The organism is Hyphomicrobium sp. ghe19 (assembly GCF_902712875.1).
Lineage (GTDB): Bacteria > Pseudomonadota > Alphaproteobacteria > Rhizobiales > Hyphomicrobiaceae > Hyphomicrobium_B.
In genome coordinates this window covers 1,750,001-2,663,040 of the sequence record NZ_LR743509.1, presented here as the reverse complement: position 1 = coordinate 2,663,040, position 913,040 = coordinate 1,750,001, and the positions used below count along the sequence as shown (strand labels likewise).

The 913,040-nt window shown below is 59.4% G+C and carries 917 protein-coding genes, 10 tRNA genes, 2 rRNA genes, 4 pseudogenes and 1 riboswitch (1 of these 934 cut by a window edge); of the genes and pseudogenes, 591 read left to right on the top strand and 342 right to left on the bottom strand.

From position 1 onward, the window contains the following. The first annotated feature begins 576 nt into the window (after positions 1-576). The 5 genes from AACL53_RS12980 to AACL53_RS12960 all read left to right on the top strand — a co-directional run bounded on the left by AACL53_RS12980 (position 577) and on the right by AACL53_RS12960 (position 4,052). Positions 577-1,146: a type 1 glutamine amidotransferase domain-containing protein gene (locus AACL53_RS12980; RefSeq protein ID WP_339084937.1), complete on the top strand. Its 570-nt coding sequence runs from the start codon at positions 577-579 to the stop codon at positions 1,144-1,146. 73 nt (positions 1,147-1,219) lie between these two features. Further along, complete coding sequence (locus tag AACL53_RS12975) at positions 1,220-1,375, top strand: hypothetical protein (protein WP_339084935.1); 156 nt, start codon at positions 1,220-1,222, stop codon at positions 1,373-1,375. Further along, positions 1,372-2,388 (top strand): NADP-dependent oxidoreductase, encoded by a 1,017-nt coding sequence (locus AACL53_RS12970; RefSeq protein ID WP_339084934.1) that lies wholly within the window; start codon positions 1,372-1,374, stop codon positions 2,386-2,388. Before AACL53_RS12975 ends, AACL53_RS12970 begins: the two co-directional genes overlap by 4 nt. Before the next feature lie 66 nt (positions 2,389-2,454). Further along, entirely contained in the window at positions 2,455-3,162 is a 708-nt protein-coding gene (locus tag AACL53_RS12965; protein WP_339084933.1) for a TMEM175 family protein, read from the top strand. A gap of 56 nt (positions 3,163-3,218) precedes the next feature. Beyond that, entirely contained in the window at positions 3,219-4,052 is an 834-nt protein-coding gene (locus tag AACL53_RS12960) for an aldo/keto reductase (protein WP_339084932.1), read from the top strand. A 70-nt stretch (positions 4,053-4,122) separates the two neighbouring features. Here AACL53_RS12960 and AACL53_RS12955 read toward each other — a convergent pair whose 3' ends face one another. The 6 genes from AACL53_RS12955 to AACL53_RS12930 all read right to left on the bottom strand — a co-directional run bounded on the left by AACL53_RS12955 (position 4,123) and on the right by AACL53_RS12930 (position 8,031). After that, complete coding sequence (locus AACL53_RS12955) at positions 4,123-4,389, bottom strand: hypothetical protein (protein WP_339084931.1); 267 nt, start codon at positions 4,387-4,389, stop codon at positions 4,123-4,125. A gap of 272 nt (positions 4,390-4,661) precedes the next feature. Further along, the gene (locus AACL53_RS12950) at positions 4,662-4,916 is read right to left on the bottom strand and encodes a hypothetical protein (protein WP_339084930.1); all 255 of its coding nucleotides are present in this window, start codon (positions 4,914-4,916) and stop codon (positions 4,662-4,664) included. 299 nt (positions 4,917-5,215) lie between these two features. Continuing rightward, positions 5,216-6,394, bottom strand: a complete 1,179-nt coding sequence (locus AACL53_RS12945) for a hypothetical protein (RefSeq protein ID WP_339084929.1) — start codon at positions 6,392-6,394, stop codon at positions 5,216-5,218. Between the two features lie 90 nt (positions 6,395-6,484). Continuing rightward, complete coding sequence (locus tag AACL53_RS12940; RefSeq protein WP_339084928.1) at positions 6,485-6,868, bottom strand: PRC-barrel domain-containing protein; 384 nt, start codon at positions 6,866-6,868, stop codon at positions 6,485-6,487. 68 nt (positions 6,869-6,936) lie between these two features. Beyond that, entirely contained in the window at positions 6,937-7,548 is a 612-nt protein-coding gene (locus tag AACL53_RS12935; RefSeq protein ID WP_339084927.1) for a PRC-barrel domain-containing protein, read from the bottom strand. A 156-nt stretch (positions 7,549-7,704) separates the two neighbouring features. Then, the gene (locus AACL53_RS12930; RefSeq protein WP_339084926.1) at positions 7,705-8,031 is read right to left on the bottom strand and encodes a DUF1476 domain-containing protein; all 327 of its coding nucleotides are present in this window, start codon (positions 8,029-8,031) and stop codon (positions 7,705-7,707) included. 733 nt (positions 8,032-8,764) lie between these two features. Here AACL53_RS12930 and dnaK point away from each other — a divergent pair. Both dnaK and AACL53_RS12920 read left to right on the top strand, forming a co-directional pair. Further along, the gene (gene dnaK, locus AACL53_RS12925) at positions 8,765-10,678 is read left to right on the top strand and encodes a molecular chaperone DnaK (protein ID WP_339084925.1); all 1,914 of its coding nucleotides are present in this window, start codon (positions 8,765-8,767) and stop codon (positions 10,676-10,678) included. A 3-nt stretch (positions 10,679-10,681) separates the two neighbouring features. Next, positions 10,682-11,209, top strand: coding sequence for a nucleotide exchange factor GrpE (locus tag AACL53_RS12920; RefSeq protein WP_339084924.1), 528 nt, complete (start codon positions 10,682-10,684; stop codon positions 11,207-11,209). 154 nt (positions 11,210-11,363) lie between these two features. Here the strand turns inward: AACL53_RS12920 and AACL53_RS12915 are convergent, their stop codons facing one another. Both AACL53_RS12915 and AACL53_RS12910 read right to left on the bottom strand, forming a co-directional pair. Next, positions 11,364-11,720, bottom strand: coding sequence for a chaperone modulator CbpM (locus AACL53_RS12915; protein WP_339084923.1), 357 nt, complete (start codon positions 11,718-11,720; stop codon positions 11,364-11,366). Then, a complete protein-coding gene (locus tag AACL53_RS12910) occupies positions 11,720-12,634 on the bottom strand; it encodes a J domain-containing protein (protein ID WP_339084922.1) in 915 nt (304 codons plus the stop codon). Before AACL53_RS12910 ends, AACL53_RS12915 begins: the two co-directional genes overlap by 1 nt. A gap of 345 nt (positions 12,635-12,979) precedes the next feature. Between AACL53_RS12910 and AACL53_RS12905 the strand changes: the two genes are divergently transcribed. Beyond that, complete coding sequence (locus AACL53_RS12905) at positions 12,980-13,492, top strand: redoxin domain-containing protein (RefSeq protein ID WP_339084921.1); 513 nt, start codon at positions 12,980-12,982, stop codon at positions 13,490-13,492. Continuing rightward, positions 13,458-13,994 (top strand): thioredoxin domain-containing protein, encoded by a 537-nt coding sequence (locus tag AACL53_RS12900; protein ID WP_339084920.1) that lies wholly within the window; start codon positions 13,458-13,460, stop codon positions 13,992-13,994. Before AACL53_RS12905 ends, AACL53_RS12900 begins: the two co-directional genes overlap by 35 nt. Before the next feature lie 199 nt (positions 13,995-14,193). Here AACL53_RS12900 and AACL53_RS12895 read toward each other — a convergent pair whose 3' ends face one another. The 3 genes from AACL53_RS12895 to AACL53_RS12885 form a co-directional block, all read right to left on the bottom strand. After that, positions 14,194-14,508, bottom strand: a complete 315-nt coding sequence (locus AACL53_RS12895) for a putative quinol monooxygenase (protein ID WP_339084919.1) — start codon at positions 14,506-14,508, stop codon at positions 14,194-14,196. Between the two features lie 182 nt (positions 14,509-14,690). Next, positions 14,691-14,999, bottom strand: coding sequence for a UBP-type zinc finger domain-containing protein (locus tag AACL53_RS12890; protein ID WP_339084918.1), 309 nt, complete (start codon positions 14,997-14,999; stop codon positions 14,691-14,693). Positions 15,000-15,359: 360 nt separating this feature from the next. Beyond that, a complete protein-coding gene (locus AACL53_RS12885; protein WP_339084917.1) occupies positions 15,360-17,090 on the bottom strand; it encodes an FAD-dependent oxidoreductase in 1,731 nt (576 codons plus the stop codon). Between the two features lie 38 nt (positions 17,091-17,128). On the opposite strand from AACL53_RS12885, the gene AACL53_RS12880 reads away from it, so the two are divergent. After that, a complete protein-coding gene (locus AACL53_RS12880; RefSeq protein ID WP_339084916.1) occupies positions 17,129-17,293 on the top strand; it encodes a hypothetical protein in 165 nt (54 codons plus the stop codon). On the opposite strand, the gene AACL53_RS12875 is transcribed toward AACL53_RS12880, so the two are convergent. Next, positions 17,277-17,843 (bottom strand): DUF308 domain-containing protein, encoded by a 567-nt coding sequence (locus tag AACL53_RS12875; RefSeq protein ID WP_339084915.1) that lies wholly within the window; start codon positions 17,841-17,843, stop codon positions 17,277-17,279. The two genes, AACL53_RS12880 and AACL53_RS12875, sit on opposite strands and share 17 nt — an antisense overlap. Before the next feature lie 629 nt (positions 17,844-18,472). Here AACL53_RS12875 and AACL53_RS12870 point away from each other — a divergent pair. Then, complete coding sequence (locus AACL53_RS12870) at positions 18,473-19,300, top strand: universal stress protein (RefSeq protein WP_339084914.1); 828 nt, start codon at positions 18,473-18,475, stop codon at positions 19,298-19,300. A gap of 353 nt (positions 19,301-19,653) precedes the next feature. Here AACL53_RS12870 and AACL53_RS12865 read toward each other — a convergent pair whose 3' ends face one another. Beyond that, positions 19,654-20,136 (bottom strand): phosphate-starvation-inducible PsiE family protein, encoded by a 483-nt coding sequence (locus AACL53_RS12865; protein WP_339084913.1) that lies wholly within the window; start codon positions 20,134-20,136, stop codon positions 19,654-19,656. A 434-nt stretch (positions 20,137-20,570) separates the two neighbouring features. Between AACL53_RS12865 and AACL53_RS12860 the strand changes: the two genes are divergently transcribed. From AACL53_RS12860 to AACL53_RS12850, 3 genes and pseudogenes are all read left to right on the top strand, one after another. Continuing rightward, a complete protein-coding gene (locus AACL53_RS12860; RefSeq protein ID WP_339086936.1) occupies positions 20,571-23,240 on the top strand; it encodes an excinuclease ABC subunit UvrA in 2,670 nt (889 codons plus the stop codon). A gap of 200 nt (positions 23,241-23,440) precedes the next feature. Then, positions 23,441-23,782, top strand: coding sequence for a tyrosine-type recombinase/integrase (locus AACL53_RS12855; RefSeq protein WP_339084912.1), 342 nt, complete (start codon positions 23,441-23,443; stop codon positions 23,780-23,782). Between the two features lie 139 nt (positions 23,783-23,921). Beyond that, positions 23,922-25,127 (top strand): annotated as a pseudogene (locus tag AACL53_RS12850) (IS1182 family transposase); the annotation flags it as partial. Between the two features lie 60 nt (positions 25,128-25,187). Here the strand turns inward: AACL53_RS12850 and AACL53_RS12845 are convergent. After that, positions 25,188-25,262: transfer RNA gene (locus tag AACL53_RS12845), tRNA-Asn, on the bottom strand. A gap of 377 nt (positions 25,263-25,639) precedes the next feature. On the opposite strand from AACL53_RS12845, the gene AACL53_RS12840 reads away from it, so the two are divergent. Then, positions 25,640-26,389 (top strand): COG4280 domain-containing protein, encoded by a 750-nt coding sequence (locus tag AACL53_RS12840; protein WP_339084911.1) that lies wholly within the window; start codon positions 25,640-25,642, stop codon positions 26,387-26,389. Further along, positions 26,386-26,607, top strand: a complete 222-nt coding sequence (locus AACL53_RS12835; RefSeq protein ID WP_339084909.1) for a phage holin family protein — start codon at positions 26,386-26,388, stop codon at positions 26,605-26,607. Before AACL53_RS12840 ends, AACL53_RS12835 begins: the two co-directional genes overlap by 4 nt. Before the next feature lie 98 nt (positions 26,608-26,705). Here AACL53_RS12835 and AACL53_RS12830 read toward each other — a convergent pair. From AACL53_RS12830 to AACL53_RS12620, 43 genes are all read right to left on the bottom strand, one after another. Next, positions 26,706-26,779: transfer RNA gene (locus AACL53_RS12830), tRNA-Cys, on the bottom strand. Between the two features lie 88 nt (positions 26,780-26,867). After that, the gene (locus AACL53_RS12825) at positions 26,868-27,008 is read right to left on the bottom strand and encodes a hypothetical protein (RefSeq protein ID WP_339084908.1); all 141 of its coding nucleotides are present in this window, start codon (positions 27,006-27,008) and stop codon (positions 26,868-26,870) included. After that, the gene (locus AACL53_RS12820; protein WP_339084907.1) at positions 27,008-28,108 is read right to left on the bottom strand and encodes a site-specific integrase; all 1,101 of its coding nucleotides are present in this window, start codon (positions 28,106-28,108) and stop codon (positions 27,008-27,010) included. Before AACL53_RS12820 ends, AACL53_RS12825 begins: the two co-directional genes overlap by 1 nt. Before the next feature lie 3 nt (positions 28,109-28,111). Continuing rightward, positions 28,112-28,477 (bottom strand): hypothetical protein, encoded by a 366-nt coding sequence (locus AACL53_RS12815; RefSeq protein ID WP_339084906.1) that lies wholly within the window; start codon positions 28,475-28,477, stop codon positions 28,112-28,114. Positions 28,478-28,568: 91 nt separating this feature from the next. Beyond that, positions 28,569-28,856 carry a hypothetical protein gene (locus AACL53_RS12810; protein ID WP_339084905.1) on the bottom strand — a complete coding sequence of 96 codons (288 nt, stop codon included), beginning with the start codon at positions 28,854-28,856 and terminating at the stop codon, positions 28,569-28,571. A 289-nt stretch (positions 28,857-29,145) separates the two neighbouring features. Further along, complete coding sequence (locus AACL53_RS12805; RefSeq protein ID WP_339084904.1) at positions 29,146-29,499, bottom strand: hypothetical protein; 354 nt, start codon at positions 29,497-29,499, stop codon at positions 29,146-29,148. Between the two features lie 347 nt (positions 29,500-29,846). Continuing rightward, positions 29,847-30,044 (bottom strand): hypothetical protein, encoded by a 198-nt coding sequence (locus AACL53_RS12800; protein ID WP_339084903.1) that lies wholly within the window; start codon positions 30,042-30,044, stop codon positions 29,847-29,849. A gap of 140 nt (positions 30,045-30,184) precedes the next feature. Continuing rightward, on the bottom strand, positions 30,185-30,412 hold the full coding sequence (locus tag AACL53_RS12795) for a hypothetical protein (protein WP_339084902.1): 228 nt from the start codon (positions 30,410-30,412) through the stop codon (positions 30,185-30,187). A 1,074-nt stretch (positions 30,413-31,486) separates the two neighbouring features. Next, complete coding sequence (locus AACL53_RS12790) at positions 31,487-31,684, bottom strand: hypothetical protein (protein ID WP_339084901.1); 198 nt, start codon at positions 31,682-31,684, stop codon at positions 31,487-31,489. Positions 31,685-31,992: 308 nt separating this feature from the next. After that, positions 31,993-32,169: a hypothetical protein gene (locus AACL53_RS12785; protein WP_339084900.1), complete on the bottom strand. Its 177-nt coding sequence runs from the start codon at positions 32,167-32,169 to the stop codon at positions 31,993-31,995. Positions 32,170-34,142: 1,973 nt separating this feature from the next. Continuing rightward, complete coding sequence (gene terL, locus AACL53_RS12780; RefSeq protein WP_339084899.1) at positions 34,143-36,017, bottom strand: phage terminase large subunit; 1,875 nt, start codon at positions 36,015-36,017, stop codon at positions 34,143-34,145. Positions 36,018-36,459: 442 nt separating this feature from the next. After that, entirely contained in the window at positions 36,460-36,741 is a 282-nt protein-coding gene (locus AACL53_RS12775) for a hypothetical protein (RefSeq protein ID WP_339084898.1), read from the bottom strand. A gap of 3 nt (positions 36,742-36,744) precedes the next feature. Then, the gene (locus AACL53_RS12770; protein WP_339084897.1) at positions 36,745-36,972 is read right to left on the bottom strand and encodes a hypothetical protein; all 228 of its coding nucleotides are present in this window, start codon (positions 36,970-36,972) and stop codon (positions 36,745-36,747) included. Beyond that, a complete protein-coding gene (locus AACL53_RS12765) occupies positions 36,972-37,379 on the bottom strand; it encodes a hypothetical protein (protein ID WP_339084896.1) in 408 nt (135 codons plus the stop codon). The genes AACL53_RS12770 and AACL53_RS12765 overlap by 1 nt, the downstream gene beginning before the upstream one ends. Then, positions 37,380-39,566, bottom strand: coding sequence for a phage tail fiber protein (locus AACL53_RS12760; protein ID WP_339084895.1), 2,187 nt, complete (start codon positions 39,564-39,566; stop codon positions 37,380-37,382). 67 nt (positions 39,567-39,633) lie between these two features. Further along, a complete protein-coding gene (locus tag AACL53_RS12755; RefSeq protein ID WP_339084894.1) occupies positions 39,634-44,601 on the bottom strand; it encodes a D-alanyl-D-alanine carboxypeptidase family protein in 4,968 nt (1,655 codons plus the stop codon). Positions 44,602-44,675: 74 nt separating this feature from the next. Further along, positions 44,676-46,760, bottom strand: coding sequence for a hypothetical protein (locus AACL53_RS12750; protein WP_339084893.1), 2,085 nt, complete (start codon positions 46,758-46,760; stop codon positions 44,676-44,678). A gap of 144 nt (positions 46,761-46,904) precedes the next feature. Further along, on the bottom strand, positions 46,905-47,426 hold the full coding sequence (locus tag AACL53_RS12745) for a hypothetical protein (protein WP_339084892.1): 522 nt from the start codon (positions 47,424-47,426) through the stop codon (positions 46,905-46,907). Positions 47,427-47,889: 463 nt separating this feature from the next. Beyond that, entirely contained in the window at positions 47,890-50,334 is a 2,445-nt protein-coding gene (locus tag AACL53_RS12740; protein ID WP_339084891.1) for a hypothetical protein, read from the bottom strand. Beyond that, a complete protein-coding gene (locus AACL53_RS12735; protein ID WP_339084890.1) occupies positions 50,322-50,921 on the bottom strand; it encodes a hypothetical protein in 600 nt (199 codons plus the stop codon). The genes AACL53_RS12740 and AACL53_RS12735 overlap by 13 nt, the downstream gene beginning before the upstream one ends. A gap of 103 nt (positions 50,922-51,024) precedes the next feature. Next, a complete protein-coding gene (locus AACL53_RS12730; RefSeq protein WP_339084889.1) occupies positions 51,025-52,020 on the bottom strand; it encodes a phage capsid protein in 996 nt (331 codons plus the stop codon). A gap of 428 nt (positions 52,021-52,448) precedes the next feature. After that, complete coding sequence (locus AACL53_RS12725; protein WP_339084888.1) at positions 52,449-52,712, bottom strand: hypothetical protein; 264 nt, start codon at positions 52,710-52,712, stop codon at positions 52,449-52,451. A 197-nt stretch (positions 52,713-52,909) separates the two neighbouring features. Then, positions 52,910-53,302, bottom strand: coding sequence for a hypothetical protein (locus AACL53_RS12720; protein ID WP_339084887.1), 393 nt, complete (start codon positions 53,300-53,302; stop codon positions 52,910-52,912). Beyond that, positions 53,299-54,072, bottom strand: a complete 774-nt coding sequence (locus AACL53_RS12715) for a lysozyme (protein ID WP_339084886.1) — start codon at positions 54,070-54,072, stop codon at positions 53,299-53,301. Before AACL53_RS12715 ends, AACL53_RS12720 begins: the two co-directional genes overlap by 4 nt. Before the next feature lie 58 nt (positions 54,073-54,130). After that, on the bottom strand, positions 54,131-54,835 hold the full coding sequence (locus tag AACL53_RS12710; RefSeq protein WP_339084885.1) for a capsid assembly protein: 705 nt from the start codon (positions 54,833-54,835) through the stop codon (positions 54,131-54,133). 114 nt (positions 54,836-54,949) lie between these two features. Then, positions 54,950-56,509 carry a portal protein gene (locus tag AACL53_RS12705; RefSeq protein ID WP_339084884.1) on the bottom strand — a complete coding sequence of 520 codons (1,560 nt, stop codon included), beginning with the start codon at positions 56,507-56,509 and terminating at the stop codon, positions 54,950-54,952. 522 nt (positions 56,510-57,031) lie between these two features. Beyond that, a complete protein-coding gene (locus AACL53_RS12700; RefSeq protein WP_339084883.1) occupies positions 57,032-57,496 on the bottom strand; it encodes a hypothetical protein in 465 nt (154 codons plus the stop codon). Next, on the bottom strand, positions 57,484-58,272 hold the full coding sequence (locus tag AACL53_RS12695) for a hypothetical protein (protein ID WP_339084882.1): 789 nt from the start codon (positions 58,270-58,272) through the stop codon (positions 57,484-57,486). The genes AACL53_RS12700 and AACL53_RS12695 overlap by 13 nt, the downstream gene beginning before the upstream one ends. 229 nt (positions 58,273-58,501) lie before the next feature. Then, entirely contained in the window at positions 58,502-60,328 is a 1,827-nt protein-coding gene (locus AACL53_RS12690; protein ID WP_339084881.1) for a DNA polymerase, read from the bottom strand. A 259-nt stretch (positions 60,329-60,587) separates the two neighbouring features. Next, positions 60,588-60,827, bottom strand: coding sequence for a hypothetical protein (locus tag AACL53_RS12685; protein ID WP_339084880.1), 240 nt, complete (start codon positions 60,825-60,827; stop codon positions 60,588-60,590). After that, a complete protein-coding gene (locus AACL53_RS12680; RefSeq protein WP_339084879.1) occupies positions 60,811-62,502 on the bottom strand; it encodes a DnaB-like helicase C-terminal domain-containing protein in 1,692 nt (563 codons plus the stop codon). Before AACL53_RS12680 ends, AACL53_RS12685 begins: the two co-directional genes overlap by 17 nt. Continuing rightward, complete coding sequence (locus AACL53_RS12675; RefSeq protein ID WP_339084878.1) at positions 62,499-62,651, bottom strand: hypothetical protein; 153 nt, start codon at positions 62,649-62,651, stop codon at positions 62,499-62,501. The genes AACL53_RS12680 and AACL53_RS12675 overlap by 4 nt, the downstream gene beginning before the upstream one ends. 231 nt (positions 62,652-62,882) lie before the next feature. Continuing rightward, positions 62,883-63,350, bottom strand: coding sequence for a hypothetical protein (locus AACL53_RS12670; RefSeq protein WP_339084877.1), 468 nt, complete (start codon positions 63,348-63,350; stop codon positions 62,883-62,885). Between the two features lie 298 nt (positions 63,351-63,648). Further along, positions 63,649-65,631, bottom strand: a complete 1,983-nt coding sequence (gene nrdJ, locus AACL53_RS12665) for a ribonucleoside-triphosphate reductase, adenosylcobalamin-dependent (protein WP_339084876.1) — start codon at positions 65,629-65,631, stop codon at positions 63,649-63,651. After that, complete coding sequence (locus AACL53_RS12660) at positions 65,628-66,044, bottom strand: hypothetical protein (protein WP_339084875.1); 417 nt, start codon at positions 66,042-66,044, stop codon at positions 65,628-65,630. Before AACL53_RS12660 ends, nrdJ begins: the two co-directional genes overlap by 4 nt. Then, positions 66,041-66,322 (bottom strand): hypothetical protein, encoded by a 282-nt coding sequence (locus AACL53_RS12655; RefSeq protein WP_339084874.1) that lies wholly within the window; start codon positions 66,320-66,322, stop codon positions 66,041-66,043. Before AACL53_RS12655 ends, AACL53_RS12660 begins: the two co-directional genes overlap by 4 nt. A 108-nt stretch (positions 66,323-66,430) precedes the next feature. Continuing rightward, the gene (locus AACL53_RS12650; protein ID WP_339084873.1) at positions 66,431-66,880 is read right to left on the bottom strand and encodes a hypothetical protein; all 450 of its coding nucleotides are present in this window, start codon (positions 66,878-66,880) and stop codon (positions 66,431-66,433) included. A gap of 138 nt (positions 66,881-67,018) precedes the next feature. After that, a complete protein-coding gene (locus tag AACL53_RS12645) occupies positions 67,019-67,192 on the bottom strand; it encodes a hypothetical protein (RefSeq protein WP_339084872.1) in 174 nt (57 codons plus the stop codon). Then, positions 67,193-67,360 (bottom strand): hypothetical protein, encoded by a 168-nt coding sequence (locus AACL53_RS12640; protein WP_339084871.1) that lies wholly within the window; start codon positions 67,358-67,360, stop codon positions 67,193-67,195. Between the two features lie 71 nt (positions 67,361-67,431). Continuing rightward, entirely contained in the window at positions 67,432-67,764 is a 333-nt protein-coding gene (locus tag AACL53_RS12635; protein WP_339084870.1) for a Gp49 family protein, read from the bottom strand. A 1-nt stretch (position 67,765) separates the two neighbouring features. Further along, positions 67,766-68,254, bottom strand: coding sequence for a hypothetical protein (locus tag AACL53_RS12630; protein WP_339084869.1), 489 nt, complete (start codon positions 68,252-68,254; stop codon positions 67,766-67,768). After that, on the bottom strand, positions 68,223-68,900 hold the full coding sequence (locus tag AACL53_RS12625) for a hypothetical protein (protein WP_339084868.1): 678 nt from the start codon (positions 68,898-68,900) through the stop codon (positions 68,223-68,225). Before AACL53_RS12625 ends, AACL53_RS12630 begins: the two co-directional genes overlap by 32 nt. A 341-nt stretch (positions 68,901-69,241) precedes the next feature. Beyond that, on the bottom strand, positions 69,242-71,755 hold the full coding sequence (locus tag AACL53_RS12620) for a DNA-directed RNA polymerase (RefSeq protein WP_339084867.1): 2,514 nt from the start codon (positions 71,753-71,755) through the stop codon (positions 69,242-69,244). 450 nt (positions 71,756-72,205) lie between these two features. Here AACL53_RS12620 and AACL53_RS12615 point away from each other — a divergent pair, with 450 nt between their 5' ends. The 5 genes from AACL53_RS12615 (at position 72,206) to AACL53_RS12595 (ending at position 80,497) form a co-directional block, all read left to right on the top strand. Then, entirely contained in the window at positions 72,206-72,859 is a 654-nt protein-coding gene (locus tag AACL53_RS12615; protein WP_339084866.1) for a protein-L-isoaspartate O-methyltransferase, read from the top strand. Positions 72,860-73,148: 289 nt separating this feature from the next. After that, positions 73,149-74,612 carry a TolC family outer membrane protein gene (locus AACL53_RS12610; RefSeq protein WP_339084865.1) on the top strand — a complete coding sequence of 488 codons (1,464 nt, stop codon included), beginning with the start codon at positions 73,149-73,151 and terminating at the stop codon, positions 74,610-74,612. A 253-nt stretch (positions 74,613-74,865) separates the two neighbouring features. Then, positions 74,866-76,530: a DUF2497 domain-containing protein gene (locus AACL53_RS12605; protein ID WP_339084864.1), complete on the top strand. Its 1,665-nt coding sequence runs from the start codon at positions 74,866-74,868 to the stop codon at positions 76,528-76,530. Positions 76,531-76,862: 332 nt separating this feature from the next. Next, complete coding sequence (locus AACL53_RS12600) at positions 76,863-77,603, top strand: DUF2497 domain-containing protein (RefSeq protein ID WP_339084863.1); 741 nt, start codon at positions 76,863-76,865, stop codon at positions 77,601-77,603. A gap of 128 nt (positions 77,604-77,731) precedes the next feature. Next, the gene (locus AACL53_RS12595) at positions 77,732-80,497 is read left to right on the top strand and encodes a valine--tRNA ligase (RefSeq protein WP_339084862.1); all 2,766 of its coding nucleotides are present in this window, start codon (positions 77,732-77,734) and stop codon (positions 80,495-80,497) included. A gap of 22 nt (positions 80,498-80,519) precedes the next feature. Here the strand turns inward: AACL53_RS12595 and AACL53_RS12590 are convergent, their stop codons facing one another. Next, a complete protein-coding gene (locus tag AACL53_RS12590) occupies positions 80,520-81,293 on the bottom strand; it encodes a helix-turn-helix transcriptional regulator (RefSeq protein WP_339084861.1) in 774 nt (257 codons plus the stop codon). Positions 81,294-81,386: 93 nt separating this feature from the next. On the opposite strand from AACL53_RS12590, the gene AACL53_RS12585 reads away from it, so the two are divergent. Then, positions 81,387-82,310, top strand: a complete 924-nt coding sequence (locus AACL53_RS12585) for a DMT family transporter (protein ID WP_339084860.1) — start codon at positions 81,387-81,389, stop codon at positions 82,308-82,310. A gap of 31 nt (positions 82,311-82,341) precedes the next feature. On the opposite strand, the gene AACL53_RS12580 is transcribed toward AACL53_RS12585, so the two are convergent. Next, positions 82,342-82,947 carry a DUF2939 domain-containing protein gene (locus tag AACL53_RS12580; RefSeq protein WP_339084859.1) on the bottom strand — a complete coding sequence of 202 codons (606 nt, stop codon included), beginning with the start codon at positions 82,945-82,947 and terminating at the stop codon, positions 82,342-82,344. A 109-nt stretch (positions 82,948-83,056) separates the two neighbouring features. Next, positions 83,057-84,178, bottom strand: coding sequence for a M48 family metallopeptidase (locus AACL53_RS12575; RefSeq protein WP_339084858.1), 1,122 nt, complete (start codon positions 84,176-84,178; stop codon positions 83,057-83,059). A 417-nt stretch (positions 84,179-84,595) separates the two neighbouring features. Between AACL53_RS12575 and ilvD the strand changes: the two genes are divergently transcribed. Together ilvD and AACL53_RS12565 are read left to right on the top strand one after the other, a co-directional pair. Then, positions 84,596-86,320, top strand: a complete 1,725-nt coding sequence (gene ilvD / locus AACL53_RS12570; RefSeq protein ID WP_339084857.1) for a dihydroxy-acid dehydratase — start codon at positions 84,596-84,598, stop codon at positions 86,318-86,320. Further along, positions 86,307-87,401, top strand: coding sequence for a sel1 repeat family protein (locus tag AACL53_RS12565; RefSeq protein ID WP_339084855.1), 1,095 nt, complete (start codon positions 86,307-86,309; stop codon positions 87,399-87,401). Before ilvD ends, AACL53_RS12565 begins: the two co-directional genes overlap by 14 nt. An 84-nt stretch (positions 87,402-87,485) precedes the next feature. Here the strand turns inward: AACL53_RS12565 and xth are convergent, their stop codons facing one another. Then, entirely contained in the window at positions 87,486-88,268 is a 783-nt protein-coding gene (xth, locus tag AACL53_RS12560) for an exodeoxyribonuclease III (RefSeq protein ID WP_339084854.1), read from the bottom strand. 109 nt (positions 88,269-88,377) lie between these two features. After that, on the bottom strand, positions 88,378-88,701 hold the full coding sequence (gene erpA, locus AACL53_RS12555; protein WP_339084853.1) for an iron-sulfur cluster insertion protein ErpA: 324 nt from the start codon (positions 88,699-88,701) through the stop codon (positions 88,378-88,380). 106 nt (positions 88,702-88,807) lie between these two features. Here erpA and AACL53_RS12550 point away from each other — a divergent pair, with 106 nt between their 5' ends. From AACL53_RS12550 to AACL53_RS12490, 13 genes are all read left to right on the top strand, one after another. After that, complete coding sequence (locus AACL53_RS12550; protein ID WP_339084852.1) at positions 88,808-90,034, top strand: deoxyguanosinetriphosphate triphosphohydrolase; 1,227 nt, start codon at positions 88,808-88,810, stop codon at positions 90,032-90,034. Between the two features lie 76 nt (positions 90,035-90,110). Further along, positions 90,111-91,868 (top strand): arginine--tRNA ligase, encoded by a 1,758-nt coding sequence (argS, locus tag AACL53_RS12545; protein ID WP_339084851.1) that lies wholly within the window; start codon positions 90,111-90,113, stop codon positions 91,866-91,868. A gap of 62 nt (positions 91,869-91,930) precedes the next feature. Then, positions 91,931-93,730: an SPOR domain-containing protein gene (locus AACL53_RS12540; RefSeq protein WP_339084849.1), complete on the top strand. Its 1,800-nt coding sequence runs from the start codon at positions 91,931-91,933 to the stop codon at positions 93,728-93,730. Between the two features lie 108 nt (positions 93,731-93,838). Further along, a complete protein-coding gene (gene nagZ / locus AACL53_RS12535; protein WP_339084847.1) occupies positions 93,839-94,861 on the top strand; it encodes a beta-N-acetylhexosaminidase in 1,023 nt (340 codons plus the stop codon). Between the two features lie 69 nt (positions 94,862-94,930). Beyond that, a complete protein-coding gene (locus AACL53_RS12530; protein ID WP_339084846.1) occupies positions 94,931-95,767 on the top strand; it encodes a ScpA family protein in 837 nt (278 codons plus the stop codon). 39 nt (positions 95,768-95,806) lie between these two features. After that, on the top strand, positions 95,807-96,685 hold the full coding sequence (scpB, locus tag AACL53_RS12525; protein ID WP_339084845.1) for an SMC-Scp complex subunit ScpB: 879 nt from the start codon (positions 95,807-95,809) through the stop codon (positions 96,683-96,685). A gap of 248 nt (positions 96,686-96,933) precedes the next feature. After that, positions 96,934-97,143: a twin-arginine translocase TatA/TatE family subunit gene (locus AACL53_RS12520; RefSeq protein WP_092868136.1), complete on the top strand. Its 210-nt coding sequence runs from the start codon at positions 96,934-96,936 to the stop codon at positions 97,141-97,143. Between the two features lie 47 nt (positions 97,144-97,190). Continuing rightward, complete coding sequence (tatB, locus tag AACL53_RS12515; protein ID WP_339084844.1) at positions 97,191-97,649, top strand: Sec-independent protein translocase protein TatB; 459 nt, start codon at positions 97,191-97,193, stop codon at positions 97,647-97,649. 4 nt (positions 97,650-97,653) lie between these two features. Next, positions 97,654-98,484: a twin-arginine translocase subunit TatC gene (gene tatC / locus AACL53_RS12510; RefSeq protein ID WP_339084843.1), complete on the top strand. Its 831-nt coding sequence runs from the start codon at positions 97,654-97,656 to the stop codon at positions 98,482-98,484. A gap of 148 nt (positions 98,485-98,632) precedes the next feature. Then, positions 98,633-98,782 (top strand): hypothetical protein, encoded by a 150-nt coding sequence (locus AACL53_RS12505; RefSeq protein WP_339084842.1) that lies wholly within the window; start codon positions 98,633-98,635, stop codon positions 98,780-98,782. Positions 98,783-98,902: 120 nt separating this feature from the next. Next, on the top strand, positions 98,903-100,183 hold the full coding sequence (gene serS / locus AACL53_RS12500) for a serine--tRNA ligase (RefSeq protein WP_339084841.1): 1,281 nt from the start codon (positions 98,903-98,905) through the stop codon (positions 100,181-100,183). A 151-nt stretch (positions 100,184-100,334) separates the two neighbouring features. Next, positions 100,335-101,099, top strand: coding sequence for a 5'/3'-nucleotidase SurE (gene surE / locus AACL53_RS12495; RefSeq protein WP_339084840.1), 765 nt, complete (start codon positions 100,335-100,337; stop codon positions 101,097-101,099). Between the two features lie 287 nt (positions 101,100-101,386). After that, positions 101,387-103,045, top strand: a complete 1,659-nt coding sequence (locus AACL53_RS12490; RefSeq protein WP_339084839.1) for a LysM peptidoglycan-binding domain-containing protein — start codon at positions 101,387-101,389, stop codon at positions 103,043-103,045. A gap of 265 nt (positions 103,046-103,310) precedes the next feature. Here AACL53_RS12490 and AACL53_RS12485 read toward each other — a convergent pair whose 3' ends face one another. Further along, complete coding sequence (locus AACL53_RS12485) at positions 103,311-104,174, bottom strand: ATP-binding protein (RefSeq protein WP_339084838.1); 864 nt, start codon at positions 104,172-104,174, stop codon at positions 103,311-103,313. 227 nt (positions 104,175-104,401) lie between these two features. On the opposite strand from AACL53_RS12485, the gene yajC reads away from it, so the two are divergent. From yajC to AACL53_RS12455, 6 genes are all read left to right on the top strand, one after another. After that, entirely contained in the window at positions 104,402-104,740 is a 339-nt protein-coding gene (gene yajC, locus AACL53_RS12480; protein ID WP_339084837.1) for a preprotein translocase subunit YajC, read from the top strand. 88 nt (positions 104,741-104,828) lie between these two features. Beyond that, positions 104,829-106,448: a protein translocase subunit SecD gene (gene secD / locus AACL53_RS12475; protein WP_339084836.1), complete on the top strand. Its 1,620-nt coding sequence runs from the start codon at positions 104,829-104,831 to the stop codon at positions 106,446-106,448. 18 nt (positions 106,449-106,466) lie between these two features. Continuing rightward, on the top strand, positions 106,467-107,438 hold the full coding sequence (gene secF, locus AACL53_RS12470) for a protein translocase subunit SecF (RefSeq protein WP_339086934.1): 972 nt from the start codon (positions 106,467-106,469) through the stop codon (positions 107,436-107,438). 30 nt (positions 107,439-107,468) lie between these two features. After that, positions 107,469-107,846 (top strand): Mth938-like domain-containing protein, encoded by a 378-nt coding sequence (locus AACL53_RS12465; protein WP_339084835.1) that lies wholly within the window; start codon positions 107,469-107,471, stop codon positions 107,844-107,846. Between the two features lie 38 nt (positions 107,847-107,884). Next, entirely contained in the window at positions 107,885-108,718 is an 834-nt protein-coding gene (locus tag AACL53_RS12460; protein WP_339084834.1) for a squalene/phytoene synthase family protein, read from the top strand. Positions 108,719-108,738: 20 nt separating this feature from the next. After that, positions 108,739-111,207: a hypothetical protein gene (locus tag AACL53_RS12455; protein WP_339084833.1), complete on the top strand. Its 2,469-nt coding sequence runs from the start codon at positions 108,739-108,741 to the stop codon at positions 111,205-111,207. A gap of 9 nt (positions 111,208-111,216) precedes the next feature. Here the strand turns inward: AACL53_RS12455 and trmFO are convergent, their stop codons facing one another. Beyond that, on the bottom strand, positions 111,217-112,644 hold the full coding sequence (gene trmFO, locus AACL53_RS12450) for a methylenetetrahydrofolate--tRNA-(uracil(54)-C(5))-methyltransferase (FADH(2)-oxidizing) TrmFO (protein WP_339086933.1): 1,428 nt from the start codon (positions 112,642-112,644) through the stop codon (positions 111,217-111,219). A gap of 129 nt (positions 112,645-112,773) precedes the next feature. Here trmFO and AACL53_RS12445 point away from each other — a divergent pair, with 129 nt between their 5' ends. Beyond that, a complete protein-coding gene (locus AACL53_RS12445) occupies positions 112,774-113,424 on the top strand; it encodes a hypothetical protein (protein WP_339084832.1) in 651 nt (216 codons plus the stop codon). Between the two features lie 22 nt (positions 113,425-113,446). Here AACL53_RS12445 and AACL53_RS12440 read toward each other — a convergent pair whose 3' ends face one another. Beyond that, positions 113,447-114,817 carry an Nramp family divalent metal transporter gene (locus AACL53_RS12440; protein ID WP_339084830.1) on the bottom strand — a complete coding sequence of 457 codons (1,371 nt, stop codon included), beginning with the start codon at positions 114,815-114,817 and terminating at the stop codon, positions 113,447-113,449. Between the two features lie 241 nt (positions 114,818-115,058). Here AACL53_RS12440 and AACL53_RS12435 point away from each other — a divergent pair, with 241 nt between their 5' ends. From AACL53_RS12435 to AACL53_RS12420, 4 genes are all read left to right on the top strand, one after another. Further along, complete coding sequence (locus AACL53_RS12435; RefSeq protein ID WP_339084829.1) at positions 115,059-116,168, top strand: DUF2157 domain-containing protein; 1,110 nt, start codon at positions 115,059-115,061, stop codon at positions 116,166-116,168. Then, entirely contained in the window at positions 116,165-116,752 is a 588-nt protein-coding gene (locus AACL53_RS12430) for a GDYXXLXY domain-containing protein (protein WP_339084828.1), read from the top strand. Before AACL53_RS12435 ends, AACL53_RS12430 begins: the two co-directional genes overlap by 4 nt. 78 nt (positions 116,753-116,830) lie before the next feature. Next, positions 116,831-117,178, top strand: coding sequence for a RidA family protein (locus AACL53_RS12425; RefSeq protein WP_339084827.1), 348 nt, complete (start codon positions 116,831-116,833; stop codon positions 117,176-117,178). Between the two features lie 204 nt (positions 117,179-117,382). Further along, entirely contained in the window at positions 117,383-117,730 is a 348-nt protein-coding gene (locus AACL53_RS12420; RefSeq protein ID WP_339084826.1) for a hypothetical protein, read from the top strand. Positions 117,731-117,836: 106 nt separating this feature from the next. Here the strand turns inward: AACL53_RS12420 and AACL53_RS12415 are convergent, their stop codons facing one another. After that, on the bottom strand, positions 117,837-118,736 hold the full coding sequence (locus tag AACL53_RS12415) for a DUF937 domain-containing protein (RefSeq protein WP_339084825.1): 900 nt from the start codon (positions 118,734-118,736) through the stop codon (positions 117,837-117,839). 284 nt (positions 118,737-119,020) lie between these two features. On the opposite strand from AACL53_RS12415, the gene AACL53_RS12410 reads away from it, so the two are divergent. Together AACL53_RS12410 and AACL53_RS12405 are read left to right on the top strand one after the other, a co-directional pair. After that, a complete protein-coding gene (locus tag AACL53_RS12410) occupies positions 119,021-119,488 on the top strand; it encodes a VrrB protein (RefSeq protein ID WP_339084824.1) in 468 nt (155 codons plus the stop codon). Positions 119,489-119,758: 270 nt separating this feature from the next. After that, a complete protein-coding gene (locus AACL53_RS12405; RefSeq protein ID WP_339084823.1) occupies positions 119,759-121,915 on the top strand; it encodes a sodium-translocating pyrophosphatase in 2,157 nt (718 codons plus the stop codon). Positions 121,916-122,004: 89 nt separating this feature from the next. Here AACL53_RS12405 and AACL53_RS12400 read toward each other — a convergent pair whose 3' ends face one another. Both AACL53_RS12400 and bamE read right to left on the bottom strand, forming a co-directional pair. Then, entirely contained in the window at positions 122,005-122,259 is a 255-nt protein-coding gene (locus tag AACL53_RS12400) for a hypothetical protein (RefSeq protein WP_339084822.1), read from the bottom strand. A gap of 198 nt (positions 122,260-122,457) precedes the next feature. Next, entirely contained in the window at positions 122,458-122,934 is a 477-nt protein-coding gene (bamE, locus tag AACL53_RS12395) for an outer membrane protein assembly factor BamE (RefSeq protein WP_339084821.1), read from the bottom strand. Between the two features lie 151 nt (positions 122,935-123,085). Between bamE and AACL53_RS12390 the strand changes: the two genes are divergently transcribed. The 7 genes from AACL53_RS12390 (at position 123,086) to AACL53_RS12360 (ending at position 128,291) form a co-directional block, all read left to right on the top strand. Further along, on the top strand, positions 123,086-123,676 hold the full coding sequence (locus tag AACL53_RS12390; protein WP_339084820.1) for a ubiquinol-cytochrome C chaperone family protein: 591 nt from the start codon (positions 123,086-123,088) through the stop codon (positions 123,674-123,676). Next, positions 123,673-124,191 carry a DUF177 domain-containing protein gene (locus tag AACL53_RS12385; protein ID WP_339084819.1) on the top strand — a complete coding sequence of 173 codons (519 nt, stop codon included), beginning with the start codon at positions 123,673-123,675 and terminating at the stop codon, positions 124,189-124,191. Before AACL53_RS12390 ends, AACL53_RS12385 begins: the two co-directional genes overlap by 4 nt. A gap of 210 nt (positions 124,192-124,401) precedes the next feature. Beyond that, positions 124,402-125,487 carry a phosphate acyltransferase PlsX gene (gene plsX / locus AACL53_RS12380; RefSeq protein WP_339084818.1) on the top strand — a complete coding sequence of 362 codons (1,086 nt, stop codon included), beginning with the start codon at positions 124,402-124,404 and terminating at the stop codon, positions 125,485-125,487. A 2-nt stretch (positions 125,488-125,489) separates the two neighbouring features. Continuing rightward, positions 125,490-126,467 (top strand): beta-ketoacyl-ACP synthase III, encoded by a 978-nt coding sequence (locus AACL53_RS12375; protein ID WP_339084817.1) that lies wholly within the window; start codon positions 125,490-125,492, stop codon positions 126,465-126,467. A 127-nt stretch (positions 126,468-126,594) separates the two neighbouring features. Beyond that, positions 126,595-126,900 (top strand): integration host factor subunit alpha, encoded by a 306-nt coding sequence (locus AACL53_RS12370; RefSeq protein WP_339084816.1) that lies wholly within the window; start codon positions 126,595-126,597, stop codon positions 126,898-126,900. Between the two features lie 73 nt (positions 126,901-126,973). Further along, complete coding sequence (locus tag AACL53_RS12365) at positions 126,974-127,501, top strand: MerR family transcriptional regulator (RefSeq protein WP_339084815.1); 528 nt, start codon at positions 126,974-126,976, stop codon at positions 127,499-127,501. Next, the gene (locus AACL53_RS12360; protein ID WP_339084814.1) at positions 127,485-128,291 is read left to right on the top strand and encodes a phosphopantetheinyl transferase; all 807 of its coding nucleotides are present in this window, start codon (positions 127,485-127,487) and stop codon (positions 128,289-128,291) included. Before AACL53_RS12365 ends, AACL53_RS12360 begins: the two co-directional genes overlap by 17 nt. 7 nt (positions 128,292-128,298) lie before the next feature. Here the strand turns inward: AACL53_RS12360 and AACL53_RS12355 are convergent, their stop codons facing one another. Next, the gene (locus AACL53_RS12355; protein ID WP_339084812.1) at positions 128,299-129,588 is read right to left on the bottom strand and encodes a hypothetical protein; all 1,290 of its coding nucleotides are present in this window, start codon (positions 129,586-129,588) and stop codon (positions 128,299-128,301) included. Between the two features lie 8 nt (positions 129,589-129,596). Beyond that, positions 129,597-130,955 carry an amino acid permease gene (locus AACL53_RS12350; RefSeq protein WP_339084810.1) on the bottom strand — a complete coding sequence of 453 codons (1,359 nt, stop codon included), beginning with the start codon at positions 130,953-130,955 and terminating at the stop codon, positions 129,597-129,599. Positions 130,956-131,257: 302 nt separating this feature from the next. On the opposite strand from AACL53_RS12350, the gene AACL53_RS12345 reads away from it, so the two are divergent. The 119 genes from AACL53_RS12345 to AACL53_RS11755 all read left to right on the top strand — a co-directional run bounded on the left by AACL53_RS12345 (position 131,258) and on the right by AACL53_RS11755 (position 218,835). Continuing rightward, positions 131,258-132,289 carry an alpha/beta hydrolase gene (locus AACL53_RS12345; protein ID WP_339084809.1) on the top strand — a complete coding sequence of 344 codons (1,032 nt, stop codon included), beginning with the start codon at positions 131,258-131,260 and terminating at the stop codon, positions 132,287-132,289. Positions 132,290-132,486: 197 nt separating this feature from the next. Further along, a tRNA-Pro gene (locus tag AACL53_RS12340) sits at positions 132,487-132,564 on the top strand. A gap of 272 nt (positions 132,565-132,836) precedes the next feature. Beyond that, entirely contained in the window at positions 132,837-133,274 is a 438-nt protein-coding gene (locus tag AACL53_RS12335; RefSeq protein WP_339084808.1) for a hypothetical protein, read from the top strand. Between the two features lie 51 nt (positions 133,275-133,325). Further along, positions 133,326-133,553 (top strand): hypothetical protein, encoded by a 228-nt coding sequence (locus tag AACL53_RS12330; RefSeq protein WP_339084807.1) that lies wholly within the window; start codon positions 133,326-133,328, stop codon positions 133,551-133,553. Positions 133,554-133,565: 12 nt separating this feature from the next. Then, positions 133,566-134,492: a hypothetical protein gene (locus tag AACL53_RS12325; RefSeq protein WP_339084806.1), complete on the top strand. Its 927-nt coding sequence runs from the start codon at positions 133,566-133,568 to the stop codon at positions 134,490-134,492. A 47-nt stretch (positions 134,493-134,539) separates the two neighbouring features. Then, positions 134,540-134,965, top strand: a complete 426-nt coding sequence (locus AACL53_RS12320; RefSeq protein ID WP_339084805.1) for a GNAT family N-acetyltransferase — start codon at positions 134,540-134,542, stop codon at positions 134,963-134,965. Between the two features lie 4 nt (positions 134,966-134,969). After that, complete coding sequence (locus tag AACL53_RS12315; RefSeq protein WP_339084803.1) at positions 134,970-135,269, top strand: helix-turn-helix domain-containing protein; 300 nt, start codon at positions 134,970-134,972, stop codon at positions 135,267-135,269. Between the two features lie 53 nt (positions 135,270-135,322). After that, positions 135,323-135,652, top strand: a complete 330-nt coding sequence (locus AACL53_RS12310) for an RNase adapter RapZ (protein WP_339084802.1) — start codon at positions 135,323-135,325, stop codon at positions 135,650-135,652. 55 nt (positions 135,653-135,707) lie between these two features. Continuing rightward, positions 135,708-136,862, top strand: coding sequence for a DegT/DnrJ/EryC1/StrS aminotransferase family protein (locus tag AACL53_RS12305; RefSeq protein WP_339084801.1), 1,155 nt, complete (start codon positions 135,708-135,710; stop codon positions 136,860-136,862). Next, positions 136,847-137,950 (top strand): polysaccharide biosynthesis protein, encoded by a 1,104-nt coding sequence (locus tag AACL53_RS12300; RefSeq protein ID WP_339084800.1) that lies wholly within the window; start codon positions 136,847-136,849, stop codon positions 137,948-137,950. Before AACL53_RS12305 ends, AACL53_RS12300 begins: the two co-directional genes overlap by 16 nt. An 83-nt stretch (positions 137,951-138,033) precedes the next feature. Then, positions 138,034-139,260, top strand: coding sequence for a hypothetical protein (locus tag AACL53_RS12295; protein ID WP_339084799.1), 1,227 nt, complete (start codon positions 138,034-138,036; stop codon positions 139,258-139,260). Beyond that, positions 139,239-140,012, top strand: coding sequence for a WbqC family protein (locus tag AACL53_RS12290; RefSeq protein WP_339084798.1), 774 nt, complete (start codon positions 139,239-139,241; stop codon positions 140,010-140,012). The genes AACL53_RS12295 and AACL53_RS12290 overlap by 22 nt, the downstream gene beginning before the upstream one ends. Next, positions 139,975-140,625 carry a PIG-L family deacetylase gene (locus AACL53_RS12285; protein ID WP_339084797.1) on the top strand — a complete coding sequence of 217 codons (651 nt, stop codon included), beginning with the start codon at positions 139,975-139,977 and terminating at the stop codon, positions 140,623-140,625. The genes AACL53_RS12290 and AACL53_RS12285 overlap by 38 nt, the downstream gene beginning before the upstream one ends. Continuing rightward, positions 140,625-141,257 carry a bifunctional 2-polyprenyl-6-hydroxyphenol methylase/3-demethylubiquinol 3-O-methyltransferase UbiG gene (locus AACL53_RS12280; RefSeq protein WP_339084796.1) on the top strand — a complete coding sequence of 211 codons (633 nt, stop codon included), beginning with the start codon at positions 140,625-140,627 and terminating at the stop codon, positions 141,255-141,257. The genes AACL53_RS12285 and AACL53_RS12280 overlap by 1 nt, the downstream gene beginning before the upstream one ends. Then, positions 141,257-142,759 carry a hypothetical protein gene (locus AACL53_RS12275; protein WP_339084795.1) on the top strand — a complete coding sequence of 501 codons (1,503 nt, stop codon included), beginning with the start codon at positions 141,257-141,259 and terminating at the stop codon, positions 142,757-142,759. The genes AACL53_RS12280 and AACL53_RS12275 overlap by 1 nt, the downstream gene beginning before the upstream one ends. Further along, a complete protein-coding gene (locus tag AACL53_RS12270; RefSeq protein ID WP_339084794.1) occupies positions 142,756-143,316 on the top strand; it encodes a hypothetical protein in 561 nt (186 codons plus the stop codon). Before AACL53_RS12275 ends, AACL53_RS12270 begins: the two co-directional genes overlap by 4 nt. Continuing rightward, positions 143,313-143,771: a dCTP deaminase gene (gene dcd, locus AACL53_RS12265; RefSeq protein WP_339084793.1), complete on the top strand. Its 459-nt coding sequence runs from the start codon at positions 143,313-143,315 to the stop codon at positions 143,769-143,771. Before AACL53_RS12270 ends, dcd begins: the two co-directional genes overlap by 4 nt. 94 nt (positions 143,772-143,865) lie before the next feature. Continuing rightward, entirely contained in the window at positions 143,866-145,599 is a 1,734-nt protein-coding gene (locus AACL53_RS12260; protein ID WP_339084792.1) for an adenosylcobalamin-dependent ribonucleoside-diphosphate reductase, read from the top strand. A 77-nt stretch (positions 145,600-145,676) separates the two neighbouring features. Continuing rightward, positions 145,677-146,588, top strand: a complete 912-nt coding sequence (locus tag AACL53_RS12255) for a ParB/RepB/Spo0J family partition protein (protein WP_339084791.1) — start codon at positions 145,677-145,679, stop codon at positions 146,586-146,588. Next, positions 146,585-147,175, top strand: coding sequence for a hypothetical protein (locus AACL53_RS12250; protein ID WP_339084790.1), 591 nt, complete (start codon positions 146,585-146,587; stop codon positions 147,173-147,175). Before AACL53_RS12255 ends, AACL53_RS12250 begins: the two co-directional genes overlap by 4 nt. Continuing rightward, positions 147,156-149,066 (top strand): hypothetical protein, encoded by a 1,911-nt coding sequence (locus tag AACL53_RS12245; protein WP_339084789.1) that lies wholly within the window; start codon positions 147,156-147,158, stop codon positions 149,064-149,066. Before AACL53_RS12250 ends, AACL53_RS12245 begins: the two co-directional genes overlap by 20 nt. Positions 149,067-149,296: 230 nt before the next feature. Continuing rightward, the gene (locus tag AACL53_RS12240) at positions 149,297-149,740 is read left to right on the top strand and encodes a hypothetical protein (protein ID WP_339084788.1); all 444 of its coding nucleotides are present in this window, start codon (positions 149,297-149,299) and stop codon (positions 149,738-149,740) included. Positions 149,741-149,816: 76 nt separating this feature from the next. Continuing rightward, a complete protein-coding gene (locus AACL53_RS12235) occupies positions 149,817-151,790 on the top strand; it encodes a PEP/pyruvate-binding domain-containing protein (RefSeq protein WP_339084787.1) in 1,974 nt (657 codons plus the stop codon). Between the two features lie 23 nt (positions 151,791-151,813). Next, on the top strand, positions 151,814-152,110 hold the full coding sequence (locus AACL53_RS12230; protein WP_339084786.1) for a hypothetical protein: 297 nt from the start codon (positions 151,814-151,816) through the stop codon (positions 152,108-152,110). Beyond that, positions 152,107-152,313 (top strand): hypothetical protein, encoded by a 207-nt coding sequence (locus AACL53_RS12225; protein WP_339084785.1) that lies wholly within the window; start codon positions 152,107-152,109, stop codon positions 152,311-152,313. The genes AACL53_RS12230 and AACL53_RS12225 overlap by 4 nt, the downstream gene beginning before the upstream one ends. A gap of 16 nt (positions 152,314-152,329) precedes the next feature. After that, a complete protein-coding gene (locus AACL53_RS12220; RefSeq protein ID WP_339084784.1) occupies positions 152,330-152,842 on the top strand; it encodes a hypothetical protein in 513 nt (170 codons plus the stop codon). 80 nt (positions 152,843-152,922) lie between these two features. Then, on the top strand, positions 152,923-154,008 hold the full coding sequence (locus tag AACL53_RS12215; protein ID WP_339084783.1) for a hypothetical protein: 1,086 nt from the start codon (positions 152,923-152,925) through the stop codon (positions 154,006-154,008). Between the two features lie 10 nt (positions 154,009-154,018). Further along, positions 154,019-154,738, top strand: coding sequence for a hypothetical protein (locus AACL53_RS12210; RefSeq protein WP_339084782.1), 720 nt, complete (start codon positions 154,019-154,021; stop codon positions 154,736-154,738). 98 nt (positions 154,739-154,836) lie between these two features. Next, a complete protein-coding gene (locus AACL53_RS12205) occupies positions 154,837-155,706 on the top strand; it encodes a hypothetical protein (RefSeq protein WP_339084781.1) in 870 nt (289 codons plus the stop codon). Between the two features lie 3 nt (positions 155,707-155,709). Beyond that, a complete protein-coding gene (locus tag AACL53_RS12200; protein ID WP_339084780.1) occupies positions 155,710-155,919 on the top strand; it encodes a hypothetical protein in 210 nt (69 codons plus the stop codon). Further along, complete coding sequence (locus AACL53_RS12195) at positions 155,907-156,332, top strand: hypothetical protein (RefSeq protein ID WP_339084779.1); 426 nt, start codon at positions 155,907-155,909, stop codon at positions 156,330-156,332. Before AACL53_RS12200 ends, AACL53_RS12195 begins: the two co-directional genes overlap by 13 nt. Beyond that, the gene (locus AACL53_RS12190; RefSeq protein WP_339084778.1) at positions 156,299-158,737 is read left to right on the top strand and encodes a DNA polymerase; all 2,439 of its coding nucleotides are present in this window, start codon (positions 156,299-156,301) and stop codon (positions 158,735-158,737) included. The genes AACL53_RS12195 and AACL53_RS12190 overlap by 34 nt, the downstream gene beginning before the upstream one ends. 54 nt (positions 158,738-158,791) lie before the next feature. Further along, on the top strand, positions 158,792-160,645 hold the full coding sequence (locus AACL53_RS12185; RefSeq protein WP_339084777.1) for a phage portal protein: 1,854 nt from the start codon (positions 158,792-158,794) through the stop codon (positions 160,643-160,645). 7 nt (positions 160,646-160,652) lie between these two features. Next, positions 160,653-162,266: a hypothetical protein gene (locus AACL53_RS12180; RefSeq protein ID WP_339084776.1), complete on the top strand. Its 1,614-nt coding sequence runs from the start codon at positions 160,653-160,655 to the stop codon at positions 162,264-162,266. Positions 162,267-162,432: 166 nt separating this feature from the next. Next, positions 162,433-163,062: an XkdF-like putative serine protease domain-containing protein gene (locus AACL53_RS12175; RefSeq protein ID WP_339084775.1), complete on the top strand. Its 630-nt coding sequence runs from the start codon at positions 162,433-162,435 to the stop codon at positions 163,060-163,062. After that, positions 163,043-164,329 carry a hypothetical protein gene (locus tag AACL53_RS12170; protein WP_339084774.1) on the top strand — a complete coding sequence of 429 codons (1,287 nt, stop codon included), beginning with the start codon at positions 163,043-163,045 and terminating at the stop codon, positions 164,327-164,329. The genes AACL53_RS12175 and AACL53_RS12170 overlap by 20 nt, the downstream gene beginning before the upstream one ends. A gap of 36 nt (positions 164,330-164,365) precedes the next feature. Next, positions 164,366-165,343, top strand: a complete 978-nt coding sequence (locus tag AACL53_RS12165) for a phage major capsid protein (protein ID WP_339084773.1) — start codon at positions 164,366-164,368, stop codon at positions 165,341-165,343. Between the two features lie 79 nt (positions 165,344-165,422). After that, entirely contained in the window at positions 165,423-165,956 is a 534-nt protein-coding gene (locus tag AACL53_RS12160; protein WP_339084772.1) for a hypothetical protein, read from the top strand. Between the two features lie 11 nt (positions 165,957-165,967). Further along, positions 165,968-166,561, top strand: coding sequence for a hypothetical protein (locus tag AACL53_RS12155; protein ID WP_339084771.1), 594 nt, complete (start codon positions 165,968-165,970; stop codon positions 166,559-166,561). Positions 166,562-166,567: 6 nt separating this feature from the next. Then, complete coding sequence (locus AACL53_RS12150) at positions 166,568-167,221, top strand: hypothetical protein (protein ID WP_339084770.1); 654 nt, start codon at positions 166,568-166,570, stop codon at positions 167,219-167,221. Then, on the top strand, positions 167,218-167,724 hold the full coding sequence (locus AACL53_RS12145; RefSeq protein ID WP_339084769.1) for a hypothetical protein: 507 nt from the start codon (positions 167,218-167,220) through the stop codon (positions 167,722-167,724). Before AACL53_RS12150 ends, AACL53_RS12145 begins: the two co-directional genes overlap by 4 nt. A gap of 99 nt (positions 167,725-167,823) precedes the next feature. Beyond that, a complete protein-coding gene (locus AACL53_RS12140; RefSeq protein WP_339084768.1) occupies positions 167,824-168,033 on the top strand; it encodes a hypothetical protein in 210 nt (69 codons plus the stop codon). Positions 168,034-168,061: 28 nt separating this feature from the next. Continuing rightward, positions 168,062-168,289, top strand: coding sequence for a hypothetical protein (locus AACL53_RS12135; RefSeq protein ID WP_339084767.1), 228 nt, complete (start codon positions 168,062-168,064; stop codon positions 168,287-168,289). A gap of 32 nt (positions 168,290-168,321) precedes the next feature. Then, on the top strand, positions 168,322-169,932 hold the full coding sequence (locus tag AACL53_RS12130; protein ID WP_339084766.1) for a phage tail tube protein: 1,611 nt from the start codon (positions 168,322-168,324) through the stop codon (positions 169,930-169,932). Positions 169,933-170,192: 260 nt separating this feature from the next. Continuing rightward, positions 170,193-170,624: a hypothetical protein gene (locus AACL53_RS12125; RefSeq protein WP_339084765.1), complete on the top strand. Its 432-nt coding sequence runs from the start codon at positions 170,193-170,195 to the stop codon at positions 170,622-170,624. Continuing rightward, positions 170,624-171,007 carry a hypothetical protein gene (locus tag AACL53_RS12120; protein WP_339084764.1) on the top strand — a complete coding sequence of 128 codons (384 nt, stop codon included), beginning with the start codon at positions 170,624-170,626 and terminating at the stop codon, positions 171,005-171,007. The genes AACL53_RS12125 and AACL53_RS12120 overlap by 1 nt, the downstream gene beginning before the upstream one ends. Before the next feature lie 58 nt (positions 171,008-171,065). Next, the gene (locus AACL53_RS12115; RefSeq protein ID WP_339084763.1) at positions 171,066-171,254 is read left to right on the top strand and encodes a hypothetical protein; all 189 of its coding nucleotides are present in this window, start codon (positions 171,066-171,068) and stop codon (positions 171,252-171,254) included. A gap of 86 nt (positions 171,255-171,340) precedes the next feature. Continuing rightward, complete coding sequence (locus AACL53_RS12110) at positions 171,341-171,829, top strand: hypothetical protein (RefSeq protein ID WP_339084762.1); 489 nt, start codon at positions 171,341-171,343, stop codon at positions 171,827-171,829. 26 nt (positions 171,830-171,855) lie between these two features. Continuing rightward, positions 171,856-172,254, top strand: coding sequence for a hypothetical protein (locus AACL53_RS12105; protein WP_339084761.1), 399 nt, complete (start codon positions 171,856-171,858; stop codon positions 172,252-172,254). Positions 172,255-172,263: 9 nt separating this feature from the next. Next, complete coding sequence (locus tag AACL53_RS12100) at positions 172,264-177,741, top strand: hypothetical protein (RefSeq protein ID WP_339084760.1); 5,478 nt, start codon at positions 172,264-172,266, stop codon at positions 177,739-177,741. Between the two features lie 32 nt (positions 177,742-177,773). Next, positions 177,774-178,874, top strand: coding sequence for a hypothetical protein (locus tag AACL53_RS12095; RefSeq protein ID WP_339084759.1), 1,101 nt, complete (start codon positions 177,774-177,776; stop codon positions 178,872-178,874). Then, positions 178,874-180,079: a DUF2460 domain-containing protein gene (locus AACL53_RS12090; protein WP_339084758.1), complete on the top strand. Its 1,206-nt coding sequence runs from the start codon at positions 178,874-178,876 to the stop codon at positions 180,077-180,079. Before AACL53_RS12095 ends, AACL53_RS12090 begins: the two co-directional genes overlap by 1 nt. Beyond that, complete coding sequence (locus tag AACL53_RS12085; protein ID WP_339084757.1) at positions 180,076-180,783, top strand: DUF2163 domain-containing protein; 708 nt, start codon at positions 180,076-180,078, stop codon at positions 180,781-180,783. Before AACL53_RS12090 ends, AACL53_RS12085 begins: the two co-directional genes overlap by 4 nt. Beyond that, positions 180,780-181,364 carry a phage BR0599 family protein gene (locus AACL53_RS12080; protein WP_339084756.1) on the top strand — a complete coding sequence of 195 codons (585 nt, stop codon included), beginning with the start codon at positions 180,780-180,782 and terminating at the stop codon, positions 181,362-181,364. The genes AACL53_RS12085 and AACL53_RS12080 overlap by 4 nt, the downstream gene beginning before the upstream one ends. After that, positions 181,364-181,795, top strand: coding sequence for a C40 family peptidase (locus tag AACL53_RS12075; RefSeq protein WP_339084755.1), 432 nt, complete (start codon positions 181,364-181,366; stop codon positions 181,793-181,795). The genes AACL53_RS12080 and AACL53_RS12075 overlap by 1 nt, the downstream gene beginning before the upstream one ends. 3 nt (positions 181,796-181,798) lie before the next feature. Beyond that, on the top strand, positions 181,799-184,366 hold the full coding sequence (locus AACL53_RS12070; RefSeq protein WP_339084754.1) for a phage tail protein: 2,568 nt from the start codon (positions 181,799-181,801) through the stop codon (positions 184,364-184,366). Then, positions 184,363-186,111, top strand: coding sequence for a DUF2793 domain-containing protein (locus tag AACL53_RS12065; protein WP_339084753.1), 1,749 nt, complete (start codon positions 184,363-184,365; stop codon positions 186,109-186,111). The genes AACL53_RS12070 and AACL53_RS12065 overlap by 4 nt, the downstream gene beginning before the upstream one ends. Then, complete coding sequence (locus AACL53_RS12060) at positions 186,111-187,172, top strand: hypothetical protein (protein ID WP_339084752.1); 1,062 nt, start codon at positions 186,111-186,113, stop codon at positions 187,170-187,172. The genes AACL53_RS12065 and AACL53_RS12060 overlap by 1 nt, the downstream gene beginning before the upstream one ends. 10 nt (positions 187,173-187,182) lie before the next feature. After that, a complete protein-coding gene (locus AACL53_RS12055) occupies positions 187,183-188,229 on the top strand; it encodes a hypothetical protein (RefSeq protein ID WP_339084751.1) in 1,047 nt (348 codons plus the stop codon). Beyond that, complete coding sequence (locus AACL53_RS12050) at positions 188,226-188,534, top strand: hypothetical protein (RefSeq protein ID WP_339084750.1); 309 nt, start codon at positions 188,226-188,228, stop codon at positions 188,532-188,534. Before AACL53_RS12055 ends, AACL53_RS12050 begins: the two co-directional genes overlap by 4 nt. A 97-nt stretch (positions 188,535-188,631) precedes the next feature. After that, positions 188,632-189,777, top strand: a complete 1,146-nt coding sequence (locus AACL53_RS12045) for a peptidoglycan-binding protein (RefSeq protein ID WP_339084749.1) — start codon at positions 188,632-188,634, stop codon at positions 189,775-189,777. A gap of 2 nt (positions 189,778-189,779) precedes the next feature. Then, positions 189,780-189,929: a hypothetical protein gene (locus AACL53_RS12040; RefSeq protein WP_339084748.1), complete on the top strand. Its 150-nt coding sequence runs from the start codon at positions 189,780-189,782 to the stop codon at positions 189,927-189,929. Next, positions 189,929-190,231 (top strand): hypothetical protein, encoded by a 303-nt coding sequence (locus AACL53_RS12035; protein ID WP_339084747.1) that lies wholly within the window; start codon positions 189,929-189,931, stop codon positions 190,229-190,231. The genes AACL53_RS12040 and AACL53_RS12035 overlap by 1 nt, the downstream gene beginning before the upstream one ends. An 80-nt stretch (positions 190,232-190,311) precedes the next feature. Further along, positions 190,312-190,677: a hypothetical protein gene (locus AACL53_RS12030; RefSeq protein ID WP_339084746.1), complete on the top strand. Its 366-nt coding sequence runs from the start codon at positions 190,312-190,314 to the stop codon at positions 190,675-190,677. Positions 190,678-190,703: 26 nt separating this feature from the next. Next, complete coding sequence (locus tag AACL53_RS12025; RefSeq protein ID WP_339084745.1) at positions 190,704-191,900, top strand: hypothetical protein; 1,197 nt, start codon at positions 190,704-190,706, stop codon at positions 191,898-191,900. Continuing rightward, complete coding sequence (locus tag AACL53_RS12020; protein WP_339084744.1) at positions 191,827-192,210, top strand: dATP/dGTP diphosphohydrolase domain-containing protein; 384 nt, start codon at positions 191,827-191,829, stop codon at positions 192,208-192,210. Before AACL53_RS12025 ends, AACL53_RS12020 begins: the two co-directional genes overlap by 74 nt. Before the next feature lie 34 nt (positions 192,211-192,244). After that, positions 192,245-192,418, top strand: a complete 174-nt coding sequence (locus AACL53_RS12015) for a hypothetical protein (RefSeq protein ID WP_339084743.1) — start codon at positions 192,245-192,247, stop codon at positions 192,416-192,418. A 78-nt stretch (positions 192,419-192,496) separates the two neighbouring features. Further along, complete coding sequence (locus AACL53_RS12010) at positions 192,497-193,705, top strand: AAA family ATPase (RefSeq protein ID WP_339084742.1); 1,209 nt, start codon at positions 192,497-192,499, stop codon at positions 193,703-193,705. After that, positions 193,702-194,421 carry a hypothetical protein gene (locus AACL53_RS12005; protein ID WP_339084740.1) on the top strand — a complete coding sequence of 240 codons (720 nt, stop codon included), beginning with the start codon at positions 193,702-193,704 and terminating at the stop codon, positions 194,419-194,421. Before AACL53_RS12010 ends, AACL53_RS12005 begins: the two co-directional genes overlap by 4 nt. 35 nt (positions 194,422-194,456) lie before the next feature. Continuing rightward, the gene (locus AACL53_RS12000; RefSeq protein WP_339084739.1) at positions 194,457-194,846 is read left to right on the top strand and encodes a hypothetical protein; all 390 of its coding nucleotides are present in this window, start codon (positions 194,457-194,459) and stop codon (positions 194,844-194,846) included. 205 nt (positions 194,847-195,051) lie between these two features. Further along, positions 195,052-195,528: a hypothetical protein gene (locus AACL53_RS11995; protein WP_339084738.1), complete on the top strand. Its 477-nt coding sequence runs from the start codon at positions 195,052-195,054 to the stop codon at positions 195,526-195,528. Then, positions 195,528-196,085 carry a hypothetical protein gene (locus tag AACL53_RS11990; protein WP_339084737.1) on the top strand — a complete coding sequence of 186 codons (558 nt, stop codon included), beginning with the start codon at positions 195,528-195,530 and terminating at the stop codon, positions 196,083-196,085. Before AACL53_RS11995 ends, AACL53_RS11990 begins: the two co-directional genes overlap by 1 nt. Beyond that, positions 196,085-197,362 carry a DnaB-like helicase C-terminal domain-containing protein gene (locus tag AACL53_RS11985; RefSeq protein WP_339084736.1) on the top strand — a complete coding sequence of 426 codons (1,278 nt, stop codon included), beginning with the start codon at positions 196,085-196,087 and terminating at the stop codon, positions 197,360-197,362. Before AACL53_RS11990 ends, AACL53_RS11985 begins: the two co-directional genes overlap by 1 nt. An 83-nt stretch (positions 197,363-197,445) precedes the next feature. After that, positions 197,446-197,766, top strand: a complete 321-nt coding sequence (locus tag AACL53_RS11980; protein WP_339084735.1) for a hypothetical protein — start codon at positions 197,446-197,448, stop codon at positions 197,764-197,766. A 12-nt stretch (positions 197,767-197,778) separates the two neighbouring features. Further along, complete coding sequence (locus tag AACL53_RS11975) at positions 197,779-198,225, top strand: hypothetical protein (protein WP_339084734.1); 447 nt, start codon at positions 197,779-197,781, stop codon at positions 198,223-198,225. Next, a complete protein-coding gene (locus AACL53_RS11970; protein ID WP_339084733.1) occupies positions 198,225-198,860 on the top strand; it encodes a ribonuclease H in 636 nt (211 codons plus the stop codon). Before AACL53_RS11975 ends, AACL53_RS11970 begins: the two co-directional genes overlap by 1 nt. Then, positions 198,857-199,849, top strand: a complete 993-nt coding sequence (locus AACL53_RS11965) for a hypothetical protein (protein ID WP_339084732.1) — start codon at positions 198,857-198,859, stop codon at positions 199,847-199,849. The genes AACL53_RS11970 and AACL53_RS11965 overlap by 4 nt, the downstream gene beginning before the upstream one ends. 83 nt (positions 199,850-199,932) lie before the next feature. Beyond that, positions 199,933-200,736 carry a hypothetical protein gene (locus AACL53_RS11960; RefSeq protein WP_339084731.1) on the top strand — a complete coding sequence of 268 codons (804 nt, stop codon included), beginning with the start codon at positions 199,933-199,935 and terminating at the stop codon, positions 200,734-200,736. A gap of 122 nt (positions 200,737-200,858) precedes the next feature. Further along, positions 200,859-202,223: a DEAD/DEAH box helicase gene (locus AACL53_RS11955; RefSeq protein ID WP_339084730.1), complete on the top strand. Its 1,365-nt coding sequence runs from the start codon at positions 200,859-200,861 to the stop codon at positions 202,221-202,223. A 9-nt stretch (positions 202,224-202,232) separates the two neighbouring features. Then, positions 202,233-202,571, top strand: coding sequence for a hypothetical protein (locus AACL53_RS11950; RefSeq protein ID WP_339084729.1), 339 nt, complete (start codon positions 202,233-202,235; stop codon positions 202,569-202,571). 46 nt (positions 202,572-202,617) lie between these two features. Then, complete coding sequence (locus tag AACL53_RS11945) at positions 202,618-203,709, top strand: hypothetical protein (protein ID WP_339084728.1); 1,092 nt, start codon at positions 202,618-202,620, stop codon at positions 203,707-203,709. Continuing rightward, positions 203,706-204,062, top strand: coding sequence for a hypothetical protein (locus AACL53_RS11940; protein ID WP_339084727.1), 357 nt, complete (start codon positions 203,706-203,708; stop codon positions 204,060-204,062). The genes AACL53_RS11945 and AACL53_RS11940 overlap by 4 nt, the downstream gene beginning before the upstream one ends. After that, entirely contained in the window at positions 204,059-204,472 is a 414-nt protein-coding gene (locus tag AACL53_RS11935) for a hypothetical protein (RefSeq protein ID WP_339084726.1), read from the top strand. The genes AACL53_RS11940 and AACL53_RS11935 overlap by 4 nt, the downstream gene beginning before the upstream one ends. Continuing rightward, entirely contained in the window at positions 204,473-205,378 is a 906-nt protein-coding gene (locus AACL53_RS11930) for a hypothetical protein (protein WP_339084725.1), read from the top strand. Beyond that, positions 205,378-205,914 carry a crossover junction endodeoxyribonuclease RuvC gene (locus AACL53_RS11925; RefSeq protein ID WP_339084724.1) on the top strand — a complete coding sequence of 179 codons (537 nt, stop codon included), beginning with the start codon at positions 205,378-205,380 and terminating at the stop codon, positions 205,912-205,914. The genes AACL53_RS11930 and AACL53_RS11925 overlap by 1 nt, the downstream gene beginning before the upstream one ends. 124 nt (positions 205,915-206,038) lie before the next feature. Next, positions 206,039-207,247 (top strand): hypothetical protein, encoded by a 1,209-nt coding sequence (locus AACL53_RS11920; RefSeq protein WP_339084723.1) that lies wholly within the window; start codon positions 206,039-206,041, stop codon positions 207,245-207,247. Positions 207,248-207,422: 175 nt separating this feature from the next. Beyond that, positions 207,423-207,845, top strand: a complete 423-nt coding sequence (locus AACL53_RS11915) for a hypothetical protein (RefSeq protein ID WP_339084722.1) — start codon at positions 207,423-207,425, stop codon at positions 207,843-207,845. 96 nt (positions 207,846-207,941) lie between these two features. Then, complete coding sequence (locus tag AACL53_RS11910) at positions 207,942-208,295, top strand: hypothetical protein (RefSeq protein WP_339084721.1); 354 nt, start codon at positions 207,942-207,944, stop codon at positions 208,293-208,295. Between the two features lie 107 nt (positions 208,296-208,402). Next, positions 208,403-208,909, top strand: coding sequence for a hypothetical protein (locus AACL53_RS11905; RefSeq protein ID WP_339084719.1), 507 nt, complete (start codon positions 208,403-208,405; stop codon positions 208,907-208,909). Positions 208,910-208,981: 72 nt separating this feature from the next. After that, positions 208,982-209,428 carry a hypothetical protein gene (locus tag AACL53_RS11900; protein WP_339084718.1) on the top strand — a complete coding sequence of 149 codons (447 nt, stop codon included), beginning with the start codon at positions 208,982-208,984 and terminating at the stop codon, positions 209,426-209,428. After that, the gene (locus AACL53_RS11895) at positions 209,385-209,705 is read left to right on the top strand and encodes a hypothetical protein (protein ID WP_339084717.1); all 321 of its coding nucleotides are present in this window, start codon (positions 209,385-209,387) and stop codon (positions 209,703-209,705) included. The genes AACL53_RS11900 and AACL53_RS11895 overlap by 44 nt, the downstream gene beginning before the upstream one ends. A 417-nt stretch (positions 209,706-210,122) precedes the next feature. Next, positions 210,123-210,347 carry a hypothetical protein gene (locus tag AACL53_RS11890; RefSeq protein WP_339084716.1) on the top strand — a complete coding sequence of 75 codons (225 nt, stop codon included), beginning with the start codon at positions 210,123-210,125 and terminating at the stop codon, positions 210,345-210,347. A gap of 96 nt (positions 210,348-210,443) precedes the next feature. Then, positions 210,444-210,812, top strand: a complete 369-nt coding sequence (locus AACL53_RS11885; protein ID WP_339084715.1) for a hypothetical protein — start codon at positions 210,444-210,446, stop codon at positions 210,810-210,812. An 18-nt stretch (positions 210,813-210,830) separates the two neighbouring features. Beyond that, complete coding sequence (locus AACL53_RS11880; protein ID WP_339084714.1) at positions 210,831-210,998, top strand: hypothetical protein; 168 nt, start codon at positions 210,831-210,833, stop codon at positions 210,996-210,998. Then, entirely contained in the window at positions 210,995-211,279 is a 285-nt protein-coding gene (locus tag AACL53_RS11875) for a hypothetical protein (protein ID WP_339084713.1), read from the top strand. The genes AACL53_RS11880 and AACL53_RS11875 overlap by 4 nt, the downstream gene beginning before the upstream one ends. After that, positions 211,276-211,458: a hypothetical protein gene (locus AACL53_RS11870; protein ID WP_339084712.1), complete on the top strand. Its 183-nt coding sequence runs from the start codon at positions 211,276-211,278 to the stop codon at positions 211,456-211,458. Before AACL53_RS11875 ends, AACL53_RS11870 begins: the two co-directional genes overlap by 4 nt. Positions 211,459-211,590: 132 nt before the next feature. Then, complete coding sequence (locus AACL53_RS11865; protein ID WP_339084711.1) at positions 211,591-211,974, top strand: S-adenosylmethionine decarboxylase; 384 nt, start codon at positions 211,591-211,593, stop codon at positions 211,972-211,974. After that, a complete protein-coding gene (locus tag AACL53_RS11860) occupies positions 211,971-212,153 on the top strand; it encodes a hypothetical protein (RefSeq protein WP_339084710.1) in 183 nt (60 codons plus the stop codon). The genes AACL53_RS11865 and AACL53_RS11860 overlap by 4 nt, the downstream gene beginning before the upstream one ends. Before the next feature lie 348 nt (positions 212,154-212,501). Continuing rightward, positions 212,502-212,771 carry a hypothetical protein gene (locus tag AACL53_RS11855; protein ID WP_339084709.1) on the top strand — a complete coding sequence of 90 codons (270 nt, stop codon included), beginning with the start codon at positions 212,502-212,504 and terminating at the stop codon, positions 212,769-212,771. 96 nt (positions 212,772-212,867) lie between these two features. After that, complete coding sequence (locus tag AACL53_RS11850; protein ID WP_339084708.1) at positions 212,868-213,059, top strand: hypothetical protein; 192 nt, start codon at positions 212,868-212,870, stop codon at positions 213,057-213,059. Beyond that, the gene (locus AACL53_RS11845; protein ID WP_339084707.1) at positions 213,052-213,228 is read left to right on the top strand and encodes a hypothetical protein; all 177 of its coding nucleotides are present in this window, start codon (positions 213,052-213,054) and stop codon (positions 213,226-213,228) included. Before AACL53_RS11850 ends, AACL53_RS11845 begins: the two co-directional genes overlap by 8 nt. A 76-nt stretch (positions 213,229-213,304) precedes the next feature. Further along, complete coding sequence (locus AACL53_RS11840; protein ID WP_339084706.1) at positions 213,305-213,442, top strand: hypothetical protein; 138 nt, start codon at positions 213,305-213,307, stop codon at positions 213,440-213,442. Further along, positions 213,439-213,669 carry a hypothetical protein gene (locus AACL53_RS11835; protein WP_339084705.1) on the top strand — a complete coding sequence of 77 codons (231 nt, stop codon included), beginning with the start codon at positions 213,439-213,441 and terminating at the stop codon, positions 213,667-213,669. The genes AACL53_RS11840 and AACL53_RS11835 overlap by 4 nt, the downstream gene beginning before the upstream one ends. Positions 213,670-213,780: 111 nt before the next feature. After that, positions 213,781-214,059 carry a hypothetical protein gene (locus AACL53_RS11830; RefSeq protein WP_339084704.1) on the top strand — a complete coding sequence of 93 codons (279 nt, stop codon included), beginning with the start codon at positions 213,781-213,783 and terminating at the stop codon, positions 214,057-214,059. A gap of 16 nt (positions 214,060-214,075) precedes the next feature. Next, a complete protein-coding gene (locus tag AACL53_RS11825) occupies positions 214,076-215,026 on the top strand; it encodes a hypothetical protein (RefSeq protein ID WP_339084703.1) in 951 nt (316 codons plus the stop codon). After that, on the top strand, positions 215,026-215,250 hold the full coding sequence (locus AACL53_RS11820) for a hypothetical protein (protein ID WP_339084702.1): 225 nt from the start codon (positions 215,026-215,028) through the stop codon (positions 215,248-215,250). The genes AACL53_RS11825 and AACL53_RS11820 overlap by 1 nt, the downstream gene beginning before the upstream one ends. 4 nt (positions 215,251-215,254) lie before the next feature. Continuing rightward, a complete protein-coding gene (locus tag AACL53_RS11815) occupies positions 215,255-215,443 on the top strand; it encodes a hypothetical protein (RefSeq protein ID WP_339084701.1) in 189 nt (62 codons plus the stop codon). Further along, positions 215,443-215,784 carry a hypothetical protein gene (locus tag AACL53_RS11810; protein ID WP_339084700.1) on the top strand — a complete coding sequence of 114 codons (342 nt, stop codon included), beginning with the start codon at positions 215,443-215,445 and terminating at the stop codon, positions 215,782-215,784. The genes AACL53_RS11815 and AACL53_RS11810 overlap by 1 nt, the downstream gene beginning before the upstream one ends. Beyond that, positions 215,785-215,982 carry a hypothetical protein gene (locus AACL53_RS11805; protein WP_339084699.1) on the top strand — a complete coding sequence of 66 codons (198 nt, stop codon included), beginning with the start codon at positions 215,785-215,787 and terminating at the stop codon, positions 215,980-215,982. It begins immediately after the preceding gene. 95 nt (positions 215,983-216,077) lie between these two features. Further along, positions 216,078-216,353, top strand: a complete 276-nt coding sequence (locus AACL53_RS11800) for a hypothetical protein (RefSeq protein WP_339084698.1) — start codon at positions 216,078-216,080, stop codon at positions 216,351-216,353. A 32-nt stretch (positions 216,354-216,385) separates the two neighbouring features. Further along, positions 216,386-216,562 (top strand): hypothetical protein, encoded by a 177-nt coding sequence (locus tag AACL53_RS11795; protein ID WP_339084697.1) that lies wholly within the window; start codon positions 216,386-216,388, stop codon positions 216,560-216,562. Next, complete coding sequence (locus tag AACL53_RS11790) at positions 216,559-216,795, top strand: hypothetical protein (protein WP_339084696.1); 237 nt, start codon at positions 216,559-216,561, stop codon at positions 216,793-216,795. Before AACL53_RS11795 ends, AACL53_RS11790 begins: the two co-directional genes overlap by 4 nt. Then, positions 216,792-217,073 carry a hypothetical protein gene (locus tag AACL53_RS11785; RefSeq protein WP_339084695.1) on the top strand — a complete coding sequence of 94 codons (282 nt, stop codon included), beginning with the start codon at positions 216,792-216,794 and terminating at the stop codon, positions 217,071-217,073. The genes AACL53_RS11790 and AACL53_RS11785 overlap by 4 nt, the downstream gene beginning before the upstream one ends. Then, complete coding sequence (locus tag AACL53_RS11780; RefSeq protein WP_339084694.1) at positions 217,066-217,254, top strand: hypothetical protein; 189 nt, start codon at positions 217,066-217,068, stop codon at positions 217,252-217,254. Before AACL53_RS11785 ends, AACL53_RS11780 begins: the two co-directional genes overlap by 8 nt. Before the next feature lie 7 nt (positions 217,255-217,261). Next, positions 217,262-217,504: a hypothetical protein gene (locus AACL53_RS11775; RefSeq protein WP_339084693.1), complete on the top strand. Its 243-nt coding sequence runs from the start codon at positions 217,262-217,264 to the stop codon at positions 217,502-217,504. Beyond that, on the top strand, positions 217,501-217,710 hold the full coding sequence (locus AACL53_RS11770; protein WP_339084692.1) for a hypothetical protein: 210 nt from the start codon (positions 217,501-217,503) through the stop codon (positions 217,708-217,710). The genes AACL53_RS11775 and AACL53_RS11770 overlap by 4 nt, the downstream gene beginning before the upstream one ends. Further along, positions 217,707-218,372: a hypothetical protein gene (locus tag AACL53_RS11765; protein ID WP_339084691.1), complete on the top strand. Its 666-nt coding sequence runs from the start codon at positions 217,707-217,709 to the stop codon at positions 218,370-218,372. Before AACL53_RS11770 ends, AACL53_RS11765 begins: the two co-directional genes overlap by 4 nt. Further along, positions 218,369-218,563, top strand: coding sequence for a hypothetical protein (locus tag AACL53_RS11760; RefSeq protein ID WP_339084690.1), 195 nt, complete (start codon positions 218,369-218,371; stop codon positions 218,561-218,563). The genes AACL53_RS11765 and AACL53_RS11760 overlap by 4 nt, the downstream gene beginning before the upstream one ends. A gap of 86 nt (positions 218,564-218,649) precedes the next feature. Next, positions 218,650-218,835 (top strand): hypothetical protein, encoded by a 186-nt coding sequence (locus AACL53_RS11755; protein ID WP_339084689.1) that lies wholly within the window; start codon positions 218,650-218,652, stop codon positions 218,833-218,835. On the opposite strand, the gene AACL53_RS11750 is transcribed toward AACL53_RS11755, so the two are convergent. Both AACL53_RS11750 and AACL53_RS11745 read right to left on the bottom strand, forming a co-directional pair. Beyond that, positions 218,832-219,095 carry a hypothetical protein gene (locus tag AACL53_RS11750; protein WP_339084688.1) on the bottom strand — a complete coding sequence of 88 codons (264 nt, stop codon included), beginning with the start codon at positions 219,093-219,095 and terminating at the stop codon, positions 218,832-218,834. The genes AACL53_RS11755 and AACL53_RS11750 overlap by 4 nt on opposite strands. Beyond that, entirely contained in the window at positions 219,092-219,676 is a 585-nt protein-coding gene (locus AACL53_RS11745) for a hypothetical protein (RefSeq protein ID WP_339084687.1), read from the bottom strand. Before AACL53_RS11745 ends, AACL53_RS11750 begins: the two co-directional genes overlap by 4 nt. Positions 219,677-220,002: 326 nt before the next feature. On the opposite strand from AACL53_RS11745, the gene AACL53_RS11740 reads away from it, so the two are divergent. The 28 genes from AACL53_RS11740 (at position 220,003) to AACL53_RS11605 (ending at position 236,962) form a co-directional block, all read left to right on the top strand. Further along, on the top strand, positions 220,003-220,392 hold the full coding sequence (locus AACL53_RS11740) for a hypothetical protein (protein WP_339084686.1): 390 nt from the start codon (positions 220,003-220,005) through the stop codon (positions 220,390-220,392). Then, positions 220,389-221,579, top strand: coding sequence for a hypothetical protein (locus AACL53_RS11735; protein ID WP_339084685.1), 1,191 nt, complete (start codon positions 220,389-220,391; stop codon positions 221,577-221,579). The genes AACL53_RS11740 and AACL53_RS11735 overlap by 4 nt, the downstream gene beginning before the upstream one ends. Further along, positions 221,580-222,320 carry a hypothetical protein gene (locus tag AACL53_RS11730; RefSeq protein WP_339084684.1) on the top strand — a complete coding sequence of 247 codons (741 nt, stop codon included), beginning with the start codon at positions 221,580-221,582 and terminating at the stop codon, positions 222,318-222,320. Between the two features lie 105 nt (positions 222,321-222,425). Next, the gene (locus tag AACL53_RS11725; protein WP_339084683.1) at positions 222,426-222,794 is read left to right on the top strand and encodes a hypothetical protein; all 369 of its coding nucleotides are present in this window, start codon (positions 222,426-222,428) and stop codon (positions 222,792-222,794) included. 7 nt (positions 222,795-222,801) lie between these two features. Continuing rightward, positions 222,802-223,497, top strand: a complete 696-nt coding sequence (locus AACL53_RS11720; protein ID WP_339084682.1) for a hypothetical protein — start codon at positions 222,802-222,804, stop codon at positions 223,495-223,497. Next, positions 223,494-224,054 (top strand): hypothetical protein, encoded by a 561-nt coding sequence (locus tag AACL53_RS11715; RefSeq protein WP_339084681.1) that lies wholly within the window; start codon positions 223,494-223,496, stop codon positions 224,052-224,054. The genes AACL53_RS11720 and AACL53_RS11715 overlap by 4 nt, the downstream gene beginning before the upstream one ends. 12 nt (positions 224,055-224,066) lie before the next feature. Next, positions 224,067-224,858: a hypothetical protein gene (locus tag AACL53_RS11710; protein WP_339084680.1), complete on the top strand. Its 792-nt coding sequence runs from the start codon at positions 224,067-224,069 to the stop codon at positions 224,856-224,858. Positions 224,859-224,977: 119 nt separating this feature from the next. Beyond that, on the top strand, positions 224,978-228,514 hold the full coding sequence (locus tag AACL53_RS11705) for a hypothetical protein (RefSeq protein ID WP_339084679.1): 3,537 nt from the start codon (positions 224,978-224,980) through the stop codon (positions 228,512-228,514). After that, the gene (locus tag AACL53_RS11700; protein WP_339084678.1) at positions 228,514-228,741 is read left to right on the top strand and encodes a hypothetical protein; all 228 of its coding nucleotides are present in this window, start codon (positions 228,514-228,516) and stop codon (positions 228,739-228,741) included. The genes AACL53_RS11705 and AACL53_RS11700 overlap by 1 nt, the downstream gene beginning before the upstream one ends. An 86-nt stretch (positions 228,742-228,827) precedes the next feature. Beyond that, on the top strand, positions 228,828-229,007 hold the full coding sequence (locus tag AACL53_RS11695; RefSeq protein WP_339084677.1) for a hypothetical protein: 180 nt from the start codon (positions 228,828-228,830) through the stop codon (positions 229,005-229,007). A 38-nt stretch (positions 229,008-229,045) separates the two neighbouring features. Further along, positions 229,046-229,276, top strand: a complete 231-nt coding sequence (locus AACL53_RS11690) for a hypothetical protein (RefSeq protein ID WP_339084676.1) — start codon at positions 229,046-229,048, stop codon at positions 229,274-229,276. Further along, positions 229,276-229,476 (top strand): hypothetical protein, encoded by a 201-nt coding sequence (locus AACL53_RS11685; RefSeq protein ID WP_339084675.1) that lies wholly within the window; start codon positions 229,276-229,278, stop codon positions 229,474-229,476. The genes AACL53_RS11690 and AACL53_RS11685 overlap by 1 nt, the downstream gene beginning before the upstream one ends. After that, positions 229,473-229,766, top strand: a complete 294-nt coding sequence (locus tag AACL53_RS11680) for a hypothetical protein (protein ID WP_339084674.1) — start codon at positions 229,473-229,475, stop codon at positions 229,764-229,766. Before AACL53_RS11685 ends, AACL53_RS11680 begins: the two co-directional genes overlap by 4 nt. A gap of 26 nt (positions 229,767-229,792) precedes the next feature. Next, positions 229,793-229,960 (top strand): hypothetical protein, encoded by a 168-nt coding sequence (locus tag AACL53_RS11675; RefSeq protein WP_339084673.1) that lies wholly within the window; start codon positions 229,793-229,795, stop codon positions 229,958-229,960. Positions 229,961-230,002: 42 nt separating this feature from the next. Further along, a complete protein-coding gene (locus AACL53_RS11670; RefSeq protein ID WP_339084672.1) occupies positions 230,003-230,164 on the top strand; it encodes a hypothetical protein in 162 nt (53 codons plus the stop codon). A gap of 1 nt (position 230,165) precedes the next feature. After that, a complete protein-coding gene (locus AACL53_RS11665) occupies positions 230,166-230,987 on the top strand; it encodes a TIGR02594 family protein (protein WP_339084671.1) in 822 nt (273 codons plus the stop codon). A 329-nt stretch (positions 230,988-231,316) separates the two neighbouring features. Beyond that, positions 231,317-231,679, top strand: a complete 363-nt coding sequence (locus AACL53_RS11660; protein ID WP_339084670.1) for a hypothetical protein — start codon at positions 231,317-231,319, stop codon at positions 231,677-231,679. An 81-nt stretch (positions 231,680-231,760) separates the two neighbouring features. Then, the gene (locus AACL53_RS11655) at positions 231,761-232,345 is read left to right on the top strand and encodes a GcrA family cell cycle regulator (RefSeq protein ID WP_339084669.1); all 585 of its coding nucleotides are present in this window, start codon (positions 231,761-231,763) and stop codon (positions 232,343-232,345) included. After that, complete coding sequence (locus AACL53_RS11650; RefSeq protein ID WP_339084668.1) at positions 232,332-232,613, top strand: hypothetical protein; 282 nt, start codon at positions 232,332-232,334, stop codon at positions 232,611-232,613. The genes AACL53_RS11655 and AACL53_RS11650 overlap by 14 nt, the downstream gene beginning before the upstream one ends. Next, complete coding sequence (locus AACL53_RS11645) at positions 232,613-232,825, top strand: hypothetical protein (protein ID WP_339084667.1); 213 nt, start codon at positions 232,613-232,615, stop codon at positions 232,823-232,825. Before AACL53_RS11650 ends, AACL53_RS11645 begins: the two co-directional genes overlap by 1 nt. Next, on the top strand, positions 232,825-233,232 hold the full coding sequence (locus tag AACL53_RS11640; protein ID WP_339084666.1) for a hypothetical protein: 408 nt from the start codon (positions 232,825-232,827) through the stop codon (positions 233,230-233,232). Before AACL53_RS11645 ends, AACL53_RS11640 begins: the two co-directional genes overlap by 1 nt. Before the next feature lie 189 nt (positions 233,233-233,421). Further along, positions 233,422-234,564 (top strand): tyrosine-type recombinase/integrase, encoded by a 1,143-nt coding sequence (locus AACL53_RS11635; RefSeq protein ID WP_339084665.1) that lies wholly within the window; start codon positions 233,422-233,424, stop codon positions 234,562-234,564. A gap of 202 nt (positions 234,565-234,766) precedes the next feature. Beyond that, positions 234,767-235,153 carry a hypothetical protein gene (locus AACL53_RS11630; protein WP_339084664.1) on the top strand — a complete coding sequence of 129 codons (387 nt, stop codon included), beginning with the start codon at positions 234,767-234,769 and terminating at the stop codon, positions 235,151-235,153. A gap of 2 nt (positions 235,154-235,155) precedes the next feature. Then, positions 235,156-235,899: a hypothetical protein gene (locus tag AACL53_RS11625; protein ID WP_339084663.1), complete on the top strand. Its 744-nt coding sequence runs from the start codon at positions 235,156-235,158 to the stop codon at positions 235,897-235,899. A gap of 100 nt (positions 235,900-235,999) precedes the next feature. Beyond that, positions 236,000-236,281 (top strand): hypothetical protein, encoded by a 282-nt coding sequence (locus AACL53_RS11620; RefSeq protein ID WP_339084662.1) that lies wholly within the window; start codon positions 236,000-236,002, stop codon positions 236,279-236,281. A gap of 89 nt (positions 236,282-236,370) precedes the next feature. Continuing rightward, a complete protein-coding gene (locus AACL53_RS11615; protein WP_339086931.1) occupies positions 236,371-236,562 on the top strand; it encodes a ribbon-helix-helix domain-containing protein in 192 nt (63 codons plus the stop codon). 47 nt (positions 236,563-236,609) lie between these two features. Continuing rightward, entirely contained in the window at positions 236,610-236,813 is a 204-nt protein-coding gene (locus tag AACL53_RS11610) for a hypothetical protein (RefSeq protein WP_339084661.1), read from the top strand. 8 nt (positions 236,814-236,821) lie between these two features. Then, positions 236,822-236,962, top strand: a complete 141-nt coding sequence (locus tag AACL53_RS11605; RefSeq protein ID WP_339084660.1) for a hypothetical protein — start codon at positions 236,822-236,824, stop codon at positions 236,960-236,962. Between the two features lie 54 nt (positions 236,963-237,016). Here AACL53_RS11605 and AACL53_RS11600 read toward each other — a convergent pair whose 3' ends face one another. The 3 genes from AACL53_RS11600 to AACL53_RS11590 form a co-directional block, all read right to left on the bottom strand. Continuing rightward, entirely contained in the window at positions 237,017-237,409 is a 393-nt protein-coding gene (locus tag AACL53_RS11600) for a hypothetical protein (RefSeq protein WP_339084659.1), read from the bottom strand. Positions 237,410-237,573: 164 nt separating this feature from the next. Then, positions 237,574-237,891 carry a hypothetical protein gene (locus AACL53_RS11595; protein WP_339084658.1) on the bottom strand — a complete coding sequence of 106 codons (318 nt, stop codon included), beginning with the start codon at positions 237,889-237,891 and terminating at the stop codon, positions 237,574-237,576. Between the two features lie 4 nt (positions 237,892-237,895). Further along, positions 237,896-239,317, bottom strand: a complete 1,422-nt coding sequence (locus AACL53_RS11590) for a hypothetical protein (protein WP_339084657.1) — start codon at positions 239,315-239,317, stop codon at positions 237,896-237,898. A gap of 383 nt (positions 239,318-239,700) precedes the next feature. On the opposite strand from AACL53_RS11590, the gene AACL53_RS11585 reads away from it, so the two are divergent. Then, on the top strand, positions 239,701-240,318 hold the full coding sequence (locus tag AACL53_RS11585) for a hypothetical protein (RefSeq protein WP_339084656.1): 618 nt from the start codon (positions 239,701-239,703) through the stop codon (positions 240,316-240,318). 504 nt (positions 240,319-240,822) lie between these two features. On the opposite strand, the gene AACL53_RS11580 is transcribed toward AACL53_RS11585, so the two are convergent. From AACL53_RS11580 to AACL53_RS11570, 3 genes are read right to left on the bottom strand one after another with little or no spacing between them, the layout of a single operon-like run. Next, positions 240,823-241,104 (bottom strand): hypothetical protein, encoded by a 282-nt coding sequence (locus AACL53_RS11580; RefSeq protein ID WP_339084655.1) that lies wholly within the window; start codon positions 241,102-241,104, stop codon positions 240,823-240,825. Beyond that, complete coding sequence (locus AACL53_RS11575; RefSeq protein ID WP_339084654.1) at positions 241,101-241,505, bottom strand: hypothetical protein; 405 nt, start codon at positions 241,503-241,505, stop codon at positions 241,101-241,103. The genes AACL53_RS11580 and AACL53_RS11575 overlap by 4 nt, the downstream gene beginning before the upstream one ends. A 13-nt stretch (positions 241,506-241,518) precedes the next feature. Next, positions 241,519-241,854 (bottom strand): hypothetical protein, encoded by a 336-nt coding sequence (locus AACL53_RS11570; RefSeq protein WP_339084653.1) that lies wholly within the window; start codon positions 241,852-241,854, stop codon positions 241,519-241,521. Positions 241,855-242,357: 503 nt separating this feature from the next. Between AACL53_RS11570 and AACL53_RS11565 the strand changes: the two genes are divergently transcribed. Continuing rightward, complete coding sequence (locus tag AACL53_RS11565) at positions 242,358-242,912, top strand: recombinase family protein (protein ID WP_339084652.1); 555 nt, start codon at positions 242,358-242,360, stop codon at positions 242,910-242,912. A 463-nt stretch (positions 242,913-243,375) separates the two neighbouring features. Here AACL53_RS11565 and AACL53_RS11560 read toward each other — a convergent pair whose 3' ends face one another. The 3 genes from AACL53_RS11560 to AACL53_RS11550 all read right to left on the bottom strand — a co-directional run bounded on the left by AACL53_RS11560 (position 243,376) and on the right by AACL53_RS11550 (position 247,587). Then, positions 243,376-245,625, bottom strand: coding sequence for an AAA family ATPase (locus AACL53_RS11560; protein WP_339084651.1), 2,250 nt, complete (start codon positions 245,623-245,625; stop codon positions 243,376-243,378). Positions 245,626-245,874: 249 nt separating this feature from the next. Then, positions 245,875-246,549, bottom strand: coding sequence for a hypothetical protein (locus AACL53_RS11555; RefSeq protein WP_339084650.1), 675 nt, complete (start codon positions 246,547-246,549; stop codon positions 245,875-245,877). A gap of 33 nt (positions 246,550-246,582) precedes the next feature. After that, positions 246,583-247,587: a hypothetical protein gene (locus AACL53_RS11550; RefSeq protein WP_339084649.1), complete on the bottom strand. Its 1,005-nt coding sequence runs from the start codon at positions 247,585-247,587 to the stop codon at positions 246,583-246,585. A 601-nt stretch (positions 247,588-248,188) separates the two neighbouring features. Between AACL53_RS11550 and AACL53_RS11545 the strand changes: the two genes are divergently transcribed. Further along, positions 248,189-248,647, top strand: coding sequence for a hypothetical protein (locus AACL53_RS11545; RefSeq protein WP_339084648.1), 459 nt, complete (start codon positions 248,189-248,191; stop codon positions 248,645-248,647). Between the two features lie 24 nt (positions 248,648-248,671). Here AACL53_RS11545 and AACL53_RS11540 read toward each other — a convergent pair whose 3' ends face one another. The 4 genes from AACL53_RS11540 to AACL53_RS11525 all read right to left on the bottom strand — a co-directional run bounded on the left by AACL53_RS11540 (position 248,672) and on the right by AACL53_RS11525 (position 251,448). Then, positions 248,672-249,139 carry a hypothetical protein gene (locus tag AACL53_RS11540; protein ID WP_339084647.1) on the bottom strand — a complete coding sequence of 156 codons (468 nt, stop codon included), beginning with the start codon at positions 249,137-249,139 and terminating at the stop codon, positions 248,672-248,674. Continuing rightward, a complete protein-coding gene (locus tag AACL53_RS11535) occupies positions 249,132-249,419 on the bottom strand; it encodes a hypothetical protein (protein ID WP_339084646.1) in 288 nt (95 codons plus the stop codon). The genes AACL53_RS11540 and AACL53_RS11535 overlap by 8 nt, the downstream gene beginning before the upstream one ends. Further along, positions 249,409-250,041, bottom strand: coding sequence for a ParA family protein (locus AACL53_RS11530; RefSeq protein ID WP_339084645.1), 633 nt, complete (start codon positions 250,039-250,041; stop codon positions 249,409-249,411). The genes AACL53_RS11535 and AACL53_RS11530 overlap by 11 nt, the downstream gene beginning before the upstream one ends. 114 nt (positions 250,042-250,155) lie before the next feature. Continuing rightward, a complete protein-coding gene (locus AACL53_RS11525; protein WP_339084644.1) occupies positions 250,156-251,448 on the bottom strand; it encodes a tyrosine-type recombinase/integrase in 1,293 nt (430 codons plus the stop codon). 709 nt (positions 251,449-252,157) lie between these two features. On the opposite strand from AACL53_RS11525, the gene AACL53_RS11520 reads away from it, so the two are divergent. Then, positions 252,158-252,556: a DUF2177 family protein gene (locus tag AACL53_RS11520; RefSeq protein WP_339084643.1), complete on the top strand. Its 399-nt coding sequence runs from the start codon at positions 252,158-252,160 to the stop codon at positions 252,554-252,556. A gap of 46 nt (positions 252,557-252,602) precedes the next feature. Here AACL53_RS11520 and AACL53_RS11515 read toward each other — a convergent pair whose 3' ends face one another. After that, the gene (locus AACL53_RS11515; protein WP_339084642.1) at positions 252,603-253,409 is read right to left on the bottom strand and encodes a DUF1295 domain-containing protein; all 807 of its coding nucleotides are present in this window, start codon (positions 253,407-253,409) and stop codon (positions 252,603-252,605) included. 191 nt (positions 253,410-253,600) lie between these two features. On the opposite strand from AACL53_RS11515, the gene AACL53_RS11510 reads away from it, so the two are divergent. From AACL53_RS11510 to AACL53_RS11495, 4 genes are all read left to right on the top strand, one after another. Continuing rightward, positions 253,601-254,944, top strand: a complete 1,344-nt coding sequence (locus tag AACL53_RS11510; protein ID WP_339084641.1) for an FAD-dependent oxidoreductase — start codon at positions 253,601-253,603, stop codon at positions 254,942-254,944. Then, positions 254,941-255,717 carry a DUF1365 domain-containing protein gene (locus AACL53_RS11505; protein WP_339084640.1) on the top strand — a complete coding sequence of 259 codons (777 nt, stop codon included), beginning with the start codon at positions 254,941-254,943 and terminating at the stop codon, positions 255,715-255,717. The genes AACL53_RS11510 and AACL53_RS11505 overlap by 4 nt, the downstream gene beginning before the upstream one ends. After that, on the top strand, positions 255,714-256,922 hold the full coding sequence (locus AACL53_RS11500; protein ID WP_339084639.1) for a cyclopropane-fatty-acyl-phospholipid synthase family protein: 1,209 nt from the start codon (positions 255,714-255,716) through the stop codon (positions 256,920-256,922). Before AACL53_RS11505 ends, AACL53_RS11500 begins: the two co-directional genes overlap by 4 nt. A 177-nt stretch (positions 256,923-257,099) precedes the next feature. Next, the gene (locus tag AACL53_RS11495) at positions 257,100-258,014 is read left to right on the top strand and encodes an alpha/beta fold hydrolase (protein WP_339084638.1); all 915 of its coding nucleotides are present in this window, start codon (positions 257,100-257,102) and stop codon (positions 258,012-258,014) included. 109 nt (positions 258,015-258,123) lie between these two features. On the opposite strand, the gene AACL53_RS11490 is transcribed toward AACL53_RS11495, so the two are convergent. Together AACL53_RS11490 and AACL53_RS11485 are read right to left on the bottom strand one after the other, a co-directional pair. Beyond that, positions 258,124-258,558, bottom strand: a complete 435-nt coding sequence (locus tag AACL53_RS11490) for a CBS domain-containing protein (RefSeq protein WP_339084637.1) — start codon at positions 258,556-258,558, stop codon at positions 258,124-258,126. Between the two features lie 288 nt (positions 258,559-258,846). Continuing rightward, positions 258,847-259,881, bottom strand: a complete 1,035-nt coding sequence (locus tag AACL53_RS11485) for an NAD(P)H-binding protein (protein WP_339084636.1) — start codon at positions 259,879-259,881, stop codon at positions 258,847-258,849. Between the two features lie 187 nt (positions 259,882-260,068). Here AACL53_RS11485 and AACL53_RS11480 point away from each other — a divergent pair, with 187 nt between their 5' ends. After that, complete coding sequence (locus AACL53_RS11480; protein ID WP_339084635.1) at positions 260,069-260,794, top strand: hypothetical protein; 726 nt, start codon at positions 260,069-260,071, stop codon at positions 260,792-260,794. Here AACL53_RS11480 and AACL53_RS11475 read toward each other — a convergent pair. The 13 genes from AACL53_RS11475 to crtD all read right to left on the bottom strand — a co-directional run bounded on the left by AACL53_RS11475 (position 260,791) and on the right by crtD (position 276,734). Continuing rightward, on the bottom strand, positions 260,791-261,324 hold the full coding sequence (locus AACL53_RS11475) for a hypothetical protein (protein WP_339084634.1): 534 nt from the start codon (positions 261,322-261,324) through the stop codon (positions 260,791-260,793). The genes AACL53_RS11480 and AACL53_RS11475 overlap by 4 nt on opposite strands. 242 nt (positions 261,325-261,566) lie before the next feature. Then, entirely contained in the window at positions 261,567-261,725 is a 159-nt protein-coding gene (locus AACL53_RS11470) for a hypothetical protein (RefSeq protein ID WP_339084633.1), read from the bottom strand. An 8-nt stretch (positions 261,726-261,733) separates the two neighbouring features. After that, on the bottom strand, positions 261,734-263,671 hold the full coding sequence (dxs, locus tag AACL53_RS11465; RefSeq protein ID WP_339084632.1) for a 1-deoxy-D-xylulose-5-phosphate synthase: 1,938 nt from the start codon (positions 263,669-263,671) through the stop codon (positions 261,734-261,736). A 32-nt stretch (positions 263,672-263,703) separates the two neighbouring features. Continuing rightward, complete coding sequence (locus tag AACL53_RS11460; RefSeq protein WP_339084631.1) at positions 263,704-264,756, bottom strand: phytoene/squalene synthase family protein; 1,053 nt, start codon at positions 264,754-264,756, stop codon at positions 263,704-263,706. After that, complete coding sequence (locus AACL53_RS11455; RefSeq protein ID WP_339084630.1) at positions 264,753-266,270, bottom strand: phytoene desaturase; 1,518 nt, start codon at positions 266,268-266,270, stop codon at positions 264,753-264,755. The genes AACL53_RS11460 and AACL53_RS11455 overlap by 4 nt, the downstream gene beginning before the upstream one ends. A gap of 105 nt (positions 266,271-266,375) precedes the next feature. After that, positions 266,376-267,251: an alpha/beta fold hydrolase BchO gene (gene bchO / locus AACL53_RS11450; protein ID WP_339084629.1), complete on the bottom strand. Its 876-nt coding sequence runs from the start codon at positions 267,249-267,251 to the stop codon at positions 266,376-266,378. After that, on the bottom strand, positions 267,248-269,026 hold the full coding sequence (locus tag AACL53_RS11445; protein ID WP_339084628.1) for a magnesium chelatase subunit D: 1,779 nt from the start codon (positions 269,024-269,026) through the stop codon (positions 267,248-267,250). The genes bchO and AACL53_RS11445 overlap by 4 nt, the downstream gene beginning before the upstream one ends. After that, positions 269,019-270,044: a magnesium chelatase ATPase subunit I gene (gene bchI, locus AACL53_RS11440; RefSeq protein ID WP_339084627.1), complete on the bottom strand. Its 1,026-nt coding sequence runs from the start codon at positions 270,042-270,044 to the stop codon at positions 269,019-269,021. Before bchI ends, AACL53_RS11445 begins: the two co-directional genes overlap by 8 nt. A gap of 250 nt (positions 270,045-270,294) precedes the next feature. Next, on the bottom strand, positions 270,295-271,191 hold the full coding sequence (locus AACL53_RS11435; protein ID WP_339084626.1) for a response regulator: 897 nt from the start codon (positions 271,189-271,191) through the stop codon (positions 270,295-270,297). Next, positions 271,188-273,470 carry an ATP-binding protein gene (locus AACL53_RS11430; RefSeq protein WP_339084625.1) on the bottom strand — a complete coding sequence of 761 codons (2,283 nt, stop codon included), beginning with the start codon at positions 273,468-273,470 and terminating at the stop codon, positions 271,188-271,190. The genes AACL53_RS11435 and AACL53_RS11430 overlap by 4 nt, the downstream gene beginning before the upstream one ends. 144 nt (positions 273,471-273,614) lie before the next feature. Then, positions 273,615-274,226 (bottom strand): biliverdin-producing heme oxygenase, encoded by a 612-nt coding sequence (locus AACL53_RS11425; protein ID WP_339084624.1) that lies wholly within the window; start codon positions 274,224-274,226, stop codon positions 273,615-273,617. Positions 274,227-274,296: 70 nt separating this feature from the next. Then, positions 274,297-274,902 (bottom strand): hydratase, encoded by a 606-nt coding sequence (locus tag AACL53_RS11420; RefSeq protein WP_339084623.1) that lies wholly within the window; start codon positions 274,900-274,902, stop codon positions 274,297-274,299. Between the two features lie 269 nt (positions 274,903-275,171). Next, positions 275,172-276,734 (bottom strand): 1-hydroxycarotenoid 3,4-desaturase CrtD, encoded by a 1,563-nt coding sequence (gene crtD, locus AACL53_RS11415; protein WP_339084622.1) that lies wholly within the window; start codon positions 276,732-276,734, stop codon positions 275,172-275,174. Positions 276,735-276,808: 74 nt separating this feature from the next. Here crtD and AACL53_RS11410 point away from each other — a divergent pair, with 74 nt between their 5' ends. From AACL53_RS11410 to AACL53_RS11355, 12 genes are all read left to right on the top strand, one after another. Further along, the gene (locus AACL53_RS11410; RefSeq protein ID WP_339084621.1) at positions 276,809-277,675 is read left to right on the top strand and encodes a polyprenyl synthetase family protein; all 867 of its coding nucleotides are present in this window, start codon (positions 276,809-276,811) and stop codon (positions 277,673-277,675) included. 9 nt (positions 277,676-277,684) lie between these two features. Further along, positions 277,685-278,842, top strand: coding sequence for a methyltransferase (locus AACL53_RS11405; protein ID WP_339084620.1), 1,158 nt, complete (start codon positions 277,685-277,687; stop codon positions 278,840-278,842). 96 nt (positions 278,843-278,938) lie between these two features. After that, positions 278,939-279,868, top strand: a complete 930-nt coding sequence (bchC, locus tag AACL53_RS11400) for a chlorophyll synthesis pathway protein BchC (protein WP_339084619.1) — start codon at positions 278,939-278,941, stop codon at positions 279,866-279,868. Further along, positions 279,865-280,875 carry a chlorophyllide a reductase iron protein subunit X gene (locus AACL53_RS11395; protein ID WP_339084618.1) on the top strand — a complete coding sequence of 337 codons (1,011 nt, stop codon included), beginning with the start codon at positions 279,865-279,867 and terminating at the stop codon, positions 280,873-280,875. Before bchC ends, AACL53_RS11395 begins: the two co-directional genes overlap by 4 nt. 155 nt (positions 280,876-281,030) lie before the next feature. After that, on the top strand, positions 281,031-282,524 hold the full coding sequence (bchY, locus tag AACL53_RS11390) for a chlorophyllide a reductase subunit Y (RefSeq protein ID WP_339086930.1): 1,494 nt from the start codon (positions 281,031-281,033) through the stop codon (positions 282,522-282,524). Further along, the gene (gene bchZ / locus AACL53_RS11385; protein ID WP_339084617.1) at positions 282,524-283,975 is read left to right on the top strand and encodes a chlorophyllide a reductase subunit Z; all 1,452 of its coding nucleotides are present in this window, start codon (positions 282,524-282,526) and stop codon (positions 283,973-283,975) included. Before bchY ends, bchZ begins: the two co-directional genes overlap by 1 nt. A gap of 58 nt (positions 283,976-284,033) precedes the next feature. Next, complete coding sequence (locus tag AACL53_RS11380) at positions 284,034-284,270, top strand: hypothetical protein (protein ID WP_339084616.1); 237 nt, start codon at positions 284,034-284,036, stop codon at positions 284,268-284,270. 117 nt (positions 284,271-284,387) lie between these two features. After that, entirely contained in the window at positions 284,388-284,651 is a 264-nt protein-coding gene (gene pufB / locus AACL53_RS11375; protein WP_339084615.1) for a light-harvesting antenna LH1, beta subunit, read from the top strand. An 11-nt stretch (positions 284,652-284,662) separates the two neighbouring features. Continuing rightward, positions 284,663-284,857, top strand: coding sequence for a light-harvesting antenna LH1, alpha subunit (gene pufA / locus AACL53_RS11370; protein WP_339084614.1), 195 nt, complete (start codon positions 284,663-284,665; stop codon positions 284,855-284,857). A gap of 117 nt (positions 284,858-284,974) precedes the next feature. Beyond that, positions 284,975-285,817 carry a photosynthetic reaction center subunit L gene (gene pufL, locus AACL53_RS11365; RefSeq protein WP_339084613.1) on the top strand — a complete coding sequence of 281 codons (843 nt, stop codon included), beginning with the start codon at positions 284,975-284,977 and terminating at the stop codon, positions 285,815-285,817. 17 nt (positions 285,818-285,834) lie between these two features. Next, the gene (gene pufM / locus AACL53_RS11360) at positions 285,835-286,764 is read left to right on the top strand and encodes a photosynthetic reaction center subunit M (protein WP_339084612.1); all 930 of its coding nucleotides are present in this window, start codon (positions 285,835-285,837) and stop codon (positions 286,762-286,764) included. Positions 286,765-287,004: 240 nt separating this feature from the next. After that, entirely contained in the window at positions 287,005-287,202 is a 198-nt protein-coding gene (locus tag AACL53_RS11355; RefSeq protein WP_339084611.1) for a hypothetical protein, read from the top strand. A 95-nt stretch (positions 287,203-287,297) separates the two neighbouring features. Here the strand turns inward: AACL53_RS11355 and AACL53_RS11350 are convergent, their stop codons facing one another. The 15 genes from AACL53_RS11350 to bchF form a co-directional block, all read right to left on the bottom strand. Continuing rightward, entirely contained in the window at positions 287,298-287,654 is a 357-nt protein-coding gene (locus tag AACL53_RS11350) for a cytochrome c family protein (protein ID WP_339084610.1), read from the bottom strand. A 63-nt stretch (positions 287,655-287,717) separates the two neighbouring features. Beyond that, complete coding sequence (gene hemA, locus AACL53_RS11345) at positions 287,718-288,950, bottom strand: 5-aminolevulinate synthase (protein ID WP_339084609.1); 1,233 nt, start codon at positions 288,948-288,950, stop codon at positions 287,718-287,720. A 39-nt stretch (positions 288,951-288,989) separates the two neighbouring features. Then, the gene (gene puhE / locus AACL53_RS11340) at positions 288,990-289,835 is read right to left on the bottom strand and encodes a putative photosynthetic complex assembly protein PuhE (RefSeq protein ID WP_339084608.1); all 846 of its coding nucleotides are present in this window, start codon (positions 289,833-289,835) and stop codon (positions 288,990-288,992) included. Between the two features lie 15 nt (positions 289,836-289,850). Next, complete coding sequence (gene acsF, locus AACL53_RS11335; protein ID WP_339084607.1) at positions 289,851-290,915, bottom strand: magnesium-protoporphyrin IX monomethyl ester (oxidative) cyclase; 1,065 nt, start codon at positions 290,913-290,915, stop codon at positions 289,851-289,853. Next, entirely contained in the window at positions 290,912-291,217 is a 306-nt protein-coding gene (locus tag AACL53_RS11330; protein ID WP_339084606.1) for a hypothetical protein, read from the bottom strand. Before AACL53_RS11330 ends, acsF begins: the two co-directional genes overlap by 4 nt. Beyond that, positions 291,214-291,675 carry a photosynthetic complex assembly protein PuhC gene (puhC, locus tag AACL53_RS11325; protein WP_339084605.1) on the bottom strand — a complete coding sequence of 154 codons (462 nt, stop codon included), beginning with the start codon at positions 291,673-291,675 and terminating at the stop codon, positions 291,214-291,216. The genes AACL53_RS11330 and puhC overlap by 4 nt, the downstream gene beginning before the upstream one ends. An 11-nt stretch (positions 291,676-291,686) precedes the next feature. Beyond that, entirely contained in the window at positions 291,687-292,352 is a 666-nt protein-coding gene (gene puhB, locus AACL53_RS11320; RefSeq protein ID WP_339084604.1) for a photosynthetic complex putative assembly protein PuhB, read from the bottom strand. Beyond that, positions 292,349-293,185 (bottom strand): PRC-barrel domain-containing protein, encoded by an 837-nt coding sequence (locus tag AACL53_RS11315; protein ID WP_339084603.1) that lies wholly within the window; start codon positions 293,183-293,185, stop codon positions 292,349-292,351. Before AACL53_RS11315 ends, puhB begins: the two co-directional genes overlap by 4 nt. A 21-nt stretch (positions 293,186-293,206) precedes the next feature. Next, the gene (locus AACL53_RS11310; RefSeq protein WP_339084602.1) at positions 293,207-294,640 is read right to left on the bottom strand and encodes a PucC family protein; all 1,434 of its coding nucleotides are present in this window, start codon (positions 294,638-294,640) and stop codon (positions 293,207-293,209) included. Further along, entirely contained in the window at positions 294,637-295,338 is a 702-nt protein-coding gene (gene bchM, locus AACL53_RS11305) for a magnesium protoporphyrin IX methyltransferase (RefSeq protein WP_339084601.1), read from the bottom strand. Before bchM ends, AACL53_RS11310 begins: the two co-directional genes overlap by 4 nt. Further along, positions 295,338-296,231: a ferredoxin:protochlorophyllide reductase (ATP-dependent) iron-sulfur ATP-binding protein gene (bchL, locus tag AACL53_RS11300; protein ID WP_339084600.1), complete on the bottom strand. Its 894-nt coding sequence runs from the start codon at positions 296,229-296,231 to the stop codon at positions 295,338-295,340. Before bchL ends, bchM begins: the two co-directional genes overlap by 1 nt. Beyond that, positions 296,228-299,992 (bottom strand): magnesium chelatase subunit H, encoded by a 3,765-nt coding sequence (locus AACL53_RS11295; RefSeq protein WP_339084599.1) that lies wholly within the window; start codon positions 299,990-299,992, stop codon positions 296,228-296,230. Before AACL53_RS11295 ends, bchL begins: the two co-directional genes overlap by 4 nt. Beyond that, positions 299,967-301,541, bottom strand: a complete 1,575-nt coding sequence (bchB, locus tag AACL53_RS11290; protein WP_339084598.1) for a ferredoxin:protochlorophyllide reductase (ATP-dependent) subunit B — start codon at positions 301,539-301,541, stop codon at positions 299,967-299,969. Before bchB ends, AACL53_RS11295 begins: the two co-directional genes overlap by 26 nt. Before the next feature lie 5 nt (positions 301,542-301,546). Beyond that, a complete protein-coding gene (locus AACL53_RS11285) occupies positions 301,547-302,842 on the bottom strand; it encodes a ferredoxin:protochlorophyllide reductase (ATP-dependent) subunit N (protein WP_339084597.1) in 1,296 nt (431 codons plus the stop codon). Then, entirely contained in the window at positions 302,839-303,363 is a 525-nt protein-coding gene (gene bchF, locus AACL53_RS11280; RefSeq protein ID WP_339084596.1) for a 2-vinyl bacteriochlorophyllide hydratase, read from the bottom strand. Before bchF ends, AACL53_RS11285 begins: the two co-directional genes overlap by 4 nt. Before the next feature lie 285 nt (positions 303,364-303,648). Between bchF and AACL53_RS11275 the strand changes: the two genes are divergently transcribed. From AACL53_RS11275 to AACL53_RS11235, 9 genes are all read left to right on the top strand, one after another. Beyond that, positions 303,649-304,527, top strand: coding sequence for a B12-binding domain-containing protein (locus AACL53_RS11275; RefSeq protein ID WP_339084595.1), 879 nt, complete (start codon positions 303,649-303,651; stop codon positions 304,525-304,527). An 83-nt stretch (positions 304,528-304,610) separates the two neighbouring features. Then, positions 304,611-306,011, top strand: coding sequence for a transcriptional regulator PpsR (gene ppsR, locus AACL53_RS11270; RefSeq protein WP_339084594.1), 1,401 nt, complete (start codon positions 304,611-304,613; stop codon positions 306,009-306,011). A 97-nt stretch (positions 306,012-306,108) separates the two neighbouring features. Then, entirely contained in the window at positions 306,109-307,020 is a 912-nt protein-coding gene (gene chlG, locus AACL53_RS11265) for a chlorophyll synthase ChlG (RefSeq protein ID WP_339084593.1), read from the top strand. After that, positions 307,017-308,369, top strand: a complete 1,353-nt coding sequence (locus AACL53_RS11260; RefSeq protein ID WP_339084592.1) for a BCD family MFS transporter — start codon at positions 307,017-307,019, stop codon at positions 308,367-308,369. The genes chlG and AACL53_RS11260 overlap by 4 nt, the downstream gene beginning before the upstream one ends. Positions 308,370-308,376: 7 nt before the next feature. Beyond that, a complete protein-coding gene (locus AACL53_RS11255) occupies positions 308,377-309,603 on the top strand; it encodes a geranylgeranyl diphosphate reductase (protein ID WP_339084591.1) in 1,227 nt (408 codons plus the stop codon). Between the two features lie 47 nt (positions 309,604-309,650). Then, positions 309,651-310,091, top strand: coding sequence for a TspO/MBR family protein (locus AACL53_RS11250; protein WP_339086928.1), 441 nt, complete (start codon positions 309,651-309,653; stop codon positions 310,089-310,091). After that, on the top strand, positions 310,091-310,432 hold the full coding sequence (locus AACL53_RS11245; protein WP_339084590.1) for a hypothetical protein: 342 nt from the start codon (positions 310,091-310,093) through the stop codon (positions 310,430-310,432). The genes AACL53_RS11250 and AACL53_RS11245 overlap by 1 nt, the downstream gene beginning before the upstream one ends. 69 nt (positions 310,433-310,501) lie before the next feature. After that, on the top strand, positions 310,502-310,843 hold the full coding sequence (locus AACL53_RS11240; RefSeq protein WP_339084589.1) for a helix-turn-helix transcriptional regulator: 342 nt from the start codon (positions 310,502-310,504) through the stop codon (positions 310,841-310,843). A 12-nt stretch (positions 310,844-310,855) separates the two neighbouring features. After that, complete coding sequence (locus tag AACL53_RS11235) at positions 310,856-311,665, top strand: vWA domain-containing protein (protein ID WP_339084588.1); 810 nt, start codon at positions 310,856-310,858, stop codon at positions 311,663-311,665. A 71-nt stretch (positions 311,666-311,736) separates the two neighbouring features. On the opposite strand, the gene AACL53_RS11230 is transcribed toward AACL53_RS11235, so the two are convergent. Both AACL53_RS11230 and AACL53_RS11225 read right to left on the bottom strand, forming a co-directional pair. Further along, a complete protein-coding gene (locus tag AACL53_RS11230) occupies positions 311,737-312,132 on the bottom strand; it encodes a RidA family protein (RefSeq protein ID WP_291162679.1) in 396 nt (131 codons plus the stop codon). A gap of 17 nt (positions 312,133-312,149) precedes the next feature. After that, positions 312,150-313,520 carry an FAD-binding oxidoreductase gene (locus tag AACL53_RS11225; protein ID WP_339084587.1) on the bottom strand — a complete coding sequence of 457 codons (1,371 nt, stop codon included), beginning with the start codon at positions 313,518-313,520 and terminating at the stop codon, positions 312,150-312,152. A 156-nt stretch (positions 313,521-313,676) separates the two neighbouring features. On the opposite strand from AACL53_RS11225, the gene glnT reads away from it, so the two are divergent. From glnT to AACL53_RS11205, 4 genes are read left to right on the top strand one after another with little or no spacing between them, the layout of a single operon-like run. Then, positions 313,677-315,074: a type III glutamate--ammonia ligase gene (gene glnT, locus AACL53_RS11220; protein ID WP_339084586.1), complete on the top strand. Its 1,398-nt coding sequence runs from the start codon at positions 313,677-313,679 to the stop codon at positions 315,072-315,074. 28 nt (positions 315,075-315,102) lie between these two features. Next, a complete protein-coding gene (locus tag AACL53_RS11215) occupies positions 315,103-315,999 on the top strand; it encodes a glutamine amidotransferase family protein (protein ID WP_339084585.1) in 897 nt (298 codons plus the stop codon). After that, positions 315,999-316,688, top strand: coding sequence for a protein glxC (locus AACL53_RS11210; protein WP_339084584.1), 690 nt, complete (start codon positions 315,999-316,001; stop codon positions 316,686-316,688). The genes AACL53_RS11215 and AACL53_RS11210 overlap by 1 nt, the downstream gene beginning before the upstream one ends. Continuing rightward, complete coding sequence (locus AACL53_RS11205) at positions 316,688-318,025, top strand: FMN-binding glutamate synthase family protein (protein ID WP_339084583.1); 1,338 nt, start codon at positions 316,688-316,690, stop codon at positions 318,023-318,025. Before AACL53_RS11210 ends, AACL53_RS11205 begins: the two co-directional genes overlap by 1 nt. A 72-nt stretch (positions 318,026-318,097) precedes the next feature. Here the strand turns inward: AACL53_RS11205 and AACL53_RS11200 are convergent, their stop codons facing one another. Then, the gene (locus AACL53_RS11200) at positions 318,098-318,769 is read right to left on the bottom strand and encodes a helix-turn-helix domain-containing protein (protein WP_339084582.1); all 672 of its coding nucleotides are present in this window, start codon (positions 318,767-318,769) and stop codon (positions 318,098-318,100) included. Between the two features lie 251 nt (positions 318,770-319,020). Here AACL53_RS11200 and AACL53_RS11195 point away from each other — a divergent pair, with 251 nt between their 5' ends. The 4 genes from AACL53_RS11195 to AACL53_RS11180 all read left to right on the top strand — a co-directional run bounded on the left by AACL53_RS11195 (position 319,021) and on the right by AACL53_RS11180 (position 323,812). Beyond that, entirely contained in the window at positions 319,021-320,781 is a 1,761-nt protein-coding gene (locus AACL53_RS11195; RefSeq protein WP_339084581.1) for an APC family permease, read from the top strand. Between the two features lie 374 nt (positions 320,782-321,155). Beyond that, the gene (gene gmd / locus AACL53_RS11190) at positions 321,156-322,229 is read left to right on the top strand and encodes a GDP-mannose 4,6-dehydratase (protein ID WP_339084580.1); all 1,074 of its coding nucleotides are present in this window, start codon (positions 321,156-321,158) and stop codon (positions 322,227-322,229) included. Positions 322,230-322,244: 15 nt separating this feature from the next. Next, entirely contained in the window at positions 322,245-323,228 is a 984-nt protein-coding gene (locus AACL53_RS11185; protein WP_339084579.1) for a GDP-L-fucose synthase, read from the top strand. Between the two features lie 224 nt (positions 323,229-323,452). Next, positions 323,453-323,812, top strand: coding sequence for a hypothetical protein (locus AACL53_RS11180; protein WP_339084578.1), 360 nt, complete (start codon positions 323,453-323,455; stop codon positions 323,810-323,812). A gap of 1 nt (position 323,813) precedes the next feature. Here the strand turns inward: AACL53_RS11180 and AACL53_RS11175 are convergent, their stop codons facing one another. The 4 genes from AACL53_RS11175 to AACL53_RS11160 form a co-directional block, all read right to left on the bottom strand. Continuing rightward, entirely contained in the window at positions 323,814-325,145 is a 1,332-nt protein-coding gene (locus tag AACL53_RS11175) for a hypothetical protein (RefSeq protein WP_339084577.1), read from the bottom strand. Between the two features lie 671 nt (positions 325,146-325,816). Then, positions 325,817-328,105 (bottom strand): polysaccharide biosynthesis tyrosine autokinase, encoded by a 2,289-nt coding sequence (locus AACL53_RS11170; protein ID WP_339084576.1) that lies wholly within the window; start codon positions 328,103-328,105, stop codon positions 325,817-325,819. Between the two features lie 103 nt (positions 328,106-328,208). Then, complete coding sequence (locus AACL53_RS11165; protein WP_339084575.1) at positions 328,209-329,036, bottom strand: polysaccharide biosynthesis/export family protein; 828 nt, start codon at positions 329,034-329,036, stop codon at positions 328,209-328,211. A gap of 52 nt (positions 329,037-329,088) precedes the next feature. Beyond that, positions 329,089-329,802, bottom strand: coding sequence for a tyrosine-protein phosphatase (locus AACL53_RS11160; protein WP_339084574.1), 714 nt, complete (start codon positions 329,800-329,802; stop codon positions 329,089-329,091). Between the two features lie 888 nt (positions 329,803-330,690). On the opposite strand from AACL53_RS11160, the gene AACL53_RS11155 reads away from it, so the two are divergent. From AACL53_RS11155 to AACL53_RS11055, 21 genes are all read left to right on the top strand, one after another. After that, positions 330,691-331,935 (top strand): O-antigen ligase family protein, encoded by a 1,245-nt coding sequence (locus AACL53_RS11155; RefSeq protein WP_339084573.1) that lies wholly within the window; start codon positions 330,691-330,693, stop codon positions 331,933-331,935. Positions 331,936-332,172: 237 nt separating this feature from the next. Next, complete coding sequence (locus tag AACL53_RS11150; protein ID WP_339084572.1) at positions 332,173-333,711, top strand: sugar transferase; 1,539 nt, start codon at positions 332,173-332,175, stop codon at positions 333,709-333,711. 169 nt (positions 333,712-333,880) lie between these two features. Further along, positions 333,881-334,858: a UDP-glucuronic acid decarboxylase family protein gene (locus AACL53_RS11145; RefSeq protein ID WP_339084571.1), complete on the top strand. Its 978-nt coding sequence runs from the start codon at positions 333,881-333,883 to the stop codon at positions 334,856-334,858. A gap of 2 nt (positions 334,859-334,860) precedes the next feature. Beyond that, positions 334,861-335,898, top strand: a complete 1,038-nt coding sequence (gene galE / locus AACL53_RS11140) for a UDP-glucose 4-epimerase GalE (protein ID WP_339084570.1) — start codon at positions 334,861-334,863, stop codon at positions 335,896-335,898. Between the two features lies 1 nt (position 335,899). Next, on the top strand, positions 335,900-337,750 hold the full coding sequence (gene asnB, locus AACL53_RS11135; protein WP_339084569.1) for an asparagine synthase (glutamine-hydrolyzing): 1,851 nt from the start codon (positions 335,900-335,902) through the stop codon (positions 337,748-337,750). Further along, a complete protein-coding gene (locus AACL53_RS11130; RefSeq protein WP_339084568.1) occupies positions 337,747-338,835 on the top strand; it encodes a glycosyltransferase family 4 protein in 1,089 nt (362 codons plus the stop codon). Before asnB ends, AACL53_RS11130 begins: the two co-directional genes overlap by 4 nt. Continuing rightward, positions 338,804-339,745: an ABC transporter permease gene (locus AACL53_RS11125; protein WP_339084567.1), complete on the top strand. Its 942-nt coding sequence runs from the start codon at positions 338,804-338,806 to the stop codon at positions 339,743-339,745. The genes AACL53_RS11130 and AACL53_RS11125 overlap by 32 nt, the downstream gene beginning before the upstream one ends. Before the next feature lie 4 nt (positions 339,746-339,749). After that, on the top strand, positions 339,750-341,093 hold the full coding sequence (locus AACL53_RS11120; protein WP_339084566.1) for an ABC transporter ATP-binding protein: 1,344 nt from the start codon (positions 339,750-339,752) through the stop codon (positions 341,091-341,093). A gap of 26 nt (positions 341,094-341,119) precedes the next feature. Next, on the top strand, positions 341,120-341,950 hold the full coding sequence (locus AACL53_RS11115) for a hypothetical protein (protein WP_339084565.1): 831 nt from the start codon (positions 341,120-341,122) through the stop codon (positions 341,948-341,950). A 40-nt stretch (positions 341,951-341,990) separates the two neighbouring features. Further along, positions 341,991-342,908: a glycosyltransferase family 2 protein gene (locus AACL53_RS11110; RefSeq protein WP_339084564.1), complete on the top strand. Its 918-nt coding sequence runs from the start codon at positions 341,991-341,993 to the stop codon at positions 342,906-342,908. Positions 342,909-342,919: 11 nt separating this feature from the next. Then, the gene (locus tag AACL53_RS11105) at positions 342,920-343,960 is read left to right on the top strand and encodes a glycosyltransferase (protein ID WP_339084563.1); all 1,041 of its coding nucleotides are present in this window, start codon (positions 342,920-342,922) and stop codon (positions 343,958-343,960) included. Positions 343,961-344,219: 259 nt separating this feature from the next. Beyond that, complete coding sequence (locus AACL53_RS11100; protein WP_339084562.1) at positions 344,220-345,269, top strand: glycosyltransferase family 4 protein; 1,050 nt, start codon at positions 344,220-344,222, stop codon at positions 345,267-345,269. Between the two features lie 19 nt (positions 345,270-345,288). Beyond that, positions 345,289-346,578, top strand: coding sequence for a glycosyltransferase (locus AACL53_RS11095; RefSeq protein WP_339084561.1), 1,290 nt, complete (start codon positions 345,289-345,291; stop codon positions 346,576-346,578). A gap of 132 nt (positions 346,579-346,710) precedes the next feature. Then, complete coding sequence (locus AACL53_RS11090; protein WP_339084560.1) at positions 346,711-348,042, top strand: hypothetical protein; 1,332 nt, start codon at positions 346,711-346,713, stop codon at positions 348,040-348,042. Between the two features lie 201 nt (positions 348,043-348,243). Beyond that, positions 348,244-349,353 (top strand): acyltransferase, encoded by a 1,110-nt coding sequence (locus AACL53_RS11085; RefSeq protein ID WP_339084559.1) that lies wholly within the window; start codon positions 348,244-348,246, stop codon positions 349,351-349,353. A 32-nt stretch (positions 349,354-349,385) separates the two neighbouring features. Beyond that, a complete protein-coding gene (locus tag AACL53_RS11080) occupies positions 349,386-350,573 on the top strand; it encodes a glycosyltransferase family 4 protein (protein WP_339084558.1) in 1,188 nt (395 codons plus the stop codon). 33 nt (positions 350,574-350,606) lie between these two features. Beyond that, positions 350,607-352,034: a hypothetical protein gene (locus AACL53_RS11075; protein WP_339084557.1), complete on the top strand. Its 1,428-nt coding sequence runs from the start codon at positions 350,607-350,609 to the stop codon at positions 352,032-352,034. After that, the gene (locus AACL53_RS11070) at positions 352,007-353,206 is read left to right on the top strand and encodes a glycosyltransferase (RefSeq protein ID WP_339084556.1); all 1,200 of its coding nucleotides are present in this window, start codon (positions 352,007-352,009) and stop codon (positions 353,204-353,206) included. Before AACL53_RS11075 ends, AACL53_RS11070 begins: the two co-directional genes overlap by 28 nt. Continuing rightward, positions 353,203-354,003, top strand: a complete 801-nt coding sequence (locus AACL53_RS11065) for a glycosyltransferase family 2 protein (protein WP_339084555.1) — start codon at positions 353,203-353,205, stop codon at positions 354,001-354,003. Before AACL53_RS11070 ends, AACL53_RS11065 begins: the two co-directional genes overlap by 4 nt. 214 nt (positions 354,004-354,217) lie before the next feature. Continuing rightward, positions 354,218-355,420 carry an acyltransferase gene (locus tag AACL53_RS11060; protein ID WP_339084554.1) on the top strand — a complete coding sequence of 401 codons (1,203 nt, stop codon included), beginning with the start codon at positions 354,218-354,220 and terminating at the stop codon, positions 355,418-355,420. 259 nt (positions 355,421-355,679) lie between these two features. Next, a complete protein-coding gene (locus AACL53_RS11055) occupies positions 355,680-357,431 on the top strand; it encodes a carbamoyltransferase C-terminal domain-containing protein (protein WP_339086927.1) in 1,752 nt (583 codons plus the stop codon). 309 nt (positions 357,432-357,740) lie between these two features. Here AACL53_RS11055 and AACL53_RS11050 read toward each other — a convergent pair whose 3' ends face one another. Beyond that, positions 357,741-358,580 carry a Hint domain-containing protein gene (locus AACL53_RS11050; protein ID WP_339084553.1) on the bottom strand — a complete coding sequence of 280 codons (840 nt, stop codon included), beginning with the start codon at positions 358,578-358,580 and terminating at the stop codon, positions 357,741-357,743. A 234-nt stretch (positions 358,581-358,814) separates the two neighbouring features. Next, positions 358,815-359,330 (bottom strand): transcription termination/antitermination protein NusG, encoded by a 516-nt coding sequence (locus AACL53_RS11045; protein ID WP_339084552.1) that lies wholly within the window; start codon positions 359,328-359,330, stop codon positions 358,815-358,817. A 241-nt stretch (positions 359,331-359,571) separates the two neighbouring features. On the opposite strand from AACL53_RS11045, the gene AACL53_RS11040 reads away from it, so the two are divergent. Continuing rightward, positions 359,572-360,801 carry a glycosyltransferase family 4 protein gene (locus AACL53_RS11040; protein ID WP_339084551.1) on the top strand — a complete coding sequence of 410 codons (1,230 nt, stop codon included), beginning with the start codon at positions 359,572-359,574 and terminating at the stop codon, positions 360,799-360,801. Positions 360,802-360,832: 31 nt separating this feature from the next. After that, positions 360,833-361,435: a YdcF family protein gene (locus AACL53_RS11035; protein ID WP_339084549.1), complete on the top strand. Its 603-nt coding sequence runs from the start codon at positions 360,833-360,835 to the stop codon at positions 361,433-361,435. A gap of 41 nt (positions 361,436-361,476) precedes the next feature. On the opposite strand, the gene AACL53_RS11030 is transcribed toward AACL53_RS11035, so the two are convergent. Continuing rightward, the gene (locus tag AACL53_RS11030) at positions 361,477-361,980 is read right to left on the bottom strand and encodes a bacterioferritin (protein WP_339084548.1); all 504 of its coding nucleotides are present in this window, start codon (positions 361,978-361,980) and stop codon (positions 361,477-361,479) included. A 551-nt stretch (positions 361,981-362,531) separates the two neighbouring features. Here AACL53_RS11030 and AACL53_RS11025 point away from each other — a divergent pair. From AACL53_RS11025 to AACL53_RS11015, 3 genes are all read left to right on the top strand, one after another. Then, positions 362,532-363,401 carry a glycosyltransferase family 2 protein gene (locus tag AACL53_RS11025; RefSeq protein WP_339084547.1) on the top strand — a complete coding sequence of 290 codons (870 nt, stop codon included), beginning with the start codon at positions 362,532-362,534 and terminating at the stop codon, positions 363,399-363,401. Positions 363,402-363,558: 157 nt separating this feature from the next. Further along, complete coding sequence (locus tag AACL53_RS11020; RefSeq protein ID WP_339084546.1) at positions 363,559-365,331, top strand: ABC transporter ATP-binding protein; 1,773 nt, start codon at positions 363,559-363,561, stop codon at positions 365,329-365,331. A gap of 135 nt (positions 365,332-365,466) precedes the next feature. Next, positions 365,467-367,251: a hypothetical protein gene (locus AACL53_RS11015; RefSeq protein ID WP_339084545.1), complete on the top strand. Its 1,785-nt coding sequence runs from the start codon at positions 365,467-365,469 to the stop codon at positions 367,249-367,251. Between the two features lie 6 nt (positions 367,252-367,257). Here the strand turns inward: AACL53_RS11015 and otsB are convergent, their stop codons facing one another. Genes otsB through AACL53_RS10995 form a run of 4 tightly spaced genes read right to left on the bottom strand, consistent with a single transcriptional unit; the run spans position 367,258 to position 371,460 of the window. Then, complete coding sequence (otsB, locus tag AACL53_RS11010) at positions 367,258-368,073, bottom strand: trehalose-phosphatase (protein ID WP_339084544.1); 816 nt, start codon at positions 368,071-368,073, stop codon at positions 367,258-367,260. A gap of 14 nt (positions 368,074-368,087) precedes the next feature. Next, on the bottom strand, positions 368,088-369,182 hold the full coding sequence (locus AACL53_RS11005; protein WP_339084543.1) for a carbohydrate kinase family protein: 1,095 nt from the start codon (positions 369,180-369,182) through the stop codon (positions 368,088-368,090). Further along, on the bottom strand, positions 369,179-369,973 hold the full coding sequence (locus AACL53_RS11000) for an ROK family protein (protein ID WP_339084542.1): 795 nt from the start codon (positions 369,971-369,973) through the stop codon (positions 369,179-369,181). The genes AACL53_RS11005 and AACL53_RS11000 overlap by 4 nt, the downstream gene beginning before the upstream one ends. 11 nt (positions 369,974-369,984) lie before the next feature. Beyond that, positions 369,985-371,460, bottom strand: a complete 1,476-nt coding sequence (locus tag AACL53_RS10995; RefSeq protein ID WP_339084541.1) for a trehalose-6-phosphate synthase — start codon at positions 371,458-371,460, stop codon at positions 369,985-369,987. A gap of 279 nt (positions 371,461-371,739) precedes the next feature. On the opposite strand from AACL53_RS10995, the gene AACL53_RS10990 reads away from it, so the two are divergent. Then, positions 371,740-372,837 (top strand): HWE histidine kinase domain-containing protein, encoded by a 1,098-nt coding sequence (locus tag AACL53_RS10990; RefSeq protein ID WP_339084540.1) that lies wholly within the window; start codon positions 371,740-371,742, stop codon positions 372,835-372,837. A gap of 9 nt (positions 372,838-372,846) precedes the next feature. Here the strand turns inward: AACL53_RS10990 and AACL53_RS10985 are convergent, their stop codons facing one another. The 5 genes from AACL53_RS10985 to AACL53_RS10965 all read right to left on the bottom strand — a co-directional run bounded on the left by AACL53_RS10985 (position 372,847) and on the right by AACL53_RS10965 (position 383,747). Next, complete coding sequence (locus AACL53_RS10985) at positions 372,847-374,757, bottom strand: glycoside hydrolase family 15 protein (protein ID WP_339084539.1); 1,911 nt, start codon at positions 374,755-374,757, stop codon at positions 372,847-372,849. A 424-nt stretch (positions 374,758-375,181) separates the two neighbouring features. Further along, positions 375,182-377,113, bottom strand: coding sequence for an HWE histidine kinase domain-containing protein (locus AACL53_RS10980; RefSeq protein WP_339084538.1), 1,932 nt, complete (start codon positions 377,111-377,113; stop codon positions 375,182-375,184). 10 nt (positions 377,114-377,123) lie between these two features. Continuing rightward, entirely contained in the window at positions 377,124-382,820 is a 5,697-nt protein-coding gene (locus AACL53_RS10975) for a HAMP domain-containing protein (protein WP_339084537.1), read from the bottom strand. 154 nt (positions 382,821-382,974) lie between these two features. After that, positions 382,975-383,511 carry a sigma-70 family RNA polymerase sigma factor gene (locus tag AACL53_RS10970; protein WP_339084536.1) on the bottom strand — a complete coding sequence of 179 codons (537 nt, stop codon included), beginning with the start codon at positions 383,509-383,511 and terminating at the stop codon, positions 382,975-382,977. After that, positions 383,508-383,747 (bottom strand): NepR family anti-sigma factor, encoded by a 240-nt coding sequence (locus AACL53_RS10965; RefSeq protein ID WP_339084535.1) that lies wholly within the window; start codon positions 383,745-383,747, stop codon positions 383,508-383,510. Before AACL53_RS10965 ends, AACL53_RS10970 begins: the two co-directional genes overlap by 4 nt. A 248-nt stretch (positions 383,748-383,995) precedes the next feature. On the opposite strand from AACL53_RS10965, the gene AACL53_RS10960 reads away from it, so the two are divergent. Continuing rightward, positions 383,996-384,799: a response regulator gene (locus AACL53_RS10960; RefSeq protein WP_339084534.1), complete on the top strand. Its 804-nt coding sequence runs from the start codon at positions 383,996-383,998 to the stop codon at positions 384,797-384,799. A 170-nt stretch (positions 384,800-384,969) separates the two neighbouring features. Next, complete coding sequence (locus AACL53_RS10955; protein WP_339084533.1) at positions 384,970-385,500, top strand: SRPBCC family protein; 531 nt, start codon at positions 384,970-384,972, stop codon at positions 385,498-385,500. 82 nt (positions 385,501-385,582) lie between these two features. On the opposite strand, the gene AACL53_RS10950 is transcribed toward AACL53_RS10955, so the two are convergent. Then, entirely contained in the window at positions 385,583-386,200 is a 618-nt protein-coding gene (locus AACL53_RS10950; protein ID WP_339084532.1) for a response regulator transcription factor, read from the bottom strand. Continuing rightward, on the bottom strand, positions 386,197-387,561 hold the full coding sequence (locus AACL53_RS10945) for a histidine kinase (RefSeq protein ID WP_339084531.1): 1,365 nt from the start codon (positions 387,559-387,561) through the stop codon (positions 386,197-386,199). Before AACL53_RS10945 ends, AACL53_RS10950 begins: the two co-directional genes overlap by 4 nt. Before the next feature lie 173 nt (positions 387,562-387,734). On the opposite strand from AACL53_RS10945, the gene AACL53_RS10940 reads away from it, so the two are divergent. After that, positions 387,735-387,944, top strand: a complete 210-nt coding sequence (locus AACL53_RS10940; RefSeq protein ID WP_339084530.1) for a hypothetical protein — start codon at positions 387,735-387,737, stop codon at positions 387,942-387,944. Here the strand turns inward: AACL53_RS10940 and AACL53_RS10935 are convergent. Both AACL53_RS10935 and AACL53_RS10930 read right to left on the bottom strand, forming a co-directional pair. Next, a complete protein-coding gene (locus AACL53_RS10935) occupies positions 387,941-389,107 on the bottom strand; it encodes a glycosyltransferase family 4 protein (RefSeq protein ID WP_339084529.1) in 1,167 nt (388 codons plus the stop codon). The two genes, AACL53_RS10940 and AACL53_RS10935, sit on opposite strands and share 4 nt — an antisense overlap. A 53-nt stretch (positions 389,108-389,160) precedes the next feature. Beyond that, on the bottom strand, positions 389,161-389,835 hold the full coding sequence (locus AACL53_RS10930; protein WP_339084528.1) for a polysaccharide biosynthesis/export family protein: 675 nt from the start codon (positions 389,833-389,835) through the stop codon (positions 389,161-389,163). Positions 389,836-390,028: 193 nt separating this feature from the next. On the opposite strand from AACL53_RS10930, the gene AACL53_RS10925 reads away from it, so the two are divergent. Continuing rightward, positions 390,029-392,248 (top strand): exopolysaccharide transport family protein, encoded by a 2,220-nt coding sequence (locus tag AACL53_RS10925; RefSeq protein WP_339084527.1) that lies wholly within the window; start codon positions 390,029-390,031, stop codon positions 392,246-392,248. 30 nt (positions 392,249-392,278) lie between these two features. Further along, positions 392,279-393,406, top strand: a complete 1,128-nt coding sequence (locus tag AACL53_RS10920) for a polysaccharide deacetylase family protein (RefSeq protein WP_339084526.1) — start codon at positions 392,279-392,281, stop codon at positions 393,404-393,406. On the opposite strand, the gene AACL53_RS10915 is transcribed toward AACL53_RS10920, so the two are convergent. Next, the gene (locus AACL53_RS10915; protein ID WP_339084525.1) at positions 393,359-393,568 is read right to left on the bottom strand and encodes a DUF2842 domain-containing protein; all 210 of its coding nucleotides are present in this window, start codon (positions 393,566-393,568) and stop codon (positions 393,359-393,361) included. The two genes, AACL53_RS10920 and AACL53_RS10915, sit on opposite strands and share 48 nt — an antisense overlap. 123 nt (positions 393,569-393,691) lie before the next feature. Between AACL53_RS10915 and AACL53_RS10910 the strand changes: the two genes are divergently transcribed. Continuing rightward, a complete protein-coding gene (locus tag AACL53_RS10910) occupies positions 393,692-394,810 on the top strand; it encodes a COX15/CtaA family protein (protein ID WP_339084524.1) in 1,119 nt (372 codons plus the stop codon). Here AACL53_RS10910 and argC read toward each other — a convergent pair. From argC to rplM, 4 genes are all read right to left on the bottom strand, one after another. Beyond that, on the bottom strand, positions 394,785-395,732 hold the full coding sequence (gene argC / locus AACL53_RS10905) for an N-acetyl-gamma-glutamyl-phosphate reductase (RefSeq protein WP_339084523.1): 948 nt from the start codon (positions 395,730-395,732) through the stop codon (positions 394,785-394,787). The two genes, AACL53_RS10910 and argC, sit on opposite strands and share 26 nt — an antisense overlap. Positions 395,733-395,736: 4 nt before the next feature. After that, a complete protein-coding gene (locus tag AACL53_RS10900) occupies positions 395,737-396,498 on the bottom strand; it encodes a TerC family protein (protein ID WP_339084522.1) in 762 nt (253 codons plus the stop codon). A 155-nt stretch (positions 396,499-396,653) separates the two neighbouring features. Further along, positions 396,654-397,136 (bottom strand): 30S ribosomal protein S9, encoded by a 483-nt coding sequence (gene rpsI, locus AACL53_RS10895; RefSeq protein WP_339084521.1) that lies wholly within the window; start codon positions 397,134-397,136, stop codon positions 396,654-396,656. 5 nt (positions 397,137-397,141) lie between these two features. Continuing rightward, the gene (gene rplM, locus AACL53_RS10890; protein ID WP_339084520.1) at positions 397,142-397,603 is read right to left on the bottom strand and encodes a 50S ribosomal protein L13; all 462 of its coding nucleotides are present in this window, start codon (positions 397,601-397,603) and stop codon (positions 397,142-397,144) included. Between the two features lie 406 nt (positions 397,604-398,009). Between rplM and AACL53_RS10885 the strand changes: the two genes are divergently transcribed. Further along, the gene (locus tag AACL53_RS10885; RefSeq protein ID WP_339084519.1) at positions 398,010-398,720 is read left to right on the top strand and encodes a hypothetical protein; all 711 of its coding nucleotides are present in this window, start codon (positions 398,010-398,012) and stop codon (positions 398,718-398,720) included. A gap of 6 nt (positions 398,721-398,726) precedes the next feature. On the opposite strand, the gene AACL53_RS10880 is transcribed toward AACL53_RS10885, so the two are convergent. The 3 genes from AACL53_RS10880 to AACL53_RS10870 all read right to left on the bottom strand — a co-directional run bounded on the left by AACL53_RS10880 (position 398,727) and on the right by AACL53_RS10870 (position 401,142). Continuing rightward, on the bottom strand, positions 398,727-398,894 hold the full coding sequence (locus tag AACL53_RS10880; RefSeq protein ID WP_339084518.1) for a hypothetical protein: 168 nt from the start codon (positions 398,892-398,894) through the stop codon (positions 398,727-398,729). A 6-nt stretch (positions 398,895-398,900) separates the two neighbouring features. Further along, entirely contained in the window at positions 398,901-400,070 is a 1,170-nt protein-coding gene (locus AACL53_RS10875; protein WP_339084517.1) for a hypothetical protein, read from the bottom strand. Between the two features lie 166 nt (positions 400,071-400,236). After that, entirely contained in the window at positions 400,237-401,142 is a 906-nt protein-coding gene (locus tag AACL53_RS10870; protein ID WP_339084516.1) for an IS1595 family transposase, read from the bottom strand. A gap of 268 nt (positions 401,143-401,410) precedes the next feature. Between AACL53_RS10870 and AACL53_RS10865 the strand changes: the two genes are divergently transcribed. The 5 genes from AACL53_RS10865 (at position 401,411) to AACL53_RS10845 (ending at position 404,698) form a co-directional block, all read left to right on the top strand. Further along, on the top strand, positions 401,411-402,010 hold the full coding sequence (locus AACL53_RS10865; RefSeq protein WP_339084515.1) for a hypothetical protein: 600 nt from the start codon (positions 401,411-401,413) through the stop codon (positions 402,008-402,010). Positions 402,011-402,110: 100 nt separating this feature from the next. Next, the gene (locus AACL53_RS10860) at positions 402,111-402,926 is read left to right on the top strand and encodes an enoyl-CoA hydratase (RefSeq protein ID WP_339084514.1); all 816 of its coding nucleotides are present in this window, start codon (positions 402,111-402,113) and stop codon (positions 402,924-402,926) included. A 1-nt stretch (position 402,927) separates the two neighbouring features. Then, a complete protein-coding gene (locus AACL53_RS10855) occupies positions 402,928-403,362 on the top strand; it encodes a VOC family protein (RefSeq protein WP_339084513.1) in 435 nt (144 codons plus the stop codon). Next, positions 403,359-403,814, top strand: a complete 456-nt coding sequence (locus AACL53_RS10850) for a CoA-binding protein (protein WP_339084512.1) — start codon at positions 403,359-403,361, stop codon at positions 403,812-403,814. Before AACL53_RS10855 ends, AACL53_RS10850 begins: the two co-directional genes overlap by 4 nt. 242 nt (positions 403,815-404,056) lie before the next feature. Then, positions 404,057-404,698, top strand: coding sequence for a GTP cyclohydrolase II (locus AACL53_RS10845; protein ID WP_339084511.1), 642 nt, complete (start codon positions 404,057-404,059; stop codon positions 404,696-404,698). Between the two features lie 22 nt (positions 404,699-404,720). Here the strand turns inward: AACL53_RS10845 and AACL53_RS10840 are convergent, their stop codons facing one another. Then, on the bottom strand, positions 404,721-406,496 hold the full coding sequence (locus tag AACL53_RS10840) for a glucan ABC transporter ATP-binding protein/ permease (RefSeq protein WP_339084510.1): 1,776 nt from the start codon (positions 406,494-406,496) through the stop codon (positions 404,721-404,723). 117 nt (positions 406,497-406,613) lie between these two features. Between AACL53_RS10840 and AACL53_RS10835 the strand changes: the two genes are divergently transcribed. Together AACL53_RS10835 and AACL53_RS10830 are read left to right on the top strand one after the other, a co-directional pair. Next, on the top strand, positions 406,614-407,369 hold the full coding sequence (locus tag AACL53_RS10835) for a RibD family protein (RefSeq protein ID WP_339084509.1): 756 nt from the start codon (positions 406,614-406,616) through the stop codon (positions 407,367-407,369). 3 nt (positions 407,370-407,372) lie between these two features. After that, positions 407,373-407,972, top strand: a complete 600-nt coding sequence (locus tag AACL53_RS10830) for a cytochrome b (protein WP_339084508.1) — start codon at positions 407,373-407,375, stop codon at positions 407,970-407,972. 15 nt (positions 407,973-407,987) lie between these two features. On the opposite strand, the gene AACL53_RS10825 is transcribed toward AACL53_RS10830, so the two are convergent. The 4 genes from AACL53_RS10825 to AACL53_RS10810 are packed head-to-tail and all read right to left on the bottom strand — an operon-like array spanning position 407,988 to position 411,309. Then, positions 407,988-408,821 (bottom strand): class I SAM-dependent methyltransferase, encoded by an 834-nt coding sequence (locus AACL53_RS10825; protein ID WP_339084507.1) that lies wholly within the window; start codon positions 408,819-408,821, stop codon positions 407,988-407,990. After that, complete coding sequence (locus tag AACL53_RS10820) at positions 408,818-409,864, bottom strand: glycosyltransferase family 4 protein (RefSeq protein ID WP_339084506.1); 1,047 nt, start codon at positions 409,862-409,864, stop codon at positions 408,818-408,820. The genes AACL53_RS10825 and AACL53_RS10820 overlap by 4 nt, the downstream gene beginning before the upstream one ends. Continuing rightward, positions 409,857-410,261, bottom strand: coding sequence for a 6-carboxytetrahydropterin synthase (locus tag AACL53_RS10815; protein ID WP_339084505.1), 405 nt, complete (start codon positions 410,259-410,261; stop codon positions 409,857-409,859). Before AACL53_RS10815 ends, AACL53_RS10820 begins: the two co-directional genes overlap by 8 nt. A gap of 22 nt (positions 410,262-410,283) precedes the next feature. Beyond that, a complete protein-coding gene (locus tag AACL53_RS10810) occupies positions 410,284-411,309 on the bottom strand; it encodes a zinc-binding alcohol dehydrogenase (RefSeq protein WP_339084504.1) in 1,026 nt (341 codons plus the stop codon). 18 nt (positions 411,310-411,327) lie between these two features. Between AACL53_RS10810 and mdoH the strand changes: the two genes are divergently transcribed. The 3 genes from mdoH to AACL53_RS10795 all read left to right on the top strand — a co-directional run bounded on the left by mdoH (position 411,328) and on the right by AACL53_RS10795 (position 414,964). Beyond that, positions 411,328-413,127, top strand: a complete 1,800-nt coding sequence (mdoH, locus tag AACL53_RS10805; protein ID WP_339084503.1) for a glucans biosynthesis glucosyltransferase MdoH — start codon at positions 411,328-411,330, stop codon at positions 413,125-413,127. Between the two features lie 4 nt (positions 413,128-413,131). Then, the gene (locus AACL53_RS10800) at positions 413,132-413,875 is read left to right on the top strand and encodes an FkbM family methyltransferase (protein WP_339084502.1); all 744 of its coding nucleotides are present in this window, start codon (positions 413,132-413,134) and stop codon (positions 413,873-413,875) included. A 75-nt stretch (positions 413,876-413,950) separates the two neighbouring features. Further along, positions 413,951-414,964: a hypothetical protein gene (locus tag AACL53_RS10795; RefSeq protein WP_339084501.1), complete on the top strand. Its 1,014-nt coding sequence runs from the start codon at positions 413,951-413,953 to the stop codon at positions 414,962-414,964. Positions 414,965-414,973: 9 nt separating this feature from the next. On the opposite strand, the gene AACL53_RS10790 is transcribed toward AACL53_RS10795, so the two are convergent. Then, the gene (locus AACL53_RS10790; RefSeq protein ID WP_339084500.1) at positions 414,974-415,867 is read right to left on the bottom strand and encodes a TIGR01459 family HAD-type hydrolase; all 894 of its coding nucleotides are present in this window, start codon (positions 415,865-415,867) and stop codon (positions 414,974-414,976) included. Between the two features lie 82 nt (positions 415,868-415,949). After that, entirely contained in the window at positions 415,950-416,408 is a 459-nt protein-coding gene (locus AACL53_RS10785; RefSeq protein WP_339084499.1) for a hypothetical protein, read from the bottom strand. On the opposite strand from AACL53_RS10785, the gene AACL53_RS10780 reads away from it, so the two are divergent. The 49 genes from AACL53_RS10780 (at position 416,398) to AACL53_RS10540 (ending at position 458,292) form a co-directional block, all read left to right on the top strand. Beyond that, positions 416,398-418,044, top strand: a complete 1,647-nt coding sequence (locus tag AACL53_RS10780; RefSeq protein ID WP_339084497.1) for an EAL domain-containing protein — start codon at positions 416,398-416,400, stop codon at positions 418,042-418,044. The genes AACL53_RS10785 and AACL53_RS10780 overlap by 11 nt on opposite strands. 125 nt (positions 418,045-418,169) lie before the next feature. Next, a complete protein-coding gene (locus tag AACL53_RS10775; RefSeq protein ID WP_339084496.1) occupies positions 418,170-418,553 on the top strand; it encodes a YbjQ family protein in 384 nt (127 codons plus the stop codon). A gap of 101 nt (positions 418,554-418,654) precedes the next feature. Continuing rightward, positions 418,655-418,730 (top strand) — tRNA-Trp (locus tag AACL53_RS10770). 92 nt (positions 418,731-418,822) lie between these two features. Beyond that, positions 418,823-419,020, top strand: coding sequence for a preprotein translocase subunit SecE (gene secE, locus AACL53_RS10765; RefSeq protein WP_092866911.1), 198 nt, complete (start codon positions 418,823-418,825; stop codon positions 419,018-419,020). Between the two features lie 50 nt (positions 419,021-419,070). Then, positions 419,071-419,646, top strand: a complete 576-nt coding sequence (nusG, locus tag AACL53_RS10760; protein ID WP_339084495.1) for a transcription termination/antitermination protein NusG — start codon at positions 419,071-419,073, stop codon at positions 419,644-419,646. 184 nt (positions 419,647-419,830) lie between these two features. Then, entirely contained in the window at positions 419,831-420,277 is a 447-nt protein-coding gene (rplK, locus tag AACL53_RS10755) for a 50S ribosomal protein L11 (protein ID WP_045835867.1), read from the top strand. Positions 420,278-420,281: 4 nt separating this feature from the next. After that, a complete protein-coding gene (rplA, locus tag AACL53_RS10750; RefSeq protein WP_339084494.1) occupies positions 420,282-421,031 on the top strand; it encodes a 50S ribosomal protein L1 in 750 nt (249 codons plus the stop codon). A 329-nt stretch (positions 421,032-421,360) separates the two neighbouring features. Then, complete coding sequence (rplJ, locus tag AACL53_RS10745) at positions 421,361-421,882, top strand: 50S ribosomal protein L10 (RefSeq protein WP_339084493.1); 522 nt, start codon at positions 421,361-421,363, stop codon at positions 421,880-421,882. Positions 421,883-421,989: 107 nt separating this feature from the next. Beyond that, a complete protein-coding gene (rplL, locus tag AACL53_RS10740) occupies positions 421,990-422,364 on the top strand; it encodes a 50S ribosomal protein L7/L12 (RefSeq protein ID WP_045835870.1) in 375 nt (124 codons plus the stop codon). 281 nt (positions 422,365-422,645) lie between these two features. Beyond that, complete coding sequence (gene rpoB, locus AACL53_RS10735; protein ID WP_339084492.1) at positions 422,646-426,809, top strand: DNA-directed RNA polymerase subunit beta; 4,164 nt, start codon at positions 422,646-422,648, stop codon at positions 426,807-426,809. Between the two features lie 108 nt (positions 426,810-426,917). Then, positions 426,918-431,138, top strand: a complete 4,221-nt coding sequence (gene rpoC / locus AACL53_RS10730) for a DNA-directed RNA polymerase subunit beta' (RefSeq protein WP_339084491.1) — start codon at positions 426,918-426,920, stop codon at positions 431,136-431,138. 557 nt (positions 431,139-431,695) lie between these two features. Beyond that, complete coding sequence (gene rpsL / locus AACL53_RS10725; protein WP_013948196.1) at positions 431,696-432,067, top strand: 30S ribosomal protein S12; 372 nt, start codon at positions 431,696-431,698, stop codon at positions 432,065-432,067. 71 nt (positions 432,068-432,138) lie between these two features. Beyond that, a complete protein-coding gene (rpsG, locus tag AACL53_RS10720; protein WP_339084490.1) occupies positions 432,139-432,609 on the top strand; it encodes a 30S ribosomal protein S7 in 471 nt (156 codons plus the stop codon). Between the two features lie 43 nt (positions 432,610-432,652). After that, a complete protein-coding gene (gene fusA, locus AACL53_RS10715) occupies positions 432,653-434,743 on the top strand; it encodes an elongation factor G (RefSeq protein ID WP_339084489.1) in 2,091 nt (696 codons plus the stop codon). 115 nt (positions 434,744-434,858) lie between these two features. Then, positions 434,859-436,067: an elongation factor Tu gene (gene tuf / locus AACL53_RS10710; protein WP_339084488.1), complete on the top strand. Its 1,209-nt coding sequence runs from the start codon at positions 434,859-434,861 to the stop codon at positions 436,065-436,067. Positions 436,068-436,142: 75 nt separating this feature from the next. Then, positions 436,143-436,451: a 30S ribosomal protein S10 gene (gene rpsJ, locus AACL53_RS10705; protein WP_013215045.1), complete on the top strand. Its 309-nt coding sequence runs from the start codon at positions 436,143-436,145 to the stop codon at positions 436,449-436,451. A 70-nt stretch (positions 436,452-436,521) separates the two neighbouring features. Continuing rightward, complete coding sequence (rplC, locus tag AACL53_RS10700; RefSeq protein ID WP_045837841.1) at positions 436,522-437,223, top strand: 50S ribosomal protein L3; 702 nt, start codon at positions 436,522-436,524, stop codon at positions 437,221-437,223. Continuing rightward, positions 437,223-437,843 (top strand): 50S ribosomal protein L4, encoded by a 621-nt coding sequence (gene rplD / locus AACL53_RS10695; RefSeq protein ID WP_339084487.1) that lies wholly within the window; start codon positions 437,223-437,225, stop codon positions 437,841-437,843. The genes rplC and rplD overlap by 1 nt, the downstream gene beginning before the upstream one ends. Further along, on the top strand, positions 437,840-438,136 hold the full coding sequence (locus tag AACL53_RS10690; RefSeq protein WP_339084486.1) for a 50S ribosomal protein L23: 297 nt from the start codon (positions 437,840-437,842) through the stop codon (positions 438,134-438,136). Before rplD ends, AACL53_RS10690 begins: the two co-directional genes overlap by 4 nt. 12 nt (positions 438,137-438,148) lie before the next feature. Beyond that, on the top strand, positions 438,149-438,973 hold the full coding sequence (gene rplB, locus AACL53_RS10685; protein WP_339084485.1) for a 50S ribosomal protein L2: 825 nt from the start codon (positions 438,149-438,151) through the stop codon (positions 438,971-438,973). Positions 438,974-438,996: 23 nt separating this feature from the next. Next, positions 438,997-439,275, top strand: coding sequence for a 30S ribosomal protein S19 (rpsS, locus tag AACL53_RS10680; RefSeq protein ID WP_045835880.1), 279 nt, complete (start codon positions 438,997-438,999; stop codon positions 439,273-439,275). Next, positions 439,275-439,721, top strand: coding sequence for a 50S ribosomal protein L22 (gene rplV / locus AACL53_RS10675; RefSeq protein ID WP_092866887.1), 447 nt, complete (start codon positions 439,275-439,277; stop codon positions 439,719-439,721). Before rpsS ends, rplV begins: the two co-directional genes overlap by 1 nt. Position 439,722: 1 nt before the next feature. Beyond that, the gene (rpsC, locus tag AACL53_RS10670; protein ID WP_339084484.1) at positions 439,723-440,568 is read left to right on the top strand and encodes a 30S ribosomal protein S3; all 846 of its coding nucleotides are present in this window, start codon (positions 439,723-439,725) and stop codon (positions 440,566-440,568) included. Between the two features lie 21 nt (positions 440,569-440,589). Next, positions 440,590-441,000 carry a 50S ribosomal protein L16 gene (gene rplP / locus AACL53_RS10665; protein ID WP_045835883.1) on the top strand — a complete coding sequence of 137 codons (411 nt, stop codon included), beginning with the start codon at positions 440,590-440,592 and terminating at the stop codon, positions 440,998-441,000. 14 nt (positions 441,001-441,014) lie between these two features. After that, positions 441,015-441,221: a 50S ribosomal protein L29 gene (gene rpmC / locus AACL53_RS10660; protein ID WP_092866883.1), complete on the top strand. Its 207-nt coding sequence runs from the start codon at positions 441,015-441,017 to the stop codon at positions 441,219-441,221. 14 nt (positions 441,222-441,235) lie between these two features. Continuing rightward, positions 441,236-441,466, top strand: coding sequence for a 30S ribosomal protein S17 (gene rpsQ, locus AACL53_RS10655; protein WP_092866881.1), 231 nt, complete (start codon positions 441,236-441,238; stop codon positions 441,464-441,466). Positions 441,467-441,628: 162 nt separating this feature from the next. Continuing rightward, positions 441,629-441,997 carry a 50S ribosomal protein L14 gene (gene rplN, locus AACL53_RS10650; protein WP_013215056.1) on the top strand — a complete coding sequence of 123 codons (369 nt, stop codon included), beginning with the start codon at positions 441,629-441,631 and terminating at the stop codon, positions 441,995-441,997. Continuing rightward, the gene (rplX, locus tag AACL53_RS10645; RefSeq protein ID WP_045835886.1) at positions 441,997-442,323 is read left to right on the top strand and encodes a 50S ribosomal protein L24; all 327 of its coding nucleotides are present in this window, start codon (positions 441,997-441,999) and stop codon (positions 442,321-442,323) included. Before rplN ends, rplX begins: the two co-directional genes overlap by 1 nt. A 3-nt stretch (positions 442,324-442,326) precedes the next feature. After that, positions 442,327-443,010: a 50S ribosomal protein L5 gene (gene rplE / locus AACL53_RS10640; protein ID WP_339084483.1), complete on the top strand. Its 684-nt coding sequence runs from the start codon at positions 442,327-442,329 to the stop codon at positions 443,008-443,010. A gap of 42 nt (positions 443,011-443,052) precedes the next feature. After that, positions 443,053-443,358: a 30S ribosomal protein S14 gene (gene rpsN, locus AACL53_RS10635; protein ID WP_045835888.1), complete on the top strand. Its 306-nt coding sequence runs from the start codon at positions 443,053-443,055 to the stop codon at positions 443,356-443,358. Positions 443,359-443,370: 12 nt separating this feature from the next. Then, positions 443,371-443,769, top strand: a complete 399-nt coding sequence (gene rpsH / locus AACL53_RS10630; protein ID WP_092866877.1) for a 30S ribosomal protein S8 — start codon at positions 443,371-443,373, stop codon at positions 443,767-443,769. A 42-nt stretch (positions 443,770-443,811) separates the two neighbouring features. Beyond that, positions 443,812-444,354, top strand: a complete 543-nt coding sequence (gene rplF / locus AACL53_RS10625) for a 50S ribosomal protein L6 (RefSeq protein ID WP_339084482.1) — start codon at positions 443,812-443,814, stop codon at positions 444,352-444,354. Between the two features lie 11 nt (positions 444,355-444,365). Next, positions 444,366-444,728: a 50S ribosomal protein L18 gene (gene rplR / locus AACL53_RS10620; RefSeq protein WP_092866873.1), complete on the top strand. Its 363-nt coding sequence runs from the start codon at positions 444,366-444,368 to the stop codon at positions 444,726-444,728. A gap of 24 nt (positions 444,729-444,752) precedes the next feature. Next, complete coding sequence (gene rpsE, locus AACL53_RS10615) at positions 444,753-445,328, top strand: 30S ribosomal protein S5 (protein WP_339084481.1); 576 nt, start codon at positions 444,753-444,755, stop codon at positions 445,326-445,328. 60 nt (positions 445,329-445,388) lie between these two features. Further along, positions 445,389-445,580, top strand: coding sequence for a 50S ribosomal protein L30 (rpmD, locus tag AACL53_RS10610; RefSeq protein ID WP_339084480.1), 192 nt, complete (start codon positions 445,389-445,391; stop codon positions 445,578-445,580). A gap of 5 nt (positions 445,581-445,585) precedes the next feature. Then, entirely contained in the window at positions 445,586-446,140 is a 555-nt protein-coding gene (rplO, locus tag AACL53_RS10605) for a 50S ribosomal protein L15 (RefSeq protein WP_339084479.1), read from the top strand. Positions 446,141-446,276: 136 nt separating this feature from the next. After that, the gene (gene secY, locus AACL53_RS10600) at positions 446,277-447,620 is read left to right on the top strand and encodes a preprotein translocase subunit SecY (protein WP_339084478.1); all 1,344 of its coding nucleotides are present in this window, start codon (positions 446,277-446,279) and stop codon (positions 447,618-447,620) included. Continuing rightward, positions 447,617-448,210 carry an adenylate kinase gene (locus AACL53_RS10595; protein ID WP_339084477.1) on the top strand — a complete coding sequence of 198 codons (594 nt, stop codon included), beginning with the start codon at positions 447,617-447,619 and terminating at the stop codon, positions 448,208-448,210. Before secY ends, AACL53_RS10595 begins: the two co-directional genes overlap by 4 nt. 187 nt (positions 448,211-448,397) lie before the next feature. Continuing rightward, the gene (gene rpsM, locus AACL53_RS10590; RefSeq protein ID WP_092866863.1) at positions 448,398-448,775 is read left to right on the top strand and encodes a 30S ribosomal protein S13; all 378 of its coding nucleotides are present in this window, start codon (positions 448,398-448,400) and stop codon (positions 448,773-448,775) included. Between the two features lie 86 nt (positions 448,776-448,861). After that, positions 448,862-449,263 (top strand): 30S ribosomal protein S11, encoded by a 402-nt coding sequence (rpsK, locus tag AACL53_RS10585; protein ID WP_045835898.1) that lies wholly within the window; start codon positions 448,862-448,864, stop codon positions 449,261-449,263. A gap of 112 nt (positions 449,264-449,375) precedes the next feature. Further along, positions 449,376-450,398, top strand: coding sequence for a DNA-directed RNA polymerase subunit alpha (locus AACL53_RS10580; protein ID WP_291166452.1), 1,023 nt, complete (start codon positions 449,376-449,378; stop codon positions 450,396-450,398). 223 nt (positions 450,399-450,621) lie between these two features. Next, positions 450,622-451,050, top strand: a complete 429-nt coding sequence (gene rplQ, locus AACL53_RS10575; RefSeq protein WP_339084476.1) for a 50S ribosomal protein L17 — start codon at positions 450,622-450,624, stop codon at positions 451,048-451,050. Between the two features lie 336 nt (positions 451,051-451,386). Continuing rightward, the gene (locus tag AACL53_RS10570) at positions 451,387-452,415 is read left to right on the top strand and encodes an NAD-dependent epimerase/dehydratase family protein (RefSeq protein WP_339084475.1); all 1,029 of its coding nucleotides are present in this window, start codon (positions 451,387-451,389) and stop codon (positions 452,413-452,415) included. Between the two features lie 94 nt (positions 452,416-452,509). Further along, positions 452,510-453,943, top strand: a complete 1,434-nt coding sequence (locus AACL53_RS10565) for a Do family serine endopeptidase (RefSeq protein ID WP_339084474.1) — start codon at positions 452,510-452,512, stop codon at positions 453,941-453,943. 156 nt (positions 453,944-454,099) lie between these two features. Next, positions 454,100-454,753: a cadherin-like domain-containing protein gene (locus AACL53_RS10560; protein WP_339084473.1), complete on the top strand. Its 654-nt coding sequence runs from the start codon at positions 454,100-454,102 to the stop codon at positions 454,751-454,753. 50 nt (positions 454,754-454,803) lie between these two features. Beyond that, the gene (locus tag AACL53_RS10555; protein WP_339084472.1) at positions 454,804-455,346 is read left to right on the top strand and encodes an AAA family ATPase; all 543 of its coding nucleotides are present in this window, start codon (positions 454,804-454,806) and stop codon (positions 455,344-455,346) included. 90 nt (positions 455,347-455,436) lie between these two features. Beyond that, positions 455,437-456,750: a replication-associated recombination protein A gene (locus AACL53_RS10550; RefSeq protein ID WP_339084471.1), complete on the top strand. Its 1,314-nt coding sequence runs from the start codon at positions 455,437-455,439 to the stop codon at positions 456,748-456,750. Between the two features lie 165 nt (positions 456,751-456,915). After that, positions 456,916-457,563, top strand: coding sequence for a ParB-like protein (locus AACL53_RS10545; RefSeq protein ID WP_339084470.1), 648 nt, complete (start codon positions 456,916-456,918; stop codon positions 457,561-457,563). 21 nt (positions 457,564-457,584) lie between these two features. Continuing rightward, positions 457,585-458,292 carry a VIT family protein gene (locus tag AACL53_RS10540; protein WP_339084469.1) on the top strand — a complete coding sequence of 236 codons (708 nt, stop codon included), beginning with the start codon at positions 457,585-457,587 and terminating at the stop codon, positions 458,290-458,292. A gap of 72 nt (positions 458,293-458,364) precedes the next feature. On the opposite strand, the gene AACL53_RS10535 is transcribed toward AACL53_RS10540, so the two are convergent. Together AACL53_RS10535 and crcB are read right to left on the bottom strand one after the other, a co-directional pair. Further along, complete coding sequence (locus AACL53_RS10535) at positions 458,365-458,709, bottom strand: DUF190 domain-containing protein (RefSeq protein WP_339084468.1); 345 nt, start codon at positions 458,707-458,709, stop codon at positions 458,365-458,367. 2 nt (positions 458,710-458,711) lie between these two features. Then, positions 458,712-459,110 carry a fluoride efflux transporter CrcB gene (gene crcB, locus AACL53_RS10530; RefSeq protein ID WP_291166437.1) on the bottom strand — a complete coding sequence of 133 codons (399 nt, stop codon included), beginning with the start codon at positions 459,108-459,110 and terminating at the stop codon, positions 458,712-458,714. A 220-nt stretch (positions 459,111-459,330) separates the two neighbouring features. Between crcB and AACL53_RS10525 the strand changes: the two genes are divergently transcribed. Next, entirely contained in the window at positions 459,331-460,308 is a 978-nt protein-coding gene (locus AACL53_RS10525; RefSeq protein ID WP_339084467.1) for an RluA family pseudouridine synthase, read from the top strand. A 63-nt stretch (positions 460,309-460,371) separates the two neighbouring features. Here AACL53_RS10525 and AACL53_RS10520 read toward each other — a convergent pair whose 3' ends face one another. Next, positions 460,372-460,587 carry a 4-oxalocrotonate tautomerase family protein gene (locus tag AACL53_RS10520; RefSeq protein ID WP_339084465.1) on the bottom strand — a complete coding sequence of 72 codons (216 nt, stop codon included), beginning with the start codon at positions 460,585-460,587 and terminating at the stop codon, positions 460,372-460,374. Positions 460,588-460,776: 189 nt separating this feature from the next. Between AACL53_RS10520 and AACL53_RS10515 the strand changes: the two genes are divergently transcribed. Genes AACL53_RS10515 through AACL53_RS10500 form a run of 4 tightly spaced genes read left to right on the top strand, consistent with a single transcriptional unit; the run spans position 460,777 to position 463,307 of the window. Next, entirely contained in the window at positions 460,777-461,475 is a 699-nt protein-coding gene (locus tag AACL53_RS10515; RefSeq protein ID WP_339084464.1) for a helix-turn-helix domain-containing protein, read from the top strand. A gap of 11 nt (positions 461,476-461,486) precedes the next feature. Beyond that, a complete protein-coding gene (locus AACL53_RS10510; RefSeq protein ID WP_339084463.1) occupies positions 461,487-461,795 on the top strand; it encodes a DUF1272 domain-containing protein in 309 nt (102 codons plus the stop codon). Between the two features lie 37 nt (positions 461,796-461,832). Continuing rightward, positions 461,833-462,513: an HAD-IA family hydrolase gene (locus AACL53_RS10505; RefSeq protein WP_339084461.1), complete on the top strand. Its 681-nt coding sequence runs from the start codon at positions 461,833-461,835 to the stop codon at positions 462,511-462,513. Continuing rightward, positions 462,510-463,307: an ATP12 family chaperone protein gene (locus AACL53_RS10500; RefSeq protein ID WP_339084460.1), complete on the top strand. Its 798-nt coding sequence runs from the start codon at positions 462,510-462,512 to the stop codon at positions 463,305-463,307. Before AACL53_RS10505 ends, AACL53_RS10500 begins: the two co-directional genes overlap by 4 nt. On the opposite strand, the gene AACL53_RS10495 is transcribed toward AACL53_RS10500, so the two are convergent. Continuing rightward, on the bottom strand, positions 463,304-464,602 hold the full coding sequence (locus AACL53_RS10495) for a hemolysin family protein (protein ID WP_339084459.1): 1,299 nt from the start codon (positions 464,600-464,602) through the stop codon (positions 463,304-463,306). The genes AACL53_RS10500 and AACL53_RS10495 overlap by 4 nt on opposite strands. Positions 464,603-464,814: 212 nt before the next feature. Here AACL53_RS10495 and AACL53_RS10490 point away from each other — a divergent pair, with 212 nt between their 5' ends. Both AACL53_RS10490 and AACL53_RS10485 read left to right on the top strand, forming a co-directional pair. After that, positions 464,815-465,522: a DUF2750 domain-containing protein gene (locus AACL53_RS10490; RefSeq protein WP_339084458.1), complete on the top strand. Its 708-nt coding sequence runs from the start codon at positions 464,815-464,817 to the stop codon at positions 465,520-465,522. 126 nt (positions 465,523-465,648) lie between these two features. Then, positions 465,649-467,181 carry an acyl-CoA carboxylase subunit beta gene (locus AACL53_RS10485; protein WP_339084457.1) on the top strand — a complete coding sequence of 511 codons (1,533 nt, stop codon included), beginning with the start codon at positions 465,649-465,651 and terminating at the stop codon, positions 467,179-467,181. A 57-nt stretch (positions 467,182-467,238) separates the two neighbouring features. On the opposite strand, the gene AACL53_RS10480 is transcribed toward AACL53_RS10485, so the two are convergent. From AACL53_RS10480 to AACL53_RS10470, 3 genes are all read right to left on the bottom strand, one after another. Next, a complete protein-coding gene (locus tag AACL53_RS10480; RefSeq protein WP_339084456.1) occupies positions 467,239-467,496 on the bottom strand; it encodes a hypothetical protein in 258 nt (85 codons plus the stop codon). 155 nt (positions 467,497-467,651) lie between these two features. Beyond that, complete coding sequence (locus AACL53_RS10475) at positions 467,652-468,179, bottom strand: DUF302 domain-containing protein (RefSeq protein ID WP_339084455.1); 528 nt, start codon at positions 468,177-468,179, stop codon at positions 467,652-467,654. Between the two features lie 19 nt (positions 468,180-468,198). After that, positions 468,199-469,047, bottom strand: a complete 849-nt coding sequence (locus AACL53_RS10470; protein WP_339084454.1) for an alpha/beta fold hydrolase — start codon at positions 469,045-469,047, stop codon at positions 468,199-468,201. Positions 469,048-469,233: 186 nt separating this feature from the next. On the opposite strand from AACL53_RS10470, the gene AACL53_RS10465 reads away from it, so the two are divergent. Further along, positions 469,234-469,674, top strand: a complete 441-nt coding sequence (locus AACL53_RS10465) for a MarR family winged helix-turn-helix transcriptional regulator (protein WP_339084453.1) — start codon at positions 469,234-469,236, stop codon at positions 469,672-469,674. A gap of 143 nt (positions 469,675-469,817) precedes the next feature. Further along, on the top strand, positions 469,818-469,997 hold the full coding sequence (locus tag AACL53_RS10460) for a DUF1328 domain-containing protein (RefSeq protein ID WP_092868114.1): 180 nt from the start codon (positions 469,818-469,820) through the stop codon (positions 469,995-469,997). 98 nt (positions 469,998-470,095) lie between these two features. Here AACL53_RS10460 and AACL53_RS10455 read toward each other — a convergent pair whose 3' ends face one another. From AACL53_RS10455 to AACL53_RS10440, 4 genes are all read right to left on the bottom strand, one after another. Further along, positions 470,096-470,965: an SAM-dependent methyltransferase gene (locus tag AACL53_RS10455; protein WP_339084452.1), complete on the bottom strand. Its 870-nt coding sequence runs from the start codon at positions 470,963-470,965 to the stop codon at positions 470,096-470,098. Positions 470,966-471,041: 76 nt separating this feature from the next. After that, positions 471,042-471,803 (bottom strand): glucose 1-dehydrogenase, encoded by a 762-nt coding sequence (locus AACL53_RS10450; protein ID WP_339084451.1) that lies wholly within the window; start codon positions 471,801-471,803, stop codon positions 471,042-471,044. 76 nt (positions 471,804-471,879) lie between these two features. Further along, positions 471,880-473,229, bottom strand: coding sequence for a cytochrome P450 (locus AACL53_RS10445; protein WP_339084450.1), 1,350 nt, complete (start codon positions 473,227-473,229; stop codon positions 471,880-471,882). Positions 473,230-473,396: 167 nt separating this feature from the next. Next, positions 473,397-474,275 carry an NAD(P)-dependent oxidoreductase gene (locus AACL53_RS10440; RefSeq protein ID WP_339084449.1) on the bottom strand — a complete coding sequence of 293 codons (879 nt, stop codon included), beginning with the start codon at positions 474,273-474,275 and terminating at the stop codon, positions 473,397-473,399. 383 nt (positions 474,276-474,658) lie between these two features. Between AACL53_RS10440 and AACL53_RS10435 the strand changes: the two genes are divergently transcribed. Then, the gene (locus tag AACL53_RS10435) at positions 474,659-474,868 is read left to right on the top strand and encodes a cold-shock protein (RefSeq protein WP_045835921.1); all 210 of its coding nucleotides are present in this window, start codon (positions 474,659-474,661) and stop codon (positions 474,866-474,868) included. A gap of 122 nt (positions 474,869-474,990) precedes the next feature. Here the strand turns inward: AACL53_RS10435 and AACL53_RS10430 are convergent, their stop codons facing one another. Continuing rightward, complete coding sequence (locus tag AACL53_RS10430) at positions 474,991-476,781, bottom strand: hypothetical protein (protein WP_339084448.1); 1,791 nt, start codon at positions 476,779-476,781, stop codon at positions 474,991-474,993. Positions 476,782-477,003: 222 nt separating this feature from the next. On the opposite strand from AACL53_RS10430, the gene AACL53_RS10425 reads away from it, so the two are divergent. Beyond that, entirely contained in the window at positions 477,004-477,717 is a 714-nt protein-coding gene (locus AACL53_RS10425; RefSeq protein WP_339084447.1) for an MgtC/SapB family protein, read from the top strand. A 43-nt stretch (positions 477,718-477,760) separates the two neighbouring features. On the opposite strand, the gene AACL53_RS10420 is transcribed toward AACL53_RS10425, so the two are convergent. Then, positions 477,761-480,142 (bottom strand): heavy metal translocating P-type ATPase, encoded by a 2,382-nt coding sequence (locus tag AACL53_RS10420; protein ID WP_339084446.1) that lies wholly within the window; start codon positions 480,140-480,142, stop codon positions 477,761-477,763. Between the two features lie 104 nt (positions 480,143-480,246). Here AACL53_RS10420 and AACL53_RS10415 point away from each other — a divergent pair, with 104 nt between their 5' ends. Beyond that, complete coding sequence (locus tag AACL53_RS10415) at positions 480,247-480,522, top strand: metal-sensitive transcriptional regulator (RefSeq protein WP_339084445.1); 276 nt, start codon at positions 480,247-480,249, stop codon at positions 480,520-480,522. A gap of 263 nt (positions 480,523-480,785) precedes the next feature. Continuing rightward, positions 480,786-481,892 carry a L,D-transpeptidase gene (locus AACL53_RS10410; protein WP_339084444.1) on the top strand — a complete coding sequence of 369 codons (1,107 nt, stop codon included), beginning with the start codon at positions 480,786-480,788 and terminating at the stop codon, positions 481,890-481,892. Here AACL53_RS10410 and AACL53_RS10405 read toward each other — a convergent pair. Further along, complete coding sequence (locus AACL53_RS10405) at positions 481,889-482,347, bottom strand: regulator (RefSeq protein ID WP_339084443.1); 459 nt, start codon at positions 482,345-482,347, stop codon at positions 481,889-481,891. The two genes, AACL53_RS10410 and AACL53_RS10405, sit on opposite strands and share 4 nt — an antisense overlap. Positions 482,348-482,483: 136 nt before the next feature. Between AACL53_RS10405 and AACL53_RS10400 the strand changes: the two genes are divergently transcribed. After that, complete coding sequence (locus AACL53_RS10400) at positions 482,484-483,497, top strand: AraC family transcriptional regulator ligand-binding domain-containing protein (protein ID WP_339084442.1); 1,014 nt, start codon at positions 482,484-482,486, stop codon at positions 483,495-483,497. Between the two features lie 29 nt (positions 483,498-483,526). On the opposite strand, the gene AACL53_RS10395 is transcribed toward AACL53_RS10400, so the two are convergent. Next, the gene (locus tag AACL53_RS10395; protein WP_339084441.1) at positions 483,527-484,006 is read right to left on the bottom strand and encodes a CYTH domain-containing protein; all 480 of its coding nucleotides are present in this window, start codon (positions 484,004-484,006) and stop codon (positions 483,527-483,529) included. A gap of 241 nt (positions 484,007-484,247) precedes the next feature. Between AACL53_RS10395 and AACL53_RS10390 the strand changes: the two genes are divergently transcribed. After that, positions 484,248-485,042: an SDR family NAD(P)-dependent oxidoreductase gene (locus AACL53_RS10390; protein WP_339084440.1), complete on the top strand. Its 795-nt coding sequence runs from the start codon at positions 484,248-484,250 to the stop codon at positions 485,040-485,042. Positions 485,043-485,105: 63 nt separating this feature from the next. Here AACL53_RS10390 and AACL53_RS10385 read toward each other — a convergent pair whose 3' ends face one another. After that, positions 485,106-485,366: a hypothetical protein gene (locus tag AACL53_RS10385; RefSeq protein ID WP_339084439.1), complete on the bottom strand. Its 261-nt coding sequence runs from the start codon at positions 485,364-485,366 to the stop codon at positions 485,106-485,108. 84 nt (positions 485,367-485,450) lie between these two features. Beyond that, entirely contained in the window at positions 485,451-486,158 is a 708-nt protein-coding gene (locus AACL53_RS10380) for a CAP domain-containing protein (protein ID WP_339084438.1), read from the bottom strand. A gap of 229 nt (positions 486,159-486,387) precedes the next feature. On the opposite strand from AACL53_RS10380, the gene parC reads away from it, so the two are divergent. Then, positions 486,388-488,637, top strand: coding sequence for a DNA topoisomerase IV subunit A (parC, locus tag AACL53_RS10375; protein ID WP_339084437.1), 2,250 nt, complete (start codon positions 486,388-486,390; stop codon positions 488,635-488,637). Between the two features lie 59 nt (positions 488,638-488,696). Further along, entirely contained in the window at positions 488,697-489,164 is a 468-nt protein-coding gene (locus AACL53_RS10370) for a hypothetical protein (RefSeq protein WP_339084436.1), read from the top strand. Positions 489,165-489,175: 11 nt separating this feature from the next. Here the strand turns inward: AACL53_RS10370 and AACL53_RS10365 are convergent, their stop codons facing one another. Together AACL53_RS10365 and AACL53_RS10360 are read right to left on the bottom strand one after the other, a co-directional pair. Continuing rightward, positions 489,176-489,937, bottom strand: coding sequence for an arginyltransferase (locus tag AACL53_RS10365; protein WP_339084435.1), 762 nt, complete (start codon positions 489,935-489,937; stop codon positions 489,176-489,178). Positions 489,938-490,324: 387 nt separating this feature from the next. After that, on the bottom strand, positions 490,325-490,552 hold the full coding sequence (locus tag AACL53_RS10360) for a hypothetical protein (RefSeq protein WP_339084434.1): 228 nt from the start codon (positions 490,550-490,552) through the stop codon (positions 490,325-490,327). A gap of 410 nt (positions 490,553-490,962) precedes the next feature. Between AACL53_RS10360 and AACL53_RS10355 the strand changes: the two genes are divergently transcribed. From AACL53_RS10355 to AACL53_RS10345, 3 genes are all read left to right on the top strand, one after another. Next, on the top strand, positions 490,963-491,169 hold the full coding sequence (locus AACL53_RS10355; RefSeq protein WP_339084433.1) for a hypothetical protein: 207 nt from the start codon (positions 490,963-490,965) through the stop codon (positions 491,167-491,169). Positions 491,170-491,257: 88 nt separating this feature from the next. Continuing rightward, a complete protein-coding gene (locus AACL53_RS10350) occupies positions 491,258-492,547 on the top strand; it encodes an O-acetylhomoserine aminocarboxypropyltransferase (protein ID WP_339084432.1) in 1,290 nt (429 codons plus the stop codon). 20 nt (positions 492,548-492,567) lie between these two features. Next, a complete protein-coding gene (locus AACL53_RS10345) occupies positions 492,568-492,888 on the top strand; it encodes a hypothetical protein (RefSeq protein WP_339084431.1) in 321 nt (106 codons plus the stop codon). 63 nt (positions 492,889-492,951) lie between these two features. Here AACL53_RS10345 and phaC read toward each other — a convergent pair whose 3' ends face one another. Next, positions 492,952-494,760, bottom strand: a complete 1,809-nt coding sequence (gene phaC / locus AACL53_RS10340; protein ID WP_339084430.1) for an alpha/beta hydrolase — start codon at positions 494,758-494,760, stop codon at positions 492,952-492,954. Between the two features lie 402 nt (positions 494,761-495,162). Between phaC and AACL53_RS10335 the strand changes: the two genes are divergently transcribed. The 5 genes from AACL53_RS10335 (at position 495,163) to AACL53_RS10315 (ending at position 501,041) form a co-directional block, all read left to right on the top strand. Next, positions 495,163-496,389: an LL-diaminopimelate aminotransferase gene (locus AACL53_RS10335; protein WP_339084429.1), complete on the top strand. Its 1,227-nt coding sequence runs from the start codon at positions 495,163-495,165 to the stop codon at positions 496,387-496,389. Between the two features lie 8 nt (positions 496,390-496,397). Next, on the top strand, positions 496,398-497,723 hold the full coding sequence (locus AACL53_RS10330) for a homoserine dehydrogenase (RefSeq protein WP_339084428.1): 1,326 nt from the start codon (positions 496,398-496,400) through the stop codon (positions 497,721-497,723). Between the two features lie 34 nt (positions 497,724-497,757). After that, the gene (gene glpX, locus AACL53_RS10325; RefSeq protein ID WP_339084427.1) at positions 497,758-498,759 is read left to right on the top strand and encodes a class II fructose-bisphosphatase; all 1,002 of its coding nucleotides are present in this window, start codon (positions 497,758-497,760) and stop codon (positions 498,757-498,759) included. Between the two features lie 265 nt (positions 498,760-499,024). Then, complete coding sequence (gene recJ / locus AACL53_RS10320) at positions 499,025-500,857, top strand: single-stranded-DNA-specific exonuclease RecJ (protein WP_339084426.1); 1,833 nt, start codon at positions 499,025-499,027, stop codon at positions 500,855-500,857. Between the two features lie 109 nt (positions 500,858-500,966). Continuing rightward, positions 500,967-501,041 (top strand) — tRNA-Glu (locus AACL53_RS10315). A 340-nt stretch (positions 501,042-501,381) separates the two neighbouring features. On the opposite strand, the gene AACL53_RS10310 is transcribed toward AACL53_RS10315, so the two are convergent. Next, positions 501,382-503,658, bottom strand: coding sequence for a TonB-dependent siderophore receptor (locus AACL53_RS10310; protein ID WP_339084425.1), 2,277 nt, complete (start codon positions 503,656-503,658; stop codon positions 501,382-501,384). Positions 503,659-503,799: 141 nt separating this feature from the next. Between AACL53_RS10310 and AACL53_RS10305 the strand changes: the two genes are divergently transcribed. From AACL53_RS10305 to AACL53_RS10295, 3 genes are all read left to right on the top strand, one after another. After that, complete coding sequence (locus AACL53_RS10305) at positions 503,800-505,101, top strand: PepSY domain-containing protein (RefSeq protein WP_339084424.1); 1,302 nt, start codon at positions 503,800-503,802, stop codon at positions 505,099-505,101. Positions 505,102-505,601: 500 nt separating this feature from the next. Further along, on the top strand, positions 505,602-506,264 hold the full coding sequence (locus AACL53_RS10300) for a ParA family protein (RefSeq protein WP_339084423.1): 663 nt from the start codon (positions 505,602-505,604) through the stop codon (positions 506,262-506,264). Between the two features lie 641 nt (positions 506,265-506,905). After that, positions 506,906-508,528, top strand: a complete 1,623-nt coding sequence (locus tag AACL53_RS10295; RefSeq protein ID WP_339084422.1) for an ABC-F family ATP-binding cassette domain-containing protein — start codon at positions 506,906-506,908, stop codon at positions 508,526-508,528. Positions 508,529-508,560: 32 nt separating this feature from the next. On the opposite strand, the gene AACL53_RS10290 is transcribed toward AACL53_RS10295, so the two are convergent. Then, entirely contained in the window at positions 508,561-509,604 is a 1,044-nt protein-coding gene (locus AACL53_RS10290) for a cytochrome-c peroxidase (RefSeq protein WP_339084420.1), read from the bottom strand. 689 nt (positions 509,605-510,293) lie between these two features. Between AACL53_RS10290 and AACL53_RS10285 the strand changes: the two genes are divergently transcribed. Continuing rightward, entirely contained in the window at positions 510,294-511,832 is a 1,539-nt protein-coding gene (locus AACL53_RS10285) for an acetolactate synthase large subunit (protein WP_339084419.1), read from the top strand. A 25-nt stretch (positions 511,833-511,857) separates the two neighbouring features. Here the strand turns inward: AACL53_RS10285 and AACL53_RS10280 are convergent, their stop codons facing one another. Genes AACL53_RS10280 through AACL53_RS10250 form a run of 7 tightly spaced genes read right to left on the bottom strand, consistent with a single transcriptional unit; the run spans position 511,858 to position 520,345 of the window. Beyond that, positions 511,858-512,322, bottom strand: coding sequence for a PTS sugar transporter subunit IIA (locus tag AACL53_RS10280; RefSeq protein ID WP_339084418.1), 465 nt, complete (start codon positions 512,320-512,322; stop codon positions 511,858-511,860). A gap of 11 nt (positions 512,323-512,333) precedes the next feature. Then, positions 512,334-513,026 (bottom strand): response regulator, encoded by a 693-nt coding sequence (locus AACL53_RS10275; RefSeq protein ID WP_339084417.1) that lies wholly within the window; start codon positions 513,024-513,026, stop codon positions 512,334-512,336. Further along, complete coding sequence (locus AACL53_RS10270) at positions 513,023-515,746, bottom strand: sensor histidine kinase KdpD (RefSeq protein WP_339084416.1); 2,724 nt, start codon at positions 515,744-515,746, stop codon at positions 513,023-513,025. The genes AACL53_RS10275 and AACL53_RS10270 overlap by 4 nt, the downstream gene beginning before the upstream one ends. 37 nt (positions 515,747-515,783) lie before the next feature. Continuing rightward, on the bottom strand, positions 515,784-516,389 hold the full coding sequence (locus AACL53_RS10265) for a K(+)-transporting ATPase subunit C (protein WP_339084415.1): 606 nt from the start codon (positions 516,387-516,389) through the stop codon (positions 515,784-515,786). A 17-nt stretch (positions 516,390-516,406) separates the two neighbouring features. Continuing rightward, positions 516,407-518,518, bottom strand: coding sequence for a potassium-transporting ATPase subunit KdpB (kdpB, locus tag AACL53_RS10260; RefSeq protein ID WP_339084414.1), 2,112 nt, complete (start codon positions 518,516-518,518; stop codon positions 516,407-516,409). A gap of 21 nt (positions 518,519-518,539) precedes the next feature. Beyond that, positions 518,540-520,243, bottom strand: coding sequence for a potassium-transporting ATPase subunit KdpA (gene kdpA, locus AACL53_RS10255; RefSeq protein WP_339084413.1), 1,704 nt, complete (start codon positions 520,241-520,243; stop codon positions 518,540-518,542). A 12-nt stretch (positions 520,244-520,255) separates the two neighbouring features. Next, positions 520,256-520,345 (bottom strand): K(+)-transporting ATPase subunit F, encoded by a 90-nt coding sequence (locus AACL53_RS10250; RefSeq protein WP_339084412.1) that lies wholly within the window; start codon positions 520,343-520,345, stop codon positions 520,256-520,258. Between the two features lie 557 nt (positions 520,346-520,902). On the opposite strand from AACL53_RS10250, the gene AACL53_RS10245 reads away from it, so the two are divergent. Further along, entirely contained in the window at positions 520,903-521,256 is a 354-nt protein-coding gene (locus tag AACL53_RS10245; RefSeq protein ID WP_339084411.1) for a hypothetical protein, read from the top strand. Positions 521,257-521,307: 51 nt separating this feature from the next. Here AACL53_RS10245 and AACL53_RS10240 read toward each other — a convergent pair whose 3' ends face one another. Next, positions 521,308-521,571, bottom strand: a complete 264-nt coding sequence (locus AACL53_RS10240; protein WP_339084410.1) for a hypothetical protein — start codon at positions 521,569-521,571, stop codon at positions 521,308-521,310. Between the two features lie 70 nt (positions 521,572-521,641). Next, positions 521,642-521,992, bottom strand: coding sequence for a hypothetical protein (locus AACL53_RS10235; protein WP_339084409.1), 351 nt, complete (start codon positions 521,990-521,992; stop codon positions 521,642-521,644). 745 nt (positions 521,993-522,737) lie between these two features. On the opposite strand from AACL53_RS10235, the gene AACL53_RS10230 reads away from it, so the two are divergent. From AACL53_RS10230 to AACL53_RS10205, 6 genes are all read left to right on the top strand, one after another. Next, positions 522,738-523,061 (top strand): hypothetical protein, encoded by a 324-nt coding sequence (locus AACL53_RS10230; protein WP_339084408.1) that lies wholly within the window; start codon positions 522,738-522,740, stop codon positions 523,059-523,061. A gap of 83 nt (positions 523,062-523,144) precedes the next feature. Continuing rightward, positions 523,145-523,480 carry a PsiF family protein gene (locus AACL53_RS10225; RefSeq protein WP_339084407.1) on the top strand — a complete coding sequence of 112 codons (336 nt, stop codon included), beginning with the start codon at positions 523,145-523,147 and terminating at the stop codon, positions 523,478-523,480. A gap of 192 nt (positions 523,481-523,672) precedes the next feature. Beyond that, positions 523,673-524,104: a low affinity iron permease family protein gene (locus tag AACL53_RS10220; RefSeq protein WP_339084406.1), complete on the top strand. Its 432-nt coding sequence runs from the start codon at positions 523,673-523,675 to the stop codon at positions 524,102-524,104. Positions 524,105-524,180: 76 nt separating this feature from the next. Next, the gene (locus AACL53_RS10215) at positions 524,181-524,540 is read left to right on the top strand and encodes a PRC-barrel domain-containing protein (protein WP_339084405.1); all 360 of its coding nucleotides are present in this window, start codon (positions 524,181-524,183) and stop codon (positions 524,538-524,540) included. Between the two features lie 27 nt (positions 524,541-524,567). Then, positions 524,568-524,912 carry a cupin domain-containing protein gene (locus AACL53_RS10210; protein ID WP_339084404.1) on the top strand — a complete coding sequence of 115 codons (345 nt, stop codon included), beginning with the start codon at positions 524,568-524,570 and terminating at the stop codon, positions 524,910-524,912. Between the two features lie 95 nt (positions 524,913-525,007). Beyond that, the gene (locus AACL53_RS10205) at positions 525,008-525,250 is read left to right on the top strand and encodes a hypothetical protein (RefSeq protein ID WP_339084403.1); all 243 of its coding nucleotides are present in this window, start codon (positions 525,008-525,010) and stop codon (positions 525,248-525,250) included. Between the two features lie 19 nt (positions 525,251-525,269). Here the strand turns inward: AACL53_RS10205 and AACL53_RS10200 are convergent, their stop codons facing one another. Then, positions 525,270-525,458, bottom strand: a complete 189-nt coding sequence (locus tag AACL53_RS10200; protein WP_339084402.1) for a hypothetical protein — start codon at positions 525,456-525,458, stop codon at positions 525,270-525,272. 463 nt (positions 525,459-525,921) lie between these two features. Between AACL53_RS10200 and AACL53_RS10195 the strand changes: the two genes are divergently transcribed. From AACL53_RS10195 to AACL53_RS10165, 7 genes are all read left to right on the top strand, one after another. Next, positions 525,922-526,116 carry a hypothetical protein gene (locus tag AACL53_RS10195; protein WP_339084401.1) on the top strand — a complete coding sequence of 65 codons (195 nt, stop codon included), beginning with the start codon at positions 525,922-525,924 and terminating at the stop codon, positions 526,114-526,116. A gap of 77 nt (positions 526,117-526,193) precedes the next feature. Further along, positions 526,194-526,400, top strand: a complete 207-nt coding sequence (locus AACL53_RS10190) for a hypothetical protein (RefSeq protein WP_339084400.1) — start codon at positions 526,194-526,196, stop codon at positions 526,398-526,400. Positions 526,401-526,557: 157 nt separating this feature from the next. After that, complete coding sequence (locus AACL53_RS10185; RefSeq protein WP_339084399.1) at positions 526,558-527,514, top strand: patatin-like phospholipase family protein; 957 nt, start codon at positions 526,558-526,560, stop codon at positions 527,512-527,514. Between the two features lie 257 nt (positions 527,515-527,771). Beyond that, complete coding sequence (locus AACL53_RS10180) at positions 527,772-528,299, top strand: HD domain-containing protein (RefSeq protein ID WP_339084398.1); 528 nt, start codon at positions 527,772-527,774, stop codon at positions 528,297-528,299. Between the two features lie 27 nt (positions 528,300-528,326). After that, positions 528,327-528,608 carry a hypothetical protein gene (locus AACL53_RS10175; RefSeq protein WP_339084397.1) on the top strand — a complete coding sequence of 94 codons (282 nt, stop codon included), beginning with the start codon at positions 528,327-528,329 and terminating at the stop codon, positions 528,606-528,608. A gap of 437 nt (positions 528,609-529,045) precedes the next feature. After that, positions 529,046-529,429 carry a hypothetical protein gene (locus AACL53_RS10170; protein ID WP_339084396.1) on the top strand — a complete coding sequence of 128 codons (384 nt, stop codon included), beginning with the start codon at positions 529,046-529,048 and terminating at the stop codon, positions 529,427-529,429. A 129-nt stretch (positions 529,430-529,558) separates the two neighbouring features. Then, positions 529,559-529,714: a hypothetical protein gene (locus AACL53_RS10165; protein ID WP_339084395.1), complete on the top strand. Its 156-nt coding sequence runs from the start codon at positions 529,559-529,561 to the stop codon at positions 529,712-529,714. Here the strand turns inward: AACL53_RS10165 and AACL53_RS10160 are convergent. After that, on the bottom strand, positions 529,698-529,988 hold the full coding sequence (locus AACL53_RS10160; protein WP_339084394.1) for a hypothetical protein: 291 nt from the start codon (positions 529,986-529,988) through the stop codon (positions 529,698-529,700). The two genes, AACL53_RS10165 and AACL53_RS10160, sit on opposite strands and share 17 nt — an antisense overlap. Before the next feature lie 618 nt (positions 529,989-530,606). Beyond that, complete coding sequence (locus AACL53_RS10155) at positions 530,607-530,891, bottom strand: hypothetical protein (protein WP_339084393.1); 285 nt, start codon at positions 530,889-530,891, stop codon at positions 530,607-530,609. Between the two features lie 171 nt (positions 530,892-531,062). Here AACL53_RS10155 and AACL53_RS10150 point away from each other — a divergent pair, with 171 nt between their 5' ends. Both AACL53_RS10150 and AACL53_RS10145 read left to right on the top strand, forming a co-directional pair. Next, positions 531,063-531,260 carry a CsbD family protein gene (locus AACL53_RS10150; RefSeq protein WP_339084392.1) on the top strand — a complete coding sequence of 66 codons (198 nt, stop codon included), beginning with the start codon at positions 531,063-531,065 and terminating at the stop codon, positions 531,258-531,260. Positions 531,261-531,373: 113 nt separating this feature from the next. After that, positions 531,374-531,682 carry a hypothetical protein gene (locus tag AACL53_RS10145; protein ID WP_339084391.1) on the top strand — a complete coding sequence of 103 codons (309 nt, stop codon included), beginning with the start codon at positions 531,374-531,376 and terminating at the stop codon, positions 531,680-531,682. Between the two features lie 81 nt (positions 531,683-531,763). On the opposite strand, the gene AACL53_RS10140 is transcribed toward AACL53_RS10145, so the two are convergent. The 5 genes from AACL53_RS10140 to AACL53_RS10120 all read right to left on the bottom strand — a co-directional run bounded on the left by AACL53_RS10140 (position 531,764) and on the right by AACL53_RS10120 (position 535,802). Beyond that, positions 531,764-532,132 (bottom strand): response regulator, encoded by a 369-nt coding sequence (locus AACL53_RS10140; protein WP_339084390.1) that lies wholly within the window; start codon positions 532,130-532,132, stop codon positions 531,764-531,766. A 77-nt stretch (positions 532,133-532,209) separates the two neighbouring features. After that, positions 532,210-532,875, bottom strand: a complete 666-nt coding sequence (locus AACL53_RS10135; RefSeq protein ID WP_339084389.1) for a UdgX family uracil-DNA binding protein — start codon at positions 532,873-532,875, stop codon at positions 532,210-532,212. A gap of 208 nt (positions 532,876-533,083) precedes the next feature. Then, on the bottom strand, positions 533,084-534,439 hold the full coding sequence (locus AACL53_RS10130; protein ID WP_339084388.1) for an ammonium transporter: 1,356 nt from the start codon (positions 534,437-534,439) through the stop codon (positions 533,084-533,086). Between the two features lie 239 nt (positions 534,440-534,678). Further along, on the bottom strand, positions 534,679-535,200 hold the full coding sequence (idi, locus tag AACL53_RS10125) for an isopentenyl-diphosphate Delta-isomerase (RefSeq protein ID WP_339084387.1): 522 nt from the start codon (positions 535,198-535,200) through the stop codon (positions 534,679-534,681). A gap of 86 nt (positions 535,201-535,286) precedes the next feature. Next, positions 535,287-535,802 (bottom strand): hypothetical protein, encoded by a 516-nt coding sequence (locus AACL53_RS10120; RefSeq protein ID WP_339084386.1) that lies wholly within the window; start codon positions 535,800-535,802, stop codon positions 535,287-535,289. A 374-nt stretch (positions 535,803-536,176) separates the two neighbouring features. Here AACL53_RS10120 and AACL53_RS10115 point away from each other — a divergent pair, with 374 nt between their 5' ends. The 20 genes from AACL53_RS10115 (at position 536,177) to AACL53_RS10020 (ending at position 559,465) form a co-directional block, all read left to right on the top strand. Then, the gene (locus AACL53_RS10115) at positions 536,177-536,689 is read left to right on the top strand and encodes a hypothetical protein (protein ID WP_339084385.1); all 513 of its coding nucleotides are present in this window, start codon (positions 536,177-536,179) and stop codon (positions 536,687-536,689) included. A 129-nt stretch (positions 536,690-536,818) separates the two neighbouring features. Beyond that, positions 536,819-537,193 (top strand): hypothetical protein, encoded by a 375-nt coding sequence (locus tag AACL53_RS10110; protein WP_339084384.1) that lies wholly within the window; start codon positions 536,819-536,821, stop codon positions 537,191-537,193. 96 nt (positions 537,194-537,289) lie between these two features. Beyond that, the gene (locus AACL53_RS10105; protein WP_339084383.1) at positions 537,290-539,773 is read left to right on the top strand and encodes a TonB-dependent receptor; all 2,484 of its coding nucleotides are present in this window, start codon (positions 537,290-537,292) and stop codon (positions 539,771-539,773) included. 3 nt (positions 539,774-539,776) lie between these two features. Beyond that, complete coding sequence (locus AACL53_RS10100) at positions 539,777-540,997, top strand: sialidase family protein (protein WP_339084382.1); 1,221 nt, start codon at positions 539,777-539,779, stop codon at positions 540,995-540,997. Beyond that, positions 540,994-541,497: a hypothetical protein gene (locus AACL53_RS10095; protein WP_339084381.1), complete on the top strand. Its 504-nt coding sequence runs from the start codon at positions 540,994-540,996 to the stop codon at positions 541,495-541,497. Before AACL53_RS10100 ends, AACL53_RS10095 begins: the two co-directional genes overlap by 4 nt. A gap of 259 nt (positions 541,498-541,756) precedes the next feature. Beyond that, entirely contained in the window at positions 541,757-542,011 is a 255-nt protein-coding gene (locus AACL53_RS10090) for a GlsB/YeaQ/YmgE family stress response membrane protein (RefSeq protein ID WP_092866680.1), read from the top strand. Positions 542,012-542,210: 199 nt separating this feature from the next. Next, entirely contained in the window at positions 542,211-542,999 is a 789-nt protein-coding gene (locus AACL53_RS10085) for a glycosyltransferase family 2 protein (protein ID WP_339084380.1), read from the top strand. Between the two features lie 110 nt (positions 543,000-543,109). After that, positions 543,110-543,186 (top strand) — tRNA-Arg (locus AACL53_RS10080). 246 nt (positions 543,187-543,432) lie between these two features. Beyond that, positions 543,433-545,160, top strand: coding sequence for a hypothetical protein (locus AACL53_RS10075; RefSeq protein WP_339084379.1), 1,728 nt, complete (start codon positions 543,433-543,435; stop codon positions 545,158-545,160). A gap of 110 nt (positions 545,161-545,270) precedes the next feature. Continuing rightward, entirely contained in the window at positions 545,271-545,759 is a 489-nt protein-coding gene (locus tag AACL53_RS10070; RefSeq protein ID WP_339084378.1) for a hypothetical protein, read from the top strand. A gap of 180 nt (positions 545,760-545,939) precedes the next feature. Continuing rightward, complete coding sequence (locus tag AACL53_RS10065) at positions 545,940-547,193, top strand: sarcosine oxidase subunit beta family protein (RefSeq protein ID WP_339084377.1); 1,254 nt, start codon at positions 545,940-545,942, stop codon at positions 547,191-547,193. Between the two features lie 14 nt (positions 547,194-547,207). Continuing rightward, positions 547,208-547,507 (top strand): sarcosine oxidase subunit delta, encoded by a 300-nt coding sequence (locus tag AACL53_RS10060; RefSeq protein WP_092866668.1) that lies wholly within the window; start codon positions 547,208-547,210, stop codon positions 547,505-547,507. Beyond that, the gene (locus tag AACL53_RS10055; protein ID WP_339084376.1) at positions 547,504-550,551 is read left to right on the top strand and encodes a sarcosine oxidase subunit alpha family protein; all 3,048 of its coding nucleotides are present in this window, start codon (positions 547,504-547,506) and stop codon (positions 550,549-550,551) included. The genes AACL53_RS10060 and AACL53_RS10055 overlap by 4 nt, the downstream gene beginning before the upstream one ends. Next, positions 550,544-551,176 carry a sarcosine oxidase subunit gamma gene (locus tag AACL53_RS10050; RefSeq protein ID WP_339084375.1) on the top strand — a complete coding sequence of 211 codons (633 nt, stop codon included), beginning with the start codon at positions 550,544-550,546 and terminating at the stop codon, positions 551,174-551,176. The genes AACL53_RS10055 and AACL53_RS10050 overlap by 8 nt, the downstream gene beginning before the upstream one ends. Next, the gene (locus tag AACL53_RS10045) at positions 551,176-553,242 is read left to right on the top strand and encodes an NADH:flavin oxidoreductase (RefSeq protein ID WP_339084374.1); all 2,067 of its coding nucleotides are present in this window, start codon (positions 551,176-551,178) and stop codon (positions 553,240-553,242) included. Before AACL53_RS10050 ends, AACL53_RS10045 begins: the two co-directional genes overlap by 1 nt. 2 nt (positions 553,243-553,244) lie before the next feature. Continuing rightward, complete coding sequence (locus AACL53_RS10040) at positions 553,245-555,125, top strand: (Fe-S)-binding protein (RefSeq protein WP_339084373.1); 1,881 nt, start codon at positions 553,245-553,247, stop codon at positions 555,123-555,125. Then, positions 555,122-556,255: an electron transfer flavoprotein subunit alpha/FixB family protein gene (locus tag AACL53_RS10035; protein ID WP_339084372.1), complete on the top strand. Its 1,134-nt coding sequence runs from the start codon at positions 555,122-555,124 to the stop codon at positions 556,253-556,255. The genes AACL53_RS10040 and AACL53_RS10035 overlap by 4 nt, the downstream gene beginning before the upstream one ends. After that, entirely contained in the window at positions 556,252-557,037 is a 786-nt protein-coding gene (locus AACL53_RS10030) for a hypothetical protein (RefSeq protein WP_339084371.1), read from the top strand. Before AACL53_RS10035 ends, AACL53_RS10030 begins: the two co-directional genes overlap by 4 nt. Before the next feature lie 25 nt (positions 557,038-557,062). Then, entirely contained in the window at positions 557,063-558,343 is a 1,281-nt protein-coding gene (locus AACL53_RS10025; RefSeq protein ID WP_339084370.1) for an aromatic ring-hydroxylating dioxygenase subunit alpha, read from the top strand. Between the two features lie 6 nt (positions 558,344-558,349). Next, positions 558,350-559,465: a hybrid-cluster NAD(P)-dependent oxidoreductase gene (locus tag AACL53_RS10020; protein WP_339084369.1), complete on the top strand. Its 1,116-nt coding sequence runs from the start codon at positions 558,350-558,352 to the stop codon at positions 559,463-559,465. Between the two features lie 10 nt (positions 559,466-559,475). Here the strand turns inward: AACL53_RS10020 and choV are convergent, their stop codons facing one another. The 4 genes from choV to AACL53_RS10000 all read right to left on the bottom strand — a co-directional run bounded on the left by choV (position 559,476) and on the right by AACL53_RS10000 (position 563,853). Next, positions 559,476-560,666 carry a choline ABC transporter ATP-binding protein gene (gene choV, locus AACL53_RS10015; protein WP_339084368.1) on the bottom strand — a complete coding sequence of 397 codons (1,191 nt, stop codon included), beginning with the start codon at positions 560,664-560,666 and terminating at the stop codon, positions 559,476-559,478. Further along, entirely contained in the window at positions 560,663-561,517 is an 855-nt protein-coding gene (choW, locus tag AACL53_RS10010) for a choline ABC transporter permease subunit (protein WP_339084367.1), read from the bottom strand. The genes choV and choW overlap by 4 nt, the downstream gene beginning before the upstream one ends. Before the next feature lie 92 nt (positions 561,518-561,609). Further along, the gene (gene choX / locus AACL53_RS10005; protein ID WP_339084366.1) at positions 561,610-562,539 is read right to left on the bottom strand and encodes a choline ABC transporter substrate-binding protein; all 930 of its coding nucleotides are present in this window, start codon (positions 562,537-562,539) and stop codon (positions 561,610-561,612) included. Between the two features lie 270 nt (positions 562,540-562,809). Beyond that, positions 562,810-563,853 carry a GlxA family transcriptional regulator gene (locus AACL53_RS10000; RefSeq protein WP_339084365.1) on the bottom strand — a complete coding sequence of 348 codons (1,044 nt, stop codon included), beginning with the start codon at positions 563,851-563,853 and terminating at the stop codon, positions 562,810-562,812. A 372-nt stretch (positions 563,854-564,225) separates the two neighbouring features. Between AACL53_RS10000 and betB the strand changes: the two genes are divergently transcribed. The 4 genes from betB to AACL53_RS09980 all read left to right on the top strand — a co-directional run bounded on the left by betB (position 564,226) and on the right by AACL53_RS09980 (position 568,695). After that, entirely contained in the window at positions 564,226-565,686 is a 1,461-nt protein-coding gene (betB, locus tag AACL53_RS09995) for a betaine-aldehyde dehydrogenase (protein WP_339084364.1), read from the top strand. Between the two features lie 46 nt (positions 565,687-565,732). Continuing rightward, positions 565,733-567,394, top strand: a complete 1,662-nt coding sequence (betA, locus tag AACL53_RS09990; protein ID WP_339084363.1) for a choline dehydrogenase — start codon at positions 565,733-565,735, stop codon at positions 567,392-567,394. Positions 567,395-567,493: 99 nt separating this feature from the next. Then, positions 567,494-567,688, top strand: a complete 195-nt coding sequence (locus tag AACL53_RS09985) for a hypothetical protein (protein ID WP_339084362.1) — start codon at positions 567,494-567,496, stop codon at positions 567,686-567,688. Positions 567,689-567,789: 101 nt separating this feature from the next. Beyond that, positions 567,790-568,695, top strand: coding sequence for a Ku protein (locus AACL53_RS09980; RefSeq protein ID WP_339084361.1), 906 nt, complete (start codon positions 567,790-567,792; stop codon positions 568,693-568,695). 240 nt (positions 568,696-568,935) lie between these two features. On the opposite strand, the gene ligD (AACL53_RS09975) is transcribed toward AACL53_RS09980, so the two are convergent. From ligD (AACL53_RS09975) to AACL53_RS09965, 3 genes are all read right to left on the bottom strand, one after another. Then, on the bottom strand, positions 568,936-570,006 hold the full coding sequence (ligD, locus tag AACL53_RS09975) for a non-homologous end-joining DNA ligase (protein WP_339084360.1): 1,071 nt from the start codon (positions 570,004-570,006) through the stop codon (positions 568,936-568,938). 4 nt (positions 570,007-570,010) lie between these two features. Further along, the gene (gene ligD, locus AACL53_RS09970; RefSeq protein ID WP_339084359.1) at positions 570,011-571,684 is read right to left on the bottom strand and encodes a non-homologous end-joining DNA ligase; all 1,674 of its coding nucleotides are present in this window, start codon (positions 571,682-571,684) and stop codon (positions 570,011-570,013) included. A 244-nt stretch (positions 571,685-571,928) separates the two neighbouring features. Then, positions 571,929-572,156 (bottom strand): hypothetical protein, encoded by a 228-nt coding sequence (locus AACL53_RS09965; protein ID WP_339084358.1) that lies wholly within the window; start codon positions 572,154-572,156, stop codon positions 571,929-571,931. Positions 572,157-572,606: 450 nt separating this feature from the next. Between AACL53_RS09965 and AACL53_RS09960 the strand changes: the two genes are divergently transcribed. Then, positions 572,607-573,077 carry a hypothetical protein gene (locus AACL53_RS09960; protein WP_339084355.1) on the top strand — a complete coding sequence of 157 codons (471 nt, stop codon included), beginning with the start codon at positions 572,607-572,609 and terminating at the stop codon, positions 573,075-573,077. Positions 573,078-573,145: 68 nt separating this feature from the next. Here the strand turns inward: AACL53_RS09960 and AACL53_RS09955 are convergent, their stop codons facing one another. After that, the gene (locus AACL53_RS09955) at positions 573,146-573,472 is read right to left on the bottom strand and encodes a hypothetical protein (protein ID WP_339084353.1); all 327 of its coding nucleotides are present in this window, start codon (positions 573,470-573,472) and stop codon (positions 573,146-573,148) included. Positions 573,473-573,830: 358 nt separating this feature from the next. On the opposite strand from AACL53_RS09955, the gene AACL53_RS09950 reads away from it, so the two are divergent. Both AACL53_RS09950 and AACL53_RS09945 read left to right on the top strand, forming a co-directional pair. Then, positions 573,831-573,906: transfer RNA gene (locus AACL53_RS09950), tRNA-Arg, on the top strand. Positions 573,907-574,113: 207 nt separating this feature from the next. Next, entirely contained in the window at positions 574,114-576,081 is a 1,968-nt protein-coding gene (locus AACL53_RS09945) for a murein L,D-transpeptidase (protein WP_339084351.1), read from the top strand. A gap of 25 nt (positions 576,082-576,106) precedes the next feature. Here the strand turns inward: AACL53_RS09945 and metC are convergent, their stop codons facing one another. Further along, complete coding sequence (metC, locus tag AACL53_RS09940; protein ID WP_339084350.1) at positions 576,107-577,294, bottom strand: cystathionine beta-lyase; 1,188 nt, start codon at positions 577,292-577,294, stop codon at positions 576,107-576,109. 194 nt (positions 577,295-577,488) lie between these two features. Between metC and AACL53_RS09935 the strand changes: the two genes are divergently transcribed. Next, the gene (locus AACL53_RS09935; RefSeq protein WP_339084349.1) at positions 577,489-578,526 is read left to right on the top strand and encodes an amino acid ABC transporter substrate-binding protein; all 1,038 of its coding nucleotides are present in this window, start codon (positions 577,489-577,491) and stop codon (positions 578,524-578,526) included. 75 nt (positions 578,527-578,601) lie between these two features. After that, positions 578,602-579,240 (top strand): hypothetical protein, encoded by a 639-nt coding sequence (locus AACL53_RS09930; protein WP_339084348.1) that lies wholly within the window; start codon positions 578,602-578,604, stop codon positions 579,238-579,240. Here AACL53_RS09930 and AACL53_RS09925 read toward each other — a convergent pair. Together AACL53_RS09925 and AACL53_RS09920 are read right to left on the bottom strand one after the other, a co-directional pair. Then, complete coding sequence (locus AACL53_RS09925) at positions 579,227-580,321, bottom strand: hypothetical protein (protein ID WP_339084347.1); 1,095 nt, start codon at positions 580,319-580,321, stop codon at positions 579,227-579,229. The two genes, AACL53_RS09930 and AACL53_RS09925, sit on opposite strands and share 14 nt — an antisense overlap. Then, positions 580,318-582,249 carry a VWA domain-containing protein gene (locus tag AACL53_RS09920; protein ID WP_339084346.1) on the bottom strand — a complete coding sequence of 644 codons (1,932 nt, stop codon included), beginning with the start codon at positions 582,247-582,249 and terminating at the stop codon, positions 580,318-580,320. Before AACL53_RS09920 ends, AACL53_RS09925 begins: the two co-directional genes overlap by 4 nt. A 114-nt stretch (positions 582,250-582,363) precedes the next feature. On the opposite strand from AACL53_RS09920, the gene AACL53_RS09915 reads away from it, so the two are divergent. Beyond that, positions 582,364-582,954: a nitroreductase gene (locus tag AACL53_RS09915; RefSeq protein ID WP_339084345.1), complete on the top strand. Its 591-nt coding sequence runs from the start codon at positions 582,364-582,366 to the stop codon at positions 582,952-582,954. A 276-nt stretch (positions 582,955-583,230) separates the two neighbouring features. On the opposite strand, the gene AACL53_RS09910 is transcribed toward AACL53_RS09915, so the two are convergent. Further along, positions 583,231-584,013 carry an NAD kinase gene (locus AACL53_RS09910; protein ID WP_339084344.1) on the bottom strand — a complete coding sequence of 261 codons (783 nt, stop codon included), beginning with the start codon at positions 584,011-584,013 and terminating at the stop codon, positions 583,231-583,233. A gap of 54 nt (positions 584,014-584,067) precedes the next feature. On the opposite strand from AACL53_RS09910, the gene cutA reads away from it, so the two are divergent. Next, positions 584,068-584,445: a divalent-cation tolerance protein CutA gene (cutA, locus tag AACL53_RS09905; RefSeq protein ID WP_339084343.1), complete on the top strand. Its 378-nt coding sequence runs from the start codon at positions 584,068-584,070 to the stop codon at positions 584,443-584,445. A gap of 31 nt (positions 584,446-584,476) precedes the next feature. On the opposite strand, the gene AACL53_RS09900 is transcribed toward cutA, so the two are convergent. Then, entirely contained in the window at positions 584,477-585,652 is a 1,176-nt protein-coding gene (locus AACL53_RS09900; RefSeq protein ID WP_339084342.1) for a putative peptidoglycan binding domain-containing protein, read from the bottom strand. Between the two features lie 740 nt (positions 585,653-586,392). Here AACL53_RS09900 and AACL53_RS09895 point away from each other — a divergent pair. From AACL53_RS09895 to AACL53_RS09885, 3 genes are all read left to right on the top strand, one after another. Further along, positions 586,393-587,727, top strand: coding sequence for a hypothetical protein (locus AACL53_RS09895; RefSeq protein WP_339084341.1), 1,335 nt, complete (start codon positions 586,393-586,395; stop codon positions 587,725-587,727). A gap of 274 nt (positions 587,728-588,001) precedes the next feature. After that, complete coding sequence (locus AACL53_RS09890; protein WP_339084340.1) at positions 588,002-588,133, top strand: hypothetical protein; 132 nt, start codon at positions 588,002-588,004, stop codon at positions 588,131-588,133. A gap of 282 nt (positions 588,134-588,415) precedes the next feature. After that, positions 588,416-589,588: a hypothetical protein gene (locus AACL53_RS09885; protein ID WP_339084339.1), complete on the top strand. Its 1,173-nt coding sequence runs from the start codon at positions 588,416-588,418 to the stop codon at positions 589,586-589,588. A 12-nt stretch (positions 589,589-589,600) separates the two neighbouring features. On the opposite strand, the gene AACL53_RS09880 is transcribed toward AACL53_RS09885, so the two are convergent. Then, a complete protein-coding gene (locus AACL53_RS09880; protein WP_339084338.1) occupies positions 589,601-591,757 on the bottom strand; it encodes a S9 family peptidase in 2,157 nt (718 codons plus the stop codon). Between the two features lie 349 nt (positions 591,758-592,106). Between AACL53_RS09880 and AACL53_RS09875 the strand changes: the two genes are divergently transcribed. The 3 genes from AACL53_RS09875 (at position 592,107) to AACL53_RS09865 (ending at position 594,231) form a co-directional block, all read left to right on the top strand. Further along, positions 592,107-592,514 carry a MucR family transcriptional regulator gene (locus tag AACL53_RS09875; RefSeq protein WP_339084337.1) on the top strand — a complete coding sequence of 136 codons (408 nt, stop codon included), beginning with the start codon at positions 592,107-592,109 and terminating at the stop codon, positions 592,512-592,514. Between the two features lie 593 nt (positions 592,515-593,107). After that, the gene (locus tag AACL53_RS09870; protein ID WP_339084336.1) at positions 593,108-593,665 is read left to right on the top strand and encodes a helix-turn-helix domain-containing protein; all 558 of its coding nucleotides are present in this window, start codon (positions 593,108-593,110) and stop codon (positions 593,663-593,665) included. Then, positions 593,656-594,231, top strand: a complete 576-nt coding sequence (locus AACL53_RS09865) for a DUF6456 domain-containing protein (protein WP_339084335.1) — start codon at positions 593,656-593,658, stop codon at positions 594,229-594,231. The genes AACL53_RS09870 and AACL53_RS09865 overlap by 10 nt, the downstream gene beginning before the upstream one ends. A gap of 39 nt (positions 594,232-594,270) precedes the next feature. Here the strand turns inward: AACL53_RS09865 and AACL53_RS09860 are convergent, their stop codons facing one another. Both AACL53_RS09860 and AACL53_RS09855 read right to left on the bottom strand, forming a co-directional pair. Then, entirely contained in the window at positions 594,271-594,702 is a 432-nt protein-coding gene (locus tag AACL53_RS09860; protein WP_339084334.1) for a SufE family protein, read from the bottom strand. Positions 594,703-594,838: 136 nt separating this feature from the next. Then, positions 594,839-595,222, bottom strand: coding sequence for a DUF5330 domain-containing protein (locus AACL53_RS09855; protein WP_339084333.1), 384 nt, complete (start codon positions 595,220-595,222; stop codon positions 594,839-594,841). A 259-nt stretch (positions 595,223-595,481) separates the two neighbouring features. Here AACL53_RS09855 and AACL53_RS09850 point away from each other — a divergent pair, with 259 nt between their 5' ends. From AACL53_RS09850 to AACL53_RS09840, 3 genes are all read left to right on the top strand, one after another. Continuing rightward, entirely contained in the window at positions 595,482-596,207 is a 726-nt protein-coding gene (locus AACL53_RS09850) for a peptidoglycan-binding domain-containing protein (protein WP_339084332.1), read from the top strand. A gap of 33 nt (positions 596,208-596,240) precedes the next feature. After that, positions 596,241-596,585 carry a DUF1491 family protein gene (locus AACL53_RS09845; RefSeq protein WP_339084331.1) on the top strand — a complete coding sequence of 115 codons (345 nt, stop codon included), beginning with the start codon at positions 596,241-596,243 and terminating at the stop codon, positions 596,583-596,585. A gap of 208 nt (positions 596,586-596,793) precedes the next feature. Next, entirely contained in the window at positions 596,794-597,000 is a 207-nt protein-coding gene (locus AACL53_RS09840; protein ID WP_339084330.1) for a hypothetical protein, read from the top strand. Here the strand turns inward: AACL53_RS09840 and AACL53_RS09835 are convergent. The 3 genes from AACL53_RS09835 to AACL53_RS09825 are packed head-to-tail and all read right to left on the bottom strand — an operon-like array spanning position 596,997 to position 600,606. Then, positions 596,997-597,581, bottom strand: coding sequence for a hypothetical protein (locus AACL53_RS09835; protein ID WP_339084329.1), 585 nt, complete (start codon positions 597,579-597,581; stop codon positions 596,997-596,999). The genes AACL53_RS09840 and AACL53_RS09835 overlap by 4 nt on opposite strands. Further along, entirely contained in the window at positions 597,572-598,234 is a 663-nt protein-coding gene (locus tag AACL53_RS09830; RefSeq protein ID WP_339084328.1) for a DUF1214 domain-containing protein, read from the bottom strand. The genes AACL53_RS09835 and AACL53_RS09830 overlap by 10 nt, the downstream gene beginning before the upstream one ends. A gap of 17 nt (positions 598,235-598,251) precedes the next feature. Continuing rightward, on the bottom strand, positions 598,252-600,606 hold the full coding sequence (locus AACL53_RS09825) for a transglycosylase domain-containing protein (protein ID WP_339084327.1): 2,355 nt from the start codon (positions 600,604-600,606) through the stop codon (positions 598,252-598,254). Positions 600,607-600,790: 184 nt separating this feature from the next. Between AACL53_RS09825 and AACL53_RS09820 the strand changes: the two genes are divergently transcribed. The 4 genes from AACL53_RS09820 (at position 600,791) to AACL53_RS09805 (ending at position 604,265) form a co-directional block, all read left to right on the top strand. Further along, the gene (locus AACL53_RS09820) at positions 600,791-601,330 is read left to right on the top strand and encodes a YcgN family cysteine cluster protein (RefSeq protein ID WP_339084326.1); all 540 of its coding nucleotides are present in this window, start codon (positions 600,791-600,793) and stop codon (positions 601,328-601,330) included. Positions 601,331-601,472: 142 nt separating this feature from the next. Continuing rightward, complete coding sequence (locus AACL53_RS09815) at positions 601,473-601,913, top strand: GIY-YIG nuclease family protein (RefSeq protein ID WP_339084325.1); 441 nt, start codon at positions 601,473-601,475, stop codon at positions 601,911-601,913. Positions 601,914-602,284: 371 nt separating this feature from the next. Next, positions 602,285-602,809 carry a hypothetical protein gene (locus tag AACL53_RS09810; RefSeq protein ID WP_339084324.1) on the top strand — a complete coding sequence of 175 codons (525 nt, stop codon included), beginning with the start codon at positions 602,285-602,287 and terminating at the stop codon, positions 602,807-602,809. Next, on the top strand, positions 602,727-604,265 hold the full coding sequence (locus AACL53_RS09805; protein WP_339084323.1) for a DNA-packaging protein: 1,539 nt from the start codon (positions 602,727-602,729) through the stop codon (positions 604,263-604,265). Before AACL53_RS09810 ends, AACL53_RS09805 begins: the two co-directional genes overlap by 83 nt. On the opposite strand, the gene AACL53_RS09800 is transcribed toward AACL53_RS09805, so the two are convergent. Further along, positions 604,262-604,771, bottom strand: a complete 510-nt coding sequence (locus tag AACL53_RS09800; RefSeq protein ID WP_339084322.1) for a hypothetical protein — start codon at positions 604,769-604,771, stop codon at positions 604,262-604,264. The two genes, AACL53_RS09805 and AACL53_RS09800, sit on opposite strands and share 4 nt — an antisense overlap. Here AACL53_RS09800 and AACL53_RS09795 point away from each other — a divergent pair. From AACL53_RS09795 to AACL53_RS09720, 16 genes are all read left to right on the top strand, one after another. Next, complete coding sequence (locus tag AACL53_RS09795) at positions 604,770-606,533, top strand: phage portal protein (protein ID WP_339084321.1); 1,764 nt, start codon at positions 604,770-604,772, stop codon at positions 606,531-606,533. The two genes, AACL53_RS09800 and AACL53_RS09795, sit on opposite strands and share 2 nt — an antisense overlap. A 90-nt stretch (positions 606,534-606,623) precedes the next feature. Then, a complete protein-coding gene (locus AACL53_RS09790) occupies positions 606,624-606,917 on the top strand; it encodes a hypothetical protein (protein ID WP_339084320.1) in 294 nt (97 codons plus the stop codon). Positions 606,918-607,000: 83 nt separating this feature from the next. After that, positions 607,001-607,672 (top strand): response regulator transcription factor, encoded by a 672-nt coding sequence (locus AACL53_RS09785; protein ID WP_339084319.1) that lies wholly within the window; start codon positions 607,001-607,003, stop codon positions 607,670-607,672. After that, positions 607,662-609,041, top strand: a complete 1,380-nt coding sequence (locus AACL53_RS09780; protein ID WP_339084318.1) for a sensor histidine kinase — start codon at positions 607,662-607,664, stop codon at positions 609,039-609,041. The genes AACL53_RS09785 and AACL53_RS09780 overlap by 11 nt, the downstream gene beginning before the upstream one ends. Positions 609,042-609,205: 164 nt before the next feature. Beyond that, on the top strand, positions 609,206-609,685 hold the full coding sequence (locus tag AACL53_RS09775; RefSeq protein ID WP_339084317.1) for an RT0821/Lpp0805 family surface protein: 480 nt from the start codon (positions 609,206-609,208) through the stop codon (positions 609,683-609,685). A gap of 138 nt (positions 609,686-609,823) precedes the next feature. Next, positions 609,824-611,014 carry a c-type cytochrome biogenesis protein CcmI gene (ccmI, locus tag AACL53_RS09770; RefSeq protein WP_339084316.1) on the top strand — a complete coding sequence of 397 codons (1,191 nt, stop codon included), beginning with the start codon at positions 609,824-609,826 and terminating at the stop codon, positions 611,012-611,014. An 18-nt stretch (positions 611,015-611,032) separates the two neighbouring features. Beyond that, positions 611,033-611,503, top strand: coding sequence for a cytochrome c maturation protein CcmE (ccmE, locus tag AACL53_RS09765; RefSeq protein ID WP_339084314.1), 471 nt, complete (start codon positions 611,033-611,035; stop codon positions 611,501-611,503). Positions 611,504-611,514: 11 nt separating this feature from the next. Beyond that, entirely contained in the window at positions 611,515-613,494 is a 1,980-nt protein-coding gene (locus AACL53_RS09760; protein WP_339084313.1) for a heme lyase CcmF/NrfE family subunit, read from the top strand. 17 nt (positions 613,495-613,511) lie between these two features. After that, the gene (locus AACL53_RS09755; RefSeq protein ID WP_339086925.1) at positions 613,512-613,976 is read left to right on the top strand and encodes a cytochrome c-type biogenesis protein; all 465 of its coding nucleotides are present in this window, start codon (positions 613,512-613,514) and stop codon (positions 613,974-613,976) included. Positions 613,977-614,104: 128 nt separating this feature from the next. Then, the gene (locus tag AACL53_RS09750; protein ID WP_339084312.1) at positions 614,105-615,703 is read left to right on the top strand and encodes a Do family serine endopeptidase; all 1,599 of its coding nucleotides are present in this window, start codon (positions 614,105-614,107) and stop codon (positions 615,701-615,703) included. A gap of 120 nt (positions 615,704-615,823) precedes the next feature. Further along, positions 615,824-616,504, top strand: a complete 681-nt coding sequence (locus tag AACL53_RS09745; protein WP_092869690.1) for a response regulator transcription factor — start codon at positions 615,824-615,826, stop codon at positions 616,502-616,504. Beyond that, positions 616,488-617,936 carry an ATP-binding protein gene (locus AACL53_RS09740; protein ID WP_339084311.1) on the top strand — a complete coding sequence of 483 codons (1,449 nt, stop codon included), beginning with the start codon at positions 616,488-616,490 and terminating at the stop codon, positions 617,934-617,936. The genes AACL53_RS09745 and AACL53_RS09740 overlap by 17 nt, the downstream gene beginning before the upstream one ends. A 4-nt stretch (positions 617,937-617,940) precedes the next feature. Further along, entirely contained in the window at positions 617,941-620,895 is a 2,955-nt protein-coding gene (locus AACL53_RS09735) for a bifunctional [glutamine synthetase] adenylyltransferase/[glutamine synthetase]-adenylyl-L-tyrosine phosphorylase (RefSeq protein WP_339084310.1), read from the top strand. Between the two features lie 118 nt (positions 620,896-621,013). Further along, a complete protein-coding gene (locus AACL53_RS09730; protein WP_339084308.1) occupies positions 621,014-621,646 on the top strand; it encodes a sigma-70 family RNA polymerase sigma factor in 633 nt (210 codons plus the stop codon). Positions 621,647-621,666: 20 nt separating this feature from the next. Then, positions 621,667-622,179 (top strand): hypothetical protein, encoded by a 513-nt coding sequence (locus AACL53_RS09725; protein ID WP_339084306.1) that lies wholly within the window; start codon positions 621,667-621,669, stop codon positions 622,177-622,179. Next, positions 622,176-622,691 (top strand): periplasmic heavy metal sensor, encoded by a 516-nt coding sequence (locus AACL53_RS09720; RefSeq protein WP_339084304.1) that lies wholly within the window; start codon positions 622,176-622,178, stop codon positions 622,689-622,691. The genes AACL53_RS09725 and AACL53_RS09720 overlap by 4 nt, the downstream gene beginning before the upstream one ends. A 37-nt stretch (positions 622,692-622,728) precedes the next feature. Here AACL53_RS09720 and AACL53_RS09715 read toward each other — a convergent pair whose 3' ends face one another. The 5 genes from AACL53_RS09715 to AACL53_RS09695 form a co-directional block, all read right to left on the bottom strand. Beyond that, positions 622,729-623,754, bottom strand: coding sequence for a HAMP domain-containing sensor histidine kinase (locus tag AACL53_RS09715; RefSeq protein WP_339084303.1), 1,026 nt, complete (start codon positions 623,752-623,754; stop codon positions 622,729-622,731). A 194-nt stretch (positions 623,755-623,948) separates the two neighbouring features. Then, positions 623,949-626,603: an aminopeptidase N gene (pepN, locus tag AACL53_RS09710; protein ID WP_339084302.1), complete on the bottom strand. Its 2,655-nt coding sequence runs from the start codon at positions 626,601-626,603 to the stop codon at positions 623,949-623,951. A gap of 81 nt (positions 626,604-626,684) precedes the next feature. After that, positions 626,685-627,854 (bottom strand): carboxynorspermidine decarboxylase, encoded by a 1,170-nt coding sequence (gene nspC / locus AACL53_RS09705; RefSeq protein ID WP_339084301.1) that lies wholly within the window; start codon positions 627,852-627,854, stop codon positions 626,685-626,687. Between the two features lie 32 nt (positions 627,855-627,886). Further along, on the bottom strand, positions 627,887-628,324 hold the full coding sequence (locus AACL53_RS09700; RefSeq protein ID WP_339084300.1) for a hypothetical protein: 438 nt from the start codon (positions 628,322-628,324) through the stop codon (positions 627,887-627,889). Beyond that, positions 628,324-629,538 (bottom strand): saccharopine dehydrogenase family protein, encoded by a 1,215-nt coding sequence (locus AACL53_RS09695; RefSeq protein WP_339084299.1) that lies wholly within the window; start codon positions 629,536-629,538, stop codon positions 628,324-628,326. Before AACL53_RS09695 ends, AACL53_RS09700 begins: the two co-directional genes overlap by 1 nt. Positions 629,539-630,368: 830 nt before the next feature. Between AACL53_RS09695 and AACL53_RS09690 the strand changes: the two genes are divergently transcribed. Further along, complete coding sequence (locus tag AACL53_RS09690) at positions 630,369-631,748, top strand: porin (RefSeq protein ID WP_339084298.1); 1,380 nt, start codon at positions 630,369-630,371, stop codon at positions 631,746-631,748. A gap of 13 nt (positions 631,749-631,761) precedes the next feature. Here AACL53_RS09690 and AACL53_RS09685 read toward each other — a convergent pair whose 3' ends face one another. The 11 genes from AACL53_RS09685 to AACL53_RS09635 all read right to left on the bottom strand — a co-directional run bounded on the left by AACL53_RS09685 (position 631,762) and on the right by AACL53_RS09635 (position 645,301). Next, entirely contained in the window at positions 631,762-632,301 is a 540-nt protein-coding gene (locus AACL53_RS09685) for a c-type cytochrome (protein ID WP_339084297.1), read from the bottom strand. Further along, positions 632,288-633,580, bottom strand: a complete 1,293-nt coding sequence (gene soxC, locus AACL53_RS09680; RefSeq protein WP_339084296.1) for a sulfite dehydrogenase — start codon at positions 633,578-633,580, stop codon at positions 632,288-632,290. Before soxC ends, AACL53_RS09685 begins: the two co-directional genes overlap by 14 nt. 21 nt (positions 633,581-633,601) lie before the next feature. Continuing rightward, a complete protein-coding gene (locus AACL53_RS09675) occupies positions 633,602-634,423 on the bottom strand; it encodes a quinoprotein dehydrogenase-associated SoxYZ-like carrier (protein ID WP_339084295.1) in 822 nt (273 codons plus the stop codon). Between the two features lie 178 nt (positions 634,424-634,601). Continuing rightward, positions 634,602-636,386 (bottom strand): allophanate hydrolase, encoded by a 1,785-nt coding sequence (gene atzF, locus AACL53_RS09670; RefSeq protein WP_339084293.1) that lies wholly within the window; start codon positions 636,384-636,386, stop codon positions 634,602-634,604. Further along, positions 636,383-640,003 carry an urea carboxylase gene (gene uca / locus AACL53_RS09665; RefSeq protein WP_339084292.1) on the bottom strand — a complete coding sequence of 1,207 codons (3,621 nt, stop codon included), beginning with the start codon at positions 640,001-640,003 and terminating at the stop codon, positions 636,383-636,385. Before uca ends, atzF begins: the two co-directional genes overlap by 4 nt. Before the next feature lie 5 nt (positions 640,004-640,008). Continuing rightward, the gene (locus AACL53_RS09660; protein ID WP_339084291.1) at positions 640,009-640,656 is read right to left on the bottom strand and encodes an urea amidolyase associated protein UAAP2; all 648 of its coding nucleotides are present in this window, start codon (positions 640,654-640,656) and stop codon (positions 640,009-640,011) included. Beyond that, positions 640,653-641,387, bottom strand: coding sequence for an urea amidolyase associated protein UAAP1 (locus tag AACL53_RS09655; RefSeq protein ID WP_339084290.1), 735 nt, complete (start codon positions 641,385-641,387; stop codon positions 640,653-640,655). Before AACL53_RS09655 ends, AACL53_RS09660 begins: the two co-directional genes overlap by 4 nt. 117 nt (positions 641,388-641,504) lie before the next feature. Then, positions 641,505-642,344: an ABC transporter ATP-binding protein gene (locus AACL53_RS09650; protein ID WP_339084289.1), complete on the bottom strand. Its 840-nt coding sequence runs from the start codon at positions 642,342-642,344 to the stop codon at positions 641,505-641,507. Then, the gene (locus tag AACL53_RS09645) at positions 642,341-643,159 is read right to left on the bottom strand and encodes an ABC transporter permease (RefSeq protein WP_339084288.1); all 819 of its coding nucleotides are present in this window, start codon (positions 643,157-643,159) and stop codon (positions 642,341-642,343) included. The genes AACL53_RS09650 and AACL53_RS09645 overlap by 4 nt, the downstream gene beginning before the upstream one ends. A gap of 41 nt (positions 643,160-643,200) precedes the next feature. Further along, positions 643,201-644,265: a putative urea ABC transporter substrate-binding protein gene (locus tag AACL53_RS09640; RefSeq protein ID WP_339084287.1), complete on the bottom strand. Its 1,065-nt coding sequence runs from the start codon at positions 644,263-644,265 to the stop codon at positions 643,201-643,203. Positions 644,266-644,406: 141 nt separating this feature from the next. Further along, a riboswitch (guanidine-I (ykkC/yxkD leader) is annotated at positions 644,407-644,513 on the bottom strand. Positions 644,514-644,662: 149 nt separating this feature from the next. Next, a complete protein-coding gene (locus AACL53_RS09635; protein WP_339084286.1) occupies positions 644,663-645,301 on the bottom strand; it encodes a TetR/AcrR family transcriptional regulator in 639 nt (212 codons plus the stop codon). A 260-nt stretch (positions 645,302-645,561) separates the two neighbouring features. On the opposite strand from AACL53_RS09635, the gene AACL53_RS09630 reads away from it, so the two are divergent. The 3 genes from AACL53_RS09630 (at position 645,562) to AACL53_RS09620 (ending at position 653,318) form a co-directional block, all read left to right on the top strand. Then, positions 645,562-646,752 carry an efflux RND transporter periplasmic adaptor subunit gene (locus tag AACL53_RS09630; RefSeq protein ID WP_339084285.1) on the top strand — a complete coding sequence of 397 codons (1,191 nt, stop codon included), beginning with the start codon at positions 645,562-645,564 and terminating at the stop codon, positions 646,750-646,752. Between the two features lie 15 nt (positions 646,753-646,767). Next, positions 646,768-649,941 (top strand): efflux RND transporter permease subunit, encoded by a 3,174-nt coding sequence (locus AACL53_RS09625; protein ID WP_339084284.1) that lies wholly within the window; start codon positions 646,768-646,770, stop codon positions 649,939-649,941. 101 nt (positions 649,942-650,042) lie between these two features. After that, complete coding sequence (locus AACL53_RS09620; protein ID WP_339084283.1) at positions 650,043-653,318, top strand: tetratricopeptide repeat protein; 3,276 nt, start codon at positions 650,043-650,045, stop codon at positions 653,316-653,318. Positions 653,319-653,367: 49 nt separating this feature from the next. Here AACL53_RS09620 and AACL53_RS09615 read toward each other — a convergent pair whose 3' ends face one another. The 3 genes from AACL53_RS09615 to AACL53_RS09605 all read right to left on the bottom strand — a co-directional run bounded on the left by AACL53_RS09615 (position 653,368) and on the right by AACL53_RS09605 (position 656,314). Then, the gene (locus AACL53_RS09615; protein ID WP_339084282.1) at positions 653,368-654,528 is read right to left on the bottom strand and encodes an extensin family protein; all 1,161 of its coding nucleotides are present in this window, start codon (positions 654,526-654,528) and stop codon (positions 653,368-653,370) included. A 199-nt stretch (positions 654,529-654,727) separates the two neighbouring features. After that, the gene (locus tag AACL53_RS09610; RefSeq protein WP_339084281.1) at positions 654,728-655,729 is read right to left on the bottom strand and encodes a helix-turn-helix domain-containing protein; all 1,002 of its coding nucleotides are present in this window, start codon (positions 655,727-655,729) and stop codon (positions 654,728-654,730) included. Between the two features lie 129 nt (positions 655,730-655,858). Next, positions 655,859-656,314, bottom strand: coding sequence for a MarR family winged helix-turn-helix transcriptional regulator (locus AACL53_RS09605; RefSeq protein WP_339084280.1), 456 nt, complete (start codon positions 656,312-656,314; stop codon positions 655,859-655,861). 462 nt (positions 656,315-656,776) lie between these two features. Between AACL53_RS09605 and AACL53_RS09600 the strand changes: the two genes are divergently transcribed. Continuing rightward, positions 656,777-658,693: a hypothetical protein gene (locus AACL53_RS09600; RefSeq protein ID WP_339084279.1), complete on the top strand. Its 1,917-nt coding sequence runs from the start codon at positions 656,777-656,779 to the stop codon at positions 658,691-658,693. 32 nt (positions 658,694-658,725) lie between these two features. On the opposite strand, the gene AACL53_RS09595 is transcribed toward AACL53_RS09600, so the two are convergent. The 17 genes from AACL53_RS09595 to AACL53_RS09515 form a co-directional block, all read right to left on the bottom strand. After that, entirely contained in the window at positions 658,726-659,424 is a 699-nt protein-coding gene (locus tag AACL53_RS09595) for an SDR family NAD(P)-dependent oxidoreductase (protein ID WP_339084278.1), read from the bottom strand. A gap of 364 nt (positions 659,425-659,788) precedes the next feature. Beyond that, entirely contained in the window at positions 659,789-660,106 is a 318-nt protein-coding gene (locus AACL53_RS09590; protein WP_339084277.1) for a hypothetical protein, read from the bottom strand. 419 nt (positions 660,107-660,525) lie between these two features. Continuing rightward, positions 660,526-660,792 carry a pyocin activator PrtN family protein gene (locus AACL53_RS09585; RefSeq protein ID WP_339084276.1) on the bottom strand — a complete coding sequence of 89 codons (267 nt, stop codon included), beginning with the start codon at positions 660,790-660,792 and terminating at the stop codon, positions 660,526-660,528. Beyond that, on the bottom strand, positions 660,789-660,953 hold the full coding sequence (locus AACL53_RS09580; RefSeq protein WP_339084275.1) for a hypothetical protein: 165 nt from the start codon (positions 660,951-660,953) through the stop codon (positions 660,789-660,791). The genes AACL53_RS09585 and AACL53_RS09580 overlap by 4 nt, the downstream gene beginning before the upstream one ends. An 11-nt stretch (positions 660,954-660,964) precedes the next feature. Further along, a complete protein-coding gene (locus AACL53_RS09575; RefSeq protein WP_339084274.1) occupies positions 660,965-661,201 on the bottom strand; it encodes a hypothetical protein in 237 nt (78 codons plus the stop codon). After that, the gene (locus AACL53_RS09570) at positions 661,201-661,713 is read right to left on the bottom strand and encodes a hypothetical protein (protein WP_339084273.1); all 513 of its coding nucleotides are present in this window, start codon (positions 661,711-661,713) and stop codon (positions 661,201-661,203) included. Before AACL53_RS09570 ends, AACL53_RS09575 begins: the two co-directional genes overlap by 1 nt. A 17-nt stretch (positions 661,714-661,730) precedes the next feature. Then, entirely contained in the window at positions 661,731-662,093 is a 363-nt protein-coding gene (locus AACL53_RS09565; protein WP_339084272.1) for a hypothetical protein, read from the bottom strand. A 38-nt stretch (positions 662,094-662,131) separates the two neighbouring features. After that, entirely contained in the window at positions 662,132-662,290 is a 159-nt protein-coding gene (locus AACL53_RS09560; RefSeq protein WP_339084270.1) for a hypothetical protein, read from the bottom strand. Between the two features lie 111 nt (positions 662,291-662,401). Next, a complete protein-coding gene (locus AACL53_RS09555) occupies positions 662,402-662,749 on the bottom strand; it encodes a hypothetical protein (RefSeq protein ID WP_339084269.1) in 348 nt (115 codons plus the stop codon). Continuing rightward, entirely contained in the window at positions 662,749-663,120 is a 372-nt protein-coding gene (locus tag AACL53_RS09550; RefSeq protein WP_339084268.1) for a hypothetical protein, read from the bottom strand. The genes AACL53_RS09555 and AACL53_RS09550 overlap by 1 nt, the downstream gene beginning before the upstream one ends. A 2-nt stretch (positions 663,121-663,122) precedes the next feature. Beyond that, on the bottom strand, positions 663,123-663,338 hold the full coding sequence (locus tag AACL53_RS09545) for a hypothetical protein (RefSeq protein ID WP_339084267.1): 216 nt from the start codon (positions 663,336-663,338) through the stop codon (positions 663,123-663,125). Then, positions 663,331-663,474: a hypothetical protein gene (locus AACL53_RS09540; protein WP_339084266.1), complete on the bottom strand. Its 144-nt coding sequence runs from the start codon at positions 663,472-663,474 to the stop codon at positions 663,331-663,333. Before AACL53_RS09540 ends, AACL53_RS09545 begins: the two co-directional genes overlap by 8 nt. Positions 663,475-663,548: 74 nt before the next feature. Then, positions 663,549-663,932 (bottom strand): hypothetical protein, encoded by a 384-nt coding sequence (locus AACL53_RS09535; RefSeq protein ID WP_339084265.1) that lies wholly within the window; start codon positions 663,930-663,932, stop codon positions 663,549-663,551. A gap of 16 nt (positions 663,933-663,948) precedes the next feature. Then, on the bottom strand, positions 663,949-664,158 hold the full coding sequence (locus AACL53_RS09530) for a hypothetical protein (protein WP_339084264.1): 210 nt from the start codon (positions 664,156-664,158) through the stop codon (positions 663,949-663,951). Next, positions 664,159-664,899, bottom strand: a complete 741-nt coding sequence (locus AACL53_RS09525; RefSeq protein WP_339084263.1) for an exonuclease domain-containing protein — start codon at positions 664,897-664,899, stop codon at positions 664,159-664,161. Further along, positions 664,896-665,156 carry a hypothetical protein gene (locus tag AACL53_RS09520; RefSeq protein WP_339084262.1) on the bottom strand — a complete coding sequence of 87 codons (261 nt, stop codon included), beginning with the start codon at positions 665,154-665,156 and terminating at the stop codon, positions 664,896-664,898. Before AACL53_RS09520 ends, AACL53_RS09525 begins: the two co-directional genes overlap by 4 nt. After that, on the bottom strand, positions 665,153-665,467 hold the full coding sequence (locus AACL53_RS09515; RefSeq protein ID WP_339084261.1) for a hypothetical protein: 315 nt from the start codon (positions 665,465-665,467) through the stop codon (positions 665,153-665,155). Before AACL53_RS09515 ends, AACL53_RS09520 begins: the two co-directional genes overlap by 4 nt. Before the next feature lie 358 nt (positions 665,468-665,825). Between AACL53_RS09515 and AACL53_RS09510 the strand changes: the two genes are divergently transcribed. From AACL53_RS09510 to AACL53_RS09385, 26 genes are all read left to right on the top strand, one after another. Further along, complete coding sequence (locus AACL53_RS09510) at positions 665,826-667,436, top strand: virulence-associated E family protein (protein WP_339084260.1); 1,611 nt, start codon at positions 665,826-665,828, stop codon at positions 667,434-667,436. A gap of 436 nt (positions 667,437-667,872) precedes the next feature. Beyond that, positions 667,873-668,391 carry a terminase small subunit gene (locus AACL53_RS09505; protein ID WP_339084259.1) on the top strand — a complete coding sequence of 173 codons (519 nt, stop codon included), beginning with the start codon at positions 667,873-667,875 and terminating at the stop codon, positions 668,389-668,391. Next, complete coding sequence (locus AACL53_RS09500; RefSeq protein WP_339084258.1) at positions 668,388-668,678, top strand: hypothetical protein; 291 nt, start codon at positions 668,388-668,390, stop codon at positions 668,676-668,678. The genes AACL53_RS09505 and AACL53_RS09500 overlap by 4 nt, the downstream gene beginning before the upstream one ends. Beyond that, entirely contained in the window at positions 668,668-670,176 is a 1,509-nt protein-coding gene (locus AACL53_RS09495) for a terminase (RefSeq protein ID WP_339084257.1), read from the top strand. The genes AACL53_RS09500 and AACL53_RS09495 overlap by 11 nt, the downstream gene beginning before the upstream one ends. A gap of 49 nt (positions 670,177-670,225) precedes the next feature. Beyond that, positions 670,226-670,507 (top strand): hypothetical protein, encoded by a 282-nt coding sequence (locus AACL53_RS09490; RefSeq protein WP_339084256.1) that lies wholly within the window; start codon positions 670,226-670,228, stop codon positions 670,505-670,507. A 15-nt stretch (positions 670,508-670,522) separates the two neighbouring features. After that, positions 670,523-670,735: a hypothetical protein gene (locus AACL53_RS09485; RefSeq protein ID WP_339084255.1), complete on the top strand. Its 213-nt coding sequence runs from the start codon at positions 670,523-670,525 to the stop codon at positions 670,733-670,735. A 106-nt stretch (positions 670,736-670,841) separates the two neighbouring features. Then, positions 670,842-672,524 carry a portal protein gene (locus tag AACL53_RS09480; protein WP_339086923.1) on the top strand — a complete coding sequence of 561 codons (1,683 nt, stop codon included), beginning with the start codon at positions 670,842-670,844 and terminating at the stop codon, positions 672,522-672,524. Continuing rightward, on the top strand, positions 672,524-672,877 hold the full coding sequence (locus tag AACL53_RS09475; RefSeq protein ID WP_339084254.1) for a hypothetical protein: 354 nt from the start codon (positions 672,524-672,526) through the stop codon (positions 672,875-672,877). Before AACL53_RS09480 ends, AACL53_RS09475 begins: the two co-directional genes overlap by 1 nt. Further along, complete coding sequence (locus AACL53_RS09470; RefSeq protein ID WP_339084253.1) at positions 672,861-673,673, top strand: hypothetical protein; 813 nt, start codon at positions 672,861-672,863, stop codon at positions 673,671-673,673. The genes AACL53_RS09475 and AACL53_RS09470 overlap by 17 nt, the downstream gene beginning before the upstream one ends. Before the next feature lie 2 nt (positions 673,674-673,675). Then, positions 673,676-674,710, top strand: a complete 1,035-nt coding sequence (locus AACL53_RS09465; RefSeq protein ID WP_339084252.1) for a major capsid protein — start codon at positions 673,676-673,678, stop codon at positions 674,708-674,710. Between the two features lie 58 nt (positions 674,711-674,768). Continuing rightward, the gene (locus AACL53_RS09460) at positions 674,769-675,191 is read left to right on the top strand and encodes a Bbp16 family capsid cement protein (RefSeq protein ID WP_339084251.1); all 423 of its coding nucleotides are present in this window, start codon (positions 674,769-674,771) and stop codon (positions 675,189-675,191) included. Beyond that, positions 675,184-675,663: a hypothetical protein gene (locus tag AACL53_RS09455; RefSeq protein WP_339084250.1), complete on the top strand. Its 480-nt coding sequence runs from the start codon at positions 675,184-675,186 to the stop codon at positions 675,661-675,663. Before AACL53_RS09460 ends, AACL53_RS09455 begins: the two co-directional genes overlap by 8 nt. Positions 675,664-675,716: 53 nt before the next feature. Beyond that, on the top strand, positions 675,717-676,007 hold the full coding sequence (locus tag AACL53_RS09450; RefSeq protein ID WP_339084249.1) for a hypothetical protein: 291 nt from the start codon (positions 675,717-675,719) through the stop codon (positions 676,005-676,007). Further along, positions 676,008-676,304: a hypothetical protein gene (locus AACL53_RS09445; protein ID WP_339084248.1), complete on the top strand. Its 297-nt coding sequence runs from the start codon at positions 676,008-676,010 to the stop codon at positions 676,302-676,304. It abuts the gene before it with no gap. Positions 676,305-676,309: 5 nt separating this feature from the next. Further along, positions 676,310-676,912 (top strand): hypothetical protein, encoded by a 603-nt coding sequence (locus AACL53_RS09440; protein WP_339084247.1) that lies wholly within the window; start codon positions 676,310-676,312, stop codon positions 676,910-676,912. Continuing rightward, positions 676,913-679,336 (top strand): hypothetical protein, encoded by a 2,424-nt coding sequence (locus AACL53_RS09435; protein WP_339084246.1) that lies wholly within the window; start codon positions 676,913-676,915, stop codon positions 679,334-679,336. After that, entirely contained in the window at positions 679,333-679,800 is a 468-nt protein-coding gene (locus AACL53_RS09430; protein WP_339084245.1) for a phage protein Gp13 family protein, read from the top strand. Before AACL53_RS09435 ends, AACL53_RS09430 begins: the two co-directional genes overlap by 4 nt. Next, positions 679,793-680,308, top strand: a complete 516-nt coding sequence (locus tag AACL53_RS09425) for a hypothetical protein (protein ID WP_339084244.1) — start codon at positions 679,793-679,795, stop codon at positions 680,306-680,308. The genes AACL53_RS09430 and AACL53_RS09425 overlap by 8 nt, the downstream gene beginning before the upstream one ends. A gap of 12 nt (positions 680,309-680,320) precedes the next feature. Beyond that, positions 680,321-682,597, top strand: a complete 2,277-nt coding sequence (locus tag AACL53_RS09420) for a TIGR02594 family protein (protein WP_339084243.1) — start codon at positions 680,321-680,323, stop codon at positions 682,595-682,597. Positions 682,598-682,653: 56 nt separating this feature from the next. Further along, complete coding sequence (locus AACL53_RS09415) at positions 682,654-690,840, top strand: LPD23 domain-containing protein (protein ID WP_339084242.1); 8,187 nt, start codon at positions 682,654-682,656, stop codon at positions 690,838-690,840. Positions 690,841-690,885: 45 nt separating this feature from the next. Further along, a complete protein-coding gene (locus AACL53_RS09410) occupies positions 690,886-693,810 on the top strand; it encodes a glycosyl hydrolase family 28-related protein (protein ID WP_339084241.1) in 2,925 nt (974 codons plus the stop codon). 6 nt (positions 693,811-693,816) lie between these two features. Further along, a complete protein-coding gene (locus tag AACL53_RS09405; RefSeq protein WP_339084240.1) occupies positions 693,817-693,966 on the top strand; it encodes a hypothetical protein in 150 nt (49 codons plus the stop codon). A 94-nt stretch (positions 693,967-694,060) separates the two neighbouring features. Then, positions 694,061-694,327, top strand: coding sequence for a hypothetical protein (locus AACL53_RS09400; protein ID WP_339084239.1), 267 nt, complete (start codon positions 694,061-694,063; stop codon positions 694,325-694,327). A gap of 136 nt (positions 694,328-694,463) precedes the next feature. Next, positions 694,464-694,688, top strand: a complete 225-nt coding sequence (locus AACL53_RS09395; protein WP_339084238.1) for a hypothetical protein — start codon at positions 694,464-694,466, stop codon at positions 694,686-694,688. Positions 694,689-694,737: 49 nt separating this feature from the next. After that, positions 694,738-694,941, top strand: a complete 204-nt coding sequence (locus AACL53_RS09390; RefSeq protein WP_339084237.1) for a hypothetical protein — start codon at positions 694,738-694,740, stop codon at positions 694,939-694,941. Further along, positions 694,938-695,333 (top strand): hypothetical protein, encoded by a 396-nt coding sequence (locus AACL53_RS09385; RefSeq protein ID WP_339084236.1) that lies wholly within the window; start codon positions 694,938-694,940, stop codon positions 695,331-695,333. The genes AACL53_RS09390 and AACL53_RS09385 overlap by 4 nt, the downstream gene beginning before the upstream one ends. A gap of 212 nt (positions 695,334-695,545) precedes the next feature. On the opposite strand, the gene AACL53_RS09380 is transcribed toward AACL53_RS09385, so the two are convergent. The 5 genes from AACL53_RS09380 to AACL53_RS09360 form a co-directional block, all read right to left on the bottom strand. Further along, entirely contained in the window at positions 695,546-696,136 is a 591-nt protein-coding gene (locus AACL53_RS09380) for a hypothetical protein (RefSeq protein WP_339084235.1), read from the bottom strand. Positions 696,137-696,177: 41 nt separating this feature from the next. After that, a complete protein-coding gene (locus AACL53_RS09375; protein WP_339084234.1) occupies positions 696,178-697,116 on the bottom strand; it encodes a recombinase RecT in 939 nt (312 codons plus the stop codon). Further along, a complete protein-coding gene (locus tag AACL53_RS09370) occupies positions 697,085-697,282 on the bottom strand; it encodes a hypothetical protein (RefSeq protein ID WP_339084233.1) in 198 nt (65 codons plus the stop codon). Before AACL53_RS09370 ends, AACL53_RS09375 begins: the two co-directional genes overlap by 32 nt. After that, positions 697,279-698,139: a PD-(D/E)XK nuclease-like domain-containing protein gene (locus AACL53_RS09365; RefSeq protein ID WP_339084232.1), complete on the bottom strand. Its 861-nt coding sequence runs from the start codon at positions 698,137-698,139 to the stop codon at positions 697,279-697,281. Before AACL53_RS09365 ends, AACL53_RS09370 begins: the two co-directional genes overlap by 4 nt. A gap of 308 nt (positions 698,140-698,447) precedes the next feature. After that, positions 698,448-698,972, bottom strand: coding sequence for an XRE family transcriptional regulator (locus AACL53_RS09360; protein ID WP_339084231.1), 525 nt, complete (start codon positions 698,970-698,972; stop codon positions 698,448-698,450). 261 nt (positions 698,973-699,233) lie between these two features. Between AACL53_RS09360 and AACL53_RS09355 the strand changes: the two genes are divergently transcribed. From AACL53_RS09355 to AACL53_RS09320, 8 genes are all read left to right on the top strand, one after another. After that, positions 699,234-699,476 (top strand): hypothetical protein, encoded by a 243-nt coding sequence (locus AACL53_RS09355; RefSeq protein WP_339084230.1) that lies wholly within the window; start codon positions 699,234-699,236, stop codon positions 699,474-699,476. Next, positions 699,473-699,685 (top strand): hypothetical protein, encoded by a 213-nt coding sequence (locus AACL53_RS09350; RefSeq protein WP_339084229.1) that lies wholly within the window; start codon positions 699,473-699,475, stop codon positions 699,683-699,685. The genes AACL53_RS09355 and AACL53_RS09350 overlap by 4 nt, the downstream gene beginning before the upstream one ends. After that, entirely contained in the window at positions 699,682-701,100 is a 1,419-nt protein-coding gene (locus AACL53_RS09345) for a DEAD/DEAH box helicase (protein ID WP_339084228.1), read from the top strand. The genes AACL53_RS09350 and AACL53_RS09345 overlap by 4 nt, the downstream gene beginning before the upstream one ends. Next, positions 701,097-701,801, top strand: coding sequence for an HNH endonuclease (locus tag AACL53_RS09340; protein ID WP_339084227.1), 705 nt, complete (start codon positions 701,097-701,099; stop codon positions 701,799-701,801). Before AACL53_RS09345 ends, AACL53_RS09340 begins: the two co-directional genes overlap by 4 nt. Next, positions 701,746-702,198 (top strand): single-stranded DNA-binding protein, encoded by a 453-nt coding sequence (ssb, locus tag AACL53_RS09335; protein WP_339084226.1) that lies wholly within the window; start codon positions 701,746-701,748, stop codon positions 702,196-702,198. The genes AACL53_RS09340 and ssb overlap by 56 nt, the downstream gene beginning before the upstream one ends. 26 nt (positions 702,199-702,224) lie before the next feature. After that, positions 702,225-702,605, top strand: a complete 381-nt coding sequence (locus AACL53_RS09330) for a VRR-NUC domain-containing protein (protein ID WP_339084225.1) — start codon at positions 702,225-702,227, stop codon at positions 702,603-702,605. Then, positions 702,602-703,471, top strand: a complete 870-nt coding sequence (locus AACL53_RS09325) for a CHC2 zinc finger domain-containing protein (protein ID WP_339084223.1) — start codon at positions 702,602-702,604, stop codon at positions 703,469-703,471. Before AACL53_RS09330 ends, AACL53_RS09325 begins: the two co-directional genes overlap by 4 nt. 240 nt (positions 703,472-703,711) lie before the next feature. Continuing rightward, positions 703,712-704,620, top strand: a complete 909-nt coding sequence (locus AACL53_RS09320; protein WP_339084222.1) for a glycosyl hydrolase — start codon at positions 703,712-703,714, stop codon at positions 704,618-704,620. On the opposite strand, the gene AACL53_RS09315 is transcribed toward AACL53_RS09320, so the two are convergent. Continuing rightward, positions 704,604-705,698, bottom strand: a complete 1,095-nt coding sequence (locus tag AACL53_RS09315) for a site-specific integrase (RefSeq protein WP_339084221.1) — start codon at positions 705,696-705,698, stop codon at positions 704,604-704,606. The genes AACL53_RS09320 and AACL53_RS09315 overlap by 17 nt on opposite strands. A 127-nt stretch (positions 705,699-705,825) precedes the next feature. Between AACL53_RS09315 and dusA the strand changes: the two genes are divergently transcribed. Together dusA and AACL53_RS09305 are read left to right on the top strand one after the other, a co-directional pair. Then, positions 705,826-706,845: a tRNA dihydrouridine(20/20a) synthase DusA gene (gene dusA / locus AACL53_RS09310; RefSeq protein ID WP_339084220.1), complete on the top strand. Its 1,020-nt coding sequence runs from the start codon at positions 705,826-705,828 to the stop codon at positions 706,843-706,845. A 10-nt stretch (positions 706,846-706,855) separates the two neighbouring features. Next, positions 706,856-707,683 carry a sulfite exporter TauE/SafE family protein gene (locus AACL53_RS09305; RefSeq protein WP_339084219.1) on the top strand — a complete coding sequence of 276 codons (828 nt, stop codon included), beginning with the start codon at positions 706,856-706,858 and terminating at the stop codon, positions 707,681-707,683. A 52-nt stretch (positions 707,684-707,735) separates the two neighbouring features. Here AACL53_RS09305 and AACL53_RS09300 read toward each other — a convergent pair whose 3' ends face one another. The 4 genes from AACL53_RS09300 to AACL53_RS09285 all read right to left on the bottom strand — a co-directional run bounded on the left by AACL53_RS09300 (position 707,736) and on the right by AACL53_RS09285 (position 712,359). Continuing rightward, complete coding sequence (locus tag AACL53_RS09300) at positions 707,736-709,241, bottom strand: phosphomannomutase/phosphoglucomutase (RefSeq protein ID WP_339084218.1); 1,506 nt, start codon at positions 709,239-709,241, stop codon at positions 707,736-707,738. Positions 709,242-709,380: 139 nt separating this feature from the next. Next, positions 709,381-709,956, bottom strand: a complete 576-nt coding sequence (locus AACL53_RS09295; RefSeq protein WP_339084217.1) for a TIGR02281 family clan AA aspartic protease — start codon at positions 709,954-709,956, stop codon at positions 709,381-709,383. A 48-nt stretch (positions 709,957-710,004) separates the two neighbouring features. After that, entirely contained in the window at positions 710,005-710,697 is a 693-nt protein-coding gene (locus tag AACL53_RS09290) for a TIGR02281 family clan AA aspartic protease (RefSeq protein ID WP_339084216.1), read from the bottom strand. Between the two features lie 27 nt (positions 710,698-710,724). Beyond that, positions 710,725-712,359, bottom strand: coding sequence for a HAMP domain-containing sensor histidine kinase (locus tag AACL53_RS09285; RefSeq protein WP_339084215.1), 1,635 nt, complete (start codon positions 712,357-712,359; stop codon positions 710,725-710,727). A gap of 121 nt (positions 712,360-712,480) precedes the next feature. Here AACL53_RS09285 and AACL53_RS09280 point away from each other — a divergent pair, with 121 nt between their 5' ends. Together AACL53_RS09280 and AACL53_RS09275 are read left to right on the top strand one after the other, a co-directional pair. Next, positions 712,481-713,071 (top strand): thermonuclease family protein, encoded by a 591-nt coding sequence (locus AACL53_RS09280; protein WP_339084214.1) that lies wholly within the window; start codon positions 712,481-712,483, stop codon positions 713,069-713,071. Positions 713,072-713,076: 5 nt separating this feature from the next. Then, positions 713,077-713,688: a glutathione S-transferase gene (locus AACL53_RS09275; protein ID WP_339086922.1), complete on the top strand. Its 612-nt coding sequence runs from the start codon at positions 713,077-713,079 to the stop codon at positions 713,686-713,688. Between the two features lie 58 nt (positions 713,689-713,746). Here AACL53_RS09275 and AACL53_RS09270 read toward each other — a convergent pair whose 3' ends face one another. Further along, complete coding sequence (locus AACL53_RS09270; protein ID WP_339084213.1) at positions 713,747-714,184, bottom strand: TIGR01244 family sulfur transferase; 438 nt, start codon at positions 714,182-714,184, stop codon at positions 713,747-713,749. A gap of 197 nt (positions 714,185-714,381) precedes the next feature. Between AACL53_RS09270 and AACL53_RS09265 the strand changes: the two genes are divergently transcribed. Then, positions 714,382-714,879, top strand: coding sequence for an Lrp/AsnC family transcriptional regulator (locus AACL53_RS09265; protein WP_339086921.1), 498 nt, complete (start codon positions 714,382-714,384; stop codon positions 714,877-714,879). A 26-nt stretch (positions 714,880-714,905) separates the two neighbouring features. On the opposite strand, the gene AACL53_RS09260 is transcribed toward AACL53_RS09265, so the two are convergent. Next, complete coding sequence (locus tag AACL53_RS09260; RefSeq protein ID WP_339086920.1) at positions 714,906-715,802, bottom strand: NAD(P)-dependent oxidoreductase; 897 nt, start codon at positions 715,800-715,802, stop codon at positions 714,906-714,908. Between the two features lie 128 nt (positions 715,803-715,930). Next, positions 715,931-716,632, bottom strand: a complete 702-nt coding sequence (locus AACL53_RS09255) for a hypothetical protein (protein WP_339084212.1) — start codon at positions 716,630-716,632, stop codon at positions 715,931-715,933. A gap of 213 nt (positions 716,633-716,845) precedes the next feature. Here AACL53_RS09255 and AACL53_RS09250 point away from each other — a divergent pair, with 213 nt between their 5' ends. From AACL53_RS09250 to AACL53_RS09240, 3 genes are all read left to right on the top strand, one after another. Beyond that, a complete protein-coding gene (locus AACL53_RS09250; RefSeq protein ID WP_339084211.1) occupies positions 716,846-718,102 on the top strand; it encodes a threonine ammonia-lyase in 1,257 nt (418 codons plus the stop codon). A gap of 542 nt (positions 718,103-718,644) precedes the next feature. Then, on the top strand, positions 718,645-720,966 hold the full coding sequence (locus tag AACL53_RS09245) for a DUF4384 domain-containing protein (RefSeq protein WP_339084209.1): 2,322 nt from the start codon (positions 718,645-718,647) through the stop codon (positions 720,964-720,966). 280 nt (positions 720,967-721,246) lie between these two features. Next, positions 721,247-722,425, top strand: coding sequence for a type III PLP-dependent enzyme (locus AACL53_RS09240; RefSeq protein WP_339084208.1), 1,179 nt, complete (start codon positions 721,247-721,249; stop codon positions 722,423-722,425). A gap of 77 nt (positions 722,426-722,502) precedes the next feature. Here the strand turns inward: AACL53_RS09240 and msrA are convergent, their stop codons facing one another. From msrA to AACL53_RS09215, 5 genes are all read right to left on the bottom strand, one after another. Beyond that, entirely contained in the window at positions 722,503-723,246 is a 744-nt protein-coding gene (gene msrA, locus AACL53_RS09235) for a peptide-methionine (S)-S-oxide reductase MsrA (RefSeq protein WP_339084206.1), read from the bottom strand. A gap of 56 nt (positions 723,247-723,302) precedes the next feature. Further along, positions 723,303-723,443 carry a hypothetical protein gene (locus tag AACL53_RS09230; protein ID WP_339084205.1) on the bottom strand — a complete coding sequence of 47 codons (141 nt, stop codon included), beginning with the start codon at positions 723,441-723,443 and terminating at the stop codon, positions 723,303-723,305. A gap of 111 nt (positions 723,444-723,554) precedes the next feature. Beyond that, complete coding sequence (locus AACL53_RS09225) at positions 723,555-724,103, bottom strand: YSC84-related protein (RefSeq protein ID WP_339084204.1); 549 nt, start codon at positions 724,101-724,103, stop codon at positions 723,555-723,557. A 177-nt stretch (positions 724,104-724,280) separates the two neighbouring features. After that, positions 724,281-724,355 (bottom strand) — tRNA-Val (locus AACL53_RS09220). A gap of 639 nt (positions 724,356-724,994) precedes the next feature. After that, positions 724,995-725,525 carry a hypothetical protein gene (locus tag AACL53_RS09215; RefSeq protein ID WP_339084203.1) on the bottom strand — a complete coding sequence of 177 codons (531 nt, stop codon included), beginning with the start codon at positions 725,523-725,525 and terminating at the stop codon, positions 724,995-724,997. 299 nt (positions 725,526-725,824) lie between these two features. Here AACL53_RS09215 and AACL53_RS09210 point away from each other — a divergent pair, with 299 nt between their 5' ends. Both AACL53_RS09210 and AACL53_RS09205 read left to right on the top strand, forming a co-directional pair. Further along, the gene (locus AACL53_RS09210) at positions 725,825-728,137 is read left to right on the top strand and encodes an RND family transporter (protein WP_339084201.1); all 2,313 of its coding nucleotides are present in this window, start codon (positions 725,825-725,827) and stop codon (positions 728,135-728,137) included. 82 nt (positions 728,138-728,219) lie between these two features. Beyond that, complete coding sequence (locus AACL53_RS09205; RefSeq protein ID WP_339084200.1) at positions 728,220-728,597, top strand: DsrE/DsrF/DrsH-like family protein; 378 nt, start codon at positions 728,220-728,222, stop codon at positions 728,595-728,597. A 3-nt stretch (positions 728,598-728,600) separates the two neighbouring features. Here AACL53_RS09205 and AACL53_RS09200 read toward each other — a convergent pair whose 3' ends face one another. Further along, positions 728,601-729,284: an HAD family hydrolase gene (locus tag AACL53_RS09200; RefSeq protein ID WP_339084199.1), complete on the bottom strand. Its 684-nt coding sequence runs from the start codon at positions 729,282-729,284 to the stop codon at positions 728,601-728,603. A 159-nt stretch (positions 729,285-729,443) separates the two neighbouring features. On the opposite strand from AACL53_RS09200, the gene rpiA reads away from it, so the two are divergent. The 7 genes from rpiA (at position 729,444) to gltX (ending at position 738,090) form a co-directional block, all read left to right on the top strand. Beyond that, positions 729,444-730,166, top strand: a complete 723-nt coding sequence (rpiA, locus tag AACL53_RS09195; protein ID WP_339084198.1) for a ribose-5-phosphate isomerase RpiA — start codon at positions 729,444-729,446, stop codon at positions 730,164-730,166. A gap of 2 nt (positions 730,167-730,168) precedes the next feature. Next, positions 730,169-730,660, top strand: coding sequence for a DUF2059 domain-containing protein (locus AACL53_RS09190; RefSeq protein WP_339084197.1), 492 nt, complete (start codon positions 730,169-730,171; stop codon positions 730,658-730,660). 18 nt (positions 730,661-730,678) lie between these two features. Continuing rightward, complete coding sequence (gene gor, locus AACL53_RS09185) at positions 730,679-732,058, top strand: glutathione-disulfide reductase (protein ID WP_339084196.1); 1,380 nt, start codon at positions 730,679-730,681, stop codon at positions 732,056-732,058. A gap of 88 nt (positions 732,059-732,146) precedes the next feature. Next, on the top strand, positions 732,147-732,902 hold the full coding sequence (locus tag AACL53_RS09180; protein WP_339084195.1) for an SDR family NAD(P)-dependent oxidoreductase: 756 nt from the start codon (positions 732,147-732,149) through the stop codon (positions 732,900-732,902). Between the two features lie 136 nt (positions 732,903-733,038). Further along, complete coding sequence (locus AACL53_RS09175) at positions 733,039-734,442, top strand: class II 3-deoxy-7-phosphoheptulonate synthase (RefSeq protein ID WP_339084194.1); 1,404 nt, start codon at positions 733,039-733,041, stop codon at positions 734,440-734,442. A gap of 331 nt (positions 734,443-734,773) precedes the next feature. Continuing rightward, a complete protein-coding gene (locus tag AACL53_RS09170) occupies positions 734,774-736,486 on the top strand; it encodes an NAD+ synthase (protein ID WP_339084193.1) in 1,713 nt (570 codons plus the stop codon). Between the two features lie 233 nt (positions 736,487-736,719). Continuing rightward, entirely contained in the window at positions 736,720-738,090 is a 1,371-nt protein-coding gene (gltX, locus tag AACL53_RS09165; protein ID WP_339084192.1) for a glutamate--tRNA ligase, read from the top strand. Between the two features lie 308 nt (positions 738,091-738,398). Here the strand turns inward: gltX and AACL53_RS09160 are convergent, their stop codons facing one another. Then, positions 738,399-739,697: a DUF2865 domain-containing protein gene (locus AACL53_RS09160; protein ID WP_339084191.1), complete on the bottom strand. Its 1,299-nt coding sequence runs from the start codon at positions 739,695-739,697 to the stop codon at positions 738,399-738,401. 289 nt (positions 739,698-739,986) lie between these two features. Here AACL53_RS09160 and cysS point away from each other — a divergent pair, with 289 nt between their 5' ends. Then, positions 739,987-741,396 (top strand): cysteine--tRNA ligase, encoded by a 1,410-nt coding sequence (cysS, locus tag AACL53_RS09155; protein ID WP_339084190.1) that lies wholly within the window; start codon positions 739,987-739,989, stop codon positions 741,394-741,396. 213 nt (positions 741,397-741,609) lie between these two features. On the opposite strand, the gene AACL53_RS09150 is transcribed toward cysS, so the two are convergent. Continuing rightward, positions 741,610-741,945: a GIY-YIG nuclease family protein gene (locus AACL53_RS09150; RefSeq protein WP_339084189.1), complete on the bottom strand. Its 336-nt coding sequence runs from the start codon at positions 741,943-741,945 to the stop codon at positions 741,610-741,612. A gap of 225 nt (positions 741,946-742,170) precedes the next feature. Between AACL53_RS09150 and AACL53_RS09145 the strand changes: the two genes are divergently transcribed. The 3 genes from AACL53_RS09145 (at position 742,171) to AACL53_RS09135 (ending at position 745,533) form a co-directional block, all read left to right on the top strand. After that, positions 742,171-742,683 carry a GNAT family N-acetyltransferase gene (locus tag AACL53_RS09145; RefSeq protein ID WP_339084188.1) on the top strand — a complete coding sequence of 171 codons (513 nt, stop codon included), beginning with the start codon at positions 742,171-742,173 and terminating at the stop codon, positions 742,681-742,683. Further along, on the top strand, positions 742,680-744,311 hold the full coding sequence (gene cimA / locus AACL53_RS09140; protein WP_339084187.1) for a citramalate synthase: 1,632 nt from the start codon (positions 742,680-742,682) through the stop codon (positions 744,309-744,311). The genes AACL53_RS09145 and cimA overlap by 4 nt, the downstream gene beginning before the upstream one ends. A 367-nt stretch (positions 744,312-744,678) precedes the next feature. Further along, complete coding sequence (locus AACL53_RS09135) at positions 744,679-745,533, top strand: outer membrane protein (protein ID WP_339084186.1); 855 nt, start codon at positions 744,679-744,681, stop codon at positions 745,531-745,533. An 83-nt stretch (positions 745,534-745,616) separates the two neighbouring features. Here AACL53_RS09135 and AACL53_RS09130 read toward each other — a convergent pair whose 3' ends face one another. Further along, complete coding sequence (locus AACL53_RS09130; RefSeq protein WP_339084185.1) at positions 745,617-745,913, bottom strand: MoaD/ThiS family protein; 297 nt, start codon at positions 745,911-745,913, stop codon at positions 745,617-745,619. Beyond that, a complete protein-coding gene (locus AACL53_RS09125; RefSeq protein ID WP_339084184.1) occupies positions 745,910-747,025 on the bottom strand; it encodes a sialidase family protein in 1,116 nt (371 codons plus the stop codon). Before AACL53_RS09125 ends, AACL53_RS09130 begins: the two co-directional genes overlap by 4 nt. 579 nt (positions 747,026-747,604) lie before the next feature. Between AACL53_RS09125 and AACL53_RS09120 the strand changes: the two genes are divergently transcribed. Next, positions 747,605-748,132 (top strand): hypothetical protein, encoded by a 528-nt coding sequence (locus AACL53_RS09120; protein WP_339084183.1) that lies wholly within the window; start codon positions 747,605-747,607, stop codon positions 748,130-748,132. 84 nt (positions 748,133-748,216) lie between these two features. On the opposite strand, the gene AACL53_RS09115 is transcribed toward AACL53_RS09120, so the two are convergent. After that, positions 748,217-751,822 carry an SIR2 family protein gene (locus AACL53_RS09115; RefSeq protein ID WP_339084182.1) on the bottom strand — a complete coding sequence of 1,202 codons (3,606 nt, stop codon included), beginning with the start codon at positions 751,820-751,822 and terminating at the stop codon, positions 748,217-748,219. A gap of 352 nt (positions 751,823-752,174) precedes the next feature. On the opposite strand from AACL53_RS09115, the gene AACL53_RS09110 reads away from it, so the two are divergent. The 4 genes from AACL53_RS09110 to AACL53_RS09095 all read left to right on the top strand — a co-directional run bounded on the left by AACL53_RS09110 (position 752,175) and on the right by AACL53_RS09095 (position 755,166). Then, positions 752,175-752,720 (top strand): hypothetical protein, encoded by a 546-nt coding sequence (locus AACL53_RS09110; protein WP_339084181.1) that lies wholly within the window; start codon positions 752,175-752,177, stop codon positions 752,718-752,720. Further along, the gene (locus tag AACL53_RS09105) at positions 752,720-753,622 is read left to right on the top strand and encodes a ParA family protein (protein WP_339084180.1); all 903 of its coding nucleotides are present in this window, start codon (positions 752,720-752,722) and stop codon (positions 753,620-753,622) included. The genes AACL53_RS09110 and AACL53_RS09105 overlap by 1 nt, the downstream gene beginning before the upstream one ends. Further along, the gene (locus AACL53_RS09100; protein WP_339084179.1) at positions 753,607-753,975 is read left to right on the top strand and encodes a hypothetical protein; all 369 of its coding nucleotides are present in this window, start codon (positions 753,607-753,609) and stop codon (positions 753,973-753,975) included. Before AACL53_RS09105 ends, AACL53_RS09100 begins: the two co-directional genes overlap by 16 nt. A gap of 252 nt (positions 753,976-754,227) precedes the next feature. Further along, positions 754,228-755,166, top strand: coding sequence for a hypothetical protein (locus AACL53_RS09095; protein WP_339084178.1), 939 nt, complete (start codon positions 754,228-754,230; stop codon positions 755,164-755,166). A gap of 39 nt (positions 755,167-755,205) precedes the next feature. On the opposite strand, the gene AACL53_RS09090 is transcribed toward AACL53_RS09095, so the two are convergent. The 6 genes and pseudogenes from AACL53_RS09090 to AACL53_RS09065 all read right to left on the bottom strand — a co-directional run. Beyond that, entirely contained in the window at positions 755,206-756,039 is an 834-nt protein-coding gene (locus tag AACL53_RS09090) for a DUF4238 domain-containing protein (RefSeq protein WP_339084177.1), read from the bottom strand. 271 nt (positions 756,040-756,310) lie between these two features. Continuing rightward, entirely contained in the window at positions 756,311-756,790 is a 480-nt protein-coding gene (locus tag AACL53_RS09085; RefSeq protein WP_339084176.1) for a DUF2280 domain-containing protein, read from the bottom strand. Positions 756,791-756,976: 186 nt separating this feature from the next. Next, the gene (locus AACL53_RS09080; protein WP_339084175.1) at positions 756,977-758,176 is read right to left on the bottom strand and encodes a hypothetical protein; all 1,200 of its coding nucleotides are present in this window, start codon (positions 758,174-758,176) and stop codon (positions 756,977-756,979) included. A gap of 634 nt (positions 758,177-758,810) precedes the next feature. Then, positions 758,811-759,551 (bottom strand): hypothetical protein, encoded by a 741-nt coding sequence (locus AACL53_RS09075; protein ID WP_339084174.1) that lies wholly within the window; start codon positions 759,549-759,551, stop codon positions 758,811-758,813. Further along, on the bottom strand, positions 759,548-760,309 hold the full coding sequence (locus tag AACL53_RS09070; protein WP_339086918.1) for a site-specific integrase: 762 nt from the start codon (positions 760,307-760,309) through the stop codon (positions 759,548-759,550). The genes AACL53_RS09075 and AACL53_RS09070 overlap by 4 nt, the downstream gene beginning before the upstream one ends. A gap of 153 nt (positions 760,310-760,462) precedes the next feature. Further along, positions 760,463-761,266 (bottom strand): annotated as a pseudogene (locus AACL53_RS09065) (Arm DNA-binding domain-containing protein); the annotation flags it as partial. A gap of 36 nt (positions 761,267-761,302) precedes the next feature. Here AACL53_RS09065 and AACL53_RS09060 point away from each other — a divergent pair. Next, complete coding sequence (locus tag AACL53_RS09060) at positions 761,303-762,025, top strand: outer membrane protein (RefSeq protein ID WP_339084172.1); 723 nt, start codon at positions 761,303-761,305, stop codon at positions 762,023-762,025. A gap of 21 nt (positions 762,026-762,046) precedes the next feature. Here the strand turns inward: AACL53_RS09060 and soxZ are convergent, their stop codons facing one another. Both soxZ and soxY read right to left on the bottom strand, forming a co-directional pair. After that, entirely contained in the window at positions 762,047-762,370 is a 324-nt protein-coding gene (gene soxZ / locus AACL53_RS09055; protein WP_339084171.1) for a thiosulfate oxidation carrier complex protein SoxZ, read from the bottom strand. A gap of 12 nt (positions 762,371-762,382) precedes the next feature. After that, positions 762,383-762,871 (bottom strand): thiosulfate oxidation carrier protein SoxY, encoded by a 489-nt coding sequence (soxY, locus tag AACL53_RS09050; protein WP_339084169.1) that lies wholly within the window; start codon positions 762,869-762,871, stop codon positions 762,383-762,385. 189 nt (positions 762,872-763,060) lie between these two features. Between soxY and AACL53_RS09045 the strand changes: the two genes are divergently transcribed. The 5 genes from AACL53_RS09045 (at position 763,061) to AACL53_RS09025 (ending at position 771,916) form a co-directional block, all read left to right on the top strand. After that, complete coding sequence (locus tag AACL53_RS09045; protein ID WP_339084168.1) at positions 763,061-764,377, top strand: NAD(P)/FAD-dependent oxidoreductase; 1,317 nt, start codon at positions 763,061-763,063, stop codon at positions 764,375-764,377. Between the two features lie 290 nt (positions 764,378-764,667). Then, complete coding sequence (locus tag AACL53_RS09040; RefSeq protein WP_339086917.1) at positions 764,668-767,145, top strand: acyl-CoA dehydrogenase; 2,478 nt, start codon at positions 764,668-764,670, stop codon at positions 767,143-767,145. 34 nt (positions 767,146-767,179) lie between these two features. Next, positions 767,180-769,198: a 3-hydroxyacyl-CoA dehydrogenase NAD-binding domain-containing protein gene (locus AACL53_RS09035; protein ID WP_339084167.1), complete on the top strand. Its 2,019-nt coding sequence runs from the start codon at positions 767,180-767,182 to the stop codon at positions 769,196-769,198. A gap of 14 nt (positions 769,199-769,212) precedes the next feature. After that, the gene (locus AACL53_RS09030; RefSeq protein WP_339084165.1) at positions 769,213-770,517 is read left to right on the top strand and encodes an acetyl-CoA C-acetyltransferase; all 1,305 of its coding nucleotides are present in this window, start codon (positions 769,213-769,215) and stop codon (positions 770,515-770,517) included. A gap of 79 nt (positions 770,518-770,596) precedes the next feature. Beyond that, complete coding sequence (locus AACL53_RS09025) at positions 770,597-771,916, top strand: cyclopropane-fatty-acyl-phospholipid synthase family protein (RefSeq protein WP_339084163.1); 1,320 nt, start codon at positions 770,597-770,599, stop codon at positions 771,914-771,916. 4 nt (positions 771,917-771,920) lie between these two features. Here the strand turns inward: AACL53_RS09025 and AACL53_RS09020 are convergent, their stop codons facing one another. Together AACL53_RS09020 and AACL53_RS09015 are read right to left on the bottom strand one after the other, a co-directional pair. Beyond that, positions 771,921-772,358, bottom strand: a complete 438-nt coding sequence (locus AACL53_RS09020; RefSeq protein WP_339084161.1) for a MerR family DNA-binding transcriptional regulator — start codon at positions 772,356-772,358, stop codon at positions 771,921-771,923. Beyond that, entirely contained in the window at positions 772,355-774,073 is a 1,719-nt protein-coding gene (locus AACL53_RS09015; protein ID WP_339084160.1) for a long-chain fatty acid--CoA ligase, read from the bottom strand. Before AACL53_RS09015 ends, AACL53_RS09020 begins: the two co-directional genes overlap by 4 nt. A 317-nt stretch (positions 774,074-774,390) precedes the next feature. On the opposite strand from AACL53_RS09015, the gene AACL53_RS09010 reads away from it, so the two are divergent. The 5 genes from AACL53_RS09010 (at position 774,391) to AACL53_RS08990 (ending at position 778,845) form a co-directional block, all read left to right on the top strand. Beyond that, positions 774,391-774,660 (top strand): acyl carrier protein, encoded by a 270-nt coding sequence (locus AACL53_RS09010; protein WP_045836129.1) that lies wholly within the window; start codon positions 774,391-774,393, stop codon positions 774,658-774,660. Between the two features lie 92 nt (positions 774,661-774,752). Then, a complete protein-coding gene (locus AACL53_RS09005) occupies positions 774,753-775,994 on the top strand; it encodes a beta-ketoacyl synthase (protein WP_339084159.1) in 1,242 nt (413 codons plus the stop codon). Positions 775,995-776,221: 227 nt separating this feature from the next. After that, the gene (locus tag AACL53_RS09000) at positions 776,222-776,602 is read left to right on the top strand and encodes a cyclophilin-like fold protein (protein WP_339084157.1); all 381 of its coding nucleotides are present in this window, start codon (positions 776,222-776,224) and stop codon (positions 776,600-776,602) included. 46 nt (positions 776,603-776,648) lie between these two features. Next, on the top strand, positions 776,649-777,791 hold the full coding sequence (locus tag AACL53_RS08995) for an alpha-hydroxy acid oxidase (RefSeq protein WP_339084155.1): 1,143 nt from the start codon (positions 776,649-776,651) through the stop codon (positions 777,789-777,791). Positions 777,792-778,392: 601 nt separating this feature from the next. After that, positions 778,393-778,845, top strand: a complete 453-nt coding sequence (locus AACL53_RS08990) for a hypothetical protein (RefSeq protein WP_339084153.1) — start codon at positions 778,393-778,395, stop codon at positions 778,843-778,845. A gap of 20 nt (positions 778,846-778,865) precedes the next feature. Here AACL53_RS08990 and AACL53_RS08985 read toward each other — a convergent pair whose 3' ends face one another. Beyond that, the gene (locus AACL53_RS08985; RefSeq protein ID WP_339084151.1) at positions 778,866-779,099 is read right to left on the bottom strand and encodes a hypothetical protein; all 234 of its coding nucleotides are present in this window, start codon (positions 779,097-779,099) and stop codon (positions 778,866-778,868) included. Between the two features lie 374 nt (positions 779,100-779,473). On the opposite strand from AACL53_RS08985, the gene AACL53_RS08980 reads away from it, so the two are divergent. Then, entirely contained in the window at positions 779,474-780,607 is a 1,134-nt protein-coding gene (locus AACL53_RS08980; RefSeq protein ID WP_339084149.1) for a glycosyltransferase family 4 protein, read from the top strand. Between the two features lie 26 nt (positions 780,608-780,633). Here AACL53_RS08980 and AACL53_RS08975 read toward each other — a convergent pair whose 3' ends face one another. Both AACL53_RS08975 and AACL53_RS08970 read right to left on the bottom strand, forming a co-directional pair. Further along, positions 780,634-781,668, bottom strand: a complete 1,035-nt coding sequence (locus tag AACL53_RS08975) for a glycosyltransferase (RefSeq protein ID WP_339084148.1) — start codon at positions 781,666-781,668, stop codon at positions 780,634-780,636. A gap of 14 nt (positions 781,669-781,682) precedes the next feature. After that, positions 781,683-782,498, bottom strand: coding sequence for a glycosyltransferase family 2 protein (locus AACL53_RS08970; protein ID WP_339084147.1), 816 nt, complete (start codon positions 782,496-782,498; stop codon positions 781,683-781,685). A gap of 172 nt (positions 782,499-782,670) precedes the next feature. Here AACL53_RS08970 and AACL53_RS08965 point away from each other — a divergent pair, with 172 nt between their 5' ends. Beyond that, positions 782,671-783,174, top strand: a complete 504-nt coding sequence (locus AACL53_RS08965; protein WP_339084146.1) for a hypothetical protein — start codon at positions 782,671-782,673, stop codon at positions 783,172-783,174. 268 nt (positions 783,175-783,442) lie between these two features. Continuing rightward, positions 783,443-785,170: a sulfatase-like hydrolase/transferase gene (locus AACL53_RS08960; RefSeq protein ID WP_339084145.1), complete on the top strand. Its 1,728-nt coding sequence runs from the start codon at positions 783,443-783,445 to the stop codon at positions 785,168-785,170. Positions 785,171-785,179: 9 nt separating this feature from the next. Here AACL53_RS08960 and AACL53_RS08955 read toward each other — a convergent pair whose 3' ends face one another. Further along, complete coding sequence (locus tag AACL53_RS08955) at positions 785,180-785,506, bottom strand: septal ring lytic transglycosylase RlpA family protein (protein WP_339084144.1); 327 nt, start codon at positions 785,504-785,506, stop codon at positions 785,180-785,182. 364 nt (positions 785,507-785,870) lie between these two features. On the opposite strand from AACL53_RS08955, the gene AACL53_RS08950 reads away from it, so the two are divergent. Then, on the top strand, positions 785,871-786,809 hold the full coding sequence (locus tag AACL53_RS08950) for a Tim44 domain-containing protein (RefSeq protein ID WP_339084143.1): 939 nt from the start codon (positions 785,871-785,873) through the stop codon (positions 786,807-786,809). 115 nt (positions 786,810-786,924) lie between these two features. Here AACL53_RS08950 and AACL53_RS08945 read toward each other — a convergent pair. Together AACL53_RS08945 and AACL53_RS08940 are read right to left on the bottom strand one after the other, a co-directional pair. Then, a tRNA-Ile gene (locus AACL53_RS08945) sits at positions 786,925-787,000 on the bottom strand. An 83-nt stretch (positions 787,001-787,083) separates the two neighbouring features. Next, entirely contained in the window at positions 787,084-787,845 is a 762-nt protein-coding gene (locus AACL53_RS08940) for a hypothetical protein (protein ID WP_339084142.1), read from the bottom strand. A gap of 213 nt (positions 787,846-788,058) precedes the next feature. Here AACL53_RS08940 and AACL53_RS08935 point away from each other — a divergent pair, with 213 nt between their 5' ends. Continuing rightward, positions 788,059-788,787 (top strand): SIMPL domain-containing protein, encoded by a 729-nt coding sequence (locus AACL53_RS08935; protein WP_339084141.1) that lies wholly within the window; start codon positions 788,059-788,061, stop codon positions 788,785-788,787. 12 nt (positions 788,788-788,799) lie between these two features. On the opposite strand, the gene AACL53_RS08930 is transcribed toward AACL53_RS08935, so the two are convergent. From AACL53_RS08930 to AACL53_RS08920, 3 genes are read right to left on the bottom strand one after another with little or no spacing between them, the layout of a single operon-like run. Continuing rightward, the gene (locus tag AACL53_RS08930; protein ID WP_339084140.1) at positions 788,800-789,708 is read right to left on the bottom strand and encodes a carbon-nitrogen hydrolase family protein; all 909 of its coding nucleotides are present in this window, start codon (positions 789,706-789,708) and stop codon (positions 788,800-788,802) included. Continuing rightward, on the bottom strand, positions 789,708-790,322 hold the full coding sequence (locus AACL53_RS08925; protein ID WP_339084139.1) for a GNAT family N-acetyltransferase: 615 nt from the start codon (positions 790,320-790,322) through the stop codon (positions 789,708-789,710). The genes AACL53_RS08930 and AACL53_RS08925 overlap by 1 nt, the downstream gene beginning before the upstream one ends. 14 nt (positions 790,323-790,336) lie before the next feature. Beyond that, positions 790,337-790,771, bottom strand: coding sequence for a ketosteroid isomerase-related protein (locus AACL53_RS08920; RefSeq protein WP_339084138.1), 435 nt, complete (start codon positions 790,769-790,771; stop codon positions 790,337-790,339). 131 nt (positions 790,772-790,902) lie between these two features. Here AACL53_RS08920 and AACL53_RS08915 point away from each other — a divergent pair, with 131 nt between their 5' ends. After that, positions 790,903-791,523: a TIGR02466 family protein gene (locus AACL53_RS08915; protein ID WP_339084137.1), complete on the top strand. Its 621-nt coding sequence runs from the start codon at positions 790,903-790,905 to the stop codon at positions 791,521-791,523. Between the two features lie 36 nt (positions 791,524-791,559). Here AACL53_RS08915 and AACL53_RS08910 read toward each other — a convergent pair whose 3' ends face one another. Further along, positions 791,560-791,979 carry a secondary thiamine-phosphate synthase enzyme YjbQ gene (locus AACL53_RS08910; protein WP_339084136.1) on the bottom strand — a complete coding sequence of 140 codons (420 nt, stop codon included), beginning with the start codon at positions 791,977-791,979 and terminating at the stop codon, positions 791,560-791,562. A gap of 37 nt (positions 791,980-792,016) precedes the next feature. Between AACL53_RS08910 and AACL53_RS08905 the strand changes: the two genes are divergently transcribed. Beyond that, a complete protein-coding gene (locus tag AACL53_RS08905) occupies positions 792,017-792,475 on the top strand; it encodes a GreA/GreB family elongation factor (protein WP_339084134.1) in 459 nt (152 codons plus the stop codon). Positions 792,476-792,520: 45 nt separating this feature from the next. On the opposite strand, the gene AACL53_RS08900 is transcribed toward AACL53_RS08905, so the two are convergent. The 4 genes from AACL53_RS08900 to AACL53_RS08885 all read right to left on the bottom strand — a co-directional run bounded on the left by AACL53_RS08900 (position 792,521) and on the right by AACL53_RS08885 (position 798,057). Further along, positions 792,521-793,033 carry a VOC family protein gene (locus AACL53_RS08900; RefSeq protein WP_339084133.1) on the bottom strand — a complete coding sequence of 171 codons (513 nt, stop codon included), beginning with the start codon at positions 793,031-793,033 and terminating at the stop codon, positions 792,521-792,523. Between the two features lie 343 nt (positions 793,034-793,376). Further along, entirely contained in the window at positions 793,377-795,353 is a 1,977-nt protein-coding gene (gene rpoD / locus AACL53_RS08895) for an RNA polymerase sigma factor RpoD (RefSeq protein WP_339084132.1), read from the bottom strand. A gap of 114 nt (positions 795,354-795,467) precedes the next feature. Then, entirely contained in the window at positions 795,468-797,435 is a 1,968-nt protein-coding gene (gene dnaG, locus AACL53_RS08890; RefSeq protein WP_339084131.1) for a DNA primase, read from the bottom strand. Positions 797,436-797,619: 184 nt separating this feature from the next. After that, positions 797,620-798,057, bottom strand: a complete 438-nt coding sequence (locus AACL53_RS08885; RefSeq protein WP_339084130.1) for a GatB/YqeY domain-containing protein — start codon at positions 798,055-798,057, stop codon at positions 797,620-797,622. Between the two features lie 173 nt (positions 798,058-798,230). Between AACL53_RS08885 and carA the strand changes: the two genes are divergently transcribed. The 7 genes from carA (at position 798,231) to greA (ending at position 807,416) form a co-directional block, all read left to right on the top strand. Next, complete coding sequence (gene carA, locus AACL53_RS08880) at positions 798,231-799,430, top strand: glutamine-hydrolyzing carbamoyl-phosphate synthase small subunit (protein ID WP_339084129.1); 1,200 nt, start codon at positions 798,231-798,233, stop codon at positions 799,428-799,430. Positions 799,431-799,460: 30 nt separating this feature from the next. Next, on the top strand, positions 799,461-800,513 hold the full coding sequence (locus tag AACL53_RS08875) for a ChaN family lipoprotein (protein ID WP_339084128.1): 1,053 nt from the start codon (positions 799,461-799,463) through the stop codon (positions 800,511-800,513). Between the two features lie 115 nt (positions 800,514-800,628). After that, on the top strand, positions 800,629-801,255 hold the full coding sequence (locus AACL53_RS08870; protein ID WP_339084127.1) for a hypothetical protein: 627 nt from the start codon (positions 800,629-800,631) through the stop codon (positions 801,253-801,255). Positions 801,256-801,291: 36 nt separating this feature from the next. Next, on the top strand, positions 801,292-802,017 hold the full coding sequence (locus AACL53_RS08865; RefSeq protein WP_339084126.1) for a hypothetical protein: 726 nt from the start codon (positions 801,292-801,294) through the stop codon (positions 802,015-802,017). 132 nt (positions 802,018-802,149) lie between these two features. Further along, entirely contained in the window at positions 802,150-803,376 is a 1,227-nt protein-coding gene (locus AACL53_RS08860; protein WP_339084125.1) for an MFS transporter, read from the top strand. 149 nt (positions 803,377-803,525) lie between these two features. Beyond that, complete coding sequence (gene carB / locus AACL53_RS08855) at positions 803,526-806,801, top strand: carbamoyl-phosphate synthase large subunit (protein WP_339084124.1); 3,276 nt, start codon at positions 803,526-803,528, stop codon at positions 806,799-806,801. Between the two features lie 141 nt (positions 806,802-806,942). Further along, on the top strand, positions 806,943-807,416 hold the full coding sequence (gene greA, locus AACL53_RS08850) for a transcription elongation factor GreA (RefSeq protein WP_339084123.1): 474 nt from the start codon (positions 806,943-806,945) through the stop codon (positions 807,414-807,416). 62 nt (positions 807,417-807,478) lie between these two features. On the opposite strand, the gene AACL53_RS08845 is transcribed toward greA, so the two are convergent. Both AACL53_RS08845 and AACL53_RS08840 read right to left on the bottom strand, forming a co-directional pair. Beyond that, positions 807,479-808,042, bottom strand: coding sequence for a hypothetical protein (locus tag AACL53_RS08845; RefSeq protein WP_339084122.1), 564 nt, complete (start codon positions 808,040-808,042; stop codon positions 807,479-807,481). Between the two features lie 25 nt (positions 808,043-808,067). Next, the gene (locus AACL53_RS08840) at positions 808,068-808,556 is read right to left on the bottom strand and encodes an Lrp/AsnC family transcriptional regulator (RefSeq protein WP_339084121.1); all 489 of its coding nucleotides are present in this window, start codon (positions 808,554-808,556) and stop codon (positions 808,068-808,070) included. A gap of 135 nt (positions 808,557-808,691) precedes the next feature. Between AACL53_RS08840 and AACL53_RS08835 the strand changes: the two genes are divergently transcribed. The 3 genes from AACL53_RS08835 (at position 808,692) to ettA (ending at position 812,356) form a co-directional block, all read left to right on the top strand. After that, on the top strand, positions 808,692-809,729 hold the full coding sequence (locus tag AACL53_RS08835) for a mitochondrial fission ELM1 family protein (RefSeq protein ID WP_339084120.1): 1,038 nt from the start codon (positions 808,692-808,694) through the stop codon (positions 809,727-809,729). Positions 809,730-809,756: 27 nt separating this feature from the next. Beyond that, positions 809,757-810,506, top strand: a complete 750-nt coding sequence (locus AACL53_RS08830; protein ID WP_339084119.1) for a CPBP family intramembrane glutamic endopeptidase — start codon at positions 809,757-809,759, stop codon at positions 810,504-810,506. Between the two features lie 191 nt (positions 810,507-810,697). Next, complete coding sequence (gene ettA, locus AACL53_RS08825) at positions 810,698-812,356, top strand: energy-dependent translational throttle protein EttA (protein WP_339084118.1); 1,659 nt, start codon at positions 810,698-810,700, stop codon at positions 812,354-812,356. A 69-nt stretch (positions 812,357-812,425) separates the two neighbouring features. Here ettA and AACL53_RS08820 read toward each other — a convergent pair whose 3' ends face one another. The 4 genes from AACL53_RS08820 to AACL53_RS08805 all read right to left on the bottom strand — a co-directional run bounded on the left by AACL53_RS08820 (position 812,426) and on the right by AACL53_RS08805 (position 816,596). After that, a complete protein-coding gene (locus tag AACL53_RS08820; protein ID WP_339084117.1) occupies positions 812,426-814,291 on the bottom strand; it encodes a hypothetical protein in 1,866 nt (621 codons plus the stop codon). A gap of 177 nt (positions 814,292-814,468) precedes the next feature. After that, complete coding sequence (locus tag AACL53_RS08815; protein ID WP_339084116.1) at positions 814,469-815,056, bottom strand: PRC-barrel domain-containing protein; 588 nt, start codon at positions 815,054-815,056, stop codon at positions 814,469-814,471. A 195-nt stretch (positions 815,057-815,251) separates the two neighbouring features. Further along, entirely contained in the window at positions 815,252-815,725 is a 474-nt protein-coding gene (locus tag AACL53_RS08810; RefSeq protein WP_339084115.1) for an ABC transporter substrate-binding protein, read from the bottom strand. A 250-nt stretch (positions 815,726-815,975) separates the two neighbouring features. Next, positions 815,976-816,596 carry a hypothetical protein gene (locus AACL53_RS08805; RefSeq protein WP_339084114.1) on the bottom strand — a complete coding sequence of 207 codons (621 nt, stop codon included), beginning with the start codon at positions 816,594-816,596 and terminating at the stop codon, positions 815,976-815,978. A gap of 160 nt (positions 816,597-816,756) precedes the next feature. Here AACL53_RS08805 and AACL53_RS08800 point away from each other — a divergent pair, with 160 nt between their 5' ends. The 5 genes and pseudogenes from AACL53_RS08800 to metH all read left to right on the top strand — a co-directional run. After that, positions 816,757-817,770 (top strand): metalloregulator ArsR/SmtB family transcription factor, encoded by a 1,014-nt coding sequence (locus AACL53_RS08800; protein ID WP_339084113.1) that lies wholly within the window; start codon positions 816,757-816,759, stop codon positions 817,768-817,770. Continuing rightward, positions 817,770-818,684 (top strand): methylenetetrahydrofolate reductase [NAD(P)H], encoded by a 915-nt coding sequence (metF, locus tag AACL53_RS08795; RefSeq protein WP_339084112.1) that lies wholly within the window; start codon positions 817,770-817,772, stop codon positions 818,682-818,684. Before AACL53_RS08800 ends, metF begins: the two co-directional genes overlap by 1 nt. Before the next feature lie 25 nt (positions 818,685-818,709). Continuing rightward, a pseudogene (locus tag AACL53_RS08790) lies at positions 818,710-819,762 on the top strand (homocysteine S-methyltransferase family protein); the annotation flags it as partial. A 13-nt stretch (positions 819,763-819,775) separates the two neighbouring features. Then, complete coding sequence (locus AACL53_RS08785; protein WP_339084111.1) at positions 819,776-820,468, top strand: class I SAM-dependent methyltransferase; 693 nt, start codon at positions 819,776-819,778, stop codon at positions 820,466-820,468. Positions 820,469-820,525: 57 nt separating this feature from the next. After that, a pseudogene (gene metH / locus AACL53_RS08780) lies at positions 820,526-823,219 on the top strand (methionine synthase); the annotation flags it as partial. 678 nt (positions 823,220-823,897) lie between these two features. Here the strand turns inward: metH and AACL53_RS08775 are convergent. Genes AACL53_RS08775 through AACL53_RS08765 form a run of 3 tightly spaced genes read right to left on the bottom strand, consistent with a single transcriptional unit; the run spans position 823,898 to position 826,332 of the window. Continuing rightward, positions 823,898-824,395 carry a GNAT family N-acetyltransferase gene (locus tag AACL53_RS08775; RefSeq protein ID WP_339084110.1) on the bottom strand — a complete coding sequence of 166 codons (498 nt, stop codon included), beginning with the start codon at positions 824,393-824,395 and terminating at the stop codon, positions 823,898-823,900. 1 nt (position 824,396) lies between these two features. After that, positions 824,397-825,515, bottom strand: coding sequence for a polysaccharide deacetylase family protein (locus tag AACL53_RS08770; RefSeq protein ID WP_339084109.1), 1,119 nt, complete (start codon positions 825,513-825,515; stop codon positions 824,397-824,399). A gap of 13 nt (positions 825,516-825,528) precedes the next feature. Next, positions 825,529-826,332: an enoyl-CoA hydratase gene (locus AACL53_RS08765; RefSeq protein WP_339084108.1), complete on the bottom strand. Its 804-nt coding sequence runs from the start codon at positions 826,330-826,332 to the stop codon at positions 825,529-825,531. 222 nt (positions 826,333-826,554) lie between these two features. On the opposite strand from AACL53_RS08765, the gene cysE reads away from it, so the two are divergent. The 3 genes from cysE to AACL53_RS08750 are packed head-to-tail and all read left to right on the top strand — an operon-like array spanning position 826,555 to position 828,162. Continuing rightward, on the top strand, positions 826,555-827,382 hold the full coding sequence (gene cysE / locus AACL53_RS08760; protein WP_339084107.1) for a serine O-acetyltransferase: 828 nt from the start codon (positions 826,555-826,557) through the stop codon (positions 827,380-827,382). Positions 827,383-827,403: 21 nt separating this feature from the next. Continuing rightward, positions 827,404-827,619 (top strand): DUF3126 family protein, encoded by a 216-nt coding sequence (locus AACL53_RS08755; protein WP_339084106.1) that lies wholly within the window; start codon positions 827,404-827,406, stop codon positions 827,617-827,619. 12 nt (positions 827,620-827,631) lie between these two features. Next, a complete protein-coding gene (locus tag AACL53_RS08750; RefSeq protein WP_339084105.1) occupies positions 827,632-828,162 on the top strand; it encodes a gamma carbonic anhydrase family protein in 531 nt (176 codons plus the stop codon). 186 nt (positions 828,163-828,348) lie between these two features. Here AACL53_RS08750 and AACL53_RS08745 read toward each other — a convergent pair whose 3' ends face one another. The 3 genes from AACL53_RS08745 to AACL53_RS08735 all read right to left on the bottom strand — a co-directional run bounded on the left by AACL53_RS08745 (position 828,349) and on the right by AACL53_RS08735 (position 830,616). Further along, complete coding sequence (locus AACL53_RS08745; RefSeq protein ID WP_339084104.1) at positions 828,349-829,029, bottom strand: transglutaminase-like cysteine peptidase; 681 nt, start codon at positions 829,027-829,029, stop codon at positions 828,349-828,351. A gap of 159 nt (positions 829,030-829,188) precedes the next feature. Continuing rightward, the gene (locus AACL53_RS08740; RefSeq protein ID WP_339084103.1) at positions 829,189-829,818 is read right to left on the bottom strand and encodes a PilZ domain-containing protein; all 630 of its coding nucleotides are present in this window, start codon (positions 829,816-829,818) and stop codon (positions 829,189-829,191) included. 156 nt (positions 829,819-829,974) lie between these two features. Continuing rightward, positions 829,975-830,616, bottom strand: coding sequence for a PAS domain-containing protein (locus tag AACL53_RS08735; RefSeq protein ID WP_339084102.1), 642 nt, complete (start codon positions 830,614-830,616; stop codon positions 829,975-829,977). Positions 830,617-830,854: 238 nt separating this feature from the next. Between AACL53_RS08735 and AACL53_RS08730 the strand changes: the two genes are divergently transcribed. Continuing rightward, entirely contained in the window at positions 830,855-831,580 is a 726-nt protein-coding gene (locus AACL53_RS08730; RefSeq protein WP_339084101.1) for a rhomboid family intramembrane serine protease, read from the top strand. A 185-nt stretch (positions 831,581-831,765) separates the two neighbouring features. Beyond that, positions 831,766-832,197, top strand: a complete 432-nt coding sequence (locus tag AACL53_RS08725; protein WP_339084100.1) for a CBS domain-containing protein — start codon at positions 831,766-831,768, stop codon at positions 832,195-832,197. Here the strand turns inward: AACL53_RS08725 and AACL53_RS08720 are convergent. Then, positions 832,179-833,183 (bottom strand): patatin-like phospholipase family protein, encoded by a 1,005-nt coding sequence (locus AACL53_RS08720; RefSeq protein WP_339084099.1) that lies wholly within the window; start codon positions 833,181-833,183, stop codon positions 832,179-832,181. The two genes, AACL53_RS08725 and AACL53_RS08720, sit on opposite strands and share 19 nt — an antisense overlap. Positions 833,184-833,353: 170 nt before the next feature. Then, positions 833,354-833,770: a phosphoribosyl-AMP cyclohydrolase gene (hisI, locus tag AACL53_RS08715; RefSeq protein WP_339084098.1), complete on the bottom strand. Its 417-nt coding sequence runs from the start codon at positions 833,768-833,770 to the stop codon at positions 833,354-833,356. Positions 833,771-834,018: 248 nt separating this feature from the next. Between hisI and AACL53_RS08710 the strand changes: the two genes are divergently transcribed. The 5 genes from AACL53_RS08710 (at position 834,019) to AACL53_RS08690 (ending at position 838,262) form a co-directional block, all read left to right on the top strand. Beyond that, positions 834,019-834,477, top strand: coding sequence for an iron-sulfur cluster assembly scaffold protein (locus tag AACL53_RS08710; RefSeq protein WP_339084097.1), 459 nt, complete (start codon positions 834,019-834,021; stop codon positions 834,475-834,477). Positions 834,478-834,777: 300 nt separating this feature from the next. Further along, entirely contained in the window at positions 834,778-835,413 is a 636-nt protein-coding gene (locus tag AACL53_RS08705; RefSeq protein WP_339084096.1) for a hypothetical protein, read from the top strand. A gap of 84 nt (positions 835,414-835,497) precedes the next feature. Continuing rightward, entirely contained in the window at positions 835,498-835,776 is a 279-nt protein-coding gene (yidD, locus tag AACL53_RS08700) for a membrane protein insertion efficiency factor YidD (RefSeq protein ID WP_339084095.1), read from the top strand. Between the two features lie 112 nt (positions 835,777-835,888). Continuing rightward, positions 835,889-837,832, top strand: coding sequence for a threonine--tRNA ligase (gene thrS, locus AACL53_RS08695; RefSeq protein WP_339084094.1), 1,944 nt, complete (start codon positions 835,889-835,891; stop codon positions 837,830-837,832). A gap of 181 nt (positions 837,833-838,013) precedes the next feature. Continuing rightward, entirely contained in the window at positions 838,014-838,262 is a 249-nt protein-coding gene (locus tag AACL53_RS08690) for a hypothetical protein (RefSeq protein WP_339084093.1), read from the top strand. A gap of 149 nt (positions 838,263-838,411) precedes the next feature. Here the strand turns inward: AACL53_RS08690 and AACL53_RS08685 are convergent, their stop codons facing one another. The 3 genes from AACL53_RS08685 to AACL53_RS08675 form a co-directional block, all read right to left on the bottom strand. Then, positions 838,412-839,221, bottom strand: coding sequence for a GTP-binding protein HSR1 (locus AACL53_RS08685; protein WP_339084092.1), 810 nt, complete (start codon positions 839,219-839,221; stop codon positions 838,412-838,414). Between the two features lie 97 nt (positions 839,222-839,318). After that, a complete protein-coding gene (locus tag AACL53_RS08680; RefSeq protein WP_339084091.1) occupies positions 839,319-840,278 on the bottom strand; it encodes a lysophospholipid acyltransferase family protein in 960 nt (319 codons plus the stop codon). A 21-nt stretch (positions 840,279-840,299) separates the two neighbouring features. After that, a complete protein-coding gene (locus AACL53_RS08675) occupies positions 840,300-841,535 on the bottom strand; it encodes an FAD-dependent monooxygenase (protein WP_339084090.1) in 1,236 nt (411 codons plus the stop codon). A gap of 235 nt (positions 841,536-841,770) precedes the next feature. Here AACL53_RS08675 and AACL53_RS08670 point away from each other — a divergent pair, with 235 nt between their 5' ends. From AACL53_RS08670 to AACL53_RS08635, 8 genes are all read left to right on the top strand, one after another. Further along, positions 841,771-843,072, top strand: a complete 1,302-nt coding sequence (locus tag AACL53_RS08670) for a porin (protein ID WP_339084089.1) — start codon at positions 841,771-841,773, stop codon at positions 843,070-843,072. Between the two features lie 264 nt (positions 843,073-843,336). Beyond that, positions 843,337-843,687, top strand: a complete 351-nt coding sequence (locus AACL53_RS08665; protein WP_339084088.1) for a hypothetical protein — start codon at positions 843,337-843,339, stop codon at positions 843,685-843,687. Between the two features lie 219 nt (positions 843,688-843,906). Continuing rightward, complete coding sequence (locus tag AACL53_RS08660; RefSeq protein WP_339084086.1) at positions 843,907-844,188, top strand: septum formation initiator family protein; 282 nt, start codon at positions 843,907-843,909, stop codon at positions 844,186-844,188. Positions 844,189-844,325: 137 nt separating this feature from the next. Next, positions 844,326-844,655, top strand: coding sequence for a DUF5076 domain-containing protein (locus AACL53_RS08655; protein WP_339084085.1), 330 nt, complete (start codon positions 844,326-844,328; stop codon positions 844,653-844,655). Between the two features lie 235 nt (positions 844,656-844,890). After that, the gene (locus tag AACL53_RS08650; RefSeq protein WP_339084084.1) at positions 844,891-845,277 is read left to right on the top strand and encodes a hypothetical protein; all 387 of its coding nucleotides are present in this window, start codon (positions 844,891-844,893) and stop codon (positions 845,275-845,277) included. A gap of 202 nt (positions 845,278-845,479) precedes the next feature. After that, entirely contained in the window at positions 845,480-845,767 is a 288-nt protein-coding gene (locus tag AACL53_RS08645) for a hypothetical protein (protein WP_339084083.1), read from the top strand. Between the two features lie 84 nt (positions 845,768-845,851). Continuing rightward, positions 845,852-846,106, top strand: a complete 255-nt coding sequence (locus AACL53_RS08640) for a GlsB/YeaQ/YmgE family stress response membrane protein (RefSeq protein ID WP_339084082.1) — start codon at positions 845,852-845,854, stop codon at positions 846,104-846,106. Positions 846,107-846,212: 106 nt separating this feature from the next. After that, on the top strand, positions 846,213-846,680 hold the full coding sequence (locus tag AACL53_RS08635; protein ID WP_339084081.1) for a type II toxin-antitoxin system RatA family toxin: 468 nt from the start codon (positions 846,213-846,215) through the stop codon (positions 846,678-846,680). 8 nt (positions 846,681-846,688) lie between these two features. Here the strand turns inward: AACL53_RS08635 and AACL53_RS08630 are convergent, their stop codons facing one another. The 5 genes from AACL53_RS08630 to AACL53_RS08610 form a co-directional block, all read right to left on the bottom strand. Beyond that, a complete protein-coding gene (locus tag AACL53_RS08630) occupies positions 846,689-847,552 on the bottom strand; it encodes a pentapeptide repeat-containing protein (RefSeq protein WP_339084080.1) in 864 nt (287 codons plus the stop codon). Beyond that, positions 847,549-848,040: a CinA family protein gene (locus AACL53_RS08625; protein WP_339084079.1), complete on the bottom strand. Its 492-nt coding sequence runs from the start codon at positions 848,038-848,040 to the stop codon at positions 847,549-847,551. The genes AACL53_RS08630 and AACL53_RS08625 overlap by 4 nt, the downstream gene beginning before the upstream one ends. 108 nt (positions 848,041-848,148) lie before the next feature. After that, complete coding sequence (locus AACL53_RS08620) at positions 848,149-848,634, bottom strand: MarR family winged helix-turn-helix transcriptional regulator (protein ID WP_339084078.1); 486 nt, start codon at positions 848,632-848,634, stop codon at positions 848,149-848,151. Positions 848,635-848,791: 157 nt separating this feature from the next. Beyond that, on the bottom strand, positions 848,792-849,412 hold the full coding sequence (locus tag AACL53_RS08615) for a cation transporter (RefSeq protein WP_339084077.1): 621 nt from the start codon (positions 849,410-849,412) through the stop codon (positions 848,792-848,794). Beyond that, positions 849,409-850,632 (bottom strand): bifunctional 2-C-methyl-D-erythritol 4-phosphate cytidylyltransferase/2-C-methyl-D-erythritol 2,4-cyclodiphosphate synthase, encoded by a 1,224-nt coding sequence (locus AACL53_RS08610; protein ID WP_339084076.1) that lies wholly within the window; start codon positions 850,630-850,632, stop codon positions 849,409-849,411. The genes AACL53_RS08615 and AACL53_RS08610 overlap by 4 nt, the downstream gene beginning before the upstream one ends. 279 nt (positions 850,633-850,911) lie before the next feature. Here AACL53_RS08610 and dusB point away from each other — a divergent pair, with 279 nt between their 5' ends. The 9 genes from dusB to AACL53_RS08565 all read left to right on the top strand — a co-directional run bounded on the left by dusB (position 850,912) and on the right by AACL53_RS08565 (position 862,471). Continuing rightward, positions 850,912-851,898, top strand: a complete 987-nt coding sequence (gene dusB, locus AACL53_RS08605) for a tRNA dihydrouridine synthase DusB (RefSeq protein ID WP_339084075.1) — start codon at positions 850,912-850,914, stop codon at positions 851,896-851,898. Continuing rightward, positions 851,895-853,061: a nitrogen regulation protein NR(II) gene (locus AACL53_RS08600; RefSeq protein WP_339084074.1), complete on the top strand. Its 1,167-nt coding sequence runs from the start codon at positions 851,895-851,897 to the stop codon at positions 853,059-853,061. The genes dusB and AACL53_RS08600 overlap by 4 nt, the downstream gene beginning before the upstream one ends. Further along, entirely contained in the window at positions 853,061-854,506 is a 1,446-nt protein-coding gene (gene ntrC, locus AACL53_RS08595) for a nitrogen regulation protein NR(I) (protein ID WP_339084073.1), read from the top strand. The genes AACL53_RS08600 and ntrC overlap by 1 nt, the downstream gene beginning before the upstream one ends. Before the next feature lie 247 nt (positions 854,507-854,753). After that, on the top strand, positions 854,754-857,078 hold the full coding sequence (locus AACL53_RS08590; protein WP_339084072.1) for a PAS domain-containing sensor histidine kinase: 2,325 nt from the start codon (positions 854,754-854,756) through the stop codon (positions 857,076-857,078). A gap of 33 nt (positions 857,079-857,111) precedes the next feature. Beyond that, complete coding sequence (locus AACL53_RS08585) at positions 857,112-858,512, top strand: sigma-54 dependent transcriptional regulator (RefSeq protein WP_339084071.1); 1,401 nt, start codon at positions 857,112-857,114, stop codon at positions 858,510-858,512. 12 nt (positions 858,513-858,524) lie between these two features. After that, positions 858,525-859,385: a D-amino-acid transaminase gene (locus AACL53_RS08580; RefSeq protein ID WP_339084070.1), complete on the top strand. Its 861-nt coding sequence runs from the start codon at positions 858,525-858,527 to the stop codon at positions 859,383-859,385. Between the two features lie 185 nt (positions 859,386-859,570). After that, positions 859,571-859,819 carry an RNA chaperone Hfq gene (hfq, locus tag AACL53_RS08575; protein ID WP_092869530.1) on the top strand — a complete coding sequence of 83 codons (249 nt, stop codon included), beginning with the start codon at positions 859,571-859,573 and terminating at the stop codon, positions 859,817-859,819. 110 nt (positions 859,820-859,929) lie between these two features. Then, entirely contained in the window at positions 859,930-861,234 is a 1,305-nt protein-coding gene (gene hflX / locus AACL53_RS08570; protein ID WP_339086916.1) for a GTPase HflX, read from the top strand. A gap of 10 nt (positions 861,235-861,244) precedes the next feature. Continuing rightward, positions 861,245-862,471: an FAD-dependent oxidoreductase gene (locus AACL53_RS08565; protein ID WP_339084069.1), complete on the top strand. Its 1,227-nt coding sequence runs from the start codon at positions 861,245-861,247 to the stop codon at positions 862,469-862,471. Here AACL53_RS08565 and mazG read toward each other — a convergent pair. Further along, positions 862,468-863,349, bottom strand: coding sequence for a nucleoside triphosphate pyrophosphohydrolase (gene mazG, locus AACL53_RS08560; RefSeq protein WP_339084068.1), 882 nt, complete (start codon positions 863,347-863,349; stop codon positions 862,468-862,470). The genes AACL53_RS08565 and mazG overlap by 4 nt on opposite strands. A 91-nt stretch (positions 863,350-863,440) precedes the next feature. Beyond that, a complete protein-coding gene (locus tag AACL53_RS08555; protein ID WP_339084067.1) occupies positions 863,441-864,046 on the bottom strand; it encodes a DUF2306 domain-containing protein in 606 nt (201 codons plus the stop codon). A gap of 16 nt (positions 864,047-864,062) precedes the next feature. Between AACL53_RS08555 and AACL53_RS08550 the strand changes: the two genes are divergently transcribed. The 5 genes from AACL53_RS08550 to AACL53_RS08530 all read left to right on the top strand — a co-directional run bounded on the left by AACL53_RS08550 (position 864,063) and on the right by AACL53_RS08530 (position 867,837). Beyond that, on the top strand, positions 864,063-864,617 hold the full coding sequence (locus AACL53_RS08550) for a hypothetical protein (RefSeq protein ID WP_339084066.1): 555 nt from the start codon (positions 864,063-864,065) through the stop codon (positions 864,615-864,617). Positions 864,618-864,732: 115 nt separating this feature from the next. Further along, entirely contained in the window at positions 864,733-865,461 is a 729-nt protein-coding gene (locus tag AACL53_RS08545; protein WP_339084065.1) for a hypothetical protein, read from the top strand. A 20-nt stretch (positions 865,462-865,481) separates the two neighbouring features. Beyond that, the gene (locus tag AACL53_RS08540) at positions 865,482-865,838 is read left to right on the top strand and encodes a hypothetical protein (RefSeq protein ID WP_339084064.1); all 357 of its coding nucleotides are present in this window, start codon (positions 865,482-865,484) and stop codon (positions 865,836-865,838) included. A gap of 237 nt (positions 865,839-866,075) precedes the next feature. Further along, positions 866,076-866,924: a hypothetical protein gene (locus AACL53_RS08535; RefSeq protein ID WP_339084063.1), complete on the top strand. Its 849-nt coding sequence runs from the start codon at positions 866,076-866,078 to the stop codon at positions 866,922-866,924. A 100-nt stretch (positions 866,925-867,024) separates the two neighbouring features. Beyond that, positions 867,025-867,837: a glycosyltransferase family 25 protein gene (locus tag AACL53_RS08530; RefSeq protein ID WP_339084062.1), complete on the top strand. Its 813-nt coding sequence runs from the start codon at positions 867,025-867,027 to the stop codon at positions 867,835-867,837. 142 nt (positions 867,838-867,979) lie between these two features. Here AACL53_RS08530 and AACL53_RS08525 read toward each other — a convergent pair whose 3' ends face one another. Beyond that, complete coding sequence (locus tag AACL53_RS08525) at positions 867,980-869,509, bottom strand: leucyl aminopeptidase (protein WP_339084061.1); 1,530 nt, start codon at positions 869,507-869,509, stop codon at positions 867,980-867,982. 465 nt (positions 869,510-869,974) lie between these two features. On the opposite strand from AACL53_RS08525, the gene lptF reads away from it, so the two are divergent. The 6 genes from lptF (at position 869,975) to rsmA (ending at position 878,263) form a co-directional block, all read left to right on the top strand. Then, positions 869,975-871,165: an LPS export ABC transporter permease LptF gene (gene lptF, locus AACL53_RS08520; RefSeq protein ID WP_339084060.1), complete on the top strand. Its 1,191-nt coding sequence runs from the start codon at positions 869,975-869,977 to the stop codon at positions 871,163-871,165. Next, positions 871,162-872,256, top strand: a complete 1,095-nt coding sequence (gene lptG, locus AACL53_RS08515) for an LPS export ABC transporter permease LptG (protein ID WP_339084059.1) — start codon at positions 871,162-871,164, stop codon at positions 872,254-872,256. Before lptF ends, lptG begins: the two co-directional genes overlap by 4 nt. 3 nt (positions 872,257-872,259) lie before the next feature. Beyond that, a complete protein-coding gene (locus AACL53_RS08510) occupies positions 872,260-874,794 on the top strand; it encodes an LPS-assembly protein LptD (protein ID WP_339084058.1) in 2,535 nt (844 codons plus the stop codon). Between the two features lie 143 nt (positions 874,795-874,937). After that, positions 874,938-876,272 (top strand): peptidylprolyl isomerase, encoded by a 1,335-nt coding sequence (locus AACL53_RS08505; RefSeq protein WP_339084057.1) that lies wholly within the window; start codon positions 874,938-874,940, stop codon positions 876,270-876,272. A 30-nt stretch (positions 876,273-876,302) separates the two neighbouring features. Next, positions 876,303-877,379, top strand: a complete 1,077-nt coding sequence (gene pdxA / locus AACL53_RS08500) for a 4-hydroxythreonine-4-phosphate dehydrogenase PdxA (protein ID WP_339084056.1) — start codon at positions 876,303-876,305, stop codon at positions 877,377-877,379. Next, entirely contained in the window at positions 877,376-878,263 is an 888-nt protein-coding gene (rsmA, locus tag AACL53_RS08495) for a 16S rRNA (adenine(1518)-N(6)/adenine(1519)-N(6))-dimethyltransferase RsmA (protein WP_339084055.1), read from the top strand. Before pdxA ends, rsmA begins: the two co-directional genes overlap by 4 nt. Here rsmA and gmk read toward each other — a convergent pair. The 9 genes from gmk to AACL53_RS08450 all read right to left on the bottom strand — a co-directional run bounded on the left by gmk (position 878,260) and on the right by AACL53_RS08450 (position 886,266). Then, positions 878,260-878,961 carry a guanylate kinase gene (gene gmk / locus AACL53_RS08490; protein WP_339084054.1) on the bottom strand — a complete coding sequence of 234 codons (702 nt, stop codon included), beginning with the start codon at positions 878,959-878,961 and terminating at the stop codon, positions 878,260-878,262. The two genes, rsmA and gmk, sit on opposite strands and share 4 nt — an antisense overlap. Next, positions 878,951-879,841 carry a YicC/YloC family endoribonuclease gene (locus tag AACL53_RS08485; protein ID WP_339084053.1) on the bottom strand — a complete coding sequence of 297 codons (891 nt, stop codon included), beginning with the start codon at positions 879,839-879,841 and terminating at the stop codon, positions 878,951-878,953. The genes gmk and AACL53_RS08485 overlap by 11 nt, the downstream gene beginning before the upstream one ends. Positions 879,842-879,933: 92 nt before the next feature. Continuing rightward, positions 879,934-881,160 carry an endolytic transglycosylase MltG gene (mltG, locus tag AACL53_RS08480; RefSeq protein WP_339084052.1) on the bottom strand — a complete coding sequence of 409 codons (1,227 nt, stop codon included), beginning with the start codon at positions 881,158-881,160 and terminating at the stop codon, positions 879,934-879,936. Between the two features lie 281 nt (positions 881,161-881,441). After that, a complete protein-coding gene (gene fabF / locus AACL53_RS08475) occupies positions 881,442-882,704 on the bottom strand; it encodes a beta-ketoacyl-ACP synthase II (RefSeq protein ID WP_339084051.1) in 1,263 nt (420 codons plus the stop codon). Between the two features lie 134 nt (positions 882,705-882,838). Next, positions 882,839-883,081: an acyl carrier protein gene (locus AACL53_RS08470; protein WP_013215676.1), complete on the bottom strand. Its 243-nt coding sequence runs from the start codon at positions 883,079-883,081 to the stop codon at positions 882,839-882,841. A gap of 396 nt (positions 883,082-883,477) precedes the next feature. Continuing rightward, positions 883,478-884,224: a 3-oxoacyl-[acyl-carrier-protein] reductase gene (gene fabG, locus AACL53_RS08465; protein ID WP_092869513.1), complete on the bottom strand. Its 747-nt coding sequence runs from the start codon at positions 884,222-884,224 to the stop codon at positions 883,478-883,480. 10 nt (positions 884,225-884,234) lie between these two features. Further along, positions 884,235-885,182, bottom strand: coding sequence for an ACP S-malonyltransferase (gene fabD, locus AACL53_RS08460; protein ID WP_339084050.1), 948 nt, complete (start codon positions 885,180-885,182; stop codon positions 884,235-884,237). A gap of 175 nt (positions 885,183-885,357) precedes the next feature. Further along, positions 885,358-885,870, bottom strand: a complete 513-nt coding sequence (locus tag AACL53_RS08455; RefSeq protein ID WP_339084049.1) for a VOC family protein — start codon at positions 885,868-885,870, stop codon at positions 885,358-885,360. A gap of 153 nt (positions 885,871-886,023) precedes the next feature. After that, positions 886,024-886,266 carry a hypothetical protein gene (locus tag AACL53_RS08450; RefSeq protein WP_339084048.1) on the bottom strand — a complete coding sequence of 81 codons (243 nt, stop codon included), beginning with the start codon at positions 886,264-886,266 and terminating at the stop codon, positions 886,024-886,026. A 368-nt stretch (positions 886,267-886,634) separates the two neighbouring features. On the opposite strand from AACL53_RS08450, the gene rpsF reads away from it, so the two are divergent. The 11 genes from rpsF to AACL53_RS08395 all read left to right on the top strand — a co-directional run bounded on the left by rpsF (position 886,635) and on the right by AACL53_RS08395 (position 897,037). Continuing rightward, on the top strand, positions 886,635-887,201 hold the full coding sequence (gene rpsF, locus AACL53_RS08445; RefSeq protein ID WP_339086915.1) for a 30S ribosomal protein S6: 567 nt from the start codon (positions 886,635-886,637) through the stop codon (positions 887,199-887,201). A gap of 3 nt (positions 887,202-887,204) precedes the next feature. Further along, positions 887,205-887,459, top strand: coding sequence for a 30S ribosomal protein S18 (gene rpsR, locus AACL53_RS08440; protein WP_045836217.1), 255 nt, complete (start codon positions 887,205-887,207; stop codon positions 887,457-887,459). A gap of 112 nt (positions 887,460-887,571) precedes the next feature. Next, entirely contained in the window at positions 887,572-888,525 is a 954-nt protein-coding gene (locus AACL53_RS08435; protein ID WP_339084047.1) for a DUF2232 domain-containing protein, read from the top strand. Positions 888,526-888,563: 38 nt separating this feature from the next. After that, complete coding sequence (gene rplI / locus AACL53_RS08430) at positions 888,564-889,136, top strand: 50S ribosomal protein L9 (protein WP_339084046.1); 573 nt, start codon at positions 888,564-888,566, stop codon at positions 889,134-889,136. A gap of 149 nt (positions 889,137-889,285) precedes the next feature. Then, positions 889,286-890,797, top strand: a complete 1,512-nt coding sequence (locus AACL53_RS08425) for a replicative DNA helicase (protein ID WP_339084045.1) — start codon at positions 889,286-889,288, stop codon at positions 890,795-890,797. A 22-nt stretch (positions 890,798-890,819) separates the two neighbouring features. Beyond that, the gene (gene alr, locus AACL53_RS08420) at positions 890,820-891,962 is read left to right on the top strand and encodes an alanine racemase (RefSeq protein WP_339084044.1); all 1,143 of its coding nucleotides are present in this window, start codon (positions 890,820-890,822) and stop codon (positions 891,960-891,962) included. 4 nt (positions 891,963-891,966) lie between these two features. Further along, positions 891,967-893,346 carry a DNA repair protein RadA gene (gene radA / locus AACL53_RS08415; RefSeq protein ID WP_339084043.1) on the top strand — a complete coding sequence of 460 codons (1,380 nt, stop codon included), beginning with the start codon at positions 891,967-891,969 and terminating at the stop codon, positions 893,344-893,346. 55 nt (positions 893,347-893,401) lie between these two features. Further along, positions 893,402-894,037 (top strand): CvpA family protein, encoded by a 636-nt coding sequence (locus tag AACL53_RS08410; RefSeq protein ID WP_339084042.1) that lies wholly within the window; start codon positions 893,402-893,404, stop codon positions 894,035-894,037. 86 nt (positions 894,038-894,123) lie between these two features. Then, on the top strand, positions 894,124-895,611 hold the full coding sequence (purF, locus tag AACL53_RS08405) for an amidophosphoribosyltransferase (RefSeq protein WP_339084041.1): 1,488 nt from the start codon (positions 894,124-894,126) through the stop codon (positions 895,609-895,611). A 43-nt stretch (positions 895,612-895,654) separates the two neighbouring features. Further along, positions 895,655-896,422, top strand: coding sequence for an SDR family NAD(P)-dependent oxidoreductase (locus AACL53_RS08400; RefSeq protein ID WP_339084040.1), 768 nt, complete (start codon positions 895,655-895,657; stop codon positions 896,420-896,422). Positions 896,423-896,644: 222 nt separating this feature from the next. Further along, entirely contained in the window at positions 896,645-897,037 is a 393-nt protein-coding gene (locus tag AACL53_RS08395; RefSeq protein WP_339084039.1) for a DUF930 domain-containing protein, read from the top strand. 39 nt (positions 897,038-897,076) lie between these two features. Here AACL53_RS08395 and AACL53_RS08390 read toward each other — a convergent pair whose 3' ends face one another. From AACL53_RS08390 to AACL53_RS08360, 7 genes are all read right to left on the bottom strand, one after another. Continuing rightward, positions 897,077-897,874 (bottom strand): MBL fold metallo-hydrolase, encoded by a 798-nt coding sequence (locus tag AACL53_RS08390; RefSeq protein WP_339084038.1) that lies wholly within the window; start codon positions 897,872-897,874, stop codon positions 897,077-897,079. Beyond that, complete coding sequence (locus AACL53_RS08385) at positions 897,871-898,686, bottom strand: TatD family hydrolase (protein WP_339084037.1); 816 nt, start codon at positions 898,684-898,686, stop codon at positions 897,871-897,873. The genes AACL53_RS08390 and AACL53_RS08385 overlap by 4 nt, the downstream gene beginning before the upstream one ends. A gap of 52 nt (positions 898,687-898,738) precedes the next feature. Further along, a complete protein-coding gene (metG, locus tag AACL53_RS08380; protein WP_339084036.1) occupies positions 898,739-900,277 on the bottom strand; it encodes a methionine--tRNA ligase in 1,539 nt (512 codons plus the stop codon). 49 nt (positions 900,278-900,326) lie between these two features. Beyond that, positions 900,327-901,448, bottom strand: coding sequence for a DNA polymerase III subunit delta' (locus tag AACL53_RS08375; protein ID WP_339084035.1), 1,122 nt, complete (start codon positions 901,446-901,448; stop codon positions 900,327-900,329). After that, positions 901,448-902,077 carry a dTMP kinase gene (gene tmk, locus AACL53_RS08370; protein WP_339084034.1) on the bottom strand — a complete coding sequence of 210 codons (630 nt, stop codon included), beginning with the start codon at positions 902,075-902,077 and terminating at the stop codon, positions 901,448-901,450. Before tmk ends, AACL53_RS08375 begins: the two co-directional genes overlap by 1 nt. A gap of 30 nt (positions 902,078-902,107) precedes the next feature. After that, on the bottom strand, positions 902,108-903,268 hold the full coding sequence (locus tag AACL53_RS08365) for a D-alanyl-D-alanine carboxypeptidase family protein (protein WP_339084033.1): 1,161 nt from the start codon (positions 903,266-903,268) through the stop codon (positions 902,108-902,110). Between the two features lie 136 nt (positions 903,269-903,404). Then, the gene (locus AACL53_RS08360; RefSeq protein ID WP_339084032.1) at positions 903,405-904,574 is read right to left on the bottom strand and encodes a septal ring lytic transglycosylase RlpA family protein; all 1,170 of its coding nucleotides are present in this window, start codon (positions 904,572-904,574) and stop codon (positions 903,405-903,407) included. 224 nt (positions 904,575-904,798) lie between these two features. Between AACL53_RS08360 and AACL53_RS08355 the strand changes: the two genes are divergently transcribed. Together AACL53_RS08355 and AACL53_RS08350 are read left to right on the top strand one after the other, a co-directional pair. After that, positions 904,799-904,888, top strand: a tRNA-Ser gene (locus AACL53_RS08355). A 165-nt stretch (positions 904,889-905,053) separates the two neighbouring features. Continuing rightward, positions 905,054-905,452 (top strand): GNAT family N-acetyltransferase, encoded by a 399-nt coding sequence (locus tag AACL53_RS08350; RefSeq protein WP_339084031.1) that lies wholly within the window; start codon positions 905,054-905,056, stop codon positions 905,450-905,452. A 172-nt stretch (positions 905,453-905,624) separates the two neighbouring features. On the opposite strand, the gene AACL53_RS08345 is transcribed toward AACL53_RS08350, so the two are convergent. Further along, positions 905,625-906,542 (bottom strand): LysR family transcriptional regulator, encoded by a 918-nt coding sequence (locus AACL53_RS08345; RefSeq protein WP_339084029.1) that lies wholly within the window; start codon positions 906,540-906,542, stop codon positions 905,625-905,627. Positions 906,543-906,678: 136 nt separating this feature from the next. On the opposite strand from AACL53_RS08345, the gene AACL53_RS08340 reads away from it, so the two are divergent. Next, positions 906,679-907,452 (top strand): SDR family oxidoreductase, encoded by a 774-nt coding sequence (locus AACL53_RS08340; RefSeq protein WP_339084028.1) that lies wholly within the window; start codon positions 906,679-906,681, stop codon positions 907,450-907,452. Positions 907,453-907,618: 166 nt separating this feature from the next. Here AACL53_RS08340 and AACL53_RS08335 read toward each other — a convergent pair whose 3' ends face one another. Then, positions 907,619-908,161 (bottom strand): Spy/CpxP family protein refolding chaperone, encoded by a 543-nt coding sequence (locus AACL53_RS08335; protein WP_339084027.1) that lies wholly within the window; start codon positions 908,159-908,161, stop codon positions 907,619-907,621. A gap of 724 nt (positions 908,162-908,885) precedes the next feature. On the opposite strand from AACL53_RS08335, the gene AACL53_RS08330 reads away from it, so the two are divergent. Next, positions 908,886-909,353: a DUF1801 domain-containing protein gene (locus AACL53_RS08330; protein WP_339084026.1), complete on the top strand. Its 468-nt coding sequence runs from the start codon at positions 908,886-908,888 to the stop codon at positions 909,351-909,353. Between the two features lie 871 nt (positions 909,354-910,224). Here AACL53_RS08330 and rrf read toward each other — a convergent pair. Together rrf and AACL53_RS08320 are read right to left on the bottom strand one after the other, a co-directional pair. Continuing rightward, positions 910,225-910,339: ribosomal RNA gene (gene rrf / locus AACL53_RS08325) — 5S ribosomal RNA — on the bottom strand. Between the two features lie 202 nt (positions 910,340-910,541). Then, positions 910,542-913,040: ribosomal RNA gene (locus AACL53_RS08320) — 23S ribosomal RNA — on the bottom strand; it runs 294 nt beyond the window's last position.

Genomic DNA, 913,040 nt, shown 5'->3' with positions numbered 1-913,040 from the left:
CAATCCACGGCATAATGCTGTGCCTGCTTAGCGACGAGTGCTCGCGAGTTCTTGAGCGCCAACCCAGAACCAAGTACGCGGTTTGCCGACGGCGAGCGATTCTGGCACTTCATTCCTTAAGGCGACTGAACTGAACATCGTTGTTTTCTATCGGACGATTAAAGAATGCAGTGTCGGAGCGCTGCATCACTTCGCAGATTTGACGGCTGTCATGGCCTCACCACCCCGGCTTCCATAACTATTGGCATATTGGCGACGCTGCGCCCGAGGTCCGCTGATGTTTGGCCCGCCAATCGGGCGCAACTCCACGCTTTGCAAGCCTTTGAGCAAGCCCCGCCGGGGAATTCTGAAGCAATGCCCGAAGCCAGAAAGGCTAGACAGTATCAGCGCTGACGGCAGTTATCGCATGCCGCGGATAATGCACAGCTGCGGCTGCAGAAGCAGCGTGACGACGCTTTAGCCTTCGCGTCTGCCGGTAGCACGCCGATGCTTCCTCTAACACCAGAACCAAGTTCACGCCGATAGCATTCCAAACCATTCGCCATCGTATTGGTAAAGATGAAAAGGAGTTGCAAGATGGCAAACCCCGATCTGAAAAAAAGGAAAATAGCTTTCGTTGTTACAGACGGTTTCGAGCGGGTCGAACTCACCCAGCCGCGCAAGGCTCTCGATGACGCGGGCGCGACGACGGTCATTGTATCTCCGAAGAGAGAACACGTGCGGTCATGGGAATTCACGGAGTGGGGCAACACTTTCTCAGTCGATGTACCCCTCGATAGCGCAGATGTTCAAGACTTTGACGCGCTTGTGCTGCCCGGAGGTGTGCTCAATCCGGATACGCTGCGCATCATCCCGAAAGCTGTCGACTTCGTGAAGGCGTTCTTTGAGGCTGGAAAACCAGTGGCGGCGATCTGCCATGGACCCTGGACTCTCATCGAGGCGGGCGCCGCAAAAGGGAGGCGGATGACGTCATGGCCGTCACTCAGGTCCGACCTAAAAAATGCTGGAGCGGAATGGGTCGATGAGGAAGCAATTGTCGACAAGGGTCTCGTTACAAGCCGTAAGCCGGACGACATTCCAGCCTTCAACCGCGAAATGATCAAGCTGTTCAGCGAGGCCCGCGCATCTAGATCGCAAGCTGCGTAGTTGGCGGATAGAGATCCGGCGCCTGCGAGCGATGACTTGAGGTGACGAATGTGATGAGAAGGCAATTGAGCCGATGAGCGAAACCACGGAAATCGCACGTGAGCAGACGATAACTGCTCCAGCCCTCTTCCAGGCGGTGAAGATCGGCAGATATGCGCTGCCCCATCGCGTCGTCATGGCGCCACTGACCCGCTCGCGAGCGCGACAGCCAGACAATGTGCCGACATGACTTCGATACCTCACAACGAAAGCGTCCTCTCTGGCGAGCATCGCGCGAGGATGCTTCCGAAAACGATGCGAGCAGCGGCAATCGACCACTTCGGCGGCCCAAAACAGCTCAAGATCCACATGGTTCCTGTCCCTGACATTAGCGCCGACGAAGTTCTCGTGGCTGTGCATACTGCCGGTGTCGGTCCTTGGGACGCCGACATGAGGGAGGGGGAACTCTTCGGACCACCCCGCTTTCCTTTGGTCCTCGGGACTGACGGTTCGGGCACGATCGCGGCTGTGGGTTCTCGTGTTCGGCGTCTCGAACTCAGTGAACAAGTCTACTCGTATAGTTACGAAAATCCCAAAGGAGGATTTTATGCCGAGTTCGTTGCGGTAGCGGCCGAAAAGGTAGCTCCAAAGCCGAAGTCGCTTCATCTGGAGGAGGCCGGTGCAATCGCAACGACAGGGCTCACCGCGCTTCAGGGAGTAGACGATGCCTTGCACGTAGCAAAGGACGAGAGTGTCATCATTTACGCCGCCGCGGGCGGTGTCGGAAGTCTTGCCATCCAATTCGCAAAATTGCGAAAAGCACGGGTGCTTGCAACCGCGACGACGGCCGAGGCCCTGGCGTTTGTGCGCGAGTTGGGTGCGGACGAGGCTCTTAATGCCGGCGACCAAAATCTCACCGGCGCCATTATGCGCTGGGCACCTGATGGAATTGACGCCGTTCTCGCGCTCGCCGGAGGCGTCGCATTGGACCGGTGCGTCAATGCTGTGCGCAAGGGCGGACGTGTGGCCTATCCGAACGGGGTGGAGCCTCTACCCAAACGGCGGAACGGTGTCGATTTCACCGCTTACGACGCGATAGCCGGTGTGCATGAGTTCAAGCGTCTGAATGACACCGTAGATGCATCGCGACTGAAAGTTCCTATCGCTGCCCGATATGGCCTTGACGAAGCAGCTAAGGCCCACGAGCATCTGGCGCAACGACACGTTCTTGGCAAGATCGTTCTTCGCGTCCGCAACGGCTAGCAGAAATGGATGCAGTCTCGGGCATGCGCGCCTGCGTCGTCGGTACCACAGCCAGGAATTTAGCGGATGCGCCAGAGAAAGGAACAGGCGTTTCAACGAGAAGTCGAGTCGGAACCTCCCTCGCTTCCGCGGGTGCGCCTTGCCGAGACCGATCGGCTCGAGGCGTTCAGCGACGGCGTCTTCTCGATCACGATCACCCTCCTTGTGGTTGAGATTGTGCGCCCTGAGCATGAAGCTGGGCATCTTCTGAACAAGCTGCTCGATCAATGGCCGAATTACGTCGCGTTCCTGGCATCGTTTTGTTACGTCGGCGTGATCTGGCTCAACCATCATGCGGTCTTCTCGCGAGTCCGCTATTGTGACCGCATGTTGCATCTCGCCAATCTTTTCCTCCTGCTGACGTCGGCACTGATACCGTTTCCCACGGCGCTCCTTTCTTTTGCCCTTCAGCACGGCAACCTCTTCGACGCGCAGGTGGCGGAAGCCGTCTATGCGTTGATCGGCGGGCTAATGTGCCTGGCGTGGCTGCTCCTGTTCCACGTGCTAACCATTCATCCATACCTGCTGCAGAAAGACATAAATCCGGGCTTTTTTCCGAAGGAACGAGTGCGAGCTTGGATCGGTATCGCTCTGTATGTGATTGCAGGCTTGATGGGATGGTTCTGGTCGCCGCTACTAGCGCTGGCGATCTATCTGTCGTTACCCATCTTCTATGGCATCACATACGAAGGACTGAGCGAGACGCGGCTTAGTCTGATCAAAAGAGGAAGATAGTCATGACTCTTCACATCAAGACGGTTGATCGCGGGCCTGCAAAACACGGGAGGACCATGCGAACTGTCGCGCTTCCATCAGGGGAGCGGGTGCCTGCGCTTGGTCTGGGGACTTGGCATTTCGGCGAAGACCCGGCGCTGCGCGCGCAACAGATCGCGACCTTGAGGCATGCAGTCGATCTCGGCGTCACGCTCATCGATACTGCCGAGATGTACGGTGAAGGCCTTGCGGAAGAGCTGATCGGCGAAGCGCTGAGTGAGCGACGCGACGAAGTTTTCCTTGTCAGTAAGGTCTATCCGCATAACGCATCATTCTACCAACTCCCCGTCGCCTGTGCGAACAGCTTGCACCGCCTCAAGACCGATCGGATCGATCTTTATCTGCTGCATTGGCGCGGAAGTATTCCCCTTCACGAGACTGTTGCCGGATTTCAAGCACTTCAGGATGCAGGCAAGATTCGCTACTGGGGCGTCAGCAACTTTGACACCGATGATATGCAGGAGCTCTGGAACGTTCGCGGCGGGACGGCCGCGGTCACGAACCAAATCCTGTATAACCTCACGCGGCGCGGTCCCGAATGGGAATTGCTGCCGTGGATGCGGCAGCACAAGATTCCAATCATGGCTTATTCGCCGATTGAGCAGGCACGCCTTCTTAAAAATAGGAGGCTCATAGAATTTTCGAAACGGCATGGAATGACGCCGGCGAGCGCTGCTCTCGGTTGGCTGCTTGCCAACGATGACGTGATCGCAATTCCTAAGACCTCCAGTCCGGAACGTCTCGAGGAAGACGTCGCTGCATTGAGTATCGAGCTAACTGCTGAACAGCTCGCAGAACTCGACAAATTATTCCCCCCGCCCGACGGCCCGCGCGCGCTCGAGATGCTATGAAGCCATTCTCGGCGGCAGCGGGGCGTGCGACGTCACCCTGGCGCTTATCGATCTGACGAAAATCGGGCCTTCACGTCCTCGGCTTTGGTTGATGGCCGGCGTGCGCTCTTGGCTCTTCCTGAGCCGATCGCAGCGTGATTGCCGTGGCAAGATCCAAGAGGTCCTGTTCGAGTTCGTCGCGCAGCGTAATACCCATAAACGGTGACATGAAAGGCAGGGCCGCTTTTCCGACCTGCGTCTGTGGGCGGGCCCGAAAAATCAGCATGATGCGGGACCCGCCCCCAAAAATTCCGTCGATCACATGATCCAGATCAAAATCTATGTCGGGATCTTCCACCGATAAGCGCATTTGTCGGGGTGGCTCAAGACGCGAGACCTCAAAGAGCTGGGTCGTCTCGCGGCCGAATAAAAAGCGTGAGACACGCAGCTTTGAACCCTCAGTGACCGGCTCCGGCGTCAGCAGTTCGACGCTTCGGATCGAGCCGATGATCAGAGGCCAAGCCCGGACATCCGCAAGAGTTGCGAAGGCGTCGCGGGGAGACGCTGGGACATTCCTTTTGAGGTTTATCTGCATGACCATCCTAAATCAGCCGCGAACCTCACCGAACATCAACGGAGGTTTGAGTCTTCGATGGCCAAGATGAGCAAGGCTGATTCCTTGATGTTTGCAGGAACTCGAGCGCCGTCGTTCACTACCTTCAGAACAGCGTCGGCAAGCCGTGGCCGCGCTTCGTCGCGGAGTCTAGGGCGACCCTCGTAGCGTTTTTCGATCTCGCTCCAAGCGCCTTCGAATGCATCGACGAGAATGTTCAAAGTCTCCGGATCATGCGGTTCTGCACTTGCAAAGAGTTCAGCGGTTTCCATCGAATCTCCGCGTCTTCAAAACCTTGGGACGATGGTTCGCGAGTATGCGCAGCAAATGCTGCTCGAGATATGTCGCAGATTGAGAGTTTCACCGCATTGATGGTTGTCATTCTTCCGGACTTTGTCCATCGAGCGATGTGCGGAACGTGAAGCAGGGTCTCCGGCGTTATTTTAAGATTTAAGCGCCCCGCGCTCTGTTCCAACAATTGACGATCATCAGTATGGTGCCGAGCGAGCGCGATGCCAAAATCTTAAAAAAGTATAAGCGTTAATCGCTGACTTCCGGCGAATGTGCCAACTCAAAGCCGAAATCGCAAAATGGCGACCAGCGGAGCGTGATCCGGAAGCTCTTCATTGGAAGCGCCCAGCACTCGCGCTCCTTTGATGAACGCCCGCTTCGCGATCTCGTCGACAACGCTATAGGTCTCGGCATCATCTGAAACGGCGTAGGTAACGCTCCCATCGTCGTCGTCAACTATGCCGGGAATATTTGCGTCGATATCGATGATCAGCTTATCGATCGCTCCGTATGTAGCGCAGTGAGCGGCGTATGATACGTCCGTCGTCGCAAACCGAGGTTTCAACTCGTCGTAGTCGCCAAGAATCTTTTGGATCTCCCGCATATACGAGCGTTCTAGAACAGCCAGGGCGTCGTCCGAGAGCTGCGCGTCATTCTTGTCGTCTGGATTGCCGGAGATCATATCCGGTAAGAGATGGGGCGAGGAACTATGCGATCTGAATATCGAGGCTAGGGGCTCCTCCGAGGCAAGTATCAAGGGCGTGTCGCGGCCGGTCAGGACCGATTTGAGAGCATTGTCGACTTTGTGCACGTACTCCTGCATGAGCACCTTTTCATACTCGGGCAGCATAAGGTTGATACTTGGCGCGCGCGCATACACGAGCAGGCCTTCGGGTAAGCTCTTTGGAAACTTCGGAACGTGAACGACCTCCGGCTGCATATTCGCGAAGATGTGAAGGAGGCGGGCGCTGTTCTGGGTGAGCGCCAGCACGTAAGCCTCGTGCGGCATCGTCATCGTACGCACCAGGGGCTGGATATGAAACCGGTCAGCGACCTCCGCCAACGGCTTTACCGCATTCGACAATCGAAATGTGCGCATGCTTTCCGGTGTGGCGAGGATGCCCAGCCCTCTGCTCTGTGACTTCCAGAACTCGGATACTTCCTCGAATTTCTTGCGGTACCGCTGACGTAGCCTGACTTTCTCCTCGATATCAGGGTCCTTATTGATGCCTAGAAGGTGCTCGAAGTGATGTGAGAGATGCGAGAAGCTCTCCTCATCGAGATTGACCTGCTGCAACTGACGCACTGCGTCCTTCACTAAATCCTTGAGAAGGAGGCGATTGGCATGACCAGCTTCCCGCGCCGGATTGATCGGCAGATAAATCGATACGCAGGTCTCGTTGCGTACAGCGGCTAGCCCCTTGAATTCGGAAACGTCCGGTATGTCGACATTCTGCATCGGCGAATCCCTTCGTGGCTCAATGCCTGGAATATTGAATGCACGTGGTCAGTCGAGCATCTGGCGAGGCCGACCAAGCGAAGGCCGATTTCAATGATTGTAGAGAAACACTGGGAGCTTTAGCAGAGCTGCGCGGTCCGCGCCCGGCAGGATGATCAAGCCTGACGGATCATCGAGTTTGAGGCTACGGAACGGAACCGCGATCAGTGATCCGCTAATTCCGACATAGTCGCCGACGACCAATACAACAAATACCTGATTGTCATTCCTTGAAAAGATAAAATCATCGATCCTGCCAACGTCCTCTCGTTTCTCATTGACGACCGTTTTTTGCTTTAGATCTTCGCCTCGATAGCCCTTTGCAACATCTTTGAGGTCTAGCGCTACGAGGCCGACCTCCCCGGCGAACGTCGGGGCGGATAGCAAGACAACCGCGGCGGAAAGAACTGTGCGCAAGAATAATCTGCGGACCATCTGTCGGTGCCTTCATAGTTATCGCTGACCCCTGAGCCAACCGCGCGATAAAACGGATCAATGCGTGTTCAAGGCTTCATCGGAGGCACGGCTTTGTCGATCGCTCCAGTGGGTCCCGAGGCTTGGGAGCCCGAGGGCGAGGACATTGTCGGGACAACGCGCGAGAGGAGACCTGTCGGCGCGGCGCCCAGAGCTTTGTATTCGTATCCCGCCAACTTCATCAGTTGTTCCTTGCTGCCACCGCCTAGCACGATTTTATCGCCCTCCGCATCGATCGAGAGGTCCTTGTAGGGAACGACGACAAGCTTACCGCCTATGCCCAGAAAGCCACCGACCTGAAGCACAGCAAAATTGACGTTGTCACCCTCGATCACAAGTTCGTCCAGGGTGCCGATCTTTTCGCCCTTGGCATTGTAGATCTTGGTACCGATAAGCTTTGAGGCTGGATAGCCTTTCGCGACGACCTTGGCGTCGACCTCGACAAGTTCAATGCTTGCGGCGGCACGCGCGGGCTTATTCTCAAGCGCCGTGAACAGAATTGCACCGATCGGAAGCAGGGCGGCGATCAGGAGCAGATGGAAAGGATACGTCTGAGAGCCAACAGGCGACCGGACGATGACGATCGAATTTGCAATGAGATCCGCAACGGCAAGCGTCCGTCTAGTAAAATCGAGAGTCATGAATGGCTCCTCTTTGAGTGCTACCACGCCGGCCCATACATGCGAGCTATCTGTGATTTTGGACAGGCGTGCCTCTTCGAGCCATGATAGCCGTCAATTTTTTGTGGCCGCGTTACCTGGCATGACATGCACCTTCCTCATCCGCTTTAACTTGCCTCATACGTTCGGCTCCGCTTTGATCTCCTTCGCGGCCCTCGATTGAAACTCCAGACTCGTCTTTCTGAGTTCATTTGCTGTGACCCCAACGCCATTGGCTTCGAAGTCGCTCATCACTTTTTCGAATACCCCCTCGCTTCCGCGGGTCACCTGAATTTCGGTAAGCTCCCTGATATACTCGCCGACCGCCGATCCGGAGAGGTTAAGCTTCGCCGCCGCCCATTCGCCCAGAAGCTTGTTTCGGCGCGCTTCAATCCTGAATTTCAGTTCCTCGTCGATGGCAAACTTCTTCTCGAATGCCCTTTCACGCTCTTCGAATGCGGTCATGTCTCGGCTTCACTCTTGGCTGCACGACTTTCATGGATGAGGGCCGCGAAGAAACCCCGGGATGCAGTAGCGTTTTCCCCGCGAGAGGCCTCGGATGCTCCGAGGTAACTCCAACAGCTGATATGAACTGCCCGGAAAGTCTATGACAGGTATCAATTCTATGGGGCGCGAGCGGAGCCAGAGAACAAGGAAAATACGGGTTTCCCTACGGGGATTTCACCAATTTACATCGCGCTCGGCAAGCCGCGCATTTTCGGGTCGGCGCTAAGGCGCGGCGATGAACTATTGGTCCGCAGAAACGGTGTGATTGGTCCACTTCTATCGCGAGGGCATTTGTCCGCACCAGAAATGACGACCGTCAATGACAACGCCGATCATCGAGCTAATATTTTGAGCAGCATGGTGTGCGTTTCTTCCGTCAACTCTGAGGCGCGGCGGTTCGACAGCTGTGCCTCTATTTTTTTGTCACGCATCGATTGCATGATGAGCAAGCAAATCGGTTTGTGCAAACCGGACTGTCAAGGCGTTCTGCCGGGCTTCGTTCGCCGTGACGACTGTCAGTTTTGAAGTCTTTGCGGCGTGCCGCGCCGGATTCGCTGCGAGCGCTTGACAACCTGGATAACGAAGCCTCCGCCGATGCCCTGTTGGCGTCTTGACAACCGTCATGGCGGCAATCCCGCAGAAGCCGTTGACTGTATCTCAGCGAATATGAATCGGAGCGATGGAGGCAGAAGTGGCCACCAAAATAATTGGCATAGACTTGGGAACGACCAATTCCTGTGTCGCTGTGATGGAAGGCAAGCAGGCGAAGGTCATCGAGAACGAGGAGGGAGGGCGGACGACGCCTTCCGTTGTGGCGTTCACGAAGGACGGTCAGGCACTTGTTGGTCTGCCCGCAAAACGACAGGCCGTAACCAATCCAGAAAACACGATCACTGCGATCAAGCGGTTGATCGGGCGCCGTTTCGACGACTCGATTGTAAAGAAAGACGAAGCCCTGGTCCCCTACAAGATCGTCCCCGGAGACAACGGCGATGCATGGGTAGAGGCCAACGGCAAAAGATATTCACCGTCCCAGATATCCGCCTTCATCCTGCAGAAAATGAAAGAGACGGCGGAGCGGTACCTCGGCGATAAAGTTACTCAGGCCGTTATTACCGTGCCAGCCTATTTCAATGACGCGCAGCGGCAGGCGACCAAGGACGCGGGCAAGATCGCGGGCCTCGAAGTCCAGCGCATTATCAACGAGCCGACAGCAGCGGCTCTCGCTTATGGGCTCGACAAAAAAGGTCAGGGAACGATCGCTGTCTACGATCTCGGAGGCGGTACGTTCGACATTTCAGTTCTGGACATCGGCGATGGCGTTTTCGAAGTTAAAGCGACCAATGGCGATACATTCCTAGGCGGCGAAGACTTCGATAAGCGGCTTATGGATTACGTCGCCGACGAGTTCAAGAAAGAGCAGGGCATCGATCTGCGCAATGACCGTTTAGCGCTGCAGCGCCTGCGGGAAGCGGCCGAGAAGGCAAAAATCGAACTCTCGACGACAATGGAGACGAGCATCAATCTGCCTTTCATAACGGCAGACCAGAACGGGCCAAAGCATCTCGATGTGAGGATCACGCGCGCAAAATTCGAATCGTTGGTCGACGATCTGGTGCAACGCACGATCGAACCATGCAAAGCCGCGCTGAAGGATGCGAAGGTCGATGCAAAGAAGATCGATGAAGTGGTGCTCGTCGGCGGCATGACCCGGATGCCGAAGATCCAGGAGACCGTGAAGCAGTTCTTCGGGAAAGAGCCGCACCAGGGCGTGAACCCGGATGAAGTCGTTGCCATCGGTGCAGCGATTCAGGCTGGCGTGCTGCAAGGCGATGTCAAAGACGTGCTTCTTCTTGACGTAACACCACTCTCGCTCGGCATCGAAACATTGGGCGGCGTATTCACGCGCCTCATCGATCGCAACACCACGATACCGGCGAAGAAAAGCCAATCGTTCTCGACCGCTGAGGATAACCAACAGGCCGTCACTATCCGTGTCGGCCAGGGTGAACGCGAGATAGCAGCCGACAACAAACTCCTCGGTCAATTCGATCTCGTCGGAATTCCCCCGGCACCGCGAGGCGCGCCGCAGATCGAGGTGACTTTCGACATTGATGCAAATGGCATTGTCCATGTCTCCGCCAAGGACAAGGGCACCGGCAAGGAGCAATCAATCCGCATCCAGGCGTCTGGCGGTCTTTCCGAAGCCGACATAGACAAAATGGTGAAAGAGGCCGAGGCGCATGCCGCCGAGGATAAGAAACGCCGAGCGCTGATTGAGGCGCGAAACCAAGCGGAAAGTATAATTCATTCGACGGAGAAGTCACTCGCCGAGCACGGCGCCAAACTCGAACCCGCGGACAGGACGGCTATCGAGACGGCCCTTTCCGATCTCAAGTCCGCAGTTGCCGGAGACGATGCTGCGCAGATCGAAGCGAAAGCCAGTGCCCTCAGTCAATCCGCAAGCAAGCTTGGCGAGGCGGCGCAGGCACAGACTGCAGGCGCTGGCAACCAGAACGCGACGTCGAACGAAGGAGCGGGCGATGACAACGTCGTCGATGCGGAATTCGAGGACGTCAACGACCAGAGGCGTTCATCGCATTGATCCATGGCTGAGCAAGACCAAATGCGCCCTGTCGGCGCCGAGAATGAAACAAAACAGCCCCAGCAACCGTCCACGGTGGAACTCGCGGCGGAACTGGCAGCTACTAAAGATCGCTTGTTGCGGGCGCTCGCAGACCAGGAAAACGTCCGCAGCCAGGCGCGAAGAGACCGAGATGAAGCTGCTAGATTCGCGGCTTCGGGCTTTGCCCGCGACTTGCTGTCATCGGTCGACAACCTGGAGCGCGCCATTGCGAGCGTCCCCGAAGCCGAACGCTCCTGGCCCGTAGTTGCTAATCTTCTGCAAGGGGTCGATGCGACGCGTCGAGCCCTTCTAGACACATTCGCCAATCATGGCCTTGTGCGGATTGACCCGCTCGGAGAACCGTTCGATCCGCACCGTCATGAGGCAAGCTTTGAGGAATCCGATACGCAGTGCTTGCCGGGAACAGTGACGAGAGTTATTCAGCCCGGCTACATGCAACACGACCGTCTTCTCAGGCCGGCTCTCGTGGGCGTCAGCAAGGCGGCGTGAATCTGCCCGAGAGAACATGTCGACGAACTAAGGTGCTTGTACGCATTATCACGATCAATTCTTGGCAGCTATGCCGAGCAGTAGGGGTATGCGCTGATACGCACGAGAACGCACGCCCCGAGGGGGCGCGCTCGACTTTTACCGAGAGCTGTTACTATCGGCCGTAAGCGGCTTTGCGTCGGTGCCGTTCGACCCATTCCGGCTTGAATGCGGCGACCGTGATGTTCCGTCCGTCGGAGCCATTCCGGATTGCCATCGTTGAGACGACGTGCAGCGCGCTGCGCAAAGCATAGATCTGATCGATGAGATGCAGAATTATGGAAATTCCCTCATCGTTGACGCCCATCGAACCGCGAAGATCGAGAATGAGCCGCACCCGCGCAAGATCGATCGTCGAGAAACGCTGGCCGGACCGCGTTTGCCTCGGACAGATCCATCCAGCCTTAGTCCAAGTTTGAACCGCTGCAGACGAAATTCCAGCCAATCGGGAAAACTCTTTCGTATCGAACATCACACTCCCATCTTTTGCCGAGGATTGTGGGCTTTTCCGGCCGACCATCTCTCGGCAAATGCCACAAGCTCTGCATCCGGCTGATCGGGGAGCATGATCTGCAGGGTTAGATATTCGTCGCCCCGCTTACCGTCTCGCCCTGGGACGCCTTTCCCTCTCAGCCGAAGGACCTTTCCGGTATTGGACCACTTGGGAATCGTGGCCGCCACCGGTCCGGCGGGTGTCGGAACAGTAACCTTGCCACCGAGCACGGCCTCGGTAAGAGAAATCGGCAAGTCAAGACGGATGTTCCGGCCGTCGCGTTTGAAAAATGGATGTGGGCGGACGGTGATCTCAATGAACGCGTCTCCCGCGTTGCGGCCATCTGGGCCGGCATCTCCCCGTCCCGCCAGACGAAGCGTTTGACCATCATTTGTGCCGGGCGGGATAACGACGTCGAGACTACGCCCGTCCGGCAGGGTGATTCGCTCCGATGTGCCGTTCACAGCATCAAGAAAATCTACCTCCAGGCGATAGTGCCTATCATCGCCGCGTGCGCGGAAGCCGCGCCGGTCGCCTCGGGAGAAAATAGCCGATAGAATGTCGTCTGCATTCCCGAAGTCGCCGAAGCCCGACGCTGTTTCATATCGCTGCGCCCCCGCGCCTGCCTGTGCGAAGTCGCGATAGTATCGCCGTTGTGGCCGCTCAGCACCCGACGCATCGATCTCGCCGCGATCGAAGCGGGCACGTTTTTCCTCGTCGCTCAGGACGTCATACGCAGAGGAGAGCGCCTGAAATTTGCTCTGCGCCTCCTTGTCACCGGGGTTGAGGTCGGGATGCAGCTTCTTGGCCAGTCGGCGATAGGCGTTCTGGATGTCCTTCTGGGAAGCGCTCCGTGGTACCCCAAGAGTATCATAGGGGTCGGCGCTGGCCATCGCGTCTGATCTCCCTTGCCAATAATCGCGACGATGATAGGCCGTAAGTGCGCATCGTAAATTGACGGTCGTCAACGACGGCACGTCGTGCGAGGCGTCATCACCAAATTCCGCGCTCTCATGCAGCTCTCGAGCAGGAGAGAAGTTCTGTTCGGCGACACAACGCTTTCACCACCTGAGTACTGGAGCGTGAGGGCTTCTTGGCGCACTGACTGACTCGGCCTACAAATCTGACGATCGTCAAGGCGGACCCGCAGCCAATCGTCCTATCGTTTCTTCTGTTCCGGCGGACTGCGCATATGCGGCCGCCGCTATGGCGACATTCGGTCGAGGACGGAGGCGATCGTGACCAACATCCTAGGTAAAGGAGTTCGGGCCCCAGGCTTCACGCTCAACGTCACCCCGGACCAAATGCTATCTCTTGACGAGTTTTCCGGGCGACGGGTGATCCTTGCATTTTACCCCGCTGACTGGAGTCCGGTCTGCGGCGACCAGTTGAGTCTCTACAACCATGTCCTCTCCGAGTTTCGGAGGTACGGCGCCGAGCTGCTCGCCATTTCTGTAGACGGCGCTTGGTGCCATCAGGCGTTTGCGCAAGATCGCAAACTGCATTTTGCGCTTCTTTCGGACTTCGAACCGAAGGGCGCCGTCGCCAAATCCTATGGCGCCTACCGAAATAAAGATGGAGTGGCGGAGCGAGCTTTGTTCGTCGTCGATGAAAAAGGAACAATCGCTTGGAGCTACCAATCGCCAATCGCTGTTAATCCGGGCGCGGACGGCATTCTCGACGCCCTGGAATCTCTTCCTTCGCAGGAAACGTCCAATGTCGCGACTAAGAGTGCCAGTAACGCCGCTTGACCATATTCTTGGAAAGCCTCACGCGCCGGTAATGCTCGTCGAATATGGCGATTACCAGTGTCCGTTTTGCGGGGCTGCGCAGCCGGTATTGGCGCAAATTTTAGCGCAGTTCGGCGACAGCGTGAGCTTGGTCTTCCGGCACTTTCCGCTGGTCGAGATTCATCCGTTCGCCGAACCGGCAGCGGAATCCGCAGAGTTCGCGGGCAGTCGTGGGGTGTTTTGGCAGATGCACAGAGCCATTTTCGCCAATCAACATCAGCTCAGCATACCATTTCTCATCAACCTCGCTGCAAGTTTGAAGCTTCCGCCAATTGCGCTTCGCGATGCGCTTGCGGCGCAAACTTTCGCGAGCAAGGTTCAGGCCGATTTCATCGGCGGCGTGCGAAGCGGCGTGAATGGTACGCCGACGTTCTTCGTGAACGGAACGAGACACGACGATCCCTATGGCGTCGCAAGTCTACCGTCCGCGATCGAGCGTGCAATGAGCACGGCAGTCGCATGACCGGATCGAAGTTACCATTCGTGACGCTGTCCCCAACAGTGAGCAAAATGTCCAACATCGGCACGTGCGAGACAGAACTAGCAGTTTGAGCATTGAAAAATTTGGGCTCATCGTCACCACCTGAGGAGTGGAGCATGAGACCTAAATCCAATAAGGACTGCGGGGTTTTTCCTTGATAGAAAGGTCGATTGCCAGGCGGCTAGCCCTTCGCTTCCCGGAGCTTGGAAACGAGTACGTCAACCTTTTCGATCGTGGGCGGTTTAGCGAGCAGCGCTGCGGTCTCATTCGACATCAGAGCCGCTGCGACACGCCCCGAAAGATGCGCGTTGCGTCCGGAATCGTCCGGGAAGGCATCGAAAATGCCGAACGTCGACGGCCCCAGTCGTAGCGCGAACCAGACTGTCGTCGCAGGCTCGGCTTCAACGATCGGCAATGCACTTGTAAGGAATTTTTCGACGGCGGTCTCCTTGCCGGGCTTTGCCTCGAGGCGAACGAACAATGCAACGGTGACCATGAGATTTCCTCCATCATGCGGCGCCTTGGGTTTCGGGAAGTGTATCTCGAGATGCCGGACTGAGGCCGATCGAGGCGAGAGCAGCACACCTGCGGCTAGCCGCCGGCGAGCGGTGTCTCTCCGGCACGGTGCGTTCAGAACCCATCGCGCAGCAAACGCACCTGCGTTCAATCGCGGGGACCTTAGTAATATCGCGGAATCGGCCCTAGATGCGGCGTCGGCCGGTCCGAAAGATCGAAGAACACTTCATCGATGTAACACCAGCCCCATCCTTCCGGCGGATCGTAGGCTTCGATGATCGGGTGCTTCGTTGCGCGAAAATGTTTCGTAGCGTGCCGGTTCGGGGACTGATCACAGCAGCCGACATGACCGCAGCTGCGACAGACCCGCAGATGCAACCACGGATCGCCCGATTTTAAGCATTCCTCACACCCGAGAGCGCTTGGAACGACGTCGCGGATTCGCGCGATATGTGCGCAATGGTTCGCCATACTCAACTGTTCTCCGACGTGCATTCCCGCAACATTGGAGAATATATGGTTGTGAACAGGTGTGTGAAATGACGCCCATCAAGGTGCAGGTGAGTTCGGGGAAGCATTCGGATACCTATCTTGTTTCGGCCGATGTCTGAGACCTCAGCGTTGTCGAGATCGCGAAGCGCGCGTTCATCAAAGGAACTCACTCGACCGCTGGCTGTGCTTCCGCTGACGCTTCGCTGGTCGTCGTTTGGCGCTCTGTGCTTTGGATCGCGCCACATTCGTCGAAGTCAGCACCTTTAAACCATGTGAGTTTGCTCAGCCCCTTTCGGATGTCCGGGGTTACCCCCTGATCGTCGGCTCGTCCACACACGGCTATCCAGAATGCCCTAGTAGCACAGCATCTGTTTGCGTTCGTTCGCCGATCGATTCTTTGCGCTCTTGCGCGGAAATTGAGCTCTCGGCGAGGTATGAGTGCAGTTCCGCGACGACTGCCGCGCCTTCCCCGATGCCGGCCCCGACCCGTTTCACCGAACCCGAGCGGACATCCCCGATGGCGAATATGCCGGGTACACTCGTCTCGAGCGCCCGAGACCGTCCATCAGGCCCAGCGGACGCGGGCACGTCGCTTTCGCAGCCTGTCGTAATGAAGCCTTTAGCATCGACGGCAACACCGCAACCCTCTAGCCACTTGGTTGCGGGATCGGCGCCTATAAACAAGAAGACGTTACGGATCGGCTTCTCGGTCTCCTTACCGGTTGGTTTGTGTTGCCACCTTACCCGGGTGAGCCTGCCCTCCTCATTCCCGGCAAGCGCAACAAGCTCGGTCTCCATCAGGACCTCGATGTTAGGCGTTTCCTTGATGCGGTCGATGAGATAGTGGGACATCGTCGCGTCCAGGCTGGGTCCACGCACCAGCATCCAGATCTTTTTCGCGTGGCGGGATAGGAAAACGACTCCCTGGCCGGCTGAATTGCCCCCACCGACCAAAACAATCTCGGCATCTCGGCACATGCGAGCCTCGATCGGCGAAGCCCAATACCACACGCCGCGGCCCTCGAAGTCCCGAAGGTTCGGGATATCCGGCCGCCTGTAGCTGGCCCCCGAGGCTACCACCACGGCCCTGGCCTTGGTGGGTCTGCCCTGCTCGAGTTCGAGCGTGCGGGGCATGTCGTTGCAGTGAAGCCGCTTTACCGGCACCGGGATGATGATCTCGGCGCCAAACTTCTGTGCCTGAACATAGGCGCGCCCCATGAGCGCCTGGCCGGAGATCCCGGTCGGAAATCCAAGGTAATTCTCGATGCGTGAGCTTGCTCCCGCCTGTCCCCCAAAGGCGCGTTGCTCGAAGACGATCACCGACAATCCTTCGGAGGCTGCATAAACCGCCGTTGCGAGCCCGGCGGGACCCGCGCCGACGATAGCCACGTCGAAGGTCCGGTGCGGCAGGTCGGTACGCGCCATGCCGAGCATTTGCGCGAGTTCAGCCTCGCTGGGATTCTTGAGCACCGTTCCGTTCGGGCACACCGCCAAAGGCAGCTCGTTGGGCCCGTAACGATCGATGAGTGCCGCCGCTTCAGGATCCTCGCTGGGGTCGATAACCTGATGCGGTTGAGCATTTCGGGCTAGGAAACCCTGCAGCCGCACCATGTCGGGGCTCTCGGCGGGACCGATCAAAACGGGCCCACCCGATCCCATCTCGATCAAGGCGACACGTCGCAAGATTAGTGCGCGCATGATTTTGTCGCCGAGATCGGTCTCGGCAATAAGTAGGTTTCTCAATTTTTCGGGAGGGATGAGAAGCGCTTCGACGTCGGATACGGCATGCCCATCGACCAGCGCGCGCTGGCCCGACAGCTGGCCAAGCTCGGCAAGAAACTCGCCAGGGCCCTGCTCTACAATCGGTTCACGGTGGCCCAACGGATCCCGGCGCGAAACAAGGACCCTTCCGGAAATGAAGACGAACATACCGGGCGCCTCTTGACCGGCAACGAATAGAGGCTCGCCCGATGCGTATCGCCTGACTTCACCGAAGCGGCGCAGCCTGTCGACTTCTTCAGGCGTAAGCTTCGGGAGCATCTGATCGCGGCGGGTATCGATTGTAGCCATAGGGAGCCCCAAAAGATGACACGAAGCGCCTAGGTATCATGCTGCACATTTGTGAGATCATGACGGCCGTCAATTACGGCGCAAAGGTCGTGGCGCAAGGCTATCTGACATCCGCGCTTTTCTCGGGATCGGCGGACGTTTCATCGCCGTTCTATATGACTCTGGAAAAGCTGCCTGAGTTCCGCTTTAGAAGTCCCGCCTAGCGGATGTCGTGGTTATTGCCGATCGGTGCAATTTGATTGAGAGGGCAAGCATCGCCACGCCGAACGAAATGGAATAGGCAAGGAGCCAGTTTGCGAGCTTGCTTGCATCGGTTTCTGCGGCCGGTCCTGCGGCTGCCTGCAGCGCACCCCACGCGATCGATATTCCCCCACTGAAAGCTAGAAGCAAGCGACCATAGCCATCGGCTAGGCGCCGTGACGCGGCCAGAGCAAGCGCGCCGGTAAGAACCGCCCATGCGCTTGTCAGGTGCACGAAGGGGATGATCGCCAGCTCCGGCATCGCAAGTATTACGCCGGCCATTGCGAGGTTGATCGAACCTTCGAGGATCAGCATCTTCCATCGCTCTCCGCGCTGGATCGCTCGAATACCGGATATGATGGCGAAGATCCCGTCCGCCGTGACGTACACGCCAAAGGCTGTGATGAGTGATGCGACTGTTGGCCGGGGCAGCGTCAAAATAAAGATGAAAGCAATCGCCGCAATCACGCGCAATCCGACTGCCCACCAATTTCGCGCTAATCCATCGCTCATTGGGCGAGACCGCGAACCTCCATCATCCGCCGCGTGCAAGGTTCGAGACCAAATGTCCGCCTTCATAGTGTGAACTCACGTCGAAACGACCCCATCGTCCGCAAACGATGATCCGCTTTCTAAGCGAAGTTCGCCGGCCGGAAACTGATGGTCATCAATCTTGTGGCAAGCTGCAAATTTGATGTTGTTATGGGCAGCTCTCGGTAAACGGTCTATCCCGAACGCCGAGACCAGAAGAATAATCGGATGAAACAAATCGTATTGCCGACTGTCCTTGCAACGGCAGGTCAGCGAGTAGTCCGACGGGCTTAAGCAGCTCGGCCTCCGTTTCGCTCCGATCGGATGCCGGACGTACCTCTCGGATCAAAGGCTGTGAGGGAAAGGCCGTTGGGCTCGTCGACCCGAAAGCGTTTTACATATTCGGCCGCTGTTATGGCAAACACTCGACCTTGTCGGTCGCAAACATCTGCTAACAGCCGCTGAAAAGCGGCGCGCACAATGACGGCCATCAAAATTGCGCGAGAGCAGTTCGGCAATCATGACGACGATCAATTACAGAGTCTGGCAGTGCCGCATTGTGCCACTTGAGAAAGGGTGAACTGAGCGGATCAACAGCCGAGGGCGACGCGATGATCAAAGACGTGATGGTGTCTCTCGATGGATCGGCCGCAGACCAAACCCGACTGCACGCTGCCGAAAGCATCGCCGACCTTTATGACGGCCGGATCATTGGTCTATTCGTGAACTTGCTGCCGGCTTTGTTGGCCGCCGATGCTGACATGGCCGCCCTCGGCACGGTTAGCCTTATCGAGAAGGCTAAGAAGGAGGGCGATCGCGTTAAGGAAGACTTGACCAAGCGGCTCATCGCGCTGGGACGACCTGTCGAAATCCGCCGCTTCGACGCCTTTATCGAAGAGTCAGCCGGCATAGCCGCCCGCGAGGCACGCTCAGCGGACGCATTCGTTGGACTGCTGCCAAATGAATCGCGTGAGCCCAACGACCTTGTCGAGAGTGTTTTGTTTGGATCGGGCCGACACCTGTTCCTGGCTCCCCATGGCAAACCCGAGACCAAGTTCCATTTTGAAAGCATTCTCATCGCCTGGAATGGTAGTCGCGAAGCGACCCGCGCCCTCGCCGAAGCGATGCCATACATGCGTAGAGCAAAATCAGTGGAGGTTGTTCTGGTGAGCGAGGATGCCACCGATGAACCAGAAGCCATCGTGGCCGACGAGGTGCTTGACCATCTGGAGCATCATGGCATTCCGGCGGAGCTGCGCCATATTATGAACCCCAAGGAGAGCGTGGGCAAAGCCCTTCTTGAAGAGGCGCGCCGTCGCGACGCGGATGTTCTGGTGATGGGTGGTTACGGCCATTCGCGTTTGCGTGAATGGCTGCTTGGGGGTGTCACGTATGAGCTTCTTAATAGCTCTTCCGTCCCGCTTATCATCGCTCATTAGCAACGGTGGAGAGAACGTCCCTGTCGGACTGGTCTGCTGGTGTCTAGGTAAGGATTTGACTGCGCGGCCTCAGCACCGGCATCCGAAAAGCACAGTCATGCGGATATCACATGTCGCTTGCTCGACACCATGCGCGACTCCGAGTTCGAAGTCAGCTTCCGCGCTAAGCAGCACTGGCATCCGCTTCGTGATTGATCGGGGCCCCGTGATCGGGTTCGGCGCCGTGGTCATGAACCTTTAGACATCCAGCTCGACATTAGGGCTTGTTCACCGTCCTTCGACCGTTGGCGAATTCCGGGAAACGTGAACAGGCGACGATTGGCGCGCGCTGTCGCCGCGCGTCCCGAGCGGGTTTAGATCGCTCCGCCATCCTCGGTCGTTCGAATTGATCTATCTTGCTCGCGTACGGCCCAATAAACGCCGCCCAGAGCCAGGGTCGACGCCGCTAAGGCAAAGAGCAGGACCGCATCAGCGTTTCCGATCTCAATGACAATGAATTTGCGCAACACGGCGAGCAAGGCGATCAACACGACCGCGCGAACCTGAATGATGCTGTGGCCACGTTCGAGAACTCCCATGATCGTGTGGTTGAACTCCAGCGCGATCAGTACAATCATGATCATGCCGAATATGGATTGGAACACATCCGGACGAGAGGGGTCGAGCAAGCCGAGGCGAAGCAACTCGAACGCCGTTTGGACCAAGTGGAACAGAGCGCCAGCGATGACGACCGAGATGAGGAAACCCAGTAGCAAGACAACGACCTGCTCGAAACGCTGATACAGGTTAAGTCCAGCCCAGTTCTCACGGGTTTCGCCGAGGATCCGACCAATCATTTCAAGCCTCTTTTCTGACGCGCTCTGTTGGCGTACCGGATGGATGCGATACCGACCGCCATCCGCGCCGGCGAATGATCCGCCGCTTGCGTAATCATCCGCTGGCTGTTGCAACTTCTCAAGTTGCGATCATACTCAACATGTCTTTACCGCTTTGTGAACCTTATTCCCGGTAGGAAGCGTCCGCGCTCGAGCTGATGGCCCGCACGACAAAGAACAGGAAAAATTCATTAAAAAAAATTGTTCTCAACAGCCGCTGTTCATCAGCTGGACCGCTTCGACAGCGGGTAGTGCGGCGCACGAGGGCGCATCGTGTGATAAGCGGCCATTGCCGCGTTACTTGTGGCGTCAACGATTTTGATGCTGTTTTGTAATGTAGAAAGGGCTGGACAAGCGGATGGCCGCGGAAAATTTAAGTGCAGAAGAAACCACCTATCACGTCGATCGTCTCTGGTAGTGAACACGCGGAGCGACCCGCGCGCGTGCAGGTCCGCGGAGCGCGTCAGAACAACCTCAAGAATGTCGATGTCGATGTTCCGCGCGATGCCTTCGTGGTGTTCACTGGCATATCCGGCTCGGGCAAGTCGTCTCTGGCCTTCGGCACGCTCTATGCCGAAGCGCAACGCCGTTATCTGGAATCGGTCGCGCCCTATGCCCGCCGCCTGATCGACCAGGCCGGCGTTCCGGAAGTCGATGCGATCGAGGGGTTGCCGCCTGCGGTCGCATTGCAGCAACAGCGCGGTTCGTCCAACGCGCGCTCCTCTGTCGGCAGCGTGACCACGATCTCCAGCCTGGTGCGGATGCTCTATTCGCGCGTCGGCGAATATCCGCGCAATCAGCCGATGCTCTATGCGGAGGATTTCTCGCCCAACACCGTCGCTGGAGCCTGTCCGACCTGCCATGGGATCGGTCGTGTCTATGACGCGACCGAGAATACGATGGTCCCCGACGATACGCTCACCATTCGCGAGCGGGCGATCGCCGCTTGGCCGCCGGCGTGGCACGGCCAAAACCTGCGCGATATCCTCGTATCGCTTGGCTATGACGTCGATACGCCATGGCGCGATTTGCCAAAGAAGGATCGCGACTGGATCCTGTTCACGGACGAGCAGCCGACCGTGCCCGTGTATCCAGGTTTTACGCCGCGGGAAACGCGTGCAGCCATCAAGCGGCGTATGGAGCCTGGTTATCAGGGCACCTTCACGGGCGCCCGCAGATATGTGCTGGAGACTTTCGCCAACACGAAAAGCGCGCTGATGAAGAAGCGCGTTTCTCAATACGTCATCGGCCGCGATTGCCCGACCTGTCATGGCAAGCGCCTGAAGCGCGAGTCCCTGTCGGTGAAATTCGCCGGGCTCGACATCGCCGAGTTCGGCGATCTGTCGCTGCTGAAGCTGAGAGACCTGTTGACGCCGGTCGTTCACGGCGATTTCGGGAATGCCGCGACCACCGCGAAGGGCCATGTTGTGGGCAAGGCGACCCGCGATGCGGCGGTTGAACGTCGGGTCGCTGCCGGTGGTTCGGCGCACAAGAGCGCGCCCGACGTGCGGCGCACACCCAACCTGTCCGAAGAGAAGCGGGCGGCCGCGCAACGCTTGGCGTCTGAATTGCTCGAACGGCTCGGACCGCTGATCGACCTTGGTCTCGGATACATCTCGCTCGACCGTAGCACGCCGACGCTGTCCTCTGGAGAGCTGCAACGCCTGCGCCTCGCCACCCAATTGTCGTCACAGCTTTTCGGCGTGATCTATGTGCTGGACGAGCCCTCAGCGGGGTTGCACCCGGCAGACGGGGAAGCCTTGCTCGCGATCCTGCATCGCCTCAAGGCTGCGGGCAACTCGCTGTTCGTAGTCGAGCACGATCTCGATCTCATCCGCCAAGCTGAGTGGCTGGTGGATGTGGGGCCCGGCGCTGGCGAGAAAGGTGGCCGGGTGATCTACAGCGGGCCGACCGCGGGTCTGGCGGATGTCCAGGCCTCTATCACGCGTCGTTATCTGTTCGATAAGAAGACTGCAGTCGAGCGGACGCCGCGAAAGTCCAAGGGATGGTTGCGCTTGGAAAGTGTGGCGCGCAACAATCTGCATGATCTGGATGCCGCGTTTCCGCTCGGCTGCTTGACGGCAGTCACGGGAATCTCAGGCTCGGGCAAATCCAGTCTTGTCAGCCAGGCGCTTCCCGAGTTGGTCAGCGACCATCTTGGTCGCCCGGTTGCCGTTTCGGGGGAGGACGAGGTTGACCCCCTGCTTGCGGTGGCACAGGAAGCCATCACAGGGCGCATCGTGAGCGGCGTGGACCACATCCGACGTCTTGTTCAGGTGGACCAAAAACCCATCGGGCGCACGCCGCGCTCGAATCTGGCGACTTACACCGGTCTCTTCGATCATGTCCGCCAACTCTTTGCCGAGACGCCCTTGGCGCGAAGGCGCCGCTACGGCGCAGGCCGGTTTTCGTTCAACGTCGCACAAGGCCGCTGCCCGACCTGTGAGGGCGAAGGCTTCGTGATGGTCGAGCTGCTGTTCCTGCCCAGTGTCTATGCGCCGTGCTCGGCCTGCCACGGCAGCCGGTACAATCCTCATACTCTTGAAGTCGAATGGCATTGCCGCAACATCGCGCAAGTACTGCAGATGACAGTAGACGAAGCTTGCGCATTCTTCGCCGATGAACCGCAGGTGCTGCGACCGCTCGACGTGTTGCGCGAGATCGGACTCGGCTATCTGCGGCTCGGGCAGCCGGCGACGGAACTGTCGGGCGGAGAGGCGCAGCGCATCAAGCTGGCGACCGAACTACAGCGCGCGCAACATGGTAATACGCTCTATATCCTCGACGAACCGACCTCCGGTCTTCATCCTGCTGACGTCGACCGCCTAATGCGCCAACTGCAAGGACTTGTCGATGCAGGAAACACAGTCGTCGTCGTAGAACACGACATGCGCGTCCTCGCCCAGGTCGATTGGATCATCGACCTTGGGCCCGGAGCTGGAGAAGACGGCGGGCGCATCATCGCCAGCGGCACGCCAGACAAAGTTGCTGATGTAGCGAATAGTCGGACGGCGAAGTACCTGAAGCTGCTCGTGACCCAAAGCAGGAACGGAAATGAAAAGTAGCCTATATTTAGGGCCCAGATCATTGCCTATTCTTCTAGGTGTTGGGCATTGAGCTGCTTCCGACGCAGTTACGGACCTAGTGTCTAGTTATTTCTTTAAGTGCGATTGACGACCGCTATCTCGGCAGGGGGCATCGGTAGCTCGGCTATGCTGCACTTGCTTCGGACTGCTATGGGTCAAAATCGTCCGTGCGGTTCGAGATGACGGACCAAACTCGCTTGGCCGTTGACGACTATCTCAGGCTCACCGGACGGAAGGCCGGCCAGTTCCTTTTCGCGGCCCGAGGCGATAGCGCCCGCCGGCTGACGACGAGGCAGTACGCTCGGCTTGTTCACGAGTGGGTCGCAAGTATTGGGCTTGATCCAGCGAACTTCGGAATGCACGGCTTGCGACGTACCAAGGCTGTGCTGATCTACCGTCGCACCGGCAATCTTCGCGCTGTCCAGTTACTGCTTGGGCATTCAAAGATCGAGAGCACCGTTCGCTATCTCGGCATAGAGGTCGATGACGCGATCGAGATCGCCGAGAAGATCGACATCTGACGCATTGCCCCATAAGCAGATGTGGTCGGCGACCAATTTGGCGTCGCGATCATGGGCGCCCCGATGTCAGCTTCTGGGAGTGGCTGTGTGAAAACGGCAAATCAGTCCATGCTCTTTCCGATCCATCAGGGAGGCTTGCATGGGCCGATTTGTGGAAGGCGAGGATCGCCGTCAGCAGACGATGCTGCCCGCCTGCCTCGAAGACTACATCGCTGAGGACAACCCGGTCCGCGCGGTCGATGCGTTCATCGATGGGCTCGACCTTGCCGCTCTCGGCTTCGAGCGCGTCCGGCCAGCGGCGACCGGGCGCCCCGCCTATCATCCCGCGACGCTTTTGAAGATCTATCTCTACGGCTATCTCAATCGTATTCAGTCGAGCCGTCGGCTGGAGCGCGAGGCGGCCCGCAATGTCGAGCTGATGTGGCTCACTGGCCGCCTGGTGCCTGACTTCAAGACCATCGCGGATTTTAGAAGAGCGAACGGCACGGCGATCCGTGCAGTCTGCGTACGCTTTATCGTCATCTGCGGGAAACTGGGTCTCTTCTCGCACGCCGTCGCCGCCATCGACGGCGCCAAGTTCAAGGGCGTCAACTCGCGCGACCGCAACTTCACAAAGGGCAAGCTCAAGCGGCGCGTGGAGCAGGTGGAAGCGAGCATCGAGCGCTACCTCGCTTCCTTGGAGGCTGCCGACCTTCAGGAGGGTGAAAGCGCAGAGACAAAAGCCTCGCGCCTGCGGGACAAGATCGCGGCGATGAAGAGCAAGCTTGCCGAACTCAGGCAGCTGGAGACGGCCGTTCTGCACGCGCCGGATCAGCAGATATCACTCACCGATCCCGACGCCCGGGCAATGGCGACCAGCATGCGTGGCGCCGGCGTCGTCGGTTATAACGTGCAAGCGGCGGTCGATACCGAGCACCATCTGATCGTCGCCCATGACGTCACCAACGTCGTGACCGACCGGACGCTGCTCTCTCCCATGGCGCGCTTGGCAAAGGAGGCCATGGCCATCGAGAGGATCGATGTCCTCGCCGATCGCGGCTACTTCAGCGGCGAGGAGGTTCTCGCCTTCGAGGCCATCGGTGCCACGCCGTACGTGCCCAAGCCGCTCACATCGAATGCGAAGGCAGCAGGCAGGTTCGGCAAGGACGACTTCGTCTATCTTGCCGATCAGAACGCTTATCGCTGCCCGGCAGGCGAGATCGTCTCCTATCGGTACACGCGCAGCGAGGAAGGGCGAACACTCCATAGCTACTGGACTAACAAATGCGGCACCTGTGCCCTGCTGGCGAAATGCACGACCAGCGAGGAGCGCCGCGTCAATCGCTGGGAGCATGAGGGCGTTTTGGGGCCGTTCCAACTGCGAAGAAGGAATAATCAAAGCTTCCAGGGTCTTGGATTGTGGGGTTGGCTCCGCGGGTAGGATTCGAACCTACGACCATCCGATTAACAGTCGGACGCTCTACCACTGAGCTACCGCGGAATGCCGAGAAGCGCCCCGCATAGCAGAACGTATCCGCGCTGGCGAGGCCTCAAGGCTATTTTCTTCAGTGCCTTCAACGGCGCCAAGCGGCGACAAGAGGAAGCACGCAGGTGGAAGGCGACGACCAGGCGGAAAGTAGTGGCACACGCAGGTCTTCAGTCCATCCAACAGGGCGGGTTGGTAGCCTTCTTTGATGGGGTGCGCAAGGGGCGAACGACGCTTCGGAAGGTAATTCACGAGTGAACTCCGCGGCCTGCGCAACTTTGCCTGCGACAGCTCGCCGGGTGGCTTTCGTGCTAGGGTCGCTCGCACGCCGAGGCGAGCCAACGGCCGGGGCTTGCCAACATCGGCGGCGCTAGTGATGGAATGCTTTCTCGATGAGCAGTTTCTCGATTGTCTGGCCCGCGGTCGCGACAGCCTTTTTCGCCTCGCTGGTGGAAGCGGTTGAAGCCTTCACCATCGTCCTCGCGGCCAGCACGTTCCAAGGGTGGCGTCCTGCAATACTCGGGTCCATCGCAGGATTGGTAACGCTCGCGGCAATCGTGATAGCGCTGGGACCGGTTCTCAGCATTTTTCCCATTCACGCGCTGCAGTTCGTCATCGGTGTGCTGCTTCTATTGTTCGGCATGCGATGGTTGAGGAAAGCTATTCTGCGCGCGGCGGGCATCATCCCGCTGCACGACGAGGCCACCGCCTTCACCAGGGAAACGTCGCTCATTCGCGACGAAGCCGCGCGCCATAAATCCCGGCTCGATTGGATTGCCGGCGTGACGTCCTTCAAGGCGGTCTTGCTCGAAGGTCTCGAGGTCGTTTTCATCGTCATCGCGGTCGGCTCGGTGCGAGACATGCTCTGGCCGGCGAGCGTCGGTGCGTTGGCAGCCTGCGGCCTCGTCCTTCTGATCGGGCTCGCCGTTCACAAGCCGCTGTCTCGCGTGCCCGAGAACGCCCTGAAATTCGGCGTCGGAGTTATGCTGTCGGCATTCGGCGTGTTCTGGACGGGAGAAGGGCTCGGCATCGCTTGGCCCGGAGAAGATCTGGTGATCGTCGAATTCGTCGGCGTATTTTTGATCACCGGCCTTGGGCTCGCGGCATTGCTCCGGCGCACAACCGGAAGGATTTCTCAATGACGGCGGTCGGAGAAATTTTCCGCAGTCTCATCGGCCTTTTCCTGGACGACGAGTTCCTCGCGATCGCAATCCTCGGCGTCGTCGCGTTGACGGCCTTCTTGGCCATCGGGCTCGAAACTCAGCCGAGGTGGGCAGGGGCATTCCTGCTGATCGCAATCGTTTTGGTTCTGGCTGGAAGCGTATTGCGAACGGCCCGGAATAGCGCGCGACGCGACTGAGCAGCGAAAAGCGTTTGGGTGGAAATAAAACCAGTGGTTTCCGGCAGCAGGGGTAAGTCCCCGTCCGTTGAAACTTATCAATTTTCTATGAAGATTTTTGGAGGCCACGCCCGGAATTGAACCGGGGTACGCGGATTTGCAGTCCGCTTCATAGCCACTCTGACACGTGGCCCCGCTTGTGTTTACTGGAGTTTTGAAGGGAGACTGTCAACCAACCTTGTCCGGACTTGTCCCTTTTGTCACAACGATTGTCACGATTTCTAGGCCTCGTGACGTGCCTTCGTATTGGGGAGTATATCCGCACGGCGCTTCTCAGCTTCTATGCGGGCCTTCAGGTTCCAATATTTGTGTTCGTAGACCATGAGCGCGATGACGGCGACCAAGGCTATGAAGTACAACATTAGGTAGGTGCTCCCTCGTGGTGTTTCTTTTTGAGTTCGGCGACTCCATTGGTGAAGTAGTCTTCTAGTGCCTTCGTGCAGTGGTCAAGAGAGGACGACGCAAGGTGTGCGTAGCGCATTGTCGTCTTGATGTTCTTATGGCCTAGAAACTTCTGAACGTACTGAAGGTTGACTCCGGGCATCTGGCACATCCTAGACGCGCAAGTGTGTCTGAGGATGTGAATGGTCACGTCATCGAACTGACCTACCTCACCTTCCTCCAGGTCTCCGTTCAGATGAGCCTGCATGTTTGTCCACAGGGTTCTCATGGTTCCAGTGGGTGCAGTCTCCACGAACGGGCCTGCGAGGTCTCCACGGTCCTTCTTAAGCCGTGCTAGGGCCTCCTTTGCCCGCTTGCTCAGCGGTACAGACCTATTCAGCTTATTCTTGGTCTTCCAGACGTGGAGCGTCTTACCGTCAGGTGAGATGTCTCTCCATTCAACTCTGAGGGTTTCCGAAAGGCGAAGACCTGTCTCAATCTGGAAGATCGTGAAGTCCACCATCCAGCCAGCTCCCCACTGAGCGAAGAGGCCTGTGATGAGTAGCTCTTCCTCTACGTTGATGTAGCGGATACGGCCTTCACTTTCCTTCTGGTGAGGTATCTTCGGCTTGCGTGTGATGATGCCGTTATCGACTGCCGCTGTGAGCATCTTCGAGATGGCAGACATCTTCCTGTTAGCCGTGCCAATGCAGAGACCACTGTCCAGGATTTCCGCATAGGCTTCATCCAGGTCCGCCTTGGAGACATCCGTGATGAGCGTGCTAGGGCCTAGGAGCGTGATGATGTCCAGGCCGTTCTTGATGAGATGCCTGGAGGACTCCATTGATGCCCACTGAGTGCGTTTCACGTGGTCAAACATCTGCTGAAGGGTCTCCAGCTTCGCGCCGGTCTCCGTCCGCTTGTTCTTAGCGGGTGGTAGTGGTTCCCCGCGTCCAAGCCTGAAGCGTGCTTCCTCTTCCCACTTCTTGGCTTCTGCCTCTGTGTCGAACGGTTCCCTGTGTCGGGTTCCCTTCCACATAAAGTCTGCCATCCATGAGTTACCACGTTGACGTGCTGCCATTTGCTAGACCTCCTTTACGTCCAGTAATTTCTTGAGGGTGGACCACACGCGTTCCCCATTAGCCTTGAGGTAGAGATGCTTTACGCGTCGGTCCTTGATGTCATCATCGTAGCGGATGAGGTTCAGACCATCCATTCCGCCTCTGTGAGTGCTTGAGAGAAGTGCCAGTGCTCTGACTGTGGAGCTTGAGGCAGACATCAGCCTCTTCTGAACTTCCCCCACTGTTATCCCCGGTTCCGTCGCAACTATTAGGAACGCTAGTATTGCGTTCGGCGTGATGTTCGGATGTAGCTTTCTGAACTCCTCTATAGCTGCGTAGAATCCATCAATCGTCTTGTTGATCGTAGCCTTTGGCTTGGGCGTAGCCATTGCTAACTCCTCTTTGGCAGTAGTTGCAGGCCTGGAGAAGCTACGCGATGTGAGGAAAGGGCACAAGAGCCCTCTCCACACAATCTAAATGTTAGCCTGACAGTACCTCTTCGATCACATCAATGGGAAACGCCTGGATGAAACCTATGCCAGCTTCCTGGAGGATAGGTGAGGCTTGGACCATGATGACTTTTGATCCAGCCACCTTGCGGGCACACATACGATTGATACGAATGGTGTCCACAACAGCATCAATCATCTCTTCGATCTCTTCCGGTCTAGTCCTAGCCATATGACTAAGAACTGAGTCGTAACCGGGAACCACCACATCAGTTAGGTACGTGGTGACGTCATCAAGTTCATAGGTAGTGGCCTTCACAATTCCCTCCGTTCTGGCAGGTACATACTCCGGAGTAGGAGTCTCTGCACTCTGTCAGGTAATTACGCATAGTTTCTTTATTGAGAGCCCAATAACTTTCCGATGAGAGCAGTAAGCTGAGCCCTGTCTGAGTCACTGTAGACAGGAGTCTCGTGCTCGGAACTCCCTCCGATCACTAATAGGAACCCTAGGCAAGCGGCCATAGACGCATACAGAACCTTACGAAAACCTAAGGGGTTTATCTCAATTCTACTCATTGTACGCCCTGCGATGTGTGACAGTTGTCAGATTAAGCGGCTAGGAGAGTGCACGCCTGCTGATGTTTGTGGAGAAGGTCTTCAGCAAACTCTTTGCCCTCAACACCATGGCCCCCAACGATGATGCCACCTGAGGCGTTGACGAGTCCAACGTTAGCAATCCATTCGAGAGCTTCGCGTTGAGACTTGAAGTTGTTGGAAGCGATGAACTCACGGCTGACTTCGATGTAGAACGTGCCGTTACGGATATCCCGCCAGATCATTGCAGGCAGGAACTTCAGTACGCGGCCATTCTCAGGAGAGACCTCTGCGAGAATGTTGTGGTACTTACCAGCCCACTTAATGGCCCGACCGTCACGCATTACGAGAACAAGTGCTTTCGACATTTATTAGATACCCTCTTATTCGCTAGCTTCATTGCTTAGCGTCCAGGGTCTCTCATGGTGATGACCACAAGAGACCTTGAAGACCTAGCCTTTGAAGTCCCTGAAGCCGGTTTCAGCAGCCTCGTAGTATTTTTGGCGTCTATGTGCTTCGAGCCTTCGAATGCGTTCGACCACAACGACCGCGCCTTCCTTGCGGTACAGCTTCAGGAGTTGGACGGAGTTCCAGTTACCTGATGCCCTGTGGAGCAGCCTGCGGACTCCCTTAGGCAGTGCGTCGAATGCTGAGAGTGCTTCGCTGCGAGAGACGAGTGAGGCCCCGTCAGAAGCGTTGCCTGTGTGAGACCGCTTCACACTGCACCTACCTGGACGGCGCGAATGAACTCTCTGATTTCGAGCGACCACAAAGCTTGACGCTGAATGCGCTTGAGTGAATCAAGGAGCCGTTGCCTATGCCCCTCGGATGCAATCTGACCGTGTGCAGCGTACTGCATCAGCGGGTCAAGGCGATTGCGGGCAAGCGTGTAGGCAAGCGATCTAAAGTCCATTGCGGGTATCCCTCTAGGATGTGTGCAAGGCGCTTCATGCGCCATCGGGCCACGTCATGCGGCTAGCGTGCCTGTCTGCTATCGGCACACTAGAAGGCCCCCATAAGAGGCCTTCCGGAATGCTGACAAGAGTGAGGTAATTAGGCAGCGTTACGCCTCAGAGAGAAGCCTTCGAGCTTGCCGCTGATCTCCCCTAGGGTGTCACCCCATAGGATGACATAGCCGTCAACCTGTACGGCCCTCCAAGTGAAGCGTTTAGCGGCCCGCGTCATCACTTTGCGGATGTGGAATATCTCCCCTCCAGCATAGCCGATGTAGTCAGCGCCTTTGCGCCATGGTGTATCAATGTTGTGAAAGCTACGTGCCATCTGTGAGTGTCCCATAGGTATGAGCTAATTGGTCAAGCTAAAGCGTGCGAGACTTCAGGGCGTTGCCATCCCCGTGGAGCACTACTGCGAGGTCATAGACAGTGGCAAAGCACATATCCATCCCAGTGCCCTGCACAGTCACAGTATCGTTACCACCTTCACGTGAGACGCTAAGGCCAAGAGCCTGAGCTATGCTGTAAGTCGGGTGACGATCATTAGCGCAAGTCGCACCATCCCCGTTCTCGAAGTAGACAAACTGTATCTTTCGCCTCATCCCCGACGCTGAGACCTTCCGAACGATAGAGTACACCGTTGACCCAACTGGAAGCCACTTGCGCAGTCGTTCGATTGCTTCGTCGCGTTGCGTCTTCGTAAACTTAGCCATAACGTTCATTCCTCTCTTGAGTTGTTGCCGATGTGTGAGTTGATGACAGTTGTGAGTTAATTAGGCGTGAATAAGGAACGTGTACTCCAGCACTTCTCCCCCTTCACAATCGCCTTCAGGGAAGTAGACCCCATAAGACCATGTAAAGCGTGGTACATCTGAGCAGCTAACGCATTGATGCTTTGAAAAGCCTTCACGCTTCAGCCAAGCGTCTACTTGTGCAATCTCCTCATCGGTAAGTCCTGAAGCATCCCCATTGATGAGGTAGCTAGCGGCCCAACTCGGACCTTCGATGGTCTCAATCCTCATCACGCGTAAGCTCCATTCAGCTTGCCTACGTTTGCAGGGTGCAACTTGATAGCCTTGCCGCTTGTGAACATTCTCACTGTTAGCAGCTTGCGGCCTACCTTCTGCACTGATCCAACGCGGTCCCCCATCATCCACCTATCGCAGCCGGGATGCAGTTCGACGGCATCGCCTAGCGTGAAGTCTTTAAGCTCAAACATTATGGTCCCCGTTTTTGATTGCTTGGCGGATGAAGCGCTTAGCGGCGTCAAGGCTAGGGAAAGGACCGCGTACAAACATATTCGGTCCATACTGCACTTTGCATTCTTTCCGTTCGCAATAGCCGTGGATGAATGCGCCTTTATAGCTAAGTGTCCACATTGTCAGATTCTCCATTCTGTCAGTTAGTTGGACAAAAAAACTCTACACAGGGCGTTAGCTTCGTCTCTATCCATCGCGGTCTTTATGGCATCAATCCAAGTCGCCGCTTGGTCGCCTACTAGCTGCTTACCACCGCGTTTGCGCTTGTGGCTGATGATGAGAGACCCTTTCCACCCACAAGCTTGATAGTGTTGGTTCTCAAAAATGACTTCAGGCTTCATCAGCGATACTCCCCTGCCTTAGTTGCTCTGAACGCTAACCATCCGCACGCTAGCAGCCACATAAGCGCCATTGCGTCGAAGGCCTGAAAGCTGATGCAGGCATACCCGCCCACTAGTGCGAAGCTCATCAGCATGTCGCCAATGTTGAGCAGTTCGCGTCTTATCCAAGTCCACATGTCAGTTATTCCAAGGTGAGTTGCGAGTAATGCAGAAGGACATCTGAAGGCGACCAATGCGGACAAAGCGAAGTCCACCAACACGCGAATAAGAGAAGTAGAATACGTTGCGCAGCATTGGCCTCATCCCTCTCAGAAGTTCCACGCTTTGTAGTTGTTCGCTTTGCAGACCTTCTTAGCTTCCACCTTGCCACTCACCTTGATCGTTCCTAGGACCACCGCGAGAGACGGGCCACGCGTGATTGTGAGGCTGTAACCCTTTGCTTTCGATCCGTAGTAGTGGGCGCATACTGTGTTGCTGTAATCCATTCTCTCATCTCCTCTGTGTGAGTGTCTCAGTGGTGTGAGAAGATATAAAACATATCTCACATGTGTGAGGTATCCCACCTAGTGCATTGCTGATGTGATCTTTACGCATACCTGTGAGAGACTGCGAAGAGTGAGAGAACAACAAAAAAGCCCACCATTACGATGAGCTTTAATGTGGCGCTTAGGGCGTTGCGCTGTGTGTTTATAGGGCGTTGCGCTGTGTGTTTATAGGGCTTGATGAGTCAGGGCGTTGGCATCGTCATATAGAATGGCCGATATCATTTGTACTGTGTGTTTGGCCATGTTCAGGCCTTGCCCGACAACCTTGAGACTTTCAGGTCCGCGTTTAGTGGACATCGAATAACCCAACACTCTACCAGCGTAGATGCTGAGATTCCTAGGCGTTCTAACTGCATCGTGTAGCTGTAGAATGCTGATGTTGGTTGCTTGGCGTGACCTGCTAACGCTCCTCTCAACTGTGTAGACCGTAGAGCCCTTTGGAAGGAAGCTTCTAAGCGTCTCAAGTGATTGCATGACCTCTTGTCGCGTCATTCTCTTACGTGCTGGCATTCCTATGCTCCTCTCTAGCTGACCTAAGCGCTGTGCTTCGGCTCAACAGTGAAGAGGTTAACAATAAGTCTCACACTGTGCAATCACTTCGATACGGCACATGATGACAACCATGAGGCATCGCTGTGGATATCCTGAGGAGTGGCGCTAGGTGGCTGCTGGATGCCTAGTGGATGACTTGAGGTCTGCTGAATGATGAGCGTGAAGAGCCATCAACAGGTAAACGCAGAGAGAGACATATAAAGAAACAAATAGGTCAGTATGGTTGACCTAATAGTCAAAAATAGGACAGCATAGCTGACCTAACGGTATGTAAGCGGATGTGATATCCCCTGTGAGGCATTGATATCATTGGATAATACCCCGCCTTGTGACAATACCTGTGACAACAGCAGGCACTAAGCACAACCTAAAGCCTACTCGAAGGCCTTCTAATCGAGTTCTTTTGGAAGGACATAACGAGAACACCCAGAGAACAAAAGCGGAACCCGATGGGGGTGTTTCGACGGTCGCGCAAGTCTAGTCCTGCTGACGAATATTTCCAGCAAAAGCAAACGGCCCTAGGGAACCCTGAGGTCCACCTAGAGCCATCCTTGTGCGGAGTAGTGTTCACATCCGAATGTTCAGCCATAGGAGCTTCTACTCGGAAGCATGAAGATACGCTTCCACCAGCTTGTTCGCTTCTTCTCTCTCGGTCTTTGCCACGAGTCATCCTTTGGGTGTCTCATAAGGAGAACCTCAGGGATGAGTGCAGAGAGTGGAGGAGTGTAGTCCGATAGCGTTCTGTGCTGATGATTGGAGCGGCGACGCTTCTTGCTCATGCAGTGTGATGTTCCTTCTTGGTCTCCATCTAGGAGAAGACCTGAGTGCGAAGCCAAGAGGGAGAAACGCTAAGCACTCAGGGAGCAGTGACTGTTGATGCGGATTGTCAGAGCCCTGCGATTACTCAGGGGGTGATCTCGCACCGACAGTAAGCTCAACTCGTAGGTCTACCTTATGGTGACCAATAGTATGATCTAGTGTGATCATCGCGGCTCACCCACATCCCAACACATTGAGATACGGTCGTAGAGGATGTGTGCCTCTAAAGTGAGATGAGCCTGGAGGATGACACTAGAGTAGTCTGTGTAGTGATGTACTATGATGATGTCGTACCGATAGGATGACCTTACGCTGTACCGATAGCTACCCCTGACACTGCACCGATAGTAAGGACACCTAAGGTCAACCTAAGGAGAACCTATAAGTATACCTATAGGGGATCATCACGGGGGAGGGGGTTATCCATGACAAGGGGGTAATCACAAGGCAACATCGTACATAGTCCCATAAACAAAGGACAACTATGCGTTCCACGAGGGAGGCCGTTAGGATACGAATTAATGCACCCTAACGGTCATCTCTTAGCGTAGTCCCATGCGAGACTTGAAGGCCTTCAGACCACCGAGGAATGGAGACTTCTTAGAGCCTCCACGGTTACCTCTAGGGTCTATGGCGTGCTTCATGAACTTCTTCAGTTCCTCATCAAGCTCCTGAGCTTTGTGATCCTTGACTGACTTCGTGGTGTCCTTAGCGAAGTGGTCAGTCCAATACTTCACAGCACCAGCGATAGCTTCGATTCTGTCATCCGACACCAGAGCACCACGGTCCTTAGTCAACCGGGACATCTGATAGAAGGCTCTGTATCTATTCTGCTCTTCAGGGATGTACGTCTCTGTAGATTTGTAGTCGTACCAGATGACTGACTTGTCGATGACCAAGCGATGTTGGTTCATAACAGGCTCAAGCACGTCAATGATGCGTGCTTCCTTCTGAGCACGAGACCACTCACTGTCTACGATGCTAACCCTATAGAGCACCTGAGATTGAGCCATGAGGAGCTTCGAGAACATACCGTCACCGAAGTTGGGCTCAACAACGATCTCCTTCACGCCATGAGATTTAGCAATCAGGAGAATCTTCTTGATGGTCTCATCCGAGTAGCCATCCCTGAAGCCAGCTATGTACGTGATGAACACGCGACCATAGAGAGCCTTAGCTACGCATATGGCAGTCTCGTCTTTGCCTCTACCTGAGGGGTCAACGTACATGACGCAACCTGTGTAGGGTGACCACTCCTTAGAGGTCCACACAGGGCGATAGTAGCGATCACCCTCAAGTCCGACTGCTGGAAGATCATTGTCTACCAGTTCAGGACTTGTTGCCCATGTAACGTCTACAGGCCCCTTGTCTGGAGGCAGTGACATTACGATGAGGTCAGAGAGCTTGAGTGGATACCTGTCAGCATCCGAGAGAGATGTGTCTAGCTGGAACTGTAGGGCGAAGCCTGAGCGTCCATACGAGAGGGCACGTTCTGCCAAGTCCTCGTAGCCGAAGCGTCTAGGGTCTACAGGATCACCCGGCTTGGCACCCTTCTCGATGAGCTTGTGTATGTAGGGAGCAAGCTTACCGCCATACTTCTCAACGTCGTCTGGAATGCGTGCAGGCCAAATGCGGATCACGTAGCCGCGATCTGGCAAGGTATTGTAGAGGGACATCTCCGTCTGCGGCGTACCAAGGTAGGTGATGGTGGCGTGAGGGAGAGGCTTCAGAATAGCGTCGAACTCCTTCACAGACTCAGCAAGCTTCTCGCGTGCCATCTGAGTGTCGGAGTTGTTAGGGACTTCAATGTCGTCTGCAACGATGTGGTCAGCACGTGAGCCTGTGATCTGACCGAAGATACCGGCAGACTTCACAGAGGGTGCATGGTCAGCACGTGCAGGACCAACGTCGAAGGCTATCTTTGATTGCCGTTGTTCATCACGAGGCTTGAGATGTACCAGGAGAGGCATCTCACTGATGAGCCGCATAGTGAACGTAGAGAATTGATCTGAGCGTTCCTTGGTAGCAGAGACGACTAGAATCTTATGCTGAGGCTCACAGTAGAGGAGCCATAAGACGTAGGCGGATGTGATCCAGGACTTTCCTACACCACGGAATGCCTCGATGACTTTGCGTCGTGGACCGTGCTGAAGGAACTTCGCTATGTCCAACTGGACGGGCGTAGGCTCTGGAAGCTGAAGCTGTCTCCACACCAACCTGAGGAATACGCGGAAGTCTTCCTTGATCTTTTCGCCGTACAGGGATGCCGTTACCGCCCCTTCGACTTGGGACTTTAAGGCGACGGCTTTCTTTGCTTCCTGCTTTTTGCGAATAGACTTTGTAGGAGTGCTCTTCTCTTTCTTTGTCTTCTTTGTTGATGAGCGTCCTCGCGAACTGGAGGACGGTTTCTTGGTCATAACTACTCTTGCTTATGTTGAAGACCCACACGACTAACTGACAGTTGTCAGGTGTGTATCCGAGCGTTGGGTCTTTGCGATCTAGGGAAGGGGAGAATGGATGTGGCACTCCAGGGCGACCTTCAGGGGTCAGCACGAAGCGCATGTCAGTACGTTCACATCTCCCGGTGTTCAGCCTGTGCATGAGCCACCCCTCTGTTAGGGTGACTTCCAGGCCCTTCTTGTTTGCCCGTCTGCGGGCTCCCCTGAGCAAGCTCTTGGCTCTTGCTCGAAGGGGTTCTTTAGGCTGCGACAACTCACACCTGTGAGGTAAATTGATAGTGCAACTCTGGAAGCGTGCTAGGGCGGGCGTTAGGCTCCAGGCTATGTGTGTAGCTTGAAGTCTCTAAACGCCCGCCCTGGAGTCGCTCTGTGAAGATTTGAGGGGGTCTAAGGGGTGTCCTCAGGCCTCATCATCGTCCTCGAACTCGAAGTCAGTTGGCAGTGCACCTGTGAGGTCACCCAAGGGAGACTTAGGGGTCAGCGCTGCTGTGATCTCATTGTCCTTGAGGAACTGTCGGATGACGTTGAGGGTGGACGCTTTGGCAGGAATCTTCTTCCCGGCTTCGTCCTTGCCCTCTCCATCCTTGAGGATGTCTGTGAAGGCCTTGGCAAGTTCACCATGGAGAGAGCCTAAAGCGCCCTCCGTAGCCTTACCTTTGCTAGGGGGTTTTGATTTACTCATGGCTTAGCTGAATAGTTTGGCTTTGATGACATCCACAGCAAAGGTCATGACGATGCCGATGAATGAGGCGACCAATGCGATGACAGTCTTCTGAGTGTGGGCCGATGTCTCAAGGACGGTGACGCGATCTGAGATGGCATCACGCTCCTTCTCATCCTTAGCGCTTCGTTCAATGAGGATGTCCATCTTACCCTCAAGGTTGCCCAGTGCTCTGTGTAGTTCAGGTGTCATTAGGGCACCTGCGAGGCAGCGATGAAGAGATCATCAATCTGACTTGAGGTCAGACCGAGAGATGAGCCCAACGTGTTGATGAATGGAGAGTCGCGGTAGAAGCCAGTCGCATACTCCCATGCAATCTTGGCAGCGGGCTCTATATCAGGGGAAGCCATCATTGCTTCGACTTCATCCATAAGTCCGGCCTGAAGCAGGACAATGCGGGCCTGATAGGGAGAGACCACAGTGGGGACTGCGGTTACCGGAGTGGGGACTGAAAGCTGACTTCCATTCCACAGCATCCCACATACGACTTCGTTAGGTGCGAACTCCACAAGAGTTCCTTCGACGCCTTCGAGGGTGTCTTTAGCAGTGTCACGCCACACTTGGGTGACGACACCACCAGCGATTAGAGCGGTGTCCATTTATGCTATCTTCCAAATTTCGAGACGAGAGTAGACTTCAGGAACGCTAAACCCAGCAGCACCACCGAATCCATCTGTTGACTTGGTGCTCTGGCATCTATGCTTGAGTGACACGGTGCGAGATGCTGTGAAGGTAGCTACGCCACTTCCGTGAGAGCGTGAGCACGCATTCAATGCCCCACCCTGCGTCTCTGTTGAGCCTCCGAATAGTTCTACGTTGTTCGTCTCATCCTGAATCTTAGTTCTGTGACTGCCAGCCTGATAGCCAGTGGCTGACCAGACGAAGTAATAAGAACCAGCAGGGAGTGTGATTAGGGAGGAGGCAAGTGAAGCAATATTACCGACGTTACGGACCACTGTGTTCAGCGCACGAAACTGCCAGCCACCACTAGTGAACGTTCCAGCGTTTGTGCCAGAAGGTTGCTGTTCTTCAATGATCACATCAGGTGCATTGAGATGGTTTCCACCGTCAATGATCTTGCGCCACGGTCCCCACACACCTGCGTTACACGTGCGATGCCACGAGTCAAAACCAGGGTTGATAGGGATTATGTGCTGATAGACATGATGCGTGCTCGTGTCCCCGATGACGTAGGTGTTGTAGGTTTGAACTGAGACCTGATACCAAGTGTTTGTTGGAGCATTAACAAGGTTGGGTCCGCTGTAGAAGCCAGCAGTCATCAAGGTGTCAAGGTCAACGCCCGCGATGGAGTGTGACTTCCCCCACGTGAAGCCTGCAGTGTTCAACCTGCCGGTCATCGTGTCACCGGACTTGCTAACCTTAGCGTTATCACCAGCAATGCGTGCCGTGATCTCAGCTGTGAGGTCAGCGTCAAGTTCCTGGAAGGCAGCCTGAGCGTTGGTAGCTACGAGGGCACCCACAGGAGTGACTGCGACTGCACCACCAGTGGTGAGACCTACAGCTACCCATGTAGCACCATTCCAGTTCTTCAGCGTCTTAGCTACGGTGTTCCAATAGAGAGCACCCTCAGTAAGCGTGGCACCTGTGAGGTCTTTGGTAGGATCGGTAGCGAAGCCACCAAGGTAATACTTGCGGAAGTCCGTGAGTGAGATGCCAGCGTTTGTAGCTGAAGCAGAAGCGGCATTGGCGTAGTTGAAAGACGCTAGGCGGTAGCTTTCAGCAAGACCTTTGTCAGCCGCAACGGTAGCTTTATCGGCAGCTACGGTAGCCTTGTCTGATGCTACAGCTGCTTTATCGTTCGCAACGGTCGTCTTATCGTTTGCAACGGCTGTTCTGTCTTGTCCGGTCTGTACACGGTCAGCTGCGGTAGCAGTACGATCCAGACCTGTCTGCACACGATCCAGACCAGTAGCGTATCGATCACCATTGGTCTTCACTGCATCGGCGGCAGCGGCAGTTCTATCAAGTCCGGTCTGAACACGGTCAGCGGCAGTAGCGACTGCATCAGTAGCGGTCTGTGTCGCCTTCGTCGTAGCAATGCCAGCCTGAGTAGTAGCCGTGCTTGCAGCGTTTGAAGCTGTTGAAGCTGAGCCTGAAGCAGCGCTTGCGGAACCAGCAGCAGCCGTGACGTTGTTATCCGTGGCTGTCTTGTTCGCTGCTACAGCGGCTTTGTCAGAAGCTACGGTCGTCTTATCGTTAGCCACAGCAGTACGGTCTAAGCCGGTCTGTGTGCGATCTGCGGCCGTGCCTGCTTTGTTGGTGTCAGAGGCGTTCTTCGCGTCAACTGCTGCATTCTTTGCGGCAATCGCTTGAGCAAGTTCTGAGTCCATAGCGGTCTCAGCCCAACGCTTAGTAACGGCGTCTTGAGGATTGACTGGATCGAGGACGTTAGAGATTCGATGGTTTAGAGCGTCCATCGTATTGTCCACAGCCAACTGGACGATGGTCGTCAGGTTATCGAAGACCTCCTGAGCGATGTACAACGTCTGGAGAGCCATGGCGTTGATGTCCTTACCACGGAATGTACCGGAGTTAGGCATCGATACGAGAAGCTTATCACGAGGGGTAATGCGCTGGATGATGATGACATCACCATTCGCCACGCTTGTGTTCAGCTTTACTGAGGAGGCTGTGGGGAGGGTTCTACCTGCGATCTTGATGCCGTTCTTATAGGCTTCAATATGATCAGCGTAGAGGTAGCCAAAAGAAAACGTGAAGGTGTCTGTGGTGCCATCAGCGGGGATGGTCACCTTACTGTATGCCATTCTGGTAGTTACTCCTTGGGAGTTCACTAGGAGGAGGGAATGGCTCCCCTCCCCCTAATGGCGTCTTTTAACGCGGCTTGGTCTCGTCAAATCCAGAGATCATGTAGTTGAACGTTTGCTGCACACCCATGAGGTTCTGGAACGGAAGGAGCGAGAATGCCTTCCTAAGTTCTGCTTGAGTTGGAGAACGATCTTCACGGATCATGTTCCCAATGGACGGGCCAAGGGAAGTGACCTGATCCAATAGGCCAACTGTAGGGTTGCCAAATATGAGGTCTGAGGACTGACCTGTAGTCCGTGCATCGAAGAGCGGATCACCTGTCAACATCTGACCAACTTTAGCCGAGTCCATGACTAGGGGGATAATTGAAGACCACCCTGCACGTTGAACTGCGGCTTTCGCCAAGTTCTCGTGGGTGAGCTTCCCCTTCTTCTCGTCATAGAGCCACTCGTCAGCATCGCTTCTGCCAGCAGCCTGAAGCTTCATCTGCATCGCATAGGCTAGACCACCCATGACAACAGAGGCAGTGAAGTAGCCGAATGCCTGAGAAGCGTTCTGCCTATCAAAGCCGCCACCCATAGCCCCACTCATGTGAAGGTTGTGGAGCAGCTGCTTCGAGAAGCCAGCGACCATGAAGGTACGGAACTGGAGGAGGACGCGTACCATTGGATTGGACATCCAGGTAGCCATTTGTCCTACATCGTTCTCCTGCACCATTCGGCGGGAAGCACGGAACAATGAGTCGATGAAAGCTTCACGAGCTTCGAGGTCCGTCCATGAATTGTAGTTCATTAGTTGGAACTTCTTGTCGTTATAGATTCCCTTCTCAGTCGTAGCGTGTTCCTTGATCTGGCGGGTAATGCGTTCAAGCATCGTGCCTTCACCTTCGATCCACTTAGCCTCTCCCTTGAAGCCTGGAGCCTTAGGAAGCGTGTAGCCTCCCTTAGCGAGAAGCTCATCGATCTGTTTGGTGACTGCTTCGATGTCAGGAAGGTCTACATCCCTGCCAATGCTGTTGTTGAACTCCATCTCCTTCAGTCGGATGTTAGCGACCTCAAGGAGCTTCTTATCTTCAGGAGACAACTTGGAAGCAGCGTCAGCCTTAGCGGACTTCACTACAGCGTCGTACTCCTCCTTAGCCTTCCGCATATCCACCCCTTTGTACTTGGGATTTTTGTAGCGGAACTTGGAGGTCTTCTCAGTTTCGATGCCAAGCGATTTGATGCGCCGGATGTTGGCGTGAGAGAAGACTAGCTTCCCATCCACTTCCTTTGCGCCATGCGCTAGGTTCACGAAGGTCTGACCTACGATCTTAGCGTTCCAGTTCTGCATCATATCGGTGATGCCATTCATGCCAGAGAGGGTGGAGGTTGCTCTGTTGAGGTTCTCCATTCCTGCTTCGGCCTTATCGAACATCGAACCCTTGGTGTACTTGTGGAACCCATTGGTGGCTTCATCATCGAAGCGTGACGTGATGTGAGACCGGAGCATGGCTGTGCTCTGACCTGTGAAGGCTTGGAACTCATCAAGCGTACCGTGACGCTCAAGGTGTGAGGCCTTCATCCCGAGGATTCGTCGGAACTCAGGCATGTGTTCCATTGAGGCTCGGATTCCAAGCTGAGCAACAGTTGTCGCCATTTCGGGAATCTGAGCGAAGCCTACTTGGTTCATCACTCGTGAGAAGTTGAACTTCTGCACAAGGCGTAGAGCATCCATGAGCTTACTGTCAGGCATCTTTAGACGGCCTGTCATGTAGTCATAGATGAACCTAAGCTGAGCTTCGTCGGAAGCGATCTGCCTTGGTGTCTGACCTTCCTTACCACCACGAGTCTTCACCTGAGTGATGAGCTTCTCGAAGTCAGCATCAGAACGGATACCATCAACTAGCAGTTCACCAGTCTTAGGATCATGGATTTGAACCTGAGCTAGAGCGATACGTGAAGTGGCCTGACGGTTCCGAGCCTTGAAGAGTGCCGGGCCATCATTGACCAGGAAGTCACTTAGCTTGTACTTCTGTCCATCGATCTCAGTCTCGTAGGTCTCATTGAGGATCATCCTACGCTTAGACCGCGCGGGATTCTTGGCGTCTGCCTCTTTGGCCTGCTTGAACTTGGAGAGGACTTCATCCATCTCCTCTTCAACGAAGTCGAACTCTCTAAGCACACGCTTAAGAGATTCCTCATCAGCGCCGGTCATTGCACGCTCGAAGTAGTCGTCAAGACCGTGAGTGCGGTCCATCATCTTCTCAGCAGCACCATCTGCAAGGCGTCTAACGTAAGCCTCTTCGAGGTCTGGCTGTTCAGCACGGATAGCGCCACGGAGCATTCGCTGAAGCTTAGGAAGACCTAACGTCTTCAGCTTGGCGTTGTCCCAAACACGCATGAGGTAGGAACCTTTGTTCACTACATCATTGAAGCCTTGGACTGACTGCATCTCCTTGCCCATCCAGGCGCCAGGGTTCTTCTCCAGTTCTAGGAGTTCATCCTGAAGAGCTATCTGCCTGTCTGCCATCTTCACAGCAGCTGGAGACATCTTCGCCCTAACAGCGGGATCACGCTCCCGGATTGCTAGGCCTACCTTGTCAGCGAACTCACCAGTGAGACGCCACTTATCCACCCAGTTGCCACCCGCTTCTTTGAGGTACTCCTCGTAGTGAGTGCGGTGATGGTCCGTGTAGCGGGCATCGAATGAGCCCTCCAATCGCTTGCCTCTTTCGGATGCAGCGACGGGAACAACGCCATGGCCTTTGAAGCCAACAGCGTTCTCAGCCAAGTAAGGAGCCACAAGACGTGCAGCAGGGTTCTTAGACTGAAGGGTCTTATCGACAGTTCCCCACAGCGGGAGCTTGTCCCACACAGGGGACTCCCAAACGTCTTCATTCTTCAGCCTGTCCCAATTGGCTTCCAGCTGAGGAGACACGTAAGGAGCGTCAAGGTTCTGAGCGGCACCAGCCGATGAGGAACCCTGCTTAGCCTTTACGATGTCATCCACTACAGAAGCCGCTTGGTCAGCAAGCTTTTCGTTCTCTGCTAAGACCCTTCCACTTCTTCCGAAGAGAGCACCAAGTCCAAAGCCAGCAACACCAGCAAGGACGTAATCCTGTCCAGTGATGCGAGGATCGCCAGCAACCTGAAGGACACCTGTAGCAGCGACGTTTCCAGCTGAAGCCAACAGTCCAGCCTTTAGCTTGCCAACACTTTGCGCGGTCTTACCGAACACGAGAGGAGCAGCAAGACCTTCAGTACCTATGGCAACACCCAAGGTAACGGGGTCTAGGAAGCTCGAAGCAATCCTAAGCGCCGTGCCTGTGATGCCAGCTTCGTCAAGGCGCTTCTCTCCAGCTTGGAAGGCTAGAGCGTCTTCACGTGCCTTACCGGCCTGAGCTTCAGAGTAGCTGTTGATGATCCAGGAGTGATACCTAGGGTCAACACCTTCGATGAGCTTCTTAGCCATCTCCTCAGTCATCATGTAGTTCGGATCAGGCCTCATGCCTGGAGCACCAGCGAACATCCACGAGAGGGTCTGAGTGTCTCTGAAGGCGTCCAGCGCAAGCGTGCTAAGAGAAGCAACCTCTTCGCGATGGTTCATCTGCTCTTCGATCTTCTTCGAGATGTCACGAGAGTTGATGGAAGGAGGAGCATAGATGTCCTCCAGGTCTATCTTCTTGTAACCAACACCAAGGTTAGGTTCAGCAGCTACGCCGTTTTGAGAGGCATTCTTACGAGAGTTGCGACGTGCATTCTCTACCTGAGCAGCTAGAGCGAGGTTGGCACCAGCAGTCGCCTCGCTCACCTTACCTTCGGAAAGAGCCACGGCTTCACCAACTCCAGGGATAGACTTGTAGCCTTCCTGTGACTTATCGATGAGAGCTTTCACCTTCTCATTGTCGTCATTGAAGCCGGGAGCCGTGGAGGCCTTGCGGTCCATCCACATCTGAACTTCTTCAGCGGTACGAGCAACGCCGTCCTTGCGGAAGAACACTGTCTTGTTGGCTGCTACGGACTTTGCACCAACACCATCAGCTGCCGGCGCATGGGGGTTATTCTTCGCGTAGTCAACAAAGCGGCTGTAACCCGAAGCACCTAAGAAGTGTGCACCGTAGACCTCACCAGGGGTAGGGTCACGGCCAAGCTTCTCGTGAAGGATTGCTTGGTTCTCTCGCGTGAACGCTCCCATCATAAGTGCATTGTGAAGAGGATTGTTGCGGTCCCAATTTGTGATCTCAGGAAAGTTCTTGCCGTTACGTTTAACCAGGTCTCCCCAAGTTTCAGCCGTCATCTGGAATAGTCCAGTAGCGCCGACCGATGATGGAGGGGCGATTCCATACGTGCTTTCACCATACGCGATGGAGTACAGCATCCTGCGATCGAGACCGTACTTGTGTGCGGTAAGTTCAATGGCGTTCTTCACTTCGTAGGGAATGGTATTGGTACGGAGTGATTTGTCAGGTCCAGCCACCTTAGGCTGACCTACCCACTGGAAGTGTCCACTATCGCGATTGCGAATAGAGGGGGGATTGAGAATCCCGTAAGCCTCACCGTTCTGGTAGAGCCAGTTGAGTGCAGCTTGGAACTTAGGGTCTCTCTCAGTGCCACTAGTAGGACCGATGTCTACAGCGTTACCTGTCTCATGCCGTGAGTGACCTGGAGGAGCCGCGAGAGGTCCGCCCAGCTTGTGACGCTGATAGAGTCGCGTTTGGTATGCCCTGGAGCGACCGGCTTGCTCTACCTGGATGGCAGCACGCAAGTCCTCTGGCATTGCCTGAAGAGCTTTGCTCAGGGAGCCGATGAACGGCTTCTGAAGCATATCAACGTTGTGGTCTACGTTGCCATCAGTGAGGCTTGTGACGACCTTGACATACTTGTTCAGGTCTCTTCCTGTCAGTTCAGGTTCAGGAGTTGTAACAGTAGCCGGTTGATCGGACGGAGTGTTCACAGCTGCGTCTGCCGCCTCAGCAGCCTGAGCTACAGGGTTGACCTGTGTGCTGTTCTTCTTGGCTTCTTCGTCCGTAGTGAATAGTGGGTTGTCGTTCATTAGTTCTCCAAAGAAAAAAGCCCCACCATCCGCAGATGATGAGGCCTTCTTGTTTTGATCTATGACGTGGGTAGTTACTTCTTAGGTTCCTTCAGCGTGCCGTCCGAGTTTGACCGGGATAGCTCTGGAGGAAGTATCTGATTGTGATTGCCGCCACTCATCCAGAAGGCGCGACGCGTGAGCATGTTGATGAATGGTCCGATTTCCACAGTGGAGACATCGCTTGCACGAGCACCACCCTTGGAAGCAACAGTCCTCTTAGGAGGTTTGCTGTTGCCTTCGTCTATCATCTTCATTGCGCCGCTGTAGTCGTTCTGCCGGATTAGAGCGTTGATGTTCTGCTCCCGGACATCGCCCTTTAGCTTCTTGGCCTGCTCAATCTTCTCGGTATCAATAAAGTCCTGAGATGTGAGCACAGGCTTCGCGGATGAAGCGTCACCGATATTTATCCCAATGACGGGGATACCGTTGCGCTTATCTACGATCTCGAAGGTTCCATTACTGTACCCTCGAAGGGTGAGATCAGAGGATTTGATACCAGGAGGAGCGTGCTCATCAGCCCAACGCTGGACTGTGAGTTCTGCTAGGTCAGCGAAGTCTTCAGGCACAGCAATTTGGTTGCCGTTCTTGTCCACAGGAATAGGAACGAAGCTCCCATTCACGTTGGCACCTTGAGACTTCAAACGCTCAGCGGCAAGCTCAACAGCTTTCTCAGCAGAGACACCACCCATCCGAACGTATCCGGTAGCAGTCTCCTTGAGGAGGGAAGCGTACTGTGAGCCGTTGTCATACTCCTTCTCAACCTTGTCCTTCACAGCACGGGAGGCAGAACCTTCCGCTTGCTCAGACGTTGGGTCAAGAGAGTGGACGGCCATAGTCAGAGCAACGTCCTGTGCTTGAACTCCTAGGCGATTGCGGGCCACCCAATAGCGGTCCATCAGCTTCTTAGAGTTGTCGTCAAGGTGACGCTCAAGGAAGAACGTGGACTGAGATTTCATGGTGTCGTAGAGGGAGGCGACCTTCTGCAACTCCTGGAGCTTCTGAGGGTTCTGGATGTCTTGCTCAGTGAGACCGTCCGCGAATGATTTGAACATTCCCTTCCAGGACTCATTGACTAGGCCCATACTCTTAAGCTCAGAGACCTCCCGCTTCATCGTCTGCTCAGGATTCTCCTTGAGCCTGTTGGCGACTTCAGCGCTGTTAAGCTGCCACTTATTGAATACCGACTTGCGAACATCTTCAGCTTTGACAGTGAAGGTGGAACCATCAGAGTGCTTCTCTTCGTGGTCTACGATGCCGCCAAGGTTTGCGCCACCGAGTCCAGCTACTAGAGCGGCAGTGGCGTACTTCTCAGTGACAGTCTTGACCTCAGCCTTATCGATGGCGGTCTTAGCACGCTTAGCGATGTCGAGAGACTTGTTGAGGTTCTCTTGCTTGAAGCCAATAGGTCCAATGCCGTCGCGCGGATCAGAGATGAGCCTCACAGCAAGCTTGGCAAATTCAGGGTCTTCACTGTCAGCGATCTTGTCCGCATAGGCTAAGACCTGATTGTCAAACTCCTGTTTAGGAATGTTCAACTTCAGCGGACCATCCTGAAGTGCACCACGAGTCTTTTGGATACGCTGATAGAGACCTTCAGTGTCTTTGACACCCTGCTCCTCAGCTTCCTTTACGGTCTGACCTATGGAGAGAAAGAACGCGTCCTTACTCCTATTCACACGGTCAGCTTCCCGTACCTCAGCTTGCTTCTTGATCTGTCCTTCAGTGTACTTCTTGAGTTCACCTAGGAAGCCTGCACGCTTAAGCTTATCGTCACCAATAGCTTCGAGATCAGGCTGTGCCTCCTCCCAGATATATTGGTCTACAGGCTTTGGTCCTAGGTAGTCGAACTTGCCTCCATCAATCTCGCCGTTGATACGCAGGGAGGTCTGAGTACCTACATCGGCACCATAGACCTTCGAGACTGCTGGATGGTCTGGAAGAGGATTGCCATCAGGTCCAATGCCTGAAGCAATCATCTGAGTACGTTGATCTAGTGGACGGGCGTTAAATTCTACAGCGGCGGCATCAGCCCGTTCTTTGTCTGCTGCTGCTCTTACTTTTGCTAGGCCACCAAGGGAGCCGGAGAAGCCGGAGAGGGCATCAGCAATATCTGCCATGCCCGCCCCAGCTCCCGACACTCTAGGGGCACCAACGAACACATCCGGAGCCAAAGGCTGGACCTTACGCTCAGGTGTCCGCCTCAGCGGATCATCAACCTGAACGCGTTGTTTAGTTCGTGCCATTAAGTGATAATCCTTTTATCAGCCTCTTAGGTACTGCGAATAGGAATCAACTCCCGCTTGGCCTATGCGGAGAGCAGCACCAGCGAAGCTAGGCTTCACAGGCGTTGCCATTGAGTTGATGCGTGCACGTGCGGTGTCGTAAGCACCAGTACGTTCATCCTGATAAGCAGCCCTCGTAGTCTGGTAGTTCTGGTCAATACGACCAAGGTAACGTTCTTCCTGATTGCTGAAGTCGCTCAAGAGAGCATCAACAGACAAGCCGGATACGCCAGCTTCACCAGCGGCAACGCGTGCCTTCGACCTAGCCTTGAGGGCCTCAGTCTGTGCATCCATTGATTCACTGGAAGCTTTCTTCTGCTCAGAGGAAAGTGACTTGCTAATAGACTCGTAGCGGTTACGAGCCGCGTCGGCTGCTGCACGGTCATTCTCTGACTTCTGAGCGGCTGCTGCTGCATACTGTTGCTGTTGGCCCATGTAGCCCACGACCGCAGAAGCGGCTGATAGGCCAAACATCAGTAGCGGCATTGCTGCTACGCACATTGCGATTTGATCCTTATGATTTCGTAGAAGGGTAACGATTGTGCCCCCCACTTCTCCTTGCGGGAGATGAACTTAAAGCCACACCATTCGAGCCACTTCAGGTGCACCGTATTTCGACAATCAACATGGTTCCACAATATCGGGTAGCGATCATTCAACATGGTCACAACGGTACGGCACTTTCTGAGAAACTCGATTTGCATGTCTTCGAGTTGGGGCGTCGCTATCATCCACACTGTCCCTATTAGTCCGTTTGTCCCTTCAACAGGGGACGCACCAAAGAGACCCACAGGAACACCGTCATCAGTTACGATGGTGTAGGTGTTCGGATCATACGCCAACAGGGGGAGAAGCATCCGAGGGTGAACCCCTGCGAATGCCTCCCATTCCTGTATGTCAGCTTCTCGCAAACGCGGGAGGATGTCTGGAATATCTCCAGGCACCACTGATCTGACTATAGCCATTAAGACACCCGCTTCGACTTCATAACGTGAAGCCCAATCCACTCAGCTGAGAGGATGCAGAACGGGAGATGACTGTCAGACCTGATGGTGATCTTCACACGGTCATTACGAGAGAATATCGGTACTTGGTATTCACCTGTGTCAATGGCAGGTGCAGAGATGAGGTTCTCTTGCTCACCGAGGTTACGACCGTTGAACCCGTACATATACGAGTTAGGGTTATAGACCCACGGCAACCTACCAGTCGGCTTTACGATGACCTCGAAGTAGCCAGAGTTGGCATACTGGAGCGTCAAGCGTTGAACCTGTAGGCGACCCTCAGAGACTACTGAGATACCGCCACCAGTTGACTCCTGTCTGATCTGGAAGATGGACAAGTCATAGAGACACTCGTAGGGAGTGCCGAAGATCATTGTCTCGCTTCTGAAGTCTCCCTCAAGGATGATCTTGTTGCTGTTGTAGCTTGCAGGATCACCAATGACTTCGACATCATAACCAGGATCGTAGTTCACAGGGACAGAGACCACTGCCTTAGGCATAGACTTCCATACGAACGGGAAGGTGAATGTGGTCTGGTTAGTCGTGGCGTTGTAACTCTTGGTAACTTTCGCGTTGTCACTTCTGATCTTCTGATCCAAGTGAATGCGGAATCCTAAATCATCATCGCCAATCACACCTTGTTCGAAGGTGATCTTCTCAAGGAAGACCCCTGATGTTCTCGTCACTACCCAGTAGAGGTCTGACTGAATGAACGCAAAGGAGTGAATACGAATGACGTTAGGGAAGTCCCAACGCGACCACGAGGACTGGAGCTTAGCCTGTCCAGCATCGTCATAGAGGTACTTGTAGATATACAGGGAGTCCTGATCATTCTTAGACAGGACCACCAGGACGCTTTCGTTTGACGTTGCCGCCAGCTTAAAGATGCCAGCAGGGACATACTCAGGAACGTGAGCAGTAACGTCACGGGCGTCATTTGTCCGTGTGTCGCTGTCTACGAAGTATTCCTGGATGGCTGAATAGTCGTTCTTCTCAACAGCGAAGAAGACTGACGTGCCAGCACCCACAGGCTTAGCCTTGGTTGATGCCTGGAACTCAGTCGTTGCGGGAAGAGAAGCAGTCTGCGGAGTGAGGATGTCACCACCCTCCAAGCGGAACTGTGTCTGATCCGAGAAGAGGAGCAAATTCTCCTGATAGGGAATCGCACTTCTCAGAATAGAAACCTTGTCGTGAGACGCAGCGATGTCGATAGGATCATCATCTAGCAAGCTCAGGACGGTCGTTCTCCAATACTTGAAGTAGTCACCACCTGAGGAGAGGATGCAGTTTTCATCCGAGAGGAACCCTAGTCGGTTCTTATGGAAGAACACGTCATTGATGGACCGGCCAACAAACGATGAGAACGGGTTACTGTTGTCGTCACCGACCTCACGAGAGTTCCAAGTGTTCTGCCTGAACGTGAACGATCCATTGGCTTCGCGTACTAGGGAGAAGGGCATCGTCATTGGGTCTATTGAGGTCTGAATACCTTCAGCCAAAGACTCCTTCCAGACGTTCTGCTCATTGCTCTGACACAGTGCGTAGTAGTCGCCATCACCAGATGCAGACCGGCCCTGAATCTTCACATGGAAGTTCTGGAAGCCATAGAGCGGCAAGTCTTCGAACTGCGCTGTAGCATCCTTGATGGCAAACATAGCGTTGCCGTTTTGGCCGTCTTCCACTTTGAGTGTGAAGGCAGTGCCATCGTTCTTCTTGATGTAGATCGTTGAGTTGTTCCTAGAGACTGTCCATCCAGTTCCTAGAGAGGTTCCTGATACCGTACTTGCTCCAGCGGCGTAGGTTACACCCGTCAACACCTTGACCATGATATCAGCCATGGTGGTGGTATCGATGTCAGAAGTGTGCGCTGCTAGAGAACCATCAGGCGTCTTCAAGGAGACCTTGAGAGTGCCATCCACATAGAGCCGATAGGTTCGGCCATAGTTGCCCGAGCGGATGACTACCAGACCCTGTGATCCGTAGTCAGGGGAAAGCGCTGCCAGCTTACCAACAACCTTGTCCTTGTTGATCAAGAACGTGTAGTCAGCAACAGTGAGTGCAGCTAAGCGCTCAGCTGGATTGAGTGTGCTTAGGTACGCTTTGCCATTCGGGAAGTTGACTGTCTTCTCGTTACCGGCGAAGTCGAAGACCCTGAGGTTTGTCGAAGTGGCAACTAGTACGTATCTTTCATCAACGTCTCTATTGATGATGTGGACGAAGGCGTTCTCTTCAACGACATCTGCAATACGTGCGATGTGCTCAACAGGCGGACGGTTCGTCAGACCCTTCACAACAGTCGAGTAGCAGTTGACCTGGAGGTCTGCCTGAGTTGCTAGTCTGAGTGCTGGAGGTTGTTGAGAGACGCCATTGACGAGGTTCGGGATTTGCCCGCTTACCCGCGCCATGCTGGACGCCTCATCAGAATGCGTGCGGTCGAATAGCTGTCACGAAGGATGTTGAAGTTTGCCGTCTTGTTTTCCATTCGGCGGAAAGCAGCGGCAGCTTTAGCTTCATCCATTTCAGTGAACTGATGGAGAGCTTGGTCACCCATCTGTTCATCCACAAACTTGCGGATGGCTTTGATGTAGCAGTAGCGCCGGAAGGGCTCAGGCATCTCATCGAAGCCGAGCATCCAAATGATGTCTACCTTGACCGACTTCGTTATTGTGTAGGTCTTGCCAGCCCTATCGTAGAGCCGTGTTCCGCGCCAAACGTAGTCCTTGCCTTCTGAGGCAGACGGATCAATGAAGGCGGCGGTAGCGGGGATTTCAATTTCGTTGTTGGCGTTAGGGGTGAGGACGTACTCATAGTCAGTGTTCCACTGCCAGCCCTCTGACTGGAGACCTCTCATCTCATTGCGGAGAGTGTCCCGCGCCATTGCGGCGTCAACAACCGTGTCGTCATCCAGCGTAGAGACAGGACTCTCGCTGATAGCAGCCAGCATAGTGTTGACTGCTTCTAGTTCAGTTGTGGGTGTTACGGGCGTAGGCACCGTGTTCCCCTTTCTTGTTCTTATTGGAGTGAAAAAATAGGGAGAGACCTTTCAGCCTCTCCCTTTGAGTTACTCAGCAAATTAACTCACAGGGGTGAGCTAATTAGACAGGCGTTGCCGTTCGCAGAAGCACGGATGCTTCAGGACGGAGGACACCATGTCCAACGGCGTACTTCGCAACCATCAGGGTTCCCTGACGGCGGATGTCCCATTCCATTTCAGTGCTGAGGTCCATCAGCTTGACCGTGCCCACCGCAGAAGGATGAGCAATGACGGCGACCGTATTACGGGCGTCCACAGCTTGACGGTTCTCCGAGCCTGCCTCAACACCAGTGGTGATGTTGCTAGACGGGAGGTTATTGGTCTTCACGATAGGCATACCCGCAACGCGGAACACCTTACCTGAAGCAGTCGAGCCGTTACCGGCGTTGCCGAAGTCGCCGTGAATTACCTTCGAGCTATTCGCAAGACGGTAATACGTATCCGGTTTGACGAAGATGTTTCGACCCTCTTCAGGGACGTTCTTAACGTCAAGTGCTTCGGCAGCTTCAAAGATGGCAGCGATCAAGTCATCAACATTAGTCGCCATGTTAGCGGAACCGCCAAGATAGGCGTTGTCAATGACAGTACCCACCATGTCAGACTCACCAGTGATGTCCGGAGTGGTTACCAGAGCAGCCTGAATGAAAGTCTGGAGCACGTGCTTGTCCATCTGATTTGCAAGCGCGATACCCATTTCGCTCGAATAGATCGAACGAACGTCATAGTGGTTCTTGGCCTCATCGATATTCGAGATGAAGATGTCAGAGAGGAGAAGATCATTGATCGTGATAATCTTCTCGTTGCCTTTGATAATGCGGCCAACAATCTCAGCACCGGGGGTGTGATAACCAGCACCAGTGCGGCCAGTTCGCGGGAACTGTGCGGACTTGCCGGAAGTGATCGTTCGGACCATGTGCTTGTCAGCAGTCACGGTCTTGTTGGCGAAGGCCGTTAGGACTTCACCAGAGAACACTTTGAGGAAGAGGGCGTTTTCATTAGCGTAGTTGCCAACGGTGCCGTTAATTGCACCAAGGCGGGTAGGAGTAGCGTTAGCCACTTGTGTGTCTCCGTGGAGTGAGGTTTTTGACCTCAGACCGTCGAAGAACACGGATTGTCCTCAAGCTCTGTGCGTCCTACTTGTGGAGCCTTAAGCTTGAGGGTCACGGTTCTTGCAGTACGTTCCGTGGTTCCCATTGCGCCCCTCTAGTGAGAGGCAACGCATTTCCGGGAACGGACTTGAGCAAGACCGAATGGGGAGCCTGAAGGTATTTCACTTCAGGCAACCTGCTAGTCAGCCCACCATGCGATGATGAGCACGACAAAGAGAACGAGAATGGAGACACCTATGCTGAGCAGCGTAGGAGCGAACACTAACCACCATGACCACGTTGCGACCACCCCAACTGCTAGCAGCTTGAGCGTTACAAAGATCAGCGTGAGAATGTTCAGGAAACCCATTTTCAAGTTAGTACCTCTTGTTTGACTTCAGGTGTTACCGGCTTCACCGGATTTGTTTTCTTCGATCATCACGAGCGTGAGGGGCACCAGCGTGTGCTTGCCGCCATAGTCGTGGTCCAGCAGAGAGGCGACGCGTGAAGCATCACTCTCACGAATGTAGATGCGGGCCTCTGAGAGTTTGCCCGTGTAGTTTCTGAAAGTTCCAAATGAGTCATGGCCGCGATGAGCAACGTAGTTGTTGTATTCATTGCGAATGACAAAGCGGTGCGACTTAGCGAGAGCTAAGCTCATTGCAACAGTTCCCTCTTGGTTGATCTTGGAGTGGGCGTAGAGGCAGGGTTTGGTGTGCTACAACAATCTGACGTACACACCCGAGTCTTACCGATGTGCCGTCGATGGTCGAGGCCCCTGCCTCCTTGCTGTATGGGTCTCTCCCCAACGTCGCCAGATAACGCCCGGTCACGCTCTAGAGTGCGTACTAGAGTGACTTAGCGTAGTCCGAAGTTTCGGAAGAAAGTGGTGAGAGGGTCTTCCTCTTTCACAACCTTAGTCACGTTAGTTCGTGGAGTGAGCTTCCAGTCCTTGCGGACCATATCGAAGCACCTCTCAGTTGACGTGTGAAAGTACCATCCAGAGAAACCTGCGACGGTAGCCACGAAGAGGATGCTCTTCCAATTGTCGAGGCAATCAGCAGCACCTTCCAACACAGCATCAAGATACGCAGCAAACTTCTCGCCTACCTTCTTGGCGACGGGAGTGAGAAACTCAGCGGCAATCGTGAAAGCGAACTTAAGAGTGGACGGAGCAAACGTTGCCAACAGCAGGACTGCCGTCAGCGATAGTCCGCCAACCCACGGGAAGTATTGAGTGATAAAGCTCAATCAGTTTCTCCTGTGGTAGTGACATCACCAGAGGGCGTCCACAGCCCTTTGAAGTGATCCTGTACAGTGAAGTATTCGATTGCCTTGAAGCTCACGTAGAGGAGTGCCGCAGTGATGAGCAGCATCAATCCTGCATGGTCAGACGTGAACGCCTTGACCTGAGTGAGGGTGTCCCACGTGAAGTACGCTCCAATACCAAGAGACCCAACGAAGTTACGAATGCGTCTCATCCAAGTAAGTCTAGGTGAGGCTTCGTAGAGGGTGTCTTCGGTGTGCTCCAGGAAGAGCTTGCGCTCAGCCTTGCGGCGGGTAGTGAGACCTCTCACCTTTACTCCACCTGCATGGTCGTACTTCAGGAATGCGTTAGCAGCGCCGTCTTCGTCGCCAGCTTTGAGACGTGTGAATACTTCAGTGAATAGAGAGGACGCATGTCCGAGATTCCAACTTGCGCTAATGCAAGCATCGTATTGGTTCTGATCTAGTTTGACGCGATACTGCTTCTGCTTTGCGTTGAGAGCAGCCTCGTGTTCCTTCAAGCGTTTACGAAGGTTAGCTTCAGCTTGTGCCTTGGTCCACACGGTTCCCTTGGTGATGCCAGGGCCGGTACTTCCGTATCCGATTGTCCAAAGACCATTATAGCCTTTGCTCCAGAATACGGGACGCGGGAGCTTGTCTAGGTATGCCAGACAGTCTCCGTTAGGAAGCTTAGTGTGGTAGCCTTCAGATACTTTGATTAGATCAAGACCCTTTGCGCCGGTCTTGTTAGCCATTGATACTCCAAGAATAGAATGAGGGAGCAGCCGTGAAGCCACTCCCTCCGTAGTCTGATTAGAGGATGTTTGAACGTCCAAGCTTAGCTTCGACTTGTGCGCGGAACGCAGGGTCGAGGGCGTAGCGGGCATCACTCATGTCTGCCTGCATCTGAGCAACAGACGTATAAACGCCACCAGCACCATTAGGTGTGTTGCCACCATTGATGAGGCTAGGGTTGAAACCTTCAGAAGCTTCGTACTTAGACTTGAGTCCTTCCATAGCGATGATCTTGGCGTTCAAGTCATTACCATCGAATGCTCTGTTATATACGGCCTTCTGCTGTTCATTGAGGTTCTCCTCAGCCCACGCGAACATCTTGTTGACGTTCTCTTCGCCACCACCTGCATTAAGCAATGTGGTGTTCTGAGATTCCACAAAGTGCGAACGTGAAGCAGCGTAGTCGTCAATGATCTCTTTCGAGATACCTACAGCGGCAAGCTTCTCATAAGCATCGGCTGGGACTTCTCCGGTTTTCCAGAAAGTCTCGGACCATTGCTGCATGTCAGCTTCAGGAATGCCTGCATCAGTGAGAGCCTTAGCAGCTTTGTCATCTGTGGGAGGTTCCTTGCTTTTGTCACCGTCCTTCTTCAGGGCGGCAAGTTCTTGAGCCTTGCGAGTGTGATCAGCGCGAAGTTCCTCATGGGACTTCACGAAGTCTTCCGGCGTGTTGAAGTTCGGCGGGAGCCATGCTGGACGTTCAGCGTTGTTTGCAGGCGTCATACCAGCCTTAGCCTGTGCGGCTGCGAGGCTGTTGGGGTCAGGCGCTGGAGTGTATCCAGGGCTTAGACCTTCAGATGCTGGAACCTGCGAACTGTTAGTTGTCATACAGAGAGTTTACTTCCTCTTGGTCAGCTGAGCGGCTTTCACTTTGGCGTCTGCCTGAAGTTGATTGCCACCTACGTTTGCCATAGCCTTGATTGCATCAGGGCCAAGGTTAGTTGCGAGGTCAGTCATCTGAGCTTGCTGCTCTGCTTGCTGTACCTCTTGTTCCGATTTGATCAGACCTTCAGTATCAATACCGAGAGCAGCAGCACGCCGCTTAATCGCTTCACTGAAGTTGACGTAGCGCCCGATAACTTCCGGACCAAAGTTCTCACCAAGGCCGATAAGGAAGTTGTCCAGGTTCTTGAGGTCTTGACCACGGCCAAGAGCATCAACGCCCGTCGTAATAGTTGGGTTGTTGAGTTCCTTTGGCAGCTTAGGAACACCCTTGCGCTTCTCCATTCGAGCAGAGAACAACGACACCAGGGGAAGCTGGAACTCTTGAGCTAGGACCGTGTACATGCCTCCAAGGGCATCTTCCAAGTCCTGCGCCATGTAACGAATTTCTTCTGCGGTGACGCGTTCACCTTGCCGCTGAACAGAAGCGTTGAGGAGGAACATATAAGCGAGACGCTGTTCCAACTTCTCAATCTGACTTTCGACAACTGCGAAGTCACCGCGCTTGTCAGCCTGAAGGACGTGAACGTCATCGGCCTTTCCGGTCTTAACGTCGCCATTCTCAGCTTGCGAAATGTCATCTTCACGCGTGACACCATTGGGGTTCACAAGGATGACGATCTTCGCAGCGGCGGCGGAACCTTCGACCATAGTCTGAGAGAGACCTTCGAGAGAGATGAGGTCTCCTAAGCACTCTTCGACATAGCCACGACCGTAGTCTTCGCCATCGATCTTGGAGAGTCTGAGTGCAAGCCACGGGCAGCGGTCTTCTTTGTACTTGCCGCGTGAGCTAGGAATTACGTGACCTTCGACTTCCTGGAAGACCTCATAGAATTTCTTCCCATCCCACTTGATGTAGGTATAGAGGTCTACCGTCTTAAGCGTAGGCTTGCCGTCTTGGCCTTGGATGATGGCTTGTGCATCTAGCGGTAATGAGGAAGGTGAGAAGGTCTGCTTAAGTACGATCTCAAGAACCTTGCCTCCCCAGTCGCGCTTAACAACAAAGCGATCTAGGCGGAATGTTTGTGCGATGCCGTCCTCAGGAGTATGAAGCAGGACGTTACCGGCCACTAGAAGTTGGCGGAATGCTTCGAATGCTGCTGGACGGAATTGAAGTTTATCAGACTCTTTACAGACGCTACGTTCTCTTCGTGAGAGCGCCTTCTCAACTTCGCCACGTCCTTCAATGCCAGCCTTCTGTACGATTGCCTCAACGATGTATTCGTCAGGATCATACTTGAAGAAGGGAACATTAGGCGGGAACTGAGTTAGAAGAAGTTTGCTGGAAAGGTTTCTGACACCACGTGCCCCCATTGATTGAAACGGTGTTGGCAACTCCGTCGCTCCAGAGTGACCTTCAGGGGGAAGAAGGTGTGGAACGGTCAGCGTTGCGGCTTGACGTGCCCGAGCGAGGACTGGCGACCTTTCAGCCGTCAGTTCCTCGTAACGAGCCATAGCCACACCCTGTGTGGTACTCAAATGTATCCTAAGAGTTAGCTAGGGATGTTAAGGCCCGACGATGCTCCCATTGACGAAGAAGAACTCTTGTCAATGCGCAACGCCTTCCGGCCTCTTCGTTTAGACGCAAGTGCGTTCTCTGCATTCGTTGCATCCTGTGACGCCTCGTTAAACTTCAGCGTCGTAGGAGCGGACTCACCAGGAGCAGGTGCAGGTGCAGCAGGCGGCGGTGTTGATTTCACTCTCGGTGCACCAAGGCACATCAGAGAAGTCTCCAATTAGTTCTTCGCAGCCAGAGCTTCCTTCAGCTGCGATTGGTGGAGCGACTTGAGATGATCAACTACGTTCCTCTGACCAACAGCTGCCCATACGTGACGATCAGGAGTGCTGATGTCAGGGCAAGCGTTGGGGAAGTAGTGATCGAGATACTCAAGGAGGTCTGCGCTAATTGCTGGCTTTTTGGCCTTGATCATTTGCGAAGTCTTCCATGACTAGGTGGTAATCACTCACAAGTGTGAGCTATTTAGACAAGCGTTCTTCCACAAGCTTTGCGAAGCCCTGGATGTCATGCCAGTTGTCGGGGTAGTTAGGGTCACCACTGAGCAGACGACTAATCTTGCTAGCGATGATGTCCAACGCTTCCTTCTGATGATCTTCCAAGTCATCCCATTTGACTGAGCGACGGAAGACCCTCTTGAGAGCCTGAGCTACAGCAGCGTTGTCCCTGAACTCACCATAGCGATTGCCACGAGCTTCGAGAGTTGCGTCAAGTCCGCAGTGAGAGACCTGAGGGGGATTACCGCACTGATCACATTCACTGACATAACCATGGACACACTTAGGAGCGGAGTGAAGATTACGCATAGCCTGTGTACGCGTCATGCCATAGACACCGGCCTTGATGCAGCCCTCGATTTCCACAACAGCACCTTCACATTGGGAATCCTTCATCCCACAGAACGTGCAGTATTTCACTTGGTCCAAAGTTTCACCTTCTTAGTTTTCTGATTGTAGTCACCGTGTTGAAGTATCCGTGCAAGGCGTGCCTGAAGGAGTGCATCCTTCTTGGTGAGACCTGCCTTCACGAACGCCTCAACGACTCGTGGCCACATCTCCTCAACATCACAGTCGAGGATTTTATCTGCTGTAGCTTCACCAACCTTAGGGCAACCTGAGAAGCCATCCGCGCGGTCTCCCACTAGGGTCTGCCACATATGGAACCTGTGAGCTTCCTCCACTGAGATGTCTCTCAGCTTACCTTCACGGTAGAGCTTGCAGGGGATAGTCTTCATGTCCTTGTCCTGAGAGACGATGATGACCTTGCCTTGGTTCTCTGGATGTGTAGCTAAGGTTCCCATAACGTCATCAGCTTCCCAGTCTTTGACTTCGTTACAAACGTAGGTCCGGAGAAGGTAATTCCTGAGGGCTTTGAAGAGGAGAGGCTTGCGGACATCCTTGCGATTGCCCTTGTAGGTCTCATCAAGTTTCTTCCGGAAGTTCGTAGGTGACGAGAGGCAGATGATTACGCTATCCGCTTCTAGCTTCTTCTTTAGACCTTCGATGGTATCCACCAGGGTCTTGATGCCCTCAGCCTCATCGGAATGAAGCGTCCAGATACCATCGCCCCAGTCGAAGGCTACCTCACACACAGTCCCAACTTTCCAGATGATCTCGTCACCATCGATTAGGAGAGTGGTAGGCTTCTTTGTCGTCTTCTTGGTCGCCGCTTTCACGGCTTTTGTTACTGGCTTCTTTGCCATTCAAGTTCCTTGAGGCGTTCTGCCTTTTCGTGCGCTGCTGCGATGATTGCCTTAGCGTGACACTCGTCACGAGCTACCGTGTCCACCGTGAGTGACAATTCGGAGCTTATGACAAGTGTCAGCTTTATAGGCACAGGACCGCTATTGGACGGGCTCTGCGATGCCATACTTCTTTCTCAGGGCCTTTGCCCAGTTGGCGTCAAAGTCGAGTTGGTCTTCGTCATCTTCCTCAGTGGGTGTCAGCCCAGTTGTTTCCAGTGACGTAGTTCCCTGCGAGAGGGCATTTGAATTTGTAGTAGTCTCCAGCAAGGGCAATTGCTCCGGCTGCGAGTCTTCCGACTTCATCCGCTATTTCCTCATCAACTTCGATTTGCCATTCGTCGTGAATAGTTCCAACGAACTCGTAGTGAACTCCCGGCTTCCACTTCTTTTGGAGTTGGTCATCGAGGATCACCTGAGCACGCTTCATGAAGATTGCGCCCGCTGATTGCAGGAGCGTGTTCAAAGCGGAATGTTCAGAACGACTATGAAGCGGAACACCATCGATTGAGATGATGTGACCACGCTTCCTCACATCTCCCTTCACACCCTTGATGATCTTCTCAAGTGCAGGGAGAGACTTCAGGAACTTGGCACGCGACTCCTCACCAGCCTTCTTGTTCTTACCAAGAATGCGCCCGAGGTTTGCGTCACCAGAACCGTAGATGAAGGCGTAGAACCAGGTCTTCGCGTCTGCACGTGAACATCCAAGGACTTTGGCGTTCAGTGAGTGGAGATCGCGCCCTGCTTTCTTTTCTTCTTCATCATCAGAACGGAGGACGACATCGATATAAGCCCCACCATCGTACTTCGCCATGTAACCAGCGAGACAACGAAGCTCCAACGCAGCGGCGTCACATCCGACTAACTTCTTCTTTTTCTTCCTTCGAGCGACGTAGAGTGCTCTGAACTCTTTCCCGTAAGGAACACCAATAGCAGGCGTCTGAGCGACGTTAGGCTTGCTATGGGTCATGCGTCTGGTAACAGCACCAACGCTGTCTACGCGACCGTGTATTGCGCCATCAGTGGCAAGCTTCTTGAGGCAAGCTTCCTTACCTTCAGCCAACTGACCGATACGCTTATCGATCATTAGGTATTCAAGTAGGAGCTTGACCTGAGGGTAGCGCTTCTGGAGAGGCTCTAAGACCTCTTCGTCAACTGTGGGCTTTCCGTCCTTGCCAAATGCTCTAGGTTTCCACCCGAGCTTCTGAAGGCGCTGTGCGATGTGATCACGTGAGCCTGGATTGAACTCAATGATCTTAGTCTTCTCGCACCACTCTCCCTTGATGTAGCCGTACTTCTTGTTGTTGACCTTTGGCAGGAATGGAATCTTGAGAGTGAGAGGAGGGAAGACCTCCTGCAGCTCAGCATTAATCTCATCGCGTCTCTTGAGTAGTCTCGCATAGAGCTTGCCAGCAGCTACCTCATCGAACGACCATCCATATTGTTCCTGCCTGAAGACGATTGCACCAACGCGGTGCTCCATATCGATAGCGTCTTCCGGTAGTCCTTTTGCTTTGAGCTTGTGCCAAAGCTGAGCGGTGACATTTACGTCCTGCTCACAGTAGTCCTGCATCTCCTTAGTCCAGGTTTCCCATGGACCTTTGAAGTCACCTTTGTAGTTCCCTATTCGATGACCCCAACTCTCAAGAGAGTGACGGCCTGCGAACTGGAGGGGGAACTTATTCTTCTTCGCGTACCTGAAGTCTCTGTCCTTGAGGTCAGCGAATATCAGTCGTGAGAGAAGGATGGTGTCTCTTGCTACCGCCTTGGTCTTCCACTTTGGATAGAGCTTGCGGATTGCAGGTAAGTCGAAGGTGATAATGTTGTGACCAACGATGAGGTCAGCATCACTCAGCTTCTTTAAGCCGAACTCTAGGGTCTGATACCCTTTAGTCCTCTTACCAGTGCAGGAGATGGTCTCCCCAGTGTCCAAGTCTTTGAGCACCAGGGAGTGGATTTTTGTGATCTCAGGAAGCAAGCCATCCGACTCAATGTCGAAGGCGTACTGCTTCATTCAGGGTCCACTTCGAGAGTGTACTTGATGCCTAATAGTTGAAAGCGATGGAATGAGTCAGGTCCAAAGCTGCCTACCTTGTAGTCGTAAGACATCATCCGATTGTTATTGAACTGACTGTGAAGCCAAAGGTAATAGCTCATCCGAGCGGACTCAGTCTTGAACCATAGTGTTACCTCAGGACTCTCCCGTTGCGCTGCTTCATCGAAGGACTGAGAAAGATACAGAGTGTGCTGCATGAAGGGACTGACGTGGTGCGTCACGAGAGACCACCATTGGTCTGCACCTGACGAGCAATCTCATCAATGTCTTCCTGGACTTCATCAAGGTAGATGTCAGCAATGAGTTGGATCAGTTGGGTGGTGAGAGCTACACGGTCTCCGTGCTCATTAGTCAGAACCCACACTTCCTGTTTGGTACTCTCGCGTACTCCTTTGAGGAGCCTGCAAGTGGTGTCGTAAGTGGGGATGATGATGTGAGTGTCAGTAGGGCGAAGCATCGTCTCCTTCCGTTTCATCTGCGAAGTCGTAGTCATCAGAGAATGGGTCTTCGAGGAGTTCAGTTAAGCGACCACTTTCCTTGTCGTACTTGAGCCATCCGCACACACCAGTCTCACCAGTGTAACGGTTCTTCAGGATACGAAGGCGTGTGAAGTTCTTCAGCTTCTCGTCTTGCTGATTGCGCTCAACACCAAGAACGATGTCTGACAACTGAGCGATAGCGGCTGAACCACGAAGCTGACCGAGCGAGGTCTCAGCACCATTCTCATGGGCCTTACCTTCAGGACGCTTCAGGTGAGACACTAGGAAGATGCAGATGTTGCATTCCATCGCCAGTGTCTTCAGTGCCGTCATAGCGTTATCGATCAATCGGCGTTCGTCACCTTCACCCATTCCAGAAATGAGAATGGATAAGTGGTCTACGAAGATCATCTTGCAATCCAAGCTCTTCGCCATGTACCGGATACGATCTAGTACGTTGTCGATAGAGGTTGAGCCGAAGTGATCATAGAGAGCGATCCGCCCTGAACCCATCGTTGCATCAAAGGCCTGCTTAAAGCCCTTGAGCTTTGCAGGATTGTTGACAAGTGTGAGGTTTTTGGACATGGCTACGCTGATGAGACCCAAGGCAGTACGCCTCACAGTCTCTTCGAACATCATCATTCCAATTGTCGTACCAGTGGAGTGGAAGTGGTGAGCCATCTCTCTGACGATTGAGGACTTACCAATACCTGAACCAGCGGTGAGCGTGATGACTTGGCCAAGCTGAGGACCAAGCGTCTTACTCTGCATGGTAGTCCAGGGGTAGCTATACGGAGATGCTACAACGTCTTCTTGAAGTGCACCCCAAAGCTCAGACCCCATAACGATACCGTCAGGGCGATACTCTTTAGCTCCGAAGATTGCGTCAACGATCTCACTGCCACGACCGGCCTTGAGCATCTCGTTAGCATCCTTCAGGTCAGTCTTTGCAATCTTGCATTGACCGGGTTTGAAGAGAGACGCGCATTCAACAGCAGCAGCCTGTCCAGGCTCATCGTTGTCGAAGTAGAGGATGACCTCATCGTATCCGTTCAACCAGTCGAGAGACTTCTGAAGCGCCTTCCTTGCACCTTGTGATCCAGTAGGGACTGAGACCACCGGCCACTTATGGTTCTGCACCTGAGACACAGAGGCAGCATCGATCTCACCTTCAGTGATGACTACCTTCTTACCTTTGTCTCTCCAGAGATGCTGACCGTACAGGCCTGCCTCTTTGGCGTCTCCTAGGAATCTCATGTCCTCCTTCTTGGGAGGTCTGACCTTCTGAGCGATGGTCTGGTTCTTACGGTTCTTATAAGCAAACACGCGAACGGGATTGCCTGACATCTCTGAGAGTGTGATGCCCCACTTCTTGCAGGTAGCCTCTGAGAGGTTCCTTGCTTTCCACCCTTGGTCTTCACCAGCGGGTAGCAGTCCAACGGCCTTCTTGGTGGTGGTCTTCGTAGCCGTGGCTGTCTTGCCTATCGTGTTCTTCGTTGGCTTTTTAGCCACGTCTTCAAATCCCTCTTGTCTTCCAGGTTTGCCACAGGAGAAGCAGTAGGTGTGACCGTCATCGTAGATAGCGTTGGCATCGGAGGAGCCGCACTTTGGGCACGGCCCCTTCTCGATGAACTCACTGTCACTATCGGTCACAGGAAGTTCTTCCAGAGAGGTTGGTCATCCGCTTTGGTGGACGCCTTACCTAGCTTGAACTTCACCGCTGTGATCTGCTTCTCAAGGTGGAAGCGCTTCTCAAGTAGCTTCTGTAATTTCTTGGTGAGCTTTTCTTCTTCACGCGTCATTGGGGTACATCATCCAGCAAGTCTTGATTGTTGATGATGTGCTGAGCACGCTCCAAAAGGATGTACGCGTCAGCAACGCTGAGGTCTGGTGTGGCCAAGGTGAAGATCACTCCCTCTTGGTCATAGCCTACGACAACAATATCAGTTGGACGCTTTCCCGTAGCTAGGTTCAGGCAAAGCTGAACGTCGTCTGGACAGTCTAAGACTGAGCCTAGCTTGAACGGGATGATGTTACTTAGCTTTGGGTTTGGTAGCTTTCCGCTTGCTGTTAGTGGGAACGGCGGCAGTTTTGTCATTGGTCTTGGTCTTGACCTCGATCTTTTCACCGACGTCCTTCAGCGCAACCTTCGTGATGTAGTGGGGCGAGACAAAAATCTTCTCTTCTCCATCGGCATATGAGTACCCTTCAAGGGTCATCTTCACGATTGCCAAGCGAATGCGATCAAGCGTCTCGCTCTGCATTACCTTCCAGTAGGTTGAGCCATCGGTGTGGTGAATGGTGAGTTGAAAGTCTGTTTTCACAAGTCCCTCTTGTTCAATGTGGTCGTATGCAGTTGGTGGATACATAAGGGGAGGCCCTGAGAGCCACCCCTTGGGGAACTTTAAGTGTGTTATCGATGCTCCTCTTCCAATCGCCCTGAGCTTCTTGGTCGCTCCACGTAGGAAGTCATGCCCAACGTGTTTCACCACGTCCTGCACCCACATCCCTGTGGCAGGATCGAAGTCAGGTATTGCTGTTGGAAGCTGTAGCCGTTCACAGGCTGCATCGAAGCTTTGATCACTGACTAACGAGTCGTGCTCAAACTCATACGAGTATGCCCATATGATTAGTTGCCACTCGCAAAACGTGAAGCTTACCTGTTGTTCTCGTTGGCGGCCGATGAAAGCCTCCTGAGTCCAGCATCGAAGTCTGAACATGAAGGTGACATGGGGTGCCAATCAGGGAGCGGTGTCATCACAAGCTTACCGCTGTGAGTTGTTACCGCTAACCACCAACTTACCTTACCGGACATGCACCACCAGCGCATTCATCGCCAGCTACCATGTCGTCACCTTCGTCAGCGTCCAGGTCTACAGGCTTGAGACCTGCAACGTATTCCTTCCACCGCTCTTCGGTCACGACTTCCTGAGGCAGGTAGCCGTAGCCTAGATCAGCAGCGGTCTTCGTTACGTCCTGACGAAGCAGGAAGCTCACTCCAACGTAGGTAGACCAGTTACGGTCCAGCCATTCAACGATTGCAGGTATCTCATTAGGCGAATAGCTGATGGTGATACTGGCATTGTGATCGACATAGTTGCGCATGAGTAGGGCGTAGCGATCAAGTTGCGAAACGGCGGGCTCCGTATCGACAAGGAGTCCACCAACGGAACAGAAGCGCACTCCCTCATGTGCAACAGGGATGCGTACCAGTGCCGAGTTGGCATCGTAGGGATTATCAAAGATGTGATAGCCAGCCTCCTTCAGCACAGGGATGATAGGGTCAAGCTTCGAGAAGTTGACGTTGTTGAAGATGTACTTCGCGATAGGGCGATGTAGACCTTCAGTCGTATCCATGATCTTACCAAGCGTACCGCTAGGTTTGACCGTGGTTACTGCCTTGGGCATAGGGAGCCCAAGGTCTTCAGCCATTAGGCAAGCGCCATGCTGAGCATTCAGACGGAGACCATCAAGGACTTCAGAGGGTGTCTCTTCAATGTCGAAGAACTCTTGCCTACGGTCCAACCAAGCAACGATGCCAGTCAGACCAACGCCACACAGACGGAGGTACTCATTGGTCTCATGCCACTGATCAGAGAGCACGCCATCCCGGAGGTTGACACACGTCTGCCGATAGTTAGCACGGCCTGCTAGGTACACTGCGCGATAGAGGTCTTCGTCTTCCTCAGGGAACTTCTTCAGATCAACCTCGAAGAGATTGCAGAAGGACTTGTTGCCTAGCAGGATTTCCGCACAAGGATTGACACCCTTGAACCACGGAGCACGCCGCTTAGCTTCAACGCCGTTGATGAATCCAGGTTCACTGCCTCCATTCGAGAGCATCGTATGGAAGAGACCTGTAAGCTCAAGCTTGGAAGGCTTGTGCCAGAACACCAGAGAGTTGTTACTCTGTGTGCGGTGATAGTATCCCGCTTCGTTGATCTTCAGCTTTGCCTGAGCGAAGTCCAACGCCTCATCATCTTCGACTGGCATCATGCAAATCTCAGCAGCCCGTCTTGAGGACAGGGTTGTGCCGAGATGATTGAGGATGTCCATAATGTCGAGACGAGTTAGGAGTTCCCCTGCACGATCATTGAGTATCCCACAGATGGCTTCGAACGCTGGACGAATACGCAAGTCACCGTCTGAGGTCCATCCATACTGAGACATCCCTGAACCAGCCTTACGGATTTGGCGGAAGTCCAAGACGATCTCATCAACCGGCGTCTTCATTGCCAGCAACTTGCCAGCGGATTTCGCCCACGCCTTAGAGCTATCGCCTACTTCGAGAACAAAGGTACTGCCAGCATAACCAGCAGTGTTGTTCTCGTATCCGAGATCACCCTCAGTCCTATAAGACCGCACACTCCTAACCTTCACAGGCTTGGAGAAGCCACTGAGCGTACCAGTTACAGGCTCGAAGCCAACGCCGCAGCCCTGGAGCAGAAGCCAATAGGCATCCACTACGTCATAGACGCTTTCGACTTTGAGAAAGCTACAGTTGAACTGTGAGGCTTCCTTGGTCTTCGCGGTGTTCGTTCCTCCAAGCCACAGCGTGCGACCTGAGCAGAGAACCTTGCGGTCCAACATAAGATGGCTAAGCTCCTCAAGCTCCTCCATCTCTGTCCAATTAAGTTCACGACCGAGAGCACGATACCATAGCCAATTCTGGTGCATGATAACGCGGTCTACGATCTCTTCCCAAGTCTCGTGCTTACCGTTGTCTTTCTTTCGTGAGTAGGTCCGCCTCGTTAGAAGCTGAGACCTGAAGGATGCAGTCATAGTCTTCCTTGAATTAGTGGCCTGAGGTCACACTCTTTGAAACCTTCAGGCTTGAGAACTTTGCCGTCTTCTCTGCGGATCGGCTTGCCGCTAGGACCAAGCTTGCTCATGTTGTTCAGATGGACTTCAACGAAGGCTTCATCCAATGGAAGGTTGAAGAGTTCGGCAAATCCAAAGGTGACATACAGGAGGTCTGCAAGTTCCTTGAGAAGGTGAGCTTTCGCTTCGAGGAGTTCTTCAGGACTACGAGCGTTCCTGAGTTCTTCAACTGCGCCGTGTACTTCCAATGTCTCTTCAGCGATGAGCTTGTCACGGAGCTTCAGGACATCATCAACGGTCAGTGCTGATGGAGGGGAGATGTCAAAGGCCCGATGAAAGTTACGGACCAGCGACATATGTAGGGTGTGCTTCAATTCTTTTCCTCTGTCGGGATGCTGTAGTGCTCTGTGTGTGATGTCTTACCTGCACGGTGCGTCTCAGACCAACTTGCTCCAGATGAAGAAGCACCGTCACAGCGCACGAAGTATCGGTATTCGTAGTCACGGAAGCGAAAGACCTTACAACCGTCATGCTCCAGGAGGAACTTGACCTCATAAGGTCCCCGGTCAGCAGGGGATGCAACGATGAAGTCTTTGGGTTCGTCACAACCTGCAAGAATGAATGCTGCAAGGGTGACCATGAGAATCTTCACGGAATGACTCCTGTGAATGTGTTGGTGATTGCGTTCAGGGAGAATGCTGCCCACGCCGTGAAGGTGAGGAGCATGAGCCCGAACAAGAAGCGTTCGTGCATTGGTTCCTTAGGCTGCGATGCTGAGGATTTGAGCGTGAAACTTCTGCCTAGGATGTGTCCCGGCTATCTGTCCTTCACGGTCTGCCTGTAGCTGTCTTTTGAGTTCTGCTTCGCGTCCCGGCTGTTGAAGCTTCAGGATGCGTTCCATCAATTCTGGAACACTCTCTTCAGGGAGGATGATCTCCTTGGTGCGTACTAACGCTGGAGCAAAGTGAACTAGGTCTTCCAACTTCCTCACTTCACGATTGATGAACTGAGGCGTTGCATCGATCGGATTGAAGTTTGAGTAATCGACCTCACCATGAATGTGGTAGGTGATAGACTTGCCGATGAGATGGAAGTGTATTGGTGGAAGCTCACGAAAACTCATATTCGTGTGGCGCATGGCGTATTCTCTGTAAGGCCACGTGATGAGTTGAGACACAGCCTGCATCTGAGCACCATCATGCTTCAGCATCAGCTGCATCCCATCACGCATTACATCTTGCCACGCTGAGATAGACCACCCACTCTGTTGTAGGCGTAAGGTGTCACTCTCGAAGCCCGCCCAACGAACGCGGACGGGTTCCGAAAGTAATCTCTGTGAGGAAAACACTTAAGCTCCGATGTCCCTAAGGAGGACTTCGTGTGCCAGCTGAGCGTTGGTGAGGACTTTCTTGGCGTTCTCAATCGTCTTGAGGGATGCCTTGATCTTCTCCTTAGCTGCCTTCGACTGCTCTTCAGCAACTTCCTTGCGGGCCTCTGCTTCGACGGCCTTGATGTCAAACATTTAGGTTCTCCATTTAACGGTTACAGTGAAGGGGAGGAGACGATGCCACCACGGCTTCTTCTCTCTCAGTTTGGCCTTTACGGCCTCAACGGCTTCTCGGAAGTTCTCTTCAGCTAGTTCCTTGAGGGCCTGTTGTTCGATTGCGGTAAGAGACTTGATGATGTCCATTCGATCTCCCTGACGACAAAAAAGGGGCCACCATTTCTGATGACCCCTTGGGTAGTTTGTGTGCCTGTAGCTTACAGACCACCTTGGTAACTCTGACCTTGGTTGCTCCAAAGTTTATCCCTTAGGAGATACCCTTCGAGTTGCCAGAGTTGTCTGAAGGCGTTGTCGAAAGCGAAACGTCGTCCTACTTCTTCATTGAAGTTTCGGATGTCAGCAGGTGTGCTGTGACCAATGACTTTGAAGCCGTTGTACATCTCCAAGATGCAGATGGTGGTTGAACCATCAGCTAGGTAACGAGCAGCTTTGATGTGATCTTTTATGCTGTTCTCTGTGACCTTGGGGAAGACGCACTTCTCAGCAACTACTTGCTTTGCGGCTTCAGTCGTCAGTCCGGGTTCTCGCATGTTAGCTCTTACGTTTGAGTGGCACGGTCCATCCCAACACAGTCTTGGTAGCTTCCACCTGAGAAGGCGTGAGGCTTTCTTTGAACCAAGCGTCAGGGATTAGTTTAGCGGCATACTCGAAGCCATATTGATCGCACCACATTGCGTAGGTGGTCTGAGACTTCTTCGAGATTCGCTGATTTGGATTTGAGAATACAAAGCGGATCACCAAGTTGGGATACTGCGCTTTGATGAACTTATGCTTCTGCCTGTCAGCAGTAACGAAACGGCCCTTCGTTTCTACGATGATGCCGTTAATTAGAACGAAGTCGGGAGTGTACGTTCGCGTCTTAGCGGGGGGATCGTATTTGATCTTGAAGAGTTCGTAGCAGACCGGCTGACCCTTTCGAGCCAACTGATCTGCCACCTTGTCTTCAAGTCCAGAACGATGACCGGCGTCGGTTAGATACCGTTGCCTATCAGTAGACTTCCTCGTCCTCGTCCGACTCATCTTCCGAGTCATCCGAGTCTTTCTTATTGTTTTTGGACTTGGAGGGTTTGTAGGCTTCACCCTCATAGCCGTCTTCTTCGCCAAAGCCGTAGCTTGAGGCGCTGTTGCCACCGAACTCTACGAGGTCAAGAACCTGCACAGCTTGGAGACGCAGGGAGACACCCGCTGCATTGGACGCGGGAACAAAGTAGTGAGGCAGTTCAACACCCAAGATGACCGTTGAACCACCACCCACGTTAGCTTGTATGCGCTTGCCCTTAGCGTCGTAGATGACAATCGACTTCTCGATTACGTCACCCTTCTTCGTCGTGATCTTCGCACGCTGCTTAGTACGGAAGATGATGTTGCCTGTCGGCTCACCGTCATCGTCAAGCTCTTCGAAGTAGGGCTTATCACCTTCGACAATAGGCTTTGGCTTCTTGCCCTTTGTGGGCTTCTTCTCCTTAGCCTTGAAGGATTCAACGGCCTTCTTCGCTTCCTCATCGATCAGCTTAATGAACGATTTGGCTTCCTTTGCAGGAACAATGAGGTTGCACTTGAAGTCACCGTCAGCGCTGAACTTAGTGTCCGGGGTGTTGATCCACGGATACTGAGCGATGCCCTTCGGAGTTTTGGTTCGCACATACTTCTGCTTTTCGTCTGCCATTAACAGCTTTCTTCTTGTGGGATGGTTTTACAGAAGACCCACTTGAAGAGTGACGACGCGTAAGCCTCTGACGTGACCAAGTTTCATTCGGTACGCCATTCACCTTGCACCATGCCTCCACTGCCATACGTTTCACTTGAGCGGTACGGTCTCGGTGCATTCCATTAAAGTCGAAGGTGGTTTCACCATTCGCTTCAGTGATGGTCAGTGAATTGTGACCTGCTCCAAAGCGGAGCGTCATTGTCGGCTTAGCTTTCATCTTTCAATCCCTCGTTTGTGTGGTCTTGCATGACTAGGGGGTAATTGCTCACCCCCATGAGAATCTCACAGCAGTGAGCTAATCAGGCAAAGAAGAACTCAGAGTCCAACACCTGTCGGAGGTCCAACATTCCCTTGCTTGGTAGTGGCGGTAGTTTCTCCCATTCCTTTTCAGGAAGGTACGTCTTCACTTCGTCCAGGAAGTCCTTCAGCACATCGTGCTTAGAGTACATCTTCACGAACTGCTCACGGAGTGTGTACGCCAACTGAGCGGTATCAGCAGCGTGCGTCCCGTAGCTGTCGTGGATCATAGCGAAGTGAGTAACTCCTTCTTTCGCTGCTGAGTTGACCGTGAGGATCAACGCTGTTGCGTCCAGGGAGTGCACGAAGTTGGGAGCGATACCTGTAGACATCTTGTTGACTGACATCCCTGGTTGGTCTTCCCGGATGTAAATCTTCTTCTTGATGCGTCCACTGAGGTACGTCTCAATGGATAGCAACTTGGTATTGCGGTAGGCTTGGTAGCAGATGAAGCCTGAAGGTGTTGTCCACTTGATAGGGAGATCGTTGCTAGCGATGACGCGTGCTACCTGCTGTAGCCACTTCATAGCCTCAGCAGCTTTTATGACGACCTCACGGATACCGTGGTGGACGTGCTTACCGAGATGCACACAGGCACGTCTCTCGTCATGGCCAAAGGGTGACTCCTTCCCATCCATAGACTCCCTGTAGGCATCTTCGACGTACTGCATGGTAGCTGTAAGCTGACCACCATAAGGCATCACCATAGTAGGACGCTTAGTGAGCTTCCTGTTGATACCTAGCTTCAGCCACTCTTCCGCCATCCAGTGATCAGCAAGTTCCTCCTCCACCTCACGCTCCAACTTGGTGGTGACCAGCTTGGCTACTTCCGCGTAGATGTCCGAGGGTACGTCACCAGGAACCAGATTGACTGCACGTCCTCCAATCTCGTCACGTAGCATCGCGCTGAAGTGCTGTAGACCATTGCAGCTTCCATCCATCGCTACCGGGATGTAGGACGGTTCACCTGACAGAACACCCATGTAGTCGAAGCACCATGCGAGGAAGCAGAATGGTTTGTCCGCTTCAGCCCACCAGAGATTGCCAATAGGGTCTTCGACCGTCGCAGCTATCTGCTTCATGTGGTCTTTCACCCACTGTACGCGATCTGGAAAGCCAACCTTGTCGTAGCCGTAGGTGTTGGCACCATGGATCATCAGCCAGTGCATCGCCTCAGTGTTGCGCACATACTTACCTTCAGCGAACACCAGCATCCCACGTGCATAGTCAGCGCCTTGTGGGTGCAGTCCCGTCGGGATGTCATAGATGCGACCACGGAAGTCTAGGTCATGTGGGAAGTACAGCGCCTTCTCGTTACGGAACTTCTGAGCTACCTCCATCAGCCTCTCAATCGAGATACGCTTAGACCGGCTTAGGTTGTTCTTCTCGCGAACGCGAACGCTAGCGACCTTCCATTCTTTGAGTTCTTTCTCCTGCTTCTTGGTGAGGCGCTTCTTGGTCTTCTTCAGCTGTGCCTTGCTGCGTTTCCCTAGTCGCTTATCCTCTTCGATCATCCAGGAGAGACGCTCAGGGAGTGGAAGCTCCTCACGTGCTGGAAGCCCTGCAATGGGATGACCGGCCTGCCAGAGTGCAGCTAGTGCATCCAGGACGGGCGTTGAGATTTTCCATGAGGTCTGATCCAGGTGGTTGATGGCTTTTACAACCTTGGTGAGGTTTGCACCTTCGAGCGTCTTCACGTGATCCTTGCGCAGTCGCTTCACGAGGGTGTGTGGTCTCTTCATTGCTGAGAAGTACGGACCTGACGTGAGGTCACCTGTGCGAGGACTAGGAGGTACGATCATAGGCAGTGCTAAAGGGTGCAGTAGTTCACCAAACTCCTTCCGCTTCTCGAACCACTCGTTAGCCTTCTCTGAGAACCTCAGGACCAGCTGCTCCCGCTTTCCCTTGGACAGGGTAGGCGTCTCGAAGAAGCCGGTCACAGTGAACGCCATGTGAGCAAAGAGAGACCCTACGATCACCGTCTGACGGTTCCCCCAGTTGGTCTTGAGTTCGATGTCCTTGATCTTGGGAGCAACCTTCAGCATCGCCCTACGGTTCTTCCTAGTGGTCACGCCGCGTCGCTTCAGGTTCTTGACCATGTTGTCCATCAGGCCACGGTCCTTCGTCGCAAGCTCCTTGCACCAAGCCTCATCCTCCAGCGCTGTCCCTATGGACGTGTAGCTGTAGGTCAGAGGGGAGCCACTTATGGCGGAATTGATTAGAACCTTGATGGTGACGAAGGCGATGACATCGGCTGGCAGTATCTCCACCAGCTTGTAGGCAGCATGCCTCCGTCCAGCCCTCCCTGAAGCACACTCCTCACGCCACGCTTCGATCTCCTTGGAGAGGGGAAGGATGGCCTCCCGGATGAGTGCCATTCCCGGCTCGGTTTCGGCACCGCGCTTGTTCTTGGTCGCCTTCTCCATGCTCCTACGGAAGCGTTGAGCACCGTACTCACGCATCTCATTCTCAAGCGCCAACTGCCTGCTTAGGGCCTGGGTATTTTGAATTGTCACCGATTGTCTCCAGATTTGTCACACGAAGGGGTTTGTCTAAATATCCCTCACACGTGTGAGATAACAGCAGAAACGAAAAGACGAGCCTGAAACAGCCCGTCTTTACTGATCATTCTGGAGTTGTTGACTAGGTGGAGAGTTCGGGCAGGGTATTTGCAGTCCGCTTCATAGCCACTCTGACACGTGGCCTCTCTGCGATCGTGCGGCCGTCTTTATCGGAATCGGACCTTAAATGAAACGCTGTTCCGAAAGTTTCGGAAAAGCTTCCACTGGACCAAGACGAGACGCCCGTCGACCGACCGGGCATCTACCATACACCAGTCTCTCCTTACAAGCCGTTACGGCCACGAACGAAATTTCCACATGCGACGGCGTTCCCGTCGCACTCGGTTAGCGCGTCGTCTATAGAGGTCTCATCGGCGGCAAATCTCGGGGGCGGGGAGAGAAGCGATGGCAGACGTGGCATTGCAGCGCAAGAACATGGTCGAAAGTCAGATCCGTCCAAGCGACGTGACGGATCGGCGGATCACGACAGCCATGACGGCCATCCCGCGCGAAAAATTTCTGCCCGCTCGCCTCGCAAGCCTCGCTTATAGCGATGAGAGCTTAATGATCGCGCCGGGGCGGGAAACCTTGCCGCCGGTGGTGCTCGCCAAACTCATCCAGCTCGCCGAGTTCGAGGCTGGCGACAATGTTCTCGTGATAAGCGAGTCGGGCTATGCCGCGGCCGTTGTGGCTGAGATGGCAAAGAAGGTCGTTGCACTTTTTGCCGACGACCACGGGGCGAAGGCTGCCACTGAAGCATTTGCGTCGCTTGCGATCGGAAATGTCGTCGCTGTCTCGGGTGCGGCCGCATCGGGTTGGCCGGCGAGGGGCCCCTATGACGTCGTGCTGATCGAAGGCGGCATCGAAAAGATACCCGACACAATCAAGGATCAGATACGCGAAAACGGCCGGTTGGTCTCGATTGCGATAAATGACAAAATAGGACGGGCGGTCGTCCTGCATAAGCGCGCCAGCATCTTTGCCCGGCGAGACGCATTCCAGGCTGCCGCACCTTTGATTTCCGGTTTTGCGGAGGCGCGGCCTGCTTTTGTCTTCTAAGTCGCGTTCTGTGTGCGGCAAACCAGACACACGTAGCTGCACACGACCGTCGCAGACGGGATTTGCAAGTTAAGACGTTTACGGGGGAGCTTCGGGGGAAGCGCGAAAAAAGCAACTCTTTCGAAGAATTTAGCGAAGGGCTCTGGCGTGGCGCGAATACCGCCATAAGTTAACAGCCGGTCTACGGGGAAGTGAAACCGCTTAGTCGATCCAGATCGAATCGGCTAGACGGGAATAATTGGGGGACCACTCTTTCAGTCGCGACTGAGTGGTGCGCAGGTGAATTCAATTGGCTAATTCCAACGTCAAAGTATCGTCACGCAACGGCGCGATCTCGGTCGGCCGTTACACGGCCAAAGCCTTCCTGGCCTTGGCCGTTGGCGTCGCGATGACTGCAACAGCGCGCGCAGAAACGCTGCTCGACGCCCTGACGGCAACTTACCAATACAGTCCGACGCTCGATTCCGCCCGCGCGACGCAAAGGGCGCGGGACGAGGATATCTCGAGAGCCAATGCCGGCTACCGGCCGGATATCAACGCTTCCGCCAATGTCGGCCGCGAGAAAAGCACGACCATCTCACCGCTCGTTGGACAATCTAATCGCGCGATTACGTCCCCGCGCGGCTATGCACTCGATCTCGTGCAGCCTCTCTTCACTGGCTTTCAAGTCACGAACGCGGTCAACGCCGCCGAAGCCAACGACCGCGCCGGGCGCGAGACGCTGAGGCAGACGGAACAGCAGGTTTTGCTCGACGCCGTAACGGCGTTCGGCGATGTGACCCGTGACCAGGCCATCGTTAAGTTGAACGAGAACAACTTGAAGTTTCTCGATGCTGAATTGAAAGCCCAGCGGGACCGCTTCAGCGTCGGCGAAGTGACGAGAACTGACGTTGCGCAGTCGGAAGCCCGGCGCGCCCTCGGCCAATCGGACCTTGATCAGGCCAAAGCCAATCTCAAGTCGAGCCGCGCCATCTTCGAGCAGGTCGTCGGCCATCCGCCCACGGGGCTGATCGAAGCAAATCCGAATACGAAGCTCGTCCCGCGGACGCTTGAAGATGCAATTGCGATCGGCGTGAAAGAGAATCCCCAGGTCGTGCAGGCTCTCTATCTCGAGCAGGCTCAGCGGTTTACGGTCGATCAGATCCGGGGCGCATTGCTTCCTCAGGCACAACTTGAGGCAAATTACACCGATCAGTTCGATCCGTCGGACGGCATCGACGAGGCCACATCGGCGTCGATCGTCGGGCGTGTAACCGTTCCGATCTATCCAGCAGGCGGCGAAGTCTATGCCCGCGTGCGGCAGGCCAAACACAATCAAATCGCAGCGCTTCAGCAGATCGAGGTGGCGCGCGCGGCCTCCCAATCCCAGGTCGTTCAGGCCTGGGCGCAGCTGCAAGGCTTCAAGGCCCAGTCGGAATCCGACAAGGCGTCGATCGTCGCCAACACCACGGCCCTCAATGGCGTTCGCGAAGAAGAGCGGGTCGGCCAGCGGACCGTTCTCGACGTTTTGAACGCCCAGCAGGAATTGCTTCAGTCCCAGGTGAACCTGGAAACAACGAAGCGGAACATTCTGGTGGCGTCATACACGCTGGTCTCGGCCATCGGGCGCCTCAGCGTTTCCGAGGTCGGCGCCGCCACCGCAGTTTATAATCCGGAAGTGCATTACCTCGAAGTCCGGAACAAGTGGTTCGGCTTGGACATCACCCACGACGATGGGCGCCAGGAGCACATGGAAGTCGCGCCGATCAAGTGAGCGGCCGCAACTTATGCTTTGCCAGGGCTGGATTTTTTGCCCGAAAGAATTAAATTTCGTTGTGCCCCGTCGCCTTGAGAGTGCCTCTCTCCGGGGATAACTGCTCGTGGGATCGTTGCGGTTTTCCCGCAACCTGCCACCATGCTGGATCTCCGAGGGTCCTCAATGAGTCCTACGGAAGGCAAGGGCGGTTGGGTGCGGTGAGTTCGCTACGCTTTCGGTGAAAGCGGCTTGTTTGCGAAAAAGGTAGGGTATGTCGAGACTGGAATCCACAGCCGAGCCGAGCATGGAGGAAATCCTCGCCTCGATCCGCAAGATCATCGCGGAGGATTCGTCCGGCCTGAGATCACCTTCGACTTCGCCGAGACCGGGCGCTCCATTTTCCCCAGCCATGAAGACGTCGCCCGCGCCGTCGCCGTCCGCACCCACGCCTCAGCGTGGTTTCATGTCGCGAGAGGCTTTTCTGAAATCCTCGCAGCCGGCTGATCCCGAGCCTGAGATCAAGCAGGCGCACGGTTTCTCAAATCCGGCCCCGTCCCTCGATGCGGAAAAGCCGTCGACGTTGAGGTCGCGCCCCTCGGAAGATAGCAGGGAAGCAGGAACTGCAGCGGGCAAAGCCGAGCAGCGGACGCCATCGTTCACGCCGATCGAGAAAAATGATTTCCCGGCCGCGGAGCCCGCACCGAAAGAGCGCAACGGAAACGTGTCGCCGGAAGCGTCGCTAAAATCGGTGTCGGTTGAATCGATCACGATCGAGTCGATCTCGATCGAAACGATCGCGGCAGAACCTAAACCTGTCGAACCGGCCGTGGTCATTGAAGCGACGCCCGTCGACGTTCATCCAGTTGTCGAAAGCGATACCGCACGGATCGAGGCGCAGCTTGCTGAGCTGCTCAATGATGATCTGAATGCTCTACGTCAGGGCCGCAGCGCGTCGCCTCACGATACGGTTGGCAAAGCGGAAGTGCCCGCAGAGCCCGCAGCATCCTCGGGCAAAGCGCCATCTGATGAGTTTCCGTCCGGCGAGCCGGCCGACAGCGCCGATCCGTTTGCCTTCGATCTTGGACCGTCGCCGTTCGCGAAGAGTGCGGCAAAGGTTGAGCCGCAACCCGAAGTCAGGGCTGATCTGAAGATTGAGCCGAAGTTCGAGCCGAAGTTCGAGCCGAAGTTCGAGCCGAAGTTCGAGCCGAAGTTTGAGCCCAAGATCGAGCCGAAGCTCGAACCCAAGATCGAACCGAAATTCGAAGCCAAGGCTGAACCGAAATTCGAATCTAAATTCGAACCGAAGGTTGAAGCAGCCCGGCCAATCGAAGCCGCACCGGCGCCCCAGCCGGCGATGACACCATTCGAGGCGCCGTTCGCGAGCGCTCGGCCGGCCGTCAATGAAATGCCAGTGAATGGCGCAGCCAACGGCTCTTATGCAAGCCATGCCTTCGAGGTCCCGAAGAGCGCCGGTTTCGGAAACTCGGAAGCACCGGTGTCCGCACCGAAGCCGCGTCAAACCTTCGTCGTCCCAAGCGTTTCCGCGACGCTTGGGCCATCGCGCAAGCTCGAGCCTCTGTCGGAAGCGTTCCGGCCGTCGTTCGGATTGAGCGTGCCGGAAAGAACGATCCCGACAGCGGAACTCGCGCCCGAGCCTCAGCAACCTGTTCGCTCAGTTGAGCCCGATCGCACCCGTCAGGAGCCCTCGGCTGCGCCCGCGCTTCGCAGCGAGAGCACCGAATCCGCTCTCGAGGCCACATCGCCGTCGAACGAATTGATCAGCGGCGATCGGCCGATGGAAGACGCGGTCGCCGATCTGCTGCGGCCGCTGCTCAAAACTTGGCTCGCCGAGAACATGCCGAAGATTCTCGAGCGTGCGCTCCGCCGCGAAATGTCCGAGCGGCTGTTGCCAGGTCAGAAGAACCCCCGCGACTAGGGTCTTGATCAGCGCCGGAAAACGCAGCTCCATGACGTTTGTCTTGGAGATCGATCACGGCTGCGCATCCACACGCTAAGCCGCTACAACAAATTTTTTTCTTGCGCGTGGCTTTCGCCACACGGCTGCCTCGACCTGCTCCTAGTTTGGTGTCTGCGGGGGGACGCATCGATCATAGCGTGAATGATCGGGACGCCCGCGACGTCACTGGGGTGATGGGGGCGCGTTGAGACACTTCCTCATCTGTCCAGAAACGACGAACCGGAGGGGCAACACGGGGCTGCCGACGCGGTTCTGCGAATTTGAAGTTCGTACGCAGAAGAGGAAGCGTCATGACAATGATGAATGGTGCGAAGCACGACGTCGAAGACATTCTGGCATCGATCCGAACCAGCATCGCCGATCGATCTCCGATGTTTGAAAGTGAAAAGCGCGAGGTCCGCATCACAACTCTGCGCGGCCGTAGCACGATTGCAGATGAAGCCGCGGAGTTCGAACTGCCGGCCATATTCAAGACGGCGGTGCAACAGACCTCTGAGCGGCCCAATTTACTTGGGAGGCTGAGTGAAGCATTGGCGTCAAGTGGACATCAGGAGCGCGACCGCTCCCGCACGGTAATACCGTTCGAGCCGGCGCACGGCCGTATGATCGAACCGCCGCCGGTCACCCTGGTTGAGGTCTCGGAAGACTCTGCGGCCGCAGCCGAGAAGATTGCCGCCGAAAACGACAGCCAGAAGCGGAACATGCCGACCTTCTTCGACACCCGCCTCAATCGCATGAGCGCGATGTCGCGGCCGGTCCAAGAGCCGCAGCCCGAGCCGGCACCGGCCCCCGCACCCAAAGCCGAACTGCCACAGCGCGCGCAACCGCAGCGCCCGCAACCGCCGCGCCTCCCCGAGCTTTACGCCTCCGCGGAACCGGCCGATGGCGCTGAGGACGTGGCCGCCCAGCTTTTGCGGCCGATCCTGAGACAGTGGCTAACCGAGAATATGCCCAAAATCGTCGAGAAGGCCCTCATGAACGAGGCTGGCTCCGGGCTCAACGGACCGCTCAACGGACCTTCGCGTCGTTGACGCGAAGGGTGCCTGCAACCGGAGAATATCCGGACATTAGGGAGCGAAGGTTGACAGCCGGCGAAGGTCGGCCGTACGACCGGGGTCCAAAACCCCGGCCAGATAGCTGATAAGCGACGCTCCCTCAGATGCTTGAAAAGACTTTTCGACCGGCCGAAATCGAGCCGCGTATCAATTCCGAATGGGAGAAGGCCAACGCCTTCCAGGCCGGACGGAGCGCGTCCGGCGGCAAGAATGCCGCCTATTCGATCGTCATCCCACCGCCCAACGTCACGGGCTCGCTCCACATGGGGCATGCTCTGAACAATACGCTGCAGGACATTCTTGTCCGCTTCGAGCGTATGCGCGGCCGTGACGTGCTCTGGCAGCCCGGCACCGACCATGCCGGCATCGCGACGCAGATGGTCGTCGAACGCCAGCTCGCAGCGGAGAAGCAACCGTCGCGCCGCGAACTCGGCCGCGAGGAATTCTTGAAGCGCGTTTGGACGTGGAAGGAAGAATCGGGCGGCACCATCGTCACGCAGTTGAAGCGTCTGGGCGCGTCCTGCGACTGGAGCCGCGAACGCTTCACGATGGATGAAGGCCTGTCGAAGGCCGTCGTGAAAGTCTTCGTGCAGCTCTACAACGAAGGGCTCATCTACAAGGACAAGCGCCTCGTCAACTGGGACCCGAAGTTCCAGACCGCGATCTCGGATCTCGAGGTCGTGCAGGTTGAGGCGCGCGGAAAATTCACGTGGTCGAAAGAGAGCGGCGAACCGTTTGACGCGGCCGCACTCGCAAAGGTCCTCGCGAAAGATCCGAGCGGCCACATGTACCACTTCCGCTATCCGTTGGCGGCAAAGGTGCCGGGCTACGACAAGGACTACATCGTCGTCGCGACGACGCGGCCTGAGACCATGCTGGGTGACACCGGCGTCGCCGTGCATCCAGATGACGAACGCTACGCGGCGCTGATCAAAGCGGGCGCCAAGGTGAAGCTGCCGCTCGTCGGCCGCGAGATCCCGATCGTTGGCGACGAATATTCCGATCCCGAGAAGGGAACCGGCGCGGTGAAGATCACCCCCGCGCACGACTTCAACGACTTCGAAGTCGGCAAGCGCCACGATCTTGCGCAGATCAACATTCTCGACGCCTACGGCAAGATCAACGACGAAGCGCCCGAAGCCTACCGCGGCCTCGATCGCTTCGACGCGAGGAAGAAGGTCGTTTCCGATATCGACGCGCTGGGTCTTCTCGAAAAGATCGAGCCGACAAGCCATACGGTACCGCACGGCGATCGTTCCGGCGTTGTCATCGAGCCGTGGCTGACGGACCAGTGGTACGTCAACGCCGAAGAGCTGGCCAAGCCCGCGATCGCCGCTGTCGAAAGCGGCAAGACCGACTTCGTCCCGAAGAACTGGGAGAAGACCTACTTCGAATGGATGCGCAACATCCAGCCCTGGTGCATTTCGCGCCAGCTCTGGTGGGGGCATCAAATCCCGGCGTGGTATGGCCCGGACGGCGAATACTTTGTTGCCGCCGAGGAGGCAGAAGCAAAGGCTCTGGCCGATAAGCACTACGGCAAGGATGTTCCGTTGACGCGCGACGAGGACGTTCTCGACACGTGGTTCTCCTCCGCGCTCTGGCCGTTCTCGACGCTCGGCTGGCCCGAAGATACGCCGGAACTCGAGCGTTATTATCCGACGAGCGTTCTCGTCACGGGCTTCGACATCATCTTCTTCTGGGTCGCCCGCATGATGATGATGGGCATCCACTTCATGAAGGAAGTCCCCTTTAAGGACGTCTACATCCACGCCCTCGTCCGCGACGAGAAGGGGCAGAAGATGTCGAAGTCGAAGGGCAACGTCATGGACCCGCTCGTCCTGATCGACGAGTTCGGCGCCGACGCACTGCGCTTCACGCTTGCCGCGATGGCGGCGCAGGGCCGCGACATCAAGCTCGCGAAATCGCGCGTCGAAGGCTATCGCAACTTCGCAACAAAGCTCTGGAACGCGGCTCGCTTTTCGGAGATGAACGAATGCGTGCGCCAGCGCGACTTCAATCCGAAGTCGGCGTCGCAGACATTCAACAAATGGATCATCGGCGAAACGGAGCTGACGGCAAAGGCGGTCACCGCTGCGCTCGAAGCCTACAAGTTCAACGAAGCGGCTGCTGCCATCTACGACTTCGTCTGGGGTCAGTTCTGCGATTGGTACCTTGAATTGATCAAGCCGCTTCTCGCTGGAGAAGATGAAGCCGCGAAGGCTGAAACGCGCGCCGTCACTGCTTGGACGCTCGATCAGATTCTGAAGATGCTGCACCCGTTCATGCCCTTCATCACCGAAGAGCTTTGGGACCACATGGTCGAATACGGCGTGAAGCGCGACAGCCTTCTCGTCCTCAGCCAGTGGCCGCAGCTCAATGGCCTCGTCGAGATCGACGCGGTCGAAGAAGTGAACTGGCTGGTGAACCTCATCTCCGAGATCCGCTCGGTGCGGACGGAAATGAGCGTGCCGGCCGGCGCCAAGATTCCGCTCGTCATCGTCGGCGCTGATGATGTGATCCGCGAGCGCGTCCGCCGCAACGAGGAGACGCTGAAGCGCGTCGCCCGCATCGACGAGATCGACTTCGAAGATTCGGCACCCAAAGGCGCGGCACTGGTCGTCGCCGGAGAGACGACGGCGGCGTTGCCGCTCGCTGGCATCATCGACATGGCCGCCGAGAAGCGTCGCCTCGCCAAGGCCATCGAAGGCGCCGAAGGCGACTTGAAGAAGATGGACGCCAAACTCTCCAATCCGCAATTCATCGAGCGCGCCAAAGAGGAAGCGATCGAGGAAGCCAAGGAGCGCAAGGCCGAACTCGAGGCCGAGATCATCCGCTTCTCGGCAGCCCTCCGGCGTATGGAAAGCGTCTAAGCAGCACTTCCGATTTTGCGGGTTACTTATAGAAAGCGCTCGGCGTCGTGCCGAAGTGCTTTCTGAACATCGCGGTGAACGCGCTCTGGCTCGCGTAGCCGTTGTCCACCGCAACATCGATGATTTTATCGCCACGCGCGAGACGTTCGAGCGCTGAGAGCAAACGCGCCTGCTGACGCCACTGTCCGAACGTGAGACCCGTTTCCTTCAAAAACAGTCGATGAACGGTTTTAGACGTCACGCCGAAGCGATCAGCCCAATCCCCTGCCGTGCTGGTGTCGTTAGGGGACAGCAGTAGAGCTTCGCAAATCGTGCGCAACCGCGTGTCGTCGGGCATCGGAAGATGCAACGGCAACACGTCCAGCTCGCGCAGCTCATAGAGGAGAAGCTGCATGAGGCACTCGTCGCGCGAGCCGCTTTCGTAATCGACAGGAACCTTGACCGCAGCGACGATCAGTTCGCGCAACAGCGGACTTACCGCAATCACGCAGTTGCCCCGGGGCAGGTGAGGGGAGGCGTCCTGATCCACAAAAACGGTGCGGATCTTCACCTCTCCGCGCATCTCCACTTCGTGCTCGAGCCCCGCCGCAAGCCAGACCGCACGGTTAGACGGAACAACCCAGGAGCCCGCAGGCGAGCGAACGATCATGACGCCCGAAACGGCGAAGAGAAGCTGGGCGCGCGGATGGCTGTGCAGTCCAGTCGAAGAACCGCTCGGGTAGTCGACCTCCATCGCGGCCACAGGGCGGGCGGTTGCGTGAAAATCCAAGTGGCGTGAAAGCAAATCTTCGAGCATGTCCCGATCTCGACAAGATTGGTCACTCTAGCGTGAGACTGACGGTTCCGAAACCCCTACGACGAGAGGCGCATTCGTAGGACCTCGGACATCATGCTCAACCAAAGACTCGCCTTCCTCTATCCGTTCCTCGCCATCGTTCTGTGGGCCGGCAACGTCATCGTTTCGCGCTTGTCGGCGCACACGATAGGACCGCAGGCGATCACGTTTTATCGGCTGTTGTTTGCGGTCATGCTTATGAGCGCATTCGTCGCCCGGCCGGCGTGGCGGAACCGAGCCGCGATCTGGCCACATCTCGGCGAGTTCGCAATCCTCGGATTCCTTGCGATGTGCTTGTTTCAAAGTCTTTCGTATCTCGCGGCCGAGACGACGACAGCGACGAACATGGCTGTGTTCACGGCACTGACCCCGTTGTTGACAGTAGCGCTAAGTGCAGCGCTGCTTGGCGAACCGCCGACGTATGGCGTGGTTTTCGGCGGCGCTATTTCTTTCGGAGGGCTTCTTTATCTCGTGAGCGGAGGCGACATCTCCGCTTTGCCGAGAAATGGCATCCACCCCGGTGACGCGCTGATGCTCATGGCGGCATTCGTCTACGCACTCTACGGCGTACTGCTGAAGCGCTGGAATTTGCCGATTACAGGTTGGCAATCGACTTATATGCAGGCGCTATGCGCGCTGGCAGCGATGTTTCCTGCACTGCTTGCGACGCCCGCGCCTCTTCGTCAGTTGAATGCCGAAACTCTACCGCTGATCGCCTATGCGGGCGGCCTCGCGTCGGTCGTGCTGCCATTCCTTTGGATCCGCGGCGTGCAACAACTCGGACCGAATCGTTGCGCCGTGTTCATGAACCTGCTGCCGGTTCTAACCGCAGCGGCGGCGATCGTGATGTTAGGAGAGCCGGTGAAGTTCTTCCACGTCATCGGCGCAGCTCTGACCCTTGCGGGAGTCGCGTGTGCACAAGCTTTCCGGAAACCGATTATCGCCGCAGCCGGTGTGGAGAGGGCAAACAGAGGATGACGACGCGAGAACGGGGTGTTCTAGAGCCACCCTATTCCGTGCTCGTAAAGCGCTGCACCGCGTTCTTCGCGGTCGTCAGAAACTTGACGCGGAGCTCCGTGAGCTTCCATCCGACGGATCGTAGCTCGAGCTTGCCGAGATAAATCCGCGTCGGGTCGTACTTGTCTTCCATGTCGATTTCGAAGCTCGTCGGGCTCGTGAACTCCGCGCGCTTCACGCGAGCCCATGCGCGCTGGATCCGATCGAGAATGGGCGTCGTCTTCGCTTCGTCGGCATCGCTGGCGACCAGATCGCGGTACTTATTGCGCAGCGTGAAAAGCTGCGGCAGTCCCTCGGGCGTCACGTACGTTTCGATGATGCCGTCGACGGCGCTTTGGCCCCAATAGGCTTTGAAGCGCGTCCAGAGCCCGTTGCTCGCTGCCGGATCGACATTGGCATCGGGAAGATTGAGCGCGATCCGCGCAATCGAGGGCTTCAGCGTTTCGCGAACCGTGGGCCACTCGATGGCGGTGGCGAGGTAGTCCGAATCGCCGTTGCGAACCGCTTCGCGAATGCCCCAGGCCGTCGCGAAGGGCGAGCCGATGTAAATCGCTGCGGCAACGAGAAAAAATCCGAATACGATTGAAACCGGCTTCATGCAGAGTTCCGTTGCAGCACGCGATTGGTTCGCGCCGTCATCGTCCTCTTACGGACAAAATCTGACGAACTTCGGGCTAAGCATGCCGCGCTCCGCAGCGCGATTGCGACTATTCCGGGTCGCGCGTTTTCTTGCACACCGATTTCAGACTTTGCCAGGCTTCCGCGCTGAGCGCCGGGCTGGAAGGATAGTCCTTCTGCTCGCTGACGACACGCGCGCGTTCGGCGGCCGGAGGGTGCGTGCGAAACCAGCTGAAGGCGCCCGGACCTTCGTCGCCGTCTTCGGCTTCCATCTTCGTGACGCGCGTGAAGAAGTTACCGAGCCCCTTCGGCGAAATATCGGCCGCCTTGAGTAATTCGAGCGCATGCTTGTCGGCCTCCCGTTCGGCGTCGCGGGAATAGCCCAGCTGCGCCAGCATGAGCCCGACGTTGGCGAGCCCTCCGCCGGTCGTGTTCCCAAGCATGACTTCGAGCGTCGCGCCAAGACCGACGCCGCGAATGATCGCAGATTCCGGATGGAGTTCGATCCCGTGACCCATTTCATGGGCGAGGACGCCAGCAGCCTCATCCGGGCTTTCCGATTTGTCGAGCAAGCCGCTGGTCAGGACGATCTGGCCGCCCGGCACGGCAAAGGCATTCATCAAAGGCCAGTCGTAAACGTGGATATGGAACGGGACGTTTCCCGACGCGCCTTGCGAAAGCCGCTCGGTCAACCGCGTGAGAGCCGCGAGACCGGCAGGGTCGACGCACTCCTTATGGCCCTTGGTCATCGATGAACGGGTGGCATCGCCGAGCCGCTCGCGCCAGCTGTTGGGAAGGTGTTGCGCGATCGATTTCGACGGACTGAAGCCGAGCAGGTAGACCGCAGCGATCAGCCCCGCCATGAACGCGAGAATAAAAAACCACATGCGCTTCTCGCGAAGCCAAGCTGCGCGGACCGACAGACGCGGCGCGCGCTCCCTGAGCGCCGCGGCAAAGCCCCCTCCCTGGACGAAGAGCGATGCGCCCGGCTCATCGCCGGACGTCAGCAGAACGTCGATGGCGTTTCGCCGGATAGGCTCCTCGGAGCGGAGTTTGGCGTACGGCCAGGTATGCCGAGAACCGCCGGGGAGGTCGATCTCGATGCCGGACGCCCCGAGGGACACGGTGCCGTCGACAGGGGTAGCGCCGCGGCGAGCGATAAAGCGGCAATAACTCGGGAAGGCCGGATTGGCCGCCGGGGCTGAAGTCATCGAAGAATTCCGCTTGGGTTGGAGCGCGACCGCCCACATTTAAGCATGGCTGCCCGTAAAGAAATGTCTCCCGGACGACAAACTCGGGCCCTTGTCGCGTCGAAATCTCAGCCCAAATGGCACAGCCAGCGGCCGTCGTCGATGCAACGCGCGGGGCCACGATTTTCGACACAGTCAGCGCACCCGTTAACGATGATCGGTGGGTTGCATAGCTGATGTGGCGGTTAAGCAACTTTCTGGAGCCACCGCGCCACTTTCGAGCCACAATGACCGCGCACCTGCTGACGTCCGGCGTTGGCTTATGCAGCGTCATTTTTTATCAGGCAGAGCACTTTCGCCGAGCCCACGCGACTGGCATCCCTGCGCCATCCGAATCCGGGTGGTTTGACAAGGGCAAGGATGCCCAAAGAGGAATAAATGGACGCCAAGACGTTCGATAAATCGAAGCTTCCGAGCCGTCACGTGACGCAGGGCCCCTCGAGGGCGCCGCACCGTTCGTATTATTATGCGATGGGCCTGACCGAGGAGGAGATCAACCGCCCGTTCGTCGGCGTCGCATCGTGCTGGAACGAAGCCGCGCCGTGCAACATTTCGCTGATGCGCCAGGCGCAAGCTGTGAAGACCGGCGTCAAGGAAGCAGGCGGCACGCCGCGCGAATTCTGCACCATCACCGTCACCGACGGCATCGCCATGGGCCACCAGGGTATGAAGTCGAGCCTCGTCTCGCGCGAAGTCATCGCCGATTCGATCGAGCTCACGATGCGCGGCCATTCCTATGATGCTCTCGTCGGCATCGCCGGCTGCGATAAGAGCTTGCCCGGCATGATGATGTCGATGCTGCGGCTCAACGTGCCGAGCGTCTTCATGTACGGCGGATCGATTCTGCCCGGCCGCTTCAAGGACCGCGACGTCACCGTCGTCGACGTCTTCGAGGGCGTCGGCATGCATAACGCCGGCAAAATGTCGGCGGAGGAACTCCACGAGCTTGAATGCGTCGCCTGCCCATCGGCCGGTTCTTGCGGTGGCCAGTTCACGGCGAACACGATGGCCTGCGTTTCGGAAGCCATCGGCTTGGCGCTTCCGGGTTCGGCCGGTGCGCCTGCTCCGTTCGAAAGCCGCGATGCCTACGCGCACGAAAGCGGCAAGGCCGTCATGCGTCTCATCGCCGATGGCCTTCGTCCGCGCGAAATCTGCACGCGCAAGGCCTTCGAGAACGCGGCCATCATCGTTGCGGCAACCGGCGGCTCGACCAACGGCGCGCTGCATTTGCCCGCCATGGCTCACGAGGTCGGCATCGATTTCGATCTGTTCGACGTCGCCGAGATCTTCAAGCGGACGCCTTATATCGCCGACTTGAAGCCGGGCGGAAAATACGTCGCCAAGGACGTCTACGACATCGGCGGCGTTCAGCAGATCCTGAAGGCTCTGCTCGAGGGCGGAATTTTGCACGGCGATTGCATCACCGTGACCGGTAAGACACTCGCGCAAAATCTCGAGAGCGTGAAATTCAATCACGATCAGAAAGTCGTATTTCCGGTTTCCAATCCGATCACGCCGACGGGCGGCGTCGTGGGCCTTAAGGGCACGCTCGCTCCCGACGGCGCGATTGTGAAAGTCGCGGGTCTGAAGACGCAGAAATTCCGCGGCACGGCATTGTGCTTCAACTGTGAGGAAGATGCATTCCAGGCGGTTGAAGATCGAAAGTACAAGGCTGGCGATGTGATCATCATCCGTTACGAGGGACCGAAGGGCGGTCCGGGCATGCGCGAAATGCTGTCGACGACGGCCGCACTTTACGGCCAAGGCGCTGGCGATAACGTAGCACTCATAACGGACGGACGCTTTTCGGGCGGCACACGCGGGCTCTGCATCGGTCATGTCGGACCGGAAGCAGCCGTTGGTGGTCCGATTGCGCTGGTTCAGGATGGCGACATCATCACGATCGACGCTGAAAAGGGGACGCTCGACCTCGAGGTCAGTGAGGAAGAGCTGGAACGGCGTCGCAAGACCTGGAAGGCGCCGCCGAACATGTATCAGTCGGGGGCACTGAGGAAATTTGCGGACCAAGTGGGACCGGCGCGCTATGGCGCTGTCACCCATGCGGGAGGAAAGGCGGAAGTTCTCTGCTATGCGGACATTTAGGCTTGCACTTGCGGGAAGCGTTGCGACCCTTCTGATGCTGGGTTCGGCGATGGCGGGAGACATTGTCTTCCGCTCGCCGGACGATGCGATGAAGCAAGGAATATCGGCGTTCAACGGCGGTTACTACGAACTGGCGTTGCCCGCATTCGAAGCGCTCGAGGCTTCGAAACCGCAGATCGCGCGCTATTACATGGCGCGCATCTATGGCGATAACGAAGGTGCCTACACCGACCACGGTAAAGCTTTCCGCTTGTACAAGTCGCTTGCGGACGATCTGCAAGATGTCGATCCGGACGACGACAATCTTGCGCCGATCGCCGCGAAATCCCTGACAGCCGTTTCGACATATCTGAGAAATGGTGTTACCAATGCAGGCGTGAAGCCGGACGTCGAAGCAGCGAATCGTGCTTTGCAACGAGCCGCGCTGACCTTCAACGACGAGGACGCGCAGTTTGAACTCGCCAAGGTGTTTCTGAGAGGCGAGGGGCCGGACATTTCGGTCGCCGGCTTCGAAGACCCGTCGAGCAAAATTGCGAACGGCCGCCATTGGCTGTCGCGCCTGTCGCAGGCCGGTCATCCCGGCGCTCAGGCGTTCCTCGCCGATTTGATGTGGCGCGGAAAGTTCGTCGAGAAGAACCCGACCGCCGCGCTGAACCTCATCGACGTTGCCGTCGCCAACGCGCCGCTGAGCGAGCGCGTGTGGATCGAGGACATCTATCAGAACATCTTCTGCAACGCGGGCGAGGGCGTCCGCCTGCAAGCGACGGGACGCGTCGCCGAATGGCATAACCTCTATGGCCGCAGCCCCGCGGCGCGCGACAGCAAGGACGGTCTCGATAATTTAGCGGCCGAACCTGTGAGAACGTGCTCGAACGGCGAACTGGTACGTCCAATGGGCGTCGTCACGCCTGCCGCCGGGACGCAAGTCATCACGTCGGCACCGTCGGCTTCGCCTCAGCGAAACGCGGTCATTCCGGCGGCGACCTCGTTGCAGCCCTCAGCCGCGTCGCCGTCAGCGCCCGCTTTGTCGTCGTCAGCCCCAATGCTCGGCTTTGGAGCCGGCGAGTCCACGGCTCGCTAAGAGTTTTCGATTTTCGTTTGGCGGCCGGCTCGACGAAGGAGAGTCGCCAAACGCATCGAGAATGTTTGCCGGCCGCGAAACGCCTCAAGAATTCAGCTTGATCCAGACCGGCACGTGATCCGACGGCTTTTCCTGCGCCCGCGTATCGCGATCTATGCCTGACGAGCGCAAGAGATCGGCGGCTTGGCTCGACAGCAGCATGTGGTCGATCCGGATGCCGTCGTCCTTCTGAAACGCCCCGGCCTGATAATCCCAGAACGTGTAAACGCCGGGCCCAGGATGGCAGGCGCGCGTCGCATCCGTAAAACCGAGATTGACGAGCGTGCGCCAAGCGGCGCGGCTCTCAGGCTGAAACAGCGCGTCGTTGACCCAAGCCTGAGGACGCTTCGCATCTTCATTTTCCGGAATGACATTGAAGTCACCCGCGAGCACAAGTGGCATCTCGTCTTCGAGCAGAGCGGCTGCCCGGGCCTGCATCCGCTTCATCCATGCGAGCTTGTAGGCGAACTTCTCGGTGCCGATCGGATTGCCGTTCGGCAGATAAAGGGAAACGACGCGAACCATGCTGTCGCCGAGCGCGACCGACGCTTCGATCCAGCGCGCATGTTGGTCGAGTTCATCGCCGGGCAAACCGCGCGTCACATCTTCGAGCGGCGACTTCGAGAGAATGGCGACGCCGTTGAAGCCCTTCTGCCCATTGGTCTCGACGTTGTAGCCGAGATCCTGAAAAGCCGAAGTCGGGAAGCCTTCGTCGACCGACTTGATTTCCTGAAGACACACGACGTCGGGGGAATGCTGGCGCAGGTATGCGAGCGCCGATTCAAGCCGCGCCTTGACGCCGTTTATGTTCCAAGTTGCGATGATCATGGCGAGGGGGCGATTTCAAGCGAAGGGAGCACCGGTTCGCGTGCACGAGATGCGATGAACCGAAAACCAGATGTGCCACTCAATCAGCGACAAATCAAATCGGGATGATTCAGATCGAAAAACTGGTCCCGCAACCGCATGAGGCGGTGGCGACCGGGTTGGTGATCTTGAAAGCGGCGCCGATGAGATCGTCGACGAAATCGATCTGGGCGCCCTCCATGTATTGCGCCGAAACCGGGTCAATGACGACGATTGCGCCGTTTCGTTCGATGACGAGGTCGTCATCGGTTCGGGCGCCGACCAGATCGAACTTATATTGAAAACCGGAGCAACCGCCGCCCTCGACCGAAACGCGCAAAATCGGCGCTTCCGCCTCGGTCGCGGTTATCTCGGAAATTCGGGTCGCGGCGCGCTCTGTGACGGTAATGGTCATTTGTGTCATCGGTTGCAGACAGTTATCCAACCACCACCACTAGCGGCGGCCGTACGCAAGAGATAGGAAAGCGGCTGACGAAGTCAAATGCTAAGCGCATCGAACAATGATAGCGAGCCTTAAACCGGTCTCCGAGACCCTGGATTACGGGCTGAGCCTAAGGCCGGGAGAACGCTCTCCGGCCCCCTATGCCGCGAGCGGAGTTCCATCCCGCGGCCGCTACCATGCCGAATCGGAATGCGGCGCACGCGGTCCATTCCAGCGCGACCGCGACCGGGTGCTCCATTCGACCGCCTTCCGCCGTTTGACCTATAAGACGCAAGTCTTCTTGCCGCACGAGGGCGATCACTTTCGAACGCGCCTGACCCATTCACTGGAAGTGGCGCAGATCGCCCGCACGATTGCACGGCAGCTTCGGCTCGACGAAGACCTCGCGGAAACGATCGCGCTCGCCCACGATCTCGGACACTCGCCGTTCGGACATGCGGGCGAGCGCGCGCTCGATACCGAGATGCGCCCCTTCGGCGGCTTCGATCACAACGCGCAGTCGCTTCGCGTCGTGACCACGCTCGAACGGAAGTATCTGTCGTTCGATGGTCTGAACCTCACCTGGGAAACGCTCGAAGGCCTGGCAAAACACAATGGCCCCGTGCGGAGCGCGTCCGCCGTCGCCAAGGTCGCGCGCCACATCGAAGCCTGGTGCTCCCTGAAGCTCGATCAATGGCCCTCCGCCGAAGCGCAAGTCGCGAGTCTCGCCGACGATATTGCCTACCTCTCGCACGACGTCGACGACGGGCTTCGCGCCGGGCTGATCACATTCGATACGCTCCATGGAGCACCGCTCGCCGGACCGATCGCGGGCGAGGTGAAGGCTGTCGCACAGGGCGCCGAGAGTGGCCGCGCCATCTACGAAGTGACCCGGCGCATGATCACCGCGATGGTCGGTGACGTCGTGACCGAAAGCCGGCGGCGGCTTGCGGGGTTAGCTCCAGGCTCCCCCGACGACATCCGCGCCGCGGGCAACGCGGCAATTGCTTTTTCGGACGCCATGACGCTCGACCTCGCGCACCTGAAGAACTTTCTCTTCGGTGCCGTCTATCACCATCGGCGGGTTCTCGACGTCATGGAGAAGGCCGAAAACGTGGTTCGCGACCTGTTTAGGAAATACTATTCCGATGCCGGTACGCTGCCCGCTGGCTGGCGCGAGGCGCTGCGGGGCCTTGATGACCGTCACCGGGCGCGCGTCGCTTGCGACTTTCTGGCGGGACAGACCGACCGCTACGCGCTCGCGGAACATCGCCGCCTGTTTGACGCCACCCCGGAACTGGGCTAGGCGCGAGGCTTCGCATTCCCGCGCTTGCGGCCGGCTCGACGAAGGAGAGTCGCCCGCGCGAATTAAAAGGATTCCTATGAACGTTTTCGCTGACGTCGTTGCCCGGGTCCGCACTGCGCTGACAGATCTTCAGTCCGAGGGATTTCTCCCCAAGGACATCGACCTTCCGGCGTTCGACGCCGAGCCTCCGCGCGATCCGAGCCACGGCGATGTCGCCGTCAACGCCGCGATGGTTCTCGCGAAGTCTGCAAAGATGAAGCCGCGCGACATCGCGGAAGCTTTGAAAGCCAAGCTCGAAACTGCGCCCGACGTCGCCAAGATCGACGTCGCCGGACCAGGCTTCTTGAACATCACCTTCAAGACCGGCGTCTGGCAGTCGCTGGTCCGCACGATTCTGAAAGAGGGATCGGCCTTCGGCCGCGGCGCAGCCGGCCACGGCGAGAAACTCGACGTCGAATACGTTTCGGCAAACCCGACCGGTCCGATGCACGTCGGGCATTGCCGCGGTGCCGTATTCGGCGATGCGCTGGCGAACCTCCTCGTCTTCGCGGGCTTCGACGTGGCGCGCGAATATTACATCAATGACGCCGGCGGCCAGGTGAACGTGCTCGCGCGGTCCGCGTTTCTTCGTTACCGCGAGGCGCTGGGCGAGAACATCGGCGCGATCCCCGAGGGCCTCTATCCGGGCGAATACCTGAAGCCGGTCGGTGAAGCGCTGGCGGCCGACCACGGCACGTCGCTGCTCGACATGCCCGAAGAGCGCTGGCTGCCGCTCGTCCGCTCTTTCGCCATTTCGAGGATGATGGAGATGATCAAGGACGATCTGGCCGCGCTCAACATTCGCCATGACGTCTTTTTCTCGGAAGCATCCCTCACGGACGGCCGCGATCAGGTCAAGGCCGCGATCGAAGTGCTGCGGAAGAAGGGCCTGATCTACGAGGGCACGCTCGAAAAGCCCAAGGGCCACGACGATGCCGAGTGGGAAGATCGCGTCCAGACGCTCTTCAAGTCGACGGCCTTCGGCGACGACGAAGACCGCGCGCTGCAGAAATCCGATGGCAGCTACACGTACTTCGCCGGCGACGTCGCCTACCACTACGACAAGTTGCAACGTGGCTTCCGCCACCTGATCAACGTCTTCGGCGCCGATCACGTCGGTTACATCCCGAGAATGAAGGCGGCGGTCACGGCGCTGTCCGATGGAACGGCAGACCTCGACGTGAAGGTCGTGCAACTCGTGCGGCTCTTCAAAGCCGGCGAGCCGTACAAGATGTCGAAGCGGGCCGGCACCTTCGTGACGCTGCGCGATGTTGTCGACGAGGTCGGCCGCGACCCCGTTCGCTTCATGATGCTCTACCGGAAAAACCAGGAAACGCTGGACTTCGATTTCGCCAAAGTGACGGAGCAGTCGAAGGACAACCCCGTCTTCTACGTGCAATACGCGCATGCTAGGGCGGCGAGTGTTCTACGGAACGCAGTCGAGCAGGTTGCCGGATTAGACGTGTCTGTTGAAGCTCTCGAGAAGGCCGACCTCTCGATCCTGACGGATCCGGGAGAGCTCGATCTGATCCGGCGCCTCGCGAGTTTCCCACGACTGATCGAGGGAGCAGCGGCGGCGCACGAGCCGCATCGGGTTGCATTCTATCTCTACGACCTCGCGAGCGCTCTCCACACCCAATGGACACGAGGCAATGATTCGCCACATTTACGATTTATTCAGGCAAATGACGGGGTTGCGACTTCGGCGAGGTTGGGGCTGATTTTCGCGACAAAGACGGTGATAAGATCGGGACTCCAAATCCTCGGCGTCGAGGCGCCCGAAGCGATGCGCTAAAGTCTCGAATCGACGATTAGGCGCAACCACAGCTTGCGCCCCACTTTAAGGGGGTTTCCGCGATGTCCTCGCAGAACGCATTTCCCGGGCCGAACGCCGCCAGGCCGGCTGCCCGCCCCAACGCGCAACCGCAAAATTCCCAGCCGCCGTGGGTCAATCCGCAGCCTCAGCCATCGCGCGCGCCGCAATCGGATAATGGCTGGCCAGGCCAGCGTCAGCACGACCAGCGCCAGCATGGTCAGCACCAGCAGCCCGCGCCGAAGTATCCAACCTTTCCCGAGCCCGGTTTCGGCGCCCAGGCGCCCGAGCCGCAGGCTTATGGCGGCGGTGGCCAGTGGAGCGAGCTGCAGCCGTCTGCAGCCCCGAGCCGCGGAAGCTACGGCGGCTATCAACAGCCGGCCCACGCCGAGCAGGCTGACCCTTATGCCCCGCAATTCGAGCCCTACGTGCCGCCGTCGCGGCCAAGCTTCGCCCCCCAGCAGGCGCAGCCGGCGCAGGGCTACGGTGCCCAGAGCCAACCGGCGCCGCAGTGGCCCGCACGGAATTTAGACCGGAACGCAGATCCGCACGGCTTTGATAACGGCAGCTACGCGGCCCCCTCGTTTGCCCCGCAACCGGCACCACAGCCGATGCATGCGCAGCCGACCTTCGGACAACAGCAGTATCACGACAACGAGTTGAGCGCGGCCGACTGGGCAGGTCCCCATGACAGTTTTGAGCACGACCCGTATCAGCAGAATCATGGGTCCCACCACGGGGATGCACAACTCGGTTTCGGCCAAGCCGAAGGCGGCGAGTTGGAGCCCGTCTACGGCGAGGAAGACGTCGAATACGAGGACGAAGAAGAGGCGCCCCGCGGCCGCCGGCCGTTGATGATCGTGGCGGCTCTCGTCGGCGCCATCGTGATCGGCGGCACCATGGCCTATGGGTACAAAAAACTCACGGGCCCCTCCAATCCACAGGGTGATCCGCCGGTCATCAAGAGCGCAGAATTGCCCTCGAAGACGAAGCCCGCCGACGCCGGCGGAAAGCAATTTCCCTATTCCGATACGAAGATCATGGGCCGCCTGGGCGACGGCACATCGTCGGCGCAAGCGGATGAGGCAAACAATTCCGGCCAAGGCGCGCCGTCTGACAGCTCCGGCGACTCGGCGAACTCATCGCCCGCCGACGATGGCGGCGCACGCAAAGTCTCGACTTTGGTCGTCGGCCGCGACGGGTCGATCCAGTCTTCCACCCCACCTGATCAGCAGCCCCAGCCGGGTGACACTGGCGTTCCAGGCACCGCGCTGGTGGACTTCGGGCAGCACCCGGTCGTGGGCATGGGCGGTCCGGCGACCGCCCCCACGATGAATAGCCCGCCCGTACGGCCCCAACCAATGAATGCCGAGGCCGCAACGCCCGCGCCGGTCAAGAAGGTGGTGAAGCCCGTCAAAATCGCGAAAATCAATTCCGTCGATGCGACCGGAAGCGCCGACGACAGCGCTGAAGCTCCAGCTGCACCGCCGAAAAAGCTCAAGAAGGTCGCGCGGGCCGAGCCGACGGTCGAAACGGACGCTACGGCGGATGCACCCCCGGTTATCCCATCTTCAGGAGGGGGGACCGGCTTCGTCGCCGTGCTCGCATCCGTCCCCCGCTCCGATACAAGCCGCATCGACGCTTTGAAGCGCTTTGCCGACATGCAGCAGAAATACGGTAGCGCACTCGCAGGAAAAACGCCGGACATCGCGTCCGCAACCCTCGCCAAGGGCCCCTATGACCGCCTCGTCGTCGGGCCGCCGGGATCGCGGGAAGAGGCGAGCAACGTGTGTTCGCAGCTCAAGGCTCAAGGCTACAAAGATTGCTGGGTCACCTCTTACTGATATCCTGAACGTCCGTGATATTTACCCGGCTGGTGCACCCGCACCGGCCGGTTGCATTTGAGCGGCGTTTGATACGCCAAGACATCGGCCCCGGAGGGCCAAGTTGCGATGACCGCAAGCCTGATTGCCGGCCTCTCCGGCATCGCCATGACGGACGACGAACGGCGCTTCTATCGCGACGTCCAGCCGGCGGGAGTGATTCTATTCGCCCGCAACGTCGCCGATCGTGACCAGTTGAAGCGATTGGTCGACGAAGCGCGAGACGCCGTTGGCCGGCAGGATTTTCTCGTCCTGATCGATCAGGAAGGCGGCCGCGTCCAGCGCCTGAGGCCCCCGATTGCGCGATCGCTTCCGCCCGCAGCCGTCTACGCGGCGCTCTATGCTCAGGATCCAGAACGGGCGATACGTGCAGCCTTCGCGGTGGCAAGGCTCACGGGTGAGGAACTCCGGGCGTTCGGCATCACGATGAACTGCGCGCCCGTGGCCGACCTTCCCGTCGACGGTTCGCACGAGATCATCAGCGACCGCGCTTATGGCTCAACTGTCGCGGAGGTCGTGGCATTGGCGGAGGCCGTTGCGGAGGGCTATCTCGCGAGCGGTGTCGTTCCGGTCGTCAAGCATATTCCCGGTCACGGCCGGGCGACGGCCGACAGCCACCTGTCGTTGCCCGTCGTTTCGACCTCGCGCCAAACGCTGTCGGAGACGGACTTCGCCCCCTTCAAGGCGCTGGCAGGCCTGCCGGCTGCGATGACGGCCCACGTTGTTTATTCGACAATCGATGCCGCCAATCCGGCAAGCACGTCAGCCATCGTGACGCGCGAGATCATCCGCGGCGAAATCGGCTTCGATAACCTTCTGATGAGCGACGATCTCAGCATGAAAGCGCTGAGCGGGCCGATGCGAGCGCGGGCCGAAGCGGTAATTGCCGCAGGGTCGGACCTCGCGCTCCATTGCAACGGCGATCTCGACGAAATGCGGGCGGCGGCAGAAGGCGTGCCGGCCCTCGAAGGCCGAGCCGCCGAAAGATTCGCGGCCGCTTGCTCTTGCATCAGCCGCATCGAACCCTACCATAAAGAGGAGGCGCTGCAACTCTTGGCGGGCCTCCAGGGCCAGCAGACTCCCGCTGTCTGAATCAGTGTAGTGTCAACGCCGCGCCTTCGATCGCGAGCGGCGCCAGACAGGAAAAAAAATCGAGATCCGATGGACGAGACGGCAGCGCAAGGCGAAAGCGGTGACTCCGGCTGGGACGCTTCAGGCCTTGAAAACATGCCGGCTGACGGCGAAGCCTTCGTCGTCGATATCGAGGGCTTCGAAGGCCCGCTCGACCTGTTGCTGGCTCTCGCCCGGACCCAAAAAGTCGACCTGACGAAGATTTCGATCCTTGCCCTGGTCGAACAATACCTCGGCTTCATCGCCGAAGCGCAGCTCATGAAGCTCGAGCTCGCCGCCGACTACCTCGTCATGGCGGCATGGCTGGCTTACCTCAAATCGCGTCTTCTGCTGCCGAAGGAAAAGGACAACGCCGAGACCGCCTCCGCCGAAGAGATGGCGCAGCGCCTGTCGTTCCGCCTGATGCGGCTCGAAGCGATGCGCGACAAGGCTGCGATATTGCTGACGCGCCGGCGTCTTGACCAAGATGTGTTTGCGCGCGGCCAGCCGGAGCACGTCAAGGTCACGCGCGACACGACTTACACCGTGACGGTCTACGATCTGCTCAAGGCCTACGCCGACCAGAGAAAGCACACCATTCGCGTCGTCCACGTCGTAAAGGCTCGGCGCGTCTGGTCGATCAAGGAGGCGCGGCAGCGTCTCGAAAGACTGGTCGGAGCAAGCGCCGGCGACTGGGCGCAACTTGATCTGTTCCTCGAACAATATCTGCCGAGGAACGAGGAAGAGCGTTCGGCGCTAGCAAGTTCTTTCGGCGCAACTCTCGAGATGGCGCGCGAAGGGTTAATCGAGCTTCGCCAGGATGAACCTTTCGCGCCGATCTATATGCGCAAACGCGAAGCAGGGGCGACGTGGGAAAAGATCGGCTAGATACGCCGAAACACCGCTATAAGGGGGCTCGAAAAAGCCATGGTTCCGCCGAGACTGACATTGGTGTCGGACAACACGCGCGAGAAAAGTGAAACGGCTCCCGGCGAGGACGCGGAAGGGGCGCGCGCCGGTGGAGCAGCGAGCCGGTCAACCGCCGCTCTAAGCGACCCCGACGCCGCAATCGATCACCTCTCGAAAAGTATCGAGCGCGAGAAGCTGCGCCGGCTCGAAGCCATGCTTTTCGCTTCATCCCAACCCCTCGACGCCAAGTCTCTCGCGCGCTGCCTCGATGCCAACGACGATGTCCATAGCCTGCTGATCGCCCTTCAGGCCGAATACAAGGATCGCGGCGTGACGCTGGTTCGCGTCGCGGGACGCTGGCAGTTCCGCACCGCTGACGACCTCTCGTTTCTGCTCGAACGTCAGCAGAAGGAAGAGCGCAAGCTTTCGAAAGCGGCGCTCGAGACGCTCGCCATCATCGCCTATCATCAGCCCGTTACGCGGGCAGAGATCGAAGAGATCAGGGGCGTATCCACCTCGCCCGGAACGCTCGACGTGTTGATGGAGGCCGGATGGATTCGTCCGCGCGGACGCCGCAGGGCGCCCGGCCGGCCGCTCACCTACGGCACGACGGAAGATTTCCTCATTCATTTCGGCCTCGACACCATCAAGGATCTGCCGGGCCTCGCCGATCTCAAGGCGGCGGGCCTTCTCGATGCCAACCTGCCGCCGGGATTCACCGTGCCGTCGCCGACGGACGTCGCAGCTCTGATGCCCGACGAGCTTCCGCTGACCGACGATGGCGACGAGGAGGAAGAGCAGTCGGTGCTGCCCCTCGAGGACGATGGCGACGAGCGAAGCGAGGCCCAAGAGCCCGACGAGAGCGGAGAGCCAGAGAAAAAAGAGGGCGAGGACTAATCGCCTCCAGGTTCGCCGGTCGATGGGAGGGGGCAATATTACTTATCATTAATTTGAGCCCCGGCTCTCTGCTTCATCCCGTGAAGCGGGCCTAAACCACCACCCCGAATAGGAATTTTGCAGCCTCTGCCGGTCTGCCGCGCATTCGCAAACCTTGCCGCGCACTGGTGGTTCTGCGATAAGGACATAGATACGAGGAAGCGGTTCAGCCAATGGCCAACGCCGTGCTGCCGCCGAGAGGTCTTCCAATGGGTTTTAGCGCACAACACATTCTTCTGCTCCTGGTGATTGCCCTGCTGCTTTTCGGCCGTGGCAAGATTTCGGAGTTGATGGGCGACGTCGCCAAGGGCATCAAGAGTTTCAAGAAGGGCATGGCCGACGACGAAGAGCCGGTTAAGCCTGCGCCGCGTACGATCGAGAACGAGGCTGTGAATCCTGACCGCACCAAGGTCGGATGATCCCTTCACGCTCATAAGTTCGCGGCTGATCCCGACAAGGTTGCTGGATGTTTGATATCAGCTGGAGCGAGCTTCTGATCCTCGGGATCGTGACGCTGGTTTTCGTCGGCCCGAAGGAACTGCCGGTCTTCATGCGGACGCTCGGCCGCTACGCCGGCGTCGCGCGTCGCCATGCGAACGAGTTCAAGGCCCAATTCGATGCCGCCATGCGCGAAGCCGAGCTCGACTCGATGCGCAAGGAAGTCGAGCAGATGCAGAACTCGATCAACTCGGAAGTCATGAAGGCGAAGTCCTCGATCGACGAAGCGAGCTCCGCGACGAAGATAGAAACGAACGCGAGCGCGCCGCAGCCTTCGCAAGCGATTTCGCCTCAGCCGCCACTGCCGTTGCCGTCAGCGCCGGAAATGGCGCCATCTCCGCCGATGACGGCAGCTCCGCTGCCGGCGCCGCCTCTACCGGCATCCCCGGAGAAATATTCATCTCCCGCAGAGCGGACGGAGTCCTAACGCGATGCAGGAGCGGTTACCGCCGACGGCAGCAGCCCCGGGTATCGAACCCGTGCGCGAAGGCCAAGATGATATCGACGCCAGCAAGGCGCCGTTGCTCGATCACCTGATCGAGCTGCGCCAGCGGCTGATATGGGCGCTCGGCGCTTTCGTCGTCATGTTCTTTCTATGCTTCTCGGTTGCCGGCCACATCTACAACGTGCTCGTGTGGCCCTACATGTGGGCGTCCGGCAGCGACCACGTGAAGTTGATCGCGACCCACTTTCTCGAACAGATCATGACGCAAGTGAAGCTCGCGATGTTCGGCGCGGCCTTCCTGTCGTTTCCGGTGATCGCGACGCAGATTTATAAGTTCGTCGCGCCCGGTCTCTACAAAAACGAACGCCGCGCTTTCCTGCCGTACTTGCTCGCGACGCCCGTGCTTTTCGTCATCGGCGCGATGATGGTCTATTTCATCGCGATGCCGGTGCTGATCCGCTTCTCGATCGGCCTGACGCATATGTCGGGTGAGGGCGTGCCCGAGATCGAGCTGCTGCCGAAGGTGTCCGAATACCTGTCGCTGATCATGACGCTGATCTTCGGCTTCGGTATCGTATTCCAGCTTCCGGTCATCCTGACGCTTCTAGCGCGCACGGGAATCGTGACGTCGGAAGCGTTGGCCAAGGGCCGTCGCTACGCCATCGTCGGAATCTTTGCTGCCGCTGCGCTTCTCACGCCGCCCGATGCCCTGAGTATGTGCATCATGGCGATCCCGACCATCGGGCTCTATGAATTGTCTATCCTTGCCGTCCGCTTCGTTGAGAGACAGCAGGCCAAAGCCAGGGCACAGACATAACAGCCATTCGTTTCCGCACTGACGGAAACGCGCGCATTCCACAATGCCGCAGTAACGCATCCAGGTCGTCAAACATACTCCAGACAACGGGCATCGCATCCTTGAGCGGAGTTCGTTGTTTCCATTGTTGAACCTTGGGAGTTTTTTGATGACCAAATTTTTAAAGCTTATTGTTGCTGCCGTTGCGCTATCCTCCGCCGCCACCACGCTGGCGATGGCCTCTCCAGGTGACGCGGGTTCGGTCGCGGCCTGCGAGGCACATGAATACACCCAGTTCGGATTATGGGACTGCCGCTAAGGCCTTTCGGGGATGACGTCTGCATTACCGGGCGTCATCCCCGTTCTTTGCGCCCCTGGACCGGGCGAAAAGCATCGTATAGGACGGCTCCACGCACCCCGCACGTGAAGAGGCCGACCCGTGTTCGACATCAAATGGATCAGAGACAACGCGACCGCCTTCGATGAGGGTCTGCGCAGACGCGGGCTCGAGCCGCAGTCGGCGAGCCTTATCGCCCTCGACGAAAAGCGCCGCGCGCTCCTGACCGAGTTGCAGGAAGCGCAATCTCAGCGGAACGCGGCATCGAAGGAAATCGGCAAGGCGAAGGCCGCGAAAGACGAAGCAACCGCAACGCGGCTGATGACCGAGGTCGCCGAACTCAAGCAGGCGATCGCCAAAGGCGAAGAGGACGAGCGCAAGCTCGACGCGGAAATTCGCGACGCGCTTTCCGTCATACCCAATACACCGCGCGAGGACGTGCCGTTCGGGACGGACGAAAAAGGCAACGTCGAAATCCGCAAAGTCGGCAAACCCGGGACGTTCGCCTTCACGCCGAAACAGCACTTCGAAATCGGCGAAGCGCTGGGCCTGATGGATTTCGAAGCCGCGCAAAAAATTTCAGGCGCCCGTTTCGTCGTCACCAAAGGCGCAATTGCACGCCTCGAACGCGCCATCGGCAACTTCATGCTCGATTTGCATACGGGCGAATTCGGCTACACCGAAGTCAACCCGCCGCTGCTCGTTAAAGATCAGGCGGCCTACGGTACCGGCAACCTGCCGAAGTTCGCCGAGGACCTTTTCAAGACCACGAATGACTTCTGGCTCATCCCGACGGCCGAAATCCCGCTGACGAACCTTGTCCGCGAGCAGATCCTGGATGAGGCGCAGCTCCCCAAGCGCATGACCGCCTGGACGCAATGCTTCCGTTCCGAAGCAGGCGCAGCCGGACGCGATACACGCGGCATGATCCGCCAGCATCAATTTACGAAGGTCGAACTCGTCTCCGTCGTCACGCCCGAAAAAGCGCTCGAAGAGCACGAGCGCATGACGTCGTGCGCCGAAGAGGTTCTGAAACGCCTCGGCCTGCCGTTCCGCACAATGCTTCTGTGCACGGGCGACATGGGCTTTGCGTCCCAGAAAACCTACGACATAGAAGTCTGGCTGCCCGGGCAGAACACTTATCGCGAGATCTCGTCCTGCTCGGTGTGCGGTGATTTCCAGGCCCGCCGCATGGATGCACGCTTCCGCCCGAAGGACGGTGGCAAGCCGGTCTACGTCCACACGCTCAACGGCTCGGGCCTCGCGGTCGGACGCACGCTGATCGCGGTTCTAGAAAACTATCAGCAGGAAGACGGCAGCGTTGTCATTCCCGATGCACTTCGCCCCTATATGGGTGGCCTCGCGCAAATACAGAAAGCCTAAAATTCCCTCTCCCCATGCCCTGCACTTCGCATGGGGAGAGGGTTAGGGTGAGGGTGAGGGGCGGCCGCTTGCCGCATCGCTGTTGCGGCCCCTCACCCCGACCCTCTCCCCGCAAGGACGGGGCGAGGGAGACAACGCGGCGGAACAACAAATGCGAATTCTTATTACCAACGACGACGGTATCAATGCGCGGGGATTGGAAATCCTGAAGGCGATTGCGCTCGGCATTTCGCCCGATGTCTGGACGGTCGCGCCGGAGACGAACCAATCGGGCACGTCGCATTCGATGACGCTGCACACGCCGCTTCGCCTGCGAAAGCTCGATGAGCGCACATATGCCATCGCGGGTACGCCCACGGACTGCGTAATCATGGCCGTGCGCCACATCCTCAAGGACCAGCCGCCGGATCTCATTTTATCGGGCGTCAATCACGGCTCGAACCTCGCCGAGGACACCACCTATTCCGGCACCGTCGCGGCAGCGATGGAAGGCGCGCTTCTCGGTATCCGCTCGATCGCGCTGTCGCTGATGATGGGATTTGAGGAAGGCGCAAGGCGCGCGCTGTGGGAAACGCCGCTCGCGCACGCGCCATCGCTCATCAAGAAATTGCTCGAAGAGAAATGGGAACCGAAAACCCTCATCAACATCAATTTCCCCGACGCCGATCCACATGAAGTGAAAGGCATTGCCGTCACATCGCAGGGCGTCAGAGATCAAGCGCTGCTCGATATCGACAGCCGAATTGATCCGTGGGGCACGCCCTATTTCTGGTTCGGATTCGAACGGCGGAAATCGACGCTCGTTCCCGGAAGCGATCTTGCGGCAATTGCGGACAACAAAATTTCCGTCACGCCACTGAGCGTCGATCTCACCAACCATGGCTCGTTGAAAATGCTCAACGCCAAGCTGAGCTGAACGGCATCTGCTCGGCCGGCCGACATCCGCGAAAGTCGCCATAAAGACGAAATCCGTCCGCGAATAGAGCGCAATTCTCATCTAATTCGAAAAAACTCCGGCGGTGTGCAAAGCACCGTCGAAGGTCACTTACTTTCCTATTCGGGTCGTATTTCTTGTGAGGGCGGGGAAGCCACCTCAATCGCAAGCAAATGCAACTCGAGACTTCTACATAAAATCACAGCTGGACGTTTACTCTCCGTTAACCGGTTAAAGGTTAATGGATGGTGCGAGTAGAGGTGCGTACCATGATGAGTTGTTTTGGCGTTAGCCAATGCGGGCGCTTGAGCCTCAAGTCCGCGACGGCTGTTTCTCTAATAATTGCAAGCCTTGGCCTTAGCGGCTGCAGCGCGGATGTTACGCGCTTCGACAGCACGTCCTTCAATTTTAACGATAGTCCGGACGCGACGCCGATCCCGTCCGAACCCGTGCGCACAAGTTCATTGGCCGATAACCAAACCGTCGGGGGCTCAACTCCGCGCGGCCCCTACGGCGCGGGCGCATCGTCTGTACAAGTCGCGGCGCTTCCCGAGGCGACCGGCGATCACGGCTCAACTTCCTATTATGCGCCTCCGTCGCCACAGCAGACTTCACCGTCGGCATCCTATCGCCCCACGAAGCCCTTCGCGCGTACGGCAAACGGGCCGAGCTACGGCCGTGACAGCGCCACCGTTCCGTCTGCGCCGCCGGTTACGCCGGCCGCCAAGGGTGAGATGATCGAGGTGCAACCCGGCGATACGCTCTATGGGCTTTCGCGACGTCATCAGGTCTCGCTGACCGAATTGACCTCGCTGAACGGCCTGAGCAATCCGAACTTGAAGCCTGGGCAGAAACTTTATCTCCCGGCCGCGGGCGCCTCGTCCGATCGTAGCAGCGTTGCTGCGGCGAAGGCCGTCGAGGCCGCAACGCCGTTGTCCGTGCCGCTTGCGCCGGCCGCTCCCGAAGTCGTGGCGAACTACAATGGCACTTACACCGTTAAGCCCGGCGATTCCCTCTACGGCGTCGCGCGGTCGAACAATGTCAAATTGGCCGAGCTGCAGCAGGTCAATGGTATCAGCGATCCACGTCGCGTGAAGCCCGGTACGGTGCTGAAGGTGCCGGGCGAAAGCGCAAACGGCGCGCCGTCCCGCATGGCCGAGAGCACACCCGCGCTACCCAGTTATGCGCCGCCGCATACCGCGCCTCCGCTTGCCCCAGCGTCGGCATCGGCAGCTCCTGTCCCGCCCGCTCAATCGACACCGGCCGTGGTCGCACCGATCACGCCTTCCGAGCCCGCGCGCTACGGCGACTCGACGACAGCGCAGCCGACCGTCATCAACGGCGAGAAGCGCGTTGCATCGCTTTCGGATAACAAGATGACGGATGCGTCGCCCGATGCTTCGCCGGCCGTTGCGCCTGTACAAGCGAATGCCACGCAGCCCACGCGGCCCACACCGACGGAACAGAAGCCGTCGCCGCCGGAAGAAAAGGTCGCCGTTGCAGTTCCCTCCGCAGTCGCGGAAGGCGCGGCAAGTTCTGCGAACAATTCCGGCAAGCTCCGTTGGCCGACGATCGGCAAGATCGTAGCGGGCTTTGGCGGCCGCTCCGACGGAACCCATAACGACGGCATCAATCTGCAGGTGCCGCTCGGAACGGAAGTTCACGCCGCAGAGTCAGGCATCGTCGCCTACGCAGGCAGCGAACTTAAAGGCTATGGCAACCTCGTGCTGCTTCGCCACGATAACGGCTGGGTCACTGCCTACGCGCACAACGACGAACTGCTCGTGAAGCGCGGCGACAAGATCAAGCGGGGACAGGTCATCGCGAAGGCCGGCAAAACCGGCTCTGTTGATCAGCCGCAAGTCCACTTCGAATTGCGTCAAGGCTCGAAACCGGTCGATCCGATGCCGTATCTCGAGAAGCTCTGACGCTTTCATCTAGCGCGGGGGAAAACGCGCTGGCACTGAGGGAAAACTGGGGGCCGGATCAAAACGATCCGGCTCTCTTTTTGTTTGGCGCCTGACGACACGCATTCCGCGAGCCGGCCGCCAAGCCCGCGCGGGCGCGAACGGTTTTAACGTCATCCCGGCGAAGGCCGGGATCCATCCAAGCCCATTAACAAACAAGAATCGATCATTGGACGGACGCTCGCCTGCGCGGGCACGACGGAGTTTATGGATCGACGAGAGACCCTTAAACCCTATCCATCGAAGTCTTCGTCCGCCCCGCGAGATCCTGCACGTATTGCCACGCGACCCGGCCTGAGCGCGCGCCGCGCGTCGTCGACCATTCAAGAGCATCCCGTTGCAATTCGTCATCCGCGACCTTGATGCCGAAGTGCTCGACATAGGCTCTGACCATCGCGAGATAGTCGTCCTGGCTCGCGTTGTGAAAGCCGAGCCAGAGCCCGAAACGATCCGAAAGCGAAACTTTCTCTTCCGTCGCTTCGCCGGGATTGATGGCCGTCGCCCGCTCGTTGTCGATCATGTCGCGCGGCATGAGGTGACGGCGGTTGGATGTCGCGTAGAAGATCACGTTCTTCGGACGCCCCTCGATCCCGCCGTCGAGAACGGCCTTGAGCGATTTGTAGCTCGTATCGTCATGATCGAAGGAAAGATCGTCGCTGAAGACGATGAATCGAAACGGCGCGGCTTTGAGGATGGCGAGGCATTTGGGCAGCGAGCCGATATCCTCGCGGTGGATCTCGATGAGCTTCAGGCCGCCGTTCGTGCCGAGCGCGTCGGCGTGCGCCGCTTTTACGAGGCTCGATTTGCCCATGCCGCGTGCGCCCCAGAGCAGGGCGTTATTGGCGGGTAGGCCAGCTGCGAAGCGCCGTGTGTTGTCGAGGAGAATGCCCGCGGTTCTGTCGATGCCCTTGAGAAGGGCCAACGGGACGCGGCTGACCTCGTGAACCGGCTCGAAGCCGGCCGTATCGGCTTGCCACACGAACGCGTCGGCTGCGGTGAAGTCGGCGGTCCGGAGCGGGGAAGGGCTCAAACGCTCGAGAGCGTCGGCAATCCGCTCCAGCAGCGGGCGATAGGCATCAGCGTCTGTCATTAATGGTTTTCCAGGGGGCTAAAAGCCCGGCCGGTTATAAGCCGGGAAAAGCGTGTTTAATCGCTGCGGAAGTCAGTGCCAACGGTCTTTCACAACCCTATGCGAGGTTGCAAAAGGGCTTCGGACCACTATAGTCCGCCCGAATTTGAGGGGCTCATCCCTCCGGCCCATTGGGATCCGGGGCGGTAGTGCTTATTTCAATCGCATCCAGAGGACTATCTTTCCCGATGTTTACGACTTCCGCCTTCGCGCAGACCGCCGCCGCCAGCCCGATGGACCCACTGGGCGGCCTTCTGATTCCGATGCTGGCGATGCTGGCGATCTTCTATTTCCTGCTGATCCGTCCGCAATCGCAGCGCGCGAAGCAGCTTCGGGAGCGCTTGAACGCCGTCCGCCGCGGCGACACGGTCGTCACGGCCGGAGGCATGCTTGGCAAGGTCACGAAAGCTTCCGACACGAGCGACGAAATCGAGGTCGAGCTCGCCGACAATCTGAAGGTCCGCATCGTGAAGAGCACCCTTTTGGAAGTGCGCACCAAGGGCGAACCTGTCAAAGACGCAACGTGATTGACCGTCGCCCGCGTGCGAGAACGTAGCTGCGCCAGATACGCAAGTTTTGATCCGCGCATCTCCTAACGCCTGAGACCCTATTCCGATGCTGCAATTCACACGCACGAAAATCATCCTGATCCTGCTGACCTGCTTCGCAGGTTTCGCAGTGGCAATGCCGAACTTCTTCCCGAAGGAGATGGTCGCGTCGTGGCCATCATTCATACCGAAGAAGCAGTTGCCTCTGGGTCTCGACCTTCAGGGCGGCGCGCATCTTCTGCTCGCCATGGACCAGGACGAGATCAAGAAGGATTGGATGAACAACCTGCGCGATGAATCGCGCAAGATTCTCCGCGATGCGAAAATCGGGTTCACCGGCATCGGCATCCAGGGCACGCAACTTGTCGTCAAGCTCGCAAAGCCCGAAGAGCGCGACGCGGCGATAAAGCAACTCGATAAGGTCAGGCAGACGATCGGCAGCGCCGTGCTCGGCTCCGGCGGCTACGATGTCGAGGTCTCGGCCGGAACTGACCCCGGCACAGTGATCGTGAAGCCGACTGAGGCGGGGCTCCGCGCGCGTATTTCCAACGCCGCGGCCGCATCTATCGAAACGATCAACCGCCGCGTCAATAACTTGGGCACGTCGGAATCGACGATCGTGCGCCAGGGCACCGACCGCATCCTGATCCAGTTCCCTGGCCTGAAAGACACCAAAGAGCTGAAGGCGCTTATCGGCGAAACCGCCAAGCTGACGTTCCACGAAGTGCATCCCTCGCTCAGTGCCGAAGAGGCCAAGCAGACGAGCATTCCGGCAGGTTACAAGATTTACCCGGGTGACAAGAGCGAGGGCCCGTCGGAGTATCTGCTGCGTGAGCAGCCGGTCGTGCAGGGCGACGACCTCGCCGACGCGCAGCCGGGCTTTGACAACCGCTCGAACGAGGCGGTGATCAACTTCCGCTTCAATCAAAGCGGCGCCCGCAAGTTCGGCAACTTCACCAAAGATAACGTCGGCAAGCCTTTTGCGATCGTTCTCGATAACAAGGTCCTTTCGGCACCGGTTATCCGTGAGCCCATCCTCGGCGGTTCCGGCCAGATCTCGGGCAGCTTCGACGTCGACAGCTCGAACCGGCTTGCGGTTCAGCTGAGGTCCGGCTCACTGCCGGCGAAGCTGACGATCGTCGAAGAGCGAACCGTAGGTCCGTCGCTCGGCGCCGACTCGATTGCCGACGGCAAGCGCGCCGGCATCATCGGCGGCATCGCGGTCGTCATGCTGACGATCCTTGCCTATGGCACGTTCGGGATCTTCGCCTGCGTCGGCCTCGTCGTGCACTTGATCTTGACGCTCGCCCTCATGACGCTCATCGGCACGACATTGACGCTGCCGGGCATCGCGGGCTTGGTCCTGGGTGTCGCGATGGCCGTCGACGCGAACGTGCTCATCTACGAGCGCATTCGTGAAGAATTGCGGGCGGGCAAAACTGCCATTTCCGCCATCGACCAAGGGTTCCAGCGCGCATTCATAACGATCGCCGACAGTCAGCTGACGACGCTGGCTTGCGCGCTCATCATGTTCTGGCTGGGCTCCGGTCCGATCCGCGGCTTCGCCGTGACGCTGACGATCGGCATTCTGACGTCGATCTTCGCATCCGTGACGGTCGTCAGGCTGCTCATCTCGTTCTGGCTCAAGGCTCAGCCGAAGGGCCGTATCCAAACCGTGCCGGTCTAGGAGACCACTTCCGTGTTGATGAAATACATTCCGGTCTTCAAGGGGTTCGACTTCTTCCCGCACGACTTGAACTTGCCCTTCATGAAGTTCAAAGGGCCGGCGCTCGTTGCATCCATTATCGCGATGCTGGGATCCATTATCCTCTGCATGACCTACGGTCTGAACTACGGTGTCGACTTCAAGGGCGGCTCGCTGATCGAACTGCAGACGAAGAGCGGCAATGCGGACATCTCGGCGCTGCGCGACAAGCTCAACGGTCTGGGGTTCGGCAACGTCCAGATTCAGGAGTTTGGCACGCCGAACGACGTGCTCGTGCGACTCGAGGAGCAGCCCGGCGGCGAAGCCGCTCAGCAACCCGCCGTTCAGAAGGTGATTGATGCGACCAGCACTGACTATGTTCAGCGTCGCGTCGAGGTGGTCGGCCCCGCCGTGTCGAGCGAATTACGCATGACCGGCTTTATCGCTGTCGCTGCAGGCATCTTGGCAATTGTCTGCTACGTCTGGTTCCGCTTCGAATGGCAGTTTGCTTTGGGCGCCGTCGTGGCGTTGAGCCACGACGTCCTGTTGACCGCGGGCATCTTCTCTTTTTTCCAGCTTGAATTCGATCTTTCGACCGTCGCCGCGCTGCTCACCATTCTCGGATATTCGGTCAACGACACCGTCGTCGTGTCGGACCGAATTCGCGAGAACTTGCGCAAGTTCAAGAAAATGGAACTCAACCAGCTCCTGAATCTGTCGATCAACGAGACGCTGTCGCGCACGATCCTGACGGGTGTGACGGCGATCGCAGTGCTGGTCTCGCTTTACATTTTCGGTGGCGAAGTCATCCGTAGCTTCAACCTCGCGATGCTCTTGGGCGTTGTGATCGGCACCTACTCGTCGATCTTCATCGCAGCCCCGCTGCTGGGCTACCTGGGCGTCAAGCGCGACTGGAGCGACGCGGCTGCGAAAGCGGTTGCCGAGACCAAGACGCGCGGCGCCAAGGCCTGATGCTCGGCGCGAACAAGGAACGCCGCCGTAATGACGCCCGAGGTCGCCCGCTATCCCTATGAAACGGCGATCACGGCCTACGGCAACGGCGGCTTCCGTTTCGCCGAGATGAGCCATCGCGGCTCGGTTATCTGTCTGCCGAGCGGCGTCTACGCATGGGGCGCGACCAACGCCGAAAAGCTCGATGTCGAGGACATCGACTTTCTTCTGAGCCGCCTCGATCCACCGATCACGGTTCTGCTTGGCACAGGCGAGAAGCAACTCTGGCCCGCGCCCGAAGTCTATTCCGCATTTGCGAAAGCCGGCATCGGCCTCGAACCGATGTCGACAGGAGCCGCGGCCCGCACGTACAACATCCTGATCGCAGAAAAGCGAACGATCGCAGCGGCGCTGATCGCGGTGCCGTGAGCGTCCGCGAGGAACCGCCTTCAATCCACGAGTGACGTGTGAGCAACTCCGGCACGCGAGAGATCGATTACGATGCGGTACGGTTGGCGGCTCGCGCCTCGGCGCCGGATCGCTACTACGCCGCGCTCTTCGCCCCCGTGGAGGCTCGCGGCGATCTCATAGCGCTCGCGGCGTTTACTGGCGAAATCGAGAGGATATCGCGCCAAGTCAGCGAGGCGGCGCTCGGCGAAATCCGCGTTGCATGGTGGCGGGACGCATTTTTGAGCCGAGGCGAAAGCGGCCGCTCGGGCAATCCGACGCTCGATGCATTTGCAGAAGTCATCCGGCGCCGCGCGCTCTCGCTCGGCGTCATCGAAGATTATCTCGCAGCCCACGCACACGCTCTCTATGGCGAACCCCCGGCAGATGACGCGGAACTCGGCGAAACATTGCGTATCATCGATGGCACGCCGTTCGCTTTTGCAGGCGCTATCCTGGGTCTCGACTTGGACAAGCCCATCATCGACACCGCAGCCCGGGCATCGGGCCTCGCGCGCATCGGGATCGAGCTGCCATATGCTCTGATGCGGGGTCGCTCGCTGCTGCCGAAGGCGAGGTCTCCGAACCCGTTTGCGGCGGACGAAGCGGAAGATTGGCGCCCGCAAACGGCGTGGCTCGCGAGCGAAGGGCTCAGCGCTCTCGCCGAACTGCGGCGTCATCTCAGGGGTAAACCGGCAACGTTCACAACGCCTTTGTTGCCGCTTGCCCTCGTGGAGCCCTATTTTCGCGCTTTGCAGAACCCTCGGCACGAGCCGGCGCGCGACATATTGGAAATCGCGCCTATCGCTCGATTGTGGCGTATTGCACGCGCGCATTGGTCAGGTCGCGTCTGACGGCCAGGCGAAGAGGGCAGATGACATCAATTTCGAGACGGGTGCTGAAAGGCGTACGTTTGCGCGCGGCGGAGGGTATTCCGCGAGCCAGCCGCAAAGCCTGGTCACGCACAGGGGTGCTGTTCCTTTCGCTGGCCTTCGTCGCGATGAGCTTGATCGCGCCGAACCGCGCTGAAGCCGCTTCGCCTGTCATTACCTGGAAGCTAGAAAACCCGTTCCGCTTCTTCATCGACCCACACGACACGGAAGCGCACCGCGCGACGTACCGAGCGCTCGGGCCGACAGAACGGGCAACGCCCGTCTTAGCCGCAGAGCACGCACTCCAGAGTGGCGATCGCGACGGCTGGGCCGCATCCATGTTCCGCAAGACGTGCTGGAACAACAACCGCTTCAAGTGCGACGCCTACGATGACTACATCAACCCCTCGAACCACGCCGTCATCGTTGAAGTAACGGGCGTCGACGATGCGTCGACGCTGACGTGCACGTGGCTCACGGCGCCGCGAGGCGATTCCAAGAATCCGCGTGGCGACGCGATCACGCAACCGTGCAGCGAGTCGGCGCGCTTCGTCGTGCCCTATCCGGGCGGAGCGATGGTAACCGTCCAGATCGGCGGCCGGGAAGTTTCCAAGACGCTGATCAAGGTTCGCGACGTCCTGATCGCCGGAATGGGAGACAGCTTCGCATCGGGCGAGGGCAACCCCGACCGGGCCGTCCGTTTTTCGCGCGAGCGGACGTCCGACTACAGCACAATCGGACTTTACAGCGGTCTCACGGGGTATCCGGCGCGCATCGGGCCGTGGCGGGATCTCGGCGATAAAACCTTCATCAAGGAGAATGCGCGCTGGCTCGATCAGGCCTGCCATCGTTCGCTCTATTCCGAACAATTGCGCGCAGCATTGCAACTCGCCGTCGAAGACCCGCACCGCGCCGTCACGTTCGTCGGCGTCTCATGCGCAGGCGCCGAGATCACCGACGGACTTTTCCTGCGCTACAAAGGCAACGAGTGGGTTCCGAACCCGCCGCGCCTTTCGCAAATCTCGGCAGTCGCCGAAGCGCAATGCGGAAACAATAAAACGCAGCCGCTCGATCTACCCGAGGCCTTTCACATGAATGGCCAAATACCCCAGCTGCAGAACATCGTTCTCCGTAAGTGTCCGCAGGATGACGCCCGCAAGATCGACCTCGTGCTGCTCTCCATTGGCGGCAACGACATCGGCTTCTCGCGGCTTCTGGCGAACGCGGTCCTCTCGAATGTATCCCTGTTGCGGGAGCTCGGCGGCTGGTTGGGTCAGGTCCACGGCGAGGCCGAAGCGTCCGCCGAACTCGCGACGTTGGGCGCACGCTACAAGTCGCTCAACCGCGCCATTCACAGCATCCTCTACGTGCCTTGGCAGGAAAGCGATCGCATTTTGCTCGTCGCCTATCCGGGTCTGGCTCTCGAAGGCGACGGCAGCCAGATGTGCGGCGATGGCAACTCCGGCATGGAAGTCGTGCCCGACTTCCAATTGGACCGGACCAAGCTGAAGCTCGGCACATGGTTCGCCGACAAGCTGCATCGCCTGATGCGCGATACCTCTTACGAATTCGGCTGGACGTTCGTTGAAACGCACAGGCGTGCCTTCATCGGACGCGGAATATGCGCGGGCCTGAGCGTCGAAGGCGTGAGCGAGGTCGACGACCTCCGGCTTCCCCGCAAGATCGATGGAATATGGACGCCCTATAACCCCGCCGATTATCGGGCCTACGCAGCGCGTCAGCGATGGTTCAGAACGCCGAACGATGCCTTCATGACGGGCAACTTCCACGTCGAGGCCGGGTTGTTGACGAAGGTTCTGCGAATCGAGCCCTTCGCACCTTTCCAGCTCATCTTGGCGTCGACGTACTCCGGCGCGTTCCATCCGACAGCGGAAGGCCAAGCGGCCATCGCCGATGCCGTCGTCGATAAGGCGCGGTCGGTTCTGGCGAAGTACGGTGCAGGCCCGGATGCCGATCCCACGGGCTATGCGGTGCCGTCTCCTGAGGATGTGCCGGCACCCGCGGCGGACGAGCCCGATGCGCAAATTCCGGACATCAATTCGTTGCTTTCAAAGTCGGGTGGCGAAAAAGGTGCAACCGGCACATTGCCTGCCGCGAATGCTTCGCCCGCCGCCGCTGTGCCGGCCGCGGTCACGCCGATGACGAATGACGACGGGACGGAGTCCGGCGCGACGGTCGGAGTTACGTCCGGTGTACCTTCCGATGAGCAGCCGCCGGAAGCCGTGGTCGGACCGCCCCCGGCCGAGAAGGCCGTCGTTCCATCGCCGTCTCCGCCTGTCGATTCTTCAGCGACACCGATAGAAATTCGCCCGCTCAACCGGGAACCGCAGCAGACCCAGACGTCGACGGAACCCGTGCCGCCGCCAGCGTCACCGCCTCCTGCTCAGGAGCCGTTCACGCCGCAACGTTTCGCTCCGGCTTCGGGTGGAACGACGAACGCGACGCCCTAGCCAGCCGTCTCAAGCAGATTGCTTCATGGGCGTGGTCTCGCCGAGCCAACCCGCGAGATCGGCTATTGCTCGACGCGACATCGCCCGCTTTTTTTCGCGGCCGCGCTCCGGGCCTTTGAGCTTCTTGCCATTCTGATCGTGGGTCGGATTGGCATCGAGATCCGGAAGCAGACCGTAGTTGATGTTCATCGGCTGGAATGAGCGGGCAGCGCCGCGATCGTTGTCGTCGCTGACGAGATGGCCGCCCGTGATGTGATCGAGCAGAGCGCCGAGCGCAGTCGTGGCAGGCGGCGCGTCGCTCACGACTCCCATGGCATCCGCCGCGGCGAAACGCCCGGCGAGCAAACCGATGGCGGCGCTCTCGATATAGCCTTCGACGCCCGTAATCTGCCCCGCGAAGCGCAGTCGCGGCATCGCCTTGAGCCGCAGCGAGCGATCCAAGAGTTTCGGCGAATTGAGATACGTGTTGCGATGGAGGCCGCCGAGGCGCGCGAATTCCGCGTTCTCCAAACCGGGGATCATCCGGAAAATGCGGACCTGTTCGGCATGCTTCAGCTTCGTCTGGAAGCCGACCATGTTCCATAGTGTCCCGAGCGCGTTGTCCTGGCGAAGCTGAACGACCGCATACGGCCAACGTCCCGTGCGCGGATCATCGAGGCCAACCGGCTTCATCGGCCCAAACCGAAGCGTTTCGCGGCCGCGCTCAGCCATCACCTCGACCGGAAGGCAGCCGTCGAAATAGGGCGTGGATGCTTCCCATTCCTTGAAGGACGTCTTCTCGCCGGCGAGAAGCGCATCGACGAACGCCTCGTATTCGTCTTTCGACATCGGACAGTTGAGATAGTCCGCGCCCGTTCCGGCAGGCCCGGCTTTGTCATAGCGCGACTGAAACCATGCGATCGACGTATCGATGGAATCGCGATGAATGACGGGCGCAATCGCATCGAAGAATGCGAGGGAATCTTCGCCTGTCAGCGTCGCGAGTGCACCGCTCAATGCCGGAGACGTCAGCGGTCCCGTCGCAACGATCACGTTGCTCCAATCTTCCGGCGGAAGGCCGTCGAGTTCGCCGCGCACGATGGTGATCAGCGGGTTTGCCGAAATCCGCGCAGTCACTTCCGCCGAGAACGCATCGCGATCGACGGCGAGAGCGCCGCCCGCCGGCAACTTGTGCTCATCGGCAGCCGCCATGATGAGCGACCCGGCGCGACGAAGTTCCTCATGGAGAAGACCGACGGCGTTGTTCTCCCAATCGTCGGAACGAAACGAATTCGAACAGACGAGTTCGGCAAATCCGTCAGTCTTGTGCGCTTCCGTCGAGCGCACCGGCCGCATCTCGTGCAGCACGACGGGCGTACCCGAAGCAGCGATCTGATGTGCTGCTTCTGAGCCTGCGAGCCCTGCACCAATGACGTGGACGGAGGATGATTTAGCGATATGCACAGCGGCTCCACAGCGGAGGAACGAAGTTCCATTGAGTCATTTTGAAGCGAATCGGCCGAGTGCTAAGCGACGTTGCGCAGGAAGCACCAGAGCGGCCTGTCGCAATTACTTAAGCGGGGCGGCATGAGCTTGCAACGTGTTGTGTGGTCTGCGCTGCTTTGCGTAGCGATCGCGGGATGTACGCATGACCGTTTAGGCCCCGTCGAAGGCCATTATCAGGATTTCCAGGTCGATCCACCCAACAAAAACACGGTTACCGTCTGTCACGCCTACACGTGCAAGATGATGACGAAGTTTCGCTTCACCGACGCCGACATCGACGAGCTTCGAGCAATTTTCAAGAAGATCAAGAAAGCCGATACGGCGGAGGAAGAGCGCCGAGCGGTCGCCTATTCGATCGGCTGGATCGAAACGCGCGTCGGCGCCGCAATCGGCACATCGACGGACCGAGCCGGCATGGACTTCGCAGGGTCGGGCGATCCGAGCCAAATGGACTGCGTCGATGAATCAACGAACACGACGAGCTATATGCTCGTCATGCAGAACAATGGTCTTCTCAAATATCACACCGTCGGCACGCCGTTCTCCAAAGATCAGCTCTGGAAAGGCGTCTCCGGTTGGACGCATTGGACCGCGGTGCTGAAGGAAAATTCAAACGGTCAGCGCTGGGCCATCGATAGCTGGATCTACGCCAACGGCGTAAACCCGGCAGTCGTCGAGGTCGAGAAATGGTACATCGAAGACCTCGGGAGTCTTCCGGTCGCGCAGAAGTAGCGGCCGTTCGCAGCCGCCGTCGCTAACCCGCGAAATAGTCCCACGTCAACTTCACGTTCAGCGCGATGATGGTGAGCGCGACGACGGCTGCCACGACGGTCAGCCAGCGGGGCGACACGAGATCGCCGAGCTTCTTGCGGCTCGCCGTGAACTGCACGAGCGGCACGATGGCGAAAGGAAGCTGCAAGCTCAGCACCACTTGCGACAGGATCAACAGCTTGGCCGTTTCCGCTTCACCATAGAGAAGGGTCACGCCCGCTGCCGGTATGAGTGCGACGGAACGCGTAATGAGCCGCCGCAGCCAAGGCGCCAGCCCGATTTGCAGGAAGCCCTCCATAACGGTCTGGCCCGCGAGCGTCGCCGTAACGGTTGAGTTCAAGCCGCAGCATAAGAGCGCGATGCCGAAAAGCGTCGGCGCGATGGCCGACCCGAGCAGCGGATGCAGTAACGATTGCGCTTGGCCGAGTTCCACGACCTCGGTGTTTCCGGATTTGTAGAACGTGGCGGCCGCGAGGATAAGGATCGACGTATTGACGAGCAGCGCCAGGCACAGCGCGATCGTCGAGTCGATCGTCGCGAATTTCAGCGCCTCGCGCTTCTCGTTGGTCGATGTGCCGAACGCGCGCGTCTGCACGATTGCCGAATGCAGATAGAGATTATGGGGCATCACGGTCGCACCGATGATCCCGAGCGCCAGATAGAGCATTTCGGGATTTCGCACGAGCTCCGTCGTCGGCGCGAAGCCACGAATGACGGCGCCCCATTCCGGGTCCGCAAGCGCGATCTGAACGCCGAAGCAAATCGCGATGACGATGAGCATCGTGATGATGAAGGCTTCGAGGTACCTGAAGCCCGCCCGCTGCAAAAGCAGAACGACGAACACGTCGAGCGCGGTCAGCAAAACGCCGATCTCGAGCGGGATGCCGAAAAGAAGATTGAGGCCGATAGCCGTGCCGATCACTTCGGCGACGTCGGTCGCGATGATCGCAAGTTCAGCGAGGAGCCATAATGGCAAGGAAGCCCACTGAGGATAACCGTCACGGCATGCCTGCGCGAGATCGCGCCCCGATCCGATGGCGAGGCGCGCGCACAGCGATTGCAGGATGATCGCCATGATGTTCGAGAGAAGCGCGACGAACAGCAGCGCGTAGCCGAATTTCGATCCCCCCGCGATCGACGTCGCCCAGTTGCCCGGGTCCATATAGCCGACAGCCACCAGATATCCGGGACCGAAAAACGCAGCGAGACGCCGCCATGAACTCGCATGCCCCGCGACCTTCACGGTGCGGAAAACGTCGCTCAGAGAACGCTCCGAAATGGGCTTGCGCCAGCTTCCGCCAGCCTGCTCGGCAGTCTCAGTTGAAGGAGCAGCAATTTCCGTACGAGCGTCCATGGGACCACTTTTCGCAAATGACAATCATTTGCAACAAGAGTGATCGAGAAGCGGCCAGCCGTCAAGAACCGGTGCGCACAGGGCTCCTGTGACAAATACGGTAGGGGAGAAATGAGGATAATTGGGCCCAGAAAGTGGAGTTTACCGCCATCACACTGCCGCCGCGGTCTAGCCAACGCCCCGCCGTCGTGGTCTGCCATGATGACAGAAAAATCAACGATTCCGGCGGTGAAGCCTCGATATGTGGTCCCCCTATAAAAGACGTATCAAGCGCGACCTCGAGCGGTGGCAATCGAACGGCTGGGTCAGCGCGGAAGGGCGGGCGGCGATTGCAGACGACGTCGACAGCAGCGGACGCGAATTCGGTCTCGCTCCGGCGCTCGGAATTCTCGCGAGCATCCTGTTCGGGTTCGCCGCGATTTCATTCGTCGCGGCACACTGGGAAGACATGCCGCGATTGGGCCGCCTCTTGCTGCTGCTTGCCTGCGTTTGGTCAGGATATGGAGCGGCCGGTTGGTTGACAGCGCGCGATCACCCGCTGTTGGCCGACGCAGCGGTGCTGTTCGCTTGCGGAATGTTCGGCGCCAGCATCATGCTGATCAGCCAGATGTACAACATTGGCGGCAATCCGTCGGACGGCGTTCTGATGTGGTGGGTCGGGACGCTCCTTGCCGGAGCAGTGCTGCGGTCGAACCCGGCGCTCGCCTTGGCGATGATCCTCGTCTGCGTTTGGTCGTTCTTCGAAACATCGGAACGCAGCGATGTCCACTGGCCGTTTCTTATCGGCTGGGCGCTCGTCACAGCCGCCTTCATCTGGCAGCGCTGGCGCCCCGGCCTGCATCTCTCGGCCCTGGCATTGTCGGCGTTCGTGGTCTCGCTCGGGTATCAGTTGGACGGAGGGCACCAGCATGGTCTCGTCGCCATGATTGGAATCCTCGCCGCCGTCGCAGCAATTGCGGCGGAAAAGCTGCGGCCGGACCTTGATGCTGCTCAGGGGCATATCGCGGCTCCAATTTTCGCGTATGCGCTCGCCGTGGCCTTGGCCGGACTTTTCGCGCTGCAATTTTTAGAGGTCCCCCGGCTCGGCAATCTCATCGCCCTCGCCACGGCATCTCTCGTTCTGATCCTCGGAGCGATTGCTTACGCATTGTCGACGGGGAACCGGGGTGCGCTCTGGATTGGCTATTTGGGCTTCTCGGCCGAAATACTCACGCTCTACGGCGTTACGATCGGCACCATCCTCGGAACGTCTCTGTTCTTCTTGATCGCAGCGATCATCGTCTCGCTTCTCGCCTACGCGGCATTGCAATTGGCGCGTCGATCGGCGAGTGGAGCGGGAGGTCTCGCATGATCACCAAGCGGACATTGATCTGGCCGCTGCTTGGCGCAGTGGCATTGGCGCAGTCGCTAGCGCTCTTCGATATGGTCTACGCACGTGATCGGCTTCTGAAGACGGGACGCGAAATTACGCTCGCTGTGAAGCCGCTCGATCCGCGCGACATCTTCCGCGGCGATTACGTGACGCTCGGATACGACATCAATACGCTCAAGAAGTCATCGACCGAAACAGACCCGGATTTCGACGGCGTCTCACGAGGCTCGACAGCATATGTCACCCTGAAAGGGGCGCCCGGCGGCGACTGGACGGTGACGCACGTCGGCAGTCGATATCCATCTGAGGTTGCACCGGATGAGGTCGTTCTCAAGGGCCGCGTCAAGTATGTCTGGAATGCCGGCAACGACCCGGAAATGACCATTCAAGTTCGCTACGGCATTGAGAACTACTTCGTTCCGGAGGGCACCGGCCGCGCCCTGGAAGACAAGGTCCGCTCCCACAAGATCGAGGCGGTCGTAGCGGTTGCCGCCGACGGAACGGCCGCCCTCAAGGGCCTCGTCGTCGATGGTGAGCGGCACGAGGACCCACCGCTTCTTTGAGGCTTCAGGCGCGCCCGGCCACCTGCTATGAGGCGGCCGCAGAACTCGAAATGGCAAAGCCGGAAATGGAGACCTCAAGTGACCGTCACCCGCTATGAAACATCACCCGTCTACTCGAAGGTCACGGAGGCAAACGGCTTCGTATTTACCGCAGGTGTTATCCCGGCAGACCTTTCCAAGGACGTCGAAGGCCAAACCGCCGAAGTGCTGACCGAGATCGACCGCCTGCTGGCGCTCGCCGGTACCGACAAGTCGAAAGTCGTCCAGGCAACCGTCTGGCTCAACGATATCCGCCATCGCGATGGAATGAACAAAGCATGGGGCGTTTGGCTCGATGGCAAGGGCGCACCCGCCCGCGCGTGCGTCGAAGCCAAGGTCATCGATCCGAGAATGCTCGTCGAGATCTCGGTCGTCGCCGTCAAGTAGGACGCTGACGTCCAAAGTGCAGGAAGGCTCGCATTTGCCGAAGCGCAATTGAAGACTTTGCGCTTCGGCAACAATCTGTGCCCCGATTGCCTCGCACGCGGAAATTCTTTCACTGCCGTTCGAAAAGCTAACGAGAGCATCGCTGAATCTGCGAAATACGCGATGGGGGATCTGGCCCTCGATTGTCTTCGGAGACGGTAAAAAATGATTCGCTTCGGATTGATGAGGCCGGCACTCGCCGTGGCCGCGCTTTTCGCCTGCGCCGCCCCGGCGCTCGCTGACGATACGGGCGTGGCTGCTATTCACGAACAGCGGCGCGAGGGCGGCCGCACCTGCTTCGTCGACCATTACCATTATGGATCGAGTGCGGGGCTGTCGTCGAAGAAGTCGGCGCTTGCTGCCGGAATTAAGTCCTGGGCCGATTTCACCGATTTCGAATATGGCTCGGACTGGGCGCGTTGGAGCCGTGCAGCGGAGAAGAGCGCGAAGTGCTCGCAAGCTGGCATCGGCGGTTCATGGAGCTGCGATATCAGCGCCAGACCTTGCCGCTGAAACGACCCTGCCGCTTAAGGCTTGTTGTCTTTGAAATCTGAGAAGGCCGCTCTTTCGAGCCGGCCTTTTTCTTTGGGCTCTAGCGCGCGAATGCCGGTCGCCCCCGTTAGCGGCGGACCAGCACTTGCGACAGCACCCGGCGCACGATCGAAGCGATCCAGCGGATCAGGAACAGCTTTATCATCGTGCCGACGACGCCGCTGTTCGAGCCGAGAAGATTTCCGAGGATCGACCGGATGACATTTTCCAGTGACCCGCCATCCGGTCCCGGAACCTGCTCACCGCCTCGGCGGACGATGTCGGGAAGCCGGCTGTAAGGATTGTCTTCCGGCTCGGGCGCAGGCCCCGGATAGCGGTTTCTGCGTCCGACGCCGGGGATGTTGTCGCCAGGGATGGGCAAAGGACTGCCGCCGTCGATGGGACTTCCTGGAACGCCGGCCGGACGGGCCGGCGCGCCGATCGGCGGCCGATCATCGGGCGTCGAATAATCGTCTCGTCCGGCAGGAGGAAACGTATCGCCCGGCATCGGCAACGGACTGCCGCCCGCGCCCGAAAACGCTGGAATGCGGCTCGCGACCTTGGCGATCGCCGGAGCCGATTGTCTTTGCAGTTCGCCGATCAACAAAGTCGCAACGATGGGCAGCATCTTTTGAACGGTCGCAGCATCGATGCCGCTTCTGGATGCGGCTCGCGCCGCAATTTTGCGGCTCACATGCTTGTTGCCGACCAGCACATCGAGGATCTGATCGCCGTTCGCAGTCATATCGGGCGAGGAGAGGCTATCGGGATTTGATAGCGCACGAGATGCTCCCGGCGCCGTCACGAGAGAGACCACGTCCGCAACACCGCCGCGCGAGAGCATCGCGCGCTGGATGCGAGCTGCTAATTCCTCACTGAGCGCATGGACTGCACTGCGGGCGCTTTGCTCGTCGACAGAGAATGTGTCGGCAACCCTTCCAATGAGTTCTTGGCCCGCCGCGCTACGAAAGCTGTCTTCGATGGTCACGCTGGACTCCGGTGATGGTCGAACTTGTCCGCTTACCTATCATGGCGAATTCCGGCTGACAGCAACTCGCCTGGTCGGCCGGATACGGACACTCCGGGGTGATGGGCGAGAGTGATAGTCGTTCACCTGTGATCCAGCCGGAATCAACCTCACTGATGCGAAGAAGGTACACTGATGTACATCACACGTCAGGGGACCCGTTTCGCGATGGCGTGCGTTAAAGTGCGCCGGGGTCGCGCCCGGAAAAAAAACGTCCGAGGGCGAATGCCCGTGTGGAGAGACCAATGCGAAAGCTCATAATCTCGATGTCCGTTCTCGCCGGACTCATTTTCGCGGGAACACTCCCAGCTTCCGCTAACGCGGCGGCCGGTCTGACAGCAATGCAAGTGGAGAAATCTGCGGGCCTCGTGACTGAGGCCCGTTGGCATGGTGGATGGGGCCATGGTGGATGGGGTCACCGCCGCTGGCACGGCGGTTGGGGCCATCGCGGTTGGCGGCACCATCGCCGTTGGTGGGGCGGCGGGCTCTACTACGGCATCGGCTGGCCTTACTATTACGGCTACTATCCTCGACGTCACTACTACTACGATGACTACTATTACGGTCGTCCGTACTATCGCTATGGCTGGGGGCATCGCCGCTGGCACCATCGCGGCTGGGGTCATCGTGGCTGGCGCCATCATGGCCACCGGGGTTGGGGCCATCATCGCGGCTGGGGCCACCGTGGGCATGGAGGCCATCATCGCCGCTAACGCCCAATAGTCGGGGCCGGAAGGCGGCTTTTGAGCGATCCGCGCGGTTCGTCCGCCGGGTCGCTTTTTTTTACGCGTATTCTCCGGCTGCCCGAGTTGCAACACTGCGACACTTTTGGCATGGTCCGCCCCGACTCTCAGCCGACAACGCAATGTGAGAGAGCGAAAAATGCCGGGGGCGGGATAGCTGTTTCGGCGGCGCCTGAAAGCACCTGGAATACAGGCCCGATCAACGGGCCTCGATGGAAGCGTGCTAAAAGGGACCACTCAATGAGCAATATACTTTGGGGGATCATCGCCTGCGGGGCGCTATCGATCCTCTACGCATTCGTAACGTCCAAAGCTGTGATGGGCGCCGACCAGGGCAATGCCCGGATGCAGGAAATCGCTGCAGCCGTGCGCGAAGGTGCGCAAGCCTATCTCAACAGACAGTATCGAACGATTGGCATCGTCGGCGTGGTCATCTTCGTATTGGCATGGCTGCTTCTGGGGCCGCTTCAGGCATTTGGATTTTTGATTGGCGCGGTCCTGTCGGGCCTTGCGGGTTTCATCGGCATGAACGTGTCGGTTCGGGCCAACGTTCGAACCGCTCAAGCGGCGACGGTTTCGCTCGCCAAGGGCCTCGACATCGCTTTCAAGGCCGGTGCGATCACCGGCCTTTTGGTTGCGGGCTTGGCGCTGCTCGGCGTCGCCGTGTACTACGCGTTCCTCACCGCCGGTCTCGGGAAGGAGCCGGGTAGCCGCGACGTGGTCGACGCGCTCGTTGCGCTGGGCTTCGGCGCATCGCTCATTTCGATCTTCGCCCGTCTCGGCGGCGGCATCTTTACAAAGGGTGCTGACGTCGGCGGCGATCTCGTCGGCAAGGTCGAGGCCGGAATTCCGGAAGACGACCCGCGCAATCCCGCAACCATTGCCGACAACGTCGGTGACAACGTGGGTGACTGCGCCGGCATGGCGGCGGATCTCTTCGAGACCTACGCCGTGACCGTCGTCGCCACGATGGTGTTGGCTGCGATCTTCTTTGCGGGCCAGCAGAATCTCGCGGCGCTGATGCTTTACCCGCTCGCTATTTGCGCGGCCTGCATCGTGACCTCGATCGTCGGCACCTACTTCGTGAAGCTCGGCACCAATGGCTCGATCATGGGTGCCCTCTATCGCGGTGTGATCGCCTCGGCAGTTTTGTCGATCGCCGGTCTCTGGGCAGCGACCGAATATGTGCTCGGTGGCTTTGGAGACGTGGGCACCGCAGCCGGTCAGACGATCTCTGGCTGGAACCTGTTCCTCTGCGGCCTCGTCGGCTTAGGTCTGACGGGCCTCATCGTCTGGATCACGGAATACTATACGGGCATCGGTTATCGCCCGGTTCGGTCGATCAGCCAGGCATCGGTCACGGGACATGGCACCAACGTCATCCAGGGCCTCGCGGTCTCACTCGAAGCCTGCGCGCTGCCGACGCTCGCAATCGTGGCCGCCATCATCGCGACCTACAAGCTCGGCGGCCTGTTCGGCACGGCGATCGCGACGACGACGATGCTCGGCCTCGCCGGCATGATCGTGGCTCTCGATGCTTTCGGGCCGGTGACGGACAACGCCGGCGGCATCGCCGAGATGGCCGGTCTGCCGAAGGAAGTGCGCCGTTCGACCGACGCGCTCGACGCCGTCGGCAACACCACGAAGGCCGTCACGAAAGGCTACGCGATCGGCTCGGCCGGTCTCGGCGCGCTCGTGCTCTTCGCCGCCTACAACTATGACCTGCAGCACTTCATCTCGGAGGCCAACGCCCCAGGCGCGACGGGCTATCAGTTCTTCAAGGACGTGCAGGTAAACTTCGGCCTCGAAAATCCCTACGTCGTCGCGGGTCTCCTGCTCGGCGGCCTCATTCCCTTCCTGTTCGGTGGTCTTGCCATGACGGCCGTCGGCCGCGCAGCGGGCGCGATCGTCGAAGAGGTACGCCGGCAGTTCAAGGCGAACCCCGGGATTATGAAGGGGACGTCGAAGCCCGACTATGCGCGCGCCGTTGACTTGCTGACGCGTGCAGCGATCAAGGAAATGATCGTGCCGTCGTTGCTGCCGGTGCTCTCGCCAATCGTGCTGTTCATCGTCATCAACGCGATTGCAGGCAAGGGCGCGGCGTTCTCCGCGGTCGGCGCCATGCTGCTCGGTGTCATCGTCACCGGCATCTTCGTCGCCATCTCGATGACGTCGGGCGGCGGAGCCTGGGACAACGCGAAGAAGAGCTTCGAAGACGGCTTCGTCGACAAGGACGGCGTCAAGCACATGAAGGGTTCGGAAGCCCATAAGGCGTCCGTGACCGGTGACACGGTCGGCGATCCCTACAAGGATACGGCCGGCCCCGCCGTCAACCCGGCGATCAAGATCACCAACATCGTGGCGCTGCTGTTGCTCGCCGTGCTCGCGCACTGGTAATCGGCAACACGCTTTGAAATGATGAAGGCCCCGGAGCTCGCTTCGGGGCCTTTTTCGTATCCGTTCGCTTGCCGTCGTTTAAGTGGAGATCAGCCGACCAGCTTCGGGTCTTCGCTGTCGTGCACGTGCCCGATGGCCTTGAGAAAGCGCTTGTCGAGAAGCGACGGATTCAGAAGCACCTTTTCCGAGTGGACATCCTTCACGGCCGAGCGCGGTATGACGAACTCGCCTGCGTTCTCCACGTAGATGACGAGCGAGGTGGGAGTGACTTCGCGGACACCGCCGACGCCGTCTTTGCCGTCGACCAGGAAAGCCATGAAGCCAACTTCGATGTGTTCGGTCATGTGTTATCCCTGCGCTGTTGCGTTGAGGGCCGGCCATGGAACGAGGCGCCCGAACCACGGTCGATCTGCTTCTTCCGCGGTGCCGTTACAAGCGCAGCGCCGCTGTGAGGGAAGAATATAGCAGTCACCGCGCCCGGAACGATAGGCGACGATAGGCGGGATCATCCGATTGCGAGATGAGGTAAAGTAAATATCCGGTTAGCCGCCGCCGAAGAGCTGTTGCTTGCCGAGGTTCCGGAACAATTGCTTCAGGATGCCTTCGTCTTTGCCGCCAGGGGCCGGAGTTTTGCGGCTGACGAAATCGAAGATCTTCCCGTCTTTCAGGCCGTAATTCGCAATACTGTCGACGGTGCCGCCTTGGTTGAAATAGACAGCCACAACCTGCCTGTCGGTCTCGGTCGGAAGGAAAAACGACTTCTGACTGTCGGTGCTCGATATATAGTAGTAGGCGCGTCCGTCGCCGACGACCGCCGTGGTCGCTGGTGTGCCAAGCGATGTGCGCACTTGGTCCTGGCTCATTCCAGGCTGAACGGCCTGCAAGTCCGTCACCCGGAACTGCTGGCCGTGCTTGGTGATCGTCGGACTGCCGCACGCCGCCAGGAAGACGGTTGACGCCAGTAAGCCTGAGCGAAGGATCGCCGTGAGTCGCCTACTTGAATGGCCGTGCTGTTTCATTTGAACTTTCATCTGGCGCGAATCTCTTCGCCCTATCGCCGCCGTGTGTTTAGATTGTGCGTGAAAAGCCGGCAACTGCGTGCCCCCGTGGCCGCACGGCATGATCCCCAGACATTTGCTCTGCTCGTGCTGCTAACCAAGGAATCCGATTATGTTGCGATGGCTAAGGCAACGGGCCGAAACCAGCCGCAAAGCAGAAGAGCTTTATGGCAGCGTCGTGGCCGCGGCGCGGCAGCCGGCTTTTTACGGCGCCCTCGGTGTCCCGGACACACCTGAAGGCCGGTTCGAACTGGTTGCACTCCATCTTTTTCTCGCGCTCGAAGGCTTGCGAGGGCGAGGAGCCGCCGCCGAAGGTCTGGCCCGGCGCACGATAGAAACATTCGTCATTGATATGGATGACTGCATGCGCGAGATGGGGGTCGGGGATCTAACCGTGCCGAAAAAGGTTAAGCGGGCAGCGGCGGCCTTTTACGAGCGCGCGTCGGTCTATCGCAAAGATCTGATTGAGGATCTGGCCCAAGATCTGCCTGAGCTAGGCGCTCCGCGATTATCCAAAAGCCTCCGCGGCTTTGTCTTCGCGGATTCCGTTGAGCGGGACGACGGCGCAGCCGGGCTTGCACATTACATGCAAGCCGCTTCCTCCGCTCTCTCGGACCAGGCATTCGGTGAATTCGTGAATGCAGGAATGGCGAGCCGGCTGCTCGCGAACGTAACATCAAAACGTAAGGTATCGATCACGTGACCGACCAACTGAATTGGATCGAAAAGGCGACGGACATTCCTGCCGGCGGATTGGAACGCGACCGCGCGGCGACGCCCGCTGAGCTTCACGCCATTGCGCAGGCACTCGATATCCTGAAAGTCGCGAGCCTTTCCACGGTCTATCGCATCAATGCGATCGCTGGAAACGGCTACCGGCTGCGCGGCACGATCGCGGCGACCGTCGAGCAGGCGTGCGTTGTGTCGCTGGAGCCCGTGAGCGGCAAGGTGAACGGAGCCTACGAGGTCGAGTTCTTCCCTACCGTCGATGTCAAGGATGGCGACGAGGAAGCAAGCATCCTCGAAGGCACTGACGTCGAAGTGCTCGAGCACGGCATCATTCCGGTTGGCCGGATCGTCTACGAGACGCTGTCTGCTTCGCTCGATCCCTATCCGCGTCGTCCGGACGCCCAGTTCAATTGGGAAGACCCGAAGGCCAAGGAGCCCGACAAGGTGAGCCCCTTCGCAGCGTTGTCCAAGCTGAAGCCGGACGATTGAAGTACCCCCACCTCGGCGCCGGAAGACGGCCGAAGTGGATAAATTGTCAAGCCAAAACCGGGGGATATGAGTGCTTCTGTCACGAGGCGCGATTTCGCCTTGTGGGCGGGCTCCAAAAGGCTATGGTCGCGCCGGATTTCGGGGAAATATAAGACCCATGCCGGGTCTGGCACCTCCTCAGTGCCAATACGGCTTCAACGGCAATCAAGAATGGCGAGTCCAAAGACTATCGCACTGGACGCAATGGGTGGCGATCACGGTCCGGAGGTTGTCGTCCCCGGGGCGGCATTGTCCCTGGAGCGCCAACCTGCGCTGAGCTTCATCTTCTACGGCGACCAGCCGCGCATCGAAGCCGCGATCGCGCGACATTCCGCGCTGCAGGCAAAATCGCGTATCGTGCACACGGATCATGTGATCGCGATGCACGAGAAGCCGAGCCAGGCCCTGCGGCGTGGCAAGGGCTCCAGCATGTGGCTGCCGCTCGAAGCCGTGAAATTGGGCGAGGCGGATGCCGCGGTTTCGGCCGGCAACACTGGCGCTCTCATGGCCATCGCCAAGCTCGTGCTTCGGCCGATCGCCGGCATTGAACGTCCGGCAATTGCTGCTATTTGGCCGACCATCAAATCGGAATGCATCGTGCTCGATGTCGGCGCCAATATCGGGGCGACTGCGGGCCAGTTGGCCGATTTTTCGCTGATGGGCGCCGCGATGGCGCGCGCCGTGTTCCATATCGAGCGGCCGTCCGTCGGCCTCTTGAACGTCGGTACCGAAGAGATGAAGGGCAACGAGGACGTCAAGGCCGCGCACGCGCTGCTGAAGTCGATCGATGCCCTGCCGCTCGAATACAAGGGCTTTGTCGAAGGCGATCAGATCGGCCGCGGCGCGGTCGACGTCATTGTCGTGGAAGGCTTTGCGGGCAACATCGCTTTGAAAACGGCGGAAGGCACGGCAAAGCAGATCAGCAGCTATCTCCGCGCCGCCATGACGAGTTCCGTACTGAGCAAGCTCGGCGCCTTTCTGGCGCAAGGCGGCTTCCGCGTGCTGAAGGAAAAGATGGACCCGAGGCGCGTCAACGGCGGCACGTTTCTCGGCCTCAACGGCATTGCCGTGAAGAGCCATGGCGGCACGGACGCCTTTGGCTTTGCGAGCGCGGTGGATCTCGCTTACGAGATGGCCGATTCAGGTTTGATCGCGCGCCTCACGGCGGATATCGACGTTTTTCATCATAGGCTTTCGGGCGCTGCCGGCGGTTCGCAACCGCATAGCGCGACCGGCAGCCCCCTCGGAAAGGCATAGATTTGGCAGTCCTTCGTTCTGTCATTCGCGGCGTCGGCGCACATTTGCCGAAGCGTATCGTGACTAATGACGACCTCGCAAAAATCGTCGATACAAACGACAGCTGGATTCAAGAACGATCCGGCATCGTCTGCCGCCACATTGCCGATGAAAATGAACTGACGTCGGACCTCGGCGCCGCCGCAGCCAAGCAGGCATTGGTCCGGGCAGGGATCGATCCCGTCGACATCGACCTCATCGTCTGCGCAACGGCAACCCCCGACCGCACCTTCCCGGCAACGGCGGTGAGAATACAGTCGATGCTCGGCGTCACGAAGGGCGCCGCCTTCGACGTACAGGCGGTATGCTCGGGCTTTGTCTACGCTTTGACCGTAGCCGACAACTTTTTGAAACTCGGGCAATCGAAACGCGCGCTTGTTATCGGCGCCGAAACGTTCTCGCGCATCCTCGATTGGTCTGATCGTTCAACGTGCGTTCTATTCGGCGACGGCGCGGGCGCGGTCGTGCTCGAGGCGCAGCCGCAGCACGGAACCAACGACGACAAGGGCATTCTCGCGACGAGAATTCGGTCGGACGGCCGCTTCGAGGATTTGCTCTACGTCGACGGCGGCCCCGGATCGACGAAAACCGTTGGCCACCTCCGCATGAACGGCCGCGAGGTTTTCCGGCACGCCGTTCAGAAGATCTCGGGCGTCATCGAAGAAACGCTCGTCGAAACAGGCTACGCCGCCGACGAGATCGATCTCTATATTCCCCACCAGGCCAACAAGCGCATTCTCGACGGTATTGCGAAAAAGCTGGGTGTCGCGCCCGAGAAAATCGTGATGACGCTCGACAGGCACGGCAACACGTCCGCCGCGTCCATCCCATTGGCTCTCAATGATGCCTTCGAGGCCCACCGGGTTAAGGAAGGCAGCCTCATCCTGATGGAGGCGATGGGTGGCGGCTTTACCTGGGGCGCCGTACTTGCCCGCTGGTAGGCAAATTGGTGCACTGCAGCGTAGAAAGTCGTGATTTTTCAGTCGCTTGATCGCCCCTCCCGTTGACCCCGCGACCAACCGCCGCTACCATATCCGGTCAGAACGACTGTTCGGCTGGGAGAACGAGATGACGGGCAAGACGTTGACGCGGGCAGATCTTGCTGAAGCCGTCGTCGAAAAAGTTGGGTTGCCGCGCAACGAGAGCCAGGATCTCGTTGAGCGTGTGCTGGATGAGATTTCGGGAAGTTTGGCGGAAGGCGATGCGGTTAAGCTCTCGTCCTTCGGATCCTTTGGCATTCGTCAAAAAGGCGAACGCGTTGGACGCAATCCGAAAACCGGCGAGGAAGTTCCGATCACGCCGCGGCGCGTCTTGGTGTTCCGTCCATCGAACATCATGAAGGACCGTATCAACAAGGGTCACGCGAAGCGCTAGAGATCCGATTGCATCCCGACGGAACTGGGCGTTCAATCGTCGGTAGCTACGGTACTCGCGAGGGCACGATTCCATGAACAAGTCTGCCGAGGCGTTTCGCACGATCGGAGAAGTGGCTGACGAGCTGCAAATTCCGAAACATGTTCTGCGCTTTTGGGAAGGACGGTTCCCGCAAATCCGCCCGATGAAACGTGGCGGAGGCCGGCGTTACTATCGGCCCGAGGACATGGAACTGCTCCGGGGCATCCGCGCGCTGCTTCATGCTGAGGGCTACACGATACGCGGCGTCCAGAAGATCCTCCGCGAACACGGTGTCGAGCAGGTCAAGGCCGCAGCTCACCGGGTTCTCGCAGCGCAGGCTGCGGCGGCGCCGGCCGAGCCGACGAGCCGCAAGCGCGGAAGGAAGCCGGTAGCGAGAGCGACGGCAACGGCCACACAACCCGAAAGCAAAGCGCCTGAGGAAGCCGTCGTACCTGTCAAAGTTCAGATTCTGACTGCAATGCGCGAACTCGAAATCGCGCGCGCCATTCTCCGCGGCCAGCCGCTCAATGCAACGGATGGTGCCGACGATCTGAAGAAGCCGCGTGCAGGACGTTCATAAACTTCGAGCCGCGGCGCAAACAGATATGCCCGCTCATCACCAGGGCCGCCTCGAGGCCCAGGGCCATCGGAACGATCTCGAGGTTTTCTTCGTCGATCTCATCAAATCGGTGGCGTTTCTCGAAGCCGAGGAAGAGGCGACGCCCCGGCTTTCCGCATCCGATGACGAACGCGCGAGCGCCATGGCCGATCGCGAGGCAGCGCGCCTATGGCGCGCCACGCGCATTGCGACCCGCATCGTGCTTGAGCGCGCTGGAGGCGAAGCGATCCGGAGATTGAATTTCGAGATCGAGGCCGGCGGCCGCCCGAGACTCGCCGGAGCTCCGCACTTCAACGTCTCGCACACCGGCGAAGCGGCACTCATTGTCGTCTCGAAGGACATGCAGGTGGGAGTCGACCTCGAACGAAAGGAACGCCGCATCCTTATGTCCGATGAGCGACGGCAGCGGATCATCAGTGCCGCCCAACGAATGGGAGCCCTGCAGGCACTGTCGCCAGCGTGCGACACCGACGTGATCGTAGCGTGGGTCCGCCTTGAAGCTGCCGCCAAGGCGCTTGGCTCGGGTATCGGCCGGCTGCTGACGCAGCAGGGCGTCGTTGGAGGCAGTCGCACGGCCTCCGCGCAAGGCCCAGGATTTGATCTCGAGATCAGGGATCTGGTCGTCGAAGGTCACTTCGTTGCGGCGGTCGCAGCCCAACGTCTTCCCGAAAGAATAGACGTGCTCTCGTTCCCGGCCGATAACCTCGACGGGTTCATAAGAGGCAAATCATTGCCGATGTCCGGAACGTGATCCGCGATCAGGGAGCGTAGCCGAATAGCTTCGGCCACGGATTGCTGACCGTCTTCTGCTCACGGTTGTGCCGGTAGCGTTGCCGGGCGGGAGTATCGGACTTCGACTCAGCCTTCGCCTTCGTGACCGAACCGGTCTCGGAATCCGACGCGCTCTGCTTGCCCGTCGCCGGAGCAATCTCGAAAGCCGTTGCGGACGGATCTTTTACGGCGAGCAGGATGTTCGACTCCGTCGGCCTCCAGCGGTAGCCGAGGCTGAACTCGATCGGCTTCGTGTTCCCCTTTGCGAAAACGTCCTTGAGCTTTGCCTGATATTGCCCGCCGAAGAGGCTGATGGGACCGACGTACCGGCCGTATGGATGAAGCTGCCAGCCTTGCGCGAAGAAACGTATCGGGATGCCCGAGTCATCCTCGAGCAGCGAAACGCTGTGCGAAAGCAGGAAGTCGCGCACCGTCGAGAAATGGTCCGAATGCATCAGGTACGACGCGCTCTTCAAGAAGCTGTCGCCATGCCCGAGCTTGTCGCAGAAGGTGAGAAATCCGCTGTCCTTGATGCCGCTGTCGGACAAGTCTGTGCTGAAGTAGTAGATCGTGCGCTTCTTGCCGACATTGGCGTCCGAGAAGACGATTTTCGCGCCGCGGCCGGTGGGGTTCGCGATGTTCTCTTCGACTGGGTGCAGCGTGCCGTCGCTTTGCAGATCGAACAGCGAGATGTCGTAGATCGTCTTGCCGGAGCGCGCGAGGAACGTCATCAGCACAGGCAGCGTGCCGTTGAGCTTGGCGCGGCTGAAATCGACGCGCATGAACTTCGTCTGGAAGAAGCTGTAGCTCAGAACAGAGCTCAACGACGAACGAAGGTCTCGGAGCGAACTCGCGATCTCGCCACGGGAAAACTTGCGCAGATCCGGGATCTGGCCCGGAGGCTCGAGCCCCGCCATCACATAAGTGTCGGCCGACGGAAAGAATGCGTCCGCATAGAGAAAGTCTGGCCCGCTGAAGAGATAGAACAGCACCGGCTGGGGGTTATTGAAATCACGCGCAACCATGGTGCGGATCTTCGACAGCTGGCGCCGCTCGAGCCCGTCCCAAGACTCGTCGAAACTGCGGGCGTATTGCTTCCAATACCCTTCGTTCGTGTACGACGTGAGAGGCGACCCCGGCGACGGCTGCAACCCGGCGATGAAGCGGGCAGTATCGTTGATACTGGCGCTCGGTTCGGCCTGCGCGGAGACGGGAAGGATCGCAAAAGCAACAGCCACGACGGCGGCGATCGCAACGGAGACGCGCATTCTAGCCATATTTGGTCCTATTGAGGTCTGGCACCAATCAACGAACGCCGCTGCGCAAAGGCATAAACGGCTAAACCCGTCAGCATGATGGCAAGACCAGCCAGCGACTGCAGAGGACGCTCGACAACGAGGTAGTACATCATGAAAGCGGTCACGCCGAGGAAGATAAACGGCGTCACCGGATAACCCCAGGTACGATAGGGACGGGGTAGATCGGGTTCGGTCCAGCGCAGCACGATCACGCCGAGTACGGCCAGAAAAGAGCAAAGCGTGAGGCTGAACTGGATCGTGTCGAGGACAGCCTCAAAGCTCTGCGTCATGAGCAGCACAGTGACGATGCCGAGCTGCAACAGAATAGCGGTTTTGGGAACGCCGTCACTCGTTGTGCGCGAAAGCGCCTGCAGCAGCGCATGATCTTTGCCCATTGCCATCGTGACACGAGGGCCGATCCACGTCATGGCGCTGATCGAAGAAATGAGGCCGATGCAGATCAGCCCACCGACGATCCGGCCGCCGAACTCGCCGAAAATGTGTTTGCCGGCGACCAGCGCGACGTCGATCTGCCCGGCCATGGCCGAAATCGGCGTCGTGTAGAGGAACACGGCATTGAGAGCGACATAGCCTGCGATGACGATCAAAGTCGCCGCAACGATCGAGCGCGGCAAACTGACGGAAGGCTCGCGAATTTCGCCGGCGATATAGGTCGCGGCGTTCCAGCCGGAGTAGGCATACATGACGAAGACGAGGCTGACTGCGAATGGCGCGCTCGCGACATAGGTCCAGTCGTCGGCCGAGGGGGCGAAGGAAATGGGCTGTGGCGTCCCGTAGGCGAGGCCTGCGATGATCAGCGCAACGATGAGCGCGCCTTTGATAAGCGTCGAGATGTTCTGGAATTTGCTGGAATGCTTGATGCCGCTGAGATGCACGGCGGTCACGATCCAGACGACGGCGAGCCCGAGAAAAAGCGGCGGAATGTCGGGCGAGATCGCTTTGAAGTAGACGCCGAAGGCCATCGCCGCAAGCGCGATTGGGGCCGAGAACCCGACTGTCGCGGATATCCATCCTGCGAGAAAGCCGACAGCCGGATGATAGATGCGCGAGAGGAAATTGTATTCTCCGCCTGACCGCGGAAACGCCGCAGCCAGTTCCGCGTAGGCGAGGGCGCCACACAGCGCCGCAACGCCCCCGATAATCCAGAGCAACAGCACCGAGAACGCGGATGGAATGCTCGCGACCTGAAAGCCAAGGCTAGTGAAAACACCGATGCCGATCATATCGGCAACAGCGAGAGCGGTGGCGGTGACCGTGGAGACTGTCCGGATATCGAGACCGGAACCCATCGAGGACGGTGCGCGGATGCTGGCGGCAGATGTCATGAAAGAGCTTAACGGTGGCCGACTCGTGGACAGTATTGACTCGGATGCACAGCAACAACTGCTGACAGAACATGTTAAATCCGCGTTGCCAAAATACATCTAGCGCGTTGCGCGTAAGAACCTGTGCGTGGATTCGCCAAGTGCATCATAAAGTCATCCCTTCAGCATTCCGGCGGGCGTGTCTCACGAATTGAACAACTTTGGACTTTACAGCCACACGTCAATTCATGGGCGAATCGTGTCTGACTCTTCTGTGCGAGGGTAAACGCAACTCTAATGAACGACGACGGAGTGTCGAGCGCATGGCGCCGACGGCGATAAACGACGGGCGACGGAAATTTCTCGCGCAAGCTCTCGGCGCAAGCGTCGCCTGGACGCTGAATGTTCCGGATGCCGGCGCAGCGAGCAAGACCGGCAAGCATCCCGCCGCGCCTTCCAAGACCGAAGTGAAATCGAGAAGCGGCCCGACCAAGGCCGCAAAGACGAGCCTTGTGCCGTTCGATACCGCGCCGTTTCCGTACCATGGAACGATGCCGGGCTCCGCTGCACCGTTTCTGAATGTCGATGAAGGCGGCCGCAAAGGTCATCGCACGGGATCGGGGCGCGTCTATTGGGAAGACGAGACCTACAACGACAATCGCGTGCTGTTGCACATCCCGAAAGGCTTCGATATTCGCCGTCCCGCATTGATGATGGTTTTCTTTCACGGCCACGGCGCAACGCTTCAACGCGACGTTCTCGAGCGCCAGAAAGTGCCGGATCAGATCTCGGCATCGAACGCGAATGTCGTTCTCGTTGCGCCCCAGCTGGCTGTCGATGCACGGGATTCGAGCGCAGGCAAATTCTGGCAGCCTGGCGTCTTCGGGCGTTTCATCGGCGAGGCCGGACAGCAGCTTGCGCGCATGCACGGCGATCGCAAATCGCTCCGCACGTTCGCGAGCATGCCGGTCATCATCGTCGCCTATAGCGGGGGATACGTGGCGGCAGCTTCCGCGATCGAGCGTGGCGGCTTGAAGAAGCGCGTCAGAGGCGTCGTTCTTCTCGATTCACTCTATGGCGATCTCGACAAGTTCGCGCGTTGGATAGAGGCGGATCCGTCGGCCTTCTTCGTCAGCGTCTATCTCGGCTCGACGCGCAACCAGAACGCCCAGTTCGAAAACATTCTCGCAGCCCACGACGTCGACGTCAGCCCCGAGATAAATAACCGCCTTGCGACCGGTGGCGTCGCTGTCGTTCCAGGAGGCGACGTCCGCCACCGCGATCTCGTGACCCATGCCTGGGTCGAGAACCCGATCATCGATATCTTGAAGCGATTGCCCGAATACCGGCGTTGAGGGCCGAGGTTTCACGCGGTCCGCCGCCCGGCGCAACGTGATCACGGGCCCGATTAGCCAAGATACGCGCCCGCGCGGTACATCCTCCTTGACGGGGGGGAGTGTTCCGGGTACCCAACCCCGAGATCGACCGGCCAGATCGACCGGGTGGCCCTCCTGACGCGAAGTTCAGGCTGGAGCCATCGAGATTTCCAAATCGGAGCGTAGCGCAGCCTGGTTAGCGCACCAGTCTGGGGGACTGGGGGTCGGAGGTTCAAATCCTCTCGCTCCGACCACTTTTTTCTCAATAAATCCAAGGGTTACGGCCAATTCTGCCCGACAGTACGGAGGCAGAACAAAGGTAGATTTGGGAACAAAAGTCCCAGAATGCGGACGCAGAGTCCCAGAAAAGTCCCAGAATTTGATCACGCCATGTTCTCTCGCGGTGTGGTTGTGCCATTCGAGCAACCGGTTAGTAACAAATTTAACCGATACGGTCGTCGGAGGGGTGTGCGCGGTTTTTCTAGGCGCGCGTTTTGCAGTTAATTGCATAGCTGGGAAGGGTAGTATGCTGGCGATCAGTCTGAACCGTTTCGACGCCAAGTTCGTCAGGAACGGTCACTTCAAGGCGATATGGTCGCTGAAGCTACCAGGGGTTAATCCACGGTGGGATGAGTATTTGGTTTGCCTATATAGTTTGACGAACCTGGATGATGGCGCACCCATCGTTCGCTACAGGGAGGACGTCACACACGAAGTCGTAGTGGTCTCGTTGGCCCCGTCTGTCCGGTTGGACTTCGACATCGACGTATTCGGACAATCGAAGCTGATCCCGATAACGCCCGCGAACCACGCCTGGCAGTTTGCAGCCGAAACCGACGAGATGGCGGTGGCTCGTCTTTCAGATGTCGTCACCGGCTTGCTCAGGGGCACACTGCCGCCAGACGAAGACCCAGATAACCTCTGGGCCGAACAGTTCAAGGACGGGGTGAGACTTACCTCCTAAGGGAGTATCACTCTGTCAGCAGAGTGAAATTAATTGCACGAAGGGGGCTTTATGTCTGATAAGGTACGAGATGAGGTCGTCAACAAGCTCAACGAGCTGACGAACGAATTCCCTGACGGCGGCTTCGTCATAGTGACGGTGCAGGAAACGCAGGGTCAGGAGCACATTAGGACGTTCAGCAATCTCCCGGACGCCTCAGTTCAGTACGTCGCTGCGTTGATTGTCGAAAACGGGGAGGTGGTTGAAAAGAAGACGAAGAAGAAGCGAAAGCTGCACTAAGCAGGAGGCTCGATGACGACGATTTCAGCTAAGACGGTGCTGCGCTCACGGAATGCGAGCCGGCCCGATAAGGTGCTTACAACTCTGCTGTTGCGTTACCCGCGCTGGGTACACGCCGAGTTCCTGACGCATAGGGCGTTCAGCCGTAATGCCGCCAGCTCGCGCGCCATCCCGGTCGAGAAGCAGATCAATGGCATCCTGGACGATCCTGCCCTGCCGGTCGTCTGGACGAAGAACGAGCCTGGAATGCAAGGCTACCAGCTGATGGAGCCCGCCGAGGTCGAGGAAGCCAAGAAGGTCTGGCTCTGGACCCTGCACGGCGACATCGGCAACGCCCGCCAGCTGCACAGCCTCGGAGCCCACAAGCAGATCGTCAACCGCATCCTCGAAGCCCACATGCACATCACGGTGCTCGTCTCCTCGACGGAGTGGGAGAATTTCCTGGAGCTGCGCGATCATCACGCTGCCGAGCCACACATTCAGATACTCGCCCGCGAGATCAAGAAGTGCCTCGACAATGACCCGATCGAGACCAGGCTGCCCGGAGAGTGGCATCTGCCGTTCGTGACGGACGAGGATTACGATGTGGCCTGTGATTTCATCCAACACGGCCAGGACCTGTACCCGAACAAGGATGACCCGCGGACCGTCGATCAGGTCGCCATCGAGCAGCTGATCCGATTGTCGGTCGCCCGGTGTGCCTCGACCTCGTACAAGACGGTCGACGGGTTCGAGATGACGGCCGATAAGGCGAACCAGATTTACGACAAGCTGGTCACCTCGAAGCCGATCCACGCCTCGCCGGCCGAACACACCGCTCAGGTCGACCAGTGGGTCGGTCCGGAGATGGCCGGGCACTTGGTCGGCAGTGGCAAGTGGGCGCACGCCGAAGAGCACGGAAATTTCAAAGGATTTCGCCAATTGCGCTTTTCGTTGTAGATGAACTGTGCAATTAATTGCACGGATTTGATCTATGAGGTTGAGTGGTGGACATCTCGTATAGCCGTAGCTGTGCGAACACTGCAGCCTTCGCCCTTCTGGTGGAAGGTTGGAACGAGCTGGTGCAAGACGGTTTCACGCCAGAAGGGCTGGCCGTCTGTCCCGTGTCCGCGGACTGCGAATGCCTCTACGCCTACAGCGATGCCGACGATATCGTCGGGGCTCTCGCTTTCAAATACGACAAGGCGCAGGACGCGAATGTCATCGTCCTCGCCTATGTCGAACCGTCGAGCCGTAAGCGCGGCGTCTTCACGGCACTCCTGACAGAACTGAAGAACCGGTCCGGTGGTAGCGAAAGTTCCGCCGGTCGCATCCTGATCACCGTGCCGGCCGACAACAAAATCGGTACGGAGGTCGCCGCCAAGCTCGGCTCACCGACCACGTCGTCATTCCGCTTGTGGCAGTTCGGGTGATCTGATGCCGCAACAGGAGAACTTCTGGGGACAGTTGATCAAGAAGCTTCGCGAAGAGCAGGGCGTGTCGCAACGCGTCCTCGCTACCAGAACCGAAGTCGGACGCTCGGCTCTCCGGAGGCTCGAAGGCGGTGGCGCACCGGGCGGCATAGACGTCATCGAGAAGCTGCTGCATTACCTCGGCTACGAACTCGACGCGATCCAGCGTGACGATCTCGCGTCCGTATTGAACGAGCAGCGCTCCAGGGAAGTCGATAAGAAGCAGCTGTCTCGTATAGCGTCGCACCGACTGCTCAAACTTTAAGTCTATTCCGAGCAATTAATTGCACTCGATCGGCCTTCAGGTAGTCTGAAGCCATGATCACCTTGCTCTCATTCGCATACAAAAAGGGCGTCCCGCTCGTCGACCATGTGTTCGACTGCCGGACGATCCCGAACCCGCATCACGTGCCGACACTGCGTGACCTCACAGGCCGAGACGAGCCGGTGCAGCACTACGTTACGCTGTCGGCCGCCACCGATGAAATCACGACGCAAGCTGCTCGCCGCATCATGGAAGGTGCCGAGCATTTGGCGTTCGGATGCTACGGCGGACGGCATCGCTCAGTGGCCGTCGCCGAACTCGTCGGCCGGTCGCTGAAGCGCTACGGCATCCCGCACGTCATCGTTCATCGCGAACTGAAATAGGATTGGCAGGGAGTCTGCAGTGTGCAATTAATTGCACTCTAGCAGGAGGCCTCCGTTGTCGATCCCGTTCCATCGCCCCGACATCAGTCAAGCCGAGATAGACGCCGTTACCGAGTGTCTGCAGTCGGGCTGGCTGACCAGCGGCCGAAAAGTCAAAGAGTTCGAAGATAAGTTCGCGGCGTACGTCGGTGCTAAGCACGCGATTGCCGTCAACAGCGCGACGAGCGCGGCGCTCCTGCTGCTCGATGTTCAGAACATCGGCCCTGGAGACGAGGTGATCGTCCCGTCCTACACGTTCTCAGGGCCGGCCATGATGGCAAGGAAGCTCGGCGCTCGCGTCGTCTTCGCCGATTGCGCGCCCGGCTCGCATCAGATCGACCCGAACGAAGTCGCAGCCAAGATTACGGACCGGACGAAGGTCGTCATGCCGACGCATTTCGCCGGGGCTGCTGCCGACATCCAGAAGCTCAATCGCATCTGTGCCGCCAAGGGCGTGTACATTATCGAAGACGCAGCCCACGCCTTCCCGACGACGGAGCGCTGGGGGCAGAAGCTCGTCGGAGCGTGCTCGGATGGGTCGCTGGCGGCGTTCTTCTCGTTCTATGCCACGAAGACACTGGCTACCGGCGACGGCGGCATGATCACGACGAACGATGAGTTCCTCGCTGGCCGGCTCCGTCAGTTCCGTATGCACGGCATGAGCGTGCCGGTGTCCGACCGCTATACGCGCGTCGGAGCGAGCTGGCAGTACGACATTGCCTTCGATGGCTGGAAGATGAACATGACGGACATCGCGGCGGCGATGGGCATCGCTCAGCTTCATCGTGCCGACGAGATGCACCAGCTACGCCTCGCCATCGCCCAGCAGTACGAAGAGGAGCTGCAAGGCTTCATTGGTCTTCGTCTTCCGGAGATAGACGTCGACCACGCAGCGCACCTGTACGTGATCCGTGTCGACCGGAAGCGTGATGAGTTCATTCGCCTGATGGCAGAGCAGGGTGTGCAGTGCTCGGTGCACTTCATTCCGCTGCACATGCACACCGCCTGGGCACCGTATGCTCCGGTTTACGATCTGCCGAACGCATCGGCGATGTACCACCAGTCGATCAGCTTGCCGATTTACCCTAGCATGACACCTGCAGATGTCAGCACCGTCTGTGAAGCGGTGAAGTTCGCTCTCAAGGAGACCAAGCTGTGCTTCGCGGTGTAAATGAGGAGCTGGCGCTCCCGCTTCTCGCGCAGCGTCCGATCGTAACAGCCGACTCGGCCTTCCACGAAAGTATCCGTGGCCGGCGTGTGATGGTGACCGGAGCCGGTGGCAGCATCGGCTCGGAACTCGTGCTCCAGATCGCAGCATCCGCGCCTGACACGCTGATCATGGTCGAGCACTCGGAGTTCAACCTGTATGAGGTGCAAGCGACCCTTGATAATTCGAATTTGAGATTGGACCGGCACGCGCTTCTTGCTGACGTGCGTGACCAGTCGACGATGCGGGCGATCTTTCATAAGCACCGGCCGGAGATGGTGTTCCACGCCGCTGCGCTGAAGCACGTCCCTCTTTTGGAGAATGAGCATAACCTGATCGAGGCCGTTCGGACGAACGTCGTCGGCACCAAGATCGTCGCCGATCTCTGCTGTGTGTACGGCAGCGATTTTGTGTTGATTTCGACAGATAAGGCTGTGAACCCGTCGTCGGGTATGGGACTGACGAAGCGCGTTGCCGAAGTCTATGTACATGCCCTGAGCCAACGCTTCCCAGACGTTCGCCTCGGTCAGGTCCGCTTCGGCAACGTGCTCGGATCGTCCGGGTCGGTCGTGCCGTTGTTCCGCAGACAGATCGCCCAGGGCGGACCGGTCACGATCACCGATCCCGAGATGACCCGCTACCTGATGACGATCAAGGAAGCCGTCACGCTGACACTGTCAGCCGCCGACCTGCAGCAATACGAACCCGGTTATGGCTGTTACGTGCTCGACATGGGTGAACCGGTGAAGATCATCGATCTCGCCCGGCAGCTGATCCGCCAGTCGGGACTTCGTCCAGGCAAAGACATCAAGCTGCAAGTCATCGGAGCCCGTCCCGGCGAGAAGCTGCACGAGGAGCTGAGCTACGCCTGGGAGAAGCTTGAAGCGACGGGCGTTGAAGGCGTTCGTCGTGCGCGACCTGATTTCAATCCGTCGAAGATGAGCCCGCACATCGAGCACTTGTTGTTCGCAGCGAAGGCGCGTGATGCGATCGAAGTCGCCAAAGCCGTGTCAGCAATCGTTCCCGAATTTCAGGGTCAGGTGTCGTACTGAAAACTTAAGTATTGCGGCGCTTTTCTAATGACCAGACTCGCCATTCAGCTATCGTTTTTCGGTACTCTTGGAGAACCTAGCTGATGAAATATCCGAACTATGTCGTGAATGACTTAGGCGGACTCGCGAAGTATTTGCTCGATGCCCCGACTGATGACGAGCTTGATGCTCGTGGCTGCTTGAGCAAGGAAACCTGCAAACAAATTGACGCTCTGATCCTGGCCGATCTGCAAGACCGGCTGCAGGGGTATCAGATGCCGAAGAAGCCAGGACGTGGGACCGATCCGAACAACCGCTGGCGCACCGTCAGCTCGATGCAGAAGTCGATCAGGTTCGGGAACTCAGACGAGGCGGTGTTTGCTGCCAGCGCGGCCTTTGACATGGACAAGACGTACCTGCTCCGGCGATTGCAGGTGACCGCGGTCGAAGATGTCGGTGCCGGCAGTCCGTACGCCATGCTTGCGACGCTGGCAGTAGGCTCGTCTCACAGCTGGCGGACCGTAGTCGATGAACGGCGGCTGATGTGCTTCCTGGCAGACATGCAGGCGAATGCGCCGAAGGACCGCTCGCTCTGTAATTTCCTGATCATCGTCGACTTCGATCACAGCCTCGACAAGCAGGTCATGGCGAAGATGCCGAACCTGACGCTGACGTCGATCATCGAAGACGTGACGAACCCGATCGAGAGGCGCATGTGTGCGGCCTGGATCATGGCCGGCACGAAGCGGTATCAGGGTGAGACGATGCCGCCCGACAATGACCGCTCGGCCTCGCACCTGTTCTCGTACATGGTGGAGAAGGGCCTGAGCCGTATGGCGCTGTATCTCGCAGCGAAGACGGCGAGCCGTATCGGTGAGGCGATGTGGATTTCGTTCCTGTTCTGGGATGAGTGGCTCCGTAAGACGTCGAAAGGCATGATGATCGTCAGCGAGCAGATGCCTGAGATGCCGAAGGTCGGGAAGCTTCTCGGTGCCGCCTACGACATGCACACGCGCGAAGGGCGGATCGCGATCGGCAAGTTCAAGAAGGAGCACGGTCAGGAGCTGAAGCCGTTCTTCGACATCGTCGGCCCGAAGCAGATCGACAGGCTGCTGCACCTGGGCGTGTTCTGCTGTGAGGGCGGCCTGCTGGCCAGCCGAATTACGTTCCGTGGCTCCGAGGCATTGCAGAAGCAGACGCTGATCACGGAGATCGGCTCGACCGGCCTGCCGGTACAGGAGCATAAGGCGTTCATGTCGAAGCTGACGGAGATGCTGCCGAAGCTGAACGCATGTCGTGAGAAGGTTCTTTGGGCGAAGGCGTTGCACTGATGGAATTGGATTTTTTCCCAGGCCCGTTCACCGTGTCGGTGCACCAGCCGAACTTCATGCCGTGGGCCGGCTTCTGGAACAAGGTCGCCAACTCCGACGTCATGGTTTTGATGTGCGGTGTGCAGTTCGACCGCGGCGATTACCAGCACCGGGTGAAGCTCGCAGGCTCCTGGCTGACCGTGCCGGTGAAGTCGACGCAGCATCACGCCCTGATACTCGACCTCGAAATGGCGGACGGTACGGCGATCCCGCGCATCGCCAAGTCCGTGCGTCAGGTCGTGATGTCGAAGAAGAATAAGTACCGAGACCGACTCGACAACCTGATGGTGCTCTTGGAGAGCTGGAGCCCGCACAACCGGAGTATTGCCGACCTGAACATTCGGCTGATCAGCGAGATCAACGCTGCACTCGACACTGGCTGCGCGCTCCATGTGGACGTCGAAAAGCGCACCGGGAGCAAGGTTGAAAACCTCGATGCACTGCTCGTCGATCGATGGCCGTTGAACTGTGCCCGTCCAGCGTATTTGTCTGGCGCTGCGGCAGCCGATTACATGGATTTCGACAGCCTGAAGTTCCCAATTGAGACGAGATTTCAGTTGCTCTCGGAAGGGATTTCGTCTGATAGTGTAGTGCAATTAATTGCACAGCAGGAAGACCCTCTGGAGATCATCAGATGGTGTGCAAAGTGGCGTACCAAGGACGGGGTAGTTGACGATGCCAAGGCGGGTTTTAGTCCTAGCGCCTCACGCTGACGATGCTGAGTTCGGTATCGGAGCGTATATCGCCAGAGCCACAGACGCCGGATGGCACGTCACCGTCGTCATCGGCGCGACCGGCAATTACCATCGAGGCTCGGTTTGGATCGACGGCGGCTCTCGGGAAGGCGAGGCGCGTAAAGCGCTTGCGCACCTGGGAGTAACCGACGTCCGCTTCGAGAAGTGGTTCAACGAAAATCTGGCGCTGGCCGCTGACTACACGAGGATCGTCACCGGGATCGAAAATCTGGTGTCAGGCTACGACGAAGTCTACGTCTGCCTGCCGTCGTTCAACCAGGATCACCGGGTGTTGCACGACGCCTTCCTGACGGCGACGCGCCCCGGCCGGACGACCGCCAACCTGTACGCTTACGAGTACCCAGGGAACTGCTGGGGGCCGCCGCTGCCGACGTGCGGCAAGAAGTACCTCGTCTGCAGCCCGGTCCACGCCGTGCGGAAGCTCGAAGCCCTGATGATGCACAAAAGCCAGTTCGACGGACGCTTCGTCTGCGTCGGTCCGCAAGCTGCAAAGTCGCTCCTCGACCAGCGCGGATCAGAGGTCGGTCCTGATCCGGCCGAACTCGTCTACGTCATGCGTGAGTTCGGCTGATGTCCAGCAAAGATTACGCTCTGCGCGTCGAGAAATGGTCAGCGTCGGAGCAGTGGACGTCGGAAGCGGAGGAGCTGCTCAGCCGCGTCGGTTTGAAGGCTCTCGACAAGGTGCTCGATGTCGGCACGAACACCGGCCGCATGATGCAGCTGGCGATGCGCAAAGGCGCAATCCCGTTCGGTGTCGAGAAGAACGCTGCCGCCCGGTATCTCGCGCAGCAGAACGGCTGTCAGGTGTATCCGACGATCAACGATGCAGCGACGCAGCATGGCCCGTTCTTCGATGTCGTGCTGCTGTCCCACGTCCTCGGCCACGTCAACGATCCTGTCGACATGCTCTGGCAGTGCGTCTCGGTGACGAGGCATGGGGGCGTGATCGGCCTTCTCGGGCCGAACCCAGTCTATGACAACCTGATGGCTCCGATGAACGCCCTGACCGGCTACAAGGGCGATGCCACGATCCAGCACTCGATTGGCCTGATGCGCCTGCAGCGGATGCTGCCGCCCTGGTTCAACACTGTCGACGTCTTCTATCTCGGTGAGAAGCCGAAGTGGTTGCCCGGCAGTCTCCTGCCCGAGAGCACGCGCTCGCGCCTCGGTGTCGTCATCCGCCGCTCCAACCCGGTTGAGTAATGTCTGTCAAAATCCTGCTGGACCCGATCCTGACGGCTGCGCCGTCGCGCTGCTCGACCTTCATTCAGTTCACGACGTTCATGCGGCGCGTGCTGGAGGAGGACAAGAGAACCGACGTTTTCTTCTATTGCCTGCTACCGAAGTGGGACTGGCCGCAGGAGGAGCACGACTGGCTCCCGAAGCATCCGAACATCGTCTATGTGCCCGTCGACCAGCACAAAGACCGAACCCGCGAGTATATCACGTTCCGCTACGACATGCTCGAAAAGGTGGCGTTCAACGGAACCATGTGGGACTGGGACGTCCTCGTCACCGTGCGCTCCGGTCTCGCCGCGCTGTACAAGATGCACGCCATGAGCCCGCGCCAGCCAGGCCTCAGCTTCACGAAGCAGGTCTGGGTGATCGAGGACATGCCGCTGATGTCATTCAAGAAGAGCGTGCTGCAGCTCGCGCCGGCCATTCAGGACCGTTATACGCTTGACGGCTACCTCGCAGCCGACCGCGCCGTCGTCATGAGCTATCACGAGAAGGACGAAGCGCTCCGAGTTGGACGCCAGTGGTATGCGCCGAGCGTCATCCGTGAGCTGCACGCCAAGCTGAAGGAGGTCGTTCCGGTTCAGTTCTTCGACTTCACGAAGAAGGACAAGACCGCGTTCTTCGTTCCCGGCAAGGACCAGCGCTTCAACGTGGCGTACGTCGGCCGGTTGATGACGCACATGTCGAATATCGACAAGATTTACAAAGTCATGACGAACCAGTGGATCATCCGCGGTGGCGACAAGGTCCGCATGATGGTTCTGACGAATAGCGTCGGCGGCAAGAAGAAGGTCCAGCCGCCCGATTACATGGAGAAGTTCTACGCCTCTCGTGAGGAGTTCTGGCGGATCGCGCGGGACGAGATGCACGTCCTGATGATCATGCACGGCGAGGCCGGCTTCCTGCTCTCGATGATCGAGCCGATGATGCTCGGCACGCCCGCCATCGTCGGCCGCGAGAAGTGGTCAGTCGGGCAGCTCGGCAAGGATTATCCGTTCTTCGTCGACACGGAGACCGAAGCCTACGCCATGCTGAAGATGTTCTACGAAGACTACGCTGGCATGTACGAGCGCTATGCCGCCTGGATGGATGATTGGTTCATTCCGACGTACAAGAAGCGCTTCAGCGAGGACCTTCTTTACGACGTGTTGTGCAATTACTTGCACGAGTTTGAGAGCACCGTCATTGATAGGTACAAGGCGGCGTCCCCGAGCAAAGCAGAGAACGAGATCGTCAAGCTGCTGGCAAAAGACGCACCCGAAGAATTCGAATTGCTCGACCGCATCGCTCAGCTGGCTGAGTCGGGCGAGCTTCGATCACTCGACCGGAAGCTGGACGAGGACGACCGGGAGACTCGCGGTCTCGCATGGTCGACGCCCTGGAACGACTTCCGGATGAGCTTGAAAGCCCACTACGGCTTCGAGGATGCGAGCCCGAAGGTTGGTCATTTGAGGAAGAAAGCATGAAGGTAGTAGGAGGGCCGCAGATCGCAGTTTACGGCGGCGGCTATTTCAACATTCTCGATCCGGACAGCACACCCGTACCGATCGAGGCGATTGCAAACGGCTTAGCCAATACCTGCCGTTTTGCCGGCCAGTGCGATCCGTTCTATTCGGTCGCCGAGCACTGCGTTCTGGGTAGCTATCAAGTGGAGCCGGGCTACGAATATGAGTTCCTGCTGCATGACGCGACAGAGGGATTGATCCACGACATCACGAAGCCGTTAAAGCTCGAACTGTACGACTATCAGGTAATCGAAAGGAGCGTCGAGAAGAGCTTCGCCCGGCAGTTCGGTTTCACCGTGCCGATGCCCGCCGCGGTCAAGGTCGCTGATCTCAGAATGCTCGCGACCGAACAGTGTCAGGTCATGACCCACACGGATGAGTGGCTACTCGCTGAAGGCCACGAGCCCTACGACATCGATATCCAGGGTTGGACGCCGAAGCTCGCCCGCAAAAGGTTCCTGCAACGCTACAACGAACTGAAGGGTCGCGTGACATCGCGGCGGAGGAGAGCAGTATGACAATTCTGAGTGGACCAAGCATTCGCGAACGCAATATTTTCAAACCGTTCTCAGAGCGCCAGAAGTTCAATGGCATGAGCTATGGGTTGAGCTATGCCGGGTACGACATACGTCTCGATCAAGAGGTGAATATTCAGCCGGGAGGCTTCTGTCTCGCGTCGACGTATGAGCACTTCACCATGCCGAATGATGTGCTTGGGATCGTGCACGACAAATCGACGCTCGCTCGCCTAGGCATCGCACTGCAGAACACTGTGATCGAGCCGGGTTGGAAAGGGTATCTGACCGTCGAGATTACGAACCACAGCGACAAGCCGATCTGGCTGCCTCCTTTGTCGCCGATCGCTCAGATCATTTTCCACCTGTTGGATAAGCCTATCGAGCAGGCGTACAATGGCAAGTACCAGGACCAGAAGCGGGGCGTCCAGGAAGCCATCATCGAGAAAGACGCTTGATAGCGTAGTTCTTCGCGCGCATAGTGCATGCAATTAATTGCACGCTAGAGCGCGCCCGACTTTCCAAAAAACCTGAGTAGAAAGAGGTATTCTTATGAAGACCAACGTGGGACCGTCTTTGCCGATCTCCGAAGAGACGCACGCAACCAAGTATCGGTCGAGAGGGGAGACGTTTCGCGATGCCATGAACCGGGTGTCGAATGCTTTGAAGGACGACCAGCCGCATTATCGCTCTCTACGTGAAATTCTGATCGACATGCGCTTCATGCCGGCCGGCCGTGTGCAGTCGGCAATGGGCGCGACCAAGGCCGTGACGCCGTACAACTGCTTCGTGTCGGGCACGATCGAAGACAGCTTCACGACCGGAGAAGGGTCGATCATGCGGCGTGCTACGGAAGCCGCTGAAACGATGCGCCAGGGCGGCGGCATCGGCTACGATTTCTCGACGCTGCGTCCGCGCGGCGACGTCATCAAGAAGCTCCAGTCGCATTCGTCCGGCCCCGTGAGCTTCATGCAGATTTTCGATGCCACCTGCCGCTGTGTGGCCTCGTCCGGTCATCGTCGCGGCGCTCAGATGGGCGTCATGCGTATCGACCATCCGGACATCGTGGAGTTCATTACGGCCAAGCACAACCAGAAGGACCTGACCGGCTTCAATATGTCGGTGGCGGTGACCGATGACTTCATGGACGCGCTCCGCAACGACCGCCCGTTCGCCTTGAAGTTCAACGGCCAGACCTACCGGGAAGTCGACCCGGCCGATCTCTGGGATACGCTGATGCGCTCGACGTGGGATTGGGCCGAGCCGGGCGTGCTGTTTATCGACACGATCAATCGCATGAACAACCTGTGGTACTGCGAGCGGATCGCGGCCACGAACCCGTGCGGAGAGCAGCCGTTGCCGCCGTATGGTGCGTGCTTGCTCGGCTCGTTCAACCTCGTGAAGTATCTCGGCAAGAACGAGATGGGTCAGTGGAGCTTCGACCGCGGCCAGCTCCGCGAGGACATCAAGCCCGTCGTCAGAGCGATGGACAACGTCGTCGACCGTGCCGATTACCCGCTGCCGGAGCAGGGCCGTGAGGCTCGCGCGAAACGCCGTATGGGCCTCGGTGTGTCCGGTGTCGCCAACGCTTTCGAGGCGATGGGCTTGTCATATGGCTCGCCGGAGTATTGCGCCAAGCAGGACCAGATACTGGAGATCGTCCGTGACGAGGCGTATCGCGCCAGCGTCGATCTCGCTCGGGAGAAGGGCATCTTCGCGCTGTTCGACCGCGATCTGTACGGTCAAGGCAAGTTCATTCAAACCCTGCCGTCCGACCTGCAGGCCGACATTCAGAAGTACGGCATCCGCAACTCGCACCTGACGTCGATCGCTCCGACAGGCACGATCTCGCTTTGCGCCGATAACATCTCGTCGGGTATCGAGCCGGTGTTTGCTCACTCGTTCAATCGTACTGTGATCGAAGCGGCCGGCCCGCGCACGGAGACCATTGAAGACTACGGTGCTCGCGTGCTCGGCGTGAAAGGCAAGACCACGGCAGAGGTGACGATCGAGGAGCACTTGAACGTCCTGATCTCGGCTGCCAAGCACGTCGACAGCGCGGTGTCGAAGACCTGCAACGTCTCAGGCGACGTTCCGTGGGATGACTTCAAGAGCCTGTACGTCAAGGCGTACGAGGGTGGCGCGAAGGGCTGCACCACGTTCCGTGTCGACGGCAAGCGCGCTGGCATCCTCGTTGCCAAGGATGAGGCAAAGGATGAGCCTGCCAAGGACGAAGGCGGTGCGTGCACGTATGATCCGACAACGGGCATCCGTAGCTGCGAGTGAAATTAATTGTACTCGACAAACGGGCTAGGGGCGATTAGTTTTGTCCCTAGCCCTTTTTGTATCAGCAGGAGGCTGGGGTGAGTGCCCTTGAAAAGACGAAGAATTTAGTTCGGCGCGATTTGCCGATTGGTCTGTTGGTCAAGAACGAAGACAACCCGAACAAGATGTCGGCGCGGGCGTTCGATCTGCTCATCGATAACCTCGGCCAGACCGGTCTGACGGATGCTGTGCTGGTGAGACCAGAGAAGCTCCATCCGCTGATGTCAGAGCTTCAGCCTGAGGACTTCGTCAGCTGGTGCGTGAACAACAAGCACAAGTTCAAGATCGTCGGCGGTCACCATCGCTATGATGGCGCGACGTATCTGGGCTTCGATGTGGTGCCATGTACGATCATTCTCGACCCGGCCTTCGACGAGGACCAGGAGAAGTTCCAGCTCGTCAGGATGAACGCGATCCGCGGCAAGCTCGATCCGGAGGCGTTCTTCGGTCTGTATAATTCGCTGTCCGATAAGTACGCCGACGAAATCCTGCAGGATGCCTTCGGTTTCGCCGAGGAGGCGGAGTTTAAGAAGCTCGTCAACCAGATGGCGAAGACGCTTCCCGACAAGGTCACGCAGGAGAAGTTCAAGGAAGCGGCTGCCGAGATCAAAACGATCGACGGCCTCTCGAAGCTCCTGAACGAGATGTTCACGAAGTACGGCGACACGCTGCCGTTCGGCTTCATGGTGTTCGATCACGGCGGCCAGCGCTCGATGTGGCTCCGCATCGAAGGCAAGACGATGAACGCCCTCGATGTCATCGGCACGATCTGCATCGACAATGATAGGACCGTCGACGACGTCGTTGGTGCGATCTTGCAATTAATTGCAAAAGGCGACCTGAAGGACGTGCTCGACGCGATCCTGAAGAAGACCCCGGTGGCTAAGCTGCCGAAAAATATGACCGTTGCTCCGACCAAGGAGAACATCGCCAAGGTCGAAGCAGCATGAAAATCAAGGTCAGTCCTCAGGCCAGTAAGAAGATCAAGTCGCTGCCGCCAGAAGTCCTGGCTACGGTCGACTCCAAGTTGTTGCTGGGTGAGAGCGGCCTCGACGTCGCGAAGTACCTGCAGAACGACTGCAAGCAGTTCGTCGGCGAAGACATTTACAATCTGAAGAAGAGCCTGGAGCGGTATCGACAGGGCGACCTCAGAGTCCGCGCCATCGAGCGCATCACGACCGCTCAGAAGACCGAAAAGACCTCGACCATCGCCCGTCGCATGAACGCGATGGAGGAGCTGGACACGCTTGCCCAGCAGCAGCGTGGTCGCCTCGACAAGATGCTGATGAAGGAGAGCGAGATGCCGGCTGGCATTCTGCTCAAGGATGCGACCCGCGAGATCGGAATGCTCAAAGACCTGCTGGTCGACCTCGGCCGCCTGCAGCTCGAAACTGGCATCCTCGCCCGTGCCCCGAAGAGCTTCAAGGGCTCGATTGTCGACCCTGCCGGCACTGTGACCCAGTTCGAGTGGACCGAGGAGCAGGAGAAGCTTCACGCGGAGTTGGAGAGTTTAGAGTATGTCAGCCGTAGCAGCTGAGCATCCGCTCGAACTCTGCCTCCGTCTCTTGTCGACGATGGGTGAGCCCGGCAAATGGATTTGGCTCGTCGGCAAGGCGATCCGTGATCCGGAGGAGCGCGTCCGCTACCTGCGTCGTGCCATCAGCTGGCTGCGCAAGAAGGCCCAGCAAGACGGCTGGGTGATCCCGCCCGTCGATTTCCGCACGTTCGTCGAGAGTGAGAGCCTCTTGAACAAGGCCAGTGTCCTCTGGCCGGAGGTGTTGCGGGAAGGGGAGGAGATCAACTCGGGCAAGTACGTCGAAGTCGTGCTGACCGGCGGCATCGGTGTCGCGAAGTCCACGCTGGCGCTCTACACGCAGGCGTACCAGCTCTACGTCCTGACCTGCATGGAGAACCCGCACGAGGCGTTCGACCTCGACCCGTCGTCTGAAATTCTGATCGTGTTCCAGTCGATCACGAAGGACTTGGCTAAGGACGTCGATTACGGCCGTTTCCGGGCGATGGTCGATGATAGCCCGTACTTCAGGAAGTACGCGCCATACGACCAGGAGCGCGCGAGCGACATGCGCTTCACGAACAGCCGCATAGTCATCAAGCCCGTGGCCGGCCACGACACCGCTGCCATCGGTCAGAACGTGATCGGCGGCGTCCTGGACGAAGTCAACTTCATGGCTGTGACGGAGAACTCGAAGCAGACGAAGGACGGGACGACCTACGACCAAGCTATGTCGAACTACAATTCGATCGCCCGTCGTCGTGAGTCTCGCTTCATGCAGAAGGGCGAGCTGCCGGGCATGTTGTGCCTGGTGTCGTCCCGAAATTATCCGGGCCAGTTCACGGACAAGAAGGAGCAGGAAGCGAAGACGAACCCGCGGATTTACATTTACGACAAGCGGCTTTGGGAGATCAGGCCGGAACGCTTTGCCGGTGAGAAGTTTCACGTATTCGTCGGTGATCAGACCAGGAAGCCCCGCATCCTGCAGAGCGCGAATGAGATTGCTGAGCACGACCAGCGGCTCGTCATGGCGATCCCGGTCGAGTATCGTAAGACATTCGAGAACGACCTGCTACCGGCATTGCGTGACGTGGCCGGTGTCGCGACCCAGGCGCTGCATCCGTTCATGTTGAACTCGGATGCCGTAGCCGACTGCTTCGGCAAGACGCTGTCGATCCTGTCGCGAGAAGACTGCGATTTCGTCAAGACGAAGGTGCTGATGTACCCGAAGCGGGTGGTGAACCCGTTCGAATGGCGCTTCGCTCATATCGACCTTGCATTGTCGAAGGACAGTGCTGGCGTCTCTGTCGGGCATGTTCCCGGTTTCGTCGATGTCAACCGTGGTGACCACGTCGAGACGCTGCCGATCATTCAGTTCGACTGCATCCTGGAGGTGAGGCCTCCGCAGGGCGACGAGATCAGGTTCGAGAGCATCCGTCAGCTGATCTACGACATTCGCGACAAGCTCATGCTGCCCGTCCGCTGGGTGTCGTTCGACCAGTATCAGAGCCGGGACTCGATGCAGGTCATGGCGACGAAGGGTTTCTCGACCGGCTACCAGTCGATGGACACCGATACGCACGCCTACGACCTGCTGAAGCAGGCGTATTACGACGGCCGGGTCAAAGCACCCGCCCATCCTAAGGCGCTGCACGAGTGCATCACGCTGGAGTTCAACGCCCAGAAGAACAAGATCGATCACCCGCCGCATTCATCGAAGGACGTCTCCGACTCGATGGCTGGCGTCGCGATAGGCCTGACGCGCCGTCGCGAGATTTGGAACCGTCACCAGATACCGACCTACCGCATCCCGAAGCAGGTGTTCGACCTCGCGCGCAGCGGCGGCAAAGACAGCATCGAAGCCAAGGAAGCGAAAGAGCGTCCGCCGCACGAGGTCCGCCGCTATGGAAGTTAGGTACAAGCTCTATTCCGACACGAACCAAGCCGGCTTCTGCATCGATCTCGCCAGGCTCGGCGTCCGCTATTTTGAGCGCGGCCCCGTCGTCACCGTCTCCGAACGCACGTCTGAAGTTGAAACCGCCGCCCAGAATTGGGGAGCACAGGAGTTATATGATGAACCAGTCAATGATGCTGGATTTCGCGCAACGGGAAATCGCTACGTTAGAGAAGGCGGCCCCGGCCCACATGTTGGTTCTAATGCTAGAGGCGTGCGCTCGGCAGGGCTTCGAGTGCCGGTCCGATATTCTGATGCACCTGAACAACGCCGCGGCAAGCCCGCTCGCGGGTCTCGACGCCTTCAGCATCTCTCGTCTCGCGAAGAGGATCGATGACATCGCCGTAAGTCTGCTGACGCATCTCTCGCCAGATGACCCGCGGGACGGCCTGTACTGCACCGCCATGTTCTGTCTGAAGCTCGTCGATGAAGGCCTGCTCGAAGACAAGCAGAACCAGGCTGTGCTCGTGTCGCTGATGCTGATCGACGACGTGAAGGACGACCAGAAGGACGTGAACGGAGCCGAGTCGGTGTGGCGTGTAGACGAGGCACGATGGAAAGCATCGGCCGGAAACATGCTGCACAGAGCGCATCTGCAAGGGCTTTACCTTCGCACGATTAAAATGTGCAATTAATTGCATTTCTCATTGACCCCGCTAGGGCCTCAGCTAACGTCAAGAGGAAATTCAAGCCCAAACAAGGAGTGAGTGGGTGGCGTACAATTCAGATTACAACGCAGCCTATCGGTTCTCAGGCAAGGAGTGCGAATGGCAGTGCGCTGACGAGAAAGAGTCGAAGAAAATCCTCGGCGGTAAGGGTGCCGCTCTCGTCAAGATGGTGCAGTCGGGTCTGAACGTCCCTCCTGGCTTCACGTTCACGACGCAAGTCTGTCACGACATGGCAAGCAAATCGACGGCACAGGTCACTCTTGCCGGCATCAAGCTTGTCGCGACCGGTGACATGAAGTGGCTGAAGGAGCAGTTCGGTTACACGCCCCTGGTTTCGGTTCGCTCTGGTGCCCCGGTTTCGATGCCGGGCATGATGGACACGATCCTTAACGTCGGCCTCAACAAGGAGAACATCGGTGACTGGTGTGACCGGATCGGCGTCAGGCCTGCCTATGACAGCTACCGCCGCCTGATCCAGATGCTGGGTTCGACGGCCTACGGTGTGAAGAAGGAGTTGTTCGACGAAGCACTCGACGCGGTGAAGCAGTCGGTGAAGGCTGAAGCTGACACGGACCTCGACAGCGATGCCATCGCCACGCTCTGCGGGATGTACGAAGACATCTTTCAGAAGACGACGGGCAAGCCGTTCCCCCAGAAGCCGATCGATCAGCTGATGGCCGCGATCAAGGCGGTGTTCAACAGCTGGCACAATGAGCGGGCGGTCGAGTATCGCAAGCTGAACAAGATCGACCCGGCGATGGGCACGGCCTGCACGGTCCAGGCGATGGTCTTCGGCAACATGGGAGACGACTGCGGCACAGGCGTGCTGTTCTCACGCGACCCGTCGACGGGCGAGAAGTTCGTGATGGGTGAGTTCCTGCAGAACGCCCAAGGCGAAGACGTCGTGGCTGGTATCCGGACGCCGCTGCCGATCAATGTCATGCCGACGCTGGGTGGAAACTGGCAGGCTATTCGCCTGCAGATCAACAAGCTCTGCGCTGAGCTTGAGAAGTCGTACAAGGACATGGTCGACATCGAGTTCACGGTGCAGAAGGGCGAGCTGTTCGTGCTCCAGAGCCGGTCGGGCAAGCGCTCGGCTCGCGCTGCCTTCAAGATCGCCCATGACCTCGCCCAGGAAGGCGTGATCGACCCGGACACGGCGATGAAGCGGCTGACCCGCGAGCAGTACAAGGTCGTTCGCCAGCCGTCGATTGACCCGGCGTTCAAGACGGCATCGAAGTTCATTGGATTGCCGGCCTGCCCCGGCGTTGTGAGCGGTCGTCCGGTGTTCTCGTCTCAGGAGGCAGTTGAGTGCAAGGAGCCCTGCATCCTCGTCACGCATGAGACGACACCGGACGACATCAAGGGCATGAACGCCGCGATGGGTATCCTGACGAAGACGGGCGGAGCCACCTGCCATGCCGCGGTGGTTGCCCGAGCGATGGACAAGGCCTGCGTGGTCGGCTGCACAGCGCTCGATATCGACTGGCTGCGGACCTCGACGATCAAGAAGGTGACGATCGACGGAGCCAGCGGCAAGGTCTGGTACGATGTCGATGTCCCGGTGATCGATAGTTCGGATGCCCCGGAGCTTCGCAGGTTCGTCGATTACGCCCTGGAGGTAGCCGGTGCCGCCGAGCAGGTGACGCTCGATGTTGCGCCTCAGCACAAGCAGATGATCATGACCGCCCACTGGTGGGGCAACAAGGATGTCTTCGACTCGGTCCTGCTAAACCTGGCGAATATGCCGAGCCGGGCGAACGTGACGATCAACCTGTGCGGACCGAAGGGCCTGGAACAGACCAGCCTGCTGCATCAATGCTTTGGCTGGGAGTCTGACGATGCTAACTTCCTGGAGTACATGATCGATAGGCTGACGGTCCTGAAAGAGGAGCTGCATGGTCTCAAGATCATGTCACCGGTGCCGTTCGGGTCGCCCCTGACCGACGCCTACGTCTTCGTGACAGGAACCGCGATGCCAGCGGATTATGCGGTTTTCAGCGTGCTGGCAGCGTGAAATTAATTGCAAGGAGCTAGGCCATGCTGATCATTAGCCTTCGCGAGAACGACGACTTCTTCGTTGAGGGAAAGCGTGTCGTTGTCACGAAGGTCAGCGGGCCGAACGACTTCACGCTCCTGATCGAGGCGACCGGCAAGCAGCACCGCATCACGGATGAAGAGGCGACGGAAATCCTGCCAGACGTCCTCGTCTCGGCCGGCGGGTATCTGAAGATCGCCCAGGTCCGGATCGTGATCGATGCACCGCGGTCGATCGCCATCCTGCGCGGCTCGAAGTTTCGTCAAGACCCTGATCAGTACAGGGAGCAGAGAGCATGAGACCCAGGAAGTACAACGTCCCGGAGTCGGTTGTTCGAAAGGCACGGCGCTACGGAGTTTATGGAGACACGAAGGCACGGCTGAGCAGGATGGCGTTCAGGTCGGCCCCGGTCACCAGCAACTTCGGAAATAGAAGGTTCCAGAGTTACGTTCTTCTGGTCGAGAACGAGGACATTAAAGACGTGACCAGGGTTGCAGTTTAACAAGGAGTGAAGACTGATGTTGAGTGAACCAAAGCCTCTGGGCACGATTGTCATGCCTCTCGGCTGGCGCGGTGGTTGGAGAAAAGTCCGGATTACAGGTGGTCCGTTTGATGGCCGTCCTGACGGAGAAGACGCGTTCAACGTGGCCGTCAGAGCGGAGCGCGTGCAGGCTGGTGATGCCGATGTTCACCTGCCGATCCGCGATTTCAGCATCCCGAACTCAGACGCTGATGTCGCCGTTGCGCTGATCCAGACGATGCGGGCAGCGCTCCAGGACAAGGAAGTCTATGTGGGCTGCATGGGTGGTTACGGTCGAACCGGGCTGTTCCTCGCGCTCCTCGCCAAGACTGCCGGTATCGAAGACCCGGTCGAATGGGTGCGTGACAATTATAACGGTCGCGCGGTGGAGACTGAGCGGCAGTACGATTACATCGATGACTTCGACGTCTCAGGTGTCCGTCGCGCTGTGTTCGGTTACGCCTGGGGTGTGACGCTCTGCCGGATCAGCGGTCTGCCGTATCCAAAGTGAAATTAATTGCAATTTCATTTGACCCAGACCGGCCCTCAGCTAACGTCCTAATACGCTACTCAAACAAGGAGTGAACGGTAGTGCTCACTGATCCCGTGAATACGCTGGCCTATCACCAGTCTCGCGTGCTCTGCCAGCATCGGGACATGAGCACTGTCCCGTGCGCCTCGGTGGCTAAGGCGTTGGTCGAGTTCAAGTCGAAGGACAAGAACCCGAACACGACGCCAGAAAGTCAGGCGTTGTGGTTCTACGGCATGAACCATGCGGTTGCCCTGGTCGCCTCGCGGCGGGCACCGCTGGAGCCGTTGACGCCCGATGAGCTGAACTTGGTCAGGACGTACCATGAGAAGATGAACGAGAAGGCGGTCCGGGCCTTCTATTACCTGTTGCTGACGACGATCCGTGAGAGCCGTCACAATCAGTCGAAGGCGAAGTCGAAGCCGGATATGAAGAAGCAGTTTGGTGAGGAAGTTGCAGAGTTCTTCTGCGGCAGTACGGGTGATGAAGGCACGATCCACCAGACGTTCTTGAACAAGCCGCCTCAGGCGTCGATCGGCGCGTTGACCGGTGCGATGCAGTGGGCGTTCTACAACTCGAAATGGGCGAGCAGCTACGGTGGTCCGAAGTGGGGTGCCATCACGGACTGCCTGCACAGGTTCGTGACCGGCGAGTATTCGGCCGAAATGATGCTCGACACGATCTGGACGCTGCAGCACAACGGTGGTGTGCTCTTCAACAAGGGGCACGTATTTGCTCATGAGACGGGGACGTTGAAACGCATCCTCGACATTCAGCGCTCCGGTCAAATTCCGCACGCCATCCTGTACGACCAGCCGTGCGGCCATTACGTGACCGATGGTCTGCTGCAACACATGGAAATGGCGCAGCAGATGTTCCCGGATCACGTCGGCAAGTATGTCGACTGGTACATGGTCGAAGCGCTCGGTTCGGTGCACAAGTACCCGAAGGAGATCAGCGCACAGACGAAGACCCACGGCATCAGCAAGGAAGCATCGAAGGCGCAGAAGATGCAGGCCGAGAAGCTCGCGGCAATGGCCAAGGCTGAAGCCGAGAAGAAGGCAGCAGAGGAGAAGATGTACTTCACGCTGATGCCGAACACGAAAGTCAAGAAGGTCGAAATCCATCGCGTGGCGGAAGCCGCTTAGGAGTAGGGCTGTGAGCCGCAAGAACATCAACGATTATCTGACGAATGACCGAAGCGTGGCGCGCAGTTTGCGCAGCGAGGGCCAGAAGTATTTCGACAGCTGGGATCAGCACATGAAGGGGTCGACAGGCGGTTACGTCTCCAAGTCGTCGGTGGCGCTTGGACCGCGGTGCTATGCGAGCCACAAAGCGCTCGTGATGCCGAACACGAAGCTGAAGATTTACGGCGGCTCGTGCTCGTCGCCAGTGGTGCACGACGCTGATGTCTACATCGGCTTCGACAGCAGTATGCGGTTCAGCGACAAGCATTTTCCGTGGAACAAGGGCGAAGAAATCCTGTTCCAGGTGCCGGACATGGGCGTCCCGAAGAACGCCACCCAGTACAAGAAGCTGGTTGATTGGACGAAGGAGCAGTTGCTCGCCGGCCAAAAGGTTCATGCCGGCTGCATCGGCGGGCACGGGCGAACCGGCATGTTCCTCGCGGCGCTCGTCTCGATGTTCGGTGAAGAAGACGCCATCACGTATGTCCGTGAGCATTATTGCAAGAAGGCCGTCGAGTCGTCATCGCAGGTCGAGTTCCTGAAGAAGGAGTTCGGCGTGAAGGGAACGACAGCCACGAAGGCCTCGCCGAAGAAGTATTCGGTGGTGTCGAAGGATACAGCCGTCGAACGTCCGGCAGGTGATAGGTCGTTCAAGCCGCTGGTCGGAACGCTAGGGATTTGGGGCAGATAATTTAACGCTGAGTCGTGCAATTAATTGCATTTCTTATTGACCCGGCGCAGGTAGCAGTTACGCTCTTAGAATAAGCCCCGAGAGCAAGGAGTGAGACGGTGGCCATAGCAGTCAAGACCAACGGACCAGCAGCGCTGCTGAAGCTCGGCTTCACAGAGACGGAGCTGGCTGACTTGGCCAAGGTCGGTGTGAGCGTCAAGCTGACGGCATCCGCATTCGAGTTCTCAGACCTCGGCAATCTCGACGCTCCTGCTTGTGCCGTGCCCGTCACGCTCGACGAACTCATTCTCTTGAAGAGCGACAAGCTGCCGGCAGCGAAGAAGTTAGAACTCGCTGGCAGCTGTCTCGCTGCGATCCACCAAGTGAAGGCGGACGTGTTGAAGAATGCCGTGAAGGCCGGGCTGGAGCAGAAGGTGCTGATCGTGGACGGCGCTCCGCTCGAAACCGATCATTTCAATTTCAACATCAATGAACCAACGCCAGAGCAAATAGAGGCCATGAAGAGCGCATTGCAGATGCTGCCCAAGGCGGCAGTGAAACCGCAGCCGGCATCGCAACCCGTACCGCACACGATCGGCCTGTGGTCGGAGTTCCCGGAGAGCATGAAGAAATCGGCGGACTTGGTGCCCTTGCGTCAGGCGACGCAGATGTACCAGCCGGTGCATGGGACTTCGGCAGGCTCCCGCTATTTCGTAGTCGCCGCCAATGCCGACCTTCGCGTCGCTGCCCGCCTGCAAGGCCAGACGCTCTCGGTCAGGATCGAGGGCAAGGGTTGGGACAAATACAAGGAGAAGATGACCGCGGTCGGCTTCAGCAAAGTCAACGCGAACAAGCAGTACGCGAGTCTGCATCTCGACGTCGGCTACGACAAGGTGATGGCGTCGAAGACATTGGGAGCGGTCCTGATGGGGCTCGGTATTCCGATGGATACGCCGCTGCCCGACCTCCAGAAAGTTCCGAAAGGCTGAGTGATGCTTTCGATCGAAGAGTTCAAGGACCTCGAAGTCGGTGATCAGATTGAGGGGCCAGCACTGTTCAAGGTGTTGACGGATGAACCGGTGGTCATGCTGACCGCGCTGAAGACGAAGACGAGGGCCGAGTTCGTTGCGAGCTTTGACGGTGTCACGCTCGGCCGCTGGGTTTGTATTTTGAGCAATGGGGAGCTGCAATGGCAGACGTGAGTTCAGGCCTCTGTTACGCGCTCGCGGACACGCTCTCGATGGAGCTGCATTGGGATCACAGGGCAGAAAAGCTCAAGGGAGAGAGTGATCGCATTCTGACGTTTGGCGACCTCGAAGTCATGCTGCCCGTCAGGGTCGTTGACTCGAAGGTGCTGGAAGGACGCGCAATTCTCCTCGTCCGCGTGCTTGGCAACCTGCTGGTGCTTGTCACGGCCTCGATGCGCCGGGTGCGCGTCTATGTGCTCAATGCCGCGAAGTACGACGGCGACGCCAACACGATGCTGGCGAACACGATCTGCGCTGATCACAAAACGATTTGCGCCGGTCTCGGCAAGGCGATTGTCCGCGTGTTCGAGAGCGAAGGCCATTCGAAGACCCGTTGGAACAAGATAAAGGTGGCGACGCCCGCATGATTACGATCTGGTCTACGGCGCAGCCGAAACTCGTTTCTGAGACTTTTGGACGGATGCTGAAAGGCTTCCGTCCTAATGTTCCGAAGCATCAGTTCCACCTGTACAAGGAAGATGCCGAGCCGCCCGTCGTTCCGACAGGTGAGGTCTGTCTCGTTGCTGGAGCGAAGCCGCTCGCCGTGCTGCAGAAGGCTGGTCTCGCGCCGAAGGGTCGAACGATCACGTCGCTCAGAGAGAAGCCGTTGAAGTCACCGAACAACGGTAGCTTCCTGATGACGTTCGATCCGCACTCGATCGCCAACGATCCGCCGAACTACGACATCCTGCTGTGTGACCTGCGGCTCGCCGATCGCCTGCAGCGGACCGGTTCGACTGAGGTTCTGGCCGGCAACTGCAAATGGGTGCCGAACTTCTCCGAGCTGATCGAAGGCATCGCGTCCGATTATGCCCAGACCGGCAAGCCCGTCGATGTGACGGTCGACACCGAAACGATGGGATTTTATCCGTGGTACCCGGATCGGGACATCGTCTCGATCAGCTTCACGCATAAACGTGGTGAGGCTCACGTTCTGTATTTGGGCGACCTTCCTGGGGCGGAAAAGGTCGTGGAGCCTCAAAACGGCAGTGTCTGGGACCAGGTTAACTGGCTCCTGACCAGCGACCGTGTGAAGATCAGAGCCGCAAACGGCAAGTACGACATGATCTGGATCGCGGAGAAGTGGGGCATCGAGTGCACGAACTTCTCGATGGACACGATGCTCGTCGGCTCGCTGCTCGATGAGAACCGCTCGAACTCGCTGAACCTGCACGCCAAGCTGTTTACGCCGTATGGCGGCTATGACGACGCCTTCAACCAGACCCAAGACAAGGGCGCGATGGAGAAAATCCCGCCTGAGAAGCTTCTGCCGTACGCTGGAGGTGACACGATCGCAGCACAGGACGTCGCCGACACGCTGAAGGCCGACCTGCTGCATGACGATGACCTGACCCGGTTCTACGTCACGATCCTGCATCCGGCTGCCCGCGCCTTCGAGAAGGTGGAGCGCCGCGGCCTCGTCATCGACAAGGAGAAGTTCGAGGTTCTGGGCGACGACCTCCGGAAAACGATCAAGCAGACGCAGGACGTAGCCTTAGGCCTCCTGCCTCAGAAGATGCGGATCAAGTACAAGGACCGCATCGAAGACCAGATCGCCCAAGGCAAAAATCCGCTGCTCCCGTCCATTTTGCAGGAGTTCTTCTTCACCCCACACGGCCTGAACCTCAAGCCCTACGAAGTCACCCCGAAGCTCAAGAACGGACAACCCGTCCCTTCTATGAAGAAGTCGCATCTTCGTCAGTTCGAACACGTTCCAACTGCGAAGGCGATGGTGGCAGCGCTGACGGAGCTGGACGCGGCATCGAAGACGCTGTCGACGTTTGTCGAAGGCTTCCTGAAGCACCTGCGACCCGACATGCGGCTGCACCCGACGTACTTCCTCGCCCACGGCGACTTCGATGGGTACGACGATGACGCCGGCACGGTGACTGGGCGCTTGTCGGCCAAAGACCCGGCCATCCAGACCGTGCCGAAGAAGACGAAGTGGGCCAAGCGGCTGCGCGAATGTTTTCCGTCACCGCCGAAGAAGAAGCTACTCAGCTGCGACTTTTCGCAAGGCGAGTTGAAGGTCGTCGCCTGCGTCGCCAACGAGAAGACGATGCTCAAGGCGTACGAGGACGGGCTCGATCTCCACGCCCTGACCGGAGCCCAGATGGCGCAGGTCGACATCAAGGAGTTCCTGAGCTGGAAAGATCACCCGCACGACAAGGAATTGGCAGCCGCTTTTGAAAAACATCGTGGAAATGCAAAGCCTTGCAACTTCGGATTGCTCTACGGTATGTCGGCTGAAGGCTTCCAGAAATACGCCTGGGCGAGCTACAACATCATGCTGTCGATCGAAGAAGCGACCGAGATGCGGAACGCGTTCTTCACGCTGTATCCGGGATTGCTCGGCTACCACGACGACATGCGCAAGCTCGTCAAGACGTTCAAGATGGTCCGCACGCCGCTCGGCCGCATCCGGCATCTGCCGACCATCGACTCGTGGGACCGTCAGGCCCGCTCGTCCGCTGAGCGTCAGGCGATCAACTCGCCGATCCAGGGCTGCCTGACCGACATGATGATCTGGGCAATTGCGCTCCTCGAAGACGCCTATCCGGGTGGCGAGCTGGAGATCGTGGCCATGATCCACGACGCTCTGATCGCCTACATTCCGGAAGGCGAGGAGCAGCTCTGGGCGCAGCGGGTGACCGACGTCATGTCGAGCCTGCCGTTCGACAAGGTCGGATGGAAGCCGCAACTGAAATTTACCGCAGATGCCGAAGCCGGTCCCGATCTGGCCCATATGTCCAAGATCAAGCTCGTAGCTTAGTTGTGCAATTAATTGCACGATGATAGGGTTGCGGTCTGGATCAAGGATCGCAAGATGGCAGACGAGAAGCAGCCCGACCAAAAGGCACAGGTGTACCGTCTGGTTAAGTCCGAGGCGGGCGTCAGTATTCAGAAGGTGGGCTTCGGTGCCAAGGAGTCGGCTGCATCGTCTGATGCCGTAGCCTCGAACGCTGCGTCTCCTGAAGACGAATACCAGCAGTTTTACGTCGGTGCGGCGAACGACCGTGGCGTCCTCTGCCCACCGTACAACTTGCGCCGGCTGGACCGGCTCGCCCAGGAAAACAACACGCTGTCGCCTTGCATCGAGGCGATGGTCACGAACATCGACGGCACCGGCTACGACTTCGAGTCCAAGGCTGAGAGCGCCGAGGATAAGGAAGACGACAGTCAGATCGAGCAGCTCCGGGAGTTCTTCTCGGAACCGCTACCCGGCACGAATTTCATCTCGCTCCGCAAGAGCCTGCGTCGTGATTTGGAAGCCACCGGCAACGCCTATCTCGAAGTCCTGCGTAACGCTCAGGATCAGATCGTCTTTTTGAAGCACGTCGACTCGAAGATGATGCGACTCGTCAAGCTCGACGAGTCGGTTGAAGTCGAAGTCACCGTCAAGCGGAACGGCGTCGACACCAAGATCAAGATGATGAAGCGCGAGCGCCGGTTCGTGCAGCTCCTGAACGGCCTGACGCTGGTGTACTTCAGGGAGTTTGGCGCGTCTCGTGACATTAACAAGACGACCGGCATTTGGTCGAAGCAGGGGCAGCGTCTGCCCGCCAAGGACCGCGGTACTGAAATCCTGCATTTCACCTGCTTGCCGGACGCTCACACCGATTATGGCGTGCCGCGCTGGATCAGCCAGCTGCCGTCCGTCCTCGGCTCGCGTAAGGCTGAAGAGTTCAATCTCGACTTCTTCGATAACGGCGGCATCCCGCCCGTCCTGATCACGCTGCAAGGCGGTACGCTCCAGGCTGAGACCCGTAAGGCGCTCGAAGCCAAGATGACCGGCTCTGCGGAGAAGACGAACCGGGTGCAAATCCTGGAGGTCGAGCCGGCCGGTGGTTCGCTCGATCACCCGACCCAGGCTCGTGTCACGGTCGAACGCTTCGGCGGTGAACGCACGAACGACTCGATGTTCGAGGAATACGACAACAAGTGCGAGGAGCGCGTCCGCCGTGCGTTCCGCTTGGCTCCGATCTTCCTGGGTGCGTCCGACGACTATTCGTTCGCCTCGGCTTACGTCAGCTATACGGTCACGGAAGCCCAGGTGTTCAAGCCTGAGCGTGACGAGTTCGACGAGATCATGAACTCGAAGCTGCTGCCCGCAATGGGCTTCGGCGAGTACAAGATGGCCTCGAAGCCGCTCGTCATCGAAGACGTCCACCTGAAGATCGAAGGTCTGCAGATCGGCCTCGGCACGAACCGCGTCGACGTCGAGGACGTCATCTACGAACTGAACGAAGCGACCGGCCTGAAGCTGAAGACGATCGATCCGCCGGAACCGCCTGCCGTACCGAACGGGCTCGAAAGCACGCACACGGTCGACAACGAAGGCAACATCGTCCCGATCAAGCCCGTTCCGGTCGAAGCACCAGGCGCGAAGGAACCGAAGAGCGCTCCGACCGCAACTCCCGCCAAGAAGTGGGAGAAGCAGCCGGCAGGTATTCAAGCTCTCGCCAAGGACACGCTGATCGCGCTGCGCAAGCGGGATTGGCCGGAGCTGGCGAAGAACATGACCCTCGTCAAGTCGCTCGATGCGAAGGGCGTTGCGAAGTTCAAGCAGGCGACGGCCGAGCTTCAGTTCATCAATCCCGAGCACGATGCAGAAGGACTGGGAGATTTGGCAGCCGCCACGATTTCCCTGATGCACCACTCGCACGCACACCAGCATTGAGGCTGCCATGCCATCGCTCCAGGCGTATCTCTCGCTGGAAGCGTCAGTCGCCTCGACGATGCAGAGTCGCTGGCGGAAGATCGCTGCCGACACGCTCCGCGAAATCGAGCCGCTCGTTCAGGGCGGCAAGTTCGTTGATGCCCACGCCTATATCGACCGGCTGACGCTCAGCGGCGTCGTACAGAGCCAACGCAACCGTATCGAGGAGCTAGCCGTCAGCTCGTTGCTGTTCGGAGCCCACAACTGCGCCGGCAAGATCGAGGATACGAGCTTCGTCAAGAAGGCGAAGCCGCTCCCGGAAGCGCTGCAGCACGGCATCGATCAGCTCGTCGTCATGGTCGAGCACGACGGAGCCGACCTGATCCGCGATATGCTGCACGACTTCGTCCGGGACGAGGAGCTGCTCGCCAAAATCGTCAAGAATGATCTCGGTATGCCCGATCTCGCCGAGAACGGCGGTTTGCTGACGCCCGACCAAATACAGGTCAAGCGCAGCTCGCTCTATGTGTACCGGCCGGTGCTTGTCACGGATGAGCTGATGACATGGGCGATGGAGCAAGGCTTCCCGTCGATGCTGGAGCCGGACGATCTGCACGTCACGATCTGCTACTCGAAGGTGCCGGTTGAGTGGAATGCCGTCCAGCAGGACCCGCTCACGCTGGACGTCGGCATGAATGGTGCCCGCGAGATCAAGCGGTTCGGCGATGCCATCGTCATGACACTGACAAGCCAGGCGCTCCAGGAGCGGTGGCAGCAGTTCCAGGATGCAGGCGCGAGCTGGGAGCACGACGGCTACCGCCCGCACATCACGATCAGCTACGATCCAAATTTCGACATCTCGAATGTCAAGCCGTACACCGGCCCGATGACGCTTGGCGGCGAAGTCTACCAGCAGATCAAGAACAACTGGGCTGACAACGTCGATGAGGTCGAGCTGCGCAAGGCTGAGCAGTCGCTGGCCGATCGCCTGAACGACGCCGTCATGGGTACAGGCCGGGCCGTCATTGATCTCGGTGCGAACCTGACAACCAGCCGCCTCGTGACGTTCGGCTTCCTGGCTGAGGCCAAGGAACGGCAGATCACGACGTACCAGATTTCCGAGGTGCTCGACGATCACACCTGCGATGTCTGCGAGTACATGCACGGCAAGACGTTCAGCGTCGAAGAGGAGTACACGCGCGTTCTGCAGGCGCTTATGACCCAGAACCCGCAGGACCTGAAGTCGATTGCACCCTGGCCGAAGCAGTCGAAGGCCGGTCTGACCGATTTGAATGCGATGTCGCTCAAGCAGATGCAGTCGGCCGGCTACGGCAGTCCTCCGTTCCATCCCGGCTGCCGTGGAATTCTGCTGAACGCTGGCACTGTCGAAGAGAAGATCGCGCTCAATAAGATACCGTTGCAGCGTCTCGTCCCGGCTGCCGCGGTTGTCGATGCCACGGTCACGGTTCGCCCGGCACAGCCGCATGGCGGTACGGTGATCCCGAAACCGCAGTACCTGTACGACCTGATCGACAAGATCAAAGATCAGAAGACGCGCGAAAAGGCGCTGTACATGTGGGTGAACGGCGATATCGACGCTCTCCGGGACGTACTGCGCGACCAAAAACTGCTCCCGGCATGAAATTAATTGCAAGTTTTGGACGTGGGCCGCATACGAGCCACCGTGCAATTAATTTCACTTTTGATCTTCACCGTCTTTTTGCAGCGTGCAATTAATCGCTCGCGACGTGCTTGTCGCGGTTGGGAGTGAGGACGTGCTCGCAGGAGCGGTAGCAGAGGAGGCTAATGTGAACGTCTCCAAAGCCGATGCCACTAAGAGCGCACCCTCGGTTTCAATCAAGAAGCTCGACGAGGAACAGCAACTCGTTTTCGGAGAAGTCTACGCACCAGGGTTCCCTGACAGCCAGGGTGACTTCATGAAGGCGGAGACGATCCAGAACATGGCTCACGAGTTTCTGCGGCGTGGTTTGGTCAACAATATCGACACGAACCACAACCAGGAACTGAGCGGTTGCTACGTCGTCGAAAGCTTCATCGCCCGCGAAGACGACTCGGTCTTCATTCCGGGGTCTTGGGTTCTAGGGGTGAAAGTCCCTGATCCTGAACTCTGGAGGATGATCAAAGAAGGCGAGCTAAATGGGTTCTCGCTCGATGGTTCGGCCATACAGGTCGACACAGTCATCGAAATCGAGATGCCGATGGTGCTCAACGGCGAGACGGATATCGCGGACGGTCACAAGCATACGTTCCAGGTGTCGTTCGATAACCAGGGCAACCTGATCGGCGGCACGACTGGTCCGGGTCCGGATGGGCACGTCCACCGAATTGTTCGAGGCACGGTCACGGAAACGGCCAACGGCCACAGTCACAGGTTCTCGTTCGTTGAAGGCATCTTGAATGTCCAAGCAGCAAATTAGCGCAACAGAACTCGTGAACACGGAAGTGAACTTCGTCTCGCTGGTGAAGCGCGGTGCGAACCGCATCCCGTTCAGGATCACGAAAGAGGACCAGAATATGATCGACCTCCACAAGATCGGCCGCGCCATCTTTAAGATGGCAGAGCCGAAGATCGACGTAGTCGGCGTCATCCTGCAGAAGGGAGCCGACCTCGATAAGGTCAACGCGGTTCTCAAGGCAGCTGGCCTCGATGCCGATGCCCTCGTCAAGTCCGAGAAGGACGGCGTTGTAACGCTCGCTAAGGCCGATGCTCCGACCGGCAGCGTGCTCAAGGTTTCGGACGAGGTCGCACTCGTCGTCACCGCCGATCTCCAGAAGTCTTTCAGCGGTGTGGACTTCACGTCCTGGTCGTTCGGCGAAGTGCTCGCGACCGAAGGCTACTTCACGGGCGTCTGCACCTCAGTCGACGTTCTGAAGTCGACCGTCGCCAACATCCTGCATGAAGCCACGTCATCGTCGGAAGCGGCTGCCGCAGTCGGCAAGGCCGTCGATGAGATGAAGAATTACCTGATCTCGCTGACCGGTGGTCTGCCTGTTCAGGCGTTCAAGGCTGACGTTGAATTCTCGCGGGCAGGTTCGCTTGCCAAGGCCGAAGAGGCTCCCGCAGCTGAGTCGGCTCAGAAGGCAGATGAGGCTGTTGCTGAGACGGTCGTCGAGAAGGCTGAGGAAGCCAAGACCGAGCCGACCGCGAAGGAAGAAGTGTCGGCAAATCCAGTCCACGGAAGCACGACGACCGACACCAAACTCGGCACGAAGAGCCCCGACAACAACATCGACGAAGACCCGGTCGAGGGTAATGCCACACCGCCGGCTTCGGGCGGCAAGTCGAACGTCGGTGAGAAATCTCCATCGAACGACGTGGAAGGCAACCCCGCCGTTACGAAGTCTGCCGACACAGACAAGGACCAAGAGCTTGACGACAGCAAGAGCGGTGCGGGCGCAAAAGATCGCGGCCCGGAAGCTCCTGCAGTCAAGGCCGATAACGCCGTAGTCCTCGAAGCCATCGAGGCACTCCGGAAGTCGGTAGAAGACGAGATCGCCGGCATGAAGAAAAGCGTGACGGAGATTTCGGACCGCGTCGAAACGGTCAGCGTGCTGGCCAAGAAGACCGATGCGGCATTGAACGGCACGGTCTTCAACGATGCGGGTGGTGACACCGTCAGGACCCAAAAGTCCGAAACGCACGTCCCACTGCTCGACACGGCCTACTCTCGCAGAACCGCGTAAGCGGAGGCGCATCTTAAACCTCGGAAGGGAACTTTCATGTCTAGCAACTCCAGTCTCCTCCGCAAAGCGGACCTCGCCATTGCGGACCTGCAATCCAACGGTGGTGAACTCCTGCCCGAACAGGGCGCGGCGTTCATCCGTAAGCTCATCAAGTCGCCGACGCTGATCCGCGTCTGCCGCGTGGTCGAAATGACCGCGCCGAAGCGCAAGATCAACAAGATCGGTTTCGGCTCGCGCATTCTGCGTAAGGCGACCTCGGCAACGGCGCTGACCCAGAACCAGCGTTCGAAGCCCACGACCGAGCAGATCGAACTCGACGTCAAGGAGCAGATCGCTGAAGTCCGCATCCCGTATGACGTGATGGAGGACAACATCGAGCGCGCTGCTGCAGCGAACAACGAGGCTTCGAATACTGGTCCGTCTGGCCTCCGTCAGACGATCATCGACCTCATCGCTGAGCGTGCGGCTCTCGACCTCGAAGAGCTTGCTCTTCAGGCTGACAAGGCGTTCACGGACGTCAGCAGCCCTGACAACCAGGCGTACCTCGCCCAGCTCGACGGCTGGCTGAAGCGCGCTAACGCTGACGGCAACGTCGTGGACGCTGCTCACTCGCCGATCTCGAAGGCAGTCTTCAAGGCCGGCCTGAAGTCGCTCCCGTCGCAGTATCAGCGCAACAAGGCGGCGTTGAACCACTTCGTCTCGGTCAACAACGAGACTGAGTACCGCGACACGCTCGCTGACCGCGGCACCGCGCTCGGTGATCAGATGACCCAGGGCACGTCTCCGACGTTCGCCTACGGTTCGCCGATCGCCCCGGTTGCACTGATGCCGGAAGACAAGGGCCTCTTCACCGATCCCTTGAACCTGATCTTCGGCATCCAGCGTCAGATGTCGATGGAGTTCGACAAGGACATCACGTCCCGCGTCTACATCATCGTCCTGACCTGCCGCGTCGACTTCCAGATCGAAGAGACGGAAGCGATCGTCGAGTACACGAACATCGCTACGGTCTGATCGTAGTGTGCAATTAATTGCAAAGCGCCCCAGGGTCCTGTACTCTGGGGCGTCTTCTTTTGTGAGCTAGGAGAGCGTTATGCCGACTGCAAAGCTGCTGTACCCGCGCAGCCTGAATATCGGGGGTGTCATTTACCTGAAGAACGTCGAGACCCCTGTGAGTGAGGAAGTCGCCCTCGAATTCGCCGATGACGACAGGTTCTTTGTGGAGGGTCTCGATGGACACTCGTCCGAGAAAAAGATCGCTGCGCTACAGGCGAAATCAAATGCCACGAAAATTCGTGAGGCAGCTGATGCGCTCGATCCCGATGTTGACGGACATTTCACCGGAGACGGTCGCCCATCTGCTGCGGCGATATCCGAAGCGCTCGGCCAAGAAATCACCCAGCACCAAGTAGACGTTGCTCTCGGCCTCGGCGGCAAGGGACGTGTCACGGTCAAGGAGACGAAGCCGCCCGCTGCCGACAAGCCCAAGATCAAGAAGGTCAAGATCGCAGCCCAGAAGAAGACGGAGGTGCCTCCTGCTGCCAAGACTGAGACTCCGCCTGCTTCAGGTGCTGCTGGCGCTACCGGTGCAGACGGCCATGACCCGACGACTGAAGGCGCAATCTAAAGGATACGTCCATGTTGCTGTATTCCGTTCAGAAGCTCCGTGAAGAACTCGGCTTCGACGCCATGTCCGACATCACGAACGCCATTACGATGGCTCTCGATGCTGCCGAGACGTTGGTCGGGTCGACGCTCAGAACAACCTTCGAACGGAAGACGGTGACAGATACGTTCTACGTCAATGAACCAAGCTTCCAGCAAGGTGGCTTGGTTCGCACCGAATTCCTGCTGTCGACCGGCTTCGTGGCCGGCACGCCCGTCGTCACGTCGAGCAAGCTCGGTATCATCTCTGATGCCTTTCAGTTCGACAAGGAGAAGGGCATCGCCCGCGACTGGCAGACTCGGTATGGTGACGACATCGTCACGATCGAGTTCACGGCCGGCTTCGAGCCTGCCAGCGCCACGGATGGTGAGGACAGCTACAAGCTTGCTGATGTGCCGTCCTGGCTGCAACAGGCTGCCAAACTGAAAACGCAGCTCCTGATTGCCAAACTGCCTGCTCTCACGGAGGCGGGCATTCATCTCGATACGAACGTCCTCGACCAGCAGTACGCGTCGCTCGTCAACTCGCACATCCGTTACGCTCCGTCCGCTCTCCTGCCACTGTGAGGTGCTATGGGGACGGAGATCAGGTTTGCGCTCGACTTTCGCAACAAGCGCTTCAATGACGCCTCGAAGGGCTTAGCGGCGCTCGCCAAGGAGCTGAACGCGGACTGGGACGGCGCTGCCAAGGTGCTCTCGAAGGAGCTTCAGTCGTTCCTCAACAGTGTCGCCGAAGCCCTCGCCAAACGGCACGGCAATGCGTGGCCCGGTGGTACGGGTGAGAAGACGCTGTCTCGCCGCTCCGGCAAGCTCGTCGCCTCGATCCTGAGTTCCGTCACGGTGACCGGCACGCATTACGATGAGATCAAGGGCTACATCGGCGCAGCCTTTCCAGGGCCGGTGCATGAATACGGCGCAACGATCCGGCCGAAGACCGCCAAGTTTCTGACCGTACCGCTGCCCGCAGCCCTGAACCCGAACGGGACGCCCAAGAAGAAGTCGGCACGGGAGTGGCAGAACACGTTCGTCGCCCGCACCAAGGCCGGCAACCTCGTCATTTTCCAGAAGACCGGGACGCAGATCATTCCGCTCTACGTCCTTCGCACGATGGTCAAGATCAAGCCGCGCCTCGGGATGCAGGAGACGATCTCGGCCGGACTGCCGTATTTCGTTGATCGCGCCGCCGATCAGATTGTCAGAGCCATGTTGGCGGGAGCAAGCAAATGACCTTAGTGAAGAGCGTTCGCCAGCAAATCCTGGAGAAGATTGAAGAGAAGTTCATCGGCATCGTCCAGACGGACACGTCAGCGCCGGGTTACGTGCCGTCCGATGATGACTGGCCGATGCAGTTCTCGGTCGTGAAGCTCGGTCCGCTCTCGGATGAGAACCTGCGAAAGAGATACTCGCTCGGCATCGTGCCGGGGACGGAGAAGTATAGCGACCTGTATCCGTACATCGTCAGCGACCAGATGGTCGGGCTCGAATTCCGGGCGACGAAGAACAAGGATGATGACGATCCGCAGGCGATGGCAGAGCAGGTGCTCACGGTGCTAAAGCGCCTGGTGCTTGCCAATACGACCTGGGACGACCTGGCGGTCGACACGAGGCTCGTCAATTCGGAAGTCGACCTGGTCAATTATTCGGATCGGTCGATCGTCGGTGTTCTGTTCATCGAAGTGCAGTACCGGCACGCACGCCGCGATCCGCGCGACCCGCACCCGAATTTCTAGTGGGTCGCATTCGCGCCACCTCGATTGCTCGCCTCGCGCACATGGTGCAATTAATTGCACGTCTAGCCGCAAGGATTAGAGCAGTTCGAGGAGTTGCGCGTGGCCAAGCTTGTCAAGAAGGGCTTCATTCCGAAACCGGTCGAAGAGCCGGTCGAGGAGACTGTTGTCCCGGTCGTAGAAGCCGTCACCGCTCCACCGGTTGAAGCCGCGCCTCAGGTCGAGGCCGTCCCAGCACCGAACACGCACGAAGTCGGCAGCGGCGGTGTCTATCGCTCAACCGGAGACGGCAAGCGCATTCGTCTGCGTTGACCGTCGCACTCAGAAAGGTGCTCCGACTATGGCTAAGCTCAAAAGAAATCACTTCACCGGTCTCAGCAACATCTTCGGTGAGAAGGGCAAGAACCTTGCCGACTTGCTGAACGCCAAGCCTGACCACGGCGACTTCGACTCGATCACCGCAATCACCACGCCGGACGCGACCGACGAAGCCACGGCGATCGCGTTGGCAAACGCAAACAAGGCGAAGATCAACGCCATCCTCGCCAAGCTGAAGACGCCCGCCTAAGCCCCGCAACCCCGCGATAGGAGTTCACTCTAATGGCAGTTAAACTTACACGCCGCGCGGTCGTGCAGGCTAAGGTGGAGTCGGTCTACGGCGTCGCTGAAACCCTGACGATCGACGATGGCATCTTGGTCTCCGAACCGGAGTTCAAGATCGATCCGACCGTTCTTGAGCGTGACATCGAGTTGCCCGACCTCTCGCCTGAGGCAGTTGTCCTCGGCCGGCGTCTCGCCTCGATGACGTTCAAGACCGAACTTCGCTCGAACGGCAAGACGACCTTCACCGAGGCCGATGCGCCGATCATCTCGCGTCTGTTCCGCGCTTGCGGTTACGCGCTCACGGAAGTTGCTTCGCCGGAAGTTCTGGGCGCATACCAGATCGGCCAGCACGCCAACACCGTCTCGTGGGAAGTCAGCTCGGGTGCGAAAGCATCGCGCGTCCTGACGTACACCGACGTTCCGACTGACGGCGAAACCGTCACGATCGGTGCGCAGGTCTACAAGTTCAAGACGGCTCTGACGCCGGCAGCCAACGAGGTCCTGATCGGGGCCGACGCTGACGCCAGCTACCAGAACCTGACGCACGCCATCAACGGCACCGGCATCCCCGGCACGCACTATGCTGCAGGGACGCTGGTCAACACCGACGTCTCGGCTGTGTTCGCAGCTCCGGGTAAGACGGTCACGGTCACTGCTCTCGCCAAGGGTGCAGCTGCCAACGCGATCGTCACGACGGCGACCACGGATGACGCAACGTGGGCAGGCGCAACGCTCACGGGCGGTATCAACATTTCGACCGCTGCTGACGTTGTCGGCTACGCGATCGAAATCACGACCGGTGGCGTTTCTGGCGTCGCTCAGGCTCGTGTCATCGCCACGGAGTCTCCGACCCAGGCTGAAGTCATCGTTCCGCCGGCAACGCTCACCTCGGGCACGCCGTTCGTGATCGCTGACGGTCTGACGATGACCCCGACCTTCACGGGTGTCCTGACGACCGACCAGCGCTGGATGTTGTGGGCACTCCCGAAGGGCCTCCGCCTCGATCCGGTGTCGGAAAACTTCGAGTCTGTCACGCTCGCCATGAACAAGGACGGCATTCTGCACTCGATGCCGGGCTCGTTCGGAACGTTCCAGATCACTGCTGAGGCCGGCCAGTACGCCTCGGTGGAGTGGACGTTCACCGGCAAGTGGGTGGACCCGGTCGACGCACCGTTCACGTACCCGACCTTTGAGAAGACACTGCCTGCCCAGGTGGAAGTCGCTCGCCTCCGTATCGACAACTTCTACGCCGTCGTGGCGAAGTTCACGTACGACCAGGCCAACGACATCAACGTCCGTCCGGACGTGTCTTCGCCGGAAGGCTACATCGGTACCCGTATCACTGCACGTAACCCGAAGGGAGGGATCGATCCTGAAGCTGACACCGTCGCCAACCAGGACTTCTGGGCTAAGCTCGGTTCTGCGAAGCGGATGCCGTTCCAGATGCGAGTCGGCAAGAACGCCGGCAACATCGTCTGGGTCTTCGCACCGTCGACGCAGTACACCGGTCTGACCTACCAGGACCGCGACGGCATCTTGACGTTCGATGCTGAACTTCGTTTCAGCCGCTACAACGGTAACGACGAGTTCTGCTTGTTCTTCATGTAAGCCGTGAAATTAATTGCAACTATGGAGAGGCTCGGGAAACCGGGCCTCTTTCTTTTTTACTCTTTTTCAAGTTTATCCCCGCAACTTCCTTGATCCCCGCTGTCTCAGCCGTACGTCCATTTCATACGCAATTAATTTCACAGCGAGGAAAGAAAGATGAAATGGCTTGTTTACATCACTGTGGGCATTATCGTTGGCACAGTGGTAGCCGTCGTTATCAACCGGCCTCCGACCGAGGCACAAACGATCCAGGACAGTAGATGAAAGCCGCTATTGCCATACTGACAATTGGCGTTGCCACTCAGGCACTTGCCGAAGACCTGACGTATTCGAATTACGTCGTCTATTCGCGCAATAGCGCTGTTGTTTGCCAGTTCGCGAGCGACATTCAGACAGGCTACGGACTCTGGGCAGCCGGCGAGAAAGAGATGCTGACTCAGCAGCTCTGCCTGGTTGTTCCGAAGGGCCTGAAGTTCAAGGTGATCGAAGAGGCCGGGAACCAGTACATCAAGCTGCTCGTCCAAGCCGGTGACACGAAGATGATGCTGTGGGGCCGGGCCGACCAGTTCCACAACAAGATGTACCAGGCCGTCGAGGCGAAGTGCGGAGGTTATAGCTTCAATCCAGCGTACGACGCCTGCCGGAAAGAGATCGTCGACGCCTACAAGCTCGTGCCCGGAGGAGATCAGTGATGCGTATCGCTCTTGTCTCCTTGGCGCTTGCCATTGCAACCCCGGCTGTCGCCGATCAGTTTGATCCAATGCCATTGGACCAGCAGCAGGCCGCCCTGCCGCTACAACGCAAGCTCGCCCAGTGCTGGATGACGGCGACGAACAAGCCGTATGAAACGATCACCGACGTCAAGGCGCTGATCGATGAGACGCCGAAGCAGTGCGGAACGATCGCGGTCGAGCTGAAGGCCGTCCTCGGCACGGGCCGGATGGAAGCGTTCATTTCGGACCTGACGGCGGCGACCTACGCCACGCACGCAGGTGCCCTCGATGATGAGAACTCGGTGCCACAAGACAACTGCGTGCCGAGCAAGACCGAAGCGCACACGCTCGACTGTAACTGAGGGCCGGTAACGGACCGCCCGGCTTGACCTCTGGTTAAGGTCAGCGCCGAATGCCGCCATGAGCGGCTATCAGACGAAAGTCTACATCGTCCAGAAGTACGACCGCGACGGCAGCCCCGGCGAGATCATCGCTGTGAAGCTGACGTTCGCCTCCGCTCACCAGCTCGCCAAATCGAACGCGCCGGCCAAGGTCGTCTTCGCCATCGCCGACAAGTCCGTGTTCCGGAATGTGCCGGTTGGTCCCTGAGCCCACATTGCAATTAATTGCACACTGCTGACTCCGCTTTTGATAGTTTGGCGTATCGACAACCGCCAACAGCCCCGGAGGCAGACATGGCAATCAAGGCGCTCACGCTGAGCGATACGTTTGAGTACGTCTCGGACACCGATCCGAGCAAAGTCCGTGTGACCGTCGACGTCGACAAGGACGATCCCAAGAAGGGCACCAAGGAAGTCGTCGAGATCAAGGACGGCGCGACCGTGTTCGGTCTGAAGCCGCTCGATGTGTTCCTGATGGGCTACATCTACGACAACGCCTCGACGCTCACGGGCCGCCAAGGCTCGGAGGAAGTCGGCATTCACACGAAGGTCAACCAGACCAACGTCGACACCGTCCGCTTCGGCCTCGCCTACTTCAAGAACTTCAAGGACGACGCCGGCAACGACATCAAGGTCAAGATCGTCAAGGCATCCGTCAATGGCCGCGAGTACGACGCAGCCTCCGACGAGACGATCCGTCTTCTCGGCAACCGCCTCGTCGCGGAACTGGCGACCCAGATCAAGGAACGCTCCGAGGTCGGAGCAGAGCAGGAAAAAAACTGAAACTCGGCATCAGCGCCATCAAGCTGATGCCTGAGAGACAGTGCGGAACCTGCACGAGACAGAAGGAGTGGGGGTGCACGGCCAAACGCTGGCGCACTCCCGATCCTGGCGAGGATGACGGGCCTGAGAATTGGATCAGACCAAGTCATCTCGTCAACGAGTTCGACGGTGAGCAGCTCTACTCGTGCCCGCGGCAGACTTTGCGGGAGGAGCCTCAGAGCTGGAGCCGTCTGCTGATGCTCTACGGGATGTACTTGAAAGGCCATCTGCCGAATGCCGGTGCCGTGGTCGATCAGTCGAACGTGCTGATCCAGTCGTTCCGGATACTCGATGAAGCAAACGCTGAGTGTGATCAGGAGCTGGCGGAACAGGAACGTCGACGACAGAGCCGAGCAGTCGGACCTGGAGCGACGAAGCGGAGGTAGAGCGTAGCAATGGCCGGTCCGTCAGCAGCAGAGCTGAAGTTCCTTCTGAGCATGAACGACCAGGCGTCGGGCGTGCTGAAGAACTGGATTGCCGGCCTGGACAAGGCAGGTAAGGGCGCGGGCGACACCGAGAATAAGAACAAGTCTCTCGGTCAGTCGTTCGACGCCCTTGTCGCCAAAGCCAAGGAAGCATCCGTCGCCATCGCAGGTGTCTGGGCCTCGAACAAGCTCGCCAAGTCGAGCCTCGCCGCCTTCTCCGAATACGAGAGGGGCATGTACGGCGTCTCTCAGACGACCGGTCAGGCGTTCAACCAAATGGGCGGCTTCGAAAACCGCTTCAACGCCCTCAGCAAGACGATCAACAACGTCCCCGTCGAGCAGCTCGAACACTTCGCTGAAACGGCTGGCCGCCTTGGTATGCGCGGCAAGGACATCGATACGTTCATCACGAGCGCCGCTCAGCTCCAGCAGGTGCTGCACGTTACCGACGACGGCGTCACGGCTATCGGCCGTATGCTGTTCGCGACCGGCGAGCTGGAGCACAAGGGCGTCAAATCCGTTACCGACTTCTCGAACGCGCTTGCAGCGGTGCAGCCGAATACGAAGGCGTCAGCTGAAGAACTGGTGCAGTTCGCATCGTCGATCGGCACGAACACGGCTCAGTTCAAGATCGCCTCGTCTGCCCTGTTGGGCATCGGCGCTGCTGCCGCTCAGTCCAACCTTCCGCTGCAGCTCACCGGTACCGTCATCGGTAAGGCGTTCACGCAGTTGAAGGACGCCGCGCTTTCCGGATCGCTCGGTATGCAGCAGATCACGCGCGCTACCGGCGTCACCCAGGAGAAGTTCCAGGAACTGCTGGCTTCGAAGCCCGAAGAAGCATTCCTCGTGCTTCTGGACGCCATCAACAAGCTGAACACGGAAGGCTCGGCTACGCCGTTGCTGCAATCCCTGACGTTGCAGGGTGGTGAGTACACGCGCGTCTTCACGACTCTCGGTGCGAACATCGACACCATCCGAGAGAAGATCAAGGAAGGCCAGCAAGGGGCGGAGGGTGGCGGCATCCTCGACCGCATGTTCGGCGATTTCTCGAAGCAAACGGCCTCGAAGACGGCAGGCCTTAGCCGTGCGTTCGAGGGTGTTGTCCGTGACATCGGTAAGGCGTTGGCTCCGGCCTACAATCTGATCGTAACGCCGATCACGGCTGCATTCGATGCCATCGACGCCGCGTTCCGCGCGTTCGACCAGGTGACGGCCGGCTGGGGTCCGGCGATCCTCGCACCGCTCCTTGTCATCGGTCCGGGCGTTGCTGCGGCAGCGACCGCCATCCGGTTGCTCGGGCCGGCTGCGCTGGGTGTTCTCCGCGCGTTCACCGGCTGGAATGTTCTGAAGACGATCTTCACCTCGTCGCTCGGGCTGCTGCCAGGTCTCCTTGCTGGTGTCTCGACCGCGCTCGGTGTGCTCCGCACCGTGCTGATGGCGTTTGTCAATCCGTGGGGCGCGCTCGCTGCTGCAGCCGTAGCCGCTGCCGTGCTGATTTATGAGAACTGGGAGAAGCTGAAGACCCTGCTGCCCGACTGGCTGTCGAACTCGATCGAGTACGTCGGCAAGGCGCTGTCCGACCTCTGGGCGTACATCAAGGACACGGTCAAAGGCTGGTTCACGAGTGAGGCTGACAAGCCGGCAGTCGGTGTGAAGGCCGACGAAAAGAGCCTGGATGAAACCAAGAAGAAGATCGAGGAGAAGCTGGGCGGCGGTGGGCTGAAGTACACGCTCAATGCCGATCAGATGAACGCTCTGAAGTCGCTGTCTCCGCAGATCGAAGGCCGCTTCAACCTGAACCTGCAGCAGAACGCGCTCGACGCAGCTCAGAAGCAGCTGCAGGCGGCAGGCGGAAAGTCGTTCGTTGAAGCCAGCACCGGGCTGACCGTCACGGACGAAGACGTCAAGCGGGCTCAGAAGATTTACGAGTACCAGAAGCAGATCGCTGCGAACCCGATCTTCGAGCAGGCGCAAGGTCTGGCTGATCAGATCGCTGAAGCGCAGGCGATCGGAGCCGAGGCCAAGAACGAGCTGGCGATCCGCATCGCGATCCGTGACGCCGTCAATAAGACCGGCGAAGACGAAGCCAAGGTGACCCAGGAGATCGGCACCCGGATGCGCTTGCTGCAGCAGTCGCAGCAGCGTTCGGCGCTGATTGACCAGGCACGCACGATCCAGGATCAGACGCGCTCGCTCGGTGCTGTCACGGCACAGGAGAAGTCGCGCGCCGACATCATCAAGCAGATTAACGATTTCGAACGCGAGCACGGCCGGCTCCTCGATGCGGACAAGCAGAAGCTCGTCGACATGCTGGCAACGTATAACCAGCAGGCCGAAGCCGTACGTCTTTTGAATAGCCTCGATCCCCGCGGTCAGGCCGAGCAGCGCTACCAGTCGGAGCTGAAGACGCTCGAAGTCTTGCGTCAGCAGGGCCAGCTCACCGAGCAGATGTACCGGGCAAGCGTGCAGCGTCTGAACTATCAGCGTTCGCAGAACGACCCGACGACGAAGCATATCCAGGACCTTCGTGACGAGCTTCGCATCTCGTCGCTGTACGGCGACCAACAGAAGATCGAACAGATCGCACTGCAGGAGCGCAACACGCTGCAGTCGCAAGGCGTCATCATCACGAAGCAGCTCAACGAGCAGATCGAGCGCTACGCCAAGGCGAAGGTCGATGCCGACCGTGCGAACAACTCGGGTCTGCAGGGCTGGGCGAAGGCACAGGGCACGCTCGAAGACAACCTGAACAAAATCCAGGAGAACTTCGCGGACGGCCTTGCCGACGCCGTGACCGGCGCGCTCTCTGGGCAGCGTGGTGGCTTCCGTCAGCTGTTTGCCAACCTCGGCAAGCAGATGCTCTCGACCGGCATTCGCCAGATGATGGCGCAGTCGATCCTCGGCGCGGGCAACCCGGCCGGGGCCGCTGCCACGAACCAGGCGAACAGTGCGCTCAGTCAGATCGAGCAGCTGTCGAAGTCCGGCATCAACTCGCCGCAAGCGACCGTCAACGCAACGACGGCGATCATCAACGGCCAGGTGCAGGGTGCCGGGACCGGCGGCTTCGCGCCGACCAGCGGCCAGATTAACTCGTCCAATTCGGTGCCGCAGTTCTCGCCGCTCGCGCCGGCTTCGAGCCTGACGCCGATCGGACCGACGTCCTCGTCTCAGTCCACAGCTCCCGCTTCACTCGCAACCGCTGTCCCGTCTCAGGCGGTGTTGACGGATGCTGCCTCGAAGGTCGCCTCGACCGCGTTGCCGAACTTCGCTTCCTCGCCCGCATTCTCAGCCGCAGCTGCAGCCGCGACGCAGTCGGTGACAACGGGCACGGCTCTGAAGGACATCACGGGCGAAACGCTGAAGGCTATGCCGCCGTCGCAAATGCTAAGCCCGGCCGGTCCGGCTTTGGCTGGTATGCAGCAGTCGGCCAGCGCCGTCGATCTCGCCAAGACGCACCTCGGTCAGTTCGAAGGCACGTCCAACATCGACGACTTCCTGAAGGCCGGTGGCGTCGACATCAAGTCGGCTCAGACCGCCTGGTGCGCTGGGTTCGTGAACTCGTCGCTGGAGCAGGTCGGCGTCAAGGGCAATGGCCAGCTCACCGCATCGAGCTTCCTCGACTTCGGGCAGAAGATTAAGCCGGAAGACGTTCAGAAGGGCGACATCGCCGTTGCTGACGTCGGCAAGGGCTTCCTGAAGCCGGGCACGCCGGGCAATCACGTCGGCTTCGCGACCGGCGAAACCCGCATGGGTGCGAACGGCCAGCAGCAGTTCCAGATGATTGCCGGCAACTCGAAGAACGCCGTCAATTACGAATGGCGCGATGCCGACAAGCTGCAGTTCCGTCGTCCGACGCAGGACCTCAATGGCAACCCGCTCGGCCAGCAGATCGCCCAGGGCAAGCAGGCGCTCGAAGCCGCTCCGGTCCAGCTCGACAAGACGAGCCTCGATGCGCTGACGAAGGGCCAGTTCAATCTGCCGACCAGCGGGCCGGCTCCGATCCGTCACAACAATCCTGGTGCGCTGAACTATGCGGACTGGGAGAAGAAGTATGGCGCGGCCAACGGCGGCACGCTGCTGAAGGATGGCACCGGTCAGGGCAACAAGATCGCCTCGTTCCCGACACCGGAGGCGGGCGCTGCCGCTCAGTTCGATTGGTGGCAGAACAAATCCGGCAAGTACGGTCCGACCATTGGCGACAGTATGCACGTCTATTCTGGCGGCAACAGCACGAAGCCGTACCAGAACTTCCTGGAGAACCGCGGCTTCGGGCCGGACACGAACGTCAAGGAGATGCTCGCCAACAAGGATCAGGCGATTGCCTTCGGCAAGGCGCAGTCGCAGTGGGAGAGCGGACGCAAGTTCCCGATGGACGATCAGCAGTGGTCGAACTCGTACGACCTCTATCGTCAGAAGAACGGCCTGGGCGGCGGAGCAGGCGGGGTCGACACCTCGCAGGCCACCGAGCAGATGAAGCAGCTCAACACGACGCTGCAGCAGACCGGCACCACGGCTCAGACCGCGGTTCAGCCGATGAAGACGTTCGACCAGACGACCACGACCGTTGGGCAGGCAACGCAGCAGGCTCAGACCGGTATGCAGAGCTTGAACCAGACCACGATGACGTCGGGCACGGCAGCGATGTCGGCCTCGCCTTCGTACATGCAGCTCGGGATGAGCGCTCAGCAGTCCGGAACGCAGGCACAGTCGGCCGGATCACAGTTCCAGCAGGCAGGCACGCAAATTCAGACGGCGGGCTCCAGCGCGCAAATGGCTGGCACGTCGGCTGGTGGTGCAGGTGGTGGCTTCGATGGGCTCGGCGGTTCGCTCGGTGGCTTGATGGGTCCGCTCAGCCAGGTGCAGGGCGGCATCGGCTCCTTCGGCTCGTCGATCATGGGTCTCGTCCAGCAGCTCATGTCCGGTATGGGCGGCATGGGAGGAGGCGGAGGCTTTGGTGGTCTGTTCGGAGGTCTCGGCGGTCTCTTCGGCTTTGCTGAAGGCGGCCAGATCAAAGGACCGGGCACCGGCACGTCGGACTCGATCCTCGCGCAGGTGTCGAACGGTGAGTTCGTCGTCAACGCGGCCTCGGCGCAGAAGAACCTGCCGCTGCTGCACGCGATCAACAACGACAAGCCGGTTGGTAACCTGCCGAAGTTCGCGAGCGGCGGTGTCGTCGGTGGTGGGAAGTCCTCAGGCCTCGGCCTCGGGGAACGGGCAATGTCGCGCGGCTCGGCTCAGCCGTCTGCCCAGATCGCAGCCCTGTCGAACCAGGTCGCGACGCTCAGCAAGGTCGTGTCGAACGGTGGCAGCCGCGGTAATCGCGTCTCGAACATCAGTCAGAACATCACGGTCAACGCCAACGACGCCGGCAGCTTCCGTCGCTCGGAAGGCCAGCTGACCAGCGATGCCTTCTTGAAGATGAACCGGGCGGCGCGTAGAAACGGCTAGCTTGTGAAATTAATTGCAAAGGACGATGGGAAATGTCGCTGCTCTGGATGGATGGTTTCGACTCTTACGGGCCGACTCGTACGCCGGCCGGCGTCTACAATAGCGACCCGATCAACACGCTGCTGCTTAGCTCGGGCTATGTCTTCTGCAAGGGCGTCGGCTTCGACACCGACACGCGCACGGGTTACGGCCGGTCGTTGTGGTTCACGTACGACAGCTTAGGCACGCCGGCTGATCTGAAGATCGCCTTTCTGCCGAAGAGCGAGATCGTCGTCGGGTTTGCGTTCAAGTACACGTCGACCAATCTCGCGCGCATCATCGAGTTCGATTTCGACAACCGGCTCGGTACCGTCACGTCTCAGATGCGGGTTTACGTCAACGCAGAAGGCGGCATCTCGCTGTCTATTGATGATGGCGCGACGCTGCTCGCGGCTTCTGGGCCGAACATTCTGTATCCGAACGTCTGGCAGTTCGTGGAGTTGAAGTACCGGCCGGATAAGACGGCAGGCTCTATTGTCGTCAAGGTCGAAGGCCAGACCTGCATTCAGTTCGACGGTCCGACGAGCCCGATGACGACGCCGAACCAGGTCAACATGCTCAGGTGGGCGACCCCGGCCGGTGAGTTCAACGTCGGCTCGCAGTCGAACCCGATCAAGAAGATCGACGACCTGTACATTCTCGACACGATCGGTTCGGGCTTCACTGATTTCCTAGGCGACGTCATCGTGACCTCGCTGCCGGTCACTTCCGACCAAGGCCCGAACCAGCTCAGCCAGTTCGGCGGCGCGATCGGCCACTTTACGGCGCTGAACTCGATACCGACCGACGAAGACACGAGCTACGTGTACGGCAATGAGGCCGACACCAAGGAAATGTTCGGCCTTGCGGCGCTGCCGGACAACATCATCGACGTGCTGGCGATGTCGGTGCACATCCGCGGACGCAAGGATGCGCCTGGTACGGCGTTGATTTCGGCACACGCCCGGTATGGGGTGAATGATGTGCACGGCGTCGCGCAGCCGCTCTCGGTTCAGTACACGACGAAGAACCTGTTCCTCGAGCAATGCCCGGACGGCACCGGCTGGACGAAGGCCAAGGCTGAAGCAACGAACATCGGCTTCGAGGTGCTCTGATGTCACTTCGCCTGACAGGCGTTGACGCACGGAACTTGACCAAGGCTCCGCCGCCAAACAGCCAGATCACCGATACGCACGCTCAGCTGATCGCGGCGCAGGGCACTCCGGAAAAGCGTGTGACGACCGCTCGCGCGCAGGCCATCGGCCGGACGACGCGTAACGGTGGTGATCCGTCTGGGCCGCGCCCGCACGGCTACCTGCACAACATCACGATGGTCGAAGCTAGGGTCATGTTCACGAGGACGCCGGACTTCCGGTGGATTGATATGCTCATCAACGAAGTGTTCCCGTTCGATATCAGCTACAGCTCGATCGGAGCCACGCGCTTCACGACCGACGTCACGATGGTCGACAGTGGTGACGATCAGCGTAACAGCCGCTGGTCTCAGCCGCTGATGGAGTACGACGTCGCTTACGGCGTCCGCACGATGGAGCAGCTCCAGGGCCTGATCGCGTTCTTCCGCGCCGTGAAGGGCCGGCTCTATTCGTTCCTGTACCTCGACCACGCCGATCATAAGTCGACGCAGGCGACACGCGAGGAGTCGCGCTCGGTGCCCGACATTCACTGGACCGATCAGCCGCTCGGCACGGGCGACGGTATCACGAAGGTGTTCCAGCTCCAGAAGAAGTACGCCACGCCCGGCGGCTCATACGCCAATTACCGGCCGATCTATAAGCCGATCCAGAACACGGTGCATATCGGTGTGAACGGCGAACGTGTGCTGAACTGGACGGTCGATTACGCGACCGGCAAGGTGACGTTCTTCTCGCGCCTGATCGTCACGAACATCGCCAACGCGGAGATGCAGCACGTCAGCGGCGTGACCTGGAAGATCGTCTCGCCGACCCCGTCCAAGTTTGCCGGCTTCCTGGTCGGCGACAAGATCGTGACGTGGGGCTGGGTGAACCCGCTCAATAACTCGACCGAAGCCAAGGCGCTCGTCATCGGCTCGATCAATGCCGACCGTAACGAGATCACGTTCACGGCTCCCGCAGATTTCGGCGCTATTGAGACGACGATCTCGGGCGTCAACGTCATGGTGCATCCGGCTCCGAAGGCTGGGACGGTGCTGACGGCCGGCTTCGAGTTCTACGTCCCGGTCCGCTTCGATACCGACCGTCTGCCGGTGTCGCTCGACTTTTACGGCATCGGCGGCGCAGCCGATGTGAAGCTCGTCGAAGTGAGGCCGCACAGCGAATGAAACGTATCTCGCCACAGATTTTCGATGAGCTGCGCACGAAGTCGTCCAACATCGTCGTTGGCTGGCGCGTCGAGCGCTCGGATGGACTCGTCCTCGGCTTCACGACCTCCGATACGGAGTTCACGTTCCAAGGCGTCACGTATTCGCCGACGAACCCGTTCTCGGCATCGGCCGTGCAGTCGAAGAACAACTTCTCGGTCGACAACGTCAACACGGTCGCCCTCGTCAACGACCAGATCAAGAAGGGCGACCTGCTTGGCGGCAAGTGGGACAACGCCAAGGTCAAGTTCTTCTGGATCAGACCCGACAAGCCGGAATGGGGCGTCGTTCCGATCCGCGGCGGTAAGTTCGGCACGATCTCGGTCAAGGGACAGACCTTCGAGACGGAGCTACGCTCGGTTCTGCAGACGCTGCAGCAGCCGTTCGGTGATTTCTACACGCTCGAATGCGCGGCCGATCTGGGTGACGCCAAGTGCAAGGTGAAGCTCGATGTTCCGAAGTGGGCAGCTGGGAATGTCTATGTGGCCAAAATCGACCACGAGGCCGGCATCGGCGACATCGTCCGTCCGACCGTCGACAATGGTTTTTGGTACGTCGCGACGAACGCTCCGAACACGGTGAGTTCGAGTGTGACGAGCGGGCAGGTGCCGGCCAACGTCTACAATAAGCTTCTGGCGATCAAGAAAGCGAACGGTGTGCGATGAGTTTCGGAGGCGGCGGTAGCGATCCGATCGACAATTATAAACCCGGCAAGGGTAAGTCCCGTGTCGTGAAGACGCCGGCTTTCAATATGAAGTACGCCGTGTCGAGCGGCGCTGAACCGGCTTGGCCGACGACGGTCGGAGCCACGATCACGGACGCCAACGGCATTACGTGGCAGGCGATCCGCGCCCGGCGCATCAAGAGCACGGTGACCGGCGTCTTCGGCCGGGCCAACTTCTCGGCTGAAAGTCTGAGCGTCTATCCGGACGATTATTTTCAGTACGGCATCGTGACGTGGCTGACAGGTGAGAACGCCGGCCTCAAGGTTGAAGCTCATGCCTTCCGCAAGCTGCCGTCCCCGAACATCGAACTGTTCGAGGCGATGCCGTTTGTCATCACGGAAGGCGACACGTTCGAGATCGTGCAGGGCTGCCCGAAGACGCGGACCGCCTGTCGCTCGACGTTCAATAACAACCACAATCATCGCGGCTTCCCGGACATGCCGACCGAAGACAAGGCGCTCGCAACGCCGAACTTCAGTCAGCAGGGCACGCCGAAGAAGCAAGACAGTGGAGGCAGCTGATGCCGAAGCGCTCTGAAATCATCGCGGTGGCGAGGGATTGGCTCGGGACGCCGTATCGGCACCAGGGCCGGGACCGCACCGGCATTGACTGCATAGGCTTCACTTGGGCAGTCGCCAAGGACCTCGGGTATGAGGCTGAAATCCCGTCGAATTACTCGTCGCATCCGAGCGGCAACCTGCTGTTGACGGGCTGCGAGAAGTGGCTCGTTCGGCAAGAGAGAATGCAATTAATTGCAGGCGACATCGCAATCATGTGGGGCTTCACGCGCGGTGAGGCTCAGCATTTCGCCATCGTCGGCGAAGACGGCGCTCGCCTGACACTGATCCACGCCTGGTCGAAGCACGAGAAGGTGGTCGAGCACGGCGTGAGTTCGTTCTGGGAAAACCGGCTGATGGCAGTTTACTGCCTGCCAGACACGATGGAGGGCTGACGCGTGGCACTACCAATTCTGCCACTGCTGCTCTCAGTCGGTGGCATGGTTCTTCAGATGCTGTTCGCGCCGAAGCCGAAGGACCAGTACGGTCCTCGGTTGTCGGACCTGAACGTCCCTGCCGTCTCGCCCGGAAACCCGGTGATCTGGCATTGGGGCACGATGAAGCTGACGACCCAAATCCTGTGGGTGTCACCGCTGATCGAGACGAAGCACGTCCAGAAGGCCGGCGGCAAAGGCATGATGGGCGGCGGCCCGAAGCAGATCACGTACACGTACTCGGTTGATATCGCACACGGCGTCTGCCGCGGGCCTGTGCACAAGATCAGCCGCATCTGGGCGAACCAGAAGCTGCTCTGGATCGCGCCCGATCTGTTGGCCAGCGAGAAGCAGGCTTTCATCGACGCCTATTACGCAGAAGGCACCCGGCTCCTCGACAACGATGTACTTCTCGAAGAAGCGTCGGTCGGGGCGTTCTTCTTTGCATTCAACAATTACGAACAGCATGAGTACGACCTGTCGACCGCCAAGGAGGCGAAGAAGTTCATCAAGGAACATCCGATCGACCCGCCCAATCAACCGAACGAGGCGCGCGTCAGTCAGATGGTCGACCAGATGTTGTCGCCGCTCGACAAGGACAGCACCTACAAGAGCCTGAAGATCAGGTTCGACAACCTCGACATTTATCTCGGTCATGAAGACCAGCAGCCGAACTCGGTGATCGAAGGCTACAAGGGCATCGGCCAAGTCTCGGGTTTCCGAGGCATTTGCTATTTCGTGCTTCAGAACCTGCAGCTCGAAGACTTCGGCAACTCGATCCCGCAGTTCCAGGTGGAGGTCGTCAAGAAGGACGGCACCACGTACCTGCATGAGATCGTGTCCGACCTCTGCACCGGCAGCGGCCTCGATAACGACGAGTTCAACGCCACCTGCGGTCTGCCGGTTGTTCCGGTGCTGGGCTTTGCCGTCACGAACACGTCGTCGGCCCGCTCGGTGCTCGAAGACCTGCAGAAGATTTACCCGTTCGACGGCCAGGAGACGAGCTACGTGCTCCGCTTCGACTGGATCGAGCGCCGGCCGCGGGCTCTGATCCGCCGGGAGGACTTCGGTGCGTTCATTGCGGGCGATGACCAGCCGTCATCGGAAGACGTCTCGCGGACGCAAGACCTCGAACTGCCGAAGCAGCTCAACCTGAAATATCAGGAGCCGGTGCGGGCGTATTCGTCGAACACCGTCAAGGCGCGTCGGCAGATCACGAAGTCGAACGAGGTCGAAGATTACGACATCGCCATCGCGCTGACCCGTGACGAAGCGAAGTCCCGCGTTGAGGATACGCTCGTCAACCGGCTGATGGCCCGCCGCACGTACAAGATCGTGCTGCCGCGCAAATATGTGATCCTGGAGCCCGGCGATCCCGTCCTCGTGCAGGAGGAGCACAATCCGAACCTGTATTACGGAATGCTCGTCACCGCCGTCAGGATCGGCGCGAACGGCATTCTGGAGTTCGAGTTCGCCGATCATCATTTCCACACGATGGTGTCGGCGAAGGTCGAGTCGGACACCGAGGAGAACGGTTCGAACGAGATCAGCTACGGCGCACGCACGTATGCCTACATGCTCGACTGCCCGCTGCTGACTGACACCGAAGATGACAAGCCCGGCTATTACGCCGTCATGGCCGGCTCGCGCGGGTCCTGGCAGGGCGGCACGCTCATGATCGACGTGTCCTCGGGCGGCACCGTCACGGCTTACGGCTTGACTGCAGACGCCCAGGTCAACGGTTCGAACTGGTACACGGTGACGAACTCGGAAGACGGCGTACCGCATGGTTTCGCTATGAACCAGCTGGGGCCGGCCATTCCGGGCGTCTGGGATTACGTCAACACGATCAGCTTCTACGTCATCAACTCGCAGGGCTTGTCGTCCGTCGCCAAGGAAGACCTGATCAAGAACCCGTTCAACCTGATCATGGTCGGAGATGAGCTGATCCAGTACGCCAACGTCACCGACAAGGGTAACGGCATGTTCGTCCTCGATACGCTGCTCCGCGGCCTTCGTGGCACGGACTGGGCGATCGACAAGCACCTGGCCGGCGAACGCTGCCTCCGCCTCACGCAGAACGCCACGAAGCGCATCGAACACGACATCTCGCAGCTCAATCAGCCGGGGACGTATAAGGCGCTCTCGTTCGGTGACAGCACGGAGGACGTGGACAGCTTCACGTTCACGAACACCGGCAACAGCTTCCGGCCGTTCTCGCCGAGCATCAGGGCCTCGTACAAGACCGGAGCCGATTTCTACCTGAACTGGATTTTCCGGGTCCGGCAGAACGGCTTCTGGGTTGACGGTGTGGATGTCACGCTGGACCAGCCTTACGAAAAGTATGAGATCGACGTGATGAACGGTGATACGGTCGTCCGCACTGTGCAATTAATTTCACAGCGCGAATGGACGTACACCGAGGCTGACCAGATCGCGGACTTCGGCGCAGCCCAGGAGAGCTGCTCGTTCGTCATCTATCAGCTGGGTGCGGTTGTGGGCCGAGGCTTCGGTAAACGGGTGACAGTATGACAGCGACGCCAAATCTCGGCCTTCCTCTGATGGCGACGAACGACGCCCAGAAGGAGGTGTTGTACAACGAGGCGATCATCCTGTTCGACGTGATGGCCGCTCGGGTCGTCAAGGAGGTCCGGACCACGCCGCCAACGACTCCGGCTGTTGGTGACACGTATCTCGTCGCGGGTACCGGTACGACCGGGGTGTTCATCGGCAAAGAAGGCAAGATCGCGTTCTACTTCAACGGCTGGCAGTTCGTTAAGCCAGTCACGAAGATGAAGCTCTACGTCTCGGCCGCGAACAATTTCTACACGTTCAACGGCACGGCCTGGCTGGCTGACGCGACGAGCGCGGTCAACGTCCTCAACGATATCGTCGACGTCACGATCACGGCGGTCGCGAACAACGACATCCTGCAGTACGACAGCGCCACCAGTAAGTGGAAGAACAAGCCGCTGACCGCGACCACGACGCTTGCCGGCATGACGGACGTAGCCCTCGCGACCGTCGCTGATTTGCAGGTCCTGGCCTATGACAGCGCGACGTCCAAGTGGAAGAACCGGACGCTGGTGATCCCGTCGAACACGGACCGGCTGCAGGACTTGACGGACGTCACGATGGCCGGTGTCGCGAACAACAAAATCCTGGCCTGGGATACGGCGACCAGCAAGGCGAAGTGGGTGAGCCCGGTCGCGCCTGTGCCGTCGACGCTCGCAGCCCTGACCGACGTCGTCGTAGGAGCGGCTCAGCCGAACGACGCGCTCGTCTACAACGGCGCGGTCTGGGGTCCGTCGCACCTGACGTACAATTACACGTTCGCAAACATGACCGATGGTCCGGGCTCGATGGCCGGACACGCAGGCGAGTTCATGGTCGTCGATGTCACCGAGTCCTTCATGACTTGGAAGACAGTCGGGCAGCTGCTCGCGGGCAGCGATCTGAAGCTGCAGAACCTTGCCGATGTCGACCAGGGCCTCGTCGATACGAACATCGGTCAGGTGCCGCAGGTCTACAAGCAGAGCGGCGTCTACAAGTTCAAGTACGTCTCTCTGCCGACCGTGCCGAGCTATCCAGTCAAGAAGGACGGCGTCAACGTCACCGCGGCGATGACCTCGCTGAACTTCACCGGCATGAACGTCACGAATGCGACCGGTGCGGTCACGATCTCACCGATCCCGCTCGTCTGGCAGGCGGATGGCATCGACGTCTCGGGACCGCCCGTCACGAAGGTCAACTTCTCCGGTACGGGTGTCGGCGTCACAGACGTTGGTGGCACGCTGCAAGTCGCTATCGCGGCTGCTGGCGCGCTTTCTGACATGAGCGATGTCGATTTGACGATGTCGCCATCTACGGGCCAGGCGCTCGTCTATGACGCGTCCGCGCACAAGTGGAAGCCAGGCTCGGCTGGTGCCGGCAAGTACGACATCGGCATCTTCTTTCCGGGTCAGCAGGTCGTCAACAACCAGACGATCTTGCGTTACGTGGCCTCGCGCAATGGGTTCAAGCTGTCGGATGATTTCGCCAACAGCAAGGGCTCAGTCGGCGTCAATCCGACCGCGACGACTGTGCTCACCGTGAAGCGCAACGGCACGGCGATCGGAACGATCAGCATCAGTACGGCAGGCGTCTTCACGTTCCTGACGTCCGGAACCTCGACTGAGAATTTCGATGGCGGCGATGTTCTCGAAGTCATCGGTGCAGCGACGCCCAACGCCACGCTCGCCGACATCTCGATCACCTTTGCAGGAGTGCCGAACTGATGGCCATTGTTTTGATGGACGGCTTCGATGTCTATAACGACCTCAACGATTTTATGGGCACCCCTGGCTGGACCTCTACGAACGGCAACGCCGGAACAGCGGGTGGAGCAGCAATATCACGAACTGGCGGTGCGTTTGGCGGTGGGGCATTGCAGTGGGGCACGACTAGCATTACCTACCCGATGCAAAGGCAGTGCCCGTTCGACTACGACAAGACCTATGTCGTCGGCTTCTATTACAAACCGAGTGGCCTTCCGACCTCGTCGTTCCAGGTGTGCGGCGTCTATACGTCAGCGTCTACGCGGCTGTTCGGCCTGTTTTTGACGAGCACCGGCACATTCTCTGTCACGGATCAGACCACAAACTACGCGGCGGCGACGCCTTCGGTCATTGCTGCCAACGCGTTCGCTTATGTTGAAATCAAGTTCAAGCTCGGCACGGCGGCCAACACCGGCACGATGGAGATCAGGGTGGGTGGTACCGTGATCTACACGCTCACCGGCTTGAATTTGTTCAACGCCAGCCCCGCCATTGGTTTGCGCTTGCACAACCCAGCGACAGGCGTGGCGAGCTGCTGGTTTGACGATCTCGTCGTGCTCGATGACACGGGAGATGCCAATAACGATTATCTGGGCGGCATCCGGATCGACACGATCCGTCCGAACGCCGACACGGAGAAGGCAGACTTTACGAAGAGCATCGGGTCGTCCGGGTATGCTTTGATCAACGATCCGCTCGGTGCAGCCGACACGACGTCCTACGTCGAGTCCTACACGCCTGGAGCCAAGTCGGAGTTCGACCTTTCCAACCTTGTCGGCGGCTCGAATGGCATCATGGCCGTGCAGCCGCGCATCAGGGCGACGAAGTCCGACGCAGGGAACCGAACCTACCGAGGGTATCTCAAGTCTGGCAGCGCGGTCGCGAACGGACCGACGATCACGCCCGGCATAGGCTGGCTGTGGCACTCGAACGGCATCTTCGAAAAGGCTCCAGACACCGCGGCGGCTTGGACCGATGCTGGCGTCAACGCCTTGCAGCTCGGCCTAGAAGTCGTGTCGTAAGGAGGCGTAAATGGCGATCAAATTCTTCGACGGAATGGGGTGCTACAAATCTGTGGCCGAACTTGCGGCGGCAAAGAACGGTATCATTTCTGGAGGCGCATCGGTCCAAACGACCGGCGGGCGCTTCGGAGGCGGGTGCATTTTCGCTGGTCCTATCGGCTCTAACCCGCTGACTCTGGTCATCGCGTCGGCACTCAACGCGCCAATTTATATTGGTGCGGCGATGAATTTCGAGAGAGACAACTCGACCTTCCGGGAGTTCATGCGGTTCATCAGCTCTGGCAGCAATACGATGTGCCAGCTCGGAGGCAACACGGCGTCGGGGCAGCTCTTTGTCAACAACAAGTCGGGCACCACGCTTGCGTACTCGTCAGGCGCTCCCCTCACGCCGAACGTCTGGCATTGGCTGGAAGTACGTTTTGTTCCAGGCTCAACCACATCGAACGGATCGTTGGCCGTTCATGTTGACGGCGAGGAAGTCTTGAATGTCACGGGGGCTGACTTCAATCGTGGCACCGAGACGTTGGCGCGCATGTTCTTGGGCGGATACTCCAACGTCTCCAATAGCGCTCGCGTGGATGACCTCGTGATTTGGGACGAGACCGGCACCGACAACACTTGGCTCGGCGATCTTCGCATTGACGAGCTGGTGCCGACTTCGAACGGTAGCGATCAGGACTGGACGCAGAACACCGGCATTGCATGGGATGCCGTAGACGACGTTCCGGCCAGCCCGGACGACGACACGACTCACATAGCGGCAAGCACTGTGGGTGCAAAGTCTTCGTTCGGCGTCGCGTCTCTTGCGGGCACGTCTGCAAAGATCATGGGAGTGAAGGTCAGGGCGCGGGCGAAGAAGACCGATGCCGGTACGCGGACGATGAAGACCTTGATGAAGTCAGGAGCTGTAGAGGTGCAGGACGCCGTGGGCGTTGATCCGACGACAGCATACACGTCGGTTCACGGCGACATGAAGCTATTGAACCCGGACACGTCGGCGGCTTGGGACGTGGCGGCCGTGAATGCGCTCAAGATCGGGGTGGCTTTGGCGACATGACGGATATTCGTACAACAGCGCTGCACGCTGAAGTCCTTCGTAAAGCGAACGCTGATGCTCGCGCCACAGCCTTGCACGCTGAAGTCCTTCGCCAGATGGATGTGTCGGCTCGCATTACGTCGGCCGGCGTCGAAGTGCTGCGCTCGGCTCCCGGCGCGATCCAGGCCACGTCCGTCGCCGTAGAAGTGCTTCGCGGTGCCGGTTTGAAGACGGCTGTACAGGCCACGTCGGCGGCGGTCGAAGTCTTGAGGGCTAATCCGCCGATACCGAACCAGCGCACGATCGTGGTGGTGACGATCTCGTAGCCGGGCCGCCACCGGTACCAGCGACAGTCAACAGCCGTGCAATTAATTGCAAAATCGGCCAAGGGAGAAGGCGTATTCCGCTGAACCCGAGGTTACGATGGTCACGAGAGCCCAGCTCTACAAGCTCGCGCCGGGAGCCCGTAAGGACATCGTCGATGCCATCGTCGCGAACTGGCAGTACGCAGTCGATGCTGGCTTGACCACTCCGAAGCGCATTTGGCCGTTCTTCGCCAACATCTGCGCCGAGTGCGGCGGCATGACGATCCTCGAAGAGAACATGAACTATTCCGCTGAGCGGATGATGCAGGTGTGGCCGGAACGGTTTCCAACGTGGAAGTCGGCGGCTCCCTACGTCGGACACCCCCAGGCGCTAGCCAATCGCGTTTATGGCGGTCGGATGGGTAACGCGCCTGCCCCTAGCAATGATGGCTGGGTTTACCGGGGCGGGGGACTTCTTCAAGCCACCGGCAAGGAAGAGTACGAGGCGGTCGGCTACGCCGATAAGCCGGATGTCCTTCGCAAGAACCCGGTGGCGGCCTTCAAGTCGGCTGTCGATCTCTGGAAGCGCAACAACCTGAACAAGTACGCTGACGCCAGTCAGTTCACGAAGATCAGGCAGATCATCAACGGCGGCAACAACGGCATGGAGGTGATGCGTCACTTTCTGGCCATCGCCAAGACGATCTGGAAGAGCAGCTCCGACGTCACGCAAGCCGTGGCGATCTATCAGGACGACAACCTTGAGCAAATTATGGAGCTGCAGCAGAAGCTCTACGCGCTGGGTTACACCGAAGTCGGCCGGGATGACGGTGAGGATGGCCCGTACACGCGAGCTGCCGTGCTTGCCTTCCGTGACGACAACGGTCTGCCTCCCGGCGGCATCGATGACGCGCTCCTTGATGCCGTCGACAATGCCAAGCCGCGAGTGACCGCGCGAACCGCGACGCCTCCGACGAACCAGCAGATACGCCTGGCGGTCCCGGAGGTGCTCTCTGCCTTCTACAATCGGATCGTCTCTGGCGCGCTCGCCGTCTTCGCGTTCTTCGGCACGCTCTTCAATGCGATCACGAACAACTTCTCGGACGCTGAGCAGAAGGTCGCTCCGTTCCAAGCGTACCTGTCCAGCGTGCCTGGCTGGGCCTGGTGCTCGCTCATCATGATCGTCTCGCTCGTCATTTACATGCTTTCGCAGCGTGGCGAGGCGAGCGGCGTCAAAGCTTACAAAACTGGAGAACGGAGATAGTCATGTGGGAATTGCTCGTATTCGCGCACATCGTCGCCTTGGTCGTCTGCAACGTCGTCGACAAGCCTGAGGACGACTCGACGAAGTTCGGTAAGTATTTCTGGGCGATCCAGCTCCTCGCCGGTCTCGTCACGTCGAAGGTCAAGAAGTAATGTTTGGCCTCGGCAGCATCTTTTACGGAGGCATCGCGGCAGTTCTGCTGTTCGCGGTGTCACTCGCGTACTCGCTCCCGGCGAAGATCAGTAATCTCGCCGACGAACTTGCGAACTCCAAGCATCAGCAGAACCTGCTGCGGGCACGCGCCGAGGCGCTGCAGCGTGGCAATGATCGGAGAGACTCCGCGATCAAGGCTTCGAAGTGCTCCGAGCAGATACAGTATTGGGTTCGCCACCCTGACGAAATTCCGAAGAAGTTCGACCCGTTCAACCAGCTGAAGCCTGAGAACACACGCTGAAATTAATTTCACGGTGGATCGCAGACGTGCCGGTTGACAATTGCGCAGCGCACCGATCGAGCAAACTAAGGTAGAAGGCCATGAACGTCAGATTGGTTGGATTGCCCGAGTACAACGGCTTCTATCCGCCGAAGAAGCTTCGCTGGTTAGGGATTGAGATGCCTGCATTGAAACCAGAAATTTCCATCGGCAACCTCCTGTCGATGGCCGTCTCGTGCATCGCCATTTTCTCGGTGGTCGTGACGCTGGCTGTGTTCGGTACGAACATGCGCGCCGACATCGACAATTCGAAGAAAGACATCGTCGACATCAAGGCTGCTCTCGCCAAGCAGGCCACCATCAATGACTCGAACCTGACGTTCCAGTCGGAAGTCCGGGTCGACCTCAAGTACGTGCGTAACGCTCTCGATCGGATGGAAGATCGTAAGGGCTTTTCCGCGAAGTAAGTGGTGTAACTGCGTAAGGGAAGTTCATGGACCCGATCGAGGCTGTAAAGCTCCACGGTTCAGTTTCGGCTGCAGCCCGAGCGATAGGCGTTCCCAGGAAGACCCTCGACGATCAGTATAAGAAGGCCCTGCACGCCAGCGACTTGCCTGATCCGCGAGCCGCAAATTACCAGGCTGCAGCCGCCATCCGTAAGCTCACGAAGCAGCCTTCAGAAGGCATCATCCTGCCGGACGTCGTTGATCCGAACCTGCCGATCGACGAGCTGCTCGACCAGGCCACGAAGCGCTTCAACCAGCTCCACGCTCATCACAGCTCGGCCGACGATTGGCCGGTGATCAAGATCAAGGACATGCTGCCGGTCGGCGTCCTCTGGTTCGGTGACCCGCACTTGGGCGACAACGGCTGCAACCTGCCGCTGATCCGTAAGCACGCCGCCCTCTGCAAGAACACGGCTGGGCTCTACGGGGCGAATATCGGCGACACGACAAACAACTGGGAGACGGTCGGCAAGCTCGCCAAGAAGTGGGCGCAGCAGGATAGCTCGATCTATACGGAGCAGCGCCTGGCTCAGTGGTTCATGACCGAGGCCGGCATCGAGTGGTTGGTTTGGATCGTCGGAAATCACGACGCGTGGAACCACGGCGAGCGCTTGTTGCGTGCAATTAATATCACTGGCATATTCATGAAGAACTGGGAGGCGAAGTTCATCGTCGAGTTCCCGAATGGCTTCAGCATCAAGATACACGCCGCCCACAACTTCAAAGGCTTCTCGGACTGGAACCCGATGCACGGGCCGCTGAAAGCCGCGATCAAGTCCTCGGACGCTGATCTGTACGTCGCCGGTCACATCCACACGCCCGGTGCCATGCAGTTCAACATCCAGGGCACCAAGCGCTTCCCGCTGTTGCTCCGCGTAGCGAGCTACAAGCGGTTCGACAGCTACGCGCTCACAGGCGGCTTTGAAGACCATGATGTCGGATCGGCCGTTCTCACGATCTTCAACCCGAACGCCGACTCACGAACCGGAAAAATCCAGCATTTCTTCGACGTTGAGCATGGTGCCCGTGTCCTGACGATGATGCGCAATGGAGCGGAAATTGAGCCAGCAAGTAGCAATCAAGTTCGACCACGACAAAAATCCGCTAGAGTTGCTTCCAGCCGACGCCCTGTGGGTCACCGCGTGGGTGCTGCTGGTCGGAAAGGTGAAGTACGCAGAGGATAATTGGGCCAAGGGCATGTCCTGGCGGCGGATGTACGGATCGCTGCTGAGGCACCTGTTCGAATGGTCGATCGGTATCGACAAGGACCGTGAGACCGGGCTTCCGAACTTGGCTCATGCGCTCTGCTGCTTGCTGTTCCTTCTCAGCTACCAGCTGCGGAAGGTCGGTATCGACGATCGCTATCTGTTGTCGATCCCGATGCCGGAGCTGCCGCCTGAGACGAAAGTTCTGATTGAGGATTTGCGCCGTGCAAAAGAAGCCAGTCAGTCTCAAGGTGTACCGGAGTTTTCGGGACAAAAAGCGTCGAGCTGAGCTTAAGACGGCACTGAAGACTGTGGCCCTGGAAATGGCCGATCACCCCGATCTGGCGGGATACGTCATCGTCACGTTCGACTCCGAAGGCGAGACCGTCGTCCATTACGATTGCGGTCCGATCAAGCCCGTTCTGCTGCCGGCCTGTGTCGGTGAGGCGCTCAGCCGGAAGGTCTGGGAGCAGGACAGCCAGGAAGCCGAAATCTAAACCCTTATCTGTGAAATTAATTGCAAGCCGCAGCCCAGCTGCCATAGTTCTCTCGTGTCTCCAGGATGGGAAAGCACGGTGCTAAAACTCTCAGTAAATGCTCAAATTCCGCTAATCGCCGTCTTCACGCGCGATGTCATGAACATGCACGACGTTGTGCATGAAATCACCGGTCAGCTGCCGATGACGTATCAGGCGCAGATCAAGATCGAACCCAATCAGATTTACACGTACGTCTGCAACCCGAAGATCGAGCTGCCGCTGATCGAACTGTACAGTCAGTTCGTGAAGGCGGAGTCATCGCTGATCCTCGTCAATCCGAAGGAGATCAAGGAGCCGATGTACAATGCCGGGGAGGTCCCGGTGCCTCGGTCTCTGGTCAAGAAGTTCATCAAGGTCGTCGTTGAGAACGACAAGAAGGCCGACGAGCTGATGCGCGGCCTTGGAGGCTGCACGATCAAGGAAGCGGCCGAGCTGGTCCGCCTGACGATGGCGCGTGACGCCAGTCTGACTGTGGATGGCCTCATGGAGACCCGTAGAAGCGGTTTCCAGGGCGCAAACGGTTTGACCCCGGTCGATACGAAGCAGGACTTCTACAACCCGCCCAGCCCGCTTGTGCATTGGACTGCGAAGGAGCGTTCGTACTTCCTGACCGGAACCGATCCTCGTCTCATTCCTCGGGGCCTGCTGTTCGATGGACCGCCCGGCACCGGCAAAACGTCAGGAGCCAAATGGCTTGCGGCTCAGCTCGGTGTCCCGCTCTATCGCCTCGACATCGGTGGCACGAAGTCCAAGTGGGTCGGTGAGTCAGAAGGTCGTCTGATCCAGAACCTGTCCCGCATCGACAACGAAGAGCCGGCCGTCGTGCTGCTGGACGAAGTCGAGAAGGTGTTTTCCACCGGCACCAACGATGGCGGCACCACGTCCGCAATGCTCTCACAGCTGTTGTGGTGGCTCGCAGAGCGCCGTTCTCGCATCCTCGTAGTCATGACCACGAACAACGCGAAGTCGCTCCCGAAGGAGCTGTACCGCGAGGGTCGTGTCGACGAAGTGTTCTGGATGACCGGTCTCGGTAAGCCAGACGCCCTGAATTTCATCACCGGCCTGATGAAGACCTTCAAGGAGATCAAGGTCGTGAATGAAAGCGATGTCCAAGCTGCCCTGAAGAGAGCGAGGTCCATCGAAGGAACGCAGCCGGAAATCTGGGCTCAATCGGCCCTGACGAAGGCGGTGTACGAGCAAGTCAAGTTCATGAAGAAGGTCAGCCCACAAGGAGTGAAAATATGACCGCCACTGCCCGCAAGATCGATGTGCCGATGATGGTCGGGACGTCGGGTTACAAGAACTACATGGCGTTCGCCAAGAACGGTGCGTTCGCGCTCGGCATTAAGCCCGTGACGGCTGTCGACGGAAAGAGGCTCGGTGTACCGGGGACAACGTGGTTTGCCGCCAGACTGCGCTCTGCGGCGGCTGGAGACCTGTTCCAGGCACAAGAGTCGAACGTCGTAGGCTTCAAGAAGCTTCCGGAGACGCACGAGGAGGCTTGGCCTTCGGTCACCTGGGAGAAGAACAAGAAGGAGCGCGCTTCGACCACGGTTTCGATCCTCGTCCCCGGCACGACGGACTCGCCCGAGGAAACGAAGGTCCTGATAGCCAGCATCGGTGATGCGAAGCTCGCCGTGAAGATGGTCGACTACCTCGAAAAGATCGTCGGCAAGGAGAACTTCGCGATCGACCGTGAGACCGCCATCGCCTGGTTCGAACAGACGTACGGCGCATTCGCTGCCCAGCTGGAGGCCATGCTGAAGGCATCCGAAGCCCTCAAGTCGGAGCTGGAGGCCACGCAGGGCACGTTCGGTATGCACGCCGAGCTGCTGAAGAAGGTCTACAAGGCCGCCCACGGCTTCGATCAGCCGGAGGAGGAAAAGGTCGCCCTGTCGGAAGACGAGGCCGACGAGAGCGGCGAGGAGCCGGAAGACGAGAACGACAACGACTCGTACTGAGTCGTGAAATTAATTGCAAACTGACGGAGCAGGCGATGGCCTCGAAGAAGATTAAGCGTCCTCACATGGCTCGTTGCCTGCTCTTAGCTGAAGGTAGTTTCCCGGCAGCTCATATCCTGTACCGGCTGATGGTCTGGCCTCCGAAGGTCGAACACAACGGCCGGAAGTGGATCGCCAAGAGCTACGAGGAGCTGCAATGGGAGACCGGACTGAGCAAAAAGCAGGTCAGAACCGGGATCGCTGCCCCGATCAAATTGGGCTTCGTGGACACGGAACGGCACATGTTTGCCGGGAGAAACGTGAACCATTTTCTGCTCACGCCGAAGTTCTGGAAGGCCTTCGAAGACGCCGCTGTCGGTGACCAAGAGGGCACTTTCGAAGACGCCCCAGAGGGCACATTCGGAGACGCCCAGGAGGGCACCTGATAGTGCCCTAGAGGGCGCATACGGATACGCCCAGGAGGGCGCATTCATATACAGGGAGTACCTTACAGGGAGAACCTACAGGAGAACCTTACAGGGAGTAGCGATTTCGCTTCGCTCCATCGCGACCCCGCTCACGCGATAGCGGGCGAAGCAGAGGAAGTAACACGGTCAGAGGAAAGCGCGCCGCGCGGAGCAAGGGTTAACGATGGTGCAGAAGTTCAAGTCCGTAGCCGAGGCAGCAGCCGCTCAAGCGAAGAGCAAAGATGTCGGGTCGATGCCTCTCGGGAAGCTCTGGGTCAGGCTCGTCGCCGGCAAGTACAGCGACTTCGTGCCGGCTCCGACCATGAAGGAGATCGGCCAGCTGAAGCTGATCAACACGCGCTCTGGCGGGAAGGGTGAGGAGGTCGTCCGCTACGTCGTTCCGAACTGGATCGCGTTCGTGAAGCGTGTGGAGGCCGAAGCCGGGTGGAAGAACACGCCGAGTAAACCACAGATCGGATTTCTGTTGCAGCACGTTGGCATTGCTGCCAACATGATCGCTCCCAAGAAAGCCCAGCAGGAGCAGGAAGCACCTAAGGGCTTTTCTTTGCCGCAGCCCGTGCAATTAATTTCACAAGCGACGAAACCAGCAGAAAAGCCGAAGAACATGGCTGAACTGCTCAAGGTGTTCGACGAGGACTGATGATCGATCCGTACGCAACAGGCGTCCTGCAGGAGGAGCACCACGAGCGTCTCGTGGCTGACCTCGAAGGCTTCGCCAAAGACGCTGGCATCCTGCCGCAGTGGATTTACACGCGGCTCCCGAAGGAGATCAGCGGTGCCGAACTCGAATACCTGAAGAACTTTCGCAAGCTCGGCGGTCAGCCTGCCGGGCTCTGCTACGTGGGTGAGGCGAAGTCTGTTCAGATCGAACAGCGCATGGCCGCCATCACGGGCGCTCTGGTCCGGAATTTCATTCGTGCCCGCATGATGACGCTCGGCACATTTGTCGACGCCTCAGCAGGCCACGTAGCCGCTGACCTGTCGTGTGTCCTGATCCCGAATTTCTTCCTGACGTCCATCGACGCCGGGATGATCGCGAAGTGGCAGCTGTCGGCGATCTACGACACGCTCGTTGAGCGGCAGATGCACGGCAAGCAGACGATCCTGTACGTCAAGGACCTCGACCTGCTCGGGAAAGAATACGGCCTCGGCTTCCAGCGCCTGATCGAAGATTTCTATCTGAGGGTGAAGGTCTGATGTCACTCGGCCTGATGTTCATGTCGGCTGTTGTCGCCGACAAATCCGTTTCGAAGCTCCTGGAATACGGGCAGGTCGATTACCTGTTCAAAGGCCACGAGCAGCCTGTGTACGAGTTCGTCCGCGAGTTCGTGAAGCAGTACGCGGCGATACCGGACGCCTCGACGATCGAGAAGCACACCGGTCTCGACCTGACGACTCCGCAGCATCAGAGCAAGGAGCCAGCCGGGTATTATCTCGACCTGCTGCAGCTCCGGCACACGGAGTTCTCGATCAAGTCTGCGATGAAGCAGGCGAGCGACCTGCTGCTGACCGAGAACAAGAACCCGGACGCTGCGCTGGTGAAGCTGACCGAAATGGTCATGACGCTCGCCGGCAGGAAGCACTCGAAGCAGGTTGTCGACTTCCGTGAGGCGTACGACCTGATCGTCCCCGATTACATCGCGAAGTTCAATTCGCCCGATGACTACGGTCTGCAGTTCGGATGGCCGTCGTTCGACAAGGCGGCAGGCGGGCTCGTCAAGGGTGACGTCGTCTCGATGGTCGGACGTCCAGGCATCGGTAAGACGCTGTTCATGCTCTACGCGGCGCTCCACGGCTGGAAGAAATCCGGTAAGGTCGACGCCAGTCAGAGCCGTATGTTCGTCTCGATGGAAATGGGCGTGCTGCCGATCGAGCAGCGCCTTGCAGGTCTGACGTTCGGCTTGTCCGCCGGTCAGATCAAGAACGCCGGCCTCTCGACCGACAGCCTGAAGAAGCTCAAGAAGGGCCTCGTTGAGGTCAAGGGCTACGAAGCCCCGTTCTACGTCGTGGACGGCAACCTGACGGCGACCGTCGAAGACCTGTGGATGCTCGCCCGTCAGCTGAAGCCCGACGCCATTTTCATCGACGGCGCGTACCTGCTGAAGCACCCGACCGAGCATGACCGCTACAAGCGCGTCGCTGAGAACGCCGACCTGATCAAGAAGGAACTCGCCCAGCTCGCCCCGGTGACCGCGTCCTGGCAGTTCGCACGTACCGCAGCGAAGAAGAACACGAAGAAGGGTGAGAAGATCGGCCTCGATGACATCGCCTACGCAGACGCCATCGGCCAGATGTCCTCCGTCGTCATGGGCTTGTTCCAGGAGGAGAGCGTTGAAGTCCTGAAGCACCGCACGATCGAAATCCTGAAGGGTCGACACGGTGAGACGGGCTCGTTCAACGTCAACTGGAATTGGAACTTGATGGACTTCACTGAGATCGTTGAGCAGGACGTCAGCGAGCTACAGTTTTTATAAACCCTATTTGTGCAATTAATTGCATAACGCACGGCATCAGCTACGTTATCGAAATCAACACTTCATCAAACAAGGATTGAGAGATGAGCAGCAAGACATTGAGCCAGGAAGACCTGCATGAGCACGCCCTCACTGAGGTTGAGGCTCACCCGTTCCAGAAGGCGTCCTACGAGGTGATGGTCGCCAAGGGTTGGAAGGTTCATCGGGTGCTCAGCCAGGGCAACATCTCGATGATCTTCCTGAGCTTCAAGCCGGGCATCTTCGGCGTCCTTTATCCGAATGGCTCGTTCGACCGCGTCAAGGCCGGTCGAAAGACTGTCGACTTCAGCTGGTCGAAAGCCCGCGAGGCCGCTGAGGACACCGTGCAGCGCGGCCCTGGAGCCGTTGTGAAACTTGCCGCGTAACAGGAGGAATAGATGGTCGCGTTAGTTCTCAAGAAGAAGCCGGCGTTCGAGCCTGTCCAGGCTGTGAAGTCACCGCTGGAGCTGCAGCTCGATCTCGTCGGCTCGCAGATGGCGGAAGCCATCAAGATCAACAAGCAGATCAAGGACCTTCAGGCGAAGCTGAAGCCGTACAAGGACGAAGCCGACAAGCTGCAAAAGATGGTCGACGAACTCGAAATGGGTGACGACGCGACCGACATCATCAAGGGTGACCGGTTCCGAGCCGAGATCGGTGCGAAGGGTCAGTCCCGCAGCATCACGGACCTGCCGAAAGTCAGGAAGTTCCTCGGCGACAAGCTGTTCATGGAGCTTGCCACGGTGACGCTGAAGAACATCGACGATTACTTGACGCCTCCGCAGCGCGAGGAAGTCCTCAAGGTTGAACGGACGAAGCGGTCGCTCAAAATCGAGAAGGTGTGATGCGAGTCCAGACAACAGTCGCGTTCGAGGTCGACGACCCGGAGTATGCGGGTGTCGTCGCTGCCGACATCGCCAACTTCCTGAAAGACATGCAGATCGCAGCGACGGTTACGCCGCCGAAGAAGGTCGATAGCGATATTGTCGTCGTCTACACGGACGGCGGCTGTGACGCGAAGAAGGGTATCGGAGCCTGGGCGTACACGGTCCAGGAGGCCGGTAAGCCGATGCAGGAAGTCTCCGGCCCGATGCTCAACACGACGAACAACCGGATGGAGATGACCGCCGTCATCAAGGTCTTGCAGCACCTCGAAATCGGCCGGCCGATCCTGATCCATTGCGACAGCGAGTACGTCATCAAGGGCGTGACGCAGTGGTCGAAGAACTGGCAGCGCAACGGCTGGATCAATTCGATGGGTCAGCCAGTCGTCAACCGCGACCTGTGGGAAGTCCTGGTGAAGCTCTATTCGCTGCACTCGGTGATGTTCAAGCACGTCAAGGGCCACAGCGGTATCGAAGGCAACGAGCGTGTCGACGAGCTGTGCACGATGGAGATGCTGAACGCCAATTCGGCACTGATCATGTCCGTGCCTGCTGAAGTTCATAAAATACCGACTGACACGAAGGGCGTGGCGTGAAGAAGGGACCGACAGTCGAGTTCCTGGAGGCTGTTGGCTCGACCGTCCCGAAAAGCCAGCCCCGCACCGGCTGGGTGATCTCGGACTGCCCGTTCGGCCCGTGGAAGCACGAGAACGGCAAGTCGTCCGATCATGTGTTCGGTATCCGCACGACGCCCGGTGACGCCCAGGCGAACTGTTTCGCGTGCGGCTGGCATGGGACGCTCTCAGACATCGTCTTGGAGCTGCGCCGGCTGGTAAAGCTGAACCCGCTAGCAACGCCCGATTTCAAGACCGCCGGGGCGCTCGCCTTGAAGGCGCAGGAGGAGTTCGAGCTTGAACTCGATACGCCCGACATCGAGGAGATGCTGTTCGGGCCGAAGAAAGACCTGCACGTATTCCCGAACTGGTGGCTGGAGTCGTTCCCGCTGTGGCAGGACGTGCCGTTCGCCGTCCAGTACCTGGCTGAGCGCAACGTCTCGAAGGAAACCGCCGACTTCCTGCAGATCAGGGCGGACTCGAATGAGAAGCGCGTCTGTTTCCCGGTCCATGACTTCAAGCAGCGCCTCGTCGGCTTCCACGGCCGGTCCGTGCTCGAAAAGACTGATCTCCGCTATCGCATGTACCTGCAGTCCGGGAAGCACAATCAGGTCGTCTGGCTGGGAGAGCGCTGGGTCGACTTCGAGCAGCCGATCGTCGTTGTGGAAGGCCCGTTCGACCTTGCCGCGGTGCTGCCCGTCTACAAGAACGTCGTCAGCCCGCTGTTCGCCAACCCGTCGTTTGAGAAGCTGAAGCGGATGGCTCCCGCCTTCGAATGGATCACGCTGTACGACCGCGGGAAGGGCGGTGACGCCGGCCGCGAGAAGGTGACGGAAGCGCTTGGCTCCGATTACCTGATCCATCACCTGCAGCCGCCCGATGGTGTGAAGGACCCAGGCTCGATGTCGCCCTCGGAAATTTACGACACGCTCAAAGTAGTGCTCCCAAAATCCTCGCTAGCTGTTGACTAAACTCGGCTTCGTCGTAGAGTGAAATTAACTGCACAGATCAGCGTGCAGCCAAATAGTACCCCATAGCAACCAGGAGCCATGTGATGGCATTGTCATTTGTAAAGGCTGGAGCCAGCAAGTCGGCTGCAGCTAGCGTACCTCAGTCTGGCTTCAAGAAACCGTCGACCCCTGTCGGCTTCTTGAAGAAAGGCGCAGCTGCTAAGGAAGCGTTCTCGAACGAAGAAGCCAAAGCCGAGATGGCCAAGGCTGAACTCGGCAAGATGTGGCGCTTCCGGATGCAGGACGGCCAAGACCGTCGCATCACGTTCCTCGACGGTGACCTCGATGCCGAGGGTATGCTCGACGTGAACATGTTCTACGAGCATACGATCCGCATCAACGGCAACTGGCAGAACTTTATCTGCACTGCCGAGACCGACACTTCGCAGCCCTGCCCGTTGTGTGAAAGCGGCGACCGCCCGAGCTTCGTCGCGGTAATGACCGTCATCGATCATTCCGAGCACACGATCGAGAAGGGTCCGAATGCCGGTAAGGTGATCAAGAACCAGCGCCGCCTGTTCGTCTGCAAGCGGAACACGATCAAGCAACTGACGAAGCTCGCCGCTAAGCGCGGTGGTCTCGCCGGCTGCACGTTCGATGTGTCCCGTACGGGCGAGAAGGAGCCTGCTGTCGGCAATCAGTTCGACTTCGTTGAGAAGTTCGAGAGCTATGACGAGATTGCTGCCAAGTACGGCCTGGAGCTGGATGATGTTCAGCCCGCCAACTACGCCGAAGAGCTGAAGTACCGCTCGCCGGAAGAGTTGATCGAGCTGGGTGTCGGTAAGGCGATCAAGTCCGCAATCGGCGCGAAGTCCTCGTCGACCGGTAAGCTCGCAGACCACCTGTAACCAAGAATGCCTTTCGACGTTCCCGCGGTCGAGAGGATGTGCAATTAATTGCACCATAGGGGAGACGGAGGCAGCTTCGGTCACCGAACGCCGTCTCCCCGATTGCCCGTCAGGAGGACGGATTGGCCATACTCGCAGAACTGATCAGGCATGACACACCGCTGAGCACAGGCGCGACGGCTGTTTACCCGTACAAGCCGAGCTTGGAGAAGAAGTACCGCTTCACGTCGCGCTTCGGTGAGGACGTGCCGCTGTACCGTGTCGATGGCAATGTCATTCATTTGCCGCGTGCGCTCTGCCCGGTGGGTGCAGTCGACGAGATGGTGGACGGCGAGCACGTCGTCTTCGAGAAGGGTCCGGCTCCGCGCGATTATCAGGCTGCGATGTTCGACGAGGTCGCTGACCTCTGTCAGAAGCGTTTGAGCGGTGTCGTCGTCGCCATGACCGGGTGGGGCAAGACCGTCCTCGGGTTCCATGCTGCCTACGTCATGCAGCGCAAGACGCTCGTCATCACGACGAAGGAAGACATTTACGATCAGTGGCTGAGTGGAGCTGAAAAGTTCCTCGGCCTGAAGCCTCACGAGATCGGAGAGATCAGGGGTGACAAATGTCAGGTGATCGGCACGAAGTTCTGCGTCGCCCTGATCCAGTCGATGTCGAAGGAGGACAAGTATCCGGATTGGATCACGAAAGGCTTCGGCCTCGTGATTTTCGACGAGACGCACCGGGTCGCAGCCACGCAGTTCTCGACCGTCGCCGACATGTTCCCCGCTCGGATGCGTCTGGGCTTCAGCGCCACGCCTGAGCGTTCTGACGGCAAGGAGCTGCTGGTTTATTCGCACATCGGCCCGATCCGCGCGAAGGCCGGCGTCGAGCAGCTCGTCCCGAAGGTGCTGCGCTTCACGTCGAACTGGGAATGCCCGCGTGTGTTCCGAGCCGACAAGCAGACGGGTCAGAAGCGGGTCGTTCGGCTCCCGCATCGCGCCGGCCAGACGACGCACATCGAAAAAATGCTCGCCAACGACGCGCAGCGAAATCAGCTGCTCTGTGAGCTGGTGCAGAGCTGTTACAAAAAGAGCCGCAAGGTCGTGATTTTCTCCACGCTACATCAACACCTACATGCCGTTGAAAAGGCCTGCAGAGATCATTTCGGCGTCCCTGGAAAGGAAATTGGCCTCTACATCGGGGCCACCTCGAAGGCTGAGAAACAGCAGCGGGACAAGGAAGCGGAGAAGCCGATCCTGTTCACGACCTACGCCATGATGGGCGAGGGCACAGACATTCCGTGGCTAGATACCTGCATTCTCGCGATGCCGAGATCGAACGTGAAGCAGCCGGTCGGCCGCATCCGTCGTCAGCATCCGAAAAAGAACCAGCCGATCGTAATGGACATCATGGATCACGATAGCCCGGTGTTCTCGGGTTACGCGAGCACACGTCAGAAGTGGTACGCGCAGATTGGCGCTGAAGTCATTGATATGGAGTAGGAGAAAGTTATGCCGTTGAAACTCAAGAAGCCGATGCAGCCGGAAGCCAAGACCAATGTGCAGGAGAAGCACAAGGGCACCGTCGTCAGCGAACTGAACGACAGCGAGAAGGTGGAAGTGCCGGACGAGGTCGTCTCGAAGAAAGCGACGTCTGATCCGCTCTGCGAAGTTGGTGTTGAAGCCAGCTACACGATGAACCTCGGTGACTACAACTCGGTCCGGGTGCAGGTCAGCCTGAAGGTGCAGTGCCAGCACGCCGAAATCGATCAGGTCTTCGATTACACGAAGGAATGGACCGACACGAAGATGCAGACGATGATCGAGGAAATCGAGGCTCAGAAGTCATAGCCTCGTCTTCGTTCCAGGCAGTGCAATTAATTTCACAGGTGAATTTGTGGCGTTCAAAATCAAGAAGACCGGGAAGGAAGCCACGCTGTCGGCCGGCGATCTGCTGAAGAAGTTCCAGTCAGACTTCGGTGAGGGCGTTGGCTCGTTCGGCGGGAAGCTCGTCAACAGCGACCGCATCCCGACCGGCATCTTCGAGCTTGACCTGGCTCTCGGCGGAGGCTTCCCGCGGGGCAAGGTCTCGACGATCTTCGGCCCGGAGTCGTCAGGCAAGACGAACTGCGCGTTCCTGGCGATTGCGAACCACCAGCGCATGTTCCCCGACCTGACGTGCGCCTTCGTGGACGTGGAACACGGGTTCGATCCTGCCTGGGCGTCAGCGCTTGGTGTCGATGTCAAGAAGCTCATCGTCATCAAGCCGGCGTTCGCCGAGCAGGCCGTCGACATGGTTGAAAGCTTGATGTACGCGGCCGACTGTGGCCTCGTGGTGATCGACAGCTTGGCAGCCCTCGTCACGTCGTCGGAGCTTGAGAGCAGCGCAGACAAGGCCGTCGTCGGCGGTGCTGCCCTCGTCATCGGCAAGCTCACCCGCAAGACCACGCTCGCCTTGAGCGAGTCCGAGAAGGAAGACCGTTATCCGACGCTGCTGTACATCAACCAGATCAGCCACAAGATCGGGGTGATGTTCGGCGACCCGGAGACCGAGCCCGGCGGCAAGAAGCCGTTGTTCCAGTCCTCGATCCGCCTCCGCTTGTACGGCAAGAACCTGAAGGACCCGAAGTATTCCGAGACGATGCCGGTCGGCAAGGAAACGACCTTCATCGTCAAGAAGCACAAGGTTCCGATCTACGCCGCGTCAGGCAAGTTCACGGTCGCAATGGTCCCATACAAAGGCCTGAAGCCCGGTCAGTCCGACGATTACAACGTGATCCTCGATCTGATGAAGACGTACGGCCTCGCCAAGAAGGCTGACAGCGGCAAAGGCTGGGAGGTCTATGGCGCGGAGTATTCGACGCTGGCCGAGTTCAAGGAAGAGTTCCTGTCGAAGCCGATGTTCGCCAACGCCATTCGCGCCGAGCTGATCGGCAAAATCTCGAAGGAGGAAGGCCTCCTCGAAGAGAAGGACGATAATGGCGCATGAGCAAAATCCCGTACCTGCGCCGCGCTCAGAACCGCATCGGGGAGACCGGACGCAAGTCTGAGCGGAAGCTCGCTCGCCGCTTGGCCGGCCGTGTCCGTCCCGCATCCGGAGCAATGGAGGGTGCGAAGGGCGACATCGAGATCGACGACTTCCTGATGGAAGCCAAAAGCACGGTCAAGGACAGCGTCACGTTGAAGTTCGGCTGGCTCTCGAAGATCGCGCACGAAGCCCGCAACATGGGAAAGCGCCCGGCACTCGCCGTGACGTTCACGTATCCCGATGGCACGCCCGTCCGTGATGGCAGCTGGGTGATGGTTCCGCTTCACGTCTGGGAGGAGCATCTGAAGTCATGAAATTCCTCGCACACGTAAAAGCGCTCAAGGAAGACCCGCCCTCGGTTCAGACCGCCGGTATTCTCGGGCACACGCACGTCCACGCGCTGCCATACGTCGATGACTCGGTGGTGCCCAAGAACTACGTAGACCAGTATGTCGACACGCAGCTCACTCATATAAACAAGTTTGGCGGCGGTCCGGTATTCATGGGGCTCGATCTAGCTGGTCAGATTAAACCTGATAAGATTTCAGTCTCGCAGGCCCTTGACGCACTGAGGTCCCACGGAGTCTTGTTCCAGAACGTCAGTCTTCACATGAGTGCGGATAGCACCGAGCTGAAATGCGATCTGCACATCGTCGGCAAGGAAGCTAAGCAGACAGCTATGGCCGTTCATCAATGGCTGTACGCGCCGGGTAAGGATTTTTGAGTGGTTCAGTTTCTGAAGAAGATGAAGGACCTTCAGCCGAAGCATTCGGTGAAGTACCTTCTGCATAAGCATTTGAATTCGTCGTCACCCGGTCGCCCGTTCTCGCGCCTTCACGCGTCTGAGCTGACGAAGCCTGAAGGCCTGTGTCCGCGCATGTACGCGCTCGCCGACATCACGCACGCCAAGCCCAAGGATGAATGGCTCGACGCATCGAGCGCCATGACGTTCCAGATCGGCCGCGACCAGGAGAAGAATATCGTCCACTGGTTCGCTGACATGGACAAAGCGATCTGTCACTGGAAGTGCATCGCCTGCGGGACGCTGCACGAGTTCCAGCCGCGCCCGACCGCGTGCAAGACGTGCGGCGTGAAACGCTTCGACCATAAGGAAATCCGCTTCGAGAGTGCCGACAACAGCGCGAGCTGCGGCATCGACATGGTCGTGGGCCTCGGTGAACCGAAGTACCGTGCCGTCGAGTTGAAGACGATCGACAAGGAGCAGTTCAAGGAGCTGAAGGCTCCGCTCGCCGAGCACAAGTGGAGGACGGAGCTGTATCTCCGTCTGATCTCCGAAAGCGATCACCCGTTCGCCAAGAAGGTCAACACGCAGGTCGCCACGATCCTGTATGTGTCGAAGGGCGGCTTCGGGTGTGCTGACGATCAGCTGAAGAAGTGGGGCCTGTACGACAACTTCAGTCCGTTCAAGGAGTTCGAGATCAAGCGCAACGATGCGAGCGTCGAGAGCCTCGCAAAGCGCGCCAAGGTCGTAAAGGACTTCCGTGACGGCAAGGTCGGTATGCCGGCCGGCTTGTGCCCGACCGCGTTCTGCAAACGGGCTGGCGGCTGCCCCGTGAAGTCGCAGTGTTTCTCAGGTGAGTACCCGCCTGAATACGATTGGAAGGCGTAATGGTCGTCTCACTCGGGATTGATCCCTCGATCAGCGGCACAGGACTAGTGGCGCTCAGGGAGTCAAACTTCAATTACCCTGATTTGGTGTTCGAGCGTGAGATCGTCGCGCCAAAGGGTACGTCTGGTCTTCAGCGCGTGCAATTAATTGCAGTGGAGATCATGAGCGCGATCCATGAACTGAAGCCGGACGTGATCGTCATCGAAGGTTACTCGCTCCACCTTGGTCACGCCTCGTCCGTCGTCCCGCTCGTGGAGCTGGGCGGCGTCCTCCGCTTCCTGATGATGCTCGATGGCTTGAAGTGGCTCGATCCCAGGGCGTCTGTTCTCAAAAAGTTCGTCACCGGCAAGGGGACGGCTCAGAAGGACCAGATGATGATGTGGGTCCTGAAGCGCTGGGGCCATACGTCCAAGTCGAACAACACAGCGGACGCCTATGGGCTCGCTTGTATAGGCCTCGCCTCGATGAACCGGTTGCATGGTATAAGCAAGGAAATGTTAGCTTTATCCGCGCAATTACCGCTCCGTTGCAATTAATTTCACTTTATTCTGAGAACTCCATTTGCAATTAATTGCACAGCAGATACAGTCCTTCGTAAGCACCAAGGAGTGGTGACCCGGTATCAAATTCCGAGCCCCGAATAGTATTGAGGATAGTTCTATGGGCGAAACCGCCGCAAGTTTGGAGCTGCTGAAGGGCAGCAAGAAGGAAGCCGTTGAGAAAGAATTGTCGCCGCAACCCGCGGCCGAGGAGGAGATCGAACTCGATATCGACATCGACTCTCTGACGATCGAGGCCATCGATGAGCTGGTCACGAAGTACAGCCTGGACGTACCCAAGGAATGGGCAACCCTGAACCTGGACAAGAAGAAGGAGTGGCTGCGGTCCCAGGCTGAAGAGACGCCTGCCGAGGAGGTGAAGGTCGACGCGGCCCCGCCCGCACCCGAAGCGAAACCGAAGAAGGCAGCCAAGCCGAAGAAGGCGACCCCGACCGATCCAACCGGCACGGTTGATCCGGCAACGCTCCCGACCACGACCGAAGAGGCGGTCGAGTCCACTTTTGCGGACGCCCAGCCAGAGAAGGTCGAAGCGGTCCTCTCCAAGCCGAAGAAGGAGAAGTCCAAGGCGGTCGCCAAGGCCGAGCCGAAGTCAGCCCCGCTCACGGGTGAGATCGTCGACGGCAATGACCTGATCGTCGACATCGTCCACGAGGTCGAGACGATGAACGAGCAGGACGCTCGTAAGACCGTCTCCGCCCTCAGTGAGAACACGGAGAAGACGTACTTCAAGCTCGGCGGTGTCCTGAGCGTCATCCTGAAGAACAAGTGGTACGAGCCGTACGGTCACTTCCGCGAGCTGGTCGAGAACGAATACGGCATCCATTACCGCAAGGCGATGTACTGGATTTCGATCTACGACCACCTGGTCGAAAGCAAGGTGCCGTGGTCGAAGGTCAAGGAAATCGGCTGGGCGAAGCTCAAGGAGCTGGCCGACATCCTGACGCTCGATAACGTCGATGAGTGGGTCCAGATCGCGAAGAGCCAGCCGCAGCTCAAGTTCATGGAGACGGTGAAGTCAGCCAAGAACGCGAACCAGCCGGCGATCACCGACCAGTCGCAAGCGCCATCTGCAACCACGAACAAGACCTTCAAGTGCCACTCAGGGCAGAAGGAAACGATTGAAGCTGCAATCAATAAGGCCAAGGACGATAGCAACACGAGCGTCGATACTGTGGCCCTGGAGAACATCTGCCTGGAGTACCTCGGGGGCGTTACCATCAAGAAGCGCCTCCAGACGATGGGCCTAGAACAAGCTCTGAAGACTCTTGAGGAGGCTTTCCCTGAAGCCAAGGTTGAGGTGTCTATCTAACTCGAACCACGACGTCCCCCGAGACCGGAGGTTCCTCCCCGATATCCTCCGGTCTGACTTGGCCCAGGTTTGCCCGACCTGGGCCATTTTTATTTTGCAATTAATTGCATTTTCCATTGCACTCGCTCCGGTCTCAGGTACCGTTTTCCGGTAACTCATGAACAAGGATGTGATGATGAGTGCACTTCCAGCGGAACCAATGATCTATCCCCAGCGTAATGTAGCCTCGCTAATTGCCGAGAGGCTGACCACCTATAAGGGTAAGAAGCACGGAGTCGTTCAGTTGCCTCAGGGCTATCAGGTCGTGCCGATCACAGTCTGCCCGGACTATATGCCACCGGCAAAACCGAAGCCGGTCATCACGACATCGAAGCCGGTGTCCGTTGTTGGCCTTAAAGAAGGCGAAGTCCTGTTCGAGTTCGATCTAGTCGGCGAGGGGATCACGTACATCACGGTGTTCCACAATGGAAAACAGATGGCGTTCGGCAAGAGCACGCTGCTCGGATGGGAGAAGAAGGACGGGAACAAGATCGCGCTCAAAATGAGTGCAGCCGTAGCTAAGAAACGTGGTCTGGTTTCGGAGCTTAAGTCTTTATAAAGTATAACTAAATTCAATAGCCGGCTTCATTGACCAGCCGCCGGCAGGGAGCATCTTAAACGCAAGAAACACAGCAATTTAGCGAGAGAAAGTGCGATGCGAGTCTGTTTCACTGGACCGGCGATGGATGGAAACGGAAAATCCATTAACCGGGCTGATCTAATCGACGCCTGTCATGAGTTCGATTTGATCGTCCACAGTTCAGTCAGAACAGACACGGAGCTTCTAGTTGCGAGTAGGACGGATACAACTAAAGCCAAGAATGCAGCCAAGCGCGGCGTCAAGGTCATAGGGTATCCGGAGTTCATCAACCGCGTACTAGGCGGCACAGAGATCAAATCATCTGGCCGGCTTAACCTCTTCACTGACTACGCTAAAAGCCTAGCCTCTGAGCTGATGGTGCCTGACTTCACGACGAGTACGACGTTGGCAGCTATTGACCAGCTTTAAGGAAACGTACGTTTTGTCTGGGGACTAGGCCATGCGGTCAAGTTTTTCGGAGGGACGTGTGAATTTAATTGCGCTATGATGTGCTCAGGTCACTCATGGAGGAGTTCATGACCGAGGCAGCCGCCCTCTTCGAGAAGGCGATGTCTTACGACAAGGTAGGCGATAACTTTATGGACGTAGCCCGCGTGTTGAGAGACATGCTGGACAGCTACCCAGATGAGTTTCAGAAATTCATAAGCCGCTCCAGCTTGGGGCGTCGGAAGATTTACTATCTCGTAGAGATCGACAGGGCTTTCCGGAAACTGTCTGTTTCGAAGAACCGTCTCATGAAGATTGGTTGGACGAAGGCAAACATCTTGGCAAAGCATATCGACGCGACGAACGCGAAAGAACTGCTGGAGTTGGCAGAGAACAACTCAGCGCACGATCTAAAGATACTCTTGGCTGGCGGAGAACCTGTCGCCAACCATCACGCCGTACTGCATTACTTCAGCCCCGAAGACTACCAGCGATACGAGAAGGCGCTCCTTAAGTACGGAGCCGTCCGCGGTCGCAATGGCGGTCTAACCAACAAAGAAGAAGCGCTGATTAAGCTAATCAAGAAGTTGACCTGAGAACGCACTGTTCTCCGGTCACTTTTTGTGCTGTGCTGGTTGTGAAATTAATTGCACGACTAGGAGAGACAGATGACAGATACGCAGCCCTCGGCGGCAGCACCAGAGGCTCCAGCCCCTGAAGTCAAGGATACGCCTCCGCCCCCGATGCCGGCAGACTTCCGTAGTGTGCTCGTGGGCCTTGAGAGCAAGGTCAACAAAGAGCGCGAGCTGCTGATGCACGCCTTGAATGACCCGAAGCTCATTCGCGACTTCGCCACGTTCAACGACCTCGTCAGAGGGATGCAGGCCTCGATCCGCGCCATCGACGTGCTCGTGGGCCGCACAGACCTGTTGGGGCAACCGATCGTCATCCCGTCCACGAACGTCGACCCAGAACCACCAAAGACGCAGCACAACGCCACGGCCCTGTTGGAGACAGAAGAGGGTCAGCAGGTAGAACGTGTCCCGATCAGAAAACCAGAGGCAGAACCTCATGCAGCTAACTCAGAAGGAACAGCAGTTCCTCGCCTTCCATGAAGCACACCCCGAGGTCTACGCAGCCTTCGACAAGTTCGTGAATGAACAGATCGCTCGCGGCATTCAGAGAGTGTCGGCCAACGATGCCTTCTACGACATTCGGCGGCAGCTTGGTCCCGTGCTCTCAGACGGCAAGATCAAGCTCAACTCGAACCACTCGCCGTATTACGCGCGGCTCTGGATGAAGAACAACCCGGAGCACGCCCGTATCATGAAGACGAAAGTCCTCACGACGAAGGGTAGCAAGAAGAGCGACATCGTAGATTTGGCAGTATGAGTAGAGAGCCGAAAAGCACCTTGGTGTTCGTGGGCCGCATTCAGAAGATCAAATCGGCCTCACACCCAGGAACACACGCATACAGGTTCAGGATACTGACACCGGGACAAGGGGCAGGGTCACTCACCCTGTCCTATCCCGACCAGAGAGCTGCAAAGGCCGCTCAGCAACAATTGCTCAGAGCCGAACACTCTCATTACGTGGGCAGCAAGAAGCTCTTCGACGCTCTCTGGGAGGCACTCGGTCTCGCTGAAGAGCATGGCAAATCGAATAGCCAACAGTAGCCAATTGGCCATCGAGTAGGACAGGTCGACTAAGGCCAATTTCACCCGCCAACAATTAATCACTTCCGTGCAATTAATTGCACAAAGACCGCAAAAACTGTACGCTCAAGGTAAGTCATCAAGGAGTGAGACTATGAGCAGGTACGCGGGCAACAAACTGCCATCAGTAATTCTCGGACCGGAATACCCGAAAGCAGTCAGACAGACGGCACCGCCTCTGTGGTTCTACGTGCTGATCGGATTGATCTCAGGAGCCGCAGTGGGTGTGACCGTGAACTACGCAGGTTTCACAAGCCAGATGGAACAGCGTGTACAGCACGCACCGATGATCAGTGGTGTCGTCCATGACGTGCGTTGAGCTGGTTGATCAGTCGTTCTGGTCTGGGATGCTGGTCGGCCAGATAGTAGCTGCCACGATCTGCCTCGGCATCACGCTGTTCTTTGGTAGGAAGCGATGACCGTTGAACCGGAGAGCGACCCCGAGAGTGAACCGAAGAGCTGGGTCGAGGTCGTGGCCAACATCAGGCGCACGCTCGATGTCGCCTTCCTGATCAATCAGCGCGTCTATTACACGCCGGATGGAGCCAAGGCGCTCTCCGAACTGATGCTCCGTATGGCGACCGCCCTCGATATGGCCCGTGAGCTGGTCGAGGAGAAGGACAAGGACCTCGAACGCAAGGACGCTTTGCTAACGCAGCTCGTCGCACACATGGAGGAGCAGAATGCTCGAAATTGGGTTGATCGTGTTCGGGGTTTCGCTGCCGATTATTGGTATCGTGTGCATCGGCGAGCGGGGCGTGAAGCGCGAGATCGAACGTCGTAAGGCCAAATGGAGGGATTGATGATCGAAGCTTTGCAATTAATTGCAATGTACGTGGTGACGCTGGTCGCTCTGTTCTTCTGGCCACGCCTGCTGTTCGCACTGATGTGCCTCGTTGCCGGCTATCCGTGGTTTGCCGTCTTCGCGTTGATCGTCACGTTCATCCGCTTCGTCGAGGACGGCGCGTGACGACGGCTCCGATCACCTGGGACCGCTTCGGTATGCGTGTCCACGCCGAGAAGCTGAAGGATGCCATGACCGACGTCCTCAGAAATGTCCCGTACGCCATCGCGTTCTCGTATGCCCACAAGATGCACGTCACCGATGTTCTCGTTTCAGTCTTTACGGGCCGTTACGTTATACGGATCGAACGCGCCTCGATCGATACCAAGGAGCTGCGCGACCTGCTGCTGCACGGCCTGCACGAGCGCGGCTTCAGAGACCCTGTAGAGTTGGACCTCGTAGCATGAAGACCCGTTTTTACTTCGCCTGGAGAGGCACGTACACGCGCGACTGCGGCACTTCGCATGTCGACGCCGAGAGCGAAGACGTGGCCCGCCATCTGTTTAAGATGCAGCATCCGTACCGTGTGATCACCCGTCTGTGCGCGAGTACGCCTCTGCCGATCGTCCAGGTGATCCATGACTGAAGCCGAACGACAGTTGCTGATCTCCGTGAGCGTCGCCGTATCGGAGCTAGCAAAGCAGAACCACTGGCCGAACGTGTCCGCCCAGATCGATGACTTGCTGCAGATCGTAGCCATAGAAGGAGATTTGAACCGATGAGTCTGCACCCGCCCGTCGAACACAAGCAGGTGATCATCAGAGCCGAGGTGGACTGGTGGTATCACCCGCATCAGGACGCTCAGTTCACGCACTGGCTGGAGAACCTGATCGATACGCAGAACATGAAGATCATGTCTGGGCCGCACGTTGCTTACTGCCATCGCCCGATGCTCGAAGGCTGGTCCGGTGTGGTGATCATCGAGACGAGCCACGTCGCGATCCACGTCTGGGACAAGACCGACCCGGTGCTCGTGCAACTCGACTTCTATACGTGCGGGCAGATGAACGTCACGGCGATCATCGAAGCCCTGAAGGCGTTCGGACTGAAGAATTACGAGACGATCCTCTTGGACCGTGAGTACCAGCTGGAGATCGTATGATGGAATGGGTGATTGTTTATCTGTGGGCCTTGGGCGCTATCGTCACGCTGCTCCACGTCGCTGATCAGCCTGGGGACGACAAACTGTTCAAGTACCTCGTCGTGCTGGCACTGCTCTGGCCAGTCACTGCCCCGGCGACTCTTGTCTGGTCATTGATCCAGCTGCATCGTGGCGAGTGAGTGAAATTAATTGCAAATTCCCCATTGACCAGATGCGGTCAAGTGAGACGATAGAAAGATCAAGGAAACGGACAGGCGCTCGGTCAGTCCGGCATAAAAGCAAGCTCGCCACTGACGGTATTCAGCCCGTAGATAGAGCATGTACGTGGCCTGATCGTTTCCAAAGCACCGCCCGGAATGGTGTTTGAGAGCCCTGAGTCTGCAGCTCGGGGCTCTCTTGCGTCGGCGTTAAGCAGAATGTGAAATTAATTGCAAAATAATGCGTGGGCAGTCGCATTTCTATTGCACTGTAGCCGGCAAGTGAGACGATAGATCATCAAACAACGGCATCTAACAAGGATTGAAACGATGCACAGCTTCTCTGCTCTCCGCGCTCCTGTTGCTCCGGTTGCTATGGCTCCGGTTGACCTCGCCAAGACGACGCGCACCAATCCCCGCAACTTCGGCGCAATGGACGATGCTACGGTTGTCTGCATGGCAATGCGCGAGTTCGGCCGCATGTTCGCTTCCAAGCGTGATGCTGTGACCGCATTGAAGACGCTCCCGGTTGTTCGCCAGCACCAGTTGGACAAGACGCTCGCCAAGGCAGACGCCAAGCGCCTCGGCCTCGCAAACTAAGGAGCAGGCGAGTGCAATTAATTGCATTTCACTTGACTCGTAGCTGCCCAGTGAGACGATAGTTTTATCAAGCGGCCAAACAAGGAGTGAATGGCGATGATCGATATCAGCAAGCTGAACGGGATCGACCTCTACAACGCAGTCTCGGCAGTCGACTTCGACCTCGGCATCGAGATCAGCAAGGATGAAGTCATCGACATCGCTCTCGGCCAGCACCAGCTGTACCCAGCCGGCGATGCAGTCTCCAACATTGTGCTCGAAGTCCTGAAGGAAGCGGTAGGTGGGTAAGATGAAAGAGAAGCTGCTGGCCATCGATGAAGAGCTGGCTCAGATCGAGGCGATCCCGTACGATGAATGTTCGCCCGATCAGGTGAAGCGCCACCACGAACTCTGCAAGGAGCGCTGGGCTATGGAGCCGCCGGTCGGCTTCGAGTTTTTAGGCAGGCGTTGCAATTAATTGCACATTCCAATTGACCCGATGCCGTCATGTGAGACGATAGTTAGGTCAAGCGATCAAACAAGGAGTGATGATCATGACCCTCAAGAAGCAGAAGAAGCTGAACCGCCTGATGAACGACCTGTTCGCACCCGGCGCTAAGCGCGACAGCGGGATGCAAGCCTCGATTGACCGGATGCTCGCAGCCAAGAAGCTGAAGGAGGGCCAGCAGTGAAGTTGGCGACCTACATTGACCAGCTGACAGCAGCAGGAATTGAGCCTAAGATCGCCACGGCTCACGCTAAGGCGATCGAAACCATGCTCGACGACAAGTATGTCACCAAGGACTATCTGGACGCCAAGCTCTCGGAGCTGACGACGAAGCTGTACCAGGCGCTGCTTGTCCAGACTGTCGGCATTGCCGGCTTGATCCTCGCAATCCTGAAGCTCGCTCCGCACTAGGGGCGTTCTTTTTTTTGCTCGGGCGAGTGAAATTAATTGCACTTTCACTTGACCCGGTGCCGCTCAGTGAGACGATAGTTTCATCAAGCGACCAACAAGGATTGAACGGTCATGACACCCTTTAAGCTCAGCCCCCGCAAAGGTGAAATCTCGGTCTACGACGTGATCGATCGCGCCACCGGCAAGCACGTTGGCCTCGTCGAGAAGCGCACGGTCCGTGAGCCCGTCATGACCTGCGACCGCGGTCTGAACTACTGCATCGGCCACACGCAGCGGACGGTCTGGTCGGCGTTCTCAGAGTTCGACTCGATCGCCCGTCAGTCGACGATGTCATTCGCAGCTGAGTGTCTCCACTCGAAGTGGCAGCAGCACATGGGCCTCGCCGCCTAACCGAAAGAGCAGAAGCATGACCGCCAAGAAGTTGAAGCCCATGCTCGCCTTGAGCGAGATACCGAACCTGTACACGGAAGTGACGTTCCCGAAGATGATCTCCCAGAAGCTCGACGGCTTCCGATGTCTGATCGTCGATGGAGTCCCGAAGTCCCGTAAGTTCCTCGACATCCCGAACGCGTTCGTCCGTGAGAAGCTCACAGGCTTGCCTCATGGCCTCGATGGCGAGCTGATCGTGGGCGAGGCCAACGACCCGAAGGTGTTCACGAACACGGCCAAGGGAGTAGGCAAGGGCTCGGGTGAACCAGACTTCACGTTCTGGGTGTTCGACGACTTCTCAAGCCCGGCATCCCCGTTCCAGACGCGGCACAGGGATGCCGAGAACAAGGTGGCGGACTTGAACTTGCCGTATGTGAAGCTGCTTACGCATTCGCATATCCGCACGGCCGACGACGCCAATACGGTCAGCGAGACTTGGTACAAGCAAGGCTATGAAGGTGCGATCCTGAGATGCCCGTCTGGCCCGTACAAGTATGGCCGCTCGACGCTCAGAGAGCAGTGGATGCTGAAGGTCAAGTTCTGGGAGGACGCAGAAGGCGAGATTTTGGCCGTCCACGAGCAGCTGACGAACACGAACGAAGCCCAGGTCGATGAACTCGGCCACACGAAGCGCTCGACAGCCAAGGCCGGCAAGGTCGCCAACGGCACGCTGGGTGCAGTCGATGTCCGCTGGAACAACGGGAAGGAGGTCGTCGAGTTCTCGCTGGCAGCTGGCGGCACGAATGAAGAAGTCGCCCAGCTCTGGTCACAGAGAGACACGCTTCCCGGTCAGCTTGTGACGTTCAAGTTCAACGGCATCGGTGTGAACGGCAGACCGCGGTTCCCGATCTGGAAGGGTGTCAGACCGAAGTTCGACGCCGAGGTGACAGGCGAGGTGGCAGCCATCGTGCATATGAGGCCAGAGTGATGTCTAAGGTGGAAGTGCGTATCGCGACGAAGGTGTACGGCACGTCAGCGTTCGACCTGCCAGAAGGCAGAACGCTCGATGATATTGAGTCGTTCTATGTGAAGAGCGGCACCACGAACGTCACCTGGAAGGACGGGAACAGTGAGAAGTTCGACACAGCCTTCGTTTACGACCCGATCGACGATACGCCCCCGTGTGATGAAGACCTCAGGCTTGTGGAGTAGATCGATGCCTGAGATCAATTACGCCGAACTCGAAGAGCGGCTGCAGACGAACCCGACGCTCGCAATGTGCGAACGACAGGGCTCGACGCATCGTGCTTATGGCTGGGCTCCGAACCCGTGGGGCCACTGGACCGCGATGCAGAAGGCGGCGTACATGCAAGGCTACAACGACCACAAGAAGAGGTACGGGTGATGGCTGACCAGAAGTTCGATACTGAGCTTGCATTCGCCCTTTGGACGTTCGTCGGTCGACAGATGCGCGAGCGTAAGACAGAGATGACCGCGCCTTACGATGCCATGAAGGCGTGGCACCTATGGCGCAAATTCCGACATCTTGAGCAGCCGGACGGCACCAATCCCGCGCTCGATGCTGAGTACGAGAAAGTATTGGAAAGCACGCAATTTCGAGGCGAACCGTGGGTGGAGTATGCCCGCTTCGTAGACGAGATGCTGCACGTCTATCTCGAAAAGTTCTTCGCCAACCCGGCTGCGTGGAGCCACGGCGTCGGTGGTGACGATCCGGTGGAGTTTTGAATGTCTGCCCATCTGCACACGAAACGCTTCCATGTCGAAGTGAGGATACGCGAGAACCAGATCGAGGTCTGGAAGCCAGTGCGTCCGTCCCGCGGTGAGCCGTACGTGTTCACTGAAGATGAGGCCCAACAGTACCTCGAAACGCACATCCTGACGAGCGGTGCACCCGATCGCTTTCGTATGGTAGAGGCACAGTGAAATTAATTGCAAATCCAGTCGCTTTATCCTTGACCCGCAGCCGGCCAGTGAGATCGTAAGATTATAGACACTGACCAACCAAGGATTGAACGGTCATGATCGACATCTCCAAAGTCTCCAGCGTGTATTACGGCCAGGACGGCAAGTGCTGCTGCGGTTGCGCCGGCAAGCATGTGTATCACCCCGATCACGTTGATTACGCCTCGAAGAAGCGCGGCTACGCGGTTGACCGGGACGAGGTGAAGATGTCGACGGTCAAGTATGTGGTCGGCATGATCCAGAAGAACCCGGCCTGCATCCAGGACCAGGACGACGAGATGATCACGGCAGTGGTCGGAACCCGCCTGTACATCGCGTATCTGGTGCACTGAGTGCAATTAATTGCAAAGTTGGAGTGAGTCACATGCAAGCTAACCGCATTGCCGCCCTCGAAGCCGAACTCGCCTCCTGGGAGGACACAGACTTCTGTCAGTCGATGTCAGACGACTTCTGGTACTCGAACCCGCGCCGCAAGGGCGTTCTGGCCGAGATCAGCAAGATTGAGAAGCAGATCAAGGAACTGAAGGCGGTCGCAGCATGAGCAAAATGAAAAGCGTCCTGCAGGACACGGCGTATTCGATCCCGCCAAAGCTGTTCAGGCAGCTCTGTGAGGCGGTCGTCCCGAAACTGCGGGAAGGCATGAAGGAGCTTGGTTTTGAACCAGGCGTCGCCTCGCCTTCGATCGCGCTGACAGCAACGACAAAGATTGACGGTGAGGATGCTCGCGTCCGCATCGAGATCACGCTCGACCCTGATGAGGAGCCCAAGAAATGAACATTTACAGCATCGACGTTCCGATATGGGCGACCGTTTACGTCAAGGCTGAGAGTGAGGAGGAGGCCAAGGCCAAGATGCTTGCGGCTGCCAAGGATCGGTCGTTCGAGTTTGACAACGACGATGACCCCGACCTGCCGATCTCCGGCAAGCAGTTCGACGATCCGGACCTGCCCGAGGTCAGCCTATCGCCAGCCATGACGCTCGCCGATGAAAGTGAGCTTGTGAAGTGCGAGGTTTCGTTCGTGGAGGAGATCGAGGAGAACACCGATGAGTAGGCGATCAGCAGAAGCCCACGCTCTTCAGAACCCGTTGTTCCGGCAGAAGATCGTCGCCGACACGAAGGTCGTCCCCGTCGTCTGCGAGAAATGCTCCGGATACGGAGAGATTAGGGCGTCCCGTCACGACGAAGGTGAGATGTGCCCTACGTGCGGCGGCCTTGGCTTCGCGTTGGAGTAGGTCGTCGTTGAAATTAATTTCAGGGCAGCAAGGAGTGCAGCTCGTGCCGAAACCGACCCTCAGCATATGCCTCGAAGTCATGCACGGAATGCTCGACGACCTGGGGTCGTGGGCTGAAACCAGTTCGGAAGGCTTCACGGAGTCCGAGCAGGCCCGCTTCGATGAGTACGCACTCTTCGTCGTGAAGTTGGAGGAGGACTTAGTGAAGGAAGGGCTGCCGCATAAAGTCGAGAGGATGCTGGCGCTATGAGCTACCGATACACGCGCAACGCGATCAAAGGCACCGAGATCACGTCTGAGAGTAAGACGATCACGGGTGAGCAGCTCTACCAGGAGATGGGCATGGTGGGGCCGGGTGCATTGATGATGCTCGTCAACAAGTGGAACAGGTTGGGCCTGATCGGTGTGCCGAATGGTGGGCCGGTGTACGTCTATGTGATGGATGAAACGATATGAGACCAGTACAGGAAATCGAAGTCGAGAAGACAGACCGTGGCATCCGGATGACGCATCCAGCGTTTGGCCAGCTCGGCGCATTTCGAACCTCGGGAAGGCGCACGCTCTACGGCTCCGACTTCGAGCACAACGCGTACATCACGATCCGTCTGAGCGCCTCGGAGCTGAACCGGGACCTGAGCCGGGATTGGCCGTATGCCAAGAAACAGCTGTTTGAGATCAGCCTATCAGAGGCCCAGTGGGCGACGTTCGTGAGTGCGCTCAATGTCGGGGAAGGCGTTCAATGCACGATCGATTACCGAGAAGGTCATGGCTACGTGCCGTCGTTCCCGATCCCGGACCGCACCGCCCAGTACAGTGCCGAGTTCGCCGGCAAGCTCGACATCGCTCTGCACAAGCTGAGGACGCTGATCAACACGATCGAGGACATGCCGCTCCCGAAGGCCAAGAAGGACACGCTGAAGGGTCCGGTCAACAGCGTGATCACGGAGCTGAAGCACAACCTGCCGTACGTCGCTCGGAGCTTCGATGAGCACGTCGAGGAGACCGTCGAAAAGATGAAGTCCGAAGTCCACGGTTACATTCAGGGTGTCCTGACCCGCACCGGGCTAGAAGCGCTGCAAGGCCAGTCGCCAGTCCTGTTGGAGGAGTCGAAGGAGTGAAGCAGTACGTCTATCTGGCGAAGTATCACGTCCTCGATGCGGGCTTCGGCTACGCAGAGGAGAAAGAAGGCTTCGTGACGGTCCTCGCTCGTGACGCAAACGAAGCGAAGGACTTCGCGCAGAACGAACTGGAGGTGGAGCACCCGAAAGCGATGGTGTCCGTACAAGTGATGCAGTCGATCGGATATTAATTAATTGTGGGTCAGTTTGTGAAATTAGTTGCAAGACTCGTGTCTGCAATTAATTTCAGACGCTGTATTGCCTGCGGGAATTTTGCATGACCAACTTTAGGCCGGTGGCTGAGATGGCCACTCACGAAATCAAAGAAGAGATGGACCGGTTGCAGCAGTATTTGGATACGTGCTCCGATGCTAAGGACCCGGAGTTCGTCCGTTCCTACGACCGCATGAGAGTGCTGAAGTGGGAGTTCACTGAGCGCATTGATAAGCTGATGGGCCGTTAGCGCGGCTTCCGCTCGTAGAGCGCATAGAGCCAGTCCGCGTGATACTGCGAGGCGTACGAGACAGCGGCCACGGCGACGGCACTCGCCTGTTCCTGATTGAGGTCGGGTAGGAGAGCGAGCACGGCCTTCTCGGCAGCCTTGTACGCGCCGTCAGCGCCCTCGTTGTAGTGCTCCCGGTAGGCCTTCGCAGCCGCACGCCAGGCGTCCCGTCGTCGCCCGTCCTCAGGTGGTTTGATCTGCTGGGAATGGCTGTGGTTCATTTCTGAAAGAGTTCCCAGCGTCGTCTGTTGGTGGCTCGCCACTCGGCCGTCTTGAGCTTGAGCCATTCCTTGGTCGGACCCGATTTGTACAGCGATCCGCGGCGCTTCGAAACGATGCCCTCGAAGTTCAGCCGCGAGCACGCTTCGAGCAGGGCGATAGGGTCGTCGAAGCCGTCCGAGAACTGGAAGCGGGTGGTGTTGGTCGATTTGACGATGAGCTGCAGGGCAGCTTTCCGCTCCTCGATGCCAAGGTTCATAAAGTTAACACCGTCCAGCATCAGCAGATCGAAGGCCACCAGACAGAGCGTCGCCCGATTGCCCAGCGTCATGAGCGTCTGGAAGCAGGGCATCCCGCTCTCGTCGCAGGCGATCAGCTCGCAATCGATGATGGCCCGCCGGACCTGCAGGGTCTCGACGACGCCAGCTAACTGTCTGAAACGCTTAGTAAAATCAGCGCCGTTCTTGGAATAGAGCGTATAAGACCCGTCCTCGACGTGCAGCTGGGTACGCCAGCCGTCGAACTTGATCTCGTGAAGCCACTCAGGACCCGTGGGCGGCAGCTTGGCCAGAGCCGGGGCCATGACCGGGACAAAGCGGTGTTTCGTAAGCACGGCCCGTAGATAGGCCCTCGAAGGCCCGGTTTTGAGTCCCGGCGCGGGGTCAAAATACGCGGTTTCATAAATATTCCTGACGCCCCACTAATGGGGGTCGGAAGGAGTAAGCATGAACATGACGATAACCCTGTCAGACGTACCACCGTCTGCAGGAACCGCCATCATTATCGTAACCCGATAAGGCGACAAGGTTGGTCCCACGCTCACAAGGCGTGGGCCGCCGACGCACCGGGTGGTTTGACGTCGAGCCGCGTTTCCGTAGTGTGCAATTAATTGCAAATCCGGAGCGCGTCATGGCCAAGACAGTTAAGCTTCCACAGAATGCTGGACGCGGTGATGATGCGCCGCGCGCCGTGTTTTCGGCAAAGATCGATGCTGGCAAGTCCGTCAGCGAAGTCATCAATCCGAGCGGTGCGACCATCGTCGGCATCATCGTGCCGGCAGGCTGGACTGCGGCTCGCATCCAGTTCGAAACCTCGGTCGACGGCACGACCTGGTACACGATCAAGACCCAGACGGGTGAAATCCCGCAGGTCACAGGGATCACGGGCGCAGGCGCGTATGCCGTTCCCGTTGGTCCGCTCCTGGCCGGCGTCTTCATCCGTATCGCCTCCGTGAACGACGGTGGCCTGCCGGTCAATCAGGTCAGCGCAGCTGCTCTCCAGGTGGTGGCTGTCCAATGACCAAAATCCTAGTCATCGAGAACGTCGCCTCGGGCGGCGGTGAGGGGCCGGAAGCGACCGCGGTAAACTCGGTTGCCGGGTTGACGGGTGACATCCCGGCGCTGAACCTGCTGCAGACCCTGAACCTGTCGAACGTCGACGACACGAGGGACGCCGATAAGCCGATCTCGACCGCGACCCAGGCCGCTCTCAACGGCAAGGCTCCGACCTCGCACACGCATACGATCGCCAACGTGACGGGCCTGCAGACCGCCTTGGATAGCAAGGCCGCGTCGGTGCACAGCCATGCTATTGCCGATGTGACCGGTCTCCAGACTGCGCTGGACGGCAAGGCCCCCGCTTCGCATACGCAGGCGATCAGCACGATTACCGGGCTCCAGACGGCACTTGATGCCAAGGCTGATCAGACGGCTCTGACGACCGGTCTCGCTGGCAAGGCGAACTCGACGCACAGTCACGCCATCGCCGACGTCACGAACCTACAGACCGCCCTCGACGGGAAGGCTGCAAGCGCACACTCGCACGCCATTGCCGATGTTACGGGTCTTCAGACGGCTCTCGACGGCAAGGCAGCGGCATCGCACACGCAAGCCATCAGCACGATTACCGGATTGCAGACAGCTCTCGATGCGAAGGCCGATGCTGCCTCCGTCAGCACTGCTCTCGGCTCGAAGGCAGATCAGTCCGCATTGACGTCAGGCCTCGCCGGTAAGGCGAATACGGTCCACTCGCACGCGATCAGCGACGTCACCGGCCTGCAGACGGCCATCGATGGCAAAGCCGCTGCCGTTCATACGCACGCGATCGGTGACGTGACCGGGTTGCAGACTGCGCTCGATGGCAAGGCGGCAGCCTCGCACAGCCAGGCGATCAGTACGATCACGGGCTTGCAGACCGCTCTTGACGCCAAGGCAGACCTGACTTCGGTGAACACTGCGCTCGCGGGTAAGGCCGCTTCGACGCATTCGCACGCCGTCTCGGATGTCACCGGCTTGCAGACGGCGCTCAATGCCAAGCTCGATGCCACCAGCTACACGGCGGCCGACATCCTGACGAAGATCAAGACCGTCGACGGTGCAGGTACAGGCCTCGATGCCGATCTCTGGAAAGGCGCGACGTTCACGGTGTCGACCGCTGCGCCGTCCGGTGGTGCTGACGGTGATTTCTGGTTCCAGCGGGAAGCGTAAATGTCCCATCATACGCGCGTCGGAGGTGCCTGGAAGAAGACGAACGGCATCTTCGTTCGTGACAGTGGCTCGTGGAAAGAAGTCCAGAACGGCTATGTCAATCAGGGCGGCGTATGGAAGAAGTTCCACTCGAAGGTGGCGGCGACTGCCTCATACGTGACTGGTGGAGGTGCATCCTCGTCGTCCCAGGTTTCGCCGGCATGGCCAAGCCAGGCGCAGGTCGGAGACCTTCTGCTCTTCGTTGGGATGAACCACTATACGGCTGGTGGCCAAGTAGGGAGTAGTCTGACCGGTTGGACTGCTGTGACCGGCGCTGCAAGCTACGCCAACGTATTTGCGAAGATCGTAACGGCTGATGATATTTCGTCGAAGAAGGCGCTCTCTATATCGGGTGGGGTCGTCCTGGCTTGGTGTCTTGTTAGAGGAACATTCACGAAGTTCACCGTCGCTGATGCCCAAGTCATGGGTCGAATGCTTGCGGCGAGTTCTCCGACGACCTTGACCGTCAATCAGCCGGCTGGTTTGAACGTGGTCTTCATTGCTGCCGGAAACGCAAATTCGGCCCTATCGAGTGTGACCGGAACGGTCACCACAGATGCAGACTCCAAACTTGTTTACTATCCAGGCACGGCATTCAAAGCTTATGCCGTTGTTCAGACTGGCGGTACGTCCAAGGCTCTCAGAGCTACATGGTCAGGAAACCAAACGACGATGATCGGCTGTTGTCTCGAACTGACCTAACTGGTTCGTTCTCGAACCCGAGCCGTACGGAAACTAGTGCGATGGTTGTTGGCGTAGTGTATGCCTAGGCCGTGCAATTAATTGCAATTCAGTCGGAGGGACGGCATGGTTGTGAAAGTCCCGAAGGGCTCTGATTTCCAGCGCTCGCCTCCGCGCGTCGTGCGCTCGCTTGTCATTGCCGAAGGCGAGACCGTCTCGGAAGACGTCGAAGTCAGAGGCGAGACGCTCGTCGGCGTCGTCTTTCCGTTCACCTGGACGCCGGCAGACCTCTATTTCCAGGTCTCGTTCGATGACGGCCTGAACTGGCACGATTGCTACTCGTCCACGGGTGTCCGGGTGAAGATCACAGGCGTCGTCCCTGAAGGCTACCACGCAGTCAATGCAGCGCCGTTGATGGGTATCTCGAAGATACGCCTGGTGTCGTCTGTAGCTCAGACGGCAGACGTGCTCCTGACCATGATCCTGTTGAACTGAGGGATGAATGGGCAAGTACGTTTTCCTGGAGGGATTGAACGACGGTGAGGGCGGGCCGGTGGCCGCGTCCGATGTCGCCTATGCGATCTCGTCCGACCCATCGATTGCGAACGTCCAGGAGGCGCTCGACAAGCTCCTGTACAAGGCGAACGTCGTGTCGTTGTCCGGTGGCGGCAGCTACGAGATCGGCTCGACAGTCCACGGCGTGCATCTGGCCTGGTCGTTCAGCAAGGCGATCGTCAGCCAGGCCTTGAACCAAGGCATCGGCGCGCTCGATCTCGATGTCCGTGAGTATGACTGGGACGATGACATCACGTCGAACCTGACGTTCACGCTGACCGCGTCTGACGGCAAGCAGAATGCCTCCGCCTCGACGAGCGTGCAGTTCTACCGGAAGCGCTATTGGGGCGTGGCGGCTGCTCCGACGCTCGACAACGCTGGCATACTGGCGCTCTCGCAGGAGTTCGCGACCAGCCTCAGTAAGACGCTGGCCTACGACGCGACCGGCAAGAAGTACCCGTACTACTGCTACCCGGCGTCGTTCGGCACGCTCTCTGACGTTCGCGTTGGAGGTTTGGCGTTCTCGGACTTCACGCAATCCTTGCAGTCGCTAACGAACGCCAGCGGTCACACGGAGGATTATTGGGTCACCCGCTTTAACGGCATACAGACGGGCGCAAACATCCAGGTGGCCTGGGCATGAAGGTTCTAGGCACCAACGTAGCAGCACCGATCGTCCCGTTCACGACGGAGGACGAGTACCCGACCCATGTCGATGAATACGGCAAGGGCGGCTTGATGGCGTTGCCGTCGACTGTGGAGCGGGATGCGATCCCGGACGGCCGGCTGAAGGTCGGCATGTTCGTCTCAACGGTCGATGACAAGAAGCTCTGGCGGCTCGATGGCCTCGATCCCGTAGTGTGGACGCTGTTTGCCGGTGTCGATGGAGACTTCGCGCCGATCGACTCGCCGGAATTCATCGGCACCCCGACCGCCCCGACAGCAGACCCTGGGTCGGATACGAACCAGATCGCGACGACGGCCTTCGTTGTCAGTGCAATTAATGGCATTGGATACCTGCACACGCAGGCTGATCCGGCCACCGTTTGGACGGTGAACCACAACCTCGGATACAAGCCAGCCGTCGAGCTTTATACGGTTGGCGGCATGGAGTTCGAGGCTGAGGTTCTTCACACGTCGGTCAATCAGCTGATCGTTTATCTGGTTGTGGAAATCGCCGGCTTCGTCCGGTGCATTTAGGGATCATCGGCGATGGCCAAGCAAATTCTCAGTAATCTCGACTTCAACGACGTCGCAAAAGTAATCAACCTGCCCGATCCGACCGACGCGCAGGATGCAGCCACGAAAGCCTACGTCGACGCGGCGATCGAAGGCATCAACTGGAAGACGTCGGTTGACGTAGCGGCGATCACGAACGTCACGCTTTCGGCTCCCGGCTCGACGATTGACGGCATCAACCTGAATGCCAACGACCGCGTGCTCTTGATGGGGCAGACGGACAAGACCGAGAACGGCATCTACATCTACAACGGTCCGTCCATCGCACTGACCCGCGCCAACGACGCGAACACGACCGAAGAGCTAAACGAGGCCGTAACGACCGTTAAGCTCGGCACCTATGCTGGTTCGTCGTTCCGTCAGACGACTGTCGATCCTGTCATTGGCAGCGATGACCTGGTCTGGGACAGCTTCGGTTCCACCGTTCCGCCGGCTGATGAGAACACAGCTGGTATCCTCGAAGTCGCGACGCAGGCTGAAGTCGATGCGGGTGTTGTCGACGACAAGATCGTCACGCCTGAGAAGCTGAACAACTGGGCCGGCCGCAAACTCAAGTACGATCAGACGATCGGTGATGGTTCGGCGACCGCAATCACGGTCACGCACAACCTCGGCACCAAGGATGTCGTGGTCGAAGTCTACCGGAACTCCGGTAACTACGACACGGTCGAGTGCGACGTGAAACGCCTCGATGACAACTCGGTCCAGTTCGGGTTCGCTGCCGCACCGTCAGCTGACCAGTTCAAGGTTGTGATCATCGGCTAAGCGTGCAATTAATTGCACCGTAGATAGACCGGGGCGCGGCGTTGGATTTCTTAGCACCAATCAGCGCACCCAGTCCGTCCTCTGGTGACGACAGCAACTTAGTTGCCACGACGGAATGGGTGAACGAAGCAGTAGCCGCTGCCATCGCTGATGGCGGCGGTTCTGTTGATTTGGGCGTCGCGCTGACAGCGCTGAAGGACCTCGTCCCGGCCGCCAATAAGGTGCCGATCTTCACCGGTCCCACGACAGCCGATCTCGTAACGATCAACCCGTACACCCAGGGATTGCTCGCCAATAACTCGGCAGCAGCTTGGCGCTCGTCTCTGAACCTTGCAGTCGGCTCGACAGTGCAGGCCTGGGACATCGTCCTCGACATCCTGTCCACGCTGACGCCGGCCACGGACACGATCCCGTACTTCACAGACTCCGGCCACGGCGACACGGCTGCCTTCACGGCGCTGGGCCGCGATCTCCTCGGAGCTGTGAGCCAGGCAAGCGCTCAGACCGCGATCGGCGTACGCGTCGGCACACAGGTGCAAGCCTACAGCGATAACCTGAAGGCGATTGCCGGGCTCACGACCGCACCTGACAAGCTCAGCTACTGGACCGGGGAGGGCGACGCTGGGATCACCGATCTGACCGGCTGGGCACGCTCCTGGCTCGCTCTGCCGGACACCGCAGCCGCAGCCTCGCTCCTGAATGCTCAGACGAAGTATGCAGCCCTCGATTTCATCGGCACGCTTGGAGCCGCGAAGGGCCGTATCCTCGCCTTCACCGATAGTGCGCTGGGTGCTCTGAACGTCGGCACAGACGGTAAGATCATCGTCGCCGATAGTTCGGCACCGGTTGGGCTCTCGTGGCAGGAGCCGTCCGCCGAGCTGTTCAACCTCGGCACGATGGCCGACCAGAACAGCAATGACGTCGACATCACAGGCGGCTCGATCACTGGCATCGAAGCGCTTGAAGTTGGCAGCCTCTCGACAGACACGATCTCGGCAACGGGTGGCAGCCTGTCGGGTGTCTCGATCACAGGACTGCCAGCGCCGGTCAACGACCAGGACGCAGCGACGAAGAAGTTCGTCATCGACTCGATCGGGGCCGGCACCACGTCGCCAGAGCTGCTCGCGATTGCGGCTCTGTCCTCGTCGGCGAACACGTTCCCGTATTTTACCGCCCCTGGTTTCGCGGCACTGACCTCGCTCATGCCGTGGGCGCGGAACTTCCTCGGCATCAACGATGTGGGAAGTGCTCAGGCGTATCTGGGTCTGTCGCCTGGCGTCAACGTCATGGGGTACGACAGCAACCTCGTCTCGATATCGATGCTCCCGAAGGCCAAGGGCAACCTGCTGGTCGGCAAGGGCAGCTCCTGGGATGTGCTGCCGGTCGACCCGCATGACGGTTGGGTGTTACAGGCCGACAGCTCCGCGGCGTCCGGCTACAGCTTCATCAATCCCGGCACGTTCGGTCTCGACCCTGTTCTGCAGAACCTCGCAGGCCTCACGCACAGTGCAGGCGACATCCCGGTCTTCACCGGTCCGACGTCGTGGTCAACGATCAGCCCGACCTCATACGGCTTGAGCCTGCTTCAGCAGATCAGCTCGACGACGCTCGTAACCAGTCTCGGCCTCCGCGTCGGCGTTGAGGTGCAGCCCTTTAGTGGGATGCTCTCGCAGTTTGCGGGCTACATTCCGACGAAGGGCGATCTGATCGTCGGCCGTGACATGTCGTCGATCAACATTCTGCCGGTGGGAGCCGACAACAAGGTTCTCATGGCCGACTCCTCGTCGCCGCTCGGTGTCTCCTGGACGGCGATCACGCTCGACGAGACGCTCCCGCCGTCGCTGGTCGCGCTGAAGAACCTGGACACGACGTCCGGCGGCCTGTTGCGGTACACCGGTCTCGACACGCCAACGCTCACGGCAATCAGCGGCTTCACGGCGAGCACGCTGCTCAGCATCGGCACCGCCGCCGGGTGGCGCGATGCGCTGGGTCTCGTCATCGACACGAACGTGCAGCGGCATTACGCCAAGCTCGACGCGCTCGGGGAAATGACCTGGGCGAACCACAAGGGCGTCGTTCTGACGGGTCCGAACTCGGCCTCGACGTTCGACTTGAGCGACGCCATGATCGGGCTCTTGGGCTCGTCAACCAACGCGGCGCTGATCAGCACGCTCGGCTTGACGGTTGGAACCGATGTGCAGGCTCATGCGGCCGGCCTCGACGACCTTTCCGGATTGGCTCCGACAGCGAACGGCACGTTGGCCGTCTGGAAGAATGGTCACTGGGTGACATTTGCGCCCGGAGAAGACACGCAAATCCTGCAGGCGAATTCGCTCGCTCCGGGCGGTCTTCGCTGGCTGGACCTGTACAGTGCCGGCAGTGGAGACGGTCTCCTGACCGAAGCGCTGGGCGCGCTGAGCGGCATCAGCCCCGCTGCGGACCGTGTACCGTACTTCACCGGCCCGACCTCGGCATCTGTGACGCCCCTGACCTCGTTCGGACGCTCCCTGATCGACGACGTCGACGCTCCGCACGCGCGTGAGACGCTGGGCGTTCAGATCGGTATCGACGTGCAGTCGTACTCGACGAAGCTCGACGCCCTGACCAACCTGACGTGGGCCGCCAACAAGGGCCTGATGACGACGGGCTCGAACGCGGTCGCAACGTATGACCTGACCGCCTTTGCCCGCACCCTGCTCGATGATGCTGACGCGGCGACGATGCGGGCGACGCTCGGTCTGACAGTCGGCGCTGGCGGTGTTGTCGGATATACGGACAGCCTTGCTGCTATCGGTGCTCTGACGGCTGCTGCTGACAAGCTGCCGTACTACACGTCGGTGAACACGGCAGCCCTTGCCGATTTCACCACGCTCGCCCGCACGCTGCTCTCGAAGAGCACGCAAGCCGACATGCAGACCGTCATCGGTGTGAAGACGCTGCCGCGCGGGCATCTCTCTGGCCTCCAGATGTCGCCGTCTGGGACCACGGGCGTGAGCATCACCGCTGGTGAATGCCGCGACGACACGGATACGGTTGCGATCACGTCGGCGGCAACGAGCTGCATCCTGACGAACACGGGCGCAGGCGGCACGGTCAACGGCTCTCCAGCAGCAAACAGCTGGTACCACGTCTTCATGATCATGAAGGCGGACGGGACGGTGTCGACATACGCCTCGACCTCGATCAGCCCGGCGCTTCCGACCGGCTATTCGTATAAGCGCCGCATCGGCTCGGTGAAGACCGATGGCGCGTCGAAAGTCATCTCGTTCGTGCAGCGCGGCGACTCGTTCATTTGGTCGACGCCTCCGGCAGCGGATTACAACGCGAACACGGGTGGTGGTACCGGCGTCCTCGTCACGACGAACGTGCCGCCCGGTGTCGCCGTCGAGTGGACCGGCGCATTCTTCTTCCAGTACACGAGCGCGAACGTAAACAACTCATGCTTGGTGACCTGTCCCGACGCGGCCGACGTTGCCGCTGACAACAGCACGAGCTTCACGTTCTGGACCCCGGCCTCGACGCAGTTCGGCGGCACCTGCTCGGCGCTGACGAACACGAGCCAGCAGATACGCTTCCGTCTGATGACGGGCGTCTCCTCGAACCCGGTTCGTATCGGCACGATGGGGTGGAAAGACCGGCGCGGGCGGGAGGACTGATGGTAGGCTCGGTCTGCACGCCCGTCGTGAAATGGCTGCTCGTCCTGATGTTCTGGACCGCTGGCGGCAAGAGCGTGACGCTGGAGTTCGACAACGAACCGGCCTGTCATGCTGCTGCCGACCGCATCAACGCCATGCTGGAGAAGCATCTGGTAGCGGCCGGCCACGACAGGGATCAGGCCCGCAAGCTTCTGGCAGAGGATTACGTCTGCATTCCGAAGCGTTAATGTGAAATTAATTGCATTTCATATTGACCCGAGTCCGCCCTCAGCTACGGTCAGGGTGCAGAGTTTCATCGCGCAAGGAGTGAGAGATGAACCAGATCAGCCCAGCCACGCAAATCCTCGCCATTCAGTTCAAGATGCAGGCCACAGACCAGTCGTGGTCTGAAGCCGTGCGCTTAGGCAATCTGCGTCTGGCTTCGCGGCATCAGCGTTCGATCCGCCTCATGGAAGATGAGATCGTGAGTCTCACGTCGCAGCTCGCTAACTAATCTGTGCAATTAATGTCACAAGCTGAAGGACTTCTGCTATGAAGATGTTCATGGTCTGCTTCACGAACGACGACGGTGAAAACCAGGACTTGTTCGTGCAGGCAAACTCTCCCGAGGAGGCACGAAGCCTCTGGGTGCAGCATTACGATCTGCCGCCGAACGAAGACGCCCAGCTCGATCAGCGCGGCTACATCTTCGAGGTTCCTGCAGTGCAGCCGGGCGATGCAAAGGCGATCTGCTGGAGCGATGTCAAAAGGTATTTGAACTGATGCTGAGCAGCGCTGACCTGTATCCGCCAACAGAGAAGTGGGGCTCGCCGCTCTTCGAGAAGGACGGTCAGTGGTTTTTCTACGATGAGACCTGGGCGAACACGCACGGTCCGTACATCAACCGCGACGCCGCAAAGAGGGCGCTGCACGCATATTGCTGGGAAACTCTCGGCACCGTTTGTCAGGAGGGATGGCCGTGAAGATGGATGAAGTGTCTGCGGAGCTTCGCGCTCTCGCCGGCCAGCATGGTTTGAAGCGTCTCGCCGAGCTGGCTGATGCCATCGATCACCGGGACACGCCGAAGGTCACGACGCCCAGTGAACAGCTCGCGTCCATCGTCAGGACGTACCGGCACAAGAACCCAGACGTGAGCGATGAGCAGATCGCGATCAGGCTCGGCACCACCGTCGACACGGTGAAGGAGATTGCGCTCGCTCCGAAGCCGTTCTCGAAGCCCGTCAAGGTCAAAGCCAAGATCAAAAGCAAGTAGGTGCCCGGATGGATGCGTTCGACAGGATGATTTTGTTCTTTGGCTTCGTCTTTCTGTTCGGGCTCGCTCTGGCCGACGACAAGCCGGCCGACTGTGCGCCTGGTCCGTTGCCGACCATCGTCGTTCCGATCGACCCGCAAGACGATACCCGCGAGCCGGATGGCACGCTCCTGAACGACAGCGTGAAAGGCTGACTCGTGGAGCTGGCGGAGAAATTCAGAGAGTTGGTCCGTCGAATGCGCGACGAGGCCTACGAGATCAACCAGTCGGTGCTGCGTGACGGCATGGGCCGGGCCGACCGCGATTTCGCGCGTAGTAGAGCCAACTGGTTCTCGGACAGCGCTGACCTGATCGAAGACAGCCTGAAGAGCGGCGTGTTTGAGGCGAAAGGAAGCTGACATGGCATCAGGTACACCAGCCCAGTACGCAGCCGCTCCGTGGATGCGGATCGCTGAAAGCTACCGGGGCGTGAAGCGCGTCAAGGGCGGCAACAACGACGTCATCCTGAAGTTCTTCAAAGAGTCCGGTCACCCGCAGAAGGATGCCAACCTCGCGTGGTGCGCAGCGTTCGCGAATGCGGTGCTGTTCGAGGCCGGCCTCCGCGGCACCCAGAACCTGATGGCCCGCAGCTTCCTGAATTGGGATGGCGGCAGGAAGGTCACGCAGCCGCAATTCGGAGACCTCGCTATCTTCTCGCGCGGAAAACCCGGTTCTGGACTCGGGCACGTGACGTATTTCGTAGAATGGGACGAGGACACGGTCACTTGTCTGGGTGGTAATCAGGGCGCGGTCGGTGAAGTCAACGTCCAGAAGTTCTCTCGGGCTCGCCTGATCGGCTTCCGTCGCCCGATCCAGAAGATCGATGCCAAGACCGTCATACCGGCGATGACCGACATGGAGAAGCCGGACAAGAAACCCGAGGCTGCTACCGGTTTCGGTACGATTTTGGCAGCAATCACCGCATTTGTCGGTCACTACGAGACCGCGATCATCGTCGCGGGTGTAGCTACTCTGACGGTCTTCGCGTTCTGGTACTGGAAGACGGAGAAGGCACGCATCGCCGCTGCAGAGATGACCCCGCAGTACAAGCCGTTATCGCGTGTAGCTGCAGCAAAGAAGATCGCCGAGTTCGTTCCGCCTCCGATCGAGAGCGAAGCGACTCCACCGAAAAAACCGCGAGTTGCAAGGAAGACAAGTCGAATGAAGCAACATGGTTCGTGAACGTCAGATTTCTTTACCTTCATCAGTGCAATTATTTGCACTTTTTAATGCAACAAAGCAGTATCAATGAACGGAAAATTCGAACTAATCAGGAAGGAATGTTCGATGATCAGCACGGTTCTTTACGCATTGATCAGCGCCCTCGCACCTGTGTGCTTGGCAGTCGCCCTCCTTCGCTACGTCCCGCGATAATTATTTCCAGATCGTGAAATTAACTGCACAGCGCAATGTGGCAGCGTGCTGTGCTGAAGGTAATGGCTGCCGATAATCCGCGGACTGTTTCGGGCCGCATCCATTTCAGTGCTCATACAAGAAGGACCGTCTAGCTGATGAGCGATATTTACGTCGAAGTAACAAAGGAACACCTGCAGCAAGTGAGGAGCAGTTTCGACCGTCAGGTTGTCCGCTTTCTTCATGACTTTAGACAGCGCCGCATCAGCTACTTGATGTTGCGACCGAAAGAAGTCCGCGTTCTCGGCATCTGCATCAAGAAGCTCGTCGTCGACCGCAGTCAGGCGGAGATACTGGTCGATACCGACCCCGACGAACAGACGTTGGCCACGCAAATTCGGGCAGGACTCGATCGTCTGAAGGAAATCTTCGTCACCGCAGCCGCGGCTCCGGAAGGCACGAAGTTCATCGTGACCCTGGATGACTACCAGTGGTTCCTGGCAGACGGAGCTACGGCCTGACGAGATGTGAATTTCCGTCCGTCTATGATGCAATTAATTGCACATACAGGTAAGCTGACGGTCGGAATGAGGAGTAACTAAGTGCGAAAGCAGTACGTTTTCTCGGGTCGTCACCCGAAAGAAGAGAAGGTCGAGGCGCTCACCGCGGTCTACGAGCGAGGAGACCGTGGCCTCGACATTGCGCGGAAGCTCACGTCGCTGACGAAGTCGAAGAATGCCATCACGGCTGCTGCTGTGATCGGCTTCTACAATCGCAACAAGCAGCTTCTGAAAGATTATCCGCTGACCGAACCGGTCATGCAGAAGAAATCGGAGCCTGATGAGATGAAGCTACGCCTGAAGCGTCGGCCGGAGCCGTCGACGCACGCGCCGCTGCCGATCCGCACTGAGGAGTCAATCCAGCTCTTCAAGTCAGAGGAGGTCGAGAGCCTCAAGATACCTCTGATGAAGCTCAAGTCTCGCGAGTGTCGTTGGGGCACGCACGAGACAGTCACGGATGGTCACCTGTTCTGCGGTCACCAGACGAAGTTCGGCAAGTCGTATTGCGACTTCCACACCGCCCGCTCGCAGCAGAAAACTTACAAGGAAATGCGCGCGGCCGAGGAGCAGTTGAAGACCCCGAAGATGTTGATGATTGAAGGACCCGTCGCACATGGCCAAGCTTAGAAACGCCTCGACCGATATCGGCAAGTTCATCCAGTGGGTGGGCCGCAAGTGCCGTAATCACAACCCGCTCGAAGAGCTTGGTCTCGCAGTGCACGCTCGTCCTTCGAAGACGATGTACAAGGCCAAGACCGAAGGCAATGTCTTCATCGCGCAAGGCGAAGAGACGACGCTGTACTACATGGCTGGAGGCCGAGTGTTCGAGCTTCGCGCCACAGAGGTCAATGACGAAGACCTGCAGGATAAAGAACTGATCGCGGTCGGTTACTGATGAAGGTCAGCCTGCACACGCTCGAACTCTGGCTGCACCACGAAACGTATCCTGGTGATCCGGAAAGCGGTGCGTTGAAGGTGTCTGAAGACGGTGCCGATGATCAGGCCGTGTGGCTGCCGAAGTCTCAATGCCAGGTTGAGAGCAGGCGCGGTCAGATCGTCCTCGTCACGGCCCCAGAACGCCTTCTGACGGAGAAGGGCCTCGTCTGATGAAGCTCGTGATCCGGAAGCGGGAGCCAGGTGTGCCGTTGCCGGTTGTCGAAGAACTGGTGGAAGCGCCTCAATCCGCGCTCGATGAGAAGGTGAGGAGGGAGATTGCGAGCAACCCGGAGGTGCTCGTGCCCTGGTTCCTGATCGCGAGCTACGTCCGTCAGGTGCACAGCCTTTGGCTGGTTTCGGCCGCTCTCTACGACGAGCTGGCGGCGGCCCTGACGGTGCAGTGGGACATCGTTGAACACCGTTACAAGAACCTGATCAGCCTCGAAGATTTGCGGGAGCGCGGTCTCAGACTGACCGCTCGCGAGTATCCCGGCGTCATCCGCTCCGCCGCGCAGATGCTCGTCAAGCTGCATCTCGGCATCAAAATTGAGATTGACTGGAGACTGGCGCGTGGCTGAGTCTTTACTAACTCCGAAGGAAGCGGCTGCAGAACTCGACATGAGCCTTAAGACGTTCATGATACACGTCCGTCAGGGACGTATCAGAGCTGTCCAGTGTGGCACAGGTCAGAAGCGCAAGAGGCGCAAGTTCAGACCGGAAGCGCTGGAGGAGTTTCGTACTCGCCAGGAAGGGTTTGAGTTCGCGCCATGTCAGTCTTTAAAACCGAGAAGAGCCCGTACTACCAGTATGACTTCCAGCTCGGTGGTGTTCGATATAATGGAAGTACAAAGCGCACCTCGCTCAAGGAAGCACGCGCAGAGGAACAGCGCTTAAAGGACGAGGCGAAAGAAGAGCAGGACCGGGAGAAGCAGCTCTTCCAGGGTCCGCTCACGGTGCAGGCCGCGATCGGCCGTTACTGGACAGAGGTCGGCCAGAAACACTCGGGATCAGCCGACACGCTCCGCGATCTGAAGAGGCTGCAGGCCAAGCTCGGACCGAGCACGCTGTTGTCGGATATCAACGACGCAACGATAGCTGAATTGGTCGCTTGGCGCGCGGAGCACACGTACAAGCACAAGAAGACGATGAAGGACGGCTCGCCCGCGCCGAAAATTGCGAACGCGACGGTCAACCGGACGACGACCGACATCCTGCAGAAGCTGTTCAGTCGGGCGAAGCGAACCTGGAAGCACAATTTTCCGGACGAGCCGTGTTGGAAAGATCACATGCTGCCGGAACCTGCGGAACGGGTCCGTGAGCTTGACGCGCACGAGGCTGAGGCGCTCGACGACGCTGTCCGTGACGATTACGCCGACTGGTTCGAATACGCTCGCACAGCAGCCACACGCCTCGATGAGACGCTGATCCGCTGGTCGAATGTGCACTGGCACGCCAACCGCATCGAGACGATCGGCAAGGGCGGCCACCCGGTACGCACGCCGATCACCGAGTCGCTCCGAGAGATACTGGAGCGCTGCCGCGGGAAGCATCCTGAATTCGTCTTCACCTACGTCGCGAAAGTCACGCGCAAGGATAAAAAGACCGGCCAGGAGTGGGTGAAGGGTAAGCGCTACCCAATTACCTACGAAGGGGCAAAGACCCAATGGAAGCGCCTCAGGGGCCGTGCGAAGGTCAAAAATTTCCGGCTGCACGACCTCCGCCACGATGTCGGGACGAAAGTTTTGCGTGAGACCGGCAACCTGAAGATCGCGCAGAAGCTACTCAACCATAGGGATATAAAGACGACGGCGAAGTACGCCCACGTCTTCGACGATGACCTGCGCGACGCGCTAGAACGAGTCGCCAAGTCCCAGAAAAAGTCCCAGAAAAAAAAGAAGAAAGCCGCTTAGTCGTTGATCGATAAAGGCTTTCTCGAAACCCGCTCACAGGCCTGGGGGACTGGGGGTCGGAGGTTCAAATCCTCTCGCTCCGACCAATCTTTTCAATTACTTAGCCGATTTTCCCGCCTCCCAAATTTGCGATAATGTCCCGGTGGTGTCCCGGCAAGGTGACAGTTGCCGCGCGCGGGCGACTCGCTGAATCTCGTTGGCCATGGGCAAGCTTCCCGACCATGTCACCCGCGCTGAAGTCGCCGCAGCTTTACGGCTGAGCTTACGCCAGGTTGATCGATTGGCTGCGGCTGGCACTCTCACGAAAAAGAAGCTCGGTGCGCGCCGCAGCGGCTTCGACCGGGAAGAGTTTGACCGCTACCTTAAGAGCATTGGTGAGGGAGAGGGCTACGCGAGCCCGGTCGGATCGTTCAGCTTCACCCTGCCGCCTGAAAGTCCGCTGACCTGCAATGCGGTGGCCGCGAAGCTCGATGAGATCTTGGCCACGAGTTTGCCGGGCTGCCTCGTGAATGCAGCGGACGGTGCCGTTCACATCGTGTGGAACGCTGCGCTGGGCTACACGACCGAACAGATTTTGCAAGCGGTGTAGAGATGAGCAGCGTGAAAATTTTCGCTCACCCCCGCGACCAAAATGGCATCAGTCAAACCGTTCTCAGACGGTCATGGTTGGGCTGGTCACGGGCTCGTTGGATCGCCAACTCAAAACTTCCTCAGGCATCGTCGGCGATCCCGGCAATCGGCTACGCGCTCATTTGGAGTGATACTTTCACCGAGTGGCTGAAAACTCACGAGACTCTCGGAGTTTCAATAATTCCGCCTTGGAGTGTCGAAGGAAAATTGCTGTGCTTGTGGTGGGGCGCAATATTTATGACTGCTGGCATGATCATTTTCGCCGTCTGGTGCCCAAAGGAAATTCGGCGCAGCGCAGAGCCGGATGATTATCTCCTGGAGCAGTTTCAACTGCGAAATCTGGCTCATCTGAACGAGATAGCGAAACGATGCATCGAACAACTCATTTATAGCACGTCGCAAGATTCAAAGAATCAGCTCGCGAGCTTTCACCCCGGGGAGGTCCGAAAATTCATTTGGGGCGACGTCAGCCCTTACGATCTCAATAGTGCAGTCGCTGCACTGATCCACCATCCAAACCCTTTCGATACTCGCGGAGCGACTGACACAACCAATATCCTTCGATCAAATTTCGCCATCTTAGATTCAAGCGAACCTCCGCCGCGGATTGCTTCAGTAGCATTGCTATATGGCGGTGCGGCTTTGTTTCTATGGCCAGCTCTCAATGTCGTTCTTCAAGTTTTTCGCAACACGTTGACTTGGTAATCTCATCGAAGGGAAAGCGACGACAGAGTGTTCCTGCGGCACAGGCTGCGTGCTATAAATTACATCGGGAAGGAACGGCGGCCAACGGAAGCGGCCCGCCATGTCGCACGCACCAGCTCAGCCGCAAGCACTACGAGACCCACGATTGAAAGACGGATGGCGCGCCGCCGCCGCTGCCTACCGCCGCGCCTACGGTGAGCCCTGCGATCCCCATCACGGCCTTGATCAGGAAGCAATGGCCGCAGCAATCGCGGCGTTCAAAAACGTTGTCCCCGACATGAGTGATCGCGAAGCGAGGCTCGAAGCCGTCGCAGCAGTGCATTATGCCTCATGGGCACACCCGGAATGGCTTTACGCGCTTTATGAATCGGAGCCGCGTTGACCCAGATCTAACGGGAAGGGGAGTCCGATGGCCGGCAAGAAAGTGAACCCGTATGAACGGCAGGTTGAGCTGCAACGCGCGTCCCTAAGATTCCGAATGCCGACAATCCCGCCCCGTCTCGTCGCGGGAAAAAGGGAATGACCCTGTACTTTGATCCTCCTGTGCATCGAGTGCTGAAGCAACTCGCGCTGGATGAAAACACGAGTATCAACGCCCTGCTGATCAAGAGCGTGGACCTCATGCTCGCCAAGTACGGAAAGAAGCCGGTAACAATCGGGTAAGGCGAATCTCTCCACCGTCAGCATGCAAGCCAATTTCGGGGGATGCCATGACAAACAGGAACTGGGCTGTAACCGTCCTCGAAGAAAGCCAAGACGCCTTAAAAGGCTGTGAGGCTAAGATCGGCCGCAGACTCAGCAACACGCAGCGTGACGTGTGGTTCGAAGGGTTCAGGATAGCCGCACAGCTTGTGGGCCAAGGGCGCATCCCCTTGTTCAGCCACCAGCCGCAGCTCTATCTCGTTAAGTCCTAATTCTGGCTGTGCCCAATAATCGACTGCACCCGCTCGCGCCCTACGTCCGGCACGACAAGGGCGCGTCGTTCGCGGAGGCGACGCTTAAGGCCGTCGCAGCCATCAGCTACGACACGCAGGTAAGGCAAATGACCGAAGCCTCCGCATGAGCCGGCGCGTAGTACGCCATTGGCTGCATCGGATACGATTCCATCATCAACGAGTCACTGTCGTCTTATGTGACCACTAAGCTCGCGTCGAATCCGCTCTTTCAATTCTTTGGCAGCTTCCGAAAGGGAATTTGCCGCCTCATTGACCTCGTTCCCGAGTATAGCGTGGCTGGTAACGGGCTCGCTTGCTCTCGCTGTACATTCTAGGAACGTGTCGAAGCGAACCTGAACACTCGCGAGCCAGCCTTTTTCGATGACCCAATCGGCTTTGTCCGTTTCGTCAAGTATCTCGGATAGCGATTGAACTTTGAGCCAAATAGTCTCGGTGATTACGTTCAGTTCGGTCTTAATGTCATCGAGCGCCTTCTGACTTCGAGCCAGGTTGCGCAATTTAGGCAACTCGCTCTTGATTTCTGACAGTCGGCTCTCGATCGGATTGCGGACCATCGAGGTGAATGCTTCCCTCGATAAGCTATCTCTGCGGAGCCGCCTTGCGCTCCATTGGGTAAACCAAAGGTTGAACAAGCTGAGCGCCAACGAAAGGACGCTTAAGCCCACGGTGAAGATGTCTTTGATAGAATTTCCGTCGGCGGCCTGGGGGGCTGCCACGACTAAGCCGCTGCAAGCCGACTCGGAGTAAGAGCACGCTCTATCTGTCGAATTACCGCCGCGTCGGCGACGAACCGATAATGCTCGAAAAAGGCTTCAAGGGTTCCAAGGACGTTCAAGCTCGGCTTAAACATCCCCTGCACGAAAGAGCTACTTACAGCATATACAAACGGGGGAACGACCACATCCACAGGCTCGGAGGAGTGATCAAGCACGTCAAGATCAAAGCTTCTGCGAGCTGCAGTGCCTTTATCATGGCCGCTAAGGTTCTTCACCTTGCCATTTCCAGTGAGACGGCTGAGATCAATAACCTGTGGCATAGTACTACTCGTTGATACCCGCTCGAAGCACTGTAGGGTCTAAGTTGATTCTGATCGTAATCAGCGTACCAGGAAACTCCTCGCCGAGATCATAGACATGAGAGCTTTCCGGAGCGTTACTCGGCGTGTTTTCAGCATTAAACCATAGTTCTCGTGGCCTGCCATCACCTTCTGTGCGCTCACCCTTAACAAAGGGATGCGCAACATGAACGCAGGCACGCCCAGATATAAGGGTTATCCGAGGCATTTTGGAGTCCACTGAATTCTGACCAAGTTCGTGAGCGAAATCAAAAACTTCCTGAAATCCTATTCCTCCGCGCTCATCCTCGGAGGCCTCTTTTACCCTGGTTACGTAGTCCTGTAATGCTACGACAGTTCTTAGGGTTCCGCCGCCACACCCAGATTTCTTGTGTTGCTCGGCGTATTTATTCATCCGATCCTGCACTGCATCAGCAGCACTTCGCAGACTATCCGATATACATTGTCCTAAGCTGAGGATTGCGACGGAAAGCATGAAACCCGGCGCCTCTCCGTTGTGTGTTTGAGACATAAATCCTGCCACCGACCAAACACCATCGCCAGTCGTCGAACCACTATGACGCTCGGCGTTGTCAAGCAACTCACCGATAAGATTAGCGACCCAAGCTTTGCCATCTTGCGTCAACTGCTGATTAATCTCAGGAACGCCCAAGCATTCATCGATCCAGTCACAAAACTCGTCCGCAACCTTTTCTCGCTTCTGCGGACCGAGTTGTCGGTCGATTGTCATCTCTTCGCCGACAGAGTGCCGGCGACGCATCGGTAGCGCCCACATTCCGGTCGCCCTCTGTTTGTACGTGAAGGGTGCCATGTGCAGATACTTCCGAAGGGCGACAGCGTCGATCACCTTCTGAACCGCGGGATGTATTCTACCGCCACTAAATACCGGAGATAGGTTTTGCCAAAGTTCCCCAAGCACAACGTAGGCACCTAAATCGGCGACACTGACATCATCGAAATTCACGCGCACCGAGAGATACTCGGATTCGCTCTGCGCAAGAGTCCGAAGCATCTGCATCGTTTGCCGAGGATTGTCGATGAACGATAGGTTTTTTAGCGTGATTGTGATCTCCTGACGCTTCCGTCGCGAGATCGGTTTCCAGTTTCTTTTGCGGTCGGAGACCAAAATGTCCGCAATGTGATTGGGCCTATACTGGCTCATCAAGACGGGCTTCGATATTCCCCGCAACCTCTTATAAAGGGGTAATTGCTTGCGATGCTTTTTGTACCATCGACGGATCAGACATTTAATGTGGCGTTTTCGATTTCGACGTTCGGCGGTTGTGCCTCGCCCCTCGCCGTGCCGGGCAACGATCTGATAGCTTCGTTCGCTATTGCCCGAGTATGGATTGGCCGAAATATCGGCACATTGATCGCCCTGAGACATTCAAATCAACGGTGAGATAGGATTGGAATGGAAAAAACTATTTTCTGAAGCGCATAGGACGATTTACATGATTTGATGAGAACATCTAGTGGCCGCGAGGCCTGGGGCTAAATAATTTTAATGACCGGGAACGCCCGGTGGGGTTGCGGCACAGAATACGAGAACCCAAAAAGGCTAGCGAAGCTTTATCAGCAAGTGCCCCCAGCCGCACCTCGACGCGAATGCGATGAGCGCGAGGCGCGCCTCTCAATCTCGCCCAGATCGATCGCAATATGGATTACAACACGCGTCGTAGCAAAGTCCCATGCACGGCACGCGGACAGAGAAAGCAGATGAGTTGTGATGATAGCGCTGATTGATCTTTACCTGCTCGCAGGCCAGCCGTGATGCTCGAAAGCATAGCTTGGCTTTTCGACGGCTCGGAACACACACTTCGACTATGGGAGGTTACGGGAACCTGGATATCATCACTCGGCACGATCGCTGCGGTAATTGCGGCACTCTACCTGGGTTTGAGAGGAGAAAAGATTTCTTTGAAAGTCAGCGCCGTTGTAATGGAGGAAGTCGGGGGCCCAAACCCTGCAAAAGAATATCTAGTCGTAACAATAACAAATACCGCACTTCGTCCCGTAAGTATTGTAGCTCTCGGCTGGAATGCCGGATGGCTAAATTGGGGACCTCTGAAGCGAAAATATTTCTATCAGCTGAATTCAACGCACCCGAGCAACAGCAACCTACCGACAGAATTGAAAGACGGCGAGGAAGCAAAATACTTTCTCAATCCCAAGCAGCTTCTTGAACACTTTGCAAAGGACCTACCCAATTCCGCATATAGAAAATCGCTTCGCTTCTTGGTCTACCCGACCCACAGCAAACCATTCAGCGCGGCACCACTCAACTTCATAGAACGGCTTATCAAACAGCCATACTCGCAAGTAGACCGGCAAAATGATCATACCGCTAACGGTTCTGGTGAGGAAGCTCGTGACGATCAGCGGTAGCATGGCGCTTGGATGTCTTGATCTTTAGCCAATTTGAGGGTGATCCCGGCGATAGACACTCTCCTGCGACTTGAAGATTTCCAAGGTCCGCACATTTATGGCATTTCCAATTAGCTTCTTCGCGCCAGGGCGGATGACTTCTCCGCCTCTGCATACTTGGTGCCGAGGATCTAGCCTGATATCAAGCCGCGCGCTGCCGTTCTAAAGTTGCTAGAAGCAGGCACGTCCTCGCTGATTCCTTGCTGGTCTTGGTGGGTGGCGTACTGCCTTACGCTTGCCGAAGCAATCGCGGTGATTGGGTTGCTCAGATTCCTAGAGCGAGATTACCGACTTCAGCCCGGCGTAGAACGTGCGCCGATATGATGCGATCCACGCTATGGATTCGGCTAGGTCACGAGCTGTGAAAATGTTGCGCGTCATCATTTCGACGTGAGCACAGAAACGCTCTGTAAAATCTTCGCTGCTCTGCCATTTGTCGGGGTATCGTTCCGGCATCGGGTTTCCTCAGTGGATAAGGGGAAATTTCGGATAGATGCCGAACTCATGGCTCGCGGCGGACTTCTCGGCTTCGAGAAGGTGCGCGCTGCTTCTGGCTAGTTCGGCGCTGCATTCCGCGCATTCTGCGGCCAGCTTCGCCACGACGCGTAAATTAGGTTCGACACCTTTCGTGCGATACGCATCCCTCAAAGTGCACAGAGCGTCTGCGATTGCGGCTTCCATTTCGGCCAAGCGCAGACGGTGAGCTTCTTCAGCCTCTGCGATTTTCTCGTAAAAGCGTACGGTCATGGGAAGTATCCCAGCCAGCCGGGCGAATTCCGAAACGCAAGCTTTGCCGCGTTGATTTCATTGCCGCAGATTTCGCGACTCCGTTCAATGGCGCGAATGCGTTTTTTGTCGGCCACCGCATGGGCCCTGCGAAACGCGGCTTCCGCGGCTTCGATAGCAACATCATCTCCACACTGAAATGTGCCGTTGCTGCTGTCGGAACTGCCATAAATTTTCGGCGCGTTCTCAATCGCAACTTTGCGCTCAGTATTTGCCCTCAGCACCTCACTGGCATACAGGCGCTCAGCTTCGGTCACGCGGTAGTGATGCCGCTTTTCTGATCCGCCGTGCGCATCGCGGTAACGCTGCCGGTGGTCTTCAGGGGTGAGGGCGGGGGGTTCGACAAGTTTTAAATGCGACATTTTTCAACATGCCTCAGCTTTGCCACGCGGCTGCATCCATGCCGGGACCGCCGGGGTGTCCAACCCAGGAACCACTATTGCGCAGTGTCAGCCATGCTGCCGTTAATGCAGCATTCTTGACCTTGGCGCTCGCCGCGACCGTGGCCCTGTGCGCAGCGTCAGCCGCGGCCGTGGCCGCAGTCTGCGTGCCACCCGCAGTGGGATTCGAACGGGACGGATCACTCGCAATCCTGGCCAGCTCCGCGGCTCGGATCGCAGTCTCACGCGTTGCGCGCGATGCAGTGACATTCGCGGCGTGCGTGCTCTCGGCGGCTTCGTGTGCGGCTTTATAGGTGTCGTAGGCGGTCATGACGCAATACTCCTCAGTTCGCCAATTCACTGCCATGGATTCAAGCACGAGTAATATTTCAATGCAGCATCTAATCGTGACTCGAATTCAAATTCCTATTCGAAATCTATATTCCGATTATTAGGCGCAACTCGCCCGAATTTTAGACCGACTTCCCCGCATTGGAGATAAATTGACTTATGGAAACATTTCGCCCGAAATTCGCCGTCCGGCGCGGGAGAGAGTGTTTCTGGACATACGAATAGGTGAGGTTTTTCCGGTGGTGCCGGGTAGGGTGCATCCGGTCTTTTTGGCCAGTCGCAGCACCAGCTATTGGCGGGCCTTCGCCACGCGTCAAACAGATCTGAATGTCCAATTCCAATATCGAGTGTGAATAAGCTGCGTCTTTAGACCCTCCCCAATTGAGCAATTGCGAATGTGGCCCATATAAATAGCTCTATTGCTTTCTGAGCTAAATCAGCTCACTATTCTAAGACCCTATTGAACCAATTGGAGCTGATATCATGCGAATAGGATATGCACGGACATCGACAATAGAACAGGAAGCCGGGCTCGAAGCTCAGATCCGTGACCTCGAAGCCGCCCGCTGCGAACGTGTCTACCAGGAGAAGGTGAGCAGCGTTGCTGAACGCCCGCAACTTGAGAAGGTGCTGCATATGATGAGGCCTGGCGACGTGGTCGTGGTGACGAAGCTGGACCGCCTCGCGCGCAATGTTCAGGATATGTGGGCAATCATCAAACGGATCGAAACTGAAGGCGCGGCCATCCAAATCCTGGGGCTAGGGATCGACACCACAACGTCGACAGGCAAACTCATGCTGAATGTCATGGGCGGTGTCGCTCAGTTTGAGCGCGAGATGATGCTCGAACGGCAGCGCGAGGGAATCGCCAAGGCCAAGGCTGAAGGCAAATACAAAGGACGCAAGCCAATCGCCGACGATGTGAAGGCCAGGATCATCGAATTAAAAACCCAAGAGCACGGGGCCACCTTTATTTCGCGCAAATTGGGGGTAAGCCGCAGCTCGGTGAACCGAGTGCTCCAGGAATTAGCGATCTAATTCGGGAATTTGCACTTAGCGAGTTTAATTGGCTGCTTGACCTATAGGTAAACGCGTCTGCGTGTATTAAGGCCTATACGCCTAGGAATGGGAAGTCTGTGGAATGCTGAAATCGGATTATTTCGATCTTTAATATCAATGATTTGACTGAAAACTACTCGAATGACTCGACAATTCCTAATGTAAATACTTTCTGCTTCCCATACCGCGCGATGTAATAGCCGAATCCATTTCAAACCCCGAAAAATGGGAATAATTAGTTGTGCTCGGTGGAAAGACATGGTGGAAGTCGCGGTGGAAGTCACCCCACTTCCACTTCCACCGACCTCGCAACCCATTGATCTTTCGGTGGAAGTCGCGGTGGAAGTCAAGGTGGAAGTCAGGTTCCCCCATACCCCCTCCAGGCTTGCGAGGCCTTGTGTTAGGCCTCTCCAGCCATTTAGGCCAGGGTTTAGGCATTGCATTATTCAGGTTCGGAAATGCGATAATTCCGCTCGGGGTCAAACTCTGTTTCCGGGGCATTCATTATTTCGCCACTCGGTAGCTCTTTCGCCCCAAAGGGGTAAAACCCCGCCTTGGTTTTGCTTTTCGCCTTTATGTAGCAGAGCCGTTTCCACTGGTTGGCATCCTCTAACATCTCCAGGATTTGCCGCTCTACCGGCCTATCCCCGCACTCGGCTTCGATGGCATCAATCACCCATCCTGCCACGGCGCGGCGTCGGACAATGGGAACTCCCTTGTCAGCGGCGAGCGTGGCCACCTTGACGCAAGCTTCCATCAGGTTCGTGATCTTGGAGCCGCTCACCGGAAGCAGCACCCCATCCGCCCAATAGAGCGTGTGCACAGAGCCCGTAGGACCATCGCTGGCCTTCTCCACGGTCAGGTCGAAGCCATTGTGGGCGTGCTTGCCATCCTTGCCCTTCGGTGGCCGGCTGAGACTGAGCTTGGCCCGCGGCGCGTCATTCCAAGCGGTAGACCATCCTGAATTGTCACCGCGCGACTGGCCTGAATAGGACGGGTGCCACAGGAACATGACTGTGCTGTTCGTTTCCCGCCCGAGGCGACGAAGGAATTTGACGGCTTCGTTGACGGCACCGTCATCAATCTTGGCGTTGCCGCTGAACTTCACCACGTTATAGGTCGAATCGAGCACCACGAATTTGTGGCCAGCGATGCCTTGGAGGTACTTGCGAAGCTGAAAATAGAGCGGCTGTGGTGACAGGTCGGCCGCGCTGGTGACACCAAGCAAGAATTCCTGGCTGCGGTCAGTCATATCGCGATAGCGCATGTTGCTGCCCCAGGTGCCGCCTAATCGCTTCGTCATCAGGTGCATTCGGTTTTTGACTTTCTTGCGCACGTCTTCGTAGCTCAGGTAGACGAATGCCGCGCGTTCGGTCTTCCGGCCATAGATCGGCTCGCCTTCGGAGATGGCCAGTCCCCAGTGCATGGCCGTGCGGGATTTGTGCACGCCGCCGGGGCCAGAGAGCATGACGGCTTCGCCCTTCTCAACCAGGCCATCAATCAACCATTCAATTGGCTCTGGTTCTTCGTCCAGCAACCTATCGCCAGACTCGAATTCGAGCAGCGGCAGATCTTCTCCAGTGGCCGCGGGCTGCGTATTGGCATTCTTGACGATGTTGCCGAATTCTTCCGCCGACGGGTTCACTGCATCGCTGCCGAATGCATTTTTGCGTGAATTCGCGGCATTTATCACCTTAACGGCAAGCTCGTCAGCATCCCACGGTGGCACGCAATGAGTGTTGAAATGCGTGAGCATCAGCGCATGCACCTTTTCGGTCGAGCACCCTAGATCCATGCCTTTCATGCCAACCTGGAGCGTGTGATTGTCGCCCTTCTGACCTTCAATCGCTACCTTGCCCTGAGCCACCAAGCCTTGCAGGTAAACGGCGTAGCGCCGGACATTATCCGGGTGGTCCACCGTGACACCTGGCGCGGCTCCCCGGGGCTCCGCGAGCTTGACGGCCACGGTCGCCAAATCGGTGAGCACTTCGCGTGTCTCGTATGGCCCCATAAGATCCCAGCCACCACCGATCTCGAGCTGCATCAATTGCGGATTGCTCGAAACTTTGAGGTGCAGCGTGCCGGCGAGACGCATGACGCGCGAAGGATTGCAGACGGCGGTATCGGTGCCGTAGTGCGCCGCTAGGCGAAGCTGAGCCGGTTTGAAGTCGTCGACACGCATGCCGTGCATCACCCAATAGACGTGCCAGCGTGTGGCCGAGCGCTGGACGAAGAACGACGGCATGCAGTGCCAGGTGCTCGGCATCGGCTTATCGTCACCATCGATAAAGACGGCGCGGATCGATTCTATCTCGGTATCGCTGTGGCCACCGGCATTGACGACAACGAAGACGCCATAGCCGTCCGACTGGGCTTGCTCGAATTCGGGCCATAGATCGGTGACGGTGCCGAACCTGTTCCGCGCCGGATATTCGGGGTCGTTTTTGCGGCTATCATGCAATAGTCGCCAATGGCACGGGGAATTAGGGTCGCCTGTTAAAAGCTCAATATGTTTGCAAGCTAATTCGATGTCCGATTTGACAATATCGGCCGGGGGTAGTAGATTCATGACACAATCTCTCTGCAACAGGGGTTGATTGACTGCTACTGCACTAACCATTCCGTTATTGGCCCCTTCAGTGCGCCGCCGAAGGGGCCTTTTCTTTTTCGGCTGTTTGGTAATTGCGGACAAACCGCTCGCAAGATTCTAGCGTCAGCCATGAGATTTTTACGCTGCCATCGTGCTGGTCATGGATCGCGGCAACCCGGTATCCCAGCAATGTGGGTTGGCGTTCGCTATATCGGCGTATTCGCTCGCAAAATTCAGCGCCATTGCGCCGCGACGGCTTTTGATATAAAATTGGCATTGTTGATACTCCAAACACTCCATTGAAATTGAGCGTCGCCCGGGGGCAACCGAGCGGCGCTTTTCATTCCGGCTTTATTTGCCCTTCCAAGCCTGAATTGCCTTCGCGTGATCGTGCAAAATTAAGAGCACTGTCGGGCTCGAAATCATGGCACTGGCGGCGATCGTTGCACCGAACGGGTGACTGCTCAGCAGGGCCTTCGCATTGGCCTTAAGCGCTTCGACTGTCGTTGAGCGTATAGCGGCCGACCTCACGAGATCACGTTCCTGCGTGGCCGCCCACGTCTCACGCTCCGCAGGTGTCATAGCCGCGAGCTTCGGACTCTGCTCGGCAATATGCTGCATGATCATTTGGCCGGACGGCACATCGATTTTGAGGGCTGACATGACCTCTGCCAACTCCACCCTCACGTTTTCGACGCGGGCAGGATCACGCTCTCGTGCGAAGGCACTCAGATCTACGCGACGATAATCTGATGGCTTCGCATCGAGGCGAATGCCGTAGTCAGCAGCCGCTACCACTTTCGGATCTGGCGTTGTCGGGGTTGCAAGGCCCGCTGCTGTTCGCCATTCGGCAACTCGGCCATCACGGGAAGCCTTCAACGCGTCTGCTTCGGCAATGCGGCCAAGTGCGCGGAGATCTGCCTCGTTGGCGTGGTCGGAGTTGATCAGCGCGGAAATATTCTGTTCGTCAGCAGCGACCGGACGACCCGCGAACGGTTCGAATGCTTTTAATGGTTCATCAGACATGATTGAAAAACTCCTTTTTGAAATGTTGAAAGGTCAAATGTCGCCGCCATCGAACACGTTGAAATCAGTTCCGGGTGCCACGGTAGCGGCGGGCTTTTTGCCGTAGGCTTCCCCTTTGACCCACTCGCGGCCACTTAATGCCCAGCCAGGTCTATACTGCGCGGTGCCGTCTTTATTGGCCTGCGCGATTTCCTCATCGCTTATCGGCCCGTGTGGCTCAGCCGGGAGTGTTGAAGTTTGCGACGGCTCATCCGGTGGCAAGGGCTGCTCTGTTTCGCGTTCTGGCAACGGCTCAGCCGGTGGCAAGGGTTCCGATGCCTGTTCTGTGAACATCTTTTTGAGGCGCGTCGTGACGGCCGCGTATGAAGCGGTGAGCCCCGGGAAGTAGGGGTCGCGCGTCGTGCTGTATGCCGGTTCTGGGATGCGGATTTGATATTCGGCGCAGAGATGGCCAAGCGTCTGGCGAACAAATTCCGCGAGGCCGGGGGCCGGGGTATAGCCGCCGGTCTGAACGCGCCGTGCAAGGATTTCGCCCGGGGATGGCCGCGTGTATGATTGATCCGCGCCAATCAGCGCTTCAAATCCACCGGGCCATGTGGATCGCCACGCGCCGGCCGCTTTCCTGTTGATGTCGGTGATCCCGGCTATACCCTCAGCCGCGATGCGGAAGCCGCGCTCGATGTCTTTCGCGAACGTTTCACGCTTGGCAAGCAATTTGAGCAAGTTGGCCATGGCGAGCTGATCGTCACTCGCTTGCTTCGCGGCACGCTCTTTATCGAGATCGGCAACTGCTCGCTTCAGGACGGCGTTTTTGATCTCGATGTCCCGGCGGTCCGTTTCAATCTGGTCGTACAATTTGTCTATTTCGGCCCGGGCCGTGGCGTCCCCATCGTCAGCAGCCAATGCTAATTTTTCAATTCGCATTCGCTTTTTCGGAATATTATTTTCAATGTCGGCGATTTCCGTTTTTGTGCGCTCGACATTCGCCATGTATCGCTCAATGAGCGAGGGAGACTCGGCACGGCTGAATATTTTCATTTCAGTTGTCCTCAATAACGACGGGGCGTGTTAGCCGCTCGACTACGGAATTTATTTGGGCTTCGGTGAATTGATATCCGAGCGTCTTCTCGAATGCGGCCAGGTCATAATATTTCAATGGCGATTCACGCCTGGTCTTTGACGGGATTTTGTACAGCTTGATATCGCGCCGAACGCGCCAACTGCTGAAACCACATAGGGCCTCAATTACCTTTGCCCGGGCATATAACTTTCGGCTCATTTGCAAATCTCGTAAAAAATTAATTTGACATTGGCGATAAAGTCACAGTAATCAGAGGTTGTAAATGGCCGCTCAAAAATTTTTGAGAGAAAAGCTCGTAATTGCTGATATTGAGCAATTCGAAATTGGATGGGCTTAATAGCCCAATTGGGAGCGATTGATCAGGCTTTCACGCAGCCACACCGATTGATCGCGAGCGCTCGCAGGTGTTCTGATTGCCCCTGCTAGAGCCGCAAAAGGCCGGGTGAGGTGACATGGCTCATCCGGCCTTACTAAGCCGCCTCGCAAAGGTCATTCACCCGCTACTGGCAACCAATTCGGAACGACTCGGCTATAAGTCCGGCGGGTGAGGAGATTGCGATGAATACAGGCGAGAAGATTGTCATTGGCGCGATATGCGGCGTCGCTCTGGCTTACTTCTACAGCGCGGGCGAAAGTTACACGAACAACTACGTCAGAGCCCGGAACTTGACCGCCGAGGCAGCCGCCGAGCGTGTTGAGAGGTCTCAGGAGTGGGTCTCGAAAGATCGCGCTTTCCGGGTCGAGGCTGGTAGCGTCGTCTGCGAGTACCTGTTTCAACTCGACCGGCTGCAAAGCATCGCGTCGGCGGGCGCGCTCAATCATAACTCAATCGCCAAGGAGGGGTGCGCTAGCCTTAATGAAGGGGCCATCGTGCTCGCCGCTGACGACTGGATGACATCAGCCGAAGGGCCTGTCCTGTTTTCCAAGACCAAGGTTATGGCCTATATAGGCGACACGCCGAGGCTGGTGCACATTGTCGGGCGCGCAACTAAGGTCAATTCAACGGCGCAGCGCTGAGCCACCGATTTTGGCCAAAACCTTTCACCTGTTTACGTTCACATCGAGCAGGTACACGTATTCCCCGCGACGTTGCGTCTCGATGTTGAGCATGCCGCAAAGCCTCTGCATCAGCGGCACGAATTCGATCGGAGGCACGGCTTGCGCACCGGATCGTCGGCATGCCAGAACGTAAGCTTCATAGGCTCTGCGGATCTCGATTTTCTTGCCCTTCGCGGGCGCTAAAACTTCGGGCATGATTGCGGGCACAGAACCGACCGGCATCATCGACTCTTCTCTCGCGGGTTCGGGTCTCACGGGTGCAGGCTGCGAGACGACCGGCTTGGAGTCGTCGGCAGTCACCTGAAACCACCACGGCACAAGTGCGAACGCTGCTCCAGAAAACATCAGCGATACCGCCACACCCAGGTGGAGGGGCCACTGCCCAAAGAGTGCCAACGCCCATGCGCCCGCGGAAAACGCGAGGAAGAGCGCTCCGAACAGCCTAAGCATTGTCGGCCTCTTGCTCGCGAGCTGCGGCGAGCACGAGCGATTCCATGAGTTCACCGATGCCGAGTCCGCGCGATTTCGCGAGTTTCGTGGCGAGCGGCTTCAAATCGGCATTCGTTCGGAAACTGAAGATGGAGTCACGGTCGGTGGCCTTGAGAGATCGCCTGTCAATCGACGTTGCTAGCTTTCGCTCGCGCTCTTTCCGGGCTTTCCGTTTGTTGTCCATCTTGCCCGCCCACTTCTGACGGGCCACGCTCCAATCATTCACATCCTCATCGGCCATTGGTGCCTCCCGCCAAGGACTTGAGTTCGGTGAAGATAGCGTCGGCTTCCGGCTTCAATTCCTTGTCCGCTTCGAAGCCTGCCTTACCGGCAACGACAGCATTGATCTGCGATGCCTTGTAGGCCATCGATGATTTGAACACCTGGCCTTCAGCCGACAGGTTCTTTATGGCGTGCGCGTTCAGCGTCTTCATTTTGCTGTCCACGGCGGTGAGAATGAAAGCAAACGGAACTTTGCGACGCTTACAGATTTCGGTGACGGACTCTGCTGCCCACGCATCGAAGGCACTGGCCTTCACAGGCACAAGCACGGCATCGCTGGCCATGATCGCGCTTTCGGTCAAATCGAGATCGCCCGGCGGGCAGTCCAGGAAAACCCACTCATATTTCTGTCGGCGGAGCGTAGACAGCAGGGTATCGAGATCGCCAAAGTCATCGAACAGCAGAGGGTTGTCAGGCTCCCCACGGATCAACCACCACTGAGATAAGTTTCCCTGGTCGCTGTTGAGATCGATGATGGCCACGCGCCTGGCTTCCTTCGAAGCGCGCACGGCGAGCGTCACGGTCAGCGTGGTTTTACCACTGCCGCCTTTTCCGGAACCAATCGCAATAACTTTGGTCATGCGAGCCTCAGGTAGACGTTTACAGCGGATTTTCGCATGTGCACGTGTACACAATGCAGAGTATACGTTTACAGCTAACGGGACGTATACGGAAGATGCGGGTCCGGAGAAAGTCTACCAGCGCAAACCCGATGGCTTTTTGCTCTCAATGATTTCTAGGAGCCGTTTTTCCCAAAGCTCCAGCGCCCGGCGCTTTTCCGGAAGGAAGTCGTAGGTCGAGTAGACTTCGGCGGCGAGGGTGGCCCGCATGTCTCCGGTATGGTGCAGAACGTGCGACCGGTATTCGCTCGGAACACCCATCGCGGCGAGTTGGTCCACGATCAGCCCCCGAAAATCGTGAAGCCTCACGTTCTCCGCAATCTTTAGCCGCTCCCGGAGCTTTTTAAGAGCGTGGCTCGGCGTGTGCCTGCTCATCGTCTTCTGGGGATCTTTGCCACCGGGAAAAAGGAACGGCGATGTGTCATCGGTGTCCATAGCCTCTGTGATGAGTTTCTGGGCTAGGGGTGGCAGCGGCACGCGCTGCTCCTCGTGGCTTTTGTTCCCCTCGCGGTTTCCGGGAATGAACAGGTTTGCGTTGGGTCCGAATTCCACTTCGCTCTTTTGCGCCCCCAGCAGTTCACTGATGCGCTTGCCCAGCAGTATCGACAACTTGAACGCGCGCCGGGTCTGCGGCTCCATGTAGGCGCGCTGGCTCTTGGGGTGCACAGCTTCGGTGCCTGCCCAGAGCTTTTTCAATTCGTCGTCCGATGGCGGCCTATGTTGTCTGCCATCGGGGTGCGCGACAGGCACGGGCCGTTCGATGCCGAGCGTCGGATCTCTGTCCGAATACTCTTTGGCGACGGCGTAGCGGCAGACGGCCCGGATGATCGTGAGGGCCTTGGTCGCCTGTAGCCCACGCTGGCCACGCTTCAAATTCGTGGTCGCCTTCCGGATCTCTTCGATTTCGGTTTTCACCGTGGCCTTGTCGAGCGCCACGATTTTTATCGAGCCGATGCGCTTTTCAATGTGGGTTTTAAAAAGGCGATCATATTCCTCACGCGTGCGCTCACGCAGGGTTCGCTTGCGGCCGGGGTGGTCAAGCCACTCCAGGTACAAATCCCCGAAGGTGAGCTTCGCGGCGGCTTCCCTGTCGGCAGCAGATCTCGGGTCTAACCCGTCAAGCTGCAGCCCGGCCATTAGCTCCCGTGCTTTCGTAATTGCATCGCCCAGCTCGATGACTTGGGCGTCACCAATCTTAAGCCAGCGCTTTTCAGCGCCACGGCGTGGTCTATAGCGCAGACGCCATGAGCCACGACCCTTGCCGAGCACCGCAAGGTGGAGGCCGGGAACGCCCGCTATTTGATAGACGGCCGGCTCGCCTTTGAGCCGTGACTTGACGGTCAGCACGTTGCACGCAATCTTGGGCATGCAACTCGGTACGCTCGGCGGGGCAAAATTTCAATGCCCGTGTCCCAATGGTGTCCCGGTTCACGCGTCTTCTCCGGGACAAGACGCTACCGGCCATGTGAAGTCAGAATATGATGCAAAGATGGTATTCGCTTGAAACTTATGGAAATTAAATAGAGACACGCGACTGTCACGACTCGTAGTGTCCCGCCCGAAAATGCCGGCTGACCATACTGGGGGACTGGGGGTCGGAGGTTCAAATCCTCTCGCTCCGACCATTCTTTTCAATGTCTTAGCCTAATCGCCAGTTTCGAAATCTTTAGGCTGGCATTCACCAAGCATCCACGGTTTTGGCACTAGCCCAGCGGGCGATAGCACGAGCCCTCATCGTAGCCGCCACCGTCGTAAATCCAAAGACCACCGTCCAGCGTGCTCGGCGCTGACAGGCTTGCTCGATGTAAGAAAACATTAAACGGCACGCTGCGAGGAGTGGGAGATCCAAATGCGTGTTTCCCCCGTAGCACGAACATCGATCACAAAAGGACGTTGGCATGCCCATTGTCTCGCCGATCTTGTTCTTGCCTCTGCTTGCGATATTCGCGGCTTTTGAGCTGTCCGTCCGTCGCCAGGCGCCTTCTGCCACGATAGCGAAGGCTCGACGCCAACGAAAAAAATCAGCGAGCGGCCCGAACAAAATTCAATTGAACTCGATGATGGATGGCGGGCATCCATGATTTTTCTGACGGGCTACCTGGCATTTCTCATCGTATTCGGATTGATGGATTTCGCCTGGCTCAGCGTCATGGTGCCGAAATTTTACTTGCCCGTCCTCGGAGACTCGGCCGCACCTAACGTGAGGGTCGTTCCTGCCATAGTCTTTTACCTCTTCTACGGGGCAGGAGCTGTGTTTTTCGGGGCGTTGCCGGGCCTTTCATCGAGTGCCCGGACGGCATTCCTCTATGGGTTGTTTTTTGGCGCCGTTGCTTACGCGACCTACGACCTGACGAACTATGCGACCTTGAGGAATTGGTCGCTACCGCTCACCGTCGTAGATATGGCCTGGGGAGCACTAGCGACAGGTATTGCCTGCGCTGCCGCGTGCCTTGCGATGCGCTACGTCTCCGCATGAATTTTCGAAAGCGCCTCTATGCGCAGTGGCGCAATTCCCACAAATCTCATGAGACGCTCCGCGGTGAACCCGGGAAAAACGCGTTCGTGCGCGACTGATAGTTTCGAAACTCATCGCCGGAACGGACCAGCATGTGCTGCTCGAGTAACGGGATGCCTGAAACGTGAACGAGCAGCCAATACATCACGATTGGGCCGGAAATCGCTAGCCAACCCCAGAGATACCCGCCCTGGATGTCGATGGCGACGATAGGATAGGCGAGCCAGCAAACCCACTCGAAGAAATAATTGGGATGTCGGGAGAAGCGCCAAAGACCCAGATCGCACACCCGGCCCTTGTTGGCGGGATTTTTGCGAAAACGATTGAGCTGCCAGTCGGCCAGCGCTTCGCCGCCGATTGCGAAGACAAGCACGAAAGCGCCGATGAAATCCTGCAGGCGAAGTCCTTGCGTGGGATTCCACGCCGCTATTAGGATCGAGAGCGCAAGCGGAACGCTCACCCACGCCTGTTTTTGCGCGAACCAGAACATCTGACGCGTTGCATCCGGACCCCACTCCGCGATGAGCCGTGCGTACCGAGGATCATCTGTAATGCCCGTGGTTCTCTGAGCGATATGGAGACCGAGGCGTCCGGCCCATATGGCCACCAGAGAAGAAACAAGCACGGCACGAGCGGAAAATCCGCCCCCGATCAGGGCGCCCGCGGCGCCCGTCAGTCCGAGGCTGAAAGTCCAGGTCGTGTCGACCCAGCCGGAGTTGCGCGTCTTCAGCCAAGCTAGCCATCCGAGAGCCATCGCGAAGGAGAGCGCAGCGAATGAATAAGCGATCGCGGAGATGAAGGAAAAAGTTGTCATCCGCTTCCCGCTGTAGAATTTTGGTTTCGCGGCGCCAGGCGCCAGCTGGTCGACGTCCAGTGCATCCTACTCATGATTACGGTTCCCGCGCTGTGCCGGATCATGGCCGGGTGATCCAAACTGTGTTCACACTCGTATCGTGGATGGGCAACCCCAAGACCGATTTCCAGGTAACTGTCGCGAGAGCTCAAATGTCCGTAACTGCTGGCGAGGCAGCCCTGAATATTGCTGTGATTGGGAGCGGCATCGCCGGGATGTCGGCTGCTTGGCTTCTGAGCCAGCGGCACGTCGTGACGCTTTACGAACAAGACCGGAGGATCGGCGGCCATTCGAATTCCGTGCCTGTGCCAGGCGCAGGCCAATTCGTAGACACAGGCTTCATAGTCTTCAATGAGTTGAATTACCCGAATTTGACCGCGCTTTTCAAACATTTGAAGGTACAAACCCAACCCACGGAAATGTCTCTAGCGGTTTCACTTCGAGGTGGTGGGCTCGAATACTCGGGAAAGCACCTCGGCACGCTCTTCGCGCAACCGCGCAACATTGTGAGCGGCCGCTTCTGGTCGATGCTGCGAGACCTCCGCCGATTCTACCAAGCTGCTCCGCTGGATCTCGCGGACCTTGATGATCGGTCGATCACCTTAGGCGAATATCTCGACGAACGCCGATACGGCACGGCCTTCCGAGAAGACCATCTCTTGCCGATGGCTGGCGCAATTTGGTCGGCGCCCCCTCGCGCAATCCTCGATTATCCGGCCGCGAGCTTCATCCGCTTTCACGACAATCACGGTCTGCTGAAGCTGACAGACAGGCCCGTCTGGCGCACTGTAACGGGGGGCAGCAGAAACTATGTCGAGATGCTTACACCGTCGTTTCGCAAACGCATTCATATCGGCACCCCGGTCACACATATTAGATCGGGTGAGCAGGCCGTGTTTATTCGGGACGCGACAGGCGACACTTCGAAATTCGATCATGTGGTCATTGCAAGTCACGCCGATCAGGCGCTGGCTCTCCTTGTGGACCCAAGCCGCGAGGAGCGGACTGCACTCGGCTCGTTCCGTTACAGCAGAAACCGCGCGGTCCTGCATTCCGATACCGCCCTCATGCCGAAGCGGCGTTCGGTCTGGTCAAGCTGGAATTACATCGGGGCACCTGACGGCGACGGTGCGTTGCCAACCATCACCTATTGGATGAACCGTTTGCAGAGTCTTCGGACAGAGCGGCCGCTCTTTCTCACGCTCAATCCGCGGGTCGAGCCGCGCGACATTTATTACGAGACCTATTACGAGCATCCCCTCTTCAATAGTGCTGCAATAGCCGCGCAGAGAATGCTGTGGCCCCTGCAAGGGCAACGCCGACTTTGGTTTTGTGGATCCTACTTTGGTTATGGGTTTCATGAAGACGGTTTGCAGGCCGGCCTCGCAGTCGTCGAACAGATTGATCCGCGGTGTCGGAGGCCCTGGTCTGTCGACAATGAATCCGGCCGCATTTTTGTTCGCGCGATCGCCAATTCATGCGAGGTTGCTGCATGACGTTTTGTTCGGCGCTCTATCAAGGCTCGGTCATGCATCGCCGGGTTCGCCCCGTGACGCACGTGCTGCGCTATCGCGTGTTCTGGCTCCTCCTCGACCTCGACGAAATCGACGCGCTATCAAGGACGCTGCGGTTGTTCTCGCGCAACCGCTTCAATGCGCTCAGTTTTCATGATCGAGATCATGGCGACGGCGGCCCGACTTCACTTGGTGAGCAAATCGAAGAGCATTTGCGAAAAGCGAATATTCGAGCGGAGGGTAAGATACTTCTGCTGACGATGCCTCGCATCCTCGGCTACGTCTTCAATCCTCTCAGCCTGTATTTTTGTCACGATGCAAGCGGCCAACTGAAGGCCATCGTGTATGAGGTTCACAATACGTTTGGCGAGCGCCACAGCTACGTCATCCCTGTAGAGGGCTCGAGTGCCACGATCGATCAGCGATGTGACAAGATTTTCTATGTCTCACCTTTCCTCAGCATGGATTTGCGTTACGCCTTCCGCGTCGTGCCGCCGGGTGATCGCATTAATGTTGCGATCCGCGGTTACGACAATCTCGGACTGATGATCGTAACCGCTCTATCTGGTGTGCGGCGATCGCTCACTGACCGAGCGTTGCTCTCAGCTCTTCTCGCATTTCCATTTCTCACGTTGAAAGTTGTGGCGGCGATTCATTGGCACGCGCTGCAACTCTATCTAAAGGGCCTGAAAGTCTACGCTCATGGCTCCGCCCCCGTTGTGCCCCGCGATCTGCCAGCCAGGAAATCAAGATGAGCGATACGACCGGACGCATGCGTTTGAGGGATTGTTTGCCGACACGTTCGCCTCTGTCGAGGCTCACCGCTCGGAGCCTACCGCCCATTGATGCGGGAGAATTGCGACTTTCGCTGCCGGATGGCTCAGTAATCGTCCGGCGCGGCGATGCACCGGGGCCAGAGGCTGTTATCGATGTGTGTTCCTGGCGCGCGCCCCTGCGCATGCTATTCGATGGCGAGCACGGCTTTGCCGACGCCTATCTTGCCGGGGAGTGGTCGACGCCGGACTTGAAAGCTGTGCTCGCGTGGGGGATGCTCAATGAGCGAGTGCTCGCGCGTGCCGGTGCAGGTTCTTGGCTCACACGCGTGCGCAATAGGCTTAGCCACCTTCGGCGAGAAAACACGCGCCGAGGGAGCCGCAGGAATATCGCGGCTCATTACGACCTCGGAAATTCCTTCTATCGGGCGTGGCTCGATGCAGGCATGAATTATTCCTCGGCTATTTACGGCCCCGAGGACACCCTGGAGGACGCTCAGAACCGTAAGCTCGATCGCGTCATTGAACTCCTCGCCCTTGAAGGCGGAGAGCGCGTTCTCGAGATCGGTTGTGGTTGGGGTGCTCTTGCCAAGCGCATTGTGGGGAGCGGTTGCCATGTCACGGGTTTGACGCTGTCGCGCGAGCAACTCACCTACGCGCTTGGCCATTTAAAGCATACGGAGAATGGAGCCGCCGATTTACGGCTGCAGGATTACCGCGATGTTGATGGGCGTTATGATCGTGTCGCCTCCATCGAAATGCTTGAGGCGGTTGGCGAGCGATTTTGGCCGGTCTATTTCGCCAAACTCCGCAATACGCTCAAGGAAGGCGGCGTCGCTGTCCTGCAAGCAATCACCATCGATGAACGGCGCTTTACCAACTACCGCAAGCATCCTGACTTCATTCAGCGCTACATTTTTCCGGGCGGTATGCTGCCGACTAAAACGTTGATTGCGGAACTCGCGTCAAGTTCGGGCTTGGCGCTCGTGCATGAGGAGGCCTTCGGAGCCAGTTATGCGCGCACGCTTGCCGACTGGCGCTCGCGCTTTCTGTCAGCCTGGCCGGGCATTGAAGCCATGGGGTTTGATCAGCGTTTCAGGCGCATGTGGGAATATTATCTCACGTATTGCGAAGTGGGTTTTCACTCCGGGTCAGTTGACGTGAAACTTTTTAAGTTCGTGCGCTAAGGAGGCAGGAAATGGCGCTCAGTTCCTACATTTTGTAACCCAATGGATCTGAGCCTAGGCGCGCACTGCGAAAGCTAAGTGGACCCGTGGCTCCGACCGATTGGCATAAGCTGAGTAACGTTGTTGCTGCTCTAAGTCTTAAAAGCACGTGGTTCGATGTGGCGTAGGAAGTCAATATTGCTCGGTGCATGGTCCGCAGTACTGCTCGCATGTATCGCCATCGGCGCGTGGCTGTGGACACCTGATATTTCGCGGACAACCCTGGAGGCGAAGTATCTCAACTCGCCGACCGACTATCTCGACGTTGATGGACTTAGGCTTCACGTGCGCAACAGCGGTCCGCGAGGCGCGCCTGTTGTTATCCTCCTGCATGGGTTTGGTTCCAGTCTCCATACATGGGAGCCGTGGGCGCGCGCGCTGGCCGATAAGTATCATGTGATCCGCTATGACCTTCCCGGCTTTGGGCTAACCGGGGCTGACCCGACGGGCGATTACACGGAAGAACGCGGCGTGCACGTTCTCGCCGCTCTAATGGAAAAACTCTCCATTCAACGGGCGAGCCTGATCGGCAACTCCATCGGCGGGAGGCTGGTCTGGCACTTTGCGGCCCGATATCCGGGCAGGGTCGATAAGCTGGTGCTCATCTCGCCAGATGGCTTTGCCAGTCCGGGATATGAATATGGGAAAGCACCCGCGGTTCCGCTTTTGGCGAGGATGATGAACTATGTGCTCCCTCGCTCCTTCCTCAAGGCGAACCTCGCACCGGCGTATGCCGATCTGTCTCGGCTGAGCGACGCGACAGTGGATCGCTATTATGAGTTGATGTTGGCGCCTGGCGTGCGAGGCGCCATGATTGCGAGAATGGAGCAGACCAGGTTGGAGCCTCCGGAGCCCCTCCTGAAATCAATAGAAGCCCCTACGCTCCTGGTTTGGGGAGAGCAGGATAACTTGATCCCCATTTCCAATGCATCCGACTACATGAAAGCGCTACCTCACGCTACGCTCGTCAGGCTGCCCGAGCTTGGCCACGTGCCACAAGAGGAAGATCCAACTTCGTCACTGTCGCCAGTCCGAGCGTTTCTCGATCAATAGAGCGGTGTCTGTACGTCGCCGTTCAGAGGAGGCCTCCGCCCCGTAGACGACGGCCGAAAACAAATTGAGGGTTCTGTATTACATCGGGCAACGTATAAGAAATTCGAATTCAGCGATTTGACAAAGCGATGTCCCGCAGGACGCGCGTCTCGAGCATGACTTCGTCAAGGCGATGCTTTAAAATGTCGCCAATACTTATGATGCCGACAATTCGCGTGCCGTCTTTAACGGGAACGTGCCGGATCCGGCGCTCAGTCATCACCCTTGCGACGTCCGAGATCTTGTCCGCGGATCCGCAAGTAATAACTCCCCGGGTCATGAGATCTGACGCAAGCAGCGTAACGATATCCGGCCCGTGCACGGCGAAGCCGCTTGAAATATCTCGCTCCGAGATAATGCCGTCCAAAGCTACTCCGTCTGAACTCACGACGAGAGCTCCGACCTTTTCTTGTAGGAGACGGCGCGCCACTTCGCGAATGGTATCGCTGGGACGCACGGTCATGACGTTGGCTCCCTTCAGCTCCAACACATTTGAAACCTTCATCGCTTTTCTCCGGATTTACCTCGGGTCTGCGCCGGTAAGGGAAGTTCATCTGAAGTCCAGTGGGAACCCAATCGCGCGGAGCCGTCAAGTAGTCTGTACACTTAAGATCGACAATTTTATTGACGATTGGGCGCCGCAACGATCAGTCTTCCCTATCGGCTCTGCACGGCCACAGGTGAAGCGGTCTGATTCAAGACTCTTGAACGTGCATTTGGTTTCGATGCGCCGGCAAACAATGCCCGACGTCAAATTGAACGAGCGCTGAACTGCGCGTCGCGCGGGAGCTGATCAAAATATGGTGTGATCTCCCCGTTCCACGGAGGCCCTGCCGTCAATGACGCGTGCGTAAAAATCGAACAACGTTTCGGTGCCGTACGACGGCGTGGCGGCGGCGTCATAGCGTCCGGTCTCTGGGTTCAAAACCAGCATCGACTCCGTGGCGTAGTAGCGACCGATGCGAGCCAGCTCAGCTTTCTTCGCCAACTGAGGAAAGAGCCGCCCGAGTGCGCCGAGCGTCCACGCTATCGTGTCCATCATCTGAATCGGCACGTGTTTGAACTTCGGCTCGCGCCCCAGCAAATGAAACAGCTGCTCGCCTTGTTGTTTCGGCGTAATGGCTTCCCCTGGGCCGCCAATGGGCAGCACGCGATTATGACGGCTTTCATCGTCCAAGCATTCGGCAAGAAACTGACCGAGATCATCGTCGCTGATGGGCTTGCAGGACGTCAGTGTTCCATCGCCAAATAAAAGGAAGGGCTTGCCTTGCCTCAAGCGATCGATTTGCCCGGAGAGCGACTTGAAGAACGCGGTCGGCCTGACGATGGAATATGTAAGCCCAGATTCGATCAGCAGATTTTCGAACGCCAGCTTGGCGCGCTGAAAGCCGAGGAGGGGCTTTTGAACGCAGATCGCCGATAGCAAAACCATTTGTGGAATGCCCGCTCGCTTTGCGGCGGCTAGTGCGCTCACATGGGCCTGGTGATCGATGGCCCACGCGTCTTGCGGAACGCCGGTTCGCGAGGCAAGGCACGAGACGAGCACATCGAATTGTTCGCCGAGCAGCCCATCATCCGTGAGAGAGGCTGAACTGGTCACGTCGCCAAACCGAAGGGTCGCTCCTTCGAGCAGCTTCGCGCTGTCAGCGGGCGCCAAGGCGCCGCCAGGGCCGGCGCGCGGCCGCACAAAGCACACGACCTCGTTATTTCGCCGGACGAGCGCGCGCACGGTCGCTCGCCCAATTGTGCCGGTGGCGCCCAAGACTAAGACGCGCCGGCGGCGCGCCGGTCGGTGTGCGGACGAAGCCTGTGGCGAAGCATCAAGCATGGCTGTCCAAAGATTGGATCAGTTGCAAGATAGTATCAACGATATGCGTGTCCCCGCGCGGACTCTCGCGCCGTACCCCGCTGGCGCTGAATTCGCTTACGTCCGTTCTGCACCTATTTTGGCGAATGGCGTGGAACCTTTCTTAAGCAGGGGATGTTGCGGCTTCGACCCTTTTTGGAGAGTGGCCATGTTGCGTGTCATCGTTGTTCTTCCCGCCCTGATGTGTTTCTCAGCTCACGCAAGCGCGGCATCCGGCCAGGAGTGCCAGAGCCTATGGAAAACAATTGACGTTGACGCGAACGGCTCTCTGACCCGCCAGGAGGACACGAAAGGATATATCACTTCCTTCGAGAAAAGCGGCGGTAAGTTGCTGCAAGCGGATGCACTGTCGAGGGATGAATTTCTATCATTCTGCAAAACGGACTTCACCACCGTTGCTACGCAGAGCCCTTCCAACACGAAGGATTTCGGCAAGGGGGATTTAACGCCGGGGACGCATCCGCTTGCTGAGGAGGATGCGTTGAAGAAGCTGGAAGCGAACGGTTTCAAGGATGTTCGCGATCTCGCGCTCGACGATAAAGGGATTTGGCGCGGAACAGCATTCGCCGATGGGAAAGAAAAGCCTGTCGGGGTCGATCCGCAGGGAGATATTGTTGCCCAACCTGGCGATGCACCGGAGCAGCGTGAGAGCATGTCCCCCGTCGGCCTGCCCCAATTGGCAGAAGAAACGACGGCCGCGGCGACGCCTGCGACGCCCCTCGCGGCGACACCTGCTGTGGTTTCCTCGGACGGCGGTCAGCGCGCGGGGCTCGCCCTTTGGCTCTGGATCATCATAGCAAATGCCATCAGCATCGTTTTTCTGTCGAGTGTCGGCGGCCAGAGAAGCGCGATGGGGCGCACCGACGCCCGCTAGTTCGTCTCTGAGATCTTTTCGCGAACGGCTGTATCGCTTGGACGCTCTTCCGCTACGGCTACGGCTTCAGCCTCAGCCTCAGCCTCAGCCTCAGCCTCAGGAGCAGGGACGGCGGCCATCGGTTCCGCGCGTTCGGCGAGCGCGGCGGAGGGGGTGAGTTCTTCGTGCGGACTCGCGTCGGCCGCGAGTTGTTCCATCAGCAAATGTTTCGAGAACGCATAATAAGCAGCGAACAGCGCAAGCCCGAGCAGAACAAACACCGCCGGTGTGTTCAAAGTGGTGGTTCCCATTGCACCGGTTGCCTGAAGGAAAAAGCCGATCACCAGCAATACGGCGCCCACTCGCGTATCGAGCCACTGCTCGCTTAAACGCTTGAGTTTGTCGTGATCGATGTGGCTGTTGTTCGTTGAAGTCAATCGCTGCGAGGGCGGCGGGATCAGGAAAACCGCATGGCATATGATGGCGGCTCCTGCGAGCTCGTAGACCAAACCCGCAACGCTCCACCAATTATAATTCGCGGTCAGTGCCATGTTGGGTACTCCTCGCAGCTTGGATTACCGACGTTCCCACGTTGGGCAGGTTCCTCCCAATGCGGGGCATCCGTCAATACTTGCTACGTTCAATTTCGGTATTCGGGTCGGCGGCCTTGGGTCTGTCCTTTCGCTGCTCATCATCGCGCTTATCATATCTCTTGGCGACGCGTTCGAGCACCATCCACGCAATACCAAACGCAAGCACCACATATAGCTCGATGAATCGCACCGTCAGCGTCCTATTGGTGGGCCGTGTCCGGCGGTCGTAGTTGCCGTTCACGCTCGATCTCGCGGCCGCGAAGGATCTCTCTCCGGATATTGAAGAATTCCCAGATGCCGAGCGCGAGCGCTCCGCCGAAGACCAGTCCAAGCTCGATCAGGCCGAAACGGTTGTTCATCCAATCGCTCATGCGTGAAGGCCAGCGGCGCGGATCTCTCGACCCAGAGCGCGAAATACAGCGGCAACGATGCCTCGGGCATCGAGGCCAGCATTCGCGTACATCGAAGCAGGTTTATCCTGCTCCGCGAATTCATCCGGCATGAACAGCGAGCGCATGCGAATGCGCCCGTCCAGCATGCCTTCGGTGTTCAAGAACTGCATGACCTGGCATCCGAATCCGCCGATTGCGCCTTCTTCAACGGTAATCAGGACTTCGTGGTGGCGCGCCAATTGCCGTATGAGGTCTTGGTCGATGGGTTTGGCGAACCGGGCGTCCGCGATCGTGGTGGATAGCCCAGCGGCTGCGAGCTGATCGGCAGCCTGAAGGCAGTCAGCCAGCCGGCCCCCGAGTGACAGCAGCGCGACCGCCGAGCCTTCGCGGACTATGCGACCCTTGCCGATAGCGAGCGGTGTTCCTTCTGCAGGAAGCATGACGCCGCTGCCTTCGCCGCGGGGATAGCGGAACGCGCATGGTCCATCGTCGTGCATAGCGGCGGTTGCCACCATGTGGCGGAGTTCCGCTTCGTCGGCGGGAGCCATGATCGTGAAGCCCGGCAGACAGCTCAGAAACGTGATGTCGAAAGATCCGGCGTGCGTCGGACCGTCGGCGCCGACATATCCGGCTCGATCGATCGCGAACCTGACTGGCAGCCGTTGAATGGCAACGTCGTGAACGACTTGATCGAAGGCCCGCTGCAAAAACGTCGAATAAATGGCGGCAAACGGCTTCATGCCTTCCGCCGCCAATCCCGCCGCGAACGTCACCGCATGCTGTTCGGCAATTCCAACGTCGAACGCGCGATCGGGAAATTCACGCGCGAAGAGATCGACGCCAGTGCCTTCCGGCATGGCGGCAGTGATGGCGACGATGCGCGAATCCTTCCGTGCCTCCGCGACAAGGCTTTCGCCGAATATGCGCGTATAAGCTGGAGCCGCCGGCTTGGGCTTTACCTGCGCGCCGGAGATCACGTCGAATTTGACCACGCCGTGATATTTATCGGCTGCCGCCTCCGCCGGTTCGTACCCTTTGCCCTTCTTCGTTACGACGTGGACGAGGATAGGACCTTGCTTCGTATCGCGCACGTTTCTCAGGACGGGCACCAGCTGATCGAGGTCATGCCCATCGACTGGCCCGACATAGAAGAAGCCTAGCTCTTCAAAGAGCGCGCCCCCCGACCAGTAGGTGCGAGACATTTCTTCGAAACGGGCGGCGCGGCGCTCCCACTGCTTTGGCAGCTTCCTGGCGAGCTGCTTGGCGATGTCTCTGAGGTGAATGTACGTCCCGCTGGACGTTGTCCTTGCGAGATATTTCGACAGGGCGCCCGTCGGAGGTGCGATCGACATGTCGTTGTCGTTCAGGATCACGATCAGTCGGGCATCGCGAGTGCCGGCATTGTTCATAGCCTCATAGGCCATGCCGGCGCTCATGGCGCCGTCGCCAATAACGCAGATGACGTTATTCTTCTCGCCCTTGAGATCGCGTGCGACGCTCATGCCGAGTCCGGCCGACACCGATGTCGAAGAATGCGCCGCACCGAACGGATCGTAGGGACTTTCGGTTCGCTTGGTGAAGCCCGATAGGCCGCCGGGCTGGCGCAACGTGCGAATGCGGTCGCGGCGGCCTGTGATGATTTTATGCGGATAAGCTTGGTGGCCGACGTCCCAAATCAAGCGATCGTCAGGCGTGTTGAAGATGTAGTGCAGTGCCACCGTCAGCTCGACGACTCCAAGGCCGGCACCGAGGTGGCCACCGGTCACCGATACGGCATTGATGGTTTCGCGGCGAAGCTCGTCTCCAAATTGCTGCAGTGATGATTGCGGTAGCCGCCGAAGATCACATGGCGTTTTCACATCGTCCAATAGCGGTGTGCTTGAACTTCCGGTAGCTTTCTCGCGGGTTTTCATGTTTCAGCCCACACAAAATGCTTGATGAATCTTCAAGCGATGAGTTCGCTCGGTGCCTCCGAATGGCGCGCTGCAAGATCGCGGCGCTCGATCTGTTCGAGGATGTCGAGAAGGCGCAGCGTACGGCCGCGAATATCCCACCAGCTCGGTAGGCGAGCGGCGCCGCCATCGAACGCCGCGGATGCGACGGCCTCGACGATGAATCGAGCCTCGCGGACGTTGCCGCTCGATAGATATTTCGGTCTGGATTGAAGCGCGCCGAGTGCGGTGCCGCACAGCTCCAGCTTACGGCGCGTCGGGACGACGGCTCGGCTCGATACTGAATCGAAGCCCGTCCGGCGCAATTCGTGCCCTATTTCGGCATAGAGGAGCCGCGCCGCGCGGATGCCGGGCCGGCACGATATCGGCAGCTGATGAATAGCCGGATCGGCGCGCTCGTAAAACGTATCTGCCGTCTCCAGGAGGCGCGCGATGACACATTCCAATTCTGGCGAGAACGAGGGTTTCGCAAGCCATGCCTCCGTGTCGATGCCTGCTTCGTTCAGCCATGAAGCCGGCAAATAGAGCCGCCCCATACGGGCATCTTCACCGACGTCTCGTGCGATGTTGGTCAATTGCATCGCGACGCCGAGATCGCAGGCGCGGGCAATCAGCTCCGGCGATGTCGTGCCCATCAGTAGCGCCATCATTGCGCCGACGGTGCCCGCGACGCGGACGGCATAAGCTTCAAGATCTTCGAGCGTATCGTACCGGCGGGACACCGCATCCCATTCGAGGCCGGTGATCAAGCCTTCGGGCAGCTCTCTCGGAATTCCATATCGTGAGATCGTTTCCGCGAACGCCCGATCGATGGGCCTTGATAGCGGTCGGCCCGAATATGCGAGATCAAGCCGGCCGCGAAGTTCGGCGATTGCCGCCAAGCTCCCGCCTTCGACGTCGACCGCGTCGTCGGCGAGTCGGCAAAATGCGTAAAGTGCCGACGCCGATTCTCTCACGCTGCGCGGCAGGAGAAAGGAAGCCATATAGAAGGTTCGCGATCCGCCGCGTAGCAGTTTGCGGCAAGCGGCAATGTCGGAACTGCTCATCGATCTGGCTCTCGTTTGAATGCGGCTGCGTCGGGCACGATCGTTTCAAGTATACGGGCCGATGAAAGAACGCCGGGTACGCCGGCGCCCGGATGTGTTCCGGCACCGACGAGATAGAGGTTCTCAATATCTTCGCTGCGGTTGTGGGGCCGGAACCATGCGCTCTGCGTCAACACCGGTTCGAGCCCGAAGCCCGCGCCTTTGTAGGAGAGGAGGCGATGCTGAAAGTCGAGTGGCGACATGGTTCGCGATGTGACGATGTGCTTTTCGAAGCCGGGAAGCGCGACCTCGTTCAGCCGCTCCGCGATGGCGCGCCGGTACGCTTCGGCTTTTGTTTCCCAATCGATCTTAGCGTCGAGATTGGGCACGGGCGAAAGCACGTAAAACGCGTCACAGCCTTCGGGCGCAAGTGCAGGATCCGTCGCCGTCGGTCTATGCAAGTAAAGACTCATGTCGTCAGCGAGATGCTTCTTCTGGAAGATGTCCTGTAGAAGCTCGCGATACCGCGGACCGAGCAAAATCATGTGATGGGGAATTTCGGGGTAGCATCGCGACGTGCCGAAGTACCAAACGAACAAGCCCATCGAGTAGCGCCCCTTGTCGAGTTTCCGGTTGTTCCAGCGCCGGCGCGCTCTTTCGGGGAGGAGGTTGTGGTAGGTCCAGGCGGAATCGGCATTTGAAACGACGATGTCGGATTTGATGATCTTGCCGTTCGCGAGGCGCACGCCGTTCGCGGTTTTGCCATCGATCAGGATTTCCTGAACCTCTGCGTCGTAGCGAATTTCGCCGCCCTGTTCTTCGATCAGCCGGACGAGGCCTTCGACGAGCTTGCCCATTCCACCCATCGGAAAGTGGACGCCCCATCGCCGTTCGAGGAAGGAGATCAATCCGTAGATCGATGTCACGTTGAAGGGGTTGCCGCCGATGAACAGCGAATGGAAGCTCAGCACGAAGCGAATGCGGGGGTCGCGAACGTGTTTGGAAACGAGTGCGTGGACGCTTCGATAACTCTTCAGGCGTATAAGTTCGGGGAGAACGCGCGCCATATCCCACAGCGACGTGAAGGGGACGTGGCCGAGCTGCTCGAAGCCAATAGCGTAGATATCCTCGGCAAGGCGCATGAAGCGCTCGTAGCCGTTGACGTCTTCGGGAGAGAAGCGGGCGACCTCGTCCCGCATCGTCTTCGGATCGCCGCAACAATTAAAGATGCCGCCGTCATCGAATCTGATGCGGTAGAACGGCGTCAAAGGCTTCAGCTCGACGTCGTCCGCCAGCTCGCGGCCGCAAAGCCGCCAAAGCTCCTCGAAGAGAAACGGCGCGGTGACGATGGTCGGGCCAGCGTCGAATGTGAAACCGTCCTGGCGGAAGACGCTGGCGCGGCCGCCTGCACAGTCGAGCTTTTCGAGGATCGTAACGCGATAGCCGCGGGCGCCGAGCCTCACGGCGGCGGCGAGTCCGCCAAAGCCACTGCCGATGATGATCGCGTGAGGTCGGTCGCTATTCGGAGCCAGCATGGACGGGCCATCCGCTCTGGTGTGTCAAATAATATGGACATTAGACATCGTCCAGAATATTAGCGCAAGAGTTTTTGCGGACAGGCTCTCTTCGGCTGCGGATCGTTAGTCAAGGCCGCGGGAAACCGCGAGAGTAATTTCGGCGATTTCCTCGGGGCGTTCCTCATGCGCCAGGTGGCCGGCGCTTCCCAGGGAGACGACGCAGGCGTGAGGGACGAGCAGTGCGACCTTGGCTGCGTCCGCCGGCGAAATAGTCTTATCGTCGGTCGCGGCTATCAGAACCAGCTTCGCGTCGAGCTTAGGAAGGTCATCCGCAAATTGCTTCAGATCCCAGTTGGCCATCATGCCGAGGGCGCCTGCGACGTGGCTCGGGCTTTTGAAGAGGCGCGCATAGTAATCGAGGTCTCGCGGCGCGATTTTGGATCCCGTTCCAGAGAGCACGCGTTCGACAGCCGCCCGGCTCTGGCCGCGCCACGCCATGATCTGCGGCACCATCGGTGCCGATGCGAGCAGTCGGGCGATGGGTGAGAAGAGCTGACCGACCAGACTCCCGAACGGCAGTAACGCGCCATTGATGCTGATGATTGCGCGGGGCGTGAGCAGGTGATCGATCGTCGCGCGGATGCCAACGGCGGCGCCCGCAGAGTGTCCGACGATGATGTCCGGCTGCAAAGCGAGCGTCCGCATCAGGTCGCTCACTTCGCGCGCCATGCCTGCCAGAGACAATCCCTTCGCGTCAGGGGTCGATGTGAAGCCGTGACCCGGAAGATCCGGCGCAACGACGGTGAATTGGCCAGCCAGGATAGGCATGAGGCGGCGCCATGAATGTGTCGAGGCGCCGGTGCCATGCAACAGAAGAGCGACGGGGCCGCTGCCCGCAATCTGCACATGCCATTGCAGTCCGGCTGCTCTGATGAACCGGCTCGAGTTCCGGTTTGGCCAATCGGCGCCGTCGCGGTCCCAAACCAGTCCGGCGTTCACGGCCGGTAACTCTGGCCGGCTTGGGCTTTGACAGCATTCGACAGCGTGCCGGCGTCGGCGTGAGCGAGTGGCAAATACGTGGCGCCCATGGCGTCTGCAATACGCGCGACGGGCGCGTTCGGCTTCGCGGATGTATCGATAACGAGAGCCGGAATTCGCATCTTGCGTAGAGATTGCGCCGCGAGCACCGCATCCTCGGTGGCGCGCGCGCGGCCCGGTTTGCCGTCGCGGCTGAGATTTGCGCGGCCGTCAGTCAGCATGACGACGCTCGGCGCCTGGCCCTTGCGTCTCACTGCTTCGCAAAGCTCGATGGCGGCGTCGATGCCGGATGCGAGCGGGGTGCCGCCGCCACCCGGAAGATCAGAAAGATTTCGTTTGGCGCGCGCGAGCGATCTCGTCGGCGGCAGAAGCAACTCGCTGCCGCGGCCACTGAATGCGATCAGAGCTGCGTAGTCTCGGCGGCAGTAGCATTCGGATAGGAGGATTTCGACGGCGCCTTTGGCTTCGCCAAGCCGTTGCATTGCTGTCGATCCTGAAGCATCGACGAGGAATACGGTGACTGTTTCCCCGCGCTGCTTGAGTTTCCAAATGCGGAAGTCGGCTGCTCTCACGGCAATGCGATCCTGGCGCTCCGGCACGTTTGCCAATTCCTGGCGGCGAATGCGCTGCCAGGGTGCGGCTGTGCGTAGTGTTTCCACAACATTCAATCGCCCGCCCCTGCTGATGGAGCCGGATTTTACGCCGACGGGACGGCCATGCCGCGGGGAAATTTTTTTCAGGCCCTCCTTGCCGGACGAGGACCTGCTCGCTTTTGGGCGATCATTGGATCGCAAAAGGTCCAGTAGATGTGGAGGTAACGCAGCTTTGGCGGCGGCTATGAGAACGTCCCCCAGTTGGGCGGTTGCTTCGTCTTCCGGGGCATTTTCAGGCGATTGCTGCGGCGGCTCCGGTTCGGTCTCGTGCGAAGTGTCTCTAGGCATCTCGGGGAGCCTTGTGGCGCGGGGCGCCATGACCAAGCGGACAGTCGTAACCGCGTCGTCTTCGGAAACACTGCTTTGGCCAGCGAGCGCCGCGAGCACGCGTGATACCCGCAAGGCTTGAAGAACGACGTTCGCGGATAATATGCCGAGTGCCGACGCGGTATCGCAGAGCACCGAGATAATGTCGTCGGCGACGGACACCGAGGCTGCGACCTCTCCCGCCTGTGCGATTTGCTCGCGCGTGAAAGCCTCATGAGGAATGTTCGTTCTTCGGGCATATGGCAGTCTGACGTGCAGCGCCGCGCGGTCGAGAAGCACCGAGGGCGGGGACTCGTCTGTTGATCGGCCTTCGTCGAACGCGATGAAGCCGAAACGAGCCGGGGCACTTTCGGCAAACCCATCGCGTTGAAGCGCCACGGCGCCTAAATCCATTGCTGCGGCAAGGCGGCTCGCGAGTGCTGGTGTCAGCCGCTCCGCGCTGGGAAGGATGAGTATGCCGCCATCGGCCTCTTGTAGAATGCCGCGCTGCGCGACGGGTCGTCCCGTCGCGAGGGTTGCTGCGAGATCGAGACCGCCAAGCAGCCTGTCATCGTTGATGTGAATGGGAACACGGCGGACCGGCGCAGCTACAGGTAAGAGAGACAAGACGTATTGCAGCCATGTCTCGCGCTCATGCCCCGCGCCAGCCTGCAATATAACGCCGCCCGCGTGCGCTGGGGCCGACGCGAAGACGGCCGCCGCGAGCATTGCATCGGCTAACTGACTTTCGTCCGCGGCGTGCGTTTCGTCATGCACGGAATACGTCCTCGAGCGTACGTTCGATGCGTGCTGTCGATCCGCTTTCATCGAGTGGATTGCGGCGCAGCCGATGACGAAGTGCTGAGGGCGCGACCCGGCGCAGATGAACATCGGTGACGACGTCGCTTCCTTCGAGCGCTGCTACGGCGCGCGCCGCGCGCACGACCGTCAATTCACCGCGGAGTCCATCGGTGCCGAGTTTTACGCAGAGACCAGCCGCTCGCTCGAGCGTGTCTTCGGATAGGACGACCGAGGCAAGTCTGTCGCGAGCCGACTTGATCTGATCTCGTACACGATCGGTTTCGGCGAGCCATTTTTTTGTAAAGCTCGCTGGATCTCTCTCGAACGCGTCGCGGCGCTTGACGATTTCGATGCGGGTCGCGACATCCTCAGGCGCTCTGACCTCGACCGATAAACCGAAGCGATCCAGCAACTGCGGGCGCAACTCTCCCTCTTCGGGGTTGCCGCTTCCGATCAGAACGAAGCGAGCGGGATGGCGAATGCTCAGACCCTCACGCTCGACGACGTTTTCGCCCGATGCCGCCACGTCGAGCAACAGATCGACGAGGTGGTCTTCGAGGAGGTTCACCTCGTCGATGTAAAGAAAGCCGCGATGCGCGCGTGCGAGAAGACCAGTCTCGAACGCCTTTTCGCCGCGCGTTAGAGCCCTCTCGAGATCGAGTGCGCCGATGATGCGATCCTCGGTGGCGCCGAGCGGGAGATCGACGACGGGCACAGGGAGCAGTTCACTCGGGAGCGGACCATCGCGGCCGCGCTTCTGGCACTCTTCGCAACCCGAGCCGTTCGCGCCGGGGTCGCAATGATAACGGCATCCGGAGACGGCACGCATCAGCGGTAGCAAGTCCGCCAAACCGCGCACGGCTGTTGATTTGCCGGTGCCTCGATCGCCGAAGACGAGCACGCCTCCAATCGACGGATCGACCGCGCCCGCAAGGAGCGCGAGCTTCATGTCCTCCTGGCCGAGGATGGCAGTGAAAGGAAAGGTGGCTCGCATCCGGCTTGCCCCTCGAAGCGATTGGTGCCCGCGCCGCCACGGCAGATCTCCGAACGGCGCGTATCAAAGAATTGGACAGATAAAACTGTCCATATAATGGAACACTATTTTTGATCGGCCGCAAGTCCCAGTTCAAAACGCCCGCAGAATCGCATCAACCGGGCGGGCGATATGCGCCGGGCAAACGACGCAACGCCAGCGCGGGCTTAATTGCCATCGCGGTGAGCGGGGGCTGCGCGAAGCTTCGAATTCAGTGAAGCGTGCTGTTATCAGGCTTCGGTTGAAGCTCGGCGAGCATCAGCTGCAAGCGCGCCAAGCCTTCGGAAAATTCGTGAAAGCTGCAGATGTCAGCCTTCCATAAGTCTCCGATCAGGCGAGCGGCCGGAACAATAAGGGCGTGAAACAACGCTTCGAGCGTGACGCCCCGCAGCCGTCTCGTCTCAATATAGGATGTCGCTATTTTTATATCGCTGGCGAGAACCAGATGAACAAGTTCCGCAACCTCATCAGCGGTTTCTTCGATGTTTATGTCACCCGAGCCTCGGCGCGCCGATTTCAAACCGCCGTGTGCAAGCAGCAACCTCGGAATGATTTCGCCTTCGATGGTGCGCGTGAGCATTGCTCGGTGTATTTCAGGATCGAGCTTCGCTAGCTTGGATACTCGGGATTTGCATTTCTTGGAAACAATTGGTGGCTTATCGGCGCTTTTTTGCGGGACCCGATCACGGGCGGTTTCTGAGAGCCACCGTTCAGCAACGCCGCCGACATCGGATTCCCAAGCTTCGAGTTCGAACGGCTTGACCAAATATCCATCAGCTCCCGCAAGATAGCAGGCGTCAATGTCTCGGGGATGCGATGACGTGGAGAGAACGAGTACCGGTGTCCGCCGTCCGGGATCGCGGGCCCGGAGCGCCTTGAGCAACTGCAGCCCATCGACACCCGGGAGATTGAGATCGAGGAGAACGAGCGACGCCTTCAGAACCGGCGAATTGGCATCATCATCGACCAGTATCTGCAAGGCCGCGCTGCCGTTATCCAGCCGCTCCAAAGGGTTCTTGACGCCTGCAGACCGCAGGGCGAATTCAAGCGTCATGAAGTCGGTATCGTTGTCTTCGATCGACAAGATCGTACCAAGCTGGGGCGTCATGCACTGCCCTCCGGTGCAAGCGTGAAATAAAACGTTGAGCCCTCGCCGGGCGAGGATTCGACCCAAATTTTACCCGAGTGGCGTTCGACCGCTCGTCGCGTGATCGTCAGACCGGCGCCAACACCACCGCCGAATTCATCTTTGCCATGAATGCGTCTGAAAATCTCGAAGATACGCTCGCGCGCGTCTTCCGAGATTCCAATCCCGTTATCGCGCACATAATAGCGCCGCGGAACGGTATCTTCGACCCCAATTTCTATCCATCGTCGCGGCTTGTCGTTATATTTTTTGGCGTTGGTTATGAGGTTTGAGAAAATTTCGCGAACCCGGACGCGATCGCATGTGTCTTTTCCCAACGTCCTTGGACGGCGGATCTCGACGTCTTGATTGCCGATTGCATGACGGCAATCGACAATCGCTTCATCGAGCAGCTCATCCATATCGACGATTTCGAGATTGAGTTCGAGGCGGCCGGTGCGAGAATATTGCAGTAAAGATTCAATGAGATCGTCCATCCGGCGCGTCAGCTGCAAGATCGTTTCGAGCTGCTGCTTGCCTTTTTCGTCGAGCTTGCCCTCAAGGCCGCGCTTTAAAAAACTGGCTAGGAGGTGGACTCCGCGGAGCGGTTCTTTCAGATCGTGCGATGCAACATAAGCGAAGCTGTCGAGTTCGACGTTGGCGTCCGCCAGCTCACGGTTCATGCGCTCGATGTGTTGCGCCCTGTTCAGTACAACTTCGGAAATCGCCTGCCGAAGGTTGGCGGCAATCTCTTCCTCATCGGAGCGCCATGGCTCGGAACGGCCGGTCACGCTTTCCTTCCAAAGAGCAAACGAGCTGCGTGGCTGCAGACGAAGCTCGCCGTCGGTCTCGCTGACTTTTACGGGCTTCTTGGGATCTCCCGCCCACTTGACGACTTCGATGTGTTCGGGCCTGAACCACATAAGAAATTCCGGACTCTGCAGGGAGATTCTGACCGCCAGAATACCACTCGCCAGAGACTTATACGCAGCAGACGGAGGATGGATCTCCGGCAGGCGGTCGGTTGAGAAAACCGTTTGATTCTGCTCAGCAAACCAAGCCGCGAGGACCTCGAGTTCGCGCTTGGGCGGCGTAACGCCAATGGCTGAAATCTGCCCTTGGGTGACGACAGCCGCGCCGCCCGCGGAGATTTGCGACAGGAGATTTGGAGACTTGTCGGACGTGCCGAGGGAGGCGTGCAGGTCCGGCTCGCGGCTCAGCCTCTCGACGAGCTGCTCGGTAACGGCTGTCATGCGCAGGCGCTCGTTATAGCCGTCGGCATCCTCCTTCGCGCCCATCAAAAGCGATAGCATGTGCGACAGAAACTCGGCGGCCATCCGGGCCTCATACGGAACCTGCCGCGGGCTCCGGTGGTGCATTGCCGAGATCAGTCCCCACAGCTGCCCATTTTTCATCAGGGGCATGACCATGGTCGACTTGACGCCCATGTTCTTGAGATAGCTCGAATACATCACGGAAACGCTGCGCAGTATCGCGTAGCTCATATCGACGGGTTTGTGCGTCGCGGGATGAAATTCCGGATAGAGCCGAACAGGCACGTAATCGACGTCGGGCAAATGTCTCAACCAGCTCAAGCCGAACATACGCCGCGCGGGAGCAGGAATGTCGGTTGCCGGATAGTGAAGCCCCAGGTAAGGCTCGAGGTTCTGGCGTTTGGCTTCGGCAACGACGTGACCGCTGCCGTCCTCGGCAAATTTATAGGCCATGACGCGATCGTAGCCGGTGAAGGCGCGAATGCGGTCGACGGCAAGATCGAAGAAATTCTGCAGTCCGCGGGTATTTTCGAGCGCCGCAATTGTCTCACGCACATCGGAATAAAGTTGCGCGGACGAGGTGTCCGGCTGCGAGGCGACCATTTCGAGTTCGAGGATCAGCACGCCTCCGCAGCGGTGAGCGAATATGTTGACGCCGCGTGCCGAACCAGCGAACGACTCGCGGGTCACATGGACGGGGCCATTCTCGAGCGAGACGCGACGCAACCGGTCGAGCATCTGCGGTGCGTTCCGTCCGAAAACGTATTCGATGGATTTGCCGAGCAGCAGCTCGGCGGGGCGCCCGATGAAGTCGCCGCAATTCTCGCTTGCTTGGCGGATGATGTACTCGGGCTCGTCCACTATCAGCATCGCGCCATGCGGTTGCACCGCGCCAGGATACTGGACGAGCTCGCGATCGCAGTTCGAAAGATCCACGTTCTTCGCGGTTACGATCGGCACGCCTTTGCGGGTATCCGGTGCGTTCATGACCGAATCCTGCGGTCGCCGCCCCAGAAAGCGCACGTGCGCGCTAGAATGTGCGGCCCCACAAGGCGCACGGCGTTGTCCTCCACAAGTACCCTCTTTGCGGGGCTGAACTCATCGTCACTATACGTTGGTATTTTGTCAAGTCTACGCGACGGCGGAAGTCGTTACAGCTGCTGAACACTCTGGAAGCCAGCGTCGAAAAAATAAGAACGTCGCCTGCGCAGATTGAATCACGCGTTCAGCTTCAGAAGAAACGGGGTCGATTGCGTTTATCGAAGCAAGGACCGCTCTCCAAATCGGTTTGCCTTCTTCGCCATAACCCCAGAAAAATTTTGCGCCATACGTGCCAGTCAGACCGAGTTTCGTCTCGACCTCAGGCGCCATCGCGCGTGCGCCGAGCGCGGACCCTTCGAGGACATAGATACAACCCAGGGCGTGCTCAATGGTTGGGAGTGCCGGAGCTTTCGGTCTGATGGCGTTTCGCAGGTTAACAAGGTCGACGCCGATATCTGACAGATCGCTCTCAATAAGTTGTGATCGACGGCATGCGCCATAGTTAAATCCGAGGGCCGAGAAATCATGCGAGCCTAATGCGGACTCTGCTGCCGAATAGAGCGCCCAGAGGCGTGCGAGATAAGCGCAATAGCGGGTACGGGAGGAAATTTGCTCGTCGATCGCGACTGCGTGTTCGAGATCTTCGTGGAGGGTACGCGTCTCTTCCCGTAGCCGCTTGTGCAATGCCATCACACCCGTCATCGGTCCCCACCCTTTCTCCAATCAGTAGAAAACGCGCAGTATCGATCGTCAATGGCCAAGCAATTTCACGTTACGGCGAATAGCGCCATCGGGGCATACGAAAGGGCAACATGGCACGCACGACTGGACTGGAAAAGCGATCGAGCGATAAACTTTCGTGTACCATCGAGAGTCGATCTCCCGCGGACGTCGTCTCTATGATGGAGCGCGCGTAGAATGGCGTATCTTCGAGTGTTTTGACGAGCCGAGGCTTGGCTGCCGTATCGCAGATTGTGCTCCGCTTCACGCGCCAAATGGTCGTTGCCGGCAGATCGGCTCCGTCATTTGAAGGCAAATCACGCTGGCTGCCTGATTCATCGTAAAGTCTTGCAAGGCCAAAGCGATCGCCGTCGCGCGTCGTGCCGTTGTAGAAAATGGTCGTGCCGCTTGCCGTGTGCCCACGGGACCAATTCCATTGTTTGAATGCGGCTTCCAGCGGTTGTTCGCCGAAATTGCAGTCGAGATATCCGTTGCCGCTCCAATTGGTGTCCGGCTGCTCGAAGTCGACTTCGACGCGCGCTCTGGGCGCGATCGGCATCCACCAATGAAGCCCCGACGGGCCGAGCGGCGTAGCGGTCTCGCCGATGTAGGAGGGATGAACGCGAATCTTGCCTTTGAGACGCATCGGTAGTGGCACGCAGAACTCGTCAATCGCGAAGGTGAGGCAATTTCCGTTCCACGAAACCGAACTTGGGCCGATATCTAGCCGCGTAGGCGCGCGCCGAAGGTCGTGGCGCGGGCGCTCCGTCATCGACCAGCGTTTGCCTCGCCGGGTATAGAGAGCAACGTTCATCGCGCAATGATTGAGCGGATCCGCCGGCGTGTGGCGCCGGGCAAACGCGTAATACGGCGAAAAAACATTGCCGAGCATCGCGATGATTGTGATAGCGCGCTGTCCGTCATCGCTCAGCGCGTCGAGGTACCACCAGGCGTAGCCATTTGGTGGAATTGGTGCGTCGAACGCATGTCCGAGAGGATTTGTGCTGCCGCGAGCCTGCCCGAAATGGCCGCCATCGGTACTCCTGGTCCGGGGTGCACGCTTCCTCCCGCTAAGTAAAGTCCTTCGAGAAGCGTTTTCGCAGTCGGGCGCGCGAACGACGCGGCCCAACCGTGAGACGCCCGTCCGTAAAGCGAACCTCCCGTTCCCGGAAACAGTTGGGCGAAGTCGCGCGGCGTCGTCGTTACAGCCGTTTCCGGATTGAACTCGATTGTTAGGCCGCAGCGTTGCAAGAGGCCGAACGCGCGCTTTGCGCATGACTGTATCTCCGGTTTGTCGAAGGCGTGGACATCGCCCGTGGGAGGCGCGTTGATGAGGAGAAATATGCGCTCTGGTCCGGATGATCGCGCCGCCTCGCCATCACGATCCTCTGCGCAAAGATAGACAGTCGGCGCGGCCGGCATTTGCTTGCGCAGGAGGATGTCGTCGAATTCGGCTTTGTAGTCGCCGGAGAAAAAAACATTATGCCGGGTCAGCGGAAAGCCGCGAGCTTCGCCAACCACGGCCCACGTTACGGCTGATAGCGACCGCGCGCCCTGCTGAGCTGTAATGGCTTTGGCCACCTCAGGTCCGAACAATCCGCGCGAGAGCGCTGCTGAGTCGGCGTTCACGATTGTCGCGCTACATTCGATATGCTCCCCGGAAGCGAGCGTTACACCGCATACGCGGCCCCCCTTGACCGCAATGTCTTTCGCCTCGCAGCCATAACGGAATGTGACGCCTCGCGAGCGCGCCAAGCTTTCGAGAGCTTCGGCCAAGCAACGCATGCCGCCTTCGATGATCCAGACGCCCTCGCGTTCGACGTGAGCGATCAGCATCAGCGTTGCGGGAGCCTCGAACGGGGAAGAGCCACAATACGTCGCGTAACGGCCGAAAAGCTGCCTGAGCCGCGCATCGTGGAAAAAATGCCCGAGTGCATTCCAGAGCGTCGTAAACGGCGATATCCGCCAGAGGTCGGCCAGTCCCTTGAGGCCAGCGCCTGCGGTGAGCGAGAGCGGCGTCGGCTTGCAGGCCAGGATGTAGGAATTTTTCAAAGTTTCATATGTCGTTTGCGAACGCTTGCAGAATTCGATGTAGCGTCGCGCTTCGGCCTGGCCCGCAAACACCCCAATTGCATCGGCGGATTTCTTCATATCGGCGAACAGATCAAGCCGGGAGGTCTCGCTCCAGGCATGCCGCGCCAGGACATCGACGGGTTTCAGCGTTATCGATCTTTCCAGCGAGGCGCCGGCTTTGTCGAAGATGTCGTCGAACACCCACCGCATCGTGAAGACGGTCGGTCCGGCATCGAGTGTCTGCCCTTCGACCGTGATCGTGCGCATTTTTCCGCCGGGGCGCGGCGCCCGATCTACGACGGTAACTTCGCAGCCCGCGACAGCGAGTTCGAGCGCTGCAACCAGTCCGCCGATCCCGGCCCCGATGACGACGACGCGTTCGCGATTGAGCATGCGGGTCCAACATTTGCGTTGCATTGGACATTCTCAAGTGTCAATATATAGTGACACTAAAAATAGGCAAAGCAATTTTACAGTGGGAAGGCGCGATCATGAGCACGGATCAACGCATCGAGCTTTCTCTCAAGGCAACGCTTCAGTTCGCATGCGAGTCGCCCTGTCCCCCGAAGCTGCGGTCTGCAATCAACCATGCCGTCTTTCCCGGTGGGGCTCGCGTGCGGCCCCGCTTGTGTTTGGCGGTGGCGGTTGCCTGCGGCGACGACGAGCCGGAACTGGCGAGCAGCGCCGCGGCTGCAATCGAGCTTTTGCACTGCGCTTCCCTCGTTCATGACGACCTTCCGTGCTTCGACAATGCGGAAGAACGGCGCGGCCGGCCTTCGGTGCATAAGGCATACGGCGCGCCGCTTGCCGTGCTCGCCGGAGACGCGCTGATCGTCGCCGCTTTCCAAACGCTCGGGCTCTGTCTGCCGATCTCGGCACAGCGCGGGACGCGGATTCTTTCGACCGTGGCTGCGGCCGTCGGCGGCCCCTGCGGTATCGTTGCGGGGCAAGCTTGGGAATGCGAGGAGAGCATCTGTCTCTCCGAATATCATCGGGCGAAAACCGGCTCGCTCTTTTCTGCGGCGACGATCTCTGGCGCAGAGGCCGCGGGGCATGATTCGGAATCATGGCGCCGGCTCGGCGAACTTTTGGGTGAAGCGTATCAGATCGCGGACGATATTTGCGATGTCGTTGCCGACCCGGCCGAGAGAGGGAAGCCGGGAAAGCGTGACAGCGCGTTAGGGCGCCCGAATGCGGCGCAAGAGCTGGGCGTTCAGGGTGCGGTCCGGCGCCTCCGCAGTTTGCTTGCCGACGCTACGGATTCCGTTCCGCCCTGTCCGGGTAGCGACGCGCTGCGCGTCCATATCGCCAGATCCGCGCTTCCGTACCTGCCGAAAGAGCTGCTTGTCGCCGCTTAGTGAGCCGCTATGCTGAGCCTGGGTCGTGCCGTGGCGCCATTCTGGGAAAACGACACGGTTCAAGCAGTGATCGATCGCGTGCTCTCGTTGCGCGATCGGATGTATGCGAGTGCCCGTTTTCAAAGCGCGGCGGCTTCGTTTTATCCTACTCGTTTGATTGCCCGGCGGCGCGCTTATGACCTCTTCGACATTTGCGCGGGGTTCGTTTATTCGCAGATCCTCGCCGCTTGTGTTGAACTGGGTATCTTCGGCATTCTTCGGGAAGCGCCGCTCGATTTGCCATCGCTTGCGCGGCGTTGCGGGTTGCCCATCGACGCGGCTCAACGGCTGGCCGACGCGGCCGTAGCGCTCCGGCTTTTGGAGAAGCGGTCGAAGGGGCGTTACGGACTCGGAGCCCTCGGGGCCGCAGTCGCTGGAAATCCCGGCGTTGCTGCGATGGTTGGGCATCATCGGCACCTCTATGCGGATTTGCTCGATCCAGTTTCGTTGTTACGGCGATCAGCCAAGCCCACTGAACTCGGCAAATATTGGCCCTATGCTGCAACTCGGCAGCCTAGCGATCTGAGTTCCGAGGAGGTCGCGGGTTATAGCGCGTTGATGGCATCATCGCAGCCCATCGTCGCCGACGAGGTTCTCGATGCTTATCCGTTGCAGCGCTGCCGCTGCCTGCTCGACGTCGGCGGCGGCGAGGGGACGTTCCTCGCAGAGGCGGCAGCGCGTTTCCCACATTTGCAGTTGATGCTCTTTGATATCCCGGCCGTCATCGAGCGTGCGAAAGTTCAGCTCGAGCGGCGAGGGCTTGGCCCTCGAAGTAAAATTTTCGGGGGTGATTTTTTTAGTGATCCTCTGCCGAAAGGCGCGGACGTCATTTCGCTGATCAGGATCGCTCTCGATCACGACGATCAAAAGGTGCTCACGCTGCTCAGGTCGGCGCATGCGGCTCTCGGCGCTGGCGGAGTTCTGTTGATCGCCGAGCCGTTGCCCGATATGGGGCACGAACCGATGGCATCGGCTTATTTCGGGTTCTACCTGATGGCCATGGGGCGCGGGCGCGTGAGAACGCGGGAGGAATTCACAAATCTCTTGATCGAAGCAGGGTTCAAAAATGTTCGCTTTTGCAAGGGTCGGCGCGTGCTGCAAACCGGCGTCGTCATCGCGACCGCGTAAGAAGTGTAATTTTAATTTGACACAAGATGATGTTCAAGTAGATTGACACAAGAAGGGGCCGCGGCGAATTTGCGGCCTCGCAGAGTGGGTCATCACATGGACGCCCTCGCGGTCGTTTTGGAAAAGCCAGAGCAGTTGGTGCTCAGCCGGCTTGCTCTTGCTGCCGCGGGAGACGAAGACGTGGTGGTCGACGTCGATTGGAGCGGCGTCAGCACGGGAACGGAGCGCCTCCTGTGGTCAGGGCGCATGCCACCATTCCCCGGCCTCGGATATCCGCTCGTCCCGGGATATGAATCCGTCGGCCGCGTTTTCTCAGCGGGCAATGCGTCGGGCCTGAGTGTCGGCCATCGTGTATTCGTGCCGGGCGCGCAATGTTACGGCAACGTTCGCGGACTCTTCGGAGGCGCCGCGTCGCGTGTCGTCGTCCCGGGCCGGCGTGTTATCCCGATTGACGAGACGCTCGGTGAGCGGGGCGTCCTTATCGCCCTGGCCGCCACGGCCTACCATGCAATCCATGATGCAGCTCCACCGGATCTGATCGTCGGGCATGGGGTGCTCGGGCGCCTGCTGGCGCGCATTACGCTCGCGCTCGGCAACGAGCCGCCCGTCGTCTGGGAAGTCAACGAACAGCGCCGAACGGGAGCCGACGGCTACGAGGTTGTCGCTCCGGACGACGCTCATAAAGGCTTTCATGCCATCTACGATGTCAGCGGTGATGCGAAGCTGCTCGACACGCTGATTGGACGTTTGTCGCCGCAAGGCGAAGTTGTTCTCGCCGGATTTTATGCCGAGCCTCTGTCGTTTGCGTTCCCGCCCGCCTTCATGAAGGAGGCGCGCATTCGCGTCGCCGCCGAATGGCGTCCGGAAGATATCGTGGGCGTGACTAGGCTGATCGATGACGGGCGCTTGGGCCTCGATGGCCTGATCACGCATCGCATGGCTGCCGAAGATGCGAGCGCGGCGTACCGCACAGCGTTCAACGATCCTTCGTGCTTGAAAATGATCTTGGATTGGAGAGCGTCATGAGCGGTTGCGGAAGCGCGGCTTCGTCCGGTCACAGCATGCAAGATTTTCTCCGTGCCGAGGCGGCGATTGAGCCCGATCCAGTCGTCACGACGACGCCGACGAAAGAAACACAGATCATCGCCATTTACGGAAAGGGCGGAATTGGCAAGAGCTTCACTCTCGCCAATCTCTCCTACATGATGGCGCAGCAAGGAAAGCGCACGCTGCTCATCGGCTGCGATCCGAAAAGCGATACGACGTCCCTTCTTTTCGGCGGCCGTGCCTGCCCGACTATCATCGAAACGTCATCGAAGAAGAAGCTCGCCGGCGAAGATGTCAAGATCGGCGACGTGTGCTTCAAGCGTGACGGCGTTTTCGCCATGGAACTCGGCGGTCCGGAAGTCGGACGCGGGTGCGGCGGACGCGGCATTATTCACGGTTTCGAACTGCTCGAGAAACTCGGGTTCCATGAATGGGGGTTCGACTACGTCCTTCTCGATTTCCTTGGCGACGTCGTGTGCGGGGGCTTCGGCCTGCCGATCGCGCGTGATATGTGCCAGAAAGTGATCGTCGTCGGATCCAACGATCTGCAGTCGCTCTACGTCGCGAACAATGTCTGCTCGGCGGTCGAATACTTCCGCAAGCTTGGTGGCAATGTCGGCGTCGCGGGCATGGTCATCAACAAGGATGACGGAACGGGCGAAGCGCACGCCTTCTGCAAGGAAGCGGGCATCCCGATACTGGCTGCCATTCCAGCGCACGACGACATTCGCAAGAAGAGCGCCAACTACGAGATCATCGGGCGCCCCGGCGGCCGCTGGGCACCGCTGTTCGAAGAGCTGTCGCTCAATGTCGCGGAAGCGCAGCCGCTGCGGCCGAAGCCGCTGACGCAGGATGAATTGCTCGGGCTGTTCTCAAGCGAACACACCGGCCGCGACGTCGTCCTTCAACCAGCTTCGCTCGAAGACATGTGCGGCGGGAGCGTCGCCGAGAAGCCGTCACTCGAAGTCATTTACGAGACCGTCTGATACCGCTCGAAAAGAAGTGCGCAATGGCAGTGTCCGAGCACGAAAATTTCGCAAGACGCTCGACTTCGGAAGTCGTCTACGACGAGCTTTCCGGGGCTCACCCATTGGACGGTGGCGCGGTTCTGTCAGAGCCGGATAACGGTCCTGTGCCTGATATGCCTGCGGTGAAGGGCGACGGTTTGGGTTGCCATGCGGGCAAGGCCGAGATGCGCCGGGCCGCCGATGCGGCCGGTAAATCCGAAACGCTGGCGCGATATGCGGCCGACTATCCGCAAGGGCCGCACGATCAGCCGCAAAGCATGTGCCCGGCGTTCGGATCGCTGCGCGTCGGCCTGCGGATGCGGCGAACGGCGACGATTCTCTCGGGTTCGGCGTGCTGCGTCTATGGCCTGACGTTCACATCGCATTTCTATGGCGCGCGGCGAACCGTCGGTTACGTGCCGTTCAACTCCGAGACCTTGGTCACGGGGAAGCTTTTCGAGGACATTCGCGAAGCGGTTCACAACATCGCCGATCCCGAGAAATACGACGCCGTCGTCATCATCAATCTCTGTGTGCCCACGGCGTCCGGGATTCCGCTACAGCTTCTTCCGAAGGAGATCGACGGCGTCCGCATCATCGGCATCGATGTGCCGGGCTTTGGCGTTCCGACCCACGCAGAGGCGAAGGATGTTCTCGCCGGCGCGATGCTCAAATATGCCCGGACCGAAGCTGAGAATGGTGCGGTGAAGGCACCGCGGACCGGTCGCAGCGCCAAGCCGACGATTGCACTGCTCGGCGAGATGTTTCCTGCTGATCCTGTTGGTATCGGCATGCTTCTCGAACCACTCGGCCTCGCCGCCGGACCGGTCGTGCCTACACGCGAATGGCGCGAACTCTATGCCGCTCTCGATTGTGCAGCGGTGGCGGCAATTCATCCATTCTATGCGGCATCCATTCGCGAATTCGAGACGGCGGGCCGGCCGATCGTCGGGTCGGCGCCGGTTGGCCGCGACGGCACAGCGGCTTGGCTCGAGGCAATCGGCAAAGCCTGCAACGTCGCGACCGAGAAGATAGATGCAGCCAAGTCGCGCGTTCTGCCGATGATTTCCGCGGCACTTGCGAAGATGCCGATCAAGGGACGTGTGACGCTCTCGGGATACGAAGGCTCCGAACTCATCGTTGCGCGCCTCCTTGTCGAGAGCGGCGCCGACGTGCGCTATGTGGGCACCGCGTGCCCGCGCACCGCCTGGTCCGAAGCCGATCGCGAATGGCTCGATGCCAAGGGCATAACCGTCACTTATCGCGCGTCGCTCGAGCAGGACCTCGCCGCGCTTCGGGAATTCCAGCCGGACCTCGCCATCGGCACGACTCCGGTTGTGCAGAAGGCCAAGGAGATGGCGATCCCGTCGCTCTATTTCACGAACTTGATTTCGGCGCGGCCCTTGATGGGGCCGGCGGGCGCGGGCTCGCTTGCTGCAGTCGTCAACGCCGCGCTCGCGAACAAATCTCGCTTCGATACGATGAAAGAATTTTTTGAAGGTGTGGGACGCGGCGCGTCGGCGGGCGTCTGGCAAGAGACGCCAAAGGACAACTTGCAATTCCGCGAGGAATACAAGCGCCGCCTCGACAAGGAAGCCAAGAAGCGCAAAGCGGAGGAGATGATCTGATGCTCGTCTCCGATCATGATCGCGCCGGCGGCTATTGGGGCTCTGTGTACGCTTTTACGGCGATCAAGGGTCTACAAGTCATTATCGACGGCCCGGTCGGCTGTGAGAACCTTCCCGTAACGTCGGTGCTCCATTACACGGATGCGCTGCCCCCGCACGAATTGCCTATCGTGGTGACGGGGCTGTCGGAAGACGAACTCGGCCAGCACGGCACCGAGGCGGCAATGAAGCGGGCGCACAAGTCGCTCGATCCGTCGCTGCCGGCGGTCGTCGTCACCGGATCGATCGCGGAAATGATCGGCGGTGGCGTGACGCCGGAAGGAACGAACATCAAGCGCTTCCTTCCGCGCACGATCGACGAGGATCAATGGCAGAGCGCCAACCGCGCCATCAATTGGCTATGGACTGAATACGGGCGGAAAAAAATTCCGGCGCTCAAGCCACGGGCGGAGGGGCAAAAGCCGAAGGTCAATATCATCGGTCCGATCTACGGCACGTTCAATATGCCAAGCGATCTCGCCGAGATCCGTCGCCTGATCGAAGGGATTGGTGCGGAAGTCAATGTGGTCTTCCCTCTTGGGTCGCATCTGGCGGACGTTCCGAAACTCGCCGATGCCGAGGTCAACGTCTGCATGTATCGCGAGTTCGGACGGTTGCTGTGCGAGACGTTGGAGCGTCCCTATCTGCAGGCGCCGATCGGACTGCACTCGACGACGAAGTTTCTTCGCACGCTTGGCGAGCTTCTGAAGATCGATCCGGAGCCATTCATCGAGCGTGAGAAGCACACGACGATCAAGCCCCTCTGGGATCTGTGGCGCTCGGTCACTCAGGATTTTTTTGGCACGGCGAGTTTCGCGATTGTCGCCAACGAAACCTATGCGCGCGGCGTGCGCAATTTCCTCGAAGTCGAGATGGGACTGCCGTGCACCTTTGCGTTCGCGCGCCGGCATGGTGTGAAGCCCGACAACGAAGCGGTGAGAACAGCGGTTCGCGAGAAGACGCCTCTTATTCTGTTCGGCAGCTATAACGAGCGCATGTATCTGGCCGAGACCGGCGGCCGGGCTATCTACATACCGGCGTCGTTCCCGGGTGCCATCATCCGCAGACATACAGGAACTCCGTTCATGGGATACGGAGGCGCGACCTATATCGTGCAGGAAGTCTGCAACGCGCTTTTCGATGCGTTGTTCAATATTCTGCCGCTTGGCACCGAACTCGACAAAGTCGAAGCGACGCCGGCGAAGCATCATGAAGAACTTCCGTGGGAAGACGATGCGCTTGAAGCGCTCGAGGCCATACTTGAATCTCATCCGGTCTTGATCCGCATTTCGGCGGCGAAACGGCTTCGGGATGCAACAGAGCGCGATGCCCGGCGTGCTGGGGAAACCTCAGTGACGGCAGCGCGCGTATCGCGTTCGGGCACGTTGAGTGCAGAAGGAAAAGCTGCATGACGCAAGCTCGCGCGAGCGAATTTCGGATCGCAATCGACAGTAGGGCAGGGAGGACGCAATGGCGATCAATATAAGCCGCCACGACGAACGTCACGGGAGGTTCGATCGTAAGGCGTCGGTCGAATATCACCTCATCTTCAGTGCGGTCTTCGTCGTTCTGCTTTTCACAATGGTGCTCGAGCGCATGATGCCGTGGACATGGCTACACAAGGCCAACGAGGTCCGCCGGGCTTCGGTGATCTCCCGCGCTTGGGATGCTGCACAGACCTGCACGGCCTACGCCTTCATGGGTTAGGCCGAAACGTTCGCCCGGCGATCGCTCGCGGGGCGGAGATCGCGGACGTAAGCCGCGATCATCTCTGCCGCGCTAGCCGCGCGGTGAAGTTGAAACATGCATGAGGAGAAAAAGACAATGGCAATTGAAGATAGGCGAGGCGGATCCTTATCCGGCTTGACCGAACAGGAAGCGAAGGAATTTCATGGAATTTTCATGACGAGCTTCATCCTGTTCACGGTAATAGCCATCGTCGCTCACATTCTCGTTTGGATGTGGCGCCCCTGGTTGCCTGGCCCGAATGGCTACGCATCGCTTGATGGCGTGACCGACGCCGTCAATTACGCAACGGCGGGCGGAATTACAGACGCCGTCAGCTACGTCAAATCATTGGTAGCATAGGAGAAGGTGACATGTGGCGACTTTGGCTTCTATTCGATCCGCGTCGTACGCTGATCGCGTTGTTTACCTTCCTGTTTGCGCTGGCGCTGATCATTCACTTCATTTTGCTCAGCACAGATCGCTTCAATTGGCTCGAGGGTCCGCACAGGGCTGCGGCGCCGAAGGCAGAGCTGCAGCAGACAGTACCGGACCGCGCACCGGCCTGACCTTCACGGGGCAAGTCCGCAGACGAAGAAAAGGACGCGGTTCGGACACTGTTCCGAGCCCGTCCATGCCCGAGACGAACAGGCGAGCTCGAATGCTCGCATCCGGAGGAGCGACCGATGGCCATGTTGAGCTTTGAAAGGAAATATCGCGTTCGCGGCGGCACGCTGATGGGCGGAGATCTATTCGATTTCTGGGTCGGGCCGTTCTACGTCGGCTTCTTCGGCGTAACGACGATCTTGTTCGTCATCGTCGGCGTTGCAATGATCCTCTACGGCGTCTCGCAAGGGCCGACGTGGAGTCTGTTCCGGCTGAGCATCAACCCACCGGATGTGAAATACGGCCTGGCCTTCGCGCCGCTGAAAGAAGGCGGCATCTGGCAGATCGTGACGGTTTGCGCGTTGGGATCGTTTGGCTCGTGGGCTCTGCGGGAAGTCGAGATCTGCCGCAAGCTCGGCATCGGCTATCACGTGCCCTTCGCCTTCGGCTTCGCGATACTCGCTTACTTCACGCTCGTCGTCATTCGCCCAGTGCTCATGGGTTCGTGGTCCTACGGTTTCCCGTACGGCATCATGAGCCACCTCGATTGGGTCTCGAACACCGGCTACAGCTACGGGAATTTCCACTACAATCCAGCGCACATGATTGCGATCACGTTCTTCTTCACGACGTGTCTCGCGCTTGCATTGCATGGCGGTGTGATCCTCTCGGCTGTCAATCCCGGACGACATGGGCCTGAGCCTGAACCGGTCAAGACGCCGGACCACGAGAACACTTTCTTCCGCGATACGATCGGTTACTCGATCGGCACCATTGGCATTCATCGGCTCGGGCTATTTCTCGCCCTTTCCGCCGTTTTGTTCAGCGCGATCTGCATCGTCATTAGTGGACCGCTGTGGGCGGAAGGCAACGCGTGGGCCGACTGGTGGGACTGGTGGCTGAAGCTTCCGATCTGGTCATAAGTCGATAGGGGAATGCTATGGCGCAATATCAAAACATCTTCACGCAAGTGCAAGTTCGCGGTCCCGTTGAGTTCGGTGTGCCCGTTCGGCGTAGTTGGCCCCGCCAAGGCCAGCCCTTCTTCTCGTACTGGGCTGGTAAGATCGGCGATGCTCAGGTTGGGCCCGTCTATCTCGGAACGATCGGTGTGCTGTCAATCGTTTCGGGAATCATCGCGATTGAGATCATCGGCCTCAATATGTTGGCGTCGGTTGATTGGAATCCGATCCAATTCATCCGCCGGCTGTTCTGGCTCTCGCTGGAGCCGCCGGATGCCAAGTGGGGCCTGACGATTTTTCCGCCTTTGAAGGAAGGTGGCTGGTGGCTCATGGCCGGCTTCTTTCTGACGACCTCCATCCTTCTGTGGTGGGTGCGGATGTACAAGCGCGCCCGCGAGCTGAGGATGGGGACGCATGTGGCTTGGGCTTTCGCGTCCGCGATTTGGCTGTTCCTCGTGCTCGGGTATATTCGCCCAATTCTGATCGGCAGCTGGAGCGTGGCGCCGCCGTTCGGCATCTTCCGGCATTTGGATTGGACGAACCAGTTCTCGCTCGATCACGGCAATCTCTTCTACAACCCTTTCCATATGCTCTCGATCGCCTTCCTCTACGGGTCTGCGTTGCTGTTCGCAATGCACGGCGCCACGATCCTAGCGGTTGGCAGATATGGCGGTGAACGCGAGCTCGAGCAGATTACGGATCGAGGAACGGCGGCCGAGCGGGCTGCACTCTTCTGGCGCTGGACGATGGGCTTCAACGCGACGGTGGAGTCGATCCACCGATGGGCTTGGTGGTTCGCCGTGCTCTGCCCGCTCTGCGGCGGCATAGGTATTCTGCTGACGGGAACGGTCGTCGACAATTGGTACGATTGGGGCATCAAGCACGGCTTGGCTCCAACCGCGTATCCTTAACTAACGCAGACGTCTCCACGATGTTTGGGTGTCCCCAACTCGAGCGACTTCCGGTAAATCCGGCAGCCGCTCGCTTTTTTATTCAGGGGAATTACAGAGCAGATAAACCGCCTTCGCGGAAACTTCGGGCGGTCCCGATTGTTTGTCTTTGAAGTGTTTGAGAGCGCTGAACGAATTTTGGGACATTAAATTGCGATAGGAACTCGCGGTAGGAAACCGCCGGCAAGAAGGAGAAGAGACATGCAACGCAACCCCGATGCACCGAGCGACTTCACCGTGGCCTTTGCGACCTTCATCGGATTCTTCGCTGTCACTATTTTTGCGGCTGGGATCGGCAGCTATATCGGCCGTCACAGCACGCCGGAACCTTCCCAGGCTGCGGCCGCGCCGGCGCCTGCCTCGTTGCCTGCCCAGGCATCTCCGTCAAAAACCCCTTGAATATATGGGTAAGCGCGAACGCGACTTATGGCGCAGACAAAAATAAGCACCGCGAAGACTGACCTTCACGGTGCTTTGTTTTTTAATTGAGAGACCTATTTCAGAGATTTCAGATATTCGATGACATTGGCCCGATCGGCGTCATCCTTGAGGCCGGCGAAGATCATTTTTGTGCCGGGAATTTTCTTGTTCGGCCCCTGCAACCATTCATTCAATTGTGCATCGTCCCATGTAATCCCGGAATTCTTCACGGGCTGCGAATAGTTGTAATCCGGCGCCGTACCCGCTTTGCGGCCGTACACTCCGACCAAGTTCGGGCCGACGGCGTTCTTGCCGAGTTGATGGCAGACTTGGCATTTGTGGAACACAGTCTTGCCGGCTTCCGCGTCTGCAGCCACGGCCACCGCCGGAACGCCGGCGAAAATCGCTGCTGCCAATATCCATTCGCGCATTTCAATTCTCCTTTGTAGCCATCACGTACTCGGGGTCAAACCACTGCGTTTTGTTGCTGCGCTCTATTCCGCGGCGAGGCGGACATATTTGCCGTTGGCAATGGGACACGCGGCCCAAAGTGTTTGAAGCGCGGTCAGGAGGTGCGCCATCTGCTCGTCTGTGTGGACAGGCGATGGGGTGAGCCGCATCCGCTCCGTCCCTTTAGGTACGGTCGGATAGTTGATCGGCTGAACATAGATCCCGTGCTCCGTCAGAAGCGTGTCGGTCAGGGATTTGCAATGCACGGGATCTCCGACCATTACCGGAACGATGTGGCTGGGGTTGTCCATGACCGGCAGACGAATTTCTTTCAGTAGCCGCTTGAGAGTCCGCGCACGTTCCTGATGGGCAGTCCGCTCGACCGTGCTGGCCTTGAGATGGCGGATGCTGGCGGTGGCTCCGGCAACGATAGCGGGTGCCAGAGACGTGGTGAAGATGAACCCGGGCGCGAAAGATCTAATGGCGTCGCAACAGGCGCGCGTTGACGCGATATATCCGCCCATGACGCCGAAGCCCTTGGCCAGGGTTCCGTTGATAATGTCAATGCGATCCATGACGCCGTCGCGTTCGGCGATGCCGCCGCCGCGCGCCCCGTAGAGACCGACTGCGTGCACTTCGTCGAGGTACGTCATGGCATTGTATTTCTCAGCCAGATCGCAGATGGCTGCTACGGGTGAAATATGGCCATCCATCGAGTACACGCTTTCGAAGGCGATCAGCTTCGGCGTGTTTTTCGGATATTTCTTAAGTTTGCATTCGAGGTCCGCGAGGTCGTTGTGGCGGAATATGTGCTTCTCTCTCTGCCCACGGCGAATGCCTTCGATCATCGAGGCGTGATTCTTCTCATCTGAGAAGATCACAAGGCCAGGGACAAGTTTTGCGAGCGTCGACAACGTTGCGTCGTTGGCGATGTATGCGGACGTGAAGACGAGCGCCGCGTCCTTGCCATGCAGGTCGGCGAGTTCATGCTCTAGCTCGACGTGATAATGAGTCGTGCCGGCGATGTTCCGTGTTCCGCCTGAGCCCGCACCGACCGCGTCAATGGCGGCGTGCATAGCGTTGAGCACAACCGGGTGTTGGCTCATGCCGAGATAGTCGTTCGAGCACCAGACGGCGACCTCGCGGTTTTGGCCCGCGTTCCAATGCTGAGCCAGCGGATACGCGCCTCTCTTCCGCTTGAGATCTGCGAAGACGCGGTATCTGCCCTCGCACTGAAGCGTGTCGAGATGCTTCTGGAACAGAGATTGGTAATGCATTTTTGCCTCCCCAGCGTCCTTCATCTTCATATCCATTTTCTATGCGCGCCTCGCGAGGGGACGCAGGTGATCGTCGCGTGGCAGTGCTGGCGCCGCCGCGATTTCTATCGGCACGAAGCCGGTATTTTCATCCGACCGATCGGATTTCCAGTTCCAAAGTGCGGCGACTGGCAACGGCAAGACGAGGAACCAGTGCTCGACCACCACAAGGAACATGAGCGCCGCGAGTAGCGACCATCCCGTCGCGGCAAATGCCGTCGCGTCAGGCGCTGTTGCGCGGTCGATGCAAAGCCAAGTCAACAACGTCGACACCGTCACAGACAGCGGGAAGAGGAGGTTCATCGGACGGTTGCGGAAGTAGCTCTTCAGATAAGCGAGATGCTGCGGCAGGAACTCAGCGGTGAGGTTCGGAACACCGAAATAGACGTTCAGCTTGGCGCTGATGCGCGCCAGCCAGAGAATGACGAACGTCAAAGTGCCAAACTGATTGGGGGCATTCCATGTCAGCGACACGATCACCGCCATCGTCGCGACAATCGCAAGCTCGTGATAGATCAGCGTTTGGGTGGCATGGAGGAAACGCTGGCCTTCTGTGCCGCCTGGAGGGCAAGGCGAGACGCGTGTTCCCGTAACATAACCCGTCAAGAAGCTGATTTCGTGCCATGCCCAGACAATGAGCGCGCAGGAGAAGCCGCAGAATGCCGAGGCGACCGTCGTGTCGTTGCTCGTTATCCAAAGCCCGAATAGGCCCATGCAGGCAACCGCGGTCGCGGTCAGCATGCTGACGCCGAAAGTCTGCTCGGGCATCTTCAGAAGATAGAGGACCGCGCCGGTGCTGAACCACCAGACGAAAATTGCAAACGTTATTGCGATTGCGTAGTCCAATTCGGAAACTCCGGCTTACCAGGCTGGCGCCATGCGGCTCGATTGAGGGATGGTGTTTTCGGCGGGGCGCAGCAGGAAGAGCTTGCAGAATGCGTATGCCGCGCGGGTACCGAGCGCTGCGCGCTTGAGTTTGCCACGGATGCCGCTTTGAGTTTGTGCTGCGGAAAGCTTGTCGTTGATGACGCGCAGATGCTCGAGGCCGGCGCGGAATCTCGGATTTTCGATATCGAGGACAACCGGGAATATTTGCTTTGAGATGTCGTTGGTGATGCGGAAGACTCGATAGTCGTAATCGGTCGGATCGATGCCGAGCGCCTTGTGGAACTCCGGCCGCGCATGATCGCGCACGTACATCGTGGCGTAGACGGCGAGCAGGAAAAAGCGGACCCACAGCTTGTTGAGGCCTGTCAGGAATTTGGGATTGGCGCGCATCAGCAATGCAAAGGCTTCGCCGTGGCGAAACTCGTCGTTGCACCACTGCTCGAACCACTTGAAGATCGGGTGGAACCGGCGGTCGGGATTGCGTTCGAGATGGCGATAGATGGTGATGTATCGCGCGTAGCCGATCTTTTCCGAAAGGTATGTCGCGTAGAAAATGAACTTCGGCCGGAAGAACGTGTACTTTTTTGTTTTGGTCAGAAAGCCGAGGTCGACTCCGATATTGAAATCACGCAATGCGTCGTTGATGAAGCCGGCGTGGCGGGCCTCATCGCGGCTCATGTAGCGGAAAAGTTCGACGATGTCGGGGTTCTTGCCGCGCTTTTTCATCTCGGCATAGAGCACGCAGCCCGAAAATTCAGCGGTCAGCGAGCTGATCAGGAAATCGAGGAACTCCTTGCGCAAGCCCTCCGGCAGGCTTTCAAGCTCGATCTTGGTCCATTCGGCGTTACGGCGAAAATGCCCTTTGTTCGGATCGGCGCGCATTTCGGCGAGTAGCTGGTCCCATTCGCCTCGTACGCGATCGACGGTCATGGCATCGAGTTCGGCAAAGTCGGTGGTGTAAAAGCGCGGCGCCAAAAGCGTGTCGTGCTTGGCGGCGAGGGTGGCGCTGTTCGGCCGCCCGATGGACTCTATCGTCATAACTTTCTCTCCGATGAGAAGCTGACTTCGTAAAGTTCCGTCAATTCGAATCGGGCGAGGAGGCGGGTCCAAGCCCGGTCCAATCTGTTTGCTCGTGTCACGGTCGCGAGGCGGCGAAGGCTGACTTTCTGTCCATACGGCACCCGCACGGGATCGCCATGTACAAGGACTTCGTCGCCGGCGTTCATCTCGAGATTGCCGTCGAGATTTACATGCGCATGCAAGCTTTCGAACGTGTTCTCGATCTCGATTGTGCACGGAACATCGATCGTCTCGCGGTTTCGGAGAAATTCCCTGATCATGGCTCTCTACTCACGTTCGGGAGAAGTTTCGCGAAGGCTTGTTCGTTGCTAGCCCCGAAGCCGACCAGCTCCGTTTTCTTGCCGTTCGCCGGATCGGAGATTGTGAGGCGGCCATTGTCCCAGCGTGTCAGGGTGAAGGGTGTTGTCTTTGCGCCGCCCGCAATGAGGCGCTCGCGGGCGATAACCCGCATCACGGCTCTAACGAAGCCGTCGTTGCCGGGAACAATTGTGTCGATCAGTTCGCCGCTATGGGCATCCTTGATCAAGATTGAACCGCCGGAGGCGTCGTCGAACAGCAGATCGCGGCTGACCAGCGGATTTGTGTAATCGAGATGGGTCGTCCCGACGCCCGATACGCGTGCGCCGCTCGCGACGGCGAGGGCACTCAGCACCAGTGCAGCCGCATAGATAAGCGGGGCCGGCGGAAAGACGAAACTTCTGGCTGTCGCGTCAGTCACGGCACGTCTCCCTACGCAGCCACGGTTTGGCCGCTCGTTGCGGCGGCTTTCGTTTCGACTAATGCGGGACGCGGCACACGCACCCGGATTTCAGGGCGGACGGACGCTGCCTTGAGTGCTGAACTCAATAGCTCCGCGACCTCATTGGCTTTCGGTATCGAGCGCAGCATTGGTTCGGGCTTCGTCGTTCGCCACGGTCGCACGTGCGGCCAAAGGACGACGAGCGACTGGCGTCTTTCGCTGGCGACGGCGAGCGGGATATCGCCGCTGCCGTTGCGGTAGACGTGCAATCCGGCCGACTGCACCATTTTCAGGGGGATGTTCATCGTGATCGGCAATGCGACGCCGAACCTCATAACGACGCGGCGGTTCGTAATCGTGTAAAGCGTGGTCCGCGCGACCAGACGCGAGAAGAACACCAACGCGGCGAGGGCGGTGAGCGCGAGCCCTGTGAGCTTGAATGCGAAGACCACCACGTCGACCGTCGCCTGGTGATTGGCGATGGCCGACGTCGTTCCCCATAGAACGATCAGTGTGAGGTAGATGGCGACGGCCCGGATGTGCAGCGCGTGGATAGCAATTCCCGACCAAGACGGTGCGCCTTGCCAAAGAATGCGCTCTCCGTGCGGCAGGTCTTCCGGCAGGCCCGGAACAGGCTCGTTGTCATGCTCTCTCACAGCAGAGCCTCCCGCCGGAGCGGCGTGGCGTAAAGGAGCCCGCCGCCGTAATAGGCGCAGATCTGATCTTCCTCGCGGAAAGTCACCTTCTCGGGATCGCGTGTCGTCGGCGCGTCGCCGAGCTGCGAGGAAAGAATGGCCTTGACCGTCACGGTGCCCTTGCGGCCGTCGATACGAGTAAAGGTTATTGGCAGGAGCACATTACGGCTGCTGCCTTTCGGCTGAACCTCGAGGTAGCGGATGATCACTTCGGAGACGTCGATCCAGACGTCCGAAATAATTCCGCCCACAAGGCCGTCGGCACAGATAACTTCCATGCCGCGCGGATCGGGATCGTTGGGATCGAGTGTGAAGTGCTTGTATTCGCCTGACGTCGCCGGTGCCGACGTTTCCGTGCCTTGCTTGGCGTGCGTGACAAGGCGCTCTCCGCTCGCGATGCGAAGCGGAACGATTTTGGGAACGCCGTCGAGTGTTAGATCCGGGGTGTCGGCGCGCAGTGCGTAGGCGCCGGGACCGGCTCCGGACGTCATCGGGTCGCCGATGGGTTCGAGTGGCGCTCCGGGCCAGGCAGCAATAGGCTCCGCGCGTATCTCGGGCTCGACGCTAGGCCGCGGCGCAAGCACGATCCCGCCGTGCGGAAGTACGAATGTCTTCGGTTTTGGAATCGGCGGAAAATTGAGATAGGGCGCCGTTTCTGGGCGCTCGAATGCGAGAGGATAACCCTCGCGCTTGTCTTCGCGCCGGAGCCAGTAGATGAGATACGCAAAGAACGCCCAGAATGCGTAGAGGACGACCTGCGCCACATCTATACCTTGGGTGATATCGCCTTTCATTAGAACCTCCTGAAGGCAAATCTAGCCAGGGAACTCTGCTAGACCGAAACTCGATTGATCGCGCGACCGAGAAGCAACCGCAGTGCGGACGAGTGGTCCGACAACGGCCAAGGTCACGAAGAGCAGCATGATTTCCAGATAGTAGACGATGCCGTATCCGACCGCCGGACCGGTCAGTGCTGGTCCGAGTAGTCCGTGCGAGGCGAGTTCTCCTGCGGCATCGCGAATGGCGCCGCCAAGTGCGACTCCGAGCCCTGCCGCGGAAGCCTGCACGGCCCCCCACACGCCAAGTGCCAAACCTCGCGAGTCGCATTCGGCGAGCGTCATCGCGCCTGTCAGTGTGCCGATTGCGAAGAGCCCGCCGCCAAAACCGATGCAAGTCGTGCCGATGCGGAACAGAGTTGGCGAGTCAAAGGGGGCCGAAAAAATGACGGCAGAAAATGCTACGACACCGGCAAGCGCGCCGTAACCTGCGAGACGATATGGATCGGCGCCGCGCTGCAGAGTGTGAGAGGCAATCGCAAAGGCGCCGAGCGTTCCCGAAGCCAGCAAAGCCGTCAACGCAGTTGTTGCGCCGACGGAGAGGTGCAAGACTTCGCCGCCGTAGGGCTCGAGCAAGATGTCCTGCATACTGAAGCCGGCTGTTCCCAGTCCGACCGCGAGAAGAATGCGGCTCGATCTTCCGCCCATATGGAAGGCGCGCCATGATTGGAGGAACGTCGGGTGTTCGATGTCACTTGCCGTTCGTGAGGGATCTCGAACTTCCTGCTTCCAGAGCGCGATGATGTTGAGCACCATCGTCAGAACCGCAGTTCCTTGGATGATCTGGATGAGACGGATTTCGCTGAATTGCGTGAGCAGGCGCCCGAACGCGATCCCACTTACCACCATGCCAACGAGCAACATCACGTAGAGAAAGGCAACGACGCGCGGGCGAGATGCTTCAGGCGCGAGATCGGTGGCGAGGGCTAGACCCGCGGTCTGCGTCGTGTGGAGCCCCGCGCCGACCAGCAGGAAGGCCAACCCACACGCCACATGTCCGGCCCATACCGGACCATTCGAATCCCCTGACAAGATGATCAGCGCGAACGGCATGATCGCCAAACCGCCGAACTGGAGCAGGGTGCCGAACCAGATGTACGGCACGCGCCGCCATCCGAGCAGAGAGCGATGGGTATCGGAGCGAAAGCCGATCAGCGCGCGGAATGGCGCGAAGATAAGCGGCAGCGAGATCATGAGCGCGACGAGCCAACTCGGGACGCCGAGCTCGATGATCATCACGCGGTTCAGCGTTCCGTTGAGCAACACCAGCGCCATGCCGACGGTGACCTGGAACAGCGAGAGACGGAGCAGCCTTGGCAGCGGCAACTCGGTGGTGGCCGCATCCGCGAATGGCAGCAGCCTTGGGCTGAGCAGAATCCACTTCTTCGCGAGTCTATCGTTGAGGCCTTTCATTCGGGGACAAGCTCCACGGCCTGGGATTTGTAGAATCCGCTTGCGATCCGCTTGGTCCGGCAGATGTTCCAGTCGCGGAGCTTCGGCTCAGCTTCGACAAGCTCGTCGAGGTGGAAAGCGCTGATAGGCTCAATCGCGGGAGCGCGGTCCGAACGAGGGAATGCGCGCCCGATAGCGTGCATCATCGCAAGGGCAGTCGTTTTCGGGGCGTAGGTGAAGAGAACGCCCCGGCTTGCCTTGGCGGCGAGACCCGCTAGCACCACGACCATATCGGGCGCGGAATAATGTATGAGAGAATCCATAGCGACGACGTAGTCGAAACGCCCGAGATCCGGCTGCAACATATCGCCGACGATGAATTCGACGTGTCCGGTGCCGAATGTTCGCGGCGCACGGTCGCGCGCCAACTCAATCAGCGATCGTGATAGATCGGTCGCGACGACTTCAGCGCCTCTCGCGGCCGCCTCATTGGCCAGGGCGCCTGTCCCGCAACCGGCGTCGAGGAGACGGATGCCCCGGAGATCGTCTGGCAACCAGCCGAGAAGCGTCGCGCGCATGTCATCGCGGCCAGCGCGGACCGTCTGACGAATGCGGCCGAGCGGCGCATCGGATGTCAGCCGCTTCCAGGCTTCGGCGGCGGTGCCGTCGAAGTAGCTTTCGATTTGGTTGCGGCGTCGAAGATATGTGTGCGTTTCCATCAGTCGAACCCCAGAAAATCGAAAATTTCTCGATCCTTCATCGGCTTTGCGTCGAGCGGTTCACTGCCGGCCCAAAGGCTTGCGGCAAGGCGCAGATATTCGTTCTGGACGGCTTCGAGTTCGGGCGACGGTTCCATTTCGAAGAGCGTCGATTTCTTCAGCCGGCTGCGACGGATGATGTCGAGGTCGGGAATCAGCGCCAAACGCTTCAGGCCTGTCGCATCCGCGAAGCGATCGATCTGGTCGGTCGCAGCGCTGCGGTTGGCGATGACGCCCGCGAGGCGCACGGGATAGTTTTTCGACTTTGCCTGGATTGCCGCGATGATGCGGTTCATCGCGAAGATGGAGTCGAAATCGTTGGCCGTTACGATGAGGGCGCGATCGGCGTGCTGTAGCGGCGACGCAAAGCCGCCGCAGACGACGTCGCCGAGCACATCGAAGATGACGACGTCGGTGTCTTCGAGAAGGTGATGCTCTTTGAGAAGCTTGACCGTCTGGCCGACGACATAGCCGCCGCATCCCGTTCCCGCAGGAGGACCGCCGGCTTCGACGCACATGACGCCGTTGTAGCCCTCGTAGACGAAATCTTCGACGCGCAACTCCTCGCTGTGGAAGTTGACGGACTCGAGAACGTCGATGACCGTCGGCACGAGCTTCTTCGTCAGCGTGAATGTCGAGTCGTGCTTCGGGTCGCACCCGATCTGCAGCACGCGTTTACCGAGCTTCGAAAACGCGGCGGATAGATTGGAAGATACCGTGCTCTTGCCAATTCCGCCTTTGCCATAGACGGAAAAGACCTTGGCGTTGCCGATTTTCACGGCGGGATCGAGCGCCACTTGAACGCTGCCCTCGCCATCTGCCGCGGCAGGAACGGTTCTAAGAAGTACGTTCATGCGGCGACCTCCAACCCCACGCCTTCGGCGCGATCCTCTAGTTCCTCACCGGCTTTGCGCAGCGCGTCGAGCGTTGCCTCGTCCGGCGTCCAGTATTTGCGCTCGTGCGCTTCGAGCAGACGGCTTGCGACTTTGGCTGAAGCCAGCGGATTGAGCTCGGCGAGGCGCCGGCGCATCTCTTCATCAAGAACGAATGTTTGTGTGAGCCTCTGGTAGACCCAGGGAGCGACTTGGCTCGTGGTCGCGGACCAACCGACGGTGTTGGTTACGTGCGCTTCGATCTGGCGAACGCCCTCGTAGCCATGCTTCAGCATGCCCTCGTACCATTTTGGATTGAGCATACGTGTGCGGGTTTCAAGAGCCACCTGCTCGGAGAGCGTGCGCACCTGGCCCTCGCCGCACGTCTGGTCTCCGATATAGACCGGGATCGTGTTGCCCTTCGCGCGTCTGACGGCGCGGCTGACGCCGCCGAGGTTGTCGAAATAATGATCGACGGTCGTGACGCCGAGCTCGACGGATTCGAGATTTTGGTAGGCGAGATCGACAGTCGCCAGCATGCTTTTCAGAAGTGCGGCTTGGTTGTTCGGCCGGCCCGAGCAGCCGTAAGCAAAGCATTTGCGGCGTGTGTAGGTTTCCGCGAGTTCGTCTTCCTCGTCCCAGCGTCCGCTGTCGATCAGTTGATTGACGTTCGATCCGTACGCGCCGTCGGCATTGCTGAAGACGCGGAGTGCTGCTGTTTCAAGATCGCATCCGTGCTGCAGCTGATATGTCAACGAATGCTTGCGGACGAAGTTCTGATCGGCCGGTTCATCGGCTCTGGCCGCGAGCAGCGCGGCTTCGGCCAACAGCGTCGTCTGCAACGGCAGCAAATCGCGGAAGATGCCGGATAACGTCATGAGTACGTCGATCCGTGGCCGTTTTAGCTCGGATAGAGGGATCAAGGATGCGCCCGTGAGGCGGCCATACCCGTCGAAGCGCGGCTTCGCGCCGATCAAGGCCAGCGCTTGCGCGATTGGGCCGCCTTCGGACTTGAGATTGTCGGTACCCCAAAGAACGATTGCGATCGATTCCGGCAGGGCATTGGTTTCTGCCTTGTGCCGGGCGAGTAAGCGGGCTGCTTGATGCGCGCCATCGGCGACGGCGAAGGCGCTAGGGATACGGAACGGATCGAAGCCGTGGACGTTGCGGCCGGTCGGCAGAATTTGCGGCGTTCGCAGCAGATCGCCGCCCGGCGCGGGCTTCACGAAATGACCGTCGAGCGCGTGCACGATAGCCGAGACTTCGTGGTCCTCGGAAAGCAGGCGATCGGTCTTCGCGAGTTCGCGGAATATATTCAAGTTTGCGTCCGTGGGCGCCAATCCGCTGATGTGGACCACCGCTTCGGGTTTAGCACCGGCCACGAGTGCCTCAATCGCTGAGCGCTCGGGCGTCACTCCATGAGAGGCATCGGCGACGGCGAGCAGCATTCCCACCCGCTCGTCGGGCGATGGCGGCAAGCCCACCACATGCAGTCCGTGCGGAATGAGCGTGTGCTCGAGTTCGAGAACACCATCTATGAGCGTCGCGACCTCGCGATCAGCTTCGCCAATCCAAAGCGGCTCGGCCGGCGCCAGATCGAGACCCGCGGCCTGCGATTGGATGAGCTCCGACAGGCGCGCTTTCTCGTCACCCGCTTCGGGGGGCAGACCGCGCCAGCGATTGAGAGACGCTTTGAGATCGATCAGCCCGCGATAGAGCCCGGCTTGCGCGACCGGCGGCGTGAGATAGCTGATCAACGTTGCTGCGGAGCGCCGCTTGGCGATGGAGCCTTCGGACGGATTGTTCGCGGCATAGAGATAGAAGTTCGGAGTCTCGCCAATGAGCCGGTCCGGCCAGGAACTGCCCGACATTCCGGCCTGTTTGCCCGGCATGAATTCGAGCGCGCCGTGTGTACCAAAATGCAAATATGCGTGGGCTCCGAAGTCTTCGCGCAGATAGCGGTAGAAGGCCGAGAAGGCGTGTGTCGGCGCGAACGACTTCTCGAACAGAAGCCGCATCGGGTCGCCTTCGTATCCAAATGCCGGCTGAACGCCGACCAACACATTGCCGAACTGAGCGCCGAGTACGAAGATCGATCGGCCATCGGCCTGGAGCTTGCCGGGTGCCGGGCCCCATTGTGTCTCGATCTCGTTCAGCCACCGCTCGCGACGCACTTGACTATCGGTCGAAACGCGCGCCACGACGTTTGCTGGCATCCCGAATGTGCTGGAATTGCCGCCGAGGATCGCTGCTCTCAAAGCGTCGGGGCTCGCAGGCACGTCGACGGAATAACCTTCGCGCGCGAGGCCGTGCAACGTATTCCATAGTGACTCGTAGACAGCGAGGTAGGCGGCTGTCCCCGTCGCTCCGCTGTTCGGCGGGAAGTTGAAGAGGACGACGGCGATCTTGCGATCTTTTCGCGCGGTCTTCCTGAGGGCCACGAGCTTGGCGACACGCGCCGCGATCATTTCCGCGCGGTCGATGCAGACATGCATATTACGGGTGTTCTCGGTCACGGAGAACGTGCACGCGCGATGACAACCCTCGCAGGGTTTTCCTGAAGCATCGGAGCGGCCGCCGAAGACCGTCGGACCGGTGGCGCCGTCGAGCTCAGGAATGGCGACCATCATCGTCGCCTCCACGGGATGGAGGCCGCGCTCGGATGCGCCCCATTGCTCGAGCGTCTGGAATTCGAGAGCGTGAGCTGCGATGTAGGGAACGTCGAGGTCGCTTAGAACTTCCTCGGCTGCCTTGCTGTCGTTATAGGCCGGTCCGCCGACAAGCGAGAACCCCGTGAGGGAGACGACGGCGTCGACGCGAACGCGGTTATCGCTTTTGAAGAATGCTTCGATAGCGGGCCGCGCATCCAATCCCGTAGCGAAAGCTGGGATGACGCTGAGACCGCGTGCTTCCAGAGCGTGGATCACACCATCGTAATGCGCGGTATCGCCTGCGAGAACCTGCGAGCGCATCACCAGGAGCCCGACTGTACCTTTCACAGCGCCAGCCGGGCGAGGCAGCTTGTCGGCCCGATCGGAGAGACGACGCGCGAGACGCGGATGATATACGCCGACGTCGGGGTGCTCGGACGGCAGCTCAGCTTTCAACGTTCCGCGGAAGGCGCGGCGGGGACCGTCGGCGTAGCGATCGATCAGAAAGCGCACCAGATTGACGATGTTGTCGTCGGTGCCGGCAAGACAATATTGCAGCGTCAGGAAATAGGACCGCACGTCCTGTGCCGTGCCCGGGATGAAGCGCAATATTTTCGGAATGCGGCGAAGCATGGCCACCTGTTGAGCGCCGGCGGTGGCATTGGTCTTTTTTGCTCCCCTGAGACGCTTCAGAAGGGCGACGGCGCCTCGCTCCGGCTTGTCCATTTGGAACTGGCCGAGCCGAGTCAAGCGGATAACTTCGCCTGCCGACATGCCGCCGACGATTGCATCACAATCGTCGCGGCGCGCCTGAAGCGACGGCAGCACCGCTTGAATGTGGTCTTCCATGAACAGCATCGTGGAAACGATGAAGTCCGCCGTTGCGATATCGGCGCGGCAGCGGGCGAGCGCATCTGGGTTGTCGCCCCACTCAGCGGCGGCGTGCAGGCGGAGATCTAGGCCGGGGAGTGCTTGACGAAGCTGCAGCAACGCCCGTTCTGCCGCGCTCGCCAAGTGGCTATCGAGCGTCACGATGACGAACTTGACCGGCACTGCGCTCTTGGCGTCAGCGGGCGTAATGGGCTTTTGCATCGTAAAGCGTCTCTAGGGTTACCGTCGCGACGCCACGTTCGGTGGCGTAGCGTTCCGTATTCCGACGTGCTTTTCCACGAACGAAGAAAGGTATCTTCTTAAGCTCGTTTTCGGCCTCCGACGCCCAAGCGATCTGTGGCGTGAAGTTCGTCTCGCCTTTGGTTTGAGGCGGCGCGGATGCTTCGACCGCGCTCGTCAGCGCCGTTGGCCCAAGGTGCGAAGGCGCGGCAGCATCGTTGAATTCAAAATCTTCGCGGAACATCGAGAGCAGATGCTCTTCGAGGCCCATCATCAGCGGGTGCACCCAGCTGTCGAAAATGACGTTGGCACCCTCGAACCCCATCTGCGGTGAGTAGCGCGCTGGGAAGTCTTGCACGTGGACGGGCGCAGATATCACCGCGCTCGGAATGCCGAGGCGTTTGGCGATATGGCGCTCCATCTGCGTTCCAAGCACGAGTTCGGGCTGCAGCTCCTGCACCTTCGCTTCGACTTCGAGATAGTCGTCGGTGATCAGCGCGTCGACGTCGTAGGCTTTGGCTGCTTCACGGACTTCGCGGCCGAATTCGCGGCTGTACGTTCCGAGCCCGACGACGGTGAAGCCCAGCTCTTCCTTACATATGCGCGCGGCGGCGATCGCATGCGTTGCGTCGGCGAAGATGAAGACGCGTTTTCCGGTCAGATAATTGGAGTCGACCGAGCGCGAATACCAAGGCAAATGGCATGCTTCCGAAGCAAGGAAGGCGCTGGCGTCGACCTTTGCCACCTGCGCCACTTCGGCAATGAATTCGCGCGTGGCCAAGACGCCGATAGGTGGTTTCCTGACGCACGGCTGGCGGAACGTCTTCTCGAGCCATTGTGCTGTTGGGCCTGCGATCTCGGGATAGAGCGCGATGTTGAAATCGGCCTCTCCGAGCCTCGAGAGGTCATCGCGCGTAGCGCCGAGCGGCGCGACGCAGTTCACGTCGATACCGATCTCGCCGAGCAACCGCTTCACTTCCACGACGTCATCGCGGTGCCGGAATCCGAGCGCGGTAGGCCCCAGAAGATTGCAGCGCGGACGCATTGTTCTGTCGCGCGGTGGCCGCTGCCAATCGGCCGGTGGGGCGTGCGGTCCGGCGCAGGCGCGCACAACACGATAGAGCGTTTCGGCCGCGCCCCAGTTTTCTTTCTTCTGATATGCGGGCAACTCCAGGGGAACGACTGGCACCGGCAAGTCGAGAGCCAATGCAAGGCCGCCCGGATCATCCTGCAGCAGTTCCGCCGTGCAAGAAGCTCCTACCAGCACGATGTCGGGCTTGAATCGGTCATAGGCGTCCCGGACAGCAGTCTTGAAAAGGTTCGCCGTGTCGCTTCCGAGATCGCGGGCCTGGAACGTTGTGTACGTCACCGGCGGCCGCTCGCTTCGCCGCTCGATCATCGTGAACAGCAGATCGGCGTAGGTGTCTCCCTGCGGCGCATGAAGGATGTAGTGCGAGCCTTTCATGGCGGTCGCTACTCGCATCGCGCCGACGTGGGGTGGTCCTTCGTATGTCCAGAGGGTCAGCTGCATCCTGGCTAGACCTCCAGCCGGGAGCGGCGAACGAGCGGGCGCGCGAAAAGTTCGGCAAGGTCGCCGGCCTGCTCGTAACCTTGAATCGGGGTGAAGAGAAATTCGATCGACCATTTGGTCGTCAGGCCTTCCGCTTCCAGCGGATTGGCAAGGCCGAGGCCGCAGACGACGACATCGGGATGTGTCGCGCGGCAGCGATCGAGTTGCTTCTCGACGTCCTGGCCTTCGCTGAGGATTGTTTCGAAAGGCAGAAGCTCCAGCTCCTCGGCGAGGTGCTGCTGATGCAGGTAGGGAGTTCCAACCTCGGCTGGGCGCATCGAAAGCTCGCGCGACACGAAGCGCGCAAGAGGAAGCTCAAGCTGAGAATCGGGGAAGAAAAAAATCGTCTTGCCGGCTAGCCGATCACGATACCGACGGAGCGCGGTCTCTGCTCGTTGTTCGCACGGGCCGACGATGGTTTGGAACTTCTCATCGGGCACGTTCCAAGCGCGCGCCGCCGCCCGCAGCCATTCTGTTGTTCCTTCGGCGCCAAGCGGGAACATCGCGAGAAGCTGCTTCGCGCCTCGTTCTTCGAGTGCCTTGGCTGTTTCGCCGAGAAAGGGCTGCGCCAGCAGAACAAGCGTGTTTTTGCCGGCGGGCGGAAGATCCGTCGCCCGTCGTGGCGGCAGGAAATGCACGGGACCAATGCCAAGATCCGCGAAGAGCCGGCGGAACTGATCTTCAACAACGTCAGCGAGAACACCCACAACCAGCAGCGATTGCGGTGCCGAATGATCTGGCCGCGGCAATTCCGGAACGAGCGCGGCGAGGCATGCATCTTCGCCTTGTGTGAAGGTCGTTTCTATGCCGCTGCCGGAGTAGTTCAGGACGCGAACGTCGGGAGAGTGAATTTTTGAAAGGCGCGTCGCGGCGCGGGCGAGATCGAGCTTGATCACCTCGGATGGGCATGATCCGACAAGGAAGAGGAGCTTGATGTCGGGGCGCCGTTCAAGCAGGCGGCCGACCACGCGGTCGAGTTCGTCGTTCGCATCGGCCAATCCGGCAAGGTCGCGCTCGTCGAGGATCGCCGTCGCGAAACGCGGCTCGGCGAAAATCATGACTCCGGCAGCCGATTGAATGAGGTGCGCGCAGGTCCTCGACCCGACAACGAGAAAGAACGCATCCTGGATTTTCCTGTGCAGCCAGACGATTCCGGTGAGGCCGCAGAAGACTTCGCGTTGTCCGCGCTGGCGCAGAACCGGGCGGTCGCTGCAGCCTTTGGCGTTTTTATCGGTGCGGGAAATATCGATGGCGGTCGTCATGAGCCCTCCATCGCATTGAGGAATTCGGGCTCTGGCGTTGGCTCTGGCCTTGGCGCCGTCAAACGTGCACGGCGGAATTTCAACAGGAATTGCGCGGCATTGACGAGGTAGGACGCATACGCCGCCAAGGCGAGCAGCATTTGCTCGCGCGGATCCAAGACGTTCAAAAACAACGTCGTGAGATACGCCGTGTGTAACGCAAGGACGAGCATACTGACGACGTCTTCCCAGAAGAAAGCCGGAGCGAAGAGATAGCGTCCGAAAACGTCGTGCTCCCAGATCGAGCCGGTGATCATGATCGCGTAGAGAAACAGCGTCTTCAGCACAATCGATGCTGTCGCTGCGGAATATCCGTCGCCGGTTGCCAGGTAGCGAAGCACCAAGCCAAGGCTGACGGCAAACACCAGGAATTGCAGGGGTGCGAGGATGCCTTGCACCAATGTCCACCGCGAGGCATCGCGCAGGCGTCGCTCTTCAGCGCTGTATAACGAGAACCCTTGAGAGTGCCGCGATTGAGCCACTTGGCTCTCCCTCCCGCAGTGGGTATCGCCGATGAGAGCGACGATCTGCGGAGGAGGGTATGTCTCCAAAAATGGAGTGTCAACTAAAATGGACGTAAAAAATACTTTACATTTTTTTTCGGACGGGTTTTCATTGTCTACCTTGCCTCGCGGAATTATCGTCAATTATATTTAACTGACGCGGGTGAGAAAATGGGCGGTGGGTGCAAACGTACCGCATGAGGTGATTAGAAAATAAAAAGCGTCGCGCACGAGCTTGCTCTAAGCGCGGTGGGAGGGAAGCCAATGTCGACCATTCGGCCCCTGACGGAATTGAAGCGATACTGGCATGATTGCAGTATCGGCGACTGGAACATTCGGCTCAACCGGGTCGAGCGTGTAGCCGACACGTCCGGGCTCTCGGATGTTCAACAGGCCGTGCTGCACCGGACGATCGAGTCCGAGATCGTGCCGCGTCTTTTGCTTGCCCATAGCACGCATGGCGCGCGCCTCGAAGCCGACCTCATGGATACGCCGTCGATCACGATTGACGAGGTCGAGGAATTCGTCAGGCTGCTGATGTCTGACAGTCTTCTTGCGGCCAAATCCTTCGTGCAAGCCGTTCGCACTCGGGAAGTGCCGTTAGACATTGTTCTGCTTTGGCTTTTCGCGCCTTCTGCGAGGTATTTGGGAGAGCTTTGGAAGCGGGATTTGTGTGATTTCGTGGACGTGACCATCGCGCTTTCCAAGCTGCAACAGTTGCTCCGGGACCTCGCTCCCGAAAGCGATGACGACATCATACCCGCACAGCAGCGGCGGGCATTCTTAGCAGTCATGCCGGGTGACCAGCATACATTCGGACTCTTCATTGTTCAGGAATTCTTTCGTCGTGCGGGCTGGCACGTGACGGGAGGCATCTGCCACTCGACCGACGAGCTTTTGAATTTCGCGCACAGCGAGCCCTTTGACGTGATTGGGTTATCGGTCAGCAAGGATGCCACTCAGAGCGCGCTATCCTCACTTGTTCTGGCATTGCGGAAGTCGGCACTTCACCGTGACGTGCGGATGCTGGTCGGCGGCCGGTTCTTTCTCGAAAATCCCCAACTTGTGACGTGTATCGGTGCGGATGCGACGGCCCCAGACGGGCGCAGGGCCGTTTCCAGCTTTCCAACTTGCTTGACATAACTTGAGTGCGGTACTGAGGACGCAGCAAGTGCGAAAGATTCTGGTCAAGGAATAAAGCCGTGTTCGCTCGAGAAGCAGGGATCGTGTTCCGAGCCCCGAAGAGAACACTCGGTGATCTGGACGCCGAGAGCGCGGCCAAGCTCATTGCAGCTTCGTCCGACATTGCGCTTATTGTCGACGGAAAGGGCATCATTCGTGACGTGGCCTTCGGCAGCGAGGATCTCGCGGGAGAGGGTTTCGCCAAGTGGGTCGGCGAACCGTGGATCGAAACCGTCACCATTGAGAGCCGTCCGAAGATCGAAGAGCTGCTGGGTAGCGCCGCATCGACAAAGGCACCGATCGAGTGGCGGCAAGTCAATCACCCGTCGAAGCGCGGCGACATTCCGATTCGTTATTCCGTTGTCCACATCGGTCCGCATGGCCGCCTTGTCGCCGTGGGGCGCGATCTTCGGACGGTCGCGGCATTGCAGCAGCGCCTCGTCGATGCGCAGCAATCGATGGAACGCGAATATTCGCGGCTAAGGCATGCGGAGACCCGCTACCGTGTGCTGTTCCAGATCGCATCCGAGCCAGTTCTCATCGTCGAGGCCAATAATTTGCGGTTGGTCGATGCGAACCCGGCTGCCACGCAGCTTTTGAACCGAAACAGCAAGCGGATCGCCGGAAAGGCGTTCCTCGAGATTTTCGATGCCGAGAGTGCGAAGGCGATACAGGCGCAGCTCGCTTCCGTGAAAGCGACGGGCCGGGCCGATGAAGTGACCGCGCGTCTGATCGAAAACAAGCGTGAATGCGTCGTTTCGGCATCGCTCTTCAGGCAAGAGACGTCCTCGCATATTCTCGTTCGCCTATCTCCCGTTGTCGCTGGAGACGTGACGCCGAAGTCGACCTCGAAAGTCTACAGCGTCGTCGAGAATCTTCCTGACGGCTTTGTGGTCACCGATCTCGATCGGCGTATTTTGACGGCCAATCCCGCGTTTCTCGATCTCGTTCAGCTCGCCAACGAGGAGCAGGTGCGTGGCGAGTTGATCGATCGCTGGGTCGGCCGGCCGGGCGTGGACATCAACGCACTCGTCACGAACATTCGCGATCATGGCTCGGTCCGTCACTTTGCGACGATCCTGCGAGGGGAATATGGCTCGTACGAAAACGTAGAAATTTCTGCGGTTTCCGTACCGACCGGCGATACGCCCTGCTATGGCTTCACCATCAGGAACGTCGGCCGGAACGAAATTCCAAAAGCGCGCTCGAAAAGCGAGCTGCCAAGGTCGGTTGAGCAGCTGACGGAGTTGGTCGGCCGGGTCCCCCTCAAAGAGCTTGTCCGTGAAACGGCCGATGTGATCGAAAAGCTGTGCATCGAGGCGGCGTTGAAGTTGACTGAAGACAATCGCGCGTCGGCGGCCGAGATGCTCGGATTGAGCAGGCAGAGCCTTTACTCCAAGCTCCGGCGCTATGGCATCAGCGACGTCGATGACGACGCGAGCTGACCTTTGCCGGCGAACCGGCGGCGTACGAATTTAACTTCTCAAAACATAATCTGTCCGCGCACTTGTCTGACGTGGAGTGTCAATGTAAATTGACGCTATGAAGCGATCCGAACAAGTGACGGATTTTCGCCTGCCGGCAATCTCCGCGATTGTCGAGCTGATGAAGCCGATCACGTGGTTTCCGCCAATGTGGGCTTTCGGTTGCGGGGTCGTATCTGCGGGTATTGGCTTCGAAGGGCGATGGCCATTCGTCGTGGTTGGCGCACTGCTCACCGGACCGCTCGTTTGCGCCACGAGTCAAATCGTCAACGACTGGTACGACCGCGACGTCGACGCGATCAACGAGCCCAATCGGCCTATCCCCTCGGGACGCGTGCCCGGCGAATGGGGTTTCATTCTCGCATTGTGCTGGACGGCGGTGTCTCTCGTCGTAGCGGCCTCGCTGGGATTGGCGGTCTTCGGTGCTGCTATCATCGGGCTCGCATTGGCATGGGCATACAGCGCTCCGCCGCCACGGCTGAAAAAGAACGGCTGGTGGGGTAATTCGGCCGTTGCCCTCTGCTACGAGGGCTTGCCTTGGATTACCGGCGCGACCGTGATGGCCGGCATGCTTCCCGGTTGGAAGGCGCTTCTCATTCCGTTGCTCTACAGTTTTGGCGCGCACGGAATTATGACGCTCAACGACTTCAAGTCGATCGAAGGCGACAAGCGTTTGGGGATCGCATCTCTTCCGGTACAACTCGGGGCTGATCGAGCCGCGCTCGTAGCGTGCGCAATGATGGCCGCGCCGCAAGTCGTCGTCGCCGGGCTGCTTGTCGAATGGGGATCTCCGATCCATGCTGCAGCCATCGCAGTTTCATTGATCATTCAGCTCTACCTGATGACGCGGCTCGTGAAAAAGCCGCGGGAGCTCGCGCCTTGGTACAATGCGACCGGCGTTAGTCTCTACGTCAGCGGCATGTTGATTGCTGCGTTCGCGCTCCGTCATTTGTACGGAGGATCCGGATGATCGATCGTCCACTTGGCTGGTTTGGAATTTTTCGCCTCGGTCTCGTGCAGGCGGCGATCGGCGCGATCGTCGTGCTTACGACATCGACGATGAACCGCATCATGGTCGTCGAACTGGCATTACCGGCGGTGCTTCCGGGCGCGCTGGTCGGATTGCACTACGCGGTGCAATTTCTCAGACCCGTCTGGGGACACGGTTCTGACGTCAGCACGCGACGAACGCCGTGGATTATCGGAGGTGTCGTCACGCTCGCTATCGGGGCCGTCGTTGCGTCCGCGTCAATCGCGTTGATGGGCGAAAGCACGATCCTCGGCATTGTCGTTGCTGTTCTTGCCTTCATCATGATCGGACTTGGCGTCGGCGCGGCGGGAACTTCGCTTCTCTCGCTGCTTGCGGAGCGCGCCGGCGAAGACAAACGAGCAGGCGCTGCCACGATGGTGTGGCTGATGATGATTGGCGGTATCGCGATAACCGCGGTTGTGGCCGGAAAATTCCTGGACCCTTACTCGCCTGAGAGGCTCGTCTCCATAGCTGCTGTTGTAGGCGCGCTGGCGACACTTCTTACGTGCGTGGCCATGTGGAAGGTTGAGCGCGAAGCATCCGCGATCCGCGGTCGGGTCGATGCGCCATCGTCGTCGCATTTCTCCGGGTTTAAAGCTGCGGTGTCCGAAGTTTGGGCCGACGTGCAGGCGCGACGGTTCACGATATTCGTCTTCGTCTCGATGCTCGCCTACAGCGCCCAGGATTTGATACTCGAGCCGTTCGTAGGGTCGGTTTTCGGATTTACGCCGGGAGAATCTACCCAGCTGTCGGGTGTCCAGCACGGCGGCGTTTTCGCCGGGATGCTTCTCGTCGGGGTCGCCGGCAGCGGCGCAATGCGGAGAGGTGGGCTCGGTACCTGGAGCATCGTCGGATGCCTCGCATCGGGCGCAACTTTGCTCGGTTTATCGGTCGCCTCATTCCAAGCCCCGTCGTGGCCGATTTCCATGAACGTCTTTGCTCTCGGGTTTGCCAACGGAGCATTCGCGGTGGCAGCCATTGGATCGATGATGGCGCTCGCGAAAGGCGGACGCGCCAAAACGGAAGGTGTCCGCATGGGGGTTTGGGGGGCAGCGCAAGCCATCGCATTCGGCCTCGGCGGATTCATGGGAACCGTCGTGGTCGATCTCGCGCGGGCTTTGACGGCGTCGGCTGTCACAGCCTATGCCGCAGCGTTTTTCTTCGAATCATTGCTGTTCGTAGCATCTGCCGTTTTGGCGCGCGGATTGATGCGAAACAACGAACGACCCTCAGACCGTCAATGGCGCTCATTGCCGGAACTCGCAGGTACTCAAGCCAACAAGGGGTAGCAACGCGATGGGGCAACTTGAAACGTTTGATGCCGTCGTGGTCGGTGGCGGCCCTGCAGGGGCAACAGCGGCCCACGATCTCGCGAACACGGGCCGGAGCGTTCTTCTTCTTGACCGGGCCGGGCGCATCAAGCCGTGTGGCGGTGCGGTGCCGCCGAGGTTGATCGAAGAGTTCGAAATTCCGAGCCATCTCATCGTCGCACGGGTCGGTGGCGCGCGCATTTTTTCACCGAAGTCACGGCGCGTCGAGATGCCGATCGAAGGCAACGGTTACGTCGGAATGGTCGATCGCGACGTGTTCGATGAGTGGTTGCGAGAGCGCGCGAGACTGGCTGGCGCTCGGCGTGTCGAGGGAACATTCGACTCGTTGAGCCGCGATGCCGATGGTTTCTCGATCGTCACGTATCGCCAGAAGACATCGACCGGCGAGGAAGAAAAGCGCTCGGTCCGCGCGCGTTCCATCGTCGGTGCGGACGGCGCCTTGTCAGCGGTTGCCCGGCAAGCCATTCCTGGCGCTGGGCGCGTGCCTTATGTCTTCGCATATCATGAGATCGTCCGAATTCCGCCGGGCGCTCAGTCGGGAAATCCATCGTCGATGCCGCGCGACTACGATGGGCGACGTTGCGACATCTACTATCAGGGTTCGTTGTCACCGGACTTCTACGCATGGATCTTCCCGCACGGAGAGACGGCGAGCATCGGCACGGGGAGTGCGCATAAGGGATTTTCCTTGCGCTCGGCGGTTGGCGCGCTGCGCGCAAGCACGGGCTTGGGCGAAACTGAAACGATCCGCCGCGAAGGTGCGCCGATACCGTTACGCCCGCTCAAGAAGTGGGACAACGGCCGGGATATCGTTCTCGCGGGGGATGCTGCCGGTGTTGTGGCGCCCGCGTCCGGAGAAGGCATTTTTTATGCCATGACGGGAGGCCGTCTTGCTGCGGATGCGGTCGAACAATTCCTGACAACAGGCGAAGCGCGGTCGCTCGCCAGCGCGCGTAGAAATTTCATGCGCGATCACGGCCGCGTTTTCTGGGTGCTCAGTATCATGCAGCGCTTCTGGTACAGCAGCGAAGGCCGTCGCGAGCGGTTCGTTAAAATGTGCGGAGACCCTGACGTGCAGCGGCTGACGTGGGAATCCTACATGCACAAAAAGCTGGTGCGGAAAGACCCGATGGCTCACGTCCGCATCTTCTTTAAAGATATGGCGCACTTGCTGGGGCTCGTCGCGCCGTGACGAAATCGAGCCTTTGGCTTCCCGTTCTTGCCGCCGCTTCCGCCGCGATGGTCGTCGCGATACTTGGGGCATCAATGACCGATCTGGGTCCGTGGTACGAGGGCCTGAAAAAGCCGGATTGGCAGCCGCCGGACTGGGCGTTCGGCCCCGCGTGGACGGTGATATTTGCGGCGGCGGCCCTCTCCGGCGTCACGGCCTGGAGACACGCGCCGACGGATGCCAGCCGTGAATGGGTCATCGGGCTTTTCGCAATAAATGGAATTTTGAACATCTTATGGAGTGCTCTCTTTTTCCGGCTGCATCGGCCGGATTGGGCGATCGTGGAAGTCGGCTTCCTCTGGTTCTCGATCTTCGTGCCCATGATCATCTTCGCCCGGTATTCGAAGGCAGCAAGCTTGCTTCTCGTTCCGTACCTCGCGTGGGTGACTTTCGCAGCTCTCCTTAACTTCGAGATCGTCAAACTCAACGGGTTCGGGGTGCCGTTTTGATGCTGGAACTCATGGAACAGTCGTTCGCGGGCGGCAGTATCGTCGATATCATTTTCGGGTTCATGGCGATCGAAGTTTTCGCGATGATCGCCTATCACCGGATCACCGGCCAAGGTCTGAACTCCTACGAGATTCTGGGCTTGATGATTCCGGGAATTTTTTTGCTCTTAGCGCTTCGAGCGGCGCTCGCAACCGCGCCTTGGCCTATCATAGCCGGATGGCTGTTTGCGGCTTTGATCGCGCATCTCGGAGATGTGTTGCTCCGGTTGAAGGGCCGTCCGTATCACTTGCCCCGAGAAATCCGCGGCAACGATCGAACTGCACGCTCTTCCGGCCGATGACGGGGCCAAAACGAAAAAAAATGATCTATTGCACTTGACGCAATTGACGCCTTGCGCCACATGCAATCCATGTCGAAGCACTCGAAGTCAAAAACCGTCGATGAGCGCCTCGCCGAGATCCGCGAGCGCTTAAGTGATGCCAGACGATTGTCGGGGCTGACACAAACGGCCATCGCCGAGGCGATGGAATTGTCCAACAGCCAATACTCGCGGCTGGAAAGCGGCGGCACCGAGATGACGCTCCGCCAATTCCTGATCGCCTGCGAGGAAATGAACCTGAACCCCGCTGCTCTGCTTGGCGCCGACGAAGAGGTGGCCGTCAAAGACCTCCGTGCGCGCCTTAGCGCCACGGAAACGAAGCTCGCAGCCATCCATCGGGTGCTTGGCAAGAAGGACGTTTGGGAAACCTGAAAGGATACCCGCATGACCGAAACGAGCAAGACCGACGCGACCGGCCACACTACCATCGTCATGGTTCTCGACCGTTCCGGCTCGATGTCGAGCTGCCGCGAAGCGACGATCACCGCCGTCAACAAATACCTGAAGGACTCCAAAGCAGACGCGACGCTGAAGGATGCCGAATTCGAGCTGGTGATTTTCGACACCGAATCCATTGACACGATCCGCGACGGCAAGATCGCCGATACTGCGGAGCTCACCGCCGCCGACTTCGCGCCCCGTTCAGGCACGCCGCTGCTCGATGCGATCGGGCGGGGCATCGGCAAGATCGACGTCAAGCTCGCGGCCAGCAATGGTGAGAAGGCGATCATGGTCGTTGTGACCGACGGTCAGGAGAACCAGAGCCGGAAGCACACTTATGAAAGCATCGAGGCCTTGATCGACGACCGCCAGGAAAAGGGCTGGCTGATCCTATTCTTGGGCGCCGGGCTCGCCTCGGCGCAACAGGGCACTCGCATGGGGATCCGTCCTGCCAATGTCGCCAACATCGGGCTGGATGAAGCGGCGCTCTCTGAAACGATGATGGCTATGTCGGTGTCGAACATCCGCTATGCCTGTTCTGACTTCGAAGATGCCAAGGTCTATGCCCGATCGGAGAAGTTCACCATGCAGATGCGCAGGCGGATGGGTGACGCGTCAGGCGGCAAGGGCATCGTCGATGTCGATATTGTTGATGATCTGAAGAAGGCCATCAAACGCGGACAGCCGGCTGCGGCTCCAAAGCCCGAGGACGCCTGGGTCGAGAGCGGTTCGGACGACATCTGGGGAAGCTAAGAAATAGAGCCGCATTTTTCTTGCGGCCCAATCGTCTTGGCATCCGGGGGAGGCGCTTCTCAGCGCTCTGCTCAGACGATCTTGGCGTAGGCCTCGATCTCAACCTTTTGCCAGGGCCGCATCATGGACGTGACTTGCACGAGCGTGCTCGCAGGCCTGATCGCATCGAACGTTTCGAGATGGGCTCTCGCAACGTCCTCGGCGTCGTTGATATCGCGAAGGTAGACGACCGTTCGCACGACCTGGCTCGTCGTCGCTCCGGCATCGGCGAGCGCTTTTTCGATGATCGCAAGCGCCGCGCGCGTTTGTGTGTAAACGTCGCTCTTCTCATTGCCGGCGGGCGCGCACGTTCCAGAAACGTGCACGTCGTCGCCCACGCGCACGGCGCGCGAATATCCGAAGACGGATTCGTACGCGCCGCCGGATGAAACGTTGAGCCGCTGATTTTTGTTGGCGGTTTTCGTCATATCGCTCCTTTCAAGGTTTATTTGTTCACAGCGTCGCGAATTCGATACCAGGTCTCGACGACGGGCACGGCTCGCTTGGCAATCGGATGGAAGGGGAAGCTTGGGAAACCGAGATCGTCGAAGGCGGTCTTGCCTTCCGGATCTTGGAGAAGCTTGAGCGCGATCTTGTGGCCGAAGTACGTGGCGCGCGATACGCCCGTCCCGCAATATCCGAGGGCGAAGTGAACGCCGCCAGCCGTGCAGCCGATGTGCGGAACTTCATCGTAGGTGTATCCGATCTGGCCGGTCCACGCGTGCGTCACGGCCGTGTCGCGAAGCGCGGGAAACACATGCAGCATGTCTCGCGCCAGGTGGCGATATGCGGCCGCAGATGTTTCGGACGCGAGCCTGCCGACCCGGCCTCCCCAAACGACTCGCCGTTCTCCGGGCGCCGCGCGATAATAGTAGAATATGCGATTGGTATTCCCGTAGACGCGAAGCTTCGGCATCAAGGTCGAAAAGAGCGCTTCCGGAATTTCCTCCGTGGCGATGATCGCGGAACCGATCGGGACGATACGCCGGCCGAGCTCGGGAACGACGTTGCCGCTATATCCGTTGGTCGCCACGATGACTTCGCGGCACGTCAGATCATCGATAGCGGTGCGGATTTTGAAGCCGTCGTAATCGTGCGTGATGCCGTTGACAGCCGCGTTGCCGATGATTTCGCCGCCGAGCGCCGTGATCCTTTCCATCAATCCCGCGTGGTAGCGGCCTGGATGCAGCGAGGCATCGTTCGGAAGGACGGAACCGCCGAAGAAAACGTCGGAGCCGATCTCGCTGTGCTGCTCTGATTTCGGCACCATGAAGCTCTCGACGCCGGCTATATCGCGGAGATCCTCCATGTCGCGCGCCATGGCTTCGTAGTGCTCGGGCTGCATCGCGCCGCGAAAGCGGCCGCAACGGGAGAAGGCGCAATCGATGTTCTCGCTGGCGATCAGATGCTCGATATAGTCGAGCATGCGCGTGCCATCACGCAGAAGCTCCTCCGCCTTCCGTCGGCCGCGCAGCGCGATGAGTTTTGCGACGCGAAATTTTTGATTGCCGCTTCCGACTTGGCCGCCATTGCGGGTGCTCGCGCCCATTCCCGGCACGCCGGCATCCAAGACGATGACTGAGCGGCCCCGCTTGAGAAGTGTCAAAGCCGCGGAGAGACCCGTAAAGCCCGAGCCGACAATCACGACATCAGCGCGTGCCGGGAGAGATTGATTTCGCACATCCAGCGGGCGTGGCGCCGCTTCCCACCAATAGGACTTGAATTTGAGGCTGCCTGCCGTCTGGTTTGAGCGGGCGAGATCCAACGCACGTATGCCGCCGGAGCTTGGGGCGGAGCTTGGTATTTCGTCATTCATGGTGTGTGGCGGCCCTGATCTTTGCGCGAAGTTCCCACGCATCTGATGTTTATCGTTGTACAAATAAGTTGCACTACGTGCAAGTTGATTGTATGCGCTGAGGCCGGGAAGAAACGCACAGCGCATAAGCGCGGCTCCAAACGTCCGAGGTTCTCCATGAACTCACTCGACCACTGGAATTGGCGACTGACGCCTAGCCAACAGGCCACGCCAGATCAACTCGACCTTCACAAAGCGAAGCAATTCCTCGCGCAAAATCATGTCCGCTACGTCCTTGCGCAATTTGTCGACATTCACGGTGTCGCCAAGAGCAAATCCGTGCCGGTCGATCATTTGGAAGATATTCTGACGGACGGAGTGGGATTTGCGGGGGGAGGTGTTCACGGTCTTCGCCTCGAGCCGCATGAATCCGAATACATGCTCGTCGGAGATCTGTCGACGCTTAAGCTCTTGCCGTGGGCTCCGGGCTACGCGCGCCTGATGGGCACGGGCACGGTCGATGGCAAACCGCATCCGATCGATACGCGCAACATTCTGAAGGCTCAGACGTCGCGATTGAGCGAACGCGGCTGGGTTCTCAACACGGGCATCGAACCCGAGTTCAGCCTATTGCAACGCACTGCCGATGGATCGGTCTGTCCGCTCGATGATACCGACTGTCTGCAGAAGCCCGCGTACGATTATCGGGGGCTATCCCGAGTCCGGGTTTTCCTCGAGCGGGTGACGGAAAGCCTGCAGGCGCTGGGGATCGATGTTTATCAAATCGATCACGAGGACGCGAACGGCCAATACGAAATCAACTTCAAATACGACGACGCCATGACGTCCGCCGACAATATCATCTTGTTCAAGATGGCGGCCGCCGAGATTGCGCATGAGCTCGGAGCTATCTGCTCTTTCATGCCGAAGCCCAAGAGCTCCATGACCGGCAACGGCATGCACATTCACTGTTCGCTCGCCGACGCAGAGGGAAGTAACCTTTTTCACGACAAGTCCGACTCGAGCGGCATGGGCCTTTCGAAGCTCGCCTATTCATTCACGGCGGGAATTCTGGCGCACGCGAAGGCTCTCACGGCCTTGCTCGCGCCGTCGGTCAACTCATACAAGCGCCTCGTCGTCGGGCGAACGGCGTCGGGTACCACCTGGGCGCCGGTCTTCGTTGCGTACGGCGACAATAATCGCACGGCCATGGTGCGCATTCCTTACGGACGCATCGAGCTGCGTGTCGGCGATTCCGGCATGAACCCGTATCTTGCGCAGGCGGCGTTGATTGCGGCTGGCCTCGACGGGATTGATCGCAACCTCCATCCGGGACCGCCGCACAACATCAACTTCTATGCGCTGACGCCACGCGAGATTGCGGATCGCAAGATCGACGTGCTGCCGCAGTCGCTTGGCGAAGCCATTACCGCGCTCGAGCAAAGCGACTTCTTCAGGTCCGCGCTGGGAGCCGATTTCATCGACGAGTTCGTCTCTCACAAGCGCGATGAATGGATCGACTACCACCGCCACGTCTCCGACTGGGAGACGAAATGCTACGTGAGCTTCTTCTGAACAACCACGCTGAGTTGGAGACAAAGATATGTGTGGAATTGCGGGCCTTTTCATCAAGGATCCGAAACTCGAGCCGCGGCTCGGCGAGCTTCTCGCGAAGATGACTTCGACGCTTTGCAGCCGGGGCCCGGACTCGGCGGGGTTTGCCATCTACGGACACAGCGCGGCCGGTCAAATCAAAATGACGATCGCAGGTAGCACTGCGGAAGTCGACATTGCGCGCGCCGCCAAGCAGCTGGTGGAGGCGATCGGCGGCGGCCAGGTCAGCGTGCGCCACTCGCACGCGGTCATCACGATGAAAACTGAAGACGTTCCTCGTGCCGAGGCGTGGCTGGCAAAGAATCTGCCGGATGTCACGATCATGAGCGAAGGTCAGCGGCTTGAGATTTACAAGGAAGTCGGTTTTCCCGACGACGTCGCCCGAGAATTCGACATCGCAAAGATGAGCGGTACGCACGGCATCTCGCATACGCGTATGGCGACGGAGTCTGCCGTTACGACCAACGGCGCGCATCCGTTCTCGACAGCCACCGATCAATGCTTGGTCCACAATGGATCTCTCTCCAATCACGCTTCGCTCCGGCGCGAGTTGCGGCGGGAAGGTATAAAAATTCGTACCGAGAACGACACCGAGGTCGCCGCCGGTTATCTGACGCGACAGATGAAGAGCGGCCAGACGCTCAGCGAAGCGCTGAAATCGAGCCTCGATGATCTCGACGGTTTCTTCACATTCGTCGTCGGCACGGAAACGGGCTTCGGTGTCCTCAGAGATCCGATCGCGTGCAAGCCGGCCGTCATGGCCGAAACGGACGAGTACGTCGCATTCGGTTCCGAATACAAAACTCTCACGTGCCTGCCCGGCATCAAGACCGCGCGCGTGTGGGAGCCAAAACCCGCAACGGTCTATTTCTGGGAGCACGCTTGATGCCGAACGTCGATCTAGCAGAAACCTCGGTGCGCGAGTTGAACGCCGCGCTGCATAAGCTCGGTACCGACACCAACGAAACCCTTTGGTCCATCGCCAATCCCGGCGGCGAGCATTCGATTGCGGTCGGCATCGATGCGCCCATCACGGTGAACGTAGCCGGCAATGTCGGCTACTTCTGCGGCGGCATGAACAAGTACGCCAACATCGTGATAGACGGCAGCGCCGGACAGGGCGTCGGTGAAAACATGATGTCCGGACGTATCCACGTCAAAGGCGATGCCAGTCAAAGCGCCGGTGCGACCGGTAGAGGCGGGCTCCTGCTCGTCGAAGGAAACGCGTCGGCAAGATGCGGAATATCGATGAAGGGCATCGATATCATCGTCAAAGGCGATATCGGCCATCTCTCCGCGTTCATGGGTCAGAATGGCCGGTTGGTCGTATTCGGAGAAGCCGGCGAGGCCCTCGGCGATTCGATTTACGAAGCGCACATCTACGTTCGCGGACCGGTCACCAGCTTGGGTGCCGATTGCATCGAGAAAGAGATGCGCGACGAGCACAAGGCGGAGCTTGGAGAACTGTTGAAGGCAGCAGGAGAAATCCACAAGGTCGATGTCTCCGAATTCCGCCGCTATGGCTCGGCGCGGAAGCTCTACAACTTCAATATCGATAATGCCGGAGCGTACTAATGACAGAGCACCAGAGAAACTGGCTCGGAACGCCGCCTCGTAAGTCGGCGACATTCGACGACGCGATGCTCGCCGAAATCCGGCGTGCGGCGGCGACCGGCATCTACGATATTCGTGGCGGCGGCTCGAAACGCCGCATGCCGAACTTCGACGATCTTCTGTTGCTCGGCGCATCCATGTCTCGTTACCCGCTAGAAGGGTATCGCGAAAAATGCGGCACCGAAGTCGTCATCGGTTCGCGATTTGCAACGAAGCCTCTCAAGCTTTCTATTCCGGTTACGATCTCGGGCATGAGCTTTGGTTCGCTCTCGGCAAACGCCAAAGAAGCTTTGGGCCGAGGTGCGAGTCTTGCGGGCACGTCGACCACGACGGGCGATGGCGGCATGACGCCGGAAGAGCGCGGCCAATCGAAATATCTCGTCTATCAATATCTGCCGTCGCGTTACGGCATGAATCCCGACGATCTTCGCCGTGCCGATGCGATCGAAATCGTGATCGGTCAGGGAGCCAAGCCCGGCGGCGGCGGCATGTTGCTCGGCCAGAAGATCTCAGACCGGGTCGCGCAAATGCGTCAGCTGCCGAAGGGCATCGATCAGCGCTCTGCGTGCCGCCATCCGGATTGGACGGGCGCCGACGACCTGGAAGTCAAAATCAACGAGCTGCGCGAAATCACGGACTGGGAAAAGCCGATCTATTTGAAGATCGGCGCCAGCCGGCCTTACTTCGATGTCCAGCTGGCGGTGAAGTCGGGCGCCGACGCGATCGTCCTTGATGGCATGCAAGGCGGAACGGCGGCGACGCAGGAAGTCTTCATCGAGCATGTGGGCATTCCGCTGCTCTCGGCCATTCGCCCAGCCGTGCAAGCGCTTCAGGACCTTGGCATGCATCGCAAGGTGCAGCTCATCGTATCCGGCGGAATCCGCAATGGCGGAGATGTCGCGAAGGCCCTTGCACTCGGAGCCGATGCCGTCGGGATCGGAACCGCCGCGCTCGTCGCCCTTGGCGACAATGATCCTCGCTGGGAAGCCGAATACAACAAGCTCGGCACCACGGCCGGTTGCTACGACGATTGGCACGAGGGCAAGGACCCGGCCGGCATCACCACGCAGACGCCGGAGCTGATGGAGAGGCTCGATCCTGTCGCTGCCGGCCGCAGGTTGGCGAACTACCTGAAGGTTCTGACGCTGGAGGCACAAACGCTGGCGCGCGCCTGCGGCAAGAACCACCTCCATAACCTCGAACCGGAAGACCTCGTCGCTCTCACCATGGAAGCTGCCGCTATGGCGAGAGTGCCGCTGGCGGGAACGAATTGGATCCCGGGATCGCCGGGATTCTGAAGCGTTCGTCAGCGGGTGTGTGACGCCGCCCTGGTCCACGACAGGGCGGCGTTGCCGGCGAGACTGAACGGTCTATTCGCCGTAAAAGATGATCGCGAGAAACTTGATCCGGTCGTCGAGAAGCTTCTCCGGTCCGTGCACGACGTCTCCCGAGAAGGTGAACGCATCGCCCGGTTCGATCAGATATGTGTGCTCGCCGAAGCGATACTCCATTCGCCCCTGAAGCATGTAGATGAACTCGGTACCAGGGTGGGCGAAGCGGGGATAGGTCTCGCTCTTCTTGTCCATCTCGATGAAGAACGGCTCGAACAGCTTTCGCGGTCCCCGGTCGTAGGAGAGAAGGCGATATGTGTGGCCAAACTTGGTGCCGACGCGAACGACTTCCATCTGTTCGGTGCGCTTCACGAGCTGCGCGCTGCCCTGCTTGGTCTCTGTTTCCTTGAAAAGGTCCGACAGCCCAATGCCGACGGCGGCGCACAAACGCTCGAGAGCATCGAGACTTGCGGTCGCCATGCCGTTTTCAATTCGACTGAGCATCGCGCTCGAAAGTCCCGCGCCGGTGCTGAGATCGGAGAGTGTGAGATTTGACTCGAGCCTTCGGCGCTTGATGACGGCGCCTATCCGTTGCTCCAGCGGAACATGCGCCAAGTCGTGGCGATTGTTGAGCTCGTTGACGGCAGCCTTCTCGGCAGACGACTTTCGCGTTGTGGGCCGCGCTTTGAGGCCGACCTTTTCTTTTGTCATTCGTCGCTCTTTTTTGAGTTCTCGGATTATCCATTAAAGCGGGTCGGCTCGAAAGCAAACACGGCCGCGGTCGCCAACGCACGTGCAATAAGTGCCTATTTATTGCTCTTCGCTACTGCAAAACAAACAGAATATCGAAAATTTCAAGATGCAGCCGATGCAAAATACTTGCATGAAATGCATCTTTGTGAATATGTCGCGCGATGTTTTGACAGGGCAGGCATCAGGAATCTGTAGGGGAGATTTTTCGCATGACCGTGGTGACACCAACACGAGACGTGGATGTGGGCGCCGCGCGCGCCGACTCCCACGGTTTGCATCGAACGCTCGACTGGAAGGGTGCTTTTTGGATCGCCAGTGGCGTTCCCGCACTCGTTTTGATCTCGATCGGTGGGATGGGGGCGACGGCAGGCAAGCTCGCCTTCCTCGTGTGGATGATCTCGGTCGTGATGGGACTGATCCAATCCTACAGCTACGCCGAAATCGCTGGTCTGTTTGCAAACAAGTCGGGCGGAGCGGCTGTTTACGGCGCCGCCGCATGGCTGCGCTACAGCAAACTCATCGCGCCGCTTTCCGTTTGGTGCAATTGGTTTGCCTGGACGCCGGTGCTGTCGCTCGGCTGCGCCGTCGCCGCTGGATACATTCTCAATGCGATCGCTCCACTTCCGACGTTTTCAGCGGATTCGCCGCAAGTGTTGGCTTGGTTACAAGACGCGTCGCATGCAGCGGCGATTGCCGGCAAGTCCGGCGCGGACGCCGCGAACGTTGCAATCACGGCGCTGACCGCAGACGCGACGCCGTTCATCCGCTCATTCAAGCTTTTGGATTTCTCGTTCTTTGGTTTGGCGAAGATCGAGATCGGAGCAACGTTCTTCATTGGCGCCGCCTTGATGCTCGTGGCATTTGCCATTCAGCATCGCGGTATTCTCGGCACCGCTCGCATCCAGATGAGGATCGGACTGCTGGTAATCGTGCCGATGCTGATCGTCGGCATCGTGCCATTTCTCACCGGCAACGTCGAATACGCGAACTTCACGCCGCTGGTGCCACCGAACGGCGCCTGGGACAATGCTGGATGGACGTATTTCCTCGGCGCACTGTTTATTGCAGGCTGGTCGAGCTACGCATTCGAAACGGCCGTTTGCTATACCCGCGAATTCAAAAACCCCGCTTCTGATACAAAGAAGGCGATCATCGCGGCGGGCTTCCTCTGCGTGGTGGTCTACTCGCTGGTCGCGGCCGCATTCCAAGGGCATCTCGGACTTGAAGGCATGACCCAGCCCGGCATTGTCGACGGAACTGGCGTCGCAGCGGCCATGGGCGACATGGTAGGCGGGAACAATGCGATCGTCGTCCATCTCCTCGAGATGATGATGATCCTCGCCTTGATCCTCGCGATCATGATGGCGATGGCAGGTTCTTCGCGAACGCTCTATCAGGGAGGCGTCGATGGCTGGCTCCCGAAATACCTCGGGCACGTCAATGAGCATGGTGCGCCGACGCGGGCCATGTGGACGGACCTGGTCTTCAATCTCGGCCTGCTGACATTTGCAGCCTCGGACGCCACCGCCTACTATTTGATCCTGTCGATCTCAAACGTCGGCTATATGATCTTCATCTTCCTGAACTTGCAGTCGACATGGATCCACCGGATCGATAGTCCGAATATCCCACGTCCCTACCGGGCTCCGAATTGGCTGGTCGCGGTCGGCGCGATCCTCGGCTTCGTGAACCTTGCACTCATGGGAGCAGGCGCCAAGGTGTGGGGCAATCCGAATGCACTTTGGTACGGGCTAATTTTCGCGGCCCTGATCATCCCCGTGTTCCTCTTCCGGCACTACGTACAGGATGGCGGCAAATTCCCGGCCCACATGCTGGAAGACCTGGATCTCGAGAGCCAGGATTTGGGCGAACGGCGAGCCGGTTTTCTTCCTTACCTGATGCTCATACTTGCAGCCGTCGTCGTTCTCTCATCACACTATTACTTCCAGCTTCCTCCTCCGACGCCTTAGGTTGGGGGCTGCCCCCCAGAGTTCGAAGTTGTTCCTCGGACGAACAGTTGCTGCGGGGGCTTGCTCCCGCAGCTTTGTTTTTGGGTAAGGGCAACTCATCGTCTCACTCTGAGCAGGCTCTCTTGTTGCCATGGCAACATCCCAACGCCTTGGGGCGGTTGGACGTGAATAAGATTCAGTGAAATCACGGGGTCCGAGTAGCCAACTCGGGCTTTCTAATTCCGCTTCCCCCAGAAGTGTGGGACTTAATGGCCTGAGCGTTGCGGTTGCGGCGCGTCGCCATTGACTGGGAAAACGTCAAATCAGAAGAATGTCGAGGGGGCCGCGGCGCAGGCCGCCGTGTCGTCTGAGTGACCGCGGGAGGGAAACCAAAAGTGACGGAACGTTGTGCACTGATCACCGGGGTGACGGGTCAAGACGGCGCTTACCTCGCGCGGCTTCTTCTCGATAAGGGCTACACGGTTCACGGCGTAAAGAGACGCTCGTCATCGTTCAACACTGAACGAATTGACGATCTCTATTTGGACCCCCACGAGGAACAGACGCGGTTTTTTCTTCATTATGGGGATCTGACCGACGCGACCAACCTCATTCGTCTCATCCAGGAGATAGGTCCGACGGAGATCTATAATCTCGCGGCGCAAAGCCACGTGGCGGTGAGCTTTGAGACGCCGGAGTATACGGCAAATTCCGACGGGCTCGGCCCGCTGCGGATTCTCGAAGCCATTCGTATCTTGGGACTAGGCGACAAAGTCCGCTTCTACCAAGCGTCGACATCGGAACTTTACGGCAAGGTCCAAGAGAAACCCCAGCGGGAAACGACGCCGTTTTATCCGCGTTCTCCATACGCGGCGGCCAAGCTCTACGGCTATTGGATCACGGTCAACTATCGCGAGGCCTATGGCTTCCACGCATCCAACGGCATATTATTCAATCACGAAGGGCCGACGCGCGGCGAAACGTTCGTGACGCGAAAAATTACCCGAGCGATTGCTGGGATCGAGCTCGGGCTCCAAGAGCGCTTGTTTCTCGGCAATTTGAACGCCAAGCGCGATTGGGGCCACGCGCGAGACTTCGTCGAGGCGATGTGGCTCATTTTGCAGCAGCCGGAACCCGACGACTACGTCATCGCAACCGGCGAGATGCATTCCGTTCGCGAGTTCGTCGAACTGGCGTTTGAAAAAGTCGGCCGCCGGATCAAGTGGCAAGGCTCCGGAAAAGACGAAATCGGCGTGGACGAGAAATCCGGTAAGGACCTCGTGCGCATCGATCAGCGTTACTACCGGCCGACCGAAGTGGAGGAGCTGCAGGGTGATCCGTCAAAGGCGCGCCAAAAGCTCGGCTGGCATCATAAGACGGATTTCAAGCAGCTTGTCTCCGAGATGGTTGAGAGCGATATGAAAGCGGTCGCCAGAGAAACGTGGCGCAAAGATCGCACCGCAAGCTGAAGCAGGCCGAAAACCATGGCAGTCATAGACGAAAGCTTGCCTGCGGTCGGATCCGCATACCGCTACGATCTCCGGGGAAAAAGGATTTTCCTTGCCGGACATCGCGGCATGGTGGGCTCCGCAATCGCGCGGCGATTGCAGGATGAGCACTGTGAGATTCTAACGTCTCCGCGAAGCGAACTGGATCTTAGGGATCCATCTGGCGTGAGCGCGTTCTTCAAACGCGAACGCCCGGAGGTCGTCGTGCTCGCCGCCGCTAAGGTCGGAGGCATTTTGGCCAATGACTCCTATCCCGCGGATTTTCTGTATGACAACCTGATGATCGCAGCGAACGTGACGAAGAGCGCCGCAGATCACGGCGTCGAACGGGCGCTTTTTCTCGGATCGTCTTGCATCTATCCGAAGTTCGCCGATCAGCCGATCGTCGAAGCGGCGCTTCTCACCGGCTCACTTGAGCCGACGAACGAGTGGTATGCGATCGCAAAGATCGCGGGCATCAAGCTCGGTCAAGCCTATCGTCGCCAATTCGGTTGCGATTTCGTTTCGGCCATGCCGACCAACCTTTATGGGCCGGGCGACAATTACGATCTCAATACGAGCCACGTAATTCCGGCCCTCATACGCAAGACGCACGAGGCGAAGATGTCGGGAGCAAAGTCTCTCGTTATCTGGGGCTCGGGCAAGCCGCGCCGCGAGTTTCTACACGTGGACGATTGCGCCGGCGCGCTGGTGCACATTTTGAAATTCTATTCCGAAGACGAGCACATCAACGTTGGATCGGGCGAAGACATTTCAATCGCCGACCTCGCGAGAGTCATATGCAAGGTCGTCGGCTTCGACGGCGAGATTGTGCAGGACGTGTCCAAACCGGACGGAACCCCGCAAAAGCTGATGGACGGGTCTAAGCTCAAGGCCCTCGGCTGGCGGCCGCAGATCAGTTTTGAACAGGGTCTGGAAAGCACATACCGGAATTATCTTGCGTCCGGTGAGGCGGCCTAAATCAAGATCTTTCGTCAGCCGGCACCAGCTTCTTCCGTGCAATGACTGCGCGCGCCTGTGGACAAATCGGCAGTGGCTGTGGGCAACACGGAGGAATAGCCGGCCGCTGTGGGCAACGCGCTAATCGTCATTGTGCAGACAACTGCGCTCAACTAGCGAATGTTATCTTTTGATCAATTGATTCGCTTTGGTCGATACGCGGGGTTGCAATGGCACGGAGTCACTTGGCGCTGTTGATCGGCGCATCCACCGCCACGCTTTTTGTTGCGTCATCGCTCAGGGCGGAAAACATCACGTTCGCGCGGGGAGAAGTCTTCGTCAATCACGGATCCGGCTTCACGCCGGTTACCGGCCACGACGAACTTAAGGTAGGCGATACCATATTCGCCAAGCCAAACGGTCAAGCCCAGGTCTTATTTGGCGACGGCTGCCATTTCACTGTTGAGTCCGGTTCAGCGCTCTTGATCCACGGCGGACCATCGCCCTGTGCCGCCGGATCAAACGGTAATAACGACAACATTCCGAATACCCGCAGTGCGTCAGGTCAAGTCGATTTCAAAGACGCTCGTGCGATTGGCCCCTGAATCAAGGCTTCTTTCTCACGATCTTAAGATCATCGATCCAGATTGAACCTGAGATGATCTGCTCTGACGCCGAGCGCGCGTCCAGGATGAGCTGAAGTTTTTGCGCGCGACATCCGGTTTTCGGGACATTGAAATCGAATTCAAAATTCTTCCAACCCGGAGCGACGCCCAGCAGCATATCGCTTTGGCCGAGTTGAGAGCCGTTATCCGCACAATCGGTGCGCCAAATCAATCCGCGACGCCCCTGCAGTTGTCCTTGGTACTGGCCGCTCAGCTTATAGTCGCCGGGAGCGAGCATCAGGAGTTGCCACACGGGTGGAAATTCGGCGCGTCCATAACCGAACTCAATGAACAGAGCGCGCTCGTTTCTTTTCTCCGATGTGCGGTCGGCCACGGTATCGAATTCGGTCAGCGGAGGTCTCTCGGCAATGTCGACCGTCACGCCATAACCCGGCGTGATAACCCAATCGAACGGCAAGCCTGAAGGCATGCTCTCGAAGCTACCGTTAAACAGAAAGCCGACCCGTTGCAGGTCATCTGCCGAGAGAAACTGCAACCACGCGCTATAGGCAAGGTCGTAGAATTGATGGTCGATAAGAAAATCGAGATAAGTCCGCAACTCCACCGTGGTCGGTGGATTGGGGCTGTCCTGTAGGCTGAGCAGAAGATCAAGCGGCGTGCGCGCGTGCGTGACGCTATTGAGAAGCGCGGCAAAGAATTGCCTGCGCCAAGGCGGGTTCGTTCTCAGCAACGCTTTGACCTCGCTCGTGCCGTCTTTGTCTTCGGCAATCTTTGCGAGAAGCGGTACGATGTGATCGTTAGCTTGCTCTTGCGTCCGGAGTAGGACGTCTGCGTAGTAAGTGGCCGTCCGGAAATCCCTCTGTTCGTAGGCTTTGAGCATCAGCCAGTAGGCGGCCTTACTCTCGTGGAGAGAATGGCGGGCCGCCGCGCTCATCAGTTTGGACGCCGAACGCAGGTCGCCCGAGCGGTCTGCAATTTCGCCCAGAATTCGATAGGCACGAGCGTTGAACGGCTCGTTCGCGAGCGCCGTCTGGACCCACGCGGCGACTTGTTGATCCGAAGGCCGCGAAGAACCGGCGGCGGCTTTTGATCGGCCGTCAAGGACGCCCGCTTGCTCGGTGCTCGCCGCATCGGCAGCGCCGCTCGGAGCGAGAGCTTGGTCGGCTAAATTCAGAAGCGCCGTCGGATTGCTGGAGCTTATCCGCAGCGCCTTGTCCGGTGCCGTGATAGCCAAATAAGCGACAAAACTTTTGGAGGCGACCAGCCAAACAAGCGCCATCCCTGACGAAAGCATGAGGAAGCGCCTGGCCATTTGATGTTTCAAGCCGCTCCGTCTTCAAACATCCGGGACCTTTCTCAATGAACCGGACATTCACTGGTTGGACGTTGAAGGGGTTCAGGTCCTGAAGTGAGCTAGGAAATCTAACAATGCATGCCGCAGCGGTCTACGCCTCCTAGCGGTGCGAGAGTTCGCTTGAGAATGCCGAACAACGGCCTGAGGCCATTGTGACGCTCGGTTCGCCGATAATCGGGAGGGTTCCTCCGCGGCGTACGCGTGGCGACCCGCGTCGTAAGTGCTGCGGCGCTCGAGGGTCTTCAGATTGTTCCAGGCCTCGGTAACGCGTCCTGCAAATATCGAGCGCTGAACGTTTTGATAATGATCCGGATGCAGGATTTTCAGCAGCAGAGCCATGTTTCGCCTCAGCTCGATTGAGGTCGCGGTCCGGTCAGCCCCGAGAATGCGATAGCTGTCGGAAGCCGGCGACAGCAGAATTTGCTCGATAAAAAATTGTGCCGCTTCGAGCAGAAATTCTGGAGATCTCCCTGTCGTTCGAGCTGCGTTCGTCGTCACCCCTTCATCGCCGGCCGCAACAAAGAGGAGAAGCCCGACACCGTCGGGTAACGGCTTTGACCGCGTCGCGTGCATGCGAGACGGTACTTGCAGAATGTCTATGGCAACTCTCAATGCAGTTAGGTCCTGCATTACATGTTCTCTTGTCGAGCTGCGATTTGAGGATGATGTTTATCGGGAGCACTGAAGGAAGGGGCGTTGCGCCGCGGGCTCGCGCCGTAGCCGTCACCATAGCTCGAGCCGTATTCCCGACCGTATCCGGACGCCCGCGCGTCAAATTTGGTCAAGACAGAGCCGATGACCGTCGCCCGAGACATTCGCAGCCGTCGAATTGCGCCGCGGACGACGGCCCGACGGCCTTGACCCGCACCAACTACAAATATCGTTCCGGCAGTCGCATTCGCTAGAATTGGCGCGTCGGCGAGACCCATGACGGGCGGCCCGTCGATGACGATCAGATCGAAGACCTCAAGTCCAATGGAGAGAAGCGACATGAGGCGAGGGCTGGCGAGCAAGTCGCCGGCATGCGGGAAGACGCTGCCGGACGCCATGAACGCGAGGTTCGCGAAATCGGTCTTCCGGAAGGCTTCGGGGGGTGAGCAGTTTCCCGACAAATAATCGCTGAGACCGATTCCTTCCTGGATCCCGAGCTTGATGTGGAGCGAGGCATTCCGCAAATCCGCATCGACAAGCAACACCTTCAAGCCAAGCGCAGTAAAATGCTTGGCCATGGCGAGCGAGGTCGTCGATTTTCCCTCGCCGGGCATTGAGCTCGTGACGAGCAGCGTCTTCGGTAACCCGCTCTCGGTCGAGAATTGTACAGCGGTGCACAGCGATCGGTAGGCCTCCGACAGCGCCGAGCGAGGGTCCGCGAGTTCGGCCTCGATTGTTGCCTTCTTTCCGAGCTTCGGAATAATCCCAATTGTTGCGATGCCCGAGATGCCTTCGATTTGTTCGGGCGTGCTGATGGTGTCGTCGAGCTTCTCGAGCACGAATGCGGCAGACGCCGCCGCGCCGAGGCCGAGCGCAAACGCCATGAGGAGGGCGCGGGACAGGTTGGGCGAAAACGGTGCGCCCGGCACCTCGGCCTTGTCGACGATGAAGACGTTGTTGGCGCCCACGCCGCCTGCGACGTCGACCTCTTTGTAGCGCTGCAGCAGCCCGTCGTAGAGGCCCCTGTTGGTGTCCACCTCACGCTTCAAAATATTGTATTGAATGCTGCGCTTTTGGAGATCCAACAACTCAACCTTGAGCGTCTCGATACGAGATTTCATCTCGTTCTCTTGGCTGAGTGACGATTGGTACGCGGCCTTGAGGGTGTTCTTGATCGTTCCGACCTCGCCGGTCAGCTGGCGATCGACCTCCTTTATCTTGTTATTGATCTGAACCATCGCCGGATAGCTGGGCTTAAACGTCTCCAGTTTTTCCTGGTATTCGGTCACGAGCGCGTTGCGCTGCGCACGAAGCCCATCAATGACGCTGTTGGAGAGAAGCTGCGGCACCTGAGGCAGCTTGGCCGCATCGGCGGGCGTCGATTCGATTTGTCTCCAAAGCTGTTCGTTCTTGATGCGCTCCGAAATAAGACTGCCGAGAGCGGCGTTTGCAGCCGAGAGATTGGCTTCACCCGTCGAAGACTTCTCGTTGACAGCCACGATCTGCTCTTTTTGCGCGAAGTCGAGGAGGTCCTTCTCAGATTTTTCGAGGCGCAACTTCAATTGCTTCAGCTGATCCTCGAGAAACGTCTTTGCGTACGCATTAGCTTCGAAGCGCTTGTCGAGGTTCGACGCGATATACGCATCGGCATAGGCGGTCGCTATTTTTTGCGCCCGTACCGGATTGGGATCGGTGTAGGTTAGATCGACCATTCGGGATCCGTTCACCGGCCTCACGGCGAGATTGTCCTGAACGATGCCGGCAGCGGCGCGTTCGTTATCTCCCCTATTGGAAATCTGCGGCGATGCTGTCGGCCGGGACAGGAAATGAGTTACAAGCGTGCGCAGTGTGGCGGCACGAGGCTGAAGAAAGTCACCGTCATCACCGAGCCTCAAGGCCGATGCGACACGCTCAGCCATCATTCGCCCGTTCAAGCGTTCATATTCCGTCCGCAGAAAATCATAGTCGCCGTTTTCGGCGGAGACATCGCCGTTCTCGACAATTTTAGATGCTGCTCGATCAATCTGAATCCGGATGGTCGAATTATAAAGCGGGGTCTCCATAAGTGTACGCACTGCGCCGATCGCAACGGAAGCCGTGACGATCGCAAGGATGATCCACTTTCGCTTATTGATGATGCGCCAGATCTCCGCGAGTTCGTAAGAACCGAAGCCCGCATCCGGATTTCCGTAACCCGGATAGTCGCCGATCGAGCCATAGGGATCGCGGGGGATGAGGGCGGCGTCTGCCGCCGGCACGAGGCGCACCGATTTTGGATTCTCCGAAGCCGCGCCGGTTTCTGTCATCTTCCCGAACTAAAGCCTGTTAGATGCCGAAATTAGGGGCCACCTGATGCAAAGGCCATCTGATTTAAAGGAACGTGAAGACGGCAGCGAGCGGCAACACTTTCAGGATCGTATTGAAGGTCTCCTTGGTAGCTGACGTTCCGGCGACGATTACGTCGCCTGATTGAACGGCCGGATCGTCCTCTTTGCCCGCTCGAATTTGGCTGATATCGAATTTCGCGGCGGCGCGTTTTCCAGAAACCTGCCGAAACACGAGAACGGTTGAATCGGAGCTGAGCGAGTCGAGGCCCTCCGCCATCGCGAGGTACTGCAGCAAGGATCCCTTGCCGCGAAATGGGTATACGCCCGGCTTTTTGACTGCGCCTTCAACAGTAATCCGCTGGCTGTTGTATTCTTTGACGTAAACGGTCACCTGCGGAGACTGCAGGTATTTGCGGCCTAACTGCCTTGTAAGATCCGCCTCGAGCTCCTCAGGCGTTCGGCCTGCTGCAGGCATTTCCCCGACCAAAGGCAAATTGATGTTGCCGGAATCGGCGACCTGCAGGCTCTTGGAAAGTTCTGGGACCTTGAAAACCGAAATATCCAAAACGTCTTGCGGACCAATTTTGTACCCGCTCGCGCCAGCAACCGACACAGACGTCATTACGTCCGCCGCTTTCGTGACTGCAAACTTCTCGTCAGGTGACGTGCGCAATGATGCGGTTTCGATGCCGCCGACTTTCTGTGCGTTAGAAGAGGAACTCGTCTCGATTGGCGTGAGCTGTCCGTCCGGCAAAGTCGCGCCACAACCCGACAACAATGCGGAAAAGGCGAAAATGACAAAAACAGGTCCGACGCGCCCCACGCGCTCGGGCTTCTTTGGATCGTCAGATTCACACGACGCTACAAACATGAATTTCCGCCCCCGCCGGACGTGATGCATCAAATGATGCTGCGATGTGACTTCATTTCCCTTCAAAAAGTATAGCAGTTGGATTCGTCAGTACCAAGCGTTTCGCTTCGGCGGCGCCGATCCTGCGTGCGGCCGCTTCGTATCCTTTGCTCAAAATAGGAGGTCGGCGGAGCATATCGTGGGCGTCTGTCGCGAGTATTTTTGCGAGCCCTTCATCGAGAAATCGTTCTGCCCAGTACTTGGCGCGGCTGCCAAAATCTCCGGTGAGAGACCCAGCAGTAATTTGCAGCCATACCCCCGCTTCGGCGAGATTGGCTATTATGGCATAGCCAGACTTGATCCATGAGAGGCGTTCAGGATGTGTGAGAACGGGAACATAGTTCGCCTCAATCAGCTCGAGAAAGAAGTGCTCAAGCCGTGGCGGCGCGACGTGGTGTGGAGGTTCGACAAGAACATAACGCGTGTCGTTGAGGGGAATCAGCTTGCCAGACCGCAAGCCCGCAACGAAGTTCGGCATCATGTGAATATCCGCTCCGGGCACCAGGCGAAGCGGAATTTCATGAGCATCCAGCGCGTTTTGTAAGAGTTCGACGCGGTAGCGTATCTCATGACCGGAATTCGGATAAATGCCGGGGAGGATATGCGGCGTGCACGCCACAATTGATACGCCGTCGGCCACGAAGGCTCTTGCCATCTCGAGCGAAATGGCAAGGTCGTTAGGTCCATCGTCTATACCGGGAAGCAGATGGCAATGAAGGTCGAGCACTGATGATCCGTATAATGAGGTGGAAGGGCTGGCGTTGCAATATTATCGCGGTAACGGATTTTTTTGTTCTGCCTCCAAATGATCGGGACTTATAAAACACGATCTTTGTGTTAGCGTAATGGGACGTTATCGCGGCTGTGTTGCGTACGAGGTTCGCGTAATGCGTATGTTGTTTGCGTTGATTGCTGCCATTTGGCAGCTGAGTTTCTGTGCTGCGGCGTCGGCCGCGACAATAACCTTCGTTTCTGGCGCGGTTTCGATCAATCGTGGCGAAGGTTTTCACAAGACGACTGCTGGCACCGAAGGCAATCCCGGAGATACCGTGATGGTTGGGCCAGCCAGCAGCGCTGAGATTACATATGCCGGCCAATGTTTGGTAAAGGTTGGGCCGCATTCCGTTTTTATGATCGGCGCCGACAATCCTTGTAGCCGGGGCTGCGCAGTCGGCAGTCTGAAGGATACACCGGCAGTGAAATGCGAAACAGTGGCGCGAGATCCCGACCACGCACTGATCGTCGGCAGGCTCATCGTGGGTGGCGGAATAGGCGTAATAGTGCACGTGAATCAGCCCGCCAGTCCCTGACGTTGCGCAACGACTTTTTCGATCTTTTAAAGAGGCAGGGCGTCGTCGGATTACTTTGCGGGTTCGTGATTGCGGCCAGCCTTTTGCTGGGCGGCGGAACTCGGGCAGGTTTCCTGTCCGACAGCATTCTGCAGCTCGTTTCGATACCTTTGCTGCTCCTCGCATCGACAAAGATGCTTGATCTTGAAAGGACGAAAGAGACCCACGCAATACTTGGGTTCTGTGTGGCCGTCATTTGCGTGCCGCTGCTGCAACTGGTGCCGCTTCCTCCTGCAATTTGGTCCCATCTTCCTGAGAGGACCAATGTGGCGGCAGCCTTCGAGCTGGCCGGGAATAAAGGACAATGGGCGCCGATTACGGTTTATCCAACGGGTACCTGGCTGAGCCTCGTCGCGCTAATGCCGCCGCTTGCAGTGTTTCTTGGCACGGTGTCATTGAGTGGGGTCGCACGCCGGCAACTGAGTTATCTCCTACTGAGTGTCGGCCTCCTGAGTGCGTGCCTTGGGCTGGTCCAGGTCGCGCAAGGGCCCGGCAGTCCGTTGCGTTTCTTTGATTATACGAATCCGAGTGAGGCCGTCGGGTTCTTCGCAAATCGCAATCATTTCGCGGCCCTTCTCTATTGCCTCACTGTTTTTGCAAGTGCCTGGCTCATCGATGCAGGGTTGAACGGTAGGAAGCGCTTGTTTGAGCCCGCCGCGCTGCTGCCTCTGATCGCTGGATTTGTCGTTATTTTGATTTTGATCGCAGCCCAGCTCGTGGCGCGATCTCGTGCGGGCTTGGGGCTCACAATGGCGGCTCTGCTCTTCGCTTGGCCGCTGGCCAATTTTGATTTGCGCCGTGAGACGGGACTGCAAGCAGGCAAGGTGCTTGTCGCAGCGGTAGCGCTATCGCTGATTTTTGCGCTCCAATTTGCCTTCTTGCGCATCCTGGAGCGCTTTGGAGCAGATACCCTGGATGACGCGCGATGGCCGTTTGCTCGCAACACCTTTGAGGCCGCGCGAGCGTTTATGCCGTTTGGGTCGGGCATGGGAACGTTTGTCGATGTCTACGGCATGTTTGAGCCGCGCGAGAATGTTTTTGCTGCCTACGCGAACCATGCGCACAATGATATCCTTGAGTTGGCGCTCGAAGCGGGACTGCCGGGCTTGTTCTTGATGGCGGCCTTTGGCGCATGGATCTTGTGGCGATGCTTCGACCTTTGGCGTCGCCCGACCGCAATGGCATCTGCAACCGATATTCTCTGGGAGAGGGCTGCGCTTCTCGTTGTGGTGCTTTTGATCGCCCACGCTGTTGTCGATTACGCACTGCGAACGACCGCGATAGCGGTGGTGTTCGCATTTTCATGTGCCTTATTGGTTAGGCCGTTCGCCAGTGTGGACACGAACGAACAAGCTCCAGACGTCCACGACGACCGCATAGATCGCGCTCGCTTTGAACAGCATTATCCCGAAAAAATCCCGGCATCTGCGGGTGAAGCCTGGGGCGCAGATATCGATTGGCCTGACGAATGGCAGCCAAATCCGTTCCAGCAAAAGCCTAGGAATAAATAGGCTCATCGCAGCGATCGAAGCGCCTGAATGCGAGCGACGGATGTTCAGAAAACCGGTGGCACCTCCGCCGCTGTAGCCGCAGTGCAACATTCTGCTTGCGTCGTTCGATTCCGCACGGGTTTATGAGCAACTCATTGCCTTCGGATGATGCGCATGCTGATATACAGCAGGCGGACGGACTGCTTGGGGAAGGGGAATTTTCCGAATTGATTTCGCGTTGCGGGGAGCGCTGCACACATGCGTCGGCTCATTCAGCTATTTTGCGATCTTTTTCTCGTGGTCTTGGCGACGATATTCGCGTCGATCTTGCGGGATAATTTCGATGTTTCACGAGAGAGGCAGGCTGCTGATCTCGTTTATATTCTTTGCACTATCGGTGTCGCGAGTGTCGTCATTCCATCGCTCGGATTGGATCGCTCTATCTGGCGCCTCTCTGCTCTGCCGGACTACTTGAGGATAGTCGGCGCCTCGGTCGTGATCGTGGTCGGAGCTGTTGCGCTCGGTTTTACGATTAACCGATTGGATGGCGTCGCACGGGCGCTTCCGATATTGCAGTGCGGATTGATCATTTTCGGCATGGTCGGAGTTCGGGTGCTGATGCGTTTGCGTTACGTCGCCCGAGGCCGCCCGGCGCAGTTCCAAAAGCCGATCGTCCCTGGTGCCGCGGAAACGGTTCTGATCATCGGCATGACCAGGCTGACGGAGCTCTATCTGAGGTCTGTTGCCGAGTTCGGTAACGACCGCGTTCGAGTTGCCGGGATACTCGGGAGTCACGACCGTCACCTCGGCAGACTTGTTCTTCGTCATCAAATTTTGGGAACCCCCGAGAATGTTGTCGAGGTCGTGCAGCGGCTTTCGGTGCATGGGGTCGCCATCAATCGGCTTGTCATAACCCAAGCATTCGACGCGCTCGCCCAAGAGGTGCGCGATGCATTGCTCCACTTGGAAAAGACGACGATCATTGTCGTTGACTTCATAGGTGAGCGATTGGGATTTGAGCGAGTTCCGACCGGCAACACGCGGGGGCTCAGGGTAATCCCCGATGGGCGAGCCGCGTTCGCCATCGACAATGAACGGCTTTCCGCTCTGATGAAGCGGCCCTATTGGCGGTTCAAAAGGCTTATCGATATTGCTGTCGCTGCTGCCTTGCTCGTACTGCTCGCGCCGATCATGGTGGTGGTCGCAGCCCTAGTTGCCGTTGAAGTCGGCTTTCCGGTCGTCTTTTGGCAGCAGCGGCCGGGCGTCGGCGGAATACCTTTCTGTATGTACAAATTCCGCAGCATGCGAGCCGAGCATTCTGTCGATGGCCAGAAATTATCGGAGGTCGACCGCATCACGTTTTGGGGCGGAATATTGCGGCGAACCCGCTTGGATGAACTGCCCCAACTTTACAATATTCTGGCTGGCGAGATGTCGTTTGTCGGCCCTCGGCCGCTTTTGCCGGTAGATCAGCCGGCCGAATACGTCGCGCGTTTGATGATCCGGCCCGGTCTGACTGGATGTGCTCAAGTTGAAGGTGGCCGCGATATCTCCGCTGCCGACAAAGCGGCGCTCGACGTGTGGTATCTCAAAAACGCGTCGTTCAAGCTCGATATCAGAATACTGTGGCAGACGTTCGGGATCCTCGTCTTCGGCGAGCGGGTAAATACGCTCGCGATCGCACGAGCATGGCGCGACCTGCGGCGGAGCGGCTTTTGCCAAAATCCCGCGGAAACCGACAGACAGTTTTACGACGAAGTTTCCGCTGCGACTGAGAGGACGGCACGCGTCGCGTAATACGAAAAGCGCTCTAATGACGAACCAAAACCGACATCTGTTATAAAAAGTAACACTTCAAATTTTTTGCCGCTACTCGGCGTAATTATTTGTATTGTGAGTTGCCTGGGGAGATCATTTCACCCGGAGTGCGGTAGCTTTTGGCTTTCTTACCGAGTGATGACTTAGCATGCGAAGAAACACAATTCTCGTCACCGGCGGAGCCGGGTTCCTTGGCTCTCACCTGTGCGACCGCCTCCTAGGCGACGGGCACGAAGTGATCTGCCTCGACAATTTCTTCACGGGGACAAAGGGAAATATCGAGCATCTCATTGATCATCCGCGCTTTGAATTGATGCGTCACGATGTGACGTTTCCGCTCTATGTTGAAGTTGACCAGATTTACAATCTCGCCTGTCCCGCATCGCCGGTTCATTACCAGCATGACCCCGTGCAAACGACCAAGACGAGTGTGCACGGTGCAATCAACATGTTGGGACTTGCGAAGCGGCTGAAGTGCCGAATTTTCCAAGCTTCGACATCCGAAGTTTATGGCGATCCTTCAGTTCATCCCCAAACCGAAGATTATTGGGGCAACGTCAACCCGATAGGCCCGCGCTCTTGCTACGATGAGGGCAAGCGGTGCGCCGAAACGCTCTTCTTCGATTATTGGCGGCAGCACAAACTGGAAATCAAGGTCGCGCGGATTTTCAATACCTATGGTCCTCGCATGCACCCGAGCGATGGGCGCGTGGTTTCGAACTTCATCGTTCAGGCGCTCAAAGGTGAACCGATCACGATCTACGGTGACGGCGCCCAGACACGCTCTTTCTGCTACGTGGACGATCTCATCGACGGCTTCATCCGCCTTATGAACTCGCCGAAAGAGCTGACGGGGCCCGTCAATCTCGGCAATCCAAACGAATTCACGATCAAGGAACTCGCGGAACTCGCCATAGACATGACGGGTTCGAAATCGAAGCTGGTCTATCAGCCTCTTCCTCAGGATGATCCGAGGCAGCGGCAGCCGAACATCCGTTTGGCCAACGACGAACTTGGATGGAAGCCGATCGTGCCGCTGCGCGACGGCCTCCGTCTGACGATCGGCTATTTCGAGAGACTCCTGTCGCTTCAATCGAAGGCTGTTCTTGCGCCCTTTGGAATTTAATCGTGCATTCCGGTGATCGCACGGTCCTCGTAACGGGCGGTGCCGGATACATCGGTTCGCACGCATGCAAGGCCTTGGCGCGAGCGGGATATGCGCCGGTCACTTTCGACAACCTCAGCTACGGACATCAATGGGCCGTAAAATGGGGGCCGCTCGTCATCGGCGATATTCTTGACCGTACGTCGCTGGACGCCGCCATCGACCGATACCGGCCTTCAGCAGTGATGCACTTCGCGGCGTGCGCCTATGTCGGCGAGTCCGTTGCCGATCCTGGAAAATATTTCCGCAACAACGTGTGCGGCAGTCTGAATATCATCGAGGCAATGCGGGATCACAGCATTCGGACCATAGTGTTCTCGAGTACCTGCGCAACCTATGGCGTCCCGGAGAGCTTGCCGATCACAGAAGGGGCTGTCCAGAAACCCATCAATCCATATGGGGCGTCGAAATTGATGGTCGAGCGCATGCTCCAGGATTTTGGATCGGCGCACCGGATTAATTCCATCGTCCTGCGCTATTTCAATGCCGCGGGAGCCGATCCCGAAAACGAAATCGGCGAGGATCATGATCCGGAAACGCATCTCATCCCCCTTGCGTTGGACGCGTGTTCAGGCAAGCGAAGCAGCGTGACGTTGTTCGGATCCGACTACGAAACGGACGATGGAACGTGCGTCCGTGATTATATTCATGTTTCGGATTTGGCCGACGCGCACGTCAAAGCGTTGCAAGCGTTGGAGCGAAGCACTGGATCGTCGGCTTACAATCTCGGAAACGGACGTGGCTTTTCGGTTCGTCAGGTGATCGATACGGTGGAAAGGGTCACCCGTCGCCGCGTACCTGTCGCAATTGGTGCGCGCCGTGCAGGAGATCCACCGCTGCTGATTAGCGATGCGACCAGGGCCCGGGAAGAATTGCTTTGGATCCCCAGAATCTCGAGCCTCAGCGATATTGTTCAGACCGCGTGGGCGTGGCACGAACGCCAGCAGCTAGATCCGATGCGTGCCCAATTCGCGCGGCCGGTAGCCGGTTCCTGGCGATAGTATGTGCGGGATCAACGGCATCTTTGCCTACCACTACGCAGCTAATCTGATTGATCGCGAAGAGCTTACGCGATCGCGCGATTACATGGCGGCACGCGGTCCCGACGGGAAAGGCCAATGGACGTCTGATGATGACCGCGTGGGGTTCGGGCATCGTCGCTTGTCGATCATCGATCTGAGTGAAGCGGCGTCGCAGCCGATGATCAGCTCAGACGGGAAGTTAGTCGTGACGTTCAATGGAGAAATCTACAATTACCGCGAATTGCGCCAAGAGCTGGAGGCCAAAAGCCGAACATTCCGAAGCAATTCCGATACGGAAATTCTCTTGCACCTGTACGCCGAGAAGGGCAACGCGATGGTGCATGATCTGCGGGGAATGTTCTCCTTCGCGATTTGGGATGCGGACAAGAAGGAGCTATTTCTCGCCCGCGATCCCTACGGGATTAAGCCGCTCTACTATGCCGATGATGGCTGGACCTTCCGCTTTGCGTCCCAAGTGAAGGCGCTACTCGAGGGTGGCAAAGTCTCGCGTGATCCGGAGCCAGCGGGTCAGGTTGGATTCTATCTTTGGGGCAGCGTGCCGGAGCCGTTCACCAGCTATCGAGCTATTCGCGCAGTGCCCGCTGGAGCTACGGTTGTCGTCGACCGCATCGGCGCACACGAGCTCACGCGCTACCATTCGATTGCTGCCGCTTACCGTGAAGCCGAAGAACAAAATGCCCGGGAGCCGCGATCGATAGACGGCCAAGCTCAAATTCGTGAAGCTCTGCTCGATAGCGTCAAACAGCACCTCGTCGCAGACGTGCCGGTTGGTGCTTTCCTTTCCGCAGGCATCGACTCCGGAGCGCTCGTCGGCTTGATGCGTGACGCCGGCCAAAGCGATATTCAGACAGTGACGCTAAGTTTCGAAGAATTCAAAGGTCATGCTGACGATGAGGCGCCGCTGGCAGCGGAAGTTGCGCGGACCTATGGCACCCGCCACACGACGCGCGTCGTCACCGAAAGAGAATTTCAAACGGACCTGCCGGGCATACTCGATGCGATGGATCAGCCGTCGATCGATGGCATAAATACATGGTTTGTCTCGAAGGCCGCCAAAGAGCTTGGATTGAAAGTGGCGGTGTCCGGCCTCGGAGGCGATGAGCTATTCGGCGGCTATCCGTCTTTTCGCGAAATCCCGGTATGGGCCGCCCGGATGGCAATCCCGTCGCGAATTCCGTTGCTCGGGCGTGCAATCCGCAAGGCACTCTTCTCCAGTGGTCTCTGCCGGTATTTCAATAGTCCGAAGGCGGCGGGGTTCGTGGAATATGCCGGAACCTATCCGGGAGCCTATCTTCTGCGCCGGGGGCTCTTCATGCCTTGGGAGCTCGAAGAGGTACTCGATCCGGAGACGGTGCACAGCGGGCTGAGACGGCTGAGACCATTGATGATGGTCGAGACGGAACTGACGCCGCGACCGAAATCGTCGTTCGCGAAAGTCGCGGCTCTCGAGGCCTCGCTTTACATGCGAAACCAGCTCCTGCGCGATACCGATTGGGCGAGCATGGCGCACGGACTTGAAGTGCGTGTTCCTCTCGTCGACTCAGTGCTTCTCAGATCTACCGCTTCGCAGCGTATGACCGAACCTGATCGTGGCTCGAAAATGAGCCTTGCGCGCGCTCCGCGTACGCCGCTGCCGGCGACCGTAACGAAGCGCCGAAAGACGGGGTTCACGACACCGATCGGCGATTGGCTGAGACGCGGCAGCGGCGAAGTCGAGTATCCGAGTGTGCCCTCTCTCAACGATATCGGATGTCATTGGTCGCGTCGCTGGGCCTATGGCGTGGCTTCGGCGCCGGAGGCGCACGCGTGACCGGTTTACGGATCTTGGCGCTTGTGACCGATGCATTCGGTGGTCACGGCGGCATAGCCCGCTACAATCGCGATTTGATTTCGGCATTTGCGACGTCTGCGCGCGTACGAGAAATCTGCATTCTTCCGCGACAGGGAAACCCCGGCGATCAGGCTCTGCCGCAAAAAGTTCTGCAGGCGCGAGCCAGCGCCGCGAGATTGGCCTTTTCCACACAAGCGATCGCGCGTGCCGCGTTAGGCGGTCCGTTCGACTTCGTATTCTGCGGTCATATCTACATGTCGCCAATTGCGGCCGCGATTTCCAAATTTCTCAAGAAGCCGATGTGGCTGCAGCTTCACGGCGTCGATGCCTGGGAGCCTTTGGGCAGACTGGCGCGAACGGCGACCGAAAGCGCAACGTTGGTAACGGCCGTCAGCCGGTTTACGCGCAGCCGCTTTCTCCAATGGGCCGACGTTGTGCCCGAGCGTGTCCGCGTCCTGCCGAATACTTTCGAGCCGCGCTTCACCAATGGCCAGAAGCCGGAGCATTTGCTCGACCGTCTGAACATTCGCGGACGGCGGGTAATCCTGACGGTGTCGCGGCTCGCAGCGTCGGAGCAGTACAAAGGCCACGATCGGATCATCGATGCCTTGCCTGCAATCAAACAGCGTGTGCCGGATGTCGTCTACGTCATCGCCGGTGATGGAGATGACCGGGAGCGCCTACAGAAAACGGCGGAAAAGTTGGGTGTCGAGGACATCACGCTGTTCGCCGGACACGTGCCCGAGCATGAGCTTCCCGATTACTTTCGTCTTGCAGACGTATTTGCCATGCCAAGCATCGGAGAGGGGTTCGGCATCGTCTTTCTCGAGGCGGCCGCTTGCGGACTTCCTGTCATTGCAGGAAATCGTGACGGCAGCGTCGACGCGCTGGCAGATGGAGCAATCGGTACTCTCGTCGATCCCGAGGACGCGCCGCAACTCGTCGATGCAATCTGCGATTTGCTCGCTGGACACGGCCGGCCAACGGCGCCGTCCGCGCATGACCGCTTCTGTACCGGAAATTTCAGCGCGCATGTCGACGATCTTCTCGAAAGCTTCCGCTAGGATGAAACACGTGCTGGCTCATGCCGCAATCGCGAGCGGACCCTTGGCCGGAGACGGCGCGAGTACTGCCGACTCTCAGCGAGCGCACGATCGCACGATCGTGCTCGAGGCGGGCCGCGCTGAGCGCAACTACTGGTCGGACCTATGGCACTATCGTGAACTCTTCGCGATCCTCGCCTGGCGCGACGTCGCTGTCCGCTACAAGCAGACGGTCATCGGGGTTGCGTGGGCTCTAATCCGCCCCTTCCTTACTATGGTCGTGTTTACGGTCGTTTTCGGTAAGCTCGCAGGGCTGCCGAGCGATGGACAGGCTCCGTATCCGGTAATGGTCTTCGCCGGACTGTTGCCTTGGTTTTTGTTTTCCAGTGCACTCGCCGACGCTTCCGGCAGTCTGATCGGCAACGCTAACCTCATATCGAAGGTCTATTTTCCACGCCTTGTCGTTCCTGCTGCGTCGGTCATTGTCGCGCTTGTCGACTTCATGATCAATCTAGCGATGCTCGCTCTGATTATGGCGTATTACAGATTTGTGCCCGGCTGGCAGATCGTATTCCTGCCAAGTTTTATAGTGCTGGCAATGGTTGGCAGCCTTGGCCCTGCGCTGTGGATTACTGCGCTCAACGTAAAGTATCGCGATTTCCGCTACGTCATTCCGTTCATCGTCCAATTCGGGCTTTACATTTCTCCTGTAGGTTTCACGAGCTCGGTAGTGCCGGAGGAGTGGCGCCTGCTCTACAACCTCAATCCGCTTGTCGGCATCATTGACGGGTTTCGCTGGTGTCTCCTCGGCGGACAAAGCCCGCTCTACATGCCTGGCTTTCTGGCCAGCCTTGGCGTCGTGGCCTTCTTCCTCTGGTTCGGTATTCGCTACTTTCGCCGCACCGAGCGCACCTTCGCGGACATGATGTAAGTCCATGACGGACGCTGTGATCCGCGCTGAGGGACTGGGCAAGAAATACCTGATCGGCCATCAGGCTGAGCGCGAGCGCTATAGCGCCCTACGAGATGTGATCAAGAGTAGCGTGACGGCGTTCACCCGTTCCGCCCGCGACGTGATGCGCGGCCGGCAACTCGTCGTCGGTGATGAAATCGAAGAGTTCTGGGCACTCAAAGACGTCAACTTTAAAATTAAACGCGGAGAGGTCGTCGGCATCATCGGTCGAAACGGTGCCGGTAAATCCACGCTTCTCAAAATTTTGTCGCGCATCACCGAGCCGAGCGAGGGCCGCGTCGAGATCAAGGGCCGCGTTGCAAGCCTGCTCGAAGTCGGCACGGGCTTCCATCCGGAGCTTACGGGTCGCGAGAACATCTACTTGAACGGCGCCATACTTGGAATGACCCGCGCCGAGATCCGCCGCAAGTTCGACGAGATCGTCGCCTTCGCGGAAATCGAAAAATTTCTCGATACTCCCGTGAAGCGCTACTCGTCTGGAATGTACGTCCGCCTCGCATTCGCAGTCGCGGCTCATCTTGAGCCGGAAATCCTCATTATCGACGAAGTCCTGGCCGTCGGCGACGCAGAGTTTCAGAAGAAGTGTCTCGGCAAGATGCAAGACGTGGCAGGTCACGGAAGAACTGTTCTCTTCGTGAGTCACAACATGGGGGCTGTAGAGGCACTCTGCTCGAGTGCGATGTTGCTGGAGAGGGGCGGTCGACCAGACAAATTGAATGACTCTGTACGCAACACGATCGATCGCTATCTCTCATCGCAAGGAAACGATGAAGGTTCGGGAAGCGAATGGACCAACCCAGGCCGCGAAATAGATCATCCGGTTCTGCAGCCATTGTATTTTGCGGTCGTCGACGTCGATGGGAAAGCGGTAACAGCGCCAATTCGCAATGACGAGCAGCTATACATCGTCGTCCGTTTTGATGTCCGCCAAAATGACCCCGCACTAAATGTTGGAATGGTTATTTTTAACGGCCATTCGGAGGAATTGTTGTGGTCTCTAAGCTCAGACGCGGATGAAGCAGTCCGGGTCCAACTGCAAAAGGGGAAGCAGGAGCTTTACTGCGCGTTGCCGAAGCGGCTTTTCAACGAGGGCAGGTATCGGGTGGAGCTCATGGCAAGTCTGCACCACAGGGAATGGATCGCCCATCCTGGCCGCAATAGTCCAGCGATTTTCTTCGAAATACGCGGAGGCTTGAGTGACTCTCCCTATTGGATGAGCGCCCGGCCCGGAATACTGGCTCCCAACTGGATATGGACTCATTCGCCTGTTGGTAAGAAAGCAGACCTAGTAATTAATCGGGCATAGGACAAAACAGAAAGAAAATTACGTCTATGCGATTTCCGTTGATCACATCGATTCCTCCACGACTATACCGTTTGGACGCAGCTGGCGCCGATGTGGGTGAGGCGTACCAAGAAGAATGCATTGCCTCATGGCGTGGTGCTTCGTTTGAAGCGTTCTCGGTCAACTCCGCTCGTGAAGATACGCGGAGCGATTTGCCAGCGGTTCGCGTCACTAGGGATGCCTCACAGGTAACTGGGCGTCCGCATGTTTTTTTCGCGGATATGCTGGCAGTTGGAGCCGAAAAAGCAGTCAACGGGCGATTCGCAATAGCGAATGCCGACCTCATTTTGAAACCAGAGTTGGCCAATGCCGTAGATCGGCTTCAACCAGGTGAGCTGCTGTTTTGTCGGAGGATTGATGTTGAGTGTGTGGGCCAAACGGAAGGCAGTCCCTACTGTGACGGCTTTGACTTTTTTGCCGCGAATGTTGCCGACGTTGTTGGATTGAAGGATTCCCAAATGGTCTTTGGCGCGCCCTGGTGGGATCACTATTTGCCGGTGATATTGCACATGAAGGGGTGCAAGCTTCGTCTGCTCGAACCCTCGGTGGTTCATCTCGTCCATGGCGAACGGTGGGATTGGAATATTTGGACGACGCTTGGTCAAAAGTTTCTGGAGGCGATTAGCGAAAACGCTACCGATGCTGACTATAAGGCTCGACTGAAGATCGCCCGGAAAGGCGAGAGGTCTCAACCCTGGTGGCGTCTCGGGCAAAGACAGCTGGCAATGAACGATAGCGGAGAAGGAATCAACGACATCCTACATCGTGTTAGTTCGATGAACGTGTTGTTTCTCGATGAGCGCGCGTCCATTTCCTGAATGCTGCGCCACAGTCGGGGGATTGATGTGAAGTCTACTCATGCGCTGCCCTAGTCTTGTCGATCTTCCCGATCCTCCATCCGGCAAAACGGGTTGGCCGTGGACGATCGAATCGCCACGGCTGAGCGATACCATGCCTGACGGCAGGTCGTGGCCCAGGATTTCGATAGTCACTCCAAGCTTCAATCAAGGGCAATACCTGGAGGAGACCATTCGGTCCGTCTTGTTGCAAGGTTACTCCGATCTTCAATACGTAGTGATGGACGGATGCTCGACCGATAACAGCGTCGAAATCATCAGGAAATATTCCCACTGGCTCAATCACTGGGAAAGCAAGAAGGATCAGGGACAGGCGCACGCGATCAATAAGGGGTTAGCGTTGCTATCGGGGGAAATAGGCACTTACCTGAATAGCGACGATCTTTTGTTGCGTCGTTCATTGGGATATGTCGGAAATACCTTTAGGCGTTACGAATGGGATATTCTTCTTGGACGCAACACGAGCAACGTGACGTTTGAATCCTGGCTGTTTAAGCGGAGTTATTGGCAGGCTAGACTTGTTGCGTTGAATGATCCGCTCCTTTGCGGCGAGCACTCCTATCAGGTTTGCCAAGAATCCTCCTACTGGAATTTGGGACGATTTAAGGACTGGCGGTTCGATGAATCGTTAATCTTCTGCATGGACTATGACTGGTTCCAGCGGTTGGCGCCTGGCTCAAGAATTCTGCAAACATCCCGTAAGCTTGGCCATTTCAGAAGGCACGTGGATTCGAAATCACAGCGGCTTGATCACGTCAAAATTGCAGAAAACGCCATCGTGCAAAAGAAGAACTACAAAATTGCAATATCCCGAGAGCAAGCTGAGCCGATTTTAAGTGCGCATAAGAAGCGGCATCGATTTGCAATGCTGTCAGCTCCCCTAGGTCTCGACGCTCTTTTTCTTTATAAGCACCCTTAGAAAGCTATTCGATGCGGATCGCTCTAACTGTTGATCCTGAACTGCCCGTTCCCCCTATTCTCTACGGGGGCATCGAACGCATCGTAGACATGCTTGCCCTTGGTCTCGTCAAACGTGGCCATGAGGTCACGGTGTTTGCGCACCCTGAATCTAAAACAGGCGGAAGTCTGATTGCTTGGCCTGGACAGTCCAGTCGAAGCAATTTGGACACGCTGCTAAATGCTGCGGTTCTTGCAAGGGGCATCGCCGCGCGGAAGTGCGAGATTGTTCACAGTTTCTCCCGCGTTGCCTATATGGCGCTTATTCTTCCTCTGACCATTCCAAAGCTGATGACTTACCAGCGCGAAATTTCCGCGAGGAGTGTACGGCTTGGACACAGCCTTTCTCGGGGTTCGCTGGAGTTCTCAGGCATCAGCCGTTGGATGGCGAGGGACGTCAAGCATCTTGCCCGCTGGCATCTCGTACCGAACGGGGTTCCAATTGATGTGTACGACTTTGCCTCAGCGGTCGCCCCCGATGCGCCATTCGTCTTCCTTGGTCGGATCGAAGCGATCAAGGGTCCGCATCTCGCGATCGAACTTGCGCGCCGAGCTGGTCGAAGGCTGATCTTAGCCGGGAATATTCCGGACGAGCATCGTGCGTGGTTTGCGACGCATATTGCCGGGCATATCGATGGCGATCAGGTCATTTACGTTGGACCCGTAAACGATCGGCAAAAAAGCGAGCTGTTGGGGAAGGCCGCAGCTCTGCTGATGCCCATTTTGTGGGACGAGCCATTTGGGATAGTAATGGCCGAGGCTATGGCCTGCGGTACGCCGGTACTCGGCCTTCGCCGCGGAGCCGTGCCGGAGGTCGTCGAGGACGGTGTGACGGGCTTCGTCGTCGACACGTTCGACGAATTGGTTATTGCAGCTGGCCGCATCGAGCAGATTGCGCGATCCGCCTGCCGCGATCGGGTCAAGACATTCTACAGCGAACCGGCGGTGCTGGATGGCTACCTCGAGATCTACACGGAGATGATAGCGCGCCGTGATGGTCGGATGACGACCTAACCACCGCATACCGAAACAGTTCTTCGTGCGAGCAGTTTTTTCTTATCCTGGAAATATGGCCCATGCGCAGCACGCTGCGCGCGCGCTGGCTGAACATGGGTTGCTCGAAGCCTTTGTTACAACGCTGTCCTTTCAGCGAGACGGCATATTGAGTTCACTTCTGTCGCGGATGCCAACGGAGAAAGCGACGCGTATCGCTCAACTGTTGGGCCGCCGATCGATCGATCAAGTACCCGCTCACTTGTTACGTTGCTATCCAATGTGGGAGATCCTCCGCAGCGCGGTGATGATGTCGGGAGCTGGTCCGGTCCTCGAAGACATGGCCTGGGATCGCATGAGCCATAGCTTCGATGCGCTGGTCGCCCATCGATACGTTCCGCAGACGAAATCAATTCACGCATTCGAGTACACGGCGTTGGCTAGTTTTCAGCGAGCAAAGAAGGAAGGGGTTTCCAGAGTGCTCCATCTTCCCTCGCTCGATAGCAAGCAGTTCGAGGAAATCCAGCAGCGCGAGAAGAGCGAGTGGCCAGAACTTGTTTGCAAGCACGATTCCTATTTCGACGGGAAATTCGAGCGTCGCTACGAAAGGCGCCGTCAAGAGATCGCTCTCGCCGATGTCATGATCGCCAATTCGTCGCTCACCGCTCGATCTCATATTAGGGCTGGCACCGATCCGTCCAGGATGTTTGTCGTGCCACTCGCCGCCCCGGCGCCGATTGCTGAGGTCCGGGCAGATCTCAAATATCGGACGCGGCCTCTCGAAGTAATCTGGGCGGGACAATTCAGTCTGGGGAAAGGGGCGCACTATCTTTTCAAAGCGTGGCAACTGTTGAATGCCGGACCCGCGGCGCGCCTGAATGTCTACGGCCGCTTCGGTCTTCCGGCGCGTCTTCGCGCCACGGAACGGGAAGACATTTTCTTCCACGGCTCTGTGACCAGACCTGAGCTTTTTGAGGCGTACGAGGCCAGCGACGTTCTGGTGTTTCCTACCCTCTCTGACGGTTTCGGGATGGTCGTCGCCGAGGCATTGGCCCGCGGGCTGCCAGTCATCGTCAGCGATCAAGCGGGTGCCGCTGACCTGGTGACGGCTGACAACGGCCTCATCATCCCCGCAGCTGACTCGCAAGCTTTGGCGGATTCCCTTCGCTGGTGTCTCGATAATCGCGATCGGCTCTTCGAGATGCGCTTTCACGCGCTGGAAACGGCGCGCCGCAGGCAGTGGTCGGATTTCCGTCGTGAACTGATCGCTATGCTTGAGAAAGGGCTGTGTCGCGCCAGTTATCCTCTAGCGCCGACGGGCCCGGCTTGACTGGACAGGACCGCTGCCTTTGAGTCGATCGGCATCTGCGCATGTATGTATCGTCACGCCCGGCCAGATCGGCTCCAATCCGCGTGTTGTCAAGGAAGCTGATGCGCTCCATCGGGCTGGCTTTCGAATTACGGTTGTCGCGACCCAGACACTTGCTCAAGTTGAACCGCGCGACCGCTCTTTGATGCGCCGCATATCCTGGCATCTTGAAAGGATCGATTTGCGGTCGAAGTGGCGTTGGTGGTTGCGAAGGGGCATCCAGGTCTCGCTCCGTCATGCTCATATCAGTACGGGCATTGGGTGGCTCGCGGATGTGAGCTACAGCGCCTTCACTCCGCCCTTGCTTCTTGCAGCGATGCGCACTCGGGCGGAACTCTATATCGCGCACTATCCCGCAGCACTCCCCGCCGCCGCCGCTGCAGCCCGCCGTCACGGTGCGCTCTATGCCTATGATGCCGAGGACTTTCACCTCGGCGATTGGCCGGATGATCCAGCATATGCCCTGGAGAAGCAGTTGGTTCGCAGCATTGAGGCCCGGTACCTGCCGGGGTGTGCGTATGTCACGGCAGCTTCGCCGGGCATCGCCGACGCCTATTGCAAAGCCTTTGATATCGATCGGCCCAGAGTAATCCTTAATGTGTTCCCGTTGAGCCAGTCGCCGCCGGCGCCGATGCCGAGGGGAACAGCAGAGCAAGGCCCGTCAGTTTATTGGTTCTCTCAGACGATCGGACCGGGGCGCGGACTGGAGTGCGCAATCCGCGCAGTTGGATTGGCGCGGACGCGTCCGCATCTCTATCTCCGTGGTACGCCCGCTGCAGACTATGAGGAATACTTGAAGAAAGTTGCTGTTGATGCCGGAGCCGCGAGCCTGATTCATATCCTCCCCCCAGACGATCCCGAAAAAATGGAGTGTCTGGCCGCTGCCTACGACATAGGCCTCGTTGCTGAAACGGGCCACAGTAAAAGCCGTCAACTCTGCCTGACAAACAAACTCTTTTCGTATCTGCTTGCGGGAGTGCCTCCTCTGATGTCTGACACGGCCGCGCATCGGAAATTTGCGGAGGAAACTTTTATGACTGACTTCATTTATCCGATTGACGACGCGCACGCACTCGCGTGTCTCCTCGACCGGGTGCTCGGCGACCCAAATCGTCTCGCTGTAGCGCGCGCAGATGCATGGCGGCTAGGGCAGAACCGATACAACTGGGAGAGAGAGCGAGGAGGTCTGGTCGAAGCGGTAAATCGGGTGATCTCCGCGGCAGGACGATCCTGTAGCGTGGCGAATGCCCGGCGGAGTGTCGAGCTGTGACGCCTGCATGAAGTCCGGCTTCTCATCTACGAGCTTATGCAAGGCTTCTGGATGGGCGTGGGCTTTTGCTGACGGAATACGCGCGAGATCCGATTGCGAGTCAGTCGCGAAAATATCGTGTGATCTCCTGCCATGAAGCAAGCCGAACGAACGGTCGCTCTCGTCGCTCCGCATTTTCCGCCAAGCAATTTAGCTGGAGTGCACCGCGCGCGTCTGTTGAGCCAGCATCTCCATGAGTTTGGCTGGCGCCCCGTGATCGTCACAACGCATTGGCGGCACTACGAGGAGGCTCTGGATTGGGGGTTGGCGTCGCTTGTCGACCCTGAGCTCGAAGTGATCCATACGGCTGCGCTTCCGACAAGGCCGATCAGGGTGATTGGCGACGTCGGAGTCCGCGCGCTTCCCTGGCACCTTTCAGCACTGCGGAAACTGAAGCGAGAGAAGCGTTTCGATTTTCTGTATATCACTGTTCCATCTTTCTACTCGGCTACCCTGGGACAGTTGCTCTTCCGGGAAGCGCCAATACCATTTGGGATTGATTACATAGATCCCTGGGTGCATGTCTGGCCGGATGCCGAGGTCAAATATTCCAAGGCATGGCTGTCGATGAAGCTCTCGGAGAGGCTCGAGCCTTGGGCTGTCCGAAATGCTGCACTGATAACCGGCGTTGCCAGCGGTTATTATGAGGGCGTACTGGAGCGAAACCCCAATCTTCGTGAAACCTGCGTCACCGCTGCGATGCCGTACGGGTTTTCGACACGTGACTTCTCCGCACCAAGCGTTATGTCGCGAGCACCCTCTTTGTTCGATCCGAACGATGGCAATATGCACCTGCTGTATGCTGGCGCATTGCTGCCGAAAGCAGTGGGCGTGCTCGAACGTTTCCTCGAGGGCGTTGCCCTTCTTCGCGAGCGCGGCAGCCTGCTTTCGAACAGGCTACGGGTTCACTTTATTGGCACAGGCAAGTCACCAAACGACCCGAACGGTTACGCGGTGCTGCCCGTTGCTTCGCGCCTCGGGCTCGGGAAGTTTGTGACGGAGCATCCTCACAGGATGGCGTACCTCGATGTTCTGGTGCATCTGACCGGTGCATCCGGCATTCTGATTGTCGGATCGACAGAGAGGCACTACACGCCGTCCAAGGTGTTTCAGGCAGTTCAATCGCGACGGCCCGTCATAGCTCTCCTTCACGAGGCTAGCACGGCTGTGCAGGTGCTGGAGCGCAGCCGCGCCGGCATGGCGATCACGCTTTCCGAGCGGAGATTGCCCGAGCCTTCGCAGGTTGCTGACGCGCTCGAAAGATTCGCAAGCACCCATTATTGCGCCGATGCTGTAAAATGGGACCAATTTGAAGCCTATTCCGCACGCGAGAGCGCACGCCAAGTCGCGGCAGCCATGGACGAGGCGCTAGATCGTTATACTCGAGAAGCTGCGCAAAAATGGAGTCCAAGTATTGTCAGGTGAGACCTGCGCCGACATGAATGAGAACGCATCCGCCTTTCGCGCTTTTATCTTCTGGCACCGCGAAGATCGAAGACATCGTCAGCGTTTCAAAATTCCTCGGCGCTGATGCACCATCACAAACGTTGAATGTTGTCTCCTACGAACGCTCCGTCCTCTGTTGCTCATTCTTCGGGTCTGCCGGCCCGCGGATTGGAGCGCAAAATGAGCAGCGCGCGTTGGATATATCTCGATGCAGGCAGAGGCTTGGCGGCCTTGGTGGTCGTTCATCATCATTTGATGGTGTTCTATGATCGCGAGATGGCCGCGTTGATCGGCGATGAAAGTCTCCTGCTGCGCGCCTTCAGGGGGATATCAGAATGGAACGTCACAGCCATCCTGTTTTTCTTCTTCATCTCGGGGTGGAGCATTTCTCTTGCTGTCGAGCGGCTCGGAATCCTGAACGGGATTGGCCCTTGGCAACTATATCTTTTGCAAAGAGCCCGTCGAATTCTTCCTATGTTTTTGTTGTCTCTTTTGTGGGCGGGAGGGCTATCATGGGCTGGCGAGCGCAACTCCATTGATACGTCGTTCTATGTACTCGTGGGCAACATTCTGTTTCTGGATACGCCAGCCTCGCTAGGGGGGCTTTGGTTTCCTCCTTTCGCCGGAAATGGGCCCTTGTGGACCCTCTCAAATGAGGTTTGGTATTATATTTCTCTGCCGGTCTTCTATTGGGCGGTCTATTCCAGAATTGCGAATCCACTAGTTCGGATTGATGCTGCATTGTTGGGAAGTTTTGTCGTCGGCATCGCGGCGATAGGAGCAAACGCCATACTTCCCAATCCCTTCTTCTTATTCGCGACCCTTTGGCCTCTATGGATAGTGGGGTATGTCTATGGAGCGAGCTTTGGTCAGAGACCGATCGAGAGGCGTGTCGTCTTCTGGCTCAGCCTTATGGCACTCGTGACTTGGTCCATGGCTTTAGAAATTCGTTCGGACACCCTGAGAATTTTAAACGACGGATGCATAGTGGCTCTCTGCGTCGTGTTGCTTGTCAAAATAGTTCGATGGCAGACGCAGCTAACGCGCCTTAATTATATTGACGGCGTTGTTCGGTTATTCGGTTCGGTGGGGCGGGGCAGCTATACCATTTACGTTTTGCACTATCCTTTGCTCTTATTCTTAGCGAGCCGCCGAGCCGAACTCGGCGGATTAGCTACCTCGTTGCTCGGGCTGGGAATGCTTATTGCGTCCGCACCCTACCTCGAGACTCGGGTTTATGCCCGTGTAAATCAGTGGTTCGCCTTGAATAGACCTCGTGTCGATGCCTAAGAGCGCATCGTTGTTTATTTAGGATAACGGGCGTGCCGCGCCTCGCCATCCTTTCTTCGCACCCCATACAGTATTATGGGCCATTGTTCCGAGAGCTGGCGAAGCAGCTTGATCTGCATATTTTCTTCGCGCATCGGGCGACGCCTCAACAGCAAGCACGTGCTGGCTTCGAGAAGGCATTTGAATGGGACGTTGATATTACTGGAGGCTACGAACATAGCTTTCTCAGTAATGTGTCGCGTCGACCTGGTACGGGCCACTTCTCTGGGTGTGATACGCCTGAGATCCGACACCGCCTTAGAAATGGCGGCTTCGATGCTCTCCTTGTGATGGGTTGGCATCTCAAAGCGTATCTGCAAGGGCTACTCGCTTCTAAGCGTTTAGGTATGCCGGTTTTGGTTCGTGGTGACAGCCACCTCAACACGCCGCGATCAAACTTAAAGACTGTGACGAAGGCGCTTGTTTATCCAGGCCTGCTTCGTAGGTTTGATGCGGCGCTCTATGTAGGCCGGCGTTCCCGCGCTTATTATGAGCATTATCTCTATCCGAAAAGGCGACTATTCTTCTCCCCGCATGCGGTCGATACAAACTGGTTCGCGTCGCGGGCGACGACCGAAGCTGGGGCACGCCTCCGTCAGCGACTTGGCATTCGCTCAGATACGCCAATAGTGCTTTTCGCCGGCAAACTCGTGCCGTTTAAGCGACCCCTCGACCTTGTCGAGGCAGTCATGATTTGTCGGCAGCAGGGTCTTCCGCTTGAGATCCTTGTGGCCGGAGACGGGCCGTTAAGCAGGGAACTGGTCGAAGCGGCCGCAACTGCAGGTATCCGGCTCCACATGCTGGGATTCTGCAATCAATCCGAAATGCCGGCGGTATACTCGGCTGCCGATTGTCTGGCGCTACCGTCCAATGGGTGTGAGACATGGGGTCTCGTGGCCAATGAAGCTCTGGCCTGCGGTCGGCCGATCATTGTTTCTGAAGAATGTGGCTGCGCACCCGACTTGGCTCGTGACGGAATTGTCGGCCGCACATTTCCAATGGGCAACACGCGCAGTTTTGCCGATGCGCTAGCGGAACGTGTCGCCAAGCGGCCGAAACCTGACCAATTAGCATCAATCTCGCGAGCCTATAGCCTGGAAGCAGCAGCAAGCGGGATACGCGGCGCGTTCGATTGGGTGCTTTCAGAGCGCAACCGCGGTCAAAGAGCGCGAATATTATAGATGACTGGTAGAAGGTGGGCTTCGGGGGAACGATTGACGCGGCAGGATGCGCCTAGCTCATTCCGAATTCCGCATGCAGCCTTGCCCACAGCGATCGGCGTCTTTCTTATTGGGGGTCTCGGTCCAAATATAGGGCTGGCGTTTATTGCCGTGCTCGTGCTTCTCGTAGCAAGCACCTTGCTCTGGAGGCCAGGCGAACCGCCGATCCTCTTGTTTACTTTTGCCTACCCTTGGATTCAGGCATCGGTCTCGATCTTTCATTCAAATTGGCTCGGCATCACAGTTGCCGATTATGCGCCGTTCAGCGGTGATATGCAGACGGCAATTCTGCTGTCTCTGTTTGGAATCCTGATCCTCGCTATCGGCATGCGGCTCGGAGCAGGATCGTCGCATAGCCAAGATGCACGCAATGCACGAGCGCTCGCTCTGTCTCAGGCTATCGAAAAATGGTTTTGGCTATATGCCGTGTCGGCGGCGGTGAGCTTTGCTGCTCTAGCTTTCGCGTGGACTGTCCCGGCGCTGTCGCAACCGATGCTGGCGCTCGCTGGTTTGAAATGGGCGTTCTTTTTTATGTTGGCCTATGCCTCATTTGTTCGCAGGGCCCGTGCCAGGTTTTTGTTTGCGATCGCCTTCCTGGGTGAACTCGCGCTTGGAGTCGGCGGCTATTTTTCAGATTTCAAGTCGGTGTTCTTTATTACCATATTTGCTGGCTTCGCATCGGGCGTCCGATTCACGATGCGTTCGCTCATCATGGTGAGCGTGTTGTGCGCAATATTGCTTGGCTTCGGAATCGTCTGGACGGCAGTGAAAGGCCAATATCGAAGCTTCATATCAGGAGGCGAGGCAACGCAGATCGTCACAGTCGACTACATGACTAGAATGCAGAAGCTTTCCGAACTGGTTTTGGGACTAGACGCGCAGACGTTGGACGAAAGTACCGAGAAGCTTTTTCGCCGCGTGACCTACGTTGAGTACTTCGCGTCCGTTCTAAACTACGTTCCCTCGCGCGTTCCGCATGAGAATGGCGCTATCCTTTGGGATGCCGTGTCGCGGCCATTCATGCCGCGAATGTTCTTCCCCGATAAGGCAGCGATAGACGACACTGCACGAACAAATTTGTATACGGGTGGCCTTGTTGGAAACAGCGAAGCTACATCGATCAGCTTGGGCTATGTCGCAGAGTGCTATATCGATTTTGGGCAATTCGGCATGATGATTGCGTTACTCATCATCGGGCTCATTTATGGAGCGCTCTATCGGTGGTTCCTGCGGTGGAAGGCTTCGCCTTCTCTACTCGGCATGGCAGTCGCAACTGCAGTGATCTTGCCCGTAGGCCCTCTTGAAAACAGCTTCACCAAGGTTTTTGGCAGCTTAATTATTGCGCTCCTCGTAGCCGCGGCATTAGTGACGCTCATAATCCCGCGCTGGGCGCCATGGCTCTTGGTCGCCCAGCGTCGATGACGCAATTGCGGGTCCTGCACGTTATACCGTCAGTAGCTCCACGAGATGGGGGCCCATCGTATGCGATTGTAATGATGGAGCGAGCATTGAGCGCGTTAGGAGTTGCGGTGACGACGCTCAGTACAGACCATGGACTTACTCGAGTGGGTCCGCCGCTCACAGACAACTCCGCACCTTTCCAAAGTGCGAGGCGCATCTATGCTCACAAATGGACGAATGACTACAAGTTTGCTCCAGGTCTCATTCCAATAATTTTCCGAAGAGTGAGCGACTATGACGTTGTCCATATACATGCGCTGTTCACCTTCACCACGACGGTCGCGGCTTGGGCCGCGCGCGCACGAGGAGTGCCCTACATCGTGCGGCCGCTGGGGACCTTGAGCTGCTATGGGATGCATGCGCGCCGGCGACTGCTCAAGCGGCTCTCGGTGGCTCTGATCGAAAAGGCCATCTTGCGCAACGCCGCAGTTGTCCACTTTACGAGCGACGTAGAGCGCCGCGAGGCGGAAGAGTTGGGCCTCACGTTTCGCGGCGTGGTCGTTCCCTTGGGAGTTGAGGCTCCAGCGGTCGTGTTGCAACATCCGACCCATTTGCAACGTTCCAATCGCCGCCTCATTTTATTTCTGTCCCGTCTGGACCCGAAGAAGAACATCGAGGCGCTGATCGACGCGTTTGCTTTTTCCCCGATGCTGAGAGCTGGAAGTGCGCTCTTGATTGCGGGATCAGGCTCATCGACCTACGTCGACGAACTCAAGGCGAGATGCAAGGATCGAGGGATCGCAGATTTGGTGGTTTGGCTCGGCCATGTGGAGGGCGATGCAAAGGCTGCCGCACTACATGCTGCCGACGTTTTCGTGCTCCCCTCGTTCTCTGAGAATTTTGGAATTGCCGCGGTAGAAGCGCTTTTCGCAGGTTTACCTTGCGTATTAGCGGAAGGCGTCGCGATCGCCGAAGATGTCGCTCGTGCCGGTGCTGGGATCGTGGTGCCGCCGAAGGCGGCTGAAGTCGCGCGGGCACTTGAAAGTCTGCTCGACGACGAAGCGGAGCGTCGCTCCATGGCGAACCGAGCCCGGATTTTTGCCGAGGACACATTCTCCAGCCGCGTCATGGGACAGCGATTGATTGAGATTTATCAGAATGTCCGGGCGCCCCGCAGGACCAACGCGGATTGAGCATTCTGGATCATATCACCGTCTTGATTCTGACCTTCAACGAGGAGGCCAACATCGGGCGGACGCTGGAGGCGGTGAAGTGGGCCAAGCGGATCGTGATTATCGACAGCGGCAGCACTGATAAAACGATAGATATTATTAGGAAGTATCCGCAAGCGGAGATCATTACGCGGACGTTCGACGGCTTTGCACAGCAGTGCAATTTCGGGCTCTCCCAAGTGGAGACGGTATGGGTGCTGTCGCTTGATGCCGACTACGAGCTGGACGCAGCCCTTGTTGCTGAAATGAACGGTCTCACCCCCTCCGAGGATATATCGGGATTCAGCGCATCATTCGTCTATCGCATCTACGGGAGGACGTTGCGTTCGGCTTTATATCCGCCAAGAACCCTTCTTTATCGCCGCGACCGCGCGATTTACAGGAATGAAGGACACGGGCATCGAGTCGTATTGGACGGATTGATCGGTCGTCTGAATGCGCCGGTTTATCATGACGACCGCAAGCCGTTGGCGCGCTGGTTCGCATCCCAGCAACGGTATGCCGAGCTGGAGGCCGATTATCTATTGTCCGTGCCACGCAGCGGGCTCACTCGCATCGATCAAATCAGATTGATGGCTTGGCCCGCACCGGTTCTAGTTTTCACATATACCCTCATCGTCAAACTGTGCATTTTCGATGGCTGGGCAGGTTGGTTTTACGTACTTCAACGCACACTCGCCGAAACAATGGTTGCCCTCGAGATGGTAGACCGGCGGCTGCGCTGCCCGCGCAAACCATCAAAAGGGACGTATAGATGAAAGCGAACTCCAATTGCATTTAGAGATATTTCTCGATCTCACCCAGAACAATTAAATGACAGCAGAACGGCCTGTGCGTGTTTCAAGGTCCCTGGTCCAGTAGCGAGTGTTCAACTGCTCTCTCACCGCAGTGAGACGATTTCTGATCGGCATGCTCCCGTTGCCTCACATTCGCAAGGCTATGAAATCAGGCTCTCGGCGATAAGGAATTGCAATGCAAAAGGTTCGCAGCGTTGATGGCTTGCGAGGCATGGCCGCTCTAAGTGTTGCTTGGTTCCACACTTACACGCAAAACGGCGGCGTTCTGGTCAGCAACTCGATGCCGTCGACTTTCAATACGGTGTCAGTCTGGGGGAGATTCGGTGTCCAATTGTTCTTCGTCATCTCAGGATTCGTCATTGCGTACACGCTATACAACGACCGCACCATCAACTCATCCAAAGCAGTCTGCACGTATTTTATCAGGCGTAGCGTCCGCTTAGATCCCACCTACTGGACGGCGCTTGCGGCCTACGTTTTTGGTGTACCTCTTCTGCTCAGTATCTCAAGTGTGGATATCTTCCCAGTGCGTGAGGGCAGCGCCGTAGAGATGAGCAAGAACATATTTTACTTCCTGCCTCTCGACGCAAGACTCTACCTTCCCGTGGCTTGGACGCTTGGCGTTGAGGTCCAGTTCTACGTATTCTTTGCGCTAATCGTTCTCTTGCTCAATCGATTTGAAGAGCAGGGGCTGCCTCGCGATCGCGTCTTTTGCGCCGTTGCCCTCGTGCTTATCGCAGCGTCTGCCGTACGCCTTGCCAACCTGGTGTCGCTCGACGAACAATGGCTTTACCACCATCTTCACACATTCCTTGGCGGCATCCTTGCTGCGCTGACATTGCGCAGAATCCGCGGCGCGCTAGCGCTCTATTGGCTCAACGCCGGCGCAATGTTGGCGGCATTCGGCTTCTGCAGAGATTCCTACGTGCTCGCCAGCTTGGCGTCATCGCTTCTGTTGATGGCGGCCGTGTGGTGGCGCCCACTGTCTCAGATGCTCAGCAACCGCCTGCTATCTGAACTCGGCGCGCTCAGCTACTGCATCTATCTCTTTCATATGCTGATCGGCGGTATCACAATCGCGCTTCTGCAAAAGTTGGTGAGCGGGGAAAGCGGTCTTCATCAAGTCGGATTCGTGATTGTAGGAATCTTTGCAACTATTGCTGTTTCGGCGGTTGTTTATGCGCTTATCGAAAAGCCGAGCATCGTCGCGAGCAAGTATTTTTCCGTCACTCGAGCAGATTCAGCGGCAGTTCGCGCGGGCACCTTGCTCTTGATGAAAAGCTCAACAATGGACAAGCCGCCGCCGGGGCAATTTCGCGGTATTGAAGGCCATCTCCCCAGTCACGCGCACATCGTAAGCCCTGGCGACCGGAACTGACACAACGATCCTAATGGAAACCGCAGCACACACTGCTTCGGCTTTCTGAGGCTTGCAGTAATGACGAAAAGATTTCCCGAGTTAGCTCGGCAGGCTGCTTGCAGAGGGCGGCCGGAGGAAATGGCATTACCAATCGTATTCGTGGCTTGCCGATTTGCAGTGGCAGCCGCTCGTAAGAGTCACACGCCATTCTATTAGGAAAATTGAATTGATTATTCTTGGTCTCAACGCCTACCACGGCGATGCGGCGGCTTGCTGCGTGCGTGATGGACGGATCGTGGCGGCAGCCGAAGAAGAGCGCTTCCGCCGAATAAAGCACTGGGCGGGATTCCCCTCGGAAGCCATTCGCTATTGCCTCAAGGAGGCCGGCGCGAGGCTCTCGGATGTTGACTACATCGCAATCAACAGCGACCCCAAGGCAAACATGCTTCGTCGCCTCGGCTATGCGGCTAAGCGTCGACCCGACCTAGGGCTGATAATTGATCGTGTTCGGAATCAGGGAAAGCGTGCGTCGATCGAGAGCGAATTGGCGCGGGCGTTCCCTGGTGACGTAATCCGCGGGAAGATTCGCCGCGTCGAGCATCACCTTGCGCATCTTGCATCGTCCTATCTCGTATCGCCATTCCGGGATGTCGTCGCCGTATCGGTCGATGGATTCGGAGACTTCGCGAGCGCGGCGTGGGGGATTGGTAGAAACTCCACGATGTCGCTCGACGGCCGGGTGTGGTTCCCGCATTCTCTGGGTGCATTTTATCAAGCACTGACTCAGTATCTCGGCTTCCCGAACTATGGCGACGAATACAAGGTAATGGGGCTTGCACCTTATGGGGAGCCGCGCTTCCTGCCCGAGATGCGCCGCATCGTTCTGCTGCAGAGCGACGGGACGTTCGCTCTTGACCTCAAGTATTTCCGCCATCACCGGGAGAAGATCGCCTATGAGTGGTCGGGTGGAAGTCCGCACGTCGGAACTCTGTTTTCTCCGGAGATGGAGACCCTTCTTGGTCCACCTAGGAAAAGCGACGAACCACTGACCGATCGCCATCGTGATATCGCGCGGTCGGTGCAAGCGATGTACGAAGAAGCGTTCTTTCACCTCCTCGGGCGACTATATGATCGCTACCAGCTCACAGATCTTGCGCTGGCCGGGGGATGCGCGATGAACTCGGTGGCGAATGGCAAAATCAGGCGGCTATCGTCATTCAAGCGCACATATATACAGTCAGCGGCCGGAGATGCGGGAGGCGCCATCGGTGCCGCGATGCATGTCTGGTGCGAACTTGCCGGTCCGGATTGTAATTCCTCCGCGTTGACACCTTCCGCGCTGTCGGGAGACATTGATGTAGGCCGCCCTGTGATGGACCACGCTTATCTTGGATTAGGGCTCGATAACCAAAAAATTGCGCGGCTATTGGAATGCAGAGCGGACGAACTCGCAGCGAAATGCTGCAGTACCGAGGACGTGACTGACGAGTTGGATCTGTGCCACCGAACTGCGCAGGTCGTTGCTGAAGGCAAGGTGGTGGGCTGGTTTCAAGGCCGCATGGAGTGGGGGCCACGTGCCCTCGGCAATCGCTCAATAATCTGCGATCCTCGCAGAGCGGATATGAAGGAAATTTTGAACCTAAAGATCAAACGGCGCGAGAGTTTCCGCCCCTTTGCGCCATCCATCCAGCGAGAGCATGTTGCCGAATGGTTTGAGGAGGACGATGACGTCCCTTTTATGATGCAGGTATTCCAAATTCGGGAATCGAAACGCTGCATGATTCCTGCCGTAACGCACGTCGATGGCTCGGGTCGGCTTCAGACCGTCTACAAGCAAACGAACCCTCGCTATTGGAATCTAATCGACGCGTTTCGTGCATTGACCGGAGTGCCAATGGTACTCAACACATCCTTCAATGAGAACGAGCCCGTCGTTTGCCGCCCCGAGGAGGCGCTAGACTGTTTTTTGAGAACGGATATGGATGTATTGGTGCTAGGCGATTGGGTGGTCAGGCGGCAGACGAATTGAGTGCTTCTGGTAACAAGGCACCGCAGTGATTGCGGCCTGCTTCAATTTTCTTCGAACGGAAACGGCGTCGCTGCCGACAAAGCTGGCTCCGGGTCAGGTCATCATCTCCGCTATCGGAAGCAAAATGTCTGAGACCCACCTGCCGCCACAATGCAATCCTCCGTGGACACTTGGGGATGTTCCAACGCACTTGCGATGCGAATTGTAAGCCGGGGCAAGCCTTTCGCGCCGATGGACGACAATTATCCGGTCCCGCCCCTGCATTCGTAAGCTGATCTAGACTGCCCCGGTTTCAGAGCCTCTACGTTCTCAGCCTAACCGCATCTCTTCGGCGCGCTCCTCGAGCCGATCTCGAGCGACGTCGAAAGGCTCGCGGCGATCAACGAACGGCGCGAACGCGCTGCGCATCCTCGAACGCAACTCTTCTCGGCCGCCGTTGAGGCTAAGTATCGGTGCAAACGGCAAGGGCGATACGTGCGTTTGGGTCGGGTAGAGAAGTTCATACTCACGATAGTTGTCGAATTCCATTCGACGCGCGTCACCCATCAGCGTCTCTGCAGGTAGCCCTTCGGCAAACAGGACGTCGTGGCTAGCAAGTTCGATATGGAAGTAATCGAGCTGCGTTTCAGAACTCATCCGCTCTTGTCTGATTGTGATGCCGTTCACGAGCTGACCGCAGGGAACAAGATAGCCGTCCAGTAAGAGCATATGCGCTGGCGATAGCAAAACGTCGGTATGCGGGACGCCATCCGCGATCGCCGATTTGGATATTCTGATCGGAGCGACGCCTTTGCCCCAGGACTCGCCCTGCTGGCGCCTAAAGCTCATGCGTCCGATCCAGCGGGTAGGTTGCACGTCTCCGGAAATTGTCAGGATGGGGTCGCCTATTTTCAGTGATTCAATGGAAATATCGCCTGTCGGCGTGCTGATGCGCGTCCCGCGCAGAAAGCAATGGCCCCAATGATCGCCGGGATCGTGGGGGTCGTGGTCACGGCCTGGGCCACCCCAGCCGCCACCCGGACCGCCGCCGCCCGGACCACCCCAGCCGCCAGACCCGGCCTTCGCGGGGCTCGCTCGCGAACCAACTGCCAAGCTGAGAACGGCCGCGCCACCCACCAAATTGCGAATGACACTCCGGCGTGATCTCAATTTATTGCTGCTCAATTGCGCAGAATTGTCATCAGAAGAATAAGTACGCATATCAACTCCCCGCTATAAATTGATTTGAAATAGCCTCTGTTAGAAGCTCGATTAACCGCGTTTCCGTCAAGCGGACTTGCGGTGCTTATGCAATATAACGAGTCAAATGTTGCGCCATTGCCACGGAATAGCCAATTTTTGAAAACTCGAAAAATATACCCGGAATCTTCCGAAAAACATTGTTCACATATCTAACGACGCCAATGAACGGATATCAATATTGGCTTTGGCATTTCTGCCGAGCAATTCGAATAGTACGACGATCCGATCTGCTTCATTCATATCGACGATGCTTGCGATGATTCCATCGAAAGGACCAGCGGTAACGCGAACTTTTTGTCCGATTTCATACGGATTGGCCGGACGGATCACAGCTCCATCGATTTCGCGTGCTTTAAGAGCCTGGATGAACTCATCGGCGACTAGACTAGGTGCGCCGCCAAAACTCAGAATACGTCTCACGCCCAATGTCGAATGAACAGGGTGCCAGCGTTGCGATGGGTCAAGGCCCACAAATATATATCCGGAAAACATCGGGCGGAGCACTTCGCGCCGAACCATCCGCTTGCGGACCATCGGACAGTAGCTGAGATATTCTTGCCGTTTGAGGTTCTCAATCGCGAGAGATTCCCGGTGTGGCTGCGTGTTGACGGCTAGCCAAGCCTTGTTTCTCGTATCGGTCAAACGGACCTCACTCATCGAATTTCTTCCGATCCACCACACGACGGCAGTTCACGTCGAGACAATTGTGCACTTTTAAAATACGGTGTCGACTGATTAAGGCGAAAAGCAGACGGGCACCCGGTCCACGTTTTTCGGGCACAAGTTAGGACCTCCCGCAACTTTGGAAGTTTTGTAGATCCGGAGTTTTAGGCGAGTAGGCATGCGAGTACTCTTCCTAAATCGATTTTTTTATCCGGACCACTCGGCGACCAGCCAAATGCTTTCCGACCTGGCCTTCGGGCTTGCGCAAGCCGGCCATTCGGTAACCGTCATCACCAGTCGCCAGCATTACGATGCGCCCCGCGATCAGCTTGCCGCCCACGAGCAGATTGAAGGCGTTGATGTTTTTCGGGTTTGGACGTCGAGATTTGGCCGCTCCAACCTCGCACTTCGCGCGATCGATTATCTAACCTTTTATTTGTCCGCGAGTTGGGAATTGCTTTTTCGAGTGCGCAGAGGCGACGTTGTCATCGCCAAGACGGATCCCCCAATGATATCCGTCTTGGCGGCGCCGATAGCAAAACTTCGTGGCGCGTTCTTCGTGAACTGGCTGCAGGATATCTTCCCGGAGGTCGCCAAGGCCGTCGAAGTCGGCGGCGCCGTGACGGGATGGACGTACCGTCCTTTGCAGGCTCTGCGGAACGCCTCGCTGCGGGCTGCCGATATGAATATCGTCATCGGCGATCGAATGGCTGAGAGGGTGATGTCGTTGGGCGTCGATACCTCGCGCTTTCGCATAATTCCGAATTGGACGAATTGCAGTGATATACGGCCAGTTGATCAGGGTTCAAATGGCCTGCGTTCCAAATGGGAATTGGGCTCGGCATTCGTGGTGGGCTATTCGGGCAATTTGGGGCGGGCCCATGAAATCGATACCATTCTGGCCGCAGCAGCATCTATCGAGCAAAAGCGCGGCCGATCCGAAGAGGCGCCCCATATCGTCTGGCTGTTCGTTGGGGGAGGGGCGTTGTTTGAGCCCTTGAAACGGGAGGCCCAGGTCCGCAAGCTCACGTCTTTGCAATTCGAGACTTACCAGCCGCGCGAAAAACTCGCCGAAGCGCTGTCGGTTGCCAACGTCCACTTGGTCTCCCTCAAAGCGGAACTCGAGGGCCTCATCGTGCCCAGCAAATTTTACGGTGTCGCGGCAGCTGGACGTCCGACGATATTCATCGGCGATGGGGATGGAGAGATTGCGCGATATCTTTCACGAATTGGCTGCGGTTTCGTCGTCGACATCGGAGACGGAGAGGGCCTGGCGGAAAGGATCCTGGAACTGGCTGAGAACGGGGAAGCGGCCAAGGAAATGGGCCGGCGAGCCAGAGAATATTGCGAACAGCACTTCGACAGAAAGCAAGCGACTTTGGCGTGGGACGCCTTGCTAAAAGAATTGAAAGTAAAGAAGAATTATCAAGAATCGCCGGCTATGATAGATCCGTCGGCTTCTTGATTGATGTCCCTAAGCTATGATGCAGTCACGAATGCTCGGGCTTCAACGCCTGTTGATATCGGTGGTGGCCGCGATAGCAGCCGTCGGAGCACTCTCGCTGCTGCCGATCGGCGAAATCCTTATTCATCCCCTCGAAGCGCGCTTCCCTCCAGGCCGGTTGGCGCCGGGCCAGCCAATCGATGGAATTATTGCACTCGGCGGCGACGACGCAAGAATTAGCGCCGCTGCGGAGCTTGCGCGGCTTTATCCCGATGCAAGGGTCGTGGTCACCGGAGAGGACCCCGGAAAATCTCGCGACATCATGTTGGGCCATGGGGTCTCTACGGCGAGGCTTACGATGGAGCCCTATGCCTCGAACACCTTTGAGAATGCGACCTTCTCGGCTGCGCTTCTGCAACCGAGGCCGTCCCAGCAGTGGGTCCTCGTCACCTCGCAGTCCCACATGCCGCGTGCCGTAGGCTGCTTTCGGAAGGCGGGATTTACCGTTTTGGCTTGGCCCGTCAGCCGGCCGGCCTCGGCAGACAGATGGACAGATCGCATAGCTCTTCACGAATGGGCAGGACTGCTCTTCTATCGGCTGCTCGGAAGGATCGACGCCTCATTTCCGGGGCCCAACGTCGTAGCCGGCTCCTGATTGAAGGCCGCGCTCTCGATACATCCCTTGAGCACTCAATTTTAGTGGTGCGCGCTCGGGCGAGTCTCTTCGGGGGTGCGCTTCGTCAGATCGGGAGGATCTTCTCCAAGCGCGGTTGCAAGATCGATCTGGTGATCTTGCTCGTCGACGAGGATTTCGCGGATTTGTTCCGCCATGGCGTATTCGCCTAACGCCTCGCACTGCCGCACACGCTGACGGTAATTCATGATGGTTTGGTTTTCGTTGTCGAGATCGTATCTCAACATGGTTTTGGGATCCTCCGAGATCCGTACCGGCTTGGGGCTAGCGACCGGCATTTTTCCAAGATAGTCCACCTGCCGCGAGATAATCAGAGCGTGCTTGAGTTCTTCATGGGCATGCGTTTCCAACTGATCCGCAATGTTCATATACTGCGCGCCTTTGAGAACCTGGGAATACACTGTGTAGGAGATGATCGCTTGATACTCGCGAGCAAGATCCTCGTTCAGGAGATCTGCCAGTTCGCTTCTCGTGATAGGTCTTTCAGAATCTCCGCTGGTGGCCATGGCGACATTCCTTCATTCGGATCTGATGTGCGGCGGGGCGTTAGGTTGCTGCAACTTTAAGGTGGAGACCGCGCGTTAAAGGCCTGTGAAAATCAAACCGAACAGTGTTTGTTCCCTAAACGCTTTGAGCACAGGGGAGTTTCGGAACCGGCCGGAAGTTCGATCTGTTTCTCGCCAGCCCTGGCGAGCTTCGGCAACCAAAGATGCGGGGCAGAGTCGCCACTTCCGAAATAATAATCGTGCAAACACTGGTGCGGGACCTGTCAATCGCTCTGTCTGGGGTGTATGCGGACTAATCGGCTCATATCTAACTTTATTTCAAAAATCAGACGGGGGCGCAGCCCGGCAAAAATTGAATTAGTTCGAACGACATCGGCCGTTAGGTCGAGGATGAATCAAATGCAATTCAGTAAAGTTGGCAGGGCCGCCTGTCGCACGGGAAAATCAACAGTGTGCGCGAAGCGGGGCTACTCGATTTTACGAGACGAGGCGGATACAGACATACGTTATGCGTGAGGTGAGTTTAACGAAGCCTCTGAAAGGCATTTTTTATGGATAAGTTGCCGATATCCTGTTTCATCATCGCAAAAAATGAAGCTGATCGCATTGCCCGTACCATCCGCTCCGTTCGCCCGTGGGTCGATGAAATTGTCGTCGTCGACAGCGAAAGCACTGACGACACGGTCCGCGTAGCGGCATCCGAAGGGTGTCGCGTGATCACCCAGCGGTGGTTGGGCTTCGGCGGACAAAAGCGTTTCGCGGAAGATCAGTGCCGAAATGACTGGGTGCTGAACCTTGATGCCGACGAGGTGGTCACCCCGGCATTGAGGAGAGAAATCGTCTCGCTCTTTGCGCACGTCGCTCCGCGTTTCGTCGCCTATGGCATGCCGATCGAACTCGTCTATCCGAACACATCCCGGCCGAGGCGGTGGGCGCGTGATCACTGGTACGTGCGATTGTATGATCGCCGGATAGTAAGGTTCCGCGATTCCATAGTGCACGATCTCGTCGTAACCGACGGCCACCCCGTGGGCATACTTCGCGCACCCGCCTACCATTATTCGTTCCGAAGCTACGAGGACCTGAAGCGAAAGCTCGCCGAAAGGATGCAGCTCTCGGCGAAGCACGCCACCTCGACTTCACCAAAGCTCCTGGCGCGCATGGCCATCGAGTTTCCAGTCAATTTTTTCAAGTACTACATCGGCAGACGACATTTTATGGGAGGCAGGAATGGCCTCCGGTATTCATGGGTTCAGGCGGACTATCGGCTGTTGAAAATTTTCCACATGTGGCGGAACAGAAGCTCTAAGTCTCCGGCCGAGGCCGATAGTAATGCCGATGGCCAAGGAAGTGTCGAAGGTCAGGCCGACACCAATGGCGCTGCTGTTTCTCCGGCGGCAGAAATGCCACTGTACGGGTAGCAGCCTTCGCCGTACTAACGAGCAGCGCACGGGGCGAGGGGGCATCCATTTTTGATGCGAGCAGCTGCAACCGTTGACTTTAGCCGGGGCGCAAATCAACGTACGTGTAACGGGCTGAAAACTCACAAATTCTTCGACGGGCGACATCGAGAAACTTATGCCGACGACCTTTGATCTCCTGAAGCGGCTCATGAAGGAAAACGGCCGGGAGTACGCGCCGCAGTATGCGCTGGTGGTCGTTTGTATGTTGCTGGTCGCGGCCATGACATCGCTGAGCGCGTACGTGCTGAAGTACGTGATCGACACGATTTTCGTGCATCAGAATCGTGCGGCCCTCGTCGGCATCACATTCGGTATTGTCGCGATATTCGTGGCGAAGGGGTTCGCCGCCTACTTCTCCGAAGTCGTTCTGGGCACGATCGGCAATCGTCTTGTCGCGCAGACGCAAAAGCGCATGTTCGAGCATATGATGAAAGTCGACGTCGCGTTCTTTCAGCAATACAGCTCGAGCGAACTCGTCACCAAGATGTCGTATAACGCGAACGCTGTCAGAGACATGCTGAACATGGTCTCTCTCAACCTCGGGCGCGATCTCTTCACGATCATCGGTCTCGTCATCACGATGATTGCGCTCGATCCTATCCTGTCGGCCATTGCGCTGATCGGCGGCCCGGTGGCCGCCCTGTCGTCTCGCAAAATGGTCGAGCGTATCAAGAAGGCGACGCGAAGTGAGGTTCATTCGCTGAGCGGCATCGTTCAGATCACGCGAGAAGTCAGCCAAGGGGCGCAGGTCGTAAAATCATTCCAGCTCGAAAACAAAATGCGAGTGCGAATGTTCGACGCGATCGAAGCGGTCCAGCGCCTGTCCAACAAAATGCTCCGCATCGGCGCCGGCGTGAACCCGCTGATGGAGACAATCGGCGGCTGCGCGGTCGCCGCTGTGGTTTTCTATGCCGGCTGGCGAAATCTCTATCACGGAGAAAGCCCAGGGCAGTTCTTCGCCTTCATCACGGCTCTTCTGATGTGTGCAGATCCCGGCCGCAGGCTCTCGCGCGTTCAATTGCAGCTCGCTACAGCCGCCGTCGGCGTGCGCATGATGTATGAATTGATGGACAGCCCCGCACGCGAGGACGAACCTCCGGGGCGGCCCGAGCTTGTGATCAAGAGCGGCCAGATCGTGCTGCGCGACGTCTCGTTCAGATACGTCGAGAACAAACCCGTCATCAATGGAATGTCGTTCTCGGTTCCGGCCGGCAAGGTGACGGCGCTCGTCGGCCATTCCGGTGGCGGAAAATCAACAGTATTCGCGCTGCTGCAAAGGCTTCGGGAACCGGATTCTGGCGTTATCGAGATCGACGGCCAGGCGATCGCCGATGTCTCTCTCAAATCGCTTCGCCACAACATCTCCGTTGTCGGCCAGGATGCATTTCTGTTTGAAGGCTCGATCATCGAGAATATCCGAGCCGGTCTCGACAACGCTTCCGACGAACAGTGCATCGAGGCGGCAAAATCAGCCAGCGCTCATGAATTCATCATGTCGTTGCCGCGCGGATATGAAAACCCGGTCGGTGAGCTCGGAGCCCAGGTCTCGGGCGGCCAGCGCCAGCGCATCGCTCTTGCGCGAGCCTACCTGAAGAGTGCGCCGATCATACTCCTCGACGAGCCGACGTCCGCGCTCGATAGCGAAACCGAGGATGCCATTCAGCGCGAGCTGCGCAACCTGACGAAGGGAAAAACCACGCTCGTCATCGCTCACCGCCTGTCGACCATCCTGCACGCGGACCTCATCCATGTGATCGAAGCCGGACGCGTCATCGAGAGCGGATCGCATGATCAGTTGATCGCGAACGGAGGCGCATACAATCGCCTCTTCAAGCTTCAATTCGCGAAATACCTCGAAAACAAGCAACCGCTGGCCGAAGCGGTCTGAATTCTTTTCGCGCGGGTCCTCATGGCTGGTGCCCGCCCCGACGCAAGTGATTGCGCCGACTGTTGCTTTCGGGCAACGGAAGATCGCCGGCAATTCCGCTATCTCAATAACTGAGTGTCAGCGTGGGGATTGAGTATGCCGGATCAAGCGCAGCCAAACCTGATCAGCAGAACGATAGATTACATCCTCGGCCGAAACACGCTGATCGGCATCGCCTCGTTCATGCTGCTGATCATCTCTGGATACGCGACCTGGCACGGCATGCGCGATTTCATCGTCGGCGTCTCCTCGACGCCCGCCGCGCCCGCCGGCGGCATTTCGATCTCGAATGACGTTCTCGTCGCTGCGGTCGTCGTCGCGCTCACGTTTCTGCTATGGCTCACGCTGCGCGAGACGTTCGGCGCCAAGCGTCGCCTCCGCGAGCGCATCATCACATTCCCGCTCTACGTATTCCTCGCCATCTGGTCGATCGGCTTCGGCTACGGCTTCTGGTGGAGCTTGATCTCAGGCCAAGAGGCAACGAAGACGGGCCTTGCCGGCCTTCAGGAGGATGCACGCGACGCCAGCGCCGCCGTCGCAGCACGGCTGGACGCCGTACGCGGCCAGCTCGACAACGTCGTCACCTGGTCAGACAGCCAAATGATGCGCGAGGAAACGAGTGGCGGCAGTTGCGGCGTTGCATCCGGGGCGGGGAAGGGACCTCTCTACAATGCTCGCAGAAGCGTGCGCGATGCCGTCAGCGCGCTGCGCGACGGCATGACGAGATCGTGGCTCGAACCGGTGCAGGCCGATGTTCAGTCTCTGCGCCAGGCGGCGGATGTGCTCGGCGGCGCGACGATCGAGGAACGCCAGCGCAACTTCGAGAACAAGGCGTCGGAAATTCGCGGCCTCGCGCGCAACATTGCAGTCCGCAGCAACCAGCTCGGTCAATCGACGGCATCGGAGATGCGCGCACTCGCCGATTCCGTATCGCAGCCGCCAGGAAAATCCGGGTCAGCGTGTTTCGATCCGACGCTCGCCGAGCGGCTGCGCGATGCGGCGGCACAGGCAGATCAACCCGCTGAGCTGAAACTGCGCGAAGCGGTGTTCAATGAGGGACCCGCTGGCGTTGCAAATGCCGTCAAAAACCTTTGGAGCAATATCGGCGCCTACACGGCGAGTGCATTCCGTTACATCGTCTCGGGCGGTAAAGTCATAACGGCCGGACACACCGATGAAGGCGAGCCGATAACGGGCCGCGATGTCATCGCGCTTCTGGCGACGATCGGCATCGACATGGGCCTTCTCGCGCTGGCGATCATCAACCCGCCGCGTGAGCCGCCGTCCATCCGCCCTTCCGGCACGCTCGCCCGGCAAATCCGCGATGCGATCGACACCGCAATCAATCGAGCGCCCGGCGCCGATCTCGAATGGGTGCGCCGGCACTTCGTTCATCACAACAAGGCGTCGTATCTGGTGATTCCAAATCTCTACAGCTGCGATCCCGATAATGAGGACGAAGCCGCGAAAGGAATGGCCGTCAATCAATTGGCAGGCGTTCTGAGTGATCTCGATCTCGTGCGCTGGCCCAAGGGGGGCAAGTGGTGGCTCTTGCAGGAGAACGAACTGCAGAAACTGAAGAAGGAGGAATCGCAGGGAAGCGATACCGACCTGACCGCAATCCGCAAAAAATGGGCGGAAGAGCAGGGGCTGACGGGCGAAGATCTAAAGCAGTACGTCGATAAGAGAGCCGTTCGAAATCACGGGCTGTTCTCGAAAGCCGAACGCGCGCTCGAGATCGCGGGCTGGAGCGAAAAGGCGCGGAGTGACATCGAAATCTTCAAGCTCGTCGATACCGATGGACTGACACCGCTTCTGATGGTCCTGAACGAACCGAGCGGCGCCCGGAACGAAGCTCCGGCCCAAGCCGAAGCGGCCTAGCGGACGTCAGATGTTTGCGATTTTTTGGAGCCAGTCGAGAACTTCCGGAGGTCCGTAGAACGAAGACTCGGACTCGGAGAAATTTTCGCCCGCAACCTTCAGGCCGAATCCGCCGAGATCTTCGGCCGCTCGGAACGCGTCCACATCGGCGATGTCGTCGCCGACCATCACGGGAATTTTGTTGGCAAACGGGGGCAACGTGGCGAGTTTTCTGAGCGCGCGTCCCTTCGAGAAACCAACAGGCAAAACCTCGACGACCTTGCGGCCTTCGCAGATCGAAAATTCATTCGGATATTTCGGCACGAGTGTGCCGAGCATCGTCAACAACGATGATTGAAGCTCCGGAGCGAGGCGATAATGCAGCGCAATCCCGCTGCCCTTGTCCTCGTAGACGATGCCGGGCAAATCCTGGGCAATCTTTTTAAGATCCATCGTCAGCGCCGGATTGAATGCAGGGGTGAGCGTTTCAATCTTGCCCTTATCCGCAAATCGCATCTGTCCGCCGTGAACGCCGGCCGCCACGAATTTCGAAGGATGGAGCAGGCGGTCAACTTCTTCCAACGGCCGTCCCGTTACGATTGCCAATGCGCCGTGCAACCGGTCGGCGATCTCATCGAGCAGCTTCGGAAGGTAAGCAGGCACGTGCACCGTCGAGGGCGTAAGCGCAACGTCGAGAAGAGTTCCATCGACGTCGAGGAAAAGCGCAACGGGCTCCCCATTGGCGATGAGGCGCTCGACCGCCTTGCGCGCAGCGATCGCTCGCTCCTCGCTCAACACGGCGTTCTCGCCGTGCGTGGCGCTTTTCTTCAGTTGCTGCGTCAAGAAATTTCCCCTGCTTAGATTGAAAAGCTGAATAACGGCGCTTCGCTCGCGCGTTCGATCTCTCGCTCTAATGCCGCCCTGGTGAGGAGACCAGTTTGGGTGTCGATGAATTTCACGACGCTGGCTGCGTTGATTGCTGCAGCACTCAGTGCACGCCCTGGATCTTGAGTGTCTGCAAGATAGCACGCGAATGTTGAGGAAAAAGCATCGCCGGCGCCCGTCGTTGCCGCTGCGACGACATGCTCCGCAGCGCGGTAATGAAGTTCCTGCGCTCGCGCAATGAATGCGCCATTGGCGCCGTCGGTGAGCACGATCACGCCGACGCCAAGTTCTATCAGTGTGCCGAGGAATTTAACCAATGACATTTCGTAGCCGCCGCTGCGCAGGCCACGCTTGGCGAGCGGCGGAATGGGCTCGTCGTTTTTCGCAATCAACGGGGCGCCCCCGTCCCCGAACGACTGCAGGAGTCGCGGCATCAAGGTCTGCGCTTCGGTACGGTTTATGCAGAGAATATCGATGTATTTCAGGCTATGCCAAAAATCATCGAAGCGCGCGGTGAGTTGGCGCACGCCGGGATTGACGGCAAGAAGCGCGCCTGCGGCCTTCGCGTGCTCGACGACAAGCGGATAACAGTTCGCCGACTGATTGCTGAGATTGGCGACATAAACCAAGTCGCGGCCTGCGAATGCCTGGTGCGGCAGATCGTTGGCTTCGACTTTCGTGTTCGCGCCGCGGTAAGTAAAGACCGCCGCGTTCCTGTCATGAGATGAAATAATGACAGATGATCCCGTCGGCTCGCGGTCGTCGACGGCAATCCACGAAACATCCACGCCCTCGGCGCGGAGCAGGCCGAGTATCGTCTTCCCCTTATCATCTCGTCCGATCTTGGCGATGATGGATGTATTGTGTCCGAGGCGAGATGCCGTAACGGCCGCGTTCACCGCGCCGCCACCACAGCTTGATGCGATTTCCTCCGCCTCCGTTTTGTGTCCTTCTTCTAGAAGAAGGAACGAGCTCTCGGCATTGCGCATCTTGACTTGTTCGATCTTGTCGCTCGCAATCGTGACGATCGTATCAACCATTGCGCCGCCAATGGTGAGGACGTTCATCTCGACTCCGTATGTTCCCCGACAAGATTGCTCGACTGCCTGAACCACTGATCCATTTCAGAGCGCCAGAGGCGGGCGCCCCCTGCAATTCCACTCGCTGGCGGAACGACACTGGCCCATGGCGGCAGCGCGAATGTGATGCGCCGCGAGTTGCCGCCGCCGATGTAGAGATGATCGACGTTGGTCAGAGCCTGCACAGCGGCGAGCACGCGCTTCGCCCGCTCATTCCAAGCCTCGTCGCCAAGTTCCAGATACGCGGCGTGACCGATATACTGGTCATAGTTGAGTTCGTCGTTCGCATGGTGCTGGCCAAGTTCGAGACCGAAGAACGCTGTCCCATTGCAGAAAAGGGCACAACCCATGCCGGTTCCGAACGTCAGCACGCATTCGCGGCCAGGCCCCTTCGCAACGCCCAAGCCATAGACGATGGCATCGTTCAGCACGCGAACCGGCACGCCGAACGCCTGCCCGAGTTCGTTCTCGAGGTCGAAGCCGTTCCAATGATGCGTGCCGAGATTGGGCGCCGTCTTTATGTGGTCTCGTCCAACCACGCCGGGAAACCCGACCGAAACGCGCCCGAACGTCGGCAACGTCTTCACGATATCGGTAATTAGGCCGACGAGTGCTTCCGGCGTGCTCGGCTTCGGCGTCTGCGTCGTAATGAATTCCGATATCAACGTGCCGGAAGCGTTGACCGTCGCCGCCTTGACGAGCGTGCCGCCTATGTCCACGCACAGAATGTTCGGATTGGACATGGCTTCATCCCGTTTGGGAACGTTTCTTCTATCCATGATGACACCCATTATGTCACCACATTGGCCGTCAATCGGCTAGGCGGGATGTTTTTTTTAGCTGAGCTCTGCAACCGTTCGAGCGCTAGCCCCATCTCTGGCGAGGACTTCGGCGACCGGGCGGCGCGGCGTTGCCCCGCCTTCATGAGCGCGGAGAAATAGCTGCGGCTCCAGTCGTTTGAATCGTTCTTCCGGATGCCGGTGAGTAACCGGTCATGGCGCTCGCGCCGTTCGTCGAGCGGCATTTCGAGGGCGATCCGAAGGCCCTGCACCATGTCGTTGACGTCGTACGGATTGACGAGAACCGCATCGCCGAGCTGCGCTGCGGCGCCGGCAAACTTCGAAAGAATGAGGACGCCGGGATCATGCGGATCTTGGCATGCGATGAACTCTTTCGCGACGAGGTTCATGCCGTCCATTAGCGGCGTCACCCACCCGATCCGGGATGAACGATAAACATCGCGAAGCTCGGCACGGGGAATGGTCCTGTGGATGTAATTGATCGGCACCCAGTCGAGTTCGCCGAAGCGGCCGTTGATCGAGCCGGCTAGAGATTCGAGCTCGGCCTTGATGTCGGCATAAGCTTCGACGCTTTCACGCGTCGGCGGCGCAAATTGCGACAGCACGATCCGACGGCGATAGTCGGGATATTCATCGAGGAATTTTCCGTATGCGCGGAATTTCTGCGGAAGACCCTTGGTGTAATCCAACCGGTCGATGCCGATGATCCGATTTGTCTCTGATGTGTCGGCCGCCTTCAATGCTTCGGCCTCTCCGGGGTTGAAGGCGAAATCTGCAGGATCGATGCCGACAGGGAAACATCCGATATCGAGCTCTGCGTCGAACACGCGAATGCGGCCCGAGGGCAAGAGCCGCCCGAAGACGCTTTGCTGAAGAAAGTCGATCAAATTGCGCACATCCGACTGCGTCTGCAGACCAATCAGATCGTAGGCGCTGAGCGCCCTGGCGATTTCCTTGTTTTCCGGAATGGCGAGTAACGCCTGGGCTGGCCCGACGGGAATGTGCAGGAAATAGCCGATAGGATTTTCGATGCCGAGCTTGCGCAATTCGAGCGCCATCGGCAACAGGTGATAGTCGTGCACCCAGATCACATCGTCGGGCTCGATGAGGGGCGCGAGATGGGACGCGAAACGCTCGTTCACCGCCACATAACGGGAATAATAGCCGGCCTCGAACTGCGCGAGATCGAGCCGGTTGTGAAACACTGGCCACAACACCGAGTTTGAATAGCCGAGATAATATTCGGCATAATCCGCAGGTGTCAGCGGCTCTGTCACCGTCGTATGGCCGTCCGCGCGAGAGACTTTTATCTCGGGGCAATCACCATCGACGATCTGACCGTCCCAGCCAAACCAGAAACCACTCTGTTGCGCGAGTGTGTTATAAATCGCAACCGCAACTCCGCCGGCCTGCTGAGCCACGTTGAAGTCGATGACCCGGTTCGAAACCATGACAAGCCTGGCCACGATAACTCCTTCTGTCCTACGCGTGAGCTTGGTAAAAGCCAGACCCCCGCGTGGCGTTGCACCTGGCTGTAAACCCCCGGGATTGCTATGGGTTCCCTCATTTAGCCGGAACTAGTGTCCTAGGCCTGATCTGCTTGGGCACCAGATGTAGAGATGCTGGCGACGAAGCGCATTCTTTGCCACAGCGGTCGGTCCAGCCCTCGCAAGCGCGCGCAATTCATGATAGCTACAGGGTCTAACGCAAATGGGGGACGGCGACGGCTCTTGAGCGCCGCCGGAATGCTGGACGGAGGCGCTGTGCCGTTCGTGGGGCGAATGGTTCAACTCGTCGACAATCTGATCGAACGTGTGTTTCCGCGATTGCGGCGCAGGGCACGCTACGCCTATCCGGCAGGCATCGCGATTTTCGTCTTCGCCGCGTTGACGCGGATGGGACTATCGAGATGGCTGCAGGACACCGTCCCTTTCTTGACGTTCTTTTTGGCGATCCTCGTCACTGCTCTCGTCGCGGGAACCGGGCCCGCCTTGCTGGTCACCGCAGCGTCCTTTTTCTTTAGCTGGTATTTTTTCCTTCCGGGTCCCGGCTGGGGCGAGATCACCCCAGCTACAGTCGTTGCTCTTGCAAGCTTCGCGGTCCTCTCGTTCTTCATCATCGCAGTCGTTCATCTCCTCAACCGAAAGGTCGAGAGTCTGGTGAACGAACGCGCGCGCAACGAAGCCTTGTTTCAAGACAGCGCGCTGGGAGAACTTCAACTCGAGCAGCTCAACATCGAGCTTCGCCACCGCCTGAAAAACACCTTCGCGGTCATTGCCGGTCTCGTCAGCCAATCGGCGCGGTATAGCCGCGACGTGGACGGCTTTGCCCAATCGCTCGCAGGACGTCTCTCGGCGATGGGCAATGCGATGGACCTGATCGCGACGCGCAGTTTCGTCGGCGCCTCCCTGCGCGAGCTGATTGCTGAAACGTTGAAGCCTCTTGTGCCGCCGGGCATCCAGCGGTTCGAAATGGGCGGGCCGGATACGATCATCCCCGGCGATGTCGCAAGCGCGTTGGCGTTGACGCTGCACGAACTCGGAACGAACGCGATCAAATACGGCGCCTGGTCCGATGCGCGCGGATACGTAAGCGTGAAATGGACCCTGAGCAAAATCGATGAAGATGAATTCTCCTTCGAGCTTGTCTGGAACGAGCAGGGCGGCCCGCGGGTCTCGGCCCCGGAACGGCGCGGGCTCGGAACCACGTTGATCGATAGCGGGTTCCCGACCGCGCAAGTGGAGCGAGAGTTCAACGAACACGGTGTCCGCTGCCGCATCGCCGCCATCGTCAAGCAGACGACGACGCGGCGCACGCGCGGCAGGGCAGCTTCGCTTTATTGACGTCGAAGCTCAGCTGACGTTCAGCGATCGGCGCGGCAGATGCAGGCCCGTGGCGGAAGTTTCACGCCCGGTCCGCTCCTGTTCGATGGAAGTCACATCGTGTTTTGGCGCCGGCCCCGACCAAGCCTCTTCCCACGTCTTCGATAATGTCATCGCCGAATTGATCATCCCAGCCATGGAATAGGTCTGGGGGAGATTGCCCCAGAGTTGCCCCGTCGCGGGATTGAGATCTTCGCTCATGAGGCCAAATGCGTTGCGCTTCTTGAGAAGTTCGCAGAATAGTCCGCGCGCTTCTTCTTTGCGCCCGACGGATTCGAGCGCGTCGATGTACCAGAACTGGCAGGCGAGAAACGCCGATTCCGGCAGGCCGAAATCATCCTCGGCCGCATAGCGCAACATCAAACCGTTACGCATCAATTCCCGGCCAACGGCATTGACCGTCTTGACGAACCGGGGATCGCTCGGCGGCAGAAATCCAAGATCGGCCACCAGCAGGACGCTGGCGTCGAGTTCCTCGTGATCGAACGCGCCTGTGAACGAGCCCCGCTTGTCGCTCCATGCCCGGCTCAGAATCTCCGCTCGGATTTTATCGGCGGATTCTTTCCAGTAGACGGCACGTTCGACCAATCCCAAAAGCGTAGCAATTCGGGCCAAGCGGTCGCAAGCGACCCAGCACAACACCGCCGAATGCGTATGAATGCGCATCCGGCCGCGATACTCCCATATGCCTGCATCCGGTTCCAAATAGAGACGGCGGGCATGCTCGCCGAGATATTCAAGCTCGCGAAAAAGGCTGACGTCGCCCATCCGCGGCAGCCGCTGATCGATGAACATCTGCGCGACGCCGAGTATGACGCTGCCGTAAGCATCATGCTGCAATTGGTCGGACGCGAGGTTGCCGACACGCACGGGACCCATGCCGAGAAAGCCCTGTAGGTGAGGAGCAATACTCTCTTGAGCGGCATCATTGTGAACGATGCCATAAACCGGCTTCAAAGGGCTCTGCGTGTCGGAGACAACGGTCGTGATGTAGTCGAGATAGTTTTCCATCGACTGCGTGGCGCCCAAACGATTGAGGGCGCGGATGACGAAATATGCGTCACGCAGCCAGCAGAACCGGTAGTCCCACGTCCGGGGAGTATTCGGCGCTTCCGGTATCGACGTCGTCAAGGCCGCTGTGATCGCGCCCGTTTCTTCGTAGGTGCAGAGCTTCAGCGAAATTGCCGCGCGGATGATCTCCGGCTGCCATTCGTAGCTGACGGCCAGCCCGCGCACCCACGTCACCCAGAAATCGCGCGTGCGTTCCAGAAACTCTCGCGACGTGGAATCGATCGAGCTTTCGATCGGCTCGTCCGCACCGATAACGAGCGTCGCGGGATGCGTCAGCGAAAACGATGTCTCGTGCGCGATATAAGATACGGGAAGATCGGTCGTGACACGAATGGATGAAGAACCGCAGAGATAGCGAACGTGGTTCGATCCGTACGATGAGTTGGTGACTGGCTGCCCGTAATTGTACGTTGGCCGGACGCGCACGGAAATTCGCGGCCGTCCTCTTAGCGGCTCGATCCGGCGAACGAGTTGTGCAGGATGGAAGGGGCGATCGTAACGCCAGAAACGCGGGCAGAAGTCCGTCACTTTGACGCTTGCGCCATTCTCGGCAATCAGGATCGTCTCGAGAATGCTCGTGTTGCGAATGTAATACGATGTCGCAGAGACTTGCCCCTCGAGCACGACATCGCAAAAGCCCTTCTCCTCGTCACCGGCAAGCAACCGGCAGAAGATCGGGTCGCCATCCAGTCGCGGAAAACACCACCAGACGATGCGCGCGCCCTGATCAATGAGCGCAGCGATGCGTCCGTTGCCAATCGCTGCGACGTCGAGTGACGAGCGATAAGGAAGGGAAGTCGACAGAGTCATCAGGTCCCCCTAGGGAGTGAAACTTGCAAACGGGAACAACTCCGAAGCGACGGCGTTGGTTGCCTCCGGCGCGCAATGCAGGATCGATGTCCGGCGCGCCGAATGAATTCCCGCAGGCCTTGAAGCAGGGTGTCCGGCTCGAAACATGCTCTACGAAGGCGACGGCTTCGTAGGAGATCGGGCGAACAAAGGGGCATTTCAAGAGCGAGTATGGGAATGGTGCACGATCTTCGACCGGGCGGCAGAAGCTCCGCTGGCGGAGGTTTCCGGCCGGGCCCAATATCCAAATCTGAACTGGATACCTAACTTTTGACGAGCGATTTTAAGGAACGCGCCGTTATCCATTTCGACGATGGTGCGCGCGAGCCGTCCAAGACCAGCTCCGCGACCATCGCAACTTGAGAGTCGGAGAGGACCGCAGCCTCTACGCGACTTGGTTGGAGGCACTATCGACGGTGCGGCGCTCCTCGGCGCCGTGTGCAAGCATGGTCACAAGATCCTTCACATCGGCCGGATTGTAGGGCTTCGTCAGATGCGGGTAATCCCGCAGCCGAGGCGGTAGAAACACGAGATCGTTGTATCCCGTCGTGAAAGCAAACGGGATCCGGCGCCGGTCGAGGATTTCAGCGATCGGCGCGCTGTTGTCCGCACCGAGATTTATGTCGATTAACGCAATGTCGAAATTGCAATCGGCCGCGGCCTTGAGGCCGTCGGACAGCCGCCCAACCGGGCCAAGCACGGTATGACCTTCCGCCTCGAGATCGAGCTTCAGCTGCATCGCGATGAGAGCTTCATCTTCGACGAGCAGGATGCGACAGGGGCGATGAGGCGCCGGTATGTTGGCCGCCACCAGCGGTCCACGCGCTTTCGGAACAATCGCGATGTGGCGCGTCCCCACCATGTGTGTCCGTGTCGACAGTTCGCCCTGGAAGTCGAATTGAAAACCTTCCGGCGCGAAAGTCATTTCTGCAACGCCACCGCATTCCGATGCAGCGCTGCGAATGACCGCGAGCCCAAATCCGTTGCGCTCTGGTTTGGCGCAAACCGGTCCGCCGCGCTCCCGCCACGAGAACCCGATCTTGTCGCCGTCCGGCGTCGCGATCCGTGACCAGCTGATGGCAACCCTTCCGCCGGGCGCCGAAAGCGCTCCGTGTTTTACCGCGTTCGTCACGAGTTCGTGCAGCACGAGGGCCATGGACTGACCGAACTTCGATGTCAGCCGGACGCGCTCGCCGTCGACGACGATGTCGTTGTCCGATCGCGAACGGAACGGCGCCAGCGCGCCCTGTACGAGTTCGTGGAGATCGACGCCCGTCCAGCTGCTCTGCCGCAAAAGATCATGCGCAGCCGACATCGCATGAATGCGCCCGTCGAGCGCCGACGCGAACGATGCGACAGAAACCGCGTTGGAACTCGAGAGCCGGGCAATCGCCGCAACGTTGGCGAGGATGTTCTTCACCCTGTGATCGAGTTCGGCCATGAGAAGCTGCTGATGGCTCTCGGCGGACTTGCGATCGGTGATGTCGAGCAGAGTTCCAAGCACGCGCGGCGTCTCGGCGTTGCCGGTGCTGAACGCGCGAGCGCGGGCGAGAATCCATGCAACGCCGCGCGCACCCGTTACGCGAAATTCCAATTCGGCGGTCGTTTCCGCGTAATTCGCAGTGCGAACATAGCTGCGGACCATTTCGCGGTCGTCTTCGTGCACGAATTGAACAAACGACTCGAAGGTTTGATGTTCCGGCAGGTTGCTATGAAGAACCTCGGAGATATTGGCTGACCATTGCAGGGTCTGCGCCTTCTGGTCGAATTCGAATGTCGCGAGGTTCGCGGCCTCACTCGCGAGGCGAAGCCGTTCCTCGCTCTCTTGCAGGCGGGCATGGGATTCTTCGAGCTGCAGCGCGCGTTGGCGCACGCGCTCCTCCAGCTCGGCGTTGAGCGTATCGAGTTGCCGGCTCTTTCTAAAGAGCTCGACGAAAATCTGGACTTTCGCCTTGAGGATTTCCGGCACGACCGGAACCGACACGTAATCGACCGCGCCAGTTCGGTAACCTTTGAGCAGGTCATCGATTTCAAGGCGAACAGCCGAGATGAAAATGACGGCAGTCTTCTCGTGCCGCGGGTGGTCTCGGATCATCGCCGCCAGCTCGAAACCATCGAGATCCGGCATGCAAACATCCATCAGGATAACGGCAATGTCCGTTTTGAGCAGCGCAGTCAGCGCTTCTTCCGCGGTCGTCGCCTTGATGAGGTTCGCATCGAGGCCATCCAGAATGGCTTCGTACGTCAGCAGCTTTCCCGGCTGATCGTCGACGAGAAGAATGTTGACGAGTTCTGTCGAAGCGGATTCGCCTGTCATGGTTTCCCCGTCAACGGTGCAGCCACATGCGCAACGCGGAAATCAACTGCTCCGTATCGACAGGCTTCGCGAGATAATCGGATGCGCCGGCTTCGAGACATTTCTCGCGGTCACCCTTCATTGCCTTTGCAGTGAGCGCGATGATAGGCAATCGCTGGTTCTTCTCGCTGCTTCGAATTTTCTGCATCGTCTGATAACCGTCCATCTCCGGCATCATGATATCCATCAAGACGATCGAAACATCGGTCGTGCTCAAGGTTTCGATCGCTTCCAAGCCGGTTGTCGCCGTCAGAACTTCCATACCGCGACGTTCGAGGAGACTGCTCAACGCGAATATGTTTCGCGCATCGTCGTCAACCAGAAGAACCTTGCGTCCGATCAGATAGTCGTCTGTATCGTGCAGCCGAGACAATAGTTCCTGCTTCTCGGCCGGAAGTTCGGTAACGACACGGTGCAGGAATAGCGCGGTCTCGTCGAGAAGACGCTCGGGGGATTCCACACCCTTGACTACGATCGTACGGGCGTATTGCCGGATCTGCAAGTTCTCCTCGCTCGACAGCTCGCGTCCGGTAAACACAATGACGGGGATATCCCGCATCGCATCTTGACGGCTCATGTGTTCGAGGATTTCGAAGCCCGACATGTCGGGAAGTTTGAGGTCGAGAACGACGCAGTCCACGTTCTCTCTTTTCAGAATTTCGAAGGCGGAATTCCCGCTCGATGCTGTCAAGATTTCGACGTCATTGTCTTCGAGCAGCGCCGAAACGCTCAACAGCTCGGAAGCGTCGTCTTCGATGATCAGCAATTTCTTGGTTCTGGAAGCTGAGAAGGTACCGATCTTTCGTAACGCCGCTTTCAGCTGCTCGGTCTGCAATGGCTTCGTAAGGAACGAATATGCGCCGCGCGCCAATCCGTGATGACGATCGTCGTCGAGCGTGAGGACCTGAACCGGAATGTGCCGGGTGAGCGGGTTGTGCTTGAGCTGACTGAGAACCGACCAGCCGAGCACGTCCGGAAGATGGATATCGAGTGAAATGGCGGTCGGATTGAAATCGGTCGCGAGCGTCATGGCATCGATGCCGCGTTGAGAAACGATGCCCTTGAATCCGGTCTCGTGCGCGGCGTCGAGCAGTATCCGCGCAAAGTTCGGATCGTCCTCGACAATGAGAAGAACCTGATCGCCGGCCGCGATGTTGTCGCGATCGTCTTCGATCGGTGGCGGCAGCGGGCCTGCGAGTGACATTGGGACGGGCACTGGAGCAACCGAATCCGGCTTGGTCCGAACCTCGCTCGCCAGCATCGCGTAGCGTAGCGGCAGATAAAGCGTGAACACGCTGCCCACTCCGGGTTCGCTTCGGAGCTGAATCTCGCCGCCGAGAAGATGGGCGAGTTCGCGGCTGATCGCGAGACCCAGCCCGGTACCGCCGTATTTTCGGCTCGTACTCGCATCGGCCTGTTGAAACGCTTCAAAGATGAGCTTCTGTTTGTCGGCAGGAATGCCGATGCCTGAGTCTTGCACCTCGAACGCCACGATGGTCTGCGCGGCCGAGAGGATCGGATGATCGGGCCCCCACTTTCCGGTCGCAGGCTTGACGGTCAGCCGAACGTGGCCCTCGCGCGTGAACTTGAACGCGTTCGACAGCAGGTTCTTCAGAACCTGCTGTAGGCGCTTCGAGTCCGTAAAAATCGATTTCCCGAGATCGGCGTTGAAGATGACCTGGAATTCGAGCGCGCGCCGTTCCGCCTCGTGACGGAATGGCCGGGCGACGGCTTCGATCAGGCCGTTGAACGAAATCTCTTCGGCGTCGACCGACACCGTTCCGGATTCGATCTTCGAAAGATCGAGAATGTCGCTGATCAAATTTAGAAGATCCGTGCCGGCGCCATGAATTGTCCGCGCGAACTCGACCTGCCTGTCGGAGAGGTTGCCGTCGGGATTGTCCGTCAGTTGCTGCCCAAGAATAAGAATGCTGTTGAGTGGCGTCCGAAGCTCGTGAGACATGTTCGCGAGGAACTCGGATTTGTACCGCGAAGTGAGCGCGAGCTCAGCGGCCTTCTCTTCGACGGCGCGGCGGGCCTGATCGATTTCTTCGTTCTTGCGTTCGACTTCGACGTTGCGTTCGGCGAGCTGCTGGGCCTTCTGCGCCAGCTCCTCGTTCGTTTTCTGCATCGCCTTCTGCTGGTCTTGAAGCTCGGCTGCGAGCTGTTGCGACTGCATGAGCAGGCTTTCCGTTTGCATCGTCGCTTCGATACTATTCAGAACGACGCCGATGCTGACCGATAGCTGTTCGAGGAACATCAGCTGCGCCGGTTCGAAATTCTGCAGCGAGCTCAGCGAAATGACGGCCTTGATCTGATCTTCGAACGTAATCGGATGTACGATGACGCTGCGGGGAGGGGCCTTGAACACAACGGCGTCGATGCTGGCCGTCGGCTCCGGAATGTCCGTCAGGACGCGGCGCTTCTTCTCGATCGCACATTGTCCGATAAGGCTCGAACCAAGCTCGAGCCTCTCGGGATATCGAACGTCCACATCGTCGGCATACTTCGCGAGAATCTTGAGCTCGCTTCGTGTAGCATCGAACTGATAGATCACGCCCTGATGCGCATTTATCAGGGGCACAAGCTCCGACAGCAGCTTTCTCGCGACGGTGATGACGTCGCGCTGCCCCTGCAGCATGCTCGTGAACCGGGCGAGGTTTGTGTTTAGCCAGTCCTGTTCGGTGTTGAGCTGCGTGGTCAAACGCAGATTTCCGATCATCGTATTGATGTAGTCTTTGAGCTCGGCCACCTCGCCGCGCGCGTCGACTTGAATGGAGCGCGTCAAGTCGCCTTTCGTCACTGCCGTTGTCACTTCTGCGATCGCGCGAACCTGCGTCGTGAGGTTTGCTGCAAGCAGGTTGACGTTGCCGGTGAGATCTTTCCACGTACCAGCGGCGCCCGGAACGTTCGCCTGGCCGCCGAGCCGCCCTTCGACACCGACTTCGCGCGCGACTGTCGTCACCTGATCCGCGAAGAGCGCCAGAGTGTCCGTCATGTCGTTGATCGTCTCGGCGAGTGCCGCGACTTCGCCCTTGGACTTGACGGTCAGCTTCGGCTTGAGGTCGCCGTTGGCAACTGCGGTCACGACTTTCACGATGCCGCGAACCTGCTCCGTCAAGTTCGCCGCCATGACGTTGACGGTGTCGGTCAAGTCCTTCCACGTGCCGCCGACGCCGGGCACTGTGGCTTGACCGCCGAGGCGGCCTTCCGTGCCGACTTCGCGCGCAACGCGCGTCACTTCCGAAGCAAAGCCGTTGAGCTGATCGACCATCGTGTTGATGGTATTTTTGAGTTCGAGAATTTCGCCTTTGACGTCGACGGTGATCTTGCGCGAAAGGTCGCCGCGCGCCACGGCGGTCGTCACTTCGGCGATATTTCGAACCTGTGTCGTCAGGTTTGCGGCGAGCAGGTTGACGTTGTCGGTGAGGTCTTTCCAGGTACCGCCGACGCCGGGCACGACGGCTTGGCCGCCGAGACGGCCTTCGGTGCCGACCTCGCGCGCAACGCGCGTCACCTCGGCCGCGAACGAGCGAAGCTGCTCGACCATCGTGTTCAACGTTTCTTTGAGCAGCAAAATCTCGCCGCGCACGTCGACGGTGATTTTTTTCGAAAGGTCGCCGCTCGCGATGGCCGTCGCCACTTCCGCGATGTTTCGAACCTGTGCCGTCAGGTTGCCGGCCATGAAGTTGACGTTGTCGGTGAGGTCCTTCCACGTACCGGCGACGCCCGACACCTGCGCCTGGCCGCCGAGCTTGCCTTCGGTGCCGACCTCGCGCGCGACGCGCGTCACTTCGGAAGCGAAGGCATTGAGCTGATCGACCATCGTGTTGATGGTGTTCTTGAGTTCGAGAATTTCGCCTTTGACGTCGACGGTGATCTTGCGCGAAAGGTCGCCGCGCGCGACGGCCGTCGTCACCTCGGCGATATTGCGAACCTGACCCGTCAGGTTGCCAGCCATCGAGTTGACGTTGTCGGTCAAGTCTTTCCACGTTCCCGCGACACCCGGTACGGTCGCCTGTCCGCCGAGTTTGCCTTCGGTGCCGACTTCGCGCGCAACGCGCGTCACTTCCGAGGCGAAGCCATTGAGCTGATCGACCATCGTGTTGATGGTCTCTTTCAGTTCCAACACCTCGCCGCGAACGTCGACGTCGATCTTCTTCGACAAGTCACCGCTCGCAATGGCCGTCGAAACCTCGGCGATATTTCGAACCTGCGTCGTGAGGTTCGAAGCCATGGAGTTGACGCTGTCGGTCAAATCTTTCCACGTACCGGCGACGCCCGACACCTGCGCCTGTCCGCCGAGCTTGCCTTCGGTGCCGACCTCGCGCGCAACGCGCGTCACTTCGGAAGCAAACGCATTGAGCTGGTCGACCATCGTATTGATGGTTTCCTTCAACTGCCGGATTTCACCCGACACGTTGACGGTGATCTTCTTCGACAAGTCGCCACGCGCGATGGCCGTCGCGACCTCGGCGATATTGCGAACCTGTCCGGTCAGGTTGCCGGCCATCGAGTTGACGTTGTCGGTGAGGTCCTTCCACGTACCGGCGACGCCTGGCACGGTCGCTTGACCGCCGAGGCGGCCTTCCGTGCCGACTTCGCGCGCAACGCGCGTCACTTCCGAAGCAAAGCCGTTGAGCTGATCGACCATCGTGTTGATGGTGTTTTTGAGTTCGAGAATTTCGCCTTTGACGTCGACGGTGATCTTGCGCGAAAGGTCGCCGCGCGCGACGGCGGTCGTCACTTCGGCGATATTTCGAACCTGTGTCGTCAGGTTTGCGGCGAGCAGGTTGACGTTGTCGGTGAGGTCTTTCCAGGTACCGCCGACGCCGGGCACGACGGCTTGGCCGCCGAGACGGCCTTCGGTGCCGACCTCGCGCGCAACGCGCGTCACCTCGGCCGCGAACGAGCGAAGCTGCTCGACCATCGTGTTGATGGCTTCCTTCAGCTGCAGGATCTCGCCGCGCACGTCGACCGTGATCTTCTTCGACAAGTCGCCGTTCGCGACCGCGATCGTAACGTCTGCAATGTTGCGGACCTGAGCGGTCAGGTTCGAGGCCATCGAGTTGACGCTCTCCGTCAGGTCTTTCCAGACGCCGGTGACCTCACGGATCTGCGCCTGTCCTCCGAGCTTGCCTTCCGTGCCGACTTCGCGCGCAACGCGCGTCACTTCGGATGTGAAGACCGAGAGCTGCTTGATCATCGTATTGACGATCGTCGCCGAACGCAGGAATTCGCCCCTGAGAGGACGCCCGTCCACGTCGAGACGCATCGGCTGCAAGAGGTTGCCCTGCGCCACGGCTTCGATCGTGCGCGTCACTTCGGTCGTCGGCTGCAGCAGGTCATCGATGAGCGAATTGACCGACTGCTCCATCTCGCCCCAGGCGCCATGCGCGAGACCGAGCCTCACGCGCTCGTTCGTCAGACCGTCCTTGCCGACGACTTGGCCCACACGCTGAAGCTGGTTGGCCATGCGCTGGTTGGTAATAATAATGTCGTTGACCGTGTCGGCGATTTTTCCGGGGAGACCGTCCCAATCGCCGCGCATGCGGACGCTGAAGTCGCCAGCTTTAACCGCTTGAAGTGTCTGCAGCATCTCGAACAGAATGCTGCCCGGCCCCGAAGTTGTGCGGTCGGACCCAACGGCGACGATCTGCTCCGACATATACAACTCCCCTCACGTCGCAATTAACCCAACACAACGCCCGGCGCCGAGAAATAGTTCCCAGCACCCCAGTCAGCAGGAGTTCGGGCTGTTGAGGCTCGTTTTCCGTCTTTTTATTCGGCGCGAGCCCCCTTTGGGCGCGGGTGCCGTGGTCTCAGCGACTGGTCGAAGTTTTGAACGGCTCGTGGCCGTGATCTTCGCTTGCTGGCCGCCCCGTCATCTCCTCGAGCAACCGGCTGCGGGCCCGATTGACGCGGCTCTTCATCGTACCGACCGCGCAACCACAGACCCTCGCAGCGTCTTCATAGGAAAATCCTTCCGCTGTGATCAGCAGTAATGCCTCGCGATGATCGGCCGTCAATCGCATCAGGGCTTTCTGCATATCGTCGAATTCGAGGTGGGTAAGTTGCGTGGCGGGAACGCTGGCGTTCATGGCCGCGTGATCTTCGTCGAGCTCTTCGCGCTGCGATTTGCGGTAATGCGTGAAGTATGTGTTGCGAAGGATGGTGAAGAGCCAAGCCTTCAAGTTGGAATCGGGCACGAACGAGTCTTTGTGCGTCCAGGCCTTCAAAAGCGTTTCCTGCACCAGGTCGTTCGAGAGCTGCGCATCGCCGCTGAGCGAATGAGCGAAGGCCCGGAGATTTGGGATCGCCTGTATAAGGGCGTCGCCGAAGCTTGGAGTTTCTGTCACTCTGACTGCTCCTTGCTCTCGAGCTGGCGAACGAGATCGAGAAGGTCGTCTGGCACAGGTTCCTGAGCGATGATGTCGTACATGGCTCGCATGCGCTGCCCAATCAGCTGCGCTGCGAAGCCTGGAAGCCGCGGAACTGCGGGCCGTGCAACATCGAGTTCCGGATGGCGCTCGGAATTCGGAAATTCATCTTCGGTCCGCGCGCTATCATCAGGCGTGTCGAGGCGCTGCTGCATGATAGCTATTTGCCCTTGAAGTTCATGATTGGCCCCGATTGGGACAAACTCCTCTAAGAAGGTTCTGTTGTGGGGCTCGTGTGTCGAACGTGGCGCGACAGAATTTGTTCCTGAGGGGGAACCATCCCGATTGATCCCGCGTTGGTGTTACGGTGTATATTGGCCGCCATACAGAAACACGCGGTGGAGCTGGCGGTTCCAGAGAGATGAAAAAAGCTCTTCTGGCTAATTCGGGAGGCTCAGGAATTATGTCGATTGCCCAGACGATCCGCGTGCATTTGCCGTATCTTCGGCGGTTCGCGCGTACGCTGACAGGCGCTCAGCAAACGGGCGACGCTTACGTTGCCACGCTGCTTGAAAGCTTGGTTTCCACGCCGTCCGATTTTCCGACGAACATGCCGCCGCGCATGGCGCTCTATCACATGTTTTTGCGGGTATGGAATTCTGTCCGTTTGGACGGACAAGGCTCGGAGGACGGCCCGAATTCTCTCGGCGCCGCCCAGCGGCGCATAAATTCCATAAGCTCGCTGCCGCGGCAGGCCTTCCTGCTGGTCGCGGTCGAAGGTTTCACGTCCTCTGAGACGGCTGGAATATTGGAAGTCGGCGAGCCGGAAGTTGAAAAGCTGCTCGAGATCGCGGGGCAGGAAATCGCTCATCAGGTGGCGACGAACGTCCTGATCATCGAGGATGAGCTGCTGATCGCCATGGATCTCGAAACGATCGTGACGAGCCTCGGTCACACCGTGCAGGACGTCGCGACGACGAAGAATGAGGCGCTCGCCGCGGTCAAACGTCAGATGCCGGGGCTGATCCTCGCCGACGTCAAGCTTGCCGACGGCAGCAGCGGACTCGAGGCTGCCAAAGAGATCGTCGCCGAGCGCGAAGTGCCGATTATTTTCATTACGGCCTACCCCGAGAAGGTCCTGACGGGCGAACGGCCCGAGCCGACATTTCTGATTTCAAAGCCATTCCAGCGGGACACGGTCATGGCCATCATCAGCCAGGCGCTGTTTTTCGATACCAAAGCCCATCCGAGAACCGCGGCCGCTTAGAATGATTTGGGCGACCCGTGCAGGGGCCCTCCCTGCTGGGCGTGTCGTCCGCCGCCGCCGGCCGTCGGCCTGGGAAACTTCCTTGTAATAAAGTAACACGGTTGTGAACGCAGCCACCTGCGTTTCTTCGGTATGAGCGTAGGGCAAAAAAGAGAAGGGAGTTACGTCAAATGAAATTCGCACAGGGCCTCGTGATCGCTGGTGCGGTTGCGGGAATGCTAGTCGCTGCTCCGCAGGCCTTCGCCGCAAGCCTCGCGGTGGGCAAGAAACTCGAACTCAAAGTCGACCCGAAGAAAATGAACGACGAGCGGACGAGGCTCTGGGCTCAGTTCGGCAGCTGGTGCGGGATCAAGGATTGGCATCCCGCAATCGCGAGCTGCGAGGAAGTCACCGAAGGTGACGCGAAATTCCGCATTTTGACTCTCAAGGACGGCGGCAAGATCAAGGAAAAGCTTCTAGACGAGAAGCCGAACTTCTATCGCTACGAGATCATCGAAAGCCCGTTGCCCGTCAAAAACTATCAGGCGCAGTTCGCGCTGACGCCCGACGATGACGACGAGGACGAGATTAACTTCGCCTGGTCCGCGGTGTTCGACGCCGACGGCAAGCCCGATGCGGAAGCCAAGGGTGTCATCGAGGGCATCTTCAAGGCCGGATTGGACAACATCAAAGCGACGGCCGGCGCCAAGCACGGCGACTGATCGCCGGAGGCAATCGCGAAGCTATCGTGCTGACGCTGAGAGCACGCAAAAAGGCGCCGGTCGATCCGGCGCCTTTTTTTGTTCACGTCTTCAGCGTCTCGATTGCGAGGCGGATGAGATCGGCGGTGCGGTCGACGCCGAGCTTCACTTTCATCTGCGTGCAGATATTGGCGACCGTCTTGTACGCGATGCCCAGATTGTCGGAAATCGCCGTCATGCTCTTGCCTTGCCCGAGCATTCTCAGGATTTCGACTTCGCGTGTCGAAAGCGACTGCAATGGATCGTCGGATGAAATCTGGCTGACCGCAATGCGAGACGCGAGATCGCGGTCGATGTATTGCTCGCCCGCGCGGATCTTGCGAATGCCGGTGATCAGTTCCTCGACAGGCGCGCTCTTGCTGACATAGCCACGTGCCCCGCCGCGTAGCGCCCGAACGGCGTAGATCGGTTCGTGATGCATACTGAAAACGACGACGCGCGCCGAACTGTCCGCCGCCACGATCCGCCTCAGGACTTCGAGCCCGCCTGCACCTTCAAGGTTGAGATCGAGCACGACAATGTCCGGACGCTCGGCCGCGTAAACAGCGAGCGCATCCTCAAGGCCTGACGTTTCGATGACGGTTGCTTCGAAATGGACGACGAAGAGCTTCCTCAAACCTTCGCGAACAACGCCGTGATCGTCAACAATGAGGATTTTCATGCCGCGCTCTCAGATAGGGGTTCTTGCCGCGCGGCACTGCCGGTCGAGGCGGGGAGGGGGAGTTCAACAATCAACATGACACCTTTACCTTCTTCACGATCGGCAATGCTGAGCCGCCCATCGAGCGAGGCAACGCGCTCTCGCATTCCGGGAAGCCCGAAGCCTCGTGTTCCCTTCGCAGTAATTCCAGAGCCGTCATCGGTGACGACGATACGCAACATTCCGTTGTCCGTTCGCCGCGCGGCGAGCCCGATCGACGTGGGTTGCCCGTGGCGAACGGCATTGCTCGTACCTTCTTGCAGAACGCGAAATGCCGTGTCCTCGATGGCAGTCGGATATCGCGCGTCTTCAATATCCATGCGAAATTCGATCCGAGGACGCCGCGCCTTCCAGAAGGCGACGAGGTTCTCCACCGCGTGCGTCAGCCCCTGATCGATCAGGAGCGCCGGCCTTAGGCGGCTGAGGACACCCCGCAAATGCACCTGCATATGCTGGACGGATTGCCGGATAGCCTTGCTGCGATCCACGGCCTCATCCGCCTCGCCCCGCGATACGAGAAGAGGTATCGCCTGCGCGTCGACGTCGGCCGCGAACAGAAATGGCCCGATCTCGTCGTGGAGATCACGGGCGATCTCCGAGCGCTCTTCTTCCTGGACTGTCGACAGCTGTTCGTTGAGTCGTTGGTTCTGCTGTTCTGAGTCCCGCAGCTGTCCGGCCATGCGATTGAACGCGCGATAGATGAGCTTCAGATCCTCTGGGCCGTCTTCCGAGACGTGCGCCGTATAATCTCCCTCGCCCACGCGATCGAGTGCTGAGGAAAGCTGCTCGAGAGGCCTCAGCGCCCGCCCTAGTGAGGCGTAGATGAGGGCCAGAACGATAAAGCAGAAGCTCCCGATGATCGCGAACTTGAGTTTGAGATCTTCCCAAACCTCGCCGACCTCGTTGTGAGAGTCTGCAGCGATCGCGATCGTTCCGAATTGCTTCAGTTCACCGGGCATGTCGAACAAGCGCGCGCGGGGTGAGCCGGATAGCAGCCAATAAAGCCATCTGGGCGGAGGATCTGAAGGTGGCTGAAGGCTCGAAGCGCTGGTGACCTTTCCATCAGGAGAGATAAGGCGCGCGGAGAGGTGACGATCGCCGTCAAACGACGAAATGAGCCTGCGTACTTGAGAGAGAGCGTCGGCGCTGGGGCCTATCGTCGACAGCGCATCGCTCACGGCGCTCGAGCCGACGTCGATCGCCGACGACATCTCGAGATCAACCTTCCTCAACCCGTGCCAATAGGTGAGCGCTCCTCCGGCGATAAGGCAAAACGCCAAGACGAGGGCGACAAGCGCGAGAAGACGACGTCTGAGAGGCATCCGAAAAATCGCTAGGAGCTGTGTAATATTATAACTTTGAGCCACACGGCATTTGCCGTCAAGCCACACATATATAGGGAAAAATTCCCGAACCGGCTCGCTGGCAGAGAACGTGCATCCATTGTGAGGATTGGCACGCGAAATCGCATCCGAGACCGGGAACGTATCGTTTTATGTCACCGTATTTTAAATCTTATGTCTCGAATTTGAACCGCGTGCGCCTCGCGGAGCTTATCGATCATCATATTGCGCGAGTTCGCCATGCCAAGGTGCGGCTTTCGATCGTGAACAATTCCCCGCGTAACCTGCCGCGCACCGGCAACGATTGCGAAACACCAGCTACCGAAACCGACACGCAGGCGTCGTTAACGACGTTGCCTTAACCGCGCTGTCCGAGCAGCTTCGGAATCCTCAGCGGCAGCCGTGTCCGTCGGAACGAGGCCTCTTCGTAAAAGTCGAGCACCGCCTCGGTCATCGCAGCAACCGTGAATGTCTGCTCGACCTTTGCTCTGACGCGGCTCGCGCGTTCTGCGGCGGCGGCGAGATCGCCGAGCGTATCGGTGAGAGCGATCGCGAGCGCATCGACGCTTCCGGCTTCGATCAGCCCCGTATCCGTGCCGGCGACAATCTCGGGAATGCCGCCGACGTTTGTCGCGATCAGAGGAAGTCCAGCCGCCGACGCTTCAAGCACGACGTAGGGGAAGCTCTCCGCAAGCGAAGGGACGACCATGACGCGGCCGAGTTTGAACGCCTCGCGCGCGGGCATGGCGCCGGCGAAACGCACGATGTCATCCAGCCCGAGGCTCGACGCCAAGCTGCGAAGCGCCTCGCCGTCCGGCCCCGAGCCGACGATCGTCGCGGTGACGGCGCGTGAAGGCTTGAGCTTCGCGATCGCCTTGAGAAGAATGTCGACGCCCTTGATCTGACGAAGCTCGCCGATGAAAAGTACGTCCGTCGCGTCGGCGCGCGTTGCGGCGCGTTCGAAATCCCGACTTCCTAAACCGTTCGGAATGACGCGCCGGGGTGCGCCCGTCGTCCCGACGTGGGCGGCGTATTTGTCGGCCGCGTACTGGCTTTCGAAGATGAGGCCGGTCGTCAAGGCATCAAGGCTGCGCTCGACGGAGAGGAGAACCTTGCTTTCGAGCGCGCCGGGTTTGAAATTCAAGCTACCGCCGTGCGGTGTGTAGAACGACTTCACATCGCTCCCGGTAACGGAAAGGCCGTAGCAAGCAAGGCGCGCATAGGCGCCGCCCTTTGCGCCATGACCGTGCACGATGTCGAGATCGAGTGAGCCCGCATGCCGGAAAGCGGCGTGAACGGCCGCGAAATCTCCCAGACCCGGCATGCGCTTCATCGGAATGCGCGAAATGCCGAGCGTTAGCTTCGGAGCAAGAGCGGCGAACCTTCCCGACGTCAGATGGTCTTCAGCTGTGTTGCCGGCGAGAATGCCGACATCGTGACCGCGGTTCGCCTGTTCCTCGGCAAGGTCGAGAACATGCCGAAAGAGGCCGCCGACGGGCGCCCGGAGACAGTGAAGGATCCGCATCTTTTCTCAACTCGACGATGTGTGGGGGAACGGCGGGTAAAGGAATGGACAGATCAGAAGAACCTCTCGAACACGTAAACGGTGTCGCTCGGCTTCACGAGATAGTCGACTGGCACGTCGAGTTCCTGAACGAAGCCGTTCTGCCGCCGCTTGATGCGGAAGCTGCGATCGCTGGCGCGCTCGGTGTAGCCGCCTGCAATCGCGACGGCAGTTTCGACGGTCATCCCGGAAACGTAGGGATACTGACCCGCGCTCTTGACTTCTCCGAGGATGAAAAAGGGCCGGTTCTGCTGAATATCGACGTTGACTTGCGGATCTTTGACGAACTCGGTGCCGAGCCGTGAGCGTATGAGTTTTTGCAGTTCGTAAGTTGTCTTTCCGCGAGCGCCGATATTGCCGATCAACGGCACGGAAATCTTGCCCTCTTGATCGACGATGTAGAGGCGGGAGAGATTGGGCTGGCCATAAACGAAGATGCGAAGCCGGTCGCCGGTATCGAGCCGGTACGGCCCCTCGTTGTCATCGGCAGCAACCGTAAAGACAGCTGGCCTGCCCCAGGCGACGGACTCGGCCGAAGCCGGGACGACCGGAACCGGATATCCGTCCGCAACGGGTCCGCTATCGCCGCCAATCCGGGTGTTGAGGTGCGCGAGGTCCTGATCGGGCGCACACGCCCCGGCAAAGACCGACAGAGCGGCGGCACAAAACGAGATCAGGCGGACTGACATCAGCAACTTTCCGAGGCAAATGAACACCCGGAACATTAGGTCCGCGAGGTTAACAAAACCTAAGAACGTGTATTTTTTCGGTGCGCTTAAGCAGTTGCTAACCTCGGCGACGGCTTACTCTAGCTGCGCTGAAACCCTTGACCGAGCACCACATATGCCGCCGCGAGCCCCCGCTTCGCCCGACGAAATTCAAATGTCGACAGTCTTCGACGCCTTGAAGCGGAAAGGCCGATGGCTCGTGCCGTTGTCCCTCGCACTCGGCGGCGTCACGTTTGTCGTGCTGATGATGATGGCGCCGCGATATCAAAGCGAAGCTGAGCTTGCCATCGTCGCCAAAGGCGCATCGAGCACATTTTCCGATCCGCGCAGCGCGGCCCAAGGTCCCGATCTGGTCACGACGCGGATGGATAAGGAAGCCATCAACACCCACGTCCGCGCTTTGCAATCGTCCGATCTGATGCTGCAGATCGCCAACGATTTGAAACTCGGTGAGCGGCGCGAATTCAACAGCGCGCTGGGTCCCGTCGATCAGCTCGACGCCGCGCTCCGCATGATCGGCATTGGCGGTCCGCGCAGCGGCGAAAGCGAACGCGATCGCGTCATGTCGGCCTTCCGCAGCCGCCTCGAAGTCTACACAGCGAAAGAAAGCCGCTTCATCGGCATCCGCATGACGTCGATTGATGCGGAGCTCGCGTCGAAAATCGCCAACGCGATGGCCGAGAATTATCGCGCCTCCCTCGCCGAGCAGGGCGTGACCGAAATCGATGATCTTCAGACTGTCCTGAAAGGCAAGATCGATAAGCTCGCAGCCGAATTAGCGACGGCCGAGACTGAGATCGACCGCTATCGCGGCAAGATCGACGGCTTCCGCGGTGGCGCGCAGAACACCGGCCTTAACGAACAGCAGATGTCGGACCTCACTGCCGAACTGTCGCGCGCCAAGGCGGCGCGTGGTGAGGCAGAGGCCCGTGCCGCATCCGCACGCGAGATGATGAAGGCAGGCACGGCCGACGCCCTGGCCGATGTGCAGAAGTCGCCGTTGATCCAGAATCTCGTGCAGCAGCGCGTCCGCATCGAGCGCCAGATCTCTGAACTTTCTGCGACCTTGCTTCCAGCCCATCCGCGGATGCGCCAGCTCAATGCCGATCTCGCAGGGCTGAAGCTTCAGATCGATTCCGAAATTTCCAAGATCGTCTCGAGCCTGGAAAAGGAAGCGAAGGTCGCGCAGGGCCGCGAAAGCAGCATTGCGCAGAGCCTCGCAGATATCAAAAATCGCGTTGTGACGAATGCGCCGGAAGAGGCTCAGCTGCGGCAACTCGAGGCCAACGCAAAAGCCAAGAGAACCGAGCTCGAAAATCTCCAGGCCCAACTCGAGGCCAATCGCAAGAAACTCGATACGCGCGCTCAGCCGGTCGAAGCGCAGATAATTTCCAAGGCGCAGGCCGAGAGCGTCCCGATCTTCCCGAAAAAGTTCCAGCTTTCCGCATTGGTGGCGTTCGCGTCCCTGATGTTCGGAACTGCCTGGATCGTCATGGGATCGCTGTTCCATAGCGTGCCGCCGCAGGGATACCGGAAGCGTAACGCCTCGGATCGTCGCCGTTCCGAACCCCCGCTGCTGCGAGAAGAGCCGCTCGTCATTGAAATGCCGGAGACCGATCCGGAGCCTGAGCCCGCAATCGTGGCCGCGCCAGCTCATGCCGCAGTTGCCGGCACGACGTCTGAGCCCGCTGCAAAGGAAGCATCGTGCGCGGCTTTCAACGACGGCGAGATGGAAGAATTGGCCGGGCGTCTCAAAGCGCGACGGAGCGTCGGAGGCGGCTTCCGCACGCTGATCACTGGCGAGACAGACGACATCGTTCCCTATGCCGAAGCGACCGAGCTAGTGAAGGCGCTGGCGAAAAGCGGCGTTCAGCCGATCCTCGTCGACTGGAGCCCGAGCGGCGAAGGCTTTGCTCGTGACGCAGGCCTCGACATGAAAGCCGGCCTCAATGATTTGCTGACCGGTCGCGCTGGGTTTGAGGACATCATCCAACGTCTTCCGGGTACGACCGCGCACGCCGTCGCGAGCGGTCGAGCCGTGAGCGAAGACGAAAGCGAATTCGACGTCGATCGCTTGAATCTCGTGCTCGACGCGTTAGACGAGGCTTACGATCACATCGTCGTAGTCGGACGTCACGATGAGGCGCGCAGACTTTTTGAAGGCATAGAAGGCCGCTTCGATGCGGGAATTACCGTCGCGTCCTCCTTGCGGAAAACGGCCGACCCCGAAGATCGTGACGGCACGTTCCTCGGCTTCGAAGTCGCCGAAATCGACGTCATTCGTTACGAGCGGCGCGAGGCCGTTGCGCCGGCGCTCATGCAACGCTTGGCGCGTGTCACGCAGAACCAAGCAGTAGTCGCGCGTCAGGCGTAGCGTTAGTCAATCGAGTTTGAGTAGGGGCGTATGGGGCGCAGAACGAACGAGTTTTTGAAAGCGACCCTTGCTGCACTCCACTATTCGGGGGCGGCCAATCTCGCAGCCCGTAATATTCCCAAAGCCGGCGTCATTCTGATGCTTCATCATGTGACGCCGGAGAAGCCGCGAGGCTTCGAGCCGAACGGCATCCTGAAAGTTACGCCGGAATTCCTTGATGCCGTGATCGACACCGTGCGCGGCGAGGGCTTCGAGATTATCGGGCTCGATGATGTCAAGGCGCGGCTCGAGAACGGTCGATCGGCTCGAAAGCCGTTTGCTGTTTTCACGCTTGACGACGGCTACAAGGATAATCTGGATTTCGCCTACCCCATCTTCAAGCGCCACGACGCCCCCTTCACGATCTATGTGCCCACGGCCTATGCGGATGGTGAGGGCGATCTCTGGTGGCTGGTGCTCGAGGAAGCGCTGAGGCGGCTTCCGAACCTGAAAGTCGATCGCGACGGCGGCCCACAGATTTACTCAGCTGGGACGGATGCTGAAAAGACGGCCGCGTTCGAAGACATCTACTGGTGGCTGCGCCGGATGCCGGAGGCGCGTGCGCGCGCCATTACCCGCAAACTCGCATCTGAAGCGGGCTTCGATCCGCTGGCACTCTGCCGAAAACTCGTCATGAACTGGGACGAGATCCGCGCGCTCGCACGCGATCCGCTGGTCACGATTGCCGCCCACACGTGCAACCACTTCGCGCTTGCCAAATTGCCATTGTCCGAGGCGACGCGTGAAATTGCCGGCAGCGTGGCGCGCGTAAGCGAAGAGCTCGGCCAACCTTGCCGGCACTTCAGTTATCCCTACGGCGACGAAGGAAGCGCGGGCGAGAGAGAATTCGAAATCGCCCGAAATCTTGGGATCGAAACCGCCGTCACGACACGCAAGGGCCTCGTCGCCAAATCCAATGTTTCGACGATGACGGCGCTGCCGCGTCTTTCCCTCAACGGGGATTTTCAGGATCAGCGATCGGTCAAGGTGTTGCTTTCCGGTCTGCCCTTCGCGCTCCGGAACGGCATTAAGCGCGCGCTGTCTCCACTGCGGCGCGGCGGCCCCGCAACGTCACGCGTCGGGGCGCTGCATCCAGGCGATGAGCCAACCGGCGGGTAGAACCCAGAGAAGCCCGGCGACGACGTAGTAAATGAGTTCCACGGTCGTGCTGACATTGCGGACTTGTAAGACGACCGCGACTGCGACTGCCAAGACCGCATAGGCGGTGATCAGCACCAATAGCGCAACCGTACCCACGAGTTTCCTTTTGCGTTGCGTCATCTGTTTTGAAATAGCCCCTGAACCCTGGATTTCCATTCTGCCGCGCCTCATGGGCGCATTTGCCCTGTGCGCATGAAGGAGTATCACACGCCCTTCAAGACGGCCCGAGGATATGTCCGAGCAATGACGACTGCGCAACTTTCTGTAAAACGAGAAGCCGCTGCAACGCTCGGACGGAATTCCGGCAATCGCGCTGTGTCGCTTTGGCTGTGGTTCGTCGCTTTGCTCGTTTTCGCGATGGTCGTCGTCGGCGGCGCGACGCGGCTGACGGAGAGCGGATTATCGATCACGGAATGGCAGCCGCTTCTTGGCGCGTTCCCGCCGCTTACCGAAGCCGACTGGATGACGGCCTTCGAGAAATACAAGCTGATCCCTCAGTACACGGCCTTGAACCACGGGATGTCGCTCGAGGACTTCAAATTCATTTATTGGTGGGAGTGGGGTCACAGGCTTCTTGGCCGCCTCATCGGCGTCGTTTTCGCTTTGCCGCTCGTATTCTTCTGGTGGACCGGCCGGCTCGATCGCGGCACCGGAATGAAGTTCCTCGGTATCCTCGCGCTCGGCGCGCTTCAAGGCGCCATCGGCTGGTACATGGTGAAGTCGGGTCTGAGCGACCGCATCGAAGTCAGTCAGTATCGTCTCGCCTTGCATCTCACGACGGCCTTCATGATCCTGGGCCTGCTTGTCTGGCTGGCGCTCGATGAGTGGCCGGCAGAGCCGTATGTCACCGGTGAAATTGCAACGCCGCTCATAAAGCGGATGGCTTCGATCATCGTCGCCGCTGTTCTCGTGCAAGTGGTTCTCGGAGCGTTCGTCGCGGGCCTCAGAGCCGGGCTCATCTACAATACGTGGCCGACGATGGACGGTCAGTGGTTCCCGAGCGATTATTGGCTCAACCCCGCTTACCTGAGCTTTTTTGAAGGCCACGCCGCCGCGCAGTTCAACCACCGCATGGTGGCCTACATCGTCGCCGCGCTCGTGCTGGTGCAAGTCTGGCTGACCTACCGGACGCCGGTCGACGACCGCATTCGCCTCAGCGCGCTTTGGCTCGGCGGCGCGGTCGTCCTCCAGGCTGTGCTCGGCATCGCGACGCTTCTCGCACACGTGCCGCTTCATCTCGGCCTGTTGCATCAGGCTGGCGGAGCGGTCGTGCTCGCGCTAGCGGTCGTGCACCTTTATGCGACGCGGCGAGCGGGAATAGTGCCGCGCGATTTCTCTAGTCGAGGCCGAGCATCAGCTTGATGTTCTGAACCGCGGCGCCGGCGGCTCCCTTGCCGAGATTGTCGAGCCGCGCGACGAGCACGGCCTGATTGAGTTCGGGCTTGCCGAAGACGAAGATTTCGAGCCGGTCGGTGCCGTTCAAGGCTTCCGCTTCGAGCCGCCCGGCTTTTGCCGCGGCTCCAGTGACGACGCTGACGAGTTCCGCCGATTTATAGTAATCGCCGAGCACGGCTTCGATATCGGCGAGGCTCGGGCGGCCGCTCAGGGTGTCGAGGTGCAGCGGTACGGACACGAGCATTCCCTGCCGGAAATTGCCGACGCTCGGCACGAAAATGGGCCGGCGCGTCAAGCCGGAATACTTTTGCAACTCCGGCACGTGCTTGTGCTCGAGGCCGAGGCCATAAAGCTCGAACGCGGGCGCGGTTCCAGCCTCGTAAGCCTCGATCATGCTGCGCCCGCCGCCCGAATATCCCGACACGGCGTTGACGGTGATGGGGCAATCCGGCTCGACGATGCCCGCTTCGACGAGGGGCCGAATGAGCGCAATCCCGCCCGTCGGATAGCATCCGGGGTTCGCGACGCGACCCGCGGTTCTGATGGCATCGGCCTGTCCAGGCGTCATTTCGGCGAAGCCATAGACCCAGCCGTCGGCAACGCGGTGAGCGGTCGAAGCGTCGACGATCTTGGGAGCGTTCGCGCCAAGCTCGTCGGCGAGCGCCACGGTTTCCCGCGCCGCGTCGTCCGGTAGACAAAGCACGACGAGATCGACGTTGCTCAGCATTTCGGCGCGGGCGGCGCGGTCCTTCCGCTTCGCCGGATCGATGCTCTTGACCTCGATCGGAGCGACGCCGGCGAGTCGCTCGCGGATCTCAAGACCAGTGGTGCCCGCTTCGCCGTCGATGAACACGGAAGCAAGTTTGGTTTTCGCCGTCGTCATGGTCATTGCACTAACCGCCAAACAAGAGGCCAAGCCGGTGCTTGATGCCCTGGATGATCGTTTCCGAGCAGCCAACGCCGTAGGCCTCGCAGAAGATGCGATGACTATCGCGATAGATCATATCGGCCGCCACATAGAGAATGATAAGGAGCCCAACCCAGGCGATCCAGGGATACTTGGCGAGAAGCTTGGCGATAAACGTCGAGGCGACGGCCATCAGGATGATGGCGAAAGCGAGTCCGATGACCAGGACCAGCGTGGATTCGCCCGCCGCACCGGCCACCGCCAGCACGTTGTCGAGCGACATCGAGAGGTCGGCCAGGATGATCGTCCAAAGCGCACTCCAGAACGTCGTCTCGTTGGGATGAGGGGCATTGGAGGCGAGGTTCTTTTCCACCTCATGGATCGAGTGCGTATCCGCCTCGACGATCTGCTTGTACATTTTCCAGCAGACGAAGAGGAGCAGGATGCCGCCGGCCAGCGTCAGGCCGATCACCTGCAGCATCTGTTGTGCGATGCTCGAGAAGATGATCCTGAGGACGACCGCTCCGAGAATGCCCCAGAAGATCACCTTGGCCCGCATGGACTTTTCCACGCGCGATGCCGCCATGCCGACTACGATGGCATTGTCGCCCGCGAGCGTCAGGTCGATCATCAGAATGTTGAAGAGCGCGACGGCATGCGTACGCCACCAATGAGGCGATACGAGATAGCCGATGTCCGTAACAAGTGTCGAAAACAGCTCATGCAAGCCGTTCAGCAGCCAATCCATCGTATCCCAAATCCCTCAGAGCCACGGCCAAGCCGCGCTGGCACATGGAGCGGTATGTGGCACCGGGGCGGCAGGTCCGCAACCCGTCTGCAACAGGAAATGAAACAGCCCGCCGGTTGGGCGGGCTGTTTTTTGTCTCAGGTGTCCGGAGCGGCTTAGCGCTTCGAGAACTGGAACGACTTGCGCGCCTTGACCTTGCCGTACTTCTTACGTTCGACGACGCGGCTATCGCGGGTCAGGAAGCCCTGCTTTTTCAGGGCGCCACGGAGGTCCGGCTCATAATAGGTGAGCGCCTTCGAGATGCCGTGACGAACCGCACCGGCCTGACCCGAAAGTCCACCGCCGGCAACCGAAATACGAATGTCGTATTGCGTCGAGCGGTTGGCGAGGTTGAGCGGCTGCTGCAAAAGCATCTGCAGCACGGGACGGGCAAAATAAGCCTTGAAGTCCTTGTTGTTGACCGTGATGAGGCCCTTGCCGGGCTTCAGCCAGACGCGGGCAACAGCGTTCTTCCGCTTGCCGGTTGCGTAAGCACGGCCAAGCTTGTCGAGCTTCTGCGTCCGGACAGGCGCTGCCGCCTGCGGCTCGGCGCCCTTGACGGTGGCAAGATCGGCCAGGGTCTTTGTTTCAGTAGCCATGGATCTCAGACCCTCACATTCTTACGGTTAAGCTTCGCGACATCGAGCTTTTCCGGGTTCTGCGCTTCGTGCGGATGCGCGCCGCCCTTATAAACTCTGAGGTTGCGCATGATCTCACGGTGCAAAGGACCGCGTGCGAGCATGCGCTCGACGGCCTTTTCGAGGATCCGCTCGGGATGCTTGCTGTCGAAGATCTGGCGCGGCGTGCGCTCTTTGATGCCGCCCGGATAGCCGGTGTGCCGGTAGTAGACTTTGTCTTCGCGCTTGGCGCCGGTGAAGACGACCTTCTCGGCGTTGATGACGACGATGTTGTCGCCGCAGTCAACGTGAGGCGTGTAGATCGGTTTGTGCTTGCCCTTGAGGCGCGTCGCGATGAGAGCAGCAAGTCGGCCGACAACGAGCCCTTCGGCGTCGATGAGAACCCACTTCTTCTCCACCGTGGCCGGCTTGGCGACATAGGTAGACATTATTGAAGCTCCTTGGCGGATGGCTGCGCACGCTTCAAACGTCTACTGCGCGCTGCATTCCGAGAAGCGGCGTGAATACGCGAAAACACGAGCGCGTTGCAAGGGGAATTTCCATGTGCCAGGAAAATCATTCAGAAACAATGGGTTAGGCGCTGCGGTAGTATAATACCGCTTTGTGGTATTATTATACCGTCAAGGCCACGGCGATGTTATATTTCCCGTACCCAACACAAACGCATGGTGTTAACCTATGAATCGGTGGGCACCTCAGCCGCATGGGCGGCATCCGGGCAGGGAAAGTCGAATGACTGTTTGCATTGCGGCCGCTTGTATGGACGCCAACGGGCACGCGATCGTGCTTTGCACTGATGGCAAAGGAAGTACCCCATTTGGCTCAAAGGAATGGATGCTAAAGATACGCGCTATCCGTCCGGGTTGGCGATTTCTGACGGCGGGCAATGACGACGACATCATCCCAGTTCTCCATCTCTTGAGGAACAAATTTCGCTCTCTTCAAAATATTGATGAAACAAACATTGTCAGCGCGGTCACGTCAGTCTTGGCCGAGCGAAAGCAGCAGAAAGCCGACGATTACACGCTGCGAAAGTGGGGAATGACTTTTGCCGACTTCCGCAAAGCGAAGGCAGAGTTTCCTGAAGAGGAATATCGAAGCGACATTGCATCTGTGGGACTAATCAGCGTCGGGGTTGATGGCATCGTCGCAGGCTTCGACGCACACGGGTTCCCACTTATCGTTCAAGCTCACGGCGATCACGGGGTCCAGATAAAAGAGGACTTCGCCGTCTCGGGGTCTGGTTCGTATTTGGCGGCGTACGGCCTCTTGCACCGCGACCACTATGATGTCTTCCCTCTACAAAGCACGATCTATTGCGTTTACGAGGCGAAACGCTACGCGGAAAGAGTTTCGACTGTCGGCAAGACGACCTATCTCAGCATTATGAGGCCGGGAAATAGGTTCGAGTTGTTAACTCGAAGTGGCGAGAGTTACCTTAACGGCCAATTCGAAAAGTACGGACCGCACACGCTTCTGAAAAATGAGATCGCGTTGCCTGACGGCGCGCTGAGCGTTGTCGAAAGCAAAATCGAGTCGGCCTGAAAGGCGCTATTTTTTATCTTTGGTGCGAACAGCAGCCTTAGCCGAAGCTGCAATTTTCCTGATTGCCGCTTCGAAGTGTTTGCCACTCAGTTCGGCACCGCTCTGCTTCGCGGCCTCTTTGAATATCCGCTCTTGCTCTTCTCGGCTTCGCTCTGGTTCTTTGCGTTTGGGCATCGACGACTACCGCTCCAAGCTTTCATAATATTCGTCGGCGCCGGGGGCTAGCACCCACGGGCCTTCCTCTTCCAATTCCTCTACCGCCTTCGCGATCACGCGGTCCGAAGCGGTTGGGAATTGGCCGATCAACACGTCTTCAATGTCAATCAAAGGATAAGCGTATTCGCCGCCGTCGCTTGGCGATCGATCGACGGCCCGATCATAGATGCTGACAAACCACTTGATCATCTCCTTAGTTGTCGGCTTTTTCGTCGGAACGGGCGGCGCCGCTTTTGGCGTTGGCTCGCTCGGGGGCAAAAGGGCCGGAAGCTCCTGAGCGCTCAACGCAACTTTGCCGTGTTGGCTCTTATGTCGGCGCTCGAGTTTGGCGGTGTCCTCATCCGGTTCCACGCGCGCAGGATTGATGCCACTGCTCATCAGCGCGCTACGAACATTCTGATTGTTCCTGACATGCTCGTCTCCGATCGGACGGACGCCGCGTAGCTTATTGGCGCGCGTGTTGTATGCGGTCATCTCGGCGGCGAGGTCTTTCGCCCGAATAATCACCGTCGGCAAGCGATTTGCCAACGGAGCGCTGCCGCATTTCAGGCGGTCTTTCATCTCTTTCGTCGTCAATCCGAAGAGCGCCTCGTCGCCGCGGCTTCGAATAATGGAAAAGCCTGTATCATCAACGCCATGATTGTATAGAGCCGAACTCAAATCTTTCTCAGTCTGGGATAGCTGGCGACGAGCCTCCAATCTTTCAACTTCAGCCAGGTGCTGCTCAAGAAGCTCCATCGATCGCGTTTGCATGGCGAAGTAAACTTGCGCAAACGCGATCGCCTCTTTCGTCGGATCGCCGTTCAGCGCGACCAAGTATGCAGCGAAGCGCGAGAGTATCATCCCTTCCGGCGGCCGGCCGCGCCCCGATTTTTTAATGACCCCATTAAAAATTCGGTCGCCGGTTATGTCGAGATCGCCGACAACGGGGATGAAGTGGCGGCTCGCATCCTTTCCAGCGCTCGTACAGGCTGTGACGGCGCGATCGATGGCACTCTGAAAATTCTGCCAAGACTCGTAACCGAACAATGGCATCAGACCGCGGGCGCTCCACGCCTCTACGCCATCCATAGTGAACCGTTGCTCTTCGAATGCGCTGGTCAGCTTAGCAATTTCCGACTGACGAACACCCATCTGATGCCGCTCCCCGCTCAGATAATGCTGAGCTTGTTGAAATACCATTTTCTGACGAATCAAGAGTCTTCATGGCAGGCCAGCGGCCGTCAAGATTTCCGAGCGCGCTTTTCAACGCTCTTCTTTAACCTTCGAAACAAGCGCGCTTGATGCTTCGGGTCCGGCCCTATATCGCCTCCCGATAGGTCAACCGCTTGCCGGGTGCTCCTTTTATCGCCCGTGTCGCGCGCGCCTCGTCATTGACGCCCAGTTTCACGCGGTTCGAATACCGGAAATCGAACTCCGCAAGGTAGCGATGCAGGTGCTTTTCCGAGCAGTGCTGGGAGACGCCCTTCATCCCGCGCTTGAAGATCGAGAAGTAGCCTTCAATCGTGTTGGTGTGGATGATGCCGCGACCGTACTGACCGGCTGAATGATTGACGAATGCGTGCATGTATTCCTTGTCGAGGTTCCGGTAGTAGCCAGCATCATCGGTGACGACCTTGGCTTCGCTCGCAAGGTTGCGCCGAATGATCGGGATGATGTTTTCTTGGTTGGCTTGGTCGATGTGGAAGCTTCGCGCTTCGCCCTCGCGGCTGACCAGAGTCAGAACGGCGTTCTTGTGTGCGTAGCCGCCTACGATCTTCGGTGCCTGCACCGTTTTGCCGATGAAGGTCTCGTCGACTTCGACGATGCCGCCACCACCGCCCATCGGGGCGAGGGAGCCCGACCGCATCGCTTCGCGGATACGGTGCGACATGAACCAAGCGGACTTGAGCGTCACGCCCAAGGCTCGGTGGAGCTGGTTCGAACTCATCCCCTTCTTGCTGGATGACAGCAGGAAGATCGCCTGGAGCCAGATCCGCATGGGGATGTGGCTGGCCTCAAAGATCGAGCCGATCTTGACGGTGAAGGGCTTCCGGCAGGCGTAGCACTTGTAGGTGCCGATCCGGGTGGACTTGCCCTTCATCTTTGAGACGCGGGCCTTTTCCATGCAGTGGGGGCATACCGGACCCTCTGGCCAGATCAACGCTTCGACGAAATCGTACGCTTTGGCTTCATCGTGGAAGTGCTCTGCGCTCAAAATCGACATGGCCCGTCTCCTATGTGCCTCAAATATATAGGAGTTCGGTTGGGTATGTCAAGTATAATATCGCCAAGGCCATCCCGCGCACAGCGATCCCAGCTTGTTCATTGGCGATAAATCCAGCATGCGATAGATCTCGGGTCCTATTCGAGACTGCACCCTTCCGAAATCGGAACGAGAGGGGTGCAACGTTTCTTATTCTTGTCTTAGTCGGCGTATCAGTTCGAACGGTAAATCTCGCTCGCGGGATGTGAGCGCAATGTGGAGCAACACGATGGCGGTCTCTCTGACCCGTACGGCGGCTGGCGTTATCATCGGGGCATTTGGCCTATGCGCGGCGATCGCGATGGCTTCAGCTCAGGACGCGGCCGCGCCGCAAGGCACACCGGCCGAGCAAGGCGCGTCCGCTGCGGCAGGTGGCAATCCGCCCTCGCAGGATGACGTGAAGCAGATCAAGCTGACGGACGAGCAGGTGACGCATTTCATCGCCGCTCAAAGCGACCTCGCATCCATCGCATCGAAAATTCAGTCGGCCGGCGACAAGCCCGACCCCGCGCTGCAGGCCGAACTCGAAAGCATTGCGACGAAGCACGGCTTCAGCAACTTCGCCGAGCTCGACGACGTGGCGGCAAACATCTCGATCGTCATGGCGGGGCTCGACACCACGACCGGAAATTTCGTCGATCCCGTCGACGCGCTGAAGAAGGAGCGCGACGACGTCCAGAAAGACTCGAGCATTCCGGAGGCAGACAAGAAGCAGCTTCTCGATGAGCTGAACGAAGCGATCAGCACGACGCCGAATCTCAAGTTCAAGGAGAACGTCGATTTGGTGAAGGCACACCGCGCCGAAATCGAGAAGGCGTTGCAGCAGTAGGATAGCGCGCGCTGGCTAGCGGTGAGTTGGCCCGAAAATTGGCCAGAAGCCGACGAGAGAGCCGACCAGAGAATTCGGCCAGAGAATTGGTTAAGTCCGCATGCAAGATCTTTCGCCAGCCGGCGCGCCATTGGTCCTGACCGACGTCGTCGAGCCAGGCATTGTCCGCCTGACATTGAACCGGCCCGAGGCGCGCAACGCTCTTTCGCGCGCTCTGCTCGATGACTTGCGGGCAGAGATCGTCAGGCTCGGCCAGGACAAGTCGGTCGCCGTCATTATCCTTGCGGCGGCGGGTAAGGTCTTTTCATCCGGTCACGATCTGAAGGAATTGACCGCGCACCGCACGGACCCGGATGGTGGAGAAGCCTTTTTCCGGGACACCATGACCGCGTGCTCGGCAATGATGTGCGCCATCGTCGCCTGCCCGAAGCCGGTCATCGCGGCCGTCGAGGGACGTGCGACTGCGGCGGGCTGCCAGCTTGTCGCCACCTGCGATCTGGCCGTTGCCGCGACGTCGGCGGACTTCGCGACGCCCGGCGTCAACATCGGGCTGTTCTGCTCGACGCCCATGGTGGCGCTCTCGCGAAACGTTCCCCGGAAGCGCGCGATGGAAATGCTGCTCCTCGGCGAAGCGATCTCGGCGGCCGATGCGGCGGCCTACGGTCTCGTGAACCGCGTCGTCCCGGATGGCGATGTGATGCTAGAGGCTCTGCACATGGCGCGCGCGATAGCATCGAAATCGAAAGCAACGGTCGCGATCGGCAAGGCGGCGTTCTACAGGCAAGCCGAACTGCCGCTCGATAAAGCGTACGCGTACGCGAGCGAGGTAATGGTCAAGAATATGATGGAAGCAGACGCGGGTGAGGGCATCTGCGCATTCCTCGAAAAGCGCAAACCAGAATGGAAGGACAGCTGAGTTGGAGCCGCGGCTTTCTTTCGTCACGCTCGGCGTCGCCGACGTCGCAAAGGCACGCAAGTTCTACGAAGCGATAGGCCTTCGTGCGTCCGCCGCAAGCAAGGCTGAGGTGGCGTTCTTTGACCTCGGCGGAATAGTTCTTTCGCTGTTCGGCCGCGAAGCGCTGGCCGGTGACGCAGGCGTGCCCGCCAGCAAACCTGGATTTTCCGGCATCTCTCTGGCCCACAACGTCAACTCGGAAGCCGAAGTCGACCAGGTTCTGAATGAGGCCGTCTCCGCGGGTGCAAAGCTGTTGAAGCCCGGCCAGAAGGTTTTTTGGGGCGGGTATTCTGGTTACTTCGCCGACCCGGATGGCCACCTTTGGGAGGTTGCCTACAACCCCTTCATGTCGCTCGACGCTGAGGGCCGCGTATCCATTCCGGCACCCGCACCATGACCATCGACGGATTGAGTGACGAGGAAATCCGCAGCCTCCTGAAACGCGTCAAAACATTCGCAGTCGTTGGTGCGTCTCAAAAGTCCGAACGCCCGAGCAACGGCGTCATGCGCTTCCTCATCGACGAGGGTTATGTCGTTAAGCCCGTCAATCCCGGGATCGCCGGCAAAACCATTCACAACCAGTTGGTGTACGCGCGCCTCGCCGACGTGCCTGCACCCATAGACGTTGTCGACGTCTTTCGGGCGTCGGAGGCAGTGACGGACGTCGTGCGCGACGCGATCGCGGTCAAGGAAAGCACAGGCGCAAGCGTGATTTGGATGCAGCTCGGCGTCATTAACGAAGAAGCCGCAGCGATGGCGCGTGCAGCCGGCTTCACCGTCGTGATGGACCGTTGCCCGAAAATCGAAATCGCCAGATTGATGCTGAAAGGCAAATGTCAAACAGACTGACATGCCGGACCCTGATGCGATGCCGGAAACATCTTAGAAAGCGGACGGCGCGCCATTCTTGGGCGCGGCATCCTGACATTCTAAATCTTCAGGGCGAGCATGCCTAGGTAAACCTGTTGCCAGACACAATCCGGCTGGGCTGTTCCCGTAGGAACATTGCTCAGCCGTGCAGAGGTACGAGACTTTGCGTTCCCTCGGCAAATGAGGCATATGCCTTTGAAGACCCCGGAGCCACGGTAACAATGAAGTCGGGTACCTTGACGTCTGTAAAACTGCCAGCGGACTGGTCGGTGGAAACCATTCTCCCGATCGAGTTCCAGGGGCAAGAGCTGATGCTCGAAGCCCATGCCTATCGCGGAGAGACCGATGAAGAGCAGATTTTGGCGCTCGTGCATCGCGATGCCGCCAAGTTCAACGGTTCAGCGCCGATCCCAGTCGTTCGCGTTCATTCCGGCTGTGTGACGGGCGACATCTTCCACTCGCTGCGCTGCGACTGCTACCAGCAGCTCCAAGCCGCTTTGAAGATCATCAGCGACGTCCCTTATGGCGCGATTATTTACGTGCCGTACCACGAAGGTCGCGGCATCGGCCTGTTCAAGAAAATCCAGGCTTATGCGTTGCAGGACCAGGGGCTCGACACCGTCGAAGCCAACATCGAGGTCGGCGCGCCGATCGATAGCCGCGATTATGGCCTGACCGCGCGCGTGCTAGCTGACCTTGAAATGCCGGAGATCAAGCTCCTGTCGAACAACCCGGCAAAGGAGCAGGCGCTCAAATCGCACGGCATCCGCGTCGTCGAGCGGCTGCCGATCGTCGCTCTGCCGAACAAGTTCAACGAGCGCTATCTCGAAACGAAGCGCGCCCGCATGGCTCACAAACTCTAGGCAACAGACGCTAAGCGAGACGCTAAACGATCGGCTCGCGTGGTTTCTCTGTCGTCTTCGGAACGGTGAACCCGCCCTCGGCGACGAGACGCGAGAAGAGGCCGCCGCTTTCCGCGAGTTCGACGAACTGCCCGCGCTCCACGATTTTCCCCTGATCGAGCACCAGGATCTGATCAGCATCAGCAACGGTCGAGAGCCGATGCGCGATGACGAACGTTGTGCGGCCCGCGCGCAGCGTATCGAGTGCCCGCTTGATCTTGGCTTCCGTCTCTGAATCAAGCGCGCTCGTCGCCTCATCGAGAATGAGGATCGGCGCATCCTTCAGAATGGCGCGCGCAATTGCGATGCGCTGACGTTCGCCGCCCGATAGGGACAAGCCGCGTTCCCCTATCACGAAGTCATATCCACCGGGCTTCCGCATGATGAAATCGTGCGCTTCGGCGAGACGGCTCGCGTGCTCGACTTCCGCATCCGTCGCACCGGGCCGGCCGATGCGGATGTTTTCGCCGATCGAACGATTGAAAAGTCCCGCGTCCTGAAAAACGACGGCAATCGCGCCTCGGAGCGATTGCAGCGTAACCCCGGCGATATCCTGATTGTCGACCAGGATGCGCCCGGATTTTGGCTTCAGGAAACGTTGCAACAAGCCGATCGTGGTCGACTTGCCCGATCCCGTGGGGCCGACGAACGCAATCGTTTCCCCGGCCTTCACTGCGAACGAAAGATCGCTGATGCCCTGCGATGCGCCCTCGTAGCGAAAGCTCACATCATCGAACGTGACCGCGCCTTCGACGGTACGAAGCGGTTGGGCGCTGGGCGCATCGACAGGCGCGCCAGCTTCATCGATGAGCCGGAACAACGCCGTGAGCGTCGGAGCCTGCTGATCGATCCGCACAGCAAACCCCGACAGCGCATCGAGCTTCGATATCAACAGCCCCGCGAAGGCGACGAAGCTGACGATCTCGCCGACGGTCAGCTCACCGCGCCCGGCCAGGACCGCGCCAGCGGAGAAGATGATGACCATCGTCAAGGTCGCGGCCGAGCGCTGCAGGACGGTCAGCACGCCCCACCACGTCAACACCGGGTATTGAGCGGCAAGAAGATCCCTCGCCAATCCTCTGAGCGCATCGGCTTCGGCCTTGAGACGCCCATAACTCTGCACCACGGTCACGTTGCCGATGACGTCGACGACGCGGCTGGAAAGCGCGGTTTCGTGCTCCTCGACGGCCGCTTGGCCAACGGCTGTACGCTTGACGACGACCACGTGCATCAGCGTGTAAACGGCCGCGAGCGTCACCAGAATGACCGACATCCGGACGTCCATTGCGAACGCTGTCGGCACAAGCAGGATGATGCCGAAAACCGTCGCGAGCTGCTCGCGCATGACGCCGAGCCAGAGCCAAAACAGCGCACTCATTCCGGAAAGGATCGTCCGTATGGTCGCCCCCGACCCCCGAGTGGCATGTGAACTTTGGGGCAACGCGATCGTTTTTTCGAAAATGCTTGCGAGATGAGCCATCTTCTGGCGATGCGCGAGGCGGTCAGCGTTTATCCCGACGATGACACCGGCGAAGATCCCGAAAAGACCGAGGAGCGCCCAAAGTCCAATGTAGAAGAATGCGCTTTCGCCTTTGCTCAGGGCATCCACAACCCGCCCGAACAGGATCGGTTCGGCAAGTTGTGTAACCGCGATCACCACGCCTGCTGCTGCGAGCCCCATGGCGAGGTATTTTTCGGGAGCTAAAAGAGCGAGCGCGCGCGTATAGATTGCAATAAGGCCAAGCGGCTTCGAATTCATGTTTGGATGCTATGTAAGATGAGAGGAAACGAATGCCCTTAGCGAGGAGTCCGAAATCCCGATGCCGGCCCAAGGGCGTTACGATCATTCGACTGCGTTATATCACTCCGAGATCTCATGACATCCGGCAAAATTAGAAATGAAGGTTCTGTAACCAGCAGCGGCGGCAAATTGGCCGAGACTGCCGGGGGGACGCAGTCGATTTTCAATCCCATCGTCAATGCGCCGGCGGACCGGCCGTTCGTCATCGCGCAGCTGGGCCAATCCCTCGACGGACGAATTGCGACGGCGAGTGGCGACTCGCGCGGGATTAACGGCGCAGCCGCCCTGGATCACCTGCATCGGCTGCGGTCCAAGGTCGATGCCGTCGTCGTCGGGATCGGAACGATCATAGCCGACGATCCGCAGCTGACCGTCAGGCGCGTCGACGGTCCGCAACCGGTCCGCGTCATCATCGATCCGAGAGGACGCCTTCAGGCGTCTGCACGCTGCCTCGCGACGGGAGAAAGCGACTGCATCGTCGTGACGAGCAGCGAGCAGCTCGTGCCGAAAGGCGCCGAAGGGCTCGTAATAAAAGCCGCCGCGCCGCGGATCGAGCCCGCCGACATCGTCGAAGCGCTTTTCAAGCGAGGGCTTAAAAAAATCCTGGTGGAGGGCGGGGGAACGACGATCTCGCATTTCATCAATGCCGGAATGGTGGACAGGATTCACATCCTCGCTGCTCCGCTGATCCTGGGTTCCGGAATTCCCGGACTGTCACTATTGCCGATCGGCAGCGTCGACGAAGCGTTAAGGCCGGAAACGGCAGTGCATGTTCTTGACGGCGGCGATGTGCTGTTCGATTGTGATTTGAGGCATCAGCGGCGAGGCTAGCGCATGGCTCAAGATCCCAAGTACGATCTCCCGACGTACACGCCGACTGCTCGCGGCCTGCATTGGCTGATAGCTTTGCTCGTTTTCATTCAGCTACCGCTCGGCTTTTACATGGCCTACCGGGGCAACGAGATGCCCGGCGTCAATGAAAAGGGCGAACCCGTCAAAGGCGTCTGGGACGCGCTGACAAACACAATGTACAGCTCGCATAAGGTCATTGGGCTGACGATATTGCTCTTCGTCATCCTGCGCCTGCTCTATCGTTTGACCCGTGGGGCGCCGCGATCCGATCCGACTGTTCCTCCGGCGCTTACGGGCGTCAGCCATCTTGTCCATTGGAGTCTTTACGCGCTGCTGATCGCGGTTCCGGTCATCGGCTACACGGCGATTTCCTACGGCGGCTACCTTGACGTCTTCGGGGTCCACCTTCCGGCCATCGCCCAAAAGAACGAAGACCTGTCAAAGGAAGTCTTCGAGTGGCATGAGACCGGCGCAGTCTTGATCGTCGTGTTCGCTACGATCCATATCGCAGCGGCCGTCTATCATCGGTTTATTCGCAGGGACCGTGTCGTCGAGCGAATGATCCCGAAGCGGGCAGCCTGAACGGCAGCGCCGGTTTCAGGGTGGTGCGGCGAAGACGTCGGTGTGTCCGACAAACGCTGCAGTCCGCGTAACGTTCACCCAACCGACAACCGACTTGGCGTCGACCCCGCCGCTTTCAGTCACGGCGACCGCATGTCCGCGGATCAATTCGTCTATCAGCATCCGGTCGTTGCGCTCGAGCCGCCACGGGCTGTCCCCCTCGACGACGACGTGCCCGTTGATGCGGAATTGATCGACAAGGTGCGAACCCGCGAGCGGTCCCGCAGCCGGGCCAAAACCTTTGTCCCGCATCTGGTGACGTTGAAAGGCTGCCGTCATTTGATTGTCGGCGGGCCGGTGTGGCGTCCACTTTTGAAGGCCGTTGTAGGTCAGCGTCGCATAAAACGACGCGCCGACAGCAGCGACGGCTTTCGCCAACGTCCGTATGTAGTCTTCCGACGTCAGATCGAAGAAGGCCGACGCTGTGACGAGCTGAGGCTTCTCATCGAGAAGCATTTGCGTGTCGCGGGCGAGATCGGCGGTCTTGAAGGCGACTGTGATCCTGAGACGCCCTTTTTCGAGCTGAAGCGTCTCGCCGGCTTCCTCGTGCCGGTCCGACCATTTGATGAGCTTTGCTTTCGCCACGTCTAATAATGCGGGGTCGTGATCGACGAGCGTCCATGTCTGCCGCTCGGGCAGCAAAGCCGACGTCGCCCTGAGATTAGCGCCAGTGCCGGCTCCCAAATCGAGAATGCGGAGATCGCCTCGGAGCGCAAAGCGTGCTGCCACAGCATTGGCAACGCCCGCATTGCGCGCGCGCGCGTCTGCGGCTTCGCGCAGGTCGAGCCATTCGGGTGAGAAATCGCTCACGGGCGTAATCCAAGAATGACGGCTGCAATGCGCCGCGCTGTTTCGTGCCAGGTCGGCAAGGTGCGGCCAGCTTCCCAGGCCGCATCGGCAAGCCGGTCGCGAAGCTTCTTATCGGTCAACGCGCGCTGCAGTGCCGAGGTTAGCTGGCCGACATTGCCCGCTTCGACGTGAAGCGCCGCGGCTTCGCCCGCCGTATCGGCCGCAGCACCACCGGCAGCCAGAACGATCGGCAGGCCGCGAGCCATCGCTTCGGCGAGGACCATTCCGTATCCTTCAAACAGCGACGCCGAGACGAAGAGATCGGCACAATCGTAGAACCGCTCGAGCGTCGCCGGCACGACCTTGCCCGCGAGCGTAACGCGATCTTCAAGACCGTGCTTGGCTATCGCGCTTTGAACTGCCTCGACGGCCCGCGGATGCCGGTCGAGCGCGCCCGCGATCGTCAATCTCCAATCTATTGCGTCGAGCGGCGCCAAAGCTTCGACGAGAACGTCATAACCTTTACGCGGCATGACGGCGCCGACGGCCAGAATCTGCAACGGCGCGCCGGTGCCGGTCGCCCGCTGCGCCGGGTCTGTTCCAGGCTCCGCGATCGTGATCTTGTCAGGCGCAATCGCCATGTTCTCGGTCAGAATGCGCTTCGTCGCGCGGCTCGTCACGATGATGTGGTTGGCCCGCTGAAGCGCCCGCTCTTCGCTGGCTTTGAGCTCGACCTTGCGCGCGTGCGGCAGCCCCGTTTCAAGAAACAGCGGATGATGGACGAGGCCGATGACGCGTCCCGGAATTTTGCCAAGGATCGTGTCGGGAAAAGCGCCGTAGGCGAGGCCGTCCACCAGGAGCACAGAATCCGCATGCCGCGTCTCGAGAATGCGGCGCGTTTCATCGAGATCGTTCGCATCCGGATTTGGAAACGAGCCGGGCAGCGAGAGAACCGATACCGGAACGCCGAACGCCGGCAACAGTTCGATCACGCGGCGATCGTAGGCATAGCCTCCGGTCGTCGCTTTGAGATCCCCCGGTATGGCGAAAGCGGCTTCAGCCACCGATAGACCCCTCGTAGCTTGCGCGCGCCAAGTCGGTTTCCGACAGCGTTACGCGAATTCGTGAAAGCGTTTTTCCGTCCTCGCCAAGTGCACCCGAAGCGGCAGCCTTTGCTATGCTGTCGAAAATATATTTGCAGAGAAATTCCGTCGTGGTCAGGGCGCCCTTGAATTGCGGCAGTACGTCGAGGTTCTGATAGGCGAGCGGTTGCAGCGTCGTGCCGAGCACGCTCAAAGCCGCGCCGATATCGACGACGACGTTCTGCTCGGTCAGCTTCTCACGAAAGAACGCAACGTCGACGACGAAGGTCGCACCGTGAAGGTTCTGCGCCGGTCCGAAAAAGGGATTGGGCAGCGAATGGGCGATCATGATGCGGTCGCGAACTTCGACGGAGTACATGGGTGGTTTCAACCTGTGAGAATTAATAGCGGACGATGGGCGGAAGGTCGGACGATGACCAGATTTTCGGAAGCGCCGAGGGCAGATCCTCGAAATTGACGGCATCGGCGACGAGCGCATCTAGACGGTCGTCGTCGAGCATGGCAATCGCCCGTTCGAGGCGGTCTTTGTGTTTCAGTTGGTGGCGGTGGAGAGGTGCCACGTGCCCCACCTGCGATGAGATGATCTTGAGGCGGCGACTGTGGAACGCGCCGCCGAGGTTCACGGTCACGGAGTTTGTCCCATACCAGCTCATCTCGATCACGCTGCCCTCGAAGGCGCAAGCGTTGATCGCCGTCTCGAGGCCAGCTGACGTGGCGCTCGCGTGAAACACGATGCGGTTGCCGGCGGGGACGTCCGTGTTGGACACGAACTTGATCCCGAGCTTCTCCGCGTATTTCGCCCGCGCCGGATTGATGTCGGTGATCGTGACGTCCGTTCCCGAAATTCGGCTCGCGAGATGCGCGGTCAGCAATCCGACGATGCCGGCGCCGACCACGAGAACACGGTCGCCGAGCGTAGTCCCCGCATCCCAATGGGCGTTGAGTGCGGTCTCCATATTGGCCGCGAGCACGGCGCGACGCGATGGCACGTTCTCCGGGAGGATCGCGAGCAGCGCTTCCGGAGCGTGAAAATGATCCTGATGCGGGTGCAACACGAAAGCGCGTTTGCCCGCCAATCTCTCGGAACCCGCCGTCACGATGCCTGTCGCGGAATAGCCGTATTTGACGGGAAAGGAGAAATCTCCGGCTTGCAACGGGGCACGCATTCGTGCCCATTCGCTTCGAGGGATTTCGCCAAGCGCGACCATGCGTTCGGTGCCGCGGCTGATTGCGGAATACTCCGTCGCGATGCGTGCTTCACCCGGTGAAGGCGGAGAGAGGCGTTCGGGTCGAACTTCCGCAATGCCGGGTTTGACGTACCAGAGGGCTCGGGCAACCACGATCTGGCCTTGGCTGCGCCTTAAGCGCTGGGCATTGGAGTCGAAGCTGCTCTGCGGGTCACTCATTGCGAAGGATGGTCCGTAATGACGATCGGTGCCGAGCACGACGGGGTGTCGGACATTAACAGAACGATTGTCGTCGAGGCCCCAAGCCTTACGACTCCCGCAGGCCTGGACGCAATAGCCACGCTGAACAAGCGGCGGCGCGTTGTCCTCTTTCTCAATCTAGCGACGTGGCTTCTCATCGTGCTCGTCGCCGGCGTGATTTTCACGAGCGGGGGCTGGACTGTCGTCGGCATCACGATGGTCATTTGCTTGGCACTCGGCGCACCCTGGCCGGTTCTTGGTTTCTGGAATGCTGTCATCGGCCTGTGGCAGCTTCATGGGACAAGAAGGAAAACGCACGCCGAGCCGTATTACGAAACGAAGGGCGATCAGTCGCCCCTTACGGTTAATACCGCAGTCTTGATGACGTTGCGTAACGAGGACCCGGCGCGTGCGCTGCTGCGTCTGAAAACCGTGAAGGCAAGTCTCGATCGGATGGCGGAGGCAGGTCGCTTCTCCTACTTCGTGCTGAGCGACAGCGATCAGGGTGAGATCATCCAGCGCGAAGAAGCGGAAGTTGCGGCGTGGAAGCAAGCCGACCCGGATCCCGACCGCATCATCTATCGCCGGCGAATCGGCAATTCGGGTTTCAAAGCCGGCAACGTTCGCGAGTTCGCCTTGCGCTGGGGTTCCAATTACGAGTTCATGCTGCCGCTCGATGCGGATAGTCTGATGACGGGCGAGGCCATCGTTACCCTCGTGCGCATCATGGAGAAGCATCCTCGCATCGGCATTCTGCAAAGCCTTGTCGTCGGCACGCCGTCGTCGTCGGCGTTCGCGCGCATTTTCCAGTTCGGCATGCGGCTCGGTATGCGGACTTACACGATGGGCCAGGCCTGGTGGGTGGGAGACTGCGGACCGTTCTGGGGCCACAACGCGCTTGTTCGCGTCGCGCCCTTCGTCGAGCATTGCGCAATGAAGGGTCTGTTGAAGAGCGAGACGATCTTATCGCACGATCAGGTCGAAGCCGTTCTCATGCGCAAGGCGGGCTACGAGGTGCGCGTGCTGCCGGTCGAAACGGGCTCCTACGAGGACAATCCGCCCGACGCGCTCGAATTCATGCGCCGTGACGCGCGCTGGTGTCAGGGCAACATGCAATATTTGAGATTGATCGGAATGCCCGGCATCGAGCCGGTGAGCCGCTTTCAACTCATTTGGGCGATTCTGATGTTTCTTGGCGTTCCGGCATGGACGCTGCTCGCCGCCATCCTGCCGCTCGCCGTGCTGAGCGCGGAACGACAGAACGATTTCCCCTGGTTTGCCGTCGAGACGATATACGGCCTCCTTTTGTTGATGCATCTCGCACCGAAGCTTGCGGGCATAGCGGACGCCATCCTGACGCCGGGCGAGATCAACCGCTTCGGCGGTCGGCTGAGATTTGCGTCGAGCGCGATCATCGAGATTTTGTTCTCGCTCGTTCTCGGCGCGGTGACCACGATACGAACATCGATTTTCATGTTCGGGTTATTGTTCGGCAGAACGATCGTCTGGAACGGCCAGCGCCGCGACGGCGGCGGCGTGACATGGGGCGACGCCCTCCGATGGCTTTGGCCGCAACTTCTCTTCGGCGTGCTGCTCTACGTGGCCATCGCGCTTGTTTCCCCCGCCGCGCTGCTTTGGAGTTTGCCGCTGACGGCGGGTTACGGGCTTGCGGTTCCCTTCGTCGTTTTCACCGCGAGCCCCGCCGTTGGGCGCTTTTTCCGCCGTCATGGCATAGCGGGGATCCCTGAGGACTTCGCGCCACCCGCCGAAATCCGAGCCGTTCAGGCGGGGAGCTGACCTCATGGCGTCACCGGCTCTCGCAGGCGTATTCCGGTCGCTGCGGATCTATCTCGGACCTGAGGCCCCACGCAGCGCCATGGACGCGCTCTATCGCCGTTTCGTCGAACCGGGCGATCTCGTGTTCGATGTCGGCGCGCATGTTGGTGATCGCGTTGCCTCATTTCGCCGACTCGGTGCCCGCGTCATCGCGATCGAGCCGCAACCGCTGCTCTTCTCCGCGCTAACCCACATCCACGGGCGAGACCCATTGGTCGAGATCATCGACCGTGCGGTCGGCGCAGAAGCAGGCACCCGCGAGCTATTCGTCAACACGGCAAATCCGACCGTCTCCACGCTGTCTGAAGAGTTCGTCCACCAGGCAGAGGGCGCAAAGGGCTGGGAAGGCCAGATATGGGACGGGCAAATCCCGATCGAGGTCGTGACGCTCGACGGCCTCATCGCGCGCTACGGATCGCCGTCGTTCGTCAAGATAGACGTCGAAGGCTTCGAAGACGCGGTGCTGCGCGGACTGTCGCGGCCGATAAAGGCTCTGTCCTTCGAGTTCACGACGATTGCACGCGATGTCGCAATGGCCTGCTTCGACCGGATGTCGACGCTCGGTGACTATGGCTACAACGTCGCGCTGGGCGAAAATCAGACTTTGTCATTCGATCGCTGGCTTTCTGATGCAGAGATGGCTGGCTATCTCAGCAATCTGCCGCACGACGCGAACTCAGGTGACATCTATGCGGTGCTTCAGCCGTGATAGACTGGGCAAGCACGAAGTGGCTCGCGCCAAACGCGTTTCACGAAATCTGGAAGAATTAAATTGGAGTGGGGAATGCCCTTGTACGTTCGTCTGATCGCCACCGCGCTGCTGCTCATGGCGGCGCCGCTAATGCCCGCGCGCGCCGCGTCGCTGGACGGTCTTGCCGTCGACGTCGTGAACGAAAGCGAGCCGGTGCTTTGTGCCGAGAAGGACAACGTCGCAGTCTCGTTTTCCAACCAGAACGTACGAGCATTTCGCATCGAAGCGGCCCACCCGGTTTATCTGACCCCGAGCATGCGCGCGAACGTCGAAGCCGACTGGACTGCGTGCGATATGGCGTCGGACCCGAGCTATGCGGCGCCTAACCCGCCCAAAATGGTGACCCTTTATGAGGACACCAAGCTTTGGATCGTCGGTTTCACGTATCCCTCCTTTTGGCGTCCTGCCGTCACGACCGTGCGCGTCGGAGATCACGTTGAAAGCGGCCTACACCTGTTGCAGGTCTGGTTGAAGCGCGACGATGGCGCCGAAGAGGTGCTCGTTCTCTATCCGCAGGACGGTTACTGGCGTGCCCGCCCGCTGACCCCGTCAACCATGCGCAATACCGCCTATGGCTCGTCCTTTATCGTCGGCCCCATCGAGTATGACGGCCGGCCCTTGGTCAAAATCAAGGAAGTGTCGTTCGATCCGGCAACACGCACTTTCAATCTCGCATTCGAGAAAGGCGGCTCGGCGTCCGTACGGATGGTCTCCGTCGACGACAATCGCCAAGCCATTGACGTCGTCTTCGATCATGGGATCAGCGGCGGCCCGTTCGCGATGTTGAGATCGATGTACATCACGGAATTCAACAACGACACGGCGCGCATCGCTGTCCGCGAGCAGGGAGGCAAAGGCTGGCGCGAGGACAACATCATGAAGTTCGATCACGCGCGCGCAACCGACATTTGGATCGGCCGGCTGGTGCCGTCCCAGCACAACACGACATCGCCCGATGTCGTGTTCAACAGCTTCTCGGATGGCCCGGCGCCGAAGCGCCCGAAAAGCGAGCCGCCGCCTCCGCTCCCCGTAACGAAGGCCGAGTGAGCGGAACGGTTACCAGGCGAGTTCCAGCATGGCGCCGAGGGCGGGCGGCGCACCCGGTCCGAACAAATCGCTAAGCTTCGTTGCCGAGAGATCGAGCCCTTCGACGGTCTCATGGCGATGAATGCCGGAAGCAATGAAGAGCGCGTCGCAACCGTAGTTCTGCGCGCCCTTCAAGTCCGTTCGTAGCGCATCGCCTATCACCAGAATCTTGTCCCGCTCGACATTGGCGTTCCGAAGCGCTTCCGCCTTTTGATGCGCCGTCTCGTATGTGTTGAGATACGGCTTTCCGGCCCAGAAGACTTCGCCGCCCATGTGGACGTAGAGATCCGCGATCGCGCCGGCGCAATAGTAAAGCGTTCCGCCGACATCGACGACGAGATCCGGGTTTGCGCAAACGAACGGCAAGCGCTTTGCGAGCGCGTCATCGAGAAGGGGCCGGTAATCGTTGGGCGTCTCGTTCCGGTCGTCGTTGAGCCCTGTGCAGATGATCGCCTCCGCCTCCGCGAGCGGAACGGAGCGGGCGCGAAGCGCCGAGAACAGAGCCTGGTCGCGATCCTGAGGGCCGATGCAGTGCAGCGCTTTAAACCCGCGCGCTGTCACATGGTCGAGTGCAAGATCGCCTGATGAAACGATATCGTCCCAAGCGTTCGCCGGAACCTTTCGTGCCGCGAGCATATCGGCAACGCGCCGCTTGGGAACCGGCGCATTCGTTACGAAGATAACCGTGCCGCCGCCGTCGCGAAATTTTTCAAGCGCCCGGCAGGCCCCATCGAATGCCGTTTGCCCGTTATGGACGACGCCCCAGACGTCGCAGAAAACCACGTGGTAACGAGTCAAGATCGGGCCGGCGTGCGCCAAGATCGATGGAACGTTGGCCCCGAGGCGGGGCGAAGATGCTGACAAGATTTGTCTCATTCATATGCTGGCGTGAGGCGAACAGACACGCGGTTTTGATTAGTTCGACTGGAGCGGAAGGGATAGGCGGTCAGTTATAGGCCATTGAGTTCGCGATCAAGTTCATTTCGGATGAGCCAAATGAGCCGATTGTCCGGTTGCTCATCCTGAGGCTCGAAAGCCGCTGCCTCGTGACGCGGGCCAAGTCTGAAACATTGAGCATAACATTTATGCCGCGATAGGACTGGCTAAAGCGCCAGTAGCTGCATGACTCGCGCACACACAACATACACAAAATTATTGTTTCATTTGCATGCTGACGAATTTTCGAAGATGCGATTTCTCGGATAAATTTGATGAAGCCCGGCGGCCGTCCGTCCTCTAAGCCTATTTCGCCACGCAACGCCAACATCCCTTCCCGTCGAAAAGCCTCCAAGGCTAAAGCGGCGCGCGGGTTCTCAAGGGCGGGAAAAAAGCGGATCGAAAAACCGAGCGGGCCCTTCGCTCGCGCCATCAATACCATGATCCGCGGGTTGTCGATGTTCGACAAGCGACAGCGGCTTGTCGTCTGCAACAACTTCTATCGCGAGCTTTACGATTTGCCGGATGCGGTGACGGAGCAGGGGACGGCATTTGTCGATATTGTCGCCTATGTCGTGTCGAATGAAACCGATTATACCGCGAAAGAAGCTCACGCAATCCAAGAGCGACGGATCAAAGATCATCTTGCTGCACTCTCGGAAGGCAAATCTTTTTCCGAAGTCAGGCATCTGAAGAATGGCCGGGTAGTCCTCGTCACAAGTCAGCCTTTGTTGGATGGAGGCTGGATCGGTATACACGAGGACATCACCGAAGAGCGGCAAGCAGAAAAAAGAATCGAATGGCTCGCTTCCCATGACACGCTGACTGAACTCTTTAGTCGTGCTTACTTCCACCAACAGCTCCAGGGCGCCCTCGCAAGCGGCAGCGAAATTGCTGTTCTCTGGATCGATCTCGACGGCTTCAATAGCGTCAATGACATGTTCGGTCAGCCGGTCGGCGATGCGTTACTGAAGAGCGTCGCGAGGCGCTTGATTAAAGTCGTTCGTAAAGCCGATGTTTTGGCGCGGCTCGGCGGCGACGAATTCGCGCTGATAAGGTTCGGTGCCGCAACGCACGAACAATTGGAACGATTGGCGCAGCGGCTGCTCGCTACGATCAGCACCGAGCACAGCCTTTTGGGTCGCAAGGTACATATCACCGGATGCTTGAGTATCACGCATGCCCCGGAGCATGGCCGGACGCCCGATGCGATCATGAAAAATGCGGATCTGGCGCTCCATTATGCCAAGACGTCAGGGCGCGGCAGCTACGCATTTTACGATCCGGAGCGCGATTACGAGAGCGGCCGCGTAAAGCTGCTGGATTCGGACTTGAAGCTCGCCTTGAAGAAGAAGCAGTTCGAACTTCATTACCAGCCGATCGTCGACATCCTTGGCCAATGCGTGAGCGGCTTCGAGGCGCTGATACGCTGGCGACATCCCGAGCGCGGCATGATTTCACCGGCCGATTTTATCCCCTTCGCGGAAGAGAGCGGCTGGATCGTGGAGATTGGCAACTGGGTACTGTCGCGCGCGTGCAAAGATGCGGCAGCATGGCCGGCCGAGATAAAGGTAGCCGTCAATCTATCATCAGTTCAATTTGAGAAAGGCGATCTCTACGGCGCCGTCACCGGGGCACTTTCCGCGTCGGGTTTACCGGCAGACCGGCTCGAGCTCGAGGTGACGGAATCTGTCCTGCTGCGCGATCATCCGAAAACGCACGATCTTCTGCATAAGCTTCGCGCGCTCGGTATCAAAATCCTGCTCGACGATTTTGGGACCGCCTATGGGGCGCTCAGCTATCTGCGGAGCTTCCCGTTCGACATGCTCAAGATCGACCGATCTTTCGTGCGGGATTTCGGAACGGCCGATGAGCGCGATTGCGCAGCGATCGTCCAATCTATAGCCGAACTCGCAAAGCGCCTGCGCATGACGACGGTCGCAGAGGGCGTGGAGACGAAAGAGCAGCTGGCCATGGTCACGAACGCGGGTTGCGAAGAGGTCCAGGGTTTCTATTTCAGCAAACCGGTCCCAGTCGGCGAAATCGCCGCAACGATCACGCGCGTTCGGCAAATTTTCTCCCGGGCGCTCGAAAAGAGCGCTTGAGGGTAGCTTGCCGGAAGATTTGACGAATTATCGCTTCGGCGGTCGTAAGGAAGCGGATCTCGCGTTAGCGTGCGATTCATCGGGGAGGTTCGGCGCCATGCCGGACTGGGATGAAAGGGAGCGCCATGCTGGTCGTGACAACGAACGACATTCCAGGGTATCGCATTGTCCGTCATTTGGGGCTTGTACGCGGGCTGACGGTCCGCTCCCGCAGCGTCGTCGGCAACATTGGCGCGGCGATCCAAATCTTCTTCGGCGGCAATATCTCGGTTTATACGAAACTTGCCGAGCATACGCGCCAGGAGGCTTTCGACCTGCTGGTCGAGCATGCCCAAAGCATGGGCGCCAACGCGGTTATTGCAATGCGATATGATGCGAACGAGATCGCGGCGGCGGTCACGGAAGTTCTGGCCTACGGCTCGGCCGTCGTCATCGAGCCTATCGCGGGGGCGGGCGCGACGTCGAGCGACGCTGGAGGGCCCTGGACAGCCCCGCGGACGGTTCGTTAGAAAAAAGGCGTCGCCGGGGCTGACAAGCTCGAAAACATCAGTTAAGGGTGCACGCCCCGAAAGAGGCTGCTCGACGATCGGGTTTTCGCTCGTATCGCGTTAGGGGTGTAGCTCAATTGGTAGAGCGTCGGTCTCCAAAACCGAAGGTCGGGGGTTCGAGACCCTCCGCCCCTGCCAGCCTCGTGACGGTTTGATCTGCCGACCGACCCGGTAAAAGACCGTGGTCGGGTGCGGCATGTTGTCGCTTATGCGCACGGAAAGCAGTTTTGATGGCGAAGTTCAATCCCATAACCTTTATGCAAGAAGTTCGGCAGGAAGTCGCAAAGGTTACCTGGCCGACTTGGAAAGAGGTGTGGATCACGACTTTGATGGTGCTCATCATGGTCGCGCTCGCCTCTGTTTTCTTTTTGCTCGTTGATCAAGCGTTGAGCCACATCGTGCGTTTCGTCCTAGGGGTGGCCAGCTGAAAACCGGCTCGCATATTCGATTTGAGTGACGCGCCAGAGGGCCTTTAAGAATGGTTGTCGCGCAAGAACGCGAAGATAAAGCTACGGTTGCCGGTACGCGCTGGTACATCGTGCATGCTTACACGAATTTCGAACGCAAGGTCGCCGACGCTATACGCGAGCGGGCCAAAGCGGGCGGTCTCGATAATCTCTTCGAAGAGATCGTCGTGCCGACGGAAGAAGTCGTCGAGATCAAGCGCGGCCGGAAGATCCCGACCGAGCGGAAATTTCTGCCGGGCTACGTGCTCGTCAAAATGAAGATGACCGACGCTGCGTTCGTCATGATCAAGAATACGCCCAAGGTGACGGGCTTCCTCGGCGCGGACAACAAGCCGATGCCGATCCCCGAAGCCGAGGCGATGCGCATCTTGAATCAGGTCAAGGAGGGCGTCGAGCGGCCAAAGCCGACGATCACCTTCGAGATCGGCGAGAACGTCAAGGTGGCCGACGGCCCGTTTGCCTCGTTCACCGGCATCGTCGAAGAGGTCGACGAGGAGCGCTCGCGCGTCAAGGTCGCGGTGTCGATCTTCGGACGTCCGACGCCTGTCGAACTCGAATTTACGCAGGTTGAAAAAGTTGCTGCCTGACGTCGCCGTGTCGGTGTCGCAGGCAGAAAAGTTCCGGCGCTGTGCCGCCGGAGACCGCGTCGGGATTTGAATTCCGGAGCGGCGATGTGCGGGAGGGCGGGTCATCCATTGCGGAGGCCGGTCCGTTTGACCGCTAACCCTGAGCCCGGCCATCCGGCGCGGGCTCTAACGCTGAAGGGGAACTATGGCGAAGAAAATAGACGGCTTTATCAATCTTCAAGTGCCGGCAGGGGCGGCCAATCCGTCGCCTCCGATCGGTCCCGCGCTTGGTCAGCGCGGCGTCAACATCATGGAATTCTGCAAGTCCTTCAACGCGAAAACGAAGGACCTTGAGCAGGGTACACCGATTCCCGTGAAGATCACGGTCTACTCCGACCGTTCATTCACGTTCGAGATGCGCCAGCCTCCGGCGACGTATCTCATCAAGAAAGCTGCCGGCCTTCGCCCCACGGGCAAGGGCGGTCAGGGCTCGAAAGAGCCGGGCCGTATCGTTGCCGGTCAGGTGACGATCGACCAGCTGAAAGAGATTGCCAAGGGCAAGCTCAAGGACATGAACACCGACGACCTCGACGCCGCCGCCCGCACGCTTGCGGGTAGCGCACGTTCGATGGGTCTGAAGGTGGTGGAGTAGTCCGATGGCAAAAGCTCAAATCAGCGCTGAGAAAATCAAAGAGACGCGCGATGCCGGTGGCAAGCGCATGGAAGCGATCAAGCAGGGTCTTTCGGCCGGCAAGTCTTATGGCGTCGACGAAGCCGTGAAGATCATCAAGGATCGCGCCAAGGCGAAGTTCGATGAAACGATCGAGGTTGCAGTCAACCTCGGCGTCGATCCGAAGCACGCCGATCAGATGGTGCGCGGCGTCTGCAACTTGCCGAACGGTTCAGGCCGTACGGCTCGCGTTGCCGTCTTCGCGCGCGGCGCCAAGGCTGAAGAAGCCAAGGCCGCCGGAGCCGACGTCGTCGGAGCCGAGGACCTCGTCGAGATCGTCTCGAAGGGCACGATCAATTTCGATCGCTGCATCGCGACGCCGGACATGATGGGCCTCGTCGGCCGCCTCGGTAAAGTGTTGGGCCCGCGCGGCCTGATGCCGAACCCGCGCGTCGGCACGGTGACGATGGACGTCGTGAGCGCCGTCAAGGGTGCGAAGGGTGGTTCGGTGGAGTTCCGCGTCGAGAAGGCCGGCATCGTTCACGCCGGCATCGGCAAGGCGAGCTTCACCGAGGAAGCTCTGGTCCAGAACATCAAGGCGTTTGTCGATGCGGTCGTGAAGGCCAAGCCGACGGGCTCGAAGGGCACGTACCTGAAGAAGGTTTCGCTGTCCTCGACGATGGGGCCGGGATTGAAGCTCGATACGGCGACCGTCGCATCGGGGCCAGTCGTCTAAGTTTGAAGAATTCCGGGGCAACCCGGAAAACCCTGAACCGGGGCTTCGCGCTTCGGTTCAGCACTGTCCGAGATTGCGGGTGCTGTTCCGGTTCGCCGGGAAGCCTAAGTCTCTCTTTCAAGAGAGCCTGCATGAGACAGAAGTTGATCGGATTTGAGGCGAGAGCCCCGAGTTCGGTTTGAACCTTCTGGGTCAGCACCGTGCCGCTTATCACACGCGGTCCACGGGAACGAGGACAGACTAGAGTCGCCCGATCCTAACTGGAGACGGCGGCAAAGGTGCAACCCGCGGAGCTTCGTAAATGAAGCTTCGCAGCAAGGAGACGAGACGTGGATAGAGCCGCGAAACGTGAGCTCATTGACCATCTCCACACAGAGCTGAAGAGCACTGGCGTGGTTGTGGTCGCCCACAACACCGGCATGGTGGCTGCTCAATCCGCAGAGTTCCGCAGGCGCGTCAAAGACGCAGGCGGCTCTGTGAAAGTGGCCAAGAACAAGCTGGCACAGCTCGCGCTCAAGGATACCGACGCCGAAAAGCTTTCAGATCTTTTGAAGGGGCCGACCGTTCTGGCCTTCTCGAAGGATCCGATCGCCGCGGCGAAGGCTGCCGTCGCTTATGCCAAGGGTAACGACAAGCTCGTGATCCTCGGCGGCGCGATGGGCAAAACCATCCTTGACGCAAAAGGCGTGCAAGCCCTTGCCGATCTGCCGTCGCTTGACGAACTGCGCGCGAAGATCATCGGTCTCTTGAATGCTCCGGCGACGAAAATCGTCCGGACCATCGCAGAGCCCGGTGCCCAGCTCGCACGCGTCATCCAGGCGAAGGCGTCGAAGGAAGAGGCTGCTGCTTAGCAGAAGCCGAGTTGTGGGGCCTTTGAGCCCTCGAAACCCACACGCAGCACGGCCCAACGGGGGTGCTGCAATTCAACCTCTAGGTTCAAACCGTAAGGACACTATATATGTCTAAGATCGAGAAAATCGTTGACGACCTGTCGAGCCTGACCGTGCTCGAAGCTGCAGAGCTTGCCAAGGCTCTGGAAGAGAAGTGGGGCGTGTCGGCTGCAGCAGCTGTCGCAGTTGCCGCACCGGCCGCAGGCGCAGCCGCAGCACCGGCTGAAGAGCAGACGGAATTCACCGTCATCCTCAAGTCGGGTGGCGACAAGAAGATCAACGTCATCAAGGAAGTTCGCGCCATCACGGGCCTCGGCCTGAAGGAAGCCAAAGACCTCGTCGAGGCCGGCGGCAAGACCGTGAAGGAAGGCGTCTCGAAGGACGAAGCCCAGAAGCTCAAGAAGCAGCTTGAGGATCAGGGCGCAGTCGTCGAGGTGAAGTAATCGGCTATCGGCACCGGCTAGGACCTCCTGGCCGGTGCCGATGCGTGCTTCCCGCCCGGCGGCTGGGCGTGACTGACACATACCGCGCCTTCCGGCCGGCTCCCCCTGTGGAGTCGGAGGGCGCAAAAAAGACGGTTTTCCGGAGGGTCCCGGGGTTCGCTAGAGCCTCAAAAGGACCTTCCGGTGAACCGTTTCAAGAGGTCCCGGTTTTCCAGGGACCCTGAGCGCGTCGAATTTGAATCGCGGGTCTGCCCCGCAAACGAGAGCACGAAGGGACCGACATGGCTCAAACCCTCACCAGCCGTAAACGCCTCCGGAAGCAATTTGGACACCTCGGAGAGATCGCGAGAATGCCGAACCTCATCGAGGTTCAGAAAGCATCCTACGACGACTTCTTGATGGTCAAGGAACCCCCGGGCGGCAGGCAGGATGACTTCGGCCTTCAGTCGGTTTTCAAGGGCGTTTTCCCGATCTCGGATTTTGCCGGAAAATCGACGCTGGAGTTCGTCAGTTACGAATTCGAACCGCCGAAATTCGATACCGATGAGTGCATGCAGCGCGATATGACATACGCAGCGCCGCTCAAGGTCAAGCTGCGCCTGATCGTGTTCGACGTGAACGAAGAGACGGGGTCTAAGTCGATCAAGGACGTGAAGGAACAGGACGTCTACATGGGCGACATGCCCCTGATGACGTTGAACGGCACCTTCATCATCAACGGCACCGAGCGCGTTATCGTCTCGCAGATGCACCGTTCGCCGGGCGTCTTCTTCGACCACGATCGCGGCAAGACCCACTCGTCCGGCAAGCTGTTGTTCGCGGCTCGCATCATTCCCTATCGCGGTTCGTGGCTCGATTTCGAGTTCGACGCGAAGGACAACGTCTATGTCCGTATCGATCGTCGGCGCAAGCTGCCGGTGACAACGATGCTGTATGCGCTCGGCCTCGATGACGAGGAAATCCTCGCGCACTTCTACAAGCACATCCCGATCAAGGAATCGAAGCGCGGCTGGAAAATGCCGTACCTCGCGGAGAAGTTCCGCGGCGTGACTCCGCAGTCGGATATCGCAGACGCCAAGACGGGCGAGGTTATCGCACGTGCGGGCGAGAAGATCACTGCGCGTCGTTCTCGTGAAATTGGCGAGAGCGGCGTCAAGGAAATCCTGATCTCTGCCGAAGATCTCTCCGGCCGTTTCATCGCCGAAGACATCGTCGATCTCGAGACCGGCAAGATCTTCGCTGAAGCCGGCGACGAGCTCGACGCCGAGCTGCTGGCCGAGCTCAAGGAGCAGAAGGTCAAGGAATTCCACATCCTCGACATCGACTACGTCAACACCGGCGCGTTCATCCGCAACACGCTGAACATCGACAAGAACGCCAATCAGCAGGAAGCGCTGATGGACATCTACCGGGTGATGCGCCCGGGCGAGCCGCCGACCATCGAAGCGGCAACCGCGCTGTTCCAAGGCCTGTTCTTCGATCCGGAGCGTTTCGATCTCTCGGCCGTCGGCCGCGTGAAGATGAACATGCGTCTTGAACTCGACGCGCCCGACACGATGCGCGTGCTCCGCAAGGAAGACATCCTCGCGGTCGTGAAGACGCTTGTCGATTTGCGCGACGGCAAGGGCGAGATCGACGACATCGACCACCTCGGCAACCGCCGCGTTCGGTCCGTCGGCGAGCTGATGGAAAACCAGTACCGCGTTGGTCTGCTTCGCATGGAGCGGGCCATCAAGGAGCGCATGTCGTCCGTCGATATCGACACCGTCATGCCGCAGGACTTGATCAACGCCAAGCCGGCAGCCGCTGCAGTGCGCGAGTTCTTCGGTTCTTCGCAGCTCTCGCAGTTCATGGACCAGACGAACCCGCTCTCCGAGATCACCCACAAGCGCCGTCTTTCGGCACTTGGACCGGGCGGCTTGACGCGCGAGCGTGCAGGCTTCGAAGTCCGCGACGTGCATCCGACGCACTATGGCCGTATCTGCCCGATTGAGACGCCGGAAGGCCCGAACATCGGTCTGATCAACTCGCTCGCGACCTTCGCACGCGTCAACAAGTACGGCTTTATCGAGAGCCCATATCGCAAGGTCGTCAACGCGCGCGTCACCGACGAGGTCGCCTACCTCTCGGCCATGGAAGAAATGCGCCATCACGTGGCGCAGGCCAACGCCGTCATGGACGCCAAGGGCAAGCTGACGGAAGATCTCGTCACGGTCCGCCACAACGGCGACGTGATGCTCGTGCCCACCGATAAGGTCGACTACATCGACGTCTCGCCGAAGCAGCTCGTGTCGGTCGCGGCCGCGCTCATTCCGTTCCTCGAGAACGATGACGCCAACCGCGCTCTGATGGGCTCGAACATGCAGCGTCAGGCCGTTCCTCTGATCAAGGCGGAAGCGCCGCTGGTCGGAACCGGCATGGAAGAGCGTGTCGCGCAAGACTCTGGTGCTGCGATCGCGGCGCGCCGGACCGGCATCGTCGATCAGGTCGACGCAACCCGTATCGTCGTTCGCGCAACGGAAGAGCAGGATCCCTCGAAGCCGGGCGTCGACATTTATCGTCTTCGCAAGTTCCAGCGTTCGAACCAGAACACCTGTATCAACCAGCGGCCGCTGATCAACGTCGGCGACATCGTGAAGGCCGGCGACATCATCGCTGACGGTCCGTCGACCGAGCTCGGCGAGCTTGCGCTCGGCAAGAACGTGCTCGTCGCGTTCATGCCGTGGATGGGCTACAACTTCGAAGACTCGATTTTGATGAACGAGCGCGTCGTCTCTGAAGACGTGTTCACCTCGATCCACATCGAGGAATTCGAGGTCATGGCGCGAGACACGAAGCTCGGGCCCGAGGAAATCACGCGCGATATTCCGAACGTCTCGGAAGAAGCGCTGAAGAACCTCGACGAAGCCGGCATCGTCTACATCGGCGCCGAAGTCCACCCGGGCGACATCCTGGTCGGCAAGATCACGCCGAAGGGCGAAAGCCCGATGACGCCGGAAGAGAAACTCCTCCGCGCCATCTTCGGTGAGAAGGCGTCCGACGTGCGCGATACCTCGCTCCGTCTGCCGCCGGGCGTTTCCGGAACGATCGTCGAAGTTCGCGTCTTCAACCGTCACGGCGTCGAAAAAGACGAACGTGCGATGGCGATCGAGCGCGAGGAGATCGAGCGTCTCGCGAAGGACCGCGACGACGAATTGCAGATCCTCGACCGTAACGTCTACGCGCGCCTCAAAGACGCGCTGATGGGCAAGGAAGTCGCCAAGGGTCCGAAGAACGCTCGCAAGGGCACCGTGATCGACACGGCTATCCTCGACGATATCCCCCGCAGCCAGTGGTGGGAAATCGGGCTCGCGAACGAGAAGGCGCAGGCCGAAGTCGAAGCGATCCAGAAGCAGTACGAAGACGCCAAGAAGGGCTTGGGTCTGCGTTTTGCCGACAAGGTCGACAAGCTTCAGCGTGGCGACGAGCTGCCGCCGGGCGTGATGAAGATGGTCAAGGTCTTCGTCGCCGTGAAGCGCAAGATCCAGCCGGGCGATAAGATGGCCGGCCGTCACGGCAACAAGGGCGTCGTCTCGATGATCGTCCCGTCGGAAGACATGCCGTTCCTCGAGGACGGTACGCCTGTCGACGTCGTTCTGAACCCGCTCGGCGTGCCGTCGCGCATGAACGTCGGACAGATTCTCGAAACGCATCTTGGCTGGGCGTGCCGCGGTCTTGGCCGCATGATCGACGACGCAATTCATCAGTTCCACGAGAGTGGACAGGCGAAGGCGCTCCGCGATCAGATGACGAAGGTCTACGGCGCTGAAGTGATCAAGCCGTCCATGAAGGACGACGAGCTCGTCAGCATCTCGGAGAACCTCAAGACCGGCGTTCCGATCGCGACGCCCGTGTTCGACGGCGCACGCGAGAAGGACATCGTCGAGATGTTGCAGCTCGCAGGCTTCGATACCTCGGGCCAGTCGACGCTGTTCGACGGGCGCACGGGCGAACCTTTCGATCGCAAAGTCACGGTTGGCTACAAGTACGTCCTGAAGCTGCACCATCTTGTCGACGACAAGATCCATGCTCGCTCGATTGGTCCGTACTCGCTCGTCACTCAGCAGCCGCTGGGTGGTAAGGCGCAGTTCGGCGGACAGCGTTTCGGCGAAATGGAGGTCTGGGCACTCGAAGCTTACGGCGCCGCCTACACGCTTCAGGAAATGCTCACCGTCAAGTCGGACGACGTTGCGGGCCGAACCAAGGTTTACGAGGCGATCGTCAGGGGTGACGACGCGTTCGAGGCCGGCGTTCCGGAAAGCTTCAACGTTCTCGTCAAGGAGATGCGCGCTCTCGGCCTCAACGTCGAACTCGTCAATAGCGAGGCGGAAGCGCCTCAGCTGGTCGAGCGCGAAGTCGCGCCTGAGGAACCACCTCAGGCACAGCTGCCGCCGGCGGCCGAATAAGGAACATCCAAGACGACCTCCGCTCGGATGAGAGCGGAGGTCTTCACGACTCGACCACTAGATTCCACGGGCGCGGCTACCCCCGCCGAGCCCCCGAGGAGACAGCCGATGAACGAAATCACCAACATCTTTAAATCGCAGGCTCCGGCTCCGGTGTTCGACCAGATCCGGATCTCGATCGCTTCCCCCGAGGACATCCTGTCCTGGTCATATGGTGAGATCAAGAAGCCCGAAACGATCAACTACCGTACGTTCAAGCCGGAGCGGGACGGTTTGTTCTGCGCGCGCATTTTCGGACCGATCAAGGATTACGAATGCTTGTGCGGCAAGTACAAGCGCATGAAGTACAAGGGCCTGATCTGCGAAAAGTGCGGCGTCGAGGTGACGCTCGCAAAGGTCCGGCGCGAGCGCATGGGCCACATCGAGCTCGCAGCCCCCGTTGCCCACATCTGGTTCCTGAAGTCGCTGCCTTCGCGCATCGGCCTGTTGATGGACATGGCGCTCAAGGATCTCGAGCGCGTTCTCTATTTCGAGAACTACATCGTCATCGAGCCGGGCACGACGCCGTTCGCCGAAAGACAGCTCCTCACGGAAGAGGCGTACAACCAGGCGATCGATGAGTACGGCGCAGACACCTTCACCGCCGGCATCGGCGCGGAGGCGATCCGCGAACTCTTGGCCGCAATGGACCTGCAGAAAATCGCGATCCATCTTCGCCAGGAAATCGCCGAAGCGACGACCGAGCTGAAGCCGAAGAAGCTCGGCAAGCGCCTGAAGGTCATCGAAGCCTTCATGGAGAGCGGCAACCGTCCGGAGTGGATGATCCTGACGCAGGTTCCGGTCATCCCGCCGGAACTGCGTCCGCTCGTTCCCCTCGATGGCGGCCGTTTCGCGACGTCCGATCTGAACGACCTCTATCGCCGCGTCATCAACCGTAACAACCGTTTGAAGCGGCTGATGGAGCTGCGCGCGCCCGACATCATCATCCGCAACGAAAAGCGGATGCTGCAGGAAGCCGTCGACGCTCTGTTCGACAACGGCCGCCGCGGCCGCGTCATCACGGGCGCCAACAAGCGTCCGCTGAAATCGCTCGCCGACATGCTGAAGGGCAAGCAGGGCCGCTTCCGTCAGAACCTGCTCGGCAAGCGCGTCGACTATTCGGGCCGTTCGGTCATCGTCGTCGGTCCGGAACTCAAGCTCCACCAGTGCGGCTTGCCGAAGAAGATGGCGCTCGAGCTGTTCAAGCCGTTCATCTACGCGCGTCTGCAGACGCTCGGCCAGGCAGCAACCGTCAAGCAGGCGAAGAAGCTCGTCGAAAAAGAGAAGCCCGAAGTCTGGGACGTTCTCGACGAAGTCATTCGCGAGCATCCGGTGATGCTGAACCGCGCGCCGACGCTGCATCGCCTCGGCATCCAGGCGTTCGAACCACAACTGATCGAGGGTAAAGCCATCCAGCTTCACCCGCTGGTCTGTGCTGCCTTCAACGCCGACTTCGACGGCGACCAGATGGCCGTGCACGTTCCGCTGTCGCTCGAAGCGCAGCTCGAAGCGCGCGTCCTGATGATGTCGACGAACAACATTCTGCATCCCGCGAACGGCCAGCCGATCATCGTGCCGTCGCAGGACATCGTGTTGGGTCTCTATTACCTGTCGATGATGCGTGACGGCGAACCCGGCGAAGGCATGATGCTCGGCTCGATCAACGAGGTGCTTCACGCACTCGAATCGAAGTCGGTCAGCTTGCACGCCAAGGTCAAAGGCCGCTTCACATCGACGACGCCGGCCGGCGAGAAGCTCGTTGAAGTTCATGACACGACGCCGGGCCGCATGCTGCTCGCCGAGCATCTGCCGAAGTCTGGCAATGTCACGTTCTCGCTGATCAACCAGCTTCTGACGAAGAAGAACATCTCCGGCATGATCGACGCCGTGTACCGTAACTGCGGTCAGAAGGAGACGGTGATCTTCTGCGACCGCATCATGGCGCTCGGCTTCCATCACGCCTTCAAGGCAGGCATCTCGTTCGGTAAGGACGACATGTTGATCCCGGAGACGAAGGAAAAGATCGTCGAGACCACCACTGTCGAAGTGCGCGATTTCGAGCAGCAGTATCAGGACGGTCTGATCACGCAGCTGGAGAAGTACAACAAGGTCGTGGACGCCTGGTCGCGCTGCACGGACTTGATCGCCAAGGAGATGATGGACCGGATCTCGGCTGTTCATAAGGACCCGGGCACGGGTCGGGACAAGCCGATCAACTCGGTCTACATGATGAGCCACTCGGGTGCGCGCGGTTCGCCGGCGCAGATGAAGCAGCTCGCCGGTATGCGCGGCCTGATGACCAAGCCTTCGGGCGAAATCATCGAGACGCCGATCATCTCGAACTTCAAGGAAGGCCTCTCCGTTCTAGAGTACTTCAACTCGACGCACGGTGCCCGTAAGGGTCTGGCCGACACCGCCTTGAAGACGGCGAACTCCGGCTACTTGACGCGCCGTCTCGTCGACGTCGCGCAGGACGCCATCATTTCCGAGGTCGATTGCGGAACGGATGCCGGCATCAACGTGCAGGCGGTGGTCGACGCCGGTCAGGTTATCGTGTCGCTCGCGGCGCGCGTGCTTGGCCGTACGGCTCAGGAAGACATCAAGCATCCGCTCACGGGCGAAGTCATCGTCCCGAACGGTGAATTGATCGATGAGAAGCTGTCCGAAGCGATCGGCAAGTCCGAGCTTCAGGAAATTCGCATCCGCTCGGTGCTGACGTGCGAAACGATCAACGGCGTATGCGCCAAGTGCTACGGCCGCGACCTTGCTCGCGGAACGCCGGTCAACATCGGTGAAGCTGTCGGCGTCATCGCCGCGCAGTCGATCGGTGAGCCCGGCACGCAGCTGACGATGCGTACGTTCCACATCGGCGGCACGGCCAACCTTGTCGACAGTTCGTTCATCGAGAGTAACTTCAACGGCACGGTAAAGCTCAGGAACCGCGCCATTGCGAAGGACTCCAAGGGCCAGAACGTCGCCATGACCCGGATCATGTCCGTCATCATTGTCGACCCGTCGGGCAAGGAACTCGCGACCCACAAGATCAGCTATGGTTCGCGCATGTTCGTTGACGAAGGCGATACCGTGAAGCGGGGCACCAAGATCGCGTCGTGGGATCCCTACACACGACCGATTCTCGCGGAAGCCAACGGTACGGTCGATTTCGAAGACTTGATCGAAGGCTCATCGGTCCGCGAGCAGACGGACGAAATGAAGGGCACCTCGAACCGCGTCATCATCGACTGGCGTACGTCACCGCGCGGTAACGAGCTGAAGCCCGCTATCGTGATCAAGGACTCGAAAGGCAAGCCGATCAAGGTCGCGCGTGGCGGCGATGCCCGCTACCTGCTCTCGGTTGAGGCCGTTCTGTCCGTCGATCGCGGCACGGAAGTGAAGGCAGGCGACGTTCTTGCTCGTATTCCGACGGCGTCTGCGAAGTCAGGCGACATCACGGGCGGTCTGCCGCGCGTTGCGGAACTGTTCGAAGCCCGGCGCCCGAAGGATCACGCGATCCTCGCGGAAATCTCCGGCACCGTCGAGTTCGGCAAGGACTACAAGAACAAGCAGCGCATCACGATCAAGCCTGAAGACGAGACGCAGGAAGCGGTCGAATACCTGATCCCGCGTGGCAAGAGCCTTGCGGTTCAGCACGGCGATCGCGTCGAGCGCGGCGACTTCGTGTACGACGGCAATCCGGCACCGCACGACATCTTGGCCATCAAGGGCGTCGAGGAACTCGCGAACTATCTGATCAACGAGATCCAGGACGTCTACCGTCTGCAGGGCGTGACGATCAACGACAAGCATATCGAAGTGATCGTTCGTCAGATGCTGCAGAAGGTCGAAGTCACCGATGCAGGCGAGACCGAGCTCATCAAGGGCGAGCAGCTTGACCGTATCGAGTACGATGAGGTCAACGCAGCGGCTCAGAAGGCAGGCAAGCGCGCTGCATCGGCGACGCCGGTTCTACTCGGCATTACGAAGGCATCGCTGCAGACCCGGTCGTTCATCTCGGCTGCGTCCTTCCAGGAAACCACGCGCGTGCTCACCGACGCGGCCGTCAACGGCAAGTCGGATACGCTCGACGGTCTCAAGGAGAACGTCATTGTCGGCCGTCTCATCCCGGCCGGCACCGGCGGCATGCTGCGTCAGCTCCGCAAGGTTGCGATGCAGCGTGACGATCTGATCGCCAAGGAGAAGGCCAAGACGGCAAACCTTCCGTCTCCCGACGCGGGAGCCGGCCCTGCCGCTCGCCGCCGCCGGCGGCCTGCTGAGGAGGCTGCCGAGTAAGACTTCGCGTCCACTCGGCTTCCAGAATTGAAATGGAAAAGCGGCCGTCTCCACCTGGAGGCGGCCGCTTTGGTGTTTTGGTGTTTAAGCTCGGGTCTTTGAACGCGAAGTGCGCCTTCCGATTTTTGCTTCCCAGTTTGATTCCTGCGGATTTTGATTCTTGGGGAAATGCCCCCGAACGCTATTTCTCGGACAAGAAAAGGCGCTAAGCATGAAACCCGACAACGGGTCGCAGGTCGACTTTGCCCCGTGGCAGCGCATTCGGCGAAAATAATTTCGCAACCTCTTCGAGCGCCTGTTGACCAATATGGCGCGTGTGTATATAGCTCCGCCCACTCTCACGGGTTGGTGGTAGGTCCCTCGGCGCTTTTAGCGCCAATTTTGGCCCTAAACGCTCCCGTCAATAAAGCAGAGCACATCGACGGGCCATGATCTGCTCCCTCCGGGCGGCACGATCCTCTGGTTTTTTCCTTGCTAGGGGCGGACTTCGCGCACCTGGCAGGTTTGCTTGGCGCATTTCCGCTCCGGAGATGTGTCGCGAAGTCAGGATTGGGCGAATGCCGACGATACAACAGTTGATCCGGAAGCCCCGGGTAAAGCCAGTCTACCGCGAGAAATCGCGCCATATGGAAGCTTGCCCGCAGAAGCGGGGCGTCTGCACGCGCGTCTATACGACGACGCCGAAGAAGCCGAACTCCGCACTGCGTAAGGTCGCCAAGATCCGGCTGACCAACGGCTACGAGGTTATCGGCTACATTCCAGGCGAAGGTCACAACCTTCAGGAGCACTCCGTGGTCCTGATCCGTGGCGGCCGCGTCAAGGACTTGCCGGGCGTTCGCTATCACATCATTCGTGGCGTGCTTGATACGCAGGGCGTCTCCGCCCGTCGTCAGCGTCGTTCGAAATACGGTGCAAAGCGGCCGAAGTAAGCCGTCTCGTTTGGGCCGGTTTATCTGGCCCGTAAGATTTAAGAAGAATTCGAAGCGAAGGGTCAGTCAGGATGTCTCGTCGGCACGCGGCGCAAAAGCGGGAAGTGATCCCCGATCCGAAGTTCAACGACATTGTCGTCACCAAGTTCATGAATGCGGTGATGGAACACGGTAAAAAATCAGTCGCCGAACGCATGGTCTATGGTGCATTCGACAAGATGGAGCAGCGGGGCAAGGCGAACCCGATTGACCTCTTCCGTCAGGCGCTCGACAACGTTATGCCGTCGGTTGAAGTTCGCTCGCGCCGCGTTGGCGGTGCGACGTACCAGGTGCCGGTCGAGGTTCGCAATGAGCGCCGTCAGGCGCTTGCTATTCGCTGGCTCATTGCGGCCGCCCGTGCGCGCAATGAATCGACGCTGATCGACAAGCTTTCAGGCGAATTGCTCGACGCCGCAAACAACCGCGGTACGGCGGTCAAGAAACGCGAAGACACGCATAAGATGGCTGAAGCCAACCGCGCCTTCTCGCACTACCGCTGGTAGGCAAAGCGCAGCAGGACGAAGTTACAAGGATCTCGAGGCACAGATGGCCCGACAGTACCCAATCGAGGACTACCGCAATTTCGGCATCATGGCTCACATTGATGCTGGAAAGACCACGACGACGGAGCGCGTCCTCTATTTCACCGGCAAGTCCTACAAGATCGGCGAGGTCCATGATGGCGCCGCGACGATGGACTTTATGGATCAGGAAGCTGAGCGCGGCATCACGATCACGTCCGCCGCGACGACCTGCTTCTGGCCCGGCCGCGATGGCAAAAAGCGCCGCCTGAACATCATCGATACGCCAGGCCACGTCGACTTCACGATCGAAGTCGAGCGTTCGCTGCGCGTGCTCGACGGCGCCGTGTGCGTTCTCGACTCCAACCAGGGCGTCGAGCCGCAGACGGAAACCGTCTGGCGTCAGGGCGACAAGTACAACGTTCCGCGCATCATCTTCTCCAACAAGATGGATAAGACCGGCGCAGACTTTTACATGTGCCTCGCCGACATCAAAGACAAGCTCGGCGCCCGCGCCGTGCCGCTGCAGATTCCGATCGGCGCTGAATCCGATTTCCGCGGAGTCGTCGACCTTATTCGTATGGTTGCCATCACCTGGGACGGCGATGGCAAGGAATCCGTGATGACCGAGGGGCCGATTCCGGCCGACCTGGCGGACAAGGCTGCCGAATACCGCGCCGCGATGATCGAAGCGGCCGTCGAGATGGACGATACCGCTCTCGAAGCCTTCCTCGATGGCAAAGAGCCCGACGAAGACACCCTGCGGAAGTTGATCCGCAAGGCCACGGTGACGCGCGCCTTCTATCCGATGATGTGCGGCTCGGCGTTTAAGAACAAGGGCGTGCAGCCGTTGCTCGACGCCGTCGTCGACTTCCTGCCGTCGCCTCTCGATCGCGAAGCCTACACCGGCATCGATCCGAAGACGGACGCTGAAATCCTGCGCAAGCCGTCGGACAGCGAGCCGCTGTCGATGATCGCGTTCAAGATCATGAGCTTCGAGCACGTCGGCTCGATCACGTTCTGCCGCATCTACTCGGGCAAGCTCGAGCAGGGCATGGCGCTTGCGAACACGACGCGCGATAAGAAAGAGCGCGCTGGCCGCATGTACCTCATGCACGCTGCCGACCGCGAAGAAATCAAGGAAGCTTTCGCTGGCGACATCGTCGCCCTGCAGGGCCTCAAGGATACCCGCACGGGTGAAACGCTCTGCGATCCGTCGAAGCCGGTCATTCTTGAGAAGATGGAGTTCCCGAACCCCGTCATCGAAATGAAGGTCGAGCCGAAGACGAAGGCCGATCAGGAAAAGATGGCGATCGCGCTTCACACGCTCGCGCTCGAAGATCCGTCCTTCCGCGTTTCGGTCGATCCGGAATCGGGCGAGACCATTCTGAAGGGCATGGGCGAGCTTCATCTCGACATCAAGGTCGACATCCTGAAGCGCACCTACGGCGTCGAAGCCAACACGGGCGCTCCGCAGGTTGCCTACCGTGAGACGCTCGCGCGTCCGACCGATATCGACTACACGCATAAGAAGCAGACGGGCGGCACGGGTCAGTTCGCGCGCGTCAAGCTGAAGCTCGAGCCGAATGAAACCGGCAAGGGCAACGAGTTCGCGACGACGATCGTCGGCGGTTCTATCCCGAAGGAATACATTCCGGGCGTCGAAAAGGGCGTCAATTCGGTTTGGGACAGCGGCATGCTCATCGGCTTCCCGATGGTCGACATGAAGGTCACCCTTTATGACGGCGCGTTCCACGAAGTCGACTCGTCTGCAATCGCCTTTGAAATCGCGACGCGTTCCGCCATGAAGGAAGGCTGCGAGAAGGCTGGCGTAAAGCTGCTCGAGCCGATCATGGATGTCGAAGTCGTTTCGCCTCAGGATTTCGTCGGTGGCGTCATCGGCGACATCAACTCCCGGCGCGGCCAGATCCGCAACCAGGAAATGCGCGGCAACGCGGTCGTCATTCGTGCCTACGTACCGCTCGCAAACATGTTCGGCTACATCAACACGCTTCGCTCGATGTCGACAGGTCGCGCGCAGTACACGATGCAGTTCGCACACTATGCGGAAGTTCCGCGGAACGTGGCGGAAGAGGTCAAGGCCAAGTACGCCTGATAAGAAGTTGGGCCCGGCCGGCGAGATCATCCGCCATCGAGCTCGAAGAGACGAAGCCTGAATGCCCGGATCGGAAGATTGCGGGACCTGATAGTAGGACTAAGGAGAGCCAACGATGGCGAAGGCAAAATTCGAGCGGAACAAGCCGCATTGCAACGTCGGTACGATCGGACACGTCGACCACGGCAAGACCACGCTGACCGCAGCCTTGACGAAGGTTTCAGCCGACCGCGGCTGGACAGCGACTTCGATCGCTTATGACGAAGTTGCGAAGGCTTCCGAGAGCCAGGGCCGCCGCGACCCGACGAAGATTTTGACGATCGCCACGTCGCACGTCGAATATGCGACCCCGAACCGTCACTATGCACACGTCGACTGCCCCGGCCACGCCGACTACGTGAAGAACATGATCACCGGTGCCGCTCAGATGGACGGCGCGATCCTGGTCGTTTCCGCTGTCGACGGCCCGATGCCCCAGACGCGCGAGCACATCCTTCTCGCTCGCCAGGTCGGCGTGCCGAAGATCGTCGTCTTCTTGAACAAGTGCGATATCGTCGAAGACGAAGAGCTCCTTGATCTCGTTGAAATGGAAGTCCGCGAACTGCTCTCGAAGTATCAGTTCCCGGGCGACGACACCCCGGTCATCCGCGGCGCAGCCGTCAAGGCCCTCAACGGTGAGAAGGGCCCGCTCGCCGACGAAGCCATCATCAAGCTCTACGAGGCGATGGACACGTTCATCCCGATCCCTGAGCGTCCGAAGGATCAGCCCTTCCTGATGCCGATCGAAGACGTGTTCTCGATCTCGGGCCGCGGTACCGTCGTCACCGGCCGTATCGAGCGCGGCGTGATCAAGGTCGGCGAAGAAGTCGAGATCGTTGGTCTTCGCGATACGCAGAAGTCGGTTGTCACCGGCGTCGAAATGTTCCGCAAGCTGCTCGACTCGGGCGAAGCTGGCGACAACGTCGGCTGCCTCCTTCGCGGCATCGACAAGGAAGCAGTTGAGCGCGGCCAGGTTCTCTGCAAGCCGGGTTCCGTTAAGCCGCACAAGAAGTTCGCTGCCGAAGCCTACATCCTGAACAAGGAAGAGGGCGGCCGGCATACGCCGTTCTTCACGAACTACCGTCCGCAGTTCTATTTCCGCACGACCGACGTTACGGGCACCGTTAAGCTCGCCGAAGGTACGGAAATGGTTATGCCGGGCGACAACGTCTCGGTAACCGTCGAGCTCGTGCAGCCGATCGCAATGGAAGAGAAGGTTCGCTTCGCCATTCGCGAAGGCGGCCGCACCGTCGGCGCCGGCGTGGTTACGAAGATCCTCGAGTAGCAGGCATTTCAGGGGAAGCGTCCCTTATGTTCGCTTCCCCCAATCTTTTTTCGCGAGAAGTGAAAGCAAAAAGCCATGCACGGCCAAAACATCCGCATCCGGCTCAAAGCCTTCGATCATCGAATACTCGATGCGTCGACCCGCGAGATCGTGAATACGGCGAAGCGCACTGGTGCTGAGGTTCGCGGTCCCATTCCGCTGCCGACGCGCATTGAGCGCTTCACGGTGAACCGTTCGCCGCACATCGACAAGAAGAGCCGCGAGCAGTTCGAAATGCGGACCCACAAGCGTTTGCTCGACATCGTCGATCCCACGCCGCAGACGGTCGATGCCCTCATGAAGCTCGATCTCGCAGCCGGTGTCGACGTCGAGATCAAGCTCTAAAAACCAGAACCAGAACTTACGGGCCCTCTGGCGGCAACGCGAACGGCCCCAACGATAGGAAGGAATGCAAATGCGTTCCGGAGTGATAGCACAGAAGATCGGTATGACCCGGATCTTCACCGACGCGGGCGAGCACGTTCCCGTCACGGTGCTGCGTCTGGAGAACCTGCAGGTTCTCGCGCACCGCACTGAGGAAAAGAACGGCTATACCGCAATCCAGGTCGGCGGCGGCACGAGGAAACCCTCGCGTCTGACGAAGTCCGAACGCGGCACTTTCGCGAAGGCCGAAGTCGAGCCGAAGCGCAAGTTGGCAGAGTTTCGTGTCAGTCCTGAGAACCTCATCGATGTTGGCGCGGAAATAACCGCTGACCACTTCGTGCCTGGCCAGTTCGTCGACGTGACGGGCACCACCCAGGGTAAGGGTTTCCAGGGCGCCATGAAGCGCTGGAACTTCGGTGGTCTGCGGGCAACTCACGGCGTCTCGGTCACGCACCGTGCCCACGGTTCGACCGGTCAGCGCCAGGATCCCGGCAAGGTGTTCAAAGGCAAGAAGATGGCCGGACACATGGGCGACGAGCGCGTCACCACGCAGAATCTCGTCGTTGCCAAGATCGATAAGGAACGTGGTCTCGTCATGGTTCGAGGCGCGGTCCCGGGTTCCAAGGGCGGCTGGGTCGTCGTTCGCGACGCCGTCAAGAAAGCCGCGCACGCGGATGCTCCGAAGCCCGGCGCATTCAAGGCGCGTGGCGAAGCTAAGAAGGAAGGCGCGTGATGAAAGCTGAAGTCACCAGCCTCGACTCCGGCAACGCCGGCGATATTGAGCTTGCCGACAACATCTTCGGTCTTGAGGTTCGTAAGGATCTCATCCACCGCATGGTGCGCTATCAGACCCTGAAGCGTATGGCCGGCACGCATCACGCTCAGGACCGCTCGGAAGTCGCGGTCACGGGTAAGAAGATGTACAAGCAGAAGGGCACCGGCGGCGCCCGTCACGGCGACAAGTCGGCTCCGCAGTTCCGCGGCGGCGGCAAGGCGTTTGGCCCGAAGCCGCGCTCGCATGCGATCGATATGCCGAAGAAGGTGCGCGCACTCGCTCTTCGTCATGCGCTGTCCTCGAAGGCCAAGGCCGGCGAGATCATCGTCATCGATAAGGCGACGTCGTCCGAAGGCAAGACGGCTGCGCTGAAGGCTCAATTCGCCAAGCTCTCGCTCGTGAACGCGCTCATCATCGATGGTGCCGACCTCGAGCCGACCTTCGCACGCGCCGCTCGCAACATCCCGAACATCGATGTGCTCCCGATCCAGGGCATCAACGTCTACGACATCCTTCGTCGTAAGAAGCTGGTGCTGACCCGGGCCGCCGTCGCAGCGCTGGAGGCGCGCTTCAAATGACGAGCAAACGATCCGCTTACGACGTCATCGTCGCGCCGGTCATCACCGAGAAGGCGACGCTCGCCTCCGAGGCGAACCAGGTGATCTTCAAGGTCAGGCGCGACGCGACGAAACCCGAGATCAAGTCGGCCATCGAAGGCTTGTTCAAGGTCAAGGTGAAGGGCGTCAATACGATCGTCCGCAAGGGCAAGCAGAGAACGTTCAAGGGCATCAAGGCGCTTTTGAGCGATACGAAGAGGGCCATCGTGACGCTCGAGGAAGGTCATTCCATCGACGTGACGACAGGGCTCTGAGGATAACGCACCATGGCGCTTAAGACATACAACCCGACATCGCCCGGACGTCGCCACCTGATCCAGGTCGACCGTTCGATGCTCTGGAAGGGCGGTCCACTCAAGACGCTCGTCGAGGGCAAGACCAAGACCGGTGGTCGCAACAGCGATGGCCGCATCACGTCACGCCACATCGGCGGCGGCGCGAAGCAGTCCTACCGCCGGATCGATTTCCGTCGCCGGAAGTTCGATTCGCCCGCAAGTGTCGAGCGCCTTGAGTACGATCCGAACCGGACCGCGTTCATCGCTCTGATCAAGTACGAAGACGGCACGCAGAGCTACATCCTGGCGCCGCAGCGCCTGGCCGTCGGCGACAGCGTCGTCGCTGGACCGAAAGTCGACGTGAAGCCCGGCAACGCGATGCCGCTTTCGGCGATGCCGATCGGCACGATCGTGCACAACGTCGAGATGAAGCCCGGCAAGGGCGGTCAGGTCGCACGTTCCGCTGGTTCGTTCGTTCAGCTCGTCGGCCGCGACTCTGGTTATGCAGTGTTGCGCTTGAACTCGGGCGAGACACGCAAGGTCAGCGCCGATTGCATGGCGACTGTCGGCGCGGTTTCGAACCCCGACCACATGAACACCGTCACCGGCAAGGCTGGCCGCACGCGCTGGCAGGGCCGCCGTCCGACGGTTCGCTCGATCGCGATGAACCCGGTCGATCACCCGAACGGTGGTCGTACGAAGGGCGGCAAGCACTGGGCGACGCCTTGGGGCAAGCCGACCAAGGGCTTCAAGACTCGCAAGAACAAGACGACCACGAAATACATCGTACGCTCGCGCCAAAAGGCGAAGAAGTAGCGGCGAACTGAAGGAGATCGACTTTGACACGTTCAGTCTGGAAAGGTCCGTTCGTTGACGGCTACCTCCTTAAGAAGGCGGACAAGTCGCGCGCATCGGGGCGCAACGAAGTTATCAAGATCTGGAGCCGCCGCTCTACGATCCTGCCCCAGTTCGTCGGCCTGACCTTCGGCGTGCACAACGGCCAGAAGCACATCCCCGTCAACGTGACGGAGGACATGATCGGCCACAAGTTCGGTGAATTCGCACCAACCCGTATTTTCCACGGGCACGGCGGCGACAAGAAAGCGGTGAAGAGATAATGGGCAAGCCAAGCCATGAGCGGCGCCTCCCCGACACCGAGGCCCAAGCAGTTCTCAAGTCGCTGCGCATTTCACCGCAGAAGCTCAACCTCGTCGCGGGCTTGATCCGTGGTAAGAAGGTTGATCAGGCGTTGGCCGTTCTCGAGTTCAGCGAGAAGCGGATCGCCGGCGACGTCCGCAAATGCGTGATGAGCGCCGTTGCAAACGCTGAGAACAACCATTCGCTCGACGTCAACGATCTGATCGTTGCTGAAGCGTTCGTCGGCAAGAACCTGGTCATGAAGCGCTTCCATGCTCGTGGCCGTGGCCGCGGCGCTTCGATCATGAAGCCTTTCTCGCAGCTGACCGTCATCGTCCGTCAGGTCGAAGAGGAAAAGGCTGAGAAGAAGAAAGCCGGAAAGAAGTCCGCGTCGAAGCCCGCCGCGGCGGCCAAGGAGGCCAAGTAATATGGGTCAAAAAGTCAATCCCGTCGGCCTCCGTCTCGGTATCAACCGGACATGGGACAGCCGCTGGTTCGCCGCTCGCGGCGAATACGGTAAGCTGTTGCACGAGGACCGTGCGATCCGCGCTCACATTATGAAAGAGCAGCGCGAAGCCGGCATCTCGAAAGTCGTCATCGAACGCCCGCACAAGAAGTGCCGCGTCACGGTCATGACTGCCCGTCCCGGCATTCTGATCGGCAAGAAGGGCGAAAAGATCGAGCGTCTCCGCGCTGATCTGGCGAAGCTGACGAGCTCGGAAGTTCACTTGAACATCCTCGAGATCCGCAAGCCCGAAATCGACGCCACACTGATCGCCGAAGGCATCGCCCAGCAGCTCGAGCGCCGCGTCGCGTTCCGCCGAGCAATGAAGCGTGCCGTACAGTCGGCCCTGCGTCTCGGCGCAATTGGCATTCGTATCAACGTTGCTGGCCGTTTGGGTGGTGCTGAAATCGCCCGTACGGAATGGTATCGCGAAGGCCGCGTGCCGCTGCACACGCTCCGCGCCGACATCGACTTCGGCTACGGCGTTGCGCGTACGGCCTACGGCATCATCGGCATCAAGGTTTGGGTCTTCAAGGGCGAGATCATCGAGCACGATCCGATGGCCTCCGACCGTAAGCTCACGGAAATGCAAGAAAGCGGCGCACCGCGCCCCCGTCGTGACGATGACCGCGGCGATCGCCGTGACCGTCGTCCGGGACGTGGCGGACGTGGTGGTGGCGGACGTGGCCCAGGCGGTGGCGGTGGTGCAGGCGGCGGCGGTAACGCGCCGGCGGCCTCGGATGCCGGCTCATCGACGCCAGAAGCGTAAGGATCCTAGAGGCAACTCATCATGCTGCAACCGAAACGGACGAAGTTCCGCAAACAGTTTAAGGGCCGCATCCACGGCGCCGCCAAGTCGGGCACCACGCTCGCTTACGGCGAAGTGGGTCTGAAGGCCATGGAGCCGGAGCGCCTGTCGGCGCGCCAGATCGAAGCCGCGCGTCGCGCCATCGCTCGTCATACGAAGCGTGCCGGCCGCATGTGGCTCCGCATCTTCCCGGACGTGCCGGTGTCGAAGAAGCCGGCCGAAGTCCGCATGGGCTCCGGTAAGGGTTCGCCCGAGCTTTGGGTGGCGCGCGTCAAGCCGGGCCGCATCATTTTCGAGCTCGGCGGTGTCAATCAGCAAGTGGCGAAGGAAGCTCTTATTCTCGGAGCCGCCAAGCTGCCCATCAAATGCCGCGTCGTTACGCGGATCGAATAGGCGAGGTGATAGTCATGGCCGACAATTTAAAGGGCATGTCGCTCGATCAGCTCGATGAACAGCTGGCGAAGCTCAAGAAAGAGCAGTTCAACCTGCGCTTTCAGCGGGCTTCTGGCCAACTTGAAAACACGGCGCGCATCCGGCTCGTCCGTCGAGATATCGCGCGCATCAAGACCGCAGCCGTTGCCCGGCGCGGTGGCAGCGTCAAAAAAGGCGCGTAAGGGAGAACGAGATTATGCCGAAGCGCGTGCTGCAGGGAGTCGTGGTATCCGACAAGAACGACAAGACCATCGTCGTTCAGGTCGAGCGTCGCTACACCCATCCGCTGCTGAAAAAGACCGTGCGCCGTACGAAGAAGTATCACGCACACGATGAACAGAATTCGTTCAAGGTAGGCGACCAGGTCTCAATCGAAGAGACGCGGCCGATTTCCAAGAACAAACGTTGGATTGCGATAGCCAGTTGAGGTTATAAGCCTTGATTCGCCGAGCGATTTAACGCCGGGAGCCGCCTTTCGAGCCGTCGGAGAGTTGGGAGATTTTCCCAAGACCCCGCGAGCCAGAACGGCAAATGTAGAGATGGGCTTCAAGAGCAAGGCTCTTAAGGCCGTGAAAGAAGGAACGACGCGATGATCCAGATGGAGAGCAATCTCGACGTCGCCGACAACTCGGGCGCGCGCCGCGTTCAGTGCATCAAGGTGCTGGGCGGCTCGAAGCGCAAGTACGCGACGGTGGGTGACACCATCGTTGTCTCCGTCAAGGAGGCGATCCCGAAGGGCCGCGTCAAGAAGGGTCAGGTGATGAAGGCCGTGATCGTTCGCGTCGCGAAGGGTATCCGCCGGGCCGATGGCTCGCTGATCCGCTTCGACCGCAACGCCGCTGTTCTGATCAACGCCAACGGCGAGCCTGTCGGAACGCGTATTTTCGGACCCGTAACGCGTGAACTTCGCGCGAAGAACCATATGAAGATCGTATCGCTTGCGCCGGAGGTCCTCTGATGTCGGCATTTAAAATCAAGAAGGGCGACAAGGTCGTCGTTCTCGCCGGCCGCGACAAGGGCAAGCGGGGCGAAGTGATCGAGATCCGCCCCAAGGAACACCGCGCACTCGTTCGCGGCGTCAACATGGTGCGCCGTCACCAACGCCAGTCGGCGTCGCAGGAAGGCGGCATCATTTCCAAGGAAGGTCCGATCGACCTCTCGAACCTCGCGATCGAGGACCCCAAGGACGGCAAGCCGTCGCGCGTCGGATTCAAGGTTCTTGAAGACGGCAAGAAGGTCCGCATCGCAAAGCGCTCGGGTGAGCAGATCCCGGAGAAGAACTAGGCCATGGCAAAAGATACAGCAAAAGGCGCCAAGCCTCAGGGCGGCTCGCCGCAAGGTGCAGGCGAAAACAAGAAGGCGCGCGCCGACAAGAAGGCTGCAGCCCCGGCAGCTCCGCGCGAGCCCGCAGCTCCGCGTCCGGCCGATTACAAGCCGCGCTTGAAGTCTCACTATGAGAAGGTCGTTCGCGACGCTCTGAAAGAGAAGTTCGGTTACTCGAACGTGATGCAGATCCCGCGCATCGAGAAGATCGTGATCAACATGGGCGTTGGCGAAGCCGTCAACGACCGCAAGAAAGTTGACGTCGCGGCATCGGATCTCGCTTTGATCGCTGGCCAGAAACCGGTTATCACGCGAGCCCGTAAGGCGATCGCCACGTACAAGCTTCGCGAAGGCATGGCGATTGGCGCCAAGGTGACGCTGCGCGGCGACCGCATGTACGAATTTCTCGATCGGTTCGTAACGATCGCTCTGCCGCGTGTGAAGGACTTCCGGGGCCTGAACCCGAAGAGCTTCGACGGCCGTGGCAACTATGCGACCGGCCTCAAGGAGCACCTCGTGTTCCCCGAGATCGACTACGACAAGGTCGACAACGTATTGGGCCTCGACGTGATCGTTTGCACGTCGGCCAAGACTGACGAAGAAGCCCGTGAATTGCTCAAGGGCTTCAACTTCCCGTTCCGCAGCTAGAGGACCTCGGCAGAAAGCCGAAAGGCCTTTGGAGGAGATGAAATGGCTAAGACCAGTTCGATTGAAAAGAATAACCGGCGTCGCAAGATGACGGCCGAGCAGGCTCCCAAGCGCAAGCGCCTGAAGCTGCTCGCGAAGGACAGGACGAAGACGCCGGAAGAGCGTTTCGCCGCGCGCCTTAAGCTTGCCGAGATGCCGCGCAACGGCTCGAAGGTTCGCATCCGCAATCGTTGCGAGATCACCGGCCGCCCCCGCGGCAACTACCGCAAGCTCAGGATGTGCCGCAACCAGCTCCGCGAGCTGGCGAGCCAGGGCCGTATCCCGGGCATGGTCAAGGCGAGCTGGTAAGAGGAAGCATCAATGTCCGTGAATGATCCGTTGGGCGATATGCTGACCCGCATCCGGAACGCTCAGATGCGTCGCCGGCCGAAGGTCGCCACCCCCGCTTCTAGCCTCCGCGCCCGCGTCCTCGACGTGCTCGCCGAGGAAGGTTACATCCGTGGCTACAGCCGCGTCGAATTGAAGGGCGAACTGCCCCAGTTCGAAATCGAGCTCAAGTATTACAATGGCCAGCCGGCCATCCGTGAGATCGAGCGCATTTCGAAGCCGGGCCGTCGCGTCTACTCGGCAGTGAAGGGAATTCCGATCGTCGCCAACGGCCTCGGCGTTGCTATTCTGTCGACGCCGAAGGGTGTCATGTCGGACTCGAAGGCGCGCGAAGCCAACGTCGGCGGCGAAGTCATCTGCAACATATTCTAAGGCTGAGGCCCAGGCCTCGGCGAAACAAGGTTCGAATAAGCCATGTCGCGCATCGGTAAGAAACCCGTTCCGGTCCCGTCGAACGTGACGGCGACGATCAGCGGTCAGACCGTCAAGATGAAGGGTCCCAAGGGCGAACTCGCCTTCACGGTTCCCGACGCTTTGAAGGTCCAGCGTTCGGATGAAGGCATCGACGTCAGCCTTCTCGAAGATACGAAGCTTGCACGCTCCGAGTGGGGCATGTCGCGGACACAGATCGCGAACCTCATCAAGGGCGTGACCGACGGTTACAGCCAGGATCTCGAGATCCATGGCGTCGGCTTCAAGGCCTCGATGAAGGGCAAGGACACGCTGACGCTTTCCGTCGGCTACAGCCACGACGTCGTGCTGAAGATCCCGGCGGGCGTGGACGTGAAGGTCGGCGGCGCCAAGCAGGAACTGGTGTCGGTCTCCGGCATCGATAAGCAGGCGGTGGGCCAGGTGGCATCCATCATCCGTGCCTCCCGCAAGCCGGAGCCCTACCAGGGCAAGGGCGTGCGCTATAAGGGCGAATACATCCTCCGCAAGGAAGGCAAGAAGAAGTAGGACCGGCACCGATGGCCAACAGCAACCAGAAATTTACGAACCGCAAGGCGCGTGTTCGCAGAAGCCTCAGGGCCGCCTCGAACGGTCGTCCCCGGCTTTCCATTCACCGCTCGTCGGAGAATATCTACGCGCAGGTGATCGACGACGTGAAGGGCGTAACGCTCGCATCGGCTTCGACACTTGAGAAAGACGTCAAAGGCTCGCTCAAGACGGGTGCCGACAAAGCAGCAGCTGCTGCTATCGGCAAGCTCGTCGCCGAGCGCGCCGTCAAAGCCGGCGTCACTGAGGTCGTCTTCGACCGCGGCGGCTTCCTGTTTCATGGGCGCGTCAAGGCGCTCGCCGATGCCGCCCGCGACGGCGGCCTGAAGTTTTAAGAGATACCCGAGAGGAACCGAAACGTGGCACGTGGACCCCAGAGAGACCGTGGCAGAGATCGCGAGGAGCGCGATAGCGAGTTTTCCGATAAGCTCGTTCACATCAATCGTGTCGCCAAGGTCGTCAAGGGCGGTAAGCGCTTCGGCTTTGCTGCGCTCGTCGTCGTCGGCGACCTGAAAGGCCGCGTTGGCTTCGGCCACGGCAAGGCGCGTGAGGTTCCGGAGGCGATCCGCAAGGCGACCGAAGCTGCAAAGCGCAACCTTCTTCGCGTGCCGCTCCGCGACGCTCGCACGCTGCACCATGACAGCGTCGGCCGCCACGGCGCCGGCAAGGTCATCCTGCGCTCGGCTCCGGCCGGTACTGGCATCATCGCAGGCGGCGCAATGCGCGCCGTGTTCGAGATGGTCGGCGTGCATGACATCGTTGCGAAGTCGATGGGTTCGACGAACCCCTACAACGTTGTCCGCGCAACCTTCGACGCCCTCAAGGCGCAGGAAAATCCGCGCGGCGTCGCAGCTCGCCGCAACAAGAAGGTTTCCGACATCGTGTCGCGTCGTCGCGACGGCTCGGCCACGGCCGAGGCTGGTGCGGACGTCTGAAAAATATAATGGAAGCGCAGGCTCGTCCTGCCGCTTCACAAAGGGACCTGAGGTTACGATATGGCGACGAAGAAGACGATCACGCTGAAGCAGGTGCGGAGTGCCAACAGGCGCCCCGAGCGGCAGACCGGTACGCTGATCGGCCTCGGGCTGAACAAGCTCGGTCGCACCTCCACGCTTGAAGACACGCCGGCCGTACGCGGCATGCTGAAAAAAGTTCAGCATCTCGTTCAGGTCGAAGAAGGGAAATAAGCACCATGCGGCTGAACGGCATTAAAGATAACCCAGGCGCCAAGAAGACCCGCGTCCGCATCGGTCGCGGCATCGGCTCGGGTATGGGCAAGATGGGTGGCCGCGGCGGCAAGGGCCAGACGGCTCGTACAGGCGTCGCGATCGGCGGCTTCGAAGGCGGTCAGATGCCCTTGCATCGTCGTCTGCCGAAGCGCGGCTTCAACAAGTGGCGCCCTGAGCATTTCAACGAGATCAATGTTGGCTCGCTGCAGCAGGCGATCGAGGACAAGCGCCTCGATGGCTCGAAGCCGGTCGACCTGGCTTCGCTGATCGAAGCTGGCATCGTACGCCGTGCAAAAGACGGCCTTCGCCTCCTCGGCGACGGCGAGATCAAGTCCAAGATCTCGATCACCGTCAATCACGCGTCGGCAAAGGCTAAGGAAGCGATCGAGAAGGCCGGCGGCAGCGTCACCGTGATCGAGCGCAAAGTTCTCGCCGCAGACGAAGAAAAGCGCAAAAAGTCGGCTGACAAGAAGGCCGCGAAGGGCAAGAAGCCCGGCGCCGCGAAGTCCGAGGAATAAAGGCGGACGGTCGATCTGGCTTGGGGGACCGGCCTAGTCGGCGTTCGAGGCCGGAAGGCGCCGGAAACGGCGCTATCCGGGCCCAGGTTGCGATAGCGCTTTTGGGCGCGGTCGCAACGGTTAGGAGAAGAGACCAATGGCTTCCGCTGCCGAGCAGCTTGCTTCGAATCTGAACTTCTCAGCCTTCGCCAAGGCGGAGGATTTGAAGCGGCGCCTATGGTTCACGCTTGGCGCTCTGATCGTTTTCCGTCTCGGCACGTTCATTCCGCTGCCCGGCATCAATCCGGCGGCGTTCGCCGAAACGTTCAAGTCACAAGCCGGCGGCATCCTGGGCATGTTTAACATGTTCTCGGGTGGCGCCCTCGAGCGTTTGGCGATTTTCGCGCTGAACATCATGCCGTACATCTCGGCGTCGATCATCATGCAGTTGATGAGCTCGATCTCGCCGAAGCTTGAAGCTTTGAAGAAGGAAGGCGAGGCCGGCCGCAAGCAGATCAACCAGTATACGCGGTATCTGACGGTCGTTCTCGCGGCACTCCAGGCCTATGGCATCGCCGTCGGTCTCGAAGGTTCGCGAAACGCGGCCGGCTCCGTAGTTCTGGACCCGGGCATGTTCTTCCGCTTGACGACGGTCATCACGCTCGTCGGCGGCACTGTCTTCCTGATGTGGCTCGGCGAGCAGATCACGCAGCGCGGCGTCGGCAACGGCACATCGCTGATCATCTTCGCCGGCATCGTCGCGGGACTTCCCGGAGCGTTGGTGCAGCTCTTCGAGCTGTCGCGCACCGGCTCGATCTCGCCCGGAATTCTCGTGTTCTTCCTGACATTGGCTCTGGCCGTCGTCGCCGCGATCGTGTTCTTCGAGCGCGCGCAACGACGCCTATTGGTCCAGTATCCGAAGCGGCAAGTCGGGAACAAGATGTTCCAGGGCGAAGCCTCGCATTTGCCGCTGAAGCTCAACTCTTCGGGCGTCATTCCGCCGATCTTCGCATCCTCGCTCCTCCTGCTGCCGATCACGGCCGCGCAGTTCACGGCAGGGCAGGGACCGGAATGGCTGAACGAAGCCGTCGCCGCGCTTGGATCGGGTCAGCCGCTCCACATGCTCGTCTACGCGCTGTTGATCCTGTTCTTCGCGTTCTTCTACACGGCGGTTGTGATCAACCCCAAGGAGACAGCGGATAATCTCCGTAAGTACGGCGGCTTCCTTCCCGGGATCCGCCCAGGCGAGAAGACGGCCGAATATATCGACTATGTCTTGACCCGCATCACCGTTGTCGGCGCTCTTTATCTGGCCGCGGTTTGCGTACTGCCCGAGATCTTGACGTCGTATGCCGGCATCCCGCTCTACTTCGGCGGCACCTCGCTCCTTATCGCCGTCAGCGTCACGATGGACACGGTCGCCCAGGTTCAAAGCCACCTCATCGCTCAGCAGTATGAGGGCTTGATCAAGAAGGCTAAGCTTCGCGGAGCGCGTCGATGATCCTGATGCTGCTTGGACCGCCGGGTGCGGGCAAGGGTACACAGTCTCAGCTGATCTCCGAGCGCCTCGGACTGCCGCAGCTTTCAACGGGCGACATGCTGCGCGCCGCTGTTAAGGCGGGCTCGCCGGTCGGCCTCAAGGCGAAGAAGATCATGGCCGAAGGCGGTCTCGTCAGCGACGAGATCGTCATCGGCATCATAGCCGACCGGATTTCCGAGCCCGATTGCGCCAAGGGATTCATTCTCGACGGGTTTCCGCGCACGCTGGCCCAGGCCGACGCGCTTGACGACCTTTTGAAATCCAAGGGCCGCCACATCGATTGCGTCATCGAACTCAAGGTTGACGATACCAAGCTCATCGAGCGGATAGAATGTCGCGCCCGGGAGACGATCGCGGCCGGTGGCACAGTTCGGGCCGACGACAACCCCGAAGCCCTGAAGACGCGCCTGATCGCCTACTACCGCGAAACGGCGCCGTTGATTGGCTTCTATTATGCTCATCGGTTGCTGAAAACGGTGAACGGCATGGCGCCGATCCCCGAAGTCAGCCAGCAGATCGGCGAAGTATTGAATCATTTCCAGCATGCGTGACACAAAGAAGCACGGATTGACGGAAGGGATGACCCGAGGTAGAAAACACAACTTTCTTTTAGGGCTCAACTTGATCCGGACCAGGGAACGAAACCCCGGTACTGCGGTCGTTGCGCCTATTCGCACTTGAGAATTCGTCAGAAACAGCTTCGTTAATCGGCTCGAGATTTAAAGGCAGGAGACTAAAGTGGCCCGCATCGCAGGCGTCAACATTCCAACGGGTAAGCGCGTCGAGATCGCGCTTCGTTACATCCACGGCATTGGCCCGAAATTCTCGAAAGAGATTTGCGAGAAGTGCAGCATTCCGGCCGATCGCCGCGTCAGCCAGCTGACCGACGCCGAAGTCCTGCAGATCCGTGAAACGATCGACCGCGATTACACGGTTGAGGGCGACCTTCGCCGCGAAGTCCAGACGAACATCAAGCGTCTGATGGACCTCGGTTGCTACCGCGGTCTGCGTCACCGCAAGGGTCTGCCCGTACGCGGTCAGCGCACCCACACGAACGCCCGCACCCGTAAGGGTAAGGCTGTGCCGATTGCAGGCAAGAAGAAGGCGACGAAGTAGTTCGTCACCAAGGATTTCCTGCGCGCCATCTGGCGCGCGCAACGATTTACGCCTCCGCTTGAACGAGGCATGGAGCAACGACGGTAATGGCCAAGGAAGCAGCGGCAGCACGCGGCAAAGTTAAGAAGCGCGAGAAGAAGAACATCACGTCGGGCGTCGCACACGTCAACGCGTCGTTCAACAACACGATGATCACCATCACGGACGCCCAGGGCAACACGATCGCGTGGTCGTCTTCGGGCACCAAGGGCTTCAAGGGCTCGCGCAAGTCGACGCCGTATGCCGCGCAGATGGCTGCCGAAGATGCCGGCAAGAAGGCCCAGGAACACGGCATGAAGGTGCTCGAGGTCGAGGTTTGCGGTCCGGGTTCGGGTCGTGAATCGGCTCTCCGCGCGCTCCAGGCTGTCGGCTTTCAGATCACATCGATCCGCGACGTGACGCCGATCCCGCACAACGGCTGCCGCCCACGCAAGCGCCGCCGCGTCTAAACGAAATTTTGCGCGCGCCGGGACCGCTCGGCGCGCTGCCACTTGTAAATAAGTACCGCCAAGAGATTCCGCGGCCCGCTCCCCCGTCCGCGCAAAACTAACGAGGTTTCTCGTGAACGTTCTCCAGAAGAACTGGCAAGATCTGATCAAGCCGTCGAAGCTTGAAATTCAGTCCGGCCGCGACCGCTCGCGCATCGCGACCGTTGTAGCAGAACCCCTTGAGCGCGGCTTCGGCATGACGCTCGGAAACGCGTTGCGCCGCGTGCTGCTGTCGTCGCTCCAGGGCGCCGCCATCAAGACCGTGCAGATCGACGGCGTGCTGCATGAGTTCTCGTCCGTTCCGGGCGTCCGCGAAGACGTGACGAACATCATCCTCAACATCAAGGAAATTGCGCTCCGCATCCATTCGGAAGGCGTGAAGCGCATGGTGCTGAAGAAGGAAGGCGCAGGCCCCGTCACCGCCGGCGACATCGAAGCATCATCCGAAGTTGAAGTTCTGAACCCCGAGCACGTGATCTGCCACCTCGACCAGGGCGCGGCGATCCGGATGGAGTTCACGTCCGACATCGGCAAGGGTTACGTTGCCTCCGACCGCAATCGTCCTGAGGACGCGCCGATCGGCCTGATCCCGGTCGACAGCCTCTATTCGCCGGTCAAGAAGGTTTCCTACAAGGTCGAGAATACCCGCGAAGGTCAGATCCTCGACTACGATAAGCTGACGATGGTTGTTGAGACGGACGGCTCGATCCGTCCTGAGGACGCGGTCGCTCTCGCAGCCCGTATTCTGCAGGATCAGCTCGCTGTCTTCATCAACTTCGAAGAGCCGAAGAAGGCCCAGGAAGAGCAGCGTCATCCGGAGCTCGCGTTCAACGCCGCGCTGCTCAAGAAGGTCGACGAGCTCGAGCTTTCGGTTCGCTCTGCGAACTGCCTCAAGAACGATAACATCGTCTACATCGGCGATCTCATTCAGAAGACCGAAGCCGAAATGCTTCGCACGCCGAACTTCGGCCGGAAGTCGCTGAACGAGATCAAGGAAGTTTTGGCGACGATGGGTCTCCACCTCGGTATGGAAGTGCCGAACTGGCCGCCTGACAACATCGACGAGCTGGCGAAGCGCTTCGAAGACCAGTACTAAGACCCACTACCGCCCGGCGGCTAACTCTCGGAACGAGAGACGCTGGGCGACCGCGGCCCGCGCTCGGCGGCCGGCTCTCGGAACGAGAGTCGCCGAGCGCAATCAAAGAGAGGCGAAGGTGAGGCCATAGAACCTCCCGCGCCGAACCGGATGGCGAAGGCCAACGGTCAATACAAGCCTTGCGGCATGTGCCGCGGGCCAACAATGTAAGGAAGAAGACACTATGCGACACAAGAAGCTTGGCCGCCGCTTTGGCCGTCACGTCGGTCACCGTCAGGCAATGTTCTCGAACATGGCCGCAGCTCTCATCAAGCACGAGCAGATCGTCACCACGCTGCCGAAGGCGAAAGACCTGAAGCGCGTCGTCGACAAGTACATCACGCTCGCGAAGCGCGGCGACTTGAACTCGCGTCGCCTGGCAATTGCCCGCCTTCGCGATGAAGACATGGTCAAGAAGCTCTTCGATATTCTCGGACCGCGTTACAAAGACCGCAACGGCGGCTATACGCGCGTGCTGAAAGCCGGCTTCCGTTACGGCGACAACTCGCCCCGCGCCGTCATCGAACTCGTCGATCGCGACGAGAGCGTGAAGGGCGCCGAGGACAAGGCTCGTCACGAAGCGATGCTCGCCGAGCAGGCCGCTTCGAACTGAGCTTCGTAAGCTCTACCCAGTTTTAAAAACCCCGGCGCTGGAAAGCGCCGGGGTTTTGCTTTGAGGGCTCTGGCGCGATCGGATCGCAGGCGCGGGATTTAGTCTGCAGGCGATGCGCGCAACGATGTGCCCTCTTCAGCTGAGGCGCACACTAAGACCCATGTTATTGCAGGCGTGTGACGCGCTCCCGCCGGGGTTGCGTCCCGGGCAGCGCAGCCCCTGAAACCGAGGTTCCGCGGCCATTTTGTTGCGCTTGCCATTCGGGCACATTCTGCAACATTATTCGATAGATCGGAGCGCACGGGGCGCACCGGCGGCCGATAGGTGTCTTGCGGCATGGCAGCAAATCCTCCGGTCGTCGTCACCGGCGCAAGCGGCCTCATTGCCAAATATACGATCGCCGAATTCCTGCGGCGCGGCTTCGCGGTTCGGGGAACGCTTCGGAGCATGGATAAGGCGGACGAAGTCCGTCGCGCGGTGGCAAAGCTCGGCTGCGACCCCGAGAAGGTGTCATTTATCGTTGCCGATCTTTCGGGTGACGGCGGCTGGGACGAAGCCGTCGCCGGCAGCGAAATCGTCGTTCATACCGCGTCGCCGTTTCCGATCGCCCAGCCGAGCGATCCGGAAGAGGTGATCCGCCCGGCAGTCGATGGAACCTTGCGCGTGTTGAAGGCCGCGACGCGAGGTGCCGTCCGGCGTGTGGTTCTGACTTCTTCGACGGTTGCGATCTTCTATCCGAGTGATGTTCCCAAGGGGCACATCTATTCGGAAGCCGACGTTACGGACGAAACGCGCCGCGATCTCACGCCCTACATAAAGTCGAAAACGATCGCCGAAAAAGCGGCTTGGGATTTTACCGAGTCGGAGCCTGGCGCTCCCGGCCTCGTCGTCATCAATCCGAGCTTCGTTCAGGGGCCCGCACTCGACGGCGATCTTTCGACGTCGCATGAGCTTTATCGCATCATGGCGCGGGGTCTCTATCCGGCCGTTCCGAAGATCAGTTTCCCGGTTGCCGACGTGCGGGATGTGGCCGCAGCGCACATCAAAGGTGCACTGACGCCGGAAGCGGAGGGCAACCGCTATCTGATCGGAGAAGGGCAGATGAGCCTCTACGGGCTTGGCCGGATCGTGGCGCGCGAGTTGCCGGATCTCACCTCCAAGGTCCCGAAGTTCGAGCTTCCAGATTTCGCCGTGCGGGCCCTTTCAACCGTCGACAAAAGGATGCGAACAGTTCTTCCCGAGCTCGGCGAGCAAAAGGCTTACAGCAACGAGAATGCAAGGAAGGGGCTTGGCCTCGACCTGCGGCCTGCTGACGAGGCCGCAACGGCCGCGATCCGATCATTACGAGAGCTCAGGTTGATCTAGCCGGGCTCGTGGACATATTTCTCCCGGCTGATTGCACTAGATCAGGGCCGCACGATATTTGACCACCACGATTCCCACCTGGAAGAACTCATCGATGACCATGAAAAACCTCGTTCTGGTTTGCGCCGCCGCCGTCTTGGGCCTGAGCGTTGCGCCGAAGCTCTTCAGTCCGGCTGAGGTCTCGTTTGCCCAGGAGAAACTGCCGCCGCCCTCGCGCGAAGCCGCGCAGTATTCGTTTTCACCGATCGTGAAAAAAGCGGCGCCCGCAGTCGTCAACGTCTATGTCCGAACTCGCGTCCAGACGTTCGACTCCCCGTTCGCCAACGATCCCTTTTTCCGTCAGTTCTTCGGCAGGGCGCTCGGCCGTCCGTCGGAAAGGGTGATGAGTTCTCTGGGCTCCGGCGTCATCGTCAGTCCCGAGGGCCTGATCGTAACCAATACCCACGTGATCAAGGGCGGCGGCGATACGGCAATCCGCGTCGCATTGGCAGACAAGCGCGAGTTCGATGCAAAGGTCATCGCTCAAGACGAGAAAGCCGACATTGCCGTCCTGAAGATCGACGGCGCTGAAGGAAGCTTCCCCTATCTTCGCTTCGACGATTCCGACAGCCTCGAGGTCGGCGATCTCGTGCTGGCGATCGGCAACCCCTTCGGCGTCGGCCAGACCGTGACGAGCGGCATCGTCTCGGCGTTGTCGCGCACGGAGGTTGGACAATCCGACAGCCAAGTCTTTATTCAGACCGACGCCGCCATCAACCCCGGCAACTCGGGCGGAGCGCTCGTTGATATGTCGGGCCGCCTCGTCGGCATCAATACGATGATCTATTCGCAATCGGGCGGCTCCGTCGGCATCGGCTTCGCGATCCCGTCGAACCTGGTGCGCCTCTACGCGGACAGCGCAGCCGGAGGCCGGAAAGTCGAAAGACCTTGGATCGGCGCGAAGCTCGAAGCCATGTCCCACGACATCGCCCAAGGCCTCGGCCTCAACCGCGTTTCCGGCGCCGTCGTAACCCGCCTTTACGACAAAGGCCCTGCAGCCGACGCCGGCCTGGAAGCGGGCGACGTCATCACTGCCGTTGACGGCGTCGAAGTGGTCGACGCGCGTGGCGTCTATTATCGGCTGACCACGAAAGGCATTGGCCAGAGCGCCCGCCTGACCGTCCTGCGCAGCAACAAGCCGGTCGATGTCAATCTGCCGCTCGTCGGCGCGCCGAAGCCCGGCAAGGACGACGCGAAAAACCTGTCGGGCAATCATCCGCTCGATGGCGCGAGAATCTCGAATATCCTCCCATCGGTCGCCGATGAACTTGGGCTCGACCAGTCGGAAGGTGTTGTCGTCACCTCCGTGCGCGATGGATCCACCGCCCAGACGTTCGGCTTCAAGCCGGGCGATATCATCGCCGCAATCGGCGCCGACCAGATCGCCAACGTCGACGAAGCGGAAAAGGCCCTCTCGACGCGCAAACGGCTTTGGCAAATCTCGGTCAAACGCGGCGAGCGCGTGCTGCAGCTCCAAGTGCCCGGCTGAAACAAGTGCCGAACTGAACTCTCTTCACGACAAGGTGCCGTTAACCGTGTGGCTTATCGACGGATCGCTCCGTCGATAAGCTGACAAATTCATGACCGACGGTGCCCGGGCGGCGATGCCGCGATAAAGGATAGTTTGCGTAACGGGGGTTCGCCGATGGCCGATAGTCGTGGTGTGCTGATAATCGGCGAGGGCGCCGTCCTCAAGGGCGAGGTCAAGAGCGGCGGCCAGAAAGTCGAAATCTGGGGCTACGTCGAGGGCAAGGTTTCCGCCTCCGAAGTCGTTGTCCAGGAAGGCGGTCAGCTCTTCGGAACCGTCAATTCCGACACCGCCGAGATCCGCGGGCACATCCAAGGCGATGTGCGGGTTCAGCAACTCATCCAGATCAAGAGCACCGGCCACGCTGCCGGAAAAATTAAATACGGCCGCCTGTCGATGGAAGAGGGCGGCGAGCTATCCGCACACGTGCGCAACATTCCCCCGACGATCGGCGGCGACCTGGATCTCACCGTTCCGAAGGGCGGCGTGGTCCGCATCACGACGGCCGACCTCAATGCCCTCGATCCGGACGACAAACCCGAAGATCTGCATTTTCAAATCTCGAACGCCGCCGGCGGCTATCTGGCGCTTTCGAGCAACCCGAAGCTTCCGGTCAGCTCCTTCTCCCAGGCCGACCTGGAGAAGGGCGTCGTCTACTTCGCGCACGACGGCTCGGATGCTCAAAAAGCCCGGTTCAACGTCCAGGTAACGGACCTCTCCGGCGCCAGCTCCGGCCCCGCAAAGACCGTGAACGTCGCGATCCGGACCTAGCCTGTACGCGACCTCGGGCTAGACCAACTGACTTTCCGAACGAGCACGTGATGAGCGCGAGATATGTCGTTCTGTCGGGCTGCTCCGGCGGGGGAAAGTCGACGCTCCTCGCAGAGCTTCGGCGGCGAGGTTACAGCACTGTCGATGAACCGGGCAGGCGCGTGATCAAAGCCGAAATCGACAACGGTGGACGAGCGCTCCCTTGGGTCGACCTCGCAGCATTCGCGCGGCGCGCGATCGATGTCTCCATCGAGGATCGTAACGCGGCCGCAGACCTGCCGGGTTGCGTGTTCTTTGACCGCAGCCTTGTGGACGCCGCCGCTGCGTTGGAGCACGCAACGGGAGAGCCCGTGCTGGAACGGCTCGGCAGGCAGCACCGCTATAATCCGACAGTCTTCCTCACGCCGCCGTGGCCCGAAATTTACGTTCCTGACTCCGAGCGCAAGCATGATTTGAACGCTGCGATATCCGAGTACGAGCGGCTTGAGCGAATATATCCGGCGTTAGGCTATCGAGTGGTTGTACTTCCGAAGATAAGCGTCGAGAGGCGGGCGAACCTTGTCTTGGCCGAACTGGGAACGGCATTCGCCTGAATTCGGACACTCCCTCAGGGCCCGTAAGAAGGGTGGAAGCGACAGCTTTGCCATTTGGACGGCGGCCCGGGGGACATATATAAACCCCGCATGGCCAATCTCTTCGAAGCTGCAGGACTTGAAAAAAGCGCGCCGCGTCCGCTTGCGGACCGTCTGCGCCCGAAAACGCTCGCCGAGGTCGTCGGTCAGGACCACATCGTCGGGCCCGACGGCACGCTGACGCGCATGCTGAAAAGCGGCCGCGTCCCGAGCCTTGTTTTCTGGGGACCGCCGGGCTCCGGCAAGACGACGATCGCACGCCTTCTCGCGAATGAAACAAAGCTGGCATTCGAGCAGCTTTCCGCGATCTTTTCAGGCGTCGCCGATCTTCGCAAAGCCTTCGAGCGCGCCAAGATGATGCGCGAACAGGGCAAGGGCACGCTGCTCTTCATCGACGAGATCCATCGCTTCAACCGATCGCAGCAGGACAGCTTCCTGCCGTACATGGAAGACGGGACGATCACGCTCGTCGGCGCAACGACTGAGAACCCGTCGTTCGAACTCAACGCCGCCGTTCTGTCGCGCGCCAACGTCCTGGTGCTGAACAGGCTCGATGATGCGAACCTCGAGACGATCCTGTCTCGCGCCGAGACAGAAGTTGGCCGTCCGCTTCCTCTGAACGACGACGCCCGCAGTGCGCTGAAGGGGATGGCCGATGGCGATGGCCGCGCCATTCTCAATCTCGTCGAGGACGTGTTCGCCGCCGCACCGGCGAAGGGCAAACCGCTCGACCGCGAAGCCTTGGTCAAGCTCGTGCAACGCCGCGCGCCGCTTTACGATAAGTCGCGCGAAGGCCACTACAATCTGATCTCGGCTTTGCATAAGGCCGTACGCGGATCAGATCCCGACGCGGCCCTCTACTATTTCTGCCGTATGCTCGATGGCGGCGAAGACCGTCTCTTTCTCGCTCGCCGCTTGGTGCGCATGGCGGTCGAAGACATCGGCCTTGCAGATCCGCAGGCGCTCGTCGTCTGCAACGCCGCGAAGGACGCTTTCGATTTTCTCGGCAGCCCGGAGGGCGAGTTGGCATTGGCCGAAGCTGTCATCTACGTAGCGACGGCGCCGAAATCGAACGCAAACTATGTCGCCTTCAAAGCTGCGATGCGGGCGGCGAAGGAGCACGGCTCGCTGGCGCCGCCGAAGACGATACTCAACGCACCGACGAAGCTGATGGAGGAGGAGGGCTATGGCTCCGACTACCTTTACGATCACGATCAGCCGGACGCCTTCTCGGGCCAGAACTATTTTCCTGACGAGTTCCGGAAGCGCCCGCAGTATTACGATCCGCCCGAACGCGGTTTTGAGCGCGAGATCAAGAAGCGTCTCGACTACTGGGCGAAGCTGAGAGCAGAACGGAACAAATAATTACAAAACCCGATGAAGCGCTGGGCCCAGGGATCCAAGTCGATTTTTAAGTTTTGGTAAGTCCGTAAGCGGTCGAATTCCGCTACAAGCGAAGGGCTGGCGATATAAGCCTGCGAATTTCATAGAATACTCCTCCCGTCGATGCTCCACTTCTGGATGGTCAAGATGGCTCAAGATGATTCAACGACCGCGTCTCAATCGCCGACCCCCGCTCTTCACGCCGTTGCAATCTCGGAACTTCGGCCAACGCAAATGACCGTCGGTATGCGAGAGGTGGAGCAAAAACGTCAGGACTGGCGTGGCCTCGCGCCGACCAAGTCGGGTCAATTCCTCGGCCGTCACATGATCCCTGTCGTGCGCGGCCCCAAAGGCCGCTATTACGTGATCGATCATCACCATCTTGCGCGTGCGCTGTACGAAGAAAAGGTCGAGCAGATTCTCATCTCGCCGGTCGCCGATCTCCGCGCACTCGACAAGGATGAGTTCTGGACGTTCATGGACAATCGCGGCTGGATGCATCCCTTCGATGCGGAGGGACAGCGCCAGCCCCGCACGGCTTTGCCCAAAAGTATTGCCGATCTCGTGGACGATCCCTATCGCAGTTTGGCGGGCGAGCTGCGGTTCGCGGGCGGATACGCCAAGGACACGACGCCCTTCAGCGAATTTCTCTGGGCCGACGCGTTGCGCCGCCGGGTCGACGCCAAGACAGCCAAAGACGATTTCGAAACGGCATTGCAGAAATCCCTCGAATTCGCGAAGAGTCCCGATGCCGGTTATCTGCCGGGATGGTGCGGCCCCCACGCGCGCGCGTAGTCCAAAACCATGGACTTGGAAATGGAAGCGAAGCAAGCCGTGGCCGTAGCCGAACAGCACGTCGTTGAACGAATGAACTGGCTTCGCGCGGCCGTGCTCGGTGCGAACGACGGCATCCTCTCGACCGCAAGCTTGATAGCTGGCGTCGCGGCGGCCGATTCCTCGCCCAAGGCGATTGTAATTGCGGGCATCGCCGGGCTCGTCGCGGGCGCTCTCTCGATGGCCGCGGGCGAGTACGTATCCGTCAGCTCACAGGCCGATGCCGAAGGAGCCGACCTCGCGCGCGAACGCAAAGAGCTTGTCGAACAGCCTGAGTTCGAACTGCAAGAACTCGCGGATATCTACGCAAAACGCGGCGTCGAGCCGGCGCTGGCGCGTCAGGTTGCCAAACAGCTCATGGCGCACGATGCCCTCGGCACCCATGCGCGCGAGGAGCTTGGTATTTCAGAAATGACGATCGCCCGCCCGATCACGGCTGCCCTTGCCTCGGCGGCGTCATTCTCTGTTGGCGCTTCGGTGCCGCTGCTGGCCGCAATTGCGGCATCCGGCGGCCGCGTGACGTTGATCGTAACCGTCGCCTCGCTCATATGCCTTGCGGCGCTGGGCGTGGTCGGAGCCCGCATCGGCGGGGCAAATGTTTGGCGTGCAACCGCCCGGGTTACCTTTTGGGGCGCCCTGGCGATGGCCCTGACCGCAGCCATCGGCCATCTTTCCGGGTATGCGGTTTAAACTTCTCCGGCTGCACTCGAATTCCCCGCCACCTCTCGGGGCGCATTCGTGATGGGGCGGCGCCGTATTTGACTATGCAGCCGGTCCGCCGTCGCCATAGCGCAGCACCTTGACGTTCTCGAGCGTGACGAGACCGCTTCCCATCAGTTTCTCGAGCTCCGGCAGAAACGCGTCGATCTTCTCCTTGGAGTCCACGATCTCTATGATGATCGGCAAGTCTTCCGACAAACGCAGCACTTTCGTCGTGTGCAGCCGGCTCGATTTGCCGAAGCCCATGGGCCCCCTCAAGACGGTCGCTCCGGCAAGATGCATCTCGCGCGCCTTGAGGACGATGGCTTCGTAAAGGGGCTGGCGACCGGCCTTGTCGTCCTCGCCGAAAAAAATCCTGAGCAGCACGGCATCGCGGGGGATCTGCATGGTCACACCCATTTCAGCGAATTGACGTGAACGGCGGCGACGTGCCCCAGCCAAACCCCGACAAGGCAGAGGAAAACCGACGCGCCAATATTGAGAGCAGCATATAGCCACTGCCCGTCATTCATCAGATTGAGCGTTTGCAGGCTGAACGAGGAGAATGTCGTGTAGCCGCCGCAAAGCCCGATCATCATGAATTGACGCGTGGTGCTGGATACGAACAGGCGTCCATCAGGCCCAGTCAGCGTCGCGATAAATCCGATGGCGATGGAGCCGGTAATATTGACGATCAGCGTGCCCAAAGGAAAGGTTTCGCCGGCAAGGACCGCGATCACGCCCGAGAGCCAGTAGCGTCCCACCCCGCCGATGGCGCTGCCGATGGCGATCCATATGTAGTTTTGCATGATCGAACCGATTTGGAGCTGACATTTCCCTTAGCCGCGGGGTTAAGGTGCCGCGTCGTTAACGGAGTGGCGATCGGAAAGAAGATAACAAAAGTCAGAGTAGACGGTCGAAGTCAAATCTGCCGGATGGTGCTGCCTAAGGCCACAGCTGGCGATCGGCAAGTCAGTCCTGACAACGTGACCCTTGACCTCCGGATAAAATCAGGGCTCTCCCTTATTCATGAGTGTCGAAACAATCAAAGTTGGCGAGGGCGAGGACGATATGCGCCTCGACCGCTGGTTCCGTGTCCATTTCCCGGAAGTCGGCTACACGTATCTGCAAAAGCTTTTGCGCTCCGGCCAAATTCGCATCGATTCCAAGCGCGCCCAAGCCAACGACCGCGTGCGCTCCGGATCTGAAGTCCGCGTGCCCGCCATCGTCCGCCAACCCAAGAAAGCGGCACCCGGATTGCAGGCGCCGCCCGGCGTCTCCAAGGGCGATCGCGACCTGATCGAGAAAATGATCATCTTCGAGGACGAGCACGTGCTCGTCCTCAACAAGGTGTTCGGCTTGGCCGTGCAGGGCGGCACCGGCACGAAGAAGCACATCGACGGGATGCTCGAAGGCATGGCGGACCGTTTCGGCGGTGAACGCCCGCGCCTCGTGCATCGCCTCGACCGCGATACGACGGGTGTGCTGCTCGTTGCGAAATCGCGCGACATCGCAGCGAAGCTCGGGCGCACGTTCCAGACGCGCTCCGCAGCGAAAACGTATTGGGCGCTCGTGAAGGGCGTGCCGAAGCCGCCGCAGGGAAAAATCGAAGCCGCGCTGGTGAAGGCCTCAGGCCCCGACGGCGACAAGGTTCGCAAGGCCCGCCCCGGTGAGCAGGACGTCGCGATGCACGCGACGACGCACTATTCGGTCATCGATCGCGCCGCGCGGAAAGCATCCTGGGTTTCGCTGAAGCCCGTGACGGGCCGACAACATCAATTGCGTGCGCATATGCATCTCATCGGCCATCCGATCGTCGGCGACAACAAGTACGAAGGCGACGTGGATATGCCGGCGGAAAATATGGATAAGAAACTTCACCTGCATGCCCGCCGTCTCGTCATTCCGCATCCGAGAGGCGGAACGATCGATGTCACCGCGCCTCTGCCCGAGCATATGCAGCGGACGTGGGACCTTCTCGGGTTCGACGCGCAGAAGTTCGAGTAAATCGAAAAGCATGCGAGGCTCCGGACGCTTGGTTTGCTGCCTGGAGCCTCGACGCCGTCATCTCTATTGAGCCTGGAGAGCTTTCACGTCGGCCGTTGTCAGACCCTTGCCGCCGATGCCCCAGTTTCCGCTTGCGACCTCGTGCACGCGCACCCAGGTCACCCCGCGCATGGCTTCACCTTCGATTTCGACCATCGCATCAGTGATTTTCTTGATCATGGCCTGCTTCTGGCTCTTGTCGAAGACGCCTTCGATAAGCTGGATGTCGACGAGTGGCATAATGGTTCCTTTTCGAATGTTCGCTTAAGGCGGCGCTTAGGGGATTTCCCCCGCCGCGTGACCGAACATTCCACGTGCACTGACGAAGCGGCTAGTTCACGAACGGAATCGCCCCAGTACAGATCCTGAACTGGCGTGGCAGGTACACCTCGCGTAATTTGGCGCCGAACCTGCGTCAGGGAGCGACCCATGGCCGAGACGAGCTATAATCAGTTCTGCCCTGTTGCGATGGCAGCGGAGATCCTTGGCTCCCGCTGGACACTTGTTCTCGTTCGCGAGCTTGTCGTCGGGTCGACGCGCTTCAACGAGTTGCGGCGCGGCGTGCCAAGGATGTCGCCTGCACTTCTCTCGAAGCGCCTGAAAGACCTCGAAGCCGCGGGTATCGTGTCGCGCGTTCAAGTGCCGGGCGAGCCGGAGACGTTCGAGTACCGCTTGACCAAAGCGGGAAGCGATCTGCGGCCTGTCATCGAAGCCGTTGGCGCTTGGGGGCAGAGGTGGATCGAGACCGAAACGTCATTGGCCAATCTCGATCCCAATCTTCTGATGTGGGATATGCGCCGCCGCATCGATCCCAAGCCCATGCCGCGCCGGCGAAGCACGATCCAGGTCATGTTCAAAGATCAACGCGAGGCGCAACGAAATTGGTGGCTGATCGTCGAGCCGGGAAAGCCTGTCGATTTGTGCTGGGTCGATCCGGGTTTCGACGTCGATCTTTACCTGTCGACCGATCTGAGGACGATGACCGAGGTCTGGATGGGTTATACGACGTTCGGCAAGGCTCGAGAGGCGAATAAGCTCGTCGTCACAGGAAGTAAGCAGCTCGAGGCCAGCTTAGAGTCTTGGATGTGCCTCAGCACGTTCGCCAAGATTGGCAAGCTGGTCGCGTAGGAGGCGGCCGGATGCTGGAACTCAGACCAACTTGTGAGCATTGCGACCGAGCACTGCCGCCCGAGGCGACGGAAGCGCGGATTTGCTCCTACGAATGCACGTTCTGCGCGGAGTGCGTGGACAGTGTCCTCGAAAATGTATGTCCGAATTGCGGAGGCGGCTTTACGCCCCGGCCGATCCGTCCATCCGTGAACTGGCGGGCCGACAATTATCTCGGCAAGGACCCGGCCAGCACCGTCATTAAGCACAAGCCCGTGGACGTCGCCGCACATGCGAAATTCTTGGCCAAAATCAGGGATATACCGCCCGAAGATCGCTGACGTTGCACAGTGGCCCCCGCGTCGCTAAATACCCCCCATGAAGCTCATTGTTTTCGATTGCGACGGCACGATCGTCGATAGCCAGGCTGGCATCGTGCTGTCGATGGATCACGCCTTCTCATCGCTGGGTTTGGTCGCCCCGTCGCGTGCCGCCACGCTCTCGGTCGTCGGCTTATCGCTACCCGAAGCGTTTGCAGCCCTTGCGCCCGATCACGACCGCGCGACGCGAACCGAACTCGCCGAGCGCTACAAGTCGGCCTTCCGCGATTTGAAGCACGATCCGTCGGAAACCGAGATCCTGTTCCCGCTCGCCAAGGAAACGATCGCGCATCTTGCATTGCGCGACGATCACCTTTTGGGGATAGCGACCGGCAAGTCGCGCCGTGGCGTCGACCGGCTGTTCAGTCGCGAAGGCTGGCACGAGAGCTTCTCGACCATTCAGACAGCGGACGATCATCCCTCGAAGCCGCATCCATCGATGCTGCTGCGCGCCATGACTGAAACCGGCACGACGCCGGATCTCACCGTTATGATCGGCGACACGACTTACGACATCGAGATGGCACGCGCCGCGGGAGTCGCGGCTATCGGCGTCGCGTGGGGCTATCACGAAGTCGCCATGCTGACGGAAGCAGGTGCGCATGAGATCATCGAACGCTTCGAGGATCTGCCCGCCGCAATCGAACACGTATTGGCGACAGAAAGTTGCGAAGCATGAGCACCGGGAACGGCAAGGGTGATGCTGAGGCCACCGGCGCGGATCGCCCTTCGGGCAGCCCCCGCGGTGCCATCACCGATAGTCTCAAGAAGCCGCTCCCGAAGCGCTTCTATAAAGACGTGAGCGTCGGGGACGTTGCGCCGTTTCAGGTTCTTCTGGATGGCCGCGCGATCAAAACGCCGAAGAAGCGGCAGCTCGCCCTTCCAACGCGAGCGCTGGCCGAAGCCATCGCCGTCGAATGGCGGGAACAGGCCGACGTCATCGATCCGGCAAAGATGCCGCTGACGCGCTTCGCCAATACGGCAATCGATGCGGTCGCCGACACGATCGAAGCGGTTGCAACCGACATCACCGCTTATGCGGGAAGCGATCTCGTCTGTTACCGGGCAACGATGCCTCCGAAACTTGTCGAAAGCCAATCCGAGCATTGGGACCCGATCGTCGCCTGGGCGAACACGACGCTTCCGGCGCATTTCGAGGTCGTTGCGGGCGTCGTTCATGTTGCCCAGCCCGAAGCTTCGCTCGCGGCATTCTCGAAGGCTTTACCGCACGACGCGTTCCGGTTGACGGCGCTTCATGTGCTGACGACGTTGACCGGATCGGCATTGATAACGCTGGCCGTGTTCCGGCAGTGGCTGAGCCCCGACGCCGCGTGGAAAGCCGCGCACGTCGATGAAGACTACCAGATCTCGGTTTGGGGCGAGGATGCTGAAGCCGCCGCAAGGCGCTGTGGACGCAGAGCCGAATTCGATTCCGCAATCCGTTTTCTGGAGCTGACGGCTTCGACGTCCTAGGGCGCGCGGCGGCGCAATTGTGTCAAGCGGCTCGCCAGCACCTTGTCTATGCGTCTGCCGTCGAGATCGACAACCTCGAAGCGCCATCCGCTGATATCGACGTGTTCGCCGGTCTTCGGTATGTGCTGCAGTTTCGCCAGCACAAACCCGGCGACAGTCTCGTACGAACGGCTTTCCGGAAGCTCAATACCGATCTTATCGGCCATTTCGTCGACTGGCATGGATCCGGACAAGAGCCAGGAACCGTCGTCGCGCTCGACGGCATGCGGCTCGTAACCTTCGGTGTCGGATTTGAATACGCCCGCGATCGCTTCCAGAATGTCGGCTGGTGTCACCAGGCCTTCGAATTCCCCATACTCATCGTGGATCAGCGCCATCGGTACTTCCGCACCCCGCAGCACCGATAAAACATCGAGCGCCGACGTCGTCTCAGGAATCATCGGCGCTTTGCGGATGTAAGCGGCGACCTCGAACGGCTTACCCGCAAGAAGTCCGGCGAGCAGTTCGCGCGTCTGCACCACGCCGATCAATTTGTCGGTCGAGCCTTCGCCCGCTGGCAAACGCGAGTGCGGCGTTGAAATCAGCCGCTCTTTCATGTCGGCTTCGGACGAGTGGATGTCGATCCAGTCGACGTCCGTACGCGGCGTCATGAGGCCGATGACGGCCCTGTCAGCCAAGCGCATGACGCCCGAGATGAGTTCGCCTTCGCCGCTCTCCAGCACGCCAGCGGTTTCGGCCTCGGAGATCAAAGTCTTGATCTCTTCGTCGGTGACCCGGCTTTCTCTTTCTCGCGAAAGTCCCAAAGCGCGAAAGACCAGTTGGGTCGACCTGTCGAGCAGCCAAACCACCGGTCCCGCGGCACTGGCGAACGCCGTCATGATGGGCGCGACTGCGCAGGCGATGCCTTCGGAATTGCGGAGCGCCAAAGTCTTCGGCACCAGTTCGCCGGCGATAACCGAAAGATAGGTGATGACCGCGATAACGACGCCAAATCCCACCGGATCGGCCACCGCTCGGCTAAATCCGAGATCTTGCAGGTACTCCGATGCGTATTCGCCGAACGTCTCGCCGGAATAAGCACCGTTGATGATGCCGATCAGGGTGATCCCGATTTGAACTGCGGACAGGAAGCGTCCGGGATCGGCAGACAGCGCCAGGGCGCTGTGAGCGCCGCGCTGGCCTGCGTTGGCCATTGCCTGGAGGCGCGGACGCCGGGCGGAAACGACTGCCAGCTCGGAAAGCGCAAAAAGGCCGTTGAGAAGAATGAGGCCCAGGACAATGAGTAGTTCGGTCACGCGAATCTCGGCTGACGGATCGCGTCCAAGCCACTCCAAGTTGTTGGAGGAAGCTATTTATGGGTTCGCGGACGACAAATCAAGGGCGGACGGCTCGCCGTTGGTTGCCCACGGTTTGGCAATCGGCGAGTTGCACGCGAGACCGGCTTGCTCTTAACGCGCATTTCGCGCCAACATTTCCACACTGATTCGGGTCGACGGAACCGATACCCATGCTCAATGCGCCGCGCATTCCAGAGCTAGCGCAACGCGACCGGTTCATCCGCCGGGCGGTGGGCGAGGGCCGCGTGCTAACGCTCGCCGATGAGGAGAATGCTTCCGTTCCGTCGCAGAAAGTTTCGGGGCGCACGGTCCAGCTCTTCTGGTCGAGCCCCATCGAAGCCGAGCGCTGGGCCGAGGCGCTGGCCGGCAACAGCAAGCTTCAGGACATCACGCTCGAAGTCTTCGTGACCGACATTCTGCCGGGTATCGCGACGGCTAAAGGCTTCGTCGGGACCGATTGGGTCTCCGACCCGATCGAGGCCGAGATCGATCCGCGAGACCTCATTATCCGGCTGAAATTGGAGGCCGTCCCTCTCTACGCTGCCGCCGTCCGTCAAAAAGGCGAGGTCTATTACGTTGGGGGCGAGGACAGCCCCCTGTTGACGCCGGGCACGGAGAAGCCCCGGTCGGCCGAGCGGTTGCACATCTTCTCCAGCCGCTCCGACGCAGAAGCTCACATGAAAAAGCTGGCCGGGAAGCGCGTCATCGCCGATCCGATAGCCGACTTCGTGGGCTCGACGCTGGCTTGGGCTGCCGGGCGAGGGCATGCGATCGTGATTGAGCCGATCCGAGGCGCGGGCTTCGTTGAGGTAAAGATTGCCGATCTTGCCAGCCGTCTCGCCAGTGAACCCGGCCCCACACCCTTGAAAAACGGCTGATTTCGAGCCCGAGGCGACCGCCGGAAGCCCTCGCCGGGGCTCGCGACAACTCACCGTTTGCGCTGCATCGGAGCCATGCTAGAGAGCCGTTCCAGCATATTTCTCCCGAGCCAGCCCAGGGGTTCCATGAAAGACATTATCGATGAGCTTGAGAAGCGTCGCGACAACGCCCGTCTGGGCGGTGGCCGCGCCCGGATCGACGCCCAGCACGCCAAAGGCAAGCTGACGGCGCGGGAACGCATCGAGCTTTTGATGGACGAAGGCTCGTTCGAAGAGTTCGACATGTACGTCGAGCACCGCTGCACCGACTTCGGAATGGAAAAAACGAAGGTCCCGGGAGACGGCGTCGTTACCGGTTGGGGCACGATCAACGGCCGCGTCGTTTACGTTTTCGCCAAGGACTTCACGGTCATGGGCGGCTCGCTCTCCGAGACGCACGCCAAGAAGATCACCAAGATTCAGGATATGGCGCTCAAGAACCGCGCGCCGATCGTCGGCGTTTTCGACGCCGGCGGCGCCCGCATTCAGGAGGGTGTCGATGCCCTCGGCGGCTACGGCGAAGTGTTTCAGCGCAACGTTCTCGCATCAGGCGTCATTCCCCAGATCTCGGTGATCATGGGCCCGTGCGCAGGCGGCGACGTCTACTCGCCGGCGATGACCGATTTCATTTTTATGGTGAAAGACACGAGCTATATGTTCGTCACCGGTCCCGACGTCGTCAAAACCGTGACGAACGAGAACGTGACGGCGGAAGAGCTCGGCGGCGCCAAGGTTCACACGACGAAGTCGTCGATCGCCGACAAGGCATACGAGAACGATCTCGAAGCGCTTCTGCAGATGCGCCGGTTGATGGATTTCCTGCCGTCGAGCAACAAGGCCGGCGTGCCGGTCATTCCGACCCATGACAGCCCGGATCGCCTCGACCACTCTCTTGATACGATCATCCCGGATAATCCGAACAAGCCGTACGACATCAAGGAACTGATCCTGAAGGTCGTCGACGAAGCCGACTTCTTCGAAATCCAGGAAGCGTTTGCGAGGAACATCGTCACGGGCTTTGCGCGCATGGAAGGCTCGACCGTCGGTATCGTCGCGAACCAGCCGATGGTCCTCGCCGGCGTGCTCGACAGCGACGCCTCGCGCAAGGCCGCCCGTTTCGTGCGCTTCTGCGATTGCTTCGATATTCCGATCGTGACGTTCGTCGACGTGCCGGGCTTCCTGCCCGGAACCGCGCAGGAATACGGCGGCTTGATCAAGCACGGCGCCAAGCTGCTCTTTGCGTTTGCCGAAGCCACCGTTCCGAAAGTGACCGTCATCACCCGTAAGGCCTACGGCGGCGCCTACGACGTGATGAGCTCGAAGCACATTCGCGGCGACGTGAACTATGCGTGGCCGACAGCCGAAATCGCCGTCATGGGCGCCAAGGGCGCGGCGGAAATTCTCTATCGCTCAGAGCTTTCGGACCCAGTGAAAATCCAGACGCGCATCGACGAATATAAGAAGCGCTTCGCAAATCCGTTCGTTGCGGCCGAGCGCGGCTACATCGACGAGGTCATCACACCGTCAGCAACGAGAAAGCGTCTCTGCCGCGCGCTCAACATGCTGCGGAACAAGACGCTCGAAAATCCGTGGAAGAAGCACGACAACATTCCGTTGTAAGCGCGGGCGGCCGGCTCCCCGCAAGGGGAGTCGCCCGCGCCAACAAAAGCTTCTATCTTACAAGTCGACCCACACGCCGCCGCGCCAATAGCCGTGGCCCTCATGCTCGCGCCAGCGGTGGTGCGCAGCATCGGACTCGCGCCACTTCCAATCGTCCGGATGCACCCGAAGATGCAGTTCCGGGGCGTATGTATGACGTGTCTTCACGTGCCAACAGTCGCCGTCACTATTGCAAACGATTTCGGCCGATGCCGTCGTTGCCGTGAACGCGAGCATGCTGGCACCCAAGAGTGCAGCCGTTGTCGCAAGCTTCATTCGTCATCTCCTTTGCGGTCTGTGCAACCTCAAAGCAAACCAGCTCGCGGCGTTATGGTTTCAGCGCGCTAACCAGTTTCTTGGGGCCGAAGACGCCTGAAAAGTTCGGAAAATCGGTTTTGCTCAAGACGATTATGTTTGCCGCAATTACAGCCTCAATCGCTGCCCGCGCCGTGAGCGACTAGATCGGCGAGCTTTTTGTCGAGATCCAGCGCTGCATCAAGCAGCGGCTTGTTCTCCTCGATGACCATAAGAGACGACGGCAGCAAGTACGTTATCGTCGAGCCTCCGTCCCCGGGATTGTCCGTCACGAGCAGCTCGACGGGCGCGAAAAGCCCCGCCGTGATGTCGTGACGGATCATCGTAATCGCCAACAGCGGATTGCCGAGGATCCAGCGCACGGCCCGCCGCTTGATGCCGTAGATCGGAAGCCAGCCGCTGTGATCGATGACGTGAAACAGCATGAAGCCGCTTTCACCGACGAAACGCTCTTCGGTTTGCCGCGCGAACTCCGCTTGGCTCGGCTGTGCCTTCGCCAAGGACAGGATGTCGGGAACCGTGGTCGATCCCATAACGCTGCGAAGCCGGTTCAGCACGTCGTCAACGCTGTGTGGCGTTCGAACGACGATGCGCTTTCCGGTGAACGGCTTTGTTTCCATCTTGGACTGGGCTTTCATCTTCATGCACTCCTCACATCGCCCCTCACACAGATAGAAATGCGTTCACGTCGGCAGCGAATTCTCCATGGTGCTGCCAGAGGAATCCGTGTCCGGCGTCAGGGTAGATCTTCACTTGGGCGTGCGGAATGAGACCGCCCATCAGATGCGTAAGGCGCGTCGGACACATGAAATCGGCGTCGCCATTCGCGACGAACGTCGGCTGAGTGATGGCCGCGAGGCGCTGCAGCTTATTGTGATCCGGGATGCCCCATTCCACAACCGCATCGTATTGCGCGTCGCGTGTCGCTAGTGTTCCCGGCGCGTCGCGATCCTTCCGCTCCATGAAGCGGCCGAGATATTCGTTGCCCTTCGCTTGGCTCGTCGGCGTCTGCTTGAACATGATGTAGAGCAGGGTCCCGGCTCCAGGATTGTCCGCGTGCGTCGCATTATAGATATCTTGCCGCCAGCCGTGAAGCCCGGGACCGCCCTGCGGTGCGGTTCCGGCGAGAATGAGACGTCGCACGAGGTGAGGACGCGCAAGTGCGATGTCCTGCGCAATGAAACCGCCGAGCGAAAACCCGAGAACGTCGATTTTGTCGAGTTTGAGCGCGTCGATGAAGGCCAACGCATCGCGCGCCATCTGCCGGACCGTGTTCGGCGTGGTGCCGCTGGTCGACGCGACGCCGGTATTGTTGAAGATGATGACTTCACGCTCCGCCGCGAGAGCATCGAGCAGCGCCGGATCCCAGAAATCCATCGTGCCGGTAAAATGCTGAAATAGAACGAGCGGAACGTCGCTCGAATTGCCAAATCGGCGGTAGGCGTAGCGAACGCCGTTGGCGCCCTCGATTGTCTGCGTTGCAACTGTCGTCGCGGTCACTTTGCCGAGCATGAAGCATCTCCGATAAGATTACTGGCATATGCCAGTAATCAAGTGCGGATGCCGACGAAAATCAAGCGCATTTTATCGCCGTTCGGACGTTCACCACGGCCGCGCAGGATTTAGCCGAAGAAAAACAGTGGCATATGCCTTGAAATTTTTTTCTGGGTACGCCAGATTGTTCCACCGAGGTTCCAAATGACACGCGAGTGCAATAATTCGATGCTCCGCCGCGCCAGCCGCATGCTGGGGCAGGTCTATGACGATGCACTCGCGCCGAGCGGTCTCCGCGCGACTCAGTTCGGCCTGTTGGCCCAAATCGATATTATGCGAGAGCCGGCCCTCCGCGAACTCGCCGCGGAAATGGTGATGGACCTGTCGGCGCTGGGTCACACGCTCAAGCCACTGATCCGCGATGGTTACGTCGCCTTGGTGCCGGACAAGAAGGATCGCCGGGTCAAGCACGTGACGCTGACAAAGGCCGGCCGGAAGAAACTCGAGCAGACGAGCAAGCTTTGGGCCGATGCCCAAGGGCGTTTCGAAAAAACGTTTGGCGATAAGCGCGCAGCCGATCTTCGTGCCGTCCTCGAAGAGCTATCGTCCGAGGATTTCCGAAAGGCATTTACTGGCGGTTCTTAATTCCGGCTGCGCGTCAGCGCGACCCTCTCCACCCGCGATCAAGAAGTTCCGGTTTTTCAGTGCAGAAATTGCTTTCTGCGCCGACGGAACTCAATGACTCCGGCGCGCGTTGAATTCTCGAACAAATTGATATGGAGGACCACATGGGTGGTAACCTGATTTATTACGCGATCGTCTTTCTGATTGTCGCGATCGTTGCCGCTGCCCTGGGCTTCGGCGGTGTGGCTGGCACTGCAATGTCCGGTGCTCACCTGCTGTTGGTCGTTGCCGTTGTGTTCATCGTTGTCGGCCTCCTTGCAAGCGTACTGAGGCGAGGCGTTTAATTATCTTTGGTGACGAGCCAAAGGCGCGGTTGTTTGATGAAACCGCTCGAGGCCCCGGCGCAACAGTGCTGGGGCTTTGCTTTGCACTGACCCCGGAGCTAATTCGAAGCGGGCTTGAGCATCGCGTAGCCAGCGGCTTTGCGAAACCGCTCCCTTCGCGCCTTCGACATGAACAACATTTGTATGATGACCATTGCCTTCCCGAGCAGCGGCATCTCGATCGGCCTGCCGAGGCGGTCGCCTTCCTCGCCCAAATAGCGCAGTTCGTCCGTTCGCCAGCCGCGCGCTTCGAAAAACCCGAACCAGTCGGCCGGCTGAAATCGGAACGGCGCATTCTTCAATCGGCCGGCCATCATCCGCTCGCGCGTTTTGATTAGCTCCGGCGAAAAGAAATCGACAATCCAACCTGCCGCACGATCGAGACTTCGCAAATCCTCTGCGAGCGCGCCCGCCTGCTCGGGGCTCAAATATGGAACGACCCCTTCGGTCAAAACAAGCAGCTTCCCGGCTTGCGCATTGGTCGAGGCAAAGAGCCGCCGCCGCGCGTCGTCGTCCGCCAAATCGCATTTGATTCGCGTGAGTTTGAAACGCGGCGTTTCTCCCGCGAGCCGCTCTTCCTTATACGCAATCACGTGCGGATAATCGGCTTCGATCCATTGAAAGGACGAGGGGAGATCCATGCGATATGGACGAGTGTCCAGCCCCGCGCCGAGATTGAGAACGGTGTCGACGCCTTGAGCGACGGCATCGTGAATGAAATCGTCGATGATGCGCGTCCGGATCGCGATGACCCATGATGTCATGAAACCTCGGGGCATGGCGTCGGCGATCGACTTTCCACGATGACCCGCGAGGACGCCAGCAAGGGGATCGCGAAAAAGCGCGTCGTCCCGCTTTGTCTCGATGCTGCGGTAATGCGCAACCCAAAAAGCGGTATCCGAGACATTCTCGATAATGGCGTTTGTCACGAGCATCTGTCCTGATCTGTGCGCTGCGTGATTCTATTCCCGGATTGCGGTGCGATTTTGGGCCCAAACAGTCAAATCATACGTAGATCATTTTCACGGTCATGCCGCCGTCGATCGTGATGTTCTGGCCGGTCATGAAATCGGCGCTGTCCGCAAGAAACAGGCACGCCTTGGCGATGTCCTCGGGCACGCCGACACGACCGGCCGGGTGCTGATCGTTGTCGGCCTTTGAATGGTGAGGTTCTTTCGCTCGCCCTGAGAATTGCCAGTCGCTCGTCTCGATCCAGCCCGGGCTCACGGAATTCACGCGGATGCCGGCTGGGCCAAGACTGATCGCCATACCGTGCGTCAGCGCGGAGATTGCACCCTTTGACGCTGTATAGGCTTCCGTCCCGGGCTCAGACATGAAGGCGCGGGTCGACGAGATATTGATGATTGCGCCGCCCTGCCCGTGCTTCACCATTTCTCGCGCAGCGGCTTGCGAACAAAGGACCGTGCCTCGGACGTTGACGGCTTGCACACGATCGAATTCCGCAATCGGAAGTTCGAGGAAAGGCCGATTGGCGAGGATGCCCGCATTGTTGACGAGCACATGCGGACAACCAAGATCTTTGACGGTCCGGGCGATCCAGCGCTGAACGTCGCTCTCTTGCGACGTGTCCGCGCGTTCGTAGAGGCACAGTGCGCCGAGGTTTCGAATATGCGCCGCCGCTTCCTCGCCGGCATCTTCCGCGGGATCGGCGATCGAGACCGCATATCCCGCTGCGGCGAAAGCGTAGCTGACGGCACGGCCGATGCCCTGAGCACCGCCTGTGACTACAACGACCTTTGCGCTCATGTGTGAAATCCCGATTGGCTGTGGACGCGGCGATATAAGTTGACGCGCTGTGAATGAAGACAATTGCGTGAATGCGTCAACGAAGTTCGAGCGTCGCCGGCATGCCGTACTTGGGCGGCAGCGTGATTTGCGGCTTGATATCGATCACCGCATCGGGAGCAATGGTGAACCTGTATTTTTGCCCGACGGTCGCAAGGACAATCGCCGCTTCCATTGTCGCAAAATGGCTGCCGATACAAAGGCGCTGGCCGCCACCGAACGGGTAATAGGCAAATTTCGGAAGCCGCGTCGCCAATCCATCGAGCCAGCGCTCAGGCAAAAACCGCTCGGGTTCCGGAAAATATTTTGGATCGCGGTGACTGACCCATTGGCTCATCAGGATCGTGTAGCCGCGCTTGACGCGGTAGCCGCCGAGTTCGAGATCGGTCGTCGCTTCGCGGCCGATCGCGTAGACGGGAGGATAGAGCCGCATAGCCTCGTTGATGACGGCCGCTGTGTAGGGAAGGGATGCGAGGTCATTGGCTGTCGGAGTTCGTCCGCCGAGTACCCGGGCCCACTCGTCGGCGAGCTTCCGTTCAGCGCTCGGATGTTGGGAGAGCAGGTACCAGCTCCACGTCAGCGTCAGCGCCGTCGTTTCGTAACCGGCGAGATAGAGCGTCATCGCTTCGTCGCGAAGCTGTTGGTCGGTCATCCGCGAGCCGTCCTCGCGCTGCGCCATGATCATCGTCGAAAGCAGATCGTTGCCAAGCGGACGAGATCTTCCCCGCGCAATGAAGTCATCGATGAGATCTATGATGCGCGCGATGGCCCGGCGCATCTTGATGTTGGCCGGAGTAGGAAAAGAGATCGGCAATTTGAAAGTCGCGTCGAGCCGGACTGTCAGGAGATCGAAAGCCTCCATCAGGCTTCGATAGACTCCGTCGTGATTGCCGCGGTCATCGAGGCCGAAAAGCGTTTTGAGCGCGATCGCGCTTGTCAGTACGCTGAATTCGTACTCGAGATCGACGGCCTGTCCGGGAGACCATTTCGAAACCATCGCATTCGCAAGCTCGGCCATGATCGGCGCGTAGGAGAGCACTTGCGCCTTGAGGAATGCGGGCTGCATGAGCCGGCGTTGGCTGAGCCAGAACGCGCCTTCGCTCGTCACGAGACCGTTGCCGAGGATGGGCTTGAAAGCGCGAGCACCGAAATGCTTGATGTAGTGCCGCGCATCGGTGACCAGAACCTGCTGGATAAGCTCCGGATCGCTGACGAGAAAGAGGCGCCACCGGCCGGCGCGAAAACTGGCGATGGGGCCATACGTCCGCGCAAGATCGAGAAAAAAATCGACGCGGCGCGGCCCGATCTGGGAGATGTTGCCTCCAATCAGGGTGCCCTTGGGACCCGGCGGAAGGCCAGCTTTTACAATCGTAATCGACCTGCTCATGACGACACCGTCCCAGCAGAAACTCCGACGATCAGAAAAGCACGACCCTCTCTTCCGAATATCGAAGGCCAATAGAATTTTAAAAACATTGCGATAGCCGCCGGGCGCGTCCGCTATCTCTCTCGTTGCAAAATATCCGGCTTTGAGCGCCGCGACGCAAAGAAAAATTATGCGCCGCCTGCGTCCTTTGCGGCAAGCCCGCCGATGGCGGACCAATCGAGATTGTCACCGCCGTTGGCGAGCAAAGTCAGAAAGCGATCCCGCAACAGGCTCGCTATCGGCAGAGGGACACGCAATTCCCGGCCCGCGGCCAAAGCAAGTTCGATATCCTTCAATCCAAGCGGAGCGGCAAAGCCTGGCGGCTGGAACTTGGCGTCGGCGAGCAGCGTCCCGTAAGTTTTGTAGATTGGAGCGCCGAACAGCGTCGACGTCAGAACCTCGAGATACTCATGCTTATCGACGCCCGCTTTCCCGACGAGCGCCATCGCCTCTCCAAGCGATTCAATCACCGTTGCGATGAGGAAATTGCCGCTGAGTTTGACGATGTTCGCCGCTTCCGGCTGGTCAGAAATCGTGAACGTCCTTTGCCCGACAGCGTCGAGGAGAGGGGACACGCTGTTTAATGTTTCGCCTTTCCCTGCGGCGACGACGAAGATCTTTGCAGCGGCAGCCGCATCCGGACGGCCAAACACAGGAGCTGCGACGTAGCGTTGGCCTTTTCTGCCGTGATCATCCGCGAGTTTCTTCGACAGGGCGACGCTGATCGTGCTGGAGGAAATATGGACGGCGCCCTGTTTCAACGACGCAAGCACGCCGTGGTCTTGGTAAACCACATCCTCGACCGCCCTGTCGTTTGCGAGCATCGTGAAAACGGCGTCGCCCTTGCACGCGTCCCCGGGCGTCGGGGCGACCTTCGCCCCTTTGGACGCCAGCGAGTCGGAGTTCGCGCGGGTCCGATTGTAGACGGTGACATCGTGTCCGGCCTTGAGCAGGTTCGCCGCCATGCCGGAGCCCATATGCCCCAGTCCGATAAAACCGACATTCATGAAGCCTCACAGCTGAGCTGGTGTCTCGTAGGGGCCCATGCGGCCCATTTTTCGGCCGCTACAACGCGGAAAGGCGGCGCGCGGCCTTGCCCGTACTCCTAAATAGACAATTAGGCTTTATGGTTTGTTCCAGAGCCGTCAAACGGAACCCTTTGCCGGGCTTGACGTAAAAAGTTGATCGGAAGCTAAAAACTAGCGGTATCCAACCGGGCTCATGCGTGCTATCGACGGACCATCGAACTTTGGCCGGATATTGCGAGGCACTCCGCCTCTGGCGCAGCCAAGCGCACAGACGTCTTTCCAAAATCGAACTGAGGTCGGCGCAGGCGATCATATTGACGCATGCGTCAGCCTCAAAAAACTAGGCTTAAAAGGAACATTCTATGATCACGGGTACCGTGAAATTCTATAACGACCAGAAGGGCTTCGGCTTCATTGCTCCGGACCAGGGCGGAAACGACGTATTCGTGCACGCGACCGCTCTTGAGCGCGCCGGCATGCGCGGCCTTTCGCAGGGCCAGAAGGTCGCTTTCGAAACGGAAACCGATCGCCGCTCGGGCAAGATCGCCGTTAGCGTCATTCAGAACGCTTAAGTGACGTCCGACTGCCGGTAGGGCCAAAAGTCTGGCCGGCAGCCACGTTTCGCTTTCGAGTTAGATGATATAAGGCCGCGGGTACGCATGCGTAATCGCGGCTTTTGCACGTCTAGACACTGTCACGCCCGCCCAGAGTGTAAGCCGGGAGCAGTCTTGAGTTCCGCAATCGTCTTCCGCAGTTCCTCATTTTCAGCGCGCGCATAGGCGTCCGCGGCGTGCTCGCCGAGTTTCACGAGCATCTCCCGCTCGTTCGAATCGATATCTGTCCCCGACACGTGCGGGCCATAAAGCATCACCGCATAGCAGTGGACGCGGTTCGCAGCCGGAACCGCAAGGATCGGCAAATCGAGCCCGCTCGGAAAACCGGCCTCCGTCGCTCCCGTCTTATCGAAGAGGCCAGCCTCGCCTTGGCGCAGATTTTCCATTGCCGCGCCGCCGATGCGGAGATCGCGCACCGCTTTATCATCCCAGCCGGCACTGTTCTCGAAGCGTCGAAAGGCCGTGTCCGCCCCGCGAAAAGTCGCCGCGGATGACAATTTCAATGCCCGCAGGACGCCGTCCGCCAGAAGCCGGTCGATCTCGGTTGGAGTCTTCGCCCGCACCAATGCCTCTCCGATCTCTTTCGCCGACTTGTCGAGCGAGCGGTTGAAAAAGCGGTCGGCCAGTTCAACCGACCATTCATGCAGCCGGCCGATGATATAGAGAACGAGTGCGCCGATTCCGAGCCACGACCAGCCCGGAAGTTCGACGAACTCATGCAGATGCTCCGCCTGTTGATGGAGAAGGAGTGCCGGAACGCTCATCAACAGAGCCAGAAGGGTGACGCGGCGCAGCGGTATCGCAACGCTGACGACGCGGTCGCGGCGCACGGCTTCGACGACGAAGAGGCACAAGACGCCGTTAAGCAAATAGAGCAGCCCGGCAACGTCTTCGGACATCACGAGCCCGTTCCAGTTGCTTAGAAGCGTCGTGTACTCGTTGAGATCAGCCAGGACGAACGCCGGCAGCCCGATCAGACAGCCCCACATAACCCATCTGAGACGCTGATTGTCCTTGGGCGAAAGGGTTCGCCGTCTGGCCAGCAAGATAGCGACTGCTGTGATACTGACAAAAATGCCGAAGAGGATCGTCACGCGGCTCACAAGCTCGGTTTGAAAGCCGAATGAGCTGCCGTAGGCCGCCATCAGCGCGACCGCTACGACGGGAGTGAGCGCGAGAATGGCCCTCTCGAAACTCACCCACTGCGGCTGGATCGAGCCGGTCGGCGCCCGCATCACGAAGACCAGAAGGCCCGCATAACCCACCGCTTGTGAAATGCTTCCGAGAGCGTTTTGCACCAGAAGCAAAAGTGGCCAGCGCTGCAACTGCGCATAAAACTCGTAGGCCTGCCCGGGATTGTACCAGATCACATAGAGGAAAAAGCCCCACGTCATGCGGCTTGGCCGCGTCCAGACAAGCCAGCCGGCCCCAAGGATGACGGCGATGCCCGCGAACTGATCGAGGAGCAAAACCAGACGAGCGAACCAATTCGTCGGACGCGGCACGGCGATCAGCGTCACGTCACGCGCGCCCTCCGCCGCCGTCGGCAAGAGGTCAATGGTCGTCTGCCGTCCCGCCAGCACATATTCGTTGCCACCGACGGATGTTATCGTGCTTGTGCAAACATACGCATCAAAGGGAATGCAGCGCATCCGCGAGAAGTCGAGGCGATCTCCCGGGCGCACGCCCGCTTGCCAAGCAGGAGACTTGGCTTCGCTTTCGAACGGTCCCCTGACGTCATAGATCAAGCCGTCGCTGTCGGCGTAAAATCCAAACGACCCAAGCGGACGCACCACGCGCGCGAAATCCGGCAGGATCATCGCGAGAGCCCAGATAAGAAGGGCAATAAGCAGCAGGCGGTGGCGTGTCATGGCAATCCACCGGTTGATGACGTTGATGGCGCGTGGAAAATAGCGGGCCCGAAGCTCATCTGCGAGAGGTAAAACGACAGCGGCCTAAACGGCAAGATGGCGTCGGTCTCACGCTGGTGATGCAGTTAATAATTTCGATTGCCGCAACGGCAGATGAATTCGAAGCCGGCAACGGGTATGCGAAATGTGAAGTCCCGATCTTAAGACCGGAGGAATTTCGCGATGGAAATGCACTTACATCCCACCGCCCTCGATATCACGGTGCGTTTGGTACTAACGCTGATCGCGAGCTTCTTGATCGGTCTGAACCGGGAGAGTGCGAGCCACAGTGCGGGGCTGCGCACCACGGTCCTGGTCGGCCTTGCCGCCTGCATCGCGACGAGCCAAGCCAACATCTTGCTCGGTCTTGCAGGCAAGACGCCCGACACGTTCACGACCATGGACGTGATGCGTCTGCCACTCGGCATCCTCACGGGCGTTGGCTTCATCGGCGGCGGCGTCATTCTGAAACGCGAGAATTTGGTCTCGGGCGTCACTACGGCCGCAACAATTTGGGCAGTGAGCGTCGTCGGCATCTGCTTCGGCGGTGGCCAGCTGTTACTCGGCTCGGCCGGGACGATTTTGATTATTCTGACGCTCGCGGCACTGCCCTGGATCGACATCCGCATCCCCCGCGATCAGCGGGCACGGCTCGTCGTTGCGTCGACCGCCGACCGTCCTCCGTTTCCCGACTTGGACGAGCTTTTGCGCGGCTCGGGTTTCAGAGCGCGATTTCAAGGAGTAAATCACGCCACAGAGCCGGGGCGCGCCCTGCTGACGTTCGATCTCAGCTGGAGGCGGCCCGAAATCGACGAGCCGCCACTCGAGTTCCTGAACAATCTCCACCCGAACTATGAAGTGCGGTCGTTCGATGTGATCAGAGAGGCAATGCATTGAACGCATGCGTCCTTTGCCGGCAAATCACGATGCAACATCGCAACTAGCCGACGTCGGTGTGGCGAAGCCGAAGCGCATTTGCGATCACGCTCACGGACGACAGCGCCATTGCAGCGGCTGCGATGATCGGAGATAGGAGCAATCCGAAGACCGGATACAGAACACCCGCTGCGATCGGCACGCCCGCCGCGTTATAGACGAAGGCGAAGAACAGGTTCTGCCGGATATTCGACATCGTCGCTTCCGAGAGTTCCCGCGCTCGTGCGATCCCTTCGAGGTCGCCTTTGACGAGGGTAATGCCGGCGCTTTCGATGGCAACGTCCGTGCCGGTTCCCATCGCGATCCCGACGTCGGCCGCGGCGAGCGCCGGCGCATCGTTGACGCCGTCGCCGGCCATAGCCACCGCGCGACCCTTGCGCCTGAGTTCAGCAACGAAATTGGCCTTATCCTCGGGCAGAACGTCGGCCTTTATGTCGTCAATGCCGAGCTTGGCCGCGACGGCCTTGGCCGTTGTCGCGTTGTCGCCGGTGAGCATGACGACATGGACGCCGTCGGCCTTGAGCTTGTGAACCGCTGACAGCGTCGTCGCCTTGATCGGATCGGCGACCGCAATGATCCCCGCGGCTTTGCCGTCGATCGCGACGTAAACCGCTGTTGCGCCATCGCCCCGTAACGTTTCAGCATCGGCGGCAAGAGCCGACGTATCGATACCCGCCTCGTCGAAGATCGTTCGATTGCCGATGACGACGTTGCGATTGTCGATAACGCCGGACACGCCTTTGCCCGAAGGAGAAGCGAAATCGCGAACATCCGATAGTGCAATATTTCGATCCCGCGCTTCGAGCACGATGGCCGCACCGAGCGGATGCTCGCTCGCCTGCTCGAGACTGGCCGCAAGCCTCAACAGATCGGCCTCGCTGATCGCGGACGCAGTGCGGATCGCCGTCACCTTCGGCTTGCCTTCCGTGAGCGTGCCGGTCTTATCGACCACGAGCGTGTCGATTTTCTCCATGCGCTCGAGAGCCTCGGCATTCTTGATCAGCACGCCGGACTGCGCGCCACGGCCGACACCGACCATGATCGACATCGGAGTCGCGAGCCCGAGCGCGCAAGGGCAGGCGATGATAAGCACCGAAACGGCAGCAACGAGCGCATACGAGAAGCGCGGTTCGGGGCCGAACGTCATCCAGGCGGCGAACGCAAGCACCGCAACGGCGATGACGAGCGGCACGAACCATCCGGCAACTTGATCGGCGAGGCGCTGAATGGGCGCGCGGCTGCGCTGGGCTTCGGCGACCATTTGCACGATGCGCGCGAGCATCGTATCGCGGCCGACCTTATCGGCTCGAACGATGAGCGCGCCCGATCCGTTGATCGTGCCGCCGATGACCTTCGTTCCAACACTTTTCGAGACAGCAAGCGGTTCTCCCGTCACCATCGATTCATCGACGTTGCTCTTGCCATCGACGACGCTGCCGTCGACGGCGATGCGTTCACCAGGACGAACGCGCAGCCGGTCGCCGACTGAAATCGCCTCGATCTGCACCTCTTCGTCCGAGCCATCGGCTTTCAGAAGCCGCGCCGTCTTCGGAGCAAGATTGAGAAGGGCGCGGATAGCCCCGCTCGTTTGCTCGCGCGCCCGAAGTTCCAAGACCTGCCCGACGAGAACGAGCACGGTGATGACGGCAGCCGCTTCGAAATAGACCGGAACGGCGCCGTCCATTCCCCGGAGCGACGGCGGAAAGAGGCCCGGAAACAGCGTGGCGACGACGCTATAGATCCACGCGACGCCTGTGCCGAGCGCGATCAGCGTGAACATGTTGAGATTGCGCGTCTCGAGCGATTTCCAGCCGCGCTCGAAGAACGGAAATCCTGCCCAGAGCACGACAGGTGTCGCGAGCGCGAATTGCACCCAGTTCGATACCGTCGGATTGATGATGTGGTGCAAATTGACAAGGTGACTGCCCATCTCGAGAGCGAAAACGGGAAGGGCGAGCGCCGCGCCAATCCACAGCCGCCGCGTCATGTCCTCGAGTTCGGCGTTGGGTTGGGCTTCGGCGGTAACGAGTTCGGGCTCAAGCGCCATGCCGCAGATAGGGCAGGAGCCCGGACCGGCCTGTCTGATCTCCGGATGCATCGGGCAGGTGTAAATTGCGCCCGCCGGGACGGGCTCGGCTTTGGCAGTTTCCGGTTTCAGATATTTGATTGGGTCGGCGGCGAACTTGGTCCGGCATCCGGCGGAGCAGAAGTAATAGGTCTTACCGTCATGGTCCGCATGATGCTTCGCCGTAGTCGGATCGACGGTCATGCCGCACACCGGATCTTTCACGTTGCCGGCGTGAGTCGGCGGTGCGTGATTGTGCGAACAGCAGCTCTTTGCGGGAACGCTCTGTTCGGCTCCTGTCCTCGGTTCGTCAGCGGTCATGATGTAATTCCTTGCTGAACTCAGGGCGCGCACTGTCGCCCGTGCGCCGGGACCATCGTCGGTGGTCGTTGACAGATATACCCCCATGGGGTATGCGTCAAGACATGGAAAAAGAAACCAAAGCCGCCTGTCTGAAGCGCCTGAACCGCATCGAGGGCCAGGTTCGCGGCCTCGCCAAAATGGTGGACGAGGGGCGGTACTGCATCGACGTCGTGACGCAGATTTCGGCTGTTCGGGCGGCTCTCCGCCGCGTCGAGGAAGAGGTGCTGCGCGATCACGTGGCCCATTGCGTCGAGCATGCCATTCAGAGCGGCGATGCAGCCGATCAGCGCCGGAAGGTTGCCGAGCTGATGGACGTTCTCAGCCGAACCTCCCGCTGATCCAGCATCGACAAATAAGGCGGCCAAGAACGCGCGCGTGTCTGCGTGAAGTCTTGCGCACCCGCTGACCTAACATCGTTCCCGAACTCTGAGTTTCGTCACGCGATTTGTAATCTCGTTCGCGCCCGCTGCCATCGGTTCGCCACGCGATTGACCACATCCAACGCCAACGTTGCGGCGATGGAACGGTCAGGCTGCGTTGGTGTTGGTTGTGTGTAGTGGTTAAGCCCAGTAGTGGGTGAGCAAAGTTGCGCGGGGGTTCAATGAAAGGCTTCTTTTTTGCGTTCGTTGCCGCGACGGCGATAGCCGGCGGTGCAAGTCATGTATCGGCGCAGCAGTGGGACCCTTGGGACGGTCCACGCCGTGCACCCCAGCAAGTCGTGCCGGACGACGATGATCGCTACACCGATCCCGCGGAGAGCGACCGCGATGCCGACGATCGCTACTTCGATCGTCGCGACGGGCCGCCGAGAGCCGACAACCGTGCCGACAATCGAGTCGGAAGTGGCAACGACGATCCGCGCCGCTACGATCCGCGTTACAACGGCGGTCGCGACAACGGCGATGATCGAGAAGGCCCACGTTACGATGGTCCGCGTTATGACGGTCCCCGTTACAGCGATCCGAGACCGACCGATCGGGATTACTTCAACGATCAGCGATATCCGGCATCGCGCTATGACGAACGCGATGATTATGGCGCGTGGGACGCCGCACCTTCCGCTGACGAAGAAGCCCGTCTCAGCAAGACACCCGGAAGGAATGGCGGCGACAAGCCCTACATCCGCGCCGTCGCGCCGGCGCAGGTGGCATTCAGCGGACCCTATTCCCCGGGATCGATCGTCATCGATACTGGCGCGCGGAAGCTCTACTACGTGCTGAGCGCGACGTCGGCCTATGCCTATTCCATCGGCGTGGGCCGCCAGGGCTTCACGTGGACCGGTAAGGAAAAGGTCTCACGCGTTGCCGATTGGCCGGATTGGTATCCGCCCGCCGACATGCGGCGGCGAAAGCCAGAACTGCCGGAGCGCATGCTCGGCGGTATTCGCAATCCGCTCGGCGCAAAAGCCATCTATCTCGGCAATACGCTTTACCGGATTCACGGCACCAATGACCCGAAGTCGATCGGCAAGGCGGAATCGTCCGGCTGCTTCCGCATGCTGAACGAGAATGTTCTCCATCTCGCGTCGCTCGTGCGCGTTGGAACTGAAGTGACGGTGGTCCGCTCGCTCGGTGGCAGAATCGCGTCAAATGCAAAAGCCTCTGCGCCTCGAGCGGCAACAGCAAAAGCCGCGTCGCGCCCGCCAACGTATGCGCGCGGCGCGACCGCGCCGGCCGACGATTACGATCCTTACAACGGCTGGCACTAAGCGCGTTGCGCGGCGTGGAGGGCTTTGAACTCCTCCATGCCGAGCGTCGCAATCGTATTGAGGTCGTCATCTAGAATTTCGTAGACGACACCGTCGATGTTGCGGTTGCTGAAGAACGCGATCACATCCTCATCACCCCCGCCTTCGCGATGCGGCTCGCCGTTCGCCGTCCCGGCAACATAGGCCCCGGTCGGGCGGATCTCCTTCAATTGGCCGTTGGCGTTGTAAATGCGCAGCTCCCCGCGGAGCGTCAGCGTGATGTAGTCGGCCCTGTGCCGGTGCAACACAATTTGGGAATTGGCGTCGAACTTGAACAGAATATCGACGATGCGTTTTTGCTCATCGACTGCGCAAATGTGATAGGCGAGGTGCGGAAAACCGTCGAGCGTATGCCAAGTGATATGATCTTCGAACGGAACCGTCATCGCGGGTGTCGCCTGTAGGACAGTGGTCATGGGTCACCCCGGTTTCTTGGTTGGGACGGGAATGCGCGCATCGATGATGCTCGCGTATAACGCCAACGTGACTTGAAGCCCATTCGCCCGCTTGCCATTTTGCGCCAAATTCGTTGGAATTTGCATTGGGCTATGCATGGCGCCTCGTCTTTCAGGAGTAACACGAGCGAGTTCCCTGGGCCCGATCGCGACTTTCATGGAATGCCAGGGCGGGTCGATCGCCCGCGTTCTTCGCAAGGTCGATTTGCCATTCGCAATTCTCGAGCAGCGGGAATTGATAGTGCCGCTCCGGGAACAGTTTCGCCTGCTCGAGAAGGCGGCCCGCGATACCGGCGACGCCTATTTCGGCGCGCGTCTCGGCCGAGCCGTGAAGAGCCAGGATCTGAGCGCGTTCGGAGCTTGGGTATGCAAGGCAGAGACACTCAGCCAGGCGATGATGCGGGCCCACTCCGGCCTGAACGTCATGCTGCAGACGTCGACCGTTCTCACCGTCTCGCGTCACGGACCGCGCGTCCGCTGGTCGATCGAGTTCATCGAGCCGGAGACGGAAGGGCGTCACCACAACGAATTCCTCGCATTGGGATACGCCATCGATATCGTGCGCGGTTATGCGGGGCCTAGATGGCGGCCGAGCGTGGTGATGACGGCGCTTCCTCTCGGCTCACCGCGCGCTCCCCTTGAAGACATTTTCGGCGCGAACGTCTCGCACGGGCACGCCGTTCCGGCGATCGAGTTCGATGCGTCCCTCCTCGGGAACACGATCCATTCGGGAGGATCGGTCTCGGATGAATGCGATGTTCGCAGCGAGCCGCCCGTTCCCCGCCAAAGCGACGTCCTGGCGACGACGGCGGCGGTGACCGAACTTGCATTGCACGAGGGCTATCCGCGCATCGATTGGGTCGCCGCCAAGCTCGGCACTACGTCCAGGTCGCTTCAACGCCGGCTGAGCGCGCACGGCACCTCGTTCATCGAACTGGTGGACGATCTGCTGAGCCGCAACGCGAAGCGGTTGCTGCTGGAGAGTGAAACGGCGGTGACCGATATCGCGTTAAGGCTCGGCTATTCTGACCCCGCGCATTTCACCCGCGCGTTCCGCCGGTGGACGGGGCTGTCGCCAAGCGCCTATCGCCAAGCGGCGCTCCGCATCTGAAGGCAGCCTTTGCCGGCCGCATCCGGTGGCTAGCCGCTCTTGGTCCAGGTCGTGAATGGCGTGCGCGCGAGGCTCGAATTTTCATAGCGGGGATTGTTCGTCACCTCTTCACCGATCCACGGAGGAAGGGCGATCGACTGATCGGCGCTCTTCAATTCGATCTCGGCAAGCACCAAGCCGTCGTTGGCGCCTCCGAATACGTCGACCGTCCAGATGTTGCCCTTGAAGGGAACGTCGTAGCGAACCTTCGTGATGGGCGGTTCGATGCTGAACTCGCGTATCATCTCGACGGCGTCGGCCTCCGGTATTTTATATTCGAATTCGTGGCGTGACAGTCCGCCGACCGCGCTCTTCAATGTGATGTAGGCGTTGTCGCCAAAAATGCGGATGCGGCCCTTCACGTGCGGTGTGCGCGCGAAATAGGCCTGCTCGATAGGCGCGGAACCGATCTCCGATTGCCGCCAGCTGTCGTCGCGCACAACAAATTTTCGTTCGATCTCGATTGCCATTCGATCTCCGGCGACCCGCGCGCGTTAAATGGCTGGCGCCTCCAGACAAGTGGGGCCCCTATCGCCGAAGTCCAACGTAGCGGATGTATGCAAAGATTGCGTATCCGCCGTGATGGTAAATCGGCGTGATACCGAAACTTCGCTCATGCTACAGCTCACGGGGCACACGTCGCCATGAAAGCCATTTGAAATTATTCAAATTCCGGCCTGAAGCAGCATCAATGACAATTGGATTGATCCCATGAAGGTAGATCTCACGAATATGACGGCAGTTGTGACGGGCTCCACCGGCGGCATCGGCCTCGCGATCGCAAAGGGCCTGGCGCACGCGGGAGCGAAAATTGTCGTCAACGGCCGGAAGCAGGAAAGGGTCGATAAAGGCATCGCGGCGATCCACGCCAGCGTCAACGCCGCAGCCGTCACCGGAGTTGCCGCCGACGTATCGACAGCGGCGGGCTGTGAGGCGCTCGTGAAGGCGGTGCCGTCCGCCGACATCCTGATCAACAATGCCGGCATCTTCGAGCCGAAGCCGTTCTTCGAAATTTCGGACGCCGACTGGTCGCGTTACTTCGAAACGAATGTGATGTCGGGAGTGCGTTTGTCGCGTGCCTACCTGCCCGGCATGCTCGAACGAAACTGGGGCCGCATCATTTTCATATCGTCGGAGTCGGCCGTGAATATCCCGCCGGAGATGATCCAGTACGGGGTGACGAAGACAGCACAGCTCTCGCTGACGCAAGGCCTCGCTCAGCTGACAGCCGGAACGAATGTTACCGTCAACGCTGTGCTGCCAGGTCCGACGCGATCCGAAGGCGTCGATCAATTTCTGAACCAGATGGCCGCTGCTACAGGCAAAACCCCCGATGAAATGGCTGCAACATTCGTGCAGACTCATCGGCCCGGATCGCTCCTGCAGCGCTTCGCGACCGTAGAGGAAGTCGCCAATATGGTCGTCTACGCCGCATCGAAAGAAGCCTCCGCGACGAACGGCGCGGCTTTGCGTGTCGAAGGCGGCATCCTGAGAACGATCGGCTAGGTCGAAAGAAAAAGCCGTCCGTCGTTGGACGGGCGGCTAAGTCAACGTGGCTTGACCGAACGCCTAATCCGATGGTGCGCTGCGGGGTACGTCGATCTTTACGCCGGGCGCCTCTACGCGTGTTCCTTGGCCGTCTTTTTCGACGTGCGCGAAGGGCGCATCGACATTTGTCTCGCCGGTCGCCTTGTTGGTTTCGACGCGAACGGCAGGGGTATCGACCAGCACTTCGGATTGAGTGCGCTGATACGCGGCAACTCCGCCGACGACTGCAATGACAGCCAGGATGGTGAGACCCAGGTAAATCATGAGGTGGCGTGCTTGCATGATGTCTCTCATTCCCGTTTCAACGAACGAGTAGAAACGCTCTGGCTCCGAAAGTGTTCCGCGCCAGAAGAGATGCCGCGCCCGTTAAGGAGTTTGCCCGTGGGCGGAAACGTCCAATGTCGTTCCGCCGGTGGCGGTCGATTTCAGCGTGTAAACCGTCTTGTTCTCAGGGCGCGTACGTCCGATTTCCGTCGCGTTCGAAAACCACCCGCCCTGTTTCGATAGGACGAGTTCGCCCGGAGAGCAGGCGGTGATGGAAACGGAAGTGTTGGGCTGCAAATCGCGCGTTTTACCGTCGAACGAATAGCTGACGCCCGTGTTCGATAAATTGAACAGCTTGAAACTGTAGCTCTCGGTCGCAGGCCGTCCGAAGAGTTCGACGGCAATGAACTTCGGCTTCGGCCCAGGGGCACGCGCGACGCCAACGCCGATTTCGGTGACGGAAGCCCTCATGATGTTGGCGCGGTGCGGTGGTGAATTCATCCAGCCCGCAACCGCTTGGAGAGCGAGAGCGCCGGTGTCGAAGCCCCGGCTGTCCTGATCCATCGCGAGATTTTCGGCGATATCGCAATGCTTATAGCCGGCACTTTCCGCGCGTTGCGCCGGCGTGCGGCCGTCGGCGGTATGCGAGAACGTGCCGCTGCGTGCCACCCGCTCGGCGTAGGCGCGCGCCGCCTTCGCCAGCAACGCGTTGATTTTTAAAGCCGGCTGCTTCTGTTCTTGCCGCGCCTTATTCGTGAGTTCGACGATGTGCTGTTCGACCTGCGGCAGGTCGGGCACCAGTGCAGCCATTACCGATCGCGTTCCTGCTGAGCTTCAAGCGTCGAAGATCTAGCCGCGGGAATACCTTGGCGCCATCGGTCACGTCCAGATTGAATTCCCCTCTTTGTGGAACAGTGGCCGCAAGGCACCGGCTGCGGCACGCCAACTTGCGCCCAAATGGCGCGGCGCTGGACGTCACCCGTAGGACGCAAGGTCGCTCAGGCTTGAGAGCGCACCGGAGGCACTGTAGGGATGCGCCATGACCACAAAACCGATTCTGCCGGGCGACGGCCCGATTGAGCCTGTCGAACTCCGGACCGCTCTCGAAGAGCGTTATCTGGCTTATGCTCTGTCGACCATTATGCACCGCGCGCTGCCGGATGTGCGTGACGGCATGAAGCCTGTCCACCGCCGCATCCTCTACGCGATGCGCGAACTGCGCCTCAATCCCGAGGGTGGCTACATCAAGTGCGCCAAGATCGTCGGCGACGTGATGGGTAACTACCATCCACATGGCGATATGGCGATCTACGACGCCCTGGCGCGCCTCGCGCAGGATTTCGCCGTACGCTATCCGCTTGTCGACGGTCAGGGAAACTTCGGCAACATCGACGGCGATAACCCGGCCGCCGGGCGATACACCGAAGCGCGCATGACCGAGACTGCGGCGCTGATCCTAGAGGGTATCGACGAGGACACGGTCGATTTTCGCCCGAACTACGACGGCCGCGTCGACGAGCCGGTCGTGCTGCCGGCGGCATTCCCGAACCTGCTCGCCAACGGCGCCACCGGTATTGCGGTCGGCATGGCGACAAGCATCCCGCCGCACAACGTCGACGAGCTATGCGCCGCTGTCCTGCATCTGATCAAGCATCCGAACGCGACGATCGAGAAGCTCGTCGAAATGATTCCAGGTCCCGATTTTCCAACGGGCGGCGTCATCGTCGAACCGCGTGAGCAGATACTCGAAGCCTACAAGACCGGCCGCGGCGGCTTCCGCGTCAGGGCCCGATGGACGAAGGAAGAAACCACTCGTGGCGGCTATCAGGTCGTCGTCACCGAAATTCCATATGGTGTGCAGAAGGCGAAGCTCGTCGAGAAAATCGCCGACCTGATGAGCGAGAAAAAACTGCCGCTCCTCGGCGATGTGCGTGACGAAAGCGCGGAAGAGATCCGTCTCATCCTCGAGCCGAAGACCCGCGCGGTGGATGCCGTTCTGCTGATGGAGAGCCTCTTCCGCCTGACCGAACTCGATGTCCGCGTCAGCCTCAACATGAACGTGCTGTCGAGCGGCCAGATCCCGAACGTGCTCAATCTGCGCGACGTGCTCTGGCAGTGGCTCGAGCATCGCATCGAGGTTCTGGTTCGCCGCTCGACGCATCGGCTGCAGAAGATCGAGCACCGTCTCGAAGTTCTCGCCGGCTATCTGATCGCCTACCTCAACATCGACGAGGTGATACGCATCGTCCGCCATGAGGACGATCCAAAGGCGAAGCTGATCTCGAAGTTCAGCCTCAGCGAAGTGCAGGCTGAAGCCATCCTGAACTTGCGGCTGCGTTCGCTGTCGAAGCTCGAGGAAGTCGAGATCCGCGCCGAGCACGATAAGCTTTCGAAAGAGCGCCGCGAGCTGAAACAGCTTTTGAAATCGGAAGAGCTGCAGTGGGAGCATGTCGCTGCAGAGGTCAAGGAGACGCGCGAGAAATACTCGAAGAAGACCGCGCTCGGTAAGCGCCGTTCCACGTTCGACGACGCACCCGAGGTTGAAGTCGATCTCGCTGCTGCCCTCGTCGAGAAGGAGCCGGTCACGGTTATCCTGTCCGAAAAGGGCTGGGTGCGCGCGCTCAAGGGCCATCAGGACGACCTGTCGAAGCTCGAATTCAAGCAGGGCGACGAGCTGAAGCGCGCCTTGAAAGCTTTCACGACGGATAAGCTCGTCCTGTTTGCGACCAACGGCCGGTTCTTCACTCTGGAAGCCAACGCCCTTCCGGGCGGCCGAGGTCATGGCGAGCCGTTGCGCCTCATGATCGACCTCGAAGAAAACCACGATGTCGCGGAGATCTTCGTTCACGATCCATCGCGGAAGCTGCTCGTGGCGTCGACCGGCGGCTATGGATTTATTGTCCCCGAGGAAGAAGTCATCGCCTCGACGCGCAAGGGCAAGCAGATCCTCAACGTCACGGAGCCTGAGGAGGCGCGGGTCTGCGTTCCGGTAGAGGGCGATCACGTCGCGACCATCGGTGAAAACCGCAAGCTCCTGATCTTCAAGCTCGACGAGGTCAATGAGATGACGCGCGGTAAAGGCGTCATTCTTCAGCGCTTCAAGGACGGTGCGCTGTCCGATGCCCGCGTCTTCAAGAAATCCGCGGGGCTAACCTGGCTCGACAGCGCAGGCCGCGAATTTACTCTGTCGTGGAGCGAATTGAAGGAGTGGTCAGGCGAGCGCGCGCAGGCGGGCAAGGTGGCGCCGAAGGGTTTCCCACGCTCCAATTCATTTGGCCCGCGCTTTTGATTTAGGGTGTTGATTGACGGCGCTTGTAGCTTTGCCTGCGCGAAGCTACGACTGCCGGCATGGGTGGGTTCAGAGGACGGGCGGCCATCGCCGCTGGAATAGGTCTGGCGATTGTTTCGTGCTGCTCCGGTCTTCGGGCAGACGAAACGCCGGCGACCTGCGCCAAGGAAGATTTCGAGTCCGTCGTCGAAGTGGCATCCGGCAGCCTGCGCGACTTGAATAACCAGAACCGGCCCGTCTTTCAGGAGAAGCTGCGCGAGCTCAAGGACAAGCGCAACTGGACGCACGACGACTTCATCGTCCAGGCAAGGCCGTTCGTGAAAGACGACAAGACGGCTGTTTACGACAAGACGGCGGACGAATTGCTATCCGCGATCGCGTCGATGGGCCAGGAAGGTGCCGCTGCCGAAGCGCCCGACTGCGCCTTGCTGCTCGAGCTTCGCGCACGCATGAAGATGCTGGTCGACACGCAGTCGGCCAAGTGGAATTACATGTTCGAAAAACTCGATGCCGAACTCGCGAAATAACGACTTCGGCTTCAGTCTTCCTCACTGTCGCCGATGCGTTCCCACCGGTCGGGCCCAAGGCGCTCCTGCGGTTTGAAGCGGGTCTTGTAGGCCATTTTACGCGAACCATCGATCCAATAGCCGAGATACACGTGCGGTAGCCCGATGCGACGGGCGAACGCGATGTGCTCGAGGATCATGTAGGTGCCGAGACCGGCGTCGGCATCCGCGGGATCGTAAAAGCTGTAGACCATCGAGATGCCGTCCGTGAGCCGGTCGCAGAGCGCGACGGCCTTCAGCGGCCACGAGTCGAAATCGAGATCCGTCGCGTCCGCCGGCTTCTGCCGGTATTCGGTGAGGAAAGTCTCGATCACCGTATCTTCGACCATCATTCGGTAATCGAGGATCGTCATGTCCGCCATTCCGCCGTCGCTGTGCCGCGCATCGATGTATGAGCGAAAGAGCTTGAACTGCTCCATCGTCGGCGTCGGCGCCGTGCGCTGTGCGATCAGCGAAGAGTTTCTGTTCCAGCTCCTGCGCATCGAGCGGTCGGGCTGGAATTCATCGACGAGCACGCGCACCGAGATGCAGGCCTGGCAGCCTTCGCAATAGGGCACGTACGCAATGTTCTGACTGCGCCGAAACCCCGTCGTCAGAAGGCGGTCGACCAGCTCCGGCGGCTTGTCGTGGGTCAAATGGGTGAACAGCTTTCGCTCGAGCCTGCCGGGCAAATAAGGGCAAGGCTGCGGGGCGGTTACATAGAACTCTGGAAACTTCTTTTGCTGCTCCGTCATTCCGACGCGTCCCTCGGGCTCGAACCGATCGCAGATGATTGGAGTAAGGAGAGCCCAAATTCAAGGTATCGATGATAGCCCCGCAGCAACAATAATGAACCCGCAGGCAAATTTATCCGGTTGCACGAGAAAAGATTAGTTATTTCAAAAATTGGTCTAATGCGGTGAGAACAACCCACTACTAATTGCAAGCAAAAGCCCCCGTACCATCCAGGAAGACGCAGAACTGGATTGTACCATACCAAGCCCGTGCTGAACGCGGCATGAAAAACGGCGCGCAGCGAAAAATGGCATAAGGAATCGCGAGCGGAGCGCACCACGTGGCGCGCTCCAGCGACTGGTATGTCGATCGGCAAGCGATGAGTAGCTGATAAAACTTGAGGCCAGCTAAACCTTCAGCGTCGGTCCCGCGGTGCCCGTCGGCGCCTCGCGTATATCGTCCGCCCCGACTTGGCTTGCGAGCGCGTAAAGCGTGCACGCCAGCACGATGGCGACGATGATGATGCCCATCCAGAGCGCCGAGCGCCGGACGAACCAACCGACGGTTGGTGTTTGAGACGCGCGCACGCCATCGAACGCTGCACTTTGGGCTGCCTCAGCCCCTTGATTAATCATATGCCGATCTGCCGCCTTACAAGTCCGCCCCGCGACTTTACCCCGGTCACATCGCTCCGACCCCCGACTTCGCACAAGATCGGTCTTGGTCGTTCCGGCAAAATTCGAATCAATTGTTGCCTTCGCGCTGCTTATCGAATGCGATGCCCATCCTGACAAGGCAAAACTGTGGCGCATGCGATACGATTTGCTGCGGGTTGCGGGGTGTTTCGGCAACATTGCTGCGGCAAATGTAACGTGACTTCGAAATAGGCAAGGACTGCGACAGCCGTGTTCTTGTGCAATGCATTATTTCCTTCATACTTTGCCCATTCTTCCCGCGAATGAACAAAAAGCAGACTCGAGGAAACCGCCCAGGGCTAAACGGACCGCTTTAACGAGCGGTCGGCAGACCTACACCTGGAGGTCCTATGATTGAGCTTGTCGTCGCCGTCTGCATGGTTGATCAGCCGTCCCGTTGCAGAGATGTCACCCTGAATTTCGAGGGCGAAAACGTCACCGCGCAGCAGTGCATGTCGAGCGGCCAGATCGAGATGGCGAAGTGGATCGGGGAACACCCCAACTGGACCATTCAGAAGTGGCACTGCGGGATTGCCGGGCAATTCGCAAAACTTTGAATCGGTGTGGACGAGCTTAACCAGTTGACAGGCTGGCCCTGACTCGGCTCCTCCTTCGCGGCAACTTCGCGATCAGGAGCTAGAGGCTATGTCGTCCACGCCAACCCAGAAATTCGCGACTGCTGCAGTTCATGCAGGGGCGACACCTGATCCGACGACCGGCGCGCGCGCAACGCCGATCTACCAGACCACATCCTACGTGTTTAACGATGTCGACCACGCCGCGGCGCTGTTCGGGCTGCAGGCGTTTGGAAACATCTACACCCGCATAACGAACCCCACACAATCGGTGCTGGAGGCACGCCTCGCAGCGCTTGAAGACGGCTCCGCCGCACTCGCTGTCGCGTCCGGGCATGCCGCGCAGCTCTTGACGTTCCACACGCTTCTCGAACCAGGTGACGAGTTCGTGGCTGGGCGCCAGCTCTACGGCGGCTCGGTCAATCAGTTCAATCATGCGTTCAAGAAGTTCGGCTGGCAGGTGGCATGGGCCGATGCCACGGATCCGGCATCCATCGCAGCCGCGATCACGCCGCGGACACGGGCCATCTACTGCGAGAGCATCGCCAATCCCGGCGGCATTGTCGTTGATCTTCCAGCCATTGCGGCGATCGCCAAAAAGGCGGGCGTTCCCTTCATCGTCGACAACACGCTTGCGACCCCCTATCTCTGCAAGCCCAAGGATTTTGGCGCCGATATCGTCCTCCATAGCCTCACGAAGTTCATTGGTGGTCATGGCAACTCAATCGGCGGGGCCATCGTCGATTGCGGAACCTATGACTGGCTGGGAAGCCGCCATCGCTATAAGTCACTGGTCGACCCGAACCCCTCCTACAATGGCGTCAAGCTAGCGGAAGCTTTCGGCCCGATGGCCTTTGCCATCGCCGCGCGCGTCCTCGGACTGCGCGATCTCGGCCCCGCGATCTCACCATTCAACGCCTTCCTCTTGCTGACCGGCGTTGAGACATTGCCGCTCCGAATGCAGCGCCAGTCGGACAGCGCTCTGGCCGTTGCGAAGTGGCTTAACGCCCATCCCAAAATTGCCTGGGTCGGCTACGCTGGGCTCGAGGGAAGCCCGAGCCACCAAATCCATAAAAAGATTTGTCCAAAAGGTGCGGGAGCCGTCTTCACCTTCGGCGTCAAAGGCGGATATGAAGCGGGCGTGAAGCTGGTTTCGGGGTTGAAGCTCTTCAGTCTTCTCGCCAACATTGGGGATACGCGAAGCCTCGTCATTCATCCGGCGTCGACGACGCATCGGCAGCTACAGGATGACGAGAGGATAGCCGCCGGAGCGGGGCCAGACGTTGTCAGGCTATCGATCGGTATCGAGGATATAGACGATATTATCGGCGATCTTGAACAGGCGCTCACCGCTGTTTAGACGCCGGCAGGAAAGGAACCATGAACCATCAGCTTGTCCTCCAGTTTCAGGGCGACGACGACGACACTCTCGAGAGGGTCATCGCGCTCGAGGATCGCCTGATCGAAGCCCTAGGCAACTCGACCTCGGCTGAAGTCGACGGCCACGAGCCGGGAGAGGGCGTCATCAATCTCATCCTGCTCGCCAAGAATGCAGCGAAGGTCTGGGAAAAGATCGAGCCGATCGTCGAGGACGCCGCTGACGAACTCGACGTCAACGCCGTCGCATTCCGCGCAATCGACAGCGAAGAGTTCACCGTGCTCTGGCCCGTCGACTACGAAGGCGAATTCGAATTGGCCTGATCGGCCATCGCGTGTTGGGCGAGCCTACGGCGAAACGGCCGCCGCAGGCCCCAAAATGGAAGCCTAGCGAGCCTTGACGTAAGAACCGGGCGCATCCTCGATGATGCCGAGCTTCGCTCCGGGTTCCCGTGCCGGAACCCAGCCGCCGGACTGCTGCGACAGCCAATCGATCCAGTACGGCCACCACGATCCGGGATGCTCCGTGGCCGACGCTTCCCAACTGCCGACGTTCGTCATCACCTTGCCGCCGGTCCAGTACTGGTACTTCACTTTTTCCGGCGGGTTGACGACGCCCGCGATATGCCCCGAACCGGCGAGCACGAACTCGACGGGGCCGCCGAACATCTGAATGCCGCGGAAAACGGAAGCGGCCGGCGCGATATGATCCTCGCGGGTCGCGACCGAGAAGATCGGCAGCTTGATCTTTTTGAGGTCGAGCTTGATGCCGCCAAGCGTCATCTCGCCTTTCGCGAGCCGGTTCTCGTTATAGAATTCCCGTAAGTAATATTTGTGGTTGGCAGCCGCCATCCGCGTCGAGTCCTGGTTCCAAAAAAGGAGGTCGAACGGGAACGGCTTCTTGCCGAGGAGATAGTTGTTGACCACGTAAGGCCAGATGAGGTCGCGCGGCCGCATCATATTGAAGACGTTGGCCATGCGCGAACCGTCGAGAAAGCCGCGCTCGTTCATCAGCGCGTCGAGGCTCGCGAGCTGCGTATCGTCGGTGAAGAGAAGCAGATCGCCGGCGAGCGAAAAGTCGACCTGGGTCGTCAGCAGCGAGCAGCATTTGAAAGGCTCTTCGCCGCGCTGGGCGAGGTAAGCGAGGCCCGTCGAAAGCGCCGTGCCGCCGACGCAATAGCCGAGCGCGTTGATCTGCTCGACGCCTGTCTCCTCTTGAACGGCGCGTACTGCTTCGAGAATGCCTTCGAGCACGTAGTCTTCGAACGTCTTATCGGCCAGGTGCTCATCCGGATTGACCCACGACACGACGAAAACCGTGAAGCCCTGGTCGACCACGTACTTGATGAGGCTCTTCGAGGACGTCAGATCGAGGATGTAGTATTTGTTGATCCACGGCGGCACCATGATCAACGGCCGGTAGCGAACCTGTTCCGTCGTGGGCGCGTATTGAATGAGCTGCAAAAGCGCATTCTGAAAAACGATCTTTCCCGGCGTCGTCGCAAGGTTGCGGCCAAGTTCGAACGCGGTCGGATCGGTCTGGCTGATTTTCATCAGGTCGCCCGAACGCTTCAAATCCTCGGCCAGCAGGTTCGCCCCGTTGAGGAGGTTCTGGGCGTTGGTCGCAATCGTCTCCCGCAGGACTTCAGGATTGGTCACGGGAAAATTCGACGGAGAGTAGGCGCTCGTCAGCTGCCGCAAATAGAATTCGGCGCGATGGCGCTCGTAGGGCTCGAGGTCCGGCGTCGCCGCCAATTGATCCTCTGCCCACTTGCAGGCAAGGAGATACGCCTGCTTGCAGAAGTCGAAGTACGGGTTGTTGTCCCATTCCGGATCTTTGAAGCGATTGTCGCCCACGCCAGGCCGAATGAGCGGCGGCACGCCGAACCCCATCATGCGTTGAAGCACGTTGTTCCAAAGCGCCGCGAACTGCCTGACGAACTCCCCCTGCGCCTCGGCAAGCTTGACCGGATCGGCAAGCCATTTCCGCACCAGCGCCGAAATCGTTTCGGTGGCCGCGGAAAACTCGCTTGCCGGTGTATAGGGGCCGATTTTCGAGTCCGGGCGCTCGGCCAGCTGAGCAAATGCCGCGCTTCCCCGTTCGAACGCTTTGAGCAGGTTCGACGCAAACGTTTCGGGGTCCGAGATATGATACGGAGAGAATGACGGCGGCTCTTCGTGGCTGTCTTGCGGCATGGCGACTTCAGAAGCTTTCTATTCTTGTCCCCTCGACGCAGGCTAGGGGCCCGTTCGTGCCGAAACCCTGACCGACAGTGCAGTCAAGGCAGACGTCGAATCAAGGGCGAATCGGACATGCCGGCGTTTCTGATTAGGTAAGCGGAGATGGCATTACCGTGGCCGCGGCACGTTTGCTCCCGCGTTGCGAAAAATAATTGGGGGACCCGGATTTGAGGCCGTTGCATGTTGCGGCGCGCTGCGGACTGGACGGGACGTAGGGCGCAAGCGTAAAGAGGCAATCGCCGGGCTCTGTCGCGAAGAAATGCCCGGTCCGATTTGGTTTCAGCCGGGACTTTCGAACTTCGCGCGAGAGCCGACACTAACAGCCGCCTGAGCTGCGGCGCCGAGGGGTAAAGATCTTTGAGCGAAGAGTTCCACCGCATCAAGCGCCTGCCCCCTTACGTCTTTGCGGAAGTGAACCGTTTGAAGGCGGCGGCGCGTGCGCGCGGCGCCGACATCGTCGATCTCGGCATGGGCAACCCGGATATGCCGACGCCCCAGCATATCGTCGACAAGCTCATCGAAACCATCAATAAGCCGCGCACGCATCGCTATTCGGCGTCGAAAGGCATACCCGGACTGCGCAAGGCGCAGGCCGCCTACTATGAACGGCGTTTCGGTGTGAAGCTCGACCCCGAAACCGAGATCGTGGCGACGCTCGGATCGAAGGAAGGCTTCGCCAATATCGCACAGGCCATTGCCGCGCCCGGCGACGTCGTCCTGGTGCCCAACCCGACCTATCCGATCCACACCTTCGGCTTCATCATCGCCGGCGCCTCCGTGCGCCATCTCCCGGCGAGCAACGGCGACGATTTTCTTCGTGCCATCGAGCACGCGGTAAAGCATTCGATCCCGAAGCCGCTGGCGGTCGTGATATCGTTCCCGTCCAATCCGACGGCGATGGTTGTGGGCCTCGACTTCTACAAGGAAGCCGTCGCGCTCGCAAAGAAGCTCGACATCATCATCCTGTCGGACATCGCCTACGCCGAGCTCTATTACGACGATGTGCCGCCGCCCTCCATTTTGCAGGTGCCGGGCGCCAAAGACATCGCCGTCGAATTCACGTCGCTGTCGAAAACCTACAACATGCCGGGCTGGCGGATGGGCTTCGCCGTCGGCAACGAGCGCCTCATCGGCGCGCTGGCGCGGGTGAAGTCGTATCTCGACTACGGTGCCTTCACGCCGATCCAAGTCGCAGCCGCAGCCGCTCTCAACGGTCCGCAGGAGTGCGTCGACGAAATTCGCGCGATGTACAAGAGCCGCCGCGATGTGCTCGTCGAGAGCTTCGGCAAGGCAGGCTTCCCCGTTCCGCCGCCGCCCGCCACGATGTTTGCCTGGGCGCCGGTACCTGAGCGCTATCGCGATCTGGGCTCGGTCGAGTTCTCGAAGCTGCTCATCGAAAAAGCCGATGTCGCCGTATCGCCCGGGATCGGCTTCGGCGAATATGGAGAGGGGTTCATTCGCATCGCTCTCGTCGAAAACGAGCAGCGCATTCGTCAGGCGGCGCGGTCGATCAAAAAGCTCTTTTCGGAATCAGCCGAACCTACGCAGCCCGTGTCTCATCCCAGAAAATCCGCAAGCCAATAATCATCACCATGAAACCTCTCAAACTTGGTATAGCCGGACTTGGCACGGTTGGCGGTGGCCTGCTGGGGCTTCTTCAGGCCAACGGCACTCACGTCGCGAACATTGTCGGCCGCGAGATCCGCGTAACCGGCATCTCCGCGCGCAACAAATCCAAGGAGCGCGGCATTGCGGTCGACGGCGTCGAATGGTTCGCTGATCCCGTCGCGCTCGCACTCGATCCTTCGAACGACGTTTTCGTCGAGCTGATCGGTGGCGAAGACGGCGTCGCGAAGGCGGCGGTTGAAGCGGCATTGGGCGCAAAGAAGCATGTCGTCACCGCCAACAAGGCGCTGCTCGCAAAACATGGCGTCGAGCTTGCGCGTCTCGCCGAGGCGAACGGCGTCGCGTTGAATTTCGAGGCGGCGGTCGCAGGCGGCATTCCGGTCATCAAGACGCTGCGCGAAGCTCTCGGCGCCAATCGCGTCAAGCGCGTCTACGGCATCCTCAATGGCACCTGCAACTATATCCTGACGCAGATGCAGAGTGAAAATCGTGCTTTCGACGATGTTCTGAAGGAAGCGCAGGCGCTGGGATATGCCGAGGCCGATCCGACATTCGACATCGGCGGCTTCGACGCCGCCCACAAGCTCGCACTATTGACGAGCCTCGCCTTCGGAACAAGGGTCGCCTTCGAGCAGATCCACGTCGAGGGCATCCAGTCGATCACCCAGGCGGACATCGAGGCGGCCGACAGCCTCGGCTATCGCATCAAGCTGCTGGGCGTATCGATGGAGACTGAAACCGGCATCGAAGCCCGCGTTTCGCCTGTCCTGATCAACAAGGATTCCGCGATCGCCGAAGTTTCCGGTGTGACGAACGCCGTTGCGATCGACGGTAATTTCTCCGGCAATATTCTGCTCGTCGGACCAGGTGCCGGCGCGAAGCCGACGGCGTCGGCCGTCGCAGGAGATATTCTGGATATCGCGCGCGGTCTCGTCGTGCCGCCGTTCGTCACGCCCGTCGCACAGCTGAAAGCGCACCGCCGCGCCAAGCTCGACCAACATTACGGGTCCTATTACGTCCGGCTGGCGCTCTACGATAAGCCCGGTGCCATGGCGAACGTCGCGAAAAGCATGGGCGACCGCGGTATTTCGCTCGAAAGTATCGTACAACATCGACCGCAGACGCTGCATGCGCCGCGCGGGAGCTCGCGGGTCCCGAACCGCGCGGATCAGCCGGTCATCATCATCACGCATGAGACGACCGAAGAAGCGATGCGCCTGGCTCTCGAAACGATCGAGAAGGACGGCAACGTCACCGAGCGTCCGCAGATGATACGAATTGAAGAGCTTTAGGATTTCACATTTAGCCCCCGAGAAGGACAAGGATATGAGCAGAGCTGAGCAATCGAACGGCACTCACGGGCCGGGTCTCGATCGGATTCTGGTGCTCGAGCTCGCCCGCGTGACCGAAGCCGCGGCAATCGCGGCGGCGCACCTGCGTGGTCGCGGCAACGAGAAGGCGGCCGACAAGGCGGCCGTCGATGCCATGCGCCGCGAACTCGGCCGCGTGGAGATCAGGGGCACCGTCGTCATCGGCGAAGGTGAAATGGACGAGGCGCCGATGCTCTACATTGGCGAGAAAGTCGGAACGGGCGAGGGGCCGGAAGTCGATATCGCGGTCGATCCGCTCGAAGGCACGACCATCTGCGCGAAATCGATGCCTAACGCGCTGGCGGTCCTTGCGATCTCCGAGAAGGGCGGCTTGCTCCACGCGCCCGACATGTACATGAACAAAATCGCCATTGGCCCAGGCTATACCGAAGGCGTCGTCGATCTCGACGCATCTCCGGCCGAAAATCTGAACGCGCTTGCCAAGGCGAAGGGCGTGCCGGTCTCCGAGATCATGGCGTGCATTCTCGATCGCCCGCGCCACGCCGAGCTAATCCGCGCCGTCCGCGAAGCCGGTGCAGGCGTGTCGCTCATCCCTGACGGCGACATCGCCGGCGTCATCTGGACGACGGACCCGAAGGAAACCGGCATCGACATCTATATGGGTTCGGGCGGCGCTCCGGAAGGCGTCCTCGCCGCAGCCGCATTGCGCTGCATTGGCGGCCAGATCCAGGGCCGTCTCATGCCGATGAAGGACGAGGAGCGCGAGCGCGCCGCGAAAATGGGGATTTCCGACATCACCCGGAAGTTCAAGCTCGAAGACTTGGCGTCGGCTGACGTCGTCTTCTCCGCGACCGGCGTGACGGACGGCTCGCTTCTAAAGGGCGTCCGCATCAGCGGAGACTACGCCGAGACGGAAACGGTCGTGATGCGCTCGAAGACGGGCACCGTCCGCCGCATCAAGTCGAGGGTCCGCAACGTCGGCACGCGCTTCATGTAAGGCTTCGCCGGCATCGGCGGCTTGCGTATTTTGTGGATACAACGCGAGCCGCCTGCCGCTGCCCCGACCGAATCGACCTACAACCTGAACAGTTCTATGCGCACGGCGGCCAGCTCGGCGCAGCGGCGTCGCCTGCGCGAACCAACGGCCGCGCACGGTGGCTGCTTCGCGTAAGCAGAGCTGCCTTGCGCAAACGAAACGGCCGCGCACGGCGGCCGGCTCCCCGGAGGGGACCCGCTGTGCGCAAACAAAAAAGGGGGATCGATTGCGCACGAATCTCGCGGCGATTGATTTGGACGGCGGCGCCGACGAGCGTGCGTTTCTCGGGGTCGGCAGAAGCGCGCGCGGTTTCGCCTGGCGAGAGCGTTTGCCGCAAAATTTAAGGCAGCTCGGAACGGCGATCAGTCAGCGGCACGGACTGCCGGACCTGATGGGTCGCGTGCTCGCGGCGCGCGGCGTCGCGCTCGATGACGTCGCAACTTTTCTCGATCCATCGCTCAAAGCGCTGATGCCCGATCCGAGTTCGCTGCGCGACATGGAGAAGGCCGCAGCGCGCCTCGCCGACGCTGTGCAAGCGAAACAGAACGTTGCGATCTTCGGCGACTATGATGTCGACGGCGCGTGCTCATCCGCCCTGATGAAGCGCTTTCTCGAGCATCACGATACCCCGGCGCGCATTTACATTCCGGATCGCATTTTCGAAGGCTACGGACCGAACGCGGCCGCCATCGAAACACTCGTCAAGGAGGGTGCGAAGCTCATCGTGACGGTCGACTGCGGAACGACGAGTCACGAGCCGCTGGCTGTCGCGCGCAAACTCGGCGCCGACGTCGTCATCATCGACCATCACCAGGCGGACGAGCGGCTGCCGGAGGTTCAGGCGGTCGTCAATCCGAACCGGCAGGACGACATTTCAGGGCAGGGGATGCTCTGCGCCGCAGGCGTCGTGTTCCTCGTGCTCGTCGCGACGGCCCGGGAATTGCGCAAGCGCGGTTACTACGGCGCGTCACGCGAACCCGACCTCTTGGCTTTGCTCGATCTCGTTGCGCTCGCAACGGTCGCGGACGTCGTTCCATTGATTGGGCTCAATCGCGCCTACGTCAAAAAGGGCCTCGCAGTGATGCGTGCGAGGGAGAATGTCGGTCTGACCGCCTTGGCAGACGCTGCAGGACTGACGGTCGCGCCGACGCCCTATCATCTGGGTTTCATTCTCGGGCCGCGCATCAACGCTGGTGGCCGCATAGGCAACGCCGCGCTGGGAGCGACGCTCCTCTCAACATCGGATCCGGTCGAAGCGCTACGCATCGCCGAGCTGCTCCATCGGCTCAACAAAGAGCGCAAGGACATCGAAACGCTCGTGCTGGAAGAGGCGCTTGCGATTGCCGATCGCCAGGTCGCCGATGATCCCTCTCGTGCAATCCTCATCGTTGCTTCGGACACGTGGCACAAGGGCGTCGTCGGTCTTGTAGCTAGCCGCCTTGTCGAACGGTTCCGCCGGCCCGCGTGCGTCATCGCCTGGGAGGCCTCAGCAATGGGTACGGGCTCGCTCAGATCCGTCCCCGGCATCGATCTTGGAGCTGCCATTCGCGCGGCCGTGACGGCAGGCCTGTTGGCGAAGGGCGGCGGCCACGCGATGGCAGCCGGCCTGACCGTCGGCAGAGATGGCCTCCCGGCGCTCGAGCAGTTTCTGCTCAGCAACCTTGGCTCGGCTGCAAAGGGCGTGGGCGACACCGCGCATCTCGACATCGACGCCTCGATCGTTGCGTCCGGCGCGACCCGCGAGCTGATGGATCTGATCGAGCGTGTCAGCCCGTTCGGCCAGGGCAACTCGGAAGCGCGTTTCGCGTTGCCGGCACATCGCGTCAAATTCGGCAAGCTCATCGCCGAAGCCCACATCCGCGTCATTCTCGAAGGCGGCGATGGCGCGCGACTCGATGGCGTCGCATTTCGGGCAGCCGGGCAACCGCTGGGCGATCTTTTGATGTCGGCCGGCGGGATGCCGCTCCACGTCGCAGGCCACCTGCGCCGCGACACCTGGGGCGGCCGCGAGCGCATCGAGCTGCAAATTGAGGACGCCGCCGACCCGCGCAGCCAGTAAAATATGACCCGCGGCGATTATGTCCATCTTGTCGCAAAAAATGCGAGCGCGGTCGGCTTGCCAAAGACGGTCAAAGCCGACTATACGGTGCCTCCTCAAGTCGAGGGTTGCTCCCTTCGTCTATCGGTTAGGACGTCAGATTTTCATTCTGAAAAGAGGGGTTCGACTCCCCTAGGGAGCGCCAAAAATATTGCAACAAGCTGATATTGCTTGGTTGCCGGCTTCTCTGCCAAGCAGACATCGTAAACCATCGAGTAGGGGCGCGACGTTCCGCACTCGCCGGCGGTGAATGCAATGGGCAGACCGACGTGGCCGCGAGCTTGCTTCTTCGTCAGGATCCTGAGCGATGTTGTTCCGATCCCGGCGCTTAGCGCTCATCCGGCGGATTAGTCCACAAACGGTTCTCTGGCGGGGATCTGCGGCGGGATAATCCGAGCGATTGCGAGATCGGTTTGGATCGATCACAAGCAAAAAAATTCAACTCGACCGCCGCTGCCGAGACTTCGTTATCGCAGCCCCGTCTTTCACCAGCGATAGCGTAAGCTACCGATTACAGTGCGGCCCTGATCGAGATAGCAATAATTGGACGAGCAGACGTCGACCTCCTTATCGGCGACATTGTTGATGTTCAACTGCAGACGCGCGCCTTTGAGGCTCGGATCGAAGCGAGAAAGATCGTAGTGCGCGGCCATGTCGAACAACGTATGTCCGGCGTTCTTGAACGTGTTCTCGTCGTCGCCAAAGCTCGAGCCGATATACCGGACGCCGAAGCCGAAGCCGAGACCGGCAGCCGGTCCGCTCCTCAGCGTATAGTCACCCCAGAAAGACGCGGTGTTGAAAGGAATGCTCGAGAGGACGTTGCCTTCCGTCCCTGCCGTATCGTCCTCAATACGCATGTCGATGTAGGAGTAGGATGCCAAAAGGCTCAACCCGTTATCGAGCGTCGCCGTGCCTTCGATTTCGAAGCCCCGCGAACGCAGCACGCCGGTCTGGACGGAACCGCATTCGGTGACGTTATTTCTTTTCGCGCACTGTGTCTGGATCCCATTGGTTTGCTGGATGTCGAAAACGGCAGATGAGATCGAGGCATTGTAGCCTGGAACGAAATATTTGAGCCCCACTTCCTTCGATTCGGATTTCGAGGCGTCGAAGGGCTTGCCGGTGATGAAATCCGTTCCCGAGTTCGCGACGAAGCCGGTGCCATAAGCGACATAGGGCGAGAGGCCTGAGTCGAACAAATAGCTGAGGCCGGCGCGGCCGGTCCAGGCGGCATCGTTCTGCTTCAGCCTGGCACCGTCCGTGTCGGTATCTGTGCTGACCCAGTCGTGACGGCCACCGAGGGTTAACACCCAGCGGTCAAGTTTCACCTGGTCCTGGAGATAGGTTCCGGTCAGCAACTGGTCCTGATGTGTTACAGTTGAAATCGCCGGTGTCGGGATGTGCGTTTGGCCATAGTTGTAATTGACCAGCGGCGGAACGATGCCGCCATCCTCCTCGATCGGATCGCCGAAGCCATTTCCTTCTTTGTACCAGACATAACCAACGTCTACGCCGGCGAGGGCGACGTGTTTCAAAGGACCTGTTGAGAAGCGCGCCTCCAACTGGGTATCGGTCACGAAATTATTCACGTCGCTGACGACGATGCCGTTGGCGCGGCTCCAAACATTCGGCTCGATTTCTTCGACGATGTCGATGTATTCGCCGTATGCTGAAATGTGCGAGTACCGCACATTCTGGCGGAACGTGAAGATGTCGTTGAAACGGTGCTCGAACTCGTAACCGATACGTTCCTGCGTCTGATCGAAACCGTTGAACGCCGGATCGCCGGACCAGATGTTCGTGCGGCGCGCATGACCCGAGCTGTCGTCGTTGTACCAAGCCATGTTGCCGCCCGTCTGGGCATCCATGTATTCGCCAAGAATGGTGAGCTTGGTATTAGGATCGATCTTGAACGTTAGCGCCGGCGCGAGATAGACGCGGTCGTCCGGAACGCCCATCGCTTGCGTGCCGCTGTCGCGCACGACGCCCGTGAATCTGTAAAGAACGCTGTTTCCGAGCGTCGATGGACCGGAGAAATCGAAATTACCCTGATAGCGGTCGTAGTTGCCGATCTGGACTTCAACCTCACGAAACGGCGTCTCGGTCGGACGCTTGGAGTACATGTCGACGATGCCGCCGGCATTGCTTGCGCCATAGAGGGATGACGTCGGTCCGCGCAGCACCGTTATGCTGTCGAGACCATATGGCTCGGTGCGGAACTGCCCGAAGCCGCTGCTCATTTGGCGGAGGCCATCGCGATAGATTCCGGTGTAGGTCGCGTCGAAGCCTCGAATGTTGAACGTATCGAACCGGGGATCGTAGCCCGACAGGTTCACCCGGACGCCCGGCACATATTGGATGGCGTCGCCAAGATTCTGAGTGTTGCGATCCTGAAGTTGCTGACGGGTAACGGTCGAGATCGATTGCGGCACCTCTCGCAAGGGCGTTTCGGTTTTGGTAGCGGCGGCGCTCGCCTTCGCGACATAGCCATCCGTTGATCCGGGCGGTGCGCTCGATCCATCGCTCATCGGAGGAAGGTCCAAAGACGGAGCAGCGGTGGGAGCGGCAGCTTTGACGACCTTGGCTTTTGATTTGGTCGCGGGCTTTTTCGCCGTTGGTGCGGGAGTGCTGCCTCCTTCCACGACAACGTCAGGAAGCGGAAGCGGCGTGGTCTCCTGAGCGCTTGCTTCCGGTATTAGCGAAAGACCAAACACAGCAACACCTAACGCCCCAACGCGGACGTTCACCCAAATCGAAACCATTGCTCCCCCACGAATGCAGAAAGCGATTGCCACCCCGCAATCGAGTCCTGCACAACGACTATCTGCCCGTTGTTTACTTTTCAAGTATATAATATGAAGCTGACAAGTGCCTCGTCGGCGCGGTGCTAAATGGGAGCTAACGTGCGCGGCTTACTTGTTCTCGTTCACCGATGGGCCGGGCTCTTTATTGCTGTCTTCCTGTTCATCGCCGGACTCACAGGATCTGTTATTTCGTGGGACCACGAGCTCGATGAATGGCTCAATCCGGATCTGTTCGAAGCAAAGCAGGCTGGCCCTCCGCTGCAGCCACTCGAACTCGTCGCGCGATTTGAGGCCAGTAATCCGCAAGGCCGCGTGACGTACTTTCCGCTTTCCTACGAGCCGGGGCAAACGGCTGGTCTATTCGTGGAGCCGCGTGTCGATCCGACAACCGGCCGCCTCTACGAACTCGACTACAACCAAGCCTATGTCGAGCCCGCGACGGGAGAGGTTCGGGGCAAACGATATTGGGGCAAGATCTCGCTCGATCGCCGAGATATCCTGCCGTTCCTCTATAAGCTGCACTATTCGATGCACATCCCGGACTTCTACGGCATCGACCGCTGGGGAGTGTGGCTGATGGGTATCGTCGGCGTCGTTTGGCTGTTCGATTGCTTTGCCGGCTTGTGGCTGACGTTCCCCCTTTCCAGGCAGCGGCGAGCCGTTGCGAACGTCAACTCCTTTGCGCTCGGGGACAAAAGCTGGATCGCGCGTTGGGCGCCCGCATGGCGAATAAAAACTGGCGCGAGCGCGTATCGCTTGAATTTCGATATTCACCGCGCCTTCGGTTTGTGGGCGTGGCTGCTGCTACTCATCCTCGCCTTCACGTCGATCTCGATGAATCTCGGGGAAGAGGTCGTCCGCCCGGCGCTAGGAAAGATTTTCACTTTGACGCCCGACGTCGCGGATTCGCGGACTATGGCTCCTATCGATAAGCCTATCCCCGCACAGATGTCGTTTGCGTCGATCCTGAATATCGCGCCGGAGGAAGCGGCGAAAAAATCGTGGCAGGAGCCGTTAGGCAGCACATTCTATAACCAGCTCACCGGCATCTACAGCGTCTCTTTCTTTGAAGTTGGCGAAGAGCACGGCAACGGCGGGTTGGAACCCAAGACGCTTTATTTCGACGGCAATACCGGCCAGCTGCTCGGCGATAGCGTTCCTTGGGCCGGCACGGCCGCGGACATTTTCATGCAGCTCCAGTTTCCGCTGCATTCGGGGAGGATCGCGGGATTGCCGGGGCGCATAGCGTTATCGATCATGGGCCTCGTCGTCGCAGCACTTTCGCTGACCGGCATCGTGATCTGGTTCAAGAAGCGATTGGCACGTACCCGAACGACGCGAACGTTCGACGGTAAAGCCGCGTCCCCGATAGCCGCTTCGTCGCGCGGTCGGGCAACATAGCGAGCTATTCATTGTCGAGGGCGCACGGGCCCGGAACAGGTTAGATGTCAGCGCGTACCAATGCGTTGCTGTCGCAGTCAGAAAAAACTGTGAGGATCCAGCCCGCAAGGATTTGCGGCCGACGCCTCGCTTTCCGCCACTGAACGCAGGAGACCAGCGACGGACGCCGCCGGTCTGGGGAACCCTCAGGGCGAAATCATTTCTTCTGTAAGTCATCGAACTTTAAGCGCGCGCCTGCTCCCCTAGGGAGCGCCAAGACTATTTTCCGCTATTGATCTCATTGATTTTCTTAACGATTTGTCTCCCTCGAAAGAAGGGAGTGCGAAGCGAGCGGTCGTGCAGTTGACCCTCATAACATCATCGTTGGTTACTCGTTGTCCGCAGCTGGGAAATTTCAGCGTTCAAGCACACGGACTTGCGAACCTTCATGTAACAGTCCATCACGCGTGGGCGCAGGATAGAAGGAAGATCCAAAAAAAAGCGCGCGTTGGGGAGTGCGAATGCCTCTGATCGTGTCATTCGTCAGTCAAAAAGGCGGCGTCGGCAAAAGCACGCTCGCCCGGGCTCTCGCCGCCGTCGGCGCGACGGGCAAGCTGAAGGTCAAGCTCGCAGACCTTGATGTTCAGCAGCAGACTTCGGTCAGATGGGGCAAAGCGCGCAAGCAGAGAGGGAATGCTTCTCCCATCAACGTAGGTGCCTTCCGTTCATTTGAAGAAGCACTCGTAAACAGTGATGCTTTCGATCTCATCATCGTTGATACGCCTGGCCATACAAGTCCTACGACAGGCACTGTGGCCCGCGCCTCGAATGTTGTCGTAGTACCGACCAGTGCCACCATAGATGATTTGTATCCGACCGTTCTCCTCCTACGCGCCCTGGAGGAAATAGGAATTTCTCAAAATCGTCTGGCGGTTGCGCTCTGCCGCGTATTGGAAGCAAGCGAAGAGAGGGTCGCGCGAAATTACATTGCTGCTGCGGGCTACGAATTATTGCCGGGGTTCATCCCGGAACGCGCGTCGTACCGGAATGCCCAGAACCGTGGGCAAGCGCTGACCGAAACAGTCGATGGGGCGGCCAACGAGTCCGCGGATGTACTCATAGAAAGTTTGCTCAGAAAAATAGCGGAGCAATCTGCGGTAATGCAAAATGGAAACGGTGACTGAAGCCGGCTGACGGCACGATTGACCGCCTGATATTCGGCGCAATTGACGTAAGTCAATTCATCAATTGGGCACCGCTCTAAACTCGCCTCACTCTTCTAAGGGAGGCGACAATGACGACATTCGAAATGTACTATCTTGGGATATGTCTCGCGGCGTTTGCCGGGTTCGGAATCGCGTTGGCTTACACCAGCATGAGCTGGGAACATTGGCGGTCGAAGGCCAGCAATGCTGCCGGGCGTTCTGAATACCCTGCGGGTCACGCAAAATTGGCGGCGTGAGAAAAGGCTTCGAACCGGTCGGCATCGACATGAATCCTGGGGGGGGGGCATATGACGCTCCCCGCCGGCCGGTGCCGCATCCCACTCGAAACCTGAAAAAGCGGGTCCGGTTCCCGTAGGAAGCGCCGGCCCAGGAATCTGGCGAACGCAAACCTCAGCTCCGTCTTGGCCGCCTCGAAACGTAGCGCGCAACGCGTTTCCCCAACCTCACCATTTGAGAACGAATGTCGCGGCTGACCGGAAGGCTCTTCCTTGGGCTCGACGCATGGCCTAAGGGTGCCGAACAACCGTTTGTCCGGGGCCTGTGCGCACGGTGACTCGGCAGCATGTGCTGTCGCAGCCAGCGCCAAAAAAAGCGCGCATATGATTCGTCTCGATTCCATCAGCAAGCAGAACGGCCATCAGATCCTCTTCATCGAAGCGTCCGCCGCCCTCAACAAGGGTGAGAAGGTCGGCCTCGTGGGTCCGAATGGCGCCGGCAAGACGACGCTCTTCCGGATGATCATCGGCCAGGAGCAGCCGGACGAGGGCCAAGTCTCGACCGACCGCGGCATCACCATCGGCTACTTCAGCCAGGACGTGGGCGAGATGGCAGGCAAAAGCGCCGTGTCCGAGGTGATGGACGGCGCCGGCCCCGTGAGCGTAGTCGCGGCCGAGCTGGCGGAGCTGGAGGCCGCGATGGCCGATCCCGACCGTGCCGACGAGATGGAAGAGATCGTCGAGCGCTACGGCGAAGTGCAGGGCCGCTTCGAGGAGCTGGGCGGCTATGCCCTCGAAGGCCGCGCACGCGAAGTGCTCGCGGGTCTCTCCTTCAGCCAGGAGATGATGGACGGCGACGTCGGCGCATTGTCGGGTGGCTGGAAAATGCGCGTGGCGCTGGCTCGCGTGCTCCTCATGCGCCCCGACGCCATGCTGCTCGACGAGCCGAGCAACCATCTCGACTTGGAAAGCCTGATCTGGCTCGAAGAATTCCTCAAGGGCTACGAGGGCGTCCTGTTGATGACCTCGCACGATCGCGAGTTCATGAACCGCATCGTGACCAAGATCGTCGAAATCGACGGCGGCTCGCTGACGACGTACGCGGGCAACCACGAATTCTACGAGCAGCAGCGCGCGCTCTCCGAGAAGCAGCAACAGGCCCAGTTCGACCGTCAGCAGGCCATGCTCGCGAAAGAGATCAAATTCATCGAGCGCTTCAAGGCGCGTGCGTCGCACGCGGCCCAAGTGCAAAGTCGCGTCAAGCAGCTGGCGAAGATCGATCGCGTCGAACCGCCGAAGCGCCGCCAAACCGTCGCCTTCGAGTTTGCATCGCCACCGCGTTCCGGAGAGGACGTTGTCAGTATAAAGGGCGTGCATAAAAGCTACGGCAGTCGCAGCATCTACGAAGGTCTCGATTTCCATGTTGGCCGCAAGGAACGCTGGTGCGTCATGGGCGTGAACGGCGCGGGCAAGTCCACACTTTTGAAGTTGATCGCGGGCACGACAGAGCCCGACGCGGGCACGGTCAAAATCGGCGGCAGCGTGAAGATGGGCTATTTCGCTCAGCACGCCATGGACCTCCTCGACGGCGACAGCACGGTGTTCCAGTCGCTGGAAGATTCGTTCCCGCAGGCGGGGCAAGGCTCGCTGCGTTCGCTGGCCGGCTGCTTCGGCTTCTCCGGCGACGACGTGGAGAAGAAATGCCGCGTGCTCTCCGGCGGCGAGAAGGCCCGCCTCGTCATGGCGAAAATGCTCTACGATCCGCCGAATTTCCTCGTGCTGGACGAGCCCACGAACCACCTCGACATGGCGACCAAGGAAATGCTCATCACCGCACTCTCGCAATACGAAGGCGCCATGCTGTTCGTCTCGCACGACCGGCACTTCCTCGCCGCGCTGTCCAACCGGGTGCTGGAGCTGACCCCCGACGGGATCCACAAATACGGTGGTGGTTACACCGAATATGTCGAGCGGACCGGCCAGGAAGCTCCGGGCCTGCGTAGCTAAATCCGTGCCGGCGACGCAAGCGCGTGCGCGCGCTATGGCTCAGGGCGTGGCGTCGAGGCGTCGCTTGGCGGCAGGATCGGGTATGTGACCTTCGGCTGGTCGCCCGTCAAAGATCGCAAGAACGCCGTGATCTTCGTGATTTCGCTGTCTGTCAGCTTTTCACCGAGCTGACTGTTCCCCATCACGGCCACGGCTTGCCGAAGATCCCAGGCTTTCCCACTATGAAAATACGGCGGCGTCAGCTCGACATTCCTGAGCGGCGGCACGCGAAAGACATACTCGTCGCTCGCGGTCTTTGTCACGTCGAAGCGGCCTTTATCATTCTGCGGCAGCAATTCGGCGCCCGGCTTCTCGACCACGCCGAACGGCGCATACATCTGCCCGCCGACGTTGATGCCGAAATGGCAAGTCGAGCAGCCCTTGCTCATGAACAGCTGCAGGCCTTCCCTTTGCTCGGACGTTAAAGCGTTCTCGTCGCCGCGCAGGAATTTGTCGAACGGCGCATTGGGCGTGATGAGCGTCGCTTCGAATGCCGCGATGGCATCCTCGACATTTCCCATGGTGATAGGGTCTTTTGACGAGGGGAAAGCCGCTTTGAAAAGCTTTTCGTAACCGGGAATGCCTTTCAGCATTTCGATGACGTGCTCATGAGTGGTGGCCATCTCAACGGGATTTTGGATAGGACCGCCGGCCTGTGCCGCCAGATCTGCTGCGCGCCCGTCCCAGAATTGCGCGATGTTGAATATGGAGTTCAATACTGTCGGGGAATTGCGGGCGCCGTGTTGCCATTTGTGGCCGATGGAGGTGGGCAGCATGTCGACGCCGCCGAGGCCGACCTGATGGCATGTGTTGCAGCTGATGTTGTGGCTTTGGGACAGCCGGGGATCGAAGTAGAGCGCCTTGCCGAGTTCGACCAGTGCGGGAGTGGCGGTTACGCCTTTCACGGGGGGCGGCGTGAGAGGAATTGGCGCGAATGTCGATTGAGCTTCCTTCATCACCGGGTCTTCTGCAGCGATGAGGAGCCCAGCGGTAGAAGTCAGGAACACCACCGCCGCCAAAACAACAGGTGCGCGCATAGGCGCCTCCAAGCCGTGGGTCTGGTCACGCTTTATGAGGGGACAATCGCTAAGCTGGCGCGAACGTGGCGCGTACGAATTGACGTAAGTCCAATGCACCCCGGAGCCCCAGTGAAAAGACCCGAGTGAAAAGAAAGGAACGCTTCGGGATGCGCGCCGTTTGGCCAAATGGCATGGATAGTCCGTGCACATCGCGAGTGGGGCTGGGTGGTAAAGAATGGCATATTTCGTAACGTTCGGCGCAATCCCTGTAGCAATAGGCAACGAACATCCGACCCTTGACGCAGCGTTGGAGGAGGCCTGCCGTCTGATCGCCGGCGGTCAATCCAACGTCGCGATACAGTTTGGCGATGGCAGGTCGATTTCTGGCAATGACCTCATTAGGTGCTGCTCCGGGGAGCAGACTGCAGGCGACCATTTATTCAAGAAGAGCCCTTAGGCCTCGAGCGCCGTTTGGATTTCCATCTCGCTCAAAATCATCAGCAATTGACCGCTTGCCAGCGGGAATTTCTCCTCTAAAGCGATGTTCGGCATTGGGAGTCGGCGAACGCGCCGTAGAAGCGCGCCGCATGGATACCGCGCTGTCAGGCCGACCTGAATGCGTCGAACAATCGGCGTTCTCGGAGTACATGTGTGGTGGAATTGAAGTCGGGTCCTGATTCTCGGCAGCGAACCAAAGGAACCGGGCCATGAACGGTGCGCAGGCACTCATCACCACCGCTTTGAACGAAGGCATCGAGGTCTGTTTCGCAAATCCGGGCACGACGGAGTTGCCGTTGGTGCTCGCGATGGATCAGGTCCCCGGTCTGCGGGGCATCCTTTGCCTCCACGAGAACGTTGCGACCGGAGCGGCCGACGGCTACGGCCGGATGATGTCCAAACCGGCGATGTGCTTGCTCCATTTAGGACCCGGCCTCGCCAATGGCCTGACGAATTTGCACAATGCGCGCCGCGCGGGAACGCCGATCCTGAACGTCATCGGCGAACATGCGACTTGGCATCGTGCGGCCGATCCGTTGTTGGCATCCGACATCGAAGGGCTCGCCCATACGGTCAGCGCATATATGAAGAGAAACGTCGATGCGGCAGCGATAGCGTCGGATCTGGCCGAAGCGGTCGAGCGCGCGCGGGCGGGCGGCGGCGGTATCGCAACTCTGATTGTGCCGCATGATTGTCAGCAAGGTGAGGCGGGCGACGATCGTCCACATCGGCGCGCCGTTCCGAAAGGCAGCTATTCGCCGGCGAATGTGACGGCGGCAACCCGGGCGCTGAAGCGCGGAAAGTCAGCGATACTGTTGGGCGGCGAGGGATTGTCGGAAGCGGGCATGCGGCTCGCAGGAAGAATTGCCGGCGCGGCTGGCGCCGATCTTCTTTGCGATACGTTCTTCGCGCGCATGGAGCGCGGCGGCGATTTACCCGCAGCAACGAGGCTCCCATATTTTCCTGACCAGGCGCAGGCGCTGACACGCCGTTACGAAAGCTTTGTGCTCGCGGGCACGCGCCGTCCCGTTGCGTTCTTCGGATATTCTGGACAGCCCAGCTATTTGACCAGCGAAGAACAGACCGTCACGCTGGCGGCTCGCGGCGAGGACGTTCTCGGAGCACTGGAGGCAGTCGCGGCCGAGCTTCAGGCTTCGCATGATGTCCGCCGTCAGCCTGGTGCGCCCGTCTCGATGCCGCGCGGGGGGCTCGACGCGCAGTCCGTCACCGCAATCATCGGGCTGCTGCAGCCGGAAAACTGCATCGTCATGGACGAGGCGTTGACCGCGGGGGCGCCCTATTTCGAAGCGTCAAAGAACGCACCACGCTTCAGCCATTTGATGTTGACCGGCGGCGCCATCGGCCAAGGTCCGGGCGCAGCAACAGGTGCTGCCATCGCATGTCCGGATCGCAAGGTTATCAATTTCGAGTCCGATGGATGCGGCGCCTATTCCGTGCAGGCGTTCTGGACGCAGGCACGCGAGAACTTGGATGTCGTCACGATCATCGGCTCCAACCGCAGCTACAACATCTTGAACGTGGAGTTCCAACGGGCAGGGGTAATGGGCCCTGGGCCGGTCGCCCGTTCGATGACGGGGCTGGACCGTCCCAACCTCGATTGGGTCAAGATCGGAGAAGGTTTCGGCGTGCCGTCCGTCGCCGTCGACAATGCAGAAGCGCTAGCACGCGAATTGGAAAAGGCGCTCGCTCAAAAGGGACCACGCCTGATCGAAGCGATTATGTCGTAGAAAGGTCGCTCGCCGATTGGCGCAATCAATGTTTCTCAGGCTCGGCCGTGAGCAGTTTGTAGAAGATCGTCTTGTCCTGGAGGGTGCGCAGCTTTTGCGTGACCTCGCGGCTACGCATCCGCCGTGACACGGCGGCGAGCATGTTGAGGTGATCGCCTTCGGCAGCAGCCGGCACCAGCAGAAGAAAAACGAGATCGACGGGCATGTTGTCGATCGCTTCGAAATCCACAGCCGGCTTGAGGCGTGCAACGAGCCCGAACGGCTTTTTCAGTCCGGTATAGCGAGCGTGCGGAATTGCAACACCGCCGCCCATGCCCGTCGATCCGAGTCGCTCTCGTTTCATGAGTTCAGTGACAATGACGTCGCTGCTCAATCCGACGGACGGCGCCGCACGCCGCGCGAGATCGCTCAGCAGAGAGATTTTGTCCGGCTCGCCGACATCGAGGAACACGTCGCTGGGCGAGAGAAAGCTGCTGATGCTGGTTGGCATTTAGGGACGCTCTATAATTCGTCGGGAATGCGCAGGCGATAGCCGACGCCTGTTTCGGTGAGAATGTATTCAGGGCTTTCCGGATGCGTCTCGATTTTTTGCCGGAGCTGACGGACATAGACACGCACGTATTGTGAATCCGCTGATGGCCCCCAGAGTTCCCGCAGCAACAAGTTGTGCGTGAGAACTTTTCCAGCGTGCTGAACGAACAGCCGCAACAGATCGTATTCTTTGGGCGAAAGCTTGACCTCGCGGTCGCCGACTTTGACGATGCGCCGGACGAGATCGACGCTCAGATCTCCGACACGAAAGATAGGCCGCTCGCCATGGCTTTGCAGCTGGTGGCGTAGAGCTGCGCGGATGCGGGCAAGAAGCTCATTTATGCCGAAAGGCTTCGTAACGTAATCGTCGGCGCCGAGATCGAGGGCATGAACTTTGGCGCCTTCGTCCGCCCGGCTCGAGAGCACCACGATGGGAACGGATTCATTCTTCGCGCGAAGCGCACGCAGCAGATCGAGACCCTGCATGTCGGGAAGGCCGAGATCCAGGATGATGAGATCCGGCTTCGTATCCATGAGTTCCAACGCGGCTTTGGCGTTGGGCGCATCCGTCACTTGATAGCCCTGTGTAGCAAGACCCATGCGCAGCAGCTTACGAATGGGCGGCTCGTCGTCGATGATCAGAACGTTGAGAGGCGCGCTCATGCGGCGTGATCCAACGTTTCGCTCTCGAAGCCCGCCGGCAGGGAAATGGTAAACACGGCGCCGCTGCGATCGGGCCGGTTTGCGGCCGTTATCGTGCCGCCCATGATCTCGACGAACCCTCGCGAAATGGGAAGCCCAAGCCCCGTTCCGGCGCGCACACGATCACCTTTGGAGGATCGATAGAACTTATCGAAGATCCGCTCAAGATCTTCCGGTGGAATTCCCGGGCCTTCATCCGAAACCTGCACGGTGATCCGGTCGTAGTCTTGCCAGGCATCGATTTGTATAGCGGTTCCCTCCGGCGCGTATTTGGCGGCGTTGTCCAATACGTTGAAAAGCACCTGCTCCAGGAGGACCGGATCGGCTCTCACTTGCGGATTGCCGGCTACAGGCGCGTACTGCACATGGTGATGGGCTAGGATCTTCTTCGCTCTCTTGAGGGCGGCATCGACAATCTCGCTGACGTCGTGCACCTCAGCTTTCGGCGCCACGGCGCCAGCCTCGAGCTTGGTCATATCCAGGAGATTGGCGATGAAGCGATTGAGACGCTCGGACTCATCTATGACCGTCGACAGAAGCTCATCCCGCTGCGCCTCGTCGAGCTTGTCCGCGACGTCGCGCAACGTACTTGCCGCGCCGAGGATTGCAGCGAGCGGCGTCTTGAGATCATGCGACAGTGAAGTGAGCAGAGCCGCCCGAAGCCGCTCGGTCTCCATAGTGCGCTTCGCTTGCTCGATGTCCTCGACTAGCCGCACGCGCTCGATCGCAAGCGCTCCCTGGTTGATCAGGGCATCGAACAGACGCCGCTGATCCGGCGTCAGCAACGGGCCGGGATTGTCGCTATCGATACCAACGACGCCGACGACGCCACGCGCCGTGTGCAGCGGCAGAAAGAGGCGCTGAGAGCCGGGTAGCGTAACCGCTCCGCGCCCTGCCGGACGATCATTCATCCATGCCCACGTGGCTGCCGCCAAATCCGACGCATCGAGGGTATCCTCCGGCGGATAACCGGCTTTGACCGCGATGGAGCCATTGTCCGGCAGCAGCAACACGACGCGAACTTTCAGCATTGACGCGATCTGGAAGGCGGTCGCCCACAGCACGTCGTCAAGCGTGGCCGTGGCGGCGAGCTTCCGGCTGAAGCCGTAAAGCGATTCCGTGGTGCTGGCGCGATTGACCGCTATGACAGCCTGACTGCGCGTCTGGGCCGCGATGTTCGATACGACGATTGCAACGACCGCGAATGATATGAACGCCGCGACGTTCTTCGGGTCCGAAATCGTGAACGTGTAGAGCGGCGGAAGGAAGAAGAAATTGTACGCGAGCGATCCGAGGACGCTGGTGACGAGCGAAGGCAACAGGCCGTAGCGAACCGCGACGGCGATGACGCCCGTCAGAAAAATGAGGTCGACGCTCTCGACGCCGATCCAGGGCTTGATCAGCCACGCCAAACCAAGTGACGTCGCCATCGCGGCTACGGCAAACGTGTAGGCGAGGAGATTGTTCGAAGTCTTCTCGGGTGCGGCGCGGACGGTCGGTCGCGGCTGCGCGCCGTTGGGAAGCTGCTGGCCCGAAATGACGTGTACACTGATATCGGCCGATTGCCTGACAAGATCGTGAACGACGGAGCCGTGCAGAATTTCGAACCAGCGCGGCCTCTCGGATTTGCCGATAATGATCTGAGTGAAATTATGTGCTCGCGCGAAGGCCATAATGTCGTCGGCAATCCTACGCGAGCTCCCCGGGATGGTGAGAGTTTCCGCGCCGAGCTGCTCGGCGAGCCGCAGCGCTTCGGCAATGCGGTTTCGCTCCTCATCGGAAAGGCGGATGCTGTGGCGGGTTTCGACCGTCAACGCGGTCCACGGTGCGTGCAGGCGATCGGCGGCGCGCTTCGCGTACCGCACAAGCCCTGCCGAACGCGGATCGTCGCTGATGCAAACGAGCACGCGTTCGCAGGCGGCCCACGGCCCCGACATGGCTTTAGCGCGCAGCTGCGTGACAAGCTGCTCGTCGACGCGTTCAGCGGTCTGCCGTAGTGCCAGCTCGCGCAGCGCCGTGAGGTTGACGGGCGAGAAGAAGTTCTCGAGCGCGAGCTGCGCTTGCTCGGGAATATAAACTTTCCCTTCCTTCAGTCGCTGGATCAGATCCTCAGGCGTGATGTCGACAAGCTCGACGTCGTCGGCGCGGGCGAGAATGGAATCGGGAACCGTCTCGCGCACGCGGACGCCCGTAATCTGCGCCACGACTTCATTGAGACTGTCGATATGCTGAATATTGACCGTCGTGTAGACGTCGATGCCCTGATCCAGCAATTCCTCGACGTCAAGATATCGTTTCGGATGCCGGCTCGACGGCGCATTCGTATGAGCGAGTTCATCGACCAGCGCGATTTGCGGACGCCGCGCAATGAGCGCATCGAGATCGAACTCGTCGAGCTCCTTGCCCTTGTATTCGACCTTCCGCGGCGGGATGATCGTCATTCCGCGCAGAAGTGCCTTCGTCTCCTTGCGGCCGTGCGTCTCGACGACGCCGACGACGACATCGGCGCCTTCCTTGATCTTCCCGCGAGCCGTCCGCAGCATCTCATAAGTCTTTCCGACGCCTGGCGCGGCGCCGAGAAAGATCTTGAGCCGGCCTCGGCCGCGCGCTTCTCGTCGCGAAATCTCGAGAAGCGCGTCTGGCGATGGCCGTTTGTGCTGTGCGTAGGTATCTTCTGCCATCGAGGCTATTCCGAGAGCGACTGCCGCCGCTCCACCTTCATCGCGCTGCTACGCGATCCAGATCGAGGTTTAGCGCTAGAACATTGATATGCGGTTCACCGATTAAACCAAAAAGGCGGCTTTCGATATGCCTATCGACGAGTTGCTTAACATCGGCCTCCGGCAGATTGCGGGCTTTGGCGACGCGCGGCACCTGGAAGTATGCGGCGGCCGGCGAAATATCCGGATCGAGCCCGCTGGCGGTCGTCGTCACGAGGTCGAGGGGCACGGGCGCCGAAGGATTCTCCGCCCTGAGCTTTTCCACGTCGCCCTTGACCCGATCGATCAACGCCTTGTTCGTCGGGCCCAGGTTCGAGCCCATCGAGTTCGCGGCATTGTACGGCTGCGGCACGTTTTTGCTCGGGTCGGACGGATCGGTGCCGGTCGTCGCCGACAGCCGCCCCCGGAAATAGCGGTCGCTCGTGAAATTCTGACCGATCAGCTCGGAGCCGATGACTTTTCCGTCGCGCACGATAAGGCTTCCCTGCGCTTGCTTTGGAAAGAGTGCGCCCGCAAGGCCTGTCATCGCAAGCGGATAGATGAGGCCGGTGATGATCGTCAGACCGACCAGCAATGCGAACGCGGGGCGTAAGAGTTTGAACATTGGAGTTCCCTATCAAATCAAACGAGGTGCAGAGCGTTGACCGCGATGTCGATGGCCTTGATGCCGATAAAGGGGATCAGGACGCCGCCGAGGCCATAGATCAGCAAGTTCCGGCGAAGCAGCGGGCCCGCGCCGATCGGGCGATAGGCGACGCCTTTGAGCGCGAGCGGGATCAAGGCGATGATGATCAGCGCGTTGAAGATGATCGCCGACAGGATCGCACTTTTTGGACTGCCGAGGTTCATGACGTTGAGGGCTTGCAGCTGCGGATAGAAGGCGAGGAACATCGCGGGTATGATCGCGAAGTATTTGGCGACGTCATTTGCGATGGAGAACGTCGTCAAGGCGCCGCGAGTCATCAGGAGCTGTTTGCCGATTTCCACGATCTCGATGAGCTTGGTCGGGTTGCTGTCGAGGTCGATCATATTTCCAGCTTCACGCGCGGCGACGGTGCCGGTGTTCATCGCGACCCCGACGTCGGCCTGCGCGAGCGCAGGCGCGTCGTTAGTGCCATCGCCACACATCGCAACGAGCTTGCCTTTGGCCTGTTCGTCGCGAATGAGGCGCAACTTGTCCTCAGGCGTTGCCTGCGCCAGGAAGTCATCGACGCCGGCTTCTGCCGCGATCGCCGCCGCTGTCATCGGATTGTCGCCGGTGATCATGACCGTGCGGATGCCCATCCGGCGGAGTTCTGCGAAGCGTTCGCGAATCCCGCCTTTGACGATGTCCTTGAGATGAATAGCACCGAGCAGCTTGCCATCCTTGGCGACGGCCAGCGGCGTGCCGCCCGATTTGGAGATCGCGTCGGTTATTGCCTTGATCTCGCGCGCGGTTTCAGTGCTGATCGCGGGCCGCAGGGCTTGCGCGGCAGATCCGGCCGACAGAGACGCGGCGCCAAGGGAGTTGACGTATCGAATGACGGCATCGACAGCGCCCTTGCGGATGGAGGACTCTTCGGTCTCGACGCCGCTCATCCGGCTCTGCGCGGTGAACGGTATGAAGCGCGCCTTAACGTCGCCGATCTCTCGACCGCGAAGTCCATACTTCACCTTCGCGAGCACGACGATCGAACGGCCTTCCGGCGTTTCGTCGGCCAGAGACGAAAGCTGCGCGGCATCCGCGAGCTCGGCTTCGCTGACGCCCGTCAGCGGCATGAATTCGGTTGCCTGCCGGTTGCCGAGCGTGATCGTGCCGGTTTTATCGAGAAGCAGCGTGTCGACGTCGCCCGCCGCTTCGACCGCACGGCCGGACATCGCCAGAACGTTGAAGCGCACGAGGCGATCCATGCCCGCGATGCCGATTGCCGAGAGAAGCGCGCCGATCGTCGTCGGGATGAGCGTCACGAACAGCGCAACGAGCACGACGACCGAGATGGTGCCACCGGCATAAGAAGCGTAGCTCGGAATAGTGGCCGTGGCGAAGACGAAAATGATCGTCAGGCCGGCAAGTAGAATATTGAGCGCGATCTCGTTCGGCGTCTTCTGGCGTTCCGCGCCTTCGACGAGCCGGATCATGCGGTCGAGGAATGTCGATCCCTGCGCCGCGCTGATGCGGACGACGATCCAGTCGGATAGAACCTGCGTGCCGCCGGTCACTGCCGAACGGTCTCCGCCGGATTCGCGAATGACCGGTGCCGATTCTCCCGTGATCGCGGATTCGTTCACCGAAGCGATGCCCTCGATGACCTCGCCGTCGGACGGGATGGTATCGCCGGCTTCGACGAGAACCACATCGCCGACTGCCAGTGATGTGCCAGGGACGAGCTTGAAGTTCTTGCCCGCGCCGCTCATCAGCTTCGCCTGCGTTTCGGTGCGTTGCTGGCGAAGGGCATCAGCCTGCGCCTTACCGCGCCCCTCGGCGATCGCCTCGGCGAAATTCGCGAAGAGGACGGTGAACCACAGCCAAACGATGATTTGGAAAGTGAAGCTGAGGTCGTGTCCTCCTTGTATGACGTCTCGGACGAAGATGATCGTTGTCAGAACGGACACGACCTCTAGCACGAACATGATCGGGTTCTTGATCAGCGTTCTGGGATCGAGTTTCACGAATGCCGACCCGATCGCGGGAAGAACGATAGCGGGATCGAGCATCGTTGAGGTCGAGCGCTGCTTGCGCACGGTAGTTTCCATAGCGAGTGTCTCCGGAACCAATCAGAAGAGCATGTTTCTGGTCATCGAGATCTGCTCGACGATCGGGCCAAGGGCGAGGGCAGGGAAGAACGTCAGGCCACCGACGATGAGGATGACGCCAATCACCATTCCGACGAAGAGACCGCCGGTCGTCGGAAATGTCCCGGCCGACGGTGGAACGGACTTCTTCTCGGCCATGGAGCCCGCAATCGCGAGCGCCGGAATGATCATGAAGAAGCGGCCGACGAACATCGCGATAGCACCCGCGATGTTGTAGAACGGGGTGTTGCCGGTGATGCCGCCGAACGCCGAGCCGTTGTTTGCAGTCGACGACGTGAAGAGGTAGAGCATCTCCGAAAAGCCGTGCGGTCCGGGATTGGCGATGGATGCCAAGGCAGACGGAAGCACCGCGGCGACAGCCGTGAAGCCCAGATACATGAGCGGAAGGACGAGGATCGCGAGCATCGCCATCTTCACTTCCTTCGCTTCGATCTTCTTGCCGACATACTCCGGCGTGCGGCCGACCATGAGACCGGCAACGAAGATGGCGATCACAATGAAGATCAGCATGCCGTAGAAGCCCGCGCCGACGCCGCCGACGATGATTTCGCCGAGCTGCATGTTGATCATCGGGATCATGCCGCCGAGCGCGGTGAAGCTGTCATGCATGGCATTGACGGCGCCGCACGACGCCGCGGTCGTGATGACGGCGAAGAGCGCAGAAGCGACGACGCCGAAGCGAACTTCCTTGCCTTCCATGTTGCCGCCTGTCAGGCCGAGCTCATTGATGCCCGTCGTTCCCGCAGCTTCCGCCCAGTAGCAAACGGACACGCCCGCGATGAAGAGCACGCCCATCACCCAAAAGATGGCCCAGCCTTGCTTCTGATTGCCGACCATGCGGCCGAAGACGTTCGTAAGCGCCGCGCCGAGCGCAAAGATTGCGACCATCTGGATGAAGTTATTGAAGGCCGTCGGATTTTCGAAAGGATGCGCCGCGTTGGCGTTGAAAAAGCCGCCGCCGTTGGTGCCGAGCATCTTGATGGCGACCTGTGACGCGACCGGCCCGACGGCGATCGTCTGCTTGCCGCCTTCGAGCGTGGTGGCGTCAACGTAGGCGCCGAGCGTCTGCGGTATGCCGTCCCAAACCAGAAAGAGCGTCAAGGGAATGCAAATTGGCAAGAGGACGTAGAGCGTGCAGCGCGTGATATCGACCCAGAAGTTGCCGATGTTGCGCGTTGACGCCCGCGCGAAGCCGCGGATGAGCGCAATCGCGACGGCGATGCCTGTCGCGGCCGACAGGTAGTTCTGATGCGTCAGCCCGAGCATCTGCGTGAGATATGAAACGGTCGTTTCGCCGCCGTAGTTCTGCCAGTTCGTATTCGTGATGAAGCTGACGGCGGTGTTGAACGACAGATCCGGCGCGACCGCCGTCATGCCCTGCGGGTTGAACGGCAAAAAGCCCTGCGTGCGCAGCAGCACGTAGAGGATCAGAAAGCCGCCGATGTGAAACATCAGGATCGATACGGCATACGTCAGCCAATCCTGCTCGGAGCGCTCGTTGACCCCGGCGATTTTATAAAGAAAGTTCTCGATCGGCCGAAGAACCGGCGAAAGAAAAGTCCTCTCGCCCGAGAACACGCGGTTCATATACCAGCCGAGAGGCTTCACGAGCGCAATGACGACTGCGCAGAAAAGGGCAATCTGCGCCCAACCGACGAGGGTCATTTGGGGTGCCTTTCAGAAGGATTCTGGACGCACGAGCGCGTAGATGAGGTAGACGAGGAGGCCTGCGGTGACGACCGCCGCTAAGGTGTAATCGAATGCCATGGAAGCCTCACAGACGGTCGCAGGCGAAGGCATAGGCGATCGACGCCGCGAAGAGCGCCAGACCGCCTGCCAGAAGGATGGTGTCGAACATTTGATGTTTCCGATCCCGAACTGGTGATCTCGCGCAAGGATGGATGGCGAGCAGGCGATTACGTGCCACTCGCCGCATATGAATTCGAGCTGACCGGACGGAAGGACTTATAGGAATCTCATAAAGATGCCGGGGCTTGACTTCCCCCAACCATGCAATCAGCCGTCGCCCGCCAACGGAAATATGATGATTTGTGAAAGGTGCAGGAACTGCCCGATCTCGAAATCGCACACCGGCTTCAGACAGCCTTTAGCATGTGCGATGCAGCGACGATTGTTCGTGTGGCGATGCAATTCGGCTTGCTTGAACTCCGTACAGCTGCATAGTTTCTTTAGCCGGGACCGTTGAAAAGTTTTGTCAGCACGTTAGCCGGTCGCTTTGTTGTCATCCTGGGACGGCTCGAACACCACATCGGTTCGAGCTCCAAGCGGAAAGCGCGACCGTATCGCGCCGCAAGGTACCCACTATGACGTCTCTGAAAAATATCTCCGTGCTCGTCATCGATCCGAATGGCGAAGTGGCTTTCGACTTGCGCCAATCGTTCATTGCAGCAGGCGCCGGGACCCACGTAGTCGCAAGCTTCGCGTTAGCCGAGAAGCTGCTCGATTTGAAAGCGATCGACGCGGTCATTCTTCCTTATTCGCAAAATCCGGAAACGATCGCCTTCTGCCGGACTATTGCGGAGCGGAACATTCCCGCTGTCTTTACGTCGGAGCCGCCTGCGCGCTATTCGGCAAGCCGCCGAATGTCGAGCGCAATCATCGCAGTCAAAGGGCTGATCGCAGAACAGAGCGCGCAGACATACCGCGCCATCCACTAGCGAAACCGGTCATATGCGAGAAGCGAAAACGGGTGGCCCTCCGCCCGGTTTCTATCTGTCGTCGATATCGTCGCTCAAGCGATCGCGCTGAGCATCGTGGTTCTCGATTTCGACGTCGATCGCCAGGGAGTTAGGGTCCGTCTCTTCGTCGGGAACAGCCTCGTTCTCGTCTTCCCGCTCATCGTCGGAATCGTCATCATCTCCCGGATATGATGGCACGCTCTCGGGCCTTCCCGGTAGCGGCACCTGGACCGGCGACGGCTCGTCCGGATCGAATGCTTCCGGCTCGACGATTTGCGCTTTGCGTTTACCCATTGATGGTCCTCGATCTCAAGATGTCTCTCGCTCGATAACGCCTCGAGGCGATCGGGGTTCGCACCAAGTCTCACATAAGGCGGACGAGGGATGCCTCGGGGGCGCCGAGATTGGATACCAGGGTTTTTACGAAGGTATCGTCTCCGCCCGCTACGATATGCGTAAAGTTCAAGGATCTGATGGTCGCCGCGTCCTTTGCGTCACCGGAAAGAAACCGCCGAAAGGCCGACCGATTGAAGACGCCGTCTTCGAATATCTCGGTCATGGCCGGGCAATCAAAGTAAAAATATTCCCGCGTGCCGTCGATGGTGTCGAGAAAAATGGAACCCAAGGCTTCCATAATGGCTTTCCGGTTCCGGTATTCTTCGCTGCACGCAATGAACACGCGGGTTTGGGCGGCGATAGGCTGCTGATCGGTCATTTTAAGTAAATTCCAAAAAGTGGTCGGAACCCCAACCCGCTTTCAGCCATTTTGCGCATGGGTGTCGCCCGCATCTCGAAGAGATGGGTCAAGTGCGGATTGGAAGCATAGCGATGGAGCTGAACGCAAAGCGAAGTGGCCGAATAATGGCGGACAAAGGCGCCGAATACTGAACTGCGAGTATTGGTGTCGGCAATTCGGAGAGCTGGACCGGCGAAAAGTACAATGGAGCATTGAGGAGCATTGCTGTGGAAATTCGGGTTTCGCAATTGGAACGTGCCTTCGAACTTGCGCGCTCTGGGCGTTGCACGTCGGTCGCGGATATTAAGCGCAAGCTTCGCGAAGAGGGCTATCAAGATGACCAGGTCGAGGGACCATTGCTCTTCGGGCAGCTGAATTCGCTCATGAGGAAATCGGCTGCCGAGTCCGAGTCGGAACCCGGCTCATCGCGAACCGCCTAGCATTCCCTACCGGATAAAAGTGGAGGCACCCCGATCCCCTGCCAAACCGGGGTGCTCCTTTTAGCCACGGCATTGGGGGCAGCCGCACTAGGGTAAGTGCGTGCCGTGGCGGGAACTTTACCGTCCGTGGTCCAACAAGTTCCATCCGCTTCCAAATTCCCTCGGCGAACAGACATTCCATCAATCTGATGGTTGCAATTGTTCGGAACTCGAACTGGGAAGATCTCGTTGCCGATCAGATGGGCTTAAACACTGGCCCAAGGGTCGGGACGAAAGGGATGAAAATGCGCGGTCATAGTTTGTCGGTCGTGTTCTACGCATTCATGGCATTGACCGCTTGTTCGCGCTCGTCCGATGTACAAGCGGCAAACGCTAACGCGACGTCAGGTGAATCAGCGGCGCCTCAAAAGGCCAATGACGCTGCGGATGCGAAACCGGCGGATATCCCGCTCAGCAAAAAGCTCGACGACAACAAGGGTGTTCTGAAGCCTCCGCAGGGTGTCGACCCTGGAATTCATCAGCCGCCGCCCGCGCAAACAGGCGATAAGATGCCGGTCATCGTGCCGCCAGGCGAGCCGGGCGGCGACCAGAGTGTCCAGCCGAAATAGCGATACGCGGGTGTCTATGCAGGGCGAACTCTTCGCGGATGTCCGACTTTACTTTTCGGTAAGCTCGTTCGCGCGAATTGACGATGCCGAATAAAATTGACGTATCAATCAGTGCATCAAGCAAAGCGACGGCCGGCATCGCCGATCGTCCTGCGGCAATGATGGAGGAAATCATGAGAATTATTCTTGCGGTCATCATGAGCGTATGTCTGACCGGCGCATCGCTGGCTGCCAATGTGTCCTGTAGTGCAACTGCAAAGGATAAAAAGCTGGCAGGTGCGGCGCTCAAAAGCTTCATGACCAAATGTGAGAAAGACGCGACGGCAAAATGCGACGCCGATGCCAAGGCCAAGAACTTGCACGGAGCCGCACAGACGAGCTTCACAAAGAAATGCGTTAAAGACGCATCTGGCGTTTGAGCTGGAAAGGCCGCTGACAGATCACTGGTCGATTCAATAAGGCTGTTGCTCCGAGGACGACAACACCAAGCCCGGAACAACACCGGCACATCCGGCGTTTCAGTGGGCGTTAAAATGGATCGTGGCGGGCGCGCCCCTCGATGCGCGGATTTAATGCGCTGAGGGTGCGCCTCCCTCGTCGGTGCCACCAACATGACCACCACAACTCAACACATTCCGGCTGGGCCAACCGAACGCGCCGAAACCGTGCGGCTTGGATGGCGCCAAAAGATGTTGCGCGGATTTTCAGAATTTGCGGGCCGATCCGCAATCGTCATTGGCTCGGCCTCGGCATTCGTCGTTGCGACGATTTCAGTTCTTCTCTGGGCTGTAACGGGTCCCTATTTTCATTATTCCGATACGTGGCAGCTTGTGGTGAACACAGGCACGACGTTGGTTACGTTCCTCGCCGTGTTTCTCATCCAGCACAGTCAGAATAAAGACGGCAAAGCTATTCAGCTGAAGCTTGATGAGCTTATTCGCAGCACCCAAAGTGCGCGCAATATTCTGATAGATCTCGAGCACGCGACCGAGGAAGAGATCGCCAAATTCCAAGCGGAATTTACGAAGCGGCGGCACACCTAGGCACCGTAGTCGGAACAATGCCTTGCAGGCGGCGTTGGCCTTATGCGTCCGGATGACGAAGAAGGAGACCAACAGAATGCAAGCCGAAAACAGATTCTTGGAAACAAGCAGGGTAGCGGGAACAGCCGTTTATGATGGAGCCCACGCTGAGATCGGCAGTGTAGACGATTTGATCATCGACACGATGACGGGACAAGTCCGCTATGCCACGTTGAGCTTCGGCGGATTTTTGGGTCTCGGAAAAAGCCAGTACGTCGTTCCGTGGACAGCGCTTCGCTGGGACCATGAACTTGAAGGTTACGTGACCGGCATCACTGAGCAACAGCTTCAGGCCTCGCCCGATCTTGATCCGCTATCGTTGCGAAATCGCGATGCGGAAGGCCGTCTGCACGAAGCATATGGTGCGCCGGGGTACTGGGAACTCGAGCCGCGCTAGCAGCCCGCCGCAATGGAAACCGGCCCGATGGAACACGTGAACGTAAAGTACTCGAAGGGATTTCACATCCTCACTGGAGACGGCCGCTCGCAGGCAGCCTCGATGGTGATCGAACCGGGCGACTGCGAAGGTGGAAAAGATAACTTCCACAAAGGCGCTGACCAGTGGCTCTATGTCGAAAGCGGAAGCGGAAAAGCGATCGTGAATGGACACGCTTATCCGCTTCAGCAGGGATCCCTCATCCTCATCTCCCACGGCGAGACGCACGAGATCCGCAATACATCCAACGTTCCAATGAAGACTCTGAATTTCTATGTGCCGCCCGCGTATAGCCGCGACGGAAAGGAACGCCGGCCAGGTAAGGCTGAGTAAATGCTGCGCGATTGTCGCGGGATCAGGATAGTGCGCAATCGAAACTTAGAGGAACGGCCGTGCGTTTAACTCCTGGCAATCTAGGAGACCGTCAAATGCACCCCGCAATGGCATTATGGATTTGGTCCGTGTCGATGTCTCGCATTTGGCAGGCATCGCTTTCGGGTGAACAATTCTTGCCGCAACCGGCCGAGAAGCCGAGGGTAGCGGATCCGGCTTTTATCAGAGCGAACAATTATCTCTACTCAGACGTCGCGAAAAATCCTCTTCCCGATTCTATCCTCGACCGTCTCGCCGACCTGTATTGGACGGAGCGGGATGCCGATCTTGCTATTTAACGACAATGCGGAAACCTCATCACTCGTGCGGCGACACATCCTTAGCGTTACGATCATCGGCTTGAGGATGTTCTTCCGCTTGCAATTTCTTTAGGCGCGTCGCGATTGTGGGCGGTAAGCCATCTAGATTGATTTCAAAAAGCTCTTTCAGGCGAGGTCCTACCTGCCGCTCGAAATGAAACATCCAATCATCAATATCGCGCGCCACAACCGTCCCTTTCCTTTTCCTGTTTGCGCTTTCCACCCATTCGTAACGTACGCATACCATCAGTGTTCCCGCGTGGTTTTGGCGGCCGTGGGAAGCGAAGCGGAGCCGCGAGGAACTGCCTCTTTTAGTTGCCCAAAAGAGGAGAGGCGGGCATGCGCAATTTTGCGACGATGATGGTGGTTCTCGGCGGGACGTTTTTGATCGCGGGAACGCTTCTTTACTATTCTCTCCCCCAGGCAATCCGCGCGCGGCCTCTCGCAGACGCCGCGCCGCCGTCGAGACGACAGCGATCGTCGCCGCGGCCAGCGACAGCGTCTCCGCGCCCTCAAACGAATGACGGCGTGCGCCACCCGGCCCCGCGTCCATATGTGTACGTCCGGCAACTAAACGTGACGTTGGCTTGCCAACTCGTTGCCGCATTTTGCGCAAAGAAAGTCCGAACGCACAAAATGGGGTGTGTGACATGGGCACAGTTAAAGCCGCAGACCGGATCGTCAAAAGCCTGAACGTAATTCGAGGAGAGGCGTCTCGCCTCGATTCCGCACGTGTCGAAGGCAAGTCCTTCGAAGCCAAGATGGCTCTCAAGACGATCAACGACGAATGCTATGACTTGCGTCAGTTCCTTCACGAGCTGCAACAGAACGGTAAGCTCGACTAACATTCGATCGCTTCGCTGGAACTCCATTTGCGCGACGTGGTTAACCACGTCGAACCGAGCAAACGGAGATGTCTGCGATGCGCAAGAAGGCCGTCAATCAAGTTTACGACGTTCTGAAGGCGGTATACGAGCTCGAGAAAGAGCTGAAAGCAGCGCCGACTTATCTCGATATCGCCAACCCCGACGAATGCACGAGGCACTTGCGGGAGGCTCGACACCAGCTTCATGAAGTGTTGAACGAAGTCTGCGCTTCCGACTTCCGTAACCGGAAAGTCGCTGCCTGAGATCGGTCACAGCCCCGGGCTGTCCACATCTAGTGCTCCATTTCGCCATAGCAACTTTGCCGCGTTCTGTGCTCCGCGCTCCAACCGCATCGAACAAAATGCCCCTTCGCGCGTTGTGAGAACGCCGTTCTTTGGGTCGCGGCAAGAGGTGGCGGAAATGGCGAAGCATAAATTCGCATTAGCCTTGGGCGGAGGAGCGGCTCGAGGTTGGGCACATATAGGCATTCTTCAAGGGTTGGCCGAGGCTCGATTGGAGCCTGAGATAGTCGTTGGAACGTCGATCGGCGCGATCGTTGGTGGGCATTACGCATCGGGCCGGTTGGACGACCTCGCGGATTTTGCACGCCAACTCACGCGCCGGCGCGTCTTCAGCTTTTTGGACTTGAGTGTCTCGGGTTCGGGCCTAATTGCAGGACAGCGGCTCTTCGATCGCTTCGACGATCATTTGCGCGGCCTGACGATCGAGCAACTCCCGGTTCGGTTCGCCGCCATCGCGACCGACCTCGCAACCGGCCATGAAGTATGGCTGCGGCGGGGTCGCGTCTCCGAAGCCGTCCGCGCCTCGTCCGCCATACCGGGGATCGTTCGGCCCTTACACCTCAATGGCCGTTGGCTGGTCGACGGCTGCCTCGTCAACCCCGTGCCCGTTTCCGTCTGCCGCGCTCTCGGCGCGCGGATCGTCGTCGGCGTCAATCTTACGAGCGAATTCGGGCGGGGCGGGATCTGTATTGGTGATGACGACGACGAGGAAATCCCTGGCGAGATCGTCGTCGACGAAGCTCCGATCACGCGATGGAACGGCAGCGGCGCGCTGCAGCTGCTCCATCGGCAAATCTTTGGGCAGCGACAGGACGGCGCGCCGGGCATCACGTCGGTTATCCTGAACTCATTCAGTATATTTCATGATCGCATCGCGCGAGCCCGCCTTATGGGCGACCCGCCGGATTTGCTCGTTACGCCCGATCTCGCTGATATCGGCGTTCTCGACTTTCATCGCGCGGACGAAATGATGGATGCCGGAAGAGCAGCTATCGAACCGCACATTCCGATGATCGAGAGATATTTGAAAACGCCCCCGCCCGCGCTTCTCAACACGCGGCTGTTTGCTGGATAGCGGCAGTGCTGGCAGCGGAACTCTCGGGCTCCAACGACGGAGCATCGCCAAAGCGCTTCAAACTAAGTGCGCCTTGGCAACGAACGGGTGACCCGTTTGCTTTATAATCGCTACGCTGACAGGTCCCGCTCCAAACTAGGGCACATTGCCACCGTTTCGAAACCGTACCCGCTCGGTCAGCGTCTACTATCCGGCGATTGGATGAGTGATCGTGCGGACACTGACGATGGCTTTGAGGAGAGACTGAACGGTCCCCGATGCTGGTATCAGCGACCATACATGATGCGAGAGATTTCGCGATTGCGAAGCACAGCGGGCAAGTGCGCAAGCATGACGGGCGCCCGTACATGGTGCATCTCGACTCGGTGGCGGCCATCCTTGAAGAGTATGGATATAAAAGTTCAGAAATTATAGCCGCCGCGTTTCTTCACGATACGATAGAGAAAAGCGACACGAGTATAGAAGAGGTCCATCAGAAATTCGGCGAGGCCGTTGCCGAACTGGTCTATTGGCTGACCGATACCGAGAAGGGAAGCCGCGCGTCGCGGGCATTACAAGCCGCGTGGAGACTGTCGCGGGCCCCGTGGGACGCAAAGCTCATAAAACTCGCGGACATCATCGATAACGGCTCGCAGATCGTGCTTCACGATCCCTCTTTCGGCCCCACATTTCTCGAGGAGAAGCGGCTTTGTCTGAAGAAGATGGCGGAGGTGGAAACCAGCCGCTTGCTGAGGCTGCCGCTGTTCCAGAAGGCGGCGATCGTGACGGAATCTGCGTCCCTTTAAATACGTAAAGTCTAAAATCGGAGGCCAATGATGAGGCGCGCCGCGATTATCTATGCTGCATGTCTGGCGATGACGGGCTCGGCCGCATTCGCCGACGATGTTAATCGCACCGGCCAACCGCAGGCGAAAGATTCAGGCAAAGCGGGAGCCGCATCGCAGGGCGGCGACGCGAATACGATGGGCGGAGCGACGACCGAGCGGACGTTGCCCTCGGAACAATCCAAGCAGCTACCGCATGACGAAAAAAAATCGAACGACAAGAACACAAACAATTCCAAGCCGGCCTCGCCTTCGACGGGTGACCACTGAGCTTGTGTGCGGGTCGACCGAATGTCGCGGGAACGTGTTTTCCAGCCGCAAGTAGTATCGGTATCACGGTAGCACTTCCCCCCCGGTGTGCTCCTTTCAACCGTGAAATCCTAAGCACCCTGGCTCCCCCCGCCAGGGTGCTTTTCCATGTCAGGTCTCAGCGCGCGTCTGTTGCGCAGCCTGCATCGCGCAACGGAAATCATTCCGATCGAGGACAAAATTGCTTCAAATCGCGTGCGGAAAATCGCGTGAAGTAGCGACGTAAAACGAGGCGAGAAATTCGATCGAAGAAAGCGGAACGAAGCATTCTGTTTGGTTCACCACCCGGCGCTGTATTTGAAATGGGCAACGTGGAGTGTGGTAGGCCGCGAGCCATAAGCTAGCTCGACGAGATAGCTCGAAAACAAAATGCGGAAACCCAAAAGGAGAGGCCTCCGATGATGATGCGTCACCTTCCATTCGCGTTCGCTCTAATTGCCACTTTGTGCATGCCGCTCGCCGTATCGGGTCAACCGGGTGGGGGAGGGGAGGAGGCGGAGGAGGCGGCGGAGGCGGAGGTGGCCACACAGCCGGACCCGGCGGCGGTGGCGGCGGGGGTGGCCGTGGTCAAGGCGGAGGTGGGGGCCGCGGACCGGGCGGGGGTGGCCCTCGTGGTCAATTCCGTGAAGGCGGGCCTCCCGGCGGCGGACCCCGAGGCGGCGAACGTTTTCATGGCGGAGAACGGTTTCGCGGCGGCGAACAGTTTCGCGGTCGAGACCACGGCCCGAGGGGCGGTCACGGCCGCCGCTTCTGGCATGGAAGGTGGTACCCCTACGGCATAGGGCCCTGCTGGCGCTGGTCAAATTATTATGCCGAATGGGTATGGGTCTGCTACTAGAGGTCCCGCAAGATCCCGGGCTGACAGCTTTGGCGGCTCGGGGTCTCTCTACCACAATCCCAGGAGTGAATTTATGCCTACAATGTCCGACAATCGCCGGCGCCGCATTGTCGCCCGCCAGAACAAGCTCGAGAATGCTGTAAAGCGCACGGAAAAGGCCGCCAAGCGCGCTCGTAACAGCGACGGCGCGAAAGGCACCGGCAAATCGGCGGTCAAGGCTGCCAGATAAGCTGCTCGTTTCTTTCCAGAATGCCTGCCAGACGCGTGACGGCGCCAGCGTGCTGACTCAAGCGATCTTCCAAAGCAATCATCATGCTGGCCTTGACCGTGTCGGGCCAGTGCATCGTTTGGACGGTATGAAGCTCGATCGAAAGCTCGGTGATGATCTCATTGTGCCAGTAGATCGCTTCTTCGATCGTATAGGCGTCTAGCGCCTTTTCGCGGCATATTTCGAGATAGTCGCTGGCCCTGATCGTGGCAGGAAGTTTTTCGTCTTTCGCCATGTTTCTTGATACCGTGCGTTTCGCTGCGAGCGTATGGATGAACAGACGAAAATTCACGCGATCGCTGAGCCAGTGGAGCAGGGAACTCGGGCGAGAGCCAGTGGCCCGGGGGCCTGACCGATCTCCATCCGCCGGCATGACAACGCTCCCAGTGTCTCGCCCAGTGGCTTGATTGCTTTGGGCGTTCACCGCCGGTGCCAGTGCGGCCCGGCGGTGAACGTGATGATGACGCGCGACCATCGATGATGGTTCCGGCGCGTTCCGCAAATTCCCGGCAAGGTCCCGCCGCGCCACAGTGCGCTACGGAGAGGAAACCATCCGGCCGCTGTGAGGTAATGCAGTCATACCGCGTGCCTCGCACGTGGGATCAGGAGTTCTAGAGAGTATCGGTCTTCACAAACTTCGCTTCGGCGGACAGATACTTGTGAGAACACACCTGATCGCCGGCGAAGAGCTGGCGCATGGCTCCTAGACGAGGGGTCGTGGAAGGCCTCGGGACCTGCGGATGCGCGGGGACCGGGGCTTTTTTCTTAGCAATGGCTGGATAAACAAATTTGGCTCAATTTCGAAAGGCCTGTGGTGGCCATCACCAGGCGGGAGAGCCGATTGGGCGCGCGGTTATTCCTCCGGCAGAGGTGCTCCTGGTGACGCATCGTCGTAATCATCTTCGCCGAGACCGCTTTCGCCGGAGCCAGCGCCTTCTCCGCTGATGTCGATACCGTAAGGGTCGGGTGCAGTCGCGATTTCATCGGGCTCGTCTTCTGATGGCGTCGCGTACTGTTCGTCCGAATAATAGGGAGCATCCACGGGGCCGGCATCGTCATCGGCGGCGCTTTGCGCGAACGCGGCCGGAGCGACCGCAAGCGACGTCATTAACAGCGCAGATAAAATCAGATTTCTCATGGAGACCTCGCGAGGACCGAAACGGTACGCGAGCAGTACACACGCGGGCAAGGTTCGTTCCCCGGATCTCACCCCAAGTGTTCGGCCCGCTCAATTTGAAATATCGTCGGAACCGGAGCTTCAGCCCGCACGTTACCAGCCCGAACACCGCACGAAACAGAGGAGATTTTCATGAACTGGGATCGCGTTGAAGGCAATTGGAAGCAGTTCTCCGGCAAGGTGAAGGAGAAGTGGGGTCAATTGACCGATGACGACCTCGCTAAGGTGAACGGCAACCGCGAGCAGCTCGAAGGCATCCTTCAGGAGCGCTACGGCTATGCCAAGGATCAGGCAAAGAAGGAAATCGACACCTGGTCGGGCTCGCTCTGATAGAGTTATCAGCACTTTGATGAAGGAAGGCCCAATTTTTGGGCCTTTCTTTTTGCCTCGACCGGCTAGGATGCGTATGAACGTGCGCGACACTAGTGTTGGGGAAATCAGGGATGTCCAAGACGTTTTGTGCGGAGATGCTGACGCGCTCCGAATTCGACCGCGCCAACGGGCGGTTGGAAATCACGGTTTGCAACGCCGCTGGAGAGAGCCAAACGATCTCCATCAACGCCCGCATCGCCGAAACGCTTTCCTCGGTACTCAGCGATCATTTTCAGTCGGCTCCGGCTTTTGGCGACCTCACGAAAATTCCTGACCGCTATGCCGTTGGCCACGGACGCCACGAGCCCGTGGTCATGCTGCGTTTCGAGGACGAGCCGGCGTACGGTTTGACCGCCGATCAAGCACTCGATCTCGGCTAGGCGCTGATCGACGAAGTCGGCGCGATGACGAAAGTGAAATATCCCGCTCGCCAGTAGAGCGCGATCAAATCGGCAACGACTCTACGAAAGCTCTTTCTTGATGTCGTTGCAGAGAACCGCCATGGTGGCTTGAGTTGCAGGCTTTGCTAAGAAGCGGGCGCCGATGGGCAACGCCGCCACGCTCGGTAGAAGCTTTCCCGAGCTGATGATGATCACCATGTGTGGCCAGTGCTGCCGGATGTAATGCGCGAGCGTCAGGCCATCCATATCGCCCGGCATATTGATATCCGTAAAGACGACCTTGATGCCCGGCGTGGTCCGCAGAATATGCAGCGCATCATAAGCGGTGCCGGTCTGCACGACTTCATAACCGCCATCTTGAAAATCGGCGACGAGCGCCATTCGAATGAGCATCTCGTCTTCGACAATAAGAACCTTCGTAATCGTCAAGATACTTTCTCTCGTCCAGTACCGCCAAGTCGCGGCTCGTTGCACTTCTGTTTGCTGCCGTAGGCAGAGACGAATATTCAATGCGCCAGGTTTCGCGCGGCTTTCAAATCGCGAACGAAGTCTGCGAATGCTTGTGTGCGTGCATCATGATCCGGCATGCGGAGCAAGGCAGATGGGTGAATGGTGACGAAGCCCGGCATCTCGCCGAACTGATATTTTCCCCGCGATTTTCCGATGGCGACCGGCGCGCCTTCGAGAGCGGCAGCCGCCGTCGCCCCGAGTGCCACGACGACGCGGGGGTGAACAAAGCCAAGCTCCTTCAGTAGCCACCAGCGATAACGCTTCACCTCGCCCATCGTGGGCTTCTGATGAATGCGCCGCTTGCCGCGCTCCTCATGCTTGAAGTGCTTGACCGCGTTGGTCACGTAGGAGGCTTTCCGATCGATGCCCGCGGCCGCTAGCGCCTTGTCCAATAGCTGCCCGGCGGGCCCGACGAACGGCCGGCCCTGCAGATCTTCCTGATCGCCCGGCTGCTCGCCAACAAAAGCCAGCGCCGCGCCGGGCGGACCTTCGCCAAGCACGGCCTTCTTGCCGCCGGGAACCATGGGCTTGGCGGCGGTGATGATCTTGTTGAGTTCAGTAAGGCTTCTAGGCTCCGCGGCATCAGGAGCCGGAAAGAGATCGCCATTCGAGGCGGCGGAGTGAGCGGACGGCCCGGTCGAGTGCTTCGGGATGGGGGTCATGATGCGCTCGCTGCTTGGCTTTATTGCCCGACGCGCGATCACAACTTTTAGTTCCGCCGGCCCGTTTCGGCTCGCTTGTTGGAAGTTCAAAACATGCGGGAGTGCAATTCAGGAAACCTGAGGTTGGGCGCCGGAACTTGGGGTTCCGGCGCCCGCGTCTGAGGCAAGTCAGGGAGCACCCACTGCCAACCTCAGTCGTGGCCAAACTTCAGTCGTGGAAGGTCTCTCCATGGAGAGCAAGATCGAGCCCTTCAGATTCTTCAGCTTCGTTGACCCTGAGGCCGATGGTGTACTTGATGAAGAGCAAGGCCACGACACTGACGACCGCCGACCAGACGATGGTCAAGCCGATGCCTTCGATCTGTACCCAGACCTGGTTGAGGTTGCCTTCGATCCAGCCGGATTTCCCTTGGCCGCCGACTGCCTGAACGGCGAAGACGCCGGTGAGGACTGCGCCGAGGATGCCGCCGATGCCGTGGACGCCGAAGACGTCGAGTGCATCGTCATAGCCGAGAGCACGCTTCAGGCCGGTGACGCCCCAGTAGCAGACGACGCCCGCCACAAGACCGATGATCAATGCGCCGTCGACAGCGACGAAGCCGCAAGCCGGCGTGATCGCCACGAGACCGGCAATCGCGCCGGAGACGGCACCGAGAAGGCTCGGCTTGCCTTTGATGATCCACTCAACGAGCGTCCACGAGACGACGGCACCCGCAGTCGCGATCTGCGTGTTGAGCATGATGATGCCCGTGCTTGCGCCAGCGCCCAGTGCGGAACCGACGTTGAAGCCGAACCAGCCGCACCACAGCAAAGAGCCGCCAATCATGGTCAGAACCAAGTTGTGGGGTGCCATCTGCTCGGTGCCGTAACCCTTGCGCCTGCCGACGATGATGGCAGCGACGAGACCGGCAATAGCTGAGTTGATGTGAACGACGGTGCCACCGGCGTAGTCGAGAACGCCTGCGCCGCCGAGGTAGCCGCCGGGGCCCCACACCATGTGGGCGATCGGCGCATAGGCGAAGATCGCCCAGAGTGTGACGAACGCCATCGACGCCGAGAACTTCATGCGGTCAGCCGGTCCGCCCAAGGCAATGATCGGCGTGATGATGAAGAACGTCATCTGGAACATGACGAAGAGGAACTCAGGGATGCCCGCAGCGGCAGGCGCTGGGGTATCCGGCGCAATGCCGGCAAGCACGACCTTTGAGAAGCCGCCGAAGAATGGGCTGCCTTCAGTGAAGGCAATCGAATAGCCGACGAGAACCCATACGATCGATAGGAGGCCGGCGCCGAATACGCACTGCATGAGAACAGCGAGCGCGTTCTTCTTGCGCACCATGCCGGCGTAGAAGAGTCCGAGGCCCGGGACGAGCATCATGAGCACGAGCACGGACGACGTCAGCATCCATGCGATGTCGCCGGAGTTGAAAGCTGGTGCAGCGGCAGCCGCCGGTTCGGCAGCAGCGGGCGCCGCTTCCTGGGCGAGTGCGATTGCCGACGTCGCAAGGAGTGTCACTGCGCTGAGAGCCGTGGCTCCAAGCGAGGGTCGAAGTCTTGAAGTCATTCCTAGTCCCCCAATGTTGGTCCCGATCGTTCCATGCCGTCCGACCACAGCTTGTGCGGGCTTTTGCTGCTTTCTCATCAGGCAGGGAGGATGTTCGCAAGGAATGTGCCAAATGAAACAAATTCGCGTTTCATTGGTACATCTGTGCCAAGAGGGAGGCGAGACAGATCAATGCCTAGGCACTTTGACTAAACCTGAGGCAAAAGCGGTGAGCGGATGATATCCAGCTCGGCGATGTTTTACCCTGGTGGCGCGATCGGCCATTCCGCTTCGACGTATTTCTTGAACCACGCGCTGAAGCACTGAGGCTCGGCCGCCACCTGCTTGCGAATAACGTCGGGGCTCGTCCAGCTGTAGCCGTCGCACTCTACGGGATCGGGCGCGATCGCCCCGTCATACATGCCCCGGAACACATGTACGAACTCGTGTTCGGTCAACCCGGCATCGAGTTCGGCGCGATAGGTGAAGGTGCCGATCGGCGTCAGCGGGCAAACAACGCGCATCTCCTCGTTGAGACGGCGCGCCGCAGCCTCGAGCGACGTCTCGCCCGGCCGCGGATGGCCGCAGCACGTGTTGGTCCAAAGACCGCCGGAGTGATATTTGTCGACCTGACGCCGTTGCAGGAGCAGGCGGCCCTTGCTGTCCCAGACCATCACGGAAAAAGCGCGGTGCAGGACGCCCTGGCGGTGAGCCTCGAGCTTTTCAGCAAAACCTATTTCGTTGTCCTCATGGTCGACGAGGACGACTTCTTCCCGAAGCATGTTTGGTAATTCCCGCAGCCGAGCAGTGAACGATTTACGCGCCGATCAGCATAGCGCCGCGGCCGCTGCGGGATAAGCCCCTATGCTCAATGTTTATAGAACGTCATCATGCGCGTGAAACTTTGCATGATCTCCTCGGCGGGCCGGTCGAAAACGTCGAGCGGAATGCGAATGACGTTGCCCGATATGGTCCAGGGAAGCCGCATCAGGAAGCGGTAAAAGGGGCGGCGGCGCCAGTCGACGAGCAATGCCCGATCCAACGGGTCTTCGAGGGTGATGCGCAACTCATTGTTTGTCGAGCCGCGGATATCGACGGCGATCAACTCGATTTGCTTGATCGACCGCCAAGTAACGATCCCGAGGCCTTCCGCGAAGACGCCGTATTGCCCCGACCCGATCCGCGGCTTCCCCGTCTCGAGCAGGGGATAATTGTAGTAGGCGAACCCCAACGCGAAAAGCGCAAGAGCGATGAGAATGATGTTGTCGATCGCGATGCCGATCGTCCCCAGGCACGCACCGATCAGGCAAACGACATAGACGGGAAATTGGATTTCTTCTCGTTCGTAGGCCACCGTGTAGCCATGCATGTCGTCCTGGCTCACGGGTGACGCACCTGCATGTTTGATTTCAATTGTAGCGAGCGGACTCAAATTATGTGCCACCGCTGCGAATGACAACTAACCCACTGATCGATTTCAATCAATTTTCAAAGCGCGGGGTGAGCGCTGGGCCTGACGCTCAGAACTTGCTGAAGTCATAGGCCGTCGACTCCGTCATTGCCGGAATTTGAGGCAGCCTTCCCGCAGCAGCGTCGCCGATGGAGGTGAGCCTGGCACGGACTGGCAGCGGCTATGAGCTGCCGAGCCGCGATCGTATTTATTACGACCATCATCTTTTGGCGGAGCGGCGGAGGTGCTATCGGTCCGCGCCGCCTGCGGGTGGAACCGGACGCCAACGGACAATTGGAGATACGTCGATGATCTTGGGAATGGATACATTCACGTTCATACACGTCGCGCTGAGCCTGATCGCCATTGCGGCGGGCGTCATCGTCTTTGTGGGATTTATTGCGAACGCCTCATGGCCCGGGTTGACGGCTGTCTTTCTGCTGACGACGGTGCTCACCAGCGTAACCGGCTTCGGCTTTGCATTCACCAGCCTGCTCCCGTCGCATATCGTCGGGATCATCTCGCTCGTTATCTTGGCGATAGCGCTTTACGCCCTTTACGGAGCCAACCTCCGAGGCGCATGGCGCTGGGTCTACGTCGTGACAGCATCGACCGCGCTCTATCTCAACGTCTTCGTGCTCATCGTCCAACTCTTCCTGAAAGTTCCAGCCCTCCACGCGCTGGCTCCTACGATGGGCGATCCGCCGTTTATTGCATCCCAAACCGCCGCATTGGTCGCGTTCGTCGTGCTTGGTTGCCTCGCCGTCCGGAATTTCCACCCCGGCGGCGGCGTCACCGCACCCGCCCGGCGCGCCGTGTGATCTTTCGGTCGCCGCGTTGGACTTCCGTCCATCTTTCGCTCAAGGGGGCGTTGCGTTATAGCCAAGACGTAACTAAACGGGCTTCCTGAATGTCCGCCGCGGGGCGCAATCAACAATAGACGATCGTCGATGCACCGTTACGTCAATCTTCTGATCGTTTTTGCGTTCGCGGTACGCAGCTTTTTGCCCGTGGGCTTCATGCTCGCGGCAACGCCTGATCACGGCGTACCGGTGCAGATCGTTATCTGCACCGGCCACGGCCCGCAGAATTTGATCCTGGACGATAAGGGCGTTCCGCAGCCCGCGAAGCCGCCGATAGCGGACAACAGCACGTGCCCGTATGCACCGGTCGGTGCCGTTGCGGTCAATCACGAAACACTGCATCTGCTTTCGCATACCGTACGCTACGCCTCGGTCACCTACGCGATCGCGACCGAGATTTTCCGCGCGACTCCGAAGCCCGGAGCGCAGTCCGCGCGCGGTCCCCCGGCCTCACTGACCTGAAGCCTTTCGGCATTTCTGGACGAGTAGCGCCGCGACGAGCCTCGAGCCGCCGCTGCCGCGATCTCGCCAACCTCAGATCAGTTGGGAAATTTGCAAATGCAACTCTTCGCGCCCCGTGCTTGGGCGACACCTCGCCTGAAACGCATCGCCGTCGCGTCGTCGGCAATCGCATGCGTCATCAGTTTCAGCGAACGCGTACGCGCCGATCACGAAACAATCGATTTGCCGGACGTGACGGTGCATCAGGTCGCGCCTGCTGCCAGACCGGCTGCTGAAAAGCCGAAAGCGAAAACAGGACCCAAGCCGGCAACCGCCGCAGCGAAACCAGCGAACGCTGCGAAGCCGCCGGCAAGCGGCACGTCCCCGCCTGCGACCGTCGCCGCATCGCCGCCGATCGCTGCGCAACCTCAACCCGCTTCCGGAAATCCCGGAACGCCGTCTGCGGCAGTTGCAAGCGTGCCCGGCGCATCCGGCGCTGGCGCCCAAGCTTCCGCCGCCGTGGATATGACACGCTTTGAAAGCGCGCCGGTATTCTCAGTCACCGACATTCTCCGTGAAGTCCCAGGTGTCTCGCTGAAACAAGGCAACGGCCCGCGCGACATGGGCATTTCGATCCGCGGATCGAACGCTAGGAACGGCTTCGGTATCCGCAATATCGTCATCCTGGACGACGGCTTTCCTGTCACGCAGCCCGACGGGCTTTCACGCAGCGACCTGATTGACCCGCACGCCTACGCCGGCATCGATGTTTGGCGTGGACCATCCTCGGCGCTCTTCGGAAACTACGCGACCGGCGGCGCGATCAACTTCAGGACCTTTCCGGGCGGCGCCATAGACGGCGTCGAGTACGGTATCGACGTCGGCGGTTTCAATTACCTCAACAACTACGCGATCGGCGGCAAGCGCGGAGCGAACTGGGAAGCGTCGGTCTTCACGAGCGACGTCCGCGGCGACGGCTACTTCGGCTATAGCGCGTTCGACACGCAAACCGTCAACGCCCTCATGACGTGGAAGCCGTCCGCGACGGACACGTTCACCTTCAAGTTCATCAACAACACCATCGACACGGAACTGCCGTTCCGCATGTCGCTCAATCAATTCAAGCAGAACCCGTTTCAGAAGGGCTGTGCGACCGCGGCCGCCGCAGCGCCGGGTTGCGCAATAAACATCTACTCCGCGACCGGAAATACGGCCCTGGTAAATGGTGCTCTTCAGCCCGGGGCGGCCCGGCAGACCGCCGAACAGGCGGGAGCCAACCGCGACGACCGTCGCACGATTGGAGGCTTCCGCTGGGAACACGCCTTCGACGCAGCAACGACCGGGCAAGTGCAAGTGGTCGTCGACGACCGCAACATCAGCCAGCCGACCGGAACGACGAGCGCGGTCGGCGATTATCTTTCCTATAATGTCAGCACGGGCCTCACCAATCGATCCGTGTTTGCCGGACTGCCGACGCTTTCCTACCTCGGCGCGTATTGGAATTATCTGCCCGTCGACGGCAGAACCTACAACGTCGCGCCGGGCGGAAATGCAAGATTGGGTTTGCTTCAGTCCGAGACCACTGGTTCGACCACGAACTTCGGCGTCAGGGCCCGCGAAGAAGTGCGCGTTGCGAACGATGTCGCCGTCATCGCAGGCGCTGCTGTCGAACGGACAACCCTCGACGGAGGGCAAACGAGCTTCAGGTACAGTACCAGCGGCGATCTGACGAGCACGACGATATATTCAGCCGACCGCGAGATGACGAACGTCGCTCCCGAACTCGGTGTTCTCTATACCCCGTCGCGCGAATGGCAATGGCGCGCCCGAGTCGCCAGCGGTTACGGCACGCCTCAGTTCTCGAATCTATTCATCAATTCCAAAGGTCAGCCCGGCAACAACACGGATCTCAAATCGCAACGGAACGTCGGCTTCGACGTTGGCGGCGACTGGACGCCCGCGCCGGGACTGACGTTGAGCGTATCCGGCTTCTACGAGTTCTTCCAAAATGAACTCGTCTCACAGTCTGCCGGGGCCGGGACGCAGAATTTCATGTTTAACGCGCCGGGCTCCGAACACCGCGGCGTTGAGGTGGCGGCAGATTTCGCGCTCGCTGACGGCCTGAGATTGACCGCGTCGTACATCCACAACGATCAATATTATACCGACTATTCCGAGGTGCTCTCCGGCGCAGACCCCAAGAGCCGCGACGGAAAGAAAATCCCGGGCGTATCGCCGAACGAGTTCACCAGCCGGTTGAGTTACGATTTCACGCACGGCCCATTCAAGGGCATCGGCGCCTTTGCCGAATACGAATGGCACGATGGCTTCTTTATGGAGAACGCCAATCTTCTGAAGGCCCCTGGCTACGATCTGGTCAATGTCAACGTTCACTACAATACGGAATTCAGCAGTGGACCGGTGCGGTCGCTGATGACTTACTTCGAGATCAGGAACCTATTCGACGAAACGTACATCTCATCTGCAAACAACATCACCGATCGCGTCGGCGCGACGGCTGGCGATCTGGCTGGCCTTTCAGGCTCGATCTACGCGGGCGCTCCGCGCACGTTCTTCACCGGCATGAAAGTGAGGTTTTGAGACATGCGCGATCATTTTCGAACGGCGATAGTGCTGCTCGCATCGATCATGCCCGTATCGGGCGCTGCGGTCGCGCACGATGCGAACGCGCATCACGGCGCGCCGGCGGCATGCGACACGACGGCGCTCGCATGCGCCAGCGTCGCAACGGGAGCCTTCGGCCCGGACGGAAGATTATGGGTGACGTGGGTCGCGGGCGGCCGCGTATCGGTTGGAAGTTCAGCCGATCTCGGCAAGACATTTGCCGATCCGGTGACGCTGCCGAAAACCGATTTGCCGCTCGATGAGGGGCCTGATGCCCGTCCGAAGATCGCAATCGGCCAGGCCGGCCGAGTGATCGTCACGTATGCGTCGCGCGACGAAAAATACAACGGTCATGCCTTCATCGTGCGATCGGCCGACGACGGAAGGACGTTCTCGAACCCGCAGCCGATTACGTCGGACTCTCCGAGCCAGCGCTTCGAGACGGCCGCGCTCGATCAGGATGGCCGCGCGTTCGTCGCCTGGATCGACAAGCGCAACACGGCGAAAGCAAAGACGGATGGCAAACCCTACGCCGGAGCCGCGCTCGCCTTTGCATGGGACGATCGGCCCGGCGGAACGCTTCAAGCGGCAACCATCGCGCGTGACAATTCCTGCGAGTGCTGCCGCATCGCCGTAGCGTTCGCAGGGGAGGGAAGGCCAGTCGTTCTTTTTCGCAATATTTTCGACGGCGGCATTCGCGATCATGCCGTCATCACCTTTGCGGATCCGAAGACGCCAGGTCCGCTCTACCGGGTAAGCGATGACGACGCGAAGATCGACGCTTGTCCCCATCAAGGCCCGAGCCTCGCGATCGGCCCGGACGGCGTCTACCACGCGACGTGGTTTGCGCTCGGACGCAAATTGAAGGGCCTCTACTACGCCCACTCGAACGACGGCGGAAAAACGTTTTCGGAGCCGATGCGCCTCGGTGATCCGAACGCGCAGACATCGCGGCCGTACGTTCTGGCCACGCAAGGCGTCGTCTATCTCGCTTACAAATCTTTCGACGGCGCCATGACGACAATCGATCTCATCACGTCGCACGATGCCGGAAAAACCTGGAGCGCTCCTCGGAGCATAGCGATGACGCACGACGCGTCGGATCATCCGTTGCTGATAGCAAGTCCGGCGGGCGCGTACCTGTCGTGGCTGACGCTGCAGGATGGATATCGGCTCATCCCGTTGGAGCCCCAATCATGAGGCTTGCTTCGATACTCGCAGCCCTGTTCATCGCCGCGATGCAGATTGCCGGTTCAGCGGCGAGCCCGGAAGCCGCCCCGCAAGTTGCCCGTCCGTTCGAGGCGGATAGCTTGAAGCAAATCCTGCACACGCGTCAGGGCCGTCCACTCATCATCCACTTTTGGGGACTGACCTGCAGCAATTGCATGGCTGAACTGAAGGATTGGGGCGCCTTCACGCGCGCCCACCCCGATGCCATGCTTGTTCTTGTGAATTGGGACCAACGCGGCGCCCGGCCCGCTGAAATCAGCCCCGCACTTCAGAGAGCAGGTCTCGGCTCAGCGTCGAGCTTCGCTCTCGGCAATGGGTTTGAAGAAAAGCTGAGGTTCGCCGTCGGCCAGGACTGGATGGGTGAGCTACCCTACACACGTCTCATCGCGGGCGATGGGGCCGTCACGGCGTTTTCCGGACCGGCGGATTTCGAGCAACTCGAATCGTGGCTCGCGAAGCAATCGCCATAACCGGGCAACAGCGGTAAAGTGTTCCTGTCGTCGGCGGACGCAGTGACAGGATGTTTGTTGTGGCTCCGGGGCATCAGATCCCTGGGAAAAGCTCCGCACTTCCGAAGAAATCGCTGTCACGCGATTACCTCCGGGACGTCGCCGGTTTCGCGCCAGCCGCGAGATAACGAGAGCAACTTGCCAGCGGACGTTTTGACGCGGATGATAATACCGTGTGGCGTATCGCGATTCGTGAGCGTGCTCACAGGGAGAAATAAAAATGGATCTCCAAGCACTGATCGTCTGGTTGATCATCGGCGCAATTGCCGGTTGGCTGGCTGGGCAAATAATGAGTGGCGGTGGCTTCGGTTTAGTCGGAGACATTATCGTCGGTATCATCGGTGCGTTCATCGCCGGCTGGCTATTCCCATATCTTGGGCTGCATCTAGGTGCCGGCATCATTGGTGAGATCATCGCTGCGGCCATCGGAGCGATCATTTTGCTGTTCGTCGCGCGATTGGTACGACGAGCTTAGCGGCGCAGATCTGATGAACGTTTAGACGGGCTGTCGGCGGCGACGGTGACGGCCCGTTGTTGTTTCTGCTATTCCTTCCGCAGCTTCGCATGTGCCACCATAAGTACGATTTGTGCAAACATCGTACTGCGAAGTTGCATCTCTGCTTGAACGTGCGTAGGGGTTGTGCGAATCGCGAGGCGGGGTAAGCGGCAAAGTAATGCCTGAGGTACCAATTTCCTGTTTCATCATTGCTAAGAACGAGGGCGACCGTATCGCCCAAACCATACGATCCGTGCGCCCATGGGCGAACGAAGTTGTCGTGATCGACAGCGAAAGCACGGACAATACGGTGAGCGTCGCGCTTGCCGAAGGATGCAGGGTCATCACGCAGCCGTGGCTCGGTTTTGGTGCGCAAAAGCGCTTCGGCGAAGACCAATGCCGCAATGACTGGGTCTTCAACATAGACGCCGACGAAGTGGTCACGCCGGAACTCGCGCGGGAAATCGTCGCCACGTTCGAGAACGGCAACCCGAAATTCGTGGCTTACGGACTGCCGATAGATTTGGTGTATCCGGGGGCCGAGAAGCCGCGGCCGTTGGCGCGGGATCATTGGTATGTGAGGCTCTACAACCGGCGGTTCATCAGGTTCAGGAACTCGAACGTTCATGATGCTGTCGTGACCGACGACGTTGAGGTGGGCGCGCTCAAATCCCCCGTCTACCATTATTCGATGCGCTCTTTTGCCGATATGAAGCGCAAGCTCGACGAGCGGACGTGGCTCATGGTCGAAAATGCCGGATCGACCTCTCAGGGCGTGCTCGCATCGCGTTTGATCGTCGAACTGCCGATGAATTTTTTCAAATATTACATCGTCAGGCGCCACTGGACCGGCGGTCTCGTAGGCCTGAGGTACGCGTCGATCCAGGCGGGCTTCAGATTTCTGAAAATCTACCGCGTCTGGCGGTCGGACAAAACGAAGACATCGGCGCGGGATGTCACAGCCTGACCGGCCGAAGCACTGAGTTGACGCGCGAATTCATCCGCAAGAAGCCGGGATCGACGTGAAGAGGGGTCTTTCATCCGGCGACCGTTTGCGAGTATAGACTAGCCACCTTCGGCCCCGTAGCTCAGCTGGATAGAGCGCGAACCTTCTAAGTTCGATGTCGCAGGTTCAAATCCTGCCGGGGTCGCCATCTAAAAATTTCTCGAACCAGCGTCTCGATTTCCTGCTCGAGTTCACCTGCGCCTGCCCATTGGTCGAGCCTCTTGGAGCTCTTCCGGGATCGTGCGTTTTGGCAACGATCCCACCCCGTTCTGCTCCGGGTCGGCATTGGTGCTTGCTCCCTTATGAAGCATTACGACATATTGTGTTTGCGTGCGGCTGTCGCAGATCGACGAAGAGACAGCTGCAGAGCCTTTTTGACAACCGGAGACGGCACATGTGGTTGTCACGCTTCATTCGAAAGTCTGTTGGTTCTCGCCGGATCATCAATTGGTCCGAGGATCTCTCTTTCGAAGCCGAGCGTCTTCCGGAGCTTCGCGGAAGACCGATCGAATTCGGGCCAGTCAGGATCCTTTCCACCGACCCGCCGATTTTCCTTTCTGGCATCCCCTACGATGAATTTCTGGGAGTGGCTCGAGCTTTCGGCGAGCGTTACGGGAACGTCAGAGCTGGATTCATCGTTTATCCGACCTGGTCGATAGAAGATCGCCGAAAAGCGATGGCAATCCGGCAATCGTTTCTCGCTCACACCAAACGCTATCCTCGCCATACGATCAGATACATTTGTAACACGCCCGGCGAGGCTCGAATGCTGGAAGAGCATGGCCAGCGGGCTGAATTTCTCAATCACAAGTTTACGGTGTCGGAGCATATTTTCCGGCCGCTTCCGGAAGCCGCCGTCGAATTCGACGCAATCTATAACGCTCGGTTCGTCGCGGGGAAACGTCACGAATTGGCGGCGAATATCGAGAGCTTAGCCTACGTGACCTATTGCGAGCCGGAGCAAATCCGGCAGCAGGAGTTCAAGAGGCTCTGGCCGGAGATAAAAGCGCGCTGCCCGGGCCACGTTTTGCTGAACGACTTGGTGGATGATTTGCCTGTCCTCCTCTCGCATGCCGACGTCAACGCCGCCCTCGCTCGGGCGTCGACCGGCCTTCTTCTTTCCGAAGTCGAAGGCGCGAGCTACGCAGCGGTGGAATATATGCTTGCCGGCCTTTCGGTCGTCAGCACGCCCAGTGTTGGAGGTCGGGACGCGTATTTCGATCCCGAATACTGCATCGTATGCGATGCAAACCCCCGGGCGATTCGCGATGCGGTTGCCGAGCTGAAGAGCAGGAACATTCCGAAATCATATATACGCGACAAGACACTGAGAAAGCTTGAGCCTGAGAGGCAACGCTTCCTGGGCATGGTCGATAACCTTGCTGTGGAACTGGGCGGACAACCGCAGTCTGCTAGCGCTTGGCCATACGGAGACATAAGCGGCGTTCCTTGGGCGGGGTGGGGCAAGCATTTCGCCGAATTCGACCGCCGCACCGGCAAGGTTCCCAAGAAGAAAAAAACGCTTAAGGAGAGGATCTCCAAGAAGTCGAAGTCCGTGAAGAGGAAATTCGGCTTCGACCATATTCCGTGGGCCGATATCCAGCTGTCGCATCTCGAAGTGCAAACGATCATCAAGGAGATCAAGAAAAAGCGGAATTGTTCGCTGCTGGTGTTCGGATGCGGCAACGATTCCGTCCTTTGGGAGAAAACCAACGCCCGCGGCACGACGGCCTTCATCGAGGATAATGCGCACTGGGCCAATGTGGCACGCGCCCAGCTGCAGCGTTCGGAGGTTCACGTCGTCAATTACGAATCCCGTCAGGCGGACTGGCTCCATTGGCTCGACCAGCCGGACAAGCTGAAAATGGATTTGCCGGACGAAGTACGATCTCATCGATGGGATGTCATTCTGGTCGACGGTCCAGCCGGTGAGCACGGAGAACGGCCCGGGCGCATGAAGAGCATCTACGCGGCGTCGGGTTTGGTCGCCCCCGGTGGACGCGTGTTCGTCCACGATTGCGACCGCCCCGCCGAGGACGCGTTCGCGTCACGCTACCTCGGTTCCCATCGGCTGGCGGTCGAGGTCAGCGGCAGAGCGCTTCTGCGCGGCTATGCGTTCTGATAGCGGTGGATCCGCGTTCCCATGTGGGCCTTGACGCAACCGCTCCTCCCACTCCAACTGTAGGCTGCCGATCCGAGGCTGCGATCGAGGCGACGGGAGGGTGACGGTCCATGACGGTCAATGCGGAAGTCGATTTCATCAGCAAGGTCGAACGCGCCTATCAGGGCGAAGTCTACGGCGAGGCGCTCTACAGCGGCATCGCCGACGCGATGGATGATCCGGATCGCGCCGAGAAATGGCGCGTTCTGACCGAGCTCGAAGTGGTGACGAAGGTCCGTATGCGCGACCTCGTCGCCAAGCTCGGCGGCGATCTGCGCGAAAGCGAAGTCTTCCGTCAAAAGGGCGTCGATCACGTTCACAAATATGCCAGCATGCCGTGGACCGATTTCATGAAAGTCTTCAGCCGCGAGCTTGATCCAATCATAGAGCGCTACGCCGCCCTCGAGGAGCGATGCGCCCCGGAAGATGTTGAGACATTGCGGTTCCTGACGGAGCATGAAATCGTGACCAAAACCTTCTGCGACCTGGAATTGGCGGGAAGGTCCGATATTTCCATCGAGCCGACGCGCGAGCTGATCGCCAAGATGCGCGCGGCCTAGAACGGGCGGGCGCACTGAGGCCGCGGGGCGTCCAGAAGCAACGGGTCTGCACGTGTCGCAATTAGCAAAGTTTGCGTCTTCTGCGGCAGCACGGAAATTGCGCCCGCCGCCTAACTAACGCATGCATCTCGACAAATGGTTGCCTAGCACGCGCGTCGCGTGATGCCTGTGGGAGTTTTGATGAGGAAAGAATACTCTTCCTGGTCGCTTTTCACGAAGGGCCTCAGGCACAACGAGGGCTGGGATCCGGCGTGGCGGAGCGCCGAGCCGAAACCATCCTACGACGTTGTCATAGTCGGCGCAGGCGGCCACGGCCTTGCGACGGCCTATTACCTCGCGAAGGACCACGGCGTTCGCAACATTGCGGTCATCGAGAAGGGATATCTCGGCGGCGGCAACACCGCGCGCAATACGACGATCGTTCGTTCCAATTACCTTTGGGACGAAGCGGCCCTGCTCTACGAGCACGCACTGAAGCTCTGGGAAGGCCTGACCGAAGATCTGAACTTCAACGTCATGTTCAGCCAGCGCGGAGTGTTCAACCTCGGACACACGCTGCAGGACATGCGCGATATCGAACGCCGCGTGAATGCCAACAATCTCGACGGCATCGACGCTCTCGTGCTCGACGCCGCCGAGGTGAAGCGCCGTATCCCGATCCTCAACACATCGAAGTCGGCGCGATATCCGGTCCTCGGCGCAAGCTTTCAACCGCGCGGCGGCGTCGCTCGCCATGATGCGGTTGCATGGGGCTTTGCGCGCGCAGCAAGTAAATACGGCGTCGACATCATCGAGAATTGCGAAGTGACCGGCATGGATATCGCGAACGGCCGCATCGCGGGGCTCGAGACGACGCGCGGCACGATCAGAAGCGAGCGCGTCGGCTGTGTTGCGTCGGGCCACTCGTCCGTCCTCGCTAAAATGGCCGGCATCCGAATGCCGATCGAAAGCCATCCGCTGCAAGCATTCGTATCGGAATCGATGAAGCCCGTTCTCGATACCGTCGTCATGTCGAATGCGGTGCACGGCTATGCGAGCCAGTCGGACAAGGGCGAACTCGTCATCGGTGCGGGTATCGATCACTACACCAGCTATACGCAGCGCGGCAGCCCGCATATCATCGAGCATACGGCCGCCGCCATCATCGAGCTCTTTCCGATGTTTTCGCGCGTGCGCATGAACCGCCAATGGGGCGGCATTGTCGATACGACACCCGACGCGTGTCCGATCATCAGCAAGACGAGGGTCAAGGGCCTTTACTTCAACTGCGGCTGGGGCACGGGCGGCTTCAAGGCGACGCCAGGATCGGGGAATGTCTTCGCCCATACGATTGCGCGGGACGAGCCGCATCCGCTCAACCGCGCCTTCGATCTTGCACGCTTCTCGACAGGGCATCTTATCGATGAGCACGGCGCAGCCGGCGTCGCTCACTAATTCAGGACCGCGCGATGTTTGTGTTGTTTTGCCCGCACTGCGGCGAAAAACGAGAAGAGGAAGAATTCGGCTACGGCGGCGAGGCGTTCATTCCGCGTCCCGCAACTCCCGAAGCGCTCGATGACGAAGCTTGGGGCGACTATCTCTTCATGCGCAAAAATCCCAAGGGCTGGCATTGGGAAATGTGGTCGCACAACACGGGGTGCCGCAAGTTCTTCGTCGTGAAACGCAACACAGCGACGAATGCCATTGCCGGATCGTGGACGTTGGCCGAAGGCCGCAAGGCCTATGATGCGGAGGGCGGCTCGACGTGACCAGTTATCGGGTCCGCCGCCCCGGCGCGCGAATAGATTTCGACAAGCCGCTGACGTTCACCTTCGATGGCCAGACCTACGATGGCTTCGCAGGCGATACGCTAGCCTCGGCGCTGCTCGCGAATGGCACGCGAATGCTTGCCCGCAGCTTCAAGTATGGCCGCCCGCGCGGCATCGTCGGGAGCGGCCCCGAAGAGCCGAACGCACTGATGCAGATCGAAACCGGTGCGCACACCATTCCCAATCTGAAGGCGACGCAGGTCGAGCTTTACGATGGGCTCGTCGCGCGCCGGACGACAGGCTGGCCGACGCTCGAATTCGATCTGAAGAGCATCGGCGGACTGTTTTCGCGGTTCATGCCGGCGGGCTTCTATTACAAGACATTCCAAAACCAGAAGCTCTGGCCGAAGTTCGAGCACATCATCAGGCAGGCCGCGGGCTATGGCAGCGCGCCGTCGGAACCGGACCCGGAAACGTACGATCATAGCCATCGGCACGCGCAAGTGCTCATCGTCGGCGGAGGTGCGTCTGGATTGCTCGCGGCGCTGACCGCAGGACGCGCCGGACTGAAGGTCGTGCTTCTCGATGAGCAGAACGAATGCGGAGGCTGGCTCCTGTCGTCGCCGCATAGCGTCATCGGCGGCGAACAGGCAACTGCTTGGCTGAAATCTGCGGTTGGCGAACTGCAAAGCATGCCGAACGTGCAGGTTTTCACGCGTACGAGCGCCTTCGCGCTCCACGACATGAATTTGGTGCTCGCCGTCGAGCAGCTTCAGGATCATCTGCCGATAGCCGAGCGCGTCGCCCATCAACCGCGCCAGAGGCTGCACCGCATTCGCGCTGAGCGCGTCGTATTGGCGACGGGCGCGATCGAACGGCCGCTGGTGTTCGGCAACAACGATGCTCCGGGCATCATGACGGCATCGGCGCTGACGACATACCTCAATCGCTACGGGGTTGCCGTCGGCAAACGCGTTCTTCTGCAAACGAGCAACGATCACGTCTATCAGGGCGCGTCCGATCTCGCGCGCGCCGGCTGCGAAGTCGTGCTTGCCGATACGCGCACGCGGATAAATCCCGCCTGGGAAAAACGTGTGCGTGCCGCCGGTGTCGATGTCAGAACAGGATTTGGCATCGCCTATGCGCGCGGAAGGCGCGCGGTCACCGGCGCGCAGTTGGTAAAGCTCGACGCCAAACGCAATGTCGTTGTCGGCAGCGGCCCCTCTATCGACTGCGATGCGCTCGGAAGTTCAGGCGGCTTATCGCCGACGGTCCATCTCTACTGCCATGACGGCGGCCGGCCCCATTGGGACGAAGAGAGATTGGCCTTCGTTGTGCCTGAAGCGGGCCGCGCGAAATCCGGCATCTACGGCGTCGGCGCGGTGACTGGCGAATTCGGCTTGCAGATCGCGCTTGAGCAGACTGCGCGCGTGATGCGCGATCTGCTGTCATCGCTCGGCAAGTCCGCGCCCGCATCAGGAGGCAATCTAAATACCGATGAACCGGATGCGATCCCGGCGCGGCGCATCTTCCGAGTTCCGGACGGCCGGGCCGAAGGGCACGGCAAGAAAGCGTTCGTCGACTTTCAGAACGATGTCTCAGCGGCCGACATACATTTGGCAGTGCGCGAGAACTACCGTTCGATCGAGCATATCAAGCGCTATACGGCGCTGGGGTTCGGAACGGATCAAGGCAAGCTCTCCAACGTCAACGGCTTCGCGATCGCAGCCGATGCGCTTGGCAGAAGCATCCCGGAAGTCGGCACGACCACGTATCGCCCGGCTTATTCGCCCGTCACGTTCGGCACGCTCGCCGGTGCTCATGCGGGCGATACATTCGAGCCGCGGCGCTATTCGCCGATGCATGCAGCGCATGTTGCGCGCGGGGCCGAGTTTGAACCGGTCGGCCAATGGTTGCGGCCCTGGTATTTCCCAAAGCCCGGCGAAGACATGCACGCGGCAGTGCGCCGGGAATGTCTTGCGGCACGGCGAGGCGTCGGCATCATGGACGCCTCGACGCTCGGTAAAATTGACCTACGCGGCAAGGACGTCCGTGAATTCCTCAATCGCGTCTACGCCAACGCCTGGACCCAGCTTGCGCCCGGCAAATGTCGCTATGGCTTGATGCTCGATGAGAACGGCATGGTGATGGACGACGGCGTCACCGCGTGTGTTGCCGACAACCACTTTCTCATGACGACGACGACGGGCGGCGCCGCGCGCGTCATGACTTGGCTCGAGAAATGGCACCAGACCGAGTGGCCCGAACTCGATGTCTACATGACATCGGTTACGGATCACTGGGCGACCGCCGCAGTCGTTGGCCCGAAGAGCCGGCAGGTCCTCGCAAAGATCTGCGGCGACATCGACCTGTCGACGTCGGTTTTCAAATTCATGGATTGGCGCGAAGGAACCGTCGCGGGCGTTCCCGCGCGCGTGTTCCGCATCAGCTTTTCGGGCGAACTCGCCTTCGAGGTCAACGTCGACGCAAATTACGGCCACCACGTCTGGGAAGCGCTGATGGACGCGGGCCACGAGTTCGATATCACGCCCTACGGTACCGAGACGATGCACGTCTTGCGCGCCGAAAAAGGCTTCATCATCGTCGGCCCGGACACGGACGGATCGATGACGCCCCTCGATCTCGATATGGCGTGGGCCGTCGGCATGAAGAAGCCGTTCAGCTTCATCGGCAAGCGTTCATTCGCGCGAAGCGATACGGCGGGCCCCAACCGCAAGCGGCTCGTCGGTCTCCTGACGGATGATCCGCAAATCGTGCTCGCCGAAGGCGCTCAGATCATCGAGCGCGCCGATGTGACGCCACCTGCCGCGATGCTCGGCCACGTCACGTCGAGCTACTACAGTGCCGAACTCGGCCGCTCGATTGCCATGGCGGTTGTCCGCGACGGCATCGCCCGGAGGAGTGAAGACGGGCGCAAATCCGGACGAGACATTCTCTACGCCTACGCTGGCGGCAAAGCGCACAAGGTGACAGTCGTCTCGCCTGTTTTCGTCGACCCGAAAGGAGATCGGCAGAATGTCTGAGCCAATGATGCGTTCGCCGCTCCATTCGTTCGGTCTGGGCGAACAGGCAAAGCCCATCGATGGCAATCGCGGCGTCTGGGCTAACGAAATTCCGCACCTCGGATACATCAGCCTTCGCGGCAACGGTGCCGATCCGGCCTTTGTCACCGCTACATCAACATCGCTCGGCGTTTCGCTTCCGCTCCAGCCCTGCACGTTCGCATCATCGAACGGCCTAACGATTTTGTGGCTCTCGCCGGACGAATGGATGATCGTCTGTCCGCGAGCTCAATTGTCCGCACTGCTGGGAAGTCTGCGTCAAGCTCTGACGGATGTGCGAAGCCAGGTCGTCGATAACTCCGGTGGCTACACACAAGTCGTGCTCGAAGGTCGCAATGCCATCGACGTTCTGCAGCATGTCAGCGTCTATGATTTTGCAAGTATGGAACCGGGCCGCGTCGTCGGCACGACATTCGGGAAGTCGTCGGTCTACGCATTTCGCCAGGGTAACGGCTACCGCTTGGTGATCCGGCGCAGCTTCGCCGACTACATTTGGCGCTACCTCGTGCGCGCTGCCACGCCCTACGGATTGGGCATCGCCGACATCGCCGGCAGCCGCCTCACTGAAGAGGGAGCGCCAGCATAATGCGTTACCCTTCGATTTTTACGCCCATCAAACTCAACCAACTGACGCTGCCGAACCGCATCTACTCGACGGCGCACGCCGAGGTTTACGCGGAAGCCGGTGGCATGCCGGGCGATCGCTACATTCGCTATTATGAAGAGAAGGCCAAGGGCGGCCTCGGCATGGCGATCTGCGGCGGGTCGAGCCCTGTGTCGATTGACGTTCCGCAAGGCTCTTGGCGGCCTGTCAACCTGACGACCGATCGCGTGATCGAACCGATGGCGCGGCTGGCGGAAACGGTCCATCGCCACGGTATGAAGATCATGATCCAGGCGACGCATATGGGTCGCCGTTCGGTCTATGCCGGCGATCCGTGGCCGCATCTCTCTTCGCCGTCAGGCATCCGCGAGTTCGTCCACCGTGGCAATTCGAAGGCCATCGAGATCGAAGACATCCGTCGCATCATCGGCGATTTCGCGGCCGCCGCGAAGCGCGTGCAAGCATCGGGTTTCGACGGCATCGAGATCTCAGCCGCCCATCAGCAGTTGATCGACCAGTTCTGGTCTCCGCGCTCAAACATGCGCACGGACGAATGGGGCGGCAGCCTTGAGAACCGCATGCGGTTCGGTCTCGCGGTGCTGACCGCCGTGCGCGAAGCCGTCGGCCGCGACTTCTGTGTCGGGCTTCGTATGTGCGCCGATGAGTTCCATGAGGATGGACTTGATCACGAAGTCCTCAAGGAAATCGCACAACGCATGTCCGAAACGGGCATGATCGATTTCATCAGCGTGATCGGTTCAGGCGCAGATACGCATAACACGCTGGCGAATTGCATGCCGCCGATGGCGCTGCCGCCCGAGCCGTTCGTGCACCTTGCCGCCGGTATAAAGTCCGTCGTGGACGTTCCCATCCTGCACGCCCAGGGCATCCGCGACATCACGCAGGCGGAACGCATCCTCGCGAACGGCCTCGTCGATATGGTCGGCATGACCCGCGCGCATATCGCCGATCCGCATATCATGAAGAAGGTGCGCGAAGGACGGGAAGACCAGATCCGTCAATGCGTCGGCGCCAACTACTGCATCGACAGGATGTATTCCGGCTCCGACACGCTTTGCGTCCAAAACGCTGCGACGTCACGCGAAGCGACGATGCCTCACGTCATTACGCCGGCCAAGGGCGCAAGAAAACGGCGCGTGGTGGTCGTCGGCGGCGGACCGGCCGGTCTCGAGGCCGCTCGCGTATCGCGATCGCGCGGCCATGACGTCGTTTTGTTCGAACGCAGTTCGGCGGTCGGTGGCCAAATCAACCTCGCAGCGAAGGCGCCGCAGCGCGAGCAGATGGCGGGCATCGTCCGCTGGTTCGATCTCGAAACCAAACGCCTTGGCGTCGACCGGCGACTGGAAACGGAAGCGACGCCCGAGATGGTGCTGAGTGAGCAGCCCGACATCGTCGTTCTCGCCACCGGCGGCCGGAGCTTCACCGATCAGGTCGCGAACTGGGGCGCGAAGGACGGGCTATCCGTCAGCTCCTGGGATATCCTTTCGGAGAAAGTGGCGCCTGCCGAAAACGTTCTCATTTACGACGGCATCAGCGCGCACGCCGGATTCGGCACCGCGGATTTTCTCGCCAGTCGCGGTGCAACCGTCGAGATCGTAACACCGGATACGAAGGTCTCCGACGACGTCGGCGGCACGACATTTCCGATCTTCTACCGGCGCCTCTATGCGCAAGGCATCATTCCGACCCCGAATTTCTGGCTCGATCGTGTCTACGCGGAAGGCAACAAGAAGGTCGCCGTGCTGCGCAACGAATATACCGATGAGCTTGAAGAACGTGTCGTCGATCAGGTCGTCATCGAAAACGGCATCACGCCGAATACCGAGCTTTACACATCGCTGAAGGATCGATCTCTCAATCGCGGGCAGGTGGATCTCCCATCGCTGTATGCCGCTCAACCGCAGCCCGCGCTTGAGGAAGCGACGGACGGCGAGCGCTTTCTTCTGTTCCGCGTCGGCGATTGCGTCTCGATGCACAATATTCACGCCGCTATCTACGACTCGCTCCGGCTGTGTAAGGATTTCTGATCGTGTCCGTTGCGGTTGCCGTCACGGTACTCTTTTGGGTGTCTGTCGCGACGCTGGCGATAGGTTTGGCGCGCCGGGCACGACTGTGGCGAACGGGCCGCGAAGCCACCGTCGAATGGACGGGCCTTTTGACCGTTCCCAAACGGTACTTCGTCGATTTGCATCATGTCGTCGCCCGCGATCCTTACATCGCGAATACGCATATCGCCACCGCGGGCGGCGCATTTGCGGCCCTGGTGCTTGTGGCGATCAACTACGGCCTCGGACTTTATGCGCCTGTGCTGGACTGGGCCATTCTGCTCGCCGCAATCGTTATGCTGACCGGCGTATATTTCGTCTGGATGAGACGGCGTCATCCGCCACTGAGACTGTCCGGGGGCGCTTGGAACAGGTTGCCGTATACGTTGACTGCGTTCGCCCTCGGGCTTGCTCTTCTGACGTTGATCCCATCGCAGACGCTGTCCGCTGGAATAGCCATCGCGGCGCTTCTGCTCCTGTTGGCAGGATCGTCAGAACTTGCGCTCGGCATCGGCACAGGCGGTCCGATGAAGCACGCGGTCGCAGGGCTTCTGCATCTCGCATTCCATCCTCGGCCCGAGCGCTTCGCGGGTGTGCGGTCGACCGCGCTGGCGCCGCTGGCATTGAGCAATCACGATTTCGGAGCGCGCAAGCCGTCTGATTTTCTATGGACGGAGCTCCTGAGTTTCGACGCGTGCGTGGAATGCGGAAAATGCGAGCAATCCTGTCCGGCGTTTGCGGCGGGCCAGCCGCTCAATCCGAAAAAGTTCATTCAAGATCTTGTCGCCGGGCTATCGGGCTCGAACGATAGCGCCTACGCGGGAAGACCCTATCCAGGCATCCCGATCGGATACCATCGCGGGTCGCTTTCCGAAACGATCGTCCCAAAACTCATTGAAGCGGAGACGGTTTGGTCCTGCACGACATGCCGCGCATGTGTCGAAGAGTGCCCGATGCTGATCGAGCACGTCGACGCGATTGTCGGTATGCGCCGCAGCCTCAATCTCATGCAAGGAGAGGTTCCCGGAACCGCGCCAGAAACTTTGAGCAATTTGCGCGAGACCGAAACCCAGGGCGGGCACGCAAAAGCGGCGCGATACAACTGGGCAGTCGATCTCGACGTGCCCGTGGCCGAACCCGGCAAGCCCATCGATCTGTTGCTCGTCGCGGGCGAAGGCGCATTCGACATGCGCTATCAGCGGACCCTCAGAGCGCTCGTCAAACTTATGAAGGCAGCGAGACTTGACTTCGCCGTTCTCGGCGAGCGCGAGCGCGATACCGGCGACACCGCACGCCGTCTCGGCGACGAGGCGACGTTTCAATTCTTGGCGAAGCGGAATATCGAAACGTTTGCGTCGCTCGATTTCAAACGCATCGTCACGTCCGACCCGCATGTGCTGCACAGCTTGCGCAATGAATATTCAGCCCTCGGCGGAAAATATACAGTCATTCATCACACGGCGCTTCTGGCTGAGCTGGCCGAGCGAGGAAAGCTGCAGCTTGGAAAATCGCCCGAGGTGAGGGCCTTGACCTATCACGATCCCTGCTACCTCGGACGCTATAATGGCGAGACGGAAGCCCCACGCGCCCTCTTGCGAAAGCTCGGCATCGAAGTGCGCGAAATGGAGCGCTCAGGTCTGCGCGGCAGATGCTGTGGAGGCGGAGGCGGCGCGCCGCTGACCGATATTCCAGCCAAGCAGCGCATTCCAGATATTCGAATGGGTGATGCGCGCGATGTCGGAGCGGACGTCATCGCGGTCGCGTGTCCGCAATGCACCGCCATGCTGGAGGGCGTCGCCGGCGCGCACGCCGAGGTGCTGGATATTGCCGAACTTGCCGCCGCCTCGCTGGAGGCTCAAGCATGAGCGACGTGAAACGCATCAATCCGCGTCGTCCTTATCGCATTTCGCCTGCGGGGCTGCGCCGTATCGTGCTGGGAGAAGTCGCATCCGCAGATCCGCATATGGGCGTGACGGCAGATGAGAGGCAGCAGGCGAAACCTTTGCGCACGCGCGAGCCGGCAAAGCGCTGGCACATGGCCGTCGCCCATTCCCATCGCGGCCGCCTCGACGATCATGCGCGCGAAGCCATAGCGGCGGCTGCCATCCTTGCAACGGCGGACACGGGCGTCGTCGCGGTGATCCTCGGCGAACTTCATGAGAACGCCGGAGAACTCGGCGCAGATAAGATCGTCGTCATTCCAGACCTCGACGCCAGCCGATTTCAGCCGCAACGAGAAGAGGCAGTCGTTCGGGCGCTATTGGAAGAATTCGCAGCCGAGCACGTCTTCCTGCCCGACAACATGTCCGGAGATGGCGACCTTGGTCGCCGCTTGATCTCCAACGACGAAGCCTTCGCAGCAACGCATGTGATCGAATTGGACGCGCGACATGTCTCGGTGGGGTGGTCCGGGGGCGCGGCGCTCGCGAAGGCTCCGCTGCCGCGCTTCGTGCTCCTGGCGCCCGGTGCGGTGGACGCGAAACTGCCGTTCGCCGGCGCTGGTGAACTTTTGCCGGCTCCGCAACTGCCGAGCATAACCGAGGCTTACCGCGACCTCGGGCTCGAGCCGACCGAGACCGCAGACATTGCGCTTGAAGAAGCGGACTTCATCGTCTCCGCCGGGAATGGCGTTGAGAACGTCGAGACGCTGGGCACGCTCGCTCGCACGCTCGGCGCTGCGATCGGCGCAAGCCGTGTCGCAGTCGATGAAGGCAAATTCTCCCGCGACAAACAAATCGGCGCGTCCGGAAAGACGGTGAACGCAACCACCTATTTCGCGATCGGTATTTCAGGAGCGGTTCAGCATCTGCAAGGCATCAAGGGCTGCCGTCATGTCATCGCCATCAATCGCGACGGCGGTGCGCCCATCGTGAAGCGCGCCGACCTCACCGTCATCGGGGACGCCGAGGAACTCATGCAGGCGTTGATCACGCGGGTATCGCAAGCGCGGGAGCAGGGTGAAGTTCCGAGGTTGAAGCCCGGGGTCGACGGATGAGTAATGCCTTCACAGTCGCGGCTCTGGTCTCGGCCGGCCGGCATCCGGTGAGCGGCGCGCCGCGAGCTTGCCGCGGTGATGCCGTCGCGATGGCATTGGGTCGTCGGATGGCTGGTGACGGTCTTCGTGTCGTTCACGCCGGTGCCGCAGAAGAACCGTCGCTTCAGGATTATCTCGCGCTTGGCGCAGGCGCGATTGAGGCCTTGCCACTCGATAGCAGCAGCAATGCTGTCGCGTCGCTCGCCGCTCACTTGAAGAATGTCGACATCATCCTGACGGGCAGCAACGCGGAGGCGGGCGTTGGCAGCGGTCTGTTGCCGTACGCGCTGGCACGGGCTCTGGCACGCCCGGTCGTCGCGAACGTCCTCGAGGCGCGCGTTCAAAAAACGAGGGATGAGGGCTGGGACGTCGAAATCCGCCAGTTCTTGCCGAAGGGGCAACGGCGGCGGATCGGTTGTGCTCTGCCGCTTGTGATTGCCGTTCATCCGCTCGCGCCGGTTCAACTCAAATATGCATATGCTCGGCGCGTGTCGGGCCGTATAGAACGGTTTCCGGAAACGCCCACAGACATTTCCATAGTGCTGCCCGCTTGGGCCGTGGAACCTTCGTCGCGCCGTCCCATTCGGCTCAAGGCGCGGGAGACAAAGTCCGGCCACGCACGAATGCAGGCGGCCGTCGTCGCCGAGGCGAAAGGTGGCATTGTCGCTTTTGAAGGCTCATCCGTCGATAAAGCACAAGTGATGCTGAACTATCTGAGGGAACATCGGCTCGTCGATTTCTAGCATGCCCGTGCGAAGGGAGGATCACATGCAAATATCCAACGAACTGCGGGCGATGATCGGACGCCGCCGGCCAGGGTATAGCCTTGAAGCGCCGTTCTATCGGGACAAAGAGGTGTTCGACCTCGATATGGACGTCATCTTTGGGCGCCACTGGATCTATGTCGGCGTCGAACCGGACATTCCGGAGCCCGGCGATTATTTCACAGTGCCGTTGGGTCGCGCCTCGGTCGTCGTGGTGCGCGACGACGATATGACGATCCGCGCTTTTCATAACGTTTGCCGCCATCGCGGCGCACGCCTCTGCGACGGCGACAAAGGCAGCGTCGGCAACGTCGTTTGTCCATATCATCAGTGGACATATGATCTGACGGGCAAGCTCATTCACACCGAACACATGGGCGACGAGTTCGATCGCAGCCAGTTCAACCTGAAGACGGTGCATGTCGGCAATGTTGCGGGCCTCCTGTTCATATGCCTCGCCGACGAGCCGCCGTCCGATTTCGAACAGATGCGCCGGGAAATGGAGCCCTATATTCTCCCCCATCGGATCAGCGACTGTAAGATCGCCTACGAGGAAGATCTCATCGAGAACGGCAATTGGAAGTTCACGATGGAGAACAATCGCGAATGCTACCATTGCAAGGCGAACCATCCGGAGCTCACGGTCTCGCTCTACGAATTCGGCTTTGGCTACCAGCCGTCGCCGGAAAATGCCGATGAGGTCCAGGCATTCCGCGAGTTGATAGAACGCGAGCACACGCGGTGGGAATCGTGCGGACTTCCCTCCGTCGAACTCGAATTCCTCGATAGTCGCGCCACGGCCTTCCGCACCGAACGCCTGCCGCTCGACAAGGCGGGTGAATCGCAAACGATGAATAGCAAAGTCGCGTGCCAGAAATTGCTGGGTGATCTCACGCAGCGCAATCTCGGCGGCTTGTCGTTCTGGACTCAGCCGAATTCCTGGCATCACTTCATGAGCGATCATATCGTGACCTTCAGCGTGCTGCCGATCGATCCCGAACGCACGTTGCTCAGGACGAAGTGGCTCGTACACAAGGATGCGGTCGAAGGCCGGGACTACGATCCGAAGGAGCTGAGCGAAGTGTGGCATGCAACCAACAAGCAGGACGGGTCGCTTGTTGAGCGCACGCAAATCGGTTCGCAAAGCGCAGCCTACCAGCCCGGACCGTATTCGCCCTACACGGAGGAGCTGGTGGAAAAATTCATGTCCTGGTACTTCAAGCGGCTGCGTACGGAAACGGGGCAGGAATCCGCAATCGTCAGCCCATTTGCAGCGAGCGCCTGACAGATCATGAGTGATAAAGGGCGGCCGAGCCGCCTGGGGCCGGAACTTTGGGACGCAACGCCCGGCAAGTGGAACGCCGCTGAGGACGATACGCTCGTGTGCGCGCACATGCGCCAGGAGACGCACGACGTCAAGAGCTTCCTCTTCCGTACGCAGTCGCCGCGACTCTTCCGCTTCCGGCCCGGCCAGTTCATCACGCTCGAACTCGAGATCGATGGCGCGGTGATCAATCGCTGCTACACGATCTCTTCGCCGCCGACGCGACCCGACACACTGTCGATTACGGTGAAGCGCCAGCCCGGCGGCAAGGTCTCCAACTGGCTGCATGACAATCTGAAACCGGGCGCGAAGATAAAGGCGCTCGGACCCTCGGGCGACTTCAGTTGCACGCTGCATTCAGCCCCGAAATACCTGTTTCTTTCGGGTGGCTCCGGCGTGACGCCGTTGATGTCGATGGCGCGCACGCTCTACGAACTCGGCGAGGATCACGATGTGGTCTTCGTCCACAGCGCGCGCTCGCCACGCGATATCATTTTTCGCCACGAGCTGGCGATGATGACCCACGGCACGAGCCACTTCAGAACGGCGTTCGTCTGCGAGCAGCAGGGCGAAGCGCGTGACTGGAGTGCACCGACGGGCTATCTCACGTTGCCGCTTCTGAAGTCGATCGTCCCGGATCTTGCTGAGCGCAAAGTCTTCTGCTGTGGGCCGGAAGCCTATATGGCAAATGTTCGTGCCATGCTGCGAGACGCCGCTTTCGATATGGCGCACTACCACGAAGAAAGCTTCTCGTTCGAACGGCAAGGCGTGCCGCTGATCGAAGCCGACGCCGCAGCATCGGGAGCGGAAGCGGCCGGTGCCAGCTTCAAGATAGAATTCACGCGATCGGGTCGCACGATCGATTGCCGGCCGGATCAGTTTATTCTCGATGCAGCGCGAGCCGCCGGAATGCGGCTTCCGTTTTCGTGCAGCAAGGGCGTGTGCGGCACGTGCAAAAGCAAGAAGCTTTCGGGTCAAGTAGAGATGAAGCACGGCGGCGGTATTCGCCAGCGTGAGATCGACGTCGGCATGATCCTGATTTGCTGCAGCAAGCCGCTCGAGAACATCACGATCGAAAAGTAACTCGCGCTCATCAATCCTTGCGTCGCAATATGGCCTGCAGGACGTCGCGAATGCCGATGGCGCCGACAAAGCGATCTTCGTCGTCGAACAGTGCGACAGGCGCGGTGCCAGACTTGTGCATGGCGAGGATGACTGTCTTCAGGCTCGTGCCGGGCCTCGCCCAATAGACGGGTGAAGAGTCTTCGCCAACGTGCTTTTCGCATTCGCCGCATGTCACCCAGGCTGCCTGGCGGCCGTTGCATTCGGCCGCCTGCACTTTGCCCCCGGCATCGATTTGGAATCGCGTGGTCTTTCGCCGGTCGAGCCAAATCCAGTCATCGTCCGTACGCTCGAGGTCGCGCATGTCACGCATGACGTTCCAAGCGGTGAGCACGGACAACGGATTAACGTTGGCAATGAAATCGCGGACGTAATCGTCGGCAGGTTGCAGCACGATTTCTTCGGGTGCACCCGATTGCACGATCCGCCCACCTTCCATGATGGTGATGCGATTGCCGATCTTGAGTGCTTCCTCGAGGTCGTGACTGACGAAGATGATCGTCTTCTTGATCGACTTCTGCAATTGCAGGAGTTCGTCTTGCAGCTTGGTGCGGATGAGGGGATCGAGCGCCGAAAACGGCTCGTCCATCAGCAGGATCGGCGCGTCCGTCGCGAACGCGCGGGCGAGGCCGACGCGCTGCTGCATGCCGCCCGAAAGCTCATGCACATGCTTCTCGGCCCACGTGTCGAGCCCGACAAGTTTGAGCTGGCGGTCCACGCGCTCCGTGAGTTCCGCATGTGGCACACCGGCGAGTTCGAGGCCGAGCCCCACATTCTCCCGCACGGTTCGCCACGGCAGCAGCGCAAACTGCTGGAAGACCATCGCGACCTGCTTCTGGCGCATATGACGAAGCGTAGTGGCATCACACGAGGCGATGTCCACCATCCGGTCTCCGTCCTTCACCAGGACAGCGCCGCGCGACACCTTGTTGAGTCCGTTGACGGCGCGCAGCAATGTCGATTTGCCGGAGCCCGAAAGCCCCATCAGGACGGATATCTCGCCTTCATTCACGGTGAGATTGGCGCCGGCCGCGCCGAGCACGGCGCCGGTCTTGGCGAGGATTTGCGCGCGTGTCGCGCCCGCATCGACCATGGCCAATGTCTTCGGGATGTCCTTGCCGAATATGATATCGACGTTCTTGAAGTCGACCGCGATGTTCATTTTCGCACTCCCGCTTGAACCGAGAGCGCCCGATCGAGAATGATGGCGAGAATGACGAGCGCGAGACCCGCTTCGATGCCGAGCGGAATGTTGCGGTTGGCGAGAGCCTTATTGACCGGATTGCCGAGGCTCGGGGCACCGATGAGTGTCGCGAAGACGACCATCGACAGCGAAAGCATGATGCACTGCGTCAAGCCTGCCATGATGGAGGGAAGGGCCGCAGGCAACTCCACCTTCCATAAGAGCTGCCGCTTCGTCGCGCCGAAACTTTCGCCGGCTTCGAGCATCGGCTTCGGAATGGACGTCAGACCGAGGTAGGTCATGCGCACCGGCGCCGGCATCGCGAAGATGATCGTCACGATGAGTGCAGGCGCGGCTCCGAGTCCGAACAGAATGAGAATGGGAATGAGATAAACGAACGTCGGCATCGTCTGCATCAGGTCGAGTAGCGGCTGTGCCACCTTCCAGACCCTTGGGTTGTGAGCAGCCCATATGCCGAGTGGCACCCCGATGGCCATCGAGAGAGCTGTGGCGGCGACGACGAGAACCAAAGTTTGGACGGTTTCTTTCCAAAGGCCCTGGTTCAGAATGAAGAGAAAACCGATCAGCACGCCGATGGCCAACGGTTTGGATCGCCGGAGCCAGTAGGCGAGCCCCGCGAAAGCGACGGCAAGAATGACCGGCGGGACTTGCAGAAGGAGAGCGGATGTCCCGTCGACGACCGTTTCGAGAATCCCGGAAATGGCATCGAACAGCCACTGAAAATAGTCCGTCACGAAATCGAACACGGACTTGCCGAACTGGCCTATCGGAATTTTCCAGGCGGCAATCAGCTTCGATACGGGATCCATCGGCGCTCCCCCCTGAGCTGAAGCTCATCCCCGTATCGGACGGTCGCTAGATGCGGCCGTCCGGACTTGTCGGGTGAATTTCGTTGATGATGCTATTTCGCGAGTGCGGCTGCAACGGCAGCCTTCGCGTCGCCCCCATCGACTGTCGTGACACCTTCAAGCCACGGCGTGGCGGCGGTGGGGTTGGCCTTTAGCCACGTGAGAGCGGTCGCCTTGGGGTCGGCGCCGTCCTTCAGAACCGGTCCCATCATCGCGCCTTCCATAGCGAGATTGAACTTGAGGTTGCTGAGGAATTTACCGACGTTGGGACATTCCTTCTCGTAGCCCGCGCGCACGTTGGTGCTGACGGTCGCGGCGCCGAAGCCGCTGTCGCCCATGCCGTCGAGATAGGCGATCTTCATTTCGCCCATGACCGGATGCGGCGTCCAGCCGAGGAACACGATCCACTCGTTCTTCTTCATCGCCTTTTCGGCTTGGGTCAGCATGCCGGCTTCAGAACTTTCGACGAGCTCGAAACCTGCCAAGTTGTTTTCCGGTTTGGCGATCATGCCGCTGATGATGCGATTGCCGTCGTTGCCGGCTTCGATGCCGTAAATCTTGCCGCCGAATTTATCTTTATGCGCGCCGAGATCCTTCAGGCTCTTCACGCCTGCGTCGGCCACGTACTGCGGAACGACGAGGCCATAACCCGCGTCGCTCAGATTGACGCCGATCGTCTCGACGGATTTGTCGTCCACATAGGCTTTGATGTCGGCCGTCATGCTCGGCATCCAATTGCCGAGGAATACATCGATATCTTTGTTCTTCAAAGAAGCGTAGGTCACCGGGACCGACAGCGTTTTGACCTCAGGCGCGTAGCCGAGGGCTTCGAGAAGGTTTTGAGCGGTAGCCGTCGTGACCTGAATGTCGGTCCAACCGACATCGGCGAAGCGGACTTTTTTGCAGCTCGCACTTTCTGCTGCGTGGGCCGTGGTTGCGGCCAGACCCAGGGCAAGGGCGACCCCCATCGCGATGCGTGTCATGACAACTCCTGTTGTTGGCGGTACCAGGTGTTACTGACAACAGACCGCCTGATCGGATTGGAGCAAGAGCCGGTGATCCTCCTGCGTTGGCAATCTGTTGAAGGCGTCACCCGAGAGGGTAACCCCAGAAGCTAAGCACGGCCACTCGCCGTCGATTTCACAATTGCGACGCGATTCTGCGTTTACGCGCCTAACGAACATACTCCTTTCACTTTGAAAGTAGTTTCTGCACTGCCGGGTTTGAAAATCGGCCTCCCCAGAACGGCGAACTCAGATCGACGGCAGTCTCGCGCGGCTCGTTTCGCGTCGCAGCGGAGGAGAGGCGTTGAACTCCTGCGCCTCGGACTTCTGCGGCTGACGCTCGCTTCGAGGCGTGCGTCCGTAAAGGGCGCGATAGGACTTGCTGAAATGGCAGGTCGATTGGAAGCCGCAGGAAACGGAGATCTGCGTAATGGACATCTGCGATTGGAGAAGCAATTCGCGCGCGCGCCGTAGCCGGAGCTGCAGGTAATATTTCGTCGGCGTCGTATCGAGCGTCTCCTGAAACATCCGCTGAACCTGACGCAGAGACAGTCCCGCCAGCTTAGCGAGTTCGACCGCGCTCAATGGCTCCTCGAAGTTTGCTTCCATCAGCGCCGCGATGTCGACCAGGGCGCCGTGGTTAAATCCCAGGCGCGCTGCCAACGGAATGTGCTGCCGGTCGTAGCCATCTCGCACGCGCTCGAGAATGAATTGATTGGAAATCTCGGCGACCAAGGTTTTTCCGAAGCTGCTGCGCACGAGCGCGAGCATCATGTCGATCGGCGCTATGCCGCCCGTGCAGGTCATGCGATCGCGATCGATGACGAACAGCTCTTCCTGGAACTTTACCCGCGAGTGAAACTCGCGAAGTCCAGCCATATTCTCCCAATGGATCGTGCACTTGTAGCCATCGAGAAGACCGGATTTCACAAGCGCATAAGTGCCGGTGCACAGCCCGCCGAGCACGACCCCGTCATGCGCGATGCGGCGGAGAAGATTGACGACTTTGTCGTTGACGAAGTTCGCGACGTTGGTGCCGCCGCAAACGAGCACCATGTCGAGGTCGTCCGCGGCGTCGTAAGTCGCTGCGCTCGAATACGACATTCCGTTGCTCGACGGCACAGGCCGGCCATCGAGTGTAAGAATTGTCCAAGAGTAATGGGTTTGGCCGCTTAAGCGGTTGGCCATCCGAAGAACTTCGATCGCGCTTGAGACGGCGATCATGGTGTATTCGTCTAAAGTCAAAAACCCGATCCTGCGGATCGTGCTCAACTTTGCCGGAACTTCGTTCACGTCGCAAAAGCTCCCACGTCAAACGGGAAGGCTAGATTATGTCGTGATCGGTGCGTCTGGGGCTTGCCGCTCCCGGCATAAAACCAAGACGACAAGGTTTGCGATCGTAACCCCGATATCAAATAGTACCACCAAGTCGTATTTTGACAAGTTCAGATAGCGCGTTCCGGACACATTCGGTCGACGCCGGTTGAGTTTACGGTCGTTGTCGCCGCCGAAGTCATTTGCGTCGTATCTGAGACAGCTCGGAATAGGCACAGGCGGCATAGGAAAGAGCGCTTTGGGAAGCGGCGGAAACGTGCGCACTAATAGCTTTCACCATGGGCGAGAAAGACATCTCGCTCAGCTGAATTCCTAGGCAATTGAGTACTCATGGTGCACGTGCTGCAGAGCTACATCGGGGGCCGGTTCACCGCCTCCAAAGCCGCCGAGACTTTCGAAAACACCAATCCTGCAACCGGGAAGCTCATCTCGCGGGTTGAAATCGCGCTTGAGCCGGAGGTCGATGCTGCACTGCGTTCGGCCGAGGAGGGATTAAAGCTTTGGTCCGCCATATCGGGCGCGGAGCGCGGTCGCATTTTGAATAAGGCCGCCCGGATATTACGCGACCGCAATAACGAACTGGCTCGCCTCGAAGTCCAAGACACAGGCAAGCCCATTCAGGAAGCGGAAGCCGTCGATGTCGTCAGCGGCGCCGATTGCATCGAATATTTCGCAGGCGTCGCCGGCTCATTGCGCGGCGAGCAGATCGCGCTGAATAACGCCTTTGTTTATACGCGCCGCGAACCCATCGGCATATGTGTCGGCATCGGCTCGTGGAATTATCCGATCCAGATCGCGTGCTGGAAATCGGCGCCCGCATTGGCCTGCGGCAATGCGATGATTTTCAAAACTTCGGAATTGACGCCGACGACATCGGCAAAGCTCGCCGAAATCTATACGGAGGCAGGCGTCCCCGATGGCGTCTTCAACGTTCTGCACGGCGACGCGCGAACGGGAACTCTGCTGACGTCCGACGCGCGGGTCGCCAAGATCTCGCTGACGGGCTCTGTCGGAACGGCGAAGAAAATCCTCGTGGCCGCGGCAGCGTCCCTGAAGCGAACGACGATGGAGCTGAGCGGCAAGTCGGCGCTGCTTGTGTTTCCGGATGCGGATTTGCGCCAGGCCGTATCGGCGGCGATGCTCGGCAATTTCTATACGCAGGGCGAAATCTGCACGAACTGCACCCGCGTCTACGTCCATGAGGACATTCACGACCAGTTCGTCGAATTGGTCGTCGAGCGCACGAAGAAGCTCCGCATTGGCGATCCGTTGGCGCCGGAGACGCAGGTCGGTGCCTTGATCTCGCAAGTGCACATGGATCGCGTCTTGGGCTTCGTCGCGGCGGGCCAGAAAGAGGGCGCGCGCCTCTGCTACGGCGGTGAGCGCGTCGACGCGGACGAACTCGCCCAGGGGAATTTCGTGCGCCCGGCCGTGTTTACCGAATGCACCGACGATATGAGCATCGTCCGCCAGGAGATCTTCGGACCGGTGATGGCGGTTCTCAAATTCCGCGACGAAGATGACGTCATAACCCGCGCGAACGCTACCCGCTTCGGCTTGGCGGCTGGCGTCTTCACGCGGGACCTCGCGCGCGCGCATCGTGTCGCCGCCCGTCTCGAAGCCGGGATCTGCTGGATCAATAACTACAATGTAACTCCGGTCGAGATGCCGTTCGGCGGCATCAAGGAGTCGGGCTTTGGCCATGAGAACGGACAAGCCGCGATCGATCATTACACGCAGTTGAAGAGCGTCTACGTCGAGCTCGGCGACGTCCAATGCCCCTATGAATGACAAGAATACTCGGCTTCACTCCTAAGACCTGGGGATCTGTCCAGAGATGAGCACCGCCCAAGACTTCGATTACATCATCGTCGGCGCTGGATCCGCCGGATGCGTGCTCGCCAATCGCCTGACGGAAGATCAGGGTGTCCGCGTATTGGTTCTGGAGGCGGGACCGCAAGACCGCAGCATCTTCATTCACATGCCGTCCGCATTTGCCTATCCGCTGGCTGGCACCAAATACAACTGGTGGTACGAGTCGGAGCCGGAACCGTTTCTCGATAACCGGAAGATGTACTGTCCGCGCGGCCGCGTCGTCGGCGGTTCGTCATCGATCAACGGCATGATCTACATTCGCGGGCATGCCTTCGACTATGACGCCTGGGCACGGCGTCAGGGTCTCCAAGACTGGAGCTATTTCGATTGCCTCCCGTACTTCAAGAAATCCGAGACGCGGCTCAAGGGCGGTGATGCCTATCGCGGCAGCTCTGGGCCGCTCTTCGTGACAACGGCACCCTGCACGAATCCGCTCTACGACACCTTCATCGAGGCGGGCCGCCAGGCGGGCTATCCCGTCACCGAAGATATGAACGGCCGCCAGCAGGAAGGCCTCGGCCGGATGGACATGACCGTCTACAAAGGACGGCGATGGAGCGCCGCCAAAGCTCACCTGCGCCCGGCGCAAAAGCGCGGCGGCGTCGAGCTCAAGGCGAAGTCTCTGGTCACGCGCATTCTCTTCGAAGGCAAGCGAGCGGTCGGAGTCGAATTCAGCCGCGGTGGCCGTCTTCAGTCCGCCCGCGCCACGCGCGAGGTCATTGTCAGCGGCGGCGCGATCAATTCACCGCAAATCCTGATGCTGTCCGGCATCGGCAATGCGGACGAGCTGAAGAAGCTCGGCATCCCGGTCGTGCAGCACGTGCCCGGCGTCGGAGAGAACCTGCAAGACCATATCGAAGCCTACGTGCAATACGAATGCAGGGAGCCGGTCTCGATTTACAGCGCCAACAATCCGCTGGCGAAGCTGAAGATCGGCATCGAATGGATTTTGACGGGGAAGGGCCTCGGCGCGACCAACCATTTTGAATCGGGCGGCTTCATTCGCAGCGAGCCCGGAGTCCTCCACCCGGACCTGCAATATCATTTCTTTCCGATGGCGATCAGTTACGACGGGACCTCAGCCGCGAAGGGCCACGGTTTTCAAGCGCACATCGGTCCGATGCGTCCGACGAGCAGCGGCTACGTGAAACTCAAATCGTCCGATCCACGCCAGTACCCGCGCGTGCTCTTCAACTACATGCAGACGGAACAGGATCGCAGAGAAATGCGCGCCGGCATCCGCCTGACGCGCGAGATATTCTCTCAGAAGGCATTTGATCGCTATCGCGGTGATGAGCTGACCCCGGGCCCGGCGAGCAACAGCGACGCGGATATCGATGCATTCATTCGGGCGAAGGCGGAAAGCGCGTACCATCCATCCTGCTCCTGCCGGATGGGGACGGACGACATGGCGGTCGTCGACGGCAAAGCGCGGGTCCACGGCGTCGAGGGCTTACGCGTCGTCGATGCCTCGATCATGCCCGACGTCGTGAGCGGCAATCTGAACGTCCCGACGATCATGATGGCAGAGAAATTGGCCGACGTTATACGGGGCAGGGCGCCGTTGCCGCGCGAAGAAGTTCCGGTGTGGGTCAATCCCAACTACCAAACCAGCCAGCGTTAAGAAATTCGCTCGGAAGGCGTGACACATCGCCGGACAGGAACGCGCGTTATCTCTAGGATGAATGCCGGATTAAGCTTACCTTCCGGGCGGAGGTGCGCGATGAGATGGTTGCTGACTGACCGAAAACCCGATGTCGTGTATGCGGGCCGCCAGCACGTCTACCTCGACAGGAACGGCGCCGAGACGAGCGATCCGAGTGCAGCCTTGACGTTCGAGACCCGGGGAGCCGCAGAGGCCCACCGCCGGAAGCTGAAGCGCCCGTATGATTGGGTCACGACGACGGCCGGGAGTTGAGGCTAACTCTGAGGGAACCCCTGACGTTGCGACCGCGTTCCGACGAACGCCCAGGCATGCTATCCTGTTAATTGTGTACTGCGTTCTCGAGGAGTTTAACGATGGCAACCGCGCGGTCCTTCTGGAAAGGACATTTGCGCTTGGCGCTCGTTACCATTCCCATCCGGTTGGTTAGCGCGACCGCATCCGAAGATAAGATCGCCCTCCATCAGGTCGACAAAAAATCGAAGCAGCGTATTCGCTACCAGAAAGTTGCGGGCGAAAGCGGCAAGGTCGTGCCGCAGTCCGACATCGTGCAGGGCTATGAGCTCGACGACGGCAACTATGTTCTCTTCGATGCGGATGAGCTGGACAAGCTGAAGTTGTCGACACGCCACACCGTCGAGTTGACCGAGTTCGTCGAAGCTTGCTCCATCGATCCGTTGTACTTCGACAACCCTTATTACGTGCTGCCCGACGGAGACGTCGCCGAGGAAGGATACCGCATCATCCGCGACGCGCTCCGGGCCACCAAGAAATACGGCGTTGGCCAGCTGACGCTGCGAGGCCGCGAGAACCTGATCGCAATGAAGCCGTGCGGGGACGGCTTGATGATCGAAACGCTGCGCTACGCCAGCGAAGTGCGCGACGCCGATGAGATCTTCGACGGGATCGGCAATGAGAAGCTTCGTCCCGAGCTTGTCGACATGGCGAGGCAACTCATCGACGAGCGAACGCAAAAATTCAATCCCGCCGACTTCAAGAACCATTACGCCGAAGCGTTGCGCAAGCTCGTGAAGGAGAAGGTTGAGGGCGGCCTCTCGACCGAAGTTTCCGGTGGCGACGAACAGCCGTCTGGTGGAACGGTCATCGATTTCATGGACGCTTTACGCCGCTCCACGCAAAAATCAGGATCGAAGCCGGCGGCGGCATCGAAAACCAAGACCGCAGCGTCCCGCCAAAAGCGGGAACCGGTGAAGCGCGCTCCGGCAAAGACGCCGAAGAAAAAATCGCGCGCACGCGGATAACAAGACGGATTCCGACAGACTCGTGTTACTTTGTGTGCGTCGCGAAGTTCGCTGCTCGATCATATTATCGATGTCCACGAACGCCGCGTCTTTTCAATAAATGTGAGTACGGGAAGCGTTGTTGCCTGATTGCGTTGGCAATTTCAGGAGGTTTCCATGCACCCCATTTTTGCGCTCTGGATGTGGATGATGATGATCCCGCATTTCACCCAGCAGCTGTTTCTGCCGTTCTGACGAGCTTCAATCGCTGATGGATTTGACGACGGGGCGGCGAACGTCGGTCGCAGGCTTGTCTTCACGCAGCCCCTTGAAGGCCGCGTGCCGAAGCAGGCCATCGGAGGTCCAAGCGCGATATTCGATTTGCGCAACAAGTGCGGGCGTAACCCACGTCACGTCTCGTCGCTGCAGGTTCGTGAGCGATGAGACGAAAGACGGAGCGTCGATGCGCAGCGGCTTCAACGTACGCATCAAGCTGCTTGCGGTCTTGTTCGTGTATCCCGTGCCGACACGTCCCGCATAGACGAGGCGCTTCTTATCGTAATAGCCGACCACGAGCGCACCGATCGCATTGGGTGCGGCCTTGGATTTGAGATATCCGAGGATGACGAATTCATCGACCTGGACACACTTCGATTTGAGCCAGTCGTCGTGACGGCCCGAGCGATAGGGCCGGTCGATGCGTTTTGAAATGATGCCTTCGAGCCCGAGCTTGCAGGCATGCGCGAGCATCTGCGCTCCGTCCGCCGCAAGGTGATCGCTGTAGCGGATTTGTCCGGACTTTGATTTGCCCGCGAAGAGGCCCTGCAACGCGGCTTTGCGATCGCCGAGTTTGACGTCGAGAAGGTTCATGCCGTCGAGATAGAGAAGGTCGAAGCAGTGGAGCACGAACTTCTCGCTGTGTCCGCTTTTGAGCGCGTCGGCGAGAGCTGAAAAACTCGAATGCCCTGAAGCGTCATCGGCGACGAGTTCTCCGTCGATGATCGCCGAGCCGTCGTGAAACTCCGAGAGAAGCTGCGGAAGTCTGCCGAAACGTTCAGTCCAGTCGAGGCCGTTTCGCGTCAGCATTCGCACCGACCCCTTCTCGATGCGCGCCTGAATGCGATAGCCGTCGAACTTGATCTCGTGCACCCAATTGTCGCCGGTCGGCGGTTTTGCAACGAGCGTCGCAAGACAGGGCGCGATAAAGTTCGGCATGGCCGATTTGATTGCGCCCGCAATCTTCAAGGGGCGAGCAGCTGAGCGGCGATTCTCGATTGCTGCCGCGGCCGCGTGCTTTGATACGCGCCCTGAAATGTTGGTCTTCGCGGTCACGCGCTTAAGGTCCGACGAGCTTCTTGATCGCGTTCTTCAGCGAGCGATCCGAGGAATCGTAATCCTCCCACGCGGTCATCTTTTTGAGCAGGGAAGGGACGGTGTGTACCGTGAAGCGCTTAGGGTCGAGCCCTTGCTTGACCTGACGCCAAGTGAGCGGCATCGATACGGTGGCCCCCGGCCGTGCGCGCGGCGATAGGGGCGCGACTGCGGTCGCCATGCGGTCATTGCGAAAGTAGTCGAGAAATATCCGGCCCGTTCGAAGCTTCTTCGTCATCTTGATGAGATAGTCTTTCGGGCTGTCGGCCGCCATTTGTTGGCAAATGGCCCCGGCAAATGTTTTCGCATCGGCCCAGTTCGCAGCATCGCCGCGATTTGTTTTGAGCGGCGTGACGACGTGAAGGCCTTTGCCGCCCGTCGTCTTGCAAAAGGCAACGAGACCGACCTTCTCGAGCCGCTCGCGAAGTTCGTTGGCCGCGCTTACGACGCGAGAGAATTCGACATCCGGCGCCGGATCGAGATCGAAGACGAGGCGACCCGCGATATCGGGCTCGAGTTCCGCGCAGTTCCAGGGATGAAACTCGAGCGACGCGATCTGCCCAAGCGCGATCAACGCCTCCTCCGAGTTCACCTCGATATAAGGCTCCCGATCTCCCGAAATGCGAACGAGGTCGATCTCGGGCGACATGCCCTTCATCGCATGGCGCTGAAAAAACATTTCGCCGGTTATGCCGTCAGGCGCGCGGATCACCGAACAGGGGCGGCCCTTGATATGCTCGAGCATCCACTCGCCAACGGTTTCGAGGTAATGCGCGAGATCGATCTTCGTAACGGCGGGATCTTCGCCCGCGGGCCACAGCACTTTATCGGGATGCGAAATCGTAATTCCCAAAACGACGTTCGCCGCTGTCCTCGCCGCAACGGCCTTTTTGGGTTTCGCCGCTATTCGAACCGGTGTTCGCTTCAGCGGTTTCGTTGACGCCGGACCGGGTTGAGGCTCGGGATCGTCGTCTGGCTGATTGGAATTCCAGACAGCGTTCGGCTTCGCAGCCGTCCGCCGCCGCGTGATGAAAGGCTCCGGGCCCTTGCCCTGTCCAGCCGCGATCTGCGCCATCGTGCGTTTCGAAGCGACCGAGCGATCCTTCGCAAGGATCGCGTCGGCATCGCCCGAATGGGCCCCCTCATCGCGATGCTTGATGAGGAGCCAGTTGTTGCGCTTTCCCCCGAAGCGATCGTTCTTGATTTTGACGAGCACCCAGCTGCCTTTGAGTTTATCGCCAGCCAGGATGAACTTCAGCTCGCCCTTGCGCAGCTGTTCCTCGGGGCTTTGATCGCCGACCGGCGCCCAGAACCCGCGGTCCCACAGCATCACCGTTCCGCCGCCGTACTGACCTTTGGGAATGGTCCCTTCGAAATCGCCATAGTCGAGCGGATGGTCCTCGACTTCGACCGCGAGACGTTTGTCTTTGGGATCGATAGAAGGACCGCGCGTCACCGCCCACGATTTGAATACGCCGTCGAGCTCAAGTCGAAGATCGTAATGGAGATGCGAGGCATCGTGTTTCTGGATCACGAAGCGGAGATACTTCGCCGGACGGACATCGGCAGCGCCGCTCGGTTCGGCGGTTTTGGTGAAGTCACGCTTGGCGCGATACTCGGAAAGCTTTTTCTTTGCCATTCGAATGCATCCCGCCCGGTCGAGGTCGAAAGTTCGAGGTCGAAAGTCCGAGTTCGCAAATGTCGTTCAGGTCTTAAGGGATCGAAGTTTCAAGTCTACAAGGTTTCAAGTCAAAGCAAAGCCGCCGGAAGCGTAAAGCTCCCCAGCGGCCTGGGCACCTGGCTTAAGGGCGCCTGACGCACGCTGGTGCATGCGTCTGTTCAAAAAACGGCTGAAGAACGCGAATTGTTCCCAATCTCGCTCGTCAAGCCCACGCCGTCATGTCGGTATTCAGCAGCCGGATCTTCAGAAGATCGCGATTGATGTCGTCCTTGTGGATCGAGGCCAACACCTGCTTGGCCAACCAGTCCCGGCACTCCGGTCCGTGCGGCCCGCTCCGAACGCGGCTCGGTAGCGAAGTCCAAACTTCGTTCAATACGCTTTCAGCCAATGTGAGGTCTTCGGGCCCAAAAACATTGTAAGCGACAGACATGTCAAATCATCCTCCGCGTAAAAATCACTGTGCGCCGCTTCTCGCCTCCTGGAAATCCCTCAACTCAGTCAAGCAAGCACTATGCTGTTACGGAACGGTTTATGTCGAACCGTGTTTTGCAGGCGATTGATGAACACCTACGACCGGGGACGACGCGAGCGCCGTCGACGGCTGGCGCTGTGAGTGGCCGGGTCCGGCAGCGGAGCCGCAAATCGCCGGACGTTGAGCAATCGCATTGAACCCGTGACAGCCTCGGTGAAAGCCGCGCCGGCCGCTGCGAGCGACGTGAGCGACGCGCCTGACGCCTCACTTCCTCCCAGAGCAATGTGCTAAGGTCGAACAGCTAGCCATCTCCGGTTAGTGCTGTGCGGAACTGCAGCATTTACCCACCCGTTATTACAATGGATGTCGTGAGGGCGTCCGTTTGAGAGAGACCTAGGAGCGTTCTAGATGAAGGTAAAAAGCGTTGCTGCGCTGGGAGCGATCCTGCTCCTCGCGCTGGGCACGACTGTCGCCGATGCGAGACACGGTAACGGCGGTGGTGGCGGCGGGCCCCGTTTCAGCGGTGGCGGCGGAGGCGGACCACACTTCAGTGGAGGGGGTGGCAATTACCGGAGCGGGAATTTTTCCGGCCGGACGTACCGCGCCGGTCCGAACTTCGGCGCTGGCAATTTCCGTGGCAACGGACCGCGCGGTCCGCGGATGGGTGATCGCGGTCACCGAAATTTTGCCGGCAATTATTACGGAAACGGCGGCCGGCACCATCACCGCCGCGGACGGTTTATAGTCGGCTATCCTTACTATTCTTACGGCTATTACGATAACGGCTACTATGGCTACGATTGCGAATGGCTGTACCGCAGAGCCATAGAGACGGGCAGTCCGTACTGGTGGAGACGATATCAGAATTGCGACTACTGATTGTGCAGCGCTGAAGCTGATGAAGGTTCCGGGCTTCCCGGAACCTTCAACGTATTACCCACAGAATATCACGGGCTAGAGGTGCCGGTTCCGGCTGGAGATGTCGGAGCGCGAGCGTCGGGATTGGAGCCCGCGGCGGGATCATTCGGCGTATTGGTCGAAGGACCCGGTTGAACATTCTCATTCGTCGTTGGATCTGCTGGAATGCCGGCCGGGCTCGATACGCCCGTGTCGCCGCTGCTTGCGCCGTTCGACGGCGCTGGAGTTACCGGCTGCGTCTTAGTCTGAGGCGTTAGCGGCTGACCGTTATTGTCGTAGGTCGCCTGCGCCATGGCGCCGGCGGAGCCAGCGGCGAGCAGGCCGAGAGTCACTACCGCACCTTTAATAACCTTCATCTAAATCTCCTTATCTTGTGGACGTTCCCCAAGGCAAACGGCCTCTCGTCGCCGTTGGTTCCGCGCAAATTCGTGCGATCCATCGATGTTCTTCGGAGGCGGCTAACCATCGCGCCGAGGAAAGAGTTTCTTTGATCAATTCAATTCAATGTCGCTCGCGATCGAGAGCACTGTGCCGTCCATTCGCGACAATCCGGCCCAGGAACAGGCGGCCAAAGCTACGCATGGAAGTATTGGTTCCACTTATTCCGTTTTGCCGCCGCGCGGATTGTGCGATCATCAGCTGAGAATCGGGGCTCATGGCGTTTTTTCGTCGCAAAGCTCGAGACGGTTCTTCGGCCGAATGGCGTAGTGCAACGGTCCCGTGGCTCAATGGATAGAGCGTCGGAATTCGACTCCGAAGGTTGCAGGTTCGAGCCCTGCCGGGATCGCCACAAAATTCATCGCCACCAAATTCATCTCTAAAAAACTTGATGCGAAAATTGGAGCTCGATCGCTCGGTCGCGAGATTGCAAATTCAATCCGTCACCTACATTTAACCACGGACCGCATTTCTCAAACTAACTCTAGCGATGAGTCGCGGCTGCATTAGTTTGCCTTCCACCGGGGCCCTGAAACAGACAATAGAGAGTAAGTCCGCAATGACCATGTCTCTCCGCCCCCCTCATCGTCCCGCACACAAAGGAAAGATCTTTGCGCTGAGCATCATCGGCGCGGTTCTCCAGCCGTCACTGACGAGAGCGCAGGATGCGCCTGTTACGCCGCCGCAGGCCCCAGTCGTCGAATCGCCAATCGTCGAAACTCCAGGCGTCGAATCCAGCGAACCTCCGGAACCGCTGATGGGTACCGCAGCCGTCATCTGCGCGAAACTCGCGGCCAAACCCGCAGCACCGTTTGAAGAGAACGATAGCGCCGCCGTTTCGACGTTCTATCAGGCACGCCAATGCCGGCCCTTGTGGGTCGATGAGCAGGGGCCGACGCGTGCAGCAACGCTTGTAATGGCAGAGCTGGGCCGGGCTGAGGACTGGGGTCTCAAGGCGTCGGACTTCGAACTCGCCGCAGTAAAGGAGCCGACCCTATCCGGCAGTTGGACTCCGGAGCAGACGGCTCAGGCCGAACTCGAAATCAGCGCCGCTGCCTTGCGGTACGCCCACGAAGCCGAGGGCAGCCGCATTTCAGAGCCTGAAAAGCGCCTCTCCGGCTACTTGGATCGCGCCCCCGTCATCACCGATGCAACGTCTGTACTTACGCGATTGGCCGCCGCGCAGAACCCTGACGAGGCATTGCGCGCGTTTCAACCGTCGCAGGACCAATTCCTCAAACTCAAGGCGCTCCTCGCACGTTTGCGGGGCCACACGCCCGCGACCGAGGCGGATCGCTTCGATATCCCTCGGCGAGGCGCGATGCTCCAGGCCGGCGTGCGCGATGCCGATGTCGCGACGCTGAAACAGAGATTTGGAATTGCCTCGGCTCCGGGATCGGAACAGCTGTATGACGATCAGCTGGCAGCGGCTGTCAAAAAATTCCAGGCATCGAAGTCACTTCACGCGGACGGTATCGTCGGCGCGAGCACGCGAGCAAAGCTGTCCGGCGAAGACTTTGTAACGACTCCTGAGAAGATCGCGGCCGTGGTCGCCAACATGGAAGAGTGGCGGTGGATGCCGCGCTCGCTCGGCGCGACCCACGTCTTCGTCAACATTCCAGCGTTTTCGATCGTGCTTACCGACAACAATAAGCCCGTGTTCGAAGAGCGTGTCGTCGTCGGCACGCCGAGCACGCAGACGCCCGTGTTCTCGAAGGACATGACGAAGATCGTCCTGCGTCCAAGGTGGAACCTGCCGGACTCGATCAAGATGACGGCTCTTCGAACCGGCCGCTCGATCGAGCGGCAAGGCTACGTCGTCATGCACAACGGGCATGTCATCGACAGCAGCCGCGTGAACTGGTCGAAAGCCAAGCTCAGCAATTATATGATCTATCAGCCGTCGGGTGACGACAACGCGCTCGGCCTCGTCAAGCTGCTCTTTCCGAACAAGCACTCGGTTTATCTCCACGATACGCCCTCGCGACATCTCTTCAACGAACGCGTTCGCCTGTTCAGTCACGGCTGCATGCGCGTGCGAAATCCCCAGCAGTTCGCGCAACTCGTCTTCAACATCGACCGTGGACACTCGAGCCCGAACGTCGGGCAGCTCGTCAACAAAGGTCCCATGGACAATCAAATTGCCCTGAATACGCCGATCCCCGTCCATGTTGGATACTTTACGGCCTGGGTCGCGAACGACGGCACGCCGCAGTTTTTTGACGACTACTACGGCCACCAGAAACGCATCACGCTCGCGCTCGCCGGCAAGTGGAAAGACATCGACGTCACCCAGGAGCATGTGACGCCCGAGACGCTGGAAACCTCAGCGGTCAAGAAGGTGCACTACCGCTCCGCACGAAGAGACGAAGACGACGACGGAGACCGCAGGAGGCATGGTGGCGGCTATGATCGCCGTGGCGGATACGGAAGCTACGGCGGAGATATGGGATGGATGCGCTCCGGCCGCGGCTACTCCTACGGCAACACGGTCGGCGATGTGATCCGCCGGGCGCTCGGGTTCTGAGTTGAATTTTGAGCGGCCGTCGCGGCTACCGCGCGCTCTCGAGCCGGGCGAACCCTTCGCTGAGATCGTGGATCAGATCGTCGACGGCCTCCAGGCCGATGTGGAACCGAAGCGCCGGCCCCGGTCCGCGCCAGCGCGTCGCCGTCCGGTATGAAGTCGGATCGAACGGGATGACGAGGCTTTCGTAGCCGCCCCACGAATAGCCCATGCCGAACAGCTTGAGCCCGTCGAGAAATGCAGCGAGTGCTTTCTCGGGGACAGGTTTCAGGACGACCGCGAAGAGACCGCTCGCCCCGTTGAAATCACGTTTCCAGATCGCGTGGCCGGCGTCACCCGGAAGCGCCGGATGCAGAACCCGGTCGACCTCGGGACGGGCAGCCAACCACTCCGCGACCGCGATGCCCGATTGCTGATGCCGCTCGAGACGGACAGCCAGCGTTCTGAGACCTCTGAGAGCGAGATACGTCTCCTCCGAACCGGGGCACGTGCCGAGCGTTTCCTTGGCGTTGTCGAGATACTTCGCGGCGCGCGCGTTTGCGGTGATCGTGCCCATCATCGCGTCGGCATGGCCGACGATGTATTTCGTCGCGGCCTCGAGAGATACGTCGGCGCCGAGCGATAGTGGTTTGCAAAAAAACGGCGTCGCCCAGGTGTTGTCCGCGAGAACCCAGATGTTCTTGGCCCGGGCAGCAGTAGCAATTGCCGGGATGTCCGGCATCTCGAATGTCTGCGAGCCGGGGGCTTCGACCAGCACGAGTTTCGTGTTGGGACGGAAAAGATCGGCGATGCCGCCACCGATGAGCGGATCGTAATACGTCGTCTGGACGCCGAGCTTCTTCAGCATCTTGTCCGCGAATGCGCGGCCTGGCTGATAGACGTTGTCGGGCATCAGGATGTGGTCGCCGCTCTCGGCGAATGCGAGCACCGCGGTCGAAATCGCGGCGAGGCCCGACGCCGTCAGAACTGTCGCCGCGCCGCCTTCGAGATGAGTTATCGCGTCTTCGAGCGCTTTCGTCGTCGGCGTCGCACGCCGTCCGTACGTGAATGGCTGCGTCCGCTGATTGATGGCATCGAGCGTCGGATAGAGAACCGTCGATCCCCGGTATACCGGAGTGTTGACAAATCCGTGCTGCTCGAACGGCTTGCGCCCGAGGTGCACGACCTCCGTTTCAGGCTGTTCGCCGCGCTCGGAACTGTCGTCTTTTTTCGCCATTTTCAACTTCTCCGGGCGGTTCGCGTCCTCGTGGCGCAACTTTCGTTCATGGTCAAGGCCTTGACCATTCGGCGTGGGCGCGGGATGTGTTGCAGGGCGAGCTACTTATGGGCGGGCGCGCCCGAGGCCGTTGCTTTCGTCTGCTCGAGGGAAAACGAAGAGACTTCAGTGAAGCATTGGCCGAAAGAGTACAGATGAGAAGTGTGTCGAGGCTCTGTGCGGCAGCGGTTTCGCTCGTTGTGATGGGCGTTGGACTGTCCTCCGAGGCCTGGAGCGCGGCGGCCAGCACTCTCGATGCTGTTCGGGCCAGGGGCAAGGTCGTTTGTGGCGTTTCGGACCGTGAGGCGGGCTTCAGCGAAGTCAGCACCCGGGGAACCTGGAGCGGGCTCGACGTCGAATTCTGTTCCGCACTGGCGGCGGCTGTGCTCGGGAACCGGGACGCGGTCAAATATCTCAGCCTGAACCCCGGCGATCGCTTCAAGTCGTTGCAAGACAACGAAATCGACGTGCTGCTCGGCGCAACGACCTGGACGCTCACCCGGGACACGGAACTCGGAGCGCGCTTTACGAGCCCCCTCTATTACGATGGCCAGGGCTTCATCATCCCGCGAAACCATTCGATCGCGAGCGTCCTCGAGCTTTCCGGCGCCTCGATCTGCGTCTTGACGGGTTCGAGCGATGAAACCGCGATCGCCGATTTCTTCGGATCGCGAAAGATGCGCTATCAGCTCATCACGTCCGACCGGTGGGACGATTTGGTCAAGACCTATGCGAGTGGCGGCTGCACCGTCCTGACGGGCGAGGTATCCCTTCTTGCATACGAAAAAAGCCGCATGTCGAACGGCTCTGACCAGATGATGCTGCCGGAAATGATCACGAAGGAGCCGTACGGGCCTGCCGTGCGCACGGGCGACGACGGCTGGTTCGCAATCGTCCGCTGGACGTTCATGGCGCTCGTCGCCGCCGAAGAACTGAACATATCGAGTTCCAACGTCGACACGATGAAGTCGTCTCCCTCCCACGAGGTGCGCCGCTTTCTCGGTCTCGATGCCGATCTCGGCGCGCCCCTGGGCCTGGCGCGCGATTGGGCCTATCAAGTCGTCAAGCAGGCTGGCAATTATGGCGAGATCTTCGAGCGGACGCTCGGGCAGGGATCTTCGTTGAAGCTCGATCGCGGCCTCAACAATTTGTGGAGCAAAGGCGGCCTGATGTATGCGGCGCCCTTCCGCTGATAGAAGTCGCGCCAAGGTGCCGGGCAGAGATTGCCGGAGAAAATGCACGCGAGCTCGTGAACCACGAGGTTAGTCATGGGCGACAAGGCAACGCTTGAAACACTGCTGAGCGCCGCCGTTTTTCTGATCCCGATCGCGGTCCTTTTCACCCTCATTTTGCTGTTGTCGCGGCGTCGACGGCCAGCCGCGCAATCTCAAGCCGCGCAATCTTCATCCGCGATGCCTCAAGAACCGTCGAACGAACCAGGGCACGCCCAACCACTGCACGCACTATCCCGCACGCCCGCTGGCGTTGCTTTGCTGGCGCCCGATCAGCAAGCCCAAACGCCGCTTGCGCCTGTCGAAAGCGTTGAAACAATCCTCGAGAAAATTGAGACGGCCCTCGCTCGCGGCGAAAAGACCGCGCTTTCCGGCCTCTACTATGAGTTGGCGGCCGCTCACGCGCGACTAGGTAAAGCGGACGCGCGCATGGCGGCGTTGCGGTCCGCAGCCGGATATGGCGCGCTTCATGGGCCGCCCGGTGCACACGCTGCAGCTCGTCTAGCGCTGGGCGAAGCAGCGCATAGCGCGGGCGACCTGACCACGGCTTGCGAACAGTGGCAAATGGCGCGCACGGCGTATCTCCAAGCGGGCGAAGCCGAGCATCACGCCCGCATCGAAAAGCGGATGCGGGACAACGGCTGCCCGACGGACTGGGTTCTTACCGATTTTTGAAATCGAGTGTCGAGCCGCCTTGCGACCCGCCTTGTTCCGTCGGCATGATCGTCGTTGCGCCGGTGGACGACGGCTGGCCGCGCTGTTCATGCGACACGATCATCATGACCTCGACGTTGACGTTGTCGCCGTCTTTGATCTGAAAGGGCTTCTGGAAAATATGTCCGCCGGAAGAGGCCGTCACTTCATATTTTCCCGGCGCCAACACATGCGTCGGCAGCGCGCCGACGCTCTCCTTGATCGTCTCGCCGTCCTCGGTCTGTATCGTCCAGCGTGTGTCGGGCATCGCTTCGCCGCCGGATCGTGTGACGAGCTTGAACGTCGCCTTGCCGCCTGAATGCGTGACCGTCGTTTCCGTCAGCTTGCCCGCCTCGACGGTGATATCCGTTTCGATTTTTGCGTTGGCATCGCCATACTGCGAAACGACACGGTAGATGCCGGAATTGAGCCGGATGATCAGGTTCGGCTTAGCCCCCGTGATGACGGCCGAATGGCTTTCGAACTGATCGCGATCGTCGGCGAAAATGGAATAGGTCACCAAACCGGCCGGCGCAGGCTTCCCGCCGATCAGCGCCGAAAGCCGCAGCCCCCCCGCGTTCAGCACGAACGCTTCGAACGGCGGACCATCGGCAGCCTTGACGACGATCTTGCGGGTTAGATTGGCCCGTCCGAATGCGGCGTTGACGGTGTATTCGCCGGGATTGAGTTTGAAGAACGGACTAGCCTCATGTGACTCCATGAGCAGCTTCGATTTTCCCGGCTGACCGGACGACTGAAAAACCCGCCACACCAGCCCTTGATCGATCTGCTGGCCGTCGCCCGTCAGCAGAGCGACGAACTTGACGCCTGGGCCTTTCGGGGTCTTGCCGCGTTCGACGGTGGTGGTGTTCCGGCGCTTCTCGATCGATGGACCCCAAGGGCCGGTCGGCGGTCCATCAGGGATCGGCTCTTGCGCGAACGAAATCGTCGCCCCGGCGATCGATAGAAGGGCGACGAGGAGCAGAGCCGCAGTGCCGCCGATCATTCCGCGCCGTTGCCGCTCATCCCGCGATCCGCATGATTTCACTGAAGCTTCGGTCATCCTGGTCCGATCTCGATCTTCTGGCTTTCACCGGCGCGAACTTCGAATGAAGCCTGCCCGTGCTTGCCGCGCGCTTCCAAGCGCACCGTGTATCGGCCTGGAGCCAAGAGCGCTGTCGCCTCCGTGCCGGTGGCACGCCATGTCGGCATGCCGCTCTCGTCGGCGACTTCCCAGTAGACGTCGCCGGCAGGGAGCGCCTCGCCCGCGGGCGGAGCGAAGTTCACCTCTCCGGCGGCGATGTCGATGGTCGCTGTCTGGGGTTTCCTAGCCTCTATGACGACTTCCTTTGTCGCCGAGATGTGTGAGACGACCAGTGACGCGGTGATCCGGTAACGCCCCGGCGACAGGTCGAGCGAGAGATCCGGACCCATCGCGCGTGCGATACCGGTGTGATCGCCATCGATGCGATCGACGCGATAGAAAATGTTCTGATCGGCCTTCGCGGGAGCGCCAGCGACGAGAGCCGAGACCTTGAGCGGCGTGAGGACGAGCTCCAGCGTTTCGCTCACGGTTTGCCCGGCGCCGACGGCGATGCGCTTGCGAACGTCGCCGCTCTTCGAGCGCGCGCTGACATAGTAGGTGCCCTCGGGAAGGGTGAAGCTCGCGTTCGCACTACGCGATCGCGCGACCTCGCGGCGGCCGTCCGGACTTTCAGGATCGTCCGCGGAAACAGCGAATAAAACGTCTGGAATGCTGGCGCCGTCTCCCGCGGCCGCGGAGAGATCGAGACGTCCTGTTCCGAGCGATATGTCGAGCGGCTTGGCATCTCCGGCTGCGAGTTGAATGGATTGCGCCGCGCGTGCCGCGCCGTCGACTGCTGTCAGCGTGTAGGTGTCGGGCGGCACATAGAGATCGAGCGCGCCGTTGCTCGCGATCGCGACCGGCTTATCGCCGATAGAGACGGTCAAAACGGCATTGGGAGATGGGTTGCCGCCTTTGCTCGAACTCACGCGCGCAACAAGATGCGCGGCGTTGAATGGCACGATGATGCTCTGCTTGTCTCCATCGGCGATTGTGAGGTCCTGACGCGCCGTCAGCGCGCCGAGTTCGGCCTCGACCTCGTAGCTGCCGGCCGCGAGCTTAGCGGTGATGTCCTGACCTTCCGACTGGGCGAGCGGCGTTTTCTCGCCACCTTTATAAACGCGCCATTTGACCGGAACTGTGAGAAGCGCGCCACCGTCGACAAGGGCGGCCGATGCTCGGAGCGATGCGCCCTCGGGCGGCGGCGGCGCCGTCGGCTTGCCGTCGCCCGGATTGGTGCCGCCCGCAATCGGCGCGCCCGGCGTTAAAATGGCGAGCCGCGTCGCCTCGTCGATCGCTGCAGTGAGACCGTTGGAATCCACGATGTCGTAGTAATGGCCGCCCGTCGCCTCGGCGATGCACGCCATGCGCGGCCGTTCGTGGGCCGGAATGCCGATGCCTATGACTTGAACGGCGACGCCCGGTGACGTCTTTGCGAACCCGGCGGCGACGGCGCACGTATCTTGCCGGCAATTGTCTGCGCCATCTCCGATAAAGACGATCTGGGCCGGACGTGATTGTCCGATCGCGGTCATGGCAACCGTGAGCGCCGACGTAAGAGGGCCGGGGCCTCGCGGATTGAGCTTGGCGATCGGATCGAGAACGGCTTGACGCGGACTGGCGGGCCCGGCGATCAATTCCACGTCGTTGCAGTCGCCGCGGCGGCGGTGCCCGAACGAAACGAGGCCCAGTCGCGTCGAATTCGGCATGGCGAGCAGGTTGCCGAGTTTCTCGCGCACGATATCGATCTTGGCGCGGTTATCGGGCGGCAGGCGCGCCCACATCGAACCCGAGCCATCGAGCACGACCATGGCTGTCGGCGCATCGCCGCTGACAGCCGGCCCGGCGGCGATAAAAGGGACGGCAGCAATGACAGCCGCGACAAATTTCAAAAAATCCCGGCGCATTTTATCTCCACGCCCATTTTTCGCTCATTGTGTCAATTCTGACTGTAATGGGCCGCTTGTAACAGGCCGGAGCCTCGTATAGCGAGACAGACACGAATTAGTACGGAACATGACATGAATCCCGATATTTTTGAATTTCTTGCGGCAAGACGGTCAGTGAAGCCGGATAGGCTCGCAGCACCTGGACCGAACGCCGAGGAACTGCAGAAAATCCTCACGACGGGCGCGCGCGTTCCCGACCATAAGAAGCTCTCGCCTTGGCGCTTTATTGTTTTTGAAGGCGACGCTCGGAAGGCGGCCGGAGAAATCTTCGCCAAAGCATGTGAGAAAGAAGACCGCCAGGCGCCGTCGCCAATCCGCCTCGAAACCGAGCGCGGCCGGTTCCTTCGCTCGCCTGTCGTCGTCGCCGTCGTGTCGGCCGTAAAGCCGAAACCCGGCGCTCCGGAATGGGAGCAGGTGCTGTCGGTCGGCGCCCTCTGCTTCAATATGTGCCTCACCGCCAACGCCCTCGGCTTCGGCACGTCGTGGCTGAGCGAGTGGATCGCCTATAGCCCGACCGTCCGCGAGGGGCTGGGCCTTGCCGAAAACGAGAAGATCGCAGGCTTCATTTACATCGGCACGCCGATGGAAAAGCCTGAAGAGCGTGAACGCCCGAACATCGACGCGCTCGTCAGCCACTGGCCGGCCTCGGAAGCGGCGGGTTAATGCCCTGTTAACCACAACGTGCGACCGTTCGGAATACGCGTCAGCGATCCTGATTCGTGGCGGCGGGATCAGCACCGCCATGCCCGAAGAACGGGATGTAGCACTTGACCAAATCATGGCCCTCCGCCGGTGCTCCGAGGCATCTGTAGGAGGGCCAGTCGGTTTTTGGGGCTCTTTCCGCGCCTGGCGGCCGGCTCGCGGAACGCGAGTCGCCTGGCACCACTAAAGATTGCCTGGCGGCCGGCTCTCGGAACGCGAGTAGCCCGGCGCAGACAACTAAAATTTAAACTGCTCCGTCAGGATGCGCTCCTCGAGCCCATGCTCACGGTCGAACATCATGAAAAGCTCGATGGCGCGGGCCTGCTCGATTTCGACTTTCACCACGTGGCGGGTCTCGAAGTGATCGGCAACGGCGCTGACCGGCCGCTTCTCCTCCTCGAGAACGGTGATCGTAATATGAACCCGGTTCGGGACGAGGGCGCCGCGCCAGCGCCTCGGCCGAAAAGGGCTGATGGGCGTTACCGCCAGAAGCTGTGATTTGATCGGCAGGATGGGTCCGTGGGCCGATAGATTATAGGCTGTCGAACCGGCGGGCGTCGAAACCAGGACCCCGTCGCAAATCAGCTCTTCCAGGCGGACCTTTCCGTCGATGGCGATCTGCAACTTGGCGGCCTGATAACGCTGGCGGAACAGCGAGATCTCGTTGATCGCCAAACTCTTGTGAGCCTTCCCCGCCGAGTCGGTCGCGATCATCGACAGCGGGTGAATGCGGCTGATCTCGGCAGCCTGCAGCCGCTCGATCAGGTCGTCTTCCCTGTAGTCGTTCATGAGGAAGCCGACCGAGCCCCGATTCATGCCGTAAATCGGTATCTTGTCGTTGATGAAGCGGTGTAGCGTCTGCAACATGAAGCCGTCGCCGCCGAGCGCGACGATGGCATCGGCTTCGTTGGGTACGGTTTCGCCGTAACGCTTGATCAAGGCCGCCTGCGCTTCGATCGCTTCGGGAACTTCGCTCGCGACGAAGGCGATGCGTTCGAATTTGTGTTTTTCTTTCGGCATCTAGGCCCTTCGATTTATGAGGGGTCGCGCAGCAAGGCAGGGAAGCTCGCCCAAGTGTCGACAAACGACAAGCCCCCCTCGCGGGATATCGAAGAGGAACCCGCGACGCCAGCCGGCGATGTGGTGATGATTTACGCCACGTTCCCGGATCGGTCCGCGGCGTTGGCTCTGGGCCGGGAGCTTGTAGAGCAGGGCCTGGCCGGATGCATTAACGTACTGCCCGCGATGACGTCGATCTATGTCTGGAAGGGCGAAACGGAAACCGCCGAAGAAGCCGTGTTGATTGCCAAGCTCTCCCGCCAGGGAGCCGATCGCGCCGTCGCGCATATCGTCGCCAATCATCCCTACGAGACGCCCGCGGTCCTCGTCGTTCCGGTGGTCGGAGGAAGTTCCGATTATTTGAATTGGGTCGTCGGCGGCACGCGGCCCTGACGATCAGCACATGACGACCCGCATCTGGCGATCAATAGATGCCGCCAAGCGACTGCATCACATTGTAGCGCATCGTCCCAGGCCGGGGATCACCACGGCGGCCCCGTCCCGATGAGGCATATTTTCGTCTCGGCCTATCTTCGTAATAGGTGCGCCGGGATGACTTCGACTTCGCCGCATGCGCATTGGCGCCGTCGTTCTCGATGGCGATGGGAACCGCGTTGGTGTCCGCACCCGCGTCGGCAGAGAGATCGTCCGTATCGCCGCTGTCGCCAAGAGCTGCAACTTTCGGGGAGACATCGGCTGCCGTATCGGTCGGCGGCCGGACGGGCGTGACGACCGTCCATCCCTGAGAGGCCGGCCCCTGAAAAGCGGATGAGGCGCTGCGAGCGGCACTGTTCGACGGAGACAGCGGCGCAGTCTCGACGGTCGCGGCTCCGATCGACATCAGCCCCGGCGGCAGCTCTCGGCGCGGCGCAGCCGCAACCTCGGCCACATTCGAATTCTGGAGCCAGGGAAGCTTTTCAGGCTCCGCCGTGACCGTAGGCTGCTCATTGCCGGAAAGACGAGCGGCGGCCAGTCTGCGCTCATCGAGGCGCTTCGAACGTTTCGTCGCCTGAGCGACGACCGCGCGCGGCACGCAACGGCCGCCGTCCGCGATCTGGCCAGCTGGACATTCGGCGGAGCACACATCTCCATGGTGGCTCTGCACGAGCGCGAGCAAGACGTAATCGGGATTGTCCGTTGGAAGCGTGGCATTGGCGCGATCCATGAATGCCGCCAGGGCACGCCGCGTCGAACCGTTCCATGCGCCGGTGATCTCTCCTTCGTAGCAGCCGACGCGTTTCAACTCGCGCTGCAGATCGCTCGCCAGTTCGGCGCGCGTTTCGGGATCACCGGGCTCCGCCGATTTGAGAGGTGTCGAGACGGTACGCGCCGACGTCACCACGGTGGTCCACGTTCCGGGCTTCTGCGGAGAAGCAACCGCGACACCGGCGCCTTCGTCGGGGATCACCTCGTGAAACACGGGCGACGCAGCTGAAAAAATCTGAGTTCCGCTATCGCTCCGATAGTCACGGTCCGGCGCCGCCGAGATGCGCGTGACCTCGGAGAGGTCTGCAGTGTGATCGGATGCTGGAAAAAGATAGCTGTATGTGACGAGCAGGGAAGTCGCCGTCAGCAACAGCACTCCACCGAGACGCGGCATGGCGCAAACTCCACTTAACGCACTCGCACGTGGCTTGCACCGATAACGCCGTGGGCGAAGCTTCTGACGTGCGCCAGGACAATGCATCGCCGGCGAGACTTGGTAAACGGGAATTGCGAACACCCCGCGTCGGCACGGTGGAGTGTTCCTAAAGCCTCACCTCGCTGTTGCGCCGGAACGTCGCTCTGCAAGCGCCGCTGCCACATTTCAGCCGTGCATAAGCCTCGGGCGACCGGTGCAAAACCTCTTGATAACCGGCGTTTTTCAACCGTCGGCAGCGCCAGGAATACTCAGGCTGAGACCATTGCGGAGCTCAGGCAACCGAATCCTACAATTCTGATTCTTCTCGCGATTCGATGATTCACATCGCGGAGCGACTCAGTTAGGCGTGAAGGGGAGGGGAGTTTAATTACGAAGTTTTCCACCCTCGGCCTGCCTTGAGGAAAAGATTTATCCACCTCTGATTTCTTGCGGCGAAATCGTGGCGATACTTTGAGGCAGCGTTGGGAGTGGCAGCTCTGGTTTGCTTGGTTGCGCGGTCTCCGCGTCGCTCGTCTGCCGGTGTCATGGGGATGACATCGGAGCTCACAGCCGAACGAAGTGGACATCATTGGCAGCCACGCCCGTTGTGCGTTCCGGAGCCTGGTCGGCGTCCCCCCTCGGACGCAGGGACCACAAGACGAAATGGCCGGTATTGTATCCGCGTAACGTAACCGGCCTCTCACAGGAGAGGGCACACGATGAGACACGTTTTAGGCGTGTTGGGGGTTCTAGCAGCAGGCGTATTGCTCGCCGTATCAGCTGCGATGAACTGGCGTTTCGGCTTCAGTCTCGGAAGAACCGAGCTTGACGGCGAAATCTACGGCGCAGCTTCAGCTGCGGCCGACTGCATGAAAGCACTGGTACCGTTTTTCTTCTTTGCCGCAGTTCGAAATAGAATCTGGTCGCAGGCGGCTGCGTCGGCGCTCGTCTGGGTGGTCGTTACGGCCTACTCAATGACATCGGCGCTCGGACACGCAGCGTTGAACCGCTTCGATTCGACCGGGCAGCGTGCTCAGGAAGCTCAAGCCTATCAAGATTTGAGAGGCGAGCTGAAGCGTGCGCAGGAGCAGGCCGGATGGATCCCTCAGCATCGACCCTATGAGGCGGTGCAGAGCCAGATCGACGGCATGAAAATGCAGAAGGCCTGGCAATGGTCGGACGGCTGCACGAAAGTCAGTTCGAAAACCGAACGGACATTCTGCCAACAGCTGACGGCTCTCGACTCCGAGCTCGCATCCGCAAGCTCGGCGAAGCAAGCCGACGCCCGCATGGCCGAGCTTAAAGCGAAGATCGATGCGACCGCAGGTTCGCCTGCTCTCTCCGAAGCCGATCCGCAAGCCAAGGTTCTGACCGAGCTTGCGAATGCGTTCTTCCCGAACATCAAGATCGAAAACGTGCAGATGGCTTTGACGCTGTTCGTCGCGTTGCTGCTCGAGATCGGTTCTGGGTTCGGCATGTACGTCGCATTCAGCCAGTGGCGGCTCTATGATCGCCAGCCAATGCCTGTCACGCCCAGAATGGCGCTGACGGAGGGAAGCACCGCTGCGGCAGCGGTGGCGGTTCCGGTGCTCACACCGATTACCGTTGAAACGAAAAAGCCGCGTTCTGGCGCCAACGACAACCGGTCGATCGAGATTCCTCTCGAAGTACCCGTTGCCTCGACGCCCGCAATCGAAGCTCAACCCGCTGAAGTGCATCAGGTTGAGACGAAGGTTGCAGAAAGCCGCAGCACGATGCCCGTCAGGCGTCTTGCCCCGGAAACCAACACTGAACGTTTCTACAAGGAGAACATCGAGGTCCGCGACGGATCAAGCGTCACGGCTACTGAACTCTACGAGGATTATTGTTCGTGGTGTGAATCTAAGAACAAGGAACCCGCAGCACTTCCGAGCTTTGCAAGAGAATTTGCAGACCTTGGCGTGAAGAAGGAAAAGGTAGCCGGCCGAGTGCGCTACATCGGTATCGCACTGAAGTCCGACATGGTTCTCGAGGAGGCTATGAAACCGCCTCTCTTCGGCACCGTTGCAGCCTAGCGCTGCTTCGTGAATGTGAGGCCCGCCTCGGCGGGCCTTTTTTTCTTGCAAGTTTCCAACTTTCGACGGCCCGCCCAGTGCGGGCCTTTTTTTGTTTAGAGCACTGTTTCTTGAATGGCCCGCCCCGCGCGGGCTTTCACATTTTCGAGTTGTGCAATGTTGTGATGGGCTAACCGGGCGTTCCCTCCTGGCGCTTGTCGGGACAGTGTGAAAGAGTTGGCGCACACGCCGCAGGTCTAATGCGACGCGCCCTCCAACACTCAAGAGGTTTGCTATGGCCAAAGGCCAACAGCGTTCGAACAAGGAAGTCCGCAAGCCTAAGAAGAGCGCAGCTGCGAAATCGCAGCCCGCGACGAGTTCCGTCACCGCCACGTTTGCGAAATCGCAAAAGGCCGGAAAGCGCTGACCCGCCGTTCCCAGTTTGACGAAAAGGGCCTGCTGTCAGCGGGCCCTTTTTTGTGTCGCGCCGAACGCCACGCTTAGCGCGCTCGAAGTTCGGACGCTAAGTCCGGCAGGGCCCGTAAGGGGTCAAGATCGTTTTCCGGCGAAGCGGCCTCAGGCCCACAACTATATTTTCCACTGTCCCCCGTCTTGGGCGCGGCCATGAATTGCAATCCGGCCGTAAAGAAGAGACCTACGAGCAAGTCGCAATAGGCGACCATCGAAGCGAACGATCCGAGAAATAAGAATGCGCATTCACGCGCCGGAGCTCACGGCAAAAGACGGTTTCGTAACGTTGAGCGCTCACGTCAGTCTTGAGCGCGACGGCGGGAACTTTCCCGACGAGCTCTGGTTCACTGTTCCGCAGCGCTACGAACATCTCTGCTCGCGCGCCGTCGAGCCGTTCGTCGTGGCGCTCAGTTCGCTTGCCTCGGCACGGAATGAGGAAATCCATATCGATGGCCCGTTCTCTGATCGTCTTAGTCTTGGCTTCGATGAATATTGGAAGGTCGTGCATGCGTGGCTTCCAAATGAATTCCACCCCGTTCGCCTGACGGGCGGACGACTGACACCGGAAACCATTTCGCCAGGACATCCGGCGGCGGCGTTCTCGGGCGGCGTCGATTCATTTTTTACGCAGTTTTTGAACAAGGACCGGCCAGCCGGATTCCGCACCAAATACGCGATGTTCGTCCATGGCTTCGATATTCCACTAAAGGATGCGGATATCTACGAAGCCGCGGCCGCGCGGTATGAACCGCTGCTGGCTGAGATGGGTGTCGAACTCGTCAGGGTGACGACCAATGCCCGCGCTTTCGTGCGGTCGATTCCGTGGGAAATATCGCACGGCAGCATATTGAGCGGCACCGCGCTCATCCTGTCGTCCGGCGTCAACCGTTTCTTCGTCCCGTCTTCGCTCAGGTACCTGTCGCTGAGGCCGTGGGGATCGAGCCCCTTGATCGACAACTTGCTGTCGACGGACCAGACGCAGATCATCCACGACGGAGCGCTCAACTCGCGCTTCGACAAGTTGAGCGCGATGAAGGATTGGGCGCCTCTGCGGGAAGCAGCAAGAATATGCTACGAGCGTCCTTCGGCTTTTCACAATTGCGGGGTGTGCGCCAGCTGCCGCGGCACGATGATGATGCTGGCGTCTCTTGGCGTCCTGGACAAATTCCCGACGTTTCCCAAGGTTCGCTCACCGCATCACTACTTCCGCGTTCCTTTGGATAATCCGCACGATTTGCACTGCGCGAGCCAAGCCATCGCCGCCGCGGAGGAGAGGGGAGCCACGAGCTTGGCCTGGGTCCTGCGCGCCGCCGTGCTTGAAAGCAACCTGAAGAGGTCCGTCAGGGAGTTGCGTTTGCGGACCCGCCCGTTCCGCCGGTTTTACCGGCGTCGCGACCTCGCGACGGCTTAAGAGCTGGCTACGCTACGCGCAGCCAGCCACCTTCACCGCAAACGCGTAGTTGAAAGCCGTATCCTTTAGCCCGTCGAAACGCCCCGAGGCGCCCCCGTGGCCGGCGCCCATATTGGTCTTGAGAAGCACAAGCTTGTCGCTTGTGTTGAGCCGGCGGAGCTTCGCGATCCACTTCGCCGGCTCCCAATAGGTGACGCGTGGATCGGTCAGGCCGGCGAGAGCAAGGATGTGCGGATAATTCTTCGCCTCGACGTTGTCGTAGGGCGAGTAGCTGCGGATGTAGTCGAAGTCCTCTTTGCTCGCGAGCGGGTTGCCCCATTCGGGCCACTCGGGCGGCGTCAGCGGCAGATCCTTGTCGAGCATAGTGTTCAACACATCCACGAACGGCACGTCGGCGATGATCGCGAGGAAAAGGTCGGGCGTCATGTTGGCGATTGCGCCCATCAGCATCCCGCCTGCTGATCCGCCGTTGGCGACGATCCGGCCACGCTGCGTGAAGCCTTCCGAAATCAAATGTTCGCCTGCGGCGATGAAGTCGGTGAACGTATTTTTCTTCTTCTTCATCTTGCCGTCGCTGTACCAGCGATAGCCTTTGTCTTTGCCGCCGCGAATGTGCGCGATCGCAAAGATGAAGCCGCGGTCGACGAGCGATAGCCGCCCCGTCGAGAACGATGCTGGCATAGCAATGCCATAGGCGCCGTATCCGTAAAGAAAGAGCGGCGCGGAGCCGTCGAGCGGCGTCGTCTTCTTGTAAAGAAGCGTGACAGGAACGAGTCCGCCGTCCTTTGCGGGCGCGAGAAGCCGCCGCGTCACGTACTCCGACGGATTGTGCCCGCTCGGAATTTCCTGCCGCTTGCGCAACGTCCGTTCGCGCGTCGACATATCATAATCGTAGGTCTCCGCCGGTGTCGTCATCGACGAATAGGTGAAGCGGATGCGCGTCGTATCGAACTCGTATCCCGAACTCAGCCCGAGCGCATAAGCTTCTTCGTCGAACGCAATCGTATGCTCGCCGCTGCAGTCGAGAAATTCGTCCGTCTCGGGCTTCATCGGCGTGACGACGATGCGCGGCAGGCTCTCTTCGCGTTCGAGACGCGTCATGAAGTTCTGAAACACGCTGACGTCGATGATCAGGCGTCCGGGCTTGTGCGAGACGATTTCCCGCCAGTTCGCTTCCCCCGGATTTTCGATGGGCGCCGTGACGATGCGGAAATCTTCCGCGCCTTCCGAGTTCGTCGCGATAACGAGCTTCGCGCCGTGATGTTCGACGTTGTACTGGTGCCCGACGCGCCGGGCGGCAACGAGCCTCGGCCCCGCGTCAGTGTTCTCGGCATCGATGAGCCGCACTTCGCTCGTTTCGTGATCGTGGATGTCAATGAGGATTAACTTCCGCGATTGCGTCGACGACAATCCAACGAAGAACCCGGAATCGGGTTCGGCGTAGACGAGTTTGTCTTCCGAAGCAGGTGTTCCGAGCGCGTGGCTGTAGACGAAGAGCGGCCGCTGATGCTCGTCGACCTTGATGTAGAACAGCGTCTTCCCGTCGCTCGACCATTCGAGGCCGCCGTGGGTGTCGGGGATTTCGTCGGCGAGATCGTTGCCCGTCGCGAGATCGCGGACGCGGACCGTGTAGAGCTCTGAGCCTTTGTCGTCGATCGCATAGGCGAGGAGCTTATGATCGCCGGAGTGGGCCGTGGCGCCGAGATCCCAATACCCTTTCCCCTCGGATTCCTTGTTGCCGTCGAGAAGGACTTCCGGCTCGTCCACCGAGCCACCGCGGAGAATACGGCAGAGCTGCGCGTATTGTCCGCCTTTGACGAAGCGGGGGAAGTATTCGTAGGGGCCGTCGGGCTGCGGAACCTGCCGGTCGTCCTCCTTGAGACGCGCCTTCATTTCCTGGAACAAGGTTGCTTGCAGCGCTTCCGTGTCGGCAAGCATCGCCTTCGTATAGGCGTTCTCGGCTTCGAGATGCGACCGGATGTTGGCGGCAAGGACGTCGGGCTTCCGCATCACCTCTTGCCAGTTGGCGGCGCGAAGCCAGCCGTAATCGTCGCTGAGGGTAACACCATGGTGCGTCACGACCGTCGGCACACGCTCCGCGACCGGCGGGCGCGGCTGAGCCGCAGCCTCGTCTTCGATGGCAGCAGGCGTTTTCGTTTGGCCGGTCATGGGGTGCGGACCTTTTTGATGGTGGGAACGGATTTGCGCTTCTTCTCGACCGCCGGGGCGCGCGCGTCAACGCGCGAACATGCCCGAGTAATGATCAAATGGAGAGGCGGGATCGCCAAGCATTAGCGATGTCGTAATCTAAACAGGGGCCGAGATTGACAGGGAAGTCGTCCTGTAGTCAAAGCTTTCGCAAGTGAAGTGGAGTTGATCTCCAAGTCTTCTCTAAGTGGTGTTGAGATCCGCGACGGGCTTTGCCGGTAACGGTTGTACAAGGCAAAGGCGGGATGTGGACATGGATGGACGCGCGGTGCCGGGTTCTCGGTCGCCAGAGGAAGCGGAAGACAAACGAATGGAAAGTTCAGCCTCCCCCGAACTCGTGACGATCACGGCGACGATCGTCGCCGCCTACGTCAGCAACAACTCGATCTCGTCGACCGAACTGCCGGGTTTGATTGCTGAAACCCACGCTGCTTTGAGCCGAGCAGCGGGCCGCACCGTTCCGCAGGAGCGGGAAGAGGCGAAGCCGAAAGTCGCAGTGAAGAAATCGGTCATGCCGGATTTCATCATCTGCCTCGAAGACGGCAAGAAGTTCAAATCGCTGAAGCGTCATTTGCGGACGCACTACAACTTGTCGCCGGAAGAATACCGCGAGAAGTGGAGCCTGCCGCCGGACTATCCGATGGTCGCGCCGAATTATGCCAATGCGCGCTCCCAGCTCGCCAAGAAGATGGGCCTGGGCACCCGCAGGGAGAAGTAGTGGCACCCGCAGGGAGAAGTAGCGGCCCGCGTCGGGAAAAATAGCAGCCGTCGAAAAATATCAGCTTGGGCTGATCGAAGGACTGGCGCTGACCGACGATGCCGCAACTATCGTCTATGAGTTAATCGGTCCCCGCCGCCCCGGACACGATTTCCGATTTCGGAAAGTTCGAGCGCGGCGAGGGCTCGGCGCTCCTCCTTGAGCAAATGATTGAGGGCGGCGTGGCGAGCCACGTCATATGCCGCGTTGCATGCGAGCCCGCGCCGCCGCTCCTTTCTGATCTCGCGCTCGATGAGGGCGACGAGCTTTCGTCTCCCTTCGGGGCTTCGGTCGGCGAGATCTTTAGGCCAGACCGGTAAGAGCTGCGCAGCGTCGCGTGCACAACTGGACTCTGAATTGCGATGACCCCCGCGCCACGCATTTCGAGGCGCTCTGGTGTCTCGTATCGAAACGCGATTTTGCATGCCGCCGACTGTGCGGCGGTCGCGAGATGCGGGGATATCTTTCTAAGAATGCAATCCCGTTAGGGTGAACGCGAGTAGCGACAAAAAACTTATCCCCGCGATGTGGCACGGCCGTATTCTTCTCATGCAATGGAACAGATAGCGTCTTCAGTTCTGACCCGGAACATCGCCGGGGCCACCGCCGAGGATGGCAGCATCGGTGGCACAATACTCGGACCACGCGTACGCTTGATCTTGCGCGGTTCGGCGTCGTCTTCGCCGGCGCAGCAAGATCAGTCCACGTCCAATCTTAATCTCAGGCAGGCCGAACATCGCCACCGCTGCGCGCGCCTCGCGATCGATATCGCGATTTCGAACGTCTTCGGCATCGGTTCGGAAGGACTTTGGCACTGTACGCGCGGCGCCAAAGACATCGCCGAGGCGCGGCAGGTCGCCATGTATCTCGCTCACGTCTGTTGCCGCATGACGCTGACCGAGGTCGGAGCCATGTTCGGCCGCGATCGGACAACGGTCGCTCATGCCTGCCTCAAAGTCGAATGCCGGCGCGACAACCCGGCGTTCGATCGCGCGCTCGACGTGCTCGGATGGGCACTGCCGACGCTGGTGATGCGCGAAGCCCGCTCAGGGAGCCAGAAATCCGGCGCCCAGAAATCTCACCCCCGCACCAAGGATCAGCAATGCAAGTAAGAACGTCTCGCGCTCGCCGCGTTTCGCAGAGTGCTGAGCATCAAGCGCCCGAACGCAATCTCGCGGAAAGCCCGCTTGCGTGGCTCGCGCGGCGCAAGGACAAGGACGGTCAGCCGATGCTCACCGATGCCGAATTCGATGCGGGCGAAAAACTCCGCGCCGATTTTTGGTTTGCGCAAATGACCCCGCGCGTCACCACCAACTGGTCGGCGTTCCTGAGTGGGGGAGGCGGTGCGAGAGGCGCGCCGGACATCGGGCCGGATATTCGCGATTCCGTTGTAGCAGCGCACGAGCGGGTCAAGCGCGCGCTCGCAGCCGTCGGACCTGACCTCGCCGGCGTTCTGATCGACGTCTGCTGCCATTTGAAGGGCCTCGAGGCGAGCGAGAAGGCGAGCGGCTGGCCCCAACGGTCTGGCAAGATCATTCTGCAAATCGCGCTACGCCAGCTCGCTCGGCATTACGGAATGCTTCCACCGCCGCCCGAAGCGAATGATCGAAGACCGGCGCGCGTAAGGCATTGGGGTGCGAGCGACTACCGCCCTGCGATCGACCCCGGCCAAGTCTGAGCCCAGGTCCAAGTCCAGGCTTCAGCGTGTGCTTCGAAGTTAAGCCGCGAGCATCTCGGTCGCGTCCGAGCGGATGCGTTTCACCATCGAGGCGAGCCCGTTCGAACGTTGCGGTGTCAGATGATCCTTGAGGCCGAGGCTCGCGAAAATACCTTCGGCGTCGGTCTTCAGGATCTCGTCGAGCGTCTTGCCCCGGTAGATGATGAAGAGGAGGGCGATCAGGCCTTGGACGATGTGAGCGTCGCTCATGCCCTGCATTTCGAGCTTGTCGCCGGCGCTCGGCCCAGCGGTCGAGGCGACGCGGTCAGTCGCCAGCCAGACCTGGCTCGCGCAGCCTCGGACCTTGTTGGCGTCCGTTCGAAGGGCGTCCGGGAATGGCGGGAGCGCGCGCCCCAGCTCGATGACATAGCGATAACGGTCCTCCCAATCGTCGAGGAGCGCGAAATCGGCGCGAATGTCGTCGAGGGTCATCGGGAAAGTCCAGCCTGCAACCCGCTTAATCGGGCATTCACCTACAATACACATAGGTATGTAGGCCGGTCGAGGGCAAGGCGGTACGCGCTTGGGGCGCGACCCAATAGCTTGAGCTCAATCGCCTAAGTATTTCTCAAACGCCGCTCTTGCTGGTGTTCTTGCCGCGCCAGTCCGGCATTTTGTCGACTGGCGTCAGAGTGCCGCTCTCTCGCTCCAGAAGAGCGGGTGCAACCCGGCCTTTGCCCTCATCGAGGTGTAAGTTCGTGTTGGCGAGGCTCGAAGCCTCCCGCTCGCGGATCATGTCGTAGGCGAGCTTGGCGCCGAACTCGGCCTTGGCAACGAACAATGACCAATATTCCGAGCCTTTCGCGCACGTCGCAGCGTTGCGGTCGCAGAATGTAACGACCCATTCCGCCGTCGACCCGGCGCGATCGTAAAGACGCTGCTGCTGTTCCCGGTCGGACGGAAGCAGTGCGACGGCGACCGCGGCAAACGTAGCAATACGCAACAAACCCATAGCTCAAACTTTCCCATCTGCGGCCGAACGTGGTTCGGCCGTTGAACGGACTGGCGGTGAAGGCTCTTACCCTCGCTCCATGGGTACCAGCCCCGGCTCAAGGTCACGCTAGTTTGTGCAATGCAATTCGAACCGTTTTTGCTTCAAGTTTTAGATAAATTGGATGTGCTTTGCGGGCCCGAATCTCCCGACGGTTAAGCAGGTCTTAACGGCTGACTCGCCATACTTCGCGCTTGGGGAACGAGCAACGGGCGTCAGCATGACCGAGAGGGATATTAAGCTCGCAGCTGTCATATCGCTGCTGGCGACGACGAGCGTGGCTCTGAACATGTTCGTCTTCCAGAACACCGCCAAGACGAGCGCCATCGAAACGGGCGGCATCGTGACGGATCGCACCTCGTGGGTCGATGGTCCGGGCATTGCGCTTGGACCGACGTCGCCGGGTCCCGCAGCCGACCAGCCCGCAGCCGACGGCGTTTTGCCGCCTGCGCCCTTGGGCCAAAGCGACGATGCCAACCGCGCGGAGCTGACGAAGGGCATACAACGCGAACTTGGCAACATCCGTTATGAGCCCGGTCAGCCAGACGGCGTTTTGGGAATGGTCACGCGCGCGGCGATCTTCGCTTACGAGTACGACAACGGCCTCGTGTTGACGGGCGAACCGAGCGAACAGCTTCTGAGCCAATTGATCCTCGGTTCTTCGTCCATGTCGCCGAGCGCCGCGAGGCCCGGCAAGACAATGACGGCCGATGGCGAAAGTCTCGTACGCTCCGTCAAGCAGCAACTCGCGACGCTTGGCTATCAGACGGGCGTTCCGGGTTCCGCGATGACGCCCGAGTTCGCCCGTGCCGTCCGCGAATTCGAGACTGACCAGAAGCTGAAGGTCACCGGCCGCATATCCGGTCCATTGATGAGCCGGTTGATCCGTCTGCAGGGCGAGCCGAAGGCGCGGCGCGAGGCGATAGCCAAGGCAGCGAAGCACTAGGGGTTTCCCGATGCTTGCTGATAACGTACCGGGATGCGCCTCAAAACCGAAATCTGGGTCAAAGCCTATCTGCGTCGTTGCCAGGTCAATGGCGCGCATGGCGTCGTCGCGCGTCATGGCGACGACGACGCGGGAGCGGTCTTCATCAAGATCGTACGTCCCGATCAAACCGCAGCCGTTTTCTCCCCCGCACCGGCCGGCCTCGACGACGCCGACGTCGACCGGCGCTGGGTCGCGCGCTTCAAGCAGGATTTCGTGCCTGATGCGGACGCCGAGAAGCTCCTGAAACGCGAAGCCGAGTTCGACAGCGACGTCTGGATCGTCGAGATCGAGGACCGCGAAGGGCGGCACTTTCTCGGCGACGAATTGATGAGCTAGCAACGCTACCGGACGTTCTGGATTTCATTTTACCGTCCGTTAAGAACTCCCGGACTCTACTTCATTGATTGCGATGATTCTGGCGGCCGCAACGCATTCACGCCACTAGTCAGTGTACGGACAGTATTTCGTCCGTGTCCCGTGGCGGGAGCCTTCAAGGCGGGAAGTGCCGCACGGCATGGGCAGAAGCCCGCGCGGGGGGACACAAATGGCAACGATTATCGCGTTCAAAACCACGCCTAAACCGACAGCGTCTTCGGTGCTCGCGGCATACGGAGCAGGCCAGTCGGCCGAGATCGTGTTTTTCCCGGGTGTGCGCTACGAGCGGCTCGGCGACGAACAGTCAAATAAGCCGAAGAGGCCGCGGCGAAGCTTGCGCGATACGCTCAACCTCGACTCCGAAAAAAACTCCTAAGCTCCGCCCGGAGCGCACGACGCCTTGGCGAGGATCGCCTGTTCGTCCGCGCGGTAAGGATCGCCTTTGTCGGGAGCGCGAACGACGACCAATCCTTTTTCCGCTGCGATCGACTGCTGCGTATCGACCGCTTGCGGCGTGACGCCGGTTTTCGTGGAACTCGATTGCGGCAGCCCGAGAAAGCGATCGTCCGCGGGTACTATGGATAGATCGACCGTCGTCTCCCGATCAGCGGAGGCGGCAGCAAAATAAAGATTGTGTCCGTCGGGCGCGTAGATGCCGATCGTCCAGCCGAGATCGGGAAGCAGCGCACGAACGCGTATCGTCGTATCGGCGGTATCGAACAGACAGAACGCATAGTGCTCGTCGGGCGCAAGGAAAGGCAGCGGCTGGTGCTGCGGCGTGACGGGGGCGGCAATCGTCATCTGATTTTTCGGCAAAGAGCGCGCAAGTCGAGTATAAGCCGATCCGCGCGCGTCGTTGACCGCCATGAATGTCGCGATGAGATGCACGATCCCCGCGACCAGCAGGAAGATCGCGAGAAGCCGGAAGTCGAAGCGCTGAAGCAATCTCACGAGCATCCCTCCCGCGTGATGACGGGCAAATGCTTGTTCCGCTCCGCGCGTTCGTCGGCCGAAAGACCCGTCGCCGGATCGAGCACGGTCAAGACGAGCACGAGACGCCCCGCGCCGCTTGTCGGCAACCAGTTGCCCGGTCGCGCGTCGCGGCCGAGCGTGACGACGAACGAGCCGTTCGGATTGGGGGCGATCGTGTCGGCCGTGAACTCGTAGCGGTCGGCGTCATTGCTGATGAGATTGCCGCGCGCATCGAACACGGCGAGGCTCCACCATAAGCCGCGCATGTTCGCGCCTTCGACGACGTAGTTGCACGAGGAATGAAGCCGCGCGCCTTGCGAGTCGGTTCGCGCTTCGAAGGTGCCGGCGCTGTCGGCTGAAATCCTGAGCTTCCCCGTCGTGACGACGTGGGCCCTGGTGTAGGGGTCCGCGCTTTCGCGGCCGATGTCGCGCCACTGTTGCCAGGGCCCGTACATGTCCGTCGACAGCGGCGAGCCGCGCGCAACCATGTACCGGCTCGACCAGACGCCGACGGTGAAGGCGAGGACGATCGTCAGAATGAGCCCGATCGCGCGCAGCAGGATAGCGAAGATCGTGCGCATCACGCTGTAGCGCGATTGCGGCGATATCGCTGCTGGCTCGAGTTCGACCGATGCCAAGACCGTGGCTTCCTGTTTCAATGGGTAGCTGCTGGAGCCGGTGACTTCGTTGGCGGCGACGCGGACGGCGTTGCCGCCGGTACTGAAAGATCGTCGTGAGATGTGTCAAGCAATGTCGCGCGCCGGTCGGTCTTCGGAGCCTCCGGCCGGGTCGCAGGCTGTGGCGCCTCCTGCTTCGGATCGATTGGTGACGCTGGGGCATGCGATGGTCCGGACGCGGCCGCTGGCGCGGCCTCCGCTTGGCCGTTCGCCTTGCGAAGCGCCGAGACGAGAACCTTGAGAGCATCGCGCGTCTTTGACGGCAGGACGGCCTGCGTCTTCGCGTCCGCTGCAAGCTGCGCCGGTTCAATGCCCGCCGCGACTTGCGCTGCTCTGACTTCCGCAAGGCGCTGTTGCTCGGCAACCTGACGCGGATGCGGGGCGAGGCCCGGAATGGTCGGAATATTCATGTCGGTGTGCGCGACCGTCATCAGGTCGCGCCAGATCGGCGCCGCCTGATGGCCGCCCGTGACGCCGGAGCGCATCGGCCGGTTGTCGTCGTTGCCGATCCAGACGCCCGCGACGTATTTGCCGGTGAAGCCCATGAACCATGCGTCCTTGGGACCGGTGGAAGTGCCGGTCTTTCCCGCGACGTTGGTGAAATCGAGATTGGCCATGCCGCCCGTCCCTTCCGTCACCACGCGATTGAGCATGACGTTCATCTCTTCGGCGACGTGCCGCGACACGACTTGGCGCGGGGGCGGTTCGTCGCGTTCGCGCGAATAAAGAAGATCGCCCTTCGATGTCGTGATGTCGAGAATGCCGTAGGGCTTGGCGAGCTTGCCGCCGTTCGCGAATGTCGCGACGCCGCCGGTGTGCTCGAGAACGGTGATGCCGCCGTCGCCTAGCGCCATCGAGCAGGTTTTCTTGACGCCCTCGATGCCGACACGCTTGGTCATCTCGACGACCTTTTCCCGTCCGACGACGAACGACAGCTCTGCCGCAACCGTGTTCAACGATTTGGCCAGCGCCATCCAGAGCGGGATCCGCGAGCCCGAGCCGCCGCCGCCGCCGTAGTTCGACGGCGACCAGTTTCCGCACGAACGCGACGCGTCTCTGACGATGGTCTCCGGCGTGAAGCCGTTCTCCATCGCAGTCGCATAAACGTAGATCTTGAACGACGAGCCCGGCTGGCGCTTGGCGTGGGTTGCGCGGTTGAATTGACTTTCGCCGTAGTCGGGGCCGCCGACGATCGCCCGGACTTTTCCATCCGTCTCCATCAGGACGATCGCGCCTGAGCTAAAGTGGAGATCGCGGCCTTCCTTGCGCAGAGCCGCAGCGAGAGCCTCTTCGGCCTGCCGCTGCAGCGTCAGGTCGACCGTCGTCCGCGCCGTCAGCACGAACTGATTTTTACCGTCGGCGAGGCGCTGAACTTCTTCGAAGGCCCAATCGAGATACCAGTCGGGGCTCGTCGAGGTGCGCGCCTCGACGATCTTCGCCGGGTTCATGCGCGCCGAATGCACTTGGCCCGCCGTGTAATACTTGGCCTCGACGAGGTTATCGAGAACCTGGTTGGTCCGCGCGCGCGACGCCGCCAGATCGACGAGCGGCGAGTATTTCGAAGGCGCCTTGAAGAGACCGGCCAGCACGGCCGCTTCCGACATGTTGATGTCGCGAACGGACTTGCCGAAGTAGTATTGCGACGCCGCTTCGACGCCGAAGGTGCCGCCGCCCATATAGGCGCGATCGAAATAGAGCTTCAGGATTTCCCGCTTCGAGTAGCGGCTCTCGAGAAGGAACGAGAGAAACAGCTCCTTGATCTTTCGCTGCAGCGAGCGCTCAGACGATAGGAACAGGTTTTTCGCGAGCTGTTGCGTCAGCGTCGAGCCGCCCTGCACGACCTCGTTCGCCTGTACGTTGGTGACGAGCGCGCGCATCGTGCCGAGAACGTCGATGCCGTAGTGCTCGAAGAAGCGCCGGTCTTCCGTCGACAGCGTCGCCTTAATCAGGACGTCAGGGATATCTTCCAGCGGCACCGCGTCGTTGTGGAGAATGCCGCGGCGGCCGATCTCGTTACCGTTGACGTCGAGGAATTTGACCGCGTAGCGCCCGGTCAGAAATTTGCTCTCATCGAATTCCTCGAACGCCGGAAGTGCGAGCCCGTAAAGAACGACGAAGCCGCCGAACAGCATCGTCAGGCTTTCGGAGGCGAATTCATTGAGGAGGCGGCGCCAGCCGACGAGCTGGAATCTGGCAAAGTAGCTCGATCCGGCATTCCAGTAGTCTTTGACGCGCGACCATGCTTCCCCGAGCGCGGAATTGATCTGCGAATCGAGCCTGAGCCAGTCGATGAAGCGGTCGCGGCCGCCCTGTCTGTGAAACCAGTCGTTCAAGAAACGGCCACCCTAACGACGTCGCTCTTGTCACGCGTGAGACGTGGGCTTAAGCCCTCAACAGCGAGAGTCTTTCTTGCAACAACAATCGCGACGCTTCCAGTAGGACGCGCCGCTTAAACCGAATTGCCGACGTTACACGGCGTAAGTCGACGAAATTGTGGTTATCGCGACTGAACCGACAATGGAAGAGCAAGACTTGATGTTGGACGGCAACGATCCACCGTTCTGGCGCACGAAGACGCTCGAAGAGATGAACCGCGACGAGTGGGAAGCTCTGTGCGACGGCTGCGGTCGATGCTGCCTGGTTAAGCTCGAGGACGAGGACACGGCCGAGGTCTACCTGACGCGCCTGTCGTGCGCGCAGCTCGATGTTCGGACCTGCCGCTGCAAGGACTATCCCAATCGCTTCAAGAAGATGCCGGATTGTCTTGAGATCGATATTGCACGCGCGCGCGAGCTTTCCTGGCTGCCGAAGACATGCGCCTACCGCCTTGTCGGTGAGGGACAAGACCTGATGTGGTGGCACCCGCTGGTCTCAGGTTCGCCCGACACCGTGCATCAGGCCGGTGTTTCCGTCCGCAGCTTCGCGATGAGCGAACGTCGCGTCAAAGAAGAGAATTATTGGAAATACATTATTCCGGATCTGAGGCCTGAAGAGGATGAAGATCAAAACCGCCATCGTTCCGGCACCCCGCAAATTCCATCCGAACCCGCCGAATAGCGCCTGAAGCTTCCGCTGCGTCGTCGACTGAGCCTCCGCCGGCCATGATGGTGGCTAGGCCAGCGCGAGGGTGCGTTCGCTCGGAACCAGCGAATCGTAGAAAGTGCTCACACAGGGCGAAACAAGAAGTGGGGGGAGTGCAATGCTATCCGTTCCCGAACTCTTTCGAAGAGCTTCCATAGAGATGCGCGGGCCCGTGCCGTGGGGCAGCCCCGTAAATGACACCTCTTCCGGTGTTTATGTCATCGCTCTTGCCGAGACAGCTGCAAACTTCACGCAGAACTTGTCGGAAGACCAACTGAAGCGTTGGAATGCTGACCAAGAGATCATTTACATCGGACGAGCGACCCGGCTTCGGAAGCGTATCGCTCAATTTTATCGTCACGAATACGGCAGATCGAGCCCGCATAGAGGTGGTCAGGACATCAAGTTGCTGACTGGCTTGACCCAACTCTACTGGGGTGACGCGACGGATTTTGCAAATGCAGAGAAAACTATGATCGATGCATTTCGGAATGAGGTCGGCGCGTTGCCGTTCGGCAATCGAATGCGGTCGGCTCAGAAGCGAGCGTTGTCGAATTGAGCAGGAGGACGCGTTTCGCGATTAGTCTCCGTCATCCCGGCGCAGGCCGGGATCCATGCAAGCCTGCGTATAGCGTCTGTTGATGCCGGCCTTGAGTGGCCGACCTTCGTCGGCATGACAAAGATTTTCAAAATGCGTGGAAACTTATCCTCGCTCTCGCGCGCGAACTTATAATTGGAAGGTTTGCCCTGATGGTCGCTGTTTTATAAAAGGATTTCAATGCGTTATGTCGCTTTCGTCGTTGACAGCGTAACGCTCTTCGGTTAGGTTTCTGTATAACGCGGAAAGTGTGAGGGGCCACCGAGAGTGGCCTTTGGCGTCTACGTCCACCCTCCGCGGCGATAATCACAAAATCCAAAAAGGCAGTGTGCATGGCGGCGGCATCGATCGTGCGGCGAACAACTTCGCGCGTCCTCACGACGAAGGCGGCTGCAACGAACGACGACGATCCGCCGGAGGAAAAGCCAAAGGCGAAGCCGAAGCGCGCGGCCTCAAAAGGCGCGAGCGCATCGAAAACGAAAGCTGTCGCGAGCGATGTCGCAGCGAAACCCGCGCGGTCTGGTCCGGCTCGGAAGACGGCGACACCCACGCGAGCAAAGCCTAATGCCCTCGTACAGCGCGTCTACAACACGATCGATGGCGAGCTGACGAAGCTCGAAAAGCAAAAAGGTCTGACGTCCCAGGATCGCGAACGAGCGTCCCGCGCCCTGTCGCAAATGGTCAATGCATTGGAGAAAGCTGTTGAGATGCAACGCGTGATGACGAAGCGGAAGCCAACGGGAGGTGACGCCAAGAGCAAGGAGGCGCTCGCCCATGCGGAAAACCTACGCCGCGAAATTGCGGAACGTCTTGAACGCCTCAATCACAAACGGTCGTCTCAGCGAAATCCTGAATGAGCTGAGCGCGGACGAACTCGAGTTCATCTCTCACGACTGGGAGCTATGGGCCCGCGACGAGCAGCTCGCGCCTTTATTGATTGCACCCGGCGACTCCCCTGCGGGGAGCCGGCCGCCGGGTGCGCTCGATGTTGCGCAAGACTCGACCAACACGTCCGGCGCTTCCGGCCGGCTCTCGGAACGCGAGTCGGAAGCGCCAAACCAAGCATGGCGTGTGTGGCTGCTTCTCGGAGGAAGAGGCTCAGGCAAAACACGCGCGGGTGCGGAGTGGGTGAGATCGCTCGCTCTTTCCGAGACCTCGGACGAAGCAACAAGCCCGCGCGCTGCGGCCGGCTCGCGGAACGCGAGTCGCACCGCGCCAACAAAAGAGCGTCGCACCGCGCCAGCAAAAGACACTCGCATCGCGCTGGTCGGCAAAACACTCGCCGACGTGCGCAACGTCATGATCGAAGGCCAGTCGGGCTTGCTCGCAATACATCCGCCGAAAGAGCGGCCGCTGTTCGAGCCCTCGAAACGGCGACTGACGTGGCCGAACGGCGCGATTGCGGAACTGTTCTCGGCTGACGAAGCCGAAGCGCTGCGTGGCCCGCAATTCACGTCCGCCTGGTGCGACGAGTTCGCGAAGTGGCGCGGCGCGGAAAGGGCCTGGGACATGCTGCAGTTCGCACTCCGCCTCGGCGAAGCGCCGCGCGTTTGCGTGACGACGACGCCGCGCGCCACGAAGCTTTTGAAACAGATCATTGCCGACGAGGCGACCGTGACCGTCAACCTGGCGACCGCTGACAACGCGACGAACCTCGCGCCGACGTTCCTCGCCGAGATGACGCGCCGCTACGCGGGCTCCGCCATCGGCCGGCAGGAATTGCTCGGCGAGATCGTCGAAGATGCGAGCGACGGCCTTTGGCGGCGTCATTGGATCGAAGAGGCGCGCGTCGAAAACGCGCCCGAGATGCAACGCGTCGTCGTCGCCCTCGATCCGCCGGTGACGGCGACGGCGTCGTCGGACGCTTGCGGGATCGTGGTCGCGGGATTGGGCGTCGACAAGCGCGCCTACATCTTGGCGGATCGCACCATCCAGGGTCGCACGCCGGAACTCTGGGCGCGGGCGGCGCTCGGTGCATACGATGATTTCGAAGCTGATCGCATGGTGGCCGAGGTCAACCAGGGCGGTGACCTCGTCATCTCGGTTCTGCAGCAGTTTCGCGAGAATTTCCCCGTCGTCAAAGTCAGAGCGACGCGGGGAAAATGGGTTCGTGCCGAGCCGGTCGCGGCGCTCTATGCGGAGGGCCGCGTCGCGCACGTCGGCCGTTTCGATGCGCTGGAAGATCAGATGTGTTCGTTCGGTTCCGACGGCACGGTCAAAGGCCGCAGCCCCGACCGCGCCGACGCACTCGTCTGGGCGATCACGGATTTGCTGCTGGGCGATACGACCAAACCATCGGTCAGGATGCTCTAACGAACTCGCTGAATAAGCGTTTTGCGGGCGATGGCTCCTAGCCAGTGTCGAATTCGACCGATTTTTTTCGGCACTTCCACCATTCTAAAATCGTATCCGTCGTCGATTGCGCGGCGCATTGCTTCCAAATGTGCTTCGCGCTCAGCGCGCATCAGATCGAAGCGGAGAGGACGATGCAGCTCCCCGTTTTCAACCGTCAGACCGGCGGTGTACCTCGCAGGAAGTCTACGGACATCGAATATGTCGCTTGGTGCGAGAGAACGCTTGGCCTCGAATATCGGTTTAGGCGCATATCCCACAGGCAGCGCTAGCCTTGCGTCCGGCGACACGGGTCGTTCGGCATCGCAATTGGGAACTAGGGCGTACCAATATCTAAGAGAAGCTCCATTCTTGAAGCTCTCATAAATTTTGGTGCCCTGATAATTGAGTATTGGCTTGTTCGCTTTCATGGGTGAACCGCCCTGACCGCCGAAGTCCAAACTAGAAACGAAATAAGGATCTCTCATGTCCCGCATCTCGGAGGCATTGGCTAGCCTTTTGTTCGAAGCCTCCGGGTTGCGTTCTGAGACGATCCTGGAATCGCCGAGCCAAAAAGCGACTGCTACAGGCCCGCTCATCGCCTATCAAAACCTCAGCGAACCCGTGTGGGCGCCGCGCGACTATTCCGCCTTCGCCCGCGAAGGCTTCATGCAGAATGCCATCGTCTATCGCTCCGTGCGCATGATCGCGGAGGCCGCCGCCACGATCCCGCTGCTTCTCTATGAGGGCGCGAATGAGATCGAGGATCATCCGCTGATCGATCTGCTCCGGCGGCCGAGCCTCGATCACACTGGAACGGACTTTCTCGAAGCCTGGTACGGCTTCCTGCTCGTCGCGGGCAACGCCTACGTCGAAGCCGTCGCGCTCGACGGCGAAATCCGCGAGCTGCACATCCTGCGCCCCGACCGCATGAAGGTCATCCCCGGTCTCGACGGCTGGCCGGAAGGCTACGAGTACACCGTGGCGGGACGCTCCGTCCGCTTCGTCGACGAAGTGGCGGCGAACGTGCGTCCGATCCTGCACGTGCGCCTCTTCCATCCGGCCAACGATCACTACGGCATGAGCCCGATCGAAGCGGCGGCGACCGCGATCGACATCCACAACACCGCGTCGAGCTGGAACAAGGCGCTGCTCGATAATTCCGCGCGGCCGTCGGGTGCGCTCGTCTACGCGGCGGCCAACGGTCAAATGACGGAGGAGCAGTTCACGCGCCTCAAAAGCGAGCTCGAGAGGAGTTTCCAAGGCGCGCGCGCTGCCGGACGTCCGCTGCTCTTGGAAGGCGGCCTCGACTGGAAGCCGCTGTCGCTGACGCCGAAGGACATGGACTTCATCGAGGCGAAGAACACCGCGGCGCGCGAGATCGCGCTCGCGATTGGCGTGCCGCCGATGCTGCTCGGCATTCCGGGCGACAATACGTACTCGAATGATCCGTACGATCCCGGCGGCCCGACCAATCGCGGCGTGACGCTCGAAGTTTACGCCAACTTCAAAGGCCAGACGCTCGACGCCGGCTCGCGCCCGCGGCTCATTTCGGAGCTGAAGTCGATCCCCGAAGCCGTCGTCGAGGCCATCTATCGCCGCCGGTATTTCGACCCCGCTCAGTGCGCAGCGTTCACCGCACCGCTGGCGCTGATGCATTTCGATGCCGCCGTGAACCACGGCGTCGGCGCCGCGACCCGGATGCTGCAGCAGGTCGTGAACGTTACGATCGACGGCGAAATCGGCCCCGAAACGCTTTCTGCAATCGGCAGCCGCAGACTGACAGATCTGATCGACGAGTACGCGGAGATCCGGCGCGCCCGGTACAGGGCGCTCCCGCATTTCTGGCGCTTCGGACGGGGCTGGCTGAAACGCGTCGACGCGACATTGGCCCTCGGAAAATCCTGGGGCGCGGCTGACGGCATGACCCGCGGGCTCTTGGAGCCGGCACAAATCGCAAAAGGAGAATCCAACATGAGCAACCAAGCGCCATCTGCAAAGACGATCGACGAATCGGCGAAATGGTGGGCCCAATCGAGGACGCTTTGGGGAACGCTGATCACCGCCGCGGCGACCGTGCTTCCCGTCATCGCGCCGGCAATCGGCGTGAGCCTGCCCGCGGATCTCATCCAGACTTTCGGCAATCAGGCCGTGATCGCCGTTCAGGCGCTCGCCGGCTTGTTCGGGACGGCGCTGGCGATCTACGGCCGGTTCAAGGCGTCCTCGGTCCTCAGCCTGCGAAAGAGTTGAACAATTTCACAGGCCAATCCTTAACGGCTCCCGTATTCATCGGCGGTTCAACACGCTATGTTAGACCGTCGTTTTTCCGGAAGAGCGCGGATGGTCGATTTGGGAAGAACGGTGGCAGCGGTGGCTGCGGCAGTGGTACTGCTGCCGTGCGCCGCCTCGCGCGCTGACGACTGCCTGACCGACTGGGGCATGGCCGGCCAGATCGTCCGCCGGGAAAATCTGATAACCGTCGAGGAGGTATCGCGCTCGCTTGCAGCAGATGGTATCGGCAAGCTTGTAAAGACCACGCTGTGCCGCACGGAAGCCGGATATTTTTATCGTCTGGTCATCAGAAGTCCGACGGGACAGCTTAGAACGACCGTTATGACAGCGAGGGGCCGGTAGTCGGTCCGTCGTTGCGGGATGGAAATCTCTCGCCGAGATCTCCGAGCGTCCGCAAGTCGTGCAGGAGGGGGAGGGGACATACCGTGCGAGCGCTCGTCGTCGAGGATGACAAGGACTTAAACCGTCAGCTTTTGACGGCTCTGGAGGACGCCGGGTTTGCTGTCGATACGGCTTCAGACGGCGAAGAAGGCTACTTTCTCGGCGATACCGAGCCCTATGATATCGTCATTCTCGATATTGGCCTGCCGAAAATGGACGGCATTTCCGTTCTCGAGCAGTGGCGGCGAAGCGATCGCAAGATGCCCGTCATCATTCTGACCGCACGCGACCGCTGGAGCGACAAGGTCGCTGGAATGGATGCCGGCGCCGATGACTATCTCGCCAAGCCCTTTCACATGGAAGAGTTGCTGGCGCGGGTCCGGGCCCAGGTCCGCCGCGCGTCCGGCCATGCAAAATCGGAAATCGAATGCGGCCCCGTGCGTCTCGACACAAAGTCAGCGCGCGTGACCTGTGAGGGCTTGCCCGTCAAGTTGACCTCGCATGAATTTCGCCTGCTGGCCTATTTGATGCACCACAATGGCCGGGTGGTTTCGCGGACCGAACTGGTCGAACATCTCTACGATCAGGATTTTGATCGCGATTCGAACACGATCGAAGTATTTATCGGCCGACTGCGGAAGAAGATTCCCGGCGACGTGATCCAGACGGTCCGCGGTCTCGGATACCGCATGAGCCAAGGACCGGATGAGGCTTAACTCACTTGCGCTGCGCCTTTTTGCAACTTCGGCAGCGTGGACGCTTCTGGCGCTGCCGCTCGCGGGCTACATCATTTACGCGCTGTATCGGGACGACGTGCAGCTGAGCTTTGACGCTCAGTTGAAGAAGCTGCTGACCCAGATCACGATCGATAGCATGAGCACGATGGGCGACGAGCCCGTCAACCCGCCGAACCTTTACGAGCCCCTTTTCGAAGTCACGCAGTCGGGCTGGTATTGGCAGATACGCCCGATTGACGGCGCTCCCGGCCGCACGCTCGTATCGCCCTCCCTCGCAACTGCAATGTTGCCTTCCCCCTATGACAGGAAGTTCCCGACCGACGACACGGGGACGCGATGGATGAACGTCCCCGGCCCGACCGGCTCGACGATCCGCATCCTCGAATTCATCGATTCCCCCGGGCACGATCCCGAAAAGACGAAGTATTCGATCATGGTCGCCGGTCCCATGGACTGGTTCGAAGAAACTGTCGCCAAATTCCGCGCCCGCCTCACGAGTGCGCTTTCGCTTGTAGGTCTAGGCCTTCTGGCGGCGACAGTTTTCCAGGTCCGCTTCGGTCTTTTGCCGTTGCGCCGGATCGAACGAGGTTTGGCGAGTATCCGTTCCGGCCAAGTCGAACGCCTCGAAGGCCAGTTGCCGGCCGAGATCGAGCCGTTGCAAACCGAACTCAATGCGCTGATTGATTCAAACCAGGACATCATTGACCGCGCCCGCACGCAGGTCGGTAACCTCGCGCATGCATTGAAAACCCCGCTCGCAGTCATCACCAACGAAGCGCGGGAAGATCAAAGCGCATTCGGCTCGAAGGTTGCCGAGCAAGCCCATCTGATGCGCGATCAGATTACGCATTATCTGGACCGCGCGCGCATCGCCGCGAGGACGAACACCATTGGCCGTATCACGCCCGTCGATGCGACGGCCGAGCCGTTGGTCAGAGCGATAGAGCGCATCCATCGCGAAAAAGGCATATCGATCGACTACGCGGTTCAGCCCGGTGCCAAGTTCCAAGGTGAAAAGCAGGACCTCGAGGAGATGTTGGGCAACCTGCTCGACAACGCCTGCAAGTGGGGCAAGCACAGGGTTTATTTGACGGCGACCGTCAATAATCAGGAGACGACCACCCGGCGAAGGCTCACCCTGACCGTCGAGGACGATGGCCCGGGTCTCTCGGCAGAGCAAAGAGCCAAGATCGGCAAGCGCGGACTTAGGCTCGATGAGACCAAACCCGGCTCAGGGCTGGGACTTTCGATCGTCACCGATCTCGCGGCGTCGTATCGAGGCCGGTTAAGGCTCGATGCCTCCGAGCACGGCGGCCTGAAAGCCGTTCTTGAACTCCCCGCCGCCTGACCCGCGTTAATTCCGCATCGCAACAGCGGATGGAGTGGGGATTTGCCCGAATTGTGGTGGATTTCCGCCTTGTCGACGGCGCAATATCGGTCTAGCGAATATTGCAGGACTACGCGCCGGTGGGGCCAGCGGCGTGTCGGGGGATGCCACAAATGGGGTTTACCATGCGCACCGCGCGCCTTTCGCTGCCGCTTCTGGCAGTCACTTTGCTTTGCGCTTGCAGCAACGGCCAGGGCGGAGTGGACAATACCGGTACCGGCCTCGTTCTCGGTAGCATCGCTGGCGGTGTCCTCGGAAATTCGATCGGCAAGGGTGAGGGCGGCAAGGTCGCGGCCACCATTGGCGGCGCCGTCATCGGCGGCATCGTTGGTAGCCAGATCGGCAAAAGCCTCGACGAACGCGATCGCCGTTTGGCGCAGGAAGCGGAATATGACGCTCTCGAGCGCGGCCAGTCCGGCAACCCTCGGCAGTGGCGCGATCCCGATACCGGCCACTACGGGGAAATCGTCCCGAGCAAACCCTATAAGCGCGGCGTCGCCGATTGCCGTGATTACACGCACACCGTTTACATCGACGGCCGTCCGCAGAAGATGCATGGCACTGCCTGCCGGAGCTCGGACGGAAGTTGGCAGAACGTCGGTTGACGCGCTGCAGCGGCCAACTCTCTCCCTTTCGCTAAGTTAATCTCATCCGCGACAGATGGGCTAACTTGAGCTTTGTCTGCTTGCCTCGGCAGGCGTGCGATCCTATTCCCTGCAGCGAAGCTTGAGGATCGCGCAGCGATGGTTTTCTGGATTCTAGTGGCTGGATTAGTGGCGGCCGTGACGCTCGCCATCACGCGGCCGCTCATGCGTCCGTCTCTGCCGTCGACGGATACTGCCGGCCCCGATATCGCCGTCTACAAAGACCAGCTCAAAGAGATCGATTCCGATGAGGCGCGCGGCGCTCTCGGCTCTGTAGATGCTGAAAGCGCCCGCGCCGAAATCGGCCGCCGGATTTTGCGCGTATCGCAGGACCATCCGAAAGCCGGCGCGCACGCTCGCTACCCTGAGCGCAATCGCTTCGTCGTTCCGGTATCCATCGCCACTGCCATCGCGCTGCCGATTGCAAGCTTGGGCCTTTATCTGACGTATGGCGCGCCCGGCCTGCCGTCGCAGCCGTTGAGCGAGCGCCTCGCCGCAGCGTCGAACGCGAACAAGCCCAACGATCTCATCGCCAAGGTCGAAGAGCGGCTGCGAGATCATCCGGAAGACGGTACCGGATGGGATGTCATCGCGCCGGTCTACTATGCAATGGGCCGGTATGCCGATGCCGCGACCGCCTTTCAGAATGCCATTCGATTGATCGGCGAAAGCCCGAAGCGTCTACAAGGCTTCGCTAACGCGCGCATCCACATCGAGAACGGCGTCGTCCCGGAAGACGCCCGCAAAGCTCTCGAGCGCATTATTGTGCTGGCGCCGGACTCATCAATTGAGCCGCGCATTTGGCTTGCGCTCGCGAAGGAGCAGGACGGACGCGTGTCTGACGCCGCCGCCGATTATCGCAAGCTCATCGCCGAAGCGCCCGCGGACGCGCCTTGGCGCAAGGTCATCGAAGAACGGCTGGCAAATATCGGTAAGGGGATCGGCAGCCCACCGGCAGGCGATGGTAGTCAGGGCGCAGCAGGAAACGCTGGCACCGCGCCAACGTCGGCATCGCCGGCCGCCAATCCTGAAGCCGCCGCGATCATGGCGATGAACCCCGAGGAACGGCAGGCGTTCATAGCGCGTATGGTCGATAGTCTCGCGGCCCGTCTCAAGTCCGATGGAAACGACGCTGCGGGATGGGTAAAATTGATACGAGCCTATCAAATTCTCGGTCGCCGTGATGATGCCATCAAAGCTTTGACAGATGCCCGCGCCAATCTCAAAGACAACCAGGACGGCTTGGCCGAAGTCGAGCATCTCGCACGCCAGCTGGGCCTCGGAAGCTAACGCAATGCAGGGTCTCTGATGACACGGAAGCAGAAGCGCGGAGTTCTGATCGGCGGAGGGGTCGCGACGCTCTGCGTGGCGCTCGTCCTGGTGCTCTTCGCGTTGAAGGACAGCATCGTCTTCTTCCATACCCCGAGCGACATCGTCGAAAAGGGCGTCCCGCCGGGCCAGCGCATCCGCCTCGGCGGCCTCGTGGAGCATGGCTCCGTCGTTCGCGGCCAGGGGACGACGATCACGTTCAAAGTGACCGATACGCTGCGCGATATTCCGGTTACATTTACCGGTGTGCTGCCCGACCTTTTCAAGGAAGGCCAGGGCGTCGTCGCCGAAGGCATGCTCGACGGCGAGGGCCGCTTCAAAGCCGACAGCGTGCTTGCCAAGCATGACGAAAATTACATGCCGCGCGAAGTAGCGAATGCTCTGGAAGCGAAAGGCGTCAAGCTCGGCGCGGGCGCCCATCCGGGCCAGGTGAAGGCAGGGATGCCTTAGAAGGACATGCCGTGATCGTAGAATTCGGACATTTCGCGCTGATCCTCGCTTTGCTGGTTGCCGTCGTGCAGGTCGCCATTCCCGCGATCGGCGCTCACCTCAAAGACGAACGCATGATGCGCGTCGCCGACCCCGCGGCCGTTTCGCAACTGTTCCTGATCGCCATCGCCTTCTGCGCGCTGACGCACGCCTACGTGACGTCGGACTTCTCCGTTCTGAACGTCGCCGAAAACTCCCATTCGACGAAGCCGCTGATTTACAAATTGGCCGGCGTCTGGGGCAATCACGAAGGCTCGATGCTGCTTTGGGTGTTGATCCTGGCGCTCTTCGGTGCCGCTGTCGCGCTCTTTGGCAATAACCTCCCGCTGACGCTGAAGGCCCGCGTTCTATCCGTGCAGGCGTCGATCGCGGTGGCGTTCCTGCTCTTCTCGCTGCTGACGTCCAATCCATTCACGCGCCTCGATCCGGCGCCCGCCGATGGACGTGGCTTGAACCCGATCCTGCAGGACCCGGCGCTCGCCTTCCATCCGCCGTTCCTCTACATGGGTTATGTCGGCTTCTCGATTGCCTTCTCTTTTGCGATTGCCGCGCTGATCGAAGGCCGCATCGATGCAGCCTGGGCGCGCTGGGTGAGGCCGTGGACGCTCGCCGCCTGGATGTTTCTCACGATCGGCATCGCGATGGGATCGTGGTGGGCCTACTACGAACTCGGCTGGGGCGGCTGGTGGTTCTGGGATCCGGTCGAGAACGCATCCTTCATGCCCTGGCTCGCCGGGACCGCGCTCCTGCATTCCGCGCTCGTCATGGAAAAGCGCGAGGCGCTGAAGATCTGGACCGTGCTTCTCGCGATCCTGACGTTCTCGCTGTCGCTGATGGGCACGTTCATCGTGCGCTCGGGCGTGCTGACATCCGTGCACTCCTTCGCGGTCGATCCGGCGCGCGGCATCTTCATCCTCGCCATTCTGATCCTCTTCACCGGCGGCGGCCTCGCGCTCTTTGCGTTGCGCTCCAAGGATATGCAGGCGGGTGGCCTGTTCCAGCCGATCAGCCGCGAAGGATCGCTCGTCCTCAACAACCTGCTGCTGGTGACGGGCGCTGCGACCGTGCTCGTCGGCACGCTCTATCCGATGGCGCTCGAAGGGCTGACGGGCGAGAAAATTTCCGTCGGCCCGCCGTTCTTCAACATGACCTTCGGACCGTTGATGATACCGCTGCTCGTCGCTTTGCCGATCGGGCCGATGTTGGCCTGGAAGCGCGGTGATTTTGCGGGAGCGATGCAACGCTTGGCGTTTGCTTTCGGTGCGGCGCTCGTTGCCCTCGTTGCCGTATTCGCCGCCGAGTATCGCGGACCGTGGCTCGCACCGTTCGGGATCGCGCTCGGCGTCTACGTCATGGCGGGCGCGATCGTCGAATGGGCGAACAGAGTGAAGTTCGGTTCGGCGAAATCGGATGAAATCATTCGCCGTGCGCGAAATCTGCCGCGTTCCGCTTACGGCACCTTCTTTGCGCATTTCGGGATTGGCATGCTCGTGGTCGGGATCGTCGCGACGAGCGCCTACCGCGAGGAGCACATCCAGGCCATGAAGCCTGGCGATCAGATCACGGTCAATGGCTATGACGTGACGTTCGTCGGCCTCGAGCAGGCCCGCGGACCGAACTACGTCGAAGACCTTGCCGATTTCAATGTGAAGCGCGGTGGCGAAACGGTGGCGAGGCTCACACCCTCGAAACGGCTCTACGATGCACCGCCGCAGACGACGACCGAGTCCGGCATCCTTGCCGCGTGGCGCGGCGACCTTTACCTCGTCATCGGCGATGCGCAACCGAACGGCGGCTATGCCGTCAGAGCTTATTTCAATCCGCTCGTACGCTTCATCTGGCTCGGCGCATTGATCATGTTCATCGGTGGTGGCATCTCGCTGTCCGACCGGCGCTTGCGCGTCGGCGCGCCGTCGAGGTCACGTCAACCTATTGCGGTCCCCGCGGAGTGAATCGCTTGCGACGTTCAATGATAGCGACGTTGCTGACGATATGGGCGCTCTTCGCAGCCGCTCCGATGGCGCTTGCGGTTCAGCCTGGCGAGATGCTCGCCGACCCCGCGCTCGAACAGCGTGCGCGGAACATCTCGGCCGAACTGCGCTGCCTCGTTTGCCAGAACCAGTCGATCGACGATAGCGATGCGCCTTTGGCGGGCGACCTTCGCCGGCTCGTTCGTGAACGCCTGGAAGCACACGACTCCGACCAGCAGGTCCTTGACTACGTCGTCGCGCGCTACGGCGAATTCGTTCTCCTCAATCCACGCTTCGAGCTGTCGACCATTCTGCTTTGGCTGACGCCGGTTCTCGTTCTCCTCGGCGGTCTCGTTCTTGTTGTCCGAAGCGCCGGAAAAAAAGACGCGTCGTCTCCGAGCACCCCATTGACCGAACAGGAGAAAGCGAAGCTCGATTCCATCCTGACGGACCAGCGACGCTAGCCGGATTTTCTCACCCAACCGCTTGCAGATTACCAACAGTTAACGTCGCTGACATGCTGCCGTAATCCATTCTCCGGTACGCCTCCAGACAAGGCTCGCGAAGCCTGCATTTATCTGGAGACCATGGGATGCGATTGCCCCACCGTTCGTCGACGACCACAAACTTCAAATTAGCTTCAAATATCGCACCGGCCGCGCTTGCCATGGCCGCAGCTGCGGTAGTGGGAATTGGGCTTTTCGCGCCATCCTATCCCGTTCGCGCCGATACCCCGGCGGCTCAGACCATCGAGACCCCGTTCGGCCGCGCGCCAGTTTCGTTTGCCGACATCGTGGACAAGGTCAAGCCGGCCGTCGTCTCCGTCTCGGTCGTGAACGACGGCGGCGCCTCCAAGCTCGCGTCGAACGAGAAGGGCGGCAAGAAGGGCGACAAGGGATTTACGCTTCCCGATCTTCCGCCCGATCATCCGCTCCACGACTTCTTCAAGAATCTGCCCAAGGAATTCGGACAGCCGGACCAAAAGCCGAAGATCGTGCAAGGTCAGGGCTCGGGCTTCGTCATCACGCCTGACGGCTACGTCGTGACCAACAATCACGTCATCGATGGCGCGACGAAGATCCAGGTCACCTTTGACAACGATGAGACCAAGTACGACGCCAAGCTGGTCGGCACCGATCAGCGCACCGACATCGCCGTCATCAAGATCGAAAGCACCAAGAAGACGTTCCCGACCCTCAAGCTGGCCGACAAGGAATCTCGCGTTGGCGATTGGGCGTTGGCCGTCGGCAATCCGTTCGGCCTCGGCGGCACGGTCACGGCCGGCATCGTCTCGGCCCTCGCACGCGACATCGGTTCGGGTCCCTACGATTACCTGCAGATCGATGCTGCTGTGAACCGCGGCAACTCGGGAGGCCCCACGGTCAACATCGATGGCGATGTCATCGGCGTTAACACCGCGATTTTCTCTCCGTCTGGCGGCAACGTCGGCATCGCCTTCGCAGTACCTGCGAAAACGGTGAAGGAAGTCGTTCAGCAGCTGAAGTCCGGCGGCACTGTCAATCGCGGCTGGCTGGGCGTTAAGATCCAGAACGTCGATGAGGACACGGCGGCCAGCATCGGGCTGCCGGCAGCACACGGCGCGCTCGTCAGCGAAGTGACGCCGAACGGCCCCGCAGCGAAGTCGGGTCTCAAGGCTCAGGACGCAATCATCCAGGTGAACGGTGAGAAGATTGCCGACAGCCGCGACCTCGCGCGGAAGATCGCCGAACTTGCTCCGGACACGCCGGTGGACGTGAAAGTCTGGCGGAACAACGCGGAGGAAACCGTTAAGGTGAAGCTCGGGCTGTTCCCGAAGAACGCCGAAGCAGCCATGAGCGGCGAAAACAACGACGAAGACAGCAACGGCAACAACGACGACGATAACGCCAAGCCGTCGTCGGTCGAGCTGAGCCAGCTTGGGCTGACATTGATGCCGGCCCGTGCTGGCAAAGATGCGCCCGAAGGCGTCGCGATCGCCGAGGTTGACCCCTCTTCCGACGCAGCTCAGAAGGGCCTGAAGGCGGGCGACGTGATCCTCGAGGTGTCGGGCCAGACGGTCGCATCTCCGGACGATGTCCTCTCCGGCGTCAAGAAGGCCGAAGGCCTGAAGCGAACCGCTGTTCTTCTTCACATCAAGACGGCCGATCAGAAGCGCTTCGTTGCCGTTCAGCTCAGCTCGAAGAAGGGCTGAGGTTAACCACCCATGAAGAACTCGGGCAGCCCCGTCAGTGAAACGGCGGGGCTGCCTCGACGTCCGGGTACGACCCAGCTACACAGTGAGCTGAGAAAAGGCGAAAGTCGGACACAAACCATGCGCGTGCTCGTGATTGAAGACGATAAAGAAACCGCGCTTTTCCTTCAGAAATCATTGAAAGAGAACGGCCATACTGCCGATCTCGCACATGACGGCGAAGCCGGATTGGCGCTCGCGACGGACGGGGCTTACGACGTCCTGATCGTCGACCGCATGTTGCCCCGCCTCGACGGACTGTCACTCATCAAATCGCTGCGCTCGGAAGCCAATCGCACGCCCGTGCTCATCCTCTCGGCGCTGGGCGAGGTCGATGATCGCGTCAAGGGCCTGCGCGCCGGCGGCGACGACTATCTGACGAAACCCTACGCATATTCCGAGCTTCTGGCGCGCGTCGAAGCGCTCGGCCGCCGCACGGCGCCGGAAGAACAGCAAACCCGCTACGCCGTCGGCGATCTCGTGCTCGATCGCCTCTCGCATCGTGTCACGCGGGGCGGTGAGCACATTCTGCTGCAGCCACGCGAGTATCGGCTGCTCGAATATCTGATGCAGCATGCCGGTCAGGTCGTCACGCGCACGATGCTGCTCGAACATGTCTGGGACTATCACTTCGATCCACAAACGAACGTCATCGATGTTCACGTCTCGCGCCTTCGCGCCAAGATCGATAAGAACTTCGACAGGCAGCTTCTGCATACGGTTCGGGGCGCAGGATATACAATTCGTGACGGCCCTGCTTGACCGCGTCGCGAAAGCGGCATCGACGACAGCCTTCGGACTGAGCGCGCTAGCGGTAGCCTTTTTCCTTTTTGCGGCTGCAATCGTCGTCGGCGTTCTGTTTTGGCAAACGAACAACCTGCTGACCGATCAGGTTCTGACGACGCTCAACGCCGAGGCCCGCATTCTTTCCTCCGAAATGAAAGTCGGTGGGGAAGCCAAATTGACCGATACGGTCTCGGCCCTTTCCCGTCCTCAAGGCATCGGCCTCTATTATCTGGCGGACGCGAGCGGCACGAAAATCGCCGGAAACTTGAACCGCATTCCGCCCGAGCTGGAAGGCGAAGGCCACGGCGGCGTGTTCACGTATCAGCCGACGGCAGACGGTCATGAGAGAGCGCATCTTGCGGTCGCCATTCCCGTCGACCTCGGTTCCCATCTGCGTCTTATCATCGGCCGTGACATCGAGGATCAACGCGCATTCGCCGATTCTGTGCGGCTGACGTTTCTTCTCGGATTTGGCGTGTTATCGATTGTCGGACTGCTCGGCGGCCTCGCTGTCAGCCGCCTGATCGTCAACCGCATGGATGAAATCACCGCGACGAGCCGGCAGATCATGGAAGGCGATCTTTCCCGCCGTATCCCGACGTCCGGCAGAGGCGGCGAACTCGACGCGCTTGCGGGTAGCCTGAACGAGATGCTGGACCGCATCGAAAGCCTGATGAGTGGCCTTCGCGAAGTCTCGGACAACATCGCTCACGATCTCAAAACCCCGCTCAATCGTCTGCGCAACTCGGCAGAAGCAGCGCTCCGCGATCCGCGCGGAGGCGAGGCCTATCGCGAAGGCCTCGAACGAACGATCGAAAAGTCGGACGAGTTGATCAAGACGTTCAACGCACTTCTGCTGATCGCTCGTCTGGAAGCGGGTCCCCTGCAGGAAAGCACGGAGACGTTCGACCTCGGCCGCTTCGTGGCGGACGTCAGCGAACTCTACGCACCGGCCGCCGAGGAAGCAGGCTTCGCGCTGTCGATCGAGACGGAGCAGGGTCTGTTCGTGCAGGGCAACCGGCAATTGATTGGTCAGGCCATCGCCAATCTGATCGACAACGCAATAAAGTATTCGCGCGCCGGAGAGCCCGGGAGCGCAATCACCGTTCGCGCCTTCCTATTCGAAGGGCGCCCTGCCATCTCTGTCGGCGACCACGGCCCCGGCATCGACCCGGCCGATCGCGAAAAAGCGCTGAAGCGCTTCGTCCGTTTGGAAGCAAGCCGCACAAAACCCGGCACTGGCCTCGGGCTGAGCTTGGTCGCGGCGGTTGCTCGTCTCCATCACGGAGAAGTTCGGCTCGAAGACAATCAGCCGGGACTGAGGGTTGTGCTGCTGCTCTCAGCCAAATGCTTGATCGCGGCGCCGAACGGAGAGGGTGACGCCGAGCCCGGCCTTGCGGCACAATGAAGTCATGGATCAGACCGTCGCCTCGAGCCTCGCTACGCAAATCGCCGAATGGCCGCACGCGCTGCCCACCGGTATCGGTGCCGAACGCTTCAGTACCCTGAAGGGGGAAGCCGAAAGCGCCTGTGCGCCGCTGGCAGGGCTGCTGAGCAATCCAAAGGTCGAAAGCCTGCTCAAAGGCGTTTTCGACGGTTCGCCCTATCTCGCAGCCCTGGCGAACCGCGATCTCGTGCGATTGGCACGTATCCTCGGCGAGCCTCCCGAAACGCGCTTCGCCAAGGCGACTGAAGAACTGATCGCCGCAATGCGCGAGGCGCCGGATCTGATCGCGGCCAAGCGCGTTCTTCGCATCTACAAGTCGGAGGTTGCGCTTCTGACCGCGCTCGCCGATCTCGCCGGCGTCTGGCCGGTCATGACCGTGACGCGCACGCTTTCGGAATGCGCCGACGCTGCCGTCGCATCTGCAGTCCGCTTCCTGTTTCGGATCGCATCCGCGCGCGGGCAGTGGAAGCCGCTGGATAGCGACGAACCGGAACAGCAGTCCGGCTATTTCGTGCTCGCCATGGGCAAGCACGGCGCTTTCGAGCTCAATTATTCAAGCGACATCGATCTGACGGTCTTCTTCGATCGCGACAAGTCCCGCCTTGTCGGCGACGGTGACCTGCAGTCGTTCTTCGTGCGGCTCACGCGCGACCTCGTGCTGCTGCTCGATGAGCGCACGCCCGATGGCTACGTCTTTCGGACGGATCTCCGCTTGCGGCCCGATGCGGGCGCCACCCAGATCGCACTCTCGACCGCTGCCGCGCACGGCTACTACGAGACCGTCGGGCAGAATTGGGAACGCTCCGCCATGATCAAGGCGCGGCCGGTGGCGGGCGATCTCGAAGCGGGGGAAACCTTTCTCGCCGAACTCGCTCCCTTCATCTGGCGCAAGTATCTCGATTTCGCGGCGATCGCGGACATCCACGCGATGAAGCGGCAGATCCACGCCCACAAGGACATCGGCCCGATATCCGTCGCCGGACAAAATCTCAAACTCGGTCACGGCGGCATTCGCGAGATCGAATTCTTCGCGCAGACGCAGCAGTTGATCGCCGGAGGACGGCAGCCCGATCTCCGCGTCCGCGCGACGCTCGATGCTTTGGCGGCGCTCGAACGGCGCGGCTGGGTAAAGGCCGATGTGCGCGCCGACCTCGATCATGCGTACCGGTATCTGCGCCGCCTCGAGCACCGCGTGCAAATGATCGCGGACGAGCAGACGCACGATGTGCCGTCCAACACCGCGGCGCTCGACGCATTCGCGCGCTTCTCGGGCTACGCCGGCACGCCGGAGCTTTCGCGCGAGCTCATAGCCACGTTGGAAATGGTCGAAAAGCACTACGACGGATTGTTCGAAGAAGCGCCCCGCCTGGCGCCGGAGGTGACGAACTTGGTCTTCGCCGGCGCAGAGGACGATCCGCGCACGCTCGAAGAACTGAAGCGCTTCGGCTATTCGCAGCCGGCGCAGGTGCTGGCGATCGTCAGGGGCTGGCATCATGGCCGCGCGCCGTCCGTCAGGTCGCCGCGCGCTCGCGAGCGATTGACGGAAGTGCAGCCGCTGTTGATCGAGGCGCTCGCCGACACGGTCGATCCGGATGCCGCCATCGCGAGCTTCGATCGCTTCATCGCCGAGCTTCCCTCGGGGGTGCAGCTTTTTTCGCTGCTGAAGGCGCAGCCCCGCCTGATCCGCTTGCTGGCCGACATCATGGGATCTGCGCCGCGTTTGGCACGCATCCTCTCGCGCCGCCGGCGGTTGCTGGATGCCGTGCTGGACCCGCAGGTCCACGGCGGCGATCTCATCGGCGCGGCCATCGACGAGCTGGTGATGAAGGCATTTCGCGCGGCGCGCGCCACGGCTGTCGGCGACCCGATGCAGGAAATTCTCGACACCGCAAGACGGATAGGAAGCGAGCAATCATTCCTGGTCGGCGTCAGAATATTGACGGGCAGCATCTCGGCGACCGAGGCAGGCGCCGCCTACGCGACACTCGCGGAACGGCTGATCGCGGCGCTCTTTGAGGAAGTCACCCGTGAGATGGAGGAGGACCACGGCCGCGTGCCGGGCGGAGGCGCAGTCGTCGTCGCGATGGGCAAGCTCGGCGGGCGCGAACTGACCGCGGCGTCCGACGTCGATCTGATCCTCATCTATGACTTCGACGCCGATGCCGAGCAATCGGATGGCGCCAAACCTCTCGCCCCGCCACACTATTACACGCGGCTGACGCAGCGTCTGATCAACGCCATTTCGGCGCGGACGGCTGAGGGGGCCCTTTATGAGGTCGACATGCGCCTTCGGCCATCAGGGCAGAAAGGCCCGGTCGCGACGCGCCTGTCGAGCTTTACGAACTATCAGACGACCGAAGCGTGGACGTGGGAGCACATGGCGCTGACGCGTGCGCGGGTCATCGCGGGCTCCCGCGAGTTGGGCGCCCGTGTCGAAGGAGAGATCCACAAGGTTCTGACGGCACGCCGCGACCCGTCGAAGATCACGGCCGACATTCGCGACATGCGCCAGCGCATCGAGACGGAGAAAAACACGACCGACATCTGGGACCTGAAGCAGGTGAGGGGCGGCCTCGTCGATCTCGAGTTCATCACCCAGCACCTGCAACTCGTTCACGCCGCGGAGCACCCGGCAATTCTTAACCAGACGACACTCGTCGCGCTCGCCGCAGCGGCCGCCGAGGGCCTCATCAGCGAGGCGGATTACCTGCGCCTCTCAGAAGGGGGCCAGCTCCTGCACGACCTTACGCAGGTGCTGCGCCTAACGCTCGATGGACGGTTTGACCCCGCCCAAGCGCCTGAGGGGCTAAAGGCTTTGTTGGTCCGCTCAGGCGGCGCCGCGTCGTTCGAGGACCTGGAAACGAGGCTTAAACACACGCTCGGCGAGATTTTTTCGGCTTTTAACCGGCTGATCGCCTAGCGCCTTTGCGCACCGGCGACGGATTGTGGCAGGTTACGACGTTCTTGCGATAACCGACACGGATCCCAGCCTTCGGGCGGCCCATCCGGGGCGAGAAGCGCGAGGCAGGCTGACAAGCATGTCGAGAGGATTAGTGGCGGCGACGAGGACCGATGGCAGCCCAGCTGCCCCGCGGGCGGCGGCTGAGAGCCGGGCCGACGAGGCTGTGCTCGTTGCCGCAGTCGGCGGCGGCGACGGCGACGCGTTCCGGCTGCTCATGGGGCGTCACCTCGGCAGCATTGTCGCCGTGGCGCGCCGCATGTTGCGGGACGACGCGGAGGCTGAGGACGTGGCGCAGGAGGCGTTCTTGCGGCTTTGGCGCTCGAGCGCAACGCTGGAAATAGGGCCGGCCGGGATCAGGCCCTGGCTGCGCCGTGTAGTTTCTAACCTGTGTCTCGACCGCGTACGCGGTCAGAGCCGCGTGAAGGTTGTTGATGAATTGCCCGAGGTCCCGGAACCGGCGAGACAGCTGACGGGACTCGAGAGCCAGGATACGCAGCGCCGTGTTGAAATGGCGATGCAGAAATTGCCGGACCGGCAGCGGTTGGCGCTAACCCTCTTTCATTTCGAGGGATTGAGTCAGATCGAGATCGGTCAGGTTATGGGAGTATCCGATGAAGCGGTCGAGTCGCTCCTGAGCAGGGCGCGGCGCCAGCTGAAGGCGGAACTGAGATCGGATTGGGAGTCGCTGCGTAGTGATGGCGATTTCTAAATGCGGGAGACGGCAGGACGATGTCACGTAATGGTCTAGGCCCCATGGGGCTCGACAAGCTGGAGGCTGCGCTCGACACGTATGGTGCAGACCGTACGCGATGGCCGGCGCCACTGCGTCTCGCTTTGTCAGGTTTGATTGCCGGCAGTGCCGATGCGCAGAACATGCTGAAGGATGCCGAGGCGTTCGATCGTCTGCTCGATAAGGCGCCGCAGTATGATCAGAGCCGCCTCGATTCCTTGAGCCAGCGGATAGCCTCCGCGGCCGAACGCCAGCCTCGGATCGTCGCCGGAGGCGCGGCCATCGTTACCCAACCCGCGAAGCGTCCGACGGCGTGGCCGGGATCGCGCCGTCATGGCTTTGCGGCAACCGCGCTTGCAGCCTCGTTGGTGCTCGGCGTGTTTGCAGGTCAGCTGAATGTTTTGAACGCGAGCGCAGAGGTGCTTCTCGGCGGCGGCAGTGGAAACGCGAGCAGCACGAGGATGGCCCAATCCGACGAGGCCGACGTTCTTCTCGATGAGGATTTGTTGTGACGGCTGAAGTCAATCATCTCTCGCCTGCGCGACCGCGATATCTCTATCCGGCCTTCATCGCTTCGCTGGCGCTGAACCTGTTGTTTATCGGCCTGTTCGCGGCTGCCGCTTGGCATCATCACGAAGAAAGCTCCAAACCTTTCGAGCCCGGCCTCATGGGCTTCGTGAGGGAGCTTCCGGAAAGCCGTCAGACCGCAGTCCGTAACGAGATCACAGGTGCGCGGGAAGGGATGAAGGACTTGCGCGCGACCGTGAGAAAATCCTGGGCCGACGCCAACGCGCTGTTGACCGCCGAGCCATTCGACAAAGCGAAGTTCTCCGAAGCGCTGGCGAAACTACGAGAGGAGGAGAACCTCTATAAAACGGCGATCAACAACGCCATGGTTGAGACGGCTGCGAGTCTGAGCCCAGAGGAGCGAAAAATTTTGCAGTCCTGGCGGGAGAAGCGCCGCCCGAACGTGCTGAAGGCGCGAGGCGAGCAAGTCAAGGATGATGAGCCGGCCAAGAATTAGGTCCGGCGGAACAACCGCTGACCTCCCGGGGTAATGATCACGCTGCCAAGAAAAGATCATGCTGCGCGGCACGCAGAAGCCGTACCGTCCACTTGCGCTCGCCGTCACCGGCCGAGGTGGCGAGTTCGGCGCCCGAAAGCTCACAGAGCGTCCGCGCTAAAATCATTCCGAAACCTTCGTCAGCCGTAGCGCCGCGCCGGTCGGCCTGAATAGCGATGGACAGGTCTATCGCACCGGCCAGCGATTTCGTTTCGATCCGCAGCGTCGTATTCGCAGCGCCGTTGCGAACAGCCTCGCTGAGGAGGTTGATCAGCAACTGACGCACAGCCTGATGGTCGCCGAGCACATCGAAGCCGGCGTCGGCGTTCCTGACGATCGAGATCGATCGTGCAGCTAGATCCGGCGCCGCGAAGGCACACGCTTCATCGATGACCGACGTCAGACGGCTCGTCTGGCGGCCCTTGCATTCCGGAGCCGTCAGCAGGGCCGTGATGGCCAGCGCATCCTCGGCGCTTTTGAGCAGGATACGGCCACTCGCATGAATATCGCGGGCGTAGGCGTCGTAGCCGGAACCGAGTGGTCCGAAGACCTCTTTCGTCATGATTTCGGAAAAGCCGAGAACGGCATTGAGCGGCGTCCGGAGTTCGTGGCTCATATGCGCGGTGAGTTTCGCCCAGGCGGCGCGGTCAAGAGCGGAGTCTGTAGCTCCTGCTCCAAAGAGTTCCGGAAAGCGAGCCTGCGTCCGTGCGTCGAAGGCGGACGGCTGCGAGGACATCTGCGCCTCTCGTGCGAAAGTCGGTCCGGGCTTTTGGGCGCCCCGTGCCGGAAGCATGACCACCATCGCCGCAAGGCCCGCGCCAACCACGAATAGGAGTGTGGAGAGCGAATCCGCATCGAGCTGCGGCACGACCGCTCCGGCGAGCGTAAGGAGGGCGGCGACAAGCAAAAGGGGTCCGCGTTGCGAGAAGCCGATCCCGTTGGCGATCGCGTTGGCTGACAGTCGCCGCGAGCCGCCGAAGCCGGCATAGCTTTCCCGTTGAGGGACGGACCAAGTCCGAGCCATCTCGAATTCCCTTGCTGAGTTTTGTCTAAGTGCCCGACCCTGTAAGGCGGTGGACGATCATGTCCGTGGGCGTGATTCGACATTCGCCGATTTGCGACTCACCGTCGAGGGAGAAAAAATCGCGACGGAATCAATTTTGTTTCGATGACGGCAGCGCGAGCATAACGGCAGTTCGCTGTGGCAGAAATGCTCAATTAGTCCTCTAGCATCCGCGAGACGATCTCGTGGCAATCGCGCGAGATCGGAGCCGCGGCAACACGCTTCAACGCGGCCCTCGCCAGCGCTTTGCGGCCGGGCTCGAGCGCTCGGTAACTGCGGAAGGCACCGAGCATGCGCGCCGCGACTTGCGGATTGAGCTGATCGATCTCGAGCACCTTGTCTGCGAGGAAGTCATAGCCCGCGCCGTCCGCGCGATTGAATTGCAGCGGATTGCCCAACGCATACGTACCGATGAGCGCGCGCACCTTGTTCGGAGTCGTGATCTTGAAGAGAGGATGCCGGCAGAGCGCCTTGACCTCGTCGAGCACAGTCGGCCGCGGCGATTGCGCCTGCGCCGCAAACCAGATGTCGATGACCAGATGATCGTCTTTCCAGCGCTCGAAGAAATCCTCTAGGATCTCGACGCGGCCTGGCGCGTCGACACCCGCGACCAGGAACAGCGCGTGACACGCGTCCGTCATGTTCGAGGCTTTGCGATAATGAGCTTCGACCCGGGCGAAGTCTTCGCTGGACCCGCGCGCCGTCAACAGCGTCAGCGCCGCGTTGCGCAAGGCCCGCCGGCCCGCATTTTTCGCGTCGGGTGAAAATTTCTTGTTCCGAGATGCGTTCGCGTAGAGGGACTCGAGATCGTCCGCCAGCTTTTCGCCGACGGTCCGGCTGAACAAGCGATGCGCATCGAAGATCCCGGCGTGATCGACACGGCTCGCCTTCTCGCGGGCAACGTCCGCGACCGTCGGCAGCTTCAGCAACTCAGCCTTATAGGAATCGTCGAGTTCGTTATCGCGCAACGCGTAACGCAGCGCGTCGGCGAGCTTCGAGGACTTTGCTGCGACCAAGGCGTTCCGCCGCTTCGCGCCGAGAAGTCCAATGATGCTGCGTGTCGCGTAAGCATTGCTCGATTGCCAGCGATTGAACAGGTCGCTGTCATGATGCATCAGGAACGCGAGATCCTGATCCGACATCGACATCGTGACTGTGACGGGCGCCGAGAACCCGCGGAGCAGCGACGGCACCGGCCGCGAGCTGACGCCTTTGAATTTGAAGGTCGTCGTCCGCTCGGAAACGGCCATCACGCCGTCGCGGATCTTGATGCCGCCCTCGACCTCGAGATCCATCTCTTGGCCATTTTCGCCAAGCAAAGCCATGCTGATGGGAATGAAGTACGGTTGTTTCTTCGCCCTGCCTGGCGAAGGCTTCAACACCTGATGGACGGTCAGCTCGGCGGACTTTCGGCGCCGGTCGTACGAGAGATCGCAAACGAGCTCCGGCGTCCCGGCTTGCGAATACCAGCGATGAAACTGCGTGAAGTCCGCGCCGCTCACATCCGCGAAGCAGGCGATGAAGTCTTCGATCGTCACCGCCTGTCCGTCGTGACGCTCGAAATAGAGATCCATGCCCGCGCGGAATTTCTCAGGTCCGACGATCGTGTGGATCATCCGGACGACCTCGGCGCCCTTCTCGTAAACCGTGGGCGTGTAGAAGTTATTGATCTCGACGTAGGATTCTGGCCGTACCGGATGCGCGAGCGGCCCCTGGTCCTCCGGAAATTGCAGGGCCTTGAGCTGTCGGACGTCGGAGATACGCTGCACGGTCGCGCTGCGCAGATCGGCTGAGAATTCCTGGTCCCTGTAAACGGTGAGGCCTTCTTTCAGGCACAGCTGGAACCAGTCGCGGCACGTGATGCGGTTTCCCGTCCAGTTGTGGAAGTATTCGTGCGCGACGACGCTTTCGATCGATTCATAATTGGAGTCGGTCGCGGTCTCCGGCGACGCCAAGATCAGGCGATCGTTGAAGATGTTGAGGCCCTTGTTCTCCATGGCCCCCATGTTGAAATCGGAAACGGCGACGATGTTGAAGACGTCGAGATCGTATTCACGCCCGAACTTGACCTCGTCCCAACGCATGGCGCGCTTCAGGGATTCCATGGCCCAGTGAGCGCGCGATTCCTTGCCCCGCTCGACATAAATGCGAAGATCGACCTCACGTCCCGACTGCGTCATGAAAGTCGACGCGACGGGCGATAGACTGCCGCCGACGATTGCGAAGAGATAGCAGGGCTTCGGGTGTGGATCGTGCCAGATCGCATAGTGACGCTCGCCGCCGGAAAGTGTGCCGCGCTCGACCGGATTGCCGTTCGCTAGAAGTATCGGCGCCGTTTCGACATCGGCCTCGAGACGCACCGTGTATTCCGCCAGCACGTCGGGCCGGTCGAGGAAATACGTGATCCGGCGGAAGCCTTGCGCCTCGCACTGCGAGCAGTAGACGCCGCGCGAGAGATAAATTCCCTGAAGCGCGGTGTTGCCCTTGGGATTGACCAGCGTCACGATTTCGAGCGTGAACGGCTCTTTGGGCGGAGCCAGGATCGTCAGGCTTGTGTCGTCGACACGATAGGATGACGGCTTGAGCGCTCGGCCGTCGAGGGCGATGCTCTCGAGCTTGAGAAGCTCGCCGTCGAGCTTCAACGGAACCTTGCCGGTGGCCTCCGAATTCGGATTCCGGCGAATGGTGAGCTTCGACGTAACGCGCGTCTTTGACGGCGCGAGCACGATATCGAGGTGGACACTATCGATCAGAAATTCCGGCGGGCGGTAGTCGGCAAGAAGGACTGGCTTGGGGTTCTCTGATTTCATAATACCCGCCGTGAAGGTTATCTTCGGCGGCTCTCGATCAGCGCGCTCAATCGCATCGCAATCGAAGCCACCTCTTCGCTTCTAGCCCAGGCGATGGCGGAAATCATCGTAGCCAAATGACCGAAGCGTCCGCGTGGTGCCATCTTCGTCAAGAACGGCAAGATCGGGCAAAGGCACGCCATTGAAGGTGTTATTCTTGACGAACGAATATTGCATCATATCCGTAAAAATCACGCGATCTCCGGTCTTCAGCGGCCGATCGAAAGAATATTCACCGATGACGTCGCCGGTCATGCAGGTCTTCCCGCCAAGGATGTAGGAATGCGGCTTTTCGCCAGGTGGAGCGGCACCGATCACTTCCGGAGTGTAGGGCACCTCGAGAACGTCGGGCATGTGCGTCGAAGCCGAGGCATCGAGAATGGCAATGTCCTTGCCGTTGTGGTGAATATCGAGAACGCTCCCGACCAGATAGCCCGTATTCACGACAAGACCGGCGCCGGGCTCCAGGACGACATCGACGTTGAACGCGGTTTTGAACGCGTTGATGGCGGCGATCAGCTTTCCGATATCGTAGCCGGGCTTATTGATGAAATGACCGCCGCCGAAATTGACGGTCTTCACGCGGCGCACATAATCTCCGAACACGCGTCCGACATGCTCGATAAGCCCGACAGATCCTTCATCGCCGGACTCGCAGAGGGCGTGCGTGTGGAGAATGTCGACTTCGTCCCAAGGCACGCGATCGAGCGTATCGGGCGTTGCGCCGAAACGTGAGTTGGGGGCGCAGGGATCGTAAAGCGCGCCGCCGAGCGTTGCGTTCGAATAGCCGGGATTGATCCGGATGCCGACCTTGACGCCCGGATGCGACCTGACAACCGACAAGTTCTTCGCAATCTGCTCGGGCGAATTGAAATAGATGTGCTGCGCGAGTTTCGTCAGCCGCTCGACTTCGCCAGTAGCATAGGCGGGAGAGTAGACGTGCACTTCCTTGCCGAACTCGTCATGGCCGAGGCGCGCCTCGTATTCGCCGCTTGCGGTCGTGCCGTCGAGAACATCGCGCATCAGCGGAAAGGCCGCCGGAAGCGCGAACGCTTTCGTCGCGAGGAGAATTTTGCATCCCGTTTCGCGCTTGATCTCAGCTGCGCGCGCGAGATTGCGCTTCAGCGCCGCGACGTCGAGAACGTAAGAGGGCGTCGCAATCGACTGAGCCCAGTCGAACGACGGCAATTTCAACTTGGAGAGATCGGACAATTCGGGCCACCGGTGGAGTTAACGAAAAGCTGTCACTGCGAGACGCGCACCGGTCCCGCAGTCGAGCCCGGCCATCTGTAAATGAAGGTCAGATAGGCGAGCGAGATATAAATGGCCCCGAATGCCAGACTTCCAAGTAATGCCGAAGCTTCGTAAAGCGTCAAACCGTGAAGCCAAGGCGGCCGCGCGTTGCCGAAGCCCGGGATTTCGCTCGCCGGACTGACGAGCTTCGCCCAGGCGTGGTCGGTTCCGGCCAGAAGGTCATTCAGACCCCATGTCAGCGCCCCCATGAAAGCGAGGCCGCACGACAACAAGGCAAAGGCGAGCAGCCGAAGCGAGATTGGCGCCTCCCGAAGGAAGAGCCAAAGCCCTGCGATGTAGGCCGATATCATTCCAAAGCTCACCGAAACGACGGAGACGACGAGGCCCGTCAGCTCATTGCGGATCGAAAGGATATCGGCTTCGCCCATCAGGTCTCGACCGAGAAAAGCTTCTTCTGGTCGGCCTTCTCGATTTCCTTCACCTGCCAGGGCAGGCCCTGCTCGGCGAGTTCTTCGAGGAACGGCTCGGGCGGCAGCTGCTCGACGTTGAACACGCCTTTGCCCTTCCAGATGCCCTTGAACATCATGATCGCGCCGGTGACCGCGGGGACGCCGGTCGTGTAGGAAACCGCCTGCGCGCCGACCTCTTTGTTGGTCTCGGCGTGATCGCACACGTTCCAGATCATGTACCGCTTCTTCTTGCCCTTCTTCTCGCCCTTGAGGACGACGCCGATGGACGTTTTGCCGGTGTAGTTCTCGGCAAGCGAGGAAGGCTCCGGAAGGACGGATTTCAGGAACTCCATCGGAATGATGGGCGTGCCCTTGTGCATGACGGGGTCGATGCGCGTCATGCCGACGTTCTGCAGCACTTCGAGGTGCTTGATGTAATTGTCCGAGAACGTCATCCAGAAGCGGATCTCTTTCAGACCCTTGATGTTCTCGACGAGGCTTTCTTCCTCCTCATGATAGATGAGGTAGGATTTGACGGGCCCGACTTCCGGATAATCGATCATCGTCGAGATCGACAACGGATCGATCTCGATCCATTCGCCGTTTTTCCAATACTTGCCGCGCTGCGTCACTTCCCGAAGATTGATCTCCGGATTGAAGTTCGTCGCGAATGCCTTGCCGTGGCTGCCCGCGTTGCAATCGATGATGTCGATCGTGTGGATCTCGTCGTACAGGTTCTCCTGCGCGTAGGCGCAGAAGATGTTCGTGACGCCCGGATCGAAACCGCAGCCGAGGACGGCCATGAGGCCCTTGGCTTTGAATTTATCGTTATACGGCCATTGGTATTTGTAGGTGAACTTGGCTTCGTCGCGCGGCTCGTAGTTCGCGGTATCCATGTAGTTGACGCCGGCCTCGAGGCACGCGTCCATGATCGCCAGATCCTGGTAGGGAAGCGCCATGTTGATGACGAGGTCGGGCTTCACCTTGTTCAACAGCGCGACCGTGTCGGCGACGTTGTCCGCATCGAGTTGCGAAATCTCGATCGGCGTTTTGCATTCGGCCTGGACCTTCTTGCAGCTTTCGATGCGGCGCGAAGCAAGATGGATCTTTTTGAAAACATCGCGGTTCATCGCGCATTTCTTCGCAACGACCGAGCCTGCAGCGCCTGCCCCGATGATAAGTACCTTGTCCAACGAACGCTCCGATGTTGAAAGGCCGGTCTCGCCGGCTCCAGCAAGCGCGTAAAGCTGCGCTGGGAGCCCGAAATAGGGCACGCGGGGCATTAATTCAATACTAAGCGATCACGGTGGCCCGCCATGCCGATGGAACGGCAAGCGTAAACTGTCACAAAGCGGGTTTGTGACAGGCCGGAGACGCCATTTCTTTAGCTCCAGGCCAACATCGTCTTCCCCCGAAAGGGTGGTGTCGGCCCTACGGCCGGGCCTCTAGGGGGCAAAGTCAAGTCACCGGCGCGGGAGCGAAGTCGCGCCGGGCGTGCGCCCGTTGCCTCAAGACTTCGCTGCTACAGGATCTTGAAAGTCTGTCCCGACGGGCCGACGACATTCCGGAACGGTTTGCCGTCCTTGCCTCGCGCGACTGGCTAAAGCCTTGTTCCCGGCTTCAACTCTTCGTTGATTTTGATTTTCACGTCTCGATGATCTCCACGCGGGAGCGCATCCGAACCTAGGGTTTTAGCGGTTGCGTCTCCATCGGGATCGACCGCGAAAATCGCCAAAGTGCCATCCGCGGGGGCTAAAGACTCAAAATACAATTTTTTCCGCGATGTCCGCGGGCAATAAATCACCGCGTGAGCTCGATCGAAATCGGAATAACTGAATGTCGCGGCTCAAGTCAGAAAGCGGTAACAAATTTAAGGCGCGTTGCGGCGGATAATTCAACATCTCTGCATAATAGCTTTTGCATCACACCCAATCAGCATCCGGGAATTGCGGCCCGTTCGACATTGGCACTGCGTGGTCTGTTCATATTATCGGTGTGCAGACGATTCCGCGGGGTGGTAGTGATGAGAATATCTCGTGAGTTTGTCAGCGGCTTCGGTATCATTGCGGCCGCCCTGATTTTGATTTCACCAGCTGCCGCTGCTGACCTCGGCGGCAACTGCTGCGCTGACCTTGAGGAGCGTATCGCCGAACTGGAAGCGACCACCGCGCGCAAAGGCAACCGGAAAGTCAGCCTGACGATTTCGGGCTGGGTCAACGAGAACCTAATCGTCTGGGATGATGGCACCGAGCATAACGCTTACGTGGGCACGAACTCCGTCGAGCAGTCGCGCTTCCGGTTCGTCGGCGAGGCAAAGATCACGTCCGACGTTTCAGCAGGTTACCTCCTTGAAATTGGGGTGCAGGGCCATCCGTCAAATCAGTGGAATCAAAATTCTCCGAGTTCTTCGAGCAGCAACCCGAACAACCAGGACAATCAGCTTTTGGTTCGCAAAAGCTATTGGTACGTCAAGAGTCAGGAATGGGGACAGGTCGCCGTTGGCCAAAACGGTACTGCAACTTACCACCTCCTCGACGACGCCGACTTCACTTTGACACGCAACGTCGACGATGCTGAAGGCGCCGCGATCTACCTGTCGCAGTTTCAGCTGAGAGCTGATGGAAATCCCATAGGCTCGCCCGCGCTCAGATGGACGGACGTTCTGAGAGGCTTCAATAATTCGACACCTGGCGATAGCGGCCGTCGCAATGTCGTTCGCTACGACTCACCGATTTATCAGGGCTTTTCCTGGGCTGCGGCTTGGGGCGAAGCCAGCTTATGGGACATCGCGCTCCAGTACAAAAACACCATCGGAGATTTCGATGTTCTCGTGCGTGGCGGTTATGGCCAAAGCAATAATCCCGGCACCCAATTCAGCGGAACCCCGAGCACCTACGTTGCGGGCGGAACTGCTTGCATATCTTCGAGCACGACGACGGCATCATTGCCGAACTTCCGGTGCGACTGGGGTGGCGCCGCAGCCACGATCATGCACAAGCCGACCGGACTATTCGTATTCGGCGGCTGGGGTACGCAGCACATTGATACCGGGAACCCGACCACCGAGCAGCAGCTTATAGAGCCTGTTAGCAATGTGTGGTTCATCCAGCCCGGTATCGAACAGAAGTGGATTTCACTAGGCAAAACGAACATTTTTGGCGAGTACCGTCATGACGATGCCGGTTCCAATCCCGGTAAGACGGTAAGCTCGACCATCAATTTCTGGCAGGGCGGCATCATTCAATATATCGATGCGGCGGAAATGACGCTCTATGCTGTCTACGAGCACGCCGATGGCGATGTCTTCGGGAACAGCGTGACAGCCACCAGCGGCGCTCCCGTGGGGAAAACTTCTCTCGATGCATTCCAAGCGGGCATCTTTGGCGCGAAGATCAATTTCTGAAAGCGGCGCAAACTTACTTTTTTACGTCGATCCAGATGAAGCCGTCGCGGTTCGGCATCCGCACGGCGGCCAGCGTTTTCGCATTCAGCTCTTCGCTCTCCGGAATGATCGCATTGGCGGCGAGCAGGTAGGCCGTGACGGCGTAGGTCTCATCCGCGGATAAGGAACCCGGAGCCGCAGGCGGCATGCTGCGGCGAACGAAATCGAAGATCGTCGTCGCGAACGGCCAGTAAGACCCGATTGCCTTGCTCGGATTATCGGGCGATGGCGGCGTCGGCCCGCTGACGAGTTCTTCCGCCGTTCCGCCTTCCCCGTGCGAACCGTGACAGCTCGCGCATTTCTGCTCGTATATGACGCGGCCGTCTTTCGCGGTCCCCTTTCCTGGCGGCAGTCCACGCCCATCGGGAAAGATCGTGCGATCCCATTTCGCGATCGCGTCTGCACTCAACGGTGTGCCGAGGCGAGGAGCTTTGACGGCAGCATCCTCGGCGATGGCCACAGTTCCCACAACCGGAACGATGATCGCAGCCGCAACGCGCCTAAGCATAGACATGGCTGATCGTACCATCTTCATCGACGGCCCAGCAGACAATCGCGTTGTAGTGAAAGTACCCTTCGCGTCCGCGCTCTTTGATCAACACGTCGCGCTCGGGTTGGACATAGCCCGTTTCGTCCGTCGCGCGGCTTTTGAGCAGCGCAGCCTTGCCGTCCCAAGCCCACGGGGAGCGAAAGCGCGTGAAGCATTGCGACATGACGGGGGCCTGCAACTCTGCCTCGGCCCACGATTTGCCGCCGTCCGCCGAAACCTCCACCTTACTGATCTTGCCGCGGCCGCTCCATGCGAGCCCGCGAATTTCATAGACATTCGCCCCGTGCATCTTCTGGCCCGGCGAAGGTGACGTGATCAGCGATTTGGCATCCATGACGAACGTGAACATGCGCGCTTTGCCGGACGCCAAAAGCTCGGTGTATTTCGCCGTTTCGTTGCGCGTCATAGACGGAGCGTCGGTGACGTGCAGGCGGCGCAGCCACTTGATGTTGGTGATGCCTTCCCAGCCCGGCACGATCAGCCGGATCGGATAGCCGTTCTCGGGCCGCACGCGTTCGCCATTCTGATAGAGTCCGACGATCGCATCATCCATCAGCTTCGAAAGCGGCAGGCTGACGTTGAGCAGTCCGGCATCGGCGCCCTCGGCGATGATCCACGACGCCTGCGGATCGACGCCCGCCTCATCGAGCAGAAGGGAGAGCGGCACGCCGGTCCATTCCGAGCATGAAACGAGTCCATGGAAATCGCCAACCGGACGCTGGATGGGTTCCTCGTGCCACCCGGCGTTGCTGTTCCCGCCACACTCGATGAAGAGGAAGCGCGAGCGCATCGGATATCGAAGCAAGCTCGCGACGGTGAATTCCAGGGGCCGCTGCACGAGGCCGTGGATGACGAGCCTGTGCAAGGCCGGATCGATGTCCGGCACGCCGTCATGATGGCGCTCGAAATGGAGGCCGCTCGGCGTGATGATGCCTTCGAGTTCTTCCAGAGGCGTCCACGAGACGCCGTCGCCAGCAGGCGTGCGGTTGCCGCCCGTGTTGCGAACGACGTGCTTCTCGTATTTTGACGGCGTGCCGTAGCCGGTGAAGGGAAGGCCGGTTTTGTGAATCCAGGAGGGATCATCCGGATCTTCGGCCTTCGGCAGTGACGCTTCTTCCGCCCTGAGGGATGTCGCGGTCTGTGCCGTAGCGAGAACCAATCCCGCCTTGAGGAAAAGGCGGCGATGCAAAAGCCCGCCGCCGGCAACCGGTACTAGATCTTCACTTGCAAGCTTGCCGGCCATGAGGCCGTTCCGCAAACGACGTCAGGATTGGCTCGGAGTTGAGTTGCCCTTGAACGCGTTGCCTTGCGAATCCTCAGCCTCGACGCTCATCACGTCGGAAGGATTGCCCTGATAGGTGAAACGGAAGTTCGGATTTTCGCTGATCGAGATGCCGCCTGTCATCGTGAAGACGGTTTTGCCGCCAGTCTTCACGGCCACCTTGTCCACAAAATGCGTCGGGATATAGAGGCCGGTCACCTGATCCATCTGCATGCCCGAACTGTTCGGATGACGGATCATCACCTGAGCTTCTTGCGCAGCCGTGTTATCCGGGTCCTTGAAGGCGGTCATCACCTTCATCTTGCCCATCGTCTTCGCCGCTTCCTCCGGGTCCTTGCCGGCCGGAGCCGAGCAGCCGCCCGACGCTTTCACGAACTTGATCGTCATGAACAGTTTGCCGTCGTTCGTCTCGGCGATCGCGCGGACATTCGAATATTGATCGATGCGAACGCGCGTGGCCAGAACGCGTTCGCCGTTCCCGGCCGCATCGCCGTACGTGAACGTCGCGACGACGGGGGAGGGGTTTTTGTCGATGACGAGCGTCAGGGATTTCACGTCTTTGGCGAATTCAGCCGGGAGGCGAATGGTGAGGGGAACCGTGGATGCGTCTTCCGCGCGGTACGGCGCTTCGAGCGCCACTTTGCCGGCCCCGTCCGCAACCTCGCGCGTTCCGAAGAGATCCGTCCGGATGCTGTCCCAGATGACAGCCGTGTCGTCGGCCCGCGCGCTCGCCTGAGCCGCGATCATCCCCAGGACTGCCGTCAGTCCGGCAACAATCGTGGAGCGGATTATTCTGTTGCGCATCGTTTCCTCGCTTGCCGCCTTAAGGCGATCTCGTGCGTCCGGGACGCTAAATCTAGAATAAAAGACTACATTAATATGGTGACGCAGTCATCTATTTCGCAAGGCGCGGCGCCGCGACGGCGAACCGCGTTCTAAATCACGGTATTCGCAGCAATTTATTTTGCCTCGGTGCGCCGGATCAGGCGACAGCCGTCCGGCCGAGCCAGGCGCGCCAGCCCCCGAACTCCGTAATGTCCTCGGCGCCGCGAATGGCATGGCTTTCACAAAGGAAGCCTTTCACCTCTCGGCCGCCTTCGAGCACAAGCGTCCCGATCCCGAGGGGGGCCGGTATGAGCGCCACGAACGACCCGAACGCGGCCTCTTCCATTTCCCAGATTTCGACTTCGATCGCACCCGGCCCGGTACCCTCGAAGATGAGGCCCGGCTTCGGCGGCGTCGTCCCCGGCAAGGCGTAAAGACGGTATCCGGCTGCCGTGCGCGCCGTCTCCCGGTAGATGGCATCGCGCTCGGTAAGCTGGCTGTTGAGTGGCTGCCCCCTGAGATGGGCGCCGACCACCGCGACCTCGACCGTCGTCTTCTTGGCGGGCTTCACGGCGACGGGCGCTGCATCCGACAAGGCTGCCTGCGTCGCGCCAAGCTTCGCACCATCGAGCGTGCGATGAAGAGCATCACCGATCGCCGCGAGTTGTCCGTCGGCGAACGCGCGCCCGATCAGCGTCACGCCGAAAGGGATGCCGTCCTCGCGAAAGCCCGCTGGAATGGCGAGAGCCGAAAGGTCGAGGAGATTGACGAAATTCGTATACGCGCCGAGGTTCGAATTGAGGCGAACGGGATCAGCCAGCATATCGGCGATTTTGTACGTCGTGCCCGCCGTCGGCAGCACCATCACGTCCATGCGGTTCCACTCGGCGTCCGCCGCGCGGCGATATTCAGCAAGACGATAAAAGCTCTCGAATGTCGCGAGCGCAGATTTATTCCGGCCGTTGTGGATGATCTCGCGAACGACGGGATGAAGATCATCGTCGTCCATGTCGTCGACGGCGAACAGCCGCTCGGCGACCCACGGACCGTCGTAAAGCATGGCTGCGGTGTCGAGAAACGGCGCGAAGTTGAATGGGGTGATCTCCGCGCCAAGTCCGGCGAGGCGATCGATCGTGTGATGATAGAGCCGCTGATACTCGCCATCATCGAAGAACGACAGCGGCGCGTTGGGGATGCCAATTCTCAGCGGACGCGCGAAATCCTCGACGGCGAAGGGTGGCGCATCGGCCCTCGCGAAACAGTCGTCCTTGTCGAAGGCGACGGCTGTCTCTGCAAGCTTCGCGGCGTCAGCGACAGTGAGCGCAAAAATCGAAACCGCATCTTGGCTCTTGCATGCGGGTACGATGCCACGCGTCGAGATGATGCCTTTCGTCGGCTTCAGACCGACGATGTTATTGAAGGCCGCCGGAACGCGGCCTGATCCCGCCGTGTCGGTGCCGAGAGAAAACGAAACAATCCCCGCGGCGACCACCACAGCTGAACCAGAACTCGAGCCGCCGGAGATGTAGTCCGCATTGAAGACGTTCGCCGGGATGCCGTAAGGCGAGCGCGTGCCGTTGAGCCCGGTCGCAAACTGGTCGAGGTTCGTTTTGCCGATCAGGATGGCGCCGGCCGCTTCGAGCCGTTCGACGACCGCCGCCGAACGCTCGGGCACATAGGCGAAAGCTGGACAACCGCACGTCGTCGGCATACCGGCGACATCGATGTTGTCCTTTACGGCAAACGGAATGCCGTAAAGGGCCCCGCGAGGCGCGCGGCGAACGCTATCGAGAACGCTCTCCTTATCGCGAAGCGCGATCCAGTCGGGCGCAACGCCCTTGTCTCCGATCCGAGCGAAGACCTCTTCAACGGTTGCTTCGGGGGTCGTCTTTCCGCGCTCGTAGAGGGCGGTGAGGTTTGCGATGTCGAGCGATAGGGTCACGCCGTCGCCTCCGCATGTGGCTCTCTTAAGATAACGAGAGCCTGGCCGAGGGCCACAGGCCGCCCTTCGACGCAGCGCACCTCGTGAACGACCCCGCTTTGCGGCGCCGGCACGGCCATCTCCATTTTCATTGACTCGACGATTATCAGCGTCTCGCCCTCGGCGACCCGTGTTCCGGGCTCGACGAGAACCTTCCAGACGCTGCCTGGAACAGGGCTCTCGACGGCGGTGGCGCCGGGAGGCAGAACGGCGGTCGCATCCTCTTCAACGCCGCTGTCGGATGCGCCTGCCGCACCTTCCTGATCGACCTGATGCCAGCGCGCCCGTTCCGCCTCGAAGGCCGCCTGCTGACGCGACTTGAAGGCGCCAATCGACTCTTCGTTCTCGGCAAGGAAAGCCAGATAGTCCCTGAGACGAAACCTTGTCGCTTCGACTTTGACGTTGGCCTGCCCTTCAAGAAAACCGTCGCGGAACTTCGCCAGTTCTTCGCTCGTGACGGGATAGAAGCGGATCTGATCGAAGAACCGCAAAAGCCATGGCGACCCGGCTTCGAAGGCTTCCGTCGTGCGATACGTGTTCCAGACTTGGCACGTCCGGCCGAAGAGCTGATAACCGCCGGGGCCCTCCATGCCGTAGATGCACATGTAAGCCCCGCCGATGCCGACCACGTTGTCGGGCGTCCACGTGCGCGCCGGATTGTATTTCGTCGTGACGAGACGATGACGCGGGTCGACCGGCGTCGCGACCGGCGCACCGAGATACACGTCGCCCAGTCCGAGAACGACGTAGGTCGCGTCGAACACGATCCGCAGCACATCCTCGATTGAATCGAGACCATTGATGCGCCGGATGAACTCTATGTTGGAAGGACACCACGGCGCATCGGGTCTGACGCCCTGGATATATTTGTCGATCGTCTTCTGCACCGCGGGGTCGTTCCACGACAGCGGCAGATGCACGATGCGCGACGGCACCTCGATATCGCTCAAGTCTCCGAGCGCATCTTCGATGCGCGAAAGCTCCGCGAGCAAATCTTCGAGAGGCAGTGCCGAGCTGTCGTAGTGGACCTGCAAGGACCGGATACCCGGCGTCAGGTCGAGAATGCCTGCCAGCTTTCGCCGTTCGAGAGCGGTCATCAGCGCGTGTGCGCGGAATCGCAACGTGAAATCGAGAATGATCGGGCCGTATTCGACGAGCATGTAAGCATCGCCCGCGCGGCGATAAACAACGCGCGGCTTGTCGCCGGACGCCTCGCGGCCGCCGACCATGCAGTCATCCGCCCCCCACTTCGCATGCGGGAACGACGGCGCGGCGATAGACTTCAGCGTTGCGATCTCTGCGTTCTGCTTGGCAAGACGCGCGGCGGCCTCGGCAGGAGAAAGACGCGTGAAGCGGACTTTGTCGCCCGGCCGAAGCTGACCCATCTTCCAAAGTTCGGCTTGCACGATGGTCGCCGGACACACGAAGCCGCCGAGCGACGGGCCGTCGGGGCCGAGGATGACAGGCATGTCGCCGGTGAAATCGATCGTCCCGATGGCGTAGGCGTTGTCGTGAATATTGCTCGGGTGAAGCCCGGCTTCGCCGCCGTCGGTGCGCGCCCAGACGGGCTTCGGTCCGATCAGCCGAATGCCGGTCGGATTCGAATTGTAATGAACCTCCCAATCGCTCGCGAAGAACGTGTCGATGTATTCCGGCGCGAAGAAATCCGGCGCGCCATGTGGACCGTAGAGAACGCCGATATCCCAGGTATGGACGAGGCGAGGTTTGAGTTCTTCCGGAAGACGCGCCGAAGGAAAACTCGTCGCGTCGCGGCCGATATGAAGCACGTCGCCCGTCATCAATACGCGTCCGCCGTGCCCGCCGAACTTGCCGAGCGTGAACGTGGATTTGCTTCCGAGATAAGACGGAACGTCGATACCGCCGCGAACGGCGATGTAGGCGCGCACGCCCGGCCCCTTGACGCCGCCGATCTTCAGCACCTGTCCGGACTTGATCTGAATGGCTTCCCAGTAGACGACAGGCGCGCCGTCGAGCGTCGCAGACAGCTCCGCACCCGCGAGACAGATCACGGCGTCGGTGTTGAATTTGAGGGACGGTCCCGCGAGCGTCGTCTCGATCCCGGCAGTCCCTTCGTCGTTGCCGACGATACGATTGGCTAAGCGAAACGACAGCGCGTCCATCGGGCCTGATGGCGGCACGCCGACCGCCCAATAGCCGACGCGTCCCGGCCAATCCTGGATCGTCGTCTGCGTGCCCGGCGACAGAACTTCGATGGTGTCCGCTTTATAAGTGAACGTCTGCAATGTCCGCGTCAGCATCTCAGCTTTCGCAAAGACCCCTGATCCCGCGAGCTGGCGGAGATAATCGAGATTGGTTTCGAGGCCGCCGATGCGCGTTTGATCGAGCGCCGATCGAAGTCGCGCCAGCGCGTCGTCGCGTGACGATCCCTTGACGATGATCTTTGCGATCATCGGGTCGTAGTAGGGAGAAACCTCCGAGCCGCTCTGCACCCACGTCTCGATGCGCGCGCCCTTTGGCCAGGAAACGTCCGTCAACCGGCCGGAGCTTGGCCGGAAATCGCGCGCAGGATCTTCCGCGTAAAGCCGGACTTGGATCGATGCACCCGTTGGCGAAATCTTGGATTGATCGAGCGGTTGTAATTCTCCCGCCGCCTGCCGCACCATCCATTCGACGAGATCTGCGCCGAAGACTTCCTCGGTCACGCCATGCTCCACCTGAAGCCGCGTATTGACCTCGAGAAAATAGAACTCGTTCGTCTCGGCATCGTAGAGATATTCGACTGTGCCCGCGCTTTCGTAATTGACGGCCTGGCCGAGACGTCGCGCCGTCTCCCAGAGCGCCGCCCGCGTCTTCTCGGGGAGGTTTGGCGCAGGCGTCTCCTCGATGACCTTCTGGTTGCGCCGCTGCGCCGAGCAGTCGCGTTCGCCGAGCGAGACGACGTTGCCGCGGCCGTCGCCGAAAATTTGCACTTCGATGTGGCGGCCGCGCGCCACATACTTCTCGATGAAGATACCGGCGTCCTTGAAGTTGTTGCGAGCGAGGCGTTCGACGCGCTCGAACATCGGCGCGATTTCTTCCGCCGTCGACACGAGCTGCAAGCCGATGCCGCCGCCGCCGGCCGTGCTCTTGATCATCACCGGATAGCCGATGCGCTGGGCTTCGCACTTGGCGTGTTCGACATCGCGGATGAGGCCGGAGCCCGGCGCCAACGGTACGTTTGCCTCAAACGCAAGCTCGCGCGCCTTGTGCTTCAATCCGAAGGCGCGCATGTGCTTCGCCTTCGGCCCAATGAACACGATGCCCGCTGCTTCGCACGCGTCCGCGAAATCGGGATTTTCCGACAGAAAGCCGTAACCCGGATGAATCGCTTCCGCGCCGGTCTTCTTTGCAGCGTCGAGGATGGCGTCAAACTTGAGATAGCTCTCGGCCGCGGGTGATGGACCGATGGCGACGGCTTCGCCCGCCTGCATGACATGCATCGAATGACGATCGGCCTCGGAATAGACCGCGACGCTCGCAATCCCCATGCGGTCGAGCGTTCTGATGATGCGGCAGGCGATGGCGCCGCGGTTGGCGATAAGGACTTTGCGGAACATGGACGTCAGGCCCCCTTACCCCAGATGAGAACTTCGATCGGCGTGGGGTTGTAGGCGTTGCAGGGATTGTTGAGTTGCGGACAGTTCGAGATCAGCACGATGACGTTCATGTGCGCAGTCATCTCGACGTATTTTCCCGGCGCCGACAAACCATCCTCGAACGTCAACCCGCCGTCGGGCGTGACAGGCACGTTCATGAAGAAATTGATGTTGTGTCCGATGTCGCGTTTCGAGAGGCCGTACTGCTCGTTCTCGGCGATCGCGAGCAGGTAACTGTCGCGGCACGCGTGCAGCGATTTCTTTTCGAGCGCGTAGCGAACGGTGTTGCTCTCCGTCGCACAGGCGCCGCCGAGCGTGTCGTGGCGGCCGACCGTATCGGCCGTGATCGTCAGCATAGGACGGCAGATATCGGAACGAAGCACAGAGCCCGCCGTGAGATAGATATTGCCTTGCTCCCGGATGGTGTCGGACGCCGAGTAGCGTTCCGCCGGATCGTCGGCGTTGAAGAACAAAGTATCCGCGGCCTGATTGCCTTCGAGATCGAGAAGGCGAAGCGTCTCGCCCTCAAGAACGACGTGCATCCAATATTGGCCTGCGGGAACGATACGGCGATAAATCGCGTCGGCTTCGCGAAGCGTGCTTTCTTTGATCATTGATGCACGTCTCCACAGCAGCCAGCGAGAAAGATGCGGTTGTTCTCGAAGCCCCGCTCGTTCTCGGGCGCGGAAATCCGCGCGGGATCGTCGAGCGCTGCGGGCGGCCCCTCAAAGATCTCGAAGTGCACCGGTTTCCGTGGGTACGTATTCGCGAGGTTCAACGGATGCGGGCAGGTGTGGAAGAGCACGAGCGTATCGATCTCGAAGCGCAGCTCGACCTGGGCGCCGGCCTTCGCGGCCGAAGTATCGAGCGACATCGCGCCGTCGGAGGCGACGGCAATCTTGCTGAACCAGTTGACGTTCGCCGCTAGGTCCCGCCGTGTCAGGCCGTATTTGGCGCCTTCGACAAGGAAACTGTCGTGGCCGTTCTGCTGCCAGTCGTTGCGCGCTGTTTGATAGCTCTTCTCGCCCCACTTGCGCGCAACGATGGCCTTCGTCGTATTTCCGGTGACGGTATCGTGCCAGCCGAACGTATCAGATACGACCGAGCAAAAAATGCGGCCCATATCCGAATAGAGACAATGACCGGTAGTTAGCTTGAACGTGTGCTGACATTTCAGCGTGTCGGGCGCGTTGTAGCGCTCGAGCAAGTTCTGCGGATTGTAGAAGAGCATTCCGATATTCGCGCCGCCCTCGACGTCGGTCAGGCGCAGCCGCGTGTTTCGGCGCATCAGCAGCGACCAGTGCTTACCCCCCGGCAGCGTGTCGCCGTAGATCATGTTTCCCATTATTTTCTCTCCCAACGCAGAAGCGCCCATTGAAAGACGCAACTGGCGCGCCAGTCCGGGCCGTCCCGGGTTCGTGAGAAGCCGCTGAGGGTCGTCCCTCGCAGCCAGCGTGATGGCCTAGGAACGTGGAGCCGAATGCCCATGACGCGTTAGAACGCCAGGGCTTCCTGCTACCTTCTTAGGCCAGATCTCGATGTCCTTGGTGACGGTCGCGCCCTTCGGGATCGCCGGCGCGGTCGGAGGCGGCGTGGGAATGTCAGCAGAGAGCCGTGCCCCATAGCGCTCGGCCTCTTCCGGCCGGTTGCGAGGCCGCTCGAAAGCGATGATGCGCGTACCGAGTTCGAAAGCTTCGCTCAAGTCGTGCGTGACCATGACGACGGTCAGCGACGATTCATTCCAGATGCGCCGCATGAGGACATGAATATCCGATCGGATACCGGGATCGAGTGCACCGAACGGTTCGTCCAGCAGCAAGACCTTTGGCCGCCGCATTAGAGCCTGGGCGAGCGCCAGGCGCTGCTGCATGCCCCCCGAAAGCGCCGATGGATATTTCTTCTCCTGACCCGCAAGCCCGACGGCGGACAGAAGCTCGCGTGCTTCCTCCTCGGCTTGTTTGCGCGCACGCCCGAACAGACGGCCGAAGGCGCCCGCCTTCTCGAACTCCCGCCCAATGATGACGTTGCCGAGAACCGTCAGATGCGGAAACACCGAGTAGCGCTGGAAGACGACGCCGCGGTCCGCATCGGGCTCCGCTTTGAGCGGAACACCTTCGACGAGAATGCTTCCGCGCGTCGGCCGCTCTTCGCCGAGGAGCAACCGCAGGAATGTTGTCTTGCCGCATCCCGAGGGGCCGACCAGCGCCACGAACGAGCGCGTCTCGATTTCGAGATTGATCTGCTCGAGTACGACGTGATCGCCGTATTCTTTCCAAACCTTGTCGAAGACGATGGCGTTCATGCAGTTCTCGCTTCGGCAAACCAAGGAAACGACTTGCGTTGAAGCAGCCGCAGGGAAAGGTCCATGATGAACGCCAGAAGCGTGATCCACGCGACGTAGGGGAGGATCACATCCATCGAGAGATACCGGCGAACGAGAAAGATGCGGTAGCCGAGGCCAGAGTCGGCAGCGATCGCCTCGGCTGCAATCAGGAAGAGCCACGCCGGACCGATTTCCAACCGAACGGAATCGATCAGTCGCGGCAGGATTTGCGGCAGCACGATGCGCAAGGCGATCTGCGGCGTCGATGCGCCGAGCGTCTGTGCCTTGATCAGCTGCTCGCGCGGAATGTCTTCGACCCGAAGCGCGATATCGCGAATGAGTTTCAGCGATGTGCCGACGACGATCAGGGTGATCTTCGAGGCTTCCCCAAGTCCCATGACGATGAAAAGAATGGGAAGGAGCGCGAGTGGCGGCACCATCGATAACACCGCCACGACCGGCCCGAGTGTAGCGCCCATCACCGGCAGAACTCCGATGACGATGCCGAGAACGAGGGCGATAGCCGTCGAGATCGCAAGCCCGGCGATGAGACGCGTCAGGCTCGCCGACGTATCTGCCCAAAGCAGATGGTCGCCCGTGCGGGTGTCGGGCTTCATCGCGTAGGCGTCGATCGCTTCGCCCATCTTGGCGAATGACGGGAGAAGCTTGTCGTTCGCGTTCTCGGCAAGCCGAATGTCGGAAGCGATAATGTAGGTGAGTAGGAGCAACGCAAATGGCAGGAAGGCGAGGGCAAGGCGCCAGCTCTTGTCCGGTCGAAAATTCATAGCGCGCATGCGGTCGCCTTCCTTCAGTTTGCTTTGTGAGACGCGGCCGATCAGAGCTTGCCGTCTTCGGCTTCTTTCATGAACGTCGCGTCGTAGCGGAACTTGACGTTCGACTTGTCGCCGAAGACCGTTTTGTCGGGGAACTCGACGCCGATCGCGCCGTCCGATTTCGCGTCTTTGCCGAGCAACGATTTCTCGAACAAGAATTTGGAGACGCGCTCGGTTGTCGTCTTCAGATCTTTGCCGGTGGTGAAAGCCACAGCATCCTTCGGATCGGCGAAGAGCTTCGTCGTCGCGAGCTGTTCGTCAAAGCCTTTGAGGTCGGTGCCGGAAGCCTTGGCCATGGCTTCCTTCGAAGCCGTACCGTCCTTTAGCGTCGCAAGCGTCTCGTACCAGATACCCGCGAGCGCCTTCGCGAACTTCGGATTGTCTTTCAGCACGGCCGTGTTGACGACCATGAGGTCGATGATCTCGCCCGGAATTTGCGAGCTGTCGAAAACCTTCTTTGCGTCCGGCGATTCGAGGATCGTTGAAACGATCGGCTTCCAAGTCACGACGGACGTTACGTCGTGCGTCTTGTAGGCAGCCGCCATATCGGCGTCCGATGTGTTGACGACCTTCAGGTCCTTCTCGGCAAGCCCGACGCTTTCGAGGCCGCGCGCGAGCAGGTAGTGCGAGACCGAGAACTCGACGAGATTGACGTTCTGGCCCTTGATGTCGGCGAGCTTGTCCTTGTTCTTCAGGATCACGGCGTCGTTGCCGTTCGAGAAGTCGCCGACGATAACGGCCGTGGTGTCGACGCCGCCAGCCGCGGGGATCGAAAGAGCGTCCATGTTCGTCACGGTGACCGCGTCGAACGAGCCCGCCGTGTATTGATTTATGGATTCGACGTAGTCATTGAACTGTTTGACTTCGATGTTGATGCCGTACTTGTCGGCCCATTTTTTCACGATGCCGGAATCGGCAGCATAGCCCCATGGCATCCAGCCGACATAAATCGACCAGGCGACTTTGAAGTCTTTTTTCTCGGCGGCATGTGCAGGCGACAGGGCAAACCCTGTCACGGCCGCGAGGCCGATCGCAGCCTTCAAAATTTGCTTGATGGAAAAGCGCATCGCCAACCCCTGTCCTTGTGCTGACCACTCTGTGAGGCCGCAAGGGACTTCGAGACAGGAACGGAAGACCTCGGATGAGCGCGGTGAGATCGCGCGGAGGGAGGCCTGTCCGTTCGAGCGCCGAAGCAACTCGCGGTGTAGGTCTCCCGGGCTTTTATCCCGCCGTGGCTCCGCCGCGCTTCACGCGAGGCGGGAGAGCCTCTCTCGGACCTGACGCTTGTGAAGCCGGAACCCTAGAGGCGTTATGCGCCATGCTTTGCACGCGGCGTGCCAAGGCTTTCTTGTCGGAAAAATGCAGGAAATCTTCGGGTGTTGATGATTGCGCTGCCAGCTGCTTGTGCTGAACGCCTAGTACCTAGGCAATTGTGCGCGAGCCGAGCGCTCGTCACCAAAACAGTTATGCTTCGGCCAACCTCGGCCGCGAGGAGAGCAGTCCGCGCAACATCCCGACGACGCGCGATGCCGGACCCTTGCCGCCGCATTGAATGCTGATCCGCGCGCCCTCGAATAGAAGAAAGACTTCATCGGCGAGCAAATCGGGGTCGCGATATCGAGCGGCGCGGAAGAGCCCGACGAGGCGGTCGTGCTTCCGCTGTTTGTAAGCTTCGATCACAGCGCGGGCCGGGTGGCCGGTATCGAGTTCGACGGCGGCATTCGCCAGCGCGCAGCCGCGCTCCAACTTGTTCGTCAGCACGTCTTCGACAAAATCGACCCAGGCATCGACTTGCTTTTGCGGGTTGTCTGCATTCTCGGCCAGAATGCGATTGAGTATGTCATCGCCTTCATTTGCGAGCTGCTGGACGTATGTGACGATAAGCTCGTCCTTCGATTTGAAATGACGGTACAGCGTCATCTTGTTCGTAAGCGCCGTCTCGGCGATTGCCTCCACGCCGACGGCATGCACGCCGTGCCGGTAGAAGAGATCGCGAGCTGCGATCAGAATTCGCTCTCGTGGTGATTTGACAGCGAGTTGCCCCTCGGCGACTGCCACTGATCCGCCAGCGCTGCGCAAATCTTTCTCCCGCGCAAAGCTCATGCGCCCTTGACGAGAATGTTACCGATCGGTAGCAGTATGTTACCGGTCGGTACCGGGTAACATGACTCTGTAACCTCTGTCACCCGGTACTTAACGCGCGCTGAACAATTGGCGTGCGCCCGTTCGGGGTGGGATCAGAAGAACAATTCACGCGGGCCGAGCGCGATTCCGCTCGGCGCGGCTGACGCTGGCGCTCGATATGGAACGCAATCGGTTCCTTCGTGCGCTGATTTCAAATCTATAAGACGGAGACAGAACCCGTGTTCCAACGGTCCGCCTCAATCGCTGCAGTTTTGCTGACTTTATCGGCGGGACTTTCCGCATGTAGCGAAGAGAAATCCGCGGCTCAAGCTGCGCCTCCGCCGGCGCCGCAAGTCACCGTGGCCAAGCCCACGAAGAAGATCGTCGCAGACTACGATGAATACGTCGGGCGTTTCGTTGCTCTCGATTTCGTCGAAGTGCGCGCGCGCGTTTCGGGTTACCTCGACAAGATCCACTTCACCGATGGCCAGATGGTCAAGGTCGGCGACCCGCTCTTCACGATCGACCGTCGGCCCTTCCAGGCGGCGTTGGACCAGGCGAATGCCTCGATCGCCCAGGCAGAGGCGAACGTTGCCTTCGCTCAGTCTGACCTGGAGCGCGGTGAGAGTCTCGTTCGCGGCACCACGATCACGCAGCAGTCGCTCGATCAACGCCTTCAGGCGAAGCGCGTCGCCGAAGCCAATCTGACGGCGCAGAAGGCGGCGTCCCGCCAGTTCGCTCTCGATTTGGATTTCACCGAACTCGCCGCTCCGATCGCCGGAAGAATAGGCGATCGCCGCGTCTCGGTCGGAAACCTCGTGACCGGCGGAACAGCCGGAAGCACGACATTGCTCGCAACGATCGCCTCGGTCGATCCGATCCGTTTCGAATTCACGATGGATGAGGCGTCATACCTTCGTTACTTGAAGGCTGCGTCGGCGAAGGCGGCCGACAGCGCCGGTCGTGGCTTGAGCATGTCCGCTCAGCTGAAGCTGATCGACGAAAAAGACTTCGTCCACGAAGGTCAGATCGACTTCGTCGACAACGCCATCGATAAGTCGTCCGGCACGATCCGCGGCCGTGCGGTCTTCAAGAATGCCGACGGACGCCTCACGCCGGGTATGTTCGGCCGTATCCGGATTGTGGCTTCTGAACCGGCAGAGGCGCTGCTCGTTCCCGATGCCGCCATCGGCACCGAGCAGGTTCGCAAGTTCGTCTATGCCGTCGGCAGCGACAATGTCGCTACACCGAAATACGTCACGCTCGGACCGTTGGTCGATGGACTGCGCGTCGTGACGGCGGGCCTCTCGCCCGACGACACGGTCATCGTGAACGGCCTGATGCGCATCCGGCCCGGCGCGAAAGTCACGCCGCAGCAGGCATCCGCTGACGCTTCCACTCCGAAGGACCAGACGGTCCGGACCCAATAAAGAACGGCCCGTCCAATGCGCATCTCGCACTTCTTTATCGACCGCCCGATCTTCGCGGCCGTCATCTCCATCGTGCTCACCATCATCGGCTTGGTATCCCTTACCCGCCTGCCGATCGCGCAATATCCGGAAATCGCGCCGCCGGTGGTGAACATCACGGGGCAATATCCGGGTGCCAGCGCGGAAGTCGTCGCCGCGACGGTCGCGACGCCGCTCGAGCAGCAGATCAACGGCGTTGAGCACATGCTCTTCATATCGTCGAACTCGACGAATGACGGCCGCTTCTCGATCTCCGTCACCTTCGACATCGGCACCAATCTCGATATTGCGCAGGTTCAGGTGCAGAACCGCGTCTCCATCGCACTGCCGAGACTGCCCGCGGACGTGCGCAACATCGGCGTCACCGTCGCGAAGGCGTCGCCCGACCTCATGATGGTCGTGCATCTGCTGTCGCCCGACAACTCGCGCGATACGCTTTTCATTTCGAACTACGCGAGCGTGAACATCGTCGATGCGCTGACCCGCGTGCAAGGCGTCGGCTCGATTACCGTTTTCGGCGGTCGCGATTATTCGATGCGCGTCTGGCTTGATCCCGACCGCCTGCAATCGCTGGCGCTGACGGCAAGCGACGTCGTCACGGCCCTGCAGGGGCAGAACGTCCAGGTGGCCGCCGGCGTGCTCAATGCGCCCCCGCTCGAAAAGCCGGGTGCATTCCAGATCACGGTGCAAACGCAGGGCCGCCTGATCGATCCGAATGAATTCGGAAATATCGTCGTCAAGCAGAACGCCAACTCCGTCGTCCGAGTGAAGGACGTGGCGAGAGTCGAACTTGCGGCGCTCGATTACGGCATCAACTCGTATCTTGATAAGCAGGCGGCGGTCGGTCTCGGCGTCTTCCAGCTGCCGGGTTCCAACGCCATCGATACGGCGAAGAACATTAAACAAGCCATGGCGGAGATGGCGAAGAGCTTCCCGCCGGGGCTCGAGTACACCATCGTATACAACCCGACCGACTTCATTCAGCAGTCGGTCGACGCCGTCGTTCACACCATCCTCGAAGCCGTCGTTCTGGTGGTGATCGTCGTCCTGCTCTTCCTCCAGACGTGGCGCGCGGCGATCATCCCGATCGTAGCCATCCCTGTTTCGCTCGTCGGCACCTTCTTCCTGATGCAGATGTTCGGCTTCTCGCTGAACAACCTGTCGCTCTTCGGCCTCGTGCTGGCGATCGGTATCGTTGTCGACGACGCGATCGTCGTGGTCGAGAACGTCGAACGCAACATGGCGAACGGGATGAGCCCCAGGGAAGCCTCCTACAGAACCATGGAGGAGGTGGGCTCGGCTCTCATCGCCATCGTGCTCGTTCTATGTGCGGTGTTCGTTCCGTCGGCATTCATCACCGGCATCTCGGGCCAGTTCTATCGTCAGTTCGCGCTGACGATCGCGGGCGCGACGGTGATTTCGCTGATCGTCTCATTGACCCTGTCGCCCGCACTCTGTGCCATGCTTCTGAAGCCGCATTCGACCGAGCATAAGCACAGTCCACTGACGTGGCCCATCCGCGCGTTTTTCAATGCCTTCAACTGGAGCTTCGACCGGCTATCCAGCGGCTATGGCTGGCTGGCTGGCCGCGCCGTCCGGTTTTCTATCCTGATGCTGGTCCTTTACGCGGGGCTTATTGCATTCGGATTGAATGAATTCCGCAAAACTCCTGTCGGCTTCATCCCCGACCAGGACGGCGGCTATCTGATCACGATCACCCAGTTGCCGCCTGCCGCTTCTTTGGCTCGCACCAACGAGGTCAATAAGCGCGCCGTTGAACTGGCCCTCACCGTTCCGGGCGTCGCCCACGCCGTCAATATCGTCGGCTTCTCGGGCGCAACGCGCGTCAACGCCTCGAACGCAGGCGCCGTTTTCGTAACGCTGAAACCATTCGAAGAGCGCGCCAAAGATCCGAACCAGTCGGCGAAAGCCATTCAGGCTACGCTCTTGAAGAAATTTTCCACGATCCAGGAAGCTTTGGTGCTTGTCGTGGCGCCGCCGCCCGTCCGCGGTCTTGGCAGCTCCGGCGGCTTCCGCATGATGGTGGAGGATCGTTCGGGTGCCGGCTCGGCCGCGTTGCAGGCGGCTGTCAACGCGATGATGGGCAAGGCGGCTCAGACGCCGGGCGTGCGACAGGTGTACTCGCTCTTCGAGACCTCGACGCCCCAGCTCTATCTGGACATCGATCGCGTCAAGGCGCAGATGCTCGGCATTCGTATCCCGGAAGTGTTCGCCGCACTCCAGACGTACCTCGGCTCGATCTACGTCAACGACTTCAACCTGCTGGGCCGTACCTTCCGCGTGACGGCGCAGTCCGACGCCGATTACCGCCTGGAAGCGAAAGATGCGCTGAGCATTCGCGTCCGCAATTCGAACGGCGATGCCGTTCCGCTCGGCTCGTTCACGACCGTGAGCGATATTTCGGGCCCGGCGCGTGTTCCCCGCTACAACCTTTATCCGGCAGCCGAACTCGATGGTTCCGCGGCTCCCGGATACTCGCAGGGACAGGCGATCGACATCATGCAGAAGCTGGCGGCGGAAACGCTTCCGCCTGGCTTCAGCTATGAATGGACCGATCTCGCCTATCAGCAGATCCGCGCCGGCAACACGGCCATCTTCGCGTTCGCTCTGGGCGTCCTGTTCGTGTTCCTCGTCCTTGCCGCGCAGTTCGAAAGTCTGACGCTGCCGCTAGCGGTCATCCTGATCGTCCCGATGAGTCTCATCGCATCGATCTCGGGCGTCATCCTCCGGGGAATGGACAACAACATCCTGACCCAGGTCGGCTTCATCGTTCTCATAGGTCTAGCGGCGAAAAACGCTATTCTGATCGTGGAGTTCGCGGAGCAACTCGAAGCCCAGGGCAGAACCCGATTCGAGGCCGCGACCGAAGCGGCCCGGTTGAGAATGCGGCCGATCATCATGACGTCGCTGGCGTTCATCCTCGGCGTGGTGCCGCTCGTTTGGGCGGTCGGCGCCGGCGCTGAACTTCGCCAGGCTCTCGGAACCGCGGTCTTCGCGGGTATGCTCGGCGTGACCTTCTTCGGTCTGATCTTCACGCCCGTCTTCTATGTGGTTTGCCGCTGGCTGTCCGATCTCGGCCGCAGGTCACGGGCGCCATCTCACGAGACGCCGCTTCATCCGGCCGAATAGGCGCAAGCCGCCTTTCGGGTACCCGCAAGCCTCGCACAGGACGCCGGAGTCAGAACAGACTCCGGCGTTTTTCATGGGCTGATGCGAATCGGGACTGCGACATGAATCGAAGAGATCGGCGGCTTGCCCACGCGACGTCACAGAGCACTCCTCAGCGCGCCGGCGTTCCCGATATCGCACGCGATTATCATCAGGCAGTCGAACACCTCAAAAACGGCCGCTTGGCTGAATCGGAAGTTGCGCATCGGCGGGTCCTCACCCGTCTGCCAACCCATGCTCCAAGTCTGCACCACATGGGCCTCATCGCGTATAAGCGGCAGGAAACGCATGATGCGGTCGAATACATCCGCCAGAGCGTCGCCCATCAGCCAAATTATCACGAGGCGTGGCTCAACCTCGCGATCATCCTGGGTGAAATGCGTCGATCCCACGAGGCGATCGCCGCCTGCCGCGAGTGTCTCGCGTTGCAGCCTCGGAACGCCGAGGTCCATACGGTGTTGGGCAATCTCCTCACGCTAGTTGAGAACGAACCTGAGGCGATAACGACATATATCAAGGCGCTCGAGCTGAAGCCCGATCAGCCCGCCGTGCTCGTCAAGCTCGGCAATCTGATGCTGAAGTCCGGTCAGCCGGAAGCGGCGGCGGCGCGCTGCAGGCAGGCCCTCCAACTCGATCCGGGCTTCGAGGAAGCACGCGTTCTTGACCGGCGAATATCGGCGATGACACGTCCCGTGGCGTCGGTTGCCGCCGAGATCGAAGCAGAATCGAAGAGCAGCGATGAGCTTGCGAAGCGACTCGACGAGCTGGCTTTGTTTCTGCGCCAGGACCGGCGATATGACGAAGCAATAGAACTTTGCCGCCGCGCCGTTGCGTCGAAGCCGGATAATGCCGACTATCACTTCAACCTTGCCCTTGCACTCGAGGCGCGCGGCCATTTAGAGGAAGCCCTTACGAGTTACCAGGCCGGCCTCGTGATCGATCCGGACCGCGCTGACGCATACACCGCCGTCGGCGGCGTGCTTCGCGCCTTGAAGATGGAAGCGGGAGCAGTCCAGGCGCTTGAACACGCGATCAAGCTCGACCCGACATCTGCGCAAGCACATTACAATCTGGCGATCACGCACAAAATGTGTGAGCGGTACGAGGAAGCGGATCTAGCCTTCCAAAAATGCCTCGAATGCGCGCCCGAAGCGTTCGTCAACCGGTTCGAATATTTGAACCTGCTCCATTTCCAATGTGATTGGTTCGGCGTCGACGAAGAGGGGCGTTATTGCCTCGAAAACTTCCGAACGAAGCCGATGCATATCGCGCCGTTCCCGCTGATTTCACTATGGTCCACGCGAGAAGACCAACTGAAAGTGGCCCGAAACTACATCAAGCCGATCGCTGCTCCGCCAGACCAGCGCTTTAAAACCTATCAGAACAGTCTCGGAGTTGGCCGGCGCATCCGGCTCGGCTTTCTCTCCTGCGATTTCTTCGAGCACGCAACGGCCATGCTGTTCGCCGAAGTTTTGGAAAAGCTGGACCACGCACGCTTTGAGATCTTCGGATACTGCTTCAGCCCGGAAGATGGCAGCGCAATGCGCCAGCGCCTGCTGAAGGCATTTGAGCACGTCAGAAAAATTGGCGAGATGACGAGCCGCGATGCCGCCGCCCAGATCAATGCGGATGGGATCGATATCCTCGTTGACCTCAAGGGATTTACAAAAGACGCGCGTCCGGAAATCTTCAGCTATCGCCCGGCGCCGATCCAGGTGAATTACTTGGGCTATCCTGGGACGATGGGGGCCGATTTCATCGATTACATTTTGGCCGATGCCGTCGTGGCGCCGATGGAGCACCAGCCGGACTATTCAGAGAAGATTGTCCACCTTCCAAATACCTATCAGCCGAACGACCGGCAGCGGGTGATATCGCAAGAGCCGGTGACGCGCGCCGATTGCGGCCTTCCCGAGGATGCGTTCGTATTCTGTTCGTTCAATAATAGCTACAAGCTCAATCCAACGATGTTCGACGTCTGGATGCACGTGCTCAAGCAGGTGCCGGGCTCGGTGCTTTGGCTGCTCGTTCCGAACCAGACCTGCGCCAACAACTTGAGGCGAGAGGCTGCTAGCCGCGGCGTCGATCCGGGGCGCCTGGTTTTTGCCAACCGCGCGTCGATCCCAAAGCATCTCGCGCGGCAGCGCCTTGCAGATCTCTTCTTGGATGCGCTTCCTTGTAATGCGCACACGACGACGAGCGACGCGCTCTGGGTCGGATTGCCTGTTCTGACGTGCCTCGGTGAAACGTTTTCCGGACGTGTCGCCGGTAGTCTCCTCTCTGCGATGGGCCTTCCCGAACTCATCACCACCGACCTCGATGCCTACACCGACCTCGCGATTGAACTCGCGCGCGACAAAGGCAAGCTCGACCGGATCCGGCGCAAGCTCGTATCGATGAGAGATACCGCGCCGTTATTCGATTCCACGCGCTACGCACGGAACCTCGAAGCATCCTTTGAGAAGATGGTAGACATCATGCGATCGGGCCAAGCCCCTCAGGCATTTGCGGTTGTCGAACCCACGACCGCTCCGCCGCCGGTGGAAGCTATGAAGCCGAAGCCACAAGGCCCTCGGACAATCTACGAATCCTGCCCGCTTTGCGAAGGCCGCGAGATCTCGCGCGCAAACGAAGCGCGAATAACGAACCATCCGGCTTACAACTCGATGCTTCCGCCGATGCAGAAATGGTGTCGTTGCGCATCCTGCGCGCACGTCTTCACCGAAGGCTACCTGACCCCGGAAGGTCGCGAGATCGTCTTTCCGGCGGCCAAGACCGAACAGAAGGTCGGAAAGGACGCCGAAAATCAACGCAAGGTGTCGGCGAAAATCGTGGCCCGCATCGCGCGCCATGTGCCGTCCGGCGATTGGCTCGACGTCGGCTTTGGCAACGCGTCGCTCCTTTTCACGGCCGCAGAATGGGGATTTTCCCCGGCCGGAATTGACGCAAGCGAAGAGAGCGTCGCGAAGCTCAAAAAGTTCGGATACGACGCGCACTGCGATCTGGAATCATTCGCCGCCGAAGACCGCTTCAGCGTCGTCAGCATGGTCGACGTCTTGGACCGGACGCCGTTTCCAGCAACGACGCTCGGCATTGTAAACAGGATGATGAAGCGCGGAGGCGCGCTTTTCATCTCATCGCTCAACATGGATTCGATCGTGTGGCGAGCGCTCGATGCCACGGGAACAAACCCCTATTGGGCGGAGATCGAGCGCTATCATCATTTCACGCGCGCCAGGCTCGTGCAGTTGCTCCAGTCACAAGGCTTCAAATTCGTCGAGTACGACATCGGCGAACGCCATCGCAGCTCCATGGATCTCATCGCTTTGAAAATCTGAGCACGCCCCGGCAACGGGTGCGAACAGAGGCGCGGTCTTGCACACGGAGTTACTGACAGAGCCCGCGCTGGGACTTCCGGACTTTCATATCGAGATGAAAATGATCCCGGTGCGCGTCGTTGGTGTCAGGCCCGAGTACGGTGCCGAAAATATCGCAGGCGTCGTCGTGAGCTTGATGAAGGAACGTTGACAACGCGAGTTTCGCTGCGGCGTCCTTCTCCGCTTCCTCCGATTTCGCTTTGTCATCGCCCTTTTTTGCTTCGCCCTGTTTCGCGAGGTCGTGCGCGCCGAGCTTGGACGCCGAAACAAGAATCTTTTCGCCCTTGATCTTCTCGTCGGCGGGCGCCTCGCTGGATTTGGCAGCGGCCCGCTTCAGGTCACCGGCGGTCGGGCCCCATCCTTTGGAAATGCGGATGATCCTCCCGTCAGCCAGCACGAACGCCGATACGTCGACCGCATCCATCAACGCATGCTCGCTGAGCGGCGCCCGCGCGAGGCCATAGCGATTTCGGCATGAGTAGGATTCAGCGATCACGCGCGCCACGGGCGAACCGAAGCTTTTTTGAGCCGCCGGTTGCAGCTTATCGGTGATCCAGCTGCTGAGGCCCGCGATCATCGGACAATTGAGCGTTGCAGGCGGCTCGATCTTCACTTTGCTCTCGCCGACACTCCTGAGTTCGCGAGGCGCCGGCGCGCCGCAAATGCCTTCGCGGGCCGGCGGAAGTTCTTCCGAAACAACCGTGACCTTTGCGAGAAGCTGCGCACATTCGGCTTTCGCAGCTGCGATCTCCGCCTCTGTCCAGGGCAACGCGGCCTGCTTCGAAGGCGGCAGCGGTTTAGCGGGGGCAGCCTGCGGATCTCCCGGCTTCAGCGGGAGCAACGGAGCAGGCGTATCCGCCGCCGGTAAGTCCGGGCCTTTACTGTCGGTTGTCTTCGCCGATGGCGGTTCGCCCGCGACCGGCGCCGAGGGAGCCTCTGCTTCGGCGGTGACGCCCCGTGAAACCGAAGGCGCTAAGGGGGTGACCTCTGATCGCGCATGCAACTCCTGCTCGGCGGGTAGACTCACTCGGCCCGCACGGATGATGTAGAAGCTGTTGGGCTCGAGCAGCGGAAGTAGCAAGAGGCCGAGGAAGACGATGCGGCTGAGGGTGATCGAATAGCGAATGGCAAGGCTATGTGCCTTGCTTGCGGCCTTGGATCGAAGCGCCATGGCACGGGCTAACAATTCCTGTTGCACGCTCAAGACGGGATCCTATCGGCTGTTACCCTTTACAATGCGCCCGCGCGCAATCTTCATTTCTATAACTAGAAATTTTGACCACAGATGGTCTCAGGAGCAAACAAAAGTAAAATGGCCCGCGGAAGGTTCCGCAAGCCACATATCCTATCAGAATTTCGTTCAGATTTCGTCAACGGGCGAGGATATTGAGTTTCCTGTAATCGCGTGGCGTCATGCCGATCATCGCCTTGAAGAGGCGGCCGAAGTGCGAAACGTCACCGAAGCCCCACGAGTACGCGATATCGCTGATCTGGCGATGCGCCTGCGCCGGATCTGCAAGTGCCGCCTGGCATTTCTCTATGCGCTTGCTGAACAACAGCCTTTGCAAGGATATTTGCTCCGCATCGAGCAACTGGTTAGCATATCGAACCGAAATGCCCGCAGCAGCCGCAAGCTCTTCGCAGGTTACATTGCTGTTCGTCAGATTTGAATCGACCACCGCTTTGAGACGCAGCAACGACGCAAGCCGCGCCGACGAGTGAGCAAACGCAACCCCTTCCATTTCCTTCACCGCTAAAGCGACGAGATCGAGGAATTGTCGCGCGATCTCCGCCTGCGATTGTGTGCTCATGAATGAAATCTGGTCGGGAAGAAGTCTCGCAAATGCAGAAGCCAGTGCACCGCCGCCTTGCTTGCCGTCGACACGCCGCGCCGTCCACCGGCTGAGCGGACCGAGACGCGCCTCGCACTCGCGCCGCTGGAATTCAATAACGAGGCAACGGGCGTACGGCGATTGAATGAACGTCGATGCCCGTCCAGCATCGTTGAGGCAGATGTCTCCAGCCCCGAGTTCCGCCTCGCGACCGTCCTGCCTAAGCTTCACCGTGCCGGCGAGGGGCATGATGATATGAACGAGTTCGCCAAAGATGTTGGCCTGACGTTCTGTGCGCCACGCGCGCATGCCATTGCAGCGGAAGACGATGAGCGACATCCCCGGCACCGAAAGATAGCGCAAATCTCCTTCGAAACCAGCCCGCTGATCGGGGCGGTTCTCGTAAGGTCCCAACACACGGCGGCTCGACTCGTACCAATATTGGAAACGATCCCGCGGGTGTACATCAGATGTGTGAATGGAATACTCGACCAGTCCGTCTGACGACGGATTCGGCCAATCCAACTGCGTGCGCAACATAGCCCTCATCCCGTAGCACTTTTGGATGATAGGTGGCAATGGCGACACGTCAATTGCAAATTCGCGCGGCCGCCGACATTCTATGGATGAATTGCCGGCGACCTTTGGATGGCGAACAAACTCAGCGTACTACGCGGATGCTGCGTCTTCTGCGTGCGCCGAGAGGATGGTTCTGAGAGTCGAAGCGAACTTAGTCGCTTCTGAAGCAGGAACCGACGCGAGAAGTTTCTTCTCGACCCGCGAGTAGAGACGGTCGGCGCCCGAAACGGCCTTTGCGCCGCGCTTGGAAAGACGGACGCAGTAGGCGCGGCCATCGAGCGGCGAACGCTTACGTTCCAATAGGCCCTTCCGGATGAGCCGGCTAACGATACCTGCAACCGTTGAGCGGTCAATGCCTGTGATCGCGACCAGATCGGTCTGGCTCAGGTTCTCTTGACGTGAAATCGCGGTGAGGATCGCAAGCTGACGGAGCGTGAGATCGTTGTCGGCACTTTCGGTCAAATAGAGTTGGGCAGCGCACTGATCGACGCGGCGCAGAAGATGGATAACGGAACGCTGGGGATTGGTAGACGGCGGTTGGCTCATTGAACTTTTTTTCCTTGGTTTTTGTATCGCGCAAGTTGGTCAGCACGCAAATACTCCGTGAAGAAAACAGGTTTCAGCAGCCGCAGTCTCTTCTCATCGGGGGATGAAAATCGGATGTGAGGGAGATAGCCTTCAAAGCGCGTCAAACCATCACGGCGCATTGGGCGCAGCTGTTCTCGAATAGAGACTAAGTCGTGCGCGTTGGAAGCCGGAAAGAGATCTCTTCTGCCGGTCGATCCGCACATAAGAGGCAAGTGCATTGAGGCCACAGGCACTTACATTCGTATTGTGATTGTAGCTTGCCGTGGTGCCGCGTTCGATCCTATCGGGCATCATCCGCCGCCAATCCGGCATGTGAGCACTATTTTTCGCGAGACAAAAATCCCGTAAAGCGAACAAGCGCGGAACGCGATCAAATCGTGATTGCAGGCGACTGCGTAGCGGGGGACGGAGGAGGGGGCCTTGGCAACCATCATTGCGGTACACGGCACGTTCGCGGCCCCGACAGCTGCCGGTCCCGACGGCGGACCTCCGCCCGACTTGCAATGGTGGGAAAAAGGCAGCGTCTTCGAAAACGATATGCGTGCTCTCATCGACGCGCGTGACGGCGAGCTGAACTTCTTGCCCTTTCCGTGGGCCGGTGACAACAGCGAAATGAAGCGGCGCGAAGCCGGCGAACGGCTGACCAAAACCATGCGCGAGCTCGAAGCCAAGAGCGAGCCCTATTGCATCGTTGGCCATAGCCACGGCGGCTCGATTCTTTCAGATGCTTTGCTCAACAATGCCGCACGCAAGAGGCCACTCGCGAACCTCAAGCGCTGGATTACCGTCGGCACGCCATTTCTCAAGCTGCGTCGAGAGCTTTGGCTTCTCACGCGGCTGAGTTTGATGCGCAAGGTCATCTTCGTCGCCTCGATGATGTTGCTCTTGATGTTCATCGTCTACGTTCTGGCGACCCAGCTCGGCGGCGACCAGACGATCTTTGGGAGAACTTTTCCGCGCGTATGGGTTGCAACCGGCGTTCTCGCTAGCCTACCCGCGCTCACCTTCTACTTGGCACTGCGCTGGCTCGATAGCCGGAGCTTGCTGAACTATCATTCGAGGATAACCCGGCGCGCGAAAAACAGCTTTGGGTCGCGCTGGCTGCCGTTATCTCATCCTGAAGATGAAGCCATTCAAGGCCTCGCGCTACTGCCTGACGCCCGGTTGAACTTTTTCGACAAATCTTTCGCCGTTTCGTCGATCACGCTGCTATCCGTCATCACGCTGCCGCTGATTTATTTTATCATTCTGCTGTCGCCGCCGGCCATGGTCGGTATAGCCGAATGGCTCAAGACCGAAATCTACGACGCCAATGCGTCTCCAGAAGCGGAAGCAGCATTGAGCGCGCTCCGCGAGCAGCTCATGGTCGCGCACAAAGGCGATGGCGAAGCCGTAACGACGGAAAGTGGGGCCGCTGTACAGACGCCGCTGGATCGACAGGCGGCGTGGCGGCAGTATCGCGAAAAGCGCGAGCAACTTGAAGCCCAATACCCGAACCTCGACGCCATCGAACGGGGCATGCGCTTCAAGAAGCGCTTCTTCGAATCCAGGGGACGTCCCTGCGACGGCGGCACGCTGTGTGGAGGCGGACGTGACGTTGCCACCAACAGCGGCCTCCTGCTTCATGTCGTGACCGACGAGCTATCATGGGCGCTCGGAGCAGCCGACCTCCAGGATCGGCGGAAGCGTTGGTTCTGGTCGCTGTTTGTTCCAGCGATCATCGTCCCCGCGATTTTGGGCGTGGTCGCGCTTCTTCTGATGGTCGTCATTCAAGCATTCGCGACGTTCATCAGCGCTGTCGCGAGCATGTTCTTGAACAGCATCACCAACGCCGAAGTGAAGCGCGCCGCTTACGGTAACGACACCGAAGGAGAAATTGCCATCGGTGCGTTGGATCGCCCGATGTGGCTCGAAAAATCCCTGCCGCGCCTTCCGTCCACGATCGCGGACCTCATAACGGATTACAGCAATGCCGCGGCAAGCCAGTCGATCGCCAAGTTTCGCCGCGCCATCGGGCAGATCAGGTTTGCGGTTCCCTCGCATACCGCGGACACGGCGATCAGCACATACTTCACCTGGAAGGAACTCGTGCATGCCTCGTATTTCGACGTTCCCGAATTTCGCAAGCTGATCGCTCAGAGCATCAGCCGTGCCGAAGGCTTCGCGCCAAGCGAACGCTTCAAGGCCGACCCCGATTTCGAGCGCACGGCCAAATGGCTCGGCGAGATCGAGAATGCGCCGGGCACCACTGACGAGCCCGCCGATCGCGAGCCAGGCCCCAAAGATGCAAAAGCCGTAGCAGCCGTTGTCGGCTCGACCGTGAAGGCATCGCCATAGACGTTGATTGACGGCCGGGCGACGTCAATCGCTCACCAGCGGACGGTCTTGCCCATATAGTTGAGATAGCTGAGTCCGCGTTTGCCTGACTGCGCCGCGATCACATCGACCACGCGCGGAATGCTCTCGCTGACGTCGAGAGTCGCGTGAGGTCCACCCATGTCGGTGCGCACCCAGCCCGGAGAAATGATCACCAGGGATCGGCCGCCCTTCCGGTGTTCGGCGGCATAGCTGCGCATGAATGTGTTGAGCGCGGCTTTACTACCGCGATAGACTTCCCAGCCGCCATCCTCGTTATCGCCTACGCTGCCGAGGCCGGATGACATGACGCCGATCGTGCCGGTCGGCGTCACGAGGTCGTCGAGCGCCGCGATGACCCGCATAGGGCCGAGTGCATTGGTGACCATCACGCGGATGAATTCGTCGGTCGAAATGCTCCCGACCGCTTCGCCCGGGCCGTTGGCGACGCCCGAATTGACGAACAGCAGATCGAATGTTTGGCCCGCGAGCCTTTCGCGAAGAGCCGCGATCTGATCCTGCTCGATGATGTCGACGGATTCGATCTGAAGCGCTGCGCCGTGCTTGTCCTTCAAATCGTGAAGTGCGGTCCGGCCGTTGCCCCGAACGGTGCCGACGACATCCCAGCCGCGCGACAGATATTCCTCGGCCATCGCAAGGCCAAGACCACGGGACGCGCCGACGATGAGGGCCTTTGGCTTGGCAACGGGCATCGGATGTTATTCCTACTTCGAATTCGGGCTTGATTCTGCTGGACGATATAGAAGTTAATGCGTCACCGTTCGGCAATCCGCCCCGGTGGCGGCGCCGCTGCGCCCGCTGAAGCATTCATAGCGCATTGCGCCGAATGGGAACTCCCACTATTCCGTGCCCCATTAGCGCGGACGTTCACTAACGCGGACATCTAAGCCTGACAATCTGCAAGCTTCCGATGCCCGCTGAAACCAGGACCCGGTTTGCAATACCAACCACATAGATTCTCCGTCGCGCCCATGATGGATTGGACGGCGCTGTAAAAAAACAAAAGCCCGGCAAGTGGTTATGCCGGGCTTCAGTCGTCGTGTAATACCGATGTGGTCACTTAAGAATTTGAGTGTCGATGGCTGACGGAGGAACGATAATTGTCTTGAGCCTCGTCGCCTCGACGCGAACGATAGTTTCAATCAACGCTTCGCGGTGCTGCCTCAGTGGTTCGATCTGCTCGCGCAATTCATCCATCACTGAGCGCGTAAGCTTCGCCAATGTCTCCGGATGGTGCGGAATGCGCTCCCGGTACTCCTGAATTTTTTCGTGTGCGTAGGCTTCCCATCTGGCGATCTGCTCGGCAAGGTCCGCGATGCTCTCGCGAACGAACGCCTCGGCCTTCGCGGGGTCGTTTAGGTCGGCGGCGTCCATAGTGTGCCTCTCTCTTTTAGCGTTTGCCGAGCGAAGGAAGGCCACCCGAGACGGCCCAAACGCTCCCCTTCTTCCGGCCTCGGGGCTTTTTGCGTGCGGCCTTCTCTGCCGGTGAGGCAACGCGGCACGTCATGCAAATGCGGTCGCCAATGGGCGCGCGTTTCCCGCAATTCGAGCAGCTGGGTCGTGGGCCGCGTCGTCGCCTCGCCATGTCTATAGCCTCCCTTGATGCTGATGGCACAGCGTTCTATAGGCCGCTTCCCACGCATAGCGAGTGGTGCGGTGCTTGCCTATTTCGGCTCCCCTTCCGTTGCGGACGATGGCCCATTCGCCCCAGTTGCCCGGTATCTTTTCCATTTTGCACGATGCATTCGGGTCGATTTCGAGGGCGAGCGCCTTGGGGCTTTTGGGTCGGTCGGTCATCGTCGCCCCTGAAGCTGGTCGTTTTCCTTCTGCGCCGCTGCTCGGCGCGCGTCAATCCATGCCGCCAAGTCCTGAAGATGCACGCCGCGCGCGGCCTTCTGGCTCGTCTCGATCCGCACAATCGGCAAATCGATCTCGCCGGCCGTTGCCTTCTGTGAAAGCTTCGCGGGCGTCAGGTGGCTGAAGTAGTCGGCACAAACCTTTTCCAATGGCACGACTGCCGCGCCGTTATACTGAGCCATCAAGAGGAATGCGGTGTTCATTGCGCTGTGCCTATCACGTCTTCAACGGTTTGATGTGGTAGCCTCAAGGCGCACGCGCGAAGCTGCGCACGGGCGAAGTCTCGGACCTCTGCTGGCACGCTCTTGTCGTCGGCAAGCGCCATGTACCAATCAACGATTTTGTCGCCGGTTTCGGTTCTCATGGGGCTTCGCTTCACCAGATGTCGTTCTGATAGATGCGCCTTTCGAGCGCGCGCATTTCGACGGGGGTAAGCGCGAACACTTCGCCTTCGAGGTATGCCGTCAACTCGTCGACCTCGCCGCCTTCTGCCGGGTAGCAGTCTTCTGGCGCGCCGTAGGTGCGGGCCGGGTAATACGGCGTCAGTGAGTAATTGACTTCGAGTTCAATCTGCTCGTCGCCGCGCTCGATGGTGCAGTTTGTAGTGTACATTACACCGCCTCCTGGGCTCTGCCTTCGGCCTTGGCGATTGCGGCGCGGAGTTTGTTAAGAACGGTCCAGCATGGGCTATCGCAACGCTCTCCGGCGAACAGGTCTGTGCAAATCGTATCGGCTTCCTTCAACGCCGCAAGCATGTCCGGCGCAGCGGCTTCGACCTGCCGCTTCTTGCGCTCGGCCTCCACATCCGCCGCGATCTTGGCGCGCTCTGCTTCCTTCTGGCGATTCCATACGGCTTCAGCCTCGGCAAGTCGTCCAGCGGCAAGCTCGGCGCGGACGTGATTGACAAAAGGTGCCCATTTTTTCGAGTGCGGGTCGAGCAGCTTGTGCGTTCCCGCGATGCGCTTGCTGCCCGGGTCGATCCAGTTCGAATGTATCTGGTCTTCGAGCACGCCTTTGTTGACCCACATATGAAAGCGGCGGTTGGCCTTCTCATCGCTCCACATCACATAGGCTTTGTCTCTCCAGTCAATCACGACTTCAAAGGCTGGGAAATTCTTCGACATTGGGGTTCTCCGGGGTGTCAGCAAGGGCGAAGTTCAGCGGTCGGGATGCGCGGCACCAATTTGAATGCGGCGGCGCGTCCTGCGTCGTGCTTGAGATTGAAAGACGCTCGGGCTTCGGAGATCTGCCGGGCTGCGAGCACGGCGCGAATGTGGGCCATTAACGGTGCCCACTTCTTCGCGCTCGGCTTTAGCCGCTTGTGGGTACGGCCACGGCTCTTGCCCTGCGTGTCGATCCAGTTCGAGCAAATCACGGTGTCAAGCTGCTGATTGCGGTCGACCCAGATGTGGTATCGACGGTTGGCGTTCACATCACGCCAAGAAATGATCGCCTTGCCCGCGCTGGCGGCTCTGACCTCGAAAGTCGGGAATTTCTTTTTCATGGGGTTGCTCTGCTTTAGCGTGCGGGGTGAGGCGGCGCTTATCGCGTCGCGAACACTGCGTTGATCTGCTTAATCGTGAGGCCGGTTTCGAACTTGATGCCCTGGCCGCCGTAGCCTTGGCGGATAAGGGTACGGACGAGCGCAATCTGCTCGGCGGTCATCGTGTTGAGGCGGCGAATGATCTCGTTGGCGGTCATGTCGGCTGTCCATCTGTTGCGATTTCCACAACACATAGCATCATGTCGCATCAGTCGTCAACGGGGTGGGCAAATAAAAAGCCCGGCAATGGTTCGCCGGGCTTAGTCACATCACGCTCCGCTGAATACTGGGCTCGCTGGAAAGCTTGCCTCGACGGCGCGATACCAATCGTCAGGGCCGCGGCCGTGCTCGCATGCGCTCAATTCCGCCGGCCCCATACCCTGCTCACGCGCGGCTTCAAGAAGGCTCTGGCAGCGTGCGACACGGATATCCCGATGGGCCTTACCAATTGATATGCGCATCGCCCGCTTATCGCTGATCCGGCCTTCGCCGCCGCATGTTGAGCAAACGATGTCTTCGAGCGAATGCGTAGCAATGTCGGAGCCACGGTTGATGAAGGCCACAAGCGAGCCAACGCCGTCGCAGGTCGGACATTTGTGAATGAGCTTATCGAGCATCACCCCTCCCCATTTGCATTTTTGAAGTCGTGCCACATGATGCGATGGCCGGTGAACGGAAGGCCGTAGCGTTCGCGAAACCAGTCGCGCATTGCGGCGAGGCTGGCGAAACCGTCGATCTTCGCAATGTGCTCTGCATCTCCTGCCGGTAGACGCCAGTGGCGAACCGCAAGGAAGTCATCCGCGATAGTGATCGGCTCGCAAATGGCGCACGTCGCGGTTCCTATCAGTTCGCACGCCTTCGTTCGCTGCCCGGTGTAGAGTTGCAATTCGTCGCCAGACTTGCAGCGCGCGGTCTGACGGATTGTCTGCGTCTTCACTCCGGCGCGAATGTCGAAAACGAATTGCGCCTGGAAGTTGATTGCGACCATGCTCACTGCTCCCTGATCTTGAATTTCTGCGCCGCAAGCAGGTGTTCGTAGGTTGCGCGAATGGTCTTCGACGTGGACGCGGCGAGATCTTGCGCGTCGAACTTGTGTTCCACGGGGCCAAGCTTTAGGCGCGTCGTGCCATCGAACGTGACGCACACAAAATATTCGTCGTCTTCGCGCACGACGGTCGTTTCGATGGTGGCGCTGTATTCAGTCATTGGGCTTCTTCCTCTCGAAAAGCCTAAGCAAAATGTCCGGATCTTTGATGCACATCGCCACGAACGGAACGACTGAGAAAATGAACAGGATGGCCAGCAGAACGGAGCAAACCGTCGTGGCGATTTCGATGATCATGCGCCTGCTTTCTGTAGTGGTTGAACGCCAACGGCAGAGCCCGCGTGCTGATCCACGGGCTCCACGGCTGGCGCTCAGGAATAGCGGTCGGCGTAGTCGTTGACGGGCTTGAGCACGTCTTCCAAATTTGTCGTGTAATCGCTCATTACGTCCCAGCCGCTATTGCCGAAAACGAAGCGGACCCAGCCTTCGCGCTCTTCTTCGCCGGGCATGAAAACCATCAGCCATGCGTCGTCGAGATTGAACATCGCGCGCATCAGGTTGTCTTCCGTGGCTTTCTTCGGCGTCTCCCAGTCGTCGCCGCTATGAACGCGAAGCTCGTAGCCTGCGGCCTTGAGTGCTCTGATAGTTTTCCGGCAAATCCTTCGCTCTAGGTCGACTCGTGTTCGAAGCGTTACGGGGTAGTCCGTCAGCGGCTTCAGTTCCGGATGCGGGTAGTATTGTTCGGTGTCGGTCATGGGTTTGGCTTTATGACTATGGGTTGATGGAATATGCCTGCGCCGCTCTCATGATTTCGAGCGCGATTTGCTCGCAGAAATCATATTCAGGCGTGTCCTCGACTTCGCCCCAAAGCTTCCCGCGTTCATCGCTCGGCGGCTGGACCGCTCCAGGCATGACTTGATAAAGCCTCTGCGCGAGCGCCTGCGTGTGTTCGTTGGCTCGCAATTTGCGTTCCGCGTTCATTTAGTTCGCTCCTTCCATGAGTTTTAGATTTTCCTGCGCGCCTCGGAGGGCTAGCCAGTGCTGCGCGCTGAACTTCGTGTCAGCGTCGAGGTCGCTTTCGTTGATGATCCATCGCAGATAGCTCGTCGGGACTTCCGGATCGTCGTACCGGCGGTCTCTGTGCTTCCCGAACGTGATCCGCGATTTCAGCGCGGGCTCGTCGCTCCATGCCGCCATTTGCGCGAAGCTCGGAGCAAGCTGCATGAGCTTCAGAAACACAGCGCCGGTCACGTAGCAGTCGGATAGCGCGCGGTGCGGGTCGAGCGTATCGCGTGCCATGCCGAACGGCGTGACATACCCGAAGTGATAGCGAAGGAACTGGTTGCTGTGGCTCGGCAGATCCGGAAGCACGCGAAGCGCAACTTTATATGTGCAGATCCAGCGCTGTGACCGCAGGTAAGGCTTTAGGAATGAGCGGTCGAAGTCCGCGTTATGAGCGACGAAAACAAGTTCTCCGTCGTCGTGCTCGGCAAGCGGAACCTCTTCGATTTTCGGTGCGCCTCGCAGATCCGCGTCGATGATGTGATGGACGGCCGACGCTTGCGCCGGCATCGGCTTCGAGATTGAGACGAACGTAGACAGCGGATTGACCGCGCGGAACAGGCCGTCGATTTTCTTGATGTCGATGGATGCGACTTCGCAAATCTCGTCGGTGTTCGGATCGGTGCCCGTTGTTTCGGTGTCGATGACGCGGACGGTCATTGCGCACCTGCCGAAACATTATTGAACGCGCGAATATAGAGTTCTGGCTTTTCGCGCCGCTGCGCTTCGTCATAACAAGCGTCTGCCTGCCAATGATAATCAGAGCGCGGGTTGTTGTTCGCGTAAGCGGACAGCCAAATGCGGTGCTCGGCCTCTTTGACGAATGCTGCGTCGTCAAGCGCCGCGATCTGGTTGGCGAAGTCCTGGCGCGGCTTGCCCGAATTGTCGGTGCCGGGGATGATAAGGGCCTGGGTCACGCCGCGATCTCCGAATTAAGTTCGCGGTCGATTGCCCGGCGCGCGTCGCGCTCGGTGCGGCCGGTGAAGCAAATCGAAACGTCGTCGTTGATGTCGATGCGGCCGGGGCCTGCGCCGTAATAGGCGCTGTCAGGATCTCCGATATGACGAACGATCTCGTCGCGATGCTTGGCGATGTACTCGTTCAGCGCTTCCCGCGTTTTGCGGGCCGTATAGCCGACGATGCGGCACTTGCTGCCGATGACAAGCTGGACTTCGTAGCGAGTGCGCCGAAGCTCCATCTGCTCGAGAGTGCGGGGTTGAACGTCCATTGATGCGGTCTCCGTTGCGATGCCCGCAACATTTCCACATCAGTACGCATTAAGTCAACACTTCTGTTGTGATATTCGCAACGATGATGTACTTGTGATGCCGAAGCACGAAAAGACCCGGCTTTCTTATGGCCGGGTTTAAGGCAGAACGGGACGGGGTGATGTGATCTCGATAGCATCAGCTAAAAATTCACACCACTACATCTTGTGTTTTATGGTTAAACGTCCCGCGTATCCACCACAACATGATGTGATCGGCATTGCGATCCACGGTCGAGCGCCGCTCGCTGCGCCAACCATTGGCGGCAATGCTGACGATCCGAGTTCGCCTCGGCGCAACCTTGGCCGGGCATAAATCATGGAAAAATACACGTTCGCAGACTACCAGTCGGGCAAGATGCCGCCGAAGGGCTGGGATTGCGCCGACGCGGTGGCTGATGGCTGGGGCAAGGCTGAGCTTGACGCCTACATGCGCGAGACGGCCATGCCGGTCGACGAGTGGCGCGCGTGGCGGGCTGAGCAATTCCCTGGCGACTTCGAGAAGCCTGCCGCAAGGCCGTTGCCTGCTGCTCCTGCCGGGAAGTCTTCGCAGGAGATCATCCAGCAACTAAAGCCGATGCAGCAGGAGAAGCCGCGTCAGGCAACGGTGACGGACATCCGCACGGGCAAGACGGTCGCGGCGGATGACAGTTGGAAAATGAAGCTCGTCCACAATAAGGACGACAAGCCCAAGCCCGGCGTCGCAAAAAACTGGGCGATGTACCTCCTGCACCATGAAGAAATGAGCGGCGTGCTCGGATACGACGAGTTCGCCGGTCGCATCGTTCTCGCCAACCGGCCGCCCTGGGACAAGGGAAGCGGCGCGTGGTCTAGGCGCGAGATTGTCGACGTTGATATTTCGCACATCGTCGAATGGCTCGAGACGGAAGAGCTAGCGCCGAAGTTCTCCACCGTTCCCCCGGTGATCGAGCGCGTTGCGCGTGAACAGTCGTTTCATCCCGTGCGGGACTATCTGCGGGCGCTTCCTGAGTGGGATGGCGTGGCGCGTTTAGATGGATGGCTCGAAACATATCTTGGGGTCGAGGCAACGCCGCTGACGCGGGCCTTCGCTCGCAAAATGCTCTGCGCCGCTGTGCGCCGCGTGTTTCAACCGGGCTGCAAGTTCGATCACGTCCTGGTGCTGGCCGGTCCGGAAAACCTGGGCAAGTCCCGGTTGCTCCGTGCGCTCTGTCCGGATCCACGTTGGTTCGGTGACCAGCTTCGAATTGGATCCGACGCGAAGACCGTTATCGAGCAATCTTCCGGCAAGTGGCTGATCGAGATGGCCGAGATGATCGGCGCGGGTCGCCGCGAGGTCGAGACGGTCAAGCACTTCGTGACAACGCAGTCGGATCGCGCGCGCAAGGCATACGCTCGGACGGAAACGGAAGTGCGGCGCGAGTTCATCCTGTTCGGGACATCGAACGAGAAGCGCTTCCTGACGTCGCTGACCGGCAATAGGCGCTTCTGGGTCGTCGACGCGGGCAAGGCCGATGTCGACGGGCTTGTGTCCGTCCGAGATCAGCTATGGAGCGAAGCCGTGGCGGCTGAGCCTGACGAGGCGCTGTATCTCGATGACGCGCTGTATGAGCAGAACAACGCGGCCAACACTGGCAAGACGGACTTCGGCGCGTGGGGCGATCTTCTCGACGGCGTGATACCGGACGGATCAATCAAGCTCTCGGTCCGTGAAGCGTGGAAGCTCGTGGGCCTCGACAATGCCAGCCTGCACAAGATCACGGACCTTCAGCGGCGTTCGTTGCAGAAGTCACTCGCCGGGCTCGGCTTCGATCCGGACGTGCGGAACCTGAGACGGAACGGTCAGCAGACGAAGGCTTACGTTCGCGGCGACATCAATCATGCCAAGTGGTGGCCGCATGAGCCGGGCGATGACATACCGCCGCCAGAGACGCTAACGACAGATTGGTGAGAGTGGCCCGCTTCGGCGGGCTTTTTCTTGGGCGCTGATTTCAATCCGCTGCTACCTGCTACTAGCTCCGCTACTAACAAAAAAGAGACGGTAGCACCCCCAAGCTGCTGATTTTACTGCTCTATTCCCCTCTCTGCTACTAGCTACTAACTAATACAGTATAAATATAGGTGAGAGGGTTGGGGAGCATATACATCATATGAATGGGGTATATAGGTAGAAATAAAGTTTTGAAAAACTTAGTTGGTAGCAGGGAATTGAAGCCGAATAGCTCAATGGAAACAGAGGGTTACGCTGCTACCATCTCGAAGTAGCGAGACGGTATCAGATAGAAGCGGCTCAAATCGAGGTCACTGCCGGTCCATGATGTGATGCGCTGCGCTGTGATGCGCCATGCGTTCATGTCGGCAACCATTCGCCGCGTAAACATCGCGGCATGTCAGACCTGACCGCAAAACAAGCGCTGTTCGTCCGCGAATATTTGATCGACCTGAACGCAACGCAGGCTGCGATCCGTGCTGGCTATTCGAAGAAGACCGCGACCGTGCAAGGCGCGCGTTTGTTAACGAATGCTAATGTGAAGGCTGCTGTTGCAGAAGCATCAGAGAAGCGCGCGGATAAGCTCGACCTGAATGCTGAGCGCGTGCTGCAAGCAATCGCAGAAGTTGCGTTCGGTGACATCCGCAAGATGTTCGATGACAACGGCGCACTGAAGCGGCCGGCCGATTGGGATGATGAGACTGCCGCCGCAGTGGCCGGTATGGACATCATCACAATCTCGAAGGGTGAGGGCGAAGTCGAGCACGTCGCGAAGATCAAGCGCGCGGATCGGCTGAAGGCTCTCGATATGCTGGCGCGTCACCACTCCCTATACAACGATAAATTGGAAGTGACGGGCCTTGACGCTCTCGCGGAGCGATTGGCGCGGGCTGCGAAGCGCGGTGGCAAATCATGACGTGGGAAGCTCTGAACGCGGCGGCGATGATCCTCGGCTATGTGGCGATGCTCGGGCTGATCGTCCTGGTCGCCATGGTCGCGTATCTGCTCGTCGACGAGGCTCGCCGCTCATATCGGCAGTGTCGTCGCATTGAACGGGTGGCGCTCGGCAAAGGCAAGCGGGTGCCTTGGCGGGTTTTCTTGCTCTCTTGGTGCAAGGAATACTTCACGAGCTACACAAGCCTGCGCTACCGGGGCTACGTGCTTCCGCACGATCCACGAAAGCCGGTGCGGCGTGGCTGGTAAGCGCAAGGTCGGCATCGGGCACAATCAAGATCCGAACGACGCGATCATTGAGCTAGCTGCTGACTGCCGGTTTGATCCTGAGCGATGGAGCCGCGTCGCATGGGATTGGGGCGAAGGCGCGCTATCGTCCTACGATGGCCCGCGTGCATGGCAGGCCGATATTTTCACTGTCATACGCGATCACCTAAGCGATCCGTCTAAACGCTATGAGCCTTTGCAGATCTCAGTCGCGTCTGGCCACGGCATCGGCAAGTCCGCGTGCATGGGGATGCTCTCGAACTGGGCAATGTCCTGCTGGGATGATGCGCGCGTTCTGACGACGGCCAACACCGAAAACCAGTTGGTGACGAAGACAAGCCCGGAGATCGGCAAGTGGTTCAAGCTCGCGATTACGGCCGGCTGGTTTGACGTCCAGATCAAATCCATCAAGTCGCGCGATCCGCTGCATAGCGATAGCTGGCGACAGGATTTCATCCCCTGGTCAGAGCACAACACGGAAGCGTTCGCGGGCCTGCACAACAAGGGCAAGATCATTTTGCTCGAGTTCGACGAGGCGTCGCGCATCCACGACAACGTGTGGCAAGTCGCTGAAGGCGCGATGACGGACGAAGACACCGTGATCATTTGGATTGTCTTCGGCAACCCGACGCGAAACAGCGGCCGTTTCCGCGAGTGCTTCAGGCGCTTTCGGCATCGCTGGGTCAATCGGCAGATCGATAGCCGCACAGTGCCAGGTACTAACAAGCAATTCCTGCAACGCCTCGTCGACGACCATGGCGAGGACAGCGATCTCGTCAAGGTCCGCGTTCGCGGCCAATTTCCGAGCCAGTCAGCCATGCAATACATATCAGCCGATGACGTCGACAAGGCGCGCAAGGTCCATCTGCGACGCGAACAATACAGCTTCGCGCCCGTCATTATCGGCGTCGATCCGGCTTGGACGGGCGACGACAATCTCGAAATTATGCTGCGGCAAGGGCTCTATTCGAAGTCTCTCGCCACGCTGCCGCGCAACGATAACGATGTGGAAGTGGCGAACCTGATCGCGCGTCTCGAAGATGAGCACGAGGCGGACGCGGTATTTGTCGACGCGGGATATGGCACGGGCATCGTTAGCGCCGGTTCAGTCATGGGCCGGTCGTGGCGGCTGATTTGGTTCTCGGGCAAGGCGACAGATCCCGGCTTTCTGAACAAGCGGGCTGAGATAATCGGCGGCGTCAAGCGATGGATCAAGGCCGGTGGCGCAATCGATCCGGCCGACGAAGGGCTCTATCAGGATATTATCGGGCCGGAAACGGTGCCGCGCCTGGACGGCAAGATCCAGATCGAAAGCAAGGAAGACATGAAGGAACGCGGCTTGCCGTCGCCTAACAAGCTCGACGCGCTGGCTCTGACGTTCTCTGAACCCGTCGCGAAGCGTGACCGCATGCAAGAGCAAAGGACTGCGGCCGGTCAGAGATATAACGCCGTGACGACCGATTACGACCCGCTTGAGTGAAGGCGACAACCGTTCGCGTGGTGTTGTGCTCTTAATCCGGAGTGCAGCTATGAGCGAATTGGAACGCCTCACGATCCTTAAGAACATCGCCACGAACGGGCGCACGTTCTGCGTGCTTCTGTGCGCGATCTGTCTCGCGGTCTATCTGGACAAACGCGACGGCTCTTATGTCTGGCTCGCGATCATTGCCGCATGGCCTATCGCCGTCTCGTACGTGCTCGAACTGGCTAGCCTGTTCGAATTGACAAACCCGCGTGTCTCGCTCGCGACGTCGCTGGGATCGGGCCTCTGCTCTGTGCTCGTCGTGCTCTTCAATCTCTTAGCCGTTTAAACGAAAGGTGCCGCTATGTGCATTCTTCCACAAGGTCCGTCCACGCCGAAGCTCCAAGAGCCGACGCAATACGCTCAACAGCGCACGCCTGACGGTGATGCTGCCCGTTCGTCGTCGTCCAGGCGGACGATGGACCGTATGCGCGCGGGAACGTCGACAGTTCTGACATCGGGCTCTGGTGTCTCGGCGCTAGGCGAGACCGGCAAGAAAACTCTCCTGGGGCAGTGATGGAACTGGCGATCGTTATTGCGGGCGCTGTCGTCGTTTACCGGGCGTGCCTCACTGCCGTTTTTTATCCGGTTCCGTTTTGGGATTTCCGAAGGTGGCATTGACCATGAACGCGCCGAGCAACGAGACGCAAATCGCCTATCACCGCAGGCGTTGCGAAGAACTGAAGCAGATCCGCCAGCCGTGGGAAAGCGACTGGCAGGAGCTTGCGAGCAATGTCGATCCAACGCGGTATCGCGCGCAATTGCGTGCTGAACGCGCGGCATCGCGGAAGAAGATTATCGACGGGACGGGAACGCTCGCCTATCGCACGCTCAAATCAGGCATGCATTCGGGCCTGACATCGCCGGCGCGGCCTTGGTTCAAGCTCGGGGCTGAAGATCCGGACTTGCGAGACTTCGCGCCGGTCAAGCAATACCTTTCGCTTACCGAGGAACGCTTGCGCAAGGTGTTCTCGGCATCGAACATTTACACGTCGTTCCATACCGGATACGGCGATCTCGGCCTGTTTGGTCAGTCGTGCGGCATACTCGTCGAGGATGACGAGAAAGTCGTCCGGATCATCCAGCTTTTGCATGGCACGTTCTGGCTTTCGCGCAACGACGCTGGCCGCGCGACCACGCTCTATCGCTGCTTTCGCTGGTCGGTGCAGCGGATCGTTGCGCGCTTCGGCTTGGACAATGTCAGCAGCAGCGTGCGCTCGAAGTTCGATGCGGGCCGATACGATGAGACTTTCGTTATTTGGCACGCAATCGAGCCGCGCCTAAAGCGCAATTCTGACAGCCCCGCTAAGTGGGATATGCCGTACCTCTCGAACTATTGGGAGGAAGGCAGCGACGCCAACAGGCTTCTCGAAGAAAGCGGCTTCGAGGAAAACCCGATTATCGCGCCCCCGTGGGAACTGTCGGGCGACGATCATTATGCCACGTCGCCAGGGCAAGACGCCATCGGTGACGTGAAGATGCTTCAGAAGGAACAGACGCGGAAACTCGAAGGCATCGACAAGCAAGTCCGGCCGCCGATGACGGGGCCGACGAGCATGAGAAACAACCCGGCTTCGCTTCTGCCGGGTTCGATTACCTACGTCGATGACCCGAACCGCATGGGGTATCGCGAGGCGATGCAGGTGCGGCTTCAACTTGGCGAGCTTCGCGAAGACATTCACGACGTGCAGCAGCGTATCGAACGCACGTTCTATGCTGACCTGTTCCTGATGCTGGCGAACATGGAAGGCATTCAGCCGCGCAATCAATTCGAGATCGCGGAGCGCAAAGAAGAAAAGCTTCTGGCGCTCGGTCCGGTGCTCGAAAACATTTACAACGGCCAGCTCGAGCCGGTGATTGAGCGAACCTATGCGATCATGAACAGGCGCGAATTGTTGCCGCCTCCGCCTCCTGATCTGCAAAAGAAAAACCTCGGCATCGAATACACGTCGATGCTGGCGCAAGCTCAGAAGGCCGTCGCGACAGGGGCGATTGAACGCGGCGTGGCGTTCGTCGGTCAGCTATCGGCCGTGAAACCTGACGTCCTCGACAAGATCGACGCGGACGAAGCGGTCGACGTCTACTTCGATTATATCGGCGTGCCGCCGTCTATCGTCGTGCCTGACGATGATGTCGCGAAGGTCCGCGAGGCGCGCGCACAGCAGCAGAAAGCAGCCGAGCAGGCGGCAATGGCGTCGCAAGTCGCGCCTGCCGCAAAGCAGGGCGCTGAGGCTGCGGCCGTTCTCGCTGACGCTCAGAATAACCCTGGTGGCGGCGCGTTGCTTCAACGGTTGGGGATTGGCTGATGCGCGATGATTTAACCGAACAACTGTCTCCCGCTCAGATTATCGAACGCGATGAGATGTCGAGGGCCTTTAACGAGGTCTTCGCGCTCAGTTCCGGCAAACGCGTTTTGTTCTGGATGCTCGAACAGTGCGCGATCTACCGCGACGCATACACGGGTGAAAGCGCTTCGACGAACTACGCGCTCGGGCAGCAATCGGCCGGCAGAATGCTGATCGCAAAGCTCGATGAAATTGATCCGCAGCTTTACCCGACGCTGCTGATCGCGATGAAAGACATTCGGGACGCAGACAAGGCAGCGGCGCAATCGCTTGCTGAGAAAATGGAGCCAGAGGACGATGACGAAGCTTTCTAACAGCGTGTTTTTCCGTGCATTCGCGGCTGAGAATGAGGGCGGCGCTGGCGGCGGCACGCCTCCGGTCGATCCTGGCACTGTCCTGTTTCCGAATGAGAAGCCTGCCGATCCGGCGGTGCCCGCTGATCCCGCGAAGCCAGTCGACGACAAGCCTGCTGACCCTCCTGCCGGTGATAAAGCGGCGACGGATTGGAAGGAATACACGGCAGATCCGGCCAAGAGCGACGCGGAAAACGCTGCGGCGAAGGCCGAACACGACAAGACGAAACCGTCAGAAGACAAGGACAAGAAAAGCGCCGACCCGCTCGATGAGGTTCCGGAAGACGGCAAATATAACCTGACGATGCCGGACGGTGTCGAGGTCGACAAGGCATTGCTCGACAAGCTTAGCCCGCGTCTCAAAGCAAAAGGCTACACGCATCGCGAAGCTCAAGACCTAACGAACGACTACATCGAGGCGCGGCGCGCAGAGATCGAACAAGAGACGAAGCAGTGGGGCGAAACGGTCCAAGGCTGGGCCGATACCGCGAAGGCAGACAAGGAAATCGGCGGCGACAAGTGGGACGCGACAGTCTCCGCAGCAACGCGCGCCGTCAACAAGCTCGGAACGCCCGCGCTCAAAGAATATTTGAACGCAAGTGGAGGCGGCAACCATCCGGAGCTTATCCGTTTCATGTCGAAGGCCGGGGCGATGATCCGCGAGGATGTCCCGCCGAGTGGTGGTGCGGGTGGGTCGGGCAATCCGGTCGACGTAGCACATTCGCTTTTTCCTACTGACGCACCGAAAGGCAAATAGATATGGCAATTATCGGTCAGACCTACCCTCAGCTTATTGACATGCACAAGGCCAATGGGCCTGGACAGGTCATCGAAATTCTCTCGCAGGATAATCCCATCCTGGACGACGCTATCGCCCGCGCTTGCAACATGGGCGCGACTGAGCGAACGCTGATCCGCACGGGTCTGCCGTCTGCTTCGTGGGGCCGTCTGTACAAGGGCGTGAAACAGTCCAAGTCGACGATGCAGCAGGTCGACGACACGACGGGCTTCTTGGAAGCACGCTCGGAAGTCGACACTCGATTGCTCAAGCTGGCTAAAGATCCGGCTCGTCAGCGCCTTGTTGAAAGCGCTCCTTACTTCGAAGCCATGAACCAGGAAATGGCTGCGGGTCTGTTCTATCACGACATCGCAACCACGCCCGAGAAGTTCAAGGGCCTCTCGGCGCGTTACTCGATGTACTACTCGGGCGCTAAGTCCGGCGCTCCCAAAAGCTCGGCGTCGCAGGTCGTCGACGGTGGCGGTCGCGGCAACGACAATACGTCGATCTGGTTCGTCACGTGGGGCGATCACGCGACTTCTCTGCTCTATCCTGAAGGCACCCAGGCCGGTGTTACGATGCAGGACAAGGGCGAAGAAAAGGTCTTGGACGCCAACGGCGACGCCTATTACGCCAAGGTCGCGACTTACGAATGGCATATCGGCACGACCGTGAAGGACTGGCGTTATAACGCCCGTATCGCCAACATCGACGTGTCTGATTTGCTGGCTGGCTCTGTCGACGCGTGGAAGCTGCTTCGTCAGGGATATTACCGCCTGAAGTCGCGCCGTCGTGACGGCAAGTCGAGCCGTATCGCTATCTACATGAACAGCGACGTTCTCGAAGTTCTCGACGCTCAGTCGAGCGACCGCGCACTGCTCGCGGCCAACGCAAACACCGTTTCGCTCGGTCATGCGCAGGTCGAAGGCAAGGAAGTCCGCACCTATCGCGGCATTCCGATCCGCGAGACGGATGCCCTCCTGAACACTGAAGCGGCTGTTCCGGCGTTCGCTTAATTCGCGACGGGCGGCTTCGGCCGCCCGTATCTCCATTTCTTGCGGAAGGTTCCCTTAAATGATCCTCGACAATCAGACGCTTTTCTCGGATGCCCAGGCGATCACCGCTTCTGCTGCATCTACGAACATCATCGATCTCGGCCCGATTGCGGTCGGCGTCGTTCGCGACATCGGCAAGGGCGTGAAGATCCCGGTCTTGCTTCAGGTCGTGGAAGCTTTCGCCGCTGCTGGCGCTGGCACACTCACGTTCGCGCTCGAGGTCGACGACAACTCATCTTTCTCGTCGCCCAAGGTCGTCGCGACGACGCCCGCAATTGGCAAGGCTGCGCTCGTGCCCGGCTATCAGGTCAATCTCGACTACATCCCGCGCGGGACTGACGAGAAGTTCATGCGCCTCAACTACACGGTGGCAACTGGCCCGATGACGGCCGGCAAGGTCACCGCTGGCGTAATGCTCGGAGGTCATCAGACCAATGGCTAATGTCATCGCAAAAGCGCGCGGCTATTTCGGCGGCGTTCTCCGCGAGGCGGGGGAGCGCTTTAGCATCTCCGACGACATCATGAAGGACGACAAGCGCCGTCCTTCATGGGTCAAGCTCGCTGCGTTCGGCGGCAACGGCGACCACGATGGCAACGGCACGACGGGCGGCTCCGTCGCTCCTGCTGCCGGTGGCTCTGACGTGGGCGCTGGCGACGCTGCTGGCGGTTCTGCTGCCGATACGGCGGCAGATGTCGACGACGGCAAGGGGAAGGCTGGCAAGGTCGGCAAGGCTGGCAAGGCGGGCAGGGCGGGCAAGGCGAAAGTCGAAACCGTCGATGCCCCGACCGCTGAGCCTTTCGCTGATGCGCCGGAACCGGTTCGCGTCGAGAACGAAATCGACAGCGCGCTCGGCCGGGTACAGCCCGACTGGATCGCGCCGGGCTCTACCGGCGAGACTGGCGACGACATTTAAACGGAAGGGCGTTCGCGCCCTTTCTCTCCACAAACTCAGCAAGCAGGTGCCGCATGGCTTCGATCTTCAACGGGCAACGAGTGCTCGGCGTCAGGGTCGTCGCCAGCGGCACAATCTTATTCAACAACCTGCCCGTGGTTGGAATTGCCGTCGCTGATGACGGCGTGACGTTCGTCGACAATCAGCGCGCGCTCGGTATCGACGTGCTCGATGCGGATGCCGCGCTCCACAATGACCAGCCCGTCAGGGGTGTCGTCGTGATCGAAGACGGCAGCAATCTCTACAACAATTTGCCGGTGGTGCCGGTGGCGATCCTAAGCGGGTCGCTGGATGAGGGGGCATGAATGAAACTCGTCAGCTTAGCGCAGAAGTACGACGAACCTTCGAGCAAGCCGGAAGGCGCGACGAGCGACGAATATTTCCCGTCGCTCTATTTCGACGAAAAGCAAATCGATGCGATGGGCATCGACACGGTGCGCGTCGGCACGCTGATGACGATGACGGCAACCGTTCGCGTGTCAAGCATGAGCGAAAGCAAGGGCGGCCGCAGCATGTCTCTGGAAATCACAGAGGCGGCGATGGAGCCCAAGGACAAGGGGCCTGACGTGGCGAGCGTCTTGTTCCCGAGCGAAGGAAAATAGGTTCCATGGCTTCGGTCGTTTCGATCTGCAACCTTGCCCTATCAAATATCGGCAAGCAAAACATTCAGAGCCTTGACGAGCCGGGCGCTGAACCGCGCGCATGCAAGCAGTTCTATGAGCATTCGCGCGACACTCTTTTGCAGGTCTATCCCTGGCGGTTTGCGGGCAAAACGGAATCGCTCGCTGAAGTGGCTAACGACAAGCCCGGCCGATGGGCTCGGGCGTACAAGCGGCCGGTCGATTGCCTCAAAATTCGGTGGGTCCGGCCGGAATACTCGGTGCGCGACCCTGGCCCGCAAACCTTACAAGAAGAGTTGGCCTACCCTCACGATGCCGAGGGTACGACGATCTATTGCGATCTGTCGCCCGCGTTTCTCCGGTACACGGCAAAGCTCGCTGACCCGACGCGCTTTTCTCCAATGTTCATCGAGGCGCTTAGCTGGCAGTTGGCGACACGCATCGCCATGCCGCTGACGCGAGATCCGAAAATTCGAGCCGACTGCTACCAGTTGGCGCAAGCCACTCAGTCGGCGGCGGCAGAAGCCGACGCAAACGAGGTCCGCGAAACATCGGACCACGAAAGCGAGTTTGTTGCGGAGCGCGGATAAATGGCAGACCTTCGCGCCTATCAGCCGTCCTTCACTGCCGGGGAGTTGTCGCCCGCGCTCGGCGCGCGCGTCGACCTCGCAAAGTATTCTTCCGGCCTCCGGTCGGCGGTCAATATTTTCGTGCATCCCCATGGAGGCGCGTCGAACCGCGCTGGCACCGAGTTCGTCACCGAAGTCAAGAACAGCGCGAAGATTACGCGCAAAGTTCCCTTCGAGTTCAACACCGAACAGACTTACCGGCTTGAGTTTGGCGACAAATATTTCCGGGTCATTCGCGACGGCGGCGTGATCCTGAAATCCGGCGCACCCTATGAAGTCGTGACGCCTTACGCGCATACCGACATCTGGAATCTGGTCCATATCCAAGATGCAGACGTTATGTATGTCTGCCATCCGGATTACCCGGTGCAGAAGATTGCGCGGCTTGCTGACGACAATTGGACGATCAGCGCTGTCACGTTCGCCCCGAAGATCGTAGCGCCGACTGGACTTGCTGTCTCTTCGCACTTCCAACGCAAGAACGGCGATACGACAAATGCCGCGTTCCGAGTGACGGCTGTTAATGCGAGCGGCGCGGAAAGCGCAGGTTCGACGGCGGTCAGTCGTGTGCTGCAAACGGAAAAGGAAGACGGGCGGCAGACTAAGTTCACATGGAACGCGGTCGCTGGCGCGGTTCTCTATCGGCTCTATCGGACTAGCGGGAATTTCCAGGGCCTTCTAGTCGAAGTGACGACGACAGAGGCGACCGTTGAGCAGATGCAGATCAACGGCGTCGACCCGCAAATCCCGGCTGCTGCCGGTACCGGCGCACCGTCGACGCCTACCGGCCTTGCAATTACGATCCAGTACGGCAAGGAAATGAAGTACGTCGTTTCTGCCGTGGACGGAGGTACAGGCGAGGAAAGTCTGCCTAGCAGTCCGGTAACAGCCGTCAACGATCTCTCGCTGAACAACAACAAAAACGTGCTGACGTGGAACGCTCTTGCGGGCGCGTCGGCTTATATCATCTACAAGGAAAGCAACGGGATTTACGGCTACATCGGCCGATCAGAAACAACACTTTTCACTGACAGTAACATAGTAGCGGACATGGCCGATGGGCCGCAGACGGGCCGCAATCCGTTCAACGGCGTGGGCAATTATCCGCGCGTGGCAACATTCATCGAGCAGCGGCTTGGCTTCTTCTCGACGAGGAAAGATCCGCAAGCGGGGTTCCTCTCGCAATCTGCGAACTATGAGAATTTCGGAGTTTCAAGCCCGGCAAAGGCATCGGACGCAGTGACGTTCCGCATTCGCTCCCGGCAGGTGAACGAGATCCGCGGCGCGATAGCGTTGGGCGGCTTGATGCTTCTCACATCGGGGGCCGAGTGGGTCGTAAGCGGCGGTTCAAACTCGGACGCAATCACGCCTTCTGCGATCAAAATTGATCCGCAGGGGTATCGTGGTTCGTCTCGCGTGCAGCCGATTGTGGTTGGCAACACTGTGCTGTTTGCACAGGAAGCGGGCGGCGTCATTCGCGACATGAGTTATGATTTTGCGTCGAACGGCTACGACGGCAAGGATCTGACCATCCTGGCGCGACATCTATTCGAGGACCGCGAGATCAAGGCGTGGGGATACGCGCAAGCTCCATATTCGATTGTCTGGGTCGTTTTGGACAACGGTCGGCTCTGTTCGTTGACGTACCTAAAAGAGCATGACGTATGGGCATGGACGCGCCACGAAAGCGGCCCGAATGGCGCGGCGATTTTCGAAGACGTGACGGTCGCGCGCGAGGGGAAGGAAGACGTTCCCTATTTCATCGTCAGGCGCACGATAGGCGGGCAACAGAAGCGATATATCGAGCGGCTTCGTTCGCGCGCGTTCAGCAAGATCGAAGACGCTTTCTTCGTCGACTGCGGCCTGACATACGAGGGACCGGCTGCGAAGATCATAACCGGTCTCGATCACTTGAAGGGTCAGACGGTCGTCGCGCTGGCTGATGGCAACGTGGTGCGCAATCTCGTCGTGGGCAATGTGACGGGCGGTGTTGGCGTAGTTCTGCCGAATGCGGCGACGAAAGTTCACATCGGCTTGCCAATGATCGCGACGCTCGAAACGCTCAATCTCGACCTCGGGCAGGTGCCTGGACTTGGCACAGTGCAGGGTCGGCAGAAGTCGGTCAGCGAGGTAACGCTGCGCGTCGAGAAAACACGCGGCATTTTCGTCGGGCCATACGACGGCGACCGAAACAGCGATGACCTTGTGGAGTACAAGCAGCGCTCAATCGAGGCGTGGAACGAGGCTATCGCGCTCTATACCGGCGACATCAAGATTACTCCGCCGTGGGATTGGAACGATAACGGCCGCATGTTCGTGAAGCAATTTGATCCGCTGCCGATGACGATCCTTGCAATCATGCCTGACGTTGTTGTCGGGAAATGAAACCAAGGACGCAAATCGTGCCGGCGCGGCCTGCGCATATTCGCACCATCGCGCGGCGGATGCGTGAGGCCGATAGGCTCGAGGTCCATGCGGCATCAGGAAAGACGCCGGGGCAAGCCTTGGCGTTCTCGCTTCGCAAGTCTTCGGTCGCCTGGACGTGGCTCGTCGACGGCCGCCCTGAAGCCATGTTTGGCGTTGGCGATTTAAACATCCTTGCCGGGGTAGGCGCTCCCTGGTTGCTCGGCACCGATGTCGTGCTGGCGCATCAGATGGAGTTCCTTCGCCGGTCGCGCGAATGGCGAAATCAACTGTTGCAGAGATATTCGACACTGACGAATTTCGTCGATGTTCGCAACGAGGTGTCGGTTCGCTGGCTGCGGTGGCTGGGGTTTAAGCTTTCCGAGCCGATCACATATCGCGGTCACGACTTTTACGTCTTTGAATTGAGGTCGACCGATGTGTGATCTAATGATGGCTATGATGATCGGCTCGACGGTCATGGCAGGGGCCGGTCAGGTGCAACAGGCGCAAGCGACGGCGAAGGCCGAACGCTTCAACGCGCAAGTGCAGAACATGAACGCCAAGATTGCCGACCGGCGGGCGAAAGATGCAATCGAGCGCGGGCAGCAGGAAGAACAGAAAAAGCGCCAAGAGGTCGCTCGGATAACGGGCGCACAGACTGCGGCTATGGCCGCGAACGGCGTCGATGTAACCTTCGGATCGCCGCTGGATTTGCTCGTCGACACTGCCGCTCTCGGTGAAATTGATGCTCTGACGATCCGGACTAACTCGTACCGTGAAGCCTACGAGCACAAAGTCGATGGCGCGAATAAGCGAGCAGGCGCGCAACTCAGCAGAATGAATGCTAGCTCGGCATCGACCGGCGGCTATCTGGGCGCTATGGGCACGATCCTGGGCGGCGGCGCTAAGGCATACGGCCAATATCAATCGTCGGTCGGACGCATTTCGTAAGGGGGTCGACGCGTGGTCAAGGTTCCGGAATACGTTCAGAACGTCTCTCTGCGGCCAAACTTCCAGCAGGGCATCGACGTGCGCGCTTCGCCAGACGACTTCGGCGCGGCAGCGGGGCGCGGCATGCAAGGGCTCGCGCAAGGCGTTGGGCAAGCGGCCGACGCGATGGCGCAATTGCAAGCGCTCGACGACGCAAACCGCGCGAAAGACGCGGATAACTCCTATTCGAACTGGCTTCGCGAAAAAATGTACGGCGAAGGCGGATACATGACGCTTGAGGGCCGGAATGCTGTCGACGCGCGCGCCGCGTTCGAGAAGGAAGCGGACGAGAAGCGCAAGGAATTTGGCAAGCCGCTGACGGGCGGCGCGGCGAGAAGCTATTCGGACGCCTCGCAATCGCGACTAAATTCGGTCCTTCAGCAGTCTGTCGTTCATAGTGCTCAAGCGCGCAAAAGCTGGTTTAACGAAACATCGGCCGCGCGCGTCGAGACGTTCGCCAATGACGCATTGGAGAACGCCAACAACCCGGCGCTGATCAATAAGAACATTGCGGCCGGTATCCTCGAAATCCGCGAACAGGCCGGCATGCACGGCTGGGATGCCGCGACGCTGACCCTGAAAGAAAAGGACTTCGCGTCGGGCGTACACAAGAACATCGCAACGCGGCTTGCGTTGGCTGACCCGCTGGCGGCGAAAACATACATCGACGATCACGCAGCGGCGCTTACGGCCGTCGACAAGGCCAATCTCGACAAGGCGCTCGAAGCTCCAATTCTCGCGGAGAAGGCAAGCCGAAACGTCGCGAGCATTGTCGGCGGTATCGCCCCGCAGACATACGACGAGGCTCCTGGGCCAACTCGCGAGCGCGCCTCTCGGATGGGCCTCGAAGAACCTGCGCCTAAGCCCGCTGATAGTGAGGCCGTGCCGGCGCGCGTTCGTGCGAACGAGATCGCGTCGAAGTTTGTCGGCATGACTGAGCGCGGCGACGCGGGCGTGATCTCGAGTTTCATCAAACGCTCTGCCGGGCTCAACGTGGATCCGCGCGTCACGCCCTGGTGCGCGGCCTTCGTCAATGGCGTGCTCGGCGCGTCGGGTGTCGATGGAACTGGCAAATTGAACGCGCGGTCGTTCCTGAACTTTGGAATGCCGACTGATCGGCCAAAGCCGGGCGATATCGTCGTGATGTCGCGCGGAGATCCGAACGGCTGGGAAGGACACGTCGGCTTCTTCCAAGGGTTCGACCGCAACGGCAAAGTCATGGTTCTGGGCGGCAACCAGAGCAATCGTGTCAGCGTCGCGTCGTTCGATCCCGGGAAAGTCCTCGGGTTTCGCACTGCCGGGACTGTAAACGAGCAGACTGCCGCGCTGCCGAACTATGGGCCGAAAGGCTTGGCGGACATCAACGCGCAATTGATGGCGATCAAAAATCCGAAGGAACGGAAGGAAACGCAAGAGGCTCTAAGCAGCTATTACACGCTTCAGAAAAAGCAGATGGATGCGCAGCGTGAGCAGGTTCAATCATGGGCCGAAGGCGAGCTTATGCGCAACCCTGGCATGGAACTGTCCAAGATCCCGCTCGACTATCAGCAGGCGCTTGGCGCGTCTGGAATGACGACGTTGATCAACTATCAGAAAACGCTTCGCACGAGCGGCGAGCCGCAGACGGACGACCGCACGCTGTACGACCTGCAAACGGAATACGCGGAAGATCCGGAAGGCTTCGCGAACGTCGATCTGTTCCCGTACCGCGACAAGCTCTCCAATTCCGATTGGGAGAAGGTGCGCGGCTGGCGGCAAGATGCACTGACGGACAAGCGCAAGGCGCGCGAAAACGGCTCGAACCTATCGGCGGCGTTCTCGCAGGCGACGCCGCAGCTTGAGGCTGTCGGCATTTCGACGGCTGGCAAGAAGGGCACGGCAAAAGAAGACGCGGCGAAGCAAGTCGTCAAGTTCCATAACGCTTTGGCCGATGAGATGGAGACGTTTAAACGCGCCAATAACAACCGGGCTCCGACGCAGATCGAAGTACAGTCGATGATCAACAAGCTGCTTTTGCCTGTCGTGATCAAGACGCCCGGCATGCTGTGGGGAACGAACGAAAAGCCGGGCCTCGCCTTCCAGATGGCTGACCGGCCTGACGATTCCACGGCCGAGCTTGCCGTCGACTACGGTGACATTCCGATCGATCTCAGGCGCGGAATTGCGGCTGACCTTGAGCGCGAGCTAGGCCGGAAACCGAGCAAGAAAGAAGTCGAGCAGCGCTATGAGGACTTTGTAATCAGCCGCTGATCTGTCCCGCAACCATCGCCCGCTACAACGGCGCGTGGCTTTGATTGCGGGGAACTATGGACACGCTTGCAGACTATGAAACCTGGAAGGCTAAGCAGCAGCAGGGCAACGTAGGGGCGACGAATGTCGTGCTTACCGCAACGAACGGCAAGCCTGACGAGGTCGCGGGACATCTGAACCTCGCGAACGAGTTCGCAAAAATCAGCGGTTCGCCCGTGCCACCGCTGGCTATGGTCCAAGAGTTCGGCAGCGTCTTCCAAGCGGAAATCGAACGGCAAAAAAACTCGACGATACTCTCAAGCTCGCCGCGCCTGACGGAATGGCTGCGCAACCCTGAGAACGCTGCTGTCGCGAAAGACGATCTTTCGGGGCTGTCATGGTGGGAAACGCCGCTCGTGGCCGCGAAGAATGCGGTATCTCGCGGGGCTCAGCGTCTTCCGATGGCTTACGACCAGTTGATGGCGAACGCCGCGACTGAGCGCTTCCAGGATCAACAGCAGTCGTTTGGCGATATCCTGGCGAGCGAGGTCGACGTTCGCGATAAGAACGGCAACCTGCTTTACAAACGCTTCCCTGATCCGGTCGACTTGTTCAAAGCGGGCTCTCGCTTTGCCACGTCGCGGTTTTCCGAGTTTGCCGCTGGGCCTGACGCCGCGAAGAACAACGCCGCGTACTATCAGCAGCAAGTCGGATTGCTGAATAAGCACATCTCTGAAATCCCGATGTCGCCGGGGGGCGATCAGGCGCGCGGTGATTGGCAAGTCGCAACGAAGCAGTGGCAAGAGGGGGTGGCCGCTGGCAAACCGTGGTACGACGTCGGCCCGTTCGTGCAGGCCATTTCGAAAGACCCGGTAGCCTTTATGGCGTTTCTGGGCGAAACGGCTGCTGAAAGCTTGCCGATGCTCGCCGCTGCAACGGGCGTGTCGATTGCAACGGGCAATCCCTTGGCCGGCGCTGCCGCTATGGGCGCAACTTCCGCCGCGACCGAAATGGGCACCGCGCCTGCCGATCTGTTCAAGGAACATGGTCTCGATATTTCCAAGCCAGAGGACGCGCTTGCGGCGATCTCAAACCCTGAACTGATGAAAGCGGCCGTCGAGCGTGGCAACGTGCGGGGCGTCATCGTCGGCGTTATCGACGGTGTGTCGGGCGGCGTGGCTGGCAAGATGCTGGCTGAAAGCCCGGTCGGCAACATGGTGCTGCAATCGCTGACGCAAGCGGTCATGGGTGCGGCGGGCGAAGCTGGCGGGCAATACTTCTCCGGTCAGGAGATGAACCTTGGCGACATTATCCTTGAGGGGCTTGCCGAGTTCGCGACTGCGCCTATCGAAGTCGTCGGCGTCGGCCGTCAAAAGTTTCTCGATGCAAAGGGCAAGGCCAAAGCGGCGGACGCCCGCAAGGCTGTATTCGAGGCTCTTTCGGGTCAAGCGCAATCGTCGGCGCTGCGCAAGCGGCTGCCCGAGAAATTCCGCGAGTTCGTTGCTGAAGCGACGAAGGACGGCCCGGTCGAGAACGTATTCGTTCCTGCGAAAAAGTTCGTCGAATATTTCCAGTCCATGGACCTTGACCCTTACGAGCTTGTCGACAGCTTCGAAGGCGTGACGCGCGATGATCTCGACGCGGCACTTGCAGGTGGCGGCGATCTGCAAATCCCGACTGCGACTTATGCCGCTCATATCGCGGGTTCCGAGCACGATGCTTTTCTGCTGGAAAACATGCGGTTCGACCCTGACGAGTTTACGTCGGCCGAGGCGGTCGAGTTCAACGCGCGCGCGAACGATGCGCTCGAAGAAGCATGGCAGCTTGCCGAGGATCTTCGCCAGCAGGGCGAGCAGCTTCGGTCATTCGAGCAAGAAATCTACGACACGATGGTGTCGCGCCTTCGCGTGGCTGGCCGGTCGACCGATGTCGCCACTACTGAGGCGATGCTTTACCCGGCGTTTTATCGCGTGATGGCGCAGCGTTCGGGCCTGACGACAGAAGAATTTATGCAGCAATACCCATTGCCGCAGGTCAAGGGTTCCATCCCGGAGGGTATGCAGTTCCGCGACGTTGACGCGCTGACGCGAACGCTTGCTGAAGCGCGCTCGGCAAGGACGCTGCGCGATACGCGGCCGACGTTGCTCGAGTTTATTTCCAATTACGGCGGCATCAACGACGTGGGCGGCGAGCTTGCGGCGCGTGACGCCACGGTCGTCAATCGCGGCAAGGGCAAAAAGTCAGTGCGCCTTGCACGGAAGGGCTTTGTTCCCGGTCAAGCGTCGATGCTTCCCTCGGAAGGTGGCAAGCAATTCGGGGCAAGCGACGTGGCGCTTGCTGCAATCGAGCGCGGCTATATGGCGAATGACCCGACAGTGATCGAGTTCCTTCGGGCCACTGAAGAGGGGCGGCAGGTTCCTGATATTTCGGCGGCGCTCTGGGAAGCTATCGACGCGGAATTGTCCGGCAATGCTCAGTATTCGGCGCACGATGCCATCGATCCCGCGATTGAACGCGCAAGAGATCTGACCGGCATTGAAGAACATCTTGCCGAGGTCGGCGTGTCGCTTGACGACGATGACGCGACGATCAGGGCGGCACTGGAAAAGGCAGACACGTCGTCGTTCAATCAGTTCGCCGGTATAGGCGCACGGACGGCGGACCTGAACGCCATGTCAAGCGCCGTGCTCATGCGCGCCAATGGCGCGACGCGAGACGAGATCTATGATCAAACCGGCTTTTTCGTCGGGCCTGATGGCGTGTGGCGCTTCGAGATCAGCGACGCCGACGCGACGATAAACGCAGGCTTGTTGAAAAATGCGGCCGTTAATTCAATCAAGACGTTCGACGGCACCCTAGGCGAATTGCTCGACCATCCGAAGCTGTTCGCAGCGTACCCGATTTTCAAGGGCATCCCGGTTAAGTTCGTGATCAATCCCAAAGTCGGGATACATCGGGGCAGTTGGGACGGCTTCGAGATTGTTGCCAAAGGCACATCGCTCGACGACGCGCGTTCGACGCTGTTGCATGAAATTGCGCACGCAATCCAGGACGAGGAAGGATTTGAGGGGGGCGGCAATCTCTCGTCTGGCGAGCTTTACGAAGGTGCGGACGTAGAATTTTTCGCGCGCCAAGCCGAGCCTTTGCTCAAAGAATGGGAGGCCATCAACGCGAAAGTTGACGACGGCAGCGCTAGCTTGGACGAACTTAATCGGCTTCCGGTGTTGAAGGCCGAAATGAAAGTCGTCCATGAGGAAATGAAGCGGGCTGCGCAGTTCGAATTTTATAAGCGCATCTATGGCGAAGTCGAAGCGCGCAACGTCCAGATGCGCGACCGCATGCAGCGCGGAGAAGACAAGCGCCAAAGGGATGTCGCTGCTGCTCTTGGCGAGCCGGTAAAGAAGGGCGCCATTCCTGCGCCTTGGAAAACGGCCGACGTTCCCGATAGCAAGGCTATCATCGTTCGCTCGGGCGCGCATGGCACGGCGTTCAATGCTTTGTCTGCCGGCATGCCTGAGCGCGAGGCTACCGTAACCCCTGGGCGCGTCCTATTCCAAAGCGAACAGGATCGTGGCGGGCGCGATCTGCCCGTGCAGCGCAACGGCGATATGAAGCTTGCGCCGGTCGTTATCGGCGGGGCGCGCGGGCTATCCATGCAGGATGCGCTGGCTGCCCTGCGCGAGTTCAAGAACGACACCGCGACGATGGCGAGCGGCGAAGCCGTCACTTTCAACCGGGCCAAGAAGTCCGTTTATTCATGGATGCGCGATGGCCTTTCGATCCGCACGGATCTGATCCCGCATCTTCCTGAAATTGTGCAGAACGCCGTTACCTACGCCGACGCAAAAAGCCAGACGGTTGAAGGACAGAAGGTCGTTCATGCCGCTGCACGTATCGTGGTTGATGGGCGCGAAATGTCTGTGCGCCTCGTCCTTCATGACGTGGGCGATGGCAAATTGCGTCAGTATCAGATTGAGGGGTTCGAAGTCGCGGCGACCCCTGCAAGCAACCTTTCGCCGGAAGGCGTCCAGAAGAGAGGGCAGGGGGCCGCAACCGGTGGGAGTGTAGCCGATGCGGTTGCGGATTTCAAGAATAGCAAGCGCCTATTCCAGAACGGCAACCGTCCGCACGGCTCGATCCAGTTCCCTGCTGCCGGTGTCGGCAACGGCGAGACGATCATTCGCCTGTTCGAGACTGCAAACCTGTCGACCGTCATTCACGAAAGCGGCCACTACTTCCTGACCGTCCTGGAAGATCTTGCTGCGCGCGGTGAGGCGCAAGCCACTGCGGACGTTAAGGCCGTGCGGGAATGGTGGCGCGAGAACGCCGACGCCGTGGCGAAAGATGCCACGCGGTCGACCGATGGCGTCACTGTGTCCCCTGAAGACGTGACGGCATGGCTGGACATCGGGACGACCGGCGACGCGGTAAAGGACCGCGCTATCGTCGTCGGCGGTCAAGAGCAGTTTGCGCGCGGGTTTGAAGCCTATCTGATGGAGGGCCGCGCGCCGAATGAGGAATTGCGCTCGGCGTTCGAGAAATTCAGAGCTTGGCTAGTCTCGATCTATCAGCGGTTGGCTGGTCTCAACGTCAATCCTTCGGATCAGATCCGGGGCGTTTTTGATCGAATGATTGCGACAGATGAGGAGATCGCCAAAGCGCAAGGCAACATTGGCGGTTCAACGCCTGTCTTCGCGACGGCTGAGCAGCTTGGGCTCACGGCGGCAGAGTACGCCAACCTGATGAAGCTTCGCCAGCAGGCCGAGGATAGCGCCAAAGCTCGCTTGCTTCGCGAAATTATGGAGCCGATTAAAAGGGAAAAAGAGAAGTGGTTTAAGAAGGAACGCGAGACCGTCAAGGCGCAAGTAACTTCGCAAATCAACGCGCTGCCGTACTTCCGCGCAATCGAGTGGATGGGCAATAAGCGCTGGCTTGGCGACGGTCAGGATCAAGACCTGCCGGACATGAGGCTATCGAAAGAAATCCTTGTCGCTCGGTACGGTTCGGGCGTTCTCAAAACTTTGCCGCGCGGGAAGCAAGCGGTTTACACGGTCGAGGGCGGCATCGATCCCGACGAGGCGGCCGGCTGGTTTGGCTTCGATAGCGGCGATGAAATGATACAGGCCATGGAACGCGCACCAAAGCGTGCCGAGGCAATCGAGGCCGAGACGGATCGCATTATGCAAGATCGTCACGGCGACGTGCTGAATGACGGCTCGCTCGAAGCGGAAGCGGTGGACGCGGTTCACGTCGACAAGCGCGGCCAGTGGATCGCCGCAGAGCTTAAAGCGGTCTCCGAGGTAGCTGAACGTGAGCCGGGATTGACGGCCAAAGAAGCGCGGGCATCTGCACGCCAGACGCTTGCTCGCATGCGCGTGCGTGACGCGACGGCTTCGGGCCGTTTCCTTGCGGCTGAACGTAAGGCTGCGGAGGAAGCGGAACGGCTGGCCGCGCAACTCGCGCGCAACAGCATTTGGCTTCAGAATGCAAACCGGCGTATCGAGGCGAAGGCGCGCGCGGTGGCGAAGGGCGAGGCGTCGCCCGATAGTCTGGCGAAGGCAATCGAGGAACGCAACGCAAAGCTCGAAAGCAGCGATGCGACTGTGCTGCGCACAGAGCGGCGTTTCGGTCCAGGCGGCCAGTTCCTTGGTACGAAGGCGGTCGAGACACACACGGCTGGTTACAACGAGCTCGTCGCGAACTTGATCGACGCGAAGCGGCGGCAACTGGTCAACCATGCGCTCTACATGGAATCGCGCAAGGTGGCCGATGAAGTCGAGAAAGCGGAGAACTACGTCAAGCGCTTGAACAGCAAGGCGACGCGCGAGCGTATCGCGGGCGCTGGCCGGCGCGAAAATGCGACAATCGATTACCTGGGCGCTATCGACGAAATTCTCGAACGGCACGACTTCCGCAAGATCAGCGGCGCGGCTGAACAGCGGCGCGGCACGCTCAACGACTTCATTGAGGCGATGAAGGCGGCCGGTCGCGAGAACGAAATTGCTATCCCTGAAAGCGTGTTGTCAGACGCGGCGCGCAAGCCCTACAAAACTCTGCCGGTCGAACAGCTTCGCGGCGTGATCGATAGCCTGAAGAACCTTGAGCACGTCGCGACGCGATGGGACAAGCTGATCGATGCGCAGAACGAGCGCGCGCTTGATGAGGTCGTGACTGACATTGCAGAAGCCTTCGAGGCGAACGTCAAGAAGCGGCCACCTGGGCGCGTCAAGACCAAGGCCGAAGCTATCCGCCATGGCGCGCGGCAGTTCCTTGACCTGGTGCTCAACGCGACGACGCTCCTGCGAGAAATCGACGGGTTCAAAGATGCTGGTACGGCATACCGCAACATCAAGGCACCAATCGACGCCGCGATGAGCCGTCTGATCGTGCGCAAGGAAAAGGCGGCGACGGCGCTCGAAGGGCTCTATTCGGTTTACTCGAAGGCCGAACGGCGCGAAATGGCCGTGCGTCGACACATGCCGGAGATCGGGTTTGCGCTCTCGAAGTGGGAACGGATCGCAGTTGCGCTCAATACCGGCAACGACGGCAACATGCAGCGGCTTACCGATCCCAAGGTGCGCGGGTCGTTCACTGAGGCGCAAGTTGCCGCGATCCTGGCGACGCTCGACGAGCGCGATGCAAAGTTCGTACAGTCGGTGTGGGATTACGTTGGGTCGTTCTGGGATGACATCGTGGCCCGCGAGAAGCGGACGACGGGCGTAGAGCCGGAACGGGTGGAAGGCTCGCCGGTAACAATCGGCGGCAAGTCGCTGAAGGGCGGATATTATCCGATCAAGTATGATCCGCGTCTTTCGTCGCTGGCTCGGGATGATCAAACGCAAGAGATTGCGCAGTCGTTGCAGGCTGGCCGTTTCGGCAAGGCTCAGACCCGCAACGGGCATTTGAAGGAACGCGCGCAGTCGTCGGGCCGTGACGTTGAGCTTGATATGTCCGTGCTTCACAGGCACGTCAATCAGGTGATCTATGATCTGGAATTGAGCGAGCCCGTCGCCAACTCCTGGCGCATTTTGCAGAACGGGCGCATTCGCGACGCCTTCACAGAGACGGGCAAACAAGCCGACTTCGATGCTCTCGAACTTTGGCTGAAGGACGTTGCAGAGGGTGAGCTGCGGTCGGGCGATTTTGTCGGCCGCGCGGCGCGCACGCTCAAATCGAACTTCACGGCGGCGAAGCTCGCCTTCAACCTCGTGACCGTCGCGTCTCAGGTTACCGGCCTGTCGCAGACTATGGTCGCGATGGGCAAGCGCGACTTCGTGCGGGGCTTGCAGGCGTCGCTACGGCCGGGCGCTGTCGACGACATCACGGCAAAGTCGGCTTTCATGAGCACGCGCGCGACGACGTTTAACAAGGACATTCACGACTTCTACAACGATCCGAAGATGGGGCCGGTTGCGTCCAGGTGGGGCGATATCAAATCGGAGTGGATCGGGCCGCTGTCGTTTTGGTTGATGACCAAGGTGCAGTGGTACGTCGTCGACATTCCGTCTTGGCTTGCCGGGTACGCGCAGGGAATGCGCCGCTTCGGGAATGACGAGGCGAAGGCCATTGCGCACGCCGACGACGTCGTGAAGCGGTCGCAGGCGTCTGGCTTGTTCTCCGACCGCTCGGCTATTGAACGCGGCTCCGTTTCGCGGACGGCTCGGCAGAATGATGTGGTGCGGCTGTTTACGGCGCTCGGCTCCTATATGTTCGCGAAGTTCAACGTCGCCTACGAGCGGACGGGCAAGGCGTCGCGGACGGTCCGGCAAGAAGGCGTCAGCGCCAAATCGGCCGGCGAGGTTATATCGTGGACCGTCGACATGGCGTTCCTGTTCATGCTCGAAGCCGTCGTTATGGCCGCGATCCGTGGGCAGCTTCCTGGCGGCGACGATGGCGGCGAAGAAGACGGCTGGGCGAAGTTCCTGGCGAAGCAAACGGGCCTGAGTGTCATGGGAACGATCCCGTTCGTTCGTGACGGTGCGAGCGCGATGCAAGGCTTCGACGGTGGCGGCGCATATGGCGGCATCATGGGCGACGCGAGCAAGGGGGCTGTCGGTCTGTTTAACGTGCTGACCGCGCCAATGTCCGAAGATGGTTTGTCAGGCATCAAGCCGAAAGACATCAAGGGTATCATCAACGCGACGGGCTTGGCGACGGGACTTCCGGCAACTCAGGTCAATCGCGGCGTCGACGCTCTGATGCGGGGCAACGAAGGCGAAGACGTTTCGCCGCTCGAATACATCCTGGGGCGGAGAGGCAGATAACCATCTGTCCGTAGGGTGGCCTCAAATAGCGGGGGCCACCTTACAATGACCGTTTCAAGCGATACCAATAGATCCGGACCTTACTTAGGGAACGGCGTGACGGATCTATTCGAATATGAATTTAAGATCGTGGACGAAACGCATCTTAAGGTGATCCGCACCGAGGGTGGCGTCGAAACGTCTCTGGCGCTCAATATCGACTATACAGTTAGCGGCGTCGGCAATGACGAGGGCGGCAAGATTAGGACCGTCGTCAAGCCGAGCAAGGACCAATCAATCACGATCCTGCCAAATGTCCCTTTCGTGCAGGATATCGACCTGGAAAATCAGGGCGCTTATTACGCTGAAACGGTCGAGCGCGGCCTGGATCTCGCCGTCATGCGCGATCAGCAGCTTGCCGAGAAGATTGATCGGTCCGTCAAAATTCCAGCGTCAGCAGATCCGAGCGAGCTTGACAAGCTTGTCGAGGATATTTTGCGTCTTTCCGATAGCGCCGATAATATCGATGCGGTTGCCGCAATAGCTGGCGACGTTGAAGCCGTCGCCGAGAATATGGCCGGTGTTCTTGCCGCTCCTGGCGCGGCATCGGCGGCAGCTTCTAGCGCAGCGGCTGCGGCTGGAAGTGCAACGGCCGCCGGCAAGTCGGAGACGAAGACGGCAACGTCGGAAACAAATGCGGCCGCTTCGGCATCAGCGGCAGCTTCTAGCGCAGCGGCTGCGGCTGGGGCGTTAGTATTCAAGCAGGCTGGCGCGGGTGCAGTAGACCGCACGTATCAAGCGAAGATGCGCGACGTTGTGAGCTTTAAAGACTTCGGCGTCGTGGGCGATGGGGCCACCGACGACCGCGCGAAGATACTAGCGGCGGTCGGCGCGGGCCTTGGTCCGGTATTCGCCCCTGCTGGCAACTATCATTTGTCTGCGAGCATATCACCGGCAGCGCCCATTTTCTTGATGGGTGCGCTCCTTGACGCGCAGGTCTTCGGTCCTTGCACAGTCGGAATCAGCCGCAACCAATGGTACCAAGACACAACTCGGCAAGCTGCGGATTACACTGGCAACCCGACTTCATACACGTCCCTGTCGAACTTGGCGGGTGCGTATATGCACATGGTCAACGTGGCGGGCTATCAGCAGTTCGTCACGACAGACAGCGGCGGCCGAACTATGGTCGCGGGCTACCATGTAGACGCGCAGCATTCCGGATATGGCGACTATAACCCGTTCTTCGGGACCGTAGGCGTCACAAAGCACGGCACAGCAGCGTCGGCCACGTCGTGGACGGGGCGCAACTCTGCGACAGTGGTTGGCGGCCAGACGGGGGCCAACACAGAACTTGTGAACCTCTATGGGTCCGAGATCGCCCTCAACGACAACGGAAAGAATGATGTCGCTGCGCTCGGGCTTGTCTTAAACTTCGGCCGCACGGGCGCTCGCGCCGCGGGCTACACATCGCCTTACATCGGCGTAAGGCTGCAATCCAGCGCTAGCTCGACTGTCGCAGCGGACGCTGGCTATCAGTTGACCGGCAGTTGGAAAGTCGGACTTGACTTCACCGGCACTGCGTTAACGTCCACTCAATGCGCAATTGCCCTCAAGCAAATGCAACGCCTTTACTTCGACGCTGCCGCGACGGCTGCGCCGTCTAGCTGGTTTGCGGGTGATGGCGGCACCTCTCTGGGCGCGACATACCTTTCTTACAATGGCGGGGCGCTGTTGTCTGTCGTTGGTGGCAACCCGACGATGCAAGTCACGCCAGCACAGGTCACAGTAGCCGGCGCTATCGTCACCACAGGAGATATTGCGCCGACAGTCGACGGCGCTGCCTCCCTCGGTGCCGGAATAAGGGGTTGGAAAAACCTGTTTATCGCGCCCAATGGCACCCTAAACTTCGCCAACAGTGACGTTGTTCTCACGCACGCGGCCGATGTGTTGACGGTTAGTGGCGGTGATCTTCGCGTCGCCACGCCGGGAACTAACGCGGCATCTGTTGTTACAGTCGGCGGCGCTCAGACCCTCGCCAACAAGACGTTTACGGGACTGAAGATTGCTTCGCTTGGCGACGGCACGCCGGGGACGATCAATCTCACTGCCGATGTCTCCGGCACGGGAACTCAGGGTACACAGCATCCCTTTTTCTCGTGGAAGCAAAATACGACACGGCCTGCAGAGCAAGCATCCTTCAGAATTCAAAAAGAAGACTATTACGTAGGCGGTGTTGCGGGCGTTACCAAAAGCGCATTGTGGGTCAATCAGTACGTCGAGTCCGGTGTCGCAGATTATCAATGGGCATTCCTGAGTACCATCACCAATAATGCGACCGCAGGAAACAACGTTGCAATCTATGGTCAGGCTATTAAGCAGAACGCGGGTCCAACGTGGGCTATGGTCGCCCAGGCAATAGACACGTCAAGTGTCACTAACCCGACTGTCGGTCTCTATGGCATCGAAGTCGACATTCAGGCTAACGGCACCGATAACAACAACGCTAGATATGGCATCGATATCATCGGGTTCCGCTCATCGCCGGGAAGCGGTGCCGACGTAGAGATCGGGTATGGCCTCAAAATCGAAGCCGGACTTGCCGACGTTGGCCACGTCAAGTTTAAAAAAGGTATCGCTCTATCTGGTGCTTTCGACAATGCCATCGACCTCACCGCTATCACGGCGGCGACTAATGCGATCGCGTTCCCAAATGGCGCTGTTCTGAACTTCAATAACGGCAACGTCACGCTTACGCATTCGGCCGGCAAGATATTGAACTCTGGCGACTTCGACGTTGCGAGCGGCAAGATCTATCGCGTCAACAACGTCAAGGTGCTCGGCGCGCGTGAGACAGGCTGGACCGCGATGACCAACACCTCCAACAAGGCGACTGCATATGACACGACAACCATCACACTTGCACAGCTAGCTAGTCGCGTGAAAGCGCTGCAGGACGCCTTAGTAACTCATGGACTGATAGGAGCTTAAAGCCACATGGAAGAACTCACGCTGAATAAAGCCGAAATGGCGCAATTGCAGCAGATCCTCTTAGACGTGCCGTTGCGATTTTCCGGTCCTATCGTTGGGCTTCTGCAGGCATCAGAAGCGCGTCAACGTTCCAGCGCTGAACAACCGGCGCAGTAGGGAGCCAATGATTTAGCGGCCTTTGTTGCGTCTAGCCTCCGGATCTGTACAATCGGCATCCGGGGGCTATCCCCGCATAAATCAGGGGCAATGAATGTACTTAAATCAAAACGTCGAATGTCCGACCACGGCGGAACTCGCGCAAGCAAATCTCGATTCATTGCTCGATGCAGGCGAAACCGTTTCGCTCGCAACAATTCCGATCCAAACTGCCGAGATCGTGCGCGCTCTCGCGGGCGGTTCATCCGCTCAAATCGTCGCGACGGATGGCGGCATATACATGATCGTTTGGCAGCATGCGCCGAGCACAAATTTTAAGGTTTTCGCCCTTCACAATACAGGCGGATGCCTTCAGCTTTGAGCCGCAGTGAGAGGCCGCGTCGCGCGGCCTCTTTCGTTCGCTGAAGTATAAGCGTCAACTTTATCCTTGCTATACCCGCCGTTACTATAGGGGCGGGAACCACATGGCACCGAGACGCGCAACAACGGCGGACAATATGAGGGCGGAGTTAGACAAGGTGCATGGCCGCGTCAACAAGCTCAATGACCGCGTTGTCATCCTTGAAACCCAAGGGCCGCACACGAAGGCGTCGCTCGACCGCATCGAGAAGTCAGTAGAACGCCTTAACGGCCACCTCGTCAGGGCAATCTGGATCATCATCGCCCTATTCATCACCGCACTCTGGCGCGTCGCAACAACGAGCGGATTGACAGGAAATTGATGCGCCAACCCTTGCCGACATAGTCATGTGTCAGACAGGGGGGGGCTTAATGATCAGTCTCATTATTCGAATATCGCTGCGGTACGTCGCGGCTTTTCTCATGGCGCGCGGGCTGCTGTCGCCAGACGTAGGCATGACGCTAGCGGCCGATGCCGATGTCATTCAAATGATCGAAGTCGCGCTTGGTGCGCTCGTCGGCGTCGCGGCCGAAGCGTGGCTCTATGCTGAGCGTCAATTCGGGGGTGCGCGATGACTTGGCTTTTCTCACTGCTGACGGGCGGGCTGCTCAATAGCTTTATTGCGCCGCTGGAACGTGCCTATCAGGCGAAGCTGGCAGCCATGACGAACAAGGACAAGCTCGCCGCAGATCAGGCCGTGAAGTTTTACGAGGGGCAAATAGCTCTCGCGACGACTGCCGCACAATACGACAAATGGTGGTCGACGCGGGAACTGATCGGCAAATGCGCGCTGCTCTATGTGGCGAAAATCGTCGTGTGGGATACCGTGCTTGGCTGGGGGATAACGCCTGATCCTGGCCCGCAAGTGAGCGGCATCGTTATGATGGTGATCGGCTTCTATTTCGGTAGCAAGGCGGCGACAGATATTGCCGCGCGCCTGCTGGGTGCCGTCGTCTCGAAGCGTTAGCGTCCAATTACTGTTTAGTCGATCTGCCACCAGCTAACCCGAGTAGCATAATGAAATCGACCGTGGATTTCTTGCGTTCTTCGGTCCATGCGAAATTGCGGACGCGCCGTATCAAGTCGCCGCGTTCCTCGTCGGTCGCGTTGGCTATCTCTTCGCATACTTCCTGCTGACTACGCGGCATGGCTGGGTGATCCTTCTAAACAGATGCGCTGTTAAGCGGCGTTTTGGTTCTCGCGGATGAGCATCACGCACGCCGCGAGATAGTTTATTGCGCCTAGAAGCTCGAACGCAGCCGCGTCGCGCTCGCCTCGCGCAACCATGCCCATTGCTTCCTGGGCCTTCTTCGCTGCTTGACCGGCAGCAAAGCCGGGGCCGTACATGCGGCCAAGCTCCATGATCGGCTGACGTTCGAACGGCCGGCCGTTGGCGTGCCGCTCCTTGCCCTTGCCGCGTGAGGCCTGGGCGTGCGCGTCCTTGAGAACGCTGACCAGAACGTCATACGATCTGTCCGCTTCCAGCTGTTCAGCGCTCGGGTACTGCGGCGGGATCGGCGGCGGCGTGTTGGTGGCCGGTCGCTTAACGAGGTCGTGCATAGGTGGCTCTGCCGAAGCAGCTGGATTGATCCACTCCCTGATGAGGTCGTGCGGTGACGGCAGCGACCCGACGCCTGCGCGGCCATCAAAGAAGTATGAGCGGCCGTCTCCATCCCGCCAAAAATACGTAATCCCGTCGTCGTCACGCTGCATCGGGCCAACGCAATTACCTTCCCGATTGAGATACCATTTGCCTGCTTCGATCCGCATTTTCGTTTCCTCCTGCGATGATTGCGCTGATGCCGGACGCGTTAGATGTCGTCGCTCGGGTTCTCGTCTCTGGTTTCGATGATCTCGCCTGTTTGCAGATCAAACTCCGGTTCGTCGCCCGGAATGAGATCTGCTTGAACGGGCTCGCGATCGATCTCGGCGGACTGCCGCATCACCTTGTGTGCAGCCTTGAGGAGTGCCGCCGCACCGCCCCGCGTCTTCAGCCCTGCCGGTTTCGTCGGTGTCGTGTCGACGGCTTCGGCCTCGATGGTCACGGTATCGTCGGGCCGCTCGGTCGCTTGGTGCAGTTGCTCGTTGCTCGAAGGCAGATATTTTGTCAGTCGTTTGAAGACGGTCTTGCGCGCCATTTCCTCCCAATCGGTCGACCACGGCGTTGATTTGATTTTTTCGGCAATGAACGCCTTCCATCCATCCGAGCGGTCGCGGATGCGATTTACTGCTGCAACCGACATAACCTCGTGGACGATGCCGCCGTCTTTCAACTCGGCCATCGCGTACACAACGCGCACCTCACCGCGTTCGCTGTCGTGGTCGATCTCGTGCGAGATCGGCTCGGCAAGGTTCGTCGGTCGATGGCGGAACGTATCGCCTTGGCGCACGACTTCGACAACGAGCCCTTTAAGTTCGCCGCTCTGATAGGCGAGCTTGAGCAAGCCGCGCATCATCGGCCGGTACTGCGCTTCGCCTTTGTAATCGATCACAAGCGCGGCTTCGCGGCCGTCGAGGATGAGGCCGTCCGCTGCGGCCTTGGTGCAAGCGGCGAGCAACGACTGCGGGTTCTTCACCTTGTCGATATTGCGCGTGAGTGCGATAGCTGTTTGCGCCGTGCGAACGAAGCGCTCGGTCGAGATATGGCCGGGCAACGCCTTGCCAAATTCCGGAGCCATCCTCGCAACGCTATCGCGAAGCGAGAGGGCGGGACGACCGTTAGAGACTGCCGGTACGTTTGAATTGTGCATTGTCGATCTCCACGAGAACAGTGATTGCGCGGTCTTTGAGCAGGGCGGGCGCGTCGGCGGCGACTTGCTCGAGAACCTTGATTGCTAGGCTGAGGTTTTCTTTGCCGGACCGGCGAAAGAAGTGAGACGCGCACCAGAAGCGACGCGTCTGAGTGGCGAGCGTCACGGCGCAAGCTCTGTATCGAGTGGTGACGGGGCTTCTGTCAGTCGGTACGCCCAACGCTTGAAATCAAGCTCCTGGACGCCGCTGCCGTAGCCGGGCCATTCGTTCTTGCGCTGGCACTCGGCGTAAGTTTCGAGCGCTCGCTGCATGATCGCGCGGCCTTCCAGAACGATTGCCGGTGGCAACTCATAAACGCCAAAGGCGTAGGGGCTCGTTTTCTCCCATGCGAGAAACACAAACCCGTTGATGCTCTTGCCGAGAGTGCGCCAGCCTTCCGAATAGAAAGCCTCCTGCGCGTGGTAGCCGTAGTTGGTGACGCTCTTAGCGAAGGCGTCGGGGTGTGCGCTCGCCGTCGACTTAACGTCGACCATGACGCCCAAGTCTTCGCGCCAAAGATCAGGGCGGCAACGGCAGAGCATGCCGGTTTGCTCATCGACCCAATAGCCGGAAGTCTCGACAGACGCGTTCTCGTTGGTGACGATGCCGCTCACGAAGGCGTCGGCGTGGACAGCATCGCGAACTGCAAGCGCGTTATCGTAGTCGCCCGATGTCAGCAGCAGCTTGCCGTCGAGGCGGCACATCTCGGCCACGTCTTTCCACTTGTTGCCGCGTCTATCGTCGGGGCCGCGAACGACTTTCTTCTCGAACAGGTTCGGTTCAAGGATCGCAAGGTGGCAGGCTTCGCCCATGTCGAAAGCGTTCGTTTCCTTGCGCTCTCCGAATTTGAAGTGTGCGGGCGACTTCTCGTGGATCGTCCACAGGCCGGACTTCGAAATGCCGGGGCCTGAGTGGTAAGCCTCGTTGGGGATGCCCTCGTAAATGCCGGGCGTGATGTCGTCCTTGACTTTGGGGATCGTCATGATGATGCGCGTCCATTGCTATGCGTTGCGATAAGCGCAACACTAGGCGCAACGCAGCGCAGCAGTCAAGCGGCGCGGTGCGATCTAAAAAATAAATCGCAACGACGTTGACAGAAACGCATCGTTAATGTTGTTATCGCACCATGGCGCAGACAGGGGAGACCCGACAGAAGCCACAACAGCCGCATCAATGGCGTGCGGACGGCGCGGGGGTAAGGCTGCTAATTCCCTGCGCGATTTTAAGCTCGGCGGCGGGGGCCACGAGCAGAGGGCCGACGACCAGTTGCGGGGTCGTCGGCCTTCAATGTTTATGGAATGATCGTAAGAACGGGCGTCGCAGTTTGCAGATCAAACTCCTTCACCTTGCCGTCAATGGTGACGACGCGGGCTTCGCCGGTTTTCCTGGCGCGTTCTATCTTGGCAAGGATTTGATCCCCGGCAAAATTCCGGCAGATCGACAACGCTCCGATAGATGCCGAATCAACGTCGTCGGTGGGACAGAACAATACGACTGCATCATCCATCACGGTAAGCGGGCCGGACAAAGCACGAATTTGCGCAGCAAGAACGCGCGGAACGGCATCGATCGCTGACCGCGCTCTGTCTATCACCGAATGGGGTAGCGGTCGCGGTTCAGGCAGTCGTTCGATCTGACCGTGTTCGTTGATGGTCGCAACGAGCAAGATCGGCGTATATTCTCCGTCGATGGTAACGCCGGCATGCTTGAGAACTTCGCTGATAGGCGCGCCGATAAATTGAGCGATGGCGGCAGCTTCATCCCGCTGCATTCGCCGCTGTCCAGTCAGCATGCGAGACACGGCGGATGGGTCCATACCATGCTCTCTGGCGAACGCTCTGTATGACGTTCGTTTTTCAGCGAATCTGGTGCGAAACCACTCGCTGTCGATCTGTGCAGTATCTGCCATTTTCTTATACGCGACCCTGTTTGATGCGTTTTAGTGTTGCACTTACCGCAACAACTTACAAGCCCCATGGCCCCCTCCTTGGTTACGTTGTGATGTAATGCGAGCGATGCTTAACGATGCTTGACGATGCGAGAAGCGCAACGTATGTTGCGATTATCGCACTGATAAATGGTCAAGCTCGTGAAACAAACCCCCGATTTCTCCACGCCCTGGCGACGAGTTTTTTTTAAATTTGGTATGTCCCAGTCGGCATTCGCCCGCGCGATTGATCGCCATCGCTCCAAGGTTAGTCGTGACCTTAAAGACGAAGAAGGACTGATTAGCGGCCGCGATCAGAAACGACTCCTTGTCGTCGCTAAAGAATTAAAGGTCGTACTGTCTTCGAGCGATCTGACGCCGGGGCGCAAATGAGCGCCGCGCCGCGACTGAGCATCAGCGAGCAAGCCGAATATGTCGATGCGCTGGTGATGCGTTGTCATCCATACGCCGGTGGCAACGCTGGCCCGACGTTGCTGTCATTGGAAGTCGTCGACATCGAAGTCTTGCGCGAACTGGCTGCGAGGCTCAAGCGCATGGCCCCGCACGAGGCGGACATCAAGCGCATGGTGGTCGGGCGATGATTACGCTGCGGCCGGACCAGGAAGACGTTCGCACGAAGCTGCGCGTCGCGCTGCGCGAGCACGGTTCCGTGCTGACGTTCGCGCCGACCGGGTTCGGCAAAACGGTTCTGGCGGCGGACCTGATCAAGCGCATTTTCGACGCTAAAAAGCGCGTTATCTTTTGCGTCCATCGCGTCGACCTGATCACGCAAACCGCGAAGACATTTTATAAGTTCGGCATCCCGTTCTCCTACATCGCGGCCGGCCATCACTGCAATCCGCATCACCGCGTTTTTATCGCCTCGATTGCGACGCTGAAAAATCGGCTCGGGAAATATCAGGCCGATTACATCATGGTCGACGAAGCTCATCTGAGCATCGCGAGCGGTTGGGCAAAGGTCGCGCTCCACTACAAAGGTGAGGGTTCAAAGCTCATCGGCCTGACCGGTTCGCCCGAACGTCTGGACGGCAAGCCTCTGGGCGACGTGTGGGATACGATGGTCATGGGTCCGTCTGTCCGGTGGCTGATCGAGAATGGCCACCTGTCACGCTACCGCGCCTTCTCTCCTGCCGGGCTCGATCTGACCGGGCTGCGCACGCGGGGCGGCGAATACGTCTCGTCTGATCTCGATAGCCTGATGTCAGGGAAAGGCGTTCTTTCAAACGCCGTGAAGCATTGGCGAAGCAAGGCGCAAGGCAAGCGCACAATCGCGTTCTCGCCGTCCATCGATAGCGCTGAGCGGCTTGCCGCAGAGTTTCGCGCCGCTGGTGTCATGGCTGTTGCGCTCGATGGCGAGACTGCGCAGGCGGACCGGCGCGCGGCATTCGTCGGCTTCGCGGACCGGCAGATAGACATCATCGTCAACTGTCAGCTTTTCTGCGAGGGCTTCGATCTCGCGGCGCAAGTCGACCGGCCGGTTACGATTGAATGCGTTCTCGACAACTCGCCAACGCAATCGCTCGCTCGGCATTTGCAGAAGCACGGTCGCGGGCTTCGCCAGGATGGAACGGGTGCGCCGCATATCCTGCTCGATATGGTCGGCGGATTTGCCAAGCCGAACCTTGGCCTGCCCGATGAAGATCGCGAATGGTCGCTCGAGGGCCGCAAGAAGAAAAAGCGCGAAGTCGAATTGTTCGTCTGCCCGACGTGCTTCGCGGCGCATCAGCCTGCTCCGAAGTGTCCCGAGTGTGGGCACGTCTATGACAAGAAGCCTCAAGGCATGGGCGGCGGTCGCGAACTCGACGAGGTCGACGGCGAATTGCAAGAGGTCGACGTTGAAGCGATCCGCCGCGAACGCAAACGCGAACAGGCGGAAGCGAAGACATTAGACGCTCTCGTCTCGCTCGCAACGGCGCGCGGGTACAAGCGGCCGGAAGCGTGGGCCGCTCATATTTTCACGGCGCGACAGGTCAGGGATGAAAGGGGCGGGCGGTGAAGGTTTCAAACCAACTCATCAAGGAAGAGGCGCAACGTCTTTTCGATTATCGCGACGGCATGCTTTACTGGCGACATGCTGCATCCGGCCAACGAAAGGACGGACGCGCGGTCACTCGCCGTGGAGCGCAATCGGAGCGCAATATATATTACGCCAAAATTGGCGGAAAATTATTCACGGCGCATTATCTCGTCTGGAATTGGCACCACGGTATTACGAACAATAACCTCCGATTTGACGACGGCAATCCGGGAAATTTCCGGATTGAAAATCTCGTCGAAGTTACTGCTGAAAATTTTGCGCTCCAATTGCGCTCTACGAAATACCGCTGCCCATGCTGCGAGCAACGTGTTCCGCAGCCGACCGTCGACGTTATAGCGCACGCTGCTGGTTTGTCGCCACTGCAAGAGGCGATCTTGCGCGCGGTGTGGTCGGGCAAGGGCCGCTCGGTTCAACCGGAAACGATCTTTAGCGAAATGTACGCGGACGATCCGGACGGCGGTCCGAGCGCGTCGAAAATGTATTCCGCGTTCAAGGTGGCGCTTTGCCATCTGAGAGGGAAGTTAGTTGGAACGGGCGTATCGATTGAAAATGTTGGCTATCGCCAGGGGTATCGCTTGGTGATGAAAGAAGCAGGGGGATTAAATGGCGGGTTATCTCAACAAGGTGCAGATCATTGGGAACGTGGGGCAAGACCCTGACTTCCGCGATGTGAGCACAAGTCAGCGCGTCGCAAACCTCTCCATCGCGACAACTGAAAGCTGGAAGGACAAGGCGACCGGCGAGAAAAAAGAACGCACCGAATGGCATCGCGTCACGGTCTGGAATGACGGGCTCGTCAGCGTCATCGAGAAGTACGTCAAGAAGGGCAGCAAGATTTTCGTCGAGGGCGCGCTGCAAACGCGCAAGTGGAAGGATAAGGAAGGCAACGACCGTTACACGACGGAAGTTAACCTGACCGGCTTCGATGCGAAGCTGATCCTGCTGGGCGATAACGGCGGCGGGCGCGGCATGTCCGACGCGAACGATAATGCTAGCCGTCCACAAGCGCCGCAAGATCCGGCGCAGGTCGGCATCGACGACGAAATTCCGTTCTGAGGTCGGCCGTGGCTGAAGCAGACTTAATGCGAAGACTACAAGCCCGCGCGTCGACACTCGGCGCGCGGCTTTTCCGTCAGCAGGTAGGCATGGCGTGGATTGGTCGCGTCGAGCAGGGCTATCCCGGCCGGCTCGTTACGCTCGGCTCGGGTGACGTTGTGGTCCGCAAGGCGCGGCCATTCCGTGCTGGCGTCGAAGGAATGTCAGACTTAGGTGGCTGGGTTCCCGTCGTCGTAACGGCCGATATGGTCGGGTCGACGGTGGCCGTTTACGCACAGGTCGAGGTCAAGACGGACAAGGGCCGGGCGTCGCCCGAACAGCTTGCCTGGATCGAGGCCGTATCGAAGGCGGGCGGGCGGGCGGGCATCGCCAGAAACGACGACGACTTGACGGGAATATTGGCATGATCTCCGACACCGATCTGATCCGGCGCGAAGTCTCGCTTGCGGAAACAGCGGAGCGCTTCGGTGTCCCGCTGGTCAAGGACGGCGACGAGTGGGTTGCGCCGTGCCCGTTCCACGAAGAAGATACGCCTTCGTTTACGATCTTCCACGGACGGGATCGCGTGCAGCGGATGCACTGCTTCGGCTGCGGCGCGAAAGGCGACGTGCTGGATTTTGTCCGGCATATTAAACGGGTCGATCTCCCTGGCGCGATCCGCATTCTGAAGGGTGAAGCGGCGGGGCCGAACATCGCACCGCGTCACGTCGAAGTGCGAGACGTATATGCTGGTATCGTTCCCGTCGATCCGGTCGACGAGATCGAACCGGGCAAGCGAGTGACGCTCTACAATCCAAAGCGCGCTGGCACTGAGCGCGAAGTTGGGTCGTTCGTGCCGTCGATGGTCTTCCCGTATCGTCGCGAAGACGGCTCGCTGTTCGGCTATGTGCTGCGCCATGACCTGCCTGACGGCAAAAAAGAAACGCCGATGGTGATGTGGGTTCGCTTGCCGAACGGGCTCGAGACGTGGTGCCGTTTCCCGTTCCCTAAGCCGCGCCCACTGTACGGGCTCGAAGATTTGGGCGCGGGGCAAGTGATCGTTGCTGAAGGCGAGAAATGCCGCGACGCTCTGGTGAAGGCCACCGGCCGCACTGTTGTGTCATGGGCTGGCGGCACGGAGGGTGCGAAGCATACGGATTGGTCGCCGCTCAAGGGGCGCGGCGTGATCGTTTGGCCGGATTCCGATGCGCCTGGGCGTGGCACGGGTGACGGCATCGCGGGCATCCTGACGGATCAGGGCTGCACTGTTCGCGTCATGGGCCGCAAAAAATAAACGAGCCGCAGCCCGGCTCATTCCGCGCTGCGGCCCACTTACCGGTTTGCTCCGATTACATAGGCATCAATGACACCCCCCCATGAGGCGAAACCTATGCCGCTCTGCGCGGACGATCAAAGCCATGTTTCACCTATCCACCCTGGCCGGATAGGTTGAGAGAAGCCGCCTCTGGGGTGTTCTCTGGCTCAACTATTGGCGGGCGATGGTTGTCGCGGTTCAATCATCGGAGATCCGCGAATGACAATCCGCCTCGATATGCCCGCTATGCGCGGGCTATTCCCGAAAGCGCCTGATGCAGTTCTGAAAGATTTCGTCGACAAGCAGGACAAGATCCTGGGACCGGCCGGCATCAACCACACGCGCAACCGGCTCAAGTTTTTCATGGCGAACATCGAGCACGAAGTTGACGGGTTCACGATCAAGAACCTGACGGAGAATATCAACTACACGGCGGCGCGCATGGCCGCCGTCTGGCCGAACCGCTTCGCGGACGCGGCTGCTGTGCGTGCGAAGTACGGCACCAAAAGCGGCTGGCAGAAACGCGCGTTCGACGACATCTATGGCAACCGGATGGGCAACAGGCCCGGCAGTGAGGATGGCTCGCGTTTCATCGGGCGCGGCGGACCGCAGATCACTGGTCGCGACGGTTACGAAAAGGTCGGCGCGCTGGCGAAGCTGCCGCTCGAAGACAAGCCTGAGCTTGCCGCGAAGTACGACAACCAAGCAGCCGTGTCGGCGGCGTTCTGGACGTGGAAGCGCATGAACGCTAAGGCCGATACGGGCGATTTCATTGGCTGCGTGCGGCTATGGAACGGCGGCACGAACGGGCTTGCGGACCGGCGCGCGCGCATGGCCGGTAACGAGGCAATCATCAATCGCCTGCCGGGCTCGCCTCCTACGTCACTGCCGGGCAAGGACGTGATCGACGGGGCGACGGAGAAGGAACGCCGGGCGCTGGCCTGTGGCGGCGGCGGTGCTGTCGCTGGTGGTGCGGCTGAAGGCGCGAAGCAAACCGGCACTGTCTCCGAAGGCAGCTTGCCGAAGTTCGTCACTTATCCGCTGATCGCGACCGGCGTCTGCATCGTTCTCGTCGCTGCGGTGCTGATCATCAAGAAGCGCAAGGACATCATCAAGAACTGGTACTGACGAGCGGGCTGGTAACGGTCTCGTTCCATTTCCAGCCAGCATATTTGTCTCCCGCCTGCCGTAGGTGAGTGTATCGCTGCAAGCTCTGCCAGGAGCGATGGCCTGACACTGCGGCGGCGCGGGGGATAGACGTGCCGATCTCGAACAGGCGCGACACGCCGTCGTGGCGTAGGTCGTGAAAGTGCAAATCCTCAATGCCGAGCATCTTGCAGGCGCGCGTGAATGCCGCGCTGATCGCGTCGGTGGAGTACGGGAATATTCGCTCTCCTGTCTTCGGCATTGCTTGAATGATGCGGAGCGCGGGCTCGGGAAGATCGCACCAAACATTGTTGCCGATTTTCTCGCCGGGGTTCTTCATGTTTCGCACCATGACCCGCGAGCCCTGCACGTCTAGGTCATCCCAAAGGATGCGGGTCATTTCCTCCTGCCGCCGCGTCGAGAAGATCGCGAACGCGACAACGTAGTGCATCGGGCACGAACGAGGGCGGCGGCGGTGGCTCTCCTGAAAGTGCGCCATGAGCTTGTCCAGTTCGTCGAGCGTCGGGCGGCGGTCGCGTTCCATCGACTTGCCGGTGTAGCCGAGCCGCTTTCCTACGGTGAAAGCATCCTTCATTGCCTGGGCGTCTAAACGGTATCCCCAAGCGGGGCCTGCTATGGCGAAGACTGCCGCCAAGTGGCTGAGATAGTTCGCGACGGTCTGGGGCTTCCTGCCTTTCGCTAGCTCCTTCGATAGCGAGACAATATCGGACGAATTGATCAGGTGGCATTCCTTGGCGGCGATGCTGTAGACCTTGATTGATCTAAGAACCTGGGCCTTCGTGCGGCCGATCTCCTTCAGGCTGTCGGTCGTGTATTTGTCGATGGCATCGGCCAGCGTCACCTTGGGCGCATTCGCGCGCTCGATCTCTCCCGGCCGGTCAAGCTCGGCTTCGCGTTTCTCGATCCATGCGACAGCGGCGGCGCGACGCTCGAACGTCTTGCTCTCCCGGTGTATGACGAGGCTGGCACGTTTGATTATGATTTTTGCCATAAACGCAGTTGTGCCGTTACTGCGGGCGCGGGCTAGAATGGTTCCCATTGCGGTATTACACGGCTCCCTCGGTGTTACCTTGTAATACTAGCGTATCTTAAACGGGGTGCAATGATGTGAAAGCAGCATCAATGAGCATGGTAAACGGCAACAGCCACAACGGATTTCATCGTTAATGTCAAATAAGTCAGCAATTTACGCGCATCACCGATTCAGTATCGCGCCAATGATGGATTGGACTGACAGGCATTGCCGCGTCTTCCACCGTGGGCTGACGAAGCGTGCGCTGCTTTACACCGAGATGGTGACGGCGGATGCCGTCATCCGCGGCGATCGTCAGCGCCTGCTTGGCTTCTCCCCCATAGAGCATCCGATCGCTTTGCAGCTCGGAGGATCCGACACGGCAAAGCTCGCCGAAGCAGCGAGCATCGGCGCCGAGCTTGGCTATGACGAAATCAACCTCAATATTGGATGCCCTTCGGACCGCGTTCAGGAAGGCCGCTTCGGCGCGTGCCTTATGGCCGAACCCGAACTCGTCGCCGCATGCGTTTCGGCGATGCGCGCGAGCCAGCCCGTTCCCGTGACGGTCAAGTGCCGTATCGGCATTGACGAACAGGATGCAGAAGCCGACCTCCAGCGCTTTGTCGACGTCGTAGCGGCAACCGGAGTCAGCACGTTCATCGTGCACGCGCGCAAGGCGTGGCTGAAAGGATTGTCGCCGAAAGAGAACCGGGAAATTCCGCCCCTCGATTATCAACGCGTCTACCGTTTAAAGGCGCGCCATCCCGAACTGACGATCGTCATCAATGGCGGCATCGAAACGCTCGATGACGCTGGCCGTCATCTGGATCACGTCGACGGTGTCATGCTCGGCCGCGCCGCTTATCAAAATCCTTTCATTCTCGCAGACGTCGATAGCCGGATATTCGGCGAGAATTCCGCTGCGCCTTCACGGGGAGAAGCGCTCTCCAAACTCATTCCTTACGCGGAACGCCATATCCAAAACGGCGGACGCTTGTCGAACATCACCAAGCACATACTCGGCATCTATCATGGCCAGCCGCGCGGACGCGCGTTCCGTCGCCTGCTGAGCGAGCGAGTGACGGATCCGTCCGCCACGGTCGACGTGCTGCGGGATGCGATTGCTCTTGCCGAGCACGGCCTCGGCCGCGAAGACCAGTCCGACGCGGCGTGAGGCAACCAGCATGCCCGCCGCCATATCGATGGAATATCTGATCGCGTTGCTGGCGCTCCTCGCAGTCGCGGGACTCCTCGCTGGGTTTCTGTCAGGCCTGCTCGGCATCGGCGGCGGCGGCGTTCTCGTGCCTGTGCTCTACGAAGCCTTCGGCGTGGTGGGCGTTCCCGAGGACGTCAGAATGCACGTCACGCTCGGGACGACGCTCGGCGTCATTGCGCCGACAGTGTTTCGATCCTTCTCAGCATTTCGGGCGCGAGGAAGCGTCGATCTCGACGTTGTGAAACGCATGGGGCCATGGATCGTCCTCGGCGTGATCGCGGGCATCGTCATTGCGTATTATGCCAGCAGCGAAGCACTCCGCTGGATCTGGGTCGTCTTCGGCACGGCACTCGCCGCGAAAATGTTTCTCGGCAGGGATGATTGGCAGATTGCCGACAAGCTTCCCCGGCCGCCGTGGCTCGAGGGCGCGGCAGGCATCATCGGCCTCGTCTCGACGCTGATGGGAATAGGCGGCGCGACATTCACCGTTCCGCTGCTCACGCTTTACGGCATGCCGCTGCTGAGAGCCGTCGGAACCGCGACCGGTATCGGAACGGTCATCGCCGTTCCCGGCATCGCCGGGTATATCATTTCGGGTTGGGGCGAAGCGGACTTGCCGCCGCTATCGCTGGGCTACGTCAACCTCGGTGCGTGCGTTATCGCCCCGCTCGCGGTGTTGACGGCACCCTTGGGCGTGAAGGTCGCGCACGGCATTTCGAAACGGACGCTCGAACTCGCGTTCGCGGTCTTCATCTCGACCGTCGTCGCCCGCTTCCTTTGGACATTGATGCACTGATCTTTCGCGCCGGCGGCCGGCTCCGCGCAAGCGGAGTCGCCGGGCGCAAAGGTCAGACAGCGATCTTCTGATTGTATTCGCCGACCTCGGGGAAGCGCGCGAGCTGCTGGTCGATGTCCTTGAAGATCGCCTTCATGTTCGCTTCCGACGTCGGGCTTTCGACGACGACGACGAGTTCCGGCTTGTTCGAGGAGGCGCGAACGAGGCCCCACGTGCCGTCTTCCAGCATCACGCGCACGCCATTGACGGTGATGAGATCGCGGATCGCCTGTCCGGCGACGTGTCCGCCGCTTTCCTGCTGGCGCTTGTAGTGTTCAGTGATGCGATCGACGACATTGTACTTCTTCTCGTCGTCGCAATGGGGCGACATGGTCGGCGAGCCATAAGTCTTCGGTAGCGAGTCACGCAGATCGGCGACCGTCTTGCCCGGATTGCGATCGAGCATGTCGCAAACGGCGATGGCCGAAACGAGCCCGTCATCGTAGCCCCGGCCGAGCGGCTCATTGAAGAAGAAGTGGCCCGACTTCTCGAAGCCGACGAGCGTCTTGTGCTCGAAGTTATAGCGCTTGATGTAGCTGTGACCCGTCTTCCAGTAGGCCGTCGTCGCGCCGTTGGCGATCAGCACCGGGTCCGTCGAGAAAAGCCCCGTCGATTTTACGTCGACCACGAACTTCGCGTTCTTGTAGATCGCTGAAAGATCGCGAGCCAGCATCACGCCGACCTTGTCCGCGAAGATCTCATGCCCGTCGTTGGCAACGACGCCGCAACGATCGCCGTCGCCGTCGAAGGCAAGCCCGACATCCGCGCCGGTTTCGATCACCTTCGCCGAAACGGCGTGAAGCATTTTCATGTCTTCGGGATTGGGATTGTGGTTCGGGAAGTTGTAGTCGAGGTCGGTGTTGAGAGGCACGACTTCGCAGCCGATCGCCTCGAGCACTTGCGGCGCGAACGCGCCCGCCGTGCCATTGCCGCTCGCGCAGACGACTTTGAGACGGCGTTTGAGCTTCGGACGATCCGTCAACGATTTGATGTAGCGCTCGGCCAAATCCGGCACGAAGATATACCGGCCGCCTGTCTTCGGCTCGAACTCGCCGTTGAGGACGATGGACTTCAATTCCGACATGTCGTCGGGCCCAAACGTCAGTGGACGCGACAATCCCATCTTGATGCCGGTCCAGCCGTTGTCGTTATGGCTCGCGGTCACCATGGCGACGCCTTCGACGTCGAGAGCGAACTGCGCGAAGTACGCCATCGGCGAAAGGGCCAATCCGATATCGTGAACTTCGCAGCCGCCGGCCAAGAGGCCGGTCATGAGCGCCTGTTTGACGGCCGCGGAATACGACCGGTAATCGTGGCCGACCACGAGACGCTTCGGAACCCCGCGCCGGGCGAAGAGGGTCGCCATGCCGAGCCCGACGGCATTGAGGCCCATGAGGTTGATTTCTTGCGGATAGAGCCACCGCGCATCGTATTCGCGAAAACCTGTCGGCTTGACGAGGGGCAGGCGCTCAAAGTCGGCGGTATTCGGCTTCAGGTCGGCGCGTGGCTTCGGCAACATATGCCTCTCCTCGAACGTGATTCATTCGGGGAACCTAACGCGCTGAGACCAGGGCGGGGTTCCGGGTTGCGCTCTATCAGCAATGTTGAGGGCGGAATAGTGGAATAGTGGACCGTAAAATTGCGGCAATGAGGAATTGTTACTCTTGCAGCACGAGCGTTCCACCGCGCATTTCGACACGGGATAGCCGCCCCAGAAACGACATGCCGAGCAGCGTCCGTTCGGACGCGCCACGCTCCGACACGACCCCGGCCACGTTCCGTACCGTTATGTCGCCGATGCTGATGCGCGGAATTGTGACAGGCGCGACGCGGGCTGTACCGTTGGCCGTCTGGGCGGTGTGGGTGAAATCCGAGGGCTTCACGACAATGCCGGCCCGGCGCGCATCGTCGTAAGTCAGCGCGACGAGGGAAGCACCGGTGTCGACCATCACATCGATATCGCGCCCGTTGATGTCGGCCTCGGCCCGGAAGTGCCCATAGTCGCCGGCGGGCAATGTCACGGTGCCGGGTTGAACGCGTGTTGCTTCCTGGGCGTCGAGGACGGGGTCATCGCTTTGACCGGCCGGGGTCGGCATCGACAGACCCGATGTCGCCTTCGCATGATCGAACGCCGAGACGAGAACGCCGGGATGCGTCAGCGTATATGCGAGGCCCGCTGCTCCGACGGCTGCGAGCGCGAAGGAACCGAAGAGGCTGACCGTTGCCGATGACATTCCAGACGCTCCTGTTCAAGAGAGCAGTTCAAGATCGCGATCGGCGTTCTACTGCCGAAGCGTCGCAAAATTTGCCGAGAGCTCAACAGACGCTAAACGTCTTAAAAAACTTGTACCGAGCAGGTTTTCGTTAAGAGTTCCGGGACGCGCGACGAGCGCTTCGACGTCGTCGATCGCCACGGGCCCGATGCGCACCGACTTCAAACGAACGGGGGCGAGATAGCTCGTTCCGTTCGCCGTTTTGAGAGGTGTATCGAAAGCAAGATTGCTGATATCGATGCCCGCCTTCTCGGCGTCGGATTGCCGGAGCACGACCGTCGCCGACCCATTGTCGATCCGCATCGTCATCGCTTGTCCGTTGACTTCGGAATTGGCGAAAAAAGTGCCGTCGTCGGTTCGGCGGATGCGTACGGATGCCGGCGCATCCCGCCTTGTCGGAGCGGCGTCTGCTGCAGCGGTTGCGCCAGCAAAGAGGTCTGCGAGGACCAGCGGCATGCTCTTATTGAAAGCCCCGGCGACGAGCACGGCGCCCGAGATGCAGGCGGCGAGCGTCGGCCACAAAGCAAGCCGCCGTTCTCCGCGATGATTGAGCAGCGTCGCCATATAGATCGCGACGAGTATCGCAATCACCGTCGCGGCGATCGGCAAATCTGGAACGGCATCGAGCTTCACGCCGCCGAAAACGGTCGCGGCGAGAAGCGAGCCGAGACCCAGAATGACCACGAGCAGAAAGCCGAGCATCAACGCCGAACCTCAAACGCAAAACAACTATCGAGCATCGCCCGCAACCCGGTAGGCGACTTGATCGGGGACACCGGCCGGGGCCATGCGCATGCGCGGCTGGCGCGCCGGACGCGGCGCGGGATCGCGGTGACGCTCCTGCCCAAGCGGCTGCAACGGCGCAATGGCATGGAGCACGCGCTGCGGCGGAAGCGTCACGGTAACTTCCGTTCCCTTGCGCAATTCCGACTGAAGATCGAACGTGCCGCCATGCAAATGGATGAGGTTTTGCACGATCGGAAGTCCGAGACCCGTTCCGCCCTCGGCCGTTTCATGCGCGAGCGAGCCCTGGCCGAAGGCCTGGAGAACGCGCGGAATTTCTTCCTTGGGAATGCCGGGGCCGGTATCCGAGACAGTCAGAAACTGTCCGCCATCCTGCGTGTGACCCACGATCAGCGTGATGCGGCCACCCTTCGGCGTGAACTTCAGTGCGTTCGACAGCAGATTGAGACAGATCTGACGGAGCGCCCGCGGATCGGCCCAGATATGCGGCAAGTCCGGAGCAAAATCTTCGACGATCGCAAGGGTTTTCGCGTCGGCCTTGATCTTGACGAGGCGCTGGCAATCCTCGGCGATGTCCGTGAGACGCATCGTCTCCTCGTGCAGATCGTAGCGGCCCGCTTCGATGCGCGAAAGATCGAGGATCTCGTTGATGATGCAGAGGAGATGGTCACCGCTCTGATAAATGCTGCGCGCATAATCGCGGTAAATATCGTTGCCGATCGGTCCCAGCAGCTCTTTTTCCATGACTTCGGAAAAACCCATGATCGCATTGAGCGGCGTGCGAAGCTCATGGCTCATGGTCGCGAGAAAGCGCGATTTGGCTTTGTTGGCAGCCTCGGCGCGGCGGCGCGCTTCGTCCGAAATGGCGCTCGCTTCCTCGAGTTCCGAGATAAGGTTGTCTTTCTCGGCGCGGAACTCCACCATCGCGAGCGCCGTCGAGTGCAATCCGCGCGCGAGATAGACGAAGAACACATGGATGCCGATCGCCATCGAGGCGAGCGCGAAATAGAACGGATCGCCGAGCGTGAACAGCCGGCCAGCGACCGCGACAGTCATCGGAACGGTGCCCGCGAGGAAAAGGCGGGGGAGTGTCGACGCGAACGTCATCCGGATCGCCAGCACCACCATCAACGTCGCGAAAATGAAGACATGCGAGGAGAATGTCGCCGGCGACGCGCTTTCGGTGTTGTGGATCGTGATGCCGATGAGTGCGAAAGCCGCCAACGCGAAACCGTTGACGAGTTCGATGCGGTTGAAATGGCGGCGCCACTGACCGACGTTGACTTCGGTGCGCGGAATGGAAAGCAGCCGCCGGCACTGGTCGAGCATGTAGACACGGGAGATGGAAACGATGGCGATCCACGTCGTCGCTTCCGTGAACGACGCCCAGAACATCGACGTGATGTAAAAGATGAAGCAAAGCGCCGGCATCGCGAAGGGCGCGCTCGTCTCGTTGCGCGCGAACATCGTGAGCAGTTCGTATTCGAATTCCGGCTTATGGACGGTGCCGTGCGTAAGCTTATCCCGGAATGATTTGAGGTCATCCCGTGAACGGCCTCGTCGCGCCGGGCGAGCTGGCATTTCAGCTGCCGGTTCGACGCTATCGGCGTTATCGTCCATACCGCGAGTCGCGTCCTTTAGATGAGGTCGCACGGAGGTTGTGCCGCGCACCGCCTGTAAATTGGCGTCAATTTGTTAAAGCAAGACTTAAAGTCTCGCGGAATTGGCTGAGGGGTTCGTTATGCAACTTATGCCGCCGAAGCGGCGGCGGGCGTCCCCGAAGCGCCCTATATACGCCACTGTAAAGCCCTGGCGGGCTTATGTAAGGCTCGGATTGACGTTAACGCTGGCGGCGGTCGCCATTTTTATGGGCCGCGACCATTGGCGCTTGCGCCACACCCAGTACGAACCGTTCCCGGCGAGCGTCAGCGGCGCCGCCCGGCCAATCGATGGCGACAGCCTGTTCGTGGGTGGAAACGAGGTGCGGCTTCAGGGATTAGATGCGCCCGAGGGTCGCCAGACCTGTTCGCGGGGCGGCCTGACATGGAACTGCGGCGAGGAGGCCAAGCGCGAGCTCGCGCACGCGATCGGCGGGGAGATCGTCACATGCAACGTCAGCGAACGAGATCGGTATGGCCGGCTTCTCGCTCGCTGCATTGCCGGTGGCCGCGATATCAATTCCAGTATGGTGCGGGCAGGCATGGCGGTCGCCTTCGGGGGCTATAACGACGAAGAAGCCGATGCCCGGTCGTCGCGACGCGGCGTCTGGTCCGGCGAATTCGAAGCGCCGCAACGATGGCGTGCGCAGCACAATCCCCAAGACGCGAGGTAATGAAGTTGCGGATCATCGAAACACATGCAGCACCAAGCCCTAGGCGCGTGAATATCTTCCTCGCCGAGAAGGGCATCGTGGTCCCGCGGGAAGAACTGAACATGATGACGGACGATTTGACGACGGGCGACTTCGCGAAGCTCAATCCCTGGGCTCGCGTGCCGGTCCTCATTCTCGATGATGGCCGCGCGATCTCCGAGACCGTCGCCATCTGCCGCTATTTCGAAGAGATCACTCCGGAACCGGCGCTGTTCGGCATTGGGCCGGTCGGCAAGGCCGAAGTCGAGATGTGGAACAGGCGCATCGAGATCGGATTATTCAATGCGGTTTTTGCCGTCTTCAGGCATTTGCACCCCAAGATGGCGCATCTCGAGGTGCCGCAAGTCGCGGCGTGGGGCGAAGCCAACAAGGACAAGGTCGCCCGCGAACTGACCCGTATCGACGCGCGCTTGGCCGAGAGCCGGTTTGTGGCGGGCGACACGTATTCGATTGCCGACATAACGGCGCTCGTCGCGATCGACTTCATGAAACCGGCGCGCCTCGGTCAGCCGGAGGGTTTCAGCAACGTGATGCGCTGGCATCGCGAAGTCTCGGCAAGACCGAGCGCTCGCGCTTGACTTCTCGCGCTCGGCGGCCGGCTCCCCGGAGGGGAGTCGCCGAGCGCAATCAAAAAGCTTACCCTTCCCCGCGATGGGCCTGCGCCTCGAGATCGTCGCGAATGAGCCGGAGATCGAAGCCGCCGGCTCCAACAGTAGAAAGCACCTCGTCGACGGGATGTGATCGCGCCGTCGCAGCAGCCCAGACAATGGCGGCCCGCTGGCCGGACGCGCAATAGGCGAGCGTGCGGCCGCCCGATGCGAATTCCTTCGCCGCGAGGTCCACGACATCGTCCTTGAAGAGGTCCTGCCGCGTGACCGGGATCTGCACGTAGTCGAGACCCGAGCGGTGGGCGGCGGCTTCGGCTTCAGTGCTCGGAATTTGGTCGCGAGCCTCGTTGTCCGGGCGGAAGTTGATCACTTTGTCGAAGCCAAGCGACTTGACCTCCGCGAAGTCCTCTTCGTCCAGCCAACCGCTTATGGCGACGCTGTCAGAGATGGGCCTGATGGGGTGCATCGAGAAAATCCAAGAACCGTTATTGCCGAGGGGGAAGCACCATACATGTGGGAGACACCTTGCCCGATCAAGGTGCAATGTCGTTCAAACGAAAAAAAATGCTAATTCCCTCATTGACACCGGCAAATTAGAAAATATTAATTTCAAAATAGCAGATTACGCAAAATCATGTTTCTTGATCGAAGGGCGGTCGAATGTTGGATGAAATGGACGTTAAGATCCTGCGCCTTCTCCAGCAGGACTGCACTCGCCCGGTAGCCGACATCGGCAAAGAGGTCGGATTATCGACCACACCGTGCTGGCGCCGTGTTCAAAAACTCGAGGAATCGGGAGTCATCCAGCGCCGCGTCGCGATACTGGACGCGCAGCAGGTGAACGCGGGAGTGATGGTGTTCGTGTCCATCAAGACGGACAAGCACTCGCTGACGTGGCTCGAGAAGTTCCACGAAGCCGTCGCCGAATTTCCCGAGGTCGTCGAATTCTACCGCATGTCGGGAGACATCGACTATCTGCTCCGCGTCGCGGTCCCCGACATCGCTGCCTACGACGCTTTCTACAAGAAGCTCATTTCCCGCGTCGACATCGCCAAGGTCTCATCGGCTTTTGCGATGGAGCAGATCAAATATACGACCGCATTGCCGCTGCAGTTCGCGATCACCGAACGATCGTCGAAGAGCGAACGGGCGGAGGTATAAGTCGCACGCGAGAAACAAAACCTTTCTCAAGTTTCTTTTTTCGCATCGAGCCGGGCGATGAGGCTCGATGTATCCCAGCGGCGTCCGCCGAGTTCCTGAACCTCGGCGTAAAATCGATCGACGAGTTTGGTCACCGTCAGATCGGCGCCGTTCGCCTGAGCCTCATCGAAGCAGATCGCGAGATCCTTCCGCATCCAGTCCACGGCAAAGCCGAAGTCGAACTTGCGCGCGTGCATCGTCTGCCAGCGGTTCTCCATCTGCCAGGACTGCGCCGCGCCTTTCGAGATCGTTTCGATCAACGCTTGGATGTCGAGACCTGCACACTCCGCGAAATGAATGGATTCGGCCAACCCCTGAACGAGGCCTGCAATGGCGATCTGGTTCGCCATCTTGGCGAGTTGCCCCGATCCCGACGGCCCGAGAAGCCGAGCGCTGCGCGCGTAGTTCTTGATGAAGGGCTCAGCGACCGCGAAGGCAGCCTCGTCGCCGCCGGCCATCACCGTCAGCGTCCCGTTCTCGGCGCCTGACTGCCCACCCGATACCGGACAATCGAGAAATTTGAATCCCCTCGTCTCCGCGATCTCCGACAATTCGCGCGCGACCTTCGCAGAAGCCGTCGTGTGATCGATGTAAATCGCGCCGGGTCTGAGCGTTGAAAAGGCGCCGTCCGGCCCAATCGTGACGCTCCGCACGTCGTCGTCGTTGCCGACGCAGGCGAATACGGCATCGCAGTCGCGCGCAGCTTCCGCGGGTGTTGCGGCGATGGCTCCCCCGAACTGCTCTTTCCACTTCTCGGCCTTGGCAGACGTCCGATTGTAGACGACGACGTCGTGGCCGCCGCGCGTTTTGAGATAACCCGCCATGGGATACCCCATGACACCGAGCCCCAGCCACGCAACCTTCGCCATGTTGTGATTTCCCATCTGCGCCAATCGACCGGGGAGAGCGGCCCACGCGGAGCGCGGCTCGACCTCTGCGGCTGATGGCAAAAAGAAGCTCCGGAATCAACAGAGATCGTGGGCAGCCGGAATGATGCGATCGCGAGTGCGTATTAATAGTGGCCTTCGCGACGCCATCGCCCGTACCTGTCAAATCCGCGCACAGGGAGCCCACTCGCAATACACACGAGACCTTCGCGGGCATCGGGCCTGCAGTCGATGTGTTTGTTGGCGGCGGTGCGCCAATGGGCGAACTCGGGGCCGAAGCGATCCGCGACCTTGCTGCGCCACGCCTGGATGGCCGCACTCCGCGCATCGTGCTCGCGGATTTCGTAAGGAACATTGCTGTCGGGCGCACTGGCGCGCACTTCGACGCGAGGCATTCCCTGATCGTAATCGCTTGGGGGAGGAGCCTCGGCAGCACCGCGCGTTGGCGGATCTTGTCCATCGCCGGATGGCGGCGCGTCCGCATCATCGTCGTTGTCGTCTGCGCCGGATGGAGCATTCCCACGCTCGTCCCGGTTGTCGCTCCGATAGTCGTCCCGATAAGCGGGCGCCACGCTCCTATCGTCAGTTGGCGGTCGTTCAGCAGCGCCACCGTCGTCGTTGCCGGACGGATCAACGGCATTGTTTTGCGGGATCGCCTGGCCGCCGCCACCGGCGTTGTTCGGCGACCCGTAGGGACCATACTCGAATCTCCGGCCCGTCGGGGCTGTGCTCGAGCTGACAGGATCGGCGAGTGACGGGTTTGCTGTGAGAACGGCGGCAAGAATGACGGCTATGGCAAAAACCGTCTTAGCGTGCAGGCCAGCCATGCAATATCTCCGCAGCAGAAGTCACAGACATATTGAATTCCGCGCTCGCAATTGAAACGGACCCTACCTGAGCGGACGCTGAACGGTATAACGCCTCGGCCTCGGCTCTCCCGCGCTAAAACATTTCGCAAAATGCGCTGAGGGCCAACCGCGTGCCAGTGTGATACCGAGTGTGATAAGACCTGCAAAACTGATCAAACCTGCCGGAAGATAATGACCAAATTAGCGACGTTTCATCCGCCTGAGCTTGCCGTCGGCTATGACGACATTGTCCGCGCCGCCGACGCCATTCGGGGCGCAGTGATCCCGACCCGCTTCGAGCAGAGCCGGACACTGAGCGCGCTGCTCAACGCCGAGATTTGGCTGAAATTCGAAAATCTGCAGTTCACGGCGTCCTACAAGGAGCGCGGCGCGCTGAACAAGCTCCTGTCGCTGTCCCCGGCAGAGCGCCAGAACGGTGTGATCGCGATGTCGGCCGGCAATCACGCGCAGGGCGTCGCCTACCATGCCCATCGCCTCGGCATCCCGGCGACGATTATCATGCCGGCCTGGACCCCGACGATCAAAGTCGAGAATACCCGCGGCCACGGCGCGAACGTCATTCTCGAAGGCCAGAGCCTCGAGGAAGCCTACGGCTTTGCCGTCGGCTATGGCGCCGAACGCGGCATGACCTTCGTCCACCCGTATAACGACCCCGCGATCATCGCGGGGCAGGGTACGGTGGCCCTCGAAATGCTCAGCGCCGCCCCCGATCTCGACGTGCTGATCGTGCCGATCGGCGGCGGCGGCTTGATCTCAGGGATGGCGATCGCGGCAAAAGCGATCAACCCGAATATCAAGATCGTCGGCGTCGAGGCGCAGCTTTATCCGTCGATGCTCAATGCGGTGAAAAAATCGCATCTGCCCGTCGGCGGCGATACGCTTGCGGAAGGCATCGCGGTCACGGCGCCGGGAAGCCTCACGCAGCAGATCATCGAGAACCTCGTCGATGATATTCTGCTGGTCTCTGAAGTCGATATCGAGCGCGCCGTCTCGCTGCTGATAACGATCGAGAAGACAGTCGTCGAAGGCGCGGGCGCCGCGGGATTGGCCGCGCTCATCGGAGCCAACAGGCTTTATAAGGGCAAGAAAATCGGTTTGGTGCTCTGCGGCGGCAACATCGATACGCGGTTGCTCGCGAGCGTGCTGACACGCGAACTCGCACGCGACGGCCGCCTCTCGCGGCTCGCCATCGATATTCCCGATCGTCCCGGCCAGCTCGCGAGGGTCTCCGGAATTATCGGCAAAGCCGGCGCGAACGTCGTCGAAGTCTACCACCAGCGCGTTTTCACTGACGTGCCGGCGAAAGGTACCGAACTCAATCTCGTCATCGAGACGCGCGACCGAAGACATCTCGAGCAGGTCGTCGCTGAGCTCAAAGCCGGCGGCTACGTGGTGATTGTGAAAAGCTCAGGTGCCGGCACACCCTGATGACCTGTCGAACAAACCGGTCGAGCGGGAAAGAAAAAGGGCCCCGCGCTGGATGCGAGGGGCCCAATCGGATCGGTATGGATCTAGAACGTCAGGATCGAAGGGAGAGTCAGATAGGCACGTGACTACTTCGTCGTGGCAGTGCTTGGGATGTTTGCGTCTTGAACTTGGGCGTGTGGCATACGGGCAAGCGTCGTGATCAGGAGTCCTCCAGTCGCGAGGAAGCAGATCATCATGGTCGCTAAAGCCAGACGGTCGGCTGGCGAATTCCGATCCCTTGCTGCCTTGAGGTCCATGGTTTAGCTGCCTGCGCCTGTTTGATCGATTGAAGTAAGATCTTTGTAACCGATCTTTGCTTTCCGGTCGATTTTGAAGTCTCGGAATGCCTAACTCGCACTTCAGCGATTTAACGAATTCTTCATCTCTGTTAACGACGGCACGCTGCGGCGACTCACGCGCCCGCGCCACGATGGTGCCGCGCCTGGCCGCTAGGGAGCGGCGGACAAGAAAAAAGACCGGGCGGGGGCCCCAAGGACGTGCGGTTGAGACACCTGACAAATTCTGCATGCCTGCTTGCGAGCCTCCTCGGCTTGGCGCTCGTGAGCAATCTTGCCATCGCGCAGGTCAGCCCCAACGCCAGGAAGAACGCTGCCGTATCGGTACCGGTCCGTCCCGATGAGCCGCGCGCCGCGAAGGCCTATAGCGTGCTGGAGACCCACTGCGCCCGCTGTCACCAGGCCGGGCGGCTGGAGAGGCCGCTCCCATCCGGCGGCCTCGCCAACATTCTGGCGATCCAGGATCAGGCACGCGATCCCGTTCTGGTGAAGCCCGGCCTCCCTGACGCGTCGCGTCTCTACGACGTTTTCGAAACGCGCCATGCGCCGCTTGATGTTTTCACCGGTCCGGACGCCAAGCCTGAGCCGACGCCGGATGACATTCTAGCCGTTCGCCGGTGGATCAAGGATCTTGCCCCCGCCGTGCAGAGTTGCCCGTCCCGCGAGCCCGTGCGCCCCGCCGCGATCGATAAGATGATGCGAGAGGTCCAGCACCTCGAACGCGATCAAGGCAAGGACGTGCGTTTCATCTCGCTCGTCCATCTCTACAACTCATGCGCCACCGCCGCCGAAATGACCGCTTACGGCAAGGCGCTCAACAAGCTCATGAACAGTCTGTCGTGGGCACCCGAACCCGTGAAGCTCACACCACTCGACGACGTGGGCACGGTGTTCTCCTTCCGCCTCGCCGATTACGGCTGGGATAACGCGCGCTGGAAGCTGATCGAAAAGGCATATCCTCCGGCTCTCCTGCACGTCGTCGCGCCGGATGTCGTGAAAACCGCCGGCAGCCCGGCTGTCGTGGTCAACGGCGATTGGCTCGCGGCCGCGGCCGGAGAAACGCCGCTCTATTACGCGCTGCTCGGGCTTCCCACAAAGCTCGCCAGCCTCGCGACAATGAACGGGACCGACCTCGATGCCAACATTCGAGCGGGCTCGGTGCGCCGCATCGCGATCCGCGAAAGCGCCGTGACGCGCGGCAACCGGTTGATCGAAAGGCACCCCGGAAAGCCGGCTGGCCTCTGGCTCGCCTACGACTTCGCGACAAGCACCGGTGAGCAGGATGTCTTCGAGCGCCCGCAAGGTCCGAAATCGGCAACGACGGCAAAGCAGCCGTTCAAGCCCGATCAGATACGCGCGCTCTTCGCACTGCCGAATGGGTTTTACGCATTCGCGCTTTTCGATGCCGCGGGCAATCGCGTCGACCGTGCCTTGCCGGGAATCGAAAAGCCCTACGCTGGCGTCGAGGCCGATGCCGTCGAACCGGTGACGAAAGCCGGCGCCAATTGCTTTGCGTGCCACACGGAGGGATTGGTGCAAGCCAAGGATGATTTCCGCGCCGCCGGTCCAGTTGATATCGCCGCCGGACCGATGGCGCCCGACCGTCGTGCCGCCCTGCCGCTCTTTGGCACCGATAGCGAAAATGCATTGTTGATGCTCGGCGGCTGGGATCGCTATCGTGCCGCTGCCAAGGCTGCTGGCGTCGATCTCGACATGAGGGTGCACGGCGACGAGCTGGTTACGGGCTTGGCGCGCCGCTACCGCGAAGGCGCCGACTTCGAGGTGGCGCTGGGCGAAACAGGTCTCGAACGTCCGGAGTTCTTGAAAGAGCTGGCCGATGCGAAAGGCGCGGCCGCGCCACTCGCACGCCGCCTCTTGCATGGCGTGCTCTCCCGCAACGAACTCGAGCGCCTCTTTTCGCTTCTGAAAGGCACGGATGCGCCAGTCCAAACCACGGCGTCGGCGGGCTTCCTGCGCGACGTCAAGTCGGAGATCGGACTGACGATGTGGTTCGACAAGCCGCGGCCGGTGCCAGGCGACCTCGTGACGATCAAGGCCGAGGCCGACAACGAATGCTACCTGACCGTCATAAGCGTCGATTCAGCAGGCGTCGCGACGGTGCTTTTCCCGAGCGACTTTCAAAGCGACAACCTCATCCACGCGGGTGAAGCCGTCAGCATCCCGCCTTCCGACGCGCCGTTTCAGTTGCGCTACAAGGCCGAAGGCAGCGAAACGATCCTCGGACGCTGTTCGACGAGCGCGACGCCGCCTGTCGGTATCGAGCATGATTTCGAACGGCAGCGTTTCACGGTTCTCGGCAACTGGGAGAATTTCCTTCAAGACACGCTCGTCACCGATTGGGAGATGCGAACGAGTCCGGAAAAGGCAGAGCGTGCCCGTATCGCGCGATCAGGCGCTCTCCGTCGCCAACAGGATCGCGGCGAGCGCATCCCGGCGCCGCGGCCGGACGTGGCGAGCGAGAAGTCTCTGCGTGACGGCCGCGCGATTCTCGTCCTCGGGCGCAGCTAGCCGGCTGTTCGCGTTGCCCCGCCCTCCATCAAGACCTTCATCAAACTGACATGTGTCGACCGTGAGAGATGCCAAAAGGCATCGCAAGGTGCGTCATTCGCGGCAGTCCCTCGCCACGGAGCGAGAATCCGGCGATCCTGAAGAGCGTTTGGGTTCCGAAAGGCTTTACAGCGGGGGCCGAGATACCTAAATGCACCCCTTCAATATATCATCCAGAGCCGACATTGCTCGGCTGCCGCGAGCGAAACCGGATAGGTCTTCCGCAGGAGGTTCTTTCGCGATGGAGAAGTTTGCCACCGCCCTAGAAATGGTGACCGAGATGAAGCCGGATCTTCCGGTCTTCGCAGCTCGTCCCCATGCAGCCGGCCGCGCCGCGCGCTGGTTCATCAAAAATTTTCCGGGCGAGGTGGCCTACGCCTACAAGGCGAACAGCTCCGTCTTTCTGATCGGCGCACTCTTCGGCGCGGGGATCAAGCAGTTCGACGTCGCCTCCGTGGCGGAACTCGAAGACGCCGCGACCATTCCGGGCGTGCGTCTCCACTTCATGCATCCGGTCAAATCCCGCTACGCCATCCGGCGCGCGTATTTCGACTACGACATCAAGTGCTTTGCCCTCGACAGCGAGGACGAGCTGCAGAAGATTATCGAGGAGACTGACGGCGCGAAAGACCTCGAGCTGTTCGTCCGCGTCTCGGTGCCGGCGAAAAACAGCCGCGTTCCCCTCGAGCACAAATTCGGCATTTCCGGTCAGCGGGCGCAGCGTCTGCTCGTCAAGGCGCGCCAGGTCGCCGACGAACTCGGCATCACGTTCCACGTCGGCTCGCAGACGGTGACGCCGGACGCCTATGCAATGGCCTTCGAGGAAGTCAAAAAGCACATCGTGAAAGCCGGCGTCGTCGTTGATGCGATCGACATCGGCGGCGGGTTCCCGTCGCGCTACACCGATAGTGTGCCCGCGCGCCTGTCCGACTTCATGGAAGTCATCAAATCGTCGATGGCGAAGATGCCGGTGACCGAGCATTGCCGCCTGATCTGCGAACCGGGCAGGGCGCTCGTGGCCGAAGCTGAAAGCTTGATCGTAAAGGTCGATCTCCGGAAGCCCGGCAACCAGCTGTTCATCAACGATGGCTCCTATGGCGCGCTCTTCGACAGCGCACATCTGGGCTTCATATTCCCGGTTCGGCTGATCCGCCCGGGTCTCGATCCGAACGAGCCCCTCGAACCGTTCGAGTTCTGGGGGCCGACGTGTGACTCGATCGATCGCATGAAAGGGCCGTTCATGCTGCCCGCGTCTGTCCGCGAAGGCGACTACATCGAGATCGGCAATCTCGGTGCGTACGCGCGCGCCATGGCGACACGCTTCAACGGTTACGGCGAATACACCGACGTCATCCTGCAGGATGAGCCGATGTATTCGATCTATACCGAAGATCTCGAGCCGATGGTCCGCAACGCCTAAGCACGCGACGTCGAAGCATCTCCCGCAACGTCATCCCGGCGAAGGCCGGGATCCAGCCAACGATCGAAGTGTGATTGTCAGTTCGTCGGCTTGGCGGTCGCGACCAACACGGGCGCGGCCCGATAGTTTTCCGGGAAAAGCTTCTTCAGGTTCTCGATCTTCGGCATGTCGTTGATGGCGATGTACGGATAGGTCGGATTGAGCGTCAGAAAATTCTGATGATAGTCCTCGGCTGCATAGAACGTGCGGCCGGGTTCCACCGTCGTCGCGATCTTCCCCGGGAAGACGTGAGCGTTGCCGAGCTGAGCGATATACGCCTCCGCGATTTTGCCCTGCTCAGGCGTCTGCGGGAAAATCGTCGACCGGTATTGCGTCCCCGTATCGGGTCCCTGGCGATTGAGCAATGTCGGATCGTGCGCGACCGAGAAGTAGATCTGCAGGAGCTTCCCGTAGCTGATCCTCTTGGGATCGAATTTGATCTGGACGGACTCGGCATGGCCCGTATCGCCCGTGCCAACGACATTGTAGTGCGCGTCTTCCCGCTTGCCGCCCGTGTAGCCGGACGTTGCCCCCGCCACGCCTTCGACATGCTGGAACACGCCTTGGACGCCCCAGAAGCAGCCACCGGCCAGCACCGTTGTCTCCAAACCGGCATCCGCCTCCGGACGCTCATCGACGACCGGCGCCGGGATGGGCACGCCTTCCTCGGCGACGAGGCGCGATCCGCCCAAAAACGACAACAAGCCGAGGACCGCGGCGGCGAGGGTAAGCCAAAAGAACCAGCGGTCTGGCTTCGAGAACGATGTGCTGTTCAGTGCCATAGGGTCGCTCCGGCAGTTAAGCTGCGCTGATGCGGGCTCGCTGCATAATGACTACGTTACGGTGTGTACGCTGGATCTACGTACTTCGTTACCGCCCGGCATCCGGAATGATCAATCTGCGCAACGCCGCTTGCAACGCCGGCGAACGCGATAACGGCGGCGCCAAACGCGCGGCCCTTCAAAAATGATTTTTGCATGCGTGCCCCTTCGTGAACCGGGGCAGTACAGCACTTATCCAGTTGACCGGGCTGTTCCCTGCGGAACAGCCCAACCAAGGCCCTGAGTACCGGATCTTCCTAGAACCGGACTTACTTTGAAATGCGCGAGATCTTCGATCCCTCGAGCGTGAGATTGTACATCAGGCCCTTCGGATCGAGGATGAAGCCGACGACGGGACTCGTGATCTTGTTGGTGTCGATAGAGCCGCCGACGCCGACAGTGATGATGGCGACGGAGCCGTCGACTCCGACCTTCCACCCGGCCGTGCGCCGAAACTGATCGAGAGCTTCCGGCGTCATGAACGCGATGATGACGGACCGCTCCTGCACGCCGAGCTGAAAGCCGAATGAGGCCGACAGCGTGTTATAATAACCGGCGTTACGGCCGCGCACGAGAAGCGCGCCTTCGCCGTATTCGCCGCCGACGCCAAATCCGGCTTTCACGACCGATGGAAAAACGAGAATGCCTGCGGCCTTGTTCGCGAGATCGCGTGCACCGCCGACCTTGTAAAAAAATCTCTCCATCGTTTCGTGCACGCTGACGTCGATCTCGCGTGCGGATGCCGCACGGCTCTCGGGCGCAGCCATGACGATTGCACATAGCGCCAGCAACGCGACGCTCATTCCCCTGATAGTCATAGTGTTCTCCCTCGGGCTCCCCCAGTTGACCTTAGTGACGGCGTTTGATGGCCGAATTCGCGCGGAATGTGGCGGAAACGGGATAAATGACTCTCGATGGTACAATTAAACCACTCGGGTCTCCCTTCGCGTGCGCGAAAGGGCAGCTAGGTGGTCGAATGCGCAAAGCATTAAGGATGGTGGGCGGTATAGGGATTGAACCTATGACCCCACGCGTGTGAAGCGTGTGCTCTACCGCTGAGCTAACCGCCCGTTTTGGGATGCGCCCCTTATGCGAGGCGTCGGGTTGGGCTGTCAAGCGGCCCTCATCGCCGCGCATGGGCCGAAAGAACGCGACGTTTTTGCAAAAGCCCCGCCGCGAAGCGGGGCTTTCTTCTTACTTCAGTAATTCAACAACCATAGCGATGGCCAGGATGACCCTCGCCACGTCAATGATCAGCACTACTCTCATGGGAATACCCATTAGGTAGGCTCAAGCTTGAGCCGGTTAAGGCCAAGTGTGGTGACCGCGGAATTTGCTCGCTAACCGCGCCAGCTACGGAGAAGTGGCGTTGGAATATCGCTTCCAACGAAGAGCGAAAACACCAGATATCGCTCTGGAGCGGCGAGTGGCATCAGTTATCGCACTGATGAAACGGAACGCCGCTTTAACGTCCACGGCGAAGACGAAGCCAACAAACTACGCGATTCTTTTTTCGTTGTCGATGCCGACCACATCGCACACTTCGCAGCTGCGTGTTTCAAAAACCAAAGACCGTTGCTCCGCATCGCTAACCCAGACTTCATCCGAGGTTGGCAATCGCTTTTATCGGGGCCGATGCCACAATCGTTTAGCGTCTCTATGCAGACTAGGTTCAGCACCAGCGCACAAAAGCCCGCTTCGCGGCGCGCTCAGCGCTTCGCCGCACCGGCAGGCAAGACGGCAGCGCTCGACAGTATCGCCTCTATCGCAGCCCGGGTCGCGTGGCCGTTGTCGATCTCGCTCTTCGGCGCGTAAGCGGTGATGATGGCGGCCCGTTTGGCATCGCCGAGAATCAGCAGGAACCGCGACTCAGGCCCCTTGGCCCCAACGGCATCAGCCAGGACGTAGCTGTAGGTGTCCCTCCGGTCCAGCGCACCGGGGGCGTACGCGGCGTTCGTATATTTGAGGCTCGCGAGAAAATCGAGAAACGGCTGTCCCCTGAATTCCTCCAGCGCTTCCGGAGGAAGTTCCGAGACTTCGACTGTGATGCCCGAAGCATCCTGGCGGATGGTCGGCGTCTCAGAGGCCGCGACCTCTTTGAAATCGTCCGGCACCTCGAGCGCGACGGGCCCGACGACCGTCTTTTTCAACGCGAAGGCGCTCGGCACTCCCGCGAACGCCAAGGCGATTGCGGCAAAGAATACGGTGGCGATAATCGGAAGCGGCGAGGTTCTGAGCATCGAAGATCCTAGATCGAAGGCGATGGGGGGATGAACATGAGGCTGTTCCACAACCGGCGGACTTGAAGCAAGGAGAGTTTGCGTGGCCTCGTGATTCGCATCCCCACTAACGCGCATCTCTAGCCAAAGTTGTCGGCAATGCCGGCGCACGCTTGATGACTGCTTATTTACCGCTGCGTTCCCTGCGATGTAGTCCTTGCACCCAACCCCAGCAAAATGCGATGTCTCCCGCAACAAACGCACGATTGCAGGGGGGCGCCTGGGCGGCTTCTTAGATCGAAGTCGTTGGGGAGGATGCATTGAAGCCAACGGAGCCGCAACGCCCGCATCTGATGTCGTTGGGCTTGAACAAGCTCGGCCTCATCGGAATCAAGGCGCCGATCATTGCAGCCATTATCGTCGTGCTCATCACCGCCGCTGCGGTCACCGGGCTGACGCGCTTGAGAGTGGACGACAGCCTCTCTGAGCTGTTCCGCACGAATACACCGGAATTCCATACCTACGAAGAGATCGACCGGCGCTTTCCTTCCAGCGAATACGATGTGCTGGTCGTCGTCGAAGGCAAGAACCTTCTGACCCACGATGGCCTGAAGGCCTTCGCAAACGCGGCCGCCGATCTGCAGTTGGCCGACGGCGTCAACGGCATCGTCTCGATGCTCTCGGCCCGCGGCAAACCCGATCCCACGGGATACGCGCCGCCCATCGTCCCGGATGAACTGCCCGAAGGTCCGGCCTTCGACCAGATCATGGACGCGCTGAAAAGCAACGACATCGTCAAGGGCAAGTTCCTGTCGGAAGACGGCCAGCTTGCGCTGATAGTCCTCTCGCTCAATCGCGATGTGGTCGCCGAGAAATCCTCCAAAACCGTCATCGGCGATATCGAGCAGACCGCGAAGGAAGATCTGGAACCCGTCGGTCTCAGCGTTAAGCTCGCCGGCGCGCCGGTCATGCAACTCGAAATCCGCAACGCCGTCGAGCGCGATCAGATCGTCTATAACGGCCTCGGCCTGTTGTTCGGCGCGGCTATCGCGGCGCTGTTCTTCCGGCGCGTGTCGCTGATGCTCGTCGCAGCGCTGCCACCCGTCATCGCGGTCTGCTGGTCGCTGGGCCTGCTCGGCTGGCTGAACTTCAAACTCAATCTCTTCCTGAACGTGATGACGCCGCTCATCTTGGTGATGGGCTTCGCCGACAGCATGCAGATGGTGTCCGCCATTCGCATTCGTCTGCGCGAGGGCGATACCAAGCTTCAGGCCGTGACGTTCGCAGTGAATGTCGTTGGTCCCGCATGCGTGCTGGCGCATGGCGCGACGCTTCTGGCGTTTCTGGCTCTCCTATTGTCCGAATCGGGGCTCATCCGCACGTTCGGAGAAGCCGGCGCCATGGCGGTTTGCATCTCCTTCATTGCCGTCATCGTCGTCCTGCCGATCCTGGGTCTGCTGCTGATCCGCAATGAAAAGACTTTGGCGCGCGATCACGCGCCGGCCGACGGTATGATGGACGCGCTTGGCACGTTCGTCGGCGCAATCGTCGATCGTGTCATCAAGCACTCGGTCCTCTATACGATCCTCGGCATTGGGCTTTTCATCTATTTCGCCTCGCTCCATCTGCAACTTGAGCCGCGCTACCGGCTCGCAGATCAGGTGCCCGACCGCGAGCAGGCGCTCGCAGCGACGGGCCGCATCGATAGCAAGCTGACCGGCGCCAATCCCTTCCACGTCATGATTCGCTGGAAGAATGGCGCCAGCCTCTACGATCCCGCCACGCTCAAAGTCATCGAAGAGACGCACCTCGCGCTGGAGAAGGCGGCCGGTCTCGGCAACGTCTGGTCGCTCGAAAGCCTCAGGCGCTGGCTGCGCGAAAACGGCGACGACAACGTCGAAACGGTGAAGAAGTACGTCAATCTGCTTCCCGAGCATCTGGTCCGCCGTTTCATCGCCAAGGAGCAGGACGCGGTGCTTGTGACCGGCCGCCTGCCGGACGTTGACGCCAGTCAGATTCTGCCGCTCGTCCATAAGGTCGACGAGGCGCTCGATCCGGTCCGCAAAGCCTATCCGGCCTATGAAATATCGGTGACGGGCCTGCCGGCGATCGCCGCCCGCAACAGCCACCGCATGATCACGCAGCTCGATGAAAGCATCCCGATCTGCGTGCTTATCGCCGCAGTGCTGCTCGCCGTCGCGTTCCGCTCCTTCTTTGTCGGCGTCATCAGCTTGCTGCCTGGCCTTTTTCCGGTCGTCACGACGGGAGCCATGCTGTGGTTCATAGGAGGTGGCCTCGAGTTCTCGTCCGTCGTCGCGCTGATCGTGGTGTTCGGATTGGGCGTCGACGCGCTCATCCACTTCCTCAATCGCCTCAGGCTCGAGGAAAAACCGGGCGTCGCTCCGGAAGTTGCAATCCGCAACGCCCGCGTGCTCGTCGGCCCAGCAATCATTCTGACGACAATCGTGCTGGCCTTTGGCCTCGGCGTGACGATTTTCTCTGAGCTGCCGTCGCTTCGGCTCTTCGGCCTCGTCTGCGGCGTCACGCTTCTCGCGTCGCTCGTCGCCGATCTCGTGTTCCTGCCCGCAACGATTCTCGTCTATCGCCGCTACATCAGTGGCCACGACGTTTGACGAAGCGGGTTGCCGCAAGGTTGCAGCAGGCGTCATCGCGGGCGTAGTGTGTCCCTCATCCTCAGCGGAGCGAGGGGCAACGATGCCGCAGAAGCTCATCATCGTCCTGGCGAACGCCGATCTGCGAAGCGGCGAAAGCTTGAGCGCACCGCTCTTCCAGGCGTCCGTCGCCGCCGGAATGGACTATCACGTCGAGGTCATCTGCACGGGTACCGCGGCGACGTTGCTGAAGACCGGCGTCGCGGACGGCATCCGGCTGAAACCCGACGAAGCGCGCTCGATCTATGATTTCATCAAGGAAGCGCACGCAGCGGGCGTCAGGTTCTTCTGCTTCTCGCCGGGGCTGGATGTCTGCGCCATGCGCAAGGAAGACGTGATCCCCGAATGCAGCGGCGTCATCGGTGCCGCGCATTTCATCGAGGAAATCATGTCGAGCGACTGCCGGGTTCTGACATACTGACGCCTATGTACTGACGGATGTGCCGAGAAACGTCTCGATCGCGCGCGGCAGGTGGCGGTAGTCGTCGATGATGGCGTCAGGCCCGAACGACGCGACGGGATCGACGCTGTAGCCGAAGCTGACCGCGACGACCGGGATCGAAGCGGCTTTCGCCGTCTTGATGTCCGTCTCGCTGTCACCGATCATGATGCTGGTCTCTGGCCGCCCGCCAGCCAGCGCGATGGTGCCCGTCAGGTGTCGCGGATCGGGCTTATAGGCGCCGAGGCTATCGCGGCCGGTCAAAGCCGAAAAATAGTGGTCGAGCTTCATCGTCTTCAGAACGGCGCGCGCTTGCGCTTCCATCTTGTTCGTACAGACCGCGAGCGTAGCCCCCCGGGCCTTGAGCCCCTCGAGCGTCGCGATGACGTGCGGATAAGGGACGCTATAGTCTGCGATGTGTGCGGAATAATAGACGATGAAGACCTCGAAGAGGTCGTGCAGTTCCCGCTGCGACAGCTTCCGGCCATGGGCCTTCACCGCTCCCTCGATCATCGCCAGCGCCCCGTGCCCGACGAATGGGCGAATTTCGAGTTCGTTGATGCGGTCGAGACCGAGCGTCGCGAGCACGTGATTCGTCGCTTCGGCGAGGTCGGGTGCGGTATCGATGAGCGTGCCGTCAAGGTCGAAGACGATGGTCCAGCCCTGCATGAATTCTCCTCGCGTTTTCAAGTAGCGTATTCATCTCAGGCGCCCCTGTCACGGCGTCACGAGGGCGCCGCCCGGATGGCTGGCTTGAAAGAGCCGCATCCGGAGCCTAGAGAGGGACCCGCGCGGAGGGCGCGATTTTTGCAAAAGCTTGAGGCCGTAATGAGCAATGACGATTGGAAGCGACAAGCCGCCGAACAGGCGCTGACGTACGTTGAAGACGGTATGAAGCTTGGCCTCGGCACGGGCTCGACAGCAGCAAAATTCGTCGATCTTCTCGGCGCCAAAGTGAAAAGCGGCCTCAAGGTCGTTTGCGTGCCGACCTCGGAAGCGACGCGCGCTCAGGCGGCGGCGCTGGGCATCCCGCTGACGACGCTCGACGAGACGCCGGAACTCGATTTGACGATCGACGGCGCCGACGAAATTGATTCGGAACTGCGGCTCATCAAGGGCGGCGGCGGCGCACTCCTCCGGGAAAAAATCGTGGCGGTCGCCTCCGATCGCGTCGTCATCATTGCCGACAACTCAAAGCGCGTCGAAAATCTCGGCCTTTTCCCGCTACCGCTCGAAGTCGTACCGTTCGGACTGGCGGCGACACAGAACTTGATCGTCAAGCTTGCAGCCGATTGTGGATGCGAAGGCGAGGTGAAGCTGCGCGTTGGCACGAACGGCAAGCCATTCGTAACCGACAATGGCAATCATATCCTCGATTGCGCCTTTGGCTTGATTGACGATCCGGAAGCCCTGGACGACGCTCTGAAGCTTGTGCCGGGCATCGTCGAATCCGGCCTGTTTTTGGGAATTGCGGACGTCGGGATCGTTGCGGGGCCAAAAGGCGTTGAAGTGCTCTCCGGCATTGAAACCGATTTTGAAGAGGACTTCTGATCATGGGGCAAACCCTGCGGATAGCTGCTTTGTGCCTCATCTGCTTCACAACTGCGGCGCTCGCGGATAATGCCCCGCCGCCGCTCGATCCCGCGCGGGTTGCCGCGGCGCGCGAACTGCTCGAAGTCACGGGCGTAAAGAAGCAGATGGCAGGCATGATCGATGCCATGGCGCGCGGCTTCGCCCAAGGCGCCAATGCCGGCGGATCGGAAGAGGGCAAAAAACGTTCCGAAGATTTCGATGAGGGCATGAAGAAGCTCCTCGATTATCAGGAGCAGTTGATCACCGATTGCGCCAACCTTTACGCCGAGACGTTCACGGCCGAAGAATTGAAAGCGGTCACCGATTTCTATCGCTCGGGCCCAGGCGCCAAGTTCATCCAGAAAACGCCGGAGCTGATGAAGAAGGGCGCCGAGATCGGCCTGAAGTACTCAGCCAAGATTGCCGACGAGATGAAGGCGGGCGCAACACCGCAGGCCGCCGATCAGAAATAGTTCACATCAGAACGCGCCATGACAAACTTTGATTTTGATCTCTTCGTCATCGGCGCTGGCTCCGGTGGCGTCAGGGCTGCCCGCATTGCGGCAAGCTATGGCGCTAGGGTCGCCGTCGCCGAGGAGTATCGGGTCGGCGGCACCTGCGTCATCCGCGGTTGCGTTCCCAAAAAGCTTCTCGTCTACGCCAGCCGCTTTGCCGATGAATTCGAAGATGCCGCGGGCTTCGGCTGGACCGTCAGCGAGACGTTCGACTGGGCGTCCCTGATACGCGCGAAAGACAAGGAAATATCGCGTCTCGAAGCTGCCTATCGCGCCACGCTCCAAAAATTCAAAGTGGAGGTCTTTGCCGAAAGAGCAACGCTTCTCTCGGCCAACGAAGTTCGTCTCGCGACGTCGGGGCGGATCGTCACTGCGAAGACGATTTTGGTGGCGACCGGCGGACATCCCAACATCGATCCCAAGCTGCCGGGCGTCGAGCACGTCATAACGTCCAATGAAGCGTTCAATCTGAAAGAACTGCCGCGCCGCATCGTCATCGCGGGCGGGGGATATATCGCCGTCGAGTTCGCCTCGATCTTCCATGGCCTGGGCTCCGAGGTGACGCTGATCTATCGGGGCGATAAATTCCTTCGCGGCTTCGACGAGGATTTGCGCGACGCGCTCGCCGCCGCAATGACGGCGCGGGGCATCCGCATCATCAACGGGCAGGTGTTCACGAAGATCGCGAAGACGGCATCCGGCCTCGCCGGCACGATCACCGGAGGCGAGACGCTCGAAGCCGATCAGATCATGTTCGCAATCGGCCGCTCTCCCAATACGAAAAATCTCGGCCTCGAAGCCCTCGGCGTCCATCTCGATCCGGCAGGCGCCGTCGTCGTCGACAACGCCTCGCAGACGACGGTGCCGTCGATCTACGCCGTCGGCGATGTCACCAATCGCGTGAACCTGACGCCGGTTGCGATCCGCGAAGGCCATGCGTTCGCCGACACGCTATTCGGCAAGAAACCGTGGATGGTCGACTACACCACGATCCCGACCGCCGTCTTCTCGACGCCCGAGATCGGCACCGTCGGCTTCACCGAGCAGGAAGCCCGCGCCCAATATAGCGACGTGCATATCTACAAAGGGAGCTTCCGGCCGATGAAGGCCATCATGGCCGGCCGGGATGAGAAAATGCTCGTGAAGATTGTTGTCGAGGGCGCGACGGACCGCGTCGTCGGCGTCCACGTCTTCGGGCCGGATGCGGCCGAAATCGTTCAGATGGCGGCAGTTGCCGTCCGCATGCGCGCCTGCAAGGCCGATTTCGACCAGACGATGGCCTTGCATCCATCCGCCGCAGAGGAACTGGTCACGCTTCGCGAGAAATGGATCGCACCTGGCGAAGCTGCCGGTTGATCGCGGGATAGCCCCGCCGTATGGCTTCGCCCCACTTCACGACAAGACGGCTTCATGACGAGCCGGGCGCCACGACTAGAGGGAACACATGACGCGGCTCAGCGGAAAGATCGCCATCGTAACGGGCTCGGGCGGCGGCATCGGGCGAGCCATCGCCGAGCGCTTTGCCGTCGAAGGCGCGCATGTCTGGGTTACCGACATCAACGGCGAAACCGCGGAAGAGACGGTTCAATACATCAAGTCGAAGGGCGGCGCCGCAACCGCAATGACCGTCGACGTCTCCAAGGGGCAGGATACGACGGCGCTCCTCCGGAATGTCGAGAAGGCGCATGGATACGCAGACGTCCTCGTAAATAACGCGGGTATTCTCGTTCGCGGCGAAATTCGTCAGTTGTCGGATTCCGATTGGGCCAAGTTGCGCGAGGTCAACCTCGACGCGATTCTGCGGCTATCGCGCGACGGGCTGCCGCTGCTGCGGAAGTCGCAGGCGCCGTCGATCATCAATATCTCGTCCATCATGGCGAACCGGGGTCTGCGTCCGCTCGCGGCCTACACGGCGACCAAGGGCGCGATCACCGCGTTGACCAAGGGGCTCGCCGTCGAATACGCGCCCTTCAACGTTCGCGTGAATTCCGTCGCGCCGGGTTATGTCGAAACCGGCATTACCGACCGCCTCTTGAAGCTGCCGCCCGTGAAGAAGGCCCTCATCGACAAGACGCCGATGGGACGCCTCGGACGCCCCGAAGACATGACCGGGGCTGTGGTCTTTTTTGCCTCCGACGACAGCCTATATTGCACAGGTTCGGAACTGGCCGTCGATGGCGGCATGTCTGCCGGACTTTGAGCGCATAAAGGCAGGTCACTCTGGCGCTGGCGCGAGCTCCGGATATCTCCTATAAGCCCCGGGATAATATGCCACAGAGCAGTTGAAGGCGCCGCCCCTGGGTACGCACCCGATATGTGCTCTTCAGGAGTTAACTATGGCGTCGAACGCCCCACTCGAAAAATGGTCGCCGGACAGCTGGCGCAATAAGCCCATCATGCAGGTCCCGGATTATCCGGATGCCAAGGCTTTGGCCGATGCGGAAGCAAAGCTCGCGACGTTCCCTCCGCTGGTTTTTGCAGGTGAAGCGCGGGAGCTGAAAAAGCAGCTCGCGGTCATTGCGTCCGGCACCGGTTTTCTGCTTCAGGGCGGCGATTGCGCCGAGAGCTTCGCCGAGCACCGCGCCGACAATATCCGCGACTTCTTCCGCGTCTTTCTGCAGATGGCGGTCGTGCTGACCTATGCCGGTGGCGAGCCCGTCACGAAGCTTGGGCGCATCGCCGGGCAGTTCGCGAAGCCGCGTTCCGCGCCGACCGAAAAGAAGAACGGTCTGGAGCTGCCGAGCTATCGTGGCGACATCATCAACGGGCCGGAGTTCACGGCGGAAGCCCGCATCCCCGATCCCGTTCGCCAGCTCGAAGCCTATCGCCAGTCCGCGGCGACGCTGAACCTGATCCGCGCCTTCGCAACAGGCGGCTATGCCGACCTCGAGCGCGTGCACCAGTGGAACATGGGCTTCGTGAAGGATAGCCCGCAGGGCCATCACTATCAGGAGATCGCCGACCGCATCTCCGAGACGCTGCAGTTCATGCGCGCCTGTGGGATCACGTCCGACAACACACCGCAACTTCGCACGACGAGCTTCTACACGAGCCACGAAGCACTGCTTCTCGGCTACGAGGAAGCTCTGACGCGGAAGGATTCGACGAGCGGCGATTGGTACGCGACGAGCGGGCACATGATCTGGATCGGCGACAGAACGCGCCAACCCGATCACGCTCACATCGAGTACTGCCGTGGCATCAAGAATCCGATCGGCCTGAAGTGCGGACCGTCCCTCGACGCCGACGGTTTGCTGCGCCTGATCGACCTTCTGAACCCGAAGGACGAGCCCGGCCGCCTGACGCTCATCTGCCGCTTCGGCTATGACAAGGTGGAAGCGCATCTGCCGAAGCTCATTCGCGCGGTGAAGAAGGCCGGTCGTTCCGTCGTCTGGTCTTGCGACCCGATGCACGGCAACACGATCTCCGCCGTCAACGGTTACAAGACGCGCCCCTTCGATCGCATCCTGAAGGAAAGCCTGTCGTTCTTCGAAGTCCACCGGGCCGAGGGAACGCATGCGGGCGGCATTCACGTCGAGATGACCGGGCAGAACGTCACCGAATGCACCGGCGGCGCAACGGCGATTTCCGAGCAGGATCTTTCCGACCGCTACCATACCCACTGCGATCCGCGCCTCAACGCCGACCAGGCTTTGGAGCTTGCCTTCCTCGTTGCTGAGCAATTGAAGAAAGAGCGAGACGCCGAGGGTCGGCCCGAGCCTAAAACGCTGATTGCATAGTTAGGCTGACGGATTTCCCGCCGGTCACCGAATGCTATATACTGAATTGGCGGCTTGCGAATGCGAGCCGCCAATTCGGTTTTACCGGATGGCCACCGTCATGCGATTGCGCCTCTTGCTGATCCTGGCGGGCTTCGCGGGAATTTCCGTGGCGTCCGCACACACATTGACAATACCCGTCGATTCCCGCGTCCACGCCGCCGAAATCTGCTGGGACCCCGACGTTGAATTCCCGGTTCCATGTGACGACGATGAAGGTTGAGAACGGCCGGGCCCCCGCCTGGACGCCGTGGTCCTGGACCTGGATTACGGCGCACTCTAAATAGCGAGAATGATCGCACCGCTCTCACTCAAAATCGCCCTCGCGCAGCTCAATCCCATCGTCGGGGATTTGAACGGCAATGCCGAGCGCGCTGCCGCCGCCCACGCCCGTGCCAAGGAACTTGGCGCCGACGTCGTCGTATTCCCCGAGCTTTTTCTCAACGGCTACCCGCCCGAAGACCTCGTGCTGAAACCCGCGTTTCAGCAAGCGACGCGCGAACGGCTCGAATGGTTGGCCAAGTCCTGCTCCGATGGCCCGGCAATCCTTATCGGCGCGATCTGGAACCACGAAGGGAAGGTCTATAACGCTGTTGCGCTGCTCGATGGCGGCCGCATCCAGGCGACGACGCTGAAAGTCGATCTGCCGAACTACGGCGTCTTCGACGAGAAGCGCGTTTTCGCGGCGGGACCGATGCCGGGTCCGCTGAATGTCCGCGGCGTACGCATCGGCGTGCCGATCTGCGAAGACATCTGGGGCTCAGAGGTCGTCGAGACGCTGGCCGAAACCGGCGCCGAAATCCTCGTGTCGCCCAACGGCTCGCCGTTCGATTGGCCGAAGCCCGATAACCGCATGAACGTCGCCGTCGCACGCGTGACGGAAAGCGGGTTGCCGCTCGCCTATCTCAATCAGGTCGGCGGTCAGGATGAATTGGTATTCGACGGCGCGTCATTCGTCCTCAACGCCGACCGCAGTTTGGCCATCCAGCTTCCCGCGTGGCGCGAAGCGATCGTTCTGACCGAGTGGAAGAAGGCCGCCGACGGTTGGCGGTGCGAGCGGGGAGACGTCGCGAAGCTTCCCGCAGGACCGGCATCCGCCTATCAGGCCTGCGTTCTGGGCCTCCGGGACTACGTCGAGAAGAACGGTTTCCCTGGTGTCGTGCTCGGACTTTCCGGCGGCATCGATTCAGCGCTCGTCGCGGCCATCGCCGTCGATGCGTTGGGGTCCGCACGCGTCCACGCGATCATGCTGCCTTCGAAATATACGTCCGACGATAGCTTGCAAGACGCCGCCGCTTGCGCGAAGGCGCTCGGCATTCGCTACGATAAGATTTCGATCGAACCGACCGTTGCCGGTCTAACCTGGAGTCTCAAGGATCTTTTCGCCGGCAGTAACGCCGATATCACCGAAGAGAACATGCAGAGCCGTGTGCGCGGCACGATCCTGATGGCCGTGTCGAACAAGTACGGCGGCATGGTCGTCACGACCGGCAACAAGAGCGAGATGTCCGTCGGCTATGCGACACTCTACGGCGACATGAACGGCGGCTACAATCCGATCAAGGATCTCTACAAGACCGAGGTCTACGATCTGACGCGCTGGCGCAACGCCCATGTGCCGGAAGGCGCGCTCGGTCCCTCGGGCGTCGTCGTTCCCGAACGCATCCTGACGAAAGCACCGACCGCCGAACTCCGCGCCAACCAGACCGATCAGGATTCGCTTCCGCCTTACGAAGCGCTCGACGACATCCTCAGATGCCTCGTCGAGAAGGAGATGCCGGTCGCCGACGTGATCGCCCGCGGCCATGCCGTCGAAACGGTGAAGAAGGTCGAGCGGCTTCTCTATCTCGCCGAATACAAGCGCCGTCAGGCCGCTCCCGGCGTCAAGATTTCCGCCCGGAACTTCGGCCGCGATCGCCGCTATCCGATCACCAACAAATTCCGCGAGGATGTCGCGCAAGCGACCGCTGCGCCCGCAATCAAAGCCGGCGGCAAGGGCTTGTAGTTTCTGCTTCCAACGTCATCCCGGCGAAGGCCGGGATCCATCCAGGCCAGAAACTTGGGCGGACGCCCGCCTACGCGGGCATGACTTAGCCTTCATCCTCGACCGGGCGCGCTCCCTGACGCTGAATGCTCAAACAGCCTCGGTGGGCTCGGCCGCTGAAGGGTGAACGGCCCTCCCTTGCGTTTGGCCTAGCAGGAAGTAGGGTGCGGCGCTGAATCGATCAAAGGCCAGACATGACACCCCGCGTCCGCTTCGCACCGAGCCCAACAGGGCGGCTCCATATCGGCAACATCCGGACAGCAACGCTCAACTGGCTCTTCGCCAGGAAGCACGGCGGCAGCTTCCTGCTGCGCCTCGATGATACCGACACGGTACGCTCGACGGAGGAATTCGCCGCCGCAATCCGCGATGATCTGACTTGGCTCGGCCTGACCTGGAGCGATTTCGCGCGCCAGCAGGACCGGACGGACCGCTACGATGAAGCCGCAGCTGCGCTCAAAGCCTCAGGCGCGCTCTATCCATGTTTCGAGACCGAAGAGGAACTCGACCGCCGCCGCAAGCGTCAGCTCGCGATGCACCGGCCGCCCATCTACGACCGCGCCGCGCTGAAGCTGACGCCGGAAGAGATCGCCGCCAAAATCGCAGCCGGCGGGAAGCCGCACTGGCGCTTCAGGCTTCCGAACACCTCCGAAGGGCGCGGGCTCACACCGCAGCCGACGCTCATTTCCTGGAACGACCTGATCCGCGGCGATCAGTCGGTCGATCTCGGCTCGCTGTCGGATCCGGTGCTGATCCGCGGCGACGGAACGTACCTCTACACGTTCACGAGCGTCATCGACGACATCGACTTCGCGATCACGCACATCGTACGCGGCGAAGATCACGTGACGAACACGGGCGTGCAGATGGCGATCTTCGAAGCGGCGGGCGCAACGCCCCCCGCATTCGGCCATCACTCGTTGCTCGTCGGCGCCGATGGTCAGGCGCTGTCGAAACGCCTCGGCGCCCTTTCCATCCAAAGCTTCCGCGACGAAGGCCTCGAGCCGATGGCGGTACTCTGCCATGCAGCGCTCGTCGGCACGTCGGATGCGATCGAGCCGTTGCAGTCACGCGATGAACTCGCAGCCAAGCTCGATTTCTCGAAAATCTCGACGGCCCCCGGACGCTTCGATGTCGCCGAGCTGAAGGTCTTGAACAGCAAGCTGCTGCATACGCTCGAATTCGCAGCGGTCGCGGAGCGTCTGCGTGCCGCCGGCATCGAAGGCCGCGAGGACTTCTGGAATGCCGTCCGCGGCAACCTCGAGACCTTCGCCGACGCCGGCACATGGTGGAACGTGGTCGCGGGTGACATCGAGCCGGTGATCGAAGATTCGAAGTTGACCGTCGCAGCCGCGAGCGTCTTGCCGGATGCGCCGTGGAGTGAGAACACCTGGTCGGAATGGACGGCCGCCGTCAAAGCGAAGACGGGCGCCAAGGGCCGGGCCCTGTTCCATCCGCTGCGGCTCGCCTTGACCGGTCTCGAAGCCGGGCCGGAACTAAAGACGCTCTTGCCACTGATGGGCCGCGACCGCGTCCTCGCCCGCCTCGCAGGCAAACGCGCTTAACCCCCCTATCGCTCAAACGATCGCGGCGCCGACACTGTCATCCTCGGCTTCATGCCGAGGATCCATCGGGCAGCGGGCACCGTCGATGCAGATCGATGGACCCTCGGGCCAAGCCCGAGGATGACAAAGTTGTCAGCCCTCGGTGGCTCCAAACACCACCGTCGCCCGTCTGAAACGAAGTGCAGACCCGACACTGTCATCCTCGGCTTCATGCCGAGGATCCATTGGGCAGCTGGCACGTCGATGCGGATCGATGGATCCTCGGGCCAAGCCCGAGGATGACAACCGCAATCAGGCCACTGTCTGCACTACTGCGGCTGGGCCTCGGTCTGCCATCCGCCGGCATCGCCGGGCTGAGCAACAGGTGCCTGAGCCGCAGGCGAGGCAACCGATGACTTTGCAGCCGTCGAACCGGTCGTGATCGGGGTCATCCCCGCGCCGTCGGCACGGCGCCCAGGCAATTTCGAGCCGGGCGTCGTCGCATCGGCCTTCTTGTCCGGCGCACCCTCCGGCGGCGGCACGTATTCGGCGACCTTGCACGAGCAGCCGTTCACGTATTCCTTGCGGTAGCGGAAGGCGAACTTGAGCCGCGTGTAGGGTTCTTGCGATCTGAGCGCCACGGATTGCTCGACCGTGCCACCCGGATTTGGATAGTAATACAACTCGGTCGGCGCCGCGCATTTCGAGGTGCACGCATCCGCGTCCTGCGAGAAATGGCTCGGCAGCGTCGAAAAGCTCACCGGGAAATAGAAGCCGTCGCAAAGGCGAACGCAAAGCGTCCGGTACGTCTGCGCCCCGTTCGCAGCGTTGGGATTCCACACGTTGCCGCCGCTCGATTCCTCGTCTTCCCACATGCCGCTATCGCCGCGGTTTCGGCGCGCCATGTCGACATAGTTGGCGCCGCAGTTGTTGCGCGCAAGCTCGCGGACGATGTCGTCCTGATAGGAGCGCCCGGCGGAACCAAGAATATCCCGCCGCCGTGCATCGAGATCGGCGAGCCGCCGCTTCGTCGCATCCGACTGCCGCGCCAGGTCTTTGCACTGCGGCGTGTTCTTCAGCGACTTGGTGAACAGGAAATACTCGTAGCACCCGCGATCGAGCTGCGAGCCGGTCTGGTCGGCGACGCGTTCGAGCTGTCGGATCTCGTTTTCGAGTCGCGGCAGATCGTTCTGCGATTGACCGCTCTTTTGCCCTTCCTGCACGAGCCGCTGCTCGAGCTGGTAGCAAATCGGGTTCTTGGCGGACCAGTTCGTGGCTGGCTGTGCCGGAACTCCAGGGGCGCCCGGAGCGGCTGGCGCGCCAGGTGCGCCTGGCGCCGCCGGAGAATTCGGATACTGCGGCTGAGCCGGATACTGCGACTGCGGCGGGTACTGCTGTTGCTGGCCGGGATACGGCGGCGGGGCCTGCGCGGGTGGCGGCTGCCGGTAAACGGGCTCCTGCGGAACGGGCCCCCGGTCGCTGTCCTCACGGTCGCCGCCTCCACCACCAAAGGGCCACCAACTCTGCGCCGAGGCCACTTCCGACACCAAAAACAGGGCGAGCAGCGCCGCCGTCGCCAAGAGCAGCAACCGGCGAGCGGCAATATTGATCGAATTCCCTTGGCTCACGCCTGCTCCCCGACGCCCCTTTTGACGGCTTTCGCGCTCCGGATGACGGCATCCGAAGCGGCACTTTCCGGACCCTAAGCAGCGATTTGCTAGCGGGTCAATGCGGAGCAATTGCGACGTGAACCATTTTACGTGGCGTTTCAGAAACTTGAGCCCGCTTGACGGGGCAGGGGACAACCGCCTAAGGCGCGACGGGCCCTTGTGCCGCCCAAGGCGGCCTATGGCATACTCATCTTTCCGGAATATCTTCCGGCCGAACCGCAGAGACACGCGACGCAAGAGGTCCAGTTTGGCGCTCAAACTTTACAATACGCTGACCCGGCAGAAGGCCGAGTTCGTGCCGATCGACCCGTCAAATGTCCGCATGTACGTCTGCGGCCCGACCGTCTACGACTACGCCCACATCGGCAATGCGCGCCCCGTGATCGTATTTGACGTGCTGTTCCGGCTGCTGCGTCACATCTACGGGCCTGATCACGTCACGTACGTCCGCAACATCACGGACGTCGACGACAAGATCAACGCCCGCGCGGCGCGCGATTACCCTGGCCTGCCGCTGAATGAAGCGATCCGCAAAGTCACGGAAGCGACCGAGAACCAGTTCCACGCCGACATCGCCGCCTTGGGCGTTCTGCCGCCCACCTACGAGCCGCGCGCGACGGAGTACATCCGCCGCAAGGACGGCCGCGAGGACATGGTCTCGCTGATCGAAGCCCTGGTGAAACGCCGCCATGCCTACGTCGCGGAAGATCACGTGCTCTTCGACGTCGGCTCGATGCCCGATTACGGCCGCCTCTCCAACCGCACGCTCGACGAGATGGAGGCCGGAGCCCGCGTCGAGGTCGCGCCCTATAAGAAGGGGCCGATGGATTTCGTGCTCTGGAAGCCGTCGAAACCCGGCGAGCCCGCGTGGCCGTCACCGGGCGGCATCAAGACTCCAGGCCGCCCCGGCTGGCACATCGAGTGCTCGGCGATGGCGGGCGCGTTGCTCGGCCCCGTATTCGATATTCACGGCGGCGGCATCGACCTCACGTTTCCCCACCACGAGAACGAGATCGCGCAATCGCGCTGCGCCCACGGCACGACGACCATGGCCAACGTCTGGATGCACAACGGCTTCCTGCAGGTCGAAGGCGAGAAGATGTCGAAGAGCCTCGGCAACTTCGTGACGATCCATGAGCTGCTGACCGACGGCTGGCCGGGAGAGGTGCTGCGCTTCAACATGCTCAGGACGCACTATCGCCAGCCGATCGACTGGACGAAGAAGGGTCTCGAGGAAAGTCAGAAGATCCTGACCGGCTGGTTTGCGCACGAAGGCCTCAACACCGACGACCGTACAAGCTTGCCGCGTGACGTTATCGACGCGCTCGAGGACGATCTCAACACGCCGAAAGCCATCGCCGAGCTTCATGGCTACGCTGCCGCCAAGGAATTCAAAAACCTCGGCGCGGCGCTGGGCTTTTTAGGCTTCGACGGCGCAACGCTGAGGCAGGCGGACGCGCGCGCGGCGGAAACCGCGCAATCCGTGGCATCCACCGTCGAACCCTTGATCATCGCCCGCCTCGAAGCTCGCAAACGCAAAGACTTCGCCGAATCCGATCGCATCCGCGACGAGCTCGCCAAAATGGGCATCGCCTTGAAGGACACGAAGAACAAGGAAACCGGCGAGATCGAAACCACCTGGGAAATCGCTCGCTAACCACATCTGTCATCCTCGGGCCAAGCCCGAGGATGACAAAGTTGTCAGCCCTCGGTGGCTCCAAACACGACCGTCGCCCGCCTGAAACGAAGTGCAGACCCGACACTGTCATCCTCGGCTTCATGCCGAGGATCCATCAGGCCGGAACTCCACCGGTCGATGGTTCGCAGTAATAGGGCCACTGGTCGTTCACCGGCAGAAGCCCAATACCGGCTAGCCAAATCTAATCTTCAGCTCAGGATACAAATCGCACCACAGTGGATTTTCCTGCTCTATCAAGTTTATTTTCCAATCACGAACATAACGCTTCAAGGTCTTCTCGCGTTGAATGGCAAGCGCGACGTCTCCGAATGCTTCAAAGTAAACGAGGGTGGTGACGCTGTACTTGCGCGTGAAGACCGAACCACGTCCGAGCCTGTGATTTTCAACACGGCCAAGGATGTCGTTGGTCACGCCGATGTAGAGTGTCCCTTGCGGCTTACTCGCTAGAATATAGACCCAGTAGCTTCGATGTATTCCCCGATCCATCCACTCAGTATGCTGCGCCATGGATCCTCGGGACAAGCCCGAGGATGACAAGGGGACAGGGCGTCTCTCGCGCTGGCGGCCGGCTCCCCGCAGGGAAGTCGCCGAGGCAAACAAAAACCAGCGCGACCTTGCAAGGCCTTGCGCCGATGGCGACATGGGGATAGGCCGAAGCCGCAGCATCCGCAGACCACCCGAACAATTAATCAAGCCGGCAAAACCGGCCGCCAAAACCGCTTTGGTAAACCAATGTCAGACGACTATCCGCTCCGTCCGTTTCTTCCCGCCGACGCCATGGTGCTGCGCGATCTCTTCGCACAAAGCATCGACGAGCTGACGGCCGATGACTACGACGACGATCAGCGGCTCGCATGGGTCGCGACAGCCGAGGATGCGGCCGCCTTCCGCGACAGGCTCGCGGCGGCGCTGACGCTCGTCGTCCAACTTGACGGCGAATACCTCGGTTTCGGGTCCCTTAAGGACAATAAAACCATTGATATGCTTTATGTGCATCCGGACTTCGCGGGCGAGGGGGTCGGCACCGCGCTTGCCGACGCGCTCGAGAAGATCGCAGGCGCACGTGGAGCCGAGGGGGTCACTGTCGATGCGAGCGATACGGCCGTGCCGTTTTTTGAGCGTCGCGGTTACGTCGCAGCACAGCGCAACTCCATTCCCCTCGATGATCAATGGCTTTCCAACACGACCATGGTAAAGCGTCTCGCCGGAAGTCCGGCAAAAGCTGAGCCTCAAGAAGCGTCATGAGCAAAGAGCGCCTCTACCTCTTCGATACGACGTTGCGCGACGGTGCGCAGACGACGGGCGTCGACTTTTCGCTTGAGGACAAGCGACGCCTCATGCGCGTGCTCGACGACCTCGGCATTGACTATATCGAGGGCGGCTTTCCGGGCGCCAACGCCACCGACACGGAACTCTTCTCTTCGCGTCCGAACTTGAAGTCTGCCCGCTTCACGGCATTCGGCATGACGAAGCGCTCGGGCCGTTCCGTATCCAACGATCCCGGCCTGCAGGCCGTTCTCCAGTCCGCCGCCGACAGCATCTGTCTCGTCGCGAAATCGTCCGACTATCAGGTGCGCGTCGCACTCGGCATCACGAACGAAGAAAACCTCGAAACGATCCGGCAGTCGGTCGGCGCAGTCGTTGAAACGCAGCGCGAGGCGATGATCGACTGCGAACATTTTTTCGACGGTTACAAGTCGAACCGCGACTACGCGCTCTCCGTCGCCAAGACGGCGTATGACGCGGGCGCGCGCTGGGTCGTGCTTTGCGATACCAACGGCGGAACGCTGCCGCATGAAATCGAACGTATCGTTGCCGATGTCGCGAAGCACGTTCCGGGCGCAAACCTCGGCATCCATACGCACAACGATACCGACAACGCCGTCGCCAACACGCTCATGGCCATCCGCGCCGGATGCCGCCAAATCCAGGGCGCGCTCAACGGCCTCGGCGAGCGCTGCGGCAATGCCAACCTGACATCGATCATTCCGACGCTGCTTCTGAAAAGCGAATTCGCGGATGCCTTCACGACAGGCGTCACGCCCGACAAGCTGCGCTCCCTCACGCACGCGAGCCGCGTTCTCGATGAAGTTCTGAACGAGGCGCCGAACCGCCACGCGCCCTACGTCGGCGAAAGCGCCTTCGCGACAAAGGCAGGCATTCACGCCTCCGCGCTCATGAAAGCGCCGGAAACCTACGAGCACGTCCCGCCCGAAAGCGTCGGCAACGAGCGGCGCATTCTCGTCTCCAAGCAGGGGGGGCGTTCCTCGCTGACGTCGGCACTCGAGCGGCTAGGCCTCCCGGCCGACAAGGACGACGCGCGTGTGCAAGCGCTCCTCGACGAGGTGAAGGCGCGCGAGGATCAGGGCTATTCCTACGAGGCGGCCGAGGCGTCGTTCGAGCTTCTGGCGCGCCGCGCGCTCGCAACCGTGCCGCGCTATTTCTCGGTCGACAATTTTCGCGTGACCGTCGAGCGCCGCGAAGAGCGATCGAGAGCGATGAACGGCAATGGAACGGTCTCGCACGCGGTCGTCACCGTATCGATCGCAGGCGACGACGCACCGCTCGTCTCGGTCGGCGAAGGCAACGGCCCAGTCAATGCGCTCGACAAGGCGCTGCGAAACGATCTCGGCCGTTACCAGAAGCACATCGAGAACGTCGAGCTCGTCGACTACAAGGTCCGCATCCTGACGCAGACGCACGAAGGCGGCACCGATGCGGTAACGCGCGTCCTTGTCGAGAGCCACGATGCATCGACCGGCGAGCGCTGGACGACCGTCGGCGTCTCCCCGAACATCATCGATGCGAGCTTCGAGGCCCTTCTCGACAGCATCAATTACAAGCTCCTGAAGGACGAAGCCCAAATCGGGTGACGAAATTCGCGCGGCGCGTTTTGCGCGTCTGTGGACAACCCCGGCCGCCGCAATGCATGCGGGCGGGAGGATGGCCAAGCCTCGCACTCTGCACGCCTGTCCTCGCCGCGGCTTGGCTCGAAAGCGGGAGCCAGCTTCTAAGTAATTCTCGCCGCTATTTTTTCCCTGCGATGATGGGCCGAAATGCTGCGCTACAGCAGCCGTCCGTATAGTGATCAAAAAGCAGCAGCAACTTAGAATCACTGTGTTCAGTGTGCGAACAACTTGCCGTCCGAGCCGTCCCCAATTAGCACCGGAAATGTGGATAACTTGTTGATATCCGCGTCAGGAAAATGAACGGGGAGACGAAGCGGGAGCGAGTATTGTGATGCGTAAGAGTGTTGCGTTGGTCGCGTTTATTTTGTTTCAGTCATCCGGAGCGTTTGCAGGCGGCAGCCTCAAGGACGCGCCTGCACCCATTCCCCAGCCGGCGGACGGTTGGTCCGGCTTCTCCGTAGGCGCCGGCATCGGCGCCACGAGCATCGATCAGAATGCCTCGGCAGCCGCAAAGCGAACGGACGTCTTTTGCTTATATTGGTGGGGTTGCTCCTATCCCAAGAACGACTACCTTTCGGGTGGCATGAACGATGACGCTTGGAAGGTCTTCGGTACGTTGCAGGTGGGCTACGACAGGCTCATCAGCGACCGAATTTTGATAGGCGCCTTCGCTGATTACGACTTCTACCCCGACGGCGATGAAAGCTCCTCGGGAGGTACGAAACATAGCTTCCTCTCGGGAGAGATTCACCGCGACGGAGCCTGGACCGTCGGCGGTAGGCTCGGCGTCCTGGTGCGACCCGACCTTCTGGTCTACGGGTTGGGCGGCTTCTCACGCATGAACCAGAAGGGCGAAGTAACGGCTGCGTTCGATAACTATTATCTGCCGACGAGCGTCACCTTGAAAGCCGGCGATCTCGATGGCTGGACGGTCGGCGGCGGTATCGAGACCAAGCTCGACAGGATCGACAAGAGATTGTCTCTCAAGGTCGAATACCGCTACTCGCAGTTCGACGGTGAAAGTGGCAGCGGCTCGGACAAGAACGAAGCATACAAATGGTGGGTGCTGCACTGCGCCAGCGAAAAAGCCCGCTTCGATATCGACGATGCAACCGTGCAGTCGGTCCGCGCCGTGCTGGTCTGGAAGCTACAGGCCGACGCAACGCCGATCGAACCGTTGAAATAGCAGCTCTCGGATAACATTCACTCGGGGCACCTCGTCCGAAGTATCGCGTCGGAGGTGCCCTTCTTTATTCGTGCCTCGCGCAATCACCCGCCCGCAATCGCGCCGACGATCAGGAACGGCTTCGATCCGCTCCTGACTTCATCGGGCAGCGGCGCGTCCGCAGGCTCGTGCGAAAGATCGCGCTGACAGGCGAAAAATCTCAGGAACGGCCGCCGTTTTTGCGTGTCGTGATCCCGGATCGTGCCACGTAGCACCGGATAGCTTCTCTCGAGGGCATCGAGCAGTGACCGCTGTGTCGCTTCCCCGTCCACGTCGAGCAGGATCTCGCCGTTGATGTTCGCGTGCATTCTGAGATGCGAAGGCAGCACCACGCGGATCATGTGAATGCCTGAACTTCGACCGAGAGCACCGCGGGAAGATCGCGAACGATGGCGTCCCACGTATCGCCCGCGTCTGCCGAGGCATAGACTTGGCCGCCCGTCGTCCCGAAATAGACGCCACAGGTGTCGAGCGTATCGACGGCCATCGCGTCCCTGAGGACGTTCACGTAACAATTCGATTGCGGCAGCCCCTTGGTCAGAGCCTCCCATTCGTTTCCGCCCGAGCGGCTGCGCCAGACTTGCAGCTTGCCGTCCATCGGAAAGTGCTCGGCGTCGCTCTTGATCGGCACGACGTAGATCGTCTCGGGTTCATGCGCGTGGACATCGATCACGAACCCGAAATCCGTCGGCAGATTGCCGCTCACCTCGCGCCACGAATTGCCGGCATCGTCGCTCCGCATCACGTCCCAATGTTTCTGCATGAAAAGCACATTCGGCCGTGACGGATGCATCGCGAGGCGGTGTACGCAGTGCCCGACTTCGGCGTGCGGGTCGGGTATGTACTCCGACCGCAACCCCTTGTTGATCGGCTGCCACGTTTCGCCGCCGTCGTCCGTTCTGAATGCGCCCGCAGCCGAAATCGCGATGAACATCCGCTTGGCGTCGACGGGGTCGAGCAGAATGGAATGCAAGCACATGCCGCCGGCGCCAGGCATCCAATGCGATCCCGATCCATGGCCGCGCAGGCCGGAAAGTTCTGTCCAGGATTTTCCGCCATCGCTGGAGCGAAATAAGGCTGCGTCTTCAACTCCGGCGAAGACCGTATCGGGATCGGTGAGCGATGGCTCGATGTGCCAGACCCGCTTGAATTCCCACGGGTGAGGGGTGCCGTCGTACCATTGGTGCGTACCGGGAACGCCGTCATAGGCGAACTTGTTGTCGACCGGCGCCCAGGTCTTGCCGCCGTCGTCGGACCGCTGGATCTGCTGACCGAACCAACCGCTCGATTGCGAAGCGTAGATACGGCTGGGATCGGCGGGGGAACCCTTCAGATGGTAGATTTCCCAACCGGGAAAATGCGGGCCGCTCACGTCCCACGATTTGCGCGTGCCGTCGGACGTCAAGACGAATGCGCCCTTCCGCGTTCCAACCAAGACCCGTACGCCTGTCATGTCGCCTCCCTGTCATCCTGCCCGGCGAAGCCCGATTATCGCCTCGCCCACCATCATTTTGAAGTCCATCACCGCACGAGGACGAACGGCGAGGGGCCATTCCGACATTGGTTTCGGGAAAAAAGATGAGGGACCGGCGGTTGCTTCAACGCTGGCACAGCGAATTGGCGCGAATTCGGCGCGGTCCAAAATCATTCCGCCTGCCCGCCAACGATGAATTCCTCGATTATTTGGAAAAACTTATCCCCGCTCTCCGCGCCGTCGGCATACTCCGCTGATCCTGCCGCGTGCGAAGGGCTCAAGGCTCGAGCTGGGTGCCTGAGGGCGGCGGGAGCGCGCCGGACTGCCGGGACCCATCAGCTGGATCCGGGGTCGTCTGCCGAATGCGCAGAGTAGCGAATTGTTATTTCTATCAATTATCTCGAATGGGCGACAGCCATCCCACATTTTACCCCACACTGCCGGTGATCGTTCCCTAGCAGGACTCTCGAATCCGCGTAGACTATCACTGCGCTTAAAGTACGAATTGCCCGCGCATTATTTCAAGTCAACAGCATCCATATTTTGGGACATCGAAACGTGACCCCGGATACAGAAATTACGCCCGAGCTGTTGGAGCATCTTCTAAAGACGGAAGGCGTTGAGAAGACGTTGCGCCTATTCACTGATCGATACAACGCCATTACCGAGCGTCATAAGGCGGATGTAGATGCTTGGAAGAGTGGGTTTGATGCGGTAATCACGTTTGCCGAACTTGCAGTCAAATCGCTCCTGCTCCTTTGTGGTGGAGCGGCGGTAGCGTTGTTGTCTTTCGCAGGCAATCGTGGAGCGACAGGGCAGGCAAGTCTAGATGCTTATGCCACCGCCGTGGCTCTTTTTGGTGGGGCTGCTGGGGGTTCAGTCGCTACAGCAGGTTTTTCCTACCTAGCCCAATCTTCTTTCAATTCTCAAAAATCTGGCTGGCTTCTATTTGCCGAATGGCTTCGCACAATTGCTATCATCATTTGGTTCGCAAGCCTTGTTGCCTTTGGCTATGGCGTATGGAAAGCGTCAGACGCGGTCACACTATCGCGCTGGGAGCACATCGAGATTCTTCCTGGCAAGTAGATCCGAGCCGAATTCCTCGGATCTGTGGACCAGCCTGACTGAAAGTAGCAGCGAGCGTTGCTGTACGGCTCCGGGCTTGGTCAATTAAGACTGAGCCCGTATCACCCGCGTTTCTAAGAGCTGAAACTTTCGATCCTTCTGAAGCGCTGGCGCTGCTGCTGCAATGCAGTCGAGAACCTTGCCGAGTTCGTAGGACCGGCCTGTAGAGGCAGGCTTTAGTAAAACCCACAAAAGGTCGAGTGTTACTCGAGGAAACTTCGCTGCTGTAGCTAGCGAATTTCCTTCTACGGCGAAGTAGAGGCGAGGCCATTCTTCGTTGAGCGGCCGAATGTACGGGCGGATAATGTCCCAGGCATCTGGGAAAGCATCTCCGGCCGCCAGCGCTAACCGTGCGAGCGGAATAGAGGCTTCCGTAGTTTGATCTTTTTTTGTAACTGGCCAGATCTGTTCGAATATTTCAGCGTATTCATTTTGCCAAAGCTCGGCCGTAGGTCGCTCGCTTTCATTCAAGAGCCAATTACCCATGACCTGGGCAACATCAGCGCGAAGGGCGGATCGCGAGGTCGAAAGGACGGCTTTGGCTTCCCCAATTTTGAGACGAGTTGGATCATCAATCGAGCGGTCAAAGTCGTCGCGCACAAGCGACACCAGGCGTGAGGCCGCATTTTCCAAAGTATCATTTCCCCCGCGATGTTCGCGAATACCGCGCAATATAGGTTCCTTTAGTTTTTCGCGCGGACCCTTACTCAAGTTCAGCGCCATTCCAACAAGGATCGAACGAAGCGCCTCGCCTTCGAGTGTGTCGGCGATCAATCGCGAGTATAATCTCGAGTCGAGAAGATCTGGGAGAAACGCGTTAATCCAGGCGATAAACCTCGTTGACTCTGCGCGCGCCAACATTCCACTTACGGTATGTGCATTAGTAGCTTCGCTTAGGCGATCTTTGGTCTGACGCTTCACTGGTTCACTTAAACTGGACCAGCCTGGCCCAAGCCGATTGAGCATCAACTTTACGAGTTTTCCTGCTGGGCGGTTCATTGCACGCAGAAGGAGTTCGTAGCCGGGATCCTTGTTTACATCACCGAGCGCGACTTCGGACGTATCGGCGTCGGATAGTCGCCACAGGCGATCCCACCAAACGTCTTCTACATCGCCAGCGATCTCGCATGCATAGATGTAAAAGTCGACTAGCGCCCCGACGAATGCTGATAGTGCAGAATCCTGACAATGACTTAATTGCGAGAGCGCTTTTGCGGCCAGTTCCCGAGCGCGATCTTTTGAGGCTTCATCCGTACCTATGTCCTGAATGCCCCACAATACGTCGCGCCAACGGTCAGCTTTAGCTGCGTCAGGATCTGAGGCTATGATCGCGTCCAGCGCTCCGTCGGGCTCCTGCTTACAATAAATTCTCCATGCATCGGGTTGATTGATCGGATCGTGTTGTTCGAGCCCAGCGGCGATCTCGATTCTTCGAATAGGGTCCGCTTCGGCAATTGGGCCGGGGTCACCGGTTGGACCGTATCTTAGACCAAAGGACCAGACCCAGAAGAGATCCCGCTCTTCAAGTGGTCTTTCATTCCAATTTTCGCGGGCATTTATTGCATCGAACTCCGTTTGTGCATTTTCGGACAAGATTACCCCAGAGCTGACGAGCGCTTTGAGATACAGCCATCGGGTGCTGTCGAGTCCTCGCTGCCGATCGGCCTCGTCGCGATCCTCCATAAAATTTGGCCCCTCGATAATCTTGGATGCGAGCTGGCCGATAAGACCCATCGGAGAACCAACACACCGATTCTTGAGCAACTCGATTACTTCTTTACGATGGGCCCAAAATTCTTCGCGAGAGAGAGCTGTAAGCTCTCGCACAATTTCATCGGGTGAGGCGGCGGTGTCCTTCAACATTGTAAAAAGCCAGAGCCGCGTCGCCAAACCAAAACCGGCATGTTTCCAGATATGCGCAATCGCCCTCGCACCATCGGGATTCTGGGCGTGAACTTTCAGCCAAAGCTCAGCGCAAAGGCGGGTTATTGAAAGAAATCCGCCCTGATCTTTATTTTGCTCGTGTTCTCCGATCGAGGGCACTGACGTAACACGGTTAGGCTGGTCCGCATCTCGGGCAAGGCGCAGTGCCGCTAACAATCGTTCGCTTGCGAGGTTTAACGCTTGCCATTCGAATTCAAGATTAGGCGGCAGAGCCGCAAGGAGTTCCGTGTAATTCACGTCGCGCTCGGGTTCGAGTTCGACGCGGCACAATCCCGGGAGCCCCTCAATCTTTATTCCATATTGATAGGGCTCCCGTAGCCGAAGGCGTGGCTCAAATTTAGCGACGGCAACGGCTAGATCGGCATTCGTTGGGACACCCGCTCGAATCCTGTCTAATGCGCTGTAGTAGTGCCAGGGGTCGTTTTGTTCGGACTGCCGCAGGACGATCGTGAGCAGCTGCCAAGCGTTCTTTAACGGTGCTGGTATTGGCGGTACCCTAGCAACATCGAGGCCACGATCGAGGATTCCAGCGGCAGCTGGGCTGAGGCGCTCGGCAAGGGCAAGCATCTGGGTAAAAACGGTTTCGTCGTCGAGATGCTTCGCTGCCCATTCGGCAATATACCATTCATTTGATGAGGACGGCATAATCGCGGCTCTCGAACGCAGGAAGCCGAACCATTCAGCCGATAACGATGATGTCGGCAGGCGGGCAAGAACATCATCGTAGCCAACAAGCCAGACGACCTGTCGTATCTCCCAATCCTCCAAGTCGCTTGGCGATTTTGTAGTGAGTTCATCGAAGCGCTTTTTGCGCCAGCTTGGCGGTGTTTCTGTCAGATCGGCCATTATCGTCAAATCACGCCACAGAGGCATGTAACTCTGCGACGTCAATTCGTAGGTAATGGGCCGGACGGCTATCGCCTCCCACGCGGCGGCGGCTTCTTCGCTGTGTCCGGGTTCATGGGCTTCAATAGCATAAACACTCTTGATTTCTGGGAACCGCTCTCGGTCCGCTTCCAGAATATTCAATATATACCGAACCGGGGGATCGGACGCGCTGTAACCTATGAGGACAATCGTCCGGGTGCGCACCAGATCAAACAAAAAACGCGATGCCCACCCTGAACGCAGGTAGGCATCGCCATAGTCTGCGCTCGTCAATACCAGCTCGCTTCCATTCAGGCCCAAGGCACGATCAGCTAAGCGTCCATGAAGATGGATAATGCCTTCAAACTGAGCGCCACCCGGGGCTGGTACTTGGGCGCTTGCAAAACTTTGGTCTCCAATGGGCTGACCGGTTTCTGCATGAAGAGCACGCTCAAACAACGTGTCGAAATTGGTTGTCACGATCACCGGTCGGCTTTCAAAATCTCTAGAAAGCCTGAGCAACGTTTTATGAGCGGAAATATCGGTTGCTCGTTCAGCATCGAGTTCCTTCGCGACGGCTTTGTACATTCGACGCTTATCAGCGAGACGGCGTGCGAGCGCACCGAGTGTCTCTTCGAATCGGTCTTTTTCAAAAGCTTGGCGTTCCGGAGGGGCCATGTTCTCACCCAGCCGCTCGAATATTTTTTCCGTTAGCGCTTTGAAATCGGGAAGACCGGAAGAACGCGAAACCCCAGCGCCGCACAAAAAAAGCACGTCGCCGCAGATCGCCGCATCCAGTAGTTCGGCCGGAATATCTGGGCCGCCTTTTGAAAACTGCATCTGGTCTCCGGGCTATTCGGCTCTGGACTTTGTGAGAGACAATGGAACTTGCTCACACGTTAGCTTAGTTGGCAGATGGGTATGACGTTGGGCTGCGCTTTTTCACATCTGAACATGAGAGGATAGAACTCGGAAACGCAGCGATTCACACCTCTAGTCATGTTATCACCAATAGCCCGCGATCTTGGCCGGAGAAGTCCGAAAGGAATATCCGTCTATTGGCTGCTGGATATCGATCAGAACCCTCATTTGGATGGGGATTTGCTCAGACACGTCGGGCCTAATGCGACTGCTAGTAATTCATCTCGGCTGCCCGTAATGTGAAGTTGGAATAAGGTGGGGCGTTTCCGGCATGCTCGAGCATGATCTCTACGAGCCCGTATACAACTATCTTGAGCTCGTGTTTCGGGGGCGCTTGAAGCCGCTCTATGGAGACCTGCGTCACATAACAGCGATTACCGCTAACACAGGCGGCAACGCGACGGGCATTTGGTCCAAGCCGGACCTCGCCATGATTGCTCTGTCCCGTCAGAAATACGGGCTGGCGTGGCGGATTGATCTTCATGGGTTTGAGGTGAAACCGGCCGGAACCTGTAGCGTCCAGTCCGTGCATGAAGCTTTAAATCATTCTTCTTTGGTCCACTTCACTCATCTGGTTTGGCATTGCGAGCGCTGGGACGCCCGCGACGAGCGATGCGCTTCGATTATTGAGCGGTGCTCCCACTTTGGAGTTGGACTGATCACGTTCAAGAGGCCTTCCGACCCTCAAACCTATTTCGTTCAGCTTCCGGCGCGCCGACACAACCCCGAGCCGGACGCCTTTGACGAGTTCGTGGAGACGCGAATCTCGCCGGAGGATCGTGAGAAGCTGACTGCTTGGATCGCGGAGCTGCGCTGATGGCAATCAGAGTAGCGGTCGCAAATCCAAAAGGTGGCGTAGGGAAGTCGATGACCACGATGATGGTCGCCGAAGGACTGGCGCTGCACTTTGGTGCCAGGGTGCTCGTCCTGGATATGGATCCGCAAGCGGGAGTGACCAAGCTGTTGCTCGGTCACCGGGCACTCGATGACTTGAAAAGTCGTCAAGTTGGACTGGGGTCAATTCTTAAAAGATGGTCCAACGGCGGAGGTATCAAGCTTGCCGCGCACTGTGAGCAAGCTAGTGATCTAATCGATTTGAGAGCACCACGGACTGGTGGATTTATCGATCTCGTGCCTTCGAACCACGAATTGCTTGGCGAGTTGTCCGCTTTCGAGGATGCAATACGGCAGTCCAAACGCAAGGATCGGCTTGATGTCACACTTGCCGCATTGATTGATTCAGCGGTGAAGCAGATTGAAAAACACTACCACGTGGTACTTTTTGATTGTCCCGCCGGTCCGGTGGCGCTGGGGCTCGCATCTTTGAGGTGCGTGCAGCACGTCATATCGCCCATCAATCTTGAGGACAACTCGTACACAACCCTCAAAGACTTTCTTCATTTCATCTTGGATGATGATCTAGGGCTTTGGTCGCGCGTGACGGTACACCCATTGATCACGATGTATCACGCGACCAACCCCGTGCAGCGTCAAATGCTCGATCAGATCGCCAGCGGCCTGTATGGTCTGAATGCTATTCGACGTCCCATTCCTTACGCTGCCGCGCTGCAAATTGCGCAGATGCACCAGGGGCCAGGCTCTTACAGATCCCAACGTGAAAAGTACGGGACGGCATTGGCCGAGGTCACAGCCCTGGCCAATGCAATCGCCGAAAGAATTCAACTGAAAGTGTCGAGGGCACCATGGAAAACAAGTTGAACCCTGCGGAGGCGCTTGAGCGCCTCTTTGAAGTGATCCGCCAGGAAGCAGCGAGCAATCCGACCTTTGCTAGAAGGATGCTTGATGCCAGTGGCGTGACAGTCATGTTTTCTGGCCCAGACGCAATGAAGGCCGCTGACCCCATCATCGTCGCAGCTCGCGGCGATTATGCTAATTTTCGGGAGAGTTTCGTCGGCTTCTCCGAAAAGGATTTGAAAGCAATTATCAAAGGGTTCGCTCTCGCAACGGATGAGCAAGTCAAAGGCGTAAAGACGAAGCCGAAGCAGAGCGGATTAGTTGACCTGATGTGGGACGGTGCAAAACGCAAGCTCGAAGAACGGAGAGCTCGTTAGGTGTGTAAGGCGCCTGAGGAGGACTGAAAGCCACTGAGCGGGGGGACCGAGGAAGATCAGTGGGTCCGGCCGAGCAATCTGGGTTTGAGAAGAAGGGCTTGCTCGCCGTTTAGGCTAGTAATCAATCTCGAATGGAAGCGCGCCAGCAGCGACTCAGACTCGTTGAAGGATAATGCTCGCTTGAACTGTGATTGCGACTCGGACCACTTTTGCTGATCCTGATAAAAAGGCCATCACAAAGGTTCACAAACAATGCGATTTCAGCTTGTCGCTCTAGGCTTTGCGTTGAGCGGTTCGCCAATATTGGCGGCGGACTCCGTTGCGGATCTCAAGCAGGAACGTTTGCAAGTCGGGCAGGCAATAACCGACGCGCGGGCTGAGCAGCAAAAATATCCAGGCGGGCTGCTTGGATCACTCATCGCGTCGCGCCTGGAAATCTTAAAGACAAACGACGCGATTTTGCAGCAGAGGGTCTTGGCTAGCGAAGGGGGAGCGCGGGTCGATATCGTCGTATCGGCAGCAAACCCGGACCAAAAACGTGCTGAAGAAGTGGCAAAGGAGATGCACGACCTTGAACAGCGCATTGCCAATCAGACCGAAAGCGCAAAGTACAGCGGCGGACTGGTGAAGGGCATCATCGAGAGCGGAATCGCAACAACACGACTTTCGCTTGAGATGATGCGGATTGAGTACCTCAAAGCAAAGTACGGAATTGTCTGGGCTCCCGCGTTGAACGCTCCAATGCTCCCTCCGACGAAATCAAGTGAAACGGGAAGGGATGTCTCCGAACCGGTGGTGTCGACGGGGTCGATTATTCCCAGCGGGGTACTGCTGGTGCCCACCCTTTCGCATAAGCGCTACGTTCCTCACGATTATCGGGCGGGGAATGTTGAGGATCTGGTAGTCTTCGATGTTGCCTGGGACACCTCTCGGCTTCGACTGCCGACCCGAGCGATTAAGGGCATTCTGGTCTTTGAGGATTTGTTTGGCGAAGCGAAGTATCGCATCCGAGTGACAATAGACGATCCACTTAAACCCGGGGCCAAGTTCGAGCAGAAAGAACTAGGATTTAGATACAATCAATTCATCGAAGAGCAGCAATGGGTGAGATCAACTGATTTGAAAAACATGAAAGTTCGGTTTGAACCGCAAGAGATTCTTTATGCGGATGGCAGTGGAGATAAGTTCTAGTCTGCTCCGCGCTTAGAATGAGGCGGCCAGATCGCTTCACTATATGCCTGCTAGCGATCTGATAAGTAGAGGCGATCGAGCACCCACAACGTTGCTGTTCTCATAGATCAGACAATTGATCGTGCGGACTTGGTTCATGTCCAAAGAAATGGCACGTTCTTGGCCCTCTCGACCCCACGGCGATACAGCGACGTTATGGGCAATCGGTGTCCATAGCTCTGTCTTTTGATCAGTAAGGCGACCGGTTTCACCTAGTCGAGCCCAATCTCCGTCGCCGAGCAAAAAGCTTCTGTTTGGCGCGGTTATAACTCCGACGGCGATCCCGCGACGGCCAAGAATATTCACTACCTCTTGACCTCCCATCCCACGAGCGCTGACCATAGCCCGCTGTCGTAGCATCTCTAAGACCTCTGGCTTTTGAAAGTCGTTGCGTTCCTTTTCGGTCAAGGGTCGATGCTCACGCTCGAACCATTCGATAAATCCGGGCAAATCTTTTTCAAAATCCTTCGCATAGCGATCGAATGCGTTTGGAGCTCGTTTTTGCTGATGATACAGGAAATTGTCCCATAAATTTTTCTCTTCAGCTGAAAGACGCGGAGCCCGTCCAGCCTCAGCAGCAAGTACAATCTTTCGTACAACGAGAGCAGCCTTGCTTTCGAATTTGCTGTACCACACTTCGAGATCCGAGTTGCTGGTTCCATCCGAGGCTCTGAAGGTATTAAGCCCTTCAGACGCAAAAGCAGACTTTGGGCTCATCGCCCTGATGCGCCGATTTGGGTCGCCTTTCTCGAATACATGGATTTTTCCGCGTTCGTCGAGAAAGTTCCGCTGAAGAAATTGAGGGATGTAATGGTGCCAGATCGGGGTGCTCATGCTTCTGCCGAAAAGATGCTTGTAGTGACTTAGGGGTCTAATCTAGAGCGTCAGCCCCGCGCATTGCTCGACTACTCTTCGGATTATACGGACATCCGTGTTCATTGAGGAAGCCCTTGCTTGAAGTGCTTGGCTGACGGGTCGGCATTCGATCGGGTCCCTCCCTGAGACGGCCTCATTATAAAACTACACTGGGACTCGATACCCAGCGCGGTTCGCGAAGCCTCGATGGCAAAGCGTCGACGCTCCTCGGAATCTTTGTTGGCTCAGATCAGCCCAAGAAGCGCCTGACAAGTTCAGCGTCGGAGTCGCTTAGGTTTACTTCCGTACTGTTCGCAGTCTGGATTGGGCCACCGTTCACACCGGTGAGCAGCCGCCTGCTCGTGTAGGCGTCGCCGACTTCCTTTGCGGCTTGCTCAAGTAGTTGCGCGGCAAGCTGATAGTTTTTCTGCCTTTCGGCTCTCTCGGCCATCCGCTGGATCGCGCGAAGCCTCACCGATCGATGAGCGATCGGGATCGAGATGAGCCTATCGAGAAACGCCCTCCGGGTATCTTCGAAGATCATTGCCCATCGACGCGAGAGATTTTTACCGGCCCGTTTAGTCGGATCATAAGCCTCGATCGCTTGCTTGGTGATCTCGACGCCGAATTCCTTCTTGACGGCGTCAGCGACGTCGGCGGGATAATCGAAGCAAGCCAGCGCTTGGACGACAAAGGTTCGGGCCTCGTTCGTCAGTTTTCCGTTTGCCATCAATCGTCAGGATAAGGTCAGTCATGCAACTCGCCAGAACGATAACCGCCGACCTTTTCTCTGCCTCCTGTTTGCCGCCTCAACAAGTGCGGACGCCTCTGTCGCTAATCAAACGCTATTCTGCTTGTTTACTCGCGGCATCGCTTGCTCCCGAGACTTCGCAGCAATCGCGCATACTTCGCAGGCTCACCGACGGGTGGGTTTGTCCGGCATCTTCGGCCATTTGAACTTTTGATCGTAAGGCGCCAAAGGTTTTTTCTGGGCGGCCGCGTGTTCCGCATTGAACTTGTCGTATTGGTTTCGGTATCGGCGCTCGTCGGCGATGACGGCCGATAAGACCGCCGTTGTCGGCCAAGACTTTCGTCCCATCGCATCTGCTGGAATTTCATTTCCAGCGAGCGCGGCTATTGTCTGCGCCTCCATTTTGCTCAGGCTTACGATGTGGGGACACTCAGCGAACGCATTGCGAATGGCGACTCGATTGAACCCGAATGATTGATTGAAAGCCTGACCATCCAACGCATCCCACAGGTGATCCGCTCCCGACTTGGGGCGAGAACCCGCTTCACTGCCTTCATTTGAATTAATTCGCGAAGCGTTGGGGGTTTCCGGGCGGAAGCGCGTGTGCCCTTCTTTCCTTGAAATGAGATCTTGCAGTGAAGAGTTCTTGCAGTCGGGTGCCAGAAACCCGGGGTTTTCGGGTCGTAAGCCCGGGGTTATTTTGGCCGACACCCGGGGTTTTGGCAAAAAGGTCGGGTATCTGGCACCCGGGGTTTTCTCTAGCCCGTTTTCTCTCTTCCTTGGGCGCCCCGGCCCAAGCCGCGCGGGCGCGATCGCCGCTAGCAGTGCGAAGTCGGAATGGAGAAACACTTCCTCGACGTAGGGTAGCCAAACGGCGTTGGGCTGCCCCCGTCGCTTCTCCTCCCGAAGCGCTCCGCAGTCAACAAGCGCATCGCGCACATCTCGGACAACGTCTTCAGCGCAACCGAGATAATCTGCTATTCGCGCGGCGCTGTCGGTGCACCGGCCATTTGAGTTATCGGATCTTATCGCGACGTAGTAGAGGCATGCCGCCGTGAGGGCCGTTTTTCTGGTGCAGTGTCGCACGGCCCTTGCTATCGCCAATGCAAGGGCCGAACTGATAACGCTTTTGCGCTGATAGCCTTGAAGCATTCCGACCTCGGCCGGTTCGCTCTCGTCGCGTGAGGCCAGATTGCCGAGGTAATCCTCGATTGCCTTGGTGAGAGATAAAGGGGGTGCCGCGCGACTGTCTGTCGATGTCATACGATGTGAGCTTTCGTCCAGCTCTTTGGCCATCAGACTGGCGAGTTCATCTCCGAAGTCGCTGTAATCTGATAAAGGACTTTCAATATCGCGCAGGTCCAATATCCGCCCCGTGACGCTTTCGGGACCACTGATCGAGTACGCGCATACAATTATCGATAAGCAGCGGCCGTTTTTGCTTCGACTTCCTAGACTCAAAACCACTTTTTATTTCCCGCCCGGTCACCCTGAGCGGTTTGGCCATCGCCGTCCTGCATCGATGCAACAATGGTCATTGTCTCGAGTGGCTACGATCCACATAGCGGGATAATCGGTGTCGGCGAGCCAGGCCTCTGCTCCGGTAATGCCCAGCGCTAGGAAAGCACGGCTGCCATCGGTGGCTAGAAGGTTTGCCATCGGTGTCACGCAAATTGTTCACGATGGGACTTACGAAGATCGACAAGAGGCCTGCTCGCAATCCAGGCTTCAACCTGGCTTTCTCGCCACCCGACCGAGCGGGACCCTATCCGGATGCCCGGAGGAAACTCGCCCGCTTTTAGCAACTCGTAGAATTTGGAGTTGCCGCAGCCAATTCTATCCTGAACCGCCTTAGCTCTTAGGACGCGTTCAGGCCGATGAATTAATTTGTCCATTACCGCCCTCGCTGCTTCGCCTGGATATGGGAAACTTTTGCGAGGTTCGAGGGCAAGTTTCCAGTGGCTACCGCTGCAAGAAACTCAGAAAACCGGACTACATTTTACAGGGGTCGGCTTGAGCGCCAGGCCGTCATCGTGCGCATCACGTAATCGGCTCGCCCAGGGTGTTTTTGCGCATCCAAAAGATCGGCCATCACTTCGTCGGGGATGGACTGAGCTAGTGATCGAGCAAAGCTCGTAGCATTCATCGAGCCACGGCTCTTCGGCAAAAGAAGCCAAACAGACTTCAAAAGCGCCGGGAAACCTGCTTTTCCCGCTTCACTGCCGAAGACGCCACCGGCTCCGATAAACGCATAAGCAAGGCAGGTCGCAAACACGCGCGTAGTATCACTTGGATAAAGTGTCTCTCGATCGTCAGGCTCTTCTGCGTAATACGTTCGCCGAGCTTCTCCCAGCTCGGAGAAACATTTCAGCAGACGAGTTATTTGAGCGCGCCACTCGTCTGTAGGGATATCGGCGCCTAAGACCCCGTCCTGTAGATCTGCAATCAGACAGTTGGCTCGTAACGCCCCTGCCCAATCAATGCCTGATCCACCATGACCAGAAATCAAACTGATGAGCTTGTCGGCAGATTCCTTAATCTTCCGAGCTTCATCGGCGGCGTCTTTGCTACGGCTCCTATCACCTTTTCCTTTCGCCCCTCGATTGCGCTTCAATCGATCTTCAAAGTCCTGCTCGTACTGAAGAACGATCGCTATCAGATTATCGAGCCGCTCTGACGTGAACGTCGTCCCCGGAAGTCGTGACAATTCAGAGCGTGCCTTTTCTTCTTGGGGGCTCATCGCGTACCGCCAAGCGCAAATTTCGCCCACGTGTCCATTAGTTCGCGACGCTTCTCCAAAAGCATTCCGCGCCTGTAGGCGGCCTCGACCTTGTTTTCGATGGCATGTGCGAGCGCCATTTCCGCGACTTCGCTCGGGAAGTCAGTCTCTTCGCTGCACCAATCTCGGAACGTACTGCGGAAGCCGTGCACGGTCGCTTTGACCTTGAGCCGGTGGAGGGCCCGCGTCATGGCCGTATCCGAGAGTGGCTTGTCATATGTTCGCTCCGAAGGAAATACGAGTTCGCACCGGGGCGCGAGCACACGCGCGGCCTCGACGATTTCAATGGCCCTTTGGGAAAGCGGGACGATGTGCTCACGCTCGCCTTTCATGCGTTGGGCGGGGATCGTCCAGAGCTTGGCCTTCATGTCGAATTCGTTGATACGCGCGCCGCGAACTTCGTTTGATCGGGCAGCCGTCAATATCAGAAATTCCAGCCCCAGCCGGATCATCTCGAAACAGTCTGCCGAACGAAGCAGGGGCAAGAACTCTGGCAACTCGAAGTAGGGAAGAGCAACGAAGTGCTTTACGGCGCTCGCTTGCTTTGGCAGGCCAATGACGGCGATACGGCAGGGGTTTTCACCGCTCCGGTGACCGGCTGCCGTTGCATGATCTAGAACGGTGCGCATCCGTTGCAGTACTCGACGAGCGGTTTCGGGCTTCTCAGTCCAGATCGGCAGAAGCACTTTCAGGATGTCGCCCGTCTCAAGCTTATTCACTGGGCGCGCGCCAATCACGGGATGCACATAGGCGTCGAGTGTCGCGAGCCACTGCGCCGCATGCTTCTGTGCGCGCCAGGTTGATAGGTGGGTTGCGTGAACAACTTTGGCGCAAGCCTCAAACGTAGGTACACCGTTACGCTCTGCACGCCGCGCAGCGACTGGATCGAGGCCAGCTTTCGCTTTGCGCCGCACTTCGTATGCAAGGTCACGCGCCTCGACGAGTGTGACTGTTCTACTTCCGCCAAGCCCAACGTCACGACGTCTTCCATTTGATTGAACACGCAGTACCCAGCGCGAAGCACCCGACGGGTCAACCATTAGGTACAGCCCGTTGCCATCGCCATAACGCCCCGGCTTTCGAACTTGACGAACAAACGTCGCGGTCAAGCCGCGACTGCTGCGCTTCGTCTCGCTGCCGATTGCCCTCGCATCTTCCCCTTCCACGCCAAGCCCCCAAATTTGCGCCGTCCCACATTTTATACCACACTGTTTTGCGGATGGGGGCAAACTGATTTGGACTTGCCCACCCTGAAGCGCACGTGAGAAGTGCCGACATTTGTTGGGCAAACACGCGATCTCCGGATCGTGGCGGATTAACTTGGATTGACGCGTACTAACCCAAGCAGCAGAGGGGTCGTCTGCCGGCTGCGGTAGCCACTGCGTGGCGCCGTGGTTCAACGCCCGTTCGAAAAATCGGAATGCGCGGGCGGATGGCGGTGTCGACGGTTCGAAATGGAGGCCCACCTCCGTTGCGCGTCGCGGATCGGCGAAGGCTGCATCCCGAATAAAAATAGAAAAACGCGAGGCCGCGCCGATCCGCCCCTTCGCATTTTTTCCAACCAATTCTGTTCCGCAGAGTTGGGTGCTCCGCCGTGTCCGGGGCCGACGCGAATATCTATCCACAGACCGTCCGCACAGTGCGTGATGTTGTGCTTTGACCCGGGGCGGTCTCATGCAACGGTTCCTGATCTGCTCATGAGGGGTATTTCGATGAGAGTCGATATTTTGATCGTTAGCGTTTTGTTTCTGCAATCCGTTACGTCGCAAGCTCAGGCAGATGATTGGTCTGGAGTCTCAGTTGGGGCATTCACAGGCATCGGTCTTTCTCAGAACTCAGTCAGAAGCGCGACCTTCAACGAGTCCACGTTCGGCGCTGCGCAATCCATTTCTGATGACGACACCGAGTGGAGTGGAGGGTTCACGATCTCGGCTGGTTGGCAGATACAAAATGCGGTCATCGGAATAGGGGTAGACCTTGATCCCTTCGGCGCGACACAGCAAATGGACTGCCGCTTGATCTGGGCGGATGGATTTAACAGTAACGTCCTCGTCACCGATGTAGGCAACGGTAAGTGCTCTCGAGACGTTTCGTGGTCGGTAAGCATTGTGGGAAAGCTTGGTTGGTTGGCTTCAGAGTCTACGTTGCTGTATGGCCTAGGTGGCTGGACGACTTCGAGGATCACGCAAAACTATGAGTGGCCTTCATCACTCGATCCCACATCGGCAACCCTAAACGGCGCGACAGTTGGCGGCGGGGTTGAGCATCGCCTTACTCAAAATTGGCACGTTTCAGTTGAGTTCCGGGCGACCATGTTCGAAGAAAGAGGTGTTAAAGGGATTTCCAAAGAACTCGACGCGCCGCAGATTTCTGTGGTCGGCGGTGACGTCGAAACGGTCCGCCTAGGCGTATCTTATCTGGTTCCCTGGCGATAAGGTGAGAATGCCCACGGCAACCTAAGCCAAATTCAGCGGAGCCGTCGCAACCGTCGTAACGCCGTGATCGTCCGTCCACGCGATTTCGAAAATGCCGGGGCCGGGAACGCGCATGTAAAATGCCAGATACGGATTCGCGGAAATGCCCGGCCCGAACTCGGCGCGAAATATTTCCTTTCCGTCGAACTTCGCAACGAAAGCATGGATGATGTCGCGCGGTATCGGCCTGCCGGTCTTGTCGTGACGATTGCCGGTCTCCATCACGTGGGTGATGAGTGTCTTGACCTCGATGACGTCGCCGGCCTTGGCGGTCTCGGGAAGCTTGATGCGCGGATTGGCTGCCATGGTGTTTGCCCCTCAAATCCCGCAGCCGCCGATGACGACCTTGACGAGCGTCGTCGAAATCAGCATCTCGCCGTTCGATTGCTCCGCCAGGACCACGACGTCCTGCGTCTTCGCCAGCCGCATCCGCGACTGCACGCGCGCGACGGCGTTGACCGGCGACAAATTGAATGTGGCGACATGCGCGGCGGGATTTTCCGTCGAGAGAAGGTGGATCGCCTTGATGTAATCCGCATCCGTCATGGGGCTGTCGACGGCGATGGTGACCGGCACGAAATTCCCGTTCTCGGCCGTCTCGGGCAGATCAACCGTGATCTTGCCCTCGATCGGACTGGCGGAACCGGCGATCCGGGCGAAATCATCTTTGAATTTTTGGCTGGGGGCGGGCGCGCCGGGCTCCGGGGCCTCGGCTCGCGCAACGAACGGAGCAAAGACGGCCGCTGCGGCACCCGCCGCAACGAATTCACGACGGCTCAGAATTGAAATATCGATGGGATCTGGCACGCGCCGGGCCTCGAAGCTGAAGGTTGCGTGTAATATAGGATACCCGCACGCGCGACCTCCAGCTTCCTTACGATTTATTTTCCTGACACCGGGTAACTGCCCGTGGCAAATGAGCCTTTGAAACGCCTAAGCTAACGGTCAAAAGGCGCGGCCGAACCTGAAGCCGGTGTCGAAATGAGAGGCGGGGGAATGACCGAGATCACGCGCCGCGAATTTGCTCTGCTGACCGCGGGCGCAAGTTTCGCTGCGGCGTCCGAGCTGCCGGGACCGGCTCTTGCTGCAGGCCGGGCCAAGATCGTCGTCATCGGCGGCGGCCCCGGTGGCGTGACCGTCGCAAATCGCCTCAAGTCATCCGACCCGCGCCTCGAGATAACGCTGATCGAGCCGAAGGAAAAATATACGACCTGCTTTTATTCGAACCTTTATCTCGGCGGGTTCCGGTCCTTCAAATCGATCACGCACGATTATACGGGCGTGAAGAAGCGCGGCATCGACGTCGTCACCGATGCCGCGACGGCGATCGACACGAAGGCAAAGACCGTGACGCTGGCGCGCGGCGGCTCACCCATGAAGTACGACCGGCTCGTCGTCGCTCCGGGCATCGATTTCAAATACGAGACGATAGAGGGCTACTCGCCGGAAGCCGCCAAGATCATGCCGCACGCGTGGCAAGGGGGCGAGCAGACGTGGCTGCTGAAGGAAAAGCTGCTGGCGCTGCCCGATGGCGGCCTAGTCGTGATGTCCGCCCCGCCCAATCCGTACCGGTGCCCGCCAGGCCCGTATGAACGCGCCTGCATGATCGCGCACTTCCTGAAAACGAAGAAGCCGAAGGCCAAGCTCGTCCTTTTCGACGCTAAGAAAACATATTCGAAGCAGGCCGTCTTCGAGGAGGCGTTCGAGGAATATTACAAGGGCATTATCGAGATCAACCTGACGAACGAGATCGACGATTTCGCGGTCGTCAAAGTCGATGCCGCGACCGGGATCGTGACGACGAAGGCCGGGCGCACGGAGCGGGCCGCCCTCGCCAACATCATCCCGGCGCAGAAGGCGGGATCGATCGCGGTCCACGCGGGCCTCGCCGAGAACGACTGGTGTCCGGTCCACCCCGAGAACTTTGCTTCGACGAAGGCGAGGGACGTCTACGTCCTCGGTGATGCAGCGATTGCGAACGACATGCCGAAATCGGCGTACTCGGCCGTCAGCCAAGCGGGCGTCGTCGCAGCCGACATCCTTGCGAGCCTCGATGCGAGGCCGCGCGCACCCGGCAAATACAGAAATACCTGCTGGTCAATGCTCGCCCCCGACAACAGTGCTAAAATCGGTGGCGATTACGTGCCGGCAACAAAGGATGGAAAACCCTATCTCGAAGTCAAAGAGCCGTTCATTTCCAAACCCGACGATAGCGCCGAGCTTCGCCGCGAGACCTATCAGGAGAGCGCCGAGTGGTATCAGACCCTCGTCGCCGATCTTTTCGGCGAGGCCCCCGAGAAGCCCGTCCGCTGATTTCTGCAATCCTTAAGGATTAGCGCGCAGCATCTGTTCTAACGGATTGGGAACGGGATGGGCGAGGGTAATGTACCTGCAAGTTAGGCGCGGTTGCAGAAACGTGATTAACTGGGCGCGAGACATGGCTGAACGACTGCAGGATACCTGAGGCCAGGAACACCTCGTGGCGCCTCTTTATGGCGCCCCGACTGGACTGCACACGAGAAATCCCTAGATTGACGTATACGTTAACGCTGATGACTGGGCTTGCCGCGATTGCGGCGGCGGCCCGTATGGGAGGCACGGAAATGGCGCCCGTCGTACTTTTACTGGTGGCTTTGATCGGCTTCCTGGCGCTGGGAATGATCAGAGCGCCGCTTTGGGGGTGGGCCGCCGCGGTCGGCGTCTTCACGTGGCTCGCGACTGACGGCAGCCTTTGGCCACTCACGTGGGTCGCCTGGTTGCCGTTCGTGGCGCTCGCCGTGCTTGCGATCCCGACCATGCGCCGGAAGTTCGTCGTCGCGCCGGTCTTCGCTCAAATCCGCAAAATTCTCCCCAAAGTCTCTGACACCGAGTCCCAGGCGCTCGAAGCCGGGACCGTCGGCTTCGACGCCGAACTTTTTTCCGGCACGCCCGACTGGGACAAGCTCCAATCCATTCCGCCGATTGAACTGACGCCGGAGGAACAGGCGTTCCTTGACGGCCCGACGGAAGAGCTCTGCCGCCTCATCAGCGATTGGCAGATCCGCCATAACCTGCACGAGATCCCGGACAACATCTGGGACTTCGTCAAGACGCACGGCTTCCTCGGCATGCTGATCTCGAAGGAGCACGGCGGCCTTGGATTTTCGCCTCAGGCCCAATCGCTCATTCTCGGCAAGATCGCCTCGCGCTCGCCCGACGTTGTGACGATCGTCATGGTCCCGAATTCGCTCGGACCGGGCGAGCTGATCGAGAAGTACGGCACCGACGAGCAGAAGCACTATTACTTGCCGCGTCTTGCGAAGGGCGAGGAAGTGCCCTGCTTCTCGCTGACCGGCCCGACCTCCGGCTCCGACGCCGCCACCATGCGCGACATCGGCCACGTGACGCGCGGGACGTATCAGGGGAAGGACACGCTCGGCATCCGCCTCTCGTGGGACAAGCGCTACATCACCCTCGGGCCGAACGCGACGCTCGTCGGCTTGGCCTTCCGGCTTTTCGACCAGGACAATCTGCTCGGCAAAGGCGAAGACGTCGGCATCACGCTTGCGCTCATCCCAGCCAACCATCCCGGCGTCAACATCGGACGCCGGCATCTGCCGTCCGGCGCCGCGTTTCCGAACGGCCCCAACTGGGGGAACGACGTCTTCATCCCGATGGATTGGGTCATCGGCGGCGAAGCCATGGCCGGCCACGGCTGGCGCATGCTGATGGAATGTCTGTCCGCCGGGCGCGCGATCTCGCTGCCGTCGTCGGCGACGGCCGGCGCCAAGATGATGCTGCGCGTAACGTCCGCATATGGCCGCATCAGAAAGCAGTTCGGGCTCCCCGTCTCGCGCATGGAAGGCGTCGAGGAACCGCTCGTCCGCATCGTCGAGACCGCTTACGTCAACGAGGCAGCCCGCGCCATGACGGCCGCGATGGTGTCACGAGGCGAACGGCCGTCGGTCATCTCCGCGCTGATGAAATACCAAACGACGGAGAAGATGCGCCGCGCCGTCAACGACGCGATGGACATCCACGGCGGTCGCGGCATTTGCGACGGCCCCGCGAACTATCTGCAGTCAGCCTACCAGATGGTCCCCGTCGGCATCACGGTCGAGGGCGCCAACATTCTGACGCGCACGCTGATCACGTTTGCGCAAGGCGCGCTCCGCTCGCATCCGTATCTCTACAGGGAAGTGCAGGCGGCGCAGGACACCGATAGAAAACGCGGCCTCGATACCTTCGAAGACGCGTTCAATAATCACATCGCCTTTTCGCTATCGAATGCGACGGGCGGCTTCGTCCACAACCTGACGGGCGGCGCCTTCGTCGCGGCACCCGCCGGCGCGCTGCGCATGTCCCATTGGTACCGCCAACTTGGACGCGCCAGCCGCTCCTTCGCGTTCGTTGCCGATCTCACGGTCGCGCTGCTCGGCGGCGGCCTCAAGACGAAGCAGAAGATCACCGGCCGGATGGCGGATGCCCTATCCGAGCTTTACATGCTCTCGGCGACATTGAAGCGTTACGACGATGACGGCCGCCCGGCAGGGGACGAGTATATCGTCGATCTCGCCGCACAGAACGCGCTCTATCGCTTCCAGGAAGCCGTCGGAGGCACGATCGACAACTTCCCCGTCCGCTGGGCGCGGCCGCTGATGCGCGTCGTCGTCTTCCCGCTCGGACGCCGCTTCAAACCCGCGTCCGATGTGCAGGGCCACCTCGTAGCGCGCCACGCGTTGCAGCCGGGAGATGTTCGCGACCGCCTGACACGGCACATTTTCGTATCGAAGGACGTCAACGATCCGACCGGCATCCTCGAAGTGACGCTGGAAAAGGTGATCGCCGCCGAACCCATCGAGAAGCGGCTTGAGAAAGCCATCCGCGACGGCGTCGTACGGCGGTATCATGGGATTGACTGGTTCGCCGAGGCTGAAGCGAAGGGCGTCATCACCGCGGCGGAGGCCGATCAGCTCCGCGAGGTCGAACAGCTCGTCGCCCGCGTGATCGCGGTCGATCATTTCGATCCGGAAGAATTGAAACCACACTATGTGACGCTCGGTCATAACGCGCGCGGAGCCGAGAGCCTGGCAGCGGAATGAGCCGGGTTGAAGTCTCGAACGATTGAGGTGAGTGATGATGGACGCAGCGGCTGAAGCGAATGAATCGCAGTTGAAAGACTGGCGTTTCAAGATCGACGGCGAAAATATTGCCTGGGCGACGTTCGATCGCGAAGGCGAAAGCGCGAACTCACTCGGGCGGCGTCCCATCGAAGAGCTGAACGCGATCATTGAGCGCGTCGAGGCGGAAGCTCGCGCAAAGACCGTTCGCGGCCTCGTCATCATGTCGGGGAAGGAACGCGGCTACATCGTCGGCGCCGACATCCGCGAGTTCGAGACGTTCCAGAGCGAGCAGGATGTCATCGCCGCCCTGAAGCCGGTCAATGATCTGCTCGACCGTATCGAAAAACTTCCGGTGCCGGTTGTCGCAGCCATTCATGGCGTGTGCGTCGGCGGTGGCTTGGAGCTGATCCTCGCCTGCCATTACCGCATCGCGACACGCGATGACTCAACGCGCGTCGGCTTCCCGGAAGTGAAGCTCGGCATCTTCCCTGGTTTTAACGGCACCGCACGCTCGATCAAGCAGGCCGGCCCGATGGCGGCGATGCAACTGATGCTGACGGGCGGCATGATCCGCGCGACCGTCGCAAAGGCCCAGGGCCTCATCGACCAACTCGTCGGCAGCCCCGGAGAGCTGCATTGGGCAGCGCGCAAGGCCGTGCTGCAGAACCGCCGTTCGAAGTCGGCCGGTCTCGCCAAGATGCTGCTGACCAAGTGGCCCGTGCGCGGCCTGCTCGCCAAGAAAATGCGTCAGGAGACGGCGAAGAAGGTTCGCGAAGACCACTATCCCGCGCCCTTCCGCCTGATCGACCTGTTCGAGAAATTCGGCGGCGACCTCGACACGATGAAGCGCGAGGAGACGAAAGCCTTCGCGCCGCTGATGGTGTCCGATACCTCACGGAATTTGCGTCGCGTCTTCCGCTTGACGGAGCTGCTGAAAGGGCAGGCGCCGAAGGGCTTCAAATGGCGGCCGAGCCGCGTCCACGTCATCGGCGCAGGCACCATGGGCGCCGATATCGCTGGCGTCTGCGTCGCATCCGGCATGGAAGTGACGTTGCAGGATATCTCCGCCGAGCAGCTCGAGAAGGGCATCAAGGCGCAAGGCAAACTCTTCGCGCGGAAATTCAAGACGAAGCCGGCGCGCGATGCTGCAAAGGCGCGGTTGATTGCGGACCCTGAAGGCAAAGGCATTTCGCGGGCCGACGTCATCATCGAGGCGATCGTCGAGCGGCTCGATGTGAAGCAGAAGCTCTTCACCGATCTCGAAACGAGGATCAAGCCGGGTGCCGTGCTCGCGACGAACACGTCCTCGCTGAAGCTTGAGGACATCGCCGCCCCGCTGAAAGATCCGGGCCGCTTGATCGGTCTGCACTTCTTCTCGCCCGTCGCGCAGATGCCGCTCGTCGAAGTGGTACGCGGAGCCAACACGCGTGACGAAGAAGTGAAAAAAGGCGCAGCTTTCGTCACCGCGATCGACAAGTTCCCGCTGATCACGAAGGACGTCCCGGGCTTCCTCGTGAATAAGGTGCTCACGCCCTACATGTTCGCCGCGATGAAGCGTCTCGAAGAGGGTGAGGACAAGGAAAAGATCGACGAAGCGGCGCGCACGTTCGGCATGCCGATGGGCCCGATCGAGCTGGCAGACAACGTCGGCCTCGACATCTGCGCCCACGTCGCGAAAATTCTGGGCCATTCGAGCGAAGGCTCCAGGCTCGACCGGCTCGTTGCCTCCGGCCGCCTCGGCAAGAAAACCGGCGAAGGCTTCTACGTCTGGAAGGACGGCAAGCCCGTCAAGTCGGACAAGAAATTCGAGAAGGCGGATCTCGATCGCCTCGGACGCGAGCTTGTCGATCCGATGATCGCGGAAGCACAGAAATCGCTCGACGACGGCGTCGTCGAAACCGCTGACCTGGTCGATGCGGGCATGATTTTCGGGACCGGCTTCGCGCCGTTCCGCGGCGGCCCGTTGCACTACAGGAAGAGCTTGAGCGCGGCCGGTCCCGCATCCGCTCCGCACGCTGCAGCAGCCGAATAGTTTGGGAGATTGAAATGGCACGAGAACTCCGGCGCGTTGCAGTGATTGGCGGTGTCCGCATCCCGTTCTGCCGTTCGAATACATTTTATACCGACCTCTCGAACCTCGACATGATGGCCGCCGCCTTGAACGGACTGGTCGACCGGTTCGGACTCAAGGGCCAGCACATCGACGAGGTCGTCGGCGGCGCAGTCGTCACGCACTCCAAGGATTTCAACCTGGCGCGCGAAGCCGTCTTGTCGACGAAGCTCGCGCCCTCGACACCCGGCGTCACGCTGATCCAGGCGTGCGGCACCTCGCTGCAATCGGCGCTCATGTCGGCTGCCAAGATTGCAACGGGCGAAATCGAAAGCGCGATCTCCGTCGGCTCCGACACGACGTCGGACGCCCCGATCGTGTTCTCGAAGAAATTCTCGAAGCGCCTCGTTGGCGCGCAGCAAGGCAAGACGGCGCTCGACAAGATCAAAGTCTTCAAGGGACTTTCGCCCACCGAGCTTGCGCCGCAGCCGCCGAGCGTCGCCGAGCCGCGCACGGGGCTGACGATGGGTCAGCATTGCGAACTGATGGCACAGGAATGGCACATTCCCCGCGCCGATCAGGACCAGCTCGCCTACGAGAGCCACAAGAAGGGCGCCGCCGCTTACGACGAAGGCTACATGGACGATCTGATCGTTCCCTGCGCCGGCGTCTTCCGCGACAACAACTTGCGCCCCGACATCACGCTCGAGAAGCTGGCGAGCCTAAAGCCCGCCTTTGAAAAATCCGAGCGAGGCACGCTGACAGCCGGTAACTCCACGCCGCTCACCGACGGCGCCGCGACCGTGTTGCTCGCGTCCGAAGAGTGGGCCAAGGCGCGCAATCTTCCGGTGCTCGCGTATCTGACGTTCGGCCAGCACATCGCCAACAATTTCGTCGGCGGCGACGGCTTGCTGATGGCGCCGACGATCGCCGTCTCGAAGATGCTCGACCGCGCCGGCCTCACGCTTCAGGACTTCGACTTCTACGAACTCCACGAGGCATTCGCCGCGCAGGTCCTGTGCACGCTCAAGGCCTGGGAAGACCCGGCTTACTGCAAGACGCACATGGGCAAGGATGCGCCACTCGGGTCGATTGATCGCTCCAAGCTCAACGTCAAAGGCTCCTCGCTCGCCTTCGGCCATCCCTTTGCGGCGACTGGCGCTCGTATCGTTTCCAATCTTGCCAAGCTTTTGTCGACGAAGGGCGGCCGCGGCCTCATCTCGGTCTGCACCGCGGGCGGCATGGGCGTAACGGCGATCATGGAAGCCCCGCAGACGATCGAGGCCCGCGCCGCGGCGTAATGCGCCGGATGTGGAAGAGAAGACTTGGCCGTTTCGATGCGCTATTGAGCTTGCGGCCGAAGGCAAGCGAGGGACGCGCATGAGTGCGAAGGACGACAGGCAACTCGAGGCGGCACGTTCGCTTGTCCGCGATCTCGCTGGCCGTCTCAATGCCGATGGCTGGGTCCGATTGTGGGACGGCACGCGCCTGCCGCTCGGCAGCGCGCCGAAGTCGGACTTCGAGATTTCCATCCGCGATCCGGGCGTCATCGGCTCAATCCTCCGCCGTCCGTCGCTCGATTCGATCATTCGCCAATACGTCGAGAAGGGCATCGATTTCTCAGGCGGCACCCTCGTCGATTTCGGCTTGGGCCTCCAGGATGGCCGCAAGTCCAAATCCATAAAGATGAAGCCCGGCGAGTTCGCGAGCCTTGCTCTGAAGCTGTCGCCGTTCCTCTTCGCCAAAACCGCGGACGCACGCGACGCTCATGGCTTCGGAGGCGAGATCACCGGCAAGAACCGCAAGACCGAGGACAACAAGGCCTACATCCAGTTCCACTACGACCTGTCGAACGACTTTTACGCGCTCTTCCTCGATCCCGAGATGGTCTACTCGTGCGCGTACTACACGGATTGGACAAACGGCGTCGAGCAGGCGCAGCACGACAAGCTCGAGATGATCTGCCGAAAGCTGCGGCTGAAGCCCGGCGAGCGCATGCTCGACATCGGCGCCGGCTGGGGCGGCCTTCTGTGTCATGCGGCCAAGAACTACGGTGTCATCGCGCACGGCGTCACGCTGTCGGAAGAACAGCTCGCGTTTGCGCGCGCCAAGGCCAAACGCCTCGGCATCGAAGACCGGGTGACGTTCGAGCTCAACGATTACTCGAAGCTGACGGGCACCTACGACAAGATCGCCTCGATCGGCATGTACGAGCACATCGGCCTGAAGAACATCCCGGCGTACATGAGGAAGGTTCGCTCGTTGCTCGCCGACGACGGCCTGTTTCTCAATCACGCCATCTCGCGCCGTGCGCACAAGCCAAAGACAGGCTGGATGAAAGCCCGCATGCGCCCCGAAAAGAAGGCGATTGCGAAATACATTTTCCCGGGCGGCGAATTGGACGATATCGGCCATTCGATTTCGGCAATGGAGCAGGCAGGGTTCGAAGTCCACGACGTCGAAGGCTGGCGGCTCCACTACGCACGGACCTGTCAGCTCTGGTGCGAACGCCTGACGGCGAACCGCGAGCAGGCCATCAGCTACGTCGGCGAAGAGAAGTATCGGATTTGGGTTGCGTATCTGGCGGGCGTAAGCTTGGCGTTTTCGCGCGGTACGCTGCGTCTGTTCCAGACGCTCGCATCGAAGTCAGCTAAGCCCAACCCCGTTCTGCCGCCGACGCGCGCCGATCTGTATCGCTGAAGGTTCAAGTGTTCTTTTTGAGATGCGCTTCGCAGCGTGCGCGGATCTCTGAGAGGTCCGCCAGCGAGCGCTCGATGTCATGCCGCTTCGTCTCGAGGTCGGCGATGGCGGCCGTCACCTTGTCAAAGAGGTGCCGGGTCTGCGCGAGTTGGCCGGGATCTGAATCGTAGAGCGAGAGATAGTCGCTCACGTCTTCAACCGTGAAGCCGAGGTTCCGTCCACGCAAAATCAGGATGAGCCGCGCCCGGTCCCGTTTCGAATACCGCCGCGCCGTCCCGATGCGCTCCGGCGATATCAGCCCACGACTTTCGTAAAAGCGGATGGCGCGCGTTGTGATCCCGAATTCTTTGGAGAGCGCCGAAATGGTGAAGGAGGACTCGTGATGCGCATCCTGATGAGCGCTTGGAGCCGCCCGAAGCGCGTCAGCGGTTTTGCCGGTCATGTTGCCAGACGGCCGCGATTGGCTTCCTCGGCCGCCAACTCCTTCTTGGACAGCTTCCCGATCATCGTCTTGGGCAAGCTATCGCGAAACTCGATTGCGGCCGGCATCTCGATCTTGGAGATCTTCGGCTCCAGATGCTTGAGAATGTCTGCCGCTGTCGCCGACATCCCGCTTTTCAACTTGATGAAAGCTTTGGGCGCTTCGCCCCGGTAATCGTCGGCGATACCGATGACAGTCACTTCTTCGACTGCTGGATGCGTGTAGATCGCCTCCTCGATGCGCCGCGGATAGACGTTGTAACCGGAGCAGATGATGAGATCCTTGATCCGGTCGACGATCGAGAAATACCCGTGCTCGTCCATGATCGCGACATCGCCCGTGCGCAGGAATTCGCCGACGAATTGCTTTTCCGTCTCCGCCGGCTTTTTCCAATAGCCCTTCATGATCTGTGGGCCCTTGGCGCAAAGTTCCCCGCGCTCGCCCTGCGCGACTTCCTTTGTCGGGTCTTCGATGTCGCGAAGCGAAATGGTCGTACCGGGCATCGGCGGCCCGATGGACCCCAGGACAGGCTCCTCCTGAACAGGATTGCAGGTGAGCACGGGAGAAGCCTCGGAAAGTCCGTAGCCTTCGACGACCTTTGCCCCCGACACCGCCTCGAACTTGAGTTTGACCTCCATCGGCAGAGGCGCCCCGCCCGAAATGCAAAAGCGCAGCGATGAGACGTCGTAGGATTTGAATTCGGGATAGTTGAGCATCGCGGTGAAAATCGTCGGGACCGCAGGCAAAACAGTCGGCCGCTCGCGATTGAGCAGCTTGAGAACTTCGAGGAGCTGAAAGCGCGGAATCAAGATGATCTTGGCTGCGAGTTCAACGCCCATGTTCATCACGACGGTCATCGCGAAGACGTGGAACAGCGGCAGCGCCCCGAGAATGCTTTCTTTTCCGGGCTCGAGATCGACGGCCCACGCCGCAATCTGGGCGGTGTTGGCAGTCAGGTTTGCGTGCGTCAGCATCGCGCCCTTGGGCGTGCCCGTGGTGCCGCCGGTGTACTGCAGCACCGCGACATCTTCGTCCGGATCGATGCTGACGGGGGTCATCGGCGCGGATGTCGCGGCTAGTGTCATGCCGTTGATGACGCGATCGGCCGCGCGCGACGCTCTGAAGTCCGCGACATCTTTCCTTTTTAGCAGGCGAAAGAGCACAGATTTTAGCGGCGGCAGCACGCTGGCGAACGGAATGACCACCGATCGCGCGATAACGCCGCTGAGCATCAGTGCCTCAGCCTTGGAAAATAGCAGGCTCAGATCATGCGTCACCATGATCTCAGTCTCGCTATCCGTGACTTGAAACGTCAACTCTTCGAGAGTATAAAGCGGATTGAAATTGACGACTGTGCCGCCAGCTTTCAGTATTGCAAAATAATAGACAATGAACGTTGGAGTGTTTGGAAGTAGAAGGCCGACTTTGGTGCCCCGCTTTACACCTATTGACTGCAGGCCCGCCGCGACCCGATCGACCTCCGCCGCCAACGTCGAATAGCTCGTTGTCCGGCCGAGAAAGCTGATGGCGGGATTACCGGGAAACTGGTTCGCCGCACGTTCAAGAAGCTCCGGCACCGTTCGTTTCGGTATCGGCATGTTCCAATCGACGCCACGCGGGTAATGATCGACCCACAGGGGAGATATCGTCGTCGCCTGAGATGCTTCGAGTTTCATATCCGTCCGGTATGTTTGGATTTTATGTTATCCGGATCCCGTTTACTTCGCTGAACTTTCGAACGCTTGCGGTGCTCGCTCAATATTAGTCAAATTCGGTTTCCGAAAGCTAGCGTTCGATCAAACCTATCCCCTCTAGGATAGTACAACTTTGGTACCTCACGAGGGGGCTCAGACGGTGCGCGACGGTCGGCGTCTAGACTTGCCGGTTGTTTAAGGATAAGTGACCCCCCCGCTTGCTGAAGAAATGGTCTTGGCTTAGGTAGATGCCAAGCAAAACTGGCCCATCGCAGACATTGCGAGGGTGGGAGAGGCCGATGGACGAAGTCGCGACTAAGGTTATCGAAATCCTCAAGAAGCATATGAAGGAGCCGCGCGACGACATCTCGCTCGACACCCAGCTAACAGATCTCAAGATCGAGTCCCTTGATCTTGCGATGATCGTGTTCGACATCGAAGATGGCTTTGGGATCGAGATCCCATACAACGCCAACGAGGAAGTCGAAGCCTTCAAGACTGTTGGCTCGGTCGTAGATCGAGTGAAGTCGTTGATCGCCGCCAAGCAGGCTTCCGCAGCCAAAGCTTAACGGCCTCGCGGCGTCTTCGGGCGTAACGGGAATGAATGCCGGAGGCCCCTTATGGGGCTTCTGTGCGTTCGTCAGACAAGAAAGATTGATTGATGTCGAATGGTAAACCGGGGCGCCGTGTCGTCGTCACGGGCCTCGGAGTAGTAACTCCGATTGGGTCGACTGTGCCTGAGTTCTGGGCCAGTTTGAGGGCCGGGAAGTCCGGCGTCAGCCCGCTCGGCGGATTTCCGTTGGACGATCTCAAGATTCTGATCGCAGCGCAGATCAAGGATTTCGATCCCAAGCAGCGATTGAAGCATTTCAAGCGCGACCGCATCATCACGCTCGCCGACCGCTATTCGTGGTTCGCCGCCGCAGCCGCCGATGAAGCGATCAAGATGTCCGGCCTCGAGATGCCGCTGACCGATCCATATCGCTCGGCCTGCATCATCGGCTCTGGCGCCGGCGGCCTCACCACGTTCGAGACCGCGTATCGCGACCTTTTCATTCATAACAAGCGCGCGACCCATCCGCTGACGCTTCTGCGCATCATCGGTTCGTCGGCTGCCGCTCACGTCGGCATCGAATTCGGCGTCAAGGGACCGACGTTCGCAACGTGCTCGGCATGTTCGACCGCAACGCATGCCATCGGCATCGCGCGCGACTACATCCGTGACGGCGTCGCCGACGTCGCCATCGCCGGCGCGTCCGAATCCGTCATCAACTACGGAACAATGAAGGCCTGGCAGGCGCTCCACGTTCTGTCGCCCGAGGGATGCTTCCCGTTCGCCAAGAAGCGCAATGGCACGGTCCTGGCGGATGGCGCCGGCATCCTCGTTCTTGAGAGCCTGGAACACGCTGAAGCGCGGGGCGCCAACATCCTCGCCGAGCTTCGCGGCTTCGGCATGGCGTCCGACAGCCAGGACATGGTCAAGCCGACCGTCGAAGGCCCGAGCGTCGCCATGCTACAGGCGATCGCGGAAGCTGGAATTACGCCAGACCAGATCGACTATCTCAATGCCCACGGAACAGCGACGACGGACAACGACATCAACGAGACGAAGGCGATCAAGAACGTCTTCAAGGATCACGCCTACAGGCTCGCGATCTCCTCGACGAAGTCGATGCACGGCCATCCTTTGGGTGCGGGCGGTGGCATCGAAGCCGTCGCGACCATCATGGCGATGCGCGAGAGCTGGGCACCGCCGACCATCGGGCTAGATGAGCCGGGTGAGGGATGCGATCTCGACTACATCCCCAATGTCGGCCGCGAGATGAAGCTTCGGTACGCAATGTCGAACTCGCTTGCGTTCGGCGGTCTGAACACATCGCTGGTCTTCGGCCCCGCTCCCTGAGCGCAGATTCTCGGTGCTTGTCTGAAAGCCTCGCGGGTGCTCTTCGCATCTGCAGCATTGGCAATCCGTCGCTCGCCGAACGATTCTAGGCAACTTTCGGCCGGCGAGTGGCATTTTGTTCGGGTTCGAAGCCGTGAAGCCCCTTGTGGGCGGAGAGCCTCGATGAGAGACTTCGCATCTGCGACCGTAGACGATCCCGGTCGCGCAGCTGATCGGGATTGTGCGGTATGCGAAAAATCGTCATCCGGGCCGGGGGTGTTGCTATTCGAGCAAGGCTACTCGACACGCCGACCGCCGAGCGCATTTGGGCTGCGCTCCCCATCGAATCCGCGGCGCGCACATGGGGCGAAGAAATTTATTTCGACGCGCCGGTCAGCTCCGCGGCTGAGCCAGACGCGCGCGTCCTCGTCAAGGCAGGCGACATCGTCTTTTGGCCCGACGGCGATGCGATCTCGATCGGCTTCGGGCCGACGCCGCTATCGAAAACCCGCGGGGAAATTCGCCTCGCCGGACCTTGCAACGTCTGGGCACAGGCTCTGGATGACGTCCGCCAGCTCAAATCCGTCCACCCGGGCGTAGCCATTTCTGTCAGCGAAGCCGAGGCTTGATTTCGCTTCACTGAAAATCGACGGGTGAGTTCTTCGGACGGACCGCGTGACACTCGACTCTGTTGCCTGCATCGAAGATCTTCGGCGTTTAGCGCACCGTCGGGTGCCGGCCGACGTCATGGGTTATTACGAATCCGGCTCGTATTCGGAAGAAACGCTCCGCGCCAATCTCCGCGACCTCGCGAATATACACATCCGCCAGCGCGTTCTCGCAGGCGCTGACAATCGAAATCTAACGCAAACCATTCTAGGGCAGAAAGCTCATCTGCCGTTCGCGCTCGCGCCGGTCGGGATGAGCGGATTGGCATACCGCGATGGTGAGATAGCAGCCGCTCGTGCCGCCGAAAAAGCCGGTGTCCCATATACGCTCAGCACGCTCTCGATCTGCTCGATCGAGGACGTAGCTGCCGCTGTCACGCAGCCGTTCTGGTTCCAGCTCTACTTTATGAAGGATCGCGGCTTCGTTGCCGATCTCATTGCTCGCGCGCGAGCTGCGAAGTGCTCCGCTCTCGTGCTGACGGTCGATCTTCAGGTTCTAGGCCAACGCCACCGCGACATTCACAGCGGCCTCACAGTGCCGCCGCGCCTCCGCCTTCGCACGATCGCGAACACACTGTCGAAACCTGCCTGGATCGCCAATGTCCTCATGGGCAAAAGGAAATCCTTCGGAAACGTCCAAGGGCGCATCGCCGGAACCGAGGGCCTCGCCTCCTACAGGGATTGGATCGGCAGTCAGTTCGACCAGGCGCTGTCATGGGACGACGTCGCCTGGGTTCGCGAGCAATGGCCCGGCAAGCTCATTATCAAGGGCGTCCTCGACGTCGACGATGCACGCCTCGCGGCCAAAACAGGAGCGAGCGCAATCGTCGTTTCCAACCACGGCGGCCGCCAGCTCGACGGCGCCGTGTCGTCGATCTCCATGCTGCCGCGCATCGCTGACTCTGTCGGATCGGACATTGAGATCCTGTTCGACGGTGGCGTCCGATCCGGCCAGGATGTGTTCCGCGCGTTGGCGCTTGGGGCGAAGTCGTGCCTGATTGGGCGCGCCTATCTCTACGGCTTGTGCGCCGCGGGCGAGGCGGGCGTCAGCAAAGCCATAGACATCATCGCCAAGGAACTCGACGTCACGATGGCGCTCGCAGGCGTGCGCACCATCGACGGGATAACGCCAAGCACTCTTGAGGCCTGAACGAGGCTATTCGAGCCGGTTCAGATTGCGCAGTGTCGGGAACAGCTTCATCCGCAAGCTTGTTCGTGCCCCCGCAGACCCGACACCTGCCTGCGCCGCTTCTGAAAGTTGATGAGAGCGTGTTCGACATTCCATGCGTCGAACACTCGGCTGGCCGCGAGATCAACCAAGAACATGCCTGTGTTGCCTGGGTTGAACCCGCATACGATCCCTACTTTCCACATTCAAAGCGGGATAGGGTTCAGTATTGGACGGGCTTGCGACTCCTCCCGGCGTTGAGCAAAAGCGGTTTTGAATGACCGAAGATACGATATGTTTTTGCATGCCCCTGATTGGCCGGCTCGCATCGAACAATTGGGATCATGTCGTCGAGTTGTTGGACCAGACCCTTCAGTCCGTACTTACGCAGGAAGGAAACATTCGGGTTCTCGTGGCATGCAACGATGTTCCAGCTTCCCGATTCATTTATGATCCCCGATTGGAATTTCTTCACGTAGAAGGAGCAGTCCCTCAGACATGGGGGGAAAAGATACGCGACAAGACGATCAAACTTCGCAGGATCGCCGAAGAAGTTTGCCGTCGCGGAGGCGGATACGTTGTGATGATGGACGCGGATGATCTCGTCAGTAATCGTCTGACGCGGCACATAGCAAGCACGGACAATAAGATCGGCTACCTATTTCAGGCCGGATATTTGTTCAATGTCGCTGGACAGAGTTTCGGCCTGACGAATGATTTTCCAATCCATTGCGGCACATGTGCTGTTTTCTACGTCGGAGAAAACGATCTAACGCCGGGCGTCGGCGTTTGCGCGATCATAGAGCAGGGAAAACACACCGAGTACGCCAAGCACAGCGAAGCAATGGGACGGAGGCTGGAGGCAGTTCCTTTTCCTGCTGCAATCTATCTGAGACATCACGGAGACAACGTCAGTCTGGCGAGGAAATCAATTCTGCGGTTTCGAAAGACGAGAAATTTCCTTCGCCGCCTCGTAAACCGAATTTACATCAACGACGAAATTCGCGCTGAATTCAGCGTTCCACCGCATTATTGAACGATCACGCGGTCGACGGTTCACTTCGCCTTTCGCGCCCTGATGAACTCGGCAATGGCGCGTGTCGCGCGGAAAGCCTGATTGACCGCAGCAACGACGAGCAAGCACGCGCCGAGCCAAAGCATGATCGCTATCGCATAGTCGACGAGATTGCGGCCATTCCCCAGGACGGCATGAACGATTCCGAAAATGCCTAGCACGACCAGGAAGATCAGCGCGATCGGCGCAAAATCGGGTTGTTCGTCTTGGGGCACCGTCTGATCCCGTCAATGCATGCTGTTATTGTTGCGCGGATGCCATCACGGAATAGCCAGCAACGCAACGCATACAAAACAGTAACAAAACGAACGCTATTCAGCCTTTGCTGACCACCAAGAACTCCTGACGAGCCCATTTTAGTGGCTTGCCGGGGGGTACAATGGCGATTGGTCAAAGGTGGGCGTTTTCCCCCGGGTCCATCGGGTCGCTTTATCAACGTTATCAAGCTGGAAGCGGCAGCGGCTTCCACAAGGATCGACCGCGGCCCGGTCGCCTTCTCAACAATCTGAAGGAAATCGAACGTACAGAGAGCTGTCGGTCGGGCAGCGGTGATTCGCCAAGCGGTAACGCGGCCGGAGTGTCGACGCCGGTGTCCGTACGTGACCTCGAGATCGTCACGCCGAATTTCACCCGGCGCCTGTCGGGCGTCACGTCCACACTCGAACGGATTTTGCCTGTTTTGGCGCGTAGCGCGAGAATTGCAGCCCTGGGTCCTGGGCTGGCGCCATCGACGCCGAAAATGAGCGTTCTCGATTTGCCGATGTTACGGCGAAAGCCAGCTGACGGAGAATATCGGATCTGGCACGCGCGCCGGAATATCGAGATGCTGGCTGGGGTCGTGCTGCGGGACGTGCTTGGTTTTCCTCTACGGCTCGTGTTCACCTCGGCTTCACAACGGCATCATACCCGCTGGACACGTTCGTTGATCGCCCGCATGGACAGGTTGATCGCGACGTCCACAAAGACAGCAACGTATCTCCAGTATCCGGCGACAGTGATTGGCCATGGCATCAACGCCGACGCGTTTCATCCGGCTCAAAACCGGGCTGCTGCGCGCGATGAGCTTGGTCTTCCCGGCCTGAAGCTGGTTGGCTGCTTTGGCCGCATTCGCCCCGGAAAAGGCAGCGATGTTTTCGTGGACGCGATGCTGCGCGTACTCGCGCCGCGCCCCGGCGTCGGAGCAGTATTAGTAGGGCGTGCAACCGTTACGCATATGGACTTTCTGGAAGCGCTTCGGAACAAGATCGCCGCTGCAGGGCTCGCTGACCGGCTTCTGATTTTGCCGGAAGTCGGAACGTCGGAAATGCCACGCTGGTATCGCGCGCTCGACGTCTTTGTCGCTCCGCAACGATGGGAAGGATTTGGGGTCACGCCGCTCGAAGCGATGGCAAGTGGCTTGCCGGTCGTCGCGACGACGGTCGGAGCTTTTCCGGAGATCGTGGTCGATGATACCGGTATTTTGGTCCCGCCCTCGGATGTCGAGGCACTCGCGACAGCCACGGCCCGCTTGCTGGACGATCCGGAACGTGCTGCGAAAATGGGAGCAGCAGGCCGCGCCCGCGTCGCAGCAGAGTTCTCGATTGAAACCGAAGCAGAAAAGATCCTCGAAGTTTACCGCGCCTTATTGCAATGCCCGGCGGCGGACGCGAACGCGAACGCGAACGGTCTCGATGGTCTGCCACTCGGCGACGTGGAATACTCGCACAGCAACCACACGCATTGATCGAGGGACTTCTAAGCGAGGCAAGTCTACGCTGGTGTCGAGGGTTTCTGCCTGAAAAGATCGATGTAGGCGTTGGCGACCGCCTCTTCGGAAAACCAGTCGGAAAGCGTCCTATTCCCGTTTTCGGCAATTCGCGCCGAGAGATCCGGATTAGCGATCAATCGCGCGATTGCGTCCGAAAGACCTTTCACGTCGCCGATGTCGACGAGCAATCCGTTCTCGCCGTCCCGCATGAACCAGGACGGCCCTTCTGCGCGGCTCGATACAACTGGCTTTTGTTGCGCCCAAGCTTCGAGGATGACGTTTCCGAGCGGCTCGTGGCTCGATGGCATAACGAAAATGTCGGCAGCAGCGAGATACGGACGCGGATCGGATTGCCAGCCGAGAAATCGTATCCGATCAAGCGTGCCGAGATCCATTGCCAGCTTTTCGAGGTTAGCGCGCTCTTCGCCGTCGCCTGCGAGCCAAAGATGTACTCCGGGCAGCAGCGAAACAGCCGCGATGAGCTGCGCAAAGCCCTTACGCTCAACGAAGCGGCCCATCGACATGATCACAGGCGCCGAAGACGGCGTGCCGAGTGCCGTGCGATCGGCTGGAGCGGCACGATCGGTGTTCGTGAAGTTGGAGATAACCTCGACGCCGCGCTTCCATCCGATTTTTCGGACATGCTCGCCGATGGCCGGCGTGTTGCAAACGAGAACGTCGCAGTTTTTGAAATAGCTTAGATTTGTCGGGAAGTCGCCGAGCCGTGAGATCCTTATGCAGTCCTTGTAATTCGGCATGAGGCGGCTTGCCCTCGTAGCCCACGCGAAAAGCGCGTCAGGCTTCGTCGTTCGAGCGATGCGCTTGACCTTGAGCGGCAACAAAATCCTTTCGGGCGATAGATTGCGGAAGTTGCTTTCGATAATGTTCGCGAAGCCCTCGATCTCGCCGCGCCAACTTCTGTCCTTGCGAATGACGACGGTCTGCTCCAGGCCGCGTCGGGCGAGTGCACGGACGAGGTGAACGAAAAAGCGCTCCGCGCCGCCGTCCTTGCCGAAGTGATAGTGCATCACGTGCATTCACGAACCCGTAGCTAGCCGGCTGAGTCGACAATGGGATGGTGCTTCATCGCGTGACGTTGATAGATTTTGGCTTGAGTCAAAAACGCATACACCGCGCCGGTTGCAGATTGGATGAAGCCTGGAACGCCACAGCGCCATAGACCGTGTCTAAAATAAAGCCGGAGGAAATAAGTCGGCGGACTGAAGATCAGCTTCAACACGCTCGCACGCTTTCCTTGCGCCACCTGCTGATCCGCCTTGAGGGTGGAGTAACGATTTTCCTTCAGAATCTGCTCATCCATTATCAGCGGACGAAAATGCAGGATGCTGCCGGCGTCGGCATCGTTGACCTGCCCCGAGGGAATAATGCCCTCGTGAACCCTTTGCGATAGATCGTAAGCGCCATTGCCTTTCCGGATAAGACGAAGGTTTTTGCGTTCGCGCACGTGCTCCGGCGTGTACCCGAGACCAATCAAATAGGGCCGCCGTGCCACACGCCAGCCGACGATGGCGGCGTCCGCCGCGATCAGGTTCGGTAACGCCCTGGCGAGTGTCGCATCCAAACGTTCGTCGGCATCGATGTTGAGAGCCCAAGGCTGGTTGCATTGATCGAGCGCGAACTGCTTCTGTGCCGCGTAACCGCGCCAGGCCTCCTGGAACACGAGTATCGGCCATCCCTTGTCGATGTAATTGCGGATCAACGCGAGCGTGCCATCCGTCGATCCGGAATCGACGATGACGATCTCCGCGCAATTGACGAGGCTCTCTATGCAATTGCCGAGATAGCGCTCTTCGTTGAGGCAAATGATATACGCAGAAATGGGAAGACGAGACACGGCGTCGTCCATAGGCGGTCTCCGCAAAGCCCGGAAGATATAAACGCCACGTTCGCAAGCGCAATGTGCGTCTGCATTTCCATCGCGCTGAGATAGTTACAGACTTGTATGATTTCGACTTCGATCGTTTCGCGACAGACGCCGGCGACGGGTATCCTTGCCGCAATCGTCAACGGCACTGGCATTGTCTAAAAGGCCATTTTGGGGCGCGCCTCGCAAGCCGCGGCCCTGCGGAACCGCGGCGAATAACGACGGCTCTAAGAGCGCGCGTAAAAATTTCTTCTATTCCAATGACGATGGGCTGCTCGTGTCATTCCGGCAGGGAGACTACAAGTATGTCGTCTCCGAACAGCGCATGGAAGGCTCGATTGGCCTATGGGCCGAGCCTTTCACAACGCTTCGCTTGCAGAAAATCTTCAACCTTTTTCAAGATCCCTTCAAACGCGCAGGCATCACGTCGAACACGTTCTGGGATCGGCAGCTCAGCCACGTGGGCTCGATGTATGGCGTAATGGATGACGTCTTCCAATTCGCGTCGACGTTCAAGGACTGTCCGCTACGCTCGTTCCCGCCGAGCTTCAATCCGGCAAATATCCTGGACGAGGAGATGGACCAAATTAAACGCAAGGAGGCGTTCAAGACGAACTTGGACCCGCATTCGCGGCGGCTTGAACAGGATGACCGATGACCGCGCGATTACATCCGGACCACAGCACCACGCGGCCCTAGCGTCACGGGAAGAAATCCTCGACGGAAAATAGACATCTCCTAAGCCCCACCCAGTGGAGTCAAAGCGCAGCCGTCCGGTTTGCATCGCAGCATGAGGGCGAGGCCCAATATTTGCCGTCCGGCAAATATATCTGCAGTGCAACAAGAAGAATCGTATTGAACTAAACTAGACGAGAGCTACGCTCTTTTGCCCGCCGACCATGGGCTTCCAAAGCGATGGCATTCACATGAGTGTCGAACTGATCGATCGGACCGGGTCGCTGACGCGCACCGGTGACCAGCCGCTTCAGCGTCAGTTTTCGGCTGCGACCGTCAGGTTTGCGACGAGCGCGATCGCTGTAGGGCTTGCTTACTACCATTGGTGTTACGAAGGTTGGCTCCAAACCATCATCTTCGCAGCAGCGATCACGGCGGCTCTGGTATGTGCCCTGACGTTTCTATCCAGGCGCATCCTTTTTTCAATCACGCTGATCGCACTATTGGTCGCGTCGATCGTCATCGCCTCCGATATCAAGCAGCACTACATCGAGATGGTGCTGCATGCCTACGACGTCGTGTTTTACCTGATGTCATGGTCGACCGTCGTCTACCTATGGACGGACCACAGGTCGATGTTGCTCGCGCTTCTGGCGATGCTCACATTCGCTACCGTCGCGGGCCTGGTGCTTTGGCGCCTTGATAGCTCGCGTGTTCCACGTCGTATCAGTGGCGGGCTATTCATTCTTTTCGTCGCCCTGAGTATCGGGGCGAGCTACGCGAAAGGCGAACGGCGGAATACGCAGTTTTACTGGGACCATCTCTACGTTTCGTCGTTCTATTCCTCTTGGTCGGAGACTTTGCAGACCCTATGGAAGGGCCAGTTGTTCGACGCCCTGAAATCCCAGCCGATGCCGCCTTTCAAAATTCCCACGTGCGCTCTGCAGCAGAAGCCGCCGCACATTATCCTGATCCATCAGGAAAGCGTTTTTCCTCCTTCATACTTCTCCGAGATCGATTACGACCACCGGCTCGACCCGTTCTTCAAATCGTTCGACGGACGACTGCACAAACTACGCGTAGAAACATACGGGGGAGCATCCTGGCTCACCGAGTTCTCGGTTCTCGCCGGCGTGTCTTCCTATTCATTCGGCGGGATGCGCACGTTCGTCCAGTCGCTCATGCAGGGAAAAATCCACGACGCCGTGCCACAGGTTCTGGCCCGCTGCGGATATCACAACAGCGTCTTCTACCCGGTTCCGAAGGCGTTTGTTTCCAATGATCGCTTCTACGCGACCGTCGGAATGCCGGAGATCTTCGATTACAGGGCGCAGGGGGCAAAGCGCTTCGACGAGCGCGACCGTTTCTACTACGCAAACGCGTTGAACGACATCGAACGCCACGTCGCGGTCTCGAACAGCCCGCTCTTCACTTTCGTCATCACGTCGGCGACGCACCTTCCGTACGACAAGACGTACGAGCCAGACGTGCACGTTTCGGGCGGCGGCCCCGGAACCGATCCGGAAATGAATGAATATCTGCGCCGTCTCGCGCTGGCGCACATCGACTACGATGAATTTCGCGCGGCGCTCTCCAAGCGCTTTCCAAACGAGCGCTTTCTCATCGTGCAATACGGCGATCATCAACCGATCGCAACGCGCACGCTGCTTGGCTTCGACGCGAGTTCGTTCGCCGAAGACATCAAGCTGACACCGGAAAGTCGCGGGCTGCTGACCTACTATTCCGTCGACGGCGTGAACTATAATCCCGCGTCTTTGCCGGAGGTCGACGTTGTCGATGTTCCCTATCTAGGCACGATCATGCTGCAGGCTGCACGTTTGCCTTTGCCCGATTCATATCGAGAACGATTGCGCCTTTTGGGCCTCTGCGACGGACGCTACTTCACGTGCAAGAAGTCGCAGGAGATCCTTGCGTTCCACCGGCGGCTTATGGATTCCGGCCTCATCGATGCGCGCTGATCGCACCGGCTAACGATGGGTAAGTTCCACACGCATCAAGTCCGAGGAGCCGATCGCGTTCGCGGCTCCTTCCGATAAATCGATGATGCGTCCTTTCACAAACGGACCGCGATCGACGATCGTGACGATCACTGACCGGCCGTTGGCCAAGTTTCTCACCTTGACGCGCGTTCCGAAGGGAAGGGTGCGATGGGCAGCCACTTTGCTCCGGCACGTCATCTTTCGCCCGCTGGCACTATCGTGGTGACAATACCGAGACGCGATCCCAATCTGACCGGCGGCGACGCCCTCCGGAATTAGGATCGCAAAAACCGCCATAACAATGATTGCGCGCATATCGACCTGCCAGTTTACCGATGTCCGGGCTGTAACCATGCGCAGCGGAAATCGGTTGCAAGATATGTGTGGTTAAAAAATTCATGCGCATCGTTCGGCTCGGAATGTCAGCAGCCTATGGCCAATGACGGACCAAGGTTGAGTTGCGCTCATTCGCGCAAAAGCCGGACGACATGATCTTCATCCCTGATCACCAGCACCTCGCTCTGAGCTCTTGCTTGTCGCAAGACAAGATATGCGACCCGTCCCATTGAGCGGCTGCTGCGACATCGAAAAAGACGGGTCTTGCGTCGGTCAACATCCGTGACATTTAGCGATCGAACACCCATATGGCTTCCGAAGTCATTTCTGTTCGGGGATATCTATGTCGTTTTCACGTTTGGTCGCTCTCATCCTTACTTTGGCGGCGGGGTTCGCGATTGTCGCAGCCGACGTCGCCAATGCTCGCGCTGGTGGCGGCAGAAGCTTCGGCAGCAGGGCAGGTAAAACCTTCATGGCGCCGCCGCCGACGAATACGGCTCCGAAGGCTGCGCCAATCGAAAGATCCATGGCTCCGAAAAGCGCTCCCGCAAGCGCACAGCCAGGCGCCGCGGCAGCGCAACCCTCGCGCTTCGGTGGAATGCGCGGCCTGCTCCTGGGCGGTTTGTTCGCGGCCGGCCTCGCAAGCATCTTCGGATTCGGCGCATTGGCGAGTGTCCTCGGATTTCTCCTGCAGTTCGCGCTTATCGCCGGCATCGTCTACCTCGTGCTGATGCTGCTCAGAAATCGCAGCCAGTCCGCGTTTGGGCGCGCCGTTCCACAGGGCGCCGGCAGGACGCCGCAGCGCGATACGCTTGCGCAAGCCGGCCTCGCCCGCGCCTCCTCAACCAGCGCCGGTGCGTCTGAACCGTCGCTGACGATCGGTGGGGATGACTTCGATTCGTTCGAGAGACGGCTCGGGGACATTCAAACCGCGTATGGCCGCGAGGACGTTGACAAGCTGGGAGCCTTGACCACGCCAGAAATGCTCTCCTATTTCAGCGAGGAAATTTCCGAACAGGCCAAGCAGGGGCTGCGCAATGAAATCTCCGGCGTAAAACTCCTGCAAGGTGATCTGGCGGAGGCTTGGCGCGACAACGGCTCGGACTATGCGACGGTTGCGATGCGCTACTCCCTCATCGACGCAACGGTAGAACGGGAGACGGGTCGCGTCGTCTCCGGTGATCTTACCCGTCCGACCGAAGCAACAGAACTCTGGACGTTCCGTCGTGACGATCGTGCTCGTGCCGATGGCTGGCAGCTTTCGGCCATCCAGCAGGCGTAACCCGAAGCCGACGTGCGAGGGCAAATTTCAAGGCGCTGATTTCGGTCAGCGCCTTTTTCGAGGCGCATGCGTCTCTAATCCGGCTGCCTTCCGGCTAGTAATGTATTGAGGGTATTGGTGGGCCCGCCAGGACTCGAACCTGGAACCAGACGGTTATGAGCCGTCAGCTCTAACCATTGAGCTACGGGCCCGCACGCGCTTCTCTTAACAGATGTTCGCAGAAGGACCAGTACCGCTGGGCAATTCTGCGTTGGCATTCTGTCGCCACATAACTTTATCGGATTTTCTGCCCCCCACGGCGCTTGTCGTAGAGGTCATCATAGGTTTTGCCGGTGGCCAAACGATAAGCCGCGTTGCGCACGACGCGAAAATTGCGCTGCAGGCCGCGCCGGAGCGCCCAGCCCGGTCGGGTCGGGTCGCGAATGCTGTCGTGCACGATGACGGCGTCGGGAAGAGCATCGTGCAGTTCTATGCCTGCAAGCCTGATCGGCAGCGTTCCGATCGAATAAATTCCGGAACTATCCGACATCGCATGGATCAGCATGAATTCGGCTGATTGGCCGGGGCGCGCGTTGCGACACGTGCTTTCCCACCCGGCGATGAAGGCGTCGGACCCTGATGTCGGGCGCAGCAGCATGACGCGAGTTGTCGGCTTCAACGCTCGTTGCGTTCCTTTGGCGGTGCCCTTCGTTCGCATGACGACGTCACCACGCGTCTTCAGTATATCGCTGATGTCACCGCGGACCCGGCAATCGACATCCATGAAGACGAGATTTTCTTCCGGGTAGTCGCGACGCGCATGAGCAAGAACAGTCGGCTTCTGCCGGGTCTGCGAGTACCAGTCGCCTTCGACGATCGGACGCGCGTAAAGGTGATGCGAGATTCGATGCTCGGCGAGGTTTTGTGCGAAGGCCCGTGCTGCAGGTTCGTAGTTCGGTGTAAAAAATCCGATGACGAGAAAGTCCGAGGCGAAGGTCTGACGGATGTCGGAATCTTGGCTTCTATTGCCGGAACCTTCGCGAACCTTCGTTTCCATCGTTCCTCGGGTCTCGGTGTCTTCGGGAATTCATGTTGCGCAGCCGCATGACGGCGAAGGCCGCATGCTATAGCAGGAGATCCGAGCGTCGCAAGGCTGCCCGGGAGCGCACCGACGCGCCAAAAATCGCGCGTTCAGCTGAAATACAGGATTTTGCCCTCTTTTGCCCGCGAACCGCTTATAGCGACCGGGGACAAAGGTGAGGAGACCAACATGCCAACCGCTCTGCGTTCTCGATTTCTCGTTTCGGCGCTCTCAGGTGCCGTCGCGACGGGTTTCCTCATGACACAGGCAACAGGATTGCAGGCCCAGCAGATGCCCATCGAACGCTCGATCACGGTCTCCGCAACCGGCACCGCAGAGGCCGAACCTGATAGCGCTCGCATCACTTCAGGCGTCACGACGGAAGCCAAGACCGCGCGTGAAGCTTTGACCGCCAACAGCGAGACGATGAGCAAGGTCATCTCGGAGCTCAAAGCGAAAGGGATCAATCCGAAGGATATCCAGACCGCAGCTTTCAACGTCGAGCCGGTGATGGATTATTCCAAGGACGGACAACCGCCGCAGCTCCGGGGATATCGCGTCACCAATCAGGTCGTCGTGTACGTGCGCGTCCTCGATAAACTGGGCGAGGTTCTCGACGAGATCGTAAGCGCAGGCGCCAATCAAATTCAGGGATTGGCGTTCGTGGTTTCCAAAGAGGATACGCTGAAGGACGATGCCCGCAAGGAAGCCATTGCCAATGCTTTGCGGCGCGCCAAGCTTCTGGCCGCAGCCGCCGGCGCCGAGGTCGGCAACGTTTTGCAGATATCGGAAGAAACGCAGGCAAGCGGCCCCGTGACCTATGCCCCGCGGTTGGCAAAGGCAGACATGTCCGTTCCTATCGAAGCCGGAACGAGCACGCTCGAGGCCCGCGTGACAGTCACCTGGGCGCTGAAATAGCGCCGCCCGGCATCAGATCAGCTTGACGATTTCGACGTCGACCTTCGCCGTCGTCCCGCCGCCGGGCTGCTTCAACCAGTCACCGTAATTGTGCATCTCGCCTGTCTCGCGAACGCGCGCGAGACGGGCGAGGTCGATGTTGGCCGTCACCCACTCGGCGGCGTTGAGTGTGCCTTGGGCGAGTATGCCGGTATCCGATACGTCATGTTCGGAGGGCACGTAAATGCCCGCGGCGCCGGCATTGAAGTCGACGGCGGGCGACCAAGGCGCGTCGCCGACGGTCGGGCTCTGGACGGCGGCAATCGTATTCTCGAGCGCGCGAGCCATCGAGCCGGTGCGAACCCGGTGATATCCGGAGACCCGCTCCGTGCATGAGGGAACGAGCAGCACTTCTGCTCCCGTTTCCGCCATTGCCCGCGTGATGAGGGGGAATTCGCTGTCATAACAGATTGCGACGCCAATGGTGCCGAGCGATGTCGAGAACACGCGCACCGGACCGCCTGCGGTGACGCCCCAACCATGCTCGAACGGCGTCATCACGAGCTTCTCCTGCTCGCCGACCGAACCTTTCGGCGTAACGAGCTGAGCGGCGTTGACGAAGCGGCCGTCGATCTTCTTCGTCGGTCCAGAACCGACGAGGATATGCACGTTATGTTTCGCCGCGAGCTCCAGATGGAACTGGACGCGGCTCTCTTTCAGCTCCGCAACTTTCGCCAGCGTCGCTTGCAAATCTTCGTAGATCTCCGGGCCAAAGCAGGCAGCCTGCTCGATTGCCGCGTATTCCGGAAATACCAGAAGCTCCGCACCGGTCGCCGCGCCGTTCTTGACCCAGAGCGCGATCTTCTTCTCCCATTCGGCAAGCGTCTTCGGCTGGCCGATCGGATATTGCGAGCTCGCAACTTTAAGATGCTTCGCGGTCATCAGAGGGTCTTCATCCAGAACTGCATCTTGTGGGACGTCTCGCCGGGCTGATCGATGTCTTGCCAGTCGTAGGTCGCGATGATCCCGTCGACAGGAGCATACCCGCGCTTGCGCCAGAACGGATCAAGTGGGGCATAATCCGCCGGCTTCAACGGATGATCGTCGGGCCGAACGACCCGGCAGAATGACGAATGAGTGAACCCGCCAAGCTTTTTCGCCTGACCCTCACGGCCGTCGAAGAAAGCGTGGCCGAGTCCGTGACCACGGTGGCTCTTCAGCAGCACGCTCTCGCCGCAATAGAAGATCTTCGTGATGTCGTATCCGGCTTTTCTGAAGGGCTCGCCGAATTCGTCCGCGTGTTCGATCATCGGCGCACCGGTCGACGCGCCGACCATCTGGTCGCCGTCATAGGCCGCGATGACGACGGCCCCTTTGGCCTTTGCGAACTTCTCGAGATATTTTTGTTCGTATTCGAGCGTGCCCTCGTAGAGATACGGCCAATCGCGAAACACGATCATCCGCAGGCGGCTGAGATCGGGAAGGACTTTGAGAATGTCCTCCCCGGTCACCGATTTGACGTCGAGTTTCTTCTTGTCGCCCGCGGTAGTCGCCATATCTCGTCGATGCCTCAGCCCGCAACCTGCGCGATCCAATCCGTCAGATTGTAATAGGTGGTGACGCGGGCGATCTTGCCGTCGCGGACCGCGAAGAACGTGCCGGCCGGCAGAACGTATTTCTGGCCGACGGCGTCCGGCAAACCTTCTTCCGTGTTCTTGTAAGTTCCATGCACGTTGAATTCGGCCGCAGCCCGTGTTGCGTCCTTGGAGACGAGGACGACGATGTCCTTCAGCTCTTCCTTGTAATTGTGCGTCATGCGCGCATTGAAGGCGCGAAACTTTTCTTTGCCCTGGCGCCGCTCGCCCTGGTTGACGTCGTGGATCACGTCGTCCGTCAGGAAGTCGAGCATGACGTCGGTTTCGCCGCGATTGAAGGCCGCGTAGTAGTCGCGGATCAGGGCTGCTGTTGCGGCGCGTGCTTGCGATTCAGGCGAGGTGTCGGACATCGGTTGTCTCCCGGAAGGCTCTGCGATTGATTTGCCGCGGTGTTTAGCAGGTCGGAACCGGCCCTTCCATGCGCAAGCGTGCTGGGGTAAACGCGACATTTCACCTTCGATTGCGCAGCGGGGAGAAGTCGATGGCGCGCCTTCAAGAGCTTTTCGTCACCCAGATCTACCGGGAAGAGCTCCAGCGCGGCCCAACATCGTCGCTGCTCCAAGAGCTTGGGGAGGCGGCGCGCGAAATCTCCGCCCAAGACCGGGCAGGGCAGGCGTGGTCGAAGGCGAACGATTATGCGGGATATACATCTTATGCTTCGCTAGACGACCTGCCCGACAGGCACCCGGCATTTGCCGATCTCGTCGCGGTATTGGATCGGCACGCAAGCGCATTCGCGAAAACGCTCGAATTCGAGCTGACAGGGAAGCGCCTCGCCCTCGACAGCCTATGGATCAATGTCCTGAAGCCGGGCGGCTTTCACACCGCGCACATCCACCCGCATTCGGTGATCAGCGGCACGCTTTACCTCGCAGTCCCGAAGGACGCGAGCGCGATCAAATATGAGGATCCGCGGTTGCCGATGATGATGGCCGCACCAACGCGCAAGCCATCCGCAAAAGAGAAGAACAAGACGTTCGTCGCGGTCGCCCCGGCAGCGGGCACGCTGTTGCTATGGGAAAGCTGGCTCCGGCACGAGGTGCCCGTCAACCACGCGAAGGCCGAGCGGGTGTCGGTTAGCTTCAATTATCGTCTCGATTGATCGATCGCGCCGGCGAGGGCCCGAGGCGCGCGTCGGCTACGCTCCAAGCACGTGGATGACGACCTGCCGGGTATGCGGTCGACGCCGGTGCTCGAATAGGTAGATGCCTTGCCACGTGCCGAGCAGCATTCGCCCGTCCGCGATTGGGATAGCGAGCGTCGTCTGGGTTAGCGCACTCTTAACGTGCGCCGCCATGTCGTCCGGACCTTCCGACTGGTGCAAGAAGAGCGGATCGCCATCCGGAACCAGACGCCGGAAAAAGGCCCCGAGATCGAGCTGGACGTCCGGATCGGCGTTCTCCTGGATCAGCAGCGAGGCAGACGTATGGCGGCAGAAAACATGGGCCAAGCCGGTCAAAATGCCGGCGTCTTCGACGACCCGAACCACCGCTGCCGTGAATTCCACGAGGCCCGCGCCATCGGTTCTGATTTCCAGCGTTTCCTGGTGCTGTCGCATTCTGGTGCCTGCCTCCGAGAGAGCCTATATAAGGGGGATGAGCAGAGCATTCGTCAAAGAATCGGACGCAGTAGAGGAGCTTCCCGAGAAGCTCGTCTCTGAGCACCGCAATCTGGTAACGCCGGAAGGCTTGGCTCAAATCGAGGCCGAGGTGGGAAGGCTGCAGGCGGAGCTTGCGGAAGCGCAGCGCTCGGGCGACCGGGATGCGATCCAACGGGCTTCGCGCGATTTCCGCTATTGGAACCAACGTTTCGGCAGCGCCGAAGTTCAGAGCCCGCCGGCCGGCTCATCGGTCGTCTCGTTTGGATCGCTCGTGACCCTTGAACGGGACGACGGCCGTATCCAGAAATACCGCCTGGTCGGTGAAGATGAATCGAACCCGGCGAAAGGCAAGATTTCCTACACCTCTCCATTGGCGCAAGCGCTGATGGAGAAGAGCGTCGGTGACGTCGTACAAGCGGGCACCGGCGAAGCCGAGATCGTGAAGATCGAGTAGAGCTGCTCACCGACTCGGAGGCATCGCGGCCCATGCGCTGGTTCGTTATTTGCAATCGCCTGCGTCGGACGATCGCATAAACGTCTTCATCGCTTCCTGGATTTCGGCAGCACTCATGTCGCGCTGATGCGTTGCGATCGACCACTTGTGGCCAAACGGATCTTCGATGATGCCGTAGCGATCGCCCCAGAACATATCGGCGATCGGTATCAGAGGGATTGCCCCGGCTTTCACTGCTCGCTCGATGAACGCATCGACGTCGCCAACGTAAAGATGGATCGTAACGGGACTGCCGCCGAGCGCTAATGGCGAAAGCGAACCCCATTCCGGGTCCTCATCGACGAGCATCACCTGCGCATTGCCGATTTTGATGGCGCCGTGCATCAGCTTGCCGTTCTTACCAGGCAATCGCATGATCTCGACCGCGCCAAAAGCCTTCTTGTAAAAGTCGATGGCATCGCTGGCGCCAGAGCAGACCAAATGCGGAGTGATCGTTTGAAGGTCGTCACTTCGGATGCCGTCGTCGGTCTTCTCCTGTGTTTCCTGTGTTTGGGTCATTTCGCTCCTCCATTTTTTATTTGGCGGCCGCGTAGGTCTTTTTATTGGGGAGCGTGGGTGATCGAAGGCCGTGGCTACCAAGCTCCCTGCGGCAGCTTTCGCGAGAATGTAGTCTTCTTCAAGAAGCGCCAAGCGCCGAAAATGGCTCGAGAAACGGCTGAGCACCCCAAATACGGCGCTCAAGCGCGCCGCAACGGCCTGCAATGCGTGTACGTTATGGTTTACCGCGCACGCACTCAAAGGTTCACGCCGCCGCCGGAGCAGGCCCTGCAGGCAATGCGGGGCGTGCGCGCTGTTTCGTGGGGCTGGAAATAAAAAAGGGCCGCTTTCGCGGCCCTTTCAATCAGTTATCCAGGAAGCTGCGCAGCTTCCGCGAGCGGCTCGGATGCTTCAGCTTTCGCAAAGCCTTCGCCTCGATCTGACGGATACGTTCGCGCGTCACCGAGAACTGCTGGCCGACTTCTTCCAGCGTGTGATCGGTATTCATGCCGATGCCGAAGCGCATGCGGAGAACACGCTCCTCGCGCGGCGTCAGCGAAGCAAGAACGCGCGTCGTCGTATCCCTGAGGTTCGATTGGATCGCCGCTTCGATCGGCAGCACCGCGTTGCGGTCCTCGATGAAGTCCCCGAGATGCGAATCCTCCTCGTCCCCGATCGGCGTCTCGAGAGAGATCGGCTCCTTGGCGATCTTCAGAACCTTGCGCACCTTCTCGAGCGGCATCGCGAGCTTTTCAGCCAGCTCTTCCGGCGTCGGCTCGCGTCCGATCTCGTGCAGCATCTGCCGCGACGTGCGCACGATCTTGTTGATCGTCTCGATCATGTGCACGGGAATACGGATCGTTCGCGCTTGGTCCGCGATCGAGCGCGTGATCGCCTGCCGGATCCACCACGTCGCGTAGGTCGAGAACTTGTAACCGCGGCGGTACTCGAACTTGTCGACGGCCTTCATCAAGCCGATGTTGCCTTCCTGGATGAGATCCAGGAACTGCAGACCGCGGTTCGTGTATTTCTTCGCAATCGAGATGACGAGCCGAAGGTTGGCCTCGACCATTTCCTTCTTCGCCTGTCGTGCCTCGCGCTCGCCCTTCTGAACGGCTTTGACGATGCGGCGGTATTCCGGAATCTCGAGACCCGTCTCGGTCGCGAGCTGATGGATCTCGCCCCGGATCTGCTCGACCTGACCACGTTCGGTCTTGACGAACGAGCCCCACTTCTTGCCGTTGTTGGCAACGCGGTCGAGCCATGTCTGGTCGAGTTCGTTGCCGTAATATTCGTCGATGAAATGCTGACGCGGCACGCCGTAGCTGTCAGCCAAGCGCATCAGTCGTCCTTCAAGACCGATGAGGCGCTTGTTGATCGCGTAAAGCTGCTCGACGAGGCTTTCGATACGATTGTTGTTGAGCGACAGCGACTTCACGTCGACGATGATCTCGTCGCGGATTTTCTCGTAGGCCTTCTGCTGCTGGCGCGAGCCCTGATCGCCGACGAGCTGCTGTTCAAGCTTCTTGTCCTGCTGCTTGCGCAGCTTTTTGTAGGTCTGGGCGATCTTGTCGAAGGTCTCGAGGACCTTCGGCTTCAGTTCCGCTTCCATCGCGGCAAGCGACATCGCGTTCTCGAACTCGTCCTCGTCGTCGCCTTCGCCGGACTGTGTCTCGGAATCGGCCTCAGCCGGACCTTCGCCCGGAAGTGCCGAAACTTCCTTGGCCTCGGGGCCTTCATACGTGGCTTCGAGATCGATGATGTCGCGGAGAAGAATCTTGCCGTCGTTGAGCTCATCCCGCCAAATGATGATCGCTTGGAAGGTGAGGGGGCTTTCGCAGAGACCCGCGATCATTGCCTCGCGACCGGCTTCGATGCGCTTTGCGATCGCGATCTCGCCTTCACGCGACAAAAGCTCGACCGATCCCATTTCGCGCAAGTACATGCGGACGGGATCGTCGGTGCGTTCGGCGGGCTCCGACTTGGTCTCGGATTTGACGAGCGAGCTGCTGTTCTGAGTGACGAGGGCGCGGCCCTCTTCATCCTCGGCCAGCTCTTCGGCTGCTTCTTCCTTTTCCTCGCCTTCTTCGGTCTCGACGACCGTGATGCCCATGTCGGACAACGTGGCGTAAAGGTCCTCGATCTGGTCGGACGAAACCTCCTCCGACGGCAGAACCGAATTCAGCTGGTCGAGCGTGACGTAACCCTTCGCCTTCGCTGTCTTCAGAAGACGCTTTACGGCCTGGTCCGACAGGTCGAGTAACGGGCTGTCGCGTTCTGGAGTATCGGCGGCCTGGTCTTTGTCTTCCGTCTTCTGGACTGCCTGCTGGGCGCGTGCCATCCTTGGTTCCTTGTCGTCTGCGCCGCTCCCGCACGAGAGGGGCTAAATCACAAAATCTTGGCTTCGAACCGCCGCGTGCTGCAGCTCGCCGAAGCGGGAATGCTAACCACACGCCTATCCGGCGCGCTTAAAGTCCGAATTGTCGTCGTCGGGTTGATCGAACTCGTCCATTTGATCTATCGCCGTCTCGCTGGCGATCTGGCGTTTGATGTCGAGAAGGCGATTTTCTGCGTCTTCTGTGCAATCCCGATACCAAGCCTCCTCGGCGTTCTTCAGGGCAAGGCCAAGCTCTGCCTGTCGCTGCTGGAGCGCAAGAATATGGTGCCAGGCGGCTTCGACATCGGCGGCGGAGGCATCTGGCTCGGCAAAACGGTCGCTTTTGTGCGTAATCGTTCGCGCGACGAGGTCCACCACCTTTGCAACCCCCGATTTGCTCAATTGGGTTCGTAAAGTTGCGCTGTCAAGGGAATTCTGGCGCGCATGCACCGCTAAAATTTCATCGCGAAGCGCTGAAATCGCAGGGGAGGCGAACTCGATGACCGCAACAGCCTCCGAATGCTCATCAATCAGCCATGGATGGTTAATAAGTGTTTTCAGAATAAGAGCCTCTCGCGGAAGGATGCTCTGAAAATGACTTACCAGCTCAGGACTGGCCGTCATTGCGCCAGGATAACCTGGCTTCTTCGGGAAGCGCTTCTCGGGTCCATTGAGACGGTGGCGCTCGCGTCCACGCCAGTCAGGCGCCGCCACCGGCCGGGCGTACGAGGACTGGACGGATGGCCCGCCGGCGCCCCGGCTCTGTGCGGAAAATCTTTCCCGCCCCAGTTGATACAACCTGTCGCGTAGCTCTCGGGAGTAGTAGCTACGAACTGTCGCGTCCTGAATTAATTCGGTCAGCGCTTTGAGACGCTCTTCCAGGGCCGCCCGCTGTTCCGGGGTGCCGATTGGCTGGGCTTTCACCTCCCGGTCCCAAAGAACGTCGATGAGCGGGCGCGTCTTCTCCAAAACTTCGGTCATAGCGCCAGCGCCCCGCTGCCGAATGAGATCGTCCGGGTCGAGGCCGTCTGGCAGAAAGGCGAAGGCGACACTGAAGCCAGGCTTGACCAATGGAAGCGCGATTTCGACGGCACGGTCAGCTGCCTTGCGGCCGGCGCCATCGCCGTCGAAGCACAACAGCGGTTCTGGTGCAAAACGCCACAAGAGCTTCAACTGGTCTTCGGTGAGCGCAGTTCCAAGAGGCGCAACTGTTTCGACAAATCCGGCCTCGGCGAGCGCCACGACGTCCATATAGCCCTCGACCGCGATGACCCTGTTTTTGTCGTGGGCTGCGGCCCGGGCACGCGCGGCGTTGAAGAGGATGTGGCCCTTATGGAAGAGCGGCGTTTCCGGAGAATTCAGGTATTTGGCGGGCGCGTCCTTGTCGAGCGCCCGGCCACCGAACGCGATGACACGTCCCTTCAGATCGAGGATCGGAAAGATCACCCGATTGCGGAAACGGTCGTAAGGCTCGGGGATGTCGTCCCCGGAAATGAGCATTCCGGCGGTCGCCATGTCGGCAGCCGAGAACCCCTTGCCCTTGAGGTGCGCACCGAGCGCTGAGCGCGAGTTCGGCGCGAACCCGAGCCGAAAGGTCTGGATCGTCTCACGCGCCAGTCCGCGCCTCTCGAGATACCCTCGGGCCTCGGAACCCCGATCCGTCCGCAAGCTGTCCTCGAAGAACGCCGCCGAAGCCTCAAGGAGCCGGTAAAGCCGCTCACGCTGGTCTTCCTGCTCGACATTGCGCTCAGTGGCCTTCGGCATCGCCACGCCGGCTTCAGCAGCGAGCCGCTCGACGGCCTCCGGGAACTCGAGACCCTCCGTCTTCATCAGGAAGGTGAAGATGTCGCCGTGCTCGCCGGACGCGAAGCAATGGTAGAAGCCCTTCTGATCGTTCACGAAAAACGAGGGCGATTTCTCCGTCTTGAAGGGTGAGAGGCCTCGGAACTCACGGCCGGATTTCTTCAGCGCAACCTTGCGGCCGACAACCTGGCTCACGAGCAGCCGGGAGCGAATTTCATCCAGAAGGTTCGGACTGAAGCGCATCGGCGTGGTGGGCCTCGATGAAGCGGAGTCTTATGCCGAGGCCCCTTTTGGGTTCGCCTCGGCACGCAACTGAATAGGTGATTCGCCTAGAAGCACGGCGCTTCAATGCCTTGTTGCCCCAAACCATACCCGCTTTCCACAGAGGGCGCGTTTCGAGCAGATCGCGCAGCCTCGATTGGTCGGCTCAGCCAAGCGCGGCTTTGACCGCAGCGCTCGCCTTCTGAAAATCCATTTGGCCCGCGTACTTGGCTTTGAGCACGCCCATGACCTTGCCCATGTCTTTGGCCGACGTGGCGCCTGCTTCCTTGATTGCGTCGGCGACCGCGGCGGCGACGGCGCCTTCGTCCATCTGCTTCGGCAGATAGGCCTCGATGATGTCGATTTCGGACTGCTCGGTGGCTGCAAGATCGGGGCGGCCGCCGCTTGTATACTGCGCGATCGAATCCCGGCGTTGTTTCACCATCTTCGTCATGACGGCGAGGACGCCCGCGTCATCGAGTTCCTTCCTCGTTTCAATCTCCGCGGTTTGGATAGCGGCGTTGATGAGCCTCAGTGTCGCGACCTTCGGCTTGTCACCGGCTTTCATTGCCGTCTTGAGATCGGCGCTGATCTTGGCGCGCATGGGTAACCTCTCCTTGAAACTGAGGGATTGGTTTACGAGGTGCATGTATCTCCCGGCAAGCGTTGCGGGACATAAGTTTTAGGAGGTGACCATAATTGACGTTGAATGGTCGTTCCCCTAGATGTTCGGCGCGATTTGAGCTGTTGCTCGAAGACCCATTCAATGGATGACAGATGACCGCACCTGAACCCTGGACAGAAGTGCCTCTGACGGCGCGCCTCGTGCTTGACGATGGCACAGTCATAGCGGGCCGTGGTCTCGGTGCGACCGGTACCGCCGTCGGCGAGGTTTGTTTCAATACCGCGATCACCGGCTATCAGGAAATCCTGACGGACCCGAGCTACGCCGGCCAGATCATTACGTTTACCTTCCCCCATATCGGCAACGTCGGCGCCAATAACGAAGACACCGAGACGTCCAATCTCGCGTCACGCTCGGGTGTCCGGGGCTGCATCTTGCGCGCCGACATCACCCAGCCTTCGAATTACCGCGCCGCCGAAGATCTCGATCAGTGGCTGAAAGCCCGCGGCATCATCGCCATCTCGGGCGTCGATACGCGCGCGCTGACGGCGCGCATCCGCGAGAAGGGTATGCCGAATGGCGTCATCGCCCACGATCCATCCGGCAAGTTCGACATCGATGCACTGAAGGCCGAGGCGAAAGCCTGGCACGGTCTCCTGGGTCTCGATCTCGTCCCTGAAGTCACCAGCGGTCAGAGCTACTCTTGGGATGAGCAGCGCTGGGTCTGGAACAAAGGCTTCGAGCGTAACGAGAACCCTGAATTCCACGTCGTCGCTATCGACTACGGCCTGAAGCGCAACATCCTTCGCTGCCTCGCGTCCGCGGGCTGCAAGGTGACCGTCGTTCCGGCAACGGAAAAAGCTGAGGACGTGCTCGCCCGCAATCCGGACGGCGTCTTCCTGTCCAACGGGCCGGGAGATCCCGCAGCGACCGGCGAATACGCGGTGCCGGAAATCAAGAAGCTCGTCGACAGCGGGAAGCCGGTGTTCGGCATTTGCCTCGGTCATCAGATGCTCGGCCTCGCGCTGGGCGCGACAACAAAGAAAATGCATCAAGGCCACCACGGCGCCAATCACCCGGTGAAGGATTTCACGACGAACAAGGTCGAGATCGTTTCGATGAACCACGGCTTCGCAGTCGATCGCGAGAGCCTGCCCGGCGGCGTCGTTGAAACGCACGTCTCGTTGTTTGACGGTTCGAATTGCGGCTTGGCGCTCGAAGGCAAGCCCGTGTTCTCCGTGCAGCATCACCCGGAAGCTTCTCCCGGCCCGCAGGACAGCCACTATCTGTTCACGCGCTTCGTCAACATGATGCGCAAGCAAAAGGGATTGCCGGCGAGCCGAGAGCGCTGACCGGTGAAAAAATCGGGGGGAGCGAGAGGCTTGGGAAGCCTGCTCGCAGCCGTTTTTTCGGTGCTGACCTTTGCAGCGGACGCGCAGGCTTGTGCGTTCGAGCAAGGCCCATTCCTGCAAGAGATCGCGCGACAGGCGAAAACCTGTTCGCACCCTCTTTGCGGACAAATTCTCGCAACCGCCGATGCCGAGCCCGTAGCCGCCAATGCGTCGTGTGCAGACCATCCATGGATGCGTCTCAAGACCGAGGCAGCCACCGCTATTTCTTCGGGCGGCGCGCTGATCCTCGGTGAGACCCACGACAACGCCGAGCATCATCTTCTGCAAGCCGCGGCTCTCGCCGAATTTGCAGACAGGTCGAATGCGAAGCGCCCCGCGGTTGTCTTCGAGCAACTTCGCGCCGACCAGGAGACGGGCGTCGCGAGCTTCAGGGCGCTGCCGGGAAACGCATCAGGAAGCGCAACCTCTAAAACGCGCACTGTCGACGATCTGAAGCGCCTCGTGGACTGGGATAAATCCTCGTGGCCGAAGAATGTCTACGAACCTCTGTTCAGCGCCGCGATTGCACTCGATCTGCCGATCTATGCGGGCGACGTCGCTCGCGCCGAAATCATGAAGGCTGCCAAAGGAGGGGAGGGCGCCGTCGCCTCTGACGACCGTTCGCGCCTCAGTCTCGATGTGCCCTTGGGCGAAAAGCTCGACGCCGCCTCGGTGAAGGAAATCGAGGCCTCCCATTGCGGGGCGCTTCCGAAAGAGGCATTCGGCGGCATGGCCTACGCGCAGCGCTATCGCGATGCGCATCTGGCCGATGCGGTTATCGCGGCCGGACGAACCAACGGCGCAGCCTTTCTGATCGCCGGCACGGGACACGCGCGGACGGATCGCGGCGTGCCCTGGTATGTTCGTCAGCAGGCGCCGGAGAAGCAGATCGTCTCGGTGATGTTCATCGAGGTCGAAGACGGCAACGCCGACGCTCAGTCCTACATACCACGCGATCCGGATGGCCAGCCGGCCGCCGATTTCGTCGTCTTCACGGCACGCACTGAACGCGGTGACCCTTGCGAGAAGATGCGCAAAAAGTAGTCCCGCTCAAAGCGCGCCCCGAATGGCCGATTCCACAAATCAACCTTGCTGAACTTTAAGATCGCTTCACGTGCCGATCTGGGTATAACGCAAGGAAAAAATCTGGAGGAAATCGATGCGCGCGCTCTGCCTGGCCGTCCTCTCGCTCACCCTAGCGACACCGGCCTTCGCTTCCGACTGCACGAACGACGTGCTGGCAGCCTTTGAGAAACAGCGCGCGTCGAAGGCATTCCGCGTCGAATTCAGCCAGCCGACGGCTGAGGGCGAGGCGCATATGCGAATAGACTACATGCCGCCCAATCGCATGCTGCAGACCGTGACGTCGCCGGCGATGCCGGGCGAGCAGCAGACGATGCTGGTCGGCGATCGCGCCTTCGCCGGAACCAGCGGAGCCATGGAAGAGCTGCTGCCCCAGTATACCCAGTCGATCGTCGCCGAGGTGAACCAGGCCGTGTACGCGCCGCCCAAGGGTCTTGGTGACTTCGAATGCCTGGGCCCCGCGAAGCTCGATGGCCAGGATTTCATCGCCTATCGCACCGCGGACAAATCTCCGCCGGAAGCTGATCATACCAAGATCATGGCGCGGACGATTTATGTCGATCCGACGAGCGGACTACCGGCCTTCAACGTCGTGGCGTCCCGCGCGGACGGCGCGAACCCCGTTTTGAAGGTCAAGTATTCCTACCCGACCGATATCGACATCGTTGCGCCCACGAACGCTCCCGTGCAAAAGCTCCGTTAAATCCAGCCGCAGCCCGGCATAATTTAGGATATTCGTATGCGCCGCATCGCGCTCGCCCTCGTCACCGTCGCCGCCTTCTCCAGCAATGTTCTGGCGCAAGCCCCGACCCCCGGGGCGGCTCCGGGAGCAAAGCCCAACGCCAATCCGTGCAGCGATGAAGTTTCCGCTGCGCTTCAAAAGTTGCGGAAGTCGTCGTGGTTTCGCATGGACACTCACATGCTGACCGAGAACGGCCCGTCGACGATGCAGGTCGATTACGTTCTTCCCGATCGCATGCACCAGACAGTCACCGCGAAACTGACCAATAAGACGACGGAATTGATCCTCGTCGGCAACGAAGCGTGGTCGAAGCAGGATGATACCGGCTGGAAGCCGGTGCCGCCCAAAGTCGCGAGCCAGATCAAGGAACAGATGCAGGACTCTGTCGTGACGCAGCAGACGGATGTCGGCAGCTACGCCTGCAAGGGCCGCACGACCATCGACGGCCGCGATGTCCTGTCCTACCGGCTCGACACGGAAGCCGAGAAGGGCTCCACGGCAGATCCCAACCAGGCGTTCCGAATGTTCTACGTCGATGCGCTCACGGGCCTGCCGGTCAGCAATACGCTGCTGGCGCCGGGGCACGAGGACAAGCCGATCTTCAAGACGAGCTATACGTTCCCGATCGACCTGAAGATCGAACCCCCGAAGGATGTGGCGGCGCCCTCGGCTGCCCAGCAGCCTGCCGAGACGCCTGCCGCCGACCCCGCTGCGGGCAAATAGCCTTCGAGCACGATCCGTCATCTCATGCGTGCCAGCCGCGATGCTGGCCATGCTCCCTGAGATGGCTGGTATGACCGGTTTGGCCGATGACCGGGGCCCCCTTCGGCGCTAGAAGCAGCGCCGGAGAATTCAATGACCACGATAGAATCGTCACGCTCGGCGCTGCGCGCGCCGATGGCAACGGCCTCCCTTACTGTCCTCGTCGCAGTCAGCTTCTGTCATCTGCTCAACGATGTGATGCAGTCGCTGCTGGCAGCCGTCTATCCGATGCTAAAGCACGATTATGCCCTGAACTTTTGGCAGATCGGGCTTCTCACGATGGCGTTCCAGGTAACGGCGTCGCTGCTGCAACCCTTCATCGGCTATTTCACCGACAGGCGCCCGGTTCCCCATTCGACCAGCATCGGTATGGGCTCGACGTTCATTGGACTCATGATGCTGGCGTACGCGACGAGCTATGCGGTGCTCCTCGTGGGCGCCGCCTGCGTCGGCATCGGCTCGGCTATCTTCCACCCGGAATCGTCCCGCATCGCGCGGCTCGCATCTGGCGGCCGTCATGGATTTGCGCAATCGCTGTTTCAACTCGGCGGGAATTTTGGCACCGCGCTCGGGCCGTTGCTCGCGGCTTTCATCGTGTTGCCGCGCGGGCAGCAGAGCATCGCCTGGTTCGGCGCAATCGCGCTCGTCGGCATGGTGATCCTCTGGAAAGTCGGCGAATGGGGAACGACAGCGCGGGGCAAGGTCAGCAAAGAGATGCTGCCCGCGGGGCTCATTCATTCGCGCCAGCGGACGGCCGTCGCCCTGACGGTTCTGGCCCTCTTGGTCTTCACGAAAAACATCTACATGGCGAGCCTATCGAGCTACTACACCTTCTACGCCATTCATCGCTTTGACGTCTCCGTGCAGCAGTCGCAGTTGATGCTGTTTGCGTTTCTCGGAGCGTGCGCCGCAGGCACCATTCTCGGCGGCCTGTTCGGCGATCGATTCGGTCCCAAGATGGTGATCTGGTTCTCGATCCTCGGCTGCCTGCCGTTCACGCTGGCGCTGCCGTATGCCGACCTCAACTGGACGATCGCCCTGTCTGTGGTGATTGGCCTCATCCTGTCGTCGGCCTTCCCGGCGATCGTCGTCTTCGCGCAAGAACTCGTGCCCGGCCGGGTCGGCATGATCGCCGGCATCTTTTTCGGCTTCGCGTTCGGCATGGCGGGCATCGGAGCGGCGGTCTTAGGCGTCGTGGCCGACGCGCGCGGCATAGATTATGTCTACCAGATCTGCTCTTACCTGCCGTTTCTGGGCCTGCTGACGGTCTTTCTTCCGCGATCCGATGCACAGGAACGTGACAAGGTGAAAAAGGGATAAACACGCTTATCCTCGAAGAACGGCCTCGCGAAAAATTTTCGGGGTTTCCCCCGCGGGGCGCATTGCCTATAAGGCCCACTTAGCCCGACCTCTGATCCAATCCTGAGCCGACCGCGATATCGCGAGCCTCGGCCAAATCCGTGCGCCGAATGCCAAAACGAACTGACATAAACTCAATTCTCATCATCGGCGCAGGCCCGATCGTCATCGGACAGGCGTGCGAGTTCGATTATTCCGGCACCCAGGCCTGTAAGGCGCTGAGGGCGGAGGGCTATCGGATCATCCTCGTCAATTCCAATCCGGCGACGATCATGACCGACCCGGATCTCGCGGATGCGACCTACGTCGAACCGATCACGCCGGAAGTGGTGACCAAGATCATCGCCAAGGAGCGCCCCGACGCGATCCTTCCGACGATGGGCGGACAGACGGCTCTCAACACCGCGCTCGCACTCCACAAGCAGGGCATCCTGCACAAATACGGCGTCGAGCTCATCGGCGCCAAAGCCGAAGCCATCGACAAGGCCGAGGATCGCCAGCTCTTCCGCGAAGCCATGCGCGAGATCGGCCTCGAAACGCCGCGCTCGGAACTCGTGAACTCGCGCGACGAGGCGACGGCGGCGCTCGAGATTGTCGGACTGCCGGCGATCATCAGGCCGTCGTTCACGCTCGGCGGCACGGGCGGTGGTATCGCTTACAATCGCGAAGAGTACTTCGAGATCATCGAACGCGGCCTCGATGCGTCGCCGACGTCCCAGGTCCTGGTCGAGGAGAGCGTCCTCGGCTGGAAAGAATTCGAGATGGAGGTCGTTCGCGACAAGGCGGACAACTGCATCATCATCTGCTCGATCGAGAACATCGATCCGATGGGCGTGCACACGGGCGACAGCATCACCGTCGCGCCGGCGCTGACGCTGACCGACAAAGAATACCAGATCATGCGCGACGCCTCGATCGCGGTGCTGCGCGAGATCGGCGTCGAAACCGGCGGCTCGAACGTTCAGTTCGCGGTCAATCCGGCCGATGGTCGTCTCGTCGTTATCGAGATGAATCCGCGCGTTTCGAGATCGTCGGCGCTAGCGTCGAAGGCGACGGGCTTCCCGATCGCCAAGGTCGCGGCCAAACTCGCCGTCGGCTACACGCTCGACGAAATCCAGAACGAAATTACGGGCGGCGCGACGCCGGCTTCGTTCGAGCCGACGATCGACTATGTCGTCACGAAAATCCCGCGCTTCGCCTTCGAGAAATTCCACGGCGCCGATACCACGCTGACGACGTCGATGAAATCGGTCGGCGAAGCCATGGCCATCGGCCGGACGTTCGCGGAAAGCATGCAGAAGGCGCTTCGCTCGATGGAAACCGGCCTGACCGGTTTCGACGACGTGCAGCTCGAGGGCCTCGGCCAAGGCGACGACAAAAACGTCGTTCGCGCTGCCGTCTCCCGCCCGACCTTCGATCGCATCTTGAAGGTGGCGCAGGCATTCCGCGAGGGCTTCTCGCTCGATGAAATTCATCAGTACTGCAAGATCGATCCCTGGTTCCTGACCGAGATCAAAGCCATCGTCGACACGGAAGCGCGGATCCTCGCGCACGGGTTGCCGAAGTCGGCTTCGCAACTTCGCGCGCTCAAAGCGCAAGGCTTCTCGGATGCTCGCCTCGCCAAGCTCGGTAAGACGACCGAAACGGCGTTTCGCGAGGCTCGTAAAGCGGCGGGCGTCGAACCCGTATTCAAGCGCATCGACACGTGTGCCGCCGAGTTCGCGTCGCCGACCGCGTACATGTATTCGACATACGAAACGGGCCTCAGCGGCGACCCTGTTTGCGAGGCCGATCCGACGGCCAAGAACAAAATCGTGATCTTGGGCGGCGGACCGAACCGCATCGGCCAAGGCATCGAATTCGACTACTGCTGCTGCCACGCCTGCTTTGCGCTGACGGCTGCCGGCTTCGAAACGATCATGATCAACTGCAACCCCGAGACGGTCTCGACGGATTACGACACATCCGACCGCCTGTTCTTCGAGCCGCTGACTGCCGAGGATGTCCTCGAAGTCATTCGCGTCGAAAGCAAAAAGGGCACGCTCAAGGGCGTGATCGTCCAGTTCGGCGGCCAGACGCCGCTGAAACTCGCGAGCGCTTTGGAAGAAGCCGGCGTGCCGATCCTCGGAACGTCGCCCGACGCCATCGATCTCGCCGAAGATCGCGATCGCTTCAAAGCGCTGATCGAAAAACTCCAACTCATGCAGCCCAAGAGCGGCATCGCCAAGTCTCCGGCCGAGGCACGCGGCGTCGCCGAGGAGGTCGGCTATCCCGTCGTCATTCGTCCATCCTACGTGCTCGGTGGCCGTGGTATGGAGATCGTGCACGACGGAGCAGAGGTTGACCGCTACGTCGCCCGTCTTTCCGCGACCCTCGACAAGCCCTCGGAGCTGGTCGTCTCGGCCAAGCGGCCGCTTTTGATCGACAGCTATCTGACCGACGCGGTCGAAGTCGATGTCGACTGCCTGTCGGACGGCAAGGACACCTTCGTCGCCGGCATCATGGAGCATATCGAGGAAGCCGGGATCCACTCCGGCGATAGCGCCTGCTCCCTGCCGCCGTACTCGCTTTCGCCCGCGATGATCGCCGAACTCGAGCGGCAGACCCGGGAGCTTGCGCTCGCGTTGCGCGTCGTCGGCCTGATGAACGTTCAGTTCGCCATCAAGGACAATCAGGTCTTCATTCTCGAAGTCAATCCGCGTGCATCGCGAACCGTGCCCTTTGTTGCGAAAGTCATCGGGCTGCCGATCGCGACGATTGCGGCCGAGGTGATGGCGGGTAAGCCGCTCGCGGCGTTCAACCTGAAGAAGCCATCCTACAAGCACGTCGCGGTGAAGGAAGCCGTATTCCCGTTCGCGCGCTTCCTCGGCGTCGATCCGATCCTCGGACCGGAGATGCGCTCGACTGGCGAGGTCATGGGTATCGACCAAGACTTCGCGATGGCCTTCGGCAAGAGCCAGCTCGGAGCCGGCCTGAAGCTTCCCTCGGGCGGCACGGTTTTCGTCTCGGTCAAGGAAAGTGACAAGGCTCGCGTCGTTGCTCCGGTGAAGGAGCTTGCGGCCATGGGCTTCAAGGTCGTCGCCACCCGCGGCACGAAGCGCTTGCTCGAGGCCAACGGCATTCAGTGTGACGCGATCAACAAGGTGCTGGAAGGTCGCCCGCACATCGTCGACGCGATGAAAAACGGGGATATTCACCTTGTTTTCAATACAACCGAAGGGTCAAAAGCCCTCAGCGACAGCAAGGACATTCGGCGCACGGCCTTGCTTCACCACATACCCTACTATACAACATTGGCGGGGGCAGTAGCGGTTACACGGGCCATTAAAGCGCTGGCATCGGACACGCTGGAAGTGGCGCCGTTGCAGGCCTTCGCCCATCGCTGAGCCTTTCGTCGAGAGTTCGGGACGCGCCGAAAGGCGCGGCCGGGCTTCGCTGCTTTCCTGTATGCCAACTCTACTGTTACCGTGTGTTGGGGGCCTATTCCCCGCAATGGATTAGCCGTTCGGAAGAATTTGGAGAAGATGATGGAACGGGTGCCGATGACGCTTGAGGGTTTCAAGAACCTCGAGGAAGAATTGCACCGCCTGAAGGCAGTTGAGCGTCCGCGCATCATCGCGGCGATTTCCGAGGCTCGCGCCCATGGCGACCTCTCCGAGAACGCAGAGTATCACGCCGCCAAAGAGCAGCAGGGCCTCAACGAAGCGCGCGTCGCCGAGATCGAAGACAAGATCAACCGCGCCGATGTCATCGATATTACGAAGCTTTCCGGCGACACGATCAAGTTCGGCGCGACGGTCACGCTGCAGGACGAAGATTCAGGCGAGAAGGTCACCTATACGATCGTCGGCGATACAGAGGCCGATATGCGCCAGCGCAGAATCTCCATCTCGTCGCCGATCGCGCGTGCGCTCATCGGGAAGGTCAAAGGCGAAAGCGTCGACGTCACGACGCCCAAGGGCACGCGTACGCTCGAAGTCTTGCAGGTGAACTGGGGCTGAGGCTCGGGCCGATCTGAGACAAAACAAACAAAGCTGAGCCTAAGCCGCAAGGCTCAGGCTCGCTACTCGTTGCCGCCATCGAAGAACGCAGAAGCGGAACGGCACTCTTCCTTCGATTGAGTAAGGTCGAAAGAGCGATCCTCTCCGGTTTTTCCGGAAAGTTCGATGTCGCCGGCCCCGCCTTGGATCGCGATGCCGGTCTCGCCGGTCTCGAGGCGAAGCGCACCGCCGCTTTGCGGTGTGAGGCGAAACACGCCGCCGTCGCCTTCGAGAAAGCACTCGAAATCGGTATCGTTGGTTTTGCAGCTCGCGGCCTGTCCATACCATTCCGGGCCGCTTGTCAGCATGAGCCCGAACCCGATTTCAAACCGATCGGCCGAGTTCGGCGTGCCGTCCGAATTCCGCTTCGAAAGGTCGATCTCGATTTTGCGAACGCGCTGGTCCGGATGATCTTTGAGATGGGCTTCGTCATACGTCCGGGCAAAGCAGGGCGCGCCGTCGAGCACATTCGCGAAATAGCTATTGTAGAGATCGTCCGACGTGGCGGCGGCCGAAGGCAATATGCTGACGGCCGAGACAACGAGCGCTCTTCCAATCCGAAGCGCCAGATCAGAAAAGGATGCCATCGGCCCTCCGCAATGCGCGTTCCACTCAGGTCCCTTCGGGGCCAGCCACGGTGATCGGCACCCCGGGCTCCCGTTTTGCCCGGCGGATCGTAAGGTAGGTCTTGACGCTCGCGACGTTGGGCGCCGCAGTCAATTCATCAAGCACGAAGCTCTGGAACCGTTGCAGATCGCGAGCGATACATTTCAGTATAAAGTCGCTTTCGCCGGACAGCATGTAGGCCTCACGGACGAGGGGCCAGCCGAAAATTCTGTTTTCGAATGAACGGAGATCGGACTCGGCCTGATTGTGGAGCCTCACCATCGCAAACGCCGTCAGCGCATAACCGAGCCTTACCTCATCGACGAGAGCAGTATAGCTTGCGATAAGTCCGGCTTCTTCCAACGCCCGAACGCGGCGAAGACAGGGCGGAGCCGATAACCCGATGCGGTTGGCGAGAGCGATATTGGTCATTCGTCCGTCGGCTTGCAGCTCTCGCAAGATCCGCCAGTCCGTTGCGTCGAGTTCAATAGCCATGGAGCCGCGCCACTTCAGGGAGATTCGAGTAATATCAGGAATGTAGAACGGCGCACGAAGTTTCGCTTATTTCTTTAACAAGATCGCCGGCAGCCTCGGCATAGCCGCGGTGAGGAGCCCAAAAGTTTGTCCGTCATGGCACGTAGCGACCCGCCTTCAGCTCCATATGCAGGGATGTTCCAGGGTCAAACGGCCTGGATCTTCTCGGACGGCAAGGCGGGCCACGAAGCTCAGGTCCTGGGCGTCGTCGAAGCGCTGGGTCTGCAGGCCGAGATCCAACGAGTCGAGATAGCGGGCATCTACAAGTTTATGGCCCCCTGGGGTCCGCTGCCGCCCGAGGCTCCCAATGGCGGCAGATTGAGTCTCGACCCGCCATGGCCAGCGTTTGCGTTCGCAACGGGCCGCACGACGATACCCTACATCCGGGCGCTACGGCGGCGAGCCGGCCTCGAGACCTATACTGTCATTCTGATGGACCCCCGAACGGGAGCGAATAGCGCCGACCTCATATGGGTCCCCGCGCACGATCGCCGGCGGGGACCGAACGTCATCTCGACGCTGACGGCCCCGCATCGCTTTTCGCCCGCGCGGCTGTGCGCGCTCAACACCAACGCGCCCCCGAGGATCGCCGGGCTGCCGAGGCCCCGCATTGCCTGCCTGATCGGCGGTCCGAACGGCTATTACCGCTATTCGCCGGCGGACGAGGAGCGCTTGGTCGACGCGTTGGCTGGGTTGGCGGCAAGCGGCGCAGGGCTCATGATCACAACCTCCCGGCGAACCCCCGAGCGGCTCGCGGCTCGGATCAAAAACTCGGTGGCGGCCGAGCGCGCCTATTTCTGGGATGGCGACGGGCAGAACCCGTACCCCGATTTTGTCGCCCACGCGGATATGTTCGTCATCACCGCCGACAGCGTTAGCATGACCTGCGAGGCGGCGGCGACCGGACGTCCGATCTTTATTTTCTCGCCCTCCGGCGGAAGCGCAAAGTTCGACCGTTTCCACTCTGGCCTCGCGTCTTATGGCGCGACCCGGCCTCTACCGCCGCCTGGTGAACCGCTGCCGTCGTGGACCTATGAACCGTTGCATTCGGCCGACGTCATCGCCGCAGAAATTGCCAAGCGCTGGCTCCGGCGTGCCGAAATGCTACCCGGGCTGGTCAAGGCAAAGTCGTAACGAGGGGAGGCGAGAGGTGCAGACGAGATGACGACAGTCTTCTCCCCGAAAGATGTGGTCTCTGGTTCTGCCGATCTCTGTGCCGGTGGAACGCTCGCGCAATCGCTCGACATTATTCATCCTTCGGAACGACGCAGGCTGCAGCTCTGGACGGAGTTCGGACTGATCTACGTCGGAACCCCGCTGCTCATGCGGATTGCCGTTTTCGATTACGGCGTGCCGCTGTTTTATGCGCTCCCCCCCGTGCTCATCGCGTTTGTCGCGTTCCTCTATTTCGATCGCACCTTCAGCCTGAAAACGGAGGCGAGCCGCGGCATCGCGAGATCGACCGTCCTCTCGATACTGGGCACATTCATCGTTGGCAGTGCGCTGATCGGCTCGCTTGTCGCGGTATTGATGCCCGAGCGCCTGTTCGCACTCGCAGCCGAGCGTCCCGGCCTCTGGCTGAAGATCATGGTGCTCTATCCGTTCACGTCGGTCCTGCCCCAGGAGTTCGCGTATCGCGTATTCTTCTTTCACCGCTACGGACCCTTGTTCCATTCGCGATGGAGCCTGATCTTCGTCAACGCCTTGGCATTTGGATTTGGCCACATCCTTTTCCGCAATTGGATCGCGGTCGGCGGAACCTTCGTCATCGGACTGCTCTTGGCTTGGCGGTACGAGCGCACCCGATCATTCTCGGCGGTCTATATGGAGCATGTCCTCTGGGGATGGCTCGTCTTCACCATCGGTCTCGGCGTCTATTTCTTTACCGGCGTCAAAAATCCCGCGTGGTGACGGTCAAGGTGAAGCTTGATTTTGCTCTGTGCCCGGGGCCGTTTGCGACAAGCTGATCCGCCTTCCGGCCCGCCCCCGAAAGTCGCCCCGCGGCACGTCGCACATGGGCGCAATGATGCAATTGAGGAAGTCGCGACAATCGGGTAGGAAGGCCCCAATCCCTAAACCTTACCCCCAACGAGGCGCCGCGCATGGCAGCACACCAGTACGTTTATCATATGCATAAGCTGTCCAAAGCCTATCCGGGCGGAAAGCAGGTGCTGAAGGACGTCTCCCTTTCGTTCCTGCCGGGCGCAAAGATCGGTGTCGTCGGCCTCAATGGCTCCGGTAAATCGACGCTGCTGAAAATCATGGCCGGCAGGATCGACGACTTCACGGGCGAAGCTCGCCCAGCGGACGGCATCAAGGTTGGCTATCTGCCGCAAGAGCCGGAGCTTGATCCGAACAAGGACGTTCTTGGCAACGCGATGGAGGGCGTGGCCGAGAAGAAGGCCATTCTCGATCGCTACAATGAAATCGCCGCGAACTACACCGAGGAAACCGCCGACGAGATGACGGCGCTCCAGGACCAGATCGATGCGCAGAACCTTTGGGATCTCGACGCTCAGGTCGAGCAGGCGCTCGACGCTCTGCGCTCGCCCCCCGGCGACTCCGATGTCACGAAGCTGTCGGGCGGCGAAAAGCGCCGCGTCGCGCTGACCAAGCTTTTGCTGTCGAAGCCCGACATTCTTCTCCTCGACGAGCCGACCAACCATCTCGACGCCGAGAGCGTCGCGTGGCTCGAACGCTATCTGAAAGAGTACACGGGCTGCGTCATCCTCGTGACCCACGACCGCTACTTCCTCGACAACATCACGGAATGGACCTTGGAACTCGACCGCGGGCATGGCGTGCCGTGGAAAGGCAACTACTCCGGTTGGCTCGAGCAGAAGGCCAAGCGCGAGGCTGTCGAGAAGGCACAGGAAGAAGGCAAGCAAAAGACTCTGTCCCGCGAACTCGAGTGGATCAGATCGTCGCCGAAAGCGCGTCAGGCCAAATCGAAGGCGCGTATCACGGCGTACGAGAAGTTGGCTGACGAAGCCGGCCGCGAGGAAGCGGGACGCGCATCCATCCAGATCGCGACCGGACCGCGCCTCGGTGGCGTCGTCATCGAAGCGGAAGGCCTGACGAAGGCCTTTGGCGACCGGCTGCTCATCGACGATCTCTCGTTCAAGCTGCCTCCAGGCGGCATCGTCGGCGTGATTGGCCCGAACGGCGCCGGCAAGACGACGTTGTTCAAAATGCTGACCGGTGCGGAAAAGCCCGACAAGGGTTCGATCCGTCTCGGCGATACCGTGAAGATCGGTTACGTCGATCAGTCCCGCGCGCACTTGGACGACAAGAAGACGGTCTGGGAAGAGATCTCAGGCGGCCTCGACCAGATGCTGCTTGGCGGCAAAAAAGAAGTCCCGAGCCGGGCGTATTGCGGCTGGTTCAACTTCAAGGGTGCCGACCAGCAGAAGAAGGTCGGCATGCTGTCCGGCGGCGAACGCAACCGCGTGCATCTCGCCAAACTCTTGAAGGAGGGCGGCAACTTGCTGCTGCTCGACGAGCCGACGAACGACCTCGATACGGAAACGCTCGGCGCGCTCGAAGCTGCGCTCGAAGATTTCCCCGGTTGCGCCGTGGTCATCTCGCATGACCGCTTCTTCCTCGATCGTCTCGCGACGCACATCCTCGCATTCGAAGGCGACAGCCACGTCGAATGGTTCGAAGGCAACTTCGCGGACTACGAAGAAGACAAGAAGCGCCGCCTCGGTGACCAGGCTGTCGAGCCCCACCGGATCAAGTTCAAGCGCTTCGAACGGTGACGTAATACGAGGCCAGCTGACAGACGGACACGCCCATCCACTCGGAGAGCGTGTCCGTACAGGCTGGCCTCAGTACATCTGAACCGGCAACACGCCGCCGGGTCCGATCATCAGGCCCCAGATTTCATCGGCGCCGACTTCGACTGGATCGTTAGGTCCAGCGCCGGCCGCGCCTTTGAGCTTGTATGGATATTTGCCGGGCGCGACTTCGAGCGTCGGCCCATCCGGACCGTTTTTGCCTGCACCGGCCGGGACCTTGATCGTCTTCCCGGCGATGGTGATGACGGCCTCGGTTTCGAGGAAGTTGCCGATCAGAAGTTTCGTCTGCCCGGGCTTAGCCATCATCCCGGATTTCTTCGCCTTATCGTCCTCGCGCACGCTAAGCGCGACCGTCGTCTCGCCATTGGCGCGACCGAGCTTCAGGACGGCGGGACCGTCAGCAGTCGCGTAGTGAATCTCCGCAGCGTCGTCCTTGATGACGGACTTCGATGTATCCTCTTTCCAATCACGCTTGCCGAGTTCGCGGCGATAAAAGGCAAGCACCGACGAAAACTTCGCCGGAACACTGGCATTAGCGCCGTGGCGAAACATCGACTGCTCGCTACCGCTAAGCGAATGCTCTTTCGGGACGGGGAGGCCTCCGGCATCTTCGGATTCGAGTTCCTTTTCAGGCTCGTTGGCCGCCGCGCTAGCAGCATCGCTGCTTGCGGAAGCCTCTTCGGTCGCCTCCGGCTTTTCGAGTGCCGAGCCCGAGGCGCTGACGTTGACCGCATCGCCCATCTTCATCAGCGTGAGCGAAAGGTCCTGCTCACCTTTTTGGAAGCTGAGCACCACCATGTTCGCCTGGTTGATCACGGACTTCTCTTCGCTCCAGCCGAGCGTCTTCATCTGGCTCCTGTAGAACGCCGCGATTTGCTTGATGCCGGATGACGAGTTGAATTCAAGTTTGCCGCTTGCGCCGTCGAAGTCGATGTCCGCTGCTGTCGACGGAACCGGAATGGGCGCTCTGTTACCGTCGAGAACGGTCAATGCTTCCGAGGGCTCATCGGAAGCCTTGTCGGCTTTGTCGGCGGCAGCGGGCTTTGCGCCCGGCATCGAGTCCGCGACCGACTGCTGCGCCTGTTTGATGATGCTTGCCGCCAGATCGTCGATGGCATCGCCGACCTTGTCCTGAGCTTTGGCTGCCGGAGCCGGAGCCGGTTCAGGCGCCTTCGCTGCTTCCGTCTTCGCAGCCGGGTGCAGGACTTCAGCGGGAACGGTCTCGATCTTCACCGTCGTCTTCCCGTCCTCCGCGCTCTGCAGCACAAGGATCAGAGGTTTGCCGGCGTCGCGAACGTAGTAGGCATAGAGGCCCTTCTCGGTCTTCTCGTCAGCGTAAGCCGACTTGGCGTTGTCCTTCACCGACCATGGCGACCAGCCGCGCGCGATCAGCTCCGTGCGGAGAAAATCCGATGTCGCCGCGAGGTTGCCGCTCGTCACGCACGATAGAAACGGCCGATCACCATCGAACTTGATGTCTGTCGCATCCTTGGGAAACGGCAAGTCGTTCGCGTTGATCACGCCGCTATAGGTGACGCTGGTCGCGTTATTCTGTGCGGGCGCGACGGTGATGAACACGGAGAGGCCAGTCGCGCCTTTCTTCAGGTTCGCGATTGCCATGGTGGGGCTCTTGATCTGCTCGCCGAAGGCCGGCGCATACGGCTGCCAACCCGCTGCCTTCAGCGCCGCGACGGTGCCGTCGGCCGTCTCGGCGACGGCTCCCGGCGCCGTGAAAATCGTGGACGACGGGCTCGCGAAGATGTTATTCGTGCCGGAGACGCGTGGGAGCTTGCTTGTATCGAGAGTTTCGTCCTCCGCCGCGACGCCGATGCTAACGAAGAGTGCAAATGCCGATAAGACAAACGAAATAGAAGTGAGGAAGCCACTGCTGCGCATGACGTTTCCATTCTCCGACGCTGGCGATGTCATTGCCGCCGGAGGTCCTGCATATGCGAGCGGCCCGCCGATTGCGAGAGAACCGGCCGGCAAATTCGGTTGAACACGGACAATTCACAGCAAAAAGCCGCGCTTCGGTTAAAAGCGCGGCTTCCGGAATGAGGTTCTGTGGACTGATCAGCCGTTGCTGTTGTCGATGATCGGAAGCTTCTTGGCTTCTTCCGAGCTGAGCGACAGCTTCACGCCGTCGGAAACGCTAGTGATCTTGTCGCCGGAAATGGCGAAGACCTTCGCGTTGATGCCGGCTGCAACGCCGTCCGTAACGAGAATTTCTTGAACCTTGCCGGCATCGTCGGATTTGACGCCGTTGACCTCACCGATCTTCGCGCCATCGGCGCCATAGACCGCGGCTCCGATTTTCAATTCGCTGGCCGAGACGGAGGACGCTCCTGATGCGGGAGCTTCAGCACCCTCAGCCGCAGCTGGAGCTTCCTGATGTTCCGCCGGGGCAGTAGCTTCTGCCGGAGCTTCCGGGGCCGCTGCCGCGCCATCCTGAGCGGGCTCTGCGCTGGGCGCAGCCTGTTCCGCCCCATCGCCCGCAGCCGGGAGTGTATCCGTGCCGCCTTCAGCGGCAGGCGCCGCTTGATCGGTCTCCGCGGCGGGCGGCTGTTGATCATCCGCCGATGCCGGTGACATCGACATCGCTGTGCCGAGGCCAACGGCAAGCGCCATGCCGCACACAAAACGCAACTTCAGAGAATTCATCACCCGTCTCCATCCCCGCTCACGACCGAACGCACACAGCACTTATGGAACGTGCGCGTCGTCATTTTCCGTCCCCGTTTGACAAGGACCATGAGTACGGCCCTTTGTCAAAATTCTCGGCACCGGCCTACGGAAGTGTGACCATCACCGGCAAATGCACACGTACATCCGGCGAAAAGCGCCCGATGGCAGATGCTACCGGCTCAGAGCCAATACAAGGGCGCGCGGATTATTTCCGTTCTCGGTGATGTAATTCTGGAAAAGATCGTCGAGGAACGACGTCATCCAGAAGCCGACCACCTGCGCGTCGCGAACCTTGTAGCCCGACCCTGATTTCATCACGAGCCAGCGGATGTCGTAGCTTTCGCCCGTCATCAGCGTGATGCGGCCGTCGACATTCGTGCCGCCCGCGTCACCAGGACCCTGACCTGTCACGACAGCGCTTTTGACCATGTACTTCGGGCCTTCTTTGGCCGCGTACTTGGCGATGAAATTGATCATGCCGTTGTAATACGCCGGACGTTCGTCCTTCGGCAGCGTCCGGGCATGAGGACCAAGCGCCGTCAAGCCGATGCCGGGCACATCCATGTGCTGGCGCAGCACCTGGGCAAACTGTGCGACCCCGCCGGACTTCTGCGCGACGATCAACTCGTTTTGAACGCGCTGCATGTAAACCGCCGGAGATTCAGCCCGCGCTCCACCGGCAGAAATGGCGGCAAAGCAAGCGACCAAAATGGCAAGGCAACCAGCGGAGCGGATCCGTGAAAATGCCCACAACATGTCTAACCCTCGCATAGTCGTCCCCTGAAAAACCGGAAGTGGCAGGCCGCCCAATCAGACTCTGCCGTCCTCACTGCTTCGAAACAAGCCTCTCATGGCGTTAGAGAGGCAACAATCACGTCAAAACGATGCCGGATGGCTACGCTGCCACAGCATTTTCTCGGCCCGAGACCTGCGCGCCGACGCCAAAACGGCGCTCGGCCGGAGCAGAAGGAAGGCTCAGTAAATCGCAAAGCTCCTCGACCTCTCGCGCCCCGATATGCTCGGCGGTCATCAAAACGATGCTGCGATTTTTATTGGGATGCACAAGGACCGCCTCCTGCCGCACGCCCGAAAGGGAAGAACGGACATGCACGGCCACACCCTCGTAGGTGGCAAGCGGCATCCGCCAGAACGTCTTCGAAAAGGCAGTCCGGTCAATCACCTTGACCTCGCCATCGCGGATATCGACCTCCCGGTGCGAAAGCAAAGCGAGGATAATGTTGCGCAATGGCCAAACGATGAGACCCACCCAGAACACGAGAGCAAGCGCGAGCTCTATCGCAACCATGGGGTGTGCAATCATCGCGCTCCGGACTTCCGGAGAAGCGATCGCGTAGGCCGCGAAGCCCACTTGCGGGCCGATGATCAGGGCGGCCAAAATGATCATCAGCACGAGTCCCGGAACCCGGGTAAGCTTCGAGTTGGTTTGGCGAAGCATGATCGGCAACCTATAGGGGCTGCTCGAAAGCTCAATGACTTCAAAATCCCGACGCCGCATTCCGACTCGATCCCCGCAGACCTGACGGCGGCACATTATGGCGCATATAGCTAAAAGGCCGTTAACCCACGTATCACCGTTCAATTGAAGGAATTGAATTCCGCCACTTGACACATAAACATATCTTTATATGTTGTGGCGCATGCATCGATCGCCCGAAATGCGTACCGCTGATCTCGTCGCCGCGCTCAAAGCAGCGGCCGAGCCGACGCGTCTGCGGATTTTGCTGTTGCTCGCGGGCGGCGAACTCAACGTCAAGGATCTGACCCTCATCCTTGGCCAAAGCCAGCCGCGGGTCAGCCGCCATCTGAAGCTTCTGTGCGAAGCAGGCCTGATCGAGCGCTTCCGCGACGGCAGCTGGGTCTATTTTCATATTTCCGATCGCCAGCCGGGCGGCCGCTTGGCGCTGCGCCTCGTCTCGGACGTCGATCCAGCGGAGACTTCGGTCCGGCGTGATCGCGAGCGCGCGGAGGCCTTAAAGCGTGAGCGCGAAGCCACCGCCCAGGCGTTTTTCGAACAGCACGCTGCCGATTGGGATCGGATCAGAACCTTGCACGTCGCGGAAAACGACGTCGAGGCGGCGATGCGCCGTGCGATAGGCGAGGGGCCCTTCGGCCTCTTCGTCGATCTCGGAACGGGGACCGGACGGACGCTCGAACTGTTCGCAGACCGGTTTGCGCGGGGGCTCGGCCTCGACGTCAATCAGGCGATGCTCAACTACGCGCAGGCCAATCTGAAATCCAAGGGTTGCCTCAACGCGCAAGTGCGGCACGGCGATATCTATTCTCTGTCTCTCGCTGACCGGCAGGCCGACGTCGTAGTCATGCATCAGGTTCTGCATTTTCTATCCGATCCGGCGCTTGCCATTCGCGAAGCCGCACGCGTGCTCGCTCCGGGCGGCAAGCTGCTGATCATCGATTTTGCGCCGCATGATCTCGAGTTCCTGAGATCCCGCGAAGCGCACGAGCGGCTTGGCTTCCCGCATGAGCAGGTCGCCGGCTGGCTCAAGGATGCAGGTCTCGTTCCGAAGTCGACCGAGGATCTGAGACCGAAGGACGGCGACAGCGAAGAAATCCTGACCGTTACGATCTGGCTCGCGGAACGTCCCGCGGCGCAGGCATCGGTCGCAAGAATAGGCGCACCCGCTGAGGAAGTGCGCGAGGGGGCAGGTTGATGGCACAAACCAACGAACGCAAAAGCAAGCTGCTGGGATCGGGCGATATCCTCGTCAGCTTCGAATTTTTCCCGCCGAAGACCGAAAAGATGGAAGAGACGCTGTGGTCTTCGATCACGCGGCTTGCGCCGCTCGGCCCTGAATTCGTCTCGGTGACATACGGCGCAGGCGGATCGACGCGCGAACGTACGCACGCGACGGTGACCCGTCTCATCAAAGAGACGCCCTTGAAGCCCGCCGCGCATCTGACCTGCGTCGATGCCACGAAGGAAGAGGTGAACGCCGTCGCCAAGACGTATTGGGACGAGGGCGTCCGCCACATCGTCGCCCTGCGCGGAGATCCCGCACAAGGAACCGGCACGAAGTACGAGCCCTATCCGGGTGGTTACAAAAACGCAGCCGACCTCGTCGCAGGATTGAAGGCCATTGCCGATTTTGAAATTTCGGTTGCGGGCTATCCCGAGAAGCATCCGGAAAGCCCCTCGATCGAGGCCGACATCGAAAATCTGAAAGCCAAGGTCGATGCCGGCGCCGATCGCATCATCACCCAGTTCGGTTTCGATAACGCTCACTTCCTGCGCTTCATCGAGCGGGCGCGTGCTGCGGGCATTTGGGTCCCGATCTCTCCGGGCATCGTGCCGATCCATAACTTCAAGCAGGTCGCAGGCTTCGCGAAACGCGCAGGCGCAACGGTGCCGTCGTGGCTCGCACGGCGTTTCGAAGGGCTGGAAGACGACAGCGCCACCTCCCATCTCGTCGGAGCGGCCGTCGCGACCGAGCAGGTGATGGACCTCGTCGACGAGGGCATCAAGAAATTCCACTTCTACACGTTGAACCGCGCCGATCTCGTTTACGCCATTTGCCATCTGCTGGGCTTGCGCTCAGTCAGGGCGGCGAACGCGGACGCTGCGTGAAATTTCAGGAAAGTCGAGGCGTGATATGAGACGCAAACCAAGTTGGGCCGCGCTTGAAAAGGCCGCAAGCGAACGCATCCTGATCATCGATGGTGCGATGGGCACGATGATCCAGCAATACAAGCTCGGCGAAGAACATTATCGCGGCGAGCGCTTTGTCGATCATTCGAAGGACATCAAGGGCAACAACGATCTGCTCGTGCTGACGCAGCCGGAGATCATCCAGGAGATCCACAGCAAGTACCTGCAGGCGGGTGCCGATCTCATCGAGACGAACACGTTCAATGCGCAGCGCATTTCGATGGCCGACTATCACATGGAAGAGCTGTCCTATGAAATGAACGTCGAGGCGGCGAAGCTTGCGCGCCGCGCGGCGGATGAATGGACTAAGAAGACGCCCGAGAAGCCACGCTTCGTCGCGGGCGCGGTCGGACCGACCAATCGCACGGCGTCGATTTCGCCGGACGTCAACAATCCGGGCTACCGCAACGTCAGCTTCGATGAGTTGCGCGAAGCCTATAAGGAGCAGGTGAGGGGACTGATCGACGGCGGTTCCGACATCATTCTGATCGAAACGATCTTCGACACTTTGAACGCCAAGGCCGCGGGCTTCGCGACTTTGGAGGTCTTCGAGGAAAAAGATCTCGAGCTGCCGATCATGATTTCCGGAACGATCACGGATCGTTCGGGCCGCACGCTGTCCGGGCAAACGGCCGAAGCCTTCTGGTACTCGATGCGGCATCTGAAGCCGTTTTCGATCGGGCTCAACTGCGCGCTCGGAGCCGAGCTGATGCGGCCGTACATTGCCGAGCTTTCGCACGTCGCTGACGTGCGCATCTCGGCGTACCCGAATGCCGGCCTGCCGAATGCGATGGGCGAGTATGACGAAGGCCCCGACGAGATGGCCTGCAAGGTCGAGCCCTGGCTGGCCGACGGCCTGGTCAACATCGTGGGCGGCTGCTGCGGTTCGACGCCTGACCATATCGCGCACATCGCAAGCCACGCAAAATCCTATAAGCCGCGCGCGCTCCCCGAGCATCAGCCGCGCCTGCGCCTTTCCGGCCTCGAACCGTTCGTCCATGGGTGATCGTATGGCTGAAACGAAGTTCGACGAACGGCATCTTCCCGACGCCAGCGACTACGCCGCGGTCGTTGAGCGGTTCATTCCGGGCCGGCAGGCGATCTTCGCTATTGTCGAAGCCTCGCTTCTTGAGATCCTCACCGAGGGTCCGGCAAAGATTCTCGTTGTCGGCGCGGGCGGGGGCGAAGAAATTCTCCGTCTCGGAGCGGAGAATCCACTCTGGTCGTTCGTCGGCGTCGATACCTCCGAGCCAATGGTGGAAATGGCGCGTCGCCGAATTGCGGGAACGCCGCTTGCGGCTCGTGCCACGGTGCATTCAACCGCAATCGATAAGCTCGAAGACAATGGCTTCGATGCCGCGACGTGCATCCTGACCGCGCACTTCGTTCCAGACGATGGATCGAAGCTGGGCTTCCTGAGCGCAATTCATGGGCGATTGAAGCCCGGTGCGCCACTGACAATCGTTGACGGCGTCGAGGGCAACGGAGAAGCGCAGACGGAGCTGTTGCGGCGGATTTGGACGAGGCATGCGATCCGTAACGGTGTCGCCAAGGATGCTGCCGAGACGAATGCGCGAAACTTCAAGAACGTCGCCGTGGTGTCCGTCGAGCGGGAAGAGGAATTATTGAGAGCCGCAGGATTCACTGACATCGTGCCGATCTTCCGCGGCCTTGCAATCAAAGGGTGGCTCGCATTTGCGTGATCGCCACCAGCTCTATCCTTCTCAATTCCTAGCCAATACCGAGCGAAAGTCGAGCAGATGACATCCACCAACGCCGCGCAGTCGTTCATCAATATCGGCGAGCGCACGAACGTCACGGGTTCAGCGAAGTTCCGCAAGCTGATCGAGCAGAATGACTATGCCGGTGCCCTGGCCGTTGCACGCCAGCAGGTGGAAGCCGGCGCGCAGATCATCGACGTCAACATGGACGAAGGCCTGCTCGATTCCGAACGGGCGATGTCGACGTTCCTCAATATGATCGCGTCCGAACCCGACATCAGCCGGGTGCCGATCATGATCGACAGCTCCAAATGGAGCGTCATCGAGGCGGGCCTGAAGTGCGTGCAGGGCAAGCCGATCGTCAACTCGATCTCGATGAAGGAAGGCGAGGGGCCATTTCTTGAGCATGCGCGCAAGGTTTTGCGCTATGGCGCAGCTGTCGTCGTCATGGCTTTCGACGAGCAAGGCCAGGCCGACACGATTGAGCGCAAGGTTTCGATCTGCGAGCGCGCCTATAAGCTGCTGACGGAGAAAGTCGGCTTTCCGCCGGAAGACATCATCTTCGATCCGAACATCTTCGCCGTCGCCACGGGCATCGAAGAGCATAACGGCTACGGCATCGCCTTCATCGAGGCCGCGCGTCAGATCAAGGAGAAGATGCCGCTCGTCCACATCTCGGGCGGCGTTTCCAACCTGTCGTTCGCCTTCCGCGGCAACGAGCCGGTGCGCGAGGCGATGCACTCCGTGTTCCTCTACCACGCCATTCGAGCCGGTATGGATATGGGCATCGTCAATGCCGGTCAGCTCGCGCTCTATGACGACATTCCGGCGGAGCTGCGCGAACTCTGCGAGGATGTGATCCTCAATCGCCGCGACGATGCAACCGACCGCCTCCTCGAGGCGGCGCCGAAATTCAAGGGCGACGGCAGCGGCCAAAAGGCGAAGGAAAAAGATCTCTCGTGGCGCGAAGCGCCGGTTCAGGCGCGCCTCACCCACGCACTCGTCCACGGCATCACCGACTTTATCGAAGCCGACACGGAAGAGGCGCGTGCTGAGGCCGAGAAGCCGCTGCACGTCATCGAAGGCCCGCTGATGGCCGGCATGAACGTCGTCGGCGACCTCTTCGGCGCCGGCAAGATGTTCCTGCCGCAGGTCGTGAAATCGGCGCGGGTCATGAAGCAGGCGGTTGCATATTTGCAGCCGTACCTCGAGGCCGAGAAGAAAGCCTCGGGCCTCGACCAGAAGCCCGCCGCCGGCAAAATTCTGATGGCGACCGTCAAGGGCGACGTCCACGACATCGGCAAGAACATCGTCGGCGTCGTGCTCCAGTGCAACAACTACGAAGTTATCGATCTCGGCGTCATGGTGCCAGCCGCGAAAATCCTCGAGACGGCAAAGCGGGAAAAAGTCGATATGATCGGCCTGTCCGGCCTCATCACGCCGTCGCTCGACGAGATGTGCTTCGTAGCAGGCGAGATGGAGCGCGAAGGCTTTTCGATGCCGCTGTTGATTGGCGGCGCGACGACCAGCAAAGTGCACACGGCCGTCAAGATCAATCCGAACTATAACCGTGGGCAGGCCGTCTACGTTCTCGACGCGAGCCGGGCCGTTGGCGTTGTCTCGAAACTGCTGTCGGACACCGATAAGGCGCCGTACGTCGAAAACATCCAAGCCGAGTATGCAAAGGTTCGCGAGTCGCACCTCGCGAACGAAGCGCGCAAGCAGCGCATCACCTTGAAGGCCGCGCGCGACAACAGGTTCAAGGTCGACTGGCAGGCGTTCAAGCCGGTCAAGCCGAGCTTCCTCGGCGCGCGCAGCTTCTCGAATTTCAGCCTCGCATCGCTCGTTCCCTATATCGACTGGACGCCATTCTTCCAGACGTGGGAGCTGATCGGCCGTTATCCTCAAATCCTGACCGACAACAAAGTCGGCTCGGAAGCGAAGAAGCTCTTTGACGACGCTCAAGCGTTGTTGAAACGCATGGTCGCCGAGAAATGGGTGACGGCATCCGGCGTCGTCGGCTTCTGGCCGGCGAACAGCATCGGCGACGATATTGCGCTCTACGCGGACGACACGCGGTCCGGTGAGATGGCGACGCTGCATACCCTACGCCAGCAGATCGCCCGCGATCCGACGCGCAACCGCGCTCACGTGGCTCTCGCGGATTTCGTTGCGCCGAAAGAAACCGGGATCGCCGATTACGTCGGGACGTTCGCCGTGACGGCGGGCCTTGGCGAAGAAGAAGCCATCGAGCGTCACATCAAAAAGACCGACGACTACAACCGCATCATGGCGAAGGCGCTGTGCGATCGTTTGGCGGAAGCTTTTGCCGAAGCCATGCATGAGAAGGTCCGCAAGGAGCTTTGGGGCTATGCGAAATCCGAAAAACTCTCGGCCGAGGATTTGATCCTCGAGAAGTACCAGGGCATCCGCCCGGCGCCTGGCTATCCGGCCCAGCCCGATCACACCGAAAAGGCGACCATCTGGAAGCTGCTGGATGTCGAAAAGACCACCGGCATCACGTTGACGGAGAGCTACGCGATGTGGCCCGGTTCATCCGTGTCGGGACTTTATTTCGCGAATCCCGAAAGCCACTATTTCGGTGTCGGCAAGGTGGAGCGGGATCAGGTCGAGGACTACGCGGCTCGCAAGGGATGGACGGTTCAAGAAACGGAGCGTTGGCTCGCCCCCGTTTTGAATTATGAGCGGGCGAGCACAGCCGCGGCGGCCTGAGGCTCAACTCCCGAGTAAAAAAAATCGGCGCGGTCCGCATTCGGTACCGCGCCGTATGGTCGTTTGGCTCGCGCCAGACATCCCAGAAATAGTCCCCCGTCTCGTTGGCTCCTTGGAGCATCGCGCGTGGGATTACTGTTTCAGGCATTTCCTCCAGACGGTCGCTCTCAATTTGTCCCGAGCACGACCAGACCACGAAATCCAAACGACAATCTTACCGCAAGAGAGTTAAATTCACCCTGCAGAGCCTTGCCACCGGCCTCCGTTGAAGGCCTTGGAATTCGTCTCGCTTTCTTCGAAGCGTCGGCCGGAAGCTATGCAACAGCCGACATCGCTGACAAGCAAAAAGCATTTTGCGTCGCAGAAGCAGCGCTGCCTCAAAACGATTAATCTCGACGTCGAGATCGCGGCCTAGTCCATAAGCGAAGGCCACGGCTTCCGCGGCGATGGGGCGGCCTCTTCGAAAAGCCTCGCAAATACGCGGTTATCGTGATGAGCACGAAGATGGATCGCGGCCCGTCATAACGGCCGACTTGTTGAGATGCGCCGCACAATAACGATCCAAAATTAATTTCTTGCATTCACCACGAGTTTCGTGGCGTTCGCCGGTTACGAGCCCCGTAGGCATCAGCGCCTCATTGGCGGCCCAGGCAACTCAGCCGTGCAACGTAAGCCGCCTCAACCTATCGTTAGCCGTTTTCGAAAAAGTATTTCCGCGGCGCTGTCGGCGACGAGCCCGTCGATGATCCCGACGCGAGCGAAGCCGTGCCGTTCGTAGAAGGCCTGCGCGCCTGTGTTGAAATCGGATGCGACGACCCAAAGATTGCGGGCGTCACCCGCTTCCGATCCGCGCTCGAACCACAAGAGCGCTGAACGCCCCACGCCCTGGCGATGAAAGGCCGGCAGAATGCCGAGAAACTGCAGATAGGGTCCCCGGAGCCAATTGCTCCGGATGACGATTGCACCCGCGAGCACGCGATCGACGATGATCTGGAAACGCTGCGCGCCTGGTTCTTCGCCGGCAAGGAACGCGGCGAGCGTCTCGCCCGTGTAATCATAGCGTGCCCACGGATCGATCTGTGCGAGCGTCGCTCCGAGACTTTCCGCCGCCTCAGCCGTCATCGGTTCGAACGTCACCGCGCGATGGGAGACCGGCTGTGTGTCGGCTCCCGTCATCTCAATGATCGGTCGCTTGGGGTTTCTGCGGGGCGCTTTTGGCCGTCTTCGATTTGGACGGTGGCGAAACGGCGGCGGTCGCCCCGTTCTTGTCGGAGGAGATCTTGGCCGTCGAATTCTGAGCGTTCGAATTCAGCGGATGCTGCAGGGCGCTCAAGAAGTCGTAGCGATTGGTGTCGCCGGGCTTGCGATCGTAGCATTCGGACGTGATCACCGGCTTGCCCATTGTCATCAGTTCGCTGACCGTTACGAATTTATAGCCCTTGGCCTTCAACTTCGGAATAGCGATCGCGAGTGCCTCGGCGGTGTGCCAGCCGCGCCCGTTCGCGTGGTTGACGATAATCGAGCCGGGCTTTGCTTCGTTCACCATGGCTTGCGCAATCCTGGCAGCCGATACGTGCGGATCGGGATCGCCCGTGGCGACATCCCATTGGATTGCTAACATGCCCGCATCGTTGACGGCTTTCATCGACGCGTCGTTGCAGGCCCCGTAGGGAAAGCGGAAAAGCGTCGGTTGCACTGGAATGCGGCTCATCGAGTCCGGCGCTGACGACGCAACACATTGCTGCGCACCGAAGCGGCCTCGCGCGTCCTCATATGCCTTTTGCGGAGCGAGCACCTGCTGGTTCACGGCAGCAGGTTGCAACAGGCGCAGGTTGGCGTGCGTTTCGGTGTGATTGCCGATTTCGAACAAGGGATCGGCCAACAGCTGTGCGGTGCGCTGTTGATGTGAAACCATCCACTTTCCGCCCGCAAAGAACGTTGCCTTGACGCCCTGCTGCCGTAGATAATCGAATATGCGCCCGTCGTAACCGGCGACTTCTCCACGTTGCTCGCAAAGGTCGAACGTCAGCGCGATTGCCTTCTCGCCGGGCGGAAGGTTGACGCGGCGGATCGCGCCGCGAAGCGCATCGGGAACGGGAGACGCAGGCGTAAACCCTGTGATTTTGATCTGAGCATCGAAAGAGCGATTGCCCTTTGTGATCGTCTCTTCACCCGGAACGGCCGCAAGCGCAGCCGGCGAAAAACACGCTTCGAGCAATGTCTTGTCGCCTGCCCATGCAGCCGTCGCCGTCAAGGAGACGAGAGCCACGGAGCCAAGGATGCGAAACCAGGTCATGCGCACGGTCAATTCATTTGCCCTTGAATACTGGCTTGCGCTTTTCAAGAAATGCCCGGCGGCCTTCGCCATAGTCTTCGCTTTCGAAACAGGCCGCGACGGCGGCATCGAGGCGAGTCATATCGGGATTCTCGGGATGGCCGGAGATTTCGTCGATCACCTGTTTGGCTGCCGCGACGGACAACGGTGCGTTCGCGGCAATCTCCAGCGCCAGCGCCCGGACGGTCGCCTCGAGTTCGGCCGTCGTCACGAGTTGCGAAACGAGGCCCATCGCTTCTGCATCGGCGGAGCGGAAACGGCGTCCAGTGAATAAGAGTTCCTTGGCGCGCGCTGCCGGAACGGCGGCAAGGATCGGCCGCACCCAGCGTGCATTGTAGCCAATCCCGAGCTTGGCCGCAGGAATGGCGAACTGGCTCGCATCGTCCGCAATCCGCATATCGCAGCAGAGAGCAAGTCCAAGTCCGCCGCCGAGACAAAAACCATGGATCATGGCAATCGTCGGCTTGGGGCAGCCGATGAGCGCATTGAATGCGTTGTCGTTCAACGCATCGTATGTCTTGGCGGCATCCCCGGTTCTGGAACTCTCGAATTCGGAAATATCGGCGCCGGCCGAAAAGGCCTTGTCGCCCGCGCCGCGCAAAACGACGACCCGGACGTCTGGATCGGCAACCGCTTGCGCGACCGCGCCCGGTATGGCCTCCCACATGGCGGCCGTGAGTGCATTCATCCGCGCCGGATTGTCGGCCGTGATCCAGCCGATGGCCCCGTCCTTGACGTATCGCAGCGTCGGGTTGGCGACTTCCGCGGCTTGAGCCATGCATCTTGATCCTTCTGTTCGGGCGGCCATCTAAGGCGCAATAAAACGGCCGGCAAACCGGGGCCAGGGCGGCAGATGCACGCGGCGACGAGAAAGTGTATACGTTAACGACGCGATCGATTGACCGTGGTTTACGCCGGCGTTAATCGGCAGTTGCTAATTTGGATCGGTTCGCGTGCGTGCGCGGGCCTTCAGGCCCTCATTCCGCGTTAGAGGCAAGACGTGTCGAACACAAAGACAGCCACATCCAAGGTCCAAATCGTCGACCCGATCTGGGCGCAGATCCGCGCCGAGGCCGAAGCCGCGATGAAGACCGAGCCCGCGCTCGGCAGCTTCATCTTCGCGACCGTTCTCAGCCATCAGATGTTGGAAGATGCGGTCTGCCATCGGCTCGCCCAGCGGTTGAACCACACCGACGTGGATGCCGGGCTCATCTCGCAAACATTCCAAAGCGTGATGGCCGAGCACCCGGGCATCGGCGCAATTTTCCGTGCCGATCTCCAGGCGGTTTACGACCGCGATCCGGCATGCACGCGCTATCTCGACCCGCTGTTGTACTTCAAGGGTTTCCACGCTCTCGTCACGTATCGCTTCGCGCACGCGCTGTGGAAGAGCCGCCGCTATGATTTTGCGCTCTATCTGCAAAGCCAGTCGTCGCGAATGTTTGCGGTCGACATTCATCCGGCCGCGCAGTTCGGCAAAGGCATCATGCTCGATCACGCAACGGGTTTCGTCGTCGGCGAGACAGCCGTCGTCGGCGACAACTGCTCGTTCCTGCATGCGGTGACACTTGGCGGCAGCGGCAAAGAGATGGGTGACCGCCACCCGAAGATCGGCGATAATGTGCTCGTCGGAGCGGGGGCCAAGATCCTTGGTAATATCAAAGTCGGGCGTTGCTCGCGCGTGGCTGCCGGATCGGTGGTTCTCGCCGAAGTGCCGCCCAACGTAACCGTCGCCGGAGTACCCGCGAAAATCGTCGGCAGCGCAGGTTGCGCCGAACCCGCCCGCTCAATGGAGCAGGGTTGGGTTGATGATTTCGGCGGCCTCTGAAATTCGTTCAGGAGAAAGACATTGAAGAAAGAAGAACTCGCACGCCTGCAGTCGTACCTGCGTAAAACGTTCGGCGCCACCAACCTTGAAATCAAACCGCAGCCGAAGAAAGACGACATGGCCGAAGTCTTCATCAATGGCGAGTTCGTCGCGACGCTTTATCGTGAAGTCGAAGAGGGCGAGACGTCCTATCAATTTCAGATGGCGATCCTCGATATGGACCTCGAAGGCGTCTAGAGCCCGATCAGAATGCCCCTTTATAAATTCGATGGCATAGGCGTGAGCACGCCGGCAAACGGCGTGTTCTGGGTCGCCCCCAATGCCGTTCTCCTCGGCAAAGTGAAGCTCGAGGAGGACGCGAGCGTTTGGTTCGGCGCCGTGCTCCGCGGCGACAACGAATTGATCACTGTCGGGGCCCGGTCGAACGTGCAGGACGGCTGCGTTCTGCACACCGATCCGGGTTTTCCACTCACTATCGGCGAAGACTGCACCGTCGGTCACATGGTGATGCTGCATGGCTGCACCATTGGCCGCGGCAGCCTCATCGGCATCGGCAGCATCATTTTGAATGGTGCTCAGATCGGCGAGGAATGTGTTATCGGCGCGAATACGCTGATACCGGAAGGAAAGATCATTCCGCCCCGGTCGATGGTTATGGGTTCACCCGGCAAAGTCGTTCGTCAACTGAGCGACGAAGAAGCCCATCGCTTCGGCGGCGGCGCACGGCGCTACGTTGAAAAGTGGAAGCACTACGCCGCGGGCCTTACGCCGCAAACTTGAAATCCTGACGTTAAATCCTCGTTGACCGCGTTTGCATGAACCGGCCAAAAAAAAGCGGGCCGGCGTCTCGGGGGAAGACGCACGGCCCGCGAACAGGTCGGACTCGATCGGGGGATCGGCCGGGGGAACGGCCAAAGATCGGTTTTCAGTCCGGCCTGCAAAGTTTTTTCGTCGACTACTGCCCAATTACCGGTAACCCGGCGTCGTCTCGATGATCCCCGGATTGACCGACTGAACACCCGACAGCGCAGCAGGCGTCGCGGCATCGTTCGGGTCGAGTGATACCCAAACCTTCGGATCCATATACGACTGCCGCATCACATAGTGATAAGGCGTCTGGTTCCACAGCCGCACGACATCGACCTTGTTGTCGAGGATGAAATCGCCTTGCGTCGTACGCGCCGTAAGTACGGCGTGTCCTTCGTTCTTTTCGTCACGAACGACCGTCATCAAAAGCGATGAGGACGGCCAGCCTCGAGCGATGAGACGATGACGCTTAAGAAGTTGGTAATCTTCGCAATCGCCGCGCGTTTTCGGCAGCGTCCAGTATTCGACGACGCCGTAAACTTCGAGATCGGTCGCGGGTTCAATCTCGTGATTGACCGAGCGATTGACCTCGTCGAGCTCGCTCAAAGCCTGTGGTGTCGCCTGGTAACGCGCGTCATCCTGTGAGGTGACGATACATTCCTGAGGCATGCGCTCACAGAAAGCCACAAAGCCATATGGCGGCTGGGAACTTCCGTATACCCGCATAAATTCGGGAGCTCGCGTCGCGGGGCTGACCACCGCTACCTGCTGCGCTGCCGCCGGCATCACTGCCGCAAATAGTCCAACTGCCAAGTAAATGGCTACGCTACCGTACTTCATGATACGCCCTCGAACACGGTACGATACAGTACGCGAGACAGCTGCTTTTAGCATGAATGCCCGCCGTGGCATTCGCACTAAAGTTACATCCAAATTGAACTTTAGGATTTTGGCAACTCGGCGGGCGATTTGAGGCATCACACAACCAACGCGTAATGTTCAAGGAAATCTGTCGCGCAACGCCTCGGGCGAAAGCAGCGACAGGAATTGTAAACCTATGCCGTGTCCGTGGTGACGCCGAACGATCGCCCGCGTTTTTCCAGCGATCACGAGGCTTCCGATCGGCGGCCGTGCCGGAGTGCCGATTGAAGCGCCGGATGCTGAAACATCGAGCAATTCGACGTCAATTATGACGCCTTCTTCGACCCTCAACGTCGTCCGCCGCCCGCGAGTTCCTGTGCGCTCATGCAACCGGCCGACCTCGTCAGGGAAGTCATCCTTGTTCACCAGCCACATGATTTGCGCCGCGAGCTTCTCGCGTTTGTGCTCAGTGACTTTAAAAGCAAATGCGAAGCCGTCGGACGTAATTCGCGCGACCACGCCTTCAAGGCCGCCGAGATGCTCGAGATAGACGACGACGCGCTCACCGATTTCGGGCACGTTCGTCGTTATGATCGCGGCACCGCCGACTGAGATGTTCTTGAGCTGGCATGTGTATTCGGTGCGGTCAGGGCGCATGAAGCGGCCCGAAAGCGAAAGCGGCATCCTGCGATGCCTGCGCAAGTCTCCCGCCGTCAGCGCATCAGTCTGCTGGAGGACTTCCCGGATGATGCTCGAATGCACGGACATAGCCGACCCTTGGGACTGAACGGGGTGGGTTCATTGGGCGCTATCCGCGGTGTCAACACATGAACGCTACCCGGAATGACTATGCCGAAGACCTCCTTAATGAAGTTCTAATCAGCGCATCAAAATCGATTGGCTCCGGGTAAGGTTATGTCCGTCCTAAAGATTATCTGTCTTCGCCGTTCCGCTGAGGCCGCCCTCATAGACGCGGAATTGCCGGCGCGCCGATCGCACAATTCTGGCCTCTCGAATGGTCGGGCAAAACGGTGTCTGGCGATTGACGGTTTCGACTTCGCGGCGTGTCGAGCCATCGGGCCGGATGAGCTTGTGGCGGACAAGCGAACGATGCGGAAGAGGCACCCTGCCGAGCCATTCCGGCCTGTCGATCGGCACGACCGAACCGAGATAGCGTTCCACGACATCGCGCGTGTGGACCAAAGGCAAAATCATGATTTCGAAAGAGGCCGAGTGACTGCGCCCATCGTGGGCGGACATCTCGAATACGCCGACCGCGGCCTCAGAGGTGATGAGTGAGATTTGCCCTTCCAATGTGGCTGCGTCTTCCTCGTTGAAGAGCCTGAGCAGACTTTGCCCGCGCAATTCCATGCCGAAGGCTTCGGCGATCCGTGTTCCGGCGAGGCGGAACCTCAGCGTCGCATAATCGACGCGCTCGAGAATGAATGTATCGGGGAGATAATTGGCAATGCTCGACGGGTCGATTTCGAAGCGCTTCGGCGCCAGCCGATCTCCTCGGAGGTCGTTCCAATAGGTAAACAGCGATTGGCTGACAGCTTCTTTCATGCGAACGGGCACCTGGCAACGATTGCAACTTGGCCGGACGCGGTTAAAGCCGGTCCGTACCATTTCGGCGCACGACGCTGGTGCATCTGCCCGACGGACCTGTGGGGAGCATGCTTCGTGCCATCCGGGAGGTCTTCCGCTCGAGGTGCGGGTTCTCGGTGTTGCCCGGCTCGAACCGAACGGCTAACAACGGCCGTCCGGCAGACAGATGCCGCATCGCATCAAAGTGGGACGCCCAGTGAACCGAGAACCAATCTTCAACGTCCCCGGCACGGTGCTCGCGATCCTTGCCGTTTTGATCGCCGTCCATGCCGTGATGTCGTTTCTGACGCCGGACCAGTTCATGTGGTGGCTGCTCGCGCTCGCTTTTATTCCCGCGCGCTATTCAGGATTGGCGGGCGAGCTGCCGGGCGGCGACGTGTCGGCAATCACGTCGTGGATTTCGCACATGCTGGTTCACGCCGACATCACGCACCTCGTGTTCAATTCGGCGTGGATGCTCGCGTTCGGATCTGTCTTGTGCGCTCGCCTCGGGGGAGGTCGCTTTTTGGCGTTCTCGATTGCGGGCGGAATGTGCGGTGCACTTCTGTTTCTCGTTATCAATCCTGAACTGCTGGCACCCGTCATCGGAGCAAGCGGCGCCATCTCCGCGATGATGGGCGGCGTCATGCGATTTCTCTTTCCGGCGCTCGATAGGGGCGAAGGCTATTTGCTTCGCGAACGGCCGTCCGCAATCCCGGCCCTAACGTTAAGAGGCGCTTTGAGCGACAAACGCATTATCGCTGTGTCCGCCGCTTTTCTTGCGATCAATTTGCTGGCGATCATCGGCTTCGGTAAATTCGGCGAAGAGGGTGATATCGCGTGGGAGGCGCACGTCGGCGGATATCTATTTGGTTTGTTCGCACTTGGTGCTTTCGATCGTGCAGCGCAAAATGATCCGCCGCCTTCACTGGATTCAGATTGAAGCCTTGCATTCATTCCGGATTTGCCCCAGCCTTTAGGTAGTTCGCCGTAAGAGCGGATATCAATTAGGGTGAAAACGCAACGTTGTGCCGGCTGAAGACGGGCAAGCTTGCGAATCCTCCGGAGCGCGCAAGCGCAAAGCTCTGCATTCCGTCACGCACGACGTTCGGAACGGAGGCTGAACCAGTGATCATTGGACAAATACTCAAGTCGAAAGACCGCGGTGTCATGACTGCGCGTCCAGATGACTCGATCCAGGAAATTGCTTTGCGGCTAGCCAGCCGCAAGATCGGCGCCATCCTCATTCTCGGCGCCACCGAAAACGTCGTTGGTATTATTTCGGAGCGAGACATCATACGATTGATCGCGGAGCATGGAGCCGCGGCGCTCACGATGCTTGCTAAAGAAGGAATGACTCGCGATGTCGTTTGCTGCACGCGAGAGTGCACGCTCGACGAGATCATGGAGACGATGACGAAGGGACGCTTCCGCCATATTCCCGTCGTCGAAAACGGCGCGCTCGTCGGCATCATTTCGATCGGAGACGTCGTCAAGCACCACACGGCCGAGGTGGAACTTGAAGTGAGCGCAATGCGCGGTTACTTGGCGACCGGTTGATCGCTCGCGATCGAACCACCGGTTTGCAGGCGCGCGCGATTAGGTGCGCGCCTCGGATCGCATATTTCAATTTCGCGGACCATGTCGTCGAGCTGACGCTCGACGGCTTGGCTGCCGCGCTCGATGGCTTCTTCCGCACGGTGAAAATCGAAGAGGCCGACGTCCTGAAGCCGCGGTGAAATCATGGCGTCAGGGGGATCACCGGCAAGCCGCGAACGCGCGATGCGGTCCTGTACGATATTGAGAGCATCGACCATCACCGTCGAGATGCCGGGAGCGCCATCGCGCTTTCCGAGAATCTGACGTTGCAGAAGAGCGCGCACGCCGCGCTTGTCCTGCGGCTCCACTTCCTGAGCCATGTGCAATGCTTCTTCGCCTTCCGCAAAAAGCGCCTCGGGTGTGGAGATGACGCTTCCGCGACCTAGAATATCGAAGTTCAAATTGACGGCGATAACGTAGCGAGCGCCGAGGGCGCGGCAAACCGAGACCGGAATGGGGTTCACCAGCGCGCCGTCGAACAGCCAGCGGCCATGAACTTTCACCGGCTTGAAAACACCCGGCAGCGCATAGGATGCGCGGACGGCGTCGACCAACCGGCCGCGCGACAGCCAATGTTCGTGCCCAGTGCCGATTTCCGTCGCAACCGCCGTGAAACGGGTTCCAAGATCTTCGATGTTGCGGTCGCCGAGATGTTGCTCGAGGCGTTCGCACAAACGCTGGCCGCTGATCAGGCCGGTGCCGGCGAAGTTCAAGTCGAGGTAGCCGAATATGCGCTTCGGAGTAAGTTCGCGCGCCCAGCGCTCCAGGTTGTCGAGATGGCCGGCCGCATGACATCCGCCGACGACCGCGCCGATTGACGTGCCCGCGATGATATCCGGCTTGATGCCGGCGCGTTCCAAAGCTCTGAGAACGCCGATGTGCGCCCATCCGCGGGCGGCACCTCCGCCCAGCGCCAATCCAATCCTAACACCCGCCGCGCGGTCCATGTTGGCACTCCCTGCCGGCGGGCGACGGCTCTAACATTCGAGCAGCGTCCGCAAACCTTATGCTAGCGCTGCGGCATTAAGGCCCCGCTACCAATAGGTAATCAAGGTGTGAACAGGGCGAGCCAAAGCAACTGGCGGAAGCGCCGGGATGGCAGCAGACATATCCGTAGTCAGGCGAGCGTCTTCGGCTCCGGAAGGTCTGCAAACTCGAGGACGGGCGTTCCGTTGCCGGTAGCTGGCACAACTCGGCGATAGAAGCAGGAACGAGCGCCGGTATGGCAGGCGACCCCATCGCCTTGAACCTCGGCTGCTATCCAGATGACGTCCTGGTCGCAGTCGGTGCGCAGTTCGATGACCTTGAGCAGGTTCCCGCTCTCGTCGCCCTTTTTCCAAAGCTTCGCGCGCGACCGGCTCCAGAAATGCGCAAATCCGCTGGCGATGGTTTGCGCCAGGGCTTCCTCGTTCATGTAGGCGAACATGAGAACATTTCCCGACGCCGGATCGGTCACGATCGCGGGTATCAGGCCGTCCGGTCCGAATACGGGCCGAAAGGAAAGGGTGGTCTCGTCGGTTTCGCCGTCCGCCATCTGCAACTCTGTCTAGGTTGGGGCCATCATCGGGCCCGCCACAATATCGGGTCCACCGCCGCATAGGCCAATTATGGCGGTTGGAAAGGCCCGATCGTCGTGGGATCGTTGGGGTATCGTTCCGTGCCGGAATGCCGGCAGATCTCGTATTCACGGCCGGCAGGCCTTATATACGGCTCTTGATATGTTTAGACGAGAGGCGGGACACCGCCCGCGATCCAAAAGACCATAAGACGCAAAAGAGACCTATGGCCAACCTCGATGAGATCTACAACACGCGCATTCTCGAGCTGGCGGGAGCGATCTCGCGAACAGGAAGATTAGCCCACCCCCATGGCACCGCGACGGGTCATTCCAAGCTCTGCGGATCGACCGTGACCGTCGATCTCGAATTGGAGGATGGCCGGGTCAGCGATTTTGGCCAGTCGGTCAAGGCCTGCCTTCTCGGTCAGGCGTCGGCGTCGGTCATGGCCCGCGAGATCGTCGGCTCGACGCCGGAGGAACTCCGCACCGTCGGCAACACGATGCGCGCCATGCTGAAGGAAGGGGGACCGCCCCCCGCCGGGCGTTGGGCGGACCTTGCTGTCCTCGAGCCTGTCCGCAACTACAAAGCGCGCCAGGCTTCGACGCTGCTTGTGTTCGACGCCGTCGAGAGAGCACTTGACGATGCAGTCCTTCGGACGGACGCGCTGCAAGTAGCGCGCTAACCTTTACTGCAACTTTTTGCGACTAAGCCTGCCGCGAAATCATTCAGCCAATCGACGAGAACGATGCGGCGTGCTGTATGTCCCAAAGATGCGACCAGCAGGACTCATCGGCGCAGACAGCCTCAGCAATGCCATCTTTTTCAAGCGGTTACATCCGTCAAACTGAGTGTGGAAGTCGAACCGTCTGCCGGGTATGCAAGTCACGAGTCGAACACGAGTCGAAGAGAATTTTCGGGCAGGCCGAAGCGGCGGCGTGTAAACGCCCGCAAACCGTAGCCTAGAGCAGAAACGGAGTTTCAGATGGCAGCGCAGGACAACGATAGCGGCGCGCGCGCGGATGTTGCGGCCTCGTCGACCAGCGCGCTCAAATGGGCGGTGATCGCAATTCTCACTCTCCTCGCGCTCTATGGCTGGCATGGCAAGACGTCGGCCGAGGGCGAACTTACGGCGATGCAGGGTGAAGTGACCTCGCTCCGCAAGGCTGTCGACGATGCCGCGCAGGTCAGAAAATCATCGCAGGACGAGATCGATCGCCTGAAGGCCGCTGAGACCGATGCGCTGCGTCAGGTCGACGAGGGCAAGGCCGACGTCTCGACGGCGATGGCCAAGGTGTCGGAGCTCGACAACAAGGCGAATGCGTTGGCCAAGGAAGCCGACGATCTGAAAGCCAAGCTCGCAGCCGCCGAAGAGGACGCGAAGGCGAAGCTCGCGGCAGCGGGCGACGAAACCAATAAGGTCAAGGCTCTGCTCGATATCGCGAACAAGGCGAAGGCCGATGCCGAAGCAGCTCTGGACACAATTCGCGCTGAAAACGACAGCTTGAAATCGCAGCTGAGCGCTGTCCAGAAGGAGCTGGACGCGGCGAAAGTGGCGCCGCCAGCGGGACAGACCCCCGCACCTGCGACTCCCGCCCCGCCGGCAACTCCGACGCCCTGATAACGGCGCCCTGATGACTGCCGCCTGATATCTGCGACGGGTTTGCGCTTGCGTCCGCCCACGGACTTGGCGTCTGCTCGCACAATGAGTTCTACGTTCGCAAAAGCGCTGCTCAAGGCCCCGGTTCACGTCTACCGCTACACCTTCAAAGGCATGGCGGGCGGCCAGTGCCGCCATTGGCCGACGTGTTCTGAATATGCGCTTCAAGCCATCGAACTGAATGGCGCTTGGCGGGGCTTCTGGCTGACCCTCTCTCGCTTCGTGAGATGCGGACCGGGCGGCACGCACGGCGTCGATATGGTGCCCGATATTCGCGCCGTTAAACACACCTTCCAGCCCTGGCGATACGGCCGCTGGCGCTGAGCCGGTGCTGCGATTGGGCTGACTTGACTCGAGCGCCGCCACACCCCATTAGCGCATTCGAAAATCGTCTTACGCCGCGTTCGTTTGCGGCGAGTGAGCAAAGGAGGCCGCGATGACTGATGTTACGATTACGTTCCCCGATGGCAAACAGCGCCAGGTCGCTTCGGGAACCACCGGCCTCGAAATCGCAAAGTCGATCTCGCCCTCACTTGCGAAGCGCACCGTTGCCATGCAGCTCGACGGCGCCTTGGCCGACCTCGCCGATCCGATCACCAAGGACGCGTCGATCAACTTCGTCTCGCGCACCGATCCGGCGGCTCTCGAGCTGATCCGGCACGATGCCGCGCACGTGTTGGCGGAAGCCGTGCAATCGCTTTGGCCCGGCACCCAGGTCACCATTGGCCCCGTAATCGAGAACGGCTTCTACTACGACTTTGCAAAGCAGCAGCCGTTCGAGCCCGACGACATTCCCAAAATCGAAAAGAGGATGGGAGAGATCATCGCCAAGAACGCGCCATTCACCAAGGAAGTGTGGTCGCGCAACCAGGCGAAGAAGTTCTTCAAGGACAAGGGCGAGTACTTCAAGGTCGAACTTGTGGATGCGATCCCTGAGGATCAGGACCTCAAGATCTACAAGCAGGGCGAATGGCTCGACCTCTGCCGCGGCCCGCACATGACCTCGACCGGCCAAGTCGGCAAGGCTTTCAAGCTGATGAAATTCGCGGGCGCCTATTGGCGGGGCGACTCAACGAAGCCGCAGCTCCAGCGCATCTACGGCACTGCCTATGCGACTGAAGACGAGCTCAAAGCCTACCTGCACCAGCTGGAAGAAGCCGAGAAGCGCGACCATCGCAAGCTCGGCCGCGAAATGGATCTTTTCCATTTCCAGGAAGAAGCGCCGGGCTCCGTTTTCTGGCACGCGAAAGGCTGGACGTTGTTCCAGACCCTGATCGCATACATGCGCCGTCAGCAGCAACGCGCCGGCTACCAGGAAGTCAACTCTCCGGACATGATGGAGAAGCACTTCTGGGAGCTTTCTGGCCACTGGGAGAACTACGGCGAGAACATGTTTACGACCGTCCTGCCGGACGAGCGTGTGTTCTGTTGCAAGCCGATGAACTGCCCGGGCCACGTGCAGATCTACAAGCACGGCCTGAAGAGCTACCGCGATCTTCCGTACCGCATCGCTGAGTTCGGCAAGGTTCACCGCTATGAACCGTCGGGCGCCTTGCACGGAATGCTCCGCGTGCGTCATTTCACGCAGGACGACGCGCACATCTTCCTGACCGAAGATCAGATCATGGAGGAATGCCTCAAGATCAACGATCTGATGCTCGCGATCTATAAGGACTTCGGCTTCGAGGACATTTACATCAAGCTCTCGACCCGGCCGGAGAAGCGTGTCGGCGCCGATGCGCTTTGGGACAAAGCCGAGAAGGCGTTGTCGGACGTGCTCGACGAAGTGAAACGCCGCTCGAACGGTCAGGTGAAGACAGCGATCAATCCGGGCGAGGGCGCCTTCTATGGCCCGAAACTCGAGTACGTCTTGAAGGACGCCATCGGCCGCGACTGGCAATGCGGAACGACCCAGGTCGACTTCAATCTCGCAGGCCGCCTTAGCGCCTTCTACATCGACGATCATTCGGAAAAGAAAACTCCCGTGATGATCCACCGGGCGATGTTCGGCTCGCTCGAGCGCTTCACCGGCATTCTGATCGAGAACTTTGCGGGCCACTTCCCGTTGTGGCTCGCGCCGCTCCAGATCGTCGTCGCGCCGATCGTCTCGGACGCGAATGACTACGCGATAGAAGTTGCGCAAAAGGCCGAGGCAGCGGGCCTGCGCGTCGAGACGGACCTGCGCAACGAGAAGATCAACCTGAAAATTCGCGAACATTCGCTCGCGAAAATTCCGGTCATCATCGTTGTCGGAAAACGCGAGGCCGAGGAAAAGAAGGTCTCGATCCGCCGCCTCGGTTCGCAGGACCAAACTGTGCTTGGTCTCGATGAAGCGTTAACCGCGCTCGTCGCCGAGGCCGTGCCGCCGGACCTCCGATAACCACCCGGTAGCGGCGCCGCCATTGGGTGCGCCGTTCCAACACTCGGATGTGATCTGCACCCTGAATATCGGCATATCGGCGGCTTCACGCCGCCGATATTCTTTTGGGGCGGCCACGTGCAACCAACGCCGCGCGCTCCGCGTTTGCACCCATGAAACTGCAACGAACGGAGTTTTGACTATGGCCGCATCTACTTCCCAGTATGGGACATCGACATCACTCGACGACATCAAAGGCAAAGCCAAACAGACCTTTGACGAGGCTTCCGACCGTGCGCAGGAGATAGCTGGCCAAGCTCGGCAGCAAGTCGGCGACATGGCCGGCAACGTGAAGGGCGCAATCGACAAATCGGTGAAAGATCAGCCGATCGCAACATTGGCAATGGCAGCCGCCATCGGCTTCGTCATCGGCGCACTTTGGAAGTCGTAATCACTCGCTTGCGGACAATGCATCGTTAGCCAACGTTCCGCTCGTGAGAACCTTTTAGGCCGTCGAAGGCTCGATTGGGCAACCGCCCTCTGGAGCCTCGGCGGCCTTCGTGCGTGGAAGCGCGGCCCAGGTGAGGTCTCAGCTGAAAACTATGGTTTCGGAATTGGCGCCGGCAGATGTGCGGTCTTACGATTCGACGCGGCTTTCTTGAGCTCGCCGCTATAAAGATCGATCGACGCCGCCCCGACCTCCTGAATAAATGCCCGAACCAAGCGGCCCGAAATCGTCCCCTTGAGCCACTGGATGAGGGAATTCGATAGCTTCTCGCGCAATTCGTAAGTGGCGGCGGTCGCAGGATTGAACATACGCGCAATACGCCATACCGACCAGGCCCGTCCGGCGACGTCGTAGATTCCGCGCCACCGATAGACCTGCGCGAATTGCGCGACCGTCAGGCGGTTGCCAAGCGGAATGGTCCCTTCGAATACCGGCCTGAGACGCGCGCTCACCTGTTCGAGAAGCGTCAAGGCTTCTGGAACGGTGAAGCGCAGCATCGGGTCCTTGCGGTCCGGATGATAGGTCTTGGCGACGATCTCAACCGTCTCGAGACCGGTATTCAGCAAATCGTTCCACGATCCGATGGTTCGCGTGTTTGCATCTCCCGCAAATGTGTCGACGGCCTTCTGCGCGGCGGAACGCAGGGAATCGGCCCCGGAGGAGCCGGGCGGAGGGATCACCTCGGCGGCCGGCTCGTCTTGGTCGGCCTTGGGTGGCGGCCCAAGAGTTCGTCGCTGGAAGAAGAACGCGATGAGCGTGCAGCAGAGCGTCGCTGCAGCCCAATAGATCAGATAGCCATGTTGCCAGAGCCACAGGCTACCCAGCGGGATGAGAGCCAGCGTCGGGAACAGTAGTCCAAGGGATACGATCAACAGGCGTAGTGGTGATAGGGCGTCGCTCATTCGGCGCTCCGTCGCGGTTCAACCTCAGGAAACGCAACCTGTCGATCCGCGGTTCCTATTCAGTCCCGACTTCCGGACACGGCGGAGCGTCCGAAGCTCATTTCCAGCGACGGTTCGACCACATCCACTGTTCTGGGAATTCCCTCACCCAGGCTTCGAACTGACGGGTCATCTCGGCCGTCGCCCACTTCACGTCCTCGCCCTGGTTGGCAGTTCGCGGTACGCGAAGTTCTTTGAGCTCGATCTCGAAACGGCTGTCCCGCCCGATGCGCAGGCACCGCGCCATCCAGATCCGAGCGCCCACCCGGCGAGCAATCATTGCCGGGATGCTCACGGTGCGTGCGTCCTTTCCGAAGAACGGAACGGGAAGTCCTGTGTGGTCATAGAGATCGCAGACGACGCCGAGACGGCCGCCGTTGCGAACGTAATCCATAATGACCCGCGCGGTTTTCTGGCTCTCGCCGTGATCACCCTCGACTTTGCCCCGGCCGAAAAGACCGCCGGGATAAAGGTCGCGGCGCTGATAACGGACATATTGGTCGATGTAGGGATTGTTGACCGTGCGATAGACGCAGGCCGGATTGGCGCCCGAGATCGTCAACGGCCAGATGGCGAGTTCCCAGTTTCCCATGTGAAGCGATGCGCCGACAATCGGGCCGAGTTTGCTCGAATAGCGGTTGAAGACCTCAGGGTTCTTTATGGTGAGCCGGGACGGCTCGGCGATGATCTGGTCGATGCGCATCGTCTCGGCCATGACGCGCCCAAGGTTTTCCCAATGGGCGAGCGCAATGGCTTCACGTTCCTTTTCGGACTTCTCCGGAAAAGCGATCCTGAGATTGTCGAGCGCTCGATTGTGGCGCTTCGGGTTGATTCGGGGCGCCAGACGGCGCCAGCACCAAGCCGAGAAATGCGTCGCGGCGTCGAGAGGCACGGACCGCACCACCCCCGCTATGCCCCGAAGCAGCCAATATTCGAGCCGGAACTGCAAATCGCGCAGCCGTGAAATTTCTGGCGTAGACAGTGCCCGACCCTCGTATTGCCGTTGACCGAGGGTCATGCTCCCCCAACGAGCGGCCCGTCAAGCTTCCATCGCCCCATTTCCCCCGGTCACAGCCGCGGAGGAGGCCATCAAGGCGGGAGTTGAAGCGGATGGCCTGAACCCTTCCCGCATGATCCGGACCCGCAAGGCGGAGCTGGAAGCAAGGGCAAAGAGGCCAAACCCGCGGGCGAGGCCGACGCCCGGAAGGGTACTCAGCAGGGACCGGTTCAGAACGTCGACCGCGAAAACCCGCGTCGCAATGTCTCTGCGTCGCGCGCTTTCATATCGGGCGAGGGTCGCGTCGCCGCCGACATCCGATCCATTGCGTTTCGCGTCACTGGCTATCTCGGCGATCGTGGCCGCATCCCGGAAGCTGAGATTGAGACCCTGCGCGCCGATTGGCGGAATGACGTGTGCAGCTTCACCCGCGAGCACAACCCTGTTTTTGCCGAGCACGCGCGCGGTTTGTCCCGTCAGCCGAAAGGCCTGCCGTGGAGAGAACTCCGAAAGCGCGCCCAGATGTCCTTTGAGCTCCGCGTTAAGCGCGCCAGCAAAACCCAAATCATCAAGCGCGAGCAATCTCGCTGCCTCCTCAGGAGTATCAACCCACACGAGGTGAGACAGCCCGGATTGGCCGGGAACGACGGTCAATGGCCCGGCGCGCCGATGCAACTCGGTCGATACGCCCCGATGCGGACGCTGGTGCCGGAAGGTCGCAACGATCGCCGACTGTGGATACGACCAGGTCGAAACCTCGATGCCGGCGAACTGCCGCGCCGATGATGCCCTTCCGTCGGCCGCCACGACGAGCCGTGCGCGAATCTGGTTCCCGTCACTGTCCGATATCAAAATATAATCGGCCTCCGAGGCGAACCCCGTCACGCCTTCACAGACAATACGGCTGAGACGCCCAGCGCTTGCGGCTTCGAGAGCCCGGGTGAGGGGGACATTCGGAACATTGTAGCCAAAGGCGTCGAGTTCGATTTCCTTCGCCTGGAAATGCACCTCCGGCGCGCTCAGCAACCCACCGCTCGCATCCGCTATGCTGATACCCGAAATCGGAGCGGAGACATCGGCGAGCGCCGGCCAGACGCCGACAGCTTTTAAAAGATCGATGGACCCGCCAAAGAGCGCCGATGTGCGCCCGTCCGTTATGCTGGACCGCGGCCCGAGGACGGCGGTGCTGAGTCCCGAGAAAGCACAGGACAATCCCGTGATGAGCCCGGCAGGGCCAGCGCCCACGACAGCAATGTCAAAAATGTCTGCTCGGCTCATGCCTTAGCCCCTGAAAGTGTGATCATTGAAACACAGAAATGCTCCAAAGGGCAGCCGTTGCAGGCGTGCAACGCCGTTTGAGGCCGGACTGTCACGCATCTGTTAAATTGGCGTGGTTAGCACACACGTAAGTTGCTCACGGAGAAAAACTTCTCAGGGGCTACGGCGAAAAATCGCCCGGCGCGAAGGGGATTGCGCGTCGTGAGTTTTGGGGTCTGTAAACAGAGGGGCACCGATGAAGTCGGTATTCAAATTATCTAGTAGCCGTATGGCGTTAGTGGCAGCCTTCGGGTTGGCCATTGGATTCACACCCGCACAAGCGGCCGATCTGGGCGGCAACTGCTGCGCCGATCTTGAAGAGCGCGTAGCTGAACTCGAAGCCACGACCGCACGTAAGGGCAACCGCAAGGTTTCGCTCACGGTTTCGGGCTGGGTCAACGAAGCTGTGTTCATGTGGGATGACGGCACCGAGCGCAACGCCTACATCGGCACCAACTCGCTCGAGCAGTCGCGCGTGAGGTTCACTGGCGAAGCTCAGATCGCTCCCGGCTACTCGGCCGGTTACACCCTCGAAATCGGTCTCGTGGGCCACGCGTCCAACAAGTGGGATCAAAACTCTCCCTCGAGCAGCAGCGACAACACTCTGACGGTCCGCAAGAGCAACTGGTGGCTGAAGAGCAAAGACTACGGCAAGGTCACTGTCGGTCTCGAAGGCACGGCGATGTATCACATCCTCGACGACGCTGACGGCGCCAACACGCGTAACTTCTCCGACGCTGAGGCACCGGCAGTTGCTCAGGGCTCGTTCCTCCTCCGCAGCGGCGGCGCCGGCGTTAACGGCCTGAAGTGGTCCGACGTCCTTCGCGGCGTGAACAACGGCACGGACGGCCAGGACGGTCGCCGCAACATCGTCCGCTACGACTCGCCGACGATTGCCGGCTTCACGGCGACGGCATCGTGGGGTGAAGACGACATCTGGGCGATGGCGTTGACCTACAAGAACACCATCGGAGACTTCAACCTGCTCGGCAAGGTTGGCTACGGCCAAAACTCCGACGAAACCATTTCGAACTGCTCGAAGCTTAACGGTCAGGATTGCGAACTGTTCGGCGCCGCCGGTACGATCATGCACGTCCCCACGGGTCTGTATGTTTACGGCGGCTACGCGCAGAACCACGACAAGACCGAAGCTAAGATTTCCGGCACTGAAGCCACGGACAGCATGTGGTTCATTCAGGGCGGTATCGAGCAGAAGTGGATCCCGCTCGGCAAAACGACCGTCTTCGGCGAGTATCGTCACGATGACGGCGGCTCGAACCTCGACAAGTCGTTCACGGCCAACAACCTCAGCGGTTACGTCCACAACAGCAGCCTGAACTTCGTAGGTGCTGGCGTCGTTCAGAACATCGAACCTGCTGCCTTGGATCTCTACGTGATCTATCGCCATGCAGACGGCGACGTTACGAACGCTGCCGCCGAGTCGGTCAAGCTCGACGCCTTCGACATGGTCATCATGGGCGCTTTGATGAGATTCTGATCGCTTTCTCCCGTCTGCGTCAGAGTACTGGGGCTGCCTTCGGGCAGCCCCTTTTTGTTGGCGGTCTGCCGCCCAAATGCCGCAATCGGGCAATGGTCCGCCCGGGTAAAAACATGTGTCGTTCTAGCAACATGGCCATGGTACAACAGCGACGATAAGAAACGTCCTCCGTCCAGTTAACGATGGGCTAATGCCATTGAACTTCTGCTATCTACCGCGCAACACTACGACATGTGCGTGCTTTCGAGGCATTGCGGGGTAGACGTGAGACGATTGATTATGGTGACCGGCATGCTGGCGGCGTTGGCCGCTGCGGCGAGCACCAATGTGTTCTCAATGGAAGAGCAGCGCGGGGCAATCCCGGGCGGCGTTTCCGCGCCCGACGCCCCGAAAGCTCAAGAGGAAGACCAGGCAAGTCCTGCGAAGCCCGAGGGCACCGAAATCCGAATTCCCGGCCTCGGCAAAATCGGTACGCTGCCGAAAATGGACTTCGGCCTCGATCTTTTGTACGGCGCGGCCGAGGACAATAACAAAGCTCCCAATCTTCCTGACTCGCAGAATTCCGATGATCAGAAAGACCTGATGATCCACGGATCGGTGAAACACCGCTTCTAGAAGCCAATCGCGGTTCTTGAGCGGCGGTCTTGGCTGGTTCTCCGCGAAATATCGTCCATCGACCTGTCTGCCAGTCGGCTGTCCGTTAGTGGACACCGGGTTTACCCGCTCTTAATGGCCCCTCTCATATACCCGTCGGTCTCACCCTCTCTTCTCGGGGACCGCTCCTTGCGTTACTTGAGCCTCTCAACGAACAGGCCGAACGGAGCCGGGCGGCTCATGGAGCAGCTTGCGATTACGTTGGCCTGTGTCGCGCTGACGAGCTATTTCGCTTACCACATTCGATATGGACGGCACGGCCTCGAGGTGCGGGCTGGGCTGGTCGAGCGTTCGGCGCTTGTCGATTTCGAGATCAAAGGTCTCGAGAGCGTGCGCACGAAACTCCGCCACGACGTGGCCCTGCTGTCTCCCGAAATCCCGAACGCCGATATCGTGGAAGAGACCGCGCGCGACATGCTCGGCTATGTGCGCGCCGACGACAAAATCATCACCGCCCAATAAGCACCGTAGTTGATTATTACGCCTTAACAGCCCGCAGCTCTGAGCGCGTGGTCCCGAAAGGATAATCGCCGCTTGAGCCCCGGGCCGAGACTGGCTACGTCAGAGATGCGTTTGGTGCATCGAGGGGAGTCCATGAAATGTCAGACCTGCAGGATTCCGACGTCCTCCTCGAACTCGATATCCCGGAAGAAGTGCCGGAGGCCGAGCAGGCCGTCGAGCTTATCAGAGCTTGGGTGGCGGACGGCGCACTCGTCGTAACTCTCAATGGCGAAGCGTTCGGCCCGCGATTGGAAGAATGGGGCAGATTGCTCGCGCAGATCGGGCACCACGTCGCGCGTTCGGCTTCCGCTAACGGCGAATCGGGCGAACAGCGCTTGATCGCGGCCGTTCGTAAAGGCTTCGACGAGGCTTTCCCGAAAAGCGAATTGGCGGCCTTCGGGAGAAGCCGTAAGCGCGTGACCCACTAACACCGTACGCGCTCGCTTCATCACGTAGGGAGGACAAGCCGCGCCCTGCGCAGCGGGCCGTGCTGCCCGCTCTGTTGCCCATTTGCGCCAGATAGTTGATCTCCACACTTTCGAGCCATTCCGCCGCTTTGGCGGGGGATGACGCGGGTTCCCCTCCTTGCGCCGCGTCCTCTCGGATCGCTAACAATCGGTGCGTGCGCGTCGAGTTGTGGGTGGCAACTCTCTGGGGGTTTCGATGAGAAAAGTTCATATTGGCAAAATCGGTTTCGTCGTCGTTGCGGCGGCTCTCACGTGCGGTTGCGCGAACTCGGGTTTTGATCTTTCGACCGCTTCGGTAACGCCTTCGGAGAAGACCGCGGCAAAAACAGATCCTGTCTGCACCTCGCTCGCAAGTCAGATCACGACGTTGAAGGGTGACGGCACGATCGAGAGACTCGAGAAGGCGGCCGACGGCAAAGGCGACAAGGTTTCCGTAAAGCGCACGGCTCTGCAGAAACAGGCCGAGCTCAACAAGGCCTACGGCGAGTATCAGACACGCTGTGGCACGGGCATTCCGAACCAGGTCGCATCGCAACAGCCGGCAAAAGCTGCCGCGGCTGCAACGACTCCTGCCGCGAACTGACCTGATCCCGAGCATTGCCGCGATGATGGCACGCACGCTTTTTCAGCGTGTGGAAAACAGTTATTTTGAAATTTCTGTTGCTGCATCAGTGCCACAGGAAGGCCACGGGGGATTGCGAAGGCTCCCTGGCTGTGATCTCTGCGACGTTAGAAGAGCCGTCCTCGGGAGCCTCTTCGTAAATTCAAGCTGAGTGAGACGGATAATGCGGGGTTGTTTAGCGGTTGGTCTTGTGATCGCTCTTGGCTGCGCGCTGCAGGGATGCGGCGGGGCTTCGGGAACGACCGGTGGCGATCCGGGAGCGAAGCCTCTTCCTGCGGGCGAATCGTGCGGTTCGATTCGCGGCGAACTCAATCGACTGGATTCCAAAGGCGTTCCGGCTCAAGTCGAACGCGCCAGCGGCGGCGGCAAGCTGACGCCGGCCCAACGCGCCGACGTCGACAAGTACAATGACCTGCTCAACCAGTATCTGGGTGCTCGCTGTCACGTTTGAGCCTCCAGTTTTGACTCCACGGTGACGATCCGGCGATGACGGTTCAGTTGCCGCCGTTTCGGTGAGGAAGCCTTCGGAGCTGACATGGACAGTCAAACGCGCGATTTGGTCGTCTTCGCTATCATCGGGATCATCGCCGGCTTTCTGGCCTCTCTCGTGGTCGGTGGCGACGGCCTGATCCGATACCTGATCACCGGCATCATCGGCGCCTTCGTCGGCGGTTATCTGTTCCGAGCGCTGGGCATCAATCTCGGCATCAGAAACGCCTTCGTGTCGGAAATCGTCACCGCCGCGATCGGTGCAATCGTGATCGTGCTGGTCGCCCGCCTTATCGCCTAGTCTCATCGCCTGATAGAGCGAGCCGCCAGCAACGCTGCAAAGCGGTGCGGCTGCTTGAAGCATATACTTTCCGCTAAGCAGCGACCCGTGCCATAAGACGGGCGCCATGCCATCTTTCTCCACCCAGCGCCACGTCCGCTTTTCGGCCGAGCAAATGTTTGCTCTCGTCGCCGACATCGAAAAATATCCCGACTTCCTTCCGCTCTGCACCGGCCTGACCGTCCTGTCACGCCAGCAAACCGCTGCGGGCGAGGAACTGACGGCCCGCATGAGCATCGGCTACAAATCGATCGCCGAAAGCTTCACGACACGTGTCGTGATCGACAGATCTGACCGGCGTATCGATGTCAGCTACCTCGACGGACCCTTCAAGCACCTCGAAAATCGTTGGAAATTTTTGGACGATCCATCGGGCTCGATGATCGATTTTTTCATCGACTACGAATTTCGCTCGAAACTGCTCGGCGCGCTGATGGGCGCGATGTTCGATCAGGCATTCCGGCGTTTTACCCATGCATTCGAGGAGCGCGCCGCTCAGGTCTATGGAGCCGCGCCCAAGACGGCGGAAACCTGACGGCGAAACTAGCGGACGCTCTTGTCCGAGTTTTTGGCGAGCGCCAAGCCTCTGAGCCGATCCAATCCTTTGGCATTGCGAAGTTTGGTGCCTGAGAGATTGGCACCCCGAACATCCGCATCGGTCAGGTCGGCGTCCGTCAAATCAGCGCCGGACAAATCGGCATTCGTCAGATCGGCGCCCGAAAGGTCAGCGCCGCGCAGGATCACGTCGCGCATGGTGGCGCCTTGGAGCCGCGCAAAACTCAGTTGCGCTCGGCCCATGTCGGCGCGCGTGAAAATGGCCCCCTCCAAGTTCGCGCTCGTAAAGTCGGTCCGCCAAATGTGTTCGATGAAGCCCGTGGTGTACGTGGGCGCACAATGGGAATCGGTGAGGTCGGCGCCGGCAAGATTCGAGCCCGCGAAGGTTCCAAAAAACCGCGCGCCGCGCATCGAAGCGCCCTTGAGGCTCGGCGCTTCAGCTGCAAGAGGCGCGAGCGTTGAGAATGACGATGGGCGCATCAGGCTCGCATTGTCGAGCCGAGCGCCGTCGAGCTTCGCGCCGACGAGAGTGACGCGGTCCAGTATCGCGCCGGAGAGATCCGTCCCCGAAAGGTTTGCGCCGGAAAGATCGGCTCCGAAGAGATTGGATTGACGGAGGTCGGCCTGCTTGAAGTCGAGGCCCGAAAGATCAAGCCGCGTCAGATCCCGATGATTGAGGGAAGGGTGACTTCCGGGAGCGGCGCGAAACACCAGGAGGGAGACGTCCCGCGCCGACATATCGGCGGCGACCGACGGCCCGAATGCCAGCCCTAATTCCAGCGCGCTTGCAGCCACCAGAATGAACGCGTGGACGGCGCCGCCAATGGATGCCCAGAAAATTCCCTGCTTCATGCAGCTGCCTCTAGAAGCATCCTGAGGGCCGCCCGGAGGCTCGCGAGGCGAACCTCGTCCCTCCCAACCTCGCCAAACATATGGCGTTCGACGAGCGGAGCGTCGAACACGGAAGCGATCCCGATGTAGACCAGCCCGACGGGCTTGTGCGGGCTGCCCCCGCCGGGCCCGGCGATGCCAGTGATGGAAACGGCCAGATCCACACCCGTCGTCCGGACGACGCCGTCCGCCATGGCATGGGCGACCGCCTCGCTAACGGCCCCATGGCGCTGGATGAGTCCGCTGTCGACCCCGATCATGCTGGACTTCGCATCGTCGGCGTACGTCACGAACCCACCGAAAAACACGTCCGACGAACCGGCTATGGCTGTAATCGCACTTGCAACGAGGCCGCCCGTGCAGCTCTCGGCCGTCGCCAGCAGCCGGCGCTTGGCTCTGAGAGCGGCAATGAGCCGGCCGGCGTCATCGAGTACGTCAGGTGGAAACACGCGGGAAGCCTCGCCATTGCTCCCAAAAGAAGGAGGGGAGCGCTTCAGATGAAGCACTCCCCGACAAAGCTATCTAGAGAGAGAAGAATGTGCAAACGGCTTGGCTGATCAAGCCGCGGCTAGGACCTCAGCATGTGAAAGCAGGCTATCGAGGACGGACCGGCTATCGGAGCCCATGGCCCCGACAGTACGCTTCTGGGCGTCTTGCCAAATCGGGTAGGCATCCTTCAGGACTGCCTGACCTTTGGGCGTAAGGTGCAGGCCGCGTCCCCGCCGTCCGGCGGGAGGATCCATGATGATATGACCAAGTGCCAAAAGGCGCTTCAAGTTGCGAGAGAGGGTCGACTTTTCAATGTCGAGTTCGTGACCGATCTCGACGGCCGTGATGGCGTCACGAGAAGCCAGCTGCGCCAGCAACGTGTATTGGCTCGCGGTGATGCCGAGTGGGCGCAAGGCATCGTCGTAAACCCTCGTGACGATCCGCGAAAGCTGACGCACACGGGTCGCTAAGCACATCTCCGACTGTGCCTCAGCGATTGTGCTGATAGCGTCGTCGTCAGGCTTGCGTTCGAGATTTTGGGGCATGATGTTCATATCGGCTCCCGTATGAGCACTTTCGTGGGTCGTGGCAATACAACCACTTAACCATTTGATGCCGCGATTCTGCCTTGAGGGTCAACGAAGAAAGCCGTTGCAAGGCAGCATCAATTTCGTCGGCGAGGCGAATTGATGGGAGCTCGCAACCCAGTAATCACGGTTTCGCTGAAACGTGTTCATCGCGGGCGGCTTGATAGATTTCGATGGCAGCTCCGGCGTTCAAAGCTGCGATACCGAGTCCAACGATGAGATCCGGCCAGCGGGACGCCGTTCCCGCAGTCAACAGTCCGGCGAACACGATCGCGATGTTCGCGGCCACATCGTTACGCGCCGACAAAAACGCCGCTTTGGTCAAGCTGCCGCCTCTCGCTCGAAATGGCGCGAGGAGCCACGCGCAGACGGCATTGACGGCGAGCGCTCCCAATCCGGTGAGACTGAGCGGAAGAGCGTCCGGAACGCGAACGTCCGCAAAGTTCTGCCAAGCCGTCCAGAGCGTCGCGAGAGCCGGAACAAGAATAATCACTGCGAGGAGCATTCCGAGCTTGGCTCGGCGAGCAGCGCTGAAACCCAACCCCGCGAGAATGAGCAGATTGATCGCGCCGTCCTCGAGGAAGTCGACGCTGTCGGCAAAGAGCGAGACGGAGCCGATCGCGACAGCCACGGCAAACTCGATCCCGAAATATCCGAGATTGAGTGCCGCTACGTTCCGGACCGTCACCCGCAGCCGGACATTCGTCGCGATGTCGTCGGCAGCGGGACGAGGAGCCTCGCTCATCTGGCGTCTTCGGCCGGAACAAAGACCATCGCCGATGCCATTGCGGCCATGCCTTCGCCGCGGCCGACGAAACCCATGCTCTCCATCGTCGTGGCTTTGATGCCGACGCGGTTCGGCGGAAGGCCTAAGACTTCGCCGATCAAGTTCTGCATCGCCGGGCGATGCGGTCCGATGCGCGGGGCTTCGGCAAGCACGGTGATGTCGACGTTGCCGATCCGGCCGCCGATGTCGCGCACGCGGCGAACGGCATCCTCGAGAAACAGTCGCGACGCAGCGCCCTTCCATTTCGGATCGGACGGCGGGAAGTGCTGACCGATATCGCCATCTCCGATCGCGCCAAGCAGAGCATCCGTCAGCGCGTGCAGCACGACGTCGGCGTCGGAATGTCCCTCGAGTTTGTGCGTATGCGGAATTTTCACGCCGCCGAGCCAAACGTGGTCGCCTTCTGAGAAGCGGTGAACGTCGAAGCCCGTGCCGGTGCGCGGTTCGAGTGCGCTAGTCATTTGCCGGTCTGCCAATTCGAGATCCTCTGCCGTTGTGATTTTGATGTTGCCGGTTGAATCTTCGACGACGGCCACCGCGAGACCGGCCCATTCGGCGATCGCGGCATCGTCGGTGAACGTGTCCAAGTTCTTACTTGCTGCCTCACGGTGCGCGGCGATGATCGGCCCGAATTGAAAACCTTGCGGGGTCTGCGCGCGCCATAGCCCGGCGCGTGCGACAGTCTCCGTTACGACGCCGTCGCCGGACGTCCGCTTCAGGGTGTCGGTGACGGGCAGCGCTGCGAGCGCCGCGGGCCGCTCGCGAAGCGCCGCAATGACGTTCGAGATCGTTTTCGACGATACGAACGGCCTCGCAGCGTCGTGGATCAAGACGACGTCGGGAGCAGTGCCAGCCAAGGCCTCGAGACCGCGCAGGACGGAGGCTTGCCGGCTTGGACCGCCAATGGCGACGCCGGAAAGCTTGCCGAAGCCAAATCCCGCCGTGGCACGCTTGTACAACTCGCCATCGTCGGCATGGATGACGACCTTGATCTCGTTGATCTCGGGATGCCGCGCGAAGGCGTCGATCGCGCGGGTGAGGACCGTTCTACCTCCGATCGCCGCATACTGCTTCGGCCCGGCGCCCTGACCGCCAGAGCCCCGACCGCTGGAGCTTTGGCCCGAAGCCGCGCGCGTTCCCCGACCGGCCGCGACGATCAAAGCGGCAATGCGCAACATACGATCTCCCTGGAAATGCACTATCGTTGAAAGCCCAGGCCTTCCGTGCCCGCTCGCGCAAGCTTTCGCAACACCCTCTCGCCCGCCGGAATCGCCGCCGTGAAACCGGAACTGCCAATTTCATAGTCGCCAGATGCTCAGCCGCGTCAAATCGGCAATTCCGAAACGTCTTGTTCACCCTTGCGAAATCGCTGAACGGCGCATAGGCTGCCCAAACTCGCGGCACATCTGCAGTCTGCTCACAGATTAGGCAGAACGGTGGGAGCTGGTTTCGACCAAATGCTAGAAGACATCGTAAACGGCACGCCACCCGCAGTCTTGGCGCCCATGTCGGGGGTGAGTGATCTTCCCTTCCGGCGTCTTGCGCATCGCCTTGGAGCGAGCCTCGTCGTTTCCGAGATGGTCGCGAGCGAGGAATTGGTCAAATCGCGATTTGACGTCCTGCGCCGGGTCGAGGGGCGGGATCTGACACCGTTTGTCGTACAACTCGCCGGCCGCGAAGAGCGGTGGATGGCTGAGGGCGCCCGTATCGCCGAAGCGAAGGGCGCGAACATCATCGACATCAATATGGGCTGCCCCGCAAAAGAGGTGACGGGCAAACTCTCGGGCTCCGCGCTCATGCGCAATCTCGACCACGCCCAGGCTTTGATCAAAGCGGTCATCAATGCCGTGAAGGTTCCCGTGACGCTGAAGATGCGGCTCGGCTGGGACGACAAGACCCGCAACGCTCCTGAACTCGCCAAGCGCGCGGAGGCGGAAGGCATCAAGCTGATCACAGTCCACGGCCGCACGAGGTGTCAGTTCTTCACGGGCGCCGCCGATTGGTCGGCTGTGCGTCCCGTCGTTGAAGCGACCTCGCTTCCCGTCCTCGTCAACGGAGACATCCTATCGCCCGTCCATGCAGCAGAGGCGCTGCAAGCTTCCGGGGCAAGGGGCGTCATGGTCGGACGCGGAGCCTACGGCGCACCGTGGATGCCGGGGCGCATCGCAAACTTCTTGGCGACGGGCCGCGATGCAGGCGATCCGGCGCTCGACGATCAGCGCGACATTGCCCTCGAGCATGTCGAAGCGATGCTCGGCCACTACGGCAGGGACCTCGGTCTGCGCAACGCCCGCAAGCACGTCGGCTGGTATTTGGCGACGAGCGGCGCCAGCGAAGCGGTCGTCAAGTCGTGGCGCGCCAAGCTCTGCACGATGCTTGAACCCGAGCGTGTGCTCGACGGCCTTAAGACTTTTTATTCTTGTACGGAGTCGCGCGCGGCATGAGTAGCAAGTCGGCATCGGTACGCAAATCTGATCGTCACTCGGCGCCGCCTCCGGCCAGAGCGGTCGATTGCGAGGATTTATTGAGTGCGCTGCCGCACCCGATACTCGTGATTGCCAGCGATCAAACCATCGTTTTTGCAAATGCGGCGGCTGAATCCTTTTTCTCGATGAGTGCGTCCGCGCTGACGAGAAGCCGGATTTCCGACATCGTCGCATTCGGCTGCCCGCTGCTTGGATTGATCGAGCAGGTGCAGTCCACAAGCTCGACAGTCAATGAATACAGCATCGAAGTCGCGACGCCCCGGTTCTCCGGCGCGAAGCTTGTCGATGTTTATGGCGGCCCGCTTCTCGAAGAGCCGCGCAACATGTTCCTGATGCTGCAGCAGCGCTCGATGGCGCAAATGATCGAGCGGCAGCTGACGCATCGCGCGGCGGCGCGCTCCGTGTCGGGAATGGCCGGCGTCTTGGCGCACGAGATCAAAAATCCCTTGTCCGGCATTCGCGGCGCAGCCCAGCTGCTGGAGCCCGCTCTTTCCGACGAAGACCGCGCGCTGACCCAGCTCATCTGTTCCGAAACCGACCGTATCCGTAATCTCGTCGATCGCATGGAGGTGTTCGGTGACGAGCGCCCGATCACGAAAGATGCGGTCAACATTCACGACGTTCTCAATCATGTACGCCGCATCGCGGAGCACGGGTTCGGTCGCAACGTCCGTTACGTCGAGGATTACGATCCGTCGCTGCCGCCCGTTCTCGGCAATCGCGATAAGCTCGTGCAGGTCTTCCTCAACCTTCTGAAGAACGCGGCGGAAGCCATCGGCGATAGAACCGACTCTGGCCGCATCATCATGCAGACGGCGTTCAGGCCCGGAGTGCGGTTATCGCTTCCCGGCTCTGATACGCGCGTCAGCCTCCCGTTGATGATCCAGATCGAAGACAACGGTTGCGGCATCCCCGATCATTTGAAGCCGCATCTCTTCGATCCGTTCGTTACCACCAAGACGTCCGGCAGCGGCCTCGGACTCGCGCTGGTCGCCAAGATCATCGCCGATCACGGCGGCATCATCGAATGTGAAAGTGAGCCCAAGCGCACGATCTTCCGCGTGCTGCTTCCCATGCAACGCGCGCGGCCAGCTCCCGTGCCGACGACGAGAGAGACTTGATGGCCAGAGGCACCATACTTATCGCCGACGACGACACCGCCATTCGCACGGTGTTGAACCAGGCATTGGCGCGGGCAGGTTTCGCGCCCCGGGCGACCGGCAACGCGGCGACGCTGTGGCGCTGGGTGAGCCAGGGCGAGGGCGATGTCGTTATCACGGACGTCGTCATGCCGGACGAGAACGCGTTCGATCTCATTCCGCGCATGAAGAAACTACGGCCCGATCTGCCGATCATCGTCATGAGCGCCCAGAACACGCTGATGACGGCGCTGACGGCGGCCGAGAAGGGCGCCTTCGAATATCTCCCGAAGCCCTTCGATCTCAATGAAGTCGTGGCGGTTGTTTCGCGCGCGCTGTCGGAGCCGGGGCGAAAGCGCCAGACGGTGAACACCGAACGCGAAACGGACGAACTACCGCTCATCGGCCGTTCGCTGCCGATGCAAGACATCTATCGCGTGCTCGCGCGCCTGACGCAGAGCGATCTCACGGTCATGATCAACGGCGAGAGCGGCACGGGCAAGGAACTCGTCGCGCGCGTTCTGCACGATTACGGCAAGCGCCGGCACGGCCCGTTCGTCGCGATAAACATGGCGGCGATCCCGCGGGAATTGATCGAGAGCGAGCTCTTTGGGCACGAAAAGGGAGCCTTCACCGGCGCCCAGACGCGCACGCCCGGCCGCTTCGAGCAGGCCGAGGGCGGCACGCTCTTCCTCGACGAAATCGGCGATATGCCGCTTGAAGCGCAGACGCGGCTTTTGCGCGTTCTCCAGCAAGGCGAATACACGACTGTCGGCGGGCGCACGCCCATCAAGACCAACGTGCGCATCATCGCGGCGACGCACCGCGATCTCAAAACGCAGATCCAACAGGGTCTATTCCGCGAAGATCTCTTCTATCGGCTGAATGTCGTGCCGATACGCCTGCCACCGCTGCGCGAGCGGCTCGAAGATATCGGCGATCTCGTTCGCCACTTCCTGAGACAGGCAGCGCGGGAAGGCCTCGGACAGAAGTCGATCGAGACCGCCGCGATCGAACGCCTCAAGTCGCATCCATGGCCCGGCAACGTCCGTGAGCTGGAGAACGTCGTCCGCCGCCTTGTCGCCCTCTACACGCAGGACGCGCTGACGGCTCAAATCGTCGAGCAGGAGCTTGCGGGCTCCGCGATCTCGGCCCCGGTCGGAGGCGGCGCCGAAGGCGGCGATCTCGGAGAAGCCGTCGAGCGATACCTCTCGCGGTATTTTTCTTCGTTCGGCAATGAACTTCCGCCGCCAGGCCTTTACGACCGGGTCATCCGCGACGTGGAGAAGCCGCTCCTCAGCGCGGCGCTGGCAGCGACGCGCGGCAATCAAATTCGCGCCGCCGAGCTTCTCGGCCTCAATCGCAACACGCTGCGCGCGCGCATTCGGGATCTCAATATCCGGGTATTTCGCACCGTCGAAGGCTGATCATACCGTTCGTATCCCAAAAAGTTATCCACAGGCCTTGACCGAACACGCGTTTGGCGCTTGATCTGCGCCACACCCGTCGCGAAAATGTCACAGTTAGGCTGTTGGGTCTGGGCAGCTGTAGCGTGATCGTCGCTGCATGCTCGCCCGGTGTGGAAATACCGCGCCGGGAAATGCCGTCCACGGTAATGGGCGGACGATCAATTGAGAACGAATTCAGAGCAATAGTTGGATCGGTCGACAACTGATGAGCGCCAGCAACAGCGATGGCAAAGCCGACACGATCGCCCTGCGCGATAGAGTGCCCGCTGCTGCTTTGGTCGAGGAAGGGGCAACACCGCTGAACCCGTCCGACCGCGCATTCTGGTTCGGCCTCGGCGTCGTGCTGCTCTCTTTGATGTCTGCGCTCGTCAGCTATCTCATCCTGACGGGTCTAACCGCGATAACGCCGCGCAATGAATATGTCTGGACGGCGCTGGCGGTGAATGCCGTCCTCCTCGTCGCGATGTTCGGCACCATCGTCTGGCAAGCGCTCGGACTTCGCCGTGCCTGGAAGCAGAAGGTTCCAGGAGCGCGGCTGCACACGCGCATCGTCGCTCTCTTCACCCTCACGGCCGCGCTGCCGGCCGTGCTGCTCGCCGTCGCCGCGACGACGACATTCTCCCGCTCGCTCGACGGCTGGTTCTCAGGGCGCACGCGCGCCATCGTCGAAAACTCCTATGACGTCGCGAAGGCTTACGTTGACGAGCACAGCCAGATCATCCGGACCGATATCGTCAACATGGTCCGCGATATCAACGGCGAGGCCGCGACTCTCAAGGACGATCCTGACGCATTTCAGAAGTTCCTCATCGGCCAGGCAGGTCTCAGAGATCTGACGTCGGCCTACATCATTGACGGCGAAGGCGTGCCCATCGTCCTTGCGCTCGATGATCCGAAGCTGCCGTATGTCGTGCCGCCGCCCGCTGCTATACAGCAGGCGGAATCCGGCCAAGTCGCATTATCGAAACCGTCGAGCGATTATCGGATTTCTGCGATCACCAAGATCGACAGCATGCCGGGGCGGTATCTCTACGTCGCGCGCGGCGTCAGTCCGAAGGTGATCAGCCATCTCCAGAGCACCGAGCAGAACGTCTATGAATATACGCGCCTGAGGCAAGCCAAAGGCGGCCTGAAAGTCGCGCACGGCCTCATCTACTTCATGATCTCGATGACGTCTCTGCTTGCCGCGATATGGGTAGGCATGTGGTTTGCGGGCAGGTTCGTCGCGCCGATCCGAAGGTTGATCGCAGGCGCGCAGGAAGTGTCGAAAGGCAATCTCGAATTCTCGCTGCCCGAGAAGCGGGGAGAAGGCGATCTGCGGCGTCTCTCGCATACGTTCAACGTGATGACGCGCGATTTGAAGCAGCAGCAGAACGCGCTGGTCACCACCAATGCGCAATTGACCGAGCGGCGGAATTTCATCGAAGCCGTTCTGTCGGGCGTCTCCGCCGGCGTCATCGGCCTCGACAGTGCCGACTGCATCACCCTCATCAGCCGCTCCGCCGAACGCCTGCTCGGCTTCACGAGTGCGGAAGTCGTCGGCAAGCCGCTGAAGGATGTCGTCCCGGAATTCGCGTGCATTCTTTCCGCCGGCGACGAGCCCGGTCTGAAGAGCAAGCAGTACGAAATTCAAAAGCAGATCGGTGATGAAGAGCGAACGTTCGCCGTCCGGATCACGCACGAGAGAGAGGGTGAGGGCGACGTCGGTTCCGTCGTCACGTTCGATGACATATCCGAACTCGTCCAGGCCCAGCGAACGAGCGCCTGGGCGGACGTCGCGCGACGTATCGCGCACGAAATCAAAAACCCTCTCACGCCGATACAACTTTCGGCAGAGCGCCTGCGCCGGAAGTTCGGGTCGCAGATTGGCGAAAACCGCGAGCTGTTCGAAACGCTGACGCAGACGATCGAACGCCAAACCGGTCAGATCAAAAGCATGGTCGACGAGTTTGCATCGTTCGCACGTATGCCGCAGCCCGCCATGGCCGATCAGGATCTGAAACTCGCCGTCCAAGAGCCGGCCGTCCTTTTCCGCGAAGGCCACAAGGACATAAACTTCAAGCTCGTTCTTCCGGATCGCCCGGTCACCGCCCATTTCGATCTGCGGCTGATATCGCAGGCGGTCACCAACCTCATCAAGAACGCTGCCGAGGCGATCGAATCCTACGGCGAAGCACAGGGCCGTCCGCCCGGCTATAAGGGCGAGATCGAGGTGCGGCTGGTACCACTGCCGGACCGCGTCGCGATCGAAGTCATCGACAACGGTATTGGTCTGCCGAAACAAAATCGTGCGAAGCTTTTGGAACCCTATGTTACGACAAGAACCAAGGGCACTGGCCTCGGTCTCGCCATCGTGCAGAAAGTCGTCGAGCAGCACGGCGGCACGCTGGCCCTTGAGGATGCTCCGGTAAGCAATACGAGAACGCGCGGCGCTCTGGTTCGGCTGACATTGCCGATAAAGGTCGGACCATCCCGCGATATGACGACAGATCAAATTCGCGCCGCAGCGCAAATTGCCGGCGGAGCATGAGATGAAACGCTTAACCCCCCCAGGAGCGCAGCAATGTCAGCTGATATATTGATCGTCGATGACGAGGCGGATATCCGGGACCTGGTCGCCGGCATCTTACAGGACGAGGGCCACCGGACCCGGCTTGCACGCGACAGCGATGAAGCTCTGCGCGCCATCGAAGACCGAAGGCCTCACCTCGTCGTCCTCGATATCTGGCTGCAGGGAAGCCGCCTCGACGGACTCGAAGTCCTGACGGTGATGAAGCGGACGTATCCCGATCTGCCCGTCGTTATCATTTCAGGCCACGGTAACATCGAAACCGCCGTGACCGCGATCAAGCGCGGCGCTTACGATTACATCGAGAAGCCGTTCAAATCCGATCGCCTCATCCTCGTGGCCTTGCGCGCGCTCGAAGCGTCTCAGCTGAAGCGCGAAGTGCGCGAGCTCAAGGAACGCTCAGTCGTTTCCGCCGACATGATCGGCAAATCGCCGGCGATCAACCAGCTGAAGAACAACATCGACAAGGCCGGCCCAACGAACAGCCGGATCATGCTGCGCGGCGCGTCTGGTACGGGCAAAGAACTCGCGGCCCGCGTTCTCCATCAAAAATCGCTGCGCGCCGACGGACCGTTCGTCGTGCTCAACGCGGCTGCCATGGTGCCTGATCGCGTCGAAGACGAGTTGTTCGGGACAGAGGACCGCACGGGCGGCCCGCGGAAAGTCGGCGCTTTGGAAGAAGCGCACACCGGCACGCTCTACATCGACGAAGTCGCCGACATGCCGATGGAAACGCAGGGCAAGATCCTGCGCGTGCTCGTCGAACAGAAGTTTCTCCGTCTCGGCGGCTCGCAAAAAGTTTCCGTCGATGTCAGGATCATCTCATCGACCTCACGTGACCTCGAGCAGGACATCCGCGAGGGACGCTTCCGGGAAGATCTCTACCATCGCCTGAACGTCGTGACGCTGCGGGTGCCAAGCCTCGCCGAGCGGCGCGAGGATATTCCCGAACTCATCCAGTATTTCATCAGCCAGGTCGCCCAGACATCGGGCCTCGCACCGCGCAGGATCGGCGAAGACGCCATCGCGGTGCTGCAGGCGCACGATTGGCCGGGCAACGTTCGCGAACTCCGCAACAACGTCGAACGTCTTTTGATCCTCGCGGGCGGCGAGCCCAATGCCGCTATCACGGCCGACATGCTTCCCGATGAAATCGGCTCCAACGTGCCGTTGCCCGTCAACGGCGGCGCCGAACACCTGATGTCGCTTCCGCTCCGCGAGGCGCGGGAAATTTTCGAGCGTGAATACCTCCTGGCTCAGATCAACCGGTTCGGCGGCAACATTTCGAGAACCGCTGAATTCGTCGGCATGGAGCGATCGGCGTTGCATCGAAAGCTCCGCGCGCTCGGCGTTTCTTCCGAGCAGCGCAGCGGCGACCTCCGATCGGCGTCCTAGGAGCGAGGTCGCTTGACACGCATCGTTTATGTCAATGGCGGCTACCGGCCCTATGCGCAGGCCGCCGTTCATGTCGAAGACCGCGGCTTCCAATTCGCCGATGCGATTTACGAGGTCATCGAAGTCCGCGACGGCGGACTGGTCGATGCACCCCGGCATCTCGAGCGTCTCGCCCGGTCGTTGAAGCAACTTGCGATCCCCGCGCCCATGACGGAGCGCGCGCTGCGCCACGTCATTTACCAGGTGATCCGGCGCAATCGCGTCCGCGACGGCATCGTTTATATGCAAGTCTCGCGCGGCGCTGGGCCGAGGGACTTCGCGTTGCCGCCGCCCGAAACGCCGCCGACGCTTGTCGTAATCGCTCGCGCCCAACGGCGGGGATGGGCGGCCGAACTCGCCGAAACGGGGATCAGTGTGAAGACCACACCGGACAATCGGTGGGCGCGCTGCGATATCAAAACGGTGATGCTGCTGCCCGCCGTCCTGGCGAAGGACGAAGCACGCCGGGCCGGAGCCCGCGAGGCATGGTTCGTGGACGCCGCCGGCAACGTCACCGAGGGTGCCTCGAGCAATGCCTGGATCGTCGCCTCAAACGGTTCGCTCGTCACCCATCCGCTCGACCATCACATCCTGCCCGGAGTAACCCGGGCAACCGTGATGGATGTTGCGAAAGGGGAGGGAATAAAAATTGAACAGCGGACCTTTACCCGGGAAGAAGTCCTGAACGCCCGCGAGGCGTTTGTGACATCCGCCACCAATATCGTCATGCCGGTTGTTAAAATAGACGGAGCTGCAATTGGGGATGGGCGGCCGGGGCCGCTTGCCCGCCAGCTGCGGTTGAGATTTCATCAGGTTGCTGAATTTTCAGCGTGAGGCAGGTGCGAACGTTGCCGCATTGTGCGAGGCAACAATGGATGTAGAGTGCGGCTCGCTTCGATCATTACCGTATTTCCTGGTGACCGCTGCATTGGTGCTTCGTTACTTCTTAACTGCGACGGCACCACTCGTTACGAGAAGACGCTAGAACAAGACGTCGAGATAAAAAACGGACAAAAAAAATGGCGGCTGAAAAACCTCAGAATCTCCAAGACACATTTTTAAATTATGTTCGCAAAAACAAAACGCCACTCACGATCTTCCTCATCAATGGCGTGAAACTCCAAGGCATCGTCAGCTGGTTCGATAATTTCTGCGTTCTCCTGCGCCGCGATGGTCATTCCCAGCTTGTCTACAAACACGCCATCTCCACGATAATGCCGGGCGGCCCCGTCAATCTGAACGACCAGGACGAAAGCCCCGCCGGTTGACCTCACGTTCGAAGGACGGCGAGGGCGAAAAGAGCGAAGGCGGACGAAATCGCGAACGTCGGCGTGTCTCGAAGGAGACGAGAGCGCCGAGAACGCGAACGCTCGTTGTCGTGCCCGCATGGAAGCGGCAGCCGAAGCCCAAGACCGCGCAGCCGGCGAAATCGTCCACGCACATTCACACGCCGGAAAATCGTCTGGCTGAAGCCGTCGGCCTGGCAAGAGCCATCGAACTCGACATCATCGACTCGACGATCGTGCCGGTCTCCGAACCCCGGCCCGCGACACTGCTCGGATCGGGCAAGGTCGAAGAGATCAAGGGCCTCGTCGAAGAGCTCGAAATCGGCCTCGTCGTCATCGATTACAACATCACGCCTGTGCAGCAGCGCAATCTCGAGAAGGCGTGGAACGCCAAGGTTCTCGATCGCACCGGGCTGATCCTCGAAATATTCGGCGCACGCGCCAGAACACGCGAAGGCGTGCTGCAGGTCGAACTCGCGCATTTGACGTATCAAAAGGGCCGTCTCGTTCGCGCCTGGACCCATTTGGAACGCCAGCGCGGCGGCGGCGGCTTCCTCGGCGGCCCCGGCGAAGCCCAGATCGAACTCGATCGCCGAATGCTCCAGGACCGCATCGATGCGATCAAAAACGACCTGAAAGACGTTGCAAAAACGCGTGATCTCCATCGCAAGGGGCGCCGCAAAGTCCCGTATCCGATTGTCGCGATCGTCGGCTATACGAACGCGGGAAAGTCGACACTCTTCAATAAAATCACCGGCGCTGGCGTCGTCGCGATGGATCAGGTTTTCGCGACGCTCGATCCCACCATGCGCGAAGTAAAGCTCCCCAGCGCCCGGCGGATCATCCTGTCCGACACGGTCGGTTTCATCTCTGATCTCCCGACCATGCTCGTCGCCGCCTTCCGCGCGACGCTCGAAGAAGTCGTCGAAGCCGATCTCATTCTGCACGTGCGCGACATCGCCCACGAAGAAACCGAAGCGCAGGCGCAGGACGTCGAGAAAGTGCTGACGGATCTCGGTATCGATACCTTGCCCGTCGAAAGCCACCTTCTCGAAGTCTGGAACAAGATCGATCTTCTGCCTGCGGAGCGTCGGGCGGAGCTGCAACACGAAGTGCACCGCAATGCCCGCCCGCCCGTGCTCGTCTCGGCGTCGACCGGCGAGGGCATGGCGCCGTTGCTGCATTCGATCGATGAGCGCCTCGGCGCGTCCGACGAAATTCTCGACGTGATCCTGCCGGGAAGCGATGGCGCGCTCCTCCATTGGCTGCACGAGACGTGCGATGTGCTTGCACGAGAAGCCCGCAAGGACGGCAGCATCGAATTGCGTCTCCGCGTGCCGAGCGAAAAGAAGGCGCGCGTCATCGGGCATCTTCGCAAGGCGGGAATATCGGTCTAAGCTCGTCCCCGTGGATGAGCGCGTCACATGCTGCATAGCGGGCGGCGGACCCGCGGGGATGATGCTGGGTGTGCTTCTGGCGCGCGCCGGCGTCGCCGTGACCGTACTCGAGAAACACAAAGATTTCCTTCGCGATTTTCGCGGCGATACAATTCATCCCTCAACGCTGCAGTTGATGGAAGAACTCGGCTGGCTCGACGATTTTCTGAAACTTCCACATCAGGAAGCAACGAGCATCTACGGGCAGTTCGGTGACACGCGTCTCGAGATGGCGAACTTCTCGCATCTCCCGATCCGGACGAAATTCATCGCCCTGATGCCCCAATGGGACTTTTTGAATTTTCTCGCGGATAAGGGCAGAACCTATCCCAAATTCAGCCTCAGGATGAACGCCGAAGCGACAGGCCTCGTTTTCGATGGCGATCGTGTAACGGGAGTAAAGGTCAAGACGCCGGAAGGCGACATGACCATCAATGCCGATCTCGTGGTCGCCGCCGACGGACGCTCATCGGTACTGCGCGGCGCCGCCGGCCTCGTCAGCGAGAACTTCGGCGCGCCGATGGACGTGATGTGGTTCCGCCTGCCGAGGCTCCCGACCGACACTGAGGAAACGCAAGGCCGCTTCGATGCCGGCCATATCTTCGTCATGCTACAGCGCGGAGATTATTGGCAGTGCGCCTACGTCATCCCGAAAGGTGGCGATGCGAGAGTGCGAGCGGCGGGCCTCGACGCTTTCCGCAAATCGGTCGGCGCGCTCTTGCCGTTTGACGCCAAGCGCGCCGACGCCATTACCGACTGGGATCACGTCAAGCTTCTGACGGTCGTGGTCGACCGCCTCAAGACCTGGGCGCGACCCGGGCTCCTCTGCATCGGAGATGCCGCTCACGCGATGAGCCCCGTCGGCGGCGTCGGTATCAACCTCGCGGTTCAGGACGCCGTCGCCGCCGCGAATCTCTTGTGGCAGCCGCTCAAGACGGGCCGCTTGACGTTCGACGATCTGGAAGCCGTGCAGACGCGCCGGGAGTTCCCGACCCGCGCGACACAACGCCTGCAACTCGCCGTCCAGAACGCGGTGATCGCAAAGACCCTCGCGGCCAGCGGCCCCATAGCGCCGCCGCTGATCATCCGGCTGTTGACCCGGCTGCCGTTTGTCTCCCGCATCCCGGCGCGCCTCATCGGTCTCGGATTTCGGCCCGAGCACGTGGCCGAAGCAATAAGGAACGGTAAGGGCGCCTAACGCTTCTCGAGCGCTTTCGCCTCATCCCAAAGCGCATCCATTTCGTCGAGCGAAGACTGCGACGGGGATTTGCCGCGCTCGGCAAGCGCCTTTTCGATATGAGCGAACCGCCGGACGAACTTGTCGTTGGCGCCCCGCAGCGCATCCTCCGGATCAAGCTTCAGATGCCGCGCGATGTTCGCCATCACAAAAAGCAAATCGCCGAACTCTTCTTTAATTGCGTCTTCCGCGTCCGGCGGCCGGCTCCCCGCAGGGGAGTCGCTGGACGCAGCCAAAGCCTCTTCAAGCTCGGTGACTTCTTCTTTTAGCTTTTCAAACACAGGCTGAAGGTTCGGCCAATCGAAACCGACCCTCGCGGCTTTGTCCTGCAACTTGATCGCGCGCGTCAGAGCCGGAAGCCCAACGGGAACGTCGGCCAGCGTTGCGGACGAATGCCCGCGCGAAGAACTTGGCGCCAAGACGCGTAAACGTTCCGCAGCCTTCTCGGCGCGTTCTTCCGCCTTGATCTCTTCCCACGTCGCTTTGACTTGAGAAGGATCCCGCGCCGCGCCATCACCGAAGACGTGAGGATGCCGCCGGATCATCTTCTTCGTGGAGGATTCGACGACGTCGCCGAATGCGAACGAGCCTTGCTCCTCTGCGATGCGCGAATGATAGACGACTTGCAAAAGGAGGTCGCCAAGCTCGTCCTTGAGATCAACCAGATCCCTGCGCGCGATGGCATCGGCAACTTCGTAGGCTTCCTCGATCGTGTAGGGCGCAATCGTCTCGAACGTCTGTTCGAGATCCCACGGGCAGCCCGTTTTGGGCGTCCTGAGCGCCGCCATGATTTCGATCAGCCGGGTGATGTCGCGCGATGGTTTGAGCGTAGCCGTCATGTCCGTCCTCTTTGGATCGGGCGGACAGTAGACGACCCCGAAAGGATCGACGAGGGCCAGTTCCGTGGAGTCCTGCGGCTATGTCGCCCGGCTATCGTGCCAAGCTCGCCGAAATGAACCGCGGATTGCTCAAGACAATGCCCAAGGGAACCATCCAGCCGATCCATGCCGCGAGCGCGTAGACGGGGTCGAACGGCAGGTGGAGCACAATCGCTGTGCCCGTAATCACGCGGAACCAGACGGCGCCCGTCGTCACCGCAACCATCGCCATCATCAGGTGCGCGTGGCGGCGAATGTTCCGCTGGCGGATCGCGGCGAAGGCCGAGCCGAACAGGTAAAGCCAGACGAGACCCTGCACGAAAAATCCGGCCCGCGCCAACGCCGGGGAATGGCTCATGATGGCGACAGGTAACGACGTAAGCCCCCCAATCACCACAAATATGCCCAACAGCCGGCCAAGCGGTCTGTGAAGCTCAAGCCGATGTCGACACGCGATGACGATCGGTGCGATCAACAACGCCATTGCCGACGACAGCATGTGCGCCGGAAAAAGAAACGGCGCACGACCGGCGAGTACGAACATTTCATAGGGCAGCACGATGAGGCCGGTACCTGAACCGATCGCGACCGCTCCAACCGGAATTATGAGGAAGCCGATGATCGAAAAAATCGCGACGCGAAGACAGAGCCTCGACAATTCGCCGGGGGGTAAAGTGGTGGGCGCCGTTGCGCTCGCAGCCGCAGGAGTTGTCGTCGCCGTATCGGTCATCGCGGTCATCTTCGTCTTCGGTTTTGGCGGCTCTGCGGCGGCCGGCGACGAAGCCGCCGCAAAAGTCGAAGAAATCGCGCCGGTATCCCTCGCCGGCAGATGGACCGGTCACTATTACGGCTACGGCCGCAACGGCGACGCGCAAGACTGCGGCGACGATGGCTGCGCCCTGACGTACGATATCGTTGCGTGCAAGGACGGCTGGTGCGGGATCGCGATCAAGGACGACAACTCATGTGGAGAGGTCGCCGTCCATCTCGCGACCGACACCAGCCAAGGCGACGGCGCCTTCAGGGGTAAGCTCGAACTCTCGAAAGGCGCGGCGCCTTATGCGATCGAAGCCTGGTACAGAACCGACGAGGAAAGCAAAATCGGCCAGCTGCATCTCCTGGGCGATACGGGTCCTGAGCTTCTGCTGTTCCGCCGGTCCTATCCGTTCGAGGCGAACTTTGCGCGGGCAGGCGATGCAACTTGCAAAGCCGATAAGGCGACGAGCTGACGGCGCCGAAGCCTGCCCACAAAGCAGGTGTGTCCAAACCAGACGCCCCCCGATTTGCAACGCCCGTTGCCGAGCCGCCTGGCTCTGCTAGTCTCGGCGGCAGAGCGGGGGATCGATGCACATTATCTTCAATGGCCTGATGATGGCGCTCGAGCTTGCGGCAATTTTCGCCGTCGCTTGGGTCGGCTATACGGCGCCGTTGGTCTTCGCAGCCGGCACGGCGCTGTTGGCGCTCGGCGTCGGCGCGGCACTTGAGATCGCCCGCCTCAGATACGAATTCCCGTTTTATTTCGACCGCCCCCCGGGACGTTCGATGATCGTTATCGTGACGGTCGGGGCGCTGGAGGCGATAACGAAGGCCATCCTCGCCGGCGTCGTCGGGCTTCTGACATTCCTCGGCACGGATCAGGAGCGGCTGAAGTTCGTCGCCGTGATTTTCGCCATTTCGCTCTTTCTCGGCGTGCAGGCCGTCCGGTTCCTGATGGACCGGCTGAAGGCCCGCCCGATGCGTTGGGGCTATTTTCGGCTCGCGGCGCCGCTCGGATTGTTGTTTTCCGCTGGCCTGACATTCCTGCCGGCGCCCGGCATCACTGAGCTTGCAAAGCGGGCCGCGTTCGATCTTCCCACGAAGCCGACGATGGAGCAGGCGAGCGAGTTTCTCTTCCTGCTGAAACAGAGCTTCGATGAGATCGTCGTCCGCATGCTGTCCTGGGTGTTCGATCCGGCGCTGGCGCAGGCGATCGGCGCGGTGGTCTCGGTCAACATGCTGTCGGGCTTCGTCATAGCGCTCTACGCCGTGTTGATCGCGGAAGGCATCCGGAAGCTCGAACGCCGCGAGCCGTGATTTGACCTTGAGGCCACGAGATGCCGCTTGTGATCGCCCACACCAGCTTGATGCTTCCAGAGATCCTCGTCATCGAAAGCTTGCTCGAGGCACACGGCATTCGCTTCGTCACGGCCGGTAAGGATATCGTCACCCAATGCCCGCACTTCGCGGTGCTCTTTGGCGGAATTTCGATCCTCGTCGAGGAAGAGGATTTTGAAAATGTGCGGACGTTGATTGGGGATACCCACGACGTCCCGGGCTACAAATCCATAGAAAGTGACGGCTTCGAGAAACACCCCATCCGCAATGCGGTGCTTGCGTTCCTGATCGTGATCATGGGTGCCCCATTTCCGTTTTGGTACCGAAGAGCACGCTCGCGTAGCGCCGCAAATTAATTGCAGGGCGAGACGGGATGCCCTTCATTCCGTTCCCAAGAATGAAATTGATAACTCGCTCGCTCCCCGTTTTCCCGTCCCGCGAAAATTACTCCGTTAGGAGATAGCCGCGCGGCGGGCCCACTGTCGGCTTTTCGAGTCGACGCCCCGTTTCTCAAAGCCATTCATTTCCAAAACATCCCGCTCCGACATCGGAGCCCGTCCATTCCAATCGCGTAGATCACAACGAGTAATCGGATGCTCTTCGATTGCTTCAGCTTTTTTAATGAACTCGATTTGCTCGAGGTGCGGCTGCACGAGCTCGACGCGCTCGTGGATTATTTTGTGCTCGTCGAAGCGCGCCGGACATTTCAGGGAGAACCGAAACCTCTCTATTTCGCCGACAATGCCGATCGCTTCCGAAGGTATTCCGGCAAGATCATCCCCATCGTCGTCGACTTCCCCGAGACAAGCGACGCCTATGGATTGGATACGAAGCCTCTCGATGCGAATTGGGCTCGCGAGCACTATCAGCGCAATCAGATTGCCAAGGGATTAGCTCAAGCCACGGCAAACGATTTGATCATCGTGTCGGACGTCGATGAAATCCTGAGCGCCACGGCGTTGAGACGCGCGCTGAGCGAGCGCAAACCGGGAGAGCTGACGATCTTCGAGATGCCGGTCTATCGCGGCTCTGCCAACCGGCGGGTGAGGAGCCCACCTTGGGACAAGGGACCACGTCTTATCGAGTATCGACAATTTCCGGGTGCCCAACGTCTTCGCATGACCAAGATATGTGCGTCGGGGCGGCTCAGAGGTACGGTGCTGGGGCACCTCCATGCCAGAGCTTGGAATTGGATCAACACCGGCATCTGGGCACCGGTTCGCGTCATCCCGGATGCGGGTTGGCATATGACGAGCTTGGGCGGTTGGGAAGCTTGGCGCCGTAAGATCGCGTCGTACTCGCACGCGGAACACAGATTGAAACCCAGCTTCCAGTGTTCCGACGAGTACGCGAAGATGGTGGCCGACGAGACCGATATTGTGAGCGTCGCCGAGCTGCCGGCTTTCATCCGCCTACACCCGGAAAGATTTGTCCTTGCGTAAAAACGATCTCGACTTCGCTTATCGACTGGCGACTGGCGACTGGGGCGAATTCCAATGGCCGCTGCAGTAATCCCTGTACTTATCGTCAGCACAACGCATAATGTTGCACGGGGAGGCTCTTGCCGTGCCAATACCAATATTTCTGATTAATCTGGACCGTTCGAAAGACCGCTTGGCATATATGCGGCGCCAAGCGGCGGAGCTTGGCTTGCAGATGGAGCGACTTCCGGCAGTCGAAGGGCGCAACGTCCCTGAGTGGCTGCGCAGCGAGTTCACCCCGAGCACCCGGATGAGCGACGGCGAAGTCGGTTGCTACGCCAGCCATTTGGTCGCCGCGCGCACGATCGTCGCCAGAGATCTGCCATACGCGATCGTGCTCGAAGACGACGCCGAACTATCAGCCGGTTTCAACGCGATCGCGGCTCGGGCAGTAGCGAGCGTACCAGCAGATTGGGATTACCTGCATTTGTGTACACGCTTCAAAAAGACGGTAGTTAGGGTAGTGGCTATCGACGGAGAGCACAGTCTGGTCCGCTATCCGTTACCGCCCTCGAGAACGGCTGCTTATATTCTGTCGAATGCAGGCGCACGGAAATGGCTTGCACCCATGCAACGAGTCCGCGCCATTGATTTGGATAATCGCTTTGCCTGGCAACAGGACTTGAAAGTCTATGGCGTCTTTCCCGCAATCGCGGAGGGATGCAGCGGTTCGGCGTCTACCGTGCGTGCTAAAGCCCCAAAGCGGCAAAAGCCGTCATTCCCTTCTATGGTCTACGGCATGTTCTGGTCGATGCGCGAGATTGGTATCACCATCTACCTGAAGGCAATGGCACTCGATGCCGTCAACTCACTGCGCAAGCATGCAACAGGCGTGGCGCGTGTATCCGTCATCGATAACAATCTCATGCATTGACCAGCACAGTCCCCCCGATCTCAATTTCGCATAATATATATTATGGAAACTATTGAGTGGACCACCATATGTATCAATACGATACGGCGGATCCACTCGGCGGTAATTTCTGCCGATCCGAGTTGGATCGGCAGACCGAAGCCTACTTCTCGGCTTTCTCGTGGTGCTCCGCGACGAAGGCGTTGAGCAGCCTCACGCCCCAGCCGGCACCCCAGCTCTGGTTCGTGTCGTTGCGGCTGCCGTCCATCGCGGTGCCGGCGAGATCGATATGGCTCCAAGCCGTGTCCTTCTGCACGAACCGTTGCAGGAAGGCTGCGGCGGTTGCAGCACCTGCCCAGCGCCCGCCGGCGTTCTTCATGTCGGCGTTCTTGGAATCCATCATCTTGTCGAATGCCTTGTCGAGCGGCATGCGCCAGACTTTTTCGCCGGTCGCCCGTGATGCCGACAGCAACTCGTCCGCAAGCTTGTCGTCGTTCGAGAAGAGACCAGCATACTCTTTGCCGAGAGCGACCATGATGGCGCCGGTCAGCGTCGCGAGATCGATGATGACCTTCGGCTTGAACTGTTCCTGCGCGTACCAGAGCACGTCGGCTAGCACGAGGCGGCCTTCGGCATCGGTGTTGATCACTTCGATCGTCTGGCCCGACATCGACTTCACGATGTCGCCCGGACGAACAGCGTTGCCGGACGGCATGTTCTCGACGCAGCCGATCAGTCCGACGGCGTTGACGTTCGCCTTGCGCTCCGCGAGAGCGTGCATCGTCCCGATCACGGCGGCCGCGCCGCCCATGTCGCCCTTCATGTCCTCCATGCCGGCGGCAGGCTTGATAGATATGCCGCCGGTATCGAAGACGACGCCCTTGCCGACAAAGCAAACCGGCTTCTGCTTCTTGTTGCCCTTGGCGCCGTTCCAAACCATGACGGCAAGGCGAGACGGCCTGACGCTTCCCTGACCGACGCAAAGAAGCGAGCCCATGCCGAGCTTTTCCATGTCCTTGACGTCGAGGATTTCGACGCTGACACCGAGCTTTTCGAGGGATTTTGTCTTCTCGGCGAGTTCGACCGGCCCGAGAATATTTGCGGGCTCATTGACGAGATCGCGAGCCACGTTGACGCCGTTGGCAACGGCCTTCAGCGGCTGGAATGCGGCCTTCGCCTTGTCGGGATGCGGCACGTGAATGACGAGCTTCTTCAAGCCGTCCTTGTCCGCTCCGTCTTCCCCGGATTTCTTCGTCAGGTACTTTTTGAAGTTGTAGTGGCGTAGCAGAGCGCCCTGCGCCATCAGCGCGCCAGCTTCATCGGCGGAGATATTGCCCGAGGCTTCCGCGTCGACGATCACGCTTGCCGCCGACGTCTTGCGATTTTGAATGGCGCCCAATATCGCGCCGCCGAGATCGACGAGCTGCAGATCGGTGAGCGTCGCGGACTTTCCGAGACCGCCGAGGATCAGCCTGTCGATGCCAAGTTTCGCCGGAGCCAGAATCTCGATCGTCGACTTGTATTTGCCTTTGAAGTCGGCGGCAGCTGCAGCCTTGCTCAGCGCGCTTGCGGATTTCGTCTCGAGCTCACGAGCCCGGGAGCCAAGAACCAAGCCATCGCCCGCCAATGCGACAGTTACAGATTCAGTCTCGGCGTTGAGCGGCGCGAACGTGACTTCGAGGCGGTCGGACATTTTCAAAGCGACTCCAGGTTGAGAGGTGATCGGGGCCAGAGATTCGAGGCCAGGAATTTTAGACAAGGAATTTAAGGCGTGGGATTCGAGACCAGAGATTCGGGGCCAGGAATTGAAGGCCGGGGATGGAGACAGGGTGCCGGGATGCGGACGCCGATCCGCAGGTTTTCCCACACTGTCACGGCAGCGACAGAAGGGGCAAGCACCGGTGGCTAGGCGGCACAACTTAGTCGTTCACGAAGGCGTGGCAAGCGAGCCTTTGCAAACGCCCTTCCCTCCAAGCCGCTTTCGCGATCTAAGCAATTGTGCCGAAAGAACGATTTTTGCGATCGGCCGAACGGCCAGGAAACGGCGAACAGCCGAAATTCCGCCACTGTGCTATGGGAGCCGGACGTATCCCCACAGGAGCCGGTGATGGGGAGATTGCTTCGGCGGGGTGGCCGGAGGGGGGAGAGCGGCTAACGCATGCGAATTTTTTCGAGATACGTCTTCCGGCAGGCAACGAGCGCGTTTCTGCTCATACTGGCGTCGTTGACGGGCATCGTCTGGATTGCGCTGGCGCTGCGCCAGTTCAACGTCGTGACGAGCCAGGGTCAGGACACCTGGATGCTCATCAAGATGACGTCCCTCGCCGTGCCCAATCTCATGGCGATCATCGCCCCGTTTTCGTTTTTGATCGCAGCCCTTCAAACGCTCAATCGCCTGAATACCGATAGCGAACTCATCGTCCTGTCGGCTGCTGGTTCCAAAGTCTGGACAGTGGCGCGACCGTTGATCCTGCTGGCTTTGCTCGTCAGCATCTTTCTCGCATTCGTCGGCCACCTCGCGCAGCCGTGGAGCATGCGCCTCTTGAGCGATTATCTGGTGCAGGTCAGAAGCGATCTCCTGACCCAGGTCATCCAGCCCGGGCGCTTTTCCAGTCCCGAACCCGACCTGATGTTTCATATCCGCGACCGCTCGGCAGACGGCGAGCTTCTCGGACTTGTCATGCATGATACCCGCGACAAGTCCCAGTCCCAGAGCTACCTCGCCGAGCACGGATCGATCGTGAAGCAGGACGGAACGGCCTATCTCGTCATGTCGACCGGCCACATCATCCGGCGGACGGATGCCGACGCTCCGCCGCAGATCGTTGCTTTCGATAAATACGTCGTTGACCTCGACCGGTTCGAATCCCAGGACGACGGCTCGGGCGAAAAGAAGCCCCGTGAGCGCTATTGGGACGAACTCGTGCACCCGAGCGCGGACTCGAAAATATTCAAGAATTCCCCCGGCCAGTTCCGCGCCGAAATTCACGAACGCCTCGTCGGCCCACTTTATCCGATCGCGTTTGTGTTCCTCATCGTCGCCTTTGTGGGCCAAGCGAGATCCACCCGATCCAGCCGAATGCAAACCCTTGTCCTGACATTCCTTTTCGCCGCCACCTGCCGAATGGCTGGATTGGCGTTGAACAGTGCCGTGACGCGGGACGCCTCGATGCTCATCGCCCTCTACGGGGTCCCGATCGGAGCCATCGTTCTGTCGTTGATCGTCATCAAGAACTCTGACCGGCAGAAGTCGGGGATCTCGATCTTTGGACGCGCGGCCGATGCGATGTCGGGAACAATCGAAAGGGTTCTTCGTCTCGTCTTGCCGCGCCGGAAGGTGGCGCCATGATTCGCTCGTTCACCCTCTCGCGCTACATCGCCAGGTTGTTCTTCGTCGCGATTGCATCCACCCTCGCCGTTTGCGCGCTCCTGATCTTCATGATCGACTTCGTCGAGTTGCTTCGCCAATCGAGCAAGTACGGCAACGTTCCAGTTGGAACGCTCGTCGGAATTGCCCTGCTCCGCCTCAGCGCCTACGTGGAATTTCTGATCGGGTTCGCGGTCCTCGTCGGCACGATCAGCGCCCTCCTGTATCTCAATCGCAAAAGCGAACTCGCCGTCATGCGTGCCGGCGGCATGTCTGTCTGGCAATTTCTGGCTCCTGGGTTGACGGTCGGACTTATGGTCGGCGTCTTCGCCGTGACCGTCTACAACCCACTCGCCGCCCGCGGCCGGGCCAAATCCGAACAGGTGTTCGCCAAGGCTTTCGGCAACGATACCAATCTCTTGCGCGCCCAAGGCGGCGGCTCCTGGATCACGCAGAACGGCGTCGACGGGGAATCGGTTTTGGGGGCTGCGGCCGCGACGAACCGGGGTCTGACGCTGAACGGCGTTATGATCTTCGCTTATGATCGCGATGGGCATTTTTCCGAGCGTGTAGACGCCGCTCAGGCCGAACTCAAAGATGGCTATTGGCAGCTGACGGACGCCTGGGTTTCACGCCTCGGCCAGCAGCCCGAGAAATTCACGTCCTACCTCGTCTCGACCTACCTCACACCCGACCGGGTCCAGGAGGCTCTCGGCACAGTTTTCTCGGTATCCTTTTGGGATCTCCCGGAGCTTATAGAAGCTGCTGATAAGGCGAAACTTTCAACCGAGCGCCTCAGGGTGCAGTACGAGTCCCTGCTGGTTCGCCCTTTGCTCTGTGTGGCAATGGTCCTTTTGGCAGCAACTGTGTCATTGCGGTCATTCCGCTCAGGTGGCATCCAGACTATGGTTACGACTGGAATGGTCGGTGGGGTCGGGTTCTTCTTGCTCTCGGAAATCGCGAGACAAATTGGCATCGCAGGTTTGGCGCCGGCGTGGGCCGCGGCATGGTTGCCCGTTGCCCTGGTTTTAATCATCGCAACCACGGTGCTGTTGCACCAGGAGGACGGTTGAGTGATGCGTGAAGGGCGGATACCGCAAGAGGGTTGCGGGCCGTTGAGCGAGGGTTCCAGCCGCCGCCAGGCGCGCCGGGCCGCTCGTGCGCTTCTGCGCCTCGTTCTCGTCAGCTTCATTGCCTCCTTCTCGACCTTTGCGCAGGCGCAGGGCATCGATTCCAGCGGCGCAACGCTGCCCAATGCGAAAAAGAACAAGTCGTCGTTCGGAGCTGCAAATTCGCCGGGCACGATCTTCGGCAAGGTCAACACGAATATCGATCGCGCGCAGCCCATGCGCTTGCAGGGCGACCAGCTGATCTACGATAAGTCCGGCGATCGCGTAATTTCGCGCGGCAATGTCGAAATCTTTTACAACAACTACATCCTGACCGCCGATGAAGTCGTCTACGACCAGAGCGGCGGAACGCTGACGGCCGTCGGCAACGTCACGCTGAAAGAGCCCCAGGGCAACATCGTCCACGCCGACCGCTACACGCTGACCGATGACTTCCGCGACGGTTTCGTGTCGGCATTGTCGATCGTCTCGGCCGACAAGTCCCACATCTCAGCCGACCGCGCGACTCGCCGCGAAGGCAACATCACCGAATTCGAGAACGGCAAATTCACGCCGTGCCAAAGCGATGGCAACACGCCTCCCCTTTGGTGCATCAGCGCCGCGCGCATCATTCACGATCAGGAAGCGGCGACCCTCACCTACCAGGACGCGTATTTCCAGATCTACGGACAGCCGATCTTCTATCTGCCCTACTTCCAGAGCCCCGATCCGTCAGTGAAGCGGAAGTCCGGCTTCTTGACGCCTGACTACGGCCACTCGTCGACGCTCGGTTACATCACCGGCATTCCCTATTTCTGGAACCTCGCGCCGAACTACGACGTCACGTTCGAGCCGCTCTACATGAGCGATCAGGGCCTCTTCCTGAAGGGCGAGTGGCGCCATCGTCTCGCCAACGGCGAATACACCGTTAAGCTCGCCGGTATCGACCAGAACTTCAAAGATCTACCGGGCGATCCAGTAGCGAATGAGAAACTCGACGGCTTCCGGGGCAGCGTCGAGACGCACGGCCTGTTCTCGTTGTCGAGCTGGTGGAAATTCGGCTGGGATGCGATCGTCGAAAGCGACGATCAGTTCCGCCGCTTCTATAAGCTCGACAGCGTTCTGGTTACCGATCGCGTCAATCAGGTCTACCTGACCGGACAATCCGATCGGAACTACTTCAACGCGACGCTTTATCAGTTCGGCGGCCTGTTGACGGACGACACGCCGAGAACCGAAAGCTACACGCACCCGATCATCAACTACAATTATGTGTTCGCCGACCCGGTCGCCGGCGGCGAACTCAAATGGAATACCAATGTCCTGAGCTTCACCCGCGCGGACGGTTCGACCACCGGCACTCCCTCTGATCCCCGTCAGACCGACCAGAACATCAACCGGGTCATCACCGAGCTCAAATGGCGCCGCCGCCTCACCGATCGGTTAGGCATCAGCTACACGCCGTTCGCCGACGTGCGCGGCGATATCTACGGCTACGATAACGTTACGAATCCTCAGTCGGTCGTCCTCAACGCTGCGGGCACCGAGGTTGTATCGTCCGAACAATTCTCCTCGACCGTCACGCGCGGCGTCGTCGACGGCGGTGTCCTGGTGTCCTATCCCTGGGTCGCAAACAGCTCGGTCGGATCGCACATCATCGAACCCATCGGGCAAGTCGTCGTGCACCAGGAAAGCCTTCCGCAACGCCGGCTGCCGAACGAAGACGCCCAGAGCCTCGTTTTCGACGACACCAACCTGTTCGCGACTTCGAAGTTTTCGGGCTACGACCGCATTGAAACGGGTACGCGCGTCAACGCCGGTCTGCAGTACACTTTCCAGTCCAACGACGGCGGCTATGCGCGGTTCCTGGCGGGCCAGAGCTATCAGCTGTCCGGCGAGAACGCCTATTTGTTCCCCGGCCGGACCGACGACGGCAACTTCACCTTTAACCCCGCTAACGGTCTTGAGACGCGGAATTCCGACTACGTTCTCGGCGCCTATTTCGCCCCCATCGCCGATTTCCGGATTATTTCGCAGAGCCGGTTTGACCAATCCACGTTCGCTTTGAGACGCCAGGATCTTGCCGCCGTCGCCAAATACGGGCCGCTGTCGGTTCAGACCGGCTATTCATATGACGCCGCGGCCTTGTTTACCAACCCTGACGATCTAGTGCCGGGCACGACTCCTCCCATCGCTACTCCGACGCGCCTCGAGGAAATCCTGGGCTCGGCGACCTTGCAGCTGACCAACCGTTGGAGCCTCGGTGGCTCGACGCGTTACGACCTTGAGACTGGCAATTTCCGCTACGATAGCGTGAGCGTTAAGTACGCCGACGAATGCTTCGTGCTGACTGCCTCCTACATACAGTCGAACTACTCCGATCTCTCGATCGAGCCCGACCAGACGGTCATGCTGCGGTTCGAATTTAAGCATCTCGGAGATTTTGCGGCGACGACCGGCAACCTCGACTTCAACATGGGCGGCGACCAGCGTACGAACTGATCCCGGCTGCCCGCGTCCCGGCCCCTGTACCCAACGGAGACCGGATTTTGGCCACTCTTGATGTGGATAAGGCCGGGGTATCGGGCGTGGCTGCGGTATCCTGACGTCCGCGCCGATTCGGACCTATGGAAGTCGTAAAAAGCATGCCCTCGCCACGGACCATTACCGCTCAATTTCCCTCGCTAGCTGCGCGATGCGGTCTCGCAGGTCTCGCGAGCGTCGCCTTTTCGTTCGCCGTCGCGGCTCAGGGCGGCACGGTTGCGGTAACCGGCGACGGCACGTCGTCACTTCCGAAACCGGCGGTCGGAGACACGGCCACCGGAGAATCTACCGATACGCAGGGCAAAGGCAAAAATCAGAAGAAGAAATCACCACCGGCAGGTGCCAGAGAATCGGCCGGCCGGGATTCGGCACCCCCCTCGAGCGACCAGCGCGCGATAGCCGCTCTCGTGAACGACGAGCCGATCACCGGCTACGAACTCGAGCAACGCGGGATGATGCTGAGCGGCTCGACGATTCAGAATCAGGCCAAAGCCAACTTCGAAGCCATCATCAAGAATCCGAAGACGTCCGATCGGCTCAAGGCGCTGCTTCAGGAAACGGTCAAGGCAAACGAGGGAAAATCGCGGGACGAGATCATTGCAATTTTCGAGCGCCGCAAAAAAGAATTCGGGATGAGCCTGCAGAAGCAGGCGTTCGAAAGCGCCAGGAATTCAGCTATGCCCGCCATGAAGAAGCAGGCCCTGGAAGAACTCATCGATGACCGGCTGAAGATGCAGGAAGCGAAAAAGCAGAGCGTCACGATCGAAGATGCCGAGATCGACCGGATCGTTTCCGGCATTGCAGAACGAAATAAATTGACGGTCGACCAATTCGCGAAGCAGATGGGCGGCAGCCTCGACCCGATCAAGACCCGCATCCGGGCCACCCTCTCGTGGAATGAAGTCGTCCGCCGCCGCTTTGGGCCGTTGATCAATATCACCAACAGAGATGTTGATAAGCTCGTCGCGGCCACCTCCGTCGCCGGCAACGACGACGTCGAACTGCAGGTGCAGCGCGTCCGCATATCGATGCCGGTCAAGATCGACGAAAAGGGCGTCGCCGAGCGCATTCAAGAAGCTGATAAACTGCGCTCGAAGTTCACCGGCTGCCAGACGACGGCGGCCGCGGCAACCGGCGTCCCCGGTGCGACCTTCGAGGATCTTGGAAAACGCCGGCCATCGGCCATTTCAGAACCGACCCGCACACTTCTCGTCAACGCCGCCGACGGCGAGATGCTGCCGCCGAACGTAAACGACGGGGCGATCGAGCTTTGGGTCGTTTGCGGACGGACCGTGGTGAAGGCGGTGGATGAAAAGCGCAACCAGGCCGAGGGCGAACTCAAGCAGAAAGAGTTCGAGCTGATGGCCAAGCGCTACCTCAAAGACCTTCGCGAGGACGCCCACATCGAGTACCGGATAAATGTCGGCTCCCGCTAAGGGGACGCGCGCGAACCTGGTACACGCCACATGACACTGACGCCCACAACGCCGGCGCCCCGGAAACAGGCGCCCCAGAAACTGCCGCCTATGGCGCTGACGATGGGCGACGCCGCCGGCATCGGCCCCGAGCTCGCCCTCCAGGCCTGGAAAGACCGTTTCGTCGATAAATTACCGAAGTTCGTATTCTACGCCGACGTCGATATGATGCGCGCAGTTGCTCGCTCGGCTGGCGTCGATCCCGCCATCATCGTACCCGTTACGAATGCGTTGGCCGCCGCGGAGCTCTTCGACGAGGCGCTGCCGGTCATTCCCATTCCGCTCGCAGAACCTGCAAAGCCCGGCGCGCCCACTGTCACCAATGGCCCCGCAACGATCCTCGCTATCCGCCGCGCCGTCGCCGATGTCGCCGCGGGACGCGCCTCCGCGGTCGTGACAAACCCGATCGCGAAGTCGGTGCTGTACGGCGCAGGCTTCGAATTTCCCGGACATACCGAGTATCTGGGCGCGCTCGCTGCGGAATTCTGGCCGGGAGAGCCCTCCACTCCCGTGATGATGCTCGCCTCGTCGCAGTTGCGCGTTGTCCCGCTGACGATTCACGTCCCGCTGAAGGACGTGCCTTCCCTTCTGACTTTCGATAAAATCGTAGAAACCGCACGCATCATGGCGGCATCGCTCAAACGCGACTTCGGCATTTCAAATCCCCGCATCGCCGTTGCAGGACTGAACCCGCACGCGGGCGAAGACGGCGCGCTCGGCTCGGAAGATGCCGAGATCATACGGCCGGCCGTCGAAGTCCTGAGAGCTGAGGGGCTTGACGTGACGGGGCCCCACGCCGCCGATACGATGTTTCACGACGCGGCGCGAAAGACCTATGATGCGGCGCTCGCCATGTATCACGATCAAGGATTGATCCCGATCAAGACGCTCTCATTCGACGAAGGGGTCAACGCAACGATCGGCCTACCGTTCGTCCGCACCTCACCCGATCACGGCACGGCATTCGCGATCGCCGGCAAGGGTCTCGCGTCCGCGGCAAGCCTTAAAGCCGCTTTGAAACTCGCTGGCGAGATGAGCGCACGCAGATCTCTCGCGTCCGCACCATGAAAGCCCCCGAGCCCCTTCACCGTGAAGGCCCCGATGGACTGCCGCCACTCCGCGAGGTCATCGAACGCTACGGCCTGAGCGCCAAGAAATCTCTTGGCCAGAATTTTCTGCTCGACCTCAATCTGACGCGCAAGATCGCACGCCTCGCCGGTGATTTGAGCGAGCGCACCGTTGTGGAAGTCGGCCCCGGACCCGGCGGACTGACCCGCGCACTTCTGATCGAAGGCGCGAAACGCGTCATCGCGATCGAACGCGACGATCGCTGTCTCCCAGCGCTCGCCGATATCTCGGAGCGCTTCCCCGGACGGTTGGACGTCCACGCGGACGATGCACTCAATGCCGATTGGCCGAAACTGCTGGAAGGCGCTGGCCCGGTGACGGTCGCGGCGAACCTGCCCTACGGCATCGCCTCGCTGCTCCTCGTGAACTGGCTCGAAGCCGAACCCTGGCCACCATGGTACGACCGCATGGTTCTGATGTTCCAGCGCGAGGTTGCCGAACGCATCGTCGCCGCGCCGAAGTCCAAGGCGTACGGCCGGCTTTCCGTTCTCGCGCAGTGGCGAACGGAGGCGAAGATCGTCCTCAATCTGCCGCCGGAGGCTTTCACGCCGCCACCGAAAGTTGCATCAGCTATTGTCGAGTTTCGCCCGCGGGCAAAGCCCGAACCCGCCTGCCGCGTTGCGACGCTGGCCCGCGTGACGGGCGCAGCCTTCGGTCAACGCCGCAAGATGCTCCGTTCGAGCTTGAAGCAATTGACGCCGTTTCCGGAGCTTCTTCTCCAACGCGCGGAGCTCTCGCCCGAAAAGCGCGCGGAAGAATTGTCCGTTTCGGACTTCGCCCGCCTCGCAGCAATTCTCGACCAGGCCGCCACGGCGAACGATTAAAGCGCGGACTGCAATTTGCGAACGAAGTCGGAAAGCCCCAAGAGCCGCGCCCGTTTCAATCGTTCGGCCGAGAGGATCGCCAGCGCCGCAGCGGTGCTCTGCTCGATCTCGGAGTTGACGATCACGTAATCGTATTCCGGCCAGTGGCTGATCTCAGAAGATGCCGCCGCCATGCGTTTCGCAACGACGTCCGCCGGATCCTGTGCACGCGATTTCAGCCGGCCCTCGAGCACGTCGCCCGACGGCGGCAGAACGAACACCCGCACGACATCGTCTCGCATTTTGCCAGACAACTGCTGGGCGCCCTGCCAGTCGATGTCGAAGAGAACGTCTTTACCCGCTCCGATGGCATTTTCGACGGGAGCGCGCGGCGTGCCGTAATAGTTGTCGAAGACGCGCGCCCATTCGAGAAGCTCGCCGCGATCCTTCATGATTTCGAACGCTGCATGGTCGACGAAATGATAGTCGACGCCATCCGTTTCGCCCGGACGCGGCTGCCGCGTCGTAACCGAAACCGACATCTCGATGTTGTCGTCGGCAGCGAGCACGCGTCGGGCAAGCGTCGTTTTTCCCGCGCCCGACGGCGACGAGACGATGTAGAGCAATCCCCGTCGCGCGATGCTAGGCCCCGCAACGTTCTTGTTGTTTGGATTGCCGTTCGGATTGTCCGCGGTGTTCTTGGTCATTCTATTCGACATTTTGCACTTGTTCGCGAAGCTGGTCGATGACCGTCTTCAACTGCAGGCCCAGCCGGGTGACGTCGACCGCGTTCGCTTTCGAGCAAAGCGTATTGGCTTCGCGGTTGAATTCCTGCGCCAGAAAATCGAGCTTCCGCCCGACTGCCCCAGGTTCGCTGATGATATCGCGGGCGCCCGACACGTGGGCGGCAAGCCGCTGCAGTTCTTCCTCGACGTCGGCGCGCGTCGCCATGAGCATGGCTTCCTGATGGAGCCGGTCTTGATCGAGTGCCGCTGTCGTCTCGAAGAGGCGAGCCATCGCATCCTTCAACCGCGCGACGATGGCTTCCGGCGACCGGGAAGGCGATGCACGCACCTCTCCCGCCAGGCGTTCGATCTGAGCGAGCTGATCGCGAACGATATCGGCGAGACGCGTGCCCTCGGCGCGCCGCGCTTCGGCAAGCTTGTCGAGCGTGGCTTCGAGGCTGCGCAAGACAGCGCTTTCACGCGCCGCACGTGCTTCGCTGTCCTCGACCGCTTGATCCGCAGTCTCGAGTACGCCTTTGATCATGAGGAACTGTGCAGCATCGGGCTTCGCTGCGCCCGACAACGCGGATACCCGGTCGGCGGCCTTAATTACGTCGGCCAGCACGAGTTCGTTCAAGCGCACGGAGCCGTTTCCCTGCTGCCGTTCGAGCGCGAGGGATAGCGCAATGCTTCCGCGGGCAAACCGCTTTGAAACGGCGTCGCGCGCGGCGACTTCGAGCCCCTCGTAGCCGGGCGGCAGACGCAGCCGAACGTCGAGGCCGCGGCCGTTGACGCTGCGCGCTTCCCACGTCCACGCCAGGCCATCGGCCGAGCCATCGACACGGGCAAATCCCGTCATGCTGGAAATTGTCATAAGGAAAGATCTCGTCGACGGGGGTGAGCTAGCGGCGCGCAACTTAACGGGTCACGCCGCCCCCGCCAACAGGAGTTGTGATCAGGTGCGCTCTATTGCTGCTGCTTCTTCGGTTTCCGGACGGGCAAGGGAACGTCCGTCGTATTCGCCGAAGAAACAGGAGCCTGCGACCCGTCGTCGGCGCCGTTGGCCGAGGTCGCCGGAGCCGAGGTCTTGGCGGCTTTCTGCCCCTTCGTCGCGACCGGGCTCTTGGGCGCGGAATCGGGCCCCTGAGGGATCGGAACGGTGCCCGTATCCTGATCCGAAGTGTCGCTTGCCCCCTGCTTGGCTTTCGCCTGCTTCTCGACCTGCCGCCATTTCTGGACGGCCGAATTATGATCTTTCAGCGTTTCCGAGAAAGTATGGCCGCCAGTACCGTCGGCGACGAAATAGAGATCGGACGTTTTCGCCGGATGTAATGCGGCCTCGATTGTGGATTTACCCGGGTTGCAGATAGGTCCTGGCGGCAAGCCGTTGATTTGGTAAGTGTTATACGGCGACTTGGTATCGATATCGGCCCGCGTGATGCCGCGGCCCAAAACGCCCTGGCCGCCGACGATGCCGTAAATGATCGTGGGATCGGATTGCAGCCGCATTCCCTTCCGCAGCCGATTGTAGAAAACGGCCGCCACGCGATCGCGCTCGTCCTGACGGCCCGTTTCCTTCTCGACGATCGAGGCGAACGTCACCAGCTCTTCGACGGATCTAACGGGAAGATCGGGATCGCGCTGTTCCCAGAGTTCGGTCATGACCTTCTCCATCCCGTCCCGCATCCGGTCCAGGATCTCGTTCCGCGAAGCGCCCTTCGAAAAATAATAAGTATCGGGAAGGAGCGTGCCTTCGGGGGGAATGCTCGTGATCTCGCCGCTGAGGTTCGGCTCGGCCTTGAGCCGCTCGACGATCTGCTCGCTCGTCAGGCCTTCAGGTAAGGTCGCCTTGTAGAGGATCGACTTGCCCTCGGCGAGCGTATCGATCACCTCCCGCATGGAGGCGTGTTCCTTGATTTCGTATTCGCCTGCGCGAAGCTCGGACGTCTTTCGGCCGCCGAGGAAACCTTGCAGCAGATAGCCGCCAACGAAAGTCCATCGATTGGTGATGACGCCGTCTTTTTCCAGGCGCTCGGCGATCGCGATGCGGCCTTCGCCCTTTGGGATCACGACGGTGCGCGGCGCATCGAGCGGGCCGGGACTTTCGAACTGATTGAAAATGGCGAACGCCGTTCCGCCGACGAGCACCATCACGATGAGTGATACCGTCAGGACGCTGCTGATGACGCGCACGAATCCGCTCAGGGCGCGCGACGGCTCACGCGCCTGGACGCCGCGTGGACGGCCCGGCGCACGACCCGGCTCCAACCGTTCGGCGGGGCTTCGAGCTCCAGCAGTCCGAGACGTTCTGTTCCCGTCCGGCCGCTTTCTGTTTTGACTCATGATACCGCGAGCACCGTCCTTGAAAGAGCGCTGCGTACGAGATTTATCGCCCCGAATTGCGCTGCTCCATCCCCCACCCGCGAGGGACGCTCAACGTAAAATGTGGCAAAAACCCGTACCCGCCGCAGCTTTCACGCGACTCGGCGGAGAACGAGCGACGCATTCGTCCCGCCGAAGCCGAACGAATTTGAGAGAGCGATATTGATATCACGCTTTTGTGCCTTGTGAGGCACAAGATCGATCGCCGTCTCAACTGACGGATTATCGAGATTGAGCGTCGGAGGAGCGATGTTATCGCGGATCGCGAGAACGGAGAATATCGCCTCGACCGCCCCGGCTGCCCCGAGCAGATGGCCGATGGCCGACTTCGTCGACGACATCGCAAGCCGGCCCGCGCTGTTGCCGAACAGCCGTTCAACAGCTTTGAGTTCAATCTCGTCGCCCATCGGCGTCGAGGTGCCGTGCGCGTTGACGTAGTCGATCTCGCTTGGTGCGACGCCTGCTCGCGCAAGCGCGGCCTTCATGCAGCGGTAGCCGCCGTCGCCGTCTTCAGCAGGCGCAGTGATGTGATAGGCGTCCGCTGACATGCCGTAACCGATCACCTCGGCGTAAATCTTTGCGCCGCGAGCCTTGGCGTGCTCGTAGCTTTCGAGAATGACGATCCCGGCGCCCTCGCCCATCACGAACCCGTCGCGGTCCTTGTCGTAAGGACGCGAGCCTCGTGTGGGATCATCGTTGAAGCCGGTCGAGAGCGCGCGGCAAGCGGCAAAGCCCGCCATCGCGATACGGCAGATCGGGCTCTCCGTTCCGCCGGCCACCATGACATCGGCATCGTCCAGCGCAATGATCCGCGCAGCGTCGCCGATCGCATGCGTGCCGGTCGCGCAGGCCGTGACGACCGCGTTGTTCGGACCGCGCAAGTGATGCTTGATCGAAACGTAGCCGCCGGCAAGATTGATGAGGCGTCCCGGAATGAAGAACGGCGAGACGCGGCGCGGGCCCTTCTCCTTGAGCAGGATGGACGTATCCGCAATTCCAGATAACCCACCGATGCCCGAGCCGATGAGAACCCCAGCGCGCTCCTGCGCGTCGGACCTATCGAACTTCAAACCGGAATCCGCGATAGCCTGATCGGCAGCAGCGACCGCATAGATGATGAAATCATCGACCTTGCGCTGTTCTTTCGGCTCCATCCAATCATCGGGATTGAACTTGCCCTCTGACGTGGCGCCCCGCGGAATGAAGTTCGCGATCTGACATGTTATGTCGGAAACTTCGAATTCCTCGATACGCCGTGCACCGCTTTGGCCCGCGAGAAGGTTGGACCATGAGGCCTCGACACCGCATCCGACGGGAGTGACGAGACCCATTCCTGTAATGACGACACGGCGCATCGATTTTTTCTTATTTCCCGTTGCAGTGATTGCGAGCGGCGCTGGGCGCGTAGAGGGGGCCGGTTGCCCAGCCCCCTCTTAATTCTGCCCTTAGACGCAATTGCGCCAAGGGCGAAAAGGAACGGCGGCGCTTTTTAAGCGGCGCTTGCGTTCTTTTCGAGAAACTTGACGGCGTCGCCGACCGTCAGGATGTGCTCGGCAGCATCGTCCGGAATTTCGCAGCCGAATTCCTCTTCGAAAGCCATCACGAGCTCAACAGTATCCAAGCTGTCTGCACCAAGGTCGTCGATGAAGCTTGCATTGTCGGTGACCTTGTCGGCCTCGACCCCAAGATGCTCTACGACAATTTTCTTCACGCGCTCTGCGACATCGCTCATCGTCAATCCTCGTGTCTTTCTAATTTTTGGCGGCCTTTTATTGCTCGCCTGTTCGCCCTGCAGAACCCGCTATAAGCCGCATGACAGGATATCAACTTACGGGAAGTCTAGCCTGTTCGGATAGGGGTTCGCCCCGTTCAGAAGTCTTTTTTCGTTAGTCGCCGTAGCGTGAGTCTCACCGCTCGGCATCGTCCCTAACTTGCACGGCCCTGAGTTGTCCCCAGCTTCGCACAGTCCCGATGACGTGATCTCGACGTCTCAAAACCGTGGTGTCGTTAACACACTTCAGCACCAATGCAAAGCACGTGGTGACGCACCTTTCGGCATCAGAATGCCTGACCGGCTCAAGGCCAATAAATCAGGCATTCTGGGCGTTTACCAATGCCCAAGGCTGCATCAAACCATCGCCATGCCGCCGTTGATGTGGAGCGTTTGGCCGGTGATATAGCCACCTTCGTTCGAGGCGAGATATAAACAGCCTGCTGCCACGTCCAGCGGCTCGCCAAAGCGTTGCGCAGGAATGATTTGAGCGATCTCGCCCTTCTGCTTTTCAGTCAGAACATCCGTCATCGCCGTCTTGATAAAGCCGGGCGCGATGCAGTTTGCCGTGATCCCGCGTGACGCCACTTCACGTGCGAGCGATTTGGTCATGCCGATCATACCGGCTTTGGACGCTGCATAGTTGCCCTGTCCCGGATTGCCGAAAACGCCCGAAACCGATGCGATGTTGATGATGCGCCCGTATCCGGTCTTGGACCGCATCATGTGGCGCGAGGCGGCGCGGCAGAGCATGAACGTCGAGGTCAGGTTGACCGCGATGACGTCATCCCACTGATCGTCCTTCATCACCATGAAGAGATTATCCTTGGTGAGACCGGCGTTGTTGACCAGGATATCCAGCCGTCCGCCGAGCGCCTTGACCGCCTCGTCAACGAGCTTGCCAACGCTTGCACGATCGGCGAGGTCGCACGGAACGACGTGAACCCGGTCACCGAGTTCTTTCGCCAAAGCGTCGAGTGCCTCGACCTTGCGTCCCGATATAGCGACGGAAGCGCCCGCCTTATGCAGCACGCGCGCGATCTCCGCGCCAAGTCCGCCGGTGGCGCCCGTCACGAGCGCAGTCTTGCCGGTCAAATCGAACATTCAGATCTCCTTATTGAGTGAGTGCGGCGATCGCCGCATCGATATCGGCCGGTGTCCCAACACTCATCGCGTTGGCACTTGGCGCTGTGCGTTTGACGAGTCCGGCCAGAACCTTGCCGGCGCCGATCTCGTAGAAATCCGTCACCCCGGCTGCAGCCATCGCAGCAACGCATTCGCGCCAGCGAACCGTGCCCGTAACCTGCTCGACGAGGCGCTTTTTTATGTCGTCCGGGTCGGAAATGGGCTCTGCCAGAACGTTCGCAACGACAGGCACCGCAGGAGCGAGAACCGTAACCGACGCCAAGGCTTCGGCCATCGCATCGGCTGCAGGTTGCATAAGCTTGCAATGGAACGGCGCGGACACCGGAAGCGGCACCGCTCGCCGGACGCCGAACGCCTTCCCGATCTCCATCACGCGGTCGATCGCCGTCTTATGGCCGGAGAGCACGACCTGGGTCGGCTCGTTGTCGTTGGCGACCTGGCAAACGTCGCCCTGGGCGGCCTCGGCCGCAACTTTCTCGGCCACATCGACCCCGACGCCGAGGAGGGCCGCCATCGCACCGACACCGACCGGCACGGCCTTCTGCATCGCCTGCCCGCGAAGCCTCAAGAGACGCGCCGCGTCTCCAACGGAGAACGCCCCGGCGGCAGTAAGTGCCGACCACTCGCCGAGCGAATGACCAGCGACGAATTTCACATGATCCGCGAGAGAAAAGCCCTTTTCCTTCTCGAGAACGCGCATCACCGCGACCGAGACGGCCATCAACGCCGGTTGCGCGTTTTCCGTCAGCGTGAGGGTTTCCTTCGGCCCCTCCCAGATGATCGCCGACAGCTTTTCACCCAGCGCATCGTCAACCTCGTCGAATACCGCACGCGCCGACGGAAAAGCATCCGCCAGTGCCTTGCCCATGCCGACGTCCTGGCTGCCCTGCCCTGGAAAAACGAATGCGCGTGCCATCGTTTGGAAAAATACCTTGTGCTGGATTGCCGGGAAGCCTCCCCCCGCGGCGCGATTTGGCGGCCTTAGTCCACCTGAGCCATCCCGGTGTCAAGAGACGCAGGGGATAGACCAGCCCCCCACGCGGGCGGCGGCCGGCTCTCCGCAGGAGAGTCACCGGGCGCAAACAAAAAAGCTAGACCGGCTCACGCAGCAAACCATCCAGATCCAAGGCCCGGGTGAACATCGCGATATTCCCGGCAGTGTCGCGCGGCCACTCGGATTCCGGGCGGTCCCAATAGAGTTCCACCCCATTCCCGTCCGGATCATCGAGATAGAGAGCCTGGCTCACGCCATGATCACTGGCGCCGGTAAGCCGGACGCCCGCAGATATCAGCCGTCGCAACGCATCCGCGAGCGCTCCCCTCGTCGGGTAAAGAATGGCGACATGATAGAGACCGGTCGTACCCCGAGGCGGCGCGGTCCCCCCTCGGCTTTCCCAGGTATTGAGCCCGATGTGATGATGATATCCGCCCGCTGAAATGAAGGCCGCCTGGTTGCCTAAGCGCTGCGTCAGCTCGAAACCGAGCACGCCGCAGTAGAAATCAAGCGCGCGCTGAAGATCTGCGACCTTGAGATGGACGTGACCAATTCTGACGCCTTTATCGATCGGCGAAGGCGTAACAGCTGTCGTGCGAGGCTCGTCCATCACGGGTAACGCTCCCAAATTATCCTGAGCCAGGAAATGGGCGGTCTCCCAGCACAAGGCAAGGCTCGGCGCCCGTGCTCTACCAGCGCCAAAAAGAAAAGCGCCGCGAGAACGCGGCGCCCATGTGAAGGCGGATTGCGGAGTAGGTTTCGATCAGCCTTCGACGGTTTCGACTTCGCAAAGCTCTCCGTCGATCAGGTCGAAGAGAACGTCGGTGCCCGACGCTTCGGCCTGGGCCAGGGCTTCCACGAGGTCGTCATCGATTGGCGCGACCTTGAGGGCTGCGACATCCGATCCCCCGTTTTCCTGCATCGACGCCTCGCCTTCGCTCCTGGCGGTCGCCTCGTCGTCCTCGACCGCCCAGATCGTTTCTTCGGTATAGGCTGCAAACTTCATGTCTTATCGTCTCCCTTCACGCGCCGGGACCGTCCCCCGACACCGCATCTAGGCCATGATTCCAGCGCTTGGCGGGTGACAGTTACGCGGCTATTGAGCAGAAATAGACATGAGGCGCGGGACGCTGAGCGGGTTGCCCTCTGCCCAAATTCCTGTATAAGCCCGCTTTCCCGTCGGCAGGAGGCTGAACGGGGGCTTAGGTTGTACCAGCTGAATTGCCGGTCGAGCCCGAGGGGCGCTTCGCGCGCTGTCCCCCAGTGTCTTCTCCTATTTGGTACCAGATTGGCCTTTCTCGGCCTTTTGGGGCTTTGCGCCGGCGGAAAAGCTGACGTCGAAAGACGTTGAACTCAAACCGAAAGGCCAATCGTATGCCGCTCTATGAGCATACATTCCTGGCGCGCCAGGACATTACCCAGGCCCAAGTTGAAGCCCTCATGAAGGAATTCCAGGGCATCATCGAAGAAGGCCAGGGCAAGATCACCAAGCAGGAATACTGGGGTCTGAAGAACCTCGCGTTCAAGATCAAGAAGAACCGCAAGGCGCACTACGCCTTCTTCAACATCGATTCCCCGCCTGCAGCGGTCGCTGAAATGGAGCGGCGCATGGGCATCAACACGGACGTCATGCGTTTCATGACCGTCCGCGTCGAAGAGCTCGAGACCGAGCCGAGCATCCAGATGCGCAAGCAGGATCGCGACGAGCGCGGTGATCGCGATCGTGGCTTCGGCGGCCCCGGTGGCGGCCGTGGCGGCCCGCCCCGCGGTGATCGCGGATTCGGTGGCGGCGGTCGCGAAGGCGGCTCCACATTCCGGTCGCGTCCTCCCCGTGAAGGCGGCGGCCCCCCGCGTGACGGCGACCGCGGTCCCCGTCCCCCGCGTGAAGGCGAAGCGCCCCGCGCACCCCGTCGTGATTCCACACCTGGCTCGGAGGGCTAACCAATGGCTGAAATCGCCTCTTCAGGCGGCGGAGCCCGCCGTCCGTTCCAACGTCGCCGCAAGACCTGCCCGTTCTCGGGCGCCGGCGCACCGAAGATCGATTACAAGGACGTCCGTACGCTCGGCCGTTACATTTCCGAGCGCGGCAAGATCGTTCCGAGCCGCATCACGGCCGTCTCGGCGAAGAAGCAACGCGAGCTGGCACGCGCCATCAAGCGCGCACGCTTCCTCGGCCTGCTGCCTTACGTGATCAAGTAATACCGAAGGCGGAGCGGCCAATGTCGCTCCGCCTCTCTCTCTTCCAATACGTTGGGTCGGAACGGGAAACCGGATCTGGCTCTAACCGCACAGATCGCGGGACAGCAAACGAATGCAGTCGAAAGCTTTCATACTCGCCCTCGCCGCCGGGTTGATCTCGGCGGTGGTCTTCGCGTCTGCGACGACCGGCGCTTTCCTGCTCCGCATCATTCTCTTTCTGCTGACGCCGCTCCCGATCTATCTGGCGGGGCTGGGCCTCGGCGCGGCTGCGGCCGGCATCGCCGCGATCACCGCGACCGCTATCGTATTGTTGATCGCCAATCCGCTCGCAGCCCTCGTCTACGCCATCAGCACGGCGGCTCCTGCAGTCGTCTGCACGCGTCTCGCACTCCTCAGCCGCATCGAGGGAGACGAACGCGAATGGTATCCGATCGGCCGCGTTGTCGTTGCCGCCGCGATTTTCTCGGCTGTCTTTGCGATGCTCGCACTGATGCTGATGGGCGGCGACATCGAAACGCTGACGAAGTTGTTGCGCACCGTCGTCGAGAATTTCGTCAAGACCGACCTCGCGCAGGTCCCGGGCGCTCCCGCGATCGGCCCGAGCGAGATCGATTCCATCACGCGCTCGACGCTGTCATCGTTGCCCTGGGCGCTGGGTCTTCTCTCCATGGGAACGATCCTGTTCAATCTGTGGATCGCCGGACGGATTACGGTCGCCTCGGGGCGCCTTCAGCGTCCATGGCCGGATCTCGCGTCATTCGCGATGCCGGCGAGTGCGGTGTTCGTACTGCTGATCGCGATCGCACTATCGTTCGCCGATGGGATCGCGGGACTGTTCGCTGCGGCGGTCGCCGCGCCTTTTACGTTCGCATTTGCTCTCGTCGGCTTGGCAGTCGTTCATTCACTGACGCGCGGCTCGCCATGGCGGACGTTCATCCTGACCGCTCTCTACACCGGCCTGGTGTTCCTCCCCTATATCGGCCTGCTCCTCGCAGTCACCGGATTGGCGGAAACCGTCTTTCACTATCGAACGGCCGGCCGGCCACCTGAAACACCATCGACCTGACAATTCGACTTCAACGCATCCAACAGGAGCTTCAAACCATGCAAGTCATTCTCCTCCAGCGTATCGGCCGCCTCGGCCAGATGGGCGACATCGTCAACGTCAAGAACGGCTACGCTCGCAACTACCTTCTGCCCCAGAAGAAGGCGCTCCGCGCTACTGAGGACAACAAGAAAGTGTTCGACGGCCGCCGCGCACAGCTCGAAGCCGATAACCTCGCACACAAATCGGAAGCCGAAGCCGTTTCGGCCAAGCTGCAGGGCCAGACGTTCGTGCTCATCCGCGCGGCCGGCGATACGGGCCAACTCTACGGTTCGGTCTCGACACGCGACATCGCGGCCGTGATCACCGAAGGCGGCTTCACCGTCGATCGCAACCAGGTCGTCCTCGACAAGCCGATCAAGGCGCTCGGCGTAACGCCCGCCAGAGTTCAGCTGCATCCGGAAGTCGTCGCCTCGATCAATCTGAACATCGCTCGTTCGCAGGACGAAGCCGACAAGCAGGCCCGCGGCGAAAACGTTGCGGTCGTGAAGGAAGAAGCGCTCGAGCTCGAAACCTTCAATCCCGACTCGGCATTCGAAGGTGGCGCTGGCCCGGACGACGAATCAGTCTGAGCGCAGACGCATAAACACTGGGTTGCTTGGTCGTGGCGCAATTCCCACGGCCAAGCACTTCCCGAGCGCCATGTTGATAACGGGGATGCTTTACGGGTTGCATGTCCCCAAGTCACGAACACGACGCGGAATCTGCTAAGCCTCCCCGCATGGCAAATCCCGCATTCCTCCACACCGAGAAGCTGAAGCAAGTATCCTCGGCGGACGAGGCGCTGACCTTCCGTCAACCGCCTCACAATCTCGAAGCCGAACAGGCGCTTCTGGGTGCAATCCTCGTGAACAACGAGGCGCTCGACCGCGTTTCCGGCTTTCTGTCTCCCGAACATTTCTTCGATCCGCTCCACGGGCGAATCTACGAAACGCTGGCGACGCTCATTCATGCCGGCAAGACGGCGACGCCGATCACCGTCAAAACATTCTTCGAGAATGTCGAGCCGATCGACGCGAACATGACCGTGCCGCAATACCTCGGCCGTCTCGCAGCCAACGCAACGACGATCATCAACGCCGCCGAGTACGGCCGCACGATCTACGATCTCTCGACACGCCGGTCGTTGATCATCATCGGCGAAGATCTTGTCAACACAGCCTACGACAGCGCCGTCGACCACCCGCCCCGGTCACAGATCGAGGAAGCGGAAAGCCGCCTCTACTCGCTCGCCGAGCAGAACAAGTACGGCAAAGGATTCGAGTCGTTCAAGTCCGCGCTGATCACCGCCGTCGAGATGGCGAACAGTGCGTTCCAGCGTGCGGGACATCTATCGGGCGCATCGACCGGCCTCTCCGATCTCGACAACAAGCTCGGCGGATTGCAGCGGTCGGATCTCATCATCCTCGCGGGTCGTCCGTCGATGGGTAAGACCGCGCTCGTAACGAACATCGCCTACAACGTCGCCAAGGCCTATCGTGGCGAACGCCAAGCGGACGGCACGATGAAGACGGTGGACGGCGGCGTCGTCGGCTTCTTCTCGCTCGAAATGTCGTCCGAGCAGCTCGCCACGCGTATCCTTGCCGAGCAGGCGGAAATCAGCTCGGAAAAGATCCGCCGCGGCATGATCGACGAGAACGAATTCCGCAAGCTCTCCGAAGTCGCCTCCGAGATGTCGCGCATCCCGCTTTTCATCGATCAGACGGGCGGCATCACGATCGCGCAGCTTTCAGCGCGGGCGCGAAAGCTGAAGCGCCAGCACGGCCTCGATCTTCTCGTGGTCGACTACCTCCAGCTGCTTGCCGGATCGAAAGCGAGCAGCAGCGCCAACCGCGTGCAGGAAATCACCGAAATCACAACGGGTCTCAAGGCGCTCGCGAAAGAACTGGCCGTACCGATCATCGCGCTCTCGCAGCTTTCTCGTCAGGTTGAGCAACGCGAAGACAAGCGCCCACAGCTTTCCGATCTCCGTGAATCGGGCTCGATCGAGCAGGACGCCGACGTTGTGATGTTCGTGTTCCGCGAAGAATATTACGTCGAGCGCACGAAGCCTGCCGAAGGAACGCCCGAATTTGCCGATTGGATGACCAAGATGAGCCTGGTATCGGGCAAGGCCGAAGTCATTATCGGCAAGCAGCGCCACGGTCCCGTCGGAACCGTCGAACTGGCCTTCGAAGGCCAATACACGCGCTTTGGCAATTTGGCTCGGGACTATATGGTGCCCGAGCGTTAAGAGATCGGGTGGAAACGGCGAGATGACGGTCAATATGCGCATGCCGGAAAGCCTAGCCAGCGCCACCGGTACGATCACGGTTGATCTCGCGCAGATCGTGACGAACTGGCGGGCGCTCGCAAACAAGGTCGCGCCGGCCCAGTGCGCAGCCGTCGTGAAAGCCGATGCCTATGGCCTCGGGGCGGAGCGCGTCATCGCCGCGCTGGCGCGGGCGGGCTGCGGCGCCTTTTTCATTGCGACGCCCGACGAAGCCGAACTCGCGCGCAAGATAGCGCCGCAAGCCTGCATCTACGCTTTGGATGGCCTCGTCGGAAATTCCGCTGCCGCTTTCGACCGGCTCTCAGTAACGCCAGTCCTGTCGACCCTCGATGACGTCGTCGCCTGGTCCGCATTGAGCCGGGCCCGCGGCGCGAAATTGCCTGCGGCCATCCACATCGATACTGGCCTCAACCGGCTAGGGCTCCCTCTGCGCGACGTTCGTCGCCTTGCAGCCGAACCAACCATGATGTCCGGCGTCGAACTCAAGCTCGTGATGAGCCATCTCGCCTCCGCCGACAATCCGCGCGATCCGAAAAATCGCGACCAGCTTCTGGCTTTCGAAACGCTCTCGGCACTGTTCCCCGGCGTTCCGCGAAGTCTCGCCGCATCCGACGGACTGATGCTCGGGCCCGACTTTCATTTCGATCTCGTGAGGCCCGGTTACGCGCTCTACGGCGGGCAGGCATCGCAAACCTCGCCTGCTCCCGTGAAGCCGGCGGTGACGGTCGCAGCCCGCATTCTCGCCGTCGCCGATGTCGTTCCCGGCGAGACCGTCGGTTACTCGGCGACATGGCGCGCGAGACGCGCGAGCCGGATTGCGACGATCGCTGCGGGTTACGCCGACGGGATACCGCGCAGCGCCAGCGCTCCCGACGGCCGGCCCGGCGGCCACGTTCTCATCAGTGGCCATCTCGCACCCATTGTCGGGCGCGTTTCGATGGACCTCATCACCGTCGATGTCACCGATCTACCTGAAGGCGCCGCAATGCCCGGCGAATTCGCCAAGCTCATCGCCGAGGGGCTGACGATCGAAGACGCGGGCTTCGCTGCAGGCACGATCGGCTATGAGATCCTGACGCGGCTCGGGCATCGCTTCTCGCGTCTCTACCTCGACGACAACCCGTAGCAACATGGCCAAAGCCTCTCGATCGTCCCTCTACGTCTGCCAGTCGTGCGGCGCGACCTCAACGCGCTGGGCGGGCAAATGCACCGCTTGCGGCGAGTGGAACGCGCTCGTCGAAGAGACGGACGCCGGGCCGCCGCCCGGCGCCGGCGTCACGCGACAAAGCAAGGGACGCGTCGTAAAGCTCGAGACGCTCAAAGGCGATGCTGAGGAAGCGCCGCGCTTCTCGACCGGGATCGCGGAACTCGATCGCGTGACCGGCGGTGGCGTGGTGCCGGGTTCCGCGATCCTGATCGGTGGCGAACCGGGAATCGGAAAGTCGACGCTTTTGCTTCAGGTCGCAGCCCACGTGGCGCGGCGTGGCGGACGCGCAGTCTATTTCTCCGGCGAAGAAGCTGTCGCGCAGGTCCGACTGCGCGCTGGGCGATTGGGTCTTGCCGACGCTCAAGTCGGGCTCGCATCCGAAACCAATCTCTCGAATATCCTGGCGACGCTCGGAGAGGACCGGCCGCCCGATCTCATCATCATCGATTCGATTCAGACGCTCTGGGCGGACACACTCGACGCGGCGCCGGGCACGGTGAGCCAAGTGCGCGCTGCGGCTCTCTCCCTCATCCGCTATGCGAAGATGGCGGGCGCCGCCCTCCTCCTCGTCGGCCATGTCACCAAGGATGGCCAGATCGCCGGTCCAAAGGTCATCGAGCACATGGTCGACACCGTGTTGTACTTCGAAGGTGATCGTGGCCTCACCTATCGTATCCTTCGCGCCGTCAAAAACCGCTTCGGGCCGAGTGACGAAATCGGCGTCTTCGAGATGGTCAGCGGCGGTCTGCAGGAAGTCGTCAACCCGTCCGAGCTGTTCCTGGGCGACCGCGACAGCCGCAGCCCCGGAGCCTCGATCTTTGCAGGCGTCGAAGGTACCCGCCCCCTGCTCGTCGAAATTCAGGCGCTTGTCGCACCCTCGGGGCTTGGAACCCCGCGCCGGGCCGTTGTCGGCTGGGACAGCAACCGCCTTGCCATGCTGCTGGCGGTGCTCGACGCCCGCTGCGGCGTCTCATTCAGCAGCCACGACGTCTATCTGAACGTCGCCGGAGGCCTCAAAATCACTGAGCCCGCGGGGGATTTGGCAGCGGCTGCGGCGCTTCTGTCGTCGCTTTCGGGCGTCGTCCTTCCCCGCGACGCCGTGTATTTCGGCGAAGTTTCCTTATCCGGCGCCGTCCGCGCCGCCACCATGATGACCTCGCGGCTGAAAGAAGCCTCAAAACTCGGATTTGGACGCGCATTTCTGCCCGAGAGTGGCGAGATCGATGTTCAGGGGATGAAGTTGTCGCTTTCTCGCATCTCGCATCTCAAGTCGCTTGCAGAGGCAATGACGCCATGCGACTGAATTTGCGAGCGAGTCTGACGCTCGGGGAGCTGTCGATCAGAGAGGGATTCCGGCCATGATCGGTCCGTTCACCTACTTGGACTTGGCGTTGATCGCCGTTGCGTTCATTTCCGGTCTTTTAGCGATGTACCGGGGGTTCGCCCGCGAACTTCTTTCAATCGTGTCGTGGATCGCCGCAGCCGGCGTCGGCTACTGGATCTTCGCGACCAAGAAGGAAATGACCGCGGATATCGCGGCACAAACGAGCCTTCCGCCTCAAATTGCGACAGTGGCCGTGGCGGTCGTGGTTGCATTGATCGTATTGATCATCGTGCACCTGATCACGGCGCGCATATCAGACGCGATTCTCGACTCGCAGGTCGGCATGATCGACCGCGTTCTCGGCTTCGTCTTCGGCGTGCTCCGCGGGTTCCTGCTCTTCGTTATCCCTTATATGGCGTATGAGGCATTTATCTCGCCGGACAAGGAAAAGCAGCATCCCCTGGTTCGCGACGCCTATTTTCGCGACTACGTGAAATCGACGGGCGAAGCGATCCGGAACGTGCTCCTCCAGGTTATTCCACAGCCTTCGACGACGCCGCCACCGCCTTCGCCGAACGAACAGCCTGGACAACAAGGCTTTAATGAACAAAAGGGTCGTTCAGTCGCGCTGGTCATTGGCGGCAAGCGGTACTATATGACCGTCGCGTGACGACCGGGCGTCGAACATAGCGGATGGTTCGAAGGTTAACCGGCGTATCGGGCGAAGCAGGCCAGCTCAATCGCGGGAGGGTGCCTATGGCACAACAAGGCGGCGTGACCACAATCGACGGTCTGACCTTTACCCGCTATGGCGATGATCGCCTCCGGGAAGAATGCGGCGTATTCGGAATATTCGATCATCCCGATGCCGCAGCCATAACGGCGCTGGGCCTCCACGCACTCCAGCACCGCGGCCAGGAAGCAGCAGGCATCTGCTCCTACGACGGCCGCAACTTTCACTCCGAGCGCCGCATGGGCCTCGTCGGTGATAACTTCTCCAAGCCAGACGTTCTTGCCCGCCTCAAAGGCCGAATGGCCATAGGGCACGATCGATACTCCACGACGGGCGAAGCCCTCATCCGAAACGTTCAACCACTCTTCGCAGATATTGATACCGGCGGTTTTGCCGTCGCCCACAACGGCAACCTCACGAACGCTCTGACGCTACGGCGCGAGCTGATCTCCTCAGGCGCCATCTGCCAGTCGACCTCCGACACCGAAGTCATCCTTCATCTCCTCTCCCGATCGAAGAAGCGCCGCATCGTCGAACGCCTGGTCGATGCAATCCGCCAGATCGAAGGCTCATACGCTCTCGTCTGCCTGACCAACGATATGATGATCGGCGTACGCGATCCGATCGGCATCCGGCCCCTGGTCATCGGCCGCCTCGGCACATCCTACGTTCTCGCTTCCGAGACGTGCGCACTCGACATGGTCGGCGCCGAATTTTTGCGCGAGGTCGATAACGGCGAAGTCGTCGTCATCACTGACGAAGGTCTCGAGAGCCACCGGCCCTTCCCGATCCGCCCGGCGCGGCCGTGCATCTTCGAATATATCTACTTCGCGCGGCCGGATTCTATCGTCGGCGGCCAGACCGTTTATGACATCCGGAAACGGATGGGCGTCGAATTGGCCCGGGAAGCGCCGGTCGGCGCCGATGTCATCGTCCCCATTCCAGACTCAGGCGTGCCCGCCGCTATCGGCTTCAGCCAGCAGAGCGGCATTCCCTTCGAACTCGGCATCATCCGTAACCACTATGTCGGCCGCACCTTCATCGAACCGGAGCAGCGCATCCGCCAGCTCGGCGTCAAGCTGAAGCATTCGGCGAATTCCGGAGTGATCCGCAACAACCGCGTGGTCCTGATCGATGACAGCGTCGTCCGCGGCACGACATCGAAAAAGATCGTGCAGCTGATCCGCGATGCGGGCGCCGCCGAAGTCCATATGCGTATTTCCTCGCCCCCGATCACGCACCCCGATTTCTACGGCATCGACACGCCGAGCAAAAAGGATCTGCTCGCGGCCAACATGACGCTCGAGGAAATGCGGGAATACATGGGCGCCGACAGCTTGGCGTTCCTCTCGGTTGACGGCATCTACCGCGCTATCGGCCTCGATCGCCGCGACGACCGCGCACCGCAGTTCACCGACCACTGTTTCACCGGCGATTACCCGACGAACCTGACCGATTACGGCGGCGAGGCGGTGCCCCGTCAGCTTTCCCTCTTGGCCGAAGTGGGCTGACCCAGGCCCTTAACCGGCCGCCTCTTAGATTCGTAAGTGACACATGACCGACAGCCCTCTTTCGGGTCGCATAGCTCTTGTGACGGGCGCCTCGCGCGGAATTGGTCGTGCTGTCGCGCTGGGCCTCGCGAAAGCCGGCGCGCACGTCATCATCGCCGCCCGCTCCGTCGGAGCGCTCGAATCCCTCGATGATGAAATTCAAGCGATCGGCGGCGCCGCGACCCTCCTCCAGCTCGATCTGAAAAAGGGCGACCGTGTCGACCAGGTCGGCCCGACGATCTTTCAGCGCTGGCAGCGTCTCGACATCCTTGTGGCCAACGCCGGAATTCTTGGCCCCCTCTCCCCGCTTGGTCATACGACCGACGACGGCTTCGTCTCGACGATCGACATCAACCTCATTGCCAACTGGCGGCTGATACGCACGCTCGACCCGCTTCTGAAGCGCTCCGACGCCGGCAGAGCCATATTTGTGACATCGGGCGCGGCGAGCGGCAAATACGCCTACTGGGGCGCCTACGCGGCGTCCAAGGCAGGCCTCGAAGCCCTCGTCAAAACCTGGGCCGCGGAGCTTGTGAATACCCCCGTCAAGGCGAACCTCATCAACCCCGGTGCAACGCGCACGCACATGCGCGCCAAGGCGTTCCCGGGCGAAGATCCGGCAACGCTGACGCCGCCCGAAGCCCTCGCGCCCCTCTTCGTCGAACTTGCGTCGCCCACCTGCGAACGAAACGGCGAAACGGTGAATTTCCGTGAGTGGCGCGAACAGCAGGCCGCGAAGGAAGCCTCCCTCCCATCGGCGTCCGACGCCTGATTGTAACCCTCGGCGACAGTTTCACGTCACAAAGCCAACCCGCGCTCGCATGAGACCAGCCTCCGAAACAGCGTGCACGGCCATTCCCGCATAGCAGCGGAGAACTGCCGGCCCCGACCTCGCCTCAATACGGACACAACCTCGCGCGCTTTGACGATCGCGGCCGGGGGGCCGTTCTGGTCCAGCGGAAGCCGGCCAATGAGACTTGGGGAACACAACAGAATGCGCTTAACGAGAAGTCTTGTCTTGCCGCTCATTCTGGTGGGCAGCACGCAAACGGCTTTGGCCGATGCATCGATGGATCGTGTGCTCAAAGAACTGGAACCCGAAGAACGCGCCCATCAAGTCTGCAATTTGCGTGGACTGGATGCGGTCCGCAAAGGAAGCCACCTGAAGGGCGTCGATCGCGTCACGACCACGCTCCAGAAGCCCGCAATTTTCAAAAATAACGTCGTCATCGCCAAAGGCGGCGCGGTGCGTGCGAAAAATCACTGGTACTTTTTGGATTTCACCTGCGCGGTGAGCGCCGACCAGATGAAAGCGACCTCGTTCGATTACAAACTCGGCGGCGAAATACCCGAGAACAAATGGGAAGATTTCGGCCTCTGGAAATGAGGACGCACACGGACCAATCGGACGTCCGCGATCACAACGTCACGTGAACGAAATCATCATGCCGTCATATGCCGGCTCGACGCCCTCGGGCAGTTGCCGCACCAGGGTTTCATAGTCGAGCTCGCTCGTCATGTGCGTCAGGATCGTGCGCTTCGGTTTCAAGCGCTCAACCCACGCGAGAGCCTGCTTGACGCTGAAGTGACTCTCATGCGGCGTATGACGCAAGGCATCGACGATCCAAACGTCGAGCCCCTCGAGCAGCGGTATCGACTGAGGCGGAATGTCGTTGATGTCGGGCGAATACGCGAGGTTCGAGACGCGGTAACCGAGCGACTGGATCGATCCGTGGCACTGGATCACCGGTTGTGCCGAAATCGTGCCGCCGCCCCCCGCGATTGCAATCGGCTTGAGGCCGTCGATCTCATGGCCGTTGAGCATGGGCATATAGGGTGAGCCCGCCGGCGTTTCGAAGCAGTATTTGAAGCGTGTCTTCAGGCTCTCCCCGGTTTCCCTGTTGAAGTAGACGTCCACGCGCTTCTTCATCGCGAACGCAACCATGCGGAGGTCGTCGATGCCATGCGTATGGTCGGCATGATCGTGCGTGTACAAAACGCCGTCGAGGGCCGTCAGCCGGGTCGACAAAATCTGTTCTCGGAAATCGGGCGACGTATCGATCAGCACAGATGTTCGGCCGCCGGACCCCGTGCGCTCGATGAGCGCGGAACATCTCAGCCGCCGGTTTTTCGGATTGTCGGGATCGCATGAGCCCCAGTTCATTCCGATGCGCGGCACACCGCCCGACGACCCGCATCCCAATATCGTGCACCGGTAACTCATGCCGCGGCGGACCCGCCGGCTGCGGCTGGCGAAACCGGCCGCTTCGCTTTGCTGTAGAGCCTGAAGAAATTCTCAGTCGTCGCGCGTGCGATATCGTCGCCGGTGACGCCCTTGATGGACGCAAGAGCCGCAGCCGTGCGAACGACGAATGCAGGCTCGTTGCGCTTGCCGCGGAATGGCATGGGCGCCAGGAACGGCGCATCCGTTTCGACGAGAACGCGGTCCAGCGGCACATCGCGTGCGATCTCGCGTAACGCCTCTGAATTCTTGAAGGTGATCACGCCGCTGAACGACACGTAGAGTCCGAGGTCGAGTGCACGCATCGCGAGTTCTCGTCCCCCCGTGAAGCAATGGAGCACGGCCGGAAATGCGCCATTCGCATGTTCGGCCTCGAGAATGGCGATCGTGTCGGCGTCAGCTTCGCGCGTGTGAATTTCAAGCGGAAGCCCTGTTTCGCGCGCGGCCGCGATGTGGCGGCGAAAACCCTCCGCCTGCGCCTCGGGAGTCGAATGCTTGTAGTGATAATCAAGTCCGGCTTCGCCGATCGCGACGACTTTCGGATGCTTTGAGAGTTCGACGATCCGCTCGACAGGGATGTCGAGTTCCTCATGCGCGTTGTGCGGATGCGTGCCGACCGAGCAAAAGACATCGTCGAACCGTTCGGCGATGGCCTTCACATCATCGAACTTGCGAATGCGCGTCGAGATCGTCACGAGCGTGCCGACGCCGGCTTCGCGAGCACGCGCCACGACCTGATCGAGCTCCGGCGCGAACTCCGGAAAGTCGAGATGACAATGATGATCGACAAGCATCAGGTCTTTTACTCTCCAGAGGCTCGTGTCGGCGGTGCGGCGCGTTGTCCGCTCACTCGGGTTCCACGTAGCGCGGAAAAACGCCCTGCGGTTCGGGTATCCGCGCGCCCGGTTTCAAACGGCCCTTTTCGCCAAGGTACGCGAACGTTCGTTCGTCCTGCGAAATGCCGAGCAAATCGAGCAGCTTTGCAGCGCTTTCCGGCATCACCGGCTGAACGAGAATAGCGAACTGCCGGACAGCCTCCGCGGTCACGTACAGGATCGTCGCCATGCGCGCCGGGTCCGTCTTCTTTTTCGCCCACGGCTCTTCCGCCGCGAAATAGCGGTTGGCATCGGCTATCACGGCCCACACGGCATCGAGATACTTTGTGACCGCCTGCCGCTCCATTTCCGCACGCGCGATCACGTAAAGGCTATCCGTCGCCGACAGGATCGCTTGATCCGCCTCGCTGAGCTGCCCCGGAGCCGGAATAGCGCCGTCGCAGTTCTTGAAGATCATCGACAGCGAGCGCTGCGCGAGATTGCCGAGGTTGTTGGCGAGATCGGCATTGATGCGATTGACGATCACTTCCGACGAATAGTTTCCGTCCTGTCCGAACGCCACTTCACGCAGGAAGAAATAGCGCACGGCATCCCGTCCGTAGGCTTTCACGAGATCGAACGGATCGACGACGTTGCCGACCGACTTCGACATCTTCTCGCCGCGGCTGAACAAGAACCCGTGGGCGAAAACCCGCTTCGGAAGTTCGATGCCCGCCGACATCAGGAAGGCTGGCCAGTAGACACCGTGAAAACGCACGATGTCCTTGCCGATGACATGAACGTCGGCAGGCCAATACTTCCACTTGGCGCCTTCCGTATCGGGATAACCGGCCGCGGTAATGTAGTTCGTCAGCGCATCGACCCACACGTACATCACGTGCTTGTCGTCGCCCGGAACAGGAACGCCCCACTTCAGCGTCGAACGCGAAATAGAAAGATCCTTGAGACCGGATTTGACGAAGCTCGCGACTTCGTTTCGCCGCTCGACGGGGCCGACGAACTCGGGATTGTTTTCATAGAGCGCGAGAAGCTTGTCTTGATACGCCGACAAGCGGAAGAAATAGCTCTCTTCCTCGTTCCATTCGACCGGCGAACCGAGCGGCTCGCGGCGCACGCCGTCCTCGCCGACTGTCGTTTCCTTCTCGTCGAAATACGCTTCCTGGCGCACCGAATACCAGCCGCCGTAGCGCGCGAGATAGATGTCGCCGTTTGCCGCCATCCGCTCCCAAATGGCTTGGCAGGCCGCATAATGGCGCGGCTCCGTCGTGCGGATGAATTCATCGTTCGAGCCGCCGAGCGTTTCGATCATCGAGCGGAAGATTGCCGAATTCCGGTCCGCCAGCTCGATTGTCGGCACACCCTCTTTCTCGGCAGTCTGCTGCATCTTGAGGCCGTGCTCGTCGGTCCCCGAGAGAAAGAAGACGTCCTTCCCATCGAGGCGGGCAAACCGCGCCAGCGCATCGCTCGCGATCACCGTGTAGGCGTGACCGATATGCGGCTTTCCGTTGGGGTAAAAAATCGGCGTCGTGATGTAATATTTTTCCGCCACTCTCGGTATCTTTCGTTATCGCCGGTCGCAGGATACGGCCGCGCTCGCCTCAACCGCGGCTCGCGGCTTCGAGGCGCGCGAAAGTTCCGAGGATGAGCGATTTGCGATCAAGGTTGAGGGAAACGACATCAGCCTTGTCGCGGGCCAGTGTTTCCCATAGCTCGGCAAAAGTGGCAAGGCGGCCATCGCCGATAAGACGCTTTGCGAGGCTAACATCCCGCTCAGCCCCTTTTCCCGTCGCCGCGGCGGAAATGAGCCGCGCCAGCGACGTTTGCAGAAGATCCATGAACAGCTGGAATTTACGGTCCTGCGCCGAGGGCTGCAGCTCGTCAGAAAGTGCATGCACCGTTTTGAGGTCGAGCCGCGGAAGGCCAGCCAGCACCTGATCGATCCGGGACTGAAGGGCAAGCCCTCCGCCGCCGAGCAGCACCAAGGCCCGTCCAACGCTGCCCTCGGCAAGAGGCGCGAGGGTTTCCCATTCGTGCGCTTCCGGAACGGCTTTCCCGGCTGTTGTGAGAGCCTGCGCCGCCGCCCGCTTCACATCGCTCTCGGCAAGCGGCCCCATCGCGATCGTCCGGCACCGCGACCGGATGGTTGGGAGCAAGCGCCCCGGCGATGATGTCATCATCAGGAAGATCGTGCGCTCCGGCGGCTCTTCCAGCGATTTCAAGAGCGCATTCGCCGCGTTCTGGTTGAGTTCATCCGCCGTATCGACGATGACCACGCGCCGTCCCTGCCCGATCGCGCTGAGCGACAGAAAGTTTTTGAGCTTGCGGACCTCGTCGACCGGAATGGACTGCGGGAAGCGCTTTGTCTTTTGATCGTAGGGGCGCCTGATGACCAACAGTGACGGATGGGAGAGTGCCCGCACTTGCCGATCCGTTCGCGAGTCGGGCTCGATCGCGAGCCCTTGGCCGAAAAGATCGCGCTCCTCCGGTTGCGCCAGCGCAGCACGCGCGACCTGATAGGCGAGGGTCGCCTTACCGGTACCCGCCGGTCCCGAAAGCAGCCACGCATGATGCATGCGCTCACCCGCGAGTGCTTCGGCGAAAACCGATTGCGGGCCTTCCTGGCCGTAGAGCGCCCGGGTCTCTCTCGGATGCGGATAATCTTCGAGCCGATCGGCCTCGGGAAGCACTTCAGCATCCGCGACAAGCGGGGCCCGCGCCATCAATCGGCCTCGGCAAGCAGGTGAGACGACACGGCCTGCCAAACCGCCGTCTCGACACTCGATACCGTCAGGCTCGCATCGATCAGTATGCAGCGCAATGGTTCGGCGTCGGCAATCTCCAGGAAGCCCTCGCGCAGCGTCTCGTGCGTTTCGATGCGTTCCGCGTCATAGCGCGAAAGCGTGCCGCGAAGCTGGGCGCGCTCGATACCGGTGCTCGCCGGCAAATCGAGGATCAAGGTCAGATCAGGATAATCGGGCGCGACCGTGAATTTTTCGAGCTGAGCGATGAACTCGGGCTCCAGACCGTAGAGCTTGCCTTGATAGACACGCGTCGAATCCATGAAGCGGTCCGAGATGACCCATGTGCCGTCGTCCAATGCAGGCCGGATGACGGATGTTACATGCTCGGCCCTCGCCGCAGCGAAGAGCAACAGCTCCGTCACGGGATCTGTCGGATGATCGCGCATGATGAGTTCGCGCACGTCTTCGCCGACCGGAGTACCTCCCGGCTCGCGCGTGACGATGACGCTGATGCCCGCACGCTCCAGGCGTTCTGCGAGACGCTTGGCCTGGGTCGACTTTCCAGCCCCTTCCCCGCCTTCGAATGTGATGAATTTTCCGCGTTTCATTGGCTCGCCTCTATTGCCGGCGGGCGTAATCTAGAGCGCCAAGCGGCGCAAGGCCATCAGAACAAGTGAATCGACGCCTTGCCGCACGATCCCGCCGTTGAGCACGTCTTCCGAGGCATAAAGCGGCACTTCGACCGAAGCGCTGCTGGTACTTGTAATTTTAAGTACCGCAACTTGATCGCCTTTTTTTACCGGAGGTTTTAGCGGCGCCTTATAGACAATTTCCGCCGAGAGTTTTTGGTTGGCCGGATATTTCGGCAACGTGAACATCACGTCGCCCTTGGGGGCAAGCGGCACGTACCATTCCTTGCCGCCCCATACGCGCGCCTTCCCGACGATCTCTCCATCGTCGAAGACTTTGACTTCGCTGAACGACCGGAAACCCCAGTCAAGAAGTTTCGCCGCTTCGTCCTTGCGCTGGTCCGCTTTTTCGAGCCCGCTGACGACGACGATCAGGCGCTTGCCGTCCTGCACCGCAGATCCAACGAGGCCGTAGCGAGCGGCGGCGGTGTGCCCCGTCTTCAATCCGTCGGCGCCGATGTTCAGAAACAGCAGCGGGTTGCGATTGATGAACTTGTGCTTGCGGTAGAGAAATTCTTTTTGGCCGAAGACGGGATAGAATTCCGGATATTCGTTGACGAGGTAACGCGCCAGCATGGCGAGTTCGCGCGCCGTCATCAGGTGGTTCGGAGCTTCGAGACCCGTTGCATTCGCGAACGTCGATTTGACGAGACCGATGCGACGCGCCTCATCTGTCATCATGCGAGCGAAGGCGGACTCCGTTCCGGCCATGCTCTCCGCAATACACATGGCGGCGTCATTGCCCGACTGCACGGCGACGCCTTGAATGAGTTCGTCCACCGTCGCCTTGGTGTTGACCGGCACCATCATCGCCGACGTGCCGGACGGCGCCCCGCCATTCCGCCACGCGTTGACGCTCATGACGAATTCGTCGGTCTTGTTGATGCGGCCTTCCTTGATCGCCCTGAACAGCACGGCAAGCGTCATGAGCTTGCTCATGCTCGCAGGCGGAGCGAGTTCGTCGGCATTCTGTTGGAACAAGGTCGCGCCGGTTGCCGCATCCATGAGGATGGCGCGCGGCGCTTTCGTCGCAAAAGCAGACTCTGCCGCAATAGCTCCGCCGAACGGCACCCAAAGTGATACCGCGATCACAACGGCCGCGAACCACATGCTGCAAGTCTTCTTCGACATAGATCGAACCACGCTTTGCCCAGCGCCGCCTCGAGAGCGGGGCACTCCCTCATACAGATAGGAGTATCCGGTCACATTGTAACATGGTCAACGCAAGGTTAACGGCCGTTAGGTCTCAATCGTTGACGATCGCGGTGTTGACGACGCCATATGTCGCGATTCGGCTTTGAGTGCGCGACGCATCGGCCTCCGAGAATGGCCCGACCCGCACACGGTAGGCTTCCGCCCCGGCGCCGACTTGTAGCGGCGCCACTTCGACCGGTCCGAGGGACCCAAGCTCGCGGCGCAATCTCTCGGCGTTGGACCGGTCGCGAAAAATACCAACCTGGACGTACGTGCGGCCGTTACCGAAAGGCTGCGGAGCCGCCTCAGGCTTGAAAGGTTTGTCAAAGGGCTGCGGAGACGAAAGAGACATGCGGCCGTCGACCCGCGAAGGCGTAGACAGACTTGCCCGCTGTACGAACGGCTGGAATTGGGACGTCGCAGGCGGTGTCCGATCCGGCTTGCCCGCAAGCGCGGCGCGGTAGCTGGTCGCCGACCAGCGATCCGATGCGTCGGACGGCAATCCTTGATAGCCCGCCTGGTTTGCGGACCGGTATTCGGGCTGGGCCGAAGCATATGCACGCTTGGGCGTCGCCGGCGCCCATTGATCCGGTCTCTGCCCTGACTCTTGAGAAGCTAGAAACTGCCGTTCACGGCTGTCGTCGCCATTGAGCGGCGCCAATCCGGCAAAACGGACACGAACCCGGGCCCGGCCGTTGTTTGTATATCCCAGATGTTTTGCGGCGGCGTACGACATGTCGATAAGCCGGTCGTTCACGTAAGGCCCGCGGTCGTTCACCCGCACAAGCACCGTCTTGCCGTTCTCCAGATTGGTGACATAGGCGTAGCTCGGAAGCGGCAATGTCGGATGGGCGGCAGTCAAAGCCTTCGCGTCGAAGACTTCGCCGTTAGCGGTTCTCCGGCCGTGAAAATCTGCGCCGTACCACGACGCGACACCGGATGCTTGATAATTGGGATCTTCGCGGGGGACGTACCATCGCCCGGCGACCTTGTATGGCGAACCGAGCTTGAAATGTCCGCCACCTTTCGGGACGTTGTCGGAGGAGACCACGCGCGGGCTGCTTTTGACGCCGTATTCGTCTTCCGAGAAAACGGAACGCGAGACGCCGGTCAGCGACCCCGGCGACGGATTATTCGATGAACAGGCCGTTGTAAGCACCGCTGCACTCGCAGCGAGCATCAGCCGGCACGCCCCCAGCGCGCCGAATAAACGCCTCTCCATTACGCAAACTCACTTGATACGCTACGCCCGCCCAAGCGCACCCTCGCGAACCATCAAGCGCGCAAAGGTGGGCCGAAGCTTGCTGGAATGATGGCAAATGCGACTTAGGATCAGGTTAAGCTCTATGGACCTTGAGACCGAAAGCCGAACCGGCTAGGAGAAGCCTCCGGACCGAGCCCGTTGACGCTCCACGTTGTATGGAGATGTCTTGGCGGCCAAGTTCCGGAGGGGTGGCCGAGTGGTTTAAGGCACCGGTCTTGAAAACCGGCGTGGGCGCAAGTCCACCGTGGGTTCGAATCCCACCCCCTCCGCCAAACGCCGCCGATTGCCGTCTATGGCGCGATATTGCCGCCGCTGATCACCTCATCCACCAAGCGGCGCTGAAAACCGCCATTCGAGGTACCATGCTCTCCACCGCACATAACCGAGGGGACAGCGCGCGCCCTTACACCCGTTCGGATCAAGCCAGATGTCTCGCTTTGTTCGACGGAAATGTGCCCGTCTTTTTTGCCGCCACGGAACGACAGGACTTCGCTCGCTTCCTTGAGCAGGATGCCTTGAACTGGTCGTATCAGGTACTGGAGCGAAATGACCGCGTCGTTGCGTGCGGAGGCTTCGCGGTTGAGAAGGACGGCAAGACTGCGAGCCTGTGCTGGGGCATGGTCGATCGTGGGCTTCAGGGAACAGGCCTCGGCAGAGCGCTCACCCAGGCGCGGCTGGGCGCTGCTGCTGCCACGCCGGGAGTGACCCAGGTCAGGCTTGATACCAGCCAGCATACGCAGGGCTTCTACGCTCGTTTCGGCTTTCAAGTTGTGGCGATCACGCAAGACGGATACGGGCCCGGTTTGGATCGATGGGACATGCTGCTGCCCCTTTGACGACTAGCTGCGACAGCTTCGCTGATCTCGCGACCCTAAGCTGTCGGTCTCCTTCCCACCCCAATTCGAGCCATTCGCTTGGATCTCTATTTTGGAGGGCCATAGAGGGGAAAAGAGTAGATATAGTTCTCGGTTTCGTCGGCTTCGGCCCGCCAGCTATTCTGCGAGATGACTACGCAAACCCCGCCGATGACCGCACGAGCGCATCGTTCAGCAGTCGCTCAACCCAGTCCGCGAAAACCTGCACGCGGCGGGAAAGGTGCTGACGGTGTGGATAGAGAAGCGTCATCGGCAGCGGCTCAGCTCGGTGGTCCGGCATGACCTCAACCAGTTCGCCCGCATCAATGTGGTGACGCACGTCATATGCCGGGATCTGGATCAGACCGAGGCCCGCCAGGCAGCAGGCGATATAGGCTTCCGCGCTGTTGACCGTCACGCGCCCGCGCATCGGCAGGCTTCGACAGGTCTTGCCGTCCATCCACTCCCACGGCTCGATCCGGCCCGTCGAGGGAGAGGCGTAGTTCACAGCGCAGTGAACGCGCAGATCGTCGGGCGTTAGCGGCGTGCCGTGGCGGGTGACATATGCGGGGGATACGACATTGATGAGCGGCAGACTGCCGATGCTCCGGGCAATCAAGGCGGAATCGCTCAAAGGTCCGACGCGTAGCACGCAGTCCACTCTTTCTTCGATTAGATCTACCGCGCGGTCGGTCACGCCGAGGTCGATATCAATCTCCGGATATTCGTCGAGAAACGCCGGCAGCGCAGGCACAATGATGAGGCGACCGATCCGGCCTGGCACGTCGATCCGGAGTTTGCCCGAGGGTTTGCCGCGTTCGCGGAACAGTCCCTCTGTTTCCTCGGCATCAGCGATGACGCGCAGGCAGCGCTCGTAGAAGGCGGCTCCGTCCTGCGTCGGCGATACCTTGCGCGTGGTGCGATGGAGGAGCCGCGTGCCCACCCGTCCTTCCAGTTCCGCCACTGCAGCCGACACGGAGGAACGGGGCAGTCCGAGGCTATTGGCGGCACGCGTGAAACTCGCCGCCTCGACGACACGGGTGAAGATGCGAAAGAGGTCGATCCGGTCCAAGTGCTGCCCCGACATTGTTCGTCATTTCTGACATATGATGCCAGACTGCCTTTCTTTATCGGGAAATTCCAGACGGTAGATTGCGCCTCCTACCATTGCGGCGTGGTATCGTCGCCAGACCCGAGGGACTCAATTAATGACCGACCATTCCATCAAGGGCAAAACCGTCATCATCACCGGTGCCGCCAAAAACCTCGGCGGCCTGATCGCCCGCGATTTCGCCGCGCAAGGCGCCAAGGCAATCGCAATCCACTATAACAGCACCGCCACCAGGGCGGATGCCGATGCCACCGTCGCCGCCGTCAAAGCCGCCGGCGCTCGGGCGGCCGCCTTCCAGGCCGATCTCAGCACAGCCACAGCGGTCGAAAAGTTCTTTGCCGACGCGGTAGCAACCTTCGGCAAGCCGGACATCGCGATCAATACAGTCGGCAAGGTGCTGAAGAAACCAATCCTCGACATTTCCGAGGCGGAGTATGACGAGATGAGCGCCGTCAATTCCAAGGCCGCCTTCTTCTTCATCAAGGAAGCCGGCAAACATCTCAACGACAACGGCAAGCTCTGTACGCTCGTCACCTCGCTGCTGGGCGCCTTCACTCCGTTCTATTCGACCTACGCGGGCATGAAGGCGCCGGTGGAGCATTTCACGCGCGCAGCCGCCAAGGAGTTCGGTGACCGCGGTATCTCCGTGACGGCGATCGGCCCAGGTCCGATGGATACGCCATTCTTCTACGGCCAGGAAAGTGCAGACGCGCAGGCCTATCATAAGACGGCGGCGGCGCTGTCGAAGTTCTCGAAAACCGGCCTCACCGACATCGAGGATATCGTGCCCTATATCCGCTTCCTCGTCTCAGACGGCTGGTGGATGACCGGCCAGACCATTCTCGTCAACGGCGGCTATACGACCAAGTGATGCGACGCTGGGCCGGACTCCCGAGGTCCGGCCCTTCGACGTTCGGCAAACCGATGCTTTCGAGTATCTAAGTGTGGACCACCGACCCGCGATATCGCCTTCGAACGGTCGGAGCCGAGAAAGCCGGAAGTCTGTCTACCTCCGGCCTTCTGTCTGAACGGCGAGTCTATTCGCGGCCCATGCCGGTCTCGCCTGTACTGGCGCCCATCATGGCTCCGCCACCTTCGTCTTCCATTTGCTCGCGCCGGGCTTCCATGCCTTCCCTCATCCTATGAAGGATGAGGACGCCGAGCACGCGCATCCGCCGCTTCTGGGCGTCGTCCAGGGTCGCATAAAGTGGCTGCCATGCGTCAGCGAGCTTTTTGAGTTCAGCACCGCGCTCTGAAAGATTCTCAGCTCGATTTTGCAGTACCTGCACGAAATTCCGGTCAAATTGACCTTCTTCCATGTGAGACATCATGTTCTCAATTCTTTGGCGGCGTCCATCCGCCCGTGCACGGATAGCCTCCTCGACTGCGGGCCAGTACTGCATCTGATCGGGCCTCAGCTGCAGTGCGGCCTTCACAATGTCGATCCGATTATCGGTCACATCATCCTTCGCACCCATTCGCCCTCCCTGCATTCCTTGCATTCCTTGCATTCGTTGCATGCCTTGCATGCCTTGCATCGGCTGCATCCCCTGCATTGGCATGCCCTGCATTCCTTGCATTGGCTGGCCCTGCATTGGCTGGGCTGTTTGCGCGATGGCGAGTGATGGAGCGGCGGTTAGGAGTGCCGCAAAGCCGTACGCGATAAATCTCGACATGTTGAACTCCCTGTTCCTATCGCGATTGTTAGAAGCTACGAGTAAGCCGGCTGCATGTTGGCCGATGCGTCGTCGTCATACATCGATATCGAAGTTCTGGAGTCTTGCCTCGGGCGAGGTGCCGTTAGCAGTCGCTTATGATCGCAGAGCTGATCTTAAATGTCGGTCGCGCTCACGGAGGACAACCACGCGTTATCGTCCATTTTTGTTGCGTTACCTGTGGGTCCGCCGAAAATCAAAAATAGTGGAATGGCGGTCACTCCCATCAGACCTGCGTCGTGTCATCAGGCCAAATGCATCGCCGCGGAATATCTAACATGCCATCCCTCGGGTCAATCGAGAGGGCTGCCCGGTTCGGAGCGTCCGAAGATTGTTGATGCGTGCAGAGTTGGTTCAATACAAACACGCATAATAGTTTGTGTAATGTCTAGGAGTGCTATGCGCTCGCGCGATTACTGCGGCCGGTGTTCGGAAGGCGCGCAATTCTCTAAGCAGGGAAGCAGAGCGCCGTACGTCGAGTCCCGTTTGTTGCCATCGCGCAAGACGTTGGGAACCATCCGCTCTCGCAAAGCAGAGACGTAGTCGTCAAAAATGCGTGTCGCAAAAAAGAAAAGCACGAGCAACGGCGATGAAGAAAGCGATAACCACAATGAAAGAAAGCAGCCCGAAGACAGCAGAACAGGAAGCCTCCCCCTCTCAGCTGATCGACGAGAGAATCGAGACGCTGAGTGATTGGCGGGGTGAGACGTTGGCTCAGGTGCGATCTCTGATCAAACAGGCCGACCCCGAAGTCATCGAGGAGTGGAAATGGAGAGGGGTACCGGTCTGGTCGCACGCCGGCATCATCTGCACTGGCGAGACGTACAAAAGCGTCGTGAAGTTGACCTTCGCCAAGGGCGCCGCGTTGGACGACCCTTCAGGCCTCTTCAACGCCAGCCTCGAAGGCGGCACACGGCGCGCGATCGATATCCACGAAGGCGACAAGATTGATGAAAAGGCATTGAAGGTGCTCATTCGCGCCGCCGCGGCTCTGAATACGTCGACTCGCTCTAGCGCCCGCCCCGCCCGCTCTCCGAAGAAACCAAAAAGCCCGTGACGCGCACCTCGCAGGAGTGGAACGAGCGCGTTTGGTCAGTGTCGAAGAGAATTATCTGGCGTCATTCATTCTGAGCGACCTACTCTCCCGAATCTGCTCTGGGGGCGCGCTCCCCCTTTCCGATCGTTCCGACGGCTACGAATCTCAGTTCTCCTCCGGTTCCGCACTGCCGTGAACAATTTCAGGAATTGAACACCAAGACTTGGCGCTGCGAGAACTCAACTGGCAGTGAACGCGAACCGAACGCTTAGCTGCGAACCATTCGATCTGAGTGCAGTGTATAATCGATCGTCTTGCGCTGGAGCTCCAATCCCCGAATTACGATGCGCACGTCCGAAATCGCGGTCAATCTTCATCCGCGTAACGATCGGCTGCTCGGGGTGACCGAACTGGCAAGAGCGTCCTGATTTGGCATTGTCGCAACGCGAAATTTCGCTCCAGCACACCAATGCAAAACCGTAACAGAACAGCGTGACGTCATTCGTCTCATGAGGTCGTTCGCTGGAGAATGCGATGAAACAATTTCCATGACTCGCGCAACCATCGTGCTGCGCAGAATAAAAAAAACCTTTCCCGCTTCCCTCGCCCCGCCTCAGCATGAAGCGGCGCTGCATACGATCACGCATTCCGTGCGCACAGCCGGACCCTTCCAGGACTGGAACTTAAAGATTGGAGGAGGTCAGCTCAACGCGAGTAAGTTGCAGCCGCCCCATGAGACGGGATCGCTGTTCTGCTTCCGCGGGATTCGTTCGCGACGAGTTCAAAAACAAAAACGCGCCCCTGGCACGAGGCACAGGGGCGCGTTTGAATACGATCGATAGAGGTGATTGACTTCGTTTGATTTTAGAAAGTTCACATGACGTCTCGGCAGACCTGGCAACGACCTACTCTCCCGCGTCTTAAGACGAAGTACCATCGGCGCAGGGGCGTTTCACGGCCGAGTTCGGAATGGGATCGGGTGCAGCCACCCCGCCATAATCACCAGGTCAGCGGAGACGTCATATGACTTCTATGTCTGGTCTAATTCTGGATGCTAATGCCTACGCCCATCGGAGCGGCTGAGCCTTTATGCGCCTCTAGGCGCAAGCGTCCAAGCGGACGCTGGCACAAGTGCCGCCCTGCCGGACCGCGTCGCGTTTTTGCGCGACAAGCGGTGTGAGGCAAAACGATGAGCATTGCTAAATGAGAGCAATCAAGCCAATCGAGTTATTAGTACCGGTAAGCTACACGCCTTGCAGCGCTTCCACACCCGGCCTATCAACGTGGTGGTCTTCCACGACTCTCGAGGGAGAACTCGTTTTGAGGTGGGTTTCCCGCTTAGATGCTTTCAGCGGTTATCCCGTCCGTACATAGCTACCCTGCTGTGCCGTTGGCACGACAACAGGTCCACCAGAGGTACGTCCATCCCGGTCCTCTCGTACTAAGGACAGATCCTCTCAATTCTCCTACACCTACGGCAGATAGGGACCGAACTGTCTCGCGACGTTCTGAACCCAGCTCACGTACCACTTTAAATGGCGAACAGCCATACCCTTGGGACCTGCTCCAGCCCCAGGATGTGATGAGCCGACATCGAGGTGCCAAACGACGCCGTCGATATGGACTCTTGGGCGTCATCAGCCTGTTATCCCCGGCGTACCTTTTATCCGTTGAGCGATGGCCCTCTCACAAAGAACCACCGGATCACTATGACCGTCTTTCGACTCTGCTCGACTTGTCAGTCTTGCAGTCAGGCTGGCTTATGCCATTGCACTCGACGATTGATTTCCGACCAATCTGAGCCAACCTTCGTACGCCTCCGTTACGATTTAGGAGGCGACCGCCCCAGTCAAACTGCCCACCATGCGCTGTCCCGGATCCGGATAACGGACCGCGGTTAGACAACCATAATCACTAGGGTGGTATTTCACATTTCGGCTCCGCCCGAGCTAGCGCCCAGGTTTCATAGCCTACCACCTATCCTACACAAGCAGTCACGATTGCCAGTGCAAAGTTGCAGTAAAGGTGCACGGGGTCTTTCCGTCTAACCGCAGGAACCCCGCATCTTCACGGGGAATTCAATTTCACTGAGTGTGTGCTGGAGACAGTGGGGAAGTCGTTACGCCATTCGTGCAGGTCGGAACTTACCCGACAAGGAATTTCGCTACCTTAGGACCGTTATAGTTACGGCCGCCGTTTACTGGGGCTTCGATTCAAGGCTTGCACCTCTCCTCTTAACCTTCCAGCACCGGGCAGGCGTCAGGCCATATACGTCGTCGTTGGACTTAGCATAGCCCTGTGTTTTAGGTAAACAGTCGCCACCCCCTAGTTTGTGTCCTGCCCTTCCGGTTGCCCGAAAAGACAGCCTGCTTCTCCCGAAGTTACGCAGGTAATTTGCCGAGTTCCTTCAGCACACTTCGCTCAAGCGCCTTGGTATTCTCTACCAGTCCACCTGTGTCGGTTTCGGGTACGGTCTACGTGGGGGCTATTTCCAGGGACACATTCGCTGCCTCGGCAATCCAATAAGCCTCGACAACTTGCTGCATCCGTCACACACCCACTGGCCCACGAATATTAACGTGGTTCCCATCGACTACGGCTTTCGCCCTCGCCTTAGGGGCCGGCTAACCCTGCGCAGATTAACTTTACGCAGGAACCCTTGGACTTTCGGCGGAAGTGTTTCTCACACTTCTTTCGTTACTCATGTCTGCATTCGCACTTCCGATACCTCCAGGAGCCCTCACGGGTCTCCCTTCACAGGCTTACGGAACGCTCCGCTACCGCGTGCATTGCTGCACACCCGCGTCTTCGGTACACTGCTTTAGCCCCGTTACATTTTCGGCGCAGGAACCCTTGTTTAGACCAGTGAGCTGTTACGCTTTCTTTAAATGATGGCTGCTTCTAAGCCAACATCCTGGTTGTTATGGGATTCCCACATCCTTTCACACTTAGCAGTGATTTAGGGACCTTAGACGGCGATCAGGGTTGTTTCCCTCTTCACGACGGACGTTAGCACCCGCCGTGTGTCTCCCAGATAGTACTTCGAGGTATTCGGAGTTTACTTAGGTTTGGTAACCCTGTAGGGGCCCCTAGCCCATGTAGTGCTCTACCCCCTCGAGTATTCATCTGAGGCTCTACCTAAATAGATTTCGCGGAGAACCAGCTATTTCCTGCCTTGATTGGCCTTTCACCCCTTGCCACAGTTCATCCGAGGCTTTTTCAACAGACACCGGTTCGGTCCTCCAGTGGGTGTTACCCCACTTTCAACCTGACCATGGCAAGATCGACAGGTTTCGGGTCTAATCCGACGAACTGAACGCCCTGTTCAGACTCGCTTTCGCTACGCCTACAGCTATCGCCTTAAGCTTGCTCGTCAGACTAAGTCGCAGACCCATTATACAAAAGGTACGTCGTCACCCTTGCGGGCTCCGACTGTTTGTAGGCATCCGGTTTCAGGTACTATTTCACTCCCCTCGTCGGGGTGCTTTTCACCTTTCCCTCACGGTACTGGTGCACTATCGGTCGGTAAGGAGTACTTAGGCTTGGAGGGTGATCCCCCCATGTTCAAACAGGATTGCACGTGTCCCGTTCTACTCGAGGATAAAGCGCTGCATTACCTGTACGGGGCTGTCACCCGCTGAGGCCCACCTTTCCAGATGGTTCCAGTTGTCATTGCTTTATCACTGGCCTAGTCCGCTTTCGCTCGCC

Coding starts and splice junctions, on each gene's coding strand:
- AACL53_RS09580 (WP_339084275.1), bottom strand. CDS start 660,953: ATGAGAACCGAAACCGGCGACAAAATCGTTGATTGGTACATGGCGCTT.
- AACL53_RS09460 (WP_339084251.1), top strand. CDS start 674,769: ATGATCCTCGACAATCAGACGCTTTTCTCGGATGCCCAGGCGATCACC.
- AACL53_RS11110 (WP_339084564.1), top strand. CDS start 341,991: ATGCGCTGCCCTAGTCTTGTCGATCTTCCCGATCCTCCATCCGGCAAA.
- yajC (WP_339084837.1), top strand. CDS start 104,402: ATGTTTACGACTTCCGCCTTCGCGCAGACCGCCGCCGCCAGCCCGATG.
- AACL53_RS08600 (WP_339084074.1), top strand. CDS start 851,895: ATGAGTAGCAAGTCGGCATCGGTACGCAAATCTGATCGTCACTCGGCG.
- AACL53_RS09130 (WP_339084185.1), bottom strand. CDS start 745,913: ATGATCCGCGTGGTGCTGCCTTCGCATCTCAGAATGCACGCGAACATC.
- metF (WP_339084112.1), top strand. CDS start 817,770: ATGGCACAAACCAACGAACGCAAAAGCAAGCTGCTGGGATCGGGCGAT.
- AACL53_RS11750 (WP_339084688.1), bottom strand. CDS start 219,095: ATGAACCACAGCCATTCCCAGCAGATCAAACCACCTGAGGACGGGCGA.
- AACL53_RS11380 (WP_339084616.1), top strand. CDS start 284,034: ATGGCGATCAATATAAGCCGCCACGACGAACGTCACGGGAGGTTCGAT.
- AACL53_RS09870 (WP_339084336.1), top strand. CDS start 593,108: ATGGAACAGATAGCGTCTTCAGTTCTGACCCGGAACATCGCCGGGGCC.
- AACL53_RS12125 (WP_339084765.1), top strand. CDS start 170,193: ATGAAAGCCGCTATTGCCATACTGACAATTGGCGTTGCCACTCAGGCA.
- AACL53_RS08765 (WP_339084108.1), bottom strand. CDS start 826,332: ATGGCTCAAGCCGCGGAAGTCGCCAACCCGACGCTGCGATACGTCAAG.
- AACL53_RS11970 (WP_339084733.1), top strand. CDS start 198,225: ATGCGAGTCCAGACAACAGTCGCGTTCGAGGTCGACGACCCGGAGTAT.
- AACL53_RS10485 (WP_339084457.1), top strand. CDS start 465,649: ATGAAAGACATTATCGATGAGCTTGAGAAGCGTCGCGACAACGCCCGT.
- pepN (WP_339084302.1), bottom strand. CDS start 626,603: ATGAAATCAGAGAACCCCAAGCCAGTCCTTCTTGCCGACTACCGCCCG.
- AACL53_RS10475 (WP_339084455.1), bottom strand. CDS start 468,179: ATGAAGATGAAAGCCCAGTCCAAGATGGAAACAAAGCCGTTCACCGGA.
- AACL53_RS12485 (WP_339084838.1), bottom strand. CDS start 104,174: ATGACAGACGCTGATGCCTATCGCCCGCTGCTGGAGCGGATTGCCGAC.
- AACL53_RS12150 (WP_339084770.1), top strand. CDS start 166,568: ATGGGGACGGAGATCAGGTTTGCGCTCGACTTTCGCAACAAGCGCTTC.
- AACL53_RS09930 (WP_339084348.1), top strand. CDS start 578,602: ATGGGCGACAAGGCAACGCTTGAAACACTGCTGAGCGCCGCCGTTTTT.
- AACL53_RS08660 (WP_339084086.1), top strand. CDS start 843,907: ATGGAGCAGCTTGCGATTACGTTGGCCTGTGTCGCGCTGACGAGCTAT.
- AACL53_RS09565 (WP_339084272.1), bottom strand. CDS start 662,093: ATGAAAAAGAAATTCCCGACTTTCGAGGTCAGAGCCGCCAGCGCGGGC.
- AACL53_RS11985 (WP_339084736.1), top strand. CDS start 196,085: ATGTCACTCGGCCTGATGTTCATGTCGGCTGTTGTCGCCGACAAATCC.
- AACL53_RS11310 (WP_339084602.1), bottom strand. CDS start 294,640: ATGAAAGGCCTCAACGATAGACTCGCGAAGAAGTGGATTCTGCTCAGC.
- msrA (WP_339084206.1), bottom strand. CDS start 723,246: ATGGCACTGAACAGCACATCGTTCTCGAAGCCAGACCGCTGGTTCTTT.
- AACL53_RS11770 (WP_339084692.1), top strand. CDS start 217,501: ATGAGCTACCGATACACGCGCAACGCGATCAAAGGCACCGAGATCACG.
- tuf (WP_339084488.1), top strand. CDS start 434,859: ATGGCGAAGGCAAAATTCGAGCGGAACAAGCCGCATTGCAACGTCGGT.
- AACL53_RS10925 (WP_339084527.1), top strand. CDS start 390,029: ATGTCGACAGTCTTCGACGCCTTGAAGCGGAAAGGCCGATGGCTCGTG.
- AACL53_RS12180 (WP_339084776.1), top strand. CDS start 160,653: ATGCCATCGCTCCAGGCGTATCTCTCGCTGGAAGCGTCAGTCGCCTCG.
- AACL53_RS12350 (WP_339084810.1), bottom strand. CDS start 130,955: ATGACATCTGCCGCCAGCATCCGCGCACCGTCCTCGATGGGTTCCGGT.
- xth (WP_339084854.1), bottom strand. CDS start 88,268: ATGATCATCGCAACTTGGAACATAAACGGCGTCAAGGCGCGGCTTGAA.
- AACL53_RS10830 (WP_339084508.1), top strand. CDS start 407,373: ATGGCTCAAGATCCCAAGTACGATCTCCCGACGTACACGCCGACTGCT.
- bchB (WP_339084598.1), bottom strand. CDS start 301,541: ATGCAGCTGACCCTCTGGACATACGAAGGACCACCCCACGTCGGCGCG.
- AACL53_RS09095 (WP_339084178.1), top strand. CDS start 754,228: ATGCGATTTCAGCTTGTCGCTCTAGGCTTTGCGTTGAGCGGTTCGCCA.
- AACL53_RS09795 (WP_339084321.1), top strand. CDS start 604,770: ATGTCCCGCATCTCGGAGGCATTGGCTAGCCTTTTGTTCGAAGCCTCC.
- AACL53_RS11040 (WP_339084551.1), top strand. CDS start 359,572: ATGCTTTCCGACCTGGCCTTCGGGCTTGCGCAAGCCGGCCATTCGGTA.
- AACL53_RS12875 (WP_339084915.1), bottom strand. CDS start 17,843: ATGAGCGATGGATTAGCGCGAAATTGGTGGGCAGTCGGATTGCGCGTG.
- AACL53_RS09005 (WP_339084159.1), top strand. CDS start 774,753: ATGTCGAATGGTAAACCGGGGCGCCGTGTCGTCGTCACGGGCCTCGGA.
- rplO (WP_339084479.1), top strand. CDS start 445,586: ATGCGGCTGAACGGCATTAAAGATAACCCAGGCGCCAAGAAGACCCGC.
- AACL53_RS10385 (WP_339084439.1), bottom strand. CDS start 485,366: ATGCAAGCACGCCACCTCATGATTTACCTGGGTCTCACCATCCTGGCT.
- AACL53_RS12585 (WP_339084860.1), top strand. CDS start 81,387: ATGCTCAACCAAAGACTCGCCTTCCTCTATCCGTTCCTCGCCATCGTT.
- AACL53_RS09360 (WP_339084231.1), bottom strand. CDS start 698,972: ATGGACCCATCCGCCGTGTCTCGCATGCTGACTGGACAGCGGCGAATG.
- AACL53_RS12865 (WP_339084913.1), bottom strand. CDS start 20,136: ATGATTGGTCGGATCCTCGGCGAAACCCGTGAGAACTGGGCTGGACTT.
- AACL53_RS09045 (WP_339084168.1), top strand. CDS start 763,061: ATGACCGAGATCACGCGCCGCGAATTTGCTCTGCTGACCGCGGGCGCA.
- AACL53_RS12160 (WP_339084772.1), top strand. CDS start 165,423: ATGCCGACTGCAAAGCTGCTGTACCCGCGCAGCCTGAATATCGGGGGT.
- AACL53_RS09835 (WP_339084329.1), bottom strand. CDS start 597,581: ATGCTCGTGAGATTGCTTCAGCGCTTCGACTTCCGGCTTCTCGCGATC.
- pufA (WP_339084614.1), top strand. CDS start 284,663: ATGTGGCGACTTTGGCTTCTATTCGATCCGCGTCGTACGCTGATCGCG.
- AACL53_RS09915 (WP_339084345.1), top strand. CDS start 582,364: ATGAATCCCGATATTTTTGAATTTCTTGCGGCAAGACGGTCAGTGAAG.
- fabG (WP_092869513.1), bottom strand. CDS start 884,224: ATGTTCGATTTGACCGGCAAGACTGCGCTCGTGACGGGCGCCACCGGC.
- AACL53_RS11470 (WP_339084633.1), bottom strand. CDS start 261,725: ATGAACAACCGTTTCGGCCTGATCGAGCTTGGACTGGTCTTCGGCGGA.
- glpX (WP_339084427.1), top strand. CDS start 497,758: ATGAGCAGAGCTGAGCAATCGAACGGCACTCACGGGCCGGGTCTCGAT.
- AACL53_RS10965 (WP_339084535.1), bottom strand. CDS start 383,747: ATGCAGCAGCGCCTCGACACGCCTGATGATAGCGCGCGGACCGAAGAT.
- AACL53_RS10095 (WP_339084381.1), top strand. CDS start 540,994: ATGAGGCTTGCTTCGATACTCGCAGCCCTGTTCATCGCCGCGATGCAG.
- AACL53_RS12760 (WP_339084895.1), bottom strand. CDS start 39,566: ATGGCATACAGTAAGGTGACCATCCCCGCTGATGGCACCACAGACACC.
- AACL53_RS11185 (WP_339084579.1), top strand. CDS start 322,245: ATGGCAGTCATAGACGAAAGCTTGCCTGCGGTCGGATCCGCATACCGC.
- AACL53_RS09570 (WP_339084273.1), bottom strand. CDS start 661,713: ATGTCGAAGAATTTCCCAGCCTTTGAAGTCGTGATTGACTGGAGAGAC.
- AACL53_RS12065 (WP_339084753.1), top strand. CDS start 184,363: ATGACAGCGACGCCAAATCTCGGCCTTCCTCTGATGGCGACGAACGAC.
- AACL53_RS11640 (WP_339084666.1), top strand. CDS start 232,825: ATGAAGCTCGTGATCCGGAAGCGGGAGCCAGGTGTGCCGTTGCCGGTT.
- tmk (WP_339084034.1), bottom strand. CDS start 902,077: ATGAAACGCGGAAAATTCATCACATTCGAAGGCGGGGAAGGGGCTGGA.
- AACL53_RS12080 (WP_339084756.1), top strand. CDS start 180,780: ATGAGTTTCGGAGGCGGCGGTAGCGATCCGATCGACAATTATAAACCC.
- AACL53_RS08670 (WP_339084089.1), top strand. CDS start 841,771: ATGAAGTCGGTATTCAAATTATCTAGTAGCCGTATGGCGTTAGTGGCA.
- AACL53_RS09085 (WP_339084176.1), bottom strand. CDS start 756,790: ATGGCAAACGGAAAACTGACGAACGAGGCCCGAACCTTTGTCGTCCAA.
- AACL53_RS08435 (WP_339084047.1), top strand. CDS start 887,572: ATGCAGTCGAAAGCTTTCATACTCGCCCTCGCCGCCGGGTTGATCTCG.
- AACL53_RS11890 (WP_339084716.1), top strand. CDS start 210,123: ATGAGCAGGTACGCGGGCAACAAACTGCCATCAGTAATTCTCGGACCG.
- AACL53_RS11695 (WP_339084677.1), top strand. CDS start 228,828: ATGAACCAGATCAGCCCAGCCACGCAAATCCTCGCCATTCAGTTCAAG.
- AACL53_RS12105 (WP_339084761.1), top strand. CDS start 171,856: ATGCCTGAGAGACAGTGCGGAACCTGCACGAGACAGAAGGAGTGGGGG.
- AACL53_RS08800 (WP_339084113.1), top strand. CDS start 816,757: ATGCGTACCGCTGATCTCGTCGCCGCGCTCAAAGCAGCGGCCGAGCCG.
- AACL53_RS09440 (WP_339084247.1), top strand. CDS start 676,310: ATGGCTTCGGTCGTTTCGATCTGCAACCTTGCCCTATCAAATATCGGC.
- AACL53_RS10450 (WP_339084451.1), bottom strand. CDS start 471,803: ATGAGCGCAAAGGTCGTTGTAGTCACAGGCGGTGCTCAGGGCATCGGC.
- AACL53_RS10180 (WP_339084398.1), top strand. CDS start 527,772: ATGCTGGTATCAGCGACCATACATGATGCGAGAGATTTCGCGATTGCG.
- AACL53_RS09805 (WP_339084323.1), top strand. CDS start 602,727: ATGCGGAAAACCTACGCCGCGAAATTGCGGAACGTCTTGAACGCCTCA.
- AACL53_RS10550 (WP_339084471.1), top strand. CDS start 455,437: ATGGCCAATCTCTTCGAAGCTGCAGGACTTGAAAAAAGCGCGCCGCGT.
- AACL53_RS11990 (WP_339084737.1), top strand. CDS start 195,528: ATGATCGATCCGTACGCAACAGGCGTCCTGCAGGAGGAGCACCACGAG.
- AACL53_RS09450 (WP_339084249.1), top strand. CDS start 675,717: ATGGCTTCGATCTTCAACGGGCAACGAGTGCTCGGCGTCAGGGTCGTC.
- AACL53_RS12935 (WP_339084927.1), bottom strand. CDS start 7,548: ATGACTCTCGATTTTACTAGACGGACGCTTGCCGTTGCGGATCTCATT.
- AACL53_RS11295 (WP_339084599.1), bottom strand. CDS start 299,992: ATGCAAAAGCCCATTACGCCCGCTGACGCCAAGAGCGCAGTGCCGGTC.
- AACL53_RS12825 (WP_339084908.1), bottom strand. CDS start 27,008: ATGTTGTACTTCATAGCCTTGGTCGCCGTCATCGCGCTCATGGTCTAC.
- AACL53_RS09730 (WP_339084308.1), top strand. CDS start 621,014: ATGTCGAGAGGATTAGTGGCGGCGACGAGGACCGATGGCAGCCCAGCT.
- AACL53_RS08810 (WP_339084115.1), bottom strand. CDS start 815,725: ATGCAGCGCGTTCAAAACGAGTTGATCGTCGCGCAGAAGTCCGGCGGG.
- crcB (WP_291166437.1), bottom strand. CDS start 459,110: ATGCAAAACTACATATGGATCGCCATCGGCAGCGCCATCGGCGGGGTG.
- AACL53_RS08540 (WP_339084064.1), top strand. CDS start 865,482: ATGCCGCTTGTGATCGCCCACACCAGCTTGATGCTTCCAGAGATCCTC.
- AACL53_RS09895 (WP_339084341.1), top strand. CDS start 586,393: ATGAGACACGTTTTAGGCGTGTTGGGGGTTCTAGCAGCAGGCGTATTG.
- AACL53_RS12445 (WP_339084832.1), top strand. CDS start 112,774: ATGAGCTTGCAACGTGTTGTGTGGTCTGCGCTGCTTTGCGTAGCGATC.
- rpsF (WP_339086915.1), top strand. CDS start 886,635: ATGCCGCTCTATGAGCATACATTCCTGGCGCGCCAGGACATTACCCAG.
- AACL53_RS11460 (WP_339084631.1), bottom strand. CDS start 264,756: ATGAGCAGTTCCGACATTGCCGCTTGCCGCAAACTGCTACGCGGCGGA.
- AACL53_RS09025 (WP_339084163.1), top strand. CDS start 770,597: ATGAGTGCGAAGGACGACAGGCAACTCGAGGCGGCACGTTCGCTTGTC.
- AACL53_RS11205 (WP_339084583.1), top strand. CDS start 316,688: ATGACAGAGCACCAGAGAAACTGGCTCGGAACGCCGCCTCGTAAGTCG.
- AACL53_RS09655 (WP_339084290.1), bottom strand. CDS start 641,387: ATGGGAAACATGATCTACGGCGACACGCTGCCGGGGGGTAAGCACTGG.
- AACL53_RS11935 (WP_339084726.1), top strand. CDS start 204,059: ATGAAATTCCTCGCACACGTAAAAGCGCTCAAGGAAGACCCGCCCTCG.
- AACL53_RS12895 (WP_339084919.1), bottom strand. CDS start 14,508: ATGGTCACCGTTGCATTGTTCGTTCGCCTCGAGGCAAAGCCCGGCAAG.
- AACL53_RS10150 (WP_339084392.1), top strand. CDS start 531,063: ATGAACTGGGATCGCGTTGAAGGCAATTGGAAGCAGTTCTCCGGCAAG.
- AACL53_RS10945 (WP_339084531.1), bottom strand. CDS start 387,561: ATGCCTCTCAGACGTCGTCTTCTCGCGCTTGTCGCCCTCGTCTTGGCG.
- AACL53_RS12755 (WP_339084894.1), bottom strand. CDS start 44,601: ATGAACGACAACCCACTATTCACTACGGACGAAGAAGCCAAGAAGAAC.
- AACL53_RS11240 (WP_339084589.1), top strand. CDS start 310,502: ATGTCGAAGCACTCGAAGTCAAAAACCGTCGATGAGCGCCTCGCCGAG.
- AACL53_RS11745 (WP_339084687.1), bottom strand. CDS start 219,676: ATGGCCCCGGCTCTGGCCAAGCTGCCGCCCACGGGTCCTGAGTGGCTT.
- AACL53_RS09500 (WP_339084258.1), top strand. CDS start 668,388: ATGACGTGGGAAGCTCTGAACGCGGCGGCGATGATCCTCGGCTATGTG.
- AACL53_RS12565 (WP_339084855.1), top strand. CDS start 86,307: ATGCGGACATTTAGGCTTGCACTTGCGGGAAGCGTTGCGACCCTTCTG.
- AACL53_RS11285 (WP_339084597.1), bottom strand. CDS start 302,842: ATGACGACCGCCATCGATATTTCCCGCACCGATAAAAACGCCAAAGGC.
- AACL53_RS09150 (WP_339084189.1), bottom strand. CDS start 741,945: ATGGCGCAGCATACTGAGTGGATGGATCGGGGAATACATCGAAGCTAC.
- AACL53_RS10110 (WP_339084384.1), top strand. CDS start 536,819: ATGCACCGTTACGTCAATCTTCTGATCGTTTTTGCGTTCGCGGTACGC.
- AACL53_RS10105 (WP_339084383.1), top strand. CDS start 537,290: ATGCAACTCTTCGCGCCCCGTGCTTGGGCGACACCTCGCCTGAAACGC.
- rsmA (WP_339084055.1), top strand. CDS start 877,376: ATGAAAGCCCCCGAGCCCCTTCACCGTGAAGGCCCCGATGGACTGCCG.
- AACL53_RS12355 (WP_339084812.1), bottom strand. CDS start 129,588: ATGGCTAGAATGCGCGTCTCCGTTGCGATCGCCGCCGTCGTGGCTGTT.
- AACL53_RS09115 (WP_339084182.1), bottom strand. CDS start 751,822: ATGCAGTTTTCAAAAGGCGGCCCAGATATTCCGGCCGAACTACTGGAT.
- AACL53_RS12295 (WP_339084799.1), top strand. CDS start 138,034: ATGAAATATCCGAACTATGTCGTGAATGACTTAGGCGGACTCGCGAAG.
- erpA (WP_339084853.1), bottom strand. CDS start 88,701: ATGACCATTACCGTCACAGAGCGCGCCGCGACCCGAATTTCCGAGATA.
- AACL53_RS11635 (WP_339084665.1), top strand. CDS start 233,422: ATGTCAGTCTTTAAAACCGAGAAGAGCCCGTACTACCAGTATGACTTC.
- AACL53_RS08535 (WP_339084063.1), top strand. CDS start 866,076: ATGCTCTTCGATTGCTTCAGCTTTTTTAATGAACTCGATTTGCTCGAG.
- AACL53_RS12405 (WP_339084823.1), top strand. CDS start 119,759: ATGAGCAATATACTTTGGGGGATCATCGCCTGCGGGGCGCTATCGATC.
- AACL53_RS12765 (WP_339084896.1), bottom strand. CDS start 37,379: ATGGACACCGCTCTAATCGCTGGTGGTGTCGTCACCCAAGTGTGGCGT.
- AACL53_RS09480 (WP_339086923.1), top strand. CDS start 670,842: ATGAACGCGCCGAGCAACGAGACGCAAATCGCCTATCACCGCAGGCGT.
- AACL53_RS09815 (WP_339084325.1), top strand. CDS start 601,473: ATGCTATCCGTTCCCGAACTCTTTCGAAGAGCTTCCATAGAGATGCGC.
- rpmC (WP_092866883.1), top strand. CDS start 441,015: ATGGCCGACAATTTAAAGGGCATGTCGCTCGATCAGCTCGATGAACAG.
- AACL53_RS09375 (WP_339084234.1), bottom strand. CDS start 697,116: ATGCACAATTCAAACGTACCGGCAGTCTCTAACGGTCGTCCCGCCCTC.
- AACL53_RS11765 (WP_339084691.1), top strand. CDS start 217,707: ATGAGACCAGTACAGGAAATCGAAGTCGAGAAGACAGACCGTGGCATC.
- AACL53_RS10570 (WP_339084475.1), top strand. CDS start 451,387: ATGGCAGCAAATCCTCCGGTCGTCGTCACCGGCGCAAGCGGCCTCATT.
- AACL53_RS11395 (WP_339084618.1), top strand. CDS start 279,865: ATGAGCGGTTGCGGAAGCGCGGCTTCGTCCGGTCACAGCATGCAAGAT.
- ligD (WP_339084359.1), bottom strand. CDS start 571,684: ATGGCAAAGAAAAAGCTTTCCGAGTATCGCGCCAAGCGTGACTTCACC.
- lptF (WP_339084060.1), top strand. CDS start 869,975: ATGCGAATTTTTTCGAGATACGTCTTCCGGCAGGCAACGAGCGCGTTT.
- purF (WP_339084041.1), top strand. CDS start 894,124: ATGGCACAACAAGGCGGCGTGACCACAATCGACGGTCTGACCTTTACC.
- dusB (WP_339084075.1), top strand. CDS start 850,912: ATGCTAGAAGACATCGTAAACGGCACGCCACCCGCAGTCTTGGCGCCC.
- cimA (WP_339084187.1), top strand. CDS start 742,680: ATGAGCAAAGAGCGCCTCTACCTCTTCGATACGACGTTGCGCGACGGT.
- AACL53_RS11545 (WP_339084648.1), top strand. CDS start 248,189: ATGAATACAGGCGAGAAGATTGTCATTGGCGCGATATGCGGCGTCGCT.
- AACL53_RS08750 (WP_339084105.1), top strand. CDS start 827,632: ATGCCCCTTTATAAATTCGATGGCATAGGCGTGAGCACGCCGGCAAAC.
- AACL53_RS12910 (WP_339084922.1), bottom strand. CDS start 12,634: ATGGCCAGCGCCGACCCCTATGATACTCTTGGGGTACCACGGAGCGCT.
- AACL53_RS12120 (WP_339084764.1), top strand. CDS start 170,624: ATGCGTATCGCTCTTGTCTCCTTGGCGCTTGCCATTGCAACCCCGGCT.
- bchZ (WP_339084617.1), top strand. CDS start 282,524: ATGCTCGTCTCCGATCATGATCGCGCCGGCGGCTATTGGGGCTCTGTG.
- AACL53_RS12695 (WP_339084882.1), bottom strand. CDS start 58,272: ATGGCAAAGAAGCCAGTAACAAAAGCCGTGAAAGCGGCGACCAAGAAG.
- AACL53_RS10440 (WP_339084449.1), bottom strand. CDS start 474,275: ATGAATGTCGGTTTTATCGGACTGGGGCATATGGGCTCCGGCATGGCG.
- AACL53_RS10235 (WP_339084409.1), bottom strand. CDS start 521,992: ATGACCGATCAGCAGCCTATCGCCGCCCAAACCCGCGTGTTCATTGCG.
- AACL53_RS08680 (WP_339084091.1), bottom strand. CDS start 840,278: ATGACCCTCGGTCAACGGCAATACGAGGGTCGGGCACTGTCTACGCCA.
- AACL53_RS10810 (WP_339084504.1), bottom strand. CDS start 411,309: ATGAGTGACCCGCAGAGCAGCTTCGACTCCAATGCCCAGCGCTTAAGG.
- AACL53_RS09545 (WP_339084267.1), bottom strand. CDS start 663,338: ATGACTGAATACAGCGCCACCATCGAAACGACCGTCGTGCGCGAAGAC.
- AACL53_RS11895 (WP_339084717.1), top strand. CDS start 209,385: ATGCAGCTAACTCAGAAGGAACAGCAGTTCCTCGCCTTCCATGAAGCA.
- soxZ (WP_339084171.1), bottom strand. CDS start 762,370: ATGGCAGCCAATCCGCGCATCAAGCTTCCCGAGACCGCCAAGGCCGGC.
- AACL53_RS10950 (WP_339084532.1), bottom strand. CDS start 386,200: ATGAAAATCCTCATTGTTGACGATCACGGCGTTGTTCGCGAAGGTTTG.
- choW (WP_339084367.1), bottom strand. CDS start 561,517: ATGGATCCCGTATCGAAGCTGATTGCCGCCTGGAAAATTCCGATAGGC.
- hisI (WP_339084098.1), bottom strand. CDS start 833,770: ATGGCGGACGGCGAAACCGACGAGACCACCCTTTCCTTTCGGCCCGTA.
- AACL53_RS11215 (WP_339084585.1), top strand. CDS start 315,103: ATGTGTGGAATTGCGGGCCTTTTCATCAAGGATCCGAAACTCGAGCCG.
- AACL53_RS08900 (WP_339084133.1), bottom strand. CDS start 793,033: ATGACCCAAACACAGGAAACACAGGAGAAGACCGACGACGGCATCCGA.
- AACL53_RS08340 (WP_339084028.1), top strand. CDS start 906,679: ATGACCGACCATTCCATCAAGGGCAAAACCGTCATCATCACCGGTGCC.
- choX (WP_339084366.1), bottom strand. CDS start 562,539: ATGACACGCATCGCGATGGGGGTCGCCCTTGCCCTGGGTCTGGCCGCA.
- dusA (WP_339084220.1), top strand. CDS start 705,826: ATGTCAAATAAGTCAGCAATTTACGCGCATCACCGATTCAGTATCGCG.
- AACL53_RS11565 (WP_339084652.1), top strand. CDS start 242,358: ATGCGAATAGGATATGCACGGACATCGACAATAGAACAGGAAGCCGGG.
- AACL53_RS08505 (WP_339084057.1), top strand. CDS start 874,938: ATGCCCTCGCCACGGACCATTACCGCTCAATTTCCCTCGCTAGCTGCG.
- AACL53_RS10515 (WP_339084464.1), top strand. CDS start 460,777: ATGGCCGAGACGAGCTATAATCAGTTCTGCCCTGTTGCGATGGCAGCG.
- AACL53_RS09180 (WP_339084195.1), top strand. CDS start 732,147: ATGACGCGGCTCAGCGGAAAGATCGCCATCGTAACGGGCTCGGGCGGC.
- AACL53_RS09900 (WP_339084342.1), bottom strand. CDS start 585,652: ATGCCGCGTCTCGGTGGAGTGCTGTTGCTGACGGCGACTTCCCTGCTC.
- AACL53_RS11885 (WP_339084715.1), top strand. CDS start 210,444: ATGACCGTTGAACCGGAGAGCGACCCCGAGAGTGAACCGAAGAGCTGG.
- AACL53_RS12740 (WP_339084891.1), bottom strand. CDS start 50,334: ATGGCGCGGGTAAGCGGGCAAATCCCGAACCTCGTCAATGGCGTCTCT.
- AACL53_RS11070 (WP_339084556.1), top strand. CDS start 352,007: ATGGCTCTTGGTCGCCCAGCGTCGATGACGCAATTGCGGGTCCTGCAC.
- AACL53_RS09325 (WP_339084223.1), top strand. CDS start 702,602: ATGATCTCCGACACCGATCTGATCCGGCGCGAAGTCTCGCTTGCGGAA.
- AACL53_RS11785 (WP_339084695.1), top strand. CDS start 216,792: ATGAACATTTACAGCATCGACGTTCCGATATGGGCGACCGTTTACGTC.
- AACL53_RS12195 (WP_339084779.1), top strand. CDS start 155,907: ATGGCAGACGTGAGTTCAGGCCTCTGTTACGCGCTCGCGGACACGCTC.
- AACL53_RS12285 (WP_339084797.1), top strand. CDS start 139,975: ATGCCAAGGCGGGTTTTAGTCCTAGCGCCTCACGCTGACGATGCTGAG.
- rplQ (WP_339084476.1), top strand. CDS start 450,622: ATGCGACACAAGAAGCTTGGCCGCCGCTTTGGCCGTCACGTCGGTCAC.
- AACL53_RS11870 (WP_339084712.1), top strand. CDS start 211,276: ATGAAGACCCGTTTTTACTTCGCCTGGAGAGGCACGTACACGCGCGAC.
- AACL53_RS11880 (WP_339084714.1), top strand. CDS start 210,831: ATGATCGAAGCTTTGCAATTAATTGCAATGTACGTGGTGACGCTGGTC.
- terL (WP_339084899.1), bottom strand. CDS start 36,017: ATGACCAAGAAACCGTCCTCCAGTTCGCGAGGACGCTCATCAACAAAG.
- AACL53_RS09225 (WP_339084204.1), bottom strand. CDS start 724,103: ATGACTATCAGGGGAATGAGCGTCGCGTTGCTGGCGCTATGTGCAATC.
- AACL53_RS12960 (WP_339084932.1), top strand. CDS start 3,219: ATGCGAACTGTCGCGCTTCCATCAGGGGAGCGGGTGCCTGCGCTTGGT.
- AACL53_RS12245 (WP_339084789.1), top strand. CDS start 147,156: ATGTCAGCCGTAGCAGCTGAGCATCCGCTCGAACTCTGCCTCCGTCTC.
- AACL53_RS11900 (WP_339084718.1), top strand. CDS start 208,982: ATGACAGATACGCAGCCCTCGGCGGCAGCACCAGAGGCTCCAGCCCCT.
- AACL53_RS11105 (WP_339084563.1), top strand. CDS start 342,920: ATGCGGATCGCTCTAACTGTTGATCCTGAACTGCCCGTTCCCCCTATT.
- AACL53_RS10360 (WP_339084434.1), bottom strand. CDS start 490,552: ATGATTAATCAAGGGGCTGAGGCAGCCCAAAGTGCAGCGTTCGATGGC.
- AACL53_RS10865 (WP_339084515.1), top strand. CDS start 401,411: ATGGCGGTCTCTCTGACCCGTACGGCGGCTGGCGTTATCATCGGGGCA.
- pufL (WP_339084613.1), top strand. CDS start 284,975: ATGGCCATGTTGAGCTTTGAAAGGAAATATCGCGTTCGCGGCGGCACG.
- AACL53_RS10300 (WP_339084423.1), top strand. CDS start 505,602: ATGCCTCTGATCGTGTCATTCGTCAGTCAAAAAGGCGGCGTCGGCAAA.
- AACL53_RS12420 (WP_339084826.1), top strand. CDS start 117,383: ATGATTCGCTTCGGATTGATGAGGCCGGCACTCGCCGTGGCCGCGCTT.
- AACL53_RS08710 (WP_339084097.1), top strand. CDS start 834,019: ATGGCCAACCTCGATGAGATCTACAACACGCGCATTCTCGAGCTGGCG.
- AACL53_RS11540 (WP_339084647.1), bottom strand. CDS start 249,139: ATGCTTAGGCTGTTCGGAGCGCTCTTCCTCGCGTTTTCCGCGGGCGCA.
- AACL53_RS08545 (WP_339084065.1), top strand. CDS start 864,733: ATGCACATTATCTTCAATGGCCTGATGATGGCGCTCGAGCTTGCGGCA.
- AACL53_RS09110 (WP_339084181.1), top strand. CDS start 752,175: ATGCTCGAGCATGATCTCTACGAGCCCGTATACAACTATCTTGAGCTC.
- AACL53_RS11825 (WP_339084703.1), top strand. CDS start 214,076: ATGACCGCCAAGAAGTTGAAGCCCATGCTCGCCTTGAGCGAGATACCG.
- AACL53_RS11950 (WP_339084729.1), top strand. CDS start 202,233: ATGCCGTTGAAACTCAAGAAGCCGATGCAGCCGGAAGCCAAGACCAAT.
- AACL53_RS08975 (WP_339084148.1), bottom strand. CDS start 781,668: ATGCACGTGATGCACTATCACTTCGGCAAGGACGGCGGCGCGGAGCGC.
- AACL53_RS08970 (WP_339084147.1), bottom strand. CDS start 782,498: ATGGACGACGCCGTGTCTCGTCTTCCCATTTCTGCGTATATCATTTGC.
- AACL53_RS10565 (WP_339084474.1), top strand. CDS start 452,510: ATGACCATGAAAAACCTCGTTCTGGTTTGCGCCGCCGCCGTCTTGGGC.
- AACL53_RS12025 (WP_339084745.1), top strand. CDS start 190,704: ATGGACCCGATCGAGGCTGTAAAGCTCCACGGTTCAGTTTCGGCTGCA.
- AACL53_RS10460 (WP_092868114.1), top strand. CDS start 469,818: ATGGGTGGTAACCTGATTTATTACGCGATCGTCTTTCTGATTGTCGCG.
- AACL53_RS09230 (WP_339084205.1), bottom strand. CDS start 723,443: ATGCAAAAATCATTTTTGAAGGGCCGCGCGTTTGGCGCCGCCGTTATC.
- AACL53_RS12000 (WP_339084739.1), top strand. CDS start 194,457: ATGGCCTCGAAGAAGATTAAGCGTCCTCACATGGCTCGTTGCCTGCTC.
- nusG (WP_339084495.1), top strand. CDS start 419,071: ATGGTTGTCGCGCAAGAACGCGAAGATAAAGCTACGGTTGCCGGTACG.
- AACL53_RS09215 (WP_339084203.1), bottom strand. CDS start 725,525: ATGCTCAGAACCTCGCCGCTTCCGATTATCGCCACCGTATTCTTTGCC.
- AACL53_RS11905 (WP_339084719.1), top strand. CDS start 208,403: ATGACCGAGGCAGCCGCCCTCTTCGAGAAGGCGATGTCTTACGACAAG.
- AACL53_RS09170 (WP_339084193.1), top strand. CDS start 734,774: ATGATCGCACCGCTCTCACTCAAAATCGCCCTCGCGCAGCTCAATCCC.
- AACL53_RS12505 (WP_339084842.1), top strand. CDS start 98,633: ATGACCAAATTTTTAAAGCTTATTGTTGCTGCCGTTGCGCTATCCTCC.
- AACL53_RS10840 (WP_339084510.1), bottom strand. CDS start 406,496: ATGAATTCGAAGCCGCTTGGCCTTATTGCAATCTATACGCGCGCGCTC.
- AACL53_RS10595 (WP_339084477.1), top strand. CDS start 447,617: ATGATCCTGATGCTGCTTGGACCGCCGGGTGCGGGCAAGGGTACACAG.
- AACL53_RS11600 (WP_339084659.1), bottom strand. CDS start 237,409: ATGGTCCGCAATCCGATCGAGAGCCGACTGTCAGAAATCAAGAGCGAG.
- AACL53_RS12240 (WP_339084788.1), top strand. CDS start 149,297: ATGTTGGTTCTAATGCTAGAGGCGTGCGCTCGGCAGGGCTTCGAGTGC.
- tatC (WP_339084843.1), top strand. CDS start 97,654: ATGCAGGAGCGGTTACCGCCGACGGCAGCAGCCCCGGGTATCGAACCC.
- AACL53_RS08655 (WP_339084085.1), top strand. CDS start 844,326: ATGTCAGACCTGCAGGATTCCGACGTCCTCCTCGAACTCGATATCCCG.
- AACL53_RS12035 (WP_339084747.1), top strand. CDS start 189,929: ATGTTTGGCCTCGGCAGCATCTTTTACGGAGGCATCGCGGCAGTTCTG.
- AACL53_RS11665 (WP_339084671.1), top strand. CDS start 230,166: ATGGCATCAGGTACACCAGCCCAGTACGCAGCCGCTCCGTGGATGCGG.
- argC (WP_339084523.1), bottom strand. CDS start 395,732: ATGACCATGACGACGGCGAAAACCAAACTTGCTTCCGTGTTCATCGAC.
- AACL53_RS08330 (WP_339084026.1), top strand. CDS start 908,886: ATGAAGAAAGCGATAACCACAATGAAAGAAAGCAGCCCGAAGACAGCA.
- ccmE (WP_339084314.1), top strand. CDS start 611,033: ATGACACGGAAGCAGAAGCGCGGAGTTCTGATCGGCGGAGGGGTCGCG.
- AACL53_RS11085 (WP_339084559.1), top strand. CDS start 348,244: ATGAGCAGCGCGCGTTGGATATATCTCGATGCAGGCAGAGGCTTGGCG.
- radA (WP_339084043.1), top strand. CDS start 891,967: ATGGCCAAAGCCTCTCGATCGTCCCTCTACGTCTGCCAGTCGTGCGGC.
- rplD (WP_339084487.1), top strand. CDS start 437,223: ATGAAAGCTGAAGTCACCAGCCTCGACTCCGGCAACGCCGGCGATATT.
- AACL53_RS10205 (WP_339084403.1), top strand. CDS start 525,008: ATGCACCCCGCAATGGCATTATGGATTTGGTCCGTGTCGATGTCTCGC.
- fabD (WP_339084050.1), bottom strand. CDS start 885,182: ATGGCACGCGCATTCGTTTTTCCAGGGCAGGGCAGCCAGGACGTCGGC.
- AACL53_RS10395 (WP_339084441.1), bottom strand. CDS start 484,006: ATGGCAATCGAGATCGAACGAAAATTTGTTGTGCGCGACGACAGCTGG.
- alr (WP_339084044.1), top strand. CDS start 890,820: ATGACGGTCAATATGCGCATGCCGGAAAGCCTAGCCAGCGCCACCGGT.
- AACL53_RS08585 (WP_339084071.1), top strand. CDS start 857,112: ATGTCAGCTGATATATTGATCGTCGATGACGAGGCGGATATCCGGGAC.
- AACL53_RS10285 (WP_339084419.1), top strand. CDS start 510,294: ATGAACGGTGCGCAGGCACTCATCACCACCGCTTTGAACGAAGGCATC.
- AACL53_RS09385 (WP_339084236.1), top strand. CDS start 694,938: ATGACTTGGCTTTTCTCACTGCTGACGGGCGGGCTGCTCAATAGCTTT.
- AACL53_RS12950 (WP_339084930.1), bottom strand. CDS start 4,916: ATGGAAACCGCTGAACTCTTTGCAAGTGCAGAACCGCATGATCCGGAG.
- AACL53_RS12390 (WP_339084820.1), top strand. CDS start 123,086: ATGTTGCGATGGCTAAGGCAACGGGCCGAAACCAGCCGCAAAGCAGAA.
- AACL53_RS09510 (WP_339084260.1), top strand. CDS start 665,826: ATGGAAAAATACACGTTCGCAGACTACCAGTCGGGCAAGATGCCGCCG.
- AACL53_RS09585 (WP_339084276.1), bottom strand. CDS start 660,792: ATGAACACCGCATTCCTCTTGATGGCTCAGTATAACGGCGCGGCAGTC.
- AACL53_RS08885 (WP_339084130.1), bottom strand. CDS start 798,057: ATGCGCGCCAAGATCAGCGCCGATCTCAAGACGGCAATGAAAGCCGGT.
- AACL53_RS11060 (WP_339084554.1), top strand. CDS start 354,218: ATGCAAAAGGTTCGCAGCGTTGATGGCTTGCGAGGCATGGCCGCTCTA.
- AACL53_RS12745 (WP_339084892.1), bottom strand. CDS start 47,426: ATGTGCGTAGCAGCAATGCCGCTACTGATGTTTGGCCTATCAGCCGCT.
- AACL53_RS09610 (WP_339084281.1), bottom strand. CDS start 655,729: ATGTTGCGCACGCAGTTGGATTGGCCGAATCCGTCGTCAGACGGACTG.
- AACL53_RS09780 (WP_339084318.1), top strand. CDS start 607,662: ATGAGGCTTAACTCACTTGCGCTGCGCCTTTTTGCAACTTCGGCAGCG.
- AACL53_RS11430 (WP_339084625.1), bottom strand. CDS start 273,470: ATGAACGCACCGGATACCCGCAAAGGCGTGCCGATCGTAACCGCGAAG.
- choV (WP_339084368.1), bottom strand. CDS start 560,666: ATGAACATCGCGGTCGACTTCAAGAACGTCGATATCATATTCGGCAAG.
- AACL53_RS12920 (WP_339084924.1), top strand. CDS start 10,682: ATGGCTGAGCAAGACCAAATGCGCCCTGTCGGCGCCGAGAATGAAACA.
- AACL53_RS12095 (WP_339084759.1), top strand. CDS start 177,774: ATGTCGCTGCTCTGGATGGATGGTTTCGACTCTTACGGGCCGACTCGT.
- AACL53_RS09645 (WP_339084288.1), bottom strand. CDS start 643,159: ATGCGCGCTATGAATTTTCGACCGGACAAGAGCTGGCGCCTTGCCCTC.
- AACL53_RS11520 (WP_339084643.1), top strand. CDS start 252,158: ATGATTTTTCTGACGGGCTACCTGGCATTTCTCATCGTATTCGGATTG.
- AACL53_RS10195 (WP_339084401.1), top strand. CDS start 525,922: ATGGGCACAGTTAAAGCCGCAGACCGGATCGTCAAAAGCCTGAACGTA.
- AACL53_RS09515 (WP_339084261.1), bottom strand. CDS start 665,467: ATGGACGTTCAACCCCGCACTCTCGAGCAGATGGAGCTTCGGCGCACT.
- AACL53_RS12815 (WP_339084906.1), bottom strand. CDS start 28,477: ATGGCTACGCCCAAGCCAAAGGCTACGATCAACAAGACGATTGATGGA.
- AACL53_RS11940 (WP_339084727.1), top strand. CDS start 203,706: ATGAGCAAAATCCCGTACCTGCGCCGCGCTCAGAACCGCATCGGGGAG.
- AACL53_RS09100 (WP_339084179.1), top strand. CDS start 753,607: ATGGAAAACAAGTTGAACCCTGCGGAGGCGCTTGAGCGCCTCTTTGAA.
- AACL53_RS09410 (WP_339084241.1), top strand. CDS start 690,886: ATGACCGTTTCAAGCGATACCAATAGATCCGGACCTTACTTAGGGAAC.
- AACL53_RS08335 (WP_339084027.1), bottom strand. CDS start 908,161: ATGCAAGGAATGCAGGGCATGCCAATGCAGGGGATGCAGCCGATGCAA.
- AACL53_RS12250 (WP_339084790.1), top strand. CDS start 146,585: ATGAAAATCAAGGTCAGTCCTCAGGCCAGTAAGAAGATCAAGTCGCTG.
- AACL53_RS11805 (WP_339084699.1), top strand. CDS start 215,785: ATGTCTGCCCATCTGCACACGAAACGCTTCCATGTCGAAGTGAGGATA.
- AACL53_RS10445 (WP_339084450.1), bottom strand. CDS start 473,229: ATGAGCAGGTCGATTACGATTGTAAAAGCTGGCCTTCCGCCGGGTCCC.
- AACL53_RS10130 (WP_339084388.1), bottom strand. CDS start 534,439: ATGACTTCAAGACTTCGACCCTCGCTTGGAGCCACGGCTCTCAGCGCA.
- AACL53_RS10365 (WP_339084435.1), bottom strand. CDS start 489,937: ATGACGGAGCAGCAAAAGAAGTTTCCAGAGTTCTATGTAACCGCCCCG.
- AACL53_RS12060 (WP_339084752.1), top strand. CDS start 186,111: ATGGCCATTGTTTTGATGGACGGCTTCGATGTCTATAACGACCTCAAC.
- AACL53_RS09875 (WP_339084337.1), top strand. CDS start 592,107: ATGGAAAGTTCAGCCTCCCCCGAACTCGTGACGATCACGGCGACGATC.
- AACL53_RS09985 (WP_339084362.1), top strand. CDS start 567,494: ATGAGATGGTTGCTGACTGACCGAAAACCCGATGTCGTGTATGCGGGC.
- AACL53_RS09400 (WP_339084239.1), top strand. CDS start 694,061: ATGTACTTAAATCAAAACGTCGAATGTCCGACCACGGCGGAACTCGCG.
- AACL53_RS12650 (WP_339084873.1), bottom strand. CDS start 66,880: ATGCTGAAGCATGATGGTGCTCAGATGCAGGCTGTGTCTCAACTCATC.
- AACL53_RS10835 (WP_339084509.1), top strand. CDS start 406,614: ATGACATCCGGCAAAATTAGAAATGAAGGTTCTGTAACCAGCAGCGGC.
- AACL53_RS10415 (WP_339084445.1), top strand. CDS start 480,247: ATGGAAAAAGAAACCAAAGCCGCCTGTCTGAAGCGCCTGAACCGCATC.
- AACL53_RS10815 (WP_339084505.1), bottom strand. CDS start 410,261: ATGTACTCCGTCGAAGTTCGCGACCGCATCATGATCGCCCATTCGCTG.
- AACL53_RS09015 (WP_339084160.1), bottom strand. CDS start 774,073: ATGAAACTCGAAGCATCTCAGGCGACGACGATATCTCCCCTGTGGGTC.
- AACL53_RS10295 (WP_339084422.1), top strand. CDS start 506,906: ATGATTCGTCTCGATTCCATCAGCAAGCAGAACGGCCATCAGATCCTC.
- AACL53_RS11590 (WP_339084657.1), bottom strand. CDS start 239,317: ATGTCTCAGGGCGATCAATGTGCCGATATTTCGGCCAATCCATACTCG.
- AACL53_RS09020 (WP_339084161.1), bottom strand. CDS start 772,358: ATGACCGGCAAAACCGCTGACGCGCTTCGGGCGGCTCCAAGCGCTCAT.
- AACL53_RS12940 (WP_339084928.1), bottom strand. CDS start 6,868: ATGGTCCGCAGATTATTCTTGCGCACAGTTCTTTCCGCCGCGGTTGTC.
- AACL53_RS08940 (WP_339084142.1), bottom strand. CDS start 787,845: ATGGAAACGAAGGTTCGCGAAGGTTCCGGCAATAGAAGCCAAGATTCC.
- AACL53_RS12275 (WP_339084795.1), top strand. CDS start 141,257: ATGTCTGTCAAAATCCTGCTGGACCCGATCCTGACGGCTGCGCCGTCG.
- AACL53_RS10955 (WP_339084533.1), top strand. CDS start 384,970: ATGAAATTCGCACAGGGCCTCGTGATCGCTGGTGCGGTTGCGGGAATG.
- AACL53_RS08650 (WP_339084084.1), top strand. CDS start 844,891: ATGAGAAAAGTTCATATTGGCAAAATCGGTTTCGTCGTCGTTGCGGCG.
- AACL53_RS09205 (WP_339084200.1), top strand. CDS start 728,220: ATGCCGCAGAAGCTCATCATCGTCCTGGCGAACGCCGATCTGCGAAGC.
- AACL53_RS10900 (WP_339084522.1), bottom strand. CDS start 396,498: ATGGATTGGCTGCTGAACGGCTTGCATGAGCTGTTTTCGACACTTGTT.
- AACL53_RS10795 (WP_339084501.1), top strand. CDS start 413,951: ATGCCCTTGTACGTTCGTCTGATCGCCACCGCGCTGCTGCTCATGGCG.
- AACL53_RS12595 (WP_339084862.1), top strand. CDS start 77,732: ATGCTTGAAAAGACTTTTCGACCGGCCGAAATCGAGCCGCGTATCAAT.
- AACL53_RS08620 (WP_339084078.1), bottom strand. CDS start 848,634: ATGAACATCATGCCCCAAAATCTCGAACGCAAGCCTGACGACGACGCT.
- AACL53_RS09615 (WP_339084282.1), bottom strand. CDS start 654,528: ATGGCGCTTCGATCCAAGGCCGCAAGCAAGGCACATAGCCTTGCCATT.
- AACL53_RS11575 (WP_339084654.1), bottom strand. CDS start 241,505: ATGTCGCATTTAAAACTTGTCGAACCCCCCGCCCTCACCCCTGAAGAC.
- crtD (WP_339084622.1), bottom strand. CDS start 276,734: ATGCAACGCAAATGTTGGACCCGCATGCTCAATCGCGAACGCGTCGTC.
- AACL53_RS09430 (WP_339084245.1), top strand. CDS start 679,333: ATGAAACCAAGGACGCAAATCGTGCCGGCGCGGCCTGCGCATATTCGC.
- AACL53_RS08835 (WP_339084120.1), top strand. CDS start 808,692: ATGGCACGTAGCGACCCGCCTTCAGCTCCATATGCAGGGATGTTCCAG.
- AACL53_RS12280 (WP_339084796.1), top strand. CDS start 140,625: ATGTCCAGCAAAGATTACGCTCTGCGCGTCGAGAAATGGTCAGCGTCG.
- plsX (WP_339084818.1), top strand. CDS start 124,402: ATGGCGAGTCCAAAGACTATCGCACTGGACGCAATGGGTGGCGATCAC.
- AACL53_RS11230 (WP_291162679.1), bottom strand. CDS start 312,132: ATGACGAAAACCGCCAACAAAAATCAGCGGCTCAACGTTTCATCCGGC.
- AACL53_RS12040 (WP_339084748.1), top strand. CDS start 189,780: ATGTGGGAATTGCTCGTATTCGCGCACATCGTCGCCTTGGTCGTCTGC.
- rplN (WP_013215056.1), top strand. CDS start 441,629: ATGATCCAGATGGAGAGCAATCTCGACGTCGCCGACAACTCGGGCGCG.
- AACL53_RS09465 (WP_339084252.1), top strand. CDS start 673,676: ATGGCAATTATCGGTCAGACCTACCCTCAGCTTATTGACATGCACAAG.
- AACL53_RS11925 (WP_339084724.1), top strand. CDS start 205,378: ATGGTCGTCTCACTCGGGATTGATCCCTCGATCAGCGGCACAGGACTA.
- AACL53_RS10045 (WP_339084374.1), top strand. CDS start 551,176: ATGCGTTACCCTTCGATTTTTACGCCCATCAAACTCAACCAACTGACG.
- AACL53_RS11515 (WP_339084642.1), bottom strand. CDS start 253,409: ATGACAACTTTTTCCTTCATCTCCGCGATCGCTTATTCATTCGCTGCG.
- phaC (WP_339084430.1), bottom strand. CDS start 494,760: ATGCCGCAAGACAGCCACGAAGAGCCGCCGTCATTCTCTCCGTATCAT.
- AACL53_RS11710 (WP_339084680.1), top strand. CDS start 224,067: ATGGCCAAGCAAATTCTCAGTAATCTCGACTTCAACGACGTCGCAAAA.
- AACL53_RS12580 (WP_339084859.1), bottom strand. CDS start 82,947: ATGAAGCCGGTTTCAATCGTATTCGGATTTTTTCTCGTTGCCGCAGCG.
- AACL53_RS08820 (WP_339084117.1), bottom strand. CDS start 814,291: ATGCGCAGCAGTGGCTTCCTCACTTCTATTTCGTTTGTCTTATCGGCA.
- AACL53_RS10250 (WP_339084412.1), bottom strand. CDS start 520,345: ATGGCATTCGATTACACCTTAGCGGCGGTCGTCACCGCAGGCCTCCTC.
- AACL53_RS08925 (WP_339084139.1), bottom strand. CDS start 790,322: ATGGCGACTACCGCGGGCGACAAGAAGAAACTCGACGTCAAATCGGTG.
- AACL53_RS11255 (WP_339084591.1), top strand. CDS start 308,377: ATGGGGCAACTTGAAACGTTTGATGCCGTCGTGGTCGGTGGCGGCCCT.
- AACL53_RS08785 (WP_339084111.1), top strand. CDS start 819,776: ATGGCTGAAACGAAGTTCGACGAACGGCATCTTCCCGACGCCAGCGAC.
- AACL53_RS08935 (WP_339084141.1), top strand. CDS start 788,059: ATGCCAACCGCTCTGCGTTCTCGATTTCTCGTTTCGGCGCTCTCAGGT.
- AACL53_RS08805 (WP_339084114.1), bottom strand. CDS start 816,596: ATGCGGCGTCGGGATTTTGAAGTCATTGAGCTTTCGAGCAGCCCCTAT.
- asnB (WP_339084569.1), top strand. CDS start 335,900: ATGTGCGGGATCAACGGCATCTTTGCCTACCACTACGCAGCTAATCTG.
- nagZ (WP_339084847.1), top strand. CDS start 93,839: ATGACCGCAAGCCTGATTGCCGGCCTCTCCGGCATCGCCATGACGGAC.
- ssb (WP_339084226.1), top strand. CDS start 701,746: ATGGCGGGTTATCTCAACAAGGTGCAGATCATTGGGAACGTGGGGCAA.
- AACL53_RS12045 (WP_339084749.1), top strand. CDS start 188,632: ATGGTCACGAGAGCCCAGCTCTACAAGCTCGCGCCGGGAGCCCGTAAG.
- AACL53_RS10985 (WP_339084539.1), bottom strand. CDS start 374,757: ATGACTCTGTCGACTTCCCTTCCTTATCGCTCGTCACTCGACGTCGCA.
- AACL53_RS12465 (WP_339084835.1), top strand. CDS start 107,469: ATGACGCCCGAGGTCGCCCGCTATCCCTATGAAACGGCGATCACGGCC.
- AACL53_RS08525 (WP_339084061.1), bottom strand. CDS start 869,509: ATGTCCGACCGCCTCGAAGTCACGTTCGCGCCGCTCAACGCCGAGACT.
- AACL53_RS09505 (WP_339084259.1), top strand. CDS start 667,873: ATGTCAGACCTGACCGCAAAACAAGCGCTGTTCGTCCGCGAATATTTG.
- rpsL (WP_013948196.1), top strand. CDS start 431,696: ATGCCGACGATACAACAGTTGATCCGGAAGCCCCGGGTAAAGCCAGTC.
- AACL53_RS09755 (WP_339086925.1), top strand. CDS start 613,512: ATGATAGCGACGTTGCTGACGATATGGGCGCTCTTCGCAGCCGCTCCG.
- AACL53_RS08425 (WP_339084045.1), top strand. CDS start 889,286: ATGGCAAATCCCGCATTCCTCCACACCGAGAAGCTGAAGCAAGTATCC.
- AACL53_RS12440 (WP_339084830.1), bottom strand. CDS start 114,817: ATGGACGCTCGTACGGAAATTGCTGCTCCTTCAACTGAGACTGCCGAG.
- AACL53_RS08990 (WP_339084153.1), top strand. CDS start 778,393: ATGATGGACGCGGATGATCTCGTCAGTAATCGTCTGACGCGGCACATA.
- AACL53_RS10390 (WP_339084440.1), top strand. CDS start 484,248: ATGAAGGTAGATCTCACGAATATGACGGCAGTTGTGACGGGCTCCACC.
- rplA (WP_339084494.1), top strand. CDS start 420,282: ATGGCAAAAGCTCAAATCAGCGCTGAGAAAATCAAAGAGACGCGCGAT.
- AACL53_RS09345 (WP_339084228.1), top strand. CDS start 699,682: ATGATTACGCTGCGGCCGGACCAGGAAGACGTTCGCACGAAGCTGCGC.
- rplM (WP_339084520.1), bottom strand. CDS start 397,603: ATGTCTACCTATGTCGCCAAGCCGGCCACGGTGGAGAAGAAGTGGGTT.
- AACL53_RS12675 (WP_339084878.1), bottom strand. CDS start 62,651: ATGACGCGTGAAGAAGAAAAGCTCACCAAGAAATTACAGAAGCTACTT.
- mdoH (WP_339084503.1), top strand. CDS start 411,328: ATGACGATCGGTGCCGAGCACGACGGGGTGTCGGACATTAACAGAACG.
- AACL53_RS11630 (WP_339084664.1), top strand. CDS start 234,767: ATGGGCAAGCTTCCCGACCATGTCACCCGCGCTGAAGTCGCCGCAGCT.
- AACL53_RS11165 (WP_339084575.1), bottom strand. CDS start 329,036: ATGTTTGTAGCGTCGTGTGAATCTGACGATCCAAAGAAGCCCGAGCGC.
- AACL53_RS12550 (WP_339084852.1), top strand. CDS start 88,808: ATGATAGCGAGCCTTAAACCGGTCTCCGAGACCCTGGATTACGGGCTG.
- AACL53_RS11980 (WP_339084735.1), top strand. CDS start 197,446: ATGAGCAGCAAGACATTGAGCCAGGAAGACCTGCATGAGCACGCCCTC.
- AACL53_RS10500 (WP_339084460.1), top strand. CDS start 462,510: ATGAGCACCGGGAACGGCAAGGGTGATGCTGAGGCCACCGGCGCGGAT.
- AACL53_RS10185 (WP_339084399.1), top strand. CDS start 526,558: ATGGCGAAGCATAAATTCGCATTAGCCTTGGGCGGAGGAGCGGCTCGA.
- ccmI (WP_339084316.1), top strand. CDS start 609,824: ATGGTTTTCTGGATTCTAGTGGCTGGATTAGTGGCGGCCGTGACGCTC.
- AACL53_RS08400 (WP_339084040.1), top strand. CDS start 895,655: ATGACCGACAGCCCTCTTTCGGGTCGCATAGCTCTTGTGACGGGCGCC.
- AACL53_RS08365 (WP_339084033.1), bottom strand. CDS start 903,268: ATGTGGTTCGCGGCCGTTGTGATCGCGGTATCACTTTGGGTGCCGTTC.
- AACL53_RS10940 (WP_339084530.1), top strand. CDS start 387,735: ATGTCACCGTATTTTAAATCTTATGTCTCGAATTTGAACCGCGTGCGC.
- AACL53_RS09860 (WP_339084334.1), bottom strand. CDS start 594,702: ATGACCCTCGACGACATTCGCGCCGATTTCGCGCTCCTCGACGATTGG.
- ilvD (WP_339084857.1), top strand. CDS start 84,596: ATGGACGCCAAGACGTTCGATAAATCGAAGCTTCCGAGCCGTCACGTG.
- rplR (WP_092866873.1), top strand. CDS start 444,366: ATGGCCAACAGCAACCAGAAATTTACGAACCGCAAGGCGCGTGTTCGC.
- AACL53_RS12885 (WP_339084917.1), bottom strand. CDS start 17,090: ATGGCTACAATCGATACCCGCCGCGATCAGATGCTCCCGAAGCTTACG.
- AACL53_RS10085 (WP_339084380.1), top strand. CDS start 542,211: ATGCCTGAGGTACCAATTTCCTGTTTCATCATTGCTAAGAACGAGGGC.
- bchL (WP_339084600.1), bottom strand. CDS start 296,231: ATGAACGTACTTCTTAGAACCGTTCCTGCCGCGGCAGATGGCGAGGGC.
- AACL53_RS11435 (WP_339084626.1), bottom strand. CDS start 271,191: ATGACGCCCCAGCTTGGTACGATCTTGTCGATCGAAGACAACGATACC.
- AACL53_RS09260 (WP_339086920.1), bottom strand. CDS start 715,802: ATGGGAAATCACAACATGGCGAAGGTTGCGTGGCTGGGGCTCGGTGTC.
- AACL53_RS11350 (WP_339084610.1), bottom strand. CDS start 287,654: ATGCGCGAATGGATATTGGCAGCAGCGATTTTCGCCGGCGTTCCGGCG.
- AACL53_RS11570 (WP_339084653.1), bottom strand. CDS start 241,854: ATGACCGCCTACGACACCTATAAAGCCGCACACGAAGCCGCCGAGAGC.
- AACL53_RS10935 (WP_339084529.1), bottom strand. CDS start 389,107: ATGCGGATCCTTCACTGTCTCCGGGCGCCCGTCGGCGGCCTCTTTCGG.
- AACL53_RS10400 (WP_339084442.1), top strand. CDS start 482,484: ATGGCGCCTCGTCTTTCAGGAGTAACACGAGCGAGTTCCCTGGGCCCG.
- AACL53_RS12575 (WP_339084858.1), bottom strand. CDS start 84,178: ATGACTTCAGCCCCGGCGGCCAATCCGGCCTTCCCGAGTTATTGCCGC.
- fusA (WP_339084489.1), top strand. CDS start 432,653: ATGGCCCGACAGTACCCAATCGAGGACTACCGCAATTTCGGCATCATG.
- AACL53_RS08455 (WP_339084049.1), bottom strand. CDS start 885,870: ATGGACGAGCCTCGCACGACAGCTGTTACGCCTTCGCCGATCGATAAA.
- AACL53_RS11195 (WP_339084581.1), top strand. CDS start 319,021: ATGACCGTGGTGACACCAACACGAGACGTGGATGTGGGCGCCGCGCGC.
- AACL53_RS12900 (WP_339084920.1), top strand. CDS start 13,458: ATGTCGCGACTAAGAGTGCCAGTAACGCCGCTTGACCATATTCTTGGA.
- AACL53_RS12820 (WP_339084907.1), bottom strand. CDS start 28,108: ATGGCAGCACGTCAACGTGGTAACTCATGGATGGCAGACTTTATGTGG.
- argS (WP_339084851.1), top strand. CDS start 90,111: ATGAACGTTTTCGCTGACGTCGTTGCCCGGGTCCGCACTGCGCTGACA.
- AACL53_RS11740 (WP_339084686.1), top strand. CDS start 220,003: ATGGCCAAGACAGTTAAGCTTCCACAGAATGCTGGACGCGGTGATGAT.
- AACL53_RS10505 (WP_339084461.1), top strand. CDS start 461,833: ATGAAGCTCATTGTTTTCGATTGCGACGGCACGATCGTCGATAGCCAG.
- AACL53_RS08630 (WP_339084080.1), bottom strand. CDS start 847,552: ATGAAGCAGGGAATTTTCTGGGCATCCATTGGCGGCGCCGTCCACGCG.
- AACL53_RS09935 (WP_339084349.1), top strand. CDS start 577,489: ATGAGAAGTGTGTCGAGGCTCTGTGCGGCAGCGGTTTCGCTCGTTGTG.
- AACL53_RS10910 (WP_339084524.1), top strand. CDS start 393,692: ATGACGACTGCGCAACTTTCTGTAAAACGAGAAGCCGCTGCAACGCTC.
- AACL53_RS12705 (WP_339084884.1), bottom strand. CDS start 56,509: ATGGCTCGTTACGAGGAACTGACGGCTGAAAGGTCGCCAGTCCTCGCT.
- AACL53_RS08635 (WP_339084081.1), top strand. CDS start 846,213: ATGCCATCTTTCTCCACCCAGCGCCACGTCCGCTTTTCGGCCGAGCAA.
- AACL53_RS11780 (WP_339084694.1), top strand. CDS start 217,066: ATGAGTAGGCGATCAGCAGAAGCCCACGCTCTTCAGAACCCGTTGTTC.
- AACL53_RS12430 (WP_339084828.1), top strand. CDS start 116,165: ATGATCACCAAGCGGACATTGATCTGGCCGCTGCTTGGCGCAGTGGCA.
- AACL53_RS09330 (WP_339084225.1), top strand. CDS start 702,225: ATGCGAAGACTACAAGCCCGCGCGTCGACACTCGGCGCGCGGCTTTTC.
- AACL53_RS12230 (WP_339084786.1), top strand. CDS start 151,814: ATGCTGATCATTAGCCTTCGCGAGAACGACGACTTCTTCGTTGAGGGA.
- AACL53_RS08675 (WP_339084090.1), bottom strand. CDS start 841,535: ATGAGCCGAGCAGACATTTTTGACATTGCTGTCGTGGGCGCTGGCCCT.
- AACL53_RS10545 (WP_339084470.1), top strand. CDS start 456,916: ATGGCTCAAGATGATTCAACGACCGCGTCTCAATCGCCGACCCCCGCT.
- AACL53_RS09010 (WP_045836129.1), top strand. CDS start 774,391: ATGGACGAAGTCGCGACTAAGGTTATCGAAATCCTCAAGAAGCATATG.
- rpsR (WP_045836217.1), top strand. CDS start 887,205: ATGGCTGAAATCGCCTCTTCAGGCGGCGGAGCCCGCCGTCCGTTCCAA.
- AACL53_RS12630 (WP_339084869.1), bottom strand. CDS start 68,254: ATGAGTCGGACGAGGACGAGGAAGTCTACTGATAGGCAACGGTATCTA.
- AACL53_RS10060 (WP_092866668.1), top strand. CDS start 547,208: ATGTTTGTGTTGTTTTGCCCGCACTGCGGCGAAAAACGAGAAGAGGAA.
- AACL53_RS11490 (WP_339084637.1), bottom strand. CDS start 258,558: ATGAAGGTTTCAAATGTGTTGGAGCTGAAGGGAGCCAACGTCATGACC.
- AACL53_RS10465 (WP_339084453.1), top strand. CDS start 469,234: ATGACACGCGAGTGCAATAATTCGATGCTCCGCCGCGCCAGCCGCATG.
- AACL53_RS10240 (WP_339084410.1), bottom strand. CDS start 521,571: ATGGGTAAACGCAAAGCGCAAATCGTCGAGCCGGAAGCATTCGATCCG.
- rpoB (WP_339084492.1), top strand. CDS start 422,646: ATGGCTCAAACCCTCACCAGCCGTAAACGCCTCCGGAAGCAATTTGGA.
- AACL53_RS12030 (WP_339084746.1), top strand. CDS start 190,312: ATGAACGTCAGATTGGTTGGATTGCCCGAGTACAACGGCTTCTATCCG.
- AACL53_RS09960 (WP_339084355.1), top strand. CDS start 572,607: ATGAAGGTAAAAAGCGTTGCTGCGCTGGGAGCGATCCTGCTCCTCGCG.
- AACL53_RS11700 (WP_339084678.1), top strand. CDS start 228,514: ATGGTAGGCTCGGTCTGCACGCCCGTCGTGAAATGGCTGCTCGTCCTG.
- AACL53_RS12220 (WP_339084784.1), top strand. CDS start 152,330: ATGTTGAGTGAACCAAAGCCTCTGGGCACGATTGTCATGCCTCTCGGC.
- AACL53_RS08830 (WP_339084119.1), top strand. CDS start 809,757: ATGACGACAGTCTTCTCCCCGAAAGATGTGGTCTCTGGTTCTGCCGAT.
- AACL53_RS11790 (WP_339084696.1), top strand. CDS start 216,559: ATGAGCAAAATGAAAAGCGTCCTGCAGGACACGGCGTATTCGATCCCG.
- AACL53_RS10915 (WP_339084525.1), bottom strand. CDS start 393,568: ATGACGCAACGCAAAAGGAAACTCGTGGGTACGGTTGCGCTATTGGTG.
- AACL53_RS09145 (WP_339084188.1), top strand. CDS start 742,171: ATGTCAGACGACTATCCGCTCCGTCCGTTTCTTCCCGCCGACGCCATG.
- AACL53_RS11960 (WP_339084731.1), top strand. CDS start 199,933: ATGGCATTGTCATTTGTAAAGGCTGGAGCCAGCAAGTCGGCTGCAGCT.
- AACL53_RS09395 (WP_339084238.1), top strand. CDS start 694,464: ATGAGGGCGGAGTTAGACAAGGTGCATGGCCGCGTCAACAAGCTCAAT.
- AACL53_RS10425 (WP_339084447.1), top strand. CDS start 477,004: ATGGAAATGCACTTACATCCCACCGCCCTCGATATCACGGTGCGTTTG.
- AACL53_RS11670 (WP_339084672.1), top strand. CDS start 230,003: ATGCGCGACGAGGCCTACGAGATCAACCAGTCGGTGCTGCGTGACGGC.
- AACL53_RS09845 (WP_339084331.1), top strand. CDS start 596,241: ATGCGCCTCAAAACCGAAATCTGGGTCAAAGCCTATCTGCGTCGTTGC.
- AACL53_RS09000 (WP_339084157.1), top strand. CDS start 776,222: ATGCGAAAAATCGTCATCCGGGCCGGGGGTGTTGCTATTCGAGCAAGG.
- AACL53_RS10560 (WP_339084473.1), top strand. CDS start 454,100: ATGGCCGATAGTCGTGGTGTGCTGATAATCGGCGAGGGCGCCGTCCTC.
- AACL53_RS08950 (WP_339084143.1), top strand. CDS start 785,871: ATGTCGTTTTCACGTTTGGTCGCTCTCATCCTTACTTTGGCGGCGGGG.
- AACL53_RS10490 (WP_339084458.1), top strand. CDS start 464,815: ATGCTCAATGCGCCGCGCATTCCAGAGCTAGCGCAACGCGACCGGTTC.
- AACL53_RS09750 (WP_339084312.1), top strand. CDS start 614,105: ATGCGATTGCCCCACCGTTCGTCGACGACCACAAACTTCAAATTAGCT.
- AACL53_RS08910 (WP_339084136.1), bottom strand. CDS start 791,979: ATGCGACAGCACCAGGAAACGCTGGAAATCAGAACCGATGGCGCGGGC.
- AACL53_RS08960 (WP_339084145.1), top strand. CDS start 783,443: ATGAGTGTCGAACTGATCGATCGGACCGGGTCGCTGACGCGCACCGGT.
- AACL53_RS10690 (WP_339084486.1), top strand. CDS start 437,840: ATGACGAGCAAACGATCCGCTTACGACGTCATCGTCGCGCCGGTCATC.
- AACL53_RS10980 (WP_339084538.1), bottom strand. CDS start 377,113: ATGACAGGCGAATCCGCTTCGACAGAACTCGTCAACATTCTTCTCGTC.
- rpiA (WP_339084198.1), top strand. CDS start 729,444: ATGAGCAATGACGATTGGAAGCGACAAGCCGCCGAACAGGCGCTGACG.
- AACL53_RS11455 (WP_339084630.1), bottom strand. CDS start 266,270: ATGCTGGCTCCGAATAGCGACCGACCTCACGCGATCATCATCGGCAGT.
- AACL53_RS10520 (WP_339084465.1), bottom strand. CDS start 460,587: ATGCCACTCGTCGACATCCAGCTTATCGAAGGCGTCTTCGACAAGAGC.
- AACL53_RS10025 (WP_339084370.1), top strand. CDS start 557,063: ATGCAAATATCCAACGAACTGCGGGCGATGATCGGACGCCGCCGGCCA.
- AACL53_RS11650 (WP_339084668.1), top strand. CDS start 232,332: ATGGCCAAGCTTAGAAACGCCTCGACCGATATCGGCAAGTTCATCCAG.
- thrS (WP_339084094.1), top strand. CDS start 835,889: ATGACTGATGTTACGATTACGTTCCCCGATGGCAAACAGCGCCAGGTC.
- AACL53_RS12945 (WP_339084929.1), bottom strand. CDS start 6,394: ATGCAGAATGTCGACATACCGGACGTTTCCGAATTCAAGGGGCTAGCC.
- AACL53_RS11795 (WP_339084697.1), top strand. CDS start 216,386: ATGCAAGCTAACCGCATTGCCGCCCTCGAAGCCGAACTCGCCTCCTGG.
- AACL53_RS11530 (WP_339084645.1), bottom strand. CDS start 250,041: ATGACCAAAGTTATTGCGATTGGTTCCGGAAAAGGCGGCAGTGGTAAA.
- carA (WP_339084129.1), top strand. CDS start 798,231: ATGACCGCACCTGAACCCTGGACAGAAGTGCCTCTGACGGCGCGCCTC.
- AACL53_RS10275 (WP_339084417.1), bottom strand. CDS start 513,026: ATGAGCGCGCCTCTCAACGTTCTGATCATCGACGACGAGCCGCCCATT.
- AACL53_RS12975 (WP_339084935.1), top strand. CDS start 1,220: ATGAGCGAAACCACGGAAATCGCACGTGAGCAGACGATAACTGCTCCA.
- AACL53_RS09855 (WP_339084333.1), bottom strand. CDS start 595,222: ATGGGTTTGTTGCGTATTGCTACGTTTGCCGCGGTCGCCGTCGCACTG.
- AACL53_RS10290 (WP_339084420.1), bottom strand. CDS start 509,604: ATGCGCGCACCTGTTGTTTTGGCGGCGGTGGTGTTCCTGACTTCTACC.
- AACL53_RS11200 (WP_339084582.1), bottom strand. CDS start 318,769: ATGACAAAAGAAAAGGTCGGCCTCAAAGCGCGGCCCACAACGCGAAAG.
- AACL53_RS08705 (WP_339084096.1), top strand. CDS start 834,778: ATGGCAGCGCAGGACAACGATAGCGGCGCGCGCGCGGATGTTGCGGCC.
- AACL53_RS12530 (WP_339084846.1), top strand. CDS start 94,931: ATGGACGAGACGGCAGCGCAAGGCGAAAGCGGTGACTCCGGCTGGGAC.
- acsF (WP_339084607.1), bottom strand. CDS start 290,915: ATGACGATAGAGTCCATCGGGCGGCCGAACAGCGCCACCCTCGCCGCC.
- bchM (WP_339084601.1), bottom strand. CDS start 295,338: ATGGAAACGCACACATATCTTCGACGCCGCAACCAAATCGAAAGCTAC.
- AACL53_RS11405 (WP_339084620.1), top strand. CDS start 277,685: ATGCTGAGCCTGGGTCGTGCCGTGGCGCCATTCTGGGAAAACGACACG.
- AACL53_RS12715 (WP_339084886.1), bottom strand. CDS start 54,072: ATGGCTAACAAGACCGGCGCAAAGGGTCTTGATCTAATCAAAGTATCT.
- AACL53_RS10020 (WP_339084369.1), top strand. CDS start 558,350: ATGAGTGATAAAGGGCGGCCGAGCCGCCTGGGGCCGGAACTTTGGGAC.
- AACL53_RS12325 (WP_339084806.1), top strand. CDS start 133,566: ATGACGACGATTTCAGCTAAGACGGTGCTGCGCTCACGGAATGCGAGC.
- AACL53_RS08485 (WP_339084053.1), bottom strand. CDS start 879,841: ATGACAATTTCCAGCATGACGGGATTTGCCCGTGTCGATGGCTCGGCC.
- AACL53_RS08510 (WP_339084058.1), top strand. CDS start 872,260: ATGCGTGAAGGGCGGATACCGCAAGAGGGTTGCGGGCCGTTGAGCGAG.
- AACL53_RS11030 (WP_339084548.1), bottom strand. CDS start 361,980: ATGGCCACCAGCGGAGATTCTGAAAGACCTATCACGAGAAGCGAACTG.
- hemA (WP_339084609.1), bottom strand. CDS start 288,950: ATGCATTACCAATCTCTGTTCCAGAAGCATCTCGACACGCTTCAGTGC.
- AACL53_RS12490 (WP_339084839.1), top strand. CDS start 101,387: ATGATGAGTTGTTTTGGCGTTAGCCAATGCGGGCGCTTGAGCCTCAAG.
- AACL53_RS11810 (WP_339084700.1), top strand. CDS start 215,443: ATGGCTGACCAGAAGTTCGATACTGAGCTTGCATTCGCCCTTTGGACG.
- AACL53_RS08870 (WP_339084127.1), top strand. CDS start 800,629: ATGCGCGCGCTCTGCCTGGCCGTCCTCTCGCTCACCCTAGCGACACCG.
- AACL53_RS12260 (WP_339084792.1), top strand. CDS start 143,866: ATGAAGACCAACGTGGGACCGTCTTTGCCGATCTCCGAAGAGACGCAC.
- AACL53_RS10035 (WP_339084372.1), top strand. CDS start 555,122: ATGAGCGACGTGAAACGCATCAATCCGCGTCGTCCTTATCGCATTTCG.
- AACL53_RS11690 (WP_339084676.1), top strand. CDS start 229,046: ATGAAGATGTTCATGGTCTGCTTCACGAACGACGACGGTGAAAACCAG.
- idi (WP_339084387.1), bottom strand. CDS start 535,200: ATGCTTCGGGAAGAAGTCGTCCTCGTCGACCATGAGGACAACGAAATA.
- AACL53_RS12880 (WP_339084916.1), top strand. CDS start 17,129: ATGCTGCACATTTGTGAGATCATGACGGCCGTCAATTACGGCGCAAAG.
- AACL53_RS09320 (WP_339084222.1), top strand. CDS start 703,712: ATGACAATCCGCCTCGATATGCCCGCTATGCGCGGGCTATTCCCGAAA.
- AACL53_RS11045 (WP_339084552.1), bottom strand. CDS start 359,330: ATGAGTGAGGTCCGTTTGACCGATACGAGAAACAAGGCTTGGCTAGCC.
- AACL53_RS10860 (WP_339084514.1), top strand. CDS start 402,111: ATGCAAGATCTTTCGCCAGCCGGCGCGCCATTGGTCCTGACCGACGTC.
- AACL53_RS09090 (WP_339084177.1), bottom strand. CDS start 756,039: ATGAGCACCCCGATCTGGCACCATTACATCCCTCAATTTCTTCAGCGG.
- AACL53_RS10355 (WP_339084433.1), top strand. CDS start 490,963: ATGATTGAGCTTGTCGTCGCCGTCTGCATGGTTGATCAGCCGTCCCGT.
- AACL53_RS09250 (WP_339084211.1), top strand. CDS start 716,846: ATGACCAAATTAGCGACGTTTCATCCGCCTGAGCTTGCCGTCGGCTAT.
- rplE (WP_339084483.1), top strand. CDS start 442,327: ATGGCAAAAGATACAGCAAAAGGCGCCAAGCCTCAGGGCGGCTCGCCG.
- AACL53_RS10155 (WP_339084393.1), bottom strand. CDS start 530,891: ATGAGAAATCTGATTTTATCTGCGCTGTTAATGACGTCGCTTGCGGTC.
- AACL53_RS09535 (WP_339084265.1), bottom strand. CDS start 663,932: ATGACCGACACCGAACAATACTACCCGCATCCGGAACTGAAGCCGCTG.
- rpoC (WP_339084491.1), top strand. CDS start 426,918: ATGAACGAAATCACCAACATCTTTAAATCGCAGGCTCCGGCTCCGGTG.
- AACL53_RS12795 (WP_339084902.1), bottom strand. CDS start 30,412: ATGGCACGTAGCTTTCACAACATTGATACACCATGGCGCAAAGGCGCT.
- AACL53_RS09365 (WP_339084232.1), bottom strand. CDS start 698,139: ATGACGATCCCCAAAGTCAAGGACGACATCACGCCCGGCATTTACGAG.
- AACL53_RS10800 (WP_339084502.1), top strand. CDS start 413,132: ATGGCGTCACCGGCTCTCGCAGGCGTATTCCGGTCGCTGCGGATCTAT.
- AACL53_RS09650 (WP_339084289.1), bottom strand. CDS start 642,344: ATGAACGCCATCGTCTTCGACAAGGTTTGGAAAGAATACGGCGATCAC.
- AACL53_RS12170 (WP_339084774.1), top strand. CDS start 163,043: ATGTCCAAGCAGCAAATTAGCGCAACAGAACTCGTGAACACGGAAGTG.
- AACL53_RS12590 (WP_339084861.1), bottom strand. CDS start 81,293: ATGCTCGAAGATTTGCTTTCACGCCACTTGGATTTTCACGCAACCGCC.
- AACL53_RS11480 (WP_339084635.1), top strand. CDS start 260,069: ATGTTGCGTGTCATCGTTGTTCTTCCCGCCCTGATGTGTTTCTCAGCT.
- AACL53_RS10870 (WP_339084516.1), bottom strand. CDS start 401,142: ATGTCGATTTTGAGCGCAGAGCACTTCCACGATGAAGCCAAAGCGTAC.
- gor (WP_339084196.1), top strand. CDS start 730,679: ATGACAAACTTTGATTTTGATCTCTTCGTCATCGGCGCTGGCTCCGGT.
- AACL53_RS12075 (WP_339084755.1), top strand. CDS start 181,364: ATGCCGAAGCGCTCTGAAATCATCGCGGTGGCGAGGGATTGGCTCGGG.
- AACL53_RS11725 (WP_339084683.1), top strand. CDS start 222,426: ATGGTTGTGAAAGTCCCGAAGGGCTCTGATTTCCAGCGCTCGCCTCCG.
- AACL53_RS10850 (WP_339084512.1), top strand. CDS start 403,359: ATGACCATCGACGGATTGAGTGACGAGGAAATCCGCAGCCTCCTGAAA.
- AACL53_RS09980 (WP_339084361.1), top strand. CDS start 567,790: ATGGCAACCGCGCGGTCCTTCTGGAAAGGACATTTGCGCTTGGCGCTC.
- AACL53_RS10975 (WP_339084537.1), bottom strand. CDS start 382,820: ATGTCGGAGCAGATCGTCGCCGTTGGGTCCGACCGCACAACTTCGGGG.
- AACL53_RS09925 (WP_339084347.1), bottom strand. CDS start 580,321: ATGACCGAAGCTTCAGTGAAATCATGCGGATCGCGGGATGAGCGGCAA.
- AACL53_RS10220 (WP_339084406.1), top strand. CDS start 523,673: ATGACCACCACAACTCAACACATTCCGGCTGGGCCAACCGAACGCGCC.
- carB (WP_339084124.1), top strand. CDS start 803,526: ATGCCAAAACGAACTGACATAAACTCAATTCTCATCATCGGCGCAGGC.
- AACL53_RS10030 (WP_339084371.1), top strand. CDS start 556,252: ATGAGTAATGCCTTCACAGTCGCGGCTCTGGTCTCGGCCGGCCGGCAT.
- AACL53_RS09955 (WP_339084353.1), bottom strand. CDS start 573,472: ATGAAGGTTATTAAAGGTGCGGTAGTGACTCTCGGCCTGCTCGCCGCT.
- AACL53_RS08840 (WP_339084121.1), bottom strand. CDS start 808,556: ATGGCTATTGAACTCGACGCAACGGACTGGCGGATCTTGCGAGAGCTG.
- AACL53_RS12185 (WP_339084777.1), top strand. CDS start 158,792: ATGGCAGACGAGAAGCAGCCCGACCAAAAGGCACAGGTGTACCGTCTG.
- secF (WP_339086934.1), top strand. CDS start 106,467: ATGAAATACATTCCGGTCTTCAAGGGGTTCGACTTCTTCCCGCACGAC.
- AACL53_RS11550 (WP_339084649.1), bottom strand. CDS start 247,587: ATGAAAATATTCAGCCGTGCCGAGTCTCCCTCGCTCATTGAGCGATAC.
- AACL53_RS12685 (WP_339084880.1), bottom strand. CDS start 60,827: ATGCTTCGCCCTACTGACACTCACATCATCATCCCCACTTACGACACC.
- AACL53_RS09300 (WP_339084218.1), bottom strand. CDS start 709,241: ATGTTGCCGAAGCCACGCGCCGACCTGAAGCCGAATACCGCCGACTTT.
- AACL53_RS08690 (WP_339084093.1), top strand. CDS start 838,014: ATGGCCGCATCTACTTCCCAGTATGGGACATCGACATCACTCGACGAC.
- AACL53_RS10555 (WP_339084472.1), top strand. CDS start 454,804: ATGAGCGCGAGATATGTCGTTCTGTCGGGCTGCTCCGGCGGGGGAAAG.
- AACL53_RS09280 (WP_339084214.1), top strand. CDS start 712,481: ATGCAACTTATGCCGCCGAAGCGGCGGCGGGCGTCCCCGAAGCGCCCT.
- AACL53_RS10405 (WP_339084443.1), bottom strand. CDS start 482,347: ATGACCACTGTCCTACAGGCGACACCCGCGATGACGGTTCCGTTCGAA.
- AACL53_RS08915 (WP_339084137.1), top strand. CDS start 790,903: ATGGCGCGCCTTCAAGAGCTTTTCGTCACCCAGATCTACCGGGAAGAG.
- AACL53_RS12915 (WP_339084923.1), bottom strand. CDS start 11,720: ATGTTCGATACGAAAGAGTTTTCCCGATTGGCTGGAATTTCGTCTGCA.
- surE (WP_339084840.1), top strand. CDS start 100,335: ATGCGAATTCTTATTACCAACGACGACGGTATCAATGCGCGGGGATTG.
- kdpA (WP_339084413.1), bottom strand. CDS start 520,243: ATGACCCTCGTCGGTTGGGCGCAGATTGCCCTTTTCTGCGCAGTCGTC.
- AACL53_RS11250 (WP_339086928.1), top strand. CDS start 309,651: ATGGTCGTCGCGATACTTGGGGCATCAATGACCGATCTGGGTCCGTGG.
- rpsI (WP_339084521.1), bottom strand. CDS start 397,136: ATGGCTACTGAAACAAAGACCCTGGCCGATCTTGCCACCGTCAAGGGC.
- rpsH (WP_092866877.1), top strand. CDS start 443,371: ATGTCCGTGAATGATCCGTTGGGCGATATGCTGACCCGCATCCGGAAC.
- AACL53_RS10090 (WP_092866680.1), top strand. CDS start 541,757: ATGGATCTCCAAGCACTGATCGTCTGGTTGATCATCGGCGCAATTGCC.
- AACL53_RS11755 (WP_339084689.1), top strand. CDS start 218,650: ATGACCAACTTTAGGCCGGTGGCTGAGATGGCCACTCACGAAATCAAA.
- AACL53_RS09620 (WP_339084283.1), top strand. CDS start 650,043: ATGAATCGAAGAGATCGGCGGCTTGCCCACGCGACGTCACAGAGCACT.
- AACL53_RS09555 (WP_339084269.1), bottom strand. CDS start 662,749: ATGCTCGATAAGCTCATTCACAAATGTCCGACCTGCGACGGCGTTGGC.
- AACL53_RS10960 (WP_339084534.1), top strand. CDS start 383,996: ATGTCGATTGCCCAGACGATCCGCGTGCATTTGCCGTATCTTCGGCGG.
- AACL53_RS09030 (WP_339084165.1), top strand. CDS start 769,213: ATGGCACGAGAACTCCGGCGCGTTGCAGTGATTGGCGGTGTCCGCATC.
- AACL53_RS08905 (WP_339084134.1), top strand. CDS start 792,017: ATGAGCAGAGCATTCGTCAAAGAATCGGACGCAGTAGAGGAGCTTCCC.
- AACL53_RS11525 (WP_339084644.1), bottom strand. CDS start 251,448: ATGCCCAAGATTGCGTGCAACGTGCTGACCGTCAAGTCACGGCTCAAA.
- rplL (WP_045835870.1), top strand. CDS start 421,990: ATGTCTAAGATCGAGAAAATCGTTGACGACCTGTCGAGCCTGACCGTG.
- AACL53_RS11620 (WP_339084662.1), top strand. CDS start 236,000: ATGTCGCACGCACCAGCTCAGCCGCAAGCACTACGAGACCCACGATTG.
- AACL53_RS12615 (WP_339084866.1), top strand. CDS start 72,206: ATGGCAGACGTGGCATTGCAGCGCAAGAACATGGTCGAAAGTCAGATC.
- tatB (WP_339084844.1), top strand. CDS start 97,191: ATGTTTGATATCAGCTGGAGCGAGCTTCTGATCCTCGGGATCGTGACG.
- AACL53_RS11820 (WP_339084702.1), top strand. CDS start 215,026: ATGTCTAAGGTGGAAGTGCGTATCGCGACGAAGGTGTACGGCACGTCA.
- AACL53_RS11485 (WP_339084636.1), bottom strand. CDS start 259,881: ATGCTTGATGCTTCGCCACAGGCTTCGTCCGCACACCGACCGGCGCGC.
- AACL53_RS12835 (WP_339084909.1), top strand. CDS start 26,386: ATGACGGCGGTCGGAGAAATTTTCCGCAGTCTCATCGGCCTTTTCCTG.
- AACL53_RS08390 (WP_339084038.1), bottom strand. CDS start 897,874: ATGAGTTACCGGTGCACGATATTGGGATGCGGGTCGTCGGGCGGTGTG.
- nrdJ (WP_339084876.1), bottom strand. CDS start 65,631: ATGACTGCATCCTTCAGGTCTCAGCTTCTAACGAGGCGGACCTACTCA.
- AACL53_RS12540 (WP_339084849.1), top strand. CDS start 91,931: ATGTCCTCGCAGAACGCATTTCCCGGGCCGAACGCCGCCAGGCCGGCT.
- AACL53_RS08815 (WP_339084116.1), bottom strand. CDS start 815,056: ATGAATTCTCTGAAGTTGCGTTTTGTGTGCGGCATGGCGCTTGCCGTT.
- gmk (WP_339084054.1), bottom strand. CDS start 878,961: ATGTCGAATAGAATGACCAAGAACACCGCGGACAATCCGAACGGCAAT.
- AACL53_RS09735 (WP_339084310.1), top strand. CDS start 617,941: ATGGATCAGACCGTCGCCTCGAGCCTCGCTACGCAAATCGCCGAATGG.
- AACL53_RS12155 (WP_339084771.1), top strand. CDS start 165,968: ATGTTGCTGTATTCCGTTCAGAAGCTCCGTGAAGAACTCGGCTTCGAC.
- AACL53_RS09445 (WP_339084248.1), top strand. CDS start 676,008: ATGAAACTCGTCAGCTTAGCGCAGAAGTACGACGAACCTTCGAGCAAG.
- AACL53_RS09490 (WP_339084256.1), top strand. CDS start 670,226: ATGAGCGAATTGGAACGCCTCACGATCCTTAAGAACATCGCCACGAAC.
- AACL53_RS09840 (WP_339084330.1), top strand. CDS start 596,794: ATGGCAACGATTATCGCGTTCAAAACCACGCCTAAACCGACAGCGTCT.
- AACL53_RS09625 (WP_339084284.1), top strand. CDS start 646,768: ATGCGCATCTCGCACTTCTTTATCGACCGCCCGATCTTCGCGGCCGTC.
- AACL53_RS11720 (WP_339084682.1), top strand. CDS start 222,802: ATGGGCAAGTACGTTTTCCTGGAGGGATTGAACGACGGTGAGGGCGGG.
- AACL53_RS11685 (WP_339084675.1), top strand. CDS start 229,276: ATGCTGAGCAGCGCTGACCTGTATCCGCCAACAGAGAAGTGGGGCTCG.
- AACL53_RS12870 (WP_339084914.1), top strand. CDS start 18,473: ATGATCAAAGACGTGATGGTGTCTCTCGATGGATCGGCCGCAGACCAA.
- betA (WP_339084363.1), top strand. CDS start 565,733: ATGAGCACCGCCCAAGACTTCGATTACATCATCGTCGGCGCTGGATCC.
- lptG (WP_339084059.1), top strand. CDS start 871,162: ATGATTCGCTCGTTCACCCTCTCGCGCTACATCGCCAGGTTGTTCTTC.
- AACL53_RS11330 (WP_339084606.1), bottom strand. CDS start 291,217: ATGATCAGGGAATTTCTCCGAAACCGCGAGACGATCGATGTTCCGTGC.
- AACL53_RS09865 (WP_339084335.1), top strand. CDS start 593,656: ATGCAAGTAAGAACGTCTCGCGCTCGCCGCGTTTCGCAGAGTGCTGAG.
- AACL53_RS10115 (WP_339084385.1), top strand. CDS start 536,177: ATGATCTTGGGAATGGATACATTCACGTTCATACACGTCGCGCTGAGC.
- AACL53_RS11125 (WP_339084567.1), top strand. CDS start 338,804: ATGTCGACGATCTTCTCGAAAGCTTCCGCTAGGATGAAACACGTGCTG.
- AACL53_RS12635 (WP_339084870.1), bottom strand. CDS start 67,764: ATGCGAGAACCCGGACTGACGACTGAAGCCGCAAAGCAAGTAGTTGCT.
- AACL53_RS11505 (WP_339084640.1), top strand. CDS start 254,941: ATGACGTTTTGTTCGGCGCTCTATCAAGGCTCGGTCATGCATCGCCGG.
- AACL53_RS12050 (WP_339084750.1), top strand. CDS start 188,226: ATGACGGATATTCGTACAACAGCGCTGCACGCTGAAGTCCTTCGTAAA.
- AACL53_RS12005 (WP_339084740.1), top strand. CDS start 193,702: ATGACCGCCACTGCCCGCAAGATCGATGTGCCGATGATGGTCGGGACG.
- AACL53_RS11150 (WP_339084572.1), top strand. CDS start 332,173: ATGCGTCGGCTCATTCAGCTATTTTGCGATCTTTTTCTCGTGGTCTTG.
- AACL53_RS10280 (WP_339084418.1), bottom strand. CDS start 512,322: ATGCCAACCAGCATCAGCAGCTTTCTCTCGCCCAGCGACGTGTTCCTC.
- kdpB (WP_339084414.1), bottom strand. CDS start 518,518: ATGGAAACTACCGTGCGCAAGCAGCGCTCGACCTCAACGATGCTCGAT.
- AACL53_RS12790 (WP_339084901.1), bottom strand. CDS start 31,684: ATGAAGCCTGAAGTCATTTTTGAGAACCAACACTATCAAGCTTGTGGG.
- AACL53_RS08865 (WP_339084126.1), top strand. CDS start 801,292: ATGCGCCGCATCGCGCTCGCCCTCGTCACCGTCGCCGCCTTCTCCAGC.
- AACL53_RS09850 (WP_339084332.1), top strand. CDS start 595,482: ATGACCGAGAGGGATATTAAGCTCGCAGCTGTCATATCGCTGCTGGCG.
- AACL53_RS11090 (WP_339084560.1), top strand. CDS start 346,711: ATGAAGCAAGCCGAACGAACGGTCGCTCTCGTCGCTCCGCATTTTCCG.
- AACL53_RS08530 (WP_339084062.1), top strand. CDS start 867,025: ATGTTGCACGGGGAGGCTCTTGCCGTGCCAATACCAATATTTCTGATT.
- AACL53_RS12370 (WP_339084816.1), top strand. CDS start 126,595: ATGACGGGCAAGACGTTGACGCGGGCAGATCTTGCTGAAGCCGTCGTC.
- AACL53_RS12890 (WP_339084918.1), bottom strand. CDS start 14,999: ATGGCGAACCATTGCGCACATATCGCGCGAATCCGCGACGTCGTTCCA.
- AACL53_RS08645 (WP_339084083.1), top strand. CDS start 845,480: ATGCGGGGTTGTTTAGCGGTTGGTCTTGTGATCGCTCTTGGCTGCGCG.
- AACL53_RS11855 (WP_339084709.1), top strand. CDS start 212,502: ATGCACAGCTTCTCTGCTCTCCGCGCTCCTGTTGCTCCGGTTGCTATG.
- AACL53_RS09540 (WP_339084266.1), bottom strand. CDS start 663,474: ATGATCATCGAAATCGCCACGACGGTTTGCTCCGTTCTGCTGGCCATC.
- AACL53_RS11625 (WP_339084663.1), top strand. CDS start 235,156: ATGAGCAGCGTGAAAATTTTCGCTCACCCCCGCGACCAAAATGGCATC.
- AACL53_RS10330 (WP_339084428.1), top strand. CDS start 496,398: ATGAAACCTCTCAAACTTGGTATAGCCGGACTTGGCACGGTTGGCGGT.
- AACL53_RS09425 (WP_339084244.1), top strand. CDS start 679,793: ATGTGTGATCTAATGATGGCTATGATGATCGGCTCGACGGTCATGGCA.
- AACL53_RS11815 (WP_339084701.1), top strand. CDS start 215,255: ATGCCTGAGATCAATTACGCCGAACTCGAAGAGCGGCTGCAGACGAAC.
- AACL53_RS12330 (WP_339084807.1), top strand. CDS start 133,326: ATGTCTGATAAGGTACGAGATGAGGTCGTCAACAAGCTCAACGAGCTG.
- AACL53_RS11975 (WP_339084734.1), top strand. CDS start 197,779: ATGGTCGCGTTAGTTCTCAAGAAGAAGCCGGCGTTCGAGCCTGTCCAG.
- AACL53_RS11595 (WP_339084658.1), bottom strand. CDS start 237,891: ATGCCACAGGTTATTGATCTCAGCCGTCTCACTGGAAATGGCAAGGTG.
- AACL53_RS10525 (WP_339084467.1), top strand. CDS start 459,331: ATGAGTGTCGAAACAATCAAAGTTGGCGAGGGCGAGGACGATATGCGC.
- hfq (WP_092869530.1), top strand. CDS start 859,571: ATGGCGGCTGAAAAACCTCAGAATCTCCAAGACACATTTTTAAATTAT.
- AACL53_RS12770 (WP_339084897.1), bottom strand. CDS start 36,972: ATGACACCTGAACTACACAGAGCACTGGGCAACCTTGAGGGTAAGATG.
- AACL53_RS09350 (WP_339084229.1), top strand. CDS start 699,473: ATGAGCGCCGCGCCGCGACTGAGCATCAGCGAGCAAGCCGAATATGTC.
- AACL53_RS09820 (WP_339084326.1), top strand. CDS start 600,791: ATGGAAGAGCAAGACTTGATGTTGGACGGCAACGATCCACCGTTCTGG.
- AACL53_RS09675 (WP_339084295.1), bottom strand. CDS start 634,423: ATGCGCAACAGAATAATCCGCTCCACGATTGTTGCCGGACTGACGGCA.
- AACL53_RS11715 (WP_339084681.1), top strand. CDS start 223,494: ATGAAGGTTCTAGGCACCAACGTAGCAGCACCGATCGTCCCGTTCACG.
- AACL53_RS11675 (WP_339084673.1), top strand. CDS start 229,793: ATGATTTTGTTCTTTGGCTTCGTCTTTCTGTTCGGGCTCGCTCTGGCC.
- AACL53_RS10160 (WP_339084394.1), bottom strand. CDS start 529,988: ATGGCGAAAGACGAAAAACTTCCTGCCACGATCAGGGCCAGCGACTAT.
- AACL53_RS11245 (WP_339084590.1), top strand. CDS start 310,091: ATGCTGGAACTCATGGAACAGTCGTTCGCGGGCGGCAGTATCGTCGAT.
- AACL53_RS09690 (WP_339084298.1), top strand. CDS start 630,369: ATGAGAATATCTCGTGAGTTTGTCAGCGGCTTCGGTATCATTGCGGCC.
- AACL53_RS10420 (WP_339084446.1), bottom strand. CDS start 480,142: ATGACCGCTGACGAACCGAGGACAGGAGCCGAACAGAGCGTTCCCGCA.
- AACL53_RS10175 (WP_339084397.1), top strand. CDS start 528,327: ATGATGAGGCGCGCCGCGATTATCTATGCTGCATGTCTGGCGATGACG.
- AACL53_RS09190 (WP_339084197.1), top strand. CDS start 730,169: ATGGGGCAAACCCTGCGGATAGCTGCTTTGTGCCTCATCTGCTTCACA.
- rplK (WP_045835867.1), top strand. CDS start 419,831: ATGGCGAAGAAAATAGACGGCTTTATCAATCTTCAAGTGCCGGCAGGG.
- rplC (WP_045837841.1), top strand. CDS start 436,522: ATGCGTTCCGGAGTGATAGCACAGAAGATCGGTATGACCCGGATCTTC.
- AACL53_RS08775 (WP_339084110.1), bottom strand. CDS start 824,395: ATGACGGGAGCCGACACACAGCCGGTCTCCCATCGCGCGGTGACGTTC.
- AACL53_RS12520 (WP_092868136.1), top strand. CDS start 96,934: ATGGGTTTTAGCGCACAACACATTCTTCTGCTCCTGGTGATTGCCCTG.
- rpsK (WP_045835898.1), top strand. CDS start 448,862: ATGGCCAAGGAAGCAGCGGCAGCACGCGGCAAAGTTAAGAAGCGCGAG.
- AACL53_RS12315 (WP_339084803.1), top strand. CDS start 134,970: ATGCCGCAACAGGAGAACTTCTGGGGACAGTTGATCAAGAAGCTTCGC.
- fabF (WP_339084051.1), bottom strand. CDS start 882,704: ATGCGCCGTGTCGTCATTACAGGAATGGGTCTCGTCACTCCCGTCGGA.
- AACL53_RS10930 (WP_339084528.1), bottom strand. CDS start 389,835: ATGTCAGTCCGCCTGATCTCGTTTTGTGCCGCCGCTCTGTCGGTCTTT.
- AACL53_RS10510 (WP_339084463.1), top strand. CDS start 461,487: ATGCTGGAACTCAGACCAACTTGTGAGCATTGCGACCGAGCACTGCCG.
- AACL53_RS12855 (WP_339084912.1), top strand. CDS start 23,441: ATGACGGACCAAACTCGCTTGGCCGTTGACGACTATCTCAGGCTCACC.
- AACL53_RS09390 (WP_339084237.1), top strand. CDS start 694,738: ATGATCAGTCTCATTATTCGAATATCGCTGCGGTACGTCGCGGCTTTT.
- AACL53_RS09040 (WP_339086917.1), top strand. CDS start 764,668: ATGGCGCCCGTCGTACTTTTACTGGTGGCTTTGATCGGCTTCCTGGCG.
- AACL53_RS08745 (WP_339084104.1), bottom strand. CDS start 829,029: ATGAAGTACGGTAGCGTAGCCATTTACTTGGCAGTTGGACTATTTGCG.
- chlG (WP_339084593.1), top strand. CDS start 306,109: ATGAAGCGATCCGAACAAGTGACGGATTTTCGCCTGCCGGCAATCTCC.
- AACL53_RS09135 (WP_339084186.1), top strand. CDS start 744,679: ATGCGTAAGAGTGTTGCGTTGGTCGCGTTTATTTTGTTTCAGTCATCC.
- AACL53_RS11005 (WP_339084543.1), bottom strand. CDS start 369,182: ATGAACGTCCTCACCATTGGCGGCGCAATGGTTGATACGATCGTCACG.
- mazG (WP_339084068.1), bottom strand. CDS start 863,349: ATGACGGCTACGCTCAAACCATCGCGCGACATCACCCGGCTGATCGAA.
- AACL53_RS08450 (WP_339084048.1), bottom strand. CDS start 886,266: ATGAAGTTTGCAGCCTATACCGAAGAAACGATCTGGGCGGTCGAGGAC.
- AACL53_RS12605 (WP_339084864.1), top strand. CDS start 74,866: ATGTCGAGACTGGAATCCACAGCCGAGCCGAGCATGGAGGAAATCCTC.
- AACL53_RS09525 (WP_339084263.1), bottom strand. CDS start 664,899: ATGACCGTCCGCGTCATCGACACCGAAACAACGGGCACCGATCCGAAC.
- AACL53_RS11910 (WP_339084721.1), top strand. CDS start 207,942: ATGCGAGTCTGTTTCACTGGACCGGCGATGGATGGAAACGGAAAATCC.
- rplP (WP_045835883.1), top strand. CDS start 440,590: ATGCTGCAACCGAAACGGACGAAGTTCCGCAAACAGTTTAAGGGCCGC.
- AACL53_RS12015 (WP_339084743.1), top strand. CDS start 192,245: ATGGCCGATCACCCCGATCTGGCGGGATACGTCATCGTCACGTTCGAC.
- AACL53_RS12085 (WP_339084757.1), top strand. CDS start 180,076: ATGAAACGTATCTCGCCACAGATTTTCGATGAGCTGCGCACGAAGTCG.
- AACL53_RS09640 (WP_339084287.1), bottom strand. CDS start 644,265: ATGCGCTTTTCCATCAAGCAAATTTTGAAGGCTGCGATCGGCCTCGCG.
- AACL53_RS09605 (WP_339084280.1), bottom strand. CDS start 656,314: ATGAGCCAACCGCCGTCTACCAATCCCCAGCGTTCCGTTATCCATCTT.
- AACL53_RS11860 (WP_339084710.1), top strand. CDS start 211,971: ATGATGGAATGGGTGATTGTTTATCTGTGGGCCTTGGGCGCTATCGTC.
- AACL53_RS11555 (WP_339084650.1), bottom strand. CDS start 246,549: ATGTCTGATGAACCATTAAAAGCATTCGAACCGTTCGCGGGTCGTCCG.
- AACL53_RS10245 (WP_339084411.1), top strand. CDS start 520,903: ATGACGTCTCTGAAAAATATCTCCGTGCTCGTCATCGATCCGAATGGC.
- AACL53_RS12750 (WP_339084893.1), bottom strand. CDS start 46,760: ATGGCAGATATTGCTGATGCCCTCTCCGGCTTCTCCGGCTCCCTTGGT.
- AACL53_RS09910 (WP_339084344.1), bottom strand. CDS start 584,013: ATGCCGAAAGAAAAACACAAATTCGAACGCATCGCCTTCGTCGCGAGC.
- AACL53_RS09920 (WP_339084346.1), bottom strand. CDS start 582,249: ATGCGCCGGGATTTTTTGAAATTTGTCGCGGCTGTCATTGCTGCCGTC.
- AACL53_RS12435 (WP_339084829.1), top strand. CDS start 115,059: ATGTGGTCCCCCTATAAAAGACGTATCAAGCGCGACCTCGAGCGGTGG.
- AACL53_RS11100 (WP_339084562.1), top strand. CDS start 344,220: ATGTGGGAGATCCTCCGCAGCGCGGTGATGATGTCGGGAGCTGGTCCG.
- AACL53_RS12165 (WP_339084773.1), top strand. CDS start 164,366: ATGTCTAGCAACTCCAGTCTCCTCCGCAAAGCGGACCTCGCCATTGCG.
- AACL53_RS12775 (WP_339084898.1), bottom strand. CDS start 36,741: ATGAGTAAATCAAAACCCCCTAGCAAAGGTAAGGCTACGGAGGGCGCT.
- AACL53_RS09295 (WP_339084217.1), bottom strand. CDS start 709,956: ATGTCATCGGCAACGGTCAGCCTCTTCGGTTCCTTCGCGCTCGCAGCC.
- AACL53_RS10535 (WP_339084468.1), bottom strand. CDS start 458,709: ATGCAGATCCCCCGCGATGCCGTGCTGCTCAGGATTTTTTTCGGCGAG.
- AACL53_RS12130 (WP_339084766.1), top strand. CDS start 168,322: ATGGCAGTTAAACTTACACGCCGCGCGGTCGTGCAGGCTAAGGTGGAG.
- AACL53_RS09105 (WP_339084180.1), top strand. CDS start 752,720: ATGGCAATCAGAGTAGCGGTCGCAAATCCAAAAGGTGGCGTAGGGAAG.
- rpsN (WP_045835888.1), top strand. CDS start 443,053: ATGGCTAAGACCAGTTCGATTGAAAAGAATAACCGGCGTCGCAAGATG.
- AACL53_RS12725 (WP_339084888.1), bottom strand. CDS start 52,712: ATGAGCTTAGCTCTCGCTAAGTCGCACCGCTTTGTCATTCGCAATGAA.
- AACL53_RS12455 (WP_339084833.1), top strand. CDS start 108,739: ATGACATCAATTTCGAGACGGGTGCTGAAAGGCGTACGTTTGCGCGCG.
- AACL53_RS09305 (WP_339084219.1), top strand. CDS start 706,856: ATGCCCGCCGCCATATCGATGGAATATCTGATCGCGTTGCTGGCGCTC.
- rpsJ (WP_013215045.1), top strand. CDS start 436,143: ATGCACGGCCAAAACATCCGCATCCGGCTCAAAGCCTTCGATCATCGA.
- AACL53_RS08770 (WP_339084109.1), bottom strand. CDS start 825,515: ATGACCTGGTTTCGCATCCTTGGCTCCGTGGCTCTCGTCTCCTTGACG.
- AACL53_RS09945 (WP_339084351.1), top strand. CDS start 574,114: ATGACCATGTCTCTCCGCCCCCCTCATCGTCCCGCACACAAAGGAAAG.
- AACL53_RS10435 (WP_045835921.1), top strand. CDS start 474,659: ATGATCACGGGTACCGTGAAATTCTATAACGACCAGAAGGGCTTCGGC.
- pufB (WP_339084615.1), top strand. CDS start 284,388: ATGGCAATTGAAGATAGGCGAGGCGGATCCTTATCCGGCTTGACCGAA.
- AACL53_RS10920 (WP_339084526.1), top strand. CDS start 392,279: ATGGGGCGCAGAACGAACGAGTTTTTGAAAGCGACCCTTGCTGCACTC.
- AACL53_RS12710 (WP_339084885.1), bottom strand. CDS start 54,835: ATGACGCCTGCAAACAACGCTGAACGTCCAGCATGGCTCCCGCCGAAC.
- AACL53_RS10215 (WP_339084405.1), top strand. CDS start 524,181: ATGCAAGCCGAAAACAGATTCTTGGAAACAAGCAGGGTAGCGGGAACA.
- AACL53_RS09035 (WP_339084167.1), top strand. CDS start 767,180: ATGATGGACGCAGCGGCTGAAGCGAATGAATCGCAGTTGAAAGACTGG.
- AACL53_RS10210 (WP_339084404.1), top strand. CDS start 524,568: ATGGAACACGTGAACGTAAAGTACTCGAAGGGATTTCACATCCTCACT.
- AACL53_RS11145 (WP_339084571.1), top strand. CDS start 333,881: ATGCGAAGAAACACAATTCTCGTCACCGGCGGAGCCGGGTTCCTTGGC.
- AACL53_RS09405 (WP_339084240.1), top strand. CDS start 693,817: ATGGAAGAACTCACGCTGAATAAAGCCGAAATGGCGCAATTGCAGCAG.
- rpoD (WP_339084132.1), bottom strand. CDS start 795,353: ATGGCACGCGCCCAGCAGGCAGTCCAGAAGACGGAAGACAAAGACCAG.
- AACL53_RS08930 (WP_339084140.1), bottom strand. CDS start 789,708: ATGACCGCGAAGCATCTTAAAGTTGCGAGCTCGCAATATCCGATCGGC.
- AACL53_RS09470 (WP_339084253.1), top strand. CDS start 672,861: ATGACGAAGCTTTCTAACAGCGTGTTTTTCCGTGCATTCGCGGCTGAG.
- AACL53_RS10380 (WP_339084438.1), bottom strand. CDS start 486,158: ATGGCTGCACTGGTGCCCGACCTGCCGCAGGTCGAACAGCACATCGTC.
- AACL53_RS12135 (WP_339084767.1), top strand. CDS start 168,062: ATGGCTAAGCTCAAAAGAAATCACTTCACCGGTCTCAGCAACATCTTC.
- AACL53_RS10540 (WP_339084469.1), top strand. CDS start 457,585: ATGGAAGCGAAGCAAGCCGTGGCCGTAGCCGAACAGCACGTCGTTGAA.
- AACL53_RS10100 (WP_339084382.1), top strand. CDS start 539,777: ATGCGCGATCATTTTCGAACGGCGATAGTGCTGCTCGCATCGATCATG.
- AACL53_RS09725 (WP_339084306.1), top strand. CDS start 621,667: ATGTCACGTAATGGTCTAGGCCCCATGGGGCTCGACAAGCTGGAGGCT.
- AACL53_RS09685 (WP_339084297.1), bottom strand. CDS start 632,301: ATGTCTATGCTTAGGCGCGTTGCGGCTGCGATCATCGTTCCGGTTGTG.
- AACL53_RS12970 (WP_339084934.1), top strand. CDS start 1,372: ATGACTTCGATACCTCACAACGAAAGCGTCCTCTCTGGCGAGCATCGC.
- AACL53_RS11355 (WP_339084611.1), top strand. CDS start 287,005: ATGCAACGCAACCCCGATGCACCGAGCGACTTCACCGTGGCCTTTGCG.
- AACL53_RS12110 (WP_339084762.1), top strand. CDS start 171,341: ATGGCAATCAAGGCGCTCACGCTGAGCGATACGTTTGAGTACGTCTCG.
- bchY (WP_339086930.1), top strand. CDS start 281,031: ATGCCTGCGGTGAAGGGCGACGGTTTGGGTTGCCATGCGGGCAAGGCC.
- AACL53_RS09560 (WP_339084270.1), bottom strand. CDS start 662,290: ATGACCGCCAACGAGATCATTCGCCGCCTCAACACGATGACCGCCGAG.
- AACL53_RS11115 (WP_339084565.1), top strand. CDS start 341,120: ATGCGATTTCCGTTGATCACATCGATTCCTCCACGACTATACCGTTTG.
- AACL53_RS12200 (WP_339084780.1), top strand. CDS start 155,710: ATGCTTTCGATCGAAGAGTTCAAGGACCTCGAAGTCGGTGATCAGATT.
- AACL53_RS08395 (WP_339084039.1), top strand. CDS start 896,645: ATGCGCTTAACGAGAAGTCTTGTCTTGCCGCTCATTCTGGTGGGCAGC.
- AACL53_RS08590 (WP_339084072.1), top strand. CDS start 854,754: ATGAGCGCCAGCAACAGCGATGGCAAAGCCGACACGATCGCCCTGCGC.
- AACL53_RS10780 (WP_339084497.1), top strand. CDS start 416,398: ATGTTCGACAAGCGACAGCGGCTTGTCGTCTGCAACAACTTCTATCGC.
- dxs (WP_339084632.1), bottom strand. CDS start 263,671: ATGAAAACCCGCGAGAAAGCTACCGGAAGTTCAAGCACACCGCTATTG.
- AACL53_RS11500 (WP_339084639.1), top strand. CDS start 255,714: ATGAGCGATACGACCGGACGCATGCGTTTGAGGGATTGTTTGCCGACA.
- AACL53_RS11260 (WP_339084592.1), top strand. CDS start 307,017: ATGATCGATCGTCCACTTGGCTGGTTTGGAATTTTTCGCCTCGGTCTC.
- AACL53_RS11475 (WP_339084634.1), bottom strand. CDS start 261,324: ATGGCACTGACCGCGAATTATAATTGGTGGAGCGTTGCGGGTTTGGTC.
- AACL53_RS09285 (WP_339084215.1), bottom strand. CDS start 712,359: ATGGACGATAACGCCGATAGCGTCGAACCGGCAGCTGAAATGCCAGCT.
- AACL53_RS09635 (WP_339084286.1), bottom strand. CDS start 645,301: ATGAGCTTTGCGCGGGAGAAAGATTTGCGCAGCGCTGGCGGATCAGTG.
- AACL53_RS08685 (WP_339084092.1), bottom strand. CDS start 839,221: ATGAGCGACGCCCTATCACCACTACGCCTGTTGATCGTATCCCTTGGA.
- AACL53_RS11275 (WP_339084595.1), top strand. CDS start 303,649: ATGTCGACCATTCGGCCCCTGACGGAATTGAAGCGATACTGGCATGAT.
- AACL53_RS12625 (WP_339084868.1), bottom strand. CDS start 68,900: ATGGCAGACGAAAAGCAGAAGTATGTGCGAACCAAAACTCCGAAGGGC.
- AACL53_RS09775 (WP_339084317.1), top strand. CDS start 609,206: ATGCGCACCGCGCGCCTTTCGCTGCCGCTTCTGGCAGTCACTTTGCTT.
- AACL53_RS10885 (WP_339084519.1), top strand. CDS start 398,010: ATGCTAAAGATACGCGCTATCCGTCCGGGTTGGCGATTTCTGACGGCG.
- AACL53_RS12225 (WP_339084785.1), top strand. CDS start 152,107: ATGAGACCCAGGAAGTACAACGTCCCGGAGTCGGTTGTTCGAAAGGCA.
- bamE (WP_339084821.1), bottom strand. CDS start 122,934: ATGAAACAGCACGGCCATTCAAGTAGGCGACTCACGGCGATCCTTCGC.
- AACL53_RS12640 (WP_339084871.1), bottom strand. CDS start 67,360: ATGGACATCATCAAGTCTCTTACCGCAATCGAACAACAGGCCCTCAAG.
- glnT (WP_339084586.1), top strand. CDS start 313,677: ATGAACTCACTCGACCACTGGAATTGGCGACTGACGCCTAGCCAACAG.
- rpsG (WP_339084490.1), top strand. CDS start 432,139: ATGTCTCGTCGGCACGCGGCGCAAAAGCGGGAAGTGATCCCCGATCCG.
- AACL53_RS10350 (WP_339084432.1), top strand. CDS start 491,258: ATGTCGTCCACGCCAACCCAGAAATTCGCGACTGCTGCAGTTCATGCA.
- pufM (WP_339084612.1), top strand. CDS start 285,835: ATGGCGCAATATCAAAACATCTTCACGCAAGTGCAAGTTCGCGGTCCC.
- AACL53_RS10065 (WP_339084377.1), top strand. CDS start 545,940: ATGAGGAAAGAATACTCTTCCTGGTCGCTTTTCACGAAGGGCCTCAGG.
- AACL53_RS08920 (WP_339084138.1), bottom strand. CDS start 790,771: ATGTCCGACACCTCGCCTGAATCGCAAGCACGCGCCGCAACAGCAGCC.
- AACL53_RS12055 (WP_339084751.1), top strand. CDS start 187,183: ATGGCGATCAAATTCTTCGACGGAATGGGGTGCTACAAATCTGTGGCC.
- AACL53_RS08640 (WP_339084082.1), top strand. CDS start 845,852: ATGGACAGTCAAACGCGCGATTTGGTCGTCTTCGCTATCATCGGGATC.
- AACL53_RS09355 (WP_339084230.1), top strand. CDS start 699,234: ATGGTCAAGCTCGTGAAACAAACCCCCGATTTCTCCACGCCCTGGCGA.
- AACL53_RS10270 (WP_339084416.1), bottom strand. CDS start 515,746: ATGGCAGAAGATACCTACGCACAGCACAAACGGCCATCGCCAGACGCG.
- AACL53_RS08740 (WP_339084103.1), bottom strand. CDS start 829,818: ATGTCCGTGCATTCGAGCATCATCCGGGAAGTCCTCCAGCAGACTGAT.
- AACL53_RS10190 (WP_339084400.1), top strand. CDS start 526,194: ATGCGCAAGAAGGCCGTCAATCAAGTTTACGACGTTCTGAAGGCGGTA.
- AACL53_RS09485 (WP_339084255.1), top strand. CDS start 670,523: ATGTGCATTCTTCCACAAGGTCCGTCCACGCCGAAGCTCCAAGAGCCG.
- AACL53_RS09075 (WP_339084174.1), bottom strand. CDS start 759,551: ATGAGCCCCCAAGAAGAAAAGGCACGCTCTGAATTGTCACGACTTCCG.
- rplI (WP_339084046.1), top strand. CDS start 888,564: ATGCAAGTCATTCTCCTCCAGCGTATCGGCCGCCTCGGCCAGATGGGC.
- uca (WP_339084292.1), bottom strand. CDS start 640,003: ATGTTCCGCAAAGTCCTTATCGCCAACCGCGGCGCCATCGCCTGCCGC.
- AACL53_RS12365 (WP_339084815.1), top strand. CDS start 126,974: ATGAACAAGTCTGCCGAGGCGTTTCGCACGATCGGAGAAGTGGCTGAC.
- AACL53_RS11735 (WP_339084685.1), top strand. CDS start 220,389: ATGACCAAAATCCTAGTCATCGAGAACGTCGCCTCGGGCGGCGGTGAG.
- AACL53_RS12310 (WP_339084802.1), top strand. CDS start 135,323: ATGATCACCTTGCTCTCATTCGCATACAAAAAGGGCGTCCCGCTCGTC.
- AACL53_RS10230 (WP_339084408.1), top strand. CDS start 522,738: ATGCGCGGTCATAGTTTGTCGGTCGTGTTCTACGCATTCATGGCATTG.
- AACL53_RS11315 (WP_339084603.1), bottom strand. CDS start 293,185: ATGAAAGGCGATATCACCCAAGGTATAGATGTGGCGCAGGTCGTCCTC.
- AACL53_RS11020 (WP_339084546.1), top strand. CDS start 363,559: ATGCCGACGACCTTTGATCTCCTGAAGCGGCTCATGAAGGAAAACGGC.
- AACL53_RS11645 (WP_339084667.1), top strand. CDS start 232,613: ATGAAGGTCAGCCTGCACACGCTCGAACTCTGGCTGCACCACGAAACG.
- rplX (WP_045835886.1), top strand. CDS start 441,997: ATGTCGGCATTTAAAATCAAGAAGGGCGACAAGGTCGTCGTTCTCGCC.
- AACL53_RS08385 (WP_339084037.1), bottom strand. CDS start 898,686: ATGCTTGTCGATCATCATTGTCATCTCGACTTTCCGGAGTTCGCGCCG.
- AACL53_RS11425 (WP_339084624.1), bottom strand. CDS start 274,226: ATGACGGGTGTGATGGCATTGCACAAGCGGCTACGGGAAGAGACGCGT.
- AACL53_RS09315 (WP_339084221.1), bottom strand. CDS start 705,698: ATGGGAACCATTCTAGCCCGCGCCCGCAGTAACGGCACAACTGCGTTT.
- AACL53_RS09435 (WP_339084246.1), top strand. CDS start 676,913: ATGGCAGACCTTCGCGCCTATCAGCCGTCCTTCACTGCCGGGGAGTTG.
- greA (WP_339084123.1), top strand. CDS start 806,943: ATGGAACGGGTGCCGATGACGCTTGAGGGTTTCAAGAACCTCGAGGAA.
- AACL53_RS09290 (WP_339084216.1), bottom strand. CDS start 710,697: ATGCTCGGCTTTCTGCTCGTGGTCATTCTGGGTCTCGGCTCGCTTCTC.
- AACL53_RS11850 (WP_339084708.1), top strand. CDS start 212,868: ATGATCGATATCAGCAAGCTGAACGGGATCGACCTCTACAACGCAGTC.
- AACL53_RS12270 (WP_339084794.1), top strand. CDS start 142,756: ATGAAGGTAGTAGGAGGGCCGCAGATCGCAGTTTACGGCGGCGGCTAT.
- AACL53_RS09800 (WP_339084322.1), bottom strand. CDS start 604,771: ATGAGAGATCCTTATTTCGTTTCTAGTTTGGACTTCGGCGGTCAGGGC.
- bchC (WP_339084619.1), top strand. CDS start 278,939: ATGGACGCCCTCGCGGTCGTTTTGGAAAAGCCAGAGCAGTTGGTGCTC.
- AACL53_RS08845 (WP_339084122.1), bottom strand. CDS start 808,042: ATGGCATCCTTTTCTGATCTGGCGCTTCGGATTGGAAGAGCGCTCGTT.
- AACL53_RS10170 (WP_339084396.1), top strand. CDS start 529,046: ATGATGATGCGTCACCTTCCATTCGCGTTCGCTCTAATTGCCACTTTG.
- dnaG (WP_339084131.1), bottom strand. CDS start 797,435: ATGCGCTTCAGTCCGAACCTTCTGGATGAAATTCGCTCCCGGCTGCTC.
- AACL53_RS09455 (WP_339084250.1), top strand. CDS start 675,184: ATGGCTAATGTCATCGCAAAAGCGCGCGGCTATTTCGGCGGCGTTCTC.
- AACL53_RS12345 (WP_339084809.1), top strand. CDS start 131,258: ATGGCGCCGACGGCGATAAACGACGGGCGACGGAAATTTCTCGCGCAA.
- AACL53_RS09590 (WP_339084277.1), bottom strand. CDS start 660,106: ATGGACGCCGCCGACCTAAACGACCCCGCGAAGGCCGAGGCGTTCGTT.
- AACL53_RS09415 (WP_339084242.1), top strand. CDS start 682,654: ATGGACACGCTTGCAGACTATGAAACCTGGAAGGCTAAGCAGCAGCAG.
- AACL53_RS11120 (WP_339084566.1), top strand. CDS start 339,750: ATGACGGACGCTGTGATCCGCGCTGAGGGACTGGGCAAGAAATACCTG.
- AACL53_RS10310 (WP_339084425.1), bottom strand. CDS start 503,658: ATGGTTTCGATTTGGGTGAACGTCCGCGTTGGGGCGTTAGGTGTTGCT.
- scpB (WP_339084845.1), top strand. CDS start 95,807: ATGGTTCCGCCGAGACTGACATTGGTGTCGGACAACACGCGCGAGAAA.
- AACL53_RS11025 (WP_339084547.1), top strand. CDS start 362,532: ATGGATAAGTTGCCGATATCCTGTTTCATCATCGCAAAAAATGAAGCT.
- secE (WP_092866911.1), top strand. CDS start 418,823: ATGGCGAAGTTCAATCCCATAACCTTTATGCAAGAAGTTCGGCAGGAA.
- AACL53_RS11830 (WP_339084704.1), top strand. CDS start 213,781: ATGACACCCTTTAAGCTCAGCCCCCGCAAAGGTGAAATCTCGGTCTAC.
- AACL53_RS11510 (WP_339084641.1), top strand. CDS start 253,601: ATGTCCGTAACTGCTGGCGAGGCAGCCCTGAATATTGCTGTGATTGGG.
- rpsC (WP_339084484.1), top strand. CDS start 439,723: ATGGGTCAAAAAGTCAATCCCGTCGGCCTCCGTCTCGGTATCAACCGG.
- AACL53_RS12410 (WP_339084824.1), top strand. CDS start 119,021: ATGCGAAAGCTCATAATCTCGATGTCCGTTCTCGCCGGACTCATTTTC.
- dcd (WP_339084793.1), top strand. CDS start 143,313: ATGACAATTCTGAGTGGACCAAGCATTCGCGAACGCAATATTTTCAAA.
- AACL53_RS09530 (WP_339084264.1), bottom strand. CDS start 664,158: ATGAACGCGGAACGCAAATTGCGAGCCAACGAACACACGCAGGCGCTC.
- AACL53_RS12335 (WP_339084808.1), top strand. CDS start 132,837: ATGCTGGCGATCAGTCTGAACCGTTTCGACGCCAAGTTCGTCAGGAAC.
- AACL53_RS10225 (WP_339084407.1), top strand. CDS start 523,145: ATGCCGAATAAAATTGACGTATCAATCAGTGCATCAAGCAAAGCGACG.
- rplF (WP_339084482.1), top strand. CDS start 443,812: ATGTCGCGCATCGGTAAGAAACCCGTTCCGGTCCCGTCGAACGTGACG.
- bchI (WP_339084627.1), bottom strand. CDS start 270,044: ATGCGAGCCACCTTTCCTTTCACTGCCATCCTCGGCCAGGAGGACATG.
- AACL53_RS12090 (WP_339084758.1), top strand. CDS start 178,874: ATGTCACTTCGCCTGACAGGCGTTGACGCACGGAACTTGACCAAGGCT.
- gltX (WP_339084192.1), top strand. CDS start 736,720: ATGACACCCCGCGTCCGCTTCGCACCGAGCCCAACAGGGCGGCTCCAT.
- secY (WP_339084478.1), top strand. CDS start 446,277: ATGGCTTCCGCTGCCGAGCAGCTTGCTTCGAATCTGAACTTCTCAGCC.
- AACL53_RS09125 (WP_339084184.1), bottom strand. CDS start 747,025: ATGACAGGCGTACGGGTCTTGGTTGGAACGCGGAAGGGCGCATTCGTC.
- soxC (WP_339084296.1), bottom strand. CDS start 633,580: ATGGCCGGCAAGCTTGCAAGTGAAGATCTAGTACCGGTTGCCGGCGGC.
- AACL53_RS12645 (WP_339084872.1), bottom strand. CDS start 67,192: ATGTTTGACATCAAGGCCGTCGAAGCAGAGGCCCGCAAGGAAGTTGCT.
- AACL53_RS08375 (WP_339084035.1), bottom strand. CDS start 901,448: ATGGCGCGGGCCCCGCTTGTCGCGGATGCTGAAGTGCTTCCCGAGGCC.
- AACL53_RS11535 (WP_339084646.1), bottom strand. CDS start 249,419: ATGGCCGATGAGGATGTGAATGATTGGAGCGTGGCCCGTCAGAAGTGG.
- AACL53_RS11410 (WP_339084621.1), top strand. CDS start 276,809: ATGAGCACGGATCAACGCATCGAGCTTTCTCTCAAGGCAACGCTTCAG.
- AACL53_RS09550 (WP_339084268.1), bottom strand. CDS start 663,120: ATGGTCGCAATCAACTTCCAGGCGCAATTCGTTTTCGACATTCGCGCC.
- AACL53_RS09175 (WP_339084194.1), top strand. CDS start 733,039: ATGGCGTCGAACGCCCCACTCGAAAAATGGTCGCCGGACAGCTGGCGC.
- AACL53_RS12145 (WP_339084769.1), top strand. CDS start 167,218: ATGACCTTAGTGAAGAGCGTTCGCCAGCAAATCCTGGAGAAGATTGAA.
- AACL53_RS09700 (WP_339084300.1), bottom strand. CDS start 628,324: ATGGGCGAAGCCGATATCCTTTCGATCCGCAATGAGCTGACGGGCCTC.
- AACL53_RS11000 (WP_339084542.1), bottom strand. CDS start 369,973: ATGGATAGAAGAAACGTTCCCAAACGGGATGAAGCCATGTCCAATCCG.
- AACL53_RS12800 (WP_339084903.1), bottom strand. CDS start 30,044: ATGGACTTTAGATCGCTTGCCTACACGCTTGCCCGCAATCGCCTTGAC.
- AACL53_RS12965 (WP_339084933.1), top strand. CDS start 2,455: ATGCGCCAGAGAAAGGAACAGGCGTTTCAACGAGAAGTCGAGTCGGAA.
- AACL53_RS09475 (WP_339084254.1), top strand. CDS start 672,524: ATGCGCGATGATTTAACCGAACAACTGTCTCCCGCTCAGATTATCGAA.
- AACL53_RS11210 (WP_339084584.1), top strand. CDS start 315,999: ATGCCGAACGTCGATCTAGCAGAAACCTCGGTGCGCGAGTTGAACGCC.
- AACL53_RS10370 (WP_339084436.1), top strand. CDS start 488,697: ATGGGTGGGTTCAGAGGACGGGCGGCCATCGCCGCTGGAATAGGTCTG.
- AACL53_RS11730 (WP_339084684.1), top strand. CDS start 221,580: ATGTCCCATCATACGCGCGTCGGAGGTGCCTGGAAGAAGACGAACGGC.
- parC (WP_339084437.1), top strand. CDS start 486,388: ATGACCACAAAACCGATTCTGCCGGGCGACGGCCCGATTGAGCCTGTC.
- AACL53_RS11800 (WP_339084698.1), top strand. CDS start 216,078: ATGATCGACATCTCCAAAGTCTCCAGCGTGTATTACGGCCAGGACGGC.
- AACL53_RS08410 (WP_339084042.1), top strand. CDS start 893,402: ATGATCGGTCCGTTCACCTACTTGGACTTGGCGTTGATCGCCGTTGCG.
- AACL53_RS10165 (WP_339084395.1), top strand. CDS start 529,559: ATGCCTACAATGTCCGACAATCGCCGGCGCCGCATTGTCGCCCGCCAG.
- rpsQ (WP_092866881.1), top strand. CDS start 441,236: ATGCCGAAGCGCGTGCTGCAGGGAGTCGTGGTATCCGACAAGAACGAC.
- AACL53_RS09790 (WP_339084320.1), top strand. CDS start 606,624: ATGGTCGATTTGGGAAGAACGGTGGCAGCGGTGGCTGCGGCAGTGGTA.
- AACL53_RS12600 (WP_339084863.1), top strand. CDS start 76,863: ATGACAATGATGAATGGTGCGAAGCACGACGTCGAAGACATTCTGGCA.
- AACL53_RS12115 (WP_339084763.1), top strand. CDS start 171,066: ATGAGCGGCTATCAGACGAAAGTCTACATCGTCCAGAAGTACGACCGC.
- AACL53_RS10880 (WP_339084518.1), bottom strand. CDS start 398,894: ATGCCCAAACGCAAAGAACCAGAGCGAAGCCGAGAAGAGCAAGAGCGG.
- AACL53_RS10050 (WP_339084375.1), top strand. CDS start 550,544: ATGTCTGAGCCAATGATGCGTTCGCCGCTCCATTCGTTCGGTCTGGGC.
- AACL53_RS12785 (WP_339084900.1), bottom strand. CDS start 32,169: ATGGATTACAGCAACACAGTATGCGCCCACTACTACGGATCGAAAGCA.
- AACL53_RS10145 (WP_339084391.1), top strand. CDS start 531,374: ATGTCCAAGACGTTTTGTGCGGAGATGCTGACGCGCTCCGAATTCGAC.
- AACL53_RS09380 (WP_339084235.1), bottom strand. CDS start 696,136: ATGCGGATCGAAGCAGGCAAATGGTATCTCAATCGGGAAGGTAATTGC.
- rplV (WP_092866887.1), top strand. CDS start 439,275: ATGGGCAAGCCAAGCCATGAGCGGCGCCTCCCCGACACCGAGGCCCAA.
- AACL53_RS12805 (WP_339084904.1), bottom strand. CDS start 29,499: ATGTCGAAAGCACTTGTTCTCGTAATGCGTGACGGTCGGGCCATTAAG.
- AACL53_RS09575 (WP_339084274.1), bottom strand. CDS start 661,201: ATGTACACTACAAACTGCACCATCGAGCGCGGCGACGAGCAGATTGAA.
- AACL53_RS10990 (WP_339084540.1), top strand. CDS start 371,740: ATGCTGGACGGAGGCGCTGTGCCGTTCGTGGGGCGAATGGTTCAACTC.
- AACL53_RS12690 (WP_339084881.1), bottom strand. CDS start 60,328: ATGAAGCAGTACGCCTTCGACATTGAGTCGGATGGCTTGCTTCCTGAG.
- AACL53_RS08735 (WP_339084102.1), bottom strand. CDS start 830,616: ATGAAAGAAGCTGTCAGCCAATCGCTGTTTACCTATTGGAACGACCTC.
- AACL53_RS10875 (WP_339084517.1), bottom strand. CDS start 400,070: ATGGGTGTTCGTCAGTCGGAAATTGCTAAGCTGACCAGCGCATTCGAA.
- AACL53_RS10265 (WP_339084415.1), bottom strand. CDS start 516,389: ATGTTCAAACTCTTACGCCCCGCGTTCGCATTGCTGGTCGGTCTGACG.
- betB (WP_339084364.1), top strand. CDS start 564,226: ATGGTGCACGTGCTGCAGAGCTACATCGGGGGCCGGTTCACCGCCTCC.
- AACL53_RS11865 (WP_339084711.1), top strand. CDS start 211,591: ATGAGTCTGCACCCGCCCGTCGAACACAAGCAGGTGATCATCAGAGCC.
- AACL53_RS11235 (WP_339084588.1), top strand. CDS start 310,856: ATGACCGAAACGAGCAAGACCGACGCGACCGGCCACACTACCATCGTC.
- metC (WP_339084350.1), bottom strand. CDS start 577,294: ATGGCGAAAAAAGACGACAGTTCCGAGCGCGGCGAACAGCCTGAAACG.
- pdxA (WP_339084056.1), top strand. CDS start 876,303: ATGACACTGACGCCCACAACGCCGGCGCCCCGGAAACAGGCGCCCCAG.
- AACL53_RS12930 (WP_339084926.1), bottom strand. CDS start 8,031: ATGACCGCATTCGAAGAGCGTGAAAGGGCATTCGAGAAGAAGTTTGCC.
- AACL53_RS09595 (WP_339084278.1), bottom strand. CDS start 659,424: ATGCCCGTTGCCAAGCCAAAGGCCCTCATCGTCGGCGCGTCCCGTGGT.
- AACL53_RS10410 (WP_339084444.1), top strand. CDS start 480,786: ATGAAAGGCTTCTTTTTTGCGTTCGTTGCCGCGACGGCGATAGCCGGC.
- AACL53_RS09200 (WP_339084199.1), bottom strand. CDS start 729,284: ATGCAGGGCTGGACCATCGTCTTCGACCTTGACGGCACGCTCATCGAT.
- AACL53_RS09060 (WP_339084172.1), top strand. CDS start 761,303: ATGAGAGTCGATATTTTGATCGTTAGCGTTTTGTTTCTGCAATCCGTT.
- AACL53_RS09240 (WP_339084208.1), top strand. CDS start 721,247: ATGGAGAAGTTTGCCACCGCCCTAGAAATGGTGACCGAGATGAAGCCG.
- AACL53_RS09270 (WP_339084213.1), bottom strand. CDS start 714,184: ATGCACCCCATCAGGCCCATCTCTGACAGCGTCGCCATAAGCGGTTGG.
- AACL53_RS11660 (WP_339084670.1), top strand. CDS start 231,317: ATGAGCGATATTTACGTCGAAGTAACAAAGGAACACCTGCAGCAAGTG.
- AACL53_RS10470 (WP_339084454.1), bottom strand. CDS start 469,047: ATGCTCGGCAAAGTGACCGCGACGACAGTTGCAACGCAGACAATCGAG.
- AACL53_RS12980 (WP_339084937.1), top strand. CDS start 577: ATGGCAAACCCCGATCTGAAAAAAAGGAAAATAGCTTTCGTTGTTACA.
- AACL53_RS08720 (WP_339084099.1), bottom strand. CDS start 833,183: ATGGACCGCGCGGCGGGTGTTAGGATTGGATTGGCGCTGGGCGGAGGT.
- AACL53_RS12100 (WP_339084760.1), top strand. CDS start 172,264: ATGGCCGGTCCGTCAGCAGCAGAGCTGAAGTTCCTTCTGAGCATGAAC.
- rplB (WP_339084485.1), top strand. CDS start 438,149: ATGGCGCTTAAGACATACAACCCGACATCGCCCGGACGTCGCCACCTG.
- ettA (WP_339084118.1), top strand. CDS start 810,698: ATGGCAGCACACCAGTACGTTTATCATATGCATAAGCTGTCCAAAGCC.
- AACL53_RS08610 (WP_339084076.1), bottom strand. CDS start 850,632: ATGTTGCGCATTGCCGCTTTGATCGTCGCGGCCGGTCGGGGAACGCGC.
- AACL53_RS11610 (WP_339084661.1), top strand. CDS start 236,610: ATGACAAACAGGAACTGGGCTGTAACCGTCCTCGAAGAAAGCCAAGAC.
- AACL53_RS11225 (WP_339084587.1), bottom strand. CDS start 313,520: ATGAATGACGAAATACCAAGCTCCGCCCCAAGCTCCGGCGGCATACGT.
- AACL53_RS10135 (WP_339084389.1), bottom strand. CDS start 532,875: ATGACCCCCATCCCGAAGCACTCGACCGGGCCGTCCGCTCACTCCGCC.
- AACL53_RS12840 (WP_339084911.1), top strand. CDS start 25,640: ATGAGCAGTTTCTCGATTGTCTGGCCCGCGGTCGCGACAGCCTTTTTC.
- AACL53_RS09890 (WP_339084340.1), top strand. CDS start 588,002: ATGGCCAAAGGCCAACAGCGTTCGAACAAGGAAGTCCGCAAGCCTAAG.
- AACL53_RS11840 (WP_339084706.1), top strand. CDS start 213,305: ATGACCCTCAAGAAGCAGAAGAAGCTGAACCGCCTGATGAACGACCTG.
- AACL53_RS10070 (WP_339084378.1), top strand. CDS start 545,271: ATGACGGTCAATGCGGAAGTCGATTTCATCAGCAAGGTCGAACGCGCC.
- AACL53_RS09810 (WP_339084324.1), top strand. CDS start 602,285: ATGGCGGCGGCATCGATCGTGCGGCGAACAACTTCGCGCGTCCTCACG.
- AACL53_RS09255 (WP_339084212.1), bottom strand. CDS start 716,632: ATGGCTGGCCTGCACGCTAAGACGGTTTTTGCCATAGCCGTCATTCTT.
- AACL53_RS11920 (WP_339084723.1), top strand. CDS start 206,039: ATGGGCGAAACCGCCGCAAGTTTGGAGCTGCTGAAGGGCAGCAAGAAG.
- AACL53_RS11580 (WP_339084655.1), bottom strand. CDS start 241,104: ATGACCGTACGCTTTTACGAGAAAATCGCAGAGGCTGAAGAAGCTCAC.
- AACL53_RS09885 (WP_339084339.1), top strand. CDS start 588,416: ATGCGCATTCACGCGCCGGAGCTCACGGCAAAAGACGGTTTCGTAACG.
- AACL53_RS11015 (WP_339084545.1), top strand. CDS start 365,467: ATGCCGGATCAAGCGCAGCCAAACCTGATCAGCAGAACGATAGATTAC.
- AACL53_RS12400 (WP_339084822.1), bottom strand. CDS start 122,259: ATGACCGAACACATCGAAGTTGGCTTCATGGCTTTCCTGGTCGACGGC.
- AACL53_RS10345 (WP_339084431.1), top strand. CDS start 492,568: ATGAACCATCAGCTTGTCCTCCAGTTTCAGGGCGACGACGACGACACT.
- ntrC (WP_339084073.1), top strand. CDS start 853,061: ATGGCCAGAGGCACCATACTTATCGCCGACGACGACACCGCCATTCGC.
- yidD (WP_339084095.1), top strand. CDS start 835,498: ATGAGTTCTACGTTCGCAAAAGCGCTGCTCAAGGCCCCGGTTCACGTC.
- AACL53_RS10480 (WP_339084456.1), bottom strand. CDS start 467,496: ATGAAGCTTGCGACAACGGCTGCACTCTTGGGTGCCAGCATGCTCGCG.
- AACL53_RS09965 (WP_339084358.1), bottom strand. CDS start 572,156: ATGTCTGTCGCTTACAATGTTTTTGGGCCCGAAGACCTCACATTGGCT.
- AACL53_RS10775 (WP_339084496.1), top strand. CDS start 418,170: ATGCTGGTCGTGACAACGAACGACATTCCAGGGTATCGCATTGTCCGT.
- AACL53_RS08360 (WP_339084032.1), bottom strand. CDS start 904,574: ATGGAGAGGCGTTTATTCGGCGCGCTGGGGGCGTGCCGGCTGATGCTC.
- AACL53_RS08860 (WP_339084125.1), top strand. CDS start 802,150: ATGACCACGATAGAATCGTCACGCTCGGCGCTGCGCGCGCCGATGGCA.
- AACL53_RS11035 (WP_339084549.1), top strand. CDS start 360,833: ATGCTCGGGCTTCAACGCCTGTTGATATCGGTGGTGGCCGCGATAGCA.
- AACL53_RS11995 (WP_339084738.1), top strand. CDS start 195,052: ATGGTGCAGAAGTTCAAGTCCGTAGCCGAGGCAGCAGCCGCTCAAGCG.
- AACL53_RS08955 (WP_339084144.1), bottom strand. CDS start 785,506: ATGCGCGCAATCATTGTTATGGCGGTTTTTGCGATCCTAATTCCGGAG.
- AACL53_RS10075 (WP_339084379.1), top strand. CDS start 543,433: ATGTGGTTGTCACGCTTCATTCGAAAGTCTGTTGGTTCTCGCCGGATC.
- AACL53_RS09660 (WP_339084291.1), bottom strand. CDS start 640,656: ATGATCAAAGAAAGCACGCTTCGCGAAGCCGACGCGATTTATCGCCGT.
- AACL53_RS08470 (WP_013215676.1), bottom strand. CDS start 883,081: ATGAGCGATGTCGCAGAGCGCGTGAAGAAAATTGTCGTAGAGCATCTT.
- secD (WP_339084836.1), top strand. CDS start 104,829: ATGCTGCAATTCACACGCACGAAAATCATCCTGATCCTGCTGACCTGC.
- AACL53_RS10430 (WP_339084448.1), bottom strand. CDS start 476,781: ATGACACGCCACCGCCTGCTGCTTATTGCCCTTCTTATCTGGGCTCTC.
- AACL53_RS08615 (WP_339084077.1), bottom strand. CDS start 849,412: ATGAGCGAGGCTCCTCGTCCCGCTGCCGACGACATCGCGACGAATGTC.
- AACL53_RS11915 (WP_339084722.1), top strand. CDS start 207,423: ATGAGTGCACTTCCAGCGGAACCAATGATCTATCCCCAGCGTAATGTA.
- rpmD (WP_339084480.1), top strand. CDS start 445,389: ATGGCGACGAAGAAGACGATCACGCTGAAGCAGGTGCGGAGTGCCAAC.
- AACL53_RS11175 (WP_339084577.1), bottom strand. CDS start 325,145: ATGGCCAGGCGCTTCCTCATGCTTTCGTCAGGGATGGCGCTTGTTTGG.
- AACL53_RS09880 (WP_339084338.1), bottom strand. CDS start 591,757: ATGACCGGCCAAACGAAAACGCCTGCTGCCATCGAAGACGAGGCTGCG.
- AACL53_RS09715 (WP_339084303.1), bottom strand. CDS start 623,754: ATGGCTCGGACTTGGTCCGTCCCTCAACGGGAAAGCTATGCCGGCTTC.
- AACL53_RS10845 (WP_339084511.1), top strand. CDS start 404,057: ATGAAGTCGGGTACCTTGACGTCTGTAAAACTGCCAGCGGACTGGTCG.
- AACL53_RS09745 (WP_092869690.1), top strand. CDS start 615,824: ATGCGCGTGCTCGTGATTGAAGACGATAAAGAAACCGCGCTTTTCCTT.